This is a genomic window from Pseudooceanicola aquaeponti (assembly GCF_050897975.1).
In the GTDB taxonomy this organism is placed as follows: Bacteria; Pseudomonadota; Alphaproteobacteria; order Rhodobacterales; family Rhodobacteraceae; genus Pseudooceanicola.
Map to the genome: position 1 here is coordinate 54,992 of NZ_JBPAXY010000001.1, position 696,328 is coordinate 751,319.

Annotated in this window: 659 protein-coding genes, 4 tRNA genes, 7 pseudogenes and 3 riboswitches (1 of these 673 only partly in view); of the genes and pseudogenes, 303 read left to right on the forward strand and 367 right to left on the reverse strand. The window is 67.6% G+C overall.

What is annotated here, in order from left to right; translation table 11 throughout:
* The 9 genes from ACRARE_RS00310 to aat all read left to right on the forward strand — a co-directional run.
* A protein-coding gene (locus tag ACRARE_RS00310) for a branched-chain amino acid ABC transporter permease (RefSeq protein WP_432654413.1) crosses the window boundary here: on the forward strand, positions 1-235 show its 3' portion. Its footprint begins 797 nt before the window's first position; the window shows 235 of its 1,032 coding nt (coding positions 798-1,032); its start codon lies beyond the left edge, outside the window; it ends in the stop codon at positions 233-235.
* Positions 236-239: 4 nt separating this feature from the next.
* Positions 240-1,439, forward strand: coding sequence for a branched-chain amino acid ABC transporter permease (locus tag ACRARE_RS00315; RefSeq protein WP_432654414.1), 1,200 nt, complete (start codon positions 240-242; stop codon positions 1,437-1,439).
* A gap of 10 nt (positions 1,440-1,449) precedes the next feature.
* Positions 1,450-2,211 (forward strand): ABC transporter ATP-binding protein, encoded by a 762-nt coding sequence (locus ACRARE_RS00320; RefSeq protein ID WP_432654415.1) that lies wholly within the window; start codon positions 1,450-1,452, stop codon positions 2,209-2,211.
* A 68-nt stretch (positions 2,212-2,279) separates the two neighbouring features.
* Positions 2,280-3,035 (forward strand): ABC transporter ATP-binding protein, encoded by a 756-nt coding sequence (locus tag ACRARE_RS00325; RefSeq protein ID WP_432654416.1) that lies wholly within the window; start codon positions 2,280-2,282, stop codon positions 3,033-3,035.
* 97 nt (positions 3,036-3,132) lie between these two features.
* The gene (acs, locus tag ACRARE_RS00330; protein ID WP_432654417.1) at positions 3,133-5,085 is read left to right on the forward strand and encodes an acetate--CoA ligase; all 1,953 of its coding nucleotides are present in this window, start codon (positions 3,133-3,135) and stop codon (positions 5,083-5,085) included.
* A gap of 181 nt (positions 5,086-5,266) precedes the next feature.
* Positions 5,267-5,896 carry a PRC-barrel domain-containing protein gene (locus ACRARE_RS00335; RefSeq protein ID WP_432654418.1) on the forward strand — a complete coding sequence of 210 codons (630 nt, stop codon included), beginning with the start codon at positions 5,267-5,269 and terminating at the stop codon, positions 5,894-5,896.
* A 196-nt stretch (positions 5,897-6,092) separates the two neighbouring features.
* On the forward strand, positions 6,093-6,593 hold the full coding sequence (gene accB / locus ACRARE_RS00340; RefSeq protein ID WP_432654419.1) for an acetyl-CoA carboxylase biotin carboxyl carrier protein: 501 nt from the start codon (positions 6,093-6,095) through the stop codon (positions 6,591-6,593).
* Positions 6,594-6,601: 8 nt separating this feature from the next.
* On the forward strand, positions 6,602-7,951 hold the full coding sequence (gene accC / locus ACRARE_RS00345) for an acetyl-CoA carboxylase biotin carboxylase subunit (RefSeq protein ID WP_432654420.1): 1,350 nt from the start codon (positions 6,602-6,604) through the stop codon (positions 7,949-7,951).
* A 124-nt stretch (positions 7,952-8,075) separates the two neighbouring features.
* Positions 8,076-8,744 carry a leucyl/phenylalanyl-tRNA--protein transferase gene (aat, locus tag ACRARE_RS00350; protein WP_432654421.1) on the forward strand — a complete coding sequence of 223 codons (669 nt, stop codon included), beginning with the start codon at positions 8,076-8,078 and terminating at the stop codon, positions 8,742-8,744.
* Between the two features lie 21 nt (positions 8,745-8,765).
* On the opposite strand, the gene ACRARE_RS00355 is transcribed toward aat, so the two are convergent.
* The 6 genes from ACRARE_RS00355 to ACRARE_RS00380 all read right to left on the reverse strand — a co-directional run bounded on the left by ACRARE_RS00355 (position 8,766) and on the right by ACRARE_RS00380 (position 12,903).
* The gene (locus ACRARE_RS00355; RefSeq protein WP_432654422.1) at positions 8,766-9,227 is read right to left on the reverse strand and encodes a DUF2155 domain-containing protein; all 462 of its coding nucleotides are present in this window, start codon (positions 9,225-9,227) and stop codon (positions 8,766-8,768) included.
* Positions 9,224-9,676, reverse strand: coding sequence for an outer membrane lipid asymmetry maintenance protein MlaD (gene mlaD / locus ACRARE_RS00360; RefSeq protein WP_432654423.1), 453 nt, complete (start codon positions 9,674-9,676; stop codon positions 9,224-9,226). Before mlaD ends, ACRARE_RS00355 begins: the two co-directional genes overlap by 4 nt.
* A 152-nt stretch (positions 9,677-9,828) precedes the next feature.
* On the reverse strand, positions 9,829-10,212 hold the full coding sequence (locus ACRARE_RS00365) for an NADH:ubiquinone oxidoreductase subunit NDUFA12 (protein WP_432654424.1): 384 nt from the start codon (positions 10,210-10,212) through the stop codon (positions 9,829-9,831).
* A gap of 116 nt (positions 10,213-10,328) precedes the next feature.
* Positions 10,329-10,691 carry a RidA family protein gene (locus ACRARE_RS00370; RefSeq protein ID WP_432654425.1) on the reverse strand — a complete coding sequence of 121 codons (363 nt, stop codon included), beginning with the start codon at positions 10,689-10,691 and terminating at the stop codon, positions 10,329-10,331.
* Between the two features lie 146 nt (positions 10,692-10,837).
* Positions 10,838-12,103, reverse strand: a complete 1,266-nt coding sequence (gene clpX, locus ACRARE_RS00375; RefSeq protein WP_432654426.1) for an ATP-dependent Clp protease ATP-binding subunit ClpX — start codon at positions 12,101-12,103, stop codon at positions 10,838-10,840.
* A 167-nt stretch (positions 12,104-12,270) separates the two neighbouring features.
* Positions 12,271-12,903 (reverse strand): ATP-dependent Clp protease proteolytic subunit, encoded by a 633-nt coding sequence (locus tag ACRARE_RS00380; RefSeq protein ID WP_432654427.1) that lies wholly within the window; start codon positions 12,901-12,903, stop codon positions 12,271-12,273.
* A 215-nt stretch (positions 12,904-13,118) separates the two neighbouring features.
* Here ACRARE_RS00380 and ACRARE_RS00385 point away from each other — a divergent pair, with 215 nt between their 5' ends.
* Positions 13,119-13,817, forward strand: coding sequence for a DUF1045 domain-containing protein (locus ACRARE_RS00385; RefSeq protein ID WP_432655040.1), 699 nt, complete (start codon positions 13,119-13,121; stop codon positions 13,815-13,817).
* A gap of 63 nt (positions 13,818-13,880) precedes the next feature.
* On the opposite strand, the gene ACRARE_RS00390 is transcribed toward ACRARE_RS00385, so the two are convergent.
* Together ACRARE_RS00390 and ACRARE_RS00395 are read right to left on the reverse strand one after the other, a co-directional pair.
* A complete protein-coding gene (locus ACRARE_RS00390; RefSeq protein ID WP_432654428.1) occupies positions 13,881-14,771 on the reverse strand; it encodes an acyl-CoA thioesterase in 891 nt (296 codons plus the stop codon).
* 117 nt (positions 14,772-14,888) lie between these two features.
* Positions 14,889-16,082: an MFS transporter gene (locus tag ACRARE_RS00395; protein ID WP_432654429.1), complete on the reverse strand. Its 1,194-nt coding sequence runs from the start codon at positions 16,080-16,082 to the stop codon at positions 14,889-14,891.
* Positions 16,083-16,391: 309 nt separating this feature from the next.
* Between ACRARE_RS00395 and ACRARE_RS00400 the strand changes: the two genes are divergently transcribed.
* From ACRARE_RS00400 to ACRARE_RS00420, 5 genes are all read left to right on the forward strand, one after another.
* Complete coding sequence (locus ACRARE_RS00400) at positions 16,392-17,219, forward strand: metallophosphoesterase (RefSeq protein WP_432654430.1); 828 nt, start codon at positions 16,392-16,394, stop codon at positions 17,217-17,219.
* Between the two features lie 126 nt (positions 17,220-17,345).
* Positions 17,346-18,434 carry an ABC transporter ATP-binding protein gene (locus ACRARE_RS00405; RefSeq protein WP_432654431.1) on the forward strand — a complete coding sequence of 363 codons (1,089 nt, stop codon included), beginning with the start codon at positions 17,346-17,348 and terminating at the stop codon, positions 18,432-18,434.
* A gap of 44 nt (positions 18,435-18,478) precedes the next feature.
* On the forward strand, positions 18,479-19,411 hold the full coding sequence (locus ACRARE_RS00410; protein ID WP_432654432.1) for an extracellular solute-binding protein: 933 nt from the start codon (positions 18,479-18,481) through the stop codon (positions 19,409-19,411).
* Positions 19,411-21,120 (forward strand): ABC transporter permease, encoded by a 1,710-nt coding sequence (locus ACRARE_RS00415; protein WP_432654433.1) that lies wholly within the window; start codon positions 19,411-19,413, stop codon positions 21,118-21,120. Before ACRARE_RS00410 ends, ACRARE_RS00415 begins: the two co-directional genes overlap by 1 nt.
* 30 nt (positions 21,121-21,150) lie before the next feature.
* The gene (locus tag ACRARE_RS00420) at positions 21,151-21,693 is read left to right on the forward strand and encodes an AAA family ATPase (protein ID WP_432654434.1); all 543 of its coding nucleotides are present in this window, start codon (positions 21,151-21,153) and stop codon (positions 21,691-21,693) included.
* Between the two features lie 89 nt (positions 21,694-21,782).
* Here the strand turns inward: ACRARE_RS00420 and ACRARE_RS00425 are convergent.
* Positions 21,783-21,869: transfer RNA gene (locus tag ACRARE_RS00425), tRNA-Leu, on the reverse strand.
* 293 nt (positions 21,870-22,162) lie between these two features.
* Positions 22,163-23,827, reverse strand: a complete 1,665-nt coding sequence (locus ACRARE_RS00430; RefSeq protein WP_432654435.1) for a peptidoglycan-binding domain-containing protein — start codon at positions 23,825-23,827, stop codon at positions 22,163-22,165.
* Positions 23,828-23,950: 123 nt separating this feature from the next.
* On the opposite strand from ACRARE_RS00430, the gene lipB reads away from it, so the two are divergent.
* The 4 genes from lipB (at position 23,951) to ACRARE_RS00450 (ending at position 27,810) form a co-directional block, all read left to right on the forward strand.
* Entirely contained in the window at positions 23,951-24,625 is a 675-nt protein-coding gene (gene lipB / locus ACRARE_RS00435; RefSeq protein WP_432655041.1) for a lipoyl(octanoyl) transferase LipB, read from the forward strand.
* Positions 24,626-24,794: 169 nt separating this feature from the next.
* Complete coding sequence (locus ACRARE_RS00440) at positions 24,795-25,235, forward strand: c-type cytochrome (protein WP_432654436.1); 441 nt, start codon at positions 24,795-24,797, stop codon at positions 25,233-25,235.
* Positions 25,236-25,572: 337 nt separating this feature from the next.
* Positions 25,573-27,243 (forward strand): cytochrome c oxidase subunit I, encoded by a 1,671-nt coding sequence (gene ctaD / locus ACRARE_RS00445; RefSeq protein ID WP_432654437.1) that lies wholly within the window; start codon positions 25,573-25,575, stop codon positions 27,241-27,243.
* Positions 27,244-27,297: 54 nt separating this feature from the next.
* Positions 27,298-27,810 carry a DUF2244 domain-containing protein gene (locus ACRARE_RS00450; RefSeq protein WP_432654438.1) on the forward strand — a complete coding sequence of 171 codons (513 nt, stop codon included), beginning with the start codon at positions 27,298-27,300 and terminating at the stop codon, positions 27,808-27,810.
* On the opposite strand, the gene ACRARE_RS00455 is transcribed toward ACRARE_RS00450, so the two are convergent.
* Positions 27,807-27,989: a DUF3008 family protein gene (locus ACRARE_RS00455; protein ID WP_432654439.1), complete on the reverse strand. Its 183-nt coding sequence runs from the start codon at positions 27,987-27,989 to the stop codon at positions 27,807-27,809. The genes ACRARE_RS00450 and ACRARE_RS00455 overlap by 4 nt on opposite strands.
* A 132-nt stretch (positions 27,990-28,121) precedes the next feature.
* Positions 28,122-28,583, reverse strand: a complete 462-nt coding sequence (locus tag ACRARE_RS00460) for a GatB/YqeY domain-containing protein (RefSeq protein WP_432654440.1) — start codon at positions 28,581-28,583, stop codon at positions 28,122-28,124.
* 243 nt (positions 28,584-28,826) lie between these two features.
* Here ACRARE_RS00460 and carA point away from each other — a divergent pair, with 243 nt between their 5' ends.
* Together carA and ACRARE_RS00470 are read left to right on the forward strand one after the other, a co-directional pair.
* Complete coding sequence (gene carA, locus ACRARE_RS00465) at positions 28,827-29,984, forward strand: glutamine-hydrolyzing carbamoyl-phosphate synthase small subunit (RefSeq protein ID WP_432654441.1); 1,158 nt, start codon at positions 28,827-28,829, stop codon at positions 29,982-29,984.
* A gap of 190 nt (positions 29,985-30,174) precedes the next feature.
* Positions 30,175-32,193: a glycosyltransferase family 2 protein gene (locus ACRARE_RS00470; protein WP_432654442.1), complete on the forward strand. Its 2,019-nt coding sequence runs from the start codon at positions 30,175-30,177 to the stop codon at positions 32,191-32,193.
* 53 nt (positions 32,194-32,246) lie between these two features.
* On the opposite strand, the gene ACRARE_RS00475 is transcribed toward ACRARE_RS00470, so the two are convergent.
* On the reverse strand, positions 32,247-32,897 hold the full coding sequence (locus tag ACRARE_RS00475) for a GntR family transcriptional regulator (protein WP_432654443.1): 651 nt from the start codon (positions 32,895-32,897) through the stop codon (positions 32,247-32,249).
* A 148-nt stretch (positions 32,898-33,045) separates the two neighbouring features.
* Between ACRARE_RS00475 and ACRARE_RS00480 the strand changes: the two genes are divergently transcribed.
* The 3 genes from ACRARE_RS00480 to ACRARE_RS00490 all read left to right on the forward strand — a co-directional run bounded on the left by ACRARE_RS00480 (position 33,046) and on the right by ACRARE_RS00490 (position 35,245).
* Positions 33,046-33,690: a pyrimidine 5'-nucleotidase gene (locus tag ACRARE_RS00480; protein WP_432654444.1), complete on the forward strand. Its 645-nt coding sequence runs from the start codon at positions 33,046-33,048 to the stop codon at positions 33,688-33,690.
* 72 nt (positions 33,691-33,762) lie between these two features.
* On the forward strand, positions 33,763-33,999 hold the full coding sequence (locus tag ACRARE_RS00485; RefSeq protein WP_432654445.1) for a hypothetical protein: 237 nt from the start codon (positions 33,763-33,765) through the stop codon (positions 33,997-33,999).
* A 46-nt stretch (positions 34,000-34,045) separates the two neighbouring features.
* A complete protein-coding gene (locus ACRARE_RS00490; RefSeq protein WP_432654446.1) occupies positions 34,046-35,245 on the forward strand; it encodes a UbiH/UbiF family hydroxylase in 1,200 nt (399 codons plus the stop codon).
* 101 nt (positions 35,246-35,346) lie between these two features.
* On the opposite strand, the gene ACRARE_RS00495 is transcribed toward ACRARE_RS00490, so the two are convergent.
* The gene (locus ACRARE_RS00495) at positions 35,347-35,802 is read right to left on the reverse strand and encodes an Lrp/AsnC family transcriptional regulator (RefSeq protein ID WP_222478108.1); all 456 of its coding nucleotides are present in this window, start codon (positions 35,800-35,802) and stop codon (positions 35,347-35,349) included.
* The gene (locus tag ACRARE_RS00500; RefSeq protein ID WP_432654447.1) at positions 35,799-36,254 is read right to left on the reverse strand and encodes an Lrp/AsnC family transcriptional regulator; all 456 of its coding nucleotides are present in this window, start codon (positions 36,252-36,254) and stop codon (positions 35,799-35,801) included. Before ACRARE_RS00500 ends, ACRARE_RS00495 begins: the two co-directional genes overlap by 4 nt.
* Positions 36,255-36,397: 143 nt before the next feature.
* Between ACRARE_RS00500 and ilvC the strand changes: the two genes are divergently transcribed.
* Positions 36,398-37,420, forward strand: coding sequence for a ketol-acid reductoisomerase (gene ilvC / locus ACRARE_RS00505; protein WP_432654448.1), 1,023 nt, complete (start codon positions 36,398-36,400; stop codon positions 37,418-37,420).
* Positions 37,421-37,588: 168 nt separating this feature from the next.
* Here ilvC and ACRARE_RS00510 read toward each other — a convergent pair whose 3' ends face one another.
* The 6 genes from ACRARE_RS00510 to ACRARE_RS00535 all read right to left on the reverse strand — a co-directional run bounded on the left by ACRARE_RS00510 (position 37,589) and on the right by ACRARE_RS00535 (position 45,314).
* On the reverse strand, positions 37,589-38,347 hold the full coding sequence (locus ACRARE_RS00510) for a response regulator transcription factor (protein WP_432654449.1): 759 nt from the start codon (positions 38,345-38,347) through the stop codon (positions 37,589-37,591).
* Positions 38,344-40,743 (reverse strand): sensor histidine kinase, encoded by a 2,400-nt coding sequence (locus ACRARE_RS00515; RefSeq protein ID WP_432654450.1) that lies wholly within the window; start codon positions 40,741-40,743, stop codon positions 38,344-38,346. The genes ACRARE_RS00510 and ACRARE_RS00515 overlap by 4 nt, the downstream gene beginning before the upstream one ends.
* A gap of 735 nt (positions 40,744-41,478) precedes the next feature.
* Complete coding sequence (gene folP, locus ACRARE_RS00520; protein ID WP_432654451.1) at positions 41,479-42,495, reverse strand: dihydropteroate synthase; 1,017 nt, start codon at positions 42,493-42,495, stop codon at positions 41,479-41,481.
* Between the two features lie 26 nt (positions 42,496-42,521).
* A complete protein-coding gene (locus ACRARE_RS00525) occupies positions 42,522-43,484 on the reverse strand; it encodes a dihydroneopterin aldolase (protein ID WP_432654452.1) in 963 nt (320 codons plus the stop codon).
* Positions 43,485-43,612: 128 nt separating this feature from the next.
* Positions 43,613-44,056, reverse strand: coding sequence for a flavodoxin domain-containing protein (locus ACRARE_RS00530; protein WP_432654453.1), 444 nt, complete (start codon positions 44,054-44,056; stop codon positions 43,613-43,615).
* Between the two features lie 55 nt (positions 44,057-44,111).
* Positions 44,112-45,314, reverse strand: a complete 1,203-nt coding sequence (locus ACRARE_RS00535) for an FAD-dependent oxidoreductase (protein ID WP_432654454.1) — start codon at positions 45,312-45,314, stop codon at positions 44,112-44,114.
* Positions 45,315-45,590: 276 nt separating this feature from the next.
* Between ACRARE_RS00535 and ACRARE_RS00540 the strand changes: the two genes are divergently transcribed.
* The 3 genes from ACRARE_RS00540 (at position 45,591) to ACRARE_RS00550 (ending at position 47,774) form a co-directional block, all read left to right on the forward strand.
* The gene (locus ACRARE_RS00540) at positions 45,591-45,995 is read left to right on the forward strand and encodes a Rieske 2Fe-2S domain-containing protein (RefSeq protein ID WP_432654455.1); all 405 of its coding nucleotides are present in this window, start codon (positions 45,591-45,593) and stop codon (positions 45,993-45,995) included.
* A 67-nt stretch (positions 45,996-46,062) separates the two neighbouring features.
* Positions 46,063-47,295, forward strand: coding sequence for an aromatic ring-hydroxylating oxygenase subunit alpha (locus tag ACRARE_RS00545; protein ID WP_432654456.1), 1,233 nt, complete (start codon positions 46,063-46,065; stop codon positions 47,293-47,295).
* Positions 47,292-47,774 (forward strand): hypothetical protein, encoded by a 483-nt coding sequence (locus ACRARE_RS00550; protein WP_432654457.1) that lies wholly within the window; start codon positions 47,292-47,294, stop codon positions 47,772-47,774. The genes ACRARE_RS00545 and ACRARE_RS00550 overlap by 4 nt, the downstream gene beginning before the upstream one ends.
* A 49-nt stretch (positions 47,775-47,823) precedes the next feature.
* On the opposite strand, the gene ACRARE_RS00555 is transcribed toward ACRARE_RS00550, so the two are convergent.
* The 5 genes from ACRARE_RS00555 to ACRARE_RS00575 form a co-directional block, all read right to left on the reverse strand.
* Complete coding sequence (locus tag ACRARE_RS00555) at positions 47,824-48,162, reverse strand: 5-carboxymethyl-2-hydroxymuconate Delta-isomerase (protein ID WP_432654458.1); 339 nt, start codon at positions 48,160-48,162, stop codon at positions 47,824-47,826.
* A 2-nt stretch (positions 48,163-48,164) separates the two neighbouring features.
* Positions 48,165-49,628 (reverse strand): glutamine synthetase family protein, encoded by a 1,464-nt coding sequence (locus ACRARE_RS00560; RefSeq protein WP_432654459.1) that lies wholly within the window; start codon positions 49,626-49,628, stop codon positions 48,165-48,167.
* A 100-nt stretch (positions 49,629-49,728) separates the two neighbouring features.
* The gene (locus ACRARE_RS00565; protein ID WP_432654460.1) at positions 49,729-51,051 is read right to left on the reverse strand and encodes a TRAP transporter large permease; all 1,323 of its coding nucleotides are present in this window, start codon (positions 51,049-51,051) and stop codon (positions 49,729-49,731) included.
* Positions 51,051-51,566, reverse strand: a complete 516-nt coding sequence (locus ACRARE_RS00570) for a TRAP transporter small permease (RefSeq protein ID WP_432654461.1) — start codon at positions 51,564-51,566, stop codon at positions 51,051-51,053. Before ACRARE_RS00570 ends, ACRARE_RS00565 begins: the two co-directional genes overlap by 1 nt.
* Positions 51,567-51,659: 93 nt before the next feature.
* A complete protein-coding gene (locus tag ACRARE_RS00575) occupies positions 51,660-52,670 on the reverse strand; it encodes a TRAP transporter substrate-binding protein (RefSeq protein ID WP_432654462.1) in 1,011 nt (336 codons plus the stop codon).
* 210 nt (positions 52,671-52,880) lie between these two features.
* Here ACRARE_RS00575 and ACRARE_RS00580 point away from each other — a divergent pair, with 210 nt between their 5' ends.
* A complete protein-coding gene (locus ACRARE_RS00580; RefSeq protein ID WP_432654463.1) occupies positions 52,881-53,645 on the forward strand; it encodes an IclR family transcriptional regulator in 765 nt (254 codons plus the stop codon).
* A 112-nt stretch (positions 53,646-53,757) separates the two neighbouring features.
* Here ACRARE_RS00580 and ACRARE_RS00585 read toward each other — a convergent pair whose 3' ends face one another.
* From ACRARE_RS00585 to glyS, 3 genes are all read right to left on the reverse strand, one after another.
* Positions 53,758-54,399, reverse strand: coding sequence for a cell wall hydrolase (locus ACRARE_RS00585; protein WP_432654464.1), 642 nt, complete (start codon positions 54,397-54,399; stop codon positions 53,758-53,760).
* Between the two features lie 157 nt (positions 54,400-54,556).
* Positions 54,557-57,121 (reverse strand): putative PEP-binding protein, encoded by a 2,565-nt coding sequence (locus ACRARE_RS00590; RefSeq protein WP_432654465.1) that lies wholly within the window; start codon positions 57,119-57,121, stop codon positions 54,557-54,559.
* Between the two features lie 267 nt (positions 57,122-57,388).
* Positions 57,389-59,659, reverse strand: a complete 2,271-nt coding sequence (glyS, locus tag ACRARE_RS00595) for a glycine--tRNA ligase subunit beta (protein WP_432654466.1) — start codon at positions 59,657-59,659, stop codon at positions 57,389-57,391.
* Positions 59,660-60,003: 344 nt separating this feature from the next.
* Between glyS and ACRARE_RS00600 the strand changes: the two genes are divergently transcribed.
* Positions 60,004-60,546, forward strand: coding sequence for an outer membrane protein (locus ACRARE_RS00600; RefSeq protein WP_432654467.1), 543 nt, complete (start codon positions 60,004-60,006; stop codon positions 60,544-60,546).
* 96 nt (positions 60,547-60,642) lie between these two features.
* Here the strand turns inward: ACRARE_RS00600 and ACRARE_RS00605 are convergent, their stop codons facing one another.
* Together ACRARE_RS00605 and ACRARE_RS00610 are read right to left on the reverse strand one after the other, a co-directional pair.
* On the reverse strand, positions 60,643-61,155 hold the full coding sequence (locus ACRARE_RS00605) for a DUF6446 family protein (protein ID WP_432654468.1): 513 nt from the start codon (positions 61,153-61,155) through the stop codon (positions 60,643-60,645).
* Positions 61,156-61,162: 7 nt separating this feature from the next.
* On the reverse strand, positions 61,163-62,107 hold the full coding sequence (locus ACRARE_RS00610; RefSeq protein WP_432654469.1) for a glycine--tRNA ligase subunit alpha: 945 nt from the start codon (positions 62,105-62,107) through the stop codon (positions 61,163-61,165).
* A gap of 326 nt (positions 62,108-62,433) precedes the next feature.
* Between ACRARE_RS00610 and ACRARE_RS00615 the strand changes: the two genes are divergently transcribed.
* Complete coding sequence (locus ACRARE_RS00615) at positions 62,434-64,209, forward strand: serine protease (RefSeq protein ID WP_432654470.1); 1,776 nt, start codon at positions 62,434-62,436, stop codon at positions 64,207-64,209.
* Positions 64,210-64,364: 155 nt separating this feature from the next.
* On the opposite strand, the gene cysG is transcribed toward ACRARE_RS00615, so the two are convergent.
* The 14 genes from cysG to metZ form a co-directional block, all read right to left on the reverse strand.
* On the reverse strand, positions 64,365-65,750 hold the full coding sequence (gene cysG / locus ACRARE_RS00620) for a siroheme synthase CysG (RefSeq protein ID WP_432654471.1): 1,386 nt from the start codon (positions 65,748-65,750) through the stop codon (positions 64,365-64,367).
* Between the two features lie 213 nt (positions 65,751-65,963).
* Entirely contained in the window at positions 65,964-67,412 is a 1,449-nt protein-coding gene (locus tag ACRARE_RS00625) for a TrkH family potassium uptake protein (RefSeq protein WP_432655042.1), read from the reverse strand.
* A gap of 43 nt (positions 67,413-67,455) precedes the next feature.
* Positions 67,456-68,082, reverse strand: a complete 627-nt coding sequence (gene ureG / locus ACRARE_RS00630) for an urease accessory protein UreG (RefSeq protein ID WP_432654472.1) — start codon at positions 68,080-68,082, stop codon at positions 67,456-67,458.
* A 50-nt stretch (positions 68,083-68,132) separates the two neighbouring features.
* Entirely contained in the window at positions 68,133-68,783 is a 651-nt protein-coding gene (locus tag ACRARE_RS00635) for an urease accessory protein UreF (RefSeq protein ID WP_432654473.1), read from the reverse strand.
* On the reverse strand, positions 68,767-69,528 hold the full coding sequence (locus ACRARE_RS00640) for an urease accessory protein UreE (RefSeq protein WP_432654474.1): 762 nt from the start codon (positions 69,526-69,528) through the stop codon (positions 68,767-68,769). The genes ACRARE_RS00635 and ACRARE_RS00640 overlap by 17 nt, the downstream gene beginning before the upstream one ends.
* Before the next feature lie 141 nt (positions 69,529-69,669).
* Positions 69,670-69,894: a hypothetical protein gene (locus ACRARE_RS00645; RefSeq protein ID WP_432654475.1), complete on the reverse strand. Its 225-nt coding sequence runs from the start codon at positions 69,892-69,894 to the stop codon at positions 69,670-69,672.
* A gap of 285 nt (positions 69,895-70,179) precedes the next feature.
* On the reverse strand, positions 70,180-70,809 hold the full coding sequence (locus ACRARE_RS00650; RefSeq protein WP_432654476.1) for a hypothetical protein: 630 nt from the start codon (positions 70,807-70,809) through the stop codon (positions 70,180-70,182).
* Positions 70,809-72,560, reverse strand: coding sequence for an urease subunit alpha (ureC, locus tag ACRARE_RS00655; RefSeq protein WP_432654477.1), 1,752 nt, complete (start codon positions 72,558-72,560; stop codon positions 70,809-70,811). Before ureC ends, ACRARE_RS00650 begins: the two co-directional genes overlap by 1 nt.
* A 31-nt stretch (positions 72,561-72,591) precedes the next feature.
* Complete coding sequence (locus ACRARE_RS00660) at positions 72,592-73,092, reverse strand: hypothetical protein (protein WP_432654478.1); 501 nt, start codon at positions 73,090-73,092, stop codon at positions 72,592-72,594.
* Between the two features lie 91 nt (positions 73,093-73,183).
* Positions 73,184-73,489: an urease subunit beta gene (locus ACRARE_RS00665; RefSeq protein ID WP_432654479.1), complete on the reverse strand. Its 306-nt coding sequence runs from the start codon at positions 73,487-73,489 to the stop codon at positions 73,184-73,186.
* Positions 73,490-73,626: 137 nt separating this feature from the next.
* Positions 73,627-73,929 carry an urease subunit gamma gene (locus ACRARE_RS00670; RefSeq protein ID WP_085887409.1) on the reverse strand — a complete coding sequence of 101 codons (303 nt, stop codon included), beginning with the start codon at positions 73,927-73,929 and terminating at the stop codon, positions 73,627-73,629.
* Positions 73,930-73,932: 3 nt separating this feature from the next.
* A complete protein-coding gene (locus tag ACRARE_RS00675) occupies positions 73,933-74,697 on the reverse strand; it encodes an urease accessory protein UreD (protein ID WP_511261924.1) in 765 nt (254 codons plus the stop codon).
* A gap of 189 nt (positions 74,698-74,886) precedes the next feature.
* A complete protein-coding gene (gene folE2 / locus ACRARE_RS00680) occupies positions 74,887-75,975 on the reverse strand; it encodes a GTP cyclohydrolase FolE2 (RefSeq protein WP_432654481.1) in 1,089 nt (362 codons plus the stop codon).
* Between the two features lie 214 nt (positions 75,976-76,189).
* Positions 76,190-77,371 carry an O-succinylhomoserine sulfhydrylase gene (metZ, locus tag ACRARE_RS00685; protein WP_432654482.1) on the reverse strand — a complete coding sequence of 394 codons (1,182 nt, stop codon included), beginning with the start codon at positions 77,369-77,371 and terminating at the stop codon, positions 76,190-76,192.
* A gap of 65 nt (positions 77,372-77,436) precedes the next feature.
* Positions 77,437-77,514: riboswitch (SAM riboswitch) on the reverse strand.
* 123 nt (positions 77,515-77,637) lie between these two features.
* Here metZ and ACRARE_RS00690 point away from each other — a divergent pair.
* The 3 genes from ACRARE_RS00690 to ACRARE_RS00700 all read left to right on the forward strand — a co-directional run bounded on the left by ACRARE_RS00690 (position 77,638) and on the right by ACRARE_RS00700 (position 80,480).
* Positions 77,638-78,570: a hypothetical protein gene (locus ACRARE_RS00690; RefSeq protein ID WP_432654483.1), complete on the forward strand. Its 933-nt coding sequence runs from the start codon at positions 77,638-77,640 to the stop codon at positions 78,568-78,570.
* Positions 78,571-78,593: 23 nt separating this feature from the next.
* A complete protein-coding gene (locus ACRARE_RS00695) occupies positions 78,594-79,289 on the forward strand; it encodes a glutathione S-transferase N-terminal domain-containing protein (RefSeq protein ID WP_432654484.1) in 696 nt (231 codons plus the stop codon).
* A 171-nt stretch (positions 79,290-79,460) separates the two neighbouring features.
* Complete coding sequence (locus tag ACRARE_RS00700) at positions 79,461-80,480, forward strand: LLM class flavin-dependent oxidoreductase (RefSeq protein ID WP_432654485.1); 1,020 nt, start codon at positions 79,461-79,463, stop codon at positions 80,478-80,480.
* A gap of 88 nt (positions 80,481-80,568) precedes the next feature.
* Here ACRARE_RS00700 and scpC read toward each other — a convergent pair whose 3' ends face one another.
* From scpC to ftsY, 5 genes are all read right to left on the reverse strand, one after another.
* Complete coding sequence (scpC, locus tag ACRARE_RS00705; RefSeq protein WP_432654486.1) at positions 80,569-82,080, reverse strand: succinyl-CoA:acetate CoA-transferase ScpC; 1,512 nt, start codon at positions 82,078-82,080, stop codon at positions 80,569-80,571.
* A 211-nt stretch (positions 82,081-82,291) separates the two neighbouring features.
* Entirely contained in the window at positions 82,292-83,953 is a 1,662-nt protein-coding gene (locus ACRARE_RS00710) for a metallophosphoesterase (protein WP_432654487.1), read from the reverse strand.
* A gap of 116 nt (positions 83,954-84,069) precedes the next feature.
* A complete protein-coding gene (locus ACRARE_RS00715) occupies positions 84,070-84,699 on the reverse strand; it encodes an inner membrane-spanning protein YciB (RefSeq protein WP_432654488.1) in 630 nt (209 codons plus the stop codon).
* Complete coding sequence (locus ACRARE_RS00720) at positions 84,699-85,604, reverse strand: DMT family transporter (protein ID WP_432654489.1); 906 nt, start codon at positions 85,602-85,604, stop codon at positions 84,699-84,701. The genes ACRARE_RS00715 and ACRARE_RS00720 overlap by 1 nt, the downstream gene beginning before the upstream one ends.
* Positions 85,605-85,962: 358 nt before the next feature.
* Positions 85,963-87,180 (reverse strand): signal recognition particle-docking protein FtsY, encoded by a 1,218-nt coding sequence (ftsY, locus tag ACRARE_RS00725; protein WP_432654490.1) that lies wholly within the window; start codon positions 87,178-87,180, stop codon positions 85,963-85,965.
* Between the two features lie 222 nt (positions 87,181-87,402).
* Between ftsY and ACRARE_RS00730 the strand changes: the two genes are divergently transcribed.
* Both ACRARE_RS00730 and ACRARE_RS00735 read left to right on the forward strand, forming a co-directional pair.
* Positions 87,403-88,467, forward strand: coding sequence for an alkane 1-monooxygenase (locus ACRARE_RS00730; RefSeq protein WP_432654491.1), 1,065 nt, complete (start codon positions 87,403-87,405; stop codon positions 88,465-88,467).
* A 37-nt stretch (positions 88,468-88,504) separates the two neighbouring features.
* The gene (locus tag ACRARE_RS00735; protein ID WP_432654492.1) at positions 88,505-88,936 is read left to right on the forward strand and encodes a hypothetical protein; all 432 of its coding nucleotides are present in this window, start codon (positions 88,505-88,507) and stop codon (positions 88,934-88,936) included.
* Positions 88,937-88,983: 47 nt separating this feature from the next.
* Here ACRARE_RS00735 and xseA read toward each other — a convergent pair whose 3' ends face one another.
* On the reverse strand, positions 88,984-90,630 hold the full coding sequence (gene xseA, locus ACRARE_RS00740; protein ID WP_432654493.1) for an exodeoxyribonuclease VII large subunit: 1,647 nt from the start codon (positions 90,628-90,630) through the stop codon (positions 88,984-88,986).
* 167 nt (positions 90,631-90,797) lie between these two features.
* On the opposite strand from xseA, the gene ACRARE_RS00745 reads away from it, so the two are divergent.
* Positions 90,798-92,168: an L-serine ammonia-lyase gene (locus ACRARE_RS00745; protein ID WP_432654494.1), complete on the forward strand. Its 1,371-nt coding sequence runs from the start codon at positions 90,798-90,800 to the stop codon at positions 92,166-92,168.
* Positions 92,169-92,476: 308 nt separating this feature from the next.
* Positions 92,477-93,424 carry a DMT family transporter gene (locus ACRARE_RS00750; protein ID WP_432654495.1) on the forward strand — a complete coding sequence of 316 codons (948 nt, stop codon included), beginning with the start codon at positions 92,477-92,479 and terminating at the stop codon, positions 93,422-93,424.
* On the opposite strand, the gene ACRARE_RS00755 is transcribed toward ACRARE_RS00750, so the two are convergent.
* Positions 93,342-94,034: a thiamine diphosphokinase gene (locus ACRARE_RS00755; RefSeq protein WP_432654496.1), complete on the reverse strand. Its 693-nt coding sequence runs from the start codon at positions 94,032-94,034 to the stop codon at positions 93,342-93,344. The genes ACRARE_RS00750 and ACRARE_RS00755 overlap by 83 nt on opposite strands.
* A gap of 166 nt (positions 94,035-94,200) precedes the next feature.
* Here ACRARE_RS00755 and ACRARE_RS00760 point away from each other — a divergent pair, with 166 nt between their 5' ends.
* Positions 94,201-96,771: a hypothetical protein gene (locus ACRARE_RS00760; protein WP_432654497.1), complete on the forward strand. Its 2,571-nt coding sequence runs from the start codon at positions 94,201-94,203 to the stop codon at positions 96,769-96,771.
* A gap of 317 nt (positions 96,772-97,088) precedes the next feature.
* Here ACRARE_RS00760 and ACRARE_RS00765 read toward each other — a convergent pair whose 3' ends face one another.
* Both ACRARE_RS00765 and ACRARE_RS00770 read right to left on the reverse strand, forming a co-directional pair.
* Positions 97,089-97,913: a crotonase/enoyl-CoA hydratase family protein gene (locus ACRARE_RS00765; protein ID WP_432654498.1), complete on the reverse strand. Its 825-nt coding sequence runs from the start codon at positions 97,911-97,913 to the stop codon at positions 97,089-97,091.
* A gap of 154 nt (positions 97,914-98,067) precedes the next feature.
* Entirely contained in the window at positions 98,068-98,565 is a 498-nt protein-coding gene (locus tag ACRARE_RS00770) for a hypothetical protein (protein WP_432654499.1), read from the reverse strand.
* Between the two features lie 183 nt (positions 98,566-98,748).
* On the opposite strand from ACRARE_RS00770, the gene ACRARE_RS00775 reads away from it, so the two are divergent.
* Positions 98,749-99,864: a pyridoxal phosphate-dependent aminotransferase gene (locus ACRARE_RS00775; protein ID WP_432654500.1), complete on the forward strand. Its 1,116-nt coding sequence runs from the start codon at positions 98,749-98,751 to the stop codon at positions 99,862-99,864.
* A 138-nt stretch (positions 99,865-100,002) separates the two neighbouring features.
* Complete coding sequence (locus ACRARE_RS00780) at positions 100,003-100,218, forward strand: hypothetical protein (RefSeq protein ID WP_432654501.1); 216 nt, start codon at positions 100,003-100,005, stop codon at positions 100,216-100,218.
* Positions 100,219-100,285: 67 nt separating this feature from the next.
* On the opposite strand, the gene ACRARE_RS00785 is transcribed toward ACRARE_RS00780, so the two are convergent.
* Positions 100,286-101,497 (reverse strand): pyridoxal-phosphate-dependent aminotransferase family protein, encoded by a 1,212-nt coding sequence (locus ACRARE_RS00785; protein WP_432654502.1) that lies wholly within the window; start codon positions 101,495-101,497, stop codon positions 100,286-100,288.
* Positions 101,498-101,930: 433 nt separating this feature from the next.
* Here ACRARE_RS00785 and ACRARE_RS00790 point away from each other — a divergent pair, with 433 nt between their 5' ends.
* Together ACRARE_RS00790 and ACRARE_RS00795 are read left to right on the forward strand one after the other, a co-directional pair.
* A complete protein-coding gene (locus ACRARE_RS00790) occupies positions 101,931-102,614 on the forward strand; it encodes a phosphatase domain-containing protein (RefSeq protein WP_432654503.1) in 684 nt (227 codons plus the stop codon).
* 203 nt (positions 102,615-102,817) lie between these two features.
* Positions 102,818-104,674 (forward strand): ABC transporter ATP-binding protein, encoded by a 1,857-nt coding sequence (locus tag ACRARE_RS00795; RefSeq protein WP_432654504.1) that lies wholly within the window; start codon positions 102,818-102,820, stop codon positions 104,672-104,674.
* On the opposite strand, the gene ACRARE_RS00800 is transcribed toward ACRARE_RS00795, so the two are convergent.
* Positions 104,655-105,131, reverse strand: coding sequence for a glycosyltransferase (locus ACRARE_RS00800; protein ID WP_432654505.1), 477 nt, complete (start codon positions 105,129-105,131; stop codon positions 104,655-104,657). The two genes, ACRARE_RS00795 and ACRARE_RS00800, sit on opposite strands and share 20 nt — an antisense overlap.
* Positions 105,132-105,197: 66 nt before the next feature.
* Here ACRARE_RS00800 and ygfZ point away from each other — a divergent pair, with 66 nt between their 5' ends.
* On the forward strand, positions 105,198-105,974 hold the full coding sequence (gene ygfZ / locus ACRARE_RS00805) for a CAF17-like 4Fe-4S cluster assembly/insertion protein YgfZ (protein ID WP_432654506.1): 777 nt from the start codon (positions 105,198-105,200) through the stop codon (positions 105,972-105,974).
* Positions 105,974-106,825 carry a fructosamine kinase family protein gene (locus tag ACRARE_RS00810; protein WP_432654507.1) on the forward strand — a complete coding sequence of 284 codons (852 nt, stop codon included), beginning with the start codon at positions 105,974-105,976 and terminating at the stop codon, positions 106,823-106,825. The genes ygfZ and ACRARE_RS00810 overlap by 1 nt, the downstream gene beginning before the upstream one ends.
* A gap of 367 nt (positions 106,826-107,192) precedes the next feature.
* On the opposite strand, the gene efp is transcribed toward ACRARE_RS00810, so the two are convergent.
* The gene (gene efp / locus ACRARE_RS00815; RefSeq protein WP_432654508.1) at positions 107,193-107,756 is read right to left on the reverse strand and encodes an elongation factor P; all 564 of its coding nucleotides are present in this window, start codon (positions 107,754-107,756) and stop codon (positions 107,193-107,195) included.
* 221 nt (positions 107,757-107,977) lie between these two features.
* Between efp and ACRARE_RS00820 the strand changes: the two genes are divergently transcribed.
* Together ACRARE_RS00820 and ACRARE_RS00825 are read left to right on the forward strand one after the other, a co-directional pair.
* Positions 107,978-108,298, forward strand: a complete 321-nt coding sequence (locus tag ACRARE_RS00820) for a DUF6280 family protein (protein WP_097145801.1) — start codon at positions 107,978-107,980, stop codon at positions 108,296-108,298.
* A 101-nt stretch (positions 108,299-108,399) separates the two neighbouring features.
* Positions 108,400-109,878, forward strand: coding sequence for a cobyric acid synthase (locus tag ACRARE_RS00825; RefSeq protein WP_432654509.1), 1,479 nt, complete (start codon positions 108,400-108,402; stop codon positions 109,876-109,878).
* Between the two features lie 52 nt (positions 109,879-109,930).
* On the opposite strand, the gene ACRARE_RS00830 is transcribed toward ACRARE_RS00825, so the two are convergent.
* The 3 genes from ACRARE_RS00830 to ACRARE_RS00840 all read right to left on the reverse strand — a co-directional run bounded on the left by ACRARE_RS00830 (position 109,931) and on the right by ACRARE_RS00840 (position 113,407).
* On the reverse strand, positions 109,931-111,169 hold the full coding sequence (locus tag ACRARE_RS00830; RefSeq protein WP_432654510.1) for a hypothetical protein: 1,239 nt from the start codon (positions 111,167-111,169) through the stop codon (positions 109,931-109,933).
* Between the two features lie 74 nt (positions 111,170-111,243).
* Positions 111,244-112,677, reverse strand: coding sequence for a TolC family outer membrane protein (locus ACRARE_RS00835; protein WP_432654511.1), 1,434 nt, complete (start codon positions 112,675-112,677; stop codon positions 111,244-111,246).
* Between the two features lie 76 nt (positions 112,678-112,753).
* Entirely contained in the window at positions 112,754-113,407 is a 654-nt protein-coding gene (locus ACRARE_RS00840; RefSeq protein ID WP_432654512.1) for a protein-L-isoaspartate O-methyltransferase family protein, read from the reverse strand.
* A 205-nt stretch (positions 113,408-113,612) separates the two neighbouring features.
* Between ACRARE_RS00840 and ACRARE_RS00845 the strand changes: the two genes are divergently transcribed.
* Positions 113,613-114,629, forward strand: a complete 1,017-nt coding sequence (locus ACRARE_RS00845) for a GSCFA domain-containing protein (protein ID WP_432654513.1) — start codon at positions 113,613-113,615, stop codon at positions 114,627-114,629.
* Positions 114,630-114,683: 54 nt separating this feature from the next.
* On the opposite strand, the gene ACRARE_RS00850 is transcribed toward ACRARE_RS00845, so the two are convergent.
* Both ACRARE_RS00850 and ACRARE_RS00855 read right to left on the reverse strand, forming a co-directional pair.
* Positions 114,684-115,514: an inositol monophosphatase family protein gene (locus ACRARE_RS00850; protein ID WP_432654514.1), complete on the reverse strand. Its 831-nt coding sequence runs from the start codon at positions 115,512-115,514 to the stop codon at positions 114,684-114,686.
* Positions 115,515-115,582: 68 nt separating this feature from the next.
* Positions 115,583-118,768, reverse strand: a complete 3,186-nt coding sequence (locus ACRARE_RS00855; protein WP_432654515.1) for a transporter substrate-binding domain-containing protein — start codon at positions 118,766-118,768, stop codon at positions 115,583-115,585.
* 173 nt (positions 118,769-118,941) lie between these two features.
* Here ACRARE_RS00855 and ACRARE_RS00860 point away from each other — a divergent pair, with 173 nt between their 5' ends.
* Positions 118,942-119,739: an IclR family transcriptional regulator gene (locus tag ACRARE_RS00860; RefSeq protein WP_432654516.1), complete on the forward strand. Its 798-nt coding sequence runs from the start codon at positions 118,942-118,944 to the stop codon at positions 119,737-119,739.
* 20 nt (positions 119,740-119,759) lie between these two features.
* On the opposite strand, the gene ACRARE_RS00865 is transcribed toward ACRARE_RS00860, so the two are convergent.
* From ACRARE_RS00865 to choX, 12 genes are all read right to left on the reverse strand, one after another.
* Positions 119,760-120,275, reverse strand: coding sequence for a DUF3299 domain-containing protein (locus ACRARE_RS00865; protein ID WP_432654517.1), 516 nt, complete (start codon positions 120,273-120,275; stop codon positions 119,760-119,762).
* A gap of 31 nt (positions 120,276-120,306) precedes the next feature.
* Positions 120,307-121,557 (reverse strand): ABC transporter permease, encoded by a 1,251-nt coding sequence (locus ACRARE_RS00870; RefSeq protein WP_432655043.1) that lies wholly within the window; start codon positions 121,555-121,557, stop codon positions 120,307-120,309.
* Between the two features lie 64 nt (positions 121,558-121,621).
* A complete protein-coding gene (gene zrgA, locus ACRARE_RS00875) occupies positions 121,622-122,266 on the reverse strand; it encodes a zinc uptake protein ZrgA (RefSeq protein ID WP_432654518.1) in 645 nt (214 codons plus the stop codon).
* Between the two features lie 89 nt (positions 122,267-122,355).
* Positions 122,356-123,081 (reverse strand): ABC transporter ATP-binding protein, encoded by a 726-nt coding sequence (locus tag ACRARE_RS00880; RefSeq protein WP_432654519.1) that lies wholly within the window; start codon positions 123,079-123,081, stop codon positions 122,356-122,358.
* A gap of 191 nt (positions 123,082-123,272) precedes the next feature.
* Positions 123,273-124,661 carry a hypothetical protein gene (locus ACRARE_RS00885; protein ID WP_432654520.1) on the reverse strand — a complete coding sequence of 463 codons (1,389 nt, stop codon included), beginning with the start codon at positions 124,659-124,661 and terminating at the stop codon, positions 123,273-123,275.
* A 259-nt stretch (positions 124,662-124,920) separates the two neighbouring features.
* Positions 124,921-125,718: an outer membrane lipoprotein-sorting protein gene (locus ACRARE_RS00890; protein WP_432654521.1), complete on the reverse strand. Its 798-nt coding sequence runs from the start codon at positions 125,716-125,718 to the stop codon at positions 124,921-124,923.
* A complete protein-coding gene (locus tag ACRARE_RS00895; protein WP_432654522.1) occupies positions 125,718-128,000 on the reverse strand; it encodes an efflux RND transporter permease subunit in 2,283 nt (760 codons plus the stop codon). The genes ACRARE_RS00890 and ACRARE_RS00895 overlap by 1 nt, the downstream gene beginning before the upstream one ends.
* Positions 127,997-129,202 (reverse strand): sulfotransferase family protein, encoded by a 1,206-nt coding sequence (locus tag ACRARE_RS00900; protein WP_432654523.1) that lies wholly within the window; start codon positions 129,200-129,202, stop codon positions 127,997-127,999. Before ACRARE_RS00900 ends, ACRARE_RS00895 begins: the two co-directional genes overlap by 4 nt.
* Before the next feature lie 416 nt (positions 129,203-129,618).
* On the reverse strand, positions 129,619-137,223 hold the full coding sequence (locus tag ACRARE_RS00905) for an SDR family NAD(P)-dependent oxidoreductase (protein WP_432654524.1): 7,605 nt from the start codon (positions 137,221-137,223) through the stop codon (positions 129,619-129,621).
* 373 nt (positions 137,224-137,596) lie between these two features.
* Positions 137,597-138,658, reverse strand: a complete 1,062-nt coding sequence (gene choV / locus ACRARE_RS00910; protein WP_432654525.1) for a choline ABC transporter ATP-binding protein — start codon at positions 138,656-138,658, stop codon at positions 137,597-137,599.
* On the reverse strand, positions 138,655-139,491 hold the full coding sequence (choW, locus tag ACRARE_RS00915) for a choline ABC transporter permease subunit (protein WP_432654526.1): 837 nt from the start codon (positions 139,489-139,491) through the stop codon (positions 138,655-138,657). The genes choV and choW overlap by 4 nt, the downstream gene beginning before the upstream one ends.
* Positions 139,492-139,598: 107 nt before the next feature.
* Positions 139,599-140,522, reverse strand: coding sequence for a choline ABC transporter substrate-binding protein (gene choX, locus ACRARE_RS00920; RefSeq protein WP_432654527.1), 924 nt, complete (start codon positions 140,520-140,522; stop codon positions 139,599-139,601).
* A gap of 106 nt (positions 140,523-140,628) precedes the next feature.
* Here choX and betI point away from each other — a divergent pair, with 106 nt between their 5' ends.
* The 10 genes from betI to ACRARE_RS00970 all read left to right on the forward strand — a co-directional run bounded on the left by betI (position 140,629) and on the right by ACRARE_RS00970 (position 153,304).
* Complete coding sequence (gene betI, locus ACRARE_RS00925) at positions 140,629-141,219, forward strand: transcriptional regulator BetI (protein ID WP_432654528.1); 591 nt, start codon at positions 140,629-140,631, stop codon at positions 141,217-141,219.
* Positions 141,212-142,753, forward strand: a complete 1,542-nt coding sequence (gene betC, locus ACRARE_RS00930; RefSeq protein WP_432654529.1) for a choline-sulfatase — start codon at positions 141,212-141,214, stop codon at positions 142,751-142,753. Before betI ends, betC begins: the two co-directional genes overlap by 8 nt.
* A gap of 2 nt (positions 142,754-142,755) precedes the next feature.
* On the forward strand, positions 142,756-144,210 hold the full coding sequence (betB, locus tag ACRARE_RS00935) for a betaine-aldehyde dehydrogenase (protein ID WP_432654530.1): 1,455 nt from the start codon (positions 142,756-142,758) through the stop codon (positions 144,208-144,210).
* Between the two features lie 19 nt (positions 144,211-144,229).
* Positions 144,230-145,891, forward strand: coding sequence for a choline dehydrogenase (gene betA, locus ACRARE_RS00940; RefSeq protein WP_432655044.1), 1,662 nt, complete (start codon positions 144,230-144,232; stop codon positions 145,889-145,891).
* 203 nt (positions 145,892-146,094) lie between these two features.
* Positions 146,095-146,565: an NUDIX hydrolase gene (locus tag ACRARE_RS00945; protein ID WP_432654531.1), complete on the forward strand. Its 471-nt coding sequence runs from the start codon at positions 146,095-146,097 to the stop codon at positions 146,563-146,565.
* A gap of 96 nt (positions 146,566-146,661) precedes the next feature.
* Entirely contained in the window at positions 146,662-147,135 is a 474-nt protein-coding gene (locus tag ACRARE_RS00950) for a DUF1178 family protein (RefSeq protein ID WP_432654532.1), read from the forward strand.
* A 236-nt stretch (positions 147,136-147,371) separates the two neighbouring features.
* Complete coding sequence (locus tag ACRARE_RS00955) at positions 147,372-148,016, forward strand: SDR family oxidoreductase (protein ID WP_432654533.1); 645 nt, start codon at positions 147,372-147,374, stop codon at positions 148,014-148,016.
* A 138-nt stretch (positions 148,017-148,154) separates the two neighbouring features.
* A complete protein-coding gene (locus ACRARE_RS00960) occupies positions 148,155-149,390 on the forward strand; it encodes an aspartate kinase (RefSeq protein ID WP_432654534.1) in 1,236 nt (411 codons plus the stop codon).
* Between the two features lie 226 nt (positions 149,391-149,616).
* Positions 149,617-151,860, forward strand: a complete 2,244-nt coding sequence (gene ptsP, locus ACRARE_RS00965; RefSeq protein ID WP_432654535.1) for a phosphoenolpyruvate--protein phosphotransferase — start codon at positions 149,617-149,619, stop codon at positions 151,858-151,860.
* 19 nt (positions 151,861-151,879) lie between these two features.
* Positions 151,880-153,304: an FAD-binding oxidoreductase gene (locus ACRARE_RS00970; RefSeq protein WP_432654536.1), complete on the forward strand. Its 1,425-nt coding sequence runs from the start codon at positions 151,880-151,882 to the stop codon at positions 153,302-153,304.
* A gap of 494 nt (positions 153,305-153,798) precedes the next feature.
* Here the strand turns inward: ACRARE_RS00970 and ACRARE_RS00975 are convergent, their stop codons facing one another.
* On the reverse strand, positions 153,799-154,320 hold the full coding sequence (locus ACRARE_RS00975; RefSeq protein WP_432654537.1) for an adenine phosphoribosyltransferase: 522 nt from the start codon (positions 154,318-154,320) through the stop codon (positions 153,799-153,801).
* A gap of 154 nt (positions 154,321-154,474) precedes the next feature.
* Positions 154,475-155,353 carry an S-methyl-5'-thioadenosine phosphorylase gene (locus ACRARE_RS00980; protein WP_432654538.1) on the reverse strand — a complete coding sequence of 293 codons (879 nt, stop codon included), beginning with the start codon at positions 155,351-155,353 and terminating at the stop codon, positions 154,475-154,477.
* A gap of 169 nt (positions 155,354-155,522) precedes the next feature.
* Here ACRARE_RS00980 and ACRARE_RS00985 point away from each other — a divergent pair, with 169 nt between their 5' ends.
* Both ACRARE_RS00985 and ACRARE_RS00990 read left to right on the forward strand, forming a co-directional pair.
* Positions 155,523-157,157, forward strand: a complete 1,635-nt coding sequence (locus ACRARE_RS00985) for a SulP family inorganic anion transporter (protein WP_432654539.1) — start codon at positions 155,523-155,525, stop codon at positions 157,155-157,157.
* Between the two features lie 435 nt (positions 157,158-157,592).
* Entirely contained in the window at positions 157,593-158,513 is a 921-nt protein-coding gene (locus ACRARE_RS00990; RefSeq protein WP_432654540.1) for an aminoglycoside phosphotransferase family protein, read from the forward strand.
* Here ACRARE_RS00990 and ACRARE_RS00995 read toward each other — a convergent pair.
* Together ACRARE_RS00995 and ACRARE_RS01000 are read right to left on the reverse strand one after the other, a co-directional pair.
* Positions 158,510-159,154: a CatB-related O-acetyltransferase gene (locus ACRARE_RS00995; RefSeq protein WP_432654541.1), complete on the reverse strand. Its 645-nt coding sequence runs from the start codon at positions 159,152-159,154 to the stop codon at positions 158,510-158,512. The genes ACRARE_RS00990 and ACRARE_RS00995 overlap by 4 nt on opposite strands.
* A gap of 127 nt (positions 159,155-159,281) precedes the next feature.
* Entirely contained in the window at positions 159,282-159,887 is a 606-nt protein-coding gene (locus ACRARE_RS01000) for a flavin reductase family protein (protein ID WP_432654542.1), read from the reverse strand.
* An 85-nt stretch (positions 159,888-159,972) separates the two neighbouring features.
* Between ACRARE_RS01000 and ACRARE_RS01005 the strand changes: the two genes are divergently transcribed.
* A complete protein-coding gene (locus tag ACRARE_RS01005) occupies positions 159,973-160,458 on the forward strand; it encodes a GNAT family N-acetyltransferase (protein WP_432654543.1) in 486 nt (161 codons plus the stop codon).
* A 176-nt stretch (positions 160,459-160,634) separates the two neighbouring features.
* Positions 160,635-161,417: an EcsC family protein gene (locus tag ACRARE_RS01010; protein ID WP_432654544.1), complete on the forward strand. Its 783-nt coding sequence runs from the start codon at positions 160,635-160,637 to the stop codon at positions 161,415-161,417.
* Here ACRARE_RS01010 and ACRARE_RS01015 read toward each other — a convergent pair.
* The 10 genes from ACRARE_RS01015 to coxB all read right to left on the reverse strand — a co-directional run bounded on the left by ACRARE_RS01015 (position 161,414) and on the right by coxB (position 170,097).
* Positions 161,414-162,253, reverse strand: a complete 840-nt coding sequence (locus ACRARE_RS01015) for an MBL fold metallo-hydrolase (protein ID WP_432654545.1) — start codon at positions 162,251-162,253, stop codon at positions 161,414-161,416. The genes ACRARE_RS01010 and ACRARE_RS01015 overlap by 4 nt on opposite strands.
* A gap of 260 nt (positions 162,254-162,513) precedes the next feature.
* Positions 162,514-163,098 (reverse strand): GNAT family N-acetyltransferase, encoded by a 585-nt coding sequence (locus ACRARE_RS01020; protein WP_432654546.1) that lies wholly within the window; start codon positions 163,096-163,098, stop codon positions 162,514-162,516.
* Positions 163,098-164,360 carry a M16 family metallopeptidase gene (locus ACRARE_RS01025; RefSeq protein WP_432654547.1) on the reverse strand — a complete coding sequence of 421 codons (1,263 nt, stop codon included), beginning with the start codon at positions 164,358-164,360 and terminating at the stop codon, positions 163,098-163,100. Before ACRARE_RS01025 ends, ACRARE_RS01020 begins: the two co-directional genes overlap by 1 nt.
* A complete protein-coding gene (thrC, locus tag ACRARE_RS01030; protein ID WP_432654548.1) occupies positions 164,357-165,745 on the reverse strand; it encodes a threonine synthase in 1,389 nt (462 codons plus the stop codon). The genes ACRARE_RS01025 and thrC overlap by 4 nt, the downstream gene beginning before the upstream one ends.
* A complete protein-coding gene (locus ACRARE_RS01035) occupies positions 165,742-166,431 on the reverse strand; it encodes an SURF1 family protein (RefSeq protein ID WP_432654549.1) in 690 nt (229 codons plus the stop codon). Before ACRARE_RS01035 ends, thrC begins: the two co-directional genes overlap by 4 nt.
* 95 nt (positions 166,432-166,526) lie before the next feature.
* The gene (locus ACRARE_RS01040) at positions 166,527-167,327 is read right to left on the reverse strand and encodes a cytochrome c oxidase subunit 3 (protein WP_432654550.1); all 801 of its coding nucleotides are present in this window, start codon (positions 167,325-167,327) and stop codon (positions 166,527-166,529) included.
* Between the two features lie 25 nt (positions 167,328-167,352).
* On the reverse strand, positions 167,353-167,940 hold the full coding sequence (locus ACRARE_RS01045; protein WP_432654551.1) for a cytochrome c oxidase assembly protein: 588 nt from the start codon (positions 167,938-167,940) through the stop codon (positions 167,353-167,355).
* Positions 167,941-167,943: 3 nt separating this feature from the next.
* Positions 167,944-168,126: a cytochrome c oxidase system small membrane protein gene (locus ACRARE_RS01050; RefSeq protein ID WP_432654552.1), complete on the reverse strand. Its 183-nt coding sequence runs from the start codon at positions 168,124-168,126 to the stop codon at positions 167,944-167,946.
* 3 nt (positions 168,127-168,129) lie between these two features.
* Positions 168,130-169,068, reverse strand: coding sequence for a heme o synthase (cyoE, locus tag ACRARE_RS01055; protein ID WP_432654553.1), 939 nt, complete (start codon positions 169,066-169,068; stop codon positions 168,130-168,132).
* Positions 169,069-169,260: 192 nt separating this feature from the next.
* Entirely contained in the window at positions 169,261-170,097 is an 837-nt protein-coding gene (gene coxB, locus ACRARE_RS01060) for a cytochrome c oxidase subunit II (protein ID WP_432654554.1), read from the reverse strand.
* A gap of 315 nt (positions 170,098-170,412) precedes the next feature.
* On the opposite strand from coxB, the gene tldD reads away from it, so the two are divergent.
* Entirely contained in the window at positions 170,413-171,846 is a 1,434-nt protein-coding gene (gene tldD, locus ACRARE_RS01065) for a metalloprotease TldD (protein ID WP_432654555.1), read from the forward strand.
* 72 nt (positions 171,847-171,918) lie between these two features.
* Here tldD and ACRARE_RS01070 read toward each other — a convergent pair whose 3' ends face one another.
* Positions 171,919-172,212 (reverse strand): Dabb family protein, encoded by a 294-nt coding sequence (locus ACRARE_RS01070; RefSeq protein WP_432654556.1) that lies wholly within the window; start codon positions 172,210-172,212, stop codon positions 171,919-171,921.
* 67 nt (positions 172,213-172,279) lie between these two features.
* Positions 172,280-172,615, reverse strand: a complete 336-nt coding sequence (locus ACRARE_RS01075; RefSeq protein ID WP_432654557.1) for a cupin domain-containing protein — start codon at positions 172,613-172,615, stop codon at positions 172,280-172,282.
* Between the two features lie 184 nt (positions 172,616-172,799).
* On the opposite strand from ACRARE_RS01075, the gene dprA reads away from it, so the two are divergent.
* From dprA to ACRARE_RS01100, 5 genes are all read left to right on the forward strand, one after another.
* Positions 172,800-173,957 carry a DNA-processing protein DprA gene (dprA, locus tag ACRARE_RS01080; protein ID WP_432654558.1) on the forward strand — a complete coding sequence of 386 codons (1,158 nt, stop codon included), beginning with the start codon at positions 172,800-172,802 and terminating at the stop codon, positions 173,955-173,957.
* 145 nt (positions 173,958-174,102) lie between these two features.
* Positions 174,103-176,754 (forward strand): type I DNA topoisomerase, encoded by a 2,652-nt coding sequence (gene topA, locus ACRARE_RS01085; protein ID WP_432654559.1) that lies wholly within the window; start codon positions 174,103-174,105, stop codon positions 176,752-176,754.
* A 166-nt stretch (positions 176,755-176,920) separates the two neighbouring features.
* Positions 176,921-177,517, forward strand: coding sequence for a L,D-transpeptidase (locus tag ACRARE_RS01090; RefSeq protein ID WP_432655045.1), 597 nt, complete (start codon positions 176,921-176,923; stop codon positions 177,515-177,517).
* A 106-nt stretch (positions 177,518-177,623) separates the two neighbouring features.
* Entirely contained in the window at positions 177,624-178,328 is a 705-nt protein-coding gene (locus ACRARE_RS01095; protein ID WP_432654560.1) for a CoA transferase subunit A, read from the forward strand.
* A 2-nt stretch (positions 178,329-178,330) separates the two neighbouring features.
* Positions 178,331-178,954: a CoA transferase subunit B gene (locus ACRARE_RS01100; RefSeq protein ID WP_432654561.1), complete on the forward strand. Its 624-nt coding sequence runs from the start codon at positions 178,331-178,333 to the stop codon at positions 178,952-178,954.
* Between the two features lie 78 nt (positions 178,955-179,032).
* Here ACRARE_RS01100 and ACRARE_RS01105 read toward each other — a convergent pair whose 3' ends face one another.
* A complete protein-coding gene (locus ACRARE_RS01105) occupies positions 179,033-179,851 on the reverse strand; it encodes a lytic transglycosylase domain-containing protein (RefSeq protein ID WP_432654562.1) in 819 nt (272 codons plus the stop codon).
* Positions 179,852-180,257: 406 nt separating this feature from the next.
* On the opposite strand from ACRARE_RS01105, the gene ACRARE_RS01110 reads away from it, so the two are divergent.
* From ACRARE_RS01110 to ACRARE_RS01165, 12 genes are all read left to right on the forward strand, one after another.
* Positions 180,258-180,440 (forward strand): hypothetical protein, encoded by a 183-nt coding sequence (locus ACRARE_RS01110; protein WP_432654563.1) that lies wholly within the window; start codon positions 180,258-180,260, stop codon positions 180,438-180,440.
* Positions 180,441-180,601: 161 nt separating this feature from the next.
* Positions 180,602-180,796: a Flp family type IVb pilin gene (locus tag ACRARE_RS01115; protein ID WP_432654564.1), complete on the forward strand. Its 195-nt coding sequence runs from the start codon at positions 180,602-180,604 to the stop codon at positions 180,794-180,796.
* A gap of 138 nt (positions 180,797-180,934) precedes the next feature.
* Entirely contained in the window at positions 180,935-181,795 is an 861-nt protein-coding gene (cpaB, locus tag ACRARE_RS01120; protein WP_432654565.1) for a Flp pilus assembly protein CpaB, read from the forward strand.
* A gap of 238 nt (positions 181,796-182,033) precedes the next feature.
* On the forward strand, positions 182,034-183,461 hold the full coding sequence (locus tag ACRARE_RS01125) for a type II and III secretion system protein family protein (protein ID WP_432654566.1): 1,428 nt from the start codon (positions 182,034-182,036) through the stop codon (positions 183,459-183,461).
* 10 nt (positions 183,462-183,471) lie between these two features.
* Complete coding sequence (locus ACRARE_RS01130) at positions 183,472-184,146, forward strand: OmpA family protein (protein ID WP_432654567.1); 675 nt, start codon at positions 183,472-183,474, stop codon at positions 184,144-184,146.
* A gap of 373 nt (positions 184,147-184,519) precedes the next feature.
* A complete protein-coding gene (locus ACRARE_RS01135; protein ID WP_432654568.1) occupies positions 184,520-185,818 on the forward strand; it encodes a CpaE/TadZ family protein in 1,299 nt (432 codons plus the stop codon).
* 14 nt (positions 185,819-185,832) lie between these two features.
* A complete protein-coding gene (locus ACRARE_RS01140) occupies positions 185,833-187,347 on the forward strand; it encodes a TadA family conjugal transfer-associated ATPase (protein ID WP_432654569.1) in 1,515 nt (504 codons plus the stop codon).
* 8 nt (positions 187,348-187,355) lie between these two features.
* Positions 187,356-188,324 carry a type II secretion system F family protein gene (locus ACRARE_RS01145; RefSeq protein ID WP_432655046.1) on the forward strand — a complete coding sequence of 323 codons (969 nt, stop codon included), beginning with the start codon at positions 187,356-187,358 and terminating at the stop codon, positions 188,322-188,324.
* 52 nt (positions 188,325-188,376) lie between these two features.
* Entirely contained in the window at positions 188,377-189,345 is a 969-nt protein-coding gene (locus ACRARE_RS01150) for a type II secretion system F family protein (RefSeq protein WP_432654570.1), read from the forward strand.
* 47 nt (positions 189,346-189,392) lie between these two features.
* Positions 189,393-189,983: a tetratricopeptide repeat protein gene (locus ACRARE_RS01155; RefSeq protein WP_432654571.1), complete on the forward strand. Its 591-nt coding sequence runs from the start codon at positions 189,393-189,395 to the stop codon at positions 189,981-189,983.
* Between the two features lie 26 nt (positions 189,984-190,009).
* Entirely contained in the window at positions 190,010-190,894 is an 885-nt protein-coding gene (locus tag ACRARE_RS01160; RefSeq protein ID WP_432654572.1) for a tetratricopeptide repeat protein, read from the forward strand.
* 4 nt (positions 190,895-190,898) lie between these two features.
* A complete protein-coding gene (locus tag ACRARE_RS01165) occupies positions 190,899-191,441 on the forward strand; it encodes a prepilin peptidase (RefSeq protein WP_432654573.1) in 543 nt (180 codons plus the stop codon).
* Positions 191,442-191,451: 10 nt separating this feature from the next.
* On the opposite strand, the gene ACRARE_RS01170 is transcribed toward ACRARE_RS01165, so the two are convergent.
* Positions 191,452-192,957 carry a hypothetical protein gene (locus ACRARE_RS01170; RefSeq protein ID WP_432654574.1) on the reverse strand — a complete coding sequence of 502 codons (1,506 nt, stop codon included), beginning with the start codon at positions 192,955-192,957 and terminating at the stop codon, positions 191,452-191,454.
* A 119-nt stretch (positions 192,958-193,076) separates the two neighbouring features.
* Between ACRARE_RS01170 and ACRARE_RS01175 the strand changes: the two genes are divergently transcribed.
* Entirely contained in the window at positions 193,077-194,390 is a 1,314-nt protein-coding gene (locus ACRARE_RS01175) for a DUF8689 domain-containing protein (protein ID WP_432654575.1), read from the forward strand.
* Between the two features lie 113 nt (positions 194,391-194,503).
* Here ACRARE_RS01175 and ACRARE_RS01180 read toward each other — a convergent pair whose 3' ends face one another.
* Positions 194,504-196,096, reverse strand: a complete 1,593-nt coding sequence (locus tag ACRARE_RS01180) for an MDR family MFS transporter (RefSeq protein WP_432654576.1) — start codon at positions 196,094-196,096, stop codon at positions 194,504-194,506.
* A gap of 137 nt (positions 196,097-196,233) precedes the next feature.
* Between ACRARE_RS01180 and ACRARE_RS01185 the strand changes: the two genes are divergently transcribed.
* Entirely contained in the window at positions 196,234-196,887 is a 654-nt protein-coding gene (locus ACRARE_RS01185) for a MarR family winged helix-turn-helix transcriptional regulator (RefSeq protein ID WP_432654577.1), read from the forward strand.
* 43 nt (positions 196,888-196,930) lie between these two features.
* Here ACRARE_RS01185 and ACRARE_RS01190 read toward each other — a convergent pair whose 3' ends face one another.
* Positions 196,931-197,782, reverse strand: a complete 852-nt coding sequence (locus tag ACRARE_RS01190; RefSeq protein WP_432654578.1) for an alpha/beta hydrolase — start codon at positions 197,780-197,782, stop codon at positions 196,931-196,933.
* Between the two features lie 154 nt (positions 197,783-197,936).
* Here ACRARE_RS01190 and ACRARE_RS01195 point away from each other — a divergent pair, with 154 nt between their 5' ends.
* Both ACRARE_RS01195 and pdeM read left to right on the forward strand, forming a co-directional pair.
* Positions 197,937-200,333, forward strand: coding sequence for a ligase-associated DNA damage response DEXH box helicase (locus tag ACRARE_RS01195; RefSeq protein ID WP_432654579.1), 2,397 nt, complete (start codon positions 197,937-197,939; stop codon positions 200,331-200,333).
* A gap of 373 nt (positions 200,334-200,706) precedes the next feature.
* Positions 200,707-201,360 carry a ligase-associated DNA damage response endonuclease PdeM gene (gene pdeM / locus ACRARE_RS01200; RefSeq protein WP_432654580.1) on the forward strand — a complete coding sequence of 218 codons (654 nt, stop codon included), beginning with the start codon at positions 200,707-200,709 and terminating at the stop codon, positions 201,358-201,360.
* Between the two features lie 314 nt (positions 201,361-201,674).
* Here pdeM and ACRARE_RS01205 read toward each other — a convergent pair.
* The 15 genes and pseudogenes from ACRARE_RS01205 to ruvC form a co-directional block, all read right to left on the reverse strand.
* Positions 201,675-203,351 (reverse strand): annotated as a pseudogene (locus ACRARE_RS01205) (formate--tetrahydrofolate ligase).
* Between the two features lie 405 nt (positions 203,352-203,756).
* Complete coding sequence (locus ACRARE_RS01210) at positions 203,757-204,368, reverse strand: MOSC domain-containing protein (RefSeq protein ID WP_432654581.1); 612 nt, start codon at positions 204,366-204,368, stop codon at positions 203,757-203,759.
* A 290-nt stretch (positions 204,369-204,658) separates the two neighbouring features.
* On the reverse strand, positions 204,659-206,575 hold the full coding sequence (gene ftsH / locus ACRARE_RS01215; protein ID WP_432654582.1) for an ATP-dependent zinc metalloprotease FtsH: 1,917 nt from the start codon (positions 206,573-206,575) through the stop codon (positions 204,659-204,661).
* Positions 206,576-206,829: 254 nt separating this feature from the next.
* Positions 206,830-208,101 carry a tRNA lysidine(34) synthetase TilS gene (tilS, locus tag ACRARE_RS01220; RefSeq protein WP_432654583.1) on the reverse strand — a complete coding sequence of 424 codons (1,272 nt, stop codon included), beginning with the start codon at positions 208,099-208,101 and terminating at the stop codon, positions 206,830-206,832.
* A gap of 13 nt (positions 208,102-208,114) precedes the next feature.
* On the reverse strand, positions 208,115-209,086 hold the full coding sequence (gene ybgF / locus ACRARE_RS01225; protein WP_432654584.1) for a tol-pal system protein YbgF: 972 nt from the start codon (positions 209,084-209,086) through the stop codon (positions 208,115-208,117).
* Positions 209,087-209,277: 191 nt separating this feature from the next.
* Positions 209,278-209,790, reverse strand: a complete 513-nt coding sequence (gene pal / locus ACRARE_RS01230) for a peptidoglycan-associated lipoprotein Pal (RefSeq protein WP_432654585.1) — start codon at positions 209,788-209,790, stop codon at positions 209,278-209,280.
* Positions 209,791-209,918: 128 nt separating this feature from the next.
* Entirely contained in the window at positions 209,919-211,280 is a 1,362-nt protein-coding gene (tolB, locus tag ACRARE_RS01235) for a Tol-Pal system beta propeller repeat protein TolB (RefSeq protein ID WP_432654586.1), read from the reverse strand.
* Positions 211,277-212,431, reverse strand: coding sequence for a cell envelope integrity protein TolA (gene tolA, locus ACRARE_RS01240; RefSeq protein ID WP_432654587.1), 1,155 nt, complete (start codon positions 212,429-212,431; stop codon positions 211,277-211,279). The genes tolB and tolA overlap by 4 nt, the downstream gene beginning before the upstream one ends.
* Before the next feature lie 12 nt (positions 212,432-212,443).
* Positions 212,444-212,914, reverse strand: a complete 471-nt coding sequence (tolR, locus tag ACRARE_RS01245; protein WP_432654588.1) for a protein TolR — start codon at positions 212,912-212,914, stop codon at positions 212,444-212,446.
* 3 nt (positions 212,915-212,917) lie between these two features.
* On the reverse strand, positions 212,918-213,613 hold the full coding sequence (gene tolQ / locus ACRARE_RS01250) for a protein TolQ (protein WP_432654589.1): 696 nt from the start codon (positions 213,611-213,613) through the stop codon (positions 212,918-212,920).
* 122 nt (positions 213,614-213,735) lie between these two features.
* Positions 213,736-214,125 carry a tol-pal system-associated acyl-CoA thioesterase gene (ybgC, locus tag ACRARE_RS01255; protein WP_432654590.1) on the reverse strand — a complete coding sequence of 130 codons (390 nt, stop codon included), beginning with the start codon at positions 214,123-214,125 and terminating at the stop codon, positions 213,736-213,738.
* 157 nt (positions 214,126-214,282) lie between these two features.
* Entirely contained in the window at positions 214,283-214,930 is a 648-nt protein-coding gene (locus ACRARE_RS01260) for a hypothetical protein (protein WP_432654591.1), read from the reverse strand.
* Positions 214,931-215,018: 88 nt separating this feature from the next.
* Positions 215,019-216,062 carry a Holliday junction branch migration DNA helicase RuvB gene (gene ruvB / locus ACRARE_RS01265; RefSeq protein WP_432654592.1) on the reverse strand — a complete coding sequence of 348 codons (1,044 nt, stop codon included), beginning with the start codon at positions 216,060-216,062 and terminating at the stop codon, positions 215,019-215,021.
* Between the two features lie 43 nt (positions 216,063-216,105).
* On the reverse strand, positions 216,106-216,777 hold the full coding sequence (gene ruvA, locus ACRARE_RS01270) for a Holliday junction branch migration protein RuvA (protein ID WP_432654593.1): 672 nt from the start codon (positions 216,775-216,777) through the stop codon (positions 216,106-216,108).
* A gap of 10 nt (positions 216,778-216,787) precedes the next feature.
* On the reverse strand, positions 216,788-217,285 hold the full coding sequence (gene ruvC, locus ACRARE_RS01275) for a crossover junction endodeoxyribonuclease RuvC (protein ID WP_432654594.1): 498 nt from the start codon (positions 217,283-217,285) through the stop codon (positions 216,788-216,790).
* A 348-nt stretch (positions 217,286-217,633) separates the two neighbouring features.
* On the opposite strand from ruvC, the gene ACRARE_RS01280 reads away from it, so the two are divergent.
* A complete protein-coding gene (locus ACRARE_RS01280) occupies positions 217,634-217,834 on the forward strand; it encodes a DUF1127 domain-containing protein (protein WP_432654595.1) in 201 nt (66 codons plus the stop codon).
* Between the two features lie 127 nt (positions 217,835-217,961).
* On the opposite strand, the gene ACRARE_RS01285 is transcribed toward ACRARE_RS01280, so the two are convergent.
* From ACRARE_RS01285 to ACRARE_RS01300, 4 genes are all read right to left on the reverse strand, one after another.
* A complete protein-coding gene (locus tag ACRARE_RS01285) occupies positions 217,962-218,312 on the reverse strand; it encodes a hypothetical protein (RefSeq protein WP_432654596.1) in 351 nt (116 codons plus the stop codon).
* 150 nt (positions 218,313-218,462) lie between these two features.
* Positions 218,463-219,338 carry a 50S ribosomal protein L11 methyltransferase gene (locus tag ACRARE_RS01290; RefSeq protein ID WP_432654597.1) on the reverse strand — a complete coding sequence of 292 codons (876 nt, stop codon included), beginning with the start codon at positions 219,336-219,338 and terminating at the stop codon, positions 218,463-218,465.
* Positions 219,339-219,401: 63 nt separating this feature from the next.
* A complete protein-coding gene (locus tag ACRARE_RS01295) occupies positions 219,402-220,637 on the reverse strand; it encodes an MFS transporter (RefSeq protein ID WP_432654598.1) in 1,236 nt (411 codons plus the stop codon).
* Between the two features lie 158 nt (positions 220,638-220,795).
* Positions 220,796-222,958, reverse strand: a complete 2,163-nt coding sequence (locus ACRARE_RS01300; RefSeq protein ID WP_480429646.1) for a primosomal protein N' — start codon at positions 222,956-222,958, stop codon at positions 220,796-220,798.
* Positions 222,959-223,137: 179 nt separating this feature from the next.
* Between ACRARE_RS01300 and fsa the strand changes: the two genes are divergently transcribed.
* The 4 genes from fsa to ACRARE_RS01320 all read left to right on the forward strand — a co-directional run bounded on the left by fsa (position 223,138) and on the right by ACRARE_RS01320 (position 226,452).
* Positions 223,138-223,791: a fructose-6-phosphate aldolase gene (gene fsa, locus ACRARE_RS01305; protein WP_432654599.1), complete on the forward strand. Its 654-nt coding sequence runs from the start codon at positions 223,138-223,140 to the stop codon at positions 223,789-223,791.
* Positions 223,792-224,013: 222 nt separating this feature from the next.
* Positions 224,014-224,730, forward strand: coding sequence for a DUF484 family protein (locus ACRARE_RS01310; RefSeq protein WP_432654600.1), 717 nt, complete (start codon positions 224,014-224,016; stop codon positions 224,728-224,730).
* The gene (locus ACRARE_RS01315) at positions 224,727-225,665 is read left to right on the forward strand and encodes a tyrosine recombinase XerC (protein WP_432654601.1); all 939 of its coding nucleotides are present in this window, start codon (positions 224,727-224,729) and stop codon (positions 225,663-225,665) included. The genes ACRARE_RS01310 and ACRARE_RS01315 overlap by 4 nt, the downstream gene beginning before the upstream one ends.
* An 88-nt stretch (positions 225,666-225,753) precedes the next feature.
* On the forward strand, positions 225,754-226,452 hold the full coding sequence (locus ACRARE_RS01320; protein ID WP_432654602.1) for a CDP-alcohol phosphatidyltransferase family protein: 699 nt from the start codon (positions 225,754-225,756) through the stop codon (positions 226,450-226,452).
* A 30-nt stretch (positions 226,453-226,482) separates the two neighbouring features.
* Here the strand turns inward: ACRARE_RS01320 and ACRARE_RS01325 are convergent, their stop codons facing one another.
* Positions 226,483-227,241 carry an alpha/beta hydrolase gene (locus ACRARE_RS01325; RefSeq protein WP_432654603.1) on the reverse strand — a complete coding sequence of 253 codons (759 nt, stop codon included), beginning with the start codon at positions 227,239-227,241 and terminating at the stop codon, positions 226,483-226,485.
* A gap of 64 nt (positions 227,242-227,305) precedes the next feature.
* On the reverse strand, positions 227,306-228,568 hold the full coding sequence (locus ACRARE_RS01330; RefSeq protein WP_432654604.1) for an MFS transporter: 1,263 nt from the start codon (positions 228,566-228,568) through the stop codon (positions 227,306-227,308).
* 349 nt (positions 228,569-228,917) lie between these two features.
* Between ACRARE_RS01330 and thrS the strand changes: the two genes are divergently transcribed.
* On the forward strand, positions 228,918-230,864 hold the full coding sequence (thrS, locus tag ACRARE_RS01335) for a threonine--tRNA ligase (protein ID WP_432654605.1): 1,947 nt from the start codon (positions 228,918-228,920) through the stop codon (positions 230,862-230,864).
* A gap of 79 nt (positions 230,865-230,943) precedes the next feature.
* Here thrS and ACRARE_RS01340 read toward each other — a convergent pair whose 3' ends face one another.
* Positions 230,944-231,585: an NrsF family protein gene (locus ACRARE_RS01340; RefSeq protein WP_432654606.1), complete on the reverse strand. Its 642-nt coding sequence runs from the start codon at positions 231,583-231,585 to the stop codon at positions 230,944-230,946.
* A 4-nt stretch (positions 231,586-231,589) separates the two neighbouring features.
* A complete protein-coding gene (locus ACRARE_RS01345; RefSeq protein ID WP_432654607.1) occupies positions 231,590-232,228 on the reverse strand; it encodes a sigma-70 family RNA polymerase sigma factor in 639 nt (212 codons plus the stop codon).
* Between the two features lie 166 nt (positions 232,229-232,394).
* Here ACRARE_RS01345 and ACRARE_RS01350 point away from each other — a divergent pair, with 166 nt between their 5' ends.
* The 4 genes from ACRARE_RS01350 to ACRARE_RS01365 all read left to right on the forward strand — a co-directional run bounded on the left by ACRARE_RS01350 (position 232,395) and on the right by ACRARE_RS01365 (position 235,043).
* Positions 232,395-232,703: a BufA1 family periplasmic bufferin-type metallophore gene (locus tag ACRARE_RS01350; protein ID WP_432654608.1), complete on the forward strand. Its 309-nt coding sequence runs from the start codon at positions 232,395-232,397 to the stop codon at positions 232,701-232,703.
* A 125-nt stretch (positions 232,704-232,828) separates the two neighbouring features.
* Entirely contained in the window at positions 232,829-233,680 is an 852-nt protein-coding gene (gene bufB / locus ACRARE_RS01355) for an MNIO family bufferin maturase (protein WP_432654609.1), read from the forward strand.
* Positions 233,677-234,462 (forward strand): HvfC/BufC family peptide modification chaperone, encoded by a 786-nt coding sequence (locus ACRARE_RS01360; RefSeq protein ID WP_432654610.1) that lies wholly within the window; start codon positions 233,677-233,679, stop codon positions 234,460-234,462. Before bufB ends, ACRARE_RS01360 begins: the two co-directional genes overlap by 4 nt.
* The gene (locus ACRARE_RS01365) at positions 234,462-235,043 is read left to right on the forward strand and encodes a DoxX family membrane protein (RefSeq protein ID WP_432654611.1); all 582 of its coding nucleotides are present in this window, start codon (positions 234,462-234,464) and stop codon (positions 235,041-235,043) included. The genes ACRARE_RS01360 and ACRARE_RS01365 overlap by 1 nt, the downstream gene beginning before the upstream one ends.
* Here ACRARE_RS01365 and ACRARE_RS01370 read toward each other — a convergent pair.
* Positions 234,976-235,344, reverse strand: coding sequence for a hypothetical protein (locus tag ACRARE_RS01370; protein WP_432654612.1), 369 nt, complete (start codon positions 235,342-235,344; stop codon positions 234,976-234,978). The two genes, ACRARE_RS01365 and ACRARE_RS01370, sit on opposite strands and share 68 nt — an antisense overlap.
* A 15-nt stretch (positions 235,345-235,359) precedes the next feature.
* On the reverse strand, positions 235,360-235,677 hold the full coding sequence (locus ACRARE_RS01375) for an arsenate reductase family protein (RefSeq protein ID WP_432654613.1): 318 nt from the start codon (positions 235,675-235,677) through the stop codon (positions 235,360-235,362).
* A 192-nt stretch (positions 235,678-235,869) separates the two neighbouring features.
* On the opposite strand from ACRARE_RS01375, the gene ACRARE_RS01380 reads away from it, so the two are divergent.
* Positions 235,870-236,076, forward strand: coding sequence for a cold-shock protein (locus ACRARE_RS01380; protein WP_085887538.1), 207 nt, complete (start codon positions 235,870-235,872; stop codon positions 236,074-236,076).
* Between the two features lie 85 nt (positions 236,077-236,161).
* Here the strand turns inward: ACRARE_RS01380 and ACRARE_RS01385 are convergent, their stop codons facing one another.
* From ACRARE_RS01385 to ACRARE_RS01395, 3 genes are all read right to left on the reverse strand, one after another.
* Positions 236,162-236,485, reverse strand: coding sequence for a hypothetical protein (locus tag ACRARE_RS01385; protein ID WP_432654614.1), 324 nt, complete (start codon positions 236,483-236,485; stop codon positions 236,162-236,164).
* A gap of 148 nt (positions 236,486-236,633) precedes the next feature.
* On the reverse strand, positions 236,634-236,939 hold the full coding sequence (locus tag ACRARE_RS01390) for a hypothetical protein (RefSeq protein ID WP_432654615.1): 306 nt from the start codon (positions 236,937-236,939) through the stop codon (positions 236,634-236,636).
* 72 nt (positions 236,940-237,011) lie between these two features.
* Positions 237,012-237,419, reverse strand: coding sequence for a DUF2177 family protein (locus ACRARE_RS01395; protein ID WP_432654616.1), 408 nt, complete (start codon positions 237,417-237,419; stop codon positions 237,012-237,014).
* Positions 237,420-237,574: 155 nt separating this feature from the next.
* On the opposite strand from ACRARE_RS01395, the gene ACRARE_RS01400 reads away from it, so the two are divergent.
* Positions 237,575-238,348 (forward strand): bestrophin-like domain, encoded by a 774-nt coding sequence (locus ACRARE_RS01400; protein ID WP_432654617.1) that lies wholly within the window; start codon positions 237,575-237,577, stop codon positions 238,346-238,348.
* 484 nt (positions 238,349-238,832) lie between these two features.
* Here ACRARE_RS01400 and ACRARE_RS01405 read toward each other — a convergent pair whose 3' ends face one another.
* Together ACRARE_RS01405 and thyX are read right to left on the reverse strand one after the other, a co-directional pair.
* Complete coding sequence (locus tag ACRARE_RS01405; RefSeq protein WP_432654618.1) at positions 238,833-239,990, reverse strand: hypothetical protein; 1,158 nt, start codon at positions 239,988-239,990, stop codon at positions 238,833-238,835.
* Positions 239,987-240,892 (reverse strand): FAD-dependent thymidylate synthase, encoded by a 906-nt coding sequence (thyX, locus tag ACRARE_RS01410; RefSeq protein WP_432654619.1) that lies wholly within the window; start codon positions 240,890-240,892, stop codon positions 239,987-239,989. The genes ACRARE_RS01405 and thyX overlap by 4 nt, the downstream gene beginning before the upstream one ends.
* A gap of 214 nt (positions 240,893-241,106) precedes the next feature.
* On the opposite strand from thyX, the gene ACRARE_RS01415 reads away from it, so the two are divergent.
* The 12 genes from ACRARE_RS01415 to ACRARE_RS01470 all read left to right on the forward strand — a co-directional run bounded on the left by ACRARE_RS01415 (position 241,107) and on the right by ACRARE_RS01470 (position 252,193).
* Positions 241,107-242,159 (forward strand): hypothetical protein, encoded by a 1,053-nt coding sequence (locus ACRARE_RS01415; RefSeq protein ID WP_432654620.1) that lies wholly within the window; start codon positions 241,107-241,109, stop codon positions 242,157-242,159.
* 7 nt (positions 242,160-242,166) lie between these two features.
* Entirely contained in the window at positions 242,167-243,672 is a 1,506-nt protein-coding gene (locus ACRARE_RS01420) for a surface lipoprotein assembly modifier (protein ID WP_432654621.1), read from the forward strand.
* 136 nt (positions 243,673-243,808) lie between these two features.
* Positions 243,809-244,237 (forward strand): VOC family protein, encoded by a 429-nt coding sequence (locus tag ACRARE_RS01425; RefSeq protein WP_432654622.1) that lies wholly within the window; start codon positions 243,809-243,811, stop codon positions 244,235-244,237.
* A 1-nt stretch (position 244,238) separates the two neighbouring features.
* Positions 244,239-245,000, forward strand: coding sequence for a DUF1194 domain-containing protein (locus ACRARE_RS01430; RefSeq protein ID WP_432654623.1), 762 nt, complete (start codon positions 244,239-244,241; stop codon positions 244,998-245,000).
* Positions 244,988-245,704 (forward strand): DUF1194 domain-containing protein, encoded by a 717-nt coding sequence (locus tag ACRARE_RS01435; protein ID WP_432654624.1) that lies wholly within the window; start codon positions 244,988-244,990, stop codon positions 245,702-245,704. Before ACRARE_RS01430 ends, ACRARE_RS01435 begins: the two co-directional genes overlap by 13 nt.
* 114 nt (positions 245,705-245,818) lie before the next feature.
* On the forward strand, positions 245,819-246,319 hold the full coding sequence (locus ACRARE_RS01440) for a MarR family winged helix-turn-helix transcriptional regulator (protein ID WP_432654625.1): 501 nt from the start codon (positions 245,819-245,821) through the stop codon (positions 246,317-246,319).
* A gap of 118 nt (positions 246,320-246,437) precedes the next feature.
* Positions 246,438-246,731 carry a DUF1330 domain-containing protein gene (locus tag ACRARE_RS01445; protein WP_432654626.1) on the forward strand — a complete coding sequence of 98 codons (294 nt, stop codon included), beginning with the start codon at positions 246,438-246,440 and terminating at the stop codon, positions 246,729-246,731.
* A gap of 548 nt (positions 246,732-247,279) precedes the next feature.
* Positions 247,280-248,356, forward strand: coding sequence for a ubiquinol oxidase subunit II (gene cyoA, locus ACRARE_RS01450; RefSeq protein WP_432654627.1), 1,077 nt, complete (start codon positions 247,280-247,282; stop codon positions 248,354-248,356).
* Positions 248,356-250,350, forward strand: a complete 1,995-nt coding sequence (gene cyoB / locus ACRARE_RS01455) for a cytochrome o ubiquinol oxidase subunit I (protein ID WP_432654628.1) — start codon at positions 248,356-248,358, stop codon at positions 250,348-250,350. Before cyoA ends, cyoB begins: the two co-directional genes overlap by 1 nt.
* Positions 250,347-250,940: a cytochrome o ubiquinol oxidase subunit III gene (gene cyoC / locus ACRARE_RS01460; RefSeq protein ID WP_432654629.1), complete on the forward strand. Its 594-nt coding sequence runs from the start codon at positions 250,347-250,349 to the stop codon at positions 250,938-250,940. Before cyoB ends, cyoC begins: the two co-directional genes overlap by 4 nt.
* Positions 250,940-251,323: a cytochrome o ubiquinol oxidase subunit IV gene (cyoD, locus tag ACRARE_RS01465; RefSeq protein WP_432654630.1), complete on the forward strand. Its 384-nt coding sequence runs from the start codon at positions 250,940-250,942 to the stop codon at positions 251,321-251,323. The genes cyoC and cyoD overlap by 1 nt, the downstream gene beginning before the upstream one ends.
* A gap of 114 nt (positions 251,324-251,437) precedes the next feature.
* Complete coding sequence (locus tag ACRARE_RS01470) at positions 251,438-252,193, forward strand: SURF1 family protein (protein ID WP_432654631.1); 756 nt, start codon at positions 251,438-251,440, stop codon at positions 252,191-252,193.
* A gap of 69 nt (positions 252,194-252,262) precedes the next feature.
* On the opposite strand, the gene ACRARE_RS01475 is transcribed toward ACRARE_RS01470, so the two are convergent.
* Complete coding sequence (locus ACRARE_RS01475; protein ID WP_432654632.1) at positions 252,263-252,559, reverse strand: succinate dehydrogenase assembly factor 2; 297 nt, start codon at positions 252,557-252,559, stop codon at positions 252,263-252,265.
* Complete coding sequence (locus tag ACRARE_RS01480) at positions 252,559-252,945, reverse strand: helix-turn-helix domain-containing protein (protein ID WP_432654633.1); 387 nt, start codon at positions 252,943-252,945, stop codon at positions 252,559-252,561. The genes ACRARE_RS01475 and ACRARE_RS01480 overlap by 1 nt, the downstream gene beginning before the upstream one ends.
* A 110-nt stretch (positions 252,946-253,055) precedes the next feature.
* Here ACRARE_RS01480 and ACRARE_RS01485 point away from each other — a divergent pair, with 110 nt between their 5' ends.
* Entirely contained in the window at positions 253,056-254,258 is a 1,203-nt protein-coding gene (locus ACRARE_RS01485; protein ID WP_432654634.1) for a pyridoxal phosphate-dependent aminotransferase, read from the forward strand.
* Between the two features lie 9 nt (positions 254,259-254,267).
* Positions 254,268-254,681 (forward strand): hypothetical protein, encoded by a 414-nt coding sequence (locus ACRARE_RS01490; protein WP_432654635.1) that lies wholly within the window; start codon positions 254,268-254,270, stop codon positions 254,679-254,681.
* A gap of 93 nt (positions 254,682-254,774) precedes the next feature.
* Here the strand turns inward: ACRARE_RS01490 and ACRARE_RS01495 are convergent, their stop codons facing one another.
* The 3 genes from ACRARE_RS01495 to ACRARE_RS01505 form a co-directional block, all read right to left on the reverse strand.
* Positions 254,775-256,151 (reverse strand): MATE family efflux transporter, encoded by a 1,377-nt coding sequence (locus tag ACRARE_RS01495; RefSeq protein WP_432654636.1) that lies wholly within the window; start codon positions 256,149-256,151, stop codon positions 254,775-254,777.
* 198 nt (positions 256,152-256,349) lie between these two features.
* A complete protein-coding gene (locus ACRARE_RS01500) occupies positions 256,350-256,928 on the reverse strand; it encodes an NADPH-dependent FMN reductase (RefSeq protein ID WP_432654637.1) in 579 nt (192 codons plus the stop codon).
* Between the two features lie 24 nt (positions 256,929-256,952).
* On the reverse strand, positions 256,953-257,528 hold the full coding sequence (locus ACRARE_RS01505) for a hemerythrin domain-containing protein (protein ID WP_432654638.1): 576 nt from the start codon (positions 257,526-257,528) through the stop codon (positions 256,953-256,955).
* A gap of 171 nt (positions 257,529-257,699) precedes the next feature.
* On the opposite strand from ACRARE_RS01505, the gene parE reads away from it, so the two are divergent.
* The 3 genes from parE to ACRARE_RS01520 all read left to right on the forward strand — a co-directional run bounded on the left by parE (position 257,700) and on the right by ACRARE_RS01520 (position 260,891).
* On the forward strand, positions 257,700-259,658 hold the full coding sequence (gene parE, locus ACRARE_RS01510; RefSeq protein WP_432654639.1) for a DNA topoisomerase IV subunit B: 1,959 nt from the start codon (positions 257,700-257,702) through the stop codon (positions 259,656-259,658).
* Positions 259,659-259,695: 37 nt separating this feature from the next.
* Positions 259,696-260,397: a hypothetical protein gene (locus tag ACRARE_RS01515; RefSeq protein WP_432654640.1), complete on the forward strand. Its 702-nt coding sequence runs from the start codon at positions 259,696-259,698 to the stop codon at positions 260,395-260,397.
* Between the two features lie 128 nt (positions 260,398-260,525).
* Positions 260,526-260,891 carry an RcnB family protein gene (locus tag ACRARE_RS01520; RefSeq protein ID WP_432654641.1) on the forward strand — a complete coding sequence of 122 codons (366 nt, stop codon included), beginning with the start codon at positions 260,526-260,528 and terminating at the stop codon, positions 260,889-260,891.
* 122 nt (positions 260,892-261,013) lie between these two features.
* Here the strand turns inward: ACRARE_RS01520 and ACRARE_RS01525 are convergent, their stop codons facing one another.
* The 4 genes from ACRARE_RS01525 to ACRARE_RS01540 form a co-directional block, all read right to left on the reverse strand.
* Entirely contained in the window at positions 261,014-261,697 is a 684-nt protein-coding gene (locus tag ACRARE_RS01525; protein ID WP_432654642.1) for an ABC transporter ATP-binding protein, read from the reverse strand.
* Positions 261,690-262,937, reverse strand: coding sequence for a lipoprotein-releasing ABC transporter permease subunit (locus tag ACRARE_RS01530; RefSeq protein WP_432655048.1), 1,248 nt, complete (start codon positions 262,935-262,937; stop codon positions 261,690-261,692). Before ACRARE_RS01530 ends, ACRARE_RS01525 begins: the two co-directional genes overlap by 8 nt.
* Before the next feature lie 270 nt (positions 262,938-263,207).
* Positions 263,208-263,996 (reverse strand): SseB family protein, encoded by a 789-nt coding sequence (locus ACRARE_RS01535; RefSeq protein ID WP_432654643.1) that lies wholly within the window; start codon positions 263,994-263,996, stop codon positions 263,208-263,210.
* The gene (locus ACRARE_RS01540; RefSeq protein WP_432654644.1) at positions 263,993-264,577 is read right to left on the reverse strand and encodes a uracil-DNA glycosylase family protein; all 585 of its coding nucleotides are present in this window, start codon (positions 264,575-264,577) and stop codon (positions 263,993-263,995) included. The genes ACRARE_RS01535 and ACRARE_RS01540 overlap by 4 nt, the downstream gene beginning before the upstream one ends.
* A gap of 106 nt (positions 264,578-264,683) precedes the next feature.
* Here ACRARE_RS01540 and ACRARE_RS01545 point away from each other — a divergent pair, with 106 nt between their 5' ends.
* From ACRARE_RS01545 to ACRARE_RS01565, 5 genes are all read left to right on the forward strand, one after another.
* The gene (locus ACRARE_RS01545) at positions 264,684-265,028 is read left to right on the forward strand and encodes an ArsR/SmtB family transcription factor (protein WP_432654645.1); all 345 of its coding nucleotides are present in this window, start codon (positions 264,684-264,686) and stop codon (positions 265,026-265,028) included.
* Positions 265,021-266,052: a permease gene (locus ACRARE_RS01550; RefSeq protein ID WP_432654646.1), complete on the forward strand. Its 1,032-nt coding sequence runs from the start codon at positions 265,021-265,023 to the stop codon at positions 266,050-266,052. The genes ACRARE_RS01545 and ACRARE_RS01550 overlap by 8 nt, the downstream gene beginning before the upstream one ends.
* A 323-nt stretch (positions 266,053-266,375) precedes the next feature.
* Positions 266,376-267,641: a Na+/H+ antiporter NhaA gene (locus ACRARE_RS01555; RefSeq protein ID WP_432654647.1), complete on the forward strand. Its 1,266-nt coding sequence runs from the start codon at positions 266,376-266,378 to the stop codon at positions 267,639-267,641.
* A gap of 228 nt (positions 267,642-267,869) precedes the next feature.
* Positions 267,870-268,529 (forward strand): ABC transporter ATP-binding protein, encoded by a 660-nt coding sequence (locus tag ACRARE_RS01560; RefSeq protein ID WP_432654648.1) that lies wholly within the window; start codon positions 267,870-267,872, stop codon positions 268,527-268,529.
* Positions 268,507-270,498 carry a KpsE/RkpR family capsule polysaccharide export protein gene (locus tag ACRARE_RS01565; protein WP_432654649.1) on the forward strand — a complete coding sequence of 664 codons (1,992 nt, stop codon included), beginning with the start codon at positions 268,507-268,509 and terminating at the stop codon, positions 270,496-270,498. The genes ACRARE_RS01560 and ACRARE_RS01565 overlap by 23 nt, the downstream gene beginning before the upstream one ends.
* A gap of 205 nt (positions 270,499-270,703) precedes the next feature.
* Here the strand turns inward: ACRARE_RS01565 and ACRARE_RS01570 are convergent, their stop codons facing one another.
* From ACRARE_RS01570 to ACRARE_RS01590, 5 genes are all read right to left on the reverse strand, one after another.
* Positions 270,704-272,728, reverse strand: coding sequence for a M3 family metallopeptidase (locus tag ACRARE_RS01570; protein WP_432654650.1), 2,025 nt, complete (start codon positions 272,726-272,728; stop codon positions 270,704-270,706).
* Positions 272,725-273,783, reverse strand: a complete 1,059-nt coding sequence (locus tag ACRARE_RS01575) for a HesA/MoeB/ThiF family protein (protein ID WP_432654651.1) — start codon at positions 273,781-273,783, stop codon at positions 272,725-272,727. The genes ACRARE_RS01570 and ACRARE_RS01575 overlap by 4 nt, the downstream gene beginning before the upstream one ends.
* Before the next feature lie 6 nt (positions 273,784-273,789).
* Positions 273,790-274,251: a dUTP diphosphatase gene (gene dut, locus ACRARE_RS01580; protein ID WP_432654652.1), complete on the reverse strand. Its 462-nt coding sequence runs from the start codon at positions 274,249-274,251 to the stop codon at positions 273,790-273,792.
* 29 nt (positions 274,252-274,280) lie between these two features.
* Entirely contained in the window at positions 274,281-275,480 is a 1,200-nt protein-coding gene (coaBC, locus tag ACRARE_RS01585; RefSeq protein ID WP_432654653.1) for a bifunctional phosphopantothenoylcysteine decarboxylase/phosphopantothenate--cysteine ligase CoaBC, read from the reverse strand.
* Positions 275,481-275,609: 129 nt separating this feature from the next.
* Positions 275,610-276,443: an RNA polymerase factor sigma-32 gene (locus ACRARE_RS01590; protein ID WP_432655049.1), complete on the reverse strand. Its 834-nt coding sequence runs from the start codon at positions 276,441-276,443 to the stop codon at positions 275,610-275,612.
* Positions 276,444-276,611: 168 nt separating this feature from the next.
* On the opposite strand from ACRARE_RS01590, the gene ACRARE_RS01595 reads away from it, so the two are divergent.
* Genes ACRARE_RS01595 through ACRARE_RS01610 form a run of 4 tightly spaced genes read left to right on the forward strand, consistent with a single transcriptional unit; the run spans position 276,612 to position 280,078 of the window.
* Positions 276,612-277,127, forward strand: a complete 516-nt coding sequence (locus ACRARE_RS01595) for a bifunctional adenosylcobinamide kinase/adenosylcobinamide-phosphate guanylyltransferase (protein WP_432654654.1) — start codon at positions 276,612-276,614, stop codon at positions 277,125-277,127.
* Positions 277,124-277,744 (forward strand): histidine phosphatase family protein, encoded by a 621-nt coding sequence (locus ACRARE_RS01600; protein WP_432654655.1) that lies wholly within the window; start codon positions 277,124-277,126, stop codon positions 277,742-277,744. The genes ACRARE_RS01595 and ACRARE_RS01600 overlap by 4 nt, the downstream gene beginning before the upstream one ends.
* Positions 277,745-277,801: 57 nt before the next feature.
* Entirely contained in the window at positions 277,802-278,509 is a 708-nt protein-coding gene (locus ACRARE_RS01605; protein ID WP_432654656.1) for a glutathione S-transferase, read from the forward strand.
* 60 nt (positions 278,510-278,569) lie between these two features.
* Positions 278,570-280,078, forward strand: a complete 1,509-nt coding sequence (locus ACRARE_RS01610) for a YifB family Mg chelatase-like AAA ATPase (RefSeq protein ID WP_432654657.1) — start codon at positions 278,570-278,572, stop codon at positions 280,076-280,078.
* Between the two features lie 58 nt (positions 280,079-280,136).
* Here ACRARE_RS01610 and gshB read toward each other — a convergent pair whose 3' ends face one another.
* The 3 genes from gshB to rsmI all read right to left on the reverse strand — a co-directional run bounded on the left by gshB (position 280,137) and on the right by rsmI (position 282,415).
* Complete coding sequence (gshB, locus tag ACRARE_RS01615; protein ID WP_432654658.1) at positions 280,137-281,072, reverse strand: glutathione synthase; 936 nt, start codon at positions 281,070-281,072, stop codon at positions 280,137-280,139.
* 80 nt (positions 281,073-281,152) lie between these two features.
* On the reverse strand, positions 281,153-281,542 hold the full coding sequence (locus ACRARE_RS01620; protein ID WP_432654659.1) for a YraN family protein: 390 nt from the start codon (positions 281,540-281,542) through the stop codon (positions 281,153-281,155).
* A 15-nt stretch (positions 281,543-281,557) separates the two neighbouring features.
* Positions 281,558-282,415 carry a 16S rRNA (cytidine(1402)-2'-O)-methyltransferase gene (rsmI, locus tag ACRARE_RS01625; protein WP_432654660.1) on the reverse strand — a complete coding sequence of 286 codons (858 nt, stop codon included), beginning with the start codon at positions 282,413-282,415 and terminating at the stop codon, positions 281,558-281,560.
* A gap of 107 nt (positions 282,416-282,522) precedes the next feature.
* Here rsmI and ACRARE_RS01630 point away from each other — a divergent pair, with 107 nt between their 5' ends.
* The 4 genes from ACRARE_RS01630 to ACRARE_RS01645 all read left to right on the forward strand — a co-directional run bounded on the left by ACRARE_RS01630 (position 282,523) and on the right by ACRARE_RS01645 (position 289,786).
* A complete protein-coding gene (locus ACRARE_RS01630; RefSeq protein WP_432654661.1) occupies positions 282,523-283,776 on the forward strand; it encodes a penicillin-binding protein activator in 1,254 nt (417 codons plus the stop codon).
* An 81-nt stretch (positions 283,777-283,857) separates the two neighbouring features.
* Positions 283,858-286,620: a [protein-PII] uridylyltransferase gene (locus tag ACRARE_RS01635; RefSeq protein ID WP_432654662.1), complete on the forward strand. Its 2,763-nt coding sequence runs from the start codon at positions 283,858-283,860 to the stop codon at positions 286,618-286,620.
* Positions 286,617-288,167, forward strand: a complete 1,551-nt coding sequence (gene murJ / locus ACRARE_RS01640) for a murein biosynthesis integral membrane protein MurJ (protein WP_432654663.1) — start codon at positions 286,617-286,619, stop codon at positions 288,165-288,167. The genes ACRARE_RS01635 and murJ overlap by 4 nt, the downstream gene beginning before the upstream one ends.
* A gap of 59 nt (positions 288,168-288,226) precedes the next feature.
* On the forward strand, positions 288,227-289,786 hold the full coding sequence (locus tag ACRARE_RS01645) for a phospholipase D family protein (protein WP_432654664.1): 1,560 nt from the start codon (positions 288,227-288,229) through the stop codon (positions 289,784-289,786).
* 16 nt (positions 289,787-289,802) lie between these two features.
* Here the strand turns inward: ACRARE_RS01645 and ACRARE_RS01650 are convergent, their stop codons facing one another.
* Positions 289,803-290,495: a rhomboid family intramembrane serine protease gene (locus tag ACRARE_RS01650; protein ID WP_432654665.1), complete on the reverse strand. Its 693-nt coding sequence runs from the start codon at positions 290,493-290,495 to the stop codon at positions 289,803-289,805.
* A gap of 113 nt (positions 290,496-290,608) precedes the next feature.
* Here ACRARE_RS01650 and trpS point away from each other — a divergent pair, with 113 nt between their 5' ends.
* Together trpS and ACRARE_RS01660 are read left to right on the forward strand one after the other, a co-directional pair.
* Entirely contained in the window at positions 290,609-291,658 is a 1,050-nt protein-coding gene (trpS, locus tag ACRARE_RS01655; protein WP_432654666.1) for a tryptophan--tRNA ligase, read from the forward strand.
* Between the two features lie 377 nt (positions 291,659-292,035).
* On the forward strand, positions 292,036-292,905 hold the full coding sequence (locus ACRARE_RS01660; protein ID WP_432654667.1) for a branched-chain amino acid aminotransferase: 870 nt from the start codon (positions 292,036-292,038) through the stop codon (positions 292,903-292,905).
* A gap of 51 nt (positions 292,906-292,956) precedes the next feature.
* Here the strand turns inward: ACRARE_RS01660 and ACRARE_RS01665 are convergent, their stop codons facing one another.
* From ACRARE_RS01665 to ACRARE_RS01675, 3 genes are all read right to left on the reverse strand, one after another.
* Positions 292,957-293,667 (reverse strand): GNAT family N-acetyltransferase, encoded by a 711-nt coding sequence (locus tag ACRARE_RS01665; RefSeq protein WP_432654668.1) that lies wholly within the window; start codon positions 293,665-293,667, stop codon positions 292,957-292,959.
* 126 nt (positions 293,668-293,793) lie between these two features.
* The gene (locus tag ACRARE_RS01670; RefSeq protein WP_432654669.1) at positions 293,794-295,086 is read right to left on the reverse strand and encodes a DUF1501 domain-containing protein; all 1,293 of its coding nucleotides are present in this window, start codon (positions 295,084-295,086) and stop codon (positions 293,794-293,796) included.
* A 2-nt stretch (positions 295,087-295,088) separates the two neighbouring features.
* Positions 295,089-296,480: a DUF1800 domain-containing protein gene (locus ACRARE_RS01675; protein ID WP_432654670.1), complete on the reverse strand. Its 1,392-nt coding sequence runs from the start codon at positions 296,478-296,480 to the stop codon at positions 295,089-295,091.
* 144 nt (positions 296,481-296,624) lie between these two features.
* Between ACRARE_RS01675 and ACRARE_RS01680 the strand changes: the two genes are divergently transcribed.
* Positions 296,625-297,443: a PI-PLC domain-containing protein gene (locus ACRARE_RS01680; RefSeq protein WP_432654671.1), complete on the forward strand. Its 819-nt coding sequence runs from the start codon at positions 296,625-296,627 to the stop codon at positions 297,441-297,443.
* 118 nt (positions 297,444-297,561) lie between these two features.
* Here the strand turns inward: ACRARE_RS01680 and ACRARE_RS01685 are convergent, their stop codons facing one another.
* From ACRARE_RS01685 to ACRARE_RS01715, 7 genes are all read right to left on the reverse strand, one after another.
* The gene (locus tag ACRARE_RS01685) at positions 297,562-297,831 is read right to left on the reverse strand and encodes a DksA/TraR family C4-type zinc finger protein (RefSeq protein ID WP_432654672.1); all 270 of its coding nucleotides are present in this window, start codon (positions 297,829-297,831) and stop codon (positions 297,562-297,564) included.
* Between the two features lie 92 nt (positions 297,832-297,923).
* Positions 297,924-298,562 carry a hypothetical protein gene (locus ACRARE_RS01690; protein WP_432654673.1) on the reverse strand — a complete coding sequence of 213 codons (639 nt, stop codon included), beginning with the start codon at positions 298,560-298,562 and terminating at the stop codon, positions 297,924-297,926.
* 19 nt (positions 298,563-298,581) lie between these two features.
* The gene (locus ACRARE_RS01695) at positions 298,582-299,304 is read right to left on the reverse strand and encodes a haloacid dehalogenase type II (protein ID WP_432654674.1); all 723 of its coding nucleotides are present in this window, start codon (positions 299,302-299,304) and stop codon (positions 298,582-298,584) included.
* A gap of 143 nt (positions 299,305-299,447) precedes the next feature.
* Positions 299,448-300,683 (reverse strand): class I SAM-dependent methyltransferase, encoded by a 1,236-nt coding sequence (locus tag ACRARE_RS01700; protein ID WP_432654675.1) that lies wholly within the window; start codon positions 300,681-300,683, stop codon positions 299,448-299,450.
* A gap of 456 nt (positions 300,684-301,139) precedes the next feature.
* Positions 301,140-301,670: a hypothetical protein gene (locus tag ACRARE_RS01705; RefSeq protein WP_432654676.1), complete on the reverse strand. Its 531-nt coding sequence runs from the start codon at positions 301,668-301,670 to the stop codon at positions 301,140-301,142.
* The gene (locus tag ACRARE_RS01710) at positions 301,667-302,050 is read right to left on the reverse strand and encodes a hypothetical protein (RefSeq protein WP_432654677.1); all 384 of its coding nucleotides are present in this window, start codon (positions 302,048-302,050) and stop codon (positions 301,667-301,669) included. Before ACRARE_RS01710 ends, ACRARE_RS01705 begins: the two co-directional genes overlap by 4 nt.
* On the reverse strand, positions 302,047-303,069 hold the full coding sequence (locus tag ACRARE_RS01715) for a COG3904 family protein (RefSeq protein ID WP_432654678.1): 1,023 nt from the start codon (positions 303,067-303,069) through the stop codon (positions 302,047-302,049). The genes ACRARE_RS01710 and ACRARE_RS01715 overlap by 4 nt, the downstream gene beginning before the upstream one ends.
* Positions 303,070-303,274: 205 nt before the next feature.
* Here ACRARE_RS01715 and aspS point away from each other — a divergent pair, with 205 nt between their 5' ends.
* Together aspS and carB are read left to right on the forward strand one after the other, a co-directional pair.
* Complete coding sequence (aspS, locus tag ACRARE_RS01720) at positions 303,275-305,056, forward strand: aspartate--tRNA ligase (protein WP_432654679.1); 1,782 nt, start codon at positions 303,275-303,277, stop codon at positions 305,054-305,056.
* Positions 305,057-305,336: 280 nt separating this feature from the next.
* Entirely contained in the window at positions 305,337-308,627 is a 3,291-nt protein-coding gene (carB, locus tag ACRARE_RS01725) for a carbamoyl-phosphate synthase large subunit (RefSeq protein WP_432654680.1), read from the forward strand.
* Between the two features lie 306 nt (positions 308,628-308,933).
* Here carB and ACRARE_RS01730 read toward each other — a convergent pair whose 3' ends face one another.
* Positions 308,934-309,656, reverse strand: a complete 723-nt coding sequence (locus ACRARE_RS01730; protein WP_432654681.1) for a hypothetical protein — start codon at positions 309,654-309,656, stop codon at positions 308,934-308,936.
* Between the two features lie 215 nt (positions 309,657-309,871).
* Here ACRARE_RS01730 and ACRARE_RS01735 point away from each other — a divergent pair, with 215 nt between their 5' ends.
* Both ACRARE_RS01735 and ACRARE_RS01740 read left to right on the forward strand, forming a co-directional pair.
* Entirely contained in the window at positions 309,872-310,459 is a 588-nt protein-coding gene (locus ACRARE_RS01735) for a thymidine kinase (RefSeq protein ID WP_432654682.1), read from the forward strand.
* A 140-nt stretch (positions 310,460-310,599) separates the two neighbouring features.
* Positions 310,600-311,676 (forward strand): alpha/beta hydrolase, encoded by a 1,077-nt coding sequence (locus tag ACRARE_RS01740; RefSeq protein WP_432654683.1) that lies wholly within the window; start codon positions 310,600-310,602, stop codon positions 311,674-311,676.
* Between the two features lie 226 nt (positions 311,677-311,902).
* Here ACRARE_RS01740 and ACRARE_RS01745 read toward each other — a convergent pair whose 3' ends face one another.
* The 12 genes from ACRARE_RS01745 to ACRARE_RS01800 all read right to left on the reverse strand — a co-directional run bounded on the left by ACRARE_RS01745 (position 311,903) and on the right by ACRARE_RS01800 (position 321,987).
* The gene (locus tag ACRARE_RS01745; protein WP_432654684.1) at positions 311,903-312,862 is read right to left on the reverse strand and encodes a 2-hydroxyacid dehydrogenase; all 960 of its coding nucleotides are present in this window, start codon (positions 312,860-312,862) and stop codon (positions 311,903-311,905) included.
* On the reverse strand, positions 312,862-313,203 hold the full coding sequence (locus ACRARE_RS01750) for a tRNA-binding protein (protein ID WP_432654685.1): 342 nt from the start codon (positions 313,201-313,203) through the stop codon (positions 312,862-312,864). Before ACRARE_RS01750 ends, ACRARE_RS01745 begins: the two co-directional genes overlap by 1 nt.
* Positions 313,193-314,011, reverse strand: coding sequence for a pyrroline-5-carboxylate reductase (gene proC / locus ACRARE_RS01755; protein WP_432654686.1), 819 nt, complete (start codon positions 314,009-314,011; stop codon positions 313,193-313,195). The genes ACRARE_RS01750 and proC overlap by 11 nt, the downstream gene beginning before the upstream one ends.
* Before the next feature lie 37 nt (positions 314,012-314,048).
* The gene (locus tag ACRARE_RS01760) at positions 314,049-314,549 is read right to left on the reverse strand and encodes a type III secretion system chaperone family protein (RefSeq protein WP_432654687.1); all 501 of its coding nucleotides are present in this window, start codon (positions 314,547-314,549) and stop codon (positions 314,049-314,051) included.
* A 397-nt stretch (positions 314,550-314,946) separates the two neighbouring features.
* Positions 314,947-315,951: an energy transducer TonB gene (locus ACRARE_RS01765; protein ID WP_432654688.1), complete on the reverse strand. Its 1,005-nt coding sequence runs from the start codon at positions 315,949-315,951 to the stop codon at positions 314,947-314,949.
* Positions 315,948-316,364 carry an ExbD/TolR family protein gene (locus tag ACRARE_RS01770; RefSeq protein WP_432654689.1) on the reverse strand — a complete coding sequence of 139 codons (417 nt, stop codon included), beginning with the start codon at positions 316,362-316,364 and terminating at the stop codon, positions 315,948-315,950. The genes ACRARE_RS01765 and ACRARE_RS01770 overlap by 4 nt, the downstream gene beginning before the upstream one ends.
* A gap of 5 nt (positions 316,365-316,369) precedes the next feature.
* Positions 316,370-316,756, reverse strand: coding sequence for an ExbD/TolR family protein (locus ACRARE_RS01775; protein ID WP_432654690.1), 387 nt, complete (start codon positions 316,754-316,756; stop codon positions 316,370-316,372).
* Between the two features lie 21 nt (positions 316,757-316,777).
* Positions 316,778-317,962 carry a MotA/TolQ/ExbB proton channel family protein gene (locus ACRARE_RS01780; protein ID WP_432654691.1) on the reverse strand — a complete coding sequence of 395 codons (1,185 nt, stop codon included), beginning with the start codon at positions 317,960-317,962 and terminating at the stop codon, positions 316,778-316,780.
* 339 nt (positions 317,963-318,301) lie between these two features.
* Entirely contained in the window at positions 318,302-319,054 is a 753-nt protein-coding gene (locus tag ACRARE_RS01785) for an iron ABC transporter ATP-binding protein (protein ID WP_432654692.1), read from the reverse strand.
* Entirely contained in the window at positions 319,051-320,103 is a 1,053-nt protein-coding gene (locus ACRARE_RS01790) for an iron chelate uptake ABC transporter family permease subunit (RefSeq protein ID WP_432654693.1), read from the reverse strand. The genes ACRARE_RS01785 and ACRARE_RS01790 overlap by 4 nt, the downstream gene beginning before the upstream one ends.
* Entirely contained in the window at positions 320,096-321,034 is a 939-nt protein-coding gene (locus ACRARE_RS01795) for an ABC transporter permease (protein WP_432654694.1), read from the reverse strand. The genes ACRARE_RS01790 and ACRARE_RS01795 overlap by 8 nt, the downstream gene beginning before the upstream one ends.
* Positions 321,035-321,048: 14 nt before the next feature.
* A complete protein-coding gene (locus tag ACRARE_RS01800) occupies positions 321,049-321,987 on the reverse strand; it encodes a siderophore ABC transporter substrate-binding protein (protein ID WP_432654695.1) in 939 nt (312 codons plus the stop codon).
* A gap of 160 nt (positions 321,988-322,147) precedes the next feature.
* On the opposite strand from ACRARE_RS01800, the gene ACRARE_RS01805 reads away from it, so the two are divergent.
* Positions 322,148-322,435 (forward strand): DUF2218 domain-containing protein, encoded by a 288-nt coding sequence (locus ACRARE_RS01805; protein WP_432654696.1) that lies wholly within the window; start codon positions 322,148-322,150, stop codon positions 322,433-322,435.
* A 114-nt stretch (positions 322,436-322,549) separates the two neighbouring features.
* Here the strand turns inward: ACRARE_RS01805 and ACRARE_RS01810 are convergent, their stop codons facing one another.
* The 12 genes from ACRARE_RS01810 to ACRARE_RS01865 form a co-directional block, all read right to left on the reverse strand.
* Entirely contained in the window at positions 322,550-322,789 is a 240-nt protein-coding gene (locus ACRARE_RS01810; RefSeq protein ID WP_222479147.1) for an Lrp/AsnC ligand binding domain-containing protein, read from the reverse strand.
* 223 nt (positions 322,790-323,012) lie between these two features.
* Complete coding sequence (locus ACRARE_RS01815) at positions 323,013-323,705, reverse strand: ABC transporter ATP-binding protein (protein WP_432654697.1); 693 nt, start codon at positions 323,703-323,705, stop codon at positions 323,013-323,015.
* Positions 323,705-324,454 (reverse strand): ABC transporter ATP-binding protein, encoded by a 750-nt coding sequence (locus ACRARE_RS01820; protein ID WP_432654698.1) that lies wholly within the window; start codon positions 324,452-324,454, stop codon positions 323,705-323,707. The genes ACRARE_RS01815 and ACRARE_RS01820 overlap by 1 nt, the downstream gene beginning before the upstream one ends.
* The gene (locus ACRARE_RS01825) at positions 324,447-325,406 is read right to left on the reverse strand and encodes a branched-chain amino acid ABC transporter permease (RefSeq protein ID WP_432654699.1); all 960 of its coding nucleotides are present in this window, start codon (positions 325,404-325,406) and stop codon (positions 324,447-324,449) included. Before ACRARE_RS01825 ends, ACRARE_RS01820 begins: the two co-directional genes overlap by 8 nt.
* Entirely contained in the window at positions 325,403-326,326 is a 924-nt protein-coding gene (locus ACRARE_RS01830) for a branched-chain amino acid ABC transporter permease (RefSeq protein ID WP_432654700.1), read from the reverse strand. The genes ACRARE_RS01825 and ACRARE_RS01830 overlap by 4 nt, the downstream gene beginning before the upstream one ends.
* A gap of 68 nt (positions 326,327-326,394) precedes the next feature.
* Entirely contained in the window at positions 326,395-327,549 is a 1,155-nt protein-coding gene (locus ACRARE_RS01835) for an ABC transporter substrate-binding protein (RefSeq protein ID WP_432654701.1), read from the reverse strand.
* A gap of 134 nt (positions 327,550-327,683) precedes the next feature.
* Positions 327,684-328,583 (reverse strand): hormone-sensitive lipase, encoded by a 900-nt coding sequence (locus tag ACRARE_RS01840; RefSeq protein ID WP_432654702.1) that lies wholly within the window; start codon positions 328,581-328,583, stop codon positions 327,684-327,686.
* A 75-nt stretch (positions 328,584-328,658) separates the two neighbouring features.
* Entirely contained in the window at positions 328,659-330,521 is a 1,863-nt protein-coding gene (gene mdoH, locus ACRARE_RS01845) for a glucans biosynthesis glucosyltransferase MdoH (RefSeq protein ID WP_432654703.1), read from the reverse strand.
* Positions 330,522-330,526: 5 nt separating this feature from the next.
* Complete coding sequence (locus ACRARE_RS01850; RefSeq protein ID WP_432654704.1) at positions 330,527-330,721, reverse strand: hypothetical protein; 195 nt, start codon at positions 330,719-330,721, stop codon at positions 330,527-330,529.
* Positions 330,718-332,382, reverse strand: a complete 1,665-nt coding sequence (locus ACRARE_RS01855) for an OpgD/OpgG family glucan biosynthesis protein (protein WP_432654705.1) — start codon at positions 332,380-332,382, stop codon at positions 330,718-330,720. Before ACRARE_RS01855 ends, ACRARE_RS01850 begins: the two co-directional genes overlap by 4 nt.
* 458 nt (positions 332,383-332,840) lie before the next feature.
* Positions 332,841-334,226 (reverse strand): aspartate aminotransferase family protein, encoded by a 1,386-nt coding sequence (locus ACRARE_RS01860; protein WP_432654706.1) that lies wholly within the window; start codon positions 334,224-334,226, stop codon positions 332,841-332,843.
* Between the two features lie 347 nt (positions 334,227-334,573).
* A complete protein-coding gene (locus ACRARE_RS01865) occupies positions 334,574-335,161 on the reverse strand; it encodes a DNA-3-methyladenine glycosylase I (protein ID WP_432654707.1) in 588 nt (195 codons plus the stop codon).
* Between the two features lie 62 nt (positions 335,162-335,223).
* On the opposite strand from ACRARE_RS01865, the gene ACRARE_RS01870 reads away from it, so the two are divergent.
* From ACRARE_RS01870 to phbB, 3 genes are all read left to right on the forward strand, one after another.
* Positions 335,224-336,039 (forward strand): EAL domain-containing protein, encoded by an 816-nt coding sequence (locus tag ACRARE_RS01870; protein WP_432654708.1) that lies wholly within the window; start codon positions 335,224-335,226, stop codon positions 336,037-336,039.
* Between the two features lie 130 nt (positions 336,040-336,169).
* The gene (locus ACRARE_RS01875) at positions 336,170-337,345 is read left to right on the forward strand and encodes an acetyl-CoA C-acetyltransferase (RefSeq protein ID WP_432654709.1); all 1,176 of its coding nucleotides are present in this window, start codon (positions 336,170-336,172) and stop codon (positions 337,343-337,345) included.
* 184 nt (positions 337,346-337,529) lie between these two features.
* Positions 337,530-338,252, forward strand: a complete 723-nt coding sequence (gene phbB, locus ACRARE_RS01880) for an acetoacetyl-CoA reductase (protein WP_432654710.1) — start codon at positions 337,530-337,532, stop codon at positions 338,250-338,252.
* A gap of 447 nt (positions 338,253-338,699) precedes the next feature.
* Here the strand turns inward: phbB and ACRARE_RS01885 are convergent, their stop codons facing one another.
* The 3 genes from ACRARE_RS01885 to ACRARE_RS01895 all read right to left on the reverse strand — a co-directional run bounded on the left by ACRARE_RS01885 (position 338,700) and on the right by ACRARE_RS01895 (position 340,053).
* A complete protein-coding gene (locus tag ACRARE_RS01885) occupies positions 338,700-338,870 on the reverse strand; it encodes a YdcH family protein (protein WP_432654711.1) in 171 nt (56 codons plus the stop codon).
* Between the two features lie 155 nt (positions 338,871-339,025).
* On the reverse strand, positions 339,026-339,787 hold the full coding sequence (locus tag ACRARE_RS01890) for a tRNA1(Val) (adenine(37)-N6)-methyltransferase (RefSeq protein ID WP_432655050.1): 762 nt from the start codon (positions 339,785-339,787) through the stop codon (positions 339,026-339,028).
* 50 nt (positions 339,788-339,837) lie between these two features.
* Positions 339,838-340,053 carry a putative signal transducing protein gene (locus ACRARE_RS01895; RefSeq protein ID WP_432654712.1) on the reverse strand — a complete coding sequence of 72 codons (216 nt, stop codon included), beginning with the start codon at positions 340,051-340,053 and terminating at the stop codon, positions 339,838-339,840.
* Between the two features lie 131 nt (positions 340,054-340,184).
* Here ACRARE_RS01895 and ACRARE_RS01900 point away from each other — a divergent pair, with 131 nt between their 5' ends.
* Positions 340,185-341,165, forward strand: a complete 981-nt coding sequence (locus ACRARE_RS01900) for a polyprenyl synthetase family protein (protein ID WP_432655051.1) — start codon at positions 340,185-340,187, stop codon at positions 341,163-341,165.
* 103 nt (positions 341,166-341,268) lie between these two features.
* On the opposite strand, the gene ACRARE_RS01905 is transcribed toward ACRARE_RS01900, so the two are convergent.
* The 3 genes from ACRARE_RS01905 to ACRARE_RS01915 form a co-directional block, all read right to left on the reverse strand.
* Positions 341,269-342,297, reverse strand: coding sequence for a hypothetical protein (locus ACRARE_RS01905; protein WP_432654713.1), 1,029 nt, complete (start codon positions 342,295-342,297; stop codon positions 341,269-341,271).
* A 52-nt stretch (positions 342,298-342,349) separates the two neighbouring features.
* Entirely contained in the window at positions 342,350-342,820 is a 471-nt protein-coding gene (greA, locus tag ACRARE_RS01910; protein WP_432654714.1) for a transcription elongation factor GreA, read from the reverse strand.
* A gap of 128 nt (positions 342,821-342,948) precedes the next feature.
* Positions 342,949-343,347 (reverse strand): VOC family protein, encoded by a 399-nt coding sequence (locus tag ACRARE_RS01915; RefSeq protein WP_432654715.1) that lies wholly within the window; start codon positions 343,345-343,347, stop codon positions 342,949-342,951.
* A gap of 121 nt (positions 343,348-343,468) precedes the next feature.
* On the opposite strand from ACRARE_RS01915, the gene soxR reads away from it, so the two are divergent.
* The 5 genes from soxR to ACRARE_RS01940 all read left to right on the forward strand — a co-directional run bounded on the left by soxR (position 343,469) and on the right by ACRARE_RS01940 (position 349,049).
* Complete coding sequence (gene soxR / locus ACRARE_RS01920) at positions 343,469-343,984, forward strand: redox-sensitive transcriptional activator SoxR (RefSeq protein ID WP_432654716.1); 516 nt, start codon at positions 343,469-343,471, stop codon at positions 343,982-343,984.
* A gap of 115 nt (positions 343,985-344,099) precedes the next feature.
* Positions 344,100-345,743 carry an electron transfer flavoprotein-ubiquinone oxidoreductase gene (locus ACRARE_RS01925; RefSeq protein WP_432654717.1) on the forward strand — a complete coding sequence of 548 codons (1,644 nt, stop codon included), beginning with the start codon at positions 344,100-344,102 and terminating at the stop codon, positions 345,741-345,743.
* Between the two features lie 111 nt (positions 345,744-345,854).
* Complete coding sequence (locus ACRARE_RS01930; RefSeq protein WP_432654718.1) at positions 345,855-347,558, forward strand: tetratricopeptide repeat protein; 1,704 nt, start codon at positions 345,855-345,857, stop codon at positions 347,556-347,558.
* A 39-nt stretch (positions 347,559-347,597) separates the two neighbouring features.
* Complete coding sequence (locus ACRARE_RS01935; protein WP_432654719.1) at positions 347,598-348,443, forward strand: 4-(cytidine 5'-diphospho)-2-C-methyl-D-erythritol kinase; 846 nt, start codon at positions 347,598-347,600, stop codon at positions 348,441-348,443.
* Positions 348,444-348,566: 123 nt separating this feature from the next.
* Positions 348,567-349,049: a transglycosylase SLT domain-containing protein gene (locus ACRARE_RS01940; protein WP_432654720.1), complete on the forward strand. Its 483-nt coding sequence runs from the start codon at positions 348,567-348,569 to the stop codon at positions 349,047-349,049.
* A gap of 9 nt (positions 349,050-349,058) precedes the next feature.
* On the opposite strand, the gene mobA is transcribed toward ACRARE_RS01940, so the two are convergent.
* Entirely contained in the window at positions 349,059-349,679 is a 621-nt protein-coding gene (gene mobA, locus ACRARE_RS01945) for a molybdenum cofactor guanylyltransferase MobA (protein WP_432654721.1), read from the reverse strand.
* 121 nt (positions 349,680-349,800) lie between these two features.
* Here mobA and ACRARE_RS01950 point away from each other — a divergent pair, with 121 nt between their 5' ends.
* The gene (locus ACRARE_RS01950; protein ID WP_432654722.1) at positions 349,801-350,535 is read left to right on the forward strand and encodes an AzlC family ABC transporter permease; all 735 of its coding nucleotides are present in this window, start codon (positions 349,801-349,803) and stop codon (positions 350,533-350,535) included.
* Entirely contained in the window at positions 350,532-350,888 is a 357-nt protein-coding gene (locus tag ACRARE_RS01955; RefSeq protein WP_432654723.1) for a branched-chain amino acid transport AzlD family protein, read from the forward strand. The genes ACRARE_RS01950 and ACRARE_RS01955 overlap by 4 nt, the downstream gene beginning before the upstream one ends.
* Before the next feature lie 88 nt (positions 350,889-350,976).
* Here ACRARE_RS01955 and ACRARE_RS01960 read toward each other — a convergent pair whose 3' ends face one another.
* The 5 genes from ACRARE_RS01960 to ACRARE_RS01980 form a co-directional block, all read right to left on the reverse strand.
* Positions 350,977-351,603 (reverse strand): hypothetical protein, encoded by a 627-nt coding sequence (locus ACRARE_RS01960; RefSeq protein WP_432654724.1) that lies wholly within the window; start codon positions 351,601-351,603, stop codon positions 350,977-350,979.
* 54 nt (positions 351,604-351,657) lie between these two features.
* Positions 351,658-351,792, reverse strand: a complete 135-nt coding sequence (locus ACRARE_RS01965) for an aa3-type cytochrome c oxidase subunit IV (protein ID WP_432654725.1) — start codon at positions 351,790-351,792, stop codon at positions 351,658-351,660.
* 88 nt (positions 351,793-351,880) lie between these two features.
* The gene (locus ACRARE_RS01970; RefSeq protein ID WP_432654726.1) at positions 351,881-352,339 is read right to left on the reverse strand and encodes a DUF6173 family protein; all 459 of its coding nucleotides are present in this window, start codon (positions 352,337-352,339) and stop codon (positions 351,881-351,883) included.
* A 49-nt stretch (positions 352,340-352,388) separates the two neighbouring features.
* Positions 352,389-353,426 carry an MBL fold metallo-hydrolase gene (locus ACRARE_RS01975; protein WP_432654727.1) on the reverse strand — a complete coding sequence of 346 codons (1,038 nt, stop codon included), beginning with the start codon at positions 353,424-353,426 and terminating at the stop codon, positions 352,389-352,391.
* Entirely contained in the window at positions 353,423-355,147 is a 1,725-nt protein-coding gene (locus ACRARE_RS01980) for an acyl-CoA dehydrogenase (protein WP_432654728.1), read from the reverse strand. The genes ACRARE_RS01975 and ACRARE_RS01980 overlap by 4 nt, the downstream gene beginning before the upstream one ends.
* Before the next feature lie 166 nt (positions 355,148-355,313).
* Here ACRARE_RS01980 and ACRARE_RS01985 point away from each other — a divergent pair, with 166 nt between their 5' ends.
* Positions 355,314-356,285: an L-threonylcarbamoyladenylate synthase gene (locus ACRARE_RS01985; RefSeq protein WP_432654729.1), complete on the forward strand. Its 972-nt coding sequence runs from the start codon at positions 355,314-355,316 to the stop codon at positions 356,283-356,285.
* A 56-nt stretch (positions 356,286-356,341) separates the two neighbouring features.
* Here the strand turns inward: ACRARE_RS01985 and ACRARE_RS01990 are convergent, their stop codons facing one another.
* The gene (locus ACRARE_RS01990) at positions 356,342-356,923 is read right to left on the reverse strand and encodes a YqgE/AlgH family protein (protein WP_432654730.1); all 582 of its coding nucleotides are present in this window, start codon (positions 356,921-356,923) and stop codon (positions 356,342-356,344) included.
* Positions 356,924-357,076: 153 nt separating this feature from the next.
* Here ACRARE_RS01990 and ACRARE_RS01995 point away from each other — a divergent pair, with 153 nt between their 5' ends.
* A complete protein-coding gene (locus ACRARE_RS01995) occupies positions 357,077-357,892 on the forward strand; it encodes a protein-disulfide reductase DsbD domain-containing protein (RefSeq protein ID WP_432654731.1) in 816 nt (271 codons plus the stop codon).
* Between the two features lie 76 nt (positions 357,893-357,968).
* Here ACRARE_RS01995 and ACRARE_RS02000 read toward each other — a convergent pair whose 3' ends face one another.
* The 5 genes from ACRARE_RS02000 to ACRARE_RS02020 form a co-directional block, all read right to left on the reverse strand.
* A complete protein-coding gene (locus ACRARE_RS02000) occupies positions 357,969-361,370 on the reverse strand; it encodes an efflux RND transporter permease subunit (RefSeq protein ID WP_432654732.1) in 3,402 nt (1,133 codons plus the stop codon).
* A gap of 4 nt (positions 361,371-361,374) precedes the next feature.
* Positions 361,375-362,862, reverse strand: coding sequence for an efflux RND transporter periplasmic adaptor subunit (locus ACRARE_RS02005; RefSeq protein ID WP_432654733.1), 1,488 nt, complete (start codon positions 362,860-362,862; stop codon positions 361,375-361,377).
* Positions 362,863-363,001: 139 nt separating this feature from the next.
* Complete coding sequence (gene moaB, locus ACRARE_RS02010) at positions 363,002-363,535, reverse strand: molybdenum cofactor biosynthesis protein B (protein WP_432654734.1); 534 nt, start codon at positions 363,533-363,535, stop codon at positions 363,002-363,004.
* 5 nt (positions 363,536-363,540) lie between these two features.
* The gene (locus ACRARE_RS02015; RefSeq protein ID WP_432654735.1) at positions 363,541-364,173 is read right to left on the reverse strand and encodes a LysE family translocator; all 633 of its coding nucleotides are present in this window, start codon (positions 364,171-364,173) and stop codon (positions 363,541-363,543) included.
* Positions 364,173-365,006, reverse strand: coding sequence for a uracil-DNA glycosylase (locus tag ACRARE_RS02020; RefSeq protein ID WP_432654736.1), 834 nt, complete (start codon positions 365,004-365,006; stop codon positions 364,173-364,175). The genes ACRARE_RS02015 and ACRARE_RS02020 overlap by 1 nt, the downstream gene beginning before the upstream one ends.
* Before the next feature lie 101 nt (positions 365,007-365,107).
* On the opposite strand from ACRARE_RS02020, the gene ACRARE_RS02025 reads away from it, so the two are divergent.
* The 6 genes from ACRARE_RS02025 to ACRARE_RS02050 all read left to right on the forward strand — a co-directional run bounded on the left by ACRARE_RS02025 (position 365,108) and on the right by ACRARE_RS02050 (position 369,987).
* On the forward strand, positions 365,108-366,061 hold the full coding sequence (locus ACRARE_RS02025; RefSeq protein ID WP_432654737.1) for an aspartate carbamoyltransferase catalytic subunit: 954 nt from the start codon (positions 365,108-365,110) through the stop codon (positions 366,059-366,061).
* Between the two features lie 47 nt (positions 366,062-366,108).
* Entirely contained in the window at positions 366,109-366,654 is a 546-nt protein-coding gene (locus ACRARE_RS02030) for an aspartate carbamoyltransferase catalytic subunit (protein ID WP_432654738.1), read from the forward strand.
* A 43-nt stretch (positions 366,655-366,697) separates the two neighbouring features.
* Positions 366,698-367,297 (forward strand): hypothetical protein, encoded by a 600-nt coding sequence (locus ACRARE_RS02035; protein ID WP_432654739.1) that lies wholly within the window; start codon positions 366,698-366,700, stop codon positions 367,295-367,297.
* 132 nt (positions 367,298-367,429) lie between these two features.
* On the forward strand, positions 367,430-368,725 hold the full coding sequence (gene pyrC / locus ACRARE_RS02040) for a dihydroorotase (RefSeq protein ID WP_432654740.1): 1,296 nt from the start codon (positions 367,430-367,432) through the stop codon (positions 368,723-368,725).
* Positions 368,712-369,323, forward strand: coding sequence for a glycerol-3-phosphate 1-O-acyltransferase PlsY (gene plsY / locus ACRARE_RS02045; protein WP_432654741.1), 612 nt, complete (start codon positions 368,712-368,714; stop codon positions 369,321-369,323). Before pyrC ends, plsY begins: the two co-directional genes overlap by 14 nt.
* 94 nt (positions 369,324-369,417) lie before the next feature.
* A complete protein-coding gene (locus ACRARE_RS02050) occupies positions 369,418-369,987 on the forward strand; it encodes a GbsR/MarR family transcriptional regulator (RefSeq protein ID WP_432654742.1) in 570 nt (189 codons plus the stop codon).
* 91 nt (positions 369,988-370,078) lie between these two features.
* Here ACRARE_RS02050 and ACRARE_RS02055 read toward each other — a convergent pair whose 3' ends face one another.
* The 5 genes from ACRARE_RS02055 to ACRARE_RS02075 form a co-directional block, all read right to left on the reverse strand.
* Complete coding sequence (locus ACRARE_RS02055) at positions 370,079-370,405, reverse strand: hypothetical protein (protein WP_432654743.1); 327 nt, start codon at positions 370,403-370,405, stop codon at positions 370,079-370,081.
* A 61-nt stretch (positions 370,406-370,466) separates the two neighbouring features.
* Positions 370,467-371,837, reverse strand: a complete 1,371-nt coding sequence (locus ACRARE_RS02060; RefSeq protein ID WP_432654744.1) for a glutamate--cysteine ligase — start codon at positions 371,835-371,837, stop codon at positions 370,467-370,469.
* Between the two features lie 93 nt (positions 371,838-371,930).
* Positions 371,931-372,461, reverse strand: a complete 531-nt coding sequence (locus ACRARE_RS02065) for a hypothetical protein (RefSeq protein ID WP_432654745.1) — start codon at positions 372,459-372,461, stop codon at positions 371,931-371,933.
* The gene (locus ACRARE_RS02070; RefSeq protein ID WP_432654746.1) at positions 372,458-373,321 is read right to left on the reverse strand and encodes a GNAT family N-acetyltransferase; all 864 of its coding nucleotides are present in this window, start codon (positions 373,319-373,321) and stop codon (positions 372,458-372,460) included. Before ACRARE_RS02070 ends, ACRARE_RS02065 begins: the two co-directional genes overlap by 4 nt.
* A gap of 13 nt (positions 373,322-373,334) precedes the next feature.
* Positions 373,335-374,084, reverse strand: a complete 750-nt coding sequence (locus ACRARE_RS02075; RefSeq protein ID WP_432654747.1) for a 16S rRNA (uracil(1498)-N(3))-methyltransferase — start codon at positions 374,082-374,084, stop codon at positions 373,335-373,337.
* 68 nt (positions 374,085-374,152) lie between these two features.
* Here ACRARE_RS02075 and ubiA point away from each other — a divergent pair, with 68 nt between their 5' ends.
* From ubiA to ACRARE_RS02090, 3 genes are read left to right on the forward strand one after another with little or no spacing between them, the layout of a single operon-like run.
* Entirely contained in the window at positions 374,153-375,094 is a 942-nt protein-coding gene (ubiA, locus tag ACRARE_RS02080) for a 4-hydroxybenzoate octaprenyltransferase (RefSeq protein ID WP_432655052.1), read from the forward strand.
* Between the two features lie 59 nt (positions 375,095-375,153).
* Entirely contained in the window at positions 375,154-377,085 is a 1,932-nt protein-coding gene (locus ACRARE_RS02085) for an OmpA family protein (protein ID WP_432654748.1), read from the forward strand.
* A gap of 51 nt (positions 377,086-377,136) precedes the next feature.
* Positions 377,137-377,466, forward strand: coding sequence for a hypothetical protein (locus ACRARE_RS02090; RefSeq protein ID WP_432654749.1), 330 nt, complete (start codon positions 377,137-377,139; stop codon positions 377,464-377,466).
* 224 nt (positions 377,467-377,690) lie between these two features.
* Here ACRARE_RS02090 and ACRARE_RS02095 read toward each other — a convergent pair whose 3' ends face one another.
* The 3 genes from ACRARE_RS02095 to pgsA form a co-directional block, all read right to left on the reverse strand.
* Positions 377,691-378,158: a molybdenum cofactor biosynthesis protein MoaE gene (locus ACRARE_RS02095; protein WP_432654750.1), complete on the reverse strand. Its 468-nt coding sequence runs from the start codon at positions 378,156-378,158 to the stop codon at positions 377,691-377,693.
* Between the two features lies 1 nt (position 378,159).
* Positions 378,160-378,405 carry a molybdopterin converting factor subunit 1 gene (gene moaD, locus ACRARE_RS02100; protein WP_432654751.1) on the reverse strand — a complete coding sequence of 82 codons (246 nt, stop codon included), beginning with the start codon at positions 378,403-378,405 and terminating at the stop codon, positions 378,160-378,162.
* A 101-nt stretch (positions 378,406-378,506) separates the two neighbouring features.
* Positions 378,507-379,169 (reverse strand): CDP-diacylglycerol--glycerol-3-phosphate 3-phosphatidyltransferase, encoded by a 663-nt coding sequence (gene pgsA / locus ACRARE_RS02105; RefSeq protein ID WP_432654752.1) that lies wholly within the window; start codon positions 379,167-379,169, stop codon positions 378,507-378,509.
* Between the two features lie 164 nt (positions 379,170-379,333).
* On the opposite strand from pgsA, the gene ACRARE_RS02110 reads away from it, so the two are divergent.
* The 6 genes from ACRARE_RS02110 to ACRARE_RS02135 all read left to right on the forward strand — a co-directional run bounded on the left by ACRARE_RS02110 (position 379,334) and on the right by ACRARE_RS02135 (position 385,971).
* The gene (locus ACRARE_RS02110) at positions 379,334-380,131 is read left to right on the forward strand and encodes a S49 family peptidase (RefSeq protein ID WP_432654753.1); all 798 of its coding nucleotides are present in this window, start codon (positions 379,334-379,336) and stop codon (positions 380,129-380,131) included.
* Positions 380,132-380,183: 52 nt separating this feature from the next.
* Positions 380,184-380,390 carry a hypothetical protein gene (locus ACRARE_RS02115; RefSeq protein ID WP_432654754.1) on the forward strand — a complete coding sequence of 69 codons (207 nt, stop codon included), beginning with the start codon at positions 380,184-380,186 and terminating at the stop codon, positions 380,388-380,390.
* Between the two features lie 7 nt (positions 380,391-380,397).
* Positions 380,398-381,357, forward strand: coding sequence for a calcium/sodium antiporter (locus ACRARE_RS02120; protein ID WP_432654755.1), 960 nt, complete (start codon positions 380,398-380,400; stop codon positions 381,355-381,357).
* A gap of 20 nt (positions 381,358-381,377) precedes the next feature.
* Entirely contained in the window at positions 381,378-382,157 is a 780-nt protein-coding gene (locus ACRARE_RS02125; protein ID WP_432654756.1) for an SDR family oxidoreductase, read from the forward strand.
* A 288-nt stretch (positions 382,158-382,445) separates the two neighbouring features.
* Positions 382,446-384,338, forward strand: a complete 1,893-nt coding sequence (gene uvrC / locus ACRARE_RS02130) for an excinuclease ABC subunit UvrC (RefSeq protein ID WP_432654757.1) — start codon at positions 382,446-382,448, stop codon at positions 384,336-384,338.
* A 130-nt stretch (positions 384,339-384,468) separates the two neighbouring features.
* The gene (locus tag ACRARE_RS02135; RefSeq protein ID WP_432654758.1) at positions 384,469-385,971 is read left to right on the forward strand and encodes an SLC13 family permease; all 1,503 of its coding nucleotides are present in this window, start codon (positions 384,469-384,471) and stop codon (positions 385,969-385,971) included.
* A gap of 52 nt (positions 385,972-386,023) precedes the next feature.
* Here ACRARE_RS02135 and ACRARE_RS02140 read toward each other — a convergent pair whose 3' ends face one another.
* From ACRARE_RS02140 to ACRARE_RS02160, 5 genes are all read right to left on the reverse strand, one after another.
* A complete protein-coding gene (locus tag ACRARE_RS02140) occupies positions 386,024-386,551 on the reverse strand; it encodes a GNAT family N-acetyltransferase (RefSeq protein WP_432654759.1) in 528 nt (175 codons plus the stop codon).
* Between the two features lie 113 nt (positions 386,552-386,664).
* Complete coding sequence (locus tag ACRARE_RS02145; protein ID WP_432654760.1) at positions 386,665-387,426, reverse strand: ABC transporter permease; 762 nt, start codon at positions 387,424-387,426, stop codon at positions 386,665-386,667.
* On the reverse strand, positions 387,423-388,358 hold the full coding sequence (locus tag ACRARE_RS02150; protein WP_432654761.1) for an ABC transporter ATP-binding protein: 936 nt from the start codon (positions 388,356-388,358) through the stop codon (positions 387,423-387,425). Before ACRARE_RS02150 ends, ACRARE_RS02145 begins: the two co-directional genes overlap by 4 nt.
* Before the next feature lie 188 nt (positions 388,359-388,546).
* Positions 388,547-389,074, reverse strand: coding sequence for an SRPBCC family protein (locus ACRARE_RS02155; protein ID WP_432654762.1), 528 nt, complete (start codon positions 389,072-389,074; stop codon positions 388,547-388,549).
* A gap of 526 nt (positions 389,075-389,600) precedes the next feature.
* On the reverse strand, positions 389,601-391,514 hold the full coding sequence (locus ACRARE_RS02160) for an FAD-binding monooxygenase (RefSeq protein WP_432654763.1): 1,914 nt from the start codon (positions 391,512-391,514) through the stop codon (positions 389,601-389,603).
* 155 nt (positions 391,515-391,669) lie between these two features.
* On the opposite strand from ACRARE_RS02160, the gene ACRARE_RS02165 reads away from it, so the two are divergent.
* The 9 genes from ACRARE_RS02165 (at position 391,670) to ACRARE_RS02205 (ending at position 399,480) form a co-directional block, all read left to right on the forward strand.
* Positions 391,670-392,146 carry a MarR family winged helix-turn-helix transcriptional regulator gene (locus ACRARE_RS02165; protein ID WP_432654764.1) on the forward strand — a complete coding sequence of 159 codons (477 nt, stop codon included), beginning with the start codon at positions 391,670-391,672 and terminating at the stop codon, positions 392,144-392,146.
* A 40-nt stretch (positions 392,147-392,186) separates the two neighbouring features.
* Positions 392,187-392,540, forward strand: a complete 354-nt coding sequence (locus tag ACRARE_RS02170) for a hypothetical protein (protein WP_432654765.1) — start codon at positions 392,187-392,189, stop codon at positions 392,538-392,540.
* A gap of 102 nt (positions 392,541-392,642) precedes the next feature.
* On the forward strand, positions 392,643-393,272 hold the full coding sequence (locus tag ACRARE_RS02175; RefSeq protein ID WP_432654766.1) for a copper chaperone PCu(A)C: 630 nt from the start codon (positions 392,643-392,645) through the stop codon (positions 393,270-393,272).
* An 88-nt stretch (positions 393,273-393,360) separates the two neighbouring features.
* Positions 393,361-393,954 (forward strand): SCO family protein, encoded by a 594-nt coding sequence (locus ACRARE_RS02180; RefSeq protein ID WP_432654767.1) that lies wholly within the window; start codon positions 393,361-393,363, stop codon positions 393,952-393,954.
* A gap of 130 nt (positions 393,955-394,084) precedes the next feature.
* Positions 394,085-394,299: riboswitch (cobalamin riboswitch) on the forward strand.
* Positions 394,300-394,438: 139 nt separating this feature from the next.
* Positions 394,439-396,283 carry a TonB-dependent receptor plug domain-containing protein gene (locus ACRARE_RS02185; RefSeq protein ID WP_432654768.1) on the forward strand — a complete coding sequence of 615 codons (1,845 nt, stop codon included), beginning with the start codon at positions 394,439-394,441 and terminating at the stop codon, positions 396,281-396,283.
* Positions 396,283-397,098 (forward strand): ABC transporter substrate-binding protein, encoded by an 816-nt coding sequence (locus tag ACRARE_RS02190; RefSeq protein ID WP_432654769.1) that lies wholly within the window; start codon positions 396,283-396,285, stop codon positions 397,096-397,098. Before ACRARE_RS02185 ends, ACRARE_RS02190 begins: the two co-directional genes overlap by 1 nt.
* Positions 397,095-398,078 (forward strand): FecCD family ABC transporter permease, encoded by a 984-nt coding sequence (locus ACRARE_RS02195; protein ID WP_432654770.1) that lies wholly within the window; start codon positions 397,095-397,097, stop codon positions 398,076-398,078. The genes ACRARE_RS02190 and ACRARE_RS02195 overlap by 4 nt, the downstream gene beginning before the upstream one ends.
* Entirely contained in the window at positions 398,075-398,821 is a 747-nt protein-coding gene (locus ACRARE_RS02200) for an ABC transporter ATP-binding protein (RefSeq protein ID WP_432654771.1), read from the forward strand. Before ACRARE_RS02195 ends, ACRARE_RS02200 begins: the two co-directional genes overlap by 4 nt.
* Positions 398,818-399,480: an adenosylcobinamide amidohydrolase gene (locus ACRARE_RS02205; protein ID WP_432654772.1), complete on the forward strand. Its 663-nt coding sequence runs from the start codon at positions 398,818-398,820 to the stop codon at positions 399,478-399,480. The genes ACRARE_RS02200 and ACRARE_RS02205 overlap by 4 nt, the downstream gene beginning before the upstream one ends.
* Before the next feature lie 19 nt (positions 399,481-399,499).
* On the opposite strand, the gene ACRARE_RS02210 is transcribed toward ACRARE_RS02205, so the two are convergent.
* The 4 genes from ACRARE_RS02210 to ACRARE_RS02225 form a co-directional block, all read right to left on the reverse strand.
* Complete coding sequence (locus ACRARE_RS02210; RefSeq protein ID WP_432654773.1) at positions 399,500-401,947, reverse strand: GcvT family protein; 2,448 nt, start codon at positions 401,945-401,947, stop codon at positions 399,500-399,502.
* 40 nt (positions 401,948-401,987) lie between these two features.
* Positions 401,988-402,545: a helix-turn-helix domain-containing protein gene (locus ACRARE_RS02215; RefSeq protein WP_432654774.1), complete on the reverse strand. Its 558-nt coding sequence runs from the start codon at positions 402,543-402,545 to the stop codon at positions 401,988-401,990.
* A gap of 139 nt (positions 402,546-402,684) precedes the next feature.
* Positions 402,685-404,157: a MocR-like pyridoxine biosynthesis transcription factor PdxR gene (pdxR, locus tag ACRARE_RS02220; protein ID WP_432654775.1), complete on the reverse strand. Its 1,473-nt coding sequence runs from the start codon at positions 404,155-404,157 to the stop codon at positions 402,685-402,687.
* Positions 404,158-404,211: 54 nt separating this feature from the next.
* Complete coding sequence (locus ACRARE_RS02225; RefSeq protein ID WP_432654776.1) at positions 404,212-405,594, reverse strand: aminotransferase family protein; 1,383 nt, start codon at positions 405,592-405,594, stop codon at positions 404,212-404,214.
* 237 nt (positions 405,595-405,831) lie between these two features.
* Between ACRARE_RS02225 and ACRARE_RS02230 the strand changes: the two genes are divergently transcribed.
* From ACRARE_RS02230 to nrdF, 8 genes are all read left to right on the forward strand, one after another.
* Positions 405,832-406,830, forward strand: a complete 999-nt coding sequence (locus ACRARE_RS02230) for a taurine ABC transporter substrate-binding protein (RefSeq protein WP_432654777.1) — start codon at positions 405,832-405,834, stop codon at positions 406,828-406,830.
* Positions 406,831-406,918: 88 nt separating this feature from the next.
* Positions 406,919-407,725 carry an ABC transporter ATP-binding protein gene (locus ACRARE_RS02235; RefSeq protein WP_432654778.1) on the forward strand — a complete coding sequence of 269 codons (807 nt, stop codon included), beginning with the start codon at positions 406,919-406,921 and terminating at the stop codon, positions 407,723-407,725.
* The gene (locus tag ACRARE_RS02240) at positions 407,722-408,987 is read left to right on the forward strand and encodes an ABC transporter permease subunit (RefSeq protein WP_432654779.1); all 1,266 of its coding nucleotides are present in this window, start codon (positions 407,722-407,724) and stop codon (positions 408,985-408,987) included. Before ACRARE_RS02235 ends, ACRARE_RS02240 begins: the two co-directional genes overlap by 4 nt.
* Before the next feature lie 316 nt (positions 408,988-409,303).
* Positions 409,304-410,875, forward strand: a complete 1,572-nt coding sequence (locus ACRARE_RS02245; RefSeq protein WP_432654780.1) for an alkaline phosphatase D family protein — start codon at positions 409,304-409,306, stop codon at positions 410,873-410,875.
* Between the two features lie 204 nt (positions 410,876-411,079).
* A riboswitch (cobalamin riboswitch) is annotated at positions 411,080-411,269 on the forward strand.
* A gap of 103 nt (positions 411,270-411,372) precedes the next feature.
* Positions 411,373-411,594, forward strand: coding sequence for a glutaredoxin-like protein NrdH (nrdH, locus tag ACRARE_RS02250; RefSeq protein ID WP_432654781.1), 222 nt, complete (start codon positions 411,373-411,375; stop codon positions 411,592-411,594).
* 129 nt (positions 411,595-411,723) lie between these two features.
* Positions 411,724-412,140, forward strand: a complete 417-nt coding sequence (gene nrdI / locus ACRARE_RS02255; protein ID WP_432654782.1) for a class Ib ribonucleoside-diphosphate reductase assembly flavoprotein NrdI — start codon at positions 411,724-411,726, stop codon at positions 412,138-412,140.
* Entirely contained in the window at positions 412,122-414,254 is a 2,133-nt protein-coding gene (gene nrdE / locus ACRARE_RS02260) for a class 1b ribonucleoside-diphosphate reductase subunit alpha (RefSeq protein ID WP_432654783.1), read from the forward strand. The genes nrdI and nrdE overlap by 19 nt, the downstream gene beginning before the upstream one ends.
* A gap of 210 nt (positions 414,255-414,464) precedes the next feature.
* Entirely contained in the window at positions 414,465-415,439 is a 975-nt protein-coding gene (gene nrdF, locus ACRARE_RS02265; protein ID WP_432654784.1) for a class 1b ribonucleoside-diphosphate reductase subunit beta, read from the forward strand.
* A 67-nt stretch (positions 415,440-415,506) separates the two neighbouring features.
* Here nrdF and ACRARE_RS02270 read toward each other — a convergent pair whose 3' ends face one another.
* Positions 415,507-416,886 (reverse strand): SLC13 family permease, encoded by a 1,380-nt coding sequence (locus ACRARE_RS02270; RefSeq protein WP_432654785.1) that lies wholly within the window; start codon positions 416,884-416,886, stop codon positions 415,507-415,509.
* A gap of 142 nt (positions 416,887-417,028) precedes the next feature.
* Here ACRARE_RS02270 and ACRARE_RS02275 point away from each other — a divergent pair, with 142 nt between their 5' ends.
* Positions 417,029-417,856, forward strand: a complete 828-nt coding sequence (locus ACRARE_RS02275) for an AraC family transcriptional regulator (protein ID WP_432654786.1) — start codon at positions 417,029-417,031, stop codon at positions 417,854-417,856.
* On the opposite strand, the gene ACRARE_RS02280 is transcribed toward ACRARE_RS02275, so the two are convergent.
* Together ACRARE_RS02280 and ACRARE_RS02285 are read right to left on the reverse strand one after the other, a co-directional pair.
* A complete protein-coding gene (locus ACRARE_RS02280) occupies positions 417,853-419,757 on the reverse strand; it encodes an FUSC family protein (RefSeq protein WP_432654787.1) in 1,905 nt (634 codons plus the stop codon). The genes ACRARE_RS02275 and ACRARE_RS02280 overlap by 4 nt on opposite strands.
* 79 nt (positions 419,758-419,836) lie before the next feature.
* A complete protein-coding gene (locus tag ACRARE_RS02285; RefSeq protein ID WP_432654788.1) occupies positions 419,837-420,358 on the reverse strand; it encodes a MarR family winged helix-turn-helix transcriptional regulator in 522 nt (173 codons plus the stop codon).
* A 234-nt stretch (positions 420,359-420,592) separates the two neighbouring features.
* On the opposite strand from ACRARE_RS02285, the gene ACRARE_RS02290 reads away from it, so the two are divergent.
* The 3 genes from ACRARE_RS02290 to ACRARE_RS02300 all read left to right on the forward strand — a co-directional run bounded on the left by ACRARE_RS02290 (position 420,593) and on the right by ACRARE_RS02300 (position 424,768).
* A complete protein-coding gene (locus tag ACRARE_RS02290; protein ID WP_432654789.1) occupies positions 420,593-421,531 on the forward strand; it encodes a helix-turn-helix domain-containing protein in 939 nt (312 codons plus the stop codon).
* Between the two features lie 94 nt (positions 421,532-421,625).
* The gene (locus ACRARE_RS02295; RefSeq protein WP_432654790.1) at positions 421,626-423,053 is read left to right on the forward strand and encodes an aldehyde dehydrogenase family protein; all 1,428 of its coding nucleotides are present in this window, start codon (positions 421,626-421,628) and stop codon (positions 423,051-423,053) included.
* A 62-nt stretch (positions 423,054-423,115) separates the two neighbouring features.
* Entirely contained in the window at positions 423,116-424,768 is a 1,653-nt protein-coding gene (locus ACRARE_RS02300; RefSeq protein WP_432654791.1) for a GMC family oxidoreductase, read from the forward strand.
* Positions 424,769-424,851: 83 nt separating this feature from the next.
* Here the strand turns inward: ACRARE_RS02300 and ACRARE_RS02305 are convergent, their stop codons facing one another.
* Complete coding sequence (locus tag ACRARE_RS02305; protein ID WP_432654792.1) at positions 424,852-426,510, reverse strand: GMC family oxidoreductase; 1,659 nt, start codon at positions 426,508-426,510, stop codon at positions 424,852-424,854.
* A gap of 112 nt (positions 426,511-426,622) precedes the next feature.
* Positions 426,623-427,354 carry a Crp/Fnr family transcriptional regulator gene (locus ACRARE_RS02310; RefSeq protein ID WP_432654793.1) on the reverse strand — a complete coding sequence of 244 codons (732 nt, stop codon included), beginning with the start codon at positions 427,352-427,354 and terminating at the stop codon, positions 426,623-426,625.
* Between the two features lie 82 nt (positions 427,355-427,436).
* Between ACRARE_RS02310 and ACRARE_RS02315 the strand changes: the two genes are divergently transcribed.
* Positions 427,437-427,820 (forward strand): hypothetical protein, encoded by a 384-nt coding sequence (locus ACRARE_RS02315; protein ID WP_432654794.1) that lies wholly within the window; start codon positions 427,437-427,439, stop codon positions 427,818-427,820.
* Positions 427,821-427,978: 158 nt separating this feature from the next.
* A complete protein-coding gene (locus ACRARE_RS02320) occupies positions 427,979-428,713 on the forward strand; it encodes a GntR family transcriptional regulator (protein WP_432654795.1) in 735 nt (244 codons plus the stop codon).
* A gap of 81 nt (positions 428,714-428,794) precedes the next feature.
* On the opposite strand, the gene ACRARE_RS02325 is transcribed toward ACRARE_RS02320, so the two are convergent.
* The 7 genes from ACRARE_RS02325 to ACRARE_RS02355 form a co-directional block, all read right to left on the reverse strand.
* Positions 428,795-430,108, reverse strand: coding sequence for a TRAP transporter large permease (locus ACRARE_RS02325; protein ID WP_432654796.1), 1,314 nt, complete (start codon positions 430,106-430,108; stop codon positions 428,795-428,797).
* Complete coding sequence (locus tag ACRARE_RS02330; RefSeq protein WP_432654797.1) at positions 430,108-430,599, reverse strand: TRAP transporter small permease; 492 nt, start codon at positions 430,597-430,599, stop codon at positions 430,108-430,110. The genes ACRARE_RS02325 and ACRARE_RS02330 overlap by 1 nt, the downstream gene beginning before the upstream one ends.
* A 98-nt stretch (positions 430,600-430,697) precedes the next feature.
* The gene (gene dctP, locus ACRARE_RS02335; protein ID WP_432654798.1) at positions 430,698-431,714 is read right to left on the reverse strand and encodes a TRAP transporter substrate-binding protein DctP; all 1,017 of its coding nucleotides are present in this window, start codon (positions 431,712-431,714) and stop codon (positions 430,698-430,700) included.
* A 214-nt stretch (positions 431,715-431,928) separates the two neighbouring features.
* Positions 431,929-432,906: a 3-hydroxybutyryl-CoA dehydrogenase gene (locus tag ACRARE_RS02340; RefSeq protein ID WP_432654799.1), complete on the reverse strand. Its 978-nt coding sequence runs from the start codon at positions 432,904-432,906 to the stop codon at positions 431,929-431,931.
* The gene (locus ACRARE_RS02345; RefSeq protein ID WP_432654800.1) at positions 432,903-434,009 is read right to left on the reverse strand and encodes an NAD/NADP-dependent octopine/nopaline dehydrogenase family protein; all 1,107 of its coding nucleotides are present in this window, start codon (positions 434,007-434,009) and stop codon (positions 432,903-432,905) included. The genes ACRARE_RS02340 and ACRARE_RS02345 overlap by 4 nt, the downstream gene beginning before the upstream one ends.
* Before the next feature lie 478 nt (positions 434,010-434,487).
* Positions 434,488-435,354, reverse strand: a complete 867-nt coding sequence (locus ACRARE_RS02350) for a helix-turn-helix transcriptional regulator (RefSeq protein WP_432654801.1) — start codon at positions 435,352-435,354, stop codon at positions 434,488-434,490.
* A 127-nt stretch (positions 435,355-435,481) separates the two neighbouring features.
* Complete coding sequence (locus tag ACRARE_RS02355) at positions 435,482-436,384, reverse strand: LysR family transcriptional regulator (RefSeq protein ID WP_432654802.1); 903 nt, start codon at positions 436,382-436,384, stop codon at positions 435,482-435,484.
* 101 nt (positions 436,385-436,485) lie between these two features.
* Here ACRARE_RS02355 and ACRARE_RS02360 point away from each other — a divergent pair, with 101 nt between their 5' ends.
* From ACRARE_RS02360 to ACRARE_RS02380, 5 genes are all read left to right on the forward strand, one after another.
* The gene (locus ACRARE_RS02360) at positions 436,486-437,034 is read left to right on the forward strand and encodes a carboxymuconolactone decarboxylase family protein (protein WP_432654803.1); all 549 of its coding nucleotides are present in this window, start codon (positions 436,486-436,488) and stop codon (positions 437,032-437,034) included.
* A gap of 102 nt (positions 437,035-437,136) precedes the next feature.
* Positions 437,137-437,601 carry a nuclear transport factor 2 family protein gene (locus tag ACRARE_RS02365; RefSeq protein WP_432654804.1) on the forward strand — a complete coding sequence of 155 codons (465 nt, stop codon included), beginning with the start codon at positions 437,137-437,139 and terminating at the stop codon, positions 437,599-437,601.
* A 2-nt stretch (positions 437,602-437,603) separates the two neighbouring features.
* On the forward strand, positions 437,604-438,254 hold the full coding sequence (locus ACRARE_RS02370) for a pyridoxamine 5'-phosphate oxidase family protein (protein ID WP_432654805.1): 651 nt from the start codon (positions 437,604-437,606) through the stop codon (positions 438,252-438,254).
* A 149-nt stretch (positions 438,255-438,403) separates the two neighbouring features.
* The gene (locus ACRARE_RS02375) at positions 438,404-438,724 is read left to right on the forward strand and encodes a hypothetical protein (RefSeq protein ID WP_432654806.1); all 321 of its coding nucleotides are present in this window, start codon (positions 438,404-438,406) and stop codon (positions 438,722-438,724) included.
* Between the two features lie 341 nt (positions 438,725-439,065).
* On the forward strand, positions 439,066-439,566 hold the full coding sequence (locus tag ACRARE_RS02380) for a YHS domain-containing (seleno)protein (protein WP_432654807.1): 501 nt from the start codon (positions 439,066-439,068) through the stop codon (positions 439,564-439,566).
* Between the two features lie 157 nt (positions 439,567-439,723).
* Here the strand turns inward: ACRARE_RS02380 and ACRARE_RS02385 are convergent, their stop codons facing one another.
* Positions 439,724-440,752, reverse strand: coding sequence for an AraC family transcriptional regulator (locus ACRARE_RS02385; RefSeq protein ID WP_432654808.1), 1,029 nt, complete (start codon positions 440,750-440,752; stop codon positions 439,724-439,726).
* Positions 440,753-441,192: 440 nt separating this feature from the next.
* On the opposite strand from ACRARE_RS02385, the gene ACRARE_RS02390 reads away from it, so the two are divergent.
* Both ACRARE_RS02390 and ACRARE_RS02395 read left to right on the forward strand, forming a co-directional pair.
* Positions 441,193-441,519, forward strand: coding sequence for a hypothetical protein (locus tag ACRARE_RS02390; RefSeq protein WP_432654809.1), 327 nt, complete (start codon positions 441,193-441,195; stop codon positions 441,517-441,519).
* Positions 441,520-441,900: 381 nt separating this feature from the next.
* The gene (locus ACRARE_RS02395) at positions 441,901-442,401 is read left to right on the forward strand and encodes a YHS domain-containing (seleno)protein (protein ID WP_432654810.1); all 501 of its coding nucleotides are present in this window, start codon (positions 441,901-441,903) and stop codon (positions 442,399-442,401) included.
* A gap of 146 nt (positions 442,402-442,547) precedes the next feature.
* Here ACRARE_RS02395 and ACRARE_RS02400 read toward each other — a convergent pair whose 3' ends face one another.
* Genes ACRARE_RS02400 through ACRARE_RS02425 form a run of 6 tightly spaced genes read right to left on the reverse strand, consistent with a single transcriptional unit; the run spans position 442,548 to position 448,479 of the window.
* Positions 442,548-442,820, reverse strand: a complete 273-nt coding sequence (locus tag ACRARE_RS02400) for an amphi-Trp domain-containing protein (protein WP_432654811.1) — start codon at positions 442,818-442,820, stop codon at positions 442,548-442,550.
* 24 nt (positions 442,821-442,844) lie between these two features.
* Positions 442,845-444,152: a metallophosphoesterase gene (locus tag ACRARE_RS02405; RefSeq protein WP_432654812.1), complete on the reverse strand. Its 1,308-nt coding sequence runs from the start codon at positions 444,150-444,152 to the stop codon at positions 442,845-442,847.
* A 30-nt stretch (positions 444,153-444,182) separates the two neighbouring features.
* Positions 444,183-444,869: a histidine phosphatase family protein gene (locus ACRARE_RS02410; protein ID WP_432654813.1), complete on the reverse strand. Its 687-nt coding sequence runs from the start codon at positions 444,867-444,869 to the stop codon at positions 444,183-444,185.
* On the reverse strand, positions 444,862-445,974 hold the full coding sequence (locus tag ACRARE_RS02415) for an HprK-related kinase B (protein ID WP_432654814.1): 1,113 nt from the start codon (positions 445,972-445,974) through the stop codon (positions 444,862-444,864). The genes ACRARE_RS02410 and ACRARE_RS02415 overlap by 8 nt, the downstream gene beginning before the upstream one ends.
* Complete coding sequence (locus tag ACRARE_RS02420) at positions 445,971-446,852, reverse strand: GAK system ATP-grasp enzyme (protein ID WP_432654815.1); 882 nt, start codon at positions 446,850-446,852, stop codon at positions 445,971-445,973. The genes ACRARE_RS02415 and ACRARE_RS02420 overlap by 4 nt, the downstream gene beginning before the upstream one ends.
* Entirely contained in the window at positions 446,845-448,479 is a 1,635-nt protein-coding gene (locus ACRARE_RS02425; RefSeq protein WP_432654816.1) for an aminoglycoside phosphotransferase family protein, read from the reverse strand. The genes ACRARE_RS02420 and ACRARE_RS02425 overlap by 8 nt, the downstream gene beginning before the upstream one ends.
* A 197-nt stretch (positions 448,480-448,676) precedes the next feature.
* Between ACRARE_RS02425 and ACRARE_RS02430 the strand changes: the two genes are divergently transcribed.
* Positions 448,677-449,861 (forward strand): GAK system CofD-like protein, encoded by a 1,185-nt coding sequence (locus ACRARE_RS02430; RefSeq protein WP_432654817.1) that lies wholly within the window; start codon positions 448,677-448,679, stop codon positions 449,859-449,861.
* A 12-nt stretch (positions 449,862-449,873) separates the two neighbouring features.
* On the opposite strand, the gene ACRARE_RS02435 is transcribed toward ACRARE_RS02430, so the two are convergent.
* The 3 genes from ACRARE_RS02435 to ACRARE_RS02445 form a co-directional block, all read right to left on the reverse strand.
* Entirely contained in the window at positions 449,874-450,380 is a 507-nt protein-coding gene (locus tag ACRARE_RS02435; protein WP_432654818.1) for a P-loop nucleotide/nucleoside kinase family protein, read from the reverse strand.
* A gap of 110 nt (positions 450,381-450,490) precedes the next feature.
* A complete protein-coding gene (locus ACRARE_RS02440) occupies positions 450,491-451,594 on the reverse strand; it encodes a CobW family GTP-binding protein (protein ID WP_432654819.1) in 1,104 nt (367 codons plus the stop codon).
* 165 nt (positions 451,595-451,759) lie between these two features.
* On the reverse strand, positions 451,760-453,220 hold the full coding sequence (locus ACRARE_RS02445; RefSeq protein WP_432654820.1) for an aldehyde dehydrogenase: 1,461 nt from the start codon (positions 453,218-453,220) through the stop codon (positions 451,760-451,762).
* Between the two features lie 469 nt (positions 453,221-453,689).
* Between ACRARE_RS02445 and ACRARE_RS02450 the strand changes: the two genes are divergently transcribed.
* Positions 453,690-454,352, forward strand: a complete 663-nt coding sequence (locus ACRARE_RS02450) for an SCO family protein (protein ID WP_432654821.1) — start codon at positions 453,690-453,692, stop codon at positions 454,350-454,352.
* A 24-nt stretch (positions 454,353-454,376) separates the two neighbouring features.
* Here the strand turns inward: ACRARE_RS02450 and hisN are convergent, their stop codons facing one another.
* The 6 genes from hisN to ACRARE_RS02480 form a co-directional block, all read right to left on the reverse strand.
* Entirely contained in the window at positions 454,377-455,165 is a 789-nt protein-coding gene (gene hisN / locus ACRARE_RS02455) for a histidinol-phosphatase (RefSeq protein WP_432654822.1), read from the reverse strand.
* Complete coding sequence (locus ACRARE_RS02460) at positions 455,162-455,938, reverse strand: DeoR/GlpR family DNA-binding transcription regulator (protein WP_432654823.1); 777 nt, start codon at positions 455,936-455,938, stop codon at positions 455,162-455,164. Before ACRARE_RS02460 ends, hisN begins: the two co-directional genes overlap by 4 nt.
* A gap of 11 nt (positions 455,939-455,949) precedes the next feature.
* Entirely contained in the window at positions 455,950-457,011 is a 1,062-nt protein-coding gene (locus ACRARE_RS02465) for an ABC transporter ATP-binding protein (protein ID WP_432654824.1), read from the reverse strand.
* Between the two features lie 22 nt (positions 457,012-457,033).
* Positions 457,034-457,924, reverse strand: coding sequence for a carbohydrate ABC transporter permease (locus tag ACRARE_RS02470; protein ID WP_432654825.1), 891 nt, complete (start codon positions 457,922-457,924; stop codon positions 457,034-457,036).
* Positions 457,924-458,826, reverse strand: coding sequence for a carbohydrate ABC transporter permease (locus ACRARE_RS02475; RefSeq protein ID WP_432654826.1), 903 nt, complete (start codon positions 458,824-458,826; stop codon positions 457,924-457,926). Before ACRARE_RS02475 ends, ACRARE_RS02470 begins: the two co-directional genes overlap by 1 nt.
* A gap of 70 nt (positions 458,827-458,896) precedes the next feature.
* Complete coding sequence (locus ACRARE_RS02480) at positions 458,897-460,198, reverse strand: ABC transporter substrate-binding protein (protein WP_432654827.1); 1,302 nt, start codon at positions 460,196-460,198, stop codon at positions 458,897-458,899.
* A gap of 326 nt (positions 460,199-460,524) precedes the next feature.
* On the opposite strand from ACRARE_RS02480, the gene ACRARE_RS02485 reads away from it, so the two are divergent.
* The gene (locus ACRARE_RS02485) at positions 460,525-461,292 is read left to right on the forward strand and encodes a phosphodiesterase (RefSeq protein WP_432654828.1); all 768 of its coding nucleotides are present in this window, start codon (positions 460,525-460,527) and stop codon (positions 461,290-461,292) included.
* A gap of 14 nt (positions 461,293-461,306) precedes the next feature.
* Here the strand turns inward: ACRARE_RS02485 and ACRARE_RS02490 are convergent, their stop codons facing one another.
* The 15 genes from ACRARE_RS02490 to ACRARE_RS02560 all read right to left on the reverse strand — a co-directional run bounded on the left by ACRARE_RS02490 (position 461,307) and on the right by ACRARE_RS02560 (position 475,471).
* Positions 461,307-462,119: an HpcH/HpaI aldolase/citrate lyase family protein gene (locus ACRARE_RS02490; RefSeq protein WP_432654829.1), complete on the reverse strand. Its 813-nt coding sequence runs from the start codon at positions 462,117-462,119 to the stop codon at positions 461,307-461,309.
* Positions 462,116-463,003 carry an HTD2 family dehydratase gene (locus ACRARE_RS02495; protein WP_432654830.1) on the reverse strand — a complete coding sequence of 296 codons (888 nt, stop codon included), beginning with the start codon at positions 463,001-463,003 and terminating at the stop codon, positions 462,116-462,118. Before ACRARE_RS02495 ends, ACRARE_RS02490 begins: the two co-directional genes overlap by 4 nt.
* A gap of 21 nt (positions 463,004-463,024) precedes the next feature.
* Positions 463,025-464,239, reverse strand: coding sequence for a CaiB/BaiF CoA transferase family protein (locus ACRARE_RS02500; RefSeq protein WP_432654831.1), 1,215 nt, complete (start codon positions 464,237-464,239; stop codon positions 463,025-463,027).
* A complete protein-coding gene (locus tag ACRARE_RS02505) occupies positions 464,236-465,402 on the reverse strand; it encodes a CoA transferase (protein ID WP_432654832.1) in 1,167 nt (388 codons plus the stop codon). The genes ACRARE_RS02500 and ACRARE_RS02505 overlap by 4 nt, the downstream gene beginning before the upstream one ends.
* 72 nt (positions 465,403-465,474) lie before the next feature.
* Positions 465,475-466,695: an FAS1-like dehydratase domain-containing protein gene (locus ACRARE_RS02510; protein WP_432654833.1), complete on the reverse strand. Its 1,221-nt coding sequence runs from the start codon at positions 466,693-466,695 to the stop codon at positions 465,475-465,477.
* A gap of 247 nt (positions 466,696-466,942) precedes the next feature.
* A complete protein-coding gene (locus ACRARE_RS02515; RefSeq protein WP_432654834.1) occupies positions 466,943-467,536 on the reverse strand; it encodes a cysteine hydrolase family protein in 594 nt (197 codons plus the stop codon).
* 63 nt (positions 467,537-467,599) lie between these two features.
* Positions 467,600-468,238 carry a GntR family transcriptional regulator gene (locus tag ACRARE_RS02520; RefSeq protein ID WP_432654835.1) on the reverse strand — a complete coding sequence of 213 codons (639 nt, stop codon included), beginning with the start codon at positions 468,236-468,238 and terminating at the stop codon, positions 467,600-467,602.
* A 63-nt stretch (positions 468,239-468,301) separates the two neighbouring features.
* Positions 468,302-469,111, reverse strand: coding sequence for an N-acyl homoserine lactonase family protein (locus tag ACRARE_RS02525; protein ID WP_432654836.1), 810 nt, complete (start codon positions 469,109-469,111; stop codon positions 468,302-468,304).
* A 13-nt stretch (positions 469,112-469,124) separates the two neighbouring features.
* Entirely contained in the window at positions 469,125-469,859 is a 735-nt protein-coding gene (locus tag ACRARE_RS02530) for an ABC transporter ATP-binding protein (protein ID WP_432654837.1), read from the reverse strand.
* Positions 469,852-470,628, reverse strand: a complete 777-nt coding sequence (locus tag ACRARE_RS02535; RefSeq protein ID WP_432654838.1) for an ABC transporter ATP-binding protein — start codon at positions 470,626-470,628, stop codon at positions 469,852-469,854. The genes ACRARE_RS02530 and ACRARE_RS02535 overlap by 8 nt, the downstream gene beginning before the upstream one ends.
* Positions 470,628-471,617: a branched-chain amino acid ABC transporter permease gene (locus ACRARE_RS02540; RefSeq protein WP_432654839.1), complete on the reverse strand. Its 990-nt coding sequence runs from the start codon at positions 471,615-471,617 to the stop codon at positions 470,628-470,630. The genes ACRARE_RS02535 and ACRARE_RS02540 overlap by 1 nt, the downstream gene beginning before the upstream one ends.
* Positions 471,610-472,500 carry a branched-chain amino acid ABC transporter permease gene (locus ACRARE_RS02545; protein ID WP_432654840.1) on the reverse strand — a complete coding sequence of 297 codons (891 nt, stop codon included), beginning with the start codon at positions 472,498-472,500 and terminating at the stop codon, positions 471,610-471,612. The genes ACRARE_RS02540 and ACRARE_RS02545 overlap by 8 nt, the downstream gene beginning before the upstream one ends.
* Entirely contained in the window at positions 472,497-473,426 is a 930-nt protein-coding gene (locus tag ACRARE_RS02550; protein ID WP_432654841.1) for an NAD(P)-dependent oxidoreductase, read from the reverse strand. Before ACRARE_RS02550 ends, ACRARE_RS02545 begins: the two co-directional genes overlap by 4 nt.
* 4 nt (positions 473,427-473,430) lie before the next feature.
* Positions 473,431-474,180, reverse strand: coding sequence for an SDR family NAD(P)-dependent oxidoreductase (locus ACRARE_RS02555; protein WP_432654842.1), 750 nt, complete (start codon positions 474,178-474,180; stop codon positions 473,431-473,433).
* A 79-nt stretch (positions 474,181-474,259) separates the two neighbouring features.
* Positions 474,260-475,471 (reverse strand): ABC transporter substrate-binding protein, encoded by a 1,212-nt coding sequence (locus ACRARE_RS02560; protein ID WP_432654843.1) that lies wholly within the window; start codon positions 475,469-475,471, stop codon positions 474,260-474,262.
* Positions 475,472-475,738: 267 nt separating this feature from the next.
* On the opposite strand from ACRARE_RS02560, the gene ACRARE_RS02565 reads away from it, so the two are divergent.
* Positions 475,739-476,968 carry a CaiB/BaiF CoA transferase family protein gene (locus ACRARE_RS02565; RefSeq protein ID WP_432654844.1) on the forward strand — a complete coding sequence of 410 codons (1,230 nt, stop codon included), beginning with the start codon at positions 475,739-475,741 and terminating at the stop codon, positions 476,966-476,968.
* Positions 476,969-476,980: 12 nt separating this feature from the next.
* Here the strand turns inward: ACRARE_RS02565 and ACRARE_RS02570 are convergent, their stop codons facing one another.
* From ACRARE_RS02570 to ACRARE_RS02580, 3 genes are all read right to left on the reverse strand, one after another.
* On the reverse strand, positions 476,981-477,892 hold the full coding sequence (locus ACRARE_RS02570) for an AraC family transcriptional regulator (RefSeq protein WP_432654845.1): 912 nt from the start codon (positions 477,890-477,892) through the stop codon (positions 476,981-476,983).
* Positions 477,893-477,949: 57 nt separating this feature from the next.
* A complete protein-coding gene (locus ACRARE_RS02575; protein ID WP_432654846.1) occupies positions 477,950-478,906 on the reverse strand; it encodes an alpha/beta hydrolase in 957 nt (318 codons plus the stop codon).
* Between the two features lie 221 nt (positions 478,907-479,127).
* The gene (locus tag ACRARE_RS02580; RefSeq protein ID WP_432654847.1) at positions 479,128-479,589 is read right to left on the reverse strand and encodes an Lrp/AsnC family transcriptional regulator; all 462 of its coding nucleotides are present in this window, start codon (positions 479,587-479,589) and stop codon (positions 479,128-479,130) included.
* Between the two features lie 121 nt (positions 479,590-479,710).
* On the opposite strand from ACRARE_RS02580, the gene rocF reads away from it, so the two are divergent.
* Positions 479,711-480,640, forward strand: coding sequence for an arginase (gene rocF / locus ACRARE_RS02585; RefSeq protein ID WP_432654848.1), 930 nt, complete (start codon positions 479,711-479,713; stop codon positions 480,638-480,640).
* The gene (gene ocd / locus ACRARE_RS02590; RefSeq protein ID WP_432654849.1) at positions 480,640-481,689 is read left to right on the forward strand and encodes an ornithine cyclodeaminase; all 1,050 of its coding nucleotides are present in this window, start codon (positions 480,640-480,642) and stop codon (positions 481,687-481,689) included. Before rocF ends, ocd begins: the two co-directional genes overlap by 1 nt.
* 45 nt (positions 481,690-481,734) lie before the next feature.
* On the opposite strand, the gene ACRARE_RS02595 is transcribed toward ocd, so the two are convergent.
* Positions 481,735-482,730, reverse strand: a complete 996-nt coding sequence (locus tag ACRARE_RS02595) for a LysR family transcriptional regulator (protein ID WP_432654850.1) — start codon at positions 482,728-482,730, stop codon at positions 481,735-481,737.
* Between the two features lie 138 nt (positions 482,731-482,868).
* On the opposite strand from ACRARE_RS02595, the gene ACRARE_RS02600 reads away from it, so the two are divergent.
* The 14 genes from ACRARE_RS02600 to ACRARE_RS02665 all read left to right on the forward strand — a co-directional run bounded on the left by ACRARE_RS02600 (position 482,869) and on the right by ACRARE_RS02665 (position 498,050).
* Positions 482,869-483,645 (forward strand): transporter substrate-binding domain-containing protein, encoded by a 777-nt coding sequence (locus tag ACRARE_RS02600; RefSeq protein WP_432654851.1) that lies wholly within the window; start codon positions 482,869-482,871, stop codon positions 483,643-483,645.
* 72 nt (positions 483,646-483,717) lie between these two features.
* Positions 483,718-484,365, forward strand: a complete 648-nt coding sequence (locus ACRARE_RS02605; RefSeq protein WP_432654852.1) for an amino acid ABC transporter permease — start codon at positions 483,718-483,720, stop codon at positions 484,363-484,365.
* 18 nt (positions 484,366-484,383) lie between these two features.
* Positions 484,384-485,040, forward strand: coding sequence for an amino acid ABC transporter permease (locus ACRARE_RS02610; RefSeq protein WP_432654853.1), 657 nt, complete (start codon positions 484,384-484,386; stop codon positions 485,038-485,040).
* Between the two features lie 16 nt (positions 485,041-485,056).
* Positions 485,057-485,827, forward strand: a complete 771-nt coding sequence (locus ACRARE_RS02615) for an amino acid ABC transporter ATP-binding protein (RefSeq protein ID WP_432654854.1) — start codon at positions 485,057-485,059, stop codon at positions 485,825-485,827.
* Positions 485,824-487,173, forward strand: a complete 1,350-nt coding sequence (locus ACRARE_RS02620; RefSeq protein WP_432654855.1) for an aminotransferase family protein — start codon at positions 485,824-485,826, stop codon at positions 487,171-487,173. The genes ACRARE_RS02615 and ACRARE_RS02620 overlap by 4 nt, the downstream gene beginning before the upstream one ends.
* Complete coding sequence (locus ACRARE_RS02625) at positions 487,170-487,862, forward strand: CoA transferase subunit A (RefSeq protein WP_432654856.1); 693 nt, start codon at positions 487,170-487,172, stop codon at positions 487,860-487,862. Before ACRARE_RS02620 ends, ACRARE_RS02625 begins: the two co-directional genes overlap by 4 nt.
* Positions 487,849-488,502 carry a 3-oxoacid CoA-transferase subunit B gene (locus ACRARE_RS02630; RefSeq protein ID WP_432654857.1) on the forward strand — a complete coding sequence of 218 codons (654 nt, stop codon included), beginning with the start codon at positions 487,849-487,851 and terminating at the stop codon, positions 488,500-488,502. The genes ACRARE_RS02625 and ACRARE_RS02630 overlap by 14 nt, the downstream gene beginning before the upstream one ends.
* Before the next feature lie 10 nt (positions 488,503-488,512).
* Positions 488,513-489,805 (forward strand): ArgE/DapE family deacylase, encoded by a 1,293-nt coding sequence (locus ACRARE_RS02635; protein ID WP_432654858.1) that lies wholly within the window; start codon positions 488,513-488,515, stop codon positions 489,803-489,805.
* 20 nt (positions 489,806-489,825) lie between these two features.
* On the forward strand, positions 489,826-491,001 hold the full coding sequence (locus tag ACRARE_RS02640) for an acetyl-CoA C-acyltransferase (protein WP_432655053.1): 1,176 nt from the start codon (positions 489,826-489,828) through the stop codon (positions 490,999-491,001).
* An 11-nt stretch (positions 491,002-491,012) separates the two neighbouring features.
* Complete coding sequence (locus ACRARE_RS02645; protein WP_432654859.1) at positions 491,013-492,170, forward strand: amidohydrolase; 1,158 nt, start codon at positions 491,013-491,015, stop codon at positions 492,168-492,170.
* 360 nt (positions 492,171-492,530) lie between these two features.
* Positions 492,531-493,703, forward strand: a complete 1,173-nt coding sequence (gene opgC / locus ACRARE_RS02650) for an OpgC domain-containing protein (protein WP_432654860.1) — start codon at positions 492,531-492,533, stop codon at positions 493,701-493,703.
* 304 nt (positions 493,704-494,007) lie between these two features.
* Positions 494,008-494,505: an RNA polymerase sigma factor gene (locus tag ACRARE_RS02655; protein WP_432654861.1), complete on the forward strand. Its 498-nt coding sequence runs from the start codon at positions 494,008-494,010 to the stop codon at positions 494,503-494,505.
* Positions 494,502-495,446 (forward strand): FecR family protein, encoded by a 945-nt coding sequence (locus tag ACRARE_RS02660; RefSeq protein WP_432654862.1) that lies wholly within the window; start codon positions 494,502-494,504, stop codon positions 495,444-495,446. The genes ACRARE_RS02655 and ACRARE_RS02660 overlap by 4 nt, the downstream gene beginning before the upstream one ends.
* A gap of 120 nt (positions 495,447-495,566) precedes the next feature.
* Entirely contained in the window at positions 495,567-498,050 is a 2,484-nt protein-coding gene (locus ACRARE_RS02665; protein ID WP_432654863.1) for a TonB-dependent receptor, read from the forward strand.
* Positions 498,051-498,147: 97 nt separating this feature from the next.
* On the opposite strand, the gene ACRARE_RS02670 is transcribed toward ACRARE_RS02665, so the two are convergent.
* Complete coding sequence (locus ACRARE_RS02670) at positions 498,148-499,164, reverse strand: LacI family DNA-binding transcriptional regulator (protein WP_432654864.1); 1,017 nt, start codon at positions 499,162-499,164, stop codon at positions 498,148-498,150.
* Between the two features lie 153 nt (positions 499,165-499,317).
* Between ACRARE_RS02670 and ACRARE_RS02675 the strand changes: the two genes are divergently transcribed.
* The 6 genes from ACRARE_RS02675 to ACRARE_RS02700 are packed head-to-tail and all read left to right on the forward strand — an operon-like array spanning position 499,318 to position 505,238.
* Positions 499,318-500,331 carry a TRAP transporter substrate-binding protein gene (locus tag ACRARE_RS02675; protein WP_432654865.1) on the forward strand — a complete coding sequence of 338 codons (1,014 nt, stop codon included), beginning with the start codon at positions 499,318-499,320 and terminating at the stop codon, positions 500,329-500,331.
* 26 nt (positions 500,332-500,357) lie between these two features.
* Entirely contained in the window at positions 500,358-500,864 is a 507-nt protein-coding gene (locus tag ACRARE_RS02680; RefSeq protein WP_432654866.1) for a TRAP transporter small permease, read from the forward strand.
* The gene (locus tag ACRARE_RS02685; protein WP_432654867.1) at positions 500,861-502,138 is read left to right on the forward strand and encodes a TRAP transporter large permease; all 1,278 of its coding nucleotides are present in this window, start codon (positions 500,861-500,863) and stop codon (positions 502,136-502,138) included. The genes ACRARE_RS02680 and ACRARE_RS02685 overlap by 4 nt, the downstream gene beginning before the upstream one ends.
* 8 nt (positions 502,139-502,146) lie before the next feature.
* The gene (locus tag ACRARE_RS02690) at positions 502,147-502,686 is read left to right on the forward strand and encodes a VOC family protein (RefSeq protein ID WP_432654868.1); all 540 of its coding nucleotides are present in this window, start codon (positions 502,147-502,149) and stop codon (positions 502,684-502,686) included.
* Positions 502,687-502,689: 3 nt separating this feature from the next.
* On the forward strand, positions 502,690-503,952 hold the full coding sequence (locus ACRARE_RS02695) for a ribulose-bisphosphate carboxylase large subunit family protein (RefSeq protein WP_432654869.1): 1,263 nt from the start codon (positions 502,690-502,692) through the stop codon (positions 503,950-503,952).
* A complete protein-coding gene (locus tag ACRARE_RS02700) occupies positions 503,952-505,238 on the forward strand; it encodes a four-carbon acid sugar kinase family protein (protein WP_432654870.1) in 1,287 nt (428 codons plus the stop codon). Before ACRARE_RS02695 ends, ACRARE_RS02700 begins: the two co-directional genes overlap by 1 nt.
* Here ACRARE_RS02700 and ACRARE_RS02705 read toward each other — a convergent pair.
* Positions 505,232-506,080 (reverse strand): DMT family transporter, encoded by an 849-nt coding sequence (locus ACRARE_RS02705; protein WP_432654871.1) that lies wholly within the window; start codon positions 506,078-506,080, stop codon positions 505,232-505,234. The genes ACRARE_RS02700 and ACRARE_RS02705 overlap by 7 nt on opposite strands.
* Before the next feature lie 154 nt (positions 506,081-506,234).
* On the opposite strand from ACRARE_RS02705, the gene ACRARE_RS02710 reads away from it, so the two are divergent.
* The 3 genes and pseudogenes from ACRARE_RS02710 to ACRARE_RS02720 form a co-directional block, all read left to right on the forward strand.
* Complete coding sequence (locus ACRARE_RS02710; protein WP_432654872.1) at positions 506,235-507,134, forward strand: LysR family transcriptional regulator; 900 nt, start codon at positions 506,235-506,237, stop codon at positions 507,132-507,134.
* A 690-nt stretch (positions 507,135-507,824) separates the two neighbouring features.
* Positions 507,825-507,950 (forward strand): annotated as a pseudogene (locus ACRARE_RS02715) (IS256 family transposase); the annotation flags it as partial.
* A gap of 70 nt (positions 507,951-508,020) precedes the next feature.
* Positions 508,021-508,152 (forward strand): annotated as a pseudogene (locus ACRARE_RS02720) (transposase); the annotation flags it as partial.
* 37 nt (positions 508,153-508,189) lie between these two features.
* Here ACRARE_RS02720 and ACRARE_RS02725 read toward each other — a convergent pair.
* From ACRARE_RS02725 to ACRARE_RS02750, 6 genes and pseudogenes are all read right to left on the reverse strand, one after another.
* A complete protein-coding gene (locus ACRARE_RS02725) occupies positions 508,190-509,443 on the reverse strand; it encodes a phosphopentomutase (RefSeq protein WP_432654873.1) in 1,254 nt (417 codons plus the stop codon).
* Positions 509,436-510,122: an ABC transporter permease gene (locus ACRARE_RS02730; RefSeq protein ID WP_432654874.1), complete on the reverse strand. Its 687-nt coding sequence runs from the start codon at positions 510,120-510,122 to the stop codon at positions 509,436-509,438. The genes ACRARE_RS02725 and ACRARE_RS02730 overlap by 8 nt, the downstream gene beginning before the upstream one ends.
* Before the next feature lie 60 nt (positions 510,123-510,182).
* Entirely contained in the window at positions 510,183-511,172 is a 990-nt protein-coding gene (locus ACRARE_RS02735; RefSeq protein WP_432654875.1) for an ABC transporter substrate-binding protein, read from the reverse strand.
* Positions 511,173-511,211: 39 nt separating this feature from the next.
* Positions 511,212-511,979, reverse strand: coding sequence for a nucleoside phosphorylase (locus ACRARE_RS02740; protein WP_432654876.1), 768 nt, complete (start codon positions 511,977-511,979; stop codon positions 511,212-511,214).
* Positions 511,969-512,736 (reverse strand): ABC transporter permease, encoded by a 768-nt coding sequence (locus tag ACRARE_RS02745; RefSeq protein WP_432654877.1) that lies wholly within the window; start codon positions 512,734-512,736, stop codon positions 511,969-511,971. Before ACRARE_RS02745 ends, ACRARE_RS02740 begins: the two co-directional genes overlap by 11 nt.
* A pseudogene (locus ACRARE_RS02750) lies at positions 512,736-513,445 on the reverse strand (ABC transporter ATP-binding protein). Before ACRARE_RS02750 ends, ACRARE_RS02745 begins: the two are co-directional and overlap by 1 nt.
* Positions 513,446-513,843: 398 nt before the next feature.
* Here ACRARE_RS02750 and ACRARE_RS02755 point away from each other — a divergent pair.
* From ACRARE_RS02755 to ACRARE_RS02780, 6 genes are all read left to right on the forward strand, one after another.
* Positions 513,844-514,725, forward strand: coding sequence for a helix-turn-helix domain-containing protein (locus ACRARE_RS02755; protein WP_432654878.1), 882 nt, complete (start codon positions 513,844-513,846; stop codon positions 514,723-514,725).
* A 160-nt stretch (positions 514,726-514,885) separates the two neighbouring features.
* Complete coding sequence (locus ACRARE_RS02760; protein WP_432654879.1) at positions 514,886-515,896, forward strand: TRAP transporter substrate-binding protein; 1,011 nt, start codon at positions 514,886-514,888, stop codon at positions 515,894-515,896.
* A gap of 104 nt (positions 515,897-516,000) precedes the next feature.
* Positions 516,001-516,498, forward strand: coding sequence for a TRAP transporter small permease (locus ACRARE_RS02765; protein WP_432654880.1), 498 nt, complete (start codon positions 516,001-516,003; stop codon positions 516,496-516,498).
* Positions 516,495-517,778 carry a TRAP transporter large permease gene (locus ACRARE_RS02770; RefSeq protein ID WP_432654881.1) on the forward strand — a complete coding sequence of 428 codons (1,284 nt, stop codon included), beginning with the start codon at positions 516,495-516,497 and terminating at the stop codon, positions 517,776-517,778. The genes ACRARE_RS02765 and ACRARE_RS02770 overlap by 4 nt, the downstream gene beginning before the upstream one ends.
* Positions 517,779-517,806: 28 nt before the next feature.
* Positions 517,807-518,652 carry a dihydroorotate dehydrogenase electron transfer subunit gene (locus ACRARE_RS02775; RefSeq protein ID WP_432654882.1) on the forward strand — a complete coding sequence of 282 codons (846 nt, stop codon included), beginning with the start codon at positions 517,807-517,809 and terminating at the stop codon, positions 518,650-518,652.
* Complete coding sequence (locus tag ACRARE_RS02780) at positions 518,649-519,575, forward strand: dihydroorotate dehydrogenase (protein WP_432654883.1); 927 nt, start codon at positions 518,649-518,651, stop codon at positions 519,573-519,575. Before ACRARE_RS02775 ends, ACRARE_RS02780 begins: the two co-directional genes overlap by 4 nt.
* Before the next feature lie 8 nt (positions 519,576-519,583).
* On the opposite strand, the gene ACRARE_RS02785 is transcribed toward ACRARE_RS02780, so the two are convergent.
* Positions 519,584-520,768 carry an IS110 family RNA-guided transposase gene (locus ACRARE_RS02785; RefSeq protein ID WP_432654884.1) on the reverse strand — a complete coding sequence of 395 codons (1,185 nt, stop codon included), beginning with the start codon at positions 520,766-520,768 and terminating at the stop codon, positions 519,584-519,586.
* A 245-nt stretch (positions 520,769-521,013) separates the two neighbouring features.
* Here ACRARE_RS02785 and ACRARE_RS02790 point away from each other — a divergent pair, with 245 nt between their 5' ends.
* Genes ACRARE_RS02790 through ACRARE_RS02800 form a run of 3 tightly spaced genes read left to right on the forward strand, consistent with a single transcriptional unit; the run spans position 521,014 to position 523,354 of the window.
* Entirely contained in the window at positions 521,014-522,294 is a 1,281-nt protein-coding gene (locus tag ACRARE_RS02790) for a Zn-dependent hydrolase (RefSeq protein ID WP_432654885.1), read from the forward strand.
* Positions 522,291-523,001, forward strand: coding sequence for an orotate phosphoribosyltransferase (locus ACRARE_RS02795; protein ID WP_432654886.1), 711 nt, complete (start codon positions 522,291-522,293; stop codon positions 522,999-523,001). The genes ACRARE_RS02790 and ACRARE_RS02795 overlap by 4 nt, the downstream gene beginning before the upstream one ends.
* Positions 523,002-523,033: 32 nt before the next feature.
* Positions 523,034-523,354: a hypothetical protein gene (locus tag ACRARE_RS02800; protein WP_432654887.1), complete on the forward strand. Its 321-nt coding sequence runs from the start codon at positions 523,034-523,036 to the stop codon at positions 523,352-523,354.
* A 270-nt stretch (positions 523,355-523,624) separates the two neighbouring features.
* On the opposite strand, the pseudogene ACRARE_RS02805 reads toward ACRARE_RS02800, so the two are convergent.
* The 9 genes and pseudogenes from ACRARE_RS02805 to ACRARE_RS02845 form a co-directional block, all read right to left on the reverse strand.
* A pseudogene (locus tag ACRARE_RS02805) lies at positions 523,625-523,819 on the reverse strand (integrase core domain-containing protein); the annotation flags it as partial.
* Between the two features lie 354 nt (positions 523,820-524,173).
* The gene (locus tag ACRARE_RS02810) at positions 524,174-527,314 is read right to left on the reverse strand and encodes a BPTD_3080 family restriction endonuclease (protein WP_432654888.1); all 3,141 of its coding nucleotides are present in this window, start codon (positions 527,312-527,314) and stop codon (positions 524,174-524,176) included.
* The gene (locus ACRARE_RS02815; protein WP_432654889.1) at positions 527,314-530,256 is read right to left on the reverse strand and encodes a site-specific DNA-methyltransferase; all 2,943 of its coding nucleotides are present in this window, start codon (positions 530,254-530,256) and stop codon (positions 527,314-527,316) included. The genes ACRARE_RS02810 and ACRARE_RS02815 overlap by 1 nt, the downstream gene beginning before the upstream one ends.
* Positions 530,257-530,578: 322 nt before the next feature.
* Entirely contained in the window at positions 530,579-531,256 is a 678-nt protein-coding gene (locus tag ACRARE_RS02820; protein WP_432654890.1) for a hypothetical protein, read from the reverse strand.
* A complete protein-coding gene (locus ACRARE_RS02825; protein WP_432654891.1) occupies positions 531,253-531,846 on the reverse strand; it encodes a hypothetical protein in 594 nt (197 codons plus the stop codon). Before ACRARE_RS02825 ends, ACRARE_RS02820 begins: the two co-directional genes overlap by 4 nt.
* 166 nt (positions 531,847-532,012) lie before the next feature.
* Entirely contained in the window at positions 532,013-532,675 is a 663-nt protein-coding gene (locus tag ACRARE_RS02830) for a hypothetical protein (RefSeq protein WP_432654892.1), read from the reverse strand.
* Positions 532,672-533,223, reverse strand: coding sequence for a hypothetical protein (locus ACRARE_RS02835; RefSeq protein WP_432654893.1), 552 nt, complete (start codon positions 533,221-533,223; stop codon positions 532,672-532,674). The genes ACRARE_RS02830 and ACRARE_RS02835 overlap by 4 nt, the downstream gene beginning before the upstream one ends.
* A gap of 346 nt (positions 533,224-533,569) precedes the next feature.
* Positions 533,570-534,043, reverse strand: coding sequence for a hypothetical protein (locus ACRARE_RS02840; RefSeq protein WP_432654894.1), 474 nt, complete (start codon positions 534,041-534,043; stop codon positions 533,570-533,572).
* Positions 534,036-534,332, reverse strand: coding sequence for a helix-turn-helix domain-containing protein (locus tag ACRARE_RS02845; RefSeq protein WP_432654895.1), 297 nt, complete (start codon positions 534,330-534,332; stop codon positions 534,036-534,038). The genes ACRARE_RS02840 and ACRARE_RS02845 overlap by 8 nt, the downstream gene beginning before the upstream one ends.
* Positions 534,333-534,420: 88 nt before the next feature.
* On the opposite strand from ACRARE_RS02845, the gene ACRARE_RS02850 reads away from it, so the two are divergent.
* The 9 genes from ACRARE_RS02850 (at position 534,421) to ACRARE_RS02890 (ending at position 540,906) form a co-directional block, all read left to right on the forward strand.
* Complete coding sequence (locus tag ACRARE_RS02850; protein ID WP_224896116.1) at positions 534,421-534,678, forward strand: helix-turn-helix domain-containing protein; 258 nt, start codon at positions 534,421-534,423, stop codon at positions 534,676-534,678.
* A 353-nt stretch (positions 534,679-535,031) separates the two neighbouring features.
* Entirely contained in the window at positions 535,032-535,262 is a 231-nt protein-coding gene (locus ACRARE_RS02855) for a hypothetical protein (protein ID WP_432654896.1), read from the forward strand.
* A gap of 73 nt (positions 535,263-535,335) precedes the next feature.
* Positions 535,336-535,494 (forward strand): hypothetical protein, encoded by a 159-nt coding sequence (locus tag ACRARE_RS02860; RefSeq protein ID WP_432654897.1) that lies wholly within the window; start codon positions 535,336-535,338, stop codon positions 535,492-535,494.
* Positions 535,491-535,769, forward strand: coding sequence for a hypothetical protein (locus ACRARE_RS02865; protein WP_432654898.1), 279 nt, complete (start codon positions 535,491-535,493; stop codon positions 535,767-535,769). The genes ACRARE_RS02860 and ACRARE_RS02865 overlap by 4 nt, the downstream gene beginning before the upstream one ends.
* Before the next feature lie 32 nt (positions 535,770-535,801).
* A complete protein-coding gene (locus tag ACRARE_RS02870; protein WP_432654899.1) occupies positions 535,802-537,016 on the forward strand; it encodes a DNA polymerase III subunit beta family protein in 1,215 nt (404 codons plus the stop codon).
* A 12-nt stretch (positions 537,017-537,028) separates the two neighbouring features.
* Positions 537,029-537,349 carry a DUF2312 domain-containing protein gene (locus tag ACRARE_RS02875; protein WP_432654900.1) on the forward strand — a complete coding sequence of 107 codons (321 nt, stop codon included), beginning with the start codon at positions 537,029-537,031 and terminating at the stop codon, positions 537,347-537,349.
* On the forward strand, positions 537,349-537,711 hold the full coding sequence (locus ACRARE_RS02880) for a hypothetical protein (RefSeq protein WP_432654901.1): 363 nt from the start codon (positions 537,349-537,351) through the stop codon (positions 537,709-537,711). The genes ACRARE_RS02875 and ACRARE_RS02880 overlap by 1 nt, the downstream gene beginning before the upstream one ends.
* Positions 537,711-539,654 carry a DNA cytosine methyltransferase gene (locus tag ACRARE_RS02885; RefSeq protein ID WP_432654902.1) on the forward strand — a complete coding sequence of 648 codons (1,944 nt, stop codon included), beginning with the start codon at positions 537,711-537,713 and terminating at the stop codon, positions 539,652-539,654. The genes ACRARE_RS02880 and ACRARE_RS02885 overlap by 1 nt, the downstream gene beginning before the upstream one ends.
* 625 nt (positions 539,655-540,279) lie before the next feature.
* Positions 540,280-540,906, forward strand: a complete 627-nt coding sequence (locus ACRARE_RS02890; RefSeq protein ID WP_432654903.1) for a tyrosine-type recombinase/integrase — start codon at positions 540,280-540,282, stop codon at positions 540,904-540,906.
* 34 nt (positions 540,907-540,940) lie between these two features.
* Here the strand turns inward: ACRARE_RS02890 and ACRARE_RS02895 are convergent.
* A tRNA-Arg gene (locus tag ACRARE_RS02895) sits at positions 540,941-541,017 on the reverse strand.
* A 155-nt stretch (positions 541,018-541,172) separates the two neighbouring features.
* Complete coding sequence (locus ACRARE_RS02900) at positions 541,173-542,597, reverse strand: sensor histidine kinase (protein ID WP_432654904.1); 1,425 nt, start codon at positions 542,595-542,597, stop codon at positions 541,173-541,175.
* 386 nt (positions 542,598-542,983) lie between these two features.
* On the opposite strand from ACRARE_RS02900, the gene rpmH reads away from it, so the two are divergent.
* From rpmH to yidD, 3 genes and pseudogenes are all read left to right on the forward strand, one after another.
* Positions 542,984-543,118 carry a 50S ribosomal protein L34 gene (gene rpmH, locus ACRARE_RS02905; RefSeq protein ID WP_005980833.1) on the forward strand — a complete coding sequence of 45 codons (135 nt, stop codon included), beginning with the start codon at positions 542,984-542,986 and terminating at the stop codon, positions 543,116-543,118.
* 108 nt (positions 543,119-543,226) lie between these two features.
* Entirely contained in the window at positions 543,227-543,748 is a 522-nt protein-coding gene (rnpA, locus tag ACRARE_RS02910) for a ribonuclease P protein component (RefSeq protein ID WP_432654905.1), read from the forward strand.
* Positions 543,745-544,005, forward strand: a pseudogene (gene yidD, locus ACRARE_RS02915) (membrane protein insertion efficiency factor YidD); the annotation flags it as partial. The gene rnpA and the pseudogene yidD, both read left to right, overlap by 4 nt.
* Positions 544,006-544,105: 100 nt before the next feature.
* Here yidD and ACRARE_RS02920 read toward each other — a convergent pair.
* Entirely contained in the window at positions 544,106-545,029 is a 924-nt protein-coding gene (locus ACRARE_RS02920) for a YwqG family protein (RefSeq protein WP_432654906.1), read from the reverse strand.
* A 72-nt stretch (positions 545,030-545,101) separates the two neighbouring features.
* Between ACRARE_RS02920 and ttcA the strand changes: the two genes are divergently transcribed.
* The 5 genes from ttcA (at position 545,102) to yihA (ending at position 551,770) form a co-directional block, all read left to right on the forward strand.
* Positions 545,102-545,965 (forward strand): tRNA 2-thiocytidine(32) synthetase TtcA, encoded by an 864-nt coding sequence (gene ttcA / locus ACRARE_RS02925; RefSeq protein ID WP_432654907.1) that lies wholly within the window; start codon positions 545,102-545,104, stop codon positions 545,963-545,965.
* A 57-nt stretch (positions 545,966-546,022) separates the two neighbouring features.
* Entirely contained in the window at positions 546,023-547,567 is a 1,545-nt protein-coding gene (locus tag ACRARE_RS02930) for a putative bifunctional diguanylate cyclase/phosphodiesterase (RefSeq protein WP_432654908.1), read from the forward strand.
* 964 nt (positions 547,568-548,531) lie between these two features.
* Entirely contained in the window at positions 548,532-550,379 is a 1,848-nt protein-coding gene (gene yidC / locus ACRARE_RS02935) for a membrane protein insertase YidC (RefSeq protein WP_432654909.1), read from the forward strand.
* Positions 550,380-551,120 (forward strand): MOSC domain-containing protein, encoded by a 741-nt coding sequence (locus ACRARE_RS02940; protein ID WP_432654910.1) that lies wholly within the window; start codon positions 550,380-550,382, stop codon positions 551,118-551,120.
* Positions 551,120-551,770 carry a ribosome biogenesis GTP-binding protein YihA/YsxC gene (yihA, locus tag ACRARE_RS02945; RefSeq protein ID WP_432655054.1) on the forward strand — a complete coding sequence of 217 codons (651 nt, stop codon included), beginning with the start codon at positions 551,120-551,122 and terminating at the stop codon, positions 551,768-551,770. The genes ACRARE_RS02940 and yihA overlap by 1 nt, the downstream gene beginning before the upstream one ends.
* A gap of 51 nt (positions 551,771-551,821) precedes the next feature.
* Here yihA and ACRARE_RS02950 read toward each other — a convergent pair whose 3' ends face one another.
* Positions 551,822-552,403 carry an outer membrane beta-barrel protein gene (locus ACRARE_RS02950; RefSeq protein WP_432654911.1) on the reverse strand — a complete coding sequence of 194 codons (582 nt, stop codon included), beginning with the start codon at positions 552,401-552,403 and terminating at the stop codon, positions 551,822-551,824.
* Positions 552,404-552,568: 165 nt separating this feature from the next.
* Positions 552,569-553,162, reverse strand: a complete 594-nt coding sequence (locus ACRARE_RS02955) for an outer membrane protein (protein ID WP_432654912.1) — start codon at positions 553,160-553,162, stop codon at positions 552,569-552,571.
* A 347-nt stretch (positions 553,163-553,509) separates the two neighbouring features.
* On the opposite strand from ACRARE_RS02955, the gene argB reads away from it, so the two are divergent.
* The 4 genes from argB (at position 553,510) to ACRARE_RS02975 (ending at position 556,137) form a co-directional block, all read left to right on the forward strand.
* On the forward strand, positions 553,510-554,376 hold the full coding sequence (argB, locus tag ACRARE_RS02960; RefSeq protein WP_432654913.1) for an acetylglutamate kinase: 867 nt from the start codon (positions 553,510-553,512) through the stop codon (positions 554,374-554,376).
* 22 nt (positions 554,377-554,398) lie between these two features.
* The gene (locus tag ACRARE_RS02965) at positions 554,399-555,049 is read left to right on the forward strand and encodes a ferredoxin (RefSeq protein ID WP_432654914.1); all 651 of its coding nucleotides are present in this window, start codon (positions 554,399-554,401) and stop codon (positions 555,047-555,049) included.
* Positions 555,046-555,558, forward strand: coding sequence for a SixA phosphatase family protein (locus ACRARE_RS02970; RefSeq protein ID WP_432654915.1), 513 nt, complete (start codon positions 555,046-555,048; stop codon positions 555,556-555,558). Before ACRARE_RS02965 ends, ACRARE_RS02970 begins: the two co-directional genes overlap by 4 nt.
* Positions 555,559-555,702: 144 nt before the next feature.
* Entirely contained in the window at positions 555,703-556,137 is a 435-nt protein-coding gene (locus ACRARE_RS02975) for a DoxX family protein (RefSeq protein ID WP_432654916.1), read from the forward strand.
* Positions 556,138-556,311: 174 nt separating this feature from the next.
* Here ACRARE_RS02975 and ACRARE_RS02980 read toward each other — a convergent pair whose 3' ends face one another.
* The 19 genes from ACRARE_RS02980 to ACRARE_RS03070 form a co-directional block, all read right to left on the reverse strand.
* Positions 556,312-556,749 (reverse strand): COG4315 family predicted lipoprotein, encoded by a 438-nt coding sequence (locus ACRARE_RS02980; RefSeq protein ID WP_432654917.1) that lies wholly within the window; start codon positions 556,747-556,749, stop codon positions 556,312-556,314.
* Between the two features lie 269 nt (positions 556,750-557,018).
* On the reverse strand, positions 557,019-557,807 hold the full coding sequence (locus ACRARE_RS02985; protein WP_432654918.1) for an amino acid ABC transporter ATP-binding protein: 789 nt from the start codon (positions 557,805-557,807) through the stop codon (positions 557,019-557,021).
* 14 nt (positions 557,808-557,821) lie between these two features.
* Positions 557,822-559,126 carry an amino acid ABC transporter permease gene (locus ACRARE_RS02990; protein ID WP_432654919.1) on the reverse strand — a complete coding sequence of 435 codons (1,305 nt, stop codon included), beginning with the start codon at positions 559,124-559,126 and terminating at the stop codon, positions 557,822-557,824.
* A gap of 1 nt (position 559,127) precedes the next feature.
* Positions 559,128-560,384: an amino acid ABC transporter permease gene (locus tag ACRARE_RS02995; RefSeq protein ID WP_432654920.1), complete on the reverse strand. Its 1,257-nt coding sequence runs from the start codon at positions 560,382-560,384 to the stop codon at positions 559,128-559,130.
* 124 nt (positions 560,385-560,508) lie between these two features.
* On the reverse strand, positions 560,509-561,528 hold the full coding sequence (locus ACRARE_RS03000) for an amino acid ABC transporter substrate-binding protein (protein ID WP_432654921.1): 1,020 nt from the start codon (positions 561,526-561,528) through the stop codon (positions 560,509-560,511).
* Between the two features lie 237 nt (positions 561,529-561,765).
* Complete coding sequence (locus ACRARE_RS03005; protein ID WP_432654922.1) at positions 561,766-562,476, reverse strand: ATP12 family chaperone protein; 711 nt, start codon at positions 562,474-562,476, stop codon at positions 561,766-561,768.
* The gene (locus ACRARE_RS03010; RefSeq protein ID WP_432654923.1) at positions 562,473-563,156 is read right to left on the reverse strand and encodes an HAD-IA family hydrolase; all 684 of its coding nucleotides are present in this window, start codon (positions 563,154-563,156) and stop codon (positions 562,473-562,475) included. Before ACRARE_RS03010 ends, ACRARE_RS03005 begins: the two co-directional genes overlap by 4 nt.
* Before the next feature lie 10 nt (positions 563,157-563,166).
* Positions 563,167-564,219, reverse strand: a complete 1,053-nt coding sequence (locus tag ACRARE_RS03015; RefSeq protein ID WP_432654924.1) for an RluA family pseudouridine synthase — start codon at positions 564,217-564,219, stop codon at positions 563,167-563,169.
* A complete protein-coding gene (gene crcB, locus ACRARE_RS03020) occupies positions 564,216-564,599 on the reverse strand; it encodes a fluoride efflux transporter CrcB (protein WP_432654925.1) in 384 nt (127 codons plus the stop codon). Before crcB ends, ACRARE_RS03015 begins: the two co-directional genes overlap by 4 nt.
* Positions 564,600-564,701: 102 nt before the next feature.
* A complete protein-coding gene (locus ACRARE_RS03025) occupies positions 564,702-566,039 on the reverse strand; it encodes a replication-associated recombination protein A (protein WP_432654926.1) in 1,338 nt (445 codons plus the stop codon).
* Between the two features lies 1 nt (position 566,040).
* Positions 566,041-567,420: a trypsin-like peptidase domain-containing protein gene (locus tag ACRARE_RS03030; protein ID WP_432654927.1), complete on the reverse strand. Its 1,380-nt coding sequence runs from the start codon at positions 567,418-567,420 to the stop codon at positions 566,041-566,043.
* A 179-nt stretch (positions 567,421-567,599) separates the two neighbouring features.
* Positions 567,600-568,022, reverse strand: coding sequence for a 50S ribosomal protein L17 (gene rplQ / locus ACRARE_RS03035; RefSeq protein WP_432654928.1), 423 nt, complete (start codon positions 568,020-568,022; stop codon positions 567,600-567,602).
* 251 nt (positions 568,023-568,273) lie between these two features.
* On the reverse strand, positions 568,274-569,290 hold the full coding sequence (locus ACRARE_RS03040) for a DNA-directed RNA polymerase subunit alpha (protein ID WP_432654929.1): 1,017 nt from the start codon (positions 569,288-569,290) through the stop codon (positions 568,274-568,276).
* Between the two features lie 116 nt (positions 569,291-569,406).
* A complete protein-coding gene (rpsK, locus tag ACRARE_RS03045; RefSeq protein ID WP_058245136.1) occupies positions 569,407-569,799 on the reverse strand; it encodes a 30S ribosomal protein S11 in 393 nt (130 codons plus the stop codon).
* A 15-nt stretch (positions 569,800-569,814) separates the two neighbouring features.
* Entirely contained in the window at positions 569,815-570,183 is a 369-nt protein-coding gene (rpsM, locus tag ACRARE_RS03050) for a 30S ribosomal protein S13 (RefSeq protein ID WP_432654930.1), read from the reverse strand.
* 416 nt (positions 570,184-570,599) lie between these two features.
* Positions 570,600-571,181, reverse strand: a complete 582-nt coding sequence (locus ACRARE_RS03055; protein ID WP_432654931.1) for an adenylate kinase — start codon at positions 571,179-571,181, stop codon at positions 570,600-570,602.
* Positions 571,178-572,542: a preprotein translocase subunit SecY gene (gene secY, locus ACRARE_RS03060; RefSeq protein ID WP_432654932.1), complete on the reverse strand. Its 1,365-nt coding sequence runs from the start codon at positions 572,540-572,542 to the stop codon at positions 571,178-571,180. Before secY ends, ACRARE_RS03055 begins: the two co-directional genes overlap by 4 nt.
* A 108-nt stretch (positions 572,543-572,650) precedes the next feature.
* Positions 572,651-573,121: a 50S ribosomal protein L15 gene (rplO, locus tag ACRARE_RS03065; protein WP_432654933.1), complete on the reverse strand. Its 471-nt coding sequence runs from the start codon at positions 573,119-573,121 to the stop codon at positions 572,651-572,653.
* Between the two features lie 221 nt (positions 573,122-573,342).
* The gene (locus ACRARE_RS03070; protein ID WP_432654934.1) at positions 573,343-573,615 is read right to left on the reverse strand and encodes a hypothetical protein; all 273 of its coding nucleotides are present in this window, start codon (positions 573,613-573,615) and stop codon (positions 573,343-573,345) included.
* A gap of 195 nt (positions 573,616-573,810) precedes the next feature.
* On the opposite strand from ACRARE_RS03070, the gene ACRARE_RS03075 reads away from it, so the two are divergent.
* Entirely contained in the window at positions 573,811-574,686 is an 876-nt protein-coding gene (locus tag ACRARE_RS03075) for a hypothetical protein (RefSeq protein ID WP_432654935.1), read from the forward strand.
* Between the two features lie 10 nt (positions 574,687-574,696).
* Here the strand turns inward: ACRARE_RS03075 and ACRARE_RS03080 are convergent, their stop codons facing one another.
* From ACRARE_RS03080 to ACRARE_RS03145, 14 genes and pseudogenes are all read right to left on the reverse strand, one after another.
* Positions 574,697-575,446 carry a gamma-glutamylcyclotransferase gene (locus tag ACRARE_RS03080; RefSeq protein WP_432654936.1) on the reverse strand — a complete coding sequence of 250 codons (750 nt, stop codon included), beginning with the start codon at positions 575,444-575,446 and terminating at the stop codon, positions 574,697-574,699.
* 187 nt (positions 575,447-575,633) lie between these two features.
* The gene (gene rpmD, locus ACRARE_RS03085; RefSeq protein WP_010137495.1) at positions 575,634-575,819 is read right to left on the reverse strand and encodes a 50S ribosomal protein L30; all 186 of its coding nucleotides are present in this window, start codon (positions 575,817-575,819) and stop codon (positions 575,634-575,636) included.
* Positions 575,820-575,831: 12 nt separating this feature from the next.
* Positions 575,832-576,404: a 30S ribosomal protein S5 gene (gene rpsE / locus ACRARE_RS03090; protein WP_432654937.1), complete on the reverse strand. Its 573-nt coding sequence runs from the start codon at positions 576,402-576,404 to the stop codon at positions 575,832-575,834.
* A 216-nt stretch (positions 576,405-576,620) separates the two neighbouring features.
* Positions 576,621-576,980: a 50S ribosomal protein L18 gene (rplR, locus tag ACRARE_RS03095; RefSeq protein ID WP_432654938.1), complete on the reverse strand. Its 360-nt coding sequence runs from the start codon at positions 576,978-576,980 to the stop codon at positions 576,621-576,623.
* An 11-nt stretch (positions 576,981-576,991) separates the two neighbouring features.
* Entirely contained in the window at positions 576,992-577,525 is a 534-nt protein-coding gene (gene rplF, locus ACRARE_RS03100; RefSeq protein WP_432654939.1) for a 50S ribosomal protein L6, read from the reverse strand.
* Between the two features lie 10 nt (positions 577,526-577,535).
* Positions 577,536-577,928 carry a 30S ribosomal protein S8 gene (gene rpsH / locus ACRARE_RS03105; RefSeq protein ID WP_432654940.1) on the reverse strand — a complete coding sequence of 131 codons (393 nt, stop codon included), beginning with the start codon at positions 577,926-577,928 and terminating at the stop codon, positions 577,536-577,538.
* Between the two features lie 14 nt (positions 577,929-577,942).
* Complete coding sequence (rpsN, locus tag ACRARE_RS03110; protein WP_432654941.1) at positions 577,943-578,248, reverse strand: 30S ribosomal protein S14; 306 nt, start codon at positions 578,246-578,248, stop codon at positions 577,943-577,945.
* 21 nt (positions 578,249-578,269) lie between these two features.
* On the reverse strand, positions 578,270-578,833 hold the full coding sequence (gene rplE / locus ACRARE_RS03115; RefSeq protein ID WP_432654942.1) for a 50S ribosomal protein L5: 564 nt from the start codon (positions 578,831-578,833) through the stop codon (positions 578,270-578,272).
* Positions 578,826-579,137 carry a 50S ribosomal protein L24 gene (gene rplX, locus ACRARE_RS03120; protein ID WP_432654943.1) on the reverse strand — a complete coding sequence of 104 codons (312 nt, stop codon included), beginning with the start codon at positions 579,135-579,137 and terminating at the stop codon, positions 578,826-578,828. The genes rplE and rplX overlap by 8 nt, the downstream gene beginning before the upstream one ends.
* Entirely contained in the window at positions 579,137-579,505 is a 369-nt protein-coding gene (gene rplN, locus ACRARE_RS03125) for a 50S ribosomal protein L14 (RefSeq protein WP_009574016.1), read from the reverse strand. Before rplN ends, rplX begins: the two co-directional genes overlap by 1 nt.
* A gap of 170 nt (positions 579,506-579,675) precedes the next feature.
* Positions 579,676-579,903: pseudogene (gene rpsQ, locus ACRARE_RS03130) on the reverse strand (30S ribosomal protein S17); the annotation flags it as partial.
* 11 nt (positions 579,904-579,914) lie between these two features.
* Positions 579,915-580,118, reverse strand: coding sequence for a 50S ribosomal protein L29 (rpmC, locus tag ACRARE_RS03135; RefSeq protein WP_432654944.1), 204 nt, complete (start codon positions 580,116-580,118; stop codon positions 579,915-579,917).
* A 149-nt stretch (positions 580,119-580,267) separates the two neighbouring features.
* Positions 580,268-581,011 (reverse strand): prephenate dehydrogenase/arogenate dehydrogenase family protein, encoded by a 744-nt coding sequence (locus tag ACRARE_RS03140; RefSeq protein WP_432654945.1) that lies wholly within the window; start codon positions 581,009-581,011, stop codon positions 580,268-580,270.
* A gap of 216 nt (positions 581,012-581,227) precedes the next feature.
* Positions 581,228-581,701 (reverse strand): acyl-CoA thioesterase, encoded by a 474-nt coding sequence (locus ACRARE_RS03145; RefSeq protein ID WP_432654946.1) that lies wholly within the window; start codon positions 581,699-581,701, stop codon positions 581,228-581,230.
* Between the two features lie 203 nt (positions 581,702-581,904).
* On the opposite strand from ACRARE_RS03145, the gene ACRARE_RS03150 reads away from it, so the two are divergent.
* A complete protein-coding gene (locus ACRARE_RS03150; RefSeq protein WP_432654947.1) occupies positions 581,905-582,240 on the forward strand; it encodes a DMT family transporter in 336 nt (111 codons plus the stop codon).
* A 131-nt stretch (positions 582,241-582,371) separates the two neighbouring features.
* Here ACRARE_RS03150 and ACRARE_RS03155 read toward each other — a convergent pair whose 3' ends face one another.
* The 22 genes from ACRARE_RS03155 to rplJ form a co-directional block, all read right to left on the reverse strand.
* A complete protein-coding gene (locus ACRARE_RS03155) occupies positions 582,372-582,992 on the reverse strand; it encodes a 2OG-Fe(II) oxygenase family protein (RefSeq protein ID WP_432654948.1) in 621 nt (206 codons plus the stop codon).
* Between the two features lie 450 nt (positions 582,993-583,442).
* A complete protein-coding gene (rplP, locus tag ACRARE_RS03160; protein ID WP_432654949.1) occupies positions 583,443-583,856 on the reverse strand; it encodes a 50S ribosomal protein L16 in 414 nt (137 codons plus the stop codon).
* Positions 583,857-583,868: 12 nt separating this feature from the next.
* Complete coding sequence (rpsC, locus tag ACRARE_RS03165) at positions 583,869-584,591, reverse strand: 30S ribosomal protein S3 (RefSeq protein ID WP_432654950.1); 723 nt, start codon at positions 584,589-584,591, stop codon at positions 583,869-583,871.
* The gene (gene rplV / locus ACRARE_RS03170) at positions 584,591-584,971 is read right to left on the reverse strand and encodes a 50S ribosomal protein L22 (RefSeq protein WP_432654951.1); all 381 of its coding nucleotides are present in this window, start codon (positions 584,969-584,971) and stop codon (positions 584,591-584,593) included. The genes rpsC and rplV overlap by 1 nt, the downstream gene beginning before the upstream one ends.
* 3 nt (positions 584,972-584,974) lie before the next feature.
* A complete protein-coding gene (gene rpsS / locus ACRARE_RS03175; RefSeq protein ID WP_160892467.1) occupies positions 584,975-585,253 on the reverse strand; it encodes a 30S ribosomal protein S19 in 279 nt (92 codons plus the stop codon).
* Positions 585,254-585,256: 3 nt separating this feature from the next.
* Positions 585,257-586,096 (reverse strand): 50S ribosomal protein L2, encoded by an 840-nt coding sequence (gene rplB, locus ACRARE_RS03180; protein WP_432654952.1) that lies wholly within the window; start codon positions 586,094-586,096, stop codon positions 585,257-585,259.
* Between the two features lie 270 nt (positions 586,097-586,366).
* Positions 586,367-587,530 carry an ATP-binding protein gene (locus tag ACRARE_RS03185; protein ID WP_432654953.1) on the reverse strand — a complete coding sequence of 388 codons (1,164 nt, stop codon included), beginning with the start codon at positions 587,528-587,530 and terminating at the stop codon, positions 586,367-586,369.
* 108 nt (positions 587,531-587,638) lie between these two features.
* Positions 587,639-588,319: a polyamine aminopropyltransferase gene (locus ACRARE_RS03190; RefSeq protein ID WP_432654954.1), complete on the reverse strand. Its 681-nt coding sequence runs from the start codon at positions 588,317-588,319 to the stop codon at positions 587,639-587,641.
* 118 nt (positions 588,320-588,437) lie between these two features.
* Entirely contained in the window at positions 588,438-588,734 is a 297-nt protein-coding gene (locus ACRARE_RS03195; RefSeq protein ID WP_432654955.1) for a 50S ribosomal protein L23, read from the reverse strand.
* Positions 588,731-589,348 carry a 50S ribosomal protein L4 gene (rplD, locus tag ACRARE_RS03200; RefSeq protein WP_432654956.1) on the reverse strand — a complete coding sequence of 206 codons (618 nt, stop codon included), beginning with the start codon at positions 589,346-589,348 and terminating at the stop codon, positions 588,731-588,733. Before rplD ends, ACRARE_RS03195 begins: the two co-directional genes overlap by 4 nt.
* Complete coding sequence (rplC, locus tag ACRARE_RS03205) at positions 589,345-590,070, reverse strand: 50S ribosomal protein L3 (RefSeq protein WP_432654957.1); 726 nt, start codon at positions 590,068-590,070, stop codon at positions 589,345-589,347. The genes rplD and rplC overlap by 4 nt, the downstream gene beginning before the upstream one ends.
* Before the next feature lie 14 nt (positions 590,071-590,084).
* The gene (gene rpsJ, locus ACRARE_RS03210) at positions 590,085-590,411 is read right to left on the reverse strand and encodes a 30S ribosomal protein S10 (protein ID WP_179747236.1); all 327 of its coding nucleotides are present in this window, start codon (positions 590,409-590,411) and stop codon (positions 590,085-590,087) included.
* A 223-nt stretch (positions 590,412-590,634) separates the two neighbouring features.
* Positions 590,635-591,810 (reverse strand): elongation factor Tu, encoded by a 1,176-nt coding sequence (tuf, locus tag ACRARE_RS03215; protein WP_432654958.1) that lies wholly within the window; start codon positions 591,808-591,810, stop codon positions 590,635-590,637.
* 87 nt (positions 591,811-591,897) lie between these two features.
* Positions 591,898-594,021: an elongation factor G gene (fusA, locus tag ACRARE_RS03220; protein ID WP_432654959.1), complete on the reverse strand. Its 2,124-nt coding sequence runs from the start codon at positions 594,019-594,021 to the stop codon at positions 591,898-591,900.
* Between the two features lie 23 nt (positions 594,022-594,044).
* Positions 594,045-594,515 carry a 30S ribosomal protein S7 gene (gene rpsG, locus ACRARE_RS03225; protein ID WP_085889495.1) on the reverse strand — a complete coding sequence of 157 codons (471 nt, stop codon included), beginning with the start codon at positions 594,513-594,515 and terminating at the stop codon, positions 594,045-594,047.
* Positions 594,516-594,527: 12 nt separating this feature from the next.
* A complete protein-coding gene (rpsL, locus tag ACRARE_RS03230; RefSeq protein ID WP_085889494.1) occupies positions 594,528-594,899 on the reverse strand; it encodes a 30S ribosomal protein S12 in 372 nt (123 codons plus the stop codon).
* A 641-nt stretch (positions 594,900-595,540) separates the two neighbouring features.
* Positions 595,541-596,401, reverse strand: a complete 861-nt coding sequence (locus ACRARE_RS03235) for a glycosyltransferase (RefSeq protein ID WP_432654960.1) — start codon at positions 596,399-596,401, stop codon at positions 595,541-595,543.
* Positions 596,398-597,303, reverse strand: coding sequence for a DMT family transporter (locus tag ACRARE_RS03240; protein ID WP_432654961.1), 906 nt, complete (start codon positions 597,301-597,303; stop codon positions 596,398-596,400). Before ACRARE_RS03240 ends, ACRARE_RS03235 begins: the two co-directional genes overlap by 4 nt.
* Before the next feature lie 278 nt (positions 597,304-597,581).
* Positions 597,582-601,811, reverse strand: coding sequence for a DNA-directed RNA polymerase subunit beta' (gene rpoC / locus ACRARE_RS03245; RefSeq protein ID WP_432654962.1), 4,230 nt, complete (start codon positions 601,809-601,811; stop codon positions 597,582-597,584).
* Positions 601,812-601,895: 84 nt separating this feature from the next.
* Positions 601,896-606,032 carry a DNA-directed RNA polymerase subunit beta gene (rpoB, locus tag ACRARE_RS03250; RefSeq protein ID WP_432654963.1) on the reverse strand — a complete coding sequence of 1,379 codons (4,137 nt, stop codon included), beginning with the start codon at positions 606,030-606,032 and terminating at the stop codon, positions 601,896-601,898.
* A gap of 616 nt (positions 606,033-606,648) precedes the next feature.
* Positions 606,649-607,029, reverse strand: coding sequence for a 50S ribosomal protein L7/L12 (rplL, locus tag ACRARE_RS03255; RefSeq protein ID WP_432654964.1), 381 nt, complete (start codon positions 607,027-607,029; stop codon positions 606,649-606,651).
* Positions 607,030-607,101: 72 nt separating this feature from the next.
* The gene (gene rplJ, locus ACRARE_RS03260; RefSeq protein ID WP_432654965.1) at positions 607,102-607,620 is read right to left on the reverse strand and encodes a 50S ribosomal protein L10; all 519 of its coding nucleotides are present in this window, start codon (positions 607,618-607,620) and stop codon (positions 607,102-607,104) included.
* 402 nt (positions 607,621-608,022) lie between these two features.
* On the opposite strand from rplJ, the gene ACRARE_RS03265 reads away from it, so the two are divergent.
* Positions 608,023-608,805, forward strand: coding sequence for a YkgJ family cysteine cluster protein (locus ACRARE_RS03265; RefSeq protein ID WP_432654966.1), 783 nt, complete (start codon positions 608,023-608,025; stop codon positions 608,803-608,805).
* Between the two features lie 120 nt (positions 608,806-608,925).
* Here the strand turns inward: ACRARE_RS03265 and rplA are convergent, their stop codons facing one another.
* The 11 genes from rplA to parC form a co-directional block, all read right to left on the reverse strand.
* Positions 608,926-609,627 (reverse strand): 50S ribosomal protein L1, encoded by a 702-nt coding sequence (rplA, locus tag ACRARE_RS03270; RefSeq protein WP_432654967.1) that lies wholly within the window; start codon positions 609,625-609,627, stop codon positions 608,926-608,928.
* Positions 609,627-610,052 (reverse strand): 50S ribosomal protein L11, encoded by a 426-nt coding sequence (gene rplK / locus ACRARE_RS03275; protein ID WP_432654968.1) that lies wholly within the window; start codon positions 610,050-610,052, stop codon positions 609,627-609,629. Before rplK ends, rplA begins: the two co-directional genes overlap by 1 nt.
* Before the next feature lie 180 nt (positions 610,053-610,232).
* Positions 610,233-610,766, reverse strand: a complete 534-nt coding sequence (gene nusG / locus ACRARE_RS03280; RefSeq protein WP_432654969.1) for a transcription termination/antitermination protein NusG — start codon at positions 610,764-610,766, stop codon at positions 610,233-610,235.
* A gap of 271 nt (positions 610,767-611,037) precedes the next feature.
* On the reverse strand, positions 611,038-611,229 hold the full coding sequence (secE, locus tag ACRARE_RS03285; protein WP_085887891.1) for a preprotein translocase subunit SecE: 192 nt from the start codon (positions 611,227-611,229) through the stop codon (positions 611,038-611,040).
* Positions 611,230-611,480: 251 nt separating this feature from the next.
* A tRNA-Trp gene (locus ACRARE_RS03290) sits at positions 611,481-611,556 on the reverse strand.
* Between the two features lie 232 nt (positions 611,557-611,788).
* Positions 611,789-612,553: a hypothetical protein gene (locus ACRARE_RS03295; RefSeq protein WP_432654970.1), complete on the reverse strand. Its 765-nt coding sequence runs from the start codon at positions 612,551-612,553 to the stop codon at positions 611,789-611,791.
* Positions 612,537-613,631, reverse strand: a complete 1,095-nt coding sequence (locus tag ACRARE_RS03300) for a GSCFA domain-containing protein (RefSeq protein ID WP_432654971.1) — start codon at positions 613,629-613,631, stop codon at positions 612,537-612,539. The genes ACRARE_RS03295 and ACRARE_RS03300 overlap by 17 nt, the downstream gene beginning before the upstream one ends.
* Before the next feature lie 148 nt (positions 613,632-613,779).
* Positions 613,780-614,751 (reverse strand): zinc transporter ZntB, encoded by a 972-nt coding sequence (locus tag ACRARE_RS03305; protein ID WP_432654972.1) that lies wholly within the window; start codon positions 614,749-614,751, stop codon positions 613,780-613,782.
* Between the two features lie 155 nt (positions 614,752-614,906).
* Positions 614,907-616,082 (reverse strand): elongation factor Tu, encoded by a 1,176-nt coding sequence (gene tuf / locus ACRARE_RS03310; protein WP_432654958.1) that lies wholly within the window; start codon positions 616,080-616,082, stop codon positions 614,907-614,909.
* Between the two features lie 268 nt (positions 616,083-616,350).
* Positions 616,351-617,157: a hypothetical protein gene (locus tag ACRARE_RS03315; RefSeq protein WP_432654973.1), complete on the reverse strand. Its 807-nt coding sequence runs from the start codon at positions 617,155-617,157 to the stop codon at positions 616,351-616,353.
* Between the two features lie 461 nt (positions 617,158-617,618).
* A complete protein-coding gene (parC, locus tag ACRARE_RS03320; protein ID WP_432654974.1) occupies positions 617,619-619,949 on the reverse strand; it encodes a DNA topoisomerase IV subunit A in 2,331 nt (776 codons plus the stop codon).
* Between the two features lie 184 nt (positions 619,950-620,133).
* Here parC and ACRARE_RS03325 point away from each other — a divergent pair, with 184 nt between their 5' ends.
* From ACRARE_RS03325 to ACRARE_RS03340, 4 genes are all read left to right on the forward strand, one after another.
* Positions 620,134-620,835, forward strand: a complete 702-nt coding sequence (locus ACRARE_RS03325; protein WP_432654975.1) for an SH3 domain-containing protein — start codon at positions 620,134-620,136, stop codon at positions 620,833-620,835.
* 99 nt (positions 620,836-620,934) lie between these two features.
* Positions 620,935-621,774, forward strand: a complete 840-nt coding sequence (locus ACRARE_RS03330) for an SDR family NAD(P)-dependent oxidoreductase (protein ID WP_432654976.1) — start codon at positions 620,935-620,937, stop codon at positions 621,772-621,774.
* A 97-nt stretch (positions 621,775-621,871) separates the two neighbouring features.
* A complete protein-coding gene (locus tag ACRARE_RS03335; RefSeq protein WP_432654977.1) occupies positions 621,872-622,069 on the forward strand; it encodes a twin transmembrane helix small protein in 198 nt (65 codons plus the stop codon).
* Between the two features lie 3 nt (positions 622,070-622,072).
* Complete coding sequence (locus ACRARE_RS03340; protein ID WP_432654978.1) at positions 622,073-622,645, forward strand: cob(I)yrinic acid a,c-diamide adenosyltransferase; 573 nt, start codon at positions 622,073-622,075, stop codon at positions 622,643-622,645.
* A 165-nt stretch (positions 622,646-622,810) separates the two neighbouring features.
* On the opposite strand, the gene ACRARE_RS03345 is transcribed toward ACRARE_RS03340, so the two are convergent.
* Both ACRARE_RS03345 and ACRARE_RS03350 read right to left on the reverse strand, forming a co-directional pair.
* The gene (locus tag ACRARE_RS03345; protein WP_432655055.1) at positions 622,811-623,671 is read right to left on the reverse strand and encodes a hypothetical protein; all 861 of its coding nucleotides are present in this window, start codon (positions 623,669-623,671) and stop codon (positions 622,811-622,813) included.
* Positions 623,628-624,614 carry a 2-hydroxyacid dehydrogenase gene (locus ACRARE_RS03350; protein WP_432654979.1) on the reverse strand — a complete coding sequence of 329 codons (987 nt, stop codon included), beginning with the start codon at positions 624,612-624,614 and terminating at the stop codon, positions 623,628-623,630. Before ACRARE_RS03350 ends, ACRARE_RS03345 begins: the two co-directional genes overlap by 44 nt.
* Positions 624,615-624,721: 107 nt before the next feature.
* Between ACRARE_RS03350 and ACRARE_RS03355 the strand changes: the two genes are divergently transcribed.
* Positions 624,722-625,363 (forward strand): SH3 domain-containing protein, encoded by a 642-nt coding sequence (locus tag ACRARE_RS03355; RefSeq protein ID WP_432654980.1) that lies wholly within the window; start codon positions 624,722-624,724, stop codon positions 625,361-625,363.
* A gap of 30 nt (positions 625,364-625,393) precedes the next feature.
* Here the strand turns inward: ACRARE_RS03355 and ACRARE_RS03360 are convergent, their stop codons facing one another.
* Positions 625,394-626,191, reverse strand: coding sequence for a DUF3152 domain-containing protein (locus tag ACRARE_RS03360; RefSeq protein ID WP_432654981.1), 798 nt, complete (start codon positions 626,189-626,191; stop codon positions 625,394-625,396).
* 340 nt (positions 626,192-626,531) lie between these two features.
* Here ACRARE_RS03360 and ACRARE_RS03365 point away from each other — a divergent pair.
* The 16 genes from ACRARE_RS03365 to ACRARE_RS03440 all read left to right on the forward strand — a co-directional run bounded on the left by ACRARE_RS03365 (position 626,532) and on the right by ACRARE_RS03440 (position 646,358).
* A tRNA-Gln gene (locus tag ACRARE_RS03365) sits at positions 626,532-626,606 on the forward strand.
* A gap of 158 nt (positions 626,607-626,764) precedes the next feature.
* Positions 626,765-627,472: a TetR/AcrR family transcriptional regulator gene (locus ACRARE_RS03370; protein ID WP_432654982.1), complete on the forward strand. Its 708-nt coding sequence runs from the start codon at positions 626,765-626,767 to the stop codon at positions 627,470-627,472.
* A 157-nt stretch (positions 627,473-627,629) separates the two neighbouring features.
* Positions 627,630-630,035 (forward strand): GcvT family protein, encoded by a 2,406-nt coding sequence (locus tag ACRARE_RS03375; protein WP_432654983.1) that lies wholly within the window; start codon positions 627,630-627,632, stop codon positions 630,033-630,035.
* Between the two features lies 1 nt (position 630,036).
* Positions 630,037-631,290 carry a sarcosine oxidase subunit beta family protein gene (locus ACRARE_RS03380; RefSeq protein ID WP_432654984.1) on the forward strand — a complete coding sequence of 418 codons (1,254 nt, stop codon included), beginning with the start codon at positions 630,037-630,039 and terminating at the stop codon, positions 631,288-631,290.
* Positions 631,291-631,300: 10 nt separating this feature from the next.
* Positions 631,301-631,585 carry a sarcosine oxidase subunit delta gene (locus ACRARE_RS03385; protein WP_432654985.1) on the forward strand — a complete coding sequence of 95 codons (285 nt, stop codon included), beginning with the start codon at positions 631,301-631,303 and terminating at the stop codon, positions 631,583-631,585.
* A complete protein-coding gene (locus ACRARE_RS03390; RefSeq protein ID WP_432654986.1) occupies positions 631,582-634,440 on the forward strand; it encodes an FAD-dependent oxidoreductase in 2,859 nt (952 codons plus the stop codon). Before ACRARE_RS03385 ends, ACRARE_RS03390 begins: the two co-directional genes overlap by 4 nt.
* Positions 634,433-634,978 (forward strand): hypothetical protein, encoded by a 546-nt coding sequence (locus ACRARE_RS03395; RefSeq protein ID WP_432654987.1) that lies wholly within the window; start codon positions 634,433-634,435, stop codon positions 634,976-634,978. Before ACRARE_RS03390 ends, ACRARE_RS03395 begins: the two co-directional genes overlap by 8 nt.
* A 92-nt stretch (positions 634,979-635,070) precedes the next feature.
* Positions 635,071-636,072: a TRAP transporter substrate-binding protein DctP gene (gene dctP, locus ACRARE_RS03400; protein ID WP_432654988.1), complete on the forward strand. Its 1,002-nt coding sequence runs from the start codon at positions 635,071-635,073 to the stop codon at positions 636,070-636,072.
* Entirely contained in the window at positions 636,072-636,563 is a 492-nt protein-coding gene (locus ACRARE_RS03405; RefSeq protein WP_432654989.1) for a TRAP transporter small permease, read from the forward strand. Before dctP (ACRARE_RS03400) ends, ACRARE_RS03405 begins: the two co-directional genes overlap by 1 nt.
* A gap of 6 nt (positions 636,564-636,569) precedes the next feature.
* Positions 636,570-637,862, forward strand: a complete 1,293-nt coding sequence (locus ACRARE_RS03410; RefSeq protein ID WP_432654990.1) for a TRAP transporter large permease — start codon at positions 636,570-636,572, stop codon at positions 637,860-637,862.
* 172 nt (positions 637,863-638,034) lie between these two features.
* Positions 638,035-639,162 (forward strand): aromatic ring-hydroxylating oxygenase subunit alpha, encoded by a 1,128-nt coding sequence (locus ACRARE_RS03415; RefSeq protein WP_432654991.1) that lies wholly within the window; start codon positions 638,035-638,037, stop codon positions 639,160-639,162.
* Complete coding sequence (locus tag ACRARE_RS03420) at positions 639,155-639,664, forward strand: flavin reductase family protein (protein WP_432654992.1); 510 nt, start codon at positions 639,155-639,157, stop codon at positions 639,662-639,664. Before ACRARE_RS03415 ends, ACRARE_RS03420 begins: the two co-directional genes overlap by 8 nt.
* Before the next feature lie 236 nt (positions 639,665-639,900).
* A complete protein-coding gene (locus ACRARE_RS03425) occupies positions 639,901-640,542 on the forward strand; it encodes an HAD-IA family hydrolase (protein WP_432654993.1) in 642 nt (213 codons plus the stop codon).
* Positions 640,543-640,692: 150 nt separating this feature from the next.
* Entirely contained in the window at positions 640,693-642,342 is a 1,650-nt protein-coding gene (glpD, locus tag ACRARE_RS03430) for a glycerol-3-phosphate dehydrogenase (protein WP_432654994.1), read from the forward strand.
* Positions 642,343-642,400: 58 nt separating this feature from the next.
* Positions 642,401-643,894, forward strand: coding sequence for a glycerol kinase GlpK (gene glpK / locus ACRARE_RS03435; protein WP_432654995.1), 1,494 nt, complete (start codon positions 642,401-642,403; stop codon positions 643,892-643,894).
* A gap of 259 nt (positions 643,895-644,153) precedes the next feature.
* Positions 644,154-646,358 carry an NADP-dependent isocitrate dehydrogenase gene (locus ACRARE_RS03440; protein ID WP_432654996.1) on the forward strand — a complete coding sequence of 735 codons (2,205 nt, stop codon included), beginning with the start codon at positions 644,154-644,156 and terminating at the stop codon, positions 646,356-646,358.
* 352 nt (positions 646,359-646,710) lie between these two features.
* Here ACRARE_RS03440 and ACRARE_RS03445 read toward each other — a convergent pair whose 3' ends face one another.
* The 5 genes from ACRARE_RS03445 to ACRARE_RS03465 form a co-directional block, all read right to left on the reverse strand.
* A complete protein-coding gene (locus ACRARE_RS03445) occupies positions 646,711-647,802 on the reverse strand; it encodes an ABC transporter ATP-binding protein (RefSeq protein ID WP_432654997.1) in 1,092 nt (363 codons plus the stop codon).
* Between the two features lie 6 nt (positions 647,803-647,808).
* On the reverse strand, positions 647,809-649,461 hold the full coding sequence (locus ACRARE_RS03450) for an alpha-glucosidase family protein (protein ID WP_432654998.1): 1,653 nt from the start codon (positions 649,459-649,461) through the stop codon (positions 647,809-647,811).
* Between the two features lie 10 nt (positions 649,462-649,471).
* Positions 649,472-650,626, reverse strand: coding sequence for a carbohydrate ABC transporter permease (locus ACRARE_RS03455; RefSeq protein WP_432654999.1), 1,155 nt, complete (start codon positions 650,624-650,626; stop codon positions 649,472-649,474).
* A gap of 11 nt (positions 650,627-650,637) precedes the next feature.
* Positions 650,638-651,639 carry a carbohydrate ABC transporter permease gene (locus ACRARE_RS03460; RefSeq protein WP_432655000.1) on the reverse strand — a complete coding sequence of 334 codons (1,002 nt, stop codon included), beginning with the start codon at positions 651,637-651,639 and terminating at the stop codon, positions 650,638-650,640.
* Between the two features lie 103 nt (positions 651,640-651,742).
* Positions 651,743-653,011: an ABC transporter substrate-binding protein gene (locus tag ACRARE_RS03465; protein WP_432655001.1), complete on the reverse strand. Its 1,269-nt coding sequence runs from the start codon at positions 653,009-653,011 to the stop codon at positions 651,743-651,745.
* Between the two features lie 242 nt (positions 653,012-653,253).
* Between ACRARE_RS03465 and ACRARE_RS03470 the strand changes: the two genes are divergently transcribed.
* From ACRARE_RS03470 to ACRARE_RS03480, 3 genes are all read left to right on the forward strand, one after another.
* A complete protein-coding gene (locus ACRARE_RS03470) occupies positions 653,254-654,297 on the forward strand; it encodes a LacI family DNA-binding transcriptional regulator (RefSeq protein ID WP_432655002.1) in 1,044 nt (347 codons plus the stop codon).
* A gap of 46 nt (positions 654,298-654,343) precedes the next feature.
* Complete coding sequence (locus tag ACRARE_RS03475; RefSeq protein WP_432655003.1) at positions 654,344-655,666, forward strand: GH1 family beta-glucosidase; 1,323 nt, start codon at positions 654,344-654,346, stop codon at positions 655,664-655,666.
* Between the two features lie 371 nt (positions 655,667-656,037).
* Positions 656,038-656,547 carry a hypothetical protein gene (locus ACRARE_RS03480; RefSeq protein ID WP_432655004.1) on the forward strand — a complete coding sequence of 170 codons (510 nt, stop codon included), beginning with the start codon at positions 656,038-656,040 and terminating at the stop codon, positions 656,545-656,547.
* Positions 656,548-656,588: 41 nt separating this feature from the next.
* On the opposite strand, the gene ACRARE_RS03485 is transcribed toward ACRARE_RS03480, so the two are convergent.
* The 7 genes from ACRARE_RS03485 to ACRARE_RS03515 form a co-directional block, all read right to left on the reverse strand.
* The gene (locus ACRARE_RS03485; RefSeq protein WP_432655005.1) at positions 656,589-657,398 is read right to left on the reverse strand and encodes a carbohydrate ABC transporter permease; all 810 of its coding nucleotides are present in this window, start codon (positions 657,396-657,398) and stop codon (positions 656,589-656,591) included.
* The gene (locus ACRARE_RS03490; protein ID WP_432655006.1) at positions 657,395-658,288 is read right to left on the reverse strand and encodes a carbohydrate ABC transporter permease; all 894 of its coding nucleotides are present in this window, start codon (positions 658,286-658,288) and stop codon (positions 657,395-657,397) included. Before ACRARE_RS03490 ends, ACRARE_RS03485 begins: the two co-directional genes overlap by 4 nt.
* A 152-nt stretch (positions 658,289-658,440) precedes the next feature.
* Positions 658,441-659,697, reverse strand: coding sequence for an ABC transporter substrate-binding protein (locus tag ACRARE_RS03495; RefSeq protein ID WP_432655007.1), 1,257 nt, complete (start codon positions 659,695-659,697; stop codon positions 658,441-658,443).
* Positions 659,694-660,791 (reverse strand): ABC transporter ATP-binding protein, encoded by a 1,098-nt coding sequence (locus tag ACRARE_RS03500; RefSeq protein WP_432655008.1) that lies wholly within the window; start codon positions 660,789-660,791, stop codon positions 659,694-659,696. Before ACRARE_RS03500 ends, ACRARE_RS03495 begins: the two co-directional genes overlap by 4 nt.
* The gene (locus ACRARE_RS03505; protein ID WP_432655009.1) at positions 660,784-661,551 is read right to left on the reverse strand and encodes a DeoR/GlpR family DNA-binding transcription regulator; all 768 of its coding nucleotides are present in this window, start codon (positions 661,549-661,551) and stop codon (positions 660,784-660,786) included. The genes ACRARE_RS03500 and ACRARE_RS03505 overlap by 8 nt, the downstream gene beginning before the upstream one ends.
* 217 nt (positions 661,552-661,768) lie before the next feature.
* Entirely contained in the window at positions 661,769-662,932 is a 1,164-nt protein-coding gene (locus tag ACRARE_RS03510) for a CaiB/BaiF CoA transferase family protein (RefSeq protein ID WP_432655010.1), read from the reverse strand.
* Between the two features lie 93 nt (positions 662,933-663,025).
* Positions 663,026-663,451, reverse strand: a complete 426-nt coding sequence (locus ACRARE_RS03515) for a MarR family winged helix-turn-helix transcriptional regulator (RefSeq protein WP_432655011.1) — start codon at positions 663,449-663,451, stop codon at positions 663,026-663,028.
* 217 nt (positions 663,452-663,668) lie between these two features.
* Here ACRARE_RS03515 and ACRARE_RS03520 point away from each other — a divergent pair, with 217 nt between their 5' ends.
* From ACRARE_RS03520 to ACRARE_RS03560, 9 genes are all read left to right on the forward strand, one after another.
* The gene (locus tag ACRARE_RS03520) at positions 663,669-664,724 is read left to right on the forward strand and encodes a hypothetical protein (protein WP_432655012.1); all 1,056 of its coding nucleotides are present in this window, start codon (positions 663,669-663,671) and stop codon (positions 664,722-664,724) included.
* Positions 664,721-665,971 (forward strand): 2-hydroxyacyl-CoA dehydratase, encoded by a 1,251-nt coding sequence (locus ACRARE_RS03525; protein ID WP_432655013.1) that lies wholly within the window; start codon positions 664,721-664,723, stop codon positions 665,969-665,971. The genes ACRARE_RS03520 and ACRARE_RS03525 overlap by 4 nt, the downstream gene beginning before the upstream one ends.
* Entirely contained in the window at positions 665,968-667,155 is a 1,188-nt protein-coding gene (locus ACRARE_RS03530) for a CaiB/BaiF CoA transferase family protein (RefSeq protein ID WP_432655014.1), read from the forward strand. The genes ACRARE_RS03525 and ACRARE_RS03530 overlap by 4 nt, the downstream gene beginning before the upstream one ends.
* On the forward strand, positions 667,152-668,192 hold the full coding sequence (locus ACRARE_RS03535) for a CoA transferase (RefSeq protein WP_432655015.1): 1,041 nt from the start codon (positions 667,152-667,154) through the stop codon (positions 668,190-668,192). Before ACRARE_RS03530 ends, ACRARE_RS03535 begins: the two co-directional genes overlap by 4 nt.
* Positions 668,189-669,361, forward strand: a complete 1,173-nt coding sequence (locus tag ACRARE_RS03540; protein ID WP_432655016.1) for a CaiB/BaiF CoA transferase family protein — start codon at positions 668,189-668,191, stop codon at positions 669,359-669,361. The genes ACRARE_RS03535 and ACRARE_RS03540 overlap by 4 nt, the downstream gene beginning before the upstream one ends.
* 71 nt (positions 669,362-669,432) lie before the next feature.
* Entirely contained in the window at positions 669,433-670,437 is a 1,005-nt protein-coding gene (locus tag ACRARE_RS03545; RefSeq protein WP_432655017.1) for a TRAP transporter substrate-binding protein, read from the forward strand.
* 61 nt (positions 670,438-670,498) lie between these two features.
* Positions 670,499-671,029 (forward strand): TRAP transporter small permease, encoded by a 531-nt coding sequence (locus ACRARE_RS03550; RefSeq protein ID WP_432655018.1) that lies wholly within the window; start codon positions 670,499-670,501, stop codon positions 671,027-671,029.
* Positions 671,026-672,321, forward strand: a complete 1,296-nt coding sequence (locus tag ACRARE_RS03555; protein WP_432655019.1) for a TRAP transporter large permease — start codon at positions 671,026-671,028, stop codon at positions 672,319-672,321. The genes ACRARE_RS03550 and ACRARE_RS03555 overlap by 4 nt, the downstream gene beginning before the upstream one ends.
* Positions 672,322-672,468: 147 nt before the next feature.
* On the forward strand, positions 672,469-673,695 hold the full coding sequence (locus ACRARE_RS03560; RefSeq protein WP_432655020.1) for a cytochrome P450: 1,227 nt from the start codon (positions 672,469-672,471) through the stop codon (positions 673,693-673,695).
* Here ACRARE_RS03560 and ACRARE_RS03565 read toward each other — a convergent pair.
* Positions 673,692-674,363, reverse strand: a complete 672-nt coding sequence (locus tag ACRARE_RS03565) for a GntR family transcriptional regulator (RefSeq protein WP_432655021.1) — start codon at positions 674,361-674,363, stop codon at positions 673,692-673,694. The two genes, ACRARE_RS03560 and ACRARE_RS03565, sit on opposite strands and share 4 nt — an antisense overlap.
* Positions 674,364-674,505: 142 nt before the next feature.
* Here ACRARE_RS03565 and ACRARE_RS03570 point away from each other — a divergent pair, with 142 nt between their 5' ends.
* From ACRARE_RS03570 to ACRARE_RS03600, 7 genes are all read left to right on the forward strand, one after another.
* Positions 674,506-676,065 carry an ABC transporter substrate-binding protein gene (locus ACRARE_RS03570; RefSeq protein WP_432655022.1) on the forward strand — a complete coding sequence of 520 codons (1,560 nt, stop codon included), beginning with the start codon at positions 674,506-674,508 and terminating at the stop codon, positions 676,063-676,065.
* Positions 676,066-676,183: 118 nt separating this feature from the next.
* Positions 676,184-677,107: an ABC transporter permease gene (locus tag ACRARE_RS03575; protein ID WP_432655023.1), complete on the forward strand. Its 924-nt coding sequence runs from the start codon at positions 676,184-676,186 to the stop codon at positions 677,105-677,107.
* Positions 677,108-677,127: 20 nt separating this feature from the next.
* The gene (locus ACRARE_RS03580) at positions 677,128-677,964 is read left to right on the forward strand and encodes an ABC transporter permease (RefSeq protein WP_432655024.1); all 837 of its coding nucleotides are present in this window, start codon (positions 677,128-677,130) and stop codon (positions 677,962-677,964) included.
* A complete protein-coding gene (locus ACRARE_RS03585) occupies positions 677,961-678,938 on the forward strand; it encodes an ABC transporter ATP-binding protein (protein WP_432655025.1) in 978 nt (325 codons plus the stop codon). Before ACRARE_RS03580 ends, ACRARE_RS03585 begins: the two co-directional genes overlap by 4 nt.
* Positions 678,925-679,956, forward strand: coding sequence for an oligopeptide/dipeptide ABC transporter ATP-binding protein (locus ACRARE_RS03590; RefSeq protein ID WP_432655026.1), 1,032 nt, complete (start codon positions 678,925-678,927; stop codon positions 679,954-679,956). Before ACRARE_RS03585 ends, ACRARE_RS03590 begins: the two co-directional genes overlap by 14 nt.
* Complete coding sequence (locus ACRARE_RS03595) at positions 679,953-681,071, forward strand: CapA family protein (RefSeq protein ID WP_432655027.1); 1,119 nt, start codon at positions 679,953-679,955, stop codon at positions 681,069-681,071. Before ACRARE_RS03590 ends, ACRARE_RS03595 begins: the two co-directional genes overlap by 4 nt.
* Complete coding sequence (locus tag ACRARE_RS03600) at positions 681,068-682,390, forward strand: MmgE/PrpD family protein (RefSeq protein ID WP_432655028.1); 1,323 nt, start codon at positions 681,068-681,070, stop codon at positions 682,388-682,390. The genes ACRARE_RS03595 and ACRARE_RS03600 overlap by 4 nt, the downstream gene beginning before the upstream one ends.
* A gap of 57 nt (positions 682,391-682,447) precedes the next feature.
* On the opposite strand, the gene ACRARE_RS03605 is transcribed toward ACRARE_RS03600, so the two are convergent.
* Together ACRARE_RS03605 and ygiD are read right to left on the reverse strand one after the other, a co-directional pair.
* Positions 682,448-683,410, reverse strand: coding sequence for a glutathione S-transferase family protein (locus ACRARE_RS03605; protein ID WP_432655029.1), 963 nt, complete (start codon positions 683,408-683,410; stop codon positions 682,448-682,450).
* Between the two features lie 86 nt (positions 683,411-683,496).
* Complete coding sequence (gene ygiD / locus ACRARE_RS03610; RefSeq protein WP_432655030.1) at positions 683,497-684,321, reverse strand: 4,5-DOPA-extradiol-dioxygenase; 825 nt, start codon at positions 684,319-684,321, stop codon at positions 683,497-683,499.
* A gap of 155 nt (positions 684,322-684,476) precedes the next feature.
* Between ygiD and ACRARE_RS03615 the strand changes: the two genes are divergently transcribed.
* A complete protein-coding gene (locus ACRARE_RS03615) occupies positions 684,477-685,373 on the forward strand; it encodes a LysR family transcriptional regulator (RefSeq protein WP_432655031.1) in 897 nt (298 codons plus the stop codon).
* Between the two features lie 317 nt (positions 685,374-685,690).
* Here ACRARE_RS03615 and ACRARE_RS03620 read toward each other — a convergent pair whose 3' ends face one another.
* Positions 685,691-686,626, reverse strand: a complete 936-nt coding sequence (locus ACRARE_RS03620) for an ornithine cyclodeaminase family protein (protein WP_432655032.1) — start codon at positions 686,624-686,626, stop codon at positions 685,691-685,693.
* Between the two features lie 216 nt (positions 686,627-686,842).
* On the opposite strand from ACRARE_RS03620, the gene ACRARE_RS03625 reads away from it, so the two are divergent.
* From ACRARE_RS03625 to ACRARE_RS03655, 7 genes are all read left to right on the forward strand, one after another.
* Complete coding sequence (locus ACRARE_RS03625) at positions 686,843-689,194, forward strand: molybdopterin-dependent oxidoreductase (RefSeq protein ID WP_432655033.1); 2,352 nt, start codon at positions 686,843-686,845, stop codon at positions 689,192-689,194.
* Between the two features lie 176 nt (positions 689,195-689,370).
* A complete protein-coding gene (locus ACRARE_RS03630) occupies positions 689,371-690,402 on the forward strand; it encodes a LacI family DNA-binding transcriptional regulator (RefSeq protein WP_432655034.1) in 1,032 nt (343 codons plus the stop codon).
* Between the two features lie 87 nt (positions 690,403-690,489).
* The gene (locus tag ACRARE_RS03635) at positions 690,490-691,800 is read left to right on the forward strand and encodes an ABC transporter substrate-binding protein (protein ID WP_432655035.1); all 1,311 of its coding nucleotides are present in this window, start codon (positions 690,490-690,492) and stop codon (positions 691,798-691,800) included.
* A 103-nt stretch (positions 691,801-691,903) separates the two neighbouring features.
* Positions 691,904-692,770: a carbohydrate ABC transporter permease gene (locus tag ACRARE_RS03640; protein WP_432655036.1), complete on the forward strand. Its 867-nt coding sequence runs from the start codon at positions 691,904-691,906 to the stop codon at positions 692,768-692,770.
* Positions 692,771-692,782: 12 nt separating this feature from the next.
* On the forward strand, positions 692,783-693,613 hold the full coding sequence (locus ACRARE_RS03645) for a carbohydrate ABC transporter permease (RefSeq protein ID WP_432655037.1): 831 nt from the start codon (positions 692,783-692,785) through the stop codon (positions 693,611-693,613).
* A gap of 12 nt (positions 693,614-693,625) precedes the next feature.
* Positions 693,626-694,627, forward strand: a complete 1,002-nt coding sequence (locus ACRARE_RS03650) for an ABC transporter ATP-binding protein (protein ID WP_432655038.1) — start codon at positions 693,626-693,628, stop codon at positions 694,625-694,627.
* 26 nt (positions 694,628-694,653) lie between these two features.
* Positions 694,654-696,132, forward strand: a complete 1,479-nt coding sequence (locus ACRARE_RS03655) for a mannitol dehydrogenase family protein (protein WP_432655039.1) — start codon at positions 694,654-694,656, stop codon at positions 696,130-696,132.
* The last annotated feature ends 196 nt before the right edge of the window (positions 696,133-696,328 follow it).

Consider the following 696,328-nt stretch of genomic DNA (forward strand, 5'->3'; position numbering starts at 1 on the left):
CATGGACTTCCTCGTGCTGTCCTTCGTCGTGGTCGTGGTGGGCGGCATGGGATCCCTGCCCGGCGCCGTCGCCGCGGGCTTCCTGCTGGGCATCCTCGAAAGCTTTGCCTCGATGAACGAGATCAAATCCATCATCCCCGGCATCGACCAGATCATCATCTACGTCGCCGCCATCATCATTCTGCTGACCCGTCCCCGTGGCCTCATGGGCCGCAAGGGCGTGATGGAGGACTAAGCCCATGCTGGGACTGAACAGAAAAGACTTCACCCTGCTGCTGATCGTCGCCGCCCTGGTGGTGTTCGCGCCCTTCCTGCTGAACCCCTTCCCCGCCGACAGCGCCATGGCGCAGTTCAACGCGGGCTACCCCGACCTGATGCAGCGCTTCGTGATCTTCGGGATCTTCGCCATCGGCTTTAACATCCTCTTCGGCCTGACCGGCTACCTCAGCTTCGGCCATGCGGCCTTCCTCGGCGTCGGCAGCTACTCGGCCGTCTGGATGTTCAAGCTCTTGTCGATGAACATCGTCCCGGCGATCATCCTCAGCGTCATTGTCTCCGGCCTCTTCGCGATGCTGATCGGCTATGTCTCGCTGCGCCGCACGGGGATCTACTTCTCGATCCTGACCCTGGCCTTTGCCGAGATGTCCTTCCGCCTGGCCTATTCGGTGCTCACGCCGATCACCAATGGCGAAACCGGCCTGCAACTGACCCTCGACGATCCGCGCATCCTGGGCGAGACCGCAACGGCCACCGGCTCGATCCCCGTCACCAACTTCTTCGGGATCGAGATGCGCGCCACCGAGGTGATGAATGTCGGCGGCTGGACCTTCCAGTTCAACAATGGCTACTACATGTGCGCCATCGTGCTGCTGCTGGCCTTCTACCTGGCCATCCGCATCTTCCGCTCGCCCTTCGGGATGATGCTGCGGGCGGTGAAATCGAACCAGCAGCGGATGAACTACACCGGGCTGAACACCAAGCCCTACACCCTGGCGGCCTTTGTGATCTCGGGCATGTATGCCGGTCTGGCGGGCGGCCTCATGGCCTCGATGGATCCGCTGGCGGGCGCCGAGCGGATGCAGTGGACCGCCTCGGGCGAGGTCGTCCTGATGACCATCCTGGGCGGTGCCGGCACGCTGATCGGTCCGGTCCTGGGCGCGGGCTTCATCAAGTATTTCGAGAACATCTTCTCGAAGATCAACGAACAGGTCCTGCACAGCTGGTTCCACGCCCTGCCCGACGGGATCGAGAACGCCGTGGTCTGGGTGCTGGAGCATTTCGTCGGCTCTGGCTGGCACCTGACCCTGGGCCTGCTGTTCATGCTGGTGGTCACCTTCCTGCCCGGCGGCCTTGTGGAAGGGGGGCAGCGTCTGGGCCGTCTCCTGCGCCGCAAGAAGGCCGAGGAAAAGACCGCCACCCAATCCACCCCGGCCGAGTGAGGAGCAAGAGATGGGTATTCTTGAAGTAAAGAATGTCGGCAAACGCTTCGGCGGGTTGCAGGCCCTGGGCGACGTGAACCTGTCGGTGAAGGAAAACACCGTGCACGCCATCATCGGGCCCAACGGGGCGGGCAAGTCCACCCTGCTGAACTGCCTGGTGGGCAAGCTGATCCCCGACACCGGCAGCGTCATGTTCGACGGCCAGTCGGTGCTGGGCCGCACGCCCTATGAAATCAACCAGATGGGCATTTCCCGCGTCTTCCAGACACCCGAGATCTTCGGCGATCTGACGGTGATGGAAAACATGATGATCCCCTGTTTCGCCAAGCGCGACGGCGCGTTCAAGCTGAACGGCATCCGCTCGGTCGAGGGCGACGCCGAGATCCGCGACCGGGCCGAGGCGATGCTGGTCGACATGAACATGGCCGACAAGCGCGACATGCACGCGGCCTCTATGTCGCGCGGCGACAAGCGGCGGCTGGAGATCGGGATGTGCCTGGCGCAGGAACCGCGCCTTCTGCTGTTGGACGAACCCACGGCGGGCATGGCGCGGGCCGATACCAACAACACCATCGACCTGCTGAAGCAGATCAAGGCCGAGCGCGACATCACCATCGCCATCATCGAACACGACATGCATGTGGTGTTCAGCCTTGCCGACCGGATCACCGTGCTGGCCCAGGGCACCCCCCTGGTCGAGGACGCGCCGGAAAACATCAAGGGCAATCCCAAGGTGCGCGAAGCCTACCTTGGCGAAACCGCAGCGGCCTAAGGAGTTCGTCACTCATCCCGAAAAGTGGACGCCGGTTTTCGGACCAGATGAGTGAGAAAGGATAGAACATGAACGTCAAACCCGACTTCTCGAAGGGCCACAACCTGGCCGAAACCGCGCCCGCCTTCCTGTCCGTCTGGAACATGGAGAGTTACTACGGCGAAAGCTACATCGTGCAGAACATCAGCTTCAACGTGCACGAGGGCGAAATCCTGGCCCTGCTGGGGCGCAATGGCGCGGGCAAGACCTCGACCCTGCGCTCGATCGCGCGGATGAACAGCCCCCAGGTGACCCATGGCGAGATCTGGCTGGATCACCAGCCGCTGCACCGCATGTCCAGCTATGAGGCGGCCCAGGCGGGCATCGGGCTGGTGCCCGAGGATCGCTGCATCATCCCCGGCCTGACGGTCGAGGAGAACCTGCAACTGGCCCAGATCGCGCCCCCCATCGGCTGGTCCATCGAACGGCTGTACGATCTTTTCCCGCGCCTGGGCGAACGCCGCAAGCAAGAGGGCGTGACCCTGTCGGGCGGCGAACAGCAGATGCTGTCCATCGCCCGGGCGCTTGCCCGCGACATCAAGGTGCTGCTGCTGGACGAACCCTATGAAGGGCTGGCGCCGGTCATCGTGGACGAGATCGAAAAGACCCTGCGCATCATCAAGGAACAGGGGATCACCACCATCCTGGTGGAGCAGAATGCCGTGCGCGCGCTGGAACTGGCGGACCGCGCGGTGATCCTGGATACCGGCTCGATCGTCTTCGACGGCGCGGCGGCCGAGGTGCTGGGCAACGAGGAATTGCGCGCCGAATACCTTGCGATCTGACTCGTTTGTGAGACAGTTTGGCCCGGGGCGGGCTTGTTCCCGCCCCGGCACGGCGCCTAGAACGAGCCGCGCATAATCACGCGATGAGGAGCACGTGATGACCAACACGACCTACCCGCCCGCCGCAGATTTCGTGGCCAACGCCCATGTGGACGCGGAAAAATACGCCGCGATGTACAAGGCCTCTGTCGAAGACCCCGATACCTTCTGGGGCCGCGAGGCGCGCGAGCGTCTGGACTGGATCGAACCCTTTACCACGGTCAAGGACACCGATTTCACCCTGGGCCAGGTGAAGATCAACTGGTTCGCCGACGGGGTGATCAACGTCGCCCACAACTGTATCGACCGCCACCTGCCCGCGCGCGCCAATCAGACCGCGATCATCTTCGAACCCGACAATCCCGAGGATCCGGCCCAGCACATCACCTATCGCGACCTGCACGAGAGGGTCTGCCGCATGGCCAACGTGCTGCTGGCCCAGGGGGTGATGCGTGGCGACCGGGTGGTGATCTACCTGCCGATGATCCCCGAGGCCGCCGTGACCATGCTGGCCTGCGCGCGCATCGGCGCCATTCACTCGGTGGTCTTCGCGGGCTTCTCGCCCGATGCCCTGGCCAACCGGATCAACGATTGCCAGGCCAAGGTCGTGGTCACCGCCGACACCGCCCCGCGCGGCGGGCGCCGGACCCCGCTGAAATCCAATGCCGACGCCGCCCTGCTGCACTGTTCCGACAAGGTGCGCTGCCTGGTGGTGAAACACACCGGCGACCAGACCACCTGGATCCAGGACCGTGACGTCGACGTGAAGGCGATGATGGCGCAGGTCGCCCCCGACTGCCCCGTCCGTCCCATGGGCGCCGAGGATCCGCTGTTCATCCTCTACACCTCCGGCTCGACCGGGCGGCCCAAGGGAGTGGTGCACAGCTCTGGCGGCTATCTGCTTTATGCCGCGATGACCCAGCAGCTGACCTTCGACTACCACGACGGCGACGTCTACTGGTGCTCGGCCGATGTGGGCTGGGTGACGGGGCACACCTATATCGTCTACGGCCCGCTGGCCAACGGCGGCACGACCTTGATGTTCGAAGGCGTTCCCACCTGGCCCGACGCCAGCCGCTTCTGGAAGGTCTGCGAAAAGCACAAGGTGAACCAGTTCTACACCGCGCCGACCGCGATCCGCGCCCTGATGGGCCAGGGCGACAGCTATGTCGATGGCATCGACCTTTCGGACCTCAAGGTGCTGGGCACCGTGGGCGAGCCGATCAACCCCGAGGCCTGGAACTGGTACAACGACAAGATCGGCAAGGGGAAGCTCCCCATCGTCGACACCTGGTGGCAGACCGAGACCGGCGGCCACATGATCACCCCCCTGCCCGGCGCCACGCCCACCAAGCCCGGCTCGGCCACCACGCCCTTCTTCGGCGTGCAGCCCGTGGTGCTGGACCCGACCGCGGGAACCGTGATCGAGGACACCAAATGCGAGGGCGTCCTGGCCATCGCCGACAGCTGGCCCGGCCAGATGCGCACCGTCTGGGGCGATCATGAGCGGTTCGAGAAGACCTATTTCTCGGACTACAAGGGCTACTACTTCGCCGGCGACGGCTGCCGCCGCGACGAAGACGGCTATTACTGGATCACCGGCCGCGTCGATGACGTGATCAACGTCTCGGGCCACCGCATGGGCACGGCAGAGGTGGAATCGGCCCTGGTCGCCCATGCCAAGGTCGCCGAAGCCGCCGTGGTGGGCTATCCGCACGAGCTGAAAGGTCAGGGCATCTATGCCTATGTGACCCTGATGAACGACCAGGAGCCTTCGGACGCGCTGCGCAAGGAACTGGAACAGTGGGTGCGGACCGAGATCGGCCCGATTGCCAAGCCCGACCTGATCCAGTGGGCCCCGGGCCTGCCGAAGACCCGTTCGGGGAAGATCATGCGCCGGATCCTGCGCAAGATCGCCGAAAACGACTATGGCGCGCTTGGCGATACCTCGACCCTGGCCGACCCTTCGGTGGTGGACGAGCTGATCGAGAACCGCATGAACCGCGGCTGATCCGCCCCGAATGCTTTGAAAACAAGGCCCTGCGGCATCTGTCGCGGGGCCTTTCGCGTTTCAAACCGGCCCCTTCAATGCGCGAACCGGGCAAAAAGTTCCTGAAACTTTTCCAGGAACTGAGGGCGGGGGGTGCCGGTTGTGTCGGCAGGAAATGAAACGACGGAAGAGGAGATCCGATATGACTTCCATCAAGACCCTGATGACCGGCGCCGCAGCCCTTGCCATCGCAGCCGCGACCCCCGCCTTCGCCCAGATGGACAGCGAGACCGACAGCTCTGTCGTGATCACCGACCAGAATGCCGAAGTGCAGGCCGAAAGCGATACGATGATCGACCTGGACAACGACGGCAAACCCATGGGCGACGAGATCGCAGATACCGCCGAGGCAACCGGCGAGTACATCAGCGAGACCGCCAATGAAGCGGGCGAAGCAATCAGCGACACCGCCAGCGATGTCGCCCAGAACGTCGAAGAGGCCGTCGATGGCGCCACCCCCGAAACCCTGACCGTGGGCGCCCTGATCGGCTACGAAGTGGCCGGTGAGAACGGCGAAATCATCGGCGAGGTCGACAACGTCGTGCTGGTGAACGGCGAGGAAATGGCCGTGGTCGGTATCGGTGGCTTCCTGGGCCTGGGCGAACATGACGTGGCCCTGCCGCTGAGCGACCTGCACAGCTCGGCCGCCGAGGAAGGCCTGCTGGAGGCCGAGGGCTACACCAAGGCCCAGCTGGAAGCCATGGCCGAGTTCGACCCGGAAAGCGCCGAAGAGGTGACCGAGGACTCCCCGGTGATGCTGGGCGCATCGTAACCCCGCGCCTTGCAACTCTGGCCTGATGCCAGGCGAAGCCGCCCCCCTCGGGGCGGCTTCGTGCCGTTTGCAGGGGGGATCTTGCCGAACGGGGGCGTGCGTTTCGACGCCTTTTCACTCCCTGCGGCTTTCTCTATAGAGGTTGCAATCATAGGGCTTCCGGCGATGGAAGCGGATAGATCCGACCGAGGGTGCAATGACCGAAAAGAAGCATGACGCAGACGTGGCCTTCATTCAGGCACTGGCAGAACTGCTGCGCGAGAACGACCTGACCGAGCTGGAAGTGAAGCGCGAATATGGCAAGGACGACCAGCTGAACGTCCGGGTAAGCCGCAAGGGCGAAGCCCCCGCGCCCGTGACCTATGCCGCCCCGGCCGCCGCGCCTGCGGCCGCCCCGGCCCTGGCAGCGCCTGCCGCCGCCGCCCCCGCGGCCCCGGCCCTGGACGAAGATCCCGCCGCCCATCCCGGCGCCGTGACCTCGCCCATGGTGGGCACCGTCTACATGCAGCCCGAACCGGGCGCGCCCTCTTTCGTCAAGGTGGGTGACCAGGTCTCCGAAGGCGACACGCTGCTGATCGTCGAGGCGATGAAGACCATGAACCACATCCCCGCCCCGAAATCCGGCACCGTGAAGCGCATCCTGGTCGAGGACAAGGCCGCCGTGGAATACGGTGCCCCGCTGATGATCATCGAGTGAGGCGCGAGATGTTCGACAAGATCCTGATCGCCAACCGCGGCGAGATCGCCCTGCGCGTGATCCGCGCCGCGCGCGAGATGGGCATCAAGTCCGTCGCCGTCCACTCCACCGCCGATGCCGATGCCATGCATGTGCGCATGGCCGATGAAAGCGTCTGCATCGGCCCGCCCTCTTCGGCGGAAAGCTATCTGTCGATCCCCGCGATCATCGCCGCCTGCGAAGTGACCGGCGCCCAGGCGATCCACCCGGGCTACGGCTTCCTGTCGGAAAACGCCGCCTTCGTGCAGATCGTCGAGGATCACGGCATCACCTTCATCGGCCCCCGCGCCGAGCATATCCGGGTGATGGGCGACAAGATCACCGCCAAGGACACCATGAAGAAGCTGGGCGTGCCCTGCGTACCCGGCTCTGACGGCGGCGTGCCGACGCTGGAGGCCGCCCAGAAGCTGGGCGCCGAGATGGGCTATCCGGTGATCATCAAGGCCACCGCCGGCGGCGGCGGTCGCGGCATGAAGGTGGCCCATGACGCCAAGGAGATGGAACACGCCTTCATGACGGCGCGCTCCGAGGCCAAGGCCGCCTTCGGCAACGACGAAGTCTATATCGAGAAGTACCTGACCACCCCGCGCCACATCGAGATCCAGGTCTTCGGCGACGGCAAGGGCAATGCGGTGCATCTGGGCGAGCGGGACTGCTCGCTGCAGCGGCGCCACCAGAAGGTGCTGGAAGAGGCCCCCGGCCCCTGCATCACCCCCGAGGAACGAGCCCGCATCGGCAAGATCTGCGCCGACGCCGTGGCCGAGATCCAGTATGCGGGCGCGGGCACGATCGAGTTCCTCTACGAGAACGGCGAGTTCTACTTCATCGAGATGAACACCCGCCTTCAGGTGGAACACCCGGTGACCGAGGCGATCTTCGGCGTCGATCTGGTGCGCGAACAGATCCGTGTGGCCGAGGGGCTGCCGCTGTCCTTCACCCAGGACGAGCTGGAGATCAACGGCCACGCCATCGAGGTGCGGATCAACGCCGAAACCGTGCCGGCCTTCGCGCCGCGCCCGGGCACCATCACCGCCTACCATGCCCCCGGGGGACTGGGGGTGCGGATGGATAGCGCGCTGTATGACGGCTACAAGATCCCGCCCTATTACGACAGCCTGATCGGCAAGCTGATCGTGCATGGCCGCGACCGCCGCGAGGCACTGGCGCGTCTTGACCGTGCCCTGGGCGAGCTGATCGTGGACGGGGTGGAAAACACCGTGCCGCTGTTCACCATGCTGCTTGGCGAGGAAGAGATCCTGACCGGCGATTACAACATCCACTGGCTGGAACAATGGCTGGAGCAGACGTTCCAGAGTTGATCGCCGCCTTTTGTACACCGGCGCAGAGCGGGGCCCGGTCCCCGCTCTGCCCTCCCCCTCCGGGGCCGTGCCCCCGGCGCGCCCCTGCCGCCGCCGCCCGCCCCTGCCGCAAAGGGTCTTTGCGATGAAAGATGACGGCGACGACGGCATCACCCCCGAACTGCTGCTACAGGCCTATGCCTCGGGGATCTTCCCCATGGCCGAGGGCCGCGATGACCCGGAACTGTTCTGGGTCGATCCGCGCAGGCGGGGCCTGTTTCCGCTGGACGGTTTCCACATCTCGCGCTCGCTGCGCCGAGCGCTGCGCCGCCCCGATCATCAGGTCAGCTTCGACCGGGACTTCCTGGGCGTGCTGGAGGGCTGTGCAGATCGCCCCGAGACCTGGATCAATGCCGAGATCACCCGCCTTTACGACGCGCTGTTTGACCGGGGCTTTGCCCATTCGGTCGAGGTCTGGGATACTCAGGGCGCGCTGATCGGTGGCGTCTACGGGGTGACCCTGGGCGGGGCCTTCTTCGGCGAAAGCATGTTCTCGCGCCGCACCGATGCCTCGAAGATCGCCCTCGCCTGGCTGGTGGACCGGCTGAACCTGGCGGGGTTTGCCCTCTTCGACACCCAGTTCCTGACCCATCACCTGGCCTCGCTGGGCGCCATCGAGGTGCCGCGCGCGGTCTATCACGCGCAGCTGTCCGAAGCGCTGCTGCAAGAGGCTGATTTCAGCGCCGTGGCGGCCCAGGATGTCGAGGGCCTGCTGGCCCGCCATGACGCCCGAGGCAGGCGTCAGCGGGGCTGACAGGGGGCGGGCTGCGTGGCGTCAGTCGACCGGCTGATCCGGGTCCAGTTCCGGTGCGGGAGCGGCCTCGGGCACGGCGGCCTCGGGGGTGGTATCGACGCCCGCGGGCAGGATGCAGCGCAGCACCCAGATGTCATAGCGGAAATGGTCGAGCGCGTTCAGCGCGGGCGACGAGGCGATCATCCAGCCGTCGAAGATCGGCGCCGCATCGGCCTCGGCCCGGGTGTCGCGGATGGTGAGAAAGGCGAAGGCATCGCCCGCCGGGTTGTTCTGCGGATAGCGGCAGTCGCGCAGCGTCACCGACAGAGAGCCGACCTGCCCGGTCTCGCCGGTGGCCAGCTCCAGATCCTCAGTGACCGCATTGATCTTGTCGAGACCGCGCAGCATGGCGCCGGTGCCCGGGGCCACGGCCTCTTGTGCGCGCAGCGGCGCGGCGGCCAGGGTCAGGGCCAGCGGCAGCAGAAACAGGGTGCGACGCATCATTCCTCGGAATCTCCGGCCACGAATTGCAGCAGCAGCGAGATCAGGCTGACAGAGCTCTGGGTGTCCAGGATCTCGTCCCCCGCCGCATAGTTGAAGGGCGACCCGCCCGGCAGGATCTCGACGTAGTTGCCGCCCAGAAGTCCTTCGGAGGAAATCGCCACCTGGCTGTCATCGGGGATCTCGACCCCGTCGCGCAAGGTGAAGTCGACAGTGGCGCGGAAAGTGGCGGGGTCCAGCTCAAGCGCGGTGACGGTGCCCACACGGACGCCCGCCAGGCGCACGTCGGTGCCGACGCTGACCCCTTCGGCGGACCGGAACGAGGCGCTGAGGGGATAGGCGCTGCTGCCCGCGCCGCCCAGATCGACCACGCGCGAGCCATAGGCCAGGAAGGCGGCCGCGATCAGCAGCACCACGGCCCCGGTGAGGATCTCTAGTCTGTTCTGCGACATGGCTGCGGGCCTTCCCGTTCTGGTGGCGCCCGGCCGGCCTCGACAGGCCGCCCCTGGCCCAAGCGTCGGGGCTGCGTCTGCCGCTGCCGCCGACCTGAGACGGGCCCGATCGCCGGGCCCCGTCTGTCACGCGCCGCGCGGGCGCGCGTGGATCATTCGGGCTGCCAGGCCTCGTAGTCCTGACGGGCCGCCGGTTGCGGGCGACGGATCGAGCCTGCGGGCGCATAGGCCAGCATGGTCCCGGTCAGGTTCTCGTGGTGCGGCTTTTCCCAGGGCTTGTGCGCCAGCGGCTTGGAGGCAGGCATCTCATCGAAGGTGTGATGCAGCCAGCCGTGCCAGTCGGGGGAAATGCGGCTGGCCTCGGCCTCGCCGTTGTAGATCACCCAGCGGCGTTTGCCGTCGGCGGTCTGGTAGAAGACATTGCCCTGATCGTCTTCGCCGACCTTCTTGCCCTTGCGGCTGGTATAAAGCCCCGTGTTCAGGGTCGAGCCGTTCCACCAGGTCACGGCGCGCAGAAGCGTGTTCAGAATGCCCATCAAAGCCTCCGGTCAATGTTGCTACCGATATGGCGCATTCCGCGCGCAAGGTCCAGTGCGTCCCGCAGGCGCAATGGCCGCGGGGCGCCTAGAATTGTTTGCTTTTGCGTGTGAAATCAGCTGGGCAACAGCGCGGTGACTTCGATCTCGATGCGGTACTTCGCGTCGATCAGGTTGCATTCGATCATCGTCGCCGCCGGGGGATTCGCGCCGAAGACCTCGGTCAGCACCGGCCAGCAGGCCTCGAATTCCGACGCGTCAGGCAGGTAGTAGTGCACCCGCATCACATCGGCAAAGCTGGCGCCGGCCTCGGCCAGGGCGCCGCCGATCACCTCCAGTGCCGCGCGGCACTGTTCGACCACGGTGTCGCCCGCGCCCACGGTGCCCGACACATGGACAAAGCCGCCGCCGACGGTGGCACGGCAATAGCCGATCTTGGCCTCGAACGGGCCGCCGGAGAAAATACGCTTGATGGTCATTGCCACCTCCAGGTTGAAACCGGCGCGACCATGGGGCCGGACGCGGGGGCGCGCAAGCCCCCAGATGCGCCGCGCCCTGCCCCGCCCAGCGAAAAGGCCGGCCCCCTGGGGGACCGGCCTTGCGTTACCTCGAAAGGGGCGGCGGATCAGCCCGCGGTCGCCTCTTCCTTCTTGCTTTCGGCGTAGATCATCAGCGGCGCCGCATCGGCGGTCACCACCTCTTCGTTGACCACCACTTCGGTCACGTCATCCATGCCCGGCAGTTCGAACATCGTATCCAGCAGGATATCTTCGAGGATCGAACGCAGGCCCCGGGCGCCGGTCTTGCGCTCGATCGCCTTCTTGGCGATGGCGGTCAGGGCGTCCTCGGTGAAGGTCAGCTGCGCATCTTCCAGCTCGAACAGGCGCTGGTACTGCTTGACCAGGGCGTTCTTCGGCTCGGTCAGGATGGTGACCAGCGCATCGGCATCCAGGTCTTCCAGCGTCGCCAGAACCGGCAGACGGCCGACGAATTCCGGGATCAGGCCGAACTTCAGCAGATCCTCGGGTTCCAGATCCTGGAAGATCTCGCCCACGCCCCGTTCGTCATTGTCGCGCACATCGGCGCCAAAGCCCATGGCAGAGCCCTTGCCGCGCGCCGCGATGATCTTGTCGAGGCCCGCGAAGGCGCCGCCGCAGATGAACAGGATGTTCGTGGTGTCGACTTGCAGGAATTCCTGCTGCGGATGCTTGCGCCCGCCCTGCGGCGGCACCGAGGCAACGGTGCCTTCCATCAGCTTCAGCAGGGCCTGCTGCACGCCCTCGCCCGAGACGTCGCGGGTGATCGAGGGGTTTTCCGACTTGCGGGTGATCTTGTCGACCTCGTCGATATAGACGATGCCGCGCTGCGCCTTCTCGACGTTGTATTCGCTGGCCTGAAGCAGCTTCAGGATGATGTTTTCCACGTCCTCGCCCACGTAACCGGCTTCGGTCAGCGTGGTGGCATCGGCCATGGTGAAGGGCACATCCAGGATCCGCGCCAGCGTCTGCGCCAGCAGGGTCTTGCCGCAGCCCGTGGGGCCGATCAGCAGGATGTTGGACTTCGCCAGCTCGATATCGCCGCTTTTGGCCGAGTGGTTCAGACGTTTGTAGTGGTTGTGCACGGCCACCGACAGCACGCGTTTGGCCGTCATCTGGCCGATCACGTAATCATCCAGAACCGCGCAGATTTCCTTGGGGGTGGGCACGCCTTCGGAGGATTTCAGCCCGGTGGACTTGGTTTCCTCGCGAATGATGTCCATGCAGAGTTCAACGCATTCGTCGCAGATGAACACGGTCGGCCCCGCGATCAGCTTGCGCACCTCGTGCTGGCTCTTGCCGCAGAAGCTGCAATAGAGCGTATTCTTGCTGTCTCCGCCTGAATTCGTGGCCATGCTTCTTACCTTTCGCCCCTCCGGGCCCTGTTGCGTTCACCGGATCTGCGGCGCCAGCCGGTTCTGCCCGTCCTGATTGTGTCAGACTAGGCCGTCCCCTGCGGAGCGACAACACGGAATTTGAACGCGCGCCCCGTCCCGCCTGGCGGGCCGGGGCCGTGGCCGATTTACTCGGCAGTCTCGTCCTTGCCGGCGCGGCTTTCGACGATCTCGTCGATCAGGCCCCAGTCCTTGGCCTCCTGCGCGCTCATGAAGTTGTCCCGCTCCAGCGCGTCGACAACGGTTTCGTAGTCCTGGCCGGTATGTTTCACATAGATCCGGTTCAGACGTTCCTTCAGCTTCTCGGTGTGGCGGGCGTGGATCAGGATATCCGTCGCCTGGCCCTGGTAGCCGCCCGAGGGCTGGTGCACCATCACCTCGGAATTGGGCAGCGCAAAGCGCATCCCGGCCTCGCCACCGGCCAGCAGCAGCGAGCCCATCGAGGCCGCCTGGCCCACCACCAGGGTGGAGACCTTCGGCTTGATGTATTGCATCGTGTCGTAGATCGACAGGCCCGAGGTGACGACACCGCCGGGGCTGTTGATATACATCGAGATTTCCTTCGACGGGTTCTCGGCCTCGAGGTGCAGCAGCTGCGCCACGATCAGCGAGGACATGCCGTCATGCACCGGGCCGGAGAGGAAGATGATCCGCTCTTTCAGCAGGCGCGAGAAGATGTCGTAGGCCCGTTCCCCACGGCTGGTCTGTTCGACCACCATCGGCACGAGATTGTTCATGTAAAACTCAACCGGATCTGTCATCTGTGCCCTGCCCTGTACTCACTTCTGCGGTCGTTTCGATCCCTATCGACCGAACCCTAACAGAGTCTTAGTGATGGTCCGGATCGGCTGCAAGGGCGGGGGGTGAAAATGCGCGCTCAGCCTTAACGGCAGCGGCCCGGCTGCGCGCCGGTGACGCAGGTCATTTCCCCGTTACCGATCCTGCGCTATCACGGCCCGAAACAGGAGGGGACATGATGCCCGATTTCGCGCGCTATGCCATCTATTACGCCCCCGAACCGGGGCCCCTGGCCGATTTCGGCGCCGCCTGGCTGGGCTGGGATCTGGCCCGCGGCGCGCCTGCCGCCCATCCCGAGCTGCCCGGCCTGCCCCGCCCGGTGGCCGAGCTGACGGCGACGCCGCGCAAATACGGCTTTCACGGCACGGTGAAGCCGCCCTTCCGCCTGGCGCCGGATCACGACGCGGACGGTTTGGTGAAGGCCGCCCGCCACCTGGCCACCCGGCTGGAGCCGGTGACCCTGGACGGGCTGGCCCTGACCCGGCTGGGCAGCTTCCTGGCGCTGACGCCGCGCGGCGACAAGGGTCAGATCGCGGCGCTGACGGCGCTGGCCTCGGAAAGCGTGCAGGGGCTGGACGCCTTCCGCGCGCCCGCCCCGCAAAGCGAGCTGGACCGGCGCCGCAAGGCGGGCCTCACGCCCCGGCAAGAGGCGCTGTTGCAGCAATGGGGCTATCCTTACGTGATGGAAGAGTTCCGCTTTCACCTGACCCTGACGGGCCGTCTGTCGGGGGTCGACGCGGGCCGGGTCGAGGCGGCCCTTGCCCCGGCGCTGGCGCCGGTGCTGCCCGCCCCCTTCCAGATCCAAAGCCTGTGCCTGTGCGGCGAGGATGACGCGGGCCGTTTCCACCTGATCGAACGCCTGCCCCTTCAGGGCTGAGGCCGGGCGCGGCCCGGGATCCGGCCAGCGCCGCGCCGGGGCAAGGCGCGCTCGGGCCGAGGCTCAGTCGGGGAACCGCATCATCCCTTCCTGCGCGACCGAAGCCACCAGGCGGCGGTCGCGGGTGTAGATCTGGCCCAGGGCCAGCCCGCGCGAACTGCCGGTCCAGGGGCTTTGGATGCAGTAGAGCAGCCAGTCATCCATGCGGAAATCCCCATGGATCCACAGCGCGTGATCCAGCGAGGCGACCTTGGCGCCCTCGTCCAGCCAGGCGCGGCCATGGGCGGTCAGGGCGGCCTGGATCAGGCCCAGATCAGAGGTATAGGCCAGCGCCGCGCGGTGCACGATGGGATCGTCGCAAAGCCCATGACGGGTACGGATCCAGCGGTAGGTCACGCCCCGGCGCGGGGTGCGGTCGAAAGGCGGCGTGGGGCTGGCCGGCCGCACCTCGATCGGGCGGTTCAGGCGCAGGAATTCCAGCACCTCGGGTTCAACCGAACCGGGATAGCGTTCCGCCAGCTGCAATTCGTTCTCCAGATCCTCGGGCGCGGGAATGTCCTCGGGGAAGGCGTCCTCATGGGCCAGCCCCTCGCTGGCGCCCTGGAACGAGGCGGTCAGGTTCAGGATCGGCTTGCCGTTCTGCACCGCCACCACGCGACGGTTGGAAAAGCTGCGCCCGTCCATGTCGCGGGCAACGCGGTAGAGGACCGGCTCATCCGCCTTGCCGGGGCGCAGGAAATAGGCGTGCAGGGAATGGTTGGCGCGCGCCGGGTCCACCGTGCGGGTGGCCGCCATCAGCGCCTGGGCGATGACCTGGCCGCCAAAGCTGCGCCCGCGCCCGTCGGGGGTGGCGATGCCGCGATAGTAATCCTCTTCGATCCGTTCGACGTCCAGGATCGGGGTCAGGATGTCGGCTTCGGTCCGGTCGGGCTGGGGGGGCATCTGGGTCGTCATTCGGCGCGCTATCCGCTTTGCTGGTCTGGCTGTTGCCCCCAGACCTCTGTCAATGCGCGCCGGAATGCAAGCCCGGGCGGCCCGCCGGATGCCCCGACAGGGCGCCCGGGCGCCGCCTTATCCCGCCGCCAGGCCACCGCGCCGGCGCGGCGCCGCGTCCCAGGCGGTGATGCCCAGCACCAGCAGGCCCGCGCCCGACAGGCTGGCGCCCACCAGGCCGACCGAGGGCCAGCCATAGCCTGCCGCCAGGGCCATCCCGCCCAGCACCGGACCAATGGCATTGGCCAGGTTGAAGGCAGAGTGGTTCAGCGCCGCCGACAGGGTCGGCGCCTCGGAGGCCAGGGTCATCAACCGCGCCTGCAAGACAGAGCTGAGCCCGCCGGAACAGCCCAGGATCAGCAGCACCGGGGCGATCAGCCAGACATTCCCGGCCACCGCCCAGAAGACGATCATCATCGCGCTCGCCAGCGCCAGCGCGGCGGCGGCGGCGCCCAGTTGCGACTTGTCCGCCGCCCAGCCAAAGATGAACTGGCCGCAGGTCATGCCGATGCCGAAGATCATCAGCAGCACCGGCACCACGGTTTCCGGCTCGCCCGCATATTCGATGACGATCGAGGCGAGGTAGGTATAGATGCAGAACATGCCGCCCGTGCCGATGGCGCCAACGCCCAGGGTCAGCCAGACCTGACGGCTTTTCAGGGTGGCCAGCTCACGCAGGGGGCTGGCATCGGCCATGGCCTCGATCCGCGGCGCCAGCATCCGCACGAAGATCGCACAGCCCGCCGCCAGCGGCACCACGAAGGCGAAGGTCCAGCGCCAGCCCAGTTGCGCGCCAAAGATATTGGCCAGGGGCACACCCACCACATTGGCCACGGTCAACCCGGTCAGCACCGAGGCCACGGCCCGCGCCCGCCGCTCTGGCGGCGCCAGCGAGGCGGCCATCAGGCCCGCGACCCCGAAAAAGGCGCCATGGGGCAGCCCGGCGACGAAGCGCGAGACGATGAAAAGGGTCCAGTCGGGCGCCAGGGCCGACAGCCCGTTGGCCACGGCATAAAGCCCCATCAGCAGCACCAGCAGCGAGCGCCGCGCCATGCGCGCCGCCCCCAGGGCGATCAGCGGAGCGCCGACACAGACGCCGATGGCATAGGCGGCGATGGAATGCCCCGCCGTTGCCTCGGACACGCCGAACTCGGCCGAGAAATAGGGCAGGATCGACATGGTGGCGAATTCGGCCACGCCGATGGCGAAACCGCCAAGGGCCAGGGCCAGGGTGACCAGCATGGGATGGGCGGCCGTCTCCTGTCGGATCATGGTCGGGTCTTTCGCAGCAGGGGCAGGCCCTGGCGCCTCCTTCGGGTCGCGCGATGGCGGACCAGAGGGTGGCGGCACGGCCCACGGAATTTTCTGAAAAGGCAGCCGGGGAGGGACTGCTAACGCTAACCTTCTGACCCGCCCCCTGCCCCGACGCAAGCCCCGAGCGCTCCGCGCGCGTAGGAAGAGGGCGCGCCGCCGCTCTGCACCGCTGCACAATTCGGCGCCCCCCTGACATTTGCCGCCCGTCCCCCTATGCCGGGGGCAGACCGCCCGCCACCGCGCGCGCCCCAGGAGATCCGACCGGCCATGTTCATTGCCCAGCTTTCCGACCTGCACCTGCGCGACGACGGCGCCGACCTGCGCCATGACCCGGCCGAGGCGCTGGCGCGGGCCTTCGACGGTATCGCCCGGATGCAGCCGCAGCCCGCGCTGATCCTGCTGACCGGCGACGTGATTGACCGCACCACCGCCTGGACCCCGCGCGCCTATGATCGCGCCGCCGCCCTGCTGGCCCGGGCCCCGGCGCCGCTGGTGGCGCTGTCGGGCAATCACGACCGGCCCGAGCCCTTCCGCGCCGCCCTGGGCGGGCGGGCCGATTTCGCGCCGGAGCACCTCAGCTTTGCCCTGCCCCTTGGGCCGCTGACGGTGATCGGGCTGGACAGCACCCGCCCCGATGGCGGCGCCGGGGTGGATGCGGCGCGGCTCGATTGGCTGGCGGCGCAGCTGGCCGCGCTGGAGGGGCCGGCCCTGCTGGCCCTACACCACCCACCCTTTGCCACCGGCATCCCGCGCGCCGATGCCGCCCCCTTCGCGCAGCGCGACGCCCTGCGCGATCTGGTCACCGGCAGCCGCGTCGCCCGGGTGATCGCGGGCCATGTGCACCGCCCGGTCTTCACCCAATGGGCCGGGGTGCCCGCCAGCACCGCCCCGGCGCTGACCCACGGCCTGTCGCTGTCGCTGACCCCGGGCGGCCCCCATGCCCATGTGGCCATGGCGCCGGGGCTGCATCTGCACCAGCTGACCGAGGCGGGCGCCTTTCTGACCCACCCGCTGGATCTGGCGGGCGATCACGACCCGCAGGGCATCGGCGCGCCGCTGACCCCCGAGGCGCGGGCGCAGATCGTTCACTTCTAAGGCATTTTTCGCCCCAGGCTTGCACCACCCCCGGGCGCCACAGCCGGGGGCAGCTTTCTGATAGCGCTGACACAAAAGCGTTACAGCCCGCTCTTATAGGCGCAGGGCTATGAAAAGTTATTTGCAATGACAAAGGCCGGACCAAGCGCCCTGACGGTGCAGGGGCTCGGCATGGCCTACGGGGCCAACCGCGTTCTGGACGGAATCGACCTGGACCTGCCCACGGGCCAGGTGCTGGCGCTGCTTGGCGCCTCTGGCTCGGGCAAGACCACCCTGCTGCGGCTGGTAGCCGGTCTGCTGATGCCCTGCGCGGGCCGGATCGAGATCGCGGGCCGCACCGTCGCCGATCCGGCCCGCGGCATCGCCGCCCCGCCCGAGAAACGCGGCCTGGGCATGGTGTTTCAGGACTACGCCCTGTGGCCGCATCTGTCGGTGGCGCAGAACGTGGGCTTCCCGCTGGAGATGCAGCGCGTCCCCGCAAGCGCGCGCCAGGCGCGCATCACCCGGGCGCTGGACCGTGTGGGCCTGACGCCCTTCGCAGACCGGCGCCCCTCGGATCTGTCGGGCGGCCAGCAGCAGCGGGTGGCCATCGCCCGCGCCATCGTCGGCGAACCGCCCCTGGTGCTGTTCGACGAACCGCTGTCGAACCTCGACCGCGAGCTGCGCGAGACCATGGTGGACGAGCTGGGCGCGCTGGTGGCCGAGCTGAACCTCTCGGCGGTCTATGTCACCCATGACCACGCCGAGGCCCTGGCCCTGGCCGATCAGATCGCGGTAATGCGCGACGGCGGAATCGAACAGCTGGCCAGCCCGGCCCGGCTGATCGACCGCCCCCGCACCGCCGCCGTGGCCGATTTCCTGCGCCTGGGCTGCCTCTTGCCCGCCGCGCGCGGCGCAGGTGGCGGCTGGGTCATCGCAGGCACCGCCACCGCCCTGCCCGCCCCCGAGGCCGGTCAGGCGCCCGAGGGCGCCCGCGCCCGCGTCCTGCTGCCCGAACGGGGCCTGTCCCTCGGCGCCCCCGAGGCGGGCCAGGCCAGCCTGCGTGCCCGGGTCCAGGGCGTGCAGGTGCGCGCCACGGGCTTTGCCCTGACCCTGACGGTCGAGGGCAGCACCGCGCCCATCCGCCTGGTCAGCCCCGCCCCCGCCCGCCGGGGCGAGCAGCTGTCGCTGCGCTTTGCCCCCGAGGCCCTTCGCTGGTTCCCGCCCGAGGGCTGAGCCCCCGCCACTCCCCCCAACCTCGCATTCTTTGGAGAAATGTCATGAAACGCACACTTCTGGCCGCCCTCGTGGCCGTCGCCGCAGGCACCACCGCCCAGGCCGATGTCACCGTCTATTCTGCGGGCCCCGGTGCCCTGGTCAAGAACCTGGCCGCGGGTTTCACCGCCGCCACCGGCACCCAGGTCAACGTCTTCCAGGCCACCACCGGCAAGGTCATGGCCCGTCTCGAGGCCGAAGCCGCCAACCCGGTGGCCGATGTGGTGATCTCGGCCTCCTGGGGCACCGCGACCCAGTTCGCCGAAGAGGGTCTGCTGCTGGACTACACCAGCCCGAACGCCGCCACCGTGCCCGACTACCTGAAGATGCCCGGCGCCGTCGCCCAGGGCGTGGCCGGTCTGGTCATCGCCTGGAACCCCACCTCGGGCACGCCCAAGCCCGCCGACTGGGCCGACCTGGCCAAGCCCGAGTACAAGGATCTGGTGACCCTGCCCGACCCCGCCGCCTCGGGCGGCACCTTCACCCTGGTCGAGGCCTTCGTGGCCAATGACATGACCGATGTGCTGCAAGGTCTGAAGGACAACGGCGCCATCGTCGCGGGCGCCAACAAGGCAGCGCTGAACCCGGTGCTGCAAGGGGCCAAGGGCGCCGTCTTCGCCGGGGTCGACTACATCACAATGGGCGCCGCCGCCAAGGGCGAGAGCATCGAGGCCATCTTCCCGACCTCGGGCACCGTGGTTGCCCCGCGCCCGATGATGATCCTCAGCTCGACCCAGAACGAGGTCGACGCCAAGGCCTTCTACGACTACGTCCTGTCCGAGGAAGGCCAGGCCATGGTTGCCGCCGTGCACTTGATGCCCTCGCGCACCGACATCGAGGCCGACCGCCCGCTGATCGGCGACCTGACCCTGATGTCGACCGAGGGCGCGCCCACCCGCGACGAGGTGCTGTCGACCTTCGCCGGCATCTTCAACTGATGGCGCGGGGCGGGCAGACAGCCAGCAGTGGCGCCGGGGGAAGCCGGCTTTTCACCTGGGTCGCCACCGTCTCGCTGACGGTGATCGTGGCGCTGCCCGCCCTTTTCGTCGTCCTGGTCGCGGTCTTTCCCGACCTCGGGCGCGGCTCTTTCGCCGCGCCCTTCGCCCATCTGATCGACACGCTGGCCGATCCCCAGCTGGCCCTGCTGGGGCGCAACACGCTGGTCCTGGGCCTGGGCACCGTGGCCTTTGCCGCCCTGCTGGCGGTGCCGCTGGCGGCGCTCAGGGCGCTGTTCCGGGTGCCCTTCGCGCTGGTCTGGGATCTGCTGTTGCTGATCCCCTTCATGATCCCGCCCTATATCGCGGCGCTGTCGTGGATCATGACCCTGCAACCGCGCGGCTACATGGAGCAGCTGACGGGGCTGAACCTGGCCGGGCTGCTGTTCTCGGTGCCAGGGATCATGATCCTGATGGCGCTGAACACCTTTCCGGTGGTCTATTTCATCCTGTCGCGCACCTTCGAGACGGTCGGCGCGCGCTTCTCGGACGTGGGCCGGGTCTTTGGCGCCGGGCCCTGGCGGGCCTTCTGGCGCATCACCTTGCCCCTGGCCACCCCGGGCATCGCCGCCGCCCTTCTGCTGGTCTTCGCCATGGCGATCGAGGAATACGGCACCCCCGCCGCCCTGGGCCGCCGCATCGGGTTCGAGGTGCTGGTGACCGGGATCGAGAACCGCGTCTCGGAATGGCCCATCGACCTGCCCGGCGCCGCCGCCCTGTCGCTGGTGCTGGTGCTGCTGGCCCTGGCCGCCTTCCTGGTGCAGCGCTGGCTGCTGTCGCGGCGCGATTTCCGCACCCTGGGCGGCAAGCCGCAGGCGATCGAGAAACGCCCCCTTGGCCCCTGGGCCCTGCCGGTGGTGGCGCTGTTCGCCTTCGTCACCGCCCTGGCCACGGTGATCCCCCTGCTGGCCATCCTGGCCTCGGCCCTGTCGCGCACCATCTCGGGCGGGCTGGCCCTAGGCAACCTTGGCCTCGACAATTTCGCCGAGCTGCTGGCGCAAAGCGGCGGCGGGCTGCGCGCGCTTGGCAATTCTCTGTCGCTGGGCCTGTCGACGGCGGTTCTGGCGGGGATCCTGGGGGCGATCACCGCCTACGCGGTGGTCAAGGGGCGCGGCCGGTTCCGCGCCGTGCTGGACGCGCTGTCGCTGACGCCCAATGCCATGCCGGGCGTGGTGGTCGCGGTCGGGATCATCCTGGTCTGGAACCAGCCCTGGCTGCCGATGACCCCCTACAACACGCCGCTGATCCTGCTCTTGGCCTATTGCTGCCTGCTGCTGCCGCAGCCGGTGCGCTATGCCAATGCGGCGCTGCAACAGCTGGGCGACAACCTGGAGGCCGCCGCCCGCGTCTCGGGCGCCAGCGCCACCACCGCCTTTATGCGCATCGTGCTGCCGATCATGACGCCCAGCCTGCTGACCTCGATGATCCTAGTCTTCGCCGTCGCCTCGCGCGAACTGGTGGCCTCGCTGCTGGTGGCGCCTGTGGGATTCGAAACCATCGCCGTCTATATCTGGCGCCAGTTCGACCAGGGCTCGGTCGGGCTTGGCATGGCCATGGCCTTTTGTGCCATCATAGTCACCACGCTGATTCCCCTGGCGCTGATCGGGTTGCTGAACTGGCGCTCGAAGTCGGGGCCGATCAGCCTGAGCTGAGCCCCGCCCACATTCCCCCGGAGGTGCCCCATGCCCCCTTCCCTGCCCGCGCGGCATGTCCTTCTGTCGGGCTGTTCCGGCGGTGGCAAATCCACCCTGCTGGCCGAACTGGCCCGGCGTGGCCTGTCGGTGGTGCCCGAACCCGGGCGCCGCATCGTGGCCGAAGAGACGTTGGGTGACGGCGCCGCGCTGCCCTGGGTGGACCTGGCCGCCTTCGCCCGGCGCGCCTGGGACGTGGCCCGCGCCGACCGGCAGGGCCTGCCCTCCGGGCCGGGCTGGGTGATCTTCGACCGGGGCCTGGTCGATGCGGCGCTGACCCTGCAAGAGGCCACGGGTCAGGACGCGGCCACCCTGCTGGCCGCCGAGCCGCCCTTTCACCGCCAGGTCTTCCTGACCCCGCCCTGGCCAGAGATCTTTCACACCGACGCCGAACGCCAGCACGGGTTCGACGCGGCCCTGGCGGAATATGACCGGCTGCACGCGGGCTATGCCCGGCTGGGGTATCAGGTGGTGATCCTGCCGAAGGTCTCGGTGACCGAGCGTGCCGATTTCGTCTTGCGCCACCTGGGCTAGGCCAAGGCGCCAAATCCGGGCCCCAGACAGCAAAAAGGCCCCGCATGGGGGCCTGGCAGGGATCGGAACCGATCCGTCCTTCGGATGATTGGTGCGGTCGAGAAGACTCGAACTTCCACGGGAGTTACCCCACAGCGACCTCAACGCTGCGCGTCTACCAATTCCGCCACGACCGCACGTGATCAGGTAGGTAGCGGGCGTATAGCGAGCGGCGGCGGCGATGTGAAGGGGAAAATCAGGGCGCCGCGCGGATTTTGCCCCGGGCTTGAAGATGCTCTCGGAGGTGCGCCGGACGGCGGGCCCTATCCCAGGCGCAGCGGCGGCCCTGCGGTGCCTTCGCCGCGCGGCCCGCCCCCGGCTTTGCCCCCCCCTGACGCAAGGGACCAATCGGCAAAAAGGCCGCCCGGTCGGGGCGGCCCTTTCAGAGGATCAGCTCAGGTATCGGGCACAGCGGCCCGGCCCCTGGGCCTTATTCCGAGACCGTGAAGCTGGGCAGCGCGGTCGGCACCACGGTCGGCGCGGTGGTCGACTGCGCCGGGTTGATCGCGCCCAGGGTGGCCGCGCGCAGCAGCTCGACCCGGCCCGGCAGGCTGTCGCCGAAGGCCGAGGGTGCGCCCGCTTCCTGGGCTTCGATCGCCATGCGATACCAGTTGGTGGCCGCCAGCGGCGAGGCGGGAACCCCGAAGCCCTCGTTCAGGTGGTGGCCCACCAGTTCCGCATAGGGTTTCTGCCCCAGGGCGGTCAGCAGCAGGGCCGAGCCCAGGGCCACGCTCATGCTGTCGCCGTTGTAGCCGGAATAGAGGCAGATGCGGGCGGTGGTCGCCAGCTGGTCCGCCGTCATGCCCGAGGTGGCCGCATATTGCGCCACATTGGCCACGACCTGTTCCGCCGGGGTGGTCGTCAGGCTGCCGACATAGGGCGCCAGCACCGGTTCGAAGCCCGCGCATTGCTGGGCGGCGGCGGCCGGGGTCAGGCCCGGCACCTTCTGCATCAGCTGCTCGCCCGCGGTCTTGGCATAGGTGCGCGAATAGCAGAACTGCTCGCCCAGGGCGACCTTGGGGTCGCTCATGGTGGCCGCCGTGACATAGCCGCCGTTCGAGCTGGTCATCAGGCTGACCTTCTCGCAATAGCTGGCCAGCGAGGGTGCGGGCGCGGGCGCCGGGGCCGGAATGGCGAAGGTCGGCAGGGTGGCCGGCGCCGCCGGGGCGGGCGCGGGCGCCATGGGGGCGGCGGCCATCTGGGTCTGCGGCATCGGCGCGACCGGGGCGGGCGCGGCGGCATATTGCTGCGTCGCGGCCCCTGCCGCCAGCGGGTCGTTCATCCGGCAACCGGTATGGTCACACTGGAAATAGCTGACCTGCACCGTGTTGGTGCGCTGCGGGTTCAGCAGGTACTGGAACTGGCGTCGCTGATAGCCATCGGCGGAGGACACGAACAGCATCGTGGTACACTGGCTGGCACCGCACCAGAAGGTCGAGCCGGTGACCGAGGTATCGACGATATAGTCGTTCTGCCCGTCACCGTTCAGATCCGCCGTCTGGATGAAGCCCGCCCGTTGCAGCAGCTGTTCCGGCGAGGGTTCGGTGCTTTCGGCGATCTCGTCCACCGCGTCCGAAACCTCGATCGGCAGGCCGGCATAGCCCATGCCGCCGTGCCCCGAGCTGCCAACGCCACCGCGCCACATGACCAGCAGGCCGCGCACCCCGTCCTTCGAGCGGTTCAGCGAGCGGGTCACATCCGGGCCACCGGCCAGGGCGCGGTTGTAGGAAGAGACCAGCTGGTCGCGCTCATGCGGCAGCAGGTTGCCGGTGCCGGGATAGCCCATATACACCTGATACTGGCTGATCGCGCTGCGCGAGCGCGCGCCCATGACCCCGTCTGGCGTCCCGGCGTTGAAGCCGAAGTAGTTCAGCGCGGTCTGCGTCTCGCGGTTGGCGGTACGCGTGGCCGAAGGGGCGTAGTAACGGGTGGTGGTGGTGGTCTGCTTGCGCTGTTGCTGGGCGGCGCCGTTCATGATGGCGCCCCCGATGATGCCGCCGACGATGGCGGCGCCCAGGTTGTCGGCCATGGCGCCAACGGGCGCGGTGACAAGAAGGGTCGCAGCGATGGTGCTGCGCAGGAATTTGGAATACATGGAACAATCTCCGCAATAGACAATGAAATGACGAAAAGTTGTGATCATGTTAGCCCGCCCCGTGCCGATCGGAGAAGCCTTTTGACGCCCACTGACGACAGTTTTCATGACAATCTGAACCAAATCCGGCAGGATTCGCCGGTCGAATGGATCATCTCGCCCGACCTGGTCCCCTACGAGACCGCCCTGGCCGAGATGGAGGCCCGCGTTGCTGCCATCGCCGAGGGCCGCGCGGCAGAGGCGATCTGGCTTCTCGAACACCCGCCGCTTTACACCGCCGGCACCTCGGCGCGGCGCGAGGATCTGGTGGATCCCGACCGGTTTCCGGTCTTCGAGGCGCGGCGCGGCGGACAATATACTTATCACGGGCCGGGTCAGCGGGTGGTCTACATCATGCTGGACCTCAACAAGCGCGGCCGCGACGTCCGCGCCTTCGTCAAGGCGCTGGAGGGTTGGGTGATCGCCACCCTGGCCGAGTTCGGCATTCGCGGCGAGATCCGCGAGGGTCGCGTCGGCGTCTGGGTGCCGCGCCCCGAAAAGGCGCCCCAGGCCGACGGCACCCCGCGCGAGGACAAGATCGCGGCCATCGGCATCCGCCTGCGCCGCTGGATCAGCTTTCACGGCATCTCGATCAACGTCGAACCGGATCTGGAGCACTTCTCGGGCATCGTGCCCTGTGGCATCGCCAGCCACGGGGTGACCAGCCTGGTCGATCTGGGCCTGCCGGTGACGATGGAGGATCTGGACAGCGCCCTGATGGCGACCTTCGATCAGGCCTTTCCACAGCCTGCGCCCTAGGCCCGGCCTGCCCCCGGCGCAAGGCGGTGAAAACCCCGGCGCCGGGCCGCGCTGGCCCTGGAAAACCCTTTCTGCGACAATACGTCGATGATTTTCCCCTGTGGCCGCCGCTCCGGATGGCCTAGACAGGGGGATGGGAACGCAGCAACCTTCGATCCGAGGACATAGGATGACCCGATTTTTGATCACGGCAGCCGCCCTTCTTGCCACCGCCACCCCCGTGCTCGCCGAAGTGGGCGATGCATCGGCTGGCGAAAAAGAGTTCAGGAAGTGCAAGGCCTGCCACACCATCGCCTCTGACGACGAAGTCTACGTCAAGGGCGGCAAGACCGGCCCGAACCTTTACGGCGTGATCGGCCGCACCGCCGGCAGCTACGAAGACTTCCGCTATGGCGACTCGATCGTCCAGCTGGGCGAAGCGGGCCTGGTCTGGGACGTCGAGAACATCCAGGTCTACATGACCGATCCGGCCGCCTTCCTGAAGGACGAGCTGGGCGATGGCGGGGCACGCACCAAGATGACCTTCAAGCTGGCGCGCGGCCAGGAAGACATGGCGGCCTATCTGGCGACCTTCTCGGACGAAGGCGAAGAAGAAGAGGCCGCCGACTGACGGCAGGGGCCGACCTCGTCGCCCCCCTTTGCAAGGCCCGCCCTCCCGTGGCGGGCCTTCGCATGTCTGGCGCCCCCCTACCCCGGGTCGCGCGCCTGCCTTCCCGGCTGGCCGCCCGCGTCAAGTCGGCCATGGGGTCGCACCCGCCCGCCCCCGGCCAGTCCCCTGGAATCGCGCCCAAATCCGACGCCATCCGGCGTCACTGCGCGGAAAAATTTGATCTGTGTCAAACAGCCCCATTGTCCGATCACGCGCGCGCGACTAAAAAGCCTCTAATTTGTGAGCCGGGGACGAGTCCGTCCGTCCGGCTGCGACCATTCTGACGAGGAGGCAAGATATGGCCGACGCAGCTCTACAGGGCCACGGGCACGAGGATACCCGCGGGTTCTTCACTCGCTGGTTCATGTCCACCAATCACAAAGATATCGGGATCCTGTACCTGGTCGTGGCGGCGGTTGCCGGCCTGATCTCGGTGCTGTTCACGGTCTATATGCGCATGGAACTGATGCACCCCGGCGTGCAATTCATGTGCCTGGAAGGCGCGCGGTTCTTCCCCTCGGCCGAGGAATGCACCCCGAACGGCCACCTGTGGAACGTGATGATCACCTACCACGGCGTGCTGATGATGTTCTTTGTCGTCATCCCCGCGCTGTTCGGCGGTTTCGGCAACTATTTCATGCCCTTGCAGATCGGCGCGCCGGACATGGCCTTCCCGCGTCTGAACAACCTGTCGTTCTGGATGTATGTGGCCGGTGTCGCCCTTGGCGTCGCCTCGCTGCTGGCGCCGGGTGGCAACGACCAGATGGGCTCTGGCGTGGGCTGGGTGCTGTACCCGCCGCTGTCGACCAATGAGGGCGGCTATTCGATGGATCTGGCGATCTTCGCCGTCCACGTCTCGGGCGCCTCGTCGATCCTGGGCGCGATCAACATCATCACCACCTTCCTGAACATGCGGGCCCCGGGCATGACCCTGTTCAAGGTGCCGCTGTTTGCCTGGTCGGTCTTCGTCACCGCCTGGCTGATCCTCCTGTCCCTGCCCGTCCTGGCCGGCGCCATCACCATGCTGCTGACCGACCGGAACTTCGGCACCACCTTCTTCCAGCCTTCGGGCGGCGGCGACCCGGTGCTGTACCAGCACATTCTGTGGTTCTTCGGTCACCCCGAGGTCTACATGATCATCCTGCCCGGCTTCGGCATCATCAGCCACGTCATCTCGACCTTCGCGCGCAAGCCGATCTTCGGCTACCTGCCGATGGTCCTGGCGATCATCGCCATCGGCGTGCTGGGCTTCGTCGTCTGGGCGCACCACATGTACACCGTGGGCCTGTCGCTGACCCAGCAGAGCTACTTCATGCTGGCCACGATGGTCATCGCGGTGCCCACGGGGGTGAAGGTCTTCAGCTGGATCGCGACGATGTGGCAGGGCTCGATCGAGTTCAAGGCACCGATGCTCTGGGCCTTCGGCTTCCTGTTCCTGTTCACAGTGGGCGGCGTGACCGGCCTGGTGCTGTCCCAGGCGCCTGTCGACCGGGCCTTCCATGACACCTACTACGTGGTGGCCCACTTCCACTACGTCATGTCGCTGGGCGCGGTCTTCGCCATCTTCGCCGGGGTCTATTTCTACTTCGGCAAGATGACCGGCCGTCAGTACCCCGAATGGGCCGCCAAGCTGCACTTCTGGATGATGTTCATCGGCGCCAACCTGACCTTCTTCCCGCAGCACTTCCTGGGCCGTCAGGGGATGCCGCGCCGGTACATCGACTACCCGGAAGGCTTCGCCGTCTGGAACTACTGGTCGTCCATCGGTGCCTTCATCTCCTTCGCATCCTTCCTGTTCTTCTTCGGGATCGTCTTCTACTCGCTGTTCCGCGGCGCGAAGGTGACCCAGGCGAACTACTGGAACGAATATGCCGACACCCTGGAATGGACCCTGCCCTCGCCGCCGCCCGAACACACCTTCGAGCAGCTGCCGAAGCAGGAAGACTGGGACAAGGCCCACGCGCATTAAGCGGCGGGCGATACCGGAAACGACAAGGGGCGCCCAGCGGGGCGCCCCTTTTGCATGAAAGGCCCCGCAATGCCCTATCACTGGATCAGCGACACCGAGCTTGAGGCCAGCCCACACCGCTCGCTCTCGCCCAATGGCTTTGCCGGGGTGATCGGGCTGTTCTTCGTGCTGGTGCTGGTGCCGCTGCTGGCCTTTCTGGGCACCCTGGCCCTGTGGGGCCTGCTCCCCTTCGCCCTGCTGGCCCTATGGGGGCTGTGGTGGGGGCTGCGCCGGTCCTATGCGGACGGGGCGATCACCGAACATCTGGTGATCACCGCAGACAGCTGCCGCCTGACCCGCGCCGGGCCCCGGGGCGCGCGGGCGGAATGGTCCTGCAATCCCTATTGGGTGCGCGTCACCTCGCATGAGGCGGGCGGGCCGGTGAAACACTATGTCACCCTGTCGGGCAATGGCCGCGAGGTCGAGATCGGCGCCTTCCTGTCAGAGGCCGAGCGCAAGCGTCTGTACCCCGAGTTGCGCGCGGCCTTCCGCGCGGCGCAAGAGGGTACCGCCCCCGAGGCCCCCTAGCCTGTCTCTTCGGGCAACTCGTCACGCGGGGTGGCGGCCATCTCTTCCAGCTCGGCCTCGGACATGCTGTCGTACATTGCCTTCGCCGCCCCTTGAAGATCGCCGGCCTTGCTGTCGCCGCGCTTGGCGGACAGGGCGGCGCCCGCGGCGCGCTGCTGGCGTTTCGATTGGGCTTTCATGGCGGGTCTCGGTTCGCCCGACCAACGCGGCCCCACGCCCCGGCGTTCCGGCCCGCCGCCGCCCCGCCCATGCAAAAGGCCCGCGCCAGAGATCGGCGCGGGCCCTTGATGTCTCTGCGGTACTGGCGCGCCTCAGCTGGCCAGCCGGGCCTTCACCTTGGCCCCGACCGAGCCGAAATCCATCTGCCCGGTATAGCGCGACTTCAAGTGGCCCATGATCTTACCCATGTCGCGAATCGAGCTGGCGCCGGTGGCCGTGACGGCCTCGTCGACGGCGCTCTCGACCTCGTCCTCGGACAGGGGGCGCGGCAGGAAGTCCTGGATCACCTCGATCTCGTCCAGCTCTTGCTGGGCCAGATCAATGCGCCCGCCCTCTTCGTAGACGCGGGCGCTTTCCTGGCGCTGCTTGACCATCTTTCCAAGGATTGCCAGCACTTCGTCCTCGCCGACCCCCTCTTCGCTGCCTTCGCCGCGCGTGGCGATATCCCGGTCCTTGATAGCGGCACTGATCAGCCGCAGGGTGCACAGCCGATCTCCGGCCCGGTCCTTCATCGCCTGTTTCAAGGCGGTATTGACCCGATCCCTTACTTGCATCTCGCTACTACCCTCGCGTTGATTGCAGTTGCCCACCATACAGAAAGGCCCCGTCGCAAACAAGCGCCGCCCCTGTCCGGGCGCCGCTGCGTCACCCAGGCGGCGCCCCTGCCTGTTCCCTCGGCAGGGGCGCCCTGCAAAATGGGCAGGCCGCGAAGCCACCGCCACGCGCCGACGGGTCTTGACCTCTGCCCGTGCCCCCCCTAGCTATGCGCCAATTTGTCCCCAGCCGTGAGTCTGCCCATGCCCCTGTCCCAAGGATCGAAACCGACAGCCTGCCTCGCCTTGGCCGATGGGACCCTCTTCTACGGCCGCGGCTTCGGTGCCACCGGCGTGACCGAGGCGGAACTGTGCTTCAACACCGCGATGACCGGCTATCAAGAGATCATGACCGATCCCTCCTACGCCGGGCAGATCGTCACCTTCACCTTCCCCCATGTGGGCAACGTGGGCGTCAACCCCGAGGATGACGAGACCGGCGAGCCCGTGGCCGCCGGCATGGTGGTGAAATGGGACCCGACCGAGCCCTCCAACTGGCGCTCCGCCGGAGAGCTGGGCGACTGGCTGGCGGCACGGGGCCGGATCGCCATCGGCGGTATCGACACCCGGCGCCTGACCCGCGCGATCCGCGCCCGTGGCGCGCCGCACGCCGCCCTGGCCCATGACCCCGACGGCAACTTCGACGTCGAGGCGCTGGTCGCCCGGGCGCGCGGCTTCAAGGGTCTGGTGGGTCTGGACCTGGCCAAGGACGTGACCTGCGCGCAAAGCTACCGCTGGGATGAAATGCGTTGGGCCTGGCCCGGCGGCTTCCCCAAGCAGACCGAGGCCCGCCACAAGGTGGTCGCCGTCGACTACGGCGCCAAGCGCAACATCCTGCGCTGCCTGGCCTCGGCCGGTTGCGACGTGACCGTGCTGCCCGCCACCGCCACCGCCGAAGAGGTGCTGGCCCATGAGCCCGATGGCCTCTTCCTGTCCAACGGCCCCGGCGATCCGGCCGCCACCGGCGCCTATGCCGTGCCGATGATCCAGGAAGTCATGGCCAAGACCGACATGCCGATCTTCGGCATCTGCCTTGGCCACCAGATGCTGGCCCTGGCCCTGGGCGCCAAGACGGTGAAGATGAACCACGGCCACCATGGCGCCAACCACCCGGTCAAGGAACTGGAGACCGGCAAGGTCGAGATCACCTCGATGAACCACGGCTTCGCCGTCGACAGCCAGACCCTGCCCGCGGGCGTGGTGGAAAGCCATGTCTCGCTGTTTGACGGGTCGAACTGCGGGATCCGCATGACCGATCGCCCGGTCTTCTCGGTGCAACACCACCCCGAGGCCAGCCCGGGCCCGCAGGACAGCTTCTACCTGTTCGAACGCTTCGTCGCCTCGATGGACAAGGCCAGCTGAGCCAGCGGCCCTGACCGACCGACCCTTGCAAACGGGCGCCCCGGACTTCCGGCGGCGCCCGTTTCGTGTCTCTGGCCCCCGGCCCTGGCCCTGCCCTGCGGCGGTTAACCATTCGTTCCGTCCGGTTTAACGTCCAATTAACCAACTGCTGCGACACAGAAGGCCGAGCGGACAGGAAGGCCCGGTGTCGATGGCGACGAACCTGCGAAATCTGATGGCGCCGCCGCCGGTGCCCCTGGGCCGCCCGGCCGCGCCCGGGATCGGCCCCGACCTCGACCCCGAGGGGATGGCCGGGCCCGTGCCGCCGCTGCATCTCTACGAGGCCGGGGTGGCCTTCCGCTTTCCCCTGCCCGCCACGGATCCCGACCCCGACCGGCGGCTGCGCGCCGCCTGGGCGACGGGTGAAATGGACGAGGACAGCGTCCTGGACCGGATGGCGGCGCGGCGCGGGCTTGAGCGGGTGGACCTGACCAAGGCGCCCCCCGATCCGGCGCTACAGGCGCTTCTGGATCCGGCCTTTTGCCTGCATCACCAGATCGTGCCCTGGCGCAGCCATGACGGCCTGCTGATCTGCGCCACCGCCCGGCCCGAAAGCTATATGGCGGTGCTGGCGCCCCTGGCGCATCGCCTGCGCCAGACCCGGCGCCTGGGGCTGCGCCCCGTCGTCGTGCGCCGGGATCAGATCCAAGGCGCCGTGGCCCGCGCCAGCCGCGCCGAGCTGAGCGCGCGCATGGCGGCCCGGGTGCCCCTGGGCGAAAGCTGTCGCAACTGGGCGGCGACGGCGCACCGGCTGCGCCTGACCCTGGGGCTGGGCGCGCTGGCCCTGGCCCTGCTGATCGCGCGCCCGGATCTGGTGCTGGTGCTGCTGACCGGCTGGGCGGTGCTGACCATGGTGCTGGCCATGGTGCTGAAGGGCGCGGCGGCCACCCGTTGCCTGCTGCATCCGCCCCCCGGTCAGAGCCGGGCCGCCCCCGCCCCTGCCCCTCTGGCCGAGGCGGATCTGCCCGAGATCTCGATCCTGGTGCCGCTTTTCCGCGAAAGGTGCATCGCGGCGGCGCTCTTGCGGCGGCTGGCGCGGCTGGACTACCCGCGCGACCGGCTGGAGGTGGTTCTGGTGCTGGAAGAGGCCGACACGATCACCCGCGACACCATCGCGGCGCTGACCCTGCCGCCCTGGATCCGCTGCGTGGTGGTGCCCGGGGGCCATCCCCAGACCAAGCCGCGGGCGATGAACTATGCGCTGGATTTCTGCCGGGGCGAGATCGTGGGGATCTACGATGCCGAGGATGCCCCCGACCCCGACCAGCTACGCCAGGTCGCCGCCCGCTTCGCCACCGCCCCGCCCGAGGTCGCCTGCCTGCAAGGGGCGCTGGACTATTACAACCCGCGTCAGAGCTGGCTGGCCCGCTGTTTCACCGTGGAATACAACACATGGTTCCGGCTGATCCTGCCCGGCATGGCGGGACTGGGCTTTCCCATTCCCTTAGGGGGCACGACCCTCTTCATGCGCCGCCCCGCGCTGGAGGCCCTGGGCGGCTGGGACGCCCATAACGTGACCGAGGATGCAGACCTGGGAATGCGCATCGCCCGGCACGGCTACCGGACCGAACTACTAGCCACCACCACCCGCGAAGAGGCCGCCTGCCATCCCCTGCCCTGGATCAAGCAACGCTCGCGCTGGCTGAAGGGCTATATCGTCACCTACCTGGTGCATCTGCGCCGCCCCGCCCGGCTGCACCGGCAATTGGGCTTGTGGCGCAGCATCGGCTTTCACGCCCATTTCATCACCGCCGTGTCGCAGTTCATGCTGGCGCCGCTGCTGTGGTCCTTCTGGCTGATGCTGGCGGGGTTGCCACATCCGCTGCTGGCACTGGTGCCGCCTGCCTTGCTAAAAACCTGCGCGGTGCTGTTCTTCTGCGCCGAGGTGCAGAACATCGCCCTGGGGCTGATCGCCACGCGCCGGGCCGAACACCGCCACCTCTGGCCCTGGGTGCCGACGATGCACCTCTATTACCCTCTGGGCTGTCTGGCAGTTTACAAGGCGCTGTATGAGCTGGTGGTGAAACCCTTCTACTGGGACAAGACCCAGCACGGCCATTCCCTGCGGCATCCCCGCGCCGGATCGGCGTCAGCGGCAGAGGCGGGAACGCCCGGTCGGCAGAGCGCGCCAGAACCTGACGCCGCCCCCGGGGCGGATCACTGGATCTAGGTCGGGGCCATGTCGGCCGCACTGTCCCTGACGCCCGCCGCCCTAGGGGCCGGTCAGAGGCCCTCTTCGTGGCGCTCGGCGTCCAGTTTCAGGCGGGTCACGAAGGCCTTCGAGATATGGGTGCGCAGCGCCTCGGCGGCCTTGCCCTCGTCCCGCGCGGCGATGGCGCGAACGATGGCGTCATGTTCCTTCAGCGCATCCTCGGTGCGGCCCTCGGCGGCCAGAGAGGTGGTGGCCAGAAGCGCCATGGACCGATGCACCAGGTCCAGCTGCTGCACCAGGAAACGGTTGTGCGAGGCCAGGTGGATCTGATGGTGGAACCGCTTGTTGGCCCGGGCCAGCGCCGTGGGATCCCCCGCCAGGCGGCGGTCCTGGGCCACCATCTCTTGCAGCACCCGCACCTCTTCCGGCGTCGCATGGCGCGCCGCCAGCCCGGCGGCCAGGGCCTCCAGCTCGGCGCGCACCACGTAAAGCTCTGCCAGCTGGTTGTGATCCAGCGAGGCCACGATCAGCGAGCGCCCGTCCCGGGTCAGCAGGCGCTGCGTTTCCAGCCGCTGCAAGGCCTCGCGAATGGGCGTGCGCGAAACGCCGAAACGCTCGGCCAGCTCGCTTTCCACCAGCCGGTCCCCGGGGCGGTAAACGCCCACGTCGATGGCTTCCAGGATCAGTGAATAGGCATCGCCCTGCGGGGGTTTCGTGGCCATTGGGGCAGGCTCCTTTCCTCATCGCGACACCCTAGGCGAGGGCGGGGCCGGGGTGCAAGGGATCGCCCTCCGGGCCGCGCCCGCAAAACCCCGCGATGACCGCCCGGCCCCGCTTGTGCTTCGCGCCCCCCGGGCGTAGCGTCGCGCCATGCCAAAGCCCTTCTTCGATCATGTCACCACCTGGGTCTTCGACCTGGACAATACCCTTTACCCGCCCGAGGCGCGGCTCTTCGATCAGATCGAGGTGCGGATGACCAACTGGGTGATGGAGGCGCTTGGCGTCGACCGGGCCGAGGCCGACCGGCTGCGCGCCCTTTACTGGCGCGAGCACGGCACGACCCTGGCCGGGCTGATGCGCCTGCATGACGTCGATCCCGGACCCTACCTGAGCCACGTGCACGAGATCAACATGGACCACCTGGAGCGGGACCCCGCCCTGGCCGCCCATATCCGCGCCCTGCCGGGGCGCAAGATCGTCTTCACCAACGGCACCGCGCCCTATGCGGAACGGGTGCTGGCGGCGCGCGGGCTGTCGGGGCTGTTCGACGCGATCTACGGCGTGGAACACGCAGGATTCCATCCCAAGCCCGACCGCGCCGCCTATGACACCGTCTTCGGCACCGACGGGTTCGACCAGAGCCGCGCCGCCATGTTCGAGGACGATCCGCGCAACCTGGCCGTGCCCCATGCCATGGGCCTGCGCTGCGTCCATGTCGCCCCCGAGGCGCATCAGGCCGAACATGTGCATTTCCACACCGACGACCTGAGCGGATTTCTGAAAACCCTGCTATGAGCGACCGGATGTCGCTTTGCCCTCGCCCGTCTTTGCCCCCATCTGAGGGGGACAGGAAACGCGAGGAAACCAATGACTGACATCAGTGCCGCCGGCCCCCGGCGACCCTATCACCTGTTGCCCGTGCTGGGCTGGATCATCCGCGATCTGGAGCGGGATTTCCGTGGCAATATCGGCTATGCCGCCCTTATCGCCGTGACCGCCCTGATCCTGGCGATGAAAACCTGGGGCCTTGTGGCCCTTGGGCTGACCGCGCTGGCCTGCGTGCCGGTGATGTTCGTGATCCTGATCCTGCTGACGCAGGGCTAGGGAGCGAAGGCAAGGCCCGTAGACCGACGGCAGAAGGAGGCCGGACATGGACGCGCAATATGACATCGTCATCTCGGGCGGGGGCGTCGCGGGGCTGTCCGCGGCGGCCGTTCTGGGCGCCGAGGGGCACCGTGTGCTGTGCCTCGACCCCATGCCGCCGGTCACCGATGGCGCGGCCGAGGGCGCGGATCTGCGCACCACCGCCTTTTTGCAACCGGCCCAGGAACTGCTGGCCGAGGCGGGCCTTTGGGCCCGTCTTGACGCCTACGCCGCGCCCCTGCGCATCATGCGCATCGTCGATGCGGGCGGCGTGGATCCCGAACCCCGGGTGGTGCGCGATTTCGACAGCACCGAGATCTCGGACCGGCCCTTTGGCTGGAACCTGCCCAACTGGCTGCTCCGCCGCGAGATGATGGCGCGGCTGGACGACCTGCCCAACGTCGAGTTCCGCCCCGGCACCGGCACCCGCAGCCTCTTCACCCGCGAGGCCGAGGCCCGCGTGGGGCTGAGCGACGGCAGCCGGGTGCGCTGCAAGCTGGTGCTGGCCGCCGACGGGCGCAATTCGCCCATGCGCCAGGCGGCGGGCATCGGCGTCACCACCCGGCGCTATGGCCAGAAGGCCCTGGCCTTTTCCGTGGCCCACCCGATCCCGCATGAGAATGTCTCGACCGAGATCCACCGCTCTGGCGGGCCCTTTACCCTGGTGCCTCTGCCCGATCACCAGGGCGGCCCCTGCTCTGCCGTGGTCTGGATGGAAGATGGCGCCCGGGTGCAGGAGCTGGCGGCCCTGGAGGTGGCAGAGTTCGAGGCCGAGATGAACCGCCGCAGCGTCGGCATCCTGGGCGAGCTGCGCCTGCTGACCCGCCGCTCGGTCTGGCCGATCATCACCCAGGTGGCCGATCACATGGCGGGCGAACGCCTGGCGCTGATGGCCGAGGCCGCCCATGTGGTGCCGCCCATCGGGGCGCAGGGGCTGAACATGTCGCTGGGCGACCTGCGCGCCCTGCGCGACCTGATCCGCGCCGCCCCCGACCGGCTGGGCGACGCGCAGATGATGGAGGCCTATCACCGCGCCCGCCACCGCGAGGTGCAGATCCGCGCGGCGGGCATCGACGCGCTGAACCGCGCCAGCCAGATCTCGGCCCAGCCCCTGCGCGACCTGCGCGCCGCCGGGCTGAACGCGCTTTATTCCGCAGCACCCGTGCGTAAGGTGCTGATGCAGATGGGGTTGGGCGCGAAGGGATAAGGGGCGCTGCCCCTCTGGCGCCTGCGGCGCCATTCACCCCGGAGTATTTCTGGCCATCGAATGGACATAGGGGGGCGGCACTTGGAATGTGCCGCTGCGCCCTAGATCGGGCCGGGCAGGCGTTCCTCGGACAGCATGACGTTGGCATCCACGCTGCCCACCCCCGGCAGGGTCATGATGCGGCGCCTGAGGACCCGTTCGAAATCGGGGATGTCGCGGGCGGTGACGCGCAGGCGGTAGTCATAGACACCCAGGATATGTTCCACCGTCTGCACCTCGGGGATGGCCGAGACCGCGCGCTCGAAATCCTCCAGCGAGACGCGGCCCTTGGTGCCCAGCTTGATCCCCAGAAAGACCGTCACGCCAAAGCCGAGCGCGCCCAGGTCCAGATCGAGGCGGCGCCCGGCGAGGATGCCCGCCTCTTCCAGCCGCTTGATGCGGCGCCAGGTGGCAGGCTGCGACAGGCCCAGGCGGCGGCCAAGGGCGCCCGAGCCCTGGGTGGCATCCTCGGCCAGGGCGCGCAGCAGGGCGCGGTCGGTTTCGTCCAGGGCGATCACAGGGGCACCGTGTTGTTGTATTTCACCCGTGCCACATGCATCAGCGCGTCGATGTCAGTGACATGCGGCAGGGTCAGGATGCGGGCGCGGTAGATCTCGTGGTAGTGGGCCAGGTCACGGGCGATCAGGGCGATACGCACATCGACCTGGCCCAGCAGGGTCTGGATTTCCAGCACCTCCGGGATCTTGCGGGCGGCATCGGCGAAATCCTCGAAGGCGCGGGGCTGGCTCTTGTCCAGGATGATCCGCAGCGACACCTCGACCTCGTAGCCAAGCGCGTGCCAGTCGATCACCGCCCGCACGCCGCGGATGATGCCCGCCGCCTGCATCCTCTCGATCCGGCGCCAGCAGGTGGCCGAGGTCAGCCCGGCGCGTTCGGCGATCTGCGCGCTGGAGGCGCCGGGATCGGCCTGCATCTGGCGCAGGATGCGCCGGTCGGCATCATCGAGCATGATCTCTTCACCTATTCATTTTTGACGAATGACTTTCTCTACAATTGCCAGATGATTGAGATTTTTGCAACGCCACAGCGCCTCCCTCGCGCCTATAGTGCCGCCATAACGGGCCGAACGGCCCATCCCGGAAGGAGATCCCCATGCGCGTTTACTATGACCGCGATTGCGACATTAACCTGATCAAGGACAAGAAAGTGGCCATCCTGGGCTATGGCTCGCAAGGCCACGCCCATGCGCTGAACCTGCGCGACTCGGGCGCCAAGAACCTTGTCGTCGCCCTGCGCGAAGGCTCCGCCTCGGCCAAGAAGGCCGAAGCCGAGGGCCTTCAGGTGATGGGCATCGCCGAAGCCGCCGCCTGGTGCGACCTGATCATGTTCACCATGCCCGATGAACTTCAGGCCGAGACCTACAAGAAATACGTCCATGACAACCTGAAGGAAGGCGCCGCAATCGCCTTTGCCCACGGTCTGAACGTGCACTTCGGCCTGATCGAACCGAAGCCCGGCGTCGACGTCATCATGATGGCTCCCAAGGGCCCCGGCCACACCGTGCGTGGCGAATACACCAAGGGCGGCGGCGTGCCCTGCCTGGTGGCCGTGCATCAGGACGCCTCGGGCAAGGCGCTGGAACTTGGCCTGTCCTATTGCTCCGCCATCGGTGGCGGCCGCTCGGGCATCATCGAGACCAACTTCCGCGAAGAATGCGAAACCGACCTCTTCGGCGAACAGGCCGTTCTGTGTGGCGGTCTGGTCGAGCTGATCCGCATGGGCTTCGAGACCCTGGTCGAAGCGGGCTATGCCCCCGAGATGGCCTATTTCGAGTGCCTGCACGAGGTGAAGCTGATCGTGGACCTGATCTACGAAGGCGGCATCGCCAACATGAACTACTCGATCTCGAACACCGCCGAGTATGGCGAATACGTGTCTGGCCCGCGCATCCTGCCCTACGACGAGACCAAGGCGGCGATGAAAGCGGTTCTGCGCGACATCCAGACCGGCAAGTTCGTGCGTGACTTCATGCAGGAAAACGCCGTGGGCCAGCCCTTCTTCAAGGGCACCCGTCGCCTGAACGACGAACACCAGATCGAGCAGGTCGGCGAGAAGCTGCGCGGCATGATGCCCTGGATCTCGGCCGGCAAGATGGTCGACAAGGAAAAGAACTGATCCCGGATCCCCGGACCGGAAACGTCGGAAAGGCCCCGCATCTGCGGGGCCTTTTGCTTTACGGCCCGCCTGCCCGCGCCGCACCCCTCTCTCATTGCCAGAAATATCCCCGCTAGGGAGGCATCGGCCGCAGGCCGACCCCCCCCTCGCCATCAGGCGCGGCGGCGCCTACTCGGCGATCAGATCGGCCAGCAGCTCGGGCACCATGTCGCGCGGCAGCTCGCCCACCAGGCCGAAGATCTCGATCACCGAGGCGACCTCGAGCTTTTCCAGGATCCGGGCGCGGTGGTGATCCACGGTGCGCGGGGAAATATCCAGGTGGCGGCCGATCTCCTTCGAGGAGATCTCGGCGGGGGTGTCCAGCATGTGGCGCACGATCTCGGCCTCGCGGCGGGTCAGGCGCCGGAACCGTGCCGCCAGCGCGGCCTGTTGCGCCCGTGCGGCGGCCATCTCTGCGGCCACGGCCCGCGCCGCCTGGATCCGATCCATCAGCCGATCCTGGCGGAAGGGCTTTTCCAGAAAGTCGATGGCGCCGCCGCGGATCGCCTGCACCGCCTCGCTGACCCCGCCATGGCCGGTGATGAAGATGATCGGCAGCGGGTGCCCCTTGTCGAGGATCAGCGCCTGAAGGTCGAGGCCCGACATGCCCGGCAACCCGTAGTCCAGGATCAGGCAGCCCGGGCGGTCGGGATCATAGGCCTCGATGAAGGCCTCGGCCCGCTCGAAGGTCTGCACCGGCAGCCCCCGGGTGGACAGCGCCCGCGACAGGGCACGGCGCACATCGGGTTCGTCATCCACCAGATAGATGGTGAAATCGGCACCCGGGGCGGGCTCTGCCGCGCGCGGGGTCACATCGGAGGGCTCGGGCGTGGCGCCCGCGGTGCCCAGACGCCGGGGATCGCCCGTATCGGAGGGGGGACGCATCATGCCGAGCCCTCCGTCACCGACCCCGGGGTGCCGCGCGCGGGCTCGGCGCCCTCTTCGGCCTCTTCGGCCCCGGCCAGCGGCAGGGTCAGATAGAAGGCCGCACCGCCGCCCGGCGGCGCCTCATGCCACAGCTTGCCGCCATTGGCCTGCATGATCGAACGGCAGATCGACAGGCCCAGGCCCAGCCCGTCGGGCTTGGTGGTTTCGAACTGGGTGAACAGCTGCACCCCCCGGCCCACGCCAGGGCCGTTGTCGATCACCCCCAGGGTCAGCTGGGCCGCATCCTGCGTCAGGGTAAGGCGCACCTGGCGATCGTTCGGCAGGGGCAGCTGCTCTGGGTCGGCCTGGGCGAAGGCCTCGATGGCGTTGGACAGCAGGTTCACCAGCACCTGGGCGATCTGCACCCGGTGGCCGCAGACCTCGACACCGCTGGCCTCTTCGGCCAGCAGGCGCACCCCCGCCTCTTCCGCCTCGTGCTGCACCAGCCGTTGCACCTGATCCAGCAGCGGCCCCAGAGCAAAGGGCGCCCGGGCGCTGCCGTCGTTGTGGATCAGCCCGCGCAGGGCGTTGATGATCTCGCCCGCGCGCAGGGCCTGGCCCTCGACCTCGAAAAGCGCCTCCAGCAGCTCGGGCGCCACGCCCGCCTGCTGATCCAGCAGATACAGCGCCGTGCCCGCATTCTGCGCAATCACCGCCAGCGGCTGGTTCAACTCATGGGCCAGACCGGCGGCCAGCTGCCCCATGGTGTTGTCCCGCGCCAGAAGCGACATCTCGCGGTTCAGCTCGACGATCTCGCTTTCCTTCTCGTGCGCCTGGGTCACATCCTCCAGCGTCATCACCGCGTGCAGGGCCGCACCGGAGCCGTCGCGGATCATGATCGCGTTCAGCCGCACCCAGATCACCGTGCCATCGGCGCGGTGCAGGCGCAGTTCCTGGTTGGTCGAGAAATCGCTGTCGGCCATCGCCTCGTCGCGCGGCAGCGCCTTGCGGTCCGAGGGCAGGACCAGTTCCGACAGGGTCTTGCTCGTCAGCTGCGTGGCGTCATAGCCGGTGATGTCGCACAGCCGGTTGTTGACCCGGATGAAACGCCCGGTCCCCGGTTCGATCTGCGCCATCCCGCGCGAGGACATCTCGAAGGTCAGCCCGTATTCCCGTTCGGCCCGGCGCCGGGCGGCGATCTGGCTCATCAGCGCGTCGTTCACCGCCTCCAGTTCGCGATAGGTGCGGGGCGCGGGTTCGTCGGGGTCGACCTCGCCCTGGCTGATCAGGGCCGAGCGCACGGCGAAGGCGCGCACGGGGCGGTGGATCGAATTGGCCAGGGCCAGGCCGATCCCCCCGGTCACGGCGGCCACCGCCACGGCGATCCAGATATTGATCAGGCGGTTCTGCTTGATCTCGGCGATGAAATCCTCTTCCGGCGCATAGACCCCGATGGTCCAGGGCAGCGCCTCGCTGAGGATCGGCATGGCCAGCGACACATAGCGCCCGCCGTCATGGGAAAAGGTGGTGGTGACCTCTTCGGTCACATCATCGGCGCCGGGGGTGAACAGCGGCGCGAAGGCCTCGCGCGCGATCGGGTCCCCGAACTCGTCGATGCGCACGAAGCGCAGGCTGCCATCGGCGGCGGTGGTCTTCAGCAGGTCGGGGTCCTGGCCCGCGATCACGTCGCCATTGCGGTTGATTATCAGCGCCCGGCCCGAGCGGCCGATCTTCAGCCGCATCAGGAAGTCCGAGATCTCGGCAATCTCGATATCCACGCCGATCACGCCACCGACGGTGCCCGCCTCGGCAAAGACCGGAGCCGCCAGGGTGATCCCCGGCTGGCGGGACGAGAAGAAGATATAGGGATCGGCCCAGGACATGCCGCCGCTTTTCGAGGCGCCGATGAACCAGGTCCGGGTGCGGGGATCGTAGGTATCCGTGGGGTCCTCGACCTCGCGCACCAGGTTGAAATCGGCATCGCGCCAGATCAGCCGGGTCTCGCGGTCACCGTCCACCGGGTCAATGGTGATGAACTTGGTCCGGAACAGCTCGGTCCCCGGGTCACGCATGACGAAGACGAAACCGCCGTCGGCGGCGCCGTAATACATCCCCGAGGCCTGCGAGGTCAGCTGCAACTGCTGGAACAGCAGCTGTTCCAGCCGGTCGGAATCGTCGCTGGCCACGATGCGGTTCTGGGCCAGGCGCACCGCCAGTTCGGCGGCGTCATGGGCCGGCTTCAGGAAGCCGCGCGAGTGCTCCATGGTGTTGAGGCCGACATTGCGCAGCAGGTTGCGGGCATGGAACATCAGCACCCGTTCCGAGGTAACATAGGACGAGAAGACGATGGCCAGCACCGCCAGAAGCTGAAGCCCCGCCAACCCCAGGAAAAGAGGTGCGCCCAAAGTCTTCTTCAAGATCGCGTCCCGCCCACGTTCCAGATCCCCATCTGCCCGCGCCATCCGGCCGGGCCTGTGTTCCCTCTCCCGCGTCTCGGCTGGCCGCAGGTCCTGTGTGCCCCCTCTCCCCCGAGGATGCGCGCACTGCGGCCTTGCGGGCCCCGGGCCCCACCCTTGACCGGCGCAGGCTAGCACGGCCCCGACAGGGACCCTAGCATCGCCCGCCCGGGGCCGTCACGTCATCCGGCCCCGGTCCCACGGCGCTTGCTGCGGCAGCAGCGGCACGGCCTTTGCACCATGTTTCAAAGGCTGCGCGCGCCTGCCCCTCATGCCACCGCAACCCTGCGGTTGAGAATAGGCAATACTGCCTAGGCAATGATACGCAATTTGATTCGAGGGTCCGGCGCGGTAGAACTTGGGTGTCGTCGACGACATGCCCCTGTCGGCCATTATCCCCATTCTGGCCGGGCAAGCGTAGTGATGGTGTCCCCGCAAGGGATCGCACCAACCTTGGTTGGCCGACGCTCGGACTGTCCCGTACCGAGCGTCGGTTCCCAACCCCTCATTCCGGGCCGCGCGGCCTTTTCGCCGCCTGTCCTGATCGCAAACGGCCGGATTTTCTTCCGGTCCCGAATTGAATGACCAATATCCTTTAAGACCCGCCCGGAGCTTTCCGGCGTCCCGGCCTCGTGCGCTCTCGCACGGGGCCGATTACCTTTGCGGGCCTGGCCCGGGCGCCCCCGGCCAGACGTTTCAGACGCCCGCAGGCACCCGCCCGGTCTGCACCGCCTGCCACAGGCGCACCGCCTGCGTCGTCTCGGCCACGTCATGCACGCGCAGCATCTGCACCCCCTGGGCCAGCCCGGCCAGGGCCACGGCGATAGAGCCGGGCGCCCGGTCGCGCGCCTCGGGCGCGCCACCGATCGAGCCGATGAAGCGCTTGCGCGACACCCCCAGCAGGATCGGACAGCCCAGCCCGTGGAACAGCGACAGCCGGTTCAGGATCTCGACATTGTGCCGCGCGGTCTTGGCAAAGCCGATGCCGGGGTCGGCCAGGATGCGGGCGCGGGGAATGCCCGCCGCCTCGACCGCGTCGATCCGCGCCGCCAGCTCGTCGTAGACGTCCAGCAGGGCGTTGTCGTACTGCGGATCGACGTGCATGTCGGCGGGCGTTGCGCGCATATGCATGACGCAGACCGGCAGGCCGAAGGTGGCGGCCACCTGGGCCAGGGCCGGGTCATGGGCAAAGCCCGAGACATCGTTGATCAGCGCCGCCCCCGCAAGGGCCGCCGCGCGGCCCACCGGGGCCTTGCGGGTGTCGATGGAGACCGGGCAGCCAAGGGGCGCGATGGCGGCGATCACCGGGGCGGTGCGGGCGATCTCGTCGTCGATGGCCACCTCGGCGGCGCCGGGGCGGGTGGATTCGCCGCCCACGTCGATCATATCGGCCCCCGCCGCGATCATCGCCCGCGCATGGGCCTGGGCGGCCTCGGGCGCATCATGGGCGCCGCCGTCCGAGAAACTGTCGGGGGTCACGTTCAGGATGCCCATCACCCGGGGCACCTCCAGGCTCAGCCCGGCCAGGGCGGGGCGCGGGCGGCACAGGCGCCGCTGCCAGTCCTCGGGCAGATCGGCGGCGGGGGCAAAGCGGGTGCCCGCGCGCGACAGCACCTCGACCCGATCGAACCACAGCGGCCCGCCGGTCAGCGGCAGGGCCCCCTCGGGGCGGGGGCCGGATTGCACAAGCGGGCGGTAATAAAGCTGGGTCATGGCGGGCCTCCGGGTGACGGGAAAACTCAGGTCAGGGGCAGCGGGCCCTCGGCGGCGCAGGCGGTCAGGCGCGGGCCGGTGGCCGTGGCACTGTCGGCGGCGCCCTCGGGCAGCGGCGCGCCGACCAGCAGCAGGTCCTGCGCCTCCATCACTTGTGCGAACCACAGGGCCAGGCCGGTGCCGTCGCCCACGGCATCGGGACGGTCGCCCGCCGCGTCCAGAACGATCTTCGACGGTGCCCAAAGGCTGATCTGATCGTGTTTCATCGCCCAGTCCAGCTCGGTGCGCGAATTGACCACCACACAGCGCCGGTCTCGGCCCGCCAGCACCCAGGCGGCCTGTTCGATGGCCAGCAGGTCGATCCGTCGCTGGGTCTGGGCAGAGGCCGACAGGGGCCGCTCCCACCGGCCCGGCCCACAGGCCAGGATCACCGGGCGCGGGTCGGCCTGAAGCTGATCCAGCCAGCCCGCCAGCCGGTCCGAACGGGTGGCGGCTTCCGACAGGAAGACCACCAGCGGATGCGGCGCCTCGGCCGCGACCTCGGCCAGGGGGCGGGCGGCGACGCCGTCTTCGCCCTTGGCGCGCACGATCTCGACCCCCAGGGCGCCCGGCCCCCGGTCCAGCTTTTCGATACGGGTGAAGACGCGCAGCGCCAGCGGTTCGGCCAGGATCCGCAGCGAGACGCGCTCGGCCAGGGTTTCCAGCAGGTTCAGCCGCTCGGCGGCCAGCTCGGCCTCAATGGCCTCGGTGATCGTGTCGTAGGACAGGATGCGGTCGACATCGTCCTCGACCGGCGCGTCATCGCTGCGCACCTCGACCACGATGTTGAAGCGCAGGCGCTGCATCCGGCCGCGTTCCTGCTGGAACGCGCCGATCTCGACCTCGGTCAGGTAGTCACGCAGGGAAATCCGGTCTGCGGGCGTGTCGCCCGACAGGGCCTTGGAACGTTCCATGGGATGGCCGAAGGCCTGGGTGATCTGATCGGACATGAAGCCCCCCTGCACTATGACGCCTTCATGTCAGAGCTTGCCCGGAAAGGCAAAGCGCAGAGGGGGCGAAAGCGGCACCAAAGGCGCGCGGCGCGGCATGGGGCGAGGGCGTCGCGGCCCCGGCCCGGTCAGGCGGCGTCGATGATCGCGGTGATCCAGGGCAGGGCCAGATCCTCGGGCATGTCGTCGCCCGCCGCATCATGCACCGGGCGGTCGCCCAGGGCCGTGGCACCGCGCGCCACCAGCAGATCCGCCAGCTTCATGGAACCGAAGCCATAGGTCGCCTCATATTCGCTGTCGCCCAGGCCGAAGATGGCAAAGCGCGCGCCGGTCAGGTCGGGGGCCTCGCCCTCCAGCCGGGCGACGAAAGGCTTGGCCGAGGCCGGGAAATCGCCGTCGTCGTAGGACGAACAGACGATGACGTTCAGATCCGCCTCTTTCAGCGCCTCGGGCGCGGTCTCGGCCAGATCGGCAACCGAGGTGTCGTGGGCGTCTTCCAGGCCGGTGGCGATATCCTCGGCCAGCATCTCGGCATTGCCGGTTTCGGTTCCGTAGTAGATGGCGATCTTCATTGGGTCAGGGTCCTGGAGGTAGGGGTCGGAGGGGCGAAAAGGGGGCGCCTTGGGGTCAGGCGTTTTGGGAAAGGGCCGGGCGCAGCAGCTCATCGCGCCGGGCCAGCTTGCGGCGACAGCGGTCGGGGGCGGCCTCGGCGCGTTCGTGGGCGTCGATCTGCGCCCAGTGGTCGAAATCGACCACCCCGGGCAGATCGGCCAGCCGGGCGCGGCCCGGTCGGGCGGGATCCGGCGTGACCTCGGCCAGCAGGCGGGCGGCCAGGGCCTGCCCCTCTTCGCGGCACTGGGGCAGCGCCCCCGTGGGCCCGGTGCGGAACCAGCCCGCGGTGTAAAGGCGCCCTTGACCCGAGACGGCGCCTGCCTCGGCCTCGGCCAGCAGGCCCGCGCGGTCCAGCGCGCCATCGCAGTCAAAGCCGATGGCGGTGATCACCGAGGTGGCGGCGATCTGATCGCGGCCCTCGGGGGTTTCGACCGTCAGCGCCAGCCCCTCGGGCCTGGGCGCCAGGGTCAGCGGGCGGGTGGCAAAGCGGAAGACCACCGGCAGCGGGCCATGGCTGGCCGCAGCGGCCCGGTTGAGCGCCTCTTCGGGGTCGGCGGCAGGGTTCTGCACCTGGATGTCGATCCGCGACAGCTCGCCCAGTTCCTTGACCATCACCGGAGAGAAGCGCGCGGCCTCGGCGGCAGAGCGGCCCAGCACGGTGATCTGGCGGATCCCCTGCCCGGCCAGCCAGGCCGTGGGACCGGGGCCAAGGTCGCTGCCGTGCAGCTCTGCCGGGGTCTTGGCCAGCAGGCGCAGGATGTCGATGGCCACGTTGCCGGTGCCGATGACCACCGGATGGGCGCCCAGATCGGGCAGCCCGGCGGCATCGGGATGTTCGTAAAGGGCGCGGGTCAGACGGGCGGCGCCGATGACCCCAGGCAGGTCGTCGCCCTCGATGCCCAAACGAAGGTCGGCGCCCAGGCCGGTGGCCAGCACCACCGCGTCATAGGCCTGGCGCAGATCCGCCAGCGACAGATCCTGGCCGATGCGCAGATTGCCGAAGAACCGCGCCCCCTGGCGGGTGAACAGCCGGTCGAACTGCCGCGTCACCCCCTTGGTGCCCTGGTGATCCGCCGCCACGCCATAGCGCACCAGCCCATAGGGCACCGGCAGCGCGTCGATCAGGTCGACCTCTGCCTCCGGGGCGCGTTTCAGCAGGGCCTGGGCGGTGTAACAGCCCGCCGGGCCACTTCCGACGATTGCGATCTTGGCGCTCATGCGATCCTTCTTGGCTCTCTTGGCTTTGTCCCGGGCCGCGGCGGGCCCCGTGATGCCTTTTTGATCGGTCGATCCCGAAATCCGGCGGCTTTGCCGGGCCTTGGCCCGCTCTGCGGGATTGGGCCGATCATTGGCATTGACCGGGGGCAAAATCAATGAGAAGTTTGATTAAAGCGCAACTGGTCGATTATCGACCGTCAGATTTGCCCAGACAGGCGGCACCGCCTGCGAGGCCCGATAAGGGCCCCAGGGGCCCCCGTAAAGGATAGACAGCCAATGAGCCAAGCGATGCAACCCGAGACCGAGACCACCCCGGCCAGCTGGGTGAAGATCGCCAGTGTCGAGGCCCTGGCCGGGCCGCGCCCGGTGGCGCCGGTCACCTTCCGGGGTCAGAAACTGGTGCTGTTTCGCGACGAAGAGGGCGAGCTGGGCCTGATCGGGCGCTATTGCCCGCATCGCGGCGCCGATCTGTGCTTTGGTCGGCACGAAGACAACGGCATCCGCTGCCCCTTCCACGGCTGGCATTTCGACCGCAGCGGCCAATGCACCGAACAACCGGCCGAGCCGGAGGACAGCACCATGTATAAGGCGATCAAGCTGCCCAGTTTCACCGTGGTGGAACGCGCGGGCGAAATCTTTGCCTGGTCGGGCGACGGCCCGGCCCCTGCCCTCGACGCCTGAGCCCGCGCGCGCGCCGCTGGCCTGCCCCTCTCTTTCCGCCCCAGGCGATCCCGCACAGGAGCCCCCCATGATTACCCAGAAGCTGAACGACCAGATCACCCGCATCGGCCCCAACACCCCCGCAGGCGCCGTGCACCGCCAGTATTGGCAGCCCGCCGCGCTGACCGACGAACTGGCGGGCACCAATGACCCGATGCTGCCCGTGAACCTGCTGGGCGAGCGGCTGGTGATGCTGCGCGATGCCTCCGGTGACTTGATCCTGGCCACCCGCGAGGCCAGCGCCGAGGAGGCCCCCACCTACCACCCCGCCCGCGAGGACATCCGCCTGGTCGAGGGCGGCCCGGTCTATCCGGTGGTCGAGAAGAACGGCATCTGCTTTGCCTACATGGGCCCGGGCGAGCCCCCCGCCTTCCCCAACTTCGACTGTTTCCGCGCCCCCGACAGCCATGTCTTCGCCTTCAAGGGCCTGTGGGAATGCAACTGGTTGCAGGCGCTGGAGATCGGCATCGACCCCAGCCATGCCTCTTTCCTGCACCGCTTCCTTCAGGACGAAGATCCCAGCGACAGCTACGGCAAGCAGTTCCGCGATACCGCCGCCGATACCAATATGCCCATTACCCAGGTGCTGCGCGAATACCCGCGCCCGGATATCGACGTGGAAGAGACGCCCTTCGGGCTGAAGATCACCTCGTTGCGCCACATGAAGGGCGATCTGACCCATGTGCGGGTGACCAACCAGATCTTCCCCTCGGCGATCTGCATCCCCATGTCGCGCGAGATGATCATCACCCAGTGGCACGTGCCCGTCGATGACGAGAACTGCTACTGGTACACGATGTTCACCAGCTTCGATCAGCCGGTGAACAAGGACCTGATGCGCGAGCAGCGCCTGAAGGAACACAGCCTGCCCGACTATGCGCCGCTGAAGAACGCCGCCAACAACTATCACTACGACCCGGAAGAGCAGAAATCGCTGACCTATACGGGGATGGGTCTGGACATCAACGTGCATGACCAATGGGCGGTGGAAAGCATGGGCGCGATCCAGGACCGCACCCGCGAACACCTGGGCCGGGGCGATGCGGCGATCATTCGCTACCGCCTGCTGCTGCGCAAGGCGATCAAGGCGCTGGAGGCGGGCAAGCCCGAGCGGCTGCCGATGCAGGACATGCAGACCACGGTTCAGATCAAGGGCCCGCTGTCCAATGACGCCATCGCCGACAGCGACGACTGGCTGGGCGCCAGCATGGCCGCCGACATGGAGCGCCGCCGCGCCGCGCCCTGGGACGCGACCGTATGACCCTGCCCGGGACCGGCAGCGCGGCCAGTGACGCCGCGCAGCCCTTCCAGGACATCCTGGACGGCTATTTCACCCTGAAGGAATCGGTGCGCCAGCTGATGGCGCGCCACGATCTTAGCTGGGCCTGGCTGCTGATCGGCCATGCCCCGGTGATGGAGATCGCAGGGCTGGCCCCCGACGCGCCGGTGCCGCTGCATCTGCGCGACGGCTACGCCGGGCTGATCGACGCGCTGGCGCTGACGGTGACGCGTGGGCCCGATGGGGCCGCGCAGCTGATCGGCAGCGGCAGCTGGCGCTGGCTGGACGCCCGCGCCGAGACCGCCCTGCCCGCCGATATCCGCCTGGCGGAGCCGGCCTATGTGACGGGCTTCGGCCTGTCGCCGCGCCCCCTGGCGCGGCGCATCCCCGCGGCCGAGGCCCTGGCCGCGGCGCCGGTGCTGCTGGACGAGGCGCAAAGCTTCCGCCCCTTCACCGCCTGAGGCGCGGCGCGCCCTCTTCCGCCCTTGCGGGCGTCCTCGGGCCCTGCCCCTAGCCCGCCAGGGATTTCTTGTAACAGGCCGGGTTCATGTCGCGGATGTCGGTGCTGATCGCGCCGATGCCCGGGCAGAGATCGCGCAAGGCCCCGGTCATCGCCTGGGCCAGGGCCAGTTTCACCGCATCCGTCCGCCCCGCCAGAAGCGAGATGGTGACATGCAGGAACGAGGCGCGCCCGTCGCCCATCAGGATGGCCTCTGACGGCAGCAGACGCACCTTGATGTCGGCACGGTTCATGGCGCCGCTGGCCACCGCCGTTTCCAGCGCGCAGTTGAGAAGGGCCGCGCGGTCCAGCCCCTCTTCGGTGAAATACTCGATCACGATATGGGGCATGGTCAGAAGATCCCGAAATATTCGGTCTGTTCCCACTCGGTCACCACGCCGAGATAGCGCTTCCACTCGGCCCGTTTCAGCACAGACATGTAGTCGACGAAATCGGCGCCCAGGGTGCGGCGGTAAAGATCGCCCGCCTCGAAGGCCTCGATGGCGGCAATCAGGCTGGGCGGCAGGGCGGTGGCGTCGTTGTCATAGGGGTTTTCCACCGGCGCGGGCGCGACCAGGCCCTGATCCAGCCCCGAGAGGCCCGACAGGATCTGCGAGGCGAAGTAGAAATAGGGGTTTGCGGCAGGTTCGGCCACGCGGTTTTCCACCCGGCTGGCCCCGTCGCCCGGCGCCATCAGGGCGCGCACCATGGCGCCGCGGTTGTCATAGCCCCATTCGATGCGGTCCGGCGCCAGCTGATAGGGCTGATAGCGCTTGTAGCCGTTCACCGTGGGCGTGGTCAGCAGGCAGCTTTCGCTGGCATGGGCCAGAAGGCCCGCGATCCAGGCGCTGGCCTCGGGCGTGGGGGTGCCTGCCACCTCGGGGATGAAGACATTGCGCCCCGCGCCGTCGACCAGGGACTGATGCAGGTGCCAGCCGCTGGAGGCGCTGTTGGCCTTCTTCGGGCGGCACATGAAGGTGGCGTGCAGGCCCTCGCGGGCGCAGACCTCCTTCACCATGGTGCGGAACATGATCATGTTGTCCGCATGTTCCAGCGCGCTGGCGGGATCGAAGGTGAACTCGAACTGACTGGGGCCCATCTCGACCTCGGTCGAGCGCACCGGCAGACCCAACCCCTGAGCATTGCGGCGCAGCAGGTCCATCACCGGCTCCAGCCGGTCGTAATTGGCCTCGGCCAGGTATTGATAGCCCTGGTCCAGCAGCGCGGTTTCCGGCGGCTGGCCGGGCATCCCGGCCTGGTCATGCCCCAGGGACTGGTCGCGGCGGTCGTAGACGTGGAACTCGACCTCCAGCCCGACGGTCAGCGACAGGCCCCGTTCCGCCAGGGCGGCCACGGCGCGGCGCAGCACCGGGCGCGGCGCAAAGGGCAGCGCCTGGCCCTCGCGGGTGTAGGGATCGCAGAAAAGCCAGGCGGAATGCGGCGCCCAGGGCAGGATGCGGAAGGTGGCCGGATCGGGCACCAGCAGCATGTCGCCCGCCCCCGCCATCGTCTCCATCACGCCGGGGGTCTTGCCGTCCCAGATCGGAAAGACGGTGCGGTTCGACGTGTCCTTCAGAAGCAGCGTCCCGGGCAGGTTCAGCCCGGCGCGAAAGATCGAGGCCAGGCTGGCCGCCGTCACCGTCTTGCCGCGAAGGATCCCGTGCTGATCGGCAAAGACCACCCGCACGGTTTCCAGGGCGCTGTCCTCGACCCGGGCCAGCAGATCGGCGGCGGCGGCCACCGCCGCGGCGTCCAGCAGCCCCTCGCGGGCCAGACGGCCCTGGGCGATGCGATCCTGAGGAGAAGAAGATGTCATGCGTAAGCCTTCCTGCCTGACATGCGGACCCGCCGGGGCGAGCCGGGGAAAGAGTGGGGGGCGCGGCGCCAGGCAGAGGGGCCCGGCGCGCGGCGCCGGTTCAAAGCCGCCCGGTCAGCAACAGCGAGATCGCCGGGAACGCCAGCAGGATCCCCAGCCGGATCACGTCGGTCACCACGAAGGGAATGACCCCGGTCATGATCGTCGACAGCTTGGTCCCGCGCGAGGCGCTTTTGACCATGAACAGGTTCATCCCCACGGGCGGGGTGATCATCCCCAGTTCCACCGTCACCACGGCGATGACGCCGAACCAGATCGGATCGAACCCGTTGGCCAGGATGACGGGGAAGAAGATCGGCACGGTCAGCAGGATCATCGCCAGGCTTTCCATGAAGCAGCCCAGGATGACGTAGAAGACCAGGATCGCGATCAGCGCCTGCCAGGGGCCAAAGCCGCTGCCCTCCAGGAAGCGGACCAGCTCGTTCGACAGCTGCGAGGTGGACAGGACAAAGCCGAAGACCTCGGCGCCGATCAGGATCAGGAAGATCGAGCCGCAGGTGACGATGGTCTCGACGAAGGCCGCCACCAGCTCGGCGCGCGGCACCCGGCGCCACAGGGCAAAGACCAGCGACAGCGCGGCGCCCACGCCGCCCGCCTCGGTGGGGGTGAAGAAGTTGCCGTAAAGCCCGCCCATGACCAGGCCGAAGAGGACGATGGCGGGGGCGAATAGGCGCAGCACCTCGAAGCGGCGCGCGGGTGTGCCGGCCTCGGTCTGATCGGCGGCGGCCGCGGCGGCGGCAATGGTCGGATCGGGCGCCCAGATCCGCGACATGATCAGGATGGTGACGATATAAAGAACGAAGGCCAGGATCCCCGGCAGGATGCCCGCCAGGAACATGGTGCCCACCGATTGCTCGGTGATCAGCGCGTAAAGCATCAGCGCGATCGAGGGCGGAATGAGGATGCCCAGCGTGCCCCCCGCCGCCAGCGAGCCGGTGGACAGGCGCGGGTCATAGCCATGGGCCTGCATCTCGGGATAGGCCACGCGGGTCATGGTCGAGGCGGTGGCCAGCGACGAGCCCGACACGGTCGAGAAGATGGCGCTGGCGGTCATCCCCGCCGCCGCCAGCCCGCCCGACCAGCCGCGCGTCAGCAGCAGGGCGCCGCGGAACAGGTCCGTGGCCACGCCCGAGCGCGAGATCAGGTTGCCCATCAGCAGGAACAGCGGGATCAGGGTATAGGAATAGTTGGTGATGGTCTCGAAGGTCGCGGTCTTCAGCACCGCCAGCGCCGGCGTCATGCCGATGATGGCGGAGAAGCCCACGAAACCCACGGTGATCATCGCCAGCCCGATGGGCGCACCAAGGATCAGGATCACGAACATGGCGGCGATACAGGCATAGCCGATCATCAGGGGTGTCATCAGGAAATCTCCCCATGGGCGCCCTGGCTGGTCAGCACCTCACGCAGGGCGACAACAGCAAGGGCCAGGCTTTGCAGGGCAAAAAGGCCGTAGATCAGGAACATCGGCAGGCGCAGATCCTGAGTTTCCTCGCCCCGTGCGAAGGTGGCCAGCATATCCTCGGTGAAAAGCCAGCACAGCACACAGGCCAGAGCCACCAGCCCCAGGAACCAGAAGCGCGCCACCAGCGCCTGGCCCAGCCCCGGCAGGCGGGCGACCAGGAAGTCGACGGCGATCATGCCATGGGACAACGAGGCGGTCAGCCCGGCCAGGGCGACGACGCCCAAAAGGTAAGAGACCTGTTCGATGGCCCCGGGGATCATCAGATTCACCCCCGTATCGGTCAGGTCGAAGACGATCCGCGCCAGCACGTTCAGCCCGACGACACAGACCATGTACAAGAGGCAGAGCGCGCCCAGGATCAGGCTGCCCCCTTCCATCACGCGGGCGACCCGCCGTATCGAGGCTGTTATCATCGTCTGTTCCGTTGCTGGCGAAGGCGTGCGGACGGGCCGCGACATGCGCGGCCCGTCAGGGTCAGATCAGGCCCCCGAAGAGGCCCGGCAGGCTCAGTTCAGCTCGGCTTGGCATTCGCTGACATAGCCCTGCACGGCGGCGTAGGTCTCGGTGCCCGGAAGGCCCATCCCGTCCAGCTCGGCGATATAGGCGTCAGAGGCCGACTGGGCCGCCTCGGCCCATTTGGCGCGCTCTTCCTCGGACAGTTCGATCACGGTCGAGGTCTCGCGCAGACCGGCCAGCACCTTGGCGCCCGCCTCGTCATAGCCACGGCCCGCGGTCACAGCCCAGTCCATGCCAGAGTTGGCGTCGATGGCCGCCTTCATCTCGGGCGACAGGCCCTCGTACTTGGCCTTGTTCATCGTGGCGACGAAGGCAAGGGCGTAGAAGCCGAACTCGGTGTGGTACTTGGTCAGCTCGTCCAGGCGGAAGCTTTCGACGCTTTCCCAGGGCAGCATGTAGCCGTCGATGGCGCCCCGTTGCAGCGACTCGTAGGTGTTGGGCGCGGGCATCCCCACGGGCTCGGCGCCCAGGTTCTCCAGCAGCGTCCCCACGACCTGGGTCGGGCGGCGCAGCTTCAGGCCCTTCATGTCGTCCAGGGTCGACACCGGCGTGTCGGAGGTGTGCAGGTGGCCCGGATCGTGGGTGTGCACGAAGAGGACGTGGGTTTCGTCATACTCGGCATCCAGCGCGCCGCTGTCATAGAGTTTCTGGAAGGCGCAGGAGCCGACGGCGCCGGTATCGAACAGGCCCGGCAGTTCCATGATCTGGCTCAGCGGGAAGCGACCGGCGGTGTAGCCCTGCACGGTCCAGGCGATGTCGGCGATGCCCATCATCGCGTTGTCATAGCCCGCGGGCGCCTTGCCCAGGGTCTGGGCGGGGAAGATCTGCACGTCCAGGTCTTCGCCGGCGGCCTCTTCCACGGCGGCGGCCCAGTCTTCGAAGATGACCTGGTTCTGCCAGCTGTTGGCGGACATGAAATGCGCGTAGCGCAGGGTTTCCGCCTGGGCGGACCCGGCGAAGGCAAGGGCGAGGGCGCCGGAAACGGCGAGCTGTTTCATCATGGCGTGGGGTCTCCGTGTTGGGGCTTTGCTGGCTTTGGGGAGGGCCAGTCTGTCGCTCATTTTACAGTTGTTCGATAATATACCACATGGTTGATATACCATTGCCCTGTCAAGCCAGTCAAAGCTTGCGGGCGCCGGTTTCCATGGGCAATAGGGTGGGACAACAGTTTGTGCCCGATCAATGGGCGCCGCAGGACGGGGAGCAGAAAAGTGCAATCGGACATTCCCACCAAGGATATCTCCCTGACCTTCCTGAAGGGCATGACCGTGCTGCGGGCCTTCGACGAATCCCACAGCCAGCTGACCCTGGCCGACATTTCCCGGCTGACCGGGATCGAACGCGCGGCGGTACGCCGGCTGGTTCTGACGTTGGTCCATCTGGGGTATGTGCGCAAGGAGGAGAACCGCTATTCCCTGACGCCGCACGTCCTGGTGCTGGGCTCGGGCTTTCTGCGCGGCAACCAGTTCGGCCGCCAGGTGCAGCCCCTGATGGAGCTTTGCGCGCGGGAGCTGGGCTATAGCGTCAGCCTGGCGATGCGCGACGGGGCTTCGGCGGTCTATGTGGCGCAATCGGCGCAGCAGAACGCGCGCTATACCTTCGGCTTCACCGTGGGCAGCCGCCTGCCCCTCTTGGCCACCGCCATTGGCCGGATGCTGCTGGCCTGGGGGGATGAGGGCTGGGCCGCAGAGATGCTGGAGACCGCGCCGATCGAACGCCACACCCCCGAGACCCTGACCGACCGTGCCCGGATCGCGGCCGAGGTCGCCACGATCCGCACCCGGGGCGCCGCCATCGTCGAGGGAGAGTTCGAAGCGGGCGCCGTCGGCATCGCCGTGCCCGTGGGGGCCATGGGCACCGCCGAGGCCGCCCTGGGCTTTTCCGAACCGATGAGCGCCATTCCCGCCGCCGACTACCCGCGCCTGACCGAGATCCTGCACCGCCACGCGGGCGAGATCGCCAACGCGCTGCGCTAGGCCCGCGCGGATCGCGGGCCGCCGGGGCGGCACATCATCCTGTCAGGAAATGGGGTCTCGACGCGCGCGCGCCCCGGGGCGCGATGCGGAGACGGAGCCGGGACGCCGTGCCTCAGTTCTGGGTCAGGCGGGTCGGCATCCGGTAGAAATGGTGCACACCGATGGTCGCGGTACGGTCGAAGTTGCGCGACCACTTCGGCGAGACATGCAGGGTGTGATAGAAGGTGGCGCCATCGGTCAGGCTGCGCGGCGTGTCGTCCTTCAGCATCAGCGCGGCCACCTTGGCGACCTGGGCATAGGCGGCGGGTTCGTGGATCACTTCCTCGCGGCCATCGCAGGTATAGGTGAACTGGCAGGCGAACTTGCGCCCCGTGCCCTGATGCACCACGCCGCAGACGCTGCCCGGGAAGGTCGGGCTGTCGACCCGGTTCAGGATCACCTCGGCGACGGCGAACTGGCCCTTCACGCTTTCGCCCCGGGCCTCGAAATACAGCGCCTCGGCCAGACACTGAAACTCGGCGCCGCCCTTGCCCGCGGGCTGATGCGACAGCCATTCGCGGGAATACTCCATCCCGGCGACATTGGCCGCGCGGGGGCGTTTCAACAGGGCGGTCAAACGGGTGCCGGGAACGGATTGCAGACCCTGAGCTTCCGCCTTCATCGCCTCGGCCAGGGGATTGTCGGCCCACGCAGGTGCACCGGACGCCAGAACCACCGAAGTGACAGCCATGCTCAGAAAAGTCAGAATCCGCATCGTCGAACCTCATCGCTGCACGCCTAATGGGGCGCACCAAGGGCGGTTCCCTAACGAAAACTTAGGGAACCGTCCACCCCGACGGGGGTTCCCCACCAAATGGTGAGGGGTTCGTTAACGGATTCCATACGCCCGCGAACCTATTAACCGCCTGAGATCAGGAGGTTTTGAAGGCCCGCGGCGGCAGGGTGGGACGAATGCGCGCCTGCGCTGCGGCGAGCCGGGCAATGGGCACCCGGAAGGGCGAACAGGACACATAATCGAAGCCCGCGCTGCGGCAGAAGGCGATTGATTCGGCGTTGCCCCCATGCTCGCCACAGATCGACAGGATCAGGTCGGGCCGCGCCGCGCGCCCCCGTTCTGCCCCGATCATGAGCAGTTCGCCCACCCCGTCGGTGTCGAGCGTATGAAAAGGATCCTCGGGGAAGACACCCTTCTTGACATAGTCGGACATGAACTTGCCCGCGTCGTCGCGCGACAGCCCGTAGGTCATCTGCGTCAGGTCGTTGGTCCCGAAGGACAGGAAGGCCGCATGGGGGGCGATATCCCCCGCCTTCAGCGCCGCGCGTGGCGTCTCGACCATCACCCCCAGGCGATAGGTGAAATCGCGGCCCGTCTCGTTGCGCACGGCGGCAGCCACCGCATCGACCCGGGTCTTGACCATCTCGACCTCGCGCTTGGCGCTGACCAGCGGGATCATGATCTCGGGCACCACCGCGTCCCCCTCGCGCGAGGCCTCGACGGTGGCCTCGAAGATGGCGCGGGCCTGCATCTCGTAGATCTCGGGCATGGTGATCCCAAGGCGCACACCGCGCATCCCCAGCATGGGGTTGTATTCCGACAGCGCCTCGACCCGGCGGGTGACGTCCGACAGGGGCAGCGACAGGGCCTCGGCCAGTTCGCGCAGACCGGCGCGGTCCGAGGGCAGGAATTCGTGCAGCGGCGGATCGAAGAGGCGGATGCAGACCGGCTTGCCCTGCATGATGCGGAACAACTCGGTGAAATCGGCGCGCTGCATCGGCAGCAGCCGGTCCAGCGCCGCGCGGCGGTCAGCGGGGGCGTCGGCAAAGATCATCTCGCGCATCACCGTCAGGCGGCCCGCGTCGAAGAACATATGCTCGGTCCGGCACAGCCCGATCCCCTGAGCGTCGAAACGGCGCGCCACCTCGGCGTCGGCGGGGGTGTCGGCATTGGCGCGAATGCCGATGTCGCAATATTCCCACGCCCAGGCCATCATCGCCTGGAAGGCCTCGTCATGGGCCGCCTCGATCAGCGGCGCGGCGCCGGCCAGGATGTCGCCCGAGGATCCATCGACGGTGATGATATCGCCGGCCTTCAGCACCCGCCCGTCGGGGGTGTGCAGACGTTCCTTCTTCACGTCAAAGGACAGGTCGGAACAGCCCACCACGCAGGGCAGGCCCAGGCCGCGCCCGATGACGGCGGCGTGGGACGTCATGCCGCCCCGCTCGGTCACCACCGCCACGGCGGCGTGCATCCCGCGAATGTCCTCGGGCCCGGTCTCGCGCCGGATCAGGATCGTCGCCTCGCCGCGCGCCTTGCCCGCCTGGGCGGCGGCGGCGGTAAAGACCAGCTTGCCGGTGGCCGCGCCCGGCGAGGCGGCAATGCCGGTGGCCAGCACGTCGCGCGGCGCCTCGGGGTCGATCTGATGGTGCAACATCTCGTTCAGGGCGCGGCTTTCCACCCGGCACAGGGCCTCGTCGCGGGGGATCACCCCGTCCTGGGCCAGGGCCACAGCAATACGCAGCGCGGCACGCGGGCTGCGGCTGACCCGCAGGGCGTCCAGGACATGGACATTGCCGTTCTCGATGGTGAATTCGGCCTGCATCTCTTCGCGCAGGCGATAGCGCATCAGCTGGCAATATTCGACCAGCCGGTCGTAGGCCTCGGGCGCCAGTTCCTGCAAGGACGGCCCCCGGTCGTCGCGCGCCAGATAAAGCGCGCGCGAGCCCTCGCGCAGGGCCTCGCGGTGCTGCGACTGCGACAGATAGCGCCCGGTGATGCGCGGCTTGCCCGAGCTGGAGGACACCAGCTGCATCACGCCAGAGCCGCATTCGCCGTCCTTGCCCAGCCCCAGGGCCATTTCCTGCACCACCAGCCCCAGCCCGGCATCGGCCGGCGCGCCCTTGGCCTGGCGCAACAGCCGCGCGGTCGTGCCGCGCCAGGCGCGCGCCATGGATTTCAGCACGGCGGCCAGCTGCACACCCGGGTCCTGGGGGAATTCCTCTTCCGTCTCTTCACGATAGGCGCGCAGCGACAGGGCCAGCGCCTCGGGGCCCGAGGGGGGCAGATCCTCGAAGATGTCCGGGTCCAGCCGCTCCACATGCACCGAATAGGTGCGCACGAAGCTCTTGTAGAGCGCGGTGGCGGCCTCTTCCCCGATCCGCGCCGACAGACGCGCATGGGTGGCGTCGTTCATGCCGATGTTCAGCACCGCCGAGGGCCCGCCCCAGTCGGGATCCTCCGACGAGGGGCGCACGCAAAGCAGGGGATCCTCGCCGAAGGGCGCCAGCAGTTCGGCCATGGGCGGCAGGCGGCCCTCGGCGATGTCGTTGACGGCCCGGAAGGACAGGGCGACGGTCTGCGGCACGGGCAGCGACAGGCGCACCAGGCGTTGCAGGCATTTCGCCCGGCCGCCATGGGTCTTTGTCGCCACCGGCGCGGTTTCGGTGATGCGCGTGATATGCGGGTCGATGTCGTCCACCGCTCTCTCCCCCGTCAGGTGGCCGAAGCATAGCGGTGGCGGGATCTGGGGCAAGCGGTTTCGCGGATGCAGCAAGGGGCGGCGCGGCTGTCGAGGCCGGGGGGCCAGCCCCCCGGACCCCCCGGGATATTTTTGGCAATGAGAAAGCAGGGCCGCGCGCCCCGGACCGCCGGGCGCGCCCCTGCCCCGCCCAGCTTATCCGACAGCCAGAAATACTCCCGCCGGAGGCTTCGCCCCCGGGCAGCGGCGGCGAAAGGGAGCCGACGATCAGGCCTCGATGCGGGTCAGGTCGGCGACCTTCAGCACGGTCGAGCGGATGGTCGACAGGAGGTTCAGACGGTTGCGGCGCACCACCTCGTTGTCGGTATTGACCTGCACCGCCTCGAAGAAGGCGTCGATGGGGGCGCGCAGGGTGGCCAGCGTTTCCATCGCGGCAACGAAATCCTCGGCCTCGGTGGCGGCGTCCAGGGCGGGCTTGGCGGCCTCGAGCGCCTCGAAGAGGGCGGTTTCCTCGGCGGCTTCGGCGAACTTGGGATCGGCGCCGAATTCATAGGCCACGCCGTCCTTTTCCTCGGCCTGGGTCAGGATGTTGTTGGCCCGTTTGAAGCCCTGCACCAGGTTCTCGCCGTCCTCGGTGGCCAGCACGGCCTGCAAGGCGCGGGCCCGGGCCACCAGCGAGACCAGGTCGTCGTTGCCCGCCATGGCGAGGCAGGCGTCGATCACGTCGTGGCGGATGCCCTCGTCGCGCAGGTGCACCTTGAGGCGGTCGTGGAAGAAGGAGAGGAGGTCGGCGGTTATCGCAGAGAGCCCTGGAATTCGAACACTACCTTGATCGTCCCAAGATAGTTCTCCCGCCACAGCCGCAGCCTCAATTGTGCCAAAGGATAGAGGAGCCTCCGCAACACCGCCATCACCATCAAATACGTTCATCGCAGGCTCCCAACGCGTGTTGCCTGCTAGATCATCCTCCAACCTATAGATTTTCCATTTTGTCCCCCAGTCCTGGAATTTAGCAAGAATCTGATCCTTCAAGACCGCGTTGAGAGATACGCTCGATTGGTGCTGCAGCAGGATGCGGATCACCCCAAGCGCCGCACGGCGCAGGGCAAAGGGATCCTTGGACCCCGTGGGCTTCTCGTCGATGGCCCAGAAGCCGGTCAGCGTGTCCAGCTTGTCGGCCAGGGCCACGGTGGCGGAAACCGGCGCGACAGGCACGTCGTCGGTGGGGCCGAGGGGCGAGTAATGTTCCTGACAGGCGGCGGCGACCTCGGGGGCGAAGCCCGCGGCCTCGGCGTAGTAGCGGCCCATCAGGCCCTGAAGTTCGGGGAATTCGTAGACCATCTCGGAGGACAGATCGGCCTTGGCGATGCGCGCGGCCTCTTCGGCCAGCGCCGCCTCGGCGCCAAGCGCCGGGGCCAGCTGGGCGGCCAGCGCCGCGATGCGGTCGATCCGTTCGGCCTGGCTGCCCAGTTTGGCGTGGAAGGTCACATGGGCCAGGTGATCGCGCCAGGGCTGCATCTTGGCGTCCTTGGCGATGCGCAGGTCGTTGTCCCAGAAGAAGCGCGCGTCCGACAGGCGCGCCGAAAGCACCTTTTGGTTGCCCGCCAGGATCGTGGCGCCATTGTCCGCCGTCTCGCGGTTGGCGACGGTGACGAAACGTTCGATGCGGCCGGTCTTGGGGTTCTTCACCGAGAAGAACTTCTGGTGTTCCTTCATCGAGGTTTGCAGCACCTCGGCGGGCAGATGCAGGAAGTCGGCGCCGATCTCGCCCATCAGGACCACGGGCCATTCGACCAGCCCCGCGACCTCGGCCAGAAGGCCCTTGTCCTCGACCAGTTCCAGCCCGGCGGCGAAGGCCTGGTTGGAGGCCTCTTGCCAGATGGCATCGGCGCGCTCGGTGGCGTCCAGCAGCACGAAGCGGCGTTTCAGCTCCGCCTGATAGTCCTCGAAGCTGCGCACCTTGAAGCGGCCCGGCGCCATGAAACGGTGGCCCTCGGTGGTGTCGCAGGCCTTGATGCCGTCGATCTCCAGGGGCACGACGCGCGCGCCTTCCTCATCGCTGAGCAGGCAGAGGATGGAATGCAGCGGGCGCACCCAGCGCAAGGAGCCCGCGCCCCAGCGCATGGACTTGGGCCAGGGGAAAGTGCGGATGATCTTTTCCAGCTCTTCCGCCACGATCTCGGCCGCCGGGCGGCCCGGCTTTTCGATCACGGCGTAGAAGACGCGGCCCTTTTTCTCGTCGCGCTCTTCCAGCTGGTCGCGGGACAGGCCCGCGCCGCGCAGGAAGCCCTCGATCGCCTTTTCCGGCGCATCGACGCGGGGGCCCTTGCGTTCCTCGCGCACCAGCGGGCTTTCGGCCAGCAGGCCATGCACCGTCAGGCACAGGCGGCGCGGGGTGTGAAAGGCGGCGGCACCGGCATAGGTCAGACCGGCCTCGACCAGCGCATCGGTCATGCGTTTCTTCAGGTCCTCCGCGGCGCGCGCCTGCATCCGCGCGGGAATTTCCTCGGAAAAGAGTTCGATCAGGAGATCGGGCATGTCGGGTCCATCCGGTGCTTGGCGCGCGGCCCCGGACGGGCGCGCACAAGGGTTGCCGGGAGGGAATAGCGAAGGGGGCGCCGGGCGTCCAGAGGGCGGCGAAAATCGGCAGGTCGCAAGTGGCTTTACCTGTCGGTCGGCGCCGCACCGCCACAGCTTGCGCAAGTTTCAGCCGCGCCCGGGCGCGTTCGCTTGCCAAGCGCGACTTTCTCCTCCAGCACCGGTATGGTGAATGCAAGGCGGATCGCGTCGGACAGGACGGATCTGCCACGGGACCAGAGGGTCCCAAGGGGCCATGCCCCGGTCGGAACACCGGACCGGGGCGAGACGAGAAGGGAACCAAGATGTCCACTATGAAACCCACCGCCTGGGTCGCGGCCCTGGCACTGGCCGCCGCCGCCGCACCCGCGATGGCCCAGGAAATCGCCCAACGCCCGCTGTCCTTTGCCCAAAGCGGCACGGACTGGTCCGGCGCCTATGCCGGCCTCAGCCTGGGCGGCGACCACCTGGAGCTGTCGCCGAACGAAAAGGACGGCACGGTGGTTGGCCTGCACGGCGGCTATGACGTCGATTTCGGCGCCTACGTGCTGGGCGGCGAGGTCGAATACATGCGCAGCGACATCTGGTCGAACCGCGCCGCCGACACGATCCGCATGAAGGGCCGCGCGGGCTATGACATGGGCCCCGCCCTGGTCTACGGGGTGCTGGGCGGTACGGTGCTGAACAGCCAGCTGGGCTACAACGTCGGCCTGGGTGCGGAATACATGCTGACCCAGGGCGTCAGCCTGGGGGCGGAATATGTCTATGAGTCGATTTCCGACTACGACGACACCAACCGCGATCTGGATCACTCCAGCCTGGCCGCACGTCTGAACTACCGCTTCTGATCGGCGCCCCCCGGCGCGCGACAGGCCTGAAGGAAAACCGCCCCGGCAGAGCGATCTGCCGGGGCGGTTTTGCTATCGGAGAGGGGGCGACGGGTTCTAGCGCGGCGGGCAGGCCTCGCCCACGGGATTGCCGAACTTGTCGATCTCGCCGCAGTTGTTCAGCTGGTGCCAGACCCAGCCGTGCCCCTCTTGGTCCAGCGCAACGATGCGGTCGACGCCGTAGTGCACGTTCTTGATCGACAGATAGGCGGTGGCGCGGCCCTCGTCCAAGAGGGTCGCGATCCGGCCCGCGTCGAAGCAATCGAACCAGCGCGGGCCTTGCAGCGGCTCGGCGGCCGGATAGGGCACCGCCGCGCCCGGGGCCAGCGGCGCGGCCGAGGCATCAAGGAAACAGGCGCGGTAGCGGATCGGCGAGCTGTCGGCGTCGATGGCGCGGAATTCCGTATGCGGCAGGGCGATCAGCCCGCCCTCGGGCGTGGTCAGCTGCACATCCTCGGGGCCGGTCGCGGCGACCTCCTCGTAGAAGGCGTAGACCTGGAGGTAGTAAAGCGCGCCACCGGCCACCACGGCGGTGATCAGCAGCGCGACGATCAGGATGCGGCCCAGCATGGCGCGCTCAGGCCGCGGTCTCGGGGGTCCAGCCGCCCGCTTCGGTCTGCACAAAGGCATCGGCGCATTTCTTCGCCAGGGCGCGGACGCGGCCGATATAGGCCTGACGCTCGGTGACCGAGATCACGCCGCGCGCATCCAGCAGGTTGAAGAGGTGCGAGGCCTTGATGCACTGGTCATAGGCGGGGTGAGCCATGACGATGCGCTTGCCGGTTTTCGGATCGTCATACTCTTGCGCCAGGATCGCTTCGCATTCCGCCTCGGCCTCTTCGAAATGCTTCAGCAGCACCTCGGTATTGGCCACGTCGAAGTTCCAGCGCGAATATTCCTCTTCCGTCTGGCGGAAGACATCGCCGTATTTCAGGCCGATCGGCGCCTGGGGGTCGTTGTAGGGCATGTCCATCACATGGTCGATGCCCAGCACATACATGGCCAGACGCTCCAGCCCGTAGGTCAGTTCGCCCGAGACGGGGTGGCAGTCATGGCCGCCGACCTGCTGGAAATAGGTGAACTGGCTGACTTCCATGCCGTCGCACCAGACCTCCCAGCCCAGGCCCCAGGCGCCCAGGGTGGGGCTTTCCCAGTCGTCCTCGACAAAGCGGATGTCGTGCAGCTCCATGTCGATCCCGATCGCCTGGAGCGAGCCCAGGTAGAGATCCTGAAGGTCCGGCGGCGAGGGTTTGATCAGCACCTGGTACTGGTAGTAGTGCTGAAGCCGGTTCGGGTTCTCGCCGTAGCGGCCATCGGTGGGGCGGCGCGAGGGCTGCACATAGGCGGCGGCCCAGGGTTTCGAGCCCAGCGACCGCAGCGTGGTGGCCGGGTGGAAGGTGCCTGCGCCCACTTCCATGTCATAGGGTTGCATCACCGCGCAGCCCTTCGAGGCCCAATAGGCCTGAAGCCGCAGGATGATCTCCTGGAAGGAGCGGGGTTTCTCGATCCGGGTCTCGGACATGGGGGCATCCCTTTCACGCAAGGCCCCGGTCCTGTCGCCCCCAAGGGGCCCGTCCGGGGTCAGGGGCCTGATTACGGGCGGGGCGCCGAAGGGTCAATGGGGCAGGCCCGGCCCGAAGGGCGCAGCGTGCTGCGGCGCGGGGCCGCCTGCCCGGTCCGTTTGCGCGCCCTGCCCCGCCTGCCCGCCTCCGGTGGTCCCGCACGGCCCCTCTGTTGCAAAGGGGACCCCGCCCGCGCCGGGGTTGGTTCGAAAACGTCAAAAAGCTTGCATTTCCACGTGTTCAGGCGGCTAGAAGGGGCAAAGACACTTCGCCAAGAGGCCTTTTCATGATCCGTTCCCTGTTCGCGGTGCTGGCCGCACTCTTTCTTTCCCTCGGCGCCCTGACGCCCCTGCCCGCCACCGCCCAGGCCACCGATGGCCAGGTCTATGTGCAAATCGAAGCACAGCCCAGCGCGGCAGAGGCCCAGCGCGCCATCGCCTATTACGAAGATTTCCTGTCGGACGTGAACGGCTTCTCGCTGGGCAACGGTTATTTCGCCGTGGCGCTTGGCCCCTATAGCCGCACCGACGCGGGCGAGGTGCTGCGGGTGCTGCGCGCCGAGGGCCGTATTCCGCGCGACAGCTACATCGCCTTCCCCAGCTGGTTTGCCGAGCAGATCTATCCCCCCGCCGATGGCCGCCCCGCCGCTGCCCCGTCCGAGCCTGCCGCAGGCACCGAGGCACAGCCCGAAGCCCAGGCCGAAGCGCAACCCGCCCTGCCCGTCCTGCCCGACGAAAGCCCCGCCGAGGCGCGGCGCAGCGAGGCCCTGTTGACCCGGGCCGAGCGCGACCAGCTGCAAATCGCCCTGGACTGGGCCGGCGTCTATAACGGCGCCATCGACGGCGCCTTCGGGCGCGGCACCCGCGGCGCCATGGCCGCCTGGCAGCAGAACAACGGCCATGAGGCCACCGGCATCCTGACCACCGCCCAGCGGGCCGAGCTGATCGGCCAGTACAACGCCGTGCTGGACGGTCTGGGCCTGGCGATGCAGGCCGACACCCGCGCCGGGATCCGCATGGAAATGCCCCTGGGCGCGCTCAGCTTCGACCGCTACCAGGCGCCCTTTGCCTTCTACACGCCCACCGGCGACCTGGACGCCCAGCTGATCCTGATCAGCCAGGAAGGCGACCAGGACACGCTCTTTGGCCTCTACGACATCCTGCAAACCCTGCAAATCCTGCCCGAGGACGGCCCGCGTGAGCGTGGCGCCCAAGGGTTCACCATCGAGGGGCGCAATGCCAACCGCGTGACCTATGCCGAGGCCTCGCTGGAGGGCGGCGCGATCAAGGGCTTTATCCTGGCCTGGCCCGCAGGTGACGAGGAACGCCGCACCCGCCTGCTGGAGACGATGCGCGCCAGCTTCGAGCGGATGCCGGGCGTGCTGCCCCATGATGCGGGCGCGGGCGCCGAGCAAAGCGTCGATCTGGTCTCGGGGCTGGAGATCCGCAAGCCGATCAAGGGCCGCTCGGGCGTCTATGTGGGCGCCGATGGCGCGGTGCTGACGCTGATGTCGGCGCTGGAGGGCTGCGGCCGCGTGACCCTGGGCACCGGGCGCGAGGACGGCACCCCCGCCGAGCTGGCCGCCAGCGACGCCGCCACCGGCCTGGCCCTGCTGCGCCCGGTCACCGCGCAGGCCCCCATGGGCGTGGCGGAACTGGCCGCGCTCAGCCCCCGCATCGCCAGCGAGGTGGCGGTGGCAGGCTACAGCTATGAGGGTCTGCTGGGCGCGCCCAGCGTGACCTGGGGCACCCTTGCCGACGTGCGCGGCCTGGGCGGCGAAGAGGGGCTGCTGCGCCTTGACCTTGCCGCTCTGCCCGGCGATGCGGGCGGGCCGGTCTTCGACCGCTCGGGCGCGCTGATCGGCCTGCTGGCCGACCCCGCCGACGGCGCCCGCCAATTGCCCGAGGGCGTCTCTTTCGCCATCGACGCCCCCCGCCTGTCGGAGATGCTGAGCGCCGCAGGCCTTGCGCCCCGCAGCGCCACCGACAGCGCCACCCTGACCCCCGAGGCCCTGACCCGTCAGGCCGAAGAACTCACCGTTCTGGTGCAGTGTTGGGAGTGACCGCTGATCCGCGCCCCGAGGGGCGCGGCAAACGCTCCGGGGGAGCGTTTGAAGCGGTCACGGGCGGAGCCCCGGCACAGTAGCAAAACAAACCAAACGCAAAAGGCGCCCCATGGGGCGCCTTTTCTTTTCCTCCGCTCACCGCTCAGGCCCCTTCACGCCACGCTTTGCGGATAGATCCCCTGCCCCGCCGCCGCCGATTTCAGGTGCCGCACCATCAGGATGGCCGGATTGGCGATGGCCTCGTCGCGGATCACCTGCGGCAGGCTCGCCAGGGTCGCGCGGGCCCGGCGCTCGGCGGCATGGGAGGCCTGCGAGACCACCTCGACCTCGGTCCCCGCCCGCACGCCCGCCGCCATCAGCCCGCCCGCGATTTCGCCCGCCCGGGCGACGCCCATGTAGATGCACAGCGTCGTGCCGGGCCGGGCCAGCGCGGTCCAGTCGGGGGCCGGGTCGCCGGGGCGGCAGGTGCCGGTGACGAAAACGCAGGCGTCGCTTTCGCCGCGCTCGGTCAGGGGTCGGACCAGCGAGGCGGCGGCGGCCGAGGCGGCGGTGACACCGGGCACGATCTCGACCGGCAGACCGGCGGCACGGGCGGCCTCGATCTCTTCGCTGGCGCGGCCAAAGACAGAGGGATCGCCGGATTTCAGCCGCACCACGCGGCGGCCCTTTGCCGCCTCGGCGACGATCACCGCGTCGATCTTCGATTGCGGCCAGGCGCAGGCGCCGACCTCCTTGCCGACGAAGACCCGGTCGGCATCGCGGCGGGCCAGCTCCAGCACCTCAGGGTCGACCAGGCGGTCGTAGAAGATCACATCGGCCTCTTGCAGGTGGCGCACGGCGCGCAGGGTCAGCAGGTCGCGGGCGCCGGGGCCCGCCCCCACCAGGGCGATGCGCCCGCCGCCCTCGGGGGCCTGGCCTGCCGCAATCGCCGCCTTCAGCATGTCGGCGGCGGCGTGTTCGTCGCCCGCGCGATGCTTGGCGAAGGCCGGGCCGGTATAGACCCATTCCCAGAAGCGACGCCGCGCCTCGGGGGCGAAGCGCTCTGCCACCGCGCCGCGCAGCCGCCCCGCCAGGGCGGCGAAGGCGCCCAGGCGCGGGTGCAGCAGGGTTTCGACCTCGGTCTTGATCGCGCGGCCCAGAACCGGCGCCGTGCCCTCGGTGCCGATGGCCACGACAACCGGGTCACGGTCGACGATCGAGGGCGTCCAGGCGTCGCAAAGCTCGGGGCGGTCCACCACGTTGACCACGGCGCCCGCCGCGCGGGCCTGCCGGGCCAGGGCGATGTCCTGCGCCTCGTCCCCGGTGGCAATGAAGGTCAGGGCGCAGTCGGAGAAGGTCTCGGGGCCCGGCGCGGCGACATGCTCGGCCCGGCCCGAGGCCACCAGCCCGGCCAGTTCGGGATCCAGCAGCGGCGCCACCAGCAGGATCCGCGCCTCGGTCTTCAGCACCAGCCGGGCCTTGCGCGCGGCCTCGGCCCCGCCGCCGCAGATCACCACGCGACGGCCGGTCATTTTCAGGAACATGGGAAAGCTTTTCATCGCTCTGCCTCCGATTGGGAAAACGCCAAAGGGTCACCGCCCTGTCCGCAGCTCGGACAGGCAGGCAACCCTGCCAGGGATCCCAATCATCGGGAGAGAGGCGCGACGCCATTGCCGCGCGACCCGCTCAGCATAGCCCAGAAAGGGCCGAGTCGGGCAAGAAAAACGCGCGCGGCGCCCCTTGGGTGCACCGAAATGCCGCCTGCCCGGGCATCAGCCGCGCCAGAAGCGCACCGTCAGCATGGCATAGACCACCATCAGTTCCAGCCGTCCGCAGAGCATCCCCACGATCAGCACCCATTTGGCGGTGTCGTTCAGCGGCCCGAAATTGCCCGCAGGCCCGATGATGTCCCCCAGCCCCGGCCCGATATTGGCCAGCGCCGTGGCCGCCCCGGACAGCGAGGTGATGAAGTCGAGCCCGGTCAGCGCCAGCGCCACCGAGAAGACCCCCACCGAAACGGTGAAGAAGACGAAGAAGGACATGACCGAGGAGAGCACGTCTTCGTCCAGCTTCTTGCCATCATAGCGCAGCGAGAACACGCCGTGGGGCGAGTGGATGCGGCGGATCTGCGCTTTGATCGAGGCCAGCAGGATCTGATAGCGGAAGATCTTCACCGAACAGGCGGTCGAGCCCGCGCAACCGCCGACCAGACCGATGAAGAAGAACATCGTGATCAGGAAGGCGCCCCATTCCATGTAGTCGACCGAGGCATAGCCGGTGCCGGACATGATCGAGACGATGTTGAACAGGCTTTCGCGCACCGCCTGTTCCCAATGGTGCGGGAAGATATGCAGCAGCACGATGGCCGAGACGATCACCAGCACCACGATGGTGCCGATGAACCCATGCACCTGGGTATCGCGGAAAAGGGCGATCCGGTTGCCGTTCAGCATCTGCACATAGCGCACGAAGGGCAGCGCGGCGGCGATCATGAAGAAGGAGGCGGCATATTCCATCGGCCCCTGGAAGGCGCCGAAGGACGCGTCAGAGGTGGAAAAGCCCCCGGTCGACATGGTGGTCAGCGCGTGCACCGTGGCGTTGTAGCTGTCCATTCCCAGCACCAAGTAGGTCAGCATACAAGCCACCGTCAGCCCGACATAGATCACCGAGATCTGCCCGGCGATGGCCGAGGCCTTGGGCAAGATCTTTCCCATGGTCTCGAAGGCCTCAGAGCGGAACATCTGCATCCCGCCGACCCGCAGTTCCGGCAGAAAGACCATGGCCACCACGATGATCCCGATGCCGCCCAGCCATTGCAGGATGCCGCGCCACAGGTTCAGCCCGCGCGGCAGGTCCTGAAGGTTGGAAAAGACGGTGGACCCGGTGGTGGTCATCCCTGACATGGCCTCGAAATAGGCGTCAGTGAAACTGGCCTCGGTGGCGCCCAGCACAAAGGGGATCGCGCCGAAAAGCGGCAGCATCGCCCAGAGGCCCGTCGTCAGGATGAAGGTCTGCTGCAGGGTCAGCCCCTCGCGCGCGCCGTTCTGGCAGGCCAGCGAGGTCAGCCCCCCCACGGTGAAGGTGATCAGGAAGCTTTCGAAGAACACCGGCCAGTGGCCGTTGCCATCGGCGATGTCCATCGCCAGCGGCACCAGCATGGTCAGCCCCAGCACCGCCACCAGCAGGCCGATCACATAGCCAATGGGCCGAAAGTCGATCAGGGTCAGGCTTTGCCCCCGGGGCAGGTCGATCTGGGCCATGGGATCAGGCGGGCACGGCGAGGCCGCCGATCTCTTCCAGCAGGGTCAGCACCTGGTCCAGCCCCTCGCCCGTCTTGAGGTTGGTAAAGACGAAAGGCCGCGTACCGCGCTGCGCCTTGGCGTCGCGCTCCATCACCGACAGGTCGGCGCCCACATAGGGGGCCAGGTCGGTCTTGTTGATCACCAGGATGTCCGAGCGGGTGACGGCAGGGCCGCCCTTGCGCGGGATCTCTTCGCCGGCTGCCACGTCGATCACGTAGATCGTCACATCCGCCAGTTCCGGCGAGAAGGTGGCCGAGAGGTTGTCACCGCCCGATTCGACGAAGACCGCGTCCAGATCGGGGAAGGCCGCATTCAGCTCGTCGATGGCGGCCAGGTTGATCGAGGCATCCTCGCGGATCGCCGTATGGGGGCAGCCCCCCGTTTCGACGCCGCGAATGCGGTCCGAGCTGAGGGCCTGCATCCGCACCAGCGCCTCGGCGTCTTCCTGGGTGTAAATGTCGTTGGTGACCACGGCGATGGACAGATCGTCCCGCAGACGACGGCACAGGGCGGCGGTCAAAGAGGTCTTGCCGGCGCCCACCGGGCCGCCAAGGCCGATCCGCAGGGGGCCGTGAGGAGAGCTGGTCATCGGGATACCTCGTGTCAGGTCGTGGTCGGTCGGGTCGTCAGGTCGTCGCGTCAGGAGCGGAAGAGCCGCGTGGTCAGCCCCTCCTGCCGCATCGCCGCAATGTCGGACATTACAGCACAAGAGCCAAGGGCGTCGAGGTCGCCCGGTGCCGCGTCCGCCGCCAGGGCCTCGCACAGCGGTTCCAGCGCCGACAGGATGCGCTGACCATCGGTCTGGCCCAGGGGCACCAGGCGGATGGCGGCGGAGGTGAGGTTCGACAGAAAGGCCAGCAGATACAGGCGCAGGGTCATCTGCAACGGCAGATCCATCAGCCGCGCCGCCCGGCCCAGCACCACCGGATAGGGCGCGGGGTCCAGGGCGATCCCGTGCACCTGGGCCGTGGTGCGGGCAAAGGCCGCGCCCTGGGCCTCTGTCTCCAGCCGCCGGTTGGCCGAAGGGGCCAGGGCCGAGGCCAGCTCGGCGATCTCGACCAGCCTCTCGGGCGTCTCGGCGTGAAAGGCGGCGGCCAGCAGGATGGCATCGTTGCGCCCTGCCCCATGCAGGGCCACGTCACGCAGCCAGGCGCCGGTCTGCTCGGCATCGCCCAGCCAGCCCGCCGCCACCGCCGCCTCGATCCCGTGGGAATAGGCGAAGGCGCCCACCGGATAGGCGGGCGACAACCAGCGGTGCAGGATCAGCGCCGGATCAGTGGTCGCGGTCATGATCACCCAGGGGGCCATGGCCGGGCGCCCGGGGGCCGCCGTCGCCATCCACATCCTCGGTCAGGGCGCCGAAATCGTCATGCGAGGAATGGTGATGCGTGTGCCCGTGGCCCTTGCGCGCCGTGCGGGCGCCGCGCGCCGTTTCATCCTCGGACTGGACGTCCGGGTCATCATGAGAGGAATGGTGATGGACGTGGCCATGACTGTGGCCATGGTCGTGCGAATGCCCATGGTCATGATCGTGATCGTGATCGTGATCGTGGGAATGGCTATGGCCGTGCCCGTGATCATGGGAATGGGAGTGCCCGTGTTCGCCGTCGTGCAGGGTGGCGCCATGTTCATGGGCATGGGTGCGCCCGTGGCCATAGGCCCCGCCCTCGGGCAGGAAGGGCGCCATCACGGTCTCGACCGTGGCGCCCAGGTGGCGCAGCATCTCGGCGATGACCTTGTCCTGACGAATGAACAGGGCCGAGGCGGTGATCTCGCAGGGGGTATGGCGGTTGCCGATGTGCCAGGCCAGGCGCGGCAGGGCCTCGCCGGTGACCTTCAGCAGCGGCTCGGGCGCGGCACGGATGCCGATCAGACGGTCATCCTCCAGGCGCAGGGCATCGCCCTCGTCCAGCGACAGGGTTTGTGCCAGATCGGCGAGGATACGTTCCCCGCCGTCGGTCACAAGGCCCTTGCGCCGGAAGAAACGCTCTTCGTAGTCGAGCGTCACGAAATCGTCGAAACGGGGCGCGTCCATTTCGCCGGATCTGAGGGCTGTCAGGGCTCTCTTGACTGGGGCACGATCAGGCATGACGCACCTCCGCTACCGGGAACCATTCCCTGACAGCCACTTGGCCCAGGCGGCGCGCCACGGCGCCCCGCATCGGCCAATCGGCGGTCAGACGTAGAACAGGTCGCGGAAGACGAAGGCCGGGATCTCGTCGCGGGTGATGCCCAGCTTGGCCAGTTCGGCGTCGGACTTGGCGCTCAGCGCGGCGATCTGCTCGGAGCGGGTGCGACGCTCCATGTAGGCGACCAGGCCCAGCGAGATGGAGTGGAAGAAGCCCGACAGCTTGGCGGAAATGCCGGCGGGGGCGGAAACGTGGCTGGAAACACTTGCCATTGGGGACCTCGTGAGTGTCTGAAACGTCTGTTGGTTGACACTTACAATAGGTCAGCTCTTGCGCCCTTACCATTTTCATTCCTTCATTACCGTCATGCGTGCGCTGCAACGCAGAAAGCCTTGATTTGAAGGGCCGCGCAGACCCCTCTTGCAGCAGACGCATAGCTTGAGGCCGAGTGACGCTGCGTCGCAGCACGGCCGAAATCACGGGAAAATCCACCCCACCAAGGGGTTAGCCCCGCCTGGCGGGATCTTGTGATCACAAGACTTCTCAACGATCCCCCCTCAGTTGCCCCATTGCGCCAGAAGCGCGGGATAGGTCGTCATGCGCTCGGCGAAATCGACCGACTCGGGGTCCGCCAGATCGCGGTGGACGTCGGGAAAGGCCACGCCCAGCACCGGCACATAGAACATCCCCAGCACCTGGGCGCCATAGGCCGCGCTGCGGGTTTCGATGTCATAGGGGATCACGCCGAAGGTGCAATCGCCGATCTCGCGCTGTTCCTCGCGCCCGAAGGTATAGCTTTGCGTCTCGCTCAGGCTGTCGGTGCCCTGGGCCACCACCGCCTCGACCTGCCAGGACACGCCCTCGCGGGGCTCGGGGAATTCCCCCTGCCCGACCGCGTAGTGATAGGAAATCGTCAGCACCTCGGAGGCGGTGATCGCGGTCAGGGTCTGCGGATAGACCCCCTTCAGCATCAGGAACTGCTTGGTCAGCCCCTGTTCGCCCAGCTCGTAGTACGAGGCCAGATAGGCGGTGGTGCCGAAAGCCACGTTGATACTTTCCTCGCCCGCCACCGTGCTGGAATAGACGATCCCCGCCGAGAGGTCGTCGGCTGTCGGGCAGCGGGCCAGCGCCGCCCCGGCCAGCGCGACCACAGGCAGGGCCAGGCAGATTGCGGCGGCGGGGCGCATCAGAACAGGAAGTAGCGCTGCGCCATCGGCAGCACCTCTGCTGGTTCGCAGGTCAGCAGCTCGCCATCGGCGCGCACCTCGTAGGTCTCGGGGTTCACCTCGACATGGGGCGTGGCCGAGTTGAGCTTCAGATCCTTCTTGCCGATCTGGCGGGTGTTCAGCACCGCGATGGTCTCTTTCTCCAGCCCCAGCTTGCCCGCCAGCCCCTCGGCCTGGGCCGCGGCAGAGATGAAGGTGACGGCGGAATTGGTCACCGCCTTGCCGAAGGCGCCGAACATCGGGCGGGAATAGACCGGCTGCGGCGTCGGGATCGAGGCGTTGGGATCGCCTATCTGCGCCGCCACGATGGACCCGCCGATCAGCACCATCTCGGGCTTCACGCCAAAGAAGGCGGGGTTCCACAGCACCAGATCGGCACGCTTGCCTTCCTCGATGCTGCCCACCTGATGGCTGAGGCCATGGGCGATGGCCGGGTTGATGGTGTATTTGGCGATATAGCGGCGGACGCGGAAGTTGTCGTTGTCGCCCTGTTCCTCGGGCAGCGACCCTCGCTGCTTCTTCATCTTGTCGGCGGTCTGCCAGGTGCGGATCAGCACCTCGCCCACCCGGCCCATGGCCTGGCTGTCGGAGGCAATGATCGAAAAGGCACCCATGTCGTGCAAGATGTCCTCGGCGGCGATGGTCTCGCGCCGGATGCGGCTTTCGGCAAAGGCCACGTCCTCGGGGATCGCCTTGTCCAGGTGGTGACAGACCATGAGCATATCGAGATGCTCATCAATCGTGTTGCGGGTGAAGGGACGCGTGGGGTTGGTGGACGAGGGCAGCACATGCTCTTCGCCGCAGATCTTGATGATGTCGGGGGCATGGCCGCCGCCCGCGCCTTCGGTGTGGAAGGCGTGGATGGTGCGGCCCTTCATCGCCGCCACGGTATTCTCGACAAAGCCCGACTCATTCAGCGTGTCGGTGTGGATCATCACCTGCACGTCGTAATCGTCGGCCACCGACAGGCAGCAGTCGATGGCGGCAGGTGTGGTGCCCCAGTCCTCGTGCAGCTTCAGGCAAGAGGCACCGGCCTTGATCTGTTCCTCAAGGGCTGCGGGCAGGCTGGCGTTGCCCTTGCCCGCGAAGGCCAGGTTCATCGGGAAGGCCTCGGCCGCCTGCAACATCCGCCCCAGGTGCCAGGGCCCCGGGGTCACGGTGGTGGCCAGCGTCCCGTGCGCGGGGCCCGTGCCGCCGCCAATCATCGTGGTCAGGCCGGAATGCAAAGCGTCTTCAATCTGTTGCGGGCAGATGAAGTGGATGTGGCTGTCGATGCCCCCCGCCGTCAGGATGCGCCCCTCGGCGGCGATCGCCTCGGTGCCGGGGCCGACGATGATGTCGACGCCGGGCTGGGTGTCGGGGTTGCCCGCCTTGCCGATCTTGGCGATCCGCCCGTCGCGCAGGCCCACGTCGGCCTTGTAGATCCCCGTCCAGTCGACAATCAGCGCATTGGTGATCACCGTATCCACCGCCCCTTCGGCGCGGGTCGCTTGGCTCTGGCCCATGCCGTCGCGGATCACCTTGCCGCCGCCGAATTTCACCTCTTCACCATAGCGCGGCCCATTGGCCGAGCCGCCGCCCAGGGCGGCGCGTTCGGCGGTCAGGTCGCGCTCGACCTCGATGATCAGATCGGTGTCGGCGAGGCGGACGCGGTCGCCGGTGGTGGGGCCGAACATCGCGGCATAGTCAGCGCGAGAGATTTGGGTGGGCATTCGGGGGCTCCTGAAGGATCTGCGGCGCGACTTAGCTGTCGTCGCTCTTGTTGGACGGGCTGTCGGGCATGGCGGGCGGCGCCGAGGGCTGGCGCGGGCGGCGCGCCTTGGCCTCGGTCGCGGGTTTGGGCGCAGCGGAGTCGGGCGCCTTGGCCAGGGCCGCCGGTTTCGCAGCGGCGGGTTTGGGGGCCGCTTTCGCGGCGGGCTTTGCCTCCACCGCAGGTTTCGGTGCGGCAGCCTTGCGCGCCGCAGGCTTGGCCTCTTTCACCTCGGCGGACGCCGCGGGCTTGGGCGCGGCCTTGCGCGCGGCGGGCTTGCGCCGGGCGGCCGGTTTCGCGCGGGGCGCGCGGGCAGGCGCCGGGGCCGCCTCGGGGGCCGGATGCGGCGAGACATCGGGCAAGGGGTCGTCCAGCATCGCCTTCAGCATCGCCTGGCCAAAACGCATCTGCCATTCGGCCATCCGCGCCGAGCCGAGAACCAGCCCCTGCACGAAACTGGCCTGGCGGATCATGATCTGGGTCGCGTCCATCATTGGGTCTGTCCCTTTCGCGTAGCGTCCACGTCACGTTTCGGCGGTTCTACCCCGCCGACCTGACCTGCTCCCGGTTGGGTCTTGCCGCACGTCAGAGCGCGCCCATGACCTTCTGATTGAAACCGTAAATCGTCCGACCGCCGCCGAAGGGGATCAGCTGGACCTCGCGGCGCTGGCCGGGTTCAAACCGCACGGCGGTTCCCGCCGCGATGTCCAGGCGCAGCCCGTGGGCCGCGGCGCGGTCGAAATCCAGCGCCGGGTTGGCCTCGGCGAAATGATAGTGGCTGCCGACCTGCACCGGGCGGTCGCCGGTATTGGCCACCATCAGCGTCACCGATTGGATCCCGTCGTTCAGCGTCAGCGTGCCCTCTGCGGGCAGCAGTTCACCGGGGATCATCGCCGCGCTTCCCAGGGGGCGCGCTTCGGCTTGTCGACGCGCACCGGGATCGGCACGGGCTGCTGTTTCGGGCCCAGTAGCGCCAGGAGTTTCTCGAGAAAGCTCATTTACTTGCGCTCCTTTCTTAAGGTTGTGCCTTAACGGATCGGATTGTGAACGGTGACCAGCTTGGTCCCGTCCGGGAAGGTGGCCTCGACCTGCACTTCGTGGATCATCGAGGCGACCCCCTCCATGCATTGCTCGGCGGTGATGACCTGGGCGCCGGCCTCCATCATCTCGGCGACGCTGCGCCCGTCGCGGGCGCCTTCGACCACCGCATCGGTGATCAGCGCGATCGCCTCTGGGTGGTTCAGCTTGACGCCGCGCGCCAGCCGCTTGCGCGCCACCTCGGCCGCCATGGCCACCAGAAGTTTGTCTTTTTCACGGGGAGTTAGCTGCATAGTTTAAAGCGTCCACGTCTTGGGAATATCCTGGCCCGAAAGCCGCGTGATGGCCGGGATGAGTCGGCGTCGCAGCTCATACCCATCTTCGGCCAGGATCCGGGCAAAGAGAAGATCTTTGGCAACACAACTTGCCCCGCCCAGCGGGCCCAGCAGATCGCGCAGCGCGGGCAGCAGGCGTTCCGCCCCGGGGGCCGCGAAAAGCAGCGCCGCCATGGCGCGATTGCCGCCTGCGACAGCGGGCCGGGCCAGCTGCGCGTCGATATCACCCTTCAGCCGAAAATTGTCAGCGAAAGTCAATTTACCTGCGCGTCGGACCCGCCAGAGGTCCGATTGAGATCCGGATTTGACAAGTTCGCCCATAGCCAGACGGCCTGAAATCAGCGGCTCGACGGCCAGGAAACGGGCATCTTCGGCCAGATCCACCTCGAACCGGCGGGCCACCCGGGCGCCGTCGAACAGGATCGTTTCCTGCGGCAGCCAGTCCAGCCGGGCGCCCGCACCGACGCGCAGGGCGATCTCCATCCGGCCGGTTTCATCGGGCTGGGCGCGGTAGAACCGTTCGGCGGCCTGCGAGGTCAGCATCAGCTGCGCCCCTTCTTCCGCCTCGGCCTCGATATGAAAGCGGTCGCCGCCGGTCACCCCGCCCGAAGTGTTCAGGAAAACCGCGTTCAGGGTCTGTTGCCGCGAAGCGGGAAACAGCGCCTTGAGGGATCCGGCCTGATGCAACCGCCCGATCCGGGCGCCGGGCCGGGCAGACAGGCGCAAGACCCCGCGCGCGCGGGGTTGTTGCAGCGCCTTCGGGCGCAGGTCCTGAAGCTCGGCGTTGATGGCGTTGTCCCTCCGATCGCTCAGAGAGTAGCAAGCCAGGCGGCGGGTGAAAGGTCAAACGCGCCGCCCGGCCATGCGCTGCCGCATTCAGCGGCAACCCGCCCAGGAAACGGGCAGGTTCGCCCCTTAGCCCGCGTGGTGCAGCGTCGCCAGGAACCGCGGATCCAGGCTGGAGGCGGCGAAGGTCGGCCCCTCGGTCAGGATCGAGACCGCGTCATGCGAATGCAGGCTTTCCTGGTGGCTGGCCGCCACGCGAAAGTCGCCGATCCGCGCATCCCCTTGCAATTCCTCACAGAACAGCCGCGCTGCATCTTCGACGAAGATCGGATTGGCGGCGTTCAGCTCGGCGAAGGCCTGTTCATCCTCGCGTTTGACCATCACCTGGGTTTCGGTCGGCACGGCGACCCGGGCCATGTCGATCAGGTCTTCGAACCACAGGCAGTCACCGGGCAGCACCTGGGCCGAGATCCGCGCGACAGAGCGCTGCGAATGCGGCGTCGCCAGCTGGCCGCGCGCCCGGCGGGCGTGCTCGGACAGCTCCAGCGAGCAGGGGCAGGTCGAGGAATAGACATAGTCCAGATGGATGAAGCGATTGCGGGTGCCGCCCTCGTCCACCACTTCCAGCGCAATGTCGTAATATTGATATCCCGCCAGGCCCGAGCGCAGGCTTTCCCGCTTCACCGGGTAGGAAAAGCGCATCATGATCCGGGCGTCCAGACTCTCAAGGTCCGATTTGTAATCATCCAGCGCCGCCTCGATCACCCCGAAAGAGAAGCGTTTTTCGGCATGGCCATAGAAGCTTCGCATGATCCGGGACATGTTGATGCCCTTCTTGTCGGCCTCCAGGCTGACGGTGCCAGTGACCGAGCTCTCCAGGGTCTGTTCGCCACCGTCGCGGGTGCGGAAACGGATCGGCAGGCGGAAATTCGAGATCCCCACATGCTGGATCGGCGCCCGCGCGCCCCGGATCAGCGAGGCCGGGCCGTTTTGCAGATCGGGCAGCGAGGCGCGATAGGCGGCATCGACGGTGAAATCCGACGGGTAGTCGCGCGACAGCACGGGATAGCCGCCCTGCCCGGGCAGAAGCTGGGCCACGGCCGGGTCCAGCGCGTTGATCTCGGCGTCCGAGGCCGTGGCGACCCAGTTGCGCAGCAGCGCGAGGGCGGCGCGGGCCTCCTCGGTTTCCGGTTTCAGATCATTCGGGTGGATATTCATGCTCCGCCCTCCCTCTACATCGCCCAAACGGGGCGCCTCCTGCCATCCGACGGCGCGCGCCGTCAAATGTATACATAGGCGCTTTTTGCGCGGATTTCCAATCGCACCTTGTTTACGCTGCCATAAGGATATCGGATCACTCAGGCTGGCACGGGACGGAAAACGGCGCTCCGCAGGTTCGGAACGCCGTCAGGGCCGGGTCTGCCGGCCACCCTCAGGCCTGATCGAGGGCCGCCAGCCAGTCGGCCACCAGATCCTCGGCATCTTCCAGCCCGACCGAGATCCGCACCAGGCCGCGGGTGATCCCCAGCTCCTGCCGAGCCTCCTCGCTGAGCGAGGAATGGGTGGTGGTGGCCGGATGGGTCAGGATCGACTTGGCATCGCCCAGGTTGTTCGAGATCACCCCCACCTTGACCGCGTTGAGGAAGCGGAAGGCCGCCTCTTGCCCGCCCGCCAGGTCGATGGCGATCACCGTGCCGCCCTTGCCGGTCTGGCGCTGCACCAGATCGTATTGCGCATGGCTGGCATGGCCCGGATAGATCATCCGCGCCAGTTTCGGGTGCTGATACAGGGCCTCGGCGATCTTCTCGGCGCTGTCGGTCTGGGCCCGCACGCGCAGGTCCATCGTTTCCAGCCCCTTGAGCATCAGCCAGGCATTGAAGGGCGAGATCGAGGCGCCGATATGCTTGGAATAGTTGAAGAAAGCGCCGTTGATGAACTCTTCGCTGCCCAGCACCACACCACCCAGGGCGCGGCCCTGACCGTCGATATGCTTGGTCGCGGAATAGACCACCACATCGGCGCCCAGTTCGAGGGCCTTGGAATAGACCGGGGTGGCGAAGACGTTGTCGCAGACCACCAGGGCGCCGACCGCATGGGCCAGCTCGGACACGGCCTGGATGTCGACCACTTCCAGCGTGGGGTTCGAGGTGGTCTCGAAGAAGACCAGCTTGGTGTCGGGGCGGATCGCCGCCTTCCAGGCGTCCAGGTCGGTGCCGTCGACCAGGGTCACCTCGACCCCGAACTTGCCCAGCACGTTGTTGAGGATGAAGAGGCACGAGCCGAACAGCGCCCGCGCCGCCACCACATGGTCGCCCGCCTGTAGCTGGCTGACCAGGGCGTTGTTCACCGCCGCCATGCCCGAGGCCGTGGCAAAGGCCGCCTCGGCCCCTTCCAGCTGGGCGATGCGGTCTTCGAACATGGCCACGGTCGGGTTGCCGTAGCGGGCATAGATGAACTCGTCCGGGCCGGTTTCCTTGAACCGGGCCTCGGCCTGTTCGGCCGTGTCGTAGACAAAGCCCTGGGTCATGAAGATCGCTTCGGACACTTCATTGTATTGCGACCGGCGGGTGCCGCCATGGACCAGCTTGGTGCGCGGTTTGTACTCTTGCGTCATCTTTCCAACCTCCGGGCCGTGGGGGAACGGCCAACAAAAAACCCCAGACGCGGTCAAGCGAAAGGGGTCTCCTATCCTCGACCTCTTTAGCGGAATGTTTAACGTGGCCCGCAATCCGGTAACAAAGCGCCACGCGCCCGCCTTACGCCGCCGCTCACGCCGGGTCAAGCGCGCGGGGCCCGTCACCGCCCTGTCACGCAGGCTTCACGGCTTTTTCGCACCCCTGCGCTATCGCAGGACCGAGGGTGAGCAGAGGGCTCGTTGCGATGAGCTTGATCAGGATCGACGCAGGCACGGACGGCCCCGCAGAGCATGGCAGCGGGGCGACGGTGGCCCTGACCCGGGCGCTGTGCCGGGCACGGACCCGGGGCATTGCAGCCCACGACCGGGCGCCGGTGATCGTCATGGTCCATGGCTACCGCTTTCAGCCCGGCGATCCGCGCCATTGCCCGCACCGCCACATCCTGTCGGACCACGAGGCGCACAGCTGCCGCAAGGCCGCCAGCTGGCCCCGGGGCCTGGGCGTCGGGCGCGACGGGCGTCTGGGGCTGGCCTTCGGCTGGGCCGCGCGCGGCACCATCTGGGAGGCCTATGGCCAGGCGCAGGCGGCGGGGCGACAGCTGGCCCAGGTGATCGCGGCGCTGCACGATCTGGCGCCAGACCGGCCAATCCATGCCATCGGCCATTCCCTGGGGGCGCGGGTGCTGCTGTCGGCCCTGGCCGCGGCGGAGCGCCCGGCGCTGGATCGGGTCCTTTTGTTGGCCGCCGCCGATCACGCCAGCCACCTGGAGGCCGCGCTGACCAGCCCTGCCGGGCGCCGAGCGCGGCTGCTGCATGTGACCAGCGGCGAAAACGGCCTGTTTGACTTGATGCTGGGCGGGCTGGTCGGCGGCCAGCGCTGGCGCGACACGGTGCTGGGCCGCGCCGGTCTGGCCGAGTTGCCCGAGCTGCGGCTGGACGACACCAGCCACCTGGCCGGGCTGGCCAGCCTGGGCTTTCCGCTGGCCGCCCCGGACCGGCGCATCTGCCACTGGTCCACCTATCTGCGCCCCGGGGCCTTCCCCCTGTATCAGGCGCTGACCGGCCCGCAGGGCGCCGCGCTTCACGCCGAAGTGACGCGAATTGCCGAGAAACCCGCGCCGATCCCCGGCCCGGCCTGGTCGCTGCCCTTGCCATGGGGCGCCAACACGCCAACATGATCCCCCGACCACAGGAGGATGTCATGACCGCGCCAATCGAGCTTTACTACTGGCCCACCCCCAACGGATGGAAGATTTCCATCGCGCTGGGAGAGATGGGCCTGCCCTACAACCTGAACCTGGTGAACATCAGCGAGGGCGACCAGTTCCAGCCCGACTTCCTGAAGATCTCTCCCAACAACCGGATGCCCGCCATCGTCGACCCCGAGGGGCCGGACGGGGCGCCGATCTCGATCTTCGAAAGCGGTGCGATCCTGCAATATCTGGCGCGCAAGACCGGCCAGTTCTGCGGCCCCACGCAGCGCGACCGGATCGCGGTGGATCAGTGGCTGATGTGGCAGATGGGCGGCCTGGGGCCGATGGCCGGCCAGGCGCACCACTTCCTGAAATACGCCCCGCAGATGGGCCATGAGCTGCCCTATGCGCAGGACCGTTATCGCAACGAGGTGAACCGCCTGCACCGGGTGCTGGATACCCAGCTGGCCAAGACCGAATATGTGGCGGGGGATTTCTATTCCATCGCCGATATGGCGATCTGGCCCTGGGCGATCCTTTGGGAAGGCCAGCAGCAGGACATCAGCGACAAGCCCAACCTGTCGCGCTGGCTGGATCTGGTGGGCGCCCGCCCGGCGGTGCAGAAGGGCCGCGCCCTGTCCTCGGAAAAGCGCGCGGTCAACCAGACCAAGGACGCGCAGAAGGTGCTGTTCGGCCAGAAATAAGCGCCCCCAGCCCTAACGGCGCGCCCCGGTCCCGGGGCGCGCGCACAGCCCTTGCGCCAAGGCACACAGCCCCGCCGCTTGCCCTGCGGGGGGCGGAATGACTAGCTGTCTGTCAACAAGGACGGTCCGGCACGGCCCCTGCCCTGCGGCCCGATCCCAAGGAGACCTGTCATGAAGAAAATCGGCTTTCTGTCCTTCGGCCACTGGTCGCCGCAACGCGGCTCGGCCACCCGCACTGCGGGCGACGCCCTGTTGCAGGCCATCGACCTGTCGGTCGCGGCCGAGGAACTGGGCGCGGATGGCGCCTATTTCCGCGTCCACCACTTTGCCCGCCAGCACGCCAGCCCCTTCCCCCTGCTGGCCGCCGTCGGCGCCAAGACCAGCCGGATCGAGATCGGCACCGGCGTTATCGACATGCGCTATGAAAACCCCCTCTACATGGCCGAGGATGCCGGTGCCGCCGACCTGATTTCCGAAGGCCGCCTGCAACTGGGCCTGTCGCGCGGCAGCCCGGAACAGGTGATCGAGGGCTGGCGCTATTTCGGCTACAACCCGGCCGAGGATGAAACCGACGCCGACATGGGCCGCCGCCACGCCCAGGTCTTCCTGCAAATGCTGGAGGGCCAGGGCTTCGCCGAGCCGAACCCGCGCCCGATGTTCCCCAACCCGCCGGGCAAGCTGCGGCTGGAACCCCATTCCGAGGGGCTGAAGGATCGCATCTGGTGGGGCTCGGGCAGCGTGAAGACCGCCGAATGGGCCGCCATGCTGGGCATGAACCTGCAAAGCAGCACCCTGAAGGACGACGAGACGGGCGAGCCCTTCCACGTGCAGCAGGCGCAGCAGATCCGCGCCTATCGCGAGGCCTGGAAGGCCGCCGGGCATAAACGCACCCCCCGCGTGTCGGTCAGCCGGTCTATCTTTGCCCTGACCAACGACATGGACCGGGCCTATTTCGGCCGGGGCGGCAAGGAGGATGACAGCGTCGGCTATATCGAACAGCAGCGCTCGATCTTCGGGCGCAGCTATGCGGATGAGCCCGACAAACTGGTCAAACAGCTGGCCAAGGACGAGGCGATCGCCGAGGCCGACACCCTGCTTTTGACGGTGCCGAACTCGCTTGGCGTCGACTACAACGCCCATGTGATCGAAAGCATCCTAAAAGACGTGGCGCCCGCCCTCGGCTGGCGTTAAAGGAAGGCTATCCCGCTTTCCGAAGCGGTTTCTCAGTCAGGCGCGCGCCCCTCGGGACGCGCGCCTTTTTGTTAGCCTCAACAGAGACTTACAGCTTCATAGAGCCGGTTTCGACGAACCGCTGGTGCCACGACAGTGCTTCGTTCAGCAGAGTCGGCGCGTGTTTGCCATAGCTGTCCTTCAGTGCGCGGGCGTAATAGTCGCGCAGCATCGGGCGATAGTCGGGGTGGGCGCAGTTCTCGATGATCAGTTCGGCCCGCTGGCGCGGCGCCAGGCCGCGCAGATCCGCCAGGCCCTGTTCCGTGACAATCACCTGCACGTCCTGGCTGATGTGGTCCACATGGGCCACCCGTGGCACGATGGCCGAGATCGCGCCGCCCTTGGCCACCGAGGGGGTGACGAAGATCGAGACATAGCCGTTACGTGCGAAATCGCCCGAGCCGCCGATGCCGTTCTGGATCCGCGAGCCCATGATATGGGTCGAGTTCACGGCGCCGAAGATATCGGCCTCGATCAGCCCGTTCATGGCGATACAGCCCAGGCGCCGCACCAGTTCGGGATTGTTCGAGATGTCCTGCGGCCGCAGCAACAGCTTGTCCTTGAACCGTTCCGCGTTGTCGTTGAAATACTGCGCCTTTTCCGGGCTCAGCGAGAAGGCGGTCGCCGAGGCCATGCGCAGGGTACCCGCCTCGATCATGTCCAGCATCCCGTCCTGGATGACCTCGGTGAAGGCGGTCATGTTCTCGAAGGGCGCCTCGATCAGACCGGCCATGACGGCATTGGGCACATTGCCCACCCCCGACTGGATCGGCAGCAGCGATTGCGGCAGGCCGGCGCGCTTCTGCTCCCATTCCAGGAACTCGATGATGTGGCTGGCGATGGTCAGCGAGGTCTGATCGGGCGGCGAGAAGGGCGCGTTGCGGTCCGGTGCGTCGGTCGACACGACGCCCACCACCTTGGCCGGGTCGATGCGGAAATGCGGCTGGCCGATGCGGTCGTCGGATTTCACCAGCGGGATCGGCACCCGGTTCGGCGGCAGGGCCGTGCCGTAATAGATGTCGTGCATCCCGTTCAGGTGTTCCGACTGCCAGTCGTTGACCTCCAGGATCACCTTGTCGGCCAGTTCCAGCCAGGTCTTGTTGTTGCCCACCGAGGACGAGGGGATCAGGTCACCCTCGGGCGTGATGCCCGAGATCTCGACCACGGCCACGTCCAGCTTGCCCAGGAACCCTTCCCAGGCCATCGGCGCCACCTGGCTGAGGTGCATGTCGAAATAGTTCATCTCGCCCGCGTTGATCTTTTCCCGGGCGATCGGGTCCGAGTTGTAGGGCAGGCGAAACTCAATCCCGTCGGCCTTGGCCAGGGCGCCGTCCAGCTCGGGGCCGGTCGAGGCGCCGGTCCAGATCTTGACCTTGAAGGGATTGCCTTCAGAGCGCTTCTCCTCGATCCGCGCGGCCAGGGCCTGGGGGACGGCCTTGGGATAGCCCGAGCCGGTGAAGCCGCTCATCCCGATGGTATCGCCGGGGGCGATCAGGCTTGCGGCATCCTCGGCGTTCATCATCCGGGCGCGCAGGGTCTGGTTAGAAATTCGGTTGGACATCAGCGAAGCTTCCTCCTCGGCTGGCTCGATCTGGCGGCGGGACGGGCCCGCCCGCTGGAACGGTTCCAATTGAATACATAAGTGCACAATCCGCCAGAGCGCCGCAGCGACGGGCAAGGCCGACATGCGTGTGACGCATGACGCAACCACCCTCAGAGGTAGAGCCAGTGGATACTGTCAACTATTGGCTGAGAACGGTCTGTGTCCCTTTTCACCCCAGCGTGAACTGGTCGAACAGGCGGGTCGGCGCCTCGGGTCGGGTCGAATCGAACACATAGGATCGGACCCGGGCCGTGCCCGCTTCGGTCTCCAGCAGGGTGAAGGCCGACAGCCGGTTCGAGCCGAGGGCGGGCAGCGGTCGGCCATCGGTGCCGGCCTGCGGGGCGAACTCACTGGGCGGTACGGGGGTCAGCCCGTGGGGGTCGCCCTGGCGCGGATAATCGCACGCATCGAAACGCGGATCCTCGGGTGCGGTGCTGCGCCCCCCCTGGCCCGGCAGGTAGGCGCCATAGGAATTGCCCACGTTCGAGGTTTCCAGCACATGCATCCCGCCCGGCGTGACAAAGCGGTTCCACAGATGCGAATGGCCATGCAGCAGCAGATGCACCCCGCCCGCCTCCAGCAGCGGTTGCACATCGCGGATGCAGATATCCTTGGCCCGGGGATAGACATAGCGCCGCCCCGTCAGCCGCCCCGCCGCGTCGCGGTCCTCGACCGGCACCGGATGGGCATAGGCGGGCAGCGCATTGTCGCCAAGCCCGTGAGAGGCGTTATGCATCATCGCCACCCGCCAGGGGGCACTGCGGCAGGCCTCGCTTTGCAGCACCCCGTCCAGCCAGTCGTATTGCGCCGAGCCCCGGGCGATGTCCTCGAAGATGAACTCGCCCCAGCCCCAGGCCTCGGGGCGGTGCAGATCCGCCTCGGCCTCGCGGTACTTGCCCCGGGTCGCGGCGCCCATCTCGGGGCTGCGCCAGATGCGGGTACCGTAAAGGCCGATCAGAAAGATGTCGCCCAGGCGCAGGGCGTAATAGCTGCGGCCGCCGGGGCTGTCCTCGGGCAGGGTGAACAGCTCTTCGTAGCTGGTGGTGTTGAAGGACCGGTCGGCGATCCAGGCGGCGCGCGCGTCCGGCGCCAGCGGCGGCGCCTCCTCGGCCAGGCGCGCTTCGGCCACCTCGCGGGGCTGCGGGTCGTCGAACTGCGCCGCCAGGGGGCGGTCGGGGGCGTAGCGGCCCATCACCTCGTGATTGCCGATGATCGGAAACAGCGGCGCATGTTGCAGGATCTGCCCGCCCCCCGTCCCCTCTGCCCCGGCGCGCCCCTGAAGCGCCGGGAAAAAGGCCGTGCCGCGCGCATCGTCGAACCAGCCCGAGGCGCGGTCGGGCACATTTTGCAGATCCCCGGCGAAGAAGACCGCATCAAGCGGCCCGCCCATCCCCGCCACCCGCTGCATATTGGCGGCGGTCATCGGCTTTTGCTGGTGGTCCGAAGTCATCAGGATGCGCAGCCCCTGCCCCGCCCGCGGCCCCGGCGCCAGGGTAAAGCCCGCGCTGCGCGCCAATGCCCCCGCCCCGTCGCGGCTTTCGACGTGATAGCCCAGGCGCACACCGGGGATCAGCCCGGTCACCCGGGCCTCATGGCGCCAGATGTCGCGCGGGGTGGGCCTGGGGTAAAGACGGCCATCGCCCGCCTGGGCGCCGATATGGCTGTCGGCATCCTCGGCCATGCGCGACAGCTTGCGCGTCTCCGCCACCACCTGCCGCCCATCCGCCAGCACCACCCGGTGGTCGCGCCCCTCGAAGGTGGTCATCCAGGCCACATAGACGCCCGTCTCGCTGGGCCATTGCAGATAGGGATCGGTCAGAAGTCGCGGCATGGGATCTGCTCGGGCCTGGGAAAGGGGGCCGGGGCGCGCGGCCCCACCGGGCCCCGGCGCCCGGGCCGGGTCAGATCTAGGCGCGGCAGATGACAGGGCGGTGACGGCGCGGGGCCTCAGCCCTCGTCGCCCTCGCCCTCTTCGATGCCGTGATCCTGAAAGACGCGGCCTTGGGTGATGAAGAACAGGAAGACCGCCGCCGACAGGCCGAAGGTCTTGAAATAGACCCAAGCGTCGGTGCTTTGCGTGCGCCAGATCACCTCGTTCAGCACCGCCAGGGCCAGGAAGAAATAGCACAAACGGCGGGTCAGGATCATCCAGCCCTCATGGGTCAGCGGCACGGCTTCCTCCATGACGATCTGCAACCAGCTTTCGCCGCGCAGCAGGCCCAGGCCCAGGGCACCGCCGAACAGAAGGTAGATCAGCGTCGGCTTCATCTTGAAGAAGCGGTCGTCGTTCAGCCAGACCGACAGCCCGCCGAAGATCACGATCAGCACCGCCGTCATCACCTGCATTTTCGACAGCTTGCCGGTCAGCCGCCACAGGGCAAAGGTCGAGGCCAGCATCAGCGGGATGAACCCGGCGGTGACCAGGATGAACCCCTCATAGTCGCGCCCGCCGATGGTGTAGACATTGTCCTTCAGCAGCAGATAGGCGGCGAAGAAGACCAGGATCGGCCCCAGCTCCAGGCCAAGTTTCAGGGCGGGCGAGATCTTCTTGGGTTCGGCCACGGGGCGCTCCTTCATCATCCGGCTACTTCTACTACCACGGCGCCCAGGGCGATCAATGCCATCAGGGCGATACGGCGCGGCCCCACCGTCTCCTTCAGCACCAGCCAGCCGATCAGCGCGGCAAAGACGGTCGAGGTTTCGCGCAGCACCGCCGCCTCGCCCACCTTGTCCAGCCGTGTGGCCAGCATGACCGACCCGAAAGAGCCATAGGCCACCAACGCCCCCAGGAACCCGCCGCGCAGCCAGTCGCGGCGCGAGGGCCTCTGCTCCAGATGGCGCCAGCGCCAGGCCAGAACAAGGGGGAAGTCCAGGTTGGTGACCAGGAAGAACCAGGCCAGGAAGGTGAAGGGATCGGGCAGCGCGCGGATCGCATAGGCGTCATAGGTGGTATAAATCGCCACCAGCGCCCCCGTGGCCACCGCCAGGCTCAGCGCCGCCACCAGCGTGTCGCGCGCCACCACGATATGGCGCAGGTTATAAAGGGCCAGGCCAAAGATCCCCGCCATCAGGATCCCCACCCCCAGCCACTGAAGCGGGTTGAAGACCTCGCCAAAGATCACCCAGGCGCCCAGCACGGTGAAGACCGGACCGGTGCCGCGCACCACCGGATAGACCACCGTATAGGCGCCCCGGGAATAGGCCATGGCCATGCCGATCTTATAGGCCATGTGAATGGGGATCGCCCCCAGCACCAGTACCCATTGCGCCGCGCCCTCGGGCCGCGGCACCAGCCACAGCACCGCGGGCACGGCCAGGGCCACCATGAAGACGTCCATCACCCCGCGCGACGTCCAGGGATCCAGCCGCCCCTTCTGCAAGGATCCGAACAGCGCGTGCAGAAAGGCCGCCGACAGCGCCAGCAAAAGCGCCGCCTGATGCCCGGCCTCGGTGCCCTCGATGGCGCTGACCCAGTCGCTCATGCGGCACGCTGGCGGCAGGAAATCAGCAGGGGGCGGCAAGGGGTCATGGTCGGTCCGGGGCTCCGTCTTTGCCCCTCTGTCCCCCATCCCCGCCTCGGGCGCAAGCCGGGGAAGACACCGCCCAGACCTGCACCGGGATCGGCCTGCGGCCGATGCCTCCGGCGGGGAGTATTTTTGGCCCAGTGAAAGAGCAGGGGGCGGCCCCCGGTTTGGCCTACTTTCGAAGACGGGCGCGTGGCACGCTCTTCATGGCCAAAGTAGGTCGCCCTTCCAGGCCCCCTCCCGCTCTTTCACTGGGCCAAAAATACTCCGGGGGGAGTCCTCGCGCAGCGAGGGTGGGGGGCAGAGCCCCCCTCTCTCAGCCCTCCAGCCCGGTCAGGGCGCGGGCGAAATCCTCGGGGTCGAAGGGGGCCAGGTCGTCGATCTGCTCGCCCACGCCGATGGCATGGATCGGCAGGCCGAACTTGTCGGCCAGCGCCACCAGCACCCCGCCCTTGGCGGTGCCGTCAAGTTTGGTCATCACCAGCCCCGAGACATCGGCCAGCTTGCGGAAGGTTTCCACCTGCGAAAGCGCGTTCTGGCCCGTGGTCGCATCCAGCACCAGCAGGGTGTTATGGGGCGCCGAAGGATCCTTCTTGCGGATCACCCGGACGATCTTGGCCAGTTCCTCCATCAGGTCAGCGCGGTTCTGCAACCGCCCGGCGGTGTCGATCATCAGCAGATCGGCGCCGTCTTCCTCGGCCTTGGTCATGGCATCAAACGCCAGGCTGGCCGGGTCGCTGCCTGTCTCGGCCTTCAGCACCGGCACACCGGCGCGCTGGCCCCAGACCTCCAGCTGTTCGACCGCCGCCGCGCGGAAGGTGTCCCCGGCGGCGATCACCACCGACTTGCCCGCGTCGCGGAACTGCGAGGCCAGCTTGCCGATGGTCGTCGTCTTGCCCGACCCGTTGACGCCCACCACCAGCACCACCTGCGGTTTCTTCGGGTAGATCGGTAGCGGGCGCGCCACCGGCTCCATCACCCGGGTGACCTCGGCGGCCAGCAGGCGCTTGATCTCTTCCACAGACAGTTTCTGCCCCATGCGCCCCTCGGCCATGTTGGCGGTGACCCGCAGCGCGGTATCCACCCCCATGTCCGAGGCGATCAGCAGCTCTTCGAGGCTTTCCAGCATCTCGTCGTCCAGCACCCGGCGCGGCACCGCCGCCGCACCGCGCCCGAAGAGGCGCGAGACCAGGCCGCCGCCGCGCGCGCCCTCGGCGGCCATCTCGGGCGCGGCGGGGGGCACCTCGGCGGGGCCGGGGGCGGGCAGTTCCGGCTCGGGCGCGGGCGGCGGCACGCCGGGGTCGGCCTCGGGCCTGGGCGCGGGATCCTCGACCGGACGGGCGGGCGGCACCTCGGGCGCGGGCGCCGGGCTGGGCGTCTCAGGGGCAGGCGCGGGGGGTGTTTCCGGCGCCGGGGCCGGCGCTGCGGGCTGTTCCGGCGCCTCGGCGCCTTCCTCGACGATCGCGTCCAGCCCGGCTTCCAGCCGGGACGAGGATTTGAACAGACGGTCCTTCAATTTGGAAAACAGCGCCATGGGGCCTCCGGTCTCTGGGTCAGGTTGAGGTAATGCCAAAGCGGGCGCGATGGAAGGGGGCGCAGGGGTTGCAAGCCCCGCCGGGGCGCGCGAAATGCCGGGAAAGGGCTGACTTTGGCCCGATCCCCGCCGCAATGCGCGCTATGCTGTGCCCCGATGGCCCGGCCCGATGACCGGGCCGCCGCCGCTGCCCGCCCCCTGCCCCTCTGTCCGGATCCGCCCATGGCCGCCTTTCTGATCGCCACCCTCGCGCCGCTGCCGCTGCTGTTTCTGGCCGCCCTCTGGGGCGGGGTCTGGGGCTGGGTCGCGCTGATCTGGCTGACCGGGTTCACCGCCCTTCTGGACGCGATCCTGCCGCGCAACTGGCAGAACGCCCCGCTGGACCGGCCCTTCACTGCCGGGGTCGGCCTGTCGGTGGCCCTGGGCGTGGCCCATCTGTGGCTCGCCGTGGCCGCCATGCGCTTTCTCGGCGGGCCGGGGGGGGCCGCGGGCTGGGCCCAGGTCGCCCCCGCCGCCCTGGCCTACGGGGTCTACTTCGGCCAGGTCAGCCACCCCAATGCCCATGAGCTGATCCACCGTCCGGGGCGGGGCCTGCGCCGCCTGGGGCGGCTGGTCTATGCCACGATGCTGTTTGGCCACCACGCCAGCGCCCACCCCAAGGTGCATCACGTCTGGGTGGCCAGTGCCCGCGATCCCAACACGGCGATGCTGGGCGAGGGATTCTGGCGCTACCTGCGGCGCGCCTGGCGGGGCAGCTTCCGCGAGGGGTTCCGCATCGAAACCTATGACCTGCGCCGGGCGGGCCGCCCCTGGTGGCGCCATCCCTACCTCGGCTATGGCGCCATCGCAGCGCTGTGCCTGGCCCTGGCGGCGGGGTTCGGCGGCGCCTCGGGCGCGGCGCTTTACCTCGGGATCTGCGCCTTCGCCCAGGTGCAGATCCTGCTGTCGGACTATGTGCAGCACTACGGGCTGGAACGGGCCGAGCGCGCCGACGGTCGGCTGGAGCCCGTGGGCCCGCAGCATTCCTGGAACGCGCCGCATATGGCCACCGGCGCCATGATGCTGAACGCGCCGCGCCATTCCGATCACCACCTGCATCCGGGGCGCATCTACCCCGGACTGCAACTGGACCGGCAGACCATGCCGATCCTGCCCCGCTCGCTGCCGGTCATGGCCACCGTCGCCCTTTGGCCGCGCTGGTGGCGTCGGGTCATGGACCCACGCGCCCAGGCGATCCGCGACGGCGCGCTGGCAGAAGGCCGCCGCCACAAGGAGGACGGGATTTGACAGTTGCCCCGGCGCGGCAAGCTGTCAGACTGGCCCCATGACACGCCCCGCCCTCAGTCTTGCCCTGATAGCCCTGCTGGCCGCCCCCGCCCTGGCGCAGGAGGCGCCAAAGGCCACGCCCCCGGGGCCCGCGATGTCGGCGGCGGAATTCGACGCCTACACCCGGGGCCGCACCTTCACCTATGGCGCGGACGGCGCGCCCTATGGGGCCGAGGAATACCTCTCGAACCGCCGCGTGCTGTGGTCCTTCCTGGATGGCGATTGCGACGCGGGGCGCTGGTACGAGGACAGCGGGTTGATCTGCTTTGTCTACGAGCGCACCCCCGACCCGCAATGCTGGAGCTTCGAGCAAGGCACGGGCGGCGGGCTGATCGCCACCTTCAGGGGGCCTGGCGAACAGACCGAGCTCTACGAGATGCAAAGCAGTCCCGAACCCCTGGCCTGCCCCGGCCCCGAAGTGGGGGTCTGACGCCCGGCCTGCAGGGCGCGGGCGGCCCCTGGAAACCCAGGCGTTCCCTAGAAAAGCGAGCCCTGTTCCGGCGGCGTTCCCCCACCCGAGGCGCCCCCCTCCGCCTTGGGCGCCTTGCGCGCGGCGGATTTCGCGGCAGGCTTTGGCGCGGGTTTGGCGGCGGCCTCGGGCGCGGGCGTACCGCCCCCGCCGCCGCCCTGCCCGGCACCAACCGTCAGGCGCCCATCGGCAAACTCGATCTCCAGCCCCGCTGCGGCCCCCGCCGCCACGCTGTCGCGCAGCACCTGGCCCGCGTCGTCGCGCACCACCGTATAGCCGCGCCGCAGGGTCGCCTTGTAGCCCAGGGTTTCGCGCAGGCGATCCAGCGCGGTCAGTCGCTGGCGCTGCGCCTCGATCTGGCTGCGGGCGCCGCGGTCAAAGCGGGCCATCAGGGCGGTCAGATCCGCCCGGCCCTGGGCCGACTGACGCGCCAGGCGCGCAGGGTCGATCCGCCCCCGGGCCGCCAGACGTTCCGATTTCACCGCCACAGCGCGCGACAGCGCCGGGGCCAGACGGGCCGAAAGCTGATCCAGCCGCCGCCGCTCCTCGCCGATCCGACCACGCAGAAGCGCGGGCCGCAGCCCGCCCTTTTCCGACAGTTCCACCCGGCGGCGCTGCGCCAGCCCGGTCAGGGCGCGCGGCAGCCGGTCGCCCAGATGGTCTAGCCGCTGCGCCGGGCCTTCGACCAGCGTCTCGACCCGTGGCAGGGCGCGCGACAGATCGCGCAGCCAGCGGCCCCGCGTCTCGACCGCCTGGGTCTGGGCACGGGTCAGCCGGGCGCCCTGATCGGCCACCCAGGCCAGCAGTTCGCCCCTGACCGGCACCGCCAGTTCCGCCGCCGCCGTGGGCGTGGGGGCGCGCCGGTCCGAGACGAAGTCAATCAACGTCGTGTCGGTCTCGTGCCCCACCGCCGAGATCAGCGGGATCTGGCTGGCCGCCGCCGCCCGCGCCACGCTTTCCTCGTTGAACCCCCAAAGATCTTCCAGGCTGCCCCCGCCGCGCGCCACGATCAACAGGTCCGGGCGCGGCAGGGCACCGCCGGGGGTCAGCCGGTTGAACCCCTCGATGGCGCGGGTCACCTCGGGCGCACAGGCCTTGCCCTGCACGGCGACGGGCCAGATCAGCACCTTGCGGGGAAAGCGGTCGCGCAGCCGGTGCAGGATGTCGCGAATGACGGCGCCAGAGGGCGAGGTGACCACGCCGATCACCTCCGGCAGGAAGGGCAAAGGTTTCTTGCGCTCCGCCGCGAACAGACCCTCGGCGGCCAGCATCTGCTTGCGCTTTTCCAGCATGGCCATCAGCGCGCCCATGCCGGCGGGCGCCAGATCCTCGATCACCAGCTGGTATTTCGACTGACCGGGGAAGGTGGTCAGCCGCCCCGTCGCCACGACCTCCAGCCCCTCTTCGGGGCGGGTCTCCAACCGACTGGCGACCCCTTTCCAGATCACGCCCGAGATGACCGACCGGTCATCCTTCAGGTCCATGTAGACATGACCCGAACGAGGCATACTGACGCGCCCGATCTCGCCCCGGATGCGCACATGGGCAAACTCGCCCTCGATCACGCGCTTCACCGCGCCCGAGATCTCCGAGACGGTGAATTCCGGTGCATTGCCCGGGCCTTCGCCCGGGGTGTCGTCTTCGAAAAGGTCCATGCGCCTGCCCTTGCTTTGGCGTCATCCTAACGGCGCCGGGCGGCAGACAAAAGACCCAGGCCGCGGGTCCGGGCGGCGCCACGCCGCAGCCGGGGCCGCCCCTGTCGCTTTCGGCATTGTCGTCCGCCCTGCCTGCGCTAGGCTCAGGGGATAAATAGGGGTGCCTCATGTTCCTTTCCGTCTTCGAAATCTTCAAGATCGGCATCGGCCCGTCCTCGTCCCATACCATGGGGCCGATGGTGGCCGCCGCGCGTTTCCTCGACCGGCTGCGCGCCGCGCCCTTCGAGGCCAAGGGGCTGCGCGCCTCGCTGCATGGCTCGCTGGCCTTCACCGGCAAGGGCCATGCGACGGACCGGGCGACGATCCTGGGCCTGGCGGGGTTCGAGCCGGTGACCTACGATAACGCCAAGGCCGAGGCGGCCCTGGCCGCGATCGAAGAGACCGGCCAGGTGACGCCCGAGGGCCTGCCGCCGATGGCCTTCGACCCGGCCCGCGACATGCTCTTCGACTATGAGGAGGCCCTGCCGGGCCACCCCAACGGGATGAAGCTGATGGCCCTGGACGCCCAGGGCGACGTGATCCTGTCGGAGGTCTATTATTCCGTCGGCGGCGGCTTCGTCCTGACCGAGGGCGAACTGGCCGCAGGCGAGGACAAGGCGCCGGGCGCCCCCATCCCCTACCCCTTCCATTCCGCCGCCGAAATGCTGGAGATGGCCCGCGCCTCGGGGCTGACCATCGCCCAGATGAAGGCCGCCAACGAGGCCGCCCGCGGCCGCCCCGATGTCAGCACCGGGGTCGGCCAGATCTGGAAGGTGATGTCCGATTGCATCGACCGGGGCCTGGAGGGCGAAGGCCTGCTGCCCGGCGGCCTGGCGGTGCGCCGCCGCGCGCGCGCCATCCATGAGGCGCTGAAGGAAGAGGCGGGCCGCAACCTCGCCCCGCCCCATGTGGTGAACGACTGGATCAGCTGCTACGCCATGGCGGTGAACGAGGAAAACGCCGCCGGGGGCCAGGTGGTGACGGCGCCGACCAATGGCGCGGCGGGGGTTATGCCCGCGGTGATGAAATACTGGCTGACCCATGTGCCCACGGCCACGCCCTCGAAAATCACCGAGTTCATGCTGACCGCCGCCGCCATCGGCGGGCTGGTGAAATACAACGCCTCGATCTCGGGCGCCGAGGCGGGCTGCCAGGCCGAGGTGGGTTCTGCCGCCGCCATGGCCGCCGCGGGCCTCTGCGCCGTCATGGGCGGTACGCCAGAGCAGATCGAGAACGCCGCCGAAATCGCGCTGGAGCATCACCTCGGCATGACCTGCGATCCCGTCGCGGGCCTGGTGCAGGTGCCCTGCATCGAACGCAACGGGCTGGGCGCGATCAAGGCGGTCTCGGCGGCCTCGCTGGCCCTGCGCGGCGACGGGCGCCATTTCGTGCCGCTCGACGCCTGTATCGAGACCATGCGCCAAACGGGCCGCGACATGCATGAGCACTACAAGGAAACCTCGCTGGGTGGCCTGGCGGTGAACGTGCCCAACTGCTGACCCAAAGACTTGCGGTAGAGAGAGGGGGCGCTGCCCCCCGCCCTCGCTGCGCGAGGTCTCCCCCCGGAGTACTTTTGGCCCAGTGAAAGAGCGAGACAGGGCCCAGTAAGGCGGCATACTTTGGCCGTGAAGAGCGTGCCACGCGCCCGTCTTCGAAAGGGGGCCAAACCGGGGGCAGGCCCCTGCTCTTTCACAGGGCCGAAAATACTCCCCGCCGGAGGCATCGGCCGCCAGGCCGATACCCCCCGGGCCCAGGCCAGGATGCCAGGGGCAATGGACAAGCCCCGCCCGCCCCCTAGCGTCGCGCCATGACCAAGGATCTCGACCGCCCGCTTCTGGGCATCTCCCTCATGCTGGGGTTTTGCGTGCTGGCGCCCCTGGGCGATTCCATCGCCAAACTGCTGGGCGGCGTGCTGCCGGTGATGCAGCTGCTGCTCTTGCGCTTCCTGGCCCAGATGATCTTCCTCGGCCCCGTCGCCCTGTGGCGCGGCGAGTTGCGGGGCCTCGCCCCCCGGGTCCTGCGCTTTACCTTCTACCGCACCCTGTTCCACATGGGCGGGATCTTCTGCATGTTCACCGCCCTGCTTTACCTGCCGCTGGCCGATGCGGTGGCTATCGCCTTTGTCATGCCCTTCCTGATGCTGCTTCTGGGCTGGTTCGTGCTGGGCGAAGAGGTGGGGCCGCGCCGTCTGGCCGCCTGTGCCGTCGGCTTTGTGGGGACGCTGATGGTCATGCAACCCTCTTTCGTCGAGGTCGGCTGGCCCGCGCTGCTGCCGCTTGGCGTGGCGGTTCTGTTCTCGCTCTTCATGCTGTCGACGCGCCAGGTGGCAAAGGACATCGCCCCCATCGGGATGCAGGGGCTGAGCGGGCTGATGGCCGTGGCGATCCTGGCGCCGGTGGTCGGGCTGGGCCACTGGGCGGGCCTGGCGCCCTTCACCCTGGTCGCCCCCGATCCCGGCAGCTGGTTTCTGATTCTGGCCATCGGGCTGATCGGCTCTTTCGGTCACCTGCTGATGGCCGCCTCGCTGCGCTATGCGCCCTCGGCCACCCTGGCACCGATGCAATACCTCGAGATCCCGATGGCGACCCTGATCGGCTGGCTGATCTTCGACGACTTCCCCGACGGGCTGGCCCTGGCGGGGATCGCAGTTACCATCGCGGCGGGCCTCTATATCATCCTGCGCGAGCGGGCCATCGCCCGGGCGCGGCCCGCAGCGCCGCTGCCGCATCCTCCAGCGCCGCCACCGGCAATATGACCACCATCCCCGGCGCCGCGAACCGCAGGGTGACCGGCCCGGTCACCCGGTTCGACGTGCCGATCCGCCCATCGGGGGCAAAGGCCAGCCCATCGATCGGCCATTCCAGCCCCTCCGAGGTCCCGCCGACCGCCGCCAGGGGAAAGAGCGACAGCCGTTCGCCCCCGGGCCGATCCAGATGCAACACGGGCGGGGCGAGGAAGGCCACGTCACTGTCGGAGGCCAGCAGGCAGGGCCGGTCGGGATGGGCCGCCATCCCCGACAGCGCCGCCAGCATGTGATCGGCGCGCGGCCCCAGAAAGCCGGTACCCAGCACCAGGGGCGCCGCGATCCGGGTCAGGCATTTCTCGAAATCCGTGCTGGTCTGTTCGGCGATGTGATGCACCCGCCCGGCGGGCACCTGGGCCCGCACCGGCGCCGCCAGGCTGTCCATGTCGCCCACCACCGCGTCCGGCATATGACCCCGCGACAGCAGCGCCGCCGCCCCGCCATCGGCCGCCACCCGGGGCCCCGTGAGGGCCAAGATCCGGTCCAGCACCGCGTCGCCGACCGCACCGCCGCCCACCAGGGCCACCGCCTGCGCGCTTGTCACCACCGGTTCTAGCACCATGTTTTCCCCCTGGATTCGACAGAAACCACAATATCGTCACAAAATGAGACCTTCTGCACCTTAGATTCGGTCGGGTTGTGTCTCATCCCGAAGGGCAAAGCAGCACCGGCCCGATCCGTCAAATCCGGGCCAAGGGTCGGTAGCGCCAGAACGAGCGAGAAGTAAAGTGGTAGAGTCGAACAAGATCCTCACGGTTTCCTACGGGACGTTCTCCTGTACCCTTGAGGGATTCGACGACGCCTTCGACACGATGAAGGCAATTGCCGAATACTTCCGCGACCTGGCCGCCGACGACCGCTATTTCGGCGCCGAGCCCCCGACCCCCGATGCCGACATGCTGGCCCGCCTGGCCGAACGCAGCATCTCGCGCCGCGTCACCGCGCGCAGCGAGGATGGCAATATCGTGCTGAGCCCCGAAGCGCGGCAGGCAGAGGCCGAGCCCGCGCCGCGGCCCGTGGCCGAGGCGGCGCCGGCACCCGCTGCCGCTCCGACGCCCACGCCGGCGCCGGCGCCAATTGCCGAGGTCGCCGCTCAGGACGAAGACGAAGAAGAGGCCCCGCAGCCGCGCCGCGCGCCGCGCATCGCCGCCGCCCTGGCCGCCGCAGGGGGCGCCGCCCTGCTGGCCGCGGCCCCGGCGCCTGCCCGTTCCGAGGCCAAGGAGTGCGCCACCGAGGAAGAGACCACAGAGGATCTCCCCGATGACGGCGGCGAGGCCTCGTGGGCTGCCGCCGCCCCCGAGGCTGAAGTCGAGGCCGTCCCTGAAGATGCAATCGCCCCGGACGTGATCACGCTGGGCGATCTCTCGCTCGACACCTCCGACCACGTGGCCCCCGAGGTCGCAGAGGACATCGCCCCGGCCACCGCCGACGACGCCTTCGAAACCCTGCTGGCCGAAACCCTGGCCGACAGCAGCGCCGACCGGCTGGACGACACCCCTGTCGCCGCCGATCCCCAGGAGATGGCCTTCGACGCCCCGGCGCCCCAGGCCGAAGACAACAGCGCCCCCGAGGCAGTCCAGGAAGACGCAGAAGCCGACACGCTCGACAGCCTGCTGGCCGGGGTCGAGGCGGAAGACACAGCCGAGGCCGCGCTGGATGCCCTGCTGCTCGACAGCCCGGTGAATGCCCCCGAAGCCGCGCCGCAGGCCGAGGCAGAGGATGACCTGTCGGAGGCGCTGGCCTTCACCGATACGGCGGATAGCTCGGAGCTGGCGCCGACCGTCGCATTGGCCGATGACGAAGCCGAAGCCAACCCCGAGGCCGACGTCGATCTGCCCCCGGTGGCGGCGCAGGCCGTCGCGCGCCCGCCGTTGCGCCTGGTGGACCTGGCCCCGGCCCAGGACGATGCCCCCGAGGCCACCGCGCCGGACGACAGCGCCGCCGAGGACATGGCGCCGGAAGAAACCGGCGCCCCCCTGACGCACGCCGACCCCGACCCGCTGGACGACCCCGACCCGCTGGACGAGGCCGAGGCCGCGCTGGCCGCCGCCTGCGACGGCGCCGACCGGTCCTCGGGCATGGCCCCCGCCGCCCCCGACGCCGCCGCCGTGGCCGGCAAGCGCCGCCGCATCCAGGACGTCCTGGCCGGACCCGTTGCCGCCCCTGCCGACGGCCTGACCTTCGACGAGGGCGACGACCTGCCCTCCATCGCCGATGACGAGGCCGCCTTCTCCTCGACCATCGGGGCCGGGGACGGCGCCGAGGATCTGGCGCTGGACCCCGAGGCCCCCTCGCTGTTCGACGAGCCCGCCGAAGCGGCCGCCGCCCCCCGGGTCATGGCCCGCGTGGTCAAGGTGCAGCGCGCCCCCGAGGAAAGCTCGCTCTCGCCCGAGGATGAGGCCGAGCTGCAACGGGAACTGGCCGCGCTGGAAGACGAGATCGCGCGCAGCAATGCCGATACCGGGTTGGCGCCGCTGGACGCCGAGGACGAGGACGCGGCCGAACCGCTGGACCTGACCGCCCCTGCCGCCCAGGCTGACCCCGCCCCCGCGCCACGCGCCCCTGCGCGTGAAACGCTTCAGGCCACCGATCATGCCTCGCAGATGGACCGCATCCTGCGCGAGACCGATCATCATTTCGAACGCGAGGACAGCACCCGCCGCCGCTCGGCCCTGGCCCATCTGCGCGCCGCCGTCGCCGCCAAGAAGGCCGAGAAGGCCGCCGGGTCGGATTTCGCCGCGCGCGAGGACACCACCGATGCCTACCGCGAGGATCTGGCCCAGGTCGTGCGTCCGCGTCGCCCGGTGGTGCAGCACCATTCCGAAGCCGCTCCGCGCCGTCAGGAGAACCGCCCGGCGCCGCTGAAACTGGTCGCCGAACAGCGCGTCGACCTCTCGGGCCAGCCACGCGGCCCGGTGCGCCCGCGTCGCATCTCGGTGGCCGACCTGGCCCGCCATGACGGCGAGACAGGCCACCGCAGCGCCCCCGCGCCGCAGCCAGCCCAGGCGCCCGATCAAAGCTTCGAGGACTACGCCGCCGCCGTCGGCGCGGGCTCTCTGGGCGAGCTGCTGGAGGCCGCGGCCTCCTATATCTCCTTCCTGGAGGGCCAGCCGCTCTTCTCGCGGCCGCAGCTGATGACCCGGGTCAAGACCCTGGCGCCCGAGGGCTTCTCGCGCGAGGACGGGTTGCGCGCCTTCGGCCAGCTGCTGCGCGACGGCAAGATCCGCAAGGCCGAGGCCGGGCGTTTCACGGTCTCCGACAGCATCGGGTTCCGCCCTGAGGAACGCGCCGCGGGCTAAGCCCTCTCGCTGACCACCCCCATGTCGCTACGCGCCCGGCCCCCGCCCGGCGCCTCTTGTCGTTTCCATCCCCGCTCGCTTGCGCCCCCGGGCCAGGACAAAGCGCCCACCACAAGCCAGCCCCGACGCGCAGCCGCCTGTCCAGAGGCACCCCGCCCCTCTCTTCTCATTGCCCAAAATATCCCGGGGGGAATTGAGCCGAAGGCGAAAGGGGGGCAGAGCCCCCCTCTTCCTTCCATTTGTCGCCATCCGGCGACGGGGAGGGGCAGAGCCCCCGCCCCCCTCCGGCCGCGCAAAGCACGCCCCGACCTTATGACTCAGTCAAACTGCGGCACGCGGCCCTGCATGTTGGCGGCGATGACCTCCATCTGGTCGCGCCCGCCGATCAGCGCCGCCTGTTCGCGGCTTTCCTCATACAGCACCGTCTCTGCCGCCGCGCCGCTTTCGGCCAGGCCGATCAGGCGCTTGGCGGCGCGGGTGGCAGAAGGGCTGCGGCCCGCGATGGCGCCTGCCAGGGCCTCGGCCCGGGCCAGGGGATCCTCGGCCAGCTCGGTCACCAGACCCCAGTCCGTGCCCTGCGCGCGCGCCTCCACCGGCTCGGCGGTATAGGTCATCAGGCGCAGCACGTCCGACCGGATCAGCTGCGGCAGCAGGACCATGCCACCCATGTCGGGCACCAGGCCCCATTTCGCCTCCATGATCGCCAGCTTGGTCTCGGGATGGGCGATGCGGATATCGGCGGCCATGGCCAGCTGGAACCCGGCGCCAAAGGCCACCCCGTGCAGCGCCGCGATCACCGGCACCGGCAGGGCCCGCCAGACCATGCACAGCTGCTGGTAGAGGTTACAGTCGCCATGGGTGCGCGGCATCACCCGCGCCTCGGGGTCGGTGCCCGCGAATTCGGCAAAGCTGGCCACGTCGAGCCCCGCGCAGAACGCCCGGCCCTCGCCCGACATGACCACCGCGCGGATGTCGGCGCGCGCCGCCAGGGCCTCGCCGGCCTCGACCAGCGCCTCGGCCATGGCGGTATCGACCGCGTTCATCTTGTCCGACCGCAGCAGCGTCACATGGGCCACATGGGCGCGGATCTCGACCCCCACGCGCGGGCTGCCGTCACCGAATGTCATCTGGGTTGCGCTCATACCGGGTCCCTCCCTAAACCTCTCGTGTCTTTCGGGCGGGATCATCCGGCGCCGGGGCGCCCCTGTCGAGGGGCGGCGCGGCGGCAGGGGCGGCCATCTACGCAACGTCACGCAGGCGCGCTGCTCTGCCCGACCCAGCCTGCCCCGTCCTGCCTCAGTCCTCTTCGACACACAGGCTCAGCACGCCGCCATTGTCGCCCTGGCCGGTATCGTTGATGCGGAAGTCGACCCACTCCTGCGCGCCCAGCTGGTAGTCCACCCCATCCTTGTTGAACGACAGGACCACCCCCGGCTTCGACGGCACCCGCAGCAACAGCGCGCCGAAGGCCACGTTCGAGTGGTACTTGTATTGGGCATAGGGCTCCAGCGCGCGGGCATCCGCGCCGCGATGGCCCGCCGCGCCGACCCGGGCATAGCGGGCGTCATCCACGCTCCACCCCTCCTGGTTATCCCTGACCGACAGCCAGGGCTGGTACAACCCAGAGATCCAAAGTCGCTGCCAGCCCCGGCGCGGGCTGATTTCGGCGCAGATCACGTCGGCGAGGATCACGGTTCCCTTGGCCTGGACCCAGTCCTTTTCCTGGGACAGGGCCGGGGCGGCCCCCAGCAAAAACGGCAGGGTCAGGCAGGCGGCGCGCAGGGTGGAGAGCATCGGTCGGTCGTCCTCATCAGGTCTCGGGGTCCTTGGTCCGGCACATAGGGCCCTGCGCCCAGTCCTCCGCGACAAGCGCGCGGCCATGACAAAGCCCGTCACCCGCCCCGCCCCCCTGGCCCCAAGGCCCCGGGCGCCGAATTTTCTTGCGCCGCGCTGCAACAGCGGAGTATGGCCGCCCGCATGACCACCAACGCCCGTTTCACCGCCCTAGCCGCCTCGCTGCCGTCCACCGTGCCCTTCATCGGCCCGGAAGAGATGGAACGCCGCCGGGGCGCCCCCTATGCCGCGCGCCTGGGCGCGAATGAAAACGGCTTCGGCCCCTCGCCCCGCGCCATCGAGGCGATGCGCGAGGCCGCCGCCGAGATCTGGAAATACGGCGACTCGGCCAGCCACGACCTGCGCCAGGCCCTGGCGGCCCATTGGGGCTGCGGGATGGAGAACATCGTGGTCGGCGGCGGCATTGACGGGTTGCTGGGCGAACTGGTGCGCCTGACCGTCGCCCCGGGCGAGGCCATCGTCACCTCCCTGGGCGCCTATCCGACCTTCAATTACCACGTCGCGGGCTTCGGCGGCCGGATCGAAACCGTCCCCTATCGCGACGATGCCGAGGATCTGCCCGCCCTGCTGGCCCGCGCCGCCGAGGTGGACGCCAAGCTGGTCTATTTCGCCAATCCCGACAATCCCATGGGCGGCTATCAGACCGGCGCGACCCTGGCCGCCCAGCTGGAGGCGCTGCCCGAAGGCTGCCTGCTGATCCTGGATGAGGCCTATGGCGAGTTCGCCCCGGCAGACGCGGCCCTGCCGCTGCCGGTGGATGACCCGCGGCTGATCCGGATGCGCACCTTCTCCAAGGGCTATGGCCTGGCGGGCGCCCGTGTCGGCTATGCCCTGGCCGCGCCGGAACTGATCGCCGCCTTCGACAAGGTGCGCAACCATTTCGGCATGAACCGCGCCGCCCAGGCGGGCGCCCTGGCGGCCCTTCTGGATCAGGACTGGCTGGCCCATGTCTGCGCCCAGGTGGCCCAGGCCCGGGACGAGATCGCCCGCATCGGCGCCGCTCACGGTCTGCGCGCCCTGCCCTCGGCGACGAATTTCGTCACTCTCGATTGCGGCGGCGACGGGGACAGGGCCCGCGCCCTGGTGGCGGCGCTTGGCGAGGAAGGGATCTTTGTTCGGATGCCCTTCGTGGCACCGCAGGATCGCTGCATCCGCATCTCCTGCGGCCCGGCTGAAGAGCTGGCCGCACTGGAGGACGCACTGCCCCGCGCCCTGGCCCGCCTCGCCACCCCGACCTGAGCGCACTTCCCGGGGCACAATGACCCGGATCCGTAACATCAGTTAACCAGCGGTCAGGATTTCGCCCGCCGCGTCTGGACATTGCCGCCGCCGCGCCTATCCCTTCCCTCAGGGAGGAGGACCAGCACGGAGCACCCCATGTCCCGCCCTCACCCCGGATCCGCCCGATCCATCTCCGAACGCCCCGCCGCGCCCGACTATACCCGCGCCGTCCTGGTCATGGCCGGGATCAACCTGCTGTGGATCTTCCTGGCCCTCTGGGCCGCCTGGGGCTTTGGCGCCGTGCTGATCGCGGGCTATGGGGTGCATCTGGCGATCGAGGCCCTGCGCCGCCACCGCGCCCGGCGCCCCTGACGCCCCCGGCCATGCAAAAGGGCGCCAGCCTCGCGGCGGCGCCCCTTGTTTCGCACAGCGCCCGCCCTCAGAAGGCCACGGCGCCCGGCTGGGCCACGACCTCGGCCGCCTTCTCCAGCGCGCCGGCCCCGTGGGGGATCTGCAAGGCCTGTAGCCCCGCCTCGATCACACCCACGGCGCCCAGCACCATATGGGCGTTCAGGTGGCCCATGTGGCCGATGCGGAAGAAACCGGTGCCGTTCGGATCATCTTCGGTCGACATGCCCAGGCCGATCCCCAGGGTCAGCCCGGCGTTCTCGGCCGTCCAGGTGCGCAGCTTCTCGCCATTGCCCAGCCCCAGACCCAGGGCGGTCACCGCATGGCTGCGCAGGCCCGGGTCGGCCACGTTCATCACCATGGCGCCGCCCTCGGACCAGCGTTCGCAGGCCGCCCAGATCACCCGCGCCAGGGTGGCGTGACGGGCCCAGACATGCTCCATCCCCTCCTCGTGCAGCATGTCCAGCGCGGCGCGCAGGCCGAACAGGTGATGGGTGGGCGAGGTGCCGCCGAAATACTGATAGACCGCCTCGGGCTCGGTGCGCGGCACCCAGTCCCAATAGCGCGACACCCGCGGGTTGGCGGCGCGCAATTCCTTGGCGCGGTCGTTGAAAAAGACGAAGGACAGGCCCGGCGGCACCATCAGCCCCTTCTGGCTGCCGGTGATCGCCACGTCGACGCCCCAGGCGTCCATGTGGAACTCGTCGCAGGCCATCGAGGCGATGCAATCGGCCATCAGCAGCGCCGGGTGACCTGCGGCGTCCAGCGCGGCGCGCAGCGGGCGCGGGTCGTTGCGGATCGAGGTGGCGGTGTCCACATGGCTGAACATCACGGCCTTGATCTGCCGTTCGGTATCGGCGCGCAGCACCTCTTCGATGCGGTCGGCGTCGATGGTCGCCTGGGTGCCGAAATCGACGATCTGCGGCACGATGCCCAGACCCACGGCCATATCGGCCCAGCCATGGGCAAACCGCCCGGTGGCGGGGATCAGCACCCGGTCGCCGGGCTGGAACAGGTTCGACAGCGCCGCTTCCCAGGCGCCATGGCCGTTGCAGATATAGATCGCCGCCTCGCCGTCGGTCTTCGCCACCCGCTTCAGGTCGGGCACGATGCCCTCCACCAGGGTGACGATATCGCCCTCGTAGATATTGGGCGCGGGCTGATGCATGGCCTGCAACACGGCATCGGGCATGACCGAGGGGCCGGGAATGGCAAGATAGGGGCGGCCATGGGCAAGGCTCATCTCTAGTCCTTTCGACGTGACGGAACAGGTGCCGCCGGGCGAGGGCGAAGCGGTCTCGACCCCACGGTCCGCCAAGCTTTAGCGCCCGCCTCGGCAAGGTCAATCCATCCCCCTGCCGCACCGCAGGGGGCTGCGCCCAGGTTGCTGTGCAACCAGGCACAGCAGCGCCGCCCGCCGCCGGGCCCTCTGCCACCCCCACCTCCCGGCGCCCCCCACGCCGGAGCCGCGCGCCCCGCCCCCTCTTCTCTTTTGCCAGAAATATCCCGGGGGGAGACGCGCCGCAGGCGCGGCGGGGGGCAGAGCCCCCTTTGCCCCCGTCAGGCCCTGCCGCCCCGTCTCGCTTGCGCGACGGGCCGTGCTCGCCTACATGGGGGCGGGTTTCGCGGGGGCGCGCCGGTTCAGACGCCGGAACTGACAGAACAAGGGTTCGGGGATGAAACTGGCCGAGAAGATCCGCAACTGGGAGCGCGAGTTGCGCAACCATTACAATACCGATCTTTCCACGCCGGAACTGCGGCGGCGGGCCGAGATCTACAACCTCTGGTTCGATCATGCGATCCTGCGCGGTGTCTGGACCAACTTCTTCCAGATCGCCCCCGGTGTCTGGCGGTCGAACCACCCGACCCACAAACGCTTTGCCAAGATGAAGGCCATGGGCATCACCCATGTGCTGACCCTGCGCGGCAGCAAGCCCACGGCGCATTACCTGACCGAGGTGGAAAGCTGCCGCGAGCTGGGCCTGACCCTGGTCGCCCGCCGCCTGCACGCCCGCAAGGCCCCCAGCCGGGACGAGATCCTGTCGGTGATCGAGGTTCTGCGCACCATCCCCCGCCCCTTCGTGATGCATTGCAAGTCCGGCGCCGACCGGGCAGGCTTGGCCTCGGCGATCTACCTGATGGTGATCGAGGGCCGCCCGGTGGAAGAGGCGCGGCGGATGCTGGGGCTGAAATACATCCACATCCGGCAAAGCAAGACCGGCGTGCTCGACTACCTGCTCGATGCCTATGCGGCGCGCAACGCCAAGGCCCCGATCAGCTTCGAGGACTGGATCCGCGACGAATATGACCCCGAGGAGATCAAGGCGGGCTTCAAGGCCCTGCCCTGGTGGCGCAGATGAGCGACGACGACACGGCCCGCCCGACCAAGGCCCCGACACAGAGCCCGGCACAAAGCCCGGAGAAGGCGGCAGCGACCCCTGCCGCCCAATCCGCAGAGGCCCCTGCGAAGACGTCTGCCAGGGCCGAGGCGCCTGGCCCCGGGACCGGCGCCAAGCCCGCCTCCAAACTCGCCCCGAAAGGGGCCGCCGCGAAAGAGGCCCATGTGCCCGGCCGCATCCTCGGCCGCTGGCTCTGGGCCAACTACCTGCGCAAGCACAGCCTCGTCCTGATCGCCGCCTTCCTGCTGATGTCGCTGGAAGGCTCGATGCTGGGCGCACTCAGCTGGATGATGAAGCCGATGTTCGACACCGTCTTCATCGAGGGCCAGACCGGGGCGCTTGGCTGGGTGGGGGCGGCGATCCTGTCGATCTTCATCGTCCGCGCCCTGGCCTCGGTCGGACAGAAGGCGCTGCTGGCGCGGGTGGCACAGCTGAACGCCGCCGACCTGCGCAAGGATCTTCTGGCCAATCTGATGCGCCAGGACGGCAGTTTCCACCAGACCCATCCGCCGGGCTTCCTGATCCAGCGGGTGCAGGCGGATGTGGCGGCGGTGAACGGCGTATGGTCGGCCATCCTGACCGGCGCGGGCCGCGACCTGATCGCCCTGGTGATCCTGATGGGCGTGGCCGTCTCGGTCGACTGGAAATGGACCCTGGTGGCGCTGATCGGCGCGCCCATCCTGGTGGCGCCCTCGATGATCATCCAGCGCTTCGTGCGCGCCCGCTCGCGCGAGGCGCGCGACCTGGGCGCCCGGCTGGCCACCCGCCTGGACGAGATCTTTCACGGCATGGTCCCGGTAAAGCTGAACCGCCTGGAAGAGTACCAGTCGCGCCAATATGCCCAACTGACCGACGAGCTGGTGCGCGCCGAGATCCGCTCGACCCTGGGCACCGCCGCCATTCCCGGCATGATCGACATCATGGCCGGTGTCGGCTTCCTGGGGGTGCTGATCTTCGGCGGCGCCGAGATCATCGCGGGCGACAAGACCGTGGGGCAGTTCATGTCCTTCTTCACCGCCATCGGCTTTGCCTTCGAACCGCTGCGCCGCCTGGGCTCTGTCTCGGGCACCTGGCAGGTGGCCGCCGCCGCGCTGGAGCGGATCAAGGAGCTGATGGAAACCAAGCCCACCCTGGTCTCGCCCCCGGCCCCCGTCGCGCCCCCCGCCGGAATGCCCGGCGTGACCCTGGCCGATGTGCGCCTGTCCTATGGCGACACGCCGGTCTTGCGCGGCCTCAGCTTCACCGCCCGCCCGGGCGAGACCACGGCGCTGGTCGGCGCCTCGGGGGCGGGCAAATCGACCGTCTTCAACCTGCTGACCCGGCTGGTGGACCCGACCGCGGGCGCGATCGAGATCGGCGGCGTGCCGGTTTCGGCCATGTCCCTGGGCGATCTGCGCAGCCTCTTCTCGGTGGTGTCCCAGGACGCGGCCCTCTTCGATGAGACCCTGCGCGAGAACATCCTGCTGGGCCGAACAGATGTCAGCGACGCACGCCTGGCCGAGGTGCTGGCCGCCGCCCATGTCAGCGATTTCGCCGACAAGCTGCCCCAGGGCATCGACACCCCCGTGGGCCCGCGCGGGTCCTCCCTGTCGGGCGGCCAGCGGCAGCGGGTGGCCATTGCCCGCGCCCTGCTGCGCGACACGCCCATTCTGCTCCTGGACGAGGCGACCTCGGCGCTGGACGCGAAATCCGAGGCGGTGGTGCAAGCGGCGCTGGACCGGTTGGCCGAGGGGCGCACGACCCTGGTCATTGCGCACCGCCTGTCGACCGTGCGCAACGCCGATCAGATCGTGGTGATGGATCGCGGCCAGGCCACCGACCAGGGCACCCATGAAGAGCTGATGGCGCGCGGCGGCATCTATGCCCATCTGCACGACCTGCAATTCCGCACCGATGGCCGCACCGCCGACCGCATGGCGCTGGAAAAGGAACGCGACCGCAACCGCGCCCGGGGCCGTGCCGCCGAGGCGGAAGAAGCCGGGCTGTTCCGCCGCGCCTTCCTCAGGCTGTTCGGCGCCTGACGGGGCGGTTCGCCGCCGCCCAGACCCGCGCCGGGCCGCTGTGACCCGCGCGGGCGTGGGCGGCGCGGATCAGCACCGCCCGATCGGGCCCCGCCCCGCGCAGTCGCGCCCAGAGATCGGCGAGCCGCCCCTGGCGGAAGACGCCCGGCGCGCCGCCTGCCCCCTCCAGATGCGCCCCTGCCGCCCGGGTCCAGCCGGTCTCGGGCCGGTCGGTCTGATCGAGGAACAGCAGCCAGTCGCCCTGCGCCGCCTCTGCCGCCTCGGCGCGGCCCCCCGCCACCACCTCGGCCCCGATCGCCTCGGCGATCCGGGCGGTGTCGTCGGTCGAGCCCGCATCGGCAAAGATCAACTCGCGTAGGATCCCCTCCTGCACCGCCTCGAAGATCAGCGGCACCAGTTCGGGCAGATCCCCTGCCGCGTTCCGTGTGGTCACGATCACTGAAATGGCTGCGCGCATGTCACCCCCTGTCGGCCCGTTGCCCAGACCGCTATAAGGGGGCCAACCGCAAACCGGGAGTCCCCGATGACCGCACAAGACCGCCGCGTGCTGCGCCTGACCGGCGCCGACACACGCGATTTCCTGCAAAACCTGGTGACCAATGACCTGGCCCGGCTGGATCAGGGGCCGGTCTATGCCGCCCTGCTGACGCCCCAGGGCAAGTATCAGGCCGATTTCCTGCTGGTGCCCGAGGGCGAGGCCCTGCTGCTGGACGTGGCCGCCCCCCTGACGCCCGCGCTGCTGCAAAAGCTGCGCCTTTACAAGCTGCGCGCCGATGTCGAGATCGCCGAGACCGACCTGAAGGTCTTCCGTGGTACCGGCGAAGCGCCCGAGGGCGCGGTGCCCGACCCGCGCCACCCGGCCCTTGGCTGGCGCCTTTACGGCGCCGAGGGCGGCGATGACGGCAGCGATTTCGACGCCATCCGCGTGGCCCATTGCATCCCCGAGACCGGGATCGAGCTGACCCCCGACACCTTCATCCTGGAGGCCGGGTTCGAACGGCTGCACGGGGTCGATTTCCGCAAGGGCTGTTTCGTCGGCCAGGAGGTGACGGCGCGGATGAAGCACAAGACCGAGCTGCGCAAGGGCCTGGCCCGCGTCACGGTCGAGGGCAGCGCGCCTCCGGGCAGCGAGCTGCTGACTGCCGAAGGCAAGGCCGCCGGCACCCTCTATACCCAGGCGGGCGGCCAGGGCATCGCGCATCTGCGCTTTGACCGGGCCACAGGGCCGCTGAGCGCGGGCGAGGCCCGGGTCGAGGCCCTGACCGACGAGGGTGAGGACACCCCCGCCCGCCCGGCATGATGGATTTCGCCTCCCTGCTCTCTGACCTGCTGGGTCAGCCGGTGACGGCAACCCGGCAGTTGCAGGGCGGGGATCTGAACGAGGTGCGCCAGCTGACCCTGGCCGATGGCCGCCAGATGGTGGCCAAGCTGGGCAGCCATGCGCCGGTCGAGGCCGACATGCTGCGCGCCCTGGCCCGCGTGGGCGCGCCCGCGCCCCGGGTGCTGCTGTCGCGGCCACTTATGCTGATCCTGGAACACCTGCCCGAAACCCGCCCCGGCCCCGGCGCCTGGGACCGGCTGGGCCGGGTGCTGCGCGCCCTACATGACGCCCCCGCGCCCCCGGGCACCGCCTATGGCTGGGTCGAGGACTACGCCTTCGGGCCGGTGGCAATCCCGGCGGCGGCCGGACGCCCCCCGGTCCCGGATCCCGGTCCCTCTGCACAGGGCACCGCCCCCGACTGGCCACGCTTCTGGGCCGAGGCGCGGCTGTTGCAGGGGCTGGAAACCCTGCCCATCGGTCTGGCCCGCCGCATCGAGGCCCTGGCCGCCCGCCTGCCCGAGTTGCTGCCCGCCGCGCCGCGCCCGGCACTGCTGCATGGCGATCTCTGGGCGGGGAACCTGCTGTGGGGGCCGGATGGCGGCGTGCATCTGATCGACCCCGCCTGCGCCTATGGCGACCCCGAGGTCGACCTGGCCATGTTGCACCTCTTCGGCCAGCCCGGCGCAGGCTTTGCCGAGGCCTACGGCCCCCTGCCCGAGGGGTGGCAGGCCCGCCGACCCCTGTATCAGCTGTGGCCCGCCCTGGTGCATCTGCGCCTTTTCGGGGATGGCTATCGCGGCCTAGTGGATGGCTTGCTCGACCAGATCTGACCCCGCTGCGCGGCACCGGGACCGGGCCAATCCGCCGCACCGCGCCGTGGCCGCCACGCAACAGATTTCCGCCGCAAATTTATGCAATCGGCCCGAGCAGAAACCCGCAAAGCCCGGTCACCCGCCGCAGATCGGGCAAGGGCAGCCCCCAAAATGCCCACCTAGGGCCGAAAATCGCGGAAAATTCACCGATCCCGCGCAGCGCAGCCGCCCCGGATCAGTCATGCAATTGCATCATATGCATTGAGATCAGCCGCCGTGCCACAAGCGCCAAGCACGCCCCTGGAAACAAGAAAGGGCCGCGTCGCCATGGACGCGGCCCCTTTGTCTTGCCTTGCGCGGCAGGATAACCCCCGCGCCCGCACCCTCAGGCGCGTTCGGAATATTCCATGGTCTCGGTGTTGACGATGATGTCCTCGTCCTGGCCGACGAAGGGAGGCACCATGACCTTGACGCCATTGTCCAGGATCGCGGGCTTGAACGAGTTCGCCGCGGTCTGACCCTTCACCACCGGCTCGGTCTCGACGATCTTGCAGGTCACCTTCTGCGGCACCGTGGCGTTCAGCGCCTCGGATTCGTAGAATTCCACCACGATGGTCATCCCGTCTTGCAGGAAGGGGCGGCGATCGCCCAGAAGATCCGCCGGAACCTCAACCTGATCGAAGGTTTCGGTATCCATGAAGTTCAGCATCCCGTCGCTTTCGAACAGGAATTGCATGTCCTTCTGCTCCAGGCGCACGCGCTCGACCTTGTCGGCGCTGCGGAAGCGTTCGTTCAGCTTGGAGCCGTTGCGCAGGTTCTTCATCTCGACCTGGGCAAAGGCGCCGCCCTTGCCGGGCTTGACGTGGTCGACCTTGACCGCCGCCCAAAGGCCGCCGTTATGCTCCAGCACGTTGCCGGGACGAATTTCGTTACCGTTGATCTTGGGCATTCGGGACAGCCTGCGAGTTGATCCGTTTCTGCGCCAGCCTATATATGGCCTCCGGCCCTGTGACAAGCCATCGCCAACGGGGTCCCGCGCGTGTGTCCGGGCTCTGCGAGCCATGCACAAAATGCAACACAGGGATGCGTGATTGCGCTATCCGAATCGGTTCATTTTCGTCATAAGGGGCGGCACGCCCGAAACACAAGAGCAATAAGCAAGGACGGATCATGAAAGATTTCGTTGACGGCACCGCCTTCAATAACGAACAGGGCAACCGAGCACGCAAACTCTTTGCCGCTGTTGTACTGGCGGCGCTCGATGACGCCATCGCTGACGACAAGAAATACGGCAACGGCCCGGAACAGATCGCCCGCTGGGCCCGCTCGCGCGATGGTCGCGAAGTGCTGTCCTGCGCGGGGATCGACCCGAACGAACGCGTGGTCGGCGGCCTGATGGAGTTCGTCTCCAAAGGGGTGCGGACCTCCGTTGCCCTGTCGCGCGAGGAAAGCGAGCGGCGCCATGCCGCGGAGCAGGCCGAAGCGGCCTGAACCTGACGGACCCCGGCCCTCCCGGGTCCGCCATGAAAGACGCGCTCCGAAAGGGGCGCGTTTTCCGTTTCTGCCCCCCGCCCCTCGGCAAGGAGAGACCCATGGCCCGCGCCATCATGATCCAGGGCACCGGCTCGAACGTCGGGAAATCGCTACTGGTGGCGGGGCTGGGCCGGGCGCTGACCCGGCGCGGCCTGCGGGTGGCGCCCTTCAAGCCGCAGAACATGTCGAACAATGCCGCCGTCACCCCCGAGGGCGGCGAGATCGGCCGCGCCCAGGCCCTTCAGGCGCGCGCCTGCGGGCGGGCGCCCTCGGTGCACATGAACCCGGTGCTGCTGAAACCCGAAAGCGAGACCGGCGCCCAGGTCATCGTTCAGGGCCGCCGCCTGACCAGCAGCGCCGCCGCCGACTACCCCGCCCTGCGCGAAGGCCTGATGGATCATGTGCTGGACAGCTTCCACCACCTGGCGCGCGATGCCGATCTACTGCTGGTCGAAGGCGCGGGCAGCCCGGCCGAGATCAACCTGCGCGCCCGCGACATCGCCAACATGGGCTTTGCCCGGGCGGCGGGGGTGCCGGTGGTGCTGGCGGGCGACATCGACCGGGGCGGGGTGATCGCCCAGATCATCGGCACCGCCGCCGTGCTGGAGCCTGGGGATCACGCGATGATCCGCGGCTTCCTGATCAACAAGTTCCGGGGCGATCCGCGCCTCTTCGATGACGGCTACGCCGCGATTGCCACCCGCACCGGCTGGCCCGGCCTGGGGGTGCTGCCCTGGTTCGCCGAGGCCTGGCGCCTGCCCGCCGAAGACCTGATGGACCTCGACCGCACGCGGCCCCACGGCCAGCCGGGCACGGTCAAGATCGCCGTGCCCTGCCTGCCCCGCATCGCCAATTTCGACGATCTGGATCCTTTGGCAGCCGAACCCGCGGTGACCCTGGAAATGGTGCCCCCGGGCCGCCCCCTGCCCGGCGACGCGCAACTGGTGCTGCTGCCCGGCTCGAAGAACACCCGCGCCGATCTGGACCAGTTCCGCGCCGAGGGCTGGGACATCGACCTGGCCGCCCATCTGCGGCGCGGCGGCCATGTGATCGGCCTCTGTGGCGGCTTTCAGATGCTGGGGCACAGCCTGTCGGACCCCGAGGGGCTGGAAGGGCCGCCAGGCACCGTGGCAGGGCTGGGCCTGCTGGAACTGGACACGGTGCTGCGCGCCGAGAAACAGACCCATCTGCGCCAGGGCCGGCACCCGGCCAGCGGCGCGGCGATCGAAGGCTATGAGATCCACCTGGGCGAAACCACCGGCCCCGACCGCGCCCGCCCCTGGCTGGAGGTCGCGGGCCGCCCCGAGGGCGCGATCTCGGCCAATGGCCAGGTGCGCGGCAGCTATCTGCACGGGCTTTTCGCCGCCGACGGCTTTCGCGCCGCCCTGCTGGCCGAGCTTGGCGCGCCCGCCTCGGCGCTACGATATGAGGCCGAGTTGGATGCGGTTCTGGACCGGTTGGCTGATCACATGGAGGCGCATCTGGATCTGGATGGGCTGCTGGATCTCGCCGCAGAGATCCCCCCGCCCCGGGACTAGCGCCGGGCCGGTCAAGCGATCCGCGTCATCAGGGCGCGGCACGGGGGTGGCCTCAGATGTAATCCTGGCTTTGCAGGGCGCGCTGGATCTCGCGCCGGACCAGCTTGCGCACGTTGCGGGTGATCCGTTCGCCCAAAGCGCCCTGAAGCTCTTGCCGCAGGATCTCGGAGACCAGTTCGCGCAGCACCTCTTCGTCCACCGAAATGCTGGCGCTGTCCTCGTCCTCGGCCTCATAGGGGGCCTGCGCGGCGGCGCCTTCGGTCAGGGGAGAGCTGTCATGCTCGGGCATGGCGTCGAAGGCCATCTCGGGCAGATCGGCGGCCTCTGCCCCGTCCATGAAATCCAGGTCCTGCGACGGATCCTCCGGGTCGGGCTCGGCAAAGCGATAGCCTGCGGGCGCCTCTGCCTGTGGCGCCTCGACGGCGGATTCGGGCCTGTCCTCGGGACGGATCTCGTTGCGGCGGAACAGGGCTTCGAACCCCTGCCCGGCCTCGGGGCCTGCCTCGATCACCTCGGCATCCTCGATCTCGTCGCGCAGGCTGGCGGCGCGGTCGCGCGGCGTGGGCTCGGCGTCGAATTCCAGATGGCTCAGGACCGCATCCAGATCGTCAAAGCGGGCATCCTCGGCGGCCTCTTCTTCGGGGGTCGGCGGTGCGGCGGCGGGCCGGTTCTGGGCTGCGGCCAGGGCCTCGGCGGCGCCGTCACCGAAATCGGCAAAATCGGTAGAGGAGGCATGGCTGGCTTCCAGCGAGGCGATCATCTCTGCGATGTCGATCTCGGCGCCAAGCTCGCCCTCGTCCTCTTCGGCCTCTGCCGCCGGCTCCTCGGTCTCGTCATCGAAGGTCAGCTCGGTCTCGGCGGACCCGGCCTCGTCCTGCCCCTCTTCCGTCAGGGAGGAAAGATCGAAGGGCTCCGCCTCGGGGGCCGCGCGCTCTTCGGGGCCACGGAAGGCCACCGGCGCATCGTCGAAGCCGCTCAGCGCCGCCTCGTCCGACACCTCTTCGAAGGGGGCTTCCTCTGCCGTATCGGCGTCAAAAGCGCTGTCGGCAAAAAGCGAGGCATCGGCCCCGGAGGGGGCGGGATCCTCGACCCGCAGATGCGGCGCCAGGATCAGTTTCTCGGCCGCCTGCGGCGCAGGCTCGCCCTCGTCACGCGGGGCGCGACCGAAGGCCGACAGCCCCTTGCGCGGGGCCTCTTCGGGCTGCGTCTGGGCGCGCACCTCTTCCGAAACCAGCTTCCGAATGGAAGCCAGCACATCCTCGATCTGCACGTTGCTGACAGGGTCGTTCATCTGCTCTAACCGTAGTGTCCCCAAGCCCGAAGTGTAGCTCGGGCAAGGGTTTTTCACAATGGAAAGGCAGAGTTTTAGTCTTTGCCGATCCGGCGCAGGACGGAATCCAGCTTCCGGCCCTGGGCCGACAGGCCCGCCGGGGCATCCTTGACCATGTTGTAATAGGCCGCCGGGTCGTAGATCTCGACGTTCAGGCCGAGATTCTCGGCGGTCAGCAGCCCCATGGTCGCCAGCAGCTGGTAGCGCGAGTTCACCTCGTCCACCTGCGACGACAGATAGCTGACGCGGGCATCCAGCAGGTCCTGTTCCTGGGTCAGCACGTCCAGCGTGGTGCGCGAGCCCAGGTTGGCCTCTTCGCGGACCCCTTCAAAGGCCACTTCGGCGGCGCGGACCTGTTCCTGACCGGCGACCGAGGCGGCGCGGGCGATCTGCACGCCCGAGAAGGCATTGCCGACGTTCTGGGTAATATCGGTGCTGACCACGCGCAGGTTGGCCAGCTGCGCATCGCGGTTCAGGACGGCCTGACGGCGGGCGGCTGCGATGGCGCCGCCGCTGTAGATCGGCCCCGAGGCGCCGATGCCCACGGTGCGGGTGGTCGCGTTGACCGAGCTGTCCAGGTCGCGGCGCAGGTTCACGCTGGCCGACAGGTCGATCGAGGGCATCACCGCCAGATCCGCCTGTTGCAAACGCAGCTCGGCCAGGGTGACCTGGCGGCGGGCGGCATTCATGCTGGGATGGGTTTGCAGGGCGATGTTCACCGCCTCGGAGGATTGCGCGGGCACCTTGCCCAGACGGGCGGCGGGGGCCAGGTCGCCGGGCTTGTGACCCACGGCGGCCTCATACTCCAGCTGCGCCTGGATCAGCGCCCCCTGGGCGGCGGTCAGACCGGCACGGGCGCCCGCCAGGGCGGCCTCGGCCTGGGCCACGTCGGTGCGGGTCACCTCGCCCACCTCGAACCGGTCCTGCGCGGCGCGCAGCTCTTCGCTCAGCAGGCGGACGTTGGCGCGGCGCAGTTGCAGCGTCTGCAACGAACGGCGCACCTCCATATAGGCGGTCACCGCGCGCAGCAGGACCTGCTGTTCATAGGCCAGCAGCTGCTGGCGGGTGATCAGCACGGTTTCCTTGGCCATCTCGACGGACAGCTGGGTCGAACCGAAATCGAACAGGGTATAGCTCAGCGACAGGCCGGCCGAGGCGGTGTTCGAGGTGATCCCCGTGGCCTCTGCATAGGAATTGGTCGCCTGGGCGGTCCAGGCCAGCACCGGGCGCAGCGCGGCTACGGCCTGGGCGGCGTCCTCGTCGGCGGCCTTCAGCACCAGGCGGTTCTGCTCGAGCAGGCCGGAGGTGCGATAGGCATCCGCCAGGGCCTGCCCCAGGGTTTCCGAGCTGGCCGCGCCGGGCAGCGCGCTCAGCGCCGCGACGCAGGCCGCCCCCGACAGAAGCGCCTTGGCCGAGCGTCGCAGCCCGGCCAGAAGTCCGCGCCGCGCGGGCGTCTTCACCAGTTCCATCATCCTGTTCTTCCTCGTTCCGCCGGTTGGTCCGGCTCAGTTTATTTGAGACGCGGCGCCTGACCGACCCGAGGGGTCACAGGGTGAAGGCCGCATGTCGTTCGAAACCGGGCAGCACCGGGGCGCCCGCGTTGAAGGCGAAGCGCCAGCTGATCTTGCCGTCGATCTTGTAGCCGACGCGCACGACGCCCAGATGACCCTCGGCGAAAAGCACCGCGATGCGGCCGCCTTCCTTCAGCTGGGCCGGGATCGCCTCGGGCAGGTGCTCGACCGCGCCCTCGATCAGAATCACGTCATAGGGGCCGTGTTCCGGCGCGCCCTCGGCCAGTTTGGCCTCGTGCAGGATGACGTTGTCGGCGCCCAGATCGCTGAGGATCTGCTGGCTATCACCGGCCAGATCGGCGTCTTCCTCGACCGCGATCACGGCCTCGGCCATGCGGGCGACGACGGCGGCGGAATAGCCCTGGGCGGCGCCCAGATCCAGAACCAGCTCGTCGGGCTGAATATCCAGCGCGTCCAGCATCTTGGCGAAGGTGCGCGGCTCCAGGATCACCCGATTGCCGCCCAGGGGCAGGTTCTCGCCCAGATAGGCGGCTTCCTTGCGCTCGGTCGGCACGAACAGCTCGCGCGGAACCGAGAGCATGGCCTCGATAATCGGGAATTTGGTCACGTCGGAGGGGCGGACCTGCGCATCGACCATCATCGTGCGGCGGGCGGCGTAGTCGGTCATAACTAGACTCTTTCGTTCAGAATCCTCTCGGACCCGGTTGTGCCACAAGGAATCGGCCACGGCAACGGCGGGTTGCCCCGCATTCGCGCTTTGCGCCCCGGGGGTCACAGTTTGCACAGACGGGGGCAGCAACAGCGCACCGATTGAAGGCTTGTTAACCCTGCAACCGCATCCTGCCGGGCGATTCCGCCGACAGGAGCCGCCAATGCCCGACACCGCCCATCAGACCCTGACCCAGATCGACGGGCCGCTGGCCATGGACCAGACCCTGCGCAATCCCGCCCGCCGCTTTCCCGGGCGCGACGATGCCCGCTGTGCCGAAGGGATGCTGCTGCCGCAGATCACCCCGGGCTTTCGCCTGACGCCGGGCGAGGCGGTCTTTACCATCGGGTCGTGCTTTGCCCGCAATGTCGAGGAGGCCCTGGCCCGCGCCGGGCTAAGGGTGCCGACCGCCGCCTTTTCCGCCCCCGAGGCCGAGGCGCCGGGCCGTCCCAACCGGCTGTTGAACCAGTACAGCCCCGCCACCATGCTGCAATGTCTGCGCGATGCCGAGGGCGAAGAGACCGGGGCGGGCCTTTACCCCGTCGGCAACGAGGCGGCGGGCAGCGACGACGACGGGGGCGACGGGGATCTGGTGCTCGACGGGCTTCTGGCCACCGGATCGCGCCCGGTGCCCCGACCCCGCGCCCTGGAACGCCGCGCCCAGATCCGCCGCCTCTATGCCGAGGGGCTGGCCGCCTCGGATACGGTGATCGTCACCCTGGGGCTGATCGAAAGCTGGTTCGACCGGCTGAGCGGGCTCTACCTGAACGAGGCGCCGACGCGGCGGCTGTTGCGGGCCGAGCCGGAGCGCTTCGCCTTTCACCGCCTGGGCCCCGACGCCTGCCGCGACATGCTGTTCGAGATGATGGACCGGCTGGCCATCGAAGGTGGGCAGCGGGTGCTGCTGACGGTCTCGCCTGTGCCGCTCCAGGTCACCTTCGCGGGGGGCGACGCGGTGACGCGCAATGCCTGTTCCAAGGCGGTGCTGCGGGTGGTGGCCGAAGAGGCGGCGGATCGCTTCGACCGGGTCGACTACTTTCCCAGCTATGAGATGGTGGCCTCGCTGGGCCTGTCGGCGTTTGGCGAGGACAATGTGCATGTGCGCCCCGCCGTGGTCGACCGGGTCATCGCCCATATGACGGCGCATTACCTGACCGAACGGCTGGAAGGCGTCGCCTGATCGGAGGAGGGACGGCACCGAACCGAGGCCGCCCGGCCCGTCAGAGACCCGGCATTACTGGGTGAACCCCTGCCAGGCGGCCCATTCGCCCGCCTCTTCGGCGCGGCCAGTGACCACCAGCGGCAGGCGCGGTGCGGCCGGGTCATAGCCCGGCTGGCCGCCGGTCCAGACGGCGCCGCCGCATTCCTGCACGATCAACACCCCCGCCGCGTGATCCCAGGGCTTGGCCATCGGCGCCACCATCAGATCCGCATGGCCAAAGGCCATCATCCGGTATTCATGGCAGGAACAGCGCAGGCTGAAGGCCCGGCCATAGCCCTCTGACAGGGCCGAGATCGCCGCGCGCTGCTCGGAGGCGTAAAGCGACAGCGGCACGAAGGCCTGCCAGCGCTCGCGGGGCCGCGCGGGCGGGCCCGACAGGCGCTGCGGCGCCTGCCCCGGGCGACAGAACCAGGCGCCGCCGCTCGGCGTGGCCAGGATCCAGTCGTCCAGCACCGGATCGTAGAGCAGGCCGAAGATCGTCCGCCCCCGCTCGACCACCGCCAGGATCACCCCGAAACAGGCCAGCCCGCTGGCAAAGTTCCAGGTGCCATCCACCGGGTCGATCACCACCGCCAGATCCGCCGTGGCGAAGCGATCCAGGATGCCGGGATCCGCCGCCACCCCCTCTTCGCCCACCACCAGCGCGCCGGGCAGCAGGCGTCCCGCCGCCTCGGTCAGCTGCGCCTCGGCCGCGCGGTCGGCCTCGGTCACCAGATCCTCGGGCCCGGTCTTGGTGTCGATCTGGTCGGGACTGAGGTTGCGAAAGCGCGGCAGGATCTGGTCGCGCGCGGCCTGGCGCACGGCCTCGATCAGGCCTGCGATCACGTCATCGGTCAGCGGCATGGCAGCTCCGTTTCTTCCTGCGGCGCAGGGATGTTGCGGGCGGGCAAAGGCCGGACACGCGTCCCGGCCTAGCCCCCCAGTTCCCGTTTCAGGGTCTTGGCCAGTTCGACCGGCGGACAGGGCTTTTGCAGGGTCGGGGCCACCACCGCGCCCATCTCGGTCTCCAGCAGGCCGGAATAGCCCGTCATGTAGACCACCGGCACGTCGGGGCGGCGCTTGCGCATCTCTGCGGCCAGCTGGAAGCCCCCGATCCCGCCCGGCATGACCACGTCGGTCAGCAGCAGATCGAAGGGTTCGCCCGCGTCGATCAGCGCCAGCGCCTCGCGGCCCGAACTGGCCGGCAGCACCTCGTAGTTCAGCGACCGGACCACCTCGGTGACGATGCTCAGCAGGCTTTCCTCATCCTCGACCACCAGGATCCGCTGGCCCTTGCCCTTGGGCACCGGGGCGCGCTTGCGCGGCGCCTCGCGCCGGTTGTCCTCGGCCCCGCGCGGCAGAGCCAGGCTGACGGTGGTGCCCATGCCCTCTTCGGAATAGATCCGCATCTCGCCCTTGGACTGCTCGACGAAGCCATAGACCATCGACAGGCCCAGCCCGGTGCCAGAGTTCTGCCCCTTGGTGGTGAAGAAGGGGTCGATGGCGCGGCGGCGCACCTCTTCGGTCATGCCGGGGCCGTTATCGGTGACCGAAAACTCGACATAGCGCAGGTTCTGCCCCGCGTCGCCCTCGCCCGGCGCCTGATAGAGGCGCGAGCGGGCATCGACCTCGGGCAGGCTGCGCACGCTGACGGTGATCCGGTCGCCGATGCCCGCGCCGACGATGGCGTCGCGGCTGTTCAGCACCAGGTTCAGCAGGGCGTTTTCCAGCTGGCCGATATCGCAGAACACCCGCAGGTCCTCTTCGCTGTCGGCGATCACCAGGTCGATGCTTTTCTCGATGGTCGGCGCTGCCAGATCGCGGAAATCGGCCAGCACCTGGGCGGTATCGACCGAGCTTTCCATCCCCGGCTGGCGCTTGGCAAAGGCCAGCAGCCGCTTGGTCAGCTCGGCCCCGCGCCGGACCGAGGCATGGGCGGTGTCGAGGAAGGGCATCATCCGCGGCGAGGCCTCGGATTTCACCAGCTGCACGGCATATTCGATGGTGGCCAGGATGTTGTTGAAATCATGCGCCACCCCGCCGGTCAGCTGGCCAAGCGCATCCAGACGGCCAGAGCGTTCCATCTGCTGGCGGTTGCGTTCCTGTTCGGTGATGTCGTCCAGGATCACCACGGTCGCCACGTCGCCCGCATCCCTGGCGGTGACCGGCGCGCTGGAGACCCGCACATAGCGCGGTTCATCGCTGTCATCGCGGCGCAGCAGCGCCGTTTCGCCGCGCAGCACCTCGCCCGCCATGGCGCGGGCCACGGGGCTGCGCCCGGCGGCCAGCGGGTCCATCTTGTCGGGATCGACAAAGACCAGCGCCGCGGGCCAGGTGAAGGGGGTCGGCCGGTCCAGCTCGCCCATCATCACGCGCCCGCTGGGGTTCACCGCCGCCACCTCGCCCGCGCGGGTCAGCCCGACCACGCCGCTTTGCGCCGCATCCAGAATCGCCGTCAGCCGGGTGCTGACGCGGTTGGTCTCGGCGGCCAGCCGCTCGGCATTGCGCCGCGCCAGCACGTTCTGTGCCAGGAAGGCGGCGATCACCAGCAGCGCGGCCACCACCACCCCGAACTGCGCCAGGCGCAGGCGCTGCGGGGTCCAGAACTCGGGCTCGCCCAGCCAGTCCTCTCGCAGGGCCAGGTAATCCTCGGAGCTGAGGTAGCCCGGGATCACCCCGTTCAGCCGTTCGCGCACCACAGCCAGGCCGGGGCGCAGGGCAATGGCCCGCTGGGTCACGAAGAAGGGCGGGGTGACCTCGGCGATGCGATGCTCAAAGCCACCCGCCTCGGCCATGCGGCGCACGGTCATGGTGGCGTAAAGGATCGCGTCCACCTCGCCGTCCAGCAGCCCGTTCACCAGGCTGTTGGCGCCGCTGTAAAGGACCAGGTCCAGCCCGCCGTGGGCCTCGGCCTCGGCCCGGGCGACGTTCTGGTCACCGACGCCAACCCGCATACCCACCAGATCGTCCAGGGTCGTGATGCCCGCGGCGGCGCCGGGCCGCATGAAGATGGAATAGGGGGATTGCTGAAGCGCCGTGGTGAAATCCATCCGCCGTTCGCGGTCGGGGTTGATGCTGATCGGCGGCAGAATGTCATAGCCCCCCGGGCCCGGCCCCTCGGCCCATTGCTCCGAGGTGATCGGCACCAGGCGCAGCTTCAGCCCCGCCCGTTCGGCCACGTCGCGCAGGCTTTCGACGCCGAAACCGGTCATCCTGCCGTCTTCGGTGATCACCTGATAGGGCGGAAAGGGGGTGACGCCTACGGTCAGCACCTCGGGCTCGGGCTCGGTCAGCCCCAGACCCCAGGCATGGCCCAGCTCGTCCAGGGTGCCCTGATCCTTCAGCCGCGCCAGGGCGGCATTGATCCGTGGCATCAGGTCGGCCCGGCTGTTGTGCAGGGCGACATAGTGTTCGGGCTCGGTCAGCGGCGGGCCGACGGTGCGCACCCGGTGATCCAGCCGCGCCTCGCGCAGGGTGTCGAAGACCACCTTGCGCACCGCGACCACCGCGTCGAGCTGCCCCATCAGAAGCGCGCCCATGACCTCTTGCACGCCGCCGTATTCGACGATCTCGTTGCGCCCCGCCAGGCCCGGCGCGTCGCTGCCCGCGGTATTGCGCACCACGCCGATCCGCTTGTCGGTCATCGTCGCGGCCATCCAATCGGCCGGCGCATCGGCGCGCACGATCAGATAGACGGAGCTGGTGGTCACCGGGCTGGACAGCAGGTTGGTGCGCCGCAGGCTGGTCTCGGCCGAGGCCCCCGCCAGCATGTCGGTTTCCCCCAGCATCTGCGCCGACAGCAATTCCGGCGTGGTCTCATAGGCGACGAACTCGATATCGAAATCGGCCTCTTCGGCGACCAGCCGCGCCAGTTCGGCGAAATATCCGGTCAGGCGCCCCTCATCGTCGACCTCGTAGATCCCCGGGATCGTCGACCAGGGCACCTTCAGGGTCAGCCGCTGCGGGCCGGTCTGATCCGACGCCGTCAAGGGCGCTGCGCCCTGGGCCGATTGTGGCGCGGTCTGGCTCAGGCCCGCCAGCGGCCAAAGCACCAGCAGAACAAGCAAAATCGGCCAGGCAAGGACCCTGCCTGCGGGGCGGAAGAAACTGCGCGACATCTCAATTCCCTGACTGACACCTTCCCGTTCTAGGCGAAGAGATTGGCACTGCCTACTCCTCTTGCTATCAGAAATGGCCCCAGCCCAGGGCGGATGCATCTTTTGCGCGCAGCGCGGCGTGACGGCGACAGGGCCTTGGGCGGCGCCCGGCGGGGCAGGAACGGGACAGCAGGATGGCAGGCACGACAGGGTCGGACGGGGTGAAATCGGTGCGGCGCGCGCTGGAATTGCTGCAACTGCTCAGCCAGCAGCCCGGCGACGGCCTAGGCGTCAGCGCCCTGGCCCGGCAGGCCGGGCTGGCGGTCTCGACCACGCACCGGCTTTTGACCACGCTGGAGGCAGAGGGATTTGCCCAATGCGACCCCGATACCGCCAGCTGGAGCGTCGGGCGCGCCGCCTTTGCCGTCGGCGCCGCCTATGAGAGGCGGCGCAATGTCACCGGCCCCGCCCTGCCCTATCTGCGGCGGCTGCGCGATCAGACCCGGGAAACCGCCAATCTGGGCATCCTCGACAAGGACCGGCTGGTGACCATCAGCCAGGTGGAAAGCCGCGAGATCGTGCGCGCCATCGCGCCCCCCGGCGGGCAGGCCCCGATCTTTTGCTCGGGCATGGGCAAGGCCCTGCTGGCCACCTGGCCCGATGACGAGATCACGGCCCTGGCCGCCCGGGTCGGCCTGCCGCCGATGACCCCGCGCAGCCTGACCACCCCCGAGGCGGTGCTGGCCGACATGGCCCGGATCCGGGCGCGCGGCTATGCGGTGGATGACGAGGAACATGTGCCCGGGTTGCGCTGCGTTGCCGCCGTGGTCTGGTCGCCAAGCGCCGAACCCGCCTGCGCCATCTCGATCTCGGGGCTGGCGGCGCGGCTGACCAGCGCGCGGCTCGACAGCGTCGGCGCCCAGGTCGCCGCCGCCGCCCAGGCCCTGACCCGGCATCTGGGCGGCCGGGCGCCGCGCGGCACGGCGAAATAGCCCCGGGCGGGGCCCCGGGCCTAGTTGTAGGGCTCGATCTTGTCCGCCGACAGGGCATAGCCGATCTGGGCCAGCTGGGTCCCGGTGGCCGCCGTGCCGAACATGCCGGTCACATAGACCGGCTCATAAAGGCCCTTGCTTTCATAGGGGCGTTCGGTGGTGACGAAGATCAGCTGGTTGGCGGGCGGCGGCGGCACGTGGATGCAGGCGCCGACGAAGGGGGCCAGGATGAAAGCGGTGATGCCGGTGGCGTCGAAATCCAGCGGCACGACGAAGCCCGGAATGCGGACGGTCTGGCCGTTGTACTGGGTGGTGACCGCCGCCGCCTCTTCCTGTTCGAACCCGGTGGACAGGTCGGCGCCCTGATCATGCTCGACCACGCCCAGCTGGCGCAGCTTCTCCAGGGTCATGCCGCCCTCGCCCTGGGGCACCAGGTCGGACCATTCCAGCTGCACCACCTCTTCGCGGGCGGCCAGCGGCAGGGGCAGGGTCAGCGCGCCCAGGGCGGCCAGCAGATCTCGGCGGGTCGGATGCATCGGTCGGTTCCTCTCGTCAGGTCCTCGGGCGTCAGATACGCACGGTCATACCATCGGCCAGCGACATGCGGTAGGCGCGCCAGGCCGGGGCCAGGCTGACCATCCCTGCCGCGGCGATCACAAGGGCGAGAACGCCCAGCTCGCGGCCCGTGGGTGCCCCGATGGGCAGGTAGATCCCGAAGGCCGCGTCGACCCAGGCGCGCCCGCCCCAAAGCCCGGCATAAAGCAGCGCCGCCCCCAGCAGGACCCCCATGGCCGCCATCAGCAGGGCCTCGGTCATCAGCAGCGCCAGAATGGTCCATGGGCGCGCGCCCATGGCCCGCAGGATCGCCATCTCGCGCCGCCGCTCGGCCAGGCCGGAAAAGATCATCGCGGCCATCCCCAGCAGGGCCGTAGCCACCACCATGGCCGAGACCCCGACCAGCGCAGTTTCCGCCACGCCGATCAGATCCCACAGCTCTTGCAAGGCGACGCCGGGCAGGATCGCCAAGAGCGGCTCTTCGCGGTACTCGTTGATCCAGCGTTGCAGGCCGAAGACCTGAAGCCGCGACTTCACGCCGATCATCGCCGCCGTCACCGCCTCCGGGGTCAGGTCCATGGCGCGCACCGCCTCGGCACCCACGGCGGCACCGGGCGTCCGGGCGCCGTTGGTCCAGTCCACGTGGATGGCCTCGATCGCCTCGAGGCTGACAAAGACGGTGCGGTCGACCGGGGTGCCGGTCTTGGCCAGCACGCCCGAGACGCGGAAGGGCTTGTCGTCATGCTCGCTGAACGAGGCCAGCCCATGGGCCACCACGATGCTGTCGCCCGGCGCATAGCCCAGCTCGGCGGCCACATCGGCCCCCACCACCGCATCGAAGAGATCGTCGAAGCGCTGCCCCTCGGCCAGGGTCAGGTCGCGGCCGCCGCGATATTTGTAACGGTCAAAATACGCCTGGGTGGTGCCCATGACACGGAACCCACGGTGGCTGTCGCCCAGCGAGATGGGCACGATCCAGTCCACCTCGGGCCGCGCCGCGATGTCCTGATAGCTTTCCCAGGTGACGTTATTCGTCGCATTGCCCACCCGGAAGACCGAGTAAAGCAACAGCTGCACCCCGCCAGAGCGCGCCCCCACGATCAGATCGGTATCCGAGATCGTGTCGGCGAAACTGGCCTTGGCGCCGGTGCGCACCTTCTCGACCCCCAGAAACAGCGCTACCGACAGGCTGACGGCGAAGATCGTCAGCCCGACGGTCACCCGCCGGCTAAGCAGCGATTGCCAGGCGAGTTTCAGCAGCATCATCGGGTCGTCCTTTCAGGCGGCGGCCCGGCCCCGCGGGCGGCGGGGCCAGGGCAGGGTCGGCTCAGTCCAGGGCCAGGGTGGCGGCCCCGGCGGTCACCTCGGCGGCACCGGCGCCGCTGTCGGTCACGTATTGTACCTCGATCTCTTGGGCATTGGCATAGACGCCGAAGAAGGGGAAGGCGATCTCGGTCAGGGCCTCGGGCTGGGCGCAGCGGAAGGTGTATTTGGCGTGGAATTCGCTATGGGCGCCGTGATCGTGGTCATGATCGTCATGGGCCTCTTCGTGCTCATGCTCGTGGTCGTGATCGGCGTCATGGTCGTGGTCGTCGTGATCATGGTCGTCGTGATCGTCGGCATGATCGTCCTGGGCGGCGTGGAAGGCCGCGTCGTGCACATGCGACATCGCCTCGACCAGATAGCAGCCCGCTGCCTCGGGCAGGGTGAACAGCGCCTCGGCCTGGGCCAGGCCCGCCACCGCCGCGCCCACGGCGGCGCGGTCTGCGGCGCTTTCGGGTTCGTGTTCAAAGCCGGTGATATCGGCCCCGGGAGAGGTCAGGTCCAGCTCCAGAACGCCGTCTTCCAGCGCGATCAGCAGCTGGCTGACGCCATGCACATGGGCCTCGGCCTCGCGGTGCTCCTGGGCCAGGGCGGGGGCGGCAAGGGGGGCGGCCAGGCTGGCCACGGCGGCGATTGCGTATCTCTTCATCTGCTTTCCTTCTCGGGGCTTATTGGCATGAGTTCATGACAGTATAACATATCGACGACAGAACCGCAGAGGCCCTGCCCGGGGCGGGCCTACCCGGCCTTGCGCCCCCGTTCGGTGGTGGCGATCTGCGCCAGGTCCAGCACCCGGTCAAAGCGGTCGGCCAGGCGCGCGTCATGGCTGACCATCAGCAGGCTGGCGCCCGCCGCCTCGGCCTGGGTCATCAAGAGGTCCAGAAAGGCCCCCTGCCGGGCCGCATCCAGCGCCGAGGTCGGCTCATCCGCGATGATCAGCGACGGCGCCCCGATCAGCGCCCGGGCGGCGGCGACGCGCTGTTGCTGGCCGATGCTCAGCTCGGCGGCGCGGGCCTGGGTGACCAGGGCCTCGTCCAGGCCCAGGGCGGTGGTCAGGCGCAGCGCCTCGGCGCGCGGGTCGGCCAGCTGGCGGCGCCGCGCACGGGCAAAACTGAGCGGTAGCAGGACGTTCTCCAGGGGCGTGGCATAGGGCAGCAGGTTGAACATCTGGAAGATGACGCCGATATGCTCGGCCCGGAACCGGTCGCGCGCGGGGGCCGAAAGCGCGGACAGATCGGTGCCACCCACCTCGACCCGGCCCTGATGGGCCAGGTTGATCCCGCAAATCAGCGACAAAAGCGTCGACTTGCCCGACCCGCTTTCGCCCAGCAGGAACAGCCGCTCGCCCCGGGCCAGATCGAAGGCCGGCACCCGCAGGGTGAAGGGCGCGCGCCCGGGCCAGGTGAAGGCGACATCGCGCAGCGTGATCGCCTGCTCGCTGCTTTGCGCCCCTGCCCTGATCATCCATCCGCTCCTGTCCCTTGGTCAGGAAGAGCCATATCGGCCCTTCATGACAGCGTTATGATATTACGTTCATACAAGGCCACCCCTGCCTGTCAAGCACCCTGCCCCGCCCTGGCCCTGCCGCGCAACGCAAAACCCCCGGCCTGACAGGCCGGGGGCTGCGATGATCGGGATCTGACCGCCGGGGCGGATCAGAAATAGCTGGTGATCTTCATCTCGACGAAACTGTCGTCCTTGATGAAGGCCAGCGGATCGTTCCAGCCGGTGGTGGTGACATGGCTGGCGTTGATCTCGAAGCTGCTGGCGTCGCTCAGCCGCGAAGAGACCCCCAGGGTATAGAGGCGCGCCTCGCTGCTGGTGTCGTGGAAGATGCCCAGCTTGAACTCGGTGTCGTTGGTGTTGTTCAGGCGATAGTTCATGCCCAGGAAGACGTCATCCTCGAACACGGTCACCGGTTGCAGGGCGCCGCGGTCGTCATAGAGGTATTCCAGCGCCACGGTCAGGTCGCCCTGCCCCCCGGCGAAGCCGTTGAAGGTGTAGTCGCCCCCGACCACCGCCGACAGGTACTCGCTGGGGCCCGCATCGTGATAAGAGGCCTCGAAGCGCAGTTGCAGGTCGTTGATCGCATAGACCGCCGACAGGCCCACCTGTTCCAGCTTCTGGTAATAGGGGATCAGCCCCACGACCTGCGGCACGCCCGAGATGAAGCGCGCCAGGTCATCGGTCATGTTGGCCTCCATCGCATCCCAGAAGCCATCCACGTCATCAACCGCATTGCCGCTGCTGGCCACGGCGGCGGCGATGCCGTCGTTGATCGCATCGCAGACCGTCTCGGTCACCGGGCCCAGCGAATTGATGCAGCCCGGCATTGCCAGGGCCTCGCGGCTGGTGCCGTTGAAATAGGTCGCCTGCACGTCCAGCGAACCGGCGCCCAGCGAGAAATACCCCGAGTAGCGCAGCGCGATGTCCAGGTGGCGCGCGTCGTCCTCCTCTTCGTAATAGGCCCGGTCCGGGTCCCATTGCAGGAAAGAGCGGAAACGCCCGTCCTGGCCGTCGGGGTAGATCGGCTCGACGAAACCCAGCAGGGCATAGACGCTGAAGGTGCCGACGCCGCTTTGGTAGTTGATGTTCAGCATCGGCGTGCCGAGCAGCGCATCCTCGACCACCGGATCGGCGCCGTTCAGCGGGTTCATCACGTTCATCACCGAGCGGCTTTCGGCCACGCCCCAGTTCTCGGTGTGGAAACCGGCCAGCACGCTCCAGGCGCCGAAGCTGTGGGTGTAGTTCAGCTCGGCGATGTTGAAGCTGTTCAGCGTACCGGTGCTGTCGATGACCCCTTCAAGGTCGAAGTTCAACCGCCCCTCGCCCGCGCCGTAATACCCATCGACGCCGATCTCGGCGAAGGCTTCGGCCCCGGCGGAGGACTGACCCACATAGAGGCCATCATTGGTGTAATACCGCAGGCCCGCGCTGATCGAGGCGTTGATCGCGGCCTCATTGGCCGACGCGGCGCCCGCGGACAGAACCATCAGGGTTCCGAGGCAGGTCAAGGCGCCCTTGGCACCGGGAAGAACCGACATGGGACACTCCATGGGAAACAAAAAATGGAATCGCAAAAGTTACTCATTGTTAACATTTTGACCGATGCGGACGGCGGCGGATCCCCCGCGACACCTGCCGTAGGGGCATCACGATGCAGCAATGCCACAGAAATGCGCGGCAAGGCTGTGGGGTCGCTCAAACTTGCCTCTTTGAGGGCAGGAAGGCGCATCAAAAAAGCCCGGACCGACGCAGGGGCGGCCCGGACAAAAGCAGTCGATTGCGTAGGGTCTGGAATGCCTAGAGACCACGCCGCAGGGCATTCACGCTCAGGTCGTTGGGGTTCAATCCCTGATTGAACCGGAACCCCTCCCAGGTCAGGGTCGTGCCCTTGCCGGTCAGGTGGTTGGTCATGGTCATCTTCTGCGCCCGCCAGTAGCGGCCCTGGTACTGGCGATAGCCGGTGGCGATCATCGTCTTCAGATGCGCCTTGCGCCGGTCGTAATACTCGACCTTCTGGATCAGGTTGCGGCGGCTGTCGATCCACACCCGCTGATAGCTGTAGGCCGACCGCCCGCCGGGAAAACGATCGACGATGTTGCAGGTGCCACCACCCGGACAGGGGCCGGTGCCGACGAAATTGTAGGTGTATTTCTCGACATCCTGATCGACCATGTCCTCATAGGCGAATTCGCTGCCCACGAAGGACCCCGACCGCCCCGACGAAGAGATGCGGCGCACCTTCGACACGGCGGGCAGGAACAGCCACTGGTCGTCGTCGCGCCCGCCGCCGTGGGAATGGGTCAGCAGCGCGGTGTCGCGGATGTCTCCCGGCCATTGGAACACCAGGATCGAGCGCGCCTCCTCGGGGCCCGTCTCGACCGAGCGCGCCTCGAAGCGGCGGGTGCTGCTTTGGCCGCCCTGGGTGGTCAGGATCATCTCGCCGGTGACGGCCTGATCCCGGAACCCCGGCTCGACCCCGACCATTTCGGCGATCCGGCGGCCCTTTTCCTGCGAAGTTTCCGCCATGGCCCCGCCCAGGCCGAGGCCCAGCACGGTGAAGGCGGCGATGAAAGCGGTAAGAAAACGTCTGTGCATCAATCCTTGGTCCTGTCCAAACTGAGAAGTAGTGCGGGAAGAAAAAGCAGGTCCGCCAGCAGGGCGAAGGCAATCACGATGGCCGTCAGCGCCCCGAGGTGCTGGTTGATGGCGAAACCCGAGGTCGCCATGGTCATGAAACCGATTGCCAGGCAGATCGAGGTGACGATCACCGCAGAGCCGACGACACGGAAGGTTTCGTGCAGCGCCTCTTTCGCGCTCCGGCCCCGGCGGCGCCCATCCAGATAGTGCATGAGGAAGTGGACGGTGTCATCCACCACGATCCCGAATGTCATGGTTGTGACCACGGTTGATCCCAGGTTCACATCGCGAAAGGTCATGCCCCAGATCCCGAAGGCGATCACCGCCGGCATCAGGTTCGGCGCCAGGCTGATCAGCCCCATCTTCAGGTCGCGCAGGGTCAGCATCATGATCCCCGACACCAGCACCAGCACCAGCAGAAGCCCGACCAGCATCTGCGAATTGTTGCGCTCCGACACGGTCGAAAAGCCGTAGGAGACCCCGGCGGGGCGGGCGGTGGTATTGGGCGTGTTCTGGGCCATCCAGGCCTGGGCCTTGTCGCCCAGCTCGCGGATCTGGTGGCTGTGGTCGCTGCGCATCAGCACCACCACCCGGGTGCGCAGCCGGTCCACGTCGATGGTCGAATTCAGGTCCAACCCCACGGGCAGCGACAATTCGTAGAACATCATCAGCTGCGCATTGGCCTCGCGGCTGTCAGCGATGCGCGCGAAGGCCGGGTCGTCGCCATTCAGGCTCAGGTTCAGGCGTTTCAGGATCTGGGTGATGCTGGACACCCCCACCACGTGGTCCTGGGTCTCGATCCACTGGGTGAAGGCGTCGATGTCGCGCAGGAAATCGGGATCGAAGACCGACCCGCCCTCGGGCGCGGTGAAGGAGAATTGCAGGTTGTCGAGCCCGGTCAGATGCTTCTGGATCTCGTCGGAATCGCGGCGGAACTCGAAGCGCTGATCGAAATACCGCACCAGGCTGTCGTCATACCCGATGCGGAAGACCCCCACCACCGACAGCGCCACCAGCAGGGTGAAGCCGATGATCCAGCCGCGCCGGTGATCAATCGCCAGATCCGCCAGCCGGGCCATCATGCCGATGGTGATCGGCAGGCGGTCGCCGCCCCGCGCCCGGCTGAACCGCAGACCCAGGGGCAGGAAGGTGAAATTGGCCAGCATCCCCACAATCAGGCCGAAGCCCACGATATTGCCCATGTCCTGCAAGGGCGGCGCCTCGGCAAAGTTCAGGCCCAGAAAACCAATCGCCGTGGTCAGCGTGGTCACCAGCACCGGGGCCAGGTTCTCGACCATGGCATGGCGGATCGCGGCGTCGCCCTGCAACCTGTCCAGCTCGCGGAACCAGCTCAGGATGACATGGATGCAGGATGCCGCCGTCAGCACCATGACCGCCATCGGGCTGATCGCCGTGCCCGCCGTCAGCTCGATCCCCAGAAAGCCCGCGAAACCGAAGGTGGCCAGCGTGCCCGACAGCACCACCACCGCCGAGGCCGCCACCGCCATGGGCGAGCGCAGGAAGTACAGCAGCAGACCGATCACCAGCACGAAGGCGATCGGCACCAGGGTCAGGATGTCCTGTTTCGCCGCCTGCGCCAGGGTCAGCCCGCCCAGCACGTCGCCGGTCATGCGGATCTCGAACCCTGGATAGCGGTCGGCCCAATCGGCCTTCATCTGGTCCAGATAGGCCAGAACCTCGCCGCGCCGCGCCTCGAAATCGCCGCCCAGCACGACGTTCAACATGATGCCATAGGCCCGCAGATCCTCGGCCACCAGCCGGTTGCGCATCTCGGGGCTGGTCGAGACCACCTCGCGGAACCGCGCCGTCCCCTCGGGGGTGATCTCGGTCCATTCATCCAGCAGCGGTTCGACCAGGATGTCGTCGCCCTCGGCCCGGCTGTGGTTGAAGTTCGCGGGCGAATCCACCCGCAGCGCGAAGGGCGCCAGCCAGACATCGGCGGTCATGTCGCGCAGCGCTTCCAGCGTCGCGGTGCTGAACATCTCGTCCTCGGGCGGCTTGACCATGATCAGGAAACCAGAGGAACCCGCGTAATGCCGGGACAGCTCTTCCAGGTCGCGGCTTTCCTGGTTGTCCTTGCCGAAGAAGGACGCGTTGTCGGCCGAGAAGGTCAGCCGCGGGATGCCCAGGGCCAGGCCCAGCACGATGGCCAGCACCAGCAGGGACAGCTTGAGAAGGTGGCGCAGGATGAAATCCGCGATGCGCTGCGAAGGGGTCATGGGGTGTCGGTCGCCCGTTGTGATCTCTTGGAATAGCCGTAGCGCTGAAAGAACTCGTCCCACTCATCCTCGATCCGCCGTGCCAGGCCCGGGTCGATCTCGAACGTATTCACCCGGTAGCCCTTGCGCGCCTCCAGCATCCGGTCAAGCCCGGGTTCCAGGTCTGAAAAGGGCCCCAGGCCGATGGCGTCATAGACGCCACGCAACACCGCCTTGGGATCGGCGCGCAGATCCTCGTAGCGGATCAGGGTATAGCTGCCCTCGGGGATCTGCGCCCGGTCGCGGTCAAAGGCCGCCATGAAGTCCTTCATCATCCGCAAAACACCCTCTTGCTGCACCTCCGTGGACGCCATTGTGCGGCGCAGGGTCTGGGTGGCGGTCATGCCCTCGGCGGCCTTCAGGTTCGACAGGGCCACTTCGTAGGGGTCGCGGACGATATGCACGAAGCGGGCCTGGGGAAAGGCGCGCAGCACCTCGGCCAGGCGCATGGTGTGACCGGGCGATTTCAGCAGCAACTGCTGCTCGGGCGAAAGGTACTGCACCATGGTCAGGAAACGGTGCCAGCGGCGGAGCCATTCGGCCCGGGTCTCGGCCGGCAGATCGGCGATGTCGCGGGTCATGCTGGGCGCGTCGGGGGTATCAAAGGCCATGCCGCGCATGATCGAGGGGGCCCCGGCCACCGTCATGGCCACCTCATCCTCTTCCGAGCTGTCGACGGTCAGTTTCACATTGTCCATCGGGCGGCTGTCGGGCAGCCAGAGCCGCGCCAGGGGCCGCATCACATGGCGCAGCATCAGGAAGGTCTTCGGCATGAAGACCTGCAACGAGGTCGGCGCGCAAAAGCGCGGATCGCAGCTCAGCAGCTGGTGCAGCCAGGTGGTGCCGGACCGCCAGAAGCCCAGCACGAAGACCGGGTCGCGGCGGATCTCGGTGCGATCCAGGGCGCGGCCATGCACCAGTTCGCTCAGCCCGTGCACCAGCGAATTGCCCAGGCTCAGCGCCGTGACCGAGGCGTAAAGGCCTAGCCGTAGATCGCCGCGACAGCGCGCCAGCTCGCCCCGCGACAGGGCGCGCCAGTCGCCATAGGTCATGCCGTGCCACAGCCGGGGCATCATCGGCGCATAGCCGAAATCCTGCGGGCGCGCCGGTTGCCGGGGCGCATCGTCGCCCGCAAGCGGGCGCGAGTGACGCGGCGCCGTCATGGCCGCCCCGTTGCGCGATAAAACCGCGTACTCATCAAACCACACTCCAACCTTTGGACCCCGTCCAGAGAGGCGCGGCGGACGCAGAGGTCTCGCCCCTGCGCGCCCCTGCCACAGTCCCGGGCCATGTCGCCCCCCGCGGCGGCTCCGGGACCGCCGCGAAGGCTTTGCTGTGCTGCGACTATAGGCCGGACGGGTCTTCAAATCCTGACCGGAATTCCCCCCTGCCCCGACGCCCCGCATCCTCGGCAGAGATCCACCGACCACGCAGGCCCAAGACGCTGACCCCTTGCCGGGCAAGGCGGCACCAGCCGGGGCCCTCCCCCACAGGGACAGCCCCGCCCGGCAAGCCGGGTCCGCATCGAAGACCGGCCGGGGCCGGATCAGCCTGCCCATGGCCCCACCCCGCCTGCCGCTCAGGCCTCGACCGGGGCGGGCACCGCGCGCAGCGCGGCGGCGATGGCCTCGGCCTGTGTGGGGGTCAGCACATCGGCGTCCCAGACCAGCCGCAGCGCCCCGCCCTCGCCGATCTCCAGCAGCAGGTCATGGCTGGCGGCCGCGGGCGGCGTGCCTTCGATCCCGTGGCGCACCGCGATCTGGAACGGGTTGCCGTTCCAGCCCGCGATGGCACCGGCAAAGACACGCGCCGCCGCGCTGGCGCCGAAATGGCTGTGCGCCGAGGCGCGCGACAGCACCCGGGTCAGACGGGCCAAGGCCAGCGGGCGCGGCAGCGTGGTTTCCACCAGCACCGGCTGATCCACCTCGAAGGGGCCGACCGCCGCGCCCTCGGGCACGAGCTGACGCAACGAGGCGATACGGGTCAGCAACACGTTGCCGGTCGAGCCGGTGGTCTGGCGCAGCGCCTGGGCGAAGTGCAGCAGCAGGGCCGGTTCGCTGGTCTGCACCGGCAGATCCAGCGTCAGGGCCTGCGCCGCGCCCCGGTTGCGGCCCAGCGAGGCGGGCAGCAGGGCCCGGGCGCGCCGGTCGAAGGGCACCACCGGCGCCCCGGCCTTGATCGAGTACCACCAGAAGGCGCGGTCGTTCTGCCCCTCGGCGCTGTCGGCGTCGTAGCGGCCCAGGGCCAGCACGTCCTCCAGCGCCTCGGCTGGGGCCAGGGGCGGCAGGGCCGCGCCCGACAGCAGAAGACCCATCTCGTCCAGCAGCAGCCGGGCCGAGGCCAGATCGCCCAGGGCCTGATGCAGCCTCAGGCGCACCCGGCCCGCCTCGACGGCAAAGACCGCCATCTGGCCCTGCGCCACATCGGGCAGGCCCGCCTGCGCGCCTGCCACGACAACCGGCGCGCCGTCCAGATGCAGGGTCAGATCCCCCGCCTTCCCCTCGGGCCGCAGGCGCAGCATCTTGTGCCGCAGCGCCAGCTGCGCCGCCGCCGCCTCGACCGCCTCGGGCGTCGCCGTCAGCGGCGCCTCCAGCACATGGAAGAGCGAGCCTCTGCCCGCCTCCGAGGTCATCGGCGCCAGCGACAGGGCGATCAGCCCCAACTGGCGGTCGGTGCCGAGATAGCCGGTTTCCGCCGCCTCGCCATCGGCCTCGCCGGTCTCGCCCGCCTCTTCGGCCGCCGCGGCCAGGGCCTCGGCCTCGACCATCAGGGCGATCTCTTTTTCCAGGATCGTGGCAAACTCGTCGATCGAGGGGGCGGCCAGGAAGCGCGACACCGGCATGGTGAAGTCCAGCGCGGTTTCCACCCGCATCTTCAGCTCGAAGGAGGACAGGCTGTCGAGGCCCAGTTCCGACATCGGGCGGTCCGACTGGATCGTGCCCTTGTCGATCTTCAGCACATTGGCCACCTCGTCCTTCAGGAACTCGATCGCCTCGGCGCGCCGCTCGTCCCCGGTCAGGGCCATCAGACGGGCGCGCACCTCGCCGCCACCGCCGCCTTCGGCCTGCAACAGCGGCGCCAGACGGGGCGCGCTGGCCAGGGCGGCATTGGCGCGGGCGATCTGCGGCCAGTCGGCCTTGGCATAGCAAAAGTCCGACACATCGCGGGACACCGCGATTTCCATCCCCAGATCGGTTTCCGCGTCGCTGAGCCCGTGCAGGCCCACCGATTCCAGATAGCTGGCCATGCCGTCGGACCGGGCGACAAAGCCCGAGTCGGCCATGGCGCCCCAGTTGATCGCCGTGCCGTTGCGGCCCAGGCTGTCGCGATAGCGCGCCAGCGCGTTGAGGAAGGCGTTGGCGGCCACATAGTTGCCCTGCCCGCCCGAGCCGATGACCTCGGCGATGGAGGAGAAGCCAATCAGGAAGTCAGGCTCGACCCCCGCCTTTTCAAAGGCCTGGTGCAGGATCCAGCCGCCCAGAACCTTGGGCCGCAACACCTCGGTGATCACCTCGGGCGTCAGCTGGTTCAGGAAGCCGTCCTTGATCACCGCCGCCCCATGCACGACGCCGCGCAAGGGATGTTTCGCATCCGCCGTGGCCGCGCCGATGAAGGCGTCCATCTCGGCCTCCGAGGTCACGTCCAGCGCCAGCGGCTCAACCACGGTGCCGCGTTTCTGCATCGCCTTCACCCGGGGCATGTCCTCCTTCAGGAAGGATCCCCCGCGTGAGGTCAGGTAGAGTTTCCCGGCGCCTGCCCGGCTCATCCAGTCGGCAATGGTCAGGCCAAAGCCCTTGGTGCCGCCGGTGATCAGGTAAGAGGCATCGGCGGACAGGGCCACGGGCCGCGAAGTATCGCCGCGCACCTCGAAGCTGGGCTCGTCCAGAGTGACTACGACCTTCCCCACGTGGCGGGCCTGGGACATATAGCGCACCGCATCGGCGATCTGGCTGATCGGGAAGGCGGTGACCGGCAGCGGCTTCAGCCGCCGGGCGTCGAACATCTCGACCACTTCCTGCATCAGCTCGGCCAGCAGTTCGGGGCGTTCCTGCCCCATGGCCGCCAGGTCGAGGCAAGAGAAGGAGACGTTCTTGCGCAGGGCCTTCATGCCGATGGCGCTGTCGGCGTAGACGTCGACCTTGCCGATCTCCAGGTAGCGGCCATAGGGCGCCACGATGTCCAGACCCTTGGTGATGTATTCCCCGGGCAGCGAGTTCAGCAGCACGTCCACCCCGCGCCCTTCGGTGATCCGCTCGACATCGTCGGCGAATTTCAGGCTGCGGCTGTCCATGATGTGATCGGCGCCCAGCTCGGCCAGCAGGTCACGCTTGGCGGGGCTGCCCGCGGTGGCGAAGATCTCGGCCCCCACGTCCTGGCACAGCTGGATCCCGGCCATGCCGACACCGCCGGTGGCGACGTGGATGAAGACCTTCTCGCCCTTGCGCATCCGCCCGACGCGGTTCAGCGCGTAATGGGCCGTGGCGAAGGCCGAGGGGATGGTCGCCGCCTCTTCCAGGCTGATATGCCCGGGCAGCACGGTCAGGGCGCGCGGGTCGACGTCCATGTAGCGTTGCAGGCAGCGCCGCCCCATGCCCATGACCCGGTCGCCGGGTTTCAGGGTGGTCACCTTGCGGCCCACTGCGTGGACCACGGCGCCGAACTCCAGCCCCAGATGCTGCCAGGCGGGATCGGGTTCCGCCTCTTCCGGCAGCAGGCCGGTGACCGCCATCACGTCGCGGAAGTTCATGCCCACGGCAGAGATGCGCACCCGCACCGCGTCCTCGGCCAGCGCGTCCGGCGGCAGTTCCCACAGGCCCAGGTCGTCGATCACGCCGGGCGCGTGCATCGTGGCGTGGAAGTTCACCTCTTCATTGCTGGCGGGCACCGTCATCAGCTTGGGCGCGAAATCGTCGGTCTTGCGCGGGAACAGACGCGCGCCGAAGGCCCGGCCCCGGTGGATCACGGTCTCGGTCTCGGGCGTGTCGCTGAGCAGGCGCAGCGCCAACTGGGCGGGGTCCGAGCCGTCATGGTCGAACATGCGCACATGGTATTCCGTGGTCTCGGTCGCCAGCACCCGCCCCAGCGAGGCAATGGGCGTCTGGGTCAGGGCCGCCGGGCCGGTCTGGCCGGTCTCGGGGTCGGGATAGGCGCCCGCGGTCAGCACGGCGATCCGCGGCAGGGCAATCTCGTTGGTGCGATGGAAATCCATCAGATCGCCCAGGGTGATCAGGTCGGTCACATTGCGTTCGATCACGCCGTAAAGATCGGCCGGCGCCGTGGCCGGGTCCACATCCGCCGCGCTCAGGGCGGCGGCAAAGAGGATGCCCTTTACCTGCGCCTGTTCCAGGGCCTCGCCGAACTGGTCCTCGACCGCCTGCACCAGCTCGTCGCCCAGATCGGCGCGGGTCAGCACCGAAACCTCGGCGCCCCGGGCCTGGATCGCGGCGCCCAGATCGGCCACATCGGCGGCGGTGTCGGCCAGGATCAGCCAGTGACCCAGGGCCTCTTCGGCCAGCTGCGGCTCGTCGCGGATCTCCGACAGGCCCGACTCGACGAAGTTCGGCGCCACCTCGGCGCCCTCTTCGGCGGCGGCCTTGGTGGGCAGGGGCTGGGTCATCAGCCCCTCGGCGGTGAACAGAACCCGGCCCTCCATGTCGGTGACGGTAAAGCTGGCCTCGATATCGCCGGTGACCGGATTGGGCGCGCGGCGGGCATGGGCCATCACCTCGTCCGGCAGGCGGCCATAGAAACGCAGGCGGCGGGCGCCCACGGGCAGATAGGCCATGTCGCCCGCCTTGCGCGGGGTGCGGATGCTGCCGCGCGAGACGCGCGGGTCGCACATCTGCAAACAGCCGTCCATCAACGCCGGGTGGATGTAGAACAGCGCGGTCTGCCCGGCGATCTGCGCGGGCGCCTTGATGCGGGCGACGGATTCGTCCTCGCCCACCCACAGCTGCTGCACCACCTGGAAGGCGGGGCCGTAGTTCACGAAGCCCGAGCTGGCGTCGACATCGTACATATGCGCGGCGTCGACCTCCTCCAGGGTGGTGGTGGCGGGGTCGAAGGGCACGGGGTCGGGCGCGGGCACATCGGTCACCCGGATCTTGCCCTCAGAGCGCAGCACCCAGTCGTCGCGGCTGTCGCGCGGGCGCGAGTAGAGCTTGCCGCGCTTGCGGTCGGGCGACCAGGCCAGCGAAATCAGCATGTCCTGATCGTCTTCCAGGAACAGCGCCTCGTGAATGATCGTGTCCGAGAGTTCCAGCGGCTTGTCGCCGTGCAGCTCGACCCCCAGGGCCACAAGCGTTTCCAGATAGCCCGCGCCGGGGAACAGCGTTTCCGACTGCATCCGGTGGTCCTTCAGGAAGGGCCAGGCCTTGGTGTTCAGCTCCATCCACCAGGCGGTGCCGGCGTCATTGCCCTTGCGGCCCAGGAAGGGGTGCTGCTTGGCGCCGTAAAGCTGACGGCGGCTTTCCTCGCTGTCCTGCCACAGGCTTTCCTCGACCCAGTGGTTCAGCGGCAGGCCCGCGGGCGCCTCGACCCCATCGGTCAACGCAGCCCAGTCCAGGTCGTAGCCGCTGGTGTAAAGCTGGGCGGCGGTGCGGGCGAAGATGTCGAAATCGCCTTCCTTGCGCGACAGCGATTGGAACACGTCGACCTTGGCCCCCGCCTCCAGGGCGGTGGATTTGGTCGGGCCCATCAGGGTGGAATGCGGCCCCAGCTCGACAAAGGTCGTGGCGCCCATCGACAGGGCGGCTTCGATCCCCTTCTGGAACATCACCGGGCAGCGCAGGTTCAGCCAGGCATATTCCAGGTCGAACTTGGTCTCCGGATTGCCGGTCACGGTCGAGATGAAGGGGATCTTCGGCACCCGCCAAGAGACCTCTTTCACCTCGCGGCGGAACCACTCTTCGCCCGCCTCCAGTTGGTAGGAATGCCAGGCGGTATCGACCTTCAGAATGCGGATGAAGGTCTCGGGGCGGCTATGCTGGAACTCTTCGACGAAGGCGTGCAGCCTGTCGTAATCGCCCGAAATGGTGGTCGAGCCGGGGCCGTTGACCGCGGCCACGTTGATCAGCGGCGGCAACAGCGGTTCGATGTCCTCGGGCGCCAGGCCCACGGCGGCCATGGCGCCTTTCTGGCCCAGCTGGTCACGCACCACACCGCGTTTCGAAAGGAAGCTGGCGGCGCCGTCCAGGGTCAGACCCCCGGCCACGTAAGAGGCGGCGGATTCACCGATGGAATGGCCCACCACCATGTCGGGTGTGATGCCGAAGCTTTCCCAGACGGCGCCCAGACCGGCCTGGATGGCGAAAAGCGCGGGCTGGGTGACGGCGGTGTCGTCGATGCGCGAGCTGGCCTCGTCGGCCAGCAGTTCCTCCACCAGCGACCAGCCCGCGACCTTCTTGAAATGGGCGTCATAGGCCTCGACCGCGTCGCGGAAGACGGTGGAATGCTCCATGAACTGGCGGCCCATGGCCCACCATTGCGAGCCCTGCCCGGCGAAGATGAAGCATAGCGAGGTCTCGGTGCGCACCTGCCCCGAGATCACCGCCTTGCTTCCTGCCAGCGCCTCTTCATCGCCCGAGATCAGCAGTTCCAGCGCCGCCAGCAGCTCGGCCCGGGTGCGGGCCAGAAGCATGGTGCGATAGGTCAGATGGCTGCGTTCGCGGCCCAGGGCAGCCGAGAGGGCGGCCAGGGGCAGCGTGGCCAGGGCCGAGCTGTCGTCCTTCAGCGCCGCCAGCAGATCGGCGGCATTGGCCAGAACGGCCTCCTGGCTGGGGCCGGACAGCGGGAAGAAGAAGGGGAAGGCATCGGCCCCGCGTTCCGCCGGAGTGACGGGTGCGACGGGCACCGCGGCCTGTTCCGGCGCCGAAGAGATCAGCGCCGAGGCATTGGTGCCGCCGAAGCCGAAAGAGTTGATCACCGCATAGCGCAGCCCCTCGGCCGCCGGGAAGGGCTCGGCCTCGGTCGGCACCTTCAGGTTCAGCGCGTCGAAGGGGATATTGGGGTTGGGGGTGTCGTAGTTGACGTTGGGCGGCACCACGCCATTGCGCACCGCCAGGGTCGCCTTGATCAGCCCCGAGATACCGGCCGCGCTTTCCGCGTGGCCCACATTGGCCTTGCCCGAGCCGACCCAGACCGGGCGTTCGGGATTGTGCTGGCCAATGACCGTGCCGATGGCGCCCGCCTCGATCGGGTCGCCAACCGGAGTGCCGGTGCCGTGGGCCTCGACGAAACCCACCCGATCCTTGGGAATGCCGGACTGGGTGAACAGGTCTTCCAGCATGGCGATCTGGCTGTCCTGCGCCGGCGCGGTGATGGTCGAGGTATAGCCGTCCTGATTGCAGGCCGAGGCATGGATCAGCGCATGGATCCGGTCGCCGTCGGCCACCGCCTGGTGATAGGGTTTCAGCACCACGACCCCCACGGCCTCGCCGCGCACAAACCCGTTGGCGCGGGTGTCGAAGGTCGAGATCTGCCCGGTCGAGGACAGCATCCCGGCGCGCGAAAACGCAATGAAGGACGAGGGGTGCGCCAGCACGTTGACGCCCGCCACCACGGCCACGTCGCAGGCGCCCGAGCGCAGGTTCTGCACCGCCTGGTTCAGCGCCACCAGCGACGAGGAACAGGCCGTGTCCACCGCATAGGACGGCCCCTTCAGGTTCAGCCGGTGCGACACCCGGTTGGCGTTGATGCACAGCGCATAGCCCGTCCCGGCAAAGCTTTCGGGATTGGTCGGGCGGATCTCCTGGATGGTGCGATAATCGGATTGCGAGATGCCGACGAAAACGCCGGTCTTGCCCTGGCTGTAGTCTTCTGCCGGGCGCAGCGTGTCCTGAAGCGCCTCGTAGGTGCATTGCAGCAGCAGCCGCTGCTGCGGGTCCATCGCCGCCGCCTCACGCGGGGAGATGCCGAAGAACTTGGCGTCGAAGCCGCGGATATCCTCCAGGAACCCGGCCCATTTGGTCACCGAAGAGGCGATGCCATCGGGGTTCTCGTTGTAGAAATTCTCGACGTTCCAGCGGTCCTCGGGGACCTCGCGAATGCCGCTCTTCTTGTCCAGCAGGAACTGCCAATAGGCGTCAGGGGTGGTGTTGCCGCCCGGCAGGCGACAGGCCATGCCGACAATGGCAAGGGCCTGAGGGAAAAGGGAGACGTCGGAAGAGGGAAGAGATCGCTTCATGGGAAAACCCTGGCAAACTGCAACAAAGGAAAACGAATGGATCCGAAATTTGGAAAACTATCGTTTTTGTCCGAAGCAACCTTCCCCTCCGTCAACATAACTTGCCCGCAAGGGTCACTGTGGCCGGGACTGCGGCCAATGAGACGCCGTGACTGCGCATTATACGCGCGCGTATCTCTGATTTCGGTGGTTTTTCTCTCGCCGCAGGCGCGCGGCTGTCCGGGCCTATGTGCCGCGCGCAGGGCCGCGCAAGGGCGGGATTCGCCTGTCTGAACAGGAAAACCCCCGGCAGAACCCTGCCGGGGGGTGCAATCATCCGCTGGTTTTCGCCCGCCCGGCCCGGTCACTTGAACCGGCTCGGGCGATAGCGCGCCTAGCCCGGCGTCTTGGCGTGCAACGCCGCGATGATGTCCTGATGCGAGATCGTGCCCAGGCGGGCGCCCTCGGCATCGCAGACCGCCACCGGGCGGGCCACATCGGTCAGCAGGCCGATCACCTCGGTCAGCGGCGTCTCGGGCGTCACCTGGCCCGACACCTGCTCGGCCGCCCCCGACGGGGTCATCACATCTGCCGCCTGAAGCACGTTCAGCGGGTTCATATGGGTGACGAAGTCGTCGACATAGTCGTTGGCCGGGTTGGCGATGATCTGCTGCGGGCTGCCGCATTGCACGATCCGCCCGCCTTCCATGATGGCGATGCGGTTGCCCAGCTTGAAGGCCTCGTCCAGATCGTGACTGACGAAGATGATCGTGCGCTTCAGCTTCGCCTGAAGCTCCAGCAGCTCATCCTGTAGGCGCGAGCGAATCAGCGGGTCGAGCGCCGAGAAGGGTTCGTCCATCAACAGGATGGGCGCCTCGGTGGCAAAGGCGCGGGCCAGGCCCACGCGCTGCTGCATCCCGCCCGACAGCTCGCCCACCTTGTTGTCGGCCCAGTCGGTCAGTCCCACCAGGTCCAGCTGGGCGCGGGCGCGGTCCTCCCGCTCCTTGCGCGAGAGACCCGACAGTTCCAGCCCCAGGGCCACGTTGTCCAGCACGTTGCGCCAGGGCAGCAGGCCGAACTGCTGGAACACCATGGCCACGCTTTCGCGGCGCAGGCGCAGCAGGTCGGCCTTGGAACAATCGGTGGGTTTGCACTCCCACCCCTTGGCGCGCACCCGCACGGCGCCGCGCACCACGGGGTTCAGCCCGTTCACCGCCCGCAGAAGGGTGGATTTGCCCGAACCCGACAGGCCCATCAGCACCAGGATCTCGCCCTCATCCACGGTCAAAGAGCAGTCATGCACCCCCAGGACCTGCCCGGTCTCCTTCTGGATCTCGGAGCGCGACAGGTTGCGATCCAACAGCGGCAGGGCGCGGTCGGGATCATCGCCGAAGACGATAGAGACATTGTCGAATTCGACCGCCGGCTGTTTCGCGGCTTGCTGCATCTCGGTCATTTGCGGCCTCCGATCCGAAGCATCCGGTCCAGGATGATGGCGACCACCACGATCACGAAGCCCGATTCAAAGCCCAGCGAGGTGTTCACCTGGTTCAGCGCGCGCACCACCGGCACGCCCAGCCCGTCCGCGCCCACCAGGGCCGCGACCACGACCATGGACAGCGACAGCATGATGGTCTGGTTCAGCCCGGCCATGATCTGCGGCAGGGCATAGGGCAGCTCGACCTTGGTCAGGGTCTGCCACTTGGTGCCGCCGAAGGCCTCTGAGGCCTCAAGCAGCGGTGTGGGGGTCGAGCTGACGCCCAGATAGGTCAGCCGGATCGGCGCGGGCACCACGAAGATCACCGTGGCGATCAGGCCGGGCACCATGCCGATGCCGAAGAAGACGATCGCCGGGATCAGATAGACGAAGGTCGGCAGGGTCTGCATCAGGTCCAGCACCGGTTGCAGGAAGGCATACATGCGCGGCCGGTGCGCCGCCGCGATCCCCACCGGCACCCCGATGGCCATGCACACGATGCAAGAGGAGATGACCAGCGTCAGGCTTTCGGTCGTCTCTTCCCAGTAGTCCTGGTTGAGGATGAAGAGGAAACCCAGGGCGACGAAAAGGCAGGTCTTCCAGTTGCGCTGCAAGGCCCAGGTCAGGGCCACGAAGGCCGCGATCACCAGCAGTTCGGGCGGCTCTTGCAGGATCCACAGCAAGCCGTCGATCAGGTTTTCGGCCCCATTGGCCAGGACATCGACGATGCCCTCGAAATTGTCCCTCAGCCAGTCGAAGAAGTCGCTGGCCCAGTCCCCTACGGGGATCTTGTTTTCCGTCAGCCAATCCAAGGCGGACCTCCTTTTGGGCAAATGGCCTGAAGTCAGATGGCCAGAAGTCAAATGCCGGAAAGCAGAAAGGCCCGGTCCTGTGCGCCCGGGCCTTTCCACCGATCCTATCAGAGGCCGAAGGCCGCCTTCACCGCTTCGGCGCCATCGGCGCCATCCACGGTGGTGACGCCGTCCAGCCAGGACATCACCAGATCCGGGTTGGCCTTCATCCAGGCCATGGTGGCATCATCGGCATCTTCGCCATCGTTCAGGATGGCGCCCATGATCTCGTTTTCCATCGGCAGGGTGAAGGTCAGGTTGGCCAGCAGGGCGCCCACGTTCGGGCATTCCTCGACATAGCCCTTGCGGGTCACGGTGTTGACCACGCCTTCGCCGCCAAAGAACTCCTCGCCGCCCGGCAGGTACTTCAGCTCGAAGTTGGCGTTCATCGGGTGCGGTTCCCAGCCCAGGAAGACGATGTCTTCCTGTTTCTCATAGGCGCGCTGCACCATCGACAGCATCCCCTGCTCCGAGCTTTCGACCACGTCGAACCCGTCCAGGTCGAACTTGTTCTCTTCGGTCAGGCTGACCAGGTAGGCGTTGCCCTCGTTGCCCGGCTCGATGCCGTAGATCTTCTCGTCCAGGCTGTCGCGGAAGCTGGCGATGTCGGCGTAGCTTTGCAGGCCCTTCTCGTAGGTATAGGCGGGCACGGCCAGGGTGTACTTGGTGCCTTCCAGGTTGGTGGCGACGGTCTCGATCTCGCCCGACTCCAGATAGGGGCCGATGGCGCCCTGCTGCGCAGGCAGCCAGTTGCCCAGGAAGATGTCCACGTCGTCGCTTTCCAGCGACTTGAAGGTCACCGGCACCGACAGGACCTTGACGTCCACGTCATAGCCCAGGGCCTCCAGCACCTGCTTGGTGGCCGAGGTGGTGGTGGTGATGTCGGTCCAGCCGACATCCGAGAAGCTGACCTCGGTGCATTGCGCCATCGCCATGCCGGCCGACAGGGTCAGTGCCGCCGCACTGGTCATCATCATGTTGAAACGGGTCATGTCGTTTCCTTCCGTTGGACTTGGGGTTGTGTTTTTCTTGATTGATGAGTTAATCAAAATACAACTGTTTCGAAAAGTAAAGCATTCAGACGCGAGGGCAACCCATATGCCGAAGGTCGGTATGGAACCGGTGCGAAAACAGGCGCTGATCGAAGCCTGCATCGCCGAGATCGGCCAGGCGGGCACCTTGGACGTGACCGTGGCGCAGATCGCGAAGCGCGCCGGCATGTCCTCTGCCCTGGCCCATCACTACTTCGGATCGAAGGAACAGATCTTCCTGGCGACCATGCGGCACGTCATGAAACTTTGGGGCGAAACGGTGCGCGGCAAGCTGGAGCGCGCCGAAACGCCGCTGGAACGCATTCTGGCAATCACCGATTCCTCCTTTGAATCCCATCAGTTCGAACGCGAGGTCGTGGCGGCCTGGCTGAACTTCTATGTGCGCGCCCTGCACTCGGCCGACAGCCGCCGCCTGCTGAATATCTATGCCCACCGGCTGCAATCGAATCTTTTGCATGACCTAAGGAAAATCCTTCCCAAGGCAACCGCCGAAGAGGTCGCCCAGGGCATCGCCGCCCTGATCGACGGCTTCTACATCCGCTCTGCCCTTCAGGATCAGGTGCCGGGGCGGGACGCGATCAAGGCGACCATCGCCGATTACCTGACCCTCTGGCTCGAAAGGACGACCCGTGACTGACACCGCGGCACAGACCGGCGGCAAACGCCCCAATATCCTGATTCTCATGGTCGACCAGCTGAACGGGACGCTGTTCCCCGACGGCCCCGCCGACTGGCTGCACGCGCCCCATATAAAGGCGCTGGCCGACCGCTCGACCCGGTTCGCCAATACCTACACCGGCTCCCCCCTCTGCGCGCCAGGCCGGGCCGCCTATATGTCGGGCCAGCTGCCGCGGCGCACCAAGGTCTATGACAACGCGGCCGAGTTTGCCTCTGACATCCCCACCTATGCCCACCACCTGCGGCGGGCGGGCTATCAGACCTATCTGTCGGGCAAGATGCACTTTGTCGGCCCCGACCAGCTGCACGGTTTTGAGAAGCGCCTGACCACCGACATCTACCCCGCCGATTTCGGCTGGACCCCCGACTATCGCAAACCGGGCGAGCGGATCGACTGGTGGTATCACAACATGGGCAGCGTCACCGGCGCGGGCGTGGCCGAGATCACCAACCAGATGGAATATGACGACGAGGTCGCCTTCCAGGCCAGCGCCAAGGTGCGCCACCTGGGCCGCCGCCTGGACGACCGGCCCTGGATGATGACCGTCAGCTTCACCCACCCCCACGACCCCTATGTGGCGCGCAAGAAATACTGGGATCTCTACGAGGATTGCGACCACCTGGACCCCGAGGTGGCGCCGATCCCCTATGCAGAGCTGGACCCGCATTCGCAGCGCATCTTCGACGCCAACGACTGGCGCAATTTCGACATCACCCAGGAGGACGTGCGCCGGTCGCGCCGGGCCTATTTCGCCAATATCTCCTACCTCGACGACAAGGTCGGCGAGATCATGGAAGCGCTGGAGATGACCCGGCAGCTGGACAATACCATCGTGCTGTTCGTCTCTGACCACGGCGACATGCTGGGCAACAAGGGCCTGTGGTTCAAGATGACCTTCTTCGAAGGCTCGGCCCGGGTGCCGCTGATGGTGGCCGCACCTGGCATGGCGCCGGGGCGGGTCGACACGCCGGTCTCGACCATCGACGTCACCCCCACCCTGGCGGAACTGGCAGGCATCGACATTTCCGACATCGCCCCCTGGACCGATGGCGAAAGCCTGGTGGGCCTGTCCAACGGCACCCCGCGCACCTCGCCCGTCCGCATGGAATATGCCGCCGAAGGCAGCTACGCGCCGCTGGTCGGCCTGCGGCAGGGCGATTGGAAATACATCCGCTGCGAGCTGGACCCGCCGCAGCTCTACAATCTGGCCGAAGATCCGAACGAACTGGTGAACCGCGCCGGCGACCCCGCTTTGCAAAGCGTGGAAGAACGGTTTGCAAAGATGGCGGATGACTATTGGGATCTGCCCCGCTTCGACGCCGAGGTGCGCGAAAGCCAGGCCCGGCGCCTGATCGTCTACGAGGCGCTGCGCAACGGCGAGTATTTCCCCTGGGATTTCGAGCCGCTGCAAAAGGCCTCGGAACGCTACATGCGCAATCACATGGACCTCAACGTGCTGGAGGAAAACCAGCGCTATCCCCGCGGAGAATGACCATGAAATCCGTTCAGCCCAAGGGCTCTCACTTCATCGACGGCGCCTATGTGGACGACACCGCGGGCCGGGAAATCCCCTGCGTCTATGCCGCCACCGGCGAGACCGTCGCGACCCTGCATGCCGCCACCCCCGCCATCGTCGAGGCCGCCCTGGCCTCGGCCGAGCGGGCGCAAAAGGCCTGGGCCGCCCTGCCCCCCGTGGCGCGCGGCCGCGTGCTGCGCCGCGCCGCCGACCTGCTGGTGGAACGCAATGCCGAACTGTCCGAGCTGGAAAGCATCGACACCGGCAAGCCCATTCAGGAAACCCTGGTGGCCGATGCCACCTCGGGGGCCGAGGCGCTGGAATATTACGCGGGCCTGGCCGCCACCCTGACCGGCGAGACGATCCCCCTGGGGGGCGATTTCGTCTATACGATCCGCGAACCCCTGGGCGTCTGCCTCGGCATCGGCGCCTGGAACTATCCCACCCAGATTGCCGCCTGGAAGGCCGCCCCCGCCCTGGCCTGCGGCAATGCGATGGTCTTCAAACCTTCCGAAGTGACGCCCCTTTGCGCGTTGAAACTGGCCGAGATCTTTATCGAGGCGGGGGCGCCCGCGGGCCTCTTCAACGTGGTCAACGGCTATGGCGACGCCGCCGCCGCGATGGTCAGCGACCCGCGTGTCGCCAAGGTCTCGCTGACCGGCTCGGTGCCCACGGGGCAAAAGGTCTATGCCGCCGCTGCCGAAGGCCTGCGCCATGTCACCATGGAGCTGGGCGGCAAGTCGCCCCTGATCATCTTCGAGGATGCCGATCTGGAAAACGCCATCTCGGCGGCGATCAACGGCAACTTCTATTCCACCGGCCAGATCTGCTCCAACGGCACCCGGGTCTTCGTGCATGAAAACATCGTCGAGGATTTCATCGAACGGCTGGTCGAACGCACACGCCAGGCCATCACCGGCGACCCGCTGGACTCCGAAACCCAGATCGGCCCGATGATCACCGAGGCGCAGCGCCAGAAGGTGCTGAACTATATCCGCATCGGCCAGCAGGAAGGGGCCGAGCTGATCCTGGGCGGCAAAGCCCCCGAGGGGCCGGGCTTCTTCATCGAGCCGACGATCTTCCGCAATGTCACCGACGAGATGACCATCGCCCGCGAGGAAATCTTTGGCCCCGTCCTGTCGATCCTGACCTTCAAGGACGAGGACGAGGTGATCACCCGCGCCAATGACACCCCCTTCGGCCTGGCCGCCGGTCTGTTCACCAAGGACTTCACCCGCGCGCACCGCGTCGTGGCCCAGCTTCAGGCGGGCACCTGCTGGATCAACGAATACAACCTGACGCCGGTCGAGGCCCCCTTCGGCGGGGTGAAGATGTCGGGCGTGGGCCGCGAGAACTCGAAGGCCGCGATCGAGCATTACAGCCAGGTGAAATCCGTCTATGTCGCCACCGGCGACGTGGCCTCGGCGTTCTGAGGGCCCCATGAGCACTCAGATGGAAGCGGATTACGTCATCATCGGCTCGGGCTCGGCGGGGTCCGTCATGGCCGCGCGGCTGTCGGAGGATGGCCAGCACAAGGTGCTGGTGCTGGAGTTCGGCGGCACCGACGCCGGGCCCTTCATCCAGATGCCCGCCGCCCTCTCCTATCCGATGAACATGAAACGCTACGACTGGGGCTTCATGTCGGAACCGGAGCCCGGGCTGGGCGGGCGCCGCCTGGTCACCCCGCGCGGCAAGGTCGTCGGCGGCTCGTCCTCGATCAACGGCATGGTCTATGTGCGCGGCCACGCCCGCGACTTCGACCACTGGGCGGATCAGGGCGCGCAGGGCTGGGCCTATGCCGATGTGCTGCCCTATTTCAAACGCGCCGAAACCTGGCATGACGGCGGCCATGGCGGCGATGCCAGCTGGCGTGGCACGGATGGGCCGCTGCATGTCACCCGAGGCCCGCGCGAAAACCCGCTGTTTCACGCCTTCGTCGAGGCCGGGCGCCAGGCCGGGTTCGAGACCACCGAGGATTACAACGGCGAGAAGCAGGAAGGCTTTGGCCCGATGGAGCAGACGGTCTGGAAGGGCCGCCGCTGGTCCACCGCCAATGCCTATCTGAAACCGGCGCTGAAACGCGAGAACCTTCAGATGATCCGCTGTTTCGCCCGCCGCGTGGTGATCGAAAATGGTCGCGCCACCGGGGTGGAGATCGAGCGCGGCGGCACAATCGAGGTCGTGCGCGCCCGGCGCGAGGTGGTCATCGCCGCCTCTTCGATCAACTCGCCCAAGATCCTGATGCTGTCGGGTATCGGCCCCGCCGCGCATCTGCGCGAGCACGGGATCGAGGTGGTGGCCGACCGTCCCGGCGTGGGCCAGAACCTGCAAGATCACCTGGAGCTCTATATCCAGCAGGCCAGCACCCAGCCGATCACGCTCTACAAGCACTGGAACCTTTGGGGGAAGGCCATCGCCGGGGCGCAATGGCTGCTGACGAAACGCGGCCTGGGCGCCTCGAACCAGTTCGAAAGCGCGGGCTTCATCCGCTCGGCCGCCGGGGTGGATTATCCCGACATCCAGTTCCACTTCCTGCCTATCGCGGTGCGCTACGACGGTCAGGCGGCGGCGGAAGGGCACGGATTCCAAGCCCATGTGGGCCCGATGCGCTCTGCCTCTCGTGGGGCGGTGACGTTGAAATCGGCCGACCCCAGAGACGCCCCGCGGATCTTCTTCAACTACATGTCCGAGGGCTCGGACTGGCGCGATTTCCGCCATTGCATCCGCGTCACCCGCGAAATCTTCGGCCAGCAGGCCTTCGATCCCTTCCGCGGCAAGGAGATCAGCCCCGGCGCCGAGGTGCAGACCGACGACCAGCTCGACGCCCATATCCGCGAACACGCCGAAAGCGCCTATCACCCCTGCGGCACCGCCCGAATGGGCCGGGCCAGCGACCCCATGGCGGTGGTTGATCCCGAAACCCGGGTGATCGGGGTCGAGGGGCTGCGCCTGGCCGACAGTTCGGTCTTTCCGCGCATTCCCAATGGCAATCTCAACGCGCCAACCATCATGGTGGGGGAAAAGGCCTCGGATCATATCCTGGGCCGCACACCGCTGGCGCCCGCCAATGTGGAACCCTGGATCAACCCGCGCTGGCAGGTCAGCGACCGCTAGACCCAACTGCGGCCCGCGCTTCGCCGCCCATCTGGTAGGCGAAGCGCGGCTTATCCACAACATAGAGCGCGAAACCGTAGGGTTTCGGCCCCAATCCTGTATACAGGCCTTTTCCGACCTTTACCGGGGCTTCATACTTGGCTGTCATCCTCGGGACGAGGGATCCCCCCGGACCGGCCCCTTTCAGAACGAAGGCCTTCAGGTTGAGCGCGCTTTGGCAGACCACATTTCAGGCCCATGACAGCACCGGCAAGCCGGTGCAGACGCAGTATTGCGCGCTGTGCTATCGGATCGTGAAGGACAAGCCGCAGATACTGCTGATCACCTCGCGCGGCACCAAGCGCTGGATCCTGCCCAAGGGCTGGCCGATGAAATCGCGCACCCCCGGCAAGGCGGCCCTGCGCGAAGCCTATGAAGAGGCCGGGGTGATCGGGCGCGTCTCGGAAACCTCGCTGGGGCTTTTTCCCTACATGAAGGCGGTCGAGGGCGGCGCGGATCTCGCCTGCGTCGGCATCGTCTATCCGGTGCATGTGCGCCTGCTGAAGGCAGAATACCCCGAGGCCGGAGAGCGCAAGCGCAAGTGGTTCTCGCGCAAGAAGGCCGCGCGGGCCGTGGCCGAACCGGAACTGGCCCGCATCCTGAAGACCTTCGATCCCTCCAAGCTGCGCAACTAGGCCCGCGCGGGACGGACGGCGGCGGACGCCGGTTGGATTCTTGCATCCGCCCGAAATCTCTCTATCTCAAGAGGATCACTGAGCGGATCTGACGGGATGATCAACTTCGACCTGAAATGCGACCAGGGGCACGGCTTCAACAGCTGGTTCCAAAGCTCTGCCGCCTTCGACAGCCTGCTGTCGGCGGGTCATGTCGCCTGCCCCGTCTGCGGCTCCACCGCCGTGGAAAAGGCGCTGATGGCGCCGCGTGTGCGCCCCTCGCGCAGCGCCGCTGCGGCCCCGCCGCCCGAAAGCGCCCCAGAGGTTCCCCGCGCCGAGGCCCCGGCCCGGCCCCTGTCCACCCCGGGATCCGAGGCCGAAGAGGCCCTGCGCGCCCTGCGCCGCCGGGTCGAGGAGAACGCCACCTACGTGGGCGGCAACTTCGCCAAAGAGGCACGGGCGATCCACGAGGGCGAGAAGCCCGACCGCCCGATCTATGGCGAGGCCAAGCCGGAAGAGGCCCGCGCCCTGATCGAAGAGGGCGTGCCGGTGCTGCCCCTGCCCTTCGCCCCGGGCCGCAAGACCAACTGAGCACCACAGCCGACGCACAGCCACCTCCCCGCTAAAGGCCCACGACCTCCCCAGGGGCGCGCCCTGCTCCCGTCACGGGGCTGAAAATACTCGCGGGGGGAATTGGGCCGGCAAGGCCCAAGGGGGGCAAGGCCCCCACCCTGCCGGAGGCTATGGCCCCTGCGTCGTATATTCCCCTTTCCATTGCCCCGCAGCGCCCCCCGCGCTAGGCCTTCGGCAACCAAGGAGGGGCTTTCATGCATATCGTCATCACCGGCGCCAGCCGCGGCATCGGCGCCGAGCTTAAACGTCAGTACGAGGCACGCGGCGAGACCGTGACCGGCACCGCGACCCGGGGCGGCGCGGGCCTGCTGGCCCTGGACGTGACCGACCCCGCGCAACTGGCCGCCCTGGCGGATCAGGTCACGGCGCCGGTGGATCTGCTGATCTGCAACGCCGGGGTCTATCTGGACAAGGGCCAAAGCCTGGAGACCGGATACGACGCCCAGACCTGGGCGCGGGAAATGCAGGTCAATGTGGCGGGCCCCTTCCTGACGGTGCAGGCCCTGTTGCCGCAGCTGCGCGCGGCGCGTCCCGCGCGGGTCGCCATCATTGCCTCGGCCATGGGCAGCCAGCAGCGCGCCCCGGGCGGATCCTATATCTACCGCGCCTCCAAGGCGGCGGCGGTGAACCTGGCGCGCAACCTGGCCACCGATCTGGCCCCCGAAGGCATCGCCGTGGGCGCCTATCACCCGGGCTGGGTGCAGACCGACATGGGCGGCGCAGGCGCCGATATCGACGCGCCCACCTCGGCCGCCGGGCTGATCGCGCGCTTCGACGCCCTGTCGCCCGCCACCACTGGCTGTTTCGAGGGCTACGACGGCGCGCCGATCCCCTACTGAGCCGCCAGGGCGCGGCGCCCCCGGCCTGGGCTGGCGGCCGCGCCCGGCGCGCAAAGCGGCGCAATCGCGCTTGCGCCGGACCCCGTCCATGCGTAAACCGGCGCGCAGCTTCTCCCAACCACGGGGTTTGAGACCGGCATGCCTGTTCTCGTGATGAAATTCGGCGGCACCTCCGTCGCCAACCTCGACCGGATCCGCCGCGCGGCAAAACGCGTCGGCGTCGAAGTGGCCAAGGGCTATGACGTGATCGTCATCGTCTCGGCCATGTCCGGCAAGACCAATGAACTCGTCGGCTGGGTCAACGAGACCAGCCCGATGTATGACGCGCGCGAATATGACGCCGTGGTCAGCTCGGGCGAGAATGTCACCGCCGGGCTGATGGCCCTGACCTTGCAGGAAATGGACGTGCCCGCACGCTCCTGGCAGGGCTGGCAGGTGCCGCTGAAGACCAACAGCGCCCATTCCCAGGCGCGGATCGAAGAGATTCCCACCGACAACATCCTGGCCAAGTTCGGCGAGGGGATGAAGGTGGCCGTGGTCGCGGGCTTCCAGGGCATCTCGCCCGAGGGCCGCATCACCACCCTGGGCCGGGGCGGGTCCGACACCACCGCCGTGGCCTTTGCCGCCGCCTTCGACGCCGAGCGCTGCGACATCTACACCGATGTCGACGGCGTCTACACCACCGACCCCCGCGTCGCGCCCAAGGCGCGCAAGCTGGACCGTATCGCCTTCGAGGAGATGCTGGAGCTGGCCTCGCTGGGCGCCAAGGTCTTGCAGACCCGCTCGGTCGAGCTGGCCATGCGTTACAACGTCAAACTGCGCGTTCTGTCGAGTTTCGAGGAACAATCCGACACAGCCGGCACCCTTGTCTGTGCCGAGGAGGACATCATGGAATCCAACGTCGTCAACGGCATCGCCTTCTCGCGCGAAGAGGCGAAGATGACCCTTGTGTCGGTCGCCGACACCCCCGGCATCGCCGCCGCGATCTTCGGGCCGCTGTCCGAGGCCGGCGTCAACGTCGACATGATCATCCAGAACATCAGCGAGGAAGGTCTGACCGACATGACCTTCTCTTGTCCGATCGACCAGGTGAAGCGCGCCGAGAAGGCGCTGAACGATGCCAAGGCGGCGGGCGACCTGGCCTTCGAGGCGCTGGAAGCCGACACCGAGGTCTGCAAGGTCTCGGCCGTGGGCATCGGGATGCGCAGCCAGTCCGGCGTGGCCGCGAAGATGTTCAAGGTGCTCTCTGACGAGGGCATTAACATCAAGGTCATCGCCACCTCCGAGATCAAGATCTCGGTGCTGATCGAACGTAAGTACATGGAACTGGCCGTGCAGGCCCTGCACGACGCCTTCGAGCTGGAAAAGGCCTGAGGCCCGACTGCCCGGCCACCGGCCAGGGCACCCCTTTCCGACGCCTCCGCCCCTCGGGACGGGGGCGTTTTGCTGTCCGGGCAGTCACCTGCCCCAGCTGCCCAAACCCCGGGCCTATCGGCAAAAGGTCGCAATCCGTCCACCCTTTACGTCGCTCTTATGCATTTCACTTTGCTGGACTTTGTGGTCTAGTCGGGCGGCAGCGATCGGAGGCGAAGCCGGGGACATGAGCACAGAGCACCAGACCGACAGCCGGCAGATGCTCGGCCGTCTGCGAGAGGTCATGGCCGAAGACGCCCATGGCCAGGCGCGGCTCGACCGGATCACCGCCCTGATCGCCTCTTCCATGCATACCGAGGTCTGCTCGGTCTACCTGTTCCGCGATGCCGAAACGCTGGAACTTTGCGCCACCGAGGGCCTGAACGCTGAAGCGGTGCATCAGACGCGGATGCGCCTGGGCGAGGGCCTGGTGGGCCGCGTCGCGCGCACCGCCAAGATCGTCAACACCGCCAATGCCCCCTCCGAAACCGGCTTCCGCTACATGCCCGAGACCGGCGAAGAGATTTACAGCTCTTTTGCGGGGGTGCCGATCCAGCGTCTGGGCGAGACCCTGGGCGTGCTGGTGGTGCAGTCGAAAGAGGCACGCAAATACACCGAGGAAGAGCTTTACGCGCTGGAAGTCGTCGCCATGGTACTGGCCGAGATGGCCGAGCTGGGCGCCTTCATCGGTGACAGCGCCGCCCTGTCGGCGCGGCACACGAAGCCGGTTCTGTTCCGCGGCAGCTGCGCCCAGGAGGGATCTGCCGAGGGGCATGTCTGGCTGCACGAACCGCGCGTGGTGATCACCAACCCCATTGCCGAGGATCCGGTGAAAGAGGCCGAGCGGCTGACCGAGGCGGTCGACCGGCTGCGGGTCTCGGTCGATCAGATGCTGGAAGGGGCCAGCGCCGATGCCGAACACCTTCAGGTGCTCGAGGCCTACCGGATGTTCGCCAATTCCAAGGGCTGGATGCGGCGGATGCAGGCCGACATCACCTCGGGCCTGTCGGCCGAGGCGGCGGTGGAAAAGGAACAGACCCAGGCACGGCTGCGCCTGTCCACGGCCTCGGACCCCTATCTGCGCGAACGGCTGCATGACCTGGATGACCTGTCCAACCGCCTGCTGCGCATCCTGACCGGCCAGGGCACCCAGACCGGGGCGGAAATGCCCGCCGACCCCATCCTGGTGGCGCGCAATATCGGCCCGGCGGAACTCTTGGACTACGGTCGCTCGCTGCGCGGGATCGTGCTGGAACAGGGCAGCGTCGGCAGCCATGCCGCCGTGGTGGCCCGCGCCCTGGCCATTCCGCTGGTGATCCACGCCAAGGACATCACCAACGAGGCGCTGAACGGCGATCACATCATGCTGGACGGCGACCAGGGCATCGCCCACCTGCGCCCCGAGGACACCGTTACCACCGCCTTCCGCGACAAGATCGCCATGCAGGCCAAGGCCCAGGAACGCTACGCCAGCATCCGCGACACGCCCGCGGTCACGAAATGCGGCAGCCGCATCTCGCTGACCATGAACGCCGGTCTGATGGCCGACCTGCCCAGCCTGGAAAGCTCTGGCGCCGAGGGGGTGGGCCTGTTCCGGACCGAGCTGCAATTCCTGATCCGCAACAAGATGCCCACCCGCACCGAGCTGAAGCAGATCTATGCCCATGTGCTGGACAACGCGGGCGGCAAGCGGGTGGTCTTCCGCACCCTCGACATCGGCTCGGACAAGGTGCTGAGCTACATGAAACCGGCGGATGAGCCGAACCCCGCCCTGGGCTGGCGCGCCATCCGCGTGGGCCTGGACAAGCCCGGCGTGATGCGGATGCAGTTGCAGGCGCTGATCCGCGCGGCGAACGGACGCCCGCTGACGGTGATGTTCCCCTTCGTGGCGCAATACGACGAATACCGCGCCGCCAAGGCCGAGCTGGAGCGTACCCTGGAACGCGAACGCATCCTGGGACACGTCCTGCCCGAGACCATCGAGGTCGGCGCCATGCTGGAAACGCCCTCGCTGGCCTTCGCGCCGAAGGCCTTCTTCGAAGAGGTCGAGTTCCTGTCGATCGGCGGCAACGACCTGAAGCAGTTCTTCTTCGCCGCCGACCGCGAGAATGAGCGGGTGCGGCGGCGCTATGACACGCTGAACGTCAGTTTCCTGACCTTCCTGCAACGGATCGTCGAACGCTGCGAAGAGACCGGCACGCCGCTGTCCTTCTGCGGCGAGGATGCGGGCCGCCCGCTCGAAGCCGTCTGCCTGGCCGCCATGGGCCTGCGCGCCCTGTCGATGCGCCCCGCCTCGATCGGGCCGGTGAAATCGCTCTTGCTGCGCGTCGACCTGATCGCCCTGCGCGAGGTCATCGAAGAGGCCGCCGCCCGGGGCGAACAAAGCGTGCGCCGCGCCGTGCTCGACCATCTCCGCAACACCTCGTCCTGAAGACCTGAAGACCGCGCCCATGTCCCACCTGTTCCCCGTCGATGACGCCTTCCGCGCCCGCCTGCGCACCCTGCTGCCGCCGCAGGCCCTGCGCGAGGAGACCGAGCCCTACACCCGCGAGCTGCGCGGCGCCTATCGCGGCCAGGCGGGCATGGTGGTGGCCCCGGGCAGCACCGAAGAGGTCTCGGCCGTTCTGGCGGCGGCCAATGCGGCGCGGGTCGCGGTGGTGCCCTATGGCGGCGGCACCGGTCTGGTGGCGGGCCAGGTCATGCCCGAAGGCCCCGCGCCGCTGATCCTGTCGCTGGAACGGATGACCCGGATCCGCCGGGTGGATGCGGAAGAGAACGTCATCACCGCCGACGCGGGCGTGGTGGTCGAAGAGCTGCACCGCGCCGCCGAAGCGGTGAACCGCCTCTTCCCGCTGTCCTTCGGCGCCCAGGGCTCGGCCCGGATCGGCGGGGCGCTGGCCTCCAACGCGGGCGGTCTAAACGTGCTGCGCTACGGCAATACGCGTGAGCTGTGTCTGGGCATCGAGGCGGTGCTGGCCGACGGGCGGGTGATGCATACGCTGACCCGGCTGCGGAAGGACAACACCGGCTACGATCTGCGCAACCTCCTGGTGGGTTCCGAAGGCACGCTGGGCGTGATCACCGGCGCGGCGCTGAAGCTGTTTTCGCGCCCCACCCACCGGGCCACGGCCATGCTGGTGGTGCCCTCGCCCGCCGCGGCGCTGAAACTGCTGGCCCTGGCGCGCGATCACGCGGGCGAACAGATCTCGGGGTTCGAGCTGATCTCGGGCCAAAGCTTCCGCTTTCTGGAAGAGACCCTGCCCGACATCCGCCGCCCCTTCCACCCGGCGCCCGACTGGATGGTGCTGACCGAGGTGGGCCTGTCGGGCAGCGGCGACGCCGAGGGCATGATGGCGGGCATCCTCGAGGCGGCCTTCGAGGCCGATCTGGTCAGCGACGGGGTGATCGCCCAGTCCGAGGCCCAGGCCGATGCGCTGTGGCACCTGCGCGAGGCGATCCCCGAGGCCAACCGCGCCATCGGCGCGATCTCGTCCCATGACATTTCCCTACCCCTCTCGGCCCTGCCCGAGTTCATCGACGAAGGCCGGGCGAAACTGGCGGACCTCGGCCCCTACCGGCTGAACTGCTTCGGCCACCTGGGCGACGGCAACCTGCATTACAACGTCTTCCCCCCCGTCGGCGAGGACAAGGCCGCCCACCTGGGCGCCAAGCGCGCCATCATGGACCTGATCCACGGGCTGGTGGCGGGCTATGGCGGCTCTTTCTCGGCGGAACACGGGGTCGGGCGGCTGAAGGTCGAAGACCTGGAACGCTACGGCGACCCGGTGAAGCTGGACATGATGCGCGGCATCAAGCGGCTCTTCGATCCCAACGGCATCCTCAACCCCGGGGCCGTGCTGCGCGCCGAGGGCTGAACGGCGTTGCCCCCGCCGCCGGACGGCGGCAAATCTCGGGACAAGGGGGCTCTGCCCCCGCCGCCGGAGGGCGGCAAATGGAAGGAAAAAGGGGGCTCCGCCCCCGCCGCCCTGCGGGCGACTCCCCCGGGATATTTTTGGCAAGCGAGAAGAAGGGGCGCGGCGCGTGGGTCCAGGCGCCCCCCTTTGTTGGCAGACGTTCCCGCCGAAGCGAGCGCCCTGGGCTTTGGGCGACTGCCCCCCCCTTCCTTTCTCATTGCCAAAAATATCCCGGGGGGTGTCTCCGGGACGGAGACGGGGGGCAGAGCCCCCTGCCCCGATGCCCCGATGCCCCGAGGCGCCCGGCACAGAAAACGCGCCCTGCCGGGGGAATGGCAGGGCGCGGTCGGCCCCTTGGGACCTGGTGCAAGCAGGACCGGCTCCCATGACCGGCGATCAAGAGATAGGCCGGAAGGTCTTTCCAGAAGGTTAACGGCTGCGCAGAGGGGGCCAGGTCAATAGCGCAGCAGGCTGAAGACCTCCATCCCAAGCCCTTCCAGGCGCGCCCGGCCGCCCACCTCCAGCAGGTCCACAACGAAGGCGCAAGAGACCACCTGGGCGCCGACCCGTTCGACCAGCTTGATCCCGGCCTCGGCGGTGCCGCCGGTGGCCAGCAGGTCATCGACCATCAGCACGCGTTCACCCGGCGCCAGCACGTCGTCGTTCATCTCGATCGCCGCCTCGCCATATTCCAGCGCATAGCTTTCCCCGATCACCGGGCCCGACAGCTTGCCCTTCTTGCGGATCGGCAGGAAGCCCTTGCCCAGTTCCAGCGCCAGTGCGGCGCCCAGGATGAAGCCCCGCGCCTCCAGCCCCGCGACCCGGTCGATGCCCGCCGCGCGATAGGGTGCGGCCAGCTGCGACACGCACAGGCGCATCCCCTCGGGATCGGCCACCAGGGTCGAGATGTCGCGGAAGACGATCCCCGGTTTCGGGAAATCCGGGGTGACGCGGATATAGTCTTCGAGGGTCTTCATCGGTGGCTCCTGGCTCTGCGACACAAACGCCTGCGACATGCCCGAGCGGCGGACGAAGCGCAAGGGCAGGTGCCGCCGCCCGGCTCTCTCGCCGGTTGGACCAAGCGGGCCACTGGGACAGCGAGGGGCGTAGGGTGGGTGCAACCCACCATCCCTACCCCAGCACGCGCCCGGCGATGCCGCCCAGCTTGGCCACGACCGCCGGATCGCGCGCCGCAGGGGCGGTCAGCAGCGCGTGATCCAGCGCCCGGGCGCAGCCCGTGGCGCAACCCACCGGATCGGCCCCCGCCAGATCGGCGGCCAGCGCCGCCACGGTGGCGCGGGCATGGGCGCCATTGGCGGCCAGCACCCGGCGGATCTCGGTCACATCGACCTCGCCATGATCGGGGTGCCAGCTGTCGTAATCGGTGACCATGGCGACAGAGGCGTAATGCAGCTCGGCCTCGCGGGCCAGCTTGGCCTCGGGCATGTTGGTCATGCCGATCACGTCGGCGCCCCAACTTTCGCGATACATCCGGCTTTCGGCCAGGGTCGAGAACTGCGGCCCCTCCATCGCCAGATAGGTCCCGCCCTCGTGCACCCTGACGCCCGCGCCCCGCGCCGCCACCGCCGCCCGGGCGGCCAGGTCGGCACAGACCGGATGGGCGACCGAGACATGGGCCACCAGCCCGGCCTCGAAGAAGGTCTTGGCGCGGTTCACGGTGCGGTCGATGAACTGGTCGACGAGGACGAAATCCCCCGGCGCCATCTCCTCGCAGAAGGATCCTACCGCCGAGACCGACAGAACATGGCTGACCCCGATTTGTTTCAGCGCGGCGATATTGGCGCGATAGGGCACCTCGGTCGGCGGCAGGGGGTGGCCCCGCCCGTGGCGCGGCAAGAAGGCGATATCGAGCCCCGCCAGGCGCCCGGTCAGGATCGCGTCCGAGGGCGCGCCCCAGGGGGTCTCGACCTGCTGCCAGGTGGCGCCCTCCAGCCCCTCGATGTCATAGATCCCCGATCCGCCGATCACCGCCAGTTTGACGCCCGTCATGCCCTGCCCTTTCCTTATCGCTTGCCGTCAGCTTGGCGCGGCCCCGCCCGACCTGCAAGCGGCAGGGCCACAGCGGCCCGAAACCTCAGCTTTCACAGGGTCCGAGGTTGCCGCAATGCGGCAAAACCGCTATCGGGACCAGGAACAGACATCCCAGACAGGACGAGACATGCGCAAAGCCATTCTGGCGAGATTCGCCGATCGCATCACCCTGCCCGACCTGCGCCTCGCGCCGACCACGAACGACAGCTTCTCTCCGGACCGGCTGCGGATCGAGCTCTTGTCGGGCCTCACCGTGGCCCTGGCCCTGGTGCCCGAGGCCGTGGCCTTTGCCTTCGTGGCCAATGTGCACCCGCTGGTCGGCCTCTATGCCGCCTTCATCATCGGGCTGGTCACCGCCGTTCTGGGCGGGCGTCCCGGCATGATTTCCGGCGCGACCGGGGCCATTGCCGTGGTCATCGTGTCGCTGGTGGCCACGCATGGCATCGAATATCTCTTTGCCGCCGTGGTCCTGATGGGGCTGATCCAGATCTTCGTCGGTTTCATGAGGTGGGGGAAATTCATCCGCCTGGTGCCGCATCCGGTGATGCTGGGCTTCGTCAACGGGCTGGCCATCGTGATCTTCCTGGCGCAGCTCAGCCAATTCAAGGTGCCCGGCACCACCGAGGCAGGCGGCCATGGCGCGGCGGGGGGTGAATGGCTCTCGGGTCTGCAACTGTGGGCCATGCTGGGGCTGGTGGCGCTGACCATGGCGGTGATCCACTTCATCCCGCGGCTGACTAAGCTGATCCCGGCGCCCCTGGCCGGCATCCTGATCACCGCCGTCATCGTCATCGCCTTCGGCCTGGACGTGCCGCGCGTGGGCGACATGGCGGGCATCGAGGGCACCCTGCCGCCCTTCCACATCCCCATGGTGCCCTTCACCTGGGAAACCCTGCAAATCATCCTGCCCTATGCCATCATCATGGCCGCCGTCGGCCTGATCGAAAGCCTGCTGACCCTGAACCTGGTGGGCGAGATGACCGGCCAGAAGGGCGGCGCATCCCAGGAATGCGTGGCCCAGGGCACGGCGAATGTGATCACCGGCTTCTTCGGCGGCATGGGCGGCTGCGCCATGATCGGCCAGTCGATGATCAACGTGAAATCGGGCGGCCGGACGCGGATCGCGGGGATCTTCGCGGCGCTGATGCTGCTGATCTTCATCCTCTTTGCCGCGCCGCTGATCGAACAGATCCCGCTGGCGGCGCTGGTCGGCGTGATGTTCATGGTGGTGATCGGCACCTTCGCCTGGAACAGCTTCAAGATCCTGACCCGCGTGCCGCTGACCGATGCGGTGGTGATCATCCTGGTCACCGTGGTGACGGTGATGACCGACCTGGCCACGGCGGTGGTGGCGGGCGTCATCGTCTCGGCGCTGACCTATTCCTGGAACGCCGCGCGTCGCATCTCGGCCTCGACCCATGTGACCCCGGAAGGGGCCAAGGTCTACCAGATCACCGGCCCGCTGTTCTTCGGCTCGACCGACGGCTTCATCGAGCTGTTCAAGCCGCAGGAGGATCCGTCGCTGGTGATCCTGGATTTCAACGACAGCCGCGTGGTGGACCAATCGGCGCTGCAAGCCATCGAGGCGGTGGCGGCGAAATACGAGGCCGAGGGCAAGACCATCCAACTGCGCCACCTCAGCCGCGATTGCCACAAGCTGCTGAAGAAGGCCGGGCATCTGATGGTCGATAGCGATGACGATCCCGATTACGAACTGGCGGTGGATTACCACGTCCGCACCGGGATCCTGGGCGGGCACTAGGCGCCCTCCCCTTCGCAAAGCTTCGAACGGCCGACGCGTCCCCGCGCATCGGCCGTTTCGCTTTTGGGGGCGGGGGACGGGGGCTTTGCCCCCTCTTGAGGCCAGGGGCCTCAATTCACCCCCGGGATATTTTTGCCAATGAGAAGAGAGCGGGGCGCACTAAGAAGCCCTGAAGGCACCCCGGCTGCAAAGGAGGTCAACGGGCGCAACGCGGCCTCGGCGCGCCCCGCCCCCCTCTTCTCGCTTGCCAAAAATATCCCGGGGGGGGGAGTCGCGCGACACGCGCGGCCGGGGGGCAGAGCCCCCCTCTCTTGCCACTTGTCGCCTCCGGCGACGGGGGCAGAGCCCCCTGCCCCCTTCTACCTGTCGCCCTCCGGCGACGGAGCAGGCCGGAGCGTCACGTCCCTGTGATCTGCCCCGCCTATCCCTGCGGGCATGAGTTTTCTTGAAGATGAGGACGGGCGCATCGCCCCCGGCGTGGCGGATGTGGCGCGTCTGATCGCCGCCGAGTTTCCCGAATGGCGGGCCGAGGCGGTCGTGCCGATCGTGCCTGGCGGCTGGTCGAACCGCTGTTTCCGGCTGGGCCGCGACAAGGTGGTGCGGCTGCCCTCGGCGCGGCGCTATGCCGATCAAGTGCCGATGGAAAAGGCGCTCTTGCCCGCCCTGGCCCCGGCCCTGCCGCTGGCCATCCCGCAGCCCCTGGCCATGGGGGTGAAGGGCGAGGGCTACCCCTGGCCCTGGCTGATCAGCCAGTGGATCCCGGGTGCGCCGGTCTGCCTGGCCGATCTGGCCGATCCGGTATCGACGGCAGAGCGCCTGGCGGGGTTCCTGGGCGCCTTGCAGCAGATCTCGCTGCCCGCCGATCTGCCCACCCCCTGGCCGGGGCCGCGCAATTTCCATCGCGGCGGCGATCTGGCGATCTATGCAGAGGAGACCGAGGCCGCGTTGCGCGCCCTGGGCGCGCGCATCGACCAGGCGGGCGCGCGGGCGCTGTGGGATCGGGCACGGGCCGCGCGCTGGACCGGGGCGCCGGTGTTGCTGCATGGGGATCTGGCCCCCGACAACCTGTTGCAGCGCGGCGGGGAACTGATCGCGGTGATCGACTTCGGCAACCTGGCCTTGGGCGATCCGGCTTGCGATCTGACCATCGCCTGGACCCTCTTCGAGGGTCCCTCTCGCGCCGCCTTCCGCGCCGCGCCGCCGCTGGATCCCGCAACCTGGGCTCGTGCCCGGGGCTGGGCCCTGTGGAAGGCAGCCAAGGTACTGGCGGGCCAGGATGGCAATCCGCGCCAGGCCGCCACGGCCCAGGCGCTGATCTCCACCCTTGTGGCAGAGCACCGCCACGAGACGCCCTAGGGCGCCAGGGCCTCCAGCGCGGCCAGATCCCCGGCCTCCAGCGCGGCGCGGGCGGTCGCGATCACCAGCGCGGGCCAGTGCCACCAGGCCAGGGCCTTCAGCCGGGCGATATCGGCGGGCGCAAAGCGCATCCGCACCACCCGAGCCGGGTTGCCCGCGACGATGGCATAGTCCGGCACCGTGCCGCCGACCACCGCGCCCGCGCCGACGATCACCCCGTCGCCGATCCGCGCCCCGGGCAGCACCATGGCCCCATGCCCCAGCCAGACGTCATGGCCGATCACCGTATCACGCCGATCGGGCTGATAGCCCTCGGGCACCTCGGCGCCGAAGACCGGGAAGGGATAGGTCGACAGGCCATCCATCGCGTGATTGGCCGAGGAGGTGAGGAAACGCACCCCATGGGCGATCTGGCAAAAGCGCCCGATCACCAGCCGTTCCTGGCTGAAGGGGAACAGATAGGGAGCCAGCCGCGCCGCCCAATCCTGGGGCGGGTCGAAATCGGCGGCATAGGTATAGTCGCCCACCTCGAACTGCGGATGGGTGATCAGCAGCTTGAGATAGGCGGTGCCGGGATGGGCGGTGCCATCGGGCAGACGGATGGGATGGGCGCAGCCCGGATCGGGAAGGGTGTAAGGCATGGGGCCTCCTTCGAAAACGCGTGAAAGATTTCAGGGTTTCAAAGGTGCTGGTCCATCATGCCCTCCTGTGGCTGCGCCTGTCTGATAGCATGGGCGGGGCCCGCGCGCAAACCGCGTGGGCGGGGCCTCAGATCTGGCCCGGACGGTTCAGCGAGAAAAGCTCGCGCACGGCGGAATAGTCGCGATAGCCCAGGCGCGACAGGGTCTGCACCCTGGCCACGTCGAACTGGCCCTCGGTCAGGGCCTCGTCGGCGATATGCACGCCCACCACCTCGCCGATGACCATCGTGTTGGCCGCGCCTGCCAGCTCGACGATCTGGGTCATGCGGCATTCCAGCGCCGCAGGCGCCGCCGCCACCCGGGCGCAGTCGATCAGCTGGCAAGGGGCCTTTTCCAGACCGGCGGCGGCGAACTCGTCCTCGCCCGCGGCCAGGGCGGCGGAACTCGCGTTCATCGCGTCGCGCAGGGCGTAGGAGACGATGTTGCAGCAGAACACCCCGGTCTCGCGGATCTGCGCCACGCTGTCCTTGTTGGCGGGCCGGTCGGCCTTGGCCCCGGTCGAGGCGAACATCACCTGCGGCGGCGTGTCGGCCACGGCGTTGAAGAAGGAATAGGGGGCCAGGTTGTCGCCCAGGGCGCCCCGGGTGGAAATCCAGCCGATCGGGCGCGGCGCCACCAGCGCCTTGAACGGGTTGTGCGGCAGGCCGTGGCCGTCTTTGGGTGCGTAGAACATGCGTCTCTCCGGTGGGTTTGCCCATGAGGTAATCCCGTGATAGGCCCCTTTCCAACCCAAAAGACTGAGCAAGAGCGCAGAGACGATGTTCACCCTCTCCCCCGAAACCGCGGATGACTGGTGGGAGGTCGAAGCGTTGTACGATCTCTGTTTCGCCCCGGGGCGCAGCGCGCTGAGTTCCTACCGGCTGCGCGACGGGGTCGCGCCGGTGGCCGGGCTGTGCCAGCTGGCGCGCGATGGCGAAGGGGTGGTCGGCGGCGCGATCCGCTATTGGCCGGTGCGCGCGGCGGGGCAGCCTGCGCTGTTGCTGGGTCCGGTGGCGGTGCACCCGACCCACCAGGGAGAGGGTCTGGGCGGTCTGCTGATCAACGCCTCGCTGCACGCGGCGCGCGATAGCGGCTGGGACCGGGTACTGCTGGTCGGCGACGCGCCCTATTACTCGCGTTTCGGTTTTGCCAAGCTGGATCACATCGTCATGCCGCCGCCCACCAACCCCGACCGGGTGCTGGGGCTGGAACTGACCCCCGGCGCCTGGGATGGGCTGGCGGGCGAGGTGACCCGCGCCGCCTGAGGGCGCCTTGTCTGGGGACGCGCCAGGGGGGCTCTACCCCCGTCGCGGCTGCGCCGCCCCCCCCCCGGGATATTTCTGGCAATGAGAAGAAAGGGGCGCGCGCCCGGATCCGCGCAGGGGCGCCCCTTTCCTTTGGGCCGCAGCGCCCCCATCTGGACAGCAAGACGGAGGATCCGATGACCGCAGCCGACCCCACCCCCCTGGCCCTGCCGCCCGAGCTGGCCGAAGAGATCGCCGCCCTGGCACGGTTGCACCGGCGCGCGGGCGGGCCGGGCTTGCAGGTGCTGACCCTGCTGGGCACCCGCGCCGAAGGGCTGCTGGAGCGCCTGCCCCAGGGGGTGCGTGGCCGCCTTGACCGGGCCACCGAAGCGGCGCTGGAGGCGGCGATGGCCGCCGCGCAACGTTCGCGCGGGTTGGTCGGTGACCAGCCCGGCTGGCTGGACCGGGTGGTGACCACGGGGCTGGGCGCGGCGGGGGGCCTGGGCGGCCTGCCCTCGGCCCTGGCGGAACTGCCGGTGACCACCACGGTGCTCTTGCGCTCGATCCAAGGCGTGGCGGCGGCCGAGGGGTTCGACCCGGCCGAGGCCAATGTGCAGTTCGACAGCCTGCGGGTCTTTGCCGCCGCCGGGCCGCTGGCCGAGGATGACGGCGCCGAGACGGCCTTTCTGGCCACCCGCCTGACCCTGACCGGGACCACGCTGCACGGGCTGATCAGTTCGGTCGCACCGCGCCTGGCCGCGGCCCTGGGCCAGAAGCTGGCGGCGCAGACCGTGCCGGTGCTGGGGGCGGCGGCAGGGGCCGCCGTGAACTATGCCTATACCAGCTATTACCAGGACATGGCGCGCATCCACTTCCGCCTGCGCCGCCTGGCGATCGAGGCGGACCAAAGCCCCGAGGTATTGACCGAGGCCCTGCGCGCCGAGCTGACGAAACGGCCCCTGCGCACCGCGGACCGCTAGCCCGGATCGCGCAGCGCCTCGGGGCGCAGCACCAGGATGGTGGGCCGCTCCGGCAGGTCGCGCAGCGAGACCTCCAGTGAATTGTCGTCGCGCAGCTCAATGGCAAAATCGCCCGACAGACGGTCGAGGAAGGCGCCCAGGCTGGCGCCCGAGAACCAGTGCATCGGCAGCACGATGGAGGCGCGCAGTCGTTCCACCACCCGCACCATGCTGGCGGTGTCCAGGGTCAGCCCGCCGTCGACCGGCACCATGACCACATCCAGCCGACCGATGGCGGCATATTGCTGGTCGTTGGGTTCATGATGCAGATGGCCCAGATGGCCGATGCACAGGCCCCCGACCTCGAAGATGAAGATGGAATTGCCGTTTGCCTCGACCCCGCCCAGGCGCGAACGGATGTCGGTGGACACGTTGCGCACCAGCATGTCCCCCACCTGAAGCATATGCGAGACCGGCTGGCCGAAGTCCTCGGACCAGCCGGGCAGCACATGGGGGATGGCCGGATCGGGGAAGGCGGAGAAATGGCTGGAATGGGCGTGGTTCATGGTGACCACGTCGGGCAGGTAATCGGCGGTGCCGATATAGCCCGGATAGTCGGTGACCGCGCCGACGCCCCCGGGCGACTGGATCAGGAAGGCGGAATGGGTCAGATAGCTGATCCGCACGGTATAGTCCGGCAAGGGATCGCGGAACGAGGCCAGCTGCACCAGCCGCGCGCCCGGCAGGTCGCGGGCGATGGCGATGCAATGGCTGACCGGCACCTGGGCCGCGACAGGCAGCGGCGCCAGGACCGGCAGGAGCGGGACGGCCCACAGGGCCAGCAGGCGTCGAAACATCGGCGGATCCTCCTGCACCCAGCCTAGCACGCCCCGCCCGCCCGGCGGCCCTCACGCCCGCGTGAGGCCTCGATCACACCCCCGTGCTGCCCGCCTTTTCACCACCCTGGCCGCCCGCGCGCCCCGGCCCTGCCTTCTCGTTTGCGAAAAATATCCAGGGGGAGTCGCCCGCAGGGCGGCGGGGGCAGAGCCCCCTAATCCCTCCACTTGCCGCCCTCCGGCGGCGGGGGCAGAGCCCCCCTATCGGGCAAAAGCTTCCCCTACCCCGCCTCGGTGCGCCCGCGCCGGTCCAGACGCAGCGAGGCGTAAAGGACATGGGTACGCCAGCGGCCGTCGATCTGAAGATAGCTTTGCGCCACCCCCTCGTATTTGAACCCGGCGCTTTCCAGCAGGCGGCGCGAGGGGGTATTCTCGGGCAGGCAGGCGGCCTCGATCCGACTCAGGTCCATGCGGTGGAAGGCATGTTGCACCACGCCGCCGATCGCCTCGCGCATGTAACCCTGGCGCTTGTAGCGCTCGCCGATCCAGTAGCCCAGCACCCCTGACAGGCTGGGCCCGCGGCGGATGTTGTCCAGGGTGATCGCACCGACCAGCGCGCCATCCTCGGCGCGTTCCATGAACAGCGGCAGCGCGGTGCCCCCGGTGACCGAACGCTGCGCCCAGTAGACCCGGTTGGTGAAGCTGCGCCGGGTCAGGTGATCGCGCGACCAGAGCGGCTCCCAGGGGGTCAGGAAGGCGCGGCTTTCGGCGCGCAGGGTGGTCCAGGCGGTGAAATCCGCATGGACCGGCAGGCGCAGCAGCAGACGCTCGGTCTCGATCCGTACTTTGCGCCGGGACCGCAGCATCAGGCGGCGCGGCGGGCCTGTAGCCGGGCGAAGTCCGGCGCCCCCTCCACAGGACCGTAAAGGGCCAGGGCCATGGGGGCCCGGGCCGCCATCTCCTCGGCATGGGCGCGCAGATCCGCGGCGGTGACCGCGTCGATCCGGGCCACCACCTCGTCCAGGGGCGGTACGCGGCCCCAGATCTCGACCATCCGCGCCAGGCGTTCGGCGCGGTTCGACGCCCCTTCCAGACCCATCAGCAGCCCGGCCTTCATCTGGGCGCGGGCGCGGTCGGTCTCGGCCGCGCTCAGCCCCTCGGCGGCGCGCTTCATCTCGTCCAGAATCAGCTCGGACAACTCGCCCACCTTGTCGGCCGAGGTGCCTGCGTAGATCGTCGTCATGCCGCTGTCGGTATAGGCGCCGGCCTGGGCGAAGACGGTGTAGCACAGCCCGCGCTTTTCGCGCAGTTCCTGGAACAGGCGCGAGGACATGCCGCCGCCCAGGGCCGCACCGTAGATCTGCGCCGCATAGGCCTTGTCCGACCGGTAGTCAGGGCTTTCGAAACCGAAGGTCACATGGGCCTGTTCCAGCTCCTTGACCCGGCGCAGGTCGCCGCCGACGAAACGGGCGGGCACCAGATCGGGCTGGCCGTGGGCGGGCATGTCGCCAAACAGCGCCTCGGCCTGTTTCACCAGCGCCGCGTGATCCACGGCCCCGGCGGCGGCCAGGATCATCTGACCCGGCCCGTAATGCTCGGCCACGAAGCCCTGAAGGTCGGCGCGGGTAAAGGCGCTGACCCGTTCCGAGGGGCCCAGGATGGTGCGGCCCAGGGGCTGTTCCGGATAGGCCTGTTCCTGCAACCAGTCGAAGATGATGTCGTCGGGCGTATCCAGCGCCTGACCGATCTCCGACAGGATCACGCCGCGTTCCATCTCGATCTCATGCGGATCGTAGACCGAGGCGCGCAGGATGTCGGCGATCACCTCCAGCGCCAGGGCCACATCGTTTTCCAGCACCCGGGCGTAATAGGCCGTCACCTCGCGCGAGGTATAGGCGTTGATAAAGCCGCCCACGTCCTCGATCACCTCGGCGATGTCCAGGGCGCTGCGCGTCTTCGTGCCCTTGAAGGCCATGTGTTCCAGGAAATGGGCGATGCCGTTCTGTTCGGGCCGCTCATGCCGCCCCCCGGCGCTGACCCAGATCCCGATAGAGGCCGATTGCAGCCCCGGCATGGTCTCTGTGACCACGCGAAACCCGTTTTTCAGGGTCGTCAGTTCGACGCTCAATGCGCCCTCCTTTCACGGATCAGCGCCTCGATGGCGCCCAGATCGTCGGCAATGCGGGTGACCCGCTCTTCGCGGTCAAAGAGGTCGGCCATGCGCGCGGGCAGGCCGGGGCGGATCTGGCTGGCCTGTTCCACCGCATCGGGGAACTTGGCCGGGTGGGCGGTGGCCAGGCTGATCATCGGCGTCGCCGGATCGCGCAACTCGCGCGCCACCTTCACCGCCACGGCGCTGTGCGGGCACAGCAGCTCGCCGCTCAGATCCTTCATCTGGGCGATGGTGGCCAGGGTTTCCTCTTCCGAGCAGCGGCCCGAGATGAAGGCCTCTTGCAGCGCCTGAAGCGCGCCCTGGGGCACGGTAAAGCCCCCGGCCTTCAGCTCGTCCATCAGCTGGGTCACGGCGGCGCCGTCACGCGCCAGCGCGTCAAACAGCACCCGCTCGAAGTTCGAGCTGACCTGGATGTCCATCGACGGCGAGATCGAGGGCACGACGCCGTCGGGCGTGTACGCCCCGGTGGTCAGGCAGCGGTGCAGGATGTCGTTCTGGTTGGTGGCCACCACCAGCTTGTCGATGGGCAGGCCCATCTTGCGCGCCACGTAGCCCGCGAAGATGTCACCGAAGTTGCCCGTGGGCACGGTGAAGCTGACCTTGCGGTCGGGCGCGCCCAGGCTGACGGCGGAGGTGAAGTAATAGACGACCTGCGCCAGCACCCGCGCCCAGTTGATCGAGTTGACGCCCGCCAGCCCGACCTCGTCGCGGAAGGCGAAATCGTTGAACATGTCCTTCACCCGCGCCTGGCAGCCGTCGAAATCGCCATCCACGGCCAGGGCGTGCACATTGCTGTCGGCGGGCGTGGTCATCTGGCGGCGCTGCACCTCGGACACCCGGCCGTGCGGGTAGAGGATGAAGACATCGACGTTATCCAACCCCCGGAAGGCCTCGATCGCGGCAGAGCCGGTGTCGCCCGAGGTGGCACCGACGATGGTGATCCGGCGGCCATTCTTGGCCAGGGCCGTCTGGAACAGCTGACCGATCAGCTGCATCGCGAAGTCCTTGAAGGCCAGGGTGGGGCCGTGGAACAACTCCAGCAGGAAATGCCCCGGCTCCAGCTGCACCAGCGGCGCGCGGGCGGCATGGCCGAAACCTTCGTAGGCGCGGGCGATGCAGCCGCGGAACTCGTCCTCGGTGAACGTGTCGCCGAGGAAGGGCCACATGATGCGGAAGGCGGTTTCCTCGTAGGACAGCCCGTGCAGCGCGCGGATCTCGTCCTCGGACAGGGTCGGGATCTCGGCGGGCACGTAAAGGCCGCCGTCACGGGCCAGACCGGTCAGCATGGCCTCTTCGAAGCTCAGGTCCGGGGCCTGCCCCCGGGTCGATACGTAAATCACGTCGTCTCGCCTCTCGACTGTTTGCGAATGCGATAAATCAGATAGGCGGACATGACCAGCCATACGGCGGCCAGAGACAGCCAGGTGATCGCATATTCCAGGTGGTCGTTGGGAATGCCTGCGGTGCTGACCGGCGCGGCGACCAGGGCGCCACCGCCCGCCGGGCCCTCGCGGCGCACCAGCAACAGCGGCTCTGTCTCCAGCTGGGCGGCCAGGGCGGGAAGGTCACGGGCGTAGAAAAGGCCCGTTTCCAGGTCCGGTGCCGGGGTGAAACTGTCGACCTCATCGGGCCAGACCAGGTTGCCGGTGATCGTCACCGCCCCCTCGGGCGCGGGCGGGATCGCCTGGGCCTGGGGCACGAAGCCGCGTTCCACGATGATCCGGCGACCATCCGCCATCTGGAAGGCCTGTTCCAGCAGATAGCCCGCCCCCAGCCCCTCGCGCGCCGATTGCACCCGCAGCGGCGCGCCGGTGAACTGGCCGCTCAGGGCCACGGCCAGATAGCGGTCGCCCTCGGGGTCGGGCGCGTCCGGAAGGGCCAGGGGATCGGCGGCGATGCGCGCCTCGATCCGGGCCAGCACCTCGGTCTTCCACTCCAGCCGCCGGAGTTGCCAGTTGGCCAGCGCCAGCAGGATGGCCACGCCGCCCAGCCCCAGCACCAGCGCCCCGATCAGTTTTCCCCGCATGTCGTCCCCATTCATGAAGAAGGGCGCGGAAAGCCCGCGCCCTTGGATCCTGTGCCCATCGGGCGGCGGGGTAAACCCCCGCCCCCGCGCGGCGCTTACTGGCCCCAGATGTAGATCGAGGCGAAGAGGAAGAGCCAGACCACATCGACGAAGTGCCAGTACCAGGCTGCCGCCTCAAAGCCCACGTGGTTGGAGGGCGTGAAGTGACCGGCATTGGCGCGGATCAGGCAGATGATCAGGAAGATCGTGCCGATGATCACGTGGAACCCATGGAAGCCGGTGGCCATGAAGAAGTTGGCGCCATAGATGTTGCCGCCGAAACCGAAGGCCGCGTGGCTGTATTCATAGGCCTGGAAGACGGTGAACAGCAGGCCCAGCAGGACCGCCAGCAGCAGGCCCGCCTTCAGGTCGCGGCGGTTGTTTTCATGCACCAGGGCGTGGTGCGCCCAGGTGGCCGCGGCGCCCGAGCACAGCAGGATCAGGGTGTTGATCAGCGGCAGGTGCCAGGGGTCGAAGGTCTCGATGCCCGCAGGCGGCCAGACGCCATCCACGGCCGGGCTTTCCGGGCCCATCGGGTAGAGGGCGTGCTTGAAGAACGACCAGAACCAGGCGGCGAAGAACATCACCTCGGACATGATGAACAGGATCACGCCATAGCGCAGGCCGATGCGGACCACGGCGGTATGATCGCCCGCCTGGTTTTCCAGCACGGTGTCGCGCCACCAGCCGAACATGGTGTAGAGGATGGCGATCAGGCCCGCCAGGAACATCCAGGGGCCGCTGTCGTTCAGCCACATGACGGCGCCGAACAGCATGACGAAGGTGCCAACCGCCGCGATGAACGGATACACCGACGGTGGCAGAATGTGGTAATCGTGGTTCTTAGCGTGCGCCATAACTCTCTTCCCCGGGCTTGGCCCCTCAGTTCACATCGGTTGTCGCGGCTTGCCCGCCGAGCAACGCGGCGTGATCGGCCGCATAGCCCTCGGGCATGTCGATTTCATAGAACGTATACCCCAGCGTGATCGTGTGGATATACTTTGCGTCGCGATCCTCGACCATTTCGGGATCGACGTAGAAGGTCACCGGCATTTCGACCGTTTCACCGGGCATCAGCACCTGTTCGGTGAAGCAGAAACAGTCGATCTTGGTGAAGAACCCGCCCGCCTCATAGGGCGTGACGTTGTAGCTGGCCTGCCCGGCAATCGGGCGGTCGGTCGGGTTATGCGCCTCGTAGAAAGCCAGGCCGGTCTCGCCGATGCGCAGCTCGACCTCGCGTTGCACGGGTTTGAAATCCCAGGCCATGTCGCGTTCGGTCGAGGCATCGAAGCGGATCTTGATGGTGCGGTCCAGGATATGGTCCGCCCCCGCCTCGGCCTCTTGCGTAACCCCGCCAAAGCCGGTCACGGCGCAGAAGTAGTTGTAGGCGGGCACGGCGGCCCAGGCCAGCGCCCCCATGGTGACGATCACGCCCAGAGCCTGGAAAACGGTCTTTTTCTTCGGATCCATCGCTTACCCCTCCGTTGCTGCGGCGCTGGTGCCGGGCAGGGTGTCGGGCATTTGCAGGGTCTGGCCGGTGACCTTGACGAAGGTCAGCACGAAGACCAGCGCCACGAAGGCGGCCAGCACCAGGCCCAGGCCCATGTTCAGGCCCCGGCGACGCTTGTGCAATTCGTGTTCATGGGTCAGGGGCATGGGTTACCAGCCTCCCAGTCCGTAGGGTTTCAGCACCGCCTCGACCAGGATCGCGGCGAAATGCAGGAAGGTGTAGATCAGGGACAGCTTGAAGAAGCGTTTCTCGACCCGGTAGTCATCGGCCTCGGCCATGACCTCGTCGCGGCGCCAGATGCGGACGGCCCCGGCCAGGAACAGCGCGTTCAGCACCAGGGCCACGGCCAGGTACAACGGCCCGCCGATCGAGGTGAAGGCGGTGCCGATGGCCACCAGCGCCAAGGCGGCGGTGTAGATCAGGATATGGCGGCGGGTCGCCGGGCGCCCGTGGGTCACGGTCAGCATGGGCACGCCCGCGTCGTCGTAATCGGACCGCATGAACAGCGCCAGAGCCCAGAAATGCGGCGGGGTCCACATGAAGACCAGCAGGAACATCAGCACCGACTCGACGCTGACGCCGCCGGTGGCCACGGCCCAGCCGATCATCGGGGGGAAGGCGCCCGCGGCGCCGCCGATGACGATGTTCTGCGGCGTCGAACGCTTAAGCCACATGGTGTAGACCACGGCGTAGAAGAAGATGGTGAAGGCCAGGAAGAGCCCCGAGAAGACATTGGCGGCCAGCGCCAGCATCACGCAGGAGAACCCGGCCAGCGCCAGGCCCAGGGCCAGCGCCTCGTCGCGGCCCACCCGGCCTGCGGGGATCGGGCGGCCACGGGTGCGTTTCATCACCGCGTCGATGTCGCTGTCGTACCACATGTTCAGCGCACCAGAGGCGCCGCCGCCCACGGCGATGAACAGGATCGCGCAGAAGGCGATGAAGGGATGCACCGGCACCGGCGCGGCCACCAGGCCCACCAGCGCGGTGAAGACCACCAGCGACATGACGCGCGGCTTGAGCAGCGCGACGTAATCGCCGAACCCGGCGTCGCCCTCTTTTGCCTGCGTCTGGATACTTGCGTCGGTCATGTCTTGGGTCTCGATCTTGCGGGGGAACCGTGGGCCGGCAGCGGCGCCGGGGCGGATCGGGTTTCAAAGGGTCGCGCCGGGCCTGGGCCGGGCGCCTCCTCCCTCTCCTCCCACGTCGGGCGCGGACCGCATCGGCCCGCCACCCTTGCGTGGCATCCAGGCGCCCCCTCGGGAGGGCGCCCGCCAGCGGTATCAGACCGCGGGCAGCTCGCTCAGCGGCACATAGCCACCGGCCGCTTCGGAGGCGGCAAGCCAGGCGTCATAGACCTCTTGGCTGACCACCTTCACGGTGATCGGCATATAGGCGTGGTCCTTGCCGCAAAGCTCGGAACACTGGCCGAAGTAGACGCCTTCCTGCTCGGGGGTGAACCACAGCTGGGCAAAGCGGCCCGGAACGGCGTCCTGTTTCACGCCGAAGGCGGGCACGGTCCAGGAGTGGATCACGTCGGCACCGGTCACGGACATCACGACGGTCTTGCCGACCGGCACGATGACGGCGCTGTCGGTGGCCAGCAGGTATTCGTCGTCGTTGTAGCCATAGGCGGCCAGGTCTTCCTTGGGCAGAAGGAAGCCTTCGTATTCCAGGTCTTGCGCATCGGTGTACTCATAGCCCCAGTACCACTGGTAGCCGGTCACCTTGATGTGGATGTCGCCCTCGGGGATCACCTGCTGCTTGAACAGCGTCGGCAGCGAGAAGGCCCCGATGAACAGCAGGATCAGGATCGGCACAACAGTCCAGGCGATTTCCAGCGGCGAGTTGTGCGTGAAGGTCGCGGGCGTCGGGTTGGCCTTGCGGTTGAACCGCAGGATCACGATCAGCAGCAGCGCGCAGACGAAAATCACGATCGCCGCAATGATGTAGAGGATCATGTGCTCGAGCCATTGCAGATCGCGCGCCAGCTCGGTCGCGGCAAACTGGAACCCCATGCCGCCGGTGGTCGGCTTGCCAATGGTCTCCAGGTCCTGTGCCATCGCGGGGGCGGCGGCAAAAGCGGCCATGAGGCCAATAAAATGTGTCTTCAGTCGCATCGGTCACCCTGATCGGTTGCGGCAGATCGCCTGCACAGTCTCGGCCTCCTCCCCACCCGGCCTCCCCCGGGGGAGAGCGCCCGATGGCCATGGCGCTCCCATTGTTTGTTGCAGCTTAAAATCATATTCTTACGCTCACGACAATAATCACGGGCGCGTCAGAAGTCAGTTTTTTGATCCAGATCAAGAAAATATGTCGCAGGCAGGCCCCCGCGCCCTTCCCTTGCACTTCCCAGAACATAGGTGCGCAATGTACCGATTCTGTTCCGGCGCGCCCGAAGCCGCGCCGCGCCCGCTCCTGAAAGGCCCCCAGCGATGACCGCAACCGCCCCGGAAACCCCCTTCCGCCCCTTCGAGACGATGCTGGACGAGGGCGTCGCGCTGCGCCTGCTGCGCGAGGCGGTGGCGGGGGCCGACGATGGCGAGCTGTTCCTGGAACGGCGCCGCTCGGAGATGCTGCATTTCGACGACGGGCGGATCCGCAACGCCAGCTATGACGCCGCCGAGGGCTTCGGCCTGCGCGCGGTGCGTGGCGAGGTGGCGGGCTATGCCCATGCCACCGACATTTCCGAGGCGGCGCTGAAACGGGCCGTGGCCACCGCGCAGCTGGCCGTGGGCGATGGTGGCGGCACCATGGCGCCGCCGCCGCCGGGCACCAACCGACATCTTTATGCAGACCTCGATCCGATCGCTGGCCATAGCTTTCCGATGAAGGTCGACACCCTGCGCGAGATCGACGCCTTCTGCCGCGATCTGGATCCGCGCGTGGTGCAGGTGTCGGCCACCATCGCCGCCTCCTGTCAGGAAGTGGTGATCCTGCGCCCCGAGGGCCATGTGGTGTCGGACATCCGCCCGATGACCCGGGTGAATGTCAGCGTCATCGTCGAGGACAAGGGCCAGCGCCAGACCGGCACCGCGGGCGGCGGCGGGCGCATTGCGCTTGACGGTCTGATCGACCCCGCCGACTGGCAGGCCAAGGCGCGCGAGGCGCTGCGCATTGCCCTGGTCAATCTGGAGGCCATCCCCGCCCCCGCCGGTCAGATGGACGTGGTCCTGGGCTCTGGCTGGTGCGGGGTCATGCTGCACGAGGCCGTGGGCCACGGGCTGGAGGGCGATTTCAACCGCAAGGGCGCCTCGGCCTTCTCGGGGCGCATCGGCGAGAGGGTGGCGGCCCCGGGCGTGACGGTTCTGGACGATGGCACCATTCCCGACCGGCGCGGCTCCATCACCGTGGATGACGAGGGCACGCCCTCGGGCAAGAACGTGCTGATCGAGGACGGCATCCTGGTGGGCTATATGCAGGACCGGCAGAACGCCCGCCTGATGGGCGTGGCGCCCACGGGCAACGGGCGGCGCGAAAGCTATGCCCATGCACCGATGCCCCGGATGACCAACACCTACATGCTGGGCGGCGAAGCCACCCCCGAAGAGGTGGTCGGCGAGATGAAGGACGGCATCCATGCGGTCGGCTTCTCGGGCGGTCAGGTGGACATCACCAACGGCCAGTTCGTCTTTAACTGCACCGAGGCCTACCTGGTGAAGAACGGCCAGCGCGTGGCGCCGGTGAAGGGGGCGACGCTGATCGGGTCCGGCCCCGCGGCGATGAAGCAGATCCGCGCCCTGGGCAACGACATGGCGCTGGACCCGGGCATGGGCAATTGCGGCAAGTCGGGCCAATGGGTGCCCGTGGGCGTCGGCCAGCCCACGGTGCTGATCGGCGGGCTGACCGTGGGCGGATCGGCCACCTGATCCCCCCTTAACGCCAAAAGGCGCCTGCCAGCCGCAGGCGCCTTTTTCGTTCTTGCCTGTAGCGCAGGCCGGTCAGAAATCGGCGGCGATACGCAGTTCGCGCAGGGGTTTCACCAGGTCGATCGACTGTTGGTAGAGGGGATGCGCCTTGTAGGCGGCCAGGGCCTCGGCATCCTCGAACTCGCCATAGACGACCACGTCGACCTCGCCCGACCAGCTGTCGACGCGGCTGTTCTCGACCACCTCCAACACCCGGGCATGGGGGTTCTGTTTCAGGATCGACAGGCCTTCATAGACCCGGGCCCGGTCGGCCGGGTCCTTGGCGCTGAAGAAGACGACATGGCGGATGAAGCCGCGTTCGGACATGGGGGTCCCTCCTCTGGGCAGTACGGGGTCCCTCCTGTCACCCCGCAGCCCCGGAGGCAAGCCGCCCTCAGCCCTTCAGGGCGTAGCGGTCGGCCTCGGCGAAGACGTCGATGACCTTGGTGCCCGCCTTGATCGTGGCCCCATGTTCGACCCCATCGGGAATGTCGTAGCTTTCGCCCGGGGTGTAGGTCTTGGTCACCCCGCCGATGGTCAGGGTGATCTCGCCCTCGACCACGGTGCCCCATTGCGGCCCGTGGGCATGGGGCGGCAGGACCATGTCCTGAAGGAAGGTAAAGAAGATCACCAGCCCGGCGTCGGATTGCACCGCGCGGGTCTGCACCACCTCTTCGGGAAAGGGCACGTCGAGGGCGGGCAGGCCCATGATGAAATCGGGAAAGGTCATGGGGGGCGCTCCTTCATCTGCGTCAGGGCCGCAGGGGCGCGGCCCGTTGCGGCGGATCATGGGGCGCGCGGGCGTCGGGGGCAAGCGGTCTGGACGCTGCAGGCGCGAAGACCGCCCGGCCCCTCTTCACGCATAATTAACCAGCCGAACGGTAGAACTGATTCTGCAAGCAGGCGGAGTCATGATGGTCGTGGATACTCACTCTTCCACTCACCCCCCACTCCCACCCACCACGGAAGATGAGCGGCTGTCGTGGCTCCGTCTCTTGCGCTCTCGCCGGGTTGGACCGGCGACCTTTTACCGGCTGCTGGCCGAACATGGCAGCGCCGGGGCGGCGCTGGAGGCCCTGCCCGAGGTGGCCCGCGCGGCGGGTCTAGAGCACTACACCCCCTGCCCCCTTTCCATCGCCGAACAGGAACTGGCCCGAGGCCGGACCCTGGGCGCCCGGCTGATCGCCCGGGGCGAGGCCGCCTATCCCACAGCGCTGGAGGATCTGGCCGATGCGCCGCCTCTGCTCTGGGCGCAGGGCCGCGCCGATCTGCTGGCCCGCCCCGGCGTGGCGGTGGTGGGCGCCCGGCAGGCCTCGTCGCTGGGGCTGCGCATGGCGCGCGCCCTGGCCGCCGATCTGGGCCAGGCGGGGCAGCTGGTGATCTCGGGGCTGGCGCGCGGCATCGACACCCAGGCCCATGAGGCCGCGCTGGAGACCGGCACCCTCGCCGTCTTTCCTGGCGGGCTGGACCAGGTCTATCCCTTCGAGAACCGCGATCTGGCCCGGCGCATCGCCGAGACGGGCCTGTGCCTGTCGGAACAGCCCCCGGGCCTGTCGCCCGCGCTGCACCATTTCCCGCAGCGCAACCGGCTGATCTCTGGCCTGGCGCGGGCGGTGGTGGTGGTCGAGGCGGCGGCGAAGTCGGGCACGCTGAACACCGCCCGCCACGCGCTGGACCAGGGCCGCGAGGTGCTGGCGGTGCCCGGCCACCCGTTCGAGGCCCGCGCCTCGGGCTGCAACCTTTTGTTGCGCGACGGCGCAGGCCTGGTGCGCGGCGCCCGCGACGTGCTGGAGGTGCTGGGCGCGGCCGCCGTACGCCCGACGCCGACCCCTGCCCCCGCCCCAGACCCGCGGCCCGACGGCCCCCCGCCCCCCGCGCGGCCCCTGCGCGACATCGCCCGGCTGCACGCCCAGATCCTGGAACGCATCGGCCCCGCCCCGGTCGAGGAAGAGGTGCTGCTGGCCCGTCTGGACGCCCCGGCGCGGCAGGTCGCCCCCGCCCTGACCGACCTGGAACTGGAGGGGCGCATTCGCCGCGCCCCCGGCGGGTTGATCACCCGCGGCGAAAACTGAGGCAGTCCACCCGCCGATGCCGCGCCGCAGCACCGGCGGCGGGCATAGGCAGGATTGCCTCCATTGACAATCAACCCTGCCAGCCCACATGGTCCGCCGCCAAGGCGCGTCTTTCGAGTCGAGCCCCCCAGCGAAAGGAACCCACATGCCCGTCGTCGTCGTCGAGTCCCCGGCCAAGGCCAAGACAATCAACAAATATCTCGGCTCCGACTACACCGTTCTCGCCTCTTACGGCCATGTGCGCGACCTGCCCCCCAAGGACGGCTCGGTCGACCCCGATCATGACTTCGACATGAAATGGGAGGTCGCCAGCGACAGTAAAAAGCATGTGAAGGCCATCGCCGACGCGCTGAAGGACGACAACGCCCTGATCCTGGCAACTGACCCCGATCGCGAGGGCGAGGCGATTTCGTGGCACCTGGAAGAGGCGCTGCGCAACCGCAAGGCGCTGAAGAAGGACACGCCGGTCAGCCGCGTGGTCTTCAACGCCATCACCAAATCCGCCGTCACCGAGGCGATGAAGAACCCCCGCCAGGTGGACGAGGATCTGGTGCACGCCTATCTGGCGCGCCGGGCGCTGGACTATCTGGTGGGCTTCAACCTGTCGCCGGTGCTGTGGCGCAAGCTGCCCGGCGCCAAGTCAGCGGGCCGGGTGCAATCGGTCTGCCTGCGCCTGATCGTCGAGCGCGAGATGGAAATCGAGGCCTTCAAGCCGCGCGAATACTGGAGCGTGAAAGCCATCCTGACCACCCCGCGCGGGCAGGAATTCGAGGCCCGTCTTGTCTCGCTGGCGGGTGACAAGCTGGACAAGTTCTCGATCGAGAACGGCACCCAGGCCGATATGGCCGTGCAGGCCATCACCTCGCGCGATCTGTCCGTGCAGTCGGTCGAGGCCAAGCCTGCCTCGCGCAACCCCTCGCCGCCCTTCATGACCTCGACCCTGCAACAGGAGGCCAGCCGCAAGTTCGGCATGGGCGCCCGGGCCACGATGAACACCGCCCAGCGTCTCTATGAGGCCGGGCACATTACCTATATGCGGACCGACGGGATCGACATGGCGCCCGAGGCCGTGACCGCCTGCCGCGACGCCATCGCCGACCGCTTCGGCAAGGAATACGTGCCCGCCAGCCCCCGGGTCTACAAGAACAAGGCGAAGAACGCCCAGGAAGCGCACGAATGTATCCGCCCGACGGATATGACCAAGGACGCCGCCGCCCTGGGCCTGTCGGAGGATCAGCGCAAGCTTTACGATCTGATCTGGAAACGCACCCTGGCCTGCCAGATGGAAGGCGCCCGGATGGAGCGGACCACGGTCGAGATCGGCAGCCAGGACGCCCAGGTCGGCCTGCGCGCCACCGGCCAGGTGGTGCTGTTCGACGGTTTCCTGCGGATCTACGAAGAGGGCCGCGACGACGTGGCCGACGATGACGACAAGCGTCTGCCGCAGATCCACCAGGGCGAGAAGACCGACAAGAAGACCATCAGCCCGGAACAGCATTTCACCCAGCCGCCGCCGCGCTACACCGAGGCGACGCTGGTCAAGCGCATGGAAGAGCTGGGCATCGGCCGCCCCTCGACCTATGCCTCCATCGTGACCACGATCCAGGATCGCGGCTATGTGGTGAAGGACAAGAACCGCCTGATCCCCGAGGACAAGGGGCGGCTGGTGATCGCCTTCCTGTCGAACTACTTCAAGAAATACGTGGAATACGATTTCACCGCTGATCTTGAAGAAGAGCTGGACGATGTCTCGGCCGGCGACCGCGATTACAAGGACGTGCTGGCCCGCTTCTGGCGCGATTTCTCGGCCGCCATCGCCGAGACCTCCGAGCTGCGCATCACCGAGGTTCTGGACAAGATCAACGAGGTGCTGGAGCCGCATCTCTTCCCGCCGACCGAGGATGGCAGCGATCCGCGCCTGTGTCCGAACTGCGGCGCCGGGCGCCTGTCGATGCGCACCGCGCGCTCGGGCGGCGCCTTCATCGGCTGTTCGAACTATCCCGAATGCCGCTACACCCGCCCCTTCGGCCCGCCCAACCCCGAGGCCGAGGCCAGCGCGATCCCGCCCGAGGGCAAGCTTCTGGGCGAGGACCAGGGCGACGAGATCCGCGTCATGAAGGGCCGCTTCGGGCCCTACGTACAGCGCGGCGAGGCGACCAAGGAAAACCCCAAGCCGCCGCGCCAGTCGGTGCCCAAGGAATGGACGCCCGAGGATCTGACCCTGGAAGAGGCGGTGCGCCTGCTGTCGCTGCCCCGGCTGATCGGCACCCATCCCGAGGACGGGGTGAACGTCTGGGCCAATATCGGCCGCTACGGACCTTACATCAAACACGCCGACACCACCTCGAACCGGGGCGGCACCAATGCCAACCTGGAAGGGCTGGATGAGGTCTGGACCGTGGGCATGAACCGCGCGGTGCAGCTGCTGGCGGAAAAGGTCGCCTCGCGCAAGGGACGCGGCCAAGCCAAGGTGCTGAAAGAGCTGGGCGATCACCCCGAGGCGGGCGAGCCGGTGCAGCTTCTGGAAGGCAAGTACGGGCCTTACGTGAAGTGGGAAAAGATCAACGCCACCCTGCCCGAAGGGGTCGAGCCCGAGGCGGTGACCCTGGAAAAGGCGGTGGAACTGATCGCCGAACGCGCCGCCAAGACCGGCAAGAAGGTCGCCAAGAAGAAGGCCCCGGCCAAGAAAGCCGCGACCAAGAAGACCACCGCCACCAAGACCACGGCGGCCAAGAAACCGGCGGCCAAGAAGGCCCCGGCGAAAAAGGCCGCACCCAAGGCCTCTGACGCCGAGTGATCCCGCCTCCCCCCGCGCCGCTGCGGCGCGGGGGACACGCTCACGCGCCCTGCCGGACTTGTGATTGGCAACTGGTGCCCGTCCCCCCGATCTTGTGGCACATTCCCGTCCCGAGATCGGAGAGACCATGACGACGCCCTCCCAGCGCCCCCTGTCCCTGCGCCCCCTGTCCCCAGGCTCGCTGTCCCGCCGCCGCCTGCTGCTGACCGGCGCCGCCGCCACCCTGCTGCCCGCCGCCGCCCGCGCGCAAGAGGCGACAGACGGCCCGCCGCCGATGATCCCCGCGCCGGAACTGGCGCCGGTGCGGCGCAACACCTCCAGCTTCGTGCGGCAGGACTGGCGCACCCATTTCGACACCCTGGGCGTCGGCGCCATCGTCTGCGACACCACCTCGCGGGCGCTGCACTACTGGAACGCCGACGGCAGCGACTATCGCATCTACCCCACCTCGGTTCCCGCCTCGGAAGAGCTGACCCGGCGCGGCTACACGAAAGTGGTGCGCAAGAAGGTCGGCCCCGACTGGACCCCTACCGCCTCGATGATGGAACGCTTCCCCGAGCTGCGCTACATGCCCCCCGGCCCCGACAATCCGCTGGGCACCCATGCCATGTACCTCAGCTGGCCCGCCTATCTGATCCACGGCACCCATGACACGCGCAAGATCGGCCGGCAAAGCTCGGACGGCTGCATCGGCCTTTACAACTTCGCCATCGAAGAATTGTTCGCCGCGACCCCGATCGGCACCCAGGTGCGCATCATCTGACGCGTCCCGCGCCCCTATCGTGAAAACCCGTATAGGGCCTGCTTACATTTGACTTCGCAGCCCCCCGGCGGCATGACAGAGGCGAATTGGCATGAGGAGGGATTTCATGAAGAAAGTGTACGGCTCGGCGTCCGAGGCGCTCGACGGGCTGCTCTTCGACGGTATGCAGATTGCGGCGGGCGGCTTTGGCCTCTGCGGCATTCCCGAACTGCTGCTGGAGGCGATCAAGCAGGCAGGCACCAAGGATCTGACCTTTGCCTCGAACAACGCGGGCGTCGATGATTTCGGCATCGGCATCCTGTTGCAGACCCGCCAGGTGAAGAAGATGATCTCGTCCTACGTGGGCGAGAACGCGGAATTCATGCGTCAGTACCTTTCGGGCGAGCTGGAGCTGGAGTTCAACCCCCAGGGCACCCTGGCCGAACGGATGCGCGCCGGTGGCGCAGGCATCCCCGGGTTCTACACCAAGACCGGCGTCGGCACCCAGATTGCCGAGGGCAAGGAACACAAGGACTTCCGCGGCGAGACCTATATCCTTGAGGAAGGCATCTTTGCCGACCTCTCGATCGTCAAGGCCTGGAAGGCCGACACCACGGGCAATGCGATCTTCCGCAAGACCGCGCGCAACTTCAATCCGCCGGCGGCCATGTGCGGCAAGGTCTGCGTGATGGAGGTCGAGGAGATCGTCGAACCCGGCGAGCTGGACCCCGATCACATCCACCTGCCCGGCATCTACGTGCACCGCCTGATCCAGGGCACGCATGAGAAGCGGATCGAGAAAGTCACCACCCGTAGCCGCGAGGAGGCGTAACGATGCCCTGGGATCGTAACCAAATGGCCGCCCGCGCGGCACAGGAACTTGAAGACGGCATGTATGTGAACCTCGGCATCGGGATCCCGACGCTGGTGGCCAACTACGTGGGCGACAAGGACATCACCCTGCAATCCGAGAACGGGATGCTGGGCATGGGCCCCTTCCCCTATGAGGGTGAAGAGGATCCCGACCTGATCAACGCGGGCAAGCAGACGATTACCGAACTGCCGCGCACCTCCTACTTCGACAGCGCCACCAGCTTTGGCATGATCCGGGGCGGCAAGATCGCCGCGGCGATCCTGGGCGCCATGGAAGTGGACGAAAAGGGCGACCTGGCGAACTGGATGATCCCCGGCAAGCTGGTCAAGGGCATGGGCGGCGCCATGGACCTGGTGGCGGGCGTGGGCCGCGTCATCGTGGTCATGGACCATGCCAATAAGCACGGCGAGTCGAAGGTGCTGAAGGAATGCACCCTGCCGCTGACCGGCGCGGGCGTGGTCGACATGATCATCACCAACCTGGGCGTGCTGGAAGTGGTCGAGGGCGGTCTGAAGATCCTTGAGCTGGCCGATGGCGTCACCGAGGACGAGATGCGCGCCGCCACCGAGGCGACCATCGTCTGAGGGCCCCTGCCCCACAGCGACATTTGAAAGGCCCGGGCACAGCGCCCGGGCCTTTTGCATCTGCCCCCCGCGCCCCGCCTAGTCCGGCAGGCGGAAGACGCAGCCGTCGGAGATCAGCTCGGGCGGGGTCAGGCACAGCCCCTTGGCCACGGCAAAGGCCGCCAGCACCTTGGGCACGTAATCGCGGGTCTCGGCGAAATCGGGCACGCCGCCATGCTCGGCCAGCTTCGTCTCGCCCGCGTTGTAGCCCGCCAGGACCAGGATCGGGTCGCCGCCGAAGCGCTCCATCAGCGCATCCAGAAAGGCGATGCCGCCCTTGATGTTGTCCTCGGCATCGAAGGGGTCGGAGACGCCATAGCGCAGCGCGGTGTCGGGCATCAGCTGCATCAGCCCCTGGGCGCCCGCGCCGCTGACGGCGGCGGCATCGCCCGCCGATTCCACCGCGATCACCGCCAGCACCAGGGCGGGCGACACGCGGGTGCCGGCACTGTTCATCAGGATGGGCGCCATCTGGTCGCGGGCGATCTGCATCAGCGCCCCGAGGCGCGGCGCGGGCACCGCCTGGCCCTGGGGCGCCGTGGCCAGGGCCGTCAGCGCCGGTTCCAGCCGCCCCGGGCCGCTGTCGGCCATGGCGGGCGACATCGCCTCCCAGAACCAGCCGTAGCGGCCCTGGCCGGGCGTTGCCTCTGCCGCCCTGCCCCCCTCTCCCCCGGGGGACGGGGCCGCCGGGGCGGGCGCAGGCGCGGGGGCGATCTGCACCGTGATGCGTTTCTTGGTGCCCGGCTCAGGCGGGCGCACGCTGCGGAAGGTGAAATCCTGGAAGGGCGGCGGCCCGTCCCCCTCGGCCCGGGCGGGCAGGCCCAGCACCAGCCCCGCCAGCAGGGCCCCGGCGATCACCGGCAGGCCCCGGACCCGGCGCCCGACGGCAGGACGGCGAGTCGCTGCGGGCCGGATCTGCCAGGCCCCGTTGAATTGCCGGACAGGGGCCCGGAATCGGGTCGATTCACCCCCGCAATTGGGGCCAGGGGATCCGAATTGCCCCCTCTCAAACAGGGTCCCAAGAGAAAAGTGACGAAGGGATGAAAATAATAAACCGTTACGTATCAATGCCTTAACACCGAGATCCGTTGGAATATGAACAAACTCTTTTTTCGCTACAAAGGTGCCCAAATCCTGCCCGAATCCGGGGGCTATAAATAACCCGTGCCGCAGAGATGGTGACCCAAGAGAGAGAGCAACGGGCCACAGCAAACATCAAAGCGGATCACGTGAAACCTATCTGATCCTTTGGAGGGACAAGACCATGATCAACTTCATCAAAAACTTCCGCAAGAACGAATCCGGCGCCGTGACCGTTGACTGGGTCGTGCTGACCGCAGCCGTTGTCGCCCTGGGTGGCGCAGCCTACACCGCCATTTCCGGTGGTGCAGATGACCTGACCGGCGACGTCGAGACGTTCATGACCAACACCACCGTTGGTGAGTAATCAGAGCTGACCGCTCTTACCTGAGAGTGGCAGAAGGCCGCGTCCAACTCAGGACGCGGCCTTTTTGTATCCTCAGGCTGGCCTTCGGGTGTCGCGCCCGCGCCGCGTGCGCGCCGCCCGTCCAACAGGTGCCTTCGGGCACCCAGCAGAGGCACAGAGATATGAACGGGAAACTCGGATCTCGACTGCTGCGCCGTTTCATCCGCAAGGAAGACGGGGCGGTGACCGTCGATTGGGTCGTCCTCGTGGCGCTGGTGATCACCCTATGCGTGGCGATCTTCACGGCCATGTCCAATGCGACAGACATCCTGTCGGATCGGGCGGCCACCTACATGAGCGAAAAGCCGGTCGAATAACCGGCCTTCGCAACGTCTATCCCGCACCCTGATTTCGTCACATTGATCGGTGATGACATCAGGGATGCACTTCACAGCCGCGACAGCCAGTCCCCCGGGGGGCCCAGCAGATCGCGGACAGGTAATGAGGAATTCAACATGCGGGTCGTGTTTGGTTTGGTTCTCATCGTGGGCCTCGCCTTGGCAGGGGCGGCGGTCTACATGTTCAAGGAATATCAGGATAACATGCAGCGCGCGCTGATGCAGGAACAGGCCAAGAAGGCCCCTGCGATCGCCACGACGCCGGTCTTTATCGCGACCCGCGCCCTGGCCTATGGCGAGGTGCTGACCCCCGAGGACGTGCAGCAGGTCGACTGGCCGCGCACCGCCCTGCCCGAGGGGATCTTCAGCGAGGAAGCGGCGCTTTTCCCCGATGACAACGACGCCCCCCGCTACGTGCGCCGCGCCATGGAAAAGGGCGAGGCCATCCTGGAGGTCAAGGTAACCGAACCGGGCACCGAGGCCGGGCTGACCTCGCGACTGACCCGTGGGATGCGTGCCTTCGCCATCTCGGTGGACGTGGCCACCGGCGTCTCGGGCTTCCTGCGCCCCGGCGACCGCGTCGATGTCTACTGGACCGGCCGCGTGGACGGGATGCGCGGCGACTTTACCAAGCTGATCGAAAGCGGCGTCGAGCTGATCGCCATCGACCAGAGCGCGAATTCCGATCTCAGCGAGACCACCATCGCCCAGACCGTCACCGTCGCGATCAACCCGCAGCAGGTGGCCACCCTGGCGCAGGCACAATCCACCGGGCGGCTGTCGCTGTCGCTTGTGGGTCTGTACGACGACACCGTCGCCGAGGCGATCGAGGTCGACCAGCGCAGCCTGCTGGGGATCCCCCTGGCCGAGGAAACCGCGCCGGTGCAACAGGCCCCCGCCCCCGAGGATCGCGTCTGCACGATCCGCAACCGGCGCGGCTCTGAGGTGGTCGAGATCCCGATCCCCTGCACCGACTAAGCCGGGACCGAAACCGAAGGATCAGGGGCGTCGCATCTGCGGCGCCCTTTTCGCATCCGCGCCCCGCCCGGTTTCGGGCCATCGTCCAGCCGACACAGCCCAGGGTTGTTGCCACTTATCCACAACCGCCGCGGCTCTGAAATCATTGATTCTTGCATGAAAAGCGGAAGTATCGCAGGATAGGCAAAAGACCGGGCACAAGACCCGGACCCGAGCAGTGATCCGAGAGGCAGGTCACATGACATTCGATCGACTTCTGAAGGCCGCCCTATTGGGCGCCACGGCGCTGGTATACCAAGCGCCGCTTCCCGCGTTTGCCGACACGCTGCGCGTGGTCAACCAGAACGCCGAATCGCAACTGAACGTGTCGATGAACCGCGCCGTGGTGGTCGAAAGCGACGTGCCCTTCGCGGAACTGTCCATCGCCAACCCCGCCATCGCCGATATCTCGTCGCTGTCGGACCGGTCGATCTATGTCCTGGGCAAAAGCCCTGGCACCACGACCCTGACCCTGCTGAACGCCGCCGGTCAGCTGATCACCAATGTCGACGTGATCGTCTCGGCCGATGTGACCGAGTTCAAGGCCCGGCTGAAACAGATCCTGCCCGGCGAACAGATCGAGGTGCGCACCGCCAATGACGGCATCGTGCTGTCCGGCGTCGTCTCTTCGGCGCAAAAGCTGCAACGGGCGCTCGACCTGGCGGAACGCTATGCGCCGGAACGGGTGTCGAACCTGATGTCGGTGGGCGGCACCCAGCAAGTGATGCTGAAGGTGCGCTTCGCCGAGATGCAGCGCTCGGTCACCAAATCCCTGTCCACCTCGCTTGGCCTCTCGGGCTCTGCCTTTGGCGGCGGCCTGGGGGTCGAGGGCGGCGGCACCCGCGGCACCAATGCCGGGGGCCAGGCCAATATCCTGGGCGGCTCGCTGCCCAGCTCCAACTCCAGCGCGGGCGCCATCCTTCTGGGCTTCGACGTCGGCTCGGTCGAGGTGGGGATGCTGCTGGAGGCGCTGGAAACCAAGGGCGTGGTGCGCACCCTGGCCGAACCGAACCTGACCGCCCTGTCGGGGCAAGAGGCCAAGTTCCTGGCGGGCGGCGAATATCCCGTGCCCGTGGCCCAGGACAGCACCTCGGTCACCGTCGAATACAAACCCTTTGGGGTGGAACTGGATTTCGTGCCGCGCGTGGTCGACGGCGACGTGATCAACCTGGAGCTTTCGGCCGCCGTTTCGGCCATCGACAGCACCAACGGCTATGAGATCAATTCGTTCCGCATTGACGCCTTCTCGCGGCGCGAAGCCTCGACCACGGTCGAGATGCGCGACGGCGAAAGCTTTGCCATCGCGGGCCTGTTGCAGGACGATTTCACCGACAGCAACAGCCAGCTGCCCTGGCTGGGCGACGTGCCGGTGCTGGGCGCGCTGTTCCGCAGCGCCGAATACCAGCGCCAGCAATCGGAACTGGTGATCATCATCACCGCGCATCTGGTCTCGCCCACCCGGGGCGAAGCCCTGGCCCTGCCCACCGACCGGGTCCGCCCGCCGTCCGAGAAGGACCTGTTCCTGTTCGGCAACGTGACCAGGGAAGAGGGCGCGCGCCTGTCGGGTGGCGCCGGCGAAGTGGCGCGGCAGGATTTCAGCGGCTCCTACGGCTATGTGATGGAGTAACCAGACGCTCATGACCCTGCGACGCCTTCCCCCGCTTCTGGCTGCAACCGCGCTGACCGGCCTCTTGGCCGCCTGTGCCAGCGACGGCTATTCCCCCTTCACCCGCGAGGCGGGCGCGATCAACGATCGGGGCGATTTCGGCAATTCGACGATGAACAACCAGCTGGTGCAGACCGGCCAGCGCTCCTACGTCGAGAACCTGAACCAGCGTTTCGCCGCCGAGGTGCCGACGACGATCAACTTCGCCTTCAACTCGGCCCGGCTGGATCCGGCCTCGATGGCCGTCCTCAGCCGTCAGGCCGCCTGGATCCGCGAGTTCCCCGAGGTGCAGTTCCGCGTCTATGGCCATACCGACCTTGTCGGCTCCGACAGCTACAACCGCCGCCTTGGCCTGCGCCGCGCCCAGACAGCCGTCGCCTATCTGGTCAGCCAGGGGATCAGCCGCGACAGGCTCGAGGCGGTGTCCTCCTTCGGCGAGACGCAGCCGCTGGTCTATACCCAGCAGCCCGAGCGGCAGAACCGCCGCACGGTGACCGAGGTCACCGGCTTCGTCAAACGCCATCCCAACGTGCTGGACGGCAAATATGCCCAGATCGTCTATCGCGACTACGTCAACGAAAGCGCCCCGGTGCGCTCGACGCTGGAAGGCGGCGAGATCACCCAGATCGTGACCCAGGGCGAATAAGGGATTGCGCCCCCTCCGGCCCCCTTCGGACGGGACCGGAACCGGCGCGGATCGGGGCCCGATTTGCCGCTCTGCGGCAGCCGGGGGGCCTGAAAGCGGCGCGAATGCGGTCTGCGGCCCGCAGGGGCACGGCAACCCGTGCAAACCGCTTGCAAATCCCTTATTTTACACCCGCGAAACAGATCGCCACTCTGGCGCCAAATCCGCAACAATTCGGTTTTTTGGCCGTATTGTCGCCCAAGTTGACCCGCAGTTTCGACCCTGGATCGCTGCGGAGGACATGAGTCGTCCCGGGGCCGAAACGCCCCCAATCGTCTGCCCCAAGGCAGGCATGGCCACCGGGCCGCAGTGAAATGAGAGGTAGTGAACGACCATGAGCGCATCTGCGACATTACAGGCTGATCCCAGCCCGATCGTTGCGTGCACCATCCGGCGCGAGCCGGACGGGTTCGAACTGCTGATCGAGGACATGGAAACGGTCATGGGGGACAAATGGGGCGATCTCGGCTTTGCCGAGGCCCTGATGTTCTTCAACCAGCCCGAGGCCGAAACCCTGCAATTCATCGCCATGGCGATTGATGCCGAGGACGAGGAAAACCTGGTCCTGCTGGGCGAGGTGATCACCCAGGCGCGCGCCCAGGGGATCAAGGTCATTCTGATCGCCGAGGATGTCAGCCCCGCCGCGCTGCACCAACTGCTGCGCAAGGGCGCCGACGAATTCGTCCCCTACCCCCTGCCCGAGAACGAGCTGGCCGCCGCGATCAGCCGCATTCAGCAGCCCGACCCCGAGCCGGAGCAGGATCACGACGGCCATATCATCCCCCGCACCGGTGGCGGCAAGGGCGACCGCAACGGCGCCGTTCTGGTCTGCCACGGGTTGTCGGGCGGCGCAGGCGCCACCACCCTGGCCGTCAACATCGCCTATGAGCTGTCCGAAGGCATGACCGCCGCGCCGAAGAAGAAGCGCGGCCGCAAGAAGGGCGCCGAGGCGCCGCCGCCGCCCAAGGTCTGCCTGCTGGATCTCGACCTGCAATATGGCTCTGTCGCCACCTATCTGGACCTGCCGCGCCGCGAAGCGGTCTACGAGCTGCTGTCGGACACCGAGGCGATGGACGCCGATGTCTTCCGCCAGGCCCTTCTGGGCTTCGAGGACCGGATCTCGGTCCTGACCGCCCCGTCGGAAATGCTGCCGCTCGACCTGATCACCCAGGACGACGTGCAACGGATCATCGACATGGCGCGCTCGCATTTCGATTTCGTCATCATCGACATGCCGCGGACCGTCGTTCAGTGGACCGAAACGGTTTTGAACGAAGCTCAGGTCTACTTTGCCCTGATCGAGATGGACATGCGCTCTGCCCAGAACACCCAGCGTCTGAAACGTGCCCTGCAAGCCGAAGATCTGCCCTTCGAGAAGCTGCGCTATGTGCTGAACCGCGCGCCGAAGTTCACCGACCTGTCCGGTCGCCAGCGCGTCAAGCGTCTGGCCGAGACCCTGGATATCGCCATCGAGCTGCAATTCCCCGATGGTGGCCGCCAGGTGACCCAGGGCGCCGACCACGGCGTGCCGCTGGGCTCTGCCGCGCCCAAGAACCCGCTGCGCAAGGAAATCCAGAAACTGGCGCAATCGCTGCTGGATCTGGATTACGCCGCCGCCGCCGCGGAGGCCTGACCGGAGGATAGCCGATGTTTTCGCGATACAAGAAAGACAGCGCGACCCCGGCGGGCAAGCCCGGCAACGCCGCCGCGTCGGGCGCCCCCCGCCCCTCTGCCGCGCCCGCGCCGAAACCCAAACCGGCCGCCGCGCCCCCCGTGCCGCCCCGGGCCGATGCCCCCGCCCCGGGCGGCACCGGCGGCGTGCGCGTCATGCGCAAGCCCATGCCCAATGCCAAACCGGCCGAGGCCGGCGCGGCAGACCGTAACCGCAAGCGCAAGGAACGCCTGTCCGAGATCAAGCTGGACCTGCACCGCTCGCTTCTGGACAACCTGAACCTGTCGGCCCTGGAAACCGCCCAGGAAAACGACCTGCGGATGGAGATCAACGCGATCTCGACCGAGGTCTTGCAGGAAAAGGGCATCGTGCTGAACCGCGAAGAGCGGATGCAGCTGAACCAGGAACTTTACGACGAGGTGCGCGGCCTCGGGCCCCTGGAAAGCCTGCTGCAAGACGACAGTGTGTCGGACATCCTGGTCAACGGCCCGCACCAGATCTTCGTGGAACGCGAAGGCAAGCTGCAACTGTCCGATGTCACCTTCAAGGACGAAAAGCACCTTTTCCGCATCATCGACAAGATCGTCTCGGCCGTGGGTCGGCGGGTCGATGAATCGAACCCCTATGTTGACGCCCGTCTGAAGGACGGCTCGCGTTTCAACGCCATGGTGCCGCCCATTGCCGTCGACGGCTCGCTGGTCTCGATCCGTAAGTTCAAGAAGGACAAGCTGGGCATCGACGACCTGGTGAAGTTCGGCGCCTTCTCCGAGGAAATGGCCGCCTATCTTCAGGCCGCCGTGGCCTGCCGGCTGAACGTCATCGTCTCGGGCGGGACGGGCTCGGGCAAGACGACGACGCTGAACGCCCTGTCGTCCTTCATCGACAACTCCGAACGGATCCTGACGATCGAGGATACGGCGGAACTTCAGCTGCAACAGACCCATGTGGGCCGGATGGAAAGCCGCCCGCCCAACGTCGAGGGCAAGGGCGCGGTGACCCCCCGCGACTGTCTGAAGAACGCCCTGCGGATGCGCCCCGACCGCATCATCGTCGGCGAGACGCGCGGCGAAGAGGTGATCGACATGCTTCAGGCCATGAACACCGGCCACGACGGCTCGATGACCACGATCCACGCCAACTCGGCCCGCGACGGCATCTCGCGTCTGGAAAACATGATCGCCATGGCCGGTATCGACATGCCGCTGAAGGCCATGCGCGCCCAGATCGCCAGCGCCGTCCACCTCATCGTGCAGGCCTCGCGCCTGCAAGACGGCTCGCGCCGGATGACCTCGATCACCGAAATCACCGGGATGGAGGGCGAGGTGATCTCGATGCAGGAGATCTTCCGCTATCAGCGCACCGGCCTGACCCCCGAGAACAAGATCCTGGGCCATTTCACCGCCACCGGCGTGCGCAGCCACTTTTCCGAACGGTTCAGGATGTGGGGCTATGATCTGCCCCCGCAGGTCTTCGAACCGGCAAGGGAGTAAGTCCGATGATGTCCATCGCCATGGATCCCATCATCTATATCCTGATCTTCGCAGGCGTCTTCGGCCTGATCGAGGGCCTCTACCTGACGGTCTTCGGCAAGTCGATCAGCCTGAATTCCAAGGTAAATCGTCGGCTAGAGATGCTCGAAAAGGGCTCGAACCGCGAGGAAGTGCTGGAAAAGCTCCGCAAGGAGATGGAACTGCACATGGCCTCGCGCGAGATCCCGCTTTACTCGCTGCTGGCCGAGAAGGCGCAGAAGGCGGCCATCGCCTTCTCGCCGCCGCAGCTGATGGGGATCATGGCGGGCCTGTCGGTCGTGGCCTTCGTCGGCCTGACCATCGGCACCGAAACCCCGGTGCCGGTGCGCGCCGCAATCTCGGTCGGGATGGGCATCGGCGCGGTCTATGTCTGGGTCAACAACAAGGCCAAGAAGCGGATCGGCCTGATCGAGGAACAGCTGCCCGACGCGGTGGAACTGATGGTGCGCTCGCTGCGGGTGGGTCACCCCTTCAGCTCGGCCATCGGCATTGTCGCCAAGGAGGTCCAGGACCCGCTGGCGACCGAGTTCGGCATCGTCGCCGACGAGGCCGCCTATGGCCGCGAAATGGGCGAGGCGCTCAAGGACATGGCCGAACGCATCGGCCTTCAGGATCTGCGCTTCCTCGCCGTGGCCGTGACCATCCAGCAGCAGTCGGGCGGTAACCTGGCCGAGGTCCTGGCGGGCCTGGCCGCGGTGATCCGCGCCCGGTTCAAGCTGTTCCGCCGGGTGAAGGCGATCACCGCCGAGGCGCAATGGTCGGGCAAGTTCCTGTCGGCCTTCCCGCTGATGGCGCTGGTCGGCATCCTGGTGTCCGACCCGCATTACTACGACGCGGTTCTGGACCACCCCTATTTCATTCCCTCCTGCATCGCGGTCGGCGTCTTCCTGACGGCCAACCTGATCGTGATGCGGCGAATGGTGAATATCCAGGTCTGAGGCCCCCCGGCCCCCGGCCCGCCCGCCGCCGCGGGCAAAACGGAGAGAGATCATGCAGGATCTGATGCAGTTCATCACCGCCACCCTGGGCCCCGCCGGGCCGCTCTACCTCGTGGGGGGGCTGGGCCTTTTCCTGATCCTGCTGACCATCCCCTTCTTCCTGAAGAAGGAAGACGACCCGCTGGACAAGCTGAAGGCCTCGAACCAGCGCGGCGGCGGCAAGGACGGCGAGCACCAGCGCGAGGCGCTGCGCGCCAAACAGGCCAACGAACGGCTGGAACGCTACTCCACCTTCCTGGAGCCGCAGAACGAAGAGGAATATTCGGCGATCAAGCTGAAGCTGCTGCAAGCGGGCTATCGCTCGAAGGATGCGGTGCGCTATTTCTACTTCGCCCAGTTCGCCCTGGGCCTCTTGGGTCTTCTGGCCGGCACGATCTACTTCATGCTCTTCGTCGCCCAGACCGATCCCGACACCCAGAAAACCCTGATGTGGATCCTGGGCCCCGGCGCGGCCGGTTACTATCTGCCGAAATACTGGGTCACCAAACGCCTGGAAGAGCGTAAGACCCAGATCGAACAGGGGTTTCCCGACAGCCTGGACATGCTTCTGGTCTGCGTCGAGGCCGGTCAGTCGATCGACCAGGCGATCATCCGTGTCGCACAGGAACTGCGTTCGTCCTATGAACATCTGGCCGATGAATTCGAGATGGTCAGCTGGGAGATCAAGGCGGGCAAGGACAAGGCCGCCGTCTTCTCGGACATGGCCGAACGCTGCGGCGTCAGCGACATCTCCTCTTTCGTGACCGTGCTGATCCAGTCGGCCACCTTCGGCACCTCGATTGCCGACGCCCTGCGCGTCTATGCGGCCGAGATGCGCGACAAGCGCGTCATGCGCGCCGAGGAAGCGGCCAACAAGCTGCCCACCAAGATGACCCTGGCGACGATGATGTTCTGCGTGCCGCCGCTCTTGATCATCCTGGTCGGCCCCTCCATCGTGAACATCCAGGCCCTGGGGCAGTAACGCCCGCGCCCCGGCCGCCTGGCCCCTGTCCGCGACCCGGAGCCGTCATGCCCCTTGCCCCCCTGCCCCGCCGCAGGTCCGCCCGCCTTCTGCTGACCGCCCTGGCGCCCCTGGCGCTGGCCGCCTGCGTGGCGGGTCAACCCGACCGCCCCGACAGCCCCTATGCCCCGGGCCTCGATCCCCGGGGCGAGGCCGTGGACGGGCTGGTGGTCGGCGACCGCCTGCTGGAGGCCGGAGAGTATGAGCTGGCCATCGACGCCTATACCCGCGCCGCCCTGGATCAGGGGCTGACGCCGCGCGTCTATGCGGGCATCGGCACCGCCAACCTGCAACTGGGCCGCCTCGGCCAGGCCGAGGAACAGCTGCGCCGCGCCGCCGAGAGCGACGACACCCCGCCCGAGATCTGGAACAACCTGGGCCTGGTGCTGATCGGGCGCGGCAAACTGCAAGAGGCGGTGTCGATCTTGCGCCGCGCCTATGCCCTGGATAATGGCGAAAGTGACGCAATTCGCGACAATCTGCGCTTGGCCCTCGCCATGATGGGCGAAAGGCCCTATGATCCGGGGCAAGAACAAGATTTCCAGGTCGTGCACAGCGGACAAGGCTACTACAAGATCCGCGACGCGAACCCTGGCTGAGGACGAGCAGTGCAAAGGACGCGATCATGCGCCACCCATACCAGCGTCATTCCGTGACGCGGACCCGTTCGCGGTCCGCGACCCTTCTGTCCCTCGCCGCGCTGGCCGGTCTTGCGGCCTGTGCCGACCCGGCCGACAAGGAGGTCGAGCGCGCCTTCCAGTCGGTCAACGTCATCGAGGAAAGCAACCTGTCGGACATCATGCTGACGGTGGGCGACCCGAACGAGGCGGTGGCCTATTTCGCCCGCACGGTGCGCGAAAACCCCGACAAGATCGAGCTGAAGCGCGGGCTGGCCAGTTCCCTGGTACGCGCCAAGCGCAACGAAGAGGCCGTCAGCGCCTGGCGCGAGGTGGTGGCCCACCCTGAGGCCACCAACGAGGACCGCGTCGATTTCGCCGATGCCCTGATCCGCACCGGCACCTGGGCCGAGGCCGACAGCGTGCTGGATGGCATCCCGCCCACCTTCGAGACCTACAAGCGCTACCGGCTTGAAGCCATGGTCGCCGACAGCAACCGCGAATGGGACAAGGCCGACAGCTTCTATGAAATCGCCGCCGGGCTGACCACCAAACCCTCGGGCGTGATGAACAACTGGGGCTATTCCAAGCTGACCCGCGGCGACTTCGCCGAGGCCGAGGTGCTGTTCGCCGAGGCGATCCAGCAGGATCCAACCCTGTTCACCGCCAAGAACAACATGATCCTGGCCCGCGGCGCACAGCGCAAATACACCCTGCCCGTCATGCAGATGAGCCAGGTGGAACGTGCCCAGCTTCTGCACACCCTGGGTCTGGCGGCAGTGAAACAGGGCGATGTCGAAACCGGCAAGGCCCTGCTGCGCGAGGCGATCGAGACCCATCCGCAGCATTTCGAAGAGGCCGTGCGCTCGCTCCGCGCGCTGGAAAGCGCCTGATCCCATGGCGGGCTTCCTGACGCCGAACCTGGCGATCCCGGCCCAGACCGCGCTGGTCTTCGCACCCTTCGTGCTGCCGCTTTGCGCCCATGTGGCCTGGACCGACCTGTCGGCGATGCGGATCTCGAACCGCACGGTGACCGCACTGGCGCTGGTCTTTGTCCTGCTGGGGCCGCTGCTGATGCCGCTGGACGCCTATGGCTGGCGCCTGCTGACCATGGTGGTGACCCTGGGCATCACCATGCTGTTCTACGCCGGCGGCGCCATGGGGGCGGGGGATGCCAAGTTCATCCCCGCCGCCGCCCCCTTCATCGCGCCGGATGACGTGATCTACGTGCTGATCCTCTTCTGTGCGCTGCTGATCACCGGCTTTATCACCCACCGCCTGGCCCGGGCCACGGGCCTACGCCGCCTGGCCCCCGGCTGGGACAGCTGGGAGGTGAAGAGCGCCCCCGGCACCCGCGCCCGCTGGCTGCGCGCGCCCTTCCCGATGGGCTTTCCCCTGGCGGGCACCCTGGCCTTCTACCTGATCCTGGCGCTGCTCTAGGCGCCGGGCCTCAGGGCGCCAGCCGATACAGGCGATAGAGCGGCGTTTCCTCGACCAGTACCACCGCGCCCGGGTCGATCCCGGCCAGCACCTGCGCCCGCGCGCCCGGATCCAAGGCGCAACCGGGCACCAGCAGATGCCTTGCGGCCTCGGACCCGCGCGCCACGGGCGGCGCCCAGTCCAGCCAGATCCATTGCGGCGCGATACGGTCGGCGACCAGCGGCATTTGCCCGTCCAGCGCCGCGCTTGCGCCCATGTCCCGTGCCAGATCAGCGACATAGGTTCCGACGCCTGTCACCACCGCGCAGTCCTCCAGCGGCGCCCCGGCAAAGCTTGGCCCCTGCGCCTGCCCCGTCCAGGGGCGCTGCACCACCACCGGCCCGGCGGCCTCTGCCGGGGCCAGGATCCCCGCCTGCCCGGGCAACAGGGCCACCTGCCCCGCCTCGGGCGGCAGGCCCAGGCGGAGCGGGCTGGCCGCCAGGGCCAGCCAGACCGGCGCGATCAGTACCAGCATGATACCGCCCAGGCTGCGCAGGATGCGTTCGCGGTCGGGGTCGGCCTCGGGGCCCGGCAGGCCGATCAACACCACGCCCAGCCCCGCCAGCCACAAGGGATCGGCGCCCCCGCCGCGCCAGGCCAGGTAGACGAAACCCGGCAGGCAGAGCAGCAGGGTGCTGCCGCTGGCGGCCCGCCCCGGAATCGCCCAAAGCAGCCAGACCGCCACCAGCGCCGCGATCAGGGCCAGCGCCTGCATCGGCGCCAGCAGCACCGGGCCCAGCCCCTGGGCGGGCACCACGCTGCGCAGATCCCGCCCCAGGGCGGCCCAATAGCCCGCCCCCTGTACCAGCGTCACCAGCCCCAGCACCGCCAGCGCCAGCAGGCCCGCGCGCGCCAGCAGCCGGGCGCGTCCGCTCAGCGGCAGGCCCAGCCCGCAGGCGGGCAGCAGGGCCAGGGCGGCGGCGGGCGCAATCATCGCCAGAGCCGCCATCGGCAGGCCCAGCACCGCCGCATCGGCCCAGTCCCCGGCGCGCCCCTGCACCGGCGGAAACAGCAGCACCGGCAGCAGCAGGCAGACCAGCGCCCAGGCCCAGCGTATCTGGTGCGGCGCGACCGAGGCCCCCGCCCCGCCCAGACTTGGCGCCAGGACCAGCGGCAGGCAGGCCAGCACCAGCGCCAGGGCGGGCCAGAGGGTCAGGCGGCTCCACCCGATCCAAAGCAGCGCGGGCACCAGCAGCACCGCCAGCCCCCAGGGCGCCCAGAGGATCGCCTGGCCCAGGGTTGCGCCCGCGCGCAGCAACAGGGCCATGGGCGCCACGCTCCAACCGCCGAGGGGCGTTGCCACATCCAGATGCGGCACCTGGCCCGCCGCCAGCCGCAACACCAGGTCCGCCAGATGCAGCGCCCGGGCGGGATCGGCCGCCGCGACCTGCCCGCCCGCCAGGCCAATCAGCAGGGCCTCAAGCGCCAGAAAGGCGATCACCGCGCTCAGAAACCGGCTCGTCTGCGCCCTGTTCATCCGTCCCTCATGATTTTCGCCGCACTCTAGGATCGCAAATAGGCCATTGCACGTATTTCCGCCTGACCTGTCAGGGATTTCGCTTTAATCTTGCCGCGAACGACCCGAGGAGTAACCCGATGAACATGCAGCCCCAAAGCGGGGTGCAGGCCCCGCCCGCACCCAGCACGCTGGAGGAGATGCGGCTGCCCGTGGTGATGATGCGCGACATCGTCATCAAGACCATGTTCCGCAAGAACACCGACAAGGTGACCGATCTGGCCCAGGCCATCTGCCTGCCCGTGGCGGTGACCCAGGAACTGGTCGATCTGTGCCGCGACCAGCTGCTGATCGAGGCGACGGGCTCGATGTCGGCCTCTTCCTCGGGCGAGATGGGCTATCAGCTGACCGACAATGGCCGGGCGCGGGCGCTGGATGCCCTGGCGCAGTCGGAATATTTCGGGCCGATGCCGGTGCCGATGGATGTCTATGCCCAGCAGGTGAAACGCCAGTCGGTGCGCGATATCCAGATCAGCCGCGACCGGCTGGAACAGGCCATGGGCCATCTGATCCTGCCGCCGGACCTGATCGGCAACCTAGGGCCCGCGATCAGCTCGGGGCGGTCCATCCTGATGTACGGCCCGCCGGGCAACGGCAAATCCTCGATCTCGAACGGGATCCGCGACGCCCTGGGCGACAAGATCTATGTGCCGCGCGCGGTGGAATACTCGGGCCAGGTGATCACCGTCTATGACCCGATCGTCCATTCCGCGGCCGAGGAACAGCGCGACGACCCCACGCAGCTGCGCCGCTCGTCCAATCGCTACGACACCCGCTATGTGCGCTGCGAACGGCCCACGGTGATCACCGGGGGCGAGCTGTCGCTGGACATGCTGGACCTGAAGTACAACCCCGTCGCCCGCACCTATCAGGCGCCGCTGCAACTGAAATCCACCGGCGGCGTCTTCATCGTCGACGACCTGGGCCGCCAGGCGGAACCGCCCCAGGCGCTGATCAACCGCTGGATCGTGCCGCTGGAGGAAAGCAAGGATATCCTGGCCCTGCAATCGGGCGAGAAATTCGAGGTGCCCTTCGACACGCTGGTCATCTTCTCGACCAACTTCCACCCGAACGAGATCTTCGACCAGGCCGCCCTGCGGCGGATCTTCTTCAAGATCAAGATCGACGGGCCGAGCCAGGAAAACTTCCTGAAGATCTTTGCCCTGGTGGCCCGCAAGAAGAAGATGCCCCTGTCAGAGGCGGCCCTGCGCCACCTGCTGAAGAACAAGTATCCGACCATCGGCAATGTCTTTGCCAACTACCAGCCGGTCTTCCTGATCGACCAGATGATCGCCATCTGCGAATTCGAGGGCATCCCCTATCAGATGTCGCCGCAGCTGATCGACCGCGCCTGGGCGAATATGTTTGTCCGCGACGAGGCCATCGTGCGCTGACCTGCGCGGGGGCACGGGCGCAGGAACGAACCTGCCGCCGGGCAAAGAAAAGGCCGCGCCGGATCTCTCTGGCGCGGCCTTTTTCAACGGCCCGCAGTCGCGCCCCGGGCGCCTTACTCGGCGGCGACCCTCTGGCCCATCGGGGTGGGCGCATCCGGTACGTCGCGCTTCACCGGCTCTGACGGGCCCAGGCCGCGTTCTTCCAGGCACAGCGACCCGATCCAGGCCAGAACGGCGGCGCCCGCGCCCACCAGGAACAGCGGTTGCAGCGCGTCCGAGAAGCCCTGCACCACCTGTACCTTCAGCGCCGGATCCAGTTCCGCCACCAGGGTGGTGGTGATGTCCTGCACCCGTTCGACCTGCGGCAACAGGGTCTGCACATGCTCGCCCAGCCCGTGGTTGAAGATCGCCCCGAAGACCGAGGTGCCGACCGAGCCGCCGGTCAGGCGGAACATATTGGCGCTGGCGGTGCCCACGCCCAGATGCTGGCGCGGCACGGCGGTCTGGATGGCGACGATGCCCACCGACATGGTCGGCCCGATCCCCGCGCCCACGAAGAACAGGTTCAGCGTGATCTGCCACATCGGCGTCTCGGGGCCGACGGTCGACAGCAGCACCAGCGCCGCGGCCAGGACGACGATCGAGACATTGGGCAGGAACTTGTACCGCCCGGTATAGGTCATCACCCGGCCCGCGGTGAAGGACATCGAGATCAAGCCCCCCATCATCGCCACCAGGTAGATCCCGCTTTCGGCGGGGGCGATGCCCTTCACCACTTGCAGGAACATCGGCACGAAGCTGATCGTGCCGAACATGGCCATGCCGATCAGCAGGTTCACCGTATTGGCGGCCAGGAAGTTGCGGATGCGGAACAATGGCAGCGGCAGCACCGGCTCGGCGGCGCGGGCCTCGGCGGTGATGAAGCCGCCCAGCGACAGCAGGGCAATGGCGATCAGCACGATCATCGGGGTCGAGGACCAGGCCAGGGTGGACCCGCCCAGGCTGGCAATCAGCACCACCGAAGACAGCAGCGCCATCAGCAGCACCGCGCCCAGGTAGTCCATCTTGTGGCTCTGCTGCTCTGCCGGGTGGCTCAGCGCGCGGGTCAGCACGGCAAAGGCCACGATGCCGAAGGGGATGTTGACGAAGAAGATCCAATGCCAGCCCACGGTCTGCACCAGGAAGCCGCCGACCAGCGGCCCCAGCACGGTGGAGACGCCAAACACCCCCGACAGCATCCCCTGCGCCTTGGCCCGCTCGCGCGGCGGCAGAAGGTCGGCCACCACGGCCATGGAGACCACGATCAGCGAGCCGCCGCCAAAGCCCTGGATGATCCGCCCGATCACCAGCATCGGCATGGACCAGGCCACACCGGCCACCAGACCGCCCAGCAGGAAGATCCCGATGCCGGTCTGAAGCACGATCTTGCGGCCGTACATATCGCCCAGCTTGCCCGCGATCGGCGCGCCGATGGTCGAGGCCAGCAGGAAGGCCGTGACGACCCAGGTGATATAGCTCAGCCCGCCCAGGTCGCTGACAATTTCAGGCAGGGCGGTGGAAACGATGCTCTGGCCGGTCGAGGCCAGAAACAGCGTCAGCGCCACGGTGATCATCGTCACCCGGCGCAGTTTCGGGTCCGGCAGGCCGGTCTCGGCCTCCGGTCCCGCAGGCGCCGCTGTCGCGCCCGGTTGGGAAGAACTGGTCATTTCTGTCATCTTTTCATATCGGAAGGCGCCCAGGTGATCGCCACTGTGTCGTGACAGAGGGGCCTGCGCCTTGCTAAACTGGATTATGTCCCATATATGCTGCGGACAAATGCATGTCAACGTCATGCATATATCGAATGGAGGGTAGACCCATCGCAACGCGTGAAGAGGACCTGGCCGCGCTTCTGTCCGAGGCCGGCATTCCCGAAACCGCAACCCGTCAGGCGTTGCAGATCGACGCCGTGTTGCAGAAGTGGCGCCGCCGGGTCGGCAAGCGCGAGCTGGGGCGCATGGCGCTGGAGCGCCTGAAGCTGGACATCGACCTGCCCAAGCTGGACGTGCTGATGGCCACCCGGGCGCCCTCGAACGAATTTGGCGACGAAGAGGGCGAGACCATGGTCTCGACCATCGCCTGCCGCCTGTCGATCGACCCGTCGCGCGCCTCGCGGCTGGTGTCCGAACTGATCGCCCTGGGTTATCTGAAGCGCGGCGTCAGCCAGCAGGACGCGCGCCGCACCATCGTCGAGCTGACCGACAAGGGTCTGGTGACCGTCGACGCGGTGCGGACGCTGAAGTTCATGATCCTGGGCGATTACCTGAAGGGTTGGGACAGTGACGAGGTCGAGGCCTTCCTGCCGCTGCTCGACCGCTTCTCGACCTGGTCGCAAGAGGCCGCCGCCGCCGACCACAGCCGCTTTGGCCCGACCATCGACACGCTGGTGGCGCAGCTGCGCAGCGTCGAGGCCCGGGGCGAGACCGCCGAAGAGGGCAGCGCCGACACCGGCAGCTGACCCGGCGCGCAGGCCCCAAATCCCTGACCCCGGGGTCTGCGCCCTATCCCATCGCCTGGGTCATCCAGCGCTCCACCGCCGCCGTATAGGCCCCCGGCCGGCCCAGCTGGCGGTTGATCTGCGCATGGCTCAGCCCCACGGGCAGGACCTGCGCCTGGCCGCCCCGAGCGGTGACGGCGCTGGCAAAGCGCCCGGCCTGGCCGGTGGTGTCGCGCCGCGCGGTCTGCGCCGCCACCAGCAGCATCGGCGCCATCGGCCGGGTCAGCCGCGCCAGGGGCGAGACCTGCGCCCAATAGGCCGGGTCGTCGCCGAAGACCCCGCGATGCAGCCGCGACGGGCGCCCCCGCATGTACCCCGCCAGGTCATAGACATCGGTATCCAAGAGCACCCCCGCCTGCCAGGGGCGCGCGCCCTGGGCCGTGGCCAGTTCGGGCGCGGCCATCAGCAGGGCCAGCAGATGCGCCCCGGCGCTGTGGCCCATGGCCAGGATCCGCCCCGTCGCCAGGCCATGGGCCCCACCATGGGTCTGAAGATGGGCCATGGCGCGGGCCACATCCGCCGCCTGGCCCTCTGGCGCCACCTCGGGCAGCATCCGGTAGTTGACCGAGGCCAGCGCCCAGCCCTGCGCGCCCCAATGAGCCGCCTTTTCCTGCCAGACGGCGGCATTGCCCTTGTCGCCCAGACGCCAGCCGCCGCCATGCACCAGGGCGATCACCGGCCAGGGCCCGGCCCCCTGCGGCAGATAAAGGTCATAGCGCTGGCGCGCCCCGGGCCCATAGGCCAGATCGGCGATCTTGCGCAGCCCCTGGGCCCGGGCCATGCCCGGCGCCGCGCCCCCCCCGGCGACCAGCGCCGCCCCGATCCCCGCCAGCGCCTGGCGTCGTGTCCATCTCATGGCCCGCTCCCTGTCACTGACCCAAGGGAAAGCTAGGCCGCCCCGCCACCGTGATCCAGCCCCGCCGCCCGCCGCCGCCGGTCCGGTACCGCCCTGGGCCATTTCCCGCCCGTCCCCCCTCGCCAACACCCCGCGCGCTGCCTATTTTCAGCTCATGACACTTCCCCCCCGCTTCCGTGACTGGTTCGCCGCCCGTGGCTGGCAGATCCACCCGCACCAGCGCGACATGCTGGCCCGCAAGGATGATCCCGCCCTGCTGCTGATCGCGCCCACGGGCGGGGGCAAGACCCTTGCGGGCTTCCTGCCCACCCTGGTGGAGCTGGCCGAGGGCGGGCACGACGGGCTGCACACCCTCTATATCTCGCCGCTGAAGGCCCTGGCCGCCGACATCCGCCGCAACCTGCAAACCCCGGTCGCAGAAATGGGCCTGCCGATCCGCATCGAGGACCGCACCGGCGACACCTCCTATACGGTCAAACGCCGCCAGCGCGCCGATCCGCCCCATATCCTGCTGACCACGCCGGAAAGCCTGGCCTTGATGACCAGCTACGAGGATGCGCCGCGCATCTTCGCGGGCCTCAAACGGGTAGTGGTGGACGAAATCCACGCCCTGGCGGAATCGAAACGCGGTGACCAGCTGATGCTGGCGCTGGCGCGGCTGGACCGCCTCTGCCCCGGGCTGCGCCGGGTGGGCCTGTCGGCCACGGTCGAGGATCCCCCCGCCCTGGCGCGCTTTCTGGCCCGCCACCCTGATCCCTGCGCCATCCTCCAGGCCGACCCCGGCCCGGCGCCCGACATCCGGATGTTGCAGGTCGACACGCCGCCCCCCTGGTCCGGCGGCGGCGGCGCCTATGCCATCCCAGAGGTGTTGGACCAGATCCGCCAGCACCGGATCACCTTGATTTTCCACAACACCCGCGCCCAGGCCGAGATCTTCTTCCACAACCTCTGGATGGCCAATGAAGAGGGGCTGCCGATCGGCATCCACCATGGCTCGCTTGACCGGCAGCAGCGCGAGCGGGTGGAAAAGGCCATGGTGCAGGGGCGGCTGCGGGCGGTGGTCTGCACCGGCTCGCTGGATCTGGGCATCGACTGGGGCGATGTGGATCTGGTGATCCAGGTGGGCGCGCCGAAGAACGTCAAACGGCTGGTGCAGCGGATCGGGCGGGCCAACCACCGCTACAATGCGCCGTCAAAGGCGCTGCTGGTGCCCGCCAACCGGTTCGAGGTGGTGGAATGCGTCGCAGCACTTGAGGCGGTGCGGGAAAACGACCTCGACGGCGACCCGCGCGGCCCGGGGCCGCGCGACGTGCTCTGCCAGCAGATCCTGATCGCCGCCTGTGCCGGGCCAATCGACGCAGACGCGCTTTATGCCGAGGTCACCTCGGCCGGGCCCTATGCCGCGCTCAGCCGCGAAGGCTTCGACGCCTGCCTCGATTTCGTGGCGACGGGGGGCTATGCCCTGCGCGGCTATGACCAGTGGCAGCGGCTGAAACAGCGCCCCGACGGGCAGTGGCAGCTGCGCGACCCGCGCGCGGCGCAGCTGATCCGCATGAACATCGGTACGATCCAGGACAGCGACACCCTGAAGGTGCGGATGAAACGCGGCGGCGGCCGGGCCCTTGGCGAGGTCGAAGAGGGCTTTGCCGCCTCTCTGACCCCGGGCGATACCTTCCTGATCGGTGGCCGCATCGTGCGTTACGAAGGCCTGCGCGATATGACGGTCGAGGTCAGCCGCGACCCGGGGCGCAAACCCAAGGTGGCGGTGTTTTCAGGCACGAAATTCGCCACCTCGACCCAGCTGTCGCGCCGCATCCTGCGCCTGTTCCAGCAAGACAGCTGGCCCGAGCTGCCCGGCCCTACGGCGGACTGGCTCGACCTGCAACGCCAGGTCTCGCGCCTGCCCGAACCCGGGCGCCTGCTGGTGGAAAGCTTCCCCCACGACGGGCGCCAGCACCTGGTCACCTATGGCTTCGCGGGGCGTAACGCCATGCAAACGCTGGGGCTTCTGCTGACCAAGCGGATGGAGGAAATGGGCCTGGCCCCGCTTGGCTTCGTCGCCACCGATTATGCCACCCTGATCTGGGGGCTGGAGGATGTGACCGACCCCACACCGCTCTTCGACGCCCGCGCCCTGCGCGACGGGCTGGAGGGCTGGCTGGCGGGGAACGCGGTGATGAAACGCACCTTCCGCGCCTCGGCCACCATCGCCGGGCTGATCAACCGCCAGACCCCCTCGGCGCGCAAATCCGGGCGGCAGACGACCTTTTCCTCGGACATCCTCTACGACACGCTGCACCGCTACGATCCCGACCACCTGCTGATGCGCATCACCCGCGAAGAGGCGATGCGCGGGCTGGTGGATTTCGGCCGCATCGAAGAGATGCTGGGGCGGATCTCGGGCATCGACCACCTGCGCCTCGACCGGGTCACGCCCCTGGCCGCGCCGCTGCTCCTCGAGGTCGGCAAGGTGCCGGTCGAGGGCGAGGGCCGCGCGCGACTGGAAGAGGAAGAGGCCAGGCGCCTGATGCAGGCCGCGGGCCTGGCCTGACCGTGCCCCCTTTGGCCCCCGCCACGCCAGTTATCGGCCCTTGCCGGGCCGATGCCTCCGGCGGGGATATTTTTGGCAATGAGAAGGGCAAGGAGGTGGCACCTGAAAGCCCCAAGCGCGCCCCGGCTGCGACGTAGGTCAACATGTGCGACGGCGATAGGAGGCGCCCCGCCCCCTTGTCTCATTGCCCCAAATATCCCGGGGGCTGAGCGGCGTCTCGGAAATCGTCCGGGGGACGATTTCAGCCGCGAAAGGGCGGAGCCCAGGCGTGTCGCAGACGCGGCGGGGGCCGCCCCCCCTGCCTCCCCTGGGGCCACGCGCGCGATTGCTCACAATGCTTGCCTTTCCCACGGCGGCGCGGCAAGACCAAAGCATGAACGCCTATGCCTTCTCTCTCGCCGGGGCGCAGCTTGCGGCGCTGCCTTCCGGGGCGTTGTTCTGGCCAGAACAGCGCCTGCTCTGTGTTTCGGACCTGCATCTGGGCAAGGCCGAGCGGGCGGCGCGGCGCGCCCTGTCGCCCCTGCCCCCCTACGAGACGCAGGATACCCTGGCCCGGCTGGAAGCGGCGCTGGAGCAGACCGGCGCCGAGACTGTCGTCTGTCTGGGCGACAGTTTCGACGATGACGCCGCCGCCCGCGCCCTGCCCCAGGCGCACCGGCTGTGGATCGCCACGTTGCAGGCCGGGCGGCGCTGGATCTGGATCGAGGGCAACCACGATCCCGGGCCGGTGGATCTGGGCGGCACACATCTGGCCGAGCTGTCCCTGGGCCCGCTGACCTTCCGCCATATCGCCGATCCCACCGCGCGGGCCGAGGTTTCGGGGCATTATCACCCCAAGGCGGCGGTGCGCGGGCACGGGGCGCGGCCGGCCTTCCTGCTGGACGAGCGGCGGCTGATCCTGCCCGCCTTCGGCACCTACACCGGCGGGCTGCGCAGTCGCGATCCGGCGCTTGCGAGCCTGATGGGCCCCCGCGCCCTGGCGATCCTCACCGGCCCCGTGGCGCGGGCTATTCCGATGCCGCGCTAGCGCCGAGGGACCGCAGGGGCCGAGGCGCCCCTTGCCCTTTCTCAACCTGCGCCGGGAAAGCCTCGCCAAGGGGCCCGATCCGGTCCTTTGATCACCTGAGGGGAATCCGATCCGCACGCGACCTGTTGATGCAGTCTCCGCAAGTCATTTGACTTTCATTGACTTGCAAGGTGAAATTCAACCTGCGTCACGCCACACCTTCCGCCATAAAATGTCCGATAAGTGAAATTGTTCCAGAGACACATGACCCGATAAAACGGCGCGGATCTTGCACAATCCGCGCCTTTTGGGATCCGCTGCCCGAGCGGATGCGATCAGAACAGCCCCTCGACCTCGCCCGCCGCGTTAAGGCCGATCGCCTCGGCGGCGGGAACGCGTGGCAGGCCGGGCATGGTCATGATCTCGCCGCAGATCGCCACCACGAAGCCCGCGCCCGCGCTGAGGCGCACCTCGCGCACCGGCAGGCGGAAGCCCTCGGGCGCGCCGCGCAAGCTGGGGTCGGCGCTGAAGGAATACTGCGTCTTGGCCATGCAGACCGGCAGCTCGGCAAAGCCCGCCGCCTCCCACTCTGCCAGCTGGGCGCGCACCGGGGCGGGCATGTCGACGCCTTCGGCGCGGTAGATGCGCCGGGCCACGGTCTCGATCTTTTCGACCAGGCCCATGGCATCGGGATAAAGCGGCGCGAAATCCGCCGCGCCTTCGGCCACCACCTCGGCCACACGGCGCGCCAGGGCCTCGGTGCCCGCGCCGCCCTCGGCCCAATGGGTGCACAGGTGGACCTCGGCCCCCTGCCCCTCGACTTACGCGCGCACCGCCTCCAGTTCCGCCGCGCTGTCGCCGTCGAAACGGTTGATCGCCACCAGCACCGGCAGGCCATAGCCGCGCAGGTTCTCAAGGTGGCGCCCCAGGTTGGCACAGCCGCGCGCCACCGCCCCGGCATCCTCGGTGCCCAGATCGGCCCGCGCCACGCCGCCCGACATCTTCAACGAGCGCACGGTGGCCACCAGCACCGCCGCGTCGGGAGAAAGCCCCGCCTTGCGGCACTTGATGTTCAGGAACTTCTCGGCCCCTAGATCGGCGCCGAACCCGGCCTCGGTCACCACGATATCGGCCAGGCGCAGGGCGGTGTCCGTGGCCACCACGGAATTGCAGCCATGGGCGATATTGGCGAAGGGCCCACCATGAACGAAGGCCGGGGTGTTCTCCAGCGTCTGCACCAGGTTGGGCTGCATCGCCTCGCGCAGCAGCACCACCATGGCGCCGTCGGCCTTCAGATCCGCCGCCGTCACCGGGGCCTTGTCGCGGGTATAGCCGATGATGATCCGCCCCAGGCGGTCTTGCAGATCCTCCAGATCCCGCGCCAGGCAGAGGATGGCCATGATCTCGCTCGCCACGGTGATGTCGAAGCCGGTCTGACGCGGGAACCCGTTGCCGACCCCCCCCAGCGAGACCACCACGTCGCGCAGCGCCCGGTCGTTCATGTCCATCACCCGCCGCCAGGTGACCCGCCGTGCGTCGATCCCAAGGGCATTGCCCCAGTGGATATGGTTGTCGATCATCGCCGCCAGCAGGTTGTGGGCGCTGGTGATGGCATGGAAATCGCCGGTGAAATGCAGGTTCATCTCTTCCATCGGCACCACCTGGGCATGGCCGCCGCCCGCCGCGCCCCCCTTCATGCCGAAACAGGGGCCCAACGAGGCCTCGCGCAGGCAGATGGCCACATTCGCGCCGATCCGCGCCAGGCCGTCGCCCAGACCCACGGTGGTGGTGGTCTTGCCCTCCCCCGCGGGCGTCGGCGTCACGGCGGTGACCAGCACCAGCTTGCCGCGCGGGCGATCCGCGAGACCGGCAATGAAATCGCGATCCACCTTGGCCTTGTCGCGCCCGTAGGGCAGCACCGCCGTCTCGGGGATGCCCAGCCGGGCCGCGATCTCGGCAATCGGTTTCTTGCGGGCCGCGCGGGCGATCTCGATGTCACTGGGCTGGCTCATGGCTCTCTCCTTCTCCCCGGGCCTCACGGCCCGAGGTCGAACCTAACGCGCCCCGCCGCCCTTGCCAAAGGGGGTGCCATGCAGATGCAGCAAGTCGGGATTTCCCTACGGTAGGGTATTCGTGACTTCCCGTTACAGATTTCTGTGGGTAAGTGCCTTGGAACTTTTGAACGCAACCCGACGTTAATACGACATACGGACGATAACTCCACCGCTGCCAAGGAGAGTACACATGAGATCCGCTGCCCTCGTCGTTTTCCCCAGTTTCGCGGCCACGCTTGCGCTGGCCGTGGCCCTGTTCGGCTAACGACCCCTTCCCCAGAACTCAGTCTGCCAACCGGCAGGTGCCTCCCTCGGCATCTGCCGGTTTTTTATTGGCCCCGCAGGGAGGGGGCGGGCCGCGCCCTAGTCGCGGGCATCCGCATAGGCGCGGTCCAGATGAGCCCAGACCGGCTGATGCGGGATATGCAGGCGGATCTCCTCGCCCAGCTCGAAGGCGCCCTCGCGCTCGACCCAGGCGGTGACACCGCGCAGCCCCCGCGCCGCCTGCTTGAAGGGTTTGCCATGGCCCGGCATCCGCTTCTCGATCTCGCGGGCGGGCAGCAGGCAGGGGCGGTTTTCCATATCCACGGTCACCGTGGCGCCGCCCTCCCCTTGCAGGCGGGACGAGGGGGGGATGTGGCTGAAATCGGGGATCCCCTCGATCACCATCGTGGCCCCCAGAAGGGCCGGATCCAGCGCGTCGAGCCCGCAGCCCCGGGCGATCTGCGCCAGCTCCTCGGCCGACAGGATCGACAGCTGGCGCACATTGCGGATCTCGGTCTCGCGATGCGGATACTGCGTCAGCACCCGCGAGCAGGACGGTCGCGTCAGCCCCGCATGGCTTTCCCCCGCAGGCCCGGAAAACCGCAGCTCCAGCCGCTGGCGCGGCACCGAGGGCAGGTCGAGGTCGCGATCGGGCACCAGGCCCAGCCAGGTGATGCGGGCGGTGTATTGGGTGGCGATCAGGGCAGGCATGGGGCTCTCCGGTCTGGTGTGACGCGATCCTCGCCGCAAGCCGCGCGCCCGGCAACCCGAAAGCGGCGGGAAGGGGCGATCGGCGGAGGGGGCTTTGCCCCCGTCTCGGCACGCCGAGACTCCCCCAGAGTATTTTCAGCCATCGAATGGGGGAAAGAGGCCCTGTTTCCATTCGATGGCTAAAAATACTCCCGCCGGAGGCCATCGGCCAAAGGCCGATACGAAGGAAGGCGATGCGAAAAGGCCGGAGCATCTGCCCCGGCCTTTCGATCTCGTCTTCTCTGGCCCGATCAGGCCGAGGGTTCCGGCTCCAACCCGCCCTCGGGCTTGGCCTTGGGCTTGGTTTTCGGGATCGCCGCCACGGAAGGGGCCGAGCCCTGGTCGGAACTGTCGTCCTCGCCATCGTCGGCATGGGGCGGCTCGCCCCGGATCACCCGTTCGATCTCGGCGCCGGTCAGGGTTTCGTATTCCAGCAGGCCCTGGGCCAGACGTTCCCATTCCTCGTTGCGCTCGGTCAGGATGCGGCGCGCCTCCTGATAGCCCTCGTCGATGATCCGCTTCACTTCGCTTTCGATCATCTCCTTGGTCTGGGCCGAGATCGAGAAGCCGCCGGCGCCGCCCCCGCGGAAGGCCTCGGCGGCCTCCTGGTAGTCGATGTTGCCGACCTTGTCGGACATGCCCCAGCGCATCACCATGGCGCGGGCCAGGTTCGAGGCCTGCATGATGTCGCCCGAGGGGCCGTTCGACACATGCTCTTCACCATACTTGATGATCTCGGCGGCCTTGCCCGCCATGGTCATGGCGATCTTCTCTTCCAGCTCGTCCTTGAAGTAGTTCAGCTGGTCCATTTCCGGCAACGACATCACCATGCCCAGGGCCTGGCCGCGGGGGATGATGGTGGCCTTGTAGACTGGGTCGCACTTGGGCAGCGTCAGGCCGACAATGGCGTGGCCCGCCTCGTGATAGGCGGTCATTTCCTTCTGCGCCGGGGTCATCACCATCGAGCGGCGCTCGGCGCCCATCATGATCTTGTCCTTGGCATTTTCGAAATCGACCATGGTCACGAAACGGCGGCCCACACGGGCGGCCATCAGCGCGGCCTCGTTCACCAGGTTGGCCAGATCGGCGCCCGAGAAGCCCGGCGTGCCGCGCGCGATGATGCGCAGGTCGACGTCGGGGCCCAGGGGCGTCTTGCGGGCATGCACGCCAAGGATCTTCTCGCGGCCCTTGATGTCGGGGTTGGGCACGGTGACCTGACGGTCGAAGCGGCCCGGGCGCAGCAGGGCGGGGTCCAGCACGTCGCGGCGGTTGGTGGCCGCGACGATGATCACGCCCTCGTTGGCCTCGAAACCGTCCATCTCGACCAGCAGCTGGTTGAGGGTCTGTTCGCGCTCGTCATTGCCACCGCCATAGCCTGCGCCACGATGGCGGCCCACGGCGTCGATCTCGTCGATGAAGACGATACAGGGGGCGTTCTTCTTGGCCTGTTCGAACATGTCGCGCACGCGCGACGCGCCGACACCCACGAACATTTCCACGAAGTCAGACCCCGAGATGGTGAAGAAGGGCACGCCTGCCTCGCCCGCGATGGCCCGCGCCAGCAGCGTCTTACCGGTGCCCGGAGGGCCGACCAGCAGCGCGCCCTTGGGGATCTTGCCGCCCAGGCGCGAGAATTTCTGCGGGTTGCGCAGGAATTCCACGATCTCTTCCAGCTCTTCCTTGGCCTCGTCGATGCCGGCCACGTCGTCAAAGGTCACCCGGCCCGATTTCTCGGTCAGCATCTTGGCCTTCGACTTGCCAAAGCCCATGGCGCCGCCTTTGCCGCCGCCCTGCATCCGGTTCATGAAATAGATCCAGACACCGATCAGCAGCAGGATGGGCAGCAGCGAGATCACGAAGGCCTGAAAGCCGTTCTCTTCCTGGCTGCGGGCCTCAACCGGGATGCCATCGGCGATCAGCTCGGCTGTGATTTCGGCATCCGTGGGCTTGATCGTCACGTATTCGCGCCCGTCAGAGCCGCGATACAGAACTTTCTCGCCATCCAGCGTGACCGATTGCACGAACCCGTCGTCCACTTCCTGGACGAACTGGGAATAGGGCCGGGACGTGCTTTGCAGCGCAGAGTTCGAACCGCCGAACAGATTGAACAGCGCCACGATCAGCAGCAGCAGCACGGCCCAGAAGGCGAGGTTTTTTGCGGTACCCACGAAAGGTCTCCCCTAAGTCGAAGTCGTATTGCGCCTAGCATAAGGGCGTCCGGGATTAAATAAGCTTGATTGCCCCGGGTTCAATGTATCGCAGACCCGCCGAGGCGGCCCGCGGGCCGGGCCGGGGGCGAAACCGCCAGGCAGGCCAGGTTTTCAGGCGAAATCACGGGGCTGGATCAGCGGATTTATTTCCCGGACGTGGTCATCGGGCGGCACGGCGGCCCCGTCTCACGGCGGCCCATCGCCGCCCCCATTCACTGGGCCAGAAGCCCGGCATGGAAGGCATCCTCACCGCGCAGCAGATCCGCCCGCCAGCCCTGGCCAAAGCCCGCATGGGGCGCCGCCACCAGCTCGTCCCCCGCCCAGACCGCCGGATAGCCCAGAAGCGAGCGATAGGGCAGACCGGCGGCGCGCCATTCGCCGCACAGGCGCAGGCCTTCGGCGCCCAGCGGGCGGATCTCGGCGCCGGTGGCGCCAAAGCGGGCATCCCAGGGGCCGGACAGCCGCCAGCGGCCATCCCAGACCCCATCGGCAGGGCTGCTCAGCTCCTTCACGGCGGCAAATTCGCGGGCGATGCGCAACTCGCGCAGGCCAACCGAGATCTGGCAGCCGTGCAGGGTCATGCCGGTGCCCGAGCGTACCGATTCCAGGGCCAGTGCCAGGGCCCGGCGGCGCGGCGGATAGGCGCTGCCCGAGATCCACATCAGCCCCTGGGCCAGCAGGCGGCGGGCGATCTCGGGTTGCAGGACGCGGAAGCCGCTGCGCTCGATCACCAGATCGCCCCCCTGGATGCGCACCAGGCGCTGCGATTCCGCAAAGGCGTACCAGCCCAGGGCGGCACGGACCGAGGCCATGTTCTTGGCCGTCTCCGCCAGCGCCTGCGAGGTCAGGCCCAGCGGGCGCAGCAGCTCCAGCGCGCGGCGCGCGCGGACCCGGTCAAAGCGGTCATCCTCGTTCGAGGGATCCTCGATCCAGGGCAGGCCGCGCTGTTCCATGTAGATCCGCAGGCAGTTGCGCGAGGTTTCCAGCAGCGGGCGCACCAGGGTCACGGGCCCCAGGCGGCGGCGCACCGCCATGCCCGACAGCCCGTCCGCCCCCGGCGCCCGCGCCAGGCGCATCAGAAAGGTTTCGGCCTGATCATCGGCGGTATGGCCCAGGGCCACCTGGCGCAGCCCGTGGCGCCGCGCCCAGTCGCCCAGCAGATCGTAGCGGGCGCGGCGGGCGCGGTCCTGAAGATTGCCCTCTTCGCGGGCGCCGCCGACCCAGTGCAGCACCTCATGCGGCAGGCCCAGCCCGGCGGCCACCCGGCCGACAAAGGCCGCTTCCTCGGCGGCCTCGGGGCGCAGCCCGTGATCCACCGTGGCCACCCGCAGGCGCAAGCCGCCCTCGGCGGCGATCTCGGCCATGACATGCATCAGGGCCATGGAATCCCCCCCGCCCGAGACCGCAAGGCCGATCTCTTCGGCCGGTCCGGGCAGGAAATGTCCGGCGACGATCTCTTTCAGCAGGGAGGTGGTCTCGGTCATGCCGGTGTCTTGCTCAGGAACAGCCCTGGGCCCTCCGGGCCACATCGGCCTCTTGCGCCCAGGGATCGGCGGGGAAGCGGGCCCCGACCTCGCCCAGGGTCACGCAGCTTTCGCTTTGCTGACCCAGCTGACCCAGCAGCAGCCCCAGGCGATACAGCGCCTCGGGGGCGCTGTCTTCGCTGGGCGCGGCCGAGAAGGCATCCAGATAGGCGCGGGCGGCGGATTTGATGTCGCCCTGCCCTTCCAGCGCGCGGCCCCGGCCCAGATCGGCCTCGGGCGACAGCGGGCTGCCGGGATAGCTGGCCTTGAAGGTCTCGAAGCCCGACAGGGCCCCGGCGAAATCCCCCGCGCCCAGCAGATCCGAGGCGGCGCGGAAATCGGCCTCTTCCGAGACCGCCAGCTGCGCATCGCCCCCGGTGGCAAAGCCCGCGCCGCCGGTCGCGGCGCCCGTGGCGGCGGTGCCGGTGCTGCTGCCTGCCTGGGCGCTGCCGGTGGTGGCAGGCGCCGGGCCGCCGCCCAGGGTCGAGGTCTCGCCCAGCTGGCTCAGGTCGCCGCCCTCCAGCTCGACCAGGCGGAATTCCAGGTCGCCCAGGCGGTTGGTGCCGTCGCTGACCACCCGGTCCACCCGGTGTTCCAGCTCTTCGGTCTTGCCGGTCAGACGGCGCAGCTCGGCCTCGATGGCGTTCAGCCGGTCCAGCTGGCTGGTGCCGCCGCCCAGTTGCGAGGGCGCGCCGGTGGTCGACAGCTCGCGTTTCAGGCCCTGCACCTCGCCGTAAAGCAGGGTCAGTTGCTGGCGGATGTCGGCCAGGGTTTCCTGCCGGTCCTGCGCGGCCACGGGCCCCGCGGTCAGCAGCGGCGCCAGGGCCAGCCCCCCGCAAAGGGCCGCGCACAGCGCCAGGCTCTGCCAGCGACGGGCCAGGGCCTGGCGCGCGACGGGCGCGGCCCCCGTGGCGGTGATGGTGCGGGGCGATCTGCGATCAGGCATTGCCGTCTCCCTTGCTTTGCGTGCCGCATGGCCCCTGGGCCGGGCCAGACGACCCGCAGGCGGCGGCATCTTCCACACCGGTCCGGATCGGACCGGCGGGTCTGCGTCCGCGTCTTCCCTGCCCGTCTGCGCCCCCAGGGGGCCGGGCCCGGCGCCGTCCCCGCGCCGGGAAGATCGCGACCGCGTCGTCGTTACATTCCGACGCCGCCCGTCAGCACCGTCACCGCGCGGCGGTTCTTGGCGTAACAGGCTTCTTCGGAACAGATCTCGATCGGGCGTTCCTTGCCGTAGCTGATCGTGCTCAGACGGCTGGAGGGGATGCCCTGCGACACCAGGTAGTCACGCACGGCCGTGGCGCGGCGCGCTCCCAGGGCCAGGTTGTACTCGCGCGTGCCCTGCTCGTCGGCGTGGCCTTCGATGCGCACCTGGTACGAGGGGTTGGCCTGAAGCCAGCGCACCTGCCCGTCCAGCACCGCCTGCGCCTCGTAGCCCAGGGTGGACTGGTCAACGGCAAACAGCACGCGGTCGCCCACGCTTTGCTGGAAATAGGCGGGCGAGGTCGGGTCAGAGGCCACTCCGCCCGCGCCACCGGCCTGGTTCAGGTTGGTGACATTGTCGAAACGGTCGGGCCTCATGCTGCTGCACCCGGCCAGGCCAAGGCCCAGGACGGTGCACAGAAGGGTGGCTTTCACCAGATGGGTCATGCGTCGTGCCTCATTTGTTAATGTTAATCTATAGCGCCCACCCGGAACCGGGCAAGCATCTGCGCGGCAAGGGCGCAATTGCCCTACCGTCGCAGGCTTGAAAACGTCGTGATTTCCGGGCGCCGCGCTCATTGCAGCGGGCCCCAGGCCGGATCAGAGGCGCCCGAGGGGGTCGAGACCCGCTTCAGGTTCCGCCCCGTGATGTCCACGGTATACAGCGAGGACGAGCCCTGCGCGCCCTGGGTTTCGCGGGCGAACATGATCACCCGGCCATTGGGAGACCAGCTGGGGCCCTCGTCCAGGAAAGAGGCGGTCAGGAGCCGCTCGCCCGAGCCGTCGATGCGCATCACCCCGATGTGGAAGCGGCCCTTGGATTGCTTGGTAAAGGCCACCAGATCGCCGCGCGGCGACCAGACAGGCGTGCCATAGCGCCCTTCGCCAAAGCTGATCCGCTGCGCCTCGCCGCCGGTGGCGGGCATGATATACAGCTGCTGCGTGCCGCTGCGGTCGCTTTCAAACACGATGCGAGAGCCGTCGGGGCTGAAGCTGGGGGCGGTCTCGATCGAGGGGGCATCGGTCAGGCGGCTGCTTTGGCCGGTGGCGATGTCCATACGGTAGATGTCGGTATTGCTGCCCTCGGTCTTGGAATAGATCACCGTGCGCCCGTCGGGGCTGAAGCGCGGCGAAAAGGCCATGTCGCCCGCGCCGGTGTCCAGCACCCGGCGGCCGACGCTGGCCACGTCCAGCATGTAGATCTGCGGCCGCCCGGTCTCATAGCTGGTGTACAGCACCCGGTCGCCCGTGGGCGAGAACCGCGGCGCCAGCACGATCGAGGCACTGTCGGTCAGGAACTGCACATTGGCGCCATCGTAATCCATGATCGCCAGCCGCTTGCGCCGCGCGTCCTTGGGCCCGTCTTCCGAGACAAAGACGGTGCGGCTGTCGAAATAGGGATTCTCACCGGTGATCCGGGCATAGACCGCATCGGCCACCTTGTGCGCCATGCGCCGCCAACCGGCCTCGGTGCCGCTGAATTGCAGGCCTGCGCCCATCTCCTGGCCCGCAAAGACGTCGTGCAGGCGGAATTTCACGTTCACCTGGCCGCCCTGCACCGAGACCGCGCCGGTGATCAGCGCCTCGGCGTTGATCGCCTTCCAGTCGGCATATTGCACCGGGCTGTTGAACGAGGTGATGCGCCCGATATGGGCCGAGGGCGGGATTTCGCGGAACAGGCCCGTACCCGCCAGATCCTCGACCACCACCCGGGCGATCTGCGACGCCATCTGCCCGGCATCGCCGGATTCGGGCACGAAATTGGGCACCGCAATGGGCATCGGCTCGATCACCCCTTCGGTGATCTCGATGCGCAGCGGACCAGAGGATTGCGCCAGCGCGGCCCCGGGCCACAGTGGCGCGGCCAGGGCGGCAAGGCCAAGCCCGAGGCTGAGGCACAGGGCGAGCGGGGTCTGCATGATCATCTGTCTCATCATAGGTTCCGCATTCTCTCCGGGTTGAATGTCATTTCGATGTCGCGCCAGCTGTCATATTTTTCGGGCGGCAGCGCGAAGCCCCCCTGCATGGCGGAACAGCGCAGCACGGCGCGGCGCGCCGCGTCGAAGGCCGCCCGCTGGGCCGCCGCATCGCCGCCCTGGGCGCTGGCCATCTCCAGCGTCGATTGCTGCACCTGGCCGTCGCGATCCAGCGAAAAGGCAATGGTAACCACCACCTGGGCGGCGGGCGAGCCGGGATCGACCACCCAGCATTGCTGCACCGCCAGGCGCAGCCCTTCGCGTTCGGCGGCCGACAAGGGCGGGCCCTGACGGACCGGCGCATCGGCCTGGCTGCCGCCCGCGCCCAGGGCCTCGGCCAGGGCCTGGTCGATGGCATCCTCGCTTTGCTGCGGGGCCGGATCGGTCTGCGCCGTCTGCTGCGGCTGTTGCGCGGGTCCAGGCTCGGGCTCGGGCGCCGGGGTCTCGGCCAGGCGCTGCGGCCGGGTCTTGGGCCGGACAGAGCTGGTCGGCGCGCCCGAGGGGCGGTCGGCTTCGGTGACGATCTCGGTCGTGCTGCGCTCGGGCGCCGTGGCCTCCTGCTCGTCCTGCTGCACCTCGCCGGGCGCGTCCGAGGGGGTGACCTCGGGGCGGGTCTCGATGTCCACGGCGACGTCCTCCTGGGGCCGGGCGACCGGCTCGGGGCTGATGCGCGGGGCGGCTTCGGGGCTGGGCTCCAGCTCGGGGCGGTCGGGGCCCTGCACCTGTTCCGGGACCGGCGGCAGCTCGGGCGCGACGTCCTCGACCTCGGCCTGGGGCACCACCGGCTCGGGCTCAACTTCCGGCACGGGATCGGGTTCCGGCGCCGGTTCCGGCGTCGGCGCGGGCGGCTCGGGCGTGGGCGCCGGGGCCTCGGGTTCGGGCGTGGGCGCGGCGGGCTCCGGCTCGGGCGCCGGGGCCTCGGGCTGCGACAGCTCGGTCGCAGCCCCCGGGGGCTGCGCCGCCCCTTCCAGGGCCGCGAACTCGGCCTCGGTGATCAGGGTGACCGGGCTGACCTGCGCCGGTTCCGGGTCGCGAGCAAACAGCCCGCCGAGGAACAGCCAGCCGATCAGGCCCAGATGGACGGCCCCGGATATGGTTTGGCCCGTGTTCATGCTCTGGCGGCCTCAGCCGGCCTCCGCTGTGGGATCGGCCTGGTCGGTGACCAGCCCGATGTCGCTGAACCCGCCCGCGTTGAGCGCGCCCATCACCTGCATCACCTGGTCGTAGGAGACAGAGCCGTCGGCACGCAGGTAGATCCGGGTCGAGGCCCGTTCGGCGGCCACCGCGCGCAGCCGGTCGACCAGCTCGGCGCGGTCGGTCTCGGTGGTCTGGATCAGGATGCGGCCATCGGCGGTCAGGGTGACCGACAGCGGCTCTTCGGCCTCGGTCGGCAGGGCCGTGGCCTGGGTCTTGGGCAATTCGACCGGCACACCGGTCACCATCAGCGGCGCCGCAACCATGAAGATGATCAAGAGCACCAGCATCACGTCCACGAAGGGTGTGACGTTGATCTCGGCCATGGGCCGTGCGCGCCCGCCGTGGCGGCGCCCCCTGCGACGTCCGCCGCCGCCCTTTCCGATGACACCCGCGCCCATCCCTCAGGCCTCCAGCTGGCGGCCAAGGATGGTGGCGAACTCATCCGCGAAGGCCTCGTAGCCGCCGACCAGCCGGTCCGCATCGGTGGAAAGCTTGTTGTAGAAGACGACCGCCGGGATCGCGGCCAGAAGGCCCAGGGCGGTGGCCAGCAGGGCCTCGGCGATGCCCGGCGCCACCACGGCCAGGTTGGTGTTCTGGGTGGCGGCAATGCCGATGAAGGCGTGCATGATGCCCCAGACCGTGCCGAAGAGGCCGACGAAGGGCGCGGTGGACCCGACCGTGGCCAGCACCGGCAGCCCCGATTGCAGGCTTTCGGCCTCTTTCGCGATGGCCACATCCATCGAGCGGTCGATGCGCGCCTGGGCGCCGGCGATCATCTGCCCGTCGCTGCGATAGCTGCGGCGCCATTCGGTCATGCCGGCGGCAAAGATCCGTTCGCTGCGGCCCGAGGGTTCGGGGCCGATCTCGTCGTAAAGCTCGTCCAGCGGCTCGCCCGACCAGAAGGCCCGGTCGAAACGCGCCGCCTCGCGCCGGGCGGCGCGGTAGCCGATGATCTTCTGGATGATGATCGACCAGCTCCAGAAGCTGGCCAGGACCAGCAGGAGCATGACCAGTTTCACGGTAAAGGTCGCCTGGCCGATGAGGCCCAGCATGGAGACATTGATCTCCGACGCCATTGCGAGGGTTTGGGTTTCCATTCTGCTGCTCTTTCTCGCCGGGCCGTCTGATGCGGCCAATTGCAGGGGAACTTAGCGCAGATCCATGTCAAAGGCCAATGACAAAGGCCTTTCGGCCCTGTGAGGCCGGGGGGATTCGCCCCTTAGCCCGGGGTCAACTGGCGAAGAACCGCCGGAAGCCGGGTCGCCCCACCCCGGGCATCCAGGGCGACCAGGGTGACCTCGGAAGCGAAAAGCCTTTCCTCGGCCCGCAGGACGTCCTGGGTCAGGGTGATGCGGGCGGGCGTCACCTTTTGCACCCGGGTCTCGACCGTCAGCCGGTCGTCGAAGCGGGCGGGGGCCAGGTAATCGGCCACGACCCGGCGCACGGCGAAGACCTGGCCGGTTTCGGCCTTCATCGCCGCCTGGTCGATGCCAAGGTCGCGCACCCATTCGCTGCGGGCGCGTTCGATGAATTTCAGGTAGTTGGCGTAATAGACGATCCCCGCCAGATCGGTGTCTTCGTAATAGACCCTGAGATCGAACCTGTGCATCTTCCGCTCCTGCTGACCGGCCCGGAGGGCCTGCTTCTGCCTTGCTGCCCCTTGCGGCGGCGGCTGTCCAGAGTCCGGTGCTGCGCAGCGGCGGCCAGCCCCCGCACCCCCGGAGTATTTCCGGCTGTCGGATAAGAGGGGCGCGGAGCCCCCTTGCCTAGGTGAATAGCTGCCCGGCCCGGGCGGCCAGGCGCAGGGCCAGCACCGGATCCTGAGAGGCGACAGGCAGCACCGGGTCATAGGCCGCGCGCAGCAGCGCCGCCAGGTCGGGGCGCAGCACCGCCTCGTCGCGCCCCTCGACCCGGGCCAGGGCCGAGCGGCCCGCGAAGGCCTCGGGCGCCCAGAGAAGCATCGTCTTCAGCATCTGTTCCAGCCCCAGATCGGCGGCGGGCATCTGCCCCAGGGGGCCCGACATGCGCAGGAAGACGAAGGCGGCCTTGATCGAGCCGTCGGGCTCGAACCGAAAGAAACGGTACTGGTCGGCCCGCTGCGCCTGAAGGCGCGGCAGAAGGGCGGGCAGGTCGGGCACCAGGCGGTCCATGTTCTCGACCTCGGCCAGTTCGGCCCAGTCGGTCAGGAAAAAGATCATCAGGTTGGCGCCCAGCTCCGGGTCGGTCTCGGCCAGGCGGTGATCGGCGGCCAAGACCACCGTGGCCATGGCGGCCTTCAGCGGCGCCAGGCTGTCCTCGGTGGCGCCAAAGACCACCGGAGCGATCGGGCGCGACCAGCGGGCAAAGCGGAAGGCGCCGTCGGGGGTGGTGAACAGGGCCTCGGTCTCGGCGGGGCTGGGGGCCAGTCCTTGCATGGGGTCGTTTTTCCTTTTGGGATCCTATCAGGGGTCAGGGCCGTTTCGCGCGCGAAACAAAAGGGGAACACTCAATCAGGGCGCGAGATCACTTGCCGAAGAGATCCGGCCCCGCCTGCGGCTCGCGCCGGGGTGGGGTCAGCCCAAGGTGGCCCCAGGCCCGTTGCGCCAGCATCCGGCCGCGCGGGGTGCGCTGCACCAGGGCCTGTTGCAGCAGGTAGGGTTCGATCACTTCTTCCAGGGCGTCGCGGCTTTCCGACAGGGCGGCGGCCAGGGTCTCTATCCCCACGGGGCCGCCGCCGTAGCCTTCGCCGATCATCCGCAGATAGCGGCGGTCGGCGCTGTCGAGGCCCAGTTCGTCCACCCCCAGCCGGGTCAGCGCCCGGTCGGCCAGGGCGCGGGTGATCGTGCCGTCGCCCTCGACCACGGCGAAATCCACCACCCGGCGCAACAGGCGCCCGGCGATCCGGGGCGTGCCGCGCGCCCGGCGGGCGATTTCATGGGCGCCTTCGGCATCGGCGGGGGCGCCCATCAGGCGGGCGTTGCGGGTGACGATGTCGTGCAGCTCTTCCACGGTGTAGAATTGCAGCCGCGTCGGGATGCCGAAGCGGTCGCGCAGCGGCGTGGTCAGCAGGCCCAGCCGGGTGGTGGCGCCGACCAGGGTGAAGGGCTGCAACTCGATCCGCACGGTGCGCGCGGCGGGGCCCTCGCCAATCACCAGATCCAGCTCGAAATCCTCCATCGCGGGGTAAAGCACCTCTTCCACCGCCGGGTTCATGCGGTGGATCTCGTCGATGAAGAGGACGTCGCGGGCCTCTAGGTTGGTCAGGATCGCCGCCAGGTCGCCGGATTTGGCCAGCACCGGACCAGAGGTCATGCGAAAGTTCACCCCCAGCTCGCGCGCCATGATCTGCGCCAGGGTCGTCTTGCCCAGGCCGGGGGGGCCGTGAAAGAGGGTGTGATCCATCGCCTCGCCGCGCTGGCGGGCGGACTGGATAAAGACCTTCAGGTTGGCGCGCGCCTCGGCCTGGCCGATGAAATCGTCAAGCTGCTGTGGCCGCAGGGCGCGGGTATCGGCGGCGGCATCCTCGGGCAGCGGCGCGGGGCGCAGGGTGGGGTCGGGGTTGGTCATCCGACCCTCCTAGCGCCGGGAACGGGGGGCGGGCAAGAGCGGCTCATTCCTTGGGGGCCAGCAGGCGCAGGGCGGCGCGGATCAGCCCGGCCATGTCCAGCTCGGGATCGTCGGTCAGGGCCTGGGCCACGGCGCCTGCGGCCTCTGACGGCTGATAGCCCAGATTGGCCAGCGCCGAGAGCGCGTCGCCCTGGACGTTGGCCGCCGGTTTCGGCGCGGGTCGGGGCGCCCGGGCGGCCGGGGCGGCAGCGGGCGCCGGGGTCTCTTCGATGACCTCGGTCAGCTCGGCCGCCTGGCCGCCCATGGACATGACGGCGGGCGCCTTGTCCTTCAGCTCGGCCACCACACGTTGCGCGATTTTCGGACCCACGCCCTTGGCCGCCTTCACCGCGTTCCAGTCGCCCAGGGCGATGGCCCGCCCCACCCCATCGGGGCCAAGCGCCGACAGGATCGCCAGAGAGGCCTTGGCCCCCACCCCCTGCACCGAGGTCAGCAGGCGGTGCCATTCCTTTTCCACCAGCGTGGGAAAGCCGAAAAGCTGCATCAGATCCTCGCGCACCACGAGGTCGGTATAAAGCGCCACCGCCTCGCCCGGGCCGGGGAGCGCCGCCAGGGTCCGGTCGGAACAATAGACCACATAGCCCACCCCGCGCACGTCCAGCAGGACGTGATCCGTGGTCTTGTAGTCGATGCGACCCGAAAGCTTGCCGATCATCGCGTTCTCCTTAGGCCTGGGCGCGCAGCAGCTGGCCCAGAGACGAGCCCGCATGGCGCGCGTGGCAGATCGCCACCGCCAGCGCATCGGCGGCGTCGGGGCCGGCGAACTGCACGCCTGGCAGCTGCATCTTTACCATGTGCTGGATCTGTTTCTTGTCCGCGTGGCCGACGCCCACAACGGTCTTCTTGATCTGGTTGGGGGCATATTCGCCCACCTCCAGCCCGAAGCGCGCGGGCACCAGCAGGGCCACGCCACGCGCCTGGCCCAGCTTCAGCGTGCCCGCCCCGTCGCGGTTGACGAAGACATGTTCCACCGCCGCCGCGTCCGGCTCGAACCGGGTGAAGACCTCGCTCAGCGCGTCATGCAGGGCCAGCAGGCGCTGCGCCAGGGCGGTGCCGGTGCCATGGCAGACGCCGTTGCCCAGATGCGAGATCCGGCTGCCCTCGACGCGAATCACGCCCCAGCCGAGGTTCTGTAACCCCGGGTCGATGCCCAGAATGCGCATGGTGCCGCCCCTTTTCCTGCTCGTGCCCCGTCTGTCACGGGATTGTCAGAGGAATAGCACGAAAGGAGAACATGCGCCAAGACCCCCTGCCCGCCCCGATCCTTGCGCCTGCCGCATGTCGCGATGGCGCGAATCCGACATTTCGCGACCGGGTTCCGACAGCAATGTCACGGATTTTTATGGATTTCCGAACAGAAACTTAACACGCGGAGAGCTATGCAAAACGCACATGCATTCCATGCAAAAATGCTGATTGTTTGGGCGGAAAGAAAACCCTACCTGCGGCTCAGAACACACCCAGACGGGCCCGACGCGGCCCACCCCCCCCGAAAGTAGAGGATAAACGACATGACCACGCTTTTCGCCCGCAGCACCTCCGCCGGCACCTTCGCCCTGCCGATCGCCGCCGCCATCAACCACCTGGTGGCCTCCGTGATGAACTGGAACGACGCCCGCGTCACCCGCAAGGCCCTGTCGCGCCTGACCGATCGTGAACTGAACGATATCGGCCTGGTTCGCGGCGACATCGACCACATCTCGAAGATCTGACACCGAAAAGGGTGCGGCACTGGGGGCCGCGCCGCTTTCGGGGCAAAAAAGAAGCCGCGCCGGGAAACCGGGGCGGCTTTTTCCTTGGCCGGACGGGCTGCGGGCGCGAAGGGCGCAGCGGGCCGGGTCAGAGATGCTTGATATAGGGGCGCAGCAGATTGCCCAGCTCTTCGGTCAGCGGATCGACCTGCATCAGGCGACCCACGGCCTGTTCCCAGGGGGCGCCCTTGGCCAGCGCCTCGGCCCGGTGGGTAAAGCCTGCCTCGCCGAGGAAGGCAAAGGCGATCACCTTGAAGAGGTAAAGCGCCAGCACCATCACCACGACCCCGCGGACCAGCCGCCAGAGGCCGAAGCGGCGCACCGTGCGGCGGCGCGTCGTGCCGTATTGATCCACTTCGAACCGCATTCCTCCGGCGCGCCGGGCATTCTTTTCGATCCGCCGCACGCGGTCGTCGAAATCTCTTAGCGATTGGGTCATCTCGTCCCTCGACTCTCAGGCCCCTCAGCCCATGTCGAAGGAGGTAAACGCGAAATTAGGCCTGAATTGGGCCAAAACGGGCCGCGAACGGGCGCCGCGCCCGCCGGTGGCGGAGGGGCGCCGGGCGCCCCCCCCCTGGCCCTGCCCCGATCAGACGCGGCGCAGGGTCAGCGTGGTCCACTCGCGGATCTGTTCGGCGTAATGCAGGGTGAAACCGGCGGCCTCGTAGGCCTCTTGCACGGCAGGGGCCTGTTCGTTCAAGAGGCCCGACAGGATGGCGTAGCCGCCCGGTTCCAGATGGGCCGCGATGTCGGGGGCCAGGGCCACCAGCGGGCCCATCAGGATATTGGCGAAGACCAGGCCATAGGGGGCCTTTTCGCCCAGGATCGGGTTGTCGAAGCCCGCCGCCTCGCAGCAGGTGACGGCGCCCGCCATGCCGTTGGCCTTCAGGTTGGCCTCTGCCACCTCGACCGCGACCGGGTCAATGTCGGAGGCCACCGGCGTGCCCGGCCAGATCTTGGCCGCCGCCATGGCCAGCACGGCGGTGCCGCAGCCGATATCGGCGGTGCGATCGGTCGAGAAGCCCTCGGTGTCCAGCCGGTCCAGCGCCTTGAGGCAGCCCATGGTGGTGCCGTGGTGGCCGGTGCCGAAGGCCATGGCCGCCTCGATCAGCAACGGCACCTTGGCCGGATCGGCGGGCACCTTGTCGGCGTCATGGCTGCCGTAGACGAAGAACCGCCCCGCCTCGACCGGGGCCAGTTCGCGTTTCACATGGGCGACCCAGTCGGTTTCGGGCAGTTCGGACACCGCGAAGGGCTTGGCATTGTGCAGCGTGGCCAGCAGCTCCAGCCCGGCGATATCGGGCTTGTCCTCGAAATAGCCGCCCACTTCCCACAGGCCAGAGCCGTCTTCCATTTCGAAGACGCCAACCCCGGTCGGTTCTGGCATCAGCCCTTCCATCGCGGCGCCGAGGGCCTCGGCGTCGTGCTTGGTTTCCAGGGTGGTCAGGGCGGTCCAGGTGGCCATTGCGTCCTCGCGTCTTGGGTTGCCCTGCGGCCTAAGCGCCGCAGGGGCCCACGTCAAGCGCGCTCACTCGGCCGCGGCGGCGCGGCGGCGACCCGCGAAGACGGTCTCGAACCCCGGTTCGGGGTGGCGCGGGATCAGTAGGGCCAGGCCGAAGGAACAGGCTGCCAGCCCCGCCGCCAGCACGAAGACCGACGCCGGAGAAAAGAGCCACAGATAGCCCAGCGAGGCAGGCAGGAAGACCGCCGCGATATGGTTGATGGTAAAGGCCACCGCCGCCGTGGGGGCGATGTCGCCCGGATCGGCGATCTTCTGGAAATAGGTCTTCAGCGCCAGGGCCAAAGAGAAGAACAGGTTGTCGATCACGTAAAGCGCCGAGGCCAGGACGATCCCCCAGCCGAAATAGTAGATCCCGCCATACAGAGAGAAGATGATCACCAGCCCGGCATATTCGATCAGCAGCACCCGACGCTCGCCGTAATAGCCCACGGCGCGGCCCAGCAGGGGGGCGATGATCATGTTCGACAGCAGGGTGATCAGGAACAGCGAGGTCACCTCATGCACGTCGAAGCCGAAGCGTTCGACCATCATGAAGCCCGCGAAGACCACGAAGATCTGCCGCCGGGCGCCCGCCATGAACTGCATCGCGTAGTACAGCCAGTAGCGGCGGCGCAGCACGAAGGTCTTGCGCTGCGGGTTGGGGGCCTCGAACTGCGGATAGGCGAAGCGGGCAAAGAGGGCCAGGGCCACGGTGGTGCCCCCCGCCATCAGGAAGACGATATTGTAGGTCAGCCCCAGCCGGTCCCAGAGCAGCACGATCAGACCATAGCTTAGCAGCGTGGCGGCAGAGCCCACGGCCAGCAGTTTCCCCAGCACCCGGGGCGCCTCTTCGCGGCTCAGCCATTGCAGTTGCAGCGACTGGTTGACCGCCTCGTAATAGTGAAAGCCGACCGAGCTGAAGAAGGTGATCATCAGGATTCCGCCCAGCGAGGGGAAATAGGCGGTCAGCGCGGTCGAGATGCCCAGCAGGATCAGCGAGGTCAGCGCCAGGGTCTGTTCGCGCACCAGGATGATCACCAGGATCACCCCGATCGACAGGAAGCCCGGGATTTCCCGCACCGTGTGCAGCCAGCCGATGTCCGAACCGTCGAACTGCGCCGCTTCGATGACGAAGTTGTTCAGCAGCGCAGACCAGGTAGCGAAAGAGATCGGCATGGCCGCGGCCATGAGAAACAGCAGCGCCACGGGGCGCCGCCAGAAGGGTTGAGTGGCCGCATCGGCAAGGGGGAGGGTCTTGGTCATGCAGCCCAATTAATGCGATCCGCATGTTTTGGATAGAAAAATGATTTCGCAAGAACGCACAATTTCGGCGCGGCGTCCGCGCGGGGCCTGTGTCGGCTGCGCCGCGCGGCCTGCGGGCGGGGGCCCGGGGGCGCGTGGCCCCTGCCCTGCCCCCTGCCTCAGAAGAAGCTTTGCGGGTCGATGTCGATCGCCAGGCGCAGGTTTTTCGGCAGGCGCACCCCCGCGACCCAGTCCGACACCGCCCGTTGCAGGGCCACGCCCTTGGGCGCCTTGACCAGCATCCGCACCCGGTGCCAGCCGCGCACCCGGGCAATGGGCGCGGGCGCGGGTCCATAGACCACGGCGCCTGCCGCGCGGATCGGCCCGTCATGGCGGGCCAGGTCCATCCCGGCGGCCATGGCGATGTCGGCCTGTTCCGCCGACAGGATGATCCCCGCCATGCGCCCAAAGGGCGGCATCCCGGCCTGGTGGCGGCTTTCGGCCTCGGCGTTCCAGAACTCTTCCTCGTCCCCCGACAGGATGGCGCGGATCACCGGGTGATCGGGCTGATAGGTCTGCATCAAGGCCTGGCCGGGCTTGTCGGCGCGCCCGGCCCGCCCCGCCACCTGGCGCATCAGCTGAAAGGTTTTCTCGGCGGCGCGCATGTCCGACCCGTGCAGGCCCAGGTCACTGTCGATCACGCCCACCAGGGTCAGGGCGGGGAAGTTGTGCCCCTTGGCCACCAGCTGCGTGCCCACGATGATATCCGCGCCCCCCTCGGCAATGGTCGCCACCGCCTGTTTCAGCGCCCGGGCCGAGGCGAAGAGGTCGGACGACAGCGTGGCGATGCGCGCCTCGGGGAACAGCGCCGTGGCCTCTTCGGTCAGCCGTTCCACCCCGGGGCCGACGGCGGCCAGGGTGCCCTCGGCCTCGCATTTCGGGCAGGTTTCGGGGATCGGCATCTGTTCGCCGCACTGGTGGCACATCAGCCGCTTCAGGAAGCGGTGCTCGACCATGCGGGCGTCGCATTGCGGGCATTCGATCTGGTGGCCGCAGGCCCGGCAGAGCGTCACCGGCGCATAGCCGCGCCGGTTGAGGAACAGCAGCGCCTGTTCCCCGGCCGCGACCCGGCTGTTCACCGCCTGTTGCAGGCTGGGCGAGATCCAGCGCCCCGAGGGCACCTCTTCGGCGCGCATGTCGATGGCCGACATCTCGGGCAGGACGGCGGCGCCGAAGCGCGATTTCAGGTCGACGCGGGTATACTTGCCCGCCTGGGCGTTGACCCAGCTTTCCAGGCTGGGCGTGGCCGAGGCCAGCACCACCTGGGCCCCCGCGATCGAGGCGCGCAGCACCGCCATGTCGCGGGCGTTGTAAAGGACGCCATCCTCCTGCTTGTAGGAACTGTCGTGTTCCTCATCCACCACGATCAGCCCCAGATCGCGGAAGGGCAGGAAAAGGGCCGAGCGCGCGCCGACCACCAGTTGCGCGCCCCCCTCGGCCACCATCTTCCAGGTGCGGCGGCGTTCGGTCATGGTCACGCCCGAATGCCATTCCGCCGGTTTGGCGCCGAAGCGCTGTTCGACCCGGGTCAGGAATTCCGCCGACAGGGCGATCTCGGGCAGAAGCACCAGCGCCTGACGGCCCTGGGCCAGGGCGGCGGCCACGGCCTCCAGATAAACCTCGGTCTTGCCCGAGCCGGTGATGCCGCGCAGCAGGGTGGTGCCATAGCGCCCGGCGCGGATGCCGCTGCGCAGGGTCTCGGCGGCGGCCTGCTGCGCCTCGGTCAGGGCCTTGCTGGGCAGGCTGGGGTCGAGCGTGGGATAGGGCAGATCGCGGGGCGTGTTCTCTTCGCTGACGGCGCCCTGTTTCACCAGGCCCTTGATCACCGAAGAGGTGACGCCCGCCGCCTCGGACAACTCCTTCAGGGTGAAGGCCAGGCCACCGAACTCTTCCAGCACCGCCAGGACGCGGGCGCGGGCATCGGTCATCCGGTCGGGCGCGTCCCGGCCCAGGCGGTAGACCTTGCGCATCGAGGGCGGATCGGTGAGGCCCGGCGCCCGGGTGGCCAGGCGCAGCATGGCAGGCAGGGACGTCAGCGTATAGGCCCCGGCCTTTTCCAGAAAGTCGCGCATTTCCTCGCGCATCGGCGGCACGGGCAGCACGGCATTGACGCTGCGCGCCTTCTTCAGGTCGAAACCGCCCCGGCCCCGGCCCCAGACCACGCCCATCACCAGACGCGGGCCCAGGGGCACCAGCACGAAGGCACCATCCGCCACGCCCCCGGCGGGCGCCTTGTAATCCAGCGGGCGATCCAGCGGCTGGGTGGTCAGCACGCTGACCAGCTCGCCCTCCGCGTAATCGGCGGGGGCGTAGTGATAGGCGGGGGTCTCGTCGAAAAGAGAGCCGGGAAAGGAAGGGTCGGGATCGGCCAAAGAAAGCGTCCGCGCGTGTTCAGGGTTTCGGCAGCCCAGTCTATCGGCTAAACGCGGGGCGAGACAATGCAACCCGGGGGAGCCCGACCATGAAGTTTTTCGTCGATACCGCAGACGTGCCCGCCATTGCCGAGCTGAACGACCTCGGGATGGTGGACGGCGTGACCACCAACCCGTCGCTGATCAAGAAATCCGGCCGTGACATCCTGGAAGTGACCAAGGAGATCTGCGACCTGGTCGCCGGTCCCGTCTCTGCCGAGGTGGTCGCCACCGAAGCCGAGCAGATGATCGCCGAGGGCCGCAAGCTGGCCAAGATCGCCGACAACATCGCCGTCAAGGTGCCGCTGACCTGGGACGGTCTGAAGGCCTGCAAGGTGCTGTCGGACGAAGGCACCATGGTCAACGTCACCCTGTGCTTCTCCGCGAACCAGGCGCTGCTGGCCGCCAAGGCCGGCGCCACCTTCATCAGCCCCTTCATCGGCCGTCTGGATGACATCAACCTGGACGGGATGGAGCTGATCGAGGACATCCGCACCATCTACGACAACTACGGGTTCGAGACCGAGATCCTGGCCGCCTCGATCCGCACGGTGAACCACGTTCTGGACAGCGCCCGCATCGGCGCCGACGTGATCACCGCGCCGCCCGCCGTGATCAAGTCGCTGGCCAGCCACCCGCTGACCGACAAGGGCCTGGATGCCTTCCTGAAGGACATCGCCGACGCGGGCATCAAGATTCTCTGACCCCGCCCGCGGGGCGCCACCGCGGCGCCCCTGCCCCTGCGGCAGCCCGAGTTCATGCCGAGGCGCCTCCGCTGACAAGCGGGGGCGCTTTCCCTTTGCGAGACCTGCGACCAATGTCCCTGCCAGAGCGGCGAAACTTCGCCTTCGCGGGGCAAAAAGGGCGCGAAATCCCCCGGCTGGTCTGCTAGGTTGAGCGGCAAAAGAAGACCAGAGGCACCAGGCATGACGAGCACCCCCGGCAAACCCGAGCTGGACCGAAAACTGCGTGAGCGCGTTCTGTCGCGCCCGGATTTCATCCTTGACGACAGCGACATGATGAAGGCGCTGATCGCCGCCAACGACAAGACCATGGGCGGCAATATCGTCGATCTGCGCGGCATCGCCATGGAACGGCTGGAAGACCGGCTGGACCGGCTGGAAGACACCCACCGGTCGGTCATCGCGGCGGCCTACGAAAACCTGGCGGGCACCAACCAGATCCACCGCGCCATCCTGGCGATGATGGATGCCGAGGAATTCGAGACCTTCCTGCGCGACCTGGGCGGCGAGGTGGCCGATATCCTGGGCGTCGATTCCATGCATCTGGTGCTGGAAACCACCCAGGACGAAAGCGACCCCGCCGTGCGCCGCCTGGGCGACGTGTTGCGCGTCGTCGATCCGGGCTTCATCGCCGCCTATATGGACGGGCACCGCAGCTCGCCCGCGCGCCAGGTGATCCTGCGCCAGATCGAGGCCGGGCCGGACGAGCTTTACGGCGAGAAGGCCGATTACACCTTCTCCGAGGCCTGCCTGCGGCTGGACTTCGGCCCGGGCCGCCTGCCGGGAATGCTGTTGATGGGGTCCGAGGATCCGCATCAGTTCACCCCGCAGCAGGGCACCGACCTGCTGGGCTTCTTCGCCGGGGTCTTCGAGCGGACGATGCGTCGCTGGCTGTCATGAGCCGCGACGAGGGCAGCCTGCTGATCTCTCCGGCGGCGCGCGACGCGCTGAGCCGCTGGCTGGAGTTGCAGGCCGCCGTCGCGGGCCGGGCCGAGAACACGATCACCGCCTATCGCGGCGACGTGGCCGAGTTCCTGGCCTTTCTGACCACCCACAAGGGCGCCCCCCAGGGGCTGGACGCCCTGGCGGGCATCACCCTGTCGGACATGCGCGCCTGGATGGCCGCGATGCGCGCGGGCGGCACCGGCGCGCGCAGCCTGGCGCGCAAGCTGTCGGCGGTGAAGACCTTCTATCGCTGGCTGGCAGAGCGTGAGGGCTTCGAGCCGACCGCCGTGCTGGCCGCCCGCTCGCCCCGCTATCAGCGCAAGCTGCCGCGCCCGCTGTCGGTGCCGGATGCGGCGCAGATGATCGACCAGATCGGCGAACAGGATCCGCGCGACTGGGTCGCGGCGCGCGACACGGCGGTGGTGACCCTGCTGTATGGCTGCGGGCTGCGGATCTCAGAGGCGCTTGGGCTTTGCGGCGCGGATCTGCCCCTGGGCGACACGCTGCGCATCACCGGCAAGGGCGGCAAGGAGCGGCTGGTGCCGGTCATCGCCCCGGCCCGCGACGCGGTGGCGCGCTATGTCGCGCTGTGCCCCTGGCCGATGGAGCCCGAGCGCCCGGTCTTTCGCGGCATCCGCGGTGGCGCCCTGGCGGCGGCGCAGCTGCGCAAGACCATGGCCCAGGTGCGCGCCCAGATGGGCCTGCCCGCCAGCGCCACGCCCCATGCCATGCGCCACAGCTTTGCCACCCATCTGCTGAACGCGGGTGGCGATCTGCGCACCATCCAGGAGCTTTTGGGCCATGCCAGCCTGTCCACCACCCAGGCCTATACGGCGGTCGACAGCGCCCGCCTGCTGGAGGTCTACCGCAAGGCCCATCCCCGCAGCTGAGCGCCGGGTTGCCCCGCCCCCGGCCCGGGGCCGCCACCACCCGCGAAGCCCGCTTGCCCCTGTATCCGTTCTGTGACTAAGGTCCCGGATGACTTCGATCCGCCTGCGCGCCCTCTTCGTTCACCTGCTGACCGCCACCGGGGCGATCTTTTCGATGCTGGCGATCATCGCCGCCGCCAACAGCAACTGGGAGATGATGTATCTCTGGCTGGTGGTCGCCTTCGCCGTGGACGGGATCGACGGACCCCTGGCGCGGCGCTATCACGTCAAGACCCATGCGGCCGAGATCGACGGCGTGCTGCTGGATCTGATCATCGACTTCCTGACCTATGTCTTCATCCCGGCCTTTGCCCTGTATCAATCCGGCCTGCTGCCCGGCTGGACCGGCTGGTTCGGGGTGCTGCTGATCGCCTTCGCCAGCTCGGTCTATTTCGCCGATACGCGGATGAAGACCGAGGACAACAGCTTTTCCGGCTTCCCCGGCTGCTGGAACATGGTGGTGCTGGTCTTCTTCGCGGTCGAGCCGCATTGGACGATCATGGCCGCGGTGATCCTGGCGCTGACCCCGGCGATGTTCCTGCCGCTGAAGTTCATCCACCCGGTGCGCACCGAACGCTGGCGCGCCCTGTCGCTGCCCCTGGCCGCGCTCTGGGTGCTGCTGGCGCTTTATGCCACGCTGACCAATTTCCACCTGCCCGACTGGGCCGAAGTGGCCCTGGTGGTGATCAGCGCCTACCTGCTCTTCGCCGGCATGGCGCAACAGCTGATCCCGGCGAAGGCGCGCTAGGCGCCGCCGCCAGGTCTGTTTCGGGGCGCGTCAGAGCCGCGCCATCACCTCTTCGATCGCCTGGCCGATCAGGTCCAGGCAGTCGGGGGTCGAGAAGCGGTGGTCGGCGCCCTTCACCAGCTTCAGCTGGATATCCTCGCCCACCGATTTCTCCATCAGGCGCAGGGCGACGGACAGCTCCACGTCCACATCCGCCGTACCGTGCAGGAAACGCACCGGGAAGGGCAGCGGCACCGGGTCGCGCAGCATCAGGTGATCGCGGCCATCCTCGATCAGGCGCTTGGTGATGATGTAGGGATCGCCGTATTCCGAGGGCAGTTCCACATGCTGCACCATGTCCAGCGCCAGGCGCTGCGCCTGGGTGAACCCTGCCCACATGCTGTCTTCGGTGAAATCGGGGGCGGCGGCGATGGTCACCAGACCGGCCACCCGGTCGTGCAACCGCTTGGTCATCAGTAGCGAGATCCAGCCGCCCATGGACGAGCCCACCAGGATCTGCGGCCCCGAGGTCAGCTCGGTGATCGCCACCTCGGCATCCTCGGCCCAGTCGCCGATGCAGCCGTCGGTGAAGGGTTCCGAGCTTTCGCCGTGGCCCGAGTAGTCGAAGCGCAGGAACGAAAGGCCGCGCGCCAGGCACCACTCTTCCAGGAAGACCGCCTTGGTGCCGCCCATGTCGGATTTGAACCCGCCCAGGAAGATCACGCCGGGGCGGCCGTCGCCCGCGCCGTCGGTCTTGTGATAGGCCAGCCGGCGGCCCTGCGGAGTGTCGATAAAGCTGGCGTCTGTCATGCGGATGTCCCGTCCCCAGAAGTGACTTTGCCCATGATTGGCACGGGCCGGGACGGGGTGCAACTCAGCCCGCTTCGACCTCGGGCAGGCGCAGCGCCAGGGCGCCGCCTGCCGCCGCCATCAGGGCAAAGCCCGCCAGGGCCCAGCCGGGCGAAAGCACCGACAGGGCGCCACCGAAGAGGCCGGTCAGCAGCAGGATCGAGCCGATCAGCGTATTGGCCACGGCGGCATAGCGGCCCCGCCCGTCCTCGGGCGCCATGTCGACAAGGTAGGTGGACCGCGCCTGGCGCACCCCGTGATAGGCGATCATCAGCAGGAACAGGACCAAGGGCCCGGCCCAGACCGCCCCGGCCAGCCCCGCCGCCGCCAGAACCAGCATCAGCACCATGGCCAGCGCCCCTGCCGCGCCCGAGGCCGCCAGCACCCGCCGCGAGGATCGGTCCGACAGCCGCCCCCAGACATAGGACGACAGGAAAGAGGCCGCCGCGCTGGCCAGCAAGAGCGCGCCCAACTGGCCCAGCACCCCCTCGCCGCGGCCCTGGGACATCAGCACGATATAGGGGGGTGCCAGGGAAGTAGAGACTAGCAACCCGCGCACCAGCACGAAGTGGCGCAGCGCCGCGTCCTCGCGCAGCAGCGACAGGAACTCCGGGCGGCTGGGGTGGTCTTCGGGGTCGCTGGCCGGTTCGCGCAGGGTCGAGAAAAGCGCCGCCGCCCCCAGCCACAGCAGGCCTGCCAGGGCCACGGCGGCGACCACCGCCCCTTGCGATTGCAACAGGCCGGTCATCAGCAGGGCGGCGAAGACCACCACCACCAGCGCGGCCGCCGATCCGGCGGTGCCGGTGATCGCGCCGCGCCGGGTCTTGGCGATGGTCTTGCCCTGCACCTCTTTGTAGCTGACCGAACAGGCGGCGCGGGCCAGGGCCAGCACCGCCAGGGCGCCGCAGATGGCCAGGCCTGCCGCCCGGCCCTGCAACCAAAGCGCCGACAGGGCGATGGCCAGCGCCGCCACCCCCTGAAGCGCGGCGCCTGCGGCCCACATCCATTTGCGGTGTTCCAGCGTCCGCAGCCAGCCCGCCAGCAGGATCTGCGGCAGCAAGGCCCCGGCCTCGCGGATCGGCACCAGGGCCGAGACGAAATAGGCCGGGGCGCCGAGGGCGTTCAGCAGCCAGCTGAGCACCAGCTTGGGGTTGATCAGGCCGTCGCTGATCTTGGTCATCGACAGGGCGGCGATCTCTCGCAGGCCGTTACGGGCCTCGCGGGCGTCCGGCGGCGCCTCTCCTCCGGCGATCTGTCCGAAGAGGCTGTGCTGTGCCGGGTCCGCCATGGCTGGTCCTTTCCGTCTGCTAGGCTTTTGGACAACGCCGGGCGGGCGGTTTGGTTTCGTGGGGATCCGGTGCGGTCGCCTTTGATTGCTGGGCGACGACAAGCGGGCTGATCTTTCGCAATGCCTATTGATCATAGGTTCCGCCCGGCGGCACGCCGGGCAGCGCCGACCCGCCCCATGGGCGGCGCTGCCCTCTGCACATAGCCCCCAGCGTTGCCAACGCGCACCAGCCGCCACGCGGCGCGGGCCAGACCACCCTTGACCCCGTCCCCGCCCCGCGCCACAAGGTGCGCACACATAACCCGCAACCGGGCGTTCCGTGGGCGCCAAACCGACGAGGAGGACGTGCATGTCCCAGATCTCCCTCACCTTTCCCGATGGCAATTCGCGCAACTACGACGCTGGCGTGACCGCCGCCGACGTGGCCGCAGGCATTTCCAACTCGCTGGCCAAGAAGGCCATTTCCGCCACCGTCAACGGCCAGCACTGGGATCTGCAATGGCCGATCACCAGCGATGCCACCATCGCCATCCACACCATGAAGGACGAGGTGCAGGCCAACGAACTGGTACGCCACGACCTGGCCCATATCATGGCCCGCGCCGTGCAAGAGCTGTGGCCGGATGTGAAGGTCACCATCGGCCCGGTGATCAAGGACGGCTGGTACTACGACTTCGACCGCGCCGAGCCCTTCACGCCCGAGGATCTGGGCGAGATCGAGAAGAAGATGAAGGAAATCATCAACCTTCGCGACCCGGTCCGCACCGAGGTCTGGGACCGCGACGTGGCGATCAAGTATTACGAGGATCGCGGCGAGCCCTATAAGGTCGAGCTGATCGAAAACATCCCGGGCGATGAGCCCCTGCGCATGTACTGGCACGGCGACTGGCAGGACCTGTGCCGGGGTCCGCACCTGCAACACACCGGCCAGGTGCCCGCCGATGCCTTCAAGCTGATGTCGGTCGCGGGCGCCTACTGGCGCGGTGACAGCAATCGCGCCATGCTGCAACGGATCTACGGCGTGGCCTTCACCGGCAAGGAAAAGCTGAAGGCCCATCTGACCATGCTGGAAGAGGCCGCCAAGCGCGACCACCGGCGCCTGGGCCGCGAGATGGAACTGTTCCACATGCAGGAAGAGGCCCCGGGCCAGGTCTTCTGGCACCCGAACGGCTGGACCATCTACACCGAGCTTCAGGACTACATGCGCCGCCAGCAGCGCCGGGGCGGCTATGTCGAGGTGAACACGCCGCAGGTGGTGAACCGCAAGCTGTGGGAGGCCTCGGGTCACTGGGCCAACTATCAGGACAATATGTTCATCGTCGAAGTGGACGAAGAGCACGCCCGCGAAAAGACCGTGAACGCGCTGAAGCCGATGAACTGTCCCTGCCATGTGCAGGTGTTCAATCACGGGCTGAAATCCTATCGCGACCTGCCGCTGCGCATGGCCGAGTTCGGCTCCTGCGCGCGCTATGAACCCTCGGGCGCGCTGCACGGGATCATGCGGGTGCGCGGCTTTACCCAGGATGACGGGCATATCTTCTGCACCGAGGACCAGATCGAAAGCGAAACCGCGCGCTTCATCGCCTTCCTGTCCAAGGTCTATGCCGACCTGGGTTTCCACGACTGGACGATCAAACTGTCGACCCGCCCCGAGAAGCGGATCGGCAGCGATGAAAGCTGGGACGTCGTGGAAAAGGCCCTGGGCGATGCCTGCAAGGCGGCGGGCTATGACTTCGAGATCCTGGAGGGCGAAGGCGCCTTCTATGGGCCGAAGCTGGAATTCACCCTGACCGATGCCATCGGCCGGAACTGGCAGTGCGGCACCCTTCAGGTGGACCCGAACCTGCCCGAGCGGCTGGACGCGACCTATATTGGCCAGGACGGCGACAAGCACCGCCCGGTGATGCTGCACCGGGCCACCCTGGGCAGCTTCGAGCGCTTCATCGGGATCCTGATCGAGGAACACGCGGGCAAGCTGCCCATCTGGCTGGCGCCGCGTCAGGTGGTCGTGGCCTCGATCGTGTCGGATGCCGACGACTACGTGCAAGAGGTGGTCGCGGCGCTGATCGCGCGCGGCGTGCGCGCCGAGGCGGATCTGCGCAACGAAAAGATCAACTACAAGGTCCGCGAACATTCCCTGGGCAAGGTGCCCTATATCCTGGCCTGCGGCATGAAAGAGGTCGAGGACCGCACGGTGTCGACCCGGCGCCTGGGCGAGAAACAGACCAAGACCCAGACCCTGGACGAGATCGTGGCCCAGCTGGCGGGCGAAGCCACGCCCCCCGACCTGCGCTGAGGCCTGTGTTGATCCGCAAAGCAGAAAGGCGCCCCTTGGGGCGCCTTTTTCATGTGGTGCAGAGCTTTCGTGGCCCGGCCTACCAGCGCAGCCAGCGCCGCCCGGCCAGGGCGCCCAGCCCGGTGGCAATGCCGATGCCCGCCGAATACCAGATGCCATAGAACAGCGGGCTGTCCTCGATGCAGAAGGTCGAATAAAGCGCCGTCGCCAGCCCGGCAGCGGCCAGCCCTGCCAGGGCGCCTGCAAGGCCGGGCCGCACCGGCGCGCCACGCTTCAGCGCCGCGATCAGCCCGGCCAGGGGCGGCAGCGACAGCAGGGTGATCGCGGGCAGGCAGACCGGGATTGAATGGCCGATGAAAAGGCGCAGCCAGTCGCCGGGGGCCGTTGTCGCCAGGGCCAGAACCAGCAGCGCCAGCACCGCCAGCGGCAGCGCCCAAAGCGCCCGCGCGGGCCAGCCCGGGGCCGCCCCGGGGCGCGCGGCGCGCAGCGCCAGCGGCAGGGTCAGCGCGGCCAACAACAGCGGCAGCACCGTCTTGGCCGCCACCATCGGCTGCGCCAGCGCCGCCGCCAGATCCGGGCGCGGCCCCAGAGCCAGGGCAAAGCCCAGGGCGGTGACGATCAGCCCCGCCCCGAGGTAGGGCAGAAGCCGCGCCTCGACACGCGCCGAGGGCGCTGGTGCGGGGTCCTGCACCAGGTTTGCAATCAGGTCGTCCGTGTTCATCCTTTTATCCGTCTGCTGCCTCTGTCGGCCTCCTCAAAGTCCCGGTCTCCCCACCGGGTCGTGTCATCCTCGGGCCCTGCGACGCCGCCGCATCCTCATCCGCGATCTGCCGCAGACGTTGCATTGCCCTGTGATAGGCCACCCGGACCGCCCCCTCGCTCATCCCGAGACGGGCGCCCACATCGGCGGCGCTATCACCCTCCAGCCCGACCGCGCGCACGATGGCGGCGGCGCGGGGCTCGATCCGGTCGAGAAGCCGTTCCAGATCCCGGGCGGCGGTGATCTCGGCCCCCGCGGCCTCATCCGGCAGGATCTCGGCCAGATCCTCGATCGGCACTTCGGCCCCTTTCGCCGCCCGCCCCAGACGGCGCCGCGCCGCATCGGAGCATTTGTAGCGCGCAATGGCATAAAGCCAGGGCGTCACCGGATCGCTTTCGCGCCAGGTGTGGCGCTTGGCATGGACCGCCATCAGCGCCTCCTGCACCACATCCTCGATCTCTTCGGCATTGCCGCCGGGCAGTCGGGCGCGGGCGATATTGCGCAGCACCGGAGCCGCTTCTGTCAGGAATCGCCCATAGGCCGCGGCATCGCCACGGTTTCCCCGACGGAGCAGGTCGCCCCAAAGCTGGTTCCGGTCTGTCATTCGCCTCTCCATTCGCGGACGGACAGGCGGACGTTACAGCGGGGCGAAAATTTTTCCGATCCCCATCACTCGTTCGTGACAGATGTAACGACCGGGGCATGGGCCGCGAATGGCAGGGCACGGACGCCACGACGGCAGCCGATCGGAAACCTTAGGGAGATACCCCATGTCCACCATTCTCAAGACCGCTGCCATCGCTGGCGCCTTCGCAACCGCCCTGGCCGCCCATGCCACCACCGCCACCGCCGACGAGATGGCCAAGGAGAAGTGCTTCGGCGTGTCGCTGGCCGGTGAGAACGACTGCGCCGCAGGCCCCGGCACCACCTGCGCGGGCACCTCGAAGGTCGACTATCAGGGCAACGCCTGGACCCTGGTCGACGCGGGCAAATGCGCGATGATCGAACTGCCCGCCATGGCCGATGGCACCGCGCGCATGGGCTCGCTGGAAGAGCTGGAGCGCGACCTGCCGATGTAAGGCGTCCCCCCGGGGCGCGCCCGGCCCGGGGCCGGGCGCGCCTCCCCCCTCTCTCTTGCCCTGCCGGGCCTCTTTCGCGACCCCACGGGGTTTCGCAAGCGGCCCCAGCCCGAAGGACGACACCGATGTTCGACCAGACCCGCGCCGCCCTGCCGCCCCTGCCCGGGGTCGGTTTCAAGCCGCAGCATTACGCCCAGATCCTGGACACCCCCGGCCCCGTCGGCTGGCTGGAGATCCACGCCGAGAACTACATGGGCGCGGGCGGGCGCCCGCTGGCCATGCTGCGCCACCTGGCCGAGCGGTTCCCGATCTCGGTCCACGGGGTGGGCCTGTCGATCGGCGGCGAAGGCCCGCTGGACCCCGCCCACCTGGAGCGGCTGCGCGCGCTTTGCGACCGGGTGCAACCGGCCAGCTTCTCGGAACATCTGGCCTGGTCGACCCATGACACGTCCTTTTTCAACGACCTGCTGCCCCTGCCCTATACGGCGGCCACCCTGGCCCGGGTGGCGGATCATATCGACCAGGTGCAAGAGGTGCTGGGCCGCCCCATGCTGCTGGAAAACCCCTCGTCCTACCTAGCCTTCGCCGAAAGCGAGATGAGCGAGACCGATTTCCTGCGCGAGGTCAGCCGCCGCACCGGCTGTGGCCTGCTCTTGGATGTGAACAACGTCTTCGTCTCGGCGGTGAACCTGGGCCTGGATCCGCGCGCCTATGTCGAGGATTTCCCGCTGGAGAAGGTGGGCGAGATCCATCTGGGCGGCCATGACGAGGACGCCGACGACGCGGGCCGCCCGCTGCTGATCGACAGCCACGGGCGCGAGGTGGCCGATCCGGTCTGGGCGCTGCTGGATCACACCCTGGCCCGCCTGGGCTCGGCGCCGGTGCTGATCGAATGGGACACCGATGTGCCCGACTGGCCGGTGCTGGCCGCCGAGGCCGGGCGCGCCGCCGCCGCGCTGGAGAGGATCCCCGCATGAGCCGCGCCCGGACCGATCCCGCCCCGGCCCCTGCCCCGGTCACCCAGGCCGCCTTTCGCCATGCCATGCTGCACCCCGACGCGCCGGTGCCCGAGGGGCTGGCGGATGGCCATGGCGGCCCGGCGGGGCGGCGCTTTGCCGTCTACCGCAACAATGTGGCCGTCGGCCTGACCGAGGCGGTGCTAGAGGGCTTCCCCACCCTGCGCGCCCTGATGGGCGAAGAGGCCCTGCGCGCCGTCGCCGCGCCTTTCCTGCGTGCCCATCCCCCGGCCTCGCCGATGATGTTCCGCTATGGCGCGGCGATGCCCGATTTCCTGGATGATTTCCCGCCCCTGGCCCATCTGGGCTATCTGCCCGATGTGGCGCGGCTGGATCTGGCGCTGCGCGCCGCCTATCACGCCGCCGATGCCACGCCGCTGGATCCCGCCCGCCTGTCGGCCCTGCCGCCCGAGGCGCTGGCGGGGGCGCGGCTGCACCTGGCGCCCGCACTGCGGCTGATCCGTTCGCCCTGGCCGCTGTACCAGATCTGGCAGCTGGCCCATGAGGACGGCCCGCCGCCCCAGGCCCGGGCCGAAGACCTGCTGATCTCGCGCCCCGGCTACGACCCGAAGGTCTATCTGCTGCCCCCCGGCGGCGCGGCCTTCGTGCAGGGGCTGGCGCGCGGCCAGACCGCCGAAGAGGCGGCCAGCGCCGCCAGTGCCGAACCCCCCGCCCCCGACCTGCCCGCCATCCTGGGCCTGCTGCTGCAAAGCGGCGCCCTGACCGATCTGGAGTTGTCCTGATGCAAGATCCCACCGCCCCCCTCACCCGCCTTGACCCGCTTCTGCCGCTGCTGGCGCGCTTCACCTTTGCCGCCGTGCTGCTGCCCTATTTCTGGGCCTCGGGCCTGACCAAGCTGGGCGACGGCCTGCTGGGCCTCTTCAAACCCGCGCTTGGCGCCTATGCGCAGATCTTTCCCCGAACGCTGGAGGCCGCGGGCTATGACGTCTCGGCCCTGGGGCTGTGGCACTGGGCCGTGGTCACCGCGGGCACCTGGGCCGAGTTCGTGCTGCCGCTGCTGGTGGTGCTGGGCCTGCTGACCCGCCTCGCGGCCCTGGGGATGCTGGGCTTTATCGCCGTGCAAAGCCTGACCGACCTCTACGGCCACGGCGGGATCGCGCACCCCGAGACCCTGGGCGCCTGGTTCGACCGCCATCCCGACGGGCTGATCCTGGATCAGCGCGCCTTCTGGGCCTTCACCCTGCTGGTGCTGGTGGTGAAGGGGGCGGGCGCGCTGTCCGTCGATCAGATCCTGTTCAGAAATGCGCCTGCGGCTCGTCCGGTTTCCCAGCCGCCAATGCCAGCAGCGCCGCAATCCCGATGAAGGCGATCGGGAAGATGGTGAAGACCGTCACCCCGAAGCCCAGGTAGAACCCCAGGGCGCTGGCCAGCAGAAGGATGCCACCCCAAAGCGCGCGCACCTTCGCCATGCCGGCGCCCGCAATGGCCAGGATCGGCGACAAGAGACCCGCCAGGCGCACCGCCTGCACGTTGGTCACCTGTTCGAACAGGCCCTCGACCTCGCCGTAGGCCTCGATCGCCTCGGTATAGCCATAGCCGACAAAGCCCACGAGCAGGCCGATCAGCCCGCCGATCAGGCCCAAAATCAATGCCGCGTTGCGCAAGAGCGTCCCTCCTTCTCAGGCCGCGCCGAGGGCGGCGCGCACCTCGGGGGTCCATCCCAGATAGAGATCCTTGCCCGACAGGATAAGGGGCCGCTTCATCAGCGCCGGGTTTTCCGCCAGCAATTCCAGCGGCGGACGGGCCCGCGTGGCCTCGTCCAGACCCCGCCAGGTGGTCGAGCGGCGGTTCACCAGCGCCTCGCCGAACTGCTCCCAGGCCCGCGCCATCAGCGCCTCGGGCACCGGGGTATTACGCACATCCACCAGTTCCGCCCCCGGCAGGGCCTTTGCCGCCTTGCGGCAGGTGTCGCAGGTCTTCAGCCCGTAAAGCTGCATCGCTGTCCCTTTCGTCAAAAATGCCAAAAATGGGACTGAATCCGAATGCAGCCCCGGTTTTGCTTGCTTTTTACATAGTGAATGCAATCCTGACCATGTCGCTTGGCAGGCAAAGTCCCCATTTGGCGGGCCTTGGGTGCCGTGATGAAAGACCCCCGTATCTCGGGGTGGAACGGCAAGAGGAGAGACGGAATGCCTGTAGGCACCGTGAAATGGTTCAATACCACGAAAGGCTACGGCTTCATCGAACCCGAAGAAGGCGGGAAGGATGTCTTCGTGCATATTTCAGCAGTCGAACGGTCCGGTCTGACCGGGCTGGCCGACAATCAGAAGGTCGGCTACGAGTTGACCGAGGGCCGCGACGGTCGCCAGATGGCGGGCGATCTGAAGCTGCTCTGACCGGAATTTCCCGGTCCGTCCCGGCTTGACCGGGACCTGCGATACCTTTCGTGGATCCCCTTTTTTCCGTCTGAAATTATGGGGTTCACGTTGGATCGCGTGAGCTGTCCCCGCGCGGCGCCAATCCGCCCTGCCAGGCCTCGCCCATGGCGACGATGCAGGACCGTCCCGTGGCATAGGCCACCACCAGCGACCAGTCGCCACTGGGCGCCAGCCACACCTCCATCATCTGTTCCGGATCGCGCAGGCCCATGGCCTGACGCCGTTGGTTCATCTGCCCGGCCAGCCGCGCCTCCAGCCGCGGGGTCTGATCGCAGACCACCTCGGAAATCGGTCCGGCGGCCAGGGCCGGGCCCGAGAGCAGCGCCAGGATCGGCGCCAGACAGGTGTGGCGGGCGGGCAAGCGCATCACGGGTCCTCCTCATTCCAATGTAACAGAATGATGACAGTCCCGGGGTCACAAAATCCCTATCGCGGGGGCAGACAGCAAAACGGGCGCCCCAAGGGGACGCCCGGCAGGGTCACGACAGACCCGCGTTTGAAGGCATGGCAGCCGCTTAGTAGGGCGATTTCGAACCGTAATCGACCATGCCGGACCAGCCCTGATAGGCCGGCCCGTGCCAGTCGCCGCCCGCATTGGGCGTGCCGCAGGACACCTCGCCGCCCAGTTGCACCGGTTGCAGGCCCGCCGGGCAATAGTTGGCGCCCGAGGGATAGGCGGTCACGGCGGGGCTGTCCTCATAGGCCCAGCCCCCGTAGGTGATCCCGGCGGAAGGGCCGGTGTAGATGTCGTTGACGACAAGACCCTGGGCGGCGGCGGTCAGCGGCGCCAGGGCCAGGGCGGCGGCAAGAATGGCTTTCATCGGATGTCCCTTTGCAAATATCCCGGCCAGAATAGCAGCGCCGGGCGCCCGCGCAAATCGCCAATAGGTCGCTCAGGCGGCGGGAAAGAGTGCCCGGGTTGCCCAGACGCCCAGGGCGGCCGACACCCCGGTCAGCACCGTGCCCCAGGTCATGTCCACCGCCACCATCACCGGCGACCAGGCGCGCAGCACGGCATAGTTGGTCACCTCAAAGGTGCCATAGGCCATGGCGCCGATCAGCGCCCCGTTCAACAGCGCCTGCCAGGGGCGCCCGGCCTCCAGCGCGGGCAGCGAGACGAAGTAGAGAAGCCCGCCCACATAGGCCATGTAGAACAGCGCGGCGGCCAGCATCCGCGGCTCTTCCAGCAGCTGATCGCCCAGCCGGGTCTCGAACAGCGGGCGCATGACGGTCTTCAGCATGACGGCGTCGAGGCCGAGAAAGACCAGCGCGGTGATCAGGTAGAGGGTGAGGATTTGCATGGGGCCTCCGCAGGTGTTCGGCAAGGATACGGACGCGGCGGGCGAATGGATCACTTGCGGCCTTGCGCGCCCTGCCGGCGCTGGACAGCGCGGCACGCGGGCGCCTAACCTGTTGACGCTGCGGCAGCGGGCCGGGGTCTCAGGGAGGAAGGTAAGTGACTTTGTCGGACATCGGGTTGGGCGTGGCAATCGCCCTGGTCAATATCGCCGTGATTTTCGGCATCTATGCCCTGACGCGCCGGATCTGGGGCGGTCGCCAGACCGCCGAAACCAAGGACCTGGCGGGCTCCGTGATCTTTCGGGTCGCCTCTTTGCACGGGCTGATCCTGGCGCTGGTCTTCGCCCAGGAGCTGATCGACTATTCCGAGATCCGCGCCGACCTGGTCAGCGAGGCCACGGCCGTGGCCGACATCTTCAACGACATCCGCCGCTATGATGCCGGGGCGGAGGTAACCGCAGAGCTCCAGGGCACCCTGGCCGCCTATCTGCGCCATGTGGTGGACCACGAATGGGCGGAACTGTCGGAGACGGGCAAGCTGACCGCCGAGGGCTGGATCCTGCGCGAGGCGATCTACGAGACGGCGCTGACCCTCGCCCCCATGACCCTGCGCCAGACGGATCTGCGCGCGCACATGGTGGCAAAGGCCCAGGCCATCGCCGAGCTGCGCCAGAAGCGCGAGAACAACGCGGTGCGCGAGCTGTCGGGCCTCTTCTGGTTCGCCGCACTGGCCGGGGTGGTCTGCGTGGCGGTGCCCTATTTCACCTATGCGCCGACGCCCCTGCACCTGGCGCTGCTGTCGCTTTACGGCGGCTATACCGGGGTGATCATGTTCGTGATCTTCGCCTTTTCGGACCCTTTCGCAGAGCCGGGCGCCCTGCCGCCCACGGCCTTCACCCAGCTGCTGGCGGGCGAGATGGGGCGGTATTGAAGGGGTCACGGTGGATTGGCATCCACCCTACGCCGGGGCCGGAGCGGCGGTCGGGCGTGAGGCGCAGGTGCGGGTCGATGGACGGCGGGGTGAACCCCGCCCTACGGGGCGCGGTCTCGGCGGGGCCTTTAGGTGGGCGCTCTTGTTGGGCTCGGGTCCGACGCCCGTAGCACAGCCGCTGGCCGACCCCCGGCGCGCGCGCCGAAGAGCCGCGCAGCGGAATGGGAGGCCTGGCGGTGAGGGCTGTCTCGCACTGGGCAGAGCAGCGCGCGCCCGTCGATCCAATGGCCCGCCCGGCGGCACGCCGGGCCGCGCGTTCGGCGCGCTTACGCCGCGCCACAGGCGCGACGGTCCCGCCTCACTCCCCCACGGGAGGGCGCGATTGCAACGGTGCAAAGGTCGGGACGGTTCGGGTGATTTGCGAGGCACCAAGTAAATCCAAGGTGACGAGCGCCCACCCGAGGGAGGGCGCGGCCCTTCGCGCTTAGATCTTGAATCGGCGGCGAATCGAGAAGCCGAAGAGAAAGATCATGCCGAGGCAGAAGTAGCTGTAGAAGAACTGGAAGACGGCGACCCAAGGCTCAGAGGGAACGACAAGCTTGCGAGTCGAGAAGACGTTGACCGGGGAGAAGATACTCTCTGTTGCTCCGACGATTGCGCGAGCGAGACGAGCCCCCATTTCATCGCCAACGAGAACCGAACGCCAACCCTCTGAAAGCTGACCTGCCGTGGAAGATGTGGCGGCAGGGACCGGGTCGATCCCCGAAACCGATCCGGACCAAAGAAGCAGGTCCATGAACACTGCGAAGGCCAAGAGAAGCCACAGAAGCGGGCGCCAAAGGCTAAGCCCGTAGTTTCCGAAGAGCCACCAAAGGCGCAGAAACGGCTTTTCCGGACCGTCTGCGAGATAGTAGTCGACCGAGAGCTGGTGGCCGCGCATTTGATGCGCGAGCTTGGCGTCTTCCTTGTCCTGCGCCCATTTGTGCAGACGGCGAAACGACACGGCATCCAACCGTAGCCAAGCGGGCAGATCTTCAGGGGCTTTGGAAGCCTTCATAGGATGTTTGGAGATCTGAACGCCCGACAGATTTAAACTCCGAAGACTTGGCTCATCCTGAACCTCAATAACCAAAACCCGCCCTCCGTAGAGAACAATGTCCGGCTCACCATCGCCCGATATAATTAAGCGGCCGACCCTGCAATCTTCGAGTCTAACCGTACCTTTTGCATGTAGCGTTAAGCTACCAACCATCATATCGCGAAGAGTGCAGTCTTTTATACGTAAGTTAGCATCGACTGCTCGCAGGCCAACAATGTCATAGCCAGCCAACGTAGCTTCGCTATTAATATAAGTTGAGAATGTAAGACTCTCCAGCATTTTGCCGCTGAGCTCGGGCAGCAAGTACTCTCCGATCTCTTCAGCGGCACGTCGATCACCACCAACCTGAGCCGACACACGTGTCGACTTACCTTCCGAGGCCAACTCTTGTTGTTTCGATAGCAGTTCTTGCGCAGAATTAAACTTTCGCTCCTCGTCGCGCCCTCCATGCTCAAGACGCAAAACAACCGCTGTTCCGTCGACCTCCCTAAGAAACCCCGAAAGGCGCGAATCATCCGCTCCTTCCGGGACCAAACGGCTCACTCAATCACCCCCATAAACTCCCGCCATTCCCGCTTGCTCATGCCGCAATTCTCTTCCGTCACCTCTTCGCCCTTCAGCATCCGGCGCAAACACTCGACCATCTGCGACGACAGGGTCACCGCGCCCAGGCGGTAATCCTCGAAGGCCTTGAAGGCATAGGGCACCCAGTCGGCGACCAGTTTGCAGATCTCCTCGGCATAGACGCGGATCTCGTATTGCGCATGGGCATCGGCGCGCAGGCGCAGGAAGTGCAGCAGATTGTGCAGGTCCACCTTCCAGTACCATTGGGTGTAGATGTTCGCCGGCAGGTTCATCCGCGCCAGTTCGCGCGCCAGGCCCTGCTGGCCCTCGTCCGAGATCATCTCGGCGTAGTGGTCATAGGCGCGGGCCGAATCCGCCTTGAGGTATTCCAGCACCCGGGCGGCCTCGTCGCCGGTCAGGGCCTCGCCCCGGCCCTGGTTGTTGACCACCGATTGCGCCGCCAGATGCTCGGGGGCGGGGATGTAGAACTCTCGGTCCAGGATCGAGTAGCGGGCCGAGTATTCGTTCACGTTGGCGGTGCGGTGGCGGATCCACTGGCGGGCGACGAAGACGGGCAGTTTCACATGCAGCTTCAGCTCGCACATCTCGAAGGGGGTCGAGTGCCAGTGGCGCATCAGATAGCGGATCAGCCCCTCGTCGTTCTGCACCGACTTGGTGCCGCGGCCATAGCTGACCCGCGCCGCCTGGCAGATCGCCGAATCGTCGCCCATGTAGTCGACGACGCGGACGAACCCGTGGTCGAGCACGGGATAGGCCTTGTAGAGATGCGCCTCCATCCCGGGCACGGTGGCGCGCAGGGTCTGATGGGTCTCGGCACGCAGGGCGTCGATTTCGGCCTGCTGGTCGGCAGAGAGCGGCATGGGGCGAATCCTTTCCACTAGATCGGTGTGGGGCCAAGGGTATCTTGTGGCGCGGCCAAGCGGAACCTCTAGATCCGGTAGGGCATTTGCGCCGCAGTTGCATGAAGAGGGCGCGGTAAGCACCATCGGAGATTGACTTTTTCCCGACCCACGGCAAAGCTCTGCCTCAAAGCGGCCCGTCAGAGGCCAGACAAGCTTATACAGAGGCAGTGATATGGCACGGATCTGGATCCTGTTGCTGCTGGCGGTCGCCACCGTCAGCGCATGTGGCAATGAGTCGAACCCTTTCGATGAAGACGAGGTGGTCGATCAGACCCCCGGCGACGGCGATGACGACGGCGGCGACGATGGCAGCCCGATCGACAGCGACCGCACGCTGCCGCCGGGCACCAGCTCGCCCGCACCCGACGCTTCGATCTTCCGCCGCGAAGGGCAGAACGATGACGGCGGCGGCTATGTCTCGTCGATCAGCTACGACAGCGGCCTGGACACCTTCACCGTCGACGGCCTGGCCTTCGATGGTGGCAATGCCTACACCCGGGTCGAACTGTCCGGCGCCGGCGGGGCGGGGTCTGTCGGCGGTTACGCGGTCTATGAGGCGCCGATCGAATACCAGGATGCCGAGACCGGCACGCCGATCAACCAGCTTCTGCACCGCGCGATCTACGGTGTCTCGACCAGCGGCCAGACCGAATTCGCCATCGTGCGTTCGGGCGGTTATGTCCCCTACGGCTTCGGCGGCTTCGTCTATCAGCGCAACGGCTCGGTCACCCTGCCTGCCACGGGGCAGGCAACCTATAGCGGCAAATACGCCGGTCTGCGCGTCTTCGACGGCACCAGCGGGCTGGAATATACCGATGGCGACATGACCATCGACATTGATTTCGAGGATTTCAACGCCCCCGACGGGGTGAAGGCCGAGGTCACCAACCGCAATGTCTATGACATCGACGGCAACGACATCACCGACGACATCCTGGCCGCGATGGACGGCACGCCGACCGAGCTGCCCACCCTGCATTTCGTGGTGCAACCGGGCGTGGCAGATACCAATGGCGAGATCACCGGCTCGGTCTCGTCCTTCACCTATGAAGACGGCGTGGCCTCGGAATACGAAGAGGGCACCTATTACGCGGTCCTGTCGGACGGCGCGGATAACGACCTCGACGCCGAAGAGATCGTGGGCGTCATCGTCATGACCTCGGACGATCCGCGGATCGACGGGCGCACGGTGCAGGAAACCGGCGGCTTCATCCTCTATCGCTGAGGCCGTCATGCGCGCCCAAAGCCCCTGTCCCGCCAAGGCCGGTCCGGGCGGCATCGCCGCCGCCCCGGCCCCTGCCCTGCCGCCCCGCCCTGCGTCCCGGCGCGGGCGAAAGGCGCGGGCGCTGCTCAGCGGCGCCGCCCTGGGGCTGGCCCTGGCGCTGGCCCTGCCCGCCCCCGGGATCCGGGCCGAGGCAGCAGAGGCCGCGCAGCAGGAACTGTTCGAACTGACCCCGGTGCAGATGCGCGCCCTGGCCGCCAAGCGGCTGGCGCGCGGCGACGTGGGCATGGCGCGCGCGCTGGCCCAGGCCCTGCTGCGCCGCGACCCCCGCGATTTCTCGGCCCTGCTGCTGCTGTCGCAATCGGAACGCGCCCTGGGCCAGGGCGACGCGGCCCAGGCCGCCGCGGCCCGCGCCTGGGATCAGGCCGAGACCCCCGAGGAACGCTATGCCGCGGCCATGGTCCGCGCCCAGGCCCTGGCCAGTGACGGACATCGCACCCGCGCCCAGCTGTGGCTGCGCCGGGCCAGCGAAGAGGCCCCCGACCGGGCCACCCGCGCCCGCGCCATCCGCGATTTCAAATACGTGCGCCTGCGCAACCCCTGGTCCACCCAGCTCAGCTTCAGCGTCGCGCCCACCGACAACGTCAACAACGGCTCGGCGCGCGACAGTTTCACCATCGACGGGCTGCCCTTCGAATTCATCCTCTCGGGCGCCGCCCAGGCGCTCAGCGGGGTCGAGCTGCGCTTTGGGGTCGACAGCCGCTATCGCCTGGCCGAGACGCCCCGCCGGGCCACCGACCTGCTGCTGCATTTCGACCACGCCAGCTATCGCCTGTCGGGCGAGGCGAAAGAGGCCGCGCCGGGGGTCGAGGGGCGCGACTTTGCCACCTCCAGCCTGTCCGCGGGCCTCAGCCGCCGGATCATGTTCAACGACAAGGCCAACGAGCTGGTGCTGACCGGTCGCGCCGGGCAGAACTGGTACGGCGGCGATCCCTACGGCCATTTCCTGCGCGGCGAGGCCCGGCTGAGCCATACCCTGAACGCCCGCAACCGGCTGACCGGCGGAGTCACCCTGGAGGCGCGGCGCGGCGATGGCGCGCCCGAGGCGGATGTGGGCCTGATGTCGCTGAGCTGGGATCACGCCTGGACCGGCGGGCAGATGTCGCTTTACGGGGTGGCCACGCGCTCTGTCTCGGACGTGATGAGCGCCGATTACCGCGACCTGCGCCTGGGGGCCCGGATCGCGCCCAAGATGGACTGGCTCGACGGCGCCCTGGGGGCCGATCCGGCCTTCACCCTGGAGGCCCGCGCGCGCGACTTCGACGCCTCGCCCTATACCTTCGACGGCCGCCGCGACGAAGAGCTGATGGCCGGGGTCGAGGTGGTCTTCCGCGACGTGGATTACTACGGCTTCAGCCCGGTGTTGACCGTGGAAAGCGCGGTGACCTCCTCTAACGTCGCCCTGCATGAAAGCGCGCGCACGGGGCTGGAGCTGAGCATCCGTTCGGCCTTCTGAGGCCGGCTTCACGCGCGCCCACCTCCGTCGCGCGGGCGGGCCCCGCCTTTCGCATCGACAAACGCCCCCTGGCTGCTAGGTTTCTTCCAAAGCCCCCCTGCCGGGGCCGCCAAGGACAAGACCGAAAGGACAAGCGATGAAGGTTCGCTATCTGCACACCATGGTCCGGGTAAAGGACCTGGAGAAAACCATGGCCTTCTTTGAACTGCTGGGCCTGCGCGAAACGCGTCGGATCGACAGCGAAGAGGGCCGGTTCAGCCTGATCTTCATGGCCCCCGAAGGCCAGGACGAATGCCCGGTGGAACTGACCTACAACTGGGACGGCGACGAGGGCCTGCCCTCGGACAGCCGCCATTTCGGCCACCTGGCCTATAGCGTCGGCAATATCTACGAGATGTGCCAACGCCTGATGGACGCGGGCGTGACCATCAACCGCCCGCCTCGCGATGGCCGCATGGCCTTTGTGCGCAGCCCCGACAATATCTCGGTCGAGCTGTTGCAGGAGGGCCCGGCGCTGGAACCCGCCGAGCCCTGGGTGTCGATGGAAAACATCGGGCACTGGTAAGATGCGGCGCGGGGGCAGAACGGCAAAGCTGAAAGGCGCGGCCCGGTCCGCCCTCCGCGCCCTCGCCCTTCTGCCCCTCGCCCTGCTGCTGCCCGGCCCTGCCACTGCCCAGCAACCCTGCCGCCTGGCCCTGGCCCTGGCGCTGGATGTCTCCTCTTCCGTCGATGCGCGTGAATATGCGCTGCAACGGGACGGGCTGGCCGCCGCGCTGGACGATCCCGACATCCGCCGGGTGATCCTGAACGGCGCGGGCCCGGTGGCCCTGACGGTCTACGAGTGGAGCGGGCGCTATCAGCAACACCAGGTTCTGCCCTGGGTGCTGCTGTCAGAGGCCGGCGATATCGACGCCGCCGTGGCCCGCATCGGGGCCGCGCGCCGCGCCTATACCGGCTATCCCACCGCCATAGGCTATGCCCTGGGCCATGGCGCGGGCCTGCTGGCCGCTGCGCCCGCCTGCGACCGCCAGGTGATCGACCTGTCGGGCGACGGCATCGGCAACGAGGGCTTCGGCCCGCCCCTGGCCTATCGCCACTTTCCCTTCGCCGGGGTCACCGTCAACGGGCTGGCGGTAACCGAGGGCGGCGCCGACAGCGAGGTGGTGGCCTATTACCTGTCCCAGCTGCGGCACGGCCCCGGCGCCTTTGTCGAGGTGGCGCGCGGCTATGCCGACTTCCGCCGGGCGATGACCCTGAAACTCTTCCGCGAAATGAACGACCTGCGCCTGGGCGACGGGGCCACGGGGTCCGGCCGATGCTGCGGCTGATCCTGGCGGCGCTGCTGCTGGCCGCCCCTAGCGCCGCCCAGGCCCAACCTCAGGCCCAAGCCTGCCGCGAGGCGCTGGCCCTGGGGCTGGACGTATCCGGCTCGGTCGATGACGCCGAATATACCCTGCAAGTCGAAGGGCTGGCCCGGGCGCTGGACCACCCAGAGGTGCGCGCGGCCCTCTTCGCCCTGCCCCAGGCGCCGGTGCGGCTGATGGTCTATGAATGGAGCGGGCCGCAGGATCAGCGCATCCTGGCCCCCTGGGCCGAGATCGACAGCCCCGCCGCCCTGGCCAGCTTTCAGGCGCGGTTGCGCGGGGCGCGGCGCCAGGCCATGGATCCCTCGACCGCGATTGGCCCGGCGCTGCGCTTTGGCGCGGCGGCCCTGGCCGAGCAGCCGGGCTGCTGGCGACGGGTGCTGGACCTGTCGGGCGACGGCCAGCACAACACCGGCCCCCACCCCGGCGGCGTGGCTATGGGCGATGTCACCGTCAACGGCCTGGTGATCGGCCCGGGCGCACGGGTCGCCGCCCTCTCGGCCTATTTCCGCGCCTATGTGCTGCGCGGCCCCGATGCCTTCACCGAAACCGCCCTGGGCTTTGCCGATTTCGAGGCCGCCATGGCGCGCAAGCTGCTGCGCGAGTTGCAGATCCTGCCGGTGGCGACGCTACCACCCCGGCCCCGCGCGGGACGACAGCCGCACTAGGCTCGCCCCGGCCCCGCCCCGTTAACCAAGGCACGGTGCATCCATTTGGAATTAACCGGATTTTCGGGAATTTACCCCAGTTTCCGCCCGAGCAGACATGCGACGGAGACTTGGATGAGCATTCAGAACGCGATCAGCCCGCGCAGCGCGCCGCAGGATTTCCACGGCGGCTATCTTGACGCGCTGGCCCTGGTGGAACGGCTGCACCGGCTGCTGCTGGACGTGATCAAGGACGAGTTCGAGCGCGTCGGCGTGCTGGAGATCAACGCGGTGCAGGCCCTGCTGCTGTTCAACATCGGCGACAACGAGGTGACGGCCGGTGAGCTGAAGACGCGCGGTTACTACCAGGGCTCGAACGTCAGCTACAACCTCAAGAAACTGGTCGAGATGGGCTATATGCACCACGAACGCTGCGAGATCGACCGCCGCTCGGTCAGGGTGCGCCTGACCCAGAAGGGGCGCGACATCCGCCAGGTGGTGTCAGAGCTCTTCGCCCGCCATGCCGAGGGGCTGGAGGGACGCGGCGTGCTGGATTTCTCGGGCCTCGACCAGATCACCAGTTCGCTGCGCAAGGTCGAACGCTTCTGGAGCGACCAGATCCGCTATATCTACTGACCTACGACCGGGGTGCGGCCCCGGGACTGACTAGACCCCCGCGCGGGCGGCCAACGTTGTCTGGCGTGGCCCGTCGGCCTATGCTCTTTGCGACAGCCAAGTGCAGGGAGACAGGATCATGGGCGCCTTCGTGATTGGCCAGATGCAGATCCATAGCCGCGATTGGATGACCGAGTATTTCGAGAAGTTCCCGGATGTGGTCGCCGCCCATGGCGGGCGCTTTCTTGTCCGGGGTGGGGCGCCCACGCAACTGGAAGGCCCTGGCCCGCTGCCCGACGCGGCCTTCATCCTGGCCTTCCCGGACAGGGCCAGCGCCGAGACCTTCTGGGCCTCGGACGGCTTTCAAAAGCTCGCCACCCTGCGCCGGACAGGCTCTGACCTGTCTGCGATCCTGGTCGACGCCCTGCCCTGAAGAGGCCCCCTGGCGGCCGATGCTTGCCGCACCACGCGCGGGTCGCGGGGCGGGCTACGCGCCACGTCTGAGCTCTGGATCCAGCGGCCTGCCCCGGGCGTCACCCCCTGCCCGGGCGCCCGAAGGGTGAGAAAGTCACTTTGCACAGCCCTCGCGACAGTTCCGACACCCGCCGGGCCCGGCCCCGCGACCGGAGCCTGGGGCGCCCCCTCGCGGAAGCCCGGCACAGCCCCCATTGCCGCAAGGGAAAGCCGCGCCCATAGGTGAGTCGCAACCCGCCCCTTTTGCCGCGCCGCCCCACAACCCCAAGCTGCACCGCAGCATCGCGATGCCCGAAATTCGCATCTGACAGTCAAATTTCTGCGCGCGGCACAGGGTCCTTTTCTCAATAATTCGTTACTTTCAGCGCCCTACGCCCCTGGTGCGTCAATCCGCCTCGCTGTTGTTTGCCGCAACAGAGCTTAGCCCGGGCGCGCAAACTCGCTTTCCGGGCGCCCGACCCTCTCCCTCTTCCCCATCGGCCCCCGGACAGAACAAGAGGCAAGACTTTGTTCCGACCACTCAAACTCCTGCTGGCCGCAGGGGGCGCGCTTGCGCTTTCCGGCTGCCAGTACCACGTCCTGGCCCCCTCGGGCTGGGTCGCCGACCAGGAGCGTAACCTCCTGATCATCTCCACCCTGCTGATGCTGATCGTCATCCTGCCGGTCCTGTTCATGTCGGTCTACTTCCCGCTGAAGTACCGCGCCGACCGCAAGGACAAGAGCGACTACGCCCCCGACTGGGAGCATTCCACCAAGCTGGAAATCGTCGTCTGGGGCGTGCCGATCCTGATCATCCTCGCCCTTGGCTATTACACCGCCGTCTATACCCACCGGCTGGACCCCTACCGCCCCCTGGACCACCTCGAAGCCGGGGATCCGATCGAGGTGCAGGCGGTCTCGCTCGACTGGAAGTGGCTGTTCATCTACCCCGAACTGGGCGTGGCCAGCGTCAACGAACTGGCGATCCCCGCGGGGCGTCCGGTGAACTTCTCGCTGACCTCCTCGACGGTGATGAACACCCTGTCGATCCCCGCCCTGGGCGGCATGGTCTATTCGATGACCGGGATGGAGACGAAGCTGCACCTGATCGCGGACGAGGAAGGCACCTACCCGGGCCGCTCGGCGCATTACTCGGGCCCCGGTTTCGCCGGCATGACCTTTGACACGCTGGCCATGGACGAGGCGGGCTTCGACGCCTGGGTCGAGGCGGCCCGCGCCGCCCAGCCCCTGACCGCCGACAGTTACCTGGCGCTGGAAGCCCCCAGCATGAACGTCGAACCCGCCTATTACGGCGCGGTCGAGGACGGCCTGTTCGACCGCATCGTCGAAATGTGCGTCGAGGACGGCCAGGTCTGCATGAGCCACATGATGATGACCGACATGATGGGCGGCGGCGGCCTGGAGGGCATCGCCGATGGCGCCGCCTATTCCTACGACCACGCCCGCTCGATCGACGGTTTCGGCAATCTGGTTCCGCGCCAGGCCCCCGACTATTCCGCCCATGGTGCCGCCGATCACGGTGACGCCTCCGAGGCATCCCATTCCGCCGAAGACGGCGCCGAGAACGAGGAGGCCGATCACTGATGGCTACCGAACACGTTCAACCGGCCGAGACCTGGAACTGGCTGACCGGCCGTTTCACCCTCGACTGGGTCCCCTACCAAGAACCGATCCTGATCGGCACCTTCCTGGGTATCGCCCTGGGCGGCCTGATCCTGCTGGCACTGATGACGAAATTCCGTCTTTGGGTGCCGCTGTGGAAGAACTGGGTCATCTCGATCGACCACAAGAAGATCGGCATCATGTACATGGTGCTGGGCTTCATCATGATGGTGCGCGGCTTTGCCGATGCCATCATGATGCGGGCGCAACAGGCCATGGCCGCCGGCGGCGCCGAGGGGTATCTGCCGCCGCACCACTACGACCAGGTCTTCACCGCCCATGGCGTGATCATGATCTTCTTCGTGGCCATGCCCTTTGTCACCGGCATCATGAACTATGTCATGCCGACGCAGATTGGCGCCCGCGACGTGGCCTTCCCCTTCCTGAACAACTTCTCGTTCTGGATGACGGTGGCCGGTGCGCTGCTGGTCAATGTCTCGCTGTTCATCGGTGAATTTGCCCGTGTCGGCTGGCTGGCCTTCCCGCCGCTGTCTGGGGCGAATTATTCCACCGGGCCGGGGATGGACTACTACCTCTGGTCGCTTCAGATCGCCGGGGTGGGCACCACCCTGTCGGGGATCAACCTGATCGCCACGATCCTGAAGATGCGCGCCCCGGGGATGAAGCTGTTCGACATGCCCGTCTTCACCTGGACGGCGCTGTGTACCAACGTGCTGATCGTCGCGGCCTTCCCCGTGCTGACCGCCACTCTGGCCCTGCTGACGCTCGACCGCTACCTCGACTTCCGCTTTTTCACCAATGACTTCGGTGGGAACGCGATGATGTACATCAACCTGATCTGGATCTGGGGCCACCCGGAGGTCTACATCCTGATCATCCCGATCTTCGGGGTGTTCTCGGAGATCGTCGCCACCTTCTCGGGCAAGCCGCTGTTCGGCTACAAGACGATGGTCTGGGCGACCTCCTGCATCATGGTTCTGTCCTTCGTCGTCTGGCTGCACCACTTCTTCACCATGGGGTCCGGGGCGGATGTGAACACCTTCTTCGGGATCACCACGATGATCATCGCGGTGCCGACAGGGGTGAAGATCTTCAACTGGCTGTTCACCATGTACAAGGGCTCGGTCCGGCTGGAGCTGCCGATGTACTGGACCATCGGTTTCCTGGTGACCTTCACCATCGGGGGCATGACCGGCGTTCTGCTGGCCGTTCCGCCGGTCGACTTCCAGCTGCACAACACCCTGTTCCTGATCGCCCACTTCCACAACGTGATCATCGGCGGCGTGGTGTTTGGCGTCTATGCCGCCGTCACTTACTGGTGGCCCAAGGCCTTCGGCTTCAAGCTTGATGACCGCTGGGGCAAGCGCGCCTTCTGGGGCTGGTTCGTGGGCTTCTACGTGGCCTTCATGCCGCTTTACGCGCTCGGCCTGATGGGCGTCACCCGCCGGATGAACAGCTATGCCGACACCGGCTGGCAGCCCTATTTCATCGTCGCCGCCATCGGTGCCGTGATCATCCTGTTCGGCATCCTCAGCACCTTCATGTGCTTCTACGTGTCGATCAAGAACCGCAAGGCCCTGGCCTGTGGCGGTGACCCGTGGAACGCGCGCACCCTGGAATGGGCCAACCAGTCTCCGCCGCAGAAGTACAACTTCCCGCAGGAGATCCAGGTCACCGGCCGCGACATGTTCTGGAAGATGAAGCAGGACGGCTTCCAGTGGTCCACCGACTACCAGCCGATCCACATGCCCAAGGACACCGCATCGGGCGTGCTGATCTCGGCCGCGGCCTTCGTCTTCGGCTTCGCCATGGTCTGGTACATCTGGTGGCTGGCCATCCTCGCCTTCCTCGCCATGCTGGCGATCGGCATCGGCCATACCTTCAACTACAACCGCGACTACTACATCCAGCCGGATGAGATCGCGGCCACCGAAGCGAAAGGAACCGCAGCATGAGCGCGACCGACGCACAGGGCCACGCTCATGGCCACCACGAGAGCCCGACCCCCATCGGGTTCTGGATCTACCTGATGAGCGACTGCATCATCTTCGGGGCGCTGTTCGCGACCTATGCGGTGCTGGGCTTCAGCTATGCGGGCGGCCCTGCCCCCGCGGATCTGTTCGAACCGGGCTTCGTCGCCATCGAGACGGCGCTTCTGCTGATCTCTTCGGTGACCTTCGGCATGGCCATGCTGGCCGCCGACAAGGGCCGGCTGGACAAGACGATCAACTGGCTGATCGTCACGGGCCTCTTCGGTCTGGGCTTCATCGCCATGGAGATCTACGAGTTCCGCCACCTGATCCACATCGGCGCAGGCCCCGACCGCTCGGCCTTCCTGTCGGCCTTCTTTGCCCTGGTCGGCACCCACGGGCTGCACGTCACCGGCGGTATCATCTGGCTGGTGACGCTGATCGTGCAGCTGCGGATGCACGGGCTGATCGGTGCCAACATGCGGCGCCTGTCGACCCTGTCGATGTTCTGGCACTTCCTTGATCTGGTCTGGATCGGGGTCTTCTCCTTCGTCTATCTCGTGAGGTTGATCTGATGAGCAGCGACCACGACACCCACACCGAGGGCCACACCGGCCACGGCACCTTCGGCTCGCTGATGACGGGCTTTGCCATGGCCGTCATCCTGACCGTGCTGCCCTTCGGGCTGGTCATGGGCGACACCGGCCTGTCCCGCAACGTGCTGATCGGCCTGATCATGGCCATGGGCGCGGTGCAGATCATCGTGCACCTGGTCTATTTCCTGCATGTGGGCCGCAGCAGCGAACAGGGCTGGACCCTGACCGCCACGATCTTCTCGGTGATCATCCTGGTCATCGTTCTGGCGGGCTCTCTCTGGGTCATGCACAACATGAACCAGAACATGATGCCGATGCCCGATCTGGACGAGATGATGTCGCTGCAATCGCAGCAGGGCTGATCCGGCCCCAAAAGATCGCAGGGAGGGGCCGGGCGGGATCGTCCGGCCCCTTTCCATTGAAGGGGGCGCCCCCTGCCCCATCTTCCCCAGAAACCCCGGCTGATCGAGGCCCCCATGACCCCCGCCCCCTCTACCGATGACACATCCACGCCGCGCGGCCCGCGCTGGCCCCGCCTGATCCTGGTCACCCTGCTGGCGGTGATCGGCGTGGCGGGTTTCGCCTGGCTGGGCACCTGGCAGGTGCAGCGCCTGCACTGGAAGACCGACCTGATCGAGCGGGTCGAGGCCCGCATCCATGCCGCCCCCGTCGCCGCCCCAGGGCCTGAGGCCTGGGCCGGGATCTCCCGCGAGGGCGACGAATACACCCGCGTGACCCTGTCGGGCAGCTACGACCATGGCGACACGGCCCTGGTCTACACCCCCTCGGACTACGGCCCCGGCTACTGGGTGCTGACGCCCCTGCGCCGCGACGACGGCACCGTCGTCCTGGTGAACCGCGGCGTGGTGCCCGAGGACCGCGCCCTGTCGGGCGACTACAGCCACCCCAAAGGCCCGGTTACCGTCACCGGTCTGCTGCGGATCTCCGAGGATGAGGGCTGGCTCTTTTCGCAGGACAACGACCCCCAGGCGGGCCGCTGGTATCGCCGCGACATCGGCGCCATCACCCAGGCCCTGGGGCTGGCCCGCGCCGCGCCCTATTTCGTCGATGCCGAAGCGGGCGCCGAGGCCCAGGCCTGGCCGCGCGCAGGCAAGACCGTTGTCGCCTTCCGCAATTCCCACCTCAGCTATGCGCTGACCTGGTTCGCGCTGATGGCCCTGGTCCTGGGCGGCTATGCCCTGGTCCTGCGGGCCGAACTGCGCCGGGGCTGACCGGCGCGCGCCCCAAAACGACAAAGGGCGGCCCCGGGGCCGCCCTTTCGCGCTTCATCGAAGACGGGCTTACTGGTGCCCGGCGATCCGGTCGATCATCGGCACCAGATTGGCCGGGGCCGGTTTCTGCCCCGACACCCACTGATACAGGTCCTGATCGTTCTGGGTCAGGATGGCGTCGTAATCGTCCAGCTCGGCCGCGCTCATCCCCTCCAGCTCGGTCTCGGCAAAGCGCATCAGGATAATATCCATCTCCTTGATGCCCCGCCGCATGGACCGCATCTTCATCCGCTTCAGGCGGGTCTCGCGGGCCTCATCCCTGGGATAGGATTCGACGGGGGCGAACGGGGGGGTGGCTTCGGTCATCACGCATGGTCCTTCAGGGTCTGCCGCAGGCGCTTTTCCAATAGCGCCAGGCGATCGGTCATGCCAGCCATCTGGCTGCGCAATTCCCGCATCTCCTGCAAGACCCCCAGGGCAGTGGCGTCCAGCTCGCCGCCCTCTTCGGGCGCCGCCACGCCGTCGCCCTCGCCCGACAGCAGCCAGGCCAGGGACACGCCCAGCACCCCGGCCAGCATCTGCAACTTGTTGGCGCGCGGCTCGCTCAGGTCCTGTTCCCAGGACTTCAGCGTGCCCAGCTTGATTCCCAACCGCTTGGCCAGCTGGCCCTGGGTCATCCCCGCGGCCGACCGCGCCGCCTCGATCCGATCCCCGAAGGTCGCATGTTCGGCCGAATACCAATCGTCACTCATCTGGGTCTCCTATCCCTCGCGGCCCGCCCGCCCGGGCCGATGCAACTTGCGGGGCGCGCGCCCCAAGCCTAAGACGGAGAGCAGCGCATTACAAACCGGAGCCCGACGCCATGGCCTTCCTTTCCGACACGCTGGCCCGTGTGAAACCCTCTCCGACGATCATGATGACCAACAAGACGTTGGAGCTGAAGGCCGCCGGGCGCGACGTGATCGGCCTGTCGGCGGGCGAGCCCGACTTCGACACCCCCGAGAACATCAAGGCCGCCGCCGTGGCCGCCATTGCGGCGGGCAAAACGAAATACACCTCCGTCGACGGCATCCCCGAGCTGAAGCGCGCCGTCTGCGCCAAGCTGAAGCGCGACAACGGGCTGGACTACGAACCGGCCCAGGTCTCGATCGGCACCGGCGGCAAACAGGTCCTCTACAACGCCCTGATGGCGACGCTGAACCCCGGGGATGAGGTGATCATCCCCGCCCCCTACTGGGTCAGCTATCCCGACATGGTGCTGCTCGCGGGGGGCGAGCCGGTGGTGATCGAAGGACCGCTGGAAACCGGGTTCAAGATCACCCCCGAGGCGCTGGAGGCGGCGATCACGCCGCGCACCAAGTGGCTGATCTTCAACTCGCCCTCCAACCCCACGGGCGCGGGCTACAGCTGGGACGAGCTTAAGGCACTGACCGAGGTGCTGATGCGCCATCCGCAGGTGCACATCCTGTCGGATGATATGTACGAACACCTGGTCTACGACGACTTCACCTTCTGCACCGTAGCCGAGGTCGAACCCGGCCTCTACGACCGCACCCTGACGGTGAACGGCGTATCGAAGGCCTATGCGATGACCGGCTGGCGCATCGGCTATGCCGCCGGGTCGGTCGAGCTGATCGGCGCCATGCGCAAGATCCAAAGCCAATCGACCTCGAACCCCTGCACCATCAGCCAATGGGCCGCGCTTGAGGCGCTGGAGGGCACCCAGGACTTCATCGCCCCCAACAACGCGCTGTTCAAACGCCGCCGCGACATCGTGGTCTCGCGGCTGAACGCCATCCCGGGCATCACCTGCCCGAAACCCGATGGCGCCTTCTACGTCTACCCCTCGATCGCCGGGCTGATCGGCAAGACCAGCAAGGGCGGCACGCTGATCGACAGCGACGAGGCCTTCGCCACCGCCCTGCTAGAGGAAAACGACGTGGCGGCGGTCTTTGGCGCGGCCTTCGGCCTCAGCCCGAACTTCCGCATCTCCTATGCCACCTCGGAAGAGAACTTGGAGAAGGCCTGCGACCGGATCCAGGCCTTCTGCGATGGCCTGAGCTGAGGGAAATCCATGTCCGCCGAGCTGCCCCCCTATTACTTCCGCGTCCGCGACAATGGCGCCTTCGTCTTCCGGGTGACGACCGAGGACCGCCAGCGGCGCATCGCCATGGACCAGATTGCGGTGATCAACATCCGCAACGGCGATGTGAAACCCCATGGCGACCGGGTGCTAGAGCCAGAGGATCTGGCGGCGATCCGCGACTGGATGGCGGCCCGGCGCGAGGTGCTTTCTGCGCGCGAGCTGGACGACATCTTCCGCACGGTGGATCACCTGAACACCACCGCCCAATGGGTGCAGACCCGCGCCACCGAGGACGAGCTGGAGGCGATCACCGACCCGCTGCTGCTGGCCATGCATGACCTGCGCAGCGTGCTGGTGCGCAAACGCGCCGAACGCCTGATGCGCGAGCGCGACGGCGACTAGCCCCGGGCCCCGCCTCTTTTCATCCGACAGCTGGAAATACTCTGGGGGGAATTGGGCCCGCCCGGGCCCAAGGGGGGCAAAGCCCCCGCCCCCCTAGCCCGCCCGCGCGGCGATCTCGGCCTCGGCCTGGGGCACGACGCTGCGCCACAGCCGGGTCATCATGGTGACGGCGGCCAGCGACAGGCCCGCCGCCAGCCCCAGCCAGATCCCCACCCCGCCAAAGCCCAGCGGGAAGCCTAGGGCATAGGCGGCGGGCACGCCCACCACCCAATAGCTGATGGCGGCAAAGATCATCGGGCGGCGGGTGTCCTGCAAGCCGCGCAGCAGGCCCAGGGCCAGCACCTGCATGGCGTCGGCCAGCTGGAAGACGGCCGCCGCGAACAGCAGGCTCTTGCCCACGGCCAGGATATCCTCGCGCGCCGGATCCTCGGGCGACAGGAAGGCCGCGATCATCGCCTCGGGGATCATCAGGAAGGCCATCAGCGACAGCCCCACGATGGCCAGCGCCAGCACCAGCGCCACATGGGCGCCGCGCCGGAAGGCCAGCATGTCGCCCTGCCCATGGGCCCGGCCCGCGCGGATCGTCACCGCCTGGCTGAGGCCCAGATGCACCATGAAGATCATAGAGGTGATCTGGATGGCGATCCCATGGGCCACCAGCGGCAGTTCCCCCAGCCAGCCCATCAGCACCGAGGAAGCGGCGAACAAGCCGACCTCGGCCACCAGGGTCAGCCCGATGGGCCAGCCCAGGCGGAAGACCCGGGCCAGGATCTCGCCATCGCTTTTCCACAGCCGCTGGAACAGGGACTGCTCGGGCAGGGTGCGCTGGATGTAGATCACCAGATAGATCACCGTGGCGAAATGCATCAGCAGCGACGACAGGGCAGCGCCGCGAATGCCCAGCTCGGGGAAACCCCAGGCGCCGAAGATCAGGGCGTAGTTGGCGATGGCATTGATCCCCACGGCGACCAGCATCACCACCAGAACCACATTGGTGCGCCCCAGGGCGGCCAGATAGCTTTTCAGCACCATGGCGCCCAGGGCGGGGAAGATGCCCCAGGCCAGGATGTCCAGATAGTCGCCCGCCAGGGCCGACAGGGCCGGCGTCTGGCCCAGGGCCAGAAAGATCCGCTCTGCCGACAGCAGGATCGGCAGGATCACCACCCCGGCCAGGGCCGACAGCCACAGGGTCATCCGGGTCAGCCGCCGCGCCTGGGTGGTGTCGCCCTGCCCCTCGGCCGCCGCCACCAGCGGCGACAGGGCGGCGGAAAAGCCGCTGCCCGCCAGAAACAGCACCGTAAACAGCGCCATGGCCAGGGTCTCGGCGGCCAGGGTGGTGGGATCGTACCAGCCCAGCATGGCCGCATCGACCAGCGACAGCGACATCTGCGCCAGCTGGCTGCCCGCCAGCGGCAGACCCAGGATCAGGATCGCCCGCAGGTGCCCGCCATATGTCATCGGAGTGTTCATTCTTTCCCCTTAGGCCGGGCATGGGCGCGCGGCAAGGGCGCCTGTTCAGGGGGGCGGGACCGCGCAGGCGCGGACCAGAGGGGCCGCAGCCCGGGTCAGAGCCCGGGTCAAAGACGAGGCCGCCCGCCCCGGCAGGGGACGGGCGGCACCAAGGTTGCGGCAGGGTTCCCGCCGCAGGGCAGCAAGCGGGGCCGGGCCTCAGGCGCTGTGCAGCGGCTTCAGCGCCTGGCCCCATTTGACCAGCTCGTCGAAGAGGCCCTGAAGGCCGTCCTTCATCGGGTCATTGGCCTTCACCGTGCCGTCTTCCAGCAGCGGGAAGACCATCGGGATGGGCACCACGTTGGGCAGCGGCATGGCGCCCTTGTTCGAGATCAGCGTGCGCAGCTCTTGGGCCGAGCGCAGGCCGCCCGAGATGCCGCCATAGGACACCAGGCCGACGGGCTTGTATTTCCACTCGACCGCGATGACCTGAAGCGCGTTGACCAGGGTGGCAGGGGCGAAGAAATCGTATTCCGGGGTCACGAGGATCACCGCGTCGGCATCGCCGATCACGGCGGACCATTTCTTGGTCGACTCGTTTTCGTACTTCTGCATCGCCGGGTGGTTCGGCTCGTCCAGCAGGGGCAGGCCGATCTCGGCCAGGTCGACCAGTTCCACCTCGAAGCCGCCGTGGTCGCGGGCGCCGCTGTTCACCCAGTTGGCCACGCTGGGGCCGACGCGGCCCGGGCGGGTCGAGCCGATGATGACTTTCAGTTTCAGTTTGCTTTCCGTGCTCATGACTTGTCCTTTCGTCACAAAATTTCAGACCCCGCCATAGAAGCCAAGCGCCTCGCGCAGTTCCGTTTCCTCGTAGCCGAAATGCGATTGCATATCGGTATACAACGCCTCGAAGGCCGCCTTCAGCGGGCCATAGGCCGCCGCCCCGGGGGCCTGCATCATTTCCTGCACCGCCAGGGCCAGGGCCTCTAGCCGGGCATGGATCACCTCGTGCTCGGCCCGCAGCTTGGCCAGGACGGGGGCAAATCCGGCCCCCGCCGCCCGGTCCAGATGCGGGAACATATGCGCCTCTTCGATGTCGTGATGGGCCATCACATGGGCGCAGTGCTGACCGCAGAGCGCGCCGAAGAGGCGCAGGTTGCGCAGCATCGGCATCTCGTCCAGCCGGGCCGCCAGCGCCCGGGCGCCATCGCGCGCCGCCGCTGCCGTCTCGGCCGCCTCGATCTGATCGACCAGCTGACGGGTCTGCGCCATCTCGCGCAGGTACATCGCGTGGATCAGCGCCAGCCGCCCGCCCTGCCGCCGTTGCGCCTCGGTCGCCCCCTCGATCCGGGGGGCGGCGGGGCGGGCGGCTTCGTTCAGGCTCAGATCTGCGGTCATCCGGGGCTCCTTTCGCCTCAACCTAAACCGCCTTGCCGCTGCGGCAATCCGCAACCCGCGCAGGGACATCTGCCCGCCTGCGCACAATCGCGCCCAAGGCCTTTTCCCGCCCGGCCCGCGCTGCCATAATGCCGCGACCCAGATCACCAATAAGAGCAGCCGGGACCATCCATGTCAGACGACCTTCTGAACGGCGCAGCGCCGCAGACCTACGACGCCTCCTCGATCGAGGTGCTGGAAGGGCTGGAACCTGTCCGCAAGCGCCCCGGCATGTATATCGGCGGCACGGATGAACGCGCCTTGCACCACATGGTGGCGGAAATCCTCGACAACTCGATGGACGAGGCGGTGGCGGGCCATGCCAACCGCATCGAGGTCGAGCTGCTGGAAGATTATTCGGTGATGATCCGCGACAATGGCCGCGGGATGCCCTTTGACCCGCACCCGAAATTCCCCGGCAAATCCGCGCTGGAGGTGATCCTGTGCACCCTGCACGCGGGCGGCAAGTTCTCGGGCAAGGCCTATGAGACCTCGGGCGGCCTGCACGGGGTGGGTGCCTCGGTGGTCAACGCCCTGTCGGATTCCATGGTCGTGCAGGTGGCCCGCGACCGCAAGCTGGTGGAACAGCGGTTTTCGCGCGGCATTCCCCTTGGCCCGGTCGAGGAAATCGGCGCCGCCCCCAACCGGCGCGGCACCACCACCACCTTCCACGCCGACCCCGAGATCTTCGGCAGCCACCGGTTCAAGCCCGCGCGCCTGTTCAAGTCGATCCGGTCCAAGGCCTATCTGTTCTCGGGCGTCGAGATCCGCTGGAAATCCGCCATCGACGACGGGGTCACCCCGACCGAGGCCACCTTCCACTTTCCCGGCGGCCTGTCGGACTATCTGAAGGAAACCCTGGAAGGCAGCTCGACCTATGCCGATCAGCCCTTCGGCGGCCGCGTCGATTTCCAGGAACGCTTTGGCGAGGCGGGGCGCGTGGAATGGGCGATCAACTGGACCCCCTCGCGCGACGGTTTCATCCAGAGCTACTGTAACACCGTCCCCACGCCCGAGGGCGGCACCCACGAGGCCGGGTTCTGGGCCGCCATCCTGAAGGGCATCCGCGCCTATGGCGAGCTGGTGAACAACAAGAAGGCCGCGCAGATCACCCGCGACGACCTAGTCACCGGGGGCTGCGCGCTGGTGTCGTGCTTCATCCGTGAACCCGAGTTCGTCGGCCAGACCAAGGACCGCCTGGCCACCACCGCCGCGCAAAAGCTGGTGGAAAACGCCGTGCGCGACCATTTCGACAACTGGCTGGCCTCTGACAGCAAATCGGCGGGCGCCATCCTCGACTTCCTGGTGCTGCGCGCCGAGGAACGCCTGCGCCGCCGCCAAGAGAAAGAGACACAGCGCAAATCGGCCACCAAGCGGCTGCGCCTGCCGGGCAAGCTGGCCGATTGTTCCAACAGCACCCGCGAGGGCACCGAGCTTTTCCTGGTCGAGGGCGATTCCGCAGGCGGCTCCGCCAAGATGGCCCGCAACCGCAAGACCCAGGCCCTGCTGCCCCTGCGCGGCAAGATCCTGAACGTGCTGGGCGCGGCCTCCAACAAGATCGGCGCCAACCAGGAGATCGCCGACATGTGCCAGGCCCTGGGTGTGGGTCTGGGCACCAAGTTCAACATCGACGATCTGCGCTATGACAAGATCATCATCATGACCGATGCGGATGTCGACGGCGCCCATATCGCCTCGCTGCTGATGACCTTCTTCTTCACCCAGATGCGGCCGATGATCGACCACGGCCACCTCTACCTCGCCTGCCCGCCGCTGTTCCGCCTGACCCAAGGGGCGATCCACGTCTACGCCCAGGACGAGGCGGAACGGGATATGTGGCTGGAAAAGGGCCTGGGCGGGCGCGGCAAGATCGACGTCTCGCGCTTCAAGGGTCTGGGCGAGATGGACGCCAAGGATCTGAAGGAAACGACGATGGACCCCAAGTCGCGCAAGCTGATCCGGGTGACCATCGACGAGGACGAACCGGGCGAGACCGGCGACCTGGTGGAACGCCTGATGGGCAAGAAGCCCGAACTGCGCTTCCAGTACATCCAGGAGAACGCAAGGTTCGTGGAAGAGCTGGATGTGTGAGGGGGAACGCCCTCCTCATCGCCTGGCGCAGACCGGGATGCGCTGGACCAAGATCTATCTGATCTGCCTGGTCGGCGGCATCCCCGTCTTCGCCTTCTTCGGACTGATCGAGATTCACCCTCTGGAATTGAATGAGGTCGGCGACTTCCTCGCCGGGGCCTTCGGCCCTCTGGCGCTGTTCTGGGTGGTGCTGGGGTTCTTCCAGCAGGGCGAGGAATTGCAAAACAGCGTCGATGCGCTGCACCTGCAAGCCAGGGAAATGCGCGCCTCGGTCGAGCAGCAGAAGGCCATGCTGGAGGTGACCCGGGAGGCGATCGAGCATGAGAAGGTGAAGCTAGAAGACGAACGAGTTCGCCTCGACGAGGCATCCAAGCCGCTATTCAGCGTCAGCTTCGAAAAGCCTAAAGCGACTGGTTTGCCAAACCTAGGTGTGCAAGCCTACGTGAGCCTTGGCCGCCTCCAGATACACAATGCTGGTGGCCCAGTTACTTTGGTAAACCTCTCACTTGAAACAGAACACTCTCGTGTAGCCTATTTCACTTTGAATGCGATCGGTTCCGGTAGCACGGCAACCAGGGACTTCGGAGACCAGAACGTACGAGGTAACCATCTGCGACTTGCAATCGAATATACGCGCGGCAACGGACAGCGAGAACGGCAAGTTTTTCAAACGACATCAGTGTTCGGAATTAGCGATGGGTACTCTTTCTCTAAAACTGGCGAAACGCAGCGTATTTGACGCTCACTCCCTTCCCTTGGCGCCCGGAACCAAATGAACGGCACCTTCCCGCCCATCCCCTGCCCCCGCAGAAACCTCCCCCTCCCCTCATGCGTTGTCCCCCCAACCTGCTGCGAAAGGAGACAGCCATGAAACGTACCGTTCTCGCCACGCTCACCGCCCTGACCGCCCTGACGGGCGCCGCCTATGCCAACCCGGGCAACGGGAATGGCAACGGCTGGGGTGGCGGCAACATCCCCCCCGGCCAGGCCAAGAAGCTGTTCCACCAGCAGGGCGACCGCAGCGTCATCATCGACCAGACCCGCCACGTCTACCGCCTGGGCGACCGCCTGCCCGACGGCTATGTGGTGATCCGCGACTATGACCGCTACGGGCTGCAATACCCCGGCGATGGCTATCGCTACGTCCGCTACGACAACGAGGTCTACCGCATCGCCCGCGACACGGCGACGGTGGCCGCCGCCCTGGGCATCGTGTCGGACCTGCTGAACTGACCCCGAGGGGCCAGGCACAAGACGGCAAAAGGGGCGGCCCGGGTGGGACCGCCCCTTTCCATTCGATAGCTGAAAAGACGCGCGCCGATGGCAGGCCGCGCGCCCCGGGTCCAGCGGCGCGGCTACCCCGCGACCAGCGCGCCGTCTTCCATGCGCAGCACCCGGTCCATGCGGGCGGCCAGCTCCAGGTTGTGGGTGGCGATCAGCGCCGCCATGCCGGTTTCCCGCACCAGCCCCACCAGCATGTCGAAGACCCGGTCCGAGGTGGCGGGGTCAAGGTTGCCCGTCGGCTCGTCCGCCAGCAGCAGCGAGGGCGCATTGGCCAGCGCCCGGCAGAAGGCCACCCGCTGCTGCTCGCCCCCCGACAGTTCGGCGGGGCGGTGGTCGGCGCGGTCCGACAGGCCCACGCGCTCCAGCAGGTCGGCGGCGCGGGCGGCGGCCTCGGCGCGGGTGCGCCCGGCGGCATATTGCGGCAGCTCGATATTCTCGGCCGCCGTGAACTCGGGCAGCAGGTGGTGGAACTGGTAGACGAACCCCACCTCCTCGCGGCGAATGGCGGTGCGGCGGCGGTCGGGCAGGCCCGTCACCTCTTCGCCCTTGATCGCCACCCGGCCCGTGTCGGGCGCATCCAGCAACCCCGCGATATGCAGCAGCGTCGACTTGCCAGAGCCCGAGGGGGCGACCAGCGCCACCACCTCGCCCGGGTTCACCACCAGCCCGGCCTCGCGCAGCACGGTGATCTCGTTGGGCTGCCCGGCGTTATAGGTCTTCACCAGGGCCTCAAGGGTCAGGACCGGATCACTCATAGCGCAGCGCCTCCACCGGGTTCAGCCGCGCCGCGCGGCGGGCGGGAAAGATCGTGACGCCGAAGGACAGGGCCAGCGACAGCGCCACGGAAGAGATCACATCGCCCAGTTGCAGCTTGGCCGGAATGGCATAGATGCCGCGGATCGACGGATCCCAGACGCCGCCGCCCGAGAGATAGTTCACCAGGCTGAAGATCGGGTCGATATAAAGCGAGAAAAGCACCCCCAGCACCAGGCCAACGGCGGTGCCGATGAGGCCGGTGAAGGCGCCGCAGATGAAGAAGACCCGCAGCACCGCCCCCTCGGTCAGGCCCATGGTGCGCAGGATGCCGATATCGCGGCCCTTGTTCTTGACCAGCATCACCAGGCCCGAGGTGATGTTCAGCGAGGCGATCAGCACCAGAATGGACATGATGATGAACATCACATTGTCCTCGACCGTCAGCGCGCGCAGAAAGGCGCCCGAGGCATCGCGCCAGGTCCAGATCAGCGCCCGCTCTCCGGCCGCGATAAGGACCGGAATGGCGTAGCGATCGACCCGGTCGGGGTCCTCGACCATGACCTCGATCTCATCGGCCACCCCCTCGCGGTTGAAAAAGCTCTGGGCCTCGGCGAAGGGCATGTAAAGGCGGGTGCGGTCGATGTCATAGCGCCCGGCGGTGAAGACATAGACCACCTCGTAGGTCTTGACGCGGGGGCTGGTGCCGAAGGCGGTCTTCACCCCATCGGGCGAGATCAGCTTCACCCGGTCGCCCGCCATCACCCCCAGTTCGCGTGCCACGCCGGATCCGATGGCGATCCCCTCGTCAAAGCGCGCCAGGTCGCCCTGCGCCTCCAGCGGCTCGGCGATGCGGGGGATGGCGGCCAGATCGGCGGCGCGGATGCCGAAGACCTCGACGCCCGCGTTGCGGCCATTGGCATTGGCCATCAGCTGCGACTTGATCAGCGGCGCGGCCCGGGTCACGCCCTCGACCCCCGCGATCCGTTCGGCCCGGGCGTCGTAATCGGTGATCGCGCGGGACAGGGTGCCATTGGCCTGGGCCTCGGCAGAATTCAGCACGGTCACATGGGCATTGGCCCCCAGGATCGTGTCGACGAACTCGGCCCGGAAGCCCGCGCGCACCGACAGGGTGGCGATCAGGGCGAAGACCGCCAGCGAGATCCCCACGAGGGAGATCCAGGTCATCACCGACACGCCCCCTTCGGCGCGGCGCGCGCGCATGTAGCGCCAGGCGATCATCCATTCGTAGCGGGAAAAGGGCGGCGCGGCTCTGCTCAAATCTCTGTCCTCAAAGCTCCCGGAGCGGGTCTGGCGGAAGGTGGAGCGGCAGCCCCCCATCGTCAAGGCCCGCGCCGCGATATGGCGCTTTCGCGCCATGCCTCCGGCGGGAGTATTTTTAGCCATCGAATAGAAGAAAGAACCTCTTCCCATTCGATGGCTGGAAATACTCCGGGGGGAATTGCGCCCGGCACGGGCGCAAGGGGGGCAGCGCCCCCTGCCCGACCGACTTCAGCGCAGGATCGGCGGGCTGTCGGGGTCCGATCCGGGCGCGGCGCGGCTCAACTCCTGCGGTTCCGCCGCTTTCGGCAGGTCGAAGCGCAGGCCGACCCGCGCCAGGGCGGCCGAATGCAGCTCGGAGGCGCGGAAGAAGGCCACGTCCATCTCGCCCGCCTCGATGCCCGAGAAGGTCAGCGCCTCCGACGCGGCCTTGGCCAGGGCCCCTTCGGCACCCGGCACCGCGTCGATGAAGGCCAGCATGTGCGAGCGGCGGCCCCGGTCGTCCTCGGTGCCCGCCAGGAAGGCGCAGTCGGCCAGGCCACGGGCGGTGGCCAGTTTCGTGTCCAGCGCCGTCACCAGCGCCTCGGGCAGGCCCGCGGGCGGGTGGAAGGCCTCGATATTGGCCTCGACCTCAGACGGCGCATGGGCCACGGTCTCGGCCAGCCAGCTGACCGCCTCGGGCGGGATCAGGATGGCCGAGGGGGTTTCCAGGTTCACCGCCAGGCCCACGCCCTGCCCTGCCAGCTGATCGGCGATCACCCGGCCCGACATGGCCGCATAGGGCGAGGGCCGCCCGGTGAAGGCCGACAGCCGTTCCTCACGGTCGAAGACCAGGACGAAGTTCACATCTTCCACCGGGAACATCTCGGGCGCGGCGGTCTCGCCCTCGGCCTCGGCGCTCAGCAGCAGGAACAGCTCGGAATCCGCCAGCCGTTCGTAGAAACGCAGGCGGGCGGCATCCTCGGCGGGGGCGGCCTCCATCGCGGCATGGGCAAGATCGAGAGGGGTCGGGTCACTCATGAAAGGGCCTTTCGCACAGCGGCGCGCAGCACCGGCAGCAGATCGGTTTCGAACCAGGGGTTGCGCTTTAGCCATGCCGTATTGCGCCAGGAGGGATGAGGCAAGGGCAAGGCCCCCGGCAGATGGTCGCGCCAGCCCGCCACGGTCTGGGTCAGGGGCGCGCGGGTGCCCAGGTGAAAGCGCTGCGAATAGGCGCCGATCAGCAGGGTCAGGCGCAGATCCGGCAGGCCGGCCATCACGCGATCGTGCCAGGTCTGGGCACAGATCGCGGGCGGCGGCAGGTCCGACCCCTTCGCGTCATAGCCCGGAAAGCAGAAGGCGGCGGGCAGGAAGGCCAGGTTGGCGAGATCGTAGAACTCCCCCTTCGTCACCCCCATCCAGTCGCGCAGCCGGTCGCCCGAGCGGTCGTCGAAGGGGCGCTGTTTCTCATGCGCCTGGATCCCCGGCGCCTGCCCCGCCACCAGGATCCGGGCGCGCGAGTCCAGCCAGACCACCGGGGCGGGCCGATGCGCCGTCCGGGTGGCGGCAAAGCGCGGCGCGCAAAGGCGGCAGGCGCGGATCTGGGTCAGCAACTCATCCATGACAGCTATCTGGCCCCGGCCCGGGCAAAAGACAAATGGCCCCAAACATTTCGAAGATTGTAGAAATGTCGTGACAGACGCTCTCGACTCGGATATTTCGATAATCATGAAACAATCAGACCTCCAAGACCTCAGCCTCGCCCATGCCGCCTCGACCTTCGCCGCCCTGGGCAGCGAACAACGCCTGACCGTGCTGCGCACCCTGGTGCGCGCGGGCCAGGGCGGGCTGCGCATCGGCGAGCTGGGCGAACGCACCGGCGTCACCGGATCGACCCTGACCCACCACCTGAAGATCCTGACCCAGGCCGGTCTGGTCCGGCAGGAGAAACAGGGCCGGTCGATCCTTTGCGCGGCGGTGGCCTATGACGACCTGAAGGCCCTCTCGGCCTTCTTGCTGGAAAACTGCTGCGCCGATGCGGCCCCTGAGTGCAAAGAGACCTGCGATGACTGAGATGATCCTGACCCGTTACCGTAGCCTGCGGGCGCATCTGGATGGCGCCTGGCTGGCGCTGGCGCTGATCCTGGCGGCCATCGGCCTGTTCGATGCCGTCTATCTGCCCGAGGCGGTACGCCTGGCGGCGGCGGCCTTCCTGGGCACCCTGCCCTTCCTGCTCTTTGCCGTGCTGGCGGTGGCCTATATGAAGGCCTCGGGCGCCGAGACCCTGCTGGGCCGCGCCTTCGAGGGGCGCGAGACCCACATGATCCTGATGGCGGCCCTGCTGGGGGGCCTGTCGCCCTTCTGTTCCTGCCAGGTGATCCCCTTCATCGCCGCCCTGCTGACCATGGGCGCGCCGCTGTCGGCGGTCATGGCCTTCTGGCTGGCCTCGCCACTGATGGATCCGGCGATGTTCTCGATCACTGCGGGCACCCTGGGCTTCGACTTTGCCATCGGCAAGACCGTGGCCGCCGTGGCCCTGGGCCTTTTCGGCGGCGGGGTGGTGATGCTGATGAAGGGCTCGGCCGTCTTCGCCGACCCGCTGAAGGCGCGGCCCAATGTGGGCGGCTGCGGTTGCGGGCCGAAGAAACCCTTCCAGGGCACCCCGGTCTGGGCCTTCTGGCGCGAGGCGCCCCGGCGCGAGACCTTCCGCGACACGGCGCTGGAAAACCTGCTGTTCCTCGGCAAGTGGCTGGCCCTGGCCTATGTGCTGGAGGCGGTGATGCTGCGCTATCTGCCCGCCGAATGGATCGCCTCTGTGCTGGGTGGCGAGGGCGTGCTGCCGGTGATCCTGGGCGCGGTGGTCGGTGCGCCGGCCTATCTGAACGGCTACGCCGCCGTGCCGCTGGTCGACGGTCTGCTGAGCCAGGGCATGGCCCCCGGCGCCGCGATGTCCTTTGTCATCGCGGGCGGTGTCAGCTCGGTTCCCGCCGCCGTGGCGGTCTGGGCGCTGGTGAAACCGCGCGTCTTCGCCGCCTATCTGGGCCTGGCCATCCTGGGCGCGGTGCTGGCCGGACTGGCCTGGAACCTGGTGGCCTGATCCTGGCCAGGCGGTGCCACAGCAAGTGAAGGCCCGACGCCCCGCCGCATCCCGGCGGGGCGTTTTGCCCCCCGGGCCCGCCCCGCGCCCCCGGGCGCCTTAACTTCTTCTTGAAGAGGGCGGTGCCAGATTGCATCAAGATGGGGCGCGCCCCCTGGCCGTGCGGTTACGCGGCGCCCCCGGGCCCGCCGCCCCGCAGCTGCCTGAAAAGCAAGCGGAAGGAAGGACCAGCCCCCTTGGTGAAGCCCCCGCACCTGTTGCCGTCCTCGGGAAAAAGCCTTAACCCACCGTCAAAGATGACCGGGAAATGGGTGAGGGCTTTCATGTATCGCGTCTGGAATTTCGTAACCAACTATTCGCTGTTGCTGATCCTGGGCGCGCTGATCGCCCTGGGATGGGCCAATCTGGACGCCGACAGCTATCACCATTTCGTCCACCTGGTGATCTGGGATCACGCGCCCATCGGCGCGGCCCACATGGCCGAGGACGGCACGGTGGCCTACCGCGAACTGTCGCTGCACTACCTGGTCAATGACATGCTGATGGCCTTCTTCTTTGCCATCGCGGCGAAGGAAGTCTGGGAGGCGGTGATCCTGGAAAACGGCTCGCTGCGCGGCAAGAAGGCGGCGACGCCGCTGTTTGCCACCGCAGGCGGGATGCTGGGGCCGATCCTGGTCTACCTGGGCCTGGCCATGGTCTTTGGCTCTGACACCTATGACGCGGTGAAGAACGGCTGGGCGATCCCCACGGCCACCGACATTGCCTTCTCCTACCTGGTGGGCCGCCTGGTCTTCGGCGCGGGGCACCCGGCGGTGCGCTTCCTGCTGCTGCTGGCCATCGCCGATGACGCGGCGGGCCTGATCATCCTGGCGATCTTCTATCCCTCGGGCGAACTGGCCCCCGAATGGCTGCTGCTGTCGCTGGCCGCCGCCGTGGCCGTCTTCGTCTTCTTCAACGCCCTGCCGCGCCGCATGGACCGGCACAACCAGGCGCGCCCGAACTCGACCTGGATGCGCGAAAAGCTGGGCTTCTGGCCCTACCTCGTCGCCGCCTGCATCAGCTGGTACGGCTTCATGCGCGCCGGTATCCACCCGGCCCTGGGCCTGCTGCCCATCGTGCCGACGATCCCCCATGCCGACCGCGCCTTCGGTATCTTCAGCGAGGCCGAACAGTACCTGACCGACCTGCTGAACCACATCGAACACGCCCTGAAACACCCCGTCGAAATCGTGCTGTTCTTCTTCGGCCTGATGAATGCGGGGGTCGAGTTCAACGCCATTTCCGAACCCACCTGGCTGGTGCTGGCAGGCCTGCTGATCGGCAAGCCCGTGGGCATCCTGATCATGGGGATGATCGGTGCCCATGTCCTGAAACTTGGCCTGCCCGAGGGGATGCGCAGCATCGACCTGCTGGTGGTGGGCTGCGTCGCGGCCATCGGCTTTACCGTCTCGCTCTTCATCGCCTCGGTGGCCTTCGAGGCCGGGCCGGTGCAGGACGCCGCCAAGATGGGGGCGCTCTTCAGCTTTGCCGCCGCCGGGATCTCCTTCGTGGCAGGGCTGCTCTGCCGGGTGCAAAAGGTCCGCGTCTAGGCCCGACCGCGCGGCCCACAGCGCCCCCATCGGGGCGCCTGGCGCCCAACCGAAACACCCACGTTCCCCGGCAGCCCCGCTGCCGGGGATTGTCTTTTCCGGGTCACAATTTCGCCGGGTTCCCTTGGCATGTCGTTCTCGGATCAGACATAATGATTTTCAAAAGCCCGGATTGGGCAACAAGAACGATCCGCCAAAGATCGGGTAGAACCAGCCGCCGGAGCCCCCATGCTCGAGTTCATAAACGTCAGCAAGTCCTTCTGGACCGGCTCTCAGCACAAGGTGATCCTGGACAAGGTCTCCTTCCGGGTCGAGCTGGGCCGGTCGCTGGGCATCCTGGCGCCGAACGGCACCGGCAAGACCACGGTCATCAACATGATGGCCGGGCTGGAGAAACCCGACGAGGGCGAGATCCGGCGGATGTGCAACATCTCTTTCCCGCTGGGCTTCATGGGCGGCGTGATCAAGAAACACTCGGCCATGGAGAACTCGCGCTATATCGCGCGGCTCTACGGGCTGGACCCGGACTATGTCGAGGCCTTCTGCCGCTGGCTTTGCGGTCTGGGGGAATATTTCGACCAACCCTTGGGCACCTATTCCTCGGGGATGCGGGCGCGGTTCAGCTTCGCCCTGCTGCTGGCGCTGGATTTCGACATCTATCTGATCGACGAAGGGATGCCCAACTCCACCGATGTGGAGTTCAACCGCAAGGCGGGCGACATCCTGCGCGAACGGCTGGAGACGACGACGGTGATCATCGTTTCGCACCAGCCCAAGACGCTGGAGAAATTCGCCCGCGAGGCCGCCGTTCTGCGCGACGGCAAACTGTACATGTTCGATACCTTGGAAGAAGCGAAGCAGCTCTATGACTACGAAACCCAAGGCTAGAAAATTCCGCATCCGCCGCAGCCCCGGCGCGACCGACCTGCCGGGGTCGGGTGATGACGGCCTGTCCGCGACCCCGCCCGAGGCAGAGCACGCCCCCGAGGCAGAGCGCCCGCAAAGCCTGGCCGAACGCCGGGCCATGACGCTGGAACGGCTGCGCGCCCAAAGCCCCGAAGAGGCCCATCCGACCCGCCGTCCCACGCCGCAGCCTGCGCGCGCCGACGCCACCGGTCCCGGTCCGGCCCCCGCCCCCGGTCCAGCGGCCAATGCAGAGGCGCCCCAGGGCCGCGTCACCCCGACCCGCCCCGCGCCCCGGCCCGAGGCGGAAGAGGCGCCGCGCGCCGCCAGCCGCCCTGCCCCGCCGCCCGAGACCGAGGCCGAAGCCGCCCCTCAGCCGCGCCCGCAACCGGCGCCCGAACCCCTGCACCCGCGCAGCCTGCCGCCGCGTGGCGCAGGCCAGCCGCCGCTGCGCGAGGGCGATGTCAGCGCCCCGGGCGAGATCCGCGCCGAAGAGGATCTGGACGCGATCCGCAAGGAAGGACTGACCGGGCGCCAGCTGCGCATGGCGCGGCGGGTGGCCCAGAAACACGGGCTGGCGCCGACCTCGGATTTCGACGCCGTGCGCCTGCTGCGTGCCCGTGGCATCGACCCCTTCAAGCGCGCCAACATGCTGGAGGTGCTGCCGCAGAACAGCGGCAAGGCCCTGAGCCCCACCGAGGGCGACGGCGTGGCCCTGCCGCAGACCGTGCCCGCAGGCCCCGGAGGCGCGCAGCTGCCCGCCCAGGCCGCACCGCGCAAGGCACCGCCGCCGGGCGGCCTGTCGGAACGGCGCCAGCGCGAGATCATGGAAATTCAGCGCGACATCTCGCGCCGCCGCCGCCGCAAGACCCTGCAACTGCTGACGCGGCTGACCTTCTTCGTCTTCCTGCCCACCCTGCTGGCGGGCTATTACTACTACCGCGTCGCCACGCCCATGTATGCCGCCAAGTCGGAATTCCTGATCCTTCAGGCCGACGCCACCTCGGCCGGGCCCCTGGGCGGCCTGCTGTCGGGCACGCAGTTTGCCACCAACCAGGACAGCATCGCGGTCCAAAGCTATCTGCAATCGAAGGACGCCATGGTGCGGCTGAACGAAGACCAGGATTTCGCCGGTCACTTCGCCAACCCCGCCATCGACCCGATCCAGCGCCTGCCCCCCGATCCGAGCACGGAAGAGGCCTACAAGGTCTACAAGAAATACGTGAAGATCGGCTACGACCCGACCGAAGGCGTGATCAAGATGGAGGTCGCCGCCGAAGACCCCGAGACCGCCGCCGAGTTCTCGCGCCAGCTGATCGCCTATGCGGAACAGCGGGTGGACGAACTGTCGCTGCGCAAGCGCGACGACGCCATGCAATCGGCCCGCGAAAGCCTGGAACGGGCCAAGGCCGAACGCCGCGAGGCCCAGGAGGCGCTGGTGCGGCTTCAGGAAGGCACCCTGGTCGACCCCGAGGCGGTGATCGGCACGCTGCGCACCCAGATCTCGACCTATGAGATCCAGTTGCAGGAGAAAGAGCTGCAACTGGCGGCGCTGATGGACAACGCCCGGCCCAACCAGGCCCGGGTGGACGGGGTGCAGGCCGATATCGACCGGCTGAACCAGCTGCTGGAACGGCTCAACGCCCGAATGACCGAGGCGCGCAGCGACGGCGCCTCGCTGGCCGCCGACACGGCACAGATCCAGATGGCCCAGGCCGACCTGGCCACCGCCGACCTCTTCCTGCAATCGGCGCTGCAAAACGAGAAACAGACCGAGCTGGAGGCGAACCGCCAGGTGCGCTACCTGACCACCTCGGTCCGCCCCGTGGCGCCCGAAGACCCGACCTATCCCCGCGCCTTCGAGAACACGATCCTGGTCTTCCTGGTGCTGTCAGGGGCCTATCTGATGATCTCGCTGACCATGGCGATCCTGCGCGAACAGGTCTCGAGCTGACCCCGCGGACGGGACCGGGGGCCAGCCCCCGGACCCCCGGGATATTTCTGGCCCAAAAATAGACAAAGGCCACCCAAGCTCCGGGCGGCCTTTCTCTTGCCACAGGCGGGCAGAGCGCCCCGCCCCATCTATTTTTAGGCCCCAAATATCCTGGGGGTGAATGGCGCCGCAGGCGACAGAGGGAGCAAAGCCCCCTCCCCTTGCCTCACTCGGCGGCCAGGCCGCGCCCCTTCAGCAGGGCCTCGGGCCCGGGCATCCGGCCGCGGAACCGGGTGTAAAGCTCGTCCGCCTCGACCGAGCCGCCCTTCGACAGGATGTCCTCTTCCAGCGCCTTGGCGGTGGCCGGGTCGAAGGCATCGCCCGCCTCCTCGAAGGCCTCGAAGGCGTCGGCATCCATCACCTCGGACCACATGTAGCTGTAATAGCCCGAGGAATAGCCGTCGCCCGAGAAGACATGGGCGAATTGCGGCGTGGCGTGGCGCATGACGATGGCAGGGGGCATCCCGATGCCGTCCAGCACCTCTTGCTGCTTCTGCATCGGGTCGGCGGGGGCGGCGCCGTCGTGGAACTCCAGATCCACCAGGGCCGAGGCGATATATTCCACCGTGGCAAAGCCCATGTCGAAGGTCGCCGCGCCCAGCACCTTTTCCAGCATCTCGGCCGGCATCGCCTCGCCCGTCTCCACATGGGTGGCGAAGCGTTGCAGCACCTCGGGCACCTCCAGCCAGTGTTCATAAAGCTGGCTGGGCAGTTCGACGAAATCGCGGCTGACAGAGGTGCCCGAGACGCGTTCATAGGTCACGTCGGACAGCATCTGGTGCAGGGCATGGCCGAACTCGTGGAAGAGCGTGCGCGCGTCGTCATAGCTCAGCAGCGCCGCCTCGCCCGGGGCGGGTTTGGTGAAGTTGCAGACATTGACCACGATCGGGCTTTGGTCGCGCGGCAGCTTTGCCTGGGCGCGGATCGCCGAACACCAGGCGCCCGAGCGTTTCGAGGCGCGGGCGAAATAGTCGCCGATGAACAGCGCCAGATGTTCGCCGTTCCGTTTTACCTCGAAATGGCGGCAATCGGGGTGGTAGCCGGGCAGCGTGATCTCTTCGAAAGTCAGCCCGAAGAGGCGGCTTGCGCAGTCGAAGGCCGCCTCGATCATCCGGTCCAGTTGCAGGTAGGGTTTCAGCGCCGTCTCGTCGATGTCATGGAGCGCCTTGCGCCGCTTCTCGGCGTAGTAGCGCCAGTCCCAGGGCTGGAAGGGCAGCGCCCCGCCATCCGCCGTCAGCAGCTTTTCCATCTCGGCCTGATCGGCCAGGGCGCTGGCGCGGGCGGGGGTCCAGACCTGCATCAGCAGGTCGCGGACCCGGTCCGGCGTATGGGCCATCTCGGGTTCCAGCTTGAACCGGGCGAAATTCTCGTAGCCCAGCAAATGGGCGCGTTCCTCGCGCAGGACCAGGATCTCTTTCACGATCTCGCGGTTGTCGGTGGCCCCGCCGCCCGCGCCGCGCGCGGTCCAGGCGGTGAAGGCCTTCTGCCGCAGGGCGCGGTCGGGCGAGAATTGCAGGAAGGGTACGATCAGCGAGCGCGACAGGGTGATCACCGGCGCCGCGCGGTCGCGCTCGGCCCCTGCGGCGCGGGCGGCAGAGGCCAGGAAGGCGGGCAGCGGGGCCAGATCGGCCTCGGCCAGTTCCATGAACCAATCGCGTTCATCGGCCAGCAGGTTCTGGGTAAAGGCGGTGCCCAGCTCGGCCAGCCGCCCCATGATCTCTTTCATCCGCTTGGCCTTGTCGCCGGTCAGCGCGGCGCCTGCGCGGATGAAACCCCGGTGTGACAGGTAAAGCAGCCGCGCCTGATCGGCATTCAGGCCCAGATCGTCGCGGGTTTCCCACAGCATGGCCACCCGGGCGAAGAGGTCTCGGTTGGCGTTGATATCGGCGAAATGCGCCGCCAGCTTCGGCGAAAACGCGCGTTGCAGGGCCTCGCGCGCAGGCGTGCTGTCGGCGCCGGCCAGGGCAAAGAAGGGCGCCAGCACCTTTTCGAGCTTCTCGCCCGAGGCCTCGAGCGCCAGGATCGTATTGTCGAAGCTGGGCGCATCGGGGTTGTCGGCGATATCGGCGATCTCTTCCTCATGAGCGGCCAGGGCCTCTTCCAACGCGGGGGCGAAATCCTCGTCGCGGATGCGGTCGAAGGGCGGCAGGCCAAAGGGCGTGTCCCAGGGGGCGAGCAGCGGGTTGGTCATGATCTGTCCTTTTGGCTAGCGCCGCAGCAGGGGCAGTCGGCCCGGGGTGTCAGCGCGATTTTTCGGGTCTCGCCCCAGAGGGCATCGTAGATCAGCATTTCACCGGTCAGCGTGGCCCCGGCGCCGGTGATGCGTTTCACCGTCTCGACCGCCATCATGGCGCCGACGACGCCGGGCAGGGGCGCCAGTACCCCCGCCATGGCGCAGGAGGGGGCCAGTTCGGGCGCAGGCGCCTTGGGGAAGAGGCATTGGTAGCAGGGCGCGCCGCGCGCCGGGTCGAAGATCGAAACCTGCCCTTCCCATTGCGACAGGGCGCCCGAGACCAGCGGTTTTCCCGCCGCCACCGCCACGCGGTTGGCCAGATAGCGGGTTTCGAAATTGTCGCTGCCGTCCAGAAGGATGTCATACTCGGCCAGCAGTTCGGCGGCGATACTGTCGTCGAAGGGGCGCTGATAGGGGCGCACCTCGATATGGGGGTTGAGGGCCAGCAGGGCGGCCTGGGCCGATTGCACCTTGGGCAGGCCGATGTCGGCGTCGCGGTGGATCACCTGCCGTTGCAGGTTCGAGGCCGAGACGGTGTCGGCGTCGATCACCCCGATCCGACCGACGCCCGCCGCCGCGAGGTACAGCAGCGCGGGCGAGCCCAGGCCCCCCGCGCCGATCACCAGCACCCGCGCCTCTTTCAGCGCCTTCTGCCCCGGACCGCCCAGTTCACGCAGGACGATGTGTCGGGCGTAACGCTCCAGCTCGGCCTCGGAAAAGAGGGGGGCGGGGGTATCGGGCGTCGCCGCCGCCTCGGTGGCCCCGGCGCGGGCGCGCAGGGCGCCCAGGCCCTGACGATAGGCCAGCACCAGCACCGCCACGCCACCCAGCATCAGCCAGGCGGCCCGGGGGCCGAGGGCGGCGCGCATCGGGTGGGTTTCGGGCAGGGCAAACAGCAGCGCCAGCAGGCAGAGGTAGGCGCCAAGCACCACCGCGCCGCGCGCGCGGCGCGAGACGCCGAACTGCCCGCCCGCCAGCCACAGCACCAGGGCCAGGAAAAGGATCCAGCCCATGGCGCCCTAGCCTCGCCCGGTCGAGCCGAAACCACCCTCGCCCCGCGCGGTCGCGTCCAGCGCCTCGACCAGGGCGAACTGCGCCTGGATCACCGGCGCCACCAGCATCTGCGCGATGCGGTCGCCATGGCTGATGATGAAGGGTTCGGTGCCCGCGTTCAGCACGATCACCCCCAGGGGGCCGCGATAATCGCTGTCGATGGTGCCCGGGCTGTTGGGCAGGGTGATCCCGTGTTTCAGCGCCAGGCCAGAGCGCGGCCGCAGCTGCACCTCGAAGCCTTCGGGGATCGCCAGGCGCAGCCCCGTGGGCACCAGCGCGCGGCTGCCCGGCGCCAGTTCGATCTCGCCCCGGTCGGGCAGGTTGGCGCGCAGATCCGCCCCCGCCGCACCCGCGCTTTCATAGGCGGGCAGGCCCAGGCCCTGGTCCGCGCCCTCGTCCCACATGATCCGAATGGCCAGTTTCCGCATTGTCGTCTTGTCCTGAATTAAGGTGTCGGTCAGGCGTCCAGCGCCTCGGCGATACGGGCCGCCAGTTTCTCGGCCACCGCCGCCTTGTCCATGCGCGGCCAGGGCTCGGCGCCCGCATCCGAGATCAGCACCACCGCGTTTTCCGTGCCCCCCATGATGCCGGTCGCCGGGCTGACGTCATTGGCCAGGATCCAGTCGCAGCCCTTGCGCGCCCGTTTCGCCGTGGCATGGGCCACCACGTCGTCGGTTTCGGCGGCAAAGCCCACCACCAGCCGGGGGCGCCCTTCGGTCTTTTGCGCGATGGTGGCCAGGATGTCGGGGTTCTCGGCGAACTCCAGCACCGGCAGTGGGGCGCCCTTCTGCTTCTTGATCTTCGAGCCAGAGGCCGAGGCGACGCGCCAGTCGGCGACGGCGGCGGCAAAGACGGCGGCCTCGACCGCGCCTGCGGCCTCGACGGCGGCCAGCATCTGCTGCGCGGTCTCGACGCGTACCACCTCGACGCCCGCGGGCGGGGGCACATCGGCGGGGCCTGTGACGAAGGTGACATCGGCGCCCAGATCGGCCAGCGCCCGGGCAATCGCCGTGCCCTGCGCCCCGGAGGAACGGTTGGCGATATAGCGCACCGGATCGATGGGTTCATGGGTCGGCCCCGAGGTTACCAGCACCCGCCGCCCCGCCAGGGGGCCTGCGGCAAACTGGGCGCGGATCGCGGCCAGGATCGCCTCGGGCTCGGCCATGCGGCCGGGGCCGTATTCGCCGCAGGCCATGTCGCCCTCATCGGGGCCGACAAAGGCGATGCCGTCGCCCTTCAGCGTGGCGATGTTGCGCTGCGTGGCGGCGTGGTCCCACATGCGCACGTTCATCGCGGGCGCAATCAGCACGGGCGTGTCGGTGGCCAGCAGCAGGGTCGAGGCCAGGTCGTCGGCGTGGCCTTGCGCCATCTTCGCCATCAGATCGGCGGTGGCAGGCGCCACGACCACCAGATCGGCCGAGCGCGACAGCTCGATATGGCCCATCTCGGCCTCGGAGGTCAGATCGAAGAGCGCCTCATGCACCTTTTCGCCCGCCAGGGCGGCCAGGGTCAGGGGCGTCACGAACTCACCGGCGGCGCGGGTCATCACCGGGGTGACGGCGGCTCCCTGCCCGCGCAGCAGGCGGATCAGATGGGGGATCTTGAAGGCGGCAATGCCACCGCCGACGATCAAAAGGATTCTCTTGCCTGCCAGCATCTTTCGCCCCTTGCTTCACCGCCGCGCGGCCTTTGCCGAGCAGAGTAGAACGCCGCCCCGGCAGGCACAAGCAAAGGCGGGCGCCCCTTTCGGGAACGCCCGCCTTTGATCCCAGGATCCGCGCGCGACCTAGTGCAGCAGGGCCTGGGCCTCGGCGGATTCGCCCTCCAGCGTCTTGCGCATCTTGGCAAAGGCCGCGGCCTCCAGCTGGCGCACCCGTTCCTTCGACAGGCCCAGCTCCTGGCCCAGACTTTCCAGGGTGCGCGGCGTGTCGCGCAGCTTGCGCTCGGCGACAATATGGCGTTCACGTTCGTTCAGCTTCGACATGGCGCCTGCCAGCCAGCGGCGCAGGGCCGACAGGTCATGGCTTTCGGCCACCAGCTCATCCGCCTGGGCGCCGTCATCCTCGATCGTGTCGATCCATTCGCGCCCCTCTTCATCGGCGCTTTGCGTGGCGTTCAGCGAGAAGTCAGAGCCCGACAGCCGCCCCTCCATCATCTCGACATCGCGCAGCGGCACGCCCACCTCGGTGGCGATCAACTGGCGCAGCTGGTGCATGTCGATTTCCTCGCCGCGCGCCAGCGCCTCGCGCTCTAGCCGGGCCTGGACGCGGCGCATGTTGAAGAACAGGGATTTCTGCGACGAGGTGGACCCGGTGCGCACCATCGACCAGTTGCGCATCACGTAGTCCTGGATCGAGGCCTTGATCCACCAGACCGCATAGGTCGAAAAGCGCACGCCCCGGTCGGGGTCGAACTTGTCGGCGGCCTTCATCAGACCCAGTCCCGCTTCCTGGATCAGGTCGTTCATCGGCGCGCCGTAGCGGCGGTATTTCGACGCCATCGAGATGGCCAGCCGCATGTAGGCGGTCACCAGACGATGCAGGGCGGCGGTGTCGCGCCTGTCGCGCCAGGCATAGGCCAGTTCCAGTTCGGTCTCTGCATCCAGCAGTTCGGCCTTCATCGCCACCCGCGATAGCGGCATCGTCGTTGTCTCGGTCCGCACGTCGTCTGTCCCCTCTGTCTGGTAGGCGGGGCACGCCTTGCGCACCTTTTCGCCGCCTCTTTGACTCGGCTCTGTCGCAGGCTATACGCGCGAGATCCCCTTAAGGTTCCATTGCGGAGGCAAAAAATGTCGGCACGACGGATCCTGATCCTGGGCGGCGCGGCGTCGGGCAAGTCTGATTTCGCCGAAAACCTGGTCTGCGAGATGGGGCCAGAGCGGCTCTATCTGGCCTCCGCCCAGGCCCATGACGACGAGATGGCGGCGAAGATCGCGGCCCATGCGGCGCGGCGCGGGCCCGGCTGGCAGCTGGTCGAGGCGCCGCTGGATCCCGGCCCGGCCCTGGCCGCCGCGCAGGTGCCCGTCCTTTTCGATTGCGCCACCATGTGGTTGAGCAACCAGATGTTTTCCGGCGCCGACCTGGAGGACGCCCAGGCCCGCCTGCTGGCCGCCCTGGCCGCCTGCCCGGCCCCGGTGGTGACGGTCAGCAACGAGCTTGGCCAGGGCATCGTGCCCGCCGACGCCCTGACCCGCCGCTTTCGCGAGGCTCAGGGGCGGCTGAACATCGCGCTCGCCCGCCAGGCCGATTGCGTGGTGCAGGTCATCGCCGGGTTGCCCAATGTGCTGAAAGGGGCGCTGCCATGAGCCGCCTGTTCCTGGTCCGCCACGGCCCGACCCATGCCAAATGCATGGTGGGCTGGTCCGATCTGCCCGCCGATCTGTCCGATCAGGCGCGGATCGCCGCCCTGTCGGCCTATTTGCCCGCCCGGGCGCGGCTGATCTCTTCGGACCTGTCGCGCACCCGGGCCACCGCCGATGCCCTGGCCGCCCCGGGGCGCCAGCGCCTGCCCGAGGCCCCGGCCCTGCGCGAGATCCACTTCGGCGCCTGGGAGATGCTCAGCTCCGCCGAGATCGAGGCCCGCGACCCCGATCTGTCGCGCGCCTACTGGACCGACCCGGGCGAGGTGGCGCCGCCGGGCGGCGAAAGCTGGAACGCCATGGCGGCGCGCAGCTCGGCCGCGCTGGATGCGCTGATGGCCGAGGGGGGCGACGTGATCGCGGTCTGCCATTTCGCGGTGATCCTGGGCCAGGTCGCCCGCCACCGCGCCGAAGCCCCGCGCGAGGTGCTGCGCCACCCGGTGGCGCCGCTGTCGGTGACGCGCATCGACTATGGCCCTGGCGGCAGCCCTGCGGGAGCGCGGATCGCGACCCTCGCCCATAGCGAATACATCACGAATATTGATGGAAATCAGCTCAAATAATCATTCTTCGTGATGTGATTTCGGGGCTAGGCTGTGGCTACAACAGCGGAGATCCCCATGCCCTACGAGCTTTTCATCGGTGCGCGCACCTATTCAAGCTGGTCGCTGCGCGGCTGGCTGATGTTCGATCCTTTCGACCTGCCGGTCAAGACCCGGATGCTGAACCTCTACGGCGGCGACCTGCCCGCGGAACTGGCCGCCCATGGCCTGGCCCCGGCGCGGCTGGTGCCGGCGATGCGCACCCCCGAGGGGCTGGTGCTGGGCGAGACCCTGGCCATGGCCGAGCATCTGGCCGAGGCCCACCCCGGGGCCGGCCTTTGGCCCGCCGCCCCCGCGGCCCGCGCCGCCGCGCGCTGGCTGGTGGCCGAGATGCACGCGGGCTTCGCCGCCCTGCGCGCCGCCTGCCCGATGCAGGTGCTGGGCCAGTACCAGGATTTCGAGGTCAGCGCGGCGGTCGCCGCCGATCTGGCCCGGCTGGATCAGCTGTTTGCCTACGCCGAAACCCAGCGGAACGCAGACGGCCCCTGGATCTTCGGCACCTGGTCGCTGGCCGATGCCTTCTACGCCCCCGTGGCCCTGCGCATCGCGGGCTACGGCCTGCCGGTCTCGGACCGGCTGGCGGCCTATACCGCCGCCATGCTGGCCCACCCGTCGATCCGCCGCTGGCGCGCCCTGGCCCTGACCGAGGTCTTCGACGCGCCCGCCCCCTATGCCCAGCCCCTGCCCCTGGGCCCCTGGCCCGGCCCGGCGTTAACCAAGTCCTAAGATCTGCGCCGTTAACCATGGTTTCCATCCCGCCCGTCGGGCCTTTGGGGGGACACCAGGATGCTGAGGACTTACACTGTTGCCTTTCACGGCGCCGAGGCGGCCCCGGTCGAGGTGCAATGCGCGCTGTCGCCCGGGGTGCCCGGCTTTTCCATCGTCGGCCTGCCCGACAAGGCCGTGTCCGAGGCCCGCGAAAGGGTGCGCGCGGCCCTGGCCACGATGCGGATCGCCCTGCCCTCGCAACGGATCACCATCAACCTCTCGCCCGCCGACATGCCCAAGGCGGGCAGCCACTACGACCTGCCCATTGCCCTGGCGATCCTGGCGGCGCTGAAGGTGGTGCCCTCGGAGGCGGCCGAGGAACACGCGGCCCTGGGCGAGCTGTCGCTGGATGGCAAGCTGATCCCGGTGGCGGGCGCCCTGCCCGCGGCCATGTGCGCGGCGGAAGAGGGGCGCGGGCTGCTTTGCGCCGCCGCCTCCGCCGCCGAGGCCGCCTGGAGCGAGGCGACCCGGGTCATCGGCGCGGGCACCCTGGGCGATCTGGTGCGCCACCTCACGGGACAGATGCCCCTGCCCCAGGCCGAGGCAGGCCAGGTCACCCGCGCCCTGCCGCCCCCTGACCTGCGCGATGTGCGCGGTCAGGAAAAGGCCAAACGCGCGCTGGAGATCGCCGCCGCCGGACGCCACCATGTGCTGATGCTGGGGCCACCCGGTGCGGGAAAATCCATGCTGGCCAAGCGGATGCCGGGCCTGCTGCCGGATCTTTCCCCGCGCGAGGCGCTGGAAACCTCGATCGTCCATTCCCTGGCCGGGCTGCTGGAGGGCGGCGGGCTCAGCTGCTCGCCCCCCTTCATGGAACCCCATCACACTGCCTCGACCGCCGCCATCGTCGGCGGCGGGCGCGGCGCCCAACCGGGCGAGATCAGCCTGGCCCATAACGGGGTGCTGTTCCTTGATGAAATGCCCGAGTTCGCCCCCGCCGTGCTGGACACCCTGCGCCAGCCGATGGAGACCGGCGAGGTGACGGTGTCGCGCGCCAATGCCCATGTGCGCTATCCCTGCCGCTTCCTGCTGATCGCCGCCGCCAACCCCTGCCGCTGCGGCTATCTGCACGATGCGGGGCGCGCCTGTTCCAAGGCGCCGAAATGTTCGGAAAAATACCTGGGCAAGATTTCAGGCCCGCTGATGGACCGCTTCGATCTGCGCCTCGAGGTGCCTGCGGTGGACTATCGCCAGCTGGACGCCCCCGCCACCGGCGAAAGCTCGGCCACGATCCGCGCCCGGGTCGAGGCGGCCCGACAGGTGCAAGCGCGGCGCTACGCGGGCGCCGATCGGATGCAGCTGAACGCGGATCTGTCGGGGACTTTGCTGGACGAGGTCGCGGCCCCCGATACTGAGGGGCGTGAGCTGCTGGGCCGTGCGGCGGAACGATTCGGCCTCTCGGCGCGCGGCTATCACCGGGTGCTGCGGGTGGCGCGCACCATCGCCGATCTGGACGGAGAGGCGCAGATCCGCCGCCCCCACCTGGCCGAGGCCCTGGCCTATCGCGTGCCGGGCCTGGCGGGATAGCGCGGCCCGGACCCTGGCCGGGGCGCCGCCCGGGGGCGACGCCAAACCGGCGGCAGGCTCAGGCGCGCTTGGCCTCGATCGCCTCCCAGACCTTGGCGGCAATATTGGTGCCGTCGAAGCGCTCCAGCTCTTGGATGCCCGTGGGCGAGGTCACGTTGATCTCGGTCAGCCAGTCACCGATGACGTCGATGCCGACGAAGACCTGGCCCTTGTCGCGCAGGGTCGGGCCGATGGCGGCGCAGATCTCAAGGTCGCGCTCGGTCAGGCCGACCTTCTCGGGGCGGCCGCCCACATGCATGTTCGAGCGGGTCTCGCCAGCGGCGGGCACCCGGTTGATGGCCCCCACGGGCTCGCCGTCGACCAGGATCACCCGCTTGTCGCCCTTGGTCACGGCGGGCAGGTATTTCTGCACGATCAGCGGCTCGCGCGAGAAGCCGGTGAACAGCTCGTGCAGCGAGCTGAGGTTCCGGTCATCCGCGGTCAGCCGGAACACCCCCGCACCGCCGTTGCCGTATAGCGGCTTCAGGATGATATCGCCGTGCTTTTCCTTGAAGGCGCGGATCGTGGCCAGGTCGCGGGCAATGGTGGTGGGCGGGGTCAGCTGGGGGAAGTCCAGCACCAGCAGCTTCTCGGGGAAGTTGCGCACCCAGAAGGGATCGTTCACCACCAGGGTCTTCGGGTGGATGCGTTGCAGCAGATGGGTGGTGGTGATGTAGAACATGTCGAAGGGCGGATCCTGGCGCAGCCAGACCACATCGAAGTCCGACAGATCGACCTCGGTCTCGGGACCCAGATGGGCGTGATCGCCCTGCACCCGCTGCACGCGCAGCGCATGCCCCCGCGCCATGACGCGGCCTTCCTGGAAGGACAGATGCTCGGGCGTGTAGTAGAACAGCTCATGCCCCCGGGCCTGGGCCTCTTCGGCAAGGCGGAAGGTGCTGTCGGCGGCAATATCGACGGCCCCGATAGGGTCCATCTGGAACGCGATCTTCATCTTTCGGGCCTCCGCTGGATCTCACCCGACAGGTGATGGCCCATCCCGGCCCGCTCTGCAATGGGGTCCGCGCCCCTGGCTCAGGCGGCCATGCTCACGTTTTCGAGGATTTGCACCGCGCCCTGGCCATCGACCAGCGCCACGTCGACGCGCATCTCGACGAAGGGATCGCCCTGCTGGCCCGCATAGACCTCGGCCGCGCGCATGATGCGGTGCAGCTGCGCCCAGTTCACCCGTTGCGCGGCATGATCGAAGGTCTTGCCCGCCTTCACCTCGACGAAGACCAGCCGCGCCCCCTCGCGCAGGATCAGGTCGATCTCGGCCCCGGCGCCGCGCCAGCGCGCAGCCGCGAGGCGGGCGCCCAGGTCACGATAGTGGCGCAGCGCGCAGTCCTCGGCCGAGAGACCCCGCAGATAGGCCTGATGCCCCCGGTCAATCCGCGGATTTCGAAACTCCAGCACCTCGGCCATGGGTCGCCCTTTCGGTCAGCCCTTCGCCATCTTGAGGGCCATTTGATACACCTTGCGGCGGGGCAGATCGAATTGCGCGGCGACCTGATCGGCCGCATCGCGCACCGACAACTCCTGCAACGCCGCGCTCAGGGTCGTTTCTAGATCCGACTCGCTAAGAGTTTCTGAATCGCCACGATCCATCAGCAAGACGATCTCGCCGCGCGGCGGATCGGTTTCGCAACTGGCGGCCAGCTCGGCCAGGGTGCCGCGCCGCACCTCCTCGAACCGCTTGGTCAGCTCGCGGCAGAGCGCCCCCTGGCGGTCCGGCCCCAGCACCTCGGCGGCATCGGCCAGCGAGGCCGCCACCCGGTTGGGGGATTCGTAGAAGACCAGCGTGGCCCGGGTGGCGCGCAGATCCATCAGCGTGCTGCGCCGCGCCCCCTGGGCCGAGGGCAGGAAGCCCGCGAAGAGAAACCGGTCGGTCGGCAGCCCGGCCAGGGTCAGCGCGGTGATCACCGCCGAGGCCCCCGGCGCCGCCGTCACCGCCAGCCCCTGCTCGCGCGCCACATGGGCCAGGTCATAGCCCGGATCGGCGATCAGCGGCGTACCCGCCTCCGAGGCATAGGCCACCGATTTGCCTTCCGCCACCGCCTCCAAGAGCCGGGCGCGGGTCTTCTCGCCGCTGTGATCGTGATAGGCCAGCAACGGGCGCTGCCCCAGCGGGATCCCGTGGATATCCATCAGCTTGCGCAGCGAGCGCGTATCCTCGGCCGCCAGCACATCGGCCGAGGCCAGGATGTCGAGCGCCCGCAGGGTGATGTCGCGCGCGGTTCCGATCGGCACGGCCACCAGGTAGAGACCCGCCGCCAGTTTGACGCTTTCGCCATTCATTACTGGACCCTCTGAACGATAGGTTTATTATTTCCGCGTAACGACTTTCCGCCGCAGATTTGCGCCCCAGGGGCGATCTGGGGCCGCCTGGACCCGAGGAGATCCCCATGTTCGCTCTTTTGAGCGCCGCCCGCAAGGCACTGACCGGACAGACCCGGACCGAGCACCGCCCCGCGACCCTCGCCGCCCCTGGCCCGCGCCACAGCCGCCGCGCCCTGGCGCTGGCCCTGCCCGCCGTGGCCCTGGTCGCCGCCTGTCAGCCCATTTCCATGGGCGGCAACACCGGCCCCAGCATCAACACCCAGCGTCCGGTCCCCGTGGCCCTGCTGGTGCCGCGCGGCTCGGGCAAGGATGGCGATGCGATCCTGGCCGCCAGCCTGGAAAACGCCGCCCGCCTGGCCGCGTCAGAGCTGAACGGGGTGCAGATCGACCTGCGCGTCTATGACACCCAGGGCAGCGCCGAGGTGACCGCCGCCGTCACCGGCCAGGCGATCAGCGATGGCGCCAAGGTGATCCTGGGCCCGGTCTATGCCGCCAATGCCAATGCCGCCGGGCGCGTCGCCGCCGCGCGCGGGGTCAACGTGCTGGCCTTCTCCAACAACCCCGAGATCGCGGGCGGCAACGTCTTCATCCTGGGGCCGACCTTCCAGAACACCGCCGACCGGCTGACCCGCTACGCCGTGGGCCAGGGCCGGTCGCGCATCGTGCTGGTCTCGGGCCAGACGCCCGAGGGTCGCGCCAGCGCCGCCGCCGTCGAATCCGCCGCCCTGCGCAACGGCGCCTCGGTCGTGGCCTCGGTGCCCTACGAGTTCTCGCAGACCGGCGTCCTGAACGCCGTGCCGGCCGTGCGCGATGCCGCGGGCCGCGACGCCGCCAATGCCGATGCGATCTTCCTGACCGCCAACACCGCAGGCGCCCTGCCGCTGTTCAGCCAGATGCTGCCGGAGAACGGTCTGGGCCCCGACAAGGTGCAGTATATCGGCCTGACCCGCTGGGACATCCCGCCGCAAACCCTGGATCTGCCCGGCGTCCAGGGCGGCTGGTTCGCCCTGCCCGACCCGGGCCTCAGCGCCCAGTTCAACAGCCGCTACACCGCCGCCTACGGCACGGCGCCGCATCCCATCGGTGGCCTGGCCTTCGACGGGGTGGCCGCCATCGGCGCCCTGGTCCGCCAGGGCCGCAGCGACGCGCTGTCGACCGCGGGCCTGACCCAGGGCTCGGGCTTCCAGGGGGTCGGCGGCGTCTTCCGCCTGCTGCCCAACGGTACGAACGAGCGCGGCCTGGCCGTGGCCACGATCCAGGACCGCCAGGTCGTGGTGATCGACCCGGCGCCGCGCAGCTTCGCGGGCACCGGCTTCTAAGGCCCCCGGCCCGCCTCCAACCCGCCCGGCCCCGGCCCCGCCGCCGGAGCCGGGCGCCCCAGCCTCCTGAACGGACGCCCCATGGACAAGACCCTGACGCTGCCGGACGACCTTATTCGTCCGGCGGAAGACATCCTGAACCCCGCCGCCCTGGCCCGCGAGCTGGAGGCGATCCGCGCCGCCACCGCCGATCCGGCCCAGGCCCGCGCCCAGGTGATCGCCACGCTGAACACCGCCCGCACCGAAGGCATGGCGCGCATCGCCGAAGGGTTCGAGGCCGATCCCTTCGCCGCCCGCAAGACCACCCGCGCCTATACCTGGCTGACCGATTGCATCCTGCGCGAAGTGCTGGAACAGGGCCGCGCCAGCCTGCCCGCCGCCCAGCAGACCGCCCTGGGCGATTTCGCCATCTGCGCCGTCGGCGGCTATGGCCGGGGCGAAATGGCGCCCTTCTCCGACATCGACCTGCTGTTTCTGACCAAAAGCCGCATCACCCCGGCGCTGGAGGCGCTGATCGAGGCGATGCTGTACCTGATGTGGGATCTGCATCTGAAGGTCGGCCATGCCAGCCGCACCATCCGCGACTGCCTGAAGCTGGGCGGCGAAGACTACACCATCCGCACCGCGCTGATGGAAACCCGGTTCCTGGCGGGCGACGCGCCCCTGGTCGATCAGCTGAACGACCGGCTGTGGTCGGATCTCTTCAAGGGCACCGAGAAGGACTTCATCGAGGCCAAGCTGGAAGAGCGGTTCAACCGCCACCAGAAACAGGGCGGCCAGCGCTATGTGGTCGAACCCAACGTGAAAGAGGGCAAGGGCGGGCTGCGCGACCTGCAATCGCTTTACTGGATCGGCAAATACGTCCACGGGGTGCAATCGGTCAGCGACCTGGTGCGCCTGGGGCTTTTCACCCGCGAGGAATACGAGACCTTCCAGAAGGCCGAGGATTTCCTGTGGGCCGTGCGCTGTCACCTGCACCTTCTCGCAGGCCGCCCGCAGGATCAGCTGACCTTCGACATGCAGGTCCAGGTGGCCGAGCGCATGGGCTACAAGGACAAGGGCGGGCGCCGCGGGGTCGAGCATTTCATGCAGGCCTATTTCCGCCACGCCAATTCGGTGGGCGAGCTGACGCGGATCTTCCTGACCCAGCTGGAGGCCGAGAACGTCAAGGGCGACGCGGTGCTGGAACGGGTGTTCCGCCGCAAGCCCAAGATCGGCTCGGATTACGAGGTGGTGCACGGCCGCCTGGCGGTGAAGGACGAGGCGCATTTCCTGCAAGACAAGCTGAACCTGCTGCGCCTTTTCGACGAGGGGCTGCGCACCGGGATGCTGCTGCACGCCGACGCCATGCGCATGGTGCACGCCAACCTCGACATGGTCGACGACCAGATGCGCGAGGACCCCGAGGCGGCCAAGATCTTTCTTGGGACGCTGTTGAAACACGGCAACCCCGAACGCGCCCTGCGCCGGATGAACGAACTGGGCCTGCTGGGCACCTTCCTGCCCGAGTTCGGCCAGATCGTCGCGATGATGCAGTTCAACATGTATCACCACTACACGGTGGATGAGCATACGATCCAATGCATCCGCAACCTGGCGCTGATCGAGCACGGCGACCTGGAAGAGGAACTGCCGGTCGCCTCGACCATCCTGGCCGAGGGGGTGAACCGGCGCGTGCTTTACGTGGCGCTGCTGCTGCATGACATCGGCAAGGGCCGGGAAGAGGATCACGCGGTGCTGGGCGCCAAGATCGCCCGCAAGGTGGCGCCGCGTCTGGGGCTGACGCCCGAGGAATGCGACACGGTGGAATGGCTGGTGCGCTATCACCTGCTGATGTCGGACATGGCGCAGAAACGCGACCTGGCCGACCCGCGCACGGTGCGCGATTTCGCCAAAGCCGTGCGCTCGCGCGACCGGCTGGACCTGCTGACGGTGCTGACCGTCTGCGATATACGCGGCGTCGGCCCCGGCACCTGGAACAACTGGAAGGCGCAGCTCTTGCGCACCCTCTACCACCAGACCCGCCGGGCGCTGGAAACCGGGCTGGAAGAACTGAACCGCACGCATCGCGGCCAGGAGGCACAGCGCAAGCTGGTGGAACATCTGACCGGCTGGACCCAGGAAGAGACCGACCGCGAACTGGCCCGCCACTATCCGCCCTACTGGCAGGGCTTGCAGACCTCGACCCAGGCGGCCTTTGCCGAGATGCTGCGCGATCTGCCGGTCGACGAGATCCGCATCCGCCTGCACGCGGACGAGGATCGCGACGCCACCCGCGCCCTTTTTGCCATGGCCGACCACCCGGGCATCTTTGCCCGGCTGTCGGGCTCGCTGGCCCTGGTCGGCGCCAACGTGGTGGACGCGCGCACCTATACCACGGTCGATGGCTACGCCACCGCCGCCTTCTGGGTGCAGGATGCCGAAGGCAGCCCCTATGAGGCCTCGCGCCTGCCCCGGCTGACCCAGATGATCCACAAGATCCTGCGCGGCGAACTGGTCGCCCGCGAGGCGATGCAGGACCGCGACCGGATCAAGAAACGCGAACGCGCCTTCAAGGTGGCGACCTCGGTCGCCTTCGACAACGAGGGGTCGGAAATCTACACCATCATCGAGGTCGACACCCGCGACCGCCCCGGCCTTCTGTATGACCTGACCCGCACCCTGGCGGCCAGCAACGTGCAGATCTCTTCGGCCGTGATCGCCACCTATGGCGAGCAGGTGGTCGATACCTTCTACGTGAAGGACATGTTCGGGCTGAAGCTGTTCTCGACCTCGAAACAGAAGGCGCTGGAGGCGAAGCTGCGCGAGGCGATCGCCGCAGGCCAGGAAAGGGCGCGCGCGTGAACCCCATCCGCCTGGTCTCGGGGATCTTCACCGTGGGCCTGTGGACCATGCTCAGCCGCGTGCTGGGCCTGGCCCGCGACATCATCATCCTGGCCGTGCTGGGCACCGGCCCTGTCTACGAGGCCTTCGTGGTGGCCTTCCGCCTGCCCAACATGTTCCGCCGCTTCTTTGCCGAAGGGGCGTTCAACATGGCCTTCGTGCCGATCTTCTCCAAGAAGCTGGAAGGGGACGACGCGCCGCAACGCTTCATGAACGAGGCCTTCGCGGGGCTGGCGACGGTGCTGATCGTGCTGACGGTGCTGGCCCAGGTGGCCATGCCCTGGCTGATCCTGGGGCTGGCCTCGGGGTTCGCGGGGGACGCGCAATACCCGCTGGCCGTGGCCTTCGGGCGCATCGCCTTCCCCTATATCCTGTTCATCTCGCTGGCGGCGCTGCTGTCGGGGGTGCTGAACGCCGCCGGGCGCTTTGCCGCCGCCGCCGCCGCGCCGGTGCTGCTGAACGTGCTCTTCGTGGGCACCGCCCTTCTGGCCCAGCCCCTGGGGCTGGATCTGGGCTATGCGCTGATCTGGGCCGTGCCGGTGGCGGGGGTGGCGCAGCTGGCGCTGCTCTGGGTCGCCGCCGCCCGGGCGGGCTTTCACATCCGCCCGGCCCGGCCGCGCCTGACCAAGGATCTGAAACGGTTGATCCGCATCGCCATTCCCGCCGCCCTGGCGGGGGGCGTGGTGCAGGTCAACCTGCTGGTGGGCCAGCAGGTGGCCAGCTATTTCGACCGCGCGGTCGGCTGGCTGTTCACCGCCGACCGGCTGTATCAGCTACCGCTTGGCGTGGTGGGGATCGCGATCGGCATCGTCCTTCTGCCCGACCTGTCGCGCCGCCTGAAGGCCGAGGATCACGCCGGATCGCGCGCCGCCCTCAGCCGCGCGGGCGAACTGGCCCTGGCCCTGACCCTGCCCTGCGCCGTGGCGCTGGTGGTGATCCCGCTGCCCATCGTCTCGGTCCTGTTCGAGCGGGGCGCGGCGCGCCCCGAGGACAGCGCGGCCATCGCCCTGGCGGTGGCAGTCTATGGAGCGGGCCTGCCGGCCTTCGTGCTGCAAAAGGTGCTGCAACCGCTGTACTTCGCGCGCGAGGATACCCGGCGGCCCTTCAACTATGCCCTGCTGGCCATGGTCGCCAATGCGGTGATCGCCATCGGCCTGGCCCCGGTGATCGGCTGGATCGCCTGCGCCCTGGCCACGACGCTGGCGGGCTGGGTCATGCTGGCGGCGCTGCTGGCGGGCACCGGGCGCATGGGCGATGTCGCGCGCTTCGACGCCCGCTTTGCCAAACGCGCGCCGCGCATCCTGGCGGCCTCTGTGGTGATGGGCGCAGTACTTTGGCCCGCCCGGCTGGCGCTGGCCCCCTGGCTGGCCGCCGATTACATCCGCTACCCGGCGCTGGCCCTGCTGATCGCCATCGGCTGCGGCGTCTATTTCGCCGCCGGTCCCCTGCTGGGCGCCTTCCACCTGTCGGATTTCACCGGCGCGGTGAAACGTCGCAAATCGGGCTGAAACCCAAGGGCCGGTCGCGGCGTTAGGTCAGCACTGCCGCCTCGACCGCCCAGGAGCCCATGCCCAAGGATTGCCGCCATCGCCCGGACCTGACCCCGCTTGTCACCGCGGCAGAGATGTTTCCCGCCCTGGAAACCCTCTGCCTCGGCGCCGGGCGCGAGATCCTGATGTCCTTCCGCATTCTGGATCCACGGACCCGCTTGCGCAGCCCAGAGGCCGAGGCCCTGGGCCTGACCACCTGGGCCGAGCTGGTCGCCTATCAGGCGGCAAAGGGCGTGAAGGTCCGCCTGCTGATCGCAGATTTCGACCCGGTCTTCGCCCCCGACCTGCACCGCGACGCCTGGGATGCGGGCACGGGATTTGCCGCCGGGCTGATGGCAGAGGCCGCACCCGAGGGCGCGGCAGGGTTCCACGGCGCCGAGGTGCAGGTGGCCCAGCATCCGGCCAGCGCCGCGCCGCTGTGGCGGCGGATCTTCGGTCGTTCGGTCTCGGACGCGGTGGCGGCGCTGCGCCAGCGCAACCCCGAACGGCTGACCCCGCCGCAATTGCAGGCCCTGTCGGGGGCGGTGACCCTGCGCCCCGCCTCGCTGCACCAGAAATTCGCCGTGGTGGACGGGCGCCGGGCGATCATCGGCGGGCTGGACGTGGACGAACGCCGCTGGGACGACGAGGCGCACCGGCGGCGTGCCGAAGAGACCTGGCACGATGTCTCGCTCCAGGTCGAGGGGCCGGTCACCGCCGACCTGCGCCGCCATTTCGCTGATTGCTGGGACCAGGCGCGGCAGGCCCAGGCCGCCAGTTTCGCCGCGACCCCGACCCCGGTGCAGACCACCGCGCCCCTGGTCGAGAGGCACCGCGCGCCCCTGGGTCCGCGCCTCTTGCGCACCCGATCCGAGGCGCGGCGCGGGCCGCTGCGCCTGGGGCCGAAGCCCGCGACCACCGAACATGAAGAGGCCCATCTGGCCGCCTTCGACAGCGCCGAACGGCTGATCTATCTGGAAAGCCAGTTCTTCCGCCACATGCCCCTGGCCCGCGCCCTGGCCCGGGCGGCGAAACGCGCGCCCGATCTGAACTGCATCCTGGTGCTGCCGACCGAACCCGAACGGGTGATCTTCAACGGCGACCGCAGTATCGACGCGCGCCATGAACTGGCGCTGCAACTGCGCGCCCTGACCCATATCCGCCGCGCCTTCGGCGACCGGCTGGCGCTGGTCGCCCCGGCCCAGCCCCGCCCGGCGCCGCGCCACACGCCGAAACCGCTGCATGGCGCCGGGGTGATCTATCTGCATTCCAAGGTCACCCTGGTGGACGACACCCTGGCCATCCTCGGCTCGGCCAATCTGAACGGGCGGTCGATGCGGTGGGACACCGAGGCCTCGCTGCAATTCCACGATGCCGCGCAGATCGCCGACCTGCGCGCCCGGCTGATGCAAAGCTGGTTGCAAGACCGGATGAAGGGCATGGGCGACCCCCAGGACGCCCGCGCCTGGACCCGGCTGGCCCAGGAAGAGGCGGCGCGCGACCCAGAGGACCGCCGCGCCCATATCCTGCCCTGGCCCGAGGCGCGCAACCGCCGCCTGGCTCGTTTCCTGCCCGTCCTGCCGTCCGAGATGTTCTAGGCCGGACGCGCCCCCCTCAGCGGTGGCGCAGCTTCGCCCGCAGCCGGGCAAAGCCCCCGGGCAGCAACAGCGGCGCCAGGGCAAAGCCTAGGACAAAGGCGGTGATCTCGGCCACCCAGGCCATGCCGGTGTCGAAGAACAGCCCGAACAGCAGCTGGATCCCCATCAGCATCCCGATCAGGCGGAAGGCCATGACCTGGTTCTGCCCGACCGCGCGATAGTAGATCGACAGCATGTAGCTATAGGCGCCGATCATCCCATAGGCGGGCGGGAAGGCGCCATAGAGCGGGTCGGTCTCGGGCGCCACCAGGCCAAAGACCAGCGCGCCCCCGATGGTGGTGACCAGGAACAGCACGATCAGCCCGGCGGGCTTCATCGCCTCGCCGACAAACTTGCCAAGCGCCAGGAACATCACCCCCGCGATCAGCGCCGACTGGAAGGCGCCATGGACGAAGGGATAGGTGACGAAGCGTTTCAGCAGCTCGGGCGCCAGATCCCCGGTGGCCAGCATGTAATCCAGGAAGGCCGGCGAGAAGGCGTAGTCCTGCAACGCCCCCAGGCGCCAGCCGATGGCCTGCGGGCCACCGATCAGCCCCGAATTGCCCAGCGAAAAGACCCCCTCGATGCCGATGATGGCGATGAAGATCACCACGATCACCGGCGAGACGGGGTTCACCGGGCTGTCGTCCGGGCGGTGGTCGTCACTCATGGGGGCATCCTTTGCTGCTTGCGCCCGGGGCTGCCTGCTGTTGACGCCCCATTGGGGCATGGGTAAGCCAGCGCAGACGAATTTTCCAGACGCCGCTGACAGGAGTGCGGATGATGTCCGACGCCACCGAGACCAAGACCACGAAATTCCAGGACCGGGTGTTTTCCGGGATCCAGCCCTCGGGTGGGCTGACCCTGGGCAACTACCTGGGCGCCATGCGCCGTTTCGTGGACTGGCAAGAGCGCGGTCTGAAGGAAGGGTTCGAGACCATCTTCTGCATGGTCGACCTGCACGCGATCACCGTCTGGCAGGATCCGCAGGCGTTGCGCCGCCAGACCCGCGAACTGGCCGCCGCCTATATCGCCTCGGGCCTCGATCCCGAAAAGTCGATCCTGTTCAACCAGTCCCAGGTGCCCGAACACACGCAGCTGGCCTGGATCTTCAACTGCGTGGCCCGCATGGGCTGGATGCAACGAATGACCCAGTGGAAGGACAAGGCGGGCAAGAACGCTCAGGCCGCCTCGCTGGGCCTGTTCGCCTATCCGGCGCTGATGGCCGCCGACATCCTGATCTACCACGCCACCCACGTCCCCGTGGGCGAGGATCAGAAGCAGCACGTCGAACTGACCCGCGACATCGCGGCCAAGTTCAACCACGACTACGGGCAGGACTTCTTCCCGCTGACCGAGCCGGTCATCGAGGGCACCGCCACCCGCGTCATGAGCCTGCGCGACGGCACCCGCAAGATGTCCAAGTCCGACCCCTCGGACATGGCGCGCATCAACCTGACCGATGACGCCGAGGCGCTGGTGAACAAGATCCGCAAGGCCCGCACCGACCCCGACGGGCTGCCGTCCGAGGCCGAGGGCCTGGAAGGCCGTGCCGAGGCGCGCAACCTGGTGACGATCTATGCCGCCCTGGCGGGCACGGATGTGGACGCCGTGCTGCGCGATTTCGGCGGCAAGCAGTTCTCCGAGTTCAAGCCCGCCCTGGCCGATCTGGCCGTCGACAAGCTGGCGCCGATCTCCACCGAGATGGCCCGGCTGATGCAGACCCCCGACGAGATCGACCGCATCATCGGGCGCGGCGCCGAAAAGGCCCGCGAGATCGCCGCGCCGATCCTGCGCGACACCTATGAAATCGTGGGCATGATCCAGTCCTGACCCCGGGCCGGGCCCGCATGGCCCGCCCCCTGGCAGACCTGCCCGTCAGACACAGCGGCACCCGTGGCCCCCGCAAGGGCCGCGGGTGTTGCCATTTCATGGGCCCCCTCGGCCCGCCCGTCACCGAAGTGTTTCATTGCCCGGCTACCCTAGGGTCAAGGTTCTAGTGGAGAGTCGGATCACCCCCCCGATCTGCCCCTCGCAAATCCTTTGCTATCCCTTTTCAGCACCTGACCCCCGGCCTTCGGGCCGGGGTCCATTCCGCCCGAAGTTCGCCCGGCCCAGGGTGCAGGCGCGGCGCCGCGCCTGTGCGCTGGCGCCCCTTCCCTCCTCCGGCGCATGGGTCTATCCCTAGGGCCAAGCGACCACAGGAGACGATGATGGCAGGCGAGATTCACACCTTTTTCGACGGCAGCTGGTATCAGGGCGACGTGCCCGTGATGAAGGCCGGGGATCATGGCGCCTGGCTGGGCTCGACCGTCTTCGACGGGGCGCGGATGGTGAACGGGCTGATGCCCGACCTGCGCCCGCACCTGGAACGGGTCAACCGCTCGGCCGAGGCGATGATGATCAAGCCGACCTACAGCGTCGAGGACATGATCGCCCTGGTCCGTGACGGGCTGAAGAAATTCGCCACCGGCGAGGCGGTCTATATCCGCCCGATGTACTGGGGCATCACCGGCGAGGAAAGCGTGGTGGAACCGGCCTTCGGCGGCGGCACCGGCTTTTGCATGGCGCTGGAAGCCATGCCCATGCCGGCCGAGGATTCCGCCGCGACCCTGTGCAAGACGCGCTTCCGCCGCCCGACCCTGGACACCGCCGTCTGCAACGCCAAGACCGGTAGCCTTTATCCCAACAACGGCCGGATGCTGGCCGAGGCGCGCGCCCGCGGCTTTTCCAACGCGCTGGTCACCGACCAGCTGGGCAATGTCGCCGAAAGCGCCACGGCGAATATCTTCATGGTCAAGGACGGCGAGGTCTTCACCCCGATCGCCAATGGCACCTTCCTGTCCGGCCTGACCCGGGCGCGCCACATCAAGAACCTGCGCGCCGATGGCGTGACGGTGCATGAGGCGGTGCTGACCTATGCGGATTTCGAAGGCGCCGACGAGGTCTTCCTGTCCGGCAACTTTGCCAAGGTCACCCCGGTCAAGCAGTTCGAGGACACCCATTACGAGATCGGTCCGATGACCAAGCGCGCGCGCGATCTCTACTGGGACTGGGCCAAGAGCGACATGGCGCTGTAACCCCCGGCGGGGGCGTCGCGATACGCCCCCTCCCCCGGCCCTGCCCGGGCCTCAGACCTCGGGGTCCGAGGCCACCCGCACCAGGCGGGTCAGATCCGACAGGCGTTCGCGCTGACGGCCCTCGGCATCGAAGTTCGACGGGCTCAGCCAGACCGCATAGGCCTCTTTCAGGGCGGGCCAGTCGCCATCGGTGATGGCGAACCAGGCGCTGTCGCGGTTGCGGCCCTTCACCACCATATGCTGGCGGAACACCCCCTCATAGCTGAACCCCAGACGCTGCGCCGCGCGGCGCGAGGGCAGGTTCAGGGCGTTGCACTTCCACTCATACCGGCGATAGCCCGCCTCGAAGGCCCAGTTCATCATCAGCACCATCGCCTCGGTGGCGGCCACGGTGCCCTGTAGGGCCGGGGCGAAGGTGATATTGCCGACCTCGACCGAGCCGTTGGCGGGCACGATGTTCAGGTAAGAGGCCACGCCCAGCGGGCCTTTCTGCCGGTCCTCGATGGTCAGGAATACCGACGGCCCCTCTTCGACCGAACGCACCCAGCGGTGATATTGCGGCGCCGAATGGAAGGGGCCCACGGGCATGTAATCCCACAGCCAGTCCTGATCGCCGAAGGCCGCGTGCAGCAGGCCCGCATGGGCATCGGCGCGCAGCGGGCGCAGGCGCACATGGCGCCCCTCCAGCGTCAGATCGCGAGGCGGGGCGGGCGGGGCCTGCCAGTTTTCGACCGGCGGCCCGACGGGGCGATCCTTGCTCATTCTCCGTCTCCCTTTGCGGTGCCCTGTCCCCGGGCGCGCTAGACTTCGGGAAACGATAGGAAAAACCTTGCCGCATGGGAAGGGCCAGAGCGGCGGCGCAGCGCCGAAATCGCCCGCCCGCCTGCCCTACAGCACCAGCCGCGCCGCGTGGCCCATGTCGAGGCCGGGAAAGACCTGCCCCTCCAGCACCGCGCGGCCCAGCCCGAAGAGGCCCTGCATGACCCCCGCCGCATGGGCGCGCACGTCGGTCAGGGGCATCAGGTCGCGGCGGGCGTACAGGTCGGCCTCGGCCAGGCCGGGCCAGCCGCCCGCCACCTGGCCGCCGCGCAGCGCGCCCCCCGCATAGATCATCAGCCCGGCGGTGCCATGGTCGCTGCCCCCGGTGCCATTCAACCGCGCGGTGCGGCCGAACTCGGTCATCGCCACCACCGCCGTCTTGCCCCAGACCGCCGGGCCCAGCTCTGCCTGCAAGGTCAGCAGGACCGAGGCCAGGTTTTCCAGCGGGCCTTGCAGGGTGCGATGCTGCGCCGCGTGGGTGTCCCAGCCGTTGATCGAGAAGGTGGCGATGCGCGCCTCGGCCCGCAGCTTTTGCGCCGCGAAGCGGGCCAGGGCGTCATAGCCGCCCGCGCCGCGCGCCGATTGCGCCGCCTCGGCCAGAGCCTTGCGCGCCGCCTGGGCCGCGCCCGGGTCCATCGCCGCACCCTCCATCCTGGCGCTGTCCGCCATGTCCATCATCTCGCCCATTTGCAGCATCTCGCCCGCGACGTCGCCCGGGGCCACCAGCCCCGACAGCACCAGCGCCTCGCCCAGGGCGTCGCGAAACAGCGGGTCGTCATGGGTCACCATTTCCAGCAGCCGTTCGGTCTGCGGGCTCAGCGTCAGGGCGGCATCGGGCGACCAGTTCGACACTGGCGCGGCGCCCGAGGTCAGCAGCATGTCGCCCCGCCCGATGGTATAGGTCGTCTCGGCCTCGATGCCGGGCACCGCCTGCAACATGCGGTTCAGCCAGCCGTCGCGCGCCTGGCCCACCCCCAGGGTGCCCGCCTCCAGGATGTCCTGGCCGTCGAAATGGCTGCGCTTGTCGCGATAGGGGGTCGAGGTGGCGTTGACGAAGCCCAGCTCGCCTGCCTGCCAAAGCGGCGCCAGGGGGGCCAGGGCCGGGTGCAGCTCCCAGGCGCCATCCAGGGCCACGCCGGTCCCCGCGCCGCGATCCGGGCGCAGGGCGGCAAAGTTGGGATCGCTTACCGGGCGCAGCGCATCCAGACCGTCCAGCGCGCCGCGCAGGATCAGCACCACCAGGCGCCGGTCCCAGGGGGCGGCGGCAAAGGACATCGGCGTGATCAGCGGGCTGGCCGCCGCCGAACAGCCGATCAGCGCCGAGCGCCAAAGGAAATCGCGTCTGTTTACCCTGTTGCCCATGGTCACATCCTTTGGAAAGCGGGGGCGGCGAAGGCCAGCGACAGGCCCTCGATGCGGGTCTGGGCGGCGGCGACGGCAAAACGCAGCCCCTCGGGCGCCAGGGGGCCCAGGGCGGTTTGCAGCACCTCGCGCGGGTCCGGCACCTCGTCCAGCAGCAAAAGCGGCGCCGAGGTCAGCCATTGCAGCCGCGCGGCGTAGCGTTGCGGGGTGATCCAGGCGCCGTCGCCCTCGGGCCAGCCATCGGGCCCGTTGGGCTGTTCCCAGGGCTGCCCCATCTGCGCCAGGGGCGCAGCAAAGCCGATGTTGAACCCCTTTTCATTGCCAAGGGGCATCTGCGCGGCCCCCACATCCAGCGCCCGCAGGACCGAGCCGATGAAATCGACGGGCTGTTTCACATTGCCCGCCAGCGGATTGGCCCAGGCCGCCGGGTGGTCCAGCAGCACCGCATAGACCTCGGCCAACTGGCCCTCGGTCTCGGCGTAGCGGGCGGCCATGTCGGCCACCAGCGCCTCGGGCGGGTCGTCGGCAACGAAATGCACCGCCAGCTTGCGCGCCAGATGGCGGGCGGTGGCGGGGTGGCGGGCCAGATCCTCCAGCGCGGCAGTGACCTCGGCCAGTTGCGGCGGCTCGGCCCCGCCATAGCTCTGGCCCAGCACGGTTTCCGGCCCCGGTTCCGCATAGCGGGGCTGGAAGACGAAACCGCCCTCGAAGGTGAAGCTGAGCCCGGTCAGCAGCTCCGCCAGCTGGCGCACGTCGTCCTGGGTATAGGGGCCATCGACGCCCAGGGTGTGCAGCTCCATCACCTCGCGGGCCAGGTTCTCGTTCAGCCCGGCACGGCCGCCCCGGCGTTTCACCTCGGGCGCATTGGGGCCGATGGAACTGGCCTGGTCGAGGTAGTGCAGCATCATCGGCGCGGTGGTGGCGGCGATCAGCATATCGGCAAAGCGCCCGGCCAGATGCGGGCGGATGGCGTTTTCGGCGAAGGGGGCGACACCGCGGCGCGGGATGCCGAACTTGCCGCGCACGGTGAAATGGTCGGCCCAGAAGGCGGTCAGCCGCTCGCGCAGCCCGTCGGGGGTCTGCGCCCGGCGCAGGAACATCTGCAAGACCCAGTCGGCGCGAGCCTTGCGCGCCGCCTTGTTGTGCAGGTTCTGCTCTTTCTTCGCCGCGCGCAGGGCCTCGTCCGTGCGGGCGGCCTTGCGGATCTCGGTCAGCTCCGCCGCCTCGCGCAACCGGGTCTGGAACCCGGGCCAGTCCTCGATCGGGAAGGCCTGGGCGGCCAGGTCGGGACCGGACAGACGGGCCAGCATCCGCGCCGCAGAAGGGGCCGGATCCTGGCGCGGCGACAGGCCGGTGCCAAAGCGGATCTCGGCAAGGTGGGGGTCATAGGCCATGGGCAGGATCCCGGTTGAGACAGGGCGCAGCCTAGCACGCCCTGCGCCCCTTGGGCAGCGGACAAACCGCCCCGGTCGCGGCACTGTTACATCGGACGGGCATAGGGTTGCACAGGATTGCAATACCCCCCGAAAGGACCCCCGATGCGCCTTTTCCCCGCCCTCTTGTCCGCCCTTCTGGCCCTGCCCCTGACGGCTCTGGCTCAGCCCCTGCCCCTGCCGCTGATCGGCGCGGCGCATTCCCATAACGACTACCGGCAGGTCCAGCCGCTGGATCTGGCGCTGGAGGGGCAGTTCGCCTCGGTCGAGGTGGATCTGTGGCTGCGCGACGGCGCGTTGATGGTGGCCCATACCGCGCCCGAGATCACGCCGGGGCGCACCCTGCAAAGCCTCTACCTCGACCCGCTGCGGGACCGGGTGGCGGCCAATGGCGGCTGGGTCTATGCCGGGCAGGACCGCCCGCTGATCCTGCTGATCGACCTGAAATCCGAGGGCCCCGCCACCTATGCAGCGCTGAGCCGGGTTCTGGCCGAGTATCAAGACATGATGATCTGGTGGCAGGAGGGCGTGGCCCAGCCCGGGGCGATCCTGCCGGTGATCACCGGCAACGAACCCCAGGCCCTGATCGCCGCCGAGGCCCCCCGCCGGGCCGCCATCGACACCGCCGTCGCCCTGCCCGAGGGCCTGTCGCCTACCCTCGCGCCCATGGCCAGCGAGAAGTGGCGCAACCATTTCCGCTGGGACGGGGACGGCCCCATGCCCGAGGCCGAGCTGGCGCAGCTGCGCGCCCTGATCGCCGCTGCCCATGCCCAGGGGCGCGTGCTGCGGTTCTACGCCACCCCCGACCTGCGCGGCCCGGCCCGCGACCGGCTGTGGACCCGGCTGCTGGACGAAGGGGTGGACCTGATCAATACCGACGATCCGCGCGGGCTGGCGCGGTTCCTGGCGGCCCGAGGGGAATAGGCGGGGTCTATCGCCCGTGCCCGTGCGATGCCTCCCTAGCGGGGATATTTTTGGCAATGAGAAGAGGGGGGGGGGCAGCGCGGGCAAGCCCCGGCTGAGACCTCCGCCAACGGGGCGGCTACTTCAGCTGGCTGTCCTTCGAGCCGCGCCGGTTGATGCCGCCGCGCCGCTCGGGGCGACCGTCGCGTTCCATCTGGCAATCGATGCACAGTTTCACCCCCGGGATCGCCTGGCGGCGTTTTTCGGGGATGGGTTCCTCGCATTCGGCGCAATGGGTCAGGCTTTCGCCCTGCGGCCCCTTGCGGGCCTGCATCCGTTTCAGCTCATCGCTGATCGAAGCTTCGATCTGTTCGCTTACCGCGCCGTCGCGCGCCCAACCACCGGCCATGGGGCCCTCCTATTGCGGGATCCGGGAAGGGTAGCGGGGGTGGGGCGGGATGGGAAGGGGGGCGGGCGATCAGGGTCTCGGGCGGGCCGGGATCAGCCCCATTCCCCAGACCAGCTGTTATAGGCGATGACATGGGGAAACTTGGGCAACGGGTTCACCGGTGTTTCGCCATCTTCCCCATCGAAGAACCGCGAGTAGATGACCACGCAGTCCTCGGGAACGCTGTTGCTGAGCGATTGGTTGAACCTGGGCTGGAAATAGGAAATCAGCGCCTGTTCCGCGACCCGAAGGTCGGTATGGCATTTCGTCCCGCGTCGACCACCGATGCCCCGGGTCACGATCTCCCCGCAGAAGAATTTCGTGTTGTCGGGATGGGCCATTTTCTCGTGATTGTTCATACGCGTCTGCGGGCGCCCCGTCAGCCCCACGTAGTTCAGGGTGTTCCCCTTGCCCAAGCCCATGTAGAGGCAGCGCGTACCCTCGGGCCATTCCTTCATGGCAAGGCGCAACTCGTCCTTGCTGGTGTAAGGTCCATACCAATCCACGATGACGGCTACTGGCATTCTGGCGACCTCCCCCGGTTTCGTCTTTTCTTCGAGACAAACATGCGGATGGGTATCTTTCAAGCTTTCACGGGCAGTTCCGCCTGCCTTCTCGGGCGGCCAGACACGGCGGGTGCCCCGTTCCGCGCCTTGGCAGGCTTGGGCGCGCAGGCCGCTGACAGCCTGCACCGAGGCGCCCCCGCGCCCCCTACCCCGCCAGCTCGGCCTTATGCGCCTCGACCATCTCGGCCATGGAGTTGAAGCGGAAATCATACTGCGGCATGTCACCGGGGTTCATCGTGGCGCCAAAGCCCTCCTGGGCGTGGCGGCGGTAAATCCAGGCGTTGGTCAACCCGTGGCGATTGGCGGGCTGGTGGTCGTGGAACATCGACTCGGCGGTGTGCAGGATGTCGGCCTTGCCCAGTCCGACGCGCGCCAGATGTTCCAGCATATACTCGAAATTGCGGTCGGCGGGTTTGTAGCTGCCCACGTCCTCGGCGGTGAAGACATGGTCGAAGGTCACACCCAGCTTGGCGTTGGAGAACTTGAACGAGGCCGCGTCGACATTGGACAGCACGCAGAGCTTGAAATGCTGCTGCAGATAGGCCAGCGCCGCGGCGCTGTCGGGGAAGGCGGGCCAGTGTTCGACGCTCTGGCCATAGGTCAGGCACTCTTCCCAGGTGACGGGGATCTGCCATTCCTCGGCCAGGCGGCGATAGACCGTGGCCAGCAGCCGGGTATAGGGCATCGCCGGGGTCCAGCGTTGCTGGGTGCTTTCGTGGAAGGCGTGGGCCTCCAGGATGCGGTCGCGGCCCAGGGGGGTGGCCAGGCGGTCGGTCAGCGGCTTCAGCCCGGCGACCATGCCGCTTTCCCAGTCGATCAGCGTTCCGTAGACATCGAAGGTCAGGATCTTGAAGTCGGAAAGGCGCATGGCGGGGGTCCTTCTGTCACAGCGTCGCCCCGGTGTCGCCCCGATCCGCCCCGAAGGTCAATGGCCCGCGCCGCCCGTGCCGCGGCCCCGGGACGGGCGGGCCTGTCCCTTGGGCATCCGGCGGCGCGCCCGGCGCCCGGCGATCACTCGGCGGCGCTGCGCTCGGTCCGGGCATCGCCGCGATAGAGATAGTCGCGGGTCAGCGGCACCGCTTCCTGGTCGCGGGCCAGCTGGACCTGGAACACCACCTGGTCATTCATGCGGAAGGTCAGCTCGCAGGCGATCAGGTAAAGGCGCCACATGCGCACGAAGGCGTCGTCATAAAGCTCGCGCGCCTTGTCGGCGTTCTGCATGAAGCGGTCGTACCAGTGTTTCAGCGTCTCGGCGTAATGCAGGCGCCAGACCTCGACGTCGCAGGTCACCAGGTGTTCTTTCTCGATCGCCGCCGCCATCTCGGACAGGGCGGGTACATAGCCGCCGGGGAAGATGTACTTGGAGATGAAGGCCGCCGTCACCGTGGGCGGATCGCTGCGCCCGATGGTATGGATCAGCGCCACGCCCTGGGGCGCCAGCAGCTGTTTCACATGATGGAAATACTCGCGGTAATGGGGCACGCCCACATGTTCGAACATGCCAACCGAGACGATCCGGTCGAAGGTCTCGTCCACGTGGCGATAATCCTGAAGGCGGAACTCGACCTGGCCCTCCAGCCCGGCCTCCTTGGCCCGTTGCACCGCGATGGCGTGCTGTTCCTTCGACAGGGTGACGCCCACCACGTTGACGCCGTAGTCGCGCGCCAGGGTCAGGGCCATCCCGCCCCAGCCACAGCCGATGTCCAGCACCCGCATCCCCGGCTGCAACAGCAGCTTGCCCGCGATATGGTGCTTCTTGGCCGCCTGCGCCTCTTCCAGGGTCATGTCGGGGCGGGCGAAATAGGCGCAGGAATACTGCCGGTCCTCATCCAGGAAGAGATCGTATAGCTCGCCCGACAGGTCGTAGTGATGCGCCACGTTTTCCTGCGCCTTGCCCACCGGGTTGAACTGGGCGATCCGCCGCAGCAGGCGCCGCCCGCTGGACACCGCCTTGTGCAGCCGCCCGCGCACCGCCCCCTCGCTGCGCAGGTTGATCATCGCCAGGGTGATGATGCCGTAGATATCTTCGTCCACCAGCTCCAGTCGGCCATCCATATAGGCCTCGCAGAAGGCCAGCTCGATATCGGAGATCATCTTGCGCGGCAGATCCGGGTCTTTCAGCACCACCGCCACCTCGGGGCCCGCGCCGCCGCCAAAGCTTTTGCGCGTGCCGTCGGCAAAGGTGACCTCCAGCCGTCCCTTGCGGATGGCCCGATCCAGGAATGAAATCAGTATTGAATCCCACATAGCGTTCTCTCCCTCGAAAGGGTCCTCATGTCGTGATGCGGTCGCGGCGGGGCGGTCACGTCAGACACGCGCCCCCCGGGCAGGGTGCGGGCTGCAAGCGGGGCCAGGGGCCGGACCGGTCGCGCTGCCAGCATGGCAGGAGTTAATAAAAGATGTAAATCGCATGAATGCGTATGCAATGTGTATGAAAGCACAAATGATTGGTTAACGGGCGCACCAAGCCTGCTTGACCCGCGCCCCCCTTCGGCGGCGCAGCTTTTGCGCGAAACACGGTGGCGGCGCGGCACGGAAACGGGCGTCGGGCCCAAGGGGCGGGCCCTCACGCTTCCCCAAGGGCAGGACAGGCGCCCCCGCCCGGCCCCTTGCTTCCTCGTCGCCCTTTTCCTGACGCCCTCCGTCACAGCCCCCTGCGCCGGTACCCTTCGTACACTTCTACCTGTCCCCTGGGCGCTCCCTTTACGGAGCCGTAGATCGACAATCAGAAGTCGCTGCGAAAAATCTAAGCCCTGCTCCAAAAGCCAAGCGATCCTGTTGTCTCTGTATGGTCTCTATGAGGGATCCATGCAGGCACATCAGCGTATGAGAGGGACCAGCAAACTCTTGCGAAAGCAGCAGACTATCGCAAACACTGGCCTTCGCGCAGGCAGCAGCCGCATCAAGGAAGCCAACCAGGTTGGTGAAACTAGAAATGAACTCTTTTCCCCCCTCTGCATGAACGATCCGGTCGGACAAGGCCGCCGTCACCTCTTCTCTGTTCGGGAGGGCGAAAATCTGGGCTAGGTCATAGTCGAACCAGCTGGAGCTGACCCGGTTGTAGCTTTGCCGAACCGGATCTGTCTGGAACTGAAGAATGTATTGCAGGCTGGCTTCTTGACGATCACGCGCACTGTTTCTGCGATACTCGGCAGCACCAAGTGCAAGCGCAAGGATGCCCACGAAAATTCCGGTTGCTTCGACAATCCGGAAAATCCGTTCCGCCCGCATCATTCGCAGGGCCTCTTCGGAAGGCCGGACCAGTCGGCATCCTGCTCGATCCGATCGGCGGCAAGGCAGTTCAGCTCCTGCTTGCTGAACACGACAGCAGGGGAAGGGGTCACATAGCGCCCTCTAAATACGGCCTTCTCATTCATCTCTTCGCCGCTGTTGGTCACCAAGTCGGAAAGGTTGGTGCTTACGTCTGGGCAGCGGCTCAGGACGATTACAACCGGGTCGCTGGGCGCCGCGCGGAGCGCATCGAGGTTTTCGATCAGGCACTGGGCCCATTCGGACCTGATGTACCAGTACGTGTCGGGGGTATGCTGAGCCGTCGCCGAAGTGCCGATCAGGACAGAAAGGCCTGAGGAAAACAAAGCGGACCGAGAAATCATTTCAGGCTATCCAGTCGTGTGGGGCCGGGCAGAAGCATGTAATGGCTGCGCGAAGTGTACCTTCGGTTCCATCTGTTCGTGAAGCCGCTATCGTATCTAACCCCGGAGTTCTTCTCTGGAACAGGATAGCAGTCCTCGGTCGTGTCTCCCTCGGGGTAGAGTTGAAGATGCCAGCTGCCACCAGTGTTCTTTGGGACAAATTCCTGAAGCGCTTCGACGGTATAGGCAGGTGCGTCTTCGCCAACGGCCCAATGAACGGCATTGTAGCAAAGCAAGAACAACCCTTGGCTTGGGTCGATTTCGGGTCTCTGGATGGCCAGTTCGATTTCCCACCGTGCGACCTGATTGACCGTTTCGACCATCATCATCTTGTCAGGGGGCGTCAGCAGCATCTCGATCAGCAGGGACACCGGAAGAATGGGTTCACGCGACTGATCGCCCGGCTTCACGGTCGCAAAACCACGCAGCGCCCTTGTCAGATCCGCCAAGGCAGTGCCGTAAACCTGTTCAGCAGTCTCTTTTGAGTAGGTCGTGTCAGGCAAGGTGATCGACGGCGCGTGGAAACCAAGCTGTGCACCCGGACGAAGAATTCGGTACGCTTGCTTACCGACATCAGAGTATCCGCCACTCATGAAGATGATCGCGCAGGCCGAGAGACAGGATTGATCCTTGTCGACCATGGTGACGAAACGGCGGTCTATGTACTCCGCAATACGAACGGCCTCGGCAAAGGAGCCACCCTTGCTGTCAAGGCACAGGATAGCTGGGGCTCCGGTCGAACCAGACTCCAGAGCGTGTTGAAGACGTTCCAGGTCGCCGGGCTCGATTGGACCCGACAGTTTATACCGGCAAGCAAGATCTACCGGGTTTTGAAGAGTCTCAAAGATCGCGTTAGAAGCCGCATAATCATGTGGTCCGACGTAGGGGCCAATAAATTCTATCTCGGCTGCCCTTGCTGAGCGAGGCAACAGAAGGCCAGCCGTGAATGCGATCAGCATAAGATAATAGAGAAAACGCATCTCGAAGACCCAGCGGCAAATTGTGGAACTCAAGCTAGATGAACCTCCACCCGCGAAGCAAAAGCTTTTACGACTATCGGAGCCTGTCGAGGCGCTTTCCTCTGTCTCCCTTGACTTTCCGGGCGCTTCGGTGTGAACCGGCGCAAGCCTTATCTCCGGGTCCTGACGGTCCGGACACCGCCCGAAAAGACGAAGAGGACACGAGATGCATTCCTACCGCAGCCACACCTGCGCCGACCTGACCAAGGCCAATGTGGGCGATACCGTTCGCCTGTCCGGCTGGGTGCACCGGGTGCGCGATCACGGCGGCATCCTCTTCATCGACCTGCGCGACCACTACGGCACCACCCAGGTGCTCTGCGACCCCGACAGCGCGGCCTTTGCCGAGGTCGAGAAGGTCCGCTCCGAATGGTGTATCCGCATCGACGGCGAGGTGAAGGCCCGCGACGAAGGCCTGGTGAACCCCAAGCTGCCCACGGGCGAGATCGAGGTTTTCGTGCGTGACATCGAGGTGCTGGGCGCCGCGAAGGAACTGCCGCTGATGGTCTTCGGCGATCAGGAATACCCCGAGGAAACCCGCCTGCGCTATCGCTACCTGGACCTGCGCCGCGAGGCGATGCAGCGCAACATGACCCTGCGCTCTGACGTGGTGGCCGCGATGCGCCGCCGCATGTGGGACAAGGGCTTCCGCGAATACCAGACGCCGATCATCACCGCCTCCTCGCCCGAGGGCGCGCGCGACTTCCTGGTGCCGTCCCGTCTGCACCCGGGCAAGTTCTACGCCCTGCCCCAGGCCCCGCAGCAGTTCAAGCAGCTGCTGATGGTCTCGGGCTTCGACAAGTATTTCCAGATCGCGCCCTGCTTCCGCGACGAGGACCCGCGCGCCGACCGTTCGCCCACCGACTTCTACCAGCTGGACATGGAGATGAGCTTCGTCACCCAGCAGGACGTCTTCGACACGATCTCGCCGGTGCTGGCGGGGATCTTCGAGGAATTCGGCGGCGGCAAGAAAGTCGATGCGCCCGAAAGCTGGCCGCAGATCAGCTATGCCGATGCGGCGCTGAAATACGGCAGCGACAAACCCGACCTGCGCAACCCGATCGAGATGCAGGTGGTCTCCGAGCATTTCGCCGGCTCCGGCTTTGCGATCTTCGCCAAGCTGCTGGAGCAGGAAGGCACCGAGATCCGCGCCATCCCCGCGCCGACGGGCGGCAGCCGCAAGTTCTGCGACCGCATGAACGCCTTCGCCCAGAAGGAAGGTCTGCCCGGCATGGGCTATATCTTCTGGCGCGACAAGGACGGCGAAATGGAGGCCGCAGGCCCCCTGGCCAAGAACATCGGCCCCGAGCGCACCGAGGCGATCCGCCAGCAACTGGGTCTGGGCGTCGGCGATGCGGCCTTCTTCCTGGGGGGCAAGCCGAAGTCCTTCGAGGCCGTCGCGGGCCGGGCGCGCAACGTCATTGGCGAGGAACTGGGCCTGACCGACCAGAACCGCTTCGCCTTCGCCTGGATCGTCGATTTCCCGATCTACGAAAAGGACGAGGAAACCGGCAAGCTGGACTTCGAACACAACCCCTTCTCGATGCCCCAGGGCGGCATGGAGGCGCTGGAGGGCGACCCGCTGGCGGTCAAGGGCTTCCAGTATGACCTGGCCTGCAACGGCTACGAGCTGGTTTCGGGCGCGATCCGGAACCACAAGCCCGAGATCATGTTCAAGGCCTTCGAGATCGCGGGCTACGGCAAGGAAGAGGTGCTGAAACGCTTCGGCGGCATGGTCAACGCCTTCCAGTACGGCGCACCGCCCCACGGCGGCTGCGCGGCGGGCATCGACCGCATCGTCATGCTGCTGGCCGAGGAAAGCAACATCCGCGAGGTCATCCTCTTCCCGATGAACCAGCGCGCCGAGGACCTGATGATGGACGCCCCCTCGGAACCGCTGCCCGAGCAGCTGATGGAGCTGAACCTGCGGGTCATCCCGCAGGAATAAGCCCCGGCCCACAGGGGCCGCATCGACAACAGACCACGACACCCGGGCCCACAGGTCCGGGTGTTTTGCATCTGCCGCCCCCCACCCCGCTCCGAGGAGGCCTGACCGGGCCGAGGCGGGCCAGCCGCGCCCCCGGATCACCGCGAAGCACCCTTTGCGCCACCCGGGCGCACCGCCCATGGCGAAGAGGGGTTGAACCCCAACGCGCGCTGACTATAACGCAGACAATTTTGCGCGGGGCTGATCGCCCTTCCCTGTCCGCTGTCACGAGGTCCCTCCCATGCCGAAAAGAACCGATATCAACTCCATCATGATCATCGGCGCGGGGCCCATCATCATTGGTCAGGCCTGCGAGTTCGACTACTCGGGCGCCCAGGCCTGCAAGGCGCTGCGCGAAGAGGGGTACCGGGTGATCCTGGTGAACTCGAACCCGGCCACGATCATGACCGACCCCAACATGGCCGACGCGACCTATATCGAGCCGATCACCCCCGAAGTGGTGGCCAAGATCATCGAGAAGGAACGCCCCGACGCGCTGCTGCCGACCATGGGCGGGCAGACAGGGCTGAACACCGCGCTGGCGCTGGACGACCAGGGCGTGCTGGAGAAATTCAACGTCGAACTGATCGGCGCCAACCGCGATGCCATTGAAATGGCCGAAGATCGCAAGCTGTTCCGCGACGCGATGGACCGCATCGGCCTGGAAAACCCCAAGGCCACCATCGTCACCTCGCCGAAGCTGGAGAACGGCAAGCGCGACATCGCCGCCGGCATGAAGGACGCCATGGAGGCGCTCGAACATATCGGCCTGCCCGCCATCATCCGCCCCGCCTTCACCCTGGGCGGCACCGGCGGCGGCGTGGCCTATAACCGCGACGATTACGAATACTACTGCCGCTCCGGCATGGAGGCCTCGCCCGTCGGTCAGATCCTGGTCGACGAGTCGCTTCTGGGCTGGAAGGAATACGAGATGGAGGTGGTGCGCGACCGCGCCGACAACGCCATCATCGTCTGCTCCATCGAGAACGTGGACCCGATGGGCGTGCACACCGGCGATTCGATCACCGTCGCCCCGGCCCTGACCCTGACCGACAAGGAATACCAGGCGATGCGCTCGGCCTCGATCGCCGTGCTGCGCGAGATCGGCGTGGAAACCGGCGGCTCGAACGTGCAATGGGCCATCAACCCCGAGGACGGCCGCATGGTTGTCATCGAGATGAACCCGCGCGTCTCTCGCTCTTCGGCGCTGGCCTCCAAGGCCACCGGCTTCCCGATTGCCAAGATCGCCGCCAAGCTGGCCGTGGGCTATACCCTGGACGAGCTGGACAACGACATCACCAAGGTGACGCCCGCCAGCTTCGAGCCCACCATCGACTATGTCGTGACCAAGATCCCGCGCTTCGCCTTCGAGAAATTCCCCGGCTCCGAGCCGCTGCTGACCACCGCGATGAAATCGGTGGGCGAGGTCATGGCCATCGGCCGCACCTTCCACGAATCGCTGCAAAAGGCCCTGGCCTCGATGGAAACCGGCCTGACCGGCCTGGACGAGATCGAGATCCCCGGCGCCGAGGGCGGCGCGCCCGACAAGGCGGCCATCGTCAAGGCCCTGTCGAAACAGACCCCCGACCGGATCCGCGTCATCGCCCAGGCGATGCGCCACGGGTTGTCGGATGACGAGATCCAGGGCGTTACCGCCTTCGATCCCTGGTTCCTGGCCCGCATCCGCGAGATCGTGAAGGCCGAGGCCGAGGTGACGATGAACGGCCTGCCGGTCACCGAAGAGGGGCTGCGCAAGCTCAAGATGCTGGGCTTCTCGGATGCCCGCCTGGCCAAGCTGTCGGCCCGCGACGAAGACCAGGTGCGCCGCGCGCGCCACAACCTGGGCGTCACGGCGGTGTTCAAGCGGATCGACACCTGCGCGGCAGAGTTCGAGGCCCAGACCCCCTATATGTACTCGACCTACGAGGCGCCCATGATGGGCGAGGTGGAATGCGAGGCGCGCCCCTCTGACCGCAAGAAAGTGGTCATCCTGGGCGGCGGTCCGAACCGGATCGGCCAGGGGATCGAGTTCGACTACTGCTGCTGCCACGCCTGTTTCAGCCTGACCGAGGCGGGCTATGAAACCGTCATGGTCAACTGCAACCCCGAGACCGTGTCGACCGACTACGACACCTCGGACCGGCTGTATTTCGAGCCGCTGACCTTCGAGCATGTGATGGAAATCCTGCGCGTCGAGCAATCGAACGGCACCCTACATGGCGTGATCGTGCAGTTCGGCGGCCAGACCCCCCTGAAACTGGCCAATGCGCTGGAAGAGGCCGGGATCCCGATCCTGGGCACCACGCCGGACGCCATCGACCTGGCCGAAGACCGCGAGCGGTTCCAGGATCTGGTCAACCGCCTGGGCCTGAAGCAGCCGAAGAACGCCATCGCCCATTCCGACGAAGAGGCCCTGGCCCTGGCCGAGGACATCGGCTTCCCGCTGGTCATCCGCCCCTCTTACGTGCTGGGCGGCCGCGCGATGGAGATCGTCCGCGACATGGAGGGGCTGAAACGCTACATCCGAGACGCCGTGGTGGTCTCGGGTGATAGCCCCGTGCTGCTGGACAGCTACCTGTCGGGCGCGACCGAGATCGACGTGGACGCGCTCTGCGACGGCGAAGACGTCCATGTGGCAGGCATCATGCAGCATATCGAAGAGGCGGGCGTGCACTCGGGCGACAGCGCCTGTTCGCTGCCCCCCTACTCGCTGTCGGCAGAGGTCATGGCCGAGCTGAAGCGCCAGTCGCGGGCCCTGGCCCTGGAACTGGGCGTGGTCGGCCTGATGAACGTGCAATTCGCCGTGAAGACCGAAGAGGGCAAAGAGGTCATCTACCTGATCGAGGTGAACCCCCGCGCCTCGCGCACCGTGCCCTTCGTGGCCAAGGCGGTGAACTCGCCCATTGCCTCGATCGCCGCGCGCGTCATGGCGGGCGAAAAGCTGGCCAGCTTCGACCTGGTCGATCCGCAGATCGAGGGCTTCGCGGTGAAAGAGGCCGTGCTGCCCTTCGCCCGTTTCCCCGGCGTCGATACCCTGCTCGGGCCGGAAATGCGCTCGACCGGCGAGGTGATGGGCTATGACACCACCTTCCCCCGCGCCTTCCTGAAGGCCCAGCTGGGCGCCGGGACGCATCTGCCGACCGAGGGCCGCGTCTTCATCTCGATCCGCGACGCGGACAAGATCCCGGACATGCTGGAGGCCGCGCAGATCCTGGTCGAGCTGGGCTTCGGTCTGGTGGCCACCCGTGGCACCGCCGACTGGCTGGCGGCCGCGGGCCTGGCGGTCGAGACGGTGAACAAGGTCTACGAGGGCCGGCCGAACATCGTCGACCTGCTGAAGGACGGGGCCATCGGGCTGGTGCTGAACACCACCGAGGGCGCGCAATCGGTGGCCGACAGCCGCGAGATCCGCTCGGTCGCGCTGTATGACAAGATCCCCTACTTCACCACCGCCGCCGGGGCCAAGGCGGCCGCGAAGGCGATGAAGTCGCGGATCGAGGGCGAAATCCAGGTCACGGCGCTTCAGGCGTGATCCGGGCGCTGCTGCCCCTGGCCTGCGCCACCGCGCTGCTGGCCCTTGCAGGCTGCGGCGTGCCCCTGGTGCCGCTGATCTGAGGCGCGCCCGCGCTGGTGGATTGCGCCGCCCGACGACATCTGCCCCCGCCCGAGAGATCCGGCGGGGGTTTTCCTTTGTGCGCCTTTCGCGGCACGTCGCCTTGTCGTTGCCAAGGCTTGCCCGAACGGTCCGCGGGACGGTTGACTGGCAAAGGACACACCACAGCCCGTTACCGGCGGTTGCCTAACTGGCACGGTCCGCCTCGCCGCCGCCCGGGTCGCATCAAGTCTTGGGCAAGGTGGCGGTATCGCTCAGGCACTTCTCGATCAAAGCGACGTAGGCACCTACGTCCTGATGGTTGACGAGTTCCTCGCGACTGGCCTTGATAGCGTCAGCGAAATTCCCGAACATCGTGTCGAAACTCGCAGGATCCCGCGCCAATGCGCCATGGGTCGACAGCATCACGTGCCGGATCGCCGCGACGGTGATCTCGGGGTAGGGAGTCTCATCCCCGGACGGCCTGCCCTGAAGGCGCGCCGCAAGGCTGATACAGTTCAGCTTGCGCGCTCCCTTGTAGACTTCCTGGATGCCCGCCTTCGGGGTCATCCTGGTCGCGCCGATCGTCGCCCCGGTTCCGACGATCGCCCGGTTTGCCAGCACCTCGTCGGACACTCCCTGCACGGCACCGGCTGCGGTCGATGCCGCAGCGACAAAGGTTATTACCGCAAAGAGATCCTGGCTCTGGCTCGCGTTTCGCGCCGCGTCAGCATAGGCGTTCGACAATTCCTCGGCCAAAGTCGCGGCCTCGGACAAGGTCTTCGCCTTCGTAAGAGACGGAAGCGGCGCGTTGATCGCGCTATTCTTCAGCGCTTCGCGCTCTGCCTCGTGAAGGTGATGCTCCGTACAGCCAGTCACCCCCAACCCGCAGGCCAGAGCAAAAACCAGCGCCCGCCGCGTGTTCCCGCCTCGCGCCCGGCACACACGTTTTGGCGTGAGGCCACTCATTTGCGCGCCGCCCTTCCGGCGCACCGTTCCCGATCTAACTTGCATCTGATCCCCCAAGGTTGGTCCCACCCCGAAGCATCCTGACGCGATATGGCATCAGCAAGGTTTTTCTCGGCTTTCAAGACCAAGGTCGCAGACAAAGCCGGGCCAGAAAGGCCCCCCGACAACCGGCAAGCCATCTTGCCGCCCGCCCCCTGCCCGGCCTATCTACCCCCATGGCCAAGCTTTACTTCCACTACTCCACCATGAACGCGGGCAAATCGACGATCCTGTTGCAGGCCTCGCACAACTACCGCGAACGCGGCATGGACACCTATCTGCTGACCGCGCGGTTCGACAATCGCGCGGGCGAAGGGCGGATCGGCTCGCGCATCGGCATCGGCGCCGAGGCCGACACCTTCGATGCAGACGACGATCTCTTCGCCAAGATCGAGGCGCGTCGCGCCGCCGGGGAATTTGCCTGCGTCTTCATCGACGAGGCGCAGTTCCTGACCCGTGACCAGGTCTGGCAGCTGGCCCGCGTGGTGGACGATCTGCGGGTGCCGATCATGTGCTATGGCCTGCGCGTGGATTTCCGGGGCGAGCTTTTCCCCGGCTCGGCCGCCCTGCTGGCCCTGGCCGACGAGATGCGCGAGGTGCGCACCATCTGCCATTGCGGCAAGAAGGCCACCATGGTGGTGCGACGCGGGGCCGACGGCAAGGCCCTGCGCGACGGCGCCCAGATCCAGATCGGCGGCAATGAAACCTATGTCTCGCTCTGCCGCCGCCACTGGCGCGAAGAGATGGGCGACCAGGCCCCCTGAGCTGGCACAGCGGGCTGGCCCCTCTGGCCCATGCACCTGCCCCCTGCCCGTGCCCTCTGCCCCGGTTGACCCGCGCCGCGCAAGATGGTCTGACCGGGGCGGGCGCCGGATCTGCGGGCGCCGCCGTGAAAGGCCGCGCGATGTTCCGACCCGTCCTCCTGGCGCTTCTGGCCCGCCTGACCCTGCTGATCAGCCTCGCCCTGCTGGCCGCCTGCGCCCCGCGCCCCGGCCCCGAGGTGCTGGCCCCCCACCCCGAGGCCGCCGCCACCGCGCCCCGGATGATCCGCGTCTATGCCGCCAGCAACCGCGCCGCCGTCACCGGCTATGAAAACCTGCCCGCCTTCGCCACCACCTATCGCTATTACGACATCTCGGTGCCGCCCGAGGCACCCGGCGAACAGATCGCCTATCCTGAAGGGCCCAGCCCCGACCCGGCGCGCAGCTATGTGGTGCTGGACAGCGGCGTTCTGACCCGTGCCGCCTTCCTCGCCGCCACCCGGGGGGGGCGTGGCGGCCCCGAGGGCGAGGCGGGCCTTTACATCCACGGCTACAACACCAGCTACCAGGAGGCGCTGTTCCGCCTGGCCCAGATCGCGGTCGAGGCCGACGCGGGCGTGGCGCCCGTGCTCTTCTCCTGGCCCTCGACCGGCAAGCCGCTGGAATACGAGGGCGACCGCCAGGCCGCGCTCTTCTCGCGCGGCGAGCTGACCTCGCTGATCACCGACCTGACTGCGGGCCACCGCCGCCTGCTGGTCTTTGGCCACTCCATGGGGGCCTTCCTGACGATGGAAAGCCTGCGGACGCTGAAACTGTCGGGGCGCGAGGATGTGCTGGCGCGGCTCGACGTGGTGCTGGCCGCCCCCGATATCGACGTCTTCGCCTTCATCCGCCTGATGCAAGAGGTGGGGCCGCTGCCCGCCCCGATGGTGATCCTCTCCTCGCCCGACGACCGGGCCCTGGCGCTGTCCTCGCGCATCGCGGGCGGGCGCCCGCGCCTCGGCGCCCTGCCCGCCAACTCGCCCCTGGTGGCCCAGGCGGCGCGCCGTGCCAATATCCAGATCATCGACATTTCCGAGGTCCAGGCCGACCCGATGCGCCACCTGCGCTACATCCGCCTGGCCGAGCTCTACACCCGCCAGCTGGAGGCGCCCCCTGAACTGCGCCTGCCCGGCGCCTTCATCTTCGACGCCCTGTCGCGCTCGCTGGTGGCCCCCTAGGCGCCAAAGGCAGGCCGAAGTGCCCCGCCCCCTCTTCTCGTTTGCCAGAAATATCCCGGGGGAGGCCGCCACAGGCGGACGGGGGCAGAGCCCCCATGACCCCGTCGACGCAAGGCCCGCCCGGCTAGGGGGCGCTGCCCCCGCCGCCCGGCGGGCGGCTCCCCCGGAGTATTTCCAGCCGTCGAATAGGAACAATGGGCCGCGCCCCCGCTGTGCGCCCGTCTGCTCAGTTCACCCGGTTGGGGCAGTCCTCGCCGGCGAAGAAGGCGCGCAGGTTTTCCACCGCCATGGCGCCCATGTCCTCGCGCACATCCAGACAGGCGGTGCCCAGATGCGGCAGCAGAACCGCGTTCTCGTGGATCAGCAGCGCCTCGGGCACCTCGGGTTCATGTTCGTAGACATCCAGGCCCACACCGCCGATCTCGCCCGCCTCCAGTGCAGCGATCAGCGCCAGCTCGTCCACGATGTCACCGCGCGCGATATTGACCAGCCGGGCATGGGGCGGCATCGCCTTGAAGATGGCGCGGCCCACAAGGTGGTGGGTTTCCGGGCTGGCCGGGGTGGCGACCACCAGGATATCGGCCCAGGCCGCCAGATCCTCCAACACCTCGTAGCGGGTGGCGGGCATCTCGGTCTCTTTCGCCGAGCGATTGAAGTAGCCCACCTCCATCCCGAACCCATAATGGCAGCGCCGCGCGATGGCCTGGCCGATACGGCCCATGCCGATCACGCCCAGCTTGGCCCCCGTCACATGCTGGCCCAGCATCTGGGTCGGGTGCCAGCCTTCCCACTGGCCCGCGCGCACCAGCCGTTCGGCCTCGCCCGCGCGGCGGCAGGCCATCAGGATCAGCGTCATGGCCACATCCGCCGTGGCATCGGTCACCGCGCCGGGGGTATTGGTCACCGTCACCCCATGGGCGCGGCAGGCCTCGGCGTCGATATGGTTATAGCCGACGCCGAAATTGGCCAGGATCTTGCAGCGCGGGCGGCCGAAATCCTGCAAGACCTCGGCCGTGACCGCATCGCCCAGGGTAACCATCATGCCGTCGTAGACCGCCAGCCCGGCGCGCAGCTCGGCCGCCGACATGGGCCGGGTGCTGTCGCGCACCTCGACATCGAACAGCTCGGAGGCCGCGGCGATCGTGCCCGGCGGCATCGGGCGGGACAGCAGGATCCGCTTTTTCATCAGTGCATCCTCTGGCCCGGGGTCACGTCCTGATCGGGGGTGACCAGCACCACGCCGCCGTCGTCATCGGCCACGCCAAGCGTCAGCACCTCGGAACGCACCGGCCCGATCTGGCGCGGCGGGAAGTTCACCACCGCCATGACCATCTTCCCCACCAGGGTTTCGGGTGTGTAATGGGCGGTGATCTGGGCCGAGGTCTTCTTCTCGCCGATCTCGGGGCCGAAATCGATCCACAGCTTCAGCGCCGGTTTGCGCGCCTCGGGGAAGGGTTCGGCGCGCACCACGCGGCCCGCCCGGATGTCGACCTTCAGGAAGTCGTCGAAAGTGATCTCATCCGCCATTGGCCAGCTCCCGTCCGCGATCGGCTGCGGCCTTCACCGCCTTTTTCAGCAGCGGGGCAAAGCCCGTCTGCGCGTCCATCAGCACCTCCAGCGCCGCCTGGGTGGTGCCGTTCGGGCTGGTCACATTGACCCGCAGCTGCGCCGGGTCTTCCTGGGCCTCTTCGGCCAGGGCGCCGGCGCCCGCCACGGTGGCCTTGGCCAGCTGCATGGCCAGGTCGGGCGCCAGGCCCTGGGCCTCGCCCGCCGCCGCCAGGGTCTCGATCAGGTGGAAGACATAGGCGGGGCCGGAGCCCGAGACACCGGTGACGGCGTCAATCTGGCCCTCTTCCTCCAGCCGCACCACCTGCCCCACGGCCGAGAGCAGCTCATCGGCCAGGTCCAGGTCGGCGGGGGTGGCATGGGCATTGCCGATGATGGCGGTGATGCCCCGGCCCACGGCGGCGGGGGTGTTGGGCATGGCGCGGATCACCGGGCTTTCGGCGCCAAAGGCGGCCTCGAAGGCCGCAATAGGGGTGCCTGCGGCCACCGACAGGAACAGCGTCGTGCCATTGCCAAGCGCCGCCAGCCCCGGCAGGGCATCGCCCATCATCTGCGGCTTCACCGCGATCAGCGCCACGGCGGGCGCCTCGGGCAGGCCCGCGTTCAGATGCACCCCGGTCCCCTTGAGCCAGTCCGAGGGTTTCGGATCCAGCACCCAGACCGACGTGGCGGGCAAGCCGCGTTTCAGCCAGCCCGCCAGCATGGCGGACCCCATCTTGCCGCATCCCAGCAGCACCAGGCCGCGTTCGGCCACCTTGTCCAAGGACATCTCTCCCCCTCAGCTAATCTCGCGTCGGGGCATAGTGTTACGCGCGGCCATAGGCCTCTGCAATGGCGACCTCCAGCGCGGCGCGCGGGGACTTGCCACCATAGACGTTCAGCTGGAACGCCGGGTAATAGCGTTCGGCCGAGAGGACGGCGGCGGAAATCAGGGTCGAGATCTGGTCGGGGCTGGCCATCTGCTCGCCGCTCAGGACCAGGCCGTAGCGATAGACCATCAGCTGCTGCTCGGCCCAATAGGTGAAGGCCCCGGCCCAGCACTGATCGTTGACGTGGTTCAGCAGCTCGTAAAGACCGGGCAGCGCCTCGGCGGGGGGCTCCATCTCGAAGGTACAGACCAGACGCAGGGTCTCGTCATAGGCCGACCAGGCCAGGGTGACGGAATAGGTGCGCCATTGCCCCTCGACCGCCATGGCGATCTGATCGTCACCGATCCGGTCGAAGTCCCAGGCGTGATGTTCGGCCAGGGTCTCGACGATGTCGATCGGGTGCAGTTCGTCGGAAATGAAGGATTCGGACAATGCCATGACGCCACCTCGTTTTATGGTAGCGCGAGGGGCTGGCAGCGCCCCAAGCGCTAGGTGCCTGCTCTAGAAACGGGGCGATTTCCGCCGCTTCCTACGAAATATGGTGTGGCCCGGAGGCCCCCCTGTAAAGTCTAAACTTGGGGGTAACTACGATTTGTTGTGGAAAGCTCTGGGGAAACCCCAAAAAGTGGATCAAAGCACAGGCGCCCGGGATTTGCCCCGCGACGCCCCGCTCTTCGGCGGCCCGACTGGACCAACCCGCCCGTACCGCCTCCGCAGCGACGCCCCCCCCTTTCTATTATTTGTTGGCTAGAAATATCCTGGGGGTGAATTGAGCCGGCACGGCTCAAGAGGGGGCAAAGCCCCCTCCCCCGGCACACTACCGGCCCCTAACGGATCAGGAGAAATCCATCGGCAGGTTGAAGGTATAGCTGGGCTGGCTCAGCCCCTGGGGCGCGGCGGGCAGACGGCCCGCGCGCTGCACCGCCTGGACGGCGGCCTGGTCGAAGGCGGGCTGACCAGAGGAGCGCGCGATCGCGGCCCCCAGGATCGCGCCGTCGCGGGAGACGGTGATCCGCATCACCACCCGGCCCGTCTGGCCGCGCATCCCGTTGGGAAAGCGTTTGCGGCGTTCGATCCGGGCGCGGATCTTGGCACCCCAGACCGCCTGCAATCTCGCCTCTTGCTGGGCATTGCCGGTGCGCACCTGGGCATTGCCCGCATTGCCGGCCTGGGCGCTGCCCCCCGATCCGGCGGCGCGTTGCGTGACGCCGCCTGCACCGCCCGTCTGGGCCTGCTGGGTGCGGTCGGCGGGGCGCGCCTCGGGCTTGGGCTCGGGCGCCGGTTCCGGCTTTGGCGGGGGCGGAGGGGCGGCCTCGACCTGGGGCGCGGCCTGTTCGGGCCGGGTCATCGGGCGCAGGCTGGCCACCGGGGCCAGATCGGGGGCCTCGTCCTCGACCACCTCGGGCTGCTCTTCCACGGGCGCAGGTGCCGGTTCGGGCGGCTGCTCGGCAATCTCCTGCGGCAGCTCTTCGGGGGGCTGCGGCGGCGGGGGCACCTCGGTGTCGAAACTGGGCACGCTCAGGGTATCGGCGCTGGCCTCGGCCACGTCGAGGCTGGGCATCGCGGGCGGCGGGGTTTCCTCGATCACCGGGCGGGCGATTTCTTCGACCGGCTCGGGCGGCAGCGGCTCTGGCGCCTCGGGGTCCACCTCCGCCTCGGGCGGGGTCTCCCAGGCGCGGATCATCTCTTCCATCCCCGCCGGGGCGCCCTGAAGGGTGACCATGGCCTCGCCGCCGGCTCCGCCGGATTCGCTGCCAGAGGCGGGGACGCGGATTGCCAGGGCCAGGTGCAGGCCCACGGCCAGGGCCAGGAAGGCCAGGGTTTCGGCAAGACGTCTCATCGCGGCGCCACCACCAGCGCGACCTCCGACAGGCCCGCCTCGGTCAGGGCGCGCAGGGTGCGGGCGACCACGGCGGCCTCGGTGGCGGCATCGGCGCGCAGCTGCGGCGGCGCCCCTGCCCCGTCGGTCCCGGCCACCCGGGCGGCAAAGGCCGCGATCGCCGCCTCGCCCCGGGCCTCTTCAAAGCCGATCTCGCCCTCGGGCGAGAGGTAAAGAACCGGCACATCCCCGGCCTCGACCCCCTCGGCGGCGCGCGGCGGCGCGACCTCGAAGGGTTCCGGCGGCGCCAGGCGCGAGGTCATCAGGAAGAAGATCAGCAGCAGGAAGACCACGTTGATCATCGGCACGATGCTTTCGCCCCGGGGCCGGCGCGGCGGCGGGGTAAAGCGCATGGTCTGGGCGGATCGGGCCATGGCGCTCACTCCACCAGCACGAGGTTGGTAAAGCCCGCGGCGCGCAGGGCGCCCGCCACATCCACCACCCGTTGCAGCGGGGCCGCATCCTGGCCGCGCAGGATGATGGTGTCGGACGGCGCCTGGGTCAGCGCGCCCAGCCGTTCGGCCAGGCCCTCTGCCGTCACCTCGGCGCCGTTCAGGCGCAGCCCCTCGGGCCCCACGTCCACCAGACGCGGTGGCCCGGCATAGGCGCTGCCCCCCTGGGACGAGGCCAAAGGCAGCGGCAGCACCTCATCGGCGCCAAAGCGCGAGGCCAGCATGAAGAAGACCAGCAGCAGAAACACCACGTCGATCATCGGCGTGAGCGAGGGTTTGCGGCGCGGGCGCGGGGTATCGTCGACAAAGGGCATCGCGGCAGATCCGGCGCGGACTTACTGCGCGGCCAGCTTGGTGATGTTCTCGCCCATCCCGTCGCCGGGCAGATCGGCGACGAAGATCCGGGCCGAGAGATCCTCCAGGTCGGCGCGCAGGCTGTCCAGCACCGCCTCGAACCAGGTCAGCGCCGCCGAGGCGGGAATCGCCACGGCCATACCGGCGGCGGTGGTCAGAAGCGCCTCCCAGATGCCGCCTGCCAGCATCGACGGGTCGGCGCGGCTGCCTGCCTCTTGCAGGGCCTGAAAGGCCGAGATCATGCCCATGACGGTGCCCAGCAGACCCAGCAGCGGCGCGATGGTCGAGATCAGTTCCAGCGCACGCAGGGCCGAGCCCTGCTGCGCCAGAAGGCCCCGGGCCACGCGGCTGGTTTCCTCGCGCGCGGCCTCGTCCGACAGGGACAGGCGGGCGCGCATGGCGGCGCGGGTCAGGCGCGAGCGGACGCCCTTGCGCCCCTCGATCAGGTCCATGGCGATGCCTGCCTCGCCGTTTTCCCAGGCCACGACAGCCTTGCGCGAGGCGCGGCGCGACCAGGCGCCCGCCAGCACCAGCCGCCAGATCTTCCAAAGGATCAGCGCCACGGTGACGACAGACAGGGCCGCGATGGCCCAGATCGCCGGGCCGCCGTTGACCAGGAACTGCTGGCTGCGCGCCCAGGCGCCCGCCAGCCCGGCCTCGGGGGCAGGGGTCGCCGCGTCAGGGGTCGTGGGCGTAGCTTCGGGGGTCGTGGCGTCAGGGGTAGCGATCGTGGTCTCAACAGCGGGGGTCGCGACCTCGGCGGCCGGGTCGGCCACGGGGGCGCCCTCCCCGGCGGTCTCGGCCGGCGCGACGATGGCCTCGGCCAGGGCACTGTCGCCCGGCGCGGGCGCGGCGGGGGCGCTGTCGCTGCCCGGCAGGGCCGGGGCAGCTTCGGCGGCAGGGGTCGGGCTGCCCAGGGCGGGCGCCAGATCGCCCGGCACCTGCGGCGCGGCCTCGGTCCCTGCGGGCGCGGCGGTCGTCTCTCCAGGGGCGGGGGGCGTCTCTGCGGAAGGGATGGCCGTCTCTGCCGGGGCCGGGGCGGTGGTGGTCGGGGCGGTCGTCTCTGCCGGGGCCGTGCCCTCTTGCGCCGCAAGCGGGGCGGCGGACAACAGCGCCGCCAGCGCCGCCGAAAGGATCAGACCCGGTCGTGCCTGCCGATTTGCCATTGCCATGCTCCCTTTCAGATCGCGGGGGTTCGAGGACGGCCCCCTTGCCCATACCCGCTGCCCCGCCTTCGGGGCAAATGTTTCGCGCGTCGCCGCCCCTCGGGGGACTGAGAACCCCTTGGGCGGTGACGCGCCATCCGGGCTGGCAGGGCGACGAGGGGTCGCAGGGTGCTGGCGTCGCGCCGGGCTTATGATAGCCGACTATTCTTGTCAACATTCGCCGTGCACCGGAAAAAGGCAAGAGCCCCGCGCAGGCAGACCGCCCCGCCGCGGGAAGAGGGGCCGCAGGCTGCGCGGATCCTGGGCAGAGCGGGCCGGGATCGCCCGCCCCTGCCCCGCCTAGACCAGCACCACCGGGCGCCCGTCCTGCTGTGAGATCTCGGCATCGGTGCCGAAGACATCGCGCAACAGCGCCTCGGTGACGATTTCGGCGGGCGCGCCCATGGCGGCCACGCGGCCCTGGTGCAGGGCGACGATCCGGTCGGCGAAACGGGAGGCATAGTTGATGTCGTGCAACACGATGACGATGGTCTTGCCGTCCTCATCCGCCATCTGCCGTAGCAGCCGCATCAGGCTACGCGCCCCCGCGATGTCGAGATTGTTCAGCGGCTCGTCCAGCAGCAGGTAATCGGTGTCCTGGGCAAAGGCCATGGCGACGAAGGCGCGCTGGCGCTGCCCGCCCGAGATCTCATCGAGGAAGCGGTGGCGCATGGCCTCCAGGCCGAAGCGGGCGATGGCCGCCTCGACGATACGGTGATCCTCGGCCCCCGGACGGCCCCGGTGCCAGGGATAGCGGCCAAAGCCCACCAGTTCCTCGACCCGCAGCCGGGCCGAGACCTGTGTGGACTGCGCCATGATCGCCAGGTGGCGGGCCAGCTCGCGGTCGCTGACTTGGCCGATGCGCAGCCCGTCGACCTCGATCTCGCCCTGTTTCAGCACCGACAGCCGGGCGATCAGCGACAGCAGGGTCGATTTGCCCGCGCCATTGGGCCCGATCAGCGCGGTAATGCCGCCCTTGGGGATCTCGACCGAGATGTCATGCAGGATCGGCGCGCCGCCGATGGCATGGCTGACGTTGCTTACGCGGATCATGCGCGTTTCCTTTTCAGCAGAAGGGCCAGGAACAGCGCCCCGCCCAGGGCCTCGATCACTACGGCAATGGGGGTGGTCAGGGCCAGGACGCGTTCCAGCACGGTCTGGCCGCCGACCAGCACCACGCAGCCGGTCAGCGCCGCCGAGGGCAGCAGGATCGCATGGCGTTCGGTGGGGGTGATGGCATGAGCCAGGGCCGAGACGATCAGGCCGAAGAAGGCGGCCATGGGGCCGACCAGGGCGGTGGCTGCGGCCACCAGCACGCAGATCAGTACCAGCACGATGGACTGACCCCGGCGCGGCGCCTCGCCCAGGCTAAGGGCCACCGCATCGCCCAGGCCCAGCACGTCCAGCCGGTGGCGCATCCGCCAGGCCAGCCACAGGACCGGCAGGATGACGGCGGCGGTCAAGGGCAGCAGCACAGGATCGACGGTGTTGAACCGCGCATAGCTGACCGAGGTGACGACGGAATATTCCGCCGGGTCGATCAGCCGCTGGATGAAATCCGTGGCCGAGCGCAGGAAGACGCCAAAGATGATCCCCGTCAGGACCAGCCGCATCATCTCGCCCCGCGCGCCCCGGCGCAGCAGCAGGAACAGGCCCAGCCCCAGCACCGACATCAGCGCGGTGTTCAGCGCAAAAAGAGCGGCTGCGGGCAGGGTCACATAGGCGGTGGCCCCCAGCAGATGCACCAGCAGGGCCAGGATCATCAGATACAGCGCGTCGAACCCCAGCAGAAAGGGGGTGAGGATACGGTTGCCGGTGATGGTCTGAAACAGGATCGTGGCCACCGACAGGCAGCTGGCCACCAGCAGCATCGCCGCCAGCTTGCCGCCCCGGAAGGGCAGGATGAACCCCCAGGAGCCCTTGGCGCCGTAGACCATGTAGACCGCCGAGGCGAGCAGGACCGCCAGCGCCAGCCAGATCAGCCGGCGCCCCAGGGCGGGCGGCGCGGCCTCGGCCACCGGGGCCGTCCCCGCGCCCTGGCGGTTGCTCCTGCCGTCGCGCGCGGCGGGGGGTGCCATTTCGTCCATGCCCCGCTCAGCCATGGCGCGGCTCGTTATAGAGAAGCCACAGGAAGACCGCCGCGCCCAGCACGCCCACCAGGACCGAGACCGGGATCTCGTAGGGCGCGCGCAGCACCCGGCCCAGGATGTCGGCGGCCAGCACCAGCGCGGCCCCGGCAAAGGCCGAGACGGGAATGGCGCGGCGCAGGTTGTCGCCCATGCGGCGGGCCACGATATTGGGCACGATCAGCCCGACAAAGGGGATGGCGCCCAGGGTGACCACCACCGTGGCGGTGGTCACCGACAGCGCCGCCAGCCCGGCGGCGGTGATCAGCTGGACGTTCAGGCCCAGCCCCCGCGCCGCATCCTCGCCCAGGGCCAGCACCGTCAGCCGGTCGGCGATCAGCCAGGTGGCCGCCGCCGCCGCCCCCGCGATCCACAGAAGTTCGTACCGCCCGGCCAGCACCCCCGACAGCTCGCCCGTCAACCAGGTGCCGATGAATTGCAGCATGTCGCCCTGATAGGCGATGAAGGTGACCACAGCGCCGATCAGCCCGCCGTAGATCAGCGCCACCAGCGGCACCAGCAGCGGTTGGGTGGGTGGCAGCGGGCGCAGGATCAGCAGAAGGCCGGCCGAGCCCACAAGGGTGGTCAGCGCCGCCACGGACATCTTGGCCCAGATGGCAGAGGCGGGAAACAGCAGCGCGGCGATCAGCACGCCAAGCGCCGCCGACTGCCCCGCCCCCGCCGTCATCGGTTCGACAAAGCGGTTGCGGGCCAGGATCTGCATGATCTGTCCGCTGACGGCCAGCGCAGCCCCCGCCAACAGCGCCGCAAAGGTGCGCGGCAGCCGCGAGATCAGCAGCAGGCGCTGACTGTCGGGATCATGCAGGAAATCCCCAAGGCTCACCGGCACGGCGCCGATGAACAGGGACAGGATGGCGAGAGGCCCCAGCACCGCCAGGGCCTGCATGGCTAGGGGCAGTCTCAGGATGCGCTCTCCGACAGGCCTTCGGTGATCGCGTCCAGCACGGTCATCAGCGATTGCACGCCGCCCGAAGAGATATACATCTCGGCCGCCGGCACGAAGAGGACGCGGCCCTCTTTCCAGGCGGTGGTCGAATGGACCAGCTCGTTGTCGAGGGTGGTCAGACCGTTCTGGTCGCCCGACTGGATGGCGGCGCCCCGGTCGACGACGATCAGCGTATCGGGGTTCACATCGGCGATGAACTCGAAGGAGATCGCCTCGCCGTGCGAGCTGCTGGCGTCGATCTCATCGGCGGCGGCGGGCCAGCCCAGTTGGCTGTGCAGCCAGCCGAAGCGCGAACCGATGCCATAGGCAGAGACCTTCGGACCATTGGTCAGCACGATCAGGGCATTGCCGCCGGTCGCCTCGACCGCGGCGCGAGCCGCTGCCAGCTTGGTGTCCACCTGGGCGGCCAGCTCTGCGGCCTTGTCTTCTTCGCCCAGCAGGGCACCGAAGGCCGCCAGGCGGGCCAGGCCGTCGGTCACCGCATCGGGGCCCACGGACATGTCGGCCACCGGCGCGATCCGCTCCAGCGCGTCCTTCTGTTTCAGCGACCGCAGGCCGACGACGACCAGATCGGGCTGCATGGCGGCCACGGCCTCGAAATCGGGTTCGAAGAGGGTGCCCACGGTCTGCGCGTCAGCGGCCTGTTCGGCGATATGCGGCACATAGATCGGCCCCGGCACACCGGCGGGCACATGGCCCAGGGCCGCCAGGGTATCGACCGAGGCCAGCTCATAGGCGACGATGGTCTGGGGGGCAGCAGGCAGCTCCATCGCGCCCTGGGCGGTCTCGAAGCTGACGGGGTCCGCCTGGGCGGCGGTGGCGGCCAGAAGGGCGGCCGCACTCAGGGCGGCGGGGCGCAGAAGGCGCGCGGAAACAGTCGCGAAAAGGGTCATGCTATACTCCAGGGGCTCGGGGTCCCGCCGATTGGCTGGCCCCCGTTCCGCGCGATGCGCGCGGCGAGAGTGGGCTGACGGCAACGCCCCGGGGCTATCCCGTTGTTTCCGAGGGGTCAAGAACATACCTTAGCGAAAGAATCAGAGAAGGCTTTCCCCCATGCCCGCTGCCCAGGCTCATTACGCCACCGACCATGGCTCGAAATATCTGCAACAGCTGTGCAAGCACTTTGCCCACAAGGTCGAGGTCCGCTTCACCCCGACCGAGGGAGAGGCCGCCCTGCCCCCCGGCCCAGCCCTGTTGCGCGCCGATGCGACGGGCCTTCACATGCATGTGAGCGCCGACGACGACGCGGGCCTGGCCCGCGCCAAAAGCATCGTCGAGGTGCATTTGGTGAAATTCGCCTTCCGCGAAAACCTCGAAAGCCTGGACTGGCAGGCGGTCTGAGCCGCCCCGCGCGGACAGGTCCAAACGCCCCGAACAGCAAAGGGCGGCCCCACCCGGGCCGCCCTTCTTCAATCCGTCAGGTCTGCGCCCGGAAGGCCCAGTCGGAAGGCCCTGTCAGAAGGCCTTGAAGGTCAGCGTGGTCAGGGTCCGCTCGATCCCCTCGATGCCCTTGAAGCATTCGTCAACAAACAGGCCCACGTCGGCATCCTCGGGCGGGTAGACCTTCAGCAGCAGGTCGAACTCGCCAGAGGTGGAATAAAGCTCGGAATGGAACTCCCGCAGGACGATCTGGCCCGCGACATCATAGGTGGTGCCGGGGCGGCAGCGAATCTGGATGATCAGGGGGGTGCTCATGAACTGTCCTTTCGGTCTCCTCGGGCGGCAAGATGCGCCGGGCGGCGCCCGGGCGCAAGAGAGCGCAATGCCCAAGGCCCGCGCGCGCCCCGTCGCCTACCCCACGCCGCGCCCCTTCTATTCGATGGCTAGAAATACTCCGGGGGTCCGGGGGCAGCGCCCCCGGCAGTCGGGCGGCAATGCCACGCTCTGGCCCCGCGGGCAGCGCAGACTCAACCCCACCTCACACGTGCAGCCAACGTTCCTTCACCCCGCCCACATCCGCCAGCAGATCGGCGTTGGAGCCCGTCCAAACCACCTGCCCCTTTTCCAGCACGTAATGGCGGTCGGCAAAGCGGCTCAGCGCGTCGGCGTTCTTGTCGATCACCAGGATCGCGGCGCCCTCGGCTCGGATGCGCGCCAGGCAGGCCCAGATCTCTTCGCGGATCAGCGGCGCCAGCCCCTCGGTGGCCTCGTCCAGCACCACCAGCCGGGGGTTGGTCATCAGTGCGCGCCCCACGGCCAGCATCTGCTGCTCGCCCCCCGACAGCTGATCGCCCATGTTGCGCCGCCGTTCCTTCAGCCGGGGGAACAGATCCCAGACCGCTTGCAGCGACCAGGGGCCGCCACGCCGCGCGGTGGCCACCAGGTTTTCCTCGACCGTCAGGTTCGGAAAGACCTGCCGCCCCTCGGGCACCAGCCCCAGACCGGCCCGCGCCACCCGATGCGGCCCGGCCCCGGTCATGTCCTGGCCGTCGATCGTCACCACGCCGCCGCGCGCGGGCAAGAGGCCGAAAAGGGTCGAGATCGTCGTGGTCTTGCCCATGCCATTGCGGCCCATCAGCGTGACCACCTCGCCCGCGCCGACGCTGAGGTCCACGCCGTGCAGCACCTGCGCCTCGCCATAGCCCGCCTGCAACCCCTCGATCCGCAGCATCACGCGTCCTCCTCGCCCAGATAGGCCGCCCGCACCGCCGGGTCGGCGCGCACCGCCGCAGGGCTGCCCGAGGCCACGATGCGGCCGTAGACCAGCACCGAGATCCGGTCGGCCAGCTGGAAGACCGCGTCCATGTCATGTTCGATCAGCACAAGGGTCAGCCGCCCCTTCAGGCGCTGCATCAGGGCCACCAGCCGCTCGGCCTCGGCGCCGCCGGTGCCCGCCAGCGGCTCGTCCAAGAGCAGCAGACGCGGCTTGGTGGCCAGGGCCACGGCCAGTTCCAGCTGCCGTTGTTCGCCATGGGAAAGCGCCCGCGCCAGCACCCCGGCCCGGTCGGCCAGCCCGACCTCTTCCAGCGCCTGGCGGGCCTGGGCGTTGGTGACCTCTTCCGCCCCCGCATCGCGCCAGAACCGGAACGAACTGCCCGCGCGCGCCTGCACCGCCAGCGCCACGTTTTCCAGCACCGTCATCCCCGGCAGCAGCGCGGTGATCTGGAAGGACCGCGCCAGCCCCGCCTCGACCCGGGCGGCCATGTCGGCGCGGGTGATGTCGCGCCCGGCATAGATCACCTGGCCACTGTCGGGCGCCAGCTGGCCCGACAGCTGCGCAATCAGTGTGGTCTTGCCCGCGCCATTGGGGCCGATGACGGCGTGCAGCTCGCCCTCCGCCACGCTCAGATCGACGCCATCGGTCACCGCCAGCGCGCCAAAGCTCTTGCGCAGATCGCGCACCTGCAACAGCTCAGTCATGGCCGCGCCCCTTTCCCAGCCCAAGCCGCCGCAGCAGCCCGGTCAGCCCGTCGGGCGAGAACAGCACCACCAGCACCAGGATCAGGCCGAAGCCCAGGCGCCAGTGATCGGAAAAGACCGCCAGCAGATCCTCCAGCCCCACGGCCACCAGGGCGCCCACCATGGCGCCGGTCAGCGTGCCGATGCCGCCGAAGACCAGCATCACGATCAGCTCACCCGAGCGGTGCCAGGACATATAGGCGGGCGAGACATATTCGGTGAGATTCGCCAACAGCACCCCCGCGACGGAACACAGGCAGGCGGCGATGACATAGGCCACCAGCTGATAGCGGAAGGGGCGATATCCGATGGCCTGCATCCGCAGCGCGTTTTCCCGCGTGCCCTTCAGGACCCGGCCAAAGCGCGACAGGGTCAGCCGGTAAAGGCCTGCATAGATCGCCACCAGCGCGCCCAGGATGGTGTAGTAAAGCGCCCGGTCCCCCTCCAGCGGCAGGCCCAGCAGGGTGGATCGCGCCTGAAGCGCCACCCCGTCATCGCCCCCCAGCGAGGACTGGGCGACGAAGAAGAAATAGGCCATCTGCGCGAAGGCCAGGGTGATCATGATGAAATAGACACCCCTTGTGCGCAGGCTGATGGCCCCGGTGACGGTGGCAAAGACGGCGGACATCCCCATGCCCAGCAGGATCTGCGCCAGAAGGTCGGTCACGCCCCAGCGGGCGCCCAGGGCCACGGCATAGGCGCCGATGCCCAGATAGGCCGCATGGCCAAAGCTGACCATGGCGCCGTAGCCCAGGATCAGGTCCAACGACAGGGCGGCGATGGCAAAGACCAGCATCCGGCTGGCGATGACCATCAGGAAGGGGTCGTCCACGGCCAGGGCCAGGGGCGGCACGGCGGCCATGACGACAAACAGCGCCAGCGCGGCGCTCAGGCGGGGGGCCAGGCCGGTCATTTCGCCCCCTTGCGGCCGAAGAGGCCCGTGGGCGACCAGAAAAGGACAGCGGCCATCAGCAGATAGACCAGCATCGGCGCCAGCATCCGCCCGGTTTGCGAGGCCGCCGCCGGGTCCATCACCAGGCGCAGCCAGATCGGCCCGAAGGTGCGCCCCACGGTATCCACGACCCCCACCAGGATGGCGGCCAGGAAGGCGCCGCGGATGGACCCCACCCCGCCGATGACGATCACCACGAAGGTCAGGATCAGGATGCTTTCACCCATGCCCGGGTCCACCGACAGGATCGGCGCCACGATGGCCCCGGCAAAGCCCGCCAGCATGGCGCCCCCGGCAAAGACCAGCATGAAGAGGCGCGAAATGTCCACGCCAAGGGCGGCCACCATCGGCCGGTTCGAGGCGCCCGCGCGCAGCAGCATCCCGGCGCGCGTGTGGTTGATCAGGGCCCAAAGGCCAACGGCGCTGGCCAGACCGGCGGCGATGACCGCGATGCGATAGACCGGATATTTCAGCGGCCCGGCCAGCGGCACCGAGCCCGACAGCAGCGCGGGCATATCCACGTTCAGCGGCGCCGAACCCCAAAGGATCTTCACCCCCTCGCTGAGGATCAGGATCAGCCCGAAGGTGGCCAGCACCTGGTCCAGGTGGCTACGGTCATACAGCCTTCGGAAAACCAGAAACTCCAGCACCAGCCCGAAGACCAGCGTGGCGGGCAGCGCCAGCAAGAGGCCGAACCAGTAGCTGCCGGTCAGCCCGGCAAAGGTCGCCATCAGATAGGCGCCCACCATGTACAGAACGCCATGGGCCAGATTGATGAAATCCATGATCCCGAAGACCAGCGTCAGCCCGGCGGCGACGAGGAACAGCAGGATGCCGAATTGCGCGCCGTTCAGCAGCTGCAACAGGAAGAGATTGAACACGGTAAGGCGCCTCCGGCCACGAAAAGGGGCCGGGCGAACCCGACCCCATCAGCCCCGTCAGGGCCGTCTTACATCTTGCACTGGTCGACGTAGCTGTCGGCGTAGTCTTCCCAGACCGTCTCGATGATCTGGGTGGCATATTTGCCATCTTCGCGCTGCACCGCCTCGGCCAGATAGAAGTTCTGCACCGGGAAGTGGTTGGAAGAGAAGCTGAACTTGCCACGCACCGAGGGGAAATCGGCCTCTTCCAGGGCCGCGCGCAGGGCGTCCATGTCATCCAGCGCGCCCACCTTCTTGACCGCGCTGTCGATCAGCATCATCGCGTCATAGCCACCGGCGGCGTAAAGGGCGGGGACGTAGTCGTACTTGGCTTCAAACGCCTCGACGAAGGCCAGGCTTTCCGGCACGTCCAGCGAGGGCGACCAGTTGGTGCCCGACAGCATCCCCAGGGCCGCGTCCTGTTCGGCGGGCAGCGTGGTTTCATCCACCGTGAAGGCGGTCATCAGCGGGATGCTTTTCAGGCCCGCCTGATCGTATTGCTTGACGAAGTTGACCCCCATGCCGCCCGGCAGGAAGGCATAGACCGCCGAGGGCTGCATGGCGGCGATCTGCGCCAGTTCGGCAGAGTAGTCCAGCTGACCCAGCTGCACGTAAAGCTCGGAGGTGACGGCGCCCTCGAAGACCGACTTGAAGCCGTTCAGGCTGTCTTTCCCGGCCTGGTAGTTGGGCGCCAGGATGAAGGCATCGCCGATGCCCTCGTCGTTCATGTGCTTGGCAATCACCGTGGGCATCTGGTCGTTCTGATAGGCCACGACGAAGAGGTTCGGATCGCAGCCCTCACCGGCGAAGACCGAGGGCCCGGCATTGGGGCTGAGCAGGAAGGCGCTTTCGGTGACCGGACCGGCGATGGCGCCCATGACGTTTGAAAAGATCGGACCGATGACGAAATCGACGCCGTCGCGTTCCACCAGCTCCCGCGCCTTCTGGGCGGCCACATCGGGCTTGCCCTCGGCGTCGACCACCAGGATCTCGGTCTCCATGCCGCCGACCATGCCCAGTTGCTCGGCCGCCAGCAGGGCGCCGTCGCGGGCATGTTCGCCCAGCACTGCGGGCGGGCCAGAGGTGGTGGTCAGGATGCCGATCTTCAGGGTTTCTGCGGCGCCCATGGTGGGGGCCATGGCGGCGGACAGCATCAGGGCTGCGGCCAGCTTGGTGCGGGTCATTCTCACTCTCCCATTGGCGGGGCTCTGGCCCCTGTCGCGGGGTGGATCCCCGCTGTCGGGGACGATCAAACCGGGCCGGGCGCGCCAGTGCAAGGGAAAAGGCGGGCCCGGACGGCCCGCCCGGGCGGCGGGGCTCAGTCGCGGCCCAGAAAGGCCTCGCCAAGGGGCGATCCGGGCACGAACAACCCGTCGACCACGTCGAAATGATGCCGCTCGTTCTCGATCACCCGGCGCAGGCGGGCCACGCGGCCCTGCCAGGCCTCGGCCATCAGGGCGGTCTGGCGGATCAGCTCCGGGCGTTCCTCGGCGCCGACCCACAGCACGATCTGGCTGCCCGCACGGGGCGCCAGCAGGGCGGGGCTTTCGGCGCGGGCCTCGGCGGCGTCGATGCCCAGTGTGGCGTTCATCGGCGCGCGGCGCAGCGGGCGCAGGTCATGCAGCCCCGAGATCGACACCACCCGCGCCACCCGCCGCGCCACGGCGGTGGACATCGGCGCATCGGCGCAGGCCAGGCGCAGGGCCAGGTGGCCGCCTGCCGAATGGCCCGCGATGCGGATCGGCCCGGCCACCCGGGCTGCGGCCGCCTCGACCGCGCGGGCAGTGGCGCGCACCATCTCGCCCAGACGCGCCTCGGGCGCCAAGGGGTAGGAGGGGATCGCCATGGCCCAGCCAGCAGCCAGCGCGCCCGCCGCCATATGCGACCAGTCGTCCTTCGACAGCTTGTGCCAGTAGCCCCCATGCAGGAACACCGCCAGGCCGCGCGGCGTACCCGTGGGCCAGTAGAGATCCATCACCTCGCGCGGGCCCGGGCCATAGGCCACGTCGAACTCGGCGTTGGAGGCCGACTCGCGGAAGGCGCGGGCCTCGTCGCTGCCATTTTTCAGGATTTCGGCCGCATTGGGCACATGGCGGAAATTGTCGAAGGCGTCGGCCCAGTCGATTCCCGTCTCGGGGGCCGGATCCGCCCCGCCCAGGGTGGCATTTTCACCAATACTTTCAACACTTTTCACCGCTGCGCGCTGCTCGCTCGCCATGCCTGCCGTCCTCTGTCACTGGGATCTTTGGGACAAAGTGCCGGGCCGCCACGGGGAAGTAAACCGGGCCGCCGGTCAGCCCGGCTGCCCGGCGGCCTGTGCGGCGGACCCGGTGGGCGCGACAGGCGCCATCGCCGGGGCTGTGGCCGTGGCAGGCGCGGCGCACCAGCGGGCGTGGATCTCGCGCCAGCGGGTGATCACCGGGGCGGGGGCGGCCTCTTCCGGGCTGGCGAACAGCCAGTGATCCAGTGGCAGCGCGCTGGCCCAGATCAGCAGCGGCGCCAGCAGCATCGGCCCGCCCACGGGCAGCAACCACAGGGTCAGCTCTGGCGCCACCCAGGCCACCAGGCCCAGACCCAGGGCGCCCAGGGCGCTGATCCAGGCGCCCGCGCCCAGGCTTTCGCCGAAGCTCAGCCGCCCTTCGCCGCGCTGGTTGGCGGGCCAGCCGCCATCGGCGCCCGACAGCACCTGAAGCACGGCGCGGGTCTGATAGGCCAGGTGCAGCGGCGCCAGCAGCGAGGACAGCAGCAGTTCGGCCAGCATCGAGGGCGCGGCGCGCCAACCGCCAAAGCCGCGATTGGCCCGGCCCGAGATCAGCGCGCCCCCCAGGATCGCCAGTTTCGGCAGTACCAGAAGGCCCAGCACCCCGATCCCCAGGGCGACGATCTGGCGGGTGCGGTCATCGGGGAAGACCGGGAACAGCTGGTGCGCCTCGGGGAAGTAATCGGGCAGCGGCGCCCAGATCGCCGCGGCGATCGAGGCCAGCAGGAACAGGCCCCAGACCAGAGAGACCAGGTAGCTGAAGATCCCTTGCAGGAAGGTGAAACGCGACCAGGGATGCAGCCCCGGCGCAGTCAGCAGGCGGATATGTTGCAGGTTGCCCTGGCACCAGCGCCGGTCGCGCCGGGCGAAAGACAGGATATTGTCCGGCCCCTCCTCGAACGACCCGGCGATGGTCTCATCCAGGGTCACGCGCCATCCGGCACGGGCCAGAAGGGCGGCCTCGACATAGTCATGGCTCAGGATCGGGCCGCCGAAGGGCGGTTTGCCCGCGAGCGGCGGCAGGGCGCAGCTTTCGGCGAAGGCACGGATGCGGATCATCGCGTTATGGCCCCAGAAGGGGCCGGTGCGCCCCTGCATCCGCGCCAGCCCGCGCGAGAAGACCGGCGAGAAGAAGGCGGCCGAGAATTGCAGCGCGCGACCAAAGGCCGACCGCGCCGAATGCAGATGCGGCAGGGTCTGCAACAGACCCAGATCGGGCTCGGCGCGCATTCTCTCCAGCATCCGGGCCACGGCGGCGCCTTCCATCAGGCTGTCGGCATCCAGCACCAGAGCATAGTCCCAGGCGCCACCCGAGGCGCGGATGAAATCCTCGACATTGCCTGCCTTGCGGCCCCGGTTGTCGCTGCGGCGGCGGTAGAAGATGCGCCCCGCGCCGCCGGTCTCGGCCAGAAGGCGCGCGAAGGCGTCGCGCTCGGCCCGGGCGGCGTCTTCGTCGCGGGTGTCCGACAGGACGGCGAAATCCGCCGCCACCCCGGCATCGGCCAGCGAGGCATCCATGGCCGCGATACGGGCGAAGGTGGCCACCGGATCCTCGTTGCAGATCGGCACCAGGGCCACCAGCTCGCGCGGCGCCCCCCGGGCCGCCAGGCCCTCCTCTGCCCCGGCGGGAGCCTCTGCGGGCGCGGCGCGGCGCCGGGGCGCCAGGCCGACCAGCGCCTGGGCCGCCCCCCAGGCCAGCCAGGCGGTGGTGACGCAGACCAGCACCGAGCGCAGCAGGTCCAGCCAGCCGAAACCGTCGGCCAGCGCCGCATCGGCCATGAAGCCGGTCGCGGTCAGCGCCATCATGGCGGCAAAGACCAGCGCGCCCACACGTGTGGTTCGGGTGGCGGCAAGCGAAGGATCCCGGCGGCCGGGCACGGCGGCAGGCTGGCGCATGGCGATCAGACCGAGGACAGCGGCGCGAACAGACGGGCCAGCAGACCCGCCCCCTGCCCCTCGGCACGCGGTGCGGCCTCCAGCACCTGGCGCGGCATGGCCAGCGGCGCCTCGGGCGGGGCCCAATGCGGCCCCTCGACGGCTTCGAACATCTCGCCCGGGCGGGTCATGCGGGCGCGGGTAATATCTTCCTCGATCATGCGTCTCTCATCCATTGATAGGCCCAGCGTTCGCTCAGCTGCCGGCCATAGCCCTTGAGATGGGCCATCAGTTCCACGATGCCGTCGCCTTCGGTCGTCACCTCGACCACCAGGCGCCAGATCTGCGTGCCCTCGACCTGCGACAGCACCACCTCGTGCAGGCTGCCGCCGCTGGCGGTCACGACAGGGGAAACCTCTGCCGCGCCAGAGAGTTCCCGCAGCAGGCCGCCTTCGAAGTCGATGACGAATTTCCGGCGATCTTCCGCCGGTGCATCCCCCGCCACGCCGCCATGACCGGCAAGGCTTCGCGCAACCCGGGCCAGCTGCGGCGGCGCCGTCTCGCCCGGACCGATGCCCCATTCCATGCCATAGGCCAGGTGCAGCCCCTCGCCCGGCGCGGGTTTCGCCCCGGGCACCCAGAAGGCGACGATATTGTCATTGGTCTCGCGCTCGGTCGGGATCTCGACCAGGCGCAGCCGCCCCGGCCCCCAGTCGCCGCGCGGATAGATCATCAGCGAGGGCCGCAGGTCATAGCGCGCGCCCGCGTCGAGATAGCCGTCGAAGCCGCGCGCCCGCTGCACCAGGCCGAAGGCCCGGGGGTTGTTGGCTTCGAAATAGGAATTGGCCAGGCGGCCCGGGTTCTTCAACGGCCGCCAGATGCGCTGGTCGCCCACCTCCAGCACCAGGCCCTCGCTGTCATGGACGGCGGGGCGGTAGTCGTCGAAATCGCCCTGATCGACCGCGCCGTAAAGGAACATCGAGGTCAGCGGCGCCAGGCCCAGCTGTTCGACCTCGCGGCGCGGGAAGAGGTGGCAATCCACCTCCATCCGGGTGGGATCGCCGGGGGTGATGACGAAGCGGTAGGCGCCGGTCACGCTGTCGCTGTCCAGCGCGGCGTAGACCGTGACGCTGGTGGCGCCCGCCGCCGGGCGTTCCAGCCAGAAGCTTTCGAAGCGGGGGAACTCTTCGCCCGGGGCGAGGCCGGTGTTCACCGCCAGGCCGCGCGCCGACAGGCCGTAGCGGCAGCCCTGGCCCAGGGCGCGGAAGTAGGAGGCGCCGAGGAAGGCCACCACCTCGTCAAAAAGATCGGCGCGGTTCAGCGGCGCGGTCAGCCGGAAGCCCGCCACGCCGGGCATCTCGCGATGCGCGGGCACCTCGACCCCCAGGGGCTGGTGATAGATGAAATCGTCGGTGGAAAAGCCCATGGGCCGGGCCTGGCCATCGGCCAGTTCGTACAGCGCCACCGGCGCGTCGAAAAGCCAGCCCAGGTGGAAGGCATGGACCCGGAACAACCCGCCGTCGTTCCAGCGCGCCCGCTTGGGGTCGTACTGGATGCGCTGATAGCCATCGTAGTTGAGCCCGGTAAAGAAGCCCTCGGCGGCGACAGGCGCGCTGCGCTCTTGCCCGGCGCGCTGGCGCATCGTCTCGATCAGCGCCTCATAGCTGAAGGGCTGGGCGGCGTCGGGGGTGGGCGCCGAGGCGGTATCGGTGGCGGCGGTGTCCTGGGCGCGGGCCTGGGGCAGACCGGCGGCGACCAGGGCGGTGCTGCCCGCCAGAAGGCCAAGGACGCGACGGCGCCCGGGCGTGGGCCAGGCGGCGCGCGCGCGAGGAGAAGAGGAAGCGCCCGCCGCGCGGCGGGCCGTCAAAGTGGTCGGCAGCATGAAGCATCCCTTGATGAAACCATTGTCCCGGAAGAGACCCCGGAAACATCCCCTCCCGAGCGGCGAAGACAATCCCGGCCCCGATCCGCGGCGACAGTTCGCCGGACCGGTCGTTTGGCAACGCAGCAAAGCCGCCGATGGTTCAATGGCAATTCTCAGAGCGCCTGATTTTTCTGGGCCGAACGGGATTAACCGTGCCACAGCGGGAAGTTACGGCTCGGCAGATTACAGCCAATGCCCCTGCCCGCGCCAGATGAGTCGCGCGGAAGCCGCCCCGGCATGGGCGGAAAGACGCCGGTCCGTGCCGCGCCGCGGCACGAACGGGGCGCCGATGCGCGCAAGGTTGCCCGCGTCCCGGCAAGGCGCCGCACATCGCGCGCCCTGCGACGAAAAGCGCGGGCCCCCGAAGGGACCCGCGCCAGGGTCGTCTCAACGATGCAGCAGAGCGGCCAGAGCGCTCAGACCAGCCCTTCGGCCTGGCACCATTCCAGTGTGCGATCCAGCGCCCGGCCCATGCGGGCGATGATCTCGGCCACGTCCGCTTCGGTCACGATCAGCGGCGGGCACAGCGCCATGGTGTCGCCCACCGAGCGGCTGATCAGCCCTTCCTCGGCGGCGAAATCGGCACATTTGGCGCCCACCTTCTTCTTCGGATCGAAGGCCGAGGCGGCGGTCTTGGCCGCCACCAGCTCGATCCCCGCGATCAGGCCGGTACCGCGCACCTCGCCCACCAGCGGGTGATCGGCGAAGGCTGCACGCAACCCGCCCTGGAAGGCCTCTTCCAGCGCTGCGGCATTGGCGACCAGGCCGCGTTCCTCGATGATCTTCAGGTTCTCCAGCCCCACGGCGGTGGCCACCGGGTGGCCCGAGCCGGTGAAGCCATGGCCGAAGGTGCCCAGCTTGGCGGTATTGTCGGCGATGGCGTTGTAGACGGCATCCGACACCATGATGGCGGCAAGCGGCATGTAGGACGAGCTGATCTGTTTCGACAGCACCAGGATATCCGGCTGGAAGCCGTATTTCTCGCAGGCAAAGGTGGTGCCGCAGCGGCCAAAGCCGCAGATCACCTCATCGGCGACCAGCAGGATGTCATTGGCCTTGCAGATGGCCGCGACCCCTTCCCAGTAGCCCTCGGGCGGCACCATGACGCCGCCTGCGCCCATCACCGGCTCGCCGATGAAGGCGGCGATCGTGTCGGCGCCCTCGGCGGCAATGGTATCTTCCAGCTCTTTCAGCAGGCGGGCGCAGAAGGCGGCCTCATCCTCGCCCTCGTTGGCAAAGCGCCAGTGGTGCGGGGTGGTGAGATGGGTGACGGGGATGGCGGGCAGGTCGAAATCGCCATGGTTGGCGGGCAGGCCGGTCAGCGAGCCCGAGGCCACGGTGATCCCGTGATAGCCCTTGTTGCGGGCCAGGAACTTTTTCTTGCCCGGCCGGCCCAGGGCGTTGTTCAGGAACCAGACCATCTTGACCACGGTGTCATTGGCCTCGGAGCCCGAGTTGGTGAAGAAGCAATGGTTCAGATCGCCCGGGGTCATCTCGGCCAGTTTCTCGGCCAGGCGGATCGAGGGCTCATGCGCCTTGTGGGCGAAGGTGTGGTAATAGGGCAGCTGCTCCATCTGGCGCATCGCCGCCTCTTTCAGGCGCGGCTCGGAGAAGCCCACGGCGACGGACCACAGCCCCGCCATGCCCTCGATATATTCCTTGCCCTTGTCGTCGAAGACGCGGATGCCCTCGCCACGCGCAATGACCATCGGCCCCTGCTCTTCATGGGCGCGCATGTTGGTGTAGGGATGCATGGAATGGGCGATATCGGCCGCGACCAGCGAGTTGGAGATCTCGTTCATGGGGCTGTTCCTGTTGGCGTTAGGGCAAGGGATGACGCGGGCAGAGGGCAGCAGAGGTCCGGCGCCCGCGGGAAGATTTGCTCATTATATTGAGCAAGAGAGGACTTGAGAAGCCCCTTTCCCCTTCGTCGGTCCTGACCCCCGGGGAACGGGGGCTCTGCCCCCCTTGAGCCCTGGCGGGCTCAATTCCCCCCGGGATATTTCTGGCAATGAGAAAGGAGGGGCGATGCACGACAAAGCCCCGGCCGCGCGCCTCGGGGCCAAAGTCCGCCAAGGGGGCGCGCGGCCAGACGTCTCGTTTGCCGGAAGTTTCCTCAAGCGGCTTGCCCGGCCGTCAGGCCGGTCTCCTACCCTGCCTTCAGCGCCGCCACCCGGTCATGGCAGTGACAGCCGGTCAGGTGATCGTTGACCAGGCCGCAGGCCTCCATGAAGGCATAGACGATGGTCGGGCCCACGAAGCGGAAGCCGGCGCGTTTCAGATCCTTGGAGACCTGCTCCGAGAGCGGCGTCGCCGGGGGCACCTGGGCCTGGGTGGTAAAGCGGGGTTGCAGGGCCACCCCATCGACATAGCGCCACAGGAACTGGTCGAAGCCCTCGCGGGCCTCGATCTCGGCCCAGGCGCGGGCATTGCGGATGGTGGCCTCGATCTTGCCGCGGTGGCGGATGATGCCCGCGTCGCCCAGCAGAGCCTGCACCTCGGCCTCGCCCCAGCCGGCGATCACATGGGGGTCGAAGCCCTGGAAGGCGGCGCGGAAATTCTCGCGTTTCTTCAGGATGGTGATCCAGCTGAGCCCGGCCTGGAAGCCGTCCAGCACCAGCTTTTCCCACAGGGCGCGGCTGTCGCGTTCGGGCACGCCCCATTCCTCGTCGTGATAGGCCTGGTAGATCGGCTCTGCCCCGACCCAATCGCAGCGTCTTGGCGCCTGATCCTGCATTGGCTTAACCCCCTGTTGATCTCTGGGCTGGTATGACCCGCGTGGTCAGGAGGCATCAAGTGATGGCGGGATTCAAGTCGAACTGGACAGAGGTTCCCCAGGGGTGGGAGGACCCGCTGAATTACGCCGTGACCACGCGCGATGCCGATCTGCTGGAAACCATCGCCCGCGCGGTCGAGGCGCGCGAGGTGGCCCTGGCCTATCAGCCGATCCTGCGCGCCGAGACCGGGCAGGTGGCCTTCTACGAGGGGTTTCTACGGGTCTTCGACGGCACCGGTCGGATCATCCCGGCGCGGGAGTTCATCGGCCATACCGAGGGGATCGAGCTGGGCCGCATCCTGGATTGCCTATCGCTGGAGATCGGGCTGGCGGCGCTGAAGGATACCCCCGGCCTGCGCCTGTCGGTGAACATGTCGGCCCGCTCTATCGGCTATCCCAACTGGATGCTGACCCTGCAACGGGGCCTTCAGGCCGACCCCACCGTGGGCGAACGGCTGATCCTGGAGATCAGCGAGCGCTCGGCCATGCATGTGCCGGAACTGGTCACCTATTTCATGCGCGACCTTCAGGCGCGGGGCGTCTCTTTCGCGCTGGACGATTTCGGCTCGGGCTATACCTCCTTCCGCTATCTGAAGGACTTCTATTTCGACATCCTGAAGATCGACGACAGCTTCTCGCGCGGGATCGCCGAGAACCCCGACAACCAGGTGCTGGTGAAGGCCCTGCTGGTGATCGCCCATCAGCTGGACATGTTCACCGTCGCCGAGGGGGTCGAGCGCGAAGAGGATGCCAACTGGATGGCCGAGAACGGGGTGGAGTACCTGCAAGGGTTCTATTTCGCCGCCCCCACCCTCTACCCCTCTTGGGCCAAGGGTTAGGTCCGCCCCGGCGCCCGCCCGCCTGCGGCGTCGCTGCGCCGCAGTATCCACCATTGAGACGGGGCCACGGATGTTCTATCCACAGGGCAGGGCCTTGGGTTCGCCTCGGCTCATCAGGTGGAGGACCTACATGACCAATGTCGTAATCGTATCCGCGGCCCGCACGCCCGTCGGATCCTTCCTCGGTTCGTTTGCAACCACGCCCGCCCATGACCTGGGCGCCGCCGTGCTGAGCGAGATCGTCGCCCGCGCCGGCATCGACAAATCCGAAGTTTCCGAGACCATCCTGGGCCAGGTCCTGACCGCTGGCCAGGGGCAGAACCCCGCCCGCCAGGCCCATATCAACGCCGGCCTGCCGATCGAATCGGCCGCCTGGGGCATCAACCAGGTCTGCGGCTCGGGCCTGCGCACCGTCGCCCTGGCCGCACAGCATGTGATGCTGGGCGATGCCGCCATCGTCGCCGCCGGGGGCCAGGAAAACATGTCCCTCGCCCCCCATGTGGCGCATCTGCGCGCCGGTCATAAGATGGGCGACGTCTCTTACATCGACTCGATGATCAAGGACGGGTTGTGGGACGCCTTCAACGGCTACCACATGGGCCAGACCGCCGAGAACGTGGCCAACCAGTGGCAGATCAGCCGCGACCAGCAGGACGAATTTGCCGTCGCCTCGCAGAACAAGGCCGAGGCCGCCCAGGCCGCAGGCAAGTTCAAGGACGAGATCGTTCCCTTCACCGTCAAGACCCGCAAGGGCGAGATCGTGGTCGACCAGGATGAATACATCCGCCATGGCGCCACCATCGAGGCGATGCAGAAGCTGCGCCCCGCCTTCACCAAGGACGGCTCGGTCACCGCGGCCAATGCCTCGGGGATCAACGACGGCGCCGCCGCCGTGCTGCTGATGTCCGCCGAAGAGGCCGAAAAGCGCGGGCTGGAGCCGCTGGCGCGCATCGCCTCCTATGCCACCGCCGGTCTGGATCCGTCGATCATGGGCGTCGGCCCGATCTACGCCTCGCGCAAGGCGCTGGACAAGGCGGGCTGGTCCGCCTCGGACCTGGATCTGGTCGAGGCAAACGAGGCCTTCGCCGCCCAGGCCTGCGCGGTGAACAAGGACATGGGCTGGGATCCCTCGATCGTGAACGTGAACGGCGGCGCCATCGCCATCGGTCACCCGATCGGCGCCTCGGGCTGCCGGATCCTGAACACGCTGCTCTTCGAGATGAAGCGGCGCGAGGCGAAGAAGGGCCTCGCCACGCTGTGTATCGGCGGCGGAATGGGCGTGGCCATGTGCCTGGAACGCCCCTGACCTGCGACAGAAAGGCGCCCCTCGGGGCGCCTTTCTTGCTACTGTCACATCGGCACGCTCTTATACGTGAAACTACGTATCGGGCCGCGGCGCGGGGGAAATTTCGTGAAGAAATTTTATTGCGCCGAACGACCTCAGGGCGTAACACCATTACCGAGCGAATTTCATTGAGTGGGAGGATACCATGGCTCGTACAGCTCTCGTCACCGGCGGCACGCGCGGCATCGGCGCGGCAATTTCCAAGGCGCTGAAAGGCGCAGGCTACCAGGTGGCCGCGACCTTCGCCGGCAATGAGGCCGCCGCTGCCGCCTTCACCGAAGAGACCGGCATCCACACCTACAAGTGGAACGTGGCCTCCTACGAGGAAAGCAAGGCCGGGATCGAAAAGGTCGAGGCCGATCTGGGCCCGCTCGACGTGGTGGTGGCCAATGCCGGCATCACCCGCGACGCCCCCTTCCACAAGATGACGCCCGAGCAATGGTCCGAGGTGGTCAACACCAACCTGACCGGCGTCTTCAACACCGTGCACCCGGTCTGGCCGGGGATGCGCGAACGCAAGTTCGGCCGGGTCATCGTGATCTCGTCGATCAACGGCCAGAAGGGCCAGTTCGGCCAGGTGAACTATGCCGCCACCAAGGCGGGCGATCTGGGGATCGTCAAATCCCTGGCCCAGGAAGGCGCCCGTTTCGGCATTACCGCCAATGCGATCTGCCCGGGCTATATCGCCACCGAGATGGTGATGGCGGTGCCGGAAAAGGTGCGCGACCAGATCATCGCCCAGATCCCCACCGGCCGCCTGGGCGAGCCCGAGGAAATCGCCCGCTGCGTGCTGTTCCTGGCCGCCGATGACGCCACCTTCGTGAACGGCTCGACCATCACCGCAAACGGCGGTCAGTTCTTCGTCTGACCCCCGCACGCCTTGACAAGACAAAGGGTGCCGGTCCCCCCGGCGCCCTTTTGCCCGCCCGCCCATCGGCACCGCCCCCCTCTCCTCTACGTCGAAACACCCCAAGGGCAGAGCCCCGCCCCACCCCGCTCCCAAAGCTTCGCCCCTACACTCGGCCCCTGCCCGCGCCCCTCGCCGCAAGGCACCCTGCCCCCCCCCCTTTTCTCATTGCCAGAAATATCCCGGGGGGAATTGAGCCCGCCAGGGCTCAAGGGGGGCAGAGCCCCCTGCCCCCCTCTCCGTCGGGCGCGCGCATCGCGCGACCGCCCCGGCCCCGGGACAGAGCCAAAATGGAAGGGCGGCGAAGCCTGTCGCCTCGCCGCCCTGGATCTTGGGGGGAATTATCGGAAGTCTTGGGTCTTGCCCCGCCGCCAAGGCGTCGGGGGTCGTCGCACCCGGATCAGGCGCTTAATGCGCCGGGGCCAGGCGGGTGATTTCTTCCTTCAGGCGAAGCTTCTGCTTCTTCAGTGCGGTGATCTCGGACGACGAGACACCGGGCGACCGTTGGGCTTCATCCACGGCCGCCGAGAGGTTGGCATGTTTCTTCTTCAGTTCTTCAACGTGGGAAGACAGGCTCATTGGGGACACTCCTCTCTGTGGTTGAACACTCTCAGTGCAGCATATTTTTACAATTCTGTCACGCGACACCGTGAAGCATCCCTTCGAAGCCCTTAAACCGGCGTAAACAAGCGTATTTCGTGCGGGAAAGACGCAAATTGTCCGCATCTTTTCGCCTAGGGGGCGAAATCCAGCGCCCCGGCGGCGCGCATGATGCGACTCGCCTCTGCCGTGTAGTCGCTGCCCTGGTCGGAATGGATCTCACCCGCGTGCAGCAGCAGACCGGCGTGCAGACGGAAGGCCGCGCGCCCGCCCTTGCGCCCACGCAGCAGCACCAGCTGGCTTTCGCGCCCGGCGCGCGGCACCAGCGGCTTCAGTTCCAGCGACCCCAGCCGGTCGGCGAAGGCGGCCATCAGCTCGGGCAGGCGCTCGGCCCGGTGGATGAAGGTCACGCTGCCGCCGGGACGACAGCGTTTCGCCGCCGCCTCGACCCATAGCGCCAGCGGGGTTTCCTCGCCCAGGGCGCCTTCGCGGTCGTGGGCCCGGGCGGGCACCGAAGCGTCCCGGCGGAAATAGGGGGGATTGGCGATCACATGGTGGAACTGCGCCTGGCGCAGCGCCTCGGGCATGGCCGACAGATCGCCGCAATGCACCTGCATCTGGATCCCGTTCTCGCGGGCATTGCGCGCCGCCAGCGCCGCATAGGCGGGCTGGCGTTCCAGCCCCGCCAGGCGCAGCCCCGGCACCCGCGCGCCCGCGCAAAGCGCCGCCGTGCCCGCGCCACAGCCCAGATCCAGCAGGCTTTCGCCCGCCCGGGCAGGCACCGCGGCAGCCAGCAGCACAGGATCGGCCCCGGCGCGATAGCCCTTCACAGGCTGGCGCAGCACCAAGCGGCCGCCCAGGAACTTGTCGGCGCTCAGCGCCGCGTCGGGCCAGATCTGCGGCAGGTCCGGCGGCTGCGATGCGGCTCTCTCACCGTCACTCGCGCTCACGGGCTGACCGGCAGGCCGTTGTCGCGCAACACCCGGGCCGCCGCCTCGTAATCGCCGTCGCGCACCATCAACCGGCGCGGCAAAATCCCGAGAGAGCCATCCAGAACGCTCATGTTTACGTCCATTTCAAAGCAGTCTATATCCTCCCCCTGAAGCAGGGCCTGGGCGAATGCCACATGGGTGGGATCGGTGCTGCGCAGTAGCTCTCTCATGGGTCCAGCCCTACCGAACCGCTGCGCCGAATGCCAGTTCCTTAACGGGCCTTTCGTGACGGGCCTTTGACGGGCCAAGGCCCCATGGGGGGCCGTGAATAGACGGGAGTGCCTGGGTGAGCCAAGCCGAGATGAAACCCAATGACGCCCTGGCCGCCGCCCTGTCGGCAGAGCTGGACGCGGTGAACGCCCTCATCAAAGAGCGCATGGCGTCGAAACACGCCCCCCGCATCCCCGAGGTCACCGCCCATCTGATCGACGCGGGCGGCAAGCGCCTGCGCCCGATGCTGGTTCTGGCGGCGGCCAAGATGTGCGGCTACACCGGCCCCTTCCACATCCACCTGGCCACCACGGTGGAGTTCATCCACACCGCCACCCTGCTGCATGACGACGTGGTCGACGAAAGCCAGCAGCGCCGCGGGCGGCCCACGGCCAACCTGCTGTGGGACAACCAGTCTTCTGTGCTGGTCGGCGACTACCTCTTCGCCCGCGCCTTCCAGATGATGGTCGAGCCAGGCAACCTGCGCGTCCTCGACATCCTGTCCTCCTCGGCGGCGGTGATCACCGAGGGCGAGGTGCTGCAACTGTCGGTCTCCCAGGATCTGAAGACCACCGAAGAGACCTATCTGACCGTGGTACGCGGCAAGACCGCCGCCCTCTTCTCGGCGGCCACGCAATCCGGTGCGGTTCTGGCCGAGGCGCCGGAAGAGCAGATCGAGGCGCTTTATACCTATGGCGACGCCCTGGGCATCGCCTTCCAGATGGCCGATGACCTGCTGGATTACCTGGGCGACAGCGGCCAGACCGGCAAGAACGTCGGCGACGACTTCCGCGAACGCAAGATGACCCTGCCGGTGATCCGCGCCATCGCGGCGGCGGATGACGAGGAAATGGCCTTCTGGACCCGCACCATTGCCCGCGGCAAGCAGGTCGACGGCGACCTGGAGCAGGCCATGGCGCTGTTTGCCAAGCACGGCACCCTGGACAGCACCCGCCAGACGGCGCTGGACTGGTCGCAAAAGGCCCGCGACGCCCTGTCGGTGCTGCCGCAAAGCGATCTGCGCGACACGCTGTCGGATCTGGCGGCCTATGTGGTGGCGCGGCTGAACTGAACCGGGCGGCGGGGGCGACCCCCGCCCTACGACAGGACCGGAAACGTCAAAGGCGCGCCCCGATCACCGGGACGCGCCTTTTTCATGTCTCGCCCGAAAGGCCTCAGTCGAAGATGCCCGCGACCCGACCCAGCAGCATGAAGGCCCGCGCGGTACGGGTATCGGCCAGGTCCTGGATGTCCTGATCGCTGCCAGTCTTCTCGAATTCCACGAACATCTTGTCAAAGCGGCGCAGAAAGTGATGCGCGGCGTCGCGGAAGATCGGATCCTGTTTCATCCGCCCGGCGGCCAGCGCCAGCGAGCTACGGTCGCGGATCCCCCCCAGGGCGGCAATCTGGCGGCCCCGTTCCCCGGCGGCAAAGCGGCGCCAGATTTCCGAGCGCGCGGTGTCGGGGCGCAGGTCGTCCATGTAGATCCCGTCCTGGCTAAGCAGGGTCAGCACATCCTGCGCCGCCTGGATCAGCAGGGCCGTCTGCCGGTCCTTCAGCGCCTTGCGCAGGGCGGCAAAGCCCTCTTCGTCCTCGGCGGTCTCGGGGAAGTTCAGGGCGCGGACGAAATCGTCCTTCACCAGCGGCACCTGCGGTACCTCTGCGGGCGTGTCCAGCGGCAGCGGCGCCTGATCGGCATCCTGCGGCGCGGGCTGCGGCGCGGCCAGGGCGGGCTGCGTGCCGGGATCGGGCGGGGCCGAATGGTCGCGGATCGACGAAAAGGTCAGCAGCGCCGTTTCGGTCTTGCGCTGCGCCATGGCGATCTCGTCCAGCTTGCGGGCGATGGTGGCATCGCCCCCCTTCTGGTTCTGGCTGACATAGGCCTGGCGGATCGCGTCGATGGCGGTGCGCAGGCGCAGGCTTTCCTCGCGCATCACCCGGGCCGAGCGCGCGGCCATCGCCGCCACCCAGATCATCGCCACCGGCATCAACACGGCAAAGACCGTCAACACCAGCTGCAAGGCGCGCAGCCGTTCGCCGTCGCCCGCATCCGCATCGTAAAGAAAGATGAAATAGACCGCCGCACCCAGGGCCCAGGCCAGGCTGGCCAGCACGGCCACGGCCTCGGCCACCGACAGGCCCGGCCGGTACTTGCTGTCATAGGCGCCAACCAGGGTTGGCTTGCTCTTCTGGCTCTCGCTCATTCCCGCACCGCGCTTGCATCGGCGCGCGGGTCGGGCCCGCGCGCCCCTGCGATCATTGGTAAACGATCTTCAGCACTTCGTAAGATTTTTCCCCGCCGGGCGTGCGCACCTCGACGGAATCCCCTTCGTCCTTGCCGATCAGGGCCCGGGCAATGGGCGACTTGATGTTCAGCAGGCCCTTTTCGATATTGGCCTCCTGTTCGCCCACGATCTGCCAGGTCTTTTCCTCGTCGGTGTCCTCGTCCACCAGGGTGACGGTGGCGCCGAACTTGATGCTGCCCGACAGGCTCTTGGGGTCGATCACCTCGGCCAGGCCCAGCAGGCTTTCGATTTCCTTGATCCGGCCCTCGATGAAGCTCTGCTTTTCGCGCGCGGAATGGTATTCGGCGTTTTCCGAAAGGTCGCCGTGCTCGCGCGCCTCGGCGATGGCGCGGATGATCTCGGGGCGTTCCACGGATTTCAGCTGTTTCAACTCGGCTTCAAGCTGCTGGAAGCCGCTGCGGGTCATCGGTACTTTTTCCATTCGGCCCTCCATGGCACGGAGAAAGGGGCCTGCGAGGGCCCCTCTCTCTAATCTCGTCGGTCCGGCTACCTGACCCAATGCCACCGCCATTTGCAAGCAAATTGCGGGACATGGCGGCGCGATGCAGCCTAGTGCTGATGCGAGGCCACTTCCCATTCGATGCCGTCATTGTCCAGAAAGCTGAAGCGCCGCCCCGCCCCCGTGGCGCCCTGCCCCGTGGCCCGGTGGTTGAAGGGTTCGAAGCCCGCATTGGCCACCCGCGCCTCGACCGCCTCGATCGCCTCTTCGGTCAGGACCGACAGCTGGTTCAGCATTCCACGCGTCCGGTATCGCGCCGGGCGCGGCGCATTCGGCCCGCCGAAGGTGAAGAGTGCAATATAGCTGTCAGAGGTGCCCACATGAACCGTGCGACCCACCTCGATGCCCGATCCCCGCCACTGCACCTCCCAGCCGAAGACGTTGCACAGCCAGTGGGCCGTGGCGTCGGGGTCGTCGACGGTGATGTTGGCGTGCTGCAAGCGGATCATGTCCTTTGTCCTGTCTTTCTCTTGGTCTTTGTCTGGGTCTTGGCGGTGGCTCTGTCGGCGACTGAATTTCACCTTGGCCAATCCTGACAGCTAAAGTAAACTTCAGGGCAAGAGGAAAGAAATGCGCAAACCCAATGAGATACGGAGACCCGCCCGGCGTGACGGCCTGTCCATCGGCGCCATGGCCGCGCGCACCGGCCTGGCCGTCTCGGCGATCCGCTATTACGAGACCGAGGGGCTGATCGCCCCCTGGCGCAACGAGGCCGGGCAGCGCCGCTATGACCGGGCCGACATCCGCCGCCTGTCCTTCGTGCTGATCGCCCAGGGCCTGGGGGCCTCGATCGCCGAGATCCGCGCCCAGCTGGCCGCCCTGCCCCGGGGCCGCACCCCCACAGCCGCCGACTGGCGCCGCCTGTCGGCGCAGTACCGCGCCGACCTGGACCGGCGCATCGCCCAGCTGACCCGCCTGCGCGACGATCTGGACGGCTGCATCGGCTGCGGTTGCCTCTCGCTTGAGCGGTGCAGCCTTTACAACCCGGGCGACCGGGCCGCCCGCCTGGGCAGCGGGCCGCGGTATCTGCTGGGCGACAGCCCCGACGATACGGTCGAAAACGCGAGCGATAACAGTCCGTCCTGACGCATCGTTGCAATTGACCCTCCCCTGGGGAAAGGGCTAACGATGCGAAAGAATATTTCACAGTCCGGGTCAAACCCGGGCCCAATGCAAAGCCACGCCGACGGGGAAGCCAAAAATGTCCGAGACGCAACGCGAAACGATGGAATATGACGTGGTCATCGTCGGGGCCGGCCCCGCTGGCCTGTCCGCCGCCATCCGTCTGAAACAGCTCGACGCCGACCTCGAGGTCGTGGTTCTGGAAAAGGGCTCGGAAGTGGGTGCGCACATCCTGTCGGGCGCCGTTCTGGACCCCTGTGGCCTGAACGCGCTGATCCCTGACTGGAAGGAAAAGGGCGCGCCCCTGAACACCCCCGTCAAGGACGACAACTTCTACATGCTGGGCGAAGCGGGCCAGGTGCGCGTGCCCAACTTCCCCATGCCGCCGCTGATGAACAACCACGGCAACTACATCGTCTCGATGGGCAATGTCTGCCGCTGGATGGCGGAACAGGCCGAAGAGCTGGGGGTCGAGATCTTCCCCGGCATGGCCTGCTCGGAAATCGTCTATGACGGCGACGTGGTGAAGGGTGTCGTGGCGGGCGAGTTCGGCCGCAACCCCGACGGGACCGAGGGCCCGGGCTATGAGCCGGGGATGGAGCTGCACGGCAAATACGTCTTCATCTCGGAAGGGGTGCGCGGGTCGCTGGCGAAAGAGCTGATCAACAAATACGAGCTGTCGAAGGGCCATGAGCCGCAGAAGTTCGGCATCGGCATGAAAGAGATCTGGGAGATCGACCCGGCCAAGCACAAGGAGGGGTCGGTGACCCACACCATGGGCTGGCCGCTGAACGCCAACGCCGGCGGCGGGTCCTTCATCTACCACATCGAGAACAACCAGGTGTACATCGGCTTTGTGGTGCACCTGAACTACAAGAACCCCTACCTCTTCCCCTACATGGAATTCCAGCGCTTCAAGCACCATCCGATGGTGGCCGAGCTGCTGGAGGGCGGCAAGCGCGTCGCCTATGGCGCCCGTGCCATCTCCGAGGGGGGTTACCAGTCGATGCCGAAGATGACCGTGCCGGGCGCCGCCCTGCTGGGTTGCTCGGTCGGCATGGTCAACGTGCCGCGCATCAAGGGCAACCATAACGCCATGCTCTCGGGCAAGGCCGCGGCCGAGGCCGCCTTCGAGGCGCTGAAAGCGGGCCGTTCGGGCGATGAGCTGACGTCCTACGAGGACGAGGTGCGCAAAGGCGCCATCGGCAAGGATCTGAAGAAGGTCCGCAACGTGAAGCCGCTGTGGTCCAAATACGGCCTGACCGCCAGCCTGGCGCTTGGCGGGATGGACATGTGGACCAACACCCTGGGCTTCTCTCTGCTGGGCACGCTGAAGCACGGCAAGACCGATGCCGAGGCCACCGAAGAGGCCAGCAAGCACAAGCCGATCGACTATCCCAAGCCCGACGGCAAGATCAGCTTCGACCGGCTGACCAACGTCTCCTTCGCGGCCACCAACCACGAGGAAAGCCAGCCCTGCCACCTGAAGCTGGCCGACCCCGACCTGCCGATCCGGGAAAACCTGCCGAAATACGCGGGCCCCTCGGCGCGCTACTGCCCGGCGGGCGTCTACGAGTTCATCGGCGAGGGAGAGGACCTGCGATTCCAGGTCAACTTCCAGAACTGCGTGCACTGCAAGACCTGCGACATCAAGGATCCGGCCCAGAACATCAACTGGACCACGCCCCAGGGCGGCGACGGGCCGAACTATCCCAATATGTAAACTTTGTGCGAGATGTCTCGCCAAGCGGGGCGCCCATCGGGCGCCCCGCATTGCTTTCACGCGCCCCCCCTTCTAGTCTGAGGCCCTAGCTTGTCTCTGGGAGGGGTCGCCATGTCCGGCTTCACACGTTCCGTTTCGCTGTCCGCGCTGGCCCTGGCCACGCTGCTGCCCCTGCCCGTGCTGGCGGCGGATCTGGCGGGGAACTATCTGGCGGCCCGTCAGGCGCGGCTTGGCGCGGATTACGACGCGGCGATCCATTACTACACCCGGGCCCTGGGCGATGAGCCGCGCGAACCGCTTCTGCTGGACGGGCTGATCCTGTCGCAGGTCTCGGCCGGGATCGTCGATGCCGCCGTCAGCCCGGCGCAGCGGCTGGATTCCCTGGGCGTGGACAGCCAGGTCGGACATATGGCCCTGATCGTCGATGCGGTGACGCGCGGCGACTATGCCGCCGTGCTGGAGCGTGTCGCGCAGAACCGCGCCATCGGCCCGCTGGTCGACGGCCTTCTGGCCGCCTGGATGGAGCTGGGCCAGGGCAACATGGGCGCCGCGCTAGAGCGCTTCGATACCGTGGCCGAGGAACCCGGCCTGGCGCGCTTTGCCCGCTATCACAAGGCGCTGGCCCTGTCCTTCGTCGGTGATTTCGAGGGGGCCGAGGCGCTTTACGCGGGCGATGGCGAAACCCCGGTGCAGATGACCCGCCGCAGCGTGCTGGCCCGGGTCGAGGCCCTGTCGCAGCTGGACCGCAACGCCGGCGCGCTGACCCTGCTGGGCAATATCTTCGGCTCGGATCCGGGCACCGAGATCCAGGATCTGCGCGACCGCCTGGCGGCGGGCGAGACCCTGCCCAACACCCATGTCACCTCTGTCGCCGATGGCGTGGCCGAGGTCTTCTATTCCGTCGGCGCCGCCCTGCAACAGGAAACCGCCGAGGCCTACACCCTGCTCTACGCCCGGGTCGCCACTGCCCTGCGCCCCGACCATGTGGACGCGATCCTGCTGTCGGGCGAGCTGCTGGAAGACCTGGACCGCCCCGAGCTGGCCACCCGCGCCTATCGCGCCGTGCCGCGCGACAATCCCAATTTCTACCTGGCCGAACTGGGCCGCGCCACCGCCCTGCGCCGCGCGGGCCGCGAGGATGCGGCGATCGAGGTGCTGGACCAGCTGGCCGATGCCTTCCCCACCCTGCCCAAGATCCAGGCCTCACGCGGGGATCACTACCGCTGGCAGGGCCGCCACAGGGAGGCGGTGCAGGCCTATGGCGCCGCGCTGGACCTTTACAGCGGCGAGGACCCGTCGAAATGGTTCGTCTTCTACGCCCGCGGCATGAGCCAGGAACGGCTGGACAACTGGCCCGAGGCCGAGGCCGATTTCCGCGCTGCCCTGGCCCTGAACCCCGATCAGCCGAACCTGCTGAACTATCTCGGCTATGCCATGGTCGAGAAGGGCCAGAACCTGGACGAAGCCCTGACGATGATCGAACGCGCGGTCGAGCTGGACAGCTCGTCGGGCTATATCGTCGACAGCCTGGGCTGGGCCTTCTACCAGCTGGGCCGCTATGACGAGGCGGTCGAGCAGATGGAACGCGCCGCCGAGCTGATGCCGGTGGACCCGGTGGTCAACGACCACCTGGGCGATGTCTACTGGAAGGTGGGCCGCACCCGCGAGGCGCAGTTCCAATGGGCCCGCGCCCTGTCCTTCGATCCCGAAGAGGCCGAGGCCGACCGCATCCGGCGCAAGATGGCCGCAGGGCTGGACGCCGTGCTGGCGGAAGAGCAGAAGGGCATGGAAACGGTCGCCGCCGACGGCGGCTGATCTGCCCACCCTGCCCGCTTACGGCTGCCCGAGGCCTCGATGACCCAGACCGACACCGCCGCCGCCGGGCCCATGCTGCTGGCGCCCGCCAAGGTGAACCTTTCGCTGCATGTGACGGGCCAGCGGCCCGACGGCTATCACCTGCTTGATTCGCTGGTGGTCTTCGCCGATCTGGGCGACCGGCTGTCGGTGACCCCCGCCGATGCCTATTCCCTGACCGTTTCCGGCCCCCGCGCCGCGGGCGTGCCGGTGGATGACGGCAACCTGTGCCTGCGCGCCGCGCGGATGGCCGGGCGGCCCGTGGCCATCGCGCTGGAAAAGCATCTGCCCAATCAGGCGGGCATCGGTGGCGGCTCGTCCGATGCGGCCTGCGTGCTGCGCGCGCTGGCGGCCCTGGGCGTGCCCCTGCCCGAGCACCCCGAACGCCTGGGCGCCGATCTGCCCGTCTGCCTGGCGGCCCGCGCCGCGCGGATGCAGGGCCTGGGTGAGGTGGTGACGCCGCTGACCGGCCTGCCGCCTCTGCCCGCCCTGCTGGTCAATCCCGGCCGCCCCGTGGCCACGCCCGCCGTCTTCAAACGGCTGGAAAAGCGCGACAATCCCCCCATGGGCGCAGTCCCGGTCGATCTGGCCACCCCCGCCGATGTCGCCACTTGGCTGGCCAGCACCCGCAACGACCTGGAGGCCCCGGCCCTGGCGCTGGAGCCCGCCATCGGTGCCGTTCTGGGCGCGCTGGCCTCTCTGCCCGGCTGCCTGATCGCGCGCATGTCGGGCTCTGGCGCCAGCTGCTTTGCCCTCTTCCCCGACCGCGCCACAGCGGTGGAGGCAGGCCGGATGCTGCGCGCAGCAGAGCCCGGCTGGTGGGTCGTCGACACCACTTTGAGCTAGGCAAAGAAGGGCCCGCGCGGGTCCGGCCTTGCGCAAGGCTCCGCCGATGCGCCGCGCGGGCGCTTTGCCGATCGGCAGGGCTGGCTTAATGCCTTGGTAACCGAGTTTACCGGAGCCTGGCCCATGCGCCCCCTCACCACCCTGTCCCTGGTTTTCGCCTGCCTTCTGCCCCTTGCCGCCTGTAGCACGCCCGAACCCGAAGCGCCCATGCTGGCCTTCCGCGATCCGGCGCCGCTCTACCCCAACGAGACGCCCGAACTGCGCGGGCTGATCGAGCAATATGCGGCGGAATACGAAGTGCCGGTGACCCTGGTGCAACGGGTGGTGATCCGCGAAAGCACCCATCGGCCCGAGGCCCGCAACGGCCCCTATTACGGGCTGATGCAGATCCTGCCCGCCACTGCCCGGTCCATGGGCTTCTCGGGCCAGGCGGGGGACCTGCTGGATGCCGAGACCAACCTGAAATACGCGGTGAAATACCTGCGCGGCGCCTGGCTCTTGTCCGATGGCGACGAGGCGACGGCGGTGAAATGGTACGCCCGCGGCTACTACTACGAGGCCAAGCGCCAGGACATGCTGGTCGAGACCGGCCTGCGGAGCGAGTAACGCCCCCTATCAGCCTTCGATCAAGGTCTGGGCCCGGGCCAGGTCCTCGGGCGTGTTGATGTTGAAAAACGGGTCCAGGCCCGGCGCGGCAAACTCCACCGCCCGGGCGCCTCGGCTTTCCGCCCAGCCCATCATCCGCCGCTGCCCGGCCTGAAGCGCGCCGCGCAGATCCTCGGCCAGGGTCACGGGCCAAAGGGCACAGGTGGGATGCAGGCGCATTTCGCCCGTGGCATCCCGGCTTTGCGCCAGAACCGGCCCCGGGTGCCCCTCAGCGGCCATCAGCAGGCGCGGCACGAAATCTCCGGGCAGGAAGGGCAGATCGCCCGCGATGGTAAAGACCCGCTCGGCGCCCAGCCCGGCGGCCCAGTCCAGCGCCGCCAGGACGCCCGCCAGGGGCCCGGGGCGGTCGGGCACCCCTTCGGGCAGGTGATCGGGCACGATCAGCAACCCGAAGCGGTCCAGCCGCGCCGGATCGCCATTGGCGTTCAGCGCCAGATGCGACAGCTGCGGCTCGACCCGGTCGATCACATGCGACAGCAGCGGACGGCCCGCCAGCGGCAGAAGGGCCTTCTCGCGCCCCTCCATGCGGCGCGACAACCCGCCCGCCAGGATCAGCCCGGGCAGCATCATGCGCCGCCCCCGGGGCCGTCATGACCCGGTCTGCCTCCGTCCATACCGGAAGATGAGGAATATGCGTTGTGCATGTATCTCGGATTGCCTCTTGCCGGGTTGCCGGGTAGCGATACGTCCCATGACAGCCTATGCCGAAACCCCCTCTCCCGCCAGCACCCGCGCGACCTTCTTCCAGGGGATGCGCGACGGCGCCCCCTTCCTGTTGGTCGTCGGGCCCTTCGCCATGCTCTTTGGCGTCGTCGCCTCCGAGGCCGGGCTGAAGGTCTACGAGGCGCTGGTCTATTCCATCGCCGTCATCGCGGGCGCCTCGCAATTCGCCTCGCTGCAACTGCTGCGCGACGGGGCGCCGGTGGCGGTGGCGCTGATCTCAGCCCTGGCGGTGAACCTGCGCATGGCGATGTATTCCGCCTCGCTGACCCCGCATATCGGCGCGGCCCCCCTGTGGCAGCGGGCGCTGGCCGCCTATTTCCTGGTGGACCAGAGCTATGCCTGTTCGGTCATCGCCTTCGAGAAACACCGCGACTGGTCGGTGGCGCAGAAGGTGGGGTATTTCTTCGGGGTGATCATCCCGATCTGCCCCTTCTGGTATGTCTTCACCGTGGTCGGCGCCATGGTCGGCTCGACCATCCCGCCGGAACTGGCGCTGGATTTCGCCCTGCCGATCACCTTCATCGCCATGGTGGCGCCGATGCTGCGCTCTGTCGCCCATCTGGCGGCCTGTGGCGTGGCCATCGCCCTGGCGCTGATCTTTGCCGGGCTGCCCTATAACCTGGGTCTGCTGATCGCCGCCCTGGCGGGCATGATGACCGGCGCCGCGATCGAGAAACGCGCCCAGACGGAGGCCAGCGCATGACCGGGACTGAGCTTGCCACCGGCGCGGCCATCGACCGCGTCGATCTGTGGATCGTGATCATCGGGCTGGGCCTGGGCAGTTTCGCCCTGCGCTTTGCCTTCCTGGGGCTGATCGGCAACCGGCAGATGCCGGAATGGCTGCTGCGCCACCTGCGCTATACCCCCGTTGCCGTGCTGCCCGCGCTGGTGGCCCCGCTGGTCGTCTGGCCCGGCGCCACGGGGGGCGAGATGGACCCCGCGCGCCTGACCGCCGCCCTGGTCACCCTGGCCCTGGGGGTGATCTTCCGGCGCACCCTGCTGGCGATCCTCTGCGGTCTGGGCACCCTCTATCTGATGCTGTGGTTGATGGGCTGAGGCCCGCCGCCCAGCGACAGCGCCCCCCAAAGCAAAAGGCCGCCCCTCGGGACGGCCTTTTTCATCTCTGGCACTGGGGCGCCGGGCCTCAGCCTTCGGCGCGGGCCACGGTGGTGCGGTCGATCCCCAGCACCGCGCCCGCCGGCACCGGGCTGTAATCCTCGTAGTAAGAGGTCGGAGCGACCCCGGTCACCTGCTGGAAGGACTCCTCCAGCTGGTTCGGCCACCAGGTGCGGCGGATGCCTTCGAACCCGGGCAGCTGCGCCAGGATCGCCGAGGTGGAATTGGCGCATTGCGCCCCGGGCACCGCGCCGCGCCCATAGGCCAGCCGCAGCGCCTGTTCGGCCACGGCGGCAGAGACGGTCACCGTCTGGGTGTCCACGTGGTGCGTCTCGCGCGCGTGCATCGATCGGTAGCCTTCCCAGAAGGCCGGGCTGATTCCCACCAGCACGTCGCCGTCGCGGCGAATCTGCGGGTGGTGGAACGACCCTGCGGGATCGAAGATCACCCGTTCCGACCCGTTGATCAGCAGCGCCGTATGGGCGCCCTTGCCGCTGTCGTTCGAACGGATGGTGATCAGCGTCAGCGAGGGCGGCGCGTCATGGTGATAGGCGCGCTCGGCCCGAGCGGGATCGGGTTGGTCGTAGTCGGCGTTTTTCGCACCGCAGCCGGCAAGCGCGCCGAGGGCGGCCAGGGCAAGGATCAGGCGTTTCATGGATGTCTCCGTAAATCGGCCCCGATGGGCTTGCCCGCCGCGCAACGCGCGGGCTTAGCTGTTGAACAGGGCGAGGAAGACCAGCACGCCGATAGAAATGCCGCAGACCCACATCGTGGTCTTGATGAAGCCCTCGAAGGTCTTCTCCTGCGGTTCGATATCCATTTCACCATGCTTGTGCTCGGCCATCGTCATCTCCTCCCGGTGGTCGGTCGTTTCAGGGCCGGGGATACTGCAAAGATCCGCCGCTGTCACCTGTTTCGGTGCCGCTTGCGGCCTAGGCCGCGGTGTTTTCCAGATCGCGCCGCAGACGGAAGCCGATGCGCGCGGGCTCGGGCCGGTCGGGGCGTTTCGGCATCGCCCGCAAGAGCACCGAAAGCTGGCTGACATGCTGCACCAGCTGGGTCCTGGCGCCCTGGGCATCGGTGCCGGTGAAGGTGACGATATCGGGGTCGAAATAGCCCATCCCTTCGATCCGCAGCACACCCGCGTCGCCCCCGGCAAAGCCCATGGCGACCTCTTCGTCGCTGTCCAGGCTTTCCTCGAACTGCTGGATGTATAGGATCAGCCGTTCATAGGCCCAGGCGGCGGGGCTTTTCTTTTCGACCGGCTCGTCGATCACATTCGCGGGCAGCGGTTCGGCCGGCGCGCGGCCATCGGCGTGGACCTCGTGGCGGCAGGGCAGAACCGCGTTCTCTGCCGCCTCGGCACTGGTCGAGACCATGGTTTCGCGCATCGCACCCTCTCTTCTGCCTGTCCGGCCTTGGCGGAACGGCCCCGCCGGTTCAGCGGCTTTGCCACAGCCAGGCGCCATCCTTGCGCTCGGACCGGGTGACCTCTCCGCGTTTGTAGAGATAGTTAAGATGCGCCAGGGCTTCGGCCATGGCCAGCCCGTAATTACCTTCGTCGATCTTGCGCATGAACAGCTGCGGGAAGCAGTCGACCACGGTCCGCGGCATGGCCAGGAAGACCTTCAGCCGTTCCAGACCCGAGACGTGGTTGTCGATCATCTGCCGCAGCCGCACCGGCAGCCCGCTATAGGGCAGCTTGTGGCCCCCCAGCACCAGCTGATCGTCGCGGGCATGGGCCAGCAGGCGCTCGCTGGCCTCCAGGAACTCGGCCAGGGGGTCGGCCTCGGGTTCGGTGACATGGACGCCGATATTGGGGCTGATCGAGGACAGCAGCTGATCGCCGCCGATCACCAGATTGTCGTCGCGCGACCACAGGGTGACATGTTCGGGCGCATGGCCGTTGCCCATGCGCACATCCCAGGTGCGACCGCCCGCGCGCAGGGTCTCGCCCTCTTGCAGGCGGGTGTAGCCCGTGGGCAGGCGGTGCACGACGTCGACGAAGTTGAAGGGCCGCTCGCCCTCGCGCTTGGCGCGCAGGCGCGGGTCCATCCCGGCGCGTTTCCAGAAGGTCAGCGCCTGCTCCGAGGGGCGCTCTTCCTCGTCCAGCAGCAGCATCCGCGCCATCAGCCAGGAGGTGCGCGAGGTCACCAGTTCGGCGCCGTGGTGCTTCATGAACCAGCCCGCCATGCCGATGTGATCGGGATGGTGATGGGTGATCAGCAGCCGGGTGACCGGCTTGCCCGCCAGGGGCCCGTCCAGGAGGCCCTGCCACAGGGCCTTGGCCTCACGCGAATGGACCCCGGTATCCACCAGGGTCCAGCCGTCGCCATCGTCCAGCGCGTAGATGTTCACATGGTTCAGCGCCATGGGCAGCGGCAGACGGATCCACAGCACACCCTCGGCGATCTCCACCGCCTCCCCCGGGGCTGGCGCCTCTTCCCAGGGAAAGCGGATGGCCCCTGCGACGGTCACGCCGACAGGTCCTCGATGCTCAGCGCGTAGAGGTCTTCAGCCCCCACGGTGGCATGGGCCAGCAGGCCCACGTGTTCCGGCAGCAGCCGCTTCAGATAGAAGGCCGCCAGACGGGCGCGCGGCCCCTCGCCGCCCTCGGCCAGGGCGGCCTTCAGGTGGTAATAGCCGCCCAGCACCCGGGCAAAGCCCATCAGGTAGGGCACGCAGCCGGCGAAACGCTGGTTCAGGTCGCCCTGGGCCAGCATCCATTCGGTCGCCTCGCGCAGGGTCTCGATGGCCTGCCACAGCGGTTCGGCCAGGGCATCGCAGCTGGCGCGGGCGGTCTCGGTGAAGGCCTGCATCTCGTCGATCAGGGCAAAGGCCATCTCGCCCTTGTCCATCATCTTGCGCGCCACCAGGTCCATGGCCTGGATGCCGTTGGTGCCCTCGTAGATCGCGGTGACGCGGACATCGCGGTAATACTGCGCCGCGCCGGTCTCTTCGATGAAGCCCATGCCGCCATGCACCTGCATCCCCAGTTCCGAGACGCGCATCCCGGTCTCGGTGCCGAAGGCCTTGGCAATCGGCGTCAGGAAGGCGGCGCGGGCCTTCCACTCGGCCTCGCCGGTGGCATTGCCCATGTCGATGGCCACGGCACAGGCCAGCCCGATCGAGCGGGCGGCGAAGGTATCGGCGCGCATCTCGCCCAGCATCCGGCGCACATCGGCGAAATCGGCAATGGTGCCGGTGCCGCCCTGGCCCTCGATGGGGGTGCGGCCCTGCTTGCGCTCCAGCGAGAATTCCAGCGCCTTCTGATAGGCGCCTTCGGCGGCGCCGATGCCCTGGATGCCGACGCCCAGACGGGCGTTGTTCATCATGGTGAACATCGCCGCCATGCCCTTGTGTTCCTCGCCCACAAGCCAGCCGGTGGCGCCGTCATATTCCATAACCGCGGTCGGGCTGCCGTGCAGGCCCATCTTGTGTTCCAGGCTGACCACGCGCAGCGAATTCCGCTCGCCCAGGGTGCCGTCCGCGTTGGGAATGAACTTGGGCACCATGAACAGGCTGATGCCCTTGGTCCCCGGCACCCCGTCGGGCAGCCGCGCCAGCACCAGGTGGCAGACATTGCCGCCGAAATCGTGATCGCCCCAGGAGATGAAGATCTTCTGCCCCGAGATCGCATAGGTGCCGTCGCCATTGGGCACGGCCTTCGACCGCAACGCGCCCACGTCCGACCCGGCCTGCGGCTCGGTCAGGTTCATGGTGCCGGTCCATTCGCCCGAGATCAGCTTGGGCAGGTACATCGCCTTCAGTTCGTCGCTGGCGTGATGCTCCAGCGCCTCGACCTGGCCCTGGGTCAGCAGCGGGTTCAGACCCAGCGACATGCAAGAGGCGGCGGCCATGTCGTTCAGCGCCGAGGTCAGCGCCATCGGCAGGCCCATGCCGCCGTTCTCTTCGGCCGCCGACAGGCCCAGCCAGCCACCCTCTGCCAGGGCGGCAAAGCCTTCCTTGAACCCCTTCGAGGTACGCACCACGCCGTTTTCCAGCATCGCGGGATCGGTGTCGCCGGACCGGTTCAGCGGCGCCCAGACCTCTTCGGTCAGGCGGCCCAGCTCGCTCAGGATGGCGTCGACCGTATCGGGCGAGGCCTCGGAGAACCGCTCGGTGGCGGCGACCTTGTCGAAATCGACCACGTGATCGAAGATGAAACGCACGTCGTTGACAGGGGCACGGAATGGCATTTGGGTCTCCTCCCTCAGCATCTTGGCAAGCCGTGGTCCCGGCTGTAGGACAGCCCGGCCCGGGTTGTAAACCTAACGCCGACCCGTCGGGCAGCAAAGGCAAACGCCGCGTCACAAATCCCGCAGGGCGGAAGGCCGGGACCGGGCCGGAGGCATACGTATCAGCATGGTAGAGACCGAAGTTCTGGGCACCGACCCTGCCGCCCTGGCCCAGGGCGCGGACCTGCTGCGCGCGGGCGGGCTGGTGGCGATGCCCACGGAGACGGTCTACGGGCTGGCGGGCGATGCGGGGTCCGACGCAGCGGTGGCGGCGATCTATGCCGCCAAGGGCCGCCCCTCGTTCAATCCCCTGATCGCCCATGTGGCCGATATGGAGATGGCCGAGCGCCTGGCAGAGTTTCCGCCCGAGGCCCTGGCCCTGGCCCGCGCCTTCTGGCCCGGGCCGCTGACCCTGGTGCTGCCCCTGCGCGCGGGCGCGCCGGTGGCCGGGCGGGTGACGGCGGGCCTGCCAACCCTGGCGCTGCGGATGCCCGCGCATCCGGCGGCGCGGGCGCTTCTGCGCGCCTTCGGCGGGCCGCTGGCCGCGCCCTCGGCCAACCCCTCGGGACGGATCAGCCCGACCGAGCCCGCCCATGTGCTGGCCGGTCTGGGCGGGCGCATCGCGGCGGTGATCGACGGCGGGCCCTGCGGCGTGGGGGTCGAATCGACCATCCTTGCCGTTGCGCCCGACGGCACCCTGCGCCTGCTGCGCCCCGGCGGCATCGGCCCCGAAGAGATCCGGGCCGCCACCGGCCTGACCCTGGCCCTGCCCGAGGACGAGAACAAGGACGACGGGGCCACCGCCCGGATCGAGGCCCCGGGGCAGATGCTGTCCCATTACGCGCCGCGCGGCACGGTCCGGCTGAACGTCACCGATCCCCGCCCGGGTGAGGTGCTGCTTGCCTTCGGCCCTTCGGACAGCCCCTATACCCTGTCGCAGACCGGCGATCTGGCCGAGGCCGCCGCCAATCTCTTCCGGCGTCTGCACGAGATGGACCAGGCCGGGATCGACCGGATCGCCGTGGCCCCGGTGCCCGAGACCGGCATCGGTCGGGCGATCAACGACCGCCTGCGCCGCGCCGCCGCGCCGCGCGACTGATTCCCGGCGCAGCGGGACGCAGGCGTTTCAGAAATGGCATAGAGGCCATGCGCGCGTCAGGCGCGGCCGGCAGCAACCGACAGGCTCAGCGGGTCGATGCCCAGGCCGGACATGGCCAGGTCCCACTTGCGCTCATCCTCGGCCTCGAAGACCAGGCTGCTGGTGGGATCGCCGACCAGCCAGCCGTTCTGGGCAATCTCGCCCTCCAGCTGCCCCGGCGCCCAGCCGCAATAGCCCAGGGCGACCATGGCATGGCGCGGCCCGTAGCCTGCGGCGATGTCTTCCAGAACATCCAGGGTGGCGGTCATGGCGAAATGGTCGCTGACCTGAAGGGTCGACATTTCGGTATCGTAGTCGGGGCTGTGCAGGACAAAGCCGCGTTCCATCTCGACCGGACCCCCGGCATGGACGACGCGCCCCGACAGATCCTCGCGACAGGGAATTTCCAGCTGATCGAAAAGCCCGGGAAGGGAAACGTGATCTGCCAGTTTATTCACCACCAGGCCCATTGCACCTTCGCCGGAATGCGCGCATAGAACGACCACCGTATTGGCAAAGCGTTCGTCGGACAGACCTGGCATCGCAATGAGAATCTTGCCAGTGAGATCGAATAGTCCAGGCAATTTCTCTGCCCCCAAGACTTGATTTGAACCCCACCTCCCCCCTTTTGACGCCCCCTCGCGTCATTTGCAACCATTAAGACGCTATTTGGCAACCGGACCTGCATCTGTGCCGCGTCTGTCGCCGCTTTGTGAATTGGCATTTGCCGCGCTTATGCCCATGTCTAGGCCATGCTCAGACGTCTTGTTCGCCACATCCCGCTGATTTCGCTGCTCTTCGCGGCGCTGCCGCTGCCCGCGGCGGCCAATCCCTATGCCGAATATCTGACCGCCCGGATTTTGCCCGGCTGGCGTGAGGCCGACGGCAGCCATGTGGCGGGGCTGGAACTGACCCTGGCCGAGGGCTGGAAAACCTACTGGCGGCAACCGGGCAGCGCGGGGATTCCGCCGCTGTTCAACTGGTCCGCCTCGGACAATCTGCACGGTGTCGAGGTGATCTGGCCGCGCCCAGAGGTCTTCGAGCTGTCGGGGATGCGCTCGATCGGCTACCACGATCACGTCGTCCTGCCGCTGCGCATCGCCCCCGCCCGGGCCGGGGCGCCGGTCGAGCTGCGCGGCGAGATCTTCCTTGGCATCTGCGAACATATCTGCGTGCCGCTGGAGATCGAGGTCGCGGGCACCCTGCCCGCCGATCAGACCCGCCGCAGCCCGGCCATCGCCGCGGCCCTGGCCGAACGCGCCTATAGCGCCACCGAGGCGAAGGTGCGCGCGGTCAGCTGTCAGGTGCGCCCCCAGGCGCCGGGGCTGCTGGTCGAGGCGCAGATCCGGATGCCCTCGGCGGGCGGGCGCGAGGTGACGGTCTTCGAGCCGCATTTGCCGGACATGGTCGTGTCGGATTCGGTGTCGCGCCGCGAAGGCGACATGCTGATCTCGCAGGCGGTGCTGAGCAGCAGCGCGGGCGCCCTGCATCTGGACCGGTCGCGGCTGAAGATCACCGTGCTGGGCCAGAACTACGCGGTCGAGATCGACGGCTGCCCGGCCCGCTGAGGCGCGCGCCAGACGCCCCCTTTACCCCTGAAGAGCGGACCGACGCCCCGCATCACGAGGCGCCGGAGATTTGGCGTCAGGCCCCCTGCGCGGGGCTGTGGCGGCGCAGGCGCGCCAGAGCCGCCAGGGCGAAAAGCGCCAGCACGATGACCAGAGACCCCGCCAGATACAGCAGCAGCGCCGCGCCCACCCCGGGGCTGGCCCAGCCGGGCAGCAGCCCGGCCAGCGGCGCGGGCAGCGCCCCCTGCCACAGCTGATGGCCCAGGGTCAGGGCGAACCAGCCCAGCACCAGCGCCAGGCCTAGCCCGACCAGCCCGCGCAGCCCGCCCGCGCGGCGGTCGCCGAGCGCGCGGCGCAGGCCCGCGCGCATCCGCGCCATGTCGTCCTGCATCGCCAAGAGCGCGGGCACCACCAGCAGAACCAGCACCATCCCGAAGCCCAGGCCATAGACCAGGGTGATCACCGTCGGCATCAGGAACTGCGCCTGGCTGGATTTCTCGTACAGAAGCGGCGCCAGCCCCATCACCGTGGTCAGCGTGGTCAGCATGACGGGCCGCAACCGGTCCGCCGCGCCGTCGATGATCGCCGGGCGCAGGCCCCGGCCTTCGGCGTATTCGTCCACCGTGGTCACCAGCACAATGGAATCGTTGATGATGATCCCGGTCATGCCCAGAAGGCCCACCACCGTGAACATCGACAGCGGCACCTCCCACAGGGCATGGCCGTAGAAGGCGCCCACCAGGCCGAAGGGGATGATTGCCATCACCACCAGGGGTCGGGTCCAGCTGGCAAAGACCCAGGCCAGCACCAAGTAGATCCCGGTCAGCACCATCACCAGCCCGTAAAGGGCATCGTTGAGGAAATCGTCCTCTTGCTCGGCCAGACCCGAGAGGCGGAACTCGACCTGCCGTTCGGCGGCGATATTGGGCAGGATCTCGGTTTCCAGGGTGCGCAGGATCTCTTCGGCGCGGGCCGGATCGTCGTCGGAAATCTCGCCATTGACCGACAAAAGGCGCAGCCCGTTTTCCCGCCGCACGGTGGAAAAGCCAGAGCGGCGCTCGACCGTGACCAGATCGGCCAGGGGCACATAGACGCCGCCGGGGCTGCGCATCATCATCCGGTCCAGGAAATCCGCCGACAGCTCGGCCTCGGGCAGTTCGACCCGGATCGCCGCCGAACGCGGCCCCACCGGATAGGTCGCCGCCTCGATCCCGTTCAGCCGGTTGCGCAGCACCCGGCCCAGCTGATCGACGGTAAAGCCGAGGGCCTCGCCCTGGGGCCTCAGCTCCAGGATCATCTCTTCCTTGTCGTAGGACAGGTTGTCTTCGACCGCCGAGACCTCGGGATAGCGCAGCACCGCCTCTTGCAGGTCCTGGCTGGCGGCCTTCAGCGTGTCGGCATCGGCGCCGTAGAACTGCACATCCAGCGAATCGCCCGCCGGGCCAGAGCCCCAGCCCCGGAAGCTGACCACCTCGGCCAGCGGGTGCTGGCGTACCTCCTCTTGCAGCGCACTGACGAAGGCGGAACTGGAATAGGGGCGGAAGTCGGGGTCGATCAGTTCGATGGTGATCGAGCCCAGCTGATCGACGTCCTTGCTGTCGGACCCGGCCAGGGGGCGCCCCGAATTGCCGCCGATCTCGGCGATGGCGTAGTCGACCGGGTTCACCCCGTATTCGGCCTCATAGCGGGCGCCCAGATCCTCGGTGGCGCGCTGCATCTCGCGCATCATCGCCAGGGTGTCGTCGCGGGTGGCGCCGGGCGCCATCATGAAGTTGCCGGTGACCGAGCCGCGTTCCGGCGAGCTGAAGAAGCGCCATTGCAGGTCGCCGCGGATAAAGTTCGACATCTGCGCCGCGAAGATCACCAGCACCAGCGCCAGCACCGGATAGCGCAGCCGGATCACCAGGCCAATGGCCGGGCGGAACAGCCGGTCGCGCACCCATCCGAAGCCCCGGTTCACCTGGCGCGAGGGCCAGTCGTACCAGCGATCCTCGCCGGAATGGGCCAGGGCATGGGCCATGTGGTTGGGCAGGATCAGGAAGCATTCCACCAGCGAGGCCAGCAGCACCACGATCACGGTAAAGGGGATATCGGCGATCATCTCGCCAAAGCGGCCCTCGATCACCGTCAGGCCGAAGAAGGCAATCACCGTGGTCAGCGTGGCGGAAAAGACCGGCATGGCCATACGCTTGGCCGCGCCCTCGGCGGCGGCCACCGGCCCCTCGCCCCGGCGGCGGACGCGGCTGTCGGCATATTCGGCCACCACGATGGCGTCATCCACCACGATCCCCAGGGTGATGATCAGCGCAAAAAGCGAGATCATGTTCAGGGTCAGGCCGAAGACATACATCAACGCGATGGCCGTCAGCATCGACACCGGGATCCCGGCAGCGACCCAGAAGGCCGCCCGCGCGTTGAGGAACAGAAACAGCAGGCACAGCACCAGGCCCAGGCCCATGGCGCCGTTCTCGATCAGGATATCCAGCCGCCCGGTGATCTGTTCGGCGCGGGTGCGGATCAGGTCGATGGAACTGCCCTCGGGCAGGGCCGGCAGCATTTCGGCCGCCACCTGCTCGACCCGCTTCTGAATGTCGATCGCATCGCCGGTATCGGAGCGATCCACCCGGACCGAGATCGCCGGATCCTCGCCCACGAAATAGGTGCGCGCGCGGTCCGTCCCCTCGACCCGGACCCGGGCCACGTCGCCCACGGTCAGGGCCTGGCCATCCTCGCCCCGGCGCAGCACCAGCGCCTCGATCTCTTCGGCCGAGCGTTTCTCGCTACCGGTGCGGACCCGGGCATTGGCGCCGGTCACGTCACCGGCGGGCGAGGCGTCGACCTCGGCGGCAATGGCGCTGGCGATATCGGCCATGGTCACGTCATGGGCGATCAGGTTGAGCGCGGGCACCTCGACGATGACCTGTGGCGCCGACAGGCCCCGGATGGTGGTGCGGGTGACCCCTTCGGCAAAAAGGCGGGTAACGAACTCGTCCGCGAAACGGGCGATCTGATCGACGCCCACGGGGCCGGTGATCACCACGTCGGTGACCCGATCGCGCCAGGCCGAGCGGCTGACCTCGGGATCTTCGGCCTCTTCGGGCAGGTTATTCACCCCGTCCACCGCCGCCTGCACGTCATCGGCGGCACGCGCCATGTCCCAGCCGGGCTCGAACTCCAGGCTGATCCGGGCCGAGCCTTCGGTCGAGCGCGCCTCAGAGGACATCACCCCCTCGACCGTCATCAGCGCCGGGTCCAGCAGTTGCACGATGGCGCGGTCCACATCCTCGGCCCCGGCGCCGTCCCAGCGGACCGAGACCGAGACGCTGTCGACGATGATGTCGGGGAAATACTGCGCCCGCATCCGGGGCAGCGCGGCAACGCCCGCCGCCAGCATCACCAGCAGCAGCAGGTTGGCCACGGTGCGGTGGCGGGTGAAATAGCTGAGCAGGCCGGTGGCCCGGCGGGGGGCGGCGCGCATTGGATCAGCCCCCGCGCCGCTGTTCAAGGCGTTCGATCACCTGGGCGGGCACCTGCGGCTGACCCAGCTGCGCCAGCAGCCGCGCGCGCACCTCGTCGGGCAGCCGGGCATTGCCCTGGACCAGGGCCACCAGCGCGGCGCGGCGTTCGGGGCTCAGCGCGATCATCTCGGCCTCTGCCCCCGCCTGCGCTGCCGTACCGGCGCCCTGGCCGGTAGCCGCCTCGGGGCCGCCCAACGGGCGCACCAGGATCCCCTGGCCCAGCAGCGGCGTGCGTTCGGCCACCACCAGGCGGCCTTCCAGCGCGGGCGCGCGCACAAGGATGTCGTCGCCCTGGCGGCGCACCAGTTCCGCCGCGACCTCTTCCAGGCGGTTTTCGGCATTGATCACCAGCACCTGGCCCTCGGCGGACAGCGCCGTGGCGGGCAGGCGGATCACCCCGTCCAGGGGGCGCTCCTGCACCCGCACGGTGACGAAATCGCCGGGCTTCAGCCCTGGCGCGGCGCCCAGTTCCGCCAGGATGCGGCGCCCGGTCTCGCCCTCGGCCACCGCCGCGCCGTCGCGGCGAATGACGCCCTCGGCGCGCAGGGCGCCGTCCTGCAATTCCAGCGCCGCCTCGACCGGCAGGTCGGGCAAGCGCCCCGCGTCGTCCAGCAGGCGCACATATTGCGGGGTCGAGATGCGGAAGGCGACGTTCAGCGCCGCCGGGTCGATCAGCTCGGCCAGCGCCTCGTTCGCCGAGACCCGGCGGCCCAGCACCAGATCCACCCCCGACAGGGTGCCGTCAAAGCCCGCGCGGATCACCGTTTCGGCCAGGTCCCGCTCGGCCTCGTCGCGGTCCAGCTCGGCGCGGCGCAGGGCGGTGGCGGCGCTGTCGACCCGGGCCTCGGCCTGGGCCAGGGCATTGCGCGCCGAGAGCACCGACTGGCGCGCCGAGGCAACGGCCAGTTCCGCGTCTTCCTGCGCGGCGGCGGAGCCCACGCCACGGTCTATCAGGGTCTGCTGCCGGTCCAGCGCGCGCTGGCGCAGGGCCGCCTGATCCTGCGCGGCCACCAGGGTGTCGCGGGCGATTTCCAGGGCGCGGGCCGCGTCGCGCCCCTCGGCCATGGCATCGGCCAGATCCGCCTCGGCGCGGTCGCGCGCCGCCTCGGCCTCGGCCGGGTCCAGCCGCAGCAGTACCTGGCCCGCCTGCACCTGGCCGCCCTCGACGAACTCGGGCGCCAGCTCGACCACCTCGCCCGCCACGGCGGCGCGGATCTCCAGCGTGCGGCGGCTTTCCACCTCGCCGAAGACCGTCAGCACCGGGGCGACGGCGCCCGCGCGCGCCTCGACCACGTTGACGGCGAACTCGCGCTCGCGTCCGCGCGGCATGAAGGGATCGCGCGCCAGACGGACCTGCACGGCGTCATAGACCAGGCTGCCCGCATAGGTCAGCAGGCCCAGGGTCAGCGACAGAAGGAACAGCCCCAACAGGCTGCGAGAAAGAAATCTCATGCGGTTCGGCCCCGTCCGATGGCAATCAGGCGCGCAGCAAGCACCCCAAGCGTCCAGCCTGCACGGCCAGACAGCCCGTTCAATAAACAATACGGTTATGACGATCTACACGATCACTTGGAACGTCTTACGACGCCCGTCACGCTTTCCGTCGCAGATGTTCGTCCAGACGGGGCATTATTTCGACGAAATTGCAGGGGGCATGGCGGTAGTCCAGCTGTTTGACCAGGATCTCGTCCCAGGCATCCTTGCAGGCGCCGGTGCTGCCGGGCAAGGCAAACAGATAGGTGCCCCCCGCCACGCCCCCCGTGGCGCGGCTTTGCACCGCGCTGGTGCCGATTTTCTGCATCGAGACGATGGTAAAGACCGTGGCGAAGGCGTCGATCTCTTTTTCATAGACGTCGCGGTGCGCCTCGACGGTCACGTCGCGGCCCGTCAGCCCGGTCCCCCCGGTCGAGATCACCACGTCGACCCCCGGATCGGCGATCCAGGCGGCCAGCTGATCGCGGATCTGGGCGCGTTCGTCGGGCAGGATCTGGCGCGCGGCCAGCAGGTGGCCCGCCGCCGCGATCCGCGCCACCAGGGTGTCGCCAGAGCGGTCCTCGGCCAGGCTGCGCGTGTCCGATACGGTCAGCACCGCAATGCGCACCGGGATGAAATCTTTGTCTGCCATCGGGATTATCCTTTCGCGCCCCAGACCAGCCGCAGGGCCAGCCCGGCAAAGATACCCGCCGAGAGGCGGCGCAGCCAGACCCCGCCGCCGCCGAGCCGGGCTTGCAAGAGCCCGGCGAGGGCCCCCGCCACGCCATTGACGATCAACCCGCCGAAGGACAGCACCGCGCCCATCACCAGGAACTGGCCCAGCACCGGAGCCTCGGGGGTCAGGAACTGCGGCACGAAGGCCAGGATGAACAGGATCACCTTGGGATTGGTGAGATTCACCAGCAGCCCGTCGCGGAAGGGCCGCGCCGGGCGCAGGTCCGGCCCCTGCCCACCCTCGGCGCGCAGGATCTGCCAGGCCATCCACAGCAGGTAGCCCGCCCCGATCCAGCGGATCGCCAGCAGGGCCTGGGGATGGGCCGCCACCAGCCCGCCGACCCCCAGCCCCGCCACCGTGGCATGGATCAGCCCGCCCAGGGCCACGCCCGCGCTGGCCCGCCAGGCCGCACCGGGCCCCGCGCGCAGCCCCTGGCCCGCGCAGAACATCATGTCGGCGCCGGGCGTCAGGTTCAGCGCCAGCGAGGCGGGCACGAAGGTCAGCAGCACCAGGGGATCGACCGGAAACCCCAACCCCATCAGGCCCAAATCCATCACAGATCCTCCAGCCGGGCCTTCAGCGACAGCAGGTCGGCCCAGGCCTCGCGCTTGGCCAGGGGCTGGCGCAGCAGATAGGCGGGATGGGTCATCGGCAGGGCCGGGCGGCCAAAGGCCTCGGCCCACTGGCCGCGCATCTTCAGGATGCCGCGCCGGTCCAGCGCCGCCTGACAGCTGATATTGCCCATCAGGATCAGCAGGTCGGGCTTGGCCAGGGCCACATGCTTTTGCACGAAGGGCCGCAGCATGGCGATTTCCTGCGGTTTCGGATCGCGGTTCTGCGGCGGCCGCCAGGGCAGCACATTGGTAATATAGACCGCCTCTTCCGGCTCTTCGGCGTCGCGCGACAACCCGATGGCGGCCAGCATCCGGTCCAGCAGCTGGCCCGCGCGCCCCACGAAGGGGCGCCCCTCGCGGTCTTCGTCGCGGCCCGGCGCCTCGCCCAGGATCATCACCCGCGCCTTGGGGTTGCCATCGGCGAAGACCAGGCTGCGAGCGCCGCGCTTCAGCTCGCAATGCTCATAGGCGGCCAGGGCGGCGCGCAGCGCCTCCAGGCTGTCGGCGCCCTGAGCGGCCTGGCGGGCCACCTCGACCGCGTCGATCTCGGCGCGCGGCTCGGCGGGCGCGGCGCCCCCTCGGGCAACGGCCGGAGCGGCGGCCTGGGCCGCCACCCGCTCGGCCTCGACGGCGAAGCGATCCACCGGACCTTCGGCAATGCACTCATCCACACCCATCTCGACCTGCCAGTCCAGAAGGGCGCGCGCCAGATGCCAGTCCATCTCGGCGGCGGGGATGTCTGCGATCTGCTCGAAGGGGGGCTGCGATTCCATGGCGCCACCCTATCCCGCGCCCGGCGCGGGGAAAAGCGCGCCCCGCTTGCCGCCTGCCCCCGCCCGCGCCTATAAGGCCCCAAACCAGCGGGAGACAGCGGATGAAGAGCTTCAGGCAACAGCACCTTCTGGGCATCGAACGCCTGGCCCCGGACGAGATCGAGACGCTGCTCGACCTGGCCGAGGACTACGTCGCCCTCAACCGCTCGGACGACAAGCATTCCGACGCCCTGGCGGGGCTGACGCAAATCAACATGTTCTTCGAGAACTCGACCCGCACCCAGGCCAGTTTCGAACTGGCGGGCAAGCGTCTGGGCGCGGATGTGATGAACATGGCGATGCAGGCCTCTTCGCTGAAGAAAGGCGAGACGCTGATCGACACCGCGCTGACGCTGAACGCCATGCACCCGGACCTGCTGGTGGTGCGCCACCCCAATTCCGGCGCCGTGGACCTGCTGGCCCAGAAGGTGAACTGCGCGGTACTCAACGCCGGGGACGGGCGGCACGAACACCCCACCCAGGCCCTGCTGGACGCGCTGACCATCCGCCGTGCCAAGGGCCGCCTGCACCGGCTGAACATCGCCATTTGCGGCGACATCGCGCACAGCCGCGTGGCGCGGTCGAACCTGCTGCTGCTGCACAAGATGGAAAACCGCATTCGCCTGGTCGGCCCGCCGACCCTGGTTCCGCAGGCCTTCGCCGAGCTGGGCTGCGAGGTCTACGACAGCATGGAAGAGGGCCTCGACGGGGTCGACGTGGTGATGATGCTGCGCCTTCAGAAGGAACGGATGGACGGCGGTTTCATCCCGTCCGAGCGCGAGTATTACCACCGCTACGGCCTGGATGCCGAGAAGCTGGCCCATGCCGCCCCCGATGCCATCGTCATGCACCCCGGCCCGATGAACCGCGGGGTCGAGATCGACGGCACCATCGCCGACGACATCAACCGCAGCGTCATCCGCGACCAGGTCGAGATGGGCGTGGCGGTGCGCATGGCGGCTATGGACCTGCTGGCCCGCAACCTGCGCGAGCGCCGCGCCGAGGCTGCCGCCTAGGCCCTGCCGCCGTTGCGGATCGGGCACGGGGCCGTGAGGACGCGAGGATGACCCAGACCAGCGCATCAGGCACCGCCCCCCCAGGCTGGGAAGGTCTGCTGGAACCGGGCGAGCGCATCCTGTGGCAGGGCCGCCCCGATGGCCGGATGAGCCTGCGCCAGATCAACCTCTTCCATCTGATCTTCGGCCTGTTCTTCGCCGGCTTCGCGCTGTTCTGGATGATCATGGCCGCCTTCGCGGGCGGGTTTTTCTGGATGTTCGGCCTGCTGCATTTCTCGGCTGGGGTCAGCATTGCCATCGGCCAGCCGGTGATCGACCCGCTGCGGCGGCGCTATACCTGGTACACGCTGACCGACCGCCGCGCCTTCATCGCCCGCCGCACCCTGCGGGGCCGGACCCTGGACAGCTACCGACTGGACGCCGGATCCCGGGTGCGTTTCGAGGCCGGACCGCCGCCCTCGGTCTATTTCGCCGAAGACAAGGTGCGGGGGAAACGTGGAACCCGGCCCCGGCAGATCGGGTTTGAACGGATAGAGGACGGTCAAAAGGTCTTTTCCCTGATCGAGGGCATCCGGGGCCAACAGCCCGCCTAGGCAGACCAGACCGCCCCAGCACAGACGCAACACGAGGCCCGCCATGCCGCAGCCAGATCCCGTCATTCCCGCCAGCGCCGAGGTGCTGCACCTGACCCCCGGCGACCGCGCCGCCACCTATCTGCTGGCCGTCGACCCCGAGGCACCGCAGATGGCCGCCCTGCTGGCACCGCACCGCCTGAACGGCCAGACGGGCGCCACCCTGGCCGCCCTGCTGCGCCTGCCGCCCGAGGCCGAGACGGATCTGGAACTGATCAATCCCGCCGATCTGGAGGGGCTGGGCCTGGCGGGCTATCTGACCGAAGGGCTGGGCCTGGACCCGGCCGAGGTCACCCCCGACCGCGCCCGGCTGAACGCGGTGACCGCGCCGGTGATAGTGCTGCGCGGGCGCCTGACCGGGCTGGAGGACCGGGTGCTGCCCTTGCCGCGCGGCACCTCTTTGCTGGGGCGCTACGAGGCCAGCTATGCCCCCATCGGGCTGGGTCAGATCCCCAGCCGCAGCGCCACGGCGGGCACCCTGCCGCCTGTCTCGGGGCCGCTGCCCGGGCCCACGCGCCTGTCGCGCCCCTGGCAGCTGGCGGCGATCCTGGCCGGGATCGTGGCCCTGGGCCTGCTGGCCTGGTTCGCCCTGGCGCTGATCTAGCCGCGCCGCCCCCCGGCGCCGCCGCCCGCAACGCTTTGCGTGCCGGGCCATTTCCCCCCTCCCCCCGCGCCGCCCGATGGCGTATAGCGGGCGCAACGACCCGCAAAGACGAACCGACGGACAGGCGCGCCCATGACCACCACCCTTCTTACCAACGCGATCCTGATCGACCCCGAAGCGGGGACCGAGACCCCGGGCAGCCTGCTGATCGGCGAGGGCCGGATCCTGGCCACCGGCGCCGAGGCCGAGGCCCGCGCCGCCACCCATGTCCTGGACTGCGGCGGCAAGTACCTGGCCCCGGGCATCGTCGATATCGGCGTGAAGGTCTGCGAGCCGGGCGAGCGGCACAAGGAAAGCTTTGGCACCGCCGGGCGCTCTGCCGCCGCGGGCGGGGTGACCACCATCGTGACCCGCCCCGACACCGACCCGGCGATCGACAATCCCGAAACGCTGGAGTTCGTCACCCGCCGCGCCCGCGAGGCCGCCCCGGTGCGCGTCCTGCCCATGGCCGCGCTGACCAAGGGCCGCGCGGGGCGCGAGATGACCGAGATCGGTTTCCTGAAGGACGCGGGCGCCGTGGCCTTCACCGATTGCGACCGGGTGGTGACCGATACCAAGGTGCTGCAACGGGCCCTGACCTATGCCAAGGCGCGTGGTGCGCTGGTGCTGGGCCATATCCAGGAACCGGGCCTCTCGGCGGGCGCCTGCGCCACGTCCGGAAAGTTCGCCGCGCTGAAGGGCCTCTCGGCGGTCTCGCCCATGGCCGAACGGATGGGCATCGACCGCGACGTCTCGCTGCTGGAGATGACCGGCGCGCGCTATCACTTCGACCAGGTGACCACCGCCCGCGCCCTGCCCGCGCTGGAACGGGCCAAGCGCAACGGGCTGGACGTGACTGCGGGCGTCTCGATCCATCACCTGACCCTGAACGAATACGACGTCAGCGACTATCGCACCTTCTTCAAGGTGAAGCCGCCGCTGCGGGCCGAGGAAGACCGCCAGGCGGTGGTCGAGGCCGTGGCCTCGGGGCTGATCGACATCATCAGCTCGATGCACACGCCGCAGGACGAGGAAAGCAAGCGCCTGCCGTTTGAAGAGGCCGCCTCGGGCGCGGTGGCGCTGGAAACCCTGCTGCCCGCCGCCATGCGGCTGGTGCATGCGGGCGATCTGACCCTGCCGGTGCTGTTCCGCGCCCTGTCGCTGAACCCCTCGAAACGGCTGGGGCTGGACAGCGGGCGGCTGGCCGCTGGTGCCCCCGCCGATCTGGTGCTGTTCGACCCCCACGCGCCCTTTGTCCTGGACCGGTTCAAGCTGCGCTCGAAATCGAAGAACACGCCTTTCGACTCTGCCCGGATGCAGGGCCGCGTCCGCGCCACCTGGGTGGGCGGGGCACAGATTTTCGGAGAGGCGCTTGATGCTGCTGCCTGAGCTGACCTCCTCTGCACTGACCCTGCTGCTGGCGGGCGGTCTGGGCTACCTGCTGGGGTCCATCCCCTTTGGCATCGTGCTGGCCCGGGCCTTCGGGCTGGGCGACCTGCGCCAGATCGGATCGGGCAATATCGGCGCCACCAACGTGCTGCGCACCGGCAACAAGCTGGCGGCGCTGCTGACCCTGATCTGCGACAGCGGCAAGGGCGCGGCGGCGGTGCTGATCGCCCGGGCCCTGGCGCCCGAGGACGCGGTACAGCTGGCGGGCTTTGCCGCCTTCCTTGGCCATTGCTTTCCGGTCTGGCTGGGCTTCAAGGGCGGCAAGGGGGTGGCCACCTACCTGGGCACGTTGCTGGCGCTCTACTTCCCCGCGGGCCTGGCGGCCTGCGCCACCTGGCTGTTCGTGGCGCTGATCCTGCGCATCTCGTCGCTGTCGGCCCTGGTGGCGGCGGCGGCGGTGCCGGTCTGGCTTTGGGCCTTCGACCGGCCCGGGATGATCGCCCTGGCGGTGGCCCTGGCGGTGCTGATCTACATCCGCCACGCGCCCAATATCGGGCGCCTGATCGCCGGAACCGAGCCCCGGATCGGTAAAAAATAGGCGAAACGGGCCTGATACGCCGTCGCATCGTTTGGAATAGACCGGCCCCGTGCTATGCCTGTTCAACCGAACCGGCAGCCGGAGAACCGATCACATGGCCGAACTGACCCCGGCAATGCAGGCGATGATCCTGCATTGGGGCGAAATGGGGAGCCGTTGGGGGCTCAACCGCTCCGCCGCGCAAATCCTGATCCTGCTGCATCTGAGCCCCGAGCCGCTGAGCGCCGGAGAGATCAGCACGACCCTGGGGCTGGCCCGGTCCAACGTCTCGGCCGGGTTGAAGGAATTGCACACCTGGCAGGTGATCGAGGGCAGCCGCCGCCTGGGCGACCGCAAGGAATATTTCACCGCCCCGCGCGACCTGACCCAGCTGGCGCGTGCCGTGATCGCCGCCCGACATGACCGCGAGGTGGTGCCCTATCGCGCCCAGCTGGAGACCCAGCTGGCCGCCGCCCGGACCGACGGCACCCCCGCCGCCGTCACCGCCCGGCTGACGGAAACTGCCCGGGTGATGGATGCCCTGGACGTAGCGGTGCGCAACGCATTGGACGAAGCCCTGGCGGGCCTGGCCCTCGTGGTCGCGGAGGCCCCCGGGGGAACCGCCCCCGAGGCGGAGGATCTGGCCGAGGTCAAACCCAAGAAGAAAAAGAAGAAGAGCGGCTGAGAGCGGCGCCCCGCGACGGGGTGGCCCGGGCCCGTGTCCGGCTGCGGGGGGCCTCACAGGACCCGCGCGGCGCGGGCCTGCTCGGTGGGCCCTATTCGGTCGGCGTCGCCTCGATCAGCTGCACCAGACGGGTCATGCGGCGGTAGATGCCCGTCAGGGTCAGGGCCGCGCCGCTCAGCAGAATGATCCCCATATAGCCCACAAGCAGCACCGCCCCGGCGCTGAGCCAGACCGCCAGCGCATCGGGCTCGGTCGTGGCTGGGGCGCCGGTGAAGACCCCCGGCAGCGATCCGTTCAGCGTGGCCAGGGTGATATTCTCCATCACCATGGCGGCGGCGAAGAGGGTCACGCCCAGGGCGCCGATCAGGCTGCACACCAGGATGATGGCCTCGAAGGCCCGGATCAGAAAATGCCGCATCGCTATTCCCCGCATTGGGCCCGCAGGAGACGCGGGCCCGGGCGATGCGCCAACGACGTCCTCAGTAGGAATATTCCCCGAAGACGCGGCTGACATCGCCGCCCCACTCGCCCTTGTATTTCTCGAGCAATTCATCGGCCAGAACCTGACCGCTGTCCACGCTTTCCTTCAGCGCGTTCAGGAAATGGGTCTCATCCGGGACCAGGCCGCCCGCCCCGGGGCGCGCCCGCGCCTTCAGGCCGCTTTCGGCGATGGCCAGCACTTCGCGCGCCAGATCGTGCATGTCGATCCCGTCGACCTTGGCTTGCAGCCCCTGATCGGCGGCGGCGACGCGCAGCGCCTCGCGTTGCGGCGCGCTCCAGCCCTTGACCAGATCCCAGGCGGCGTCCAGCGCGCCCTGGTCGTAGGTCAGGCCGACCCAGAAGGCCGGCAGGGCGCACAGGCGTCGCCAGGGGCCGCCATCGGCGCCGCGCATCTCGATGAATTTCTTCAGCCGCGCCTCGGGGAAGATCGTGGTCAGGTGATCGGCCCAATCCGACAGGGTCGGCTTCTCGCCCGGCAGCGCCGGCAGTTCGCCCTTCAGGAAATCGCGGAAGGACTGGCCCAGGGCGTTGATGTACTTGCCGTCGCGGTAGACGAAGTACATCGGCACATCGAGGGCATATTCCACATAGGCCTCGAAGCCGAAGCCCTCGTCGAAGACGAAGGGCAGCATCCCCGTCCGCGCCGCGTCCAGGTGGCGCCAGACCCAGCTGCGATAGCTTTTCATCCCGTTGGGCTTGCCCTCGAAGAAGGGCGAATTGGCGAAAAGCGCGGTGGCCACGGGTTGCAGCGCCAGGGCCACGCGCATCTTCTGCACCATGTCCGCCTCGGAGCCGAAGTCGAGGTTCACCTGCACCGTGCAGGTGCGGCGCATCATCGTGGTGCCGGTGGTGCCCACGGTGCCCATATAGGCATCCATCAGCTTGTAGCGCCCCTTGGGCATCAGCGGCATCTCGTCATGGGACCAGGTCGGCGCCGCACCCAGACCGATGAAGCCCACGCCGATATGATCGGCGATGCTTTTCACTTCCTTGAGGTGTTCGTTCACCTCGTCGCAGGTCTGGTGGATGGTCTCCAGGGGCGCGCCCGACAGTTCCAGCGCGCCGCCCGGTTCCAGGCTGACGTTGGCGCCGTCCTTGGTCAGGCCGATCAGCTTGCCGCCCTCTTCGACCGGTGCCCAGCCGTAGCGGTCGCGCAGACCGGCCAGAACGGCATGGATCGAGCGCTCGCCCTCATAGGGCAGCGGTTTCAGGCTGTCGGTGCAGAAGCCGAATTTCTCGTGCTCGGTGCCGATGCGCCAGTCGTCCTTGGGCTTGCAGCCTTCGGCCAGGTATTCGGCCATCTGCTCGTGCCGCTCGATCGGGCCTCCGCCGGATTGGGGAATGGACATGGAAGGGATCTCCGTCGGGGTAACACTGGGGAATGACAGGTGCCGCAACTTGGGGCGTCGGGGTCCCAGAACTGGGCCGATTTCCGCCGGGTGTCAATGCAGGCGCAGCCTGGCGCGTTCCCAGATCACGACGGGTTGAGCGGGCTGGCCCGCTTGCGCGCCACTGGTGGCGCGGCTGACCTGGGCCACCAGGCGGGCGGTGCGGATGTCGGGCAGGGCCGCGAAAATGTCGAACAGGGCCTCGCTGCCCTCGGCGTTCAAGGGGATCAGAAGGTCGGGCTGGCCGGGCTGTCTGAGGCGCCAGCAGGGCGGGGTCTGGCCCGCATCGAGGACCAGTTTGGACAGATCGCTGAGGGCCACGACACCGCCGGTGAAGGGGCCGAAATAGCCCACCTGCCCCTCGGTCACCTGCACCACGCCCAGGCCGCCCGCGCCGGTGCGAAAGCGGCCGCGCTGCACGCCCGTCACCGCCAGGGCCAGGCCGATCAGGGCGATCACCCAGCCGATCCAGGGGATGTAGCCATGGGCCGTCAGCGCCCACCACAGCCCCCAGACCAGAAGGCCTGCGCCGATCAGCGCCTCGCGCCAGCGCCTCAGCCCGGCTTTCACCTCGGGGCGGATCATGCGGCCTCCTTGCCCGGCAGGGTCAGCAGGTGGTCGGCCATGGCGACCCGGTAGCTGCCGACGCGGACAAAGCCCAGGGCCTCGTAGGCGCGGGCGGCGGCGGCGTTATTGGCAAAGAGCACGGCCAGACGCGCCCCGGCCCGCGCCTCTTCGCGCAGCAGCGCGGCGGTGACACGGCGGCCCAGGCCGCGGTTGCGCGCCCCCTCGGGCACGAAGACCCCGCCCACCTGGACCACATCGCCCACCCGGGCATTGATGCCCGCCATGGCCACAGGCGCGCCGGCCTCCAGCAGCAGCCGCATGGGAAAGCCCGCGATGGCGGCCCGCGCCCGCGACAGGGCATCGGCGCGGGCCTGCGCCGGATCGGCATGGGCGGTGCCGATCTGGGTCTCGTAGGTGGCGAACCAGTCGGTCAGCAGATCCTCGTCGCCGGGCTGGGCCGGGCGGATCTGGTCCTCCCCCTGGGGCAGATCGCAGAGTGCCAGCCGGTAGAGCGGCTCGACCGCGTTATGGGCCAGCTGCCCCTCCAGCCCAAGCGCGGCCAGCAGGCGCGCGGCCATCTCGGCCTCGCCGGTCAGAGCGCGAAAGCCCAGCCCGGCCCAGGCGCGGGCCACGGCGGCGAAGGCCTCGGGCTCCAGCCCCGGGCATTGCACCAGGGTATAGCCGCCCGAGGTACGGCCAAAGACGGCGCGGATCGGACCCTCGGCGGGGAAGATCAGGAACTCGGTCGCATGGGAATGCTCGCCCGGGCCGACGCCATGGGCCTCAAGATTGCCACGCAGGAACATCGAGGTCTCGGGATAGCGCGACAGAAAGCCCTCCAGGGCCATGGCATCGGCGGCGGCGGCGCGGCGGATCATGCGCAATCCCCCCTCATGCCCAATCCCCCAGCTGCGCCTGCCACAGCGTCAGCGCGGCCACGGCGGCAGTATCGGCGCGCAGGATGCGCGGGCCCAGTTGCACCGGCCAGGCGAAGGGCAGGTTGTGGAGCCGCCTGCGCTCGGCCTCGGAGAAGCCACCCTCGGGGCCGATCAGGATCGCCCAGGGGCCGCGCGGCGCCTCGTCCAGTCGGCGCGGCGCGCCGTCGGGGGTGCCATAGCTGGCCTCCGCAAAGGCCTCGTCGCAGAACATCAGCTGGCGGTCTTCGGGCCAGTCGGCCAGCAGGCGGTCCAGCTTGGCCAGGTCCGCGACCTCGGCCACATGGGTGGCGCCGCATTGCTCGGCCGCCTCGACTGCATGGGCCTGAAGGCGGTCCCGGCGGATACGTTCGGCATTGGTGAAATCGGTCTGCACCGGCTGGATCTTCGCCGCGCCCATCTCGGCCGCCTTCTCGACGATGAAATCGGTACGCGCCTTCTTGATCGGCGCGAACAGCAGCCAGAGGTCCGGCGGATAGGACTGCGCCCGCGACTGGCTGCGACAGATCAGCTCGCCCCCGCGCTTGCCCGCGCTGGTCACCTCGGCCTGCCATTCGCCATCGCGCCCGTTGAACAGGGCCACCAGCGTTCCCTCGCCCTGGCGCATCACGCCAAAGAGATAATGCGCCTGCTCGCGTTCCAGCGGAACGGTTTGCCCTTGCCCCAGCGGGTGCTCTACACAGAGCCTGATCTTCGCCATATCCATGAGGCCTACATATGAGCACCGGACCCACGACGCCAGAGAAAGAGATCCGCCCCGGTCTCGCCGGGATCATGAAGGGCGAGGTCTCGGATGCGGTCAGCGGCAACTGGGTCGACACCCTGGCGCCTGCCTGGACGCGGCCCTACCTGCGCCTCAGCCGCGCCGACCGGCCGATCGGCACCTGGCTGCTGCTGCTGCCCTGTTGGTGGGGCCTTCTGCTGGCCATGGCGGCGGGGGGCGATCCGCGCTGGCAGGATCTGTGGATCTTTGTGGGCTGCGGCGCGGGCGCCTGGCTGATGCGCGGCGCGGGCTGCACCTGGAACGACATCACCGACCGCAAGTTCGACGGCATGGTCGAGCGCACCAAGTCGCGCCCCATCCCCTCGGGGCAGGTGACCACGATGCAGGCGGTGGCCTGGATGGTGGCCCAGGCGCTGGTGGCCTTCTGCATCCTGCTGACCTTCCCCCTGCCCGCCGTGGTGCTGGGCGTGATCTCTCTGGCGCCGGTCTGCATCTATCCCTTCGCAAAACGCTTTACCTGGTGGCCGCAGGTCTTCCTGGGTCTGGCCTTCAACTGGGGCGCGCTGCTGGCCTGGACGGCGCATAGCGGGTCGCTGGGCTGGCCTGCGGTCATCCTTTACGTGGCGGGCATCGCCTGGACGCTGTTCTACGACACGATCTATGCCCACCAGGACAAGGAAGACGACGCGCTGATCGGGGTGAAATCCACCGCGCGGCTCTTCATGGAGCGCACCCCCGCCTGGCTGGCCCGCTTCCTGGTGGCCTCTGTCTCGCTGATGGGGATCGCGGTCATTGTCGCGGTGATGCCGCGCCAGGATCCCTCGGCGCTGATCATCGCCCTGCTGGGCCCCTGGGCCATGGGCTTCCACCTGCTGTGGCAGCTGAAGACCTTCGACAGCGAGGACATGGACGGGCTGTTGATGCTTTTCCGCTCGAACCGCAACGCGGGCCTGCTGGCCTTGCCGTTTTTCGCCATCGCCGTCCTGCTGTGATTGCAACCCCCCCGCCCCGCCTTTAGACAAAGCGGGACATCAACGACCCAAGACCGCCCATGCGCCTTTCCGTCCTCGCCATTCTTTCTGGCGCCTTCGTCACCGCGGCCGCCGGCAGCCTTGTTGCCGCGGGCTTTGCCGTTCGCCTGGTGGAACGCACCTCGGAAACCCAGGTCCGCAACTCGCTCGACATGAACGATCTTGGCTGGGCCGAGGTGAAGGCCGACGGGCTGCAAGTGGTGCTGAGCGGTGTTGCCCCCACCGAGGCGCGGCGTTTCTCGGCCAAGTCGGTGGCCAGTTCGGTGGTCGATGCCTCGCGGGTGATCGACCAGATGGATGTGCAATCGCGCGCCGGGATCGCCGCGCCGCGCTTCTCGGTCGAGATCCTGCGCAACGGGCCGGAACTGTCGCTGATCGGGCTGATCCCGATGCAATACGACCGCGAGGCGCTGCTGGACCGCGTCCGCCGCCTGCGCGGCGTCGACACGGTGTCGGACCTGCTGCAAACCGCCGATTACCCGGTGCCCGAGGGCTGGGGCGACACGGTGGATTACGCGCTGGAGGCGCTGCGCGACCTGCCGCAGTCGAAGATCTCGCTGGCGGCGGGCGAGGTGGCGATCACCGCCATGAGCCGCAGCGCCGAGCAAAAGCGCGAGATGCAGGCCGCCCTGACCCGCGCCGCCGGAACCGATATCGACCTGACGATGGACATCTCGGCGCCGCGTCCGATCATCGCCCCCTATACGCTGCGCTTCGTGCTGGACGAAGACGGCGCGCGCTTCGACGCCTGTTCGGCCGATACCGAGGCCGCCCGCAACCAGATCCTGACCGCCGCGCGCACCCTGGGCGCCTCGGCCAACGCGGGCTGCGTGATCGGGCTGGGCGTGCCCTCCTCCGACTGGGCCCGCGCCTCGGTGATGGCGATCCGCGCCCTGGGCGAGCTGGGCGGCGGCACGGTGACCTTCTCGGATGCCGATATCTCGCTGATCGCGGCCCAGGGCACGGCCTCGGGCCTGTTCGACCGGGTGGTGGGCGAGCTGGAAAACAGCCTGCCCGCGGTCTATTCGCTGACCGCGCAACTGCCCGAGGCCCCGGATGAGAGCGCCGAGGGCCCGCCCGAGTTTTCCGCCACGCTGAGCCCCGAGGGCCTGGTGCAGATCCGCGGCCGCCTGGGCGACGAGATCACCCGCCGCGCCGCCGAGTCGCTGGCCCGCGCCCGCTTCGGCTCGGAAAACGTCTATGCCGCCGCCCGGCTGGACGAGACCCTGCCGGAAACCTGGCCGCTGCGGGTGCTGACGGCGCTGGACGCGCTGGCGCAGCTGTCCAATGGCGCGGTCACCGTGACCCCCGACACGGTTACCATCAGCGGCAATACCGGCAATGCCGAAGCCAGCGACGCCATCGCCCGCCTGCTGGGCGAAAAGCTGGGGGCCTCGGGCAATTTCGACATCAATGTCACCTATCAGGAAAAGCTGGATCCGGTGGCCTCGATCCCCACGCCCGAGGAATGCCTGGCCGATTTGCAGGCGATCCAGACCGGCGACCAGAAGATCAATTTCGAACCGGGATCGACCAATGTCGACGCCGCCAGCCTCGACCTGCTTGACCGCATGGCCGAGGTGCTGAAGGAATGCCCCAACCTGCCGCTGCAAATCGCCGGCCATACCGACAGCCAGGGGCGCGAGGAAATGAACCTGAGCCTGTCGCAACAGCGCGCCCAGGCGGTGCTGAACGAATTGCGCCTGCGCCGCGTGCTGACCCGCACCTTCGAGGCGGAAGGCTATGGCGAAAGCGAGCCGATCGCGGATAACGGAACCGAAGAGGGCCGCGAGGCGAATCGCCGGATCGAGTTCAGCCTGATCGCCCCCACCGAAGAGGAGGCGACCACCTCCGAGGCGGGATCGGCCCCCGAGACCGAGGCCGCCGCAGAGGCCCAGGGGGGCGATGAGGGCACCACCGACGAGACCGAATCCGGCTCGGGCGACGAGTAAGAAGACAGATCAGGCCGGGCCCACCCGGCCAAGACGACGAGGACCCACGGGGTGAACAGGACCGAATTCATCATTGCCACGGCGATCATTCTCTTCGTGGCCTTCTGCCTGGGCTGGTTCGCCTATTGGCTGATCCACCGTTTCACCCGCGTCTCGGGCGCCGACATGGGCGAGCTGGAGCGCATGGCGCAAGAGCTGCACGAGGCGGAAGAGACCCGCGACCAGGCGATCACCTATCTGCAACAGCGCGAGGCCGAGCTGACCAACCAGCTGTCGCAGACCGAGGCCGAACTGGCCGCCGCCATGGACGGGCTGCGCGAGGCGCGCACGGAATCCGAGGAACTGCGCGCCTATATCGAACGGCTGCACCAACCGGGCTGACCGGACGCCTGTCCGAAGCCGGGCGGGGGGGCTCTGCCCCCGTCTCCGTGCCGGAGCCCCCCCCGGGATATTTTTGGCAATGAGAAAGCAGGGGGGCAGCGCGTCAAAGCCCCGGCCGCCCCCGGGCTGCGACGTGGATCACCTGGGCGCGTCGCCCCTGACTTCTCATTGCCCAAAATATCCCCGCCAGGGAGGCATCGCCCGGCACGGGCGATCCCCCGCGTTCAGTCGCGCGACCAGCGGTCCAGCGCGGCCTCGTCGGCCTCTTTCGCCGCCACCCAGCTGGCGCCCTCGGCGGTGGTTTCCTTCTTCCAGAAGGGCGCGCGGCTCTTGAGGTAGTCCATCAGGAAATCCGCCGCCGCGAAGGCCGCGGCGCGGTGCGCCGAGGCGGTGGCGACCATCATGATGGGCTCTTCGGCGCGCAGCAGACCGTGGCGATGCAGGATCAGCACCGGCCCCAGATCCCAGCGGGTCGCGGCCTCGGTAGCGATGACCGCCAGGGCCTTTTCGGTCATGCCGGGGTAGTGCTCGATCTCCATCGCCCGAAGGCCGCCGCCGGGCAGGTCCCGCACCAGCCCGGTGAAGGTGACCACCGCGCCTGCGCCCGCGCGGGCGGCGCGGCGGTGGAAGGTGCCCAGCAGGGCGCCGGGGTCGAAGGCGGCCTCTTGCACCAGGATCTCGACGTCGCTCATCTCAGCCCCCGGTCATCGGCGGGAAGAAGGCCACTTCGCGCACCCCGGCCAGGGGCGCATCGAAATCGGCCAGTTCCTGATCCAGCGCCACGCGCACCGCCGAGAGATCGGCAAAGGCCAGGGCATAGCGCTCTTCCCGGGCGGCCAGTTCCGCCACCAGCTCGGCCGGGGTCGCGGCCTCGGTCGGCCAGCTTTCGCGCGGCAGGCCGATGCGTTCGCGAATCCAGGCGAAATAGACGATCTGCATGGTCTCTCTGCTCCCCTGTCGAGGGTTCCGTCATAGCGCGCCGCCGAGGCCCGCGCTACCGCCCATCTGGGCGCGCCGAGGGCCCGGCGCAACCGCGCGCGTCACTCGTCGCGCAGATGCGGGCGCGCCTTGAGGAAGTAATCCGCCCCGGTGATCACCGTCAGCAAGGCCGCGATCCAGGTCAGGGCCAGCCCGCCCCAGGTGGTCAGGTCGTTGAGCAGGAAGAGCGGGCGCAGGCCCATGTCATCGTCGCGCGCGCCTTCCAGCACCGCCGTCACATGGCCGTTGTCGAGGCCGAAGACCGCCTCGCCCAGCGTATGTTCGGCGATGCCCTGGGCCAGCAGCAGTGCGATGGCCACCATCTGCGCCGTGGTCTTCCACTTGGCCAGCTTGGTGACCTTCAGAAGGCCCGCCGTATCGCCCAGGTATTCGCGCAGCCCCGAGACGAAGACCTCGCGGAAGAGGATCAGCGCGGCGGGCAGGATCAGCAGCGCCGAGAGGGTCGAGAAATGCGCCAGCACCATCAGCGCGATCACCACCATCGCCTTGTCGGCGATCGGGTCCAGCATGGTGCCCAGCTTCGACACCTGGTTCCAGGACCGCGCCAGATAGCCGTCGGCATAGTCGGTCAGCGAGGCCAGCACGAAAAGCACCAGCGCGCATTCATCGGCAAAGGGCCGGGGCAGCACCAGGAAGCACAGGGCGATGCCCGGCGCGGCGGCCAGACGCAGAAGGGTCAGCAGGTTGGGCAGGGTCAGTTGCATGGCCCCCTCCTACTCTGCCTGCGGCGCACAGGGAAGATGCTTCGCGCGCCCAGGCGGGCCGGGCCGGGGCGACATTGACGCGCAGGGGCCGCAGGGGGGATGTTTTTTCCCCCGCGCCCCGCCGCAGCCTTGCCTGCCGCAGACCCCCGCCTTACATGCCCCCCATGGCAGTTTGGAACCCCCTCAAGAAGCGCGGCCCGACGGTGGCCGTGGTCCGCCTCAGCGGCATGATCGCCACCGGCAACCGCGCGCCCCTGAACGACGAGGCCCTGGCCCCGGTGATCGAACGCGCCTTCCGGCGCGGCAAGCCCGCCGCGGTGGCCCTGGTGATCAATTCGCCCGGCGGCTCGCCTGTGCAAAGCTCGCTGATCGCCGCGCGCATCCGCCGCCTGGCGGACGAGAAAAAGGTGCCGGTCCTGGCCTTTGTCGAGGATGTGGCGGCTTCGGGCGGCTATTGGCTGGCCTGCGCGGGGGATGAGATCATCGCCGACGAAAGCTCGATCCTGGGCTCGATCGGGGTCATCTCCTCCAGCTTCGGGGCGCATGTCTTCCTGGCCCGCCAGGGGATCGAACGGCGCATCTACACCGCCGGCGAAAGCAAAAGCATGTTGGACCCGTTCCAGCCCGAGAAGGAAGAGGACGTGGCCCGGCTGAAGGATCTGCTGGGCGACATCCACGGCCATTTCATCGCCCATGTAAAGGCGCGCCGCGCCGACCGGCTGAAATCCGACCCCGACCTGTTCACCGGCCGTGTCTGGCTGGGCCGCGCCGCCGTCGACCTCGGGCTGGCCGATTCCATCGGCCACCTGATCCCGGTGCTGGAAGAACGCTATGGCAAGGACGTGCGCCTGCGTGTCTACGGGCGCAAGCGCGGCTGGATGCAGCGCCTGGGCGCCTCGGTGCTGGGGGACACGATGGTGACCCTGGAAGAACGCGCCGCCTACGCGCGGTTCGGGCTTTGAGCCCCGCCCCGCGTCCCCTGCGGCGCCCCCGAGGCGAAGGGCCCGGCCGGTCATGATCCTGAAGATCGTCTTTCTGTTTCTTGTGGGCATGGCCGTGCTGGCGATGTTCGGCAAGCTGTCGCTGTTGCGCAAACTGGGCAGCGATGCCCTGAAACCGGCCCGCCGCACCTCCGGGACCTGCCCCGATTGCGGGCGGCACCGGATCGGCAAGGGCCCCTGCCCCTGCAAGACCGGTGCGAACCACCGCAAAGGGAGTTGATCCGCGAATGCTCGTCTGGCTCATGGCCGTTCTTGGCCTTGTCATCCTGTTACTGGCCGGCGACATGCTGGTGCGGGGCGCCGTCAACCTGGCGCTGCGCGTGGGCATCCCGGCGCTGCTGGTCAGCCTGACCATCGTCGCCTTCGGCACCTCGGCGCCCGAGCTGCTGATCTCGCTTCAGGCGGTGCTGGGCGGCAAGCCGGGGCTGGCCCTGGGCAATGTCGTGGGCTCGAACACCGCCAATATCCTGCTGGTGCTGGGCATACCGGCCATCCTGGCCACCATGCACACCAGCCACTGCAATACCCGCAAAAGCTATGCCCTGATGATCGGCGGCTCGCTGCTGTTCATCCTGCTGGGCCTGCGCGGGCGCTACGACTTCCTGGCGGGCGTGGTGCTGCTGTCGGTGCTGGTGCTGATCCTGATGGACCAGGCGCGCGAGGCCATGGCGCATCGCCGCGACGGCAAGGCGGCGGCGGCCGAGGAGGATCTGGAAGAGATCGAAGGGGCCGACCCCGGAATCCCCGGATGGAAGATCGCCCTTTACCTGGTGCTGGGCCTGATCGGCCTGCCCCTGGGCGCCTCGATCCTGGTCGACAGCGCCTCTGAGATCGCCCGCGCCTATGGCGTCAGCGAGACGGTGATCGGCCTGACCCTGGTCGCCCTGGGCACCTCGCTGCCGGAACTGGCCACCACGGTGATGGCGGCGCTGCGCAAACAGGCCGATGTGGCCCTGGGCAACGTCATCGGCTCGAACATGTTCAACCTGCTGGCGATCATCGGGGTGACCTCGCTGTTCGGGCAGATCCCGGTGGACCTGGCCGAGCTGGAGTTCGACTTTGCCGTCATGCTGGGCGCCTCGCTGCTGCTGATCCCCTTCGTCTATTTCCGCCGTGACATCACGCGGCTGTGGGGCATCGGGCTGACCGCGCTATATGGCCTGTATATCCTTCTTGTCCTGACCTGACCCCGCCAGAGGAGAGCCCCATGCCCCGCGCCCTCGTCACCGGAGCCGCCAAACGCCTTGGCCGCGCCATGGCCCTGACCCTGGCCGAAGAAGGCTATGACGTCGCGGTGCATTACAACGGCTCGACCGAGGCCGCCGAAGAGGTGGTGGCCGAGATTGTCGCCCTGGGCCGTCAGGCCGTGGCCCTGCGCGCCGACATGACCCAGGAGGCCGAGGTGGCGCCGCTGATCGGCCAGGCCGCCGCGGCCCTTGGCGGGCCGCTGGACTGCCTGGTGAACAACGCCTCGGTCTTCGACTACGACAATCTGGCCAGCGCCGACCGCGCCAGCTGGGACCGGCACATGGAGGTCAACCTGCGGGCGCCCTTCCTGCTGACGCAGCTGTTCGCCGCCCAGGCCCCGGCCCCCGTGACCGACGGCATGGGCGAGCCCGAGGCGCGGGCGCTGGTGATCCAGATGCTGGACCAGCGGGTGCACAAGCTGACGCCCGAATTCATGTCCTACACGATTTCCAAGATGGGTCTCTGGGCCTTTACCCAGACCGCCGCCCAGGCCCTGGCCCCCGCCGTGCGTGTCAACGCCATCGGCCCCGGCCCGACCCTGCGCGGCGCGCGGCAAAGCCAGGCCCATTTCGACGCGCAACGGGCCAACACGGTGCTGGAACGCGGCTCGAACCCCGAGGATATCTGCGGCGCGTTGCGCTATTTCCTGGGGGCGAAAGGGGTGACGGGGCAGCTGATCTGCACCGACGGCGGGCAGCATCTGGCCTGGAAAACACCGGACGTTCAGGGGGTAGAATAACCGGACACGGACAAAGTTTTGCACCTGTCACAGGGGCTTTACAAATCCGTTACCAAAACCTCAATGTTTTCAGTCGCTTGCCCTTATGAATAAAAATTTTCGTGCGAAATCAACACCTTGAAAATCCGCACAATTTTTAGTCAACTCAAGGAAGAGGCCGCGAAACAAGGGTTTTTTCTGGATGTCTGAATACTATCCCCGGAGTTATCCACAGAATGCGGGGAAAGCTTTCCTCTTGTCACCGCAGGCGGAAATTTGCAGGCGATCCGAGAATCGAGGCGGAGTCGTATGAACCAGGAAACCGACAGCAGCAGCGAGACCGACAGCGCCGCCTCGAGGCCGCGCGGGCGGGCCGTGATCCAGGGTTATCTGTCCACGCTGGACAGCTCGCCCGGCGTCTACCGGATGCTGGATGCCGACAGCCGGGTCCTTTACGTCGGCAAGGCGCGCAACCTGAAAGCGCGGGTTTCCAGCTATGCCCGGCCCACCGGGCACTCGGGGCGCATCGCCCGGATGATCCGCGAAACCGCCTCGATGATGTTCCTGACCACGCGCACGGAAACCGAGGCGCTGCTGCTGGAACAGAACCTGATCAAGCAGCTGAAGCCGCGCTACAACGTGCTTTTGCGCGACGACAAATCCTTTCCCAATATCCTGGTGGCCAAGGACACGCCCTTTCCGCAGATCCGCAAGCATCGCGGCGCCAAGAAGGACAAGGGTGCCTACTACGGCCCCTTCGCCAGCGCAGGCGCGGTGAACCGGACGCTGAACCAGCTGCAAAAGGTCTTCCTGCTGCGCAACTGCTCGGATTCGATGTTCGACAGCCGCACGCGGCCCTGCCTGCTGTACCAGATCAAGCGCTGTAGCGCGCCTTGCGTGGGCTATATCTCCGAGGCGGATTACGCCGCCACCGTGGCCGATGCCGAACGCTTCCTTCAGGGGCGGTCCACAGACGTGCAGGAAAAGCTGGCCGCCGAGATGCAGGCCGCCAGCGAAGAGATGGAGTTCGAGCGCGCCGCCGCCCTGCGCGACCGGATCAAGGCGCTGACCCAGGTGCAATCGACCCAGGGCATCAACCCGCGCTCCACCGCCGAGGCGGATGTGGTGGCCCTGCATATGGAGGGCGGACAGGCCTGCGTGCAGGTCTTCTTCATCCGGGCGCATCAGAACTGGGGCAACCAGGATTTCTATCCCCGCACCGGAGCAGACATCAGCGAGGCCGAGGTGATGCAGGCCTTCCTGGGCCAGTTCTACGACCAGAAGGAACCGCCCCGGCAGATCCTGCTGTCCCATGACATCGAGGACACCGACCTGATGCAGGAACTGCTGTCCGACAAGGCGGGCCGCAAGGTCGAGATCCTGGTGCCGCAGCGGGGCGAAAAGCTTGAACTGATCGCGGGCGCGGCCCGCAACGCCCGCGAAAGCCTGGGCCGCCGCATGTCCGAAAGCGCCACCCAGGCCAAACTGCTGAAAGGTCTGGCCGAGGCCTTTGGCCTGGACAAGGTGCCCGAACGGATCGAGGTCTACGACAACTCGCATATCCAGGGCACCAATGCCGTGGGGGGCATGATCGTCGCCGGGCCCGAGGGGTTCCTGAAATCGCAATACCGCAAGTTCAACATCCGTGGCGAAGAGCTGACCCCCGGGGATGACTTCGGCATGATGAAAGAGGTACTGACCCGGCGCCTGAAGCGGCTGCTGAAGGAAGACCCCGACCATGAAAAGGGCATGTGGCCCGACCTTCTGCTGATCGACGGCGGCGCGGGCCAGGTCTCGGCGGTGCAAGAGATCCTGGACGAGATGGGCGTGCCTGACCTGCCCATGGTGGGCGTCGCCAAGGGCGTGGACCGCGACCACGGCAAGGAAGAATTCCACCGCCCCGGCCAGCGCCCCTTCGCGCTTAAGATGAACGATCCGGTCCTCTACTTCGTGCAGCGGATGCGCGACGAGGCGCACCGTTTCGCCATCGGCACCCACCGGGCCAAGCGCGCCAAGTCGAACATGGCCAACCCTCTGGACGATGTGCCGGGCGTCGGCGCGGCGCGCAAACGCGCGCTCTTGGCGCATTTCGGCTCGGCCAAGGCGGTCAGCCGCGCCAATCTGGCGGACCTGAAGGCGGTCGACGGGGTCTCCAGCAGCCTGGCGGAAAAGATCTACGACCACTTCCATTCCGGCCGCTAGGGGTGCGGGCTGCCCGGTTGCCGCTCACAACTGCACGAGGGGGCGGTTTTCGCCCTGCCCCGCCCGCCGCGCCCTTGCGCTTTGATGCAGCGGCACTTCTAAAGCGGCAAAACGCCATGGAGAGTGACGCATGAGAACGCCGCCCACCGAACGTGAGATTCAGGCCCAGTCGGACCCGAACCACCCGCCGCACGACGACCCGATCGAACCGATCAAGCCGTGGAAGCTGGCCGCGCTGATCCTTGGCCCCCTGGCCACGGTGGTCCTGTCGCTGCTGCCCGCCCCCGAGGGCATGGCGCCCGAGGCCTGGCGCCTGGTGGCCCTGACCGTCTGGATGGTGATCTGGTGGCTGTCCGAGGCGATCCCCCTGCCTGCCACCGCCCTGCTGCCCATTCCGATGATGCCCCTTCTGGGCATCCAGGAGGTGCCCGCGATCACGGTCAACTACGGGAACCACCTGATCTTCCTCTTCCTCGGCGGCTTTATCCTGGCCGGCGCCATGCAACGCTGGGGCCTGCACCGGCGGATCGCCCTGACCATCGTGCGCGCCATCGGCTCGACCCCCACCCGGATCGTGCTGGGCTTCATGCTGGCCACGGCCTTTCTGTCGATGTGGATCTCCAACACCGCGACGGCGGTGATGATGTATGCGGTCGGCATCTCGGTGATCGAGTTCGTCGCCGCCAAGGTCAAGGACCGCGCCCTGGTGCGCAACTTCGGCGTGGCGCTGATGCTGTCGATCGCCTTCTCGGCCTCCATCGGCGGGGTCGGCACGCTGATCGGGACGCCACCGAACGCCCTGCTGGCGGGGCTTCTAGGGGAAACCTACGGGATCGAGATCGGCTTCATGCAGTGGATGCTGATCGGCCTGCCGGTGGTGCTGGTGATGCTGCCGGTGGCCTACCTGCTGCTGACCCGCGTGGTCTTTCCGATGCAGGGGCTGGATCTGGGCGGGGTCAATGCGGTGATCGACGAGGAATACCAGCGGCTGGGCCGCATGGACCGGGGCGAGATCATCGTGGCCGTGGTCTTCGGCGCCGCCGCCTTCTTCTGGATCACCCGCAGCTTCCTGGGTCTGCCGCTGAACGATGCAGGTATCGGCATGGCCGCCGCGCTGCTGCTCTTTGCCATTCCCGTGGGCCGCGATCAGGGCTTTGTGCTGGACTGGTCCATCGCCCGCAGCCTGCCCTGGGGCGTGCTGATGCTGTTCGGCGGCGGCCTGGCCCTGGCGGGCGCCTTCAGCGCCACCGGGCTGGCCGAATGGATCGGCGACGGGGTGGCGGGCCTTCAGGGGATCAACCTGTGGCTCTTGGTGCTGATCGTGGCAGGGGTCATCGTCTATCTGACCGAGATCACCTCGAACACCGCCTCGACCGCAACCTTCCTGCCGATCCTGGGCGCCGTGGCCGTGGGCCTGGGAGTCGCGCCGGAACTTCTGATGGTGCCGGTGGCCCTTGGCGCCTCGATGGCCTTCATGATGCCGGTGGCGACACCGCCGAATGCCATCGTCTTTTCCTACGAAGAGATGCACCTGAGCGACATGGTGAAGGCGGGGTTCCTGCTGAACATCGTCTCCATCGCCGTGGTCTTTGGCGCGATGTACCTGCTGGCGGGGCCTGTCTTCGGGCTGTGAGCCAGGCGGCCCGCGCAGCACAAGGGAAGGGGGGCCACACGGCCCCCTTTTGCTACCAGATATCGGCCCGGTCTAGGGCTGCCACGCAGCGCGAAGCGCCTCGCAGCACCGGCGCGCCGCCGCCCGTCAGGCGCTGACCGATCCAGCCCTGGGGCATCGACAGGGGCAAGGGCGGCGGCACCTGCGCCGCGGTCACGGGCGCAAAGCCCAGGCGGCCGTAGAAGGCCGGATCGCCATAGGTCATCACCACCGCGACCCCCTCGGCCTTTAGCGCGTCCAGCGCATGGCGCAGCAGGGCCTGGCCGATGCCGATCCGCTGCCAGCCCGGGGCCACGGCCATGGGCGACAGCAGAAAGACCACCGCCGGATCCTCGGCAAAGCGCAGCCGGGTAAAGATCCCCCCGGCCACCGGCCCCTCGTCGCGCAGGTCGCGAAAGACGCGCAGGTCGGGGGCGGGCGTACGGGCCAGCAGATCGCCCACCAGATCGCCGATCAGCGGCCCTTCCTCGGGCCCGAAGCTGGCCCGGAAAAGCGCGCGAAAGGCGGATTCGTCGCCGTCATGTCCCGTGGTGATCGTCATCCCCTGCCCCTTCATCCTGGTGGTCCCCAGTCTGCGGGGACGCACATGCCCAGGCAAGGGTCATGAAAAAGGGAGGCCCGAAGGCCCCCTTTCGATCCGTCATGCGCCCCGCCTCAGTCGCGGATGCGCCAGCCGGTCTGGAAGATCCGCGCCACCAGGCCCAGGCAGATGGTGAAGAAGACGGCGACGGCCAGAAGGCTCCAGCCCACGGCAACGTCGGCCACCCCGAAGAAGGCCCAGCGGAAGCCCGAGATCAGGTAGAAGACCGGGTTGAAATGGGTGATCGTCTGCCAGACCGGCGGCAACATCTCGGTCGAGTAGAAAGAGCCGCCGAGGAAGACCAGCGGCGTCACGACCAGAAGCGGCACCAGTTGCAGCTGCTCGAAGTTCTTCGCCCAGATGCCGATTATGAAGCCCAGAAGGGCGAAGGCCAGGCAGGTCAGCACCAGGAACAGCACCATGGCCAGGGGATGCAGGATCGTCAGGTCGATGAAGACCGCAGCGGTGCCCAGAATCACCATTCCGATGAACAGCGCCTTGGTCGCCGCCGCCCCCACGAAACCGATGACGATTTCCAGAAAGTTGATCGGCGCCGACAGCAGTTCAAACACCGTGCCGGTGAACTTGGGGAAATAGATCCCGAAGCTGGCGTTCGAGATCGACTGCATGATCACCGACAGCATGATCAGCCCCGGCACGATGAAGGCGCCATAGGACACGCCCTCGACCGTTTCGATGCGCGAGCCGATGGCGGCGCCGAAGACCACGAAGTACAGCGAGGTCGAGATCACGGGCGAGACGAAGCTTTGCAGGATGGTGCGGAAGAACCGCTGCATCTCGTTCATGTAGATGGCCTGGACGGCACGCAGGTTCATTGCGCCTCTCCTTCTCCTTCGACGAGACCGACGAAGATCTCTTCCAGCGAGCTTTGGCTGGTGTGCAGGTCTTTCAGGATGATGCCGGCCTCGGAAAAGGCGCGCATCAGCCCGGCGATGCCGGTGCGCTCGGCCTGGGTGTCATAGCGATAGGTCAGGGACAGGCCATCCTCGGCCAGTTCCAGATCGTACTCGGCCAGGAGGGCGGGGATCTGGGTCAGCGGCTCGCGCAGATCGACCGTCAGTCCCTTGCAGCCCAGGCGGCGCATCAGGTCGGCGGTCTTCTCGACCATCAGGATTTCGCCGCCCCGGATGACCGCGACGCGGTCGGCCATGGCCTCGGCCTCCTCGATGTAGTGGGTGGTCAGGATGATGGTCACGCCCTGCTTCTTCAGCTCGGCCACCACGTCCCACATTTCCTTGCGCAGGGCCACGTCGACGCCCGCCGTGGGTTCATCCAGGAACAGCACGCGCGGCTCGTGCGCCAGGGCCTTGCCGATCAGCACCCGGCGTTTCATGCCGCCGGACAGTTCGCGCACCCGGTTGGCGCGCTTGTCCCACAGCGCCAGCTTGCGCAGCACCTCTTCGACCTTGGCCTTGTCACGCGGCTTGCCGAAGACCCCGCGCGAGAAATGCAGGTTGGATTCCACGTAGGAGAAGGGCTCCAGGTTGATCTCCTGCGGGACCAGGCCGATCAGCTTTCGCGCCTCGCGAAAGTCGGCCTTGATGTCGTAGCCGCCCACCTTGGCGCTGCCAGAGGTGGGTTCGGTGATGCCGCACAGGGTCGAGATCAGCGTGGTCTTGCCCGCCCCGTTGGGGCCGAGCAGGGCCAGGATCTCGCCCTCTTCGATGTCGAGCGTGACGCCTTTCAGCGCCTCGAACCCGCCATCATAGACTTTCCGCAGATCGCGGATTTCCAGGATCGCTGCCATGCGGCCCTCCCCTCTATCTCGGTTGCGCGGCCTGCCCTGGGGCAGGACCGGAAAGGCAAACGGGCCCCCGGGGGCCCGCCGCTGTGGCATCAGGTAGCCCGGGCCGCCCCGGGTTTCACTGTGCCATTTCACACAATCGTGTCGCACCTCTTCGCGCCACGCCCCGGGCGCAGCGGCGACCAGGCGTCCTACTTGCCGCGCAAACGCGACAGCCAGCCCTTCTTCTCGGCCTCCGAGACCGGGGCCTCGTCTCCCTCGACCGCCTCGCCCTCGGCGGGGCCTTCCAGCACCTCCTGGAAGCGGGTGAAGAACTGATCGGCCATCTTCTTGGCGAAACCGTCGACCACGCGCGAGCCAAGCTGCGCCAGCTTGCCGCCCACCTTGGCCTCGACCTCGTAGCTCAGCTCGGTGCCCTCTTCGACCTCGGTCAGGCGCACCTTGGCACCGCCCTTGGCGAAACCGGCGGCGCCGCCCTTGCCCTCGCCCGCCAGGGTCAGGGCCTCGTTCTCGGTGATGTCAGAGACGGTGACCTGGCCCTTGAAGGTGGCCTTCACCGGGCCGACCTTCTGCACCACCACGGCGGCGAACCCCTCTTCGGGGGTGCCGGTCACCTCTTGCGCGCCGGGCACGCATTCCTGAAGCACCTCGGGCGAAAGCAGCGCCGCGAAGACCGTTGCCTTGTCCGCGCGGATCACGCGGCTGTCACTCATTTCCATGGGGCGCCTCCTGTCGTTCCTGCCGGGCAGGCTAGTGGAATCGCGGACCGTTGAAAAGTCAGTGGCTGCGCGGACAGGTCGGAAGACACGCGGGGTACAAGCTGTCCGGACCGGCGGTGGGACTTCCGCCGGTCCGGGTCCCGGGCTACGCTGTGGGTTGCGCGGGATATCGCCCGGGGAGCTTGTGAGCCGGATCGACACATCGGTGTGTGTGTGTCGGCTGTGCCGACCCGGCTCCTGTTCTGCGGCGAAAAGACCTTGCGGTGTGTGTGTGTCGCGCCGCCGCTCCGTCGCCGGATCCGGCAGCCTGTGAGGTGTTTTTCGCCGGGATCCCCTCGCCCCGGCACAGGGTGTCGGGCGTCTACCGCAAGGCGGATCCTGCCCCCATATCTGACGGATTCAACTCATCTTTTCAGGTGCTAATTCGTGTCAGCCGAAACGCCGAGGGATAGGCCCCCTAGCCAAACGGATAGGTGACGCACCCCGGCGTCAGGCCCCGGGGCCTGACCACCGGGGCCGGGGTGGCCTAGCGCCCCGGGGCGGGGCGGAAGATACCCATCAGGAAGGCCGTCAGCTCGTCCACCCCCTCCAGCGGCAGCACATGGGCCACATGCTGATCGGGGCGCACCAGCACCATAGCGCCCTGGCGGCGGTCGATGCCGCGGGCGTCGAAGATGTCCGGCCCGGCCTTCAGGTCGGGGCAGAAGACCTTCTCCTGGTCGATCAGCCCGTAGCGGCCCTTGCCCGGGCGCAACAGCGGATGCAGCTGCGGCAGGTTCAGGCTGCGGTGGCCCTGTTGCAGCACGGCGCGCAGGTCGAGGACGGAATCGATATCCGCGCCCTCGGGCGTGATCTGCCGCAGGGCCGCAGACGGGTCACGCTCCAGCCGGTCGCAAAGCCGCCACAGGGCGCTGTCGGACCGGGTCGGGTCGGCCTGGTCGGCGAAGGCAAAGAGGCGCCAGCGCCCGTCGGCCTGCACCACGTGGCCCAGGTGCATCGGCTTGGCATCCGCCAGCCGCACCACCGGGGCCGAGTGGAAGCGCATCCCGATGTCAAAGCCCGAGGCCAGGGCCTGATGGCTGTCGGCCCCGACCAGCCGCGACGGCGCATAGCGGATCGCGGTGCCGGCGGTAAAGCGGCCATGTTGCTGGAAATACTGCTGAAAGACCGCCGGATCGACGCCCTCGGCGTCCTCTTCGCCAGTCTTCGGGCGGGCGCTGAACATGGTGGCCAGCTCTCGGTCGAAGTCGATCAGCATCTGGGCCACGCCCTGGCGCTCGTTGGAATAGGTCTCCAGCAGCGAGGCATCGGCCTGGCCGCGCAGCACGGCGGCCAGTTTCCAGCCCAGGTTGAAGCCGTCGCGCATCGACACGTTCATCCCCTGCCCGGCCTTGGGGCTGTGGGTATGGCAGGCGTCCCCGGCGATGAAGACCCGCGGCGCCCGGTTGGGCGCGCCGTCGTCATAGCGGTCGCACAGGCGCTGGCCGATCTCGTAGACCGACCACCAGGCGACCTCTTTCACGTCGATCGTATAGGGATGCAGGATCCGCCCCGCCGCCGCGATCAGGTGATCGACCTTCAGCCCCTTGTCGCGGATGCGTTCCTCGGGCGAGAGCTTGTCCAGCTCGATATAGAGGCGGACCATGTAGCCCCCCTCGCGCGGGATCACCAGAAGGTTGCCCTGGTCCTGGGAATGCACCGTGGCCTTCAGGCGGATGTCGGGGAAATCGGTCACCGCCAGCACGTCCATCACGCCCCAGGCCTGGTTCGCCGCGTCGCCCTTCAACTCGCGCCCGATGCTCTCGCGCACCTTGCTGCGGGCGCCGTCGCAGCCCACGACATAGCGCGCGCGCAGCTCCTCGACCTCGCCCGCGCGGGCGGGGTCGGTGCTTTCGACGCGCACCAGCAGCGGGTGCTCGCAATCGTCGTCGCGCACCAGATCCACCAGGCGGCGGTTGTAATCGGGGATCACCGGCGCGGGGCCCTTGGCCATCCGGTCAAGGAAGCGGTCATGCACCCGGGCCTGGTTCAGGATCACATGGGGGAACTCCGACAGCCCCTCTTCGGTGTCCTGGATCCGCCCCGAGCGCGCGATGCGCGAGGGATCCGCCGGATCAGGTTTCCAGAAGGCGGTTTCATTGACCCAATAGGCCTCGCGGGCGATCTCATCGGCGAAACCGAAGGCCTCGAACATCTCCATCGAGCGGCAGGCGATACCATCGGCCTGGCCGACCATCAGGCGGCCCGGCTTCTGTTCGATGATCCGGGTGGTGATCCCTTCGAAGGCGGCCAGCTGCGCGGCCAGGACCAGACCCGTGGGCCCGGCGCCGACGATCAGCACGTCCACCTCGGCGGGCAGCGGGCGATGAACCGGGGTCTCTTCCACAGGATGGGCGATCGTCGGATCGCCGGGGCGGAATCCGTTCAGGTGAAACTGCATCTCTCCTCCCAGAGCATGAAGCCATCTTTTAGTAAGCTGACATATGATATGCACACTATCTATCTTTGGTCAAGAAAATGATGTGCCCACATATCATATGCGTTAGACTGCCCGGACCGGGGTGGGCACCGGGCAAGACATGAGGAGGGACACCTATGGATATCAGCGCGATGGCCGGGCATCTGATCCGGCGGCTGCATCAGCATTCGGCCGCGGTGTTCCAGGCGCAAACCAAGGCGGCGGGACTGGATCTGACGCCGGTGCAATTCGCCGCCCTGGGCGCGGTGCGCGACTCGCCGGGCATCGACCAGGCGGGAATCGCCAGCCGCATTGCCTATGACCGGGCCACAATCGGCGGGGTCATCGAACGGCTGGTGCTGAAGGGCCTGCTGCGGCGCGAGGTCAGCGCCACCGACCGCCGCGCCCGCTCGGTCCATCTGACCGAGGCGGGGGCCGAGACCCTGGCGCGCGCCCTGCCGGTGGTGGTCGCGGCCCAGCCCGAGATCCTGTCGGGCCTCACGGAGGCGGAGACCGCCCAGTTCCACGCCCTGGCGCGCAAGGTGCTGAACAGCCTCGATGCCCCCGAAACGCCCAGACCCTCCCCTGCGTCAGAAGGAGGCGCCCCGCGCTGAGGGACTTCCCCGGCGCGCCGCAACCGGCTAGGAACGGGGCATGAGACCCGCAACCGGCCGCCTTCTGTCTGCTGTGCTGCTCACGCTTCTGCTGGCGTGGGGCGCGCTGCTGTCGGCCGCGCATATGGCGCCCTCGGCCGACGAGATGGCCCGGGCGCAAAGCGTGCTGGCCCTGGATGCGGGCTATGAGTCGCTGTGCGACGACGAGGCGGGGATGGGGCATCACTGCCCCTTCTGCCACGCCCTGCCAAAGGCAGAGCAGCCCCGGCTGACCGGGGCGGAAACCCGTCTGATCTTCGCCCTGGCCACGCCACGGACGGGCGATCAGGTCGCCCCCGCGCTGCGCGGCGCCCGCGCCAATGCGCCCCGAGCTCCTCCGGCCCTTTCTGTCTGACGTACCGGCCCCCAGGGCCATCCCACAGCACGGCCCCAGGGCCGTCCAGACATCCCGCGCGGACCGAGGGCAAAGCCCCGGCGCGCAACCGGAGACATGACAGTGACCAAATTCCTTCTTTCCGCCGCCACCCTGTCCACCCTTGCCCTGACCGCGCTGAGCGCCCCCGCCTGGGCCGATGCCATGCGCACCCCGTCCGCCGCGCTGAGCGGTCAGGCCATGGCCCGGATCGCCCAGCCCGCCCGGGCCGAGGCCGCGGCGCCGCTTATGCAGGTTGCCGACCAGATGGGCGCGGGCAGCCCCATGGGCCTGGGCCATATGTCCGTCATGGCGGGCGACCTGGAGCTGACCGGCGCCTTTTCCCGCGCCACCCTGCCCAATGCCCCGGTCGCGGGCGGCTTCCTGACCATCACCAATAAGGGCACCGAGGATGACCGCCTGATCGGCGCCGAAAGCGTCGCGGCCGGGCATATGGAAGTGCACGAGATGGCCATGGAAGGCGACGTGATGCGGATGCGCGAACTGGCCGACGGCCTGCCGATCCCGGCGGGCGAGACCGTCACGCTGAAACCCGGCGGCTTCCACATCATGTTCATGGACCTGCAACAGCCGCTGGTCGAAGGCGAGACGGTGCCGATCACGCTGGAATTCGAGAAGGCGGGCAAGGTCGAGGTCAGCCTGATGATCGGCGCGCCGAACGCCAAGGGCGCCCATGCCCACGGCATGAACTGACCCGGCCCTTTCCACGATTGCCCCCGCCCGCGCGCAGCCCGGGCGGGGGCCGCAGGGTCCACTGACCGACAGAACAAGGAACCTCCCCATGACCTCGAAAAAAGCTGCCATCATCGGCCTGTGGGTCCTGGCCGGGGTCGCGCTGATCCTCTTCGCGGCCTTCCGCCTGCTTCAGCCGATGCTGAACCGTACCCTGGCCGACGAACTGGGCCGCGGCGACTATGTGCTGACCACCACCACCGGCGAGACCTTCACCGAAGACAGCCTGGTGGGCGAGCCGACCGCCGTCTTCTTCGGCTTCACCCATTGCCCCGAGGTCTGCCCCACCACCCTGGGCGAGATCGCGATCTGGCAGGAAGAGCTGGCCAGCACCAACCAGACGATCCGCACCTATTTCGTCACCGTCGACCCGGAACGCGATCAGCTGGACCAGCTGCGCGACTATGTCTCCTGGGTGCCGGGGGTCGAGGGCGTGGCGGGGGATCCCGAAGAGGTGGCCAAGGCGATCAAGGCCTTCCGCATCTACGCCCGCAAGGTCGATCTGGAAGACGGCGATTACACCATGGATCATTCCGCCTCGGTCCTGCTGTTCGACGCCCGCGGACGGTTCTTCGAACCGATCGGCTATCAGGAAGACTATGACCGCGCCGTGGCCAAGATCCGGCGGATGCTGAACGGCTAAGCCCCGGGCGGGGCCCTGCCCCAGGGCCCGCCCCCTCCGGCACCCGGCCCCCGGCACGCCCCCCCTGTGGCCGGAATGCCGATATTGTCCCCCGCCTGTCGCGGCACTCTTGCCGAAAGGGCAGCGCTGCTCTAGCAAGACCGGGCTTCGGTCCGGCCCTTTCCGGGGGCCGGTGAATAGGGAATGCGGTGCAGAGGGTCCCCCTCTCAGGCCGCAACTGCCCCCGCAACTGTAGGCGGAGAGCGACACCGGACCATGTCACTGTGCCCCGGAAGAGGGGTATGGGAAGACCCGGTGAAGCTGTGACCCGCGAGTCAGGAGACCTGCCGAGGCCGATCACCCTGTCCGGGCGCGGGGCGCGCACGTGGCAACGGACCTTTCCGTCGTGGTGGCATTCAGCAACCGCCGCGGCAGGGTCTTTCCCTTCCAAGGCTTCTCCACAGGCTCCGCCCGGGATCACGCCCCGGGTCCGAAGGGACATCTCATGACACCTACCCAGGCCGCGCTGTCGCGCACCACCGCCCTGACCTCCGCCGCGCTGATGATCGCCCTGGCCACCCCCGGCCAGGCCCAGGAGGTCTTCGACCTTGACGCGATCACCGTCACCGCCAACCGCGAAGAGACCGAGGTCGACCGCTCTGGCTCAACCGTCGAGATCGTCACCGAGGAAGAGCTGCGCGCGGCGGGCAGCGTCCCGGTGGCCGAATATCTGAACCGCCTGCCGGGCGTCACCTTCAGCTCGAACGGCGGCCTGGGCAAGACGACCACCCTGCGCATCCGGGGCGCGGGCGGGGCCTATATCGGCGTCTATATCGACGGAATCGACGTCAACGACGCCTCGAACACCGATATCCAGTTCGACTTCGCCTCGCTGACCACCGCCGACATCTGCCGGATCGAGGTGCTGAAGGGCGCGCAATCGGCGCTTTACGGCTCCGAGGCGATTGCCGGGGTGATCAACATCACCACCAACACCGCCACCGAACCGGGCCTGCATCACCGCTACAACCTTGAGGTCGGCAGCTACAACACCGCCAAGCTGGCCTTCAACAGCGCCTATATGACCGAGCGCGGCAAGTTCGCGGCCACCATCGCCCATATCCGCACCGACGGCTGGTCGGCAGCGGACGAAAACGACGGCAACACCGAGGCCGACGGCCACGAGGCGACCCGCCTGTCCTTCTCGGGCGAATACGACCTGACCGACACGCTGACCATCGGCGCCGCCGGCTTCTTCCAGACCAGCCTCAGCGACTATGACGAATCCGGCCCCGTCGACGGCACCCCCGACGAGGAAAGCTATGCCGACGAATACGCCCTGCGCGCCTTCGCCCGCTTCGAGACCGGCGCCGTGCAGCACGAGGTCGCGGCCAGCTATTACGTCATCGACCGTGGCGTGAAGGGCACCAACGGCTGGGGCCCCTTCGAATATCCCTACATGGGCGAACGCAAGACGCTGGCCTATATCGGCCGCGCCCCGATCGCGCCCACCGTCGATCTGGCCTTCGGCGCCGATGCCACGCGCGAGATCTACACCGGCAGCTCGGACAGCGTCGACCATGACATCTACGGCGTCTACGTCGAGGGCAACTGGACCCCGAACGACAGTTTCGACCTGGTCGCCTCGCTGCGCCATGACGACCATTCCAGCTTCGGCGGCAAGACCACCGGGCGGCTGGCCGGCGCCTGGCGCCCGAGCGAAGACCTGATCCTGCGCTTTGCCGCCGGCACCGGGTTCCGCACCCCCTCGCTCTATCAGCTGTTCGACGGCTGGTCGGGCAACCCCGACCTGCAACCGGAAACCTCGGCCAGCTACGAGATGGGCGTCGAGAAACGCTTTGGCGACAGCGCCTTCGTCAAGGCGACGCTGTTCTACACCGAGATCACCGACCTGATCCAATATGCGGGCGGCGCCTATCGGCAGGTGCCGGGCACCAGCACCATGCAGGGGCTGGAGCTGTCCACCGGCTGGGAGCTGAGCGGCACCATGCGGCTGACGGCGAACTACACCTTCACCGACACCGAGGATGCCTCGGGCGCGCGCCTGGTCCGCGTGCCGCGTCATGAGGTGAACATCGGGCTGGATGCCGATCTGACCGACCGCCTGACCACTTCGGTCAGCCTGACCCATGCCGAGGACACCGAGGCCTATGGCGGCGGCAAGCTGGGCGATTACACGCTGGTGAACGCCACCCTGGGCTATGACCTGAACGACAGCACCACCGCCTATCTGCGGGTCGAGAACCTCTTCGACGAAGAGTACCAGACCGCCAAGGGCTACGGCACCTCGGACCGGGCCTTCTACTTCGGCCTGCGCGGTCGCTTCTGATGCTGCGACGCGCCGCCGCCCTTGCCCTGCTGACCGCCCTGGCCCTGCCCGTGGCGGCAAAGGAGGCGCCGCGGCGCGTCGTGTCGATGAACCTGTGCACCGATCAGATCGCCATGCAGCTGGCCGCCCCCGGCCAGCTGCACTCTGTCTCCTGGATCGCCCGCGACCCGCGCAGTTCCGCCATGGCCGAAGAGGCGCTGGCCTATCCTGCCAACCATGGCCGCGCCGAAGAGATCTGGTTGATGAAACCCGACCTGGTGCTGTCGGGCACCTTCACCGCCCGGGCCAGTGTCGAGATGCTGAAACGCCTCGGCACCCGCGTGGTCGAGGTGCCCCCGGCCTATAGCCTGGACGACATCCCCGACCGCATCCGCACCATCGGCGCCGCCCTGGGCCGCGAGGCCGAGGCCCGCGCGATGATCGCCCGGTTCGAGGCCCGCCTGACCGCCCTGCGCGCCGAGGTCGGCCACCGCCCCTCTGCCGCGATCTACTATGCCAACGGCTATACCACCGGCGACCGGACCCTGGCGGGCGAGATCCTGATCACCGCCGGTTTCGACAATATCGCGGGCGACACCATGGGCGGGCACCTGCCGCTGGAGCTGCTGGCCATGGCCGACCCCGACGCCATCATCACCGGCACCCCCTATCCCGGCGCCTCACGCTCGGAAGAGGTGCTGGCCCATCCGGTGGTCGAGGCCCTGCGCGCCCGCGCCGCTTCGCGCGCGGTCACCGACAGTGACTGGATCTGTGGCACCCCCTATGTTCTGAAGGCGATCGACGATCTGGCCGCCTTCCGGAAAGGACTGGAATGACCCGTCTCTTCGTGGTCCTCGTGACCCTGGTGATCCTGCTGGCCCTGGCCACGCTGATGGTGGGACCCGCCGAGGCAGGCCTGGCCGCCTCTGTCCGCGCCCTGCTGGGCGAGGGCGGCCCGCTGGTGCTGGTGATGCAGGAAATCCGCCTGCCCCGCATGTTGCTGGGCCTGATGATCGGCGCCTCGCTGGGCCTGTCAGGCGCCGCGTTGCAGGGCTATCTGCGCAACCCCCTGGCCGAGCCGGGGCTGATCGGCATTTCCTCTTCAGCCGCGCTTGGCGCGGTGATCGCCATCCAGACCGGCCTGGCCGCGGCCTTTGCCATGGCGCTGCCGCTGATGGCGCTGGCCTTCGCGCTGCTGGCGGTGGTGATCCTGCTGGCGCTGGCGGGCACACGGCGGGGCGACACCCTGACCCTGATCCTGGCGGGGATCGCCATTTCGGCCACCTCGGGCGCGCTGACGCAGCTGGTGCTGAACCTCTCGCCCAACCCCTTCGCCACCTCGGAAATCGTCTTCTGGCTGATGGGATCGCTGGCCGACCGCTCGATGACCCATGTGGCCCTGGCCGCGCCCTTCATCGCCCTTGGCCTGCTGCTGATGGCGGGGCTGGGCCGGTCGCTGGACGCGCTGACCCTGGGCGAGGATGCCGCCGCCTCGATGGGCGTCAACCTGACCCGGCTGCGCCTGCGGGTGGTGATCGGCACCGCCTGCGTGGTGGGCGCGGGCACCGCCGTTGCGGGCGCCATCGGCTTTATCGGCCTGGTGGTGCCGCATCTGCTGCGCCCCTTCACCGGCCACCGGCCCGGGCCCCTGCTCTGGGCCTCGGCGCTTGGCGGGGCGGCCATGCTGCTGGCCGCCGACGTGGCGGTGCGCCTGCTGCTGCCGGATCGTGACCTGAAGCTGGGGGTGCTGACCGCGCTGGTCGGCGCGCCCTTCTTCCTGCACCTGATCTGGCGCAACCGGAGGGCGCGGGCATGACCCTTCTGAGCGTCGATGACCTGTCCGTCACCCTGCGCGGGCGCGAGATCTTCCGCGATGTCAGCTTCGACATCGGCCCGGGCGAGTTTGTCGGGCTGATCGGCCCCAATGGCGCGGGCAAGACCACGCTGATGCGCGCCGCCCTCGGCCTGATCGAGGCGCAGGGTCGCAGCTCTGCCGCCGCGATGGCCCCCGGCGCGCGAGCCCGCCATGTGGCCTGGATGCCCCAGGCGCGCGAGATCGCCTGGCCGGTGACGGTGGAAACCCTGGTCTCGCTGGGCCGCCTGCCCCATGGCGGCGGCGGGCCTGCCGATCATGCCGCCATCGTCGGCGCGATCAACCGCATGGCCCTGGCGCCGCTGCAACAGCGGGTGGCGACGCGCCTGTCGGGCGGCGAACAGGCCCGCGCCCTGATCGCCCGCGCCCTGGCCCAGGAAACGCCGCTGCTGCTGGCAGATGAACCGACCGCAGGCCTCGACCCCGCCCATCAGATCTCGACCATGGAGGTCTTCGCGGATCTGGCCGCCGCCGGTCAGGGGGTGCTGTTGTCGCTGCACGACCTGGGCCTGGCCGCGCGCCACTGTACGCGCCTGCTACTGCTGGCCGAGGGGCGTCTGCTGGCCGATGGCCCGCCCGAGGCGGTGCTGACCCCCGAGCTGCTGGCCCGCGCCTTCCACATCACCGCCCATCACGCCCAGACGCCCGACGGGCCGGTCTTCCAACCCCTCAGCGTGATCCGATGAGCCTTGATCTCTCCCCGCCCTGGCTGTGCTTCGATCTGGGCGCCCCGCACCGGGTGCTGAGCTGGGCGCCCTACCGCCCCGGCTTCGTCACCGCCGAGCAGATCCTGTGGCGCGAGGTGCGCAATGCCGACCTGCCCGAGGATCTGGACGCCCACGCCTGGCTGGCGGCAGAGGTGGCGGCCCTGGAAGGGCCAGAGGCGGTCTGTTTCCTGACCTCGCGCGACATCCGCGCCCATCACATGCGCCAGGTCCAGGTGGGCGGGGCGCTGGCCCAGGTGGTGGCCACCGTGGGCCTGTCCAATGCCGAACGCGTCGGCACCCGGCTGGACCGCAGCGGCACCGACTGGGGCACGATCAACATCGCCGTCCGCCTGGGCGGCGGCAGCTATGCCGACACCGCCCTGCTGGAGGCGCTGTCGATCGCCACCCAGGCCCGCACCGCCGCCGTGATGGACCATGGCGCGACGCTGCCCACCGGGATTGCCACCGGCACCGGCACCGATTGCGTGGCCGTGGCCGCCCGGCCGGGCGCGAACGCCTATGCCGGGCTGCATACCGAGATCGGCGAGGCCGTGGGCCGGGCCACCTATGACGCCGTGCTGGCGGGCGCCGCCGAATGGCAGGCCTATTGGCAGGCCCACGGGCGCGGGTTCTTCTGAGGCCCCGCGCCGAGGCGGTTCAGACCTTCACCCGCTCGGATTTCGGATCGTAGAAGGGCCGCAGGCTGACCTCTGCCGCCACGCGACGACCCGCAATGTCCACCTCATAGCGGCTGCCCAGCACCTCTTCGACCGACTGCCCGGCGCAGGGTACATAGGCCACACCCATGGCCGCGCCCAGGTGGTGGCCATAGGCGCCCGAGGTCAGATGCGACACCACCTGCCCGTCGCGCAACAGCGGCTCGGCATGGTACAGCAGCGGCTCGGGCTCGGTCAGCTTCAGCTGCACCAGCCGCATCGCCAGCCCCGCCTCGCGCTTGCGCAGCACCGCGTCACGGCCGATGAAATCGGGCTTGTCGGTCTTCACCGCAAAGCCAAGGCCCGCCTCCAGCACATGATCCTCGCAGGTGATGTCATGGCCGAAGTGGCGGAACCCCTTCTCGATCCGCAGGGTGTCCATGGCGTGCAGCCCGACCAGCCGGGCGTCCTGCTCCAGCCCCGCGCGGTGCAGCTCTTCGAAGACATGGGCGGCCATGTCGGTGGAGACATAGATCTCCCAGCCCAGCTCGCCCACATAGGTCACCCGGTGCGCCCGGGCCAGGGCCATCCCGATCTCGATCTCGCGCGCGGTGCCGAAGGGATGGGCGGCGTTGGAGAAGTCGTCGGGCGACACGGCCCCAAGCAACGCCCGCGCCTGCGGGCCCATGACGGCGATGACGGCCTCGGCGGCGGTCATGTCGGTCAGGGTGACGCGGGCCGCGCCCAGATGGCGGCGCAGATGCGCCATGTCGGCGGGCAGGGTGGCGGCGGGGGTGACCACCAGATAGGCGGTTTCCGACAGGCGGGTGACGGTCACATCGGCCTCGATCCCGCCGCGCGTGTTCAGGAACTGGGTATAGACGATGCGCCCCGGCGCCACGTCCATCTGCCCCCCCGCCACGCGGTTGAGGAAGGCGCAGGCCTCTGGCCCCTCGACCCGGATCTTGCCGAAAGAACTCATGTCGTAGAGGCCCACGCCCTGGCGCACCGCGCGGTGCTCGGCGGCGACATTGTCGAACCAGCCGGGGCGCTGCCAGGAATAGTCATAGGCCGCCACCTGACCGGGCCGGGCGTACCAGTTGGCGCGCTCCCAGCCCGCCAGCTCGCCAAAGACCGCGCCCTCGGCCTTCAGGTGCCCCTGCAGGGGCGAGCGGCGGATACCCCGCGCCGTGGCCTTCTGGCGGAAGGGGAAGTGGTCGGCGTAAAGCAGGCCCAGGGTCTCGGTCGAGCGCTCGACCAGATAGCTGCGGTTGCCCTGAAAGGGCTGCATCCGCGCGATGTCCACATCGCCCAGGTCAAAAGGTTTCTCGCCCGCCTCCATCCATTCCGACAGGGCCTTGCCCGCGCCGCCCGCCGACTGGATCCCGATGGAGTTGAACCCGGCGGCGACCCAGACATTGTCCATCTCGGGCGCCTGGCCCAGGTGGTAGGCGTCATCGGGGGTAAAGCTTTCGGGTCCGTTGAAGAAGGTGTGGATCCCCGCCTCGGCCAGCATCGGCACCCGCTGCACCGCGGCCTCAAGGATCGGTTCGAAATGCTCGAAATCCTCGGGCAGCTGGTCGAATTCGAAGCTGTCGGGGATGCCCGTCATGCCCCAGGGTTTCGCCACCGGCTCAAACGCGCCCAGAAGGATCTTGCCCGCGTCCTCTTTGTAATAGGCGCATTCGTCGGGCACCCGCAGGGTGGGCAGCCGGTCGAGGCCGGGGATGTCCTCGGTCACCAGATAGAAATGCTCGCAGGCTTGCAGGGGCACGTTGACGCCCAGCATCCGGCCCACCTCGCGGCCCCACATGCCGGCGCAGTTGACCACGTGGTCACAGGTCGTGCTACCCGTGGCGCCCTCTTCGGTGGTCCAGTGCACGCCGGTCACTCGGCGGCCTGCGCGGGCGACGCCGGTGACCTTCACCCGCTCCAGCACCTGGGCGCCGCGCATCCTGGCGCCCTTGGCCAGGGCCAGGGCGATATTGGCCGGATCCCCCTGCCCGTCCTTCGGCAGCCAGACGCCCGCCTTGACGTCGCCGACCTCGACATGGGGATACAGCGCCTTCACCTCGGCGGCGCCGATCTCTTCGACCTCGACCCCGAAGGCGCGGGCCATGGCGGCCTGGCGCAGGATCTCTTCGCGCCGCGCCTCGGTCAGGGCGATGGTGATCGACCCGTTGCGGCGGAACCCGGTGGCCACGCCCGTCTCGGCCTCCAGCTCGCCGTAAAGTTCCTGGCTGTATTTCGCCAGCCGGGTCATGTTCTTCGACGAGCGCAGCTGCGCGATCAGCCCCGCCGCGTGCCAGGTGGTGCCCGAGGTCAGCTGCTTGCGTTCCAGCAGCACCACGTCACGCCAGCCCAGCTGGGTCAGGTGATAGGCCACGGAACAGCCGATGACACCGCCGCCGATGATGACGACGCGGGCGGAAGACGGGGGAAGAGACATGGGGCGCGCGATCCTTCGATGCGGGAGAAAGGGGGGCCGTTCAGTAAACCGGGGGCGAGATGACCCAGACCGCCACGGCGGGCGCGTCATAGGGGTTGGCCCAGCGGAAGGTCTGCTTGCGGATGCGGAAACTGTCGCCTGCGGCGATGGTGAAGGCCTCGTCGTCCAGCCAGATATCCAGACGGCCCGAGACCAGATAGGCCACCTCCTGCGTCGGGCGGCGGATCAGCTCATCCCCGGTCTTGTGCGGCTGAAAGAGGGAATGGATCACCTCGAAACTGTCGGTCAGGTCGGGCGAGATCAGCTCTTCGACCAGCCCCTGTTCCGGGTCGCCCATCTTGCGCCGGGCGCCTGCGCGCACGATCCGGCCGCGCTCGGCCTCGGGCGCATTGGCGGCGCCGAACAGCAGCGACAGGGGCACCTCGAAGATATCGGCCAGCTTGCGCAGGTCCGACATGCGGGGGTTCGACAGGTCGCGTTCCACCTGGCTGAGCCAACCGACGGAACGGCCAACGCGGAACGCCAGCTCTTCCAGCGTCAGACCGCGGGAGGTGCGCAGGGCGCGAATGTCCTGTCCTAGGGTGTCGGGGCGGGTCATGGGGGCCTCGAAATGAAAAACACGCCCAATTCTTCACTTCAGCTCAGTGAAGAAATCAAGGGATTTTTCATTTTCTGGGCCGCGCAGCCGGAAACACCCCCTGCGCGGGCAGATTCCCTTGCCGTTGATGCTTGGAATTTCAGCGCTCCGACAGCTCGGCGATGGCGCGGCCGATCAGTTCGACCCCCTGCGGGATGCGGTTGCTGGCGATCGAGGAATAGGCCAGCCGGTAGAACTGCTGATTCTGCTCGCTGGGTTTGAAGAAGGCCTGGCCCGGCTCGATCACCACCGAATCCTCGCGCAGCCGCAGGGCCAGGTCGGTGGTGCTGACATGGGCGGGCGCGCGCAGCCAGAAGGACGACCCGCCGGTCAGCCCGGGCGTCGCCAGGTCCAGCCCGGCCTCTTCGATGGCCTTTTCCATCACCGCGCGGCGGCGGCTGAAGGCATCGCCCATGCGCGCCAGCTGGGCGTCGAAATGACCCAGCGACAGGAAATAGGCCATGGTGCGCTGCACATGGCCGGGCGGGTGGCGCATGATATAGGCCCGCATCGACCGCGCCTGCCGGATGAAGGGTTCCGGCGCCACCATGTAGCCCATGCGCAGCCCGGGAAAGAGCGTCTTGGAAAACGACCCGATATAGATCACATGCCCCGTCCGGTCCTGTGCCTTCAGCGCCGGAGTGGGGGCGCGCAGGGAGGGCAGCTCGAATTCGTAGTCATCCTCGACCACGACGAAGTTTTCCTCGCGCGCCCGTGCCAGCAGGTCGCGGCGGCGGGCCTGGGGCATGGTGACATTGGTCGGGCAATGGTGGCTGGCGGTGGTGAAGACCGCGTCGATGCCGCGGGGGATGTCCTCGGGCGGCAGGCCGTCCTCGTCGATATCGACAAAATGCGTGCGGCAGCGCGATTGCCGCAGCAGGTCGCGCAGGCCCGCGTAGCCGGGGTTTTCCATTGCCGCCACCCGGTCGGGGCCCAGCAAAAGCTGGGTGGCGATCCACAGCGCATTCTGCGCCCCCATGGTCAGCAGGATCTCTTGCGGCCCGGCCGAAATGCCGCGCCGGGGCAGCAGCTGGCGGCGCAGGAACTCGATCAGCACCGGGTCGTCGCGTTCGTAGTAATCGGTGGTCAGCGCCTCGAAATCCTTGCGCCCCAGGGCGTTGATCGCGCACAGCCGCCAGTTCTGGTGATCGAAGAGGCGCGGATCGCTTTGGCCATAGATGAAGGGGAAGTGATAGCTGCGCCAGTCCGGCGGGCGCACCAGTTCCGAGGGCGGGCGCTGCGGGTTGGCAATGGCCGCCTGCCAGTCCAGCGCGCCCTCGGGCTCGGCCTGCGGCGCGGTGAACTGCGGCCGGCGCGGCGCGGTGTCGGCGATGAAATAGCCCGAGCGGTCGCGCGACACCAAAAAGCCGTTGGCCACCAGTTCGTTATAGGCCAGCGAGACGGTGATCCGCGCCACCTTCAGATGTTTGGCAAAGGCCCGGGTCGAGGGCATCTTCTCGCCCGGCTGGAACCGCCCCGTCAGGATGGCGTCGGCCACCACCTGCTGGATCTGCTGTTGCAGGGTGCGGTCGCTGTCGGGGTCAAGGAACAGGGTTTCGGTGGGGATCGCCATGGTCAGCCTTCGTTTCGACCGAGCCTAGGCGATCGCCCCGGGCGCGGGGAAGCCTCAGGCGACCCCGGCAGCCAGCACCGCATCCAGAGTGCCGGTGATCTGGTCGATATCGGCCTCGGTCGCGATCAAAGCGGGCGCCAGGCAGAGGGTGTTGTTCATCCCCGGCAGGGCGCGGGCGGTCTTGCCGATGATCACCCCGCGCGCCCGGGCCTCGGCCACCACCCGCTGCGCCGCCGCCTCGGGCAGGGGCGCGCGGCTGGCGCGGTCGGCCACCAGCTCGACCCCGCAGAGCAGGCCCTTGCCGCGCACCTCGCCGATCACCGGGTGCCGCTCGGCCAGATCCCGCAGGTTCGCCATCAGCCGCGCGCCCATGGCGCGGGTATTAGCCAGCAGATCCTCGTCCTCGATGATGCGCATGTTCTCCAGCGCCGCCGCCGGGCCAGCGGTGCAGCCCGCATAGGTCGAGATGTCGCGAAAATGGCTCATCTCGTCCTCGGGGGCCTCCTTGAAGACGTCAAAGACCTCTTCGGTGGTCACCAGACAGGCGATGGCGGCATAGCCAGAGGCCACGCCCTTGGCCATGGTCACGAAGTCGGGGCGCAGCCCGTAGTGCTGATAGCCGAACCATTCGCCGGTGCGGCCCAGCCCGCAGACCACCTCGTCCAGATGCAGCAGGATATCGTACTTCGCGCAGATCTCCTGCACCCGGGGCCAGTAGGTTTCGGGCGGCACGATGACCCCGCCGCCCGCCGTGATCGGTTCCAGGCACAGGGCGCCCACGGTATCGGGGCCCTCGCGCAGGATCACCTCTTCGATGGCATCGGCGGCGGCCAGGCCATAGTCCTGCACGTCGGGGTACTGGCTGCGATAGGCCAGGCAATGGGGCACCTCGACGAAACCGGGGGTGAAGGGTCCGTAGTCGCGCACCCGTTCCCCCTGGCCGCAGGCCGCCAGGGCGGTGATGGACGAGCCGTGATAGTCGCGCTGGCGATAGAGGATCTTGGACTTGCGCCCGCCATGGCGCAGGGCGGCGATCTGGCGGACCATCTTCCAGGCCTTCTCGTTCACCTCGGTGCCCGAACTGCCGTAATAGACCCGGGACATCCCCGGCATCTTTTCGATCAGTTTTTCGGCAAAGCGCGCCCCCGGCACCGATCCGGTGGTCTGGGCGAAGAAGTTCATCTCGGCCAGGGCGTCCTTCACCGCCTCGGCGATGGACAGCCGCCCATAGCCCACGTTCACCGTCCAGACGCCGCCCGAAACCGCGTCCAGGAACTCGGCCCCCGCGGCATCCCAGACCCGCATTCCGCGCCCCTTCACCAAGAGCCCCGGATCGCTTGTTTCAAAGGGTTTGTGCTGGGTCAGATGGTGCCAGACATGGGCACGGTCGGCGCGCACGGCGTCACTGAAACGGGTCTGGGGCTGGTCGAGGCTCATGGCGGCATCCTGTGTCCGAAGGGGCGGGTCTGCTGCGGTGCAGCGGGGAGATGCGCAAATGAAATGCACGGAAAACGACCGCCGGTTAGAGCCAGTTGCCCGGTTGCAATGAGGCCAGTTGAGGTCGAAGATTGTCAGCGGAAAGCGCGCTCGTAACGCTTTCCCCGATAGACCGGCCGACCGCCCGATGGGGGCCCAGACAAGGCCGGAAATCGCTGCAACATGGAGATGGACCAGATGAAACGAACCAAACTTCTGTCCGGGGCTGCGGTCCTCGGCGCGCTGATGACGGCCAATGCGGCCTTCGCCCAGGAAGAGATCACCGTGGGCTACTTCCTCGAATGGCCGATGCCGTTTGAGTACGCCAAGGCCACCGGCATGTATGACGAGGCCCTGGGCATGACCGTCAACTGGGTGTCCTTCGACGCCGGCACCGCGATGTCGGCGGCCATGGCCTCGGGCGATGTGCAGATCTCCGTGTCACAGGGCGTGCCGCCCTTCGTCGTCGCCGCCTCTGCCGGGCAGAATCTGGTCGCCGCCGACGTCGCCGTCTCCTACGCCGAGAACGACAACTGCGTCGTCGCCGAGGCGCTGGAAATCGACAAGGACAGCGCGATGGAGCTGGAAGGCAAGAAGGTCGGCGTGCCGATCGGCACCGCCGCCCACTACGGCTTCCTCAAGCAGATGGACCACTTCGGCGTCGACATCACCACGATGGACATCGTCGACATGGCCCCCGCCGATGGCGCCGCGGCCTTCGCCCAGGGCTCCCTAGACATGGTCTGTGGCTGGGGCGGCGCCCTGCGCCGGATGAAGGAACACGGCAACGTCCTGCTGACCGGCCCCGAGAAGGAAGAGCTGGGCATCCTGGTCTTCGACGTGACCTCGACCACCGCCGATTTCGCCGCCGAATCCGGTGACGTGCTGACCAAGTTCCTGGCCGTCACCGCCGAAGCCAACGCCATGTGGGCCTCGGGCGAGCATACCGACGAGATGCTGCCCGTCATCGCCAAGGACGCCGGCATGGACGTTGACGCCACCGCCGAGACCCTGGCCACCTTCGAATTCCCCACCGTGGAAGAGCAGCTGACCGAGAAATGGCTGGGCGGCGGCATCCAGGAGTTCATGCTGGGCGTGGCCCAGGTGTTCAAGGATGCGGGCTCTATCCCCAGCTCGCTGGACAGCTACGAGGACAATGTCGACACCAGCTTCCTGGAAGCGGTCGAGGGCATGTGATCCCAAGGGGCTCGGGCGCGCGCAACGGATCGCGCGCCCGGCCCACTACACCCATAATCATAACAACGGGATAGGGGACAGTGCCGGTATGGATGGGCTCCACATAGAAAATCTGTCGATGCGGTTCGACCTGCCGAACGGGTCAAGCGTGCAGGCGCTGAAGAACGTGTCGCTGGAAATCAACTCGGGCGAGATGGTCTCGGTTCTGGGCCCCTCGGGCTGCGGCAAGACCACGCTTTTGAACATCGTCGCGGGCTTCCTGGCGCCGACCGAAGGCCGGGTGCGGATGAACGGCCACAGCGTGGCAGGTCCCGCCGCCGAACGCGGCATGGTCTTCCAGAAGGGCGCGCTGTTTGAATGGATGTCGGTGCGCAAGAACGTCGAATTCGGCCCCCGGATGAAGGGGATGCCCGCGAAGGAACGCGCGGCGATCACCGATCACCTGCTGGAAACCGTGGGGTTGCAGGATTTCAAGGAAAAGGCCGTCTACGAGCTGTCGGGCGGGATGCAGCAGCGCGTCGCCCTGGCCCGCTGCCTGGCGAATGAGCCGGACGTGATCCTGATGGACGAACCCCTGGGCGCGCTGGACGCGCTGACCCGCGAGAAGATGCAGGGCCTGGTGCTGAAACTGTGGAAGGAGACCGGCAAGACCGTCATCCTGATCACCCACTCGGTCGAAGAGGCGCTTCTGCTGGGCGAACGGCTGATCGTCATGGCGCCGCGCCCGGGGCGCATCCACAAGGAATACCGCCTGCCCTTCGCCGAACGCGGCGTGAATGCCGACCTGCGCGAAGTGAAGAAAAGCGAGGGATTCCAGGAAACCCGGGATGAGATCCTGTCGATGATCTGGGAGATGGAAGAGGAAATCATGGGCCGATCGGAGAGCGCAGCATGACCGGTTGGATCGTCCTGGGCGCCTATATCGTCCTTTTCACCCTGGGCTATTTCACCGTTCGCCTGGCCCGCTGGCTGGGCCGACCCAACCGCGACTTCACCTCGCTGAAAACGGTGACCTTCGGTGATGAAAGCGCCATCCGCCCCGACCGCGCCGCCTCGGTCATCTCGGTGCTGGTGGTCTTCCTGATCTGGGGGGCCTTCACCGGCTCGAAATGGGTGCCCTTCCACGTGCCCGGGCCCTTCATCGGCGATACCGCCTTCAGCTATACCGCGCAGGACGCCAGCGGCGCCACCGATGACGCCACGGTCACCGTGCGCGTCCACCCGGTGGGCGAGGATGCCGCCGACCCCGAGGCGCCCGAGGGCGAGGGCTTCGCCCAGAACGACGTCGACACGGTGGGCGCCTGGCGCTCGACCCTGATCCGCGCCACCTCGAACGACGAGGGCGAGGACCTGACCGTGACGGCCGTCGACGGCCAGCCGATCGCGCCGGGCGAGACGGTGAAGGTGGCGAATGGCGAGGTGACGATGACCCCCAAGGGATCGCTCAACTTCCAGCCTGCCAAGGGGCTTCAGATGGAACCGATCTGGATGCCGCCGCCCGAGGATGTGCTGCACCGATTCATCGAGATCGCCACCGAGGGCTATCAGAACTTCACCCTGTGGCAGCATCTGGGCTCATCCCTGATGCGGGTGCTGGCGGGCTTCTTCCTGGGCTCTCTGGCGGGGATCCCGCTGGGCTATGCCATGGGTCTGTCGGGCTGGTTCCGCGGCTGGTTCGACCCGATCGTCGAATTCATGCGCCCGGTGCCGCCGCTGGCCCTGATCCCGCTGGTGATCATCTGGTTCGGCATCTGGGAAACGGGCAAGATCGTCCTGCTGTTCCTGGCCGCGCTCTGGGTCATGACCATCGCCGCCCGGGCGGGCGTCTCGGGGGTGAACATCTCGAAGGTCCATGCGGCCTATTCCCTGGGGGCCTCGAAACGGCAGGTGCTGTGGCATGTGATCGTGCCGAACTCGCTGCCCGAGATCTTCACCGGCGCGCGGGTCGCCATGGGCGTCTGCTGGGGCACCGTGGTCGCCGCCGAACTGGTGGCCGCGCAGAAGGGCGCGGGGATGATGATCATCGCGGCGTCCAAGTTCCAGCTGACCGACATCGTCCTGATGGGGATCATCCTGATCGGCATCATCGGCTATGGCATCGACATCCTGATGCGCCTGGCCGAACGGGTGCTGGTGCCCTGGAAAGGGCGCATCTGACGGGCCAGCGCCCCGCCAAAGGACAAGCACAGAAAGGGCCCGGTTCCGCCGGGCCCTTTTGCATAGCTCCCCGCCCTCTCATGCCCCAAACGCTCCGGAGGCGTTGCGGCAACCCCCAAAGGCCCGCAAAAGACGGCCAGGCTCCGGATCCGCGCCTGCCCTCTGCCCCGGGCGCCCCGCCCCATGTTTTTCATTGCCAAAAATATCCCGGGGGTGAATTGGGCCGCAGGCCCAAGAGGGGGCAGAGCCCCGTCCCCCCCGGCAACTTGGCATCCCCCGTCAACAAAGCGTCATGCAGCGCCGCTAGACAGCGCGGATGACCAGACGCCCCACCCTGCCCCGCCTCTCCCTCCCTCTCTCCCGCCGCCATCTGCTGCGCACCGGCCTGGCCGCCGCCGTCTGGACCGGCGCGGGCGGGCTGCGCGCCCAGCCCTTCGAGGTCTACCCTTTCGGCCTGGGCGTCGCCTCGGGCAGTCCGACGCCCTTTGGCGTGATCCTGTGGACCCGGGTCACCTTCCCGCCGCCGCCGCCGGTCAACCTCTACAGCTTCGAAAAGGTCGCCCTGCCGAGCCATCCGCCGGTCGATCTGATCTGGGAGGTGGCCGAGGACGCGGGCTTTGCCAGGATCCTGCAATCGGGCCAGGTGCGCTGCACCCCGGCCTTCGGCCATTCGGCCCATGTGGCGGTCACCGGGCTGGCGCCGGACCGGTGGTACTTCTACCGCTTCCGCGCCGGGCTGACGGTCAGCCCGGTGGGTCGCACCCGCACCGCCCCCGCCGCCGATGCGCTGCCCGGCGCCTCGATGGGGCCGATGCGCCTGGCCTTCGCCTCTTGCCAGCAATACGAACAGGGCTACTACGCCGCCCTGCGCGACATGAGCCGCCGCGACCTGGACCTGGTGGTGCACCTGGGCGACTACATCTACGAGATGTCCTATGGCGCGGACCATGTGCGCAGCCACGGCACCGGCAACCCGCTGACCCTGGACGACTACCGGGCGCGCTATGCCCTCTACAAATCCGACCCCGATCTTCAGGCCGCCCATGCCGCCGCCCCCTGGCTGGCCATCTGGGACGACCACGAGGTCGCCAACAACTACCACAATGACGACGCCCCCAGGGTGCAGGGCGGCGCCCCCTTCCTGAAGATGCGCGCCGCCGCCTATCAGGCCTGGTACGAACATATGCCGGTGCCGCCCCATGTGGGCGGCGATTTCGCCCATTTCCGCATCTACGGCAGCCACGCATTCGGCGGCCTGCTGGACCTGGCCCTGCTGGACGACCGCCAGTATCGCTCGGCCGCCCTGCCCGACCACGCGGGCCAGGACAGCCCGGCGCGCACCATGCTGGGGGCCCAGCAGGAACACTGGCTTGACGCCACGCTGAAGGGGTCGAAGGCCCGCTGGACGGTGATTGCCCAGCAGACCCTTGTGTCGGAACGCGACCTGGAAGAGGGCCCCGACGAACGGTTCAGCCTGGACACCTGGGACGGCTACCGCCACGCCCGCGCCCGGCTGCTGACCTCGGTCCAGGAGGCCGGGCTGGCCAATCCGCTGGTGATCGGCGGCGACCTGCACGCCTTCTATGCCGCCGATGTGAAACGCGACTTCGGCGCCGAGGGCGCGCCCACCCTGGCAACCGAGTTTGTCACCGGCGCGATCACCTCGAACCCGCCCAGCGAAACCGCCATCGCCCGCGCCCTGGCCGAGAATCCCCACCTGAGATTCGCCACCGGCCGCCAGCACGGCTATGGGGTGATGACCCTGGGGGCCGACAGCGCCCAGGTGGATTTCATCGCCATTTCCGACCGCAAGGACCCCCAGGCCACGGCCCGCGTGGCGCAAAGCTTTGCGGTGCTGGACGGACGGCCCGGGGTGAACCGGATCTGACCGCGCCCGGGGCCCGACCCTGGGCCGGACCCCGCCCCTCGGCCTGCCCCGACACCGGCAGGGGGCGCCAAAAATTTTCGCATCGGCGCGGGCCGCCCCAAGCCCTTGAAAAACAGAATCTTGCGGCCCGGCACCGGGCAAATGCCCGGGCGCAGCGCCGCCTTTACACAAACTACATATTGACGAAACTGTCAGAACCGATCACCAAATCGGGTAGCTTCTGGTTCGCCCGGTTCTGCCGGGCGGTAATTGGGAACCCGGTGAAAAGCCGGAACTGCCCCCGCAACTGTAAGTCGATCGCAACGCCGAAAATCCACTGGAGACAGGCTCTCCGGGAAGGGCGGCCGCGCCATGATCGGCGAGTCAGGAGACCTGCCAGAAGCCTGAAATGGATGAGCCGAACGGAGGGTTCGGAGCGCGTCTTACAGTCCCACCCGGGCCACCGCCCGGGGGCTGTCGCGTCTTCTGCCCTTCCCGAAAAACGATTGAGGATGCAGATGACCATCACCGTCTACTCGAAGCCCGCCTGTGTTCAGTGCACCGCCACCACCCGCGCGCTGGAAGCCCGTGGCATCGACTATGCCGTCGTCGACCTGACCGAGGACGCCGAGGCAATGACCCGCGTGACCGAGATGGGCTATCGCCAGGCCCCCGTCGTCATCGCCGGTGAAGAGCACTGGTCGGGCTTCCGCCCCGACCTGATCGGCCGCCTGGTCTGATCCCGAACCGCCCCGCCCGGGCCAGCCCGGCGCGGCGGCGGTTTCACAGCGCAACGCCCGCCCCCATGGCGCCCCTGCTGCCGGGGCCGGGGGCGGGCGGTCCAACCGGATCCATCGGGGACGCGGATCATGTCGGGTCTTGTCTATTTCAGCTCTGCCTCGGGCAATACCGTGCGCTTCGTCCGCCAGCTTGGCCTGGCCGCGGCGCGCATCCCGATCTCGCCGAAAGAGGCCCTGCCCGAGCTGCCTGACCGCTATGTGCTGATCTGCCCGACCTATGCCGATGGCGAGGGGCGCGGCGCGGTGCCGAAACAGGTAATCCGCTTTCTCAACGACCCGGCCCGCCGGGCCGGGCTGCGCGGGGTGATCGCCTCGGGCAACCGCAATTTCGGGCGGTTCTACGGCCAGGCGGGCGACATCATCGCCCGCAAGTGCAACGTACCGCTGATGTACAAGTTCGAACTGGCGGGCACAGCCGCCGACATCGCCCGCGTGCAAGACGGGCTGAAGAGTTTCTGGGGGACCGAATGCTTGACGACCGCGTAAGCGAGACGCTCGACTACCACGCATTGAACGCGATGCTGAACCTCTACGACGCCGAGGGGAACATCCGCTTCGATGCCGACCGCAAGGCGGCGCGTCAGTATTTCCTGCAACATGTGAACCAGAACACCGTCTTCTTCCACTCGCTGGACGAGAAGCTGGGCTATCTGGTCGACGAAGGCTACTACGAGGCCGAGGTGCTGGAAGCCTATCCGGCCGAGTTCCTGGCGCGGATCTGGGACGCCGCCTTCAAGAAGAAGTTCCGCTTCCCCACCTTCCTGGGCGCCTTCAAGTATTACACCTCCTACACCCTGAAGACCCGCGACGGGAAACGCTACCTGGAACGCTATGAAGACCGGGTGGTGATGTGCGCGCTGGCGCTCGCACGCGGCGACCAGGCCCTGGCCATGTCCTTCATGGAAGAGATCCTGTCGGGCCGCTTCCAGCCCGCCACGCCCACCTTCCTCAACGCCGGCAAGAAAAGCCGGGGCGAGCTGATCTCCTGCTTCCTGCTGCGGCTCGAAGACAACATGGAAAGCATCGGGCGCAGCATCAACTCGGCGCTGCAACTGTCCAAACGCGGCGGCGGCGTGGCCCTGATGCTGACCAACATCCGCGAGCATGGTGCGCCGATCAAGGGGATCGAGAACCAGTCTTCCGGGGTCATCCCAATCATGAAGCTCTTGGAGGATTCCTTCTCCTACGCCAACCAGCTGGGCGCGCGGCAGGGCGCGGGCGCGGTCTATCTGAACGCCCACCACCCCGATATCCTGCGCTTCCTCGATACCAAGCGCGAGAATGCCGACGAGAAGATCCGCATCAAGACCCTGTCGCTGGGCGTGGTGATCCCCGACGTGACCTTCGAATTGGCCAAGCGCAATGAGCCGATGTACCTCTTCTCGCCCCATGACGTGGAAAAGGTCTATGGCGTGCCCTTCTCCGAGGTTTCCGTCACCGAGAAATACGAGGAGATGGTCGAGGACAAGCGGATCCGCAAGAAGAAGATCAACGCGCGGGACTTCTTCCAGACCCTGGCGGAGATCCAGTTTGAATCGGGCTATCCCTACATCATGTTCGAGGACACGGTGAACCGGATGAACCCGATTGCGGGCCGCATCACCATGTCGAACCTCTGCTCGGAGATCCTGCAGGTGAACGAGGCCTCGACCTTCCGCGAGGATCTCTCCTACGAGCATCTGGGCACCGACATTTCCTGCAACCTGGGCTCGCTGAACATCGCCCGGACCATGGATGGCGGCGACCTGGGCGCCACGGTCGAGGCCGCCATTCGCGCCCTGACGGCGGTGTCGGAAATGTCGGCCATCGACTCCGTGCCCTCGATCCGGCGCGGCAATGACGAAAGTCACGCCATCGGCCTGGGCCAGATGAACCTGCACGGTTTCCTGGCGCGCGAACACATCCACTATGGCAGCCCGGAAGGGATCGAGTTCACCTCGGCCTATTTCGCCGCCGTGGCCTTCCACGCCATCCGCGCCTCCAACGCGCTGGCCCGCGAAAAGGGCCAAAGCTTCAAGGGGTTCGAGACCTCGGACTATGCCAACGGGTCGTTCTTCGAGAAATACGTCACCCGCGACTGGCTGCCCGAAAGCGAGACGGTACGCGAGCTGTTCCGCCGCTTCGGCCACGAGCTGCCCACCCGGGCCGACTGGGCCGAGCTGCGCGACGCGGTGATGCAGGACGGGCTCTACAACCGCAACCTCCAGGCCGTGCCCCCCACGGGCTCGATCAGCTACATCAACAACTCGACCTCCTCGATCCACCCGATCGTGTCGAAGATCGAGATCCGCAAGGAAGGCAAGATCGGCCGCGTCTACTACCCCGCCGCCTTCATGAACAACGAGAACCTGGAGTATTACCGCGACGCCTACGAGATCGGCCCCGAGGCCCTGATCGACACCTATGCCGCGGCCACGGAACATGTGGATCAGGGCCTGTCGCTGACCCTCTTCTTCCCCGCCGAGGCCACGACGCGCGACATCAACCGCGCGCAGATCTATGCCTGGAAGAAGGGCATCAAGACGATCTACTACGTCCGCCTGCGCCAGGCCGCGCTGGAAGGCACCGAGGTCGAGGGCTGCGTGAGCTGCACGCTTTAAGCCGCGGGGCGCTGCCCCGCACCCCGGAGTATTTCCAGCCATCGAATGGAAGCAGGGCGCTCTTTCCCCTATTCGACGGCTGAAAATACTCCGGGGGAGTCTCCGGTACGGAGACGGGGGCAGCGCCCCCTTCCCCGCCCGGGCGCCCTGCGCGCCGGGCCTGAATGTCCCGGACGGCCCCGCGCCGTCCCCGCCGAGAGGATGGGCGAGATGAAAGACGACACACCCCGCATCGCGATTCCGCGCGCGATCAACTGGAACCGCCTGCAGGACGACAAGGACCTGGAGGTCTGGAACCGCCTGACGGTGAACTTCTGGCTGCCCGAGAAGGTGCCGCTGTCCAATGACGTCCCCTCCTGGGGCACCCTGACCCCGGCCGAACAGACCCTGACCATCCGGGTCTTCACCGGGCTGACCCTGCTGGACACGATCCAGAACGCCGTCGGCGCACCGGCGATGATGGGCGATGCAATCACGCCGCATGAAGAGGCCGTGCTGTCCAACGTGGCCTTCATGGAGGCCGTGCACGCGCGCAGCTATTCCTCGATCTTCTCGACGCTCTGTTCCACCAAGGAGGTCGACGAGGCCTTCCGCTGGTCCGAGGAAAACCCGCATCTTCAGGCCAAGGCCCGCGCCGTGCTGGAGACCTACGCGCCAGGCGCCGACCCGCTGAAGCGCAAGATCGCCAGCGTTTTCCTGGAAAGCTTCCTGTTCTACTCGGGCTTCTACCTGCCGATGTACTGGTCCAGCCGCGCCAAGCTGACCAATACCGCCGATCTGATCCGCCTGATCATCCGCGACGAGGCGGTGCATGGCTATTACATCGGCTACAAGTTCCAGCGCGGGCTGGAGACCCAGCCCGAGGCGCGGCGGCAGGAGCTGAAGGACTATGCCTTCGCCCTGCTCTTCGAGCTTTACGAGATCGAAAGCCGCTATACCGAAGAGCTTTACGATGACATCGGCCTGACCGAAGAGGTGAAGGTCTTCCTGCACTACAACGCCAATAAGGCGTTGCAGAACCTGGGCTTCGAGGCCCTGTTCCCACCAGAGGCGGCCGAGGTGAACCCGGCGATCCTGGCCGCGCTCAGCCCCGACAGCGAGAACCACGACTTCTTCTCGGGCTCGGGCTCGTCCTACGTCATCGGTCGCGCCGTGGCGACCGAGGATGAAGACTGGGACTTCTGAAGCCTCATAGGCCGGACTGCAAAAAGGGGCCGCAAGGCCCCTTTTTCACGCACGCCAAAGTGCGGGATCAGAACATCCCCATGACCTGCCACCACAGGAAGTTCAGCGGCAGCAGCGCCACCACCACGATCAGCGCCAGCGACAGGGTCATGCGCAGCAGGTGGCCCAGGCTTTCGCCGGTCAGGCCCATGGCGACGATCAGCGGCCCCGCCTGATAGGGAAAGAGGATGGTCGAGAAGCCCACGACCTGCGTCATCAACACCGTGTCCAGGGAAAGACCCGTCGCCTCGGACAGCTCTGCCGCCAGCGAGGTCAGAACGGCGGGCACCCCGGGAATGGTGGTGAAGACGCCGGTGACCATGGCCAGGCCCGACAGCGACAGGTAGTTCAGGAAATCCTGCCCCTCGGCCAGCGGCAGGGCGGCAGCGGCGGCATGGGCGATCACGTCGCCCAGCCCGCTGTCCTTGACCACCGCCCCCAGGCCCAGGGCCCCCGAGACAAACAGCAGCGTGCCGAAATCGGTCGCCTTGCGGAACTCGGCCGGGCCCATGAAGCCCACGCGCGGCAGCAGCAGCACGATCGAGGCCGCCATGCCGATCCAGGCCGGGCTGATGCCGTGGATCGTGTCGGTCATCCAAAAGCCCAGCGTGGTCAGCAGCACCGCCAGCAGCCAGATCTGACGCCCGGTCTCGCCCGGGGCCTTTTCGGCAGGCGCCTCGGCGGGCAGGACGTCGCAACGCGCCGGGTAAAGGCGGGTGATCAGCCAGACGATGGCCAGCGACTTCAGCAGGCCCAGCACCGGATAGTGCAGCTCCAGATAGCTGGCATAGGCGAAACGCAGGCCATAGACCCGCTCCGCCGTGCCCGCCAGCACCACGTTGGGAATGTTCGACGGCAGCACCGCGTAGCCCGGCATATGGGCGCCAAAGGCGATGGTCAGGGCGATGCCGATGCGCCCGTTCGACCCCTTGTCGAAGCCCAGCCGTTCGGCCAGGGCCATCCCCACGGGCACCAGCACCACCGCGCGCCCCAGGGACGAGGGCATCAGGAAGCCCAGCACCATGGCCAGCCCCATCAGGCCCAGCAGAAGGGCGCCGTAACTGCGGCTGAGGTGCGGGCCGATGGCCAGGGCCAGCCGGTGGCCCAGCCCCGACGAGCGGATCGCCTCGCCGATGACGAAGCCCGAGATGATCAGCCACATCGCCTGCGAGGAAAAGCCCGAGAAGGCGGCCTCGGGCGGGGCCAGATCCAGGATCACCACCCCGGTCAGGAAGGTCAGGCTGGCCAGGTAGCCCGGCACCACGCCGGTCCCCCACAGCGACAGGGTGAACAGCACCAGCCCCAGGGTGCGCGCCTGGCCCGTGGGCAGGCCCAGCGGGTTGGCCAGGGCCAGGGTCAGCGCCAGCAGGGCAATGGCCGCCACAAGGGCGTTCTTGAACAGGGTCATCGGAACCTCGTCTGTGGATCGGCCCCCGAAAGCTGGTCCGGGTCGGCGCGGTGGCGCGCCCGGGCCATGGGGAAAGGTCAGGGGGCATGACCGGCCTGCCCCGGTTCTAGACCGGCGCGCAAAGCGGATCTATATATACATCATGTCCAAGGATGTAGAGTTTCAGCCAATCGACCGCGGCGACGGCCCGGGCCTTCTGCGCGATCCGGCGCGGGCGGTCACCGCCCATGGCCGCCCGATCCGGGCCGGGCGGCAGGTGCTGCCGCATTCCCATCCCCGCGCCCAGCTGATCATGATCCTGTCGGGCGTCATGCGGCTGGAGGCGGGCAGCGATACCTGGATCGTGCCCTCGGGCCATTGTGCCTGGGTGCCGGGCGGGCTGGTCCATTCCCTGAACAGCGAAACCGACATGGAAACGCGCAACGTCTTCATCGACCCCACCCATGCCGCCGCCGCCCGCCCCGAGACGGCCTGCCGTGTGCTGCGGCTGACGCCCCTGCTGCGCGCGATGACCGCGCGGCTGACCGAGGCCGGGCGCGACGGGTCCGCCGCGCCGGAATGGCACCGCCTGGGCCTGGCCCTGATCGACGAGATCGCCCGGCTGGAGGTCAGCGACCTGGGCCTGCCCGGCGGCCGCGACCCGCGGCTGGTGCGTCTGACCCGGCACCTGAACCGCACCCCGGGCGAGACCCGGGGCCTGCCGGAACTGGCGCAACAGATCGCGGGCAGCAGCGAACGCAGCCTGACGCGGCTGTTTCGCGAGGAAACCGGCCTGAGCTATCGCCAATGGCGCCTGCGGCAACGGATGCTGGTGGCCATGCAGGGGCTGGAACGCGGCCAAAGCAGCGCCGAGGTGGCGGCCCAGCTGGGCTATGGCTCGGCCTCGGCCTTCATCGCCGCCTTCCGCCGCACCCTGGGGGCGCCGCCGCAACAGGTGCGGCGCCAGACCCAGGGGGGCGGCGGGGGCTAGGCGGCGCGGGCGCCCGGGCTGGTCAGCGCAGGCGGCAGGCTGGCAAAGGCGGTGGCGGCGCGGGTCATCAGCGCCCCGGTCTCGCCGCCCAGGCGCCGGGCCAGCCGGTCATAGGCGCCCGCCACCCGCTCGGGTCGCTGGGTCAGGGCGCGGCTGCGCGCCAGGGCCAGGGTCACCGCGCGGCGCGCCGAGGGCGACAGGGTGCCCGTCTCGATCAACCGGTGGCACAGGGCCACGGCGCGGCCCAGCTCCATCAGCGCCTCGGCGGCGGCCAAGGCCTCGCCGCGCAGGGGCGCGGAATGCTGGGTCAGGCGCATCAGCCGCAGGATGCGGTGATACATCCGCGCCCGCCAGTGCAGCGCCCGCGCCGCCGCCTCGGGGGCAGCGGCGATGGTCTCGATATCCTCCAGCATGGCGCGGATCAGTGCGGTGGCGCGGCGCCGGGCCGAGGCCGGGAAGATCAGCCGATAGGCCCCGAAGGCCGCCAGCGGCGCCGCCACCACCGCCGCGCCAGAGGCCAGCGCGCCGCCAAAGGTGCCGGTCAGCGGCAGGCCCGGGTGCAACAGCAGCAACATCACCATGTTGTAGTCAAAGGCCACCGCCACCGTGCGCCGGTGCCCCACCAGAAGCGGCCCCAGCAGGATGAAGGGCAGCACCATCAGCACCATCTGCGCCTCGGATCCGGCCAGCGGCCAGACCAGCCAGCGGATCACCAGCGCGCCCAGCACCCCCAGGCATTGGCCCAGGAAGACAAAGCGCATCATCCCCGCCGGGTTCTCGAAGGTGGAAAACAGCGAGGTCATCACCGACAGACCCAGCAGCATATAGCCCAGGGCGGCCCAGCCGGTCAGCATCCACATCAGACCGAAGACCAGCAGCGTGGCACCCGAGCGGATCCCCGCCTGGGCGGCGCCGGGGCGGTCGCGATGCGGGATCACAGGATAGCCCGCCGCCGCGTCTCGGTCGGGGGTGGCCGCATCGGGCGCCTCGGACCAGTCGGCCAGGGCCCGTTGCAGGGCGCCCAGATTGGCCCGCGCCTCGGCCTGGGGCGGCAGGGCCGTCAGACCGGGGCCCAGGGCGCGTGCGGCAGCGGCGGCATCGCCCACGCGCAGGGCGCCGGCGGCGGCCTGAAGGGCGGCGGCGGTGGCCGGGCGCGGCACGGCGGGGCCGGTAAACATCAGCGACATGGCCGACAACAGAAGCGAGCGCGCCGCGCGGCTGCGCGCCCGGGCTCGGGGGTGGCCCGCGCCATGGGGCTCCAGCGCCTCATCCAGCGCGGCAATGCGGCCCAGCAGGGCGGCGTCGGCCTCTGACGCGCCGGTCTCTGCCCGGCGCCCGGCGGCCACATGGGCCAGCAGATCGGCCAGCAGCTCGGCCATGGTGGCGCGCAGATCGGCGCGGTTGGCGACGGGCGTCCACAGCAGGCCCACCAGCGAGGCGGTCAGCACCCCGATCAGCACCGTGGCCAGCCGGTCGGCGCCTAGGGCCAGCACCTGATCGGGGTGGGCGCTGTCCAGCAGGGCCACCATGGCCGCCGTATAGCCCGCCAGCACCGTCCCATAGGCGACAAAGCCCCGTTGCAGGTTGCCGATGGCGGTACAGGCCCCCACCCAGGCGGCCAGCCCGATCACCAGGATAGCCGGATGCAGCTGCATCCCCAGCACCAGCAGCACCCCCATTATGGTCCCGCTCAGGGTGCCCAGAAGGCGAAACAGGCTTTTCTCCAGCAGCTGACCGCGCAGCGGTTGCGCCGCTGCCCAGACGGTCATGCCCGCCCATTGCGGATGTTCCAGGCCCAGGGCCCAGGCCAGCAGGAAGGCGATGCAGACCGCCACGGCGGTCCGGGCGGAAAACAGGGTGCGGGGGGCGTCAAAGCCCAGACGGGTGAGGAAATCGTGCATGAGAGAGGGGCTATCCGGGGTCAAAGGCAGGCAGGACGGCGGGGAGAGGCCGCAGGATCAGAGGCGGCGGCAGCGCGGCCTAGCCGGGGCTCTCGCCCTCGGCGGCGCGCAGCCGGGCGTCGATCCGGCCCAGGTCGGCGCAGAGCCGGTCCAGACTGGCATCGTCCAGATCGGCCAGCAGACGATCCTCCAGCGCGCGGACCCGGGCGCGGATCTGCGCCACCTCGGCCCGGCCCGCCTCGGTCAGCAGCAGGCGCCGGGCGCGGCGGTCGCGCGGATCAGCGGCACGTTCAACCAGGCCGCGCCCTTCCAGGATGTCGATCAGCCGCACCAGCGAGGAGGCATCCAACCCCACGCGCCGCGCCAGATCGACCTGGCTGATGCCGTCGCCGCTTTCGGCCAGGTGGACCAGCGGCGTCCAGGTGGCATCGGTCAGCCCCTCTTGCGCCAGTTGCTGTTCCACGGCCCGGCGCCAGGCGCGGGCCAGGGTGACGAAGAGAAAGCCGAACCGGTCGCGCGCCGGGCGGGTTTCGGGGGGGCGGGTCTGGGCAGCGGCATCATCCGATGCGGCGCCGGGCAAAGAGGCGGGGGACTGGGTCATAACTCATTTGCCATACCAATCATTTTGACTGCAAATCATATCCGCGCATAGGCCCCTTGCCCCCGATGCAACCCATGCCGGGGCGCAACCGGCGCGCGTATCGGTGTGACACCTGCCCAAAGCGCGGTCAAAACCACCCCCCGCGCCACGAAATAGGTGACTTTTCACCCAGCCGCCCCTACCCGCGCCCTGCCTCGCGGGCCTAGGATCGGTGGGTCTAGCCGGAGCCCCCCAATGCGCGACCCCATCGCCGCCCAGGAATTCGCCCATGTCGAGGCCTTTCGCGCCGGGATCAAGTCGATCTGCGGCGCCTATCACGTCGAGCCCAGCCCGCGCGGCCCGGGCTTTGCCGCCCGCGCAGGCCTGGCCCGGGTCGGCGGGCTGGAGATCGCCCGCGTTGCCCTGACCGCCGCCCGCGAGGTGCGCCGTGATGCCCGCGCCATCCGCCGCGACGAGGCCGATCACTTCGTGCTGACCCTGCAACGCCAGGGCGAGGCGCGGATGGTCCAGGGCGAACGGCAGACCACCCTGCGGGCCGGCGACATGTTCCTGTCGGACGCCGCCCTGCCCTCGGTCTTTGCCTTCGGCGGCACGGCGGCGGAACAGCTGTCGGTGCATCTGCCACGCGCCGAGATGACCAGCCGTTTCGGCCCCCTGGTGCGCGGCGGCCTGTCGATCCGGCGCGAGGACAGCCTGGCGGTGGCGATGACGGCCCTGCTGCACCGCGCGCAGGAGGAAACCCCGCCGCAGATCGACGAGGCCTTCCTGTCGCTCGTAGGCGCCTGGTTGCAGGACACCGCGCGCGGCGAGATCCGCCGCGACCCGCGCGCCGACGGCTTGCTGGGTCAGGCCCTGACCCTGATCAACCTGCACTTCCGCGACCCCGATTTCGGCCCCGGCGCCCTGGCGCAGCTGCTGGACGTGGCGCCGCGCCGGTTGCAACGTGCCTTCGCCCCCCTGGGCGAGACCCCGCGCGAACGCATCCTGGCCACCCGGCTGGAGCAGGCGCGCCACCAGCTGGAACGCCGGGGCGGGCGCAATGTCTCGGACGTGGCCTGGGACATGGGCTTTGGCGACCTGTCGCACTTCTACCATGTCTTCCGCGCCCGTTTCGGCCATGCGCCAGGCGCCACGGCCAGCAGTGCCGCCCCCGGCGATCCGGGTGACGCCTGACCCCAATCGGCGCGACGCCTGACCCCAAGACCGCCCGCCGGGCGCGCCCTAGCCTGCTGCCATGAAAGCCCCAGCAGGACAGAGGGAGACAGCCATGTCACTGGATCAGGACACCCCCCACGCCTACCCGATGATCATCGGCGGCCAGCCGGTCACGACCGAGGAGACCTTCGCGGTGACCAACCCCGCCACCGGCGCCGTGGTGGGCCACGCGCCCCAGGGCACCGCCGCCGATCTGGAGGCCGCCGTGGCCGCCGCCCGCGCCGCCTTCCCCGGTTGGGCCGCCACCCCGGATGCCGAGCGCGCCGCCGCCTGCCATGCCATCGCCGCCAAGATGGAAGAGCACGCCGAGGAACTGGCCCGCCTGATCACCCTGGAACAGGGCAAGCCCCTGGGCGGCGTCGGATCGCGGTTCGAAATGGGCGGCGTCAGCGCCTGGAGTAACTACACCGGCACCCTGTCGGCGCCGATGCAGGTGCTGGTGGACAGCGACAAGGAACGGGTCGAGATGCACCGCCCGCCTCTGGGTGTCGTGGCCTCGATCACGCCCTGGAACTGGCCGGTGCTGATCGCCACCTGGCACATCCTGCCCGCCATCCGCACCGGCAACACGGTGGTCGCCAAACCCTCGCCCTACACCCCCCTGTCGACGTTGCGCTTCGTCGCCCTGATGAACGAAGTGCTGCCCGCGGGCGTGGTCAACGTGGTCTGCTCGGATGAAACTGCGGACAACCTGGGCGCCCTGATCTCGGGGCACAGCGGCATCGACAAGATCGTCTTCACCGGCTCTACCGCCACGGGCTGCAAGGTGGCGGCCTCGGCCGCGCCCAACATGACGCGGATGACGCTGGAACTGGGCGGCAACGACGCGGGCATCGTCCTGCCCGATGTGGATCCGGCGGCCATTGCCGAGGGGCTGTTCTGGTCGGCCTTCATCAACATGGGCCAGACCTGCGCCGCGTTGAAACGCCTTTACGTGCATGAGGACGTCCACGATGCCGTCTGCGAGGCCCTCGCCGCCTATGTGAAAAATATCCCCATGGGCGACGGGTTGGACGAGGGCTTGGTCATGGGGCCCATCGCCAACCAGATGCAGTTCGACAAGGTCGCCCGGCTGGTGGCCGATGCGGCGCAGAAAGGCACCGTGCTGACCGGCGGCGCCCCGGGCGAGGGGCTGTTCTTCCCGCTGACGCTGATCTCGGGCCTCGACAACGGCGATGCGCTGGTCGACGAGGAACAGTTCGGCCCCGCCCTGCCGATCATCAAGTACCGCGACCTGGACGAGGTGATCGCCAAGGCCAACGCCGGGCCTGCGGGGCTGGGCGGCTCGGTCTGGTCGGCGGATGTCGAGGCGGCCAAGGCGATCGCCAAGCGGCTGGATTGCGGTACGGTCTGGATCAACCAGCACGGCATGATCCGACCCGATGCCCCCTTCGGCGGGCGCAAGATGTCGGGCGTCGGCGTGGAATTCGGCCAGGAGGGCCTGAACGCCTACACCGACATCCAGACAATCATCGCCTGACGCCTTTCCCCAACAGACCGGGCCCGACACGTCGCGGGCCGGCAGACCAACAGGATCCGAAAATGACCAAGATGGACAAGACCCAGATGGGCATGACCCGGCGCAGCTTCATCGGCCATATGGCCGTGGCCTCGGGCGTCATCACCACCGCCGCCGGCACCCTTGGCGCCTCGCTGAACCCCGCCCATGCCCAGGACGGCACCTTCGACTACGTGATCGTGGGGGCGGGCAGCGCAGGCTGCGTGCTGGCCAACCGGCTGACCGAAGAGGGCAAGACCGTGCTGCTGCTGGAGGCAGGCGGGCCGGATGACACCGACATGATCTGGACCCCGATGCGGGTGATCGAGCTGTGGAATTCGCCCTACGACTGGGCCTATTGGACCGTGCCCCAGGCCCATGCGCAGGACCGTGAGCTGTTCTGGCCGCGCGGCAAGACCCTGGGCGGGTCCTCTTCGCTGAACGGCATGATCTACGTGCGCGGCGCGGCCACCGACTATGACGGTTGGGCGGCCCAGGGCAACGCGGGCTGGAGCTGGGACGAGGTGCTGCCCTACTTCCTGAAATCCGAGGACTATTCGGGCGATCCCTCGCCCATGCACGCCAAGGGCGGGCTGCTGCACGTTACGGCGGAAATCCAGCCGCATGAGATCAACAAGGCCATGGTCGAGGCCGCGGTGCAGGCGGGCCATGCCTACAACCCCGACTGCAACTCGGGCGACCAGATGGGCGTGGGCTTCTGCGATCTGAACACCCGCGACGGCAAGCGCCAGTCCACCGCCGTGGCCTTCCTGCAACCGGCGCTGGAACGGCCGAACCTGACGCTGATGACCAATGCCCGCGTGCATCGGGTGGAAATCGAGGACGGCCGCGCCACCGGCGTGACCTACATGCAGGCAGGCGAGATGCACACCGTGTCGGCCGCATCCGAGGTCATCGTCTGCGGCGGCGCCATCGAAAGCCCGCGCATCCTGATGCTGTCGGGCGTAGGCCCCGCCGATCACCTGGGCGAGATGGGGATCGAGGTGAAACATGCCCTGCCCGGAGTCGGGCAGAACCTGCACGATCACACCCTGCTGCCCGTCACCTGGGAGGCCGAGGGCCAGGTGCCCCCGCCGCCGCATATGGGCATGACGCCGCTGCACACGCATCTCTTCGCCAAGTCCTCGCCGGATCTGCCGGAACCCGACATGCAGCCCCTGGGCCTCTTCGGCCCCTATTACGCCCCCGAGCAGGACGCCAGTGTCACCAACGCCTTCACCTTCAACGCGGGCGGCGTGAAACCCACCTCGCGCGGCGAGGTCCGCCTGTCGTCGGCCGATCCCGAAGACCGGGTGCTGCTGGATCCCAACGTGCTGGCCACCCAGTATGACGTCGACACCCTGGTCGCCTGCGTGAAGATGATCCGCGAGATCGCCGAACAGCCCGCCCTGTCGAAATGGATCAAGCGCGAGATCTACCCCGGCCCCGAGGCCCAGACCGACGCAGAGCTGGCCGATTATGCCCGTTCGGCGGTGATGAGCTATCACCACCAGTGCGGCACCTGCAAAATGGGCAGCGACGAGATGGCCGTGGTCGATGCGGAATTGAAGGTGCATGGGGTCGCGGGGCTGCGCGTGGTCGATGCCTCGATCATGCCCTTTGTCACCACCGGCAACACCAATGCCCCGGTCATCATGATCGCCGAAAAGGCCGCCGACATGATCAAGGGCGCCTGAGGCGCAACGCCCAGAACAGACAGGGGGCCGGGCGGCGGAATGCGGCCCGGCCCCTTCGCTTGCCTGATCTGTTCCGGCCCGGCTCAGGAGGCGCGGGCGGCCTCTTGCCCGGCGCGCTCGTCCTCGCCCCGGGCAGCGGCCAGGATCATGGCGGCGGCGCGTTCGGCGATCATGATCGTCGGCGCGTTGGTATTGCCCGAAATCAGCGTCGGCATGACGCTGGCATCCACCACCCTCAGCCCCTCCAGCCCATGCACCCGCAGTTGCGGGTCGACCACGGCGCCTTCGTCCACCCCCATGCGGCAGGTGCCCACGGGGTGATAGATGGTGTCGGCCCGGGCGCGGATGTGCCGCTCCCACTCGGCATCGGTCATGTCGTCGACCACCCCGTGCAGCTCGCGGTCGCGATAGGGGGCCAGGGGCGCGCCCAGCATCAGCCGCCGCGCCTGGCGGGCGCCTGCGATCAACAGGTCCAGATCGCGGCGGTCCGACAGATAGGCCGGGTCGATCAGCGGATCGGCCAACGGATCGCCCGAGGCCAGGCCGACCTGCCCGCGCGAGAAGGGGCGCAACACGCAGACATGGCAGGAGAAGCCATGCCCCATGTGCAGCCGCCGGGCGTGGTCATCCACTACCGAGATGACGAAATGCAATTGCAGATCCGGCCGGTCCACCTGCGGGCTCGACCGGAAGAAGGCCGCCCCTTCGGCAAAGGGCGTGGCCACCATCGAGCGCCCGTCGCGGCGCCAGCGCGCCAGGTGGCGCAGCAGCTGGCCCGTGGCGCGCAGCCCGATGCCGAAATTGTCGGTGTCGCGGCTTTTCCAGGCCAGGATGAAATCCAGGTGGTCCTGCAGGTTCTGCCCCACCCCCGACAGCTCGTGCCGCATCTCGATGCCATGCGGGGTAATGTCCTCGGGACGGCCGATGCCCGACAGTTGCAGAAGCTGGGGCGAGCCGAAGGCACCGCCCGCCACGATCACCTCGCGCCGGGCGCGGATCTGCTGCACCCGCCGCCCGCGCCGGATCTCGACCCCGGTCGCGCGGTGCCCCTCCAGCAGGATCCGCTGGGCCCGGGCGCCGGTCAGCACCGTCAGATTGGCGCGCTGCCCCATCACCGGATGCAGATAGGCGGCCGCCGCCGAGCAGCGCTCGCCATTGCGGGCCGGGTCGTGGAACTGGGTCACCTGGAAAAGGCCGATCCCCTCATTATCGCCGGTGTTGAAATCGGCACGCTCGCGCAGCTGAAGCTCTTGCCCCGCAGCGACAAAGGCCCGGGTGATCGGGCGCGGCGCCTTCTGGTGCGACACCTGCAAGGGCCCGTCGCCGCCGTGAAAGGCATTGGCCCCGTCCTCGTGCCCCTCGGCCTGGCGGAACCAGGGCAATACACTGTCCCAGTCCCAGCCGTCGCAGCCCAGATCGGCCCAGCCGTCGTAATCCTGCCGCTGGCCGCGCACGTAAAGCATGGCGTTGATCGCCGAGGATCCGCCCAGGGCGCGCCCGCGCGGCTGGTAGCCGCGCCGCCCGTTCAGCCCGGGCTGCGGCACGGTATGAAACGCCCAGTTGTTGATCTTGCCATAGCCCGGCAGCATGGCCACCGCCCCGGCGGGCATCCGCACCAGGATCCCGTCGCCGCGCCCGCCCGCCTCGATCAGGCAGACGCTCAGCTCTGGATCCTCGGACAGGCGCGCAGCCAGCGTCGCCCCCGCCGAGCCGCCGCCCGCGATCACGTAATCGAATTCCATTGGTCCCTCCCACAACGCCCGCCCCCTCCCCGGGCAGACCTCGGAAGGATCTTGGCGCATTCACCGCGCGCCGTCGATAACCGTATGGCAAGGCGACGGAACGTCGGGCGGGTCAGATCAGCGGGCGCTGGACCAGGGGCCGGTCGCGCTCCACCCCCGCCAGGGCGCAAAGCGCGGCCTCGTCGAGAATCCGCAGACGCCCGTCGCGCCAGTCGGCCAGGCCGCGTTCGCGCAGCTTTTTCAAGGTCTTGTTGGTATGCACCAGCGACAGGCCCAGGGCATCCGCCAGGTCCTGCTGCCGATAGGGCAGCGGCATCGCACCCTCGGCCAGCAACCCCAGGGCCTCGGCCCGGTCCCACAGGCGCAGGAAGGCGCGGGCGATCCGCTCTTCGGCGCTCATCTGGCCCAGCATGGCCAGGCTTTCGCCCAGGAACCGTTCCTCGACCGCCGCCAGCCAGGTCAGGTCATAGGCCCGTTCTGGATGGTCACGGAACAATCGCCACAGGCCCGATCGGTTGAAGACACACAGCCGCATCTTCGTCGTCGCCTCGACCGTATGGTGCATCTGCTGCATCACCCCGGCCTGCAATCCGATGAAATCCCCGGGCAGGACAAAGTTGATCACCTGCCGCTCTCCGCCCTCCAGCGTCTTGTAGCGCAGGCCCTGTCCGTCCAGCACTGTATACAGGTGCGGGGCATTCGCCCCCTCCATCATCAGCTGCGCGCCCGGTTCGACCTCAAGCTCGCCGGTCTTGAAGCTGCGCATGAAGGCGACCTCGCGTTCGCTCATGGGATCGAACAGCGGGCGGGGGCGCAGGGGACAGTTACGGCAATCGGTTGCCATGGCAGAAATCCTCGGGTGCTATGTCACAGTTTAATGCGCCTGCGTCCGGTTTGTTCCACTGGGGACGAAAGGAGGGCCCATCATGACCCCAACGACCGAGCTGGCCCGGGCGAAAGATCTGCCGGTCTACCTGGTGCTGGAGGGCGATCTGCTGGTCGCCACAGACATATCCGACGCGCTGTCGGCCCGTGGCCCCTGCCGGGTGGTGCATGTGACCACCCCCGAAGAGGTCGCCGCCGCCATTGCCACCGAGCCGGTGCTGGCCGCCGCCTTCGTGGAAATGCGCCTGGCCGCCCTGCGCGAGGCCGGGCTGGCCGAGGCGCTGGCGGCACGCGGGGCGCAGATGATCCTGACCACCGGCGAGGCCGACCTGGAGGCGGTTCTGGCCCTTGGCTGGTTCATGCTGCTGCGCCCCTTCAGCGACGAGATGATCCGCGCCGTCCTGCCCGCCCAACCGGCCCTCTAGGCGGGGCCGCCCGCCCCCCTGCCCGGCCCGGCCCATTGGCGCCTCCTTGGGTCGCCCGGGGCGCGGGCAACAGGGCGCAATCTTTCGAAAATATCCTCTTTCGCATTCCACCCGTCGCGCCCGCCGGTTACTCTGCCCGGACAGCAAGGGAGGCCCGCATGGCGTCTGAAAACGTGACGGATCGAGAAACCGACCAGACCCTCGGGCAGCTGGCCTATGACCGGATTCGTTCGGACATCCTGAAGGGGCATTTCGAACCCGGCAGCCCCCTGCGCCTGCAAGCGCTGAAGGACCGCTACGGGTTCAGTTTCTCGCCCCTGCGCGAGGCGCTGAACCGGCTGCAAAGCGAACAGCTGGTGGTGTCCTATGCGGCGCGCGGCTTCCGCGTGACCGAGATCTCGCTGGAAGAGATGTGGGATGCCATCGACACCCGCATCCTGATCGACTGCGAGGCCTTCCGCCGCTCGATCCGCCAGGGCGACGACGATTGGGAAGCCCGGGTGATGGGATCCTTCCACGCCCTGTCCCGCGCCTTCGAGCGCAACATGGAGCTGGGCGATGCGGTGACCGAGGACCAGGTCAGCCAGCTGGAGGACCGCCACCGCGCCTATCACGGCGCCCTGGTCAGTGCCAGCGGGTCGAACTGGATGCGGGTCTTCTCGACCCAGCTGTACAACCAGACACAACGCTACCGCTGGCCCTATTTCACCACCCAGGGCGGCAATGTCTTTCTGAAGAAATCCTACCTGGCCGAGCATCGCGAGATCGCCGAGACCGCCGTAGCCCGGAAGGAAGAGGAGGCCGTGGCGCTGATGGCCAAGGGGTTCCGCCGCACCGGCGAGATCATCGAAGAGCTGTTGAAGGGCGGCGGCACCCTGGGCCGCAATCCCTGAAGCTGGGCCCCGCCCCAAAGGAAAAGGCCCGCGCAACCGGCGGGCCTTTGTCGTTTTCGGGGGCCTGGCCGGGCCTCTGCCCTAGCGGATCATGCCCGGCAGCCAGGTCGCCAGCCCGGGCCAGAAGACCAGCGCCAGGATCAGCAGGATCGAACAGGCCAGATAGGGCATCACCGCGCGGGCGATCTGGCCCAGGGTCGTCCCCTTGGGCGCCACCCCCGCCATGACGAAGAGCAGCAGGCCGAAGGGCGGCGTGGCCAGGCTCATCTCCAGCGCCAACAGCAGGACAACGCCGAACCACACCGGGTCGATCCCGTACATCTGGGTCAGCGGCATGAAGATCGGCAGGGTCAGCATCATGATCGACAGCTGATCCATGAACATCCCCAGCACCAGCAGCACCGCCAGCATCGCCGCCAGCATCCCGTAATGGCCCAGGTCGAACCCGGTCGCGAAAGAGATCATGCCCGAGGAGGCCCCCGAGAAGGCCAGCAGCTGCGAGAAGGTGGTCGAGCCGATGATGATCATCAGCATCATCCCCGAAACCTTCAGCGTGCCCATCATCGCCTTGACCAGCACCGCGACCGACAGCTTGCCGTAGCACAGCGCCAGCACCCCCACCGAAACCGCGCCGAAGGCCGCCGATTCCGTGGGCGTGGCCCAGCCCAGCAGGATCAGCCCGATGACCGAGAAGACCACAAGGCTCATCGGCAGGACGTTCACCGCCAGGGTGCGCAGGATGGTTTTCAGCGGCGGGCGTTCGACGTCGTAGGAGGGCGCGGCGTCCGGGTCCAGCGCGATCGAGATACGGATGACGGCGACGTAAAGCGCCATCAGGATCAGCCCGGGGATCAGCCCGGCAATCAGCAGCCCGCCCACGTCGATCCGCGCCAGCGAGCCCAGCAGGACCGCCAGCGACGAGGGCGGGACGATCATCGCCACGCCCCCGGTGGCAATGATCGGCCCCATGATCAGATGCGGCTTGTAGCCCCGGCGCAGCATGTCGGGCATCAGGGTCGAGCCCAGCATCGCCGTATTGGCCATGGACGAGCCCGACAGCGTGGCAAACAGCGTGCCACCGCCCACGGTCATGTAGCTGAGCCGCCCACGCAGGCGGCCGAAACACATATCCAGCGCGTCGAAGACCCGCACCGCAAGGCCGGTGTGGAACAGCAGCTCACCCATGATGGTGAACAGCGGCACCGGCACCAGCGAGAAGGTGGTGACGGAATCAGTGGCATTGGCGACCAGCTGGTCGATGCCGCCGAAGCCGCCCATGAAGACCAGCACCCCCAGGGTGTTGATTGCCAGAAAGGCGATGGCCACGGGCATCCCGAGGAACATCAGAAACAGCAGGCCGCCCAGCAGAAGGGCGGTGGCGGAATACCACTCCATCACGCGCCCCCCGCCGAGCCGGTATAGACCCGGCCCCGCAGCGCCAGGCGCGCGAACTCGACCGCCGTCAGCGCCAGGCCCAGCGACAGCCAGGCGTAAAGCAGCCAGCCCGGCAGGGTGACCGAGCGCATGTCCATGTTCCCCGCCGCGTAGCGGTCCCAGCCCACGGCGGCGGCGCGCCAGGCCAGGACGGCCAGCACCACCACCGACAGGATCTGCACCGCCATGGCGACGGCGAAACACAGCCGCGTCGGCAGCATCGAGGTAAAGGCGGTGATCGCCACATGCCCGTTCTCGCGCACCAGCCAGGGGGCGGCGCAAAGGGTGGAATACAGCATGGCATATTCCGAAAGCGCGCTGGTCGATTGGAACGGGCGGTGCCCGTTGTTGCGCAGCACCACGTCCACCACGATCAGCAGCGTGATCCCGAGAAGCGCAAGCGCCCCGGTGCCCGCCAGCAGGGTGATGGCACGATCGTAAAGCCTGGCCATGGGTCTGGATGTCCTGTCTTGAAAGAGGTCGGGGGCGCCGCCTGGGCGCCCCCCGTCAGGATCGGCTCAGCAGGGGCCGGTCCTGCCTGGCAAAGGCGTCAGTCCTGGTAGAAGGCGGCGCGCAGGGCGTCGTAATGCGCGCTGCCCGAGGCCTGAAGCCGTGCCCAGGCAGAGCCATAGGCGCCGTCGAGATAGGCCTGGGCGGCGTCGCCCTCCAGGGTGATGACCTCGATCCCGCCCTCTTGCACCGCCGCGTCGGTTTCCGCCGTCACGGTGGCCAGGCGGTCGCGCGAGCCGAGTTCGTAGTTCAGGGCGGCGGCGTCGATGATCGCGCGCGCCTCGTCGCTGAGGCCGGCGTAGCTGTCGGGGTTCATCACGATCACCAGGTCGGTGTTGAAGAAGCCCGGATCAATGCGGTATTTCAGGTACTTGTCCCAGGACATATCGGTGACGCCCGCGACCGGCCAGCCGATGCCGTCGAAGGTGCCACGCTCCAGCCCGGTGTAGACCTCGGGCACGGGGGCCGAGACCGGCACGGCGCCCAGGCTTTCGAAGAAGGCCTGATAGATCGGCTGCGAACGCAGGCGGGCGCCGTTCATGTCGACGCTGCCGTCCTCGCCCACGCTGGGCGCGTCGACCGACCAGATGTGGAATTGCAGGCCGGACTGGCCCAGGGCCATAAGGCGCACGCCCAGACGCTCTTGCAGGATCTCCTGCATCAGGTCGAAGCCGCCGCTTTCGCGCGCCGCCTCGGGCGTCACGTTGGAACCGACCAGGGCGTCGATCTCGGGCGCCGAGCCCAGGTGATAGGTGGCGGGGCCATACTGGATGTCGACGATGCCGCGTTCCACCGCGTCCACCTGCTGGGTCGGCGGAAAGACCTCGGGGCCGCCCATCATCTGGATCTGCACCACGCCTTCGCCGGTCTCGTTCACCTCTTCGACGAAGTTCAGGAAATCCTGGGTCCAGAACATCGGCACGGGGAAGGCGCTGACGGCTTTCAGCACCTCTTCGGCCTGGGCGGTTCCGGCCTGAAGGCCAAGGGCGGTCAGGGCGGCCAGGGCCAGGCGCCCGGCGGGGCGGGCGACGGTCTGTCGGCGGCTGTCTTGGGTCATGAGGGTCTCTTTCCTGTTGGGTAAGGCGCCGGTTGTCCGGCTTTTTGCCCCTGACCCGGCGCGCCGGGGCGAGGCTTTGGGATAGGGAGATGATTTTGCCTCTGGGGGTGCGGAGTCAAACTCATTTTGCACAATCTATATTTCTTTCGAAAATCTAGCGACCTCCCGGGGCGCGCGGCCCAATTTCTCAGCCCGCGCGCAGGGTACTCAACCGTCAGGCGACGGGCGGGCGCATCAGCCCTTCGGCCTTCAGCCGCTCGGCCAGGGCGCGCAGCTTTGCCTCGCGGTAGGCGGCGACGTCCATGCCTTCGTAGTTGAGGAAGCCCTGACGGGTCTTCAGGCCGATATGGCCCGCATCCATGTTGTCGCGGATGACCTGCGGCGCCTCGTAGCGGGGATTGTCCAGCGCCTTCGACAGGTATTCGGAGGCGTAGTACAGGATGTCGCCCCCGCCCCAGTCGATGAATTCCAGCAGGCCCAGCACCGAGAAGCGGAAGGAAAAGCCGTAGCGGATGGCCTTTTCCAGATCCTCGGCGCTGGCCACGCCTTCCTCGACCATGCGGGCGGCCTCGTTCATCGCCACCTGCTGGATGCGCGGGATCATGTAGCCGGGCGCCGCGACGCAGGTGACGGGCACCTTGCCGGTGGCCTCCAGCAGGGCCGACAGCCGCGCGGTGACCTCGGGCAGGGTCGCCTTGCCGGGCGACAGTTCCACCAGCGGCACCAGGAAGGCCGGGTTCAGCCAATGGGCGTTGAGGAACTGTTCGGGCCGCGCCAGGGCCGGGGTCAGGTCGTCCACCAGGATGGTGGAGGTGGTGGAGGCCAGGATCGCCTCGGGCCGCATCAGCGCCTCGGCGCGGGCCAGGGCCTCGCGCTTCAGCTCCGGCACCTCGGGGAAGCCTTCGAAGACCACATCCGCCGCGCCCAGGGCCTCGGGCGCCCCGGCCTCCGGCACCACGGTCACCCGGGCGGCGATGGTGGCGACCTGGGCCTCGTCGAACATGCCGAAACGGGCCATCATGGTCAGGGTCTCGGTGATCTCGGCCCCGGCCTCGGTGGCCAGCCGGTCGAAATCCGCCGCCTCGCGCGGCTTGAAATCGACCAGCGAGACCGGATGACCGGCATAGGCGAAGACCAGGGCGATCCCCCGCCCCATCCGGCCCGCGCCAAGACAGGCGATGGTCTGGGTCATGCGCCGGCCCCTTCCGCGACCTTGCCCTCTGCCGCGGCCTTCAGCTCGTCCAGCGACAGGCCACCCAGGCCCACGGCGGACAGGGGCCGCCCGGTCTGCATGAAATCCTGGTGGTTGATCGCGCCACCCAGGGTCATCAGGGCGCGGGCCACGGGCACGTCGATCCCCGCCACCTCGGCCATCGAACAGATCAGCGACAGGCCCAGGCGGGTGTCTTCCATCATGTAGCGATGCGAATGCAGGTCGATCTTCTCGCGCCAGTCGCCGCTGTCGGTCAGGTTGGCGCGGGCCTCGCGGTCGTACATCCACATCTCGCTGTCATCGCGGTAGTAATCCGCCAGCGGGAAGTGCGGCGCGCCATAGCCGAAGGCCTCGCGCAGGGCGATGCGTTCAGCGTCCAGCTGGTCGGTGACCGTGCGCACGCAGGGCTGGGTGCCCTCGTTGTGGATGTCCCAGGCCTCGAAATGCTCCAAGGGTGCGGCGTTCATCATGATCAGCGGCGCGTGAATGATCGCACCCGCGTTCATCAGCGCCGCCGAGAGCACGTCCTCGCAGGGTTCGATCACGCCGGGGAAGGCGGTGTCGATGACCTTCAGCGCGCGTTCGGTGTCGGCGACCGGGTAGACGCCCGTGGGCAGGCGCACGGCGCGGGTGGAAATGACCACCTCAGAGAAGTCATGCTTACGCACCAGCCAGGGCAGCGTGCCGGTTTCAGCGAAGGCCACACCCTCCAGCGTGCCGGCGGCACGGGCGGCATCGGCCAGGATCATGGTGCCCAGGGTGCCCGGCGGCAGGTAGATCACCATGCCGGGTTCCAGATGCGGCGCGATGACCGGGCCCAGGTCGGCATGGGCGGGCGCCGGGATCGGGCAGACGATCAGCTCGGCGCCCTTCAGCGCCTCGGCCACATCGCTGGTGACCAGCGTCAGCTGGCCTACGTGGGTGCCGCTGCCGTCGCGCACCGTGATGGTGTTGCCGGTCTTGGCATGTTCGGTGATGTCGGCGGGGTTGCGCCGCCACAGGCGCACCTCGTGACCGGCCAGCGCGAAATCCCCTGCTGCGGCGAGCGAGCCGTTGCCGCCACCCAAAACTGCAATCTTCATCATGTCCTCACTGTCATAACGGGCCCGTCCGATCCGGCGGGCACCCAACTCTGTCCCCCTCAGAGATCCCGAAGGCCCGGCGTGGGTCAATCAGTTTTTTATAAAATTTGATTTTTGTATAAACTTTGCCTGTGCGATGATCATCTTCGCGGCAGGGCATGGGAACAGGACCGGCCCGGTACGGGACACGGGCGGCGGCCCAGGGGGCGCGTCGGGGACATCACAGAGGGGAAAGGGCGGGCCAGGGGCGGCGCGCGTCGGGCAGCGCGGACCCCAGCAGAGGGGGCGGGTGCACTGCCCGACCACACGAGGAGGGATTGCGGCCTGGCCCAGCAAACCGGGGACGTTGATGATCCGCGAACCGGCCGCACCCCGTGCCCCTTGGTTGTGCCGAGTGCCCCGCGCCCGGACTATCCCCCCGAAGAGGGGGGCGGCGAACCTCCGCTCAATCGCCTGGCCGGATCAGCCGGTCCGCTGATCAGCCGCGCGCACGTGGCGGGCGGCCCAGCCACAGCGCCATCAGCTCGGACCGGCTGGAGACACCGTATTTGCGGAAGATCCGTTTGACGTGATCATGGGTCGTATGCGGGCTTTGGCCGATATCATGGGCGATGTTGCTTTCGCTCAGCCCCTTCAGCAGACCGGCCAGCACCTTGTGCTCTTTGGGCGTCAGGCTGGACGAGGCGATGCCGATCCCGTCGCTGATCATCTGCTGGCGATAGAACCAGGACAGGCCACGCAGGGCGAAATTGACCAGACGCGCCTCGGCCCGGGTGAAGGCGGGCTGATCGAACCCCCGGTGCAGACCCAGGAACAGCTCGGCCTCGGCATTCACCGGGATCGCCGCCCAGATCGAATCCAGCCGGTCGATGGCGACGTAGAACTCGCGATAGGCCCGTTCCTGGAACCAGCCGTCGGGGGCCAGGTCCTGCAACATCAGCACCCGGTAGCTGCCCGCCAGTTCCGCATTGCGGGTGGTGGTCACATCCGGGCGACCGATGTCCATCTGATCGAAGGCAGCCCCTATGCGCTGTTCGATCTCCTTGTCGGGGTGCAGCACCGACAGGCTGCGCGGGCGCCAGCCGAACAGCGGATCGTCGGGCGGCCCGTCGGGCATCCGCACACAGCCGATCCAGTCGGCGTTCTTCGCCCCCACCAGGGCGCAAAGCCGGGTCAGCAGGTGCTGTTTCGACGCCGCCGCCTCTCCGGCGCCGAAGGCCGCCAGCTCATCCCAGAGCCGGAAGACATCCGCGACCTGGTCCGGGTCCAGCGTCGCCAGGATCTCCGAGGGGGCCTCGACCGGAAGCGGGGGATGAAGGCGGTCACTGCCGAGTTCTGCGTTCACCTGTCTACTATCCCGCCGTTTAATTTCTGAATGTCTGGAAATACTGAATTTTCCTCCCAAAGCAAGACACGCAGATGTGAGGCAGCCCCCCGGGGGCCTAATCCGGGCGCCCGTGCCCGTCAGAGGGTCACCAGGTGTCGGCCATGCTGGCGCGCAGGCGGGGGGCGGCAAAATCGACGAAGGCGCGCAGCTTTTGCGGCACCACCCCGCCGCGATAGAGCAGATGCACCGGCCAGCGCGGCGGCTCGAAATCCTCTAGCAGGATGCGCAGCCGCCCGGCGCGGACCAGGGGCGCCACCTGATAGGACAGCACCCGGGTCACCCCCAGCCCGGCCTCGGCAGCCAGGATCGCGGTATCGGCGGCGTTCAGTGACAGGCGCGAGCGCACCCGCACATGGTGTTCCGTCTCGCCATCGCTGAAGGACCAGCGGTCGGACCGCATGATGGTCTCGAAGGACAGGCAGTCGTGCCCGGCCAGATCCTCGGGCGTTTCGGGCACGCCGCGTTCGGCCAGATAGTCGGGACTGGCCACCACGACCTTGCGCACCTCGCCCAGACGGCGGGCCCGCAGGGCGCTGTCGGTCAGGTTGCCGATACGCACCGCCGCGTCGATATGCTCTTCGCCGATGTTGATCGGTCGGTCGGTCTGTTCCAGGCGCACATCCACCGCCGGGTGTTCGCGCAGGAACTCTGTCACCACGTTCAGCACATGGATGCGACCAAAGCAGATCGGCGCGGTGACGTTCAAAAGGCCCTTGGGTTCGCGGAACTCGCCCGCCACCAGCCGTTCCGCCTCTGTCACCTGTTCCAGGATGCTGCGGCAGGCGGCCAGATAGGCCTCGCCCGGTTCCGTCAGGCTGAGGCCGCGGGGCGAACGCTGCACGATCTGCGTCCCCAGCTCTTCCTCCAGTTCGGCCACCCGGCGGCTGACCGTGGCCAGCGGGATCCCCTGGCGACGGGCGGCGGCCGAGAGGCTGCCCGCGTCCACGGCGGCGACAAGAAGGGTCATGGCGGCGAGACGATCAGACATGCTTCCACTTTCCGAGAGGCTACTTCCCGACAATGCCGCCTACTGCCGAAATCCGGAACCCGTATATCCCTCTCACAACATCACAGTTGAAGGATCAGACGATGTCCCGCCTTTCCATCCCCGCCACGATCGACGCCGCCCCCGAAGCTTCTCGCCCGCTGCTGGAAGGGGTCAAGAAGCAGCTCGGCAGCGCGCCGAACCTGTTCCGCCTGGCCGCGCAAAGCCCCTCGGCCCTGGAAGGCTACCTGGGCCTTTACGCCGCCGTCGGCAAGAACAGCCTCAGCCTGGCCACCCGCGAACGCATCGCCCTGGCCATCGCCCAGTTCAACGGCTGCGGCTACTGCCTGTCGGCCCACAGCTATATCGGTGCCAACCTGGCCAAGCTGTCGCCCGAAGAGATCGCCGAGAACCGCAAGGGCCGCTCGTCTGAGGCCAAGGCCGATGCCGCCGTGGCCTTCGCCCTGAAGGTGGCCGAGACCCGCGGCCATGTGTCCGGTGCCGATCTGAGCGCGGTGCGGGACGCGGGCTATACCGAGGCAGAGGTCATCGAGATCGTGCTGAACGTCGCCTTCAGCGTCTGGACCAACTACCTCAACGAGGTGGCCCAGACCGAGATCGACTTCCCCCTGGCCGAAGGCGTCACCGCCTGATGCCGCCGGGGTGGCGGCGCGCCTCCAGCCGCCGCCCCGCTTTCCTCCCGTCCCGCCGTTCCCCGAAGACCGCCCCCAAGCCCGCCGCAGAAAGCCCACACCATGCCCCGTCCGCCCCTGCCCCCTTTCACCGCCGAAACCGCCGCCCAGAAGGTGCGCCTGGCCGAGGACGCCTGGAACACCCGTGACCCGCAGTCGGTGTCGCTGGCCTATACGCCCGACAGCCGCTGGCGGAACCGCGACACCTTCCTGACCGGCCAGGCCGAGATCGTCGCCTTCCTGACCGAGAAATGGCGCCGTGAGACCGCCTATCGCCTGGTCAAGGAACTGTGGGCCTTCACCGAGAACCGCATCGCCGTGCGCTTTGCCTATGAATGGCGCGACGCGGCGGGACAGTGGTATCGCTCGCACGGCAACGAGAACTGGATGTTCGACGACACCGGCCTGATGGCCGAGCGCCACGCCTCGATCAACGACCAGAAGATCGCCTCGAACGACCGGCTGTTCTACTGGCCCCAGGGGCGGCGCCCCGACGATCACCCCTCGCTCAGCGACATGGGGCTGTGACCGTGACCCGACAGATCCCCAGCACCATGCCCGGGAACACCATGGACGTGGCCTTCACCCCCGCCGTGCGCGCGATCCAGCGCGCCCGGGGCTCGCGCGAGGGCTATCAGCGGATGGAAGACCGCCGCCCCTGGGCCCGCCGGATGACCCCGGATGTGGCCGATTTCGTCGCCCGCCAGACCTCGGTCTTTCTGGGCACCGCCAATGCCGCCGGTCAGCCCTATATCCAGCACCGGGGCGGCCCGGCGGGGTTCCTCAAGGCGCTTGACGACCAGCAGCTGGCCTTCGCCGAGCTGGAGGGGAACCGCCAGTACATCACCCATGGCAACCTGTCCGAGAACCCGCGCGCCGTGCTCTTCCTGATCGACTACGAAGAGCTGCGCCGGGTGAAGATCTGGGGCCGCGCCCGGGTGGTCGAGGGCGACGCCGCCCTGCTGGCCCGGCTGGCCACCCCGGGCCAGCGCGCCGGGGCCCAGCGGGCGATCGTCTTTGACATCGAGGCCTGGGACCTGAACTGCCCACAACATATCCCGCGCCGCTTCGGCATGGGCCGCATCGCCACCCTGCTGGCCGAGCGCGACGCGCGCATCGCCGCGCTGGAGGCCGAGCTGGCCGCCGCCCGCCGGGGCCAGGACCCCGACCTGGGCCGCTAGGCCCGGGCCACCCCCAAGACCTGCGACCGAAGACCCAAGACCGAAGGACCCGAACGCGGGGTCGCCCCCCGCCTGCCCCGGCCGGACCCCGTCCGCCCGCATTCAGAAGACCTGTGCCAATCGCCTGCCCGCCCGAAAGGAGACCTGCCATGTCCGCGCCGATGCACCCGACCCAAAGCCTGCCCGAAACCCTTATCGTGCTGCCCCCGCTGGGCACCCCCGATCCCTTCGCGCCCGCCCGGCGGGCAGCAAGGGACACAGGCCACCGCCGTCCCGCCCCCTGGGCGCTGCGCCTGGCGCTTTGCCTGATCCCGGCCTGCCTTGGCGCCGGGCTGACCCTGGCGGCAGGCGCCCTGCCCCCGGGCCAGGGCGGCCCGGCGGGCACCACCAGCGCCTGCGGCCTGGCCATCGGCGCCAAGGACGAGGGGCAAAGCGAATTGACGGTGACCGGCCCCCTCATCCTGGGCTGAGCACCGCCAGGCTGACCGGCCGCCATCCGCTCCCCGGTGGTCCGTCAGCCCCCCTGTCCGGCCCCGCACCCGTTGCTGTCTCACGGGCGCCGGGGCCGGACAGATCCGACCGAATACGTCCCGGCTGATCCCCCAAGCGGCCCGGGCGTCCCGACCCGCGGTGTGGCCTGCACCAGGGTCCTCCAGAGCCCCGGGGGGCGCACCTGCCTGTCCAGCGTGCCCCGGGGACCCCTCTTTCTCTCCAGGGCGCAAGCCCCGGGGGAATCCGTGCCGGACCGGCAGGTCCGCGAACCGCCAGCAATGGCACCCGCGCCAGAAATGGCCAAAGTGAAGGAAAGACCATGACCCTGAAATCCACCCTGACCCCGCTGCTGAGCGCCGCCGTCACCCTGGCCGCCCTGGCCGCCACCCCGGCCTTTGCCGCCGACGAATACAACGTGATCAACGGCCTGGGCACCGAGGGGAACCCGATCGGGATGCACGCCATGGACCCGGTCGCCCTGACCACCCTGGGCGCCGTCACCGCCGGCGATCCGGGCCATGCGGTCACCCATGACGGTGTCAGCTACTACTTCGCATCGGCGATCTCGGCCGAGAAGTTCAAGGCCGACCCCGAAGCCTTCCTGCCCCAATACGGCGGCTTCTGCGCCTTCGCCATCGGCTTGGGCCTGAAGCTGGACGGCGACCCGCGCTACGCCGACATCCGCGACGGCAAGCTGTACCTCTTCGTCAGCGAAGGGGCGATGCGCAAGTATCTGGAAGATCCCGAAGGCATCCTGGCCAAGTCCGATGCCCTGTGGGGCGACATCCAGCACACCGCGATTGCTGACCTGGGTCAGTAAGCCGCCTCCCGCCCCGGCCTCCCCCCGAGGCCGGGACGGGGCAGCGCCAGAGCGTGGCGGGGTCCCCCCTGCACGGTCTGGCTTTCGGTCGGGAGGGGCCGAAAGGGCCGCGCCGCATTGCCGGGCGCGGCCCCTGCCAGTCTGGCGGGGCGGAAGATCAGGCCCCGGCGCCGCTGCGATAGGCGCCCGGCGTCTGTCCCGACCAGCGCTTGAAGGCCCGGGTGAAGGCGCTTTGTTCGGAAAAGCCGGTCAGGAAGGCGATCTCGGACAGGGAATAGCGCGTACCCGAGACCAGCTGATGCGCCAGCTGGCGGCGCGCCTCGTCGACCTGCGACTGGAAGGTGCAGCCCCTCTCGGACAGGCGCCGTTGCAGCGTGCGCGCGCCCATGCCCAGCGATTGCGCCACGTCGCCCAGTTGCGGCACGCCGCCGCTCAGCAGCTTGGCGATCTCCTCGACCACCAGCACCTCCAGCGGCACCTCCGCCTCGGGATCCGCCGCCACCTCGGGCAGGACGCTTTCCAGATGGTCGGTGAAGAAGGCCCAGATCGCCGGGTCGCCCTTCAGGGTCGGGCGGTCGATATCCTCCAGCGCGAATTGCATCCCGTCGATCTCGGCGCCGAAGACCGGCTCGATGCCGAAATGCGCGGTCAGCGCGTCGATGGAACCGGGCCGCTCATGGGCGAACTGCACCCGCACCGGGCAGATCTCGGCATAGGCCGTCTCGCGGCACAGCGACAGGGTGGTGCCCATGGCCGCCTCGTTCGACAGCATCCCGCCCAGGCCTTCCTTGCGCGGCTTCTCATGGGTCCAGCAGAACACCCCCTCGTCGGTGCGGTCGACGGTATCGAAGGAAGAGACCTGATTGTGCAGCCGGGTATAGCGCCCCATGCGGGTGAAGGCCTGGCGCAGGGTCGGCGCCGATTTGAAGGCCAGCCCGAAGGCGCCCAGCTCTTCGCAGCGCATCGAGGCGCAGACCCGCATGTGAAAGGTCGGGTTCGGCCATTCACTGTCGGCAATGGCCTCGATCAGGGCGTAATAGCGCTCGGCGGGCAGCATGGCGGCCGGGTCCTGCACGGCCTCCGGGGTCATCCCGGCGATGTCGTAAAGACGCGCCCGGTCCGCCACATGCACCGCATGTTCGATCTGCTTGCGCACGTAGAGCGCCGATATCATCGCGCTGGCCACCCGGTCCCCCCACAGCCGTGACGCGTGCCCCGTCCCGGGGGTCCGGTCCGCGGCCCTTGCGGCCACGCCGGACGCCGGATCCCGCCCCCCGCCGGACCCGCTCACGCGTTCGTGAGTGTTTTGACCCGCATTGGCGCATCGGGTCAAGGGTTTGACATGCCCGGTCAAGACCGGGGGCGCCCCGGCACGTAAGGTCAGGACATTCGAAGGGCAGATGGCGCAAGAAACCCGCTGAGCACTGCGACCGCGCCGCCCCTCGATGCCCCCGTCGCCCACCAGGGCGCTGCCTTCGATCCGGGCCCCCGGGCCCGGATCGCCCGCCCACCGATGCAAGACCCGCGGGGAGGTCCCCGCTGCCCGGTCAGAGCCCTCTGACCGCCCCGATGCCCCCATGCCTGGCGCCCGCCCCGCCGCCCAGGTGCCCAGATAGGAGACCCCCCATGTCCGCCCCCGCGCCCCTGCCCGCGAACCTCATCGTGCTGCCCCCGCTGGGCACCCCCGACCCGATGGCCCGCCCCGGCGCGGCCCACGCCCGGCGCCGCAACCGGGCCCTGACCTGGGGTCTGCGGCTGGCGCTGTGCCTGTGCCTGGCCAGCCTGGGCGCCGGGCTGACCCTGGCGGCGGGGGCCATGCCCCCGGCCCTGAGCCAGGCCCCCACCGAGGTCAGCGCCTGCGGCCTCGATATCGGCCCCGACGACGGTGTCGACGAAATGATGCGCCTCGATGGCGCCGACATGACGGTGACCAGCTCCCTCATCCTGGGCTGAGCACCGCCGCGCTGACCGGCCGCCATCCGCTCCCCCGGTGGCCCGTCAGCCCCCTGTCCGGTCCCGGGCGCCCGTTGCTGTCTCATGGGCGCCGGGGCCGGACAGACCCAATCGCCTACGCCCCGGCTGGTCCCCCAAGCGGCCCGGGCGTCCCAGACCCGCGGCGCGGCCTCTGCCGCGGGTCCTCCAGAGCCCCGGGGTGCGCGCCTGCCTGTCCTGCGCGCCCCGGGGACCCCTCTTTCTCTCCGGGCCCTGCGGCCTGGGGGAACCTGTGCCGGACCGACCGGTCCGCGACCTCATGTCGGACCCAAAGGCCCGCAAACCCAAGCCGGACCCAAGGGTCCGCAAACCGCCAGAAATGGCCAAAGTGAAGGAAAGACCATGACCCTGAAATCCACCCTGACCCCGCTGCTGAGCGCCGCCGTCACCCTGGCCGCCCTGGCCGCCACCCCGGCCTTCGCCGCCGACGAATACAACGTCATCAACGGCCTGGGCACCGAGGGGAACCCCATCGGGATGCACGCCATGGACCCTGTCGCCCTGACCACCCTGGGTGCCGTGACCGCCGGCGACCCGGGCCATGCGGTCACCCATGACGGCGTCAGCTACTACTTCGCCTCGGCGATCTCGGCCGAGAAGTTCAAGGCCGACCCCGAAGCCTTCCTGCCGCAATACGGCGGCTTCTGCGCCTTCGCCATTGGCCTGGGCCTGAAGCTGGACGGCGACCCGCGTTACGCCGACATCCGCGACGGCAAGCTGTACCTCTTCGTCAGCCCCGGCGCGATGGCCAAGTACCTGGAAGACCCCGAGACCATCCTGGCGAAATCCGACGACGTCTGGGGTGACATCCTGCACACCCCGATCGCCGAGCTGGGTCAGTAACCCGTCTCCCGCCCCGCTTCGGCCAGCCCCCGGGGTCGACCCGGGGCGGGACATCGCCGGGCCGCAGGTCTTCCCGAGCCTGCGGCCCGGCCCCATGCCGCCTTGTCCGGCGCCGCCCCATCCCGGGGTCGGCGCCCGAGGCGCGGTCAGCTTTCGATCCGGGGTTTGCCCTTGCGCGCCTCGGGCGCCGAGGGGTCCGACCAGCTGACCCGCAGGGTCACCTCGCAGCGGCCCTCGTCGCGTTCGGCCTTCAGGCGCAGGGTCATCAGCTGCGCGGTTTTCAGCACCAGCTCGTCATCCTCGTCGCCCAGGATAAGCTCACCCTTGGCAAAGCCCTTGGACAGGGCGGTCAGCAGGGTCTTGATGGTCTTCGCGTCCTGCAAGGACTCATGCGAGAACCGGGCATTTCCATTGGCCATGCGACCTCTCCTGCCTCTGCGGCGTCAGCTCATCCGGTCGGGGGCGAAATGTTTCGCCCGCGGGTAGTCCCGGCTTAGTCCGATCACATCTCCACTGGGGAAAATCAAGGTGGCCCCGGCGCCGATCCCCTCCAGCCCCTCCAGCGCGCGCGAGGCTCGGTCCAGGGTCACGTCCCCTTCGAGGTGCAAAAGGCCCCGCTTGGCCAGCAGGCGCTGGCCCGCGTGGTTGTTGACATGGCCCTGCACCACCATGTGGATCCCCGCGCGGTACAGGGCATCGACCCCCGCCGCCGTCAGCTGGCAATCCGAGGCGCGGTACTTGGTGCGCACCAGATTGGCCAGCGGCCCGAAGTAGAAGCCCAGCGAGGCGCGTTCGGCCTCGGCGCGGTAGCGCGCGTTGACCGCCGCCGGGCCCTCGCTGGCCAGGGTGGCGCACATGGCATCACACAGCCCCGCATGGACGAAGAGCAGCGAGCCGCTTTGCGCCACGACCTCCATCCGGTCGTAGAACCAGGCATAGGGGCCGCCGGGTTCAAAGAAGACCGCATGGCACTTCAGCGCCGCCGCCAGGATCTGGCGCCAGGACATGCCGGTGGCCTGGCATTGACGCTCGAAGGCCTCCAGCTTTTCCAAGAGCTTGCGGATTTCCTTGTCGATCACCTGCGGGCGCAGCTCGGCCCGGGCGGCGGTGGCAAAGCGCGCGGCCCAGTCGGGGCCGGGCAGCAGGCGGGCGCGGGCCGTGGCCTCGTCGCCCGGCAGGGCCGCCAGATCGGCGGGGGTGACGAAACGGTCGAGCACCTCGCGCAGGGCGGGCAGGATCTTGCGCCCCATGCGGGCGAAAAGGTGTTCGTTCAGGGCGTTGCGCGGGCCGCGCAGGGCGGCGATGGCCATGCGCATCCGCAGGTCGTGATTGCCCGCCAGGATCTCGACCTCGGCGCCTGCGTCGCATAGCGCCGCGATGGCATCCAGCAGCTCCAGGTTGCTGGGCCCCTTGTCGAAACTGTCGCCCCCCAGCACGATCCGCGCGCCCGCGCCAAAGGCGGTCAGGCGGATCTGCCCGCCCGCGCGGCGGATCACCCCGGCGCCGATCAGCGAGCGCAGGAACCCCTCGGCGTCGGCATGGGGGTCAGAGACGAAGATCACCGGCCGTTCGGGCCAGCGCCAGCCGCCGTGCTGGCGCACCCGATCCAGGCAGTGGGCGATCTGCGGATGCGCCCCCGCCCCGGGCCAGGGTTCCACCTGGCGCGGCAGGTCGTCCAGGCAGGCGTCGGGGTCGTAGACCGGGGGCAGCAGGGCGGGATCCGGGTGAAAGCCCTGTCTGGGATGGTCCATCGGCTGATCCCCCTTGCGTTGCGGCCAGGGTCAGTCCTTCGGGTCGTCCTTGGGTTCCCTGATCTTCCAGGCGCCTGCGATGTGCGACCAGCTATCACGCGGATGATGACAGATCAGTGACGGCCGGGCCTGGTACATCGACAGGCGGGGGATCTCTGCCGGGTCCAGCAGGCCCAGATGGGCGCAGGCATGGCGGAAGGAGGCGCCGTGGCCCACATGGATCACCAGCTGGCCGGGCCGCGCGGTCTGGCGCAAATGGCGGGCAACCCGCGCGCCAGCCTCGGTCAGGCTTTCGGCCCCTTCCAGCGGCAGGCGATAGGTGCTGTCGGATTTCCACCCCGGCGGCGGCGGCGCATGGCGCGGGTCACCGGCCAGGGCGGCCTCGATCTCATCCAGGGTCAGGTTGGCGGCGCTGCCCAGGCCGCGCTCGGCCAGATCCGGGGTCTCGGTCACCGTCTCGACCCCATGGCCCAGCTCTTGCAGCCGCGCCAGAAGGCCCTGCGCCGTCTGCCAGGCGCGCAGCTGGTGCGAGCTGTAGATCACCGGCGCCGGGCGCAGGCCCTGCGCGGCGATCATCGCCGACAGCAGGTCGGCCCCCGCCCGCGCCTGGGCCTGGCCCGCCTCGGTCAGCGGCCAGGGTTGACGGGCCGAGGGCACGCCCGGGCGCTGCGCATAGGCGCCGTGGCGCAGGAAGGCGACAAAGGCGCGCTCAGCCATCAAACAGCGCCTTCCCCGCCGCCGCAAGGGCGTCGAAATCGACCCGGCCAGAGACCTCGCAGACCCGCACATCGGCCAGGGCCGTCAGATAGGGGGCCGGGTCCAGCTTGGCCCCGTTGGGCTCGAAGCTGCCATCGGGGCGCTGGTAGAAGGGGCCGGGGCTTTTGACGATGGCGCCCAGAAGATCGGGGCGGGCTGCCAGGGCGACCTCGGCCACCCGGGTGGGGGCGGCGGCGTCGCGGGCCCAGTTCAGCACCCAGAAATCGGTCAGCGGCGCGGCATATTGCACCCGGCCCGGCCCGTAGACCTCGGCGATCATCAGGTCGTGCTTGTCCTCCAGCGCCCAAAGCGCCTCGGGCGGCAGGGCCCGCAGCTCGGCCTGGCGCGCCGGGCTCAGCATCGGGGTCAGGCGCGGATTGCCAAGGATCGTGCCCGGGTTGATGCGCGGCTGCTTGGGGATGCCCAGGGCCTGCGGCGGGGTGCCCGGCGCCCCCGGTGCGACCAACACCCGGTCGTTGCTGAGAAAGCGCAGCCCGTCCAGGTCCATCAGCCGCAGCACCGAGGTCGACTTGCCGCCCCCCGACAGGCCCGAAATCGCCAGGGTCCGCGCCCCGTCGGTCACCGCCGCCGCATGGGCCAGAAGGGCGCCCGCGCGCAGCCGGTCGTTCAGGATCTGGGTATTGATGAAGTTGATGACGGTGCTGTCGTGCGCCTCCAGCGGGCCCCAGGCCAGAGCCAGCCCCGGCGCCTGAAGAAAGCTGACACCGCTGCGCACCTTGCGGATCAGCCGCGCCCCTTGCAGGTCGCAGACCGCATCCTTGCGCCCCGCCTTGCCCGGCTCGCGCTGCCAGTCCTGCCAGTCGGGCGCGGGCGTCAGGGTTTGATCGGGCAGCAGGTGCACCGCCGCGGCAGGCCCCTCGGGCGCCTCGCACAGGGCCTCGGCGAAATAGGCCATCAGCCGGGCGCGCAGGGGGCCGGGGCAATGGACGGCCAGGGTCACCGGCCCCACCGACAGGTAAAACGGCACCGCCGCCCGGGCCGGGGTCAGGTCAAGCCGGGCCAGCACATCCTCGGCACGGCGATAGGGGGGCAAGGGTTCGGTCATGGGCGCAGCTCCGTCAGGACATGGTCGGCCACCAGGGCGGCGGCGTCGATGCCGCAGCCCTTCAGCGCACCAGAATAGCCGCCGAAGGCCGACACCTCGAAGACGATCGGCCCCTGGGGCGTCAGGGCGATATCGACGGTGGTGAAGGTCAGGCCGAACGGCGCCTGGGCGCGGCGGCCCAGCTCGATCAGCTCGGCCGAGGGCGTGTAGGGGGCATATTTGCCGCCCGAATGAATGGTGGTGTTCCAGCTTCCCGTTTGGCTGACCCGGGCATAGGTGCAGACATAGGCGCCGCCCAGAAAGACCATGCCCAGATCGGCGCCCGACAGCTCGGCCTTTTGCTGGATGTACATCACCGGGTTGGCGGCGCGGAAGGCGGCGATCTGCGCCTCGGCATCCGGCGCCCCGGCCTCCAACAGCAGCATCCCCCGCGCCTTGGTCGAGAAAAGCGGCTTGAACACCGCCGCGCCGTAACGATCCAGCGCGGCGCGGGCCGCGCCTGGGTCTTCGGTGACGGTGGTGGGCGGCATGGGGATATCCGCCGTGGCCAGGGTCATGGTGCAGGCCAGCCGGTCCATCAGGCGGATCACCCGTTCGGCGGGGCTGAAGACGCGCACGCCCTGCGCCTCGGCCAGGCGCAGCATCTCCAGCCGGTCCAGGGCATGGGGGCTGTAATCCTCGGCGACCTTCTTCAGCACCAGGGCGTCGAAACCGCACAGATCCTGCCCCTCGTGCAGCAGCCGCCCGGCGCCCAGGTCCATCTCGACCCGGCCCATGTCGATCACATGGCGCTGGCCGGTGCGCGCGGCGAAGGCCTCGGCCAGGGCCTCGGTCGACCATTTGCCGGGGGTGCCGATGATGCCGATCTTGTCAGTCACTGAACAGGGTTCCTTTTGGCAGGCGGAACCGCGCCTCGCGCCCCTCGGGCACGGCCAGCGCGGTTTCCAGCAGGTAGCGAGCCCGCAGCAGCATCCGCCGCGCGTGCTTGTCGTCGACCACGAAGCGGGTCGAGCTGGCGAAGGACCGCGCCAGCCCAAGGGCCAGGCGGTAGTCGAAGGTGGGATCGGACTGGCGGCGGGCGAATTTCGCCGCCATCTCGTGCATGTCGGTGGCCACCCGGGCGATGCGCGCCCGCATCCCCGCCTCCAGCACCTGAAGGCGATAGTTCGACACCATGAAGACCGAGACGTCCTGCACGTAATCCATGTAGCGCGAGCGGTGCAGGTCGATGAAACGGATCTTGCGGCCCACGGGGTCGTAGATCACGTTGTCGAGGTTGAAATCCCCGTGGATATAGACCGAGAAGGGCGCGGGCAGCCGCGCCTCGCGCGCCGCCGCCGCCGCCACCAGCCGGTCGAAGGCGGGCAGTTTCAGACCGTTGATCGACTGGTCCCCCCTTGCGGGACGCGGGTGCAGGCGGCGCACGTCCGGCATCCGCCGGGCCAGCTGCTCCATCGCGCGCATAGCGGCGGGCTCTTCGGTGCGGGTCTGGCGCCAGATGTCGCGCACCGTCTTGTGCAGCGCCTTCTGCGCCTCGGCCAGGGCCGCGTCGCTGCCGCCCAGCACGATATCCTCGAAGGTCTCGCCCTCTAGGTGCTCGATCAGCAGGGCGGCGGATTTGCCGCTTTTCTCGTAGGACAGGATCTCGGGCGCCAGGCCGGGATAGACCGAGTTCCAGCTTTTCACCCCCACCCGCTCTTCCTTGACCTTGCGCCGGTCGCCGTCCTTGAACACCGCCGCCACCGTCTGACCGCCCGCGCCGCGCAGGCTGACCGAGGAAATCGCGCTGCCCGAACGGGTCTCGGCCAGGGGTTGCAGGGTGATTTCCTCGTCCTCGCGGGCCACCCCGTCCAGCACGCTGCGCAGGGTGAAATAGCGTTCGAACCGCACCGTCTGGCCGATGTTGATCGACAAGATCGCCTCGGAGATCGCCTGAAGCGCCTCGCCCATGCGGGTCACCTCGTTCAGCATCAGCAGGCCGTAGGCCAGATCCTCGGGGTGCTGGCTGTCGCGCATGTCGCGGGTGTAGGTGCGGAACAGCCGGTCGCGGAAGGCCTCGATCTCGGCCCGCGACTGGCCGATCTCGACCGCCAGCTTGCTGTCGCGGGCCTCTAGCGCGGCGGCGATACCGGCCACGGTGCGCCGCACCAGATCCACGGGCGCCACATAGCTGTCGGCGCGCAAAAGCTTGGCCCGCGTCGCCTGTTCGCCCTGTTCCACCGCCCGGCGGCCCAGGCGCGAGATCAGGTCGAGGTTGCGCGCGATGGTGTCGATGCCCTGAAGGCGCAGCTGGCGCCGGTCGCCCGCCTTGGCGCGCATCATCCCCGCCAGACAGCCCTTGCGCACCCGCGAGGACAGGTTGTGGGCATAGCCCGCCCGCTGCACCAGTTGCAGCGCGGTCTCGCGCCGGGGCGCCTCGAAATAGCGGGCCAGGCGGGCCAATTGCCCGTCCAGCTCTGCCAGCAGGAAGGACATGTTCTCGGCGATGGGATCAGGGCGTGGCATGGCGGGGCCTTTCCGAGGGCGACATCCGCCCCACAGCCGGGGGCCCGGGCGGCCCCTTGCGGATGACAGCACGACTTGTCGGGCGTATGACAGCATCCATGTCCATGCGGCCATATGCGCCGAACCCCGGCGGGGATGCAAAGCCGGAATGGGCGCCAGGGCCCCAATTGCCGCCAAAGACAGGAGCGCGCGCCGAAATGCCGCCAATCACCGTCACCCGAGAGCTGCATCTGCCCGACGAGTTGCGCGTCGCCCGGGCCGAGAACAGCCCGCATCTGGGCCCGCGCATCCTGTTCTTCAGCGGCGGCAGCGCGTTGAACGGCATCTCGCGCCAGTTGAAGCGCTATACCTTCAACTCGATGCATCTGATCACCCCCTTCGACAGCGGCGGCAGTTCGCAAGAGCTGCGCCGAGCCTTCGACATGCCCGCCGTGGGCGACCTGCGCTCGCGGTTGATGGCGCTGGCGGATGAGACGGTGCTGGGCCAGCCCGATATCTACGCGCTGTTTTCCTACCGCCTGGACCGGCAGGGCGATCAGGCCGCCCTGCGTGCCGAGCTGGAACGGATGCGCGCCGGGCGTCATCCGCTGATGACGGCCGTGGCGCGGCCCATGCGGCAGCTGATCCAGGGCCACCTGGGACAGTTCCTGGAGGCCGCCCCGCCCGGCTTCGACTATCGCAATGCCAGCATCGGCAACCTGATCCTGGCGGGCGGTTACCTGGCCAATGACCGGGCGCTGGAGCCGGTGCTGTTCCTGATGTCGAAGATGGTCGATGCGCGCGGCACCCTGCGCGCGGTGGTCGACGACACGCTGCACCTGGGCGCCGAGCTGGCGGACGGGCGCCGCGTCATCGGGCAGCGCGAGATCAGCGGCAAGGAGGTTGCCCCCCTGCCCGCCCCGATCCGCCGCTGTTTCCTGGCCCAGGACGGCGCCGAACTGCCCCCGGGCCAGGTGAAACTGCCCAAGCGCAACCGCCGCCTGATCGAAGAGGCCGACGTGATCTGCTATCCCCCCGGCAGCCTCTATTCCAGCGTCATTGCCAACCTCCTGCCCCGGGGCGTGGGCCGTGCCATTGCCCGGCGCCGGGGCCCCAAGATCTACCTGCCCTCGCTGGGCCAGGACCCCGAGGCCCAGGGCCATGACCTGGCCGATCAGGTGGCCGCCCTGCTGGCGCCCATGCAGGCCGACGCAGGCACCGCCGCCGCCGCGCCCAGCGATCTGATCAGCCATGTGATCTGCGACAGCGGCACCGATGCGGCGGCCTGCGCCGCCGTCACCACGCGCCATGGCATCCCCTGCCACCGCCTGCCCCTGGCCGGACCCGAGCCGGGCAAATACGACGCGGGCGAGGTGGCGCGGCTGCTGATTTCTCTGGCCTGAGCGGGCGCCCCCCTAGCCCGCCGTGCCGTGGCGCCGGATGGTGAAGCCCTCGTCGGGGCCGGGCGGGGCGAAATGGGCGGCGAAACGGTGGAACTGCGCCTCGGTCGCGGCGAAGGGGTGATCGGCGTCGGCATTGCGCGCCCGCAGCCGCGCCAGGCAGACCGCGTCGGGGGGCGTCAGCAGGTGCAGCTCATGCGCCACGCCGGTACGGGCGATCAGATCGCGCATCCAGCCGCGTTGCTCGACCGTGTTGGCCGGGAAATCCAGCACCACCGACAGGCCCGCGCCCAACAGGGCCTCGACATGGGGCGCCATGACGCTGCGCAGCCGAGCGGCATAGTGCAGGTAGTCGGCGCCCGTGGTCATCTCGGGGCCAAACAGCGCGGCCAGCCAATCATCCTCGGCCAGGCGCAGGTGGCCCGGGCGGCGGGCCAGCCGGGCGGCCAGGGTGGACTTGCCCGAGGCGATCTTGCCGCACAGCAGATGCAGCATGGGCGGCGCGGCGGGGGATGAGGGCATCGGCGGGGCTCCTGCGGGTCGGACGGACCCGAGATCAACAGGCCCCGGCCCGCCGCGTCAATGGCAAAGCCCCGCAGGCGCGCGCGGAACGGCTGCGCGCCCGTCGGCGTTCAGCCCTCGCCCGCCGCCTCGGCCTCGGCCCGGTTGCGGGCGGCGGCGATGGTGCCCGCGCGCAGCATGTCGAGGCTGCGTTGCAGCTCGGGGTTGGTGATGTCGCGGGCGATGACCACGATGCGTGAGCGGCGATCGTCGCTGGGCCAGTCGCGATGCGGCACCGGGGAATCGAAGACCTGCTGCACCCCGTGAAAGACGAAGGCCGCATCGACCCCTTCCAGAAAGACGATGCCCTTCACCCGCAGGATGTCCGGGCCCTTCAGCTCGATCAGGGTCTCAAGCCACAGATCGAAGACCTTGTCGGGGATTGGATCGTCCAGCACGATGGAGGCAGAGCCGATGCGGCTGTCATGGGGCGAGAACTCGGGCGTGGCGCGCGTGGCCTTGCCCCCGAGGCCCGAGAGATTGGCCAGCGGGTCGGCGCCCGCTGCGGCGGCGGGCGCGCTGGCCCACAGCACCGCCTCGGCCGGTTTGGCGTCCTGGCGCAGACCGCTCAGCCCCCAGATCTGCTGGGTCACGCCCTGGCCCCGTTCGGCCCGCATCAGGCGGGCATTGGGGTTGATGCCGCGCAGGCGCGCCTCGAAGGCGGTGACATCGGCCTCGGCGGCCAGGTCGGTCTTGCTGAGCACGATCAGGTCGGCCATGGCCGCCTGCGACACCGCCTCGAACTGGGCATCCAGCGTGGCGGGGCCGTTGACCGCATCGGCCACGGTCACCACCCCGTCCATCCGGGTCACCCGCGACAGGAAGGGCTCGACCACCAGGGTTTGCAGGATCGGGCCGGGGTCGGCCAGGCCGGTGGTCTCGATCACGATCCGTTCGAACTCCAGCTCCTTGGCGTCGCGGCGGTCGATCAGATCGGCCATGGTGGTGGCCAGATCCCCGCGCACCGAGCAGCACAGGCAGCCCGATTGCATCAGCACGATCTCGTCGCTGGAGGACTGAATCAGGTCGTGGTCCAGACCGGCCTCGCCGAACTCGTTCACGATGACCGCGATCCGCGCCGAGGCGGGATCGTTCAGCACCGCGTTCAGCAGGGTGGTCTTGCCCGCCCCCAGAAATCCGGTGAGCAGGGTAACGGGAATGCGGCGGTCGAGCATCGGGACGGGTCCAGTTCTTGCGGTCGTGGTCTTGCCAGCGGCAGAGGTCCGGCGACCCCCGCGCAGCTGCCGCCACTATGCCCGCCCCGGCGGTCAGAGACCATGGCCAAAGCCGGGCGTCCCCCCGGGCCAGACGTCAAGGCGCCCGGCCCGGGGATCTGGCGATCAGGCAAAGTGGATCGTCTTGCCTTCCAGGTAGTTGTCCAGCCCCTCGATCCCACCTTCGCGGCCATAACCGGACTGTTTCACGCCACCAAAGGGCATGGTCGGGTCGATGATATTGCCGTTGATCGTCAGACCGCCCGATTTCACCTGCCGCGCCATGCGGTAGGCACGTTCGCTGTCGGCCGAGAAGATGGCGCCGTTCAGCCCGTAATCGGTGGCATTGGCCTTGGCCACGGCATCGGCGTCATCCTTGTAGGTGATGATCGAGACCACGGGGCCAAAGATCTCTTCGCGGGCGATGGTCATCTCGGGCGTCACATCGGTAAAGACCGTGGGTTCGAAGAAGAACCCTTTCTCCAGCCCCTCGGGGGTGCCGCCGCCCGTGGCGATCTTGGCACCCTCGGCCAGACCGGCCTTGATATAGCCCTCGACCCGTTCCTTCTGGCGCCCCATGGCCAGCGGGCCCATCTGGGTGGCCGGATCGGCGGGATCGCCCACCTTGATCCCCTTCACCGCCCCGACGAAGAGGTCGGTAAACTCCTGCGCGCGGCTTTCGGGCACCAGGATCCGGGTCAGAGAGAAGCAGACCTGCCCGGTGATCGGCATGGTGTACATCATCAGCGAGGGCAGCGCGGCCTCGAAATCGGCATCGTCCAGCAGGATGGCCGCCGACTTGCCCCCCAGTTCCAGCGAGACGCGCGCCAGACGTTCGGCGCAGACGCCCGCGATATGCTTGCCCGCCGCCGTAGAGCCGGTGAAGGCCACCTTGTCCACATCCTTGTGGCGCACCAGATAGTCGCCCACCTCGCGCGCGGCGGGCACCAGGTTGAAGACGCCAGCGGGCAGGCCCGCCGCCTCGATGCATTCGGCCAGGATATAGGCCTCAAGCGGGGTTTCGGGCGACGGTTTGGCCACGAAGGTGCAGCCCGCCGCCAGACCGGCCGCGATCTTGTAGGTCAGCAGCACCATCGGCGCGTTCCAGGGGGTGATCGCGGCGCAGACGCCCACGGGTTCCTTGGCCACCACCACGCGGCCGCCATTGGCGCGCTCGCGCTCGTCAGTGAAGCTGTAGGAATTGCTGTCGATCAGATCGGCGTAGTAACGGAACAGGGTCACGTTCTGCGGCGCCAGGATCTTGGTCAGGGTGATCGGCGCGCCCATCTGGCCGGTCCAGCTGCTGGCGATCTCGTCCAGACGGGCCTCGATATTGTCGGCCACCTTGCGCATGTAGTCGGCGCGTTCCTTGGGGCTGAGACGCGGCCAGGGACCGGTGTCAAAGGCGGCGCGGGCCGCTGCGATGGCGTCGTCCACATCGGCGGTCGAGGCCTCGGGATAGGTCATCACGGTCTCTTCGGTGACCGGCGACACCACCTCCAGCGTCTTGTCGCCCTTGGGGTCAACCCATTTGCCACCAATGAAAAACTGCGTCGGCGCCCGCAGGCCGGGGGTCTGCATGTTCATGGTCTCACTCCTCCATCAACCATTTCGCGGCGGATCTTCTCGCACATCGCACGCGAGTTCCAGAGGGAAAGGGTCAGGAAGGCAGACGGGCCGGTCCTTGCCGCCGTGCGGCCTGCGTCAAACTACGCCATGTTCCGCCCCGCCGCCCGGTGGCACATAGCGCCTATGATGACTCTGACGTCCATGATTTGCGCCGCCCGTCCCATGATTTGCGTCCCCCGCACCGTGGTTTGCGTCCCCGCTCGCGGCCCCTGCCGCGCCGCCAGCCGGGGCTAGTCCCCCCGCCCCCGATCTGTCGGGGCGCAAGGCCTCTCCCCGCCTTGGTCCCGGCCCCTTCGCCCCCCGTGCCCCGGCCCTGCCCGGGCACCTGACCGGAGATCGCCATGATCCCTCTTCTCCCCATGTTCCGCCCTGCCGCCCCGTCCCCCTGCCCGGCCCTGACCGCGCCCCTGCGGATGCGAGGCGCGCGATGAAACTGACCGGACAGCGTATCGCCCTTGCCCTGACGGCCCTGGCCGTGGTCACCGTCTTCGCGCTGGTGCTGCTGGCGCCCCGGATCCAGGCGAACAAGATCGCCCTGCTGGGACGCGGCGACTACGTTCTGCAAAGGACCGATGGCGGCACCTTCACCGAAGAGACGCTGCAACAGGGGCCCTCGGCGGTCTTCTTCGGCTTCACCCATTGCCCTGATGTCTGCCCCACCACCATGGGCGAGATCGCCCTGTGGAAGGACGAGGTGCCAGGCGCGGCGGATCTGCCGGTCTATTTCGTCTCGGTCGATCCGCAGCGCGACACGCTGGACCTGCTGGGCGATTACACCGGCTGGGTGCCCGGCGTGACCGGGGTGACCGGATCCCTGGGCGAGGCGGCCAAGGCGGTGAAATCCTTCGACATCTACGCCCGGCGCATGGATTTGATCGGCGGCGGCTACACCATGGCCCATACGGCCTATGTCATGCTGTTCGACGCCGACGGGCTGTTCGTCGAGACGATCCCCTATCAGGCCCCGCCCGAGGTGGCCGCCGAGAAGCTGGCCAACCTGCTGGCGGGCAACCCGGCGGGACGCGGGGCGCAGATGCCCGACGATCTGCTGGGGGTGATCTGCTACACGGTGCAGGGCAAGCTGATCTGACCGGTGGGGCGGGCGGAGCGCAGCCTAGCCCTGCCCCTGTGCCCCGATCACCGCCAGCGCGGCGCGGTGCAGCGCGGGCGTGGCGGCGGCCAGAACCTGGCCGGTCGAGGCCAGGGTCAGCGGCGCGCCCGACCAGTCGGTGATCACGCCCCCCGCCCCTTCGATCACCGGCACCAGGGCCATGTAGTCGTAGGGCTGAAGCTCGGCCTCCAGGATCAGATCCACATGGCCCGAGGCCAAGAGGCCGTAGCTGTAGCAATCGCCGCCAAAGCGCCGCGCCAGACAGGCCGCGCTGAGGGCCTCGAAGTGGGGGCGCTCGGCGGCGGTGAACTGATCGGGCGAGGTGGCAAAAAGCGTGGCCCCCGCCAGCTCGGTCCGGGCCGAGACCTGGCAGGCGGTGCCGTTCAGCCGGGTTTCCCCGCCGCTTTTGCCGATCCAGGTTTCCCCCAGAAGCGGCATGTCGATGGCCCCCAGGATCGGCTGGCCGTTCTCCAGCAGGGCGATCAGCGTTCCAAACAGCGGCACCCCGGCGATAAAGCTTTTGGTGCCGTCGATCGGATCCAGCACCCACAGATGGCGGGCCTCGGCCTGGCTGGTGCCAAACTCCTCGCCCAGGATGCCATGGCCCGGGCAGGCCTCTTCAAGCACCTCTTTCATGGCACGCTCGATGGCGCGGTCGGCCAGGGTGACGGGGCTGAGGTCGCTTTTGCGTTCCACCGCCAGCGGGGTGCGGAAATGCTGCCGCGCCAGCGGGCGGGCGGCGGCCAGCATGTCGCGCGCCACCGCTTCGTATCGGCAAAGGGGGGCGATCATGCGGGGCGGCCCTCCGGCAGGTCCGGGGCCAGCAGGACATGGCCGTGGTCGATCTGCTCGGCGATCTCGGGGGGCACGGCATCGCTGACCAGCGTGTCCACCTGTCCCCAGTCGCAGACATGGATCAGGCCCGACTTGCTGAACTTGCCGCTGTCCATCATCACCACCGTCTCGTCGGCACGGTCGATCATGGCGCGTTTGAACTCGACCTCGAACAGGTCGAAATCCTGACAGCCGCGCGCCGAACCGGCGACCACGGACATGACGAAATAACTGGGGCTGAAACTGGCCAGATAGCTGATCGTCGCCGCCCCGGTCAGGGTGCGGTCGGCCTTGCGCAGCTCGCCGCCGGGCAGGATCACCCGGTGCTGGCCATCGCCCGCGTTGAGGATCTGCGCGATCTCCAGCGAGATGGTCAGGATCGTCATCGGCTCTCGCCGGGTCAGTTCGCGGGCCAGGAAACAGGCGGTGGTCGAATTGTCCAGCAGCAGGGTGGCGCCGTCGCGGATATGGCGCGCGGTGGCCGCCGCGATGGCCGCCTTGGCCGCCGCATTCTCGGACAGGCGCCGCTCGAACGGGGGTTCGGTGCGCGGCATCGACAGGCGCACACCGCCGTGGAACTTCTCGACCAGCCCCTCGGCCGAGAGGCTTTTCATGTCGCGCCGGATCGTCTCGTCCGAGACGTCGAACTCTTCCGCCAGAAAGGTGATCGCCGCCTTCCCCCGCGCCTTCAGCAGCGCGAGGATCTGCTCTTGTCTGTGACTGCGTGCCATGTCCCCTCCGCTCAGTCTGCCGCGAGGATAGCGCGTCCGGTGCCGCGATCGAAGAGGCGCAGGCGGGACATGTCGAAGTCCAGCCCCACCTCGTCGCCCGGCAGGGGGGCGCCCTGCACCGGGCTTTTCACCACCATGCGGTCACCGCCCAGGGCGACCTCGACCAGGGCCTCGGCGCCGATCAGCTCTCGGTGGGTGACGGTGGCGCGGGCCATGCCGCTGGCCGACAGGGTCACCTCTTCGGGGCGCAGCCCGATCAGCACCTCGGCGGGCAGGTCGCCGCCACGGGCCAGATCCGCCACAAAGGCGTCATGGCCCAGCTTGCCCCCCGCCGCCCGCGCCGGGATCAGCGCCATTTCGGGCGAGCCAATGAAGGTGGCGACAAAGGTATTGGCCGGGTTCATGTAGATGTCCATCGGCGCGCCCACCTGTTGCAGGTATCCGTCCGACATCATGGCCACCCGGGTGCCCAGGGTCATGGCCTCGATCTGGTCGTGGGTCACGTAGATGACGGTCAGACCCAGCTCGGAATGCAGGCGCTTCAGCTCGGCCCGCATCCGGTTCCGCAGCTTGGCGTCGAGGTTCGACAGCGGCTCGTCAAAGAGGAAGACCTTGGGCTGGCGCACCAGGGCGCGGCCGATGGCGACGCGCTGCCGCTCGCCCCCCGACAGCTCTTTCGGGCGCCGCTCCAGCAGGTCGGTGATCGACAGGATCTCGGCCGCCTCGCGGATGCGGGCGTCGATCTCGGGTTTGGACAGGCGGGTGGTCTTCAGCAGGCCGAAGGCCATGTTCCGATAGGCGGTCATGTGGGGGTAAAGCGCGTAGGACTGGAACACCATGGCGATGTCGCGCGCCTGGGGCTGGGCATCGGTCACGTCCTGCCCGTCGATCAGCAACTGGCCCGAGGTGATCTCTTCCAGCCCGGCGATCATCCGCAGGGTGGTGGACTTGCCACAGCCCGAGGGGCCGACAAGCACCATGAACTCGCGGTCCTCGATGGTCAGGTCGATGTCATGCACGGTCTTCCGGTCGCCGTAGGACTTGCAGATCTTGTTCAGTTGGACGGTCGCCATGTTGGGTCTCCGGTCTGTGGCGTCACTTGACGCCGGTATGCATGAAGCTGTCGATGAAGCGGCGCTGGAAGATCACGAAGAGCAGCAACAGCGGCGAGACAACGATGGTGGTCCCGGCCATCAGGCGGGGCCAGTCGGCGCCGCTGTCGGCCTTGGCCAGCAGGCCCAGCCCGATGGGCAGGGTGCGGATGCCCTCGGAATTGGTCACCAGCAGGGGCCACATGTAATCGTTCCAGTGGGTCACGACCGAGATGATGCCGAAGGCAATTAGCGTCGGTTTCACCAGCGGCAGGTAGACATGCCACAGGATCGACATATGCCCGCAGCCATCCAGGCGCGCGGCATCCGACAGCTCGGCCGGCACCTGGCGGAAGCTTTGCCGCAACATGAAGGTGCCGTAGCCCGAGGCGACGAAGGGGACGATCATCGCCGGGATGGTGTTCACCAGCCCCATTTCGCGCAAGGTGACGAAGTTGGTCAGGAAGATCGCGTAGATCGGGAACATCACCTGCAACAGGAACAGGGTGAACAGCAGGTTCTTGCCCGGGAAAGTCAGCCGGGCAAAGGCATAGGCGGCCAGGGTGATGGTCACCAGCTGCCCCGCCAGGATCGAGCCGGTCACGATGACCGAGTTCACCAGGTAGGTCCCGAAAGGCGCCACCGACAGGGTGCTGGGATAGTTCGAGAAGTTCAGCGACGTGGGCCAGAAGCCCGCGCTTTGGTCGAAAACCTCGGTCTGGGTCTTCAGCGAGGTCACCAGGATCCACAACAGCGGGCTGAGCCACAGCAGGGCCAGCGGCAGCATGACGGCGTGCAGCCAGTTCTCGCGCAGCCACTTGCGGGCGCGCGGTCGGCGCGCGGGCACCGTGGCGGCGGGGCGGTCTGCGGCGGGGGTCAGGGTCGCGTCGGACATCAGCGCTCTCCCAGGTAGTGGACGCGGCGGCCCAGGGTGACGGACACCAGCCCGATGAAGCCCAGCACGGCGATCAGCAGCGCATTGGCCAACGCCGAGGCATAGCCGATGTCCTGATACTGGAACCCGTTCTGGTAGATGTAATAGGTCAGCACGTTGGTGCTGTCGGCGGGGCCGCCCTGCGTCATCACATAGACGTAGTCGAAGATCTGATAGCTGTGCAGCGTGCCGATGATGATGACGAAGTAGAGGGTGGGCGAGACCAGCGGCACGGTGATGTGGATCAGCCGGTGCCAGCCGCTGACCCCGTCCAGCCGCGCGGCCTCGTACAGGTCCGAAGGCACCAGTTTCAGCGCCGCCAGCAGGATCAGCATGAAGTAGCCCGAGTATTTCCAGATGCTCATGATGACGATGGCGGGCAGCGCCCAGTCGCTGTCGTAAAGCCAGTCCAGCCGGGGCAGGCCCAGGGTCGTCAGCGCCTCATTGATGGGGCCGTAGCCCGGCGCGTAGAGGAAGACCCAGAGCATACCCGCGGCCACCGAGGGGATCATCACCGGATAGAAGAAGGCCGAGCGATAGATCGCCATGCCGCGCAGCTTGCTGTCCATCGCCACCGCCAGCAGCAGGGCGACGATGATCGACAGGGGGATTGTCGTCAGCGTGTAGAAGGCGGTGTTGCCCAGCACCTTCCAGAACAGCCGGTCGTCCAGCAGGCGCAGATAGTTCTCTGCCCCCAGCCAAAAGATCTCGGGATCGCCCAGAAGGACGTCGTGCAGGCTGAACCAGACCGACCGGATGATCGGCCAGTAGGTAAAGACGGCCAAGAAGATCAACGATGGCAGCAGCAGCGCATAGGCCAGCAGCATCTCGTTCCGGCGCGCGCGGGCGAAGGATGACGACATTTGGAACCCTCGGAAACAGGTACGAGGAGGCGGGCCGGGCGGCCCGCCTCCCCCAGGTCATGTGGCGGGATCAGCCCTGACGACGCAGGACGCGCTGGATCTCGCGGTTGGTATCGGCGGTGGCCGTGGTCAGCGCCGCCTCGGGGGCAATCTCGCCCGCCAGGGTGCGGTCGATGGCGCTTTTCAGGTTGTCGCGGGCGCGGGAATAGGCCGGAACCTGAAGGAAGGCGCCCGAGTATTCGGCCTGTTTCATCGCCACTTCGGCCTGCGGCACCTCCGAAAGGTACTGCTGCATCTCGGGCTGCTGCCAGGAGGATTTGCGCACGGCCAGATAGCCGGTCGCACGGCTCCAGGCGGCCTGGTTCTCGGTGTTGGTCATCCAGCGCGCGAAGGTCCAGGCGGCCTCTTTCTTGGCGTCCGACTGGTTCTTGGCGATCATGATGGGGCCGCCCCCTTGCGAGGCGCCGAACTGCTTCTTCTTCGGCATGAAGGCCACGCCGACCTCGAAGGGCGAGGAGGTGCGCAGGTTGGTCAGCGAGCCGGTCGAGTGGTAGAGCATCGCGGTGGAGCCGGCCATGAAGTCGTTCGCCGAGCCCTGCCAGGTCGAGGCCGGGGCCATGCAGCCCGCGTCGACCATCTTCTTCCAGAACTCCAGCGCCTCGATCGCCTCGGGGCGATCCCACAGCACCTTGTCGGCTTCCCAGGGCACCAGGCCGTTCTGACGGCAATAGCCCTCGAACATCCAGTCGTGCCAGCCGCCGCCGATGGTCAGACCCCAGCGTTTCAGCGCGTCACCCTCGCGGATGGTCAGCGCCTGGGCGGCGGTCATCAGCTCGTCCCAGGTGACGGGGGCATCGCCCAGACCGGCCTCGGCGAAGGCGTCCTTGTTGTAGTACAGGACGGGGGTCGAGGGCTGGTAGGACAGGCCGTAAAGGCGCCCGTCGGACACGGCGGTATCCAGGAAGCCACTGATGAAATCGTCGTAGATATCGTCGGCCTTGGCCTGTTCGGTGATGTCTTCCAGCGCATCCAGCCCCAGGAAGGTTTGCAGCGACGAGTTGATCGGCAGCCACAGCGCCGGCGGTTCGCCCACACCCAGCGAGGTGATCACCTTCTGCTCGGTATTGTCGTAAGAGCCCGCGTAGATCGCTTCGACCTCGACGCCGTCATGGGTCGCGTTGAACTCGGCAATCATGTTGGAAATGATCGTGTTGATGTCGCCCGAGACGCCCACGGGGTACATGAATTGCAGCTTGACCGTTTCATTGGCCCGCGCCGGGGTCAGGAGGCCGGGCATGGCGCTGACGAAGGGGGCGGCCAGACCGGCGGCCATCAGACGGCGGCGCGTCAGCTTGGAATTTGTGGTTTTCATCTAGATTGTCCTCGCGAATGTTGGAGTTCATCACAGTCCGAACAGCTTGCAGGGTCCGATCCACATCGCACCTCAGCCACAAAACGTCATGTATAAGGCAAATATCACAGCAATATGACTGTCTAGCCGCAAATACCCCAGGCGCCAGCCTGCGAGATCGAAGGGTTGAAAATTGTGCATATTGTGGATTTTAGCCCGAAAAATCCATGATCTCGGCATCAGAGCCGGGCAAAAATGCGAAAATTTCTCAAATCTGACATGGTTATCCGGCAAGAGGATGACGGTCTTTCACCCAAATATCCTCAAAAGACTCAGGAGACCCCCACATGCTGATCGCCCATCTGACCGATTCTCACGTCCTGGCGGGGGGCCGCAAACTGGCCGACCGCTTTGACACCGGGGCAAATTTCGACCGGCTGATCGCCAGCCTGGCCGCCCAGCCGGTGCAACCCGACCTGGTCGTCGTTTCGGGCGATCTGGGCGAGGATGCCACGGCAGAGGAATATGCCCATGTGGGCGAGGGTCTGCGCCGTCTGGGTCTGCCGGTGCTGGCGGTGCCCGGCAATCACGACAAGCGCGCGCCGATGCGCGCCGCCCTGCCCGAGATGACCGGCCAGACAGCCCAGGGGCATCTGTGCCTGGCGCGCAGCGATCTGCCGCTGGCGGTCATCGGCCTGGATACCCTGGTCGAAGGCGCCCCCCACGGCGAGATCTGCCCCGACCGGCTGGCCTGGCTGGATCAGGCCCTGGCGGACTGCGCCGGGCGCGATGTGCTGCTGTTCCTGCATCACCCGCCGATCACCACCGGATTGCAGGACATGGACGGGATGGGCCTGCTGACGGGGCGCGACGCCCTGGCCGAACGCGTCGCCGCCCATGGCCGGGTGCGCGCCATCCTCTGCGGGCACATGCACCGCGCCATCATCGGCAGCTGCGGTGGCGCCGATGTGCTGGTCGCCCCCTCGGCCTCGCATCAGATCGCCTTCGACCTGCGCGCGGGCAGCCCCTACAGCTTCTCTGACGAGCCGCCGCAATACATGATGCACCGCATCGCGCCGGGCGGCGCGCGGGTGTCGCATGTGGTGAGTGTCTGAGGCGCGGCTCGGTCTCAGCCCGGCTGCGCGTCTGCCAGGATCTGCTGCGCGCGGTCGATCAGGGGGCGGTCCACCATCTTGCCGTCCACCTGCACCACCGCCCCTGCCGCCGCCTCCAGCGCGGCGAGGATGCGTTCGGCCCAGTCAACCTCTGCCACGCTGGGCGCGAAGCCCGTGTTCACCGCGCCGACCTGGGCCGGGTGGATGCACAGCTTGGCCCCGAAGCCCAGGGCCCGGGCGCGGGCGATGTCGGCGGCGATCGCCTCGGGCGCTGTCAGCTCGACCGTGACGCCGTCGATGGGCGGCGGCAGGTCACCCAGCCGGGCAGCCAAGGCGATCTCGAACCGGGCGGGGTCCAGCACCGGGCCAGTGCCGGGGATCCGTGCATCGGCGCCGAAGTCCAGATTCCCGAAGGCCAGGCGCGCGACCCCGGGCAGCCGCACCGTATCACGCAGTTGCGCCAGCCCCCGTGCCGTCTCGACCAGCGCGATCAGCGGCCGGTCTGGCAGGCGTTGCGCAAAGGCCGCCACCGCATCGGGCTCGGCCTTGGGCAGCATCACGGCCACCCCGGGCAACGCCGCCAGCATGTCCAGATCCGCCGCGTGCCAGGGGGTTCCGGCGCCATTGATCCGCACCAGCCCGACGCCGCCCCCGGCAAACCAGGCCTGGACATGGGCGCGGGCCTCGTCCTTCTGGGTCGGGCCCACGGCATCCTCAAGATCCAGAATGATCGCCTCGGCCCCCGACCCGGCGGCCTTGGCGAACCGGTCGGGACGCTGCCCCGGCACGAAGAGGTAACTGCGCGGAGACCTGGCGCCGGGGCTCACGTCGCAGCCCCCGCCGCGCCGAACCCGGCGCTGGCCTGCATCGACAACGCCCCGTTCGGCCCGGCCGCCCAAAGCGACAGCCCGGTTTCACCCCCGTCCGCCTCGGACGGGGCTGCGTTCAGGGTGAAGGGCTGACCGACGATCAGCGGGCTCATCCCCCGGAACGAGAAGCTGCGCAGGGGCCGGTCGGGCCAGGCGCGGGTCGCCAGGCCCTGCAACAGGGTCGCGGTCAGCGGCCCATGAACCACCAGCCCCGCATAGCCTTCTGCCGCGGTGGCGTGCAGGTGGTCGTAGTGGATGCGATGGCCATTCGAGGTCAGCGCGGAATAGCGGAAAAGCAGGGTGGGATCGGTGCTGACCCCCTCGCAGAAGGCAGCCCCGTCCGGCGCCGCCGGGGGCGTGGGCGCCGGGGCGCCGGGGGCCGGGGCATCGCGATAGACGATGTCCTGCTCCTCGTCGATGCACAGCGCCCCGTCGGCGCTGATCCGATGGCGCAGCGTGACGAAGACCAGCCGCCCCGAGCGCCCCGATTTCGCGGTGACGTCGATGATCTCGCTGTGTTTCTCGGCCTCGGCGCCGACCGGCAGCGGCGCGTGATAGCGGATCCGCCCCCCGGCCCACATGCGGCGCGGCAGACCGGTGTCGGGCAGGAAATCCCCCAGCTTCGGATGGCCGTCGGCGCCCAGATCAGAGCGGCGCAGGAAGGGGTTGAAGAACAGCCAGTGCCAGCCTGCGGGCAGGGCCGCACCGGGCGCCGGGGCGGTGGCCATGTCCAGGGTCGCGGCCATGGCGGCGACGCGGTCGGGCGCGATGCGCTCGGCGCGGGTCTCGGTCCGGCCGATGGCCTCTGTGGGATCGCCCAGCAGGGCGGTGTCGGATGTCATGCTCTTGTCCTCCTGTCGCGGTCAGTAGATGACGCGCGCCTCTTCCAGCCGGCTGCGTTCGGCGCGGCCGAGCCCCAGCAATTCGCCGTAAACATAGTCTTCATGCGCCCCCAGCCCGGGGGTGCCCCGGTCCAGGCCGGGCGCCCCGCTGGCCGAGAACCGCGCCGGGAAGCCGACCGCCTTGCGCCGGGTGTCGTCGGTTTCGGCCACCTCGACCACGGCGCCCCGCTGGGCCATGTGGGGATCGGCGGCAATGTCGCTGGCCCGCCAGGAAACATGGGCCGGAATGCCGACGTATTGCAGGGCCTTCGCCGCGGCCTCGGCCTCCAGCGCCTCGGTCCAGGCGGTGGTGATCCGGTCCAGCTCGGCCCGGCGGGCGACGCGGTCCGGGGCGGTGGCGAAACGCGGGTCGCGGGCCAGTTCGGGGCGGCCGATCAGCCGGGCGAAACTATGCCATTGCCCATCCGTGGCCACGGCGATGGACAGCCAGCGGTCCTCCTCGCGCGTGGGATACAGACCATGGGGCGCGTGCTGCGGATCCATGTTGCCCAGGCGCGGCACCTCGACCCCGGCCGAGGCGGCGGTCAGCGCCTCGCCGACCAGCGACGAGGCCACCTCGCGCGCGGCCACGTCCACATGGCAGCCCTGCCCGGTGCGGCGGCGGCGATGCAGCGCCGCCAGGGTGGCCAGGGCCGCGTTCATCCCCACCGAATGGTCCATCACATGGCGCATCTCCATCGGCGGGCCATCGCTGTAGCCACTGAGATACCCCAGACCGCCCCAGGCCCCGAACAGGGGCGCGTAGCCGGCGAAATGGCTGTCGGGCCCGCTTTGCCCCGAGGAAGAGACAGAGGTCATGACGATATCGTCTTTCACCGCCCGCAGCGCCTCGTAGCCGAGGCCCAGGCGCTCCATCACCCCGGCGCGAAAGCTTTCGGCGGCCACGTCCGAGGCGGCGACGATGCGCCGGGCCAGGGCCACGCCTTCGGGGTGCTTCAGGTTCAGCCGGACGGAAAACTTGTTCGAGGCGACCTGGTCGAAGGTTGCGGGCCCGGCGCGGCCATAGACCGCATGGGGCTTGCGGAAGATGTCAGGGCGCAGGGCGCTTTCGATCTTGATGCATTCCGCCCCGAGCTGCGACAGCATGTGGGTGCAGAAGGGCCCCGCCGCATGGACGGTGAAATCGGCGATGCGGATCCCGGCGAGGGGCTTGGCGGCCTGAGATGTGGCAGTCATGCGGTGACCCTTCCGTCTGTGAGGCGATCCGTGACGGCGTCGTCCGCCGATGGCTGGTCCTGCCCCGGCGCGGGCGGGCCCGCGTCCAGCGACAGCGGCACCTCGGCGAACCGGAAGGGCGCGGGCTGGATGCGCAGGCCGGGATGGCCGGGCACGGCGGCGAATGTGCCCCGGGCGACCTCATGCGCGCCGCCAAGGATCTGTGCCGGACGGCTGTAGCGCGCCATGGGCACTCCCAGTTCCTGGGCACGGGCGACAAGGCTGTCGACCGGCTGATCGCGCGCCCAGGATCGGATGCGCAGGTTGATCTCTGCCCCCCGGGCAGAGCGTTCGGCGGGATCGCCCAGGCCCGGGTCGGCGGCCCAGTCGGGATGCCCCATCAGCTTGACCAGCCCCTGCCACTGGCGTTCCTCCAGCATCAGCAGCTCGACATAGCCGTCGCGGCATTCGATGACGCCGCCATAGCGGAAGGACCGGCTGTGGCGATGCTCGACCGAGCCGTCGCCCAGCCGTTGCAGGGCAAAGGCCCCGACAGCGACATTGGCGTCCTGGACCGAGGCATCGACGAGCTGTCCCTCGCCCGACCACAGGGCGGCCAGGCCCGCCAGGGCGGCGGCCACGCCTCCCTGCATCTCGGCGAAATGCCCGGCGATCTTCAGCGGCGGGCGATCGGGGAACAGATCCACCGACAGCCCGTTGGGCAGCAGGAAGCCTTCGCCGCCTGCGTGCACCAGATTGATCTCTTCCGCGCCCCAGCCCGCCTTGGGGCCGACCGCGCCGAAGGGCAGGACCGACAGGTGCACGATCTCGGGAAAGCGTGCCCGGATCGCCTCCGGGTCCAGGCCCAGGGCGCCGCGCGCGGCGACGGGGCTGTCGTCGATCAGCATCTGCGCGCCCTCCAGCAGGGCGGCCATCTCGGCCCGGCCCTCGGCCCGGTCCAGATCGCAGATCACGCTGCCCTTGCCCGCCGCCAGATAGGCAAACAGGGCGCTGCTGCCATCCTCCAGCAGGGGCGCCCGGCGGCGCAGGGGGCACAGCGACGGAGGTTCGACCATCACCACGTCGGCCCCCATGGCCGACAGCAGACGCCCGGCCCAGGCCCCGGCCACACCGGCGGCATGTTCGATCACGCGGATTCCCGACAGCGGCTTGTCCTGCACCATCGCGCGCCCTCCCCTCTTTCTTGGTTCTTTCCGGTCGGTGGGCGGCGCCGGTCGCCCGGCGCCGCCCTTGCCTCAGCGCACCACGGGGAGGTCCAGATCCAGGTCGCCGCCATCGAAGAAGACGCGGATCTCGGGATCCCGGCTGGGCAGGATCACCGTGGCCAGGCCGGGGGTGGTGATCTCGCCGCGCTGGTTCTCGCCCCAGATCTCGAGATCGACCAGCGCATGGCCGTCCTTGATGTACTTACGGGCCACCTTGCCCTTGCACCAGGTGCTGTCGCCCATGGTGTTGAAGCGGCGCATCTCGGTGCGCACCCGCTTCAGGAAGGCGGCATCGCCCATCCAGTTGGTGACCAGGCTGGCCATCCAGGAGGACCGCTGCGGCCCGTAGTCGTAGACGCCGGGCACCCCCACCTCCTTGGCGGTGCTTTCGCGGTGGTGGCCGATGCCGGTGTACTCGATGCCGCCGCCCGCCTCGGGGTTGCGGAAGAAGTGGCCCGGGTGCTTCATCGCGGCCTGGAAGACCACGCCATGGGTATGGCCACGGCCACAGCCGACGAGGAAGCCCATGGTATCCATCAGCGACAGCGGACCGCGCACGATGGGATCCAGGCTTTCGCCCTCGGTCACATCTTCCCAGTAGCGCACCGCGCTGCCACGGATCCGCTGCGGCTCGCCGATGATCGCGGCGTCCAGCGCCTCGTATTCCTCGGCGGTGTATTCGTGGGTCTTGATGTCCTTGTACTTGCCCGCGTCCCGCGCCGCCTTGCGCTCATGGCGGGTACAGGTGCCCAGGGCCCGCGCCACCAGCTCGCCGCGCTGGTTGGTATAGCTGGCCTCGACATATTGCAGCACCAGACGGCCCGAGAACTTGCTTTCCTTCTCTTCGACACCGACGACGCGCTCGATGGCGCTGATGCGGTCGCCGGGGCGGATGTGGCGGAACATCTCCCAGTCGTTGCCGGCGTAGAAGCCGTGCACCCCTGGCAGACCCCAGCGGGTCCGCCCGACCCAGCCGAAGGCCATCGGGAACATCGGATGCGCCACCTGGCCGCCATAGCGGGAATTCCGGCCATATTCGGTTTCGCGATACAGCGGGTTCAGGTCGCCGATCCCGTTGCACCAGTTGCGCAGCGTGTCGGTGGTGGCATCCTGAAGATAGGGCCCCTCGGGGCGCAGTTGCAGCCCGATCATGTCACGCGCGGCGGCGACCGCCTCATCCGTGATCTTGCCTTCGGCCGGGGCCCCGCCGACGGCGTCGGCCTTCTTCTCTTTCACATCCACGATGGTCACGGGCGCGTTCTCCTCTTTCGCGTGTCCGGGGCTGCGCCTCACTCCTGCGCCGCCTGCATGGGGTGGCCTCGGGGGTCCCTCGGCCGCCCCCCTCACTTAATGCATTTTATTTTTTCCGGTCAACAGAGGAAGCGCGAGATAATGCATTTTCTTAAAGCAAACACAGGCCACCTCGGGCAAAACGCCGGAAATCCCCCTCGAAACCGAGGGAGATTTCCTATTTTGATGCATTGTTTACCGCAAAAGGTCAGAAAGAGACCTGAGCCGCCGTGGTGACGGTGGAGAAGCGCCGCAACCCCGACAGGGCATGGTCATGCTCTTCCTCGGTGGCCCCGGCGCAGCAGTCTTCCAGCACCACGCAGGCATAGTCGCGATCATGGCCTTCGCGCACCGCAGCCGAGACCACGCCATTGGTCGACACGCCCGACAGGATCAGCCGCCGGATCCCCTGGGCGCGCAGCAGCGGCTCCAGCTTGGTCCCGTAGAAGGGGCTGACCCGGTGCTTGATGATGTCCGGGTCCCCGGGCTGCGGCGCGAAATCGGCCAGCACCTCGGTCCCCCAGCTGCCCAGGCCGAAGACCCCGGCATTGCGGGCCTTGGAAAAGACCGGCGATCCGGGCGGGCATTCGGCATAGTCGGGCGAGAAACCGACCCGCACATAGGCCACCATCACCCCGGCGGCACGGGCCCGGGAAATCGCCAGGCGGGTGTTGTCGTAGACGCCGCGCGCACGGCACAGCGGCACGTAGGACTTCGCCCCCATGCCGTCCGGGTGGACCAGGTCATTGAGCATGTCCATGACCAGAAGAATGCTGTCGGGTTTGCTATCTGCGGATGGCATCGGGTACTCCTTGCTGTGATCTCGCGATGAGGGGAACACCGCGATACGCAAGGGGTCCCTGCCCTATCCGGTGTAGCTTTCCTTGAATTCGTCCCAACCGGCGCGGATGTGGTTGCGCAGGGCGGCCAACATGCCCGCCTCGTCCCGCTGCAAGATCGCGCTGAGCATCGCACGGTGTTCCTGCGAGGCCCGGTCGACGCGGTTTTCCAGCTTGTTGATCAGATCGAAGGGATAGCGCGCCCAAAGCGCGCGCACGAACCGCAGGGTCTGCGGCAGGTCGGCCGCCGCATAAAGCACTTCGTGGAAACGGTAGTTGATCGCCCGCACCGCATCGCGCTCGCCGCGCGCCGCCGCATCTTCCAACTGCGCCTGCAACGCCCGCAGCTCTTGCAGCTGCGCCTCGGTCAGACGCTCCATCGCGCGCAGGGCCAGCTTGCATTCCAGCGTCATGCGCAGGTCGACGATCTCTTCCGTGGCATGGATGTCGAAGGGGGCCACCGTGGCGCCACGGTTCGCCGTGCCCAGGATAAAGCCCTCGGCCGCCAGAAGCTTGATCGCCTCGCGCACCGGCGTGATCGAGGTGCCGATCTGCTGCGCGATCTCGGCCTGCTTCAGCTTCGAGCCCCGGGGAAACTTGCCCGAGATGATGCCCTCTCGCAGGTAATCCGCGACCAGCTCTTCCTTGGTTTGGTGTTTCAACATCCTGACGTTCCACCCAGACTTCCGGACCCTTGTAACATCCGGGGGCTCGGATAATGCAAATTTTCATCCCGCATTTCTCGAAACAGGCGCCACGTCAAGGCGGAAGACCTCCTGCAACCCGGACTCTTCGGCCACCGGGTACAGGTCCGCGATGCGGGGGTCATGGGCGGGCAGGACGTGGTCGTCGCTGTCGGCCAGTGCGCGGATCACGTCATGGGCGTCGATCATCTGGGCCGAGCTGTAGACCACGGCAAAGGGAATGCCGCGCTCGTATTCCTCGTAGTAATGCAAGGCATCGGAGGCCAGCACGACCCAGCCCCGCGCGGTGCGCACCCGCACCACCTCCTGGCCCGCGCAATGGCCGCCCACCCAGTGCACCGTGACCCCGTCGGCGATCTGCGCCTCGCGCCCGTGCAAAGTGAGCCGCCCGTCGTGCAGCAGCGAGACCAGGCGGGCGATCTCATCGGGTTCATAGGCGCGCCGGAACCAGGGCTTTTCCATGTAGGGGCCGGTGACATAGGCCATTTCCTCGGCCTGCATGTGAAACCGCGCGGCGGGAAAGGCATCGAGAAAGCCCAGGTGGTCGTAATGGGCATGGGTCAGGATCACGCATTCGGCCTTTGCCGCCTCGACCCCCAGGGCCGCCAGCCCGGTGACCGGGCTGAGCAGGTGGCTATGGCCGTGCTTGGCGGCCTTGGCCGGATCCATGCCGGTATCCACCACGATATGGCGGTCGCCGCAGGTCAGCAGCCAGGAGTAGAAATCCAGCACCAGCGGCGCGTCGGGCTGGGCGTCCAGGATGAAGTTCTGCCCCCGGGTGCGGGCGGTGTTCACCGCATGACGGATGCCGTAGATCTTCCAGGTGTCAGCCATCGTCGCCCCCTTCTTATGCCGCCGAGGCCGCGCCGAGGTAGGCGTCGATCGCCTCCTGGCGGGCCGCGCTGTCCTGCAAGTCGGCCGCGCTGCGATGCCCGACGATGGCCCCGCCCCGCAGGAAGTGCAGTTCGTCACAGATCCGCATGGTCATCGCCAGGTTCTGTTCCACCAGCATGATGGCCAGGTTCGTCTCGGCCCGGATCGCGCCCAGGCGATCGAAGACCCGACGCACCAGCATCGGCGCCAGACCCAGCGAGGGCTCGTCCAGCAGCAACAGGCGCGGCCCGGCCATCAGACCCCGCCCGATGGCCAGCATCTGCTGCTCGCCCCCCGACAGCCGCCAGGCCGAGCGGTCGGCCTTGTCGGCGATCTCGGGGAACAGCTCCAGCACCATGTCGGTGCGCCTTTTGCGCTCGCGCCCGGGCACATGATAGCCGCCCAGGGTCAGGTTCTCGCGCACCGTCATGTCACCGACGATCTCGCGCCCCTCGGGCACGTAGACCACCCCGCGCCGCACCCGGTCGCGGGCCGGCAGGGCGCTGATGTCCTGACCGTCGAAGTGGACCCGCCCCCGCCCCGGGATCAGCCCCGCGACGGCCTTCATGATCGAGGTCTTGCCCGCCCCGTTGGCCCCCAGCAGGGCCGTGACCTGGCCGGGGCCGACGGTGAAGGACACGTTTTCAACCGCCTGGGCCTTGGCGCCGTAGAAGACAGACAGGCCGGATACGTTCAGAAGATCAGTCATCGTCGCTTCCCAGGTAGATCCGCACCACGTCGTCATCCGCGCGCACCTCTTCGGGGCTGCCGCAGGCGACGAAGGCGCCGAAGTTGAGGACGTAGATCCGGTCGCAGATGGACATGACAAGATCCATGTCATGCTCGACCACCACCATCACCAGATCGGGCGAGGCCAGCTTGCGCAGGCTGCCCATCAGGTCGCGGGTCTCGGAATTGTTCAGCCCCGCCGCCGGTTCGTCCAGCAACAGCACTGCGGGCTTGCCGACAATGGCGCGGGCGATCTCGACCAGGCGCAACATGCCCGGCGGCAGTTCCGAGGGCAGCTTGTCCGCCGCCCCCGCCAGGCCCAGATCCGCCAGGGCGGCCTCGGCGGCGGCGCGCATCTGCGCCATCTCCTCGCGCCCGCGCCGGGTGGGCAGGAAGGCATGGATCCAGCCCGCGTGATGGTTGCGCGCCACGCCGATCATGACGTTTTCCAGCACCGTCAGATCCGGGCTTAGCGCCACATGCTGAAAGCTGCGCACGATCCCCTTGTCGGCCCGCGCCGCGGGCGACAGCCCGTCCAGGCTGTGGCCCGCATAGGTGATCTTGCCGCTCTGGGGCCGATAGGCCCCGGTCAGCGTGTTGAACAGGCTTGTCTTGCCGGCGCCATTGGGGCCGATCAGCCCGGTGATCTCTCCGGCGCGGAATTCCACGTCCAGATCCTTGAGCACCTTGATCCCGCCGAAGGACAGGGCGATGCCCTCGCCCTTCAGCGCAGGGGTTTGCGTGTCCATCAGGCACCGCCTTTCCGGGTTGCGACAATCTCTTTCAGGCGCGGCAGGTAGTGGCCCAGCAGGATCATCCCCAACAGGGCCAGGCCGTAGAAGACCGGGATCCAGGCGCCCGAGGCCGACAGGAACTGCGGCACCAGGGTCAGGAAGGCGCCCCCGATAAGGGCGCGCGGCAGGGACAGCCCGTAGAAGCTGACCACCGAGCCCACCAGGAGGAAGATCGACGACCACAGCGTGAAGCCAGAGGGCGACACGGTCGAGCCCGCAAAGCCCAGCATCGCCCCGCAAAGCGCCGCCACCCCGCCCGAGATCCCCATGACGGCGATCCGTGCCCAGTCGCGGCGCGTGCCGAAGGCATCGGCGGCGGCCGGATGGGCCTTGGCCAGCAGCAGCTTCAGCCCCTGCCGAGAGCCGCGCAGCCGCGACACCGCATAGACCGCCGCCACCAGCACGATCAGCGCCGCGTAGTAGCGTTGCAGGGACATGGCCACGCCCGGGATCACCGGCTGCGACACATAAAGCCCCTCATAGCCGCCGGTCAGCCCGTCGGCATTGTTGATCAGCTCCGGCACGGCCAGGGCCAGCGCCATGGTCGAGACCGCCAGGTAGATCCCCGACAGCTTGCGCGAGGGCCAGGCGAACAGAACGCCCGAGATCACCCCGAGCGCCAGCGCCACCGGCAGGCTGACCAGCAACGACAGCCCATAGCGCGTGTCCAGCACCGCCACCGCATAGGCGCCGACGGCGGCAAAGAAGCTGTGCCCGATCGAGACCTCGCCGCCGTAGCGGACCAGGATCGAGACCGACAGCACGCCGATGGAATTTGCAAAGCAGATGCCGAGGGCGAAGATCCAGGACCCGCCCAGCAGCAGCGGCAGCAGGGTCAGCCCGCCCAGCAGGGCGAGGGTCAGCGCCTGGCCGGGGTGGATCGCCAGGCCGCCGGGCCGGGCCGCCCCGGCCCCAGAGCTAAGCGACAGGTTTTGGTCAGACACGGCTGCCTCCAACTCTGGCCAGGATGCCATTGGGGAAGATGTTCAGCGCCAGAAGGATCACCGCCAGCAGGAAGGTGCTGGAGTATTCGGGCGAGACGTAGAAGGTGAAGAGGTTCATCAGCACCCCGATCAGGATCCCGCCCAGCAGGGCGCCTGGCAGGCTGGCGAAGCCACCGACCACGGCGGCGGCGAAGGCCTGCAACATGAAGGCGGCCACGGTGGTCACGCTGAGGAAGGTGGTGGGCACGATCAGCAGCGCCCCGATCACCCCCAGCACCGCCGCCACGATCCAGGAGAACAGATGCACGTTGCGCAGGTTCAGCCCGCAGACCTCAGCCGCGAAGGGGTTCTCGGAGATGGCCCGAAAGGCGATGCCCAGCTTGGTGTAGTCGATGACGAAGAACAGCGCGCCGATGGTCAGGATGGCCACGGCCAGCACCGTCAGGTCGTAGCCGGTGACGAAAAGCCCCAGCACCGACATGGAAAAGCGCGGCACCGGCAGATCCAGGCTGACGATATCGGCGCCGAAGATCAGCAGCGTCGCCCCCTGGGCGATCAGCCCCACGCCCAGGGTGGCGATGGTGGCGGTCAGGTCCGATTCAAAGACCAGCGGCGCGATCACCGCATAGGTCAGGAAGGCGATGGCGATCACCGCCAGCACCGCCAGCAGCACCGCCGTGCCCCAGGACAGTTCCAGCAGCACGCCGCTGGAAAAGCCGTAGATCAGGAAGGCGGCAAAGCCCGCCACATTGCCATGAGAGAAGTTCACCACCCGGCTGGACTTGAAGATCATCACCAGCCCCAGCGCGCCCAGCGCGTAAAGGCATCCGGTGATCATCCCCGACCAGGCCAGCGGAAAGAGATCGCGCAGCAGGTCGATCATGCCGCTTCCCCCTTGCCCTCTTCACCGGCCCGCGGCCCTGGGGTCTCCATGACCCCCTTCTCGACCAGCTCGATCACCCCGGGGAAATAGCGCCCCGACAACCCGTGATGCAGGGCGGTCTCGTAGTAGCTGCGCGCGGTGCCGGCGGCGGGAAGCGAGACACCGGACTGTTCGGCCAGCTCGAAGACATAGGAAATGTCCTTCAGCACGTATTCCGGCGAAAACGCCTTGTCGGGGAAGGCGCGGGGCAGCATGGCCTTCATGCCGTGGTTGCGCAGCACGAAGCTGTCGCCCGAGCCCTTGGAGACCGCATCCAGCAGCACCTCGGGCGCGACGCCTGACTTTTCGCCCAGCACCATCATCTCGGCCAGCGCCACGGTATTGGCGAAGACCAGCATGTTGTTCACCAGCTTCAGCACCTGGCCCGCACCCACATCGCCGCCATGGGTAATGTCGGTGGCGATGTATTTCAGCAGCGGATGGATCCGCTCGAACAGCGCTTCCGACGCGCCCACCATGATGGCCAGCTTGCCTTCCTGCGCCGCCTGCCGCGTGCGGGCCACCGGCGCATCGGCAAAGGCGATCCCCAGCGGGGCCAGCTCGGCGGCGACGGCACGGGCGGTCTCGACCGGGGTGGTCGACAGATCGACGATGGCCGAGCAGCGCCCCCTGGCGGCGGCAATGGCCGCGCTGACCGCCTGCACCTGCGGGCCGCCGGGCAGCGACAGGAAGATGACGTCGGCCTGTTCGGCCAGGGCCTCGACCGAGGGCACGCGCCGGGCGCCGGCCTCGGCCACGGCGGTCAGGGCCGCATCTGACAGGTCGAAGGCCAACACCTCGGCGTCGTGTTTCAGGGCCATGTTGCGGCACATGGGCCCGCCCATCACGCCCAGGCCGATGAATCCGATTGTGTCTGTCTTGGTCATGATCTCAATCCATCAACATGCCACCGTTCACATCCAGAACGGTGCCGGTGATCCAGTTGGAAGCGGGCGAACACAGGAAAAGGATCGCCTGGGCGATATCCTCGGGCTGGCCGTAGCGGCCCAGCGGCACGCTTCCGTGGGCCGAGGGGGCGGCGCGTTGGGTCACGGTGTCCCACATCGGGGTCTCGACCGGGCCGGGCGCGATGACGCTGGCATAGACGCCCTTGGCGGCGCCTGCCTTGGCAACCCATTTCATCAGCCCGTGCACCGCCGATTTCGCCGCGACATAGGACGGGCCAGAGGCCACGCCGCCGATTTTCGACGCGATCGAGCCCAGCGCCACCATCTTGCCCATCCCCTGCTCTGCCATGACCGGGAAGATGGCGCGGACCGGGTTCACCACGCCCATCAGGTTGACGTCGAGGATCGAGCGCCACTCGTCATCCGTCGACTCCCACAGGGGCTTGTGGGAAATGGTGCCCGCGCAGAGCACCAGCGCGTCGATGCGGCCATGCTCTGCCAGCACCTCGGCGACCAGGGCATCGGTCGCGCTTTGCGAGGTGACGTCATAGGGCCGGTAGCTGACCTTGTCGGTGCCGTAGTCGGCGGTCTCGGTGATGTCGGTGGCGATCACGGTTGCGCCCGCCTCGGCCAGGGCCAGGACCGTGGCCCGGCCGATGCCGCCTGCCGCGCCGGTCACTATGGCGATCTGTCCGTCCATGCGCGCAGGCGCGCTGACTGGTGTCAGGGTCATCCCTGTCTCCCGGTAACTGTTCGATTGCGTGAAGGCGCGCCCGGCCCCAGACCGGGCGCCCCTGATGGGCCAAGCAGGATCACTCGGTCTGCATGTCCTCGAAGACCACCTCCGGGTAGGCCCGGAAGGGCTGCACCAGCTCGAAGCCGTCGGCGGTGGCCTGGATGATGCCTTCCTGGCGGGTGCCGCGATGGTCGCCCTCACGGAAGGACACGCCCCGGGCGCCGCCCACATCCGCCCCGTCCAGCGTCTCGAGCGCCGCCACCAGGTTCTCGCGGGTCAGCTCGTTGCCCGACGCCAGCAGCGCCTCGAACCCCTTGTGGAAGATCGCCGCATTGCTCCAGCCGTTGAGGCCGAAGACACCCACGGGATCGTCGGGATAATAGGCCTCGATCGACTGGCGATAGGCCGCCACTTCGGGGGCATCGCTGGACACCGGCAGCAGCCAGGAGGCGAAATAGACGCCATCCAGCAGATCCCCGGCCAGCTTGCGGGTCGAGGGGTCGGCGGTGAAGAAGGGCGCGAACCATTCCACGTCCAGCCCCTGAAGATCCGCCGCCTTCAGCGCCGCCGCCAGGTTGGCGTTCGAACCGAACAGGATCACCGCCTCGGCGCCGGAATTGGCCACCTTGCGGATATGCGGGCTGAAGCTGGTGGTCTTCACGTCGAAGGGCACCGATTCCGCGGGCTCCATCCCCAGGTCCGCCATATAGGCGTCAAAGCCCCGCTTGGCGGATTTGCCCAGCTCGTCGTTCTCCCACAGCAGGGCGACCTTGCTCAGCCCCAGCTGGTTGACCGCATAGTCCAGGTTGGACGCCGCCGACCATCCGTAGTCGGGCAGCAGCGGGAACACCGTGGGTTCGACGAAAAAGGCGCTGGCCCCGCCGATCGGGCCGACCACCGGCAGGCCAACCTCGCGGGCATAGGGCAGCACGGCCACGTTGGTGGCCGTCCCGATGGGCGCGGCAAGGGCAAAGATGCCGTCGTCCTCGACCATCTGCCGGGTCACCGCGACAGAGCGCGCCGGGTCATAGCCGTCGTCCTTGGTGACATAGTTGACGGTCCAGCCGTCGATGCCGCCGTTCTCGTTCAGATTGCGATAGTAGGCCTCGGCGGCGTGCGTCAGGATCGCGTAGAACGGCACCGGCCCCGTCACCGGGGTAAAGGCCCCGATGGTGACAACCTTGTTTTCCGCGTCGATTCCCACGTCTGCCGCCATCGCCGGTGTCACCAGGACGCCGGTGGCCACGAGCGCCGCTGCACGCAGCGGCCCCTTGAGTTGCTGAAACATTTTCTCCTCCCAAAGGGGTGTTATCCCCGGCTTGACGATAGGTCTGCGTCGCCGCGCACGTCAATATAAAATGCATTTATTCTGAGGGCAGCCCCGCAAACCCCTTTCTTTCATGGCAATAAAGGCCAATCTCAACGGAATTTTCTGCCCCGCGGCACCCTCTATAATGTCTATAATGCATTTTTTAGTTGTCAGCCTCCGAGTCATCTGACACCCATGTGGCCCATGCGGCCCGGCACCTGTCCGGGCGGAACAAGGGAGAAGGCCATGAACAGCGGCGTGCTGGCAGGAAAGACCATCGTCGAACTGGGGAGCATGATCGCCGCCCCCTTCGCCACCCACATTCTGCAACAGCTGGGGGCCGAGGTGATCAAGATCGAGCCCCCGGGCGGCGAGACCACGCGCAAGCTGGTGCGCGGCGGGCCCAGCGGCAGCTACCTGGCCTTCAACCGCGGCAAGAAAAGCCTGTGCCTGGACCTGCAATCGGAGGCCGGCAAAGAGATCTTCGCCCGGCTGATCGCCAGGGCCGACATCGTGGTGCACAACCTGTCGCCCTCTGCCGCGCGCAAGCTGGGCGCGACCTTTGCCGATTGCGACGCGCTGAACCCCGACATCATCCATTGCCACATCAAGGGCTACGGCGCCGGGCCCCTGGCCGAAGAGGTCGCCTCGAACCCGATCGCCGAGGCGGCGACCGGGGTGATGTTCTCGAACCGGCAGGACGGGCGCCCCACCCGGCTGGGCCCCTCCTATCACGATCAGTTCGCGGGCTGTTACGCCGCCATCGCCGTGCTGACGGCGCTGCTGGCGGGCGACCGTGCCAAGCGCGAGATCACCCTGGGCCTTTACGAGACGGGGCTGCATATCGCGGCGCGGGATCTGCTGGGCGTGCAGCTCAAGACGCAGATCCTGGGCCGGGCCGAAACCGAACCCTCGGCCGAATTCAGCATTCCCGGCTATGGCGCCTATGAGACCCGCGACGGGCGGTGGATCTATCTGGTGATGCTGAACGACGCCCATTGGAGCAAGTTCTGCACGGCCACCGGCCTGCCCGCTGATCCTGCCCTGGCCGGGCTGCGCGACCGCCGCCGCGCCCGCCCCCAGGTCGAGGCGCTGGTGCGCGAGGCCGTGGCGGGGTTCAGCTATGACGCCCTGGCCGAGAGGCTGGGCGCCCAGGGTGTGGGCTTTACCGAGATCCTGTCGACCGACCGGGTGATGGAGGCGCCCCAGGCCCAGGCCCCGGGCAAGGCCAGCACCTTCGGCTTCGAGGCGTTGTCGTTCCTGGGCCCGGACCTGCCCCTGCCGGGGCTGGTGCGCGACGAGGGGTTGGACGGCGCCCCGCCCCTGCTGGGCGAAGACACCGAGGCGCTGCTGGCCGATCTGGGCTATGGGCCAGAGAGGATCGCCGCGCTGCTGCAAGAGGGCGCCGCCCTGCGCGCCGATCCGGGCCAGGAACTTTGGGCGCGCCCGCGTGTCAAGGAGGCCACCCCGGGCTAGGCCGCCGGGCGGTCAGGACACCTCCAGCCGCAAGCGCTCGATGTCGCGCTTCGGCGGGTTACCGAAAAGCCGCGCATATTCACGACTGAACTGCGACGGGCTTTCATAGCCGACGCGGAAAGAGGCGGTGGCCGCATCCAGGTGGTCGTTCAGCATCATCTGCCGCGCCTCGTTGAGGCGCAGCCATTTCTGGTACTTCAGCGGGCTCATGGTGGTCAGGTCGCGGAAATGCTGGTGGAAGGTCGAGGCGCTCATCTGTGCGCGCTCGGCCAGTTCCTCGACGCGCAGCGGCTCGGCATAGTTCAGCTTCATCCAGTTCAGCAGGGCCAGGATGCGCTGATTCGGATTGCCCGCCGCCACGAAGGACCACAGGCGGGGCCCCTGATCGCTGAGCAGCAGCCGATAGTGGATCTCTTGCAGGATCAGCGGCGCCAGTACGGGAATCGCCGCCGGTTCCTCCAGCAGGGCAACCAGCCGTTCCAGCGGCGAGATCAGCGCGGGCGTCACCTGGCCCACGGCGACGCTGCGGCGCTCGGTGCGCTGGCGCGGCGGGGCCAGGTCGCGCGCCACCATCTCGGCCAGCATTCGCTGGTCCAGTTTCATCACCAGGCCCAGACAAGGCACCTCTGGCGTCGCCTCGATGATCTGCGTCTGGCCGGGGATTTCCAGCGAGGTGATCAGGAACCCCGCCGGATCGTAGCGATGCGGTGCGCCGCCGACGAACATCTGTTTCGCCCCCTGCGCCACGACCAGAAGGGCCGGTTCGACCAGGCAGATGTCAGGCTCTGTCGGGCGGGTGCGCCGAAAGAAGCTCAGCCCGTCGATCGGGGTCGTGACATCCTCGGCCGTGCCGCACCAGGCCTGGATCCCCGCCGCAAGGGCCTTGTGCGCTGTCGGTGCGGGAGGGATCTGGGGGTCGGGCATGGGCGGTCTGGGTCCAATGGGTCGGCAGGGCCACCCGAAAGCGGCCCCACCCGTCTATCACAGGTTCTCGGTAAAGAAGCTGGTGAACTTGTCGAAGGGGATCTTGCCCAGCTGATCGTAAAGGTCGGTATGGGTCGCGCCCTCGACGATATACAGCTCCTTCGGCTCGGCCGCGTTCTCAAAGGCGGTTTCGCTGAAGTAGCGCGAATGCGCCTCGGACCCGTGCACCAGCAGGACGGGCCGCGGGGCGATCTCGTCGATGTAGGTCAAGAGCGGCATGTTCATGAAGGACAGCGGCGTGGTGTTGGTCCAGGAGGCGTTCGAGTTGACCGAACGGGCGTGGAAGCCGCGGTTTTCATCGGTGTAGTAGGCCGCGTACTGCTTGACGAAAAGCGGGGCGTCTTCCGGCAGGTTCTGCAGCGCGGTCGGGCTGTAGGAGGGGGTGCCCGCTTCGGCATCGGCCCAGCGCTGTGCGTTCAGACCCTTGCGGGCCTCGATGCGCTGCTCTTTCGAGGTGCTGTCGAAGTAGCCCTGCGACATCATCCGGCTGATGTCGTACATCGTGGTCGCTGCCACGGCCTTGATCCGGGTGTCGGCAGCCGCCGCGTTCAGGCCCATGCCGCCGAAACCGCAGATGCCCAGGATGCCGATCCGTTCACGGTCGACATTGTCCAGCAGGCCCAGGAAATCAACCGCGGCGCTGAAATCCTCGGTGTTGATTTCGGGCGAGGCCAGGTTGCGCGGCTCACCACCGGATTCCCCGGTATAGGAGGCGTCGAAGGCCAGGGTGACGAAGCCGCGTTCGGCCAGGGTCTGGGCGTGCAGGCCCGAGGATTGCTCTTTGACCGCGCCAAAGGGGCCGCTGACGGCGATGGCGGCGAAGGGGCCCTCGCCCTTGGGGGTGTAAAGATCGCCCGCCAGCGGAATGCCGTAGCGGTTGGTGAAGGTGACCTTGCGGTGATCGACCTTGTCGCTTTTGGCGAAGGTCTTGTCCCACTCCTGCGTCAGTTCCATCTGCTTTCCTTTCGAATTGTCTTGCCGACACACCGGCCGGCGTTGACGACCAGATAGTCCGGCAAGGAGCGGAGCAGATAGAACATTCCGGCGCAATCCTTGCCTGATCCTCCGACAGACAGAGATTTCCGCGTCTCGGCAGGTCAAGACAGCCCGGCGCGCACGCGAAATCGCCCCATGCCCGGCGGGTGCCGCCCGCGACCGGCAGGGCCTGCGGCGCCCTATCGGGCGGCGTGGGCCAACAGCAGGCTGCTTTGCGAGTTCACCACGCCGGGCACCTCGCGGATCTCGCGCAGGATCTGGTCAAAGCTGACCAGGCTGTCGGTGCGGATGTCCACCACCAGATCCCAGGCACCGCTGGTCGACCAGACCGTGGTCACCCCCGCAATCCGCGACAGGGTGTGAATGACCTGCCGCGACATGCGCCCCTGAAGTTCGATCATCGTGATGGCGCGCACCTCGCCCTCGACATCGACGTCGGTTTCAATGGTGAAGCGACGAATGCGCCCGCTGCGGCGCAGGGCGTCCAGCCGTGTCTTTACCGTGGTGCGCGACAGGCCGGTGACCTGCGCCAGTTCGGTGACCGACATCCGGGCATCGTCCCGCAGCGCCGCGATCAGGGCGCTGTCGCGGGGCGAAAGGCTTTGGCTGCTCGAAGGCCTTGGCGGATCGGTATCGTCCATATTGACCATACTGCTGCGCAAATTGACCAAAATCAATTTCCAATTGTCCATCTTCTCAGTCAAAAACGCCGTTTTCCTGCCGCATCTTCGGGGCACCCCACCCCAACACAAAGACAAGCCGATGACGAAAACCTGTGCCCTTCTCGGCGCCCCGATCGAAACCGGCGCCTCGCAGCGCGGTTGCCTCATGGGCCCGGCCAGCCTTCGGACGGCGGGCCTGGGCGAAGAGATCGCGCGCCTTGGCTGGCAGGTCACGGATATGGGCGATGTGGCGATCCCGGCCCAGACCCCGCTGGCCCATGCCAACCCCGCGCTGCACCATCTGGCGGAAACCCGCGCCTGGATCGCCGAACTGACCCGCGCCGCCTATGAGGCCGGGCGCCAGGCCGACGTGCCGGTCTTCCTCGGCGGCGACCATTCCATGGCCGCGGCGACCCTTCCAGCGATGGCCCAACGGGCCGCCGAGGCGGGCCGCCCGCTTTTCGTTCTGTGGCTGGATGCGCACCCGGATCTGCACACGCTGGAGACGACGACCAGCGGCCACCTGCACGGCACCCCCATGGCCTATGCCCTGGGCCTGCCCGGCTGCGACGCCTATCCGCCCTGTGCCCACCCCCTGCGCCCCGAGAACATCTGCATGATGGGCATCCGCTCGGTGGATGAGGCCGAACAGGCGGTCATCGCCCGGCTGGGGATCGAGGTGCAGGACATGCGCGCCCTGGACGAGACCGGCGTGCTGGCCCCGCTGCGTACCTTCCTGTCGCGTCTGGCCCAGGCGGACGGGATGCTGCACGTCTCTTTCGACGTGGATTTCCTTGACCCCGCCATCGCGCCCGCGGTCGGCACTACCGTCCCCGGCGGCGCCACCTTCCGCGAGGCGCATCTGATCATGGAAACCCTCTGCGACAGCGGCCTTGTGACCTCGCTCGACCTGGTCGAGCTGAACCCCTTCCTCGACGAACGCGGCCGCAGCGCGAAACTGCTGTGCGACCTGACCGCAAGCCTGTTTGGCCGCCGCGTTCTGGACCGCCCAACCCGGAGTTTTGGATAATGGCAATCGCCCCTTCGCAGCTGGCCTATGTGCCCTTCGTCTCTGTCGAGAACATGATGCGCCTGGTGCATCACGTCGGCATCGAACCCTTCCTGACCGAACTGGCAGGCTATATCGAGGAAGACTTCAAGCGCTGGCCCGAGTTCGACAAGACCCCGCGCGTGGCGGCCCATGTCCCCGACGGGGTGATCGAGCTGATGCCGACCGCCGACAACGCCCTTTACGGGTTCAAATATGTCAACGGCCACCCGAAGAACACCCGCACGGGCCACCAGACGGTGACCGCCTTCGGCGTCCTGTCCGAGGTCGAGACGGGCTATCCCGTCCTGCTCAGCGAGATGACGGTGCTGACCGCGCTGCGCACCGCCGCCACCTCGGCGCTGGTCGGGCGCTATCTGGCGCCCAAGGGGGCAGAGGTCATGGCGATGATCGGCAATGGCGCCCAGTGCGAGTTCCAGGCCATGGCCTTTCGCGCCCTCTGCGGCATCGGGCGCCTGCGCCTTTACGACATCGACCCCGCCGCCACCGAAAAGGCCGCGCGCAACCTGACGGCGCAGGGGTTCGACGTGGTGGCCTGTACCAGCGGCGAAGAGGCGGTGACCGGGGCGCAGATCCTCACCACCTGCACCGCCGACAAGCAATATGCGACGATCCTGACCGACAACATGGTGGGAAGCGGCCAGCACATCAACGCCATCGGCGGCGACTGCCCCGGCAAGACCGAGCTGCACCGCGACATCCTGCTGCGGTCCGACATCTTTGTCGAATATCCCGAACAGACGCGCATCGAGGGCGAGATCCAGGCGCTGCCCCCCGATCACCCGGTGACCGAGCTGTGGCAGGTGATGCGCGGCGAGGCCCCGGGCCGCCGCGATGACCGTCAGCTGACCCTCTTCGACAGCGTCGGTTTCGCCACCGAGGATTTCTCGGCCCTGCGCTATGTCCGCGACAAGATCAGGGGCACCGAATTTGCCGTCGATCTGGACATGCTGGCCGACCCGGACGATCCGCGCGATCTGTTCGGGATGCTGGCGCGCTCGGCCCAATAGCAAGCCCCTGGGACCTTGGGCGGGCGCCCGTTGCGCCCCGGGGCCTCAGCCGCGCGCCGCCGGGGGCTGCGACGGGCCCGCCCGGCCTGCATAGGTCCGGTCCTCGATGCTGATCTGGGCCAGCTCGGCCCGGCAGGCGGTCAGAAAGGCGGCCTCGGCGCTGGACTGCTGCCGTGCGGGGTTGGTCACCAGGTGGATCGACACCAGCGGCAGGGCGTCATAGGGCGGCAGCTGGCGGATATTGCCGGCGATCTCGTCCCGTTCGGCGACGTGCAAAGGCAAGGCCCCGACCCCCAGATTGGCCATGATCATGCGGCGGATCTCGGTCAGGTTCGACGACACCCCGCGCCAGCTGTTGGCCAGACCCGCCCGCGCCCGCAGCCGCGAGACGGCCTCTAGCGGGCCGCCCTCGGCCTCGGTGTGGAAGGCGACGAAGGGTTCGCCCTTGATGTCGTCGGGCTCGATCGTCTCGGCGTGGAACAGGGGATGGCGGGCGCCGCAGTAGAGACCGAAGTATTCCCGGTACAGCAGGGTGGTCTGAAGGCTTTCGGGCTGCTTCGTCAGCAGGCAGATGCCCAGGCTGGCGCGGTTTTGGGAAATCGTCGTCACCACGTCCTGGCTTTCCTCGACGCTGAAGGAAAAGGTGGTGTGCGGATGCGCCTGCGAAAAGCGGCTGAGGATGTCGTCGAAATGCACCGACATCACCGAACTGGTCGTGGCGATCGAGATATGCCCCCGCAGGTCGGTTTCCTCGGCGGCCATCAACGAGGGCAGCTGCGCGATCGTGCCGAAAATTCGGGCACATTCGCGATAGAGCGCCTGGCCCGCGCGGGTGACGCCGAACTCATTCGGCTTGCGGATGATCAGCTGCTGACCCGCCGAGGTTTCAAGCCGCTTCAGGGCGGCCGACACCGTGGGCTGCTTCAGCCCCAGTTGGTCTGCGGCCTTTGAAATACCGCGCTGCTCGACGATCACCATGAAGGTGCGCAGCAGGTTCCAGTCCAGATTCCAGGGAAAGCGCTGTTGCTTGGGCAGGAGCATAGATCAGATCTATAATTAAGGTAGGGTATATTTATTTGCGCAATGCAAATGTTACATGCAAGCCTTTTCGCCGAGCGGCACGGTATCGCCAAGAATTTCCCGGACGCGCTCCCAGAAATGACCAACAGGAGACAAGACATGACAATTCGCCGTACTTTTCTAACCTCCACCGTCGCGGCCCTGGGCCTTTCGGTGCTGGGTCTGAACATGGCCGCCGCCGAGGAACTGGACACGCTGAAGGAAAAAGGCGTGATCCGCATCGCCATGTCCGGCGCCTATCCTCCGTTCAACTTCGTCAACGACCAGAACGAGGTCGTGGGCTTCGACCCGGCCATCGGCACCGAGATTGCCAAGCGCATGGGCCTGGAAGCCGAGATCGTCACCACCGCCTGGGACGGCATCATCGGCGGCCTGCTGGCCAACAAGTATGACGCCATCGTCGGCTCGATGACCATCACCGAAGAGCGCGACGAAGTCGTCGATTTCGTCGGCCCCTACTATTCCGACAAGCGGGCCATCTTCACCCAGCCCGGTTCGGGCATCGCCTCGCTGGAGGATCTGGACGGCAAGAAGGTTGGCCTGACCCTGGGCGAGACCCACGAGGACTGGGCCCGCGAGAAGGGTTACGACATCAACACCTACAAGGGCCTGCCCGAGCTTCTGCTGGAGCTGGAGAACGGTCGCGTGGATGCCATCGTGAACGACTCCATCGCCGCGATCCTTGCCATGGGCGAGAAGGGGCAAGAGTTCGAGATGTTCGGCGACCCGACCACCGAACCCTTCGGCGCGGGCATCGCCATTCGCGAAGGCAACCCCGAGCTGGCCGCGGCCATGCAGGCGGCGCTGGATTCGATGATGGAAGACGGCACCTATCTTGCCATCGCCGAGGAATGGATCGGCGCCGACATCCGCTGATCAACGGCGCCCTGTGCCCCCCGGGGCGCAGGGTCCCCTGCCGTCGCACTTACTGCCCGAAGGACGCATCGCATGGACACCGAACTGATGCTCAAGGTCTACCCCTTCTTCCTGGAGGCGGCCTGGGTGACCATATTGCTATCGGTTCTGACGGCGATCCTGGGGCTGATCTGCGGCACCCTGGGCGCGGCGGCGCGCCTGTCGCGCTTTGTCCTTCTGCGGTTTCTGGGCGCGGCCTATGTCAGCCTGTTTCGCGGCACCCCCGCCCTGATCCAGCTGTTCATCCTCTATTTCGGCGGCCCCCAGATCGGCATCCAGCTGGACGCCTTCGAGGCCGGGGTGATCGGCCTGGGCGTCAACGCGGGCGCCTATATGACAGAGACGATCCGCGGCGCGATCATTGCCATCGACAAGGGCCAGCGCGAGGCCGCCCGCACCCTGGGCATGAGCAGCTGGCAGGCCACCTACAAGGTAATCCTGCCCCAGGCCGCGCGGCTGATGGTGCGCCCGCTGGGGGTGAACCTGAACATGCTGATCAAGGCCACGGCGCTGGTGGCGGCCATCTCGGTGGTCGAACTGACCTACACCGCACAGCGCTATATCGGCTCGACCTACAAACCCTTCGAAATGTTCCTGCTCGCGGGGGTTCTCTACATGATCATCATCTTCGTCACCGGACGCGGCGTCGCCTGGCTGGATCGCAAGGTGCGGATCAACTGATCGCGAAAGGCAACGAAGATGGGTCTCGATTTTTCCATTGTCCCCAAATACCTGGACATCATCCTGCTGGGGGTGGCCTGGACCATCGGCATCACCCTTGGCGCCGCCGTCCTCAGCTTTATCGGGGGCGTCATCTTCGCGGTGATCGCGCTTTACGCGCCCTGGATCATCCGCCTGCCCTTCCGGCTGGTGGAATGGGTGTTCATGGGCACGCCGCTGCTGTTGCAGCTGTTCCTGATATACTTCGGCCTGGTGCAGATCGGCATCGACCTGCCCGCCTTCGTCGCCGGGATCATCGGCCTGGGCCTGCACTTCGCGGTCTACAATTCCGAACTGATCCAGACCGCCATCCTGGCCGTCGACAAGGGCCAGATGGAGGCCGCGCGCACCCTGGGCCTGAGCCGGGGGCAGGCCCTGCGCAAGGTGGTCGTGCCCCAGGCCGTGCGCGACGTGATCCCGCCGATCGGCAACAACATGATCGCCCTGCTGAAGGACAGCGCCCTGGTCTCGGTCATCGGCGTCAGCGAGCTGACCCTGTCGGCGCAGCGCGTCATCGGCAAGACCTATCGCCCCTTCGAATTCTACATCGTCGCGGCGGCCTTCTACTACGTCATCAACCTTTGCATGGAATGGGTGCAGCGCAAGATCGAGCGCCGCATCTCCGTTTCGCGCTGATCCCGGGAGGCGCATCATGAGTGATCCAACCCATTTCGTCGAAATCCGCCACGCGCAGAAATCCTATGGCTCGCTGGAGGTCCTGAAGGACATCAGCCTGACCGTCGAGCGCGGCCAGATCGTCGGCATCATCGGCTCCTCCGGGTCCGGCAAGTCGACCCTGCTGCGGGCGATCAACGATCTTGATCCGCTGACAGGCGGCGAGGTCTGGCTGGATGGCACGCAGGTCAACAAGAAGCTGCCGCACCGCAAGTACGAGGCGCATATCAACGCCATGCGCCAGCAGGTCGGCATGGTGTTCCAGCACTTCAACCTGTTCCCCCATATGACCGCCCGCGAAAACGTCACCATGGCGCCGATGCTGCTGAAGGGCATCTCGAAGGCCGAGGCCGACACCCTGGCGGAAGAGCAGCTCGACAAGGTCGGGATGCTCGAACGGATCGACTATTACCCCTCGCAGCTGTCCGGCGGCCAGAAACAGCGCGTGGCCATTGCCCGCGCCCTGGCGATGAAACCCAAGCTGATGCTCTTCGACGAGGCGACCTCGGCCCTGGACCCCGAACTGGTCGAAGAGGTCAACCAGGTCATGAAGGCCCTGGCCGAGGAGCATATGACGATGATCATCGTCACCCACGAAATGGATTTCGCGGCCTCGGTCTGCGACCGCGTGCTGTTCATGGATCGCGGCGTCGTCGTCGAGGAAGGCCCGCCCGAAGTTCTGTTCAAGACCCCGACCCAGGAACGCACCCGTGCCTTCCTGCGCAAACATCTGGAAGGTGCAGCGTGAGCGACGATTCGTTCCTTTTCTACCAAACCCGCAACCCGCGTCCCTTCCTGGACCGTGGCGAGGGGATCTATCTGTTCGATGAGGCGGGCAAGCGCTATATCGACGGATCCAGCGGCGCGATGGTGTCGAATATCGGCCATTCCAACCCGCGCGTGCTGGCCAAGATGAAGGCGCAGATGGACAAGGCGACCTTCGGCTATCGCCTGCATTTCCGCACCCATCCCTCGGAAGATCTGGCCGCCAAGACCGTGGCCATGACACCCGAGGGGCTGGATCGCGTGTTCTTCGTCTCGGGCGGCTCCGAGGCGGTGGAAAGCGCGGTGAAACTGGCCCGCCAATATGCGCTGACCCAGGGCCAGGGCAGCCGCTACAAGGTGATCTCGCGCTTTCCCTCCTATCACGGTTGCACCTTCGGGGCGCTGGACCTGACCGGCTATGATCCGCTGCGCGAACCCTTCGCGCCGATGATGGCCGGAATGCCCAAGGTCGCCGCCCCCGCCACCTATCTGGACCGCGACAACCTGACCGAAGAGGCGCGCGGCCTGAAATATGCCGAGCTGCTGCGCGACCGCATCCTGGAAGATGGCCCCGACAGCGTGCTGGCCTTCGTCATGGAGCCCGTGGGCGGGGCCTCGACCGGGGCGCTGGTCGCCCCCGACAGTTATTACGGCCGGGTGCGCGAGATCTGCGACGAATTCGGCGTGCTGCTGATCTATGACGAGGTGATGACCGGCGCCGGGCGCACGGGTCGGTTCCTGGCCGCCGAACACTGGGGGATCACCCCCGATATCGTCGCCATGTCCAAGGGTTTTGGCGCGGGCTATGCGCCCCTGGGCGCGATCATCGCGGGCCGGCGCCTGGTCGATCCGGTGCTGGACGCAGGCGGCTTCCTGCACGGGTTCACCTATGCGGGCAATCCGCTGGCCTGTGCCGCAGGGTTGGCCGTGCTGGAAGAGATGGAAGACCAGGGCCTGGTCGAGAACGCCGCCCGCATGGGCGAGGTGCTGATGGCGGAACTGCGCGCCCTGATGGACGACTATCCCTTCATCGGCGACGTGCGCGGCAAGGGCCTGCTGACGGCCTTCGAGTTCGTCTCGGACCGCACCACGATGGAGCCGCTGGATCCGAAGCTGAACGCCTATGACAAGCTGGTGGAACTGGCCTACGAACGCGGGCTGATCATCTATTCGCGCCGTACCCGGGGCGGCACCTCGGGCGATCACTTCCTGCTGGCGCCGCCGCTGATCATCACCGAGGCGCAGATCCAAGAGATGATGACCCTGCTGCGCGATGCCCTGGATGCCTTCGCCCAGCAGGCGGGCCTGGCGGTCGGGGCCATGGCATGAAACTGCCCGACAAGACCTGCACCATGGAAGGTGCCATTGCCCGGATCCGGGATGGCGACACGGTGATGGTCGGCGGCTTTGGCGTGCCGGGCACGCCGATGTCGCTGATCCATGCCCTGGTGGCCCATGGCGCGCGCGACCTGACCGTGATCAAGAACGACGCCAACGAGCCCGGCATGGGCATCGACCACCTGCTGCACAGCGGTCAGGTGGCGCGGCTGATCACCACCCACCTGGGGCTGAACGCCCATGCGATCGGCCTGATGAACGCGGGCGAGATCGAGGTCGAGTTCACCGCCCAGGGCATCCTGGCCGAACGCATCCGCGCGGGCGGGGCCGGGATTGCCGGGGTGCTGAGCGACGTGGGCATCGGCACCGAACTGGCCCGGGGCAAGCAGATCGTCGAGGTCGCGGGCAAGCCGCATCTGGTGGAAACCGCCCTGCGCGCCGATGTGGCGCTGATCCACGCGGACCGCGCCGATCCCTTCGGCAACCTCGCCTATTGCGCCACCGCGCGCAATTTCAACCCGGTCATGGCCAGCGCCGCCCGCTGCGTCATCGTCGAGGCCGAAACCGTGGTGCCCTGCGGCGGCCTGGCCGCCGATGCGGTCCACACCCCCGGGGTCTTTGTCGATCACGTGGTGGCGCTGGAAACCCTGACGCAGGAGTATGCCGTTGTCCGACGCTAAAGACCGCATGATCGCCCGCGCCGCGCGCGAGATCGCCCCGGGCATGGTCGTCAACCTTGGGATCGGCCTGCCGACCAGGGTGATCAACCATGTGCCCGCCGACCTTGAGGTCTGCCTGCACACGGAAAACGGCATGGCGGGCATCGGCCCGACCCTGCCGCCCGAGCGCGCCGACCGCAACCTGATCGACGCGGGCGGCGCCTATGTCTCGACCGTGCCGGGCACCGCCTTTTTCGACAGCGTCACCAGCTTCGCCATGGTGCGCGCCGGGCGGCTGGACCTGACCATGCTGGGCGCCTTCGAGGTGGCGGCCAATGGCGATCTGGCCAACTGGAAGATCCCCGGCAAGTTCAGCCCCGGGGTGGGCGGCGGGATCGAACTGGCCCAGAAGGCGCGGCGGGTGGTGGTGCTGACCACCCATACCGACCGCGCGGGCAATCCCAAGCTGAAGGCGGACTGCACCCTGCCGCTGACCGCGCGCGGCTGCGTGGCCCGCGTCTTCACCGACATGGCGGTGATCGACATCGGCCCGCAGGGCTTCGCGCTGGTCGAGATCGCCGAGGGCCTGACCCCGCCCGAGGTCGCCGCCGCCACCGGCGCCCCGCTGCACATCCCCCAGCCCCCCGTTCCCAGCTTCTGACGAGATCAAGATGAAAGACGATTTGTCCTCTCGCCTGTGCGAGGCCGTTGACGCGGCCTTTGACGCTCAGGTCGCCTTCCTGTCCGAGCTGACCGCCCACCCCTCGACCCGGGGCAACGAGCAGTCGGCGCAGGATTTCATGGCCCGCGAGCTGACCGCCCGGGGCCTCGATGTGGATCGCTGGCAGATCGACGTGGCCGAGATCCAGCACCTGCCGGGCTTCTCGCCGGTGCTGGGCCCCTATGACGACGCGGTCAACGTGGTGGGCACCCGGCGCGCGCGGACGCAACAGGGCCGGTCGCTGATCCTCAACGGGCATATCGACGTGGTGCCAGAAGGGCCGCTGGAAATGTGGGACAGCCCGCCCTATCAGCCGCGCGTCGAGGATGGCTGGCTTTACGGGCGCGGCGGCGGTGACATGAAGGCCGGGCTGGCCTCGAACCTCTTTGCGCTGGACGCGCTGGCGGCCTGCGGGCTGGCGCCTGCGGGGGATGTCCATTTTCAATCCGTGGTCGAGGAGGAATGCACCGGCAACGGCGCGCTGGCCTGTCTGGCGCGCGGCTATACCGCCGATGCGGCGCTGATCCCCGAACCCTTTTCCGAAACCCTGGTCACGGCGCAACTGGGGGTGCTGTGGTTCCAGGTCCACCTGAAGGGCCTGCCCACCCATGTGGCCTATGCCGGGACCGGCTCGAACGCCATCGAGGCGGCGATCCCGTTGATGCAGGCGCTGCACGAGATGGAGCACCGCTGGAACGCCCCCGACCGGCGCACCACCGATTACGCCCATATGGACCATGCGCTGAACCTGAACATCGGCAAGATCCAGGGCGGCGACTGGACCAGCTCTGTCCCCGCCTGGTGCGTCTTCGACGTCCGCATGGGCCTCTTCCCCGGCCAGTCCATCGACGCCGCCAAGGCCGAGATCGAAGCGGTCATCCTGGATGCCGCCCGCGACAACGCCTTCCTGCGCAATTCGCTGCCCGAGATCGTCTATCACGGCTTCCACGCCGAGGGTTACGCCCTGTCCCAGGACAGCTCGGCCCGGGCCGCCCGCGCCATCGACGCGCTGGACACGGCGCATCGCACCGCCACCGGCGCGGCCCTGGAACGCCAGGCGATCACCGCCACCACCGATGCCCGCTTCTTCGGGCTTTATGCCGACACCCCGGCGCTGGTCTATGGGCCGCGCGCCGAGGCGATCCACGGCTTCAACGAACGCGTCGAGCTGGAAAGTATGCGCCGCGTCACCAAGGCCACCGCCCTGTTCATCGCCGATTGGTGCGGTGTCGAACCCCGTTAAGGAACCTCCCCATGCGACCCCTGCGCGATGCCGTCATCGTCTCCACCGCCCGCACGCCGATCGGCAAGGCCTATCGCGGTGCCTTCAACAACCTAGAGGCGCCGAGCCTCGCCGCCCCGGCGGTGAAGGCCGCCCTGGCGCGCGCCGGGCTGACGGGGGCCGAGGTCGAAGAGACGGTCTTCGGCTCTGCCCTGACCCAGGGCACGGCGGGGGTGAACGTGGCGCGTCACATCGCCCTGGCCGCCGGGTTGGCCGACAGCACCGCCGGGGCCACCGTCGACCGGCAATGCGCCTCGGGGCTGAACGCCCTGGCCATCGCCTCGCATATGGTGCGTTGCGAGGGGGTCGATGTGGCCCTGGCCGGCGGGCTGGACAGCATCTCGCTGGTGCAGAACGAGCAGTGGAACGGCTTCCGCTATCGCGATCCGACCGTGGCCGAGGGCTATTACATGGCCATGCTCGACACCGCCGAGGTGGTGGCGGAACGCTATGGCATCTCGCGCGCCGCGCAGGACGCCTATGCGCTGCAAAGCCAGGCCCGCACCGCGCGCGCGCAAGAGGCTGGGCTCTTTGCCGAAGAGATCGTGCCGGTCAGCGCGGTCAAGCGGGTGACCGACAAGGCCAGCGGTGACAGCCACGACGCGCCGGTGACCCTGGCGCAGGACGAATGCAACCGCCCCGGCACGACCCCCGAGGCCCTGGCCAGCCTGGGCGCGGTGCGCGGCCCGGGCAAGACCGTCACCGCAGGCAATGCCAGCCAGCTGTCCGATGGCGCCGCCGCCCTGGTGGTGATGGAGGCCGCAGAGGCCGCCCGGCGCGGGCTTGCCCCCCTGGGCGCGCTGCGCGGCTTTGCCGTGGCCGGTGTCGCCCCCGAAGAGATGGGCATCGGCCCGGTGAAGGCCATCCCGCGCCTGCTGGACCGCGCCGGGCTGTCGCAAGACGACATCGACCTGTGGGAGATCAACGAGGCCTTCGCCGCCCAGCTTCTGTACTGCCGCGACCGGCTGGGCATCCCCGACGAGCGGCTGAACGTCAACGGCGGCGCGATTTCCATCGGTCATCCCTATGGCATGAGCGGCGCGCGTATGGCAGGGCATATCCTGCTGGAAGGGCGCAGGCGCGGGGCCAGGTGGGGCGTGGTGTCGATGTGCGTCGGCGGCGGCCAGGGGGCCGCCGGTTTGATCGAGGTCTTCTGAAGGAAGGGCACATGGGCCTGTTATCCGCGTCTGAGCTGACTGAGTTGACTGCGCTGCGCCACGCGCTGCACCGGCGCCCCGAGATCTCGGGCCAAGAGCGCGAGACCGCAGCCCGCATTGCGCAGGAATTGCAGGCCCTGGGCGCCGACCGCATCTGGCAGGGCCTGGGCGGCCATGGCGTGGCGGCCGAGTTCACTGGCCAGGCGCCGGGGCCGACCGTTCTGCTGCGCTGCGAACTGGACGGGCTGCCGATCCGGGAGATTTCCGACCATCCCTACAGGTCCGAGATCCCGGGCAAGGGGCACCTGTGCGGACATGACGGGCATATGGTCTGCCTGCTGGGCGTCGCCCGTGTCTTGCGCCAGCGGCCCGCGCGTGGCCGCGTGATCCTGCTGTTCCAGCCCGCCGAGGAAACCGGCGCCGGGGCCCAGGCGGTGATCGAGGATCCGCGCTGGCCCGAGCTGCGGCCCGACGTCGCCTTTGCCTATCACAACCTGCCCGGCCGCCCCCTGGGCGAGATCGGCCTGCGCCCCGGCCCCGGCAATTGCGCCTCGCGGGGTATGCAGGTTCTGCTGGAGGGCAAAAGCTCTCATGCCGCCGCGCCCGAGGACGGGCTTTCCCCCGCCGCCGCGATGGCCACGCTGATGACCGCCCTGTCCCAGCTTGGCCAGGGCCGCATCGGCGACGAGGATTTCTCGCTCGCGACGCTGACCCATGCCCGGCTGGGCGAGCCGACCTTCGGCATCGCCCCTGCCGAGGGCGAGCTGCGCGTCACCCTGCGCTCGATGACCAACGCCCGGATGGAGGCGATGATCGCTGAGGCCGAGGCCCTTGTGCGCCGCCATGCCCAGGGCCTGCGGGTCGAGATCACCTGGCACGACGTTTTCCGCGCCGTGGTGAACGACGCCGGGGCCACCGACATGGCCCGCCGCGTGGCCACGGACCTTGGCCTGCGGATCAACGAAATGGCGTTGCCCCTGCGCTGGTCCGAGGATTTCGGCCGTTTCGGCGATGACGGCGCCCAGGCGGCCCTGCTGTATATCGGCGCGGGCGAGGGGCATCCGCAGTTGCACAATCCCGACTACGACTTCCCCGACGCGCTGATCCCGGGTGTGGTGGATCTCTACTGCGGCCTCCTCGAAGAGGTGCTGCACCTGCCTTCCCGCTAAGCCCCCGGCACCGCCCGATGGGCCCGCCTGCGCCCAGGCCGTGCGGTCAGGCAGGCCTGCAAGGGCGCTAGGGCAAGCCCGCGTTTCGACCCTTCGCCGGACCGCCGCCCCGCCCGGGCCACCCATCGCAGCGAAACACGACACAAGGCCGCGCGCGACATCCCGCGCAGCACCGGCCCCGACGCCTGCCCGCGGCGAGGGGAACGCTAGACCCGCCCCATCTAAAGCACTAAGTTCAACCGTTCCCGCTTCGACCAACCCGTGCCCCGTCGCCATGACCCCGAGACGCCGCGCCCATCTACCCAGCCGACAGCCCGCCTTCCTCTGCCGGGGGCAGGCGGCATTGCCAGGACAAGTGACATGAAACGTCTCGACTTTCTTGACGGGATGCGGGGGTTCTTCCTGCTGACCATGGCCCTTTCCCACCTCGTCCTGCAGGGCGGTGTCTGGCTTACGCAGGTGCATTTCCGCCAGTTGATGTTCGTCGAAAGCGCGCAGGGCTTCGTCTTTCTGTCGGGTCTCATGGTCGGTCTGATCCAGGGACGGCGCCTGCTGCGCCACGGTCGCGCGGCAATGCGCAGGTCCATCCTGTCCAGAATGGCGGAACTCTGGCTCTGGACGGTCGGGCTGATCTTCCTGGCCCTGCTGGCCCGGGATCTGGCCCCCGGGGGCTATCTGGCCTGGCGCAACTGGCTGGGCACCGCGCCGATCGGCGATCCGAAGCGGATCTTCGGGATCCTGACGCTGACCTTCCAGCCCACCTTCATGGACATCCTGCCCATGTATATCTTCTTCATGGGTGCCTCGATCGTGGTCATCCGCTGGGCCGTCGAGGGCCGCTGGAAGCTGGCGGCAGGCCTGTCGGCGCTCAGCTGGATCGCCTGCCAGCTGGAGGTAGCGCGGATCTGGTCGAGGCCACTGAACGAGGCGCTGAAGGCCTCGGATACCCAGGGGTTGCGCATGGCCTTCGATCCCATGGGCTGGCAGATCCTTTTCATCGCCGGGGTCATCCTGGGCGCCCTCTGGGCCAGCGGCCGCATCACCTGGGACACCGTCTTCGGCCCGAAGACCCGCGGCCTGGCCTTCTGCGCCCTCCTGGTCATGCTGCTCTTCGCGCCGCTGCGCTTTGCCACCGCGCACGGTCTGATGCCGAAGGAGATGCTGGAGCTGTTCTGGCCCTTCGACAAACGTTCGAATTTCAGCGTGATCTACCTGGCGAATTTCGTCGCCGCCGCCGTCCTGTTCAGCTGGCTGGCAATCGCCGGGCGCCAGGACCGGCTGGCCCCGGTCCGCATGATCTCGAACGGTCTGCGCTGGTTCTTCACGCGGCCCGCGCTTTGCCTTCTCGGGCGGCATTCGCTGCATGTCTATGCCTGGCATGTCGTGCTGATCTATGCAGTGCGCTACTACGACAGCACCTGGGGGCCGAGCGGAGCAGGGATCAACACGTTCCTCGGCCTCTACGTGATCGCGCTGATGTGGGTGCCGCCCCTGATCCGGGAACGCGCATGGAAACGCCCGATCGCGGCCTGACGCCCCAAGCGTCTGAGCGGTGGTCAGGACACCTTCCCGCGACAGGACCAGACCACGACGGGCGCGGAGCGGGCGACCCGCCTAGCCCATGCGCCACCCTGCCAGGCGGAACGAGAACAGACCGCATTTGGCCGCAACATCCAGACGGTCGGCCCTCTTTCCCGGCAGCCCAACGGCTCGGGTGGGGCCTGCCCTCGCGCCTGCGCCGCAAACCTCCCTCCCTTGCGCGACAGGCGCGTCCTCTGTAGAAAACCCCCAGCTACGCCATTTGCAGCGAACCCAATCCCCAGATCCGGTTCCGCGCATGGCTCTTTCCTCCTCGGCTGTCAGCACCCTTTACCAAAGCGAACGCGCGCGGTTGCAGCGCTTTGCCCAACGGCTGACCGGCAATGCCGCCACCTCCGAAGATCTGGTGCAAGAGGCCTTCCTGCGCCTTCTGTCCCGCCGCACGGCCGACCGGATCACGGTGGAAGAGGCCTATGTGACCCGCGTCCTGCGCAACCTTGCGCTCAACCACCTGCGGCACCTGCGCATGGGGGGCGAGATCGCGGTAGAGGACAGCGTGCTGGCCGCCATGGCCGACAGCGGCCCGGCGGTGGATGACCGGATCATCGCCCGCCAGTCCCTGGAGCAGGTGCTGCGCGCGATCCTTACCCTGCCGCCACGGCGGCGCGAGATCTTCGTGCTGCACAGGTTCGAGGATCTGACCTATGACCAGATCGCCGCAAGGCTGGGGATCTCGCGCAACACCGTGATGGTGCAGATCGTCAACGCCCTGGCCGACCTGAGGCGCCAGCTGTGACGACACGCGCGCCAGCCCCTGACAGCGACGCCGATGACCAGCTGCTGCGCCAGGCGCTGGAATGGCTGGTCCGGCTGCGCGATACCCAGCTCGACCAGGCCGAGCAACGGGCCTTCGAGCACTGGCTGGCCGAGGAGGCCGCGCACCGCGCCGCCTGGGAGGAGGCGACCCGGCTGTGGGACAGTTTCGAACCGGCCCGGGCCGAGGTGCAGGCGATGCGACGCCGCGACCGGGCCCTGTCCCGGCGCGACCTTCTGCGCGGCACGGGCGCATTGGCGATTGCGGGCCTCGGCGGCTGGACCCTGCTGGCCCGTGGCGCGCGGATCGAGACCGCGCCCGGAGAGATCCGCAACCTGGCCCTGGCGGATGGCACCCGGATCACCCTGGGCGCACGCTCGACCCTCGAGACGCCGGACAAGGGCGCCCCGTTGATCCTGCACCGGGGCGGCGCCTTCATCGACCGCGCCGGGCCACCCGGGGCGCCGCCGCTGCGGCTGGCCTTCGCCGGGGCGACGCTGAACTGCGCCAGCGGGGCCTTCGACCTGGCGCTTTGGCCCGACCGCGCCACATTGGCCGTCGCCCGGGACGCGGTCACGCTGCATCCAGGCGGCGGCGGAGGGGCAGAACGGCTGGCGGCGGGCTGGCACAGCTCGCTGCGCGATGGCGCGATGAGCCCGCCGCGCCCCCTGCCCGCCGCGACCATCGGCGCCTGGCGAAAGGGGCGCCTGATCTTCCGCGACGCGCCCCTGGCCGAGGTCTTCGCCGCGCTGGATCGCTATCGCGGCGGGCGGCTGCTGTGTCTCGACGCGCAGACCCGGCAGATCCCGGTCACCGCCGCCTTCGATGCCGCCACCCCCGACGCCGCGCTGGCCAGCGTGGCCGACAGCCTGGGGCTTTCCCTGATCCCGCTGCCGGGCGGCCTGACCCTGGTGCGGGCCTGAGGCGGCGAAAAAAATTCTTGGCGGCCTTAATGACCTGCCCCGCCCCGGGTGTCGAAGAGGGTAAGGGCCACAGGGCCCGAAACTCAACGCCCCAGGACGCGGGCAGGAACGGGACGACCCATGACCGACGATCACATCATCCTTCACCGGCGCGCAGGCACGCGGGTGTCACAGCTGGCGCTTTGCGCGATGCTGTCCCTCGGGGGCGGCTACCTGGGCAGCGCGGCCCCTGCCCTTGCCCAGGCCGAGGCGGCACAGACCTTCGCCATCCCGGCGCAACCCCTGGCCGCCGCCCTGCTGGAGTTCTCCGAGCGCACGGGCCTTCAGGTCTTTGCCGAACAGCGCCTGGTGCGCGGCCAGCGCAGCGCCCGGGTCGAGGGGCAAATGACCCCGCAGGCCGCCCTGACCCGCCTGCTGGCCCCCAGCGGGCTGGGATACCGGGCCACGGGCGACAGGGTGCTGGCCATCGTCGATCCGCAGGCGGGTCTGCCGGGCGACAGCGCCGAGGCGGGGATGCTGCTGCCGCCGATCCAGGTGACCCTGCCGCAGGGGGGATCTGGCGGGCGCGGCTTCCAGGGGGCCTCTGACAGCCTGTATGAAACCGCCGCCAGCGTCAGCGAGGTGACCCGCGACACCATGACCTCGGCCCGGGTGCGCCATGCCAACGACCTGCTGGACGACGTGGCCGGGGTCTATACCGCCGACAACCCCCAGGATCCGGGCGTGAACATCAACCTGCGCGGCCTTCAGGACCAATCGCGGATCGCGACCTCGATCGACGGCGTGCGGCAGAACTTCCAGCTGTCGGGCCACGGGTCCACCGGCTATGTCTACCTCGACCCCTCGATGTTCCGCGCCGCCCATGTGGACAAGACCGTCACCGCGGGCCCCGGTGGCGCCGCCTCGCTGGGCGGTCAGGTCGATTTTCGCACCCTCGGCGCAGAGGATCTGATCGCGGAGGGCGAGACCCAGGGCGGCCAGGTCATCGCCTCGACCGGCAGCAACGGCTATGATTTCGCAGGTTCCGCCTTCTGGGCCCGGCGCCTGTCCGACCAGATCGCGGTGACCGCCGGGATCAGCCGCCGCAAGCTGGGCGACTATGACATCGGCCATGACGGCGATATCGACGGCTACTTCGGTCCGGTCAGCGAACCGGCCGATTACACCAGTTCCGAAACCCTGTCGGGCCTGGCCAAGATCGAGCTGACGCCGGATGACGACCAGACGCTCACCCTCAGCTGGCTGGGCTTCTCGGGGGACTACAGCACCGGCACCGGCCAGTACATCGACACCAACGAGACCACCAACCACACCCTGCGCGCGGGCTACAGCTATGACCCCGCCTCGCCCCTGCTGAACCTGAACGCGGATCTCTGGGCGAACCGCACCCGCGTCGACCAGTACCGCCCGCCGCGCACCTACTACGGCGCCTTCGACGTCAGCTACGAGATGATGAGCTACGGTGCCTCTGTCGACAACACCAGCGCCCTGGTGCTGGGCGGGCGGCCGCTGTCGCTGCGCTACGGGATCGAGGCCTTCCAGGACAATACCGAGACCCGCTCGACCGGATCGGACCCGACGGACGATCCGCAAGGCGCCTGGTACGCGGGCGCCATGCCCGAGGGCACCCGTGACGTCGCCAGCGCCTTTGCCATGGCCGACTACCAGCTGTCCGACCGGTTCGGCCTGCAACTGGGTCTGCGGCGCGACAGCTACGATCTGTCGGGCACCGCGCTGATCTACGACGAGGACACGCAGGACTACTTTGAGGAGCAGGTCGAAAGCTCGGGCGCCCGCTGGCTGCCCTCGGCCCGGCTGACCTTCGAGCCCGGCCCGAACCTTGACCTGTGGCTGTCCTACAGCGAGGGCTACCGCCCGCCCGCGATCATGGAGGTCGCGACCAGCGGCACCCATATCGGCAGCGGCGGACAGTTCTACATTCCCAACCCGGCCCTGCGCCCCGAAACCTCCCGCACCTGGGAGATCGGCGCCAACTACAGCCGCGATGATGCCCTGCTGCCCGGCGACAGCCTGCGCCTGAAGGCCGTCGTTTTCAGCCGCGAGGTCGAGGATTACGTCTCGCTCTGGTACAACAGCGACTTCCGCTACACGAACATGAACTCGAACGGCACCAGCACCTTCGACGGGGTCGAGCTGGAAGCGGCCTATGACAGCGGACGCTTCTTCATCGGGGGCACCTATTCCTGGATGGATGCCGACATCGACACCTCCTACACGCTGACCCAGGTTATCGCGGGGATGGAGTTCACCTACGACGTCGAAGGTGGCCTCTTCGTCTACATGCCGCCCGAGCAGAAGGCGACGCTGGAGGCCGGTGTGCGGCTGCTGGACGACCGCCTGACGCTGGGCACCCGGGCGACCTGGGCCTCGGATTCGGTCTATGGCGGCTCGGCGGGCTATCAGTCCGACGTCTCGGGCTTCACGGTCTATGACCTTTTCGGCAGCTATGCCCTGTCCGACAGCGCCATGGTCAACTTCGGCGTCGAGAACGTGACCGACCTGGCCTATGCGGATGTGCTGGGCAACCCGAACTACGGCGCACCGGGGCGGACCTTCACGATCTCGCTCGACACGCGGTTCTGACAGGGGCACGGCAAAGGGGCGCCGCAGGTCGGCGCCCCCGGACTTGCCACCGAAGGCAGCCGAGCACCCAAGCAGAGCAAAACACGCGCCCCGACGCCTACGGCAGATTTTCCCTGAAGTAGATCTCCAGTTTCAGAGGCTTGGCGGGGGTTTCCGGCTGAGACAGAGAGCGGATGGCCCGGTCGATCAGATCGTCCGGGTCCTGATCGAACACCGCATCCATCGTGCCGTCCAGCAGCGCCCGGCGCGTGTCCGGCGTCAGCCCGTGGCCGACAAAGACCACGTCGCCGCGGTCCAGCTCGCGCAGGGCGCGGGTGATGCCCCCCGACGAGCCGCCGACATTGTAGATCCCCAGCAGATCCGGTTCCTGTTCCAGCAGGGCCAGGGCATGTCGGTAGTTCTGCGCCGCATCGTCGTGCCCCTCTCGCAGGCCGACCAGCCGCAGGCGGGGAAACATCTCCTCCAGCTCGCTGAGAAACCCCGCCTCGCGATCACTGTGCGCGCGGTAGTTGCGGCTGCCCGCGACCAGCGCCACCGTACCCTCGCGCCGCCCGGCGAACCGCCCGACCAGCAGCCCAGCCGTGCGCCCGACGGCATGATTGTCGAGCCCCACATGCGCCACCCCTGCCCGTTCGCCCAGGTTCGAGACGATGGTGACCAGCTTCGTGCCCCCGGCCGCGACCTCGGCGGCGGCGGCGCGGACCTCGGGGTGTTCGATGGCGAAGAAGGCGATCCCATCGGCCCAGTCCGCACTGCGGCGCAGCGCCTCTGCCAGGGCGCCCGCGTCGAAGCTGTCGATGAAATAGCACCGCAAGAAGGGGTCGTTGGCCCCGGAGCGATCGACGCGTTCCCGTACCCGGTCGCCGAGCAGTCGCAGATAGGGGTTCATCCCGGCAGGCAGCAGGACGGTGACATTCATGGGGCGGGCGGCCCCGATCGTGGCCAGCTCGTCATCGCCCAGATAGCCGACCGCCTGCGCCGCCTCCAGGACCCGGCGCCGGGTCCGTTCCGCCACGCCCTTGCGCCGGTTCATGACCCGATCGACCGTCGCCAGCGAAACACCCGCGCGGGCGGCGATATCCACCAAAAGTGGCCGGCTGTCCTCACCCGTCATGCGTATCCCTCAAAATCCATCAATTCAAATCACTGGACCTAGCTTTCCGCCTTTCCATACCATGTGTCAAAGCCCACGGATACTTGTGCGTGTCGCGGGGGCTTCCCACGGGGGGACATCAAAACACGTCAGATACTCTGGGAGGAGAGAGACATGAAAACTTCAGCCAAACTGCACCGCCGGTCCATGCTTGCCCTGGGGGGCGCGGCCCTGGCCGCCCCCTGGATCGCAGGCCCTGCACGGGCGGCGACCAAGCTGCGCTATGGTCACAACAACGAAGTGGCCTCGGTCGCGGGCGCCCAGGCCGACTGGTTCGCCGAGGCGCTTGGCCAGACCTCGGGCGGCGATATCGAGGTGCAGGTCTTCCCCAACAGCCAGCTGGGCAAGTTGCAGGAACTGGCCGAGGCCGTCTCGCTGGGCACCATCGCCTTTTCGCATAACACCGCCGGGGCGCTCGGCTCGCTCTACCAGCCCTTCGCGGCGCTGGACACGCCGTACCTTTACCGGGACGTGGATCACCTGATGGCGGTGACGGACGTCGAAAGCCCGGTGATGCAAGAGCTGAACGAGGGCCTGATCGCCGCCGCCAACGTGCGGGTGATCTACGCCCACTACTTCGGCCGCCGCAACCTGACCTGCAACAAGGCGGTGATGTCGCCCGCCGACCTGGCCGGGACCAAGATCCGCGCCGTGCCCTTCCCGATCTACACCACCGCGGTAGAGGGGATGGGCGCCGTTGCCGTGCCCGTCGACTGGTCCGAGGTGCCCACCGCCCTGGCCACCGGCGTCGTGCAGGGGCAGGAAAACCCGGTCAACGTGGTGCTGAACGTCAAGCTCTACGAGGTGCAAAGCCACCTCATGCTGACCGGCCACATGTCCAACGCCGAGGTTGTCGTGATGAACGAGGACACCTGGCAGGGCATGTCCGGCGCGGAACAGGACGCCGTGCGCGAGGCCGCCGAACAGACCCGTCAGAAGGCCACCAAGGCCATCCTCGACAACGAAGAGAACGAAACCCAGCAGCTGCGCGACCTGGGCATGACCGTGATCGGCGAAGAGGACGGGCTGGATCTGGCCGCCTTCCGCGCCTCGGTCAGCAGCCTGGTGGATGAACGCTTCGGCCAGCAGTACGGCGCGCTCTACGAGAAGATCGCGGCGGTTTCCTGATGACGCTTCACGAAAGGGGCCGCGCGGTGCTCGCGCGGCTCACCCGTCTGGGCCTTCTCTGCGGCGTGGTCCTGCTGGCGCTGATGGCCAGCCTTGTCGTGCTACAGGTGGCGGCCCGGAACTTCCTTGATCTCGGCCTGCCCTGGGCGGATGAGCTGGCCCGTTTCAGCACCATCGGCCTGGTCTTCCTGGGTGTGCCCTGCCTGGCGGGCCGTCAGGTGCTGGTTTCCGTGACCATGCTGCCCGATGCCTGCCCGCCGAAGGTCCGGGCCTGGATGGCCTTCGCCTGCGACATCGCCACGCTGCTTTTCGCGGCCCTGCTGCTGCAAAGCTTCGCCGAATTCCTGCCCCGCGCGGGCAAGTTCCTGACCCCCGCCATGCAGGTGCCGAACTGGGTCTACTACTCTCTGGCGCTGGTCGGCCATGCGGTGCTCGCTGCCGTCGCCCTCGACCGGGTGATCGCCGCCCTGACGGGCCGCCCGGCCACCGCCCCCTACCATGACCCCCGCGACGATTCCGGACTGCCCACATGAGCCTTCTCCTGGTCCTTCTCTTCCTGGCGCTGCTGGCGCTTGGCGCGCCCATTGCGATCTGTCTCGGCCTGTCCTCGGCGGTGGTGATCTACTGGCAGGGCCTGCCCCTGTCGGTGCTGGCGCAACGCAGCCTGAACGCGCTGGACAGCTCGCCGTTGCTGGCGGTGCCGCTGTTCATCTTCGCCGCCAACCTGCTGAACCTGACCGGCGTGACGACGCACCTTTTCGACCTGGTGCGCATGGTGCTGGGCCGCATCCGCGGCGCCGTGGCACAGGTCAGCATCCTGGTCTCGCTGATCTTCTCGGGCGTCTCGGGCGCGGCGCTGGCCGACATCGGCGCCCTGGGCGCGATCCAGATCGACCAGATGAAGAAGCAGGGCTACAAGGAGGAATTCGCCGCCGGTCTGACCGTGGCCGCCGCCACCATCGGCCCGATCTTCCCGCCGTCGATCCCGATCATCATCTATGCCTCGGTCGCCAATGTCTCGGCGGTGAAACTGCTGCTGGCGGGCATCATCCCGGCGCTGCTGCTGACCGTGCTGCTGATGGTTCAGGTGGCCATCGTCGCCCGGGTGAAGAAACTGCCCCGCGACGACATCCGCGCCGAGCCCAAGGCCATCGCCCGCAAGGCCGCGATCTCCTTCCCGGCCCTCCTGGCCCCAGTTTTCCTGATCGGCGGGCTGATGAGCGGCTTCTTCGGGCCGACCGAGGTCGCGGGCGTCACCGTCGCCTATGCGATCTTCATCGGCGTGGCGATCTACCGGACGCTGACGGTCCGCAACCTGTTCCGGGCGCTGCGCGACACGGTCGAGGCCACGGCCAACATCCTCTTCGTCGTGGCCACGGCGGCGCTGTTCGCCTGGGTGCTGACCCTGGACCAGGTGCCGATGAAGGCCTCAGGCCTGCTGCTTGGCCTGTCGGAAAACCCGCTGGTGCTGCTCCTGATGGTCAACGTCTTCCTGCTGGTGGTCGGCATGGTGCTGGAAAGCATCGCCGCCATCCTGATCATCGCACCGATCATCGCGCCTGCGCTGACCATGGCCGGGGTGGACCCGCTGCAACTGGGCATCGTCTTCGTGCTGAACCTGATGATCGGCCTGCTGACGCCCCCCGTGGGCATGAGCCTCTACATGATCACCATCATCACCAAGATGCCGGTGAACCGGGTGATCGCGGGCGTGATGCCCTTCTTCCTCCCGCTGCTTCTCTCCCTCCTCGTGGTCTCTGCCGTCCCGGCGCTGTCCACCTGGCTTCCCGAAAAACTGATGAACTGAGGTTCCCGATGAGCACTCTTCTTGGCCCCATCCGACAGCTGGGCATCGTCGTCGACGATATCGAAGCCGGCATGAAACACTGGGCGCAGGTCATGGGCGTCGGCCCTTGGTACTATAACCCGCAGGTGCCGATCGAGGATTACACCTATGATGGCGAAAGCTATCAGCCGCATAACTCGGTCGCGCTGGCCAATTCCGGCGACATGCAGGTCGAGCTGATCCAGACCCGCAACGACGTGCCCTCGATGTATCGCGATTTCATGCAAAAGGGCCTGCGTGGATTGCAGCACGTGGCCTTCTGGACGACCGAGTTCGACAAGGATCTGGCGATGATGCTGGACAAGGGGTTCACCGTGAAGATGTCGGGCTGCGTCGGCAAGAACGGCCGCTTCGTCTATTTCGCCGAGGAACATCACCCGGGCACCTGCATCGAGCTGTCCGAGGTGCTGGGCCCCAAGGGCCGCATGTTCGACCTGATCCGCGAGGCCTCGCAGGGTTGGGACGGCTCCGACCCGGTGCGCCCCTTCCCGGACCTTTCGGCGATCTGATCCATGGACCGCATTACCGCCGACTACCTGCTGGAAACGCCCTTCCCCCTGACGGACGTGGCCGCGATGATGGCCGGAGAGCAATCTTCGGGCACCTTCGTGCGCGTCGCGGGCGAAACGGACGAGCTGCGCGCCCGCTCTGCCGCCGAGGTGCTGAGCGTCGAGGACCTCGGAGAGGTCCCCGCGCCCACGCTGGCCTCGGCCTACCTCGACCGCAAGGGCGCCCCCGGTCCGGTGCGTCGCGCCCATGTGCGCATCGCCTTCCCGACCGGCAACATCGGGCGCAACCTGCCGACACTGGCGGCCACGGTTTCGGGCAATCTCTACGATATCGGAGAGATCACCGGGCTGAAGCTGATGAACGTGACCCTGCCCGCCGCCTACCGGGCGCGCTACCCCATGCCCGCGCAGGGCATCGCGGGCACGCGCGCCAGCCTCGGCGTCACCGGGCGGCCCGTCTTCGGCACGATCATCAAGCCCAACGTTGGCATGACGCCTGAGGCGATCGCCTCCCTCGTGGCCGACCTCTGCGCCGCCGGTGTCGATTTCATCAAGGATGACGAGGTCTGCGCCAATCCCGACATCGCGCCCCTGTCGGCCCGGGTGCCGCTGGTGATGGACGCGATCAAGCGGGCCGAGGACGCCTCTGGCCGCCGGGTCATGATGGCCTTCAACATCACCGACGAGGTGGACGCCATGCGCCGCCACGCCGATCTGGTGGCCGAGAATGGCGGCACCTGCGTCATGGCCTCGCTCAACTGGTGCGGGTTGTCTGGGATGGAGACGCTGCGCGCCCATACCGATCTGGCGATCCATGGCCACCGCAACGGCTTCGGCGCCATGAGCCGCCATCCGGTGCTGGGCATGGCCTTCCCGGCCTACCAGGCACTGTTCCGGCTGGCAGGGGTGGATCACATGCATGTCCACGGTATCGGCGGCAAGTTCGTCGACAGCGCCGAAGAGGTGACCGAGGCCGCCCGCGCCTGCCTTGCGCCCCTCACCGCAGGGGCGGATGACCGGGTCATGCCCGCCTTCTCCTCGGGACAGTGGGCGGGCACCCTGCCCTCGGCCATGGCGGCGGCGGAAAGTCCCGATTTCATGTTCATGTGCGGCGGCGGCATCCTGGCCCATCCCGACGGACCTGCGGCGGGCATTGCCTCGCTGCGCGAGGCCTATGCAGCGCTGTCCGAGGGCCTTGAGCTGGCCACCGCCGCGCAGGATCACCCGGCACTGGCGCGGGCGCTCGCCTTCTTCGGGGCGCGTTGATGGGGGCGCGCATTGTCTTCATCGGTGACGATTTCACCGGCGCCTCGGACAGCCTGGCCGCCTATGCCCGGCGTGGGCTGCGCGCCCGGCTGGTGACCGGCGACAGCGCCCCCCGCACCGACCTGGACGTGCTGGGGATCGCCACCGACCTGCGCTCGCTGCCGCCCGCACAGGCGCTGGAGACGCTGCACCGGCTCTGGCCGATGGTCGAGGCCGAGGGGCCGGAGATCCTTCACCTCAAGGTCTGCTCGACCTTCGACAGCGCCCCCGGTGTCGGCTCCATCGGGGCCGTCGCCAGCGAACTGCGGCGCCTTTACCAGCCCGACATTCTGGCAGTGATCGGCGGCCAGCCGAGCCTCGGGCGGCACTGCGCCTTTGGCACCCTCTTCGCCCGGGGGCCGGACGGGGAGGTGCACCGGATCGACCGCCACCCGGTGATGGCCCGCCATCCCGTCACCCCGATGACAGAGGCCGACCTGGCCCGCCACCTGGCGGCCCAGGGCCTGGATCTGCCGCTGCGGATTGCGGCCCCCGACCTTGCCGATCCGTCGCGCACCGCCACGCAGCTGGCCGAAGGCGCGGCCCTGGTCGACGTCATGTCCCCGCAGGACCAGACGCTGATCCGTGCGGCGCTTGACCTGCTGCCGGGGCGCAAGCTGTTGATTGGGGCCAGTTCCGTGGCCGAGATCCTCGGCGGCGACCTCGGCGAGGCCCCCGCCCAGCAAACGACCCCCGCCCAGCAAACGACCCCCGCCCCGCAAACGACCCCCGCCCCGCAAACGACCCCCGCCCCCCAACAGGCCCGGCGCGACGGCGGCGTCCTCGTCTTCGCCGGTTCCCGCTCTTCGGTGACGGCGGCGCAGGTCGGGGCGGCCGGGGCGTTCCACCGCGTCCCCCTGACCCCGGCCCTTCTGTCCCAGAGCGGCAGCGCGGGCCGTCTCGCGGCGGACCTGCCCCCCGGTCGCGACATTCTGATGCACCTGATCCCCGAGGCGGACTATCGCCGCGATCCGGCCTCTCTGGCCGACGTCTGCGCCAGCTTCGTCCAGGAGGTCATGACGACCTACCCCACCCGCGCCCTTGGCCTTGCCGGGGGCGATACCTCCAGCCGGATCGTCGCGCAGCTGGGGTTCGAGGCGCTCGACTTCGACCGGGACTTCGGCCAGGGCGCCTGCGTGTGCCGGGGCCTGCATGTCGATCAACGCCTCGACGCGCTGCCGATCCTTCTGAAGGGCGGACAGATGGGCGCCCCCTCGCTGTTCCGGGATTTCGCTGAAGCCTACTGAACGAAACCGTCCCCAGTGCGCCTGCGCCCTGTTTCCCGCCAGATGATGAAAAGGCCGCTGCCGATGATCAGCACCGCGCCCGCCGCCGCAATCGCATCCGGCACCTCTTGCCAGATCAGCCACCCCAGAAGGCTCGCCCAGACCAGCCCGGAGTAGTCTAGCGGCGCGACAATCGCCGCAGGGGCCAGGCGAAACGCCTGGGTCATCATGGTCATGCCCGCCGTGCCGAACAGCGCAATGGCCACGAAGCTCCAGAGGTCCTCTAGCGTGAGGGGCACCCAGACCAAGGGCACCAGAAGCGCGCTAAGCAGCGCGCTGGCGCCGGTCAGGTAAAGCAGCATGGTCCAGACGCTCTCGCGCGGATCGACCCACTTTGCGCTGAGCATCAACAGGGCATAGACGAAGGCGGTCATCACCGGCAGCAACGAAACCGGCTGGAACGCATCCAGTCCGGGGCGGATGATGACCAGCACGCCCAGGAACCCGACAAGGACCGCGACCCACCGCCTGCGCCCGACCCGTTCGTGCAACAGCAGCGCGGACAGCGCCGTGATGAAGAGGGGGGCTACGAAGATCAGCGCCGTCGCCTCGGCCAGTGGCATGTAGCGGAAGCTGGTGAAGAACAGCAGCGTCGCGCCGATCCAAAGCGCACCCCGCAGCAGGTGCGCCGCCGGCCGGGCCGAGCGCAGCGCCTTCGGCCCACCAATCAGCAGCGTCAGGAGTATCGCGGCTGGCAAGGCGATGATGTTGCGCAGGAACAGGATTTGCAGCGGCGAATATCTGTCCACGAGATGTTTCGCGAGCGCGTCGTTCACGCTCAGGCAGGCGACGCCAACCCCCATCAGAATCACTCCTGCCGCCCTGCTGTCCGCCGATTTCGTTGCCCCTGCCGACATGCTGCGCCTCCCTCTCTCCGCCAGGCAAGGGTAGGTGCTGTGCAAACGTCCGTAAAATATATTACACTCGACCAACTAATATACTCAGAGAACCAAAGGCATGCGGGCAGAGATGGACCTGCGCCAGATCCGGCACTTCCTGACCGTCGCCGATGAATTGCATTTCGGGCGGGCGGCCGACCGGCTGAACATGACGCAGCCACCGCTCAGCATGTCGATCCGACGGCTGGAAGAGGATCTGGGCGTTCAGCTGTTCCACCGCACGACCAAGAGCGTTGCCCTGACGACCACCGGCACCATCCTTCGGCACCACGCGGTCCAGGTCGTGTCGGACTTCGACCGGCTGCCCTCCATCGCCCGGCAGGCCGCACGCGGCGCGCTCGGCACCCTCCGGCTATCCTTCGTGAGCATTGCCAGCTTCGACCTGTTGCCACGACTGGTCAGCCGGTTCCGACAGGCATTCCCCCAGGTCCAGATCGACCTTCAGGAAGCAACCAGCGATGTGCAACTCGACGCTCTGGCGGACGGGACGATCGACGCTGGCATCATCATTCGCCCGTCCGCTGCCCTGCATCCCCAGATCTGTTCCCGCACGCTGCGCCACGACCCCCTGGTGGCCGCCGTATCCGACCGCTGGGCCCCGGCAACGTCCCTCGCATCCGGAACGCTGGACTTCCGGTCAATCGCCGACGCCCCGCTGATCTTCTTCCCCCGCCCTTTCGCCCCCGCCTATTACGACGCGGTCGAGGCGCATTACGCGGACCATGGACGGCCCCTTCAGATCCATCAGGAAGCCATTCAGATGCAGACCATCATCGGTCTGGTCGCAGCCGGGCTTGGTGTCTCCCTGGTTCCCAAATCCATGGCCGACGCCCGCAACACGGGTGTGCACTACCTGGACCTTGCCGGGACGGCGCCACAGGTCGACGTGTGCATGATCTGGAAACGTGATGCAGACCAGCCCGCCCTCCAGGCCTTCCTGGAGTTCATCGACACCTGAGCGCGGGCGGTCCCGGATCGCCAAACTGTTCCCCAGCGCCAAAGGCCGAGGCTGCCGCCCCGGGCCTCTCGCCCTCCTGCGATGCCCGCTTCAACCCGCCGCCTGCCCCTCTCCCCTTCCCGGGGGGCAACGGTGGCAGCGCCAAGACACATGACGCGCACCGCGCTCGCCCAAAAGCGCCGCGCCCGAGCGGCACATGGCGATTCTCGGAGCCGAAACGCAAAGCGAGGCCGCGCGCGACGGCAAGAGCGCGGGCCTTCAGAAGGTCGTATCTGGAACGGAAGGATCCAATTCAGCCAAAACAAGGTTCAACCTGGGTGGCTTACCCAATGTTTCAAAGCTGGATGGAGGAAGTGGCGCACCGGGGAGAACAACGCGGTTTCCTTGAACTACAATTACTTATCGGTCAGATTTCCAAGAATGCGCACCTATAGTATTCAAGGCTTTACGACCTACGTTCCAATACGTTCGGGCCTCGGGAAGCGACCTCACTCACATATACGTTCGAAGACGCGACCGGATAGTGTCCCTTCGCTTGGTGTAGGAGGCCACGCGCGAAGCCTTCGGCGTAGCGCAGCGCGCGGCCGCGGGTGACGCTGGTGGTCACCGCCGTTCTTCGGGAAAGGTTCGGGTTGCGACACTCGACACCAATACGGAGAAGACGATGCGCGATGAAAGAATCGGTGGTGCTTGCTCCTGATTGAACAGCGCGCCGATGGCGATCTCGTGCGCGAGATGCTGGCCTATGCCGCCGAGCGCATCATTGAGATGGCAGTCGAGGCAAAGACCGAGGCGGCGAATGGAGTGATCTATCCCCCCGAAATTCGGACACTGACATAGGCTACGATTTGCAGTCTGCTGATCTTTGAAGAGAAGAAGATCAGAGATGTCGAAACGGAAGCCGCACGCGCCTGAGTTCAACGCGAAGGTCGCGCTGGAAGCCCTTAAAGACGAGGAGACGGCCGCCGAGCTGGCAAGCCGGTTCGGGGTGCATCCGACGATGATCCATCAATGGAAGGCCGGACAAACGACCGCTTCCCAAAAGACACACGAAATCATTTGCGACTTGCTATGCGGGAGCCATCAACACAAGGGACTCGGGTGGTCACCTGACGTTCCCGAAGGTGGCCCAGTACGATCTCAGCCAGGTCGGTGAAGGGGCGCACGTCCGGCGCCAACCTCACGCCGCGGGCCAATAAAGGCACCCGTTCGCGGGTGTGATCCGTACCGACCCAGGATGGATCATTCCCATGATCCGCCGTCAGCAGCAGCACATCGTCGGGCGCCAGTCGCGAAAGAAGCTCCGGCAGGCGGGCATCGAAGCGCTCCAGCGCCATGGCGTAGCCAGAAAGGTCACGGCGGTGACCATAGAGGCTATCGAACTCGACGAAATTCGCGAAGACTAGGTCGCCTGGCGCGGCCTGGTCCGTGGTTTCCAGCAGGCGGTCGAACAACCCCATGTCGTCAGACGCCTTCAGGACGCGATCAATGCCCCGCCCCGCAAAGATGTCACCGATCTTGCCGATCCCATGCACCTTGCCACCCAGTCCCTGCACCCGATCGCAAAGCGTGGGCCCATCCGGCGCAATGGCATAATCGTGTCGGTTCGCCGTGCGGGTGAAGCCAGTCGCGGGCGTGCCGACGAAGGGGCGCGCGATGATCCGGCCAATGTTCATCGGATGGAAGATCTCTGCCGCGACCTCGCAAAGCGCCAGCAAACGTTCCAGCCCGAAAGTATCTTCATGGGCCGCGATCTGCACCACGCTGTCGGCGGAGGTGTAGAGGATCGGCTGGCCGCTCTCCATGTGCCGGGCCCCGAAGCGCGTCAGAAGGTCAGAGCCGGAGCCGTGGCAATTGGCCAGCGTGCCCGGCAGATCGCCGGCAGCGATCAGCGCCGCCATGGCCTCTTCGGGGAAAGCCGGCACCTGGCGCGGGAAGTAGTGCCAGTCGCGGTCCAGCCGGTGGCCCGCCAGCTCCCAATGGCCGGTCTGGGTGTCCTTGCCGGCGGAGGCAGATTGCAGCACGGCCCAGCTGGCCGCAGTACCGGGCGCAGAGGCCTCGGGAGCGCCTTCTCCAGAGGCCAGGCGCAGCGCGGCATCCAACCCCAGGCAATCCATGTTGGGCAGATGCAGCGGGCCCACGCGGCCCCGGTCGTCACAACGCCCCGCCGCACAGGCCTGGGCGATGTGCAGCAAGGTATTGGCGCCGACATCCGGCACCCCGTCGTTGAAAAAGGAATGGGCATCGGGGGCGCCCCCGATGCCGACGGAATCCAGCACGCAGATAAACGCGCGACGCGCCTCAGACATCCGAGAACCGTGCCTCCATGCGCCGCCGCAGATACTCGGCCACCTCGTAGAAAAGCCAGCCAGTCAGCGACAAGAGCAGGACCATACCGATCACCGTCGCCGTATCCGCGTTCTCCTGCCCCATCGACAGCAGGTAACCCATGCCCTCGTTGGAGCCCATGAGCTCACCGATCACCGCCGCTGTCATGGCCAAGGTCGTGGCCACGGTGGCGCCGGCAAAGAGCGTCGGCAGCGAGGCCGGCAGCTCGATATGCACGAAGCGCTGCCAGGCGGTCAGCTTCAGCACCTGCGCCAGGTCCAGGAAGGACTTGTTCACGAAGCGCAGGCCCGACAGCATCCCCGTCATCACCGGGAAGAAGGTGACGATGGCGATCAGCACGATCTTCGGTGCCGGCCCCAGCCCCAGCCAAAGCAGGAGCAGGGGTGCAATGGCGATTTTCGGCGCCGTCTGCAAAAGCAGGATGAGCGGGGTCGCAAGCCGCTCCGTCACGGGGATCCGCGCGAAGATGACCGCGCAGACCACCCCGGCCAGCAGGCCGAAGACGAAGCCCCAAAAGATCTCGACCAGCGTGACCTGGACGTGCCCCAGCAGGCCGGCATTGGCATAAAGGAAGCCAAGACGGTCAAAGACGGTTCCGGGCCCCGGCAAGAGGTACTCCGGCACGTCGAAGAGGAACACGCCCCCGCCCCAGAGGACGAGGATGAGAAAAAGGCCTGCAATCCCGCGTTTCAGCATGGCTTATTCACCGATGGTCGAGGGATCGACCACGAAATCGGTGGCCTTGGGCGCGCTGTCGATCACGCCGTATTCAGCCAGCGTATCCGCGTTGGCCTGCCAGGCGTCGAAGTCCGCCGCGCCCAGGCCCTTTTCCTTGGTCAGATCGCTCTGCCAGACGGAGGCCACGAAGGAGTTCTCGAACGCAGTGGTCAGCAGCTCTTTCTGGTCGGACCAGGTCGGGGTGTACTTCTCGAAGGAGATGTCCAACGCGTCTTCCACGTGGCCGTCGATCACCCACTCGTAGGAGGCGGTGACGGCGTTGGTGAAGCGCTTCACCAGGTCGGGGTCCGAGGCCAAAAGCTTGTCGGAGGTGACGACGACATTGCCGAAGGAGGGCAAGAAGTCGTTCGACAGGATCATCGTGACGTCTTCACCGGCGGCTTCCAGATTGTACTTGCGCAGTTCCGAGAAGACGATGGCGTCGACCTGGTCGCTTTGCAGCGCCTGCACGATGGCACCGGTGGAGACGACTTCCAGCTTGATGTCGTCCATGGTCAGACCGGCCTTCTGCAGACCAACCTGCAGCTGCAGGTAGTTGGGCGACCCCAGCGAGGTGACGGCAACGGTCTTACCCTTCAGATCTGCATAGGTGGAGATGCCGGTGGCTTCCTTGGCCAACAGCGCGCCGATACCGCGCTGGTAGGTGGTGTGCACGACCTTGACGGGCAGGCCGTTGGCCGCAGCCGCGACGACGGCGTCACCGTTGGGGAAGCCGAACTGCACGTTGCCGGCAGCAATGTTGGTCAGGATGTCGGACGCACCGGCATAGATGAACTCGACCTCGATGTCCTGATCGGCAAAGAAGCCGTTTTCGACACCGGCGTAGAGCGGCGAGTAGAAGGGCACTGCGGCGCCGTCGATCTGCATCGTCACCTTGTCGGTAGCGAAGGCGGCCGGGGCGGCGGCAAGCATCGCCAGGGCGGCGACAGTGGTCTTGAAGACGTGGGTCATGGGGAGGTTCTCCTGTTGGGTCTTCTTGTGGTTGCGGGTTTATTTCAGGGCAGCCAGGGCGCGACCGGCGATGGTCAGTAGGCCCCTCTGCGTGGGATCGTAGTCGACCAGCCAGTCGTCCGTGGCACGATTGCCATGCGCACCGATCAGGCAGGCCGCCTGCAGGCCAAGCGCCCGGCCGACAGAGAGGATGACCTGGGCCTCCATTTCGCAGCCGACGGCCCCCTGCTTGAGGAAGCCGTCAAGGAAGGCGCCCTCGGTGCCGTCCGGCAGGGGCCGGTCTTGGCCAAGGTAATAGCTGTCGGTCGAGGCGATGGTGCCGGTATGCGTCACATGCCCCAGCTCGGCCGCGGCGGCGCGCAGGCCGGCCAGGAGCGCCGGATCGGCCAGGGCCTCATAGCCCTGCGCGGCATAGAGAGCGCCGACGCCGGTGTTGCCGATGGCACGGTCTGGGACAAGGTAGTTGCCAACGCCGATCTCGGGCACCAAGGCGGACATGCCGCCGATGCGCACGACCCGTTCGGCCCCCAGGTGCTTCAGCTCGACCAGGGCGATCTCGGCCGAAGGGCCGCCGATGCCGCTGGAACAGATGGTCAGCGGATGCCCCTGGTAGCGCCCAGTGATCAGGGCGAACTCGCGCTTGCGACCGAAGTCCTGCACGTCCTCCAGCATGTCCTTCAGCAGGGCCACGCGGTCGGGATCGCCCGGCACCAGCACGTCGCGGGCGACATCGCCGGGACCGCAGGGCAGATGCGGCGGGCGCCCCCCGGTGAAAGGGAAGCGGGCTGTAGGTTTCTCAGCGGCCATCCTGCACCTTCCAGGCCAGAACGCGGGATTCGATGGCGGTCAGCCCGGCATGCAGGGCGATGCCCAACAGCGAGGTAAGCAGCACGGCGGCAAACAGCAGCGGCGTCTTGTAGGTGGCCCCGGCGAAGGTCATCAGATAGCCCAACCCATCGGAGCCCGAGATCCACTCGGCCAGCACCGCGCCCACCAGCGCCTGCACGGCACCGATCTTCAGGCCCACGAAGATGCCCGGCAGGGCGGCCGGGATGTCGATCTGCCAGAAGCGCTGCAGGGGGCGCAGCTTCAGCAGCACGGCCAGGTCATGCATACGGGAATCGATGCCGCGGAAGCCCGCCAGCGCGCCGATCAGCACCGGGAAGAAAACCAGCGAGAAGATCAGCACCAGCTTGGCGGCCAGCCCCAGGCCGAACCAGACGACGAACAACGGCGCCAGCGCGATCTTCGGCGCGGTCTGCAGCACTACCAGCGGTCCGTCCAGCAGGGTCGACAGGCGCGGCAGCTTGTACAGTACATAGGCCAGCGCAATGCCCGCGACGGCGCCGATGGCCAGACCCATGACGATGTTGTGCACGGTGAACCACAGGTGCGGCCAGAGGCTGCCGTCGACCATCATCTTCCACAGCGTCGAGAAGGTCGCCTGCGGCGAGGGCAGCAGGTACTTGGGCATCCCCATCGGCCCGCTGGCGTACCACCAGGCCACCAGCAAAAGCGCCAGCGCGGCACCGTACTCGATGAAGGAACGGATCTGACGCGGCATCACTCGGTTTCCCGCAGGTCGCTGCGCAGGTCCGATACCAGGGCATGATAGCCGGGCAGCGCCTTGGTTTCAGGCGTGCGCGGATAGGGAAGATCGACCGAATAGGTCTTCTTCAGCCGCCCCGGACGCGGCGACATCACCATGATGTCGGACCCTAGGTAGGCGGCCTCCTCGACCGAGTGGGTGACCAGCAGGATCGTCTTGCCGGTGGCCTTCCATATCTTGAGCAACTCGTCGTTCAGCGTCTCTCGGGTGAGCAGGTCAACGGCCGAGAAGGGTTCGTCCATCAGCAGGATCGGCGGATCGTCGGCGAGGGCTCGGGCAATGGCAGCGCGCTGACGCATGCCGCCCGACAGCTGCTTGGGCAGAGCATCTTCAAAGCCGGTCAGGCCAACCAGGTCGATCAGCTCCTGCACGCGCTTGTTACCTTCGGACTTCTTCGCGCCCGCGGTATCCAGCGGGAAGCGGATATTGTCGCGCACCGTTTCCACGGCAGTAGCACCGCGTCCTGGAAGACGAAGCCCACGGGCCGGCGGGTAGCGCCGGTGTCCAGCGTGATCGTACCGTCCGAGGCCTCCTCGAGGCCGGCCACCAGGCGCAGGAAGGTCGACTTTCCGCAGCCAGAGGGCCCGACGATCGACACAAAGGCACCTTCGGGGATGTGGTGGGTGACGGGCGACAGGGCCAGGACGGAGGCACCGCCGTCCATTTCGAACCGCTTCGTCAGGCCGGAAACACTGATCACGAGGGATGTCCTCTTCTTCGCATACTAGTTTGGCCCCGATTCTGGGCGACAGGCGGCGCGAGGTTCAAGTGCCAACTCTCATTTTTTAGACTGCGTAGCATGTTCTCATCAAAAATGAGAGAATCCGCCCAGAAAAGGGGCGCTCAGTGTGGAAAATCTAAAAAATGCACCTGATTGGCGTCTAGTCACTTCGCCTGAAAACCAAAAATTCCTCGCAAACTTTGGGGAATCGTAGAATCCAGCTAGGATTGCAGGGGCTTGCATCTCGTGATTGGATCATTTCCGAGACGAACCATGACCGGGCGCATTGCGCCGCCAGCCACAAGGACCGTCAAAAAGATCCGTAGGGGGGGGGGCAGCCCGTGACGCAGGCAAACAAGGTGAATTTCGTCGAGCTGGGCGCCCGGTTGCGCGCCCACAGGCTAGGCCGCGCCCTGTCGCCAGAGGATTTGGCCGCCCGACTCGGCATCTCTCGCGCAGCACTCTACCGCGCCGAAAAAGGCGAAATCGCCAAGATCGAGATGCTGACCGCCATCGCGGACGAGCTGCAGGTTTCCCTGCCCTCCCTGCTGGGCGTGGGCATCGAATATGTCGACAACGCCGTCAGCTTCTTCGAGCGGATGCGCCAGATCGAAGAGGATAGCGAGCAGATCATCGGCCTCTTCAGCCCGATCTCCTACTTGGTCACCACGGGTGGCTATGACGCCGTGCTGGCAGACGTAATGCGCGAATCAACCACCGCCGACCAGGGGAAGGATGTCGATCAGATTCTTGATATCCTGAAGAAAAGAAAGACTCGCTTCAATCAGCGCCGGCCGCACCTGGCCTCGATCATCTCGGACGCGGACATCGAACGCTTCCTGCGCGAGGGCCTGATCGGCCGCAGCGAGCTGCCGCCCGCGACGCTGGACACCCGCCGCCGCATGGCCCTGCGCGAAGCACAGCATATCTCAGCGATGCTGCGTGAACCGCTCATCGGAATCCAGGTTGGCGTCGCGCGCGAGCCGATTCCCGCGACCTCCTTCCAGATCGTGCGCAAGGGCAGCGAATCGACTCTGACCATTTCGCCCTTCCGGCTGGGCCATAACCCCAACATCCGGATCGGTGTCGGCCTGATTACCTCGGCCCCCGAGGCGCTGAAGCTGCACGAAGGGATCACCCAACGCCTCTGGGCCAGCTCGCTCAAGGGTCGCGAGGCTGCCGACCACGTCGACGCGCTGATCGAAAGGCACGGGATTCACTAAGCGGCCGTCACCCCCTCCGCTCAAAAACTAGACGGCCTAAAGCTGACCATCCGATAAATTTTCTCTGCCGTCTCATTTTTTAGATTTTTCCATTGACCCCCTGCGCCACCATCGTGATCCTTCAGGCATCAGACAAGATGAGCATGACAGGGAGTCACAGATGTTCCGCAAAACCACCGTCCTCTCCGGACTGACAGCACTGGGCCTGGTTCTGGCCTCCGGCGCGCAGGCGCAGGAATACGTCGCCAAAATCGGTCACCTCGAAAGCCCGGCGCAAAGCCGCAACGTGACGCTTGAGAAGGTCGCCGAACTGGTGAAAGAGCGCACCGACGGCGAGGTCGAGTTCCAGATCTTCCCGCAGGGCCAGCTGGGCAACCAGCGCCAGATGAACGAAGGCGTCCAGCTGGGCACCATCGAGGGCACCGTGGCCCCCGCCGCCTTCCTGGGCGGCTTCAACCCGGCCGTGTCGATCATGGACATCCCCTACCTGCTGCCCGAAGACGACGCCAAGGCGCAGGAACTGCGCGACGGACCCTTCGGCCAGGCGCTGTTGGACACCTTCTCGGACAAGGGCATGTTCGCCGTGACGCTCTGGCCCAACGGCAAGAAGCAGTTCACTTCGAACAAGCCGCTCGACAGCCTGGCCGACTTCGCCGACCAGAAGTTCCGCGTCATGGACAGCTCGATCCTGATCGAACAGTTCAACGCCCTTGGGGCCTCGGCCATCGCCCTGCCCTTCGGCGAGCTCTACACCTCGCTGCAGACCGGCGTCGTGGACGGGGAAGAGAACCCGCTGGATACCATCATGAACATGAAGTTCTACGAGGTGCAGGAGTACCTCGTGGTCTCTGATCACGGCGCCATGGAAGATGTCGTGCTGTTCAACCCGATGTGGTGGGACAGCCTGCCGGCCGAGTACCAGGAGGTGATCACCACCGCCTTCCACGAAGTCATCCCCGAGCTGACCGCCCACAAGGCCGCCGCCGTGGAGGAAGCGCTGGAAACCATCGAGGCCGCCGGCACCAACGTCCGCGTCGCCGGTGAGGAAGAGCGCGCCGCTCTGCGCGAAGCCACCTTCGGCCCGTCCTCCGAGGCCTATGTCGCCAAGGCCGGCGACACCGGCAAAGCCCTGCTGGCCACTTATGAAGAAGCCTACGAGGCGCTTCAGTAAGCCGTTCCCATGGCTTCTCTCCCCGGGCCCGTCTTTCGCGGCGGGCCCTCCCCCTTCCGGCCCCTGCTGCAGGTGGCCCGCCCCGACTGCGCGAGGCACATCCCATGAAATTCCTGACCCTGCTGAGGACGATCGAGCGCAGCCTTCTGGTGGCTCTCTTCCTTGCAATGGTGGTTCTCTATACCAGCTCCGTCGTCACCCGCGAAATCGGAGGCACCTTCGCCTCGCGCTTCGCCTGGGTCGAGGAAGCGGTGCGGATGATGAACCTCTTCCTCGTCTTCCTGGCCCTGGGCCTGGCGCTTGAACGCGGCAAGCACGTCGGCATCACCAATCTGCGCGAACGGCTGCCGGCCGGCGCCATCCGCGCGGTCTGCAAGCTGATCGATCTTTGCGGCCTGCTCTTCGGCCTCTACGTGGCCTGGCTGGCGTTCGGCCTGGTGCAATTCGTCCTGAAGTCCGGCCAGGCCTCGCCCACGCTGGGCGTGCCCATGGGCTACATCTACCTCGCCCCTGTCGTGGGCTTCCTGCTGCTTGCTCTGCGCTATGGCCTTAGCCTGTTCGGCATCATCAACCGCTTCAACGCACAGGAGCAGGCAGAATGATCCTCGCCCTCATCCTCCTTCTTGCCGTGCTGCTGCTCGTCGCCGGCTTCGAAATGTTCCTGGTGCTGGGCCTGCCCGCGCTGGCTTACAAGGAAGCCTTCTACGGCCGTCTGCCTGATGCGGCGGTGGTGCAGAAGATCGTCGGCGGGATCGACCATTCGACCCTGCTGGCCATCCCCTTCTTCATCTTCGCGGCCAACCTCATGGGGTCGGGCCAGATCGCCCGCCAGCTAGTGGGCGTGGTGACCGCGCTGGTCGGTCACAGCCGCGGCGGTATCGGCCACGTGGTGGTCGGCGGCTCGATGGCCTTTGGCGCCGTCTCCGGCTCGGCCCCAGCCACCGTCGCCGCCATGGGCCGCATGGTCTATCCCGAGATGCGGAAGGCCGGGTATTCCGAGAAGTTCTCGCTGGGCCTTCTCGTCTCCTCTGCCGAAACCGCGCTGCTGATCCCGCCCTCGATCACGCTGATCGTCTATGGCTGGATCACCGGCACCTCGATCTCGCAGCTGTTCGCTGCGGGGCTGGGTGTGGGCATCGTTCTGGGCGTGGCCTTCGCAATCTTCGTCGAGATCCAGGCCCGCCGCGACAACGTCAGCCACAGCGACCGCCTGCCCTGGGGCGCCCGCCTGCGCGCCATGTGGAACGCGAAATGGGCGCTTGGCATGCCGGTGATCATTCTGGGCGGCATCTACTCGGGCGTGATCACCCCCACCGAGGCCGCCGCCGTCAGCGTGGTCTATGCCATTCTGGTCGAGACCCTGGTCTTCCGCAGCCTGAACTGGGGCGCCCTGGTCAAGATCACCGAAGACAGCGCGATCAACACCGCGATCATCTTCGTGTTGCTGGCCATGGGCGGTCTGATCTCGTTCTTCGTGACGCTGGCGCAGGTACCGACGGCGATCCTGGGGCTGCTGGACAGCGCCGACGCCGGCCGCATCGGCTTCCTGATCGCGGTGAACATCTGCTTCTTCATCGCCGGCATGTTCATCGACCCGAACTCGACCCTGCTGGTCCTCGTGCCGCCGCTCTACCCCGTGGCGCAGAGTTTCGGCATCGACCCCGTGCACTTCGGGATGCTGGTCACCTTCAACGTCTGCCTGGGCATGATCACCCCACCCTTCGGGTTGGACATCTTCGTCGCCTCCTCGACCCTGGGCAAACCGGTGGCCGACATCATCCGCGGCGTCTGGCCCTTCGTGCTGGTCAACGTGATCGTGCTGCTGCTGATCACCTACATCCCGCAGATCTCCCTCTTCGTGCCGCGCCTGATCTACGGCTGATCCGCGCACTTCCCCGAAAGGTCCTCTCATGACCCTCATCCCTTCGATCCTGTCCGTCCCCCCCTCGCCCGGTGTCACCGCACGCTGCGCCGAGGCCCGGGCCATCGTGCTCTCGAACATGCCGGTCAACGGCGAGTACCGCTTGCTGACCCTGGACGCCCCGGCCGAGGTGCTGGACTGCGCCCCGGGTCAGTTTTTCCAGCTGCTCTGCCCAGTGCCCGAGGGCGAGCACCCCTTCCTGCGCCGCCCGATGTCGATCTACGGCTATGACGCCCACGCAGGGCAGTTGCAGTTCCTCTACAAGATCGCAGGCGCCGGCACCCGTGGCCTGGCCACCTTGCGCGCGGGCGACACGCTGAACGTGCTGGGCCCGCTGGGCCAGGGTTTCACCATGCCCGACGCCTGGCAGAACCTGATGCTGGTGGCGCGCGGCGTGGGCTTGGCCACCCTGGCGCCTCTAGCCCGGATGGCACAGCAACAGGGCCGCAGCCTGACCGCGATCTGCTCGGCCCGCAGCCCGGAACTAGCCATGTCGGTCGACCTCTTCCGCAGCTACGGCGCCGAGGTCATCGTGGTGCATGACGAGGACGGCTCGTCCGAGGTGCCGGCTCTGGAAGCCCTGATTGAGGCGCGCATCGCCGCAGGCAGGGTCGATGCCTTCTACACCTGCGGCTCCCGCCGCCTTCTGACCATGCTGCAGGGCCTGGGCCAGAAGCATGGCATCCCCGGCGAAATCGCTATGGAGCAGCAGATGGCCTGCGGCCTGGGCATGTGCCAGGCCTGCGTCCGCCCCTTCCGCGAAGGCAACGAGGTCGTCCACCGCCGTGTCTGCCGCGAAGGTCCCGTCTTTCCCATCTCGGAGGCCATCGCATGAGCACCCCCGACCTCTCCGTCAAAGTCGGCGAGCTGACCTTCGCCAACCCGATCATGCCCGCCTCCGGCACTTTCTCCGAAGATCTATCGGACGTCTTCGACCTGGATGTGCTGGGCGCCCATGTGCTGAAGACAATCATGCACGGCAAGCGCGCCGGCAACCCGACGCCGCGGGTCTGCGACCTGCAGGGCGGCATGCTGAACGCCATCGGCATCCCGTCCAAGGGGATCGACGATTTCCGCGACCGGATGCTGCCCTATTGGTCCGCCTACAAGGCGCCGCTAGTGGTCTCGATCTCGGCCCACTCGATGGATGAGTTCGCCCGCCTCGCCGCCGAGGTCTCGCTGCCCGGCGTGGCGGCGATCGAGGCCAATATTTCCTGCCCGAACATCGAGGCAGACGGCAACGCCTTCGCGATGCGTCCCGACACCACCGCCGAAGTGATGCGCCGCCTGCGGGCCGAGACGGACCTGCCGCTCTGGGCCAAGCTGACGCCCAACACCGGAGAGCCGGTCGCCGTGGCCATGGCCGCCGAAGCCGAGGGCGCCGATGCAATCGTCACCGCGAACACTGCGCTTGGCATGTCCATCGACGTGCGAACGCGGCAGCCCAGGTTGGGCAACGTCATGGGCGGCATGTCCGGCCCCGCGGTGAAGCCTATAGCGTTGCGCATGACGTACCAATGCGCCCACGCCTGCCGCGTGCCGGTGATCGGCTGCGGCGGCATCGCCACGCTGGACGACGTGCTAGAATTCCTCATCGCCGGCGCCGCCGCCGTGCAGGTCGGCACCGCCACCTTCCGGTCGCCCACCGTCATGGCCCGGCTGATCGCCGAACTCTCGGACTGGATGCAGGAGCAGGGCGTCACCTCGCTCGGCGAGATCATCGGCTCGGTGCAGATCCCGGGCGGAGAGGCAGCCTAATGGACGAGTCAAGCGGCAGAATTGAAGTTTTCGGCGAAGGGCTGTCTGGTATTGAGTATTACCCAGATCACGTTGATGCGTCTTCGGGCGAGCGCGATGACAGCCTGGTTGTGTCTTTTCCCCTCGGCACGTTTTCGATCGTAGAACGCTTTGCTTTCGGGGTGGCAAAGCGCGACGAAAGCGGACTGGAAGAAGACCCGCTTGAGCGCCTTGTCGCCGCCGGTTGCGCGGCGGATGGCGTAGGATTTGCCCGACTGGCGCAGAACCGGCGTGAGGCCGGCCGCGGCAGCGAGCGCGTCAGCGGAACGGAAACGGCGGATGTCGCCGATGTTGGCGATGAGTTCTGCCGTCATCACGACCCCCATCCCGGGCAGGCTCTGGATGAGGGCCGCGTCAGGGTGGCAGGCGAGCAGTTCGGCGATGTCGCGGTCGATCCGGTCGCGCATCTCGCGGGCGCGCAGGGCCTCGGTGGCCAGTTCTTTGACGAGGCGAGCCCGGGTCAGGGCGCCCGGCACGTCCACGGTCTGCGCCTTGGCGAGGGTAATCGCCTCCTCGGTCAGCTGCGCCACGCCGCGCGAGAGCGGGGCCAGGCGCATGATCTTTCTTGCGGCGCTTGCCGGTCGCGCAGCGCGAAGTTCATGCGGGGCGGCAAAGAGGCTGAGGAAGGCCAGACCGGTCTTCGTTCTCACGTCGATCCTGCGCTCAAGTGCCGGAAACACCGAGGACAGCAGGTCGCGCAAACGCGCCAGGCAACGGGTCTGGTCGCACACGATCTCACTGCGCCGACCCACCAGCAGGCGGATGTTCACGTCGATCTCGCGCTCGATGTCAACGGGGCGCAGATCATGGCGTGTGCGCGCGAGCTCGGCGATCGTGGCCGCGTCGCGCGGGTCGGACTTGTTCTCGCCGCCCCGCATCCCCTGCCGCGCCCGGTTCACCGACAGGCCCGGCACATGCACCAGCCGAAAGCCCGCCTCCACGATCATCGCACACAAGAGCGTGGCGGCACCGCCGAGAATGTCGAGCGCGACCGTGACCTCGTCTGCGCCAAGCGCGCCAATGTCCTCGATCAGGGCAGCAATCTGGTCGGGCTGTTTTACTACGGAGCAGCTGAGAAGCGGCTTGGCGTTCCCGTCGATCGCGCAGGCCCAGTGCACCTCCTTGGCCACATTGAGGCCGATAAATACCTTCATGGCAATCCTCCTGTGCCATTCCCCATCAGGCAGCCCTCCCATGCCGTCCTCGCCCTACACAGCGATGATCCGCAGAGCCTAATCAGCGGTCAGGTCAGGCGTTGGGACCGGGTGGTTCTGCCTCTCGAGCCATCGAGGGCGGCCAGCATGATAGCCATGCCCGGTCCCCTGCCTCCGCACAGCATCGCACCAACCGTGCAATCCGCAAAGACACGCGTCGAAACGCAAGAGAAAGGTAGGGCCGCATGATGCTACAATCCCTCAAGAGCCACGACGATGCGGCCATGGGCGCCCTGGCGGCACAGGTCTTCGACGGCATTCGCGCCCTCTCGCCCGACACCGCGGGCGTCAGCCGCCCTGCCTTTTCGGACATCGAGACGCGGACGCTGGACTGGCTGGCCGATTTCGGCCGCACCGAGGGCCTGCACGTCGAAGAAGACGCAGGCCGCAACCTGCTGTTCTGCCTGCCCAAGGATGCGCAGGCGGAAAGCTGGGTGCTGATCGGCAGCCATGTCGACAGCGTGCCCATGGGCGGCAACTACGATGGCCTGGCGGGCGTCGTGGCGGGGCTGATCGTCCTGATCCGCGCCGCGCGCAGCGGCCGTTCCTTCCGGCGCCCGGTCAAATGCCTGGCCATGCGCGGCGAGGAAAGCGCCTGGTTCGGCGCCTGTTACCTAGGCTCCAAGATGCTGACCGGGCAATTGCCCAACGCGGAACTTACCGCGGCCCACAAGGGCGATGGCCGCTCGCTGCGTGATCACCTGGACGGCCTGGGCATCGACACGGCGCCGCTGGCCGCGCGGACCCCGATATGCGACCTGTCGAAGATCGAAGGCTACCTGGAACTGCACATCGAACAGGGCCCGCTGCTTGTCGAACGGGGCCTGCCCGCCGCCGTCGTCTCGGGCATCCGGGGCAACTTCCGCCACCGGCTGGTGCGCTGCATCGGCGAGGCCGGGCACTCCGGCGCCGTGCCCCGCGCCTACCGCCACGACCCGGTGCTGGCCTTTGCCGAACTGATGCACCGGCTGGACGACACCTGGAACCACCTGCTGCGGACCGGGCGCGACCTGGTGCTGACCTCAGGCATCGTGGGCACCAACCCGGCCTCGCACGCGATCTCGCGCATCCCGGACGAGCTGGGCTTCTCGCTCGACATCCGCTCGCAGGATGCGGCGATCCTCGACCAGATGCGCGCATACCTGCGCGAGCAGATGGACGACATCGGCCGCAGCCGTGGCGTGCGTTTCGACACCGGCGCCGAGGTGGCCGTGGCCCCTGCCCTTATGGACCCCACCGTCATAGTCGGGCTGGAGACCGCCATGGCCCGGGTGACGGACGAGCCCTTCATCATGCCCTCGGGCGGCGGCCATGACGCGGCGATCTTCGCCCAAGCGGGCATTCCTGCCGGTATGGTCTTCGTGCGAAACCGCAATGGCAGCCACAATCCCGACGAAGCGATGGAAATCGGCGATTTCCTCGTAGGCACAGCGATCCTTTCCGCCTATCTGGAGGCGGAAGAATGAAGGAAGCCCTGCCAATGCAGCTCTCGCCCGAGACCCGCAAAGATTTTGCGCACCGCACCGCGCGGGCGCTGCTGGACATCGGCGCCGTGGAATGCGCGGGCCAGCGGCCCTTCATCCTGTCCTCCGGCGTGGCCAGCCCGGTCTACATCAATGTCCGCAAGGTAATCTCTTACCCCGCGCTGCGCGAGATGATGATGGGCTTCGCGACCGAGATCCTGGATTCTGAGATCGGGCGCGACCGCATCGATGCTGTCGCCGGCGCCGAAACGGCCGGCATCCCCTTCGCCGCCTGGATCGCGGCCCTGGCCGGCCTGCCGATGCAATACGTGCGCAAACGCGCCCAGGGCTTCGGCCCGGCGGCTCGGATTGAGGGCGTCTCGACTTCCGGCCAGCGGGTCCTGCTGATCGAGGATCTGACCACCGACGGCGCCTCGAAGATCCGTTTCTGCCAGGCCCTGCGCGAAGCCGGGCTGAAGGTGTCGGACGTGCTGATGCTGTTCCACTACGACATCTTCCCCGAGACCCGTGTCGCGTTGGACCAGCACGGCCTGCGCCTGCACGCCCTGGCCAACTGGGGCGACATCTTGACCGAGGCCGAGACCCGCGACAGCTTCCCCCGCCCGGCGCTGGATGCGCTGCGGGCCTTCATCGACGCACCTCTCGACTGGTCGGCCGCCCATGGCGGCGCCGGCAGTCTTTCCTTCTGACCCTTCACGTCCCGTTCCGAAAGGAGACACCTATGTTCACCCCGCTTCTGGAGACGCTCGCCGAACAGGGCAACGGTATCCACGCCTACCGGGCAGCTTCGCAGATGTCGTGGCAAAAGGCCGCCGAGATCCCCGACCATGCCGCCGCCTTCTACCTGCTGGCGACGACTATCGACGCCTTCGTCGACCGCCACGAGCGCATGCCCCTGATGTTCGCCGAGGTCAAACAAAGCTTTGCCACCCTCAAACAGGAGATCGAAGCCCTTAGCGCAGCCTATGCAGCCGGCGACCCAGCCCAGATCCTCGAGGCCCTGAACAAGATCGCCGCAACCCGCGCGGCAGAACTGGACTGAGCGCAAACATCACGGCACCCCAGGCTTTCGAAGGCCGGCTCTTCTTGCGAAGGTCCGGCCTTCTTCGTTCTTCCCTGCCGCGTCCCTGCGGTAAATCGGACGCGAAGTCAGGCTCTGGACTTCGGTAACGGGTCTCCGTCCGTCAGGCGATTTTGCGCTTGAGATCAGATCCCACAAACTGGTTTCGTGAACGCGGTCGTTTCGATTGACAGTTCACGGCTCGAGTCGAGGGGTAATCACGCCGTTTTAAAGGGGGCTTCGTCGTGGAGTTTAAGCGGCCATTCTCAGTTTCTGGACAGGCGTGATCCTGTTATTGCCCATGTGGCGGCGCTCGTTGTTGCAGGACCAAAGCCACTCGGTGGCAGTCTGCTGCACTTCCACGATGCTCTCGAAGACATTGAAGTCCAGCCATTCATGCCGGACCGTCCGGTTGTAGCGCTCGACCTATGCGTTCTGCTGCGGCTTTAGCTCACCTGAGCCCGTCGAGGGACGGAATCTAACGGTTTAGGCGCTTAAATCACTCCAAAACCTCTCACTAGTGTGGGCTTTTTTCTCCAATTAGCCGAGCACGAAAACTGCGGTCCCCTCACCGGTCAGGAGCATATCACCCAGATTTTCAGGGTACCCCCGGGGAGGAGGGGCGCGAGAGCAGACGTTCCTGTGCCGCGCAGCGACGGTTCACTCGCAGCCCTTCTGCGACATTCCTGCCAGGCGCAGCATGACCCCAGGCATCGACACTTCGGGCGTAGAGCGGTAGTTCGCTGCGGCAGCGAATTCGCTTGCGCTACAACAAGAAAGCAGGAATTCGCCACCTACTGCTCAAAGTAACTGAAACGGCCCCTCTTCCCACTGGGAACCAGTAAACGCATTCATCTGGACGCCAAGCCGCCCCGGATCCTCTACCAACAGGTATCTCCATACGCCGTGATCACCGAGGCGATTGACGGCTTCGGTCCAACGCTCGGCCGCCTTCGCCTTGGCATCGGCGTCGTCAGTGACCTGCCCCTTGATCTCGACAATGACGTTCTCCTCCCGATCCGTGACAACGATGAAATCCGGTATGTAGCGCGACAGCAGGCCACGATGCCGGTAGGGGATTGTGAACCCCAGCCGGTCGTTCTTGACCCATCTCTTCACCCCAGGATGGCTGTCGAGAAGGAAGGAGGCACTTTGCTCCCACTTCTTAGTGTCAGCCACCATTGCATTCAGATGACACCTCGTGACCGGGTAGATCGGTTTCGTCGTGTGAAAATCGACGTAGAGCGTGCCTCCCCTGCCCGCTGCACCTTGGGGTATGATGGCGATCTCGCCGCCGCGTGTTGCCGATCCCTTTTTGATGGCTTCAAGCAGGGAGCCGATTGCAGCCTGCATGTATTCGCCGACCAGCAGCACGTCACACGGCCGGCTATCACCCTTTCGATCCAGCTTTTTTTCAAGGAATCGCTTCGCTGCGAACGCGACCTTCGGGAAAAGCTGCTGGACTGGAACTGCTTCGGCGCCGTTGTCCGAGAGCCAGCGGTCGCAGATCTCACGTGCCAACCTGAATGCAACCTGCTGATCGCGAAACCGGGCGCGCCAGTCCTTCAACGAGAGGACCGGGCGTTCGCCCGGCCCGAATGCCGCCAGAGTCCCGTCAGGTGTTGTCAGAGGGGTCAGCTCAACCATCTGCGGGATCTTCATCGGGTCGATCGTCACCTTGGCAACCTTGCTCCAGTCGATATGCACATCGAACTGGCCCGACTGATGGTAGCCGGTCACGATGGGAAAGGTGATCTCGTACTCCGCCTTCTCCGGGACCGAGTAGATGTGGTTCGGATCTGGCGGCGGCGGTTGGGGTCCGACCGGCTTCACCTTGAACGGAATGAGCTCGAAGGGGACACCGAAGACCTTGGCAGTCTCCTCGGCGAACACCTGAGCTTCTTCGTCGAGCGCATAGCTCTTGCGCCGCAATGCCCGTCCGACGACCTGCTCGCACAGGAGCTGTGAACCAAAAGGACGGAGCCCGACGATGTGCGTGACCGTGTTGGCGTCCCAGCCCTCCGCCAGCATCGCGACCGAAACGATGCAACGGACGTCTCGCCCCGGCGGGATGCGCTCATCGATCCATTTCAGCGAACCGTCGCTGTCGTCGCTGGCCACCTTGTCGTTGTGCTTGCGTACCAGCTCGGACCAGTCCTCGGGGATCTTGCCGCCCGGCCATTCCGGTTTGCCCACTGTGTCGAGGATGAATCGCAGCCGTTTGGTCTCATCCTTTGACCCACCTTGCTCGATGTCCTCCATGACCTTCGAGTCAATCCTGACAGTGACCTCCTGCCCGGGCGCATTCCGGAACCAGGCAGGAGAAACCCCGTAGCTGTCGTTCCCATTCGCCAGCCAGTTGTGGACTTCCTTGGCAACGGCGGTGTCCCGGCAGACGACGATGAACACCGGCGGCACTGGATGCTTCTGCTGCTGCTTAGAATGCTGTTCCCATTCTAGGAAACGCTCGTGCCACTCCTGAGCCAGCAGGTTGATGGGTGCGGACGCATAGTTCATCACGATCTCGGGCGTAATGCTTGTGCCGAGGCCATCCTCCTTGGCCTTCGCTTGAACCCATCGCCAGATGTTGAAGTAGGCGGCTTCCTCGGCGCCCGAAACGTCGCGCGCCGGAAGCTGCGGAATCTTTACAAGCCCGGACTCGATCGCATCCAGCAGACCAAAATCTGATACGACCCACAGGAACGGCTTCCCGACTTCATTTCCCGAGCCTTGGATGTAGAACGGTGTCGCCGAAAGATCGACGCAGAGGTTGATCCCACGCCGCCGGCTGCCACCCGCGAGCTTGTTGATCCTGTCCAAGCCCTCGATCCAGATCGTGGCCTCACGAGCGTTCTTCTTCGCGAGGTGCTTGTCCTCGTCAAGGCTTTCCTCGCTCGCGGCGTCTCCTCTGCGGTAAGCGTGGTGCGCCTCGTCGTTGAAAATCAGCCAATGGGTGCTCCTCCCCTTGCCGCTGCCAAGCTCCCGCCGGATGCGCTTGAACCATGCCTGGTCGGACTCGAAGTACTTCGTCTCGACGCTCTCGTTTGCCTTGCCCGCGTTCTTCACTACCTTGACCGGCTCACCGGTTTTCACCACCTTGGCGCTGTCGCCGTTGACCGAGTTGGTCTCCTTTTTCGCCAGCCGATGCCAGTTCGCGATCATGACTTCGCCACGCCGCAGCTCTTCCATCCGGTGCGGCGGGACCAGTTGCCTTGTGCGGTAAAGGCTGAGATCGCCGAGCGCCGGATCCAGTTCCTGCAGCCGCTCGCGGATCGTCACGTTGGGGCATACGATCAGGATGGTGTCCGAGAACCGGTCGTCCCGCGGGGAGGCCACGCGGTTCAGGATCGACCAGGCGGCTAGCATGCCCATGACGGTCGTCTTGCCGCTGCCGGTCGCCATCTTGCAGGCGTAGCGCAGAAAGGCGCGCGCACCGGCCGCCTTGGCTTCAAGCCCCGGCTCGTCCTTCGGGATTTCTGGAAGGCCCTTGCGATAGATGTCCTTCGCCTCGACGAGGAAGATGATCGTCTCGGCCGCTTCGATCTGGGCGAAGAACAGGCGCTGCATCCGCTGATCGCTGCGCCACAGGTCCAGAAGCTCGCGCGTCACCGGGGACGCGCCATCATATGCCACGCCACCACTGTGCACGCCCGCCCGCCAGTCCTTCACTCGGCCGCGGATGGCATTGACGATCTCGAGCTCGACTTCCTCGCCCGCCTGATTCTCGAACAGCTCAGCCTGGTCGCGGCTTGCGCGCCCCCGTCTGGCATGTTCCGGTACGCGGTAAAAGTAGCTCGCCCGGCGGCGGCCATTAGCTTTGTAGGGCGGCTTGGCCTTCTCGATCTTCCAGTGACACTTCGGTTCCTCAAACGGCGAGTTAATGATAGGCGATTCGACCTCGGCGACGGTGAGCGGGGCGTCCTGCTGTGCAGACACGGGCATCAGACGGCATCCTCTTCGCTGCGGGTCGCCATCAGCTCGTTGCCGCGTTCGTCGATCACCTTCACAGCGATGCGCTTCTTGTCACCCAGCGCGAAGGGCTCGCTGACTGTGCCGGCGAGGTGAGACCAGACGCTGTCCTCGAACTGGCCCTTCAACGATTTCTGCAGGTTATCCCAGGCGCTGGTCTTGGGAAAGAACACCTGGCTCGCGTAGAACGCCATTCCGTTGTGATTGGTGTCGAGCATCCAGCAGGGCAGATTCTCGGCGTCGATGTGGTCCGTGTCCATCAGGTGCGGCAGGAAGATGTCGAGCCCGCGTAGCACGATGCGATAGAGTGGCGTGCCGTCGTCGCGCTTGCCCGCCTTCTCCAGCCGCACATCCGGCAGGCCGGTGATCGAGAAGATCTCGCTGCCCTTCGTCGTCTTGAGTAAGTCCGACATCACAACATCCGGCGTCATCGAGATGTAGGCGGTCGGGATCTTCATCTTCTCGAGGATCTCGCGCGCCTTGGCCTGGATCGCGAAGCCGAATAGGAACAACTGGCCAAAGCCCTGCTGCATGGCCTCTATGGCTGCGTTGAACACGTAGTCCGAACCGATGGCGCCGTCTTCGGGGCCGAAGGCGATGGCGATGGTCCTCTCGCTGCCGTTCTTCGCAACGGCCTCCGCATGCAGAAACTCGCGGTCGGCCAGCGGACGGACATTCTCGAGCTGCAACGTCTCGTTACCCGGCAGGCTGAGCGACTTGCTTTGCCGCAGCACCTCGACCATGCGGTCGAGATAAGCGCGCGGGTTGGAGGTTTGCGTCTGCGCCGCAACGGTGTCGCCTTCCTCCTCCATGCTCACGGCTGCCTGGATGGTGGCCTCGACAGTGAAGGGGCCGCACACGCGGGTGATCTTCTTATTTTCCTCTGGCCTGTCTACCACCACAACGAAATCTGGCTCTTCGCCTCGTGTGATTGATCCCAGCGTCAAATGTGGAACGAGCCCGCCAACGTCTTCGCCCCGCCGGTTCTTCTTTCTCTTGTATAAAAAGCCGCCTTCTGGACCGCGGGACGGGTTCTTCAACTGATACCAAGGAAAGACTGTCGTCAGCAGTCTCTGGCGAGCCAGCGCAATAGGCACACGGGAGGTATCAACGGTAATCCAGCGCCTTCCCCAATTCTCTGCGGCTACGGCTGCTGTTCCGGAACCGCAAGTAATATCCAAGACTAGGTCACCTGGATCCGAGCTCATAAGCATACATCGAGCTATGGCTTTCACATCGGTTTGGACGACGTAGACTTTGCCTGAAACGCCGACGTTGTCTGTCCAAATATTTGTCAGCGATTGCACCGGGTAGTCATCGAGATAAAGCTTGTACCTCAGAGCTTTCTTTGTGCTGTAGAGGCGGTTGGCCTCGGCTAGTTTCTTCATGCCGTCGCGGTTCGTCTTCCAGCTCTTCCCTGCTGTGGGGGAATACGTTTTCCCATTCCATTTGAAGTCGAACACGCATGACTCAGTGCGGCCAGACGATGCTAAATCCAAGCTTGTGAAAACACGGGCTCCTTCGGGTAGAGGGAGCCCATTGCGCTCTTCTGCGCTTACGGACCGAATTGTACCATCAGCCAGTTCCACAAGACTGAACTGCGTGGCTTCACCAAGCGGCTGATCGCGATACAGACGGTTAAATTTCATTAGTCCCGAGGCGAAAGATTTGCCGTACCAAAGAATGTAATCGCCAACGTTCGCCAGATACTTATTCCGAAGGGGGATTTTAGTTTGAAAGGTTACTTGTGAGACAAAGTTCTCGGCCCCGAAAACTTCGTCGAGAAGCTCGCGCACGTGATGAAGATTTTCATCAGAGATTTGAACAAAGATTGATCCCGACTCGTGCAGAAGCTCTTTTGCCAGAAGCAGCCTGTCTCGCATGTACGCCAGGTATGAATGGAGCCCGAGTTCCCATGTGTCTCTGTAAGCTTTCACCATCTCGGGTTCGCGGATCATGTGATCGTCTGGGCCATGCTTCACATCGCGCTTGCGAACAAAAGGCTGAAAGTTCGATCCATATTGAACCCCATAAGGAGGATCGAAGTAGATCATCTGCACCTGACCGCCCATCCCTTCATACTCGGTGAGCGAGTTCATCACCTGCAGTGAGTCACCGAGGATTAGGCGGTTGGTCCAAGGGCCCTTGTGCTGGTAGGCGTCCAGCCGGTCGGCGATGTCGAGGTCCAGATCGCCGAACAGGTCCAAGGTCTGGCCGCGCGCCTTGTGCGATTTCAGGGTCTCGAGGATCGCCTGAGTCGAATGCCGCTCGTGCACGAACAGTGGCAGCGTAGGCACGGTGATCTGCTGCCGCTCGGCCTTGCCCGCCCAGTTCAGGAAGGGCTTGGTCAGGCTGCGCAGCCGCGCCGCGCATTGTGAGAGCGAGGTGAACCGTTCCTCCGTGCCCTCCCAGACCTGAGGCTCGGCAAAGACCGTGGCCTCTCCCTTCTCCGCGGCCTCTCCCACCAGGTTGAGCAGCCATTCCGCAAAGGGCCGTTCGCCGTTCTCGTCCCACGCCAGTTCCGGCGCGAGGCTGGAGTCGTAGCGATAGGTCTTCGGCGGCTTGCGATGCGAGAACTGCGCCTCGACCCCGACATCAGGGCGCAGCACAGCCTCGTCGGCATGTGCATAGGCGGCCGCCCCGTTCCCAGCCGGCATGGCAGCAACCTTGGGCTTCGTCGACGCGGAGGCCGTGGGCTCCGGTGTCTGCCCATCCGTGCGAGAGATCGAGCCACCCCGTCCGCGCCCCTTCGCCAGCAGCCCTTCAGCGACAAGCTTATCGCGAGCAGCGAGGTATTCGACTTCGGTTAGGTCAGGTATTTGCTCGCGGAGCGACGCCATCACGGAGCCATTGCCAATAGCAGTGCCGTCTTGTGGGGTCACGGAAAGGATCAGGTCGGTCAGACTAATGGACATATGACAATTGCGCTCACGAAACGGTGGGTTTTGGCTACCCTATCGAGCGAGTTGCTGGTTTGCACGCCGGATTTAGCTTAGCTGCTCGACGCGACGAAGGGCGGCTTCGAGAAAGCGGCCTTGCAGCGATGGCAGTTATCGTGAACGGCAGTTCTGGGCCGGAATCGCTTGGAACGCGACCGGAGGTTGCTCGTGTGCCATGTCCGGTTCCTGCGCAAAGCTGCCATTGAAGCATTGCCTCATGAAGGTCCGCTTTTGACCTGACGGCACCCCTGAAAGCGGAAGGCCGAGGCAATGCCCCGGCCCTTCTCTCCCCCGGCCCTCAAGCCGCCCGCGCCGCCCTCTCCGCTTCCCATGGCTTCATCGGCGGCAGGGCCTCGGTGACCTGGTGCGCGGTCAGCCCGCCGTAGATCCGGAAGGTATCCCGCAGCTCTTTTAGCGCCGACCACCACAGCAGGTAGTCCCGCCGGGCGCGCGCCTGGTCGCGGGGGTGGTTCTCGATGGTGATCGGGCAGCAGCGCAGATCCACCTCACGCACCTTGCCGCGGCTGGTGTAGCGCGCCTTGCCGCAGGTCTCGGTCACAGCAAAGCGCCCGTGCTTCGTCTGCTTCCAGTCCACCGGTTGGACCTGCGGGGCAAGGTCCGAGCCCCAGCCGAGCGTTTCGCCGGCGCGGCAGAGATCCGCGATCACCAGCGCCATGCGCCGGCCTCCGACGCCCTCCGGCAGCTGCGCCAAGGCATCGGCCACCGCGTCAGCGTCAGGGTGCGGCTCAGAGGTTCCCCCGCCCTGGACCCGGCAGCCAAGCTCCGCCTGCCGCATCAGGATGTGCTCCATGCCGTAGCCCTTGAGCGCACCCTGCGGTCGCTCATTGGCGCCCTGGTCGAAGTCGATGCGGATCTTCTCCTTCTGAAACGCCCAGTCGAGGAGCTGCAGGATGCTGGCCTCGCGCGGAGAGGCGCTACTCAGCCCGCGGGGGCGGTGCCGGAGGGCCATGGTCATGCTGCCTCTCCCTGTGCCTGGCCGCGCCGCACCAGCTCGCGTGCCGCATCCTGATGCGCCTCGTAGGCGTGGAGCCACTCGCGATCCGTGGCGTCGACCGGCAGGCGCAGGCCAAGGCGCTCACGCAGGCGGGCGACCTTCGACTGGGCCGCCCCGGCCCGGTCGGCGATGATCCGGCGTTCCTGCGGGTTCAGCGGAGGACGGTGTTTGCTGAGCCACCAGCGGTATTCCTCGACCAGGCGCCCTTCGGCCTGGGCCGCTCTGCCCGCGGCGCTGCCGAACCAGCTGGCCAGCCCGGGCATTTCCTCCAGCGGGCGGGGCTGCGCCACCTGCGCCAGGGCCACGAAGGCCGCGTGGCTGGGCCAAAAGTCCCGGGCCCGGCCCTCGCCCTTCGAACGCATCGCCTCGAAGAGACGCCGCAGGTTGGCGTCGCTCATGTAGCCCAGCTCATCCGCCAGCCGGTCGAGGCGCTTGCGGCCCTCCTCCGGCTCCACCGCCTTCGGGAAGCGGAACCCGATCCCCTCCAGCGGTCTCAGCAACAGCCGGCGCACCCGGTCCCGCTTCGTCTCGTGATCCTGCTCGATCCGCATCCTCTTGCCCTTTCTCAGCCTTGGCTCGACTTATCCACAGGCTCGACGGCGGCTCTGTCCGCTCAGCGCCTGTTTCTTTCTATTTTCATGTCAGTGTCCCTATCGATGCAGACACTAAGTTAGTGTCCGCTAACGTCTGTTAGTGTCTGTCAGACGTTAGCGGACATTAGCTGACGCTCGCCGGCCCCTTCCGGAACAGTCCCTTGCGGTCCTCGGCCACGCAGGCCTGGATCGCCTCGTGCAACTCCTGCGCCGTACGCCGGGAACCGCCCCGCTGCGCGATGCGCGCGTCGACGTAATCGTTGATCCAGCGCACCTTGCGCCGGTCCTCGGCCAGCGAGGGCGCGAGTTGCGCGATGTCCTCGGTCAGCCGCGCCAGCTTGCGGGCGATCGAGGCTTCCTCGACCCGGGCCGCATGGTTGGCGCGCGCCGCGAAGGCTGCCGAGACGATGCGGGTCACGACCGGGTGCATCAGCCGGACACCCTCGCCACAGCGGCAGGGGATCCAGCCGTGCAATGGGCCGAACTCCAGCTGGCAGAGGGCCTCGAAGTGGGTCAGGTCGACGGCGGGCTGGACCATGCGCGCCAGGCGCTTCACGTCATGGGGCAGCGTGCCCACCGGGGTCTCGCCATGGGCGAGGTTCACCAGTTCGAACCACATGGACTTGCACTCGTGGGTGCCGTTCCAGCGCATGTCCGAAGACATCCAGCGCCGGTGCTCCCACTGGATGAAGGAATGGGAGTCGAGGCGCAGATCCGGGTCGAGCGGATACTCGGGGATCGCCTCCAGATCCATGGGCGCATGAACGGTGAGCCGCGGGGCGGTCACGCGACCTTCCTCCGCTTTGCTGCGGGGATATCGAGCTTGAGCCGATCCCGGCGCAGGCGCACCGCATCCTTGTGGCAGCCAGCAAGCCGGGCGATCTCGGTCAGCCCGCGCTGGCCATCGACCAGCGCCAGGATCTTCCGGGTGATCTCCTCGTCATCGCCCGAGACGGACTTCTCGCGCCCGCCCCGGAGCGGCGCGGGCTTGGGCCGGGCGATCTCCAGCCCGTCCTCGCGCGCCACCCGCTGAATGCGCTGGCGTGCCGTGTGGCGCAGCAGGATGATCTCGCTGATGCTCAGCCCGTCCTTGATGTCCTGGGCGATCTCGCGATCTTTCAGCCGGTCCGCCAGTGTCGGCACCTGCGCGCGCTGCATTGTCCGGAAGCCGCCCTTGAAGGCCTCGTTCCGGGTGATGAGCGACTGGGTCTTCGGGTCCCAGACGTAGTCCCGGTCCATGCCGCTGACGCCCGCGGGGATGCGCCGCTTCTCCTCGGGGATACGCTCCAGCGCCTCGTCGATCAGACGGCGCTCTTCTGCGGTCACGATGTCCATGCGGAACTCTCCAGGGAAAAAGCGGGGCGCGCCGGGAGGGACGCGCCCCCAGTCGGGGACGGACAGATCGGGACCGCAACGCCCCGGACGGCCGCGCGGTCCCGCGGGGCGGCCAGACAAGGTCCGGGGAAGCTGGCGGCGCGGAGGGACTGGAGGACATGGGCCCTCCGCGCCTGGGAGCGCCCTGCCCTGCCCGACAGCCGGCGCTCCGCACGGACCGGCGCCTGTGCCGGGGTCCGTGAGTGGATCTGGAAAGTGATCGGCGCGGGGAGCGCACCGCCAACGAAGGCGCCCTCCCCGCGACGATCGCCCGCCCGTCGGCGGGAGAGGGATGTGAGACGGGCCATCATGCGCGCCGCTCCGCCTTGCCGAGCAACGTGGCGCGGAACTGCATGGCCGCCGTAACCATCTCGTCCAGTTCGGCGATCTGGTCCTGCGCCTCTTTCGGAGAATAGTCGTGCGGGACGGCCGAGGCCGAGGAATGCGCCTCGGCATGGCGCTGCAGCACGTCCGCGAACTCCCGGGTGATACGGTGGATGTCCGAGGCGGTCGAGCCTTCAATGTTCAGCGGGTGGAAAGTACCGCCACCCAGGGCCGCGAAATGCGCCGCGATCGGCACGGCGGCCTCGGGCACGATGCGGCTCAGCCGGTCCAGGTAGTTGACGCCCAGCCCGCCCGGGCGCTGCTCCGAGACTTCCGTCCCGTGCGACAGGGTCGAGACCCCGACGCCGATGTCGTTGGCCACGGCCTCCAGGCCGCCGGCCGCGCGAATGGCGGTCTGCACCGCCGACTGGATCGAAGCGGGCCGCGCCTTACGCATGGGGAAACTCTCCGGGGGTTTTCGCGGGACAAGATTGTCTCCCTGAGCCACAAAGCTCAGGCGAACTGGAATGCCCTTTCGGCGGCTCGCCCTCAGCGGCCCTCATGCCAAAGAGCTCCGGCGGACAGGGAATGTTTGCGCTTAGAGCCAATCTGTTGACGACAAAAAACCAAGATGCCGGGAAGCGACCGCGAGATACAGCATTGCTCACAGCGCTATCACCGACACCAAGCTCAGACGCCAAGCGAGCCCGCCCTAAGATGTTTGCTATGTGGAGCGCAGATACCATGCATCATCTAAATCCACATTTCGTGGATGAATGCAATACCACAATCTGTGGTTTGCCGAACAAACCACATTCGGTGGATTATCATCCCATGGCAGAGGACGCTCCCTACTCAGAAATCGGCTCGCGCTTGCTCGCTATCAGGCGCGCGTTCTCCGACCTTTCCCAGAAGGATTGGGCGGCTCGACACGGCTTCAGCGCGACCAGATACAACAACTGGGAAACGGGGATTCGTCGCATACCCGTCGACGAGGCCGTAGTGCTGGCCGATCTTTACGGCCTCGATCTCGATTTCATATATCGCGGAAGAAGGTCTGGATTGTCTGAGAACGCCTCGAAGGCTCTCTGACTACAGCGGCCCATGTACTTGACCACATGGTCAAGCGGAACGTCCAACTGATCCGCAATCTCGATCATGCGGTCCAGGCGCCGATCTATTTCTTTCATAGCACAGTCCCTAGAACACCCCGCCAACCCGCGCTCTCCTGACGCGGCCGACTTCGCGTTCTCAATTCAACTCAAGCCGAACCCTCTCCCACTCGCACTGGCGTACCCGAGCCAAACCCACCGACCATGACGCTACATAGGGTCATGAACGGACGGAAGATGCTAGAATCAAAAAATCCACCATTGGTGAATTATAACTTGCCACAAACCACGTTTTGTGGATCTTTATTTCCATCACCACAGATGGAGGTATCGATGCTGACCCCTGACGAAAGCGCGCGCCTGCGGTCCGACTGGGCCGCGCGGAAGGCCGCCCGCGGCACCCCGATCTCGCCCGAGCGTCTGGCCCGGCTCACGCCGCACCACCTCGCCGGCGCGCCGACCGTGTCGTCGCAGATGGCCGAGGTCCTGGACATCACCGAGCGTTGCCGCGGCAAGGCCCGCGCCCTGATCGCAAGCCGCGCGCATCCGGAGGGCGCGGCATGAACCTGCTCCCCCTCGCCCTGATCGGCTGGCTTCTGACCACCGCTGCCCTGGTGCTGATCGCGGGGGCGCCGGCATGACCCGTGCTGATCGACGCTCTCTGCCCCGCCTCGCGCTGGAAGGCCTGTGCTGGCTGGCGGTGGCGTTGCTGATCGCCGCCGCGCTGCTGGACCTGCCGACCACGCTCGCCCGCCGGGCGCTCCAGCCCGACGCCACCGTCGGAGGTCAGCCATGACGGGGCGCCTGCTCGACACCCACGCGATCACCGCCTTCCTGGCGCGCGTCGCGCCGCTGAGCGGCGACGCCCTGCACGAGGCTTTCGTCGGCGCGGCGTTGGAAGGAGGCGGCCGCTTTTACGTCCCCGCCGAGGGCCGCGCCGTGCTGACCCTCTACCGGATCTCGGCCAGCGGCCCGACGGAGGCCGACGCGATTACCAACTGGATCAGCCGCGCCCGCGAGGCCGTGGCCGACACCGTCGCGGAGGCGGACGCCCTGCCCGCCTGCCCCTGACCTTCTGACACCGCCACCGGAAAGGACCTGCCATGTTGCACCAGATGCCCCGCGCCGCCGCGCCTGCCCCGGAGATATCCGAGGGCCCGAGCGCCACCGTCGCCCTTGCCGAGCTTCGGCTGGCCGCCAACCGCCTCGGGCGCGTTGTCGAACGCTTGAACACCATCCCGGCGCTCGGCTGCGTGCGGATCCGGTTCAACGGCGACCGGCTCACGCTGGAGGCCACCGACCTCAAGATGACCTTGATGCTGGATCTGGAAGCCCAGATTAGCGGGCGCGCGGATCTGGTTGTGTCGCATCGGGCGCTGGCGGGATTCCTGCGGGCCGCCCGGGGGCCGGTGACCATCACCCATATGCGCGGCGAAGATCACGACCGTGTCCGCCTGTCCGATGGCGAGATCCAGGTGACCCTGCAGCTGAGCATTCCGCCCAGGGACTTCCCGCGGCCCCACGACACTGTGGACCCCGACGGGATGCGCGGCGCCAGCGCGTTCACGCTGTCCGGCGCACAGGCGCTGCGGCTCTTCGATCTGGGGCGGTCCTGCGTCAGCCGCGAGGAAACGCGCTACTATCTCAACGGCACCTTCCTGACGACAAAACCAGAAGTCGGGACGCTGCGCGCCGTTTCTACCGATGGCTGGCGGATGGCCATCATCGACTGCGACGAGCCGGCCAGCTTCACCGAAGGGCCCCGCGCCGACGGCAGCAAGGCGACCGACCGACCCGACGGCCTCATCGTCCCGGTCCGCGCTGTCGATCTGCTCATCGCGATCGCGCGCAAGGCGGGGAACGGGGCCCTGACCTTCCATGCTGGTCCGCGGCACCTGCTGGTGACGGCGCCGGGGCTGCGCCTGGTGATCCAGGGCATCGACGGCACCTATCCGGATTACACCCGGGTCACGCCGCCGGCCTCTGATGCCTTCACCGCGCACCTGTCGGCCAGCGCCCTGAGCCGGCTCCGCACCATCGCCAGCGCCACCTGCTACGGGCGCAGCCTGCCCCTGCGTCTCGATCCCGGCGCCGGACGCATGTCGCTCAGCATGCCGGATGGCGTCGATCTGAGCATCGTGCTGCAGGGCCACGCTGCCAAGGACGGTCAGACCGCCACCTACAGCCTGGCGCTGCTGTCCGAGTTCGCCCGGATCGCGCCTGCCTTCACCCTCTCCAGCGCCGGGCGCGGAGAGCCCGCCCGTATCGTCACCGAGGACCCCGACGCGCTCTGGGTTCTCATGCCGATGCGCGACTGAGGGGGCCGGGTCATGAAGGACATGGGGTTCCCAAAGGCATCCAAGGAAGAGGCCGGGCTCAAGGAAACAGAGGCGGACCGCGAGGTGCGCGACGGCGCCTTCCGCGTCGCGGCGGGCGAGTTGCGGAGCTTCATCGAACGCTTTGAGCGGCTGGCGGCGGAGAAGAAGGACATCGCCGACCAGCAGAAGGAGGTCATGGCCGAGGCCAAGGGGCGCGGCTACGACGTCAAGATCCTGCGGCTCCTCATCGCCCTGCGCAAGCGCGAGCCCGACGACATCGCCGAGGAAGAGGCGGTGCTGCAGATGTACAAAGACGCCTTGGGGATGAGCTGATGCGCTGGCTTCTCTGTGCCCCCGTCCTCGCCTGCCCGACCGTCACCGTCCTCGCGGCCGCCGCCCTGGCGCAGGGTGGCAACCTGGTACAGCTGGCGCTCGTGCTCGCCATGACCCTCGCGCCCTATGACGCGGCACGGACGGTCTGCGACACCCCCGCTCGGCACCCGATGCCCCGCCTGCTGCGCCGGCTCGCCCCCTGCGGCCCCTACCTACTCGGCGCCGCGCCGGGCGCGGGCTGGCTGTTCGGCCAGGCGCAGGACGGCCCCTCGCTGGCGACCCTGGTGCTCTGCACCGGGCTGGCCACCCTCGCCCTGCTGCCCGCCTACCACGCCCTTGTCTGCACCCCGGAGGCCTTCTGATGGACGGAGCGCATCTTCTCGACCTTGAACTGGCCGGTGACACCCGCGCGGCGCCCCTCGGCCCGCCGCTGATCGTCGACAGCTTTGCCGGCGGCGGTGGTGCCTCGACGGGGATCGAGATGGCCCTGGGCCGCGGCCCGGACATCGCCATCAATCACAACCCGGCGGCGCTCGCTCTCCATGCGGCCAACCATCCCGACACGCTGCACCTGAGCGAGAACGTCTATCGCGTCGATCCGCTGGATCATCTGGCGGGCCGCCATATCGGCCTGATGTGGTTCAGCCCCGACTGCCGCCATTTCTCCAAGGCCAAGGGCGGCGCGCCCGTGGCCCGCAACATCCGAGATCTCGCCTGGGTGATCCCCGGCTGGATCGAGCGCATCCAGAAGAGCGGCGGCCAGGTCGATGTCGTCATCATGGAGAATGTCGAGGAGTGGAAGACCTGGGGGCCGGTGATCGAGACCCCGCGCGGGCCGATGCCCTGCCCGCAGCGCCGCGGCGAGACCTTCGACAAGTGGCGCAAGGCGATCCGCAGGCTGGGCGGCAAGATGGAGACGCGCGAGCTCCGCGCCTGCGACTATGGCGCACCGACGATCCGCAAGCGGCTCTTCGTCATCATCCGCTTTGACGGCCAGCCGATTGCCTGGCCCGCGCCGACCCACGGGGCGCCGGACGATCCCCGGGTGATCGCGGGCGCGCTGCAGCCCTGGCGGACGGCCTCGGAGTGCATCGACTGGTCGATCCCCTGCCCTTCGATCTTCGACAGCGCCGAGGAGATCCGGGAGGCGCTCGGCCTGCGCGCCGTGCGCCCCCTCGCCGACAACACCCTCGCGCGCATCGCCCGCGGCGTGGCCCGCTACGTGCTGGAGGCCGAGGCGCCCTTCCTGGTGGCTACTCACTCCATCGTGTGCTCACGCAGCATTGCCCCCTCCATCAGCGGTCATACATACCGTCACGCGAATGGTACGGCAGATTGCTCCTGCCATCTGGACCGCCTCACTTGCCAGTGCCAAATTGGTATTGGTTCGGACACACACACCTGCGAGTTCCAGAAGGACCGAAGCATTCAGAGCCAAGGCTTTGCTGTGCCATTCGCACCATCCCCCTCCAAGGATGCAATTTTGAGCCTGGTTCTGACCTACGCTCAGCAGGGCGGGAACACCCGCGACGCCACGCTGCCCCTGCACACGATCTGCGCCAGCACGAAGGACCAGAACGCCGTCCTGCTGCCGACGCTGATCCAGACCGGCTATGGCGAGAGGCCCGGCCAGGCGCCCCGCGCGCTGGACCTCGGCAGGCCGCTCGGGACCATCGTCGCCGGGGGCGCCAAGCATGCCGCCTGCGCCGCCTTCCTGGCCCAGCAGAACGGCGGGCCGCGCATGGGCATCCACGCGGGTCACGACGCCCGCGAACCGCTCTCAACCGTCGCGGCCAGCGGCAGCCACCAGACGCCCGTCGCCACCTTCTTTGCCAAGTATTACGGCACCGGGGACGGCGCGCACACCGATGCGCCCTGCCACACCATCACCGTGAAGGACCGCATGGCCCACATTCAGGCCGCCCTGCAGGCCCCGCCCTTCACCGAAGCGCATGAGGCCCGCGCCCGCGAGGTGGCCGCCTTCCTGCGCGCCCATGGCGCCTGGGACGGCGGCGACCTGGTCACCCTCGACATCTCCGGCATCCGCTACGTCATCGCCGATATCGGCATGCGCATGCTCACCCCGCGCGAGCTCTTCACCGCCCAGGGCTTCCCCCGCGACTACGTGATCGAGGGCGTCTGGGAGCAGGACAGCCATGGCGCGTGGAACTGGTGCAGCTTCACCAAGAACACCCAGGTCAGCTGCGTCGGCAACTCTGTCTGTCCCCCCGTGGCCGCGGCTGTGGTGAAGGCGAATTGTGGACAGTTGGTCGAGAAGGAGGAAGCAGAGGAGATGAGCAAATGAGCGCCGTAAGAGCATCCGTCGCCGTGATCCGCAATGCAATCAAGGCTGCAAAAGACTGTGGCGTCCCCATCGGCGCTGTCGAAGTTCTGAGAGACGGGTCAGTACGGATCCTTGCCACGCCCCCGGAGGCACTCCTACCTTCCGGAGATCAGGAGGTGAATTCATGCGACGGATTGTTCGGGGAGGCGTCAGGTTGAAGCACCTCAACAGATCGGGCACGTTTCCAAGCGGCAACCCGCGCTTTTATTTCCGCCCCAAGGGCAAGAAAGGGGTGCCCCTACCCGACCTTCCCCCCGACCACCCGGAATGGCACTCTGCCTACAGCGCACTGCTCAGCGCTCACGATCAGCGCGTGCCCCCTCCGCACGTCCATCACCGAACAGGGTCGATTGGCGCAGGCCTGCGCGCCTATATGGCCTCAGACCACTTTCTCGGTCTTGCACCGTCGACCAGAGGTGTCTGGCGGAGAATGATCGAGGACATGGAGGAGCGCTACGGTCGAGGAGCCCTCGCAGACCTCCTTCCCAGACACATCCGTCAGGACCTCGCACGCCTCCAACCCCACCCCGCAAACAACCGACTCAAGGTCTGGCGGGCGTTCGGCAGATGGAGTGTAGATGCCGGCTTGATCGATACCGACCCTTCACGTGATGTCAGAAAGCGCGCCACACTCGAGACCGAGGGACATCTTCCCTGGACACGTGAGGACGTCGCCGCGTTCAGGTCCTTCTGGCCTCACGAGAGCCAGCAGCGCCTTGCCTTTGAACTGATGCACCGGACCTGTGCCAGCATCGGTGATGCCTGCCGCCTTGGGCCCGGGATGGTCCACAATGGCTGGCTTCATTACCGGCGCAAGAAATCAGGCAGCGAAGCCGTGTGTCCCTTCACGGTTCCGGGGCCCGCCTGGTACGAGGCAGACGATCACCTCGCGCGATGCCTGGCGGCTGCACCGAGACACATGACCTTCCTCACGACCCGGCAAGGTGCACCGCGTTCGCACAAGAGTGCCGCCCAGTGGTTCAGCCGCGCCTGCACCGACGCGGGCCTCAGGGGGCTGAGCGCGCACGGCATCAGAAAACACCGTGCCTCGGTCTTCAAGGAGAACGGCGCCACGCCCGAGCAGCGCATGGCGATTCTCGGACACGAAACGCAAAGCGAGGCCGCACGCTACAGCAAGAGCGCGGACCTGCAGAAGATCGTATCGGGAAAGGAAAGTTCCAACTCAGCCGGAGCCAAGTTCCAACTTGGGTGATTTGCCCAATGTTTTCAAAGCTGGATGGAGGAAGTGGCGCACCGGGGAGGATTCGAACCCCCGACCCCTTGATTCGTAGTCAAGTACTCTATCCAGCTGAGCTACCGGTGCGTCGTGGGGCGTGATCTACAGTTGAGGCCGGGGGGGTGCAAGGGAAAAATCGAAATTTTCGTGACAAGATTTTCGAGGGCCGTCCGCCCCCCGTTCCGCGCCCTGCCCCGGGGGCCGGGGGGGCCGGGGCGCGCGGGCCTTTGGGATAAGGGCGATCAGGCCTCGGGCCGGTCCGGAGCCGCCCCATCCTCGGGCAGGGCGCCCACTTCCTTGGGCAGGCAGATCAGAAAGACGGTGCCCCCGGCGCCGGTCCGTTCCAGCTCCAGCCGGCCGCCGTGGCCGCGCAGCAATTCGGCCGAAATGGCCAGGCCAAGGCCGGTGCCGCCCTTGCGGGCGCCGCCGCTGAAGGGGGTGAAGAGGTGTTCTTGCGCCTTGGGCGGCAGACCGGGGCCGGTGTCGGCGATGCGGATCATCCACAGGCTGTCGGTCTCTTCGGCGGAAACGGCGATCTCGCCGCCCTGCCCCGTCGCCTCCAGCGCCTGGCGGGCGTTGCGCACCAGATTGGCCAGCACACGGTACAGCTGTTCGGGATCGGCGCGCAGGCGCAGACTGGCGGGCACGTCCTCGGCGAAGGAAATGTCGGCCTCTTCCGCCACCGCCAGGCGCTCACCGTCGATCACGTCGCCCACCACGTCCGCCAGGGCCAGCAGGCTGAGGCGCGGCGCCGGTTCCTCGGCGCGACCAAAGGCCAGGGTCGCCTCGCAGAGGTTCACCGCCCGGGTCACCGAATTGACCACCTTCGGCGCCAGCCGCTTGACCGTGGGATCCTCGGACATCTCCAGCCGGTCGGCGAAGAGCTGGGTCGAGGTCAGGATATTGCGCAGGTCATGGCTGATCTTGGCCACGGCAGAGCCCAGCTGCGCCAGCCGTTCCTTCTGCCGCAGGGCGCTGGTCAGCTGGGTCTCCATCTCGTGCAGCGCCTCTTCCGCCTCGCGGATGTCCGACACCGAGGCCGAGGGGGTGATGATCCGCCGCCCATCCTCGGGATCCTGGGCATAGGCCCGCATATGGCCGATCACCCGTTTCATCGGCCGCAGGATGAAGGACCGCACGGCGATGAAGAGCAAAAGCGCGGTCGAGACCGCGAACAGGGTCGAGATGGTGATCATGTAGCGCAGGTATTCCACCATCGCCGCGCGCAGGGGCGCCGTGGGCATGGTGACCTCGATCAGCAGCCCCGCCTCGCGCACCGGGTTGCCGATCACCCGGATCACCTCGTCGCTCTGCTCGACAAAGGTCAGCAGCGCCTCGCGCACCAGTTCCGCCAGGGTCGGGTCGCGCAGGTCGAAGGTATCCACCACCGGCCCCGGCACCGGCGAGGACAGCACCAGCTGGCGCGCCTCGTCGCGGCGCAGCACCACGTTGTAGACGCCCGCGTTGCGCAGCAGCTCTTCTTCCAGGTCCTCGGGGATCATGTCGTCGGCCAGAAGCGTCAGCGAGGCGATCTGCGCGCGCTCCAGACGCGAGATCAGGTAATCCTCGCGGAAACGGGCCACCGATGGCAGAAGGATCAGCACCTCTGCCAGAATCACGAAGATCCCTGTCAGGATCAGCACGCGTCCGGATAGCGAACGGAACATCGGGGGCGGTCACCTTCTGGCCCGGCATGGCGGCGCGGGGCCGCGATGGGATCACTCTTTGACATGAAACTAGGGCCTTGGCCCGTGTTTTCCCAGTGCAGGCGTTTCGGTCCTGTCGAAAAGTGCCGTTCGCCGCGCGCCCCCGGCCCCGGCGCGGCCCACGGGGGCAGAAAAACCCGCGCCCCGGGGCAGATGGGTTTGACAAGATCCCTGGGCGTTCTTATAGACCGGGCTTCGAACACCAGCGGGGCCGGGCCGATTCCCGGGACGACCTCGTGCAGCATCGCGACGATCGCGTGCCGGGGCTCCGGCGATCCAAGATCGGCGCCTTGCCCCTGAACAGAAACCCCGGTCGCCACCGCGGGAATAGAAACGGAGACGGAGCGATGAAACGCACCTACCAACCTTCGAACCTGGTCCGCAAGCGGCGCCACGGTTTCCGCGCGCGTATGGCCACCAAGGCCGGCCGCAAGATCCTGAACGCCCGCCGCGCCCGCGGCCGCAAGTCGCTGAGCGCCTGATCGACGTTCGGCGCGGGGCAACCGCGCCGGTCCGACGATCCGCTTTTGCTTGCCGCGCCGCCGCTCTGGCCCCGTGCCCGAACACCCGCGCTGACAGGTCATAAGATCATGACACCGCCGAAGGTCACGCCCGAAACTGCCGACATGGCACAGGGGGCCGGACCCTCGGCGGTTTCGTCATGTCCGGAGGGCGCCACCGAGGCGCCCGCCTCTGTCCCGGCATCCGCGCTAGAGATCCTCGCCAAACGGTCGCAATTCCTGGCCGCTGCCCGCGCCCGCCGCCAGGGCGCAGGCTCGATGATGGTGCAGGCCCGCCGCCGTGCCGAGGGCGAACCCGAGGCGCCGGGCGTGATCCGCGTCGGCTTCACCTGTTCCAAGAAGGTCGGCAATGCGGTGGCCCGCAACCGCGCCAAGCGCCGGATGCGCGAGGCGGCCCGCGCCGTGCTGCCGCTGAAAGGCCACCCCGGCTGGGACTACGTGCTGATCGGCCGCAAGGACGAGACCGCCGCCCGCCCCTTCGAGCTGCTGAAGAAAGACCTGGCCCGCGCGCTGGAGCGTCTGCACGGTGAAGGTGGCGCCTCGCGCCCCGATCCTCGCGGCCCGCGCGGCCCGAAACGGCCCGCCGGATGAGCGCGCCCGGGCGCCCCCGCCCAAAGGGACCTGGCCTGCGCCGCGCGCCCCTGGCCTGGCTGCTGGCCCTGCCGATCCGCGCCTACCGTCTGATCTTCTCGCCCTGGGTCGGGCATAACTGCCGCTACGACCCGACCTGTTCGGCCTACATCCTGGAAGCGCTGGACAAACACGGACCCCTGCGCGGCCTCTGGCTGTCGCTGCGCCGGGTGGCGCGCTGTCATCCCTGGGGCGGCATGGGGGTGGATGATGTGCCCCCGGCGCGCGGGCCTCACACCTGCGCCCACCATGGCCACGGCACCCATGGGGCCGATACGCCCCCAAAGGATGCGCCGAAGCCCTGACCCCGGGCGCGCCTCAGTAGCTGTCGTAGTGATAGAGCACCTTGTCGAAGCGCAGCGGCCCCAGATCCTTGGGCTTGATCAGCAGGTTCGCCGCGCCGCCGTCGCCAAAGCCCAGCGACAGATCGCCCTCGGCCCAGGCGCCCAGTTGCAACAGCACCTTGGCGTGGAACCGCAGCGGCCCCTGGCGCACATCCCCCTGGGCAAAAACCGGATAGCCGCCATAGCTGAAGGCGCCCGCCTTGCCCGCCGCCAGACGGGCCTCCAGCATGGCCGGATCATAGGCGACCTCTGCCTCGGCCAACCGCTTTTGCAGCGCCGCCGTCTCGCGCAGCGCAGGCCCCGGCAGATCCGTCACCGCCTCGCCCTGCAGCACCACGCCCGCAGCGCGCAAGGGGGACGACAGCGCATCGGCCCCCTGCGGCGCGCCTGACGCGTCGCGGCGCACACAGGCGCCGGCATCGGCGAAATGGAAGCTGCGGAACCCCACCTGATCCAGCGAGGGGAAGGCGCAACCCTGGGTCGCGTCATCGGCCAGAAAGACCGACAGCAGCCCCTCGGTCGGATAGCCCTCCAGCACCGGCATCTCGGCATAGTTGATCTGCGCCAGGAACAGCATCGGGCGGCCGTCCTCTTCGGGCCAGGCCATCCCCTCGGGCAGGCTGGGCCGCCCGCCCAGCGACGAGACCGGCGCCTCGGGCACCGCCTGCCCCGTCTGCGGCAGCAGACGGATGGCGGGCAGGCGCAGGGCCTCGATCTCATCCTCGACCTCAGGCGCCAGATCTGCGGAGGCGGAGGCGGGCGCCGGGGTATCGGCCAAAGGCAACTCGACCGGGGGCGCCTCGACGGCCGGGGCAATCGGCACGGCCTCTGCCGCCGGGGCGGCCTCTGCCGCGTCAGCCGCCTGCGTCTTTCCAAAAATCCTGCTCAGCCAGCCCATCAGACCCTCCGCCCTGTTCACACACTGTCGCGGAGCCTTGTCCGCTTTCCCGAAACGCACTATGGCCCGACCATGCGTGATGAATGTGACGAAATCCACCCGCTGTTCTACGGCGCCCCGCAAAGCACCGAGTTTCGGAAGCTGCGCAAAAGGATTGTGCGCTACACGCGCGAGGCGGTCGAACAATACGGCATGATCGAACCCGGCGCGCGCTGGCTGGTCTGCCTGTCGGGCGGCAAGGACAGCTACACCCTGCTCGCCGTGCTGCACGAGCTAAAGTGGCGCGGCCTGCTGCCCGTCGACCTTCTGGCCTGCAACCTCGACCAGGGGCAGCCGGGTTTCCCGGCCACCGTCCTGCCCGAGTTCCTGGAAAAGATGGGTGTGCCGCATCGGATCGAATACCAGGACACCTATTCGGTGGTCATGGACAAGGTGCCCCAGGGGCGGACCTTCTGCGCGCTGTGTTCGCGGCTGCGGCGCGGCAACCTCTACCGCATCGCCCGGGAAGAGGGCTGTTCGGCGGTGGTGCTGGGCCATCACCGCGACGACATCCTGGAAACGTTTTTCATGAACCTGTTCCACGGCGGGCGCCTGGCGACCATGCCGCCGAAGCTGGTCAATGAAGAGGGCGATCTGTTCCTCTATCGCCCCCTGGCCCATGTGGCCGAGGCCGATTGCGAGAAGTTCGCCACCGCGATGAATTATCCCATCATCCCCTGCGACCTCTGCGGCAGCCAGGACGGGCTGCAACGCCAGCAGGTGAAACAGATCCTGGATGGCTGGGAGCGCAACAGCCCCGGCCGCCGCCAGGTGATGTTCCGCGCCCTGATGAACGCCCGGCCCTCGCATCTGCTGGATCCCAAGCTGTTCGACTTTGCCGGGCTGACCCTGGGCGGCGCGCCCGAGGAAGAGGATTCGATTCCCCGCCTGCGTTAAGCGGCTATTGAGTTTCTGGACGTAGCGTCACCCTGATGAGACATGGGATGACCTGCGATGCCGGGGATCAGGGCTAGAGATGTGGCGCGCATCCGGGCGCGGCTGCGCCGGGCTGTGACCGGCCCGCAGATGGTGGCGGTGCTGCCCGCCATCTGCCTGACCGCCTTCTGGGTCGCGGGCGAGGCGGCGCTGATCCTGACCGCGCTGCTGCTGCCGGTTCTCTACAGCCTGGCGGGGTCGGACCCGCCGCCGCGCCCCGCAGGCGATACCCGTGATCCGGTGACCGGCCTGCCGTTGCGCGACGCGCTGCTGCGCGGGCTGGACCATGGGCTGCACGCGCGCGAGAGGGCGGGGGGCAAGACCGCCTGCCTGCTGGTTCAGCTGGACGAATTCGACGCCTACCGCGACCGCTACGGCCCCGCCGCCGCCGATGATGCGCAATACCGAATCGCCACCCGCCTGCGCGGCGCCCTGCGAGACGACGACACCCTGTGCCGCCTGGGCGAGGCGCGGTTCGGCATTGCCGTGGGCCCCGTCACCCAGCTGGACCTCGAAGCGGCGATTCAACTGGCCTCGCGCCTGCAAGCGGCGGTGGAAGAGCCGCTGACCCTGGATGCCACCACCGTCTATCTGTCCTGTTCCATCGGCTTTTGCCTGGGCACCCGCAGCCCACGCCCGGAAGGGGCGGCGCTGCTGGCGGCGGCGGAAACCGCGCTCCGCGAGGCCGGGCGTTTTGCCCCTTCGGCCATCCGCTCCTTCTCGGCCGAGATGCAGAAGGGCCCCCAGACCGCGCCCCTGCCGCTGGAAGATCTGGAAGAGGCGCTGGAGGCCGGGCAGATCCTGCCCTTCTTCCAGCCGCAGGTCTCGACCGACACCGGGCTGGTCACCGGATTCGAGGCGCTGGCGCGCTGGAACCACCCCGACCGCGGCATGATCTCTCCGGCGGAATTCCTGCCCATGGTGCAGCGCGCCGGGCTGATGGAGCGGCTGGGCGACCTGATGCTGGTGCAATCGCTGATCGCCCTGCGCCGCTGGGACGAGGCGGGGGTGAACGTCCCCCAGGTGGGGGTGAACTTCGCCAATGACGAGTTGATGAACCCGCAGCTGGTGGAAAAGGTCCGCTGGCAGCTGGACCGCTACGGGCTGACGCCCGGGCGGCTGACGGTCGAGGTGCTGGAAACCGTGGTCGCCGCCTCGCCCGAGGATGTGATTTCGCGCAATATCAACGGGCTGGCCAAGATGGGCTGCCGCATCGACCTGGACGATTTCGGCACCGGCCATGCCTCGATCTCCTCGATCCGGCGGTTCTCGGTCGAGCGGCTGAAGATCGACCGCAGCTTCGTGATGAAGGTGGACCGCGACATCGAGCAACAGCGCATGGTGGCGGCGATCCTGACCATGGCCGAACGGCTGGGCCTGTCGACCCTGGCCGAGGGAGTCGAGACGCCGGGCGAACATGCGATGCTGGCGCAACTGGGCTGCGACCATGTGCAGGGCTATGAGATCGCCCGCCCCATGCCCTTTGACCAGACGGTGGAATGGGTGCGCGCCTATCACGCCGGGCTGACCGAAGCGCCAAAGTTCGGCCGCCGCAGCGGCTGAGCCCGCCCGGGGGGCGTCCGCAGCTGGCCCGCCCGAGGGCACCCAAACGTCGGACATCCGCCCGCGCCCGCAGCAGGGGCGCGCCCGAGGCGGTCACCGCAGGGGCCTGCCCGCGTGCGCGCCCACCGCAGGGCCCGCCCGAGGCGGCCTGCCCGCGAGAGGCCGCACAGAGGGGCCGTTGGCCGTGCCCGACGCCGGGACGGCACCGCCCCGCGCCCGCCCCGCACAGCGCCCCTCGACAGCGGCGACCCCTGCACCTGCTCCCCTGTCCGGCACCACGCCCCCGCCGCCACCTGTGCGCCGGGCCCCGAGGGCCAAGCCGAAGGGCGTCGCCAGCTTCGCCTCGGGGCCCGGGCAGCGACCGCATTGCAAACAAGGCTTCTGGGGCAGACCCCCTTCCAATGGCAGGCCTCAGCCATTCCGCTGCGCCAATCGACCGCGCCACCGCCTCTTTCGGGCTGCGGCAGCTTGACCAGTCCCGCCCCCCTGCTCCCCCAACCTTTCGAGGGCAGGGGCAAAAACGACCCTCCTGGCCCGCCCCTCTCCCCTGCCGATCCGCCCCCTTGCCCCCGCCCTTTTCCCCGCGGCCCGGACAGTCGTCGCGAGATAGCGCGGGATAGGCATGTGCCGAAAGCAGCGGCACCCGACCGCGCAGGCCTTGCAGCGCCCCGCGGGACACGACCCAACTGCCCCGCCGCGACCATGCGGCCCTCCGCCGCGTCTGGCCGCGCGCCCCTGGCGCGACCGCACCGCGCGGCCCCGGCACAGGCGCCAAGGGGGCCGGTCGCCCTGCATCGCCCCCGGCGACGGCCCGCCGAGGCCCCGAAACCAGCCCAAAGCGCGCAGAACCCTGCGCCGGAAGCCCTCGCAAAAGAGGGAAGCCCCTTGACCTTTGGGCTGGTGACAGGTTGAACCCCCAAGACCGAATTCCGAGTATTGCAACGACCAAAGGTGGCGCAGCGCGATGGACGATCAGAACAAGAACCTAATCCTGGCCACGGTGCTCAGCTTCATCGTTGTCCTCGCCTGGTTCCTTCTGTTCCCCCCACAGGAACAGGCCCCCGGCATCGACAGTGCCGAAGAGCAGACCCTGACCGAGGGCACGACCGCCGCGCCCGGCGTCGGCAGCGCCTCTGACGGAACGCTGAGCCCGGGTGGCGATGGCGTGGCCAGCGCCCAGACCGCGGCCCCCGCCGAGGCCACCGAGGCCGAAGCGCCGCGCGTCACCATCGACACCCCCAGCCTGGCGGGCTCGATCTCGCTGGGTGGCGGCCGTATCGACGATCTTCAGCTGAAGGATTACCACGTCGAGCTGTCCGACGACTCGCCCCAGGTGACCCTGCTGCGCCCGCAATCCCAGCCCGAAGGTTACTACGCCCTGTACGGCTGGATCGCCGGGACCAATGTCGCCCCCGAGGCCGTGCCCGGCGCCGACACCCTGTGGAGCCTGGAAAGCGGCGACACCCTGACCCCCGAGACCCCGGTGACCCTGTCCTGGGACAACGGCGCGGGTCTGATCTTCCGCCAGACCTACAGCGTTGACGACAAATTCATGTTCTCGGTCGACCAGTCGGTCGAGAACACCACCGGCAGCGCCGTCAGCCTGCGCCCCTACGGCCTGCTGCGCCGCCACGGCGAACCCTCGGATCTGCAAAACTTCTTCGTGGTGCACGAAGGCCTGGTGCGGATGTCCGATGGCGAGCTGGAGGAATCCAAATACGACGACATCGCCGACTATGACGTCGACCCGCGCGAAGGCGCCCCGGCGGAACGGATCGACGTGGCCGAAAGCGGCTGGATCGGCTTTACCGATCACTACTGGATGGCGACGCTGATCCCCGGCGACCGCCCCTTCCGCTCGACCGCGAAATACTACCCCAACCCCGACATCTACCAGACCGAAGCCGTGCTGGAGACCGTCGAGGCCGCCCCGGGCGAGACCGTCTCGATCGAGACCCAGCTGTTCGCGGGCGCCAAGGAAGGCGAGACCATCAAGGATTACGAAGATGCCGGCGTCACCCGGTTCTTCGACAGTATCGACTGGGGCTGGTTCTTCTTCATCACCAAGCCGATCTTCTGGCTGATCCACTGGCTGCACAGCTTCATCGGCAACATGGGCTGGTCGATCATCGCCATGACCATCTTCCTGAAGGCGATCCTCTTCCCGCTGGCCTACAAATCCTACGCCTCGATGGCGAAGATGAAGGAATTGCAGCCCCGCATGGAAGAGCTGAAGGCGAAGGCGGGCGATGACCGTCAGAAGCTTCAGAAGGACATGATGGAGCTCTACAAGAAGGAAAAGGTGAACCCCGCCGCGGGCTGTCTGCCGATCCTGCTGCAGATCCCGATCTTCTTCTCGCTCTACAAGGTGATCTTCGTCACCCTGGAACTGCGTCACCAGCCGTGGATCGGCTGGATCCGCGACCTGTCCGCGCCCGACCCCTCGTCGATCCTGAACCTGTTCGGCCTGCTGTCCTTTGCCCCTCCGGGCCCCGACAGCATCTTCGCCATCGCCAGCCTGGGCGTGCTGCCCATCCTGCTGGGCATCTCGATGTGGCTGCAACAGAAGCTGAATCCGGCGCCCGCCGACCCGGCGCAGCAGATGATCTTTGCCTGGATGCCCTGGGTGTTCATGTTCATGCTGGGCAACTTCGCCAGCGGTCTGGTCCTGTACTGGATCACCAACAACACGATCACCTTCATCCAGCAGTACACGATCATGCGGATCCATGGGTTCAAGCCTGACGTGTTCGGCAACATCAAGTCGTCCTTCAAACGCAAGAAGACGGCCGATGCGAAGGACAAGAGCTAAATGAGCCGCATCGCGCAGATCTGGCGGCACCCGATCAAGGGCATCGGGGCCGAGCCGCTGGAGAGCGCGGTGCTCTCTCCGAACCTGCCCCTGCCCGGTGATCGGGCCTGGGCCCTGCTGACCGGCGACAACAGCGACACCGGCACCTGGCAGCCCTGCCGGGTCTTCGCCCGGGGGTGCTATGGGCCGCAGCTGATGGCGATCACCGCCCGCACGCTGGACGATGGCCAGATCGCCCTGTCTCACCCGCAAGCGGGTGAACTGACCGTTAATCCGGCGCGCGATGGTGCGGCCCTGGCCGCCTGGCTGGCGCCGCTTTGGCCCGCCACCCGGCCCGCCCTGGGCGCGCTGATCGCGGCGCCCGAGGAAGGGATGTCGGACGCCCCCTATGGCTGCCTGTCGATCTTGGGGCGCGCCTCGCTGGGCGCCCTGTCCGAGGCCTGCGGCACCCCCCTGGATCAGCGCCGGTTCCGCGGCAATGTCTGGATCTCGGGGTTGGAGCCCTGGGAAGAGCTGGACTGGCCGGGGCGCCGTATCCGTCTGGGCGATGTCGAGCTGGAGGTGGTCGAGCGGATCACCCGCTGCCGCGCCACCCAGGTCAACCCCGAGACCGGCGACGAGGATGTGCAGACCCTGCGCACCCTGCGTCGGACCTGGGGCCATGTCGATTTCGGCGTGAAGGCAAAGGTGCTGAGCCCCGGCACCATCGCCTCAGGCGCGCCGCTGGAGGTCCTGCAATGATGCCCCTTCCCTTCCCCCTGGCCGAAGAGCCCGATGCCCTGATGGCCGAAAAGGGCCGCCTGCTGTTCGCGGGACCGGTGGATTTCGTCAAGGGCGTGGTCGCCATGTCCGGCCTGCCCGAGGCCGACCGGCTGGAGGTCTGCTTTGCCGGGCGCTCGAACGTCGGGAAATCCAGCCTGATCAACGCGCTGACCGGGCGCAAGGGCATTGCGCGGGCCTCGAACACGCCGGGCCGCACGCAAGAGATCAACTATTTCGCCCTGGGCGAGGAACGCTATCTCGTCGACCTGCCCGGCTATGGCTATGCCAATGCGCCCCTGTCGGTGGTCGAGAAGTGGCAGCGCCTACTGAAACAGTACCTGCAAGGCCGCCAGACCCTGCGCCGCGCCTTCGTGCTGATCGATTCGCGCCACGGGGTGAAGGCCGTGGATGAAGAGATCATGAAGCTGCTCGACAGCGCCGCCGTGACCTTTCAGGTGGTGATGACCAAGGCCGACAAGGTGAAGGAAAAGGACCGCGAGAAGGTGATGACCCAGGTCCGTGGCGCCCTGTCGAAACACCCCGCCGCCTATCCCGAGATCGTGTTGACCTCGTCGGAAAAGGGCGACGGCATCGCCACGCTGCGCGCCATCATCGCCGGGCTGGACTGACCCGCCCCCCGGCCCCTGCGCGCCCGGCCAGGGGCGCGCGGCTCCGCCCGCTCAGAACTGATAGCTCAGCCGCCCGCTCAGGGTGTTCAGCTCGAAGTCCTCGCCGCTGCCATCGAAATCCGCCACCCGGTGGTGCAGCAGTTCGGCGCCCAGGGTGACCCGGTCCGACAGATGCGTCTCGGCCCCCAGCCCCAGCAGATAACCATTGTCACGCCCGAAGCGGCCCTGCATCTGCGCCACACCGGCCAGGGCATAGACATGCGCCTGGCGATGCACCACGCCCAGGCGCCCCTTCAGCCGGGCGATCCGGTCCACCCGACCGGCCGGGCTGCCGATGTCGGTTTCCGCCAGTTCGACCTCGACCCCGTAGGTCACCCCGTCCCGCGCCCAGCTTTGGCCGCCATGCAGGCTGCGCAGCACCTCGCCATCAGCCGAGGTGGCCACCCCCAGCGAGGCGCCAGCATAGGCGCCGTCCCAGGCCTCCTCCAGTGGACCGCCCCGCGCCGGGGCCGTCAGCGCCACAAGCGCAGCCAGGCCAGAGGCGCAAAGGGTTGCGACCGAAAGGGTGGGCGGGGTCTGTGCGGTTTGCTGTTCCATCACGGATAGAACACGCCAGACAGACGAAAAGTTCATTGAAATCGCCGCTGACGAGGGGCCAGAGGGGCCGGAAAGACGCGAAAACTTGCCTCAAATGCGCGGAACCGCGCCCGGCCCATGGGCGTCCGGCGGCAGGCCGGGGCAAAGAAAAGGCCCGGGCATTGCCCGGGCCTTCCTTGTCGGATCTCGGTGGGAACCGGATCAGAAACGGTAGTTGACGCGCGCCGCCAGGGTGCTGCCGTCGATGTCGACGCCCGTGTCGTCGAAGTCGTCGAACTGGTGGTAGACGTATTCACCACCGACGGTGACGTTGTCGGTCAGCTTGTAGTCGGCACCGACGCCCAGCAGCCAGCCGTTGTCGTCGCCCAGATCGGTTTCGGCATGGGCCGCACCGGCCACACCGTAGATCAGGGTCTGACCGGCGTCGTAACCGGCGCGGATTTTCAGACGGGTCAGCGAATCGACGTCGACGCCGCTGAAGTCCAGGTCGGTGGCGCTGTAGTCCAGTTCGCCGCCCAGCACGAACGTGCCGAAGTCGTAGTCGTAACCGACTTGCAGACCGTAGAGGCTGCCGTCGGCGTCATCGCTGCCACCGCCGGGCAGGTCCGCGTCCAGCTCGCCGTAGCCCAGCGAGGCACCGGCATAGGCGCCGGTCCAGTCGGAGCCCGAGAAGACCGGGGCGGGGGCGGGGGCCGGAACGACCGGATCCGCGGGGGCGGGCTGGTAGGAACCGGCCAGGGCGGGGCCTGCGACGGCGGCGGCGGCAACTGCTGCGATCATGGATGTGCGAAGCATCATTCTTCTCCTTCGTTTCTTTCCAGGACCGGCGGGGACATCCGGCCCTGATGGGACGCGCCCTTCGGGCATACGTCACGACCGCGCCTCGGCTGAGGGCGTCGTCGGGGGATCAACACACCCAAACGGGCCAAAGTTCCAATCACATCGCATCACGGGATCGGGGATCGGTCATTTCGCGCCAGATCACCCCCCGTGCGACGGCAAAAGCCCGCTGTCGGCGAAATTGCCCCCAAACAGATTTGTGACATCCCCTTGAAAGCTGTCCGCCGCAGCGCAGCGCGGCCCCGCCCTTGGCAGGGCGGCGGCCACAGCGTATCAAGCATCGAAACAAGGACGCCCGAGACATGAAGAAGCAGATTGCCATGAACCGAGACTGGATCGCCACCGCCCGCACCCTGTCGGAGGCCCTGCCCTATCTCCAGCGCTACGAAGGCGCCATCGTCGTGGTGAAATTCGGCGGTCATGCGATGACCGATGCCGAGGGGCTGGACAATTTCGCCCGCGACATCGTGCTGATGCGCCAGGTCGGCGTGAACCCGGTGATCGTCCATGGCGGCGGCCCGATGATCAACGAGATGCTGGACAAGCTTCAGGTGAAATCCGAGTTCGTGCGCGGCAAGCGGGTCACCGACCAGGCCACCATGGACGTGGTCGAGATGGTTCTGTCGGGCCAGGTGAACAAGCGGATCGTGCAGGCGATCAACGCCCAGGGCGGCAAGGGTGTTGGCCTGTCGGGCAAGGATGCCAACCTGATGATCTGCCGCCAGGACGACCCGGACCTGGGCCTGGTCGGCACCCCCGACGAGATGGACACGACGATTCTGCATTCGATGTTCCGCAGCGACATCATCCCGGTCATCGCCCCCATCGGCATGGGGCGCGAGGGCGAGACCTTCAACGTCAACGGCGACACCGCCGCGGGCGCCATCGCGGGCGCCCTGCGCGCCGACCGGCTGCTGCTGCTGACCGACGTGGCGGGGGTGAAGGACGGCTCGGGCGAGGTGGTGACCGCGCTGACCGCCCAGCAGATCCGCGACATGACCGAGGACGGTACCATCGCGGGGGGCATGATTCCCAAGACCCAGACCGCGCTGGACGCGATCGAGCGCGGCGTGCGCGCCGTGGTCATCCTGGATGGCCGCGCCCCCAATGCCGTCCTGCTCGAACTGTTCACCGAACACGGGGCGGGCTCTCTGATCCGTGCCAGCTGAGGCGCCCCCGGATCTCGACGCATTGGAGCGGGCCGCGCAGGCCCGCCACCTGACCATTACCGCCGGGCTGTCGGCCCGCGCCTGCGCCGCGCGCGCCGAGCTGCCCCCCGGCACCCGCAGCCTTCTGCTCTTGTCGCCCCATGAACCGGCCTTCTGGCCCGCTTTCACCGCCAGCCCGGAATGGGCGGACGGCGCCCCCGACCCGATGGACCGCTGGTCGACGCGGGTGATCGGCGCCTGGGCCGACGCCCTGGGCGCCACCCCCCTTTATCCCTTCGGCGGGCCGCCTTTCGCCCCCTTCCTGGCCTGGGCGCTGGCCAGCGGCCAGGTCCACAGCTCTCCGGTGGGGATGCTGGTGCATCGCGGCATGGGCCTTCTGGCCTCGTTCCGGGGCGCCCTGGCCCTGCCCTGGGCCGTGGATCTGCCCGCCCCCCTGCCCTCGCCCTGCGAAGGCTGCGCCGCGCCCTGCCGCACCGCCTGTCCGGTGGGCGCCCTGGGCGGGCCAGCGGGCTATGACGTGCCCGCCTGCAAGACCCATCTGCGCGGCCCCCAGGGTGCCCCCTGTCTGACGGCGGGCTGCCTGGCGCGGCGCGCTTGCCCGGCGGGGGCCGCCCATGGCAGGATCGCGGCACATTCCGCCTATCACATGCGGCAATTCCTGGGGGACACGTGACCGAGCCTTCGCCGCAGCACCGGCGCCTGATCCTGATGCGGCACGCCAAATCCGCCTGGGACGATCCCGCCCTGACCGACCACGCCCGCCCGCTGAACGCCCGTGGCCGCCGCAGCGCCGAGGCGCTTGGCGCCTGGCTGCGCCGCCGCGGCTATCGCCCGGACGAGGCACTGGTCTCGGACGCCCAGCGGACCCGCGACACCTTCGCCGGGCTGGCCCTGCCCATGACGGCCCGGTTCGAGCCGCGCCTTTACCATGCCGAGCCGCCGCAGCTGCTGGCCCGGCTGCGCGAGGCCGAGGCGCCCTGCGTCCTGCTGATCGCCCATAACCCCGGGATCGGCCATTTCGCCGCCAGCCTGCTGGGCCGGCGCCCGCAGCACCCGCGTTTTGCCGACTACCCGACCGGCGCCACGCTGGTGGCCGATTTCCCGATCACCGCCTGGCACCAGCTGGACCCGGGCACGGGCCAGCCGCTGGATTTCATCGTGCCGCGCGATCTGACCGACTAGGCCCAGGCCTGCCGCAGACCAATTAAGAACAAATAAGCGAAAGTCATTCTCTATCATCTCCATTTCAAGGAGTATCCGACAGGTCTATCTCTTCCTCAACACAGAAACACACCGGCCCGCTGGGCCCCGAGTGAGGACAAGACAATGATCGACCTTTCCACCAACATCCTGAGCGTCGCAGGCGCCGGTTCCGTCACCGCAATCGCCATCGCAGCCCTGCTGCTGCGGGTCACCCTGGGCGGGCTGTTCCTGGCCCATGCCTATCTGAAATACTTCATCTTCACGCCGAAAGGCGCCGCCGGTTTCTTCGCCTCGCTGGGCGTGCCGGGGTGGTTCGCCTATATCACCATCGCCGCCGAAACCCTGGGCGGCCTGGCCCTGATCCTGGGCTTCCAGACCAGCCTTGTGGCGCTGCTGCTGATCCCCACCCTGCTGGGCGCCGCCATCCTGGCCCATGGCAAGAACGGCTTCTGGTTCAACAATGAAAACGGCGGCTGGGAATATCCCGCCTTCTGGGCCGTGACCCTGCTGGTGCAGGCCCTGCTGGGCGGTGGCGCCCTGGCCCTGACCCAGGGCTGAGGTTCCCCCCGGATCCGGCGCCTTGCCGGGTTCCCTGACAAACACCTAACCCCGCGCGGTCGGCCGAACCGCGCGGGGTGCTTCCTTGCTCTGCCACAAGGGGGGCCGGCTACACGGGGAGCGAACCGGCCTACAGGTTGCCTGGCCTTGGGGGCAGGCAACCCGATGCCGGAGTTACTTCAGCACGATGTGCCAGAGGCCACCGATGCCGTCACCGTTGCGGTCGCCCGGGGTCTGGTCGCCGGACCAGTAGTACAGCGGCTGGCCCTTGTAGGCCCACTGGTAGGCGCCGTCCTGGCGCAGGATCACCGAGAAATAGCCGTAGGGGGTCGCATCGGGCGCGGCGTAGAACGGCGGCCAGTCGGTGGCGCAACGCTCATAGCAGTTCGAGACAGCGCGAGCATCGTTGTCGAAGTAGTAGAGGGACATGCCCTCGGCGTCGGTGACATAGCCCGCCGCCTGCTTGGCGTTGTTCTGGGGGGCAACGTAATTGTAGTTGCTGGCGGCCTTGTTGGTCGCGCCATAGGAATTGCTGGAGCCATAGCCGGCGGCCATGGCGGAAACGGAAGATGCGGCGAAAATTGCCGCTGCGATCAGCGATACAGACTTCATATGAAGAGTTCCCTTGGTCATGCGGGGCCTTGCCCCGGGGTGGAGAGAGACAGCGCCGCCATCCCGGACCGAGAGAATACGCGGACCGACAACGACGCCGTGGCGCCTCTGTCGACCACCGCCATTGTGCCGAGCGTTGTCATGGCCGGTGAATTGCCGTTGAAATTTGACCTAGGGGCAACTTACTGCCGCGCCCTGCCCCGCGCGCGGTCCCGGCAACGAAAAAGGCCCCGCCGAAGCGGGGCCCTGATCTTGGTCTGGCGGGGCCCTCAGTGGCCCAGAATCTGGCTGAGGAACAGCTTGGTGCGTTCCGAGCGCGGGTTGTTGAAGAACTCTTCCGGCTCGTTCTGTTCCACGATCTGGCCCTGGTCCATGAAGATCACGCGGTTGGCGACCTGGCGGGCAAAGCCCATCTCGTGGGTCACGCAGAGCATGGTCATGCCCTCTTCCGCCAGCTCGATCATGGTGTCGAGCACCTCCTTGATCATCTCGGGGTCCAGCGCCGAGGTGGGTTCATCGAACAGCATGATGCGCGGGCGCATACACAGCGAGCGCGCGATCGCCACCCGCTGCTGCTGACCACCCGACAGCTGGCCGGGGTACTTGTTGGCCTGCTCGGGGATCTTCACCTTTTCAAGGAAGTGCATGGCGGTCTCGACCGCTTCCTTCTTCGGGGTCTTGCGGACCCAGATCGGCGCCAGGGTACAGTTCTCCAGGATCGTCAGATGCGGGAAGAGGTTGAAGTGCTGAAAGCACATGCCCACCTCCGAGCGCACCTTGTCGATGTTCTTCAGGTCCGAGGTCAGCTCGGTCCCGTCGACGATGATCTTGCCCGACTGGTGTTCCTCCAGGCGGTTGATGCAACGGATCATCGTGGACTTGCCCGAACCCGAGGGGCCCGCGATGACGATCCGCTCGCCCCGGTTCACCGTCAGGTTGATGTCGCGCAGAACGTGGAACTGGCCGTACCACTTGTTCATCTGGCTGATTTCGATGGCGATCTCGTCCGAGACCTGCATCGCGGAGGGGGTCGGGGTTTCAACAGCAGTGTTGGTCATTTGAATTTACCTCCTCAGCGATGGCCGGTCTGAAGCTTGCGCTCCAGGTACATCGAGTAGCGGGACATGGAGAAACAGAAGATGAAGAAGACGAAGCCGATGAAGATGAACAGCTCCCAGTAGACGCCGTTCCAGGCGGTGTCGGCCCGGATGCCGTTGGCCAGACCCAGCGGGTCGATCAACCCGATGATCGACACCAGCGTGGTGTCCTTGAACACCCCGATGAAGGTCGACACGATGCCCGGGATCGAGATCTTCAGGGCCTGCGGCATGATGATCAGCCGCTGCGCCTTCCAGTAGTCGAGACCCAGCGCATCGGCCGCCTCGTACTGGCCCTTGGGCAGGGCGGCGAGGCCCCCGCGGATCACCTCGGCCATATAGGCCGACGCGAACAGCGTCACCATGATCATCACCCGCAGGATGATGTCGAAATTGGTGCCCGGCGGCAGGAAGATGTTCAGCAGGACCGAGGCCACGAACAGCAGGGTGATCAGCGGCACGCCGCGGATGAACTCGATGAAGCCGACGCAGAGGATCTTCACCAGCGGCAGGTCGGACTGACGGCCCAGCGCCAGCACGATCCCGATCGGCAGCGAGCAGCCGATGGCGGTGACGCCGATGGTGATCGACAGCATGAAGCCCCCGAAGTCACGGCTGGCCACCGGCTCCAGCGCCAGCGGCAGGATCGACGCGATCCCGTTGGCCACCGGGGCGGCCAGCACCACCCACCAGACGACGGCCAGCACCGCCGCCAGGAACAGCGACACGCCCGCATTCAGCGCCGTCGAGATCAGCCGGAAGGCCACGAAGCCGATGACGAAGCCCAGCGCGGCGGTGATCGGCAGCCAGATGGTGCCCCCCCACAGCAGCCAGACCATCACGAAGGGGAAGGCGGCCGAGAAGGACAGCAGCTTGGCCGGCACCAGACCGGCAAACAGCACCGGCGCCAGCGCCACGAAGAGCAGCACCAGGGTCAACACCGGGCGCCAGTACAGCTCGGACGGGTAGAAGCCGAACAGCAGCTGTTGCCAGCGGTCGCGGATGACGCCCCAGCAGGCGCCCTCGTGGCCGCCCAGGATCTCGCGGCAATCGCTCAGCGAGGTGCCGTTCCAGGTGGGCGAGACGAACCAGGGCAACAGCCGGTAAAGCAGGAAGGCGATGAACAGGGCCGACAGGACCGTCAGGGCCGTGTTCATCCAGCCGGAGAACAGGTTCTCCTTGGCCCAGCCCGCAGGCCCGACGGTCGAGCCCGGCGGATCCTGCTGTTCGATCATCGTGTCACGGACGTAGAGAACCGTATCTGCGTGCGTATTGCTCATATCACCGCTCCACCAGTTTCTTGCGTTCGTTGTAGACGTTCATCACGCCCGAGATGATCAGGCTGATGACCAGGTAGATGGCCATGCCCAGCAGAACCGTCTCAAGCTCGCGCCCGGTCTGGTTCAGGGTGATCCCCATCAGCGTGCCGGTGATGTCCATGTAGCCCACGGCGATGGCCAGCGAGGAGTTCTTGGTCAGGTTCAGGTATTGCGAGATCAGCGGCGGGATGATCACCCGCAGCGCCTGCGGCAGGATGACCAGCGACATGATCCGGTTCGGGCGCAGGCCCAGCGCCGCGGCGGCCTCGGTCTGGCCCTTGGAAATGGCCATGATGCCGGCGCGGACGTTCTCGGCGATGAAGGCCGCCGTATAGAGGGACAGGGCCAGCCACAGCGCGATCAGCGAGTTGCGCATATGGGTGCCGCCCTGGAAGTTGAAGCCCTTCAGCTCGGGGTAGCCGAGGTAGAAGCCCAGGGCGATCAGCAGCGCCAGCGTCGGCAGCACGATCACCGCCGTCTGCACCGGCCAGGTGCGCGGGCGCAGGCCGGTGGCCTCTTGCTTGGCATCCGCCGCACGGCCGATCCGCTTTGCGACGACGATAGAGCCGATCAGCACCACCAGGAAGGCGATCAGGTCGAGGCTGATGTCGAAGGCGCCGAAGAACGAGATGTCGCCCAGCCCGCGCGAGAACAGCGGTTCGGGCACATAGACGCCCCGGTTGGTGAAGGCGACCGACTCGAACAGCTTCATCGTCGCCTCGGGATCCTCGCCGCGGAAGGCGCGCGGGGCGGGCAGGCTTTCGATCAGGATCGCCATGGCCAGCACGATCCACATCAGCACGGGGACGTTGCGGAACATCTCGACGTAGATCGTCATCAGCCGGGCCACCAGCCAGTTGCCCGAAAGGCGCAGCACGCCGACGACAACCCCGATGACCGTTGCGGTGATACAGCCCAGAACGGCCACCAGCAGCGTGTTCAGCAGGCCGACGAAGGCCGCGCGCAGGTGGGTGTCCTGGTTGTCATATTCGATGAGGCGCTGGTTGATGTCGTAACCGGCCGGATTGCTGAGGAAGCCGAAGGAGACCTCCTTGCCCAGATCGTTGAGGTTCTGGACCGTGTTCAGCGTCAGCCAGCCGAAGAACAGCAGAAAGCCGATCAGCGCGAGAATCTGAAACGTGATGGACCGATAGCGGGTGTCGTAGACAAGCTGCGATAGCTTGAAGGAGTCCGCCGGCGGATCAGTAAGCGTTGTCATTGTGAATCTTCCCCGTGTCCGGCCTGTTCTGAAATGCGTCTGCGCGCGGGGCCGGAAGCCGAGCCCCGTCAGGGGCCAAAGGTAAGAGGGCGCGGCTTCTGCCGCGCCCTCCGCCGTTCAGATCTTAGCGGAACGGCGGGGTGTAGAGCAGGCCACCGTCGGTGTACTGCGCGTTCAGACCCCGGGCCAGGCCGATCGGGGTGTTCTCGCCGATGTTCTTCTCGAACAGTTCACCGTAGTTGCCGCCGGCGGAGATCGCCTTGACGGCCCAGTCGGCGTCCAGGCCGATCATGGCGCCCAGTTCACCCTCGGTGCCCAGCAGGCGGTTCACTTCGGGGTTGTCGGTGGGGGCCGAGGCCAGGTCGGCCACGTTGGCCGAGGTCACGCCGTATTCTTCGGCGGCAACCAGGGCGTTCAGGGTCCAGCGAACCACGTCACCCCATTCGTCGTCGCCATGACGGACGAGCGGGCCCAGCGGCTCTTTCGAGATGATTTCGGGCAGAACGGCATAGTCGCCCGGGTTCTCGAAGGTGGCGCGGGTCGCGGCCAGGCCGGAGGCGTCGGTGGTGTAGACGTCACAGGCGCCCGCCAGGAACTGCTGCTGCGCTTCGGCGTTGGTTTCGATCGGAACCGGCTCGTAGCTGATGTTGTTGACGCGGAAGAAGTCGGCCAGGTTCAACTCGGTGGTGGTGCCGGTCTGGATGCAGACGGTGGCGCCGTCCAGTTCCTTGGCCGAGCTGACGCCCAGCTCTTTGGGAACCATGAAGCCCTGACCGTCGTAGTAGTTCACGCCGACGAAGGTGAACTTCAGGTCGGCATCGCGCGAGAAGGTCCAGGTGGTGTTCCGGGCCAGCACGTCGATCTCGCCCGAGGCCAGAGCGGTGAAGCGGGTCTTGCCGGTGGTCGGAACGAATTCGACCGCGCTTGCGTCGCCCAGAACAGCGGCCGCCACGGCGCGGCAGACGCCAACGTCGAAGCCCTGCCACTCACCGTTGGCATCCGGGTAGGAGAAGCCAGTCAGGCCGGTCGAGACGCCGCAGTTCAGCGTGCCACGGGCTTTCACGTCGTCCAGGGTGGCTGCACCGGCAACGCCGGCGGCCAGGCCCGCAACGGTCAGCGCGCCAAGAAATACGGATTTTTTCATGTTTACCTCTTCCTGATTTTCCGCCTTGTCCACAATGGCGGTTCACCGGTCCTTTGCGGCCGGCGACAGATGCGCTAGAGGTGCTCCCCCTAACAATGCCTAAAGTGTGAGCGGATTCATCGCTATGGGTCAAGCCATTCATCACCAAAAGCGAACGGTCGGACCCGGGACAAAGGCACTATAGGACGCTGCGGATCCCCGCTGCGCCCGCGCGATCTGGATCCGGTATAGGTAGTTCTACCGATGCAAAAGCGTCAGGAATCGGCGCGCATCGTCAAAAGCTGCCCTTTTTAGGGCTTCGATCTGCCGCGCCTCGTCATCCACGCCCCATTGCGCCTCTTGCCAGCGCTCATCCAGCCGCGACAGCTCCCAGATTTCATCTGCGGACCAGGTGGTCAAAAAAGCGGCAAAGCCCAGAACCAGAGAGCCGGTCAGGGCCACCAGATCGTGGAAGGCGGCCAGTTCGAACGGGTCGAGCGCATGGACTCGCGCGCTGAGGGTCGCCAGGGCGGCAGGGTCCTGCGGCGCGTGCAGGATGCCCGCCCGCGGGCTGAGTCGCGCGCCCAGATCCCCCTCGGCCCAGTCCAGCACCGGATCCCAGGCGGCGGCCTGTTGCGCCACCAGTTCCGCGGGCGTCTCGGCGCGGTAACACAGCAGATCGGCATCGCCATAGGCGGCCAGCATGTCGGCCACTTCGGCGCGCTGCACGGCCACCTTGTCGATGGCGGAATTGGCGGTGCGGGTCAGCGGCATGGTGGCCGGGTTCACCTGCGCCTCCTGGGCGTCCCATTCGGCGGCCAGGGCCTGGGCCAGCGCCTCGGTCGGTACGACCAGCGGCGCCTTGGCGGGGGTCTTCACCGGGCGCTTGTCCAGATGCACGGTATAGCCGCCGGTCACAGGCACGGCGGCGGCCTCGGTCCAGAAGCGGCGCGGTTTCCAGTCGCTCATCGCGGGGTCTCTCCGGTGGTCAGGGTGTCGATGGCGCGGGCCAGCTCTTCGGGGGTGGCGACGACCACATCGGCCCGGGCCAGTTGCTGCGCCGGGTGATAGCCCCAGGCGACCCCGATAGAGGCCACCCCGGCGGCGCGCGCCATGTCGAGGTCATAGCTGGTGTCGCCGATCATCACCGCGCGGGCAGCCTCGACCCCGGTTTCGGCCAGGGCCGTCATCACCATCGAGGGATGCGGTTTCGACGGGTGATCGTCGGCCACCTGGATGGAATGGAAGAAGGGCCGCAACCCGTGGGTGTCCAAGAGCGCCTCAAGGCCCCGCCGCGACTTGCCGGTGGCCACCGCCAAAAGGGTCTCTGGCTGGGCCGCCAGCCGTTCGACCAGCTCGCGCATCCCGGGAAACAGGGGCGAATGATCCGGCCCCGCCGCTAGCCGCTGTTTCTGATAGGCCGCCTTGTAACCCGCCACCAGCCGCGCGTGGGTCGAGGCCGGGGCCTCTTCGGCCAGCAGGGGCATGGCCTCTTCCAGGGACAGGCCGATGATGCCCATGATCCGGTCGCGGTCCGGCACCGTCATGTGTTCGGCGCCAAAGGCCGCCTCCATGGCGCCGACGATCTCGCCCAGCGAGTCGGACAGGGTGCCGTCCACGTCGAAGATGACCAGTCGCAGATCTGCCATGGCGCGCTCCTCAGTCCAGCGGTTCGTCCAGGTCAAAGGGATCCTTGCGCACCGTATCCTCGGACCAGCCGAAGTGGTCCCAGCTGCGCTTCATGTGGTCGGGCAGCGGCGCTTCCAGCTCGATCTCCTTGCCGGTGAAGGGATGGGTAAAGCGCAGAAGCCGAGCGTGCAGGTGCAGCTTGCGGCTGATCTCGCCGCCCAGTTGCGCGCCCCAGCCGTCGCCCAGGTTTTCCTGGCCCGACCCGCCGTATTTGCCGTCGCCGATGATCGGATGGCCGATCTCGGCCATATGGGCGCGCAGTTGGTGGGTACGGCCCGTCACCGGCACCAGGCCGACCCAGGCGGCGCGCTGGCCGAGGCGCCACAGCACCGAGTAATCGGACACCGCGCGTTTGGCGCCGGGGGTGCTGTCGATGTCGCGCGGGTGCACGCAGATCATCTTCTCGCCCTCGCCGCCCGACCCATGGCCCGGGGCCTTCACCAGGCCGAACTTGATCGTGCCCATGTAGGGCTGCGGCACACCGGCCACCAGCGCCCAGTAGATCTTGCGCGTCTCGCGCGACCGGAAGGCGCCGGTCAGCTTCGAGGCCGCCTCGCGGGTGCGCGCCAGCAGCAGCAGGCCCGAGGTGTCCTTGTCCAGGCGATGCACCAACCGGGGCTTTTCGTCGTAGTCAAAGCGCAGCGCCTCGGACAGCCCGTCGACGTGGCGGGTCTGTTTCGAGCCGCCCTGCACCGGCAGGCCGGCGGGCTTGTTCAGGGCGATGATATGGTCATCCATCCACAGCACGGCGTCGCGCATCATCCGGGCGTCGTCGTCGCTGATGCGGGGCCCGGCCTGGGGGGCGGGGGCCTCGCCCTCGGGGATCGGCGGCACGCGCAGGGTCTGGCCCGGGGCCAGACGGGTGTTGGATTTCACCCGGGCGCCATCCAGACGCAGCTCGCCCTTGCGGCACATCTTTTCGATGCGCCCTTGCGTCAGCTGCGGGAAGGTCCGCCGCATCCAGCGGTCCAGCCGCATGTCGGCGTCGCCCGCCGGGATCTCGATCTGCTGCACACCGCTCATACCAATACCGCCCGCATCGCGTAGGTGCCCGCGACGATGGCCGCGAGCGAAAGAATGACATTGATCCCCACATAGACCGCCGCCAGCCCCGCCTCGCCCCGTTCGTACAGGGTGAAGGCCTCCAGCGAGAAGGACGAGAAGGTGGTGAAGCCGCCCAGGATCCCCGTCGCCAGGAAGGGGTTCCAGTGGCCCAGGCCCTTTTCGCCGATGACCACGACCAGCGCGCCCATCAGGAAAGACCCCAGGATATTGACGAAGATCACCCCCACCGGAATCGGCAGGCCCGGCCCGAAGACGCGCATCAGGGCCACCCCCGACAGAAAGCGGAGCGAGGCACCAACGGCGCCCCCGGCGGCAACTTGAAGCACGGTCAGGATCATCCGGCGTCTGTCGCGCGCGGGCCTTCGGTTGTCAAGTTTTACACGGGGTCGGCGGGGTTTTAGCCGGGTTGCTCCGGGCGCCCGGCCCGCCCCGCCCGGACCTCAGGTGCCCGGGTTGCCGGCGCGTTTCGCCCGCAGCTTGGCGAAATACTCGATCCGCTTTCTCAGGTCGCGCTCGAACCCGCGTTCGACGGGCTGGTAGAACTCGGTCCGCTGCATCTCTTCGGGGAAGTAGTTCTGCCCCGAGAAGCCATCCTCGGCATCGTGGTCATAGGCGTAATCGGCGCCATAGCCCTGCCCCGCCATGAACTTGGTCGGCGCGTTCAGGATATGCTTGGGCGGCATCACGCTGCCGGTCTTGCGGGCCTGGGCGCGGGCGGCCAGATAGGCCATCTCGGTGGCGTTCGACTTGGGCGCCAGGGCCAGGTAGATCACCGCATTGGCCAGGGCCTGCTCGCCCTCGGGGCTGCCCAGCCGTTCGTAGACCTGCCAGGCGTCCAGGCAGACGGTCTGCGCCTGGGGATCGGCCAGGCCGATATCCTCGACCGACATCCGGGTGATCCGCCGCGCCAGATAGCGCGGATCCTCGCCCCCCTCCAGCATCCGGCAGAACCAATACAGCGCCGCATCCGGGTCGCTGCCCCGGACGGATTTGTGCAGCGCCGAAATCAGGTTGTAATGCTCATCGCCGGACTTGTCGTATTTCGCCGCGCGCCGCATCAGCCGCGCCGACAGCTGATCCGGCGTCAGCGGCTCTTTCGTTTTCCAGGCGGCGGCCTGTTCGACCAGGTTCAGGAAAGCGCGGCCGTCGCCATCGGCCATGGCCAAGAGCGCCTCGCGCGCCTCCGGGGTCAACGGCAGGGGCCGGCCCAGGGCTGCCTCGGCGCGCTGCGCCATCTGCTCCAGATCCTCCATCGACAACCGTTCCAGCACCAGCACCTGGGCGCGGGACAGGACGGCGGCGTTCAGCTCGAAACTGGGGTTCTCGGTGGTGGCGCCGACCAGAAGGATGGTGCCGTCTTCCATATGCGGCAGAAAGCTGTCCTGCTGCGCCTTGTTGAACCGGTGGATCTCGTCCACGAAGAGCAGCGTCCCCTGCCCCATGCGGCGGCGGGTCTTGGCGGCCTCGAAGACCTTCTTCAGATCCGCCACGCCGGAAAAGATGGCGCTGATCTGCACGAAATGCAGGTTCGTCTCATGGGCCAGCAGGCGGGCCATGGTGGTCTTGCCGGTGCCGGGCGGGCCCCAGAAGATCAGCGAGGACAGAGAGCCGGACTCCAGCATCACCGTCAGCGGCGCATCGGGGCCGATGACCTGGCGCTGGCCGATCACCTCGGCCAGGGTCTGGGGGCGCAGCCGGTCGGCCAGAGGGCGGGGCGCGGCGCCGCCGCCCTCTTCGCCCTTGGCCTCGTCGGGGCCGCTATCGAACAGATCCGCCATGTCAGAGCCGGAAGCGCAGGGACAGGCTGCGCCCGTCGCGCAGCACGGTCAGTTGCAGGAAAACGGTGGCGCGGGTCAGGGCGACCTCGGCCAGGGGGGCGCTGTCGATCACCGTATCATTGACCGCCTGGATCACATCCCCCCGTTGCAGGCCCGCACGGGTGCCGATGGCGCCGGGGTCGTCGATCATCGCGCCGCGCGCATCCTGCGGCAGAAGGTTCTCGGCGATCACCGCCGGGTTCACCGTGACCAGGCGCATCCCCGGCAGGGCCGAGGCCTGGCCGGTCGTGACCGGATCGCGCGGCGGATCCTCGGGCGGGGCCATCAGGGTCACCTCGACCTCGCGGTCGCGGCCATCGCGCAGCCGGGTCACCTCGACCGTGTTGCCGATGCCCGCCAGGGTCATGCGAAAGATCATCTCGGGCGGCGAGGACACCGGCACCCCGTCCGCCGCCAGGATCACGTCACCGGGGCGAAACCCGGCCTCGGCGAAGGGCGAGGCGGGATGCAGGGCGGTGATGGCGATCCCCTCGGGGCGGTCGAGGCCGAAATGCGCCGCCATGTCGCTGTCCACCGCCTGGCCGGTGATCCCGGCCCAGGGGCGTTGGAAGCGGTCGTTGCCTGCCTCGGCCTGATCCAGGAACTGCGCCACCAGGCTGGCCGGAATGGCAAAGCCGATGCCGTTGGACCCGCCCGAGCGCGACAGGATCGAGGTATTCACCCCGATCAGGTCGCCGTTGATGTCGATCAGCGCCCCGCCCGAGTTGCCCGGGTTGATCGGCGCATCGGTCTGGATGAAATAACCGCGTTCATTGCCCGTGGCGGTCCCTGAGCGCGCCAGGCCCGAGACGATGCCCGAGCTGACGGTCTGGCCGACGCCGAAGGGATTGCCGATGGCCAGCACCAGCTCGCCCACCTCGACCGTGTCGCTGTCGCGCAAGGAAAGGTGTGGCATGTCGCGCGCGTCCTCCAGCTTGAGGATCGCAAGATCCGCCTCGGGGTCGGACAGCAGCACCTTGGCGTTGAACTCGCGCCGGTCGTTCAGCACCACCTGGATCTCATCCGCCTGGCCGACCACATGGTAATTCGACACCACATAGCCGTCGTCAGACAGGATCACGCCAGACCCAAGCGAGTTCTGCACCCGGGGTCGCGAGGGGGCGAAGTTGCGGAAGAACTCGGAAAAGATCGGATCGTTGGCAAAGGGCGAAGACCGCGTTTCGACGATCCGCTTGGCGTAGATGTTGACCACCGCGGGCGTCGCTTCCTTCACCAGGGGCGCGAAGCTGAGGGTGATCTCCTGTTTCGAAAAGGGGATGCGGGCCTGGGCGGGCAGCGCCAGGGCGCAGCCGAGGCAGAGGGCGGCAAGAGTTCGGAACACCTGTGGGCCTTTCTCTTCATGCGGGGCATGGCCCAGATATGCGGAGCGCGGCGCGGAATGGCAACCCGGGGCAGGCTCGCCACCCTGTGCGCGGCGGGACGGCCCAGGACCCTGGGCAAGGAAAAACCCCCGACGCCTGGGGCACCGGGGGTTTCGGAAATCGGGTCGGAAGGCCGGAATTACTCGGCGGCTTCTTCCGCTTCCAGGCGGGCCTTGTCGGCTGCGCCCTTGGCGTCGACGTCGCGGTCGACGAATTCGATGATAGCCATCGGCGCCATGTCACCGTAGCGGAAGCCGGCCTTCATGATGCGGATGTAGCCACCCTGACGCTCGGCGTAGCGGGGGCCGAGGACGTCGAACAGCTTCTGAACCAGAACGTCCTGCTTCAGCTTCGAGGCGGCCTGACGGCGGGCGTGCAGATCATCGGGGCCGCGCTTGGCCAGGGTGATCAGCTTCTCGACGATCGGACGCAGTTCCTTGGCCTTGGGCAGGGTGGTCTTGATCTGCTCGTGCTCGATCAGCGAGCCGGCCATGTTCGACCACAGGGCCTTGCGGTGTTCGTGGGTGCGGTTAAGGCGACGGTAGCCTTTTGCGTGACGCATGTGTCTTACTCCTAGGGTGCCCTCTACGGGCGGTTTTGCTTTGTCTGACCGGCGATGCGTGTCACCGGCTCTCCTTGGGGCGAATGCCCGGGTCTTTCGGTGGGCGGGATCTAGCCCGCCCGACCGGAAAGTGCAATGGCCTCGGCCTGCGAGGCCTTCGGAGCGCGGGAAGGTGGGTTGGCACCCACCCTACGATATCCGCGCCGACCGTTCCGTCTGGCGGAGGGTGGGTGAACCCCACCCTGGCCGGATCAGAAGTGGTCTTCGAACTTCTTGGCCAGATCTTCGATGTTGTCCGGCGGCCAGTCCTCGACGTCCATGCCAAGGTGCAGGCCCATGCCCGACAGCACTTCCTTGATCTCGTTCAGCGACTTGCGGCCGAAGTTCGGGGTGCGCAGCATCTCGGCTTCGGTCTTCTGGATCAGGTCGCCGATGTAGACGATGTTGTCGTTCTTCAGGCAGTTTGCCGAACGGACCGACAGCTCGAGCTCGTCGACCTTCTTCAGCAGCAGCGGGTTGAACTCCAGACCGTCGTCCTCGTCCTGGCGGCCGGCGGATTCGGGCTCTTCGAAGTTCACGAAGATCGACAGCTGGTCCTGCAGGATGCGTGCGGCATAGGCCACGGCGTCATCCGGGGTGATGGAACCATCGGTTTCCACCTTCAGGGTCAGCTTGTCATAGTCCAGCACCTGGCCCTCACGGGTCGGCTGCACGTCGTAGGAGACCTTCTTGATCGGCGAATAGATCGCGTCGATCGGGATCAGGCCGATGGGGGCATCCTCGGGCTTGTTGCGGTCGGCGGGAACATAGCCCTTGCCGGTGTTCACGGTCAGCTCCATGAACAGGTCCGCACCTTCGTCGAGGTGGCAGATGATGTGGTCCTTGTTCAGGACCTCGATGCCCGCGGTCTCGGCGATCTCGCCTGCGGTCACGGCACCCGGACCCTTGGCAGAGATCGACAGGCGCTTGGGCCCTTCGACTTCCATCCGCAGGGCGACGCCTTTGAGGTTCAGAACGATGTCGGTGACGTCTTCACGCACACCGGCCACCGAGGAGAACTCGTGCAGGACGTTGTCGATCTGCACCGAGGTAATGGCAGCGCCCTGAAGCGACGACATCAGCACGCGGCGCAGCGCGTTGCCGAGGGTCAGGCCGAAACCCCGTTCCAGCGGCTCGGCAACAACGGTTGCCTGGCGCGCGGGATCGTTGCCCGGTTTCACCTCAAGCTGAGTCGGCTTGATCAGTTCTGCCCAATTCTTGTGGATCATGCGTGTCTCCTCAATTCCTGTTCCGACCCCATGTCCGAAGGTCGGCACGCCCGAGGTTCAAAAAGACGAAAGAGAGGCCGCGCCGTGGCGCGACCCCCCGAAATGGGTATATCCGATCAGACGCGACGGCGCTTCGGCGGGCGGCAGCCGTTGTGGGCGATCGGGGTCACATCACGGATCGAGGTGATGTTGAAGCCGATCGCGGCCAGGGCGCGCAGAGCCGATTCACGACCCGAACCGGGGCCTTGAACTTCGACTTCCAGGGTCTTCACACCGTGTTCCTGTGCCTTCTTGCCTGCGTCTTCGGCAGCCATCTGAGCGGCATAGGGGGTGGATTTCCGCGAACCCTTGAAGCCCATGGTACCGGCGGACGACCACGAAATGGCGTTGCCCTGCACGTCAGAGATCAGGATCTTGGTGTTGTTGAAGCTGGAGTTAACGTGTGCAACGCCAGCTGCGATGTTCTTGGAGACCTTTTTCTTGCCCCCGCGACGGGTATCACGTGCCATGTGTCAGATCTCCCCTTACTTCTTCTTGCCGGCGATCGGCTTGGCCGGGCCCTTGCGGGTCCGTGCGTTGGTATGGGTACGCTGACCGCGAACCGGCAGGTTGCGACGGTGGCGCAGGCCACGGTAGCAGCCGAGGTCCATCAGGCGCTTGATGTTCATCTGCGTCTCACGGCGCAGGTCGCCTTCCACGGTGTAGTTGGCGTCGATGTGCTCGCGGATCGAGAGCACTTCGGCATCGGACAGCTCGTTCACACGACGGGTCAGGTCGATGTTGACGGCTTCGCAGATGGCTTTGGCCGATGCGGGGCCGATACCGGTGATGTAGGTGAGGGCGATGGGCACCCGCTTTGCAGTCGGGATGTTAACGCCGGCGATACGTGCCAATGGTCACTTTCCTTCGGTTGCGGTTCCGTAGCTCCAGAACCTTTTTTCACAACAGGATGGCCCGAGGTACGGTGACCTTGGGCCATGTCTGAATTCGAATAGAACACGAGAGACGGGATTCGCCCGGCCCCCTGTGTAGATAGGGCTGCGTAGGGGGGATTGGGCGGGGGGTCAACCCCTTTTTCACCGTTATGTGACAGCCCGGGCGAGGACGCGCCGGGAGGCCGGGAACGGCGGGCCGACGGCAGATCGCTGCGCCGCGGCTATCGCAGCAAGGTACAGCGCCCCGCCACCGGGATCAAGAGCGGCCAGTGCCGCCCGCCCCCTGCCCCGGCGGCGAAATGCAAACGGGGCGCCCCTGGGCGCCCCGCTGGCAAGGTTCGGATCCCTGCGCCCAGGTCCCGGGCGCGGCGCGATCACTCGTCCAGGATCGCCCCGATCGAGGCCTTGACCACATCCATGCTGGCCAGGCCATCCACGCGGCGCAGGTTGCCCTTTACGTGGTAATAGCCAAGCAGCGGCGCGGTCTTCTTGTAGTATTCCATGAGGCGCTTCTTCAGGCTTTCCTCATTGTCGTCGGCCCGGGCGGTGCCACCGGCGGCAACGGCATCGCGCGCACGACCCACGATGCGATCTACCAGGACCTCGTCCCGCACCCGCAGCTCGATGGCATAGTCGAGCTTCTGGCCCTCCTCCTCCAGCAGGGCCTCCAGCGCGTCGGCCTGAGCCAGGGTCCGGGGGAAACCGTCGAAGATGAAACCACCCTTCTGCGGGCCTTCCAGCTTTTCGCGGATCAGGCCGATGACGATCTCATCGGTGACCAGCTCGCCGCGGTCCATGACCTCGGCAACCTTTTTGCCCATTTCGGTGCCCGAGGTGCGGGCGGCGCGCAGCATGTCCCCGGTGGACAGCTGGATCATGTCCCGCTGCTCGACCAGGAAACCTGCCTGGGTGCCTTTGCCCGCGCCGGGCGGTCCAAGAAGAATGATATTGGTCATCGGCGTGCAGCTCCTCCCTTGCGTGCGCGGCGTTTGCCTTTTCCGCGCAGCTGCGATTTCTCGATCAGGCCCTCATACTGGTGGGCCAGAAGATGCGACTGGACCTGCTGGATCGTGTCCATGGTCACCGACACGACGATCAGCACCGAGGTGCCGCCGAAGTAGAAGGGCACGGCGAACTGATTGCGCAGGACCTCGGGCAGCATACAGACCAGGGCCAGGTAGCCCGCGCCCAGCACCAGCACGCGGTTGACCACGTATTCCAGGTACTCGGCGGTCTTGGCGCCCGGACGGATGCCCGGCACGAAACCGTTCTGGTTCTTCAGGTTGTCCGCCACGTCGTCGGTCTTGAAGGCCACGTTGTGGGTGTAGAAGTAGGCGAAGAAGACGATCATCGCGACGAAGAACAGCAGGTAAAGCGGCTGACCGGGGCCGAAGTAGGCCAAGATGGTCGAGATCACGGGGCCCGAGTCGGCGCCCGAGAAGGTCGAGATCGTGGTCGGCAGCAGCAGCAGCGAAGAGGCGAAGATGGCCGGGATCACGCCCGCCGGGTTCACCTTGATCGGCAGGTGCGACGAGCCGCCGTCATAGACCTTCATCCCCACCTGGCGGCGCGGATACTGGATATGGATCTTGCGCAGGGCGCGTTCCATGAAGACCACGAAAGCGATCACCGCGATCACCATGACGATCACGCCGACGATCACCGCCGGGCTGATGGCGCCCGAACGGCCCGAGGCGAAGAACTGCGCCAGGGCGGCGGGGACCTCGGCGATGATGCCGACGAAGATGATGAGAGAGATACCGTTGCCGATGCCGCGGGCGGTGATCTGCTCGCCCAGCCACATCATGAACATGGTGCCGCCCACCAGGGTGATCACCGCTTCGACGCGGAAGAACAGCCCCGGATCCGAGGCCAGATCCCCGGCCTCCAGCGACACCGCCAAGCCGTAGGCCTGAAGCGTGGCCAGGAAGACCGTGCCGTAACGGGTGTACTGGTTGATCTTCTTGCGGCCCTGCTCGCCTTCCTTCTTCAGCTGCTCCAGCGCCGGGACCATGGCGGTCATCAGCTGGACGATGATCGAGGCGGAGATATAGGGCATGATGCCCAGGGCGAAGATCCCCATGCGGCCAAGGGCGCCGCCGGTGAACATCGACAGCATACCGCCGATCCCCTGGCCCGCGCCTTCCATGAATTCGCGCAGCGCGGCACCGTCGATGCCGGGAACGGGAATATAGGTGCCCAGGCGGCAGATGATCAGCAACCCGATGGTGAAGAGGATGCGCTTGCGCAGCTCCGTGGCCTTGCCGAGCGCGGCCCAGGAGGTGTTGGCAGCCATCTGTTCTGCTGCAGATACCATATGGCTCTCTTTCTTGGCAGAGCGCCGCCGAAGCCATCTCGTGGCTCGGCGGCGCTCGATGAGAAATGACGTGGCAAGATGTAAGCCGCGCAAAGGCGGCTCACAACCTTATTCCGCGGCTGCGGCAGCCACCTTCAGCGAACCGCCAGCCTTTTGAACGGCTTCGATGGCCGTTTTCGAGGCGCCGGTGACTTCCAGGGTCACGGCGGTGGCGATATCACCCTTGGCCAGGACGCGGATACCGTCCAGCTTGCGGCGCACCAGGCCCGAGGCGACCAGCACGTCTTCGGTGACGGGGGCCTTGGCGTCGATCTTGCCGGCCTCGATGAAGGCGGCGATCAGGCCCAGGTTGACCACGGCGAATTTCTTGCGGTTCGGCTTGTTGAAGCCACGCTTGGGCAGACGTTGGTACAGCGGCATTTGGCCGCCCTCGTAGCCCTTGATGGCCACACCCGAACGGGATTTCTGACCCTTGATACCGCGGCCACCCATCTTACCCTTACCGGAGCCGGGGCCACGGCCAACACGGGTGCGTTTCGGGGCGGCGCCCGGGTTGTCGCGAAGTTCGTTCAGTTTCATTGCGCTTCTCCTTGGCCGGAAACGCCCCCGAAGCGGTGGGACGGACACGGCTTTTCTTGGTTGCTTGTCACGACCGGCGATTCTGCGATCCCGGCCACCGGGCGCGTATAGGGCCTGGGCGGCGTTGATGCAAGGGCGGCGGCGGCCCCGGGCGCCCCGGCACGGCAAGGCCGTTGCGGCAGCCGTGAGATCAAGGGATCGGCCGAGCGGGCTGCGGCGCTTTAGCAGCGCGCCTCTAGGTCGACGTTGCGGCTGTTGACGCCCACGCCGATGGTCACCGGGCGCGGCTGGCGGCAGACCGACAGGGTCACATCGGCATTGGCCACCGGCCCCTTGCGGCTGTTGACGCCCACACCCACGCTGCCATGGACGCCGGTCTGGGTCTCATAGGGGGTGCTGGGCTGATAGCGGGGGCCGGCACAGGCGGCCAGCGCCAGCAGGACCGTGGCGGACAGCGCCGTCGTGGTGGCGGCGGATCGGGGCGAACGGGGCATCGGCTCCTCCTGTGGATTGCGTCCTATATGGGCGTCCCGGCGCCCCCGGGCAAGCGTCAAGGCCTGCGCCCCCTGCCCCGGCCCTACGGCAGGGTGTTCCGCCATTGACCGACGCGGGCGCCCGGCCCCAGACTATGCGCGGCCAGGCCCCCTGCCCGGCCGGATTTCCAGAGCCGCCTTTTCAGGACAAGCATCATGCCTTCCCCTTTCCGCCTTGCCGCGACCCTTTTGGTCGGGCTGGCCGCCCTGACGGGCCCCGCCCGCGCCCAATCCGCCTACCCTGACATCATCGACGCCGTGCCCACCCAGGGCCGCGAGGTCCTGCGCTATGGCGAGGCGCGCGGCTGGACCGTGGGCCTGGGCCATTCGCCCATGGGCGCGCCGATCTACTGCGCCGCCACCTCGGGGGCGGGCTGGTATGACATGACCATCGGTTATGCCAGCGGCCAGTGGCAGCTGATCCTGCCGGTCAGCTCGCGCCGTGACTGGCAGGGCAGCCTGACCGTGGACGGGCAAAGCGAAAGCGTCAGCGGCACCGCCGTGGAGGGCTGGACGGTGGTCTGGCTGGCCGCCTGGAATGTCGAGGCCCTGATGCAGGGCAACACGATGCGGGTGCAGATGGACAACCAGGTCTACGCGCGGCCCCTGAACGGCTCGGCCGCCGCCATCCTGAAGGTCGCGGAATGCGCCGACCGGAACGGGCTGAGCAGCGACGCGGTCGAGATGGTCCGCATGATGAGCGGTGCCCCCGCCGATCCGATGCCCGCGCCCGCCCCCGGCGGCGTCGCCCTGTCCTTCGGCTGCCCGGAACCGGGCACGGTGCGCTCGGTCGATGGCGGCACGCCCTTCACCGCCACCTTCCGCTATGCGGCGCAGGATCGGCCGATGACCCTGTACTGGCTGGATCAGACGGGCACCCCGGTGCCGATCGGCCCGCTGGGGCCCGACAATCCGGTGCTGAGCGTGGATACCTATGGCGGCCACCACTTCATCGCCGTGGCCAACAGCGACCAGAGCTGCCCGGGCGTCATCACCGCCATTCCCGACATCACCGACATTCCGGTGCGCTAGGATCCGGCGGTCAGCCCTGCGTCCCTTCTGACGCGGGGCTGGGCCAGGCCGCGACCTCGGCCAGCAGCGCGTCAAGGTCGGGGTCGTCGATCCCCAGATCGCGGCAGCCGGCGATGACCTTTTCCAGATAGTCCCGGCTGCTGCCCAGGAACCCCTCGCCCGTGGCCAGATAGCGCACCCGCTCGGCATGGGGCAGGTCGGCCTCGATCATCTCGGCCTCGGGGTCGGCGACGAAACACAGGGCCTGGACCACGCCCTGGGCCGTCTCGACCGGGGCAAAGACGGCGTGATAGCAGGGCGCCACCATCTCGCGGCGCCAGATCACTTCGGTCTCGACCTCGGCCCGGGCGGCGTCGATGCGAAAGACCAGCCCCTCGCAGCTGCCCCCCGGCCCCAGCCCGGCCATGACCCCCGGCGCCGCCTCGGTGCCGCGCGCTCCGCTGCGGTCCACCAGGCAGAAACTGCGGTGCCAGCCCGGCAGGGTGGCGCGGCGCAGCTCGGCGAAATAGATCGCCGGATCCCACATCAGCGAGCCATAGGCGAAGACCCAGATGTCTTCCCCGTAGTGCGGCGCCAGGGTCGCATGGCGCATCGCCTCGCGGTCCGCGTCGCTGTAAAGCGCGATCGGCGCGCCGCCCCGGCGCAGGGTCTCGGCCTCCAGCTCTGCCGGGACCATGCTGCGGAAGAAACTGTCCTCGGGCTCGCGGATCTTGCCCAGCAGGCCGGGGTGATGACGAAAGGCGGCGGGGTCTAGGGGCATGGGATCTCCGGGCCGCCGGAAGCGTCAGGGCGCGGCCGTTCGCCAATTGGTAGGGTCCCCACGCAGCCCAGGCAAGCGCGGCCCCGCAGGGTGGCTGTGCGCGAGGCGCGGCCTGCGCCCTAGGCCCAAAGCAAAACGCCCCGGCCTTGCGACCGGGGCGTTCTGTTCACTGTCCGCGAAGAGGGCCTCAGGCCTTTTCTTCGACGATCTCCACCAGGTGGGGGATCTTGCGGATCATGCCGCGCACGGAGGGGGTGTCCTCCAGCTCGCGGGTCTTGTGCATCTTGTTCAGGCCCAGGCCGATCAGCGTTTGACGCTGGATGGCCGGGCGACGGATCGGGGAACCGATCTGCTTGACGACGATGGTTGCCATTGGTGAGCCTCCTTACGCCTCTTCTGCGACCTGGGTCGAAGCGGCGGGCGCTTCGTCACGGGACGGCAGGATGTCGGCGACCTTCTTGCCACGACGCTGAGCCACCTGACGCGGGGAAGATTCCTTGGTCAGGCCGTCCAGGGTGGCGCGGATCATGTTGTAGGGGTTCTGCGAACCGATCGACTTTGCGACCACGTCCTGCACGCCCAGCATCTCGAAGACGGCACGCATCGGGCCACCTGCGATGATCCCGGTACCTTGCGGTGCGGTGCGCATGACGACCTTGCCGGCACCGTGACGACCTTCGATGTCGTGGTGCAGGGTGCGGCCCTCTTTCAGGGGAACGCGGATCATCTGACGCTTGGCTTGCTCGGTGGCCTTGCGGATGGCCTCGGGGACCTCCTTGGCCTTGCCCTTGCCGAAGCCCACGCGACCCTTCTGGTCACCGACCACGACCAGCGCGGCGAAACCGAAGTTCTTACCACCCTTGGTGGTCTTGGACACGCGGTTGATCGCAACCAGGCGATCGGCGAATTCCGGTGCTTCGTCGCGGTCGCGGCGGCCCCGGTTGTCATCTCTTGCCATGAGGCAATTCCTTCACTTCATGGGCGCGTCCAGTGACCGCCCGGGTTATCCAATCCAGGTGAGGCGCGCAAAAAACGGCGTCTCCCGAATCATCGGGGGCCCGGTGTGAACCCCTCTCTCGAATGGCGGGACAGGTCCCGCCCTACGAAGACGTCCGCCCCTTGGGGCGAACGCCGGTACGATCAAGTCGGGCGGGGTCGGCCCCCGCCCCCTCGATCAGATCTTCAGGCCGCCTTCGCGGGCTGCGTCTGCCAGGGCCTTGATCGAGCCGTGGAACAGGAAACCGCCACGGTCGAAATAGGCCTCTTCCACACCGGCCTTCTTGGCCCGTTCGGCAATCGCCGCGCCGACCTTGGCGGCCGCCTCGACGTTGTTCTTGCCGACGATGCCCAGATCCTTCTCCAGCGAGGAGGCGGAAGCCAGGGTGACGCCCTGAACATCGTCGATCAGCTGGACCGAGATGTTCTTGTTCGAGCGGTGCACGGAGAGACGCACGCGACCGGCGTTCACCTTGCGAAGCTTGTTCCGGACGCGCAGACGGCGCTTCAGAAACAGGGTACGTTTCGTATTTGCCATTTTGCTGGTCCTTACTTCTTCTTACCTTCCTTACGGAAGATAAACTCATCTTTGTACTTGATGCCTTTGCCCTTGTAGGGCTCGGGCTTGCGCCATTCGCGGATGTTCGCCGCGACCTGGCCCACAAGCTGGGCGTCGGTGCCCTCGATGATGATTTCGGTGGGCTTCGGCGTGGTGACGGTGACACCGGCCGGAACCGGGAAGTCGACGTCATGCGACAGGCCGAGGTTCAGCTTCACGGACTGACCTTGGGCCTGGGCACGATAACCCACACCGTTGATCTCCAGCTCTTTCTTGAAGCCGGTGGTCACGCCGGTGATCAGGTTGGCGACCATGGTCCGCGACATGCCCCATTGCTGACGCGCCCGTTTGGACGTGCCGCGCGGGGTCACGGTGACGGCGTTGTCTTCGACAGCGATCGTCACATCGTCGGTGGCGGTGAAGCTGTGGGTGCCCTTGGGGCCCTTCACTTCGACGGTCTGGCCGGACACGGATGCGGTAACACCCGAGGGCAGCTCGACCGGTTTCTTACCAATACGAGACATTGCGACCTCCTTAGAAGACGGTGCAGAGAACTTCGCCGCCAACGTTCTGGCTGCGAGCTGCTGCGTCCGACATCACGCCCTTGGGCGTGGAGACAATCGACACGCCCAGGCCCTGACGGACCGAGGGGATGTCCTTGACGCCCATGTAAACGCGACGGCCGGGGGTCGAAACCCGCTTCAGTTCGCGAATGACGGGGGCGCCTTCGTAGTACTTCAGGCTGATTTCCAGGGTCGGGTGACCGTTGGCATCGGTGCCTTTTTCGTAGCCGCGGATGTAGCCTTCGTCAGCCAGCACATCCAGGACCCAGGCGCGCAGCTTCGAAGCCGGCGTCGAGACGGTGGATTTGCCGCGCAGCGACGAGTTGCGGATCCGGGTGAGCATATCGCCGATAGGATCGTTCATAATCTATGCCCTCCTTACCAGCTCGATTTCACGAGGCCGGGAACGTAACCGTTCGAGCCCAGTTCGCGCAGCATGATCCGCGACACCTTCAGCTTACGGTAGTAAGCGTGGGGACGGCCGGTCAGCTGGCAACGGTTGTGCAGACGAGTCGCGGAAGAGTTCCGCGGCAGTTTGGCAAGGGCGAGGGAGGCGCGGAAACGCTCTTCCATCGGCTTGTCCTGGTCGTAGATGACCTCTTTCAGTGCAGCGCGCTTCGCGGCGTACTGGGCAACCAGCTTCTCCCGCTTCTTCTCGCGCTCGATCATGGATTTTTTAGCCATATCTAAATCTCCCTCGCGCGATCAGCTGTTGAAGGGCATGTTGAAAGCTTTCAACAGCGCCTTGGCTTCTGCGTCGGTTTTCGCGGTGGTCCCGATGACGACATCGATACCCCAGACTTCATCGACCTTGTCGAAGTTGATCTCGGGGAAGACGATGTGTTCCTTGATGCCCATGGCGTAGTTGCCGCGGCCATCGAACGATTTGCCGGAGACGCCGCGGAAGTCGCGGATCCGGGGCATCGCGATGGTGATCAGGCGATCCAGGAATTCGTACATGCGGTCGCCGCGCAGGGTGACCTTGGCACCAAGGGGCATGTCTTCACGGACGCGGAAGCCGGCGATCGACTTCTTGGCCTTGGTGATGACGGCCTTCTGGCCGGCGATGGTGGTCAGGTCTTCCTGAGCCGACTTCGCCTTCTTGGTGTCTTTGACGGCTTCGGCGCCACAGCCGATGTTCAGAACGATCTTGTCCAGCTTGGGGATCATCATGTCGTTCTTGTAGCCGAACTCTTCCTTCAGGGCGGCGCGGATGGTTTCCGCATAGGCCGCCTTCAGGCGCGGGGTGTAGTTCGCGGTATCAAGCATCGATCACGTCCCCCGTGGTCTTGGCGTAACGAACCTTCTTGTCGCCTTCGATCTTGAAGCCAACGCGGGTGGCTTTGCCGTTCGCATCGACATAGGCCAGGTTCGACAGGTTGATCGGCAGCGCCTTGGGCAGACGGCCGCCTTGCGACGTCTGGGTCTGGCGGGTGTGACGGACGGCCATGTTCAGGCCTTCGACCACGGCCTTGCCGGCCTTGGGATCGACGAGGGTGATCTCGCCGGTCTTGCCCTTGTCCTTGCCGGACAGGACGATGACCTTGTCACCTTTTTTCAGCTTGGCGGCCATCAGAGCACCTCCGGAGCCAGCGAAATGATCTTCATGAAGTTCTTGGCGCGCAGCTCGCGAACAACCGGGCCGAAGATACGCGTACCGACGGGCTCGTTGTTGTTGTTCAGGATGACGGCGGCGTTGCGATCAAAGCGGATCGCGGTGCCATCTTCACGACGGACTTCCTTGGCGGTGCGCACGACGACGGCCTTGCGGACGTCCCCTTTTTTCACGCGGCCGCGCGGGATGGCTTCCTTGACGGAAACGACAATGATGTCGCCCACCGACGCATAGCGACGGTGCGAGCCACCCAGGACCTTGATGCACTGAACTCGGCGAGCGCCGGAGTTGTCAGCGACATCCAGATTGGTCTGCATCTGGATCATGTGGTTTCTCCCGACCTTTGGGGGTTGTTCTGGTTAGACCCCCCAGGGTTTCGACGGGAGGCCGGGGCTTAGCTAGCCGCGGCCTCGTGCTCTGCATGACGCTTCGCGTCCAGCTCTTGCTGAACCTTGGCGTGTTCTTCCCGCTCGATGCGATCGGCTTCGATCATCTCGGCGGTCATCACTTCCCAGCGCTTGGTCTTGGACTTCGGCGCGCATTCGCGAATGCGGACGGCGTCGCCAACCTTGAACTGGTTGTTCTCATCGTGAGCCCGGTATTTCTTGGACTTACGGATGGTCTTCTTCAGAACCGGGTGCGTGAAGCGACGTTCGACGGACACGGTCACGGTCTGGGCGTTGGCATCGGAGGTGACAACACCGCGAAGGATACGTTTGGGCATCGGAAAGCTCCTTATTCGCCGGCTGCTTCAGCAGCTTTTTCGTTCAGAACCGTCAGGACCTGCGCCGCTTCGCGACGGGTCTTGCGCATTTGCGCCGGGTTCTCGAGCTGGCCGGTGGCCTGCTGGAAACGAAGGTTGAACTGGGCTTTCTTCAGCTCGGCCAGCTGTTCACGCAGCTGGTCCGGAGTCTTCTCGCGAAGCTCTTTGGCGCTCATGGCGCTTCCTTTCCTTCCTTGCACCGGGGGGCCCCAAGAGGGGTAACCCGCGAATCCGGTGGGTTATGTAAGAACAATGAGCGCTGCCTATACGCCCGTGCCCGGGCTCCGTCAACCGCGCACGTCAAGAATACTTGCCTATCGCGGGCCTAGCGTGGCGTGACCCCGCCCGCTTCACTCAGCGCCGCCACCAGGCGGTCGCGCAGGGGGCCCACATGGGCATTGCCCCGGGTCACCGCCTCATAGACCTCGGGCGCATCCGACGCCACCATGGCCAGCGCCTCCATCATCAGATCGAAACTGCGGGTGCGGATGCGCGGCGCGGGGCCGAGGCTGCGCAGGGCCTGGCCGATCAGATGGGTCATCCCCTGGCTCAACGCTGCCTGGGCGTCGTGTTCGGCAGGGGTGGTGACGATCAGGCGCAGCCCGTGGCGCCCCCGCAGGAACGCCGCCACACGGCGCCAACGGTTGCCGCGCAGCGGGCACAGCACCACCTGCGCGCCCCGCACCCCCTGCCCCGCGCTGAGGGGGCCGAACATCGGATGGGTGGCCAGCACCTCGACCCCCTTGGGCAGCAGTGCCTGCATCAGCCGTGCCGGCTCCTCCTTCACCGAGGCCACGTCGATCACCAGCTGGCCGGGGCGCAGCCTGGGCGCCAGGCGGGTCAAGAGCGGCTCCAGCGCGCCCAGGGGCACAGCCAGGATCAAGATATCGGCGCGGCAGGCCTCGGCCTCGCTGACCAGAGGCAGACCCAGGGCCTGGGCGCGCGCCCCGGCCCCCGGCGCGGGGTCGTGGACGCAAAGCGGCACCTCGGGCGCCAGCAGCCGCGCCAAGAGCTGGCCAAAGGCGCCCAGCCCGAAAAGGGCAACGGAAGGGGAAGAAGGGAAAGACATGATCCTGGATCCTTGGAAGGGGGGCCAGGGTCATCACGGCAAAGGGGGAGATGGGGACCGCTGGCAGGGAAAGCACAGCGGAGACAACAGAAGACGCGCCGCTGACTAGCTCAGCGGATAATAGACCGATGCGAAAAGGGGGCGGGTCTGGTGCGTCATGCCCCGGATCTAAGCCCGGGGCGCGCGCCGGTCAAGGGGGCGCCCCCGCCGCCCGCCCTACCCTTCGGTGGCGCGCTGCATCTCTTCGGCGAACTCGCGGCGCAGCTTCTTGCGGATGCAGGCCGCGCGGTGGCGCTTCTCTTCTTCCTCGGTCAGGATCTGCAACTCGGGCACCGCCACCGGCTTCCCCTCCTCGTCCACGGCGACCATGGTGAAGTAGCACGAATTGGTATGCCGCGACTTGCCCGAGCGGATCTCTTGCGCCTCGACCCGCACGCCGATCTCCATCGAGGTGCGCCCGGCATAGTTCACGCTGGCCCGAAAGGTCACCAGCTCGCCCACATTGATGGGCTCCTTGAAGATCACCTGATCCACCGACAGCGTCACCGCATATTGCTTGGAAAAGCGCGAGGCACAGGAAAAGGCCACCCGGTCGAGCAGGTTCAACAGGGCGCCCCCATGCACCTTGCCGCTGAAGTTGGCCATGTCGGGGGTCATCAGGACGGTCATGTCGAGCTTGCGGGGATCCATGGCGGGCTCACTCTCGGGGCTGGCGCGCAGGATTGCGCGCGGGGGCTGCGGATTCCCGCCAGCCGGGGCTGCGGGCGATAAAGGGCTTTGACCGACCGGTCACCTCGGGCAGACTGCCCGGATCCGGCACCAACGGGACACGCTATTCTGCCGTCCCGGCCGGGTTTCGATACTACTATTCATTTTTGATACAGTTGGAACAGATGACATATATTTTCGGCCTCGCCTTCGCGAGCCTGACCGCGATTGTGGTCTTGGCAGGCGATTTCGCCCTCAAACTTGCCGCCGACCGGGGCCATACGGGGATGTCCTCGCTGGTGATGACCGGCGTCGCGCTCTACGCCGTCTCGGCCCTGTGCTGGTTCTGGTCGGTCAGGCATATCTCGCTGACCCAGGCGGGGGTGGCCTATTCCATGCTGACCCTGCTGGCCCTGGTGCTGATCGGCACCCGCTGGTTCGGCGAGGTGCTGGGCCCGCGCGAACTGGCCGGGATCGGCTGCGCCCTGGCGGCGATGATCCTGCTGGCCAAGGTCGGCTGAGAGGCCGCGCCCGGGCCAGGCCGCCCCGCACCATCGGCGCCACAGGTCGGGCTGGCGGGGGCTCCGCCCGTGATCGTCTCAAACGGTCCCCCGGACCGTTTGCCGGACCGCTCCGCGGCCCGGACCGGCGATCACACCCATTTGTAGTTGAAACTGACCGAGATGCGGTCCTCTTCGGTCATGTTCACCGGCACCTCGTGGCGCAGCCAGCTTTCCCACAGCAGGATGTCCCCGACCTTGGGCTTGACGTAGATGAAGGGCTGCAAGGCCTCGGGCGCGCTCTTCTTGCGGGTGGGCGCGGCCATCATCATCTGCAAGCGCGGGTCCTCCAGCTTCAGCGCCGAGGTGCCCTCGGGCATGGCCACATAGGTGGTGCCGGAAATCACCGAATGCGGATGGATATGGCTGGAATGGGTCCCGCCCTCAGGCAGGATGTTGATCCACAGATCCTCCAGTTGCAGGCTCCCCTCGCCCAGATCGAACCCAAGCTCTTCGGCAAAGGCCGCCACATGCAGGTCCAGCGCCTGTTTGACGTCCTCGAAGATCGGGAACCGCCAGGGCAGATCGGTCAGTGAGGCGTAAGAAGTATAGCCCGGATAGTCGTTCTCCTCGCACCACTCCTGCCCCGCCTCGTCATCCTCGGCGATGGAATAGCAGCTGGCCTCCAGCTCGGCCGGATCCACCTTGGGGCCCTTTTCCGACAGGGCGGCCTGATACAGGCGGGTGACGAACAAAGAGCGGATATCGGACATGGGGCACCTCCTGCGATGGCTCTGTGCCCTCCTAGCGCGCCAAGCGGCAGCGCGAAAGCCCCCGCACCTGCGACCAGATGGCTGGCCTCGCCCAAGGCCTTCCGCAGAGGCTCACCCCCGACGCGACCTCCGCGACCTCCTCCCGCGCGCGCTCGGCCCCGGCGCTCCCGACTTTGGCAACCAGGCGCCCGCCCCCACCAGATCCGCGCGACCGCCCAGCCCCCCAGGCTCCCCCTGCTTCTTCTCGTTTGCCGGAAATATCCCGGGGGGAATTGAGCCCGTCAGGGCTCAAGGGGGGCAGAGCCCCCGACCCCTTCTACCTGTCGCGCCCCGCAGGACAGGGCAAGGACAACACCCATGACCGCCCCGCCTTCCGCATAAAGCAAAACCCCCGCCGATCTCTCGGCGGGGGTTTCAGATCTCGTCAGGCGGGGGGTGACCCCCCAAACCTTACCAGTCTTCGCGAACGACGACGCGGGTCTTGATCGGCAGTTTCATCGACGCCAGGCGCAGGGCCTCACGTGCGATTTCTTCCGACACACCGTCGATCTCGAACATGATCCGGCCGGGCTTGACCTTGCAGGCCCAGTAATCGACGGAACCCTTACCTTTACCCATACGAACTTCGACGGGCTTCGAGGTGACGGGGGTATCCGGGAAGATGCGGATCCAGACACGGCCCTGACGCTTCATGTGGCGCGTCATGGCACGACGGGCTGCCTCGATCTGACGTGCAGTCACACGCTCCGGCTGGGTGGCCTTCAGGCCATAGGTGCCGAAGTTCAGGTCGGAGCCGCCTTTTGCCTGGCCGTGGATCCGGCCTTTGAACATCTTGCGGAATTTGGTGCGTTTCGGTTGAAGCATCTTTCTGTCTCCTTACCGGTCGCGATCGCGGCGGCCACCGCCGGCGCCACGCGGAGCCGGACCGTCCTGCAGTTCCTGCGCCTTGCGGTCGCGGGCCTGCGGGTCGTGCTCCATGATCTCGCCTTTGAAGATCCAGACCTTGATCCCGATGATACCATAGGGGGTCATGGCTTCGGCGTGAGCATAGTCGATGTCGGCGCGCAGGGTGTGCAGCGGCACACGGCCTTCACGATACCACTCGGTCCGTGCGATCTCGGCACCGCCCAGACGGCCGGCAACGTTCACGCGGATACCCAGGGCACCCATGCGCATGGCGTTCTGCACGCCGCGCTTCATGGCGCGACGGAAGGACACACGACGCTCGAGCTGCTGTGCGATGGACTCGGCCACCAGCATGGCGTCCAGCTCGGGCTTGCGCACTTCGACGATGTTCAGGTGCAGTTCGCTGTCGGTCATGCGAGCCAGCTTCTTGCGAAGCACCTCGATGTCCGCGCCTTTCTTGCCGATGATCACGCCCGGACGTGCGGTGTGAATGGTCACACGGCACTTCTTGTGGGGGCGCTCGATGATCACGCGGGCAATGCCGGCCTGCTTGCACTCTTCCTTGATGAACTCACGGATCTTGATGTCTTCCAGCAGAAGATCACCGAAATCCTTGGTGTCGGCGTACCAGCGGCTATCCCAGGTGCGGTTGACCTGGAGGCGCATGCCGATCGGATTGACTTTCTGACCCATTAGGCTTGCTCCTCGACCTGACGCACCTTGATGGTGATTTCCGAGAACGGCTTCATGATCTTGCCATAACGGCCACGGGCACGGGGACGGCCACGTTTCATCACGAGGTTCTTGCCGACCCAGGCTTCGGCGACGATCAGATCATCGACGTCCAGGCCGTGGTTGTTCTCGGCATTGGCGATGGCGGACTGAAGGCATTTCTTCACGTCCTGCGCAACGCGCTTCTTGGAGAAGGTCAGGTCCGTCAGGGCCTTGTCCACCTTCTTGCCACGAATGAGCTGCGCCACCAGGTTCAGCTTTTGCGGGCTGGTCCGAAGCATACGCAGTTTTGCCATGGCTTCGTTGTCTGCCACGCGGCGGGGATTTTTTTCCTGACCCATGACTTACTTCCGCTTCGCTTTTTTGTCGGCGGCGTGACCGTAATAGGTGCGGGTCGGCGAGTATTCACCGAACTTCTGACCGATCATGTCTTCCGTGACGTTGACAGGAATGTGCTTCTGGCCGTTGTAGACGCCGAACGTCAGACCCACGAATTGGGGCAGGATCGTCGAGCGACGCGACCAGATCTTGATGACTTCATTACGACCGCTTTCGCGTGCCGCTTCGGCCTTCTTCAGGACGTAAGCGTCAACGAAGGGGCCTTTCCAAACAGAACGTGCCATAGATTAGCGACCCTTCTTCTTCGCGTGACGGCTGCGGATGATGTACTTGTCCGTGGCCTTGTTCTTGCGGGTTTTCGCACCCTTGGTCGGCTTACCCCAGGGGGTAACGGGGTGACGGCCACCAGAGGTCCGGCCTTCACCACCACCGTGGGGGTGGTCGATCGGGTTCATGACGACACCACGGACCGACGGACGGATGCCCTTGTGGCGCATACGACCGGCTTTACCGTAGTTCTGGTTCGAGTTGTCGGGGTTCGAGACCGCGCCGACGGTGGCCAGGCATTCCTGGCGGACCATGCGCAGTTCGCCCGAGCTGAGACGGATCTGGGCGTAGCCACCGTCACGGCCAACGAACTGGGCATAGGTGCCCGCGGCGCGTGCGATCTGGCCACCCTTGCCGGGCTTCAGCTCGATGTTGTGGACGATCGTACCGATCGGCATACCCGAGAAGGGCATTGCGTTACCGGGCTTGATGTCGGCCTTGGCCGAAGAGACGACCTTGTCGCCGACGGCCAGACGCTGGGGCGCCAGGATGTAGGCTTTTTCGCCATCGACATACTGGATCAGCGCGATGAAGGCGGTCCGGTTGGGATCGTATTCGATCCGCATCACGACGCCTTCGACGTCGACCTTGTTCCGCTTGAAATCGACGATCCGGTAGAGGCGTTTTGCGCCACCGCCACGACGGCGGGAGGTGATACGTCCGGTGTTGTTCCGGCCGCCCGATTTCGTCAGACCCTCGGTGAGGGCTTTGACGGGGCGTCCTTTCCACAGCTCCGAACGGTCGATCAGCACCAGCCCGCGCTGGCCCGGCGTCGTCGGCTTATACGACTTAAGTGCCATGCTTTCTGTCTTCCGTTTAGCAAGCGCCGCCTTCGTTTGGTCCGGTGTGTAGTCGGGTCCGGGGCCACGTGGGACGGCTATGTGTTGGGTATTTGCCGGGCGGTTGGAAGTACCGCCGCTGACAGACTACCCGGATGTTACAGGGCCCCGAAGGTCCCCAGGCGTCAAACACCCGAAGGCCCCGGAGCGAATCCGGGGCCGTCAGGATTGGGCGCATATAGCAAGGTGGGGGTGGGGTGGCAAGGGGTGTGGGCACACACCAATAGCTATTCAAGCCTGCCTTCGCATGAACTCAGCAAACAAGGGAACTGTGAAATCCAAATAGCCATGGTCCGTGCTGTAAATCATCCCTTTGGAGATGATGTTTGCACGCGTCGGCCCGAGGGATTGCTGCGTTCGCCCAAGGGACTTGGCGATGTCTGCCATGGCGTAGGGCCCATCCCCAAGTCCGGCCATAGCAGCGACAAACACTATCTCAGCCTTTGTGAGGCGGTCTATCCTGACTCTGAAGAACCCTTCATCCAGAGAGGCCAGTGTTTCCTCATAAGAGGCCTCGACTTCAGCCTTTGTGATCGTCGGCCCTTCAGACACGTTCCAAGCAACCGAAGCCCACTCTTGCAGAAAGAACGGGTAGCCTGCGGTGCCGTTGACGACATCATCCAGCGCGCAATCTTCAATTTCGGCGTCTTCGTCTTCGATCGGCTTCCGAATGGCAAGCTGTGCAGACGCAGTATCCAGGGCACCAACTTCTGGATAGAGAAACAGCCGCTCAGCGTATGACTTTGCCTCTCCAGCCAGCTTTGCGACTTGGGGCAAGCCAGCCCCTATCAGGATCACGGGCAAACCTTCCTGAGACATGCGGTGGATCGACACAATCAAAGCCGAGAGGTCTTCGCTTGAGAGATATTGCACCTCGTCGATCAGCAACGCCCAACCTTTTCCTGCTGCGGCTGCCGACCGACCAATTGCCAAAAACAGGTCAGGCAGGTCGTGTTCAAGATCTCCACTATCGGCTAACCCCGGCTCTGGCTCTATCCCGACTTCAATACCTCCTGCTTCGATCTTGAAAATCGAAGCGAAGCCTCGAAGACCTCTCAGACCTCGGGTTGCTAGGTCTTTCGCAACCTCGTAGCTCGAAAGTGAACGCATAACCTTCCGCATCTCCGGATACAGAAGTTTCGCGAGGCTTTCTCCCTCTGGTGCCTCCACTTTGGAGACCAGCAAGTTCTCTGCTTCCGCAATTCGACCAATCTCATTCAACAAGACTGTTTTGCCAGTACCGCGGAGGCCCAGAAGCATCAGCGAACGTGCGCTTTTTCCTCTCACCGCACGGCCACATGATACCCGCGCGCCCTCAAGGATCGCGTTTCGGCCAGCAAGTTCGGGCGGTCGACTACCGGCCCCCGGGGCAAAGGGATTTCGATATGGGTCCATGCCGCCTCCTCACGCGTCGTCTTCCTGAGACTATATGAAAGTATATTCATATCTAGGGAAAACCAGTAGATATACCTAGATATCACTATAGGCATAGTTCCAGAGACATCACCGCCCCTTCCGCACCCCCGTCCAGACCGTATGCCGCGACCCGCGCTTCGTCCGTCCGGCCCGCGCCCCCTCCTCCTTCACATCGAAATTCGCCCGCGCGAAGCGCTTGGCAAACTCCCGGCTCGGGTGCGCCGACCAGACCGAGAGCACCCCATGCACCGTCAGCGCCCGGTGCGCCACGCCCAGCCCCATGTCCCCGTAAAGCGCGTCGTTACCCTCGCGGGTCAGCCCGTCCGGGCCGTTGTCCACGTCCAGCAGGATCATGTCCCAATGGGCGGTGACCGAGGCGATCTCCGCCGCCACGTCGCCCGCGCGCAGCTCGACGCGGGGGTCCGACAGGCAGTCGCCGAAGACCGGGGCCATCTCGGCCCGCGCCCAGCCGATCAATTCTGGCACCACCTCTGAGACCACGATCTGCGCGTCGGGCGGGGCCACCTCCTGCGCCGCGCGCAGGGTGAAGCCCATGCCGAGGCCGCCGATCAGGATGCGGGGCGCGGGGCGGGGCTTCAGGCGGTCGAAAGACAGGGTGGCCAGCGCGATTTCCGACCCGCCGAGGCGGGAGTTCATCAGCTCGTTGCCGTCGCCCAGGCGGATGGAATATTCCGTGCCGCGCCGGAAGAGGCGCAGGATGTCGCCCTCGGGCGCTTGGGTGGTGGCCAGGGTTTCCCAGGGGATCATGCATGCCTCCGTTGGCAAAGGGCATTGGGGGGGCGCAGCGGCCCGCAAGGAAAAGGCCCCCCGCATCGCTGCGAGGGGCCCTGTCATCTCGTAGGGTGGGTGCAACCCACCACCCCGATCACAGACCGGTGGTCACGTCGATCGTGTTGCCCTCTTCCAGGGTCACGTAGGCCTTCTTGACGTCCTTACGCTTGCCCAGCTGGCCGCGGAACCGCTTGACCTTGCCCTTGGTGACGGTCGTGTTGACGGCCTTCACCTTGACATTGAACAGGGCCTCGACGGCTTCCTTGATCATCGGCTTGTTGGCGTCGATCGACACTTCGAAAACAACCGCGTTGGCCTCGGAGGCCATGGTGGCTTTCTCGGTGATGACCGGCTTGCGGATCACGTCGTAATGTTCTGCCTTGGCACTCATTTCAGGCGAGCCTCCAGAGCTTCGACACCCGCCTTCGTGATCACCAGGGTGTCACGCTTCAGGATGTCGTACACGTTTGCACCGATGGTCGGCAGGATATCCAGACCGTCGATGTTGGCGGCGGCGCGGGCGAAGCCCTCATTGACGGCGGCACCGTCGATGATCAGCGCACGCTTCCAGCCCAGGTTTGCAACCTGCTTGGCCAGGACCGAGGTCTTGCCTTCGGATTCAGCCGCGTCGATGATGACCAGCGAGCCGGCCTTCGCCTTGGCGGAGAGCGCGTGCATCAGGCCCAGCTTGCGGAACTTCTTCGTCAGGTCGTGGCCGTGGCTACGCGGGGTCGGGCCCTTGTAGATACCACCCTTGCGGAAGATCGGCGCCTTGCGGGAACCGTGACGTGCGCCACCGGTGCCCTTCTGGCGGTAGATCTTCTTGGTCGAGTAGGACACTTCCGACTTGGTCAGCACCTTGTGGGTACCGGCCTGCGCCTTGTTGCGCTGCCAGCGGACAACGCGGTGCAGGATGTCGGCGCGGGGCTCCAGGCCGAAGATCTCGTCGCCGAGATCGACGGAACCGGCCGCGGAGCCGTCCAGATTGATCACGTCGAGTTTCATTCGTCGCCTTCCTTCTGCTCAGCCGCGGGCGCTTCAGCAGCGGCGGCGGATTTCAGGGCTGCCGGCAGAACGGCGTTCTCGGGGAACGGCTTCTTGACGGCGTCCTTGACGGTGACCCAGCCACCCTTGGAGCCGGGAACGGCGCCCTTGATGAAGACCAGGCCGCGATCGGCGTCGGTCTTGACCACTTGCAGGTTCTGGGTGGTGACACGGACGGCACCCATGTGGCCTGCCATCTTCTTGCCCTTGAACACCTTGCCGGGGTCCTGACACTGGCCGGTCGAACCGTGCGAACGGTGGCTGATCGACACGCCGTGGGTGGCGCGCAGGCCGCCGAAGTTGTGGCGCTTCATGCCACCGGCGAAACCTTTACCGATCGAGGTGCCGGACACGTCGACGAACTGACCTTCGAAGTAATGGTCGGCAGAGATTTCCGCGCCCACTTCGATCAGGTTCTCGGGGTCCACGCGGAACTCGGCAACCTTGCGCTTGGGCTCGACCTTGGCGGCGGCGAAATGGCCGCGCATGGCCTGAGAGGTGCGCTTGGCCTTGGCGGTGCCGGCGCCCAGCTGGACGGCGGTGTAGCCATTGGCCTCAGCGGTACGCTGAGCGACCACTTGCAGGTTGTCCAGTTGCAGGACGGTGACGGGGATCTGCTTGCCGTCTTCCATGAAGAGACGGGTCATGCCGACCTTTTTAGCGATGATACCGGAACGGAGCATCAGTTGGACCCTCCTTAAACCTTGATCTCGACATCCACGCCGGCGGCGAGGTCGAGCTTCATCAGCGCGTCCACCGTCTGCGGGGTCGGATCCACGATATCCAGGAGCCGCTTATGGGTGCGGATCTCGAACTGGTCGCGGGATTTCTTGTCGACGTGAGGGCCACGGAGAACCGTGAACTTCTCGATCTTGTTGGGCAGCGGGATCGGGCCACGGACGGTCGCGCCGGTGCGCTTCGCCGTGTTCAGGATTTCCTGCGTGCTGGAATCCAGGACGCGGTAATCGAATGCCTTCAGCCGAATGCGAATGGTTTGGCTCATTTTGATAGCCTTTCGCGGCATTGGAGTTGATAGGACGAACAGGGCTCACCCCTGTCCCTCGTCGAACCCTACGGCGGACCCTGAAAACAGGGCGGCCCGCCGTTTGGAATTGGCGCGGAATAGTCGCTTCCGAACAACAAGTCCAGAGGCTTTTTCCCTTTCGAGACCGATATGAGAGACGGCGGGGTTTCCCCCGCCGTTTCAATCGGTTGGCCCAGGCCCCTTTGGGCCCGGCGATCGTCGATTACTCGACGATCTTGGAGACGACGCCCGAACCCACGGTGCGGCCGCCTTCGCGGATGGCGAAGCGCAGGCCGTCTTCCATGGCGATCGGCGCGATCAGTTCAACTTCGAACTTCAGGTTGTCGCCGGGCATCACCATCTCGGTGCCCTCGGGCAGCGTCACGGTGCCGGTCACGTCGGTGGTCCGGAAGTAGAACTGCGGGCGGTAGTTGGCGAAGAACGGGGTGTGACGGCCACCTTCGTCCTTGGTCAGGATGTAGACCTCGGCTTCGAACTTGGTGTGCGGCTTCACCGAACCCGGCTTACACAGAACCTGGCCACGCTCGACGCCTTCACGGTCGATACCGCGCAGCAGGGCGCCGATGTTGTCGCCGGCTTCACCACGGTCCAGCAGCTTGCGGAACATTTCCACACCGGTGCAGGTGGTTTTCTTGGTGTCCTTGATGCCGACGATTTCCAGTTCGTCACCAACGTTCACCACGCCACGTTCCACACGGCCGGTCACAACCGTACCACGACCCGAGATCGAGAACACGTCTTCGATCGGCATCAGGAAGGGCTGATCCACGGCACGGGCCGGCTGCGGGATGTACTCATCCACGGCCGCCATCAGTTCCTTGATCTTCTCTTCGCCGATTTCCGGGTCACGGCCTTCCAGAGCGGCCAGGGCCGAACCTGCGATGACGGGGATGTCGTCGCCGGGGAAATCGTAGGCCGACAGCAGTTCGCGGATTTCCATCTCGACGAGCTCGAGCAGCTCTTCGTCGTCGACCTGGTCAACCTTGTTCATGAACACGACCATGGCGGGGATACCCACCTGGCGGCCCAGCAGGATGTGCTCGCGGGTCTGCGGCATCGGGCCGTCAGCGGCGTTCACCACCAGGATCGCGCCGTCCATCTGGGCGGCACCGGTGATCATGTTCTTCACGTAGTCGGCGTGGCCGGGGCAGTCGACGTGGGCGTAGTGACGCGCTTCGGTCTCGTACTCGACGTGGGCGGTCGAGATGGTGATGCCGCGGGCTTTCTCTTCCGGCGCGCCGTCGATCTGATCGTAGGCCTTGAAGTCACCGAAGTACTTGGTGATCGCCGCCGTCAGCGTCGTCTTGCCGTGGTCAACGTGACCGATCGTGCCGATGTTGCAGTGCGGTTTGCCGCGCTCAAACTTTTCCTTACCCATGGTAAGTCTCCTTTTTCGTCGTTCGGACGGTGGGGAACTCCCCACCCTACGGTGGTGGGTAGGGCGGGGTTCACCCCGCCACCCGTCTTATGCGTATTTCGCCTGGATCTCTTCCGAGATGTTCTGCGGAACCGGGTCGTAGTGGTCGAACTGCATCGTGAACTGCGCGCGGCCCGAGGACATGGAGCGCAGGTTGTTGATGTAGCCGAACATGTTGGCCAGCGGGACGAAGGCGTTGATCGCAACAGCGTTGCCGCGCGGTTCCTGACCCGAAACCTGGCCCCGACGCGAGGTCAGGTCGCCGATGATGGAACCGGTGTATTCTTCCGGCGTGATCACTTCGACCTTCATCATCGGTTCCAGCAGCTTGGCGCCGGCCTTCTTCATGCCTTCACGCATACACATACGTGCGGCGATTTCGAAGGCGAGGACCGAGGAGTCGACGTCGTGGAACTTACCGTCGATCAGCGCGACCTTGAAGTCGATCACCGGGAAGCCTGCCAGCGGACCGCTATCCATGACCGACTTGATCCCCTTCTCGACGCCCGGGATGTATTCCTTGGGCACCGAACCACCGATGATGCGGCTTTCGAAGGAGTAGCCTTCGCCCGGCTCGGTGGGGGTGATGATCAGCTTGACCTCACCGAACTGACCCGAACCACCCGACTGTTTCTTGTGGGTGTAGGTGTGTTCGACTTCTTTCGAGATCGTCTCGCGATAGGCCACCTGCGGCGCACCGATGTTGGCCTCGACCTTGAATTCGCGCTTCAGGCGGTCGACCAGGATGTCCAGGTGAAGTTCGCCCATGCCCTTCATGATGGTCTGACCGGACTCGAGGTCGGTCTCGACGCGGAACGAGGGGTCTTCGGCGGCCAGACGTTGCAGACCGGCAGACATCTTTTCTTGGTCGTTCTTGGTCTTCGGCTCGACGGCGATCTCGATGACCGGATCGGGGAAGGTCATCGTTTCCAGCACGACGGGGGCGTTCTGGGCGCAGAGGGTGTCACCGGTGGTGGTCTCTTTCAGACCGGCCAGCGCGATGATGTCGCCTGCGAAGGCCTCTTCGATCTCCTCACGGTCGTTGGAGTGCATCATCATCATACGACCGATGCGCTCTTTCTTGCCCTTGGTGGAGTTCAGGATCGAGTCGCCCTTCTTCATGGTGCCCGAATAGATCCGGGTGAAGGTCAGCGAGCCGACGAAGGGGTCGTTCATGATCTTGAAGGCCAGGCCCGACAGCGGTTCTTCGTCCGACGCGTTGCGGGCGATGTTACGCTCTTCGGTCTCGTCGTCCGGCGAGAAGCCCATGTAGGCGGGGACGTCGAGGGGACCGGGCAGGAAGTCGATCACGGCGTTCAGCAGCGGCTGGACACCCTTGTTCTTGAAGGCAGAGCCGCCCAGAACCGGAACGAAGGACAGCGACAGGGTGCCCTTGCGGATCAGTTTCCGCAGGGTGGGCACGTCGGGCTCTTCGCCTTCCAGGTAGGCTTCCATGGCCGCGTCGTCCATTTCGACGGCGTTCTCGATCATGTTGGCGCGCCATTCGTCGGCCAGATCTTTCAGCTCGTCACGGATCGGTTGACGGACCCAGCCAGCGCCGAGGTCGTCACCCTTCCAGACCCACTCTTCCATGGTGATCAGGTCGATGGTGCCTTCCAGCTGATCCTCGGCACCGATCGGCATACCGACGGGAACGGGGGTCGCACCGGTGCGGTCCTTGATCATCTTCACGCAGTTGAAGAAGTCGGCGCCAATCTTGTCCATCTTGTTGACGAAGACGATGCGCGGAACCTTGTAACGGTCGGCCTGACGCCAGACGGTTTCGGTCTGGGGTTCGACACCGGCGTTACCGTCCAGAAGGCAGACGGCACCGTCGAGCACCGCCAGCGAACGTTCAACTTCGATGGTGAAGTCGACGTGGCCGGGGGTGTCGATGATGTTGAAGCGGAACTTCGTGTCGGACGTACCATCCGCGGTGGGATCTTCCTGCCACTGCCAGAAGGTGGTGGTCGCAGCCGAGGTGATCGTGATCCCGCGTTCCTGCTCCTGCTCCATCCAGTCCATGGTGGCGGCGCCATCGTGGACTTCGCCGATCTTGTGGGACCGGCCGGTGTAGTAGAGGATACGCTCGGTCGTCGTGGTCTTGCCGGCATCGATGTGGGCCATGATGCCGAAGTTACGATAACGCGTGAGCGGATAGTCGCGTGCCATGGTAAGTCTGCCTTCCTGGGGTTTTACCAGCGGTAATGGCTGAACGCTTTGTTCGCGTCGGCCATCTTGTGGGTGTCTTCGCGTTTCTTCACAGCGGAGCCGCGCGAGTTGACAGCGTCCAGAAGTTCGCCAGCCAGGCGCTCTTCCATGGTGTTTTCGTTGCGCGAACGCGACGCGGTGATCAGCCAGCGGATCGCCAGGGCTTCACGACGCTCGGGGCGCACTTCGACGGGGACCTGGTAGGTGGCACCACCAACGCGGCGCGAACGGACCTCGACGGAGGGTTTGATGTTGTCCAGCGCTTCGTGGAAGATTTCCACGGGCGCGCGCTTGACCTTGGCTTCGATGCGGTCGAGCGCGTTGTAGACGATCTTCTCTGCGACCGACTTCTTGCCGTCGATCATCAGGTTGTTCATGAATTTCGTCAGGATACGATCGCCATATTTGGCGTCGGGCAGAACTTCGCGCTTCTCGGCAGCGTGACGACGGGACATTCTCTAATCCTCTTACTTCGGACGCTTCGCGCCGTATTTGGAGCGACGCTGTTTACGATCTTTAACACCATGGGTATCCAGCACACCGCGCAGGATGTGGTAGCGAACGCCCGGAAGGTCTTTCACCCGGCCGCCACGGATCAGGACGACAGAGTGTTCCTGAAGGTTGTGGGTTTCACCGGGGATGTAGGAGATGACCTCGTAGCCGTTGGTCAGGCGCACCTTCGCAACTTTCCGCATAGCGGAGTTCGGCTTCTTCGGGGTCGTGGTGTACACGCGGGTGCAGACGCCGCGCTTCTGCGGGCACTGTTCCAGGTGCATCGACTTGGAGCGTTTCACTTTGGGCTGCCGCGGCTTGCGGATCAGCTGCTGGATCGTAGGCATAAGGGTTACTTTCCCGTCTCTAACACTAGTGTTGCATGAGGGGCCGTGTCCCCATGCGTTTGCTCTTGCGTGGTCCTCGACGCGTCCGCCGGGACCGGGTGATCATGACCCCGCCGAAACGGGGATTCCTTTCCGGGGATCGGCCCCGGCCTCTCGTCGGGCGCTCGGCCCCCGGTCAAAAGGGGCGATGTGCGCGCAACGTAAAAAACCGCATCCGACCCCACGTACACGGGGATCGACGCGGTGGGTTTTCCAGAGGATCGGGGATCTCTCCCGGATCTTGACCACGTTAATCTGGAAGGCAAAGGGGCGGCCCCCTCGCCTGATTGCTGGCGCGTATAGGGGGAGTCGGAGGGGTTGTCAACATTGGGTGAAGGCGCGGGACGCCTGCGGGCCAGCCCTGCAAGGGCCACGCCCCCCCCTGCCCCCGGTGGCACGGCCTGTCCCTGCCAGAAGACGCCAGGGCGGGTCAAGCCGGGGGTGCGGCGGTCAGGGGGGCAAGGACTCTGCCCAACCCTCGGCGGAGGCGGCAATGGACAGCACAAGGGGGCTCTGCCCCCGTCTCCGTGCCGGAGACTCCCCCGGGATATTTTTGGCAAACGAGAAGAGAGGGGCGCGGCGTCGGGTGGCGGGCGGGGTGCCTAACCCGCCGGGGGGGATGTCCGCGCGAAGGCGCGCCAGCTGTCCTGAAGGGTGGCCGCGTCGAGGCCGAAGCGGTCGGCCAGGATCTCGGAGCCCTCGGCGCCGTCACCGCGCCGCGACGCGGCGAGGCGCTTGTCGACCCGGCTGTCGTTGCTGTCATGGCTGCCGCGCAGGAACATCGGCGGCTGCGGCAGGGTGACCGAGGGAATCCGCGACCAGACCCGGCGGTGGTTGAAATCCTGGATCGAACGGGTCGAGCGTGGGCCCGAGAAGATCACCAGCCCCGGCGCCCAGAAATCCGCCTGAACCGGAGCGACCTCGAGATCACCCTGCCCTGCCCCACCCTTGGGGGCACGGATCGCCAGGCCCGAATTGTAATCCAGCGCCAGCCGCTTGCCCTGGCGCCAGAGCGGGCGCAGGAGATCGAAATCGGCCCGGGCGCGGGCGATGAAATCGGGGGCCACCCCGTCGTCGTCATCCATTGTGAACTCGCCAACGGCCCGCGCCTCGGGGTCGCGGGCGGCGCGCATCAGCCGGTTGCAGGTCTCGCGGTGCGGCAGGCCCTCGGGCTGGGCGCTCAGCCTGATCTGCGGCAGCGGCGCCACCGCCGCGCGCAGCCGGTCGCGCCAGGGCTGCGGCAGGGCCGCGCCATGGATCAGCAGGATCTGGAAATCGGGATCGGTCTGCGCGGCCAGCAGAGGCAGGCAGAGGGTTTCGAAGAACCAGAACCGTTGGGCCAGCCGCGCGGGGTCGTAGAGGCGGGCGACATTGGCGTCCAGATCGCCGGGCACTTCGGAAAATCCATCGCCGCCCGTCGGATAGGAAAAGCGGCACAGGCCCAGCATCTGGATCCGGTTCATGGCTGCGTCGAGACCTCTGGTAGCTCTTCGGGCACATCTGGGGTGACGCCCAGTTTGCGCTCACGGTAGAGCATGAAGAGGCCCGAGGCCACGACAATTGCCGCCCCCGCCAGGGTCCAGCCATCGGGCCATTCGCCAAAGAGGACGAGGCCCAGGATCAGGGCGAAGATCAGCGCCGTGTAGCGGAAGGGCGAGACGAAGGCGATCTCGCCCAGGCGCATGGCGCGGATGATTGTCACGTAGGAGGCCAGCACCAGACCCGCCGCGCAGACCACAGCCAGCAGCGCCGGGGCTGGCATCGCCACCCATGGAGTGCCGAAGGAAAGCACCGCGTAGAGGCCCATCACCATCAGCGAGGTGACGAAGGTCACCGTCAGCGCGGGCACCTCGGGCGACAGGCCCCGGGTGGTCAGGTCGCGCAGGGTGATGAAGAGGACCGAGATCAGCACGTAGATCGCGTAGAGGTCGAAGCCCTCGACCCCCGGGCGCAGGATCAGCAGCACGCCGAGGAAGCCCACCAGGATGGCCGAGAGGCGGCGCCAGCCGACGCTTTCGCCCAGGAACAGCGCCGCGCCCAGGGTGACCACGAAGGGGGTCGCCTGAAGGATGGCGGTCAGGTTGGCGAAGGGGATATGGATCAGCGCCGTGAGATAGAAATAGGCCGCCCCCGCCTCGCCCACGCCGCGCAGCAGGGTCAGGTGCCAGTCGCGGCGCGACAGGCGGAAGGCGCCACGCGTGCGGGTCAGGGCGAAGGCCAGCGCGGTCGAGGTGATGGCGTTGCGCAGCACAATGATCTGCGCCAGCGGCACGGTCAGGGCCACCGCCTTGATGGCACTGTCGTTGATCGCCAGCAGGGCCAGCGAGCCCATCATCAGCAGCGCCGCCTTGACGTTATCGGTCATGGGTCCCCTCCCCTTTCGCAATGGGCCGGAACGGCACAGGCGCCCGGCCGAACAGCCATGGCGCGGGGCGGGCCAAAAGGCAATGGGCGGCAGGGGGCGGGGCGGTTCCCCGGGGCGTTGGCGCGTCCTTCTCCCCCGCCGGGCCCGTGCCGAAGGACGCCGGAGGGACGACGGCGCAGAGAGGCCCCCCAGGCCTTACCCCGCGCGCGCCCGGGCGGGCACGAAAAAGGCCCCCGAAGCGGGGGCCTTTTCCAGATTTCAGATCGGCAGGGGCCGGATCAGCTGTCGTTTTCCGGCGTTTCCACCAGGCCACTGTCGGCTTCGGTGTCCAGCGTCGGCGCGGCCAGGGCGGCGGCCTGTTCGGCCTCCTCGCGGCGGGCCTCCAGCACCACATTGTCCCGATCGCCGGCGATACGGCGCACGCGCTGCGTGGCGCCACCGGTGCCTGCGGGGATCAGACGACCCACGATCACGTTCTCCTTCAGGCCGACCAGCTTGTCGCGCTTGCCCTGAACCGAGGCTTCGGTCAGCACGCGGGTGGTCTCCTGGAAGGAGGCCGCCGAGATGAAGGACCGCGTTTGCAGCGAGGCCTTGGTGATCCCCAGCAGGATCGGCTGGCCGGACGCCGGGCGCAGGCCCTTGGCTTCGGCCTTCTCGTTGGCCTCGTCGAACTCGACCTTGTCGACGTGTTCGCCCTTCAGCAGCGTGGTCTGGCCGCTGTCGAGGATCTCCCACTTCTGCAGCATCTGGCGAACGATCACCTCGATGTGCTTGTCGTTGATCTTCACGCCCTGCAGTCGATAGACGTCCTGCACCTCGTCCACCATGTAGTCCGCCAGCGCTTCGACACCCATGATGGCCAGGATGTCATGCGGCGCCGGGTTGCCGTCCATGATGTAGTCGCCCTTCTGAACGAAGTCGCCTTCGGTCACCGGGATGTGCTTGCCCTTGGGCACCATGTATTCCACGGGCTCCATGGTCTCATCCGCCGGTTCGATCGTGATGCGACGCTTGTTCTTGTAGTCGCGACCGAAGCGGACATAGCCGTCGATCTCGGCGATGATGGCGTGGTCCTTCGGACGACGCGCCTCGAAGAGTTCGGCCACACGCGGCAGACCACCGGTAATGTCCTTCGTCTTCGCGCCTTCACGCGGGATCCGCGCGACGACGTCACCGGCCTTGATGTCCTGCCCGTCTTCGACCGACAGGATGGCATCGACCGACATCGGGTAGGTGACGGGGTTGCCCGCGTCGTTGCGCAGCGGCTCGCCGTCTTCGTCGACGATCAGAAGTTCCGGCTTCAGCTCGTTGCCCTTCGGCGCGGCGCGCCAGTCGGCCACGATCTTCTGGGTCATGCCCGTCGCATCGTCGGTCTCTTCGCGCACGGCGATACCGGTGACCAGGTCCACATAGCGCACCTTGCCCGACTTCTCGGCAATGATCGGCAGGGTGTAGGGGTCCCATTCGAACATCTTGTCGCCACGGGCGATCTTCTGACCGTCCTTGACGAACAGCTTGGTGCCGTAGCCCAGCTTGTGGGACGCGCGTTCCTCGCCATGCTCGTCCAGGATCCGCAGCTTCATGTTGCGGCCCATGATGAGCGTTTCGCCATTGGCGTTGTCCAGAAGGTTGGCGTTCTCGAAGGCAACGATGCCGTCCGAGGAGCTTTCCATGAAGGACTGCTGACCACCCTGGGCCACGCCGCCGATGTGGAAGGTCCGCATCGTCAGCTGGGTGCCGGGTTCACCGATCGACTGGGCGGCGATGATGCCGACCGCTTCGCCGATGTTCACCTGCGTCCCGCGGGCCAGGTCGCGACCGTAGCAGGCGGCGCAGACGCCGTCCTCGGCCTCACAGGTCAGCGGCGAGCGGATGCGCATCGACTGCACGTTGGCATCCTGGATCGCATCGGCCATCCGTTCGTCGATCAGCTGGCCTTTCTTGACCAGGATCTCGTCGGTGCCGGGGCGCAGCACGTCATCGGCCGAGACACGGCCCAGGACGCGTTCACCCAGGGTTGCCACGACCTCACCGTCGTTGACGGCCGCCTCTGCGGTGATCGCCTGATCGGTGCCGCAATCGGGCTCGCGCACGATGCAGTCCTGGGCGACGTCCACCAGACGACGGGTCAGGTAACCCGAGTTCGCCGTCTTCAGAGCCGTATCCGACAGACCCTTCCGGGCGCCGTGGGTCGAGTTGAAGTATTCAAGAACGGTCAGACCTTCCTTGAAGTTCGAGATGATCGGGGTCTCGATGATGTCGCCGTTCGGCTTGGCCATCAGGCCGCGCATCCCGCCCAGCTGTTTCATCTGGGTGACCGAGCCACGGGCGCCCGAGTGGGCCATCATGTAGACCGAGTTGATCTCGCCTTCGGCGCCATTCTCGTCGTATTGCACCGCCGAGATGGTCGACATCATGGCCTCGGTGACCTTGTCGTTACACTTCGACCAGGCATCGACAACCTTGTTGTACTTTTCGCCCTGGGTGATCAGGCCGTCCATGTACTGTTGTTCGAAGTCCTTCACCTGCTCGCGGGTCTCGTCGACGATGGTCCACTTGGTGTCGGGGATCACCATGTCGTCCTTGCCGAAGGAGATCCCTGCCTTGAAGGCCTCTTTGAAGCCCATGGACATGATCTGGTCACAGAAGATGACCGATTCCTTCTGGCCGCAGTAGCGGTAGACGGTGTCGATGACGCGCTGAACGTCCTTCTTCCGCAGCAGCTGGTTGACCAGCTCGAACGGGGCCTTGGCGTTCATCGGCAGCAGGGCCCCCAGACGGACGCGACCGGGGGTGGTCTCGAACCGCTTGGTGATCTCGTTGCCTTCTTCGTCGATCTGCGGGATCCGCGCGGTGATCTTGGCGTGCAGATGCACCTCGCCGGCGTCCAGCGCATACTGGACCTCGTCGATCGAGGAGAAGGTCATGCCTTCGCCCTTCATGCCGTCGCGGGCAATCGAGGTGTAGTAGAGGCCAAGGATCATGTCCTGCGAGGGAACGATGATCGGCGCGCCGTTGGCGGGCGACAGAACGTTGTTCGTCGACATCATCAGAACGCGGGCTTCCAGCTGCGCTTCCAGCGACAGCGGCACGTGCACGGCCATCTGGTCGCCGTCGAAGTCGGCGTTGAAGGCCGAGCAGACCAGCGGGTGCAGCTGGATGGCCTTGCCTTCGATCAGCTGGGGTTCAAACGCCTGGATGCCCAGACGGTGCAGCGTCGGCGCGCGGTTCAGCAGAACCGGGTGCTCGCGGATCACCTCGTCCAGGATGTCCCAGACCTCGGGGCGTTCCTTCTCGACCAGCTTCTTCGCCTGCTTCACGGTGCTGGAAAGGCCCTTGGCCTCCAGCCGCGAGTAGATGAAGGGCTTGAACAGTTCCAGCGCCATCTTCTTGGGCAGGCCGCACTGATGCAGCTTCAGTTCCGGGCCGGTCACGATGACCGAACGACCCGAGAAGTCGACGCGTTTGCCGAGAAGGTTCTGGCGGAAGCGACCGTGCTTACCCTTCAGCATGTCCGACAGCGACTTCAGCGGGCGCTTGTTGGCGCCGGTGATGACGCGGCCACGGCGGCCGTTGTCGAACAGCGCATCCACGGATTCCTGAAGCATCCGCTTCTCGTTCCGCACGATGATGTCGGGTGCGCGCAGGTCGATCAGGCGCTTCAGACGGTTGTTCCGGTTGATCACGCGGCGGTAGAGGTCGTTCAGGTCGGAGGTCGCGAAACGGCCCCCGTCCAGCGGCACCAGCGGACGCAGTTCCGGCGGAATGACCGGGATCACGGTCATGATCATCCACTCGGGACGGTTGCCCGACTCGAGGAAGGATTCCACCACCTTCAGACGCTTGATGATCTTCTTCGGCTTCAGTTCACCGGTCGCCTCGGCCAGGTCGGCGCGCAGGGTTTCTGCCTCCGATTCCAGGTCGATGTTGGCCAGCATCTTGCGGATGGCCTCGGCGCCGATGTCGGCCTCGAAGGCGTCGGCGCCGAAGGTGTCCTGGGCGTCCATGAACTCTTCCTCGGACATCATCTGACCATAGGTCAGGTCCGTCAGGCCGGGTTCGATCACCACGTAGTTTTCAAAGTACAGAACGCGTTCCAGATCACGCAGCGTCATGTCCAGCATCAGGCCGATGCGGGACGGCAGCGATTTCAGGAACCAGATGTGCGCGACGGGCGCGGCCAGTTCGATGTGGCCCATACGCTCGCGGCGGACCTTTTGCAGCGTGACTTCCACGCCGCATTTCTCGCAGACGACGCCGCGATACTTCATCCGCTTGTACTTGCCGCAAAGGCACTCGTAGTCCTTGATCGGCCCGAAGATACGGGCACAGAACAGGCCGTCACGCTCGGGCTTGTAGGTCCGGTAGTTGATGGTCTCGGGCTTCTTGATCTCGCCGTAGGACCACGAAAGGATCCGTTCCGGCGACGCCAGCGACACCTTGATCTCGTCAAAGGCCTTGGGCGGCGTCAGCGGGTTGAACGGGTTGTTCGTCAGTTCCTGGTTCATGTCTTATTCCTCGATGAGGTGAGGGAGCAGTAGGAGAGGGGCGGGCGGGGAGTTCCCCGCCCTAACGGGTCGCGGGTGCGGCCGTTATTCCTCGTCCTCCGCATCCAGGAGTTCCATGTTCAGGCCGAGGCCGCGGACTTCTTTCACCAGAACGTTGAAGCTCTCGGGAACGCCCGCTTCGAAGTTGTCCTCGCCCTTGACGATGCTTTCGTAGACCTTGGTCCGGCCAGCCACGTCGTCCGACTTCACGGTCAGCATCTCTTGCAGGGTGTAGGCGGCGCCATAGGCTTCCAGAGCCCAGACCTCCATCTCCCCGAAACGCTGGCCACCGAACTGCGCCTTACCACCCAGCGGCTGCTGCGTGACGAGGGAGTACGGGCCGGTGGACCGTGCGTGGATCTTGTCGTCCACCAGGTGGTGCAGCTTCAGCAGGTACTTGAAGCCGACGGTGACCTTGCGCGAGAACTGCTCGCCGGTGCGGCCGTCGAAGAGAACGGACTGGCCGCTTTCGTCGAAGCCCGCGCGCCGCAGACGCTCGTTGATGTCAGCCTCTTTCGCCCCGTCGAAGACCGGCGTGGCGATCGGCACACCGCCGGTCACGTTGCTGGCGGCCTCGATCAGGCGGTTCTCGTCCATGCCTTCGATGCCTTCTTCATAGACATCGTCGCCATAGGCCAGGCGCATGGCTTCGCGGACCGGGGTCAGATCACCGGTGCGGCGATAGTCTTGCAGCGCCTCGTCGACCTTCAGGCCCAGGGCCCGGCAGGCCCAGCCCGTGTGGGTCTCGAGGATCTGACCGACGTTCATCCGCGACGGCACGCCCAGCGGGTTCAGACAGAAGTCGACGGGGGTACCGTCTGCCAGGAACGGCATGTCTTCCATCGGCACCACGCGCGACACGACACCCTTGTTGCCGTGACGGCCGGCCATCTTGTCGCCCGGTTGCAGCTTGCGCTTCACCGCGATGAAGACCTTGACCATCTTCATCACGCCCGGCGGCAGGTCGTCGCCACGGCGGACCTTCTCGACCTTGTCCTCGAAACGGGCGTCCAGGGCGCGCTTCTGCGCCTCGTACTGCTCGTTCAGGGCTTCGACGATCTGGGCTTCCTTGTCGTCTTCCAGCGCCAGCTGCCACCACTGACCGCGGCTCAGCTGACCCAGCAGGTCTTCGGTGATCTCGGACCCGGCCTTGACGCCTTTGGGGCCCTTCACGGCCACCTTGCCCAGGATCATGTCCTTCAGACGGGCGTAGATGTTCCGATCCAGGATCGCCAGCTCGTCGTCACGGTCGCGCGACAGACGCTCGACTTCTTCGCGCTCGATCTGGAGGGCACGTTCGTCCTTCTCCACACCGTGGCGGTTGAAGACGCGCACCTCGACCACGGTGCCGTAATCGCCCGGCTTCACGCGCAGCGAGGTGTCGCGCACGTCCGAAGCCTTCTCGCCGAAGATGGCGCGCAGCAGCTTCTCTTCCGGGGTCATCGGGCTTTCGCCCTTGGGCGTGATCTTACCCACCAGGATATCGCCCGGCTCGACGTCCGCACCGATGTAGACGATGCCAGCCTCATCGAGGTTGCGCAGCGCTTCTTCACCGACGTTGGGGATGTCGCGGGTGATCTCTTCCGGCCCGAGCTTGGTGTCGCGAGCGGCAACTTCGAATTCCTCGATGTGGATCGAGGTGAAGACGTCGTCACGCGCGATGCGCTCGGAGATCAGGATCGAGTCCTCGTAGTTGTAGCCGTTCCAGGGCATGAAGGCGACGATGATGTTCTTGCCGAGCGCCAGTTCCCCCATATCGGTGGAGGGACCATCGGCAATCACTTCGCCCTTCTCGACCAGGTCACCCACCTTCACCAGCGGACGCTGGTTGATGGCGGTGTTCTGGTTCGAACGCTGGAACTTGCGCATGCGGTAGATGTCGACGCCCGGATCACCGGGTTCCAGATCGGCGGTGGCCCGGATCACGATCCGCTGCGCGTCGACCTGGTCGATGATGCCCGCCCGCTTGGCCTGGATGGCCGCGCCGGAGTCGATGGCGACCTTGCCCTCGATGCCGGTGCCGACCACGGGGGCCGTGGCGCGCAGCAGCGGAACCGCCTGACGTTGCATGTTCGCCCCCATCAGGGCGCGGTTGGCGTCGTCGTTTTCCAGGAAGGGGATCAGCGAGGCACCGACCGAGACCAGCTGCTTGGGCGACACGTCGATCAGGTCGACCGCTTCGGTCGGCGTCAGCGTGTATTCGCCCGCCTGGCGGGTGTTGACCATCTCGTTGGTGAACTTGCCTTCACCGTCCAGCGAGGCGTTGGCCTGGGCCACCACGTGACGCTGTTCCTCGGTGGCGGACATGTAGTGGACCTCATCGGTCACCTGCTTGTCCTTCACCACCCGGTAGGGGGTCTCGATGAAGCCGTATTTGTTCACGCGGGCATAGGTGGCCAGCGAGTTGATCAGACCGATGTTCGGACCTTCCGGCGTTTCAATCGGGCACATCCGGCCATAGTGCGTGGCGTGAACGTCGCGCACCTCGAAACCGGCGCGTTCGCGGGTCAGACCGCCCGGGCCGAGGGCCGACAGGCGCCGCTTGTGAGTCACCTCAGAGAGCGGGTTGGTCTGGTCCATGAACTGCGACAGCTGCGACGAGCCGAAGAATTCGCGCACGGCGGCAGCCGCCGGTTTGGCGTTGATCAGGTCCTGCGGCATGACCGTGTCGATCTCGACGCTGGACATGCGTTCCTTGATCGCACGTTCCATGCGCAGCAGGCCGACGCGGTACTGGTTTTCCATCAGCTCGCCGACAGAGCGCACACGACGGTTGCCCAGGTGGTCGATGTCGTCGATCTCGCCGCGGCCGTCGCGCAGGTCGACCAGGGCCTTGATGCAGGCCACGATGTCCTCGCGGTCCAGGGTCCGCTGGGTATCGGGCTTCTCCAGCGCCAGGCGCATGTTCATCTTCACCCGGCCCACGGCGGACAGGTCGTAGCGCTCGCTGTCGAAGAACAGGGTGTCGAACAGGGCCGAGGCGGCCTCGACGGTCGGCGGCTCACCGGGGCGCATGACGCGGTAGATGTCCATGAGCGCGCTTTCGCGGTTCATGTTCTTGTCCATCGCCATGGTGTTGCGCATGTAGGCACCGACGGTGATGTTGTCGATGTCCAGAACCGGGATCTCGGTGATGCCAGCGTCCAGCAGCTCTTTCAGGGTGCCGCCGATCGGCTCGCCGTCCTTGTCGTATTCGACAGTCAGCTCGTCCCCGGCCTCAACGTAGATGGCACCGTTCTCTTCGTTGATCAGGTCGCGGGCCACGAACTTGCCGACGATACGGTCGTAGGGCACCAGCAGGTTCTGCACAGAGCCTTCGTCGATCAGCTTTTTCACCGCGCGCGGGGTGATCTTCTTGCCGGCCTCGGCAATGATCTCGCCGCTGTCCGCGTCGACCAGGTCATAGGTCGGACGGGTGCCGCGCACACGCTCGGGGAAGAACTTGGTCACCCAGCCCTGGCCCCGGCGGTAGGTGTAGTCGACGGTGTTGTAATACGCGTCCATGATCGCTTCCTGGTCCAGGCCCAGGGCGTACAGAAGCGTGGTCACCGGCAGTTTCCGGCGACGGTCGATACGGGCGAACACGATGTCCTTGGCGTCGAACTCGAAGTCCAGCCAGGACCCGCGGTAGGGAATGATCCGGCAGGCGAACAGCAGCTTGCCCGAGGAATGGGTCTTGCCCTTGTCATGGTCGAAGAACACGCCGGGCGAACGGTGCATCTGGGACACGATCACGCGTTCGGTGCCGTTCACGATGAACGTCCCGTTCGGGGTCATCAGGGGCATGTCGCCCATGAAGACGTCCTGTTCCTTGATGTCCTTGACGGACTTGTTGCCGGTGTCCTCGTCGATATCGAACACGATCAGACGCAGGGTAACCTTCAGCGGCGCGCTGTAGGTCATGTCGCGCTGCATACATTCTTCGACGTCGTACTTGGGCTTTTCCAGCTCGTACTTGACGAATTCCAGGACCGAGGTCTCGTTGAAATCCTTGATCGGGAAGACCGACTGGAAGACGCCCTTGATGCCTTCGCCATCGGCGGGCTCGGGCTGGTCGCCGGATTTCAGGAAGAGTTCGTAAGAGCTTTTCTGAACCTCGATAAGGTTCGGCATTTCCAGGACTTCGCGAATCTTACCGTAGTATTTGCGAAGACGTTTCTGACCAAGATAGGTCTGAGCCATGACGGACGTCACCTTTCGTTTCTCATCCGGGTGCAGGTACCGTCGGGGCCTCCCGGTACTCCACCCTTCGAAACAGGGGGTTCTGATCAATGCCTGACCACCTGCCCAATGGTGGCCTCCCGATCCTTGAACCTCGCCTTGGAGAGGGCTTCGCGAAAAAGCCCTCGCCGAGATGGGGTTCCAGACAGCGATAGCCGGACGCGGGAAGCCCGCACCCAGCCTCGTCTAAATCCGGTCCGGCGCCGTCCGGCGCGCCGCGTGATCTCGTGATTTGGTCCTGGCGCATCCCGTTTCGCTCAAGGCGCCCGGGGTCTTCGGGGGCCTGCCCCGCTCCGCTCCGGTCGCTTCTTGGGAAAGATGAACGGGATAGGGTCGGGACCACCTCTCGGGAATGCAACAACGGCCAGACCCGAATCGCACGGGTCCAGCGGAACCTTGCAGATAGGACACCTTGGCCCCTGGCGCAATGGGCAGACCCTGAAAGGTGTGAAGATTTCGGCAATGGCCCGGCCCGGCGCGCCCGGGCCTGTCCCCACCCCGCAAAGGCAAAACGGGCGCCCCGAGGGACGCCCGCTTCACTAGAACCGGTCCGCGACAGGCGCGGACCGAAAGCCAATTACTTGACTTCGATCTCGGCGCCAGCTGCTTCCAGCTTGCCTTTGATCTCTTCGGCTTCTTCTTTCGAAACGCCTTCTTTGACAGCCTTGCCGCCGGCTTCCACCAGCTCTTTGGCTTCTTTGAGGCCCAGGCCGGTGATGCCGCGGACTTCTTTGATGACGTTGATTTTCGAAGCGCCGGCCGACTTCAGGATGACGTCGAATTCGGTCTTCTCTTCTTCGGCTGCGCCGCCAGCGTCGCCGGCCGGGCCTGCCATCATGACAGCGCCGCCAGCTGCGGGCTCGATGCCGTACTCATCCTTCAGGATGGTTTTCAGTTCTTGTGCTTCCAGCAGGGTCAGACCAACGATCTCTTCTGCCAGTTTCTTCAGATCAGCCATTTGACTTCTTTCCGTATCTCTAGATGTGTTCCAACGTGTGGGTCTGCGACCCTACGCCGGTTCTCATGTTGCTTACGCCGCCTCGCCACGCTCTTCGATCGTGGTGAGGATGGAGGCGATATTCGAAGCAGGGGCGCCAATGGCACCGGCGATGTTCGAGGCGGGTGCGCCAATGCAGCCAACGATGGAAGCGATGAGCTCCTCGCGGGACGGCATTTTCGACACGGCTTCGACACCGGCACGGTCCAGAGCGTTCTCACCCATTGCGCCGCCAAGAATTTCGAACTTCTTGTTCTCTTTGGCGAAATCTTCCGCGACCTTCGCAGCTGCGACAGGGTCTTCGGAATAGGTCAGAACGGTCATGCCCGTCAGGAATTCGGCCATGCTCTCGCAGGGCTTACCTTCCAGGGCGATCTTGGCGAGCCTGTTCTTGGCGACGCGCACTGCTGCATCGGCTTCACGAGCCTTTGCGCGCAGGGACTGCATCTCAGCAACCGTGAGACCGGTGTAGTGGGCAACCACCACAACGCCAGAGCTTTCGAAGATCTGGCCGAGTTCCTCGACCAATTTCTCTTTCTGGGCTCTATCCACAGTTTCACTCCAATTTGGGAGGTTTGACCCTCCGGCTCAGTTCTGCCGGAACAAGGTCCCGGCAAGCGGGTCCACAACGGGTCCGTCCAAGATCGTCCCGGGGAGCCGCCAGAGGGCGGGGCCGGAAGAAACTGGTTGTTACCCGTCTCAGGCAGGAATTATGTCGGGACTATCCCCGGCACCCACCGTCTCGGACGAATCGTCGGGGCAACCGAATCCCGGGAACCCTGACAGAGGCGGCTTCTAGGGCTTTTGGCCCCGCTTGTGAAGACCCTAATCTCATCCCTTCGCAGCACCCGCCGGGCGGGGGCCCCCCCGCCCCTCTTCCGCGCCCCCTCCCCGGCGGCTGGACCCTGCCCGCCCCGCCGATATACTTCGCCCCACGCCCGCCAGGAGAGCCGCATGAGCCGCACGCCCACCCGTCCCAGCCCCGGCAAGAAGGCCCCCAAGGGCCGCCCGGTCAGCATCGCCGCCCTGCGGCAGAAGCTGCCTCGCGCCCGCGCCCGGGGGATGCCCGCCGCGCTGGAAGAGCGCGGGCGCCGCATCCTGGAGGCCTGGCTGGCCAGCGCCGAGGCCCAGAGCCAGCCCTTCCGCGACATCCGCGCCGAACTGGCCTCGGGCGAGGCGGCGCGCAAGCTGGCGGCGATGACCGGCGAACAGATCCGCGCGGGCCAGCCGCCCGAGCTGGTGAATGCCGCCTGCGCCGAGGGCTGCGCCTTCTGCTGCATCCTGCTGGAGGGCGACGGCGGGCTGATCACCGAGGCCGAGGCGCGCAGGCTGCACGCCGCCCTGGCGCCCCTGGCCGGTCAGCCCGATGGCCGCGCCTGGAATGCCCATGCCTGCGCCGCGCTGGATCCCGACACCCGCGCCTGCCGCGTCTATGACGCCCGGCCCACGGTCTGCCGGTCCTTCCTGTCGGTCTCGGTCGAGGCCTGTATCGAGAATGCCGAGGGCGGCGAGGCGGACGGCTCGGGGATGCTGGGCAACCACCTGGACTACCTGTCGATCCTGGCCCTGTCGCGCGACCTGATGAAGGGCACCGCCCTTGTCACCACCTATGCGCTGGACCGGCTGGCCATCGCCACGGTCGAGGGCGCCGGGCTGGACGCGGCCCTGGCCGCCGCCAAACACCCCACGCGCGAGCTGGAGGATACCTGCGACGACATCGGCCATTCGCCCGACTGACGGCCCTCGGATGCGGCGCGCGGGCCCCTGCCCGCCCCCGCTCCGGCCCAATGCCTCTGACACGGAAAAAGGGCGGCCCCGCGGGACCGCCCTTTCCAATTCATTGCCACAGGCTGCCGATCAGGCGTTGCCGGTGGCGCTTTCGATCGAGACGGAGACGCCCGGGCCCATGGTGGAGCTCAGCGAGACCTTCTTCATGTAGGCGCCCTTGGCACCGGTCGGCTTGGCCTTGTTCACCGCGTCCACGAAGGCACGGATGTTCTCGACCAGCTTGGCTTCGTCGAAGGAGACCTTGCCGACGCCTGCGTGCACCACACCGGCCTTCTCGGCCTTGAACTGCACTTCGCCGCCCTTGGCTGCTTCCACGGCCGCTTTCACGTCCATGGTCACGGTGCCGACCTTGGGGTTCGGCATCAGGTTGCGCGGGCCCAGGATCTTACCCAGACGGCCGACGATCGGCATCATGTCGGGGGTCGCGATGCAGCGATCGAATTCGATCGTGCCGCCCTGGATGGTTTCCATCAGGTCTTCGGCGCCGACGATGTCTGCACCAGCAGCCTGGGCTTCCTCGGCCTTGGGGCCACGGGCGAAGACGGCCACGCGGACGTCCTTGCCGGTGCCGTTCGGCAGGCCGACAACACCACGGACCATCTGGTCGGCGTGGCGCGGGTCGACGCCCAGGTTCATCGCGATTTCGACGGTTTCGTCGAATTTCACGGCGGCGTTGCTTTTGATCAGCGCGACGGCTTCTTCGACGGTCAGATCTTCCTTGCCGGCGAAGGCTTCGCGGGCGGCGCAGGTACGTTTACCGAGCTTTGCCATTACTTCACCTCGATGCCCATGGAGCGGGCGGAGCCCAGGATGATCTGCATTGCCGCTTCGACGTCGTTGGCGTTCAGATCTTTCATCTTCGCTTCGGCGATCTCTTTCACCTGGGCGACGGTCACGGTGCCGACGGTCTGCTTGCCGGGGGTGTTGGCACCCGACTTCAGCTTGGCGGCCTTCTTCAGGTAGTAAGACGCGGGCGGCGTCTTGATGTCCATGGTGAAGGACTTGTCCTGATAGTAGGTGATCACGGTCGGGCAGGGCGCACCCGGCTCCATATCCTGCGTCTTGGCGTTGAACGCCTTGCAGAATTCCATGATGTTGATGCCGCGTTGACCCAGCGCCGGACCAACCGGCGGGGAGGGGTTTGCCTGACCGGCAGGCACTTGCAGCTTCATGCTGCCAACGAGTTTCTTGGCCATTGGCCTTCTCCTTTGTTCATCGCGCAGACGGTGGATTGCATCCACCCTACGCCTGCTCCCTCCGGCGCGCCGTCAGGAGCGGTTCTGCGTGGTCAGGTCCGACGGTCGCGACCGCCTCGCCTCCCACGTATGAACGGGACTTGCGCCCCGTCACGGGCCCGGAGGCCCGCCTCGCGCCGGTCAGCCTTGCTTGGTGACCTGCGTGAATTCCAGTTCGACCGGGGTCTCGCGACCGAAGATCGAGACCGAGACCTTGAGGCGCTGGTTGTCCTCGTCGACCTCTTCGATCATGCCGTCGAAGTCCTCGAAGGGGCCATCGTTGACCTTCACCTTCTCGCCGATCTCGAAGTGGATCAGGGTGCGCGGGGCCTCCTGACCTTCCTCGACGCGGCCCAGGATGCCCTGGACCTCGGCATCGCGCATCGGCATCGGGCGGCCTTGCGGGCCCAGGAAGCCGGTGACGCGGTTGATCGAGTTCACCAGGTGATAGCCCTCGTCGGACATTTCCATGTGAACCAGGACATACCCGGGCATGAAACGACGCTCGGTCGAGACCTTCTTGCCGCGGCGGACCTCGATCACCTCTTCGGTCGGAACGAGGACCTCGTCAATCTGGTCCTCCAGTCCCTTTTCCTCGACGCTCTGCCGGATCTGCTCGGCGATCTTCTTCTCGAAGTTCGAGAGGACCGAGACCGAGTACCACCGCTTTGCCATGTCGCAACGACCCTTCCATCGCCGGCCCGGCGCCTGCTGTGCCCCGAACGGGGACCGGCGCGGCGGACCGCATTTCCTAATCAGCGCCCCCAATAGAAAATCGGCGCGAGGCTCGAATCGCCGCGCGCCACATCTGGGGGTGGTCGGTGGGTTACAGCGAAGCGCGACAAAGCGCAAGCCCGCGAAGGGGATAGACCGGGGTTCGCCCCCTGCCCGTGCCGCCACAGCCCGCCGCCGGGTCCGCGCCGGGCCGGGGCCCGGGCGGCGTGGCTCAGCCGAAGAGGCTGAGCAGGCCGGTCAGGCCAGAGCGGATCAGCAGATCCACCAGGGCGAAGAAGATCGCGGTGATGGCGGCCATGACGAAGACCATGACCGTGGTCAGCAGCACTTCGCGGCGGGTCGGCCAGGCGACCTTGCCGATCTCGGTACGGGTCTGCTGGATGAATTGCAGCGGGTTCGCCATGGGCGGTGTCCTCGGATCAAAGGCGGGGGCGCGCAGGGCTGCGCGCGTCATCTGGCCCAGATAGGGCAAAAGCGGGGGGTGTTTCAAGGGCGAAGCGGGCGGTATGGCCCGGGGCCCGCCTCCCGGCCCGGGCGGGCCGCCTTGCCCCCCGGCAAGGAAGCAGGCAGCGCCGCCGAAGTCGCCGAGACAAACGCAGACAGCCGCGCGGCCCCTGAAAGGGGCGCGGCGGTCATGTCTGGCGGGGATCGGATTGGCAGGGGCAGCAGGGTTCGAACCCGCGACCTACGGTTTTGGAGACCGTCGCTCTACCAGCTGAGCTATACCCCTAATCCGTCGCTGTCGATTAAGGCAGGCGGGCGCCGAGTGCAAGGGGCGATCTGGCGGCAGGGGCGGAAAAATCCCCGGACCCTCGCGCCCCGATGCGGCCGGGCAACGGGGGGCTTTCTGCCCCCCTCGCGGCCCGGGGGGCGCGTCCCCCCGAGAGTATTTCCCGCCTTCAGGATGGGAGGGGGGGGGCTGCACCCGGCCCCACTGGCTCACCCAGATCTCAGCCCGGGTCTCAGCCGCCCAAGCTATCGCGGAAGAGGGTCACCATGCGGGCGGCGAAGGCGGCGTTCTTGTGCACCGGGTCGTCCTCTTGCCCGGCCTCTTCCGAGGCCCAGGCGGGCGCGGTCCAGTAGCCGCCGGTGATCGTGTCCTCGGGCTGGTGCAGCAGGCGCAGCCCGTCGCGCGCCGCCGCCCGGTCGAGCCAGAGGCGAATCGCCTCGCGCTGATCCGCCGTGGCCCCCGCCGCCGCCGGATAGAGGCGCCCGGGGTTGCCCACCCCGAGGGTCAGAAGGGGCGCGGGCGCAAAGGCGATCGGCAAGCCCGGGGTGGCGCGGGCGAACTCGCAGGCGATGCGATAGGCCTTGGTGCCGCGCAGGAACCGCCGGGCCACCTTCTCTTGCACCGCCGCCGACAGATGCCCGCCGGTGCAAAGCGTCTCCAGCAGCGGCGGCATGAAATCCGCCATCCTCAGCCGCGCGCCGTAAAAGAGGTAGCCCGCGAAATCCGCCCCCCCAAGGGCGCCCCGCCCCGCCCCGTTGATCCGCAGCGCCATGTCGCGCGCCGCCTCGTCGCCGGGCAGGATGGTATTGTCGCGAAACTCCAACGCGCGGAAGGCGGGGCCATAGGCGCCCCAGAACTCCAGATGCTCGGCCACCAGCGGCAGCAGGCCTGCGTCCAGCGCATGTTTCACCGAGGCGATATGGCTGTCGCCGAAGATGCAAAGCGAGGGCAGCGGCGCGGAGGCCGCCACCGGGGCGCGTTCAGCGGGCGAAGGCATTCAGCATCTCCTCTTCGCATTTCACATCCGTCCCGGCCTGGGCCTCTTTCCAGGCGGCGCGCAGCTTGCGCCCCGCCTTGCCGCCGCCCTTGCCCGCCTTGCCGCGCCCGGGCTTGACCGGGCCAAAGGTGGCTTCCTGGTCGGCGAAGAACTTCGACATCACCACCTCGACCCCCTCGGGGACCACGCTGCGCTGGTTGGGGGCATAGAACATGCCGCGGAAGACCGGGTGGGTGATGATCTCGTAGCTGGGGAAATAGTCCACATGGGCGTGATCCTGGGCCAGTTCGCCCGCCACGCCGCGCAGCACGGATTTGGAATAGCTGGTGGCGGTCAGCACATGTTCGCCACTGGCGGTCGCCGTCAGGGGGACCGGGCTGACCGTCAAGAGCACCTTCAGATCGGGGTTCTTGACCTTCAGCAGGGCCAGCACGGTTTCCATATCGGCCAGGATGTCGCCATGGCGGTGGTTGTGGAAAAGATGCGCCTTTGGGTCGAAGTCCCCCGCCAGGGTGCCGGGGCAGATGGCATATTCCAGCCCGCTTTCGCCGTGGCGCCAGCTTTCGGTCAGGCCCAGGGTAAAGACGAAGAGGCGCGCCGTTTCCACTGCGCGACGGATCGCCGCCAGGGTCGCGGCACGCGAGGCGCGGGCCTCGTCGATGCTGGCGAATCCCCCCGGTTCGATCGCCGGGCGCAGCGGGTCGTAGACGCGGCCCTTGCGGGTCCACCATTCGTCCGGGCCCTGCATCTCGCCATAGGCCAGGCGCAGCCATTGCAGCAGGGTCCGGGCGGTGTAGATATTGCCGGTGCGGAACGAGAAGATGCCGTAGTTATAGGCCCTTGCATCCTCGGCCCCCAGAAAGGGCGGGGCCGGTTCGGCATCGAACCAGTCATAGCCGCGGGCGGCCAGGGCACGGCCGATATGCTGGGCAAAGCAAGAGCCCGCGGTGACGATGGGCGCCCCCGGCAGCACCTGGAACTTCGGCTGCCACAGCCCCGCCAGCTGAAGCGGGTTCTTCTCGGCCACGCCGGTCTTCCAATAGGCGGTGGCGGGCAGGTCCTGATAAGGGTGCGACATGGCACGTCCTCTTGCAATGCGGCGGGGCGCGCAGCGCGCGGTGGCCCCGGTGTCCAAAGCACTCAACGCCCCGATCATGGCCAATACCAGACATTTCCGGGGAATTGTGCCGAAAAGACGCGGGCCGCGCGTTGGCGCCCCGGCGCCGCTACATCCAGTGCAGCCGCCGCAGGATCACCCCCTGCACCAGGAAGATCAGCCCCATCACGCCGGAGAAGATCCAGAAGGCATAGGGGCTGGCATCGCCCGGAATGCCGCCCACGTTGATCCCGAACAGCCCGGTGAAGAAGGTCAGCGGCAGGAACACCGCCGAGAAGATCGACAGGGTGTACATATGCCGGTTCAGCCGTTCCGACAGGGCGCCCGACAGCTCGTCGCGCAACACGCCCAGGTTCTCGCGCAGCTCGTCCAGGTTCTCGGTCATCCGGGTCAGCCGGTCGACGGCCTCTTGCACCTCGCGCAGGTCATGTTCGGCCAAAAGCGGGCTTTCGCTGCGCGCCAGCCGGGCCAGGGCCTCGCGCTGCGGCGGCAGGTGGCGGCGCAGTTCGACCACCGCCAGGCGCAGGGCGGCGATGCGGCGGCGCAGGTCCTGGTCGGGCTGGGCGATCACCTGCGGCTCCATCCCGTCGACCTCGGCGTCCAGCTCGGCCACGAAGGGTTCCACCCGGTCGGTCAGCCGGTCCACCAGATCGGCCAGGAAGGCCCCGGCGCTGTCGGGGCCCTGACCGCGCTCGACCTCGCGGGCGATCTCTTCCAGGGACAGCACGCGCTGGCGCGACAGGGTGATGATGCGGTCGCGGTCCACCCAGATCCGCACCGCCACCATGTCTTCGCGGTCGCGGTTGGGGTTCATGTTCAGCGCGCGGAAGTTCAGCAGCAGCCCGTCGCCCACCCGGGTGGCGCGGGGCCGGGTCTCGGGCTGGGTCAGCGCCTCGATCACCGTGTCGTCGAGATAGGACAGCCGGTCCGCGACCCAGTCGCGGGTGCCCGCATGGGCGGCGTCCAGATGCGCCCAGCCCAGGGTCTCGGCGCGCAGGGTATCGGGAATCGCCTCGCCGGTCAGGCGTTGGCCCCGCAGGGGGCCGGTCAGGGCGAAGGCAAAGTTCACGGGCGCGGTCATGCAGGCGAAGATAGCCGGGGCGGCGCAAAGGTCCAGCGCCGAGGCGCACCAGGCGCCCCCTGCCCGCCCGCAAACGCAAAACGGCGACCCCGGGGGGCCGCCGTTTCGATGATCTGTCCGTCCCGGGCGGGGTGATCCGCCCCGGCGATCGTCGATTACTCGACGATCTTGGAGACGACGCCCGAACCCACGGTGCGGCCGCCTTCGCGGATGGCGAAGCGCAGGCCGTCTTCCATGGCGATCGGCGCGATCAGTTCAACTTCGAACTTCAGGTTGTCGCCGGGCATCACCATCTCGGTGCCCTCGGGCAGCGTCACGGTGCCGGTCACGTCGGTGGTCCGGAAGTAGAACTGCGGGCGGTAGTTGGCGAAGAACGGGGTGTGACGGCCACCTTCGTCCTTGGTCAGGATGTAGACCTCGGCTTCGAACTTGGTGTGCGGCTTCACCGAACCCGGCTTACACAGAACCTGGCCACGCTCGACGCCTTCACGGTCGATACCGCGCAGCAGGGCGCCGATGTTGTCGCCGGCTTCACCACGGTCCAGCAGCTTGCGGAACATTTCCACACCGGTGCAGGTGGTTTTCTTGGTGTCCTTGATGCCGACGATTTCCAGTTCGTCACCAACGTTCACCACGCCACGTTCCACACGGCCGGTCACAACCGTACCACGACCCGAGATCGAGAACACGTCTTCGATCGGCATCAGGAAGGGCTGATCCACGGCACGGGCCGGCTGCGGGATGTACTCATCCACGGCCGCCATCAGTTCCTTGATCTTCTCTTCGCCGATTTCCGGGTCACGGCCTTCCAGAGCGGCCAGGGCCGAACCTGCGATGACGGGGATGTCGTCGCCGGGGAAATCGTAGGCCGACAGCAGTTCGCGGATTTCCATCTCGACGAGCTCGAGCAGCTCTTCGTCGTCGACCTGGTCAACCTTGTTCATGAACACGACCATGGCGGGGATACCCACCTGGCGGCCCAGCAGGATGTGCTCGCGGGTCTGCGGCATCGGGCCGTCAGCGGCGTTCACCACCAGGATCGCGCCGTCCATCTGGGCGGCACCGGTGATCATGTTCTTCACGTAGTCGGCGTGGCCGGGGCAGTCGACGTGGGCGTAGTGACGCGCTTCGGTCTCGTACTCGACGTGGGCGGTCGAGATGGTGATGCCGCGGGCTTTCTCTTCCGGCGCGCCGTCGATCTGATCGTAGGCCTTGAAGTCACCGAAGTACTTGGTGATCGCCGCCGTCAGCGTCGTCTTGCCGTGGTCAACGTGACCGATCGTGCCGATGTTGCAGTGCGGTTTGCCGCGCTCAAACTTTTCCTTACCCATGGTCAGGCGCCTCTGTGTCTGGGGGCCTCAGGCCCGATTTCACTCGGACGGCGATTTATTGGGTCTGAGGGGGAAAATCAAGCGTCACTTGGGCCACCGGGGCGCTGCGCGGCAGGGTGCGGCCATGGGGCACCGCAAGCTGCGGGATGTGCGGGGCTCGGACGGGGGCCAAAGGCCCCTTCCCGGGGGCAATTTGGTCCTGCCCCGGCCCCTCGCCAGGGGCCGGTTTCCGCGCCGCAGTCCGGCGGGAGTGCGCAGAATCCGGGGCTTAGCCGCCGCTGGAGGCCGGGCCATCGCCCGGCAGATCCGCATCCCCGTCATCGGCGCCCGTCACCTGGCTGCCCGGCACAGGGACAACCGTGTCGGTCACCGGGGCCACAGGCGCCCCCGAGGTGGGTTCCGGCGCGGGCGCCGTTGTCGGGGCGGCTGTCGCGGCAGCGGCGGGCGGCGTGGCGGTGGTGGCCACCGCCGCGGGCGCGGCAACCGTCGCCAGGGGCTGTTGCTGCCCGGCCTGGGGGCCCGGCGCCTCGCCGAACCAGGCCCGGTTCTCCAGGAGCCAGTTCTCGATCTGCTTCGCCGCGTTGCGCGCCAGGTTGGTCATCTGCTCTTCGCGGGTCTGGGTCAGGCCCGAGCCAACCATGGTCTCGCCCGAGAAGCTTTCCAGCACGGTGAACTGCTTCGGCGCCTCGTTGATCTTGCCCCCCGCCGCATCGTCCCAGACGGTGACATTGACGATCAGGCCGGATTTCGGCGACAGCACGATCGGGATGCCGGGCGGGGCCAGGATATAGCCCTCGACCGAGATCCCCAGGTGATAGAGCTTGTCGCCCTCGTAGCGACCAAAGCGCTCGGCAATCGCCGCCTGCATCTCGGCCACCCATTCCTCTTCGGTGGCATCGCGCGAGATCGCGACCTTCTTCATCTTGCTGGCCACGACGATGTTGTGGCCAAGGCGGAAATCTCCCAGGTCCGGCATCGGTTCGTCGAAATCGTCGGGATTGGTACAGGCCGACAGCAGCACGGCGCAGACGGCCAGGCCCGGCACAAGACGAGCGACAGCGGATAGTCGGAACATGGATCCCCCCGGGACGGTCATAACACGCCCCCCGGAGTAGCCGCTTTGCCCGCCCATGTCTATTCGCGCGCCAGAGCGGGGGGAGACGGGCGGAGGGGCGCCCCGGCGGGATGCGAGCGGGGATCTGCGCCCCGACACCAGAGGCGACACGTGTAAGGGGGCGGGGACTCTGCCCCCGTCGCCGGAGGCGACACGTGGGAGGAAGCGGGGGCTCTGCCCCCGTCGCGCGATGCGCGACTCCCCCGGGATATTTTTGGCAATGAGAAGAGAGGGGGGCGGGCCCGGTCGACCGGGGCCTTCGCGGGACGGCGGGAGCCGGGGAACCGCAGGGGCCGGGCGCGCCGGGGCGGCGGAGGCTGAGGTGGGCGCGGGCTGTCGGCTGGCGCGAAGGGTGGGCGCCCTGGCGCGGCGCGGGGCAGGGTCGCCGCCGGGGACTCCGGCGGCGACCTGGAGGGCGGGCCTCAGGTGAAGCTGTTGTCGCGGGGGAAGCCGCGCGGGGCCATGCGGCCGGTGCCGGCGCGCTTGCCCAGCCATTCGCCCAGCTCGGTCTCGGTGCGGGTACGGCCCGCCGGGTCGTGCCAGGACAGGCCCATTTCCAGCACCAGGGTGGTCAGGTCCGACAGGCCGCCGTCCTTGTATTTCTGCAACCGCACACCCTTGCCCCGGGTCATCTCGGGCAGCTCTTCCAGCGGGAAGACCAGCACCTTGCGGTTCTCGCCCACCACGGCCACGTGATCGCCCGTGACCGGCTTCACCAGGAGGGCCTTCACGCCATCCTTGACGTTCAGCACCTGCTTGCCCGAACGGGTCTGGGCCAGCACCTCGTCCTCGGGCACGATGAAGCCGTCGCCCGCGCTGGAGGCGACGATCAGCCGCTCGCCGGGGCGGTGGATGCGCATGGCCACGATCTCGGCCTCGTTGGGCAGATCCACCATCAGCCGCAGCGGTTCGCCCATGCCCCGCCCGCCGGGCAGGTTCGAGGCCATCAATGTGTAGAACCGCCCGTTCGAGCCGAAGACCAGGATCTTGTCGGTGGTCTCGGCATGGAAGGCGAAGCGGCCCTCGTCGCCGTCCTTGAACTTCAGCTTGTCCTGCTGGGCCAGGTCGATATGGCCCTTCATGGCGCGGATCCAGCCCATCTTGGAACAGACGACGGTGATCGGCTCGCGCTCGATCATCGCCTCCAGCGGCACCTCTTCGGCCTCGGCGGCGGCCTCGATCACCGTCAGGCGGTGGCCGCGCGCATAGTCCTTGCCGAAGGTCTTCCTGGTCTCGCGCAGCTCATCGGCGATGCGCGCCCATTGCAGATCGGGGGTGGCCAGCAGATCTTCGAGCCCGGCGCGTTCCTCCATCAGGGCGTCGCGTTCGCGCAGCAGCTCCATCTCTTCGAGGCGGCGCAGACTGCGCAGGCGCATGTTGAGGATCGCCTCGACCTGCACCTCGGTCAGCTCGCCCTCGTCGCCCTCGGCCAGGGGCGAGATGTAATCCTTCTCGTCCCGGGCGCGGGCGCGTTTCTTCGACCAGTCCTCGGCCAGCAGGGCCGCCTTTGGGTCGTCGTCGTAGCGGATGATGTCGATCACCCGGTCGAGGTTGAGGAAGGCGGTGACAAGGCCTTCCAGCACTTCCAGCCGGTGGTCGATCTTTTCCAGCCGGTGTTTCGAGCGCCGTTCCAGCACCTCGCGGCGGTGGTCGAGGAAGGCGCGCAGCACCTCTTTCAGCGAGCAGACCTTGGGGGTCAGCCCGTCGATCAGCACGTTCATGTTCAGGCTGAACTTGATTTCCAGATCCGAGTTGCGGAACAGCATCCCCATCAGAAGATCCGGGTCCACGTTCTTGGACCGCGGCTCCAGCACCATGCGGATGTCATCGGCGCTTTCGTCGCGGATGTCGGCCAGGATCGGGATCTTCTTGGTCTGGATCAGCTCGGCGATACGCTCGACCAGCTTGGATTTCTGCACCTGATAGGGGATCTCGGTCACCACGATCTGCCAGGTGCCACGGCCCAGATCCTCGACCTCCCACTTGGCACGCAGGCGGAAGCTGCCGCGGCCGGTGCGATAAGCCTTGGCGATGTTTTCCGGGCTTTCGACCAGCACCCCGCCCGTGGGGAAGTCGGGGCCCGGCACATATTGCAGCAGCGTGTCGTCGCGGGCATCCGGCGTCTTGATCAGATGCAGGCAGGCATTGACCAGCTCGACGATGTTATGGGGCGCAATGTTCGTGGCCATGCCGACCGCGATCCCCGACGAGCCATTGGCCAGCAGGTTCGGGAAGGAGGCGGGCAGCACCACCGGCTCGGTCAGGGTGCCGTCGTAGTTGTCGCGGAAATCGACCGCATCCTCGGTCAGCCCCTCCATCATCGCCTCGGCGACGGCGGTCAGGCGGGCCTCGGTGTAGCGGCTGGCGGCGGGGTTGTCGCCGTCGATGTTGCCGAAGTTGCCCTGGCCGTCGACCAGCGGGTAGCGGACGTTGAAATCCTGCGCCAGGCGGGCCATGGCGTCATAGATCGCCGCGTCGCCGTGCGGGTGATAGTTGCCCATCACGTCGCCCGAGATCTTCGACGATTTGCGGAACCGCGAGGTGCCGGTCAGCTTCAGCTCGCGCATCGCATAGAGGATGCGCCGGTGCACCGGCTTCAGCCCGTCGCGGGCATCAGGCAGGGCCCGGTGCATGATCGTCGACAGAGCATAGGTCAGATAGCGCTCGCCAATGGCGCGGCGCAGCGGTTCGGCCAGCAGGGCACCGGGGCCCTCGGGGGCGCCGGTCTCGGGATCGTCGGGCGTGTCACTCATGTCCGCGGTGATAGCCGCAGCCCGCGCGGCGGTAAAGCGCCGCCTGCGTCCCCGGGCACCCCTGCGGCCATCGGCAGGGAACTTCCGACGCCGCTGCGGGTTGGTTGCGCAACAAGAGCGTCGCGGCGGGAACCTGCCACCCCCTGCCCCGCGTCGCGCAGAAAACCGCTGCCCGGAGGTTCCGATGTTCCGCTTCATGACTGCCACGACCCTTGTCCTGACTGCCGTCTTCTACCAGCAGAGCGGCGGCGCCGATTTCGAACCCTGGCAGCGCGAGCTTCCCGATTACGTCCGCACCGAGGCCCCCACCCCTTATTCGCTGGCCCGCGCCGAAAGCAGCCCCGCCCAGGCGCCGATGGCCGCCCAGGCGGCGACCATGCCCGCCGTCTTCGTCTCGGACAGCCAGCCGCTGCGCCTGGCCTCGATCGGCGGGCAGACGGACACGGGCCTTGATCCGGCGCTGGAGGGGATGCGCTTTGCCACCGTGACCAATGCCGCCCTGGGCGCCGAAGCCCCCCTGCCCGACAGCTCGACCCGGCGCGACGTGCTGCCCGAGGCGGCCCGGCAGATGATCCCCACGACCCCCGAACGCCAGGCGCTGCTGCGCGGCACCCTGCCCGCCACCGCCGGTGACGCCCCCGAGGCCAACGCCCAGGACCGGCCCGCCCCGACGCTGGACGACCCGGCCCGCGACCTGCGCCAGGTTTCGGGCGACCGGGTGAACCTGCGCGCCGGGCCGGGCACCAGCTATGGGGTGCTGGCCACCCTGGACGAGGGCGCCGCCGTCGAGGTGCTGGACGTCCGCGACGGCTGGCTGAAGCTGAAGACCGACGACACGGGCCGCATCGGCTGGATCGCCGACTGGCTGGTCAGCGCCGCCAACTAAGGCGCGCCCCTTCCCCCTTCCCTCCGCCGCGCGCCCTCTCACGCGCGGGTCCGGCCCGGCGGCCTTGCTCGCCGGGCCGTCGCGTTGCATAGCGAGGGCATGACGAAATCCATCCTCATCACCGGCTGTTCCTCCGGCATCGGATATGACGCCGCCCACGGGCTGAAGGCCCATGGCTGGCGCGTCTTCGCCAGCGCCCGCAACCCCGACGACTTGGCGCGCCTTGCCGCCGAAGGGCTGGAGGCGCTGCACCTGGACTATGCCGATCAGGCCTCGATCGAGGCGGCGCTGGCGCAAGTGCTGGACGCCACCGGCGGGCGGCTGGACGCGGTTTTCAACAACGGCGCCTTCGCCATTCCGGGGCCCACCGAAGATATCTCGCGCGAGGCGATGCGGGCACTGTTCGAGACCAATTTCCTGGGGCCCCATGCGCTCAACCGGCTGGTGATCCCGGTGATGCGCGCCCAGGGGGGCGGGCGAATCGTCAACTGTTCCTCGGTGCTGGGCCTGGTCGCGGCCCCCTGGCGCGGCGCCTACAACGCGTCGAAATTCGCCATGGAAGGGCTGACCGATACCATGCGGCTGGAACTGGCGGGCAGCGGTGTTCATGCCATCCTGCTGGAGCCCGGGCCGATCCGCACCGATTTCCGCAAGAACGCCATCAAGGCCTTCGAGACCTGGGTCGACTGGGAAAACTCGGACCGGGCAGACGAGTACCGCAACGGCCTTCTGGACATGCTTTACAAGCGCGGGCCGAAATACCAGGGCAAGGCCGCCTTCGAGCTGGAGCCCGCCGCCTGCACCGCCAAGCTGATCCGGGCGCTGGAAGATCCCCGCCCCCGGGCCCGCTACATGGTCACCACGCCCACCTATATTGCCGCCACCCTGCGCCGCCTGCTGCCCGCCCGCCTGCTGGACCGGGTGACAAAGAACGCCTGAGCCGCCGCGCGGCCTCCCCCCACGCACCGCGACAAAAACGATGGTCGCTTTTCGCGCCCGCCCGCCCTAGATATCGGGGAACCGAAAAGGAGAGCCCATGGCCCAGGACCCCCTCTTCCTCGTCGCCGCAGGCGCGGTGCTGATCGTCGCCATCATCCTGATGCTGGGGATCGGCAACTTTGCCCGCAGCGGCGATCCGAAAACCTCGAACAAGCTGATGCAATGGCGAATCGCCGCGCAGTTCATCGCCGTTCTGGTGATCCTCGCCTTCGTCTACATCCGCGGAAAGGGCTGACCCATGGTCGTTTTGTCGAAGATCTACACCCGCACCGGCGATGCCGGCACCACCGCCCTGGGCGATGGCACCCGGGTGCCGAAACCCTCGCTGCGGGTCGAGGCCTACGGCACCTCGGACGAGACCAACGCCGCCGTGGGCCTGGCGCGCCTTCATGCCGAGGGCGAGATGGACGCGGCCCTGGCACGGATCCAGAACGACCTTTTCGACCTGGGCGCCGATCTGGCCCGGCCGGGAATGGAGAAGGACCACGAGGCCCCCTACACGCCGCTGCGCATCATCGCCAGCCAGGTGGAACGGCTGGAACAGGAGATCGACGTGATGAACGCCGATCTGCAACCGCTGCGCAGCTTCGTCCTGCCCGGCGGCTCGGCGCTGTCGGCCAATCTGCACCTGTGCCGCACCGTCTGCCGCCGCGCCGAACGGCTGGCGGTGGCGCTGATGGCCGAAGAGGGCTGCAACGCCGAGGCGGTGAAATACCTCAACCGCCTGTCCGACTGGTTCTTCGTCGCCTCGCGCATCGCCAATGACGGCGGCGCAAAAGACGTGCTCTGGGTGCCCGGCGCCACGCGCTGAGGGTCACCGGCGGGGGGGGGGCTCCGCCCCCCGCTGCGCTCCCCCCGGGATATTTCTGGCCGACAAATAATAGAAGACGGGCGCCGCGGGCAGGCGCGCGCCCTTGCCGATATTTGTTGGCCCCAAATATCCCCGCCGGAGGCAATCGGCCCTCGGGCCGATACCCTAGGCCGCCACCAGGCGCCTGGCTGCGGCCCAAAGCGCCAGCAGCAGCACCATCGGCAGGACGATCATCCGCAGCAGGAAGACCCCCACCAGGGTCAGGGTGGCGTTCAGCAGATCATCCGCCTGATCCCAGAAAAACCGCGCCGCGCCGCGGTAGGCCTCCCAGCTTTCGCGCCAGGATTGATCCTCCAGCGCCACCAGCCTACCCGCCTCGGCGCCGATCCGGTCCAGCGTCGCATTGGCCGCCCCCGCCGCCTCGGCGGTCAGGATCTCGCCGCCCCAGACCCCCAGCACGAAGACCAGCGGCAGGGCGATGGCGAAGGCAAAGCCCAGGCCGCCGCAAACCCCGCCCAGGCGGCGCAGGGCGGGGGGCGCGCGGTGCCAGCCGGTGGCCGCCTCGCAGCCGCCCCGGGTCAGCAGCGCCAGGGCCATCAGGGCGAACCCCACCGAGGCCACGGGCGCCAGCGAGATCTTCAGCACCCCGGTCAGCACCGCCACGGCAAAGATCGCCGCCGAGACCCGTTCGACCGTGTCATCCACCGGTTCGAGCCATTTCAGCGGCTGCACCGAGCCTTCGACCACCAGCGAGCCGCCCACCTCGACCTCTTGCGCCGTCGACAGGAAGGCATTGATCGCCCGCAGGCTGACATAGGTGGCGCCTGCCGCCACGGCGATATCGCCCTGATAGGCCTCGGCCCGGGTGGTCAGGGGGTTTTCGCGCGGCATCGCCGCCAGAAGAAGGCACAGCCCGGCCAGCACCAGTGACAGAAGCGAGTTGCGGGCAGAGCGCATGGGCGGGCCTTCCGTCAGCGGGCGATCACAGCATTCCGGGCAGCACCAGATCCGGCGGCCGGTGGCCATCGGCGAAGGTCTTGATGTTGATCAGCACCTTCTCGCCCATCTCCAGCCGCCCCTCGCGGGTGGCCGAGGCCATGTGCGGCAGCAGGATCGCGTTATCCAGCTCGCGCAGGCGCGGGTTCGACTGGCGTTCGCCGCCGAAGACGTCGAGGCCCGCCCCCGCGATCTCGCCCGCGCGCAGCATCCGGGTCAGGGCGTTCTCGTCGATCACCTCCCCGCGCGAGGTGTTCACGATCACCGCCTCGGGCTTCATCAGCTTCAGGCGCCGGGCGTTCATCAGGTGGAAGGTCGAGGGGGTATGCGGGCAGGTCACCGCGATCACGTCCATCCGCGCCACCATCTGATCCAGGCTTTCCCAGTAGCGCGCCTTCAGCTCGGTCTCGATCTCGTCGCGCAGCTGGCGGCGGTTGTGGTAATGCACCTGCATCCCGAAGGCCGCCGCGCGCCGCGCCACCGCCTGGCCGATCCGGCCCATGCCGAGGATGCCGATCCGCTTGCCCGCCACCCGCGAGCCCAGCATCGAGCCCGGCGCCCAGCCTTCCCAGTCGTCGCGCTGCATCAGGGCCAGACCTTCGGGAATCCGCCGCAGCAGGGCCAGGATCAGCGCCATGGTCATGTCGGCGGTATCCTCGGTCACCACGTCGGGGGTGTTCGACACCAGGATACCGCGCTGCCGCGCCGTGGCCACGTCGATATGGTCAACACCGGCGCCGAAATTGGCGATCAGGCGCAGGTTGTCGCCGGCCTGGCTGAGCAGCGACTGGTCGATCCGATCGCGCAGGTTGGGCACCAGCACATCGGCCGTATGCACCGCCTCGACCAGCTCTTCGCGGGTCATCGGACGGTCGGCGGGTCCGAACCGGGTGTCGAACAGCTCTTCCAGGCGGGCTTCGACCCGCTCGGGCAGGCGTCGCGTGACGACAACACTCAGACGGCGAGATGGCATGGGCGGGCTCCTCTGTCTTCCCATTCCGGCAATTCGCAGGCAAAGTGGCCCAAACAAGGTGAGGGTACAAGAATTACCCCACGCAGGCAGCAGAAACAGGCCCCATCATGAGACCAATACGCAAGCGCGTCCTGGCGCTTTCGGTGTCGTTCTTCGCCATTGCCGGCGTCCTGGCCGCCTCGGAACCGCCCGAGGCCCCCGATGATGTGGCCCAGGTGCTGGAAGAGGCCGCAGCCCCCGCCGCCGCCCCGCCGCAGATGGCCGCCGTCCAGGTCAGCGACCCGATCCCGCCTGCCCCCCCTGCCCAGGCCCAGGTGCAACAACTGGGGCCAGAGACCAACCTGCCCCTGCCCCGCTTCGTGTCGATGAAAAGCGACCGCGCCCGGGTGCGGCGCGGCCCGTCGATGACCCATCGCGTCGACTGGGAGTTCCTGCGCCGCGACATGCCGGTCGAGGTGGTGGCGGAATATGGCCATTGGCGGCAGATCCGCGACCATGACGGCGTCGGCGGCTGGGTGCACTACGTGCTGATCTCGGGCAACCGCACCGTGCTGATCGAGGACCCGATGCTGGACCTGCGGTTCCAGCCCTCGACCGAGGCCCGCGTGGTCGCCCGGCTCGAACAGGGGGTCATTGCCGATCTGGGCAAATGCGATCCCGACTGGTGCCGCCTGACCGTGGGCGGCTACCGGGGCTGGGCGCCGAAAAGCGCGTTGTGGGGGGTAACTCCGGACGAGATCCGCGACTGATCCCAGACTGATCCGCGACCGGGCGCAGCCCTATTGCAGGCGCAGGTGGCGCAGCCCCTGGGCCAGGGCGGGCGACAGGGCGCGCGGCGCCGGGAAGGGCCAGCCATTGCCGCGACAGCCGCGCAGGCTCTTGGTCTGTTGCATCATCACCGGGGCCAGTGCGCCAAAAGACGGGCAGGCACTGTGGCGGTGGCCCAGGGCATGGCCGGTCTCGTGATTGACCAGATAGGCCCGGTAATCGTGCAGGGCGCCGTCCCAATGGGGCATGGCCCCCTGCCAGCGCACGGCATTCATCACCACGAACCGCCCCTGCCGACAGGACAGATAGCCCAGGGTGCGCAACGGCAGGCACATCCGGTCGACCCGGGCCGGGCTGGCCAGCACGAAGCGGATCTGCGCCGCCTCTGGCGCGGCGGGTACGAATCGCACCCGCTGTTCGGCCTGCCAGCCGCGCGGGTCGCGCAGGATTGCCGCGATCTCGCGCCCGACCGCCTCGGGGTCGAGGCCGGTTGCGGCCTGCACCTCGACCGAAAAGCGCACCGGGCGACCCGGCCCGCCCGTCTCTCCCGGATCCTCGCGCTGCGCCGCCGCCGCGTGCAGGGGAAGCCCCCGGGCCGCAACCGGGGTCCCGCCGCGCGAGGGGGCGGGGCGCAGCGCCGCCGGGACGGCACAGAGGAACCCCTGCAGGGCCCCGGCGCAGCCCTCTGCACCGGCGGCCACCGTTTCCTTCGCCATTGCCCCCAGCACCACCGGGGCCGCCACCAACGGGGCAGCTGTCAGCGCGCCGAGGCACAGCGCCGCCAAAAGGCCCGGCAAAAGACCCAGCACCAGGCGCGCCCAGAGGGGCCGCGACGGGGCGGACCCTGGGCACAGGCGGGTCGGGGCAGCGGGGACAGGCACGGGGGCAAAGCCTTTTGGCAGGGGCAGGCGCGGCCACAGGCTAGGCGCGGCCCGCCCGCCGGGCAAGTGTTTTGACCTGTCAGGTGCGCCACCCCCGGCGCCTGCCCCAGGCCAGCCCCCTGCCTGGGCAGACCACGCGAAGCCCCCCGGCCCAGCAACATCAGGCCCATCCGGCACCCGGGTTCGGCGGGTCGAAAAAAAGCCGCTCTCTTTCTGCCAAAAAGGGGTTGAACCCCGGACGACCCTCGATTAATTAGCGCGTCACCGTTGGGGTGTAGCCAAGTGGTAAGGCAACTGTTTTTGGTACAGTGTACCGTAGGTTCGAATCCTACCACCCCAGCCACTTTCCTTTGAAATGAATATCTTAGTCGCAGCGCCCCGGCGCTCGTCTGCGTGTTTTGCAGGCGCCGCCGCGTCATCCCTGCGGCCCCGTCCGCTCTGCCGTTGCGTGGCCGCGCAGGGCCGCTAGACTGGCGGGCCAGTGGACCAGGGGGAAAACCAATGCCAGCGGCCAAAGACGAGATCGACGCGGAGATCGCCCCGCGCTCGGCCGAGACCCGCCCCGACCGCCTACCCGATCCCGAGGAACCGGCACAGCGCCTGACCCGGCGCGACTGGCTGAACCTGGCGCAGAAGGTGCTGATCGAAGAGGGCATCGACCAGATCAAGATCCAGGTCATGGCGAAGCGGCTGAACGTGGCGCGCTCGTCCTTCTACTGGCATTTCACCAGCCGCGAAGACCTGTTCCAGGCGATGCTGGACGACTGGCTGAAGATGAACACCGGCCCGATCATCGAACGTGCCCTGCGGCCCGCGCCCGATGTGATCGCCGCCGTCACCAATGTGTTCGAATGCTGGGTGGACGAGGCGCTTTTCGACCCGGAACTGGACATTGCTGTCCGGCTTTGGGCGCGCCGGTCCGAAAAGGTGCGGGCGGTGGTCCTTCAGGCCGATTCGATGCGCCTGGACGCCCTGTGCCAGATGTTCGCCCGCTATGGCTGCGGCCCGGAAGAGGCGCTGATCCGTGCCCGCGTCCTCTATTACACCCAGGTCGGCCAGCACACGCTGGAAGAGACGGAAACCCCCGAGGTGCGCTTCTCGCACGGGCCCGCCTACCTGCATATCTTCACCGGCCAGACCCCGACCGAGGCCGATGTGGCCTATCTGAAGACCCTGGTGCGCGAGAAGTACAACCCCAAGCGCCGCTGACGCCGCCACCCTCCTCCTGCTCGCTTCGCCCGTTTCACAGGCCCTCCCCCGCCCGGCCCCGCCGCGCGGGCAAAAACTTTGTCGCGCCCTCTTGCGCCGCATTCAGTACAGTTGTGTACTGCACGCCAGATCCCGAACCTCTGCACAGGAGAGCGACATGCAGGACCAGTATCGCGTGGTCATCATCGGCGGCGGCGTGGTGGGGGCTTCGGTCGCCTATCACCTGACGAAACTGGGCTGGACGGACATCGCCCTGCTGGAACGCGACGTGCTGACCGCCGGGTCGTCCTGGCACGCGGCGGGGGGCTTTCATGCGCTGAACGCCGACCCCAACATCGCCATGCTGCAAAGCTATACCATCGACCTGCTGCAACAGATCGGCCCGGAATCGGGGCTGGATATCGGGCTGCACATGACCGGCGGGATCGAATTTGCCTGCGACCCCGACCGCTGGGACTGGCTGCAATCGGCCTATCGCACCTTCCAGTCGCTGGGGATCAAGGATGTCGAACTGATCGACGCCGCCGAGATCAAGCGGCGCAACCCCGTCATCTCGACCGATGGCATTCTGGGCGGCCTGTGGTCCGACCGCGAGGGGCATATCGACCCCTCCGCCGTGGTCCATGCCTATGCGCGCTGCGCCAAGACCCGGGGCGCCGACATCGTCGAACACACCAAGGTCGAGGATCTGCGCCAGCGCCCCGATGGCAGCTGGACCGTGATCACCGACAAGGGCGAGATCATCGCCGAACATATCGTCAACGCCGGCGGCCTCTGGGCCAAGCAGGTGGGCCGGATGGCCGGCGTCGACCTGCCGGTCTCGCCGCTGGAACACCACTACCTGGTGACCGAGGCGATCCCCGAGCTGGTCGAGGCGCAGAAGGAACTGCCCGTCACGGTGGACCTTGAGGGGTTTACCTACATGCGACAGGAACAGAAGGGCATGTTGCTGGGCATCTACGAGGTGCAGCACAAGCATTGGCACATGGACGGCGCGCCCTGGGACTTCGGGATCGAGCTGATCCAGGAAGACATCGACCGCATCTCGGATGAGCTGGCCTGCGGCTTTGCCCGCTATCCCTGCCTGCAAACGGCCGGGGTCAAACGCTGGGTCAACGGCGCCTTCACCTTCTCGCCCGACGGCAACCCCCTGGTCGGCCCGGTGCGCGGCCTGCCCGGCTACTGGGTGGCCTGCGGCGTCATGGCGGGCTTCCTGCAAGGCGGCGGCGTCGGCAAATCCCTGGCCGAATGGATGGTCGAGGGCGAACCCGAGGTCGACGTCTACGGCATGGACATTGCCCGCTACGGCGATTTCGCCTCGAACCGCGAATATATCAAGCAGACCACCGGCCAGTTCTATTCGCGCCGCTTCGTCATGACCTACCCCAACGAACAGCTGCCCGCGGGCCGTCCGCTGAAGACACCGGGCGCCTACGAGGGCATGTCGGCGGCGGGCGCCGTCTGGGGCCAAAGCTGGGGCATGGAAGTGGCGCAGTATTTCGCCCCCAAGGGGTTCGAGGAAAAGCCCAGCCTGCGCCGCTCGAACGCCTTCCCGCTGGTGGCCGAAGAATGCCGCGCCGCCCGCGAGGCGGCGGCGATCTACGACACCACCGCCTTTTCCCGCTTCGAGGTCTCGGGGCCGCAGGCCACCGCATGGCTGGACAGCCTGCTGGCCTGCAAGCTGCCCGGCGCGGGCCGCGCCCGCCTGGCACCGATGCTGGGCGAGAATGGCAAGCTGAAGGGCGACCTGACCGTGCTGAACTGGGGCGACGGCCGCTATTGGCTGATGGGATCCTACTACCTGCGGCAATGGCATATGCGCTGGTTCGAGGATCACATGGCCGAGGGCGTGACCCTGCGCGACGTGGCCGACGACATCGGCGGCTTTGCCATCGTCGGGCCGAAGGCGCGCCAGATCCTGCAAGGGCTGACCCATCAGGATCTGACCGCCCTGCCCTTCATGGGCTGCGCCACCGTTGACATCGGGCTGATCCGCGCCCGGGTCGCGCGGCTGTCGGTCACCGGCGAGATGGGGTTCGAGATCAATTGCCACGCCACCGAACATGCCACCCTGCGCCGCCTGCTGTTGCAGGCAGGCAAGGGCGAAGGCCTGCGCGAAATGGGCATTGCGGCCATGAACTCGCTGCGGCTGGAAAAGGGCTATGGCATCTGGTCGGCCGAGTTCAGCCAGGGCTACACCCCCGGCATGACCGGCCTCGACCAGTTCATCGCCTGGGACAAGCCCGCCTTCATCGGTCGCGCCGCCGCCCTGGCCGAACGCGACACCCCCTCGGACAGGGTCATCGCCCTGCTGGAGGTCGCCGCCACCGGCGCCGACGCCTCGGGCTATGAACCCGTCTGGGCGGAGGGAAATCTGGTTGGCTATGTCACCTCGGGCGGCTACGGCCATGTCACCGGCAAAAGCCTGGCCCTGGCCCTGATCGACCGCGCGGCGGCGGTGCCGGGCACCGCGCTGACCACCCATGTGGTGGGCGAGGAACTGGCCGCGACGGTGCTGCCCGGTGCCCCCTACGACCCCGAGGGCCGCAAACTGAGAGGCTAAGATGACGCGTCACTATTCCGCGCTTGCGCTCGCACGCGAAGGGCTTTCGGGCCACAAGGGCTGGGCCCGGGCCTGGACCTCGCCCGAACCGAAGAAACGCTACGATGTGGTGATCGTGGGCGGCGGCGGGCATGGCCTGGCCACCGCCTATTACCTGGCCAAGACCCATGGCATCACCAATGTGGCGGTGATCGAAAAGGGCTGGCTGGGTGGCGGCAACACCGGGCGCAACACCACCGTTGTCCGCTCGAACTACTTCTTCCCCGAAAGCGTCGCCCTCTACGAGCTGTCGCTGAACCTCTACGAGGATCTCTCGCGCGAGCTGAACTACAACGTCATGCTGTCGCAACGCGGGATGCTGATGCTGTGCCACACCCCGGCGGAGATGGAGATGTCGGCCCGGCTGGTGAACGCGATGCAGCTGAACGGCACCGATGCCGAGCTGCTGGACACCGAGGGCGTGCGGAAGATCATGCCGATCTACAATTTCGCGCCCGACAGCCGCTTTCCGGCGCTTGGCGGCGCCTTGCAGCCGCGCGGCGGCACGGCGCGCCACGATGCGGTGGCCTGGGGCTATGCCCGCGCGGCCTCGGCCCTGGGGGTGGACATCATCCAGCAATGCGAGGTCACCGATTTCCTGATCGAGGGCGGCGCCTGTCGCGGGGTGAAGACGAGCCAGGGCGAGATCCGCGCCGACCGCGTGGGCCTGGCGGTGGCCGGGCACAGCTCGCAGATGGCCGAAAAGGCCGGGTTCCGCCTGCCGGTCACCTCTTACGCGTTGCAGGCCTGCGTGTCGGAACCGGTGAAACCGATCCTCGACATCGCGGTGCACTGCGCGGGTTCAGGCAGCTATGCCAGCCAGTCCGACAAGGGCGAGATCGTCATCGGCGGCGGCTTGGACCGGGTGCCCAGCTATGGCCAGCGCGGCACCCTGCCGACGCTGGAGCACGTGATCGCGGGCATCCTGGAGATGTTCCCCGCCTTCCGCCAGCTAAAGCTGATGCGCCAATGGGGCGGCATCGTCGACGTGGTCCCCGACAGCTCGCCGCTGATCGGGCCCTCGCCGCTGCCGAACCTGTTTCTGAACTGTGGCTGGGGCACCGGCGGCTTCAAGGCCATTCCGGCGGGCGGGACGCTGCTGGCGCATCTGCTGGCCACCGGCCAGCATCACGACATTTCCCGCCCCTTCGACCTTGATCGTTTCGCCACCGGGCGGCTGATCGACGAGGCCGCGGGCTCTGGCATCGCGCACTAGGAGGGATCCCATGCACCTTTACACCTGCCCCTTCTGCGGCCCCCGCCCCGAGACCGAGTTCCACTTTGGCGGCGAGGCCGGCAATGACCGCCCCGATGGCGACGTGCCCGCCCAGGTCTGGGCCGACTACCTGCACTACCGCCAGAACCCCAAGGGCACGGCGCGCGAGATCTGGGTGCATCTGACCTGCCACGAGGTCTTCGTGATGACCCGCGACACCGTGACCATGGCCGCCCAGCCGGGCGAGCCTGTCCTTTCCGACCTTGCAGATATTTCAGACCGGGGTGACGCATGACTGCCAGACGTCTTTCCACTGGCGGCGAGATCGACCGGTCGCGCCCCCTCACCTTCACCTTTGACGGCCAGCGGATCGAGGGGTTCGAGGGCGACACGCTCGCCTCGGCCCTGCTGGCCTCTGGTCCGCGCATCCTGGGGCGCAGCTTCAAGTATCGCCGCCCCCGGGGTCTGTTTGGCGCAGGCGTCGAAGAACCCAATATCTCGGTCAGCTATCACGACGCGGCGGGGGCGCAGATCAACCTGCGGCCCACGATGCAACCCGCCCGGGACGGGCTGGCGATCCGCTCGGACAACACCGACCCGGACGCGGCCCGTGATCGCCACGCGCTGATCGACCGCTTCGCCCGCTTCCTGCCCGCGGGCTTTTACTACAAGACCTTCATGTGGCCGAACTGGCACCTGTTCGAGCCGAAGATCCGCGCCATGGCGGGGCTGGGCACGGTGGATCCCACCCAGGCCGGGCCAGTGTCGGAACAGGTCAACCACTGGTGCGATGCCCTGGTGATCGGCGCGGGCCCCGCCGGGCTGGCCGCGGCACTGGCCCTGGCGCGCGACGGGCAAGAGGTGCTGCTGGTCGACGAGGGCAGCCGCCCGGGCGGCTCGCTTTTGTGGCGCGAAGGCCGGATCGACGGCAAGACCGCCCCGGTCTGGCTGGCCGAAACCCTGGAGGAACTGGCCCGCCTCGGCGTGCGGATCCTGCCGCGCACAAGCGCCTTCGGGATCTATGACCACGGGCTGGCGGCACTGAACCAGCGCCACGCGGACGGCGCGCCCGACACCCTGTGGCGGGTGCGCCCCGGACGCACGGTGCTGGCCACCGGCGCCATCGACCGGCCCCTGCCCTTCGACGGCAACGACCTGCCCGGCGTCATGTCGGCCCATGCCGGGCTGACCTATCTGCGCCGCTATGCCGTGCTGCCGGGCCAGCGGATCGCCCTGGCCTGCAACAACTCGACCGGCGCCGAAGTGGCCGCCGCCATGGCCGAGGCGGGCGCCGAGGTCACCCTGATCGACGCCCGCCCCGAGGCCGCGCCGGTGCCCGGCACCCATCACCGCCCGGGCCGCATCGCCCGCGCCCAGGGGCGCGGCGCGGTGACCGAGGTGGTGCTGGAAGACGGCTCTGCCATCGCCTGCGACTGCGTGCTGGTCTCTGGCGGCTTCACCCCCACGATCCACCTCTATGCCCAGGCCCAGGGCAAGCTGGCCTGGGACGCGGCGCAACTGGCCTTTGTGCCCAAGACCGAGCTGCCGGGGCTGATGCCCCTGGGCGCGGCGGCGGGGCGGTTCACCCTGGGGGCCACCTTCGCCCATCTGGGCGCCCTGCTGGGCCAGGCGCCCCAGGCCGAGGATTGCACCCCCTACACCATCACCCCCGCCTGGCCCGACCCGGCGGCCAAGGGGCGGATCTGGATCGACTATCAGCATGACGTGACCACCAAGGACGTGGCCCTGGCCGCGCGCGAGGGCTTCACCTCGGTCGAGCATCTGAAGCGCTACACCACGCTGGGCATGGCCACCGACCAGGGCAAGACCTCGAACATCGCCGGGCTGGCCCTGATGGGGGCGCTGACCGGGCGCGACATCCCCGAGGTGGGCACCACCACCTACCGCCCGCCCTTTAGCCCCGTGCCCCTGGCCAGCCTCGGCGGGCTGGAGACGGGCCAGCGCATGGCGCCCCTGCGCCGCCTGCCGCTGGAGCCCGCGCATCGCGCGGCGGGCGCCACCTTCGGGGAATACGGCGGCTGGCTGCGCCCGGCCTGCTATGGCGCCCAGACAGAGGCCGACCAGCCCGCCCGCATCCAGGCCGAGGCCGCCATGGCCCGCGACAGCGTGGCCCTCTTCGACGGAACGCCCCTGGGCAAGATCGAGGTGATCGGCCCCGACGCCGCCGCCTTCCTGGACTTCATCTATTACAACACCGTCTCGACCCTGAAACCGGGGCGCTGCCGTTACGGTTTCATCCTGTCGGAAGCAGGCATCGTCTATGATGACGGGGTGCTGGTGCGGCTGGACGCGGACCGCTTCCTGGTCTCCTGTTCCTCGTCCCATACCGCGGGCGTGCTGAGCCTGCTGGAGGAATGGCGCCAGGACCGCTTCCCCCGCGCGCAGGTCCATATCCACAATGCCACCGCCGAGACCTGCACCCTGACGGTCACCGGCCCCCGTGCCCGCGACCTGCTGGCGGCGGCAGAGGTGACCTGCGACGGCGGGCTGTCGGACGAGGCCCTGCCGCACATGGCCACGGCCTGGGGCAGCTGGACAGGGCTGGACCTGCGGGTCACCCGGGTCAGCTTCACCGGCGACCGCAGCTATGAGCTGTCGATCCGCGCCGACCAGGCCGCCCCCCTCTGGGCGCGGCTGCACGCCGAGGCGCGGCGCCTGGGCGGCGGACTGATGGGGATCGAGGCCTTGCAGATCCTGCGCGCCGAGAAGGGCTATATCGTCATCGGCAAGGATACCGACGGGCTGACCCGGCCCATGGATCTGGGCATGACCGGCCCGCTGCACCGGAAGAAAACCGAGTTTCTGGGCCGCCGCTCTCTCTGGCAGGAGGAGGCGCAGCGCCCCGACCGCAAGCAGCTGGTCGGGCTGGAGCCCGCCGATGGCGCGGGCCTGCTGCCCTGCGGCGCCCATGGCATCGACACCTCGGGGGCGCGGCCCCGGTCGCTGGGCTATGTCACCTCCAGCTATCACAGCCCGACCCTGGGCCGCCCCGTCGCGCTGGCGCTGATCGAACGCGGACGGGACCGGCTGGGCGAGGTGATCGAGATCCAGCACCTGGGCCACCGCCGCCGGGCGCGGATCACCGCGCCCTGTGCCTTCGATCCGAAAGGAGACCGCCTCCATGCGTGACCGCGCCCCCTTCTGGACCCCGGCCAGCGCGCCGGACAAGATCCGCCTGACCGGCGACGGAATCGCCCTGACCGGCCTGCCGCCCCTACCGCAGGTCATGGTCAGCGGCGACCTGCCCGCCTGGCTGGCGGCCCAGGATCTGCCCGAAACCGCGGGCCTTCTCGCCCAGACCCACGGGGCCCGCTACGCGGTGCGCCTGGCCCGGCACCGGATGCTGGTGGTGGGGGCCGAGCATGGCCCCCGCACCCCGGCCTGGCAGGCGGGCTGCGCCGCCTCTTCGATGACCGGCGCCCTGGCGGTGGTCGAGATCACCGGCCCCCGCGCCATGGAGCTGGTGGCGCGGGCCACAGCGCTGGATCCGCGCGCGCCCTCGCCTTCGGCGGCGCTGCTCTTTGCCGGGATGCAGGCGGTGCTCTATCGCCACGGCCCCGCCCTGCGGCTGCACTTCGACCGGGGGCTTGCCGCCTATCTGACCAATTGGGCCGCCGCCACGACCCTCTTCCCGGACGCCGCCGAAGGGCAACCGGCCGAGACTTGACACCACTGTCCGGAAAAGCTTGTCTTTGCGGCAATCAATGGATTTACGGCCCTCGAAAAAAGGGCCACGGGCACCCAACCAGGGAGACAGAGATGAACAGAAAACTTACCAAGGCGCTGCTGCTGACCACCGCGCTGGCCGCCTTCACCGGCGCCGCGCAGGCCGCCGACATCACCTTCAAGATGGCCACCGACTCGGGCGCCAAGGGCTCTGCCGCGGGCGACGCGCTGGACCGTTGGGCGCAGCTGATCGAGGAGGGCTCGGATGGCGCGATCGAGGTCGACGTCTTCTACCAGAACGAGCTGGGCGGGCAGCAGGACGTCTTCGACCTGTTCATGGCCAATGACGTGCAGCTGATGATCAACTGGCCCATGACCTCTTACGACCAGCGGGTTTCGGTCCTTTACACCCCCTATATCTTCTCGGGCTGGGACGACGCCCTGACCGCCTATTCCGAGGGCGGCTGGATGAACGGCCTCTTGGGCGACATCTATGTCGACCTGGGGCTGAAGTTCTTCGGCGCCTGGCCCGAAGGTTTCAACGGCGTGGCCACCAAGGGCAGCTATGCGGTGTCGGTCGAGGATGCCTCGAAGATGAAGATCCGCGTCCCCCCGATGTTCCCGATGGCCGAGACGATCCAGGCCATGGGCTATCAGACCGCGACCATCGACTGGGGCGAAGTCTTTACCTCGATCCAGACCGGCGTGGTGGACGGCGACGGCGCCAACGTGATCTACTGGGATTACGAGTATTTCCGCGACACGCTGGACTACTACAACCGCATGAAGCAGCAATTCGTCACCGGCGTCATCTCGATGAACCAGGAAGCCTTCGACGACCTCTCGCCCGAACTGCAAACCGTCGTGGCCGAGGCCGCCGCCACGGTGATGGAAGAAGGGTTCGCCAATGCCAAGGCGCTGGATGAACACTACGTCGAAGAGGCCAAGGCGGCAGGCATGACCTATGTGGAACCCAGCGACGAAGAGCTGTCGGAAACCGTCGCCCATGTGCGCGAGGTGGTCTGGCCGATGATGGACGCCCAGGTCGGCGCCGAGGTCATGGACGCCGTGCGCGCCAACGCGTCCGAGTTCTGATGGCCGCGCGCGGCTTCGAACAGAAACTGGCGGGCGCGCTTGGCGCGCTGGCCATCGCGGCAGGGCTGGTGACGGCCCTGCTGACCGGTTTTCTGGTGCTGGCGCGGTTCATCAACTATTCGGTCGTCGGCCTGCACGAGCTGATCCTGACCGCCGCCGTGCTGTTCTACATGCTGGGCGCCATCCTGGCCTCGCGCAACCGCGCCCATCTGGCGGTGGATTTCATTGACCAACTGCTGACCACCCCGCGCGCCCGCGCCATTCACAGCCTGGTGGTGGCGGTGCTGACGGTGATCGTCACGATCTTCTTCATCTGGTGGACCTGGAAGATGTTCGCCTGGGGCATGAAGCGGCCGCAATGGACGCCGGCCTATCACATCCCGCTGTGGCTGCCGCAGATCTCGATCATGATCGGCGCCCTGGGATGCTTTGCCTATGCGCTGCGCGACGTGGTGCTGTCGCTGGGCGCGCTGCGGGCACTGAAAGGATAACCCGACATGGACGCGCTTTTCGCCCTGCCCATCCTCGTGGTGCTGATGATTGTCGGCCTGCCGGTGGCCTGGTCCTTCGCCGGGGTGCTGGCCTATCTGGTCTGGACCTTCGACGTGAACCTGAACACGCTGATGTTGCAGGGGTTCCGCTCTCTCAACTCGCTGGTGCTGATCGCGCTGCCGCTGTTCATCCTGACCGGCTACCTGATGGAAACCGGCGGCATCGCCCGGCGCATCGTCACCTTCATCGGCCGCCTGGCGGGCGGGCGTGCGGGGCTGGGGGGCGTCGTGGTCGTCTCTTCGGCGATCTTCGGGGCCATCGCGGGCACCGCCAGCGCCGCCGTGGCCTCGATGGGCACGATCATGTCGGGCCCGATGGCCGAGCGCGGCTATCCGCGCGGCTATATCGCCTCGCTTCTGGGGGTGTCCTCGCTGCTCGGGATCCTGATCCCGCCCTCGATCACCATGATCCTTTTCGCCGTGGCCACGCGGCAATCGGTGGCCGCCTGTTTCGCCGCCTCGATCGGCCCGGCGATCCTGCTGATCCTGTGCCTGCTGATCTGGAACCGCCTGTTCGTCGGCACCCAGCCGCAGATCACCGAGGCGCCCCATGACCCTGGCGTGACCCTGGGCGGCGCGACCCTGTCGGCCCTGCCCGCCCTGTCGCTGCCGGTGATCATCCTGGGCGGCATCTACGGCGGCATCTTCACGCCGACCGAGGCCGCCGCCGTGGCCGCCGTGGCCGCCCTGGCCGCCGCCGTGGTGGGCTTTGTCTTCTACCGCGAACTGACGCCACGCCTTTTCGCCACCTCGCTGGTGCGCACGGCGGAAACCACCGGCTCGATCATCGTGATCCTGCTCTTCTCCTTCATGATTTCGCGCATCCTCAGCTTCGAACGGATCCCCCAGGACCTGGCCGAGGCGGTGCAGGGCTTTGCCGGCAACCCGATCTGGGCCCTGCTGCTGGTCAATGCGGTGCTGATCCTGGCGGGGATGCTGATGGATGACGTGTCGGTCACCGTGGTGGTGGCGCCGCTGTTCCTGCCGCTGATGACCGCCTCGGGGGTGGACCCGGTGCAGTTTGCCGCCATCGTCGCCTGTTCGGTGGTGATCGGGGCCAATTCGCCGCCCATGGCGCCGATCCTCTACATGTCCTGCCGGGTCTGCAACGCCTCGGTCATGACGGCGGTGAAGCCGGTGCTGTCGATCCTGATCTGCGTCGTGCTGCCGGTGACCCTGGCCACCACCTATTGGCCCGCCCTGTCGCTGACCATTCCGCATCTGCTGGGCCTGAACTAGGCGGCCGGCGCGCGCGCCCCGGCGCCCCCGGCTTGCCCAAATCCACATCCCGTTTTCACCTGATGCACCGAAGCCGCCGTTGCCTTCGGTGCATCTTCCTTGCTTTCCTGTGCAAAGCGGTGACGCTGCTGCCATCGGCCCCCGGGCCGCAGCCCAGCCCCAGGAGAGCCAGATGAACATCCACGACCCCGCCGCAGAGCTTCGCGCCAATGTCGCCGTGCCGTTTGAGCAGGCGCGGGCGATGCCGGTTTCCGTCTATACCTCCGAAGACTTCCTGGCGCTGGAACAAGAACATGTCTTCGCCGCCTCCTGGCTTTGCGCGGGACGCGTGGACGCGCTGAAGGCGCCGGGCGACTACCTGACGATGGAGATCGCGGGCGAGCCGGTGCTGGTGCTGCGCGACCGCGACGGCACCCTGCGCGCCATGTCCAACGTCTGCCGCCACCGCATGTCGGTGCTGCTGGAGGGGCGCGGCAATGTGCGGGTCATCACCTGCCCCTACCACGCCTGGACCTATTCCCTGGACGGCAGCCTGCGCGGCGCCCCGGCGATGGAGCTGAACACCGGCTTCTGCAAGGACCAGAACAGCCTGCCCGCCATCCGCTGCGTCGACTGGAACGGCTGGATCATGGTCACCCTGAACCCCGACCTGCCAGAGCCCGGCGCCCAGCTGGCCGAGGTGGACGACCTGGTGGGCTATCTGGGCATGGGCGACTATGTCGAGACCTTCCGCGAAGAGCACCGCTGGAACACCAACTGGAAGATCCTGGCCGAGAACTTCATGGAAAGTTACCACCTGCCTATGTGCCACGGCGGCACCATCGGCGGGGCGGTAAACCTGAAGAAGATGACCTGCCCCGAGGGCAAGGAGCACTTCAACTATCACCACATCCTGAAGGACGATTCGATTGCCCTGTCGATCGCCCACAAGGACAACACCACGCTGCAAGGCGAGGACCGCTATCGGACCTGGCTGCTGGCGATCTATCCCTCGCTGCTGATCACCCTGACGCCCGGCTATTTCTGGTATCTCTGCCTGACCCCGGACGGGCCGGGCCATGTAAAGATCCTCTACGGTGGCGGGCTGCATCCCGATTTCGCCGCCGATCCCGAGGCCGAGACACATTTTTCCGCATTGAAGGGCCTTCTCGATCACGTCAATGACGAGGATCGTGGATGTACCGAACGCGTTTGGCGCGGGATGCAGGGGCGGTTCGCCCGCCCTGGCGCCCTGAGCCATCTGGAACGCCCCAACTATGAATTTGCCCGCTGGATCGCCAACAGGATACCCGATGTCTGAAGACCCCCTCCGCCAGACCTTTCTAGAGGCGATGTCGCGCGCCGCCACCACCGTGAACGTCGTCACCACCGACGGCCCGGCGGGGCGCGCAGGCGTCACCGTCTCGGCCATGTCCTCGGTCTCGGCCGATACCGACCGGCCGACGCTGCTGGTCTGCCTGCACCACAAGGTCAGCGCCGTGGCCCCCATTCGCGAAAACGGCACCTTCTGCGTCAATGTCCTGCGCGAGGATCAGTCGCGGATCTCGGACGCCTTCGCGGGCCGGGTGCCGGATCTGGCCTCCCGCTTTGACGCGGGCATCTGGCATGACACCTCGCTGGGGGTGCCGCGGCTGGAGGGCGCCGTCTGTTCCTTCGTCTGCCGCATCGACGCGGCGCAGCTTGTGGGCACCCATTACGTGGTCTTCGGCGCGGTCGAAGAGGTGGTGCTGGGCGCGCCGGGCAAACCGCTGGTCCACGCCAACCGCAGCTATGCCTCGCCGCTGGCGCTGGACGGGTCGTAACCCCCTGATCAGGGCTATATCAGAACCGCGAGTCTTTATTGCCTGCTGCCTCTCTGACCCCAATTGCCAAAGCTTTGGGCACAGGCTATCTGCCCGCTCTCTCGGCGTCGGAAGGCGCTTTCCCCGCCCCCCGCGCCCGGCCTAGGCAGGGTAAGGGAGGCACCGCTTCGGGTCACCGTCCGCACAAGAGGACCCACCCGGGATCCGGTGATATTTGTTTATGAGTAGGGAGGGGCATGGCACGCCTTGTATTCGATCTTGACGGGACGCTGATCGACAGCGCGCCCGATGTGCGCGGCATCGCCAACGGCATTCTGGCGCAGCTGGAAGCGCGCCCGCTGACGCTGCCAGAAACCCGGCGTTTCATGGGCGAAGGGGTGCCCACCTTCGTCGAGCGCATGATCGCCTCGCGCGAGTTGGACCCCTGCCTGACGGGGCAGATCCTGACAGAGTTCATGCGCGTCTACGACACCGCCGTCGACCTGACCCTGCCCTATCCGGGCGTGCCCCAGGCGCTGGAAAGCCTGGCGTCAGAGGGTCACCGGCTGGGCCTGTGCACCAACAAGCCGGTCAATCCGGCCCGCGCGGTGCTGCGCCACCTGGAGATGGAGCAGGCCTTCGACACGATCGTGGGGGGCGATACGCTTAACTGTCGCAAGCCCGATCCGGCGCCGCTGCGCGCCGCCTTCGACCGGCTGGGCGCGGGCACGCAGATCTATATCGGCGACAGCGAGACCGACGCCGAAACCGCCCTGCGCGCCGATGTGCCCTTCCTTCTTTACACCAACGGCTACCGCAAGGGCCGGGGCGGCATGACCTGCCGCGCCGCCTTCTCGGACTTTGCCGAACTGCCCGAGTTGGTCGCCCGCCTCTGCTAGGCGGGCCCCTCTGCCCGCCGGACCCGGGGCCCTCGGCACGGCTGGGCGGCGCCCCTTGCGCCCCGGGCGCTCACGCGCCCCAGCCATCGCTTTGACAAGCCCGCCCCGGCAATGTCATCTGCCCTCGACGCCCCAGAGGGAGAGCCCCCAATGTCCGCGCCCGACACCGCCGCCCCCCGCCCGACAGCGCCCGCACCGGACGCACCCGACACCGACGCCCCCCGCCGGGACGCCTTCGACCTTTTCGTCATCGGCGGCGGCATCAACGGCTGCGGCATCGCCCGCGACGCCGCAGGCCGGGGCCTGCGGGTCGGCCTGGCGGAAATGGGCGACCTGGCGGGGGCCACTTCCTCGGCCTCGACCAAGCTGTTTCACGGCGGCCTGCGCTATCTGGAGTACTTCGAATTCCGCCTGGTGCGCGAATCGCTGATCGAACGCGAGCGGCTGCTGAAGGCCATGCCGCATATCTCCTGGCCGATGCGATTCGTGCTGCCGATCCACCCCGAGATGCGGTTCGAGAATGCCACCCCCACCTCGCGCCTGCTGAACCTGGTGATACCCTGGATGAAGGGCCGCCGCCCGGCCTGGCTGATCCGGCTGGGCCTCTTCCTTTACGACAATCTGGGCGGGCGCGAGATCCTGCCCGGCACCAAGTCGCTGTCGCTGGACGGCACCCGCGAGGGCGCGCCGCTGAAGGACAGCCTGCACCGCGCGTTCGAATATTCCGACGCCTGGGTGCAGGACGCCCGGTTGACCGTGCTGAACGCCCGCGACGCCGCCCGCTGGGGGGCCGAAATCCTGCCGCGTACCAAGGTCACCGGGGCGCGGCCCCAGGGCGAGGGCTGGCAGGTGGATCTGACCGATACCGAGACCGGCGAGGCCCGCCAGATCACCGCCAAGGTGCTGGTCAATGCCGCCGGTCCCTGGGTGGCCGACATGCTGAACGGCACCCTGGGCCGCAACTCCGACGCGGGCATCCGCCTTGTGCGCGGCTCTCACATCGTCACCCGGCGCCTTTACGATCACGACAAATGCTATTTCTTCCAAGGGTCCGACGGGCGGATCATCTTTGCCATTCCCTATGAGCAGGATTTCACCCTGATCGGCACCACCGACGTGGACCACCCCGACGCCGACCAGGCACCCAAGATCACCGAGGCCGAGATCGACTATCTGTGCAATTTCGCCTCGGAGTATTTCCGCGAACCGATCAGCCGCGCCCAGGTCGTCTGGACCTATTCCGGGGTGCGGCCCCTCTATGACGACGGCGCTTCTTCCGCCTCTGCCGCCACCCGTGACTACGTGCTGCGGATGGAGGGAAGCGGCCCGCCCCTGCTGTCGGTCTTTGGCGGCAAGATCACCACCTACCGGCGCCTGGCCGAACACGCGATGGAACATATCGCGCCGCATTTCCCGATGATCCGCGCCCCCTGGACGGCGGGCCAGCCCTTGCCCGGTGGCGACTTCCCGGTGGCCGAGGCCGAACACCGAATCGCCGAGCTGCTGAAGGCCTACCCCTTCCTTGGCCCTCAGGGCGCGCAGCGCCTGTTCCGCCACTACGGCACCGAGGCGCGGCTGATCCTGGGCCAGGCCCGCGCCGCCGCCGATCTGGGCCGCGACTTTGGCGCCGGCCTCAGCGAGGCCGAGGTGCGTTTCCTGATGACCCGCGAATATGCCCGCACCGCCGAGGATGTGGTCTGGCGCCGCACCAAGCTTGGCCTACGTCTAAGCGCAGAACAGATCGCCGCGCTGGACGCCTGGATGGCCGAGGAACGGAACAGTCAGACAGCACAGACCTGACGGAACGTTCAGGCCAGAGGAAAAACGGCCAGAGGAAAATAATACGGGAGGAGACCGCATGACCCATATTCTCGCCATCGACCAGGGCACCACCTCGACCCGGGCGGTGATCTTCGGCCCCGACATGGCCCCCCGCGCCTCGGCCCAGCAGGAGTTTCCGCAGCACTATCCGCAGTCGGGCTGGGTGGAACATGACCCCTCCGACCTCTGGTCCTCGACCGCCGCCACCTGCCGCGCGGCGATCGAGAAGGCGGGTATCACCCCCGATCAGATCGCCGGGATCGGCATCACCAACCAGCGCGAGACGACGCTGATCTGGGACCGTGAGACGGGCCGCCCCATTCACAACGCCATCGTCTGGCAGGACCGCCGCACCGCCGACATCTGCGCCCGGCTGCGCGATCAAGGCCACGAGGCGCGGGTGACCGAGATCACCGGCCTGCTGCTGGATCCCTATTTCTCGGGCACCAAGGTCAAATGGCTGCTGGAGACGGTCGAGGGCGCCCGCGAGGCGGCGGAAGCTGGCAAGCTGATGTTCGGCACCGTCGACACCTATCTGATCTGGAAACTGACCGGCGGCGCGGCCCATGTGACCGATGCCACCAATGCCGCGCGCACCCTGCTCTACGACATCGAGGCGGGCAGCTGGTCGGCCGAGATCTGCGACCTGCTGGACATTCCGATGTCGCTGCTGCCCGAGATCCGCGACTGCGCCGATGACTTCGGCACCACCCGCCCCGATCTTTTCGGCCGTCCGATCCAGATCCTGGGGGTGGCGGGCGACCAGCAGGCGGCCACCATCGGCCAGGCCTGTTTCTCCCCCGGCATGGTGAAATCCACCTATGGCACGGGCTGCTTTGCCCTGCTCAATACCGGGGATGAGCTGGTGCGGTCCTCGCACCGGTTGCTGACCACCGTGGCCTACCAACTGGACGGCAAACGGACCTATGCGCTGGAGGGGTCGATCTTCATCGCGGGCGCGGTGGTGCAATGGCTGCGCGACGGGCTGAAGATCATCCGCGAGGCCGCCGAGACCCAGCCCCTGGCGGAACGCGCCGATCCGACCCAGACCCTGGTGCTGGTGCCCGCCTTCACCGGCCTGGGCGCGCCCTACTGGAACGCCGACTGCCGCGGCGCGATCTTCGGCCTGACCCGCAACTCGGGCCCCGCCGAGTTCGCCCGCGCCGCCCTGCAATCGGTGGGTTTCCAGACCCGCGACCTGCTGGAGGCGATGCACGCCGACTGGGACAGTGCCGAACACGGCGCCTCGGCCACCCTGCGCGTCGACGGCGGGATGAGCGCCTCGGACTGGGCGATGCAGTTCCTGTCGGACATCCTGGGCGCCCCGGTCGACCGGCCCGCCAATGTGGAAACCACCGTGCTGGGTGCCGCCTGGCTGGCCGGGCACCGCGCGGGGCTTTACCCCGACCAGGCGGGTTTCGCCGAGATCTGGGCGCTGGAACGCTCTTTCGCCCCGGCCATGGCCGAGGAGGAGCGCGCCCGCCTCTACGACGGCTGGAAACGCGCGGTCGGCGCGGCACAGGCCTACTAGGCGCCCCTGGCCGCCGCTCTGCCCCCCCGGGCACCGCCCCCGGGGCCGCATGTCGCGGCCATGATAGCGCGAAACCCCGCGTGGCAAGGCTCTGCAAACTTGCCATCCCCCCGCCCAGCCTCTAGGGATTTGCGGGACGCTTTCCCCCGGAAAGCTGCCGCCTCTGCCCCCCGGCCCCGCCCGGCGGGCCGACCGTCCAACCGACGCCGCGCCGTTCCTGGGCCCGGACCTTCCGAAGATCGCGAAAGGGAGAAGAAACATGGCTGACAAACAGACGCCCGATATTGTGTATACCAAGGTAGACGAAGCGCCCGAGCTGGCCTCCGCCTCCCTGCTGCCGATCATCCAGGCCTTCGCCGCGCCCGCGGGCGTGACCATCGGCACCCGCGACATCTCGCTGGCGGGCCGCATCATCGCCACCTTCCCCGAGTATCTGACCGAAGAGCAGCGCCAGGAAGACGACCTGGCCGCCCTGGGCGAGCTGGTGAAGACCCCCGATGCCAACGTGATCAAGCTGCCCAACATCTCGGCCTCCGAGCCGCAGCTGGTGGCCGCCGTCAAGGAGCTTCAGTCCCAGGGCTACGCCCTGCCCGACTACCCCTACGAGCCCGCGACTGACGAAGAGAAGGCCGTGCGCGCCAAGTATGACGGCATCAAGGGCTCGGCCGTGAACCCGGTGCTGCGCGAAGGCAACTCGGACCGTCGCGCCGCCGCCGCGGTGAAGAAATACGCCCAGAACAATCCGCACCGCATGGGCGAATGGACCGCCGACAGCAAGACCGTCGTCTCGGCCATGTCCGGCGGCGACTTCTTCTCGAACGAGAAGTCGGCCACCCTGGCCGAGGCAGCGACCGCCAAGATCGTGCTGGAAACCGCCGAGGGCGAGACCGTCCTGAAAGAGGGCGTGTCCTACCCCGCAGGCACCGTGGTCGATGCCACCTATATGTCCGCAAGCGCCCTGGACGCCTTCCTGGCCGAGCAGATCGAGGCCACCAAGGCCGCTGGCACCCTCTTCTCGCTGCACATGAAGGCCACGATGATGAAGGTCTCCGACCCGATCATCTTCGGCCATGCGGTCAAGGCCTGGCTGGCCCCGGTCTTCGAGCAGTTCGGCGACAAGATGAAAGAGCTGGGCGTGAACCCGAACGCGGGCCTGGGCGCCCTGCTGGAGCGGGTCAAGGACGCGCCGGAAATCCTGGCCGCCATCGAGGCCGTGCGCGAGACCCGTCCGCCGATGTACATGGTGAACTCGGACAAGGGCATCACCAACCTGCACGTCCCCTCGGACGTGATCATCGACGCCTCGATGCCCGCGCTGATCCGCGCCGGTGGCAAGGGCTGGGGTCCGGACAACCTGGAACACGACACCAACTGCGTGATCCCCGACAACAGCTATGCGCCGGTCTATGACGCCGCCATCGAGTTCTTCAAGGCCAATGGCAAGCTGAACCCGGCCACCGCAGGCACGGTGCAGAACATCGGCCTGATGGCCCAGAAGGCCGAGGAATACGGCAGCCACCCGACCACCTTCGAGATGCCCGCTGCGGGCACCGTGAAGATGATCCTGGACGACGGCACCGTGCTGCACTCCCACGCGGTCGAAGCCGGCGACATCTGGCGTTCGGCCTCGGCCCGCAAGGCGCCGATCGAGGACTGGGTCAACCTGGCCATCACCCGCCAGGCCGACACCGGCTATCGCGCCATCTTCTGGCTGGACGCCGCGCGCGCCCACGACGCCGAGCTGATCGCCTACGTCAAGCCGATCCTGGAAGCCAAGGGCGTCGCCGACAAGTTCGAGATCATGGCGCCGCGCGAGGCCACCATTGCGTCGCTGGAGACCATCACCAAGGGCGAGAACACCATTGCCATCACCGGCAACGTGCTGCGCGACTACCTGACCGACCTCTTCCCGATCCTGGAACTGGCCACCTCGGCCAAGATGCTGTCGATCGTGAAGCTGATGCAGGGCGGTGGCCTGTTCGAGACCGGCGCCGGTGGCTCGGCCCCGAAACACGTGCAGCAGCTGATGGAAGAGAACCACCTGCGGTGGGACAGCCTTGGCGAGTTCTGCGCCCTGGGCGAGTCGTTCAAGTTCCTGGGCGCCGCGCGCGGCAATGCCAAGGCCAAGGTGCTGGGCGAGGCGGTCGATACCGCCACCCAAGGCATCCTGGACGACAACCGTTCGCCCTCGCGCAAGGTGGGTGAGCCCGACAACCGCGACAGCCACTACTGGTTCGCCCGCTACTGGGCCGAGGCCCTGGCGGCGCAATCCGAGGACGCGGAGCTGGCCGGCCACTTCGCCCCGATCGCGGCCCAGCTGGCCGAGAAAGAGGCCGAGATCACCGGCGAGCTGGCCGCGGTCCAGGGCAAGGCCGTCGATCTGGGCGGCTACTACCACGGTGATTTCGACAAGACCGCCGCGGTGATGCGCCCCTCGGCCACGCTGAACGCCATCATCGGCTGATCCGGCGAAAGCCGCGAAACAAAGACCCCCGCCGGAGCGATCCGGCGGGGGTTTTCCTTTGCCCCTGGGGGGGCGTTATGCCGGGCGCGCAAGAAAAAGGGGGGGCTCTGCCCCCCCTTGAGCCCTGGCGGGCTCAATTCCCCCCGGGATGTTTTTGGCAATGAGAAAGGCATGGGGCGGGGCACTTGAGAGCCCAGGACGCGCCCCGGCTGGGACGTGGGGCAACGGGGGCGCCGCGCCGGGTGGCGGACTTTGCAGCCGGGGAGCGGGCGGGGCTTTCGGGTGCCCCGCCTTGTCCATTCTGAGGCCGAAAATACTCTCGCCGAAAGCGACCGCAGAGGCCGTCCGGCCCTTAGCGGTGGCGCATCGACAGGCCGTCGTGGAAGAGATGCACATGTTCCGGCGCGGCGGCCATCTGCACCGTCTGGCCGCGCAGGTGTTTGTGCACATCGGGCAGCTTGGCGATCAGCGCGGGCTCGGTGCCCGTCGTCTCGAAGTAAAGCAGGGTCACCTCGCCCAGGGCCTCGGTGATGTCTACGCGGCCGGTGAAGAGCGCCGCCCCCTCCTCGGTGGGGTGCAGGTGCTCGGGGCGCACGCCGATATTGACCTGCTTGCCCAGGTCGGCCTCGGTGGTGGGCACGTTGGAGCGGGCGGTGCCGCCGGCCTCCAGGGCGATCTCGGTCACCGCGCCGGTGGCGGTGATCTTGCCCGGCAGCAGGTTCATGGCGGGCGAGCCGATGAAGGTCGCCACCATCTCGTTACGGGGGTTCTCGTAGAGATCCAGCGGCGCGCCCACCTGGGCGATGCCCTTGTTGGCCAGAACCACGATCCGGTCGGCCAGGGTCATGGCCTCGACCTGGTCGTGGGTGACGTAGATCATCGTGCGATCGGGCATCTCTTCCTTCAGCCGGGCGATCTCGATCCGGGTCGCCACGCGCAGCGCCGCGTCGAGGTTCGATAGCGGCTCGTCGAAGAGATAGATCTTCGGGTCGCGCACGATCGAGCGGCCGATGGCCACCCGCTGGCGTTGCCCGCCCGACAGCGCCTTGGGCAGGCGGTCGAGGTAGTCCTCGAGTTGCAGCTTCTTGGCCGCATCCATCACCGCCGCGTCGATCTCTTCCTTCGACTTCTTCGCCAGCTTCAGGGCGAAGGCCATATTCTCGCGCACCGTCATATGCGGGTAAAGCGCGTAGGACTGGAACACCATGGCGATGCCGCGCTGCGCGGGCGGCACGTCGTTCATCCGTTGGCCGTCGATCTCGAGCGTGCCGCCCGAGATCTTCTCCAGCCCGGCGATCATCCGCAGGAGGGTCGACTTGCCACAGCCCGAGGGGCCGACGAAGACGATCAGCTCGCCTGCCGTGATCTCGAGGTTGATGTCGTTGAGGACGTTGACCGCCCCCCCGTAGGTCTTCGACACATCCGTCAGCGTCAGGTTACCCATGGCTCCTCACTCCCCTGCTTTTGCCAGCACAGCATAGCCCCAGCCGGGCAGTTTGACATCCCGCCCCTCGGGCGCCACGGCGCCGTCCAGATCCTGGGCCAGGCTGGTCCAGCTGCCCTCGGGCAGAGGCAGGCTGGCCGCCTGGTCGCTAAGGTTGAAGACACAGAGCAGCGTCTCGCCCTCGCCCTGGCGGGTGAAGGACAGCACGGTGCCGTTGGCCGCAAGCGGCGACTGGCTGCCGGTTTTCAGAACCGGATGGGCCTGACGCAGGGCGACCGCGCGGCGGTAGTGGTTCAGCACCGAGGTCGAGACGTTTTCCTGCAGGTCCACGGCCTTGGCGGCCTGGCTGCCGCTGACCGGAAGCCAGGGGCGCATTTCGCCATCGGTGCCGAAGCCCGCGTGGGGGTTATGCGCCTCCCAGACCATGGGGGTGCGGCAGCCGTCGCGGCCCTTGAACTCGGGCCAGAACTGGATGCCGTAGGGGTCTTGCAGATCCTCATAGGCCACATCGGCCTCATACAGGCCCAGCTCTTCGCCCTGGTAGAGGCAGACCGAGCCGCGCAGGCACATCATCATGACGTTGAAACAGCGGATGCCCGCCCCGTCCAGCTTCCACCGTGTCGGGTGGCGCACCACGTCGTGGTTCGAGAAGGCCCAGCAGGCCCAGCCGTCGCTGGCCACGCGGTCGAAATGATCCATCGTGTCCTTGACGTATTGCGCCGAGGGCGTGCTGCCCGCGAGCAGTTCGAAGGCATAGCACATATGCATGAGGTCATCGCCCCGGGTGTATTCGCCCAGGATCTCCAGGCCGCGCTGGTCGTCGCCCACCTCGCCCACGGCGGCGGCGTCATAGGGTTCCATCACCGCGCGCAACCGGCGCAGGAACTCCAGGTTCTCGGGGCGCGACTTGTCGTAGAGGTGGTTCTGCCAGATGTAGGGGTTCACCGAGGGCGCGGTATTGGCGACACGTTCCTCTGGCGGCAGGGGCGGGTTGTCGCGCAGCTCGGCGTCATGGGTGTAGAAGTTGATCGTATCCAGGCGGAAGCCGTTGACGCCCCGGTTCAGCCAGAAGCGGGCGACGTTCAACAGCTCTTCCTTGACCGCCTCGCAGTGGAAGTTCAGGTCGGGTTGCGAGGTCAGGAAGTTGTGCAGGTAATACTGCTGCCGCCGCGCGTCCCATTGCCAGCCCGAGCCGCCGAAGATCGACAGCCAGTTGTTGGGCGGCGTGCCGTCGGGCTTGGCATCGGCCCAGACGTACCAGTCGGATTTCGGGTTGTCGCGGCTGGCGCGGCTTTCGGCGAACCAGGGGTGCTGGTCCGAGGTATGCGACAGCACCAGGTCGATCAGCACCTTCAGCCCCAGTTGGCGGGCACGGCTGGTCAGCGCATCGAAGTCGCGCAGGGTGCCGAACATCGGGTCGACATCGCAGTAATCGCTGACGTCATAGCCGAAGTCCTTCATCGGCGAGGTGAAGAAGGGCGAGATCCAGATCGCATCGGCCCCCAGCGAGGCGATGTGATCCAGCCGTTGGGTGATGCCCGCCAGATCGCCGATGCCGTCGCCATTGGCATCCATGAAGCTGCGCGGATAGATCTGGTAGATGACGGCGCCGCGCCACCAGTCTGCGGTCTTTTCGGCAGAGACAATCGTATCGGTCATGAGGAGAGTCCTATTTGACGGAGCCGGCCAGCAGGCCGCGCACCAGGTATTTCTGCATGAAGAAGAAGACCACCAGCGGGACGAAGATCGACACGAAGGCGGCCGTGGCCAGGATCTCCCAGTCGCCGCCACGGGTGCCCATCAGTTCGACGATCTGCGCCGTCATCACCGTGGTCTGGCCCGAGGCGTCGATCAGGAAGACCTTGGCCACCAGAAGGTCGTTCCAGGTCCACAGGAACTGGAAGATGGCAAAGCTGGCCAGGGCCGGGAACGACAGCGGCAGGATGATCTTGGTGAAGATCTGGAACTCGGTCGCGCCGTCCACACGGGCGTTCTCGATGATGTCGCGGGGCAGGCCCGCGATGTAGTTGCGCAGCAGGTAGACCGCCATGGGCAGGCCAAAGCCGGTGTGCGCCAGCCAGACCCCCATGTAGCCCTTGCCGATGCCGATCCCCAGATGCAGTTTCAAGAGCGGGATCAGCGCCAGTTGCAGCGGCACCACCAGCAGGCCCACGATCGTGGCGATCAGCAGGGCGCGGCCGGGGAAATCCATCCAGGCCAGGGCATAGGCGGCGAAGGCGGCGATCAGGATCGGGATCACGGTGGCCGGAATGGTCACCGTCAGCGTGTTGAAGAAGGCCTTCTGCATCCCGTCCGTGGTGCTGCCCGAGAACAGCACGCGCTGATAGTTCTCAAGGGTGAAGCTGGGCGGGATCGAGGCGGTGACAAAGATCCGCTGGCCACGGCTGCTCTCGAAGCTTTCGCTGTTCTCCATCCGGTAGCGGCCATCGGCGGCCACGGTCACCGTGCCGCCCCGGCGCAGCTCGGCCAGGTCGCCGGGGGCATAGGCCGCGACGTCGCGTGACGAGGTGCCCCAGCTGATCAGGCTGTCGGGCGCGTCCTCTTCGCCGTCAAAGAGGTTACCCTCGATCACGTAAAGGTCGCCTTCCTGCACCTGGGTCTCGGGGTCGGCGGTGCGCAGGGTCAGGGTCTGTTCCGAGGGGAACAGCGACCGCCACCAGCCGCCAGAGGCGATCTGATCGGCGGTGCGGAAGGACGAAACGAAAAGGCCCAGGGTGGGCAGGATCCAGAGGATCACCATAAAGGCCACGGCAATCTGGGTGGCCCAGACCAGGGTGGGTTTCTGACCGGCGATATTGTTCATCTCCGCCTCCCTCAGCGCATTTCGCGGCGCGCGTTGCGCACGTTCCAGACCAGGATCGGCAGCACCAGAACCATGATCACCATGGCCGAGGCCGACCCCACGCCCCAGTCGCGGGCGACGAACAGCTTGTCATACATGTAGTTGGCCAGAACCTGCGTGCCCCACTGGCCGTTGGTCATGGCAAAGACGATGTCGAAGATCTTCAGCACGATGATGGTGATCGTGGTCCAGACCACCATGATGGTGCCGCGGATCTGCGGCACCTTGATCTTGAAGAAGATCTGCATCGGATTGGCCCCATCGACAATGGCGGCCTCGATCGTCTCTTCGGGGATGCCGCGCAGGGCGGCGGACAGGATCACCATGGCGAAACCGGTCTGGATCCAGATCAGCACCACCATCAGGAAGAAGTTGTTCCAGAAGGGCATCGACAGCCAGGTCTCGGGCTCGCCGCCGAAATAGACCACCAGCGCGTTCAGGATGCCGATCTGTTCCTGGCCCTCGGGGCGGGCGTCATAGACCAGTTTCCAGATCACCGAGGCGCCGACAAAGCTGATCGCCATGGGCATGAAGATGATCGACTTGGCGATATTGCCCCATTTGATCCGGTCGGTCAGCTGGGCGGCCAGCAGGCCAAAGATGGTGGCCGCGCCGGGAACCACCAGAAGCCACAGCATGTTGTTGCGCATCGCCTCCCAGAACTTGGGCTCGCGGAACATCTGGGCGTAGTTTTGCAGCCCCGCCCATTCGTAGCCGCCGCCGGGGATCCGGTTGGTCAGCGACAGGCGCAGGGTCTCGATCACCGGATAGGCCAGGTAGAGGCCCAGGGCGAAAAGCGCGGGGAAGAGGAACAGCCAGGGGCGGATCAGGTTGGCCAGGTTGATATTGCGCCCGGCGCGCGGCCCGCGTGGCGGAAAGACCAGATCCAGCAGCAGGTTCGAGCCGAAGAAATAGGCGAGACATGCGCCGATGCCGATCACGATCGTCAGCAAGCCCTGAAGTGCCGGTGCCATGTCGTGCCCCCTGTCCTGTCTGGTCTGATGTCTTGAGAAGTCCAAAACGCGGCCCGGAAGGTCCGGGCCGCGCAGCTGTCGTGCCGGCTATGGCCGGTGTCGCTTACTTCAGCGCGTCCCAGGACGCCTGGATGTCAGAGGCCACATCGGCCGCATCCTTGCCGCCGGTGTAATCCACCATGCCGGTCCAGAACGAGCCCGCGCCCACGCCGCCCGGCATCAGGTCGGACCCGTCGAAGCGGAAGGTGGTGGCGTTCAGCAGGATGTCGTTCATCTTTTTCAGCGTCGGATCGCCGAAGACCGAGGTGTCGACGCCCAGGTGCGGGGTCAGGAAGCCCGACATCGCCATCCAGGTTTCATGCGCTTCGGTGGTTTGCAGATAGGCGATCAGATCCTGGGCGCCCTGGCTGTCGTTGGTGATGGCCCAAAGGGTGCCCGCACCCAGCACCGGCTGGCCCAGATCCTTCTCGGCATAGGCCGGGAAGTAGAAGAAATCGACATCCTCGCCGACCACGGCATCTTCGGGGAAGAAGGTCGGGATGAAAGAGGCCTGGCGGTGCATGTAGCACTGCGGCGGCGCGTCGAAGAGGCCCTTGGGGCTGTCGCGGAAATCGGTCGCGGCCACGGCATCGGCGCCGCCTGCGACGAAGTCGTCATTGCGTGCGAACCAGCCGAATTCCTCGATCGCGTTCACCACCTTGGGATCGTCGAAGGGCATGTCGTTGGTGACCCATTCGTCGTATTCCTCGGGGGTGACCGTGCGCAGCATCAGGTCCTCGACCCAGTCGGTCGCGGGCCAGCCGGTCGCGCCGCCGGACCCCAGACCGATACACCAGGGGGTCTCGCCATCGGCGGCCATCTGTTCGGTCAGCGCCTTCAGCTCTTCCATGGTCTCGGGCACGTCGTAGCCCAGGTCATAGAAGTTCTCGGGCAGATACCAGACCAGCGATTTGACATCGACCTTGTAGAAGAAGCCGTAAAGGTCCTCGGCGCCATCGGGCCCGGCAAAGCTGCCCAGGCTGACCCAGCTGTCCCCGGCGGCGTAGTTCTCGCGCACCCAGTCGGCGGTGCCATCGGCCAGCGGCGTCAGGAAGCCGTTCAGCGCCATGTCCTGCGCCAGACCCGGCTGCGGGAAGATCGCGACGTTGGGCGCGGAACCCGCCTCGGCATCGATGACGATCTGCTGTTCGAAACTGTCAGAGCCCACATAGGACACTTCGTGGCCGGTGGCCTTGGCGAAGCCGTCCAACACGACCTCGACCTGCTCCTGGTCCGGGCCCAGCCAGGGGCCGAACACGGTGACCTTCTCGGCCTGAGCCGCGCCAGCCGTCAGGGCCAGGGCTGCCACGCCGGTAAAGAGCGTCTTTTTCATAGCTAAATTCCCTCCCGAATGCGCCATGCGCCGTTTGTTTGCGCCGAATCCATTTCAAAGCGCTTTGAGGCGTGCCCTGATAAATGACACGCAGGGTCGTGATGTCAACAAATTGCGAGAAATACATGTTTCGCAAGGCGAAAGGTCAGCACCCGCGCCCTAGTGCGCAAGAGCATTGACGCGGACAGTCTTTGATTGCACACAGAAACCCGCAACCTTTTTCAAAGCGCTTTGGATCGCCGATGAACCTGAAAACCCTGGCAGAGGCCCTCGGATTGTCGCAGACCACGGTCAGCCGGGCGTTGAACGGCTATCCCGAGGTCAGCGCGGCAACCCGACACAGGGTCGAAGAGGCGGCGGCGCGTCTGGGCTATCGGCCCAACAGCCGCGCCAAGGGCCTGGCCACGGGCCGCGCGATGCTGATCGGCCAGGTGATCCCCACCTCGACCGAACACGAGATGGTCAACCCGGTCTTCGGCGATTTCGTCGCGGGCGCCAGCCAGAACCTGGCGCGGGCGGGTTATGACATCCTGCTGACCCGGGTGCCCGGCGATGACGAGGGCAAGGTCTATCGCGAGTTCCGCGCCCGCGGCGCAGTCGACGGGGTGATCGTCCAGGCGCCCGCGGTGAATGATCAGCGCATCGCCCTGCTGAACGAGATCGGCCTGCCCTTCGTGGTGCATGGCCGCTCGACCGGGGTCGATGTCCCCTATTCCTGGATCGACGTGAACAACACCCAGGCCTTCCGCCGCGCCACCGAGTTCCTGATCCAGCTGGGCCACCGCCGGATCGCCCTGATCAACGGGTTGGAGCGGATGGATTTCGCCTATCGCCGCCGCAAGGGATACACCCGCGCGCTGGAGGCCGCCGGGCTGGCCCCCGATCCGGCGCTGATGTGCACCGACGAGATGACCGAGGAATTCGGTTTCATGAAAACCCGCCGGATGCTGGCGCTGGAGGATCCGCCGACGGCGATCATCTGTTCCTCGATCCTGTCGGCCATCGGTATCCGCCGTGCCCTGCAAGAGGCCGGGCTGGTCATGGGCCGCGACCTGTCGGTCATCACCCATGACGACGACCTGTCCTATCTCAAGAACGGCCAGGACCTGCCGATCTTCACCGCCACCCGGTCCTCCGTCCGCATGGCAGGCGAATTGCTGGCCGATGCCCTGGTGCAGCTGATTTCCGCGCCGGACGAAAGCCCGATCACCCGGCTGCTTGAGGCGCAGCTGGTGGTCGGCAGCTCGACCGGCCCCGCCCCGCTTCAGGCCGCGCGCCTGGGCTGACACCCCTTTCCGACCCGGGCCCCGGCCCGCAGCAGATGAGACATCCATGACCTTCTCCCGACAGGATTTCCCCGAAGGCTTCCTCTTCGGCACCGCCACCTCCTCCTACCAGATCGAGGGCCACGCATTCGGCGGCGCAGGCTCCACCCATTGGGACACTTTCGCCGCCACGCCGGGCAATGTGGTGCGCGCCGAGAACGGCGACCGCGCCTGCGACCACTACCACCGCTACGAGGAAGACCTGGACCTGGTGAAGGGCGCGGGCTTCGACGCCTACCGCTTCTCGACCTCCTGGGCGCGGGTGCTGCCCGAGGGGCGCGGCACGCCCAACCCGGAAGGCCTGGATTTCTACGACCGGCTGACCGATGCCATGCTGGAACGCGGGCTGAAGCCCTGCGCCACGCTCTATCACTGGGAACTGCCCAGCGCGTTGGCGGATCTGGGCGGCTGGCGCAACCCCGACATCGCCAACTGGTTCGCCGATTTCGCCGAGGTGATCATGGGCCGGATCGGCGACCGGATGCATTCCATCGCGCCGATCAACGAACCCTGGTGCGTGGCCTTCCTGTCGCATTTTCTGGGCCATCAGGCGCCGGGGCTGAAGGATATCCGCGCCACGGCGCGCGCCATGCACCACGTGATGAAGGCCCACGGCACCGCCGTCCAGGCGATGCGCGCCATGGGCCTGTCGAACCTGGGCGCCGTGGTGAACATGGAATGGGCCGACCCGGCCGATGACACCCCCGAGGCAGCCGAGGCGGCAGCCCTTTACGATGGCTACTACAACCGCTTCTTCCTCGGCGGCATGTTCAAGAAGGCATACCCCGCCAACGTGATGAAGGCCTTCGAGCCGCATATGCCCCAGGGCTGGCAGGACGATTTCGACGTGATCGCCAGCCCGCTCGACTGGGTCGGCGTGAACTACTACACCCGCAAGCTGATCGCGCCCGACGACGGCCCCTGGCCGCATCATCATGAGGTCGAAGGCCCCCTGCCCAAGACCTTCATGGGTTGGGAGATCTACCCCGAGGGTCTCTACAAGTTCCTCAAGCGCACGGCGGCGGAGTACACCGGCGACCTGCCTCTGTTCGTCACCGAGAACGGCATGGCCAACGCCGACGTGATCCAGCCCGACGGCACCGTCAACGATGCCGAACGTCTGGACTATGTGCAAAAGCACCTGGCGATGGTGAAGAAGGCCGCCGACGAAGGCGTGCCGGTGCAGGGCTATTTCCTGTGGTCGCTGCTGGACAACTACGAATGGTCGCTGGGCTATGAAAAGCGTTTCGGCCTGGTGCATGTGGATTTCGACACGATGCAGCGGACCCCGAAAAGCTCGTACTACGCCTGGCAAAAGGCGCTGGCCTAAGGGCGGCGGGGGCCGCCTTCGGGCGGCCCGATGCCAGGCCGAAACCAGTTTTCGGGCGATCCGTGCTCTTCAACGAAGACCAACGCCCGAACGCCTCATCAACACGTCAGAAAAGCGAAAACCCGCGAGGACCGGTTAAGGCTGTCGCGGGCTTCTAAAGGTTGAAGACCTAACTTTGTCTTCGACTAGTTGCCTAGATATGTCGCCACCGACATAGTTGTCAAGGAAAGCCGGATTGCGCGAAAGCCACAGAACGGAACCTTAACACCTTGGTAGCCAACATAATATCCGAAGAGCGCCTGAATAAGTACCTACAGAAGGCCGGGTATGATGTTGAGCGTGCCTTGGCGCTGTATGGCTGGAACATCCAGATGAGCGAGGCCTTTTTCCCGGTCCTCAGCGCCTCGGAGGTTTGTCTGCGCAACATCGTTGCGACCCGTCTGATCGCCCTTTACGGACCGCATTGGTGGGAGGATCCCGCCTTCCTCTCCCAGATCGATAGAGGGAAGCGCATCGTTCTGACCGCAAGGGACAAGCTGAAGTCCAGAGGGCCGGTGACCTCGGGCGGGATGACAGCCGAGCTGAACTTCGGCTTCTGGGTCAACATGCTGCTGGCGCGGCACGAGACCGTGTTCTGGCCGGACCTTCACGGGTCTTTCCCCCACCTGCCCGGCGAGGTGACCTACGCCCGCCTGTTCCGGCGCTGCAACGAGGTAAGAGAGTTTCGCAACCGGATCTTTCATCACGAACCGATCCTGCATCGCGATCTCAGCAAGGAGTACAGCCAGATCATGGAACTGATCACCTGGCTCAGCCCGGAAAAAGCCCGGTGGATCAAGCAATACTCGCGCGTGATGACCGTCCTCAGACAGCGGCCCTGACGGCAGGGGGCGCCATCCCTTCCCCTCAAAAGGGATCCCCCCTACTTGATCCCCGCCCGCAAAAACGCCTGCACGAACTGGCGCTGGAAGACCAGGAACAGCACCAGCAGGGGCGCGATGACCATCGCCGTGGCGGCCGAGATCACCGAGATGTCCACGCCGTTCTCCGGCGCGCCAAAGATCGACAGGCCCACGGTCAGGGGCCGGGCGCTTTCGGTGTTGGTGACGATCAGCGGCCAGAGGAAGTTGTTCCAGTGCGTCGCCACCGAGACCAGCGCATAGGCGATATAGGTGGGCCTGGCGGCGGGCACGTAGACGCGCCACAGCACGCCCAGCAGGGAACAGCCCTCGACCCGGGCGGCCTCGTCCAGCTCCAAGGGCACGCCCTTGAAGGCCTGGCGCATCAGGAAGATCCCGAAGGCCGAGGCCATATAGGGCACCCCGATGCCTGCGATCGTGTCCACCAGCCCCAGCGAGGCCGCGATGGCATAGTTCTTCACGATCAGCACTTCGGGCAGGATGAAGAGTTGCAGCAGGATCAGGGTAAAGACCGTGCCCTTGCCGCGAAACTCGATGCGGGCAAAGGCGAAACCCGCGAGGGTACACAGGAAGAACTGCCCGGCCAGCACCAGGGTCACCAGCAGGAAGGTGTTGAGGAAATAGCGCAGCCAGGGCGCGCCGGCCCAGGCGGTGCGGAAGTTGTCCAGGATCAGCGGCGCCGACAGGTTGAAATTCACCGCATCGGTGGTGGCATGAAACGCCGCCCAAAGGGCAAACAGCAGCGGCGAGATCCAGATCAGCGCCAGCAGCAGGGCCAGCGCGGCCTCGATCCGGGGCAGAAGACGCGTCATTGGTAATGTGTCCTTCTGTCCAGCAGCCCGAATTGCAGCGCCGCGACGATGCCCAGCACCGCCAGCACCAGCACCGTGGTGGCCGCCGCCATGGGGCTGTCGAAAAAGGCAAAGCTGAGCTCCCAGATGTAGTAGAGGATCAGTTTGGAACTGTCCGACGGCCCGCCCTTCGTCAGGATGAACAGGTGGTCGATCAGCTTGACCGAGTTGATCAGCGCATTGACCAGGATGAACAGCGTCGTGGGCATCAGCAGCGGCAGCACGATCCGCCGGGTATAGGTCCAACGGCTGGCGCCTTCGATATCGGCGGCCTCTTTCAGCTCTGGCTGGATGGTTTGCAGCGCGGCCAGGTAGAAGATCATGAAGAACCCGCTTTCCTTCCAGATGGTCACGATACACACCGCCCAAAGCGAGGTTTCGGGCCGCCCGAGCCAGTTCATCGACCCCAGGCCCACAAGGCCGAAAAGCTGGTCCAGCACCCCGATGTCTGGGGTGTAGAAGAACAGCCACAGATTGCCTGCGGCGATCATCGGCAGGACGGTCGGGGTGAAATAGGCGGTGCGCAGGAAGGACCGGCCCGGGATCTTGGAATTGGCCCAAAGCGCCATGACCAGGGCCAGGGCGATAGAGACCGGAATGGTGACCGCCGCATAGGCCAGGTTGTTCCCCGCCACCTTCCAGAAGGTCGGATCCTCGAAAAGGAAGCGGTAGTTGTCCAGCCCGATGAACTCGGACGGGCGGCGCCGCGTCTCGCGCGAGAAGAAGCTGGCCCAGAGGGTCGCCAGCGAGGGGGAAAAGGCGAAGGTGCTCAGCATGACCAGCGCGGGCGAGAGCAGGAGCCACCCGTGAATGGCCCGGCGCCTTTTGGCACGTTGAAAGCTGTCGGTCATGCTGAGCCTCTTCTGACCCGGCCCCCGGGGGATGTTGGGCGCGGGCGGGAACCGAGAGCCTGGAAAGGCCCCCAAGAAATCAAAGGTCGGGGGCCCGAAGGCCCCCACGAAATCAAAAAGCCGGGGGCCCGAAGGCCCCCGGGGGGGATCGGTTACTGGTAGGCGCGCAGCAGGCGCTCGGCGGCGGCCTGCGCCTCGCCCAGGGCCTCTTCGGCCGACTTCTCGCCGGTCAGGGTGGACTGGATGGCGTTGTTCAGCCCTTCGCGGACGCGGGCGGTCTGGAAGGTCGAGAACTCGGCCACGGCCACCTCTAGCTGATCGCGGGCGACCAGGGCGGGGGCGAACTCGGCGCCATAGGCTTGCAGCGCCTCGGTCTCATAGGCGGCGGGCGAGACGCCCATGTAGCCGGTGGCGATGGACCACTGGGCGGCCTGCTCGGGCTGGGTCATGAACTGGATCAGCTTCAGCGCCGCGGCCTTCTCTTCGTCGGTGCTGTCCTTGAAGAGGTAGAAGTTGCCGCCGCCCGTGGGCGAGCCGGGCTGCACATTGGCGGGCAGCATGGCAACGCCGAAATCGAAGGCGGCCGCGTTCTTCACCGCGGTCAGGTTGCCGGTGGAATGCCACATCATCGCGGTCTGCCCTTCCAGGAAGGCCTGGCGCAGGGTGCCCCATTCCACGGTGCCCTCGGGCATGATGCCCTCATCCACCGAGAGCGACTTCCAGAATTCCAGCGCCTCGACCGCCTCGGGGGCGTCGAAATAGGTTTCCAGACCGTCGCCCGACATCAGCTCGATCCCGTTCTGGATCGCCAGGGCCTGGAACATCCAGTAGGGGTAGCCGGTCGAGGGGATCATCAGACCGTAATGGTCGTCATTGGTCAAAGCCTTGCCCATCTCGACCATCTCGGCCCAGGTGGCGGGGGCATGTTCGGGGTCCAGGCCCGCCTCGGCGAACATATCCTTGTTGTAATAGGCCACGATGGTAGAGCGCTGGAACGGAATGCCCCAGGTCTTGCCCTCGACCTGGCCGTTGGCCATCAGCCCGGGATAGAAGCTGTCGATCCAGGCCTGGCCCTCGTCGCCCAGCACGTCATCGAAGGGCACGATCAGGTCCTGGTCGATCAGGTCATAGGCGTCGATCGAGAACATGACGGCCAGCTGCGCGGGTTCGCCCGCGTTCAGCGCCGCCAGGGCCTTGATGCGGGTGTCGTCGTAGTTGCCCGCATAGATGGCGTTGACGGTGATGTCGGGGTTCTGGGCCTCGAATTCGTCAACCATGCCATCGACCACGGCGGTCAGGGGGCCGCCGACGGCGATCGGATAATACATGGTCAGTTCGGTGGCGCTGGCCGGGTTGACGGCAAGGGCGCCGGCGGCGAGCATGGCCGCGGCAGAAACTTGGCGGATCATCGGGATACCTCTTCGGTCTGCTGGGATGGGGCCTTTCGGCCATCACGGGGCGCGGTTTGGCGATCGGTCGCCCCGTAATTCTGCTGCGGATCCTTTTGTCCGCCCTGGGCGGGGAAAAGGATCCGGTGTTCGTCCGGCAGGGCCAGGCCAAGGGCCGTGCCCGGGGCCAGCTCGCGCCGCCCGGGCAGGATCAACCCCAGACCGCGCGCCCGGGGGTGGCTCAGCAGCACCCGGGTCTCGCCGCCCAGAAACTCGCAGGCCTCTACCTCGGCCACCAGATCGGCGTCATCCGCATGGGCGCGCTCGATCTTTTCGACCCGGATCCCGACCTGTGCCGCAGCCAAGCCCAGGGCCGCGCCCTCGACCAGAGCCATGGGCGGATCGCCGATGAACTCGGCCACAAAGGGGGTTGCAGGGCGGGCATAAAGGTCTTCGGGGTGGCCCTGCTGCTGTACCGCGCCGTCCTTCATCAGCACCACCTTGTCCGACAACGACATCGCCTCGGACTGGTCATGGGTGACATAGACCACGGTCAGGCCGAGGCGCCGTTGCAGGGCCTTGATGTCGCGGCGCACCGAATGGCGCAGCTTGGCGTCGAGGTTCGACAGGGGCTCGTCCATCAGGCACAGGGGATGGCCCGCCACCACGGCGCGGGCCAGGGCCACGCGCTGGCGCTGGCCGCCCGAAAGCGCCCCGGGCTTGCGATCTTCCAGCCCCTCAAGGCCGGTCATCGCCACCGCCTCGGCCAGCTTTGCCGCCTGCTCGGCCCGGCTGGCGCGGCGCACTTTCATCCCGAAGAGGATGTTTTCGCGCACGTTCAGATGCGGGAAAAGGGCGTAGTTCTGAAACACCATCGACAGGCCGCGCGCCGAGGGGGCCGCATGGGTCACCTCCTGCCCGCCGATCAGGATCTGCCCCGACTGCGGCACCTCCAGCCCGGCCAGCAGGCGCAGCAGCGTGGACTTGCCGCAGCCCGAGGGGCCCAGGATGGCCACGAACTCGCCCCGCGCGACCGACAGCGAGACGCCCCGCACCCCGCCCTTGCCGTCCCATTGGCGGCGGATGTCGCGCAGCTCGACGAAGGGATCAGACATCGCCCGCCTCCATCGCCAGGACCAGCTTGCCCGGGTAGCCCTCCAGCAGCGGTTGCCAGTCGTCCCCCGGCGCGCGGTCCAGCACGACCATCCCCGCCTCGTCCAGCTGGCCACCCACGGCCGCGGCGCGGCGGCCAAACTTGGTGCGGTCCGCGACCAGGATAGAGCGGCGGGAATTGGCGCGCATCTGCTCGCGCATCTGCACCTCGGCGGCGTGGAAATCCAGCAGGCTTCCGTCATGGTCGATGCCGCCGACGCCGTAGATGCCGAAATCCGCCCGATAGGTGCGGAACAGATCCACCGCCTCGGGGCCCAGGATGTCGCGGTCGGGCAGGCGCATCTCGCCGCCGGGCAGGATGATCCGATTGCCGGGGTTTTCCGACAGGGCGAAGGCCGCGTTCAGGTTGTTGGTAATGACCGTCAGCGCCTGTTTCTCGGCCAGGGCGCCCGCGACGATGGCGGGCGTGGTGCCGATCGAGATGAACAGCGTCGCGCCATCGGGGATCACCTTGGCGACCTCGCGCGCGATGGCCGATTTCTCGTCGAAGTTCAGCACCGCGCGGGCGTGATAGGGCAGGTTCGCTTGGCCCTCGATATATTCCGCCCCGCCGTGCAGGCGCCGCAGCTTGGCCTCTTCGCAGAGCGCGTTGATATCGCGGCGGATGGTGTGGGCCGAGACGCCAAAGGCCTCGGCCAGCCCGTCGACCATCACGCGGCCCTCGCGGCGCGCCACCTGCAAAATCTGTTCCTTGCGGTCCATATTGCTCACTTCAGCATTTCACATGCTCAGTTGAGCGGACTTCCATGTCAGTTTTGCTACGTTTCGGGGAATTTCCTGCGACGATTGCAGGTGCGCCTGTCCGCGCGCAGGGGCACGCGGCGAAAACCGAGCAATGACGGCAGGTTAGGAAAAGGCCCCAAAACGCGCGCCGCCCGCAGGCCGGGGGCCGCGGGCGGATCAACGGGGGGTGACCGGCTCAGGCGCCGGTGGTCAGGGCCGAGAGAATCTCTTCGCTATGCTCGCCCAGACGGGGGGCCGGGGCCGCGACGCCGGGGCCGTCATGGGCAAAGCGGAAGCCAGCGTTCAGCACCTGCGCCATCTGGCCGGTGGCCGGGTCGGGCACATTCAGGAACAGGTCGCGGTCCTGGATCTGCGGCAGGGCCATGGCCTCGGACAGGGGGCGCACCTTGCCGGCGGGCACCCCGGCGGTGGCCAAGACCCCCTCCCAGTCGGTGGCGCTGCGGGTGGCGAAGCGGGCGCGCAGGATCGCCTGCAACTCGGCGTCATGGGCCAGCCGCGCGGGCGGGGTGGCGAAACGGGCATCCTCCAGCAGGTCGGCCAGATCCATGGCGCGGAACAGCCGCTCGACCTGCACCTGCTGCACGGCGCCGATGGTGATCTCGCCCTCTGCCGTGTCGAAGGTGTCGGCCGTGGGCGCCCCCGAGAAGCCGCGATTGCCCGCCCGCACCGGCTCGGCCCCGGTCAGCAGATAGGGGCTGATCACAGAACACATCAGCACCATGGTGGCATCCAGCATCGACACATCCACCACCTGGCCGCGCCCCTGGGGATCCGCCTGGCGCTGCGTATAGGCGGCCAGCACCGCAAAGGCGGTCAGCAGGGCGGTATAGGTGTCGACGATGGGAAAGCCCACGCGCTGCGCCGGTTCGCCCTCTTGTCCCGACAGGTACATCAGCCCCGACATCGACTGGATCACCTGGTCGATCGCCGGATAGTCGCGCATCGGCCCGCCCTGGCCAAAGCCCGAGACAGAGCAATAGATCAGCCCTGGATGGGCGGCGCACAAGGCCTCGGACCCCAGGCCAAGCCGCGCCGCGACCCCGGGGCGGAAGTTCTCGACCAGGATATCGGCGCTGGCCACGATGGCCCGGGCCGCCGCGCGCCCCTCCTCCGACTTCAGGTCCAGCACCACGGATTTCTTGCCGGCATTGGCGCCGAGAAAGGGTTCGGCCATGCCGCGCCGCTCGTCCAGCCGGGTGTAATAGCGCATGGCGTCGCCCGCCGGGGGCTCGATCTTGATGACCTCGGCCCCCAGAAGGCACAGGAACTGCGTCGCCAGCGGCCCCGCGATGACGTGACTGAAATCGGCGATTCTCACGCCCGCGAGCGGTTGCGCCATGGTGTCCTCCGGCTCCTCCAAATTAGTTTACCATGGAAACCGTATGGAGGCGGATTGTCAAGCACCCCGCGCCGCGCGCAGGTGAGCCCGGCCTCAGAGGCTGCGAATCACCCGCCAGATCATGTCGAAAAGCTGGGCCCGTTCGGCCGGATCCAGAACGCCCAGGATCTTGTCCTGGAGGGCCAGCATGTCGGTCTTCATCGCCGCCACCCGGGCCTCGCCCGCCGCGCTGAGGTGCAGCGCGTTATAGCGCTGATCGCCCCCGCCCTTGCGCCGCTCGATCAACCCGCTGCGCTCCAGCTCGTTGATCGCCTTGGTCAGGGCGGATTTTTTCAGAACCACCGCCTCGGCCAGTTCCTTTTGCGACACGCCGGGGTTCAGCGCGATCAGATTGATCAGCGCCACCTGTCCGCTGGCGACCCCGTGTTTTTCGAAGAACCCGCTGGTCTCTTCCATCAGCTGAGCGCGCAACAGCCGGGTGACAAAGGAAATATCCGTCGCAAGGTGCCCCAGGGACACCTCGGATCCATCTGTTTTATCTGACTTTTCTTCACTCATACCCAATCCCCGGCTTTCCGATTGGCTAGCCGCCGACGCGCGTCCTGTCAATTTCGGAGGTTGACAAAGCAGGTAAACAGTTTCCTAAGTAAACCAATTGGCGGCGCCAGGACGGGGAGGAATTCGCCCTGCGCGCCGAAACGGGAGGAGGAACATCGTGTCGGCGATGGAAGAGCTCATGCGCGTCTTTTGCGCCCGGGCAGATCAGGTGACAGCAGAGGGCGCGCCGCGGGTCGGCCTCTTCGGCGACGGCCTGCCCGAGGCGCTGATCCGCGCCGCCGGTGCGCGCCCTGTCGAGGTGAAGGCGCCGCCGCTGGCGGATGCCGACGAGGGCCCACAGGTCGCGGCAGTCAGCCGGATCGCGGAACGCTTCCTCGACGATTTCGCCGCCCGTTTCCTGCATCGCTTCGCCGCCGGTGCCTTCGACCACTACGCGATGATCGTCTTTGCCCGCGATGACGTGGCCGGGCTGACCGCCTATCAATACGCCACCGAGCTGCGCCGCCTGGGCCATGTGCCCGCCACCGGCCCGCGCCTGCATCTGTGGAACCTGCTGCACGGCCAAAGCCCCGCCATCGCCCGCTTCAACGCCACCGAGGCCGCGCGGCTGGACGAGGCCCTGACCCAGACCCTGGGCCAGGCGCCGGACCCCGCCGCGCTAAAGGCCGCCCTGGCCGCCGAAGCCGCCCGGGCCGAGGCGCTGGCGCCATTGGCGGACCACCCCCACCTTTTCGCCCTGCGCAATGCCGGGCGCTGGATGGAGCCGCAGGCGCATCGCGACCTGCTGGTCCAGATTGCCCCGGTGCCCGCCGCCGATGCGGGCCCGCGTATCGGGCTGATCGGCACCGCCTGCGATCTGCCGCTGCTGCGGGATCTGGCGCAGGACTATGGCCGGGTCACCGCCGACCTGACCCCCTATGGCGACCTCTGGCCCGCCCATCATCTGGGCGCGCCCGCAACCCTGCTGCGCGAGGTGGCCGAGGTGCCGCTGCATATCCGCGCCAACCCGCCGCGCCGCTATGGCGACGCCCTGCGCGCCCGGCTGGCGGAGTGTGATCTGGTCATCGCCTCGCCCGACCGCAACGACGACAGCTTCGGCTGGGATCTGCCGCCGCTGGCCCGCGACCTGACCGCCCGGGGCACCCGGCTGGCACGCCTGCCGCTGCGCCCCTTCCGCCCCGATGCCGCCTGGCGCGACTCCGCCCGCCGCCGCATAGAGGAGGCCCTCGCATGACCATGGCCGCCGCCGCCACCAGCTATCAGCGCGACTGGATCAAGGGCCTGCGGGCCGAGATCACCCAGGGCGCGCCCTTTGCCTTCGTCAATGCCGACACGCCCCATGAGATCTTTCACTTCATGGACGTCCCCATGGTCACCAACCAATGGTGGTCCGCCGTCATCGCCGCGAAACAGCAGGCGCCCTTCTATTTCGACTGGATGGAAGAGGCCGGGTTCCACCGGCATTTGCCGAAGTACTCCTCGCTGCCGCTGATGGCCCTGCTGGAAGGCGACGCCACGCGCCAGCCCTGGGGTGGCCTGCCCGCCCCCGCCCTGCTCTGCGCCCGGGCCAGTTCCGACGAACACGCCCGCATCTTCCAGCTGTGGTCCGACCAGACCGGCGCGCCGCTGCACCTCTTCTCCGCCCCTGCCGTGCCCGAGCCCGCCCCCGACTGGTGGGTCCAGGCGCGCAGCGATTGGGAAGAGTTCTACGGCACCGCCCGGCTGGACCTGATGGTGGCCGAGATCGAAGAGCTGATCGGCGCGGTGGAAAAGATGACCGGCCGCAGCTTCGACCGCGACGCCTTCGCCGCCTACATGGAGCGCATCGACCGCCAGGAAAAGATCCTGGACGAGGTCAGCCAGATGATCGCCGAGGCGCCGAAGGTGCCCGTGGGTATCGGCGAGCAGATGCCCAATGTGATGATCCCGCAATGGCACCGCGGCTCCGACTGGGCCCTGGCTCACGTCGAGGCCTTCCGCGACGAGGTGGCCCAGCGGATCCGGGACGGCCACGCCGCCTGCCCGAACGAGAAGATCCGCATGATGTGGATCGGGGCGGGCCTGTGGTTCGACACCTCTTTCTACAAGGCCTTCGAGGAGAGCCACGGCGCCACCTTCGCCTGGTCCATGTACCTGCCCTTCGCCGCCGACGGCTATATCCGCGCCGATCACGGCGACCCGCTGCGGGCGCTTGCGGCGCGGGTCTCGGCGATGAACGAACAGCTGCACCAACCGCCCTGGGTCAACGCCTGGATGGTCCAGCAGGCCAAACGCTATCGCATCGACGTGGCGCTGATGCTGATCCCCGAACACGACCGCTTCTCGGGCTACGGCTCTCTTTTCGCCAAACAGGCGCTGGAGGCGGCGGGCGTCACGGTGATCGAGGTCTGGTCGGACATGGTCGACCCGCGCGAATGGGACCGCGAGGCGGTGGTGGCGCAGGTGACAGAGGCCCTCGACAAGTTGGAGGAAGAAAGATGACCGGAGCCCTTCACGGCCTGAAGATCGCGGATTTCAGCTGGGTCGGCGCGGGCCCCCGCGCCACCAAGGATCTGGCCGACAATGGCGCCACGGTGGTCAAGATCGAAAGCGCGCGGCGCCTCGATCTGGGCCGCCGTTCGCCCCCCTTCGCCAAAGGGCAGTCGAAAAAACCCGATGCCTCGGTCTTTTTCGCCCAGACCAATACGTCGAAGAAAAGCGTCACCATCAACCTGTCGGATCCGGCAGGGGTCGAGGTGGCCAAGCGGCTGGTGGCCTGGGCCGATGTGGTGGTCGAGAACTTCGGCCCCGGCTACATGGACCGCATCGGCCTTGGCTATGAGACCCTACAACAGATCCGACCGGGGATCATCCTGGCCTCTGTCTCGGTCGCCGGGCGCACCGGGCCGATGGCGGGCTTTCGCGGCTACGGCAATATCGCCGCCGCCCAGTCGGGCCATGCGGATATGACCGGCTGGCCCGGGACCGAGCCGCATATGCCGCCGCTCGCCTATGGCGACGTGGTGGCACCGATGTTCCTGACCGTGGCGATCCTCTCGGCGCTGGAGGCGCGCGACCGCACCGGCCAGGGCTGCCATGTGGATGTCAGCCAGATCGAATCCATGGTCCATGTGGCCGGTGATCTCTTCGCCGGGATGCCCGAGGACAAGCCCGCCAACGACGATCCGGTCATGGCCCCGCACGGGGTCTTTCCCTGCGCGGGCGCGGACGCCTGGATCGCGATCGCCTGCGAGGACGACAGCCAGTGGCGCGCCCTTTGCGCAGTGCTCGACGCGGGCGATCTGGCGACCCGCTATCCCGATGCGGGCGCGCGCCGCGCCGCCGCGCCGCTGCTCAGCCAGGCCCTGTCGGACCTGACCGCCACCCGCGACGGTGCGGCCCTGGAACAGGCGCTGATCCAGGCGGACGTGCCCGCCGCCCGGGTGCTGGACGGCAAGGGCGTGGCCGAAAACCCCGCGCTGGAGGCTGCGGGCCATTTCGTGATGACCGATCACCCGGTCCTTGGCCCGGCGCGGATGCCCGCCCCGCCCTATGACCTGCCCGACACGCCCGTCCGCGTCACCGCCTCGCCCTGCCTCGGGCAGCACAACGCCGAGGTCTTCGCCGAGATCGGGCTGAGCGCCGAGGACATCGCCCGCCTGACCGAGGAAGGAGCCCTGGCATGAGCGCCGAGACCCAGACCCCCGCCCCGCTGCTCTCCGGCCTGAAGGTCGTCGTCCTGGCCGACCGGCTGGTCGATTTCGGCGGCGAGATGCTGGCCCGGCTGGGCGCCGATGTGACCCTGGCCGACACCGGCGAGGTGACCGAGATCCGGCAGGCAGCCTGGCACGGGGGGATGCGGCACTCCCCCGCATCATCCACCCCTCTGGCTGGGTTGCTTGCCGGTGCCGATGTGCTGCTGGACGACCGCCGCCGCAGCCCCCGCCCCGAGGTGGACGCCCTGGCCGCCAGCCATTCCCGGCTGGTCCATGTGGTGGCCACGGCCTGGCCCGAGGGGCCGCCGCCCCGCCCCGCCACCGACCTGACGCTGATGGCGGCCTCGGGGCTGATGCATGTGATCGGCACCGCCGAGGATCCGCCCCTGCGCCTGCCCGGCGAACAGGCCTATGCCCTGACCGGGATCCAGGTGGCCACCGCCGCCCTGATGGGCCTGCGCGCCCGGGCCCGGACCGGCCGGGGCCAGCGCATCCCGGTCTCGGGTCTGCAATCGGCGACCCTGGCCAATTACCGCGAGGCGGTGATGTTCGAATGGACCGGCCGTATCGGTCGCCGGGTGGGCAACAAGCTGGTGCGTGGCGCCTCTGGCGTGCGCCAGGTCTGGCCCTGCGCCGACGGCTATGTCACCTGGTCGATGGTCGATAACCCCGGCATGATGCGCGCCGTGGTCCGCGTGATGGCGGAAGAGGGCTGCGCCGGGGAACTGGCCGGGATCGTCTGGGAGGACATCCTGGTGGCCGACACCGATCAGGCGATCATCGACCGCTGGCAGGGCCTCGTCGGCGCCTTCTTCGCCCGCCACACCCGCGCCGAACTGGGCGACTGGTCGCTGAGGCTGGGCTGGGGCGTGTCGCCGATCACACGACTGGCCGAGGTGCCGGACAGCCCGCAGATGCAGGCGCGCGGGATCTTCGTCGAAACGCCCGAAGGCAAGCTGGCGCGCGGCCCGCTCTTTGCCGTGCACCCCGAGGAGGGCGCCGCATGACGCCCCCCCTGCCCGCCTCTCTTGCCGGTCTGCGCGTGCTGGATTTCTCGCGCCTGCTGCCCGGCCCCTATTGCACCTGGCTTCTGGCCGATCAGGGGGCCGAGGTGATCCGGGTCGAGAACCCCCGCGAACTGGCGAAACAGGCCAAGGTCTTCGGCTGGGACAAGATGGATGCCGAGGGCCAGGCGCGCCAGCGCGGCCGCGACATGCTGGCCCGGGGCAAGAAATCCCTGCGCCTGGACATTGGCGACGGCGACGCCCAGGCGGTGCTGAGGCGGCTGGTGGCCCAGGTCGACGTGCTGGTCGAGGATTACCGCCCCGGCGTTCTGGCGGGCCTCGGTCTGGGCTATGAGGCGCTGCAGGCGCTGAACCCGGCGCTGGTCTATGTCAGCCTGACCCTTTGCGGCCAGACCGGCCCGCTGCGCGACAAGCCCGGGCACGACCCGGTGGCGCTGGCCCTCTCGGGGGTGATGTCGCGCACCGGCGAAGACCCAAAGGCCCCTGGCCTGCCCGGCACCCCCGCCGCCGATGTGCTGACCGGCAGCCACGCGGCCTTTGCCACCCTGGCCGCCGTGATGTCGGCCCGCGCCACCGGCCAGGGGCGCCACGTGGACGTGTCGATGACCGAATGCGCCATGACGCTGACCGCCAATATCCTGTCGCGCTACGCCGACCCCTCCGAGGCGCCGCCGCGCGGCACCCGCCGCGCCGATCTGGGCCTCTGGCGCTGCGCCGACGGGCTGTGGCTCTGCACCACCGACATGGAACCGCGCTATTGGGCCACCTTCTGCGAGGTGATGGGCCGCCCCGATTTCATCCCCCTGCAACTGGAGGCGACCCGCCGGGCCGAGATCCGCGACGCCTTGCAGGCGCTCTTTGCCCAGCACCCCCGCGCCCATTGGCTGGCCCTGTTCGAGGCCGCGGGCACGCAGTTTGCCCCGGTGAACGAGGTCGCCGACGCCCTGGCCGAGCCGCATTTCCGCGCCCGGGGCGCCGTGATCGACGTGACCCTGCCCGGCGGCGCGACCCAGACCCAGCTGGGCCCTCCGGTGCGCCTTGGGGGCGAGCCCGCCCCCGGCCCCGCCGCCCTGCCGGGCGCCCATACCGCCGAATTCCTCGCCCGTCTCGGGGACGAACAGGAGGAGACGCCCGCCCCGGCGGGCCAATAGCGCCCCGGCGCCCAGAGACCGGGGAGACAACTCCGGCGTTCTACGCAATCGTGCTTTCAGGGAGGAGAACCATGAAACACCTGACGATGACCCTCGCAGTCGCGGCCAGCTTCGGCGCCTCTGCCACCGCCGTCTTCGCGGCGGATTTCAACCTGACCTACGCCTCGCCCTATACGACGACCCATCCCTACGGCCAGGCCGACGCGGAATGGATCGCCCGGATCGAAGAGCAAACCGAAGGCCGGGTGGCGATCACCCCCTATTGGGGCCGCGCCCTGATCACCAGCCGCGAAGGGGTGGATGAGCTGGCCGCCGGGATCGCCGACATCGCCTATATCGCGCCGATCTACGCGCGCTCGGGCTATGACATGAACCGCCTCGTGCCGGGCATGTTCTATGGCTACACCGATCCGCAGAAGGTGCTGGGCGTCTACATGGATCTGGTGGGCGACTTCCCGGTGTTCCAGGAAGAGCTGGGCGTGCATGTGGTGGGCTATAACGTCGGCACCCCGATGCACCTGCTGCTGCGCAACGCGCCCCTGGAAACCCTGGACGACCTGAAGGGGCTGCGCATCCGCTCGGCCGTGGATTTCATCGGCCCGCTGGCGGCCTTTGGCGCCGAGGGGGTGACCATGCCGATGACGGAAACCTATCCGTCGCTGGAAAAGGGCGTGCTGGATGGGGTCATTGCCCCCTATGAGGCGCTGAAATCGCTCAGCTTCGCCGAGGTGGTCAGCTATTATTCCGAGCTGCCCCATTCGCGCGGCGCCTATCCCTCGCGGGCGGTGAACATGGACGCCTGGGCGGGCCTGCCCGAGGACATCCAGGCGATCTTTGACGCCAATACCGACTGGCTGAGCCAGCGCACGCTGGAGCTGTCGACGGAGGCCGAGGCCGCGGGCCGCGCCTATGGCGAGGCCGAGGGCGTGACCTTCAACAGCGTCGCCCCCGCGGTGGTGGCCGAATATTCCCAGGCCTTCGCCCCGGCGATTGCCGAGGTGGCCGCCGATCTCGACGCCATGGGCAAGCCCGGCACCGAGGTGCTGGAGCGGATCCGCGCGGCCCACGAGGAATGACGACCCGCAAGAGCGGCGCGGCCCCCGCACCGCTCTTGCCCTCAGACGGGTGGGAGGACCCATGCTGAAGATCCTAGAAACCGGGCTTGGCGCGCTGGTGCGGGCCTCGGCCCTGATGGGCGTGTTGACCCTGCTGGCCCTGATGGGGCTGATCGTGGTGACGGTGATATTCCGCGCCATCGGCATTGCCTTTCCGGGCACCTATGTGCTGTCGGAACTGCTGCTGATCCCCACCATCACCCTGTCGCTGGCCTATGCCGCCTGGGACGGGGCCCATACCAAGGTGGACCTGCTGACCCAGACCCTGCCCACCCGGCTGGCCAACGGGCTGGAGGGGCTGATGCTGCTTCTGGGCTGCGGCTTCTGGGGGTTCGTGCTGTGGTCCGCCATCCATGACGCCCAGCGCCACGCGGCCCAGGGCGAGAAGACACCGCTGCTGGACATCCCCGTCGCCCCCTTCCGCTGGCTGATCGTCGGCGCCACGGCCCTGCTGATCGCGGTGCTGGTGCTGCGCGCCCTGCAACGCCTTGCCCCCGGGGCAGAGCGCCCCCGTGACCCCCATGCACCCGACCCCCAGGAGAGTGTGGAATGACCCCCGTTGAAATGGGCCTGATCGGCCTGGCCGCGCTGTTCACCTTCCTGGCCTTCGGGATGCCGATCGGCTTTGCCATGGGCCTGGTGGGCGTGGTGGGGTTCGCCTCGCTGCTGACGGTGAAGGCGGTGCTGATCAAGGTCGGCGTGATCACCTTCGACCTGGCCACCAACTATGCCATCGGCACGGTGCCGCTGTTCCTGTTCATGGCGCATATCCTGTTTGCCTCGGGCATCGGCAAGGACCTGTACGATTTCGCGGCCCGCTGCCTGGGGCACCGGCGCGGCGGACTGGCCATGGCCACCGTGGGCGCCTCGGCGGGTTTTGCCGCAGTCAATGCCTCGTCGCTGGCGACCACCGCCACCATGGGCCTGGTGGCCCTGCCCGAGATGCGCAAATACGGCTACTCGCTGCCGCTGGCCTCGGGATCCGTCGCGGCGGGGGGCACCATCGGTTCGCTGATCCCGCCCTCGGGGATGTTCATCATCTACGGCATCCTGACCGAAACCTCGATCGGCGACATGTTCGCCGCTGGCATCATTCCCGGCGTGCTGCTGGCGCTGATGTATATGGCGGTGATCTGGATCCAGTGCCGGGTAAACCCCAAGGCGGGGCCCGCAGGCGCCCGCGCCAGCTGGGCCGACCGCTGGGACGGGTTCAAAAGCTGCGGCGACGTGATCGTGCTGTTCCTTTTCGTCATGGGCGGCATCGTGGGGGGCCTTTTCACCCCGACCGAGGCGGGGGCCATGGGCGCCTTCGGGGCGCTGGTCATCTCGGCCCTGCGCAAGCGGCTGACCTGGCAGCGGCTGGTGGATGCGGTCTATGAGACCTTCAAGACCACCGGCATGATCTTTGGCATCCTCTTTGGTGCGCTGGTCTTCAACGCCTTCGTCACCGTCACCACCATTCCAATGCAGCTGACCGGCTGGGTGGCCGGGGCCGATCTGGCGCCCCTGGCCATCCTGCTGGTGATCCTGGCGGTCTATTTCTTCCTTGGCATGATCCTGGACGCCTCGGCGATGATGACCCTGACGGTGCCGCTGTTCTTCCCGCTGATCACCGGGCTGGGCTATGATGCGGTGCTGTTCGGCGTGCTGGTGGTGCGGATGACCGAGATCGCCCTGATCACGCCGCCCGTGGGGATGAACGTCTACGTCCTGTCGGGGGTGGCACGCGACATCCCGCTGTCGTCGATCTTTCGCGGCACGGCGCCCTTCGTCGTGGCGGACATGATCCATGTGGCGCTGCTGATCGCCCTGCCCGCCCTGGTGCTCTGGCTGCCCTCGCTCTAGGCGCCCGCACCCCTGCCCCAGATCGCAACCGCCGGAGGCCCCCGCCCCCGGCGGTTTTTCTTTGCGCCGCCCCCACGTCGGGCGGCGTCAAATTACTTGCTCTCAGCACATACCTACGTCACATTGTCGACAATCAGGGAGGAAACCATGACCAATGTGATTCACGACCGGCGCGCGCCGGAAGGCACCGAGCGCTTTTCCAAGCGCCATGACTTCGACGCCGACGGCCAGGACGATTTCGACGCCGCGCATGAGCTGTTCGCGGATCTGCGCGCCCGCTGCCCGGTGGCCCATTCCAACGACATGGAAGGCTTCTGGATGCTGACCCGTTACGAGGACATCGAAACGGCCATGTCCGACCCGGCGCTTTATTCCACCGCCGTGCAGAACGTGGTGCCACGCGTGGCCACCACCGGGCGCCGCCCGCCGCTGCACCTGGACCCGCCGGAACACACCCCCTACCGCAAGGCCATTGCGCCGCTCTTCCGCAAGGAACGGATGCAATACTGGAACAAGGTGGTGCGCGAGATCTCGGACCGGCTGTTCAAGGACATTCCGGCCAAGGGCCGCGTCGACATCTGCGGCGAATTCTCGTTCCACCTGCCGATCCATGTCCTGGCCGAGTTCTTCATGATCTCGGAAGAGGACGCCTTCCGCATCCGCAACATCGGCCATGCCTTCAACCTGGCCCTGCAAACCAAGGATTTCGACGCGATCCAGAAACACTCGCTGGTGCTTTACGACATTGCCCAGGCGATCATCGACGACCGCAAGGAAAACCCGCGCGACCCCGGCACGGACCCGGCCAGCGCCCTGCTGGCGGCGCGGGATTTCGACGGCAACCCCTTGCCCGATCAGGGTATTCTAGGCACCATCCGGCAACTTTTGGTGGTCGGCATCATCGCCCCCACCACCTTCCTGGGCTCGGCTGCCGTGCATTTCTGCCGCCACCCGGAGCATTTCCAACTGCTGAAGGATCACCCCGAAAAGACCCCAGAGATCGCGGAAGAGCTGCTGCGCCTTTACACCCCCTACCGGGGCTTTGCCCGCACGCCCACGCGGGACGTGGAAATCGGCGGCGAAAAGATCTGCAAGGATGAGCCGATCGCCCTGTGCTTCACCTCGGCCAACCGCGACGAGGCGGTGTTCGAATGCCCGCACGAGTTCCGCCTGGACCGCGACAACCCCAAGCCCGCCATCGCCTTTGGCCGCGGCCCGCACCGCTGCGCGGGCGAGCCGATCGGGCGGCTGATGATCGAGGCGGCGCTGGAAAGCTGGGCCAAGTATTGCGACGGCTTCGAGGCCGACGGCCCGACGCCGATGACCACCTGGCCCGAATACGGCCCCTTCGCGGTGCCGGTCCGCTTTCGTTAATCGCTGAACACCCTGTCGGGCAGCCGCGCGATATGCGCGTTGCCCGCGCGGACATGGGCCCGCATGGCCGCCTCGGCGGCCTCGGGCGCGCCCGACAGGATGGCGGCGGTGATCACCCGGTGATCGCGATTGGACCGGCCAATGGATTCCTCGACATCGGCGGGCGGCATCTGCACCCGCACCAGCGGGATGCGCACCCGGTCAATCACCCTGGCCGCGGGCCCATTGCCCGCCAGCCGCTCGATCAGGGCATGATAGGCGCGGTTCTCGGCGCCGAACCCAGCCAGATCCCCGGCGGCCTCGGCGGCATCCATCCGCGCCTGGGCGCCCTCCAGATCGGCCCGTTCCGCCGCGTCCAGCGCGCGTTCGGCGGCCAGGCGGGCGGCCAGCCCCTCCATCACCTCGCGCACGCGGCCCATCTCGATCAGCTCGGCCCGGGAATAGCGCCGCACCAGCACGCCGCGGTTGGCCACAAACTCCAGATAGCCCTCGCCGGTCAGCATGCGGAAGGCCTCGCGCACACGGCCCCGGCCCACGCCGAATTCCTCGGCCAGGTCCATCTCGATCAACCGCTGCCCCAGGGCATAGTCCCCGGCCAGCATCCGCGCCCGCAGCGCGGCCGCGATTCCCTCGGAACTCAGATCCCGCGCCGCCCCATCTTCCGCCATCTTCCGCCTCCCCGGCTCGACGCGCCCATCCTCCCCCGAAAGCCCGGCAATGACCAGCGCAAGATTGTTGACAATTAGGGATCCAGATAGGACACTCGGGACACTAAAGGAGCGGCCTGCAAACAGGCCGTAGGGAGGAAAAATGAAACATCTGAAACCGCGCCGTCGCGCGGCAGTGCTGGGTGCGTCCGCGCTCGCGCTGCTGGCCGCCTCGCCGGGGACGGCAGAGACCTTGACCGTCGCCATCCCCACTTTATCGGAACAGACTATGACCCCCTGGGCGGGCTCTGGTCAGCGCAAGACCTACCTCGACCTGGTCTATGACTACCTTGTCTACCTGGATGCCGATGGCAACGCCCAGCCCGGCCTCGCCACCAGCTGGGAGATGGAGAACGACGGCCAGACCTGGACCTTCCATCTGCGCGAGGGCGTGCCCTTCTCGGATCCCAGCTGCGGCACCGTCACCGCCGAGGACGTGGCCTATTCCATCGAACGCATCATCGCCGACGACAGCCGCGCCGGCCCGGCCTCGACCATGCGCCGGGTGATCGACAGCGCCGAGGTGGTGGACGAGCTGACCCTGCGGCTGAACCTGAAGGCCCCCGACTTCCTGCTGGCCACCGGCTATATGGGTGAGGCGCAGCAGGTCGGCATCGTGTGCAAGTCCTATGTCGAAGGCCTGGGCGCCGAGGCCGACAGCGCCATGCCCGTGGGCAGCGGCCCCTATACGGTGGCGCAATCCGTCGACGGGTCCGAGATTACCCTGGCCCTGCGCGAGGGCGTCGAGCACTGGCGCGTCTCGCCCGATTTCGACACGATCACCTTCAAGGCCGTACCCGAAGAGGCCACCCGCGTGGCCATGTTGCAGGCCGGTGAGGCCGACATCGCCCCGGTCAGCTTCGATTCGATCCCCGGGCTGGATGCCGCGGGCCTGCGCATCGTCTCGGCGGAAAAGACCTGGTCGCCGGTGATCCGCCTAGGCGGCGTGGTGCAGACCGACCCCGCGCGGTTCAACCCCGACAACCCCTGGGCCGACGTGCGCGTGCGCCAGGCGATGAACTATGCCGTCGACAAGCAGACGATCATCGACGAGCTGTTCCAGGGGCAGGGCACCGTGGCCAATGGCGACACGCCGATTGCCGCCTGGGATTCGGTCGAACCCTACCCCTACGACCCCGAGCGCGCCCGCGCGCTGCTGGCCGAGGCGGGCTATGCCGACGGCTTTGACATGGTGCTGAAGACCTTCACCACCACGCCGGGCGCCGAACTGCCGCTGATGGCCGAGGCGGTGGCGCTGTACTGGGCCGATGTGGGCATCAACGTCACGATCGAGCCAGGCGACTGGCCCTCGATCCGCGCCGAATGGACCTCTGGCAAGCCGCTGAACTTCGCCATGACGCACCGGGGCTTCCCCTTCGCCAACCCCGAAAACGGGGTCGAGGCGGGCTTCTCGACCAAGTCGCTTTTCGCCTCCTTCACCTCTGAGGCGCTGGAAGAGAAACTGGCGGGCCTGGGCGCCGAGACCGACCCGGCCAAGCGCACCGAGCGGCTGACCGACATCGGCCAGTATCTGCGCGACGAGGCGGCCAACGTCTTCATGGTGCTGGCCAATGAACCCTACGGCGTGGGCGACCGCGTGGGCGCCTGGGGGATCGACACCTCTTACGTCTACAACTTCGATCAGGCGGAACTGGCCGAGTAACGGCCCCACCCGGACGCGGGCGGCGGGTCTACCGCCGCCCGTCGCACGGCACCGGCGCGCCTTCCCCTCTGACCGGCCCCCGCCCGGCCCGCACGCGCCCCAAGCGTACAGGATCCCCATGCTGAAACATCTTTCCGGCAGGCTGGCCGAGGCGCTGGTGGCGCTTTTGCTGATGAGCCTGGTCATTTTCCTTCTCAGCCGTGTCATCGGCGACCCGGTGGCCCTGCTGCTGTCGGACAGCGCCACCGAGGAAGACCGCCAGATGCTGATCGCCCAGCTGGGCCTGGATCAACCGGCCTGGCGGCAATACCTGACCTTCCTGGGCAATGCCCTGCAGGGGGATTTCGGCCAATCGGTGACCGCCGGGCGCGAAGACGCGCTGCACCTGGTGCTGTCGCGCCTACCCGCCTCGCTGTCGCTGGCCGGGGTCGCCCTGGCCTTCACCCTGGTGGTGGGCGTCCTGCTGGGCGTGCTGGCGGCGATCACCCGGGGCACCCTGGCCGATCTGGCGGTGCGGCTGCTGGCCCTCTTGGGCCAATCCGCGCCCAGCTTCTGGCTGGGGATCATGCTGATCTACCTTTTCGCGGTAAAGCTGGGCTGGCTGCCCACCTCGGGCTTCGGAGGGCCGATCTACTATGTGCTGCCCGCCCTGACCCTGGGCCTATTCACCCTGGCGGCCATCACCCGACTGGTGCGCGCCTCGATGCTTGAGGCGCTCGGTTCGGAATACGTGAAGCTGGCGCGCATCAAGGGCGTGTCGGAATGGGGCGTGGTACTGCGCCACGCGCTTGGCAATTCGCTGATCCCGGTGGTGACCTTCATGGGCACCTTCTTTGCCACGATGATCACCGGCGCGGTGGTGGTGGAGACGGTCTTTGCCTGGCCCGGCATCGGGCGGCTGGCCTATGAAAGCATCCTGGCCCGCGACTTTCCCGTCATCCAGACCGTGGTGCTGGTGATCACCGCCTTCTTCATCCTGGCGAACCTGATCGTCGATCTTCTGTACCTTGCCATCGACCCGCGGATGCGGGCGCGCAGCTAAGCGGCGCGAAAGGATCCCCCATGACCCGTGATCTGTCCTTCAAGCTTGCCCTCGGCCTGCTGATCTTCTTCGTGCTGGTGGCGCTGATCGGCCCCTTCCTGCTGGAGCACGACCCGCTGCGCGGCTCGCTGCGGGCCCGGCTGGACCCGCCCGCCTGGGCCCCGGGCGGATCGCCCGACCATCTGCTGGGCACCGACCGGCTGGGCCGTGACGTGCTGGCGCGCATCGTGCAGGGCGCCCGGATCAGCCTGGCGGTCTGTCTGGTGGTCATCGCCATCGCGGGCAGCATCGGCACCGCCCTTGGCACCCTGTCGGGCTATGTGGGCGGCTGGCTGGACCGCTTCCTGATGCGGCTGGTCGACCTGGCCCTGTCGCTGCCCGTCATCCTGCTGGCGCTGCTGTTCGCCGCCGTGGTCGGGCCCTCCTTCCTCAATATCGTCATCGTCATCTCGCTGGTGCTCTGGTCGCAATATGCCCGCATGTCGCGGGGCGAGACGCTGCGGGTGAAGAACGAGGATTACGTGGATCTGGCGCGCACCTCGGGCCTGGGCCACGCGGCCATCATCCTGCGCCATGTGCTGCCCAATATCGCGCCCTCGCTGATCGTCGTGGCCACCTTGCAGGTCGGCGTGGTGATCGTGCTGGAGGCCTCACTGTCCTTCCTCGGCGTGGGCGTGCCGCCGCCCAACCCCAGCTGGGGCGGCATGGTGGCCGAGGGTCGAAGCTATATCGTTTCCGCCTGGTGGGTCTCGGCCCTGCCCGGTCTGGCCATCGTGCTGGTGGTCATGGCGGTCAACGTGGTCGGCGACACGCTGACCGACCGGATCAATCCCGGCCTGAAAGGACGTGGCGCATGACCGATCCCCTTCTTTCCATCCGCGACCTGACGGTACGCGTGGGCCGCAAGGCGGACGCGCCCTCGATCCTCGACGCGGTCTCGCTGGACCTGATGCCGGGCGAGACCCTGGGGCTGGTCGGCGAAAGCGGCTCTGGCAAATCCACTCTGGGCATGTCGGTTCTGCGGCTGACCTCGCCCACGCTTTCTGCCGGCACCTCCGGGCGCATCGCCTGGAAGGGGCAGGACATCCTGACCATGCCGAACCGCAAGCTGCGCCATATCCGGGGCGAAGAGATCTCGATGATCCTGCAAGACCCGATGGCCTCGCTGAACCCGGTGCAATCCATCGGCACCCAGTTGAAAGAGGCCCTGCGCCGGGGCGGCAAGCGCAACCTGTCGGCGGCGGCCGAGGCGGCGCTGGCCGAGGTCAACATCCCCTCGCCCGCCGAGCGGCTGCGCGCCTTCCCGCACCAGATGTCGGGGGGGATGCGGCAGCGCATCGTCTCGGCCATCGGCCTGGCGCAGGATCCCGAGCTGCTGATCTGTGATGAGCCGACCACCGCGCTGGATGCCACCATCCAGTACCAGTTCCTGGAGCTGCTGAAGGCCCTGCGCGCGGCGCATCACATGGCGATGCTGTTCATCACCCATGACTTCGGCGTGGTGGCGCGGATCTGCGACCGGGTGGCGGTGATGTATGCGGGCCGCATCGTGGAAACCGGCCCGGTGGCCGAGATCTTCGCCCGGCCCGCCCATCCCTACACCAAGGCGCTCTTGGCCTCGGTGCCCTCGACCGCCCATGCGCCGCACCGCCTGCCGGTGATCGACGGGGCGCCCCCCGCCGTGGGCCACCGCCCCGAGGGCTGCCCCTTTCACCCGCGCTGCGCCGCCGCCTCGGCCCAGTGCCGCCAGGCCCCGCCCCGGGCCGAGATCCGCCCCGGCCACACCCTGAATTGCTGGCATCCGCAGGAGCAAGCCCATGAAATCGCCTGACCGCGCCCTGCGCGTCGTGCCGCAGGCCGACGCCCCGCCACCGCCCCGCGCCGAAACGGCGGGCCCCGCCATCCTGGAAACCCGCCGCCTCGGCCGGGCCTTCAAGGTACGCGGCGGGCTGCTGCACGCCCTGTCCGAGGTGTCCCTGGCCTGCACGCCGGGCACATCCCTTGGCATCGTGGGCGAATCGGGCTGCGGCAAGACCACGTTGAACCGGCTGCTCTTGGCGCTGGACCATCCCACCAGCGGTGAGGTGATGTTCAAGGGCCGCGCCCTGTCGGACCTCAGCCGCGCCGAGATGCGCGCCTACCGCCGCGCCGTGCAACCGGTGTTCCAGAACCCCTATTCCTCGCTTTCGCCGCGCATGAAGGTCCGCCGCATCATCGCCGAGCCCCTGGCGGCCTCGGGCGAGATGACCCGGGCCGAGATCAATGACCGGGTGATCGAGGTGCTGGAGCAAGTGGGCCTGTCGGCCGCCGTCGCCGACCGGCTGCCGTCGGAGTTCTCGGGCGGGCAGCGCCAGCGGATCGCCATCGCCCGCGCCCTGGCCTCGCGCCCCGAACTGCTGCTGCTGGATGAGCCAGTCAGCTCGCAGGACCTGTCGATCCAGGCGCAGATCCTGAACATCCTCAAGGACTTGCAAGAGGACTACGGGCTGGCGACCCTGTTTGTCAGCCATGACCTGGCCACCGTGCGCTTCATGTGTGACGAGGTGGTGGTGATCTATCTGGGCCGGGTGGTGGAACGTGGCCCCGCCGCGCGGATCTGCACCCGCCCCGATCACCCCTATACCGCCGCCCTGCTGGCCGCCGCCCTGCCCGCCGATCCCGCCGCGCCGCCCACGGCCACGCCGCCCATGGGCGAGCTGCCCTCGCCGCTGAACCCGCCCTCGGGCTGCGCCTATCACACCCGCTGCCCCTTCGCGCAGGAGGCCTGCAAGCGCGAGCGCCCCGCGCTGATGGACACCCCGCGCGGCCAGGTCGCCTGCCACCGGGTCACGGCGGAGGGCTGGACATGAGCCTGCGGTTTGTCGCCGTGGGCGACGTGGCCCCGGATCGCGACGATCCGGCCACCATCTTTGACGCCGTGCGCCATCGCCTGACCGCCGCCGACCTGGGCTATTGCCAGCTGGAGGTGAACCTGACCACCCGGGGAACCCGGATGCCCCAGGCCCGCCACACCATGCGCGGCAAGCCCGAGATCGCCGACGCCCTGGTGGGCGCCGGGCTGGAGGTGGTCAGCTTTGCCGGGAACCACACCATGGACTGGGGCCCGGACGGCATGTTCGACACGCTGGAGAACCTGACCCGCGCGGGCGCCCGCCCCATGGGCGCCGGGGCCAATATCGCCGAGGCCCGCGCCCCGGTGATCGTCGACCGGGGCGGGGTCACCGTGGGGTTCCTGTCGGTGAACTCGATCCTGCCCGCGAATTACTGGGCGGAAGAGGCGAAACCCGGCTGCGCACCCATGCGCGGCCATACCCTTTACGAGCAGATCGAGACCGACCAGCCGGGCACGCCCGCGCGCATCCACACCTTCCCGCATCGCGAGGATCTGGCGGCGCTGGTCGCCTCGATCCGCGATCTGAAGACACGCGCCGACGTGGTGATCCTGTCGCATCACGCGGGCATCCACTTTGTCCCCGCCGTGATCCCCGACTATCAGCGCGACGTGGCCTTTGCCGCCATCGACGCGGGCGCCGACATGGTGCTGGGCTGTCATGCCCATATCCTGAAGGGGATGGAATTCTACAAGGGCCGACCCATCGTCCACAGCCTGGCGAACTTCGCCCTGGATCTGAAGATGGATGCCAAACACGCCGCCTCGAAAGGGTTCAAGGAGATCCAGAAGCTGAACCCCGACTGGGTGCCCGATCTGGACAGCAGCTATAACTTCCCCCCCGACAGCGCCATGTCGGTCTTCGTGGAATGCAGGCTGACAGCCGAGGGGGTGCAGGATCTGCGCCTGGTGCCGGTCTGGATCGAACGCGACGCGGTGCCGCGCATCGTCCCCCCCGAGGATCCGCGCTTTGACCGGATCCTGGCCTATCTGCGCCAGATCACCGCCGAGGCCGGGCTGGATACGCTTTACACGCCCGAAGGGGACGTCCTGCGCCCCCATACCCCCGAATGAGCCTGACGCGCAGCCTTGCCGCCCGGGTGCTGGCCACCCGCGCCCTGCCGCCCGGGGCAGCCCAGGCGGCGCGGCTGTCTCTTCTGGACGGGCTGGCCACCATGGCCGCCGCCGTGACCCTGGAACCCGCCGCCCGGCCCTTTGCCGAAATGGCGCGCGGCAGCGGCGCGGCAACCCTGCTTGCGGGCGGCAGCGCCCCGCCCGGGCTGGCGGCGCTGGCCAATGGTGCCCTGTCCCATGCGCTGGATTTCGAGGACACCTTTGATGCCACGGGGATGCATCCCAACGCGGTGGCCATTCCCGCCCTGCTGGCCCTGGCCGAGGGCGAAGAGGCGCCCCTGGCCGATCTGCTGACCTCGCTTGCCCTGGCCTGCGACCTGACCTGCCGGATCAGCCTGGCCCTGGCCACCGATCCGGGCGCGCAGGGCTGGTATCACCCGCCGATGATCGCCTGCGCCGGGGCGGCCCTGGGCGCGGCGCATCTGCTGCGGCTGAGCCCCGATCAGGCGGTCGCCGCCGTCTCGCTAGCGCTGGTGCAATTTACGCTGACCGACGCGCTGAAGCGCAGCCCGGCCAGCGACCTGCGCGCGGTGCGCGACGGCTTCGCCGCCCGGGCGGCGGTCGAGGGCGCCTTGCTGGCCCGGGCGGGCGTCACCGGCACGCTGGATCCCCTGGGCGAAAGCGGCGGGCTGATCCCGCTGCTGACGGGCCGCGCGCCCGAGGTGGCGGCCTTCGACGACCTGGGCAGGGTCTTTCTGGGCGAGCAGGTCACGCTAAAGCTGTGGCCCTGTTGCCGGGGCACCCACCCCGCCATTGCCCTGGGCCTGGCGCTGCGGGCCGACGGGGTGGCGCCGGACAGGCTGGCCGGGGCTGCCTTTACCGTCTGCCCGCCCGACGACATGCTGTTTCACCCCCTGGCCGACCGGCAGCGGCCGCAGACGGCGATCGGGGCCAAGTTCTCGATCCCCTATACCTTCGCCCAGGCCTGGCGGCAGGGCGCGCCGGGCCTGGCGGCCTTCGCCGAGGCCCCCCGCCAGGACGAAGCGACCCTGGCCCTGGGAGGCCGCATCACGCTGGAGGCCTGCGCCCCGGGCCTGACGCGCCACGCACGCCTGCGCTTCACCGATGGCCGCGAAGAGATCCGCCCCCTGCCCGCCCCGCCGGTCCTGCCCGCAGGCCGCGCCGCGCTGGCGGATCTGGCGGCGAAACTGGCCGATTGCCGCGCCCATGCCCCGCAGGCCGCGCACCCGCTGCTGGACGCCCTGGCCCGGCCCGAGCTGCCCCCGCACCTCGGCCCGCTGCTGGCCCCGCTCAGCTGAAACGAAAACAGGAGAGGCGCAATGCCTCTCCTGTTCCACGGGTTACCAGGTCACCATTTACCGCTGAAGAAGCGCCTCCACATGCGCCGGACCAACCGGCCGGATGCGCGTGGGGTTCAACGCCTTGATGGCGTAATAGCCGCGGGTGATGTGATCCATGTTCACCGTCTCCCGCACGCCCTTCAGCTGCAACACACGCTCCATGTAAGAAGTTAACCCTGGGTAATCTTTGATCTGCCTCAGATTACATTTGAAGACTCCGTGGTAAGCGGCGTCGAAGCGGATCAGGGTGACAAAGGTGCGCAGATCGGTCTCGGTCAGCCGGTCACCGAAAAGGTACGGGCCATCGGCCAGCCGCTCTTCCAGCTTGTCCAGCGTGGCAAAGACCCCGGCCACCGCCTCGTCATAGGCTTCCTGGCTGGAGGCGAAACCGGCCTTGTAGACGCCGTTGTTCAGCTTGTCGTAGATCTCGGCGTTCAGCACGTCGATCTCGGGCGCCAGATCCTCGGGGTAAAGGCGCAGATCCGAGGGCACCAGCCCTTCGAAGGCGGTATCGAACATGCGGACGATATCGGCGCTTTCGTTGTTCACCATCACATCGCGTTTCATGTCCCACAGCACCGGCACGGTGGCGCGGCCGTTCACATGGGGGTCGGCGCGGCTGTACAGCTCGTGCATGTAGCGCGCGCCGTGCAGCGGATCCTCATCGGCGCCGGGATAGCCGCCGAACTCCCAGCCCTGGGCCTCCAGCACCGGGTTCACCACGGTCACCGGGATGATCTCCTCCAGCCCCTTCAGCTTGCGCGCCATCAGGGTGCGCGAGGCCCAGGGGCAGATATAGGCCACGTAAAGGCGATAGCGCCCCGCCTCGGCCGGGAACCCGCCCTCGCCCGTGGGGCCCGGGGCGCCATCGGGGGTCACCCAGTTGCGGAAGGTCGAAACCTGGCGCACGAACCGACCCTTGGCGTCCTTCTTCTGAACCGGATCCCAGTCCTTCGTCCATTTGCCATCCACCAGCATGGGGGCTCTCCTTCATCTGTCGTCTTGGTCATGTCTCGGGGGCGTCCCGGGCCCGTGCGGGTCCGGGGCGAAGGTCATGGGGGGCGTCAGTAATAGACGAAGCTGCGCATCGAGACCGAGCCCAGGTCGATCGTGTCGGTCATGAACAACAGGCTGTCCTTGGCATCCGCCGCCCCCGCCACGGTCAGCGCGGGCAGGTAGTGGTCGACCGAAGGGTGGGCCATCTGCAACAGCTTGCCCAGCTTGCCCCGGTCGGCCAGCGTGTCGATGTCGCCCGCGCCCAGCCGGTCGGCAAAGAGGCCGTCGAACTCTTCGGCCCAGTCCCAGGCCTCGGATCCCTTGCCCCAGCGGACGGCGCGTAGGTTGTGCACCACGTTGCCAGAGCCCAGGATCAGCACGCCCCGGTCGCGCAGGGCGCGCAGGGCCTGGCCGATTTCCACATGGTGCGGCAGGTCCTTGGTCATGTCGATCGACAGCTGGAAGACCGGCACATCGGCGCCGGGATAGAGGAACTTCAGCACCGACCAGGCGCCGTGGTCCAGGCCCCAGGTCTCGTCGCCCTCGGCATGGTGGCTGGCCAGGATCGACACCACCTCCTTGGCCACCTCGGGGGCGCCGGGAGCGGGGTACTGCTGATCGAACAGCTGCTGCGGGAAGCCGTAGAAATCGTGGATCGTCTGCGGCATGGCCGAGACGTTGACCAGGGTGGATCCCCGGGTCATCCAGTGGGCCGAGACCACCAGGATGGCCTGGGGCCGCGGCAGGGTCTCGCCCAGCTTGGTCCAGCTGCGGGAATATTCGTTATCCTCGATCGCATTCATCGGCGAGCCGTGGCCGAGGAAGACCACCGGCAGCCGGTCGGAACGTTGCAGCCCTTCGGCCAGCTTCCGCAGATCCTGTGCAATGGACATGGGTCCGGTCCTTTCTGCTGGGGCGCGGATCGGGGTGGGCCCCGATCCTTGCGCGCCGTTGTTTCTGTTGCCCTGAAGATGCCGCTTGCAGCGCTCGAATGAAATAGGGAAGATATGGAATGACTGCGCCCAATTTGTTCCAAATAGGCTGATCCATGGACCTGATCGACGGCCTCCGCGCCTTTGTCGCCACCGCCGAAACCGGCTCTTTCACCGCCGCCGCCGACCGGCTGGGGATGTCCAACCGCCTGACCTCGAAATATGTCGCCGAGCTGGAGGACCGCCTGGGCACCCGCCTGTTGCAGCGCACCACCCGGCGGGTCGGCGTGACCCCGGCGGGCGAGACCCTGCTGACCCGCGCCCCCGCCCTGCTGGGCGAGATGGAGGCGATGCTGCAATCGGTGACCGAGGACAGCCGGGGGTTCTCGGGCACCCTGCGGATCTCGGCCCCGGTGACCTTCGGCGAGGTTTATGTGGCGGGGCTGCTGGCGCGCTTTGCCGCGCCGCACCCGGATCTGACAATCGACCTGCGCCTCAGCGACGCCTATGTCGACCTGGCCGCCGAGGGGGTCGACCTGGCCTTTCGCGTTGGCGATACGGCCATCCCCTCGCTGAAGCGCCGCCGCCTGGGGCAGATCGGCAGCCTGGTGGTAGCCGCCCCCGACTACCTGGCGCAGCAGGGCACGCCGCAGACCCCGCAGGATCTGACCGGGCACCTGTGCATCGCCGACACCAACCGCGCCGATCCGGCCCGCTGGGTCTTCCAGCGCCAGGGGCAGACGGTCGAGGTGCCGATCCCCACCCGTTTCCTGGTCAATTCCGCCCGCGCCGCCCGCGACATGGCCCTGGCCGGGCGCGGCATCGCCTATTGCCCGCGCTTCATCCTGACCGAGGCGCTGGCCAGTGGTGCGCTGGTGCCGCTTCTGCCCGGCTACGAGGGCACGGCGCACCCCCTGCATGTGGCCTATCTGGAAGGCCGCGCCCTGCCGCCCAAGCTGCGGGCGCTGATCGACTTCGCGGTGAAGGACATGCACCAGGCCCCCGACCTCTAGGCGCGATAGGTAGACGGGGGTCGGGGGCTCTGCCCCCCCGTCGCCGGATGGCGACAAATGGAAGGGACAAAGGGGGCTCTGCCCCCTTGAGCCTGCGGCTCAATTCCCCCCGGGATATTTTTGGCAATGAGAAAGATAAGGGGGTGGCACGCGAAAGCCCGAGCCGCGCCCCGGCTGTGACCTAGGCCAACCAGGTGCGCCCGTTGGCGGACTTTGCAGCCGGGGTGCCGCCCGGGCTTTGCTGTGCTCTGCCCCTCTCTATTTGTTGGCCAAAAATATCCCCGCCGGAGGCATCGCCCGGCACGGGCAATACCTCCTCAGCCCTCGGCCCGGGCCAGGTATTGCGCGGTGAACAGATCCAGATGTGCCCCGCCTGCATTCTTGCAGACCGTAATCTCGGCGGGGTCGCGGCGGCCCGGGTGGCCCCCGGCGCAGAGGTCGAAGAAATCCGCCTCGACCCCGGGCACCAGCCCCTCGGCCACCGGGTCGATGCCGTCGCCCGACAGGGCAAAGACCGGGCGGTTGTCGGCGAAGATGCGCCCGGCGCGGCGCAGGGTTTCGGCGTCGGCCTCGCGCATGTCGGGGCGGTAGGCGCCCACCAGATCCACATGCGCCCCAGGTTTCAGCAGGCGCCCGTCGATCACCGGGCGGGTGGCCATGGTGACGGTGCTGACGATGTCGGCCTGGGGCAGGGCCTGGGCGAAGTCCTCGACCACCTCGACTGTCAGATCGAGGCTGGCCAGGGTGGCGGCCATCGCCTCGGCCCGGGGCCGTGTGCGGTTCCAGATCAGCACCCGCCGGATCGGGCGGACCGCGCAGATCGCCGCCACCACATGGGGCGCCAGACCGCCCGCGCCCGCGATGGCCAGAACCTCGGCCTCGGGGCGGGCCAGCAGATCTACCCCCAGGGCGGAATCCGCCGCCGTCTTGCGATAGGTCAGCGCCGCCCCGTCACAGCTGAGGATCGGCCGCCCGGTCTGCCCGTCGAAAAGCACCACCAGCCCCTGCACCGAGGGTTCGGGTGGGGTACGCTCTGGGTTGCCGGGAAAGACGCCCACCAGTTTCACCGCCACCGCCTGGCCACCCGCCCAGGCGGTCAGATTGACGAACTGATCGCCGCCGCCGTCCGGCGCGTCGAAATGGCGGGCCTCGCTGAAGGGCATGTCCTGCGTCGCATGGGCCTGGCGCAGGGCCTCGACCAGCCCGCGCCAGGGCAGGCGCGCATGAACCGCCGCTGCGTCGAAATAGTGCATTGCCCGCTCCTGTCCTCTTGATCTGCCTCTTCGGTGTCGCGCCCCCGGGCAGCAATGGCAATGCCCGCGCGCCCGCACGGGCCCGGCCCGACTGCCCGTTGCCGAAAGGCTGATCAGCACCCGCCCTGCCCGTCCTGACCTGGCGAAACCCGCTTGTTCCCCGCGCGCCCCGGCGCTACCGCAGGGGGAGAGACCCGTCCGCCGAGGATCCCCGCCATGCTGAACCGGCCCGAAACGCCGCTTGTCGTCACCCATTGGGGCAGCTTCCGCGCCGAGATGGAGGGGGGCTGCCCCCGGCGCCTGGTGCCGCTGGCCCAGGATCCCGCCCCCTCGCCCTTGGGGCAAAGCATGATCGAGGGGCTGGACGCCCCCGCCCGCATCCTCCGCCCCGCCGTGCGCGCCTCTTTCCTGGCCGCGCGCGAGGCGGGGCGGATCGTCCCCGAGGGCCCCGGGCGCGGGCGCGAGCCCTTTGTCGAACTGCCCTGGGACGAGGCCCTGGACCTGGCCGCGGCAGAGATCGACCGGGTACGAACCCAGCATGGCAACCGCGCCCTCTATGGCGGCTCTTACGGCTGGGGCTCGGCCGGGCGGTTCCACCATGCGCAAAGCCAGGTGCACCGCTTTCTGAACAGCGTCGGCGGCTATACCCGCTCGGTCCAGACCTACAGCTATGCGGCGGGCGAGACGATCCTGCCCCATGTGATCGGCACCCGGCGCGGGCTGATCAGCCATCATACCTCCTGGCCGCGCATCGCCGAGACGACCGAAACGCTGGTGCTGTTCGGCGGCCTGCCCGCGCGCAACGCGCAGATCTGCTCGGGCGGGTTGTCGCGCCATATCCTGGCCGAGAACCTGGCCCGGCTGCGGGCGCGGGGCGCGCGGATGATCTCGATCTCGCCCATCCGTGACGACACGGCCGGCGACGGGGTCGACTGGCTGCCCCTGCGGCCCGGCACCGATACCGCGCTGCTTCTGGCCATGGGTCATGTGCTGCTGACCGAGGGGCTGGCCGACCGCGCCTTTCTGCGCAGCCACACCACCGGCGCCGAGCAGCTGGAGGCCTATATCCTGGGCGAAAGCGACGGCAGACCGAAAACGCCCGACTGGGCCGCAGAGATCACCGGCCTTGCCGCCCCGCGCATTGCCGAACTGGCCCGGCTGATGGCCGCCAGCCGCAGTTTCCTGATGATGGCCTGGTCGCTGCAACGGGCCGATGCGGGCGAACAGCCCTATTGGGCGGCCATCGCCCTGGCGGCGATGCTGGGGCAGATCGGCCTGCCCGGCGGCGGGATCGGCTTTGGCTATGCCTCGACCAACGGGGTGGGCAACCTGCGCTCTGCCTTTGCCTTCCCGGCCCTGCCGCAGCTGACCAACCCGGTGACCGAACATATCCCCGTGGCCCGCATCGCCGATGCCCTGCTGCACCCCGGCGCGCCCTATACGTTCAACGGCGCCAAGCGGTCCTATCCCGATCTGCGGCTGATCTATTGGGCCGGGGGCAACCCGTTCCATCATCACCAGGATCTGAACCGCCTTGCCCGGGCCTGGCAGCGCCCCGAGGCGGTGATCGTCAACGAAAGCTGGTGGAACGCCCTGGCGCGCCACGCCGATATCGTCTTTCCCGCCACCACCGCGCTGGAACGCAACGACATCGCCTATTCCAGCCATGACCGTTTCCTGTCGCCCAGCCACGCAGTGGCCCCGCCCCAGGGCGAGGCGCGCGACGACTACGCGATCTTCGCCGGGCTGGCCGAACGGCTGGGCGCAGGCGAGCGCTTCACCGAAGGACGCGATGCCGAAGGCTGGCTGCGTCATCTTTACGCGCGCGGGCAGCGGGTGGCCGAGGCCGCAGGCCAGGCCCTGCCCGACTTCGAGGATTTCTGGAGCGGGCCGCAGATCCTGCTGGAGCCCGCTGAGGACAGCCGCCAGGGAGACCTGATGCAGGCCTTCCGCGCCGACCCCGAAGGCGCGCGGCTGACCACCCCCTCGGGGCGGATCGAGCTCTATTCCCAGACCATTGCGGGCTTCGGCCATGCGGATTGCCCGCCCCATCCAACCTGGCTGCCGCCCAAGGAATGGCTGGGGGCCGAGGCCGTGGCGCGCTTTCCGCTGCACCTGATTTCCAGCCAGCCCGCGACGCGGTTGCACAGCCAGTACGACATGGCGGGGGTGTCGCGGGCGGCGAAGGTGGCGGGGCGCGAGGTGATGCGGATGCATCCCGAGGATGCCGCCGCGCGCGGGCTGGCCACGGGGGACGTGGCGCGGGTCTTCAACGACCGGGGCGCCTGCCTGGCGGCGGTGGAAACCTATGACGGGCTGCGGCCCGGCGTGGTGCAACTGCCCACGGGCGCCTGGTGGGACCCCGACCCCACGGCCCCGCCGGGCACCCTGCCGCTGGACCGGCACGGCAACCCCAATGTGGTCTGCCCCGACCGGCCCGCCTCGGCGCTGACCCAGGGGCCCGCCGCGCAGTCCTGCCTGGTCGAGGTCGAGGCCATCGCAGGCCCCCTGCCCCCGGTCGAGGTCTTCGATCCGCCGCGTTTCACTCCCCGGGGTCAGGGGCGCTAGGCGGCCCGGCGATCCGTGCTATAGGGACGACGCCCAAGACCGGGCCCGCCTTCGCGCCGCACCTGCGGCTGCCGCGGCCCCCTGGGGCCGGGCGCCGGTTGACGGAAAGCAAAGCGCGTGATTTCCTTTCCACGCGTAAAGTTATGAACAGAACGTAGCAAACCAGAGGCGCCTCGATGGGTCAGGAAAGAGTTCGCACCATGGAGGAGCTGGCCTCGGTCAGCGGCATCTCTCGCCCGACGCTTTCGAAGTATTTCAACGACCCGACCTCGGTCCGTGCCACGACCCGCGCCCGCATCGAGGCGGCGCTGGAGCGGTTCGACTACACCCCCAATGTCTACGCCATCAACCAGAACCGCCACCTGACGCGCAATATCGGGATCGTCGTGCCCTTCCTCGCCGACCCCTTCTTTGCCGAAATGGCCCGGAACCTGGAAATGCTCTGCACCGCGGCGGGCTATAATCCGATCCTGCTCAGCTCGCACGGCGAGCCGGACCGCGAGATCGCCAACCTGGAAAGCCTGCGCGGCATCCGCCCCGCCGGGGTCCTGCTGGGGCCCATCGGACGCCGGTCGCGGCGCGAGGCGCTGGACGCCTTTTGCCGCGATGTGCCCACCGTGCTGTTCGATTGCGACGTCGAGGACGTGGGCGATGCGATGTTCGGCACCAACTACATCCAAAGTACTGGCGTCATTGTAGAATACCTTGCCCGGACCGGCGAACCCCCGGCCCTGTTCGAGATGCGCAACGCCCCCAATCCCAATGCCAACAAGCGCCGCGCGGTCTATGAAGAAACGATGCGCCGCCTGGGCCATGAACCCATGCTGCTGGTGGCCGAGGGGACCGGCTGGGCCTTCGAGGAAATCGCGCACCGCGAGGCCACCCGGATGATCCTGGACCGCGCCCTGCCGACCAACACGGTGCTGTGTTCTAACGACCGTCTGGCCATCGGCTTTCTTGCCGCCGCCTACGAACAGGGGCTGCGCGTCGGCATCGGCGACGGCCACGCCATGCGCGTGGCCGGGCACGATGACCACCCCGTGGCCCGCTTCACCTGCCCGGCCCTGACAACCGTGTCGCAGGACTATGACCGGATCACCGGGCGCAGCCTTGAAAAGCTTCTGGAAATCATCGCCGAAGGCGCCCGGCCAGAGACGAAAATCTCGACCCTCTTCGACGGCACCCTGGTCCTTCGCAAGTCCGCGTAACTTTTCGCGCGTAAATTTTTAGGTTGACGCGAATCTGTGCATTGGCCTACCGCTACGGGCATCACATCCAATTCAGGGAGGATACGGATGTCTTTGAAGCGCGTTTTCGGCGCCACCACGGCGCTTACCCTGTGCTCGGCTGCTGCGGCCTATGCACAGGACACAACGATCACCATCGCCACCGTCAACAACGGCGACATGATCCGGATGCAGGGCTACACCGAGCAATTCACCGAAGCGACCGGGATTGGCGTTGAATGGGTCACCCTGGAGGAGAACGTGCTGCGTCAGCGCGTCACCACCGACATCACCACCAAGGGCGGCCAGTTCGACATCATGACCATCGGCATGTACGAAACGCCGATCTGGGGCGCGAACGGCTGGCTGGTGCCGCTGGACGACCTGTCGGACGCCTATGACGTCGACGACATCCTGCCCGCCATGCGCGACGGGCTGAGCCATGACGGCACCCTTTACGCGGCGCCCTTCTACGGCGAAAGCTCGATGATCATGTACCGCACCGACCTGATGGAAAAGGCCGGTCTGGAAATGCCCGAGGCCCCCACCTGGGAGTTCATCCGCGAGGCCGCCGCGGCCATGGATGACGACGCCGCCGACATCAACGGCATCTGCCTGCGCGGCAAGGCCGGTTGGGGCGAAGGTGGCGCGCTGATCACCGCCATGTCCAACTCCTTCGGCGCGCGCTGGTTCGACGAAGACTGGACCCCGCAGTTCGATCAGCCTGCCTGGAAGGAAACGCTGACCTTCTTCTCGGACATGATGAACGAGTCCGGCCCGGCGGGCTATGCCACCAACGGCTTCAACGAGAACCTGTCGCTGTTCCAGCAGGGCAAGTGCGGCATGTGGATCGACGCTACCGTGGCGGCCTCTTTCGTGACCAACCCGGCGGAGTCCACCGTGGCCGACCACGTGGGCTTTGCCCTGGCGCCCAACAAGGACGGCGTCGCGAAGCGCGGCAACTGGCTCTGGGCCTGGGCGCTTGGCATCCCGGCGGGCACCCAGAAGGCCGCTGAGGCCAAGCAGTTCATCGAATGGGCGACCTCGAAGGACTACATCGAACTGGTGGCCGCGAACGAAGGCTGGGCCAACGTGCCCCCGGGTGCGCGCACCTCTCTCTACGAGACGCCCGAGTACCAGGAGGTGCCCTTCGCGGCGATGACCCTGAGCTCGATCCAGGCGGCCGATCCGACCAACCCGACGGTTGATCCGGTGCCTTACGTCGGTGTGCAGTTCGTCGCCATCCCCGAGTTTGCCGGTATCGCCACCCAGGTGAGCCAGGAGTTCTCGGCCGTCTACGCCGGCCAGCAATCGGTCGACGAAGCGCTGGAGAAGGCCCAGGCCATCACCCAGGAAGAAATGGAAGCCGCCGGTTATTGATCCCGGCCTTCCCGCGGGCGGCGCGGAGGCCGCCGCCCGCATCCTCTGACGTTTCCGACCCCAAGCGAGCCAGGCAAAACGCCTGACCGGAAAGGCTTTTCCCATGGCCACCCAGCATTCCCGCTCTGCCGCGCGCCTGATGATGGCCCCCGCCGTGATCCTGCTTCTGGGCTGGATGCTGGTGCCGCTGACCATGACGCTGTGGTTCTCGTTCCGCCGCTACCTGCCGCTGCGTGGCGGCGACCTGGGCTGGACCGGATTTGACAACTTCACCCGTTTCGTCACCTCTTCCGCCTTCTGGCCCAGCGTGCAGACCACGCTGGTGATCGTCGGCGGGGTTCTGGTGATCACCATCGTCCTGGGCGTGCTGCTGGCCCTGCTGCTGGATCAGCCGATGTGGGGTCAGGGCGTTGTACGTATTCTGGTCATCGCCCCATTCTTCGTCATGCCCACCGTCTCGGCGCTGGTGTGGAAGAACATGTTCATGGACCCCACCAACGGCCTTCTGGCGCATCTGTGGCGCTTTTTCGGGGCCGAGCCGGTGGCCTGGCTTTCCGAGGTGCCCACGACCTCGATCGTGATGATCGTCTCGTGGCAATGGCTGCCCTTCGCCACGCTGATCCTGCTGACCGCCGTGCAGTCCCTGGACCGCGAGCAGCTGGAGGCGGCAGAGATGGACGGCGCCAGCCCGCTGGCCCGCTTCACCTACATCATCCTGCCGCATCTGGGCCGGGCGATCACCATCGTGCTGCTGATCCAGACCATCTTTCTGCTGTCGATCTTCGCCGAGATCTTCGTGACCACCGGCGGCGCCTTCGGCACCCGCACCCTGACCTATCTGATCTTCCAGCGTGTGCTGGAAAGCCAGAACGTGGGCCTGGGCAGCGCGGGCGGCGTCTATGCCATCATCCTGGCCAATATCGTTGCCATCTTCCTGATGCGCATCGTCGGCAAGAACCTGGACAGCTGAGGAGCGCCCGCCATGGCCCGTGCCGTCTCGACCCGCCGCAAGACCATCGCCACCGCCGCCGCCTGGGGTGTCGGCCTGCTGATCTTCTTCCCGATCCTCTGGACCATCCTGACCAGCTTCAAGACCGAGGCCCAGGCGATCGCCGATCCGCCGATCTTCCTTGGCTTCGACTGGACGCTGGAGAATTACCGCGTGGTGCAGGAACGCTCTGACTACATGCGCTTCCTGTGGAACTCGGTCATCCTGGCGGGGGGCTCGACCCTGCTGGGGGTGATCATCGCCGTCCCCGCCGCCTGGTCCATGGCCTTTGTGCCCGGCAAGCGGACCAAGGACATCCTGATGTGGATGCTGTCGACCAAGATGCTGCCCGCCGTGGGGGTGCTGTATCCGATCTACCTGATCTGCATCCGCCTTGGCCTGCTGGACAGCCGCGCCGCGCTGGTGGTGATCCTGATGCTGATCAACCTGCCGATCATCGTCTGGATGCTGTACACCTATTTCCGCGAAATCCCAGGCGAGATCCTGGAGGCGGCGCGCATGGACGGGGCCGGGCTGAAAGAGGAAATCCTCTATGTCCTCACCCCCATGGCCGTGCCCGGCATCGCCTCGACCCTGCTGCTGAACTTCATCCTCGCCTGGAACGAGGCCTTCTGGACGCTGAACCTGACGGCGGCCAAGGCGGCCCCGCTGACGGCCTTCATCGCCAGCTATTCCAGCCCCGAGGGCCTTTTCTACGCGAAACTTTCGGCGGCCTCGACCATGGCCATTGCCCCCATCCTCATCCTCGGCTGGTTCAGCCAGAAACAACTCGTGCGCGGCCTGACCTTCGGCGCCGTCAAGTAAAGGAACAGTTCAATGGGACAGATCACGCTCGCGCAAGTCACCAAGTCCTTCGGCGACGTCCAGGTCATCCCGCCCCTGGACCTGACCATCGAGGACGGCGAGTTCTGCGTCTTCGTCGGCCCCTCGGGCTGCGGCAAATCCACCCTGCTGCGGCTGATCGCGGGGCTGGAGGATATCACTTCGGGCGCGATCCATATCGACGGCACCGACGCCTCCTCGACCCCGCCCGCCAAGCGCGGCCTGGCCATGGTGTTCCAGTCCTACGCCCTCTATCCGCATATGTCGGTGCGCCGGAACATTGCCTTTCCCATGAAGATGGCGGGCGTGCCCCAGGCCGAACAGGACAAGCGGATCGAGGCGGCGGCCAAGGCCCTGAACCTGACCGACTACCTGGACCGGCGCCCGGGCCAGCTGTCTGGCGGTCAGCGCCAGCGGGTCGCCATCGGCCGGGCCATCGTGCGCGAACCCTCGGCCTTCCTCTTTGACGAGCCGCTGTCAAACCTCGACGCCGCCCTGCGCGTGGGGATGCGGATGGAGATCGGCGAGCTGCACGCCAAGCTGAAGACCACGATGATCTATGTCACCCATGACCAGGTCGAGGCCATGACCATGGCCGACAAGATCGTGGTGCTGCGCGCCGGGCATATCGAACAGGTGGGCAGCCCGCTGGAACTCTACCGCAGCCCCCGCAACCTCTTCGTCGCGGGCTTCATCGGCTCGCCCAAGATGAACCTGCTTGAGGGCGAGGTAGCCGCGGCCAAGGACGCCCATACCATCGGCATCCGCCCCGAGCATATCGACGTGGTGGAGAGCGGCCCCTGGTCCGGCACCGTGGGGGTGGCCGAACACCTGGGCTCGGACACCTTCCTGCATGTGCATGACACCGGCCTGGCCGAAACCGTGACCGTGCGCGCCACCGGCGAGGTCGGGCTGCGCCACGGCGACCGGGTGTCGTTGGCCCCGCGCGAGGACCAGATTCACCGCTTCGACGCCCAGGGTCTGCGGATCGACTGAGGCCAAGGCCAGGAAGGACCCACATCATGACCCAGGACCCCGTCCGTCTCGGTCGTGCCATGCTTGGCACCCTGCCAGAGGATATCGCCCGCCCCGGCTATGACGCCGCCGATCTCAGCCCCGGTATCGTGCATATCGGCACCGGCAACTTTCACCGCGCCCATCAGGCCTGGTATCTGCACCGTCTGATGCAGCAGGGGCTGGCCCGCGACTGGGCCATCATCGGCGCGGGCGTCCGCCCCGGCGATGCCCTGATGCGCGAACGTCTGCTGGCCCAGGACTGTCTGACGACCCTGATCGAGCTGAGCCCCGAGGGCACCAGCGCCGAGGTTTGCGGCGCCATGATCGACTTCCTGCCCGTCACCCCGGACAATGCGCCGCTGATCGCCCAGATGGCCGATCCGGCGATCCGCATCGTCTCGCTGACAGTGACCGAGGGCGGCTATTTCGTGAACCCGGCGACCGGGCAGTTCGATCCCACCCATCCCGACATCGCCCATGACGCGACCCATCCCGGCACGCCGCGCACCGCCTTTGGCGCGATCGTCGCGGCCCTGGGCCAGCGGCGGGCGGCGGGGCATGGCCCCTTCACCGTACAAAGCTGCGATAACCTGCGCGGCAATGGCGCCATCACCCGCGACGCGGTGGTGGGGCTGGCGCGCCTGTCGGACCCGGATCTGGCCGCCTGGATCGCGGGCGCCTGCACCTTCCCCAATTCCATGGTCGATTGCATCGTCCCCGCCACGGGCCCGGCCGAGATCGCGGCGGCGCGCGCCTTCGGCATCGAGGATGCGGCGCCGGTGACCCACGAGAACTTCCGCCAATGGGTGATCGAGGATGCCTTCTGCGCCGGGCGCCCGCCCTGGGACCAGGTCGGCGCCACCTTCACCGATGACGTGCACGATTACGAGGCGATGAAGATCCGCATCCTCAACGCCGGGCACCAGGTGCTGGCCAATGCGGGCGAGCTTCTGGGTTGTGCCACCATCGCCGACTGCATGGGCGATCCGCGCATCGCCCCCTTCTGGCGCCAGGTCGAGGCCGCCGAGATCCTACCCCATGTGGCGCCGGTGCCCGGCATGACGCCCGAGGCCTACATGCAGCTGATCGAGAGCCGCTTCGCCAACCCCGCGATCCGCGACACCACCCGTCGGGTGGCCTTCGACGGGGCGGCGCGTCACGCGGGCTTCGTCCTGCCGATCCTGCGCGACGCCCTGGCCGCCGGGGCCCCGATCGAGGGGCTGGCCCTGGTCGAGGCGCTCTGGGCACGGATGTGCACAGGCACCCGCGAGGACGGCAGCGAGATTGCCCCCAACGATCCCCAATGGGACGCCCTGACCCGCCTCGCTGAGATTGCCCGCAGCACCCCCGCTACCTGGCGCGGCCAGGCCGACATCTACGGCCCCCTGGGTGAAAACCCGCGCTTTGCCCTGGCCTTCGACCGTTGGCTGTCCATGATCTGGTCCCAGGGCACCGAGGCCGCCCTGGCGGACTATCTGGGGTAGCGAGGCCAAGAGGCCCCCTTCTTCCCGACGCGGACCAGACCCGCGCCGGGGACCCTCCTTTCCGGACCAGGATCCGTAACCGACCGATTGGGGCCGCCTGCCTGAGGCTGGGGTTCCGAGGTAAGACACGTGCATAACGACGTCGTTATGCACGTGTCTTATTCGGAGGAGCCATGCTGGGCGAGGTTCTGGGTGT

Excerpts from the sequence above, each read along its gene's own strand:
- ACRARE_RS02185 (WP_432654768.1), top strand. The coding sequence starts at position 394,439 with ATGACACCTACCCAGGCCGCGCTGTCGCGCACCACCGCCCTGACCTCC.
- ACRARE_RS01965 (WP_432654725.1), bottom strand. The coding sequence starts at position 351,792 with ATGGCCGAGCACAAGCATGGTGAAATGGATATCGAACCGCAGGAGAAG.
- ACRARE_RS01730 (WP_432654681.1), bottom strand. The coding sequence starts at position 309,656 with ATGAGTGGCCTCACGCCAAAACGTGTGTGCCGGGCGCGAGGCGGGAAC.
- ACRARE_RS02840 (WP_432654894.1), bottom strand. The coding sequence starts at position 534,043 with ATGCGTAAGGCGCGGCCCGCTTCGATCCAGTCGGCGGTGCAGACCGCC.
- ACRARE_RS03195 (WP_432654955.1), bottom strand. The coding sequence starts at position 588,734 with ATGAGTGCCAAGGCAGAACATTACGACGTGATCCGCAAGCCGGTCATC.
- ACRARE_RS00735 (WP_432654492.1), top strand. The coding sequence starts at position 88,505 with ATGACACGCCCCGCCCTCAGTCTTGCCCTGATAGCCCTGCTGGCCGCC.
- ACRARE_RS02065 (WP_432654745.1), bottom strand. The coding sequence starts at position 372,461 with ATGATCCGCCCCGAGGTGAAAGCCGGGCTGAGGCGCTGGCGCGAGGCG.
- rpoC (WP_432654962.1), bottom strand. The coding sequence starts at position 601,811 with ATGAACCAGGAACTGACGAACAACCCGTTCAACCCGCTGACGCCGCCC.
- ACRARE_RS01110 (WP_432654563.1), top strand. The coding sequence starts at position 180,258 with ATGATCAACTTCATCAAAAACTTCCGCAAGAACGAATCCGGCGCCGTG.
- ACRARE_RS01805 (WP_432654696.1), top strand. The coding sequence starts at position 322,148 with ATGCCCGCTGCCCAGGCTCATTACGCCACCGACCATGGCTCGAAATAT.
- ACRARE_RS01895 (WP_432654712.1), bottom strand. The coding sequence starts at position 340,053 with ATGAGAGAGCTACTGCGCAGCACCGATCCCACCCATGTGGCATTCGCC.
- ACRARE_RS02765 (WP_432654880.1), top strand. The coding sequence starts at position 516,001 with ATGAAATTCCTGACCCTGCTGAGGACGATCGAGCGCAGCCTTCTGGTG.
- ACRARE_RS03630 (WP_432655034.1), top strand. The coding sequence starts at position 689,371 with ATGGGTCAGGAAAGAGTTCGCACCATGGAGGAGCTGGCCTCGGTCAGC.
- ACRARE_RS03070 (WP_432654934.1), bottom strand. The coding sequence starts at position 573,615 with ATGCCCCGTTCGCCCCGATCCGCCGCCACCACGACGGCGCTGTCCGCC.
- ACRARE_RS02445 (WP_432654820.1), bottom strand. The coding sequence starts at position 453,220 with ATGAACATGCAGACCCCCGGCCTGCGGGCGCCGACGCAGTTTTTCATT.
- rocF (WP_432654848.1), top strand. The coding sequence starts at position 479,711 with ATGACGAAAACCTGTGCCCTTCTCGGCGCCCCGATCGAAACCGGCGCC.
- ACRARE_RS01905 (WP_432654713.1), bottom strand. The coding sequence starts at position 342,297 with ATGAGCGAGAGCCAGAAGAGCAAGCCAACCCTGGTTGGCGCCTATGAC.
- ACRARE_RS01630 (WP_432654661.1), top strand. The coding sequence starts at position 282,523 with ATGTTCGCTCTTTTGAGCGCCGCCCGCAAGGCACTGACCGGACAGACC.
- ACRARE_RS01775 (WP_432654690.1), bottom strand. The coding sequence starts at position 316,756 with ATGCCCTTTGTCGACGATACCCCGCGCCCGCGCCGCAAACCCTCGCTC.
- ACRARE_RS02950 (WP_432654911.1), bottom strand. The coding sequence starts at position 552,403 with ATGAACTTTTCGTCTGTCTGGCGTGTTCTATCCGTGATGGAACAGCAA.
- ACRARE_RS01185 (WP_432654577.1), top strand. The coding sequence starts at position 196,234 with ATGGAGGGTAGACCCATCGCAACGCGTGAAGAGGACCTGGCCGCGCTT.
- ACRARE_RS00750 (WP_432654495.1), top strand. The coding sequence starts at position 92,477 with ATGACCAAGGATCTCGACCGCCCGCTTCTGGGCATCTCCCTCATGCTG.
- mlaD (WP_432654423.1), bottom strand. The coding sequence starts at position 9,676 with ATGTCGCAGAACAGACTAGAGATCCTCACCGGGGCCGTGGTGCTGCTG.
- rpsL (WP_085889494.1), bottom strand. The coding sequence starts at position 594,899 with ATGCCTACGATCCAGCAGCTGATCCGCAAGCCGCGGCAGCCCAAAGTG.
- ACRARE_RS01165 (WP_432654573.1), top strand. The coding sequence starts at position 190,899 with ATGGCGGGCTTCCTGACGCCGAACCTGGCGATCCCGGCCCAGACCGCG.
- ACRARE_RS03620 (WP_432655032.1), bottom strand. The coding sequence starts at position 686,626 with ATGCACTATTTCGACGCAGCGGCGGTTCATGCGCGCCTGCCCTGGCGC.
- rpsG (WP_085889495.1), bottom strand. The coding sequence starts at position 594,515 with ATGTCCCGTCGTCACGCTGCCGAGAAGCGCGAAGTTCTGCCCGACGCC.
- ACRARE_RS01570 (WP_432654650.1), bottom strand. The coding sequence starts at position 272,728 with ATGACCAACCCGCTGCTCGCCCCCTGGGACACGCCCTTTGGCCTGCCG.
- rpsS (WP_160892467.1), bottom strand. The coding sequence starts at position 585,253 with ATGGCACGTTCTGTTTGGAAAGGCCCCTTCGTTGACGCTTACGTCCTG.
- coaBC (WP_432654653.1), bottom strand. The coding sequence starts at position 275,480 with ATGCTGGCAGGCAAGAGAATCCTTTTGATCGTCGGCGGTGGCATTGCC.
- choV (WP_432654525.1), bottom strand. The coding sequence starts at position 138,658 with ATGACCGAGATGCAGCAAGCCGCGAAACAGCCGGCGGTCGAATTCGAC.
- ACRARE_RS02005 (WP_432654733.1), bottom strand. The coding sequence starts at position 362,862 with ATGAGATTTCTTTCTCGCAGCCTGTTGGGGCTGTTCCTTCTGTCGCTG.
- ACRARE_RS02465 (WP_432654824.1), bottom strand. The coding sequence starts at position 457,011 with ATGGCGACCGTCCAACTGAACAAGATCTGCAAGTCCTACGGCGACCGG.
- ACRARE_RS02710 (WP_432654872.1), top strand. The coding sequence starts at position 506,235 with ATGCGGGCAGAGATGGACCTGCGCCAGATCCGGCACTTCCTGACCGTC.
- ACRARE_RS01780 (WP_432654691.1), bottom strand. The coding sequence starts at position 317,962 with ATGGCAAATCGGCAGGCACGACCGGGTCTGATCCTTTCGGCGGCGCTG.
- ACRARE_RS01100 (WP_432654561.1), top strand. The coding sequence starts at position 178,331 with ATGCCCTGGGATCGTAACCAAATGGCCGCCCGCGCGGCACAGGAACTT.
- ACRARE_RS03625 (WP_432655033.1), top strand. The coding sequence starts at position 686,843 with ATGCTGAACCGGCCCGAAACGCCGCTTGTCGTCACCCATTGGGGCAGC.
- ACRARE_RS01520 (WP_432654641.1), top strand. The coding sequence starts at position 260,526 with ATGAAACGTACCGTTCTCGCCACGCTCACCGCCCTGACCGCCCTGACG.
- ACRARE_RS02975 (WP_432654916.1), top strand. The coding sequence starts at position 555,703 with ATGATCGACCTTTCCACCAACATCCTGAGCGTCGCAGGCGCCGGTTCC.
- ACRARE_RS01160 (WP_432654572.1), top strand. The coding sequence starts at position 190,010 with ATGCGCCACCCATACCAGCGTCATTCCGTGACGCGGACCCGTTCGCGG.
- ACRARE_RS01325 (WP_432654603.1), bottom strand. The coding sequence starts at position 227,241 with ATGACAGACGCCAGCTTTATCGACACTCCGCAGGGCCGCCGGCTGGCC.
- ACRARE_RS01175 (WP_432654575.1), top strand. The coding sequence starts at position 193,077 with ATGAACATGCAGCCCCAAAGCGGGGTGCAGGCCCCGCCCGCACCCAGC.
- ACRARE_RS03570 (WP_432655022.1), top strand. The coding sequence starts at position 674,506 with ATGAAACATCTGAAACCGCGCCGTCGCGCGGCAGTGCTGGGTGCGTCC.
- ACRARE_RS02770 (WP_432654881.1), top strand. The coding sequence starts at position 516,495 with ATGATCCTCGCCCTCATCCTCCTTCTTGCCGTGCTGCTGCTCGTCGCC.
- ACRARE_RS02780 (WP_432654883.1), top strand. The coding sequence starts at position 518,649 with ATGAGCACCCCCGACCTCTCCGTCAAAGTCGGCGAGCTGACCTTCGCC.
- ACRARE_RS03000 (WP_432654921.1), bottom strand. The coding sequence starts at position 561,528 with ATGAAAAAATCCGTATTTCTTGGCGCGCTGACCGTTGCGGGCCTGGCC.
- ACRARE_RS03425 (WP_432654993.1), top strand. The coding sequence starts at position 639,901 with ATGGCACGCCTTGTATTCGATCTTGACGGGACGCTGATCGACAGCGCG.
- ACRARE_RS03615 (WP_432655031.1), top strand. The coding sequence starts at position 684,477 with ATGGACCTGATCGACGGCCTCCGCGCCTTTGTCGCCACCGCCGAAACC.
- ACRARE_RS00985 (WP_432654539.1), top strand. The coding sequence starts at position 155,523 with ATGCGCAAAGCCATTCTGGCGAGATTCGCCGATCGCATCACCCTGCCC.
- ACRARE_RS00640 (WP_432654474.1), bottom strand. The coding sequence starts at position 69,528 with ATGGACGCGCCCCGTTTCGACGATTTCGTGACGCTCGACTACGAAGAG.
- efp (WP_432654508.1), bottom strand. The coding sequence starts at position 107,756 with ATGCCCAAGATCAACGGTAACGAAATTCGTCCCGGCAACGTGCTGGAG.
- ACRARE_RS02400 (WP_432654811.1), bottom strand. The coding sequence starts at position 442,820 with ATGGCCAATGGAAATGCCCGGTTCTCGCATGAGTCCTTGCAGGACGCG.
- ACRARE_RS02230 (WP_432654777.1), top strand. The coding sequence starts at position 405,832 with ATGAAACGAACCAAACTTCTGTCCGGGGCTGCGGTCCTCGGCGCGCTG.
- ACRARE_RS03355 (WP_432654980.1), top strand. The coding sequence starts at position 624,722 with ATGAGACCAATACGCAAGCGCGTCCTGGCGCTTTCGGTGTCGTTCTTC.
- parE (WP_432654639.1), top strand. The coding sequence starts at position 257,700 with ATGTCAGACGACCTTCTGAACGGCGCAGCGCCGCAGACCTACGACGCC.
- ACRARE_RS02515 (WP_432654834.1), bottom strand. The coding sequence starts at position 467,536 with ATGCCATCCGCAGATAGCAAACCCGACAGCATTCTTCTGGTCATGGAC.
- ACRARE_RS02295 (WP_432654790.1), top strand. The coding sequence starts at position 421,626 with ATGTCACTGGATCAGGACACCCCCCACGCCTACCCGATGATCATCGGC.
- ACRARE_RS02575 (WP_432654846.1), bottom strand. The coding sequence starts at position 478,906 with ATGGAACTGACGCAGGAGTGGGACAAGACCTTCGCCAAAAGCGACAAG.
- ACRARE_RS01700 (WP_432654675.1), bottom strand. The coding sequence starts at position 300,683 with ATGTGGGATTCAATACTGATTTCATTCCTGGATCGGGCCATCCGCAAG.
- ACRARE_RS02740 (WP_432654876.1), bottom strand. The coding sequence starts at position 511,979 with ATGGCCGCTGAGAAACCTACAGCCCGCTTCCCTTTCACCGGGGGGCGC.
- dprA (WP_432654558.1), top strand. The coding sequence starts at position 172,800 with ATGGTCGTGGATACTCACTCTTCCACTCACCCCCCACTCCCACCCACC.
- rpsC (WP_432654950.1), bottom strand. The coding sequence starts at position 584,591 with ATGGGTCAGAAAGTCAATCCGATCGGCATGCGCCTCCAGGTCAACCGC.
- tolB (WP_432654586.1), bottom strand. The coding sequence starts at position 211,280 with ATGATGAGACAGATGATCATGCAGACCCCGCTCGCCCTGTGCCTCAGC.
- rnpA (WP_432654905.1), top strand. The coding sequence starts at position 543,227 with ATGACACCGCCGAAGGTCACGCCCGAAACTGCCGACATGGCACAGGGG.
- gshB (WP_432654658.1), bottom strand. The coding sequence starts at position 281,072 with ATGAAGATCGCGTTCCAGATGGACCCTATCGGGGCCGTCGATATTGCC.
- ACRARE_RS00610 (WP_432654469.1), bottom strand. The coding sequence starts at position 62,107 with ATGTCCGAGACCCGGATCGAGAAACCCCGCTCCTTCCAGGAGATCATC.
- ACRARE_RS00670 (WP_085887409.1), bottom strand. The coding sequence starts at position 73,929 with ATGCAGCTAACTCCCCGTGAAAAAGACAAACTTCTGGTGGCCATGGCG.
- ACRARE_RS01515 (WP_432654640.1), top strand. The coding sequence starts at position 259,696 with ATGCGCTGGACCAAGATCTATCTGATCTGCCTGGTCGGCGGCATCCCC.
- ACRARE_RS03595 (WP_432655027.1), top strand. The coding sequence starts at position 679,953 with ATGAGCCTGCGGTTTGTCGCCGTGGGCGACGTGGCCCCGGATCGCGAC.
- topA (WP_432654559.1), top strand. The coding sequence starts at position 174,103 with ATGCCCGTCGTCGTCGTCGAGTCCCCGGCCAAGGCCAAGACAATCAAC.
- ACRARE_RS02195 (WP_432654770.1), top strand. The coding sequence starts at position 397,095 with ATGACCCGTCTCTTCGTGGTCCTCGTGACCCTGGTGATCCTGCTGGCC.
- ACRARE_RS00840 (WP_432654512.1), bottom strand. The coding sequence starts at position 113,407 with ATGACCGACTACGCCGCCCGCCGCACGATGATGGTCGATGCGCAGGTC.
- ACRARE_RS02125 (WP_432654756.1), top strand. The coding sequence starts at position 381,378 with ATGCCCCGCGCCCTCGTCACCGGAGCCGCCAAACGCCTTGGCCGCGCC.
- ACRARE_RS02120 (WP_432654755.1), top strand. The coding sequence starts at position 380,398 with ATGCTCGTCTGGCTCATGGCCGTTCTTGGCCTTGTCATCCTGTTACTG.
- ACRARE_RS02815 (WP_432654889.1), bottom strand. The coding sequence starts at position 530,256 with ATGTCCATTAGTCTGACCGACCTGATCCTTTCCGTGACCCCACAAGAC.
- ACRARE_RS02020 (WP_432654736.1), bottom strand. The coding sequence starts at position 365,006 with ATGGAATCGCAGCCCCCCTTCGAGCAGATCGCAGACATCCCCGCCGCC.
- ACRARE_RS00820 (WP_097145801.1), top strand. The coding sequence starts at position 107,978 with ATGAAAGATTTCGTTGACGGCACCGCCTTCAATAACGAACAGGGCAAC.
- ACRARE_RS02495 (WP_432654830.1), bottom strand. The coding sequence starts at position 463,003 with ATGACATCCGACACCGCCCTGCTGGGCGATCCCACAGAGGCCATCGGC.
- ACRARE_RS03635 (WP_432655035.1), top strand. The coding sequence starts at position 690,490 with ATGTCTTTGAAGCGCGTTTTCGGCGCCACCACGGCGCTTACCCTGTGC.
- ACRARE_RS03490 (WP_432655006.1), bottom strand. The coding sequence starts at position 658,288 with ATGACCGACAGCTTTCAACGTGCCAAAAGGCGCCGGGCCATTCACGGG.
- ACRARE_RS03560 (WP_432655020.1), top strand. The coding sequence starts at position 672,469 with ATGACCAATGTGATTCACGACCGGCGCGCGCCGGAAGGCACCGAGCGC.
- metZ (WP_432654482.1), bottom strand. The coding sequence starts at position 77,371 with ATGACGCAAGAGTACAAACCGCGCACCAAGCTGGTCCATGGCGGCACC.
- betB (WP_432654530.1), top strand. The coding sequence starts at position 142,756 with ATGAAATCCGTTCAGCCCAAGGGCTCTCACTTCATCGACGGCGCCTAT.
- ACRARE_RS00405 (WP_432654431.1), top strand. The coding sequence starts at position 17,346 with ATGACAAAGGCCGGACCAAGCGCCCTGACGGTGCAGGGGCTCGGCATG.
- ACRARE_RS02555 (WP_432654842.1), bottom strand. The coding sequence starts at position 474,180 with ATGACCCTGACACCAGTCAGCGCGCCTGCGCGCATGGACGGACAGATC.
- ACRARE_RS01680 (WP_432654671.1), top strand. The coding sequence starts at position 296,625 with ATGCGCCTTTTCCCCGCCCTCTTGTCCGCCCTTCTGGCCCTGCCCCTG.
- glpK (WP_432654995.1), top strand. The coding sequence starts at position 642,401 with ATGACCCATATTCTCGCCATCGACCAGGGCACCACCTCGACCCGGGCG.
- ACRARE_RS00380 (WP_432654427.1), bottom strand. The coding sequence starts at position 12,903 with ATGACAGATCCGGTTGAGTTTTACATGAACAATCTCGTGCCGATGGTG.
- dctP (WP_432654988.1), top strand. The coding sequence starts at position 635,071 with ATGAACAGAAAACTTACCAAGGCGCTGCTGCTGACCACCGCGCTGGCC.
- ACRARE_RS01620 (WP_432654659.1), bottom strand. The coding sequence starts at position 281,542 with ATGGCCGAGGTGCTGGAGTTTCGAAATCCGCGGATTGACCGGGGGCAT.
- proC (WP_432654686.1), bottom strand. The coding sequence starts at position 314,011 with ATGTCCTTGGACAAGGTGGCCGAACGCGGCCTGGTGCTGCTGGGATGC.
- ACRARE_RS02390 (WP_432654809.1), top strand. The coding sequence starts at position 441,193 with ATGTCCGCCCCCGCGCCCCTGCCCGCGAACCTCATCGTGCTGCCCCCG.
- ACRARE_RS01470 (WP_432654631.1), top strand. The coding sequence starts at position 251,438 with ATGACCCCCGCCCCCTCTACCGATGACACATCCACGCCGCGCGGCCCG.
- ACRARE_RS00980 (WP_432654538.1), bottom strand. The coding sequence starts at position 155,353 with ATGACGGGCGTCAAACTGGCGGTGATCGGCGGATCGGGGATCTATGAC.
- coxB (WP_432654554.1), bottom strand. The coding sequence starts at position 170,097 with ATGCGACTGAAGACACATTTTATTGGCCTCATGGCCGCTTTTGCCGCC.
- opgC (WP_432654860.1), top strand. The coding sequence starts at position 492,531 with ATGAAACGTCTCGACTTTCTTGACGGGATGCGGGGGTTCTTCCTGCTG.
- ACRARE_RS02075 (WP_432654747.1), bottom strand. The coding sequence starts at position 374,084 with ATGGATATGGCGAAGATCAGGCTCTGTGTAGAGCACCCGCTGGGGCAA.
- ACRARE_RS00355 (WP_432654422.1), bottom strand. The coding sequence starts at position 9,227 with ATGATGCGTCGCACCCTGTTTCTGCTGCCGCTGGCCCTGACCCTGGCC.
- ACRARE_RS01575 (WP_432654651.1), bottom strand. The coding sequence starts at position 273,783 with ATGGGCTGGATCCTTTTCCTGGCCCTGGTGCTGTGGCTGGCGGGCGGG.
- ACRARE_RS02270 (WP_432654785.1), bottom strand. The coding sequence starts at position 416,886 with ATGACCCTGTTCAAGAACGCCCTTGTGGCGGCCATTGCCCTGCTGGCG.
- ACRARE_RS02580 (WP_432654847.1), bottom strand. The coding sequence starts at position 479,589 with ATGGACGATACCGATCCGCCAAGGCCTTCGAGCAGCCAAAGCCTTTCG.
- ACRARE_RS02070 (WP_432654746.1), bottom strand. The coding sequence starts at position 373,321 with ATGATCCGCCGCGCCGCCGCCGCCGATGCCATGGCCCTGGAGGGCTTT.
- cyoB (WP_432654628.1), top strand. The coding sequence starts at position 248,356 with ATGGCTACCGAACACGTTCAACCGGCCGAGACCTGGAACTGGCTGACC.
- nrdH (WP_432654781.1), top strand. The coding sequence starts at position 411,373 with ATGACCATCACCGTCTACTCGAAGCCCGCCTGTGTTCAGTGCACCGCC.
- ACRARE_RS02025 (WP_432654737.1), top strand. The coding sequence starts at position 365,108 with ATGAAGAGCTTCAGGCAACAGCACCTTCTGGGCATCGAACGCCTGGCC.
- ACRARE_RS02115 (WP_432654754.1), top strand. The coding sequence starts at position 380,184 with ATGATCCTGAAGATCGTCTTTCTGTTTCTTGTGGGCATGGCCGTGCTG.
- ACRARE_RS02345 (WP_432654800.1), bottom strand. The coding sequence starts at position 434,009 with ATGAAGATTGCAGTTTTGGGTGGCGGCAACGGCTCGCTCGCCGCAGCA.
- ACRARE_RS02690 (WP_432654868.1), top strand. The coding sequence starts at position 502,147 with ATGAGCACTCTTCTTGGCCCCATCCGACAGCTGGGCATCGTCGTCGAC.
- ACRARE_RS01560 (WP_432654648.1), top strand. The coding sequence starts at position 267,870 with ATGCTCGAGTTCATAAACGTCAGCAAGTCCTTCTGGACCGGCTCTCAG.
- ACRARE_RS03500 (WP_432655008.1), bottom strand. The coding sequence starts at position 660,791 with ATGTCTGATCCCTTCGTCGAGCTGCGCGACATCCGCCGCCAATGGGAC.
- ACRARE_RS01925 (WP_432654717.1), top strand. The coding sequence starts at position 344,100 with ATGTCCGAGACGCAACGCGAAACGATGGAATATGACGTGGTCATCGTC.
- ACRARE_RS00645 (WP_432654475.1), bottom strand. The coding sequence starts at position 69,894 with ATGGCAAGTGTTTCCAGCCACGTTTCCGCCCCCGCCGGCATTTCCGCC.
- ACRARE_RS03460 (WP_432655000.1), bottom strand. The coding sequence starts at position 651,639 with ATGGCACCGGCACTTCAGGGCTTGCTGACGATCGTGATCGGCATCGGC.
- ACRARE_RS01710 (WP_432654677.1), bottom strand. The coding sequence starts at position 302,050 with ATGATTTCTCGGTCCGCTTTGTTTTCCTCAGGCCTTTCTGTCCTGATC.
- ACRARE_RS01440 (WP_432654625.1), top strand. The coding sequence starts at position 245,819 with ATGAGCATTCAGAACGCGATCAGCCCGCGCAGCGCGCCGCAGGATTTC.
- ACRARE_RS00430 (WP_432654435.1), bottom strand. The coding sequence starts at position 23,827 with ATGTATTCCAAATTCCTGCGCAGCACCATCGCTGCGACCCTTCTTGTC.
- ACRARE_RS01705 (WP_432654676.1), bottom strand. The coding sequence starts at position 301,670 with ATGATGCGGGCGGAACGGATTTTCCGGATTGTCGAAGCAACCGGAATT.
- ACRARE_RS00890 (WP_432654521.1), bottom strand. The coding sequence starts at position 125,718 with ATGCACAGACGTTTTCTTACCGCTTTCATCGCCGCCTTCACCGTGCTG.
- ACRARE_RS01590 (WP_432655049.1), bottom strand. The coding sequence starts at position 276,443 with ATGAAGGCCGAACTGCTGGATGCAGAGACCGAACTGGAACTGGCCTAT.
- ACRARE_RS01915 (WP_432654715.1), bottom strand. The coding sequence starts at position 343,347 with ATGATCCGCTTGCAGCACGCCAACATCACCGTCGACGACCCCGACGCC.
- ACRARE_RS01280 (WP_432654595.1), top strand. The coding sequence starts at position 217,634 with ATGACCACGCTTTTCGCCCGCAGCACCTCCGCCGGCACCTTCGCCCTG.
- ACRARE_RS02865 (WP_432654898.1), top strand. The coding sequence starts at position 535,491 with ATGACGGGGCGCCTGCTCGACACCCACGCGATCACCGCCTTCCTGGCG.
- ACRARE_RS03055 (WP_432654931.1), bottom strand. The coding sequence starts at position 571,181 with ATGACCAATATCATTCTTCTTGGACCGCCCGGCGCGGGCAAAGGCACC.
- ACRARE_RS03015 (WP_432654924.1), bottom strand. The coding sequence starts at position 564,219 with ATGAGCGGTGTGCAGCAGATCGAGATCCCGGCGGGCGACGCCGACATG.
- ACRARE_RS00475 (WP_432654443.1), bottom strand. The coding sequence starts at position 32,897 with ATGGCCACGAAACCCCCGCAGGGCGATGCCTATTCACTGATCCTGGAA.
- ACRARE_RS01855 (WP_432654705.1), bottom strand. The coding sequence starts at position 332,382 with ATGCTGCCGACCACTTTGACGGCCCGCCGCGCGGCGGGCGCTTCCTCT.
- tuf (WP_432654958.1), bottom strand. The coding sequence starts at position 616,082 with ATGGGTAAGGAAAAGTTTGAGCGCGGCAAACCGCACTGCAACATCGGC.
- ACRARE_RS02500 (WP_432654831.1), bottom strand. The coding sequence starts at position 464,239 with ATGACTGCCACATCTCAGGCCGCCAAGCCCCTCGCCGGGATCCGCATC.
- ACRARE_RS01045 (WP_432654551.1), bottom strand. The coding sequence starts at position 167,940 with ATGGATCCGAAGAAAAAGACCGTTTTCCAGGCTCTGGGCGTGATCGTC.
- ocd (WP_432654849.1), top strand. The coding sequence starts at position 480,640 with ATGGCAATCGCCCCTTCGCAGCTGGCCTATGTGCCCTTCGTCTCTGTC.
- ACRARE_RS03575 (WP_432655023.1), top strand. The coding sequence starts at position 676,184 with ATGCTGAAACATCTTTCCGGCAGGCTGGCCGAGGCGCTGGTGGCGCTT.
- ACRARE_RS02180 (WP_432654767.1), top strand. The coding sequence starts at position 393,361 with ATGACCTCGAAAAAAGCTGCCATCATCGGCCTGTGGGTCCTGGCCGGG.
- ACRARE_RS02000 (WP_432654732.1), bottom strand. The coding sequence starts at position 361,370 with ATGCGCGCCGCCCCCCGCCGGGCCACCGGCCTGCTCAGCTATTTCACC.
- ACRARE_RS01330 (WP_432654604.1), bottom strand. The coding sequence starts at position 228,568 with ATGGCGGACCCGGCACAGCACAGCCTCTTCGGACAGATCGCCGGAGGA.
- ACRARE_RS02990 (WP_432654919.1), bottom strand. The coding sequence starts at position 559,126 with ATGAGCAATACGCACGCAGATACGGTTCTCTACGTCCGTGACACGATG.
- ruvB (WP_432654592.1), bottom strand. The coding sequence starts at position 216,062 with ATGACCAACCCCGACCCCACCCTGCGCCCCGCGCCGCTGCCCGAGGAT.
- ACRARE_RS03350 (WP_432654979.1), bottom strand. The coding sequence starts at position 624,614 with ATGCCATCTCGCCGTCTGAGTGTTGTCGTCACGCGACGCCTGCCCGAG.
- ACRARE_RS02280 (WP_432654787.1), bottom strand. The coding sequence starts at position 419,757 with ATGCACGATTTCCTCACCCGTCTGGGCTTTGACGCCCCCCGCACCCTG.
- ACRARE_RS01190 (WP_432654578.1), bottom strand. The coding sequence starts at position 197,782 with ATGAGATGGACACGACGCCAGGCGCTGGCGGGGATCGGGGCGGCGCTG.
- ACRARE_RS01430 (WP_432654623.1), top strand. The coding sequence starts at position 244,239 with ATGCGGCGCGGGGGCAGAACGGCAAAGCTGAAAGGCGCGGCCCGGTCC.
- ACRARE_RS03520 (WP_432655012.1), top strand. The coding sequence starts at position 663,669 with ATGCGCGTCTTTTGCGCCCGGGCAGATCAGGTGACAGCAGAGGGCGCG.
- uvrC (WP_432654757.1), top strand. The coding sequence starts at position 382,446 with ATGAACCAGGAAACCGACAGCAGCAGCGAGACCGACAGCGCCGCCTCG.
- fusA (WP_432654959.1), bottom strand. The coding sequence starts at position 594,021 with ATGGCACGCGACTATCCGCTCACGCGTTATCGTAACTTCGGCATCATG.
- ACRARE_RS02775 (WP_432654882.1), top strand. The coding sequence starts at position 517,807 with ATGACCCTCATCCCTTCGATCCTGTCCGTCCCCCCCTCGCCCGGTGTC.
- ACRARE_RS00960 (WP_432654534.1), top strand. The coding sequence starts at position 148,155 with ATGCCTGTTCTCGTGATGAAATTCGGCGGCACCTCCGTCGCCAACCTC.
- rpmD (WP_010137495.1), bottom strand. The coding sequence starts at position 575,819 with ATGGCAACCATCGTCGTCAAGCAGATCGGTTCCCCGATCCGTCGCCCG.
- ACRARE_RS03645 (WP_432655037.1), top strand. The coding sequence starts at position 692,783 with ATGGCCCGTGCCGTCTCGACCCGCCGCAAGACCATCGCCACCGCCGCC.
- ACRARE_RS02425 (WP_432654816.1), bottom strand. The coding sequence starts at position 448,479 with ATGCCACGCCCTGATCCCATCGCCGAGAACATGTCCTTCCTGCTGGCA.
- rpsN (WP_432654941.1), bottom strand. The coding sequence starts at position 578,248 with ATGGCTAAAAAATCCATGATCGAGCGCGAGAAGAAGCGGGAGAAGCTG.
- ACRARE_RS01840 (WP_432654702.1), bottom strand. The coding sequence starts at position 328,583 with ATGGCGAGCGAGCAGCGCGCAGCGGTGAAAAGTGTTGAAAGTATTGGT.
- zrgA (WP_432654518.1), bottom strand. The coding sequence starts at position 122,266 with ATGAAGAGATACGCAATCGCCGCCGTGGCCAGCCTGGCCGCCCCCCTT.
- ygiD (WP_432655030.1), bottom strand. The coding sequence starts at position 684,321 with ATGTCCATTGCACAGGATCTGCGGAAGCTGGCCGAAGGGCTGCAACGT.
- ACRARE_RS02505 (WP_432654832.1), bottom strand. The coding sequence starts at position 465,402 with ATGGTGCAGGACAAGCCGCTGTCGGGAATCCGCGTGATCGAACATGCC.
- ACRARE_RS02625 (WP_432654856.1), top strand. The coding sequence starts at position 487,170 with ATGAAACTGCCCGACAAGACCTGCACCATGGAAGGTGCCATTGCCCGG.
- ACRARE_RS02605 (WP_432654852.1), top strand. The coding sequence starts at position 483,718 with ATGGACACCGAACTGATGCTCAAGGTCTACCCCTTCTTCCTGGAGGCG.
- ACRARE_RS03405 (WP_432654989.1), top strand. The coding sequence starts at position 636,072 with ATGGCCGCGCGCGGCTTCGAACAGAAACTGGCGGGCGCGCTTGGCGCG.
- ACRARE_RS01980 (WP_432654728.1), bottom strand. The coding sequence starts at position 355,147 with ATGCCATTCCGTGCCCCTGTCAACGACGTGCGTTTCATCTTCGATCAC.
- rpsE (WP_432654937.1), bottom strand. The coding sequence starts at position 576,404 with ATGGCAAGAGATGACAACCGGGGCCGCCGCGACCGCGACGAAGCACCG.
- choX (WP_432654527.1), bottom strand. The coding sequence starts at position 140,522 with ATGACCCGTTTCAACATGATGATGACCAGTGCGGCGGCACTGACCCTG.
- ACRARE_RS00865 (WP_432654517.1), bottom strand. The coding sequence starts at position 120,275 with ATGCATCCGACCCGCCGAGATCTGCTGGCCGCCCTGGGCGCGCTGACC.
- rplO (WP_432654933.1), bottom strand. The coding sequence starts at position 573,121 with ATGAAACTGAACGAACTTCGCGACAACCCGGGCGCCGCCCCGAAACGC.
- ACRARE_RS00810 (WP_432654507.1), top strand. The coding sequence starts at position 105,974 with ATGGATTTCGCCTCCCTGCTCTCTGACCTGCTGGGTCAGCCGGTGACG.
- ACRARE_RS02635 (WP_432654858.1), top strand. The coding sequence starts at position 488,513 with ATGAAAGACGATTTGTCCTCTCGCCTGTGCGAGGCCGTTGACGCGGCC.
- ACRARE_RS01310 (WP_432654600.1), top strand. The coding sequence starts at position 224,014 with ATGACGAGCACCCCCGGCAAACCCGAGCTGGACCGAAAACTGCGTGAG.
- ACRARE_RS02870 (WP_432654899.1), top strand. The coding sequence starts at position 535,802 with ATGTTGCACCAGATGCCCCGCGCCGCCGCGCCTGCCCCGGAGATATCC.
- ACRARE_RS03535 (WP_432655015.1), top strand. The coding sequence starts at position 667,152 with ATGAGCGCCGAGACCCAGACCCCCGCCCCGCTGCTCTCCGGCCTGAAG.
- ACRARE_RS02860 (WP_432654897.1), top strand. The coding sequence starts at position 535,336 with ATGACCCGTGCTGATCGACGCTCTCTGCCCCGCCTCGCGCTGGAAGGC.
- ACRARE_RS01660 (WP_432654667.1), top strand. The coding sequence starts at position 292,036 with ATGATGGCAGGCGAGATTCACACCTTTTTCGACGGCAGCTGGTATCAG.
- ACRARE_RS01180 (WP_432654576.1), bottom strand. The coding sequence starts at position 196,096 with ATGACCAGTTCTTCCCAACCGGGCGCGACAGCGGCGCCTGCGGGACCG.
- ACRARE_RS00905 (WP_432654524.1), bottom strand. The coding sequence starts at position 137,223 with ATGAAGCGATCTCTTCCCTCTTCCGACGTCTCCCTTTTCCCTCAGGCC.
- ACRARE_RS03440 (WP_432654996.1), top strand. The coding sequence starts at position 644,154 with ATGGCTGACAAACAGACGCCCGATATTGTGTATACCAAGGTAGACGAA.
- ACRARE_RS03190 (WP_432654954.1), bottom strand. The coding sequence starts at position 588,319 with ATGATCCCCTGGGAAACCCTGGCCACCACCCAAGCGCCCGAGGGCGAC.
- ACRARE_RS02875 (WP_432654900.1), top strand. The coding sequence starts at position 537,029 with ATGAAGGACATGGGGTTCCCAAAGGCATCCAAGGAAGAGGCCGGGCTC.
- ACRARE_RS01435 (WP_432654624.1), top strand. The coding sequence starts at position 244,988 with ATGCTGCGGCTGATCCTGGCGGCGCTGCTGCTGGCCGCCCCTAGCGCC.
- ACRARE_RS01010 (WP_432654544.1), top strand. The coding sequence starts at position 160,635 with ATGACCGCAGCCGACCCCACCCCCCTGGCCCTGCCGCCCGAGCTGGCC.
- ACRARE_RS00395 (WP_432654429.1), bottom strand. The coding sequence starts at position 16,082 with ATGATCCGACAGGAGACGGCCGCCCATCCCATGCTGGTCACCCTGGCC.
- ACRARE_RS00615 (WP_432654470.1), top strand. The coding sequence starts at position 62,434 with ATGATCCGTTCCCTGTTCGCGGTGCTGGCCGCACTCTTTCTTTCCCTC.
- rsmI (WP_432654660.1), bottom strand. The coding sequence starts at position 282,415 with ATGAATGGCGAAAGCGTCAAACTGGCGGCGGGTCTCTACCTGGTGGCC.
- ACRARE_RS00790 (WP_432654503.1), top strand. The coding sequence starts at position 101,931 with ATGAAACTGGCCGAGAAGATCCGCAACTGGGAGCGCGAGTTGCGCAAC.
- ACRARE_RS00385 (WP_432655040.1), top strand. The coding sequence starts at position 13,119 with ATGCCCGATTTCGCGCGCTATGCCATCTATTACGCCCCCGAACCGGGG.
- ACRARE_RS02380 (WP_432654807.1), top strand. The coding sequence starts at position 439,066 with ATGACCCTGAAATCCACCCTGACCCCGCTGCTGAGCGCCGCCGTCACC.
- ACRARE_RS01820 (WP_432654698.1), bottom strand. The coding sequence starts at position 324,454 with ATGACTGAGCTGTTGCAGGTGCGCGATCTGCGCAAGAGCTTTGGCGCG.
- ACRARE_RS01650 (WP_432654665.1), bottom strand. The coding sequence starts at position 290,495 with ATGAGTGACGACCACCGCCCGGACGACAGCCCGGTGAACCCCGTCTCG.
- ACRARE_RS00510 (WP_432654449.1), bottom strand. The coding sequence starts at position 38,347 with ATGATGCGTCCCCCCTCCGATACGGGCGATCCCCGGCGTCTGGGCACC.
- ACRARE_RS01900 (WP_432655051.1), top strand. The coding sequence starts at position 340,185 with ATGAAACCCAATGACGCCCTGGCCGCCGCCCTGTCGGCAGAGCTGGAC.
- ACRARE_RS02290 (WP_432654789.1), top strand. The coding sequence starts at position 420,593 with ATGCGCGACCCCATCGCCGCCCAGGAATTCGCCCATGTCGAGGCCTTT.
- ACRARE_RS00895 (WP_432654522.1), bottom strand. The coding sequence starts at position 128,000 with ATGACCCCTTCGCAGCGCATCGCGGATTTCATCCTGCGCCACCTTCTC.
- glpD (WP_432654994.1), top strand. The coding sequence starts at position 640,693 with ATGTCCGCGCCCGACACCGCCGCCCCCCGCCCGACAGCGCCCGCACCG.
- ACRARE_RS03580 (WP_432655024.1), top strand. The coding sequence starts at position 677,128 with ATGACCCGTGATCTGTCCTTCAAGCTTGCCCTCGGCCTGCTGATCTTC.
- ACRARE_RS03390 (WP_432654986.1), top strand. The coding sequence starts at position 631,582 with ATGACTGCCAGACGTCTTTCCACTGGCGGCGAGATCGACCGGTCGCGC.
- ACRARE_RS02645 (WP_432654859.1), top strand. The coding sequence starts at position 491,013 with ATGGGCCTGTTATCCGCGTCTGAGCTGACTGAGTTGACTGCGCTGCGC.
- ACRARE_RS01735 (WP_432654682.1), top strand. The coding sequence starts at position 309,872 with ATGGCCAAGCTTTACTTCCACTACTCCACCATGAACGCGGGCAAATCG.
- ACRARE_RS01865 (WP_432654707.1), bottom strand. The coding sequence starts at position 335,161 with ATGCAGGATCAGGCGCCAAGACGCTGCGATTGGGTCGGGGCAGAGCCG.
- ACRARE_RS02160 (WP_432654763.1), bottom strand. The coding sequence starts at position 391,514 with ATGCAGTTTCACCTGAACGGATTCCGCCCCGGCGATCCGACGATCGCC.
- ACRARE_RS01485 (WP_432654634.1), top strand. The coding sequence starts at position 253,056 with ATGGCCTTCCTTTCCGACACGCTGGCCCGTGTGAAACCCTCTCCGACG.
- parC (WP_432654974.1), bottom strand. The coding sequence starts at position 619,949 with ATGAGTGACACGCCCGACGATCCCGAGACCGGCGCCCCCGAGGGCCCC.
- ACRARE_RS00665 (WP_432654479.1), bottom strand. The coding sequence starts at position 73,489 with ATGATCCCCGGTGAACTGCTGCCCGCAGAGGGCACGCTGACGCTGAAC.
- ACRARE_RS00855 (WP_432654515.1), bottom strand. The coding sequence starts at position 118,768 with ATGTCGCGCAGTTTCTTCCGCCCCGCAGGCAGGGTCCTTGCCTGGCCG.
- ACRARE_RS00780 (WP_432654501.1), top strand. The coding sequence starts at position 100,003 with ATGTCCCGCCCTCACCCCGGATCCGCCCGATCCATCTCCGAACGCCCC.
- ACRARE_RS00570 (WP_432654461.1), bottom strand. The coding sequence starts at position 51,566 with ATGATAACAGCCTCGATACGGCGGGTCGCCCGCGTGATGGAAGGGGGC.
- ACRARE_RS02015 (WP_432654735.1), bottom strand. The coding sequence starts at position 364,173 with ATGGATTTGGGCCTGATGGGGTTGGGGTTTCCGGTCGATCCCCTGGTG.
- ACRARE_RS01740 (WP_432654683.1), top strand. The coding sequence starts at position 310,600 with ATGTTCCGACCCGTCCTCCTGGCGCTTCTGGCCCGCCTGACCCTGCTG.
- ACRARE_RS02170 (WP_432654765.1), top strand. The coding sequence starts at position 392,187 with ATGAGACCCGCAACCGGCCGCCTTCTGTCTGCTGTGCTGCTCACGCTT.
- ACRARE_RS02450 (WP_432654821.1), top strand. The coding sequence starts at position 453,690 with ATGAAACTGACCGGACAGCGTATCGCCCTTGCCCTGACGGCCCTGGCC.
- ACRARE_RS00565 (WP_432654460.1), bottom strand. The coding sequence starts at position 51,051 with ATGACACCCCTGATGATCGGCTATGCCTGTATCGCCGCCATGTTCGTG.
- ACRARE_RS01765 (WP_432654688.1), bottom strand. The coding sequence starts at position 315,951 with ATGAGACGTCTTGCCGAAACCCTGGCCTTCCTGGCCCTGGCCGTGGGC.
- ACRARE_RS00710 (WP_432654487.1), bottom strand. The coding sequence starts at position 83,953 with ATGCCGCGACTTCTGACCGATCCCTATCTGCAATGGCCCAGCGAGACG.
- ACRARE_RS02985 (WP_432654918.1), bottom strand. The coding sequence starts at position 557,807 with ATGACCAACACTGCTGTTGAAACCCCGACCCCCTCCGCGATGCAGGTC.
- ACRARE_RS00885 (WP_432654520.1), bottom strand. The coding sequence starts at position 124,661 with ATGTCGGTTCTTCCCGGTGCCAAGGGCGCCTTGACCTGCCTCGGAACC.
- ACRARE_RS02470 (WP_432654825.1), bottom strand. The coding sequence starts at position 457,924 with ATGTCCGACGCGACCCTGACCCCCGCCGCAGACCGCCCCGCCGCCACG.
- ACRARE_RS02050 (WP_432654742.1), top strand. The coding sequence starts at position 369,418 with ATGGCCGAACTGACCCCGGCAATGCAGGCGATGATCCTGCATTGGGGC.
- ACRARE_RS01960 (WP_432654724.1), bottom strand. The coding sequence starts at position 351,603 with ATGAAACGCCTGATCCTTGCCCTGGCCGCCCTCGGCGCGCTTGCCGGC.
- ACRARE_RS02920 (WP_432654906.1), bottom strand. The coding sequence starts at position 545,029 with ATGGGCTGGCTGAGCAGGATTTTTGGAAAGACGCAGGCGGCTGACGCG.
- ACRARE_RS01535 (WP_432654643.1), bottom strand. The coding sequence starts at position 263,996 with ATGAGTGACCCGACCCCTCTCGATCTTGCCCATGCCGCGATGGAGGCC.
- ACRARE_RS01340 (WP_432654606.1), bottom strand. The coding sequence starts at position 231,585 with ATGAACACGGACGACCTGATTGCAAACCTGGTGCAGGACCCCGCACCA.
- ACRARE_RS02855 (WP_432654896.1), top strand. The coding sequence starts at position 535,032 with ATGCTGACCCCTGACGAAAGCGCGCGCCTGCGGTCCGACTGGGCCGCG.
- ACRARE_RS01075 (WP_432654557.1), bottom strand. The coding sequence starts at position 172,615 with ATGACCTTTCCCGATTTCATCATGGGCCTGCCCGCCCTCGACGTGCCC.
- mobA (WP_432654721.1), bottom strand. The coding sequence starts at position 349,679 with ATGATGCTGCCCGGGCTGATCCTGGCGGGCGGGTTGTCGCGCCGCATG.
- ACRARE_RS02545 (WP_432654840.1), bottom strand. The coding sequence starts at position 472,500 with ATGATCGACCTGCTGCGCGATCTCTTTCCGCTGGCCTGGTCGGGGATG.
- cyoE (WP_432654553.1), bottom strand. The coding sequence starts at position 169,068 with ATGACCGACGCAAGTATCCAGACGCAGGCAAAAGAGGGCGACGCCGGG.
- ACRARE_RS02980 (WP_432654917.1), bottom strand. The coding sequence starts at position 556,749 with ATGAAGTCTGTATCGCTGATCGCAGCGGCAATTTTCGCCGCATCTTCC.
- ACRARE_RS00455 (WP_432654439.1), bottom strand. The coding sequence starts at position 27,989 with ATGAAAGCCCAATCGAAACGCCAGCAGCGCGCCGCGGGCGCCGCCCTG.
- ACRARE_RS03485 (WP_432655005.1), bottom strand. The coding sequence starts at position 657,398 with ATGACGCGTCTTCTGCCCCGGATCGAGGCCGCGCTGGCCCTGCTGCTG.
- ACRARE_RS01020 (WP_432654546.1), bottom strand. The coding sequence starts at position 163,098 with ATGCTGCGGTCCCGGCGCAAAGTACGGATCGAGACCGAGCGTCTGCTG.
- ACRARE_RS02325 (WP_432654796.1), bottom strand. The coding sequence starts at position 430,108 with ATGGAGTGGTATTCCGCCACCGCCCTTCTGCTGGGCGGCCTGCTGTTT.
- ACRARE_RS03010 (WP_432654923.1), bottom strand. The coding sequence starts at position 563,156 with ATGGCAGATCTGCGACTGGTCATCTTCGACGTGGACGGCACCCTGTCC.
- rpsK (WP_058245136.1), bottom strand. The coding sequence starts at position 569,799 with ATGGCACGTGATACCCGTCGCGGGGGCAAGAAAAAGGTCTCCAAGAAC.
- nrdF (WP_432654784.1), top strand. The coding sequence starts at position 414,465 with ATGAAAGACGACACACCCCGCATCGCGATTCCGCGCGCGATCAACTGG.
- ACRARE_RS02845 (WP_432654895.1), bottom strand. The coding sequence starts at position 534,332 with ATGGTATCTGCGCTCCACATAGCAAACATCTTAGGGCGGGCTCGCTTG.
- ACRARE_RS03025 (WP_432654926.1), bottom strand. The coding sequence starts at position 566,039 with ATGGCGGATCTGTTCGATAGCGGCCCCGACGAGGCCAAGGGCGAAGAG.
- tolQ (WP_432654589.1), bottom strand. The coding sequence starts at position 213,613 with ATGGAAACCCAAACCCTCGCAATGGCGTCGGAGATCAATGTCTCCATG.
- rplR (WP_432654938.1), bottom strand. The coding sequence starts at position 576,980 with ATGGCAAATACGAAACGTACCCTGTTTCTGAAGCGCCGTCTGCGCGTC.
- ACRARE_RS01210 (WP_432654581.1), bottom strand. The coding sequence starts at position 204,368 with ATGCCTGCCCTGATCGCCACCCAATACACCGCCCGCATCACCTGGCTG.
- ACRARE_RS00545 (WP_432654456.1), top strand. The coding sequence starts at position 46,063 with ATGATTACCCAGAAGCTGAACGACCAGATCACCCGCATCGGCCCCAAC.
- ACRARE_RS02595 (WP_432654850.1), bottom strand. The coding sequence starts at position 482,730 with ATGCTCCTGCCCAAGCAACAGCGCTTTCCCTGGAATCTGGACTGGAAC.
- ACRARE_RS02820 (WP_432654890.1), bottom strand. The coding sequence starts at position 531,256 with ATGACCATGGCCCTCCGGCACCGCCCCCGCGGGCTGAGTAGCGCCTCT.
- ACRARE_RS00560 (WP_432654459.1), bottom strand. The coding sequence starts at position 49,628 with ATGACATCTTCTTCTCCTCAGGATCGCATCGCCCAGGGCCGTCTGGCC.
- ACRARE_RS01675 (WP_432654670.1), bottom strand. The coding sequence starts at position 296,480 with ATGGCCTATGACCCCCACCTTGCCGAGATCCGCTTTGGCACCGGCCTG.
- ACRARE_RS02615 (WP_432654854.1), top strand. The coding sequence starts at position 485,057 with ATGAGTGATCCAACCCATTTCGTCGAAATCCGCCACGCGCAGAAATCC.
- ACRARE_RS00900 (WP_432654523.1), bottom strand. The coding sequence starts at position 129,202 with ATGACGGCGCCGCGTCACTCGCGCCCGCTTGCGGGCGACGATGCGCCC.
- ACRARE_RS02670 (WP_432654864.1), bottom strand. The coding sequence starts at position 499,164 with ATGACGGGTGAGGACAGCCGGCCACTTTTGGTGGATATCGCCGCCCGC.
- ACRARE_RS01995 (WP_432654731.1), top strand. The coding sequence starts at position 357,077 with ATGCTCAGACGTCTTGTTCGCCACATCCCGCTGATTTCGCTGCTCTTC.
- ACRARE_RS03525 (WP_432655013.1), top strand. The coding sequence starts at position 664,721 with ATGACCATGGCCGCCGCCGCCACCAGCTATCAGCGCGACTGGATCAAG.
- ACRARE_RS02600 (WP_432654851.1), top strand. The coding sequence starts at position 482,869 with ATGACAATTCGCCGTACTTTTCTAACCTCCACCGTCGCGGCCCTGGGC.
- ACRARE_RS03185 (WP_432654953.1), bottom strand. The coding sequence starts at position 587,530 with ATGGACCCATATCGAAATCCCTTTGCCCCGGGGGCCGGTAGTCGACCG.
- ACRARE_RS01295 (WP_432654598.1), bottom strand. The coding sequence starts at position 220,637 with ATGACCAAGACCCTCCCCCTTGCCGATGCGGCCACTCAACCCTTCTGG.
- soxR (WP_432654716.1), top strand. The coding sequence starts at position 343,469 with ATGCGCAAACCCAATGAGATACGGAGACCCGCCCGGCGTGACGGCCTG.
- ACRARE_RS00715 (WP_432654488.1), bottom strand. The coding sequence starts at position 84,699 with ATGAAGGAGCGCCCCGTGGCCGAACCCAAGAAGATCTCGCCCGCCCTG.
- ACRARE_RS03300 (WP_432654971.1), bottom strand. The coding sequence starts at position 613,631 with ATGTCGCACCCTTATCAGGACCTGCCCGCCACCGCCTATTGGAAGACC.
- ACRARE_RS00845 (WP_432654513.1), top strand. The coding sequence starts at position 113,613 with ATGCCCGACACCGCCCATCAGACCCTGACCCAGATCGACGGGCCGCTG.
- ACRARE_RS02955 (WP_432654912.1), bottom strand. The coding sequence starts at position 553,162 with ATGCTTCGCACATCCATGATCGCAGCAGTTGCCGCCGCCGCCGTCGCA.
- ACRARE_RS01345 (WP_432654607.1), bottom strand. The coding sequence starts at position 232,228 with ATGACAGACCGGAACCAGCTTTGGGGCGACCTGCTCCGTCGGGGAAAC.
- ACRARE_RS02725 (WP_432654873.1), bottom strand. The coding sequence starts at position 509,443 with ATGTCTGAGGCGCGTCGCGCGTTTATCTGCGTGCTGGATTCCGTCGGC.
- ACRARE_RS02835 (WP_432654893.1), bottom strand. The coding sequence starts at position 533,223 with ATGGACATCGTGACCGCAGAAGAGCGCCGTCTGATCGACGAGGCGCTG.
- ACRARE_RS03395 (WP_432654987.1), top strand. The coding sequence starts at position 634,433 with ATGCGTGACCGCGCCCCCTTCTGGACCCCGGCCAGCGCGCCGGACAAG.
- ACRARE_RS01525 (WP_432654642.1), bottom strand. The coding sequence starts at position 261,697 with ATGAGTGATCCGGTCCTGACCCTTGAGGCCCTGGTGAAGACCTATAAC.
- ACRARE_RS02530 (WP_432654837.1), bottom strand. The coding sequence starts at position 469,859 with ATGACTGATCTTCTGAACGTATCCGGCCTGTCTGTCTTCTACGGCGCC.
- ACRARE_RS03345 (WP_432655055.1), bottom strand. The coding sequence starts at position 623,671 with ATGGCCACCGGCCGCCGGATCTGGTGCTGCCCGGAATGCTGTGATCGC.
- ACRARE_RS01150 (WP_432654570.1), top strand. The coding sequence starts at position 188,377 with ATGCAGGATCTGATGCAGTTCATCACCGCCACCCTGGGCCCCGCCGGG.
- ACRARE_RS03150 (WP_432654947.1), top strand. The coding sequence starts at position 581,905 with ATGACATATATTTTCGGCCTCGCCTTCGCGAGCCTGACCGCGATTGTG.
- ACRARE_RS02305 (WP_432654792.1), bottom strand. The coding sequence starts at position 426,510 with ATGGAATTCGATTACGTGATCGCGGGCGGCGGCTCGGCGGGGGCGACG.
- plsY (WP_432654741.1), top strand. The coding sequence starts at position 368,712 with ATGCTGCTGCCTGAGCTGACCTCCTCTGCACTGACCCTGCTGCTGGCG.
- ACRARE_RS02410 (WP_432654813.1), bottom strand. The coding sequence starts at position 444,869 with ATGGCTGAGCGCGCCTTTGTCGCCTTCCTGCGCCACGGCGCCTATGCG.
- ACRARE_RS01970 (WP_432654726.1), bottom strand. The coding sequence starts at position 352,339 with ATGCGCGAAACCATGGTCTCGACCAGTGCCGAGGCGGCAGAGAACGCG.
- ACRARE_RS01050 (WP_432654552.1), bottom strand. The coding sequence starts at position 168,126 with ATGCCCCTGACCCATGAACACGAATTGCACAAGCGTCGCCGGGGCCTG.
- ACRARE_RS02285 (WP_432654788.1), bottom strand. The coding sequence starts at position 420,358 with ATGACCCAGTCCCCCGCCTCTTTGCCCGGCGCCGCATCGGATGATGCC.
- ACRARE_RS00335 (WP_432654418.1), top strand. The coding sequence starts at position 5,267 with ATGACTTCCATCAAGACCCTGATGACCGGCGCCGCAGCCCTTGCCATC.
- ACRARE_RS03650 (WP_432655038.1), top strand. The coding sequence starts at position 693,626 with ATGGGACAGATCACGCTCGCGCAAGTCACCAAGTCCTTCGGCGACGTC.
- ACRARE_RS01320 (WP_432654602.1), top strand. The coding sequence starts at position 225,754 with ATGACTTCGATCCGCCTGCGCGCCCTCTTCGTTCACCTGCTGACCGCC.
- ACRARE_RS01935 (WP_432654719.1), top strand. The coding sequence starts at position 347,598 with ATGACCCAGACCGACACCGCCGCCGCCGGGCCCATGCTGCTGGCGCCC.
- folP (WP_432654451.1), bottom strand. The coding sequence starts at position 42,495 with ATGACCCAGCTTTATTACCGCCCGCTTGTGCAATCCGGCCCCCGCCCC.
- folE2 (WP_432654481.1), bottom strand. The coding sequence starts at position 75,975 with ATGAATATCCACCCGAATGATCTGAAACCGGAAACCGAGGAGGCCCGC.
- ACRARE_RS02205 (WP_432654772.1), top strand. The coding sequence starts at position 398,818 with ATGAGCCTTGATCTCTCCCCGCCCTGGCTGTGCTTCGATCTGGGCGCC.
- phbB (WP_432654710.1), top strand. The coding sequence starts at position 337,530 with ATGGCTCGTACAGCTCTCGTCACCGGCGGCACGCGCGGCATCGGCGCG.
- ACRARE_RS03385 (WP_432654985.1), top strand. The coding sequence starts at position 631,301 with ATGCACCTTTACACCTGCCCCTTCTGCGGCCCCCGCCCCGAGACCGAG.
- nusG (WP_432654969.1), bottom strand. The coding sequence starts at position 610,766 with ATGGCAAAGCGGTGGTACTCGGTCTCGGTCCTCTCGAACTTCGAGAAG.
- ACRARE_RS00690 (WP_432654483.1), top strand. The coding sequence starts at position 77,638 with ATGAGCTTGATCAGGATCGACGCAGGCACGGACGGCCCCGCAGAGCAT.
- secY (WP_432654932.1), bottom strand. The coding sequence starts at position 572,542 with ATGGTATCTGCAGCAGAACAGATGGCTGCCAACACCTCCTGGGCCGCG.
- rpmC (WP_432654944.1), bottom strand. The coding sequence starts at position 580,118 with ATGAGCGCCAAAGAGCTTCGCGAGAAGACTCCGGACCAGCTGCGTGAA.
- ACRARE_RS03640 (WP_432655036.1), top strand. The coding sequence starts at position 691,904 with ATGGCCACCCAGCATTCCCGCTCTGCCGCGCGCCTGATGATGGCCCCC.
- ACRARE_RS01985 (WP_432654729.1), top strand. The coding sequence starts at position 355,314 with ATGGTAGAGACCGAAGTTCTGGGCACCGACCCTGCCGCCCTGGCCCAG.
- nrdE (WP_432654783.1), top strand. The coding sequence starts at position 412,122 with ATGCTTGACGACCGCGTAAGCGAGACGCTCGACTACCACGCATTGAAC.
- ACRARE_RS01550 (WP_432654646.1), top strand. The coding sequence starts at position 265,021 with ATGACTGAGATGATCCTGACCCGTTACCGTAGCCTGCGGGCGCATCTG.
- ACRARE_RS01600 (WP_432654655.1), top strand. The coding sequence starts at position 277,124 with ATGAGCCGCCTGTTCCTGGTCCGCCACGGCCCGACCCATGCCAAATGC.
- ACRARE_RS02240 (WP_432654779.1), top strand. The coding sequence starts at position 407,722 with ATGACCGGTTGGATCGTCCTGGGCGCCTATATCGTCCTTTTCACCCTG.
- ilvC (WP_432654448.1), top strand. The coding sequence starts at position 36,398 with ATGCGCGTTTACTATGACCGCGATTGCGACATTAACCTGATCAAGGAC.
- ACRARE_RS02700 (WP_432654870.1), top strand. The coding sequence starts at position 503,952 with ATGGGGGCGCGCATTGTCTTCATCGGTGACGATTTCACCGGCGCCTCG.
- ACRARE_RS00765 (WP_432654498.1), bottom strand. The coding sequence starts at position 97,913 with ATGAGCGCAACCCAGATGACATTCGGTGACGGCAGCCCGCGCGTGGGG.
- ACRARE_RS02460 (WP_432654823.1), bottom strand. The coding sequence starts at position 455,938 with ATGGCACGCAGTCACAGACAAGAGCAGATCCTCGCGCTGCTGAAGGCG.
- ACRARE_RS00720 (WP_432654489.1), bottom strand. The coding sequence starts at position 85,604 with ATGAGCGACTGGGTCAGCGCCATCGAGGGCACCGAGGCCGGGCATCAG.
- ACRARE_RS02140 (WP_432654759.1), bottom strand. The coding sequence starts at position 386,551 with ATGACGATCACCACGGGACATGACGGCGACGAATCCGCCTTTCGCGCG.
- ACRARE_RS02320 (WP_432654795.1), top strand. The coding sequence starts at position 427,979 with ATGGCGTCTGAAAACGTGACGGATCGAGAAACCGACCAGACCCTCGGG.
- ACRARE_RS01940 (WP_432654720.1), top strand. The coding sequence starts at position 348,567 with ATGCGCCCCCTCACCACCCTGTCCCTGGTTTTCGCCTGCCTTCTGCCC.
- ACRARE_RS01610 (WP_432654657.1), top strand. The coding sequence starts at position 278,570 with ATGCTGAGGACTTACACTGTTGCCTTTCACGGCGCCGAGGCGGCCCCG.
- ACRARE_RS01545 (WP_432654645.1), top strand. The coding sequence starts at position 264,684 with ATGAAACAATCAGACCTCCAAGACCTCAGCCTCGCCCATGCCGCCTCG.
- ACRARE_RS03145 (WP_432654946.1), bottom strand. The coding sequence starts at position 581,701 with ATGGATCCCCGCAAGCTCGACATGACCGTCCTGATGACCCCCGACATG.
- greA (WP_432654714.1), bottom strand. The coding sequence starts at position 342,820 with ATGGAAAAAGTACCGATGACCCGCAGCGGCTTCCAGCAGCTTGAAGCC.
- ACRARE_RS01445 (WP_432654626.1), top strand. The coding sequence starts at position 246,438 with ATGGGCGCCTTCGTGATTGGCCAGATGCAGATCCATAGCCGCGATTGG.
- ACRARE_RS00650 (WP_432654476.1), bottom strand. The coding sequence starts at position 70,809 with ATGCGCCCCGCCGCCGCAATCTGCCTGGCCCTGCCTGTGGTCGCGCTG.
- ACRARE_RS01785 (WP_432654692.1), bottom strand. The coding sequence starts at position 319,054 with ATGATCCGCGTAAGCAACGTCAGCCATGCCATCGGCGGCGCGCCGATC.
- yihA (WP_432655054.1), top strand. The coding sequence starts at position 551,120 with ATGCCCCTTCCCTTCCCCCTGGCCGAAGAGCCCGATGCCCTGATGGCC.
- rpsH (WP_432654940.1), bottom strand. The coding sequence starts at position 577,928 with ATGAACGATCCTATCGGCGATATGCTCACCCGGATCCGCAACTCGTCG.
- ACRARE_RS03330 (WP_432654976.1), top strand. The coding sequence starts at position 620,935 with ATGACGAAATCCATCCTCATCACCGGCTGTTCCTCCGGCATCGGATAT.
- ACRARE_RS00555 (WP_432654458.1), bottom strand. The coding sequence starts at position 48,162 with ATGCCCCATATCGTGATCGAGTATTTCACCGAAGAGGGGCTGGACCGC.
- ACRARE_RS02300 (WP_432654791.1), top strand. The coding sequence starts at position 423,116 with ATGACCAAGATGGACAAGACCCAGATGGGCATGACCCGGCGCAGCTTC.
- ACRARE_RS03565 (WP_432655021.1), bottom strand. The coding sequence starts at position 674,363 with ATGGCGGAAGATGGGGCGGCGCGGGATCTGAGTTCCGAGGGAATCGCG.
- acs (WP_432654417.1), top strand. The coding sequence starts at position 3,133 with ATGACCAACACGACCTACCCGCCCGCCGCAGATTTCGTGGCCAACGCC.
- ACRARE_RS00800 (WP_432654505.1), bottom strand. The coding sequence starts at position 105,131 with ATGCGCGCAGCCATTTCAGTGATCGTGACCACACGGAACGCGGCAGGG.
- ACRARE_RS02655 (WP_432654861.1), top strand. The coding sequence starts at position 494,008 with ATGGCTCTTTCCTCCTCGGCTGTCAGCACCCTTTACCAAAGCGAACGC.
- ACRARE_RS01495 (WP_432654636.1), bottom strand. The coding sequence starts at position 256,151 with ATGAACACTCCGATGACATATGGCGGGCACCTGCGGGCGATCCTGATC.
- ACRARE_RS02355 (WP_432654802.1), bottom strand. The coding sequence starts at position 436,384 with ATGTCTGATCGTCTCGCCGCCATGACCCTTCTTGTCGCCGCCGTGGAC.
- mdoH (WP_432654703.1), bottom strand. The coding sequence starts at position 330,521 with ATGCGCCAGCCTGCCGCCGTGCCCGGCCGCCGGGATCCTTCGCTTGCC.
- ACRARE_RS03470 (WP_432655002.1), top strand. The coding sequence starts at position 653,254 with ATGAACCTGAAAACCCTGGCAGAGGCCCTCGGATTGTCGCAGACCACG.
- ACRARE_RS02440 (WP_432654819.1), bottom strand. The coding sequence starts at position 451,594 with ATGCTCGACCGCCGCATTCCCGTTACCCTGCTCACCGGATTTCTGGGG.
- ACRARE_RS00550 (WP_432654457.1), top strand. The coding sequence starts at position 47,292 with ATGACCCTGCCCGGGACCGGCAGCGCGGCCAGTGACGCCGCGCAGCCC.
- ACRARE_RS03380 (WP_432654984.1), top strand. The coding sequence starts at position 630,037 with ATGACGCGTCACTATTCCGCGCTTGCGCTCGCACGCGAAGGGCTTTCG.
- ACRARE_RS00880 (WP_432654519.1), bottom strand. The coding sequence starts at position 123,081 with ATGATCAGGGCAGGGGCGCAAAGCAGCGAGCAGGCGATCACGCTGCGC.
- ureG (WP_432654472.1), bottom strand. The coding sequence starts at position 68,082 with ATGACCAGCTCTCCTCACGGCCCCCTGCGGATCGGCCTTGGCGGCCCG.
- ACRARE_RS00390 (WP_432654428.1), bottom strand. The coding sequence starts at position 14,771 with ATGACGACCCAGATGCCCCCCCAGCCCGACCGGACCGAAGCCGACATC.
- ACRARE_RS03155 (WP_432654948.1), bottom strand. The coding sequence starts at position 582,992 with ATGTCCGATATCCGCTCTTTGTTCGTCACCCGCCTGTATCAGGCCGCC.
- ACRARE_RS02110 (WP_432654753.1), top strand. The coding sequence starts at position 379,334 with ATGGCAGTTTGGAACCCCCTCAAGAAGCGCGGCCCGACGGTGGCCGTG.
- ACRARE_RS03315 (WP_432654973.1), bottom strand. The coding sequence starts at position 617,157 with ATGTTCCGACTATCCGCTGTCGCTCGTCTTGTGCCGGGCCTGGCCGTC.
- ACRARE_RS03505 (WP_432655009.1), bottom strand. The coding sequence starts at position 661,551 with ATGGACCGCAAGGAACAGATTTTGCAGGTGGCGCGCCGCGAGGGCCGC.
- betI (WP_432654528.1), top strand. The coding sequence starts at position 140,629 with ATGCCGAAGGTCGGTATGGAACCGGTGCGAAAACAGGCGCTGATCGAA.
- ACRARE_RS03540 (WP_432655016.1), top strand. The coding sequence starts at position 668,189 with ATGACGCCCCCCCTGCCCGCCTCTCTTGCCGGTCTGCGCGTGCTGGAT.
- ACRARE_RS01365 (WP_432654611.1), top strand. The coding sequence starts at position 234,462 with ATGCAAGATCCCACCGCCCCCCTCACCCGCCTTGACCCGCTTCTGCCG.
- ACRARE_RS00540 (WP_432654455.1), top strand. The coding sequence starts at position 45,591 with ATGAGCCAAGCGATGCAACCCGAGACCGAGACCACCCCGGCCAGCTGG.
- fsa (WP_432654599.1), top strand. The coding sequence starts at position 223,138 with ATGAAGTTTTTCGTCGATACCGCAGACGTGCCCGCCATTGCCGAGCTG.
- rpmH (WP_005980833.1), top strand. The coding sequence starts at position 542,984 with ATGAAACGCACCTACCAACCTTCGAACCTGGTCCGCAAGCGGCGCCAC.
- ACRARE_RS02310 (WP_432654793.1), bottom strand. The coding sequence starts at position 427,354 with ATGGCAACCGATTGCCGTAACTGTCCCCTGCGCCCCCGCCCGCTGTTC.
- ACRARE_RS03420 (WP_432654992.1), top strand. The coding sequence starts at position 639,155 with ATGTCTGAAGACCCCCTCCGCCAGACCTTTCTAGAGGCGATGTCGCGC.
- rplE (WP_432654942.1), bottom strand. The coding sequence starts at position 578,833 with ATGCTTGATACCGCGAACTACACCCCGCGCCTGAAGGCGGCCTATGCG.
- ACRARE_RS00370 (WP_432654425.1), bottom strand. The coding sequence starts at position 10,691 with ATGACCATCAAGCGTATTTTCTCCGGCGGCCCGTTCGAGGCCAAGATC.
- ACRARE_RS02535 (WP_432654838.1), bottom strand. The coding sequence starts at position 470,628 with ATGGACACGCAAACCCCTGCGCTGAAGGGCGAGGGCATCGCCCTGTCC.
- ACRARE_RS03550 (WP_432655018.1), top strand. The coding sequence starts at position 670,499 with ATGCTGAAGATCCTAGAAACCGGGCTTGGCGCGCTGGTGCGGGCCTCG.
- yidC (WP_432654909.1), top strand. The coding sequence starts at position 548,532 with ATGGACGATCAGAACAAGAACCTAATCCTGGCCACGGTGCTCAGCTTC.
- ACRARE_RS02880 (WP_432654901.1), top strand. The coding sequence starts at position 537,349 with ATGCGCTGGCTTCTCTGTGCCCCCGTCCTCGCCTGCCCGACCGTCACC.
- ureC (WP_432654477.1), bottom strand. The coding sequence starts at position 72,560 with ATGCCCACCCAAATCTCTCGCGCTGACTATGCCGCGATGTTCGGCCCC.
- nrdI (WP_432654782.1), top strand. The coding sequence starts at position 411,724 with ATGTCGGGTCTTGTCTATTTCAGCTCTGCCTCGGGCAATACCGTGCGC.
- pyrC (WP_432654740.1), top strand. The coding sequence starts at position 367,430 with ATGACCACCACCCTTCTTACCAACGCGATCCTGATCGACCCCGAAGCG.
- ACRARE_RS01000 (WP_432654542.1), bottom strand. The coding sequence starts at position 159,887 with ATGTTCTACGCACCCAAAGACGGCCACGGCCTGCCGCACAACCCGTTC.
- ACRARE_RS01715 (WP_432654678.1), bottom strand. The coding sequence starts at position 303,069 with ATGCGTTTTCTCTATTATCTTATGCTGATCGCATTCACGGCTGGCCTT.
- rplA (WP_432654967.1), bottom strand. The coding sequence starts at position 609,627 with ATGGCAAAGCTCGGTAAACGTACCTGCGCCGCCCGCGAAGCCTTCGCC.
- ACRARE_RS00460 (WP_432654440.1), bottom strand. The coding sequence starts at position 28,583 with ATGCAAGTAAGGGATCGGGTCAATACCGCCTTGAAACAGGCGATGAAG.
- ACRARE_RS01695 (WP_432654674.1), bottom strand. The coding sequence starts at position 299,304 with ATGCGCCTTTCCGACTTCAAGATCCTGACCTTCGATGTCTACGGAACG.
- pdeM (WP_432654580.1), top strand. The coding sequence starts at position 200,707 with ATGAACGCCTATGCCTTCTCTCTCGCCGGGGCGCAGCTTGCGGCGCTG.
- ACRARE_RS02415 (WP_432654814.1), bottom strand. The coding sequence starts at position 445,974 with ATGACCGAACCCTTGCCCCCCTATCGCCGTGCCGAGGATGTGCTGGCC.
- ACRARE_RS02760 (WP_432654879.1), top strand. The coding sequence starts at position 514,886 with ATGTTCCGCAAAACCACCGTCCTCTCCGGACTGACAGCACTGGGCCTG.
- carB (WP_432654680.1), top strand. The coding sequence starts at position 305,337 with ATGCCGAAAAGAACCGATATCAACTCCATCATGATCATCGGCGCGGGG.
- cpaB (WP_432654565.1), top strand. The coding sequence starts at position 180,935 with ATGCGGGTCGTGTTTGGTTTGGTTCTCATCGTGGGCCTCGCCTTGGCA.
- ACRARE_RS03325 (WP_432654975.1), top strand. The coding sequence starts at position 620,134 with ATGTTCCGCTTCATGACTGCCACGACCCTTGTCCTGACTGCCGTCTTC.
- ACRARE_RS02225 (WP_432654776.1), bottom strand. The coding sequence starts at position 405,594 with ATGAGCCTCGACCAGCCCCAGACCCGTTTCAGTGACGCCGTGCGCGCC.
- ACRARE_RS01760 (WP_432654687.1), bottom strand. The coding sequence starts at position 314,549 with ATGGCATTGTCCGAATCCTTCATTTCCGACGAACTGCACCCGATCGAC.
- ACRARE_RS01420 (WP_432654621.1), top strand. The coding sequence starts at position 242,167 with ATGCGCGCCCAAAGCCCCTGTCCCGCCAAGGCCGGTCCGGGCGGCATC.
- ACRARE_RS02200 (WP_432654771.1), top strand. The coding sequence starts at position 398,075 with ATGACCCTTCTGAGCGTCGATGACCTGTCCGTCACCCTGCGCGGGCGC.
- ACRARE_RS03295 (WP_432654970.1), bottom strand. The coding sequence starts at position 612,553 with ATGCCTTCGCCCGCTGAACGCGCCCCGGTGGCGGCCTCCGCGCCGCTG.
- ACRARE_RS02885 (WP_432654902.1), top strand. The coding sequence starts at position 537,711 with ATGGACGGAGCGCATCTTCTCGACCTTGAACTGGCCGGTGACACCCGC.
- ACRARE_RS03265 (WP_432654966.1), top strand. The coding sequence starts at position 608,023 with ATGAGCCGCACGCCCACCCGTCCCAGCCCCGGCAAGAAGGCCCCCAAG.
- ACRARE_RS03305 (WP_432654972.1), bottom strand. The coding sequence starts at position 614,751 with ATGACCGCGCCCGTGAACTTTGCCTTCGCCCTGACCGGCCCCCTGCGG.
- ACRARE_RS00755 (WP_432654496.1), bottom strand. The coding sequence starts at position 94,034 with ATGGTGCTAGAACCGGTGGTGACAAGCGCGCAGGCGGTGGCCCTGGTG.
- ACRARE_RS00450 (WP_432654438.1), top strand. The coding sequence starts at position 27,298 with ATGAAAGGCCCCGCAATGCCCTATCACTGGATCAGCGACACCGAGCTT.
- ACRARE_RS03600 (WP_432655028.1), top strand. The coding sequence starts at position 681,068 with ATGAGCCTGACGCGCAGCCTTGCCGCCCGGGTGCTGGCCACCCGCGCC.
- ACRARE_RS00785 (WP_432654502.1), bottom strand. The coding sequence starts at position 101,497 with ATGAGCCTTGCCCATGGCCGCCCCTATCTTGCCATTCCCGGCCCCTCG.
- ACRARE_RS01530 (WP_432655048.1), bottom strand. The coding sequence starts at position 262,937 with ATGATCGCCTGGCGCTACATGCGCGCGCGCCGCGCCGAAGGGGGCGTG.
- ACRARE_RS02145 (WP_432654760.1), bottom strand. The coding sequence starts at position 387,426 with ATGAACCTGCGTGCCGTCCAGGCCATCTACATGAACGAGATGCAGCGG.
- tilS (WP_432654583.1), bottom strand. The coding sequence starts at position 208,101 with ATGACCGAGACCACCTCCCTGCTGAAAGAGATCGTCGCCGGACATTTC.
- ACRARE_RS02190 (WP_432654769.1), top strand. The coding sequence starts at position 396,283 with ATGCTGCGACGCGCCGCCGCCCTTGCCCTGCTGACCGCCCTGGCCCTG.
- ACRARE_RS02055 (WP_432654743.1), bottom strand. The coding sequence starts at position 370,405 with ATGCGGCATTTTCTGATCCGGGCCTTCGAGGCCATCATCCTGGTGTGC.
- ACRARE_RS02810 (WP_432654888.1), bottom strand. The coding sequence starts at position 527,314 with ATGCCCGTGTCTGCACAGCAGGACGCCCCGCTCACCGTCGCCGAGGTC.
- ACRARE_RS00975 (WP_432654537.1), bottom strand. The coding sequence starts at position 154,320 with ATGAAGACCCTCGAAGACTATATCCGCGTCACCCCGGATTTCCCGAAA.
- ACRARE_RS03335 (WP_432654977.1), top strand. The coding sequence starts at position 621,872 with ATGGCCCAGGACCCCCTCTTCCTCGTCGCCGCAGGCGCGGTGCTGATC.
- dctP (WP_432654798.1), bottom strand. The coding sequence starts at position 431,714 with ATGACCCAAGACAGCCGCCGACAGACCGTCGCCCGCCCCGCCGGGCGC.
- ybgC (WP_432654590.1), bottom strand. The coding sequence starts at position 214,125 with ATGCACAGGTTCGATCTCAGGGTCTATTACGAAGACACCGATCTGGCG.
- ACRARE_RS02215 (WP_432654774.1), bottom strand. The coding sequence starts at position 402,545 with ATGACCCGCCCCGACACCCTAGGACAGGACATTCGCGCCCTGCGCACC.
- ACRARE_RS00995 (WP_432654541.1), bottom strand. The coding sequence starts at position 159,154 with ATGCCTTACACCCTTCCCGATCCGGGCTGCGCCCATCCCATCCGTCTG.
- ACRARE_RS02095 (WP_432654750.1), bottom strand. The coding sequence starts at position 378,158 with ATGAGCGACGTCGAGATCCTGGTGCAAGAGGCCGCCTTCGACCCCGGC.
- ACRARE_RS02560 (WP_432654843.1), bottom strand. The coding sequence starts at position 475,471 with ATGTTTCAGCAACTCAAGGGGCCGCTGCGTGCAGCGGCGCTCGTGGCC.
- ACRARE_RS01425 (WP_432654622.1), top strand. The coding sequence starts at position 243,809 with ATGAAGGTTCGCTATCTGCACACCATGGTCCGGGTAAAGGACCTGGAG.
- ACRARE_RS01005 (WP_432654543.1), top strand. The coding sequence starts at position 159,973 with ATGTTCACCCTCTCCCCCGAAACCGCGGATGACTGGTGGGAGGTCGAA.
- ACRARE_RS03080 (WP_432654936.1), bottom strand. The coding sequence starts at position 575,446 with ATGCCCCTAGACCCCGCCGCCTTTCGTCATCACCCCGGCCTGCTGGGC.
- ACRARE_RS01040 (WP_432654550.1), bottom strand. The coding sequence starts at position 167,327 with ATGGCGCACGCTAAGAACCACGATTACCACATTCTGCCACCGTCGGTG.
- ACRARE_RS02480 (WP_432654827.1), bottom strand. The coding sequence starts at position 460,198 with ATGAAAACCACAAATTCCAAGCTGACGCGCCGCCGTCTGATGGCCGCC.
- tolR (WP_432654588.1), bottom strand. The coding sequence starts at position 212,914 with ATGGGCGCGGGTGTCATCGGAAAGGGCGGCGGCGGACGTCGCAGGGGG.
- tldD (WP_432654555.1), top strand. The coding sequence starts at position 170,413 with ATGACCGCAACCGCCCCGGAAACCCCCTTCCGCCCCTTCGAGACGATG.
- ACRARE_RS02375 (WP_432654806.1), top strand. The coding sequence starts at position 438,404 with ATGTCCGCGCCGATGCACCCGACCCAAAGCCTGCCCGAAACCCTTATC.
- trpS (WP_432654666.1), top strand. The coding sequence starts at position 290,609 with ATGTCCGACGCCACCGAGACCAAGACCACGAAATTCCAGGACCGGGTG.
- rplD (WP_432654956.1), bottom strand. The coding sequence starts at position 589,348 with ATGAAACTCGACGTGATCAATCTGGACGGCTCCGCGGCCGGTTCCGTC.
- ACRARE_RS01505 (WP_432654638.1), bottom strand. The coding sequence starts at position 257,528 with ATGACCGCAGATCTGAGCCTGAACGAAGCCGCCCGCCCCGCCGCCCCC.
- ACRARE_RS03415 (WP_432654991.1), top strand. The coding sequence starts at position 638,035 with ATGAACATCCACGACCCCGCCGCAGAGCTTCGCGCCAATGTCGCCGTG.
- ACRARE_RS03375 (WP_432654983.1), top strand. The coding sequence starts at position 627,630 with ATGCAGGACCAGTATCGCGTGGTCATCATCGGCGGCGGCGTGGTGGGG.
- thrS (WP_432654605.1), top strand. The coding sequence starts at position 228,918 with ATGTCCCAGATCTCCCTCACCTTTCCCGATGGCAATTCGCGCAACTAC.
- ACRARE_RS02165 (WP_432654764.1), top strand. The coding sequence starts at position 391,670 with ATGGATATCAGCGCGATGGCCGGGCATCTGATCCGGCGGCTGCATCAG.
- ACRARE_RS02430 (WP_432654817.1), top strand. The coding sequence starts at position 448,677 with ATGCCGCCAATCACCGTCACCCGAGAGCTGCATCTGCCCGACGAGTTG.
- ACRARE_RS03495 (WP_432655007.1), bottom strand. The coding sequence starts at position 659,697 with ATGATCCGCCAAGTTTCTGCCGCGGCCATGCTCGCCGCCGGCGCCCTT.
- rpoB (WP_432654963.1), bottom strand. The coding sequence starts at position 606,032 with ATGGCTCAGACCTATCTTGGTCAGAAACGTCTTCGCAAATACTACGGT.
- ruvC (WP_432654594.1), bottom strand. The coding sequence starts at position 217,285 with ATGCGCATTCTGGGCATCGACCCGGGGTTACAGAACCTCGGCTGGGGC.
- ACRARE_RS01790 (WP_432654693.1), bottom strand. The coding sequence starts at position 320,103 with ATGGCTGAGCGGGGCATGGACGAAATGGCACCCCCCGCCGCGCGCGAC.
- ACRARE_RS01415 (WP_432654620.1), top strand. The coding sequence starts at position 241,107 with ATGGCACGGATCTGGATCCTGTTGCTGCTGGCGGTCGCCACCGTCAGC.
- ACRARE_RS01605 (WP_432654656.1), top strand. The coding sequence starts at position 277,802 with ATGCCCTACGAGCTTTTCATCGGTGCGCGCACCTATTCAAGCTGGTCG.
- rplC (WP_432654957.1), bottom strand. The coding sequence starts at position 590,070 with ATGCTCCGTTCCGGTATCATCGCTAAAAAGGTCGGCATGACCCGTCTC.
- ACRARE_RS02330 (WP_432654797.1), bottom strand. The coding sequence starts at position 430,599 with ATGGCCAGGCTTTACGATCGTGCCATCACCCTGCTGGCGGGCACCGGG.
- ACRARE_RS02745 (WP_432654877.1), bottom strand. The coding sequence starts at position 512,736 with ATGCCGCGTCAGATCCGTTCCTTCATCGAGTACGGTGCCGCGCTGGCG.
- ACRARE_RS02800 (WP_432654887.1), top strand. The coding sequence starts at position 523,034 with ATGTTCACCCCGCTTCTGGAGACGCTCGCCGAACAGGGCAACGGTATC.
- ACRARE_RS00730 (WP_432654491.1), top strand. The coding sequence starts at position 87,403 with ATGGCCGCCTTTCTGATCGCCACCCTCGCGCCGCTGCCGCTGCTGTTT.
- ACRARE_RS00860 (WP_432654516.1), top strand. The coding sequence starts at position 118,942 with ATGGCAGGCACGACAGGGTCGGACGGGGTGAAATCGGTGCGGCGCGCG.
- ACRARE_RS02695 (WP_432654869.1), top strand. The coding sequence starts at position 502,690 with ATGGACCGCATTACCGCCGACTACCTGCTGGAAACGCCCTTCCCCCTG.
- ACRARE_RS02675 (WP_432654865.1), top strand. The coding sequence starts at position 499,318 with ATGAAAACTTCAGCCAAACTGCACCGCCGGTCCATGCTTGCCCTGGGG.
- tuf (WP_432654958.1), bottom strand. The coding sequence starts at position 591,810 with ATGGGTAAGGAAAAGTTTGAGCGCGGCAAACCGCACTGCAACATCGGC.
- ACRARE_RS02795 (WP_432654886.1), top strand. The coding sequence starts at position 522,291 with ATGAAGGAAGCCCTGCCAATGCAGCTCTCGCCCGAGACCCGCAAAGAT.
- ACRARE_RS02340 (WP_432654799.1), bottom strand. The coding sequence starts at position 432,906 with ATGACCCAGACCATCGCCTGTCTTGGCGCGGGCCGGATGGGGCGGGGG.
- ACRARE_RS01750 (WP_432654685.1), bottom strand. The coding sequence starts at position 313,203 with ATGGCGGATGAGATCACTTTCGACGACTTCCTGAAGGTCGACATCCGG.
- ACRARE_RS02850 (WP_224896116.1), top strand. The coding sequence starts at position 534,421 with ATGGCAGAGGACGCTCCCTACTCAGAAATCGGCTCGCGCTTGCTCGCT.
- ACRARE_RS00955 (WP_432654533.1), top strand. The coding sequence starts at position 147,372 with ATGCATATCGTCATCACCGGCGCCAGCCGCGGCATCGGCGCCGAGCTT.
- aspS (WP_432654679.1), top strand. The coding sequence starts at position 303,275 with ATGCATTCCTACCGCAGCCACACCTGCGCCGACCTGACCAAGGCCAAT.
- ACRARE_RS01835 (WP_432654701.1), bottom strand. The coding sequence starts at position 327,549 with ATGACCCGCACCAAGCTGGCCGCAGCCCTGATGCTGTCCGCCGCCATG.
- ACRARE_RS03510 (WP_432655010.1), bottom strand. The coding sequence starts at position 662,932 with ATGGCGCAACCGCTCGCGGGCGTGAGAATCGCCGATTTCAGTCACGTC.
- ACRARE_RS00605 (WP_432654468.1), bottom strand. The coding sequence starts at position 61,155 with ATGCTGGGCCGCATCCTGATCGTCGCGCTGCTGATCACCGCCGTGGTG.
- ACRARE_RS02235 (WP_432654778.1), top strand. The coding sequence starts at position 406,919 with ATGGATGGGCTCCACATAGAAAATCTGTCGATGCGGTTCGACCTGCCG.
- ACRARE_RS01565 (WP_432654649.1), top strand. The coding sequence starts at position 268,507 with ATGACTACGAAACCCAAGGCTAGAAAATTCCGCATCCGCCGCAGCCCC.
- rplP (WP_432654949.1), bottom strand. The coding sequence starts at position 583,856 with ATGCTTCAACCGAAACGCACCAAATTCCGCAAGATGTTCAAAGGCCGG.
- rplX (WP_432654943.1), bottom strand. The coding sequence starts at position 579,137 with ATGGCCGCCAAGCTGAAAAAAGGTGACAAGGTCATCGTCCTGTCCGGC.
- ACRARE_RS01955 (WP_432654723.1), top strand. The coding sequence starts at position 350,532 with ATGACCGGGACTGAGCTTGCCACCGGCGCGGCCATCGACCGCGTCGAT.
- glyS (WP_432654466.1), bottom strand. The coding sequence starts at position 59,659 with ATGCCCGATCTCCTGATCGAACTCTTTTCCGAGGAAATTCCCGCGCGG.
- ACRARE_RS01540 (WP_432654644.1), bottom strand. The coding sequence starts at position 264,577 with ATGGATGAGTTGCTGACCCAGATCCGCGCCTGCCGCCTTTGCGCGCCG.
- ACRARE_RS01475 (WP_432654632.1), bottom strand. The coding sequence starts at position 252,559 with ATGACCGAAGCCACCCCCCCGTTCGCCCCCGTCGAATCCTATCCCAGG.
- ACRARE_RS02245 (WP_432654780.1), top strand. The coding sequence starts at position 409,304 with ATGACCAGACGCCCCACCCTGCCCCGCCTCTCCCTCCCTCTCTCCCGC.
- ACRARE_RS00530 (WP_432654453.1), bottom strand. The coding sequence starts at position 44,056 with ATGAAGATCGCCATCTACTACGGAACCGAAACCGGCAATGCCGAGATG.
- ACRARE_RS02520 (WP_432654835.1), bottom strand. The coding sequence starts at position 468,238 with ATGTTGAAACACCAAACCAAGGAAGAGCTGGTCGCGGATTACCTGCGA.
- ruvA (WP_432654593.1), bottom strand. The coding sequence starts at position 216,777 with ATGATCGGCAAGCTTTCGGGTCGCATCGACTACAAGACCACGGATCAC.
- tolA (WP_432654587.1), bottom strand. The coding sequence starts at position 212,431 with ATGAACACGGGCCAAACCATATCCGGGGCCGTCCATCTGGGCCTGATC.
- ACRARE_RS00490 (WP_432654446.1), top strand. The coding sequence starts at position 34,046 with ATGGACGCGCAATATGACATCGTCATCTCGGGCGGGGGCGTCGCGGGG.
- ACRARE_RS01135 (WP_432654568.1), top strand. The coding sequence starts at position 184,520 with ATGAGCGCATCTGCGACATTACAGGCTGATCCCAGCCCGATCGTTGCG.
- ACRARE_RS03410 (WP_432654990.1), top strand. The coding sequence starts at position 636,570 with ATGGACGCGCTTTTCGCCCTGCCCATCCTCGTGGTGCTGATGATTGTC.
- ACRARE_RS02995 (WP_432654920.1), bottom strand. The coding sequence starts at position 560,384 with ATGACAACGCTTACTGATCCGCCGGCGGACTCCTTCAAGCTATCGCAG.
- ACRARE_RS01810 (WP_222479147.1), bottom strand. The coding sequence starts at position 322,789 with ATGAGCACCCCCCTGATCATCCAGATTCGCTGCCGCCCCGGCACCACC.
- ACRARE_RS00870 (WP_432655043.1), bottom strand. The coding sequence starts at position 121,557 with ATGCTGCTGAAACTCGCCTGGCAATCGCTGCTTAGCCGGCGGGTGACC.
- ACRARE_RS00700 (WP_432654485.1), top strand. The coding sequence starts at position 79,461 with ATGAAGAAAATCGGCTTTCTGTCCTTCGGCCACTGGTCGCCGCAACGC.
- ACRARE_RS01070 (WP_432654556.1), bottom strand. The coding sequence starts at position 172,212 with ATGTCCGAACGCGGCTTCATCCGCCATGTCGTCTTCTTCAGCGCCAAG.
- ACRARE_RS01140 (WP_432654569.1), top strand. The coding sequence starts at position 185,833 with ATGTTTTCGCGATACAAGAAAGACAGCGCGACCCCGGCGGGCAAGCCC.
- ACRARE_RS02610 (WP_432654853.1), top strand. The coding sequence starts at position 484,384 with ATGGGTCTCGATTTTTCCATTGTCCCCAAATACCTGGACATCATCCTG.
- cyoD (WP_432654630.1), top strand. The coding sequence starts at position 250,940 with ATGAGCAGCGACCACGACACCCACACCGAGGGCCACACCGGCCACGGC.
- ACRARE_RS00825 (WP_432654509.1), top strand. The coding sequence starts at position 108,400 with ATGGCCCGCGCCATCATGATCCAGGGCACCGGCTCGAACGTCGGGAAA.
- ACRARE_RS00410 (WP_432654432.1), top strand. The coding sequence starts at position 18,479 with ATGAAACGCACACTTCTGGCCGCCCTCGTGGCCGTCGCCGCAGGCACC.
- ACRARE_RS01665 (WP_432654668.1), bottom strand. The coding sequence starts at position 293,667 with ATGAGCAAGGATCGCCCCGTCGGGCCGCCGGTCGAAAACTGGCAGGCC.
- bufB (WP_432654609.1), top strand. The coding sequence starts at position 232,829 with ATGTTCGACCAGACCCGCGCCGCCCTGCCGCCCCTGCCCGGGGTCGGT.
- ACRARE_RS00600 (WP_432654467.1), top strand. The coding sequence starts at position 60,004 with ATGTCCACTATGAAACCCACCGCCTGGGTCGCGGCCCTGGCACTGGCC.
- ACRARE_RS00835 (WP_432654511.1), bottom strand. The coding sequence starts at position 112,677 with ATGGAACTGGTGAAGACGCCCGCGCGGCGCGGACTTCTGGCCGGGCTG.
- ACRARE_RS02705 (WP_432654871.1), bottom strand. The coding sequence starts at position 506,080 with ATGGGGGTTGGCGTCGCCTGCCTGAGCGTGAACGACGCGCTCGCGAAA.
- ACRARE_RS01170 (WP_432654574.1), bottom strand. The coding sequence starts at position 192,957 with ATGAACAGGGCGCAGACGAGCCGGTTTCTGAGCGCGGTGATCGCCTTT.
- ACRARE_RS01360 (WP_432654610.1), top strand. The coding sequence starts at position 233,677 with ATGAGCCGCGCCCGGACCGATCCCGCCCCGGCCCCTGCCCCGGTCACC.
- secE (WP_085887891.1), bottom strand. The coding sequence starts at position 611,229 with ATGGCGAACCCGCTGCAATTCATCCAGCAGACCCGTACCGAGATCGGC.
- ACRARE_RS01825 (WP_432654699.1), bottom strand. The coding sequence starts at position 325,406 with ATGACCGGCCTGGCCCCCCGCCTGAGCGCCGCGCTGGCGCTGTTTGTC.
- ACRARE_RS03450 (WP_432654998.1), bottom strand. The coding sequence starts at position 649,461 with ATGACCGATACGATTGTCTCTGCCGAAAAGACCGCAGACTGGTGGCGC.
- ACRARE_RS00480 (WP_432654444.1), top strand. The coding sequence starts at position 33,046 with ATGCCAAAGCCCTTCTTCGATCATGTCACCACCTGGGTCTTCGACCTG.
- ACRARE_RS02825 (WP_432654891.1), bottom strand. The coding sequence starts at position 531,846 with ATGCGGATCGAGCAGGATCACGAGACGAAGCGGGACCGGGTGCGCCGG.
- accC (WP_432654420.1), top strand. The coding sequence starts at position 6,602 with ATGTTCGACAAGATCCTGATCGCCAACCGCGGCGAGATCGCCCTGCGC.
- ACRARE_RS03605 (WP_432655029.1), bottom strand. The coding sequence starts at position 683,410 with ATGCTGGTGGATGGCAAATGGACGAAGGACTGGGATCCGGTTCAGAAG.
- argB (WP_432654913.1), top strand. The coding sequence starts at position 553,510 with ATGAAGAAGCAGATTGCCATGAACCGAGACTGGATCGCCACCGCCCGC.
- ACRARE_RS01490 (WP_432654635.1), top strand. The coding sequence starts at position 254,268 with ATGTCCGCCGAGCTGCCCCCCTATTACTTCCGCGTCCGCGACAATGGC.
- ACRARE_RS01130 (WP_432654567.1), top strand. The coding sequence starts at position 183,472 with ATGACCCTGCGACGCCTTCCCCCGCTTCTGGCTGCAACCGCGCTGACC.
- ACRARE_RS01860 (WP_432654706.1), bottom strand. The coding sequence starts at position 334,226 with ATGAACGAGATCTCCAACTCGCTGGTCGCGGCCGATATCGCCCATTCC.
- ACRARE_RS02155 (WP_432654762.1), bottom strand. The coding sequence starts at position 389,074 with ATGGAAATGAGTGACAGCCGCGTGATCCGCGCGGACAAGGCAACGGTC.
- rpsJ (WP_179747236.1), bottom strand. The coding sequence starts at position 590,411 with ATGCCGCGAAAGGCTATCAAAATGAGCCAAACCATTCGCATTCGGCTG.
- ACRARE_RS00470 (WP_432654442.1), top strand. The coding sequence starts at position 30,175 with ATGGCGACGAACCTGCGAAATCTGATGGCGCCGCCGCCGGTGCCCCTG.
- ACRARE_RS02085 (WP_432654748.1), top strand. The coding sequence starts at position 375,154 with ATGCGCCTTTCCGTCCTCGCCATTCTTTCTGGCGCCTTCGTCACCGCG.
- ttcA (WP_432654907.1), top strand. The coding sequence starts at position 545,102 with ATGCGTGATGAATGTGACGAAATCCACCCGCTGTTCTACGGCGCCCCG.
- ACRARE_RS02030 (WP_432654738.1), top strand. The coding sequence starts at position 366,109 with ATGACCCAGACCAGCGCATCAGGCACCGCCCCCCCAGGCTGGGAAGGT.
- ACRARE_RS02135 (WP_432654758.1), top strand. The coding sequence starts at position 384,469 with ATGAGAACGCCGCCCACCGAACGTGAGATTCAGGCCCAGTCGGACCCG.
- ACRARE_RS00990 (WP_432654540.1), top strand. The coding sequence starts at position 157,593 with ATGAGTTTTCTTGAAGATGAGGACGGGCGCATCGCCCCCGGCGTGGCG.
- ACRARE_RS03005 (WP_432654922.1), bottom strand. The coding sequence starts at position 562,476 with ATGAGCGACTGGAAACCGCGCCGCTTCTGGACCGAGGCCGCCGCCGTG.
- ACRARE_RS02485 (WP_432654828.1), top strand. The coding sequence starts at position 460,525 with ATGCTGATCGCCCATCTGACCGATTCTCACGTCCTGGCGGGGGGCCGC.
- ACRARE_RS00315 (WP_432654414.1), top strand. The coding sequence starts at position 240 with ATGCTGGGACTGAACAGAAAAGACTTCACCCTGCTGCTGATCGTCGCC.
- ACRARE_RS00660 (WP_432654478.1), bottom strand. The coding sequence starts at position 73,092 with ATGATGGACGCGACCCAGATCATGATCCGCCAGGCCAGTTTCGTGCAG.
- ACRARE_RS00365 (WP_432654424.1), bottom strand. The coding sequence starts at position 10,212 with ATGGGCATTCTGAACACGCTTCTGCGCGCCGTGACCTGGTGGAACGGC.
- ACRARE_RS01480 (WP_432654633.1), bottom strand. The coding sequence starts at position 252,945 with ATGAGTGACGATTGGTATTCGGCCGAACATGCGACCTTCGGGGATCGG.
- ygfZ (WP_432654506.1), top strand. The coding sequence starts at position 105,198 with ATGACCGCACAAGACCGCCGCGTGCTGCGCCTGACCGGCGCCGACACA.
- ACRARE_RS00535 (WP_432654454.1), bottom strand. The coding sequence starts at position 45,314 with ATGAGCGCCAAGATCGCAATCGTCGGAAGTGGCCCGGCGGGCTGTTAC.
- thyX (WP_432654619.1), bottom strand. The coding sequence starts at position 240,892 with ATGCCGCTCTCTGCCGACCAGCAGGCCGAAATCGACGCCCTGCGTGCC.
- moaD (WP_432654751.1), bottom strand. The coding sequence starts at position 378,405 with ATGCAGATCGTCTATTTCGCCTGGATTCGCGAACGCATCGGCCTGCCG.
- ACRARE_RS03465 (WP_432655001.1), bottom strand. The coding sequence starts at position 653,011 with ATGAAAAAGACGCTCTTTACCGGCGTGGCAGCCCTGGCCCTGACGGCT.
- ACRARE_RS01015 (WP_432654545.1), bottom strand. The coding sequence starts at position 162,253 with ATGTTTCGACGCCTGCTGGCCCTGTGGGCCGTCCCGCTCCTGCCGGTC.
- ACRARE_RS01035 (WP_432654549.1), bottom strand. The coding sequence starts at position 166,431 with ATGCGGGGAAAACTGATCGGGGCGCTGGTGCTGGGGCTGGGCGGCGTG.
- ACRARE_RS03340 (WP_432654978.1), top strand. The coding sequence starts at position 622,073 with ATGGTCGTTTTGTCGAAGATCTACACCCGCACCGGCGATGCCGGCACC.
- ACRARE_RS01800 (WP_432654695.1), bottom strand. The coding sequence starts at position 321,987 with ATGACCCTTTTCGCGACTGTTTCCGCGCGCCTTCTGCGCCCCGCCGCC.
- ACRARE_RS02315 (WP_432654794.1), top strand. The coding sequence starts at position 427,437 with ATGACCCCAACGACCGAGCTGGCCCGGGCGAAAGATCTGCCGGTCTAC.
- ACRARE_RS02275 (WP_432654786.1), top strand. The coding sequence starts at position 417,029 with ATGTCCAAGGATGTAGAGTTTCAGCCAATCGACCGCGGCGACGGCCCG.
- rplN (WP_009574016.1), bottom strand. The coding sequence starts at position 579,505 with ATGATCCAGATGCAGACCAATCTGGATGTCGCTGACAACTCCGGCGCT.
- ACRARE_RS01390 (WP_432654615.1), bottom strand. The coding sequence starts at position 236,939 with ATGAAAGCCATTCTTGCCGCCGCCCTGGCCCTGGCGCCGCTGACCGCC.
- ACRARE_RS01315 (WP_432654601.1), top strand. The coding sequence starts at position 224,727 with ATGAGCCGCGACGAGGGCAGCCTGCTGATCTCTCCGGCGGCGCGCGAC.
- ACRARE_RS03545 (WP_432655017.1), top strand. The coding sequence starts at position 669,433 with ATGAAACACCTGACGATGACCCTCGCAGTCGCGGCCAGCTTCGGCGCC.
- ACRARE_RS01350 (WP_432654608.1), top strand. The coding sequence starts at position 232,395 with ATGTCCACCATTCTCAAGACCGCTGCCATCGCTGGCGCCTTCGCAACC.
- ACRARE_RS02405 (WP_432654812.1), bottom strand. The coding sequence starts at position 444,152 with ATGGACCATCCCAGACAGGGCTTTCACCCGGATCCCGCCCTGCTGCCC.
- ACRARE_RS01125 (WP_432654566.1), top strand. The coding sequence starts at position 182,034 with ATGACATTCGATCGACTTCTGAAGGCCGCCCTATTGGGCGCCACGGCG.
- pdxR (WP_432654775.1), bottom strand. The coding sequence starts at position 404,157 with ATGGCGATCCCCACCGAAACCCTGTTCCTTGACCCCGACAGCGACCGC.
- ACRARE_RS03480 (WP_432655004.1), top strand. The coding sequence starts at position 656,038 with ATGAGCGAGGCCTTTTTCCCGGTCCTCAGCGCCTCGGAGGTTTGTCTG.
- ftsY (WP_432654490.1), bottom strand. The coding sequence starts at position 87,180 with ATGGCGCTGTTTTCCAAATTGAAGGACCGTCTGTTCAAATCCTCGTCC.
- ACRARE_RS02360 (WP_432654803.1), top strand. The coding sequence starts at position 436,486 with ATGTCCCGCCTTTCCATCCCCGCCACGATCGACGCCGCCCCCGAAGCT.
- ACRARE_RS01815 (WP_432654697.1), bottom strand. The coding sequence starts at position 323,705 with ATGCTGCGGATCGAGGGGTTGCAGGCGGGCTATGGCGAGGCGCAGGTG.
- ACRARE_RS03655 (WP_432655039.1), top strand. The coding sequence starts at position 694,654 with ATGACCCAGGACCCCGTCCGTCTCGGTCGTGCCATGCTTGGCACCCTG.
- ACRARE_RS03040 (WP_432654929.1), bottom strand. The coding sequence starts at position 569,290 with ATGATCCACAAGAATTGGGCAGAACTGATCAAGCCGACTCAGCTTGAG.
- ACRARE_RS00525 (WP_432654452.1), bottom strand. The coding sequence starts at position 43,484 with ATGTCCGATCAGATCACCCAGGCCTTCGGCCATCCCATGGAACGTTCC.
- ACRARE_RS01115 (WP_432654564.1), top strand. The coding sequence starts at position 180,602 with ATGAACGGGAAACTCGGATCTCGACTGCTGCGCCGTTTCATCCGCAAG.
- ACRARE_RS01635 (WP_432654662.1), top strand. The coding sequence starts at position 283,858 with ATGGACAAGACCCTGACGCTGCCGGACGACCTTATTCGTCCGGCGGAA.
- ACRARE_RS01395 (WP_432654616.1), bottom strand. The coding sequence starts at position 237,419 with ATGCAAATCCTCACCCTCTACCTGATCACCGCGCTGGTCTTTCTCGGC.
- ACRARE_RS00970 (WP_432654536.1), top strand. The coding sequence starts at position 151,880 with ATGTCCCACCTGTTCCCCGTCGATGACGCCTTCCGCGCCCGCCTGCGC.
- ACRARE_RS00635 (WP_432654473.1), bottom strand. The coding sequence starts at position 68,783 with ATGACCGCGACCACTGATCCGGCGCTGATCCTGCACCGCTGGTTGTCG.
- ACRARE_RS02785 (WP_432654884.1), bottom strand. The coding sequence starts at position 520,768 with ATGAAGGTATTTATCGGCCTCAATGTGGCCAAGGAGGTGCACTGGGCC.
- ACRARE_RS01385 (WP_432654614.1), bottom strand. The coding sequence starts at position 236,485 with ATGCGCTTGCCCGCCCGCCACACCTGTCTGGCGCCGATCCTGGCGCTG.
- ACRARE_RS03235 (WP_432654960.1), bottom strand. The coding sequence starts at position 596,401 with ATGAACCGGATCCAGATGCTGGGCCTGTGCCGCTTTTCCTATCCGACG.
- ACRARE_RS00585 (WP_432654464.1), bottom strand. The coding sequence starts at position 54,399 with ATGCGGATTCTGACTTTTCTGAGCATGGCTGTCACTTCGGTGGTTCTG.
- ACRARE_RS01290 (WP_432654597.1), bottom strand. The coding sequence starts at position 219,338 with ATGGCCACCTGGACCGCCCTGACCACCCTGGAAACCAAGCACGACGCC.
- ACRARE_RS02570 (WP_432654845.1), bottom strand. The coding sequence starts at position 477,892 with ATGCCCGACCCCCAGATCCCTCCCGCACCGACAGCGCACAAGGCCCTT.
- ctaD (WP_432654437.1), top strand. The coding sequence starts at position 25,573 with ATGGCCGACGCAGCTCTACAGGGCCACGGGCACGAGGATACCCGCGGG.
- ACRARE_RS00950 (WP_432654532.1), top strand. The coding sequence starts at position 146,662 with ATGATCAACTTCGACCTGAAATGCGACCAGGGGCACGGCTTCAACAGC.
- ACRARE_RS03140 (WP_432654945.1), bottom strand. The coding sequence starts at position 581,011 with ATGTCTTTCCCTTCTTCCCCTTCCGTTGCCCTTTTCGGGCTGGGCGCC.
- ACRARE_RS00775 (WP_432654500.1), top strand. The coding sequence starts at position 98,749 with ATGACCACCAACGCCCGTTTCACCGCCCTAGCCGCCTCGCTGCCGTCC.
- dut (WP_432654652.1), bottom strand. The coding sequence starts at position 274,251 with ATGCGGAAACTGGCCATTCGGATCATGTGGGACGAGGGCGCGGACCAG.
- ACRARE_RS01500 (WP_432654637.1), bottom strand. The coding sequence starts at position 256,928 with ATGAGCACGGAAAGCAAACTGAAACTGAAAGTCATCATCGGCTCGACC.
- ACRARE_RS01155 (WP_432654571.1), top strand. The coding sequence starts at position 189,393 with ATGCCCCTTGCCCCCCTGCCCCGCCGCAGGTCCGCCCGCCTTCTGCTG.
- ACRARE_RS01670 (WP_432654669.1), bottom strand. The coding sequence starts at position 295,086 with ATGGGCAACAGGGTAAACAGACGCGATTTCCTTTGGCGCTCGGCGCTG.
- ACRARE_RS03370 (WP_432654982.1), top strand. The coding sequence starts at position 626,765 with ATGCCAGCGGCCAAAGACGAGATCGACGCGGAGATCGCCCCGCGCTCG.
- ACRARE_RS01930 (WP_432654718.1), top strand. The coding sequence starts at position 345,855 with ATGTCCGGCTTCACACGTTCCGTTTCGCTGTCCGCGCTGGCCCTGGCC.
- ACRARE_RS01885 (WP_432654711.1), bottom strand. The coding sequence starts at position 338,870 with ATGAGCCTGTCTTCCCACGTTGAAGAACTGAAGAAGAAACATGCCAAC.
- ACRARE_RS02940 (WP_432654910.1), top strand. The coding sequence starts at position 550,380 with ATGAGCCGCATCGCGCAGATCTGGCGGCACCCGATCAAGGGCATCGGG.
- ACRARE_RS01745 (WP_432654684.1), bottom strand. The coding sequence starts at position 312,862 with ATGAAAAAGCGGATCCTGCTGTCCCGCCCGATGCCGCCGGGCACGATC.
- crcB (WP_432654925.1), bottom strand. The coding sequence starts at position 564,599 with ATGATCCTGACCGTGCTTCAAGTTGCCGCCGGGGGCGCCGTTGGTGCC.
- ACRARE_RS00850 (WP_432654514.1), bottom strand. The coding sequence starts at position 115,514 with ATGCCGCTGACCGATGACGTGATCGCAGGCCTGATCGAGGCCGTGCGC.
- ACRARE_RS02150 (WP_432654761.1), bottom strand. The coding sequence starts at position 388,358 with ATGGCAGCGATCCTGGAAATCCGCGATCTGCGGAAAGTCTATGATGGC.
- ACRARE_RS00400 (WP_432654430.1), top strand. The coding sequence starts at position 16,392 with ATGTTCATTGCCCAGCTTTCCGACCTGCACCTGCGCGACGACGGCGCC.
- ACRARE_RS02365 (WP_432654804.1), top strand. The coding sequence starts at position 437,137 with ATGCCCCGTCCGCCCCTGCCCCCTTTCACCGCCGAAACCGCCGCCCAG.
- ACRARE_RS01795 (WP_432654694.1), bottom strand. The coding sequence starts at position 321,034 with ATGCAGGCCCTGGCGGTGCTGGGGCCTCTCGCCATCCTGTCCCTGTTC.
- ACRARE_RS02930 (WP_432654908.1), top strand. The coding sequence starts at position 546,023 with ATGCCGGGGATCAGGGCTAGAGATGTGGCGCGCATCCGGGCGCGGCTG.
- ACRARE_RS00500 (WP_432654447.1), bottom strand. The coding sequence starts at position 36,254 with ATGCTCGATGATGCCGACCGGCGCATCCTGCGCCAGATGCAGGCCGAT.
- rplB (WP_432654952.1), bottom strand. The coding sequence starts at position 586,096 with ATGGCACTTAAGTCGTATAAGCCGACGACGCCGGGCCAGCGCGGGCTG.
- ACRARE_RS02475 (WP_432654826.1), bottom strand. The coding sequence starts at position 458,826 with ATGTCGTCATCCTTCGCCCGCGCGCGCCGGAACGAGATGCTGCTGGCC.
- ACRARE_RS01645 (WP_432654664.1), top strand. The coding sequence starts at position 288,227 with ATGCCCAAGGATTGCCGCCATCGCCCGGACCTGACCCCGCTTGTCACC.
- rplV (WP_432654951.1), bottom strand. The coding sequence starts at position 584,971 with ATGGGTCAGGAAAAAAATCCCCGCCGCGTGGCAGACAACGAAGCCATG.
- cysG (WP_432654471.1), bottom strand. The coding sequence starts at position 65,750 with ATGAAAAGCTTTCCCATGTTCCTGAAAATGACCGGCCGTCGCGTGGTG.
- ACRARE_RS00420 (WP_432654434.1), top strand. The coding sequence starts at position 21,151 with ATGCCCCCTTCCCTGCCCGCGCGGCATGTCCTTCTGTCGGGCTGTTCC.
- accB (WP_432654419.1), top strand. The coding sequence starts at position 6,093 with ATGACCGAAAAGAAGCATGACGCAGACGTGGCCTTCATTCAGGCACTG.
- ACRARE_RS02685 (WP_432654867.1), top strand. The coding sequence starts at position 500,861 with ATGAGCCTTCTCCTGGTCCTTCTCTTCCTGGCGCTGCTGGCGCTTGGC.
- ACRARE_RS02395 (WP_432654810.1), top strand. The coding sequence starts at position 441,901 with ATGACCCTGAAATCCACCCTGACCCCGCTGCTGAGCGCCGCCGTCACC.
- carA (WP_432654441.1), top strand. The coding sequence starts at position 28,827 with ATGCCCCTGTCCCAAGGATCGAAACCGACAGCCTGCCTCGCCTTGGCC.
- ACRARE_RS01595 (WP_432654654.1), top strand. The coding sequence starts at position 276,612 with ATGTCGGCACGACGGATCCTGATCCTGGGCGGCGCGGCGTCGGGCAAG.
- pgsA (WP_432654752.1), bottom strand. The coding sequence starts at position 379,169 with ATGCAACTGACCCTGCCCAACCTGCTGACCCTTCTGCGTCTGGCCGCC.
- ACRARE_RS01770 (WP_432654689.1), bottom strand. The coding sequence starts at position 316,364 with ATGGCCCGATCCGCCCAGACCATGCGCTTTACCCCGCCGCCGCGCCGG.
- ACRARE_RS03475 (WP_432655003.1), top strand. The coding sequence starts at position 654,344 with ATGACCTTCTCCCGACAGGATTTCCCCGAAGGCTTCCTCTTCGGCACC.
- ACRARE_RS00415 (WP_432654433.1), top strand. The coding sequence starts at position 19,411 with ATGGCGCGGGGCGGGCAGACAGCCAGCAGTGGCGCCGGGGGAAGCCGG.
- ACRARE_RS01285 (WP_432654596.1), bottom strand. The coding sequence starts at position 218,312 with ATGACCCAATCGCTAAGAGATTTCGACGACCGCGTGCGGCGGATCGAA.
- ACRARE_RS01195 (WP_432654579.1), top strand. The coding sequence starts at position 197,937 with ATGACACTTCCCCCCCGCTTCCGTGACTGGTTCGCCGCCCGTGGCTGG.
- clpX (WP_432654426.1), bottom strand. The coding sequence starts at position 12,103 with ATGGCCACGAATTCAGGCGGAGACAGCAAGAATACGCTCTATTGCAGC.
- rplK (WP_432654968.1), bottom strand. The coding sequence starts at position 610,052 with ATGGCCAAGAAACTCGTTGGCAGCATGAAGCTGCAAGTGCCTGCCGGT.
- ACRARE_RS02565 (WP_432654844.1), top strand. The coding sequence starts at position 475,739 with ATGAACAGCGGCGTGCTGGCAGGAAAGACCATCGTCGAACTGGGGAGC.
- cyoC (WP_432654629.1), top strand. The coding sequence starts at position 250,347 with ATGAGCGCGACCGACGCACAGGGCCACGCTCATGGCCACCACGAGAGC.
- pal (WP_432654585.1), bottom strand. The coding sequence starts at position 209,790 with ATGACCCATCTGGTGAAAGCCACCCTTCTGTGCACCGTCCTGGGCCTT.
- ACRARE_RS02665 (WP_432654863.1), top strand. The coding sequence starts at position 495,567 with ATGACCGACGATCACATCATCCTTCACCGGCGCGCAGGCACGCGGGTG.
- aat (WP_432654421.1), top strand. The coding sequence starts at position 8,076 with ATGAAAGATGACGGCGACGACGGCATCACCCCCGAACTGCTGCTACAG.
- betA (WP_432655044.1), top strand. The coding sequence starts at position 144,230 with ATGGAAGCGGATTACGTCATCATCGGCTCGGGCTCGGCGGGGTCCGTC.
- ACRARE_RS03530 (WP_432655014.1), top strand. The coding sequence starts at position 665,968 with ATGACCGGAGCCCTTCACGGCCTGAAGATCGCGGATTTCAGCTGGGTC.
- ACRARE_RS02550 (WP_432654841.1), bottom strand. The coding sequence starts at position 473,426 with ATGACCAAGACAGACACAATCGGATTCATCGGCCTGGGCGTGATGGGC.
- rplL (WP_432654964.1), bottom strand. The coding sequence starts at position 607,029 with ATGGCTGATCTGAAGAAACTGGCAGAAGAGATCGTTGGTCTGACCCTG.
- rplF (WP_432654939.1), bottom strand. The coding sequence starts at position 577,525 with ATGTCTCGTATTGGTAAGAAACCGGTCGAGCTGCCCTCGGGTGTTACC.
- ACRARE_RS03455 (WP_432654999.1), bottom strand. The coding sequence starts at position 650,626 with ATGAACAATATCGCCGGTCAGAAACCCACCCTGGTCTGGGCCACCCAG.
- ACRARE_RS00440 (WP_432654436.1), top strand. The coding sequence starts at position 24,795 with ATGACCCGATTTTTGATCACGGCAGCCGCCCTTCTTGCCACCGCCACC.
- ACRARE_RS03445 (WP_432654997.1), bottom strand. The coding sequence starts at position 647,802 with ATGGGTAACCTGACGCTGACGGATGTGTCGAAGACCTACGGGGGGGCG.
- ACRARE_RS03075 (WP_432654935.1), top strand. The coding sequence starts at position 573,811 with ATGCCTTCCCCTTTCCGCCTTGCCGCGACCCTTTTGGTCGGGCTGGCC.
- ACRARE_RS00485 (WP_432654445.1), top strand. The coding sequence starts at position 33,763 with ATGACTGACATCAGTGCCGCCGGCCCCCGGCGACCCTATCACCTGTTG.
- ACRARE_RS01685 (WP_432654672.1), bottom strand. The coding sequence starts at position 297,831 with ATGGCCGGTGGTTGGGCGCGCGACGGCGCGGTAAGCGAACAGATCGAA.
- ACRARE_RS00830 (WP_432654510.1), bottom strand. The coding sequence starts at position 111,169 with ATGAACGACCCTGTCAGCAACGTGCAGATCGAGGATGTGCTGGCTTCC.
- ACRARE_RS02210 (WP_432654773.1), bottom strand. The coding sequence starts at position 401,947 with ATGTCTCTTCCCCCGTCTTCCGCCCGCGTCGTCATCATCGGCGGCGGT.
- ACRARE_RS01375 (WP_432654613.1), bottom strand. The coding sequence starts at position 235,677 with ATGCAGCTTTACGGGCTGAAGACCTGCGACACCTGCCGCAAGGCGGCA.
- ubiA (WP_432655052.1), top strand. The coding sequence starts at position 374,153 with ATGAAGGGCGAGGTCTCGGATGCGGTCAGCGGCAACTGGGTCGACACC.
- ACRARE_RS00770 (WP_432654499.1), bottom strand. The coding sequence starts at position 98,565 with ATGCTCTCCACCCTGCGCGCCGCCTGCCTGACCCTGCCGTTTTTGCTG.
- ACRARE_RS01850 (WP_432654704.1), bottom strand. The coding sequence starts at position 330,721 with ATGATCGAGGAAGATATTACCCGCGCCCGCATGACCCGCCCGGGCGAG.
- ACRARE_RS03590 (WP_432655026.1), top strand. The coding sequence starts at position 678,925 with ATGAAATCGCCTGACCGCGCCCTGCGCGTCGTGCCGCAGGCCGACGCC.
- ACRARE_RS02435 (WP_432654818.1), bottom strand. The coding sequence starts at position 450,380 with ATGCCCTCATCCCCCGCCGCGCCGCCCATGCTGCATCTGCTGTGCGGC.
- ACRARE_RS02735 (WP_432654875.1), bottom strand. The coding sequence starts at position 511,172 with ATGACCCACGTCTTCAAGACCACTGTCGCCGCCCTGGCGATGCTTGCC.
- ACRARE_RS01870 (WP_432654708.1), top strand. The coding sequence starts at position 335,224 with ATGGCGGGATTCAAGTCGAACTGGACAGAGGTTCCCCAGGGGTGGGAG.
- ACRARE_RS00320 (WP_432654415.1), top strand. The coding sequence starts at position 1,450 with ATGGGTATTCTTGAAGTAAAGAATGTCGGCAAACGCTTCGGCGGGTTG.
- ACRARE_RS01380 (WP_085887538.1), top strand. The coding sequence starts at position 235,870 with ATGCCTGTAGGCACCGTGAAATGGTTCAATACCACGAAAGGCTACGGC.
- hisN (WP_432654822.1), bottom strand. The coding sequence starts at position 455,165 with ATGATCGCCCCCCTTTGCCGATACGAAGCGGTGGCGCGCGACATGCTG.
- ACRARE_RS01555 (WP_432654647.1), top strand. The coding sequence starts at position 266,376 with ATGTATCGCGTCTGGAATTTCGTAACCAACTATTCGCTGTTGCTGATC.
- ACRARE_RS02900 (WP_432654904.1), bottom strand. The coding sequence starts at position 542,597 with ATGTTCCGTTCGCTATCCGGACGCGTGCTGATCCTGACAGGGATCTTC.
- ACRARE_RS00325 (WP_432654416.1), top strand. The coding sequence starts at position 2,280 with ATGAACGTCAAACCCGACTTCTCGAAGGGCCACAACCTGGCCGAAACC.
- ACRARE_RS01260 (WP_432654591.1), bottom strand. The coding sequence starts at position 214,930 with ATGCAAGGACTGGCCCCCAGCCCCGCCGAGACCGAGGCCCTGTTCACC.
- ACRARE_RS02060 (WP_432654744.1), bottom strand. The coding sequence starts at position 371,837 with ATGTCCATTCCCCAATCCGGCGGAGGCCCGATCGAGCGGCACGAGCAG.
- scpC (WP_432654486.1), bottom strand. The coding sequence starts at position 82,080 with ATGTCCAACCGAATTTCTAACCAGACCCTGCGCGCCCGGATGATGAAC.
- ACRARE_RS01950 (WP_432654722.1), top strand. The coding sequence starts at position 349,801 with ATGACAGCCTATGCCGAAACCCCCTCTCCCGCCAGCACCCGCGCGACC.
- moaB (WP_432654734.1), bottom strand. The coding sequence starts at position 363,535 with ATGGCAGACAAAGATTTCATCCCGGTGCGCATTGCGGTGCTGACCGTA.
- ACRARE_RS02035 (WP_432654739.1), top strand. The coding sequence starts at position 366,698 with ATGCCGCAGCCAGATCCCGTCATTCCCGCCAGCGCCGAGGTGCTGCAC.
- ACRARE_RS00695 (WP_432654484.1), top strand. The coding sequence starts at position 78,594 with ATGACCGCGCCAATCGAGCTTTACTACTGGCCCACCCCCAACGGATGG.
- ACRARE_RS00575 (WP_432654462.1), bottom strand. The coding sequence starts at position 52,670 with ATGATGAAACAGCTCGCCGTTTCCGGCGCCCTCGCCCTTGCCTTCGCC.
- ACRARE_RS01145 (WP_432655046.1), top strand. The coding sequence starts at position 187,356 with ATGTCCATCGCCATGGATCCCATCATCTATATCCTGATCTTCGCAGGC.
- ACRARE_RS00745 (WP_432654494.1), top strand. The coding sequence starts at position 90,798 with ATGTTCCTTTCCGTCTTCGAAATCTTCAAGATCGGCATCGGCCCGTCC.
- ACRARE_RS03240 (WP_432654961.1), bottom strand. The coding sequence starts at position 597,303 with ATGACCGATAACGTCAAGGCGGCGCTGCTGATGATGGGCTCGCTGGCC.
- xseA (WP_432654493.1), bottom strand. The coding sequence starts at position 90,630 with ATGGACCTTTTCGAAGACGACACCCCGGGCGAAGGCCCGGGCAATGCA.
- ybgF (WP_432654584.1), bottom strand. The coding sequence starts at position 209,086 with ATGCCTGATCGCAGATCGCCCCGCACCATCACCGCCACGGGGGCCGCG.
- ACRARE_RS03555 (WP_432655019.1), top strand. The coding sequence starts at position 671,026 with ATGACCCCCGTTGAAATGGGCCTGATCGGCCTGGCCGCGCTGTTCACC.
- ptsP (WP_432654535.1), top strand. The coding sequence starts at position 149,617 with ATGAGCACAGAGCACCAGACCGACAGCCGGCAGATGCTCGGCCGTCTG.
- ACRARE_RS02525 (WP_432654836.1), bottom strand. The coding sequence starts at position 469,111 with ATGGCTGACACCTGGAAGATCTACGGCATCCGTCATGCGGTGAACACC.
- ACRARE_RS01875 (WP_432654709.1), top strand. The coding sequence starts at position 336,170 with ATGACCAATGTCGTAATCGTATCCGCGGCCCGCACGCCCGTCGGATCC.
- rplQ (WP_432654928.1), bottom strand. The coding sequence starts at position 568,022 with ATGCGTCACGCAAAAGGCTACCGTCGCCTTAACCGCACCCACGAACAC.
- ACRARE_RS02790 (WP_432654885.1), top strand. The coding sequence starts at position 521,014 with ATGATGCTACAATCCCTCAAGAGCCACGACGATGCGGCCATGGGCGCC.
- ACRARE_RS03585 (WP_432655025.1), top strand. The coding sequence starts at position 677,961 with ATGACCGATCCCCTTCTTTCCATCCGCGACCTGACGGTACGCGTGGGC.
- ACRARE_RS01095 (WP_432654560.1), top strand. The coding sequence starts at position 177,624 with ATGAAGAAAGTGTACGGCTCGGCGTCCGAGGCGCTCGACGGGCTGCTC.